General features: G+C 73.0%; 759 protein-coding genes, 12 tRNA genes, 1 other RNA gene and 19 pseudogenes. 409 read left to right on the forward strand and 382 right to left on the reverse strand.

What is annotated here, in order from left to right:
• Window positions 1-222: 222 nt before the first annotated feature.
• Window positions 223-1,365 (forward strand): Yip1 family protein, encoded by a 1,143-nt coding sequence (locus H7H31_RS14950; RefSeq protein ID WP_232109863.1) that lies wholly within the window; start codon window positions 223-225, stop codon window positions 1,363-1,365.
• A 111-nt stretch (window positions 1,366-1,476) separates the two neighbouring features.
• On the opposite strand, the gene H7H31_RS14955 is transcribed toward H7H31_RS14950, so the two are convergent.
• Window positions 1,477-1,974, reverse strand: a complete 498-nt coding sequence (locus tag H7H31_RS14955; protein WP_187062824.1) for a phosphoribosyltransferase — start codon at window positions 1,972-1,974, stop codon at window positions 1,477-1,479.
• A 90-nt stretch (window positions 1,975-2,064) separates the two neighbouring features.
• Window positions 2,065-2,640 (reverse strand): dCTP deaminase, encoded by a 576-nt coding sequence (gene dcd, locus H7H31_RS14960; RefSeq protein WP_187062825.1) that lies wholly within the window; start codon window positions 2,638-2,640, stop codon window positions 2,065-2,067.
• A 533-nt stretch (window positions 2,641-3,173) separates the two neighbouring features.
• Here dcd and H7H31_RS14965 point away from each other — a divergent pair.
• The 3 genes from H7H31_RS14965 to H7H31_RS14975 all read left to right on the forward strand — a co-directional run bounded on the left by H7H31_RS14965 (window position 3,174) and on the right by H7H31_RS14975 (window position 4,081).
• Window positions 3,174-3,244: transfer RNA gene (locus H7H31_RS14965), tRNA-Gly, on the forward strand.
• A gap of 178 nt (window positions 3,245-3,422) precedes the next feature.
• Window positions 3,423-3,671 carry a hypothetical protein gene (locus tag H7H31_RS14970; protein ID WP_187062764.1) on the forward strand — a complete coding sequence of 83 codons (249 nt, stop codon included), beginning with the start codon at window positions 3,423-3,425 and terminating at the stop codon, window positions 3,669-3,671.
• Window positions 3,668-4,081 carry a DNA-binding protein gene (locus tag H7H31_RS14975; RefSeq protein ID WP_187062765.1) on the forward strand — a complete coding sequence of 138 codons (414 nt, stop codon included), beginning with the start codon at window positions 3,668-3,670 and terminating at the stop codon, window positions 4,079-4,081. Before H7H31_RS14970 ends, H7H31_RS14975 begins: the two co-directional genes overlap by 4 nt.
• 70 nt (window positions 4,082-4,151) lie before the next feature.
• On the opposite strand, the gene H7H31_RS14980 is transcribed toward H7H31_RS14975, so the two are convergent.
• The 3 genes from H7H31_RS14980 to H7H31_RS14990 are packed head-to-tail and all read right to left on the reverse strand — an operon-like array spanning window position 4,152 to window position 6,870.
• A complete protein-coding gene (locus H7H31_RS14980) occupies window positions 4,152-5,009 on the reverse strand; it encodes a 3-hydroxyacyl-CoA dehydrogenase family protein (RefSeq protein WP_187062766.1) in 858 nt (285 codons plus the stop codon).
• A 32-nt stretch (window positions 5,010-5,041) separates the two neighbouring features.
• Window positions 5,042-5,953 (reverse strand): SMP-30/gluconolactonase/LRE family protein, encoded by a 912-nt coding sequence (locus H7H31_RS14985; RefSeq protein WP_187062767.1) that lies wholly within the window; start codon window positions 5,951-5,953, stop codon window positions 5,042-5,044.
• Window positions 5,938-6,870, reverse strand: a complete 933-nt coding sequence (locus tag H7H31_RS14990) for a 3-hydroxyacyl-CoA dehydrogenase NAD-binding domain-containing protein (RefSeq protein WP_187062768.1) — start codon at window positions 6,868-6,870, stop codon at window positions 5,938-5,940. The genes H7H31_RS14985 and H7H31_RS14990 overlap by 16 nt, the downstream gene beginning before the upstream one ends.
• Before the next feature lie 212 nt (window positions 6,871-7,082).
• Between H7H31_RS14990 and H7H31_RS14995 the strand changes: the two genes are divergently transcribed.
• On the forward strand, window positions 7,083-8,000 hold the full coding sequence (locus tag H7H31_RS14995) for a LysR family transcriptional regulator (RefSeq protein ID WP_232109864.1): 918 nt from the start codon (window positions 7,083-7,085) through the stop codon (window positions 7,998-8,000).
• Window positions 8,001-8,098: 98 nt separating this feature from the next.
• Here H7H31_RS14995 and H7H31_RS15000 read toward each other — a convergent pair whose 3' ends face one another.
• From H7H31_RS15000 to H7H31_RS15010, 3 genes are all read right to left on the reverse strand, one after another.
• A complete protein-coding gene (locus H7H31_RS15000) occupies window positions 8,099-8,434 on the reverse strand; it encodes an EthD domain-containing protein (RefSeq protein WP_187062769.1) in 336 nt (111 codons plus the stop codon).
• A gap of 185 nt (window positions 8,435-8,619) precedes the next feature.
• Window positions 8,620-9,387, reverse strand: a complete 768-nt coding sequence (locus tag H7H31_RS15005) for a GNAT family N-acetyltransferase (RefSeq protein WP_187062770.1) — start codon at window positions 9,385-9,387, stop codon at window positions 8,620-8,622.
• Between the two features lie 77 nt (window positions 9,388-9,464).
• On the reverse strand, window positions 9,465-10,319 hold the full coding sequence (locus H7H31_RS15010) for an NAD(P)H-binding protein (protein WP_187062771.1): 855 nt from the start codon (window positions 10,317-10,319) through the stop codon (window positions 9,465-9,467).
• A 103-nt stretch (window positions 10,320-10,422) separates the two neighbouring features.
• Here H7H31_RS15010 and H7H31_RS15015 point away from each other — a divergent pair, with 103 nt between their 5' ends.
• The gene (locus H7H31_RS15015; RefSeq protein ID WP_187062772.1) at window positions 10,423-11,442 is read left to right on the forward strand and encodes an AraC family transcriptional regulator; all 1,020 of its coding nucleotides are present in this window, start codon (window positions 10,423-10,425) and stop codon (window positions 11,440-11,442) included.
• A 93-nt stretch (window positions 11,443-11,535) separates the two neighbouring features.
• The gene (locus H7H31_RS15020) at window positions 11,536-11,862 is read left to right on the forward strand and encodes a hypothetical protein (RefSeq protein ID WP_187062773.1); all 327 of its coding nucleotides are present in this window, start codon (window positions 11,536-11,538) and stop codon (window positions 11,860-11,862) included.
• Window positions 11,863-11,951: 89 nt separating this feature from the next.
• Here H7H31_RS15020 and H7H31_RS15025 read toward each other — a convergent pair whose 3' ends face one another.
• From H7H31_RS15025 to H7H31_RS15045, 5 genes are all read right to left on the reverse strand, one after another.
• Window positions 11,952-12,836 (reverse strand): SDR family oxidoreductase, encoded by an 885-nt coding sequence (locus tag H7H31_RS15025; protein WP_187062774.1) that lies wholly within the window; start codon window positions 12,834-12,836, stop codon window positions 11,952-11,954.
• Window positions 12,837-12,959: 123 nt separating this feature from the next.
• Entirely contained in the window at window positions 12,960-14,594 is a 1,635-nt protein-coding gene (locus H7H31_RS15030) for a phytoene desaturase family protein (RefSeq protein WP_232109865.1), read from the reverse strand.
• A gap of 44 nt (window positions 14,595-14,638) precedes the next feature.
• The gene (locus tag H7H31_RS15035; protein WP_187062776.1) at window positions 14,639-15,142 is read right to left on the reverse strand and encodes an SRPBCC family protein; all 504 of its coding nucleotides are present in this window, start codon (window positions 15,140-15,142) and stop codon (window positions 14,639-14,641) included.
• Window positions 15,143-15,418: 276 nt separating this feature from the next.
• A complete protein-coding gene (locus H7H31_RS15040) occupies window positions 15,419-16,342 on the reverse strand; it encodes an AraC family transcriptional regulator (RefSeq protein WP_187062777.1) in 924 nt (307 codons plus the stop codon).
• Between the two features lie 91 nt (window positions 16,343-16,433).
• Window positions 16,434-17,351 (reverse strand): zinc-binding dehydrogenase, encoded by a 918-nt coding sequence (locus H7H31_RS15045; RefSeq protein ID WP_187062778.1) that lies wholly within the window; start codon window positions 17,349-17,351, stop codon window positions 16,434-16,436.
• A 472-nt stretch (window positions 17,352-17,823) separates the two neighbouring features.
• Between H7H31_RS15045 and H7H31_RS15050 the strand changes: the two genes are divergently transcribed.
• Window positions 17,824-18,630 carry a hypothetical protein gene (locus H7H31_RS15050; RefSeq protein ID WP_187062779.1) on the forward strand — a complete coding sequence of 269 codons (807 nt, stop codon included), beginning with the start codon at window positions 17,824-17,826 and terminating at the stop codon, window positions 18,628-18,630.
• Between the two features lie 403 nt (window positions 18,631-19,033).
• Entirely contained in the window at window positions 19,034-20,128 is a 1,095-nt protein-coding gene (locus H7H31_RS15055; protein WP_187062780.1) for a carboxylate-amine ligase, read from the forward strand.
• Window positions 20,129-20,380: 252 nt separating this feature from the next.
• On the opposite strand, the gene H7H31_RS15060 is transcribed toward H7H31_RS15055, so the two are convergent.
• The 9 genes from H7H31_RS15060 to H7H31_RS15100 all read right to left on the reverse strand — a co-directional run bounded on the left by H7H31_RS15060 (window position 20,381) and on the right by H7H31_RS15100 (window position 30,523).
• Entirely contained in the window at window positions 20,381-21,826 is a 1,446-nt protein-coding gene (locus H7H31_RS15060) for a TerD family protein (protein ID WP_187117929.1), read from the reverse strand.
• Between the two features lie 138 nt (window positions 21,827-21,964).
• Window positions 21,965-22,549: an MSMEG_1061 family FMN-dependent PPOX-type flavoprotein gene (locus tag H7H31_RS15065; RefSeq protein WP_187059954.1), complete on the reverse strand. Its 585-nt coding sequence runs from the start codon at window positions 22,547-22,549 to the stop codon at window positions 21,965-21,967.
• Window positions 22,550-22,663: 114 nt separating this feature from the next.
• Window positions 22,664-23,560, reverse strand: coding sequence for an ABC transporter ATP-binding protein (locus H7H31_RS15070; RefSeq protein WP_187059955.1), 897 nt, complete (start codon window positions 23,558-23,560; stop codon window positions 22,664-22,666).
• Window positions 23,557-24,585: a FecCD family ABC transporter permease gene (locus tag H7H31_RS15075; RefSeq protein WP_187118246.1), complete on the reverse strand. Its 1,029-nt coding sequence runs from the start codon at window positions 24,583-24,585 to the stop codon at window positions 23,557-23,559. Before H7H31_RS15075 ends, H7H31_RS15070 begins: the two co-directional genes overlap by 4 nt.
• A gap of 74 nt (window positions 24,586-24,659) precedes the next feature.
• Window positions 24,660-25,703 carry a FecCD family ABC transporter permease gene (locus tag H7H31_RS15080; RefSeq protein ID WP_187059969.1) on the reverse strand — a complete coding sequence of 348 codons (1,044 nt, stop codon included), beginning with the start codon at window positions 25,701-25,703 and terminating at the stop codon, window positions 24,660-24,662.
• Window positions 25,700-26,800 carry an iron-siderophore ABC transporter substrate-binding protein gene (locus H7H31_RS15085; protein WP_187059970.1) on the reverse strand — a complete coding sequence of 367 codons (1,101 nt, stop codon included), beginning with the start codon at window positions 26,798-26,800 and terminating at the stop codon, window positions 25,700-25,702. Before H7H31_RS15085 ends, H7H31_RS15080 begins: the two co-directional genes overlap by 4 nt.
• Window positions 26,801-27,310: 510 nt before the next feature.
• Window positions 27,311-28,081 carry a helix-turn-helix domain-containing protein gene (locus tag H7H31_RS15090; RefSeq protein ID WP_187059971.1) on the reverse strand — a complete coding sequence of 257 codons (771 nt, stop codon included), beginning with the start codon at window positions 28,079-28,081 and terminating at the stop codon, window positions 27,311-27,313.
• 239 nt (window positions 28,082-28,320) lie between these two features.
• Complete coding sequence (locus H7H31_RS15095) at window positions 28,321-29,931, reverse strand: PQQ-like beta-propeller repeat protein (RefSeq protein ID WP_187117931.1); 1,611 nt, start codon at window positions 29,929-29,931, stop codon at window positions 28,321-28,323.
• A gap of 316 nt (window positions 29,932-30,247) precedes the next feature.
• On the reverse strand, window positions 30,248-30,523 hold the full coding sequence (locus H7H31_RS15100) for a hypothetical protein (RefSeq protein ID WP_232109866.1): 276 nt from the start codon (window positions 30,521-30,523) through the stop codon (window positions 30,248-30,250).
• 223 nt (window positions 30,524-30,746) lie between these two features.
• On the opposite strand from H7H31_RS15100, the gene H7H31_RS15105 reads away from it, so the two are divergent.
• Complete coding sequence (locus H7H31_RS15105; RefSeq protein WP_187060864.1) at window positions 30,747-32,237, forward strand: hypothetical protein; 1,491 nt, start codon at window positions 30,747-30,749, stop codon at window positions 32,235-32,237.
• Here H7H31_RS15105 and H7H31_RS15110 read toward each other — a convergent pair.
• Both H7H31_RS15110 and tpx read right to left on the reverse strand, forming a co-directional pair.
• Window positions 32,234-33,175: a GNAT family N-acetyltransferase gene (locus H7H31_RS15110; RefSeq protein WP_187060865.1), complete on the reverse strand. Its 942-nt coding sequence runs from the start codon at window positions 33,173-33,175 to the stop codon at window positions 32,234-32,236. The genes H7H31_RS15105 and H7H31_RS15110 overlap by 4 nt on opposite strands.
• A 293-nt stretch (window positions 33,176-33,468) precedes the next feature.
• On the reverse strand, window positions 33,469-33,969 hold the full coding sequence (gene tpx / locus H7H31_RS15115; protein ID WP_176163098.1) for a thiol peroxidase: 501 nt from the start codon (window positions 33,967-33,969) through the stop codon (window positions 33,469-33,471).
• A 313-nt stretch (window positions 33,970-34,282) separates the two neighbouring features.
• On the opposite strand from tpx, the gene H7H31_RS15120 reads away from it, so the two are divergent.
• From H7H31_RS15120 to H7H31_RS15130, 3 genes are all read left to right on the forward strand, one after another.
• Window positions 34,283-35,875 carry an alpha/beta hydrolase gene (locus tag H7H31_RS15120; RefSeq protein ID WP_187060866.1) on the forward strand — a complete coding sequence of 531 codons (1,593 nt, stop codon included), beginning with the start codon at window positions 34,283-34,285 and terminating at the stop codon, window positions 35,873-35,875.
• 147 nt (window positions 35,876-36,022) lie between these two features.
• Complete coding sequence (locus H7H31_RS15125) at window positions 36,023-38,191, forward strand: AAA family ATPase (RefSeq protein WP_187061015.1); 2,169 nt, start codon at window positions 36,023-36,025, stop codon at window positions 38,189-38,191.
• 4 nt (window positions 38,192-38,195) lie between these two features.
• Complete coding sequence (locus H7H31_RS15130) at window positions 38,196-39,500, forward strand: McrC family protein (protein WP_187061016.1); 1,305 nt, start codon at window positions 38,196-38,198, stop codon at window positions 39,498-39,500.
• Window positions 39,501-39,522: 22 nt separating this feature from the next.
• Here H7H31_RS15130 and H7H31_RS15135 read toward each other — a convergent pair whose 3' ends face one another.
• Both H7H31_RS15135 and H7H31_RS15140 read right to left on the reverse strand, forming a co-directional pair.
• Entirely contained in the window at window positions 39,523-40,575 is a 1,053-nt protein-coding gene (locus H7H31_RS15135) for an aldo/keto reductase (protein WP_187061019.1), read from the reverse strand.
• Between the two features lie 642 nt (window positions 40,576-41,217).
• Window positions 41,218-41,874 (reverse strand): TetR/AcrR family transcriptional regulator, encoded by a 657-nt coding sequence (locus H7H31_RS15140; RefSeq protein ID WP_187061017.1) that lies wholly within the window; start codon window positions 41,872-41,874, stop codon window positions 41,218-41,220.
• A gap of 387 nt (window positions 41,875-42,261) precedes the next feature.
• On the opposite strand from H7H31_RS15140, the pseudogene H7H31_RS33925 reads away from it, so the two are divergent.
• The 4 genes and pseudogenes from H7H31_RS33925 to H7H31_RS15155 all read left to right on the forward strand — a co-directional run.
• A pseudogene (locus H7H31_RS33925) lies at window positions 42,262-42,852 on the forward strand (alpha/beta hydrolase fold domain-containing protein); the annotation flags it as partial.
• Window positions 42,853-42,885: 33 nt separating this feature from the next.
• Window positions 42,886-43,929 (forward strand): Vgb family protein, encoded by a 1,044-nt coding sequence (locus H7H31_RS33930; protein ID WP_232110304.1) that lies wholly within the window; start codon window positions 42,886-42,888, stop codon window positions 43,927-43,929.
• Window positions 43,930-43,996: 67 nt separating this feature from the next.
• Window positions 43,997-44,737 carry a DUF5701 family protein gene (locus H7H31_RS15150; RefSeq protein WP_187117932.1) on the forward strand — a complete coding sequence of 247 codons (741 nt, stop codon included), beginning with the start codon at window positions 43,997-43,999 and terminating at the stop codon, window positions 44,735-44,737.
• Window positions 44,738-46,138: 1,401 nt separating this feature from the next.
• Window positions 46,139-46,795, forward strand: a pseudogene (locus H7H31_RS15155) (ABC transporter substrate-binding protein); the annotation flags it as partial.
• Here the strand turns inward: H7H31_RS15155 and H7H31_RS15160 are convergent.
• Window positions 46,744-47,010, reverse strand: a complete 267-nt coding sequence (locus H7H31_RS15160) for a hypothetical protein (protein WP_187060441.1) — start codon at window positions 47,008-47,010, stop codon at window positions 46,744-46,746. The pseudogene H7H31_RS15155 and the gene H7H31_RS15160 overlap by 52 nt on opposite strands.
• Window positions 47,011-47,121: 111 nt before the next feature.
• Here H7H31_RS15160 and H7H31_RS15165 point away from each other — a divergent pair, with 111 nt between their 5' ends.
• The 12 genes from H7H31_RS15165 (at window position 47,122) to H7H31_RS15220 (ending at window position 69,538) form a co-directional block, all read left to right on the forward strand.
• Complete coding sequence (locus tag H7H31_RS15165) at window positions 47,122-47,520, forward strand: hypothetical protein (protein ID WP_187060442.1); 399 nt, start codon at window positions 47,122-47,124, stop codon at window positions 47,518-47,520.
• Window positions 47,517-49,508: a tetratricopeptide repeat protein gene (locus H7H31_RS15170; protein ID WP_187060443.1), complete on the forward strand. Its 1,992-nt coding sequence runs from the start codon at window positions 47,517-47,519 to the stop codon at window positions 49,506-49,508. Before H7H31_RS15165 ends, H7H31_RS15170 begins: the two co-directional genes overlap by 4 nt.
• 693 nt (window positions 49,509-50,201) lie before the next feature.
• Window positions 50,202-50,912, forward strand: coding sequence for a Crp/Fnr family transcriptional regulator (locus H7H31_RS15175; protein ID WP_187059732.1), 711 nt, complete (start codon window positions 50,202-50,204; stop codon window positions 50,910-50,912).
• Window positions 50,913-51,038: 126 nt separating this feature from the next.
• The gene (locus H7H31_RS15180) at window positions 51,039-51,977 is read left to right on the forward strand and encodes a nucleotidyl cyclase domain-containing protein (protein ID WP_187059733.1); all 939 of its coding nucleotides are present in this window, start codon (window positions 51,039-51,041) and stop codon (window positions 51,975-51,977) included.
• 5 nt (window positions 51,978-51,982) lie between these two features.
• Window positions 51,983-54,604 carry a hypothetical protein gene (locus tag H7H31_RS15185; RefSeq protein ID WP_187117933.1) on the forward strand — a complete coding sequence of 874 codons (2,622 nt, stop codon included), beginning with the start codon at window positions 51,983-51,985 and terminating at the stop codon, window positions 54,602-54,604.
• Window positions 54,597-55,709 carry a hypothetical protein gene (locus H7H31_RS15190; protein WP_187062500.1) on the forward strand — a complete coding sequence of 371 codons (1,113 nt, stop codon included), beginning with the start codon at window positions 54,597-54,599 and terminating at the stop codon, window positions 55,707-55,709. Before H7H31_RS15185 ends, H7H31_RS15190 begins: the two co-directional genes overlap by 8 nt.
• On the forward strand, window positions 55,709-56,260 hold the full coding sequence (locus tag H7H31_RS15195) for a Pycsar system effector family protein (protein WP_187062501.1): 552 nt from the start codon (window positions 55,709-55,711) through the stop codon (window positions 56,258-56,260). The genes H7H31_RS15190 and H7H31_RS15195 overlap by 1 nt, the downstream gene beginning before the upstream one ends.
• A gap of 72 nt (window positions 56,261-56,332) precedes the next feature.
• A complete protein-coding gene (locus tag H7H31_RS15200; protein ID WP_187062502.1) occupies window positions 56,333-58,645 on the forward strand; it encodes a vWA domain-containing protein in 2,313 nt (770 codons plus the stop codon).
• Between the two features lie 153 nt (window positions 58,646-58,798).
• Window positions 58,799-62,593: a tubulin-like doman-containing protein gene (locus H7H31_RS15205; protein WP_187062503.1), complete on the forward strand. Its 3,795-nt coding sequence runs from the start codon at window positions 58,799-58,801 to the stop codon at window positions 62,591-62,593.
• The gene (locus H7H31_RS15210) at window positions 62,590-65,271 is read left to right on the forward strand and encodes a hypothetical protein (RefSeq protein ID WP_187062504.1); all 2,682 of its coding nucleotides are present in this window, start codon (window positions 62,590-62,592) and stop codon (window positions 65,269-65,271) included. The genes H7H31_RS15205 and H7H31_RS15210 overlap by 4 nt, the downstream gene beginning before the upstream one ends.
• Window positions 65,268-67,370, forward strand: coding sequence for a protein kinase family protein (locus tag H7H31_RS15215; protein ID WP_232109867.1), 2,103 nt, complete (start codon window positions 65,268-65,270; stop codon window positions 67,368-67,370). Before H7H31_RS15210 ends, H7H31_RS15215 begins: the two co-directional genes overlap by 4 nt.
• Window positions 67,367-69,538, forward strand: a complete 2,172-nt coding sequence (locus H7H31_RS15220; RefSeq protein WP_187117934.1) for a hypothetical protein — start codon at window positions 67,367-67,369, stop codon at window positions 69,536-69,538. The genes H7H31_RS15215 and H7H31_RS15220 overlap by 4 nt, the downstream gene beginning before the upstream one ends.
• Before the next feature lie 145 nt (window positions 69,539-69,683).
• On the opposite strand, the gene H7H31_RS15225 is transcribed toward H7H31_RS15220, so the two are convergent.
• Complete coding sequence (locus tag H7H31_RS15225) at window positions 69,684-71,012, reverse strand: hypothetical protein (protein WP_232109868.1); 1,329 nt, start codon at window positions 71,010-71,012, stop codon at window positions 69,684-69,686.
• 287 nt (window positions 71,013-71,299) lie between these two features.
• Between H7H31_RS15225 and H7H31_RS33935 the strand changes: the two genes are divergently transcribed.
• The 3 genes from H7H31_RS33935 to H7H31_RS15240 all read left to right on the forward strand — a co-directional run bounded on the left by H7H31_RS33935 (window position 71,300) and on the right by H7H31_RS15240 (window position 76,704).
• Window positions 71,300-73,696, forward strand: a complete 2,397-nt coding sequence (locus H7H31_RS33935) for a serine/threonine-protein kinase (RefSeq protein WP_232109869.1) — start codon at window positions 71,300-71,302, stop codon at window positions 73,694-73,696.
• A gap of 651 nt (window positions 73,697-74,347) precedes the next feature.
• Window positions 74,348-75,025 carry a S1 family peptidase gene (locus H7H31_RS15235; protein WP_372454558.1) on the forward strand — a complete coding sequence of 226 codons (678 nt, stop codon included), beginning with the start codon at window positions 74,348-74,350 and terminating at the stop codon, window positions 75,023-75,025.
• A gap of 614 nt (window positions 75,026-75,639) precedes the next feature.
• Window positions 75,640-76,704, forward strand: a complete 1,065-nt coding sequence (locus H7H31_RS15240) for a PP2C family protein-serine/threonine phosphatase (protein ID WP_187118247.1) — start codon at window positions 75,640-75,642, stop codon at window positions 76,702-76,704.
• A gap of 244 nt (window positions 76,705-76,948) precedes the next feature.
• Here H7H31_RS15240 and H7H31_RS15245 read toward each other — a convergent pair whose 3' ends face one another.
• The 17 genes from H7H31_RS15245 to H7H31_RS15325 form a co-directional block, all read right to left on the reverse strand.
• Window positions 76,949-77,356, reverse strand: a complete 408-nt coding sequence (locus H7H31_RS15245) for a hypothetical protein (protein WP_187059516.1) — start codon at window positions 77,354-77,356, stop codon at window positions 76,949-76,951.
• Window positions 77,357-77,670: 314 nt separating this feature from the next.
• On the reverse strand, window positions 77,671-79,263 hold the full coding sequence (locus H7H31_RS15250) for a DUF6177 family protein (protein WP_187060977.1): 1,593 nt from the start codon (window positions 79,261-79,263) through the stop codon (window positions 77,671-77,673).
• Window positions 79,264-79,270: 7 nt separating this feature from the next.
• Window positions 79,271-83,344 (reverse strand): type VII secretion protein EccCa, encoded by a 4,074-nt coding sequence (gene eccCa, locus H7H31_RS15255; protein ID WP_187060978.1) that lies wholly within the window; start codon window positions 83,342-83,344, stop codon window positions 79,271-79,273.
• The gene (locus H7H31_RS15260; protein WP_232109870.1) at window positions 83,341-84,255 is read right to left on the reverse strand and encodes a nucleotide-binding protein; all 915 of its coding nucleotides are present in this window, start codon (window positions 84,253-84,255) and stop codon (window positions 83,341-83,343) included. The genes eccCa and H7H31_RS15260 overlap by 4 nt, the downstream gene beginning before the upstream one ends.
• Window positions 84,256-84,780: 525 nt before the next feature.
• On the reverse strand, window positions 84,781-86,112 hold the full coding sequence (locus H7H31_RS15265; RefSeq protein ID WP_269475452.1) for an EsaB/YukD family protein: 1,332 nt from the start codon (window positions 86,110-86,112) through the stop codon (window positions 84,781-84,783).
• Window positions 86,106-86,420, reverse strand: a complete 315-nt coding sequence (locus H7H31_RS15270; RefSeq protein ID WP_232109871.1) for a hypothetical protein — start codon at window positions 86,418-86,420, stop codon at window positions 86,106-86,108. The genes H7H31_RS15265 and H7H31_RS15270 overlap by 7 nt, the downstream gene beginning before the upstream one ends.
• Before the next feature lie 476 nt (window positions 86,421-86,896).
• A complete protein-coding gene (locus tag H7H31_RS15275) occupies window positions 86,897-87,541 on the reverse strand; it encodes a hypothetical protein (protein WP_187059654.1) in 645 nt (214 codons plus the stop codon).
• Between the two features lie 9 nt (window positions 87,542-87,550).
• A complete protein-coding gene (locus H7H31_RS15280; RefSeq protein ID WP_187117935.1) occupies window positions 87,551-90,370 on the reverse strand; it encodes a hypothetical protein in 2,820 nt (939 codons plus the stop codon).
• Between the two features lie 13 nt (window positions 90,371-90,383).
• Window positions 90,384-90,764, reverse strand: a complete 381-nt coding sequence (locus H7H31_RS15285) for a DUF6507 family protein (RefSeq protein ID WP_187060030.1) — start codon at window positions 90,762-90,764, stop codon at window positions 90,384-90,386.
• A gap of 199 nt (window positions 90,765-90,963) precedes the next feature.
• Entirely contained in the window at window positions 90,964-91,275 is a 312-nt protein-coding gene (locus tag H7H31_RS15290; RefSeq protein ID WP_176163074.1) for a pore-forming ESAT-6 family protein, read from the reverse strand.
• A gap of 53 nt (window positions 91,276-91,328) precedes the next feature.
• Entirely contained in the window at window positions 91,329-91,661 is a 333-nt protein-coding gene (locus H7H31_RS15295) for a hypothetical protein (RefSeq protein ID WP_176163073.1), read from the reverse strand.
• A gap of 310 nt (window positions 91,662-91,971) precedes the next feature.
• Window positions 91,972-92,775, reverse strand: coding sequence for a type I-E CRISPR-associated protein Cas6/Cse3/CasE (cas6e, locus tag H7H31_RS15300; protein ID WP_187117936.1), 804 nt, complete (start codon window positions 92,773-92,775; stop codon window positions 91,972-91,974).
• Window positions 92,776-92,781: 6 nt separating this feature from the next.
• Complete coding sequence (gene cas5e / locus H7H31_RS15305; protein ID WP_187062550.1) at window positions 92,782-93,696, reverse strand: type I-E CRISPR-associated protein Cas5/CasD; 915 nt, start codon at window positions 93,694-93,696, stop codon at window positions 92,782-92,784.
• Window positions 93,693-94,853: a type I-E CRISPR-associated protein Cas7/Cse4/CasC gene (gene cas7e, locus H7H31_RS15310; RefSeq protein ID WP_187062557.1), complete on the reverse strand. Its 1,161-nt coding sequence runs from the start codon at window positions 94,851-94,853 to the stop codon at window positions 93,693-93,695. Before cas7e ends, cas5e begins: the two co-directional genes overlap by 4 nt.
• Window positions 94,854-95,024: 171 nt before the next feature.
• Window positions 95,025-95,708, reverse strand: coding sequence for a type I-E CRISPR-associated protein Cse2/CasB (gene casB, locus H7H31_RS15315; RefSeq protein ID WP_232109873.1), 684 nt, complete (start codon window positions 95,706-95,708; stop codon window positions 95,025-95,027).
• A complete protein-coding gene (casA, locus tag H7H31_RS15320) occupies window positions 95,705-97,627 on the reverse strand; it encodes a type I-E CRISPR-associated protein Cse1/CasA (RefSeq protein ID WP_308284266.1) in 1,923 nt (640 codons plus the stop codon). The genes casB and casA overlap by 4 nt, the downstream gene beginning before the upstream one ends.
• 286 nt (window positions 97,628-97,913) lie before the next feature.
• Entirely contained in the window at window positions 97,914-100,772 is a 2,859-nt protein-coding gene (locus H7H31_RS15325; protein WP_187062551.1) for a CRISPR-associated endonuclease Cas3'', read from the reverse strand.
• A gap of 81 nt (window positions 100,773-100,853) precedes the next feature.
• On the opposite strand from H7H31_RS15325, the gene H7H31_RS15330 reads away from it, so the two are divergent.
• The 3 genes from H7H31_RS15330 to H7H31_RS15340 all read left to right on the forward strand — a co-directional run bounded on the left by H7H31_RS15330 (window position 100,854) and on the right by H7H31_RS15340 (window position 105,133).
• Complete coding sequence (locus H7H31_RS15330) at window positions 100,854-102,089, forward strand: reverse transcriptase family protein (RefSeq protein WP_187062552.1); 1,236 nt, start codon at window positions 100,854-100,856, stop codon at window positions 102,087-102,089.
• A gap of 48 nt (window positions 102,090-102,137) precedes the next feature.
• The gene (locus tag H7H31_RS15335; RefSeq protein WP_232109875.1) at window positions 102,138-103,085 is read left to right on the forward strand and encodes a nucleotidyl transferase AbiEii/AbiGii toxin family protein; all 948 of its coding nucleotides are present in this window, start codon (window positions 102,138-102,140) and stop codon (window positions 103,083-103,085) included.
• 359 nt (window positions 103,086-103,444) lie between these two features.
• Complete coding sequence (locus H7H31_RS15340) at window positions 103,445-105,133, forward strand: eCIS core domain-containing protein (RefSeq protein ID WP_232109876.1); 1,689 nt, start codon at window positions 103,445-103,447, stop codon at window positions 105,131-105,133.
• Between the two features lie 70 nt (window positions 105,134-105,203).
• Here the strand turns inward: H7H31_RS15340 and H7H31_RS15345 are convergent, their stop codons facing one another.
• Genes H7H31_RS15345 through H7H31_RS15355 form a run of 3 tightly spaced genes read right to left on the reverse strand, consistent with a single transcriptional unit; the run spans window position 105,204 to window position 108,642 of the window.
• Entirely contained in the window at window positions 105,204-106,556 is a 1,353-nt protein-coding gene (locus H7H31_RS15345) for a hypothetical protein (RefSeq protein WP_187062554.1), read from the reverse strand.
• The gene (locus tag H7H31_RS15350) at window positions 106,553-107,890 is read right to left on the reverse strand and encodes a hypothetical protein (protein WP_187062555.1); all 1,338 of its coding nucleotides are present in this window, start codon (window positions 107,888-107,890) and stop codon (window positions 106,553-106,555) included. Before H7H31_RS15350 ends, H7H31_RS15345 begins: the two co-directional genes overlap by 4 nt.
• Window positions 107,887-108,642, reverse strand: coding sequence for a hypothetical protein (locus H7H31_RS15355; RefSeq protein WP_187062556.1), 756 nt, complete (start codon window positions 108,640-108,642; stop codon window positions 107,887-107,889). The genes H7H31_RS15350 and H7H31_RS15355 overlap by 4 nt, the downstream gene beginning before the upstream one ends.
• Before the next feature lie 304 nt (window positions 108,643-108,946).
• Between H7H31_RS15355 and H7H31_RS33940 the strand changes: the two genes are divergently transcribed.
• The gene (locus H7H31_RS33940) at window positions 108,947-109,414 is read left to right on the forward strand and encodes a BlaI/MecI/CopY family transcriptional regulator (RefSeq protein ID WP_232109878.1); all 468 of its coding nucleotides are present in this window, start codon (window positions 108,947-108,949) and stop codon (window positions 109,412-109,414) included.
• A 3-nt stretch (window positions 109,415-109,417) separates the two neighbouring features.
• On the forward strand, window positions 109,418-110,431 hold the full coding sequence (locus tag H7H31_RS15365; RefSeq protein ID WP_187059634.1) for a M56 family metallopeptidase: 1,014 nt from the start codon (window positions 109,418-109,420) through the stop codon (window positions 110,429-110,431).
• Between the two features lie 169 nt (window positions 110,432-110,600).
• On the opposite strand, the gene H7H31_RS15370 is transcribed toward H7H31_RS15365, so the two are convergent.
• Both H7H31_RS15370 and H7H31_RS15375 read right to left on the reverse strand, forming a co-directional pair.
• Window positions 110,601-111,176 carry a TerD family protein gene (locus H7H31_RS15370; protein ID WP_176163066.1) on the reverse strand — a complete coding sequence of 192 codons (576 nt, stop codon included), beginning with the start codon at window positions 111,174-111,176 and terminating at the stop codon, window positions 110,601-110,603.
• 365 nt (window positions 111,177-111,541) lie between these two features.
• On the reverse strand, window positions 111,542-112,621 hold the full coding sequence (locus tag H7H31_RS15375; protein ID WP_187060432.1) for a PucR family transcriptional regulator: 1,080 nt from the start codon (window positions 112,619-112,621) through the stop codon (window positions 111,542-111,544).
• A 274-nt stretch (window positions 112,622-112,895) separates the two neighbouring features.
• Between H7H31_RS15375 and H7H31_RS15380 the strand changes: the two genes are divergently transcribed.
• The 3 genes from H7H31_RS15380 to H7H31_RS15390 all read left to right on the forward strand — a co-directional run bounded on the left by H7H31_RS15380 (window position 112,896) and on the right by H7H31_RS15390 (window position 121,355).
• Window positions 112,896-113,537 (forward strand): hypothetical protein, encoded by a 642-nt coding sequence (locus tag H7H31_RS15380; RefSeq protein WP_187060433.1) that lies wholly within the window; start codon window positions 112,896-112,898, stop codon window positions 113,535-113,537.
• A 170-nt stretch (window positions 113,538-113,707) separates the two neighbouring features.
• The gene (locus H7H31_RS15385) at window positions 113,708-115,828 is read left to right on the forward strand and encodes a flotillin family protein (RefSeq protein ID WP_187060434.1); all 2,121 of its coding nucleotides are present in this window, start codon (window positions 113,708-113,710) and stop codon (window positions 115,826-115,828) included.
• A 292-nt stretch (window positions 115,829-116,120) separates the two neighbouring features.
• On the forward strand, window positions 116,121-121,355 hold the full coding sequence (locus tag H7H31_RS15390; RefSeq protein ID WP_187117938.1) for a DNA repair ATPase: 5,235 nt from the start codon (window positions 116,121-116,123) through the stop codon (window positions 121,353-121,355).
• A gap of 522 nt (window positions 121,356-121,877) precedes the next feature.
• Here the strand turns inward: H7H31_RS15390 and H7H31_RS15395 are convergent.
• Entirely contained in the window at window positions 121,878-122,144 is a 267-nt protein-coding gene (locus tag H7H31_RS15395; protein WP_187062393.1) for a hypothetical protein, read from the reverse strand.
• A 76-nt stretch (window positions 122,145-122,220) separates the two neighbouring features.
• On the opposite strand from H7H31_RS15395, the gene H7H31_RS15400 reads away from it, so the two are divergent.
• The gene (locus H7H31_RS15400; RefSeq protein WP_187062394.1) at window positions 122,221-122,544 is read left to right on the forward strand and encodes a helix-turn-helix domain-containing protein; all 324 of its coding nucleotides are present in this window, start codon (window positions 122,221-122,223) and stop codon (window positions 122,542-122,544) included.
• 282 nt (window positions 122,545-122,826) lie between these two features.
• On the opposite strand, the gene H7H31_RS15405 is transcribed toward H7H31_RS15400, so the two are convergent.
• The 5 genes from H7H31_RS15405 to H7H31_RS15425 form a co-directional block, all read right to left on the reverse strand.
• On the reverse strand, window positions 122,827-123,363 hold the full coding sequence (locus tag H7H31_RS15405; protein ID WP_187062395.1) for a Uma2 family endonuclease: 537 nt from the start codon (window positions 123,361-123,363) through the stop codon (window positions 122,827-122,829).
• Window positions 123,364-123,758: 395 nt separating this feature from the next.
• A complete protein-coding gene (locus tag H7H31_RS15410; RefSeq protein ID WP_187062396.1) occupies window positions 123,759-124,553 on the reverse strand; it encodes a phosphotransferase in 795 nt (264 codons plus the stop codon).
• A 1,008-nt stretch (window positions 124,554-125,561) separates the two neighbouring features.
• Complete coding sequence (locus tag H7H31_RS15415; RefSeq protein WP_187062397.1) at window positions 125,562-126,044, reverse strand: NUDIX hydrolase; 483 nt, start codon at window positions 126,042-126,044, stop codon at window positions 125,562-125,564.
• A complete protein-coding gene (locus H7H31_RS15420; RefSeq protein WP_187062398.1) occupies window positions 126,041-126,460 on the reverse strand; it encodes a hypothetical protein in 420 nt (139 codons plus the stop codon). Before H7H31_RS15420 ends, H7H31_RS15415 begins: the two co-directional genes overlap by 4 nt.
• Entirely contained in the window at window positions 126,457-126,714 is a 258-nt protein-coding gene (locus H7H31_RS15425) for a hypothetical protein (protein ID WP_187062399.1), read from the reverse strand. Before H7H31_RS15425 ends, H7H31_RS15420 begins: the two co-directional genes overlap by 4 nt.
• A gap of 208 nt (window positions 126,715-126,922) precedes the next feature.
• Here H7H31_RS15425 and H7H31_RS15430 point away from each other — a divergent pair, with 208 nt between their 5' ends.
• The 4 genes from H7H31_RS15430 (at window position 126,923) to H7H31_RS15445 (ending at window position 130,397) form a co-directional block, all read left to right on the forward strand.
• Window positions 126,923-128,095 (forward strand): helix-turn-helix domain-containing protein, encoded by a 1,173-nt coding sequence (locus H7H31_RS15430; RefSeq protein WP_232109880.1) that lies wholly within the window; start codon window positions 126,923-126,925, stop codon window positions 128,093-128,095.
• Between the two features lie 225 nt (window positions 128,096-128,320).
• Window positions 128,321-129,331: a tol-pal system YbgF family protein gene (locus tag H7H31_RS15435; protein WP_187062400.1), complete on the forward strand. Its 1,011-nt coding sequence runs from the start codon at window positions 128,321-128,323 to the stop codon at window positions 129,329-129,331.
• 31 nt (window positions 129,332-129,362) lie between these two features.
• Window positions 129,363-129,980, forward strand: coding sequence for a YdcF family protein (locus H7H31_RS15440; protein WP_187062401.1), 618 nt, complete (start codon window positions 129,363-129,365; stop codon window positions 129,978-129,980).
• A gap of 162 nt (window positions 129,981-130,142) precedes the next feature.
• Window positions 130,143-130,397, forward strand: coding sequence for a DUF6332 family protein (locus H7H31_RS15445; protein ID WP_187062402.1), 255 nt, complete (start codon window positions 130,143-130,145; stop codon window positions 130,395-130,397).
• A gap of 51 nt (window positions 130,398-130,448) precedes the next feature.
• On the opposite strand, the gene H7H31_RS15450 is transcribed toward H7H31_RS15445, so the two are convergent.
• Complete coding sequence (locus H7H31_RS15450; RefSeq protein WP_187062403.1) at window positions 130,449-131,060, reverse strand: TetR/AcrR family transcriptional regulator; 612 nt, start codon at window positions 131,058-131,060, stop codon at window positions 130,449-130,451.
• Between the two features lie 78 nt (window positions 131,061-131,138).
• On the opposite strand from H7H31_RS15450, the gene H7H31_RS15455 reads away from it, so the two are divergent.
• Window positions 131,139-132,149: a GNAT family N-acetyltransferase gene (locus H7H31_RS15455; protein ID WP_187062404.1), complete on the forward strand. Its 1,011-nt coding sequence runs from the start codon at window positions 131,139-131,141 to the stop codon at window positions 132,147-132,149.
• Window positions 132,150-132,243: 94 nt separating this feature from the next.
• Here H7H31_RS15455 and H7H31_RS15460 read toward each other — a convergent pair whose 3' ends face one another.
• On the reverse strand, window positions 132,244-132,786 hold the full coding sequence (locus H7H31_RS15460; RefSeq protein ID WP_187062405.1) for a GNAT family N-acetyltransferase: 543 nt from the start codon (window positions 132,784-132,786) through the stop codon (window positions 132,244-132,246).
• Between the two features lie 92 nt (window positions 132,787-132,878).
• Window positions 132,879-133,349 (reverse strand): SRPBCC family protein, encoded by a 471-nt coding sequence (locus H7H31_RS15465; protein ID WP_187062406.1) that lies wholly within the window; start codon window positions 133,347-133,349, stop codon window positions 132,879-132,881.
• Window positions 133,350-133,420: 71 nt separating this feature from the next.
• Between H7H31_RS15465 and H7H31_RS15470 the strand changes: the two genes are divergently transcribed.
• The gene (locus H7H31_RS15470; RefSeq protein ID WP_187062407.1) at window positions 133,421-134,365 is read left to right on the forward strand and encodes an NADP-dependent oxidoreductase; all 945 of its coding nucleotides are present in this window, start codon (window positions 133,421-133,423) and stop codon (window positions 134,363-134,365) included.
• A 72-nt stretch (window positions 134,366-134,437) separates the two neighbouring features.
• Here the strand turns inward: H7H31_RS15470 and H7H31_RS15475 are convergent, their stop codons facing one another.
• Complete coding sequence (locus H7H31_RS15475; protein WP_187062408.1) at window positions 134,438-135,286, reverse strand: NmrA family NAD(P)-binding protein; 849 nt, start codon at window positions 135,284-135,286, stop codon at window positions 134,438-134,440.
• A gap of 91 nt (window positions 135,287-135,377) precedes the next feature.
• Here H7H31_RS15475 and H7H31_RS15480 point away from each other — a divergent pair, with 91 nt between their 5' ends.
• Window positions 135,378-136,508 carry an AraC family transcriptional regulator gene (locus H7H31_RS15480; protein WP_187062409.1) on the forward strand — a complete coding sequence of 377 codons (1,131 nt, stop codon included), beginning with the start codon at window positions 135,378-135,380 and terminating at the stop codon, window positions 136,506-136,508.
• Between the two features lie 298 nt (window positions 136,509-136,806).
• Here the strand turns inward: H7H31_RS15480 and H7H31_RS34590 are convergent, their stop codons facing one another.
• The gene (locus H7H31_RS34590) at window positions 136,807-137,271 is read right to left on the reverse strand and encodes a hypothetical protein (RefSeq protein ID WP_187059641.1); all 465 of its coding nucleotides are present in this window, start codon (window positions 137,269-137,271) and stop codon (window positions 136,807-136,809) included.
• A 219-nt stretch (window positions 137,272-137,490) separates the two neighbouring features.
• Here H7H31_RS34590 and H7H31_RS15490 point away from each other — a divergent pair, with 219 nt between their 5' ends.
• The 3 genes from H7H31_RS15490 to H7H31_RS15500 all read left to right on the forward strand — a co-directional run bounded on the left by H7H31_RS15490 (window position 137,491) and on the right by H7H31_RS15500 (window position 142,194).
• On the forward strand, window positions 137,491-138,000 hold the full coding sequence (locus H7H31_RS15490) for a SigE family RNA polymerase sigma factor (protein ID WP_187059642.1): 510 nt from the start codon (window positions 137,491-137,493) through the stop codon (window positions 137,998-138,000).
• The gene (locus H7H31_RS15495; protein WP_187117939.1) at window positions 137,997-138,533 is read left to right on the forward strand and encodes a hypothetical protein; all 537 of its coding nucleotides are present in this window, start codon (window positions 137,997-137,999) and stop codon (window positions 138,531-138,533) included. The genes H7H31_RS15490 and H7H31_RS15495 overlap by 4 nt, the downstream gene beginning before the upstream one ends.
• A 316-nt stretch (window positions 138,534-138,849) precedes the next feature.
• A complete protein-coding gene (locus tag H7H31_RS15500) occupies window positions 138,850-142,194 on the forward strand; it encodes a helix-turn-helix transcriptional regulator (RefSeq protein ID WP_187117940.1) in 3,345 nt (1,114 codons plus the stop codon).
• Window positions 142,195-142,393: 199 nt separating this feature from the next.
• On the opposite strand, the gene H7H31_RS15505 is transcribed toward H7H31_RS15500, so the two are convergent.
• Window positions 142,394-143,077: a hypothetical protein gene (locus H7H31_RS15505; RefSeq protein WP_187060213.1), complete on the reverse strand. Its 684-nt coding sequence runs from the start codon at window positions 143,075-143,077 to the stop codon at window positions 142,394-142,396.
• A 790-nt stretch (window positions 143,078-143,867) separates the two neighbouring features.
• Between H7H31_RS15505 and H7H31_RS15510 the strand changes: the two genes are divergently transcribed.
• Both H7H31_RS15510 and H7H31_RS15515 read left to right on the forward strand, forming a co-directional pair.
• On the forward strand, window positions 143,868-144,563 hold the full coding sequence (locus H7H31_RS15510) for a papain-like cysteine protease family protein (RefSeq protein ID WP_187059683.1): 696 nt from the start codon (window positions 143,868-143,870) through the stop codon (window positions 144,561-144,563).
• A gap of 5 nt (window positions 144,564-144,568) precedes the next feature.
• Window positions 144,569-145,510 (forward strand): hypothetical protein, encoded by a 942-nt coding sequence (locus tag H7H31_RS15515; RefSeq protein WP_187059684.1) that lies wholly within the window; start codon window positions 144,569-144,571, stop codon window positions 145,508-145,510.
• 249 nt (window positions 145,511-145,759) lie between these two features.
• On the opposite strand, the gene H7H31_RS15520 is transcribed toward H7H31_RS15515, so the two are convergent.
• Window positions 145,760-146,353, reverse strand: coding sequence for a helix-turn-helix domain-containing protein (locus H7H31_RS15520; RefSeq protein WP_187059525.1), 594 nt, complete (start codon window positions 146,351-146,353; stop codon window positions 145,760-145,762).
• Between the two features lie 316 nt (window positions 146,354-146,669).
• On the opposite strand from H7H31_RS15520, the gene H7H31_RS15525 reads away from it, so the two are divergent.
• From H7H31_RS15525 to H7H31_RS33950, 10 genes are all read left to right on the forward strand, one after another.
• Entirely contained in the window at window positions 146,670-146,927 is a 258-nt protein-coding gene (locus H7H31_RS15525; protein WP_187059501.1) for a hypothetical protein, read from the forward strand.
• Window positions 146,928-147,126: 199 nt separating this feature from the next.
• Window positions 147,127-147,474 carry a glycine-rich domain-containing protein gene (locus H7H31_RS15530; RefSeq protein WP_187059583.1) on the forward strand — a complete coding sequence of 116 codons (348 nt, stop codon included), beginning with the start codon at window positions 147,127-147,129 and terminating at the stop codon, window positions 147,472-147,474.
• A 68-nt stretch (window positions 147,475-147,542) separates the two neighbouring features.
• On the forward strand, window positions 147,543-148,220 hold the full coding sequence (locus tag H7H31_RS15535; RefSeq protein WP_187059584.1) for a class I SAM-dependent methyltransferase: 678 nt from the start codon (window positions 147,543-147,545) through the stop codon (window positions 148,218-148,220).
• Window positions 148,221-148,415: 195 nt separating this feature from the next.
• Window positions 148,416-149,165 (forward strand): class I SAM-dependent methyltransferase, encoded by a 750-nt coding sequence (locus H7H31_RS15540; RefSeq protein WP_187060503.1) that lies wholly within the window; start codon window positions 148,416-148,418, stop codon window positions 149,163-149,165.
• 162 nt (window positions 149,166-149,327) lie between these two features.
• Window positions 149,328-150,668, forward strand: a complete 1,341-nt coding sequence (locus H7H31_RS15545) for a wax ester/triacylglycerol synthase domain-containing protein (protein ID WP_187060504.1) — start codon at window positions 149,328-149,330, stop codon at window positions 150,666-150,668.
• 93 nt (window positions 150,669-150,761) lie between these two features.
• A complete protein-coding gene (locus H7H31_RS15550) occupies window positions 150,762-151,100 on the forward strand; it encodes an ArsR/SmtB family transcription factor (protein WP_187060505.1) in 339 nt (112 codons plus the stop codon).
• Complete coding sequence (locus H7H31_RS15555; protein ID WP_187060506.1) at window positions 151,097-151,624, forward strand: SRPBCC domain-containing protein; 528 nt, start codon at window positions 151,097-151,099, stop codon at window positions 151,622-151,624. Before H7H31_RS15550 ends, H7H31_RS15555 begins: the two co-directional genes overlap by 4 nt.
• Window positions 151,621-152,247, forward strand: a complete 627-nt coding sequence (locus tag H7H31_RS15560) for a dihydrofolate reductase family protein (RefSeq protein WP_187060507.1) — start codon at window positions 151,621-151,623, stop codon at window positions 152,245-152,247. The genes H7H31_RS15555 and H7H31_RS15560 overlap by 4 nt, the downstream gene beginning before the upstream one ends.
• A gap of 128 nt (window positions 152,248-152,375) precedes the next feature.
• Window positions 152,376-153,227 carry a class I SAM-dependent methyltransferase gene (locus tag H7H31_RS15565; protein ID WP_232109882.1) on the forward strand — a complete coding sequence of 284 codons (852 nt, stop codon included), beginning with the start codon at window positions 152,376-152,378 and terminating at the stop codon, window positions 153,225-153,227.
• A 219-nt stretch (window positions 153,228-153,446) separates the two neighbouring features.
• Window positions 153,447-154,814, forward strand: a complete 1,368-nt coding sequence (locus H7H31_RS33950) for a response regulator (protein ID WP_232109883.1) — start codon at window positions 153,447-153,449, stop codon at window positions 154,812-154,814.
• 449 nt (window positions 154,815-155,263) lie between these two features.
• Here the strand turns inward: H7H31_RS33950 and H7H31_RS15575 are convergent, their stop codons facing one another.
• On the reverse strand, window positions 155,264-155,476 hold the full coding sequence (locus H7H31_RS15575) for a hypothetical protein (protein WP_187060847.1): 213 nt from the start codon (window positions 155,474-155,476) through the stop codon (window positions 155,264-155,266).
• A 281-nt stretch (window positions 155,477-155,757) separates the two neighbouring features.
• Between H7H31_RS15575 and H7H31_RS15580 the strand changes: the two genes are divergently transcribed.
• Both H7H31_RS15580 and H7H31_RS15585 read left to right on the forward strand, forming a co-directional pair.
• A complete protein-coding gene (locus H7H31_RS15580) occupies window positions 155,758-158,094 on the forward strand; it encodes a heavy metal translocating P-type ATPase (protein WP_187060848.1) in 2,337 nt (778 codons plus the stop codon).
• A 399-nt stretch (window positions 158,095-158,493) separates the two neighbouring features.
• Window positions 158,494-159,165 carry a class I SAM-dependent methyltransferase gene (locus H7H31_RS15585; protein ID WP_187060849.1) on the forward strand — a complete coding sequence of 224 codons (672 nt, stop codon included), beginning with the start codon at window positions 158,494-158,496 and terminating at the stop codon, window positions 159,163-159,165.
• Between the two features lie 177 nt (window positions 159,166-159,342).
• On the opposite strand, the gene H7H31_RS15590 is transcribed toward H7H31_RS15585, so the two are convergent.
• The 4 genes from H7H31_RS15590 to H7H31_RS15605 form a co-directional block, all read right to left on the reverse strand.
• Complete coding sequence (locus H7H31_RS15590) at window positions 159,343-160,128, reverse strand: VOC family protein (RefSeq protein WP_187060850.1); 786 nt, start codon at window positions 160,126-160,128, stop codon at window positions 159,343-159,345.
• A 240-nt stretch (window positions 160,129-160,368) separates the two neighbouring features.
• Entirely contained in the window at window positions 160,369-161,241 is an 873-nt protein-coding gene (locus H7H31_RS15595; protein WP_187060851.1) for an ABC transporter permease, read from the reverse strand.
• Window positions 161,238-162,290, reverse strand: coding sequence for an ATP-binding cassette domain-containing protein (locus tag H7H31_RS15600; protein ID WP_187060852.1), 1,053 nt, complete (start codon window positions 162,288-162,290; stop codon window positions 161,238-161,240). Before H7H31_RS15600 ends, H7H31_RS15595 begins: the two co-directional genes overlap by 4 nt.
• A 535-nt stretch (window positions 162,291-162,825) precedes the next feature.
• A complete protein-coding gene (locus H7H31_RS15605; protein ID WP_187059658.1) occupies window positions 162,826-163,134 on the reverse strand; it encodes a hypothetical protein in 309 nt (102 codons plus the stop codon).
• A gap of 74 nt (window positions 163,135-163,208) precedes the next feature.
• Between H7H31_RS15605 and H7H31_RS15610 the strand changes: the two genes are divergently transcribed.
• Window positions 163,209-164,132 (forward strand): LysR family transcriptional regulator, encoded by a 924-nt coding sequence (locus tag H7H31_RS15610; RefSeq protein WP_187059657.1) that lies wholly within the window; start codon window positions 163,209-163,211, stop codon window positions 164,130-164,132.
• Between the two features lie 181 nt (window positions 164,133-164,313).
• On the opposite strand, the gene H7H31_RS15615 is transcribed toward H7H31_RS15610, so the two are convergent.
• Complete coding sequence (locus H7H31_RS15615; protein WP_187060509.1) at window positions 164,314-164,709, reverse strand: DoxX family protein; 396 nt, start codon at window positions 164,707-164,709, stop codon at window positions 164,314-164,316.
• Between the two features lie 852 nt (window positions 164,710-165,561).
• Here H7H31_RS15615 and H7H31_RS33460 point away from each other — a divergent pair.
• The 3 genes from H7H31_RS33460 (at window position 165,562) to H7H31_RS15630 (ending at window position 168,065) form a co-directional block, all read left to right on the forward strand.
• The gene (locus H7H31_RS33460) at window positions 165,562-166,410 is read left to right on the forward strand and encodes a CAP domain-containing protein (protein ID WP_232109885.1); all 849 of its coding nucleotides are present in this window, start codon (window positions 165,562-165,564) and stop codon (window positions 166,408-166,410) included.
• Window positions 166,380-166,562, forward strand: a complete 183-nt coding sequence (locus tag H7H31_RS15625) for a hypothetical protein (protein ID WP_261905713.1) — start codon at window positions 166,380-166,382, stop codon at window positions 166,560-166,562. Before H7H31_RS33460 ends, H7H31_RS15625 begins: the two co-directional genes overlap by 31 nt.
• Window positions 166,563-167,060: 498 nt before the next feature.
• On the forward strand, window positions 167,061-168,065 hold the full coding sequence (locus tag H7H31_RS15630; RefSeq protein WP_372455948.1) for an endonuclease/exonuclease/phosphatase family protein: 1,005 nt from the start codon (window positions 167,061-167,063) through the stop codon (window positions 168,063-168,065).
• Window positions 168,066-168,132: 67 nt separating this feature from the next.
• Here H7H31_RS15630 and H7H31_RS15635 read toward each other — a convergent pair whose 3' ends face one another.
• The gene (locus H7H31_RS15635) at window positions 168,133-168,963 is read right to left on the reverse strand and encodes a MerR family transcriptional regulator (protein WP_187060511.1); all 831 of its coding nucleotides are present in this window, start codon (window positions 168,961-168,963) and stop codon (window positions 168,133-168,135) included.
• Window positions 168,964-169,254: 291 nt separating this feature from the next.
• Here H7H31_RS15635 and ligD point away from each other — a divergent pair, with 291 nt between their 5' ends.
• From ligD to tgmC (H7H31_RS15655), 4 genes are all read left to right on the forward strand, one after another.
• Entirely contained in the window at window positions 169,255-170,160 is a 906-nt protein-coding gene (ligD, locus tag H7H31_RS15640; RefSeq protein ID WP_187060513.1) for a non-homologous end-joining DNA ligase, read from the forward strand.
• A gap of 606 nt (window positions 170,161-170,766) precedes the next feature.
• Entirely contained in the window at window positions 170,767-170,979 is a 213-nt protein-coding gene (locus tag H7H31_RS15645; protein ID WP_232110306.1) for a putative ATP-grasp-modified RiPP, read from the forward strand.
• Between the two features lie 14 nt (window positions 170,980-170,993).
• Window positions 170,994-171,947, forward strand: coding sequence for an ATP-grasp ribosomal peptide maturase (tgmB, locus tag H7H31_RS15650; RefSeq protein ID WP_308284236.1), 954 nt, complete (start codon window positions 170,994-170,996; stop codon window positions 171,945-171,947).
• Window positions 171,937-173,073: an ATP-grasp peptide maturase system methyltransferase gene (tgmC, locus tag H7H31_RS15655; protein WP_187063774.1), complete on the forward strand. Its 1,137-nt coding sequence runs from the start codon at window positions 171,937-171,939 to the stop codon at window positions 173,071-173,073. Before tgmB (H7H31_RS15650) ends, tgmC (H7H31_RS15655) begins: the two co-directional genes overlap by 11 nt.
• A gap of 37 nt (window positions 173,074-173,110) precedes the next feature.
• On the opposite strand, the gene H7H31_RS15660 is transcribed toward tgmC (H7H31_RS15655), so the two are convergent.
• Together H7H31_RS15660 and H7H31_RS35005 are read right to left on the reverse strand one after the other, a co-directional pair.
• A complete protein-coding gene (locus H7H31_RS15660; RefSeq protein ID WP_187063775.1) occupies window positions 173,111-173,419 on the reverse strand; it encodes a DUF7848 domain-containing protein in 309 nt (102 codons plus the stop codon).
• Window positions 173,416-174,237 (reverse strand): ATP-binding protein, encoded by an 822-nt coding sequence (locus H7H31_RS35005; protein ID WP_372455949.1) that lies wholly within the window; start codon window positions 174,235-174,237, stop codon window positions 173,416-173,418. Before H7H31_RS35005 ends, H7H31_RS15660 begins: the two co-directional genes overlap by 4 nt.
• A gap of 219 nt (window positions 174,238-174,456) precedes the next feature.
• Here H7H31_RS35005 and H7H31_RS15670 point away from each other — a divergent pair, with 219 nt between their 5' ends.
• Window positions 174,457-175,686, forward strand: a complete 1,230-nt coding sequence (locus tag H7H31_RS15670; protein ID WP_187063777.1) for a helix-turn-helix domain-containing protein — start codon at window positions 174,457-174,459, stop codon at window positions 175,684-175,686.
• Between the two features lie 117 nt (window positions 175,687-175,803).
• Here H7H31_RS15670 and H7H31_RS15675 read toward each other — a convergent pair whose 3' ends face one another.
• Window positions 175,804-177,036, reverse strand: coding sequence for a helix-turn-helix domain-containing protein (locus H7H31_RS15675; protein ID WP_187063778.1), 1,233 nt, complete (start codon window positions 177,034-177,036; stop codon window positions 175,804-175,806).
• Window positions 177,037-177,259: 223 nt separating this feature from the next.
• On the opposite strand from H7H31_RS15675, the gene H7H31_RS15680 reads away from it, so the two are divergent.
• Window positions 177,260-177,865 (forward strand): flavoprotein, encoded by a 606-nt coding sequence (locus H7H31_RS15680; protein ID WP_187063779.1) that lies wholly within the window; start codon window positions 177,260-177,262, stop codon window positions 177,863-177,865.
• A gap of 147 nt (window positions 177,866-178,012) precedes the next feature.
• Window positions 178,013-178,561, forward strand: coding sequence for a GNAT family N-acetyltransferase (locus H7H31_RS15685; RefSeq protein ID WP_187063780.1), 549 nt, complete (start codon window positions 178,013-178,015; stop codon window positions 178,559-178,561).
• A gap of 46 nt (window positions 178,562-178,607) precedes the next feature.
• Here the strand turns inward: H7H31_RS15685 and H7H31_RS15690 are convergent, their stop codons facing one another.
• From H7H31_RS15690 to H7H31_RS15705, 4 genes are all read right to left on the reverse strand, one after another.
• Window positions 178,608-179,333: a class I SAM-dependent methyltransferase gene (locus H7H31_RS15690; RefSeq protein WP_187063781.1), complete on the reverse strand. Its 726-nt coding sequence runs from the start codon at window positions 179,331-179,333 to the stop codon at window positions 178,608-178,610.
• Window positions 179,334-179,465: 132 nt separating this feature from the next.
• Window positions 179,466-180,011 (reverse strand): cupin domain-containing protein, encoded by a 546-nt coding sequence (locus tag H7H31_RS15695; protein WP_187063782.1) that lies wholly within the window; start codon window positions 180,009-180,011, stop codon window positions 179,466-179,468.
• Window positions 180,012-180,237: 226 nt separating this feature from the next.
• Window positions 180,238-180,951 (reverse strand): NUDIX domain-containing protein, encoded by a 714-nt coding sequence (locus H7H31_RS15700; RefSeq protein ID WP_187063783.1) that lies wholly within the window; start codon window positions 180,949-180,951, stop codon window positions 180,238-180,240.
• 483 nt (window positions 180,952-181,434) lie between these two features.
• Window positions 181,435-183,528 carry a PhoX family protein gene (locus H7H31_RS15705; protein WP_187063784.1) on the reverse strand — a complete coding sequence of 698 codons (2,094 nt, stop codon included), beginning with the start codon at window positions 183,526-183,528 and terminating at the stop codon, window positions 181,435-181,437.
• A gap of 426 nt (window positions 183,529-183,954) precedes the next feature.
• Between H7H31_RS15705 and H7H31_RS15710 the strand changes: the two genes are divergently transcribed.
• The 3 genes from H7H31_RS15710 (at window position 183,955) to H7H31_RS15720 (ending at window position 188,075) form a co-directional block, all read left to right on the forward strand.
• Window positions 183,955-185,610, forward strand: a complete 1,656-nt coding sequence (locus H7H31_RS15710; RefSeq protein ID WP_187063785.1) for a vWA domain-containing protein — start codon at window positions 183,955-183,957, stop codon at window positions 185,608-185,610.
• A 126-nt stretch (window positions 185,611-185,736) separates the two neighbouring features.
• Window positions 185,737-187,350, forward strand: a complete 1,614-nt coding sequence (gene metG / locus H7H31_RS15715; protein WP_187063786.1) for a methionine--tRNA ligase — start codon at window positions 185,737-185,739, stop codon at window positions 187,348-187,350.
• 257 nt (window positions 187,351-187,607) lie between these two features.
• Window positions 187,608-188,075, forward strand: a complete 468-nt coding sequence (locus tag H7H31_RS15720) for a DNA-binding response regulator (RefSeq protein WP_232109887.1) — start codon at window positions 187,608-187,610, stop codon at window positions 188,073-188,075.
• Window positions 188,076-188,130: 55 nt separating this feature from the next.
• Here H7H31_RS15720 and H7H31_RS15725 read toward each other — a convergent pair whose 3' ends face one another.
• The 3 genes from H7H31_RS15725 to H7H31_RS15735 all read right to left on the reverse strand — a co-directional run bounded on the left by H7H31_RS15725 (window position 188,131) and on the right by H7H31_RS15735 (window position 190,352).
• On the reverse strand, window positions 188,131-188,934 hold the full coding sequence (locus tag H7H31_RS15725) for a hypothetical protein (RefSeq protein WP_187063787.1): 804 nt from the start codon (window positions 188,932-188,934) through the stop codon (window positions 188,131-188,133).
• Window positions 188,935-189,280: 346 nt separating this feature from the next.
• Window positions 189,281-189,610, reverse strand: coding sequence for a branched-chain amino acid transporter permease (locus H7H31_RS15730; RefSeq protein ID WP_187063788.1), 330 nt, complete (start codon window positions 189,608-189,610; stop codon window positions 189,281-189,283).
• Window positions 189,603-190,352: an AzlC family ABC transporter permease gene (locus H7H31_RS15735; protein WP_187063789.1), complete on the reverse strand. Its 750-nt coding sequence runs from the start codon at window positions 190,350-190,352 to the stop codon at window positions 189,603-189,605. The genes H7H31_RS15730 and H7H31_RS15735 overlap by 8 nt, the downstream gene beginning before the upstream one ends.
• Window positions 190,353-190,415: 63 nt before the next feature.
• Between H7H31_RS15735 and H7H31_RS15740 the strand changes: the two genes are divergently transcribed.
• Window positions 190,416-190,874: an Lrp/AsnC family transcriptional regulator gene (locus H7H31_RS15740; protein ID WP_187063790.1), complete on the forward strand. Its 459-nt coding sequence runs from the start codon at window positions 190,416-190,418 to the stop codon at window positions 190,872-190,874.
• 123 nt (window positions 190,875-190,997) lie between these two features.
• The gene (locus tag H7H31_RS15745) at window positions 190,998-192,557 is read left to right on the forward strand and encodes a hypothetical protein (RefSeq protein WP_187063791.1); all 1,560 of its coding nucleotides are present in this window, start codon (window positions 190,998-191,000) and stop codon (window positions 192,555-192,557) included.
• 122 nt (window positions 192,558-192,679) lie between these two features.
• Here the strand turns inward: H7H31_RS15745 and aspS are convergent, their stop codons facing one another.
• Window positions 192,680-194,524, reverse strand: a complete 1,845-nt coding sequence (gene aspS / locus H7H31_RS15750) for an aspartate--tRNA ligase (protein ID WP_232110308.1) — start codon at window positions 194,522-194,524, stop codon at window positions 192,680-192,682.
• Window positions 194,525-194,768: 244 nt separating this feature from the next.
• Here aspS and H7H31_RS15755 point away from each other — a divergent pair, with 244 nt between their 5' ends.
• The 3 genes from H7H31_RS15755 (at window position 194,769) to H7H31_RS15765 (ending at window position 199,898) form a co-directional block, all read left to right on the forward strand.
• Window positions 194,769-197,297 (forward strand): ATP-binding SpoIIE family protein phosphatase, encoded by a 2,529-nt coding sequence (locus H7H31_RS15755; RefSeq protein WP_187117941.1) that lies wholly within the window; start codon window positions 194,769-194,771, stop codon window positions 197,295-197,297.
• Between the two features lie 607 nt (window positions 197,298-197,904).
• Complete coding sequence (locus H7H31_RS15760) at window positions 197,905-198,570, forward strand: class I SAM-dependent methyltransferase (protein WP_187059744.1); 666 nt, start codon at window positions 197,905-197,907, stop codon at window positions 198,568-198,570.
• Between the two features lie 77 nt (window positions 198,571-198,647).
• Window positions 198,648-199,898, forward strand: a complete 1,251-nt coding sequence (locus H7H31_RS15765) for a glycosyltransferase family 4 protein (protein ID WP_187059745.1) — start codon at window positions 198,648-198,650, stop codon at window positions 199,896-199,898.
• 93 nt (window positions 199,899-199,991) lie between these two features.
• Here H7H31_RS15765 and H7H31_RS15770 read toward each other — a convergent pair whose 3' ends face one another.
• From H7H31_RS15770 to H7H31_RS15785, 4 genes are all read right to left on the reverse strand, one after another.
• Window positions 199,992-201,278: an AI-2E family transporter gene (locus tag H7H31_RS15770; protein ID WP_372455947.1), complete on the reverse strand. Its 1,287-nt coding sequence runs from the start codon at window positions 201,276-201,278 to the stop codon at window positions 199,992-199,994.
• Between the two features lie 247 nt (window positions 201,279-201,525).
• Window positions 201,526-202,491: a pirin family protein gene (locus H7H31_RS15775; RefSeq protein WP_187060467.1), complete on the reverse strand. Its 966-nt coding sequence runs from the start codon at window positions 202,489-202,491 to the stop codon at window positions 201,526-201,528.
• 59 nt (window positions 202,492-202,550) lie between these two features.
• On the reverse strand, window positions 202,551-202,709 hold the full coding sequence (locus tag H7H31_RS15780) for a hypothetical protein (RefSeq protein WP_187060470.1): 159 nt from the start codon (window positions 202,707-202,709) through the stop codon (window positions 202,551-202,553).
• Between the two features lie 236 nt (window positions 202,710-202,945).
• A complete protein-coding gene (locus tag H7H31_RS15785; RefSeq protein ID WP_176162994.1) occupies window positions 202,946-203,452 on the reverse strand; it encodes an SseB family protein in 507 nt (168 codons plus the stop codon).
• Window positions 203,453-203,616: 164 nt separating this feature from the next.
• On the opposite strand from H7H31_RS15785, the gene H7H31_RS15790 reads away from it, so the two are divergent.
• The 4 genes from H7H31_RS15790 to H7H31_RS15810 all read left to right on the forward strand — a co-directional run bounded on the left by H7H31_RS15790 (window position 203,617) and on the right by H7H31_RS15810 (window position 210,662).
• Window positions 203,617-205,443 (forward strand): acyl-CoA dehydrogenase, encoded by a 1,827-nt coding sequence (locus H7H31_RS15790; protein ID WP_187060468.1) that lies wholly within the window; start codon window positions 203,617-203,619, stop codon window positions 205,441-205,443.
• 440 nt (window positions 205,444-205,883) lie between these two features.
• Window positions 205,884-207,179, forward strand: coding sequence for a M18 family aminopeptidase (locus H7H31_RS15795; protein ID WP_187061321.1), 1,296 nt, complete (start codon window positions 205,884-205,886; stop codon window positions 207,177-207,179).
• A gap of 1 nt (window position 207,180) precedes the next feature.
• Window positions 207,181-209,571 (forward strand): AfsR/SARP family transcriptional regulator, encoded by a 2,391-nt coding sequence (locus tag H7H31_RS15805; protein ID WP_232109889.1) that lies wholly within the window; start codon window positions 207,181-207,183, stop codon window positions 209,569-209,571.
• A gap of 245 nt (window positions 209,572-209,816) precedes the next feature.
• Window positions 209,817-210,662 carry a DUF4232 domain-containing protein gene (locus tag H7H31_RS15810; protein ID WP_187061322.1) on the forward strand — a complete coding sequence of 282 codons (846 nt, stop codon included), beginning with the start codon at window positions 209,817-209,819 and terminating at the stop codon, window positions 210,660-210,662.
• Between the two features lie 186 nt (window positions 210,663-210,848).
• On the opposite strand, the gene H7H31_RS15815 is transcribed toward H7H31_RS15810, so the two are convergent.
• Entirely contained in the window at window positions 210,849-211,526 is a 678-nt protein-coding gene (locus H7H31_RS15815; protein WP_187061323.1) for a fasciclin domain-containing protein, read from the reverse strand.
• A 419-nt stretch (window positions 211,527-211,945) separates the two neighbouring features.
• On the opposite strand from H7H31_RS15815, the gene H7H31_RS15820 reads away from it, so the two are divergent.
• Together H7H31_RS15820 and H7H31_RS15825 are read left to right on the forward strand one after the other, a co-directional pair.
• Window positions 211,946-212,530: a sigma-70 family RNA polymerase sigma factor gene (locus H7H31_RS15820; RefSeq protein ID WP_187061324.1), complete on the forward strand. Its 585-nt coding sequence runs from the start codon at window positions 211,946-211,948 to the stop codon at window positions 212,528-212,530.
• Complete coding sequence (locus H7H31_RS15825) at window positions 212,527-213,282, forward strand: anti-sigma factor (protein ID WP_187061325.1); 756 nt, start codon at window positions 212,527-212,529, stop codon at window positions 213,280-213,282. Before H7H31_RS15820 ends, H7H31_RS15825 begins: the two co-directional genes overlap by 4 nt.
• A 166-nt stretch (window positions 213,283-213,448) precedes the next feature.
• Here the strand turns inward: H7H31_RS15825 and H7H31_RS15830 are convergent, their stop codons facing one another.
• The 4 genes from H7H31_RS15830 to H7H31_RS15845 form a co-directional block, all read right to left on the reverse strand.
• Window positions 213,449-215,257 (reverse strand): cytochrome c biogenesis protein DipZ, encoded by a 1,809-nt coding sequence (locus tag H7H31_RS15830; RefSeq protein ID WP_187117942.1) that lies wholly within the window; start codon window positions 215,255-215,257, stop codon window positions 213,449-213,451.
• 221 nt (window positions 215,258-215,478) lie between these two features.
• A complete protein-coding gene (locus H7H31_RS15835; RefSeq protein ID WP_187060823.1) occupies window positions 215,479-217,419 on the reverse strand; it encodes an NHL domain-containing thioredoxin family protein in 1,941 nt (646 codons plus the stop codon).
• 109 nt (window positions 217,420-217,528) lie between these two features.
• Entirely contained in the window at window positions 217,529-218,083 is a 555-nt protein-coding gene (locus tag H7H31_RS15840) for a TM2 domain-containing protein (RefSeq protein ID WP_187060824.1), read from the reverse strand.
• 179 nt (window positions 218,084-218,262) lie between these two features.
• The gene (locus tag H7H31_RS15845) at window positions 218,263-219,084 is read right to left on the reverse strand and encodes a carbon-nitrogen family hydrolase (protein WP_187060825.1); all 822 of its coding nucleotides are present in this window, start codon (window positions 219,082-219,084) and stop codon (window positions 218,263-218,265) included.
• 138 nt (window positions 219,085-219,222) lie between these two features.
• On the opposite strand from H7H31_RS15845, the gene H7H31_RS15850 reads away from it, so the two are divergent.
• Window positions 219,223-220,044 carry a maleylpyruvate isomerase family mycothiol-dependent enzyme gene (locus H7H31_RS15850; protein ID WP_187060826.1) on the forward strand — a complete coding sequence of 274 codons (822 nt, stop codon included), beginning with the start codon at window positions 219,223-219,225 and terminating at the stop codon, window positions 220,042-220,044.
• 255 nt (window positions 220,045-220,299) lie between these two features.
• Here the strand turns inward: H7H31_RS15850 and H7H31_RS15855 are convergent, their stop codons facing one another.
• Both H7H31_RS15855 and H7H31_RS15860 read right to left on the reverse strand, forming a co-directional pair.
• Window positions 220,300-221,622, reverse strand: a complete 1,323-nt coding sequence (locus H7H31_RS15855; protein ID WP_232109891.1) for an MFS transporter — start codon at window positions 221,620-221,622, stop codon at window positions 220,300-220,302.
• On the reverse strand, window positions 221,619-222,410 hold the full coding sequence (locus H7H31_RS15860) for a GntR family transcriptional regulator (protein ID WP_187117943.1): 792 nt from the start codon (window positions 222,408-222,410) through the stop codon (window positions 221,619-221,621). The genes H7H31_RS15855 and H7H31_RS15860 overlap by 4 nt, the downstream gene beginning before the upstream one ends.
• A 481-nt stretch (window positions 222,411-222,891) precedes the next feature.
• Between H7H31_RS15860 and H7H31_RS15865 the strand changes: the two genes are divergently transcribed.
• Window positions 222,892-223,779, forward strand: coding sequence for an NAD(P)-dependent oxidoreductase (locus tag H7H31_RS15865; protein ID WP_187060236.1), 888 nt, complete (start codon window positions 222,892-222,894; stop codon window positions 223,777-223,779).
• A gap of 73 nt (window positions 223,780-223,852) precedes the next feature.
• Here the strand turns inward: H7H31_RS15865 and H7H31_RS15870 are convergent, their stop codons facing one another.
• Window positions 223,853-224,797, reverse strand: a complete 945-nt coding sequence (locus H7H31_RS15870) for an erythromycin esterase family protein (protein WP_187060237.1) — start codon at window positions 224,795-224,797, stop codon at window positions 223,853-223,855.
• Between the two features lie 165 nt (window positions 224,798-224,962).
• Between H7H31_RS15870 and H7H31_RS34595 the strand changes: the two genes are divergently transcribed.
• Window positions 224,963-225,097 carry a hypothetical protein gene (locus H7H31_RS34595; RefSeq protein ID WP_261905700.1) on the forward strand — a complete coding sequence of 45 codons (135 nt, stop codon included), beginning with the start codon at window positions 224,963-224,965 and terminating at the stop codon, window positions 225,095-225,097.
• Window positions 225,098-225,231: 134 nt separating this feature from the next.
• On the opposite strand, the gene H7H31_RS15875 is transcribed toward H7H31_RS34595, so the two are convergent.
• The 5 genes from H7H31_RS15875 to pdhA (H7H31_RS15895) all read right to left on the reverse strand — a co-directional run bounded on the left by H7H31_RS15875 (window position 225,232) and on the right by pdhA (H7H31_RS15895) (window position 231,062).
• Window positions 225,232-225,873 carry a DJ-1/PfpI family protein gene (locus H7H31_RS15875; protein WP_187060238.1) on the reverse strand — a complete coding sequence of 214 codons (642 nt, stop codon included), beginning with the start codon at window positions 225,871-225,873 and terminating at the stop codon, window positions 225,232-225,234.
• 42 nt (window positions 225,874-225,915) lie between these two features.
• Complete coding sequence (locus H7H31_RS15880; RefSeq protein ID WP_232110309.1) at window positions 225,916-226,848, reverse strand: (2Fe-2S)-binding protein; 933 nt, start codon at window positions 226,846-226,848, stop codon at window positions 225,916-225,918.
• A gap of 566 nt (window positions 226,849-227,414) precedes the next feature.
• Window positions 227,415-228,899: a dihydrolipoamide acetyltransferase family protein gene (locus H7H31_RS15885; RefSeq protein ID WP_187060611.1), complete on the reverse strand. Its 1,485-nt coding sequence runs from the start codon at window positions 228,897-228,899 to the stop codon at window positions 227,415-227,417.
• 20 nt (window positions 228,900-228,919) lie between these two features.
• Window positions 228,920-229,909: an alpha-ketoacid dehydrogenase subunit beta gene (locus tag H7H31_RS15890; RefSeq protein WP_176162976.1), complete on the reverse strand. Its 990-nt coding sequence runs from the start codon at window positions 229,907-229,909 to the stop codon at window positions 228,920-228,922.
• A gap of 1 nt (window position 229,910) precedes the next feature.
• Window positions 229,911-231,062 carry a pyruvate dehydrogenase (acetyl-transferring) E1 component subunit alpha gene (gene pdhA, locus H7H31_RS15895; RefSeq protein ID WP_187060612.1) on the reverse strand — a complete coding sequence of 384 codons (1,152 nt, stop codon included), beginning with the start codon at window positions 231,060-231,062 and terminating at the stop codon, window positions 229,911-229,913.
• Window positions 231,063-231,409: 347 nt separating this feature from the next.
• Between pdhA (H7H31_RS15895) and H7H31_RS15900 the strand changes: the two genes are divergently transcribed.
• The 3 genes from H7H31_RS15900 (at window position 231,410) to H7H31_RS15910 (ending at window position 234,256) form a co-directional block, all read left to right on the forward strand.
• Complete coding sequence (locus H7H31_RS15900) at window positions 231,410-232,069, forward strand: response regulator (protein ID WP_176162974.1); 660 nt, start codon at window positions 231,410-231,412, stop codon at window positions 232,067-232,069.
• 375 nt (window positions 232,070-232,444) lie between these two features.
• A complete protein-coding gene (locus H7H31_RS15905; RefSeq protein WP_187060613.1) occupies window positions 232,445-232,909 on the forward strand; it encodes a pyridoxamine 5'-phosphate oxidase family protein in 465 nt (154 codons plus the stop codon).
• Window positions 232,910-232,924: 15 nt separating this feature from the next.
• On the forward strand, window positions 232,925-234,256 hold the full coding sequence (locus H7H31_RS15910) for a phosphotransferase (protein ID WP_408647978.1): 1,332 nt from the start codon (window positions 232,925-232,927) through the stop codon (window positions 234,254-234,256).
• A 209-nt stretch (window positions 234,257-234,465) separates the two neighbouring features.
• On the opposite strand, the gene H7H31_RS15915 is transcribed toward H7H31_RS15910, so the two are convergent.
• Window positions 234,466-236,094, reverse strand: coding sequence for a protein kinase domain-containing protein (locus H7H31_RS15915; RefSeq protein ID WP_187060292.1), 1,629 nt, complete (start codon window positions 236,092-236,094; stop codon window positions 234,466-234,468).
• A 306-nt stretch (window positions 236,095-236,400) separates the two neighbouring features.
• Here H7H31_RS15915 and H7H31_RS15920 point away from each other — a divergent pair, with 306 nt between their 5' ends.
• On the forward strand, window positions 236,401-238,062 hold the full coding sequence (locus tag H7H31_RS15920) for a protein kinase domain-containing protein (RefSeq protein ID WP_187060293.1): 1,662 nt from the start codon (window positions 236,401-236,403) through the stop codon (window positions 238,060-238,062).
• A gap of 304 nt (window positions 238,063-238,366) precedes the next feature.
• Here H7H31_RS15920 and H7H31_RS15925 read toward each other — a convergent pair whose 3' ends face one another.
• From H7H31_RS15925 to pdhA (H7H31_RS15970), 9 genes are all read right to left on the reverse strand, one after another.
• Window positions 238,367-238,930: a bacterial proteasome activator family protein gene (locus H7H31_RS15925; protein WP_269475453.1), complete on the reverse strand. Its 564-nt coding sequence runs from the start codon at window positions 238,928-238,930 to the stop codon at window positions 238,367-238,369.
• Window positions 238,931-238,996: 66 nt separating this feature from the next.
• Complete coding sequence (locus H7H31_RS15930) at window positions 238,997-239,914, reverse strand: MSCRAMM family adhesin (RefSeq protein WP_187117944.1); 918 nt, start codon at window positions 239,912-239,914, stop codon at window positions 238,997-238,999.
• Window positions 239,915-240,394: 480 nt separating this feature from the next.
• Entirely contained in the window at window positions 240,395-241,375 is a 981-nt protein-coding gene (locus tag H7H31_RS15935; RefSeq protein ID WP_187059896.1) for an NAD(P)H-quinone oxidoreductase, read from the reverse strand.
• A 398-nt stretch (window positions 241,376-241,773) separates the two neighbouring features.
• Complete coding sequence (locus H7H31_RS15940; protein WP_187059897.1) at window positions 241,774-242,829, reverse strand: potassium channel family protein; 1,056 nt, start codon at window positions 242,827-242,829, stop codon at window positions 241,774-241,776.
• Entirely contained in the window at window positions 242,826-245,840 is a 3,015-nt protein-coding gene (locus H7H31_RS34785; RefSeq protein ID WP_332112636.1) for a molybdopterin-binding protein, read from the reverse strand. Before H7H31_RS34785 ends, H7H31_RS15940 begins: the two co-directional genes overlap by 4 nt.
• Window positions 245,837-246,781, reverse strand: a complete 945-nt coding sequence (locus H7H31_RS15955; RefSeq protein ID WP_187059973.1) for an NTP transferase domain-containing protein — start codon at window positions 246,779-246,781, stop codon at window positions 245,837-245,839. The genes H7H31_RS34785 and H7H31_RS15955 overlap by 4 nt, the downstream gene beginning before the upstream one ends.
• 374 nt (window positions 246,782-247,155) lie before the next feature.
• The gene (locus H7H31_RS15960; RefSeq protein ID WP_187063015.1) at window positions 247,156-248,880 is read right to left on the reverse strand and encodes a dihydrolipoamide acetyltransferase family protein; all 1,725 of its coding nucleotides are present in this window, start codon (window positions 248,878-248,880) and stop codon (window positions 247,156-247,158) included.
• Window positions 248,880-249,959: an alpha-ketoacid dehydrogenase subunit beta gene (locus tag H7H31_RS15965; RefSeq protein WP_187063016.1), complete on the reverse strand. Its 1,080-nt coding sequence runs from the start codon at window positions 249,957-249,959 to the stop codon at window positions 248,880-248,882. The genes H7H31_RS15960 and H7H31_RS15965 overlap by 1 nt, the downstream gene beginning before the upstream one ends.
• Window positions 249,956-251,095, reverse strand: coding sequence for a pyruvate dehydrogenase (acetyl-transferring) E1 component subunit alpha (gene pdhA / locus H7H31_RS15970; protein WP_187063031.1), 1,140 nt, complete (start codon window positions 251,093-251,095; stop codon window positions 249,956-249,958). Before pdhA (H7H31_RS15970) ends, H7H31_RS15965 begins: the two co-directional genes overlap by 4 nt.
• Window positions 251,096-251,266: 171 nt before the next feature.
• Between pdhA (H7H31_RS15970) and H7H31_RS15975 the strand changes: the two genes are divergently transcribed.
• The gene (locus H7H31_RS15975; RefSeq protein ID WP_187063017.1) at window positions 251,267-251,761 is read left to right on the forward strand and encodes an Lrp/AsnC family transcriptional regulator; all 495 of its coding nucleotides are present in this window, start codon (window positions 251,267-251,269) and stop codon (window positions 251,759-251,761) included.
• Window positions 251,762-252,244: 483 nt separating this feature from the next.
• Here H7H31_RS15975 and H7H31_RS15980 read toward each other — a convergent pair whose 3' ends face one another.
• Complete coding sequence (locus tag H7H31_RS15980; RefSeq protein ID WP_176162964.1) at window positions 252,245-252,832, reverse strand: TetR/AcrR family transcriptional regulator; 588 nt, start codon at window positions 252,830-252,832, stop codon at window positions 252,245-252,247.
• Window positions 252,833-252,834: 2 nt separating this feature from the next.
• A complete protein-coding gene (locus tag H7H31_RS15985) occupies window positions 252,835-254,637 on the reverse strand; it encodes a 3-hydroxyacyl-CoA dehydrogenase (protein ID WP_187063018.1) in 1,803 nt (600 codons plus the stop codon).
• A gap of 173 nt (window positions 254,638-254,810) precedes the next feature.
• Between H7H31_RS15985 and paaN the strand changes: the two genes are divergently transcribed.
• Entirely contained in the window at window positions 254,811-256,532 is a 1,722-nt protein-coding gene (gene paaN, locus H7H31_RS15990) for a phenylacetic acid degradation protein PaaN (RefSeq protein ID WP_187063019.1), read from the forward strand.
• 159 nt (window positions 256,533-256,691) lie between these two features.
• On the opposite strand, the gene H7H31_RS15995 is transcribed toward paaN, so the two are convergent.
• Window positions 256,692-257,171 carry a MarR family winged helix-turn-helix transcriptional regulator gene (locus H7H31_RS15995; protein ID WP_187063020.1) on the reverse strand — a complete coding sequence of 160 codons (480 nt, stop codon included), beginning with the start codon at window positions 257,169-257,171 and terminating at the stop codon, window positions 256,692-256,694.
• Between the two features lie 204 nt (window positions 257,172-257,375).
• Between H7H31_RS15995 and H7H31_RS16000 the strand changes: the two genes are divergently transcribed.
• Window positions 257,376-257,780, forward strand: a complete 405-nt coding sequence (locus H7H31_RS16000; RefSeq protein WP_187063021.1) for a DMT family transporter — start codon at window positions 257,376-257,378, stop codon at window positions 257,778-257,780.
• A gap of 20 nt (window positions 257,781-257,800) precedes the next feature.
• Window positions 257,801-258,121 carry a DMT family transporter gene (locus H7H31_RS16005; protein WP_187063022.1) on the forward strand — a complete coding sequence of 107 codons (321 nt, stop codon included), beginning with the start codon at window positions 257,801-257,803 and terminating at the stop codon, window positions 258,119-258,121.
• A 222-nt stretch (window positions 258,122-258,343) separates the two neighbouring features.
• On the opposite strand, the gene H7H31_RS16010 is transcribed toward H7H31_RS16005, so the two are convergent.
• The 3 genes from H7H31_RS16010 to H7H31_RS16025 are packed head-to-tail and all read right to left on the reverse strand — an operon-like array spanning window position 258,344 to window position 261,038.
• Window positions 258,344-259,039, reverse strand: coding sequence for a TrmH family RNA methyltransferase (locus H7H31_RS16010; RefSeq protein ID WP_187063023.1), 696 nt, complete (start codon window positions 259,037-259,039; stop codon window positions 258,344-258,346).
• On the reverse strand, window positions 259,036-260,376 hold the full coding sequence (locus H7H31_RS33960; RefSeq protein WP_232110311.1) for an HTTM domain-containing protein: 1,341 nt from the start codon (window positions 260,374-260,376) through the stop codon (window positions 259,036-259,038). The genes H7H31_RS16010 and H7H31_RS33960 overlap by 4 nt, the downstream gene beginning before the upstream one ends.
• Before the next feature lie 8 nt (window positions 260,377-260,384).
• Complete coding sequence (locus tag H7H31_RS16025) at window positions 260,385-261,038, reverse strand: DUF5819 family protein (RefSeq protein WP_187063024.1); 654 nt, start codon at window positions 261,036-261,038, stop codon at window positions 260,385-260,387.
• Between the two features lie 685 nt (window positions 261,039-261,723).
• On the opposite strand from H7H31_RS16025, the gene paaA reads away from it, so the two are divergent.
• From paaA to H7H31_RS16050, 5 genes are read left to right on the forward strand one after another with little or no spacing between them, the layout of a single operon-like run.
• A complete protein-coding gene (paaA, locus tag H7H31_RS16030; protein WP_187063025.1) occupies window positions 261,724-262,749 on the forward strand; it encodes a 1,2-phenylacetyl-CoA epoxidase subunit PaaA in 1,026 nt (341 codons plus the stop codon).
• The gene (paaB, locus tag H7H31_RS16035; RefSeq protein ID WP_187063026.1) at window positions 262,746-263,033 is read left to right on the forward strand and encodes a 1,2-phenylacetyl-CoA epoxidase subunit PaaB; all 288 of its coding nucleotides are present in this window, start codon (window positions 262,746-262,748) and stop codon (window positions 263,031-263,033) included. The genes paaA and paaB overlap by 4 nt, the downstream gene beginning before the upstream one ends.
• Window positions 263,030-263,746, forward strand: a complete 717-nt coding sequence (paaC, locus tag H7H31_RS16040; RefSeq protein WP_187063027.1) for a 1,2-phenylacetyl-CoA epoxidase subunit PaaC — start codon at window positions 263,030-263,032, stop codon at window positions 263,744-263,746. Before paaB ends, paaC begins: the two co-directional genes overlap by 4 nt.
• The gene (gene paaD, locus H7H31_RS16045; protein ID WP_187063028.1) at window positions 263,740-264,258 is read left to right on the forward strand and encodes a 1,2-phenylacetyl-CoA epoxidase subunit PaaD; all 519 of its coding nucleotides are present in this window, start codon (window positions 263,740-263,742) and stop codon (window positions 264,256-264,258) included. Before paaC ends, paaD begins: the two co-directional genes overlap by 7 nt.
• Window positions 264,255-265,424, forward strand: a complete 1,170-nt coding sequence (locus H7H31_RS16050) for a 2Fe-2S iron-sulfur cluster-binding protein (protein WP_187063029.1) — start codon at window positions 264,255-264,257, stop codon at window positions 265,422-265,424. The genes paaD and H7H31_RS16050 overlap by 4 nt, the downstream gene beginning before the upstream one ends.
• A 231-nt stretch (window positions 265,425-265,655) precedes the next feature.
• Here the strand turns inward: H7H31_RS16050 and H7H31_RS16055 are convergent, their stop codons facing one another.
• The 3 genes from H7H31_RS16055 to H7H31_RS16065 form a co-directional block, all read right to left on the reverse strand.
• Window positions 265,656-266,000: a rhodanese-like domain-containing protein gene (locus H7H31_RS16055; RefSeq protein ID WP_187063030.1), complete on the reverse strand. Its 345-nt coding sequence runs from the start codon at window positions 265,998-266,000 to the stop codon at window positions 265,656-265,658.
• 625 nt (window positions 266,001-266,625) lie between these two features.
• Window positions 266,626-267,471: a hypothetical protein gene (locus H7H31_RS16060; protein ID WP_187060345.1), complete on the reverse strand. Its 846-nt coding sequence runs from the start codon at window positions 267,469-267,471 to the stop codon at window positions 266,626-266,628.
• Between the two features lie 44 nt (window positions 267,472-267,515).
• The gene (locus H7H31_RS16065) at window positions 267,516-269,012 is read right to left on the reverse strand and encodes a DUF2252 domain-containing protein (RefSeq protein WP_187060348.1); all 1,497 of its coding nucleotides are present in this window, start codon (window positions 269,010-269,012) and stop codon (window positions 267,516-267,518) included.
• 440 nt (window positions 269,013-269,452) lie between these two features.
• On the opposite strand from H7H31_RS16065, the gene H7H31_RS16070 reads away from it, so the two are divergent.
• Window positions 269,453-269,845: a MarR family winged helix-turn-helix transcriptional regulator gene (locus H7H31_RS16070; RefSeq protein ID WP_187060349.1), complete on the forward strand. Its 393-nt coding sequence runs from the start codon at window positions 269,453-269,455 to the stop codon at window positions 269,843-269,845.
• Window positions 269,846-270,166: 321 nt separating this feature from the next.
• Here the strand turns inward: H7H31_RS16070 and H7H31_RS16075 are convergent, their stop codons facing one another.
• Window positions 270,167-270,529: a winged helix-turn-helix transcriptional regulator gene (locus H7H31_RS16075; RefSeq protein ID WP_187060346.1), complete on the reverse strand. Its 363-nt coding sequence runs from the start codon at window positions 270,527-270,529 to the stop codon at window positions 270,167-270,169.
• A 166-nt stretch (window positions 270,530-270,695) separates the two neighbouring features.
• On the opposite strand from H7H31_RS16075, the gene H7H31_RS16080 reads away from it, so the two are divergent.
• The gene (locus H7H31_RS16080) at window positions 270,696-271,340 is read left to right on the forward strand and encodes an FMN-dependent NADH-azoreductase (RefSeq protein ID WP_187060347.1); all 645 of its coding nucleotides are present in this window, start codon (window positions 270,696-270,698) and stop codon (window positions 271,338-271,340) included.
• A 519-nt stretch (window positions 271,341-271,859) separates the two neighbouring features.
• Here the strand turns inward: H7H31_RS16080 and H7H31_RS16085 are convergent.
• Window positions 271,860-271,943, reverse strand: a tRNA-Leu gene (locus tag H7H31_RS16085).
• 380 nt (window positions 271,944-272,323) lie between these two features.
• Here H7H31_RS16085 and H7H31_RS16090 point away from each other — a divergent pair.
• From H7H31_RS16090 to pknB, 6 genes are all read left to right on the forward strand, one after another.
• A complete protein-coding gene (locus H7H31_RS16090; RefSeq protein ID WP_187061301.1) occupies window positions 272,324-273,202 on the forward strand; it encodes an FhaA domain-containing protein in 879 nt (292 codons plus the stop codon).
• Window positions 273,203-273,212: 10 nt separating this feature from the next.
• The gene (locus H7H31_RS16095) at window positions 273,213-273,734 is read left to right on the forward strand and encodes an FHA domain-containing protein FhaB/FipA (RefSeq protein WP_176162947.1); all 522 of its coding nucleotides are present in this window, start codon (window positions 273,213-273,215) and stop codon (window positions 273,732-273,734) included.
• A gap of 66 nt (window positions 273,735-273,800) precedes the next feature.
• On the forward strand, window positions 273,801-275,339 hold the full coding sequence (locus H7H31_RS16100; RefSeq protein ID WP_187061305.1) for a Stp1/IreP family PP2C-type Ser/Thr phosphatase: 1,539 nt from the start codon (window positions 273,801-273,803) through the stop codon (window positions 275,337-275,339).
• A 21-nt stretch (window positions 275,340-275,360) separates the two neighbouring features.
• Window positions 275,361-276,776 carry an FtsW/RodA/SpoVE family cell cycle protein gene (locus H7H31_RS16105; RefSeq protein ID WP_187061302.1) on the forward strand — a complete coding sequence of 472 codons (1,416 nt, stop codon included), beginning with the start codon at window positions 275,361-275,363 and terminating at the stop codon, window positions 276,774-276,776.
• Window positions 276,773-278,239: a peptidoglycan D,D-transpeptidase FtsI family protein gene (locus H7H31_RS16110; RefSeq protein WP_187061303.1), complete on the forward strand. Its 1,467-nt coding sequence runs from the start codon at window positions 276,773-276,775 to the stop codon at window positions 278,237-278,239. Before H7H31_RS16105 ends, H7H31_RS16110 begins: the two co-directional genes overlap by 4 nt.
• Before the next feature lie 170 nt (window positions 278,240-278,409).
• Window positions 278,410-280,476: a Stk1 family PASTA domain-containing Ser/Thr kinase gene (gene pknB / locus H7H31_RS16115; protein ID WP_187061304.1), complete on the forward strand. Its 2,067-nt coding sequence runs from the start codon at window positions 278,410-278,412 to the stop codon at window positions 280,474-280,476.
• A 406-nt stretch (window positions 280,477-280,882) separates the two neighbouring features.
• On the opposite strand, the gene H7H31_RS16120 is transcribed toward pknB, so the two are convergent.
• From H7H31_RS16120 to H7H31_RS16140, 5 genes are all read right to left on the reverse strand, one after another.
• Window positions 280,883-281,632 carry a class E sortase gene (locus H7H31_RS16120; protein WP_187059893.1) on the reverse strand — a complete coding sequence of 250 codons (750 nt, stop codon included), beginning with the start codon at window positions 281,630-281,632 and terminating at the stop codon, window positions 280,883-280,885.
• 84 nt (window positions 281,633-281,716) lie between these two features.
• Window positions 281,717-283,051: a class E sortase gene (locus H7H31_RS16125; protein ID WP_232110312.1), complete on the reverse strand. Its 1,335-nt coding sequence runs from the start codon at window positions 283,049-283,051 to the stop codon at window positions 281,717-281,719.
• Entirely contained in the window at window positions 282,970-283,644 is a 675-nt protein-coding gene (locus H7H31_RS16130; protein ID WP_187059894.1) for an aminodeoxychorismate/anthranilate synthase component II, read from the reverse strand. Before H7H31_RS16130 ends, H7H31_RS16125 begins: the two co-directional genes overlap by 82 nt.
• Before the next feature lie 46 nt (window positions 283,645-283,690).
• The gene (locus tag H7H31_RS16135; RefSeq protein ID WP_176162941.1) at window positions 283,691-283,849 is read right to left on the reverse strand and encodes a hypothetical protein; all 159 of its coding nucleotides are present in this window, start codon (window positions 283,847-283,849) and stop codon (window positions 283,691-283,693) included.
• A 313-nt stretch (window positions 283,850-284,162) separates the two neighbouring features.
• Complete coding sequence (locus H7H31_RS16140; RefSeq protein WP_187062782.1) at window positions 284,163-284,933, reverse strand: DUF881 domain-containing protein; 771 nt, start codon at window positions 284,931-284,933, stop codon at window positions 284,163-284,165.
• A 145-nt stretch (window positions 284,934-285,078) separates the two neighbouring features.
• Here H7H31_RS16140 and crgA point away from each other — a divergent pair, with 145 nt between their 5' ends.
• Window positions 285,079-285,336, forward strand: a complete 258-nt coding sequence (gene crgA, locus H7H31_RS16145) for a cell division protein CrgA (RefSeq protein ID WP_176162939.1) — start codon at window positions 285,079-285,081, stop codon at window positions 285,334-285,336.
• A gap of 640 nt (window positions 285,337-285,976) precedes the next feature.
• Here the strand turns inward: crgA and H7H31_RS16150 are convergent.
• Together H7H31_RS16150 and H7H31_RS16155 are read right to left on the reverse strand one after the other, a co-directional pair.
• Complete coding sequence (locus tag H7H31_RS16150; protein ID WP_187062783.1) at window positions 285,977-286,873, reverse strand: rhomboid family intramembrane serine protease; 897 nt, start codon at window positions 286,871-286,873, stop codon at window positions 285,977-285,979.
• A 226-nt stretch (window positions 286,874-287,099) separates the two neighbouring features.
• On the reverse strand, window positions 287,100-287,633 hold the full coding sequence (locus tag H7H31_RS16155) for a peptidylprolyl isomerase (protein WP_176162937.1): 534 nt from the start codon (window positions 287,631-287,633) through the stop codon (window positions 287,100-287,102).
• Window positions 287,634-287,890: 257 nt separating this feature from the next.
• Here H7H31_RS16155 and H7H31_RS16160 point away from each other — a divergent pair, with 257 nt between their 5' ends.
• Window positions 287,891-288,613 (forward strand): DUF5324 family protein, encoded by a 723-nt coding sequence (locus H7H31_RS16160; RefSeq protein WP_187062784.1) that lies wholly within the window; start codon window positions 287,891-287,893, stop codon window positions 288,611-288,613.
• Between the two features lie 147 nt (window positions 288,614-288,760).
• Here the strand turns inward: H7H31_RS16160 and H7H31_RS16165 are convergent, their stop codons facing one another.
• The 4 genes from H7H31_RS16165 to H7H31_RS16180 form a co-directional block, all read right to left on the reverse strand.
• Window positions 288,761-290,155 (reverse strand): MFS transporter, encoded by a 1,395-nt coding sequence (locus H7H31_RS16165; RefSeq protein ID WP_232109894.1) that lies wholly within the window; start codon window positions 290,153-290,155, stop codon window positions 288,761-288,763.
• A gap of 109 nt (window positions 290,156-290,264) precedes the next feature.
• Window positions 290,265-290,873, reverse strand: a complete 609-nt coding sequence (gene vanX / locus H7H31_RS16170; RefSeq protein WP_187062786.1) for a D-Ala-D-Ala dipeptidase VanX — start codon at window positions 290,871-290,873, stop codon at window positions 290,265-290,267.
• A complete protein-coding gene (gene vanA / locus H7H31_RS16175) occupies window positions 290,870-291,910 on the reverse strand; it encodes a D-alanine--(R)-lactate ligase (RefSeq protein WP_187062787.1) in 1,041 nt (346 codons plus the stop codon). The genes vanX and vanA overlap by 4 nt, the downstream gene beginning before the upstream one ends.
• On the reverse strand, window positions 291,903-292,880 hold the full coding sequence (locus tag H7H31_RS16180; RefSeq protein WP_187062788.1) for a D-isomer specific 2-hydroxyacid dehydrogenase family protein: 978 nt from the start codon (window positions 292,878-292,880) through the stop codon (window positions 291,903-291,905). Before H7H31_RS16180 ends, vanA begins: the two co-directional genes overlap by 8 nt.
• 172 nt (window positions 292,881-293,052) lie before the next feature.
• On the opposite strand from H7H31_RS16180, the gene H7H31_RS16185 reads away from it, so the two are divergent.
• Window positions 293,053-294,396 (forward strand): UDP-N-acetylmuramoyl-tripeptide--D-alanyl-D-alanine ligase, encoded by a 1,344-nt coding sequence (locus H7H31_RS16185; RefSeq protein WP_187062789.1) that lies wholly within the window; start codon window positions 293,053-293,055, stop codon window positions 294,394-294,396.
• A gap of 200 nt (window positions 294,397-294,596) precedes the next feature.
• Here the strand turns inward: H7H31_RS16185 and H7H31_RS16190 are convergent, their stop codons facing one another.
• On the reverse strand, window positions 294,597-295,709 hold the full coding sequence (locus H7H31_RS16190; protein ID WP_187062790.1) for a lipid II:glycine glycyltransferase FemX: 1,113 nt from the start codon (window positions 295,707-295,709) through the stop codon (window positions 294,597-294,599).
• Window positions 295,710-295,945: 236 nt separating this feature from the next.
• Between H7H31_RS16190 and H7H31_RS16195 the strand changes: the two genes are divergently transcribed.
• The 3 genes from H7H31_RS16195 (at window position 295,946) to H7H31_RS16205 (ending at window position 298,513) form a co-directional block, all read left to right on the forward strand.
• A complete protein-coding gene (locus H7H31_RS16195) occupies window positions 295,946-296,641 on the forward strand; it encodes a response regulator transcription factor (RefSeq protein WP_187062791.1) in 696 nt (231 codons plus the stop codon).
• A complete protein-coding gene (locus H7H31_RS16200; RefSeq protein WP_187062792.1) occupies window positions 296,634-297,728 on the forward strand; it encodes a sensor histidine kinase in 1,095 nt (364 codons plus the stop codon). The genes H7H31_RS16195 and H7H31_RS16200 overlap by 8 nt, the downstream gene beginning before the upstream one ends.
• 236 nt (window positions 297,729-297,964) lie before the next feature.
• Window positions 297,965-298,513 (forward strand): Uma2 family endonuclease, encoded by a 549-nt coding sequence (locus H7H31_RS16205; RefSeq protein WP_187062793.1) that lies wholly within the window; start codon window positions 297,965-297,967, stop codon window positions 298,511-298,513.
• Window positions 298,514-298,790: 277 nt separating this feature from the next.
• On the opposite strand, the gene H7H31_RS16210 is transcribed toward H7H31_RS16205, so the two are convergent.
• Window positions 298,791-298,863: transfer RNA gene (locus H7H31_RS16210), tRNA-Ala, on the reverse strand.
• A 113-nt stretch (window positions 298,864-298,976) separates the two neighbouring features.
• On the opposite strand from H7H31_RS16210, the gene H7H31_RS16215 reads away from it, so the two are divergent.
• Window positions 298,977-299,525 carry a helix-turn-helix domain-containing protein gene (locus tag H7H31_RS16215; protein ID WP_176162927.1) on the forward strand — a complete coding sequence of 183 codons (549 nt, stop codon included), beginning with the start codon at window positions 298,977-298,979 and terminating at the stop codon, window positions 299,523-299,525.
• Window positions 299,526-299,599: 74 nt separating this feature from the next.
• Window positions 299,600-300,476 (forward strand): annotated as a pseudogene (locus H7H31_RS16220) (serine/threonine-protein kinase); the annotation flags it as partial.
• Window positions 300,477-302,725: 2,249 nt separating this feature from the next.
• Here H7H31_RS16220 and H7H31_RS16225 read toward each other — a convergent pair.
• From H7H31_RS16225 to dnaA, 11 genes are all read right to left on the reverse strand, one after another.
• Entirely contained in the window at window positions 302,726-304,093 is a 1,368-nt protein-coding gene (locus H7H31_RS16225; protein ID WP_187059836.1) for a hypothetical protein, read from the reverse strand.
• A gap of 221 nt (window positions 304,094-304,314) precedes the next feature.
• The gene (locus tag H7H31_RS33965; protein WP_208809277.1) at window positions 304,315-304,449 is read right to left on the reverse strand and encodes a DLW-39 family protein; all 135 of its coding nucleotides are present in this window, start codon (window positions 304,447-304,449) and stop codon (window positions 304,315-304,317) included.
• A gap of 157 nt (window positions 304,450-304,606) precedes the next feature.
• Window positions 304,607-304,680: transfer RNA gene (locus H7H31_RS16235), tRNA-Ile, on the reverse strand.
• 344 nt (window positions 304,681-305,024) lie between these two features.
• Window positions 305,025-305,618 (reverse strand): DUF3566 domain-containing protein, encoded by a 594-nt coding sequence (locus tag H7H31_RS16240; protein ID WP_187061973.1) that lies wholly within the window; start codon window positions 305,616-305,618, stop codon window positions 305,025-305,027.
• Between the two features lie 135 nt (window positions 305,619-305,753).
• Entirely contained in the window at window positions 305,754-308,363 is a 2,610-nt protein-coding gene (gene gyrA / locus H7H31_RS16245) for a DNA gyrase subunit A (protein ID WP_187061974.1), read from the reverse strand.
• Between the two features lie 64 nt (window positions 308,364-308,427).
• Window positions 308,428-310,488, reverse strand: coding sequence for a DNA topoisomerase (ATP-hydrolyzing) subunit B (gene gyrB / locus H7H31_RS16250; RefSeq protein ID WP_176166251.1), 2,061 nt, complete (start codon window positions 310,486-310,488; stop codon window positions 308,428-308,430).
• Window positions 310,489-311,184: 696 nt separating this feature from the next.
• Window positions 311,185-311,796 carry a DUF721 domain-containing protein gene (locus H7H31_RS16255; RefSeq protein ID WP_232109896.1) on the reverse strand — a complete coding sequence of 204 codons (612 nt, stop codon included), beginning with the start codon at window positions 311,794-311,796 and terminating at the stop codon, window positions 311,185-311,187.
• Window positions 311,793-312,938, reverse strand: coding sequence for a DNA replication/repair protein RecF (gene recF, locus H7H31_RS16260; RefSeq protein WP_187061975.1), 1,146 nt, complete (start codon window positions 312,936-312,938; stop codon window positions 311,793-311,795). Before recF ends, H7H31_RS16255 begins: the two co-directional genes overlap by 4 nt.
• A 70-nt stretch (window positions 312,939-313,008) precedes the next feature.
• The gene (gene gnd, locus H7H31_RS16265; RefSeq protein WP_187061976.1) at window positions 313,009-313,944 is read right to left on the reverse strand and encodes a phosphogluconate dehydrogenase (NAD(+)-dependent, decarboxylating); all 936 of its coding nucleotides are present in this window, start codon (window positions 313,942-313,944) and stop codon (window positions 313,009-313,011) included.
• A gap of 228 nt (window positions 313,945-314,172) precedes the next feature.
• The gene (gene dnaN, locus H7H31_RS16270; protein WP_176162921.1) at window positions 314,173-315,303 is read right to left on the reverse strand and encodes a DNA polymerase III subunit beta; all 1,131 of its coding nucleotides are present in this window, start codon (window positions 315,301-315,303) and stop codon (window positions 314,173-314,175) included.
• Window positions 315,304-316,594: 1,291 nt separating this feature from the next.
• Window positions 316,595-318,697, reverse strand: coding sequence for a chromosomal replication initiator protein DnaA (dnaA, locus tag H7H31_RS16275; RefSeq protein WP_187117945.1), 2,103 nt, complete (start codon window positions 318,695-318,697; stop codon window positions 316,595-316,597).
• A gap of 420 nt (window positions 318,698-319,117) precedes the next feature.
• Between dnaA and rpmH the strand changes: the two genes are divergently transcribed.
• The 9 genes from rpmH to H7H31_RS16320 all read left to right on the forward strand — a co-directional run bounded on the left by rpmH (window position 319,118) and on the right by H7H31_RS16320 (window position 326,095).
• Window positions 319,118-319,255: a 50S ribosomal protein L34 gene (gene rpmH, locus H7H31_RS16280; protein WP_003949374.1), complete on the forward strand. Its 138-nt coding sequence runs from the start codon at window positions 319,118-319,120 to the stop codon at window positions 319,253-319,255.
• A 17-nt stretch (window positions 319,256-319,272) separates the two neighbouring features.
• Window positions 319,273-319,695 carry a ribonuclease P protein component gene (gene rnpA / locus H7H31_RS16285; RefSeq protein WP_176162919.1) on the forward strand — a complete coding sequence of 141 codons (423 nt, stop codon included), beginning with the start codon at window positions 319,273-319,275 and terminating at the stop codon, window positions 319,693-319,695.
• Window positions 319,692-320,009 (forward strand): membrane protein insertion efficiency factor YidD, encoded by a 318-nt coding sequence (gene yidD, locus H7H31_RS16290; RefSeq protein WP_176162918.1) that lies wholly within the window; start codon window positions 319,692-319,694, stop codon window positions 320,007-320,009. The genes rnpA and yidD overlap by 4 nt, the downstream gene beginning before the upstream one ends.
• Before the next feature lie 3 nt (window positions 320,010-320,012).
• Entirely contained in the window at window positions 320,013-321,245 is a 1,233-nt protein-coding gene (gene yidC / locus H7H31_RS16295) for a membrane protein insertase YidC (protein ID WP_187061842.1), read from the forward strand.
• A 14-nt stretch (window positions 321,246-321,259) separates the two neighbouring features.
• The gene (locus H7H31_RS16300) at window positions 321,260-321,766 is read left to right on the forward strand and encodes a Jag family protein (RefSeq protein WP_176162916.1); all 507 of its coding nucleotides are present in this window, start codon (window positions 321,260-321,262) and stop codon (window positions 321,764-321,766) included.
• A 103-nt stretch (window positions 321,767-321,869) separates the two neighbouring features.
• On the forward strand, window positions 321,870-322,610 hold the full coding sequence (rsmG, locus tag H7H31_RS16305; RefSeq protein ID WP_176162915.1) for a 16S rRNA (guanine(527)-N(7))-methyltransferase RsmG: 741 nt from the start codon (window positions 321,870-321,872) through the stop codon (window positions 322,608-322,610).
• Window positions 322,611-322,906: 296 nt separating this feature from the next.
• On the forward strand, window positions 322,907-324,055 hold the full coding sequence (locus H7H31_RS16310; RefSeq protein WP_187061843.1) for a ParA family protein: 1,149 nt from the start codon (window positions 322,907-322,909) through the stop codon (window positions 324,053-324,055).
• Window positions 324,052-325,218, forward strand: coding sequence for a ParB/RepB/Spo0J family partition protein (locus H7H31_RS16315; RefSeq protein ID WP_187061844.1), 1,167 nt, complete (start codon window positions 324,052-324,054; stop codon window positions 325,216-325,218). The genes H7H31_RS16310 and H7H31_RS16315 overlap by 4 nt, the downstream gene beginning before the upstream one ends.
• Window positions 325,219-325,477: 259 nt before the next feature.
• Entirely contained in the window at window positions 325,478-326,095 is a 618-nt protein-coding gene (locus tag H7H31_RS16320) for a GNAT family N-acetyltransferase (protein WP_187061845.1), read from the forward strand.
• A 72-nt stretch (window positions 326,096-326,167) separates the two neighbouring features.
• On the opposite strand, the gene trxA is transcribed toward H7H31_RS16320, so the two are convergent.
• The 7 genes from trxA to H7H31_RS16355 all read right to left on the reverse strand — a co-directional run bounded on the left by trxA (window position 326,168) and on the right by H7H31_RS16355 (window position 336,415).
• Window positions 326,168-326,497: a thioredoxin gene (gene trxA / locus H7H31_RS16325; RefSeq protein WP_176162911.1), complete on the reverse strand. Its 330-nt coding sequence runs from the start codon at window positions 326,495-326,497 to the stop codon at window positions 326,168-326,170.
• Window positions 326,498-326,543: 46 nt separating this feature from the next.
• Complete coding sequence (trxB, locus tag H7H31_RS16330; RefSeq protein WP_187061846.1) at window positions 326,544-327,503, reverse strand: thioredoxin-disulfide reductase; 960 nt, start codon at window positions 327,501-327,503, stop codon at window positions 326,544-326,546.
• A 168-nt stretch (window positions 327,504-327,671) separates the two neighbouring features.
• Window positions 327,672-328,667 carry an anti-sigma factor gene (locus tag H7H31_RS16335; protein WP_187061847.1) on the reverse strand — a complete coding sequence of 332 codons (996 nt, stop codon included), beginning with the start codon at window positions 328,665-328,667 and terminating at the stop codon, window positions 327,672-327,674.
• Window positions 328,664-329,353 (reverse strand): RNA polymerase sigma factor SigM, encoded by a 690-nt coding sequence (gene sigM, locus H7H31_RS16340; protein ID WP_187061848.1) that lies wholly within the window; start codon window positions 329,351-329,353, stop codon window positions 328,664-328,666. The genes H7H31_RS16335 and sigM overlap by 4 nt, the downstream gene beginning before the upstream one ends.
• Window positions 329,354-329,390: 37 nt before the next feature.
• Complete coding sequence (locus H7H31_RS16345; RefSeq protein WP_187117946.1) at window positions 329,391-331,118, reverse strand: protein kinase family protein; 1,728 nt, start codon at window positions 331,116-331,118, stop codon at window positions 329,391-329,393.
• A gap of 110 nt (window positions 331,119-331,228) precedes the next feature.
• A complete protein-coding gene (gene murJ / locus H7H31_RS16350) occupies window positions 331,229-334,012 on the reverse strand; it encodes a murein biosynthesis integral membrane protein MurJ (protein WP_187061827.1) in 2,784 nt (927 codons plus the stop codon).
• 45 nt (window positions 334,013-334,057) lie between these two features.
• Window positions 334,058-336,415 carry a DUF6049 family protein gene (locus H7H31_RS16355; RefSeq protein ID WP_187061828.1) on the reverse strand — a complete coding sequence of 786 codons (2,358 nt, stop codon included), beginning with the start codon at window positions 336,413-336,415 and terminating at the stop codon, window positions 334,058-334,060.
• A gap of 188 nt (window positions 336,416-336,603) precedes the next feature.
• Between H7H31_RS16355 and H7H31_RS16360 the strand changes: the two genes are divergently transcribed.
• Window positions 336,604-338,094, forward strand: a complete 1,491-nt coding sequence (locus H7H31_RS16360; protein WP_187061829.1) for a CCA tRNA nucleotidyltransferase — start codon at window positions 336,604-336,606, stop codon at window positions 338,092-338,094.
• Window positions 338,095-338,172: 78 nt separating this feature from the next.
• On the opposite strand, the gene H7H31_RS16365 is transcribed toward H7H31_RS16360, so the two are convergent.
• The 3 genes from H7H31_RS16365 to H7H31_RS16375 form a co-directional block, all read right to left on the reverse strand.
• Entirely contained in the window at window positions 338,173-339,489 is a 1,317-nt protein-coding gene (locus H7H31_RS16365; protein WP_187061830.1) for an MFS transporter, read from the reverse strand.
• A gap of 82 nt (window positions 339,490-339,571) precedes the next feature.
• Window positions 339,572-340,654: an inositol-3-phosphate synthase gene (locus H7H31_RS16370; protein WP_176162902.1), complete on the reverse strand. Its 1,083-nt coding sequence runs from the start codon at window positions 340,652-340,654 to the stop codon at window positions 339,572-339,574.
• A 53-nt stretch (window positions 340,655-340,707) separates the two neighbouring features.
• A complete protein-coding gene (locus tag H7H31_RS16375) occupies window positions 340,708-341,400 on the reverse strand; it encodes a PadR family transcriptional regulator (protein ID WP_187061831.1) in 693 nt (230 codons plus the stop codon).
• A gap of 381 nt (window positions 341,401-341,781) precedes the next feature.
• On the opposite strand from H7H31_RS16375, the gene H7H31_RS16380 reads away from it, so the two are divergent.
• Both H7H31_RS16380 and H7H31_RS16385 read left to right on the forward strand, forming a co-directional pair.
• Window positions 341,782-344,586, forward strand: a complete 2,805-nt coding sequence (locus H7H31_RS16380) for a transglycosylase domain-containing protein (protein WP_187117947.1) — start codon at window positions 341,782-341,784, stop codon at window positions 344,584-344,586.
• 237 nt (window positions 344,587-344,823) lie between these two features.
• A complete protein-coding gene (locus H7H31_RS16385) occupies window positions 344,824-346,356 on the forward strand; it encodes a glycosyltransferase family 87 protein (protein ID WP_187062906.1) in 1,533 nt (510 codons plus the stop codon).
• A 137-nt stretch (window positions 346,357-346,493) separates the two neighbouring features.
• On the opposite strand, the gene H7H31_RS16390 is transcribed toward H7H31_RS16385, so the two are convergent.
• The 3 genes from H7H31_RS16390 to H7H31_RS16400 all read right to left on the reverse strand — a co-directional run bounded on the left by H7H31_RS16390 (window position 346,494) and on the right by H7H31_RS16400 (window position 349,364).
• The gene (locus tag H7H31_RS16390; protein ID WP_187062907.1) at window positions 346,494-347,525 is read right to left on the reverse strand and encodes an alanine racemase; all 1,032 of its coding nucleotides are present in this window, start codon (window positions 347,523-347,525) and stop codon (window positions 346,494-346,496) included.
• A 129-nt stretch (window positions 347,526-347,654) separates the two neighbouring features.
• On the reverse strand, window positions 347,655-348,773 hold the full coding sequence (locus tag H7H31_RS16395; RefSeq protein ID WP_176162897.1) for a lipid II:glycine glycyltransferase FemX: 1,119 nt from the start codon (window positions 348,771-348,773) through the stop codon (window positions 347,655-347,657).
• Between the two features lie 273 nt (window positions 348,774-349,046).
• Window positions 349,047-349,364, reverse strand: a complete 318-nt coding sequence (locus H7H31_RS16400; protein WP_187062908.1) for a hypothetical protein — start codon at window positions 349,362-349,364, stop codon at window positions 349,047-349,049.
• Between the two features lie 249 nt (window positions 349,365-349,613).
• On the opposite strand from H7H31_RS16400, the gene rpsF reads away from it, so the two are divergent.
• The 4 genes from rpsF (at window position 349,614) to rplI (ending at window position 351,342) form a co-directional block, all read left to right on the forward strand.
• Window positions 349,614-349,904, forward strand: a complete 291-nt coding sequence (rpsF, locus tag H7H31_RS16405; protein WP_006604399.1) for a 30S ribosomal protein S6 — start codon at window positions 349,614-349,616, stop codon at window positions 349,902-349,904.
• 81 nt (window positions 349,905-349,985) lie between these two features.
• Window positions 349,986-350,585, forward strand: a complete 600-nt coding sequence (locus H7H31_RS16410; RefSeq protein ID WP_187062909.1) for a single-stranded DNA-binding protein — start codon at window positions 349,986-349,988, stop codon at window positions 350,583-350,585.
• A 54-nt stretch (window positions 350,586-350,639) separates the two neighbouring features.
• Window positions 350,640-350,876, forward strand: coding sequence for a 30S ribosomal protein S18 (gene rpsR, locus H7H31_RS16415; protein WP_004950692.1), 237 nt, complete (start codon window positions 350,640-350,642; stop codon window positions 350,874-350,876).
• A gap of 19 nt (window positions 350,877-350,895) precedes the next feature.
• Complete coding sequence (gene rplI, locus H7H31_RS16420) at window positions 350,896-351,342, forward strand: 50S ribosomal protein L9 (RefSeq protein ID WP_187062910.1); 447 nt, start codon at window positions 350,896-350,898, stop codon at window positions 351,340-351,342.
• A 609-nt stretch (window positions 351,343-351,951) separates the two neighbouring features.
• Here rplI and H7H31_RS16425 read toward each other — a convergent pair.
• Window positions 351,952-353,289 (reverse strand): MATE family efflux transporter, encoded by a 1,338-nt coding sequence (locus H7H31_RS16425; RefSeq protein ID WP_187062911.1) that lies wholly within the window; start codon window positions 353,287-353,289, stop codon window positions 351,952-351,954.
• Between the two features lie 465 nt (window positions 353,290-353,754).
• Here H7H31_RS16425 and dnaB point away from each other — a divergent pair, with 465 nt between their 5' ends.
• Both dnaB and H7H31_RS16435 read left to right on the forward strand, forming a co-directional pair.
• Entirely contained in the window at window positions 353,755-355,233 is a 1,479-nt protein-coding gene (dnaB, locus tag H7H31_RS16430; protein ID WP_176166249.1) for a replicative DNA helicase, read from the forward strand.
• 962 nt (window positions 355,234-356,195) lie between these two features.
• Entirely contained in the window at window positions 356,196-356,792 is a 597-nt protein-coding gene (locus tag H7H31_RS16435; protein ID WP_187062912.1) for a hypothetical protein, read from the forward strand.
• An 89-nt stretch (window positions 356,793-356,881) separates the two neighbouring features.
• On the opposite strand, the gene H7H31_RS16440 is transcribed toward H7H31_RS16435, so the two are convergent.
• The 3 genes from H7H31_RS16440 to H7H31_RS16450 form a co-directional block, all read right to left on the reverse strand.
• Complete coding sequence (locus H7H31_RS16440) at window positions 356,882-358,096, reverse strand: beta-ketoacyl-[acyl-carrier-protein] synthase family protein (RefSeq protein WP_197995961.1); 1,215 nt, start codon at window positions 358,094-358,096, stop codon at window positions 356,882-356,884.
• A 344-nt stretch (window positions 358,097-358,440) separates the two neighbouring features.
• Entirely contained in the window at window positions 358,441-359,490 is a 1,050-nt protein-coding gene (locus tag H7H31_RS16445; protein WP_187062913.1) for a hypothetical protein, read from the reverse strand.
• Complete coding sequence (locus H7H31_RS16450; RefSeq protein ID WP_187062914.1) at window positions 359,487-360,047, reverse strand: RNA polymerase sigma factor; 561 nt, start codon at window positions 360,045-360,047, stop codon at window positions 359,487-359,489. The genes H7H31_RS16445 and H7H31_RS16450 overlap by 4 nt, the downstream gene beginning before the upstream one ends.
• Before the next feature lie 281 nt (window positions 360,048-360,328).
• On the opposite strand from H7H31_RS16450, the gene H7H31_RS16455 reads away from it, so the two are divergent.
• A complete protein-coding gene (locus H7H31_RS16455; protein WP_187059754.1) occupies window positions 360,329-360,631 on the forward strand; it encodes an immunity protein TriTu family protein in 303 nt (100 codons plus the stop codon).
• Window positions 360,632-360,885: 254 nt separating this feature from the next.
• On the opposite strand, the gene H7H31_RS16460 is transcribed toward H7H31_RS16455, so the two are convergent.
• Complete coding sequence (locus H7H31_RS16460; RefSeq protein WP_232109901.1) at window positions 360,886-362,217, reverse strand: phosphatase PAP2 family protein; 1,332 nt, start codon at window positions 362,215-362,217, stop codon at window positions 360,886-360,888.
• Window positions 362,218-363,183: 966 nt separating this feature from the next.
• On the opposite strand from H7H31_RS16460, the gene H7H31_RS16465 reads away from it, so the two are divergent.
• Complete coding sequence (locus H7H31_RS16465) at window positions 363,184-363,666, forward strand: hypothetical protein (RefSeq protein WP_187059900.1); 483 nt, start codon at window positions 363,184-363,186, stop codon at window positions 363,664-363,666.
• Between the two features lie 509 nt (window positions 363,667-364,175).
• On the forward strand, window positions 364,176-364,832 hold the full coding sequence (locus H7H31_RS16470) for a M15 family metallopeptidase (protein WP_187059901.1): 657 nt from the start codon (window positions 364,176-364,178) through the stop codon (window positions 364,830-364,832).
• Window positions 364,833-365,114: 282 nt separating this feature from the next.
• Here H7H31_RS16470 and H7H31_RS16475 read toward each other — a convergent pair whose 3' ends face one another.
• Together H7H31_RS16475 and H7H31_RS16480 are read right to left on the reverse strand one after the other, a co-directional pair.
• On the reverse strand, window positions 365,115-365,633 hold the full coding sequence (locus H7H31_RS16475) for a DNA-binding protein (protein WP_187059902.1): 519 nt from the start codon (window positions 365,631-365,633) through the stop codon (window positions 365,115-365,117).
• Window positions 365,634-366,388: 755 nt separating this feature from the next.
• On the reverse strand, window positions 366,389-367,102 hold the full coding sequence (locus H7H31_RS16480; RefSeq protein WP_254391368.1) for a B3/B4 domain-containing protein: 714 nt from the start codon (window positions 367,100-367,102) through the stop codon (window positions 366,389-366,391).
• A gap of 299 nt (window positions 367,103-367,401) precedes the next feature.
• On the opposite strand from H7H31_RS16480, the gene H7H31_RS16485 reads away from it, so the two are divergent.
• Complete coding sequence (locus H7H31_RS16485) at window positions 367,402-368,115, forward strand: helix-turn-helix transcriptional regulator (RefSeq protein WP_187062224.1); 714 nt, start codon at window positions 367,402-367,404, stop codon at window positions 368,113-368,115.
• Window positions 368,116-368,355: 240 nt separating this feature from the next.
• On the opposite strand, the gene H7H31_RS16490 is transcribed toward H7H31_RS16485, so the two are convergent.
• Complete coding sequence (locus H7H31_RS16490; protein WP_187062225.1) at window positions 368,356-368,763, reverse strand: VOC family protein; 408 nt, start codon at window positions 368,761-368,763, stop codon at window positions 368,356-368,358.
• Between the two features lie 396 nt (window positions 368,764-369,159).
• Between H7H31_RS16490 and H7H31_RS16495 the strand changes: the two genes are divergently transcribed.
• A complete protein-coding gene (locus H7H31_RS16495) occupies window positions 369,160-370,587 on the forward strand; it encodes a serine hydrolase domain-containing protein (RefSeq protein WP_187062226.1) in 1,428 nt (475 codons plus the stop codon).
• 640 nt (window positions 370,588-371,227) lie between these two features.
• A complete protein-coding gene (locus H7H31_RS16500; protein ID WP_187062227.1) occupies window positions 371,228-372,625 on the forward strand; it encodes an SGNH/GDSL hydrolase family protein in 1,398 nt (465 codons plus the stop codon).
• A gap of 262 nt (window positions 372,626-372,887) precedes the next feature.
• On the opposite strand, the gene H7H31_RS16505 is transcribed toward H7H31_RS16500, so the two are convergent.
• Both H7H31_RS16505 and H7H31_RS33975 read right to left on the reverse strand, forming a co-directional pair.
• The gene (locus tag H7H31_RS16505; protein WP_187062228.1) at window positions 372,888-373,361 is read right to left on the reverse strand and encodes a GNAT family N-acetyltransferase; all 474 of its coding nucleotides are present in this window, start codon (window positions 373,359-373,361) and stop codon (window positions 372,888-372,890) included.
• A 21-nt stretch (window positions 373,362-373,382) separates the two neighbouring features.
• Window positions 373,383-373,820, reverse strand: a complete 438-nt coding sequence (locus tag H7H31_RS33975; RefSeq protein WP_232110314.1) for a MarR family winged helix-turn-helix transcriptional regulator — start codon at window positions 373,818-373,820, stop codon at window positions 373,383-373,385.
• A 376-nt stretch (window positions 373,821-374,196) separates the two neighbouring features.
• Here H7H31_RS33975 and H7H31_RS16515 point away from each other — a divergent pair, with 376 nt between their 5' ends.
• A complete protein-coding gene (locus H7H31_RS16515; RefSeq protein ID WP_187062230.1) occupies window positions 374,197-375,495 on the forward strand; it encodes an MFS transporter in 1,299 nt (432 codons plus the stop codon).
• On the opposite strand, the gene H7H31_RS16520 is transcribed toward H7H31_RS16515, so the two are convergent.
• On the reverse strand, window positions 375,485-375,988 hold the full coding sequence (locus H7H31_RS16520; protein WP_187062231.1) for a DUF2269 domain-containing protein: 504 nt from the start codon (window positions 375,986-375,988) through the stop codon (window positions 375,485-375,487). The two genes, H7H31_RS16515 and H7H31_RS16520, sit on opposite strands and share 11 nt — an antisense overlap.
• Window positions 375,989-376,250: 262 nt before the next feature.
• Between H7H31_RS16520 and H7H31_RS16525 the strand changes: the two genes are divergently transcribed.
• The 3 genes from H7H31_RS16525 (at window position 376,251) to H7H31_RS34790 (ending at window position 381,804) form a co-directional block, all read left to right on the forward strand.
• A complete protein-coding gene (locus H7H31_RS16525) occupies window positions 376,251-376,892 on the forward strand; it encodes an HAD family hydrolase (RefSeq protein WP_187062232.1) in 642 nt (213 codons plus the stop codon).
• A gap of 559 nt (window positions 376,893-377,451) precedes the next feature.
• Window positions 377,452-379,644: a globin domain-containing protein gene (locus H7H31_RS16530; protein ID WP_187062233.1), complete on the forward strand. Its 2,193-nt coding sequence runs from the start codon at window positions 377,452-377,454 to the stop codon at window positions 379,642-379,644.
• A 66-nt stretch (window positions 379,645-379,710) separates the two neighbouring features.
• Window positions 379,711-381,804: a pyridoxamine 5'-phosphate oxidase family protein gene (locus H7H31_RS34790; RefSeq protein ID WP_308284272.1), complete on the forward strand. Its 2,094-nt coding sequence runs from the start codon at window positions 379,711-379,713 to the stop codon at window positions 381,802-381,804.
• Between the two features lie 64 nt (window positions 381,805-381,868).
• Here the strand turns inward: H7H31_RS34790 and H7H31_RS16540 are convergent, their stop codons facing one another.
• From H7H31_RS16540 to H7H31_RS16555, 4 genes are all read right to left on the reverse strand, one after another.
• Window positions 381,869-382,393, reverse strand: coding sequence for an NUDIX domain-containing protein (locus tag H7H31_RS16540; RefSeq protein ID WP_187059756.1), 525 nt, complete (start codon window positions 382,391-382,393; stop codon window positions 381,869-381,871).
• A 235-nt stretch (window positions 382,394-382,628) separates the two neighbouring features.
• A complete protein-coding gene (locus H7H31_RS16545; protein WP_187059757.1) occupies window positions 382,629-383,534 on the reverse strand; it encodes a LysR family transcriptional regulator in 906 nt (301 codons plus the stop codon).
• Window positions 383,535-383,941: 407 nt separating this feature from the next.
• Window positions 383,942-385,156: a cystathionine gamma-lyase gene (locus tag H7H31_RS16550; RefSeq protein ID WP_187060334.1), complete on the reverse strand. Its 1,215-nt coding sequence runs from the start codon at window positions 385,154-385,156 to the stop codon at window positions 383,942-383,944.
• 251 nt (window positions 385,157-385,407) lie between these two features.
• Complete coding sequence (locus H7H31_RS16555) at window positions 385,408-385,785, reverse strand: phage holin family protein (protein ID WP_187060335.1); 378 nt, start codon at window positions 385,783-385,785, stop codon at window positions 385,408-385,410.
• Window positions 385,786-385,828: 43 nt separating this feature from the next.
• Here H7H31_RS16555 and H7H31_RS16560 point away from each other — a divergent pair, with 43 nt between their 5' ends.
• From H7H31_RS16560 to H7H31_RS16575, 4 genes are all read left to right on the forward strand, one after another.
• On the forward strand, window positions 385,829-386,146 hold the full coding sequence (locus H7H31_RS16560; RefSeq protein ID WP_187060336.1) for a cupin domain-containing protein: 318 nt from the start codon (window positions 385,829-385,831) through the stop codon (window positions 386,144-386,146).
• A gap of 558 nt (window positions 386,147-386,704) precedes the next feature.
• The gene (locus tag H7H31_RS16565; protein ID WP_187060337.1) at window positions 386,705-386,926 is read left to right on the forward strand and encodes a DUF5326 family protein; all 222 of its coding nucleotides are present in this window, start codon (window positions 386,705-386,707) and stop codon (window positions 386,924-386,926) included.
• Window positions 386,927-387,313: 387 nt separating this feature from the next.
• Window positions 387,314-388,153, forward strand: a complete 840-nt coding sequence (locus tag H7H31_RS16570) for an IclR family transcriptional regulator (protein WP_187060339.1) — start codon at window positions 387,314-387,316, stop codon at window positions 388,151-388,153.
• Window positions 388,154-388,255: 102 nt separating this feature from the next.
• Window positions 388,256-388,693: an SsgA family sporulation/cell division regulator gene (locus tag H7H31_RS16575; RefSeq protein WP_187060338.1), complete on the forward strand. Its 438-nt coding sequence runs from the start codon at window positions 388,256-388,258 to the stop codon at window positions 388,691-388,693.
• 192 nt (window positions 388,694-388,885) lie between these two features.
• Here H7H31_RS16575 and H7H31_RS16580 read toward each other — a convergent pair whose 3' ends face one another.
• On the reverse strand, window positions 388,886-390,616 hold the full coding sequence (locus H7H31_RS16580) for a YibE/F family protein (RefSeq protein WP_372456021.1): 1,731 nt from the start codon (window positions 390,614-390,616) through the stop codon (window positions 388,886-388,888).
• A gap of 212 nt (window positions 390,617-390,828) precedes the next feature.
• On the opposite strand from H7H31_RS16580, the gene thiC reads away from it, so the two are divergent.
• From thiC to H7H31_RS35010, 4 genes and pseudogenes are all read left to right on the forward strand, one after another.
• On the forward strand, window positions 390,829-392,619 hold the full coding sequence (thiC, locus tag H7H31_RS16585; RefSeq protein ID WP_222624963.1) for a phosphomethylpyrimidine synthase ThiC: 1,791 nt from the start codon (window positions 390,829-390,831) through the stop codon (window positions 392,617-392,619).
• A gap of 126 nt (window positions 392,620-392,745) precedes the next feature.
• Window positions 392,746-392,967 carry a type II toxin-antitoxin system VapB family antitoxin gene (locus H7H31_RS16590; protein ID WP_187060969.1) on the forward strand — a complete coding sequence of 74 codons (222 nt, stop codon included), beginning with the start codon at window positions 392,746-392,748 and terminating at the stop codon, window positions 392,965-392,967.
• Window positions 392,964-393,383 carry a PIN domain-containing protein gene (locus tag H7H31_RS16595; protein WP_187060970.1) on the forward strand — a complete coding sequence of 140 codons (420 nt, stop codon included), beginning with the start codon at window positions 392,964-392,966 and terminating at the stop codon, window positions 393,381-393,383. The genes H7H31_RS16590 and H7H31_RS16595 overlap by 4 nt, the downstream gene beginning before the upstream one ends.
• Before the next feature lie 41 nt (window positions 393,384-393,424).
• Window positions 393,425-393,553: pseudogene (locus H7H31_RS35010) on the forward strand (thiamine biosynthesis protein ThiC); the annotation flags it as partial.
• 51 nt (window positions 393,554-393,604) lie between these two features.
• Here the strand turns inward: H7H31_RS35010 and H7H31_RS16600 are convergent.
• Both H7H31_RS16600 and H7H31_RS16605 read right to left on the reverse strand, forming a co-directional pair.
• Entirely contained in the window at window positions 393,605-393,751 is a 147-nt protein-coding gene (locus tag H7H31_RS16600) for a hypothetical protein (protein ID WP_187117948.1), read from the reverse strand.
• A 65-nt stretch (window positions 393,752-393,816) separates the two neighbouring features.
• Window positions 393,817-394,542 carry a CTP synthase C-terminal region-related (seleno)protein gene (locus H7H31_RS16605; RefSeq protein ID WP_187060972.1) on the reverse strand — a complete coding sequence of 242 codons (726 nt, stop codon included), beginning with the start codon at window positions 394,540-394,542 and terminating at the stop codon, window positions 393,817-393,819.
• A 76-nt stretch (window positions 394,543-394,618) separates the two neighbouring features.
• On the opposite strand from H7H31_RS16605, the gene H7H31_RS16610 reads away from it, so the two are divergent.
• Window positions 394,619-395,518 (forward strand): LysR family transcriptional regulator, encoded by a 900-nt coding sequence (locus tag H7H31_RS16610; protein ID WP_187060973.1) that lies wholly within the window; start codon window positions 394,619-394,621, stop codon window positions 395,516-395,518.
• A gap of 296 nt (window positions 395,519-395,814) precedes the next feature.
• On the opposite strand, the gene H7H31_RS16615 is transcribed toward H7H31_RS16610, so the two are convergent.
• The 3 genes from H7H31_RS16615 to H7H31_RS16625 all read right to left on the reverse strand — a co-directional run bounded on the left by H7H31_RS16615 (window position 395,815) and on the right by H7H31_RS16625 (window position 400,142).
• Window positions 395,815-396,705 (reverse strand): hypothetical protein, encoded by an 891-nt coding sequence (locus tag H7H31_RS16615; RefSeq protein WP_187060974.1) that lies wholly within the window; start codon window positions 396,703-396,705, stop codon window positions 395,815-395,817.
• A gap of 189 nt (window positions 396,706-396,894) precedes the next feature.
• Complete coding sequence (locus tag H7H31_RS16620; protein ID WP_187060976.1) at window positions 396,895-398,016, reverse strand: metallophosphoesterase; 1,122 nt, start codon at window positions 398,014-398,016, stop codon at window positions 396,895-396,897.
• Between the two features lie 1,025 nt (window positions 398,017-399,041).
• Complete coding sequence (locus H7H31_RS16625) at window positions 399,042-400,142, reverse strand: LacI family DNA-binding transcriptional regulator (protein ID WP_176162861.1); 1,101 nt, start codon at window positions 400,140-400,142, stop codon at window positions 399,042-399,044.
• A 360-nt stretch (window positions 400,143-400,502) separates the two neighbouring features.
• On the opposite strand from H7H31_RS16625, the gene hisC reads away from it, so the two are divergent.
• The 5 genes from hisC to H7H31_RS16650 all read left to right on the forward strand — a co-directional run bounded on the left by hisC (window position 400,503) and on the right by H7H31_RS16650 (window position 410,936).
• Window positions 400,503-401,588 carry a histidinol-phosphate transaminase gene (hisC, locus tag H7H31_RS16630; RefSeq protein WP_187059847.1) on the forward strand — a complete coding sequence of 362 codons (1,086 nt, stop codon included), beginning with the start codon at window positions 400,503-400,505 and terminating at the stop codon, window positions 401,586-401,588.
• Between the two features lie 638 nt (window positions 401,589-402,226).
• The gene (locus tag H7H31_RS16635; RefSeq protein ID WP_187060752.1) at window positions 402,227-403,828 is read left to right on the forward strand and encodes a cytochrome ubiquinol oxidase subunit I; all 1,602 of its coding nucleotides are present in this window, start codon (window positions 402,227-402,229) and stop codon (window positions 403,826-403,828) included.
• A gap of 24 nt (window positions 403,829-403,852) precedes the next feature.
• Window positions 403,853-404,857 carry a cytochrome d ubiquinol oxidase subunit II gene (gene cydB, locus H7H31_RS16640; RefSeq protein ID WP_187060753.1) on the forward strand — a complete coding sequence of 335 codons (1,005 nt, stop codon included), beginning with the start codon at window positions 403,853-403,855 and terminating at the stop codon, window positions 404,855-404,857.
• Between the two features lie 271 nt (window positions 404,858-405,128).
• Window positions 405,129-409,013 (forward strand): thiol reductant ABC exporter subunit CydD, encoded by a 3,885-nt coding sequence (gene cydD / locus H7H31_RS16645; RefSeq protein ID WP_187060754.1) that lies wholly within the window; start codon window positions 405,129-405,131, stop codon window positions 409,011-409,013.
• A gap of 39 nt (window positions 409,014-409,052) precedes the next feature.
• Window positions 409,053-410,936 carry a sensor histidine kinase gene (locus H7H31_RS16650; RefSeq protein ID WP_187117949.1) on the forward strand — a complete coding sequence of 628 codons (1,884 nt, stop codon included), beginning with the start codon at window positions 409,053-409,055 and terminating at the stop codon, window positions 410,934-410,936.
• A 227-nt stretch (window positions 410,937-411,163) separates the two neighbouring features.
• Here H7H31_RS16650 and H7H31_RS16655 read toward each other — a convergent pair whose 3' ends face one another.
• Window positions 411,164-411,871 carry a TetR/AcrR family transcriptional regulator C-terminal domain-containing protein gene (locus H7H31_RS16655; RefSeq protein WP_187060002.1) on the reverse strand — a complete coding sequence of 236 codons (708 nt, stop codon included), beginning with the start codon at window positions 411,869-411,871 and terminating at the stop codon, window positions 411,164-411,166.
• Window positions 411,872-412,151: 280 nt separating this feature from the next.
• Between H7H31_RS16655 and H7H31_RS16660 the strand changes: the two genes are divergently transcribed.
• Window positions 412,152-413,654 (forward strand): MFS transporter, encoded by a 1,503-nt coding sequence (locus H7H31_RS16660; protein WP_187060003.1) that lies wholly within the window; start codon window positions 412,152-412,154, stop codon window positions 413,652-413,654.
• Between the two features lie 40 nt (window positions 413,655-413,694).
• Here H7H31_RS16660 and H7H31_RS16665 read toward each other — a convergent pair whose 3' ends face one another.
• Window positions 413,695-414,615 carry a Cof-type HAD-IIB family hydrolase gene (locus tag H7H31_RS16665; RefSeq protein WP_187060004.1) on the reverse strand — a complete coding sequence of 307 codons (921 nt, stop codon included), beginning with the start codon at window positions 414,613-414,615 and terminating at the stop codon, window positions 413,695-413,697.
• Between the two features lie 344 nt (window positions 414,616-414,959).
• On the opposite strand from H7H31_RS16665, the gene H7H31_RS16670 reads away from it, so the two are divergent.
• The 5 genes from H7H31_RS16670 (at window position 414,960) to pspAB (ending at window position 420,832) form a co-directional block, all read left to right on the forward strand.
• Window positions 414,960-415,862 (forward strand): DUF72 domain-containing protein, encoded by a 903-nt coding sequence (locus H7H31_RS16670; RefSeq protein WP_187059574.1) that lies wholly within the window; start codon window positions 414,960-414,962, stop codon window positions 415,860-415,862.
• Between the two features lie 427 nt (window positions 415,863-416,289).
• Entirely contained in the window at window positions 416,290-417,192 is a 903-nt protein-coding gene (locus tag H7H31_RS16675; protein WP_187059536.1) for an LLM class flavin-dependent oxidoreductase, read from the forward strand.
• A 308-nt stretch (window positions 417,193-417,500) separates the two neighbouring features.
• Window positions 417,501-418,403: a class I SAM-dependent methyltransferase gene (locus H7H31_RS16680; RefSeq protein WP_187059556.1), complete on the forward strand. Its 903-nt coding sequence runs from the start codon at window positions 417,501-417,503 to the stop codon at window positions 418,401-418,403.
• A 494-nt stretch (window positions 418,404-418,897) separates the two neighbouring features.
• Window positions 418,898-419,800 carry a zinc metalloprotease HtpX gene (gene htpX / locus H7H31_RS16685; protein ID WP_187059653.1) on the forward strand — a complete coding sequence of 301 codons (903 nt, stop codon included), beginning with the start codon at window positions 418,898-418,900 and terminating at the stop codon, window positions 419,798-419,800.
• Window positions 419,801-420,247: 447 nt separating this feature from the next.
• Window positions 420,248-420,832, forward strand: a complete 585-nt coding sequence (gene pspAB, locus H7H31_RS16690; protein WP_187062681.1) for a PspA-associated protein PspAB — start codon at window positions 420,248-420,250, stop codon at window positions 420,830-420,832.
• Between the two features lie 221 nt (window positions 420,833-421,053).
• On the opposite strand, the gene H7H31_RS16695 is transcribed toward pspAB, so the two are convergent.
• The 5 genes and pseudogenes from H7H31_RS16695 to H7H31_RS16715 form a co-directional block, all read right to left on the reverse strand.
• Window positions 421,054-421,578, reverse strand: a complete 525-nt coding sequence (locus tag H7H31_RS16695) for a hypothetical protein (RefSeq protein WP_254391305.1) — start codon at window positions 421,576-421,578, stop codon at window positions 421,054-421,056.
• 661 nt (window positions 421,579-422,239) lie between these two features.
• Window positions 422,240-422,993, reverse strand: a pseudogene (locus H7H31_RS34795) (MerR family transcriptional regulator); the annotation flags it as partial.
• A 240-nt stretch (window positions 422,994-423,233) separates the two neighbouring features.
• Window positions 423,234-424,247: a metal-dependent hydrolase gene (locus H7H31_RS16705; protein WP_187062673.1), complete on the reverse strand. Its 1,014-nt coding sequence runs from the start codon at window positions 424,245-424,247 to the stop codon at window positions 423,234-423,236.
• 151 nt (window positions 424,248-424,398) lie between these two features.
• Entirely contained in the window at window positions 424,399-426,228 is a 1,830-nt protein-coding gene (locus H7H31_RS16710; RefSeq protein ID WP_187062683.1) for an SDR family oxidoreductase, read from the reverse strand.
• A 252-nt stretch (window positions 426,229-426,480) separates the two neighbouring features.
• Window positions 426,481-427,350, reverse strand: a complete 870-nt coding sequence (locus H7H31_RS16715; protein ID WP_187062674.1) for a M24 family metallopeptidase — start codon at window positions 427,348-427,350, stop codon at window positions 426,481-426,483.
• 423 nt (window positions 427,351-427,773) lie between these two features.
• Between H7H31_RS16715 and H7H31_RS16720 the strand changes: the two genes are divergently transcribed.
• From H7H31_RS16720 to H7H31_RS16740, 5 genes are all read left to right on the forward strand, one after another.
• Window positions 427,774-428,883: an ABC transporter ATP-binding protein gene (locus tag H7H31_RS16720; protein WP_187062684.1), complete on the forward strand. Its 1,110-nt coding sequence runs from the start codon at window positions 427,774-427,776 to the stop codon at window positions 428,881-428,883.
• A complete protein-coding gene (locus H7H31_RS16725; protein ID WP_176162842.1) occupies window positions 428,873-429,811 on the forward strand; it encodes an ABC transporter permease in 939 nt (312 codons plus the stop codon). The genes H7H31_RS16720 and H7H31_RS16725 overlap by 11 nt, the downstream gene beginning before the upstream one ends.
• A 151-nt stretch (window positions 429,812-429,962) precedes the next feature.
• Window positions 429,963-430,880 (forward strand): ABC transporter ATP-binding protein, encoded by a 918-nt coding sequence (locus H7H31_RS16730; RefSeq protein WP_187062675.1) that lies wholly within the window; start codon window positions 429,963-429,965, stop codon window positions 430,878-430,880.
• An 18-nt stretch (window positions 430,881-430,898) separates the two neighbouring features.
• Window positions 430,899-431,618: an ABC transporter permease gene (locus tag H7H31_RS16735; protein WP_187062676.1), complete on the forward strand. Its 720-nt coding sequence runs from the start codon at window positions 430,899-430,901 to the stop codon at window positions 431,616-431,618.
• Window positions 431,619-432,029: 411 nt separating this feature from the next.
• On the forward strand, window positions 432,030-432,518 hold the full coding sequence (locus H7H31_RS16740) for a hypothetical protein (protein ID WP_187062677.1): 489 nt from the start codon (window positions 432,030-432,032) through the stop codon (window positions 432,516-432,518).
• 299 nt (window positions 432,519-432,817) lie between these two features.
• Here H7H31_RS16740 and H7H31_RS16745 read toward each other — a convergent pair whose 3' ends face one another.
• Window positions 432,818-433,390, reverse strand: a complete 573-nt coding sequence (locus tag H7H31_RS16745; protein WP_176162838.1) for a helix-turn-helix domain-containing protein — start codon at window positions 433,388-433,390, stop codon at window positions 432,818-432,820.
• A gap of 337 nt (window positions 433,391-433,727) precedes the next feature.
• On the opposite strand from H7H31_RS16745, the gene H7H31_RS16750 reads away from it, so the two are divergent.
• From H7H31_RS16750 to H7H31_RS16760, 3 genes are all read left to right on the forward strand, one after another.
• Window positions 433,728-434,525 carry an aldolase gene (locus H7H31_RS16750; protein ID WP_187062678.1) on the forward strand — a complete coding sequence of 266 codons (798 nt, stop codon included), beginning with the start codon at window positions 433,728-433,730 and terminating at the stop codon, window positions 434,523-434,525.
• Window positions 434,525-435,493 (forward strand): dihydrodipicolinate synthase family protein, encoded by a 969-nt coding sequence (locus tag H7H31_RS16755; RefSeq protein ID WP_187062679.1) that lies wholly within the window; start codon window positions 434,525-434,527, stop codon window positions 435,491-435,493. Before H7H31_RS16750 ends, H7H31_RS16755 begins: the two co-directional genes overlap by 1 nt.
• 903 nt (window positions 435,494-436,396) lie before the next feature.
• Window positions 436,397-436,903: a beta-class carbonic anhydrase gene (locus H7H31_RS16760; protein ID WP_187062680.1), complete on the forward strand. Its 507-nt coding sequence runs from the start codon at window positions 436,397-436,399 to the stop codon at window positions 436,901-436,903.
• A 304-nt stretch (window positions 436,904-437,207) separates the two neighbouring features.
• Here H7H31_RS16760 and H7H31_RS16765 read toward each other — a convergent pair whose 3' ends face one another.
• Both H7H31_RS16765 and H7H31_RS16770 read right to left on the reverse strand, forming a co-directional pair.
• The gene (locus tag H7H31_RS16765) at window positions 437,208-438,533 is read right to left on the reverse strand and encodes a CynX/NimT family MFS transporter (RefSeq protein WP_187059621.1); all 1,326 of its coding nucleotides are present in this window, start codon (window positions 438,531-438,533) and stop codon (window positions 437,208-437,210) included.
• Window positions 438,534-438,734: 201 nt separating this feature from the next.
• Entirely contained in the window at window positions 438,735-439,451 is a 717-nt protein-coding gene (locus H7H31_RS16770) for a FadR/GntR family transcriptional regulator (RefSeq protein WP_187117950.1), read from the reverse strand.
• Window positions 439,452-439,691: 240 nt separating this feature from the next.
• On the opposite strand from H7H31_RS16770, the gene H7H31_RS16775 reads away from it, so the two are divergent.
• Window positions 439,692-440,132, forward strand: coding sequence for a VOC family protein (locus tag H7H31_RS16775; RefSeq protein ID WP_187059649.1), 441 nt, complete (start codon window positions 439,692-439,694; stop codon window positions 440,130-440,132).
• A 271-nt stretch (window positions 440,133-440,403) separates the two neighbouring features.
• Here the strand turns inward: H7H31_RS16775 and H7H31_RS16780 are convergent, their stop codons facing one another.
• The 3 genes from H7H31_RS16780 to H7H31_RS16790 all read right to left on the reverse strand — a co-directional run bounded on the left by H7H31_RS16780 (window position 440,404) and on the right by H7H31_RS16790 (window position 444,658).
• Window positions 440,404-441,372: a LysR family transcriptional regulator gene (locus H7H31_RS16780; RefSeq protein ID WP_187117951.1), complete on the reverse strand. Its 969-nt coding sequence runs from the start codon at window positions 441,370-441,372 to the stop codon at window positions 440,404-440,406.
• A 527-nt stretch (window positions 441,373-441,899) separates the two neighbouring features.
• The gene (locus H7H31_RS16785) at window positions 441,900-443,198 is read right to left on the reverse strand and encodes an XRE family transcriptional regulator (protein ID WP_232109904.1); all 1,299 of its coding nucleotides are present in this window, start codon (window positions 443,196-443,198) and stop codon (window positions 441,900-441,902) included.
• Between the two features lie 263 nt (window positions 443,199-443,461).
• Window positions 443,462-444,658 carry a S1 family peptidase gene (locus H7H31_RS16790; RefSeq protein WP_232109905.1) on the reverse strand — a complete coding sequence of 399 codons (1,197 nt, stop codon included), beginning with the start codon at window positions 444,656-444,658 and terminating at the stop codon, window positions 443,462-443,464.
• Between the two features lie 622 nt (window positions 444,659-445,280).
• Between H7H31_RS16790 and H7H31_RS16795 the strand changes: the two genes are divergently transcribed.
• Window positions 445,281-446,561: a glycosyltransferase gene (locus H7H31_RS16795; protein WP_187059931.1), complete on the forward strand. Its 1,281-nt coding sequence runs from the start codon at window positions 445,281-445,283 to the stop codon at window positions 446,559-446,561.
• Between the two features lie 62 nt (window positions 446,562-446,623).
• Here H7H31_RS16795 and H7H31_RS16800 read toward each other — a convergent pair whose 3' ends face one another.
• From H7H31_RS16800 to H7H31_RS16810, 3 genes are all read right to left on the reverse strand, one after another.
• Entirely contained in the window at window positions 446,624-447,079 is a 456-nt protein-coding gene (locus H7H31_RS16800) for a hypothetical protein (protein ID WP_187059932.1), read from the reverse strand.
• Between the two features lie 212 nt (window positions 447,080-447,291).
• On the reverse strand, window positions 447,292-447,705 hold the full coding sequence (locus H7H31_RS16805; RefSeq protein ID WP_187059933.1) for a peptidase inhibitor family I36 protein: 414 nt from the start codon (window positions 447,703-447,705) through the stop codon (window positions 447,292-447,294).
• A gap of 452 nt (window positions 447,706-448,157) precedes the next feature.
• Window positions 448,158-449,972: an MFS transporter gene (locus H7H31_RS16810; protein WP_232109906.1), complete on the reverse strand. Its 1,815-nt coding sequence runs from the start codon at window positions 449,970-449,972 to the stop codon at window positions 448,158-448,160.
• Window positions 449,973-450,101: 129 nt separating this feature from the next.
• Here H7H31_RS16810 and H7H31_RS16815 point away from each other — a divergent pair, with 129 nt between their 5' ends.
• Together H7H31_RS16815 and H7H31_RS16820 are read left to right on the forward strand one after the other, a co-directional pair.
• On the forward strand, window positions 450,102-451,172 hold the full coding sequence (locus H7H31_RS16815) for an Lrp/AsnC family transcriptional regulator (protein ID WP_372455934.1): 1,071 nt from the start codon (window positions 450,102-450,104) through the stop codon (window positions 451,170-451,172).
• Between the two features lie 302 nt (window positions 451,173-451,474).
• A complete protein-coding gene (locus H7H31_RS16820; RefSeq protein WP_187060146.1) occupies window positions 451,475-451,927 on the forward strand; it encodes a phospholipase in 453 nt (150 codons plus the stop codon).
• A 159-nt stretch (window positions 451,928-452,086) separates the two neighbouring features.
• On the opposite strand, the gene H7H31_RS16825 is transcribed toward H7H31_RS16820, so the two are convergent.
• From H7H31_RS16825 to pheA, 3 genes are all read right to left on the reverse strand, one after another.
• Entirely contained in the window at window positions 452,087-452,905 is an 819-nt protein-coding gene (locus H7H31_RS16825) for an HAD family hydrolase (protein WP_187060147.1), read from the reverse strand.
• Window positions 452,902-454,179, reverse strand: a complete 1,278-nt coding sequence (gene serS, locus H7H31_RS16830) for a serine--tRNA ligase (protein WP_187060148.1) — start codon at window positions 454,177-454,179, stop codon at window positions 452,902-452,904. The genes H7H31_RS16825 and serS overlap by 4 nt, the downstream gene beginning before the upstream one ends.
• A gap of 830 nt (window positions 454,180-455,009) precedes the next feature.
• Window positions 455,010-455,945 carry a prephenate dehydratase gene (gene pheA, locus H7H31_RS16835; RefSeq protein ID WP_176166240.1) on the reverse strand — a complete coding sequence of 312 codons (936 nt, stop codon included), beginning with the start codon at window positions 455,943-455,945 and terminating at the stop codon, window positions 455,010-455,012.
• An 841-nt stretch (window positions 455,946-456,786) separates the two neighbouring features.
• Between pheA and H7H31_RS16840 the strand changes: the two genes are divergently transcribed.
• Complete coding sequence (locus H7H31_RS16840; RefSeq protein ID WP_176162822.1) at window positions 456,787-457,674, forward strand: SIS domain-containing protein; 888 nt, start codon at window positions 456,787-456,789, stop codon at window positions 457,672-457,674.
• Between the two features lie 228 nt (window positions 457,675-457,902).
• On the opposite strand, the gene H7H31_RS16845 is transcribed toward H7H31_RS16840, so the two are convergent.
• Window positions 457,903-458,916 (reverse strand): helix-turn-helix transcriptional regulator, encoded by a 1,014-nt coding sequence (locus tag H7H31_RS16845; RefSeq protein ID WP_187063032.1) that lies wholly within the window; start codon window positions 458,914-458,916, stop codon window positions 457,903-457,905.
• A gap of 310 nt (window positions 458,917-459,226) precedes the next feature.
• On the opposite strand from H7H31_RS16845, the gene H7H31_RS16850 reads away from it, so the two are divergent.
• From H7H31_RS16850 to H7H31_RS16875, 6 genes are all read left to right on the forward strand, one after another.
• Window positions 459,227-459,613 carry a VOC family protein gene (locus tag H7H31_RS16850; protein WP_187063033.1) on the forward strand — a complete coding sequence of 129 codons (387 nt, stop codon included), beginning with the start codon at window positions 459,227-459,229 and terminating at the stop codon, window positions 459,611-459,613.
• Window positions 459,614-460,191: 578 nt separating this feature from the next.
• Window positions 460,192-460,974, forward strand: coding sequence for a DeoR/GlpR family DNA-binding transcription regulator (locus tag H7H31_RS16855; protein ID WP_176162819.1), 783 nt, complete (start codon window positions 460,192-460,194; stop codon window positions 460,972-460,974).
• Between the two features lie 416 nt (window positions 460,975-461,390).
• Entirely contained in the window at window positions 461,391-462,287 is an 897-nt protein-coding gene (locus tag H7H31_RS16860) for an ABC transporter permease (RefSeq protein ID WP_232110316.1), read from the forward strand.
• Between the two features lie 107 nt (window positions 462,288-462,394).
• Window positions 462,395-463,258, forward strand: coding sequence for a carbohydrate ABC transporter permease (locus tag H7H31_RS16865; protein WP_176166239.1), 864 nt, complete (start codon window positions 462,395-462,397; stop codon window positions 463,256-463,258).
• 65 nt (window positions 463,259-463,323) lie between these two features.
• Window positions 463,324-465,087, forward strand: coding sequence for an extracellular solute-binding protein (locus H7H31_RS16870; RefSeq protein ID WP_187063035.1), 1,764 nt, complete (start codon window positions 463,324-463,326; stop codon window positions 465,085-465,087).
• Between the two features lie 87 nt (window positions 465,088-465,174).
• Entirely contained in the window at window positions 465,175-466,359 is a 1,185-nt protein-coding gene (locus tag H7H31_RS16875) for a Gfo/Idh/MocA family protein (RefSeq protein WP_187063036.1), read from the forward strand.
• Window positions 466,360-466,530: 171 nt separating this feature from the next.
• On the opposite strand, the gene efeB is transcribed toward H7H31_RS16875, so the two are convergent.
• The 6 genes from efeB to H7H31_RS16905 all read right to left on the reverse strand — a co-directional run bounded on the left by efeB (window position 466,531) and on the right by H7H31_RS16905 (window position 473,158).
• Complete coding sequence (gene efeB, locus H7H31_RS16880; RefSeq protein ID WP_187063037.1) at window positions 466,531-467,793, reverse strand: iron uptake transporter deferrochelatase/peroxidase subunit; 1,263 nt, start codon at window positions 467,791-467,793, stop codon at window positions 466,531-466,533.
• Window positions 467,790-469,949, reverse strand: coding sequence for a copper resistance CopC/CopD family protein (locus tag H7H31_RS16885; RefSeq protein ID WP_187063038.1), 2,160 nt, complete (start codon window positions 469,947-469,949; stop codon window positions 467,790-467,792). The genes efeB and H7H31_RS16885 overlap by 4 nt, the downstream gene beginning before the upstream one ends.
• 5 nt (window positions 469,950-469,954) lie before the next feature.
• Complete coding sequence (locus H7H31_RS16890; RefSeq protein ID WP_187063039.1) at window positions 469,955-470,479, reverse strand: copper chaperone PCu(A)C; 525 nt, start codon at window positions 470,477-470,479, stop codon at window positions 469,955-469,957.
• Window positions 470,476-471,138: an SCO family protein gene (locus H7H31_RS16895; protein ID WP_176162813.1), complete on the reverse strand. Its 663-nt coding sequence runs from the start codon at window positions 471,136-471,138 to the stop codon at window positions 470,476-470,478. Before H7H31_RS16895 ends, H7H31_RS16890 begins: the two co-directional genes overlap by 4 nt.
• A gap of 241 nt (window positions 471,139-471,379) precedes the next feature.
• Complete coding sequence (locus H7H31_RS16900) at window positions 471,380-472,204, reverse strand: YcnI family copper-binding membrane protein (RefSeq protein ID WP_187063042.1); 825 nt, start codon at window positions 472,202-472,204, stop codon at window positions 471,380-471,382.
• A 102-nt stretch (window positions 472,205-472,306) separates the two neighbouring features.
• Entirely contained in the window at window positions 472,307-473,158 is an 852-nt protein-coding gene (locus tag H7H31_RS16905; protein ID WP_187063040.1) for a hypothetical protein, read from the reverse strand.
• Between the two features lie 608 nt (window positions 473,159-473,766).
• Between H7H31_RS16905 and H7H31_RS16910 the strand changes: the two genes are divergently transcribed.
• The gene (locus tag H7H31_RS16910; protein WP_187063041.1) at window positions 473,767-474,282 is read left to right on the forward strand and encodes an ATP-binding protein; all 516 of its coding nucleotides are present in this window, start codon (window positions 473,767-473,769) and stop codon (window positions 474,280-474,282) included.
• 378 nt (window positions 474,283-474,660) lie between these two features.
• Here the strand turns inward: H7H31_RS16910 and H7H31_RS16915 are convergent, their stop codons facing one another.
• Window positions 474,661-475,539, reverse strand: a complete 879-nt coding sequence (locus tag H7H31_RS16915; protein WP_232109908.1) for an AraC family transcriptional regulator — start codon at window positions 475,537-475,539, stop codon at window positions 474,661-474,663.
• 68 nt (window positions 475,540-475,607) lie between these two features.
• Here H7H31_RS16915 and H7H31_RS16920 point away from each other — a divergent pair, with 68 nt between their 5' ends.
• The gene (locus tag H7H31_RS16920) at window positions 475,608-476,717 is read left to right on the forward strand and encodes a DMT family transporter (protein WP_187062870.1); all 1,110 of its coding nucleotides are present in this window, start codon (window positions 475,608-475,610) and stop codon (window positions 476,715-476,717) included.
• Here H7H31_RS16920 and H7H31_RS16925 read toward each other — a convergent pair.
• Both H7H31_RS16925 and H7H31_RS16930 read right to left on the reverse strand, forming a co-directional pair.
• Window positions 476,621-477,457, reverse strand: coding sequence for an NmrA/HSCARG family protein (locus H7H31_RS16925; protein WP_187062871.1), 837 nt, complete (start codon window positions 477,455-477,457; stop codon window positions 476,621-476,623). The two genes, H7H31_RS16920 and H7H31_RS16925, sit on opposite strands and share 97 nt — an antisense overlap.
• 82 nt (window positions 477,458-477,539) lie before the next feature.
• Complete coding sequence (locus H7H31_RS16930) at window positions 477,540-478,031, reverse strand: hypothetical protein (RefSeq protein ID WP_187062872.1); 492 nt, start codon at window positions 478,029-478,031, stop codon at window positions 477,540-477,542.
• 205 nt (window positions 478,032-478,236) lie between these two features.
• Between H7H31_RS16930 and H7H31_RS16935 the strand changes: the two genes are divergently transcribed.
• On the forward strand, window positions 478,237-478,869 hold the full coding sequence (locus tag H7H31_RS16935; RefSeq protein WP_187062873.1) for a TetR/AcrR family transcriptional regulator: 633 nt from the start codon (window positions 478,237-478,239) through the stop codon (window positions 478,867-478,869).
• Window positions 478,870-479,091: 222 nt separating this feature from the next.
• Here H7H31_RS16935 and H7H31_RS16940 read toward each other — a convergent pair whose 3' ends face one another.
• Both H7H31_RS16940 and H7H31_RS16945 read right to left on the reverse strand, forming a co-directional pair.
• Window positions 479,092-480,549: an aminopeptidase P family protein gene (locus H7H31_RS16940; RefSeq protein ID WP_232109909.1), complete on the reverse strand. Its 1,458-nt coding sequence runs from the start codon at window positions 480,547-480,549 to the stop codon at window positions 479,092-479,094.
• Between the two features lie 351 nt (window positions 480,550-480,900).
• Window positions 480,901-482,613 (reverse strand): PP2C family protein-serine/threonine phosphatase, encoded by a 1,713-nt coding sequence (locus H7H31_RS16945; protein WP_187062875.1) that lies wholly within the window; start codon window positions 482,611-482,613, stop codon window positions 480,901-480,903.
• Window positions 482,614-483,444: 831 nt separating this feature from the next.
• Between H7H31_RS16945 and H7H31_RS16950 the strand changes: the two genes are divergently transcribed.
• Window positions 483,445-484,128: a bifunctional DNA primase/polymerase gene (locus H7H31_RS16950; protein WP_187062876.1), complete on the forward strand. Its 684-nt coding sequence runs from the start codon at window positions 483,445-483,447 to the stop codon at window positions 484,126-484,128.
• Window positions 484,129-487,290: 3,162 nt separating this feature from the next.
• Here the strand turns inward: H7H31_RS16950 and H7H31_RS16955 are convergent.
• From H7H31_RS16955 to H7H31_RS16965, 3 genes are all read right to left on the reverse strand, one after another.
• Entirely contained in the window at window positions 487,291-488,274 is a 984-nt protein-coding gene (locus tag H7H31_RS16955; RefSeq protein ID WP_187062877.1) for a DUF5926 family protein, read from the reverse strand.
• 309 nt (window positions 488,275-488,583) lie between these two features.
• Window positions 488,584-489,300, reverse strand: a complete 717-nt coding sequence (locus H7H31_RS16960; protein WP_187062881.1) for an ATP-binding protein — start codon at window positions 489,298-489,300, stop codon at window positions 488,584-488,586.
• Window positions 489,301-489,338: 38 nt separating this feature from the next.
• On the reverse strand, window positions 489,339-490,169 hold the full coding sequence (locus tag H7H31_RS16965; protein ID WP_187062878.1) for a glycerophosphodiester phosphodiesterase: 831 nt from the start codon (window positions 490,167-490,169) through the stop codon (window positions 489,339-489,341).
• 255 nt (window positions 490,170-490,424) lie between these two features.
• Here H7H31_RS16965 and H7H31_RS16970 point away from each other — a divergent pair, with 255 nt between their 5' ends.
• A complete protein-coding gene (locus H7H31_RS16970) occupies window positions 490,425-492,140 on the forward strand; it encodes a S1C family serine protease (RefSeq protein WP_187062879.1) in 1,716 nt (571 codons plus the stop codon).
• Between the two features lie 138 nt (window positions 492,141-492,278).
• Window positions 492,279-492,365, forward strand: a tRNA-Ser gene (locus H7H31_RS16975).
• 140 nt (window positions 492,366-492,505) lie between these two features.
• On the opposite strand, the gene H7H31_RS16980 is transcribed toward H7H31_RS16975, so the two are convergent.
• The 17 genes from H7H31_RS16980 to H7H31_RS17060 all read right to left on the reverse strand — a co-directional run bounded on the left by H7H31_RS16980 (window position 492,506) and on the right by H7H31_RS17060 (window position 506,461).
• On the reverse strand, window positions 492,506-493,654 hold the full coding sequence (locus H7H31_RS16980) for a site-specific integrase (protein ID WP_308284217.1): 1,149 nt from the start codon (window positions 493,652-493,654) through the stop codon (window positions 492,506-492,508).
• 327 nt (window positions 493,655-493,981) lie between these two features.
• Window positions 493,982-494,173, reverse strand: coding sequence for a helix-turn-helix transcriptional regulator (locus tag H7H31_RS16985; RefSeq protein ID WP_187060271.1), 192 nt, complete (start codon window positions 494,171-494,173; stop codon window positions 493,982-493,984).
• 444 nt (window positions 494,174-494,617) lie between these two features.
• Window positions 494,618-496,090, reverse strand: a complete 1,473-nt coding sequence (locus tag H7H31_RS16990; protein ID WP_187060272.1) for an ATP-binding protein — start codon at window positions 496,088-496,090, stop codon at window positions 494,618-494,620.
• Between the two features lie 4 nt (window positions 496,091-496,094).
• Window positions 496,095-496,949 (reverse strand): bifunctional DNA primase/polymerase, encoded by an 855-nt coding sequence (locus H7H31_RS16995; protein WP_187117953.1) that lies wholly within the window; start codon window positions 496,947-496,949, stop codon window positions 496,095-496,097.
• 674 nt (window positions 496,950-497,623) lie between these two features.
• Entirely contained in the window at window positions 497,624-499,687 is a 2,064-nt protein-coding gene (locus H7H31_RS17000) for an FtsK/SpoIIIE domain-containing protein (RefSeq protein ID WP_187117954.1), read from the reverse strand.
• Between the two features lie 73 nt (window positions 499,688-499,760).
• On the reverse strand, window positions 499,761-499,913 hold the full coding sequence (locus H7H31_RS17005; RefSeq protein WP_187059711.1) for a hypothetical protein: 153 nt from the start codon (window positions 499,911-499,913) through the stop codon (window positions 499,761-499,763).
• A gap of 5 nt (window positions 499,914-499,918) precedes the next feature.
• A complete protein-coding gene (gene traA / locus H7H31_RS17010; protein ID WP_187117955.1) occupies window positions 499,919-500,500 on the reverse strand; it encodes a plasmid transfer protein TraA in 582 nt (193 codons plus the stop codon).
• Window positions 500,497-500,715, reverse strand: a complete 219-nt coding sequence (locus H7H31_RS17015; protein ID WP_187061045.1) for a hypothetical protein — start codon at window positions 500,713-500,715, stop codon at window positions 500,497-500,499. Before H7H31_RS17015 ends, traA begins: the two co-directional genes overlap by 4 nt.
• Window positions 500,715-500,909: a hypothetical protein gene (locus tag H7H31_RS17020; RefSeq protein ID WP_187061046.1), complete on the reverse strand. Its 195-nt coding sequence runs from the start codon at window positions 500,907-500,909 to the stop codon at window positions 500,715-500,717. Before H7H31_RS17020 ends, H7H31_RS17015 begins: the two co-directional genes overlap by 1 nt.
• A gap of 84 nt (window positions 500,910-500,993) precedes the next feature.
• Entirely contained in the window at window positions 500,994-501,299 is a 306-nt protein-coding gene (locus H7H31_RS34600) for a SpdD protein (protein ID WP_187061047.1), read from the reverse strand.
• 148 nt (window positions 501,300-501,447) lie between these two features.
• Window positions 501,448-501,837, reverse strand: a complete 390-nt coding sequence (locus tag H7H31_RS17030; RefSeq protein WP_187061048.1) for an RRQRL motif-containing zinc-binding protein — start codon at window positions 501,835-501,837, stop codon at window positions 501,448-501,450.
• Window positions 501,837-502,514 carry a methyltransferase domain-containing protein gene (locus H7H31_RS17035; RefSeq protein WP_187061049.1) on the reverse strand — a complete coding sequence of 226 codons (678 nt, stop codon included), beginning with the start codon at window positions 502,512-502,514 and terminating at the stop codon, window positions 501,837-501,839. Before H7H31_RS17035 ends, H7H31_RS17030 begins: the two co-directional genes overlap by 1 nt.
• Window positions 502,511-503,518 (reverse strand): DUF2637 domain-containing protein, encoded by a 1,008-nt coding sequence (locus tag H7H31_RS17040; protein ID WP_187061050.1) that lies wholly within the window; start codon window positions 503,516-503,518, stop codon window positions 502,511-502,513. Before H7H31_RS17040 ends, H7H31_RS17035 begins: the two co-directional genes overlap by 4 nt.
• The gene (locus H7H31_RS17045; RefSeq protein ID WP_232109910.1) at window positions 503,515-503,799 is read right to left on the reverse strand and encodes a DUF6303 family protein; all 285 of its coding nucleotides are present in this window, start codon (window positions 503,797-503,799) and stop codon (window positions 503,515-503,517) included. Before H7H31_RS17045 ends, H7H31_RS17040 begins: the two co-directional genes overlap by 4 nt.
• A complete protein-coding gene (locus H7H31_RS17050; protein WP_187061051.1) occupies window positions 503,796-504,452 on the reverse strand; it encodes a GGDEF domain-containing protein in 657 nt (218 codons plus the stop codon). The genes H7H31_RS17045 and H7H31_RS17050 overlap by 4 nt, the downstream gene beginning before the upstream one ends.
• Window positions 504,449-504,727: a DUF6284 family protein gene (locus tag H7H31_RS17055; protein ID WP_187061052.1), complete on the reverse strand. Its 279-nt coding sequence runs from the start codon at window positions 504,725-504,727 to the stop codon at window positions 504,449-504,451. The genes H7H31_RS17050 and H7H31_RS17055 overlap by 4 nt, the downstream gene beginning before the upstream one ends.
• A gap of 1,017 nt (window positions 504,728-505,744) precedes the next feature.
• Window positions 505,745-506,461 (reverse strand): GntR family transcriptional regulator, encoded by a 717-nt coding sequence (locus H7H31_RS17060; RefSeq protein WP_187061053.1) that lies wholly within the window; start codon window positions 506,459-506,461, stop codon window positions 505,745-505,747.
• A gap of 57 nt (window positions 506,462-506,518) precedes the next feature.
• On the opposite strand from H7H31_RS17060, the gene H7H31_RS17065 reads away from it, so the two are divergent.
• The gene (locus tag H7H31_RS17065) at window positions 506,519-507,343 is read left to right on the forward strand and encodes a class I SAM-dependent methyltransferase (protein WP_187061054.1); all 825 of its coding nucleotides are present in this window, start codon (window positions 506,519-506,521) and stop codon (window positions 507,341-507,343) included.
• 960 nt (window positions 507,344-508,303) lie between these two features.
• Here the strand turns inward: H7H31_RS17065 and H7H31_RS34605 are convergent.
• Entirely contained in the window at window positions 508,304-508,429 is a 126-nt protein-coding gene (locus H7H31_RS34605) for a hypothetical protein (RefSeq protein WP_269475454.1), read from the reverse strand.
• Window positions 508,430-508,648: 219 nt separating this feature from the next.
• Between H7H31_RS34605 and H7H31_RS17070 the strand changes: the two are divergent.
• Window positions 508,649-509,429, forward strand: a pseudogene (locus H7H31_RS17070) (SDR family oxidoreductase).
• Between the two features lie 120 nt (window positions 509,430-509,549).
• Window positions 509,550-510,293 (forward strand): SDR family oxidoreductase, encoded by a 744-nt coding sequence (locus tag H7H31_RS17075; protein ID WP_187059828.1) that lies wholly within the window; start codon window positions 509,550-509,552, stop codon window positions 510,291-510,293.
• An 83-nt stretch (window positions 510,294-510,376) separates the two neighbouring features.
• On the opposite strand, the pseudogene H7H31_RS17080 reads toward H7H31_RS17075, so the two are convergent.
• Together H7H31_RS17080 and H7H31_RS17085 are read right to left on the reverse strand one after the other, a co-directional pair.
• Window positions 510,377-511,273 (reverse strand): annotated as a pseudogene (locus H7H31_RS17080) (LysR family transcriptional regulator).
• Between the two features lie 160 nt (window positions 511,274-511,433).
• Window positions 511,434-511,601 carry a hypothetical protein gene (locus H7H31_RS17085; RefSeq protein ID WP_187059829.1) on the reverse strand — a complete coding sequence of 56 codons (168 nt, stop codon included), beginning with the start codon at window positions 511,599-511,601 and terminating at the stop codon, window positions 511,434-511,436.
• A gap of 470 nt (window positions 511,602-512,071) precedes the next feature.
• On the opposite strand from H7H31_RS17085, the gene H7H31_RS17090 reads away from it, so the two are divergent.
• The 3 genes from H7H31_RS17090 (at window position 512,072) to H7H31_RS17100 (ending at window position 515,391) form a co-directional block, all read left to right on the forward strand.
• Entirely contained in the window at window positions 512,072-512,386 is a 315-nt protein-coding gene (locus H7H31_RS17090; protein ID WP_176162795.1) for a hypothetical protein, read from the forward strand.
• A 913-nt stretch (window positions 512,387-513,299) separates the two neighbouring features.
• On the forward strand, window positions 513,300-514,511 hold the full coding sequence (locus tag H7H31_RS34800) for a DUF1906 domain-containing protein (RefSeq protein WP_308284216.1): 1,212 nt from the start codon (window positions 513,300-513,302) through the stop codon (window positions 514,509-514,511).
• Window positions 514,512-514,851: 340 nt separating this feature from the next.
• Window positions 514,852-515,391, forward strand: coding sequence for a SigE family RNA polymerase sigma factor (locus H7H31_RS17100; protein ID WP_187062340.1), 540 nt, complete (start codon window positions 514,852-514,854; stop codon window positions 515,389-515,391).
• A gap of 107 nt (window positions 515,392-515,498) precedes the next feature.
• Here the strand turns inward: H7H31_RS17100 and H7H31_RS17105 are convergent, their stop codons facing one another.
• Complete coding sequence (locus H7H31_RS17105) at window positions 515,499-515,828, reverse strand: hypothetical protein (RefSeq protein ID WP_187062341.1); 330 nt, start codon at window positions 515,826-515,828, stop codon at window positions 515,499-515,501.
• A 548-nt stretch (window positions 515,829-516,376) separates the two neighbouring features.
• On the opposite strand from H7H31_RS17105, the gene H7H31_RS17110 reads away from it, so the two are divergent.
• From H7H31_RS17110 to H7H31_RS17120, 3 genes are all read left to right on the forward strand, one after another.
• Window positions 516,377-516,796 (forward strand): helix-turn-helix domain-containing protein, encoded by a 420-nt coding sequence (locus tag H7H31_RS17110; protein ID WP_187062342.1) that lies wholly within the window; start codon window positions 516,377-516,379, stop codon window positions 516,794-516,796.
• Window positions 516,797-516,799: 3 nt separating this feature from the next.
• The gene (locus H7H31_RS17115; protein ID WP_187062343.1) at window positions 516,800-516,997 is read left to right on the forward strand and encodes a hypothetical protein; all 198 of its coding nucleotides are present in this window, start codon (window positions 516,800-516,802) and stop codon (window positions 516,995-516,997) included.
• A gap of 565 nt (window positions 516,998-517,562) precedes the next feature.
• A complete protein-coding gene (locus H7H31_RS17120) occupies window positions 517,563-519,215 on the forward strand; it encodes a long-chain fatty acid--CoA ligase (RefSeq protein WP_187062344.1) in 1,653 nt (550 codons plus the stop codon).
• Between the two features lie 96 nt (window positions 519,216-519,311).
• Here the strand turns inward: H7H31_RS17120 and H7H31_RS17125 are convergent, their stop codons facing one another.
• The 4 genes from H7H31_RS17125 to H7H31_RS17140 form a co-directional block, all read right to left on the reverse strand.
• On the reverse strand, window positions 519,312-520,511 hold the full coding sequence (locus tag H7H31_RS17125; protein ID WP_187062345.1) for a polysaccharide lyase family 7 protein: 1,200 nt from the start codon (window positions 520,509-520,511) through the stop codon (window positions 519,312-519,314).
• A gap of 377 nt (window positions 520,512-520,888) precedes the next feature.
• Window positions 520,889-522,550, reverse strand: coding sequence for an ABC-F family ATP-binding cassette domain-containing protein (locus H7H31_RS17130; RefSeq protein WP_187062346.1), 1,662 nt, complete (start codon window positions 522,548-522,550; stop codon window positions 520,889-520,891).
• A gap of 624 nt (window positions 522,551-523,174) precedes the next feature.
• Window positions 523,175-528,139, reverse strand: a complete 4,965-nt coding sequence (locus H7H31_RS17135; protein ID WP_187062347.1) for a PAS domain-containing protein — start codon at window positions 528,137-528,139, stop codon at window positions 523,175-523,177.
• A 607-nt stretch (window positions 528,140-528,746) separates the two neighbouring features.
• A complete protein-coding gene (locus H7H31_RS17140; RefSeq protein WP_187060080.1) occupies window positions 528,747-529,193 on the reverse strand; it encodes an SSI family serine proteinase inhibitor in 447 nt (148 codons plus the stop codon).
• Window positions 529,194-529,450: 257 nt separating this feature from the next.
• On the opposite strand from H7H31_RS17140, the gene H7H31_RS17145 reads away from it, so the two are divergent.
• Both H7H31_RS17145 and H7H31_RS17150 read left to right on the forward strand, forming a co-directional pair.
• A tRNA-Ser gene (locus H7H31_RS17145) sits at window positions 529,451-529,540 on the forward strand.
• Between the two features lie 601 nt (window positions 529,541-530,141).
• Window positions 530,142-530,214 (forward strand) — tRNA-Arg (locus tag H7H31_RS17150).
• A gap of 191 nt (window positions 530,215-530,405) precedes the next feature.
• Here the strand turns inward: H7H31_RS17150 and H7H31_RS17155 are convergent.
• A complete protein-coding gene (locus H7H31_RS17155; protein WP_187060081.1) occupies window positions 530,406-531,152 on the reverse strand; it encodes a class I SAM-dependent methyltransferase in 747 nt (248 codons plus the stop codon).
• 257 nt (window positions 531,153-531,409) lie between these two features.
• Window positions 531,410-531,988: a hypothetical protein gene (locus tag H7H31_RS17160; RefSeq protein ID WP_187060082.1), complete on the reverse strand. Its 579-nt coding sequence runs from the start codon at window positions 531,986-531,988 to the stop codon at window positions 531,410-531,412.
• 275 nt (window positions 531,989-532,263) lie between these two features.
• Between H7H31_RS17160 and H7H31_RS17165 the strand changes: the two genes are divergently transcribed.
• Together H7H31_RS17165 and H7H31_RS17170 are read left to right on the forward strand one after the other, a co-directional pair.
• A tRNA-Met gene (locus tag H7H31_RS17165) sits at window positions 532,264-532,337 on the forward strand.
• A gap of 174 nt (window positions 532,338-532,511) precedes the next feature.
• A complete protein-coding gene (locus H7H31_RS17170; protein WP_232109911.1) occupies window positions 532,512-533,423 on the forward strand; it encodes an amidohydrolase family protein in 912 nt (303 codons plus the stop codon).
• A gap of 46 nt (window positions 533,424-533,469) precedes the next feature.
• On the opposite strand, the gene H7H31_RS17175 is transcribed toward H7H31_RS17170, so the two are convergent.
• The 3 genes from H7H31_RS17175 to H7H31_RS17185 form a co-directional block, all read right to left on the reverse strand.
• Window positions 533,470-533,832, reverse strand: coding sequence for a DUF4180 domain-containing protein (locus tag H7H31_RS17175; RefSeq protein WP_187059602.1), 363 nt, complete (start codon window positions 533,830-533,832; stop codon window positions 533,470-533,472).
• A gap of 122 nt (window positions 533,833-533,954) precedes the next feature.
• Window positions 533,955-534,497, reverse strand: a complete 543-nt coding sequence (locus H7H31_RS17180) for an NADPH-dependent FMN reductase (RefSeq protein ID WP_187061393.1) — start codon at window positions 534,495-534,497, stop codon at window positions 533,955-533,957.
• Between the two features lie 161 nt (window positions 534,498-534,658).
• Window positions 534,659-535,558 carry a TIGR03620 family F420-dependent LLM class oxidoreductase gene (locus H7H31_RS17185; protein WP_187061394.1) on the reverse strand — a complete coding sequence of 300 codons (900 nt, stop codon included), beginning with the start codon at window positions 535,556-535,558 and terminating at the stop codon, window positions 534,659-534,661.
• A gap of 240 nt (window positions 535,559-535,798) precedes the next feature.
• Here H7H31_RS17185 and H7H31_RS17190 point away from each other — a divergent pair, with 240 nt between their 5' ends.
• The 3 genes from H7H31_RS17190 to H7H31_RS17200 all read left to right on the forward strand — a co-directional run bounded on the left by H7H31_RS17190 (window position 535,799) and on the right by H7H31_RS17200 (window position 539,392).
• Window positions 535,799-536,620 (forward strand): response regulator transcription factor, encoded by an 822-nt coding sequence (locus H7H31_RS17190; RefSeq protein WP_269475455.1) that lies wholly within the window; start codon window positions 535,799-535,801, stop codon window positions 536,618-536,620.
• A 175-nt stretch (window positions 536,621-536,795) separates the two neighbouring features.
• Window positions 536,796-538,541 (forward strand): MFS transporter, encoded by a 1,746-nt coding sequence (locus H7H31_RS17195; protein ID WP_187061395.1) that lies wholly within the window; start codon window positions 536,796-536,798, stop codon window positions 538,539-538,541.
• A gap of 44 nt (window positions 538,542-538,585) precedes the next feature.
• Window positions 538,586-539,392, forward strand: coding sequence for a TetR/AcrR family transcriptional regulator (locus tag H7H31_RS17200; protein ID WP_187061396.1), 807 nt, complete (start codon window positions 538,586-538,588; stop codon window positions 539,390-539,392).
• 135 nt (window positions 539,393-539,527) lie between these two features.
• On the opposite strand, the gene H7H31_RS17205 is transcribed toward H7H31_RS17200, so the two are convergent.
• The 3 genes and pseudogenes from H7H31_RS17205 to H7H31_RS17215 all read right to left on the reverse strand — a co-directional run.
• Window positions 539,528-540,466 carry a YceI family protein gene (locus H7H31_RS17205; RefSeq protein ID WP_232109912.1) on the reverse strand — a complete coding sequence of 313 codons (939 nt, stop codon included), beginning with the start codon at window positions 540,464-540,466 and terminating at the stop codon, window positions 539,528-539,530.
• Window positions 540,467-540,750: 284 nt separating this feature from the next.
• On the reverse strand, window positions 540,751-543,492 hold the full coding sequence (locus H7H31_RS17210) for an MFS transporter (RefSeq protein WP_187061397.1): 2,742 nt from the start codon (window positions 543,490-543,492) through the stop codon (window positions 540,751-540,753).
• 204 nt (window positions 543,493-543,696) lie between these two features.
• Window positions 543,697-544,149, reverse strand: a pseudogene (locus tag H7H31_RS17215) (MarR family winged helix-turn-helix transcriptional regulator); the annotation flags it as partial.
• A gap of 546 nt (window positions 544,150-544,695) precedes the next feature.
• On the opposite strand from H7H31_RS17215, the gene H7H31_RS17220 reads away from it, so the two are divergent.
• The gene (locus H7H31_RS17220; protein ID WP_176162763.1) at window positions 544,696-544,899 is read left to right on the forward strand and encodes a hypothetical protein; all 204 of its coding nucleotides are present in this window, start codon (window positions 544,696-544,698) and stop codon (window positions 544,897-544,899) included.
• A 451-nt stretch (window positions 544,900-545,350) separates the two neighbouring features.
• Here the strand turns inward: H7H31_RS17220 and H7H31_RS17225 are convergent, their stop codons facing one another.
• The 6 genes from H7H31_RS17225 to H7H31_RS17250 form a co-directional block, all read right to left on the reverse strand.
• Entirely contained in the window at window positions 545,351-546,181 is an 831-nt protein-coding gene (locus H7H31_RS17225; protein ID WP_176162762.1) for an RNA polymerase sigma factor SigF, read from the reverse strand.
• Between the two features lie 188 nt (window positions 546,182-546,369).
• Entirely contained in the window at window positions 546,370-547,446 is a 1,077-nt protein-coding gene (locus H7H31_RS17230; protein ID WP_187118252.1) for an RNA polymerase sigma factor SigF, read from the reverse strand.
• A gap of 671 nt (window positions 547,447-548,117) precedes the next feature.
• Window positions 548,118-548,411 carry a Dabb family protein gene (locus H7H31_RS17235; protein ID WP_187059600.1) on the reverse strand — a complete coding sequence of 98 codons (294 nt, stop codon included), beginning with the start codon at window positions 548,409-548,411 and terminating at the stop codon, window positions 548,118-548,120.
• 112 nt (window positions 548,412-548,523) lie between these two features.
• Window positions 548,524-548,688 carry a hypothetical protein gene (locus tag H7H31_RS17240; protein ID WP_176162760.1) on the reverse strand — a complete coding sequence of 55 codons (165 nt, stop codon included), beginning with the start codon at window positions 548,686-548,688 and terminating at the stop codon, window positions 548,524-548,526.
• A 264-nt stretch (window positions 548,689-548,952) separates the two neighbouring features.
• The gene (locus H7H31_RS33990; RefSeq protein WP_187117957.1) at window positions 548,953-549,798 is read right to left on the reverse strand and encodes an NUDIX hydrolase; all 846 of its coding nucleotides are present in this window, start codon (window positions 549,796-549,798) and stop codon (window positions 548,953-548,955) included.
• Between the two features lie 179 nt (window positions 549,799-549,977).
• The gene (locus tag H7H31_RS17250; protein ID WP_187059871.1) at window positions 549,978-551,507 is read right to left on the reverse strand and encodes a hypothetical protein; all 1,530 of its coding nucleotides are present in this window, start codon (window positions 551,505-551,507) and stop codon (window positions 549,978-549,980) included.
• 1,137 nt (window positions 551,508-552,644) lie between these two features.
• Here H7H31_RS17250 and H7H31_RS17255 point away from each other — a divergent pair.
• The 4 genes from H7H31_RS17255 (at window position 552,645) to H7H31_RS17270 (ending at window position 557,240) form a co-directional block, all read left to right on the forward strand.
• Window positions 552,645-554,117 carry a hypothetical protein gene (locus H7H31_RS17255; RefSeq protein ID WP_232109914.1) on the forward strand — a complete coding sequence of 491 codons (1,473 nt, stop codon included), beginning with the start codon at window positions 552,645-552,647 and terminating at the stop codon, window positions 554,115-554,117.
• Window positions 554,118-554,271: 154 nt separating this feature from the next.
• Entirely contained in the window at window positions 554,272-554,925 is a 654-nt protein-coding gene (locus H7H31_RS17260) for an RNA polymerase sigma factor (protein WP_187061103.1), read from the forward strand.
• On the forward strand, window positions 554,922-555,935 hold the full coding sequence (locus tag H7H31_RS17265) for a CU044_5270 family protein (RefSeq protein ID WP_187061104.1): 1,014 nt from the start codon (window positions 554,922-554,924) through the stop codon (window positions 555,933-555,935). Before H7H31_RS17260 ends, H7H31_RS17265 begins: the two co-directional genes overlap by 4 nt.
• Window positions 555,936-556,340: 405 nt before the next feature.
• Window positions 556,341-557,240 carry a class I SAM-dependent methyltransferase gene (locus H7H31_RS17270; RefSeq protein ID WP_187061105.1) on the forward strand — a complete coding sequence of 300 codons (900 nt, stop codon included), beginning with the start codon at window positions 556,341-556,343 and terminating at the stop codon, window positions 557,238-557,240.
• A 55-nt stretch (window positions 557,241-557,295) separates the two neighbouring features.
• On the opposite strand, the gene cpt is transcribed toward H7H31_RS17270, so the two are convergent.
• From cpt to H7H31_RS17295, 5 genes are all read right to left on the reverse strand, one after another.
• Entirely contained in the window at window positions 557,296-557,829 is a 534-nt protein-coding gene (gene cpt, locus H7H31_RS17275) for a chloramphenicol phosphotransferase CPT (RefSeq protein WP_232109915.1), read from the reverse strand.
• Window positions 557,830-557,869: 40 nt separating this feature from the next.
• Entirely contained in the window at window positions 557,870-558,685 is an 816-nt protein-coding gene (locus H7H31_RS17280) for a M23 family metallopeptidase (protein ID WP_187061106.1), read from the reverse strand.
• A 55-nt stretch (window positions 558,686-558,740) separates the two neighbouring features.
• Window positions 558,741-558,959 (reverse strand): DUF397 domain-containing protein, encoded by a 219-nt coding sequence (locus tag H7H31_RS17285; protein ID WP_187061107.1) that lies wholly within the window; start codon window positions 558,957-558,959, stop codon window positions 558,741-558,743.
• Window positions 558,937-559,785 carry a helix-turn-helix domain-containing protein gene (locus H7H31_RS17290; RefSeq protein WP_187061108.1) on the reverse strand — a complete coding sequence of 283 codons (849 nt, stop codon included), beginning with the start codon at window positions 559,783-559,785 and terminating at the stop codon, window positions 558,937-558,939. The genes H7H31_RS17285 and H7H31_RS17290 overlap by 23 nt, the downstream gene beginning before the upstream one ends.
• A gap of 170 nt (window positions 559,786-559,955) precedes the next feature.
• A complete protein-coding gene (locus H7H31_RS17295; protein ID WP_232110317.1) occupies window positions 559,956-562,079 on the reverse strand; it encodes a bifunctional serine/threonine-protein kinase/glutamate ABC transporter substrate-binding protein in 2,124 nt (707 codons plus the stop codon).
• Between the two features lie 286 nt (window positions 562,080-562,365).
• On the opposite strand from H7H31_RS17295, the gene H7H31_RS17300 reads away from it, so the two are divergent.
• The gene (locus tag H7H31_RS17300) at window positions 562,366-562,908 is read left to right on the forward strand and encodes a GNAT family N-acetyltransferase (protein ID WP_187059792.1); all 543 of its coding nucleotides are present in this window, start codon (window positions 562,366-562,368) and stop codon (window positions 562,906-562,908) included.
• A 28-nt stretch (window positions 562,909-562,936) separates the two neighbouring features.
• On the opposite strand, the gene H7H31_RS17305 is transcribed toward H7H31_RS17300, so the two are convergent.
• From H7H31_RS17305 to H7H31_RS17340, 8 genes are all read right to left on the reverse strand, one after another.
• Window positions 562,937-563,164 carry a hypothetical protein gene (locus H7H31_RS17305; RefSeq protein WP_187059793.1) on the reverse strand — a complete coding sequence of 76 codons (228 nt, stop codon included), beginning with the start codon at window positions 563,162-563,164 and terminating at the stop codon, window positions 562,937-562,939.
• 272 nt (window positions 563,165-563,436) lie between these two features.
• Entirely contained in the window at window positions 563,437-563,757 is a 321-nt protein-coding gene (locus H7H31_RS17310; protein WP_187059794.1) for an SCO4225 family membrane protein, read from the reverse strand.
• 109 nt (window positions 563,758-563,866) lie between these two features.
• The gene (locus H7H31_RS17315; RefSeq protein WP_187059527.1) at window positions 563,867-564,538 is read right to left on the reverse strand and encodes a response regulator; all 672 of its coding nucleotides are present in this window, start codon (window positions 564,536-564,538) and stop codon (window positions 563,867-563,869) included.
• Window positions 564,535-567,156 carry a histidine kinase gene (locus tag H7H31_RS17320; protein ID WP_187117958.1) on the reverse strand — a complete coding sequence of 874 codons (2,622 nt, stop codon included), beginning with the start codon at window positions 567,154-567,156 and terminating at the stop codon, window positions 564,535-564,537. Before H7H31_RS17320 ends, H7H31_RS17315 begins: the two co-directional genes overlap by 4 nt.
• Before the next feature lie 261 nt (window positions 567,157-567,417).
• Window positions 567,418-569,769, reverse strand: a complete 2,352-nt coding sequence (locus H7H31_RS17325) for an MMPL family transporter (protein WP_187062801.1) — start codon at window positions 569,767-569,769, stop codon at window positions 567,418-567,420.
• A 248-nt stretch (window positions 569,770-570,017) separates the two neighbouring features.
• Complete coding sequence (locus tag H7H31_RS17330) at window positions 570,018-570,287, reverse strand: hypothetical protein (protein ID WP_187062802.1); 270 nt, start codon at window positions 570,285-570,287, stop codon at window positions 570,018-570,020.
• Window positions 570,284-570,613 (reverse strand): ArsR/SmtB family transcription factor, encoded by a 330-nt coding sequence (locus tag H7H31_RS17335; protein ID WP_176162745.1) that lies wholly within the window; start codon window positions 570,611-570,613, stop codon window positions 570,284-570,286. The genes H7H31_RS17330 and H7H31_RS17335 overlap by 4 nt, the downstream gene beginning before the upstream one ends.
• Window positions 570,614-570,849: 236 nt before the next feature.
• Window positions 570,850-571,743 carry a LysR family transcriptional regulator gene (locus H7H31_RS17340; protein ID WP_187062803.1) on the reverse strand — a complete coding sequence of 298 codons (894 nt, stop codon included), beginning with the start codon at window positions 571,741-571,743 and terminating at the stop codon, window positions 570,850-570,852.
• Window positions 571,744-571,822: 79 nt separating this feature from the next.
• On the opposite strand from H7H31_RS17340, the gene H7H31_RS17345 reads away from it, so the two are divergent.
• From H7H31_RS17345 to H7H31_RS17360, 4 genes are all read left to right on the forward strand, one after another.
• On the forward strand, window positions 571,823-572,848 hold the full coding sequence (locus H7H31_RS17345) for an EamA family transporter (protein ID WP_187062804.1): 1,026 nt from the start codon (window positions 571,823-571,825) through the stop codon (window positions 572,846-572,848).
• Between the two features lie 167 nt (window positions 572,849-573,015).
• Window positions 573,016-573,687, forward strand: coding sequence for an NAD(P)-dependent oxidoreductase (locus H7H31_RS17350; protein WP_187062809.1), 672 nt, complete (start codon window positions 573,016-573,018; stop codon window positions 573,685-573,687).
• A gap of 441 nt (window positions 573,688-574,128) precedes the next feature.
• A complete protein-coding gene (locus H7H31_RS17355; protein WP_222625255.1) occupies window positions 574,129-574,851 on the forward strand; it encodes a peptidoglycan-binding domain-containing protein in 723 nt (240 codons plus the stop codon).
• Window positions 574,852-574,898: 47 nt separating this feature from the next.
• A complete protein-coding gene (locus H7H31_RS17360) occupies window positions 574,899-575,639 on the forward strand; it encodes a C39 family peptidase (protein ID WP_187062805.1) in 741 nt (246 codons plus the stop codon).
• On the opposite strand, the gene H7H31_RS17365 is transcribed toward H7H31_RS17360, so the two are convergent.
• From H7H31_RS17365 to H7H31_RS33995, 4 genes are all read right to left on the reverse strand, one after another.
• Window positions 575,627-579,070, reverse strand: coding sequence for a tetratricopeptide repeat protein (locus H7H31_RS17365; RefSeq protein WP_187062806.1), 3,444 nt, complete (start codon window positions 579,068-579,070; stop codon window positions 575,627-575,629). The genes H7H31_RS17360 and H7H31_RS17365 overlap by 13 nt on opposite strands.
• Window positions 579,071-579,220: 150 nt before the next feature.
• Window positions 579,221-579,565 (reverse strand): DUF1036 domain-containing protein, encoded by a 345-nt coding sequence (locus H7H31_RS17370; RefSeq protein WP_187062807.1) that lies wholly within the window; start codon window positions 579,563-579,565, stop codon window positions 579,221-579,223.
• Between the two features lie 5 nt (window positions 579,566-579,570).
• Window positions 579,571-579,816: a hypothetical protein gene (locus H7H31_RS17375; RefSeq protein ID WP_187062808.1), complete on the reverse strand. Its 246-nt coding sequence runs from the start codon at window positions 579,814-579,816 to the stop codon at window positions 579,571-579,573.
• 253 nt (window positions 579,817-580,069) lie between these two features.
• On the reverse strand, window positions 580,070-581,545 hold the full coding sequence (locus H7H31_RS33995; RefSeq protein WP_232109916.1) for a bifunctional class I SAM-dependent methyltransferase/N-acetyltransferase: 1,476 nt from the start codon (window positions 581,543-581,545) through the stop codon (window positions 580,070-580,072).
• A gap of 633 nt (window positions 581,546-582,178) precedes the next feature.
• Here H7H31_RS33995 and H7H31_RS17390 point away from each other — a divergent pair.
• From H7H31_RS17390 to H7H31_RS17405, 4 genes are all read left to right on the forward strand, one after another.
• Window positions 582,179-583,126 carry an ornithine cyclodeaminase family protein gene (locus tag H7H31_RS17390; RefSeq protein ID WP_187060160.1) on the forward strand — a complete coding sequence of 316 codons (948 nt, stop codon included), beginning with the start codon at window positions 582,179-582,181 and terminating at the stop codon, window positions 583,124-583,126.
• A gap of 217 nt (window positions 583,127-583,343) precedes the next feature.
• A complete protein-coding gene (locus H7H31_RS17395) occupies window positions 583,344-583,901 on the forward strand; it encodes a DUF4232 domain-containing protein (RefSeq protein ID WP_187060161.1) in 558 nt (185 codons plus the stop codon).
• A 232-nt stretch (window positions 583,902-584,133) separates the two neighbouring features.
• Entirely contained in the window at window positions 584,134-585,516 is a 1,383-nt protein-coding gene (locus H7H31_RS17400; RefSeq protein ID WP_187060162.1) for an APC family permease, read from the forward strand.
• Between the two features lie 379 nt (window positions 585,517-585,895).
• Window positions 585,896-586,450 carry a hypothetical protein gene (locus tag H7H31_RS17405; protein WP_187117959.1) on the forward strand — a complete coding sequence of 185 codons (555 nt, stop codon included), beginning with the start codon at window positions 585,896-585,898 and terminating at the stop codon, window positions 586,448-586,450.
• Window positions 586,451-586,792: 342 nt separating this feature from the next.
• Here the strand turns inward: H7H31_RS17405 and H7H31_RS17410 are convergent, their stop codons facing one another.
• From H7H31_RS17410 to H7H31_RS17430, 5 genes are all read right to left on the reverse strand, one after another.
• Window positions 586,793-587,548: a DUF4232 domain-containing protein gene (locus tag H7H31_RS17410; protein WP_187060401.1), complete on the reverse strand. Its 756-nt coding sequence runs from the start codon at window positions 587,546-587,548 to the stop codon at window positions 586,793-586,795.
• Between the two features lie 283 nt (window positions 587,549-587,831).
• Window positions 587,832-587,918: transfer RNA gene (locus H7H31_RS17415), tRNA-Ser, on the reverse strand.
• A 135-nt stretch (window positions 587,919-588,053) separates the two neighbouring features.
• Complete coding sequence (gene tadA, locus H7H31_RS17420; protein WP_176162733.1) at window positions 588,054-588,518, reverse strand: tRNA adenosine(34) deaminase TadA; 465 nt, start codon at window positions 588,516-588,518, stop codon at window positions 588,054-588,056.
• A gap of 60 nt (window positions 588,519-588,578) precedes the next feature.
• Window positions 588,579-589,127, reverse strand: a complete 549-nt coding sequence (locus H7H31_RS17425) for a tRNA adenosine deaminase-associated protein (RefSeq protein ID WP_187060402.1) — start codon at window positions 589,125-589,127, stop codon at window positions 588,579-588,581.
• 424 nt (window positions 589,128-589,551) lie between these two features.
• Complete coding sequence (locus H7H31_RS17430; protein WP_187060403.1) at window positions 589,552-589,737, reverse strand: hypothetical protein; 186 nt, start codon at window positions 589,735-589,737, stop codon at window positions 589,552-589,554.
• A 158-nt stretch (window positions 589,738-589,895) separates the two neighbouring features.
• Here H7H31_RS17430 and upp point away from each other — a divergent pair, with 158 nt between their 5' ends.
• Window positions 589,896-590,531 (forward strand): uracil phosphoribosyltransferase, encoded by a 636-nt coding sequence (upp, locus tag H7H31_RS17435; RefSeq protein ID WP_176162730.1) that lies wholly within the window; start codon window positions 589,896-589,898, stop codon window positions 590,529-590,531.
• Between the two features lie 131 nt (window positions 590,532-590,662).
• Here the strand turns inward: upp and H7H31_RS17440 are convergent, their stop codons facing one another.
• The 3 genes from H7H31_RS17440 to H7H31_RS17450 form a co-directional block, all read right to left on the reverse strand.
• Complete coding sequence (locus H7H31_RS17440; RefSeq protein WP_232109917.1) at window positions 590,663-591,292, reverse strand: LytR C-terminal domain-containing protein; 630 nt, start codon at window positions 591,290-591,292, stop codon at window positions 590,663-590,665.
• A gap of 119 nt (window positions 591,293-591,411) precedes the next feature.
• Window positions 591,412-591,708 (reverse strand): type II toxin-antitoxin system VapB family antitoxin, encoded by a 297-nt coding sequence (locus H7H31_RS17445; protein WP_003986294.1) that lies wholly within the window; start codon window positions 591,706-591,708, stop codon window positions 591,412-591,414.
• A gap of 113 nt (window positions 591,709-591,821) precedes the next feature.
• Window positions 591,822-592,496 (reverse strand): HhH-GPD-type base excision DNA repair protein, encoded by a 675-nt coding sequence (locus H7H31_RS17450; RefSeq protein WP_187117960.1) that lies wholly within the window; start codon window positions 592,494-592,496, stop codon window positions 591,822-591,824.
• Between the two features lie 349 nt (window positions 592,497-592,845).
• Here H7H31_RS17450 and H7H31_RS17455 point away from each other — a divergent pair, with 349 nt between their 5' ends.
• A complete protein-coding gene (locus tag H7H31_RS17455; RefSeq protein WP_187059639.1) occupies window positions 592,846-593,529 on the forward strand; it encodes an NAD-dependent epimerase/dehydratase family protein in 684 nt (227 codons plus the stop codon).
• A 222-nt stretch (window positions 593,530-593,751) separates the two neighbouring features.
• On the opposite strand, the gene H7H31_RS17460 is transcribed toward H7H31_RS17455, so the two are convergent.
• The 3 genes from H7H31_RS17460 to H7H31_RS34000 form a co-directional block, all read right to left on the reverse strand.
• Window positions 593,752-594,240, reverse strand: coding sequence for a beta-class carbonic anhydrase (locus tag H7H31_RS17460; protein ID WP_187059515.1), 489 nt, complete (start codon window positions 594,238-594,240; stop codon window positions 593,752-593,754).
• Window positions 594,241-594,410: 170 nt separating this feature from the next.
• Window positions 594,411-595,454, reverse strand: coding sequence for a hypothetical protein (locus H7H31_RS17465; protein WP_187117961.1), 1,044 nt, complete (start codon window positions 595,452-595,454; stop codon window positions 594,411-594,413).
• A gap of 193 nt (window positions 595,455-595,647) precedes the next feature.
• Entirely contained in the window at window positions 595,648-599,514 is a 3,867-nt protein-coding gene (locus H7H31_RS34000) for an AfsR/SARP family transcriptional regulator (RefSeq protein ID WP_232109918.1), read from the reverse strand.
• Between the two features lie 289 nt (window positions 599,515-599,803).
• Between H7H31_RS34000 and H7H31_RS17475 the strand changes: the two genes are divergently transcribed.
• On the forward strand, window positions 599,804-600,769 hold the full coding sequence (locus H7H31_RS17475; protein WP_187117962.1) for an NAD(P)-dependent oxidoreductase: 966 nt from the start codon (window positions 599,804-599,806) through the stop codon (window positions 600,767-600,769).
• Window positions 600,770-600,867: 98 nt separating this feature from the next.
• On the opposite strand, the gene H7H31_RS17480 is transcribed toward H7H31_RS17475, so the two are convergent.
• Complete coding sequence (locus H7H31_RS17480) at window positions 600,868-601,494, reverse strand: TetR/AcrR family transcriptional regulator (protein ID WP_187063350.1); 627 nt, start codon at window positions 601,492-601,494, stop codon at window positions 600,868-600,870.
• Window positions 601,495-601,585: 91 nt separating this feature from the next.
• Here H7H31_RS17480 and H7H31_RS17485 point away from each other — a divergent pair, with 91 nt between their 5' ends.
• Window positions 601,586-601,963: a Dabb family protein gene (locus tag H7H31_RS17485; protein WP_222625338.1), complete on the forward strand. Its 378-nt coding sequence runs from the start codon at window positions 601,586-601,588 to the stop codon at window positions 601,961-601,963.
• A gap of 63 nt (window positions 601,964-602,026) precedes the next feature.
• On the opposite strand, the gene H7H31_RS17490 is transcribed toward H7H31_RS17485, so the two are convergent.
• Window positions 602,027-602,347 carry a DUF6191 domain-containing protein gene (locus H7H31_RS17490; protein ID WP_187063352.1) on the reverse strand — a complete coding sequence of 107 codons (321 nt, stop codon included), beginning with the start codon at window positions 602,345-602,347 and terminating at the stop codon, window positions 602,027-602,029.
• Window positions 602,348-602,517: 170 nt separating this feature from the next.
• The gene (locus H7H31_RS17495) at window positions 602,518-603,480 is read right to left on the reverse strand and encodes an alpha/beta hydrolase family protein (RefSeq protein ID WP_187063353.1); all 963 of its coding nucleotides are present in this window, start codon (window positions 603,478-603,480) and stop codon (window positions 602,518-602,520) included.
• 168 nt (window positions 603,481-603,648) lie between these two features.
• Here H7H31_RS17495 and H7H31_RS17500 point away from each other — a divergent pair, with 168 nt between their 5' ends.
• Entirely contained in the window at window positions 603,649-604,236 is a 588-nt protein-coding gene (locus H7H31_RS17500; RefSeq protein WP_187063354.1) for a TetR/AcrR family transcriptional regulator, read from the forward strand.
• Window positions 604,237-604,448: 212 nt separating this feature from the next.
• Here the strand turns inward: H7H31_RS17500 and H7H31_RS17505 are convergent, their stop codons facing one another.
• From H7H31_RS17505 to H7H31_RS17520, 4 genes are all read right to left on the reverse strand, one after another.
• Window positions 604,449-604,970, reverse strand: coding sequence for an RICIN domain-containing protein (locus H7H31_RS17505; RefSeq protein WP_187063355.1), 522 nt, complete (start codon window positions 604,968-604,970; stop codon window positions 604,449-604,451).
• Between the two features lie 230 nt (window positions 604,971-605,200).
• The gene (locus H7H31_RS17510) at window positions 605,201-606,031 is read right to left on the reverse strand and encodes a M55 family metallopeptidase (protein WP_187063356.1); all 831 of its coding nucleotides are present in this window, start codon (window positions 606,029-606,031) and stop codon (window positions 605,201-605,203) included.
• Window positions 606,032-606,160: 129 nt separating this feature from the next.
• Complete coding sequence (locus H7H31_RS17515) at window positions 606,161-606,394, reverse strand: DUF7848 domain-containing protein (protein WP_187063357.1); 234 nt, start codon at window positions 606,392-606,394, stop codon at window positions 606,161-606,163.
• Window positions 606,391-606,774, reverse strand: coding sequence for a hypothetical protein (locus tag H7H31_RS17520; protein ID WP_187063358.1), 384 nt, complete (start codon window positions 606,772-606,774; stop codon window positions 606,391-606,393). Before H7H31_RS17520 ends, H7H31_RS17515 begins: the two co-directional genes overlap by 4 nt.
• Before the next feature lie 116 nt (window positions 606,775-606,890).
• Here H7H31_RS17520 and H7H31_RS17525 point away from each other — a divergent pair, with 116 nt between their 5' ends.
• The 4 genes from H7H31_RS17525 (at window position 606,891) to H7H31_RS17540 (ending at window position 608,411) form a co-directional block, all read left to right on the forward strand.
• Window positions 606,891-607,706, forward strand: a complete 816-nt coding sequence (locus H7H31_RS17525) for a helix-turn-helix domain-containing protein (RefSeq protein ID WP_187063359.1) — start codon at window positions 606,891-606,893, stop codon at window positions 607,704-607,706.
• On the forward strand, window positions 607,693-607,914 hold the full coding sequence (locus H7H31_RS17530) for a DUF397 domain-containing protein (protein WP_187063360.1): 222 nt from the start codon (window positions 607,693-607,695) through the stop codon (window positions 607,912-607,914). The genes H7H31_RS17525 and H7H31_RS17530 overlap by 14 nt, the downstream gene beginning before the upstream one ends.
• Window positions 607,915-607,984: 70 nt before the next feature.
• Window positions 607,985-608,200, forward strand: a complete 216-nt coding sequence (locus H7H31_RS17535; protein WP_187063361.1) for a DUF397 domain-containing protein — start codon at window positions 607,985-607,987, stop codon at window positions 608,198-608,200.
• Window positions 608,190-608,411: a DUF397 domain-containing protein gene (locus H7H31_RS17540; protein WP_187063362.1), complete on the forward strand. Its 222-nt coding sequence runs from the start codon at window positions 608,190-608,192 to the stop codon at window positions 608,409-608,411. The genes H7H31_RS17535 and H7H31_RS17540 overlap by 11 nt, the downstream gene beginning before the upstream one ends.
• A 174-nt stretch (window positions 608,412-608,585) precedes the next feature.
• Here H7H31_RS17540 and H7H31_RS17545 read toward each other — a convergent pair whose 3' ends face one another.
• Complete coding sequence (locus tag H7H31_RS17545; RefSeq protein WP_187063363.1) at window positions 608,586-610,232, reverse strand: integrase; 1,647 nt, start codon at window positions 610,230-610,232, stop codon at window positions 608,586-608,588.
• A gap of 231 nt (window positions 610,233-610,463) precedes the next feature.
• On the opposite strand from H7H31_RS17545, the gene H7H31_RS17550 reads away from it, so the two are divergent.
• The 3 genes from H7H31_RS17550 (at window position 610,464) to aac(6') (ending at window position 612,410) form a co-directional block, all read left to right on the forward strand.
• Entirely contained in the window at window positions 610,464-610,997 is a 534-nt protein-coding gene (locus H7H31_RS17550; protein WP_187063371.1) for a cupin domain-containing protein, read from the forward strand.
• Window positions 610,998-611,076: 79 nt separating this feature from the next.
• Window positions 611,077-611,868 (forward strand): SDR family NAD(P)-dependent oxidoreductase, encoded by a 792-nt coding sequence (locus H7H31_RS17555; protein WP_232109919.1) that lies wholly within the window; start codon window positions 611,077-611,079, stop codon window positions 611,866-611,868.
• A 68-nt stretch (window positions 611,869-611,936) separates the two neighbouring features.
• The gene (gene aac(6') / locus H7H31_RS17560) at window positions 611,937-612,410 is read left to right on the forward strand and encodes an aminoglycoside 6'-N-acetyltransferase (protein ID WP_187063365.1); all 474 of its coding nucleotides are present in this window, start codon (window positions 611,937-611,939) and stop codon (window positions 612,408-612,410) included.
• 244 nt (window positions 612,411-612,654) lie between these two features.
• Here aac(6') and H7H31_RS17565 read toward each other — a convergent pair whose 3' ends face one another.
• Window positions 612,655-614,925, reverse strand: coding sequence for an ATP-binding cassette domain-containing protein (locus tag H7H31_RS17565; protein WP_187063372.1), 2,271 nt, complete (start codon window positions 614,923-614,925; stop codon window positions 612,655-612,657).
• Between the two features lie 698 nt (window positions 614,926-615,623).
• On the opposite strand from H7H31_RS17565, the gene H7H31_RS17570 reads away from it, so the two are divergent.
• Window positions 615,624-616,421 (forward strand): VOC family protein, encoded by a 798-nt coding sequence (locus tag H7H31_RS17570; protein WP_187063366.1) that lies wholly within the window; start codon window positions 615,624-615,626, stop codon window positions 616,419-616,421.
• 709 nt (window positions 616,422-617,130) lie between these two features.
• On the opposite strand, the gene H7H31_RS17575 is transcribed toward H7H31_RS17570, so the two are convergent.
• From H7H31_RS17575 to H7H31_RS17590, 4 genes are all read right to left on the reverse strand, one after another.
• The gene (locus H7H31_RS17575; protein ID WP_187063367.1) at window positions 617,131-617,889 is read right to left on the reverse strand and encodes a sulfite exporter TauE/SafE family protein; all 759 of its coding nucleotides are present in this window, start codon (window positions 617,887-617,889) and stop codon (window positions 617,131-617,133) included.
• Between the two features lie 269 nt (window positions 617,890-618,158).
• Window positions 618,159-619,118: a hypothetical protein gene (locus H7H31_RS17580; RefSeq protein WP_187063368.1), complete on the reverse strand. Its 960-nt coding sequence runs from the start codon at window positions 619,116-619,118 to the stop codon at window positions 618,159-618,161.
• Window positions 619,119-619,400: 282 nt separating this feature from the next.
• Window positions 619,401-621,002, reverse strand: coding sequence for an ABC-F family ATP-binding cassette domain-containing protein (locus H7H31_RS17585; protein WP_187063369.1), 1,602 nt, complete (start codon window positions 621,000-621,002; stop codon window positions 619,401-619,403).
• A 159-nt stretch (window positions 621,003-621,161) separates the two neighbouring features.
• On the reverse strand, window positions 621,162-622,895 hold the full coding sequence (locus H7H31_RS17590) for an MFS transporter (protein ID WP_232109920.1): 1,734 nt from the start codon (window positions 622,893-622,895) through the stop codon (window positions 621,162-621,164).
• 97 nt (window positions 622,896-622,992) lie between these two features.
• On the opposite strand from H7H31_RS17590, the gene H7H31_RS17595 reads away from it, so the two are divergent.
• Together H7H31_RS17595 and H7H31_RS17600 are read left to right on the forward strand one after the other, a co-directional pair.
• The gene (locus H7H31_RS17595; RefSeq protein WP_187061560.1) at window positions 622,993-623,628 is read left to right on the forward strand and encodes a TetR/AcrR family transcriptional regulator; all 636 of its coding nucleotides are present in this window, start codon (window positions 622,993-622,995) and stop codon (window positions 623,626-623,628) included.
• 147 nt (window positions 623,629-623,775) lie between these two features.
• Window positions 623,776-625,215, forward strand: coding sequence for a glutamate decarboxylase (locus tag H7H31_RS17600; protein ID WP_187061561.1), 1,440 nt, complete (start codon window positions 623,776-623,778; stop codon window positions 625,213-625,215).
• Window positions 625,216-625,240: 25 nt separating this feature from the next.
• On the opposite strand, the gene H7H31_RS17605 is transcribed toward H7H31_RS17600, so the two are convergent.
• A complete protein-coding gene (locus H7H31_RS17605; protein WP_187061562.1) occupies window positions 625,241-625,495 on the reverse strand; it encodes a hypothetical protein in 255 nt (84 codons plus the stop codon).
• A 369-nt stretch (window positions 625,496-625,864) separates the two neighbouring features.
• Here H7H31_RS17605 and H7H31_RS17610 point away from each other — a divergent pair, with 369 nt between their 5' ends.
• The 6 genes from H7H31_RS17610 (at window position 625,865) to H7H31_RS17635 (ending at window position 631,883) form a co-directional block, all read left to right on the forward strand.
• On the forward strand, window positions 625,865-626,338 hold the full coding sequence (locus H7H31_RS17610) for a DUF5994 family protein (RefSeq protein WP_187061563.1): 474 nt from the start codon (window positions 625,865-625,867) through the stop codon (window positions 626,336-626,338).
• 323 nt (window positions 626,339-626,661) lie between these two features.
• Window positions 626,662-627,306 (forward strand): DUF5994 family protein, encoded by a 645-nt coding sequence (locus H7H31_RS17615; RefSeq protein ID WP_187061564.1) that lies wholly within the window; start codon window positions 626,662-626,664, stop codon window positions 627,304-627,306.
• Between the two features lie 5 nt (window positions 627,307-627,311).
• A complete protein-coding gene (locus tag H7H31_RS17620; RefSeq protein WP_187061565.1) occupies window positions 627,312-627,572 on the forward strand; it encodes a hypothetical protein in 261 nt (86 codons plus the stop codon).
• 706 nt (window positions 627,573-628,278) lie between these two features.
• Window positions 628,279-630,285: a M6 family metalloprotease domain-containing protein gene (locus H7H31_RS17625; protein WP_232109921.1), complete on the forward strand. Its 2,007-nt coding sequence runs from the start codon at window positions 628,279-628,281 to the stop codon at window positions 630,283-630,285.
• A 252-nt stretch (window positions 630,286-630,537) separates the two neighbouring features.
• Entirely contained in the window at window positions 630,538-631,248 is a 711-nt protein-coding gene (locus H7H31_RS17630; RefSeq protein ID WP_187061567.1) for a hypothetical protein, read from the forward strand.
• The gene (locus H7H31_RS17635; RefSeq protein ID WP_187061568.1) at window positions 631,245-631,883 is read left to right on the forward strand and encodes a hypothetical protein; all 639 of its coding nucleotides are present in this window, start codon (window positions 631,245-631,247) and stop codon (window positions 631,881-631,883) included. The genes H7H31_RS17630 and H7H31_RS17635 overlap by 4 nt, the downstream gene beginning before the upstream one ends.
• 60 nt (window positions 631,884-631,943) lie before the next feature.
• Here the strand turns inward: H7H31_RS17635 and H7H31_RS17640 are convergent, their stop codons facing one another.
• Together H7H31_RS17640 and H7H31_RS17645 are read right to left on the reverse strand one after the other, a co-directional pair.
• Window positions 631,944-632,840: a phosphorothioated DNA-binding restriction endonuclease gene (locus H7H31_RS17640; protein ID WP_187060137.1), complete on the reverse strand. Its 897-nt coding sequence runs from the start codon at window positions 632,838-632,840 to the stop codon at window positions 631,944-631,946.
• Window positions 632,841-632,963: 123 nt separating this feature from the next.
• On the reverse strand, window positions 632,964-633,887 hold the full coding sequence (locus H7H31_RS17645; RefSeq protein ID WP_187060138.1) for an aminoglycoside phosphotransferase family protein: 924 nt from the start codon (window positions 633,885-633,887) through the stop codon (window positions 632,964-632,966).
• 396 nt (window positions 633,888-634,283) lie between these two features.
• On the opposite strand from H7H31_RS17645, the gene H7H31_RS17650 reads away from it, so the two are divergent.
• The 6 genes from H7H31_RS17650 (at window position 634,284) to H7H31_RS17675 (ending at window position 638,584) form a co-directional block, all read left to right on the forward strand.
• Window positions 634,284-634,910 carry a Crp/Fnr family transcriptional regulator gene (locus H7H31_RS17650; protein WP_187060139.1) on the forward strand — a complete coding sequence of 209 codons (627 nt, stop codon included), beginning with the start codon at window positions 634,284-634,286 and terminating at the stop codon, window positions 634,908-634,910.
• A 168-nt stretch (window positions 634,911-635,078) separates the two neighbouring features.
• Window positions 635,079-635,927, forward strand: coding sequence for a hypothetical protein (locus H7H31_RS17655; RefSeq protein ID WP_187060140.1), 849 nt, complete (start codon window positions 635,079-635,081; stop codon window positions 635,925-635,927).
• The gene (locus H7H31_RS17660; protein WP_187117963.1) at window positions 635,924-636,385 is read left to right on the forward strand and encodes a hypothetical protein; all 462 of its coding nucleotides are present in this window, start codon (window positions 635,924-635,926) and stop codon (window positions 636,383-636,385) included. The genes H7H31_RS17655 and H7H31_RS17660 overlap by 4 nt, the downstream gene beginning before the upstream one ends.
• Window positions 636,382-637,122, forward strand: a complete 741-nt coding sequence (locus tag H7H31_RS17665) for a hypothetical protein (protein ID WP_187060319.1) — start codon at window positions 636,382-636,384, stop codon at window positions 637,120-637,122. The genes H7H31_RS17660 and H7H31_RS17665 overlap by 4 nt, the downstream gene beginning before the upstream one ends.
• Window positions 637,119-637,439, forward strand: coding sequence for a helix-turn-helix domain-containing protein (locus H7H31_RS17670; protein ID WP_187060321.1), 321 nt, complete (start codon window positions 637,119-637,121; stop codon window positions 637,437-637,439). The genes H7H31_RS17665 and H7H31_RS17670 overlap by 4 nt, the downstream gene beginning before the upstream one ends.
• Window positions 637,436-638,584 carry a hypothetical protein gene (locus tag H7H31_RS17675; protein ID WP_187060322.1) on the forward strand — a complete coding sequence of 383 codons (1,149 nt, stop codon included), beginning with the start codon at window positions 637,436-637,438 and terminating at the stop codon, window positions 638,582-638,584. Before H7H31_RS17670 ends, H7H31_RS17675 begins: the two co-directional genes overlap by 4 nt.
• 144 nt (window positions 638,585-638,728) lie before the next feature.
• On the opposite strand, the gene H7H31_RS17680 is transcribed toward H7H31_RS17675, so the two are convergent.
• From H7H31_RS17680 to H7H31_RS17690, 3 genes are all read right to left on the reverse strand, one after another.
• A complete protein-coding gene (locus H7H31_RS17680) occupies window positions 638,729-639,250 on the reverse strand; it encodes a DinB family protein (RefSeq protein ID WP_187060324.1) in 522 nt (173 codons plus the stop codon).
• Between the two features lie 425 nt (window positions 639,251-639,675).
• Window positions 639,676-640,593, reverse strand: coding sequence for an excalibur calcium-binding domain-containing protein (locus H7H31_RS34005; protein ID WP_222624856.1), 918 nt, complete (start codon window positions 640,591-640,593; stop codon window positions 639,676-639,678).
• A gap of 468 nt (window positions 640,594-641,061) precedes the next feature.
• Window positions 641,062-641,149, reverse strand: a tRNA-Ser gene (locus H7H31_RS17690).
• Between the two features lie 109 nt (window positions 641,150-641,258).
• Between H7H31_RS17690 and ffs the strand changes: the two genes are divergently transcribed.
• The 10 genes from ffs to H7H31_RS17740 all read left to right on the forward strand — a co-directional run bounded on the left by ffs (window position 641,259) and on the right by H7H31_RS17740 (window position 654,224).
• An RNA gene (gene ffs / locus H7H31_RS17695) (signal recognition particle sRNA small type) lies at window positions 641,259-641,357 on the forward strand.
• A 153-nt stretch (window positions 641,358-641,510) separates the two neighbouring features.
• The gene (locus H7H31_RS17700) at window positions 641,511-644,042 is read left to right on the forward strand and encodes a DNA polymerase III subunit gamma and tau (protein ID WP_187061222.1); all 2,532 of its coding nucleotides are present in this window, start codon (window positions 641,511-641,513) and stop codon (window positions 644,040-644,042) included.
• 315 nt (window positions 644,043-644,357) lie between these two features.
• Window positions 644,358-644,693, forward strand: a complete 336-nt coding sequence (locus tag H7H31_RS17705) for a YbaB/EbfC family nucleoid-associated protein (RefSeq protein WP_176162665.1) — start codon at window positions 644,358-644,360, stop codon at window positions 644,691-644,693.
• Between the two features lie 442 nt (window positions 644,694-645,135).
• Window positions 645,136-645,735 (forward strand): recombination mediator RecR, encoded by a 600-nt coding sequence (gene recR, locus H7H31_RS17710; protein WP_176162664.1) that lies wholly within the window; start codon window positions 645,136-645,138, stop codon window positions 645,733-645,735.
• Complete coding sequence (locus tag H7H31_RS17715) at window positions 645,728-646,396, forward strand: DUF5063 domain-containing protein (RefSeq protein WP_176162663.1); 669 nt, start codon at window positions 645,728-645,730, stop codon at window positions 646,394-646,396. Before recR ends, H7H31_RS17715 begins: the two co-directional genes overlap by 8 nt.
• Before the next feature lie 591 nt (window positions 646,397-646,987).
• The gene (locus H7H31_RS17720) at window positions 646,988-648,259 is read left to right on the forward strand and encodes an aspartate kinase (protein ID WP_176162662.1); all 1,272 of its coding nucleotides are present in this window, start codon (window positions 646,988-646,990) and stop codon (window positions 648,257-648,259) included.
• A gap of 68 nt (window positions 648,260-648,327) precedes the next feature.
• Window positions 648,328-649,416 carry an aspartate-semialdehyde dehydrogenase gene (locus H7H31_RS17725; protein WP_187061223.1) on the forward strand — a complete coding sequence of 363 codons (1,089 nt, stop codon included), beginning with the start codon at window positions 648,328-648,330 and terminating at the stop codon, window positions 649,414-649,416.
• A gap of 1,243 nt (window positions 649,417-650,659) precedes the next feature.
• The gene (locus H7H31_RS17730) at window positions 650,660-651,235 is read left to right on the forward strand and encodes a SigE family RNA polymerase sigma factor (RefSeq protein ID WP_222624680.1); all 576 of its coding nucleotides are present in this window, start codon (window positions 650,660-650,662) and stop codon (window positions 651,233-651,235) included.
• Complete coding sequence (locus H7H31_RS17735; RefSeq protein ID WP_187059809.1) at window positions 651,232-652,857, forward strand: hypothetical protein; 1,626 nt, start codon at window positions 651,232-651,234, stop codon at window positions 652,855-652,857. Before H7H31_RS17730 ends, H7H31_RS17735 begins: the two co-directional genes overlap by 4 nt.
• 404 nt (window positions 652,858-653,261) lie before the next feature.
• Window positions 653,262-654,224 carry an SURF1 family protein gene (locus H7H31_RS17740; protein WP_187117964.1) on the forward strand — a complete coding sequence of 321 codons (963 nt, stop codon included), beginning with the start codon at window positions 653,262-653,264 and terminating at the stop codon, window positions 654,222-654,224.
• A gap of 286 nt (window positions 654,225-654,510) precedes the next feature.
• Here H7H31_RS17740 and H7H31_RS17745 read toward each other — a convergent pair whose 3' ends face one another.
• Window positions 654,511-656,631: a S9 family peptidase gene (locus tag H7H31_RS17745; RefSeq protein ID WP_187060562.1), complete on the reverse strand. Its 2,121-nt coding sequence runs from the start codon at window positions 656,629-656,631 to the stop codon at window positions 654,511-654,513.
• Between the two features lie 70 nt (window positions 656,632-656,701).
• Between H7H31_RS17745 and H7H31_RS17750 the strand changes: the two genes are divergently transcribed.
• Window positions 656,702-657,547 (forward strand): class I SAM-dependent methyltransferase, encoded by an 846-nt coding sequence (locus H7H31_RS17750; RefSeq protein ID WP_187060563.1) that lies wholly within the window; start codon window positions 656,702-656,704, stop codon window positions 657,545-657,547.
• A 113-nt stretch (window positions 657,548-657,660) separates the two neighbouring features.
• On the opposite strand, the gene H7H31_RS17755 is transcribed toward H7H31_RS17750, so the two are convergent.
• Window positions 657,661-658,902 carry a beta-ketoacyl-[acyl-carrier-protein] synthase family protein gene (locus H7H31_RS17755; RefSeq protein WP_187060564.1) on the reverse strand — a complete coding sequence of 414 codons (1,242 nt, stop codon included), beginning with the start codon at window positions 658,900-658,902 and terminating at the stop codon, window positions 657,661-657,663.
• Between the two features lie 665 nt (window positions 658,903-659,567).
• Between H7H31_RS17755 and H7H31_RS34010 the strand changes: the two are divergent.
• Window positions 659,568-659,798 (forward strand): annotated as a pseudogene (locus H7H31_RS34010) (3-oxoacyl-[acyl-carrier-protein] synthase III C-terminal domain-containing protein); the annotation flags it as partial.
• 284 nt (window positions 659,799-660,082) lie between these two features.
• Here the strand turns inward: H7H31_RS34010 and H7H31_RS17765 are convergent.
• Together H7H31_RS17765 and H7H31_RS17770 are read right to left on the reverse strand one after the other, a co-directional pair.
• Window positions 660,083-660,156, reverse strand: a tRNA-Pro gene (locus tag H7H31_RS17765).
• Between the two features lie 238 nt (window positions 660,157-660,394).
• Window positions 660,395-661,336: a metallophosphoesterase gene (locus tag H7H31_RS17770; RefSeq protein ID WP_187062841.1), complete on the reverse strand. Its 942-nt coding sequence runs from the start codon at window positions 661,334-661,336 to the stop codon at window positions 660,395-660,397.
• Between the two features lie 77 nt (window positions 661,337-661,413).
• Between H7H31_RS17770 and H7H31_RS17775 the strand changes: the two genes are divergently transcribed.
• Window positions 661,414-661,878, forward strand: a complete 465-nt coding sequence (locus tag H7H31_RS17775) for a GatB/YqeY domain-containing protein (RefSeq protein WP_187062842.1) — start codon at window positions 661,414-661,416, stop codon at window positions 661,876-661,878.
• A gap of 231 nt (window positions 661,879-662,109) precedes the next feature.
• On the opposite strand, the gene H7H31_RS17780 is transcribed toward H7H31_RS17775, so the two are convergent.
• Window positions 662,110-664,404 carry a transglycosylase domain-containing protein gene (locus tag H7H31_RS17780; RefSeq protein ID WP_187062843.1) on the reverse strand — a complete coding sequence of 765 codons (2,295 nt, stop codon included), beginning with the start codon at window positions 664,402-664,404 and terminating at the stop codon, window positions 662,110-662,112.
• 386 nt (window positions 664,405-664,790) lie between these two features.
• Here H7H31_RS17780 and H7H31_RS17785 point away from each other — a divergent pair, with 386 nt between their 5' ends.
• Window positions 664,791-665,144, forward strand: a complete 354-nt coding sequence (locus H7H31_RS17785; protein ID WP_176162621.1) for a WhiB family transcriptional regulator — start codon at window positions 664,791-664,793, stop codon at window positions 665,142-665,144.
• 789 nt (window positions 665,145-665,933) lie between these two features.
• Here the strand turns inward: H7H31_RS17785 and H7H31_RS17790 are convergent.
• Both H7H31_RS17790 and H7H31_RS17795 read right to left on the reverse strand, forming a co-directional pair.
• Entirely contained in the window at window positions 665,934-667,541 is a 1,608-nt protein-coding gene (locus H7H31_RS17790; protein WP_187062844.1) for an ArsA-related P-loop ATPase, read from the reverse strand.
• A 457-nt stretch (window positions 667,542-667,998) separates the two neighbouring features.
• Window positions 667,999-668,976 carry an ArsA family ATPase gene (locus tag H7H31_RS17795; RefSeq protein WP_187062845.1) on the reverse strand — a complete coding sequence of 326 codons (978 nt, stop codon included), beginning with the start codon at window positions 668,974-668,976 and terminating at the stop codon, window positions 667,999-668,001.
• 72 nt (window positions 668,977-669,048) lie between these two features.
• Between H7H31_RS17795 and H7H31_RS17800 the strand changes: the two genes are divergently transcribed.
• From H7H31_RS17800 to H7H31_RS17825, 6 genes are all read left to right on the forward strand, one after another.
• Window positions 669,049-669,210 (forward strand): DUF4177 domain-containing protein, encoded by a 162-nt coding sequence (locus H7H31_RS17800; protein WP_176162618.1) that lies wholly within the window; start codon window positions 669,049-669,051, stop codon window positions 669,208-669,210.
• Window positions 669,207-669,674 (forward strand): RidA family protein, encoded by a 468-nt coding sequence (locus H7H31_RS17805; protein ID WP_187062846.1) that lies wholly within the window; start codon window positions 669,207-669,209, stop codon window positions 669,672-669,674. Before H7H31_RS17800 ends, H7H31_RS17805 begins: the two co-directional genes overlap by 4 nt.
• A gap of 273 nt (window positions 669,675-669,947) precedes the next feature.
• Window positions 669,948-670,307 (forward strand): helix-turn-helix domain-containing protein, encoded by a 360-nt coding sequence (locus H7H31_RS17810; protein ID WP_197996006.1) that lies wholly within the window; start codon window positions 669,948-669,950, stop codon window positions 670,305-670,307.
• A 71-nt stretch (window positions 670,308-670,378) separates the two neighbouring features.
• Entirely contained in the window at window positions 670,379-670,789 is a 411-nt protein-coding gene (locus H7H31_RS17815; protein WP_187062848.1) for a VOC family protein, read from the forward strand.
• A 421-nt stretch (window positions 670,790-671,210) separates the two neighbouring features.
• Complete coding sequence (locus H7H31_RS17820; protein ID WP_232109923.1) at window positions 671,211-672,188, forward strand: NUDIX hydrolase; 978 nt, start codon at window positions 671,211-671,213, stop codon at window positions 672,186-672,188.
• Window positions 672,185-673,015, forward strand: a complete 831-nt coding sequence (locus tag H7H31_RS17825) for an MBL fold metallo-hydrolase (protein WP_187062849.1) — start codon at window positions 672,185-672,187, stop codon at window positions 673,013-673,015. Before H7H31_RS17820 ends, H7H31_RS17825 begins: the two co-directional genes overlap by 4 nt.
• A 575-nt stretch (window positions 673,016-673,590) precedes the next feature.
• Here H7H31_RS17825 and H7H31_RS17830 read toward each other — a convergent pair.
• Window positions 673,591-674,265 (reverse strand): Crp/Fnr family transcriptional regulator, encoded by a 675-nt coding sequence (locus H7H31_RS17830; protein ID WP_030027155.1) that lies wholly within the window; start codon window positions 674,263-674,265, stop codon window positions 673,591-673,593.
• A 274-nt stretch (window positions 674,266-674,539) separates the two neighbouring features.
• On the opposite strand from H7H31_RS17830, the gene nth reads away from it, so the two are divergent.
• From nth to H7H31_RS17850, 3 genes are all read left to right on the forward strand, one after another.
• Complete coding sequence (nth, locus tag H7H31_RS17835) at window positions 674,540-675,364, forward strand: endonuclease III (protein WP_187062850.1); 825 nt, start codon at window positions 674,540-674,542, stop codon at window positions 675,362-675,364.
• A 209-nt stretch (window positions 675,365-675,573) separates the two neighbouring features.
• Window positions 675,574-676,548, forward strand: a complete 975-nt coding sequence (locus tag H7H31_RS17845; RefSeq protein WP_372455951.1) for an NUDIX hydrolase — start codon at window positions 675,574-675,576, stop codon at window positions 676,546-676,548.
• Window positions 676,549-676,560: 12 nt separating this feature from the next.
• Window positions 676,561-677,760 (forward strand): MarP family serine protease, encoded by a 1,200-nt coding sequence (locus tag H7H31_RS17850; RefSeq protein ID WP_176162613.1) that lies wholly within the window; start codon window positions 676,561-676,563, stop codon window positions 677,758-677,760.
• A 532-nt stretch (window positions 677,761-678,292) separates the two neighbouring features.
• On the opposite strand, the gene H7H31_RS34015 is transcribed toward H7H31_RS17850, so the two are convergent.
• From H7H31_RS34015 to H7H31_RS17875, 6 genes are all read right to left on the reverse strand, one after another.
• Complete coding sequence (locus H7H31_RS34015) at window positions 678,293-678,478, reverse strand: hypothetical protein (protein ID WP_232109925.1); 186 nt, start codon at window positions 678,476-678,478, stop codon at window positions 678,293-678,295.
• A 426-nt stretch (window positions 678,479-678,904) separates the two neighbouring features.
• Window positions 678,905-679,840 (reverse strand): alpha/beta fold hydrolase, encoded by a 936-nt coding sequence (locus H7H31_RS17855; RefSeq protein ID WP_187064147.1) that lies wholly within the window; start codon window positions 679,838-679,840, stop codon window positions 678,905-678,907.
• Window positions 679,837-680,301 (reverse strand): phage holin family protein, encoded by a 465-nt coding sequence (locus H7H31_RS17860; RefSeq protein WP_187064148.1) that lies wholly within the window; start codon window positions 680,299-680,301, stop codon window positions 679,837-679,839. The genes H7H31_RS17855 and H7H31_RS17860 overlap by 4 nt, the downstream gene beginning before the upstream one ends.
• Window positions 680,302-680,402: 101 nt before the next feature.
• Window positions 680,403-681,797: a Na+/H+ antiporter NhaA gene (gene nhaA / locus H7H31_RS17865; RefSeq protein ID WP_187064149.1), complete on the reverse strand. Its 1,395-nt coding sequence runs from the start codon at window positions 681,795-681,797 to the stop codon at window positions 680,403-680,405.
• A gap of 517 nt (window positions 681,798-682,314) precedes the next feature.
• Entirely contained in the window at window positions 682,315-684,276 is a 1,962-nt protein-coding gene (gene acs / locus H7H31_RS17870; protein WP_187064150.1) for an acetate--CoA ligase, read from the reverse strand.
• Window positions 684,277-684,426: 150 nt separating this feature from the next.
• Complete coding sequence (locus H7H31_RS17875; RefSeq protein WP_187064151.1) at window positions 684,427-687,222, reverse strand: SulP family inorganic anion transporter; 2,796 nt, start codon at window positions 687,220-687,222, stop codon at window positions 684,427-684,429.
• 478 nt (window positions 687,223-687,700) lie between these two features.
• On the opposite strand from H7H31_RS17875, the gene H7H31_RS17880 reads away from it, so the two are divergent.
• Window positions 687,701-689,137: a polysaccharide deacetylase family protein gene (locus H7H31_RS17880; RefSeq protein ID WP_232109926.1), complete on the forward strand. Its 1,437-nt coding sequence runs from the start codon at window positions 687,701-687,703 to the stop codon at window positions 689,135-689,137.
• On the opposite strand, the gene H7H31_RS17885 is transcribed toward H7H31_RS17880, so the two are convergent.
• The gene (locus H7H31_RS17885; protein ID WP_187064152.1) at window positions 689,118-690,107 is read right to left on the reverse strand and encodes an ATP-binding protein; all 990 of its coding nucleotides are present in this window, start codon (window positions 690,105-690,107) and stop codon (window positions 689,118-689,120) included. The two genes, H7H31_RS17880 and H7H31_RS17885, sit on opposite strands and share 20 nt — an antisense overlap.
• Before the next feature lie 102 nt (window positions 690,108-690,209).
• On the opposite strand from H7H31_RS17885, the gene H7H31_RS17890 reads away from it, so the two are divergent.
• A complete protein-coding gene (locus H7H31_RS17890) occupies window positions 690,210-691,055 on the forward strand; it encodes a Fic family protein (RefSeq protein ID WP_187064153.1) in 846 nt (281 codons plus the stop codon).
• Between the two features lie 449 nt (window positions 691,056-691,504).
• Here the strand turns inward: H7H31_RS17890 and H7H31_RS17895 are convergent, their stop codons facing one another.
• Window positions 691,505-692,344 carry an HAD family hydrolase gene (locus H7H31_RS17895; protein WP_222625456.1) on the reverse strand — a complete coding sequence of 280 codons (840 nt, stop codon included), beginning with the start codon at window positions 692,342-692,344 and terminating at the stop codon, window positions 691,505-691,507.
• Window positions 692,345-692,807: 463 nt separating this feature from the next.
• Here H7H31_RS17895 and ssd point away from each other — a divergent pair, with 463 nt between their 5' ends.
• From ssd to H7H31_RS35015, 7 genes are all read left to right on the forward strand, one after another.
• On the forward strand, window positions 692,808-693,911 hold the full coding sequence (gene ssd / locus H7H31_RS17900) for a septum site-determining protein Ssd (RefSeq protein WP_187064155.1): 1,104 nt from the start codon (window positions 692,808-692,810) through the stop codon (window positions 693,909-693,911).
• A complete protein-coding gene (locus tag H7H31_RS17905; protein WP_187064156.1) occupies window positions 693,908-695,065 on the forward strand; it encodes a TadA family conjugal transfer-associated ATPase in 1,158 nt (385 codons plus the stop codon). Before ssd ends, H7H31_RS17905 begins: the two co-directional genes overlap by 4 nt.
• Window positions 695,062-696,042 carry a type II secretion system F family protein gene (locus tag H7H31_RS17910; protein WP_232109927.1) on the forward strand — a complete coding sequence of 327 codons (981 nt, stop codon included), beginning with the start codon at window positions 695,062-695,064 and terminating at the stop codon, window positions 696,040-696,042. The genes H7H31_RS17905 and H7H31_RS17910 overlap by 4 nt, the downstream gene beginning before the upstream one ends.
• A 333-nt stretch (window positions 696,043-696,375) precedes the next feature.
• A complete protein-coding gene (locus H7H31_RS34805; RefSeq protein ID WP_308284222.1) occupies window positions 696,376-696,927 on the forward strand; it encodes a type II secretion system F family protein in 552 nt (183 codons plus the stop codon).
• Window positions 696,928-696,971: 44 nt separating this feature from the next.
• Window positions 696,972-697,184: a DUF4244 domain-containing protein gene (locus H7H31_RS17920; protein ID WP_187064166.1), complete on the forward strand. Its 213-nt coding sequence runs from the start codon at window positions 696,972-696,974 to the stop codon at window positions 697,182-697,184.
• On the forward strand, window positions 697,171-697,614 hold the full coding sequence (locus tag H7H31_RS17925; RefSeq protein WP_187064157.1) for a TadE family type IV pilus minor pilin: 444 nt from the start codon (window positions 697,171-697,173) through the stop codon (window positions 697,612-697,614). The genes H7H31_RS17920 and H7H31_RS17925 overlap by 14 nt, the downstream gene beginning before the upstream one ends.
• Window positions 697,615-697,678: 64 nt before the next feature.
• Window positions 697,679-698,308 carry an Rv3654c family TadE-like protein gene (locus H7H31_RS35015; RefSeq protein ID WP_187064158.1) on the forward strand — a complete coding sequence of 210 codons (630 nt, stop codon included), beginning with the start codon at window positions 697,679-697,681 and terminating at the stop codon, window positions 698,306-698,308.
• Here the strand turns inward: H7H31_RS35015 and H7H31_RS17935 are convergent.
• The gene (locus H7H31_RS17935) at window positions 698,256-700,781 is read right to left on the reverse strand and encodes a DEAD/DEAH box helicase (protein WP_187064159.1); all 2,526 of its coding nucleotides are present in this window, start codon (window positions 700,779-700,781) and stop codon (window positions 698,256-698,258) included. The two genes, H7H31_RS35015 and H7H31_RS17935, sit on opposite strands and share 53 nt — an antisense overlap.
• 54 nt (window positions 700,782-700,835) lie before the next feature.
• Between H7H31_RS17935 and bldG the strand changes: the two genes are divergently transcribed.
• The 12 genes from bldG (at window position 700,836) to H7H31_RS17995 (ending at window position 721,464) form a co-directional block, all read left to right on the forward strand.
• Complete coding sequence (gene bldG, locus H7H31_RS17940; RefSeq protein ID WP_098752640.1) at window positions 700,836-701,177, forward strand: anti-sigma factor antagonist BldG; 342 nt, start codon at window positions 700,836-700,838, stop codon at window positions 701,175-701,177.
• A 140-nt stretch (window positions 701,178-701,317) separates the two neighbouring features.
• The gene (locus H7H31_RS17945) at window positions 701,318-701,767 is read left to right on the forward strand and encodes an ATP-binding protein (RefSeq protein WP_187064160.1); all 450 of its coding nucleotides are present in this window, start codon (window positions 701,318-701,320) and stop codon (window positions 701,765-701,767) included.
• A gap of 1,323 nt (window positions 701,768-703,090) precedes the next feature.
• Window positions 703,091-705,493: a sodium-translocating pyrophosphatase gene (locus H7H31_RS17950; protein ID WP_187064161.1), complete on the forward strand. Its 2,403-nt coding sequence runs from the start codon at window positions 703,091-703,093 to the stop codon at window positions 705,491-705,493.
• A gap of 521 nt (window positions 705,494-706,014) precedes the next feature.
• Window positions 706,015-706,623, forward strand: a complete 609-nt coding sequence (locus H7H31_RS17955) for a small secreted protein (RefSeq protein WP_232109929.1) — start codon at window positions 706,015-706,017, stop codon at window positions 706,621-706,623.
• A 354-nt stretch (window positions 706,624-706,977) separates the two neighbouring features.
• Window positions 706,978-708,651, forward strand: a complete 1,674-nt coding sequence (locus tag H7H31_RS17960; protein WP_187064163.1) for a DUF7059 domain-containing protein — start codon at window positions 706,978-706,980, stop codon at window positions 708,649-708,651.
• 594 nt (window positions 708,652-709,245) lie between these two features.
• On the forward strand, window positions 709,246-709,443 hold the full coding sequence (locus H7H31_RS17965) for a hypothetical protein (RefSeq protein WP_187061064.1): 198 nt from the start codon (window positions 709,246-709,248) through the stop codon (window positions 709,441-709,443).
• A gap of 263 nt (window positions 709,444-709,706) precedes the next feature.
• Window positions 709,707-712,604: a type I DNA topoisomerase gene (gene topA / locus H7H31_RS17970; protein WP_187061065.1), complete on the forward strand. Its 2,898-nt coding sequence runs from the start codon at window positions 709,707-709,709 to the stop codon at window positions 712,602-712,604.
• Between the two features lie 374 nt (window positions 712,605-712,978).
• Complete coding sequence (tmk, locus tag H7H31_RS17975) at window positions 712,979-716,785, forward strand: dTMP kinase (RefSeq protein WP_187061066.1); 3,807 nt, start codon at window positions 712,979-712,981, stop codon at window positions 716,783-716,785.
• Between the two features lie 462 nt (window positions 716,786-717,247).
• Window positions 717,248-718,558, forward strand: a complete 1,311-nt coding sequence (locus tag H7H31_RS17980) for a DNA polymerase III subunit delta' (RefSeq protein ID WP_187059926.1) — start codon at window positions 717,248-717,250, stop codon at window positions 718,556-718,558.
• 263 nt (window positions 718,559-718,821) lie between these two features.
• The gene (locus tag H7H31_RS17985) at window positions 718,822-720,540 is read left to right on the forward strand and encodes an alpha/beta hydrolase (RefSeq protein ID WP_187117965.1); all 1,719 of its coding nucleotides are present in this window, start codon (window positions 718,822-718,824) and stop codon (window positions 720,538-720,540) included.
• A 125-nt stretch (window positions 720,541-720,665) separates the two neighbouring features.
• A tRNA-Thr gene (locus tag H7H31_RS17990) sits at window positions 720,666-720,739 on the forward strand.
• 473 nt (window positions 720,740-721,212) lie between these two features.
• The gene (locus H7H31_RS17995; RefSeq protein WP_254391095.1) at window positions 721,213-721,464 is read left to right on the forward strand and encodes a hypothetical protein; all 252 of its coding nucleotides are present in this window, start codon (window positions 721,213-721,215) and stop codon (window positions 721,462-721,464) included.
• Between the two features lie 121 nt (window positions 721,465-721,585).
• On the opposite strand, the gene H7H31_RS35020 is transcribed toward H7H31_RS17995, so the two are convergent.
• The 3 genes and pseudogenes from H7H31_RS35020 to H7H31_RS18005 all read right to left on the reverse strand — a co-directional run bounded on the left by H7H31_RS35020 (window position 721,586) and on the right by H7H31_RS18005 (window position 723,955).
• Complete coding sequence (locus H7H31_RS35020) at window positions 721,586-722,371, reverse strand: WD40 repeat domain-containing protein (RefSeq protein WP_261905859.1); 786 nt, start codon at window positions 722,369-722,371, stop codon at window positions 721,586-721,588.
• Window positions 722,372-722,683: 312 nt separating this feature from the next.
• Window positions 722,684-723,277: pseudogene (locus H7H31_RS35025) on the reverse strand (WD40 repeat domain-containing protein); the annotation flags it as partial.
• Window positions 723,278-723,319: 42 nt separating this feature from the next.
• Window positions 723,320-723,955: a WD40 repeat domain-containing protein gene (locus H7H31_RS18005; RefSeq protein ID WP_187064317.1), complete on the reverse strand. Its 636-nt coding sequence runs from the start codon at window positions 723,953-723,955 to the stop codon at window positions 723,320-723,322.
• A 175-nt stretch (window positions 723,956-724,130) separates the two neighbouring features.
• On the opposite strand from H7H31_RS18005, the gene H7H31_RS18010 reads away from it, so the two are divergent.
• Window positions 724,131-724,373 carry a hypothetical protein gene (locus H7H31_RS18010; protein WP_187064318.1) on the forward strand — a complete coding sequence of 81 codons (243 nt, stop codon included), beginning with the start codon at window positions 724,131-724,133 and terminating at the stop codon, window positions 724,371-724,373.
• A gap of 150 nt (window positions 724,374-724,523) precedes the next feature.
• On the opposite strand, the pseudogene H7H31_RS35155 reads toward H7H31_RS18010, so the two are convergent.
• From H7H31_RS35155 to H7H31_RS34035, 4 genes and pseudogenes are all read right to left on the reverse strand, one after another.
• Window positions 724,524-724,712 (reverse strand): annotated as a pseudogene (locus tag H7H31_RS35155) (IS982 family transposase); the annotation flags it as partial.
• 102 nt (window positions 724,713-724,814) lie between these two features.
• The gene (locus H7H31_RS34025; protein WP_232109931.1) at window positions 724,815-725,219 is read right to left on the reverse strand and encodes a hypothetical protein; all 405 of its coding nucleotides are present in this window, start codon (window positions 725,217-725,219) and stop codon (window positions 724,815-724,817) included.
• Window positions 725,195-725,431, reverse strand: a complete 237-nt coding sequence (locus H7H31_RS34030) for a hypothetical protein (protein WP_232109932.1) — start codon at window positions 725,429-725,431, stop codon at window positions 725,195-725,197. Before H7H31_RS34030 ends, H7H31_RS34025 begins: the two co-directional genes overlap by 25 nt.
• Window positions 725,398-726,177, reverse strand: coding sequence for a hypothetical protein (locus tag H7H31_RS34035; RefSeq protein WP_232109933.1), 780 nt, complete (start codon window positions 726,175-726,177; stop codon window positions 725,398-725,400). The genes H7H31_RS34030 and H7H31_RS34035 overlap by 34 nt, the downstream gene beginning before the upstream one ends.
• A 288-nt stretch (window positions 726,178-726,465) precedes the next feature.
• Between H7H31_RS34035 and H7H31_RS18020 the strand changes: the two genes are divergently transcribed.
• The 3 genes and pseudogenes from H7H31_RS18020 to H7H31_RS18030 all read left to right on the forward strand — a co-directional run bounded on the left by H7H31_RS18020 (window position 726,466) and on the right by H7H31_RS18030 (window position 731,260).
• Window positions 726,466-727,023 carry a hypothetical protein gene (locus H7H31_RS18020; protein ID WP_187064319.1) on the forward strand — a complete coding sequence of 186 codons (558 nt, stop codon included), beginning with the start codon at window positions 726,466-726,468 and terminating at the stop codon, window positions 727,021-727,023.
• 662 nt (window positions 727,024-727,685) lie between these two features.
• Window positions 727,686-728,765, forward strand: a pseudogene (locus H7H31_RS18025) (serine hydrolase domain-containing protein); the annotation flags it as partial.
• Window positions 728,766-729,274: 509 nt separating this feature from the next.
• Complete coding sequence (locus H7H31_RS18030; RefSeq protein WP_308284223.1) at window positions 729,275-731,260, forward strand: DNA cytosine methyltransferase; 1,986 nt, start codon at window positions 729,275-729,277, stop codon at window positions 731,258-731,260.
• Window positions 731,261-731,354: 94 nt separating this feature from the next.
• Here the strand turns inward: H7H31_RS18030 and H7H31_RS34040 are convergent.
• Window positions 731,355-731,726: pseudogene (locus H7H31_RS34040) on the reverse strand (very short patch repair endonuclease); the annotation flags it as partial.
• Between the two features lie 54 nt (window positions 731,727-731,780).
• On the opposite strand from H7H31_RS34040, the gene H7H31_RS18035 reads away from it, so the two are divergent.
• Entirely contained in the window at window positions 731,781-731,969 is a 189-nt protein-coding gene (locus H7H31_RS18035) for an AbrB/MazE/SpoVT family DNA-binding domain-containing protein (RefSeq protein WP_187064321.1), read from the forward strand.
• 63 nt (window positions 731,970-732,032) lie between these two features.
• Here H7H31_RS18035 and H7H31_RS18040 read toward each other — a convergent pair whose 3' ends face one another.
• The 7 genes from H7H31_RS18040 to H7H31_RS18070 all read right to left on the reverse strand — a co-directional run bounded on the left by H7H31_RS18040 (window position 732,033) and on the right by H7H31_RS18070 (window position 746,658).
• Entirely contained in the window at window positions 732,033-734,042 is a 2,010-nt protein-coding gene (locus H7H31_RS18040) for an AIPR family protein (RefSeq protein ID WP_187064322.1), read from the reverse strand.
• The gene (locus H7H31_RS18045) at window positions 734,035-735,045 is read right to left on the reverse strand and encodes a PD-(D/E)XK motif protein (RefSeq protein ID WP_187064323.1); all 1,011 of its coding nucleotides are present in this window, start codon (window positions 735,043-735,045) and stop codon (window positions 734,035-734,037) included. Before H7H31_RS18045 ends, H7H31_RS18040 begins: the two co-directional genes overlap by 8 nt.
• On the reverse strand, window positions 735,042-737,819 hold the full coding sequence (locus tag H7H31_RS18050) for a Z1 domain-containing protein (protein WP_187064324.1): 2,778 nt from the start codon (window positions 737,817-737,819) through the stop codon (window positions 735,042-735,044). Before H7H31_RS18050 ends, H7H31_RS18045 begins: the two co-directional genes overlap by 4 nt.
• A gap of 62 nt (window positions 737,820-737,881) precedes the next feature.
• Window positions 737,882-739,357: an ATP-binding protein gene (locus H7H31_RS18055; RefSeq protein ID WP_187064325.1), complete on the reverse strand. Its 1,476-nt coding sequence runs from the start codon at window positions 739,355-739,357 to the stop codon at window positions 737,882-737,884.
• Window positions 739,358-739,919: 562 nt separating this feature from the next.
• Entirely contained in the window at window positions 739,920-741,200 is a 1,281-nt protein-coding gene (locus H7H31_RS18060) for a hypothetical protein (RefSeq protein WP_187064326.1), read from the reverse strand.
• A gap of 107 nt (window positions 741,201-741,307) precedes the next feature.
• Window positions 741,308-743,206 (reverse strand): hypothetical protein, encoded by a 1,899-nt coding sequence (locus H7H31_RS18065; protein ID WP_187064327.1) that lies wholly within the window; start codon window positions 743,204-743,206, stop codon window positions 741,308-741,310.
• Entirely contained in the window at window positions 743,206-746,658 is a 3,453-nt protein-coding gene (locus H7H31_RS18070) for a helicase-related protein (RefSeq protein ID WP_187064328.1), read from the reverse strand. Before H7H31_RS18070 ends, H7H31_RS18065 begins: the two co-directional genes overlap by 1 nt.
• A 438-nt stretch (window positions 746,659-747,096) precedes the next feature.
• Here H7H31_RS18070 and H7H31_RS18075 point away from each other — a divergent pair, with 438 nt between their 5' ends.
• On the forward strand, window positions 747,097-748,110 hold the full coding sequence (locus H7H31_RS18075; RefSeq protein ID WP_232109934.1) for an HNH endonuclease: 1,014 nt from the start codon (window positions 747,097-747,099) through the stop codon (window positions 748,108-748,110).
• 31 nt (window positions 748,111-748,141) lie between these two features.
• Here H7H31_RS18075 and H7H31_RS18080 read toward each other — a convergent pair whose 3' ends face one another.
• On the reverse strand, window positions 748,142-748,420 hold the full coding sequence (locus tag H7H31_RS18080) for a hypothetical protein (RefSeq protein WP_187064333.1): 279 nt from the start codon (window positions 748,418-748,420) through the stop codon (window positions 748,142-748,144).
• A gap of 562 nt (window positions 748,421-748,982) precedes the next feature.
• Here H7H31_RS18080 and H7H31_RS18085 point away from each other — a divergent pair.
• Window positions 748,983-749,669 (forward strand): hypothetical protein, encoded by a 687-nt coding sequence (locus H7H31_RS18085; protein WP_187064329.1) that lies wholly within the window; start codon window positions 748,983-748,985, stop codon window positions 749,667-749,669.
• A 1,195-nt stretch (window positions 749,670-750,864) separates the two neighbouring features.
• Window positions 750,865-753,018, forward strand: a complete 2,154-nt coding sequence (locus H7H31_RS18090) for an ATP-binding protein (RefSeq protein ID WP_187064330.1) — start codon at window positions 750,865-750,867, stop codon at window positions 753,016-753,018.
• Here the strand turns inward: H7H31_RS18090 and H7H31_RS18095 are convergent.
• The 7 genes from H7H31_RS18095 to H7H31_RS18125 all read right to left on the reverse strand — a co-directional run bounded on the left by H7H31_RS18095 (window position 752,945) and on the right by H7H31_RS18125 (window position 763,068).
• Window positions 752,945-754,762, reverse strand: a complete 1,818-nt coding sequence (locus tag H7H31_RS18095; protein ID WP_187117966.1) for a CDP-glycerol glycerophosphotransferase family protein — start codon at window positions 754,760-754,762, stop codon at window positions 752,945-752,947. The genes H7H31_RS18090 and H7H31_RS18095 overlap by 74 nt on opposite strands.
• A gap of 197 nt (window positions 754,763-754,959) precedes the next feature.
• On the reverse strand, window positions 754,960-756,288 hold the full coding sequence (locus H7H31_RS18100) for an MFS transporter (protein ID WP_187117967.1): 1,329 nt from the start codon (window positions 756,286-756,288) through the stop codon (window positions 754,960-754,962).
• A gap of 5 nt (window positions 756,289-756,293) precedes the next feature.
• Window positions 756,294-756,863 carry a GNAT family N-acetyltransferase gene (locus H7H31_RS18105; RefSeq protein ID WP_187060446.1) on the reverse strand — a complete coding sequence of 190 codons (570 nt, stop codon included), beginning with the start codon at window positions 756,861-756,863 and terminating at the stop codon, window positions 756,294-756,296.
• The gene (locus H7H31_RS18110) at window positions 756,864-758,114 is read right to left on the reverse strand and encodes a type III PLP-dependent enzyme (RefSeq protein WP_187060447.1); all 1,251 of its coding nucleotides are present in this window, start codon (window positions 758,112-758,114) and stop codon (window positions 756,864-756,866) included. It abuts the gene before it with no gap.
• An 18-nt stretch (window positions 758,115-758,132) separates the two neighbouring features.
• Window positions 758,133-759,443, reverse strand: coding sequence for a DUF6271 family protein (locus H7H31_RS18115; RefSeq protein WP_187060449.1), 1,311 nt, complete (start codon window positions 759,441-759,443; stop codon window positions 758,133-758,135).
• Between the two features lie 14 nt (window positions 759,444-759,457).
• On the reverse strand, window positions 759,458-760,489 hold the full coding sequence (locus H7H31_RS18120) for a phytanoyl-CoA dioxygenase family protein (RefSeq protein ID WP_187060448.1): 1,032 nt from the start codon (window positions 760,487-760,489) through the stop codon (window positions 759,458-759,460).
• Between the two features lie 1,064 nt (window positions 760,490-761,553).
• Window positions 761,554-763,068 carry a glycoside hydrolase family 3 protein gene (locus tag H7H31_RS18125; protein ID WP_187061067.1) on the reverse strand — a complete coding sequence of 505 codons (1,515 nt, stop codon included), beginning with the start codon at window positions 763,066-763,068 and terminating at the stop codon, window positions 761,554-761,556.
• Between the two features lie 710 nt (window positions 763,069-763,778).
• Between H7H31_RS18125 and H7H31_RS18130 the strand changes: the two genes are divergently transcribed.
• The 5 genes from H7H31_RS18130 (at window position 763,779) to H7H31_RS18150 (ending at window position 768,615) form a co-directional block, all read left to right on the forward strand.
• Complete coding sequence (locus H7H31_RS18130) at window positions 763,779-766,019, forward strand: MMPL family transporter (RefSeq protein ID WP_187061068.1); 2,241 nt, start codon at window positions 763,779-763,781, stop codon at window positions 766,017-766,019.
• Between the two features lie 5 nt (window positions 766,020-766,024).
• Entirely contained in the window at window positions 766,025-767,242 is a 1,218-nt protein-coding gene (locus H7H31_RS18135) for a sensor histidine kinase (protein WP_187061069.1), read from the forward strand.
• Window positions 767,239-767,958, forward strand: a complete 720-nt coding sequence (locus H7H31_RS18140; RefSeq protein WP_187061070.1) for a response regulator — start codon at window positions 767,239-767,241, stop codon at window positions 767,956-767,958. Before H7H31_RS18135 ends, H7H31_RS18140 begins: the two co-directional genes overlap by 4 nt.
• 92 nt (window positions 767,959-768,050) lie before the next feature.
• Window positions 768,051-768,254, forward strand: a complete 204-nt coding sequence (locus H7H31_RS18145) for a hypothetical protein (protein WP_187117968.1) — start codon at window positions 768,051-768,053, stop codon at window positions 768,252-768,254.
• 19 nt (window positions 768,255-768,273) lie between these two features.
• A complete protein-coding gene (locus tag H7H31_RS18150; protein ID WP_222623759.1) occupies window positions 768,274-768,615 on the forward strand; it encodes a hypothetical protein in 342 nt (113 codons plus the stop codon).
• A gap of 123 nt (window positions 768,616-768,738) precedes the next feature.
• On the opposite strand, the gene H7H31_RS18155 is transcribed toward H7H31_RS18150, so the two are convergent.
• The 3 genes and pseudogenes from H7H31_RS18155 to H7H31_RS34620 form a co-directional block, all read right to left on the reverse strand.
• Window positions 768,739-769,437, reverse strand: coding sequence for a hypothetical protein (locus H7H31_RS18155; RefSeq protein ID WP_187061073.1), 699 nt, complete (start codon window positions 769,435-769,437; stop codon window positions 768,739-768,741).
• Between the two features lie 543 nt (window positions 769,438-769,980).
• Window positions 769,981-770,731: pseudogene (locus H7H31_RS18160) on the reverse strand (serine/threonine-protein kinase); the annotation flags it as partial.
• 246 nt (window positions 770,732-770,977) lie between these two features.
• Window positions 770,978-771,427, reverse strand: coding sequence for a DUF1266 domain-containing protein (locus tag H7H31_RS34620; RefSeq protein WP_308284225.1), 450 nt, complete (start codon window positions 771,425-771,427; stop codon window positions 770,978-770,980).
• Between the two features lie 241 nt (window positions 771,428-771,668).
• On the opposite strand from H7H31_RS34620, the gene H7H31_RS18170 reads away from it, so the two are divergent.
• Window positions 771,669-773,021 (forward strand): PP2C family protein-serine/threonine phosphatase, encoded by a 1,353-nt coding sequence (locus H7H31_RS18170; protein ID WP_187117969.1) that lies wholly within the window; start codon window positions 771,669-771,671, stop codon window positions 773,019-773,021.
• Between the two features lie 727 nt (window positions 773,022-773,748).
• On the opposite strand, the gene H7H31_RS18175 is transcribed toward H7H31_RS18170, so the two are convergent.
• A complete protein-coding gene (locus H7H31_RS18175; RefSeq protein WP_187061139.1) occupies window positions 773,749-774,462 on the reverse strand; it encodes a hypothetical protein in 714 nt (237 codons plus the stop codon).
• A 303-nt stretch (window positions 774,463-774,765) separates the two neighbouring features.
• On the opposite strand from H7H31_RS18175, the gene H7H31_RS18180 reads away from it, so the two are divergent.
• From H7H31_RS18180 to H7H31_RS18185, 3 genes are all read left to right on the forward strand, one after another.
• The gene (locus tag H7H31_RS18180) at window positions 774,766-775,533 is read left to right on the forward strand and encodes a hypothetical protein (RefSeq protein WP_187061140.1); all 768 of its coding nucleotides are present in this window, start codon (window positions 774,766-774,768) and stop codon (window positions 775,531-775,533) included.
• 78 nt (window positions 775,534-775,611) lie between these two features.
• Window positions 775,612-775,788 carry an ACT domain-containing protein gene (locus tag H7H31_RS35030; protein WP_390857207.1) on the forward strand — a complete coding sequence of 59 codons (177 nt, stop codon included), beginning with the start codon at window positions 775,612-775,614 and terminating at the stop codon, window positions 775,786-775,788.
• A 99-nt stretch (window positions 775,789-775,887) separates the two neighbouring features.
• Complete coding sequence (locus tag H7H31_RS18185) at window positions 775,888-776,280, forward strand: VOC family protein (protein ID WP_187061141.1); 393 nt, start codon at window positions 775,888-775,890, stop codon at window positions 776,278-776,280.
• 209 nt (window positions 776,281-776,489) lie between these two features.
• On the opposite strand, the pseudogene H7H31_RS34045 reads toward H7H31_RS18185, so the two are convergent.
• From H7H31_RS34045 to H7H31_RS18195, 3 genes and pseudogenes are all read right to left on the reverse strand, one after another.
• Window positions 776,490-776,762 (reverse strand): annotated as a pseudogene (locus tag H7H31_RS34045) (IS701 family transposase); the annotation flags it as partial.
• A complete protein-coding gene (locus H7H31_RS18190; RefSeq protein ID WP_187061142.1) occupies window positions 776,746-776,994 on the reverse strand; it encodes a hypothetical protein in 249 nt (82 codons plus the stop codon). The gene H7H31_RS18190 and the pseudogene H7H31_RS34045, both read right to left, overlap by 17 nt.
• A 26-nt stretch (window positions 776,995-777,020) precedes the next feature.
• The gene (locus H7H31_RS18195) at window positions 777,021-777,266 is read right to left on the reverse strand and encodes a hypothetical protein (protein ID WP_187061143.1); all 246 of its coding nucleotides are present in this window, start codon (window positions 777,264-777,266) and stop codon (window positions 777,021-777,023) included.
• A gap of 731 nt (window positions 777,267-777,997) precedes the next feature.
• Between H7H31_RS18195 and H7H31_RS18200 the strand changes: the two genes are divergently transcribed.
• From H7H31_RS18200 to H7H31_RS18230, 7 genes are all read left to right on the forward strand, one after another.
• The gene (locus tag H7H31_RS18200) at window positions 777,998-778,330 is read left to right on the forward strand and encodes a PIG-Y family protein (RefSeq protein WP_187061144.1); all 333 of its coding nucleotides are present in this window, start codon (window positions 777,998-778,000) and stop codon (window positions 778,328-778,330) included.
• 100 nt (window positions 778,331-778,430) lie between these two features.
• On the forward strand, window positions 778,431-778,694 hold the full coding sequence (gene tgmA, locus H7H31_RS18205) for a putative ATP-grasp-modified RiPP (protein ID WP_269475456.1): 264 nt from the start codon (window positions 778,431-778,433) through the stop codon (window positions 778,692-778,694).
• Window positions 778,694-779,671 carry an ATP-grasp ribosomal peptide maturase gene (gene tgmB / locus H7H31_RS18210; RefSeq protein WP_187061146.1) on the forward strand — a complete coding sequence of 326 codons (978 nt, stop codon included), beginning with the start codon at window positions 778,694-778,696 and terminating at the stop codon, window positions 779,669-779,671. The genes tgmA and tgmB (H7H31_RS18210) overlap by 1 nt, the downstream gene beginning before the upstream one ends.
• On the forward strand, window positions 779,658-780,872 hold the full coding sequence (gene tgmC / locus H7H31_RS18215) for an ATP-grasp peptide maturase system methyltransferase (protein ID WP_187061147.1): 1,215 nt from the start codon (window positions 779,658-779,660) through the stop codon (window positions 780,870-780,872). The genes tgmB (H7H31_RS18210) and tgmC (H7H31_RS18215) overlap by 14 nt, the downstream gene beginning before the upstream one ends.
• 173 nt (window positions 780,873-781,045) lie before the next feature.
• Entirely contained in the window at window positions 781,046-781,606 is a 561-nt protein-coding gene (locus tag H7H31_RS18220) for a DinB family protein (RefSeq protein WP_187061148.1), read from the forward strand.
• A 304-nt stretch (window positions 781,607-781,910) separates the two neighbouring features.
• A complete protein-coding gene (locus tag H7H31_RS18225; RefSeq protein ID WP_187060038.1) occupies window positions 781,911-782,429 on the forward strand; it encodes a carboxymuconolactone decarboxylase family protein in 519 nt (172 codons plus the stop codon).
• 124 nt (window positions 782,430-782,553) lie between these two features.
• Complete coding sequence (locus H7H31_RS18230; RefSeq protein WP_187060039.1) at window positions 782,554-783,477, forward strand: RNA polymerase sigma-70 factor; 924 nt, start codon at window positions 782,554-782,556, stop codon at window positions 783,475-783,477.
• Window positions 783,478-783,718: 241 nt separating this feature from the next.
• On the opposite strand, the gene H7H31_RS18235 is transcribed toward H7H31_RS18230, so the two are convergent.
• Window positions 783,719-784,651, reverse strand: a complete 933-nt coding sequence (locus H7H31_RS18235) for an SDR family oxidoreductase (RefSeq protein ID WP_187060040.1) — start codon at window positions 784,649-784,651, stop codon at window positions 783,719-783,721.
• A gap of 95 nt (window positions 784,652-784,746) precedes the next feature.
• On the opposite strand from H7H31_RS18235, the gene H7H31_RS18240 reads away from it, so the two are divergent.
• Together H7H31_RS18240 and H7H31_RS18245 are read left to right on the forward strand one after the other, a co-directional pair.
• Complete coding sequence (locus H7H31_RS18240) at window positions 784,747-785,313, forward strand: TetR/AcrR family transcriptional regulator (RefSeq protein ID WP_187060041.1); 567 nt, start codon at window positions 784,747-784,749, stop codon at window positions 785,311-785,313.
• Between the two features lie 130 nt (window positions 785,314-785,443).
• Window positions 785,444-786,139, forward strand: coding sequence for a VOC family protein (locus tag H7H31_RS18245; RefSeq protein ID WP_187117970.1), 696 nt, complete (start codon window positions 785,444-785,446; stop codon window positions 786,137-786,139).
• 204 nt (window positions 786,140-786,343) lie between these two features.
• Here H7H31_RS18245 and H7H31_RS18250 read toward each other — a convergent pair whose 3' ends face one another.
• Window positions 786,344-786,673, reverse strand: a complete 330-nt coding sequence (locus tag H7H31_RS18250) for a winged helix-turn-helix transcriptional regulator (RefSeq protein ID WP_187059830.1) — start codon at window positions 786,671-786,673, stop codon at window positions 786,344-786,346.
• A gap of 203 nt (window positions 786,674-786,876) precedes the next feature.
• Between H7H31_RS18250 and H7H31_RS18255 the strand changes: the two genes are divergently transcribed.
• Window positions 786,877-787,827 carry an NAD(P)-dependent oxidoreductase gene (locus H7H31_RS18255; protein WP_187059831.1) on the forward strand — a complete coding sequence of 317 codons (951 nt, stop codon included), beginning with the start codon at window positions 786,877-786,879 and terminating at the stop codon, window positions 787,825-787,827.
• A 28-nt stretch (window positions 787,828-787,855) separates the two neighbouring features.
• On the opposite strand, the gene H7H31_RS34625 is transcribed toward H7H31_RS18255, so the two are convergent.
• Window positions 787,856-788,746 (reverse strand): GNAT family N-acetyltransferase, encoded by an 891-nt coding sequence (locus tag H7H31_RS34625; RefSeq protein WP_187059832.1) that lies wholly within the window; start codon window positions 788,744-788,746, stop codon window positions 787,856-787,858.
• 1,015 nt (window positions 788,747-789,761) lie between these two features.
• Here H7H31_RS34625 and H7H31_RS18265 point away from each other — a divergent pair.
• The 24 genes from H7H31_RS18265 to H7H31_RS18380 all read left to right on the forward strand — a co-directional run bounded on the left by H7H31_RS18265 (window position 789,762) and on the right by H7H31_RS18380 (window position 813,722).
• The gene (locus H7H31_RS18265; RefSeq protein ID WP_187059898.1) at window positions 789,762-790,499 is read left to right on the forward strand and encodes a helix-turn-helix domain-containing protein; all 738 of its coding nucleotides are present in this window, start codon (window positions 789,762-789,764) and stop codon (window positions 790,497-790,499) included.
• 530 nt (window positions 790,500-791,029) lie between these two features.
• Window positions 791,030-791,929 (forward strand): recombinase family protein, encoded by a 900-nt coding sequence (locus H7H31_RS18270; protein WP_187059899.1) that lies wholly within the window; start codon window positions 791,030-791,032, stop codon window positions 791,927-791,929.
• Between the two features lie 633 nt (window positions 791,930-792,562).
• The gene (locus tag H7H31_RS18275) at window positions 792,563-792,943 is read left to right on the forward strand and encodes a 3-hydroxyacyl-ACP dehydratase FabZ family protein (protein WP_187062451.1); all 381 of its coding nucleotides are present in this window, start codon (window positions 792,563-792,565) and stop codon (window positions 792,941-792,943) included.
• A 173-nt stretch (window positions 792,944-793,116) separates the two neighbouring features.
• Window positions 793,117-793,644, forward strand: coding sequence for a 3-hydroxyacyl-ACP dehydratase FabZ family protein (locus H7H31_RS18280; protein ID WP_232109937.1), 528 nt, complete (start codon window positions 793,117-793,119; stop codon window positions 793,642-793,644).
• A gap of 514 nt (window positions 793,645-794,158) precedes the next feature.
• The gene (locus H7H31_RS18285; RefSeq protein WP_176162550.1) at window positions 794,159-794,419 is read left to right on the forward strand and encodes an acyl carrier protein; all 261 of its coding nucleotides are present in this window, start codon (window positions 794,159-794,161) and stop codon (window positions 794,417-794,419) included.
• Between the two features lie 5 nt (window positions 794,420-794,424).
• Window positions 794,425-795,636 (forward strand): beta-ketoacyl-[acyl-carrier-protein] synthase family protein, encoded by a 1,212-nt coding sequence (locus H7H31_RS18290; protein WP_176162549.1) that lies wholly within the window; start codon window positions 794,425-794,427, stop codon window positions 795,634-795,636.
• On the forward strand, window positions 795,633-796,805 hold the full coding sequence (locus H7H31_RS18295; protein WP_187062452.1) for a beta-ketoacyl synthase N-terminal-like domain-containing protein: 1,173 nt from the start codon (window positions 795,633-795,635) through the stop codon (window positions 796,803-796,805). The genes H7H31_RS18290 and H7H31_RS18295 overlap by 4 nt, the downstream gene beginning before the upstream one ends.
• Window positions 796,789-798,006 carry a beta-ketoacyl synthase N-terminal-like domain-containing protein gene (locus H7H31_RS18300; protein WP_232109939.1) on the forward strand — a complete coding sequence of 406 codons (1,218 nt, stop codon included), beginning with the start codon at window positions 796,789-796,791 and terminating at the stop codon, window positions 798,004-798,006. Before H7H31_RS18295 ends, H7H31_RS18300 begins: the two co-directional genes overlap by 17 nt.
• Window positions 797,999-798,907: a beta-ketoacyl synthase N-terminal-like domain-containing protein gene (locus H7H31_RS18305; RefSeq protein WP_187062454.1), complete on the forward strand. Its 909-nt coding sequence runs from the start codon at window positions 797,999-798,001 to the stop codon at window positions 798,905-798,907. The genes H7H31_RS18300 and H7H31_RS18305 overlap by 8 nt, the downstream gene beginning before the upstream one ends.
• Window positions 798,904-800,691: an alpha/beta fold hydrolase gene (locus H7H31_RS18310; RefSeq protein WP_187062455.1), complete on the forward strand. Its 1,788-nt coding sequence runs from the start codon at window positions 798,904-798,906 to the stop codon at window positions 800,689-800,691. Before H7H31_RS18305 ends, H7H31_RS18310 begins: the two co-directional genes overlap by 4 nt.
• Window positions 800,688-801,329: a 2-hydroxychromene-2-carboxylate isomerase gene (locus H7H31_RS18315; protein WP_187062456.1), complete on the forward strand. Its 642-nt coding sequence runs from the start codon at window positions 800,688-800,690 to the stop codon at window positions 801,327-801,329. Before H7H31_RS18310 ends, H7H31_RS18315 begins: the two co-directional genes overlap by 4 nt.
• A gap of 14 nt (window positions 801,330-801,343) precedes the next feature.
• Window positions 801,344-801,490, forward strand: a complete 147-nt coding sequence (locus tag H7H31_RS18320; protein WP_187062457.1) for a hypothetical protein — start codon at window positions 801,344-801,346, stop codon at window positions 801,488-801,490.
• 41 nt (window positions 801,491-801,531) lie between these two features.
• Window positions 801,532-802,284, forward strand: a complete 753-nt coding sequence (gene fabG, locus H7H31_RS18325) for a 3-oxoacyl-[acyl-carrier-protein] reductase (protein ID WP_308118261.1) — start codon at window positions 801,532-801,534, stop codon at window positions 802,282-802,284.
• A complete protein-coding gene (locus H7H31_RS18330; protein ID WP_187062458.1) occupies window positions 802,281-802,784 on the forward strand; it encodes a hotdog family protein in 504 nt (167 codons plus the stop codon). The genes fabG and H7H31_RS18330 overlap by 4 nt, the downstream gene beginning before the upstream one ends.
• Window positions 802,785-802,836: 52 nt before the next feature.
• Window positions 802,837-803,313: a 3-hydroxyacyl-ACP dehydratase FabZ family protein gene (locus H7H31_RS18335; protein WP_176162541.1), complete on the forward strand. Its 477-nt coding sequence runs from the start codon at window positions 802,837-802,839 to the stop codon at window positions 803,311-803,313.
• Window positions 803,313-804,593 (forward strand): beta-ketoacyl-[acyl-carrier-protein] synthase family protein, encoded by a 1,281-nt coding sequence (locus H7H31_RS18340; RefSeq protein WP_187062459.1) that lies wholly within the window; start codon window positions 803,313-803,315, stop codon window positions 804,591-804,593. Before H7H31_RS18335 ends, H7H31_RS18340 begins: the two co-directional genes overlap by 1 nt.
• Window positions 804,590-805,633 carry a beta-ketoacyl synthase N-terminal-like domain-containing protein gene (locus H7H31_RS18345; RefSeq protein WP_187062460.1) on the forward strand — a complete coding sequence of 348 codons (1,044 nt, stop codon included), beginning with the start codon at window positions 804,590-804,592 and terminating at the stop codon, window positions 805,631-805,633. Before H7H31_RS18340 ends, H7H31_RS18345 begins: the two co-directional genes overlap by 4 nt.
• A complete protein-coding gene (locus tag H7H31_RS18350) occupies window positions 805,630-806,439 on the forward strand; it encodes an alpha/beta fold hydrolase (RefSeq protein ID WP_187062461.1) in 810 nt (269 codons plus the stop codon). Before H7H31_RS18345 ends, H7H31_RS18350 begins: the two co-directional genes overlap by 4 nt.
• A gap of 29 nt (window positions 806,440-806,468) precedes the next feature.
• Window positions 806,469-808,043: an MFS transporter gene (locus tag H7H31_RS18355; RefSeq protein ID WP_187117971.1), complete on the forward strand. Its 1,575-nt coding sequence runs from the start codon at window positions 806,469-806,471 to the stop codon at window positions 808,041-808,043.
• A 10-nt stretch (window positions 808,044-808,053) separates the two neighbouring features.
• On the forward strand, window positions 808,054-809,154 hold the full coding sequence (gene fabD, locus H7H31_RS18360) for an ACP S-malonyltransferase (protein ID WP_187117972.1): 1,101 nt from the start codon (window positions 808,054-808,056) through the stop codon (window positions 809,152-809,154).
• A gap of 29 nt (window positions 809,155-809,183) precedes the next feature.
• Complete coding sequence (locus H7H31_RS18365; RefSeq protein WP_187061895.1) at window positions 809,184-810,791, forward strand: acyl-CoA carboxylase subunit beta; 1,608 nt, start codon at window positions 809,184-809,186, stop codon at window positions 810,789-810,791.
• Window positions 810,791-811,072 (forward strand): acyl-CoA carboxylase epsilon subunit, encoded by a 282-nt coding sequence (locus H7H31_RS18370; protein WP_187061896.1) that lies wholly within the window; start codon window positions 810,791-810,793, stop codon window positions 811,070-811,072. The genes H7H31_RS18365 and H7H31_RS18370 overlap by 1 nt, the downstream gene beginning before the upstream one ends.
• A 182-nt stretch (window positions 811,073-811,254) precedes the next feature.
• Window positions 811,255-813,066, forward strand: a complete 1,812-nt coding sequence (locus H7H31_RS18375; RefSeq protein WP_187061897.1) for an acetyl/propionyl/methylcrotonyl-CoA carboxylase subunit alpha — start codon at window positions 811,255-811,257, stop codon at window positions 813,064-813,066.
• Between the two features lie 149 nt (window positions 813,067-813,215).
• Window positions 813,216-813,722, forward strand: a complete 507-nt coding sequence (locus H7H31_RS18380) for a DUF2867 domain-containing protein (protein ID WP_187061898.1) — start codon at window positions 813,216-813,218, stop codon at window positions 813,720-813,722.
• 122 nt (window positions 813,723-813,844) lie between these two features.
• On the opposite strand, the gene H7H31_RS18385 is transcribed toward H7H31_RS18380, so the two are convergent.
• Window positions 813,845-814,711, reverse strand: coding sequence for an alpha/beta fold hydrolase (locus H7H31_RS18385; RefSeq protein ID WP_187061899.1), 867 nt, complete (start codon window positions 814,709-814,711; stop codon window positions 813,845-813,847).
• Between the two features lie 93 nt (window positions 814,712-814,804).
• Between H7H31_RS18385 and H7H31_RS18390 the strand changes: the two genes are divergently transcribed.
• From H7H31_RS18390 to H7H31_RS18405, 3 genes are all read left to right on the forward strand, one after another.
• Window positions 814,805-815,380: a TetR/AcrR family transcriptional regulator gene (locus H7H31_RS18390; protein WP_187061900.1), complete on the forward strand. Its 576-nt coding sequence runs from the start codon at window positions 814,805-814,807 to the stop codon at window positions 815,378-815,380.
• 278 nt (window positions 815,381-815,658) lie between these two features.
• Entirely contained in the window at window positions 815,659-818,124 is a 2,466-nt protein-coding gene (locus H7H31_RS34820) for an aminotransferase class III-fold pyridoxal phosphate-dependent enzyme (protein ID WP_308284281.1), read from the forward strand.
• A 3-nt stretch (window positions 818,125-818,127) separates the two neighbouring features.
• Complete coding sequence (locus H7H31_RS18405; RefSeq protein WP_187061901.1) at window positions 818,128-819,513, forward strand: aldehyde dehydrogenase family protein; 1,386 nt, start codon at window positions 818,128-818,130, stop codon at window positions 819,511-819,513.
• Window positions 819,514-819,743: 230 nt separating this feature from the next.
• Here H7H31_RS18405 and H7H31_RS18410 read toward each other — a convergent pair whose 3' ends face one another.
• The 6 genes and pseudogenes from H7H31_RS18410 to rpmB form a co-directional block, all read right to left on the reverse strand.
• Window positions 819,744-820,199 (reverse strand): tellurite resistance TerB family protein, encoded by a 456-nt coding sequence (locus H7H31_RS18410; RefSeq protein ID WP_176162530.1) that lies wholly within the window; start codon window positions 820,197-820,199, stop codon window positions 819,744-819,746.
• Window positions 820,200-820,290: 91 nt separating this feature from the next.
• On the reverse strand, window positions 820,291-820,638 hold the full coding sequence (locus tag H7H31_RS18415) for a hypothetical protein (RefSeq protein ID WP_187117973.1): 348 nt from the start codon (window positions 820,636-820,638) through the stop codon (window positions 820,291-820,293).
• A 373-nt stretch (window positions 820,639-821,011) separates the two neighbouring features.
• Window positions 821,012-822,040, reverse strand: coding sequence for a rod shape-determining protein (locus tag H7H31_RS18420; RefSeq protein WP_187059650.1), 1,029 nt, complete (start codon window positions 822,038-822,040; stop codon window positions 821,012-821,014).
• A 276-nt stretch (window positions 822,041-822,316) separates the two neighbouring features.
• Window positions 822,317-824,038 (reverse strand): bifunctional 3'-5' exonuclease/DNA polymerase, encoded by a 1,722-nt coding sequence (locus H7H31_RS18425; protein WP_187060558.1) that lies wholly within the window; start codon window positions 824,036-824,038, stop codon window positions 822,317-822,319.
• Window positions 824,039-824,240: 202 nt separating this feature from the next.
• Window positions 824,241-824,544 (reverse strand): annotated as a pseudogene (rpsN, locus tag H7H31_RS18430) (30S ribosomal protein S14).
• Window positions 824,544-824,780, reverse strand: coding sequence for a 50S ribosomal protein L28 (gene rpmB, locus H7H31_RS18435; RefSeq protein WP_187060559.1), 237 nt, complete (start codon window positions 824,778-824,780; stop codon window positions 824,544-824,546). The pseudogene rpsN and the gene rpmB overlap by 1 nt, the downstream one beginning before the upstream one ends.
• An 83-nt stretch (window positions 824,781-824,863) precedes the next feature.
• Here rpmB and rpmG point away from each other — a divergent pair, with 83 nt between their 5' ends.
• From rpmG to H7H31_RS18460, 5 genes are all read left to right on the forward strand, one after another.
• Window positions 824,864-825,028 carry a 50S ribosomal protein L33 gene (gene rpmG, locus H7H31_RS18440; RefSeq protein ID WP_176162525.1) on the forward strand — a complete coding sequence of 55 codons (165 nt, stop codon included), beginning with the start codon at window positions 824,864-824,866 and terminating at the stop codon, window positions 825,026-825,028.
• A gap of 64 nt (window positions 825,029-825,092) precedes the next feature.
• The gene (locus H7H31_RS18445) at window positions 825,093-825,347 is read left to right on the forward strand and encodes a type B 50S ribosomal protein L31 (RefSeq protein WP_176162524.1); all 255 of its coding nucleotides are present in this window, start codon (window positions 825,093-825,095) and stop codon (window positions 825,345-825,347) included.
• Window positions 825,347-826,564, forward strand: coding sequence for a CobW family GTP-binding protein (locus H7H31_RS18450; protein ID WP_187060560.1), 1,218 nt, complete (start codon window positions 825,347-825,349; stop codon window positions 826,562-826,564). The genes H7H31_RS18445 and H7H31_RS18450 overlap by 1 nt, the downstream gene beginning before the upstream one ends.
• Window positions 826,565-826,907: 343 nt before the next feature.
• Complete coding sequence (gene rpsR / locus H7H31_RS18455; RefSeq protein ID WP_187060561.1) at window positions 826,908-827,144, forward strand: 30S ribosomal protein S18; 237 nt, start codon at window positions 826,908-826,910, stop codon at window positions 827,142-827,144.
• 104 nt (window positions 827,145-827,248) lie between these two features.
• Window positions 827,249-827,488, forward strand: coding sequence for a DUF397 domain-containing protein (locus tag H7H31_RS18460; protein ID WP_176162521.1), 240 nt, complete (start codon window positions 827,249-827,251; stop codon window positions 827,486-827,488).
• Window positions 827,489-828,457: 969 nt separating this feature from the next.
• Here the strand turns inward: H7H31_RS18460 and H7H31_RS18465 are convergent.
• Window positions 828,458-829,027: an ATP-binding protein gene (locus H7H31_RS18465; RefSeq protein WP_187061206.1), complete on the reverse strand. Its 570-nt coding sequence runs from the start codon at window positions 829,025-829,027 to the stop codon at window positions 828,458-828,460.
• 305 nt (window positions 829,028-829,332) lie between these two features.
• Here H7H31_RS18465 and H7H31_RS18470 point away from each other — a divergent pair, with 305 nt between their 5' ends.
• The 3 genes from H7H31_RS18470 (at window position 829,333) to H7H31_RS18480 (ending at window position 832,561) form a co-directional block, all read left to right on the forward strand.
• Entirely contained in the window at window positions 829,333-830,196 is an 864-nt protein-coding gene (locus H7H31_RS18470) for a helix-turn-helix domain-containing protein (protein WP_187061207.1), read from the forward strand.
• Window positions 830,197-830,282: 86 nt separating this feature from the next.
• Window positions 830,283-831,740 carry an aldehyde dehydrogenase family protein gene (locus H7H31_RS18475; protein ID WP_187061208.1) on the forward strand — a complete coding sequence of 486 codons (1,458 nt, stop codon included), beginning with the start codon at window positions 830,283-830,285 and terminating at the stop codon, window positions 831,738-831,740.
• Window positions 831,741-832,009: 269 nt separating this feature from the next.
• Window positions 832,010-832,561: a DinB family protein gene (locus H7H31_RS18480; RefSeq protein WP_187061209.1), complete on the forward strand. Its 552-nt coding sequence runs from the start codon at window positions 832,010-832,012 to the stop codon at window positions 832,559-832,561.
• A gap of 101 nt (window positions 832,562-832,662) precedes the next feature.
• On the opposite strand, the gene H7H31_RS18485 is transcribed toward H7H31_RS18480, so the two are convergent.
• On the reverse strand, window positions 832,663-833,436 hold the full coding sequence (locus H7H31_RS18485; RefSeq protein ID WP_187061210.1) for a bleomycin resistance protein: 774 nt from the start codon (window positions 833,434-833,436) through the stop codon (window positions 832,663-832,665).
• 118 nt (window positions 833,437-833,554) lie between these two features.
• Here H7H31_RS18485 and H7H31_RS18490 point away from each other — a divergent pair, with 118 nt between their 5' ends.
• The 3 genes from H7H31_RS18490 to H7H31_RS18500 all read left to right on the forward strand — a co-directional run bounded on the left by H7H31_RS18490 (window position 833,555) and on the right by H7H31_RS18500 (window position 836,280).
• Entirely contained in the window at window positions 833,555-834,217 is a 663-nt protein-coding gene (locus tag H7H31_RS18490) for a PadR family transcriptional regulator (RefSeq protein ID WP_187061213.1), read from the forward strand.
• Between the two features lie 156 nt (window positions 834,218-834,373).
• Window positions 834,374-835,417, forward strand: a complete 1,044-nt coding sequence (locus H7H31_RS18495; RefSeq protein WP_187061211.1) for an ATP-binding cassette domain-containing protein — start codon at window positions 834,374-834,376, stop codon at window positions 835,415-835,417.
• Window positions 835,414-836,280 (forward strand): ABC transporter permease, encoded by an 867-nt coding sequence (locus H7H31_RS18500; protein WP_372454683.1) that lies wholly within the window; start codon window positions 835,414-835,416, stop codon window positions 836,278-836,280. Before H7H31_RS18495 ends, H7H31_RS18500 begins: the two co-directional genes overlap by 4 nt.
• A gap of 106 nt (window positions 836,281-836,386) precedes the next feature.
• Here the strand turns inward: H7H31_RS18500 and wrbA are convergent, their stop codons facing one another.
• Together wrbA and H7H31_RS18510 are read right to left on the reverse strand one after the other, a co-directional pair.
• Entirely contained in the window at window positions 836,387-837,007 is a 621-nt protein-coding gene (gene wrbA / locus H7H31_RS18505) for an NAD(P)H:quinone oxidoreductase (RefSeq protein ID WP_187061212.1), read from the reverse strand.
• Between the two features lie 297 nt (window positions 837,008-837,304).
• A complete protein-coding gene (locus tag H7H31_RS18510; RefSeq protein ID WP_187062235.1) occupies window positions 837,305-837,919 on the reverse strand; it encodes a nucleotidyltransferase domain-containing protein in 615 nt (204 codons plus the stop codon).
• Window positions 837,920-838,113: 194 nt separating this feature from the next.
• Here H7H31_RS18510 and hemC point away from each other — a divergent pair, with 194 nt between their 5' ends.
• Window positions 838,114-839,049: a hydroxymethylbilane synthase gene (gene hemC, locus H7H31_RS18515; protein WP_187062236.1), complete on the forward strand. Its 936-nt coding sequence runs from the start codon at window positions 838,114-838,116 to the stop codon at window positions 839,047-839,049.
• A 108-nt stretch (window positions 839,050-839,157) separates the two neighbouring features.
• On the opposite strand, the gene H7H31_RS18520 is transcribed toward hemC, so the two are convergent.
• Window positions 839,158-839,838: a type III effector protein gene (locus H7H31_RS18520; protein WP_187062237.1), complete on the reverse strand. Its 681-nt coding sequence runs from the start codon at window positions 839,836-839,838 to the stop codon at window positions 839,158-839,160.
• Window positions 839,839-840,000: 162 nt separating this feature from the next.
• Between H7H31_RS18520 and H7H31_RS18525 the strand changes: the two genes are divergently transcribed.
• Together H7H31_RS18525 and H7H31_RS18530 are read left to right on the forward strand one after the other, a co-directional pair.
• Entirely contained in the window at window positions 840,001-840,435 is a 435-nt protein-coding gene (locus H7H31_RS18525; protein ID WP_176162510.1) for an Hsp20/alpha crystallin family protein, read from the forward strand.
• A 282-nt stretch (window positions 840,436-840,717) separates the two neighbouring features.
• A complete protein-coding gene (locus H7H31_RS18530; protein ID WP_187062238.1) occupies window positions 840,718-841,152 on the forward strand; it encodes a DUF2267 domain-containing protein in 435 nt (144 codons plus the stop codon).
• Window positions 841,153-841,309: 157 nt separating this feature from the next.
• Here H7H31_RS18530 and leuE read toward each other — a convergent pair whose 3' ends face one another.
• The gene (leuE, locus tag H7H31_RS18535) at window positions 841,310-842,062 is read right to left on the reverse strand and encodes a leucine efflux protein LeuE (RefSeq protein WP_187062239.1); all 753 of its coding nucleotides are present in this window, start codon (window positions 842,060-842,062) and stop codon (window positions 841,310-841,312) included.
• Window positions 842,063-842,184: 122 nt separating this feature from the next.
• On the opposite strand from leuE, the gene H7H31_RS18540 reads away from it, so the two are divergent.
• Window positions 842,185-842,967, forward strand: a complete 783-nt coding sequence (locus tag H7H31_RS18540; protein ID WP_187062240.1) for a MerR family transcriptional regulator — start codon at window positions 842,185-842,187, stop codon at window positions 842,965-842,967.
• A 110-nt stretch (window positions 842,968-843,077) separates the two neighbouring features.
• On the opposite strand, the gene H7H31_RS18545 is transcribed toward H7H31_RS18540, so the two are convergent.
• Entirely contained in the window at window positions 843,078-843,446 is a 369-nt protein-coding gene (locus H7H31_RS18545; protein WP_187062241.1) for a YbjQ family protein, read from the reverse strand.
• A gap of 237 nt (window positions 843,447-843,683) precedes the next feature.
• Here H7H31_RS18545 and H7H31_RS34060 point away from each other — a divergent pair, with 237 nt between their 5' ends.
• Together H7H31_RS34060 and H7H31_RS18555 are read left to right on the forward strand one after the other, a co-directional pair.
• The gene (locus H7H31_RS34060) at window positions 843,684-845,276 is read left to right on the forward strand and encodes a DedA family protein (protein WP_232109940.1); all 1,593 of its coding nucleotides are present in this window, start codon (window positions 843,684-843,686) and stop codon (window positions 845,274-845,276) included.
• A 451-nt stretch (window positions 845,277-845,727) separates the two neighbouring features.
• A complete protein-coding gene (locus H7H31_RS18555; RefSeq protein WP_187062242.1) occupies window positions 845,728-847,449 on the forward strand; it encodes a threonine/serine exporter family protein in 1,722 nt (573 codons plus the stop codon).
• A 282-nt stretch (window positions 847,450-847,731) separates the two neighbouring features.
• Here the strand turns inward: H7H31_RS18555 and H7H31_RS18560 are convergent, their stop codons facing one another.
• The gene (locus tag H7H31_RS18560; protein WP_176166200.1) at window positions 847,732-848,229 is read right to left on the reverse strand and encodes an inorganic diphosphatase; all 498 of its coding nucleotides are present in this window, start codon (window positions 848,227-848,229) and stop codon (window positions 847,732-847,734) included.
• Window positions 848,230-848,315: 86 nt separating this feature from the next.
• Here H7H31_RS18560 and dacB point away from each other — a divergent pair, with 86 nt between their 5' ends.
• From dacB to folE, 6 genes are all read left to right on the forward strand, one after another.
• Complete coding sequence (gene dacB / locus H7H31_RS18565; protein WP_187062243.1) at window positions 848,316-849,902, forward strand: D-alanyl-D-alanine carboxypeptidase/D-alanyl-D-alanine endopeptidase; 1,587 nt, start codon at window positions 848,316-848,318, stop codon at window positions 849,900-849,902.
• Between the two features lie 236 nt (window positions 849,903-850,138).
• Complete coding sequence (locus tag H7H31_RS18570) at window positions 850,139-851,278, forward strand: zinc-dependent metalloprotease (RefSeq protein WP_187062244.1); 1,140 nt, start codon at window positions 850,139-850,141, stop codon at window positions 851,276-851,278.
• A gap of 181 nt (window positions 851,279-851,459) precedes the next feature.
• Window positions 851,460-852,905: a tRNA lysidine(34) synthetase TilS gene (gene tilS / locus H7H31_RS34065; RefSeq protein ID WP_232109941.1), complete on the forward strand. Its 1,446-nt coding sequence runs from the start codon at window positions 851,460-851,462 to the stop codon at window positions 852,903-852,905.
• A 59-nt stretch (window positions 852,906-852,964) separates the two neighbouring features.
• Window positions 852,965-853,504, forward strand: coding sequence for a hypoxanthine phosphoribosyltransferase (gene hpt, locus H7H31_RS18585; RefSeq protein ID WP_176166198.1), 540 nt, complete (start codon window positions 852,965-852,967; stop codon window positions 853,502-853,504).
• A 235-nt stretch (window positions 853,505-853,739) separates the two neighbouring features.
• On the forward strand, window positions 853,740-855,767 hold the full coding sequence (gene ftsH / locus H7H31_RS18590; protein WP_187063281.1) for an ATP-dependent zinc metalloprotease FtsH: 2,028 nt from the start codon (window positions 853,740-853,742) through the stop codon (window positions 855,765-855,767).
• A gap of 267 nt (window positions 855,768-856,034) precedes the next feature.
• A complete protein-coding gene (gene folE / locus H7H31_RS18595; RefSeq protein ID WP_187063282.1) occupies window positions 856,035-856,640 on the forward strand; it encodes a GTP cyclohydrolase I FolE in 606 nt (201 codons plus the stop codon).
• A gap of 87 nt (window positions 856,641-856,727) precedes the next feature.
• Here folE and H7H31_RS18600 read toward each other — a convergent pair whose 3' ends face one another.
• The gene (locus H7H31_RS18600) at window positions 856,728-857,879 is read right to left on the reverse strand and encodes an alpha/beta hydrolase (protein ID WP_187063283.1); all 1,152 of its coding nucleotides are present in this window, start codon (window positions 857,877-857,879) and stop codon (window positions 856,728-856,730) included.
• 144 nt (window positions 857,880-858,023) lie between these two features.
• Between H7H31_RS18600 and H7H31_RS18605 the strand changes: the two genes are divergently transcribed.
• The 6 genes from H7H31_RS18605 (at window position 858,024) to H7H31_RS18630 (ending at window position 863,639) form a co-directional block, all read left to right on the forward strand.
• The gene (locus tag H7H31_RS18605; protein WP_232109942.1) at window positions 858,024-860,030 is read left to right on the forward strand and encodes a phosphatidylglycerol lysyltransferase domain-containing protein; all 2,007 of its coding nucleotides are present in this window, start codon (window positions 858,024-858,026) and stop codon (window positions 860,028-860,030) included.
• Between the two features lie 63 nt (window positions 860,031-860,093).
• Window positions 860,094-861,095 (forward strand): dihydropteroate synthase, encoded by a 1,002-nt coding sequence (gene folP / locus H7H31_RS18610; RefSeq protein ID WP_187063284.1) that lies wholly within the window; start codon window positions 860,094-860,096, stop codon window positions 861,093-861,095.
• Complete coding sequence (locus H7H31_RS18615) at window positions 861,092-861,577, forward strand: nuclear transport factor 2 family protein (RefSeq protein ID WP_187063285.1); 486 nt, start codon at window positions 861,092-861,094, stop codon at window positions 861,575-861,577. The genes folP and H7H31_RS18615 overlap by 4 nt, the downstream gene beginning before the upstream one ends.
• 543 nt (window positions 861,578-862,120) lie before the next feature.
• On the forward strand, window positions 862,121-862,480 hold the full coding sequence (gene folB / locus H7H31_RS18620) for a dihydroneopterin aldolase (RefSeq protein WP_232544128.1): 360 nt from the start codon (window positions 862,121-862,123) through the stop codon (window positions 862,478-862,480).
• Complete coding sequence (gene folK, locus H7H31_RS18625) at window positions 862,477-863,070, forward strand: 2-amino-4-hydroxy-6-hydroxymethyldihydropteridine diphosphokinase (protein WP_176162496.1); 594 nt, start codon at window positions 862,477-862,479, stop codon at window positions 863,068-863,070. Before folB ends, folK begins: the two co-directional genes overlap by 4 nt.
• Before the next feature lie 80 nt (window positions 863,071-863,150).
• The gene (locus H7H31_RS18630; RefSeq protein WP_176162495.1) at window positions 863,151-863,639 is read left to right on the forward strand and encodes a DUF3180 domain-containing protein; all 489 of its coding nucleotides are present in this window, start codon (window positions 863,151-863,153) and stop codon (window positions 863,637-863,639) included.
• 270 nt (window positions 863,640-863,909) lie between these two features.
• Here H7H31_RS18630 and H7H31_RS18635 read toward each other — a convergent pair whose 3' ends face one another.
• Complete coding sequence (locus tag H7H31_RS18635) at window positions 863,910-865,070, reverse strand: ABC transporter ATP-binding protein (RefSeq protein WP_187063287.1); 1,161 nt, start codon at window positions 865,068-865,070, stop codon at window positions 863,910-863,912.
• Window positions 865,071-865,229: 159 nt separating this feature from the next.
• Between H7H31_RS18635 and H7H31_RS18640 the strand changes: the two genes are divergently transcribed.
• The 4 genes and pseudogenes from H7H31_RS18640 to H7H31_RS18655 all read left to right on the forward strand — a co-directional run bounded on the left by H7H31_RS18640 (window position 865,230) and on the right by H7H31_RS18655 (window position 869,257).
• Window positions 865,230-865,970 (forward strand): ABC transporter permease, encoded by a 741-nt coding sequence (locus tag H7H31_RS18640; protein ID WP_176162493.1) that lies wholly within the window; start codon window positions 865,230-865,232, stop codon window positions 865,968-865,970.
• Between the two features lie 4 nt (window positions 865,971-865,974).
• A pseudogene (locus H7H31_RS18645) lies at window positions 865,975-866,586 on the forward strand (ABC transporter permease); the annotation flags it as partial.
• 102 nt (window positions 866,587-866,688) lie between these two features.
• Window positions 866,689-867,660, forward strand: a complete 972-nt coding sequence (locus H7H31_RS18650; RefSeq protein WP_372455978.1) for an ABC transporter substrate-binding protein — start codon at window positions 866,689-866,691, stop codon at window positions 867,658-867,660.
• Window positions 867,661-867,724: 64 nt separating this feature from the next.
• Window positions 867,725-869,257, forward strand: a complete 1,533-nt coding sequence (locus H7H31_RS18655; protein ID WP_187063288.1) for a hypothetical protein — start codon at window positions 867,725-867,727, stop codon at window positions 869,255-869,257.
• A gap of 108 nt (window positions 869,258-869,365) precedes the next feature.
• Here the strand turns inward: H7H31_RS18655 and H7H31_RS18660 are convergent, their stop codons facing one another.
• Together H7H31_RS18660 and H7H31_RS18665 are read right to left on the reverse strand one after the other, a co-directional pair.
• Window positions 869,366-870,508 (reverse strand): NADH-quinone oxidoreductase subunit D, encoded by a 1,143-nt coding sequence (locus H7H31_RS18660; protein ID WP_187063289.1) that lies wholly within the window; start codon window positions 870,506-870,508, stop codon window positions 869,366-869,368.
• Between the two features lie 12 nt (window positions 870,509-870,520).
• On the reverse strand, window positions 870,521-871,951 hold the full coding sequence (locus H7H31_RS18665; protein ID WP_187063290.1) for an SAM-dependent methyltransferase: 1,431 nt from the start codon (window positions 871,949-871,951) through the stop codon (window positions 870,521-870,523).
• Between the two features lie 268 nt (window positions 871,952-872,219).
• Here H7H31_RS18665 and H7H31_RS18670 point away from each other — a divergent pair, with 268 nt between their 5' ends.
• Both H7H31_RS18670 and H7H31_RS18675 read left to right on the forward strand, forming a co-directional pair.
• Complete coding sequence (locus H7H31_RS18670; protein WP_187063291.1) at window positions 872,220-873,413, forward strand: sensor histidine kinase; 1,194 nt, start codon at window positions 872,220-872,222, stop codon at window positions 873,411-873,413.
• A gap of 197 nt (window positions 873,414-873,610) precedes the next feature.
• A complete protein-coding gene (locus tag H7H31_RS18675) occupies window positions 873,611-874,288 on the forward strand; it encodes a response regulator (protein ID WP_176162488.1) in 678 nt (225 codons plus the stop codon).
• A 50-nt stretch (window positions 874,289-874,338) separates the two neighbouring features.
• Here H7H31_RS18675 and H7H31_RS18680 read toward each other — a convergent pair whose 3' ends face one another.
• The gene (locus H7H31_RS18680; RefSeq protein ID WP_187059774.1) at window positions 874,339-875,433 is read right to left on the reverse strand and encodes a DUF5937 family protein; all 1,095 of its coding nucleotides are present in this window, start codon (window positions 875,431-875,433) and stop codon (window positions 874,339-874,341) included.
• A gap of 99 nt (window positions 875,434-875,532) precedes the next feature.
• Between H7H31_RS18680 and H7H31_RS18685 the strand changes: the two genes are divergently transcribed.
• The 11 genes from H7H31_RS18685 (at window position 875,533) to H7H31_RS18735 (ending at window position 885,956) form a co-directional block, all read left to right on the forward strand.
• A complete protein-coding gene (locus H7H31_RS18685; protein ID WP_187059775.1) occupies window positions 875,533-875,955 on the forward strand; it encodes a hypothetical protein in 423 nt (140 codons plus the stop codon).
• 328 nt (window positions 875,956-876,283) lie between these two features.
• Window positions 876,284-877,252 (forward strand): Rossmann-like and DUF2520 domain-containing protein, encoded by a 969-nt coding sequence (locus H7H31_RS18690; protein ID WP_187060113.1) that lies wholly within the window; start codon window positions 876,284-876,286, stop codon window positions 877,250-877,252.
• Window positions 877,249-878,364 carry a pantoate--beta-alanine ligase gene (gene panC, locus H7H31_RS18695; RefSeq protein WP_187060114.1) on the forward strand — a complete coding sequence of 372 codons (1,116 nt, stop codon included), beginning with the start codon at window positions 877,249-877,251 and terminating at the stop codon, window positions 878,362-878,364. Before H7H31_RS18690 ends, panC begins: the two co-directional genes overlap by 4 nt.
• Complete coding sequence (locus H7H31_RS18700) at window positions 878,361-880,367, forward strand: L-aspartate oxidase (RefSeq protein ID WP_269475457.1); 2,007 nt, start codon at window positions 878,361-878,363, stop codon at window positions 880,365-880,367. Before panC ends, H7H31_RS18700 begins: the two co-directional genes overlap by 4 nt.
• 2 nt (window positions 880,368-880,369) lie before the next feature.
• A complete protein-coding gene (gene nadC, locus H7H31_RS18705) occupies window positions 880,370-881,413 on the forward strand; it encodes a carboxylating nicotinate-nucleotide diphosphorylase (protein ID WP_187059938.1) in 1,044 nt (347 codons plus the stop codon).
• The gene (locus H7H31_RS18710) at window positions 881,413-882,210 is read left to right on the forward strand and encodes a type III pantothenate kinase (RefSeq protein ID WP_176162482.1); all 798 of its coding nucleotides are present in this window, start codon (window positions 881,413-881,415) and stop codon (window positions 882,208-882,210) included. Before nadC ends, H7H31_RS18710 begins: the two co-directional genes overlap by 1 nt.
• An 871-nt stretch (window positions 882,211-883,081) precedes the next feature.
• Window positions 883,082-883,996, forward strand: coding sequence for a hypothetical protein (locus H7H31_RS18715; RefSeq protein ID WP_232109943.1), 915 nt, complete (start codon window positions 883,082-883,084; stop codon window positions 883,994-883,996).
• A gap of 167 nt (window positions 883,997-884,163) precedes the next feature.
• Window positions 884,164-884,349, forward strand: a complete 186-nt coding sequence (locus H7H31_RS18720; RefSeq protein ID WP_187060761.1) for a hypothetical protein — start codon at window positions 884,164-884,166, stop codon at window positions 884,347-884,349.
• Between the two features lie 187 nt (window positions 884,350-884,536).
• Window positions 884,537-884,932 (forward strand): BlaI/MecI/CopY family transcriptional regulator, encoded by a 396-nt coding sequence (locus H7H31_RS18725; protein ID WP_187060762.1) that lies wholly within the window; start codon window positions 884,537-884,539, stop codon window positions 884,930-884,932.
• Between the two features lie 9 nt (window positions 884,933-884,941).
• Complete coding sequence (locus H7H31_RS18730; protein ID WP_187060763.1) at window positions 884,942-885,460, forward strand: amino-acid N-acetyltransferase; 519 nt, start codon at window positions 884,942-884,944, stop codon at window positions 885,458-885,460.
• A gap of 160 nt (window positions 885,461-885,620) precedes the next feature.
• Window positions 885,621-885,956 (forward strand): histone-like nucleoid-structuring protein Lsr2, encoded by a 336-nt coding sequence (locus H7H31_RS18735; protein WP_176162477.1) that lies wholly within the window; start codon window positions 885,621-885,623, stop codon window positions 885,954-885,956.
• Here the strand turns inward: H7H31_RS18735 and H7H31_RS18740 are convergent.
• Complete coding sequence (locus tag H7H31_RS18740; protein ID WP_222624928.1) at window positions 885,887-886,627, reverse strand: SCO3374 family protein; 741 nt, start codon at window positions 886,625-886,627, stop codon at window positions 885,887-885,889. The genes H7H31_RS18735 and H7H31_RS18740 overlap by 70 nt on opposite strands.
• Window positions 886,628-887,090: 463 nt before the next feature.
• Between H7H31_RS18740 and H7H31_RS18745 the strand changes: the two genes are divergently transcribed.
• The gene (locus tag H7H31_RS18745) at window positions 887,091-889,616 is read left to right on the forward strand and encodes an ATP-dependent Clp protease ATP-binding subunit (protein ID WP_187060765.1); all 2,526 of its coding nucleotides are present in this window, start codon (window positions 887,091-887,093) and stop codon (window positions 889,614-889,616) included.
• A 475-nt stretch (window positions 889,617-890,091) separates the two neighbouring features.
• Here H7H31_RS18745 and H7H31_RS18750 read toward each other — a convergent pair whose 3' ends face one another.
• Together H7H31_RS18750 and H7H31_RS18755 are read right to left on the reverse strand one after the other, a co-directional pair.
• Window positions 890,092-891,117 (reverse strand): hypothetical protein, encoded by a 1,026-nt coding sequence (locus H7H31_RS18750; RefSeq protein ID WP_187117974.1) that lies wholly within the window; start codon window positions 891,115-891,117, stop codon window positions 890,092-890,094.
• Window positions 891,114-894,425, reverse strand: coding sequence for an NACHT domain-containing protein (locus tag H7H31_RS18755; RefSeq protein ID WP_187117975.1), 3,312 nt, complete (start codon window positions 894,423-894,425; stop codon window positions 891,114-891,116). The genes H7H31_RS18750 and H7H31_RS18755 overlap by 4 nt, the downstream gene beginning before the upstream one ends.
• Before the next feature lie 733 nt (window positions 894,426-895,158).
• Between H7H31_RS18755 and H7H31_RS18760 the strand changes: the two genes are divergently transcribed.
• Entirely contained in the window at window positions 895,159-895,917 is a 759-nt protein-coding gene (locus tag H7H31_RS18760) for a M23 family metallopeptidase (RefSeq protein WP_187061858.1), read from the forward strand.
• A gap of 65 nt (window positions 895,918-895,982) precedes the next feature.
• Here H7H31_RS18760 and H7H31_RS18765 read toward each other — a convergent pair whose 3' ends face one another.
• Both H7H31_RS18765 and H7H31_RS18770 read right to left on the reverse strand, forming a co-directional pair.
• Window positions 895,983-896,489, reverse strand: a complete 507-nt coding sequence (locus H7H31_RS18765) for a hypothetical protein (protein ID WP_187061859.1) — start codon at window positions 896,487-896,489, stop codon at window positions 895,983-895,985.
• Window positions 896,490-896,558: 69 nt separating this feature from the next.
• Window positions 896,559-897,905 (reverse strand): hypothetical protein, encoded by a 1,347-nt coding sequence (locus tag H7H31_RS18770; RefSeq protein ID WP_187061860.1) that lies wholly within the window; start codon window positions 897,903-897,905, stop codon window positions 896,559-896,561.
• 316 nt (window positions 897,906-898,221) lie between these two features.
• Here H7H31_RS18770 and H7H31_RS18775 point away from each other — a divergent pair, with 316 nt between their 5' ends.
• Together H7H31_RS18775 and H7H31_RS18780 are read left to right on the forward strand one after the other, a co-directional pair.
• Entirely contained in the window at window positions 898,222-899,040 is an 819-nt protein-coding gene (locus tag H7H31_RS18775; RefSeq protein ID WP_176162470.1) for a helix-turn-helix domain-containing protein, read from the forward strand.
• On the forward strand, window positions 899,037-899,237 hold the full coding sequence (locus tag H7H31_RS18780; protein ID WP_187061861.1) for a DUF397 domain-containing protein: 201 nt from the start codon (window positions 899,037-899,039) through the stop codon (window positions 899,235-899,237). The genes H7H31_RS18775 and H7H31_RS18780 overlap by 4 nt, the downstream gene beginning before the upstream one ends.
• Before the next feature lie 108 nt (window positions 899,238-899,345).
• On the opposite strand, the gene H7H31_RS18785 is transcribed toward H7H31_RS18780, so the two are convergent.
• From H7H31_RS18785 to H7H31_RS18810, 6 genes and pseudogenes are all read right to left on the reverse strand, one after another.
• Window positions 899,346-900,224, reverse strand: coding sequence for an NmrA family NAD(P)-binding protein (locus tag H7H31_RS18785; RefSeq protein WP_187061862.1), 879 nt, complete (start codon window positions 900,222-900,224; stop codon window positions 899,346-899,348).
• Window positions 900,225-900,356: 132 nt separating this feature from the next.
• Window positions 900,357-901,655, reverse strand: coding sequence for a two-component system sensor histidine kinase CseC (gene cseC, locus H7H31_RS18790; RefSeq protein ID WP_187061863.1), 1,299 nt, complete (start codon window positions 901,653-901,655; stop codon window positions 900,357-900,359).
• Between the two features lies 1 nt (window position 901,656).
• A complete protein-coding gene (gene cseB / locus H7H31_RS18795) occupies window positions 901,657-902,367 on the reverse strand; it encodes a two-component system response regulator CseB (RefSeq protein WP_187061864.1) in 711 nt (236 codons plus the stop codon).
• Between the two features lie 8 nt (window positions 902,368-902,375).
• Window positions 902,376-903,050: an LppP/LprE family lipoprotein gene (locus H7H31_RS18800; protein WP_232109944.1), complete on the reverse strand. Its 675-nt coding sequence runs from the start codon at window positions 903,048-903,050 to the stop codon at window positions 902,376-902,378.
• A gap of 485 nt (window positions 903,051-903,535) precedes the next feature.
• A pseudogene (locus H7H31_RS18805) lies at window positions 903,536-904,060 on the reverse strand (SigE family RNA polymerase sigma factor); the annotation flags it as partial.
• A gap of 633 nt (window positions 904,061-904,693) precedes the next feature.
• Window positions 904,694-905,764: an HhH-GPD family protein gene (locus tag H7H31_RS18810; RefSeq protein WP_232109945.1), complete on the reverse strand. Its 1,071-nt coding sequence runs from the start codon at window positions 905,762-905,764 to the stop codon at window positions 904,694-904,696.
• A 294-nt stretch (window positions 905,765-906,058) separates the two neighbouring features.
• On the opposite strand from H7H31_RS18810, the gene H7H31_RS18815 reads away from it, so the two are divergent.
• Window positions 906,059-906,928: a hypothetical protein gene (locus tag H7H31_RS18815; protein WP_187059741.1), complete on the forward strand. Its 870-nt coding sequence runs from the start codon at window positions 906,059-906,061 to the stop codon at window positions 906,926-906,928.
• Window positions 906,929-907,273: 345 nt separating this feature from the next.
• Complete coding sequence (locus H7H31_RS18820) at window positions 907,274-908,320, forward strand: hydroxyacid dehydrogenase (RefSeq protein WP_232109947.1); 1,047 nt, start codon at window positions 907,274-907,276, stop codon at window positions 908,318-908,320.
• A gap of 95 nt (window positions 908,321-908,415) precedes the next feature.
• Here H7H31_RS18820 and H7H31_RS18825 read toward each other — a convergent pair whose 3' ends face one another.
• From H7H31_RS18825 to radA, 3 genes are all read right to left on the reverse strand, one after another.
• Window positions 908,416-908,937: a hypothetical protein gene (locus H7H31_RS18825; protein WP_187059539.1), complete on the reverse strand. Its 522-nt coding sequence runs from the start codon at window positions 908,935-908,937 to the stop codon at window positions 908,416-908,418.
• Between the two features lie 874 nt (window positions 908,938-909,811).
• Window positions 909,812-910,936, reverse strand: a complete 1,125-nt coding sequence (gene disA / locus H7H31_RS18830) for a DNA integrity scanning diadenylate cyclase DisA (RefSeq protein ID WP_176162463.1) — start codon at window positions 910,934-910,936, stop codon at window positions 909,812-909,814.
• Between the two features lie 102 nt (window positions 910,937-911,038).
• On the reverse strand, window positions 911,039-912,466 hold the full coding sequence (gene radA, locus H7H31_RS18835) for a DNA repair protein RadA (protein ID WP_187059851.1): 1,428 nt from the start codon (window positions 912,464-912,466) through the stop codon (window positions 911,039-911,041).
• Between the two features lie 399 nt (window positions 912,467-912,865).
• Here radA and H7H31_RS18840 point away from each other — a divergent pair, with 399 nt between their 5' ends.
• Window positions 912,866-914,680, forward strand: coding sequence for a BACON domain-containing protein (locus tag H7H31_RS18840; protein WP_187060980.1), 1,815 nt, complete (start codon window positions 912,866-912,868; stop codon window positions 914,678-914,680).
• Window positions 914,681-914,880: 200 nt separating this feature from the next.
• Here the strand turns inward: H7H31_RS18840 and H7H31_RS34070 are convergent.
• Window positions 914,881-915,720: pseudogene (locus H7H31_RS34070) on the reverse strand (hypothetical protein); the annotation flags it as partial.
• 112 nt (window positions 915,721-915,832) lie between these two features.
• Between H7H31_RS34070 and H7H31_RS18845 the strand changes: the two are divergent.
• The 6 genes from H7H31_RS18845 to ilvD all read left to right on the forward strand — a co-directional run bounded on the left by H7H31_RS18845 (window position 915,833) and on the right by ilvD (window position 922,649).
• Window positions 915,833-916,558, forward strand: a complete 726-nt coding sequence (locus H7H31_RS18845) for a HEAT repeat domain-containing protein (RefSeq protein WP_187060982.1) — start codon at window positions 915,833-915,835, stop codon at window positions 916,556-916,558.
• 3 nt (window positions 916,559-916,561) lie between these two features.
• Entirely contained in the window at window positions 916,562-917,596 is a 1,035-nt protein-coding gene (locus tag H7H31_RS18850; RefSeq protein WP_187060983.1) for a MerR family transcriptional regulator, read from the forward strand.
• Between the two features lie 265 nt (window positions 917,597-917,861).
• Window positions 917,862-918,824, forward strand: coding sequence for a Ppx/GppA phosphatase family protein (locus H7H31_RS18855; protein ID WP_187060984.1), 963 nt, complete (start codon window positions 917,862-917,864; stop codon window positions 918,822-918,824).
• Between the two features lie 247 nt (window positions 918,825-919,071).
• Complete coding sequence (locus tag H7H31_RS18860) at window positions 919,072-919,917, forward strand: sugar phosphate isomerase/epimerase family protein (RefSeq protein WP_187060986.1); 846 nt, start codon at window positions 919,072-919,074, stop codon at window positions 919,915-919,917.
• A complete protein-coding gene (locus H7H31_RS18865) occupies window positions 919,914-920,558 on the forward strand; it encodes a TetR/AcrR family transcriptional regulator (protein ID WP_187117976.1) in 645 nt (214 codons plus the stop codon). Before H7H31_RS18860 ends, H7H31_RS18865 begins: the two co-directional genes overlap by 4 nt.
• Window positions 920,559-920,786: 228 nt before the next feature.
• Window positions 920,787-922,649, forward strand: coding sequence for a dihydroxy-acid dehydratase (gene ilvD, locus H7H31_RS18870; RefSeq protein ID WP_187059837.1), 1,863 nt, complete (start codon window positions 920,787-920,789; stop codon window positions 922,647-922,649).
• The last annotated feature ends 97 nt before the right edge of the window (window positions 922,650-922,746 follow it).

A 922,746-nucleotide genomic window follows, 5' to 3' on the forward strand; every position in this document is an offset into this window, starting at 1 on the left:
CGCCGGGGGCGCCCGCGACCGGCGCCGCCCGCACCGGAGCCGGCGCGCGCCCCGGCGGCGTGCCCGCACGGCGTACGCTGCCACGGGTGCACCAAACACCAAGGTCAGCAGGGGGTTAGCCCCCCGGGGTTCCCCTAGGGGATGTCACAGCTCGGCCGCAATGGACCCGGTATTCTCCGCCGCCCTGTCACCGAGGTCCGCGGGACCAGGTACGTTCGAATCGTGGCTGGATTCAGGATCGGACGCGGACGCGACTCCCGCTCGGGACGGCAGGGACAACAGGGGCAGCAGGGGCCGTACCCCGGCCCCTCCGGACGCCCCACCCCCGGGGGGCACCCGGGGCACGGCGGGCACCCCGGGCAACCCGGTCCGCGGCAGGCGCCCCCACCGTACGGACAACAGGGCGGCCCGCCGCCGTACGGGCAGCACGGCGCCCCGCCGCCGTACGGCCAGGCCGGCGGCGGCCAGGGCTACCCGCCCGGCCCGCCGCAGGGGCCGGGCCCCGGGCCGTACGGGCCGAGCGCGGGCCGCGTCCAGTGGCCGCACCCGGCGCAGGGCCGGCCGGACGAGCCGGAGTACTTCGGCGACGGCGGCCACGACCCGTACTACGCACCGGACGGCGGCCAGGGCGGCTACCCCGGACCCGGCGGCCAGGGCGGTCAGGGCGGCCAGCCGGCGTATGACCCGAACGACAACCCGGGCCACACCCAGCAGTTCAGTCTCGGCGAGGACCCGGCGTACGGGCCGCGGGGCGGCTACGGCGACGACGGGTACGACGACGGCACCGCCTACCGCGCCGGCCAGCCCGCGCCCCCGCCCGCCGGCCCGCGGCTGCACTGGAAGGACCTGCTGCGCGGCATCGTGCTGCGCCCGGGCCCGACGTTCTGGCAGATGCGCGACTACCCGATGTGGCCCACGGCGCTGACCGTGACCTTCGTCTACGGGCTGCTCGCGGTCTTCGGCCTCGACCAGGCGCGCGAGGAAGTGCTGAACGCCTCGCTGTCCAACAGCATCCCGTGGATGCTCAGCACCGCGGTGGCGGTCATGCTGAGCGGCCTGATCCTGGGCGCGGTCACCCACACCCTGGCCCGCCAACTCGGCGGCGACGGCGCCTGGGCACCGACCATCGGCCTGTCGATGCTGATCACCTCCATCACGGACGCGCCGCGCCTGCTGTTCGCGATGTTCCTGGGCGGCGACAGCTCCCTGGTGCAGATCCTGGGCTGGGCGACCTGGCTCGCGGCGGGCGCGCTCTTCACGTCGATGGTGAGCAAGTCCCACGACCTGCCGTGGCCCAAGGCACTGGGCGCCAGCGCGATCCAGCTCGTCGCGCTGCTGTCGATCATCAAACTGGGCACGCTGTAGGGCACTCCGCCCCCGCCCGCACCGCCAAGGGCCCGGAACCGCGACGGTCGTCGCGAGTTCCGGGCCCTTGGCGGTGTTCGACGGGCGTCCGATCTCGGGTGTGCGGACGGCTCAGGCGTCGAGTACCTGCCCGTCGCGGCGGACCACCGGCGGTTCGACGGACCAGGGGAAGTTGATCCACTGGTCGGTGCGCTTCCACACGTACTCGCACTTCACCAGCGACTGCGTCTTCTCGTAGATCACCGCGCTGCGCACCTCGGCGACGGTGCCGACGCAGAAGTCGTGCACCAGCTTGAGCGTCTTGCCGGTGTCGGCGACGTCGTCGGCGATGAGCACCTTCTTGTCGGAGAAGTCGATCGCGTTGGGCACCGGCGCGAGCATGACCGGCATCTCCAGCGTGGTGCCGATGCCGGTGTAGAACTCCACGTTCACCAGGTGGATGTTCTTGCAGTCCAACGCGTACGCGAGGCCACCGGCGACGAACACGCCGCCGCGCGCGATGGAGAGCACTATGTCCGGCTCGTACCCGTCGTCCGCGATCGTCTGCGCCAACTCCCGGATCGCCCGACCGAACACGTCGTACGTCAGGTTCTCCCGCACCGCACTCATCTCACTTGCCCCGCTGTCTCTCGTGACTCCCTGGCCGCGCGACCGCCCCGCCCCGCGTCCCGGGACCGCGCCGCCGCACCACCGGACCGATCAGACCGCGGTCCGGTGGAAGTTCATGAAGGAGCGCGACGGGGTGGGCCCGCGCTGCCCCTGGTAACGCGACCCGTACCGCTCGGAACCGTATGGGTGCTCGGCCGGCGAGGTCAGCCGGAACATGCACAACTGGCCGATCTTCATCCCCGGCCACAGCTTGATCGGCAGCGTCGCGACGTTCGACAGCTCCAGCGTCACGTGCCCGGAGAACCCGGGGTCGATGAAGCCGGCCGTGGAGTGCGTCAGCAGCCCCAGCCGCCCCAGGCTCGACTTCCCCTCCAGCCGCGAGGCGATGTCGTCGGGCAGGCTCACCACCTCGTACGTGGAGGCCAGCACGAACTCGCCGGGGTGCAGGATGAACGCCTCGTCCCCCTCCGGCACCACCTCGCGCGTCAGGTCGGCCTGCTCGACGGCGGGGTCGATGTGGGGGTAGCGGTGGTTCTCGAACACCCGAAAGTAGCGGTCCAGCCGCACGTCGATGCTCGACGGCTGCACCATCTGGTCGTCGTACGGATCGATCCGCACCCGGCCGGAGTCGATCTCGGCCCGGATGTCCTTGTCTGAGAGAAGCACGCCACGAGGATACGCGGACAAACAAACCCCAAGGGCCCGACCCAACCGGGCCGGGCCCTCACTGAACGTGAGCTACCGCTTCTCCAGCACCACAGGAACCGCGTGCCGAAGCCGGGCGCACCGCGGACAGCGCAACAAGCGTCCGGGCCCAAGACGGTCGGCGGTCAGGTTCTGCATCGGGAACGAAGCGGTGCTGAATACGTGCCCTTCGGCACAACGGACGACGGTGCGCTCCATCGGTCCCCTTCCCCAGCTACGTGAACGACAAAAGCCACATTAGGGGATAGATCAGGCAGCCCTGAACCCGGCACTCCGCGCCCCCACCGTACGCCCCAACTCCCGCCTCCCTCATCCACATCCCCACCCGCCCACCCCGGGCCCACTCCGTCGCCCGGACCCCCGTCCCCCAACAGCACGAAGACCCCGCGGTCCATGCACCGGGGGTCGAGGATGAGGTAGAGTGATGCGCGATGCGAGGCCCTGTCGAAGTGCCCCACGGGGACGTGGGACGCGAGATCGGGTGGCTCGTTTTCGCGGGTGTAGTTTAATGGTAGAACATGAGCTTCCCAAGCTCAGAGCGCGAGTTCGATTCTCGTCACCCGCTCTTTCATGAGGGCCCTGGTCATCGACCGGGGCCCTTTCACTCGCCCACCAGCGGCATCGCACCGGTACCTCCCCCGGCACGGGCAGCCCGACCACGACGCCCCGTTTCGCCGTACGGAGCCCGCAGGAACACATCAGAAGCACACGCCTGGGCGCGCATACTCCAGCATGCTTGCCGTATGTCCTCAACGACTCGCATCACCGTCGCCCTCCCCAGCGACCAGGCGGCGGAGCTTCGCAAGCTCACAGACAACGTCTCCGGCTACGTGGCGGAGGCCGTAGCCCGCCAGATCCGGCACCAGCTTCTGGGCGAGGACCTTCGCCGCCATGAGGAAGTGCACGGACCCTTCAGTGACGAGGAGCTGGCCGAGGCCCGCGCGAAGATCTTCGGCTGCGCCGGCACCTCCAAGGGCGCGGACGCCGCGTGAGCGAGCGCGTCGAAACCGTCGTTCTGGACTCCGAGGGGCTCTCCACCTGGATCGCGCAGGACCGCAAGCTTCTCGTGATGCTCCAGGTCCTCCACGACATGGCAGCCGACCTGGTGATCGGTGCGAACACCACCGTGGAGGCCAGCCACTCCCGTACCAGCATGCCTCGCCTGAACTGGGCCCTGTCCTGCGTCAGGGTGGAGCCGGTCACCGAACAAGCGGCGAAAGCAGCAGCGGAACTTCTCCAGGGCGCCGGGCCGCACGGACACGAGTACGCCATCGACGCCACGGTCGCCGAGGTCGCCCTGCGTCCGCAGAAACCCGTCGCCCTCCTGACCTCCGACGGTGACGGCGACGGCGACGGCATGACCAGACTCTGCGGAAACCAGGTCCGCGACATCCCTCCCTGACGCGCCGGCCCACCCCTCTCCTCGAAGCTGGCCGCCGACCGGCGCCTGAGACCGGCATCGGCCGGCGGTGTCAGTAGGTGTAGAAGCCCTGCCCGGTCTTGACGCCGAGGTGGCCCGCGTCGACGTACTTCTTCAGCAGCTCGCGCGGGCCCGCGGGCAGTGCCGGGTTCTCGGCGGCGTAGTGGTTCTCGATGTCGAGGACGACGTCCAGCCCGACCTGGTCCATCATCCGGAACGGGCCGGCCGGGGTGCCCATGTTGATCTTCCACATCCCGTCGATGTCCTGCGGGGTGGAGACCCCTTCCGCCACCACCTCCAACGCCTCGCGCTTGATCGCGGCCCAGATGCGGTTGAAGATGAACCCGGTCGACTCCCTGTGCGCCTCGAAGGGGAAGACTCCGTAGCGCGGGAGTTCCGCCTTGAGGAACTCCATGATCTTCGGGTCGGTCCGCCCGTCGGACATCAGGTCGACCGCGTTCTGGGCCGGCGGCATGTAGAAGTGGATGTTCAGCACCCGCTCCGGGTGCGCCACCTGGTCGATGAACTCCCGTGAGGCGTACGAGGACGAGTTGCTCGCCAGGATCGCGTCCGCCGGTGCCTCGCGGTCGAGTTGGCCGAAGATCTCCCGCTTGAGGTCGAGGCGCTCGGGCACCGCCTCCACCACCAGCCAGACGCCCGCGAGCGCCTTGGCCAGGTCGTCGGTGACGGCGACGCGGCCCGGCGCTCCGCCGTCGACCCGTCCGGCGACCTCGGCGATGTGCTGCCCGACGTACTCGCGTGCGGCCTCGCCGGCAGCCTCGGACTTGTCGTAGACGCGCACCAGGCCGCCCCGGGCGGCGAACATCAGGGCGATCCGGCGGCCCAGGGTTCCCGCGCCGATCACCGCGACGGGCCGGTCCTGGACCGAGGTGGGGAGGGTGAATGCCATGATTTCGTACCTGTTCTTCTCTCGTGCTCGGATCAGCCGGCGATCGCGGCGATCCCTGTGATGTACGTGCCGAGGTCGGCCAGCAGGCGCTTTCCGGGCACGTGGGCCATCTGACCCGGGAGTTGGGGCAGTGGCACGGTGTAGATGTGGCCGGCGAGGTCGGACACATAGGCAGTGCCGGCGTCCGGGTCCACAGCCAGGCCGATGGCCTCGTCAAAACCGTCAGCGAGGATCTCCGGGGCGCTGCCGCGCTGGCCGGGGGCGGGCAGTGGCGCCCGGTTCAGGGTGTTGCCGTTGGGCGGCGCGCCGCGGTCGGTCCAGTACAGGAGGCCGTCGACGATCTCCAGGTCGATCGGCTCCGGCAGCGCCTCCCACAGCACCTCGATGTCGGTGCGGTTCTCGGCGCTCTGGCCGGCGGCCCGCTCCAGCGGGGCGCGCAGGATCCGGCCGGTTCCGCCCTTCGCCGGGCCCTTCTGGGTCCAGTAGAGGTCGCCGCGTGCGGTGTCCACAGCCACACCGACGCACTGGTTGTCGACGCCGGACGGATTGACCACCAGGTCCTCGCGGTCACTGCCGTCCGGGCGGGCGCGGGTGACGCGGTGGCCCTCGCGGTCGCCCCAGTACAACCACCCGTCGGCCAGGGTGAGTTGCTTGCCGGTGGTGACCTCGCCTGGGGCGGTGAGGTCGCGGCGGTCGGTGCCGTCGAACCGGATCGAGTGGACGCCGCCATCGCGGGCGCTGTAGTCCAGCGCGGCCTCACCGGTCAGGCCGGGCCGGACCGACGGGGTGCCCATGGTGGTCCAGTACGCCACGCCGTCGGCGGTCTGTACGCCGTCCGGGTTCGAGCCGGTGTCGGCGTAGACGCGCTCGACGCGGCCGTCGGCGATGTCGACGGTGAAGATGCTGTCGGTCGAGACGCCGAGCGCGATCAGCTTGCGGAACATGCCGTGCTCTCCGGTTCTTCGAGGTCGGTGCTTCGGTCCTGGGCCTGGGCCCGCGCGTCGCTGGCCGCGAGCGCCTCGATGACGGCCCGGGTGCGGCGGTCGCGGCGGCGCACGTTCACCCCGTACGCCGCCGGGCCGGTGCCATAGGCGGCGTCGACGGCCTCGACGACCGGGCCGTAGGCGTCGGGGTCGGGCGCGCCGAGGTCGAAGGTCATCTGCGCCCCGACGTGCTCCAGCAGATGCCGCATCCCGGCGGGGCCACCGCCGAGTTGCATGCTCTCGAACGGGCCGACGGTGGCCCAGCGGAGCCCGAGCGAGGCCGTGACCAGGTCGTCGAGGTCGGCCGGGTCGATCACGCCCTGCTGCACGAGGTAGGTGGCCTGGTCGTTGAAGGCGCGCTGGAGGCGATTGCCGACGAAGCCCGGGATCTCCTTCTTCAGCCGGATCGGCAGCCGGTCCAGTTCGCGGTAGACCCCGACCGCGCGGTCCACGGCCCAGGGCGCGGTGTCCGGTGACGGCACGACCTCGACGAGCGGGATCAGCCGCGGTGGGTTGAACGGGTGCCCGATCAGGATGCGGCCGGCCGCCGCGTTGCCCTCGGCGAACGCCGACGCCGGCAGCGAGGACGAGGATGAGGCGAGCACGACGTCGTCGGCCGTGGCGGCGGCCAGCGTGGCGAACATCTCCCGCTTCAGCTCGGGCGACTCCGGGCCGCTCTCCTGCACGAAGTCGGCGTCGGACGCGGCCTCGGCGAGGTCGGAGAACGCGGTGACGGGCAGCCCGGCCAGGTCGCGCTGGACGATCTCGTCCAGGTCCGGGCGCGGGTCGCTGATCCGGACCTGCCAGCCGGCCTCGGCAAACAGGTGCGCCCAGGAGACGCCAATGACACCGGCTCCGACAACGGTCGCGACAGGCATGCGAACTCACCCCACAGGAAGAAGGAGAACAACCGGCGCGGACGCACCGGTCGTCAGCCCACCTACCAGGACATGTCAGGGCGGAGGGGACGGCGACTCGACTGAGCTGAACGGAGGCGAGGCCGGCCCCGCACCGCGGCGGGCTGTTCCTGGGTTCCAGTGGACACCCGAGCGGGCAAAACCGTCCAATATATGATGAAGTAGTGCGTGATATGGCGGACGATATGAACCTGTCCCGGCGGCTGCTGGAGCAGTTCCTGGTGGTAGCCCAGGAGAAGCACTTCGGCCGCGCCGCCGAGCGGCTCGGCATGCGCCAGCCGCCGCTGAGCCAGTCGATCCAGCGCCTGGAACGGGTGGTGGGCGCCCGCCTGTTGGACCGCGGCCCGCACGGTGTGCGGCTGACCCCGGCCGGGGAGTCCTTCGCCGCCGACGCCCGGCGGATGCTCGATCTGCAGAGTGCCGCGGTCGCCCGGGCGAGGCGGATCTCCACCGGCCTGGAGGGCGACGTCCGGATCGGCTATGTGAGTCTGATGAGCCAGCTCTACCTGCCCACCATGCTTCGGACGGCGGCCGAGCGTCTGCCCGGACTGCGTGTGCACCTCCAGCACGGTTCGTCGGCGGGCGTCGCCGACCGGGTCCGCACCGGCACCCTCGACCTCGGCTTCCTCCGCGATCCGCGCCGGCTCGCCGACGACCTCGTCAGCCGGGTCATCGCCACCGAGCCCATCGCCGCCGCCGTCCCCCGCGACCACCGCCTCGCCCACGCCGTCGACGGGATCGCGCTGGCGGAACTGGCCCGGGAGGGCTTCGTGCTGCCCGACCCGGGCGCCCTCCCCGTCCTCGCCGAACAGGTCCAACTCGCCTGTCGGCAGGCCGGGTTCGCTCCGCGCGAGGTGGCCACCGCCGACGACCTCACCGGCCTGTTCAGCTATGTCGCCGCCGGCCTGTGCGTCAGCCTGGCCCCGGCGGGGCTGCGGCACCTGACCGGCACCGGCGTCACCCTCCTCCCCCTGCGAGGCGGGACCGGCCACCTGGACACCGCCGTCTACGCCATCCACCGCTCCGACGCCGACCCGGCGGTGACCCGCCTCCTCGAACTGATCACCGCGCTGCGCCCGCAGAGCCCCTGATCCCGGGAGTGGCGGATGGCCCATGGAGCGGCGCGTCAACGGCTACGCGGGGGTCGGCCGTCAGAGCTGAGTCGGCATCCGTCCGCCGAGTCGTCCCGTCAGATGACCTTCTTCTCCTCGGTGACCATCACGGCCACCGATTCCCTGTCGATGAAGCGTGCCTCGTCGGGGTTGACCAGCGTCCGGTAGTTCTCGGAGGCGAAGAAGGCGTCGTGGTCCTCCCAGCCCTCGAACCAGATCTCCGTCAGGCCGTCGTAGGCCCGGGGCGGGTAGTTCTCGGCGGGGACCGGGTGGGACACGGCGTATTTACGCACGTAGCGCTCCGCCTCCGGAATGGAGGTGAACAGCGGCGCGTGCCGGTCCCGGTGGTGCTCGACGAAACGCTCGTACGACATTCCCTCGATACGGTTGATCATGAAGATGAGCTTCAGCATGGCGTCAACCTAAAAGCTCACACCGGCGTCAGGGGCAAGTGAGTCAGCAGCAGGTGAGGAGCGGCTGGCAGCGGAGACACGGGAGTGCGCGAGGCACGGCCAGCACGGAAGCGAACCGGGTCAGTGACCCGGGGCTTCGTCGTCGGCCCGCCGGGTGGGAACCGGCGGGCCCTACCGCGGTGGCGTCACCGAGAGGCCCACCAGGTCGAGGGCGCCGCGGCGGTGTAGCCCAGCGACTCGTACAGCGGCCTGCCCAGCTTCGAAGCGGTGAGCGTGACCGGCAGGTGCGCCAGGTGGGCGAGGGCGCCGAGCATGACGGCCCGCCCCACGCCACGCGACCGGAAAGCCGGCGACGTGCCGATCCAGTAATGACTGCCGACGCCGTCGTCCACGACGCTGACGCCGGCTCCCGCGGGCTCGCCCTCGCACGTGGCGACGAACACGACCACGCCCGGTTGCTCGACCAGCGACGTCGGGAACAGCTCGCCGGGGCGGTAGGGCTCGAATCCGGTCAGTTCGAAGCCCTCGATCACGATCCGCTCCGCCGCCTGGAGGTCCTCGGGCCGGCGCGCCCGGACCACCTCCAGCGCCGGTTGACCGACGGGCCCGGGCGGGCGCAGCATGACCGGCATCTGCCAGCCGCGCATGCCCAGGTGGCTCAGGTCGGTCGAGCTGAACGGGTCCTCGGCGTTCACCGGGCCTGCGGCTCGGCGTACCAGTTCGCCCAACTCGGCCAGTTCGCGCGGGTCGAGTGCCGGCTCCTGGATCAGGACGCGCAGGCCGGCGCGGGCGTCGCCGTCGACCGCGACGAATCCGGGGCGCCGGATGATCTCGTGCCCCCGGGCTCGGCCGGTCGCGGTCCAAAAGGCGGCGGAGTTACGGGCCTGACGCGTCGGCGCCTCGGCCAGGGCTACGGACGGGGGTCGGTCGGTCGACGCGGGTTGGGTGGTCATCGCGCCTACGGTAATGCTCGACCGCACTGCCGCAGGCATCAATTTCGTGCGCGCTGGCTACACCGCCGGCGCCGAACTCATCCCGCCCACGTCCCGCGAGCCGCCACGCGGTGGGCCCACGGCTTCAGGTCGGCGGGGGCGTGGCCCAGGACTCGGCGGACGTCGTCGGTGACCTTGGCGGTGTGGCCCGCGCGGTGGAGGGTGAACATGGCGTTCAGGGCGTCGGCGGCGGGCTCGGGCCAGCCCTCGGCGAGGAGTTCGGCGCGGTAGGCGGCGGGGGTGATCTCCTCGTAGCGGATGGGGCGGCCGGCGGCCTCGGCGATCGTTTGGGTGGCCTCGGCGAAGGTGAGGGCGCGGGGGCCGGTCAGTTCGTAGGTGCGGCCCGCGTGGCCGTCCTCGGTGAGGACCTTCGCGGCGACCGCCGCCACGTCGTCGGCGTCGATGAACGGTTCGGGCGTCTCCCCGATCGGCAGGGCCAGGCGGCCCGCGCGGAGGGGGGCCAGCCACAGGTCCTCGTCGAAGTTCTGGAAGAAGTTGTTGGGGCGCAGCACGGTCCACTCGACGCCGGACTCCCGGACCGCCTGCTCACCGGCGGCCATGCCCCGGCCGAAGTCGTCGCCCGCCTTCTCCATGCCGTGGCCGGAGAGGGCCACGAAGCGGCGTACGCCGGACGCCGTCGCCTGGCGGACGAACTCGCCGATGGGGGACGGGTCCTCGGGGGCGACGAGGTAGACGGCGCCGGCGCCGGCGAGCGCGGGCTCCCAGGTGTCGGGCTTGGTCCAGTCGAAGGTGACCTCGCCGGACCGGGAGGCGGCTCGGACCGGGGCGGTTCCGGCCTCGCGCAGCCGGGCGACGAGGCGGCGGCCGGTCTTGCCGGTGGCGCCGAGGACGAGGATGGCGGAGGGGGCGCCGTGGGTGCGCTGCGTTGTCATGGGAGAAGTCCATCGCGCGGCCGGCGGCCGAACCATGGGCGTCCGTCCGTCGTCCATAGGCGATCGTCCGGGGCGCTACCCGGACCTGCTTATCGTTGACGTCATGGACGTGTTCGACGAGCTGCTGCGGGGCGTGCGGGGCAAGGGTGCGGTGTTCGGGCGTTCGGTGTTGTGGCCGCCGTGGTCGCTGCGGTTCACCGACGGCGCGTACCTGACCCTGTGCATCCCGATGCGCGGCGCGGGATGGATCGTGCCGGAGACCGGCGATGCGCGGCACGTGGCGCTCGGCGAGGCCGCGATCGTCCGGGGGCCCGCGCCGTTCTCCTTCACCGACGACCCGGCGAACGTCACGGCGACGGCCGTCACGCCTCCGGCGGACGCCACGACGGCGGACGCCACGGCGGCGCGGGACGCCACGGCGGCGGCGGGCGCGTCGGGTGTGCGGGAGGTGCACTGGGGCGAGGACGCGCCGGACGCGGTGGACCGGGGGCGGGAGTTCGACTGCGCCACCGTGCTGTTGGCCGCCGCCTACGACGTACGGGAGGAGCTTCCGCAGCGGCTGTTGCGGGCCCTGCCGCCGGTCCTGGTGGTCCCCGACGAGCAGGACTGCTCGCCGATGCGGGACTACCTGGAGGCGCAGATCGGCGGCGGCCGGCCGGGGCACCAGATCGTGCTCGACCGGCTGCTGGACTGGCTGCTGGTGTGCACGCTGCGGGACTGGTTCGACCGTCCGGAGGCGGAGCCGCCCGGGTGGTACGGCGCCCTCGGCGACGCGGTGGCGGGCCCCGCCCTGCGCGCGATGCACGAGGACCCGGCGCACCCGTGGACGACGGCGGAGCTGGCGAGCCGGGCGGGGGTGTCGCGGACGACGTTGGCGAAGCGGTTCACGGAGCTGGTCGGGAACGGGCCGGTGGCCTACCTCACCGAGTGGCGGATGACGCTCGCCGCCGACCTGCTGACCCGCCCGGAACTGACGGTGGCGGCGGTGGCCCGCCGGGTCGGGTACGCGGACGCGTTCGGTTTCAGCGCGGCGTTCAAGCGGCTCCGGGGTGAGAGCCCGAGCGCGTACCGGCGGGCAGCCGCCGCCACGCAGGCGGCGGAGCGGGTCGTTCCGGCGAGTTGACGTGGCCGGTGGCGGAACCGAACAGCCGGGCGGTGTGGGCTGGTTGGCGCGATCGTGCCAGGCGGGGGCTCGGGGCCTGGCAGGGTGGGGATCATGCGGTACTGCGAGCGCCACGAGATGCACAACTGCGCGGACTGCGCACCCCGAACACCCCGCGCGCCTCACGGCAGCGCGCCCACCAGCGACTGGGGCGGCTGGCCGGCGGCTGCGATCATCGTGCACGCCAGCGGCAAGGCCCACCTTCCCGGCTGCCCGCACATCGACCCGGTCGACATCCGGCCGCCCGTCTACGGCTGGGTGCCCGCCCCCTCCCCCGGCGCGTGGCGTCGCCTCGCGCCCTCCCACCCGCTCCGCGCCGTCCAGGGCAACACCGAGCGGACGGCTGTGAGCCGTTGCGAGAGTTGTGACGCGACGCGGTAGGGGGTGCGCGGGCGGCGCCCCGTCGTCAGGGTCTCGCCGTGGCCGCGCGCACGCCACGGCGCTCACCAGGACAGCCCGAAGTTCGGCGCTCACTCCTCCGGGGAGGAGGCGGCGGCCTGGTCGGCCCGGCCGCCGGCGCCCAGGGGGCCCGTGGACCGCCAGGGCTCGGTTGCCTGGAGGCGGGACAGTTCGCGGCGGGAGAGGCGGAGGACGAGCGGGGGCATGGCGGCGCGTACCGGCTGGGTGAGGCGGAGCCAACCGGGCACGTAGACGGCCGTGCGGCGGCGTTCCACGGAGCGGATCAGGCGGGCCGCCGCCGGCTGGGGTGGTCCGCTCCGGCGGGCCGGCGAGGGCATGCGGCCCCGCAGTTCGCGCAGGAGGGCGTACTCGTCGAGGTCGCGGATCATGTCGGTGGCGATCCAGTTGAGGTAGGCGATGCCCACGCTGACCCCCTCGTGCGCCACCTCGGCGCGCAGCGCGTGCGCGAAGGCTTCGACGCCCGACTTGGCCGCGCAGTAGGCGCTCAGCAGGGGCGCCGCGCCGATGGACGCCAGGGACGCCACCTGGAGGTAGTGGCCCGCCGTGGTGAACAGGTCGGGCAGGAAGGCCCGGGCGGTCTGGGCGCTGCCGACGAGGTTGACGTCGATGACGCGGTGCCACGACCGGGGGTCGGATGTGGCGAACGGGCCGCCCTCGGCGATGCCCGCGTTCGCGATCACCACCGAGGCGGGCCCGAGCCGACGGCGTACCTCGCGGGCCGCCGCGTCGAGTGCCGCCTGGTCGGCCACGTCGACCGGCAGCGGCAGGGCGGTGGTGGGCAGGGCGTCGGCCACCGCGCGCAGCGCGGCCGGTTCGTGCCCCAGCAGCGCGATCCGGGCGCCCCGGGCGGCGGCCTCCCGGGCCAGGGCCGCGCCGATGCCGCGCGCCGCCCCGGTCACCACCACCGTGCGGTTGTCGAGCGGACTGCCGCCCATGGCCACCTGCTCCTTCTGTGAGTGCTGTGGTTTCTCCTCGGGTGGGTGCTCGCGCGGCCGGTCGTGCGGGCGAGGTCGCGGCGTACGGTCAACTCCCTTGTCGAGTACGGGACTTCGGGGGGCTCAGGTCTTGCGGCCGGTGCGGTCCCGGGCCGTGAGGAGGCGTTGGGCGCGGGCCAGGCCGGGTGGGAGGTTTCGGCGGAGGGCGGCGCGGGCGGCGTTGGCGCCGGGGGCGCCGTGGACGCCGCCGCCCGGGTGGGCGCTGGCGGAGGCGAGGAACAGGCCCGGCACGGGGGTCTCGGGGCGACCGAGGCCCGGCACGGGGCGGAAGACCAACTGTTGGTGGAGGGCGGTCGTGCCGCCGTTGAGGGCGCCGCCCATCAGGTTGGCGTCGAGTTCCTGGAGGGTGGGCGGCGCCAGCACGCGACGGGCGCGGATCAGCGCGCGGAAGCCCGGCGCGAACCGCTCCACCTGCTGCTCGACCCGGTCCGCCATGCGGTTGCGCGCGTCGGGGTGCCAGTCGCCCGTGATGCCCTGGTCGCCGGCGTCCGCGGTGATGCGGTGGGGGACGTGGGTGTAGGCCCAGGCCGCCTCGGTGCCGTGGGGTGAGCGGGTGGGGTCGGACCGGGTCATCTGGCCGAACAGCAGGAAGGGGCGGTCGGGGACCTGGCGCATGGCGATCTGGGCGGCGAAGCGCGTCAGCTCGTCCACGCCGTCGGCCACGTGCACGGTCCCGGCCCGCGCCGCCTGTTCGGCCCGCCAGGGCACCGGGCCGTCCAGCGCCCAGTCCACCTTGAAGGTCGCGAAGTCCCACTGGAAGCGTCGCAGGTCGGAATGGAGTTGGTCGGGCAGGTGCTGCGGGGCGACGAGGTCGCCGTAGAGGGCGGGGGCGGACACGTCCGCGAGTACCGCCCTGCCGGCCTCGACGGTCTCGCCGCCCGCCGTCCGCACGCCCACCGCGCGCCCGTCCCGTACGACCACGGACTCGACACGCTGCCCGCAGCGGACCTGCCCGCCAAGGGACTCCAGGCGCCGGACCAGGGCCCGGGTCAGGGCGCCGGAGCCGCCGACGGGTACGGGAAAGCCGTAGGTCTGGCCGAGCATGGCCATCAGCCAGCCGAAGCCGCCGCTGCCGGCCGATTCCGGGGCGAGGTCGGCGTGCAGCGCGTTGCCGGCCAGCAGCAGCCTGCCGCCCTGCCCGGTGAACTCCTCCTCGCCCATCCGGCGCACCGGCAGCGCGAGTGTGCGCGCCAGGCGCAGCCCGCCGGCCCCGCGGAGCCGCAGGGCAAGCCGGGTGCCGGCCCGCACCGGCGGGAACGGGGTGAACAACGCGTCCAGCAGGTCGGGGCGGATCCGGTCCCACGCGTCGTGCAGCCGCCGCCAGGCGTCCCCGTCGCCGGGCGCGAAGGCGTCGAGGGACGCGGCGGTGGTGTCGACGCGCCGGTCGAGCACGACACACGAGCCGTCGCTGAGCGGGTGCGCCAGCACGTGCGGCGCGTGGCTCCAGCGCAGGCCGTGGTCCTGGAGCCGGAGCCCGGCCAGGACGGGGGACGCGGCGGCCAGCGGGTAGAAGGAGCTGAACAGGTCGTTGGTGAAGTCCGGGTCGACGCCCTGGTCGTGGCGGACCGCGCCGCCGGGCTCGGGTTGTTCCTCAAGCACCTGGACGTTCCAGCCGGCGTCTGCCAGCAGGTTGGCGGCCACCAGGCCGTTGGGCCCGGCGCCGATGACCACGGCGTCCGTCGTCGTCCCCGGCGTCACTCGTGTCGTCCCTTCCGTCGCCGTCCCGTCGTGTTCCCCCGCCATCACTCGCCCTGCGGGCCGGCGGCGGTGGCCGGTGTCGTGGTCGAAGCCCGGCCGTGCCGTCGCCGCTGGGCGTCGTCGGCCTCGCAGAGCCCGGCGAGCCGGCCGAGCATCGCGCGGTGGCGCAGGTGGATCAGCGGCTCGAACGCCGCGTTGTGCAGCCAGCCGCCCGCCCCCTGCAACGGGTGTTCGTCGACCAGGACGAGGCAGTGCTCGCCCCACGGCCGCAGCTCGATCGCGATGCGCGCGGTGCCCAGAGCGCCCGCGTGGGCCTCCAGCTCCAGCCGGCTGCCCTCATCGCAGAAGCGGACGGTCGTCCGGTTGGTCAGCGAGACGGGGCCGATCCGGACCTCGTAGCCGATGGCCGCGTCCGTCCGCGGCCAGTCGCCGTGGATCGGGCGTGAGGAGGAGGTCCCCACCACCCATTCCGCGTACCGGGAGCCGTCGGCGAGCACGGCCCACACGGCGCTCGGCGGGGCTTTGATCAGGCGATGGCGAACAGCCAAGGCGCCTCCTCGGTTCGTGTGCCGTCGGGTGCGTCAGCGCTCCACGAGTGCCCCGGTTCGCCTCCGTCCAACCAGCCGGTTCGTCCCGCGCCCTTACGAGGGGGCCCGCTGCGCCCCCGTGCGCGGCGGCCGGGCCCGGGTCACGGGCACGGCGACCGGCCCGGATCACGGGCACGGAGGACGTCCCGGTGGGCTCCGGCGGGTTCCGGTGGGCGCGCCGGTGGGCGCGCCGGTGGGCGCCGCTGGGTCTTGTTGGGCGTCGCTGGCCCGGTGCGGCTATCCCGGTGGGCGCAGGCGGGCGCGGTACTCCCCCGGGGCCGTGCCCCGGGCGCGTCGGAAGGCGCGGCTGAAGGCGTGCGGGGAGGCGTAGCCGACCGCGCCGGAGATCGACTCGACCGGTTCGTCGGTGTCGCGGAGCCGGACGGCCGCCAGGTCGAGGCGCCAGCGCGTCACGTACGCGCCCGGCGTCTGCCCGAGGGCGGACCGGAAGTGCCTGGTCAGCGTCGCCCGGGAGACGCTCGTCGCGGCGGCCAGGCTCTGCGTGGTCCAGGGGTGCTCGGGCCGGGCGTGCACGTGTGCCAGGGCGTCGCGTACGACCGGGTCGCGCAGCGCGCCCAGCCACGAGGCGGACCGCTCCTCGGGGTGGCGGGCCAGCCAGGCGCGTACGAACTGGACGAGCAGCAGGTCCACGATGCTGTTGATCGCGGCGGTGGTGCCGGGCTGCGGCTCCGCCAGCTCCGCCGCGAGGAGTTCGACGGTCCTGCTGAACTGCGCGTTCTGGCCGGCCGTGACGTGCGTCGGCCGGGCGAGTGAGGTGAGCACCGGCGTGCTCACCTCCGGGTCCTGCTCGTAGTGGAGGACGATCACCTCCGTGTGCGCCGGCGCCGAGCCCAGCCGCAGGGCCCGGCCGTCGCCCATGGCCCGGGCCGCGGCCTCGCGGTCGCAGGAGCCCATCGTCACGCTGGCGGCGCCGGCGAGTCCGTGCGCGGTACCCGGCGGCGCGAGGACGGCGTCCCCGGCCCGCACCTGGAGTGGCCGCTGGCCCGTGGCGTGGAGCCAGACCGTGCCACGGGAGACCACGTGCAGCACCGCTCCCGGCGCGGCGTCCCACCACAGGCCCCAGCTCCCACCGGCCTCCACCACGACGCCGAGCGCGCCCCGCGCGCCCGACACCCGCAAGACCTCCGCCAGCACGTCCATGGGCCCCTCCTCGTCCACCCCGGCCGACCGCCTCCCCGGGCGGGGCGGCGGCGTACGTACGACGTGCTCGTCCGTGTCCCCGCCCACGGCCTCAGGCCACGTCGAGCACGACCTTCCCGTGCACCGTGCGCGCGAACAACGCCCGCACGGCCTCGCCCACCTCCCGCCAGTCGCCGCGCAGGCCGACCGGGACCGCGAGCCGGCCGGCGGCGACCAGCCCCAGCAGGTCCGTCAGCTCGCCGCTGGTCGAGGTCCGGTCGCCGTAGGTGGCGATGGTGCGGGGTGCGCCGAAGCCGAACAGGGCCTCCGGCGGGAACGTCGTCGCCTCCCCCGACGAGTAGCCGACCAGGTGGAGGGTGCCGCCCTCGGCGAGCCGGCTCCACGCCTGGGCCACCAGCGGCCCGCCGACCGTGTCCAGGACGAGGTCGAACCGGTCCTCGGTCTCGGCCAGCTCGGCCGGGTCGGTCAGGACCGCGTCGGCGCCGAGTTCGCGCAGTCCGGCGGCCCGGCCCGGCGAACCGACGAGCGCCGTCACCCGGGCCCCGGCCAGCGCCGCCAACTGGACGGCGAAGTGCCCCACGCCCCCGCTGGCGCCCGTGACCAGCACGTTCCGGGCCAGCAGGGATCGCGTGCGCAGCACCCGCAACGCGGTGACCCCGGCGATCCCCAGCGCGGCGGCGTCGGCCAGCTCCACACCCTCGGGAACGGTGCCGAGCCACGCCGGGCTGACGGCCACCCGTTCCGCCCACGCGTGGGGCGTCATGCCCAGCGCGACGCGCGTCCCCTCGGGCGGCCCCGAACCGTCGGCGGCGGCCCGCACCACGACCCCGGCCGCGTCGTGCCCGTGCACGGCGCCGTCCGGCCACAGGTGCAGGTAGGTCAGCTCTCCGAAGTTGAGAGCGATGTGCCGCACCTCCACCAACGCCTCCCCGGCGGACGGTACGGGTTCGTCCACATCGGCGAACCGAACGGGCCCGGCCTCGCCCCGAGCGACGACGAGTGCGCGCATGGGATCACCTTCTCTCTGGGGTAGGGCAGTTGGGCTTCTCGGGCTGGCGTCGTGAGGCCGCGCTTGGCGCACCCGTGCCGTACGTGGCGTACGTGTCGTGCGTGACGACCGTGTCGTCTGTGATGTCCGTGCCGTACGTGACGTCCGTGTCCGCGTGTGCCGCATGTTCCGCGCTCTGGCGGGAACGTGCGTCGGCGCGGCGGTGGATCGAGGGGGCGGACGCCGCGCTGGCTGCCTCGTCGCCGCCCTCCTGAAACCCTACGCAGCCCTGGGTCGGTGGCCAGTCCCGTGTGGATCAATGAGTTGACCATCTGTGTCAGTGCGGCGCGCGCCGGGGGGCGGGCGGCGCACCCGGCAGGGCGCACTGGCTCAACCTCCGCCCCGCCGCCCCCTCCCGGTGGTCTAGTTGCCCGGATAGCGCGGCGGGTGCCATGTCCCCGCGCGGGGGCGGACCGGGGCGGGGTGAGTGCGGATGGCATGGGTGCAGACGCTGGGGTGGATCGTCGCGGTCTCGCTCGGCATCGTCGCCTACCGGTGGGCGTCCTATCCGGGCTCGTGGGCCGCGATGTTCGGGGCGGAGTACGCGAAGCCGCGCAGCGCACTACGCCGCCTGCGCGCAGAACTCACGGGCGCCAGGCGCGCCAGCGCCCACCGCTTGGAAGCGGCCACGGAGCAGCTCAGACAGGCCAGGGCCGCGTACCAGGCCGAGGTGGCCGGCGCCGAGCGGCGGCTGCGGGGCCTGCGCGACCCCGCGCCCGGCAGTCGGGTCACCTGGCTGGGCCGGATCGCCGTGCACGAGGAGGTGCTCCGGCTCTTCGACGAGGATGGTCCGCTCGACGAGACGGGTCGCCACCGCACGCCCGCCAGCGGGCCCAGCACGGATCTCCCCCTCGCCACGCTCACCGTCGACCGCGTCCCGTCGGACGACCCGGCGGGGACGTGTGTGACGCTCGCGACCGGGACCTCCGTGCCGTACGAGGTCTGTTACGCCCACCGCGAGTACCCGGAGCCGAACGTGCGCCAGTTCGTGCTGGACGTGCGGAGCGCCGTCGCGCGGGCGCGGGACGCGCAGGCGGAGCGGGAGCGGAACATCGCGGCGGCCGAGGCCGAGTTGGCGGCGGCCCGCGCGGCGACGGAGGACGTCGATGCCGCGCGGACGCACGTGGAGTGGGTGCAGGCGGCCGAGCGCGTGGACCCGGACGTCGGGCGGGCCACGGACGCGCTGGACGAGCAACGTGACCGGTGGCAGGCCATCACCGGGCACCGGCCCTGGCGGTAGTTCGCCGGCGGCCGGTGACCGGGTCGCGGCGTCGCGCGGCAGCGCGGCAGCGCCCGCGTCGTACGGCGGTGGAGGGGGCGGCGCGGCGACCCGAAGCGGTGAGCCGGTGGCCCAGGCGCCCCCGTACCGCACGGACCCGCGGGGCGGTCCACGGGGCCCCGTCGGTCAAGCACGGCACCGTACCCGGACTATCGCGGGCCACCTAGATTTGCGACCGAGCAGGACCGGGCACGACCGAAGCACAACCGAGCAAAGCCGAGCGGGGCCCCGGCGGGATCGGGTGACAGCCCGGGGAGAGGGCTCGCGGGCGGGCGGTGCCGGGCCAACCACGAGGCGTCCGGCTGGTGCGCATGGCCCCATCTGCTCAGGTGGGGGTGCGCGGTGCGAACGGAGAGAGCTGCCGATGGCAACCGTTGGCGTGGAAGAGGAGTACCTGTTGGTCGATCGGGTGACGGGACAAACGGCACCACACGCGAAGGCCGTGCTGAGCGCGGCCGAGTTGGAGCCCCTGGTCGCCGCGGAAGAGGTGCAGTTGGAGCTGTTGCGGGCACAGGTCGAGGTGGCCACGCCGGTGTGCCACACCCTGGCGGAGGCGGAAGGGCATCTGGTGCGATTACGGAGCGCCGTGGCGACGGCGGCGCGGGAACACGGGTGCGGCCTCCTGGTCAGCGGCACGCCGCCGCTGCCCGACGACGCGCCCGTGGCGGTCACCGACGAGGCCCGGTACCGCGCCATCCAGCAGCAGGCCCCGCAACTGGTCGGGGAGCAACTCGTCAACGGCATGCACGTACACGTCGCCGTCCCCAGCCGGCGGGTGGGCGTCGAGGTGCTGAACCGGGTGCGGGTGTGGCTGCCCACGCTCATCGCGATGGCGGCGAACTCGCCGCTGTGGAAGGGCGACGACACCGGGTTCGCCAGTTGGCGCACGATCGTCTTCGACCGCTGGGCGGTCGGCGGCATGCCGCCGCACTTCGCCGACGAGGACGACTACGCGGAGCGCGTACGGCGGTTGCTCGACACCGGCGTCATCCGCGACGTGGGGCAGCTCTACTGGCAGGCACGGCTGTCCGAGCGCTACCCGACGGTCGAGGTGCGCTCCCTGGACGTGCAACTGCGCCCGCACGAGGCCATGTTGTTCGCCGGTCTGGTGCGCGCGTTGGTGGACACCGCGATGCGGGAGGCGGAGCTGGGGGTCGCGGCGCCGGAGGCGAGCGCCGAGATGCTGCGGCTCGCGGTGTGGCAGGCCGCCCGGCACGGGCTGAGCGGCGACCTCATCGATCCGGACGGCCGGCGTCGGGCGGCGGGCGACGTGGTGCGGGCGCTGCTCGCGCACGTCACGCCCGCGCTCAAGGAGGCCGGCGACACGCGTGAGGTGACGAACCTGACCCACCGGCTGCTCAGCGAGGGCACCGGCGCCGACCGACAGCGCCGGGCCCTGGCCGCCGGCGGGCTGCCCGCGGTGGTGGAGATGATCGCCGCGGCCGGCGACCTGCGCTGACGGCTCCGCCGCCGGCATTGCCCCCGGCCCCGGCCCCGGTGTCGCCCCCGCCCCCCCCCACCGTTGATGGCCGCACGCGTGCGCTCCGCTGGCGGTGCGCGCGTGCGGCTGGTGGGGGGGCGTGCCTGTGGTGGCCTGCCGGCGGGGCGCGTGGGTGGGCTGGTGGAGGCCGCGTGGGGGGCTGGTGGCGGGACGCGGGGGTGGGCTGGCGGTGGCGGGGCGTACTGGTGGCGGCTCGTACGCGCGGCGCGGCTACCGCCGCTTGAACTCCACCGGGCCGCCGTTCATCTCGACCGTGCCGTCCACGTGCAGGACCGGGCGCCGCTCGGTCATGCGGGCGCTGTACGCCTCGATGTGGTGGATGGCCGCCCCGTCGGGGGAGCCGAAGTCGATGAGGGCGATGGCGACCCAGTAGCGGGTCATGGTGTTCTCGAAGAGGGGGACGGTGACCGTGGAGCCGCGCCCGTCCGTGATGACGACCTTCGCGCCGAAGCTGCGGAAGGAGCCGTAGCCGTTACTGACGGCGGAGTACGCGCAGAGCAGGACGTAGCCCTGTTCGTCGGGCCGTACGATGCGCACGGACTCGCGGCCGGGGGCGCGGGCGTCGCCGTCGAGGCGGATGTAGGGGCGGTCCTTGAGCGAGCCGAGGTGCTTGTAGTAGACCGCCTCGCCGCCCTTGGCCTGCTTGTTCTTGCTGTTCTTGGCCTTCTTGGACGTGCCCGTGGGTTCGGCCTGGTCCGGCTCCGCCTCGCTCGGCGCCACCAGCGGATCGCCCTGCGGCTTGTGGCCGGCCTTGACGAGGGTGCCGGGCGCCTTGGGGCCGCGCAGCGCCTTGCTGGCCGGTACGAACAGCGCGTACAGGTCCAGGTCGGCCCCCAGCTTGCGCCGCCGCTCGCTGCCGCCGTCCCACTCCAGCGCGGCCTCGACCACCAGCTCCCGGTCGTGCTTGTCCAGGTCGATCGCGGTGCGCCCGCCCTTGTCCAGGCTGATGCTGCCCAGCGGCGGCTTCCGCAGGTTGGCCCGAGCGGGGGCCGGGGCGGGGGCCGGGGATGCAGTCGGGTCCGGGGTCGTTGACGGCGTCGGGGCCGGGGTCGTCGTCGGGGGCGGGAGGGGTGCGCCGCCGGTGGCGTCGGCTTCCACATCGGCATCGGCTTCGGCTTCGGAGTCGTCGGGCTCGGCATCCTCTGCCACGGCGATGCCGTAGTCGGTGGCGAGGCCCGCGAGGCCGTTGGCGTACCCCTGGCCGATGGCGCGCAGCTTCCAGCCGGGGCCTCGGCGGTAGATCTCGGCCAGGAGTACGGCGCGTTCGCCGTCGGTGAGGTCCGGCTGGTGGAAGACGATGGGCTCGGCGCCCGGCTGCTCGACGCGGATCGTCACCTCCTTCACCCCCCGGAAGGTGCGGCTGGCGTCGTCCGGATCGCAACTCCCCACCAGGACCACCCGGTCCACGTCGGCGGGCAGCCCGGCCGGGTCCACCTCGATGCGCTCGGGGCCGGCGGCGTCGGCGGCGAGGTGGCGTACCGCGTCGGACTCGGCGGCGGGTTGGTTGTAGAAGACCATGTCGTCGTCCGACCTGACCCTGCCGTCCTCGGCGACCAACAGCGCGCTCAGGTCGACCACGTCACCCACCGCGTGCAACGCCGCGACGAGCCGCCCCGCCGCCACCGCCGTGTTCCCACCCTTGCCAAGCTCCGGCATGCTCCCCCGCCTCCGCTGTTCTCCCCGGTCTCTGTCGGGTCAGCCTGTCACATAGCACGACAATGCGGCACTCCTGCCCCACAGGCACCTTGGGCATCAGCCGCCTCAGGCGGCCTCCCCGGACGGCGGTTCGCGCCGTTACGCCTCCGCCTCCCACGTCGCCGGCGACCACAGCGACGAGCGGTTCAGGGACTGGGGGCAGTGGCGGTAGACCTCGGATATGTCGATCAGGATGGCCAGGCTCGGGCGCCCGCCCTCCGCCGTCAGGGCGTCGAAGAAGGGGGCGTCGGTGAGGACGCGGGCCCGGCCGTTGACGCGCAGGATGGTGCGGCTGCCGGGGACCAGGTAGAGGAGGCCGGCGTGCGGGTTGTCGAGGATGTTGTGCAGGCTGTCGCCGCGCCGGTTGCCGGGGCGCTCCGGCAGTACCAGCGTGCCGGGGTCGACGACGTGCGTGAAGCCGGGGGCTCCGCCGCGCGGTGACGCGTCGCAGGTGCCGTACGCGTCCGAGGTGGACAGCAGGCAGAACGGGGAGCGGGCGACGAAGTCCAGGTCGTCCGGGTCGAGGCGGGGGTGGACCTTGTCGATGACGATCGGGTGCGGTTCGCCGAGCAACTCCCGCAGCTCGGCGTGCGAGTCGAGGGTGACGTGACCCGGACCGCTCGCGGGGGGCGCGGCCGTGGCGTGTTCGTGCTCCGGGGCTGCGGCGTCGGTCCTGCTGAGCAAGGCGTCTCCCGGTGGTGGGTGGGTGGTTCGGGGTGCGGGGTGCGGTGCGTGCGGTGTGGTGTGGTGTGGGCGCGGTCTGTTGCGGCCCTCGTACGTCGGCCGGTGTACGCCGTCTCAGCGGGGCTTGGACGCCGGGGACGGAGACGGGGACGGGGCGGGCTCCGGCGTCGGGGCGGGCTCCTGGACCGAGGCCTCCGCCACCGGGGCCGGGGGCCTGGTGCCGTGGCGGCCGATGGGGAGCATCAGGGGGCGGCCGGAGACCGGGTCCTCGATGATGCGGCTGTTCAGGCCGAAGACGGCGCGTACGGACTCCTCCGTGAGGACCTCGTGCGGCGGGCCCGAGGCGTGGAGGCGGCCGCCCGCCAGGGCGACGATGTGGTCGGCGTAGCGGGCGGCGAGGTTGAGGTCGTGCAGGACCATGACGACGGTCGTGCCGCGCTCGTGGTTGAGGTCGGTGAGCAGGTCCAGGACCTCGACCTGGTGGCTGGCGTCGAGGAAGGTGGTCGGTTCGTCGAGCATGAGGATGTCGGTCTGCTGGGCCAGCGCCATCGCGATCCACACCCGCTGGCGCTGGCCGCCGGAGAGTTCGTCCACGGAGCGGTCGGCGAGGGCCGTGGTGTCGGTGGCCTGCAGCGCCGCCGCCACCGCCGCGTCGTCCTCGCCGCTCCAGCGCGAGAACATCCGCTGGTGCGGGTGGCGCCCGCGGCCGACGAGGTCGGCGACGGTGATGCCCTCGGGCGCCACCGGCGACTGCGGCAGCAGGCCGAGGGTGCGGGCCAACTCCTTGGCGGGCAGCCGGTGCACCTCCTTGCCGTCGAGGACGACGCGGCCGGCGCGCGGGGACAGCAGCCGGGACATGGACCGCAGCAGCGTCGACTTGCCGCACGCGTTCGCGCCGACGATCGCCGTGATCCGGCCCGGTGGGACGGTCAGGTCGAGGGAGTCGACGACGGTGCGGTCGCCGTAGCCGAGGGTGAGCCGTTCGGCGGCCAGGGAATGGGACTGGGTCACAGCGAGCCTCCCGCCCGGTTGGTGCGGATGATCAGGTAGACGAGGTAGGGCGCGCCGAGCACGCCGGTGACGACGCCGACCGGGTAGCGGGTGTCGAAGGCGTACTGGCCGGTGAAGTCGGCGACCAGCACCAACAGCGCGCCGACCAGGCCGGCCGGGACCAGCAGCGAGCCGCCGGGGCCGGTGATGCGGGCCGCGATGGGGCCGGAGAGGAAGGCGACGAAGGCGATCGGGCCGGCACCCGCCGTGGCGAAGGCGATGAGGCCGACGGCGGCGATGATGACCGTGACGCGGGTGCGCTCGACGCGTACGCCGAGCGCCGCCGCGGTGTCGTCGCCGAGTTGCATGGCCGACAGGTTCCGCGCCTGCGACAGGAGTACGGGTCCGAGTACGGCCAGCGCCAGCGCGGCGGGCCTGGTCTGGTCCCAGGTGGTGCCGTTGAGGCTGCCGGTCAGCCAGCGCATGGCCTCCTGGAGGTCCCACTCGGCGGCCTGCGAGAGCACGTACGCGACGACGCTGTCGAGCATCGCCGCGATGCCGATGCCGATGAGGATGAGGCGGGTGCCGACGACGCCGTCCTTGAACGCCAGCGTGTAGACGAGCAGGGCCACGGCGAGGGCGGCGGCGATGGCCAGGGCCGAGACCTGGGTCTCGCCGAGCGAGAGCGTGACGATGGCGACGGCCGCCGCCGCGCTCGCGCCCGAGCTGATGCCGATGACGTCGGGGCTGGCGAGCGGGTTGCGCAGCATGGTCTGGAAGGTGACGCCGGCCAGGCCGAAGCTGAAGCCGGCGACGGCGGCGAGCGCGGCGCGCGGCAGCCGCAGTCGGCCGACCGTGAACGTCGCCCCGGGCACCTTCTCGTCCAGGACCACCCGGATCACGTCGGCCAGCGGGTAGTTCGTCTGCCCGTACATCAGCGACCCGACGAACGCGAGCAGCACCAGGACGGCCAGCAGCACGATGACCGCGCGCCGGCGCAGCGCCCGGCGGACCCGGCCGCGCGCCACGGCCCGCACGGCCTCCACGGCGGCCGGGGCGACGGGGCCCGAGGCGGACGAGGGGAGTGAGGGGGTGGTGGGGGCGGTGGGGGAGCCGGCGCTCACAGGGCACGCACCTTCTGCCGACGGACGATCCAGATGAAGAAGGGGGCGCCGATCAGCGCCGTCACGATGCCCACGTCGATCTCCGCGGGCCGGGCCACGACCCGGCCGACGACGTCGGCCGCGGTGAGCAGCGCCGCGCCGAGCAGCGCGGAGAACGGCAGCAGCCAGCGGTGGTCCACGCCGACCAGCAGCCGGCAGGCGTGCGGGACGACGAGGCCGACGAAGCCGATCGGGCCGGCGACCGCGGTCGCCGCGCCGCACAGCACGACGGCGCCCAGCGCGGCCACGCCACGGGCCAGCGCGACCCGCTCCCCGAGCCCGGCCGCCAACTCCTCGCCGAGCGCGAGCGAGTTGAGGGCCTTGGCCGACAGCAGGCAGATCGCGAAGCCGACGGCGAGGAAGGGCAGGACGTGCCCGATGCGCTCGTACGAGGCCCCGCCCACGCCGCCGATCTGCCACAGCCGGAAGCTGCCGGCCAGGTCGTTGCGGGGCAGCAGCACCGCGGTGACCAGCGAGGCGAAGGCGGCCGACGTGGCCGCGCCGGACAGGGCCAGCTTGAGCGGCGTGGCGCCGCCGCGACCCAGCGTGCCGACGCCGTAGACGAATGCGGCGGCGAGCGCGGCGCCCGCCATAGCGACCCAGATGTAGCCGGTCGGCGAGGTGAGGCCGAAGTACGCGACCGACACGGCCACGGCCAGCGAGGCGCCCATGTTGACGCCGAGGATGCCCGGGTCGGCCAGCGGGTTGCGGGTCACGCCCTGCATGACCGCGCCCGCCAGCCCGAGTGCCGCGCCGATCAGCACCGCGAGGAACGTACGGGGGATGCGCTTGGCGACCGCCGCCCGCTCCAGGGTGTCCTCCGCGCCGCCGAGCCCCGCCCAGACGTCGGACCAGCCGACGGTACGGGAGCCGAAGGCGACGGAGGCCACCATCAGCGCGGCCAGCACCAGGACCGCGGCCAGCAGCCACAGGGCGCGCACGCGCGCCGGACGCCGCACCACGGCGACGTCCGGCGTACGAGGGGTGGTGTCCGTGGTCACTTGACCTTGTCCGCGGCCTTGGCGAGCGCGGCGACGTAGTCCTCGAGGACCCACGAGATCGACAGCGGCGTCGGGTTGGCCGCGGTCGCCAGCGGCGAGGTGCCGGGCAGCAGGTACATCGAGTCGCGCTTGATGGCCGGGAGCTTGGAGACCAGCGGGTCCTTGCGCAGGGTCCTGGCGAGGGTGCCCTTGTCGTCGCCGTAGCCGGTGACGATGTCGACGTCGTTGAACTCGTCGATCTGCTCGGCGCTGCGGGTGAGCGCGAACTTGTCGGTGCCCTTGGACGCCTTGGCGACGCTGCCCGGGATCTTCAGGCCGAGGTCCTCGAAGAAGAGCGTGCGGGTGTCGTTGGCGGTGTAGAAGCCGACCTCGCTGACGTCACCCGGGTCGATGTGCGTCATGAACATCGCCGACTTGCCCTTGAGCTGCGGGTACTTGGCGACCGTGCGGGCGATCTCCCCCTCCAGGTCCTTGATCATCGCCTCGCCCTTGCCGGCGAGCCCGATGGCCTTGCTGTTGGACCGGATGATCTCGCGCCACGGCGTCGCCCACGGGGCGTCCGGGTAGACCACCACGGGGGCGATCTCGCTCAGCGTCTCGTAGTCCTGCTTGGTCATGCCGGAGTAGGTGGCGAGGATGACGTCCGGCTGGGTGTCGGCGACGGCCTCGAAGTCGATGCCGTCGTTCTCGTCGAACAGGACCGGCGTCTTGGCGCCCAGTTCGTCGAGCTTCTTCTCCACCCAGGGCAGCACCCCGTCGCCGTCGTCGTCACCGAAGTCGGCCTTGGCCATGCCGACGGGGACCACGCCGAGCGCCAGCGGCACCTCGTGGTTGGCCCAGTTGACGGTGGCGACACGCTCGGGCTTCTTCTTGATGGTCGTCTTGCCCAGGGCGTGCTTGATGGTGATCGGGAACGTGCCGTCGGCGACGGGCCCGTCACTGGACGCGGAACCGTCGGCCCCCGCGGAGGCCGAGCCCTTGGTGTCGTCGGCCTTGGCGTCGTCACCGTCCGAGGAGGAGCCGCCGCAGGCCGCGACGGTCAGAAGCGCGGCGGTCGCGGCTGCCGCGGTGAACAGGCGCAAGCGAATGGAACGCATGATGGTCGAACCCCACTGATCCGGATGGCCAGGTGCCGGTCCTCGCACGCCTGGGTCCGGGGAGGCCGTCGTGGAGTAGTGCACCACTGTCGAACACAAGCACTTAGGTAAGCCTTGCCTTCGCACCTTAAGAGGTCGCCGATCACTGTCGCAACCAGTCTTACGAGACAGCCGATGTAGCGATCCGGACACGAGCCCAAGGCACGCATGGGGAAATGCGGCCTGCGGACGGGTCTGCCCTGTCCGAAAAAGTCGCGCCGGGTGGGGTGATGGGGGTGTGGGTGGTGGGGGTGTGGGTGGTGGGGGTGTGGGTGGCGTACGGAGGGCCGTGGACGTCCGAGGAAGGGCGGGGGGAGGCCCCGCGCATGGGCCGCTCGGGAGCCGGTCGCGGGACCCGCTCGGGGGCCGGACCCGAAGGCCGCTCGGGAGCCGGTCACGGGACCCTCTCGGGGAGCCTGACTCGGGGCCCGCTCGCTCGGCGGCTGATCCCCGGCCCGCTCCCCCGGCCGGTCAGGAGATCTGGAACGCGCCCGGGGTGAGGCCGGTGGTCCGGCGGAAGGCCGCCCCGAAGGCGCTCGCCGACCGGTAGCCCACCTCCGCCGCAACGGCCTCCACCTCCCAGCCCCGGGCCAGCAGCGCCACGGCGTGCTGCGCCCGGGCCGAGGCGACCCAGCGCGCGAAGCTGGTGCCGGTCTCCGCGACGAAGGCCCGGCTGATCGTCCGCGCGCTCACGGCCAGTTCCGCCGCCCACTGTGACAGGGTGCGCTGGTCGCCGGGGTCCGCGCGCAGCGCGTCGGCGATCGGGCGCAGCAGGGCCGAGGTGGGCGCCTGGACGAGGAGTTCGCGCGGCGAGGGTTCGAGCACGTCGAGTACGAGCGCCTCGGTGACCTTCCGCGACGAGGCGGACAGGCCGGGCTCGCACAGCCGCTCAAGGAGCAGCCGCAGCAGCGGGGTGATCTCGACGGCCACCGGGGTGTCGGAGAGCGAGGGCGTGGTGTGGAAGCCGAAGAAGCTCGCCCGGAACCAGGTCCCCGCGATCGCCGAACCGGAGTGCAGCGTGCCGGCCGGCATCCACAGGCCGAGCGCGGGCGTGATCGTCCACACCCGCGCCCCGACCACGGCGCTGGACGCGCCGCGCTCGTTCCACAGCAGCTCGTGGAACGGGTGCGAGTGCTCGCCCCACGTGGTGTCGTGCGCGACGACCTCGTCGTACGGCTGGATCGCGAACGGCACCTCGACCGCCCCCGCGGCGACCACCGGCAGCGACCGCGTCTCGCGCACGGGTCGTCCGGCCGGCGCACGGGACGCGCCGGCCGGACGCGAGGCCCCGGCGGGACGGGGCGCCCTGGTCGGGCGGGGCGCGGCGGTCTGGCGGGGCGCCTCGGTCGGGTGGGGTGTGGCCGGATGGGGGACGACCGGGCGGGGCGCGGCCGGGTGTCGAGGGGACGACATGGCCTCACCCTAAGACCCGGTCTCCCCGCGTCACGGCCGGCACCGGGCCGACCCGGTGTGCCCCGGCGTCACCGCCCGCTGGTCGTGGTGAGCGTGGCCACGCCCGTCTCGTCGATGACGCAGCTCTCCTGGTCCGCCTTGGCTTCCAGCCTGGCGACCACGTCGCTCTGGTCACCGGCGATGCAGAACTCGGCGCGCAGCGGGGGCGTGCCGTAGTACACGCCGTTGTCGTTCGGGCAGTCGAAGACGGCGGGATCGGGGGCGGCACAACTGCTACCCGCGGGTGGGTCGCGCCGGGTGGGGTGGGAGAAACCCGCGCAGTGCGTCATCTCGTGGATGAGCGTCTGCGAGATCTCCTCGTCGCCCTGGGGGAACAGCACGCCGAAATTGACGTTCACCTGCGATCCCCCGACCCGCGCGCTGGCGTTTGTCCCCGGCTTGTCGAGCGTGGTGTGGTGCACGGGTCGGTTGTACGTCTGCCGCAGGCGACGCCGCTCGTCCGGGGTCAGGTTGCCGCAGCCGCCGATCTGCGCCAGTGCGAACCTGTGCCGGTCGATCAGCTTCACGCGATGCGCCGCCGAGATGTCGCCGGCGAAGGTGAAGTAGTCAAGTGAGACGTCCTCCCCGGGCAGTCGGAAGAAGCATTCGTGGATATGCCCGTCGGTGCCCACGTACGCGATGTGCTGGACATTGTCCGATCGCGTCACCCAACTCGTGGGGCTGGTCCCGGCCGCGACGCTTACCTGACCCGCGCTCGGCACATTGTGTTCCCAGCGGAAACCCTCCGGTCCCGGATTGAACCGGAAGAAGCACTCGTGAATCTGCTGGTCCGTGCCCACGTAGCCGATGTGCTGCGCGTTGTCCGATCGCGTCACCCAACTCGTCGGGCTCGTTCCCGTCGCGGCCCCCACCTGACCGGCGCTCGGCACATTGTGCTCCCACCGAAATCCCCCCGGCCCCGGATTGAACCGGAAAAAGCACTCATGGACCTGCTGGTCAGCGCCCACGTACGCGATGTGCTGCACGTCGTCGGTCGCCGTGTACCAACTGGTCGGACTGGTGCCGGGCGCGGCCTTGGCCTGGCCGGCGCTGGGCACGTTGTGTTCCCAACGGAAACCCTCCGGGCCGGGGTGGAACCGGAAGAAGCACTCGTGGATGTCCTGGTCAGCGCCGACGTAGGCGATGTGCTGCACGTCGTCGGTGGCCGTGTACCAGCTCGTCGGGCCGCTGTCCGCCGCCACGGCGGCCTGCCCGGCGCTCGGGACGTTGTGCTCCCATCGGAAACCGCCCGGTCCCGGATTGAACCGGAAGAAGCACTCGTGTATCTGGCGATCCGTGCCCGCGTACGCGATGTGTTGCGCGTTGTCCGCCGGGGTGAACCAACTCGTGGGGCCGGCGTTCGCCACGGAACTGGTGTGATCGGCGCTGGGGACATTGTGTTCCCAACGGAATCCGCCCGCCCCGGGGCGGAATCGGAAGAAGCATTCATGGATCCGCTGGTCCGTGCCCACGTAGCCGATGTGCTGTACGTCGTCCGTCGCCGTGTACCAGCTCGTCGGACCCGCGTGCGCGGACGCGGCGGCGTGACCCGCGCTCGGCACGTTGTGCTCCCAGCGGAAGCCCTCCGGCCCTGGGTCGAATCGGAAGAAGCATTCATGAACCTGCTGATCCGATCCCACGTAAGCCAGATGCTGCACATTGTCATGTGCCGTGTACCAACTTGTGGGGCTGGTGTCCGTGGATGCGGTGACCTGCCCGGCGCTCGGCACATTGTGTTCCCACGCCATGGTGAAATCGTCCTTCCATCGCCGTGAATCGGTCAGAAGCGATGGCTGACAGAAACCCTCGATTTCCTGCGGCCTTAACCTCTCAGCATACTCCGGAGCGCTGTCTCCCCGGCCGGAAAAGGGCGATCAACCCGGCCGAGAAAAGGCGACCAACACAGCGCGGAAACAGGCGAGCGCTACCTGCCACGCTGTCCGCCCGCCGGCGGCCTCACCGGCCCTCCGGCGACCGCGAGCGGTCGCCGCCGCCGCGCCAGGCGGCGTACAGGCCGGAGACCGCGACGGCGATCGTCGCCAGCGACTCCGGCGCGACGCCGCCGAGCACGAGCCCCACGGCGGTGCCGAGCACGGCCAGGAAGACGATCAGGTCGTGCACGCGGTGGGCGCGCAGGACGCGGTGGGTGCGACTGGTGCGGCGGTCAGGTCGGGTAGGGCGGGCGCTGGGGGTCCGGCTGGTGCGCCGGGACCGGTTGGTGCGCTGGCTCATGGCGAAGTCCCCGTTCACGGTGGGCAAGGCGTCTGTGACGATGTGGTCAAGCCTCGCGGCGGGGCGGGGTGCTGCGGCAGGCGCAGCGGTGCTGCCGGTTGGCTGGCAGCACGCGCGCGGGAGCCACGTACGACACTGGCAGCGCGCGCGTACGAGACGGGGCAGCGCGAGGCGCGTACGGCACGTGGGTGCGGCGCGGAGGGATCGGGGGGCGGCGGGCACGATGAGCGAACTGAAGCCGGTCAACCAGGGCGTGGGGCCCGAAGTGGCGGCGCTGGCCGTCGCGTTGCGGGACCTGTTCCTGGGCCTGGGCGTCTCGACCCGGCGGTACGCGGCCCGCCGCGCGTACGACTCCTCCACCGTCTCCCGCTATCTGAGCGGCAGCCGCATGCCGCCGTGGGAGTTCGTCCTCAACCTGCTGCACGACGTGGCCGAGGAGCGGGGCGCCGTGCCGACCGAGGAGACGATCGGCATGCTCCGCGATCTGCACAACGCGGCGCTGAACGGCAGCAAGTCCCCCGCGCACAAAGTGCAGTTGCTGGAACGGAAGCTGGCCGAGGCCGACCAGGAGGCGCGCCGGGCGGCGGCCCGCGAGCGCTGGTTGGAGGACGCGCTCCAGGACCGCGAGCACCGCGTACGCGACCTCCAGCTGCGCTTCCACGAACTCCAGGCGTCCGCCACCGCGTCCGCGTCGTCCGAGCCGCTGGGTGACGCCGCCGCCGGCGAGCGGGCCGACGAACAGGCGCGGCTCCGCGAGGAGGTGCGCGAGCTCAGGGAGGAGCTGGCCCGGGTACGGGAGCGGCACCAACGGGCGGAGGAGCGCTGCGAGCAGTTGGAGCGCCAACTCGCGGAGGCCGAGGGCGGGTCGGGCGAGGCGGGTGAGGACGCGCTCCTGCCGGAGGTGGTGCACCGCGCGACCGAGGTGACCCGCGTCCCCGAGGAGAGCGAGTCGGCCGGGACCGCGGGTGCCGAGGTGCACAACCGGTTCATGGCCGCGCCCGGCTCGGCGCCGGTCAACTCGGTCTACCAGATCGGCCACGTGCACGGCAGCGTCACCGTGAACGCGGACGACTGGCAGGTGGACGAGGAGATGGTCGCGGCGGTGAGCGTTCGGGTGCACGATGGGGAGGACCATCTGGGCAGCGGCCTGCTGCTGGACTCCCGGACGGTCATCACCGCGTTGAGAGTGCCCTCCGACCCCGACGACGATCCGGAAGCCGAGCTGTACGTGGTCGCCGCCGAGCGCACGGTACGGGCCACGCCGGTCGAGACGCTTGCGGCACCGATGCTCGGCCGGCACCGGCGCCGGCACCTCGCACCCCTGGTGGTGCTGCGCCTCGCCGAGCCCGTCCCCGTACCCGAGCAGCCGCTGACCTTCGACCGGTTCCCCCGCCCCGGCCGCCAACTCCTGGTGAGCGCGTATTCGGTGGACGGACCCTACTCGTGCGTCCTCGACGTCAGGGGCCGCTCCGGCGACTGGCTACGGGTGGCCGGCGAGGTGGTGTACGGCCTGATCGGCGCACCGGCCTTCTCCCGTACGGGCGGGCTCGCGGGTCTCGTCCTGGCCCGCGCCGAGGACGGGCAGAGCGGCCTGCTGCTGCCCGTCGCCGCCCTACCCGCCCTCACCTCCGTCCGGTTGGCGGACCCGGCGACCCAACTGGACGAGGAGCCGACCGGGTCACATCCGGGACCCGCCGGGCCGACGCCGGCCTAGGACCGCGCCCGCGTCCAGCCCCGCGCGGTACGCGTCACCTCGGCGAAGCCGTGCCGGCGCAGCCGCTCGGCCTCCCGAGCTTCGGCGTCGGTGGCGGCCTCCGCGCCGGCGGCGTCGTCCTCGTATGCGAGCACCCGGTCCGCGCCGCACCAGCGCAGCCACTCGGCGGCCCGCGTCAGGAGGGCGGCGAACACCTCGTCCGGGGCGTCGTCGGGCAGGTCGAGGTCGGCGAGGTCGGCCAGGGCCCCGTCGCGGGGGCGGCGTTCGGCCCGCTCCAGGCCGGTGTCCACCTCCAGGTGGCCCAGGGTGTGGCCGTCGCGTCGGGCCGTGAAGCGGGTGCCCAGGTCGCCGAGGGTGCGGTCGACGGTGAGCCCGCGCGGCGTGGGCCCGGTTGGCAGCTCGCGGACCGTGGCGAGCAGCAGGGTCTCGGTGCCGCCGGTGTGGCGGAACCCGGCGCGTTCGTACAGCGCCCGTACATGCGGCCACGGCCCCGGCACGCCGTACACCCCGGGCACGGGCAGGTTGCCGTCCGCGTGCCACAGCCGGGTGTTCCAGGTCGCGAGTTGGGCCAGGCAGGCGGCCATCAGGTGGTCCGCCGAGCCGGCCGCCGCCGGCACGTGGAGGAACCACTCGACCGAGCCGGACCCACGGTAGGAGGGGTCCACGTCGGCGTCGTCGCGGTAGCGCAGCAGGTGGGCGGCGGCCACCAGGCGGGAGCGGTCCTCGGCCACCAGCGTGGCCCGGTCGGCGACCCACGGGTCGGTGACGTACTCGTCGGGGCGCTGTTCCAGGCTCCCGAGCACGGTGTTCACGGACGCGGACACCCCGGGGAGCACCGCGGCGGCGTGCCGGTTGAGCAGGTCGGTGAGCTGATCGCGGTCGGAACGCCGGAACGGGCGTACGCGAGGGGCGGGGTGGTCCGCGGGGCGTGCGGGCATGGCTGGGCCTCCTGGGAGAACGTCAGGGGAACAGGCCGCCACGCGATGCGGTACGCCGTCATCGTAACGGCCGCGCTGCTCCGCGTACCGGGGCCCGCCTGGTACGCGTGGCCCCCAGGCCGGCACGCCTCTGGCCCCCGCGCACCCGGGCCGTCGCGATGCGGGCCACGCGCGATCCGCAGACCCCTCCGCCCCACGCACAGGGCCCCACGCCCAGGCCCCCACGCACAGGGCCCCGCCTCGACCCTGGTGTGCGGTCGGGGCGGGGCCCGGTGCGGGCTGCCGGGTGAGGGTCAGCTCAGGACGGCGAGCGCGGCGTCGTAGTCCGGCTCGTCGGCGATCTCGCCGACCAGCTCCGTGTGGAGGACCTTGTCGTTCTCGTCGAGCACGACAACGGCGCGCGCGGCCAGGCCCGCCATGGGGCCGTCCGCGATGGCCACGCCGTAGGCGTCGAGGAACTCGCGGCCACGCAGCGTGGACAGGGTCTTGACCTGCTCCAGGCCCTCGGCACCGCAGAACCGGCCCTGGGCGAAGGGCAGGTCGGCGGAGATGCAGAGCACCACGGTGTTGTCGAGCTTGCCGGCCCGCGCGTTGAACTCGCGCACGGACTTCGCGCAGGTCGGGGTGTCCACGCTCGGGAAGATGTTCAAAACCTTGCGCTGGCCCGCGTAGTCGGCCAGCGTCTTGTCCGCCAGACCCTCGCCCACCAGGCTGAACGCGGGTGCCTGGGCACCCGTCTCGGGCAGTTCGCCGGTGACCTGGACCGGGTTCCCCTTCAACGTAACCTGCGCCATGAAAAGCCTCCTGCCAGCGGTGTCCATCGTCGGTGCAGCACGCCCGATCCTAGTGCGGAGGCGGCCCCCGGGGCCGCGCGCCCCCTGCCGGCGCCCGCATCGCGGACGGGCCCGCGTCACACCCGACGCGCCGTTCCGGACTGGCCCGCTCCCCCGCCCGCCGAGCCGGCGACTACGACCGTGGGACCAGTCGGCGGGCCTGTCGTCCATCCACGGGTGGAGTCCGCCCCGTCCGACAGACGGGTTCCGTCCGAACTGTCGTACGCGAGAGGGTTGATGTGTACGACAACCACCGACAGGAGGGCCCCCACCCGTGCGCAACAGACGACCAGCCGCCTCCCTCATCGCAGCGAGCGCGGTCGCCGCGCTGATTCCCGCGCTGGCCCCGACCACGGCCACCGCGGCGGACACCGCCGGCGCGCCGCGCGCCGCCACGCAGCAGCACTTCGCCCAGCAGAAGCTCGACTGGAAGCGGTGCGACCCCGAGGCGCCGGCCACCTTCCAGTGCGCCACGGTCAGGGTGCCGCTCGACTACGACCGGCCCCAGGGCAAGAAGCTCGACATAGCGATATCCCGCATCAAGGCGAGCGCGCCGGACCAGCGGCGCGGCGTGCTGTTGCTGAACCCCGGCGGACCCGGCGGCGCGGGCCTGGACATGCCGGTGTACATGAGCGAGCAACTGCCCAAGTCGGTCAAGAGCCGCTACGACCTGATCGGTTTCGACCCGCGCGGCGTCGGCCAGAGCGCGCCGGTCACCTGTGGCCTGTCGTACGAGGAGCAGGTGTGGGAGCGCCCGTACAAGGCGGCCACCTTCCCGAGCGACGTGCGGTGGGCCCGCACCGTCGCGAAGAAGTGCGCCGCCGGTAACGGGTCCAAGCTGCCGCACCTGACGACCCGCAACACCGCCCGCGACATGGACGCGATCCGCGCCGCGCTCGGCGAGAAGAAGGTCTCCTACCTGGGGTACTCGTACGGCACCTACCTCGGCGCGGTCTACGCGCAGATGTTCCCCGCGCGCGCCGACCGGTTCGTGCTGGACAGCGCGGTGGACCCGCAGCGGATCTGGCGCGGGATGATCCAGATCTGGGCGGAGGGCGCCGAGCCGGCCTTCGACCGGTGGACCCGGTGGACCGCCGAACGCAACGCGAAGTACGCGCTCGGCAAGACCCCGCGCGAGGTGCGCGGGACGTTCTGGAAGCTGGTCGCGCGGGCCGACCGCGACCCCATCGTCATCGACGGCCAGAAGATCACCGGCGACGACATCCGGGCCGGCCGCGCCGTCTTCTTCAGCGTGCGCGAGGCCGCCGAGGCCGTCGTCGAGCTGAAGAAGGCCGCCGACAGCGGCAAGCCGCGCCTGGCCCGGCTGCCCGACATCCTCAAGCCCGCGGCTCCGCCGACGTTCGGCCGGACGGCCGCCGCCGCCGCCGAGGACAACGGGACGGCGTCCTTCTGGTCCGTCGTGTGCGCCGACACCCGCAACTGGCCGCGCGACCCCGAGACGTACCGCCACGACGCGATCCGCAACAAGGCGAAGTACCCGCTGTACGGCGACTTCGCGTCCAACATCACCCCGTGCGCCTTCTGGGGCAAGGGCAGCGAGCCGGCCACCAAGGTCAACAACAGGGTGCCGTCGCTGATCCTGCAGAACGAGTGGGACTCCCAGACCCCGCTGCCCAGCGGCGTCGGCGCGCACCGGGCCATGAAGGGCTCCCGGATGGTCACCGTCGCCGGCGGCGAGGGCCACGGCATCTACGGCTCCGGTTCGTGCGCCGACAAGACGGCCACCACGTACCTGACCACCGGCAAGCTCCCGGCCAAGGACCTCACCTGCCAGGCCCCCGAGCCCAAGCAGCAGAAGTCGGTCCGCCTCCCGTCCCCGACCGCCGCCCCGACTACGGGCCGCTGACGCTGGCCCGGCTTCTGATCACCTGAGCCCCACCGCCCCGCCCCCGCTCCCGCCGCTGGCCGGAGCGGGGGCGGGGTGCGTGGGGGGTTCCGGGCGTACGAGTGGGGGCGTTGGGTTGATCAGGGTCGCTGGGCGAGAATGCCCCGCATGACGTTGGGCGGGGAGTTCAGGGACGGCATCGCGGAGCGCGTCGCGCGCTTCAACCGGGCGGGTAGCAGGCGGGCCAACGAGGCGGAGGTGGATCGCCGCCGGGTGCTGGACATGTTCCCGCTGGAGTCGTGGCCACAGTTGCGCCTGGAGCAGTACGCGCTGGGCCCCGCCACCCACCGCACCACGACGTACACCTTCTGCCGCCTCCTTGAGTACGGGACCAGCGCCTTCGGCAGCATCCGGGGCGGCAGCGCGGCCAAGCACATCATCTTCCAGCACCGGACCGGCGAGTGGCGCGTGGTGCCCGCCGCGCTGCGCACGCTCGGCGTCGAGGAGGCGTGGAGGCGGTTGCGCGGCGAGTTCGTGGCCGCCTTCGAGGCCGCTCGCGCGGGCGCGTACGAGCGCATCGACGAGTTGGAGGCGCTCTCCTACGGGCAGGCCCTGACCACCAAGGCGCTGGCGCTCTACTTCCCCGACGCGTTCCTGCCGATCTTCTCCGCCGCGCACGTGCGGCATTTCACGGAGCTGCTGGGCGGCAGGCCGCGCCAACACTCCTCGGGCGTACGGACCTGGCAGGCCAACCGCGAGCTGCTCGCCCTGGTGCGGGCGGTGCCCGAGTTCGACGGGTGGCACCCGCACGAGGTGATGGCGTACCTGTACGCGTTCCACGACCCGCGCCCGCGGGACCGGGTGATCTGGAAGATCGCCCCGGGCAGTGGCGCCAAGCTCTGGGGCGACTGCCTGGCCAATGCCCGGATGCGTACCGGCTGGGACGAGGTCGGCAGCCTCGGCCAGTACGAGAGCGACCAGGAGCTCAAGGAGGCGCTGGACCAGCACTGGCCGCACAGCGCCGGCGGCAACCTGCGGCTGGCCCGGCAACTGCTCGCCTTCCGTGACCTGGAGCCCGGTGACGTGATCGTCGCCAACCGAGGCAAGTCGGAGGTGCTGGCCGTGGGCTCGGTCACCGACGGCTACTCCTACGCCACCGACGTGTCCCGCTACCGGCACACGGTGGGCGTGGCCTGGGACACCTCGTACGCCCAACACTTCGACTCGCCGCGGCACGCCTGGCAGCAGACGTTCGCGAAGGTGCCCGCCACGCTGTGGCAGGAGATTCGGCGCGGGCGCGGCAGCGTGGTGGAGGGCAGTGCCGAGCCGGCGGCCGGTGCGGACATCGAACTGCCCACCGCCGTGCGCACGGTGCGAGACCTGCTCCAGCACAAGGGACAGGTCATCCTGCAGGGCCCGCCCGGGACGGGCAAGACGCGGCTGGCGCTCAGCGTGGCACTCGCCATCGCCGGGCGGGCCGACAAGATCGACGCCCCGCCGCAGGAGCGCGCCACGGCGCTGGCCGAGCTGTCGGAGGTGCCGGCCGGCGCGCCGGCAGCCCGGTTGACCATGGTGACGTTCCATCCTTCCTACGGGTACGAGGACTTCGTGGAGGGGTTCAAGCCGGTTGCCGCGCAGGGCGCGGCGGGGTTGCGCCTGGCCATGACGGACGGGCTGTTCCGGCGAGTGTGCGCGGCGGCCCAGACCGCGCCGGACGAGACGTACCTGATCGTCGTGGACGAGATCAACCGCGGCGACCTGCCGCGCATCCTGGGCGAGTTGATCACTCTGCTCGAGCTCGACAAGCGCGACTCGATCCCGATCACCCTGCCCACCAGCGGTCGGCAGCAGACCGTGCCAGCGAACGTGCGGATCATCGGCACGATGAACTCAGCCGACCGCAGCGTGGGCCACATCGACGCCGCCATCCGGCGCCGGTTCGCCTTCGTTGACGTACCCCCGGACCTGGACGTACTCGACGGCGAGGTGGGCGGCCTCGGCCTGGCCAGCCTGCTTGAGGGGCTCAACGACAAGCTCGAGTCCGCCTTCGGTCCCGATCACCTGCTCGGCCAGTCCTACCTGCTCGCCGACGACGAGCCGATCGGCACCGCGGAGCAACTCGCCCACGCCTTCCACCACGAGATCGTCCCGCTGGTGGCCGACTACTGCCTGGGCCAGCCCGATCTGCTGCGCAGCGTGCTGGGCTCGCTGGTGGACGACCACAGCGGCCGGGTCGTCCACACCAACCCGCACGACCTGCCCGGGATACTGGCCGACGAGTTCGTGGCTGGGCGCGTCGCCGGTGAGGACGACGACACCGTACCGACCGGAGAGTAGTGGCGTGCTCCCCTTCGTGGACCGATCCGAGGTGAAACTGCGGGAACACTCCGCGGTCACCGTCCCCCACGCCAGACTGAGCCAGCGCGACCTGAGCGTGCTGGAGAAAACGAAGGCGGTGCGCGTCACGGACACGCGCGACGGCTACGTACTGCGGACGAACTCGACCACCGGGGTGCTTCAGCTCGACCGGATACGGCTGGTGCTGCGGCCCAAGTTCACTATCGACGGCAAGCGGCTGATCGACTGGCTCTGTTACGCGCACGGCCAACGCGAACCGGTCGACTCGCTCCGCAACTGGCCCCTGGGAAAGGACGGGTACGCGGGGCTGGTGCCCGCGGCCCTGCTGCACGAGTGCCGGCTCCTACTCCGCCGGGGCCTGCGCCGGGACTATGTGCGGCGCAGCCGCGTGGACACCACTCTGCGCGGCCGACTGGATGTGATGGCCCAGGCCACTCGTCGCTTCGGCGCGATCGACCGCCTCCACACGCGCACGTTCGAGTACGAGGACGGCGGCTGGGAGAACCTGGTGTGCGGGGCCGCGCTGGCCCGCGCGGCGCAGAACTCGACGGACCCGCGCACGACCCAGGCCCTCCTGGACGCCGCCGGCCAGTTCCCCGCGCTGCCACGCACACGCGACGCGCTACCCCTGCTCGCACGCGGGCAGTACACGCGGCTGAACGACCATTACCGCCCAGCCCACGCCTGGGCTCGGATGGTGCTGGGCGACGGCGGGGTACGGGACCTACTGGACCCGTACGGGTTCGCCGCCAAGAGTCTGCTGCTCAACCTCAACGTGCTGTGGGAGAACGTGGTGCACCGCATGGCCGCCGACGCGGCGGTGGCCCACGGAGGTCGGCGCGCACAGCCGGGCGAGGGAGGCATTCACACCACGCGCGAGGGCGCCGCCCCCGGCGCCACCGGTCAGGGCACGGCGATGAGGCCGTTCCGGCCCGACGCACTCCTGGCTTTTCCCCCGTCACCCGACACGGCCGGTATGGCGCGTTACCTGGTCGTGGACGCGAAATACAAGGCGTACCAGGACGGCACGGTCAAGCCGAGCGACCGGCATCAACTTCTCACCTACATCGCCGGGTACACCGACCCCTCGACCCCACTGGCCCTGATCGTCCACCCCGCACCCGACGGGCCGACGCGTCACCTGCTGCGGATCGAGGGCCCGCGTGGGGTGCTGGGGCGCATCGAGGTGCTGGGCCTGGACACCCGCACCACACCCGAACAGGCGGCGGGCCCCCTCCGCGCGGCCATCGCCCGGTTCGCCGCCAACCAGCCGCCACCTCTCCCCTAGCGGCGCGAGTGCCGGCAGGCCGCTACTCCCCCGCCGCCCGACCCGCCACCGGCCGGCGGCGTTGGTTCGGGTCGGTCAGGGAGGTGGGGCGCCAGACGCCGTCGGCGCGGTAGCGGTCGGTGCCGGGCGGGACGATGGTGTCGATGCGGTCGAGGGTCGCGTCGTCCAGGGTGAGATCGGCTCCCGCCAACAGGTTGTCCAACTGCTCCTGGGTGCGCGGGCCGACGATGACCGAGGTGACGGCGGGGTGGGCGAGCGGGAAGGCGATGGCGAGTTCGGGGAGCGTGCGGCCGAGGTCGTCGGCGACCTCGACGAGTTGTTCCACCACGTCCAGCTTGGCCGCGTTCTCCGGCAGCGTCGGGTCGAAGCGGGCCGGGTGCAGCGCGGGCCGGCCGGTGGTCATGTCGATCGGTCGGCCCTTGCGGTACGCGCCGGTCAGGAACCCCGAGGCGAGCGGGCTCCAGGTCAGGACGCCCATGCCGTACCGCTGGCAGGTCGGCAGCACCGAGGTCTCCACGCCACGGGCGAGCAGCGAGTAGGGCGGCTGCTCGGTGCGGAAGCGGGGCAGGGCGCGGCGTTCGGCGACGTGGTGCGCCTCGGCGATCTCCTCGGCCGGGAAGGTGGAGCAGCCGAACGCGCGTATCTTGCCCTGCCGCACGAGGTCGCCGAGGACGGACAGGGTCTCCTCGATGTCGGTGTCCGGGTCGGGCCGGTGCACCTGGTAGAGGTCGATCCAGTCGGTGCCGAGCCGGGTGAGGCTCTCCTCGACGGCCCGCGTGATCCAACGCCGTGAGTTGCCGCCGCGGTTGCGGCCCTCGCCCATCGGGAAGTGCACCTTGGTGGCGAGGACGACGTCGTCGCGGCGGCCCCGCAGCGCCTTGCCGACGATGGTCTCGGACTCGCCGGCGGAGTACATGTCGGCCGTGTCGATGATATTGATTCCGCGATCGAGCGCGGAGTGCACGATCCGCGCGCACGCGGCGTGGTCCGGGTTGCCCACGGAGCCGAACATCATGGTGCCCAGGCAGTACGTGCTGACGTCGATCCCCGTACGCCCCAGCGGGCGGTAGCGCATGTCCATGCGCCGGCACGGTATGCCTTGGAGTGGACTCCAGGGCAAGGGGTCGCGGGAGACGTGGTGGGCCGACTACCGGGTGCGGTAGGGCGCCAGGAGGTCGGCGAGGGCGGACGGCATCGCCTCCGGGGCCTCCTCAGCGGGGTAGGGGCCGCACTCGGGGAAAGCGAGGCACGCGGGTCGTCGGTGACGGGCCGCATCGTGGCGCCGACCACCGCGCCCGGGTTGTCCGCTCCGCCGATCGCCAGGACGGGCAGGGACTGCTCGCGGGTCGCGCGCTCGTGGTTCTGGGCGGTGGTCGTGTCGAGCGCGCGGTAGCACGCGAAGCCGCACCGCAGGGCCTCGGGATCGGCGGCGAGCACGTCGACGTGGTGCTGGACGGCGTGGTGCTGGACGGCGTGGCCGGGCAGCGGCCGGGTGGCCTTGGTCGCCAACTGGTCGCCGAAGTGGAGGTGTTTCCGCCCGCGGACCCACTCCTCGTTGACGCCGGCGAGTCGGTTGAACACGAAGTGCCAGAGGCGGTCGTTGGCCTCGCCGCCGCCGAGCAGCGGCGGCGACGGGGAGAGCCCGGGGATCGCGGCCTCGGCGACGGCCGGGCGGGCGGCCCGTTCGGGGTGGTCGGCGGCCCGCCGGGGCGGGGCGTCAGGCTCGCGCGTAGTCCGCCAGGGCCGGTTCGAGGAGGGCGAACGCCTGGACGGCCTCGGGTTCCAGCAGGGCCGCGATCTCCGCGTTGTCGCGGCCCGCGAGCGTGAGGTCCTGGATGCGGCGGAACAGGACGCGGTGCACGCCGCCGATGAGGGCCGCGGCCGTGCGCGGGGCGATGGCGTCGGGGGCGGCCCCGGTGGCCTCGGCGAGGGCTGCGGCCAGGGCCTCCTCGCGCTGGTCGTGCAGGCCGCGCAGGCACGCCGTCAGCGCGGGGCTCTCCGCGATCATGCGGGTGAAGGCCGGCCCGGCGAAGCCGGCGATCGGGTCCTGGGCGGCGACCGCCGCCAGGAACGCGCGCCGCAGCGCCGCGAGGGCCGACTCGCCGGGTTCGCGGTCGGCGACGTGGCGGGCGAGGGAGGCGACGAACGCGTCCTGGTGGTCCAGGGCCAGGTCTTCCTTGCGCGGGTAGTAGTTGGTCACGGTCTTCTTGGCGACGCGCGCGGCGTCGGCGATCTCGGCGATGGTCGTGCGCTCGAAGCCGCGCTCGACGAAGAGTCTGGTCGCGTGGTCGGAGATGGCCTGCCGCGTCTCGCGCTTCTTCGCCTCGCGCAGGCCCGGGGCCGCGCTCTTCGTCGTGCTCGACTCGATACCCATGAGGGAACCTTACCCTCGTTCTATAAATACGTTGACACCCCGGATGGCTCGTGTGTAAGTTTACCTTCGTCGTAAACTTCCCGGTGGGCCAAGCGCCGCGCAGTCGCGCGCCGCGGGCGTCTACCGGGGCTGAGCGATGTCCACGACGCATACGCGCGCCACGCACCCACGGAGGACTGTTTGCTGCACGTCACTGCCATTCCCGCGGCGCCCGGCCGAGCGGGCGCGGACCGCGAGAGCGTCGACGCGCTCCGCGCCGTCTCGCTCGCCGCCGGGCCGCTCCCGGCCGACGCCGACGTGCGCGACGCCACGGTGGGCGACGCCGACGGGCGCGAGACGGACGTGCGCGGCGACTGGGTGCGGGCGCCCGGCGCGCGGGGCGGCGCGGTGATCTACGTACACGGCGGCGGGTTCGCGCACAGCAGGCCCGAGGCCGAGCGCGTGCTGGCCTACCGGCTGTCGCGGGCGACCGGGCGGCCGACGCTGCGCGTCGACTACCGGCTGGCGCCCGCCCACCCCTACCCCGCCGCGCTGCACGACGTGTTGGCCGCCTGGCGTGCGGTGCTGGACGCCGGCGTGCCCGCCGCGGACATCGCCCTCGTCGGCGAGTCGGCCGGGGCCACCCTCGTGCTCTCCGCCCTGCTGGAGATCGCGCGGACCGGCGGGCCGGTGCCGGGGGCGGCGGTCGCGATCTCGCCGATCACCGACTTCGCGCTGACCGGCGCCTCGCTGGACGCGGCCGACGGCCGCGACGTGCTGAGCCGCGCCGTCCTCACCGCCGTCGCCGCCGACTACCTCGCCGGCGCGAGCCCGCGCGAGGCACCCCAGTCACCGCTGTACGGGACGTTGCACGGGCTGCCGCCGCTGCTGGTGGCCGTCGGCACGGACGAGGTGCTCTACGACGACGCCCGCCGCTTCGCCGAGGCGGCCGACGCGGCCGGGGTGTGCGTACGCCTGGACGCGTACGAGGACATGCAGCACGCCTTCCACCTGTCCGAGCCGGGCGGGGTGGTGCTCGACCGGATCGGCCGGTGGCTGGCCGACCCGGTGCGCGCGTACACCGTGAGCGGCCCGGACGCCGGGCCGTACGGGGTGGCGAGCGGGCCGGACGGGGCGCTCTGGTTCACCCTCGTCCACCAGGGCGCCGTCGGGCGGCGGGACGCGGCCGGCCGGGTCACGACGCACCCCGTCGGCGCGGGCCCGACGGTGATCGCCCCGGGGCCGGACGGTGCCCTGTGGTTTACCGAGTACGGCGCGCACCGCGTCGGCCGGATCGCGGTGGGCGGCGACGCGGGCGGCGTGGAGGTTGCGGGCGCGGCGGGTGACGCGGCGGCTGCGGGCGATGCGGAGGTTGCGGGTGGCGCGGCGGCTGCGGGCGACGCGGAGGTTGCGGGCGATGCGGAGGTTGCGGGCGATGCCGGCAGCGTCAGGTGGTACGCGCCGCTGACCGCCGACGCCGGCCCGTACGGGATCGCGGCCGGCCCGGACGGGGCGATGTGGTGCACGCTCTCCGCCGTCGACCGCGTCGCGCGGATCGCCCCGGACGGCACCGTCACCGAGTACCCGGCGCCCGGCGCGTTCCCGTCCGCCCTCGTCGCGGGCCCCGACGGGGCGCTGTGGTGCACGCTCAACCAGGGCAACGCCGTGGGCCGGATCACCACCGACGGCCAGGGCACCGCCTACCCGCTGCCGACCGAGGCCGCGGGCCCCGTGGGCATCACCGCCGGGCCCGACGGGGCGCTGTGGTTCGTCGAGATCGGGGCCGGGCAGATCGGCCGGATCACCGTGGACGGCACGATCACCGAGTACCCGCTCCCCGACCGCGCGGCCCGCCCGCACGCCATCACCACGGGCCCCGACGGCGCGCTGTGGTTCACCGAGTGGGGCAGCGGCCGAGTCGGGCGCATCACCACCGACGGCGACATCACCGCGTACGACCTGCCGAGCCGCGCCTGCGAACCGCACGGCATCACCGCGCACGACGGCGCCGTGTGGTGCGCCCTGGAAACCGGCGCACTCGCCAGGGTCGCCCCCGGCCGCGCTGACACCCCGTAAGCAGCACCCCCACCAGTCCAGCCCCAGCCCCAGCCACTCCACCCCAGCCCCCTCGGAAGGAACCTCCTTGCCCCGTACGCCCCATGCCTCCCCCGACGCCGCGACCGCCTTCGACCGCCAGGTCAGCACCCTGATCGAGCTGGGCTACCCCGCAGCCTCCGGACTCGACGCCGAGCGGTTCGCCGCCCTCCTCGCCCCGCTACGCGAGGCCGCCGTGGCCGCCGCGGCGGACATGGCGGACCCTGCGGACATGGCGGACCCAGCCGACCCAGCGACAGACGCGGCGGGTGAGCCCGGGGGCGAGGCCGTGACCGGGCGGGTGCCGTTCGTGCTGGTCGTCACCCGTAGCGTCGTCCCGATCGAGGAGACGATGCCGCGCACCACGCTGCACCGTGGGCGGCTGCCCGGCTTCGTGGACCGCAGCTTCGAACCCGGCGCCCTGGAACGGTTCGTCGCCACCGACGAGGTCGCGCTGCCAGGCCACGACGCCTATCTGGTGCTCGACGTCGAGCGCGGCGAGGAGTTCTGCGGCGCCGTCCCCGACGACGCGCTGCGTACCATCGCCGACCGGGGCCGCACCCCGCTCACCATCGAGGAGGGCATCGCCCTGATCACGCACTTCCCGCAAGTGCTGGTCAAGAACAAGTGCTTCTCGCTGGGCGGCTCGCGCAGCGGCGACCGCCGGGTCCCGGCCCTGTGGATCAGCCAGAAGGCCCCGAAGCTGGGCTGGTGCTGGCAGAGCAACCCGCACACCTGGCTGGGCGTGGCGTCGGCGGGCGGCCGACGCGCGGCGACGCCGGCGGCGTAACCCGGAGCCGGGGCCCGGGGCGGGGTCCGGCTCCGGGGCGGGGCCCTCGGCCGGCGCCCTCACCCTGACCGGTGGGTGCCGTACGGCCCTCGCTCTCGGTCGCGTACCGCCCGCGTGCGGCGCATGACGCACACGGGCGGTACGCGGGAACGCGCCGCGCGGACCCCGCCGACAGGGGCGGCGCGGCCGATGGAGCCAATGGAGCCAATGGAGCCGACGGAGCGGACGCGGGTGACGGTGCCGACGGGGACACCGGGCAGGGCGCGGCCGGCGGGACGGCGTCGGGTGCGGTCGGCCCCGGGCCCTCCGGGCCGGGGCGGCGGCAATTCCTCGCCGTCTCCGGGGGCGCACTGCTCGCCACCGGTGGCGGCCTGGCGGGGTGGGCCGCGCTGCGCGGGGGCGACAGCGAGCACGACGAGGACGGCGCGTCCGGTTGTTCGGGCCTTCCTGTGCACCGCATCGGGCTCCAGGCCGCGCTGAGCGGCGCGTACGCCCCGCAGGGCGAGGCGCAGCGCACCGGCGCCCAGTTGGGCCGTCGAGCAGTTCAACGCGCCCCCCGACCGGCGGTACGAGGCCCGGCTGCGCACCGCAGACGACGGGGGCGCCCGGAGCGTACCGCCGCAGCGGCACGGTCCCTGGCGGAGGACCGCTCGGTGCTCGCCGTGATCGGCACCACCACCGACGAGAGCGCGACCGAGGCCGCCCCCGTCTACCACGAGGCGAACCTGGCCATGGTGGGCACCGTGTTCGGCGCCTTCCTGCCGGGCCTGCCACGAGCCGCCCGTACGGTGCTCTACGCCCGGCCGGAACACGGCACGGACGTGGCGCCCGTCAGCCTGTACCTGCGCAAGCAGATGCGCGCGGGCCCGGTCGGCGTCATCTCCGAGCGGGCGACCGACTTCTACAGTTGGTCGCCCGCGCGGATGGCGATCGGGGTGCTGCGCGCGACGGAGTTCCCCGCTGCCCCGCGTACTGCCCAAGCTCCCGCCCGACTTCCGGCCCGTCGTGCGGGAGTTGCTGGACCGCGATGTGGGCGCCCTCATCTTCGCCGGGGGCGCGCGGGGCGCGGTCGAGGTGGCCAGGGAGGCGGCCCGCGCCGGGTGCACGGGCCCGCGGGTGGCCACCCAGGCGGCGTTGGACCCGCTGTTCCTTACTCCGTGGGCACGCCGGAGACCCGCCCCGTCGATGGCCGCGCCCACCTGGCGACCCGGTCCAACGACGGTTACCTGACCGTGCCGCTGCTGGCCTACCTCGCGCGCAAGGCCCGGCCCCGCACCGTCGGGCTCGTCGACGACCGGTCCACCGGCGACTTCGGCTGGACGGCCGTGCGCGCCATGCAACAGGCGCTACGCGCCACCGACGTGGCCGTCCACACCCTCATCGCGCGCCGGGGCGCGCGACAGGCGCGCGGCGGCGGGCGAGTTGCTGGCGGCGGGCGCGGACGCGGTGGTGCACTGCGGCGGCTTGGACGGCGCGGTGCCGCTGGCACGGGCCCTGCGCGCCGCCGGCTTCCGCGGTCCACGGCTGGCCCTCCAACCGGTGCTCGAACAGGAGTTCCCGCGCGCGGCAGGGCCCGCCGCTCGGGGCTGGATCATCGGCGCCACCGTCGTCGACGCCACCACGGCTCTGCGCGCCAGGGCCTTCGCCGCCAGCTACCGGTCCCGCTACGACACCCCGCCCCCGCGCTACGCCGCCGAGGCGTACGACGCCAACGGCTACGTGGCCCGCGGCCTGCGCGCCCTGGATCCGGGCGGCGATCTGCGCCGCGGACTCACCGTGCGGCTGCCCGCCACCGTCCACCCCGGCGTCAGCAAGGAGATCCGGTTCCGCCAGAGCGACCGCACGCCGTCGGAACATAGGCTCTACCTTTACCGCGCGGACGCGGACGACTTCCGCTTCCTCGGCGACTACCGGGGCGCGATGGGGGCAGCGGTTGGGAGGGGCGGCTGGCCCACCACTTCGTCGTATCACTCCCCACCGGCAGCAGTGGGCGCGATGGCGCCTCGTCATCGCCACCAACGGCGCTTAGCAATCGAGATGTTGACCTGTTCGCCCTGAACAGTGATAACCGTCTGCCAACTGCCCTGACTGTTGAGGGCCTGGTCGACGGTTCCAGCAGAGAACGCCTTGTTGGCCATCAAGGCACCTTGCGAGGCTGCTTCCGGATCGCGTGCTAGCAGGTCGGTGACGTACTCCATCACAATTCCCTGCGCCTCCTGGAGGGAACGGGCCCGTACGCTCTCTTCGCCGACCGTCACCGAATAGCTGCTCATCAGGCCCACGCTACCGTTGGCCCGCCCCGCGCCGGCTTCGGGATCTCGCACGCCACACCGCCGGTCCAGAAGGTCGTGTCATGCTCGGATGACCGAAAGAGGGGAAACGCCGTGGACGCCTTGACCGTAGCCCATGACGTGGTGCCGTATGTCACTGCCGCCGTCGCCGCATACGGTGCAGCCGTGGTGAACCGAACCTCTGATGTGGCCGCCGACGCGACGGTCTCTCTTGGTCAGCGCATCGCGCAGCGGTTGTGGAGACAGGAGGAGAACCGAGGCGGGCTGGAGCAGGCTATCGACGAGGTGGCCGCAGACCCGCAGGACGAAGACGCTCAGGCGGCCCTGCGTGTACAGGTACGCCGCATTTTGCGGCAGGACGCCGCTTTGGCTGCCGAACTGGCTCAGCTTCTGCCCGCCCGCGCCTTCACTGCATCAGGCGACGGCGCCGTTGCAGTGGAGACGAACAACGGCGTCATCAGCACCGGCGACGGCGCCAACATCCGACGATGAGTGAGCGGCCCCCTATCGAGGCCTCCGGTGAGCGGGCTGTCGCTGTCGGCTCCAACAGCGGCATCGTTTCTACCGGCGAACACGCCACAATCGACGCCCGCACTGTTCATCTGTCGCTCGATGCCGTTCAGCAGCCGGCCGATGTACCGGCTCCACGGGGGACAACCAACCTTCCTGCGCCGGCCCACCCCGACTTCGTCGACCGCGTCGAACCCCTGGCCCGTCTGGAGGCCGCTCTGGCCGAGCCCTCGCCGGCAGTACCGCCGGTTGTGCATGGTCTGGGGGGAACGGGTAAGAGCGCTTTGGCCTTGCAGGTCGCCCATCGCCACCGGCACCGGCTCAACCCGGTCTGGTGGCTCAGCGCCGACTCCGCCTCCAGCCTTACGCACGGGCTCGCCGACCTTGCCGCCCGGCTCGCCCCCCACCCACACTTGGCGACATCGACCAGCACCGAGCGCGCGGAGTGGGCGCTGAGTTGGCTGCAGGCCCACCAGGACTGGCTCCTCGTGCTGGATGATGCCGCCTCGCCGCACGACTTGGCCCCAGTGCTGGGCGTGACCACAGGCCGGCACATCATCACCAGCCGCCGTGCCACCGGCTGGCGCCGCTTGGCCCAGTCCCTCCCCCTGGACTCCCTGCCTCCCGACGCCGCAGTGGAGTTACTCATGCGCACCATCGAGTCGTACGAACCCGACGACGAGCCAACCCTGACCAGCCTCGCGCGCGAGCTGGGAAACCTCCCCCTGGCCCTGGAACAGGCCGCCGCCTATATCGATTCCACTGCCATCACCCCGGCCGCCTACCTCAACCGCCTCCGTCGCTACCCGGGGCGCATGTTCGCCGCTACGGCAAGCGGTCAGGAGGCTGACGACCAGCGCACCGTCGCCCGGATCTGGCAACTGTCCATCCAAGCGATCACCAACCAGCAGCCTCTGGCCGGGGACCTACTACGGCTTTTCGCCTGGTTTGCCCCTGCCCCACTGCCGCGCGACGCCCTCGAAGTCCTCCACGAGGGCTTGGGGGAGGACCTACTGGCGGTCGATGAGGCATTGGCCCTCCTCAGCGACTACAGCATGATCAACCTGTCCCGGCAGGCTGTCACCGTCCACCGTTTGGTCCAGGCCGTGGCCCGCGTCCCCGACCCTGCCGACCCCCATCGCACCATCCAGGACATCACCCGCGCCCGCGAACGAGCCACACTGCTGCTGGAGCAGGCGCTGCCAGAGAACCCGTTGTTCAATGTCGCCGGATGGCCCCGATGGCGACAACTCCTGCCGCACGTCATGGCCTTGACTGGCCAGACACCGACGGAAGAGAAAGATCTCCATACTGCCGGCCTGCTCGTGGCCGCCTCCGGCTATCTTCAAGGTGACCACCAGGCCAGCGCAGCCCTATCCTGCGCCAAGCAGGCGGTAGACATCCACACCCGGCTTCAGGGGCCCGATCACCCGGCCACGCTCACCGCCCGCAGCTTCCTCGCCAGCGCGCACCGGGCCGTCGGCGACCTACAGGCAGCCCTCCCTCTGCACGAGCAGAACCTGGCAGCTCATGAACATGTCCACGGTCTCGACCATCCGGACACCCTCGTCGCCCGCGCGAACCTCGCCTACCTTTACGCCCTACGAGGCGAGCTTGCAAGAGCCCGGGACCTGCACCAGCAGAATCTGACGGACATGCAGCACCTTCACGGCCCTGACCATCCACACACCATCAACGCCCGAGCCAACCTGGCCAGCGCCTACCGCGACATGGGCGACTTGCAAACGGCCATCGATCTCCACCGCCAGGCAGTCATCGACTACGAACGGGTATACGGGACAGATCACGCCGAGACCGTCACCGCCCGCAGCAACCTTGCCTACGCCCACCGGCTCGCCGGCCAGGTCGATGTGGCTACCGCCCTATTCGAGAGAGTGCTGTCCGACCGCATACGCCTCTACGGCCCCGACCACCCCCTTACCGAACTGGCTCGCCAGTTCCTCGAGTAAGCCCACACCACCGGCCACCCGGGAAAGCCCTTCATCCGCGCAACCAGTAGAGGCCACCTAGATTCCTCGCGTGCCGAGGCCAGCGCCCCCTACCGGTCGCTACGGCTCGGGTCCCATCCCCGCCCGAACCCGACCACCCCCGCCCACCCCCGACCGGACCCGCCCGCCCAGCGATCAACTCTCCCCGCAATAAAGCCCGTTCACGGCGGAGCCATCCCGTCCGGGTCGCCTGGCGGTGACAGGCGCGAGGGCGAATACCGGCCGCGTGCCGGGTGGGGTGGTGGGTGTCGCGGCCAGGGGTGGAGGGTGGGCCGAAAAATGCCACCGCTCCGTCGTGCAGCCTGAACCAGCACGTCGCCAGCGGGAACCCGAGTTTGCGCCAAGCACATCGGCGTTGTCCGAATTCTTGCGGCCTGCGGGTGGTGCGCCCGCCGCATGGGGGCTGACCTCGGGAGAGTGGGTGAACCACGGGTGTGATCGCGGGGGGAGTGCGGGGGCGCACAGAGGGCGCGCAGGGGGCGTGAGAGGGCGAACGCGGTTGCCGTTCGGCCCGCGACAACCGTTCTACCTGCGGGTTTGCCGCGCATGCGGGGGGCGAGCAATGTGGCGGATTCCCCTCCCAACCAAGCTTCACTCTGCGAGCATCTAGGCCAGTGGAATCAGGCCATACGGATTGCCGTGGGGGGAGTGGCCATGGGGCTGCTCGGCGATGAGGTGGGGTTCGCGGGCGCCCTGACCGCTCAGGAACACGAGAGCGTGATGGCTCTCGGAGGCCAACGGACATACGCGGCCGATGCTCACCTTCTGACAGAGGGGGACCGGACCAGTCACGTAATGATCATGCTGCGGGGATGGGTGACCGTTTCCGTGTCCACGGATCGCGGTGCCACCCGGTTGATACTGGGGCTGCGCGGACCGGGTGAACTCCTCGGTGAGATGGCCGCGTTGGACAGTCATCCGCGCAGCGCCACGGTGCGCGCCCTCGGGCCGGTGGAGGTCCAGGTCATCTCCGGGGACGCGTTCCGGCGCTTCCTCGCCCTGCACCCGCGCGTGAGCGGCCTGGTGATACGCCAACTCACCTTCCGGTTGCGCAGTTCCGACCAGGAGCGGTCCGCGCTCGCCTCGCTCACCGTGTTGCAACGCCTGGCCGCGCGGCTCACCGAACTGTCGCGGGCCAACCCCACCGGCCCGTACGCCCCAGCGCTCCCCGGCGCGCGCCCCACGCGGGCCGTGGTGCGGCTGGCGCAGGACGAGTTGGCGGCCACCGTCGGCGCCACCCGGGAGGCCGTGGCCAAGGCGCTGCGGCTGCTGCGCGACCAGGAGGTCGTACGGACCGGCAACCGGATGGTGGAGATCCTCGACCCCGCGCTGCTCGCCCTGCTCGCGGACGGACACCAGGAGTGAGGCGCGGGGCGGGTCCGTGGCGCGCGGGCGGTGGCATGGGCGGGCTTGTGTAAACGGCTACAGACGGCCTTCGGCCCTCGGCCCGAAGCTGAGGGGGCCGGCAGACGAGAAGACGGGGGGCACGGCGTGGACGACGACGCGAGGGACGCCGCCGAGGCGCGCTACGAGCTGGTGATCAGCGTCGACGCGCGGCGGTCCGGGGAGTACGAGGACGCGGACAAGCCGTCCATGCGGGCCCAGCTCTACCGGGTGCTTGAGGCCGCGTTCCGGCAGGCCAAGGTGGCCCGGGACGCCGTCCACCTGGAGGATCGCGGCGACGGGGTGCTGGCCTCGGTGGCCAGTCGGGTGCCGGTGACGCGGCTGCTCGGGCTGTGGATGGTCGAGGTGCACGAGCACCTGCGGCACGAGAACCGCGGGTTGAGCCGGCCGCTGGGCCTGCGCGTCGGCCTGCACGTCGGCCCGGTCCGCCACGACGAGCGGGGCATCAGCGGGCGCGCGGTGGACCTCGCGTGCCGGCTGGCCGACTCGCCGGTGGCCCGCGCGCTGCTGGACGCCGAGCGGGCCGACCTGGTGCTGGTCGTCTCCGACGCGCTCTACGAGGACGTGGTGCGCGGCGGCGGCAAGTACATCGACGCCGCGCACTACACGGCCGCCCGGCTGCGGCTCAAGGAGGGCGAGGCCACCGCCTGGTTCCGGCTCCCCGGCCGGCCCGCGCCCCGCGTCCCCGCGACGGCCGAGGGGCCGTCGGCGGGAGGTGACGCCAGCGGGAGCCGCACCGGACCCCCGGAGGCCGGAGAGGCCGAGGGCCCCGCCGGCGCCCAGAGCGCCGCCGACGCCACGGGCCGCGAGCACGCGTGCGACGACCGGAAGGCCGGGGACGGCGGCGCCGGGGGCGGCGGCGCTGGTGATGGTGGCGCTGGTGACGGCGAGGGCGCGTGCGGGACCGGTCCCAGCGACGTTCGGTACACCGTTCACGGCGACCTCTCCCACCACTGGGGCAACCAGTACCACCAGGGCGTACACATCGGGCGCAACGTCGGCGACACCGGACCGCGAAGGGGCTGAGCGGCATGGCCGAGGAGCAGCAGGCGGGCGGCGCGGCCGAGCCCGCGCGGGACGACGCCCCCGCGCCGCGCGCCGACCAGCGGGAGCGGGGCGGCGAGCGCGGCCGGGACAGGGAACGCGGCCGGGACAGGGAGCGGGGCCGGGACAGGGGGCGGGGCGGCGAGCGGGGGCAGGGGGAACGGGGCGGGGACGGTGAGCGGCCCGGGGCGGAGGGCGGCGAGTCCGGCGGGGGCGAGGACGAGGCCGCCGAGCGGGAGCAGGAGCGCGAGCGCGCGGCGGGGCGGTTCAAGGAGCACACCCGGGACCCGCTGGCCGGCGAGGAGAGCGAGGACGGGCCCACCGACCTGGCCGCCGCGTCGCGGGCCCGGCGCACCAGCCAACTCCTGTTCGACACCGGGCGGGACTGGAACAGTTTCGACCGTTCGTACATCGGCAGCGCCCACATCGGCGATATCCACCTGCGGATGGACGCCCGGCAGCCGCTCACGGGGGTGCGCGGCGGGCCGGTGCCCGACGAGGAGTTACGCCGGTTACGCCGGGTGCACGTGGAGCCCGAGGGGTACGTGCGGCTGCGGACCGCGCTCACCGCGCGCCGGCTGCTGGTGCTCGGCGCGGCGCCGGGCACAGGCCGTACCAGCACCGCGCTCTCGCTCCTCGACGAGGTCACCGCGCAGGCTCGGGCCGACGCGGACGCGGCCGAGCCGCCCGCCGCGCGGGTGCGGCGCGTGGACCCGGAGGGCGGGGTGCGGCAGCTCGCGGACTCGCTGTCCGGCGAGGGCGCCGAGCAGGCGGCCCGGGGCACCGGTTACCTGCTGAAGCTGGAGCTGAGCCGGCCCGGCGCGGTGCCGCCGGAGGCGATGGACCTGGACCAACTGGCCGCCGCGCTGGCCGCCTGCGGCTCGTACGCGGTGCTCGTGGTCACCGTCGGGTCGGCGGCGAACCCGCTGTTGGCCGGGCGGTACGGGATGCTGTGCCCGCCGGCCGACACCCAGGAGCTGCTGACCACCCGGCTGCGCGAGCGCGTCGAGGACCACGTCGCGGCCGTGGTGGACGAGGTGGCGGGGGACGCCGAGCGGCGGGTGGCCGAACTTCTGCGGCAGGCCGAGGAGTTGGCCGTGCGGGACGAGGTCACCGAGGCGGTGGGCCTTGCGGACCTGCGCCCGGCCGAGGCCGAGTTGCTGGCGTCGCTGCTGGCCGGGCACCTGCTGGAGGAGCTGTCGTACGAGGAGTTGCTGGCCGGCTGCCGGAGCCTGGCCGCGCGGCAGGCGCAGGAGTGGTTCGCCGGCGTGGACCGGGCGCTGACCGCCCAGGCGGCCGGCGCGGGCGAGCGGCCGACCCGGCCGGAGGCGGCGGCCCTGTTCCACCCGGTGGCCTCGCGGATCGCGCTGGCCGTGCTCGGCGGGGCGACGCGGAGCGCGGTGGCGACCGCGGCGCACCTGCTGACCTGGGAGCTGTCCGTCCAGAGCGACCCGGACGCCACCCCGACCAGGCCGCTGTTCTGCGACGACCCGGAGTCCGAACTCGCCCTGTCGCGGGCCGAACTCACCGACGGGCACGTGGAGATGGCCGGCACGGAGTTCGCCGCGCGGCTCATCTGGTACCGGGGCACGGCGCTGCCCGGCGCGGTGCTCAGCGAGGTGTGGGACCGGCACTTCCCGGTGCGGGCGCCGGTCGTGCGCTGGCTGCGGCTGCTCGCCGACGACCCCCGGGCCCAGGTGTGGGTGCGGGCGGCGGTGGCGGCGGGCGAGCTGTGCGTACGGGACTTCGACCACGGCCACGCGGAGCTGGTCCGGCCGCTGGCCGAGGCGAGCACGGCCCGCCGCCGCGTCTTCGCCGCCACCCTGCTCGACCAGGCCGCCGGGCACGCCTCGCACCGCGCGGTGGTGCGCGGCCTCGTGGGCGACTGGGCCAGGAACGGCACCCGGGAGCTGCGCTGGACGGCGGCCATGGCGCTCGGCTACGGCAACGCCGCGGCCAGCGTCGGCGACACGCTGGACGCGCTGGCCCGGATCGGGGTGCGGGGCGAGGGCGAACAGATGGCCGTTGCCTCGTTCAACGTCGTACGGCTGCTGACGCGGCCCGACGCCGCCGCCGTGCTGCGCCGGATGTCCGACTGGACCCGGCACCGGGACCCGGCGTACCAGGACCTGGGGCTGGTGACCACGGTGCGGCTGGCCGGGCACGGGGTGGCCGACGTGCTGGCGGACGACCCGAACTCCGGACTCGGCGAGCGCGGCCACTGGCCGCTGATGCTGGCCCTGGCCGCCACGCGGCCCGAACTGGTCGCCCCGATCGCGGACTTGATGTGGACGGCGCTCAACACGCCGCGCTCCAAAGAAGTAGCGACGGACGCGCTCGAGACCTTGCTGCGGTCGGCCGTGCGCAAGGACAGTAAGGGCGGTGCGGAGGGCACGAAGCCGGGCCTGGCCGCTCTGCTGCCCGCGCTGCTGAGTACGGAAGCGGACCGGCGCCGCCTGGACTGGCTGTTGCGCCGCATGATGAACGATCCCGAAGACCCGCTCCCCGACGCCCTGGCCCGCCGGTTGTGGCGGCTGGCGACGCCGCGCGACGGCGCGGACCAGGCACGGCGACCGGAGCGGCACGAGGTGGAGGAGAGCCATGGGTGAGGACGCGGGCATGGCGGCGTACGGGGGCGGCGCCGGGCAGACACTGGCGGGACCGCTGCTACGGGACTACGCGCCCAACGGCCCCTTCCGACACACCAGCCCCCGCACCGCGTCGGTGCTCTTCTACCGCAACGGCGGCTACAGCATCGTCACCGTCGCCGGCGCCCAGCACGTCGACAAGCGCGCCCTGGCCCGGCCGACGGCGGTGTGCGAGATCGCCCTGGGCACGTACGTGACCACGCTGACCATGGAGCTGCCGGCGATGGGCGGCACCACGTTCTTCAAGGCCGAGGTGGACATCCACTGGACGGTCACCGACCCGCACCTGGCCGCCACCAAGGTGGTCACCGACGTGGCCCAGCGACTGCGGGCGCCCGCCCTGGAGCGGCTGCGCGAGGTCTCGTCCGCGTACCGGGTGAGCCAGGCCGAGAAGGCCGACCGCGCCATCACCCAGCAGTGCGCCAGCGGGCGCTGGGACGACCTGGGGGACGAACTGGGGCTGCGGGTGCGGCTGTACGTGCGGCTGCGGGTTGACGACCGGACCATCCAGCACAGCGACGGCATCCGGGACGCGCACGCCTCGGCCGAGCTCACCCGGGTGCACCAGGCCCAGTTCCGGGCCATGTTGCAGGGCGGCGAACTGGACCAGCTCAGCTACATGCTGGCGGCCGAGCCGGAGGAGGCCAAGGCGTTCCTGGAGAAGATCCGACAGGAGGGCAGGCAGGACGAGAAGGAGCGGGTGGAACGGCTCTTCGCGATGGTCGAGAGCGGCCAGATCCAGTCCACCGACATCGAGACGCAGGCGCTGAACCTGCTCAACCAGGGCCGGCAGCAGGTCCAGGGGCCCATCGGCACCCGGCCGGCCCACCGCACCCCGCCGGAGCTGCCCGCCGAGCCGCCGTTCACCCCCGACTGGGTGCTGGACGAGCCGGCCCAGCCGCCCTGCCCCGACCAGCCGCCGCGCCGCCGCCCGGCCGACGACCCGTACGAACCGCACGACGCGTACGACCCGTACGAGCCGCACGGGACCCGGGCCGACGCCGATCCGGAGCCGCCCCGGCGGCGCCGCCGGGACGACGGGTGGGCGTGGGCGGAGGAGGAGTGATGACGGCGGACGGCGGCGCGCGAACCTCCCCCGACCCGGTCGTGCCCGTGCCGGACGGGGGTCAGCGCGGGCACGACCGGGCGGGGGAACGCATCGCCGAGCGCCTGTTGACCACGGTCCGCGAGGACCTCGGCCGGGCCGACTCCAAGGCCGGCGTGCTGCTGTCCGGGGCGCTGGCGTTGCCGGCGTTCCTGATCGGCTGGCACGGCACGCCCGGCTGGAGCGGCCTGGGCGACGTCGCGCTGATCGTCGCGGGGGTGCTGTGGGTGGTCGCGGTGTCCGCGCTGGTGCGGGCGCTGCTGCCGCGCACGGGGACGCTCCGCCCGTGCGAGGGGGTGACGTACTTCCGCGATCTGCTGCCCCCGCACGATCTCGGACGGCTGTCGACGCAGCTCAGCGAGGCCGGCCGCGACCCGGTCCGGTGGCTGCTCGTGCAGGCCGTGGACGTCAGCTCGATCCTGTCCGCCAAGTACCGGGCCATCCGCTGGGGAGTGAGCACGCTGGCGCCGTCCGCGGCGCTGGCGTTGGCCTGGAGCCTGACCGCGCGCTGAGTCGCGACCGCGCGAGGGCGACGGCACGCGCCGGCGCCACACATGAAGCAGACATGACACGAGGGGACGGTCGTGGGAACAGTCAGGGGAAAACGGCAGACATCAGGGGGTTGGGCGCGGCGCGTCGCGGTATCCGCGCTGGGCGGCGCGGCCGTGCTGGCGTCCCTGCTCACGCCCGCCGGCGCGCGGCCGGCACCGCCCGAAGCACCCGAACCGGCCTTCAAGTCGGTCAACTACGCGGTGGCCGTGGACGAGTCGGCGAGCCTGGCGCCCGAGGACATGGCCGCCGAGAAGGCCGCCGCCTCGCGCATCGCGCTCGGCGACGTCTCCCCGTCCTCGCACGTCACCGTCTTCGGCTTCGCCGCCGCCGAGAAGGCCGACCAACGGGCCATCGACCCGGTGTGCCCGCGGACCACGCTGGACGCGGCGGGCCGCGAGTCGATCGGCGCGTGCGTGAGCAAGCTGCGCAGCCGCAAGAAGAGCGAGGGCACCGGCACGGACTTCCCGAGCGCCATCCGGCAGGGCGTGCACGACCTGACCCGTGGCACCGACCCGACCCAGCCGCGGGTGCTGTTCCTGCTCACCGACGGCAAGATGGACGTCTCCGGCAGCCCGCAGTACGGCGACCCGGCGCACCGGGCGGCCGAGGGCGAGCGGCAGTTGACCCGCGAGCTGGAGAACGCCGCCGCGCGGAACGTGCAGATCTGGCCGCTGGGCTTCGGCTCCGACCCGGACAAGGCGCAGTTGGACCGGATCGCCGCCGGCGGCTACCAGAAGGGCTGCGTCGCGCTGCCGTCGGCCAGCCCCAGGGCGAGCAAGGTCTCCGGCGCCAAGGACGTCGGCCCGACGCTGGAGAAAATCTTCGCCGCCGCCCACTGCCTGCGCTACGAGCAGGGCACCAGCGAACGTCCGCCGGCCACCCTGGAGGTGGAGATCTCGCCGCTGGCGACCGTGGGCAGCATCGTGGTCGACAAGGGCGACCCCGAGGTGACCATCAGCTACCGCGACCCGAGCGGGCACAAGGTCCCGACCAGCGGCACCGACCGCGACTCGCGGTTCGAGCTGGCGGGCGCCGGACACACCGTCGAGGCGCTGAAGATCACCGACCCGATGCCGGGCACCTGGAAGATCGTGGCCGAGGCGCCCGAGGGACACCGCTCGCTGCCGGTGGGCGTCAGCGTGCTGTGGCAGGGCGAGCTGCGCGGCGCGATCATCATGGACCCGCCGTCCCCGCTGCCCGGCGAGAAGGCCACCGTGACCATGCGGTTGCAGACCCGCGAGGGCTACGAGATCAAGGACCCGGACGACTACGCGGGGCTGCGGGTGCGCAGCGAACTCACCGGCGAGGGCTTCGCCCCGCAGCCGGTCACCCTCGCGGACGACGGCAAGGGACCCGACGACACGGCGAGCGACGGCTCGTTCGCCGGCACCGTACGCGTCCCGCGCGGCGCGGACGGCGCGGTGAAGGTGAGCGGGACGCTCACCGCCTCCGGGCTGAGCGCCGACACCCGCAGCGCGACCGGCAACGTCGCGCTCGGCACGCCGGACGTCACGGCCGCGCTCACCGCGCCCACCGCCACCGCCCACCCGGACTCCACCGTCAGCGGCACGCTGGCGGTCCACAACAACAGCAGGGCCCCGCACACGCTGCGGCTGTCCGTCGCGGACGTGCGGCCCGGCCTGTTGTCGATCAGCCCGGCGGAGATCACCGTGGGGCCCGGTGACTCCTCCAGCCACACGGTGCGGTTCAAGGTCGCGCCGGAGGACATCCTCGGCAGCCGGCTCGGCGACGACGGGCTCCGGCTCGCCGGCACGGTCACGGTCGCCGACGCCACCGCCGACAACCGGGTGCTGGCCCGCACCTCGGTCTCGGTGCGGGTCACGCCCGAGCCGAGCTTCTGGGACCGGTACTGGTGGGTCTTCGTCGCGGGCGGCGCCGCGCTGCTCGCCCTCGCGCTCGGGGCCGCGGTCTGGACGCGGCAGCGCCGTGGCCGCCGCGACCCGCGCGGCCTGGTGCTGCGCCTGCTTTCCGCCGAAGGCGACGTGCTGCACGACCACACCGCGGGCCCGGGCCGCAACCAGTGGTACGAGTTCGCCATCGTCGAGCCGCACCGCAACCCGCGCATCCAGCGCAGCAACCACGGCCCGTACGCCGTCCAGCGCAGCCCCGAGGGCGGCGCGGTGGTCCGCCAGCGGGGCGGCCAGCGGTCGCGGCTGACCGCGACCGGCACCGTCTCGCTCACCGACGAGCTGAGCCTGTCCCTCGGCGAGGAGACCCGCACCCCACGGGGCCGCCGCCCGCGCACCACCCGTTCCCGCACCGCCCCGCCGCCGGCCCCCACCGCCGGCGACGGCGGCGCGAGCACGTACGACGCCTACCGGTGACGCCCGGGCGGGCCGGCCCCACCGCCGGCCCGCCCCGGCCACCGGCGCACCAGCACCAGCACCACGAGCCGTCCACGCACCGCACCGCAGCGCAGCGCCATCGCACCGAGGACAACCGGCCGCCGAACCCGGCCGCCAACGGGGAGGAAACCCATGAAAATCTTCCAGCCGATGCTCTTCGTCGGCCTGGGCGGCACCGGTGGTCTCGTCGGTGCCGAACTGGAGCGCAAGCTCCGGGCCGAGCTGTGCGGCCCGGACGGCGTCGCGCTCACCAGCCGACTGGCCGGCCACGCCCCGTACCAGCTCCCGGACTGCCTGCAGTTCGTGTACGCGGACTACAGCGAGTCCGACCTCCAGCGGCTGCCGCAGTTCAACGTGGACGCCTCGCAGCGGGCCGCGTACGCGCACACCTCGCGCGCCACCCACAACCTGCTGCCGAACTTCGACAGTTCGCCCGAGGTGACCAAGATGCTGCGGGCCAGCCTGCGCGACGAGGTCGCCGACTGGCTGCCGCCGCGCGTCGACGAGCCCAAGGTGGCGCCGCTGCACAACGGCGCCGGCCAGTTGCCGACCGTCGGGCGGGCGGCCCTGTTCGCCACCCTGCGGCACAGCCTGGCGCCGGTGCTCGAACCGCTGCTCCAGGCCATCGACGCGATCGCCAGGTCGGCCGGCGAGCTGAGCGAACTCGGCGGCGGCAAGGTCAACGGCTGCGACGTGTTCGTCGCCTTCTCGGTGGCCGGCGGCACCGGCGCCGGCATCTTCCTGGACTACCTGCACCTGATCAACTACGCGTTCCAGCTCCGCCGCTTCGACGGCGCGAAGATCTACCCGCTGGTCGTGATGCCCTCCTCGTTCCCCACCTCCTCCGGTGGCGGCCGGGAGGCCGACCTGAACGCGGCCCGCGCGCTCGTGGACCTGTTCCGCATGGTGGACGCGCAGAACGCGCCGACCGAGGGCGCCGAGATCGGCGACCTGGACCACGACGCGGGCATCGGCATCCGCTACCCGGGCACCACCACGATCCGGCTGCGGACCGGCATCCTGCCCACCGCGTTCCTGTTCAGCCCGACCGCCGGCATCCGCCAGGACGACCTGCGCCGCTCGATCGTGTCGCTGGTCATGTCGCTGGTCGGCACCGAACTGGGGGACGGCTCGTCGCGGGGGCGGGCCCTCGCCTCCGACGACGACTTCCAGACCTTCGCCGCCAGCTTCATCAACCGGGGCGTGCACCGCAGCGCCATCTCCCCCACCGGCATCGGCCGCCAGGGCGTGTCCACCAGCCTCGTCGCGTCGATGACCGCGCCCATCGACCAGCTCGCCGACCTGGTGGCAGGCCGGCTGCTGCGCGAGGCGGTCACCGACCTCGTGGAGCAGCCGCGCACCTCGCTGCGCGCGGGCGCCGTGCCCCTGATCCGCCAGCTCTTCGCCGACGCGCAGCTTGAGGAGCTGTGGGAACGACGCCAGTTGGCGGTCCCCGAGCCCGACCCGCTGCCGCGCGGCAGCCGGGCCATCGAGCAGGCGCTCGGCGAGCGGATCTCGGACATGCAGCGGCTGCTGTTCGACCTGCAGGCCGTCGCGGAGCGGCAGTGCGCCTCGATGGCCGACCGGTTCGCGCCCCGCCCGGCCATCGACAAGCTGCTCCAGACCGCCGACCCGTTCCTGGCCGAACGCGTGGTGCGCGGCCTGCCCAAGAGCGACGAGCCCATCGCCAGGCTCGGCTTCCTCGGCATGCTGGGCAGCCGCTCGGTGGCCCCGCAGCGCCCGCCGGGCCAGAGCGAGCAGCCGCCGAAGACGCCCCGTATCAAGGGCCGGCTCGCCGGCATGTCCCCGGCCCGCTGGGGCGACGCCGACGTGCAGGCCGTGCTCCAGGAGCAGGACGCCTGGTACCGGTGGCGCAGCCAGACCGTGTGGCACGAGGCGTGGCGCGAGCAGCAGCAGCGCTGGCAGCCGCAGGCCGAGGCGGCGGCGGCCGACCTGCGCCGCCTGGTGGACGCCTTCCTCAAGCACTCCGAGCGGGAGCGGAAGGTCTCCGCGCAGAAGGGGCTCGAACTGTACGAGGACCGCACCGGCATCTCGTACCTGCTGCCGCCGCAGCGCACGCTCAACCACTTCTACGAGGACCTGGTCACCCGGCTGCTGCGGCGCGAGGGGCTGCGCGAGCAGGACACCGAGGCCGCGCTGCTGCTGAAGCTGGTCGACGGGGACACCTGGCGCCGGGTGCAGGCGCTGAGCCGGCGCAGCCCGGACAACGCGGTGGCCATCGTCAAGGCGCAGTTGGAGGGGCGCATCACGCGGCTGTTCGCCGAGAGCGGCGAGCAGTTGGAGGAGCGTCCGCTGCTGCCGTCGATGAGCACGCTGCTGGCCGCCGCCGCGGGCGACGGGGACGCGGCCGAGCAGGTCAGCAAGGAGGCCCTGGACCTGTTCGGGCGCAAGCTGACCGGGCTGCTGCCGGTGGGCTTCACGCCGGAGGGCACCGGCCCGCTGCGGGTGCTGGTCACCCACCCGCGGGTGCAGGCCGTCGAGGAGGTGCAGGAGCACCTGGGCAAGGCGCTGCGGCTGCCGTCGGACGCCAAGAACTCGGTGGAGTACCGGGGCGTGGAGAGCGACTCGATCACCGTGGTCCTCTTCCGCAGCGAGATGAGCCTGACCCAGGTGCCCGAGGCCCGCAAGGTGCTGCGCCAGTGGGCCAGGGCGAAGGACTCCGAGCAGGCCCAGGACGTGCTGCGGTGGCGCCAGCGGCTGGGCTACCGGGACAGTTGGATGGTCAGCAGCGAGGAGGACCGGCGCACCATCCTGCACCGGCTGCTGTGCTGCATGTGGAACGGCCAGGTGGACGTCGTGGACGGCGACTCCAGCTCGCCGGACCGGGTGCGGCTGCGACTGTTCCCGGAGACCGGCGACCAGGTGCCGGGCGTACGGCTGCGGCTCGGCGACTTCCCGGGCGGCGTGTCGAGCTGGGCCGAGCTGCTGCGCGCGTACGAGCGGTGGACGGTCCTGGACGACGAGCGCATCGTGGAGGACTACTGCCGCGAGCTGATGGGCGCCCAGCCGCTGGGCCTGGCCCGCAACGGCAGCGAGCCGCATCCGCTGTTCGTGGAGCTGGTCGAGAAGATCGCCCCGCGCCAGCTCGACCTGCTTGAGGACCGGCGGGAGCGCGGCGGCGAGCGGGTCGAGGGGTGGGTGCGCCCGCTGTGGGAGTTCTGGGCCGAGACCCTGCCGGCCGCCCTGGACACCGAGTTCACCGACCAGCGCGCCATCCAGCCGACCCTGCGCACGCTCCTTGAGCACATCCGTGGCGGCACCCCGCACACCCGCCGCGACCGCGACGAGGCGCCCGAGCCGCGCCGCCCGTTGTCCGACGACGACTGGGGCACCGGGCCGCGCACCGAGACGCCCGGCTACCCGGACGCCGACGAGCGCCCGCGCCGCCCGCGCCCCGACCCCCGCTTCGACCCGCGCTCCGACGAACGGACCGACGAGCGGGCCGGGGACCGGGCGGACGAACGGGCCGACCCCGACGCGCGGTTCGGCGGCCGGTCCGAGCGGCGGGGCGGCGGCCGGTACGACGACGCCGACGGGTTCCGCGACGCGCGCGACGAGCGGTTCCCCGACCGCGACCGGCACGAGCGCGGCGCGGGCGAGGCCCGGCTCGGCCGGTCGGCGGCCGGCCGCGACGAGCGGGACGGCGCGGACCGCGCGGCCCCGCGCGGGACGGCGCCCGGGTCCGAGTACGGCACCACGCCCCGGGCCGGGGCCGCCGGCGGCTACGCCGACGACGCGTACGACGACGAGCGCCGGCGCGCGGCGGACGACCGCACCGGCGACCGCGCCGGCGACCGCGAGACGCCCTGGGCGCCGTGGAACGATCCCGCCGACCCCCGACCCGGCGACGACGAGGGCCCCCGCGACCGCGTCCGTGACAACCCGTGGGACGGTGACGCGGAATGAGCGCGACGGAGGAGATCGGCGCCGTCGTCCACCTGGACCTGCGCGTCCAGGCACCGGAGTTGGCCACCGCGCGCGCCGTACGCGACACGGTCGGCCGGCAGCTCGGCTTGGCCGGGCTGCCCGAGCCCGACCACCCGCTGATCCTGGTGGTGGACACGCCGTCCGGGCTGACCGACCACCAGCACCAGTACGAACTGCTCACCGGCTACCGCGCCGTGGGCGAGGTCAGGATCATCGTCCTGCTGGTGGGCAGCGCCCCCGGCTCGTACGACGACGACGGCGAGCCCGTGGAGGCGTACCAGCCCGACCGGCGGCTGATCCGGCCCGCGGTGCTGCGCTCGTCCGGGACGGCCCTGCTGTGGGCCGGCGACCTGCGCTCGGCCCGCACCGCCCTGGAGCAGCCGGCGCCGGACGACCCGCGGGCCCTGGCGGTCCTGGTGGACGTGTTGTCGGTGCCGGACGTGTTCCTGCGCGTGCTCGCGGACGCCAGGGCGCTGCCGGAGGCCGTCGCGGCGCCCGGCGTACGCCTGCTTGAGCAGGACCTGCCGCCCGAGGTGCGCGACCGGGCCTGGCGCGACGCGCTGACCCGGTTCGCCGGCGAGGACACCGAGTTGGCCCCCGGCATGGCCGGCAGCTCCTGGTCGGCGGCCGACCTGCCGGAGCCGCTGCGCGGCCTGGCCACCGGCCGGGGCGGGCGGACCCGGCAGCACCGCGAGGCCGGCGGCGTCGCGGACGGCGCCTACCGGGCGTGCGTGGGCGCGCTGGACGACGCCGACGCGGCACTGGCCGAACTCCAGGCGCTGCCGGGCCTGTTGGGGTCGGCGCGGCGGGACGCGTTCGAGGCCGACATCGAGCAGGCGCACCGCTCGCTCGACGAGTACCGGGACCTGGTCGGCACGGCCCTGCGCAGCGGCGGCTCCACCGGTACCGCCCCCTCCACCGCCGAGGCCACCACCCGGCTGGCCGCGCTCGGCCTGCGGGTGCCGTCGGCCGACGGCGTGGGCGAGCGGATCGGCGAGGGGCTGCGCGAGTTCGCCGGCAAGCTGCTCGGGCAGGGGCTCGCGCTGCGCGCCGTCGCCCAGCGCTTCACCGGCCTGGCCGGCCGCGTGGAGCCGGTGCCGGGCTCGGCGCTGCTGCCGCGCCTGGCGGAGCACTCCCCCGAGGCCGTGGCCCACCGCACCCGGGGCAGCGGCGACCCGGTGCCGGCCCCCGCGATCGGCATCGTGGCGGCCGGCCTGGCGGGCGTGTCGGGCGGCCTGTGGCAGGGCCCGCTGATCGCGCTGGCCGCGCTCGTGCCGCTGGTCTTCATCGCCGTGGTGGTGCTCGGCGCCGCCCGCCTCTGGGGCTCAGGCCACCCGGACCGGTGGGCCGTGGGGCCGCGGGTCGCGGTGTGCGTGGGAGCGGCGCTCGGGGTGGCCGGCGGCGCGCTGGCCGACCCGCCGCCGTGGCTGGGCGCCACGGGCCTGCTGCTCGGCCTCGCGCTCGCGGTGGAGACGGCGCGCCGGCTCTGGTACGCGGCGGCCGACGCCTGGGCCCTGGCGTACGGGATAGCCGCGCTGCGCCAGGCGTTGGAGGGGCTCGACGCGCTGTTGGCCGACGCGGTGCGCGAGCACTGGGCCGCCGACGAGCGGCTGTACTGCGCCGACGCGGCCCGCTCGGTGGCCGGCATGCTGCGCGCGACGGCCGCCGCCGCCGAGGCCGAGGCCCGGGCCGAGCCCGCGCCGACCGCGACGGCCACCACCGGCGACGGCGGCTCCTCGGCCGGCGACGACTGGCTCACCGGCCCGTCCGCGTTGGAGACCGAGTCGCTCGGCGTGGTCGACGGCGCGGACGCCGACTGGGCCGGCGACTACGACTGGGAGGGCGCGGACGCCTGGGGCCCGGTGGCCGACCCGGCGCCGGACGCCGCGCCCGACCCGGCGCCGGCCTCGGACCCGCCCGCCGACCCGTGGCAGACGCCGGTGACGCCGCGCTGGCTGGAGCGCGAGACCGGCGAGGGCGGGGCCGACCTGGTCGCCACCCTGACCGCCGACCTCGCGGACGCCGCCGTGGTGGCGATGGGCCCCTACTGGGGCGCCGTCGAGCGCGGCCAGGCCGGCGCGCTGGCCGTGCGGCGCAACGACGAGCGGGTGCGCGACCTGCTCTCCACGGCCCGCCGCCACCTCCAGCGCAACGGGGTGCTGGCCCCGCCGCCGTTCGCCGACCGCCACCGGGCCCGCCCGACCTCGGCCAACCTGCTCGGCACCGACCCGCACCGGGTGGCCGAACTCGTCGGCGCCGAGCCCGAACGGCACGCCGTGGTGCAGCTCTCCTCGCCCGAGCAGGCCACCTTGCTCAACCGCGACCCGCAGGCGGCCGTGTGGCTCAGGTTCGCCCCGGACGCGGTGCGCGGCGACGTCGAGCGCGCCTGGCGGGCCAGCGGCGCCCCGCAGCCCGACGACGCGCTGTGGACGGCGACGGGCCGCTACGCGGGCCTGATCCGGCTCACCCCGCTGCGGATGGGCGTGGTGGACACCGTACGACCCCGGCAGCTCGGGAACGACGAAGGCACAGACGGCACAGACGGCACCGCCGGCACAGACGGCACCAACAGCAGCGCCGACTACGGACTCGACGGCCGCGACCGGCTCGCGGACGGCGCGCGCCCGTACCACCGAAGGGACGGCGACCGCCGGTGACCAGCACCTCGCACCCGCACCGGGTGGAGCAGGCCGGGGCGCATCGGGCCATGGTGGCCTTCAACACGCCGGCGGGGCGGCGGCACACCGCCCCGATCCGGTTCGGCCGCGAGTCCCGGCGCGACCCCCAACTGCCGCAGCGCGTCCGCAACGGGCTGCTCGGCGACGAGGAACAGCAGGTCGTACAGGTCCGGCTGGCGGCGTCCGAGGCGGCCAACCCGGCGGCGCGCGCCCTGCTCGACACCGAGGCCGGCACCGCCCTGCGGCTGCACCAGCTCCTGGAGGACACCGACTACGCCGCGCTCTTCCCCCGCGTCGTCGGCCACGAGCTGGACGCGGCCGAGCCGTTCCTGCTCTACGCCGCGCCGCGCGGCACCGCCGCCCTGCGCACCCACGTGATGTCCGCGACCGACCAGCGGACCTTCGCCCGCGACCTGGTCCTCGCGCTGTGCCTGCTCGACGCGCAGGGCCTGGTGCCGCGCGGCGTCTCGCCCGGCACCGTGCTCTGGGACGGCACCTCGGTGCAGTTGTGGGGCCTGGAGGGGGTGGCCCGCGTCGGACGGGCGCGCACCCGCTGGGGGCGGGCCCCGTACTGCTCGCCCGAACAGCGGCGCGGCGAGGGCCTGGTGGACGCGCGGGACGCGGTGTGGAGCGCGGCCCAGGTGCTCTACCAGCTCGTGACGGGCCGACCCGGGCCGAGCGACCGGGCGCCGGCCGACCTCGGGGAGCACCGGGTGCTCGCCGAGACGCTGCGCGGCGCGTTCGCCCCGCTGGCCGCCGACCGGCCCTCGCCGACCGACCTGCTCGACCTGCTGGCCCCGGGCGCGGCCGGGCGCGTCGCGCTCGCCTCGGCCACCGACGGCCACGAGCCGCACCGGTCGGCGTTCGACCACGCGCTGCGCCTCAAACGGCGGTCCCCGCCGCCCGACCGGCCACCGGGGCCCGAGCTGGCCGGCGGCGAGGTGCTGTGCCCGTACTGCCTGGAGGCCATCCGGCTGGACCTGTCCGCGCTGTACGACACCGACAGCCGGATGCAATACCAGAAGCTGGACATCTCCGGCATCACCAGCCCGGTGCGGCGGCAGGACGTCATGCGCGGCGCCGTCCAGAAGTGCGGAGCCGACCCGGACTTCCCGCCGCACTACATCCCGGTCCCCTACCTCACCTACGGCCGGCCGCTGACGGTCGCCATGGTCGGCCAGTCGTCGACCGGCAAGAGCCATCTGCTGACCCAGATGATCGCCGAGATCACCGACGGCGGCCTGGAGCCGTATGGCCTGAGCTGGCAGTCCGTCAACCCGGCCCAGCACGCCAGGTTCGTACGGGAGCGGGTGCAGCCGCTGCGCAACGGCAAGGTGCTGGGCCACACCGAGGGCATCGGCCTGGACGGCTTCGCGCGCTTCGTGGAGTCCCTGCTGATCACCGACGCCCACGGGCGGACCCGGCCGGTCGCGTTCTTCGACCTGGGCGGCGAGGACCTGGTGCGCACGGACGCCGCGCTGCGCTTCCTGCTCGGCGTCGACGCCGTCGTCTTCGTCGTGGACCCCGCGCTGGCGCTGCCGCTGCCCCACCTGGACCACGCCAGGGAACGCTGGGGGCTCGAGGTCAACCGGGACGGCGACCAGGCGTTCGGCACCGTCCTCGACCGGCTGCCCAAGAGCGGCCCCTACCTGGACGTGGCCGGCGCGGTGGTGCTGGCCAAGGCCGACCTGCTGCGCTTCCAACCCCCCGTGGGCCGCTGGCTGGACGAGGTGCCACGGGCCCCGCTCGACCCGGCACTCGCGTACGCGGAGAGCCGGGACGTGTACGGGCTGCTGCGCCAGCACGCCGGCCAGGCGTGGCTGCGGCCCTTCGACACGATCCGCCGGTGCACGCTGCACGTCGCCTCGGCCACCGGCGGCCAGGAGGCCGGCGGGCGCTACCCGGCGGGCGCGAGCCCGCGCCGGGTGCTGGAGCCGCTGCTGTCGCTGCTGGCGATGCACGGACTGATCGACGTTCCGGGCGGCGCCGACGCGCACGCCGTGGGATGGGCGCGGGACGCGGGACCGGCGCCGCGCGGCAGGGGCCCGGTGCGGCCCGACGGAGAGGACAGGCTGTGAACGACTTCCACGAGCGCCGGCCCACCCCACGCGTCCCGGGCGACGGCACGGGCCCGGGCGCGGGCCAGGTGCACCAGATGGTCTTCCGCTGGGACGGCAACCACGGCCGCCAGGGCACCGGCATGAAGGCCGTCGCGCACTCCTGCTCCGCCGACCGGGCCGAGGAACTCGGCCGCGAACTCGGCCCGCTGCTCTGGGTGTCCGGCGCCTCGGACGCCCGGTCGAGCGTCGTGCGCACGCTGTCCCAGGACGGCGACGTCATGCTCGTCCAACGCTGGCCCACCACCGACCGGGGCGGCCGGCCCAGCACCGTCAGCCACGTCCTGCTCGGCGACACCGGCAGCCTCAAGACCCGACTGTGCCTGGGCCTGGCATACGGCGGCTGGGGCCGGCGGGAGAAGGCCGAACAGGCCGTCGGGGAACAGCCCCCGGTGCCCAGCGCGAAGCTGGACACGGTGGCCCGCGACCGGTTGCCGGGGATGACGGACCGGCTGCGCCAGGTCCGCAAGGAGCTGATCATGGTCACCGCCGAGTGGCTGCGCGACCCCGAGCCGCGCGTGTCGCTGCGCTCGGACGCGCTGCCGGTGGTGGCCGACCAGGACAGCGCGCCGCTGGTGTACCTGGGGCTGTTCCTGATCTTCGGCCACTGGCTGAACCGCGAGTGGACGTTCGCCACGTACGACACCGTCGACACCCACCCGCTCCGGCTGACCTGCGTCCCGCGCTGGGAGCCGGACGCGGGCGGCTCGGGCCCGCTGGCGCGCGTGGTGACCGATCCGCCGCCCACCGCCCGACCCGAGCACCGCGCGGCGCTGGCGCTGGTGGACTACCTGTTGGCGCACCCGGGCCAACCCGCGGGCGTGGCCCCGCTGGCCGACGGGCTCCGGGGCGCGGCGGCGCTGCCGTGGCCGCAGCGGGAGACGCGGCTGCGGGCGGTGTTGGGCCGGCTCGGCCCGCCCGGCACCGCCACCCGGGCCGGCGACTCGGCCCGGGCCGCCGACCCGGCGCCGGCGCCCTCGCGGGCCACGCCCGCGCCCGCCCAGCCCGCTGCCGCGGCGGCCCCCCGCGTCTCGCTCCAGCGCCCGAACCCGGCCCCGGCCGCCCCGGCCCCCGCTCCCGACACCGCCGACACCGCCGACTCCGCCGTTGGCGCGTCCCCGGGGTACGCCACGCCGCCGCCCGCCCGCGCGCCCGGCCCGCCCGCGCACGACCCGGCCCCCGCGCCGACGGACCACCCCGCCGCCGTACCAGCGGACCACCCGGCCGCCGCGCCCCCGGGCCAGCCGGCCGCCACGTCCGACCCCGGCCCCGACCCGGCCGGCCCGGGCGGCGCCGCGCGCACGGCGGGCCGGCAGCCCGGCCCGACCTCCGACGCCGGGCAGCAGGGCCGCGTCGCCGGGGCGGTCCCGCTCCGCGAGGACCTGCACCTGTACCGGCACACGAACACCCTCCAGTACGCCGGGCTGACGCGGCGCCTGAAGGCGGTGTCGGACGCGACGCTCATCGCCGAACTGAAGGACCCCGCGCTGCCCGCCGACGCCCGCGCGTTGCTGCTCACCGAACTCCGGGACACGCGCCGCCTCCGGGAGCGCACGACCGAGCTCCGACACGACCTGTGCGCCGAGGTGCTGCGCCGGAGCCTGTACTACGACCCGAACCCCGACGACCGCGAGCACCGCACGCCCCAGGAGCGGGTACACCAGGCGGCCGACCTCTTCACCTGGGCCGTCGCCCCGGTGGCCCACAACGAGCAGCACCGGCACGCGCTGTTGGAGGTCTTCCACTGGTTCTGCCGACAGCAACCACCCGCGTCCCACCTGTGGATCGAGCGCACCGTCCTCGCGCCCACCAGCGACCTGCCGCCCCACCTGCCGGCCGCCCTGTGGCAGCAGATCGTGCGCGACCTGCTCCGACGCCCCGGCCCGCCCCCCGTCATCCCCGGCGGCGACGCCCCACCGCAACCCGCCCCGGCCGCCCCACCCGCCCCTGCCGCCCCGGCCGACCAGCAACCGGCCGCGCCCGAGCGCCCCGCGCGGGGCCGCCCGGCCTGGCTGCCCAGGCTGCCGAAGGGCGACGGACAGGGCACGTTCTGGGTGCTGTTGGCCATGGGCCTGACGGTCGTCGCCCTGATCGTGCTCTTCGCCATCCTGCTGGCCAACATGGCGTGACGCGCCACGCCCCGCGCGCCCCGGGCGGGGACGGGCGGGCGTCCGGGGCGCGGGCGCGTTGGCACGTTGGCGTGCGCGGCTTGGTGGGCGTAAGCGCCCGCGTTGGCGTACGCGCCGGGCTGGCGGACGCGCGTGCGGTGGGCCGCTACGCCAGCCCGGACGGCCCGTCGTCGTCCCGATCGCCCCGGCCGTCCAGGTCATCCGCGTCATCTACGTCGTCCGGGTCGTCCAGGTCGTCCGCGTCATCTACGTCATCCGCGTCGTCCGGGCCGGTGAGGTCGGCGGGGCCGACGAGGTCGTCATCCGGTTCGTCGTCGGGTTCGTCGTCGGCCGCGTACGGGTGGACGTAGCGGCCGGCGGCGAAGGGCGTGAACCAGCGCGAGATGCCCATCGGGGCGACGCCGAGGTAGGCGCCGACCGGGCTCTCGTCGATGCCGTCCATCGAGTCGTCGTAGAGCCACTCGTGGTTCATGTCCTCGTACACCGAGTCGGCGAAGCACTCCAGGGCGAGCGAGACGCCGTCGTCCAACAGGCCGAACAGGTCGAGCGCGATCTCCGCCTCGCGCAGCAGCAGCCGCAGCGCCAACTCCTCGGCCACGCAGCTCGGCTGCTCGAAGGTGCCCTGGGTGAAGCGGGTGGTCAGGGCGATGGCGGTGACCAGGAAGCGGCGGGCGAAGCGGGCGTCGTAGCGCAGCGCGTAGCGCCGGGGCAGTTCGTCGAGGAGCCACATCGGCTCGTCGCAGTCGGCGACGCTGCCGCCGTCCTCGTCCAGCGCGCACACGTCCTGGAACAGCTCGTCGAGCAGCAGGTCCGTCCCGTACACCAGGGCGCCGGCCGCGAGCCGCGCGTCCGCCGCCGAGACGACCGGCCCCTGTCGGTCGTGCGCCCCGCCCCGGCCGCCGACCTCCTCCGCCCCGGCGGCCCCGGCCGACTCCGGGGGGCCGCCGAACGCCTCGGGGCCGAACGCCCGCAGCTGGTCGGCCAGTCCGCGGAACGTGTCCCGCATGGCGGCCGAGTCCACGAGGTCGCCGGTCGCCTCGGCCGCCGGCCCGTCGCCGCCCTGTCCGCGCAGCCGCGCGCGGCGCGACGCGAGGTCGTCGGGCGGGGCGCCGGGGCCGCCGGCGGCGTCCAGACTCTCCTTCGCGAGGTCGGCGTGCAGTTCGACGGCGCAGCGCGCCACGGTCCACCCCGCGAGCAGTTCGGAGCGCTCCAACAGCTCGTCCACCAGCGAGCGCACCGCCTCCTCGGCCAACTCCAGCATCGGAGCGTCCACGAAGACCTTCATCAGCGCCCCGCCGGGATGCACGCCCACGAAGGTGTCGAGGACGTCCACCTCGACGCCGTCCGGCCCGTCGATCGCCTCCACCGACTCGAACCCGCGCTCCAGCAGGGCCACCACGCCCACCCGGTGCAGGGCGTCCAACTCGGGGTCACCACTCGGTATCTGAGCGTCCACACTCACCGCGTACTTCACGATGCCAGCGTGGCAGGCCGAGCCCGTGCATGCGCCCGCAATCGTCACTTCGCCCCGCCCGCCCGACGGTTCCGGCCGACGCGCGCGATCCGGCCCCGTCCGGAGGCGGCGGTTCCGGTTCCGGACGACCGTGGCGGTTCCGGTGCCGGACGGTACGCCGCAGGTCACGGAGGGCGAGCGCGGCCGTGGCCGCCGCACCGCGGTCACCCGCGGCGTCTATCCTGCCTCCGAGTTCGGTGATCTTCCGCCGAGCGACGACACAGGGGCGATCGGGGGATCAGTCCGTCATGCACAACGACCACGACGGCGACCGGGGCGACGGCATCAGCGGCATAGCGCCCCTGGCGCCGACCGATCCACCCCGGATCGGCCCCTACGTGCTGCTCGGCCGGCTCGGCTCCGGCGGCATGGGCCGGGTCTACCTGGCCCGCTCGGCGGGCGGGCGGACCGTGGCCGTGAAGGTCGTGCACGAGGAACACGCGACGAACAGGGAGTTCCGGGCCCGCTTCCGGCGTGAGGTGGCCGCGGCGCGGCGCGTCGGCGAACGGTTCACCGCCCCGGTCCTGGAGGGCGACCCGGACGCGCCACGCCCGTGGGTGGCCACCGGGTACGTACCGGGCCCCTCGCTTGAGCAGGTCGTACGGGAACACGGGCCGCTGCCGACGGCCTCGGTGCACGAGCTGTTCGACGGCCTGACGCGGGCGCTGCGGGGCATCCACGAGGCCGGGATCGTGCACCGCGACCTCAAGCCGTCCAACGTGCTGCTCACCATCGAGGGGCCGCGCGTCATCGACTTCGGCATCGCCCGCGCCCTGCAACCCTCGGTCGAGTCCCTGCTGACCAGCACCGGCATGGTGATCGGCTCGCCCGGGTTCATGGCCCCGGAGCAGGTCGTCGGCGAGGCGGTGGGGCCCTCGGCCGACGTCTTCGCGCTCGGCTGCGTGGCGATGTACGCGGCCACGGGCCGGCTGCCGTTCGGGCACGGCGCCCCGAACCAGCACGCGGTGATGTTCCGCATCGTCCAGTCGGCGCCGGACCTGACCGCCGTCGAGGACGACGCGCTGCGCGCGCTGATCGCCCGCTGCCTGGCCAAGTCCCCCACCGACCGCCCCACCGTGGCCGACCTGCTCGCCGACCCGGCCCGCGCGCGACCCGCGCCCGGCGACGGCGCGTGGCTGCCCCCGGCCCTGGTGGCCCGGCTCGCCCAACAGGCGGCCCGACTCCTCGACGCGGAGGCCCCGGGGGCACCCCGCCACCCCGCTCCTGGCACGCCCGACGTCCCCGGAGCGGGCACACCCGACGTTCCCGGCCCGCCGGCGGACGCCGTCCCGTCTCCGGGCAGACCGACGGTCGGCCTCCGCCCGCAGGCGGCGGAGGGCGCGGGGGCTGCGGGGGGCGCGGGGGCTGCGGGGGGCGCGGGGGCTGCGGGGGTCGCCGGGGTCGCGGCGGGTTCCGTCCCGTCCGCGGCCTCCGCTGCCACGCCGGCGGTTGACGCGTCCGAGGTGGCGGATGCGAATGCGGCTGAGGCGACTGGGGCGTCGGATGCGTCCGTCGCGCCGCCGGCGCCCGCCGCGACATCCGCCACCGAGGGGTCGGGCTCGACCAAGGAGCCGGGCTCCGCCGACGAACCACAGACCGCCAAGGAGCCGGACCCCGCCAACGAACCAGGCCGAGACAGGAATTCGGGTTCGGCCAAGGAGCCGGACCCCGCCAAGCCCGCCCCCGACGACCGGGTCGCGGACCGGGTCGAGGACCGACCCGTAGCCCCGCTAGCGAGCCGCCCCGAGGGCCGTGCGGCAGGCCGCTCCGCGCGCCGCCCCGAGGTCTCCGCCCCCGACCCCGCCGGCACCCCGACCGGAGGGCCCGCCCGCGACCGGGGCGGCCCGGCGCGGCGGCGCAGGGGCTGGGTGGTCGCGACGGTGGTGCTCGCCGTGATCGCCACCGCGAGCGTCGCGGCGCTGCTCGCGCGGGGTGACGGCGCCTCGGACGACCCGACCCGGGGCGGCACCGCCGCCGGCCCCACCGCGTCCGGCACCGCCACGCCCACGCCGTCCGCGAGCAAGGCCGGGGACGACGCGAAGCGCGACCCGAAGGACGCGGAGAACGCCAAGGGCAAGGGCAAGGATGAGGACAAGGCCGGCAAGGAGGGGAAGGACGACCCGGGTCGGGACGACGCGGACGCCAAGAACCCCGCACACGAGGGCGGGGACGCGCCCGCCGCCGGCGACGACGCGGCCGACAGGCCCCGCGGAAACGACTCCGCACCCGACGACACCGACCCGCCCGCCAAGGAGAAGCCCGGTACCGGCGACGCCCAACGGCCGCCGTCCTCCCGCCCCACCTCGTCGGGCGCGGTCCCGCAGCGCTACCTCGGCACCTGGGAGCGCAAGAACTACGCCGGTCCGGTCTCGCAGCAGATGGTGGTCCGGCAGGCGTCGCCCGGTCAGCACGTGATCACCCTGAGCTACGACGGGGCCGGGCACTGCGCGTCAACGGCCACGCTGGTCGCCATGGAGGACGGCGGCAAGCGGATGTCGGTCGGCCCGACCGACGTGGACACGGGCGCGTCCAACGGCTACTGCCCCTCGGACAGCGCCTCGTCGTTCGCCTTCGGCAGCGACGGCAAGCTCTACCGGACCGTCGGCTTCCAGCAGGAGATGACCCCCTTCACGCGCATCGGCTGACGCCCCGTCCGGTGCCCGGCCCCGTGCCCGACCCCCGTGGTGGGCTCGGGGCGGGGCCCGGCGTGGGCGTACGCCGGCACGACGCCGCGCGGCGTTCGGAAGATGTGGCGAGGGAACCTATCGCCACCCCTCCGACGTCAACTCCCCAAGGAATGCAATTCATCCACCGGACGCTTGTGGCGGATACCTATTGAGTACGGGATTGCCTCGACTACCTATCGCAACCACCTCCCACTTTCTCGCCCAATAAACGCACATCCGCGCTCCGGAAACAGAAATCCCCTTACGCCGGGACGTCACGAGATGGCGCGGTTCTCACACCTTCCGCCCTTTACGCCGCGAAGGAGGGGAATCGCGGGCGCCCACTCCGACGCCCGCAAGCACCCCTTCAAATAGCCTCTGACCTGCATACATGCACGGTCATCCGGCAACCCGACCCGCCACGCGGACACCGCCGGCGGCGCACCTGACGGCGCCCGGGCTATAGCCGCGTGTTATGGAAAAATGTTACTACCCGCTTCAACAAGGTTTCGGAATGCTGGTAGCGCCCCCTGGCAAACCGACGCACGAGAAATCGCGCGTCTTCGGAAACGAGGAACCTTGCGTATATCCAGGTTGATCCCCGCACTCGTAGCCGCTTCGGCATCCGTCATGACGCTCGCCGGTACCGCCACCGCCGCCGAGCCGGCCCCCAAGCCCTCGACCCCGTCGAGCGTTGAAACCAAGATCATCGGCGGCGGGTACGCGCAGAGTGGCCCCTGGGCCGCTCGGCTGTTCTCCAACGGGAGGCAGACCTGCACCGCCACCATCATCTCGGCCAACTGGATCCTCACCGCCAAGCACTGTGTGACCGGCGGTGGCCTCTCGTTCCGCATCGGTAGCCTCGACCAGACCAGCGGCGGCACCATGGCCAACGGCGCGCAGACGGTCACGCACGCGTCGTCCGACCTGGCGCTGGTCCGCCTCGACCGCTCCGTGTCCGCCACCTACGCCAAGCTCGGCCAGCCGGGCTCGGTCCAGACCGGCCAGAGCGTCCAGGTGTACGGCTGGGGCGCGACGTCCCAGTGCGGTTCCGAGATCAACTGCCAGTCGCAGTTCCTGAAGGTCGCCAACGTGACCGTGACCGGCGGCTGCCGCGACGCGTACCAGGGCCAGGCCATCTGCGCCCGTCGCGGCAACGGCATCACGGCCGGCGGCGACTCCGGCGGCCCGATGATGGCCAACGGCATCCAGGTCGGCGTGGCCTCCACCAGCGACCGCCAGACCACCACGGCGTACACCAACGTGACGGCGTACCGCTCGTGGATCCAGCAGGTCGCGGGCGTCTGAGCAACGCCACCCCCCGTCGCGCGCGGTGACGCGCGCTGACGGAACGCCTCGGGACGGGGGCGCTGCCCCGCGCGGTCACACCGCCGCGGGCAGCGCCCCCGCTCCCGTCCGGGCGCCGGTCGATCGCCTCCGCGACGGCCGGCGCCCTTCGTCGTTCGACGCCGAGGCGACGGGCCGGGCGGGCCGGGGTGGGCCCGGGACGGCGCCGCCGACGGCCGTGCCGCGGGCCCGAACTCGCCGACCACCACCGGATATACCTGGCACCCAAGGCACGTCGGGCGGAAAGCGCCACGGTAAGAGGCAGCGGAAAAGCGGCGAACGGTGCACACTCATGTGGGGGTGGTAAGCGCTCGCTGTCCCCGTCGTGCCTTCCGCCGCAGCGCACCCACCAGCGAAACCCACCCCCGCGCGGGGCTGCGGCCCGCTGACGCACGGGTGGCAGGGGGCGGGGGCGCGGGCCGTCAGCGGCGGCACGGGGGCGATCCCAGGAGGCCCGCCGACCGGCGCGGCCCGACCGGGCAGGCATCCACGGGCGCACCCCGAAGAAAGGGCTTGTATCCGTGGTGGCAGCGCATCAGCCGTCCCGCGTGCTGAAGGCGATCCCGTACGCGGTCATGGTGGTCGTGGCCGTGGTGGACCTGACCGCGGGCGCGGGCGTGGGGTTCCTGCCCCTGATGTCGCTGGGCCCCGCCTTCGCCGGCCTCGTCGGCGGCTGGCGGCGCACCGCGTGGATCGGCTCCCTCGCGCTGGCCCTGACCGTGGGGCTCGGCATCTACGACGACCTCCTGGCCCACCGTCGCGGGATCACCGCGCTCGTGTCGGTCGCCGGCGTCACGGTGGCGGGCCTGGTCGCCGCGGTGATGCGGCAGCAGCGCGAGGAGGAGTTGGCCAGCGTGCGCTCGATCGCCGAGGTCGCGCAGCGCGTGCTGCTGCGCCCGGTGCCGCTCGCCGCCGGGTCGCTGCGCGTCGCGGTCTCGTACACCTCGGCGGTGGCCGACGCCCGGATCGGTGGCGACCTGTACGAGGTGGTGGCCACGCCGTACGGGGTGCGGACCATCGTCGGCGACGTACAGGGCAAGGGCCTGGAGGCGGTCGAGACGGCGGCGGTCGTGCTGGGCGCGTTCCGCGAGGCCGCCTACGACGAGCCCACCCTGACGGCCGTCGGGGAGCGCCTCGAACACGCCCTTGAACGGCACCTGACGGCGGAGAAGTTCGTCACGGCCGTGCTCGCCGAGTCAGGCCCGGGCCCCGACCCGGGGTGCGGGTCCGAACCGTCGATGACGCTGCTCAACTACGGCCACCCGGCCCCGCTGGTGGTACGGCGGGACGGCACCGCGGCGTTCCTGGCCCCGCCCGAACGGGCCCTGCCACTCGGCCTCGCCCTGCAGGGGACGAAGGGTCCGCACCCGCACACCGTGGACTTCGCGGCCGGCGACCAGATGCTCTTCTACACCGACGGCGTCAGCGAGGCCCGCGACGCCGAGGACCGCTTCTACCCGCTGGAACAACGCGCCCCCCTGCTCCGCGCCCCCGACCCCGAGGCCGCGGTGGAGGCTCTGCGCCAGGACCTGGTCGCCCACACCCAGGGCCCACCTCACGACGACGCGGCCATGCTGCTGGTCCGCTACCGGTCCGACGAGCCCTGCCCGCCACCACCCGCCACGGACGCGGTGCGCTGAGCGGGGTGCGGGGCGCGGGCGTGCGGGGGCGCGGGCGTGCGGGAGCGCGGGGGCGCGGGGCGTGGTGGGGCAGGCTCGGCAGTCTCGGGCTTCTGGCGCGCGGGGCTCAGGGGCTGGCTGTGCCGGGTTCAGGGCCTGGCCGTGCGGAGCGGGCGCGCGGGCTGGGGCGGGCCCGGTTGGCGGTACAGCGCCCGACGGTTCAACGGACGACAGTTCAGCGGACGCCGGTTCAGCGGGCGACGGTTCAGTGATGGCCCACGGTCGTACGCCGGTAGGCCCGCCGCGCGTGGCTGACCCGCGCGATGACCGTGCCGAACACCGCGGCGGCGAGCAGCACCCCGATCCGGCCCGCCTCCGGGTAGCCGGCCCAGCTCAGCCGCCCGCGCGGGGTGATGGCCACGCTGTTGAGGAAGACCCAGCACACGGCGGCTATGCCCGGGGCGGCGACCAGGCGCGCGCAGACGCCCAGGCCAACGGCGAGCACGCCCAACACGACCAGCACGGTGACCGGATCCGCCAACAGGCCGAGCGCCCGCAGCACCGCGACCGACACGAACGCGCCGGCATACGCGCCGGCCAACACCCGGGGCGTGTCGAGGGGTTCGGGGACGGGCCTGACCTGTGCGTGAAAAAGGCGCCACTCCACCCTCATCGCGGATTCCCCCGATGGTCCGGGCCGCGCCAGCCGGCCAGCTCACGTCGGCTCCAGGGCACGGCAAGTGTCTGTTTCAGGAACAACAGCGACCTCACGCGCCCGCCGGCACCAGCCTTCCCCCGCCCCGCCACGTGAGGTGCCCCATCATGATGCCTGCCCCCCGCCCCGGCACACCCTGCGGGCCCCACGCCCACCACGACACGAGCCCCCTTCGTGCCCCTGTGTCGGGGCGGGCGCCCCCTACCCACCGGCCACCCCCATGGCCCGCCACGACGGGAGAGAGGGCGGGGCGGCGGAACACGGCGGTGCGGCTAACCGCGCGCCGCGCCCGGGGACTCCGGGGTGGGGGACGCGGCCTCGCGCAGGTGGGTGACCAGGTCCTCCAGGGCGTCCCAGCCGGCGCCCGGCTCGGTCTCCGCGAAGGGGTAGTAGAAGGCGGCCCGGTCCAGCGGGCCGAGCTGGATCGGACGTATCGGCAGCGGTGGGCGGCGGGCGCGGGTGAGGCCGGCGGCCCGTACGTCCTCGCGTCCCACGGCGAAGCCCAGCACCGTGGGCGCCCCCTCCAACCAGGGCGGCACCGTCAGGTCGGCCCGGGCCGCGCGGCGCTGCACCAGCATCGAGACCAGGCCGTGCTCGGCCGCGAGTTCGGCGGCGAGATCGGCGAAGCGGGCCGGCGCCAACGCGTCCGCCACCTCGGCAGCGCCAGCCACCTCGGCATCGCCAGCCACCTCGGCATCGCCGGCCACCTCGACACCGTCGGCCACCTCGACACCGTCGGCCGAGGTGGCCCCCTCTCCCGGTGCGCGGTAGCCCAGCGTCAGGGTCAGCTCCTCCTCGACGCCGCCGGTGGTCAGCACCGTGCGCAGGGTCGCGACGGCCGGCCGGTCCGGGTCCCCGACGGCGATAGTCCAGGTCGGCGCGGGGGAGCGGTCCCGTACGAAGTCGGTCAACTCCGCCCGCGACCAGGGCTGTCCGGCCGGCTCGGCGGTGCCCCAGCCGTGTGGCGGCCCGCCCAGCAGGTGTCGCCAGGCGGCCTCCAGCGCCCCGCCGAGGAGCAGTTCGGCCTCGGCCGGCTTGCGGGTACGGATGGACAGGGCGAGCTGCGTCTCGCGGGCCGGCCCGTCCCCCGCCGCCTCCCCGGGCCCGGCCGCCGGCGCGGCGGTCCCTCCCGCCGTGAGGGCGCCTCCCGCCGTGAAGGCGGACGCGGTCGCGCCGGCCGGCATGAAGGCACCGTCGGACCAGCGCAGCTCCGTACCGGACAGGCCGTCGTAGTACCCGCTCGCCCCGTCGCCCACGACCCAGCGGTTCGGGGCGCCCGCCAGCGCGGCCCGGGTGGCCAGGGTCAGCCGGGCGGAGGCCGGGGTCACGAGTTGGAACCCGCGGTCGCTGTCCGCCGCGGCGCGCAGCGCCTCGGCGAGCCACGAGGTCATCGCCACCAGCGGTCGGTCCTGGATGACCACGGCCGCCCGGTCGCTCAGCACGTCGACGGCGGGCTGGGCGGCGGCGGGCCGCGCGGCGCCGGTCAGCCCGCTGACCGGCCGGCCGAGATCGGTGACGAACGCGTCGGCCGGCCAGACCCGGCCGCCCAGTTGGGACACCAGGCGGGAGGCGAGGACGCCGGCGAGCCGGTCGGAGCCCTGGCCCGCCGTGGCCGCCCTGACCTCCGTCCACCACACCGGCCCGTCCGCGCGGATGCCGAGCAGCCGGCTCACCTCACCGGGCACCCGGACCAGCGTGGGCGTCTCGACGGAGGCCAGCGGGCGGCCTTCGGCGTCGAAGAGTTGGATGACCGCGCCGTCGGCGGCCGTGCCCATGGTGACGTCGGGCCCGCCGGACAGCAGCCCGGTCAGCAGGCTCCAGGTGTCGGGCATGCGCTCGGTGAGCGCGATCACGTCCTTGGTCATGCGGCGATCACCTGTGCTCGTCCCCTTGCTCGTGCGCTGCGGACGCGTGGTCCCTGGCTGTGGTGGGCGGGGCGTGGGCCGTCTGGATCAGCCGGGGCGGTGCGCCGCGCCGTACCAACGTGCCCCGCCCGACGGGCTGGTCCTGGGCGTAGACGCCGGGGAAGAGCTGGCCTTCCGACCGGTCGCCGGTCATCACCAGGGCGGCCGTCCCGCTCTCGCGCAGCGTCATCAGGAACGGTTCGTACATCGCCCGCGAGGCGCCGGCCACGCGCCGCGTGATGACGAAGTGCAGCCCGATGTCGGGAGCGGACGGCAGGAACGGCAGGAACGGCTCCAACGGCTGCTGACCGGCCACCGCCAGCACGTCGTAGTCGTCCACGAGCACCACGATGCGCGGCCCGGTCGGATCGCTGGCGCCCGCCGCGAGCACCTCGGGCGCCAGCGCGTCGTCGGGCATGCGCCGGGCCAGCTCGGTGGCGATGGCACCGGAGAGACCGGCGGCCAGGTTGGTGTTGTACGCGTACCCGCCCCGGTACGCCTCGGGTATGAGGCTGTGCAGGCCGCGGCGCGGGTCGAGGACCGCGAAGACCACCTCGTCGTCGGTGTAGCGCTCCATGAGGCCGTGCGCGACGAGCCGCACCACGTTGGTCTTGCCGCACTCGCCGTCGCCGAGCACCAGCAGGTGCTGGTCCCGCCGGAACAGGTCGAGCAGCGCCGGCTGGAGCGCGTTCTGGTCGAGCCCCAGCGGCACCCGGCGCGGCTCGGCCTCCGGGCCCGGCAGCCGGTGGGCGCCGAGCTTGGCGGGCAGCACCCGCACGGGTGGCGCCGGCGGTCCTGACCAGGCGGCTCGGACGGCGCGCACCGCCTGCTCGGTCGCCGCGCCCAGTTCGTCGGCCGTGGCCAGCCCGTCGATGCGGGGCAGGGCCACCTGCGCGAAGAGCTTGGCGTCGGTCAGCGCCCGGCCCGGCTCGTCGGGGGTGAGCGTCTCGGCGAGGCGACGGCCCACCGTGCTGTCCGACGGGTCGTTCAGGCGCAGTTCGACGCGGGTGCCGAAGGCGGACTGGGCGGCGATGCGCACCTCGTTCCAGCGCAACATGCCGGCCACGACGTGGATGCCGTACCCGCTGCCCCGCTTGAGGAGTTCGACCACCGCGTCGTCCAACTCGTCGAACGCCTCCCGCAGCTCCCCGAAGCCGTCGATCACCAGCACGACGTCGGTGGAGCCGAGTTCGGGCAGTTCGCCCTGGGCGCGCAGCCGGCGCAGCTCGTCCACGGAGTCGATGCCGCGCTCGCGGAAGACGTCCTCGCGGGCCGTGAGCATCGCGCGGACCTCCTCCACCGTGCGGGCGGCGCGCTCGCGGTCCGAGCGCCCGGCGACGCCGCCGACGTGCGGCAGCCCCGCCATCGCCTGCAAACCACCGCCGACGAGGTCGAGGCCGTAGACGCCGACCTCCTGCGGGGTGTGGGTCAGGGCGAGGCCGAGGACCAGCGTGCGCAGCAGCGTCGTCTTGCCGGCCGCCGGGCCGCCGATGACGGCGGCGTGCCCGCCGGCGACGGTCAGGTCGAGCACCCACTGACCCTGCCACTGCCGCGCCGGGTCGTCCAGCAGCCCCAGCGGGACGCGCAGCGGACCGCCGGGCGGGCGCCCTGCCAGCCGCAGGCCCCGTGTCTCCGCCCGCACCGGGCCGGCCGTGGCGTCGAGCGTCAGCGCTTCCGGCAGCGGCGGCAGCCAGATCTGCTGGACCGGCGCGGCGGCCCCGGCGAGTTGGTCGACCATGGTCGACAGCAGGGTGGGGCCGACGGTGCGGCGCGGCGGCGGCGCGACCGGCGCCCCGCCGCCCTCCTCACCGTCCCCGGCCTCGCTGCCGCGCGCGGCGAGCGTGTTGTACGTGGGGTAGGGCAGCGCGGTCGGCCCCGCGTCCGCGTCCGTGTCGAGCCGGGCGGGGCCGCGGTACGGGCCCGAGACGTACCCGGCCTTGAACCGGTCGTACGCGCTCGTGTCCACCTTGAGGTAGCCGAAGCCGGGGATGGGCGGCAGGTGGAAGGCGTCGGCGGTGTCCAGGACCGTGCGCGACTCGTCCGGCGAGAAGGTACGCAGGCCGAGCCGGTACGACAGGTAGGTGTCCAGGCCCTTCAGCTTGCCGCCCTCGATGCGCTGGCTGGACAGCAGCAGGTGCACGCCGATGGAACGGCCGATGCGGCCGATGGACAGGAAGAGGTCGATGAAGTCCGGCTTCGCGGTGAGCAGTTCGCCGAACTCGTCGATGACCACGAACAGGTGCGGCAGCGGGTCGAGGCCCAGCTCGGGGCGCTGCGCGCGGGTGGCCGCGTACGTGGAGATGTCCGCGATGTTCCCCGCGTCCTTGAGCACCTGCTGCCGCCGCTTCACCTCGCCCGACAGGCTGGCGTGCACGCGCTCCACCAGGCCGGCCTTGTTCTCCAGGTTGGTGATGACGCCGGCGACGTGCGGCAGCGACGCGAAGGGGGCGAAGGTGGCGCCGCCCTTGTAGTCCACGAGGACCATCGCCAGGTCGTCCGGCGGGTGGGTGGCGACGAGCGCCAGCACCAGGGTGCGCAGCAGTTCGCTCTTGCCGGAGCCGGTGGCGCCCACGCACAACCCGTGCGGCCCCATGCCCAGTTCGGCCGACTCCTTGAGGTCGAGGAGCACCGGCTCGTGGGCGTCGCTGAGCCCGATCGGCACCCGCAGGAAGTTCTGGTCCCGGCGTGGCGTCCACAGCCTGGGGATGTCCAGCGCGGCCGGGTCCGGGACGCCGATCAGCTCGGGGAAGTCCACCGGCCCGGACAGCGGGGTGCCCGACGCGGCGGACTCGGCCGACAGCCGCAGCGGGGCGAGCGAGCGGGCCAGGCCCATCCCGCCGGCCGCGGTCACCTCGTCCAACGTGCCGGTCACCGTGGTCGGCGTCTCCCCGCGCAGGTCCTCCACGGTCACGGTGTGCCCGTCGTCGCCGACGGTGACGCGTACGGAGACCTGTCCCGGCTCGTCCACCCGGCGGGCCAGCAGGTGCAGCGCGGTGACGCCCATGTCGGGCAGCGAGACCGCCTCGTCCGGGCGGGGCGGCTCGTGGGCCGTCGCCCCGTGCGTGTCGTGGATGAGCAGCAACCGCTTGCCCAGCCGCAGCGCCTCCCGCCCGGCGAGGCCGCGCCGCACCTCCGCCGCGTACCCGGCCCGCTGCCGCAGCTCGCCGGTGAGCGCCGCGGCCAGCGCGCGCGGCGAGGACGCGATGCGCCGGGCGTGCACCGGGCCGTCCCACTCCTGCGGGTCCAGGAAGTGCGGCAGCCACTTGGCCCACGCCCAGTCGTCGAGCCGCTCCTCGGGAGCCGCCAACGCGAACGCCACGTCGTCCGGCGCGTGCAACACCGCCACCTGCACGGCGATGGTCCGCGCGATCCGCAGCACCTGGGCGCGCTCCCCGATCACGCTCACGTTGCCCGCCCGGTCCAGCGGCACGGTCAGCGGCGCCTCGGGCACGGAGGCGAACCGCTCCTGGAGCCCGGCCGCCTCGTTGAGCATGAACGGGTCCGGCGGGGACAGCACGCTGCCACTCTGCTCCTCCATGACCAGCGCCCGCACCGGCGCCTGCCCGGTGCCGAGACGCACGTCGAGGAAGTCCCGGTCGAGCCGCCGCCGCTCCCACCGCCTGGCCGGGTCGTTCACCAGGTCGTACAGCGCCTCGGGCGGCGGCGCCAGCACCCGCGCCGCGGCCCGCAGCTCGCGGTTCTCCCGGCTCAGCTCCTCCCGCAGCCCCTCCAGGTACTCCAGGTACCGCTCGCGCTGCGTGCGCCGGGTGCGCTGGGCCCGCCCCCGCTGCGAGAACAACAGGAACACACCGCCGATCACGGCCACCACCAGCACCACCGCCCCGATCGCGGCGAACTGGCTGTTGCGCACCACCGTCATCATCACCACGGAGCTGAGCACACCCGCCATCGGCAGCAGCGACGTCGCCACCGACCCGGCCTGGCCCTCCGGCAGGTTGGGCGGCGGCTCGATGCGCCGCTCGGCCGGCGCGGGCAGCGGGCGCGTGGTCCGCGCCGGCCGGTGCACGACACGTACGCTCATCGTCGCCGCTCCCGTGCCATGGACCGCTCCAACACGGTCGCGGCGAGCCGCGCCGTGGCCTCCACGGTCCGCTGCGCCAGCATCCGGGTGCGCACCTCACCGCCCGGCGCCAGATGCCGGTCGTACGGCAGCGCCACCACCCGCGCGCCGCCGGCCTCCAACCGCTCGACGGCCCTGCCCACCTTCAGGCTGTCGTGCGGCACCGTGTGGTTGAGGACGACCACGGTGGTGGGCAGCATGCTGCGGTGCAGCCCGCCGACCCAGTCGAGCACGGCCCGCGTCGCCGCGACCCCCTCCACCGTCGCGGGCGTCACCAACACCCGGGCCTGCGTGGTCGTCAGCGCCGTACGGGCCACCGTGGCCGGCAGCGTCTCGCAGTCCACGACCGTCGTCCCGAAGTAACGCCGCACGGAGGTCATCACGGTCCGGTACGTGTCGACGTCGAGCTGGGCCCCCACCGCCCCCTGGCTCCCCGGCAGCAGCCAACCGCCGCTCGCGTGCGGTACCAGGTAGCCGGTGAGGTCGGTGATCCGCATCGAGGGGTCCACGATCCGGGCCAGGTCGGCACAGGTCCAGCGCACCTCCGACGCGCCCAGCCGCCGCGGCAGCGTGCCAAGCGCCGGATCGGCCTCCACCGCCAGCACGGGATCGGCCCGGTAGTGCGCGTACGTGAGCGCCAGAAGGGCGGCCACGGTGGACTTCCCGCTGCCCCCGCGGATGCTGGTCACGGCGATCTGCCGGCCGGTGGTCACCGGCTGCTGGATGGCGCGCACCGCCTCCGTCAACGCGGCGCTCTCCCGGGCGGCCGACGACACCAGACGCACCAACGCCCGCCCCGCGCGCCGAGCCGGCCCCTCGCCGCGCCGCACCGGCCCCTCGGCGCCGGCCAGTTCGGGCGGCACCAGGGGCACGGACTCGGGCGTGACCAGGGGCCGCGCGTCGGCGTACGGGGCCGGGGGCCCGGTCGGGGCGGGCTGGCCCGGGGCGTGCCCCGGTTGGCCCCCGGCCGGCCCCGGCTGGCCCGCGACCGGTCCCGGCTGCCCTGGGGCCTGCCCCGGCTGGCTTGGAGCCGGCCCCGGCTGCTCTGGGGCGCGTCCCGGGTGACCCGGAGCCGCCGGTTCCACGGCGGGAATCGCCTCGCGCGGCCGGGCATCCTCGGGCTCACCCCGCGCCGGCGGCTCCGCCGCACCCGCTCGCGCCGAGGCGACGTCGCCCGTTGCCGGCACGGCCGGGCCCGCCGTCCCGGGACGCTCGGACTCGGGTCGCCCGCCGTCGCGTTGGGCCGCCTCCACCGGAGCCGCCACGGGCGGCACGCCGCCTCGCGGGCCGCCCAACTCCCGGAACACCTCGTGTTGCCAGTCCCCCTGCGCCGCCGCCATAGCCCCTTCTCAGAACGTGCTTCACAGCGTGTCCCACACCGTGCTTCACCACGTGCCTCAGAACGTGTCCAACAGCCGCCCGTACACGTCGAACGCCCCGATGGCCACGGGTATGAGCACGACGACGCCCACCGCCTCCACCAGATTCGCCAACCTCCGCAGCCGTACCCGCACATGATCCGGCGGACGCACCGCGAGCACGACGAGCGGCACCAGGGCCGCGCCCGCCAGGGCCAGCAGCGGATACGTCGTACCGCGCTCGGCCCACAGCACCAGCAGGCGCGTCACCAGCACCACGGCGGCGGCCTGGAGCACCACCACCTCCACGCCGAGCGGAAAGGCCCGGGCCCGCGAGAGCAGCACGACACCGAGCAGGGCGGCCACCCCCACCGTCCACGCGTCGGCGTGCTCGACCGCCAGCCAGCCTCCCGCCGCGGCCGAAACCGCGGCAGTCACCGTGGCCAACGCCAGCCCGCGATGCGTGGCCGCCAGCGCCACGTCCACCCCGTGCCGACTCACCGACGCGCCCTGCGCCCGCTGGTCGTCCAGGCGCGTCAGCCCGGCCCCCATCAGCGCGAGCCGCGGCAGCAGCCCCAACGACAACACGGACCCGACACCCAGCACCACACCGACCCGGTACCCGTCCGTGAGCGCCCAGCCCAGCTCCCAACCCCCCACGGCGGCGGCCACCGCCCCGGCACCCACCAGCGCGCCCCGCCCCATCGGCGTACTCAGCCCGAGCAGCGCCAGCGTCCCCACCACCGCGCTCCCGACGGCTATCAGCCGCACGTCATGCGCCCCGGACGAACTGGTCACGGTCCAGGCCCCGAACACCCCGAGCCCGCCGGCCAGCAACACCAGCACCGTCCCGACCGGCCGCGCGACCCACCGCGCCACGGGCGCCCCCACGGCCGCGGCCACCAACGCGCCCACCACGAGCGGGACACCCGTCTCGTCGGCGCCCAGCCAGTGCCGCGCGTACGCGGCGGCGACCAGGGCCAGCACCAGGTGCGCGGCCCCCGCCGCCCACACCCGGGTGCGCTCGTCCCAACGCCACCCGCGCACGTCGAGATCGTCCGCCGTCTCGTCACTCACGTCGTGCACCACCGGCGCGGCGGGCGTCTCCACCTCCCGCACCAGCCGCACCACGGCGCCGTCCGGCACCCCCAACGAGGCCAACGTGTCGTCCTGCGCCAGCACCGCCCCGTTGGCGAGGACGAGCCGCCGCAACATCGGCTCCCTGCCCGGCCGGTCTCCCACCATCTCGATGATGCTCGGCAACAGTTCGCCGACCGGCTCGTCCGCCGGCAGCAGCATGTCGATCCGCCGCCGCCCACCGACCAGCGTCACGCGACTGAGCCCCGCCCGCCGCTCCGTGGACGTCACCACGACGCACCCACCCGGACCACCGGCCCCCACGCCAGCCGCTCCCCGTCAACGACCGCGACCGACACCGCCCGCGGCGCTTCCCGTTTCTCCTTCTCCCGCTCCTGGTCGGCCAACTTGTCCGAGATGAACGACCACCCCACACACCCGGCACACACGACGGCAGCCAGCGCGATCCCCCCGAGGATCTTCCCCACGTTCTCGTCGAGCGACCGCCGCGACCGCTGCGCCCCGAACAACGCCGCATCCCGCAACCGCCGCCGCCGCACGGCCACCGACTCCAGCAACTGACTGTCGTAGTCCCGCGCCAAGGCTCCCCTCCCTCACGCTCCGTGCTGCACTGCCTACACCTTACGGGGTGGGTGTGACAGTCGGCGGGGGGAGTGGTGGTTGGGTGGGGGCATCGTGGGGTGAGCTGCGGCGATGGTGGCCGCCGTGGCGCGGGCGGTGAGTAGTCGCGATGCGGCGGGCAGTTGGCGCCACGGCGATCAGTGACGGTGCGTACGCGCGAGGCGCCTGCCCCTCGGCCGGCATCTCACAGTGGCTGCCGCCGGGGAGGCGCTTCCGCACCAAAGCCCTGCGGCCAGCGCTCCCTTCATTTTCTTCACCCGAGCACCCAAACGGCGTTTCCACTTCATCGCCCGCCCTGAGACAATGCACATACGTAGCGTCGTGGCACCGTACGGCTGGAGATCGAGCGTTTACCTGTCGCTACACCCAGCGCTCCCTCAGGACGGGCAAGTAGCAGAGCTTCATAGGCCGCTCCCCTGATCACACGATCCGTCGCCTACATCTTATCCGTCAGATTCGGGCCAAAACCGTCGCCATCGAGATCAGGCTTCGCGATCTCGTAACCCTCGGCCACTCCGAAATAGGTGGGCTCGCCAGGCATGGCCGCCACACCAAACAAGCCGTCGATCTCCTCCAGCGCAGCGGCAAGACGCGGGGCATTGCGTTGATGCAATACGGGGTGAGGCCGCCCGAAATAGTCGTGAGTCATCCACACGTCATGAAACACTGCGATCTCGATCGAAAGGCCGGTGGGGTCAGGAGAAGTGATGAGTTCGATGAGATTGCTCTCAGGGTGCGCAGTTCCCTCCTCATCGATCCATTCTCCATACCCATGAATCGTGATGTCCCCGACCTCTCCTCCAGAGATGCCGACCGGTCGGGCACCCTCGATACGTTCGGCCACGGACTGAGCAGCAACGGGCAACTTGAGGGCGAGCTGCGAGGAGAACCCAGTCCCGCCCCCCGCTTCCGCATACCAGTCGAAAGACAGAGCGTGCGGGGTGTGGAGGCGCCATTTCCCAAGCACGCGCATTACACGCTCCGCAACCACAAGGGCATTCTCCACCCCTGGCGGAGCATATTTCTTCAACTCCCACACCCATGCACCGCAGTGTTCCGGAGCGCGCATCAACCAGGCCATAAATCCTCCTTACGGAAACAACTTGCTGTTGGGCGGCACGGTGACGTACCCATCCTGGAAGCGTAGATGGAATACGATATCCGACCTCTTGGAGAAGTGCGCGATATCTGCCATATGCTCCGCCGTGAACGCAGCACGCCCCGAATGCACATCTAGAATGGCAATCTTGTGCGGCAGTTCTCCACCCAACTGAGACCGGGCGATTTTTTTCGCGGCACTGCGAATGCCGTCCACGCTCTGCACGCCCTTGAGTTGATAGCCGTAATCGATCGATCCATCAGCCGTGCGGGCGTACACGTCCAAATCCAATTTGTCGCCCGGCAATTTATTCTCGAAACCCAACCGCTCAACCCTCACCCCGTTGCGCTCAAGGTCAACGGCGTGATGGAGAGCCATATGCACGGCCTCTTGCTCTTGCTTGTTCTTTATATCAAAAAGCACCTGCTTGAAGCCCTCAACCTCGGCGAAGCGGCCCGAGCTAACGATCTCCGCGATGCTAGCCCCGTAATCCGACTTGCGCAGTTGGGTGAGAATGCGCTGTTGATCTTGCAGGGGTACCTTCGCGCGATTGAGCTGATCCGTCACGCCCGCCTCAGCCTCCGGCCTCATCGGACCGCTCTGATGAGGTACGCGGTCGGCCAGCCCCGGAGCCCCTTCACGGCCCGACGGCGCCTCGCCGTGCCCCTCGGGGGGGCGCTCAGAGACGCCCGCGCCGTCTCCACCCCCCTCATCCGCCGCCCCACCCGGCACACCCGACTCCGCCTCATCCCCAACCCGCCCCACAGGCTCCCCAGCCCCAGCCTCGGGCCCACGCCCGCCGCCGGACTCCGGCAGGTCGCGTCCAGCGCCACCCGTGCCCGGCAGCTCACCACTACCCCCACCCGGCACCTCACGCCCAGGTCCGCCACCCGGCCCCGCGTCAGGCCGTGATCCCGGCCCGACATCCGGTCGCGAGCCCGGGCCGTCACCCGGCCGCACGCCAGGCCCGTCACCCGGGCCGGAGCCAGGCCCACGGCCAGGACCCGAACCAGGACCGTCCCCAGGCCCGTCCCCAGGCCCGTTGCCCGGGCCGGAACCGCCACCGCCCGGCCCGTCTCCGCCCGCATGCGCCACCGGGCTCATCGGCGGCCGGTCACCCACCGCGCCCGTACCCGGACCCGTACCGCCCCGCGACACATCGTCGCCCACGCGCCCCACATCACCGCCGGCGCGCGACGCGTCATCGCCCACGCGCCCCACATCACTGCCGACCCGCGACGCGTCGTCCCCCACCCGGGCCACGTCGTCCCCACCACGCGCACCCACCACAACCAGTTCGCGCTCGGGCACCCGCACACCAGCCGCCTCGTCGGGTGAACGGCCCAGCGGAGCGCCGTCCCCCGTACGCGAGCCCGCTCCGGGACCAGCGGCGTCCAACGCCGCGCGGTCGTTCGCGCTCAGTTCGTGCTGTATCTGATCACGGGACTGCTTCACCGTGCCGTCGCCGTGGAGTAGCGTGCCGTCCTTGCATAGGTACTCACCCTCCGGTGTGAGAATCGCGCCCTCCGGCACGTCCAGCCGCGGCACACCGTTCGGCAGTTCCACGCCCGACTTGCCCGGGGGCAGCTCCGGCGGGTTCGGGCTCGCCGGGTCGAAGACCTGGCCGTCGGGGAGGCGGATGCTGCCGTCGGGCAGGTCGACGCCCTTGACCGTCGTCAGGCCCGTCAGGCTCGCCGTCACGTCGCCGATCCTCGGCATCTTGCCGAGCCCGGCCGCACCGGCCTTGACGATGTACGTCATGGGGTCCACGGCGCGGCCCACCTTGCCCGCCGTCGCCGCGATCTTCCCCGCCGTACCGGTCTTCGTCGCCGCGCCGGCGCCGCCCGTCGCGACGGTCGTCACGACGTTGAAGCCGACGAGGCCCGCCGCCTTGCCCGGGTTCTTGCGCCACTCGTCCCAGGCCACCATGGACTTGCCGACTTCCTTGGTGGTCTTGAGGCTGTCGCGGGCCCAGTTCTTGACGCCGCCCTCCGGCAACAGGTCGTACGCGATCAACCCGCCGGGGACCGTCAGGATCGCGAGCCCCGTGGCGAGTTGGCCAAGACCCTTCCAGGACTGCTTGAACGTCTCCCAGCCCTGGAGGCCGACAAGGCCGCCGAGCCCCTTGAGCGTTCCCCACACGCCCTCGACGATGAAACCGTCCCACACGAAGCTCTTGGCCCAGTGCCCGATCTCCCAGGCGTGGTGCTTCTCCTCGACGGCCTTGCCCCAGGGGGTCTCGCCCGCCTTCTTCATGTCGTCGACGCTGTAGCCGTACATGTTCTTGCCGCCGGAACCGTCGTCTTCCCGCCACACGGTGCCGCCGTTGACCAGACTGGTGATCTTGTTGGCCGCGGCGCGTTCGGCGGCCCAGAACTGGGCGACGGTCGCGGACACGTCCTTGACCAGGTCGTTGTTCTTGTCGACCTTGTCGCCGTCGTACTGCCAGTCGTCGTCGTCCTCGATGTCCTCGACGAAGGCCACGGCCTCGGCCCGGAGCCGGTCGAGCTTCTCCTTGATCGGGCGGACCTCGGTGGCGTACCCCTCCAACGCCGAGGCCACCGCGGTCAGGTCGTCCGCGAACCGGTCGGCGGTGTCCCGCACCGGCTGGGTGGTGGCGAAGAGTTGGTCGGCCTCCGGCGCCTTGTAGAAGGACGAGAGCTTCTGGAACTCGGTGTGCGTGTCCGCACCCGTCTTCCGCACCTTGCTCGCGTCCCCGCGCAGGCCCGCGATGTGCTTCTCCAGCTCCGGCAGGTTCCCCGTGAACGTCGGGATGCCTGACGGGTCGATCCGGTCCGGCGTGTCACCCATGACGACCCCCCACCTACTTCTTCTTCTCCCCCGTGGGCTTGCCGAAGTCCGGATCGGGTGCCTTGCGGGCCTCCCGCTGGGCGTCGGCAGCCATCTGTAAGTTCCCGTTCATGTACGCGGTCGTCGCCTCGCTCGCTCCCTGTACGGACTTCGCGGAGCGCGCCGCGACGAACCGCAGGTCCTTCTCCGCGTGCGGGGCGAACTCGGAGAGCGCCAGACCCACCAGGCCCGCCTCCGGCTTCTCGCCACCCATGGCGAGCGTGCCCGCGTCGGTCGCCGCGCCCTTCAGGTGCTCACCGAACGCCTTCGCCTGCGCCTGCAGCTCCTTGGCGATCTTGACCGTGTCCTGCAGTGTCCGTCCGATGTCCGGCGGCTGTAGGTCCCAGCCCGTCATCGACTGCCTCCCCCACCATCTGTGTGCTGCCCGCACCCCACACCAGGGTGTACGGATGCCACCGCGCTACCGCTCGCCCGAGGGGGCGCACCGGCGCGCGCTACGTACCGCTGTCCGCCCCGCACGGCCCCGCCCTGCGGGCCTGCCGGCCCGCGCGCCGGGTTCCGCGCGGTCGGGTGGCCGTGCTCGACGCGCGGACTCAGCCGATGCCGTCCACGGCCGACTTGGCTCGACTCAGGGCCGACTGTGCCGTGCCGTCGTTCTTCTCCAGCGTCGTACGAACGAGCCGGATGATCTCCCGCACCTCGCTCGCCGAACGGTTCCAGCGCTGCTCGGCAGCGTGGTACTGATCGGAGACGCCATCCGCCTGGAAGTCGGCCATCGCGGCCTTGACCTGGCGGTCCCGGTCGGTGATGACGGCCTCCAGCCGGGCCACGATGCTGCCCAGGCTCCCCTGCACCTCGCTGGAGGCGCCGCCGTCGTAGCTGTTGCGGTCAGAATTCGCGCCCATGGTGCTCCCCCTCAGTTGCGTCTGGCTGCGGCTGCCGGGTGGTGTGCGCCGGCTCAGCGACCGCCGAAGCGCGCCGCGTCGAAGTTGGCCGAGGCCATCGACTGGTTGGCGTTCTCGGCCGCCTCCTGGTCACCGGAGGTGAACGCCTTGTCCATACCGGTCTGACCGCCGAGGATCTTGGCGAGCGCGGCGTTCAGCCCCGCGGTGACCTCGTCCGACCGCGCCTTGAACTGGTCGAACGCCGCCTTGCCCTGCCCGTTGAACTTGCCCTCCAGCGGCTGCGCCGCGTCGACCAGTTGCCTGATCAGGCCGCCGAGATCGTCCGACGAGTAGCGCGACTGGCTCGTCAGCGTGGAGAGTGTCTGGCTGCCCATGTCGAACTTCATGCCCACTGGTAACCCCTCCCGTACGGTCTCCGCCCCCACCGACGGACACGCCCCGTTGATCACCTGCCGCGACGATACAACGACAGTGTGCTGATCCGAGTACACAGTGCCGCACCGCCGTGGTGCAACGTGTATCGAACACCTGAGACACAACACATACATACGGGGAGCGGCAACACCCCTGTCTACCAGGGCGGTTGAAGATTCAAGGGTGGCTGGATCGCACTCCGGGGCGCATATGAGTGTGCCCTGCCCCCTCCTCCGGCCCCAGCGCCGGCCGAGCGGCAGCTTCGGCGCCCCGTTCACAGGCTTACCCCGCCCCGTTTCCCACCCCCGCCACCGGCGCCAACGTCAGCAACCCGCACCCGTATGCCTTGGCCGGGCCGATGCCGCCGAGGAGACGGGCGGTGAGGGCCTCGGGGTCGGTGACGCGGAGGTGGCCCTCGAAGGTGGCGCTGTGGAAGGTGACGTGGGCGCCCTGGCCGCCCTTGAGGAAGGAGTGGCGGTGGCGGGCCGTGATGCGGACCTCGTGGGCGTCGGAGGCGTGCTCGTTCGTGGCCTCGGTGGCGGGTGGGGCGTCCGGGGTGAGGCCGGGGGCCGCGAGGTCGGTGCGGGACTTGGGTACCTCGAAGCCCCAGCGTTCTGCGCGGTCGAGGAACCAGCCCAGTTGGGCCGCCGCGGTGCGGTGGGCCAGGCGGAAGCCGCGGGGCTTCTTGCCCTCGGGGAGCTCGGCCAGGCGGTCGGCCTGGGCGGGGGTGAGGGCGAGGGGCGTCGTGGTGTTCTGGACCGGGTTGGCGGTCAGCCGGAACGCGTACTCGCGGCCGGTGGCGATGTGGGCGAGGAGCGGGGCGTAGTCGCGTACGAGCGCGTGCTCGCCGTCCGCCTCCGGCCAGCCGGCCCGCTCGATCACGTGCGTCCAGTCGGGTTTGGATGGGGTGAGGACGATGAGGTGGGGCCGGCGCGGGTTGTCCGCGTCCAGGCGCCACAACACGCGCTCGTCCGACTCGCCCGGCAGGCCGCCTTGCACCGCTCCGTGCATGGCGCGGGGGCTGGCCAGCAGGCGGCGGCTCTCCGCCCGCAGCGGGTTGATGCGTACGCGGGAGAGGTAGGTCATCGCAGGTCACCTGTCCAGCAGGGCGAACGGGTCGTGCCCGGCGTCGTCGTGGGCGGCGGGGTCGGCATCGGGCTCGGGGTCGGGGTGGGAACCAGGGTCGGGTTCGAGGTCGGCTTTCGGGAATCCGGTGGGAATCTCCCACCAGTCGCGACACACCCGTCGGGTGGTGAAGCGGCGGGCGTGTGGGTCGAAGGAGACCGGGGCGTCGCGGAGCTCGTCGTCGCCCTCGGGGCTCTCCACGGTCACGGACACGTCGGTGGTCGCCGTGTAGACGGGGCGGTTGACGCCCCGTTCGCGGCCGATCCGTGCGGCGTGCTGCATCCGAGCCCGCTTCGACGCCAGCCATGGCTCTTCCCGTATCACCCGCGCCAACTCCCCTTCCCGCAAGCCGAGCGCCAGTGGCTGGGTGGGTGGGCAGGAGCGGCGGCCCAGGGCCAGCGGGAACGCGGGGGCGCGGACGGCCGCGTCGAGGCGTTCGAGCAGGTCTCGGGGGCCGGCCAGGGCGGCCAGGAACGTCGCGTCCTGCAGGTAGTAACGGCTGGTCACGTGCGTGTACTTGGCCGGCTGCGTGGGCCGCTGCACGCCCTTGGCCGAGACGCCGGACTGGGGCAGCGGGCGGCCCCGGTAGTCGGAGACGGTGTGGTAGTCGCGCAGCAGCGTGCCGGGCACGTCGACGCGTACGCCCAGGCGCAGGTCGAGCAGGTCGCCCAGCGGCTCGTCGCGGTCGCGGCCCATGGCGGCGGCCAGCAGGCCGATCACGCCGGACTTGGTGGGTTCGGAGTGTGTGTCGCGGCGGTTGTTGGCGGTGACGTGGTAGCCCCAGGCTTGCAGCGGGCCCGCGAGGCGCAACAGCAGGACGGCTGGCTCGCCGGCGGCGTCGGGGGGCGTGGCGGCGGCGTGCGCGGGGTCGGGGACCGTCATCGGGCGGCCGGAACGCTGGGGGCGACGAGGGAGGTCAGGTGCTCGCCCAGGCCGGTGAGGAGTCGCGGGAAGGTCACCGCGTCGCCGAAGGCTTTTCGGATGGCGCTCCCCGTGTCGGAGGTCTCGTCGAACGCGTGGCACACGGCGGTGTGGTCGGGGGCGTCGCCCCACTGGTTGACCGCTTCGGTGTGTTCCTTCGCCAGCCGCCGCGCCGACTTGGCCGCGATGCCCGCGTCCGGCGCGATGGGTTCCTCGAAGGCGGAGACCAGGTTGACCGGCTGGTCGGAACGGACCACGACGGCCACCAGGCTGGGCAGCGTGCGGTGGGCGAAGGAGTTGCCGTAACCGCTGGGTACGGAGCGGGCGAACGAGGTGACGAACGACTGCACGCCCTTGATCGCGTCCTCGTCGGTGTCCAGGTTGTGCCGGAGCTGGTGCAGCCCGACGCTGGCGTACCGGTAGAGGGTGGCGGAGTTGAAGCCGATGGTGCCGATCATGCCGGCGCCCGTCTCCTGGCCCTTGCGCGCCTCGTCGTCCACGGCCGTGAAGTAGTCGAATTCCAGCTCCACGGCGTGCGTGGACAGCGCGTGCGCGACCTGCACGGCGGCGTCCACGCGCAGCGCCGGGATGTCGGCGACCATGCGCCCGAAGAGCGCCACGTCCAGCGGGTGTCCCGAGGTGAACACCTCCTGGATCGGCAGCTTCTCCATCTCGGCGGCCAGCGCCTTGTCACCCAGGCCGACCAGCTCGGCGGCCCGGTCCCGGACGAGCGCGGCGACGGCGTCGAGCTGGCGGTGCCCGTAGAAGAAGAGGTACGCCGTGTCGCCCTCCTTCTTGCCCGCACGGATCTTCAACGGGGCCAGCAGCGCCGTGGCGAGGCGCGCGGCGCCCTCGTCGTCCAGCCCGGTGGTGTCACCGATGCGAGCGGCGAGCGCGGCGGCGACGCGGCGGGTGCGCGTCGCCTGGTCCTGGTCGGGCTCGCGGTGGTCGGTGAAGTGCAGGCGCGTGGCGCGCTTCCACGCCTGCGACGAGACGCGGGAGCGGCGCACCCCGCCGAAGAACGCCTCCTTGGGGTTCCCCTGGTCGTCACGGTTGAGGTTGGCCGGGGGGACGGTCTGCAGGATGTGTACGTCGACGTACGCGCGGGGAGCGGGCAGCTCCACGGGACCTCCAGGGGTCGGGTAGGGGGCCGGACGGTTCTTCCGGCTTGGTGAGTAAGCGGGTCTGTGGGTGGGGTGGCGGGCGCGTGCCCGGTGGCGGGCGCGTGCCCGGTGGCGGGGGCGTACCCGGTGGCGGGCGCGTGCCCGGTGTCAGGGGCGTGCCCGGTGTTACGAGCGCGCCGGACCTTCGCCGTCGGTTCCGGTGCCCTCGGTGTCCTGGTTCGCGGGCTTCCACACGTGGTAGGCCAGCCCCCACGTCCGGCGGACGCGCTGCCGCTGCTCCGGGTGGGTCCACCGCTCCAGGTCCCGCATCAGCCGGTCGTAGTCCAGGCCGATGCCCTCGGCCCGTAGCTGCGGGACCAGGCCGCGCAACCGGTAGAGCAGGGCCCGTACCGAGGTGGCGTTGACGGCCGCCGCCACGCGCCGGTCCAGCGCCTCCGGGCTGAACCGGTCGGCCACCCGCAGGGAGCGCAGGGCGGAACCGAGGCCCACCTGCGGCTTGTGCATGGGGCGCTGCTGGCTCTGCTGGTGGAGGCCGTAGAGCGCGAGCGCGCCGTGCTCGGCTTCGAGTGCGTGCGTGACCTCCCCGTCGGTGGGGCTCGTGTAGTACGGCCACATCGCGGGCACCGTGCCGGCGTCCTGACCGAGCCCCGCACGCAGATCGGCCAGCTCCTCGCCCGGAGGGCCGGTCGGCGCGAACCCGTACCAGCTCCCCTTCTTGGCGTCCAGGTACCGGTGCCAGTACCGGGTGACCCGGGCGGGGCCCGGGTCCGGTGCGGTCACGGAGTTCGGTGCGGTGGCGGAGTGCGGAGCGGTCGCGGAGTTCGGCGCGGCCTGGGGTGGGATGCTCACCGCGAGGGCCCTTCGGTCGTCGGGTTGTCGGAGTCGGGGGTATCGGGGGCGCCCGGGGTGTCGGGGTTGTCTGAGCTGTCGGGGCTGTCGGCCTCGGGGGCGTCCGGCTGCGGGGCTTGGGCCTCGGGGGCGCCCGGCTGAGCGACTTCCGCCTCGGCTTCGGCGGCCCGAGCGCGCCGCTGCTCGGCGCGGCGTTCGGCACGTTGCCAGAGGATCTTGTCGAGGCTCTTGCGGAACGCTGCTTCCGCCTCGCTGAGCCGGTACACCCGGCTGGTGTCACCCCGCGTCACCACGCGGCCATGGAAGAGACCGGGCGCGGCGGCGTTGCTGAGGAGTTGCTCCGCCACCTTCCACGTCTCCTTCCCGGCGCGCTCCTCCCACTCAGCCGCGTGCGCCTCGATCGCGTCCTCGTCCTCGTCGGCCTCCCGCAGCCTCACCAGCAGCACCCGTACCAGCGGGTCGAGGGCGTGCAGCAGGGCCTCGCCCGGGTACTCCCAGGCACCACGCGGCAAAGGATCGGAGCCGGCGGCCCGGCGCAGGTCGGCCCCGAGCCGGTTGACGGCGAGGGAGAGCTGCTCGGCCTGGCTCACGGCGCCGAGCAGCGCGCCGCGCGTCCTACCGTCCCGGTCCAGCGCGGTCAGCGGCAGGGGCATCTCGTCGAAGAACAGGTCCTCGATGGAGCCGAGCTTGGTGCTGTACGCGATGCCGGTCATCTCCAGTTGGAGCGCATAGTCTGACGCCGGCGTGTCGTAGTCCTGGCGCGTCGTACTGAGCTGTTTCAGCAGTTCACTCGTGATGTAAGTGTGCTGATCGGCCGGGGCCTTGGTCGGGTCGGACGAGCGACGGTCCACGGCCAGCAGGGCATCGAGCCCGCGCCACGCGGCGCGCCCCACCCGGTGCCGCAGGGGACGGATCTGCGGTACCTCGGCCGCCTTGCCCTTGCGCCGCGCGTACGACGCCGGGCTCTCGTGCCGCCAGGCCGTGTGGGTCTCGTGGTCCTGGGACACCTGGGAGAGCCGGTCCCCGGCGGCCACGACGGCCCGGGTGACGCGGTCGCCCCCGTCGGCCGTCTGCTCGCGGACGAGCAGGACGCGCCGGGCCTGCCAGGTCCACGTCTCCAACGGGCCGGCCGCCGGCCGCGTCTGCCAGCTCGGCGTGGCCGTCGAGCCGGTCACGCCGCCGTCGCGCTCACGCCGCCGCCACTGGGGCAGGTCGTCCTTGAGACGGGTCTTGCCGTACGGGATGTTCAGCAGCAGCGTCTCGTAGAGCGTGCTGCCTCGCGGCATGACGACGCCCAACTGGCCCAGCGGGCCGACCGGGTTGCCCGTGGTCTTGCCACCCTTGGCCTGGCTGTCGCCCTCGACCCCGGTCTTGATGGCACCCGTGTCCCAGCAGTGCGTGTGCAGCAGCCAGCGGGCGGCCTCGGCCGGAGTCAGTTCGAGTGGGTCGGCGTCGGTACGGGACGAGAACAGCGGGACGTTGTTGCCCTGGGCCGCGGTGGCGACCAGCAGCGCGGACGTCTTCGTCTCACCCTTCGCCGTACGCAACCCCGCGACCTGCGCGAACGGGTCGGTCTCGGAGAACAGGTCGAAGTGGCCGCCGTAGGTGTCGAAGTAGCGAACGAGTCCGTCGCGCTCGGCATCCGAGAACGCCCCCCGAGCGAACCGCTTGACCCAGTCAGCGGCGCCCTTCGGGAAACCCAGGGCATCCACCACGAGGGGCAGCAGGAGCTGCCGGAAGATCGCGGGCTTCTGGGTGGGGATGTCCACCTCGATGTCCCGGAACCGGTGGGCGTCCAGAAGCAACTCCCTTACGCCTACCGCGCGTTCCGCCGACTGCGTCCACGCATGCGGTCCAGCCGTCTCCCCCTGGTCCGCAGTGCGTGCGAGCAACCACGGTTCATCGAGCAAACTCCACAACCCAGCCTCCGGGAAACCTTCTTCGTCTTGGGTGGGGGGAGTAATCAGACTGGCACAGACGGCGACGGTACACGGGGCGAATGCAAGAATCTCCCAATGCGGGGCTGAATGTGGGCGTCCGCGCCCCGGCGCGCCGGGGGTGTTCCCCTTCTTCGTCTCGTGCTCGTCTCACGGCGAAGGTTGGCCCCGCGTTCGTTGCGGGGGTGTTCGGGCACGTCCGGCGCGTGCGCGACCCGTGCCCGCCGGACGGTGCCGTGCCGGCCGTCGCCCTACTCCGCCCTGCCGGTCAGCCGGCGGGCCCCTCGTCCACGAGCCCCAACACCTCCTCGTAGCGCAGCCGTCGACCGGCCAGGACCGCCGTTCCGTCGGGCGAGAGGACGAGGGCCCGGACGTGCTGGAGGGGCGTGTAGCGCCAACTGCTCATAAGCGGGAGCGCCTTGAAGCCGTCGCGGTGACACGTCGGAGGCAGGCTCACCGTGTCGGCGATCACCGCGTCACAGGTCGCGGTGGCGGGCTTGCCGGCAGGCAGCGCTGTTCCGGACACCGTTCGGTGGCCCGCGCCGTCGGCTACCAGCAGGGCGGCTCGCCGGGTCGTGTGGTCGCGGACCAGGTCGTCGAGCCCGTCGGCTCCGTCGAGGTGCCGGTGCGCGAGGCGGTGCACCCCCGCAAGGGTGACGGCCTCCCGCTCGCCCTGCCGGGTCAGCAGGTGGTTCCCCGCCTTGTCCGACCGGGCACGCAGGGTCTTCTCCCAGGTGACGCGCGCCGCCTCCCAGTCGTCCCGCCAGGCCGCCGGCACCGCGTCGGCGCCCGCGCCGTATCCGGCCGCCACGAGGACCGGCACGTCCGCCGGGTAGGACCACGGGCGGCCCGGTCCCGTGGCGCGCAGGATCTGGGCCGCCGCGAGCAGCAGGGCGTGGCGCCCGTACCGTTCCTCGGCGGCGGCCGGGAAGCGGGGCGCTGCCTCGGGCCGGGTGGCATCCCCCTCGGCGTACCCCGTGACGATCACGCGGGGCGTGCGGTGTCGGGCCGGGCGGGGCGTGTCGTCTCCGCGATGCAGCCGGCCGATGCGCTGGAGCAGGAGGTCCAGCGGGGCGAGGTCGGTGATGAGCAGGTCGGCGTCGAGGTCGCAGGACTGCTCGGCTACCGGCGACGCGATCACGATCAGGCGCTCGGGGCGGGGCGGCGGTACGGCCTCGCCGGCCCGGGCGGGCCGCAGCACGCGCAGGCACTCCGCCATGTGGCGTGCGAGTTCGGCGGCGGTCAGTTGCTCGTGCAGGAGGACGACGGGGGTGTCCGGGAGGCGGTGGCGTACCTCGGTGCAGAGGGTTTGGGCCCGGTCCGCCGTGGTGCGGATGACCAGCGCGCAGCCGCCGTCCGCGAGTTCGACGCCCAGTCGGTCGGCCACGGCCGCGTCGGCGGCGGCGTGCGCGGCGGCCTCCGTGCCCGCTCCCGGGACGGTCTCCGGCATCAGCTCGACCGCCAGCGGGGCGGACGGGCGGCGCGGGGTCGTCGTACGGGTCAGGCCGCGCGGGCCGTGCGGGGTGTGCCATACGGCGGTGACGGCGGGCTGTCGGTCCGGGTGGGCCAGCTCGGGGTGGCCGTACTCCTCCCGTCGCGCGGCGCCGGCCAGGTACGCGTCCGCCAGGGCCTGGCGCTGGGCCACGGGCAGCGTCGCGGAGAGCAGCACCACCGGCACGCCGGCCTCACCGAACCAGCGCAGGCCCTCCAGGAGGAAGAGCGAGCCGCTGACGTCGGCGGCGTGCACCTCGTCGAGGAGGATGACCTTGCTCAGCAGGCCCGCCGCCCGCAGCACGACGAACTTGGTACGCGTCATCGCGTGCAGCAGCGTGTTGGTCGAGCTCACCACGAACGGGCACAACAGGCCGCGTTCGTACTCGAAGAACCACGCGGCCGGTGTCTGCCCCGGCCCGGTCTGCGGGGGCGCGTCACCGTCCTCGTCACACGTCCCCACCGCGTCCCGTTGACGCTCGGCGGAGGCGCCGATCAGGGCGCTCCACTCCGGCATGAGGTTGCGCTGGCCGTGCAGGAGCGCGACGTGGGGGGCCAGTTCGGGGTCGATGCGGCCGACCCACTCGCGCACTCGGGCGAAGGTCGGGTCGTTGGCCGACCACTGCGGCATGCCGACGAAGACGCCGTCGGCGCCGAACTTCGCCGCCAGGATCTCCGTCGCCATCAACCCCGCCCACGTCTTGCCCTCGCCCGTGGGGCCCTCGATGACGAGCAACCCGGGGGCCGCCATGTCCCGCGCGGTTTCCATGGCCAGCTTCTGCATGGGGCGCGGCGAGTGCTGGAAGCGGCGCTCGAAGGCGTCGGGCGGCGGGGTGGGGAGCGCGCCCCAGCCGCCGCGTAGGCCGATCTGCGACCAGGCGGCGGCAGCCCGCTCGCGCGCGCCGGCCATGCTCACCTTCGTGAAGTCGTCGACGCCGACGAACGCGGCCTCGCCGCTGGCGATCCAGTCGGCCATCACGACCAGGCCACTCACCATGAGTTGCAGGGCGCGCGAGGGGACGGTCGTGGGGGCGGCGTCCGCGAGGGAGGGCAGGCCGAGCTGCTCGGTGACGTAGCGGACGTGGGCCAGCCGGGCCCGCTCCCAGCGCTCGTTTCCCTGGGGCCCGCCGAGGCCCTGGGGTGGCGGTTCGAGGTCGTCCGCCGCGTGCAGGAACCCGTGGTGCCCGGCCACCAGCGGCCACACCCAGTCGATGTGCCCCTGCGGCCAACCGGCCGCCCGCAGCATCGGCTTGAGGAGGAAGCCGCCGGCGGCCCCGTGCCGCCAGGGGAACCGGTGGACGCTCGGGCGCCAGGTCAGGCCGGCCGCGCGCAGTGACGCGGCGTACTCGGAGAACCTGCACTGGAAGGCCGGGGTGACCTTGCCGATGTCGTGCAGCCCGCAGATCCAGGCCAGGAGCGTGCGGCCCCGGCCGGGGCCGCCGGCCGCCGCGTCCAGTTGGCGGCGGGTGGTCGGGCCGAGGAAGCCGTCCCAGATGCACTCGGCGACGGCGGCTGTGTCCAGCAGGTGGGTGGCGACCAGGCTCATGGTGCCGCCGGCGTGCCCCGGCGTCTTGGCCACGCAGACGTGCAACGACACATTGGCGTCCCAGGTGTCGCGGTGCGGGCCGTCGGCCATGCTGGCTCTCCTCGCCGTGGTCCGTGGCCAAGGTGGCCGTGCGGGGACGGCCCCATCGCCGTCCGGTGGCATCATGCCGCCGTGACGGACGACGCCCCGGCCCTGCGCGCGAGTTTCGGCCACGACCTGCTGACGGAATGGATACCCGACGCGCTCGGCGCGGCCGACGCGCTGCGGAACCTGGCGCGCGGGCGGGTTCCGGCGCCGGCCGCGCTGGAGGTCGGGTGGCTGCGGGTGCCGCTGGCCCGTCGTGCCGAGGCGGTGCCCGTCGTACCAGCCACGGTCCGCGCCCACCTGCACCGTACGGTCGAACGCGCCCTGCGCGGCTACGAACCGGCCGCCGAGGTGTTCAGCTACCGCGCGCCGACCTGGGACTACCGCACCGCCTTCGGGGCCCGTGGGGCGCGCATGCGCGCGCTCGCCGGGCGGGGCGACCTTCCCCTGGTGCTGAGCCTGGACGTGCACCGGTTCGGCCGCTCGCTGCCGCTGTCCACGCTCCTCGACGCGGCCTGGATGACGGAGGAACTCGCCATCCTCCTCACGCGGTTGGCCGCCGAGGCCGGGCACTGCCTGCTCTCCAGCCACCACTGGGCCAACCGCGTCGGCGGCGCCGCCCTGGCCCCGGTCGACGCGGTGCTCGGGCGGCTGGTTCCGGGGCGGTGGCTGCGCTGGGCCGATGACTGGCACGTCTTCGTCCGGGACGCGGGCGAAGCGGAGCGGGTGCGGGCCGCCGTACGGGACGGGCTGGCCGCCCTCGGGCTGACGCTGTCGGCCGACAAGAGCGGCCTGCGGCCGGCCGCGACGGTGCTCGCGGGCCCGGCGCGGGACGTGGCGGGCGAACCGGCGGAGGTGTGGCGGGCGGGTGTGGACGGGGGCGATCTGCGCGCGCTGCGGTACGCGCTGCCGCGCCTCGCCCCGGACGCACGGGTCTCCGCCGAGGTGCCCTCGGTGGTACGGCGCTGGCCGACGCTGCTGCCACGGGCCGTGCGGTACCTGGACGGGGCCGCGCGGACGGCACACGGGCGGGCGGCGGTGGCGGAACTGCTCGGCGGTGCCGAGCGGGACCCGTTCGCGGCGGCACGGCTGCTGGCGCTGGCCGGGCGCCACCCGGAGTTGGCCGCGCTCGTACCCGAACCGGTGCTGGCCTCGGACGGGAGCGACGGCTCACCCGTGGCGCTCCGGGAGTTGGCGACCCGGGTGGCCGTGGTGGACCGGCGCCCGCACCTGGCGCCCGAGCCGACGCCGCGCCTACGCGCGTGGGTGGCCGACGGCGGCCACGCCGGGGCGTCACCCCCTTCGGTGGCTACCCTGCTCTGACGCCCACGGGACTGGTGCACGGCGGACGCGGTGAAGGGGGCGGTACACGTGGCGGGGGCGGACGGCGTACGAGGAACGTGGACAGCGGCGGACTGGGCGGGCCTGCCCACGGTCGACCGGCAGCAACTGCGGGCAGCAGGAGCGGTGTTGGCGGCTTTCGACCGCGCGCTACGGGGCGTGAACTGGCACCTCAAGGGCTCGACGGCACTCCTCGGCTGGCTCGGGCCGACGGCGCGCATGCCGGGTGACGTGGACCTCGCCGTGCCGGCCGACATCGGACACGAGCTGCTGCGCGGGGCCGACCTGCCGCCCGGGCCGGACGGCGCACACGTACGGCTGCTCCGGACGGAGCCGGTGGTCTTCAGCTCGCCGGGGCGGGCGGCGGTGCACCGGGCGCTGGTAGGCGTGCGGCACGAACGGGCCGACGACCGCGTCCTGTTGAACGTCCTTCTCGTGCCGGAGGCCAGGTCGGCGCGGGACACGCGCACCGCCCCGCTCGCGTTCCCCACCGACGCGGGATCGGTCACCGTTCCCGCGGCGACGCTCAGCCGGTGCCTGGCGCAGAAGCTGCTGCGGTACGCGCGGCGGCGCGAGGCCGGGAAGATCAACACTCGCTGGGCCGACCTCGCGGATTTCCTCATCGCCGCCGCCAGCCCCCGCGCCCCGAAGCTGGCGTTGGACGAGCTGCGCCGCGACGTGGCCGTCGAGTTCGCCGCCATGGACCGCGACTGGCCGGCCACGCTGCCCCCGCCGCCACGCGAGTGGCTGGACTTCTGGGACACGGCCACCTTCCGCGCCGGCTGGCCCTTCGGCCGGCTGCCGGAGGCGGTGACCCGGCTCGCGGGGTTCTGGGAGCCGGTGCTTGAGGTGCCGATGGAGCCGTACGGGCCGGAGGGCGCCGCCCCGCCCGGGCCGGCGTGCGCCCCGGCGTCCGGGCCGGCGTGCGGGCCGGCGCGGGTGTGGTCCCCTGGCGCGTGGGGGTGGGGGGTGGGGTGAGGACACCCGCGTATCGGCGCCTGACCAGGCGACGGCCGGACACGGTACGTCCCAGGAGTGGCTGAGAGCGCGTCCCCCTGGGTGCGATGGTTCGTCGCCGCCCGACGGTGCACCGAAAGGGCAGCCGACCGTGCGTCTCCGCCTCTACCGCACACACCGGAGCCGTTGGTTACCTGTGCGGAGCGGACATGAGCAGGAGCTCACCTGTCGAACCACGCGAAGGGAGCACACCCGTGCACACCCATGCCGCCGGCGGCTCACCCGAGGCTTCCCAGGCCCGGACTACCCGCCAGGCTCCGTCGGTGACCCGCCCCAGTGCACTCCGGCGCAGCGTGGTCCCGCCCTCGGCGCTCCGATCCGTGCAGCGCACCGCGGGCAACGCCACGGTGACCCGCATGCTGGCGCGGGCCCAGCGCGCGGACGCACCCGAGGAAGCCCAGCGGCAGACTGGCCAGGAGGCCCTCCTGGCGGGACGCACAGCGGTCACCGAGGTGCTCCGTTCACCCGGCCATCCGCTCCCTGCCGGGCTGCGGAGCGAGATGGAGCAGCGGCTCGGCTCGGACTTCTCCGACGTGCGCGTGCACACCGGCCCCCGCGCCGAACGCTCGGCCGACGCGGTCTCCGCACGCGCCTACACCTCCGGCAGCCACGTGGTGATCGGAGCGGGCGGCGCCGACAAGCACACGCTCGCCCATGAACTCACGCACGTCATCCAGCAACGCCAGGGGCCGGTCTCCGGCGTCCAGAACAGTGATGGTCTACGTGTCTCCGACCCCTCCGACCGCTACGAGCGCGAGGCGGAGCGCAACGCCAGGAGGGCGATGAGCCTCGCCGTTCCACCGACACCCGTCGCGACCCCGCCGGACCGCGGTCACGTGCTCGCCGGCTACCGGAACGGGCAGAGCGCCGGCGCGGACCCCGTGCAGCGCATGGCGGGGCCAGGCGCCGGGGCGACCACGCCCGGCGTGGATGCCCGCACCATCATCGAAAGGATCAGGTGGCAGGGCAGCGAGGATGTGTTGAATCGCTGGCACCCCGACTACGACGCGGCCTTCGCCAGCCTGGAGGCCGAGCTGCCGTCGGATTTCAGGGCAGACGCCGGAGGTGACCTCCTGGCCCAGGCCCAGCAGATGCTGACGGCGCACTCCATCGCGAACCCACAGCACACACCCGGCCAGGGACTGCCGGCACGGATCGTGGAGTACGTGCTGGTCCAGGAAGACGCGGATTCCCCGCCCGGAATCGGCGGCTTCAACACCCTGTCGATGAAGGGCAGCGAGATCACCGGCCGCCCGAACTTCGCCAAGGCGACCACGCTGGCACTGCCGATCAGACCGGGGATGCACCGGCGCCACATCATCGCGTGGCACAACATCAGTTCGCTGCTGAACCGCGCCTATGCCACACACCCGGCACCTCTGATCGCTTACCTCACGGCGAAGCTCGATACGAGTCAGGTGGCCGCGGACCTGACGAGCGATTCGGACAAGGCGATCGGCAACATGCCGGCCGCCAGTTTCGGCCAGGCACCTCCAGACGTACCCCAACACGAGCAGCGAGCAGAAGCCGAAGTCCTGCTGCGAGCGGCATACGTGATGAACAGCTCCGTGAAGAACCTGTGGGTGGGGTCCGGCAAGGAGAACTCGGAGATCAACCTACTCAGCCGGACACTGCAGGGAAGGCTCACGGACCTCACCCCTGAACGGCTGGCTACCTGGGAGAAGGAACTGTCGAACTCCACGCCCAAGACACCCATGGCCCAGCAAGCGACGGCACTCGTCCTCGACCGTCTCCGCGGTATCCAGGGCAATTCGCCCACCGCACAGGACGTGGACGATGTGAAGTATTACGTCTGGAACGAGGTGATCCGGCACCTGGAGACGGACGCCTCACAGGACGCCTCCCCTTCAGCCGGGAACCAGCAAGCCGTCGTGGTGGGCAATGCCGTGTTCGATGCCGTCTTCGTCCCGTCCAACAACCCCAGCTTCGACGTCGTGCGACAGGCCATCGACTTCCTGTGGACCGGGCCTCGTCCCACCGGCGCGTGACGTCGGGCAACGGGGCTTTCGCAAGCTCCTGAGAGCCGGGCCTCACGGCCCCCGCGCCTTGACGGGACGCTCAGCCGGCGGGCAGCGTGCGCCCCGTCGCGGGCAACACCCGCTCCAGGCAGGCGAATCGCGGCGGCGGGAGGTGCCGCCGCCAGGCGTCCCGCCAGCGCAGGGCGTGGGCCAGGTGGTGGGCGCCCGGCGCGCCCGGGCCCGCCGCGCTGAGGTCGGCCAGGAACGCGACGGCCGCCTCGGCGGCGTCCGGCCCCAGCGGCTCCCCGTACACGTGCAGGACGCGCTGCGCATGCCCTGTCCCCTTGAGCGTCTTGGTCACGTGCAGGCTGAAGTGCGCGCGCCGGCGGGCGGCGTCCAGGTCCGCCCCGTCCAGCGGTGCGGCCCCGGCGCCGCTGTGCATCCGCCCCTCGCTCCACCGGTTGGCCCCGGCCACGGCCGTACGCAGCGCCTCCGCGTCGTTCACCACGCCCGATAGGCCGTCGCCGAGGGTCGCGAACAGCCGGCCCGCGCCCGCGACGCCGTCGCTGAGGGCGCGCAGATGGCCAGCCAGCAGCGCCTCGCGCCGGGCCCGCAACGGGTAGGCGCGGCGTACCAGCTCGTCGACCGGCGTGCGCGCGGCGTGCCACGCCTCAGCCAGGGGCAGCAGCTCGCGGGCGTTGCCCCGCGTGAGGCGGGCGCCGTCGCCCGCGCGGGAACTGGTGCCCCACTCGATGTCGTGCACGTCGGTGACCGCGTACAGGCCGCCTGCGGGCGGCGCCGCCGTGAGGTCCGCCAGGCCGTCCGCCGACGCCACCCCGAGCAGCCGTGGGTCCTCCCCGTCGGCCGCGCCCGGCTGCGCGGGGTTTCCGTCCAGCGGGCGTACGAGCACGCCGGCGAGGAGGGAGGCGGTGGCCCGGACCGAGAGCAGGTCCGGGACCCGGGCGAGCGCGTCGGCCGCCCCGCGCTGGGGCAGCGCCGGCCGGTCCCGGCGCAGTCGGGCGGCCATGGCGACGGCATAGCAGGCACGCAGCAGGGCGGTGCGCCGCTCGTCGGCGTCCCCGGCCAACGGCACGTGGCCCCAGGCCCAGCCATGCCGGACCCCGCTGTCCCCCGCGGCCAGTGGTGCGGGCGGTGGCTCGTCGGGCCCATCGGTCGCCGCCCGTACGAGGACCAGGTCCTTGCCGTAGTACCCGGGCCGCCCCACCTCACCGGCCGCGCGGCCGACGGCCGCCAGGCTGCGGCGCACCCGGTCGAGCCCCGCCTCGTGGTCGCCGCTGTCCTCCACGCGGGCCCGCAGGCCGCTGGTGACGACGACCAGCGTCGCGGCCCGGTCGCCGGCGGCGGCGAACCGCGCGAGCACGTCCCCCGCGTCGGGGCAGTCGGGCGGGAAGCCGGGGGCGTGTCGGGGCGGCCAGCGGTACGCGGGGGTCATTCGCGCCTCCGATCGCGCCAGAGTTCGAGCAGGAGCCGGCGCAGTCCGGGGAAGCTCACCAGGAGCAGCACGATGGCCACGCCGATGCCACCCAGGGACCAACCGAGCCCGGTCAGGCTCGAACTCGACAGCCCCTGCCAGATGGCGAGGCCCACGCCGAACGGCAGACCGATGGCGGCGAGCAGCCCGAGTATGGCGTTGCTCATCTCCGTCTCGGCCGCCTGCACCTGCCGGGAGAACTCGCCGAGGTCCTCCTTGAGGGACTGGAGCGTTTCCGGCAGGCCGGCGGCGCGCTGCCACGTGCGGGTCACGGCGTCCACGGTGTCCTGCCGGCCGAAGCCCGCGCTCCAGTAGCCACGGCGGAAGACCAGCAGATCGCGTTCCAGTTGACCCACCTCGCGACGCTTCGGCTGGCCCTCAGCGATGCGGGCCACCTCGGTGCCGAACGCGGTCAGCACGACCTGGTGCAGCCGGGCCAGCGCGAGGGCGTCGGCGTACAGGCTGGTCAGGTGGTGCGTGGTGCCGTTGTAGTAGTTGCCTCGCTCGTCCGGCCCGGGGTCGGGTTCGGTCCCGACCAGCACCAGGCCGCGCAGGCCGAGCACGCCGCGCACGTTGTTGCGCAGCCGGAACCGCAGGGAGGCCAGTTCGTCCGGTGCCTCGTCTCCCGGCTCGAAGTCCGACGCGTGGTACATCTGCCACAGCCACTGGTCGACCGTGGACCAACTGGCGTGTCGCGCGCCCTGGTTGAGTCGTGGCAGGTCGTCCCGGGCGGTGATGAAGGTGCAGTAGACGGCCTCGCGCTCGGTGGCGGAGAGACGGCAGCCGGGGGGAAGCTGCCGAGCGGCCCAGTCGCGGTACGCCCCGCCCGCGTGGTGTGCGTCGACGTCCGCGCACTGCCGCAAGGCCGTGGGCATATGCGCCGGTGGCAGCGCCGGCAGGCGACCGTGCAGCAGGGCCACGCCGTTGGCCTCGGGACTCGCCCCCATCCGCCGGAACATGTCCAGGACCGAGTCGTTGAGCCGGATCAGCTCGACGGCGGTCAGCTCGAACCCGTGCGGGGCGGTGCCGGGGTCGAGCCGTTCGTCGGCGTGCCAACGCACCGTCGCGTCCCACAACAGCGGAGCCAGTCGCTGGCTGGTGTACTCGGCACGCCGGCTGGCGGTGGAGTACACGTCGTTCCCGTCGGCGCGCTGCCAGCGCCGCACCAGCGGCCCGGCCGTGAAGGGTGCCGGCGGCGGTGCGTCGATCTGTACCGCCACGATCAACACGGTGTCCCGCCGCACCAGGGCCCCCGGGTCCTGCGCGCTCCCGCTGTCGGGCGCGGCCCCGCTCACGAGAGGGCGTCCAGTGCCGCGCGCAGGTACCGGCCCCGCTCGTCCGCGCCGGTGTCGTCGTCCACGTACCGCCAGCGCCGGAACCCGCCGGTCACCGGAGCGCGCGCGAGCACCCGGTTGTCGTCGCGCACCGGCCGCCCCCTGGCGACGAGCGTCAGCGTGCCGGGCGCGGCGCCCGCGCGGTGCAGGGTGTACGCCGACATGCCGTACTGGCCGCCGGCGGGCACCGTGTGGGTGTGCGCCTCGGTCACCCGTACCCGGTAGGCGTCGCTGGCGTCGAGGTGGAAGCCGCCGTCCTGGGGCCGGTAGCGCACGACGTGGTACGCGTCCGGGTCCAGGTCGACGCCCAGCGCCTCGCCCGGGCCACGCGGCGCCTCGTCGAGGGCGACCTCGACGACGGTGTTGTACAGCTCGCCGGTCAGCACCGTGGCGGCGAAGTGCCAGCGGTGGTCGTGGATCTGCGCGTCCTCGCCGCCGGCCCGCCACACGTGCAGGAACAGTCGGCGGCCGTCCGCGGGGAGTTGGGCCAGGGGCAGCTTGACGAAGCCGTTCGGGTGGGCGATGGGCGCGCGGGTGGCGGGCGGGCGGAGCGGCCCGTCGAAGCGGCCGAGCAACGCAGCCGTGAGCGCGGCCCGCGCGAGTGCGGCCGCGACGGGGGCTGGCGTCCCGGTCGGGCCCTGGCCGCCGGCCCGGTCGACCACCCCGTGCTCGCCCGCCCTCGCCCCGACGATGTCCTCACCCGTCCCGCTCACCGCTCGCCCCTCCCCCACACGGCTTCGACGCATGGCGGGGCCCGGCCCCCGCGCGCCGAGCGTAGCCAACCGGCGCGCCCCGTCGCCGGCCGTCCGGCACATCCCGGCCACGGCGGCGAACGCGGCTCGGCCAGCGGATGGCGCGCCCCCCACCGCACCCACCGCACCCCACCCCGCCCCGCCGCCCGTTACGCTCTCCCGGATCGGTCGGGACGGCGCGCGGGCCCCTCCGGGCAGGTACGCCCCCGGGCGGTGGGCCGTGGCTCCGGCGATCGGGGACGGCGCGCGGGAAGGAGCGAGACCTGTGGGTGACGACAAGGACGAGGACGCGACCCGGCCTTCGCCGCAGCGGGGCCGCCGGCGTGGCCAGGGCGAGCTGGAGGCACTGGTGATGCGGGTGTTGCAGGGGGCCGGCGAGCCGGTCACCGCGGCGCGGGTGCAGCAGGAGCTGGGCGGCGACCTGGCGTACACCACGGTCGTGACGATCCTGACCCGGCTGCACGGTAAGCACAGCGTGACCCGGCACCGCGCGGGCCGGTCCTTCCGGTGGGCGCCCGCGGCCGACGAGGCGGGGCTCGCGGCGCAGCGGATGCGGCGCGTGCTCGACGGGCACAGCGACCGGGACGCGGTGCTCGCCAGCTTCGTGTCGGGCCTCTCGGCCGACGACGAGCGGCTGGTGCGCGAGCTGCTGCACGACGCGCCCGCGCAGGCGGAGGCTCCGGCGGGGCCCGGCGACGACCCCGTATCCCTCGATCGCGAACGGGAGCCGTGACCGGTGGGAGTCTTCGTCGTCCTCCCGCTCGTGCTGCCGCTCACGGCGTGGCCGATGTCGCGGCTGGCCGAGCGGCGGCTGCACCCGCGCACCGCGACCGTCCTGCTGACCTGCGTCGGGGCCATACTCGCCGTGTGCAGCACGCTGTGCCTGGCCCTGCTCGGCGTGGTCGGCACCGCCCAGCTCCCCGGCAACCCGCTGCCCGACGGCTGGGCGGCCCCCGAGGTACGGGCGGCGGTCCCGTACGACGAGAACGTGGGGTTCGCCGCCATCGGCGTGCTGGCCCTCGTCGCCGCGGCCTGCGGGCACACGCTGTGGCGGCACTACCGGGTACGCAACGGCGCCTGGCGCGCGCTGGGCGACCTGCCCGCCGAGCCGGCCCCGGCACCCACCACCGCGACTCCCGCGACCTCCGCCACGACCACGAAACCACCCGCACCACCCGCGCCGCCCGCGCTGACCGTCCTGCCCGACGAGGTGCCGTACGCGTACGCCCTGCCGGGCCGGGCTGGCTCCGGGCGCGTCGTCGTCTCGGACGCGATGTTGGCCGGGCTCGGCGCCCCGGAGCGGCGGGCGCTGGTCGCCCACGAGCGGGCCCACCTGACCGGGCGGCACCACCGCTACCTGCTGGCCTCGCGGTTGACCGCGAGCGCCAACCCGTTCCTGCGCCCGCTGTGGACGGCGGTGGCCTTCAGCGCGGAGCGCTGGGCCGACGAGGAGGCGGCGCGCGAGGTGGGCGACCGGCGCGTGGTCGCCACGGCCGTCGGCAAGGCGGCGCTGATCTCCGGGCCCTCGCCGGCGCCCGGCATCGCGGGGTTCGCGGCCGTCGGCCCGGTGCCGCGACGAATCGCCGCGCTGCTCGGCCCCGTCCCGTCGGCCCGGCTGTGGCCGCCCACCGACGGTTCGCTGTACGCCGCCGCGCTCATCGCGGCGGCCGGCACCGCGGCCTCGGCGCTGTCGTCGCTGAACGCGGCGGTGGCGCTGTTCCTGGTGCTCAAGGCGGCCACACCGCTGTAGGCCCGGTCGCGAGGCGCCGGCGGACCAACGTCATGGAGGAGGGCTGCCCGGCCGGGGGGGGGCGGGCCCGGGCAGCCCCGTACGAGGCGGGGCCGGCGACTCGCTACGGAGTGCGCGGCCCCGGGGGCGGGACGCTGGGCGCGTCCCCGTCAGGTCGGTCCCTGCGGGCTCAGACGTTGACGCCGAAGTCGGCCGCGATGCCGGCCAGGCCGGACGCGTAACCCTGGCCGACCGCGCGGAACTTCCACTCCGTCCCGTGCCGGTACAGCTCGCCGAAGACCATGGCGGTCTCGGTCGAGGCGTCCTCGGTCAGGTCGTAGCGGGCCAGCTCGACGCCATCGGCCTGGTTGACGACGCGGATGAAGGCGTTGCGCACCTGCCCGAAGCTCTGGCCACGGGCCGCCGCGTCGTGGATCGACACCGGGAAGACGATCTTCGTGATCTCGGCGGGCACGCCGGCGAGGTTGACCTTGACCGCCTCGTCGTCCCCGTCGCCCTCGCCGGTGAGGTTGTCGCCGGTGTGCTCGACGGAACCGTCCGGGCTGGTCAGGTTGTTGTAGAAGACGAAGTGCCGGTCGGACGCGACCTTCCCGGAGTCGTCGCACAGCAGGGCGCTGGCGTCCAGGTCGTAGTCGGTCCCGGTCGTCGTCCGCACGTCCCACCCGAGCCCGACGACCACGGCGGTCAGCCCCGGCGCCTCCTTGCTCAGCGAGACGTTGCCACCCTTGGCCAGCGAAACACCCATGTTCTGCCCTTCCCCTGTTTCCCCTGCGTTGGCTGCTGGCACAAATCTACAGCACTGTAGAAATTGTCGACCGGCGAAGATCGGCGCGCGGTCCCGCCTCCTGGCGCGGTAGCGTCGCACCGGTGCGCCACGGCGTTCCGCGCGGGCGGGACCGGCATCTGCCAAGTGAGCCCCGCCACGGCGGGGTTGGCCCGATCTACACCGCGCTGTTGACCGACGAGGGTTGGCCGTCCCCGCGCGTGCGGGGGTGCTCCGACACAGGCGTTGGTGGCGTGGACGAACGGTCGGTTGCCCCGCGCGTGCGGGGTCGCGCGGGCCCGCCCGCCACCGGGCTCCGCCCGCGCACTACTCACACCCCCTCCCACTCACACCCCCTCCTCCGGCCACCCCAACAACCGCGCCCCGATGACCGCCGTCTGGAGGGTGTAGCGGTGGACCGGGTCGCCGGGGTCGGAGCCGGTGAGTTTGTGGATGCGGTCCAGGCGGTAGGTCATGGCGCGGACGCTGAGGGACAGGCGGCGGGCGGCCTCGGCGGCGACGCAGCCGGTGTCGAAGTAGGCGGTCAGGGTGTCGATGAGGGGCTGGGCACCGCCGCGGGCCTGTTGGAGGGGGCCGAGGACGGTGCGGACGAGGTCGGCCATGGCCTGCCGGTCGCGGGTGAGGACCGGGTAGACGAGCAGGTCGGCGGCGTGCAGGACCGGGTCGTCCAGGTGCATGCGGGCGGCCAGGTCGAGGGTGTTGAGCGCCTCCTCGTAGGAGTGGACGACGCCGCCCACGCCGGGGTGGGCGCGGCCGATGGCGACCTGGCCGCCGTCCGTCGCCGCGTACGCCTGCTTCGCGAAGTAGCGGAGCACGTCCGACTCGTCGCCCGGCGCGATGCAGATCAGCCTGCCGTCCTTGGTGGTGAGCAGGATGCGCCGGTCGCCGAAGCGGGTCAGCAGCGAGGTCTCCACCCGGCGGGTGACCGGGTAGCCGTCGTCGTACGGTTCGGCGCCCTGGGCCACCGCGACCGCGTGCGCGTGGGCCAGGATCAGGCCGAAGCGTTCGGCGCGCTCGGCGAGGCGGCCCAGGTCGCTGCGGCCGTAGAGCAGGTCGTCGATGAACTCGCGGCGCGCGGCCTCCTGCTGGCGGACGGCGAGCCGCTGGGCCCGTTCGTACCCCTCGGCGAACGCGTCCACGGCCTGGGTGATGGCGGCCAGCAGGTGGTCGGCGGCCGGGCCGCGCAACTGGGGGCGTACGGCCTGGGCCGTGACCAGGTGGGCGTGGATCAGGGTGCGCAGGCCGATACCGGCCTCGGCGGCGCGTTCGCCGCGTCCGCGCAGGGCCTCCAGCTCGTCGCGGACCAACCGGCGGCCCGTGGCGCAGGCGCCGGTGAGGATGTCCGCGTACCCCGCCAGGTAGTCCTCGTAGTCCGCGTAGTCCTCGGGTATGTCCCGCTCCGCCATGCTCCCCCTCCGGTCACTCCGCACGCCGCTGCCGCCTGGTCGACGTGCGGGGATCAAGGGTGGCATGCGGCATCACGGGGTCGGCGGGCGGCATTAAGGCCGCGTAAAGATTGCCGGTGGCCGGCAATGCGGGGGCGCGGCTCGCGCTGCCAGGATGGGGCCACCAGGGCGGCCGGCTGGCTTCGATGCCGGCGGCCGGAAGTGAGTGTCCCGGCACTGTGGGACACGGAGAACCGCGGTCGTGGGCGGGCGACGCGTTGAGGGGGCAGTGACCATGGCCGAATTCCTGAGTGTGGCCGCCGGGTTCCCCACGGTGGTGTTCAGCGCCGCCCTGATGGTCGTCGTCGGCTTCTGGCTGCTGGTCCTGTTCGGCGCCGCCGAGCACGACACGTACGACGCGGACGTGAACGCCGACGCGCTGCACCTGGGCGGGGTGCCGGTGGCGGTCTCCGCCTCGGTGTTCGTCGTCCTCGGCTGGTTCCTCAGCTTCACCGGTTCGGTGCTGCTGACGGACGCGGGCCTGCCCGGCGCCCCGCTGCTCTCCCTGGAAGCCGCCCTGCTGGGCGCCTCGGTGCTCGGCTCGTGGTGGCTCACCCGGCGCGTGGTCCGCCCACTGGCGCGCCTCTTCCCCGACGAACCCGCGCCGTCCCGGCAGGACTTCATCGGGCTGACCTGCACCATCCGCACCGGCCGGGTGGACACCGGGTTCGGTCAGGCCGAGGTCACGGCCCGCGACGGCTCCACGGCGCTGGTCCAGGTCCGCCGGAACGAGGGCGAGGCCCGGGCCGCCGAGACGGAACCCGGGCTCGGACTCGGACTCGGACTCGGCAGTACGGGACTGCTGTACGCGTACGAGGAAGCGGGCGAGTTCTTCTGGGTCGCCCCCTTCGACGCGGCCCTCGACCCGCGCGGCTGACCCGCCCCGCCACACACCTCCCGTACGGCGGGACCACTCTCACCCGTCGCCCAGGCCCGCGCCGCACCCCCGTCTCACCACACCGCTCGCATCTCACACACACCGGTCCGCGCCATGCCGCGCGCCGCGACCCGACGTCCGCCCGTTCCATCTCTCCCACGGGGACTCTCATGGATGCCATCACCCTGGGCATCGGCGTGCTCATCGCCGTCGTCCTGCTCATCACCCTGACCCTGCTGTTCGTGATCAGTCGGCTCTTCCGCAAGGTCGAGCAGGGCAAGGCGCTGATCGTCTCCAAAACGCGCACGGTGGACGTCACCTTCACCGGGCAGGTCGTGCTGCCGGTGCTGCACAAGGCCGAGGTGATGGACATCTCGGTGAAGACCATCGAGATCTCGCGCACCGGGCGCGACGGGCTGATCTGCCGCGACAACATCCGCGCCGACATCCGCATCTCGTTCTTCGTACGCGTCAACAAGACCGTCGAGGACGTCATCAAGGTCGCCCAGGCGATCGGCACGGCCCGCGCGAGCGACAAGGCCACGTTGCAGGAGCTGTTCGACGCCAAGTTCTCCGAGGCGCTCAAGACGGTCGGCAAGCAGCTCGACTTCACCGACCTGTACACCAAGCGCGAGGAGCTGCGGGACCGGATCATCGAGGTCATCGGCACCGACCTGAACGGCTACAGCCTGGAGGACGCGGCGATCGACCACCTGGAGCAGACGCCGCTGAACCAGCTCGACACCCACAACATCCTGGACGCCCAGGGCATCCGGAAGATCACCGAGCTGACGGCCGTCGAGCACGTGCGCACCAACGAGTACCAGCGCCACGAGGAGAAGGAGATCACCCGCCAGAACGTGGACGCCCGCGAAGCCATCCTGGAGCTGGAGCGGCGCCAGGCGGACGCGGAGATCAAGCAGAAGCGGGAGGTCGACACCGTGCGTGCCCGCGAGGAGGCCGAGACGGCGCGGGTGGTGGAGGAGGAGCGGCTGCGCGCGCAGGCGGCGTTCCTCAAGACCGAGGAGCAGCTCGGCATCCAGCGGGAGAACCAGGCGCGTGAGGTCGCGGTGGCGCAGAAGAACCGCGAGCGGGTCATCGCCATCGAGAACGAGCGGATCGAGAAGGACCGCCTGCTTGAGGTCATCGCCCGGGACCGGGAGACCGCGCTGACCCGGATCTCGGCCGAGAAGGAGGTCGAGGCCGAGCGCCGGGAGATCGCCGAGGTGGTGCGGGAGCGGATCGCGGTGGACCGTACGGTCGCCGAACAGGAGGAGTCGATCAAGCGGCTGCGCGCGGTCGAGGAGGCCGAGCGGGACCGGCAGGCGCTGGTCATCGCGGCCGAGGCGGTGGCGCAGGAGCAGTTGGTCAAGGACATCAAGGCGGCGGAGGCGGCCGAGCAGGCGGCGGTCCACCGGGCCGCCGAGGAGCTGACGCTGGCGGAGGCCCGGACCAAGACCGCCGACATGGACGCGCGGGCCAAGATCCGGCTCGCCGAGGGCGTCCAGGCCGAGGCGGCGGCCGAGGGGCTCGCGGCCGTGCAGGTACGGGACAAGGAGTCGGAGGTCATCGAGAAGGCCGGCCGCGCCGAGGCCGAGGCCACGGCGGCCCGGCTGCGGGCCGAGGCCGAGGGCACCCGCGAGCAGGCCATGGCCGACGCGGCGGCCATCGGCGAGAAGCTGAAGGCCGAGGCGGCGGGGCTGACCGAGAAGGCGGCGGCCATGGCCGCGCTTGACGAGGCGTCCCGGGCGCACGAGGAGTTCCGGCTGCGCATCGAGGCCGACAAGGACGTGCGGCTCGCGGGCATCGAGGCGCAGCGGCAGGTGGCCGAGGCGCAGGCCACGGTCCTCGCGACGGGGTTGGAGAGCGCCGACATCAGCATCGTGGGCGGCGAGACCGCGTTCTTCGACCGGCTGGTCGGCGCGATCTCGCTGGGCAAGAGCGTGGACGGCTTCGTCCAGCACTCGCGGACCGCGCAGACCCTGGCCGGCCCGTGGCTGGACGGCTCGGCGTCGTTCACCGACGACCTGACGAAGGTGCTCGGCTCGACGACGACCGCCGACGTACAGAATCTGACCGTTTCGGCGCTGCTGATGAAGCTCATGCCGTCGGGTTCCGGCCAGCTCGATCAACTCCTCGCCTCCGCACGGAAGTTGGGCCTGGCCGACATGCCAGTGGCCGAGCTGGTCGGGCGCGGCGAGGCGGCGGGGCCGGTCACCGGCCCGCACCCGCCGGCGGACCCGCGCACCGGCCCGGCCGCCCCCTCGGTCAACGGCGCGCCGCTGGCCTGAGCCGGGCCGCCCACCGAGCCGACCGTACGGAGGGGGACGGTCGAGGTGCCCGGAGCTGCCGCGGGGGGGCGGCAGCTCCGGCCCGGCACCCGCGCCCGGACCCGCACCGGGAGAAGACGCACCCGCATCCGGTCCCGGCTCCGGCTCTGGCTCCGGCTTCGGCTCCGGCCCGAGGAGACGTGCCCGTACCCGGACCCGTAGACGTACGCGTACGCCACCCCACTCACCCACCACCCCACTCACCCACCAACCCACCAACCGCGCCGCCAGCCGCAGCAGGGAGTACAGCCAGATGGAGACCGGGACGGGAAGCGGCACAGGGGCCGGGACGAGCGTCGGGGCGGGGGACGGTACGCCGGGCGGGGCGGAGAACGAGGCGGGGAACGGGCTCGACGCCGGCACGTACGAGGTGCTGCGCGGGCGGCTCGGGGCGCGGGCGGCCGAGCTGGCCCGGCGCGCCGAGGCGCTCAACGCGTCCCGTACCGCCGCGTTCGGCTCCACCGAGCTGACGCTGACCGGCACCGAGCAGGTGCGCACCGAGCGCGCGAGCGTGCCGCGCGACGTGGTCGCCGTCGGGGAGCTGCTGCTGTTCGGCTACAACACCGCCACGGGGCCCGAGTCCGGCGCCACGTCCGTCAGCGACGTGTTCGCGCTCTACGACCGCGAGCTGAACCCGCTGCCCACCGACGCCGCGCCCGGCCTGCTCGACGACCCGGCCTTCCTCCGGGAGTTCGACGCGCTCTACCGCTACTACCGGGCCGCGCGACTGCTGCAACTGCGCCTCGTCGGCGGCACGTTGCTGGCCGTCTTCCAGACCGGGGAGAAGGCGGACGACCTGCGCGTGCTGCGCTGGGCGCTGCCCGCGACCGGCGGCGGCCCGGCCCGGTTCCTGGACGCGCGCGGCGAGCGCGACCACACCTTCCCCGCCCCGCACGACGTCACGTGGACGGCGACCACCCGTGAGGACCACGTGCTCGGCCGGTTCCCGCACATCGCCGTCGACGGCGGCACGGTCTACGTCGCGACCGTCGGCGGGGCGCTGACCGTCAAGACCGAGAACACCACCGAGCGCGGCGACGGCGTCTACCGCGAGCCGGTGGACGAGCCGCTCCAGTCGCTGGCCGACGCGGACGTGGCGTACGCGCGGGTGGGGCCGCTGGTCCTGCTCCGCATCCGCCCGTACAAGGAGGAGGACTGGCGTTACCTGGTCTTCCACACCGTCACGCACGCCGTGGCCCGGCTCGACGGCATCGGCCAGTCCTGCCAGCGCCTCCCCGACGACCAGGGCATCGTCTTCCCCGGCGGATACTGCCTGGCCACCGGCGCCGTGAAGACCTTCGACACGGACACCGACGGCCTCGCGTTCACGCACGCGGTGCGGTCGCCGAACGGCGAGGACGTGCTGTACGCCTTCCACGCCCGGGCCACCGGGCGCACGCTACTCCTCGCGTACAACACCATCCGCGAAGAGATCGCGACGCCGCTGCCCTGCCTCGGCTACGCGCTCTTCGAGGACGGCACCCTCGTCGCGCTGCGCGCCGCCGCGTCCGTCGCCGACGGGCCGGGCGAGGCCGCGCGCGTGCACCCGACGCAGCTCTGGCGCACGCCGTACGTCTCGGACACGTACGCCGCGGGCTCCGCCGCCGGAGCCGGGCCGCTGGCCCGGATCGGCAACGCGGACCTGGTGCGGGGCATCGCGGAGTGCCTGTCCATCGCGCGGCAGGTGGCCGACACGGAGTCGACGGTGGAGCGGTACCGGGCGCTGGTCGCCGCCTGCGCGCGGGCCGCGGACCGCTTCCACTGGCTCGGCGACGCGGAGGTCGGCGACCTGCGCGGCCCGCTGGTCGAGGTGCGGGAGACGGCCGAGCAGGTGCTCGCCGAGTTCGCGACCGTCCAGGACCTGACGCGGCGGGCCGCGGACGCGCTCGCCGACTGCGCGGCGCACATCGCCCGACTGGTGCGCCGGGTACGCGGCGAGGCGCCGGCCACGGCCGAGGAGTGGGTGGCACGGATCGGCGAGCTGCGCCAGGCGCAGGGGCGGCTGGTGACGCTGAAGGAGATGCGGTACGCCGACGTCGCGCGCATCGACACGCTCGCCGAAGACGTCGAGTCTGACATCGCCGGCACCGCCCGCCGGGCCGTCGCCTTCCTCCAGCGCGCCGACGCGTTCGCCGGCTACCGCGCGCAGGCCGAAGAGTTGACCGCCGCGGCCGAGGCGATCGAGACCGTCGCGGCGGCCGACCCACTGGCCGAGCGGATCGCGGAGCGGTCGGCGGAGCTGCGCGGGGTGACCGAGGTCATCGCCCGGCTCGACATCGGCGACGCGACCGTACGCACCGCCATCCTGGAGCAGATCGCCGAGGTCACCGGCGGTCTCAACCGCGCCAGGGCGACGCTGGACGCGCGGCGCCGGGAGCTGGCCGACCGGGAGGGACGCGCGGAGTTCGCGGCGGAGTTCGCGCTGCTCGGCCAGTCCGTCACGGGCGCGCTCGCCGCGTGCGACGACCCACGCGAGTGCGACACCCAACTCGCCACGCTGCTGCTCCGCCTCGAAGACCTGGAGGCCCGGTTCGCCGACCACGACGAGTTCCGCGCCGAGATCGACGCCCGGCGCACCGAGATCAGCGACGCGTTCGCGGCACGCCGGCAGACCCTGGAGGACGCGGCGGCCCGGCGCGCGGCGGCACTGGCCGACTCGGCCGCGCGCGTCCTGGAGACCCTGACCCGCCGCGCCGGGGCGCTGCCCGACCGGGAGGCGGTGGCCACCTTCTTCGCCTCCGACGCCCTGGTGGTGAAGGTGCGGCGGACCGCGGACCAACTGCGCGCCCTCGGCGAGGGCGTACGCGCCGAAGAGTTGGCGGGTCGGCTGGCGGCGGCCCGGGAGGACGCGCTGCGCGCGCTGCGGGACCGCACGGAGCTGTACGCGGACGGCGACGAGACGATCAGGCTGGGCGCGCACCGGTTCGCCGTCAGCACGCAGACGCCCGAGCTGACGTTGCTGCCGGACGCGGACGGGCGCGCCATGGTCCTCGCGCTGACCGGCACGGACTACCGCGCCCCCGTCACCGACCCCGCCTTCGCCGCCACCCGCGCCTACTGGCGGCAGACCCTGCCGTCGGAGTCCCCCGAGGTCTACCGGGCCGAGCACCTGGCGGCCCGCCTGCTCGCCGAGCACGGCGCCCCGACGCTGTCCGCCGCCAGCCAAGAAGAGTTGGCGGATCTGGTGCGGCGGGCCGCGGAGGCGGCGTACGACGAGGGGTACGAGCGCGGGGTGCACGACCGCGACGCGACGGCGATCCTGACCGCCGTGCTCCGCCTGCGCGAGGGCGCCGACCTGCTCCGCTACCCGGCGGGCGCCCGCGCGCGGGCCGCCCTGTTCTGGGCCCACGGCACGACCGAGACCGCCCGCGCGTCCTGGACCCGCGAGGCGGTGTCGCTGGCGCGAGCCCGCGCCGCGTTCGGCTCGGCGCCGGGCCTGGGGGCGCTGCGGGCCGAACTGGCCGCACGTATAGGCGAGTTCACTCTGACCGCGTCCGACACCGACGACGCGGCGGAGGCCGGCGGGGACGAGAGCAGGGGCGAGGGCAGGGCCGAGGACGGGGCCGGGGACAGGGCCGAGGGCACGGCGGGTTTGGCGGCGGCGTACCTGGTGGAGGAGTTGGCGCGCGGCGGTGCGTTCGTGACCGGCCCGGCCGCGCGGAAGCTGCTGGACGCGTTCGGCCGCGCGGTGGGTGCGGCCGGGGACGCGCCCCCGTACGGGGCTGACGTGCGGGCCCAACTCTCCGCCGGGAACCCGGCGGCGGCGTACCGGCTCGTGCGCGGCTGGCTCACGGCGTACGCGGCGGCGGGTGGCCGGGGCGAGGTCGGGCCCGGGGACCTGGCCGAGGCGGTGGCCATCGAGGTCTGCCCGGGCCTCGACCGGCGGACGGTGGATGGGGAGTTGACGGTCCGGGTGGAAGGGTTGCTCGGCACGCACCCACGGGTCGTCGGCCGGGCGCTGGAGCTGCGGATCGACGACTTCCACGCCCGTACGTCCGACTTCGCCGCCCGGGTGGTACCCGGCTTCCGCGCGTACCAGCGGCGGCGCGCCGAGCTGATCGCGACGGAGCGGGCGCGGCTGCGGATCGCGGAGTACCGGCCACGGGTCATGTCGTCCTTCGTCCGCAACCGCCTCGTGGACGAGGTGTACCTGCCGCTCATCGGCGACAACCTGGCCCGCCAGATCGGCGCCACGGGCGACGCGAAGCGGACGGACAGCAGCGGGCTGCTGCTGCTCGTCTCGCCGCCCGGGTACGGCAAGACGACGCTGGTGGAGTACGTGGCGGAGCGGCTTGGACTGCTCCTGGTCAAGGTCAACGGGCCGGCGCTGGGCCACGGCGTCACCTCGCTCGACCCGGCCGAGGCAGCCAACGCGACCGCGCGCCGCGAGGTCGAGAAGATCAACTTCGCGCTGGCGGCCGGCAACAACGTGCTGCTCTACCTGGACGACATCCAGCACACGTCGCCGGAGCTGCTCCAGAAGTTCATCCCGCTGTGCGACGCGACGCGGCGCATGGAAGGGGTACGCGACGGCGAGGCCCACACGTACGACCTGCGCGGCAAGCGCTTCGCCGTGTGCATGGCGGGCAACCCGTACACGGAGTCCGGCCGCCGCTTCCGCGTCCCGGACATGCTCGCCAACCGGGCCGACGTGTGGAACCTCGGCGACGTCCTGACCGGCAGGGAGGCGGCGTTCGAGGCCAGCTTCGTGGAGAACGCGCTGACCTCGAACCCGACCCTCGCCCCCCTGGCGACCCGCGACCGCGCCGACCTCGACCTCCTCGTACGCCTCGCCTCGGGCGACCCCACGGCCCAGCGCGACCGCCTGGCCCACCCGTACGCACCGGCCGAACTGGACCGCGTGCTGGCCGTACTCCGGCACGTGCTCGCGGCCCGGAAGGCGGTACTCGCGGTGAACGCGGCGTACATCGCGTCGGCCGCCCAGTCGGACGAGACCCGCACGGAACCCCCGTTCGGCCTCCAGGGCTCGTACCGCGACATGAACCAGATCACCTCCCGCATCTCCCCCGCCATGAACGAGGCCGAACTGTCCGCCCTCATCGACGACCACTACCGCAACGAGGCCCAGACGCTGGGCGCTGCGGCGGAGGCCAACTTGCTGAAGTTGGCGTCGTTGCGCGGGACGTTGACGGAGGAGGGGGCGGTGCGGTGGAAGGAGCTGTGTGGTGCGGGTGGGGGTGGGGGCGGGGTTGCTGGTGTGGGCGCGGGTGTGTCGGTGGGTGTGGGTGCGTCGGGTTCGGGCACGCCGGTGGGTGCGGATGCGTCGGTGGTGGCCGGGTTGGGTGAGGCGGCGGCTGCGTTGGGGCTCCTGGCCGACCGGATCGCGGCGGTGGAGGCTGCCATCACACGGGCTGCGGGCCCTCGGCATGTGCCGAGCCGATCGGCGGGGCGGCATGCGGCGCGGGGGGCGGGTGGGGAGGGGGAGGGTTCCGTCGGGGGCGGGGGCGGGGAGCGGGAGGCGGAGTGAACTTCCGTACGCGGCCGGGGTGATGATGGTTGGCTAGCGGGTGCCGGTTCCGTGCGGACCATGGGGTGTGCTGGACGGCCGATAGCCTGAGCGAGGACCGAAGAACGCGAGGTTGGCGCGCGATATGGTGTCAGATGTACGAGATGTCGGGATCGCAGGAAGTTGCAAAAAACGAGGTGGGGTCCCGGTAACGTCGCAGGTCAATTGCTCTCTGGTCCCCGCGTGCGGGGATGGCCCCACTCCGTGCGCCCGCATCGGGCCCGCCATGGCCTCTGGTCCCCGCGTGCGGGGATGGCCCCACGTCGTCCCAGTTCAATGGTTCCGGCGGTTGCTCTGGTCCCCGCGTGCGGGGATGGCCCCCTCGACATCGACCACATGGTGCCCCTGGCCGACTCTGGTCCCCGCGTGCGGGGATGGCGCCACTTCCAGCTCGACGGCTTTCCCCAGCTCGTCTTCTGTCCCCGGAGGGTGGCTGCTCGCCAGTCCCCGCGCGCCACTGCGACTTCCATCGGGCGCCGCGCCTCACATGGTCCTATCCCGATGCGCTCGCTGTCTGTCATGCCAGCCGTCGATGGCGGTGACGCGAGCCAACGCTGCTTGGTGTTCGTCCTCCGACACGACACCGTGCTCCACTTCGAGGCGTGCGGCCAGCTCGCGCAGTCGGTTCATGTCGTCCTGGTGAGCAGCGGCGGCAGCGATGTAGTCGGTCACCCCGCGCGCGCCGGGGCGTAGTTCGATCGATGCCACCGACTCTTCCGGCACGGTGATGGTGATCTTTCGAGCAGCCATACGTTGAGGATGCCATGTGATGTCGAGCTTGCAATCGGCGTAAGACATACACGTACCGGCGACACAGAGAGAGCTGATGCATCACAGCACGTGGAGGATGCGTCGGGCTCGGAAGCTCGCGGGAGAGGCGGTGGGATACGACCAGGAGTACGTCGACGCGCGACTGGCCGGCGATCTTGGGCAGACAGTCTACGACCGTCGCATCGAGCTTGGCCTTTCCCAGGCGGACCTGGCGGAGCGCGCCGGGATGACTCAGCCGCAGATCTCCCGAATGGAGGGTGGCGACACGGTGCCGACTCTTCCGTTGCTGCGGCGCTTGGCCAAGGCCCTAGACGGCACTCTGAACCTGACCATCGACGCGGGTGACTCGTCTGTCACGTTCACCCCGCACGCCGCCTGAACTGGGGCAAGCAGGCCGTCGGTCACGAACCCCCGAAAGGGTGCCTACGCGAGTCCATAGCTGCTGCTCCCCTTGCGCACCACAGCTCGCGAGCCGAAGAGACCAACGCTTTGCGAGCGGGAACGAAACATTGCCGGGCGGTGCCCGACGCTGCCACGCGGCGCTGCTCCCTCGGGGCGCAATGGCACCGGCGGCGTCACTTGATCCGCTTATGCCGCCCCGCACCGGACCGTCCGCTCACGCGCTGCTCACACGCCGCCGATCGCCGGGCAGCGCGCAGGGTCACACCTGACCGAGGTCGATCTCCACCGGGAAGGGGGCTACGACCTTGAGGACGCCGGTGAACACGTCTCCTTCCCGGTAGGTCTTCGTCGCCGGGTCGAGAACGTACGTGTACACGAGAGGAACGCCGGTCGCGGCCTGCTCGATCCGCCAGTAGAAGCCGATGCCTGCCTTGGCGTACTGGTCGGCCTTCACGATCCGGTCAGTGGTCTCCGAGCCCGGCGACACCACCTCCGCGACCAGCAGCACGTGCTCAGGGCGAGTGGGGGCGATGTCGATCGTGTCCGCGCGGTACACGACGACGTCCGGGCGGCGATTGGTGAGCGGGACGTCCTGGAGCCGGACGTCGAAGTCCGTGTCGGCGTTCCACTCCGGGGCCGCGGCGGCGTCCAGGGCGTTGGCGAGAATGCGCGCCAGCCGGTTGTGCCGCTTGGACGCACCCGGCCCCGCGACGACCATCCCGTCCACGATCTCGATGCCGGCGCACCGCTCTGCGGACCAGGACTCGTACTCCTCCGCAGTGATCTGCTCACGCATCTACGCCGGGGCCGCCCTCTCGGCTGTCGCCATCAAACCCCTCCCGGACACTGTGCTGCGAGGGCGCTTCCGCCGGCCTCAGCGTACTTTCCGCCGCCCGCCCGGCACGCGTACCCGCTTTCGCGCCTGCCCCGTCGGCCGCCGTCCGACCAGCGCGCCCGCGGCAAGCGTGGGGAATCGACGCTGATCCGTGGTCGCCATTGGAGAGATCAGCTCCCGCCCGCTCACGCGAACAGGTCCGGAGGGGGACCGAGGCAGGATGGAGCGCATTTCTGGGGAGAAACCCCGAGGTCAGCGGCGTACGCGCGGTATCCCAGCAGGTCTCGAACCTGCGAGCACCGCTTTAGGAGAGCGGGTGTCCCACCTCCCCCGCACGGCGGCCACCGGCCCACCGCTCACACCAGCAAGCTCCGAAACCGCGCGTTGCTCGGCTCGGCGTCGCGTTCGCCGACCGTGGCGATCCAGTGGCGGCAGACGACGTTGACGAACGTCTCCACGGCCGCTGGCTCGGCGGAACGCCAGGCCGCGAAATCGGCGAGCCAGGCGCGGGCGGCCTCCGGGGTGTGGCCGCATTCCATGAGGCGTACGGCCGTGTACGCGACGTCGATCCAGGCGGGACCGAGCGCGGGCATGGCCCAGTCCACGATGTACGCGACGCCGCTCGTCGCCTCGATCATGAGGTTGTGCGGGTTGGTGTCCGTGTGCAGCAGATACGGTCCGCCAAGGGCCTCCGCCTCGTCGGGGCGGAGGTGCGCGGCGAACCGTTCGGTGAAGCGGGGCAGGGGGAGTCGCGGAGGCGGGGCCTCCTGGACGCGCTGGAGGGTGGACGCCACCGCCGGCAGGTCCCGGGACGCCGGGCCCAGGTTTGCGTGCGCGCCGCGGACGTACGCGAAGGCGAGGCAGTGCCAGCCCTCGCACTCGAAGCTGTGCCGGATTCCCGGCCCCACCCCCAGTTCGCTGACGAGGGAGTTGACCTGCTGTTCCTGGAGGAGTCCGGCCCGGTCCGCGTGGCTTGAGGTGCGTACGCCCTTGAGGAAGACCGATTCACCGCGCTGGGTGTCGAGGACGAGGGCCAGGGAGCAGTTGAGGCCCTCGGGCACCTCTTCGGTACGGGTGATGCGGCCTGTACGCGCCTCGATCGCGCGTTTCAGGACGGCGGGTAGGTCGGCCCACCGCACACGTTCGGTCATCGTGTTCCGATCACTTGCCGGGGCAGGGGCACCGGCCGGACGTTCCCGTGCCCCTACCGTCCTTGGAGTGGACTGGTCAGTACCGCTCGCCTGCTAACGCGCTCAGTTCTGGGTGGCGCCGCACTTGCGGCAGCGGGTCTTGCCGCTCCAACCGATCCAGTCGTGATCACATTCGCTCAAGGTGTGCCACATGCCCAATTCCCCTTCTCCTGGCCTTACTTTACGGACCGGCTAGCCCCTCCCCGCGAGGGTCGCTGACGCCGTTGGTTGGTGGCTGGCGTTCCGTCGGTGCCGTTTGACTATCGCTCGTCGACCGTTACAGATCGACTTCTTTCCTTGTCCTTCCCCATTTCGACCGCCTACCGCACGGATGTCGCACATCCGGTTGTGAGTGTTGCCGACTGCCGCCGGAGGGCTCGACGTTGCGTAACCGGCCACTTCCGGAGTGTTCCCCGGCAGCCCTCCCGACTCTGCCTCCGAAGCGCCGGCCGGCCAACGCGGCTCGCGGTGCGGCCACTTCGCGCCTTTGCGCGCCGGGCGCGCCTTCGCCGGGGTTCGGGTTGCCGCGCCGGGGCGGCGCACGCCCCCTCGCTTGGCCTCCGCGCCTGGAGGGATTGGCCGGTGCCGGCCTGGGCTGCTGCGTCGCTCGCGGAGTACGCCGCTTACGGTCTGGCCGATAGCCTGGGGACCTGGCGGAGGGCGGCGCGGACGGTGAGTGATTCATTCCCTATGCCCTTGGTGCCGGAATCTCGGGAAGTTGCAGGAAACGGGGCGGGCTCCGGGTAACGCCGCAGGTCAATCGCTCTGGTCCCCGCGCGCGCGGGGATGGCCCCCCTCTCTCTCGGGGGCGCCGGTCGGTGCCCTTCTGGTCCCCGCGCGCGCGGGGATGGCCCCGGCGCAATCGTCGGAGGGCAGATCAGGGGTGCCTGGTCCCCTCGCGGGGATAGTCCCGCCCAGAGAATGCTCTGGTCCCTGCGCGCGGGAAATGGAGCCCCCTGCCCTCCGTCCTCACGGGACCTCCCCGCCCCGGCCCACCACGAACGCCGGCGTCTTGCCCAGTGCCGCGCTCAGCGCGGTGGTGGTGCCGATCTCGTCGGCAAGGTCACCCGCGTTGGCCCAGCGGCGTTCGTGCTGGCAGTCGTGGGGGCACGGGGAGGTGCTGTGGTCGGTCACGTGGACGTCGTCGCCGTCGGTCCAGCCGCCGTCCACGATGATGACCAACTGCTCCGGCGCGTTGCCCGCAGCCGGGCGCTGGTCCAGGGTGAGGGCGCGGTGCACGGTCGGCAGCTCAAGGCCGAGGGCGTACGCCGCGCGCCCGGCCGCGGACATGATCCCCTCGCCGGCCCGCAACACCACACCCGGGAGCTGCCACGGCGTCCCCGTACTCCGCACCTGGAGCACGCGCGGCCAGCCGTACGAGAGGTCGGCCGGAGCGGACGGGTCGCGGGGCCGCCACACCAGTACGTTGACGCGTACCTCGCGCCGGCTCATGCCGCGCCACCCGCGTCCGCGTCCCCGTCCCCGTCCCCGTCCCCGTCCACCCTCGCGCTCGCCTGGGCGGTGGCCAGGCCGAAGCCGCACTCCTCGGGCGCCTTCCCGTTGGTGGTCAGCACGCCGGACACGTCCGCGCCGTCCGACCAGAAGAAGCTGCCCGGACCCATCAGGGCGTCGAGGGCCAGTTGCATGCGGTGCGGGTTGGGCAACAGGAGCTGAGCGTCGAGCCCCTGTGGGTCGAACAGCGCCAGCTCGTAGGCATGTTGGAACTCCGCGTCCGTTGCCCGCTCCCAGACCGTGTCGGGGTTGGCCAGCGGGCCGCGCGCGAGGAAGAACCGCAGGACGGCACCCTCCGACGTACGTACCTCGTGCTCACCCGTGAGCACGAGGCGCATGCGCTCACCGGTGTTCACCGCGCCGCCTCCTCGTCCCGGTGGTCGCGGAGGCGGTGCTCGTGCAGCGCTTCGACGGCCTTGCGGCGCTGCGTCGCGTCACGCAGGGCCGCGGCCCGCTCCGCCACGATCCACATCGCCCGGCACGTGGCGCAGGAACGGGGCGCGTCCTGCCGTGCCTCGCGCTCGTGTGTGTCGACGAGCGCTTCGAGGGTGTTGGTTTCGGCAGGCCGGTGTTCGGGGTGGCCGGTGGGCTCGGGGGAGGCGGTTGTCACCGGGCACTCCCCTCCTGCTTGCTCTGCCAGTTCGACCATGGGCGCATGGCGGCCATTTGCCTTTCGTCAATGTCGCTAACCTCCGGACGTTCACCGCGTCACAGGGGTTCTTGCATGCGCCCATGCTTCGACATAGCGCGATCACACGGGAGTTGACGTCGCTTGACTACTCTGGAGAGCACGACCGGTCAACCCTCAGAGGTTCACGATGCGTGAGTTCGCCGATCTTGCCCGCACCGCCCTTCACGAGAGCGGATATTCGATAAAGGCCGCCGCGCGGGCCACGAAGTACGACATCTCCTACCTCTCCCGCGTTCTCAACGGGAAGCAGAAGCCGTCGGTCAAACTCGCGCAATCGCTGGACGCCCTTGTGGGGGCCGGAGGCGAACTAGCCGCTGTCGTCATGAAGCCCGCCGACCCGACGAACCAGCCACTACGTCAAGACCTGCCCGACCTCGATGAGGCGCAGGGCGAGGACTTCGTGCTCGCCATCCGAAATATCTCTCAACGCCTGATCACTCTCGACAACGAGGTGCGTGGGCTGCCTATCGCAGGGCTGGCCGCCTGTTCGTTCAAGGTGGTGCACCGGCGCCTGGGAGAGGGCGAATACGCGCTGAGGTACGAGCGTGACATCCAGTCCGCGGCTGCGGAACTGGCGGAGATCGCTGGTTGGGCCCTGTTCAACAACGAAGGCCAGTTCGACGCTGCCCGACGGTTCAGCCAAGAGGCTCTGTTCCTCGCTGGCCTCTGCGGCGACCGCTCCACGGAACTGATCACCCTCCAGAACCTCGGAATGATCGCAGGGTGGGCCGGCCGCCCGCGAGAGGAGTTGGCCATTGCCCGATCGGTCTTGCGTCGTGGACGGTTGACCCCGCGCGTCGAAGCAGTGTTTCGAGCCCGAGAGGGTCAGGGCCTCGCTGGCACGGGCGACCCGACGAGCGCCGCACGCGCCTTCGACCGGGCTCGTGCCCTGTTGCAGGAGAGTTCTCCGCGAAGCGAACCGCACTGGGCCTGGTGGATCTCGCTCAGTGAAATCGACCGTCAACAAGGACGTATGCAGCACGAGACCGGGCAGTGGATCGATTCCATTCCGACGCTCGAACGAGCCACGGAGAGGCACCCTGGAACCCAGGTCGGATACGAGAACGTCGCGTCCGTCCGCCTCCTCGACAGCCTGGTCGCCGTCAAGTCGTGGCGGGCAGCCGAAGAAGAGGCCGCCAAACTGATTCCCACTATCAGTGAGACATCATCCGGCGTAACCCTCACGATCTTGAGGCAGGCAACCCGCCGAGGAAAGAGAATGAGTGCCGCTCCCAACGGCCTGCGGGACGCCCTCGATCGAATTGACATGGCTCTAAACGCCGATCCCTACGAGCTGTGACGGCGAAAGCGCTGGCTGCATGGGCCCGTGCCGCGCGAGCCGGAGTCCCGGTCGCTCATCGTTGAGACGTTGGCACGGCGGCTGGGGCGGGCCCTGACTCTGGCCGACGCGGGCTTCCCTCAGCCGGAGGATAGTGCGCACAGGCGTACGGGTAGTGATGTGGTGGGCGACTTCGTCGGACTCGGGAGGGTGCACGTGGACTCGTCGCGGCGTCGCGTCGTGGGCGTGGGGCTCTTCTCCGTTGCGCTCGCCATCCCCGGCTGGTCGGATGTGGTCGGGCGCGCGTATGCGCTCCAGAGTGACCCGCTCGCGCGGATCGGTCAGGCTGAAGTCGATTCGGTTATTGCCATCACCGATTGGCTGAGCGAGATCGATCACACCTTCGGTGGGCACCATGCGCGGCCGATGGCGAATGCGTTTCTCACTGAGACGGTAGCGCCGTATCTGCGGGCGACCGCGCCAGAGCATGTACGGAAATCCATGCTGACGGCTGCCGCCATGGCGTGCTATCTCACCGGGTGGATGGCCATGGACGAGGGGCTGCACGGGCTCGCGCAGCGGTATCACGTCAAGGGACTTGAGCTTGCGGGTGCCGCAAACAACCGGACCACGTACGGTCACATCCTTCGCGGGATGAGTGTCCACGCTGCGCAGATGGGCCACGGCCCGGCCGCCACCCAGTGCGCGAACGCTGCGGCGGATTCCATCCCGTCACCCGGTCCACGCATGAAGGCCTTTGTCGCCGGCCAGCAAGCACACGGATACGCGCTAGTCAGTTCCAGCCGCCCGGCCTTGCAGAGTCTGCGCGAGACCGAGCGGTCGCTCGACAAGGTGACGAGTGGACCAGGCGATACATTCGGGGGTTTCAGCTACGCCACCCTCGCGTACGCAACGGCACAAGTGCGTTATGCACTGGGCGATGTAAAGGGCAGCGTTCAGTCGCTCGAAGAACACTTCAAGCTCCGCGACAAGACGGACAGTCGTCGTTCAGGGATGATCTTCGGCGGCCTGATGGCGGAGCGGCAGCTCGAACTCGGCCACCTCGATGCCGCGTGCGCCACGTGGGGCCGGATTTTCACGAAGTACCCAGCGACGTACTCGGACCGAGCGGCCGAACGCGTGCGCGTAGCGAAGCGGCTGCTGACCCCGCACCTCGCCCATCCTCAAGCCCGCCAAACCTACGAACGGGCTCGTGCTCTCCTGGCGCAGAAGAGCGCGACACGGCCGCCAGTTTGATTCACCTCGTCACCGCGCCAAGGAATCACCCGTGACCACACCCCCCGACCACCTCACCACCGAACGCATCCGCGAGATCACCTCATACGTCGATATCGACGCGCCCCCGCCGGACGAACTCCCCGTCGCCCTCTTCGTCTTCGGGTCCAATCAGTTGAAGCCCGCCGAGATCGCGGTCGAGCGCTATCACCGGGGGACGGCGCCTCTGATCATCCTGACCGGGGGTGTTAATCGGCACAACGGAGTGGTCGAGGCGCGGGCGTCTCGCGGGCTGCTTCTTGAACGCGGCGTGCCCGAGAGTGCCATCCGGTACGAGGACGCCTCCGTCAACACCTGGCAGAACGTCGAGTTCGCGTTGCCCTATCTGCGCGAGGCGCTGGGGTCCGGGCTCAGGGTCGCGGCCGTCGGCAAGTGGTACCACCGGCGTGCCCTGCACTGCCTCACCACCCTCGTACCGGACATCGGACCGTTCCACGCCATCTCGTGGGAGTCCTCCTACGAGGGGCAGGCCGTGACCCGTACCAACTGGCCGCGTGTCCCGATCGGGCGGCGGCGGGTGGTGCGGGAGTGGGAGGAGTGCCCTCGGCGGGTGGGCGACGGCAGTTTTCGGGACGCACGGCGCGGGGGCGATGGAGCCTGGCGAAGCTGACCGGCTCGGGCTGAGGGGCCCCGGCCGCCCCGCCTGTCCTCTGCCGCCGGCTCGTCGGCGCGGTGCCGATCCGGGGCCGGGGCCGGGGCCAGGGCCAGGGCCAGGGCCAGGAGCCCGCCAACTCCCCTGCCGAGGCTCGGGTTCCGGTGCCAGACTCACCGTATGGACATGGGGCGTGAGTCGCGTTGGGAGAAGGACGCCATGACGGTGGAGATCGGGTTCGCCTTGGCGTCCGCCGCCGTGCTGGCCGGAGCGGTCTTCGCCGTCGTCTTCGGGCTCACGTTCGTCTTGGGGCTCTCCGGTCTGGCGGCCAAGGGGATGGTGAAGGGCGGTGCCTTCCTCGGAGTGGTGGGCGGGGTCTGGCGGGTGGTGTGGGTGCTGTCCCGGTTCGACGCGCAGCGGCGGCAGGGCCGCTGACCGCGAGACCGCCCCTCCTCGCGGGTGGCTACCCGAGCCGACCGTCACTCGTCACGGTTGGTCGTCCGGGGCCCGCAGCCCCACCGACGTGAGGAAGCCGTCGAGCAGGGTGATCTGGACGTCGCGGGGGAAGTGGGCGGGGTCGAACAGCGCCTGGACGACGAGGCCGTGGGTGAAGGCGACGGCGCTGGCGGCGAGGTGGTGCGGGTCGGCTGTGGGGGGAAGTTCGCCGAGGGTGCGGGCGGCTTCGAGGTGGGGGTGGAGGGTTGAGCGCAGCCGGGTGTAGCGGGCGGCCTGGGCCACGGCCAGGTCCTCGTCGGCGAGGGAGAGGTCCCAGGAGCTGACCCAGACGCGGTTGCGGGCGGTGTCGTCCGGGGTCAGCGGGAGGATGTCCAGGAGCATGGCGCGCACGGTGGCCAGGCCCGGGGCGGGGTGCGGGCGGCGGGGGCGGTCGGCGGTGCGCGACTCCAGCAGGTCCAGGGCGTGCGTGAGCAGGGCCCGCTTGGTCGGGAAGTAGTGCATCAGCATCCCGGTCGAGACCCCCATCGCCGCGGCGACGGCCCGCAGCGTCAGGCCGCCGAAGCCCTTCTCGGCGAGCACGCGCCACACGGCCTCGGACACTTCCTTGCGGCGGGCTTCACGATCTCCGGGTGCGGGCGGCATACTGCCAGCTTACGTACCGAACGCTTGTTACGCACGCTGCTCGCGCGGCCCGTAACGCACGCAGAAGGCGAGGCCCGCATGTTCTCCCTGCCGCTCGGCGATCACGCCCGACTCCGGCCCCTGGAGCCCTGGCAGGCGCAGGAGTTCCTGGCCCACATGGACCGCGCCCGCGCCACCGTGGACCCGTGGATACCGTGGGCGACGTTCAGCACCGACCTGGAGTCGGCCACGGCAACCCTCCAGCGGTACGCCGACCGCCTGGCCGCTGACGGCGGCCGGATCTACGGCATGTGGCTGGACGACACGCTGGTCGGCGGCGTCATGTTCACCCGCTTCGAGAGCGCGACCGGGGTGTGTGAGGTCGGCTGCTGGGTGGAGCCGGCCGGGGAGGGGCGGGGGCTGGTGACCCGGGCCTGTCGGGCGTTGGTCGACTGGGCGATCCGGGAGCGCGAGATGAGCCGCGTGGAGTGGTTCGTCACGCCGGGCAACGCGCGCAGCATCGAGGTCGCGCGCCGGCTGGGCATGCGCCGCGACGGCGTACTGCGCCAGCGGTACCCGTACCGGGGCGTACGGCACGACAGCGAGGTCTGGTCGGTGCTGGCCGAGGAGTGGCCGCCGCGCGAGGGGGCGGGTCGGGACAGTGGCGGCGTACAGGCCGAGTTGGACCGGCTGATGGGCGCGTTCGTCGGCGCCTTCGACAACACCGGCGAGCGGCGGCCGGACCTCGGGGTCATTCGCGACCTGTTCGTTCCGCAGGGGCGGATCATCGCGAACGTCGGGGACGAGCCCGTGTTCTACGACCTCGACGCCTTCATCGAGCCCCGGCAGAGGATGCTCACGGACGGGACGCTGACGGAGTTCCGCGAGTGGGAGGTCAGCGAGCGGACCGAGGTCTTCGGCTCGGTCGCGCAGCGGTTCAGCCACTACCGCAAGTCCGGCTACCACCACGGCACGTGGTTCGAGGGCGCGGGCCACAAGACCACCCAGTTCCTGCGGACGCCGTCGGGGTGGCGGATGTCCTCGCTGGCCTGGGACGACGAGCCCGCCGTGGTGGGCGCGGGTGGTGGCGGCGACAGCGACGGCGCGTGATCGGGCGGGCGGGCCGTGGCGGGTGGCGGCGGGCCACCCCCACGCCGCCGGCTGCCCCCGTGCCGCCGCCGGCTATCCCCGTACCGCCGGCCGGCTACCCCCGCGCCGCCGGCTGCCAGTCCTCGGCCAGGAGGCCGAGCAGTACCTCGTCCAGGAACTCGCCGAGGACCCAGGACGAGGAGCGCAGCACGGCCTCGCGGACGAAGCCGTTGCGTTCGGCGGAGCGCAGCATGGGGGTGTTGTCGGCCAGGGTGTCGATCTGGAGGCGGTGCAGGCCGCGTACGACGAAGCCGTAGTGGCACAGCACCGCGACCACGTCGGTGCCGTAGCCCTTGCCACGGGCGGAGGGCAGCAGGCCCACCCCGAGGTGGGCTGAGCGGTGGTGGGTGTCGGTGCCCCAGAGCGTCGCGACGCCGATCAGCGTGCCGCCGGCCAACTCGACCACGGAGAACGGGACGCGGCCCGGCTCGGGATCGTCCTCGGCGAACGGCAACGTCGGGGAGCCGGGCGTGATCGGCCGCCACGCCCGACCGCCCGCCCGCGAGGCGTTGGCCACGTCGTCGTGGAGTTCACCGTGCAGTACGGGGATGTCCTCCGCGTGCCGGGCCCGGAGCCCGACCTTGCCGCCTCGTAACATGCGAGCTTCTTATCCGACGTATCTGGCCGGCGACAATTCCTTTTGGGGACGGTCAGGGTGCCCTGGGGACAGTCAGGGTGCCGGGGGACGGATCAAGGGGCCGGGTGGTGGTCGGGGACGGCGCCCAGTTCGATGCCGTGTTCCAGGAGGGCCTTCATGGCGCACAGCGCCGTCGTGAACCCGCCGACCGTGTCGTTCAACCAGCGGGTCAGCTCCTCCTCCGAGCCCCGGAACCCCACCTCGCTGACCTCGACGAACGTGGCCCCCGCCGGGCGCGGCGTGAATGTCAGCTCCACCGTGGTCGGCCGCTCGGGGTCGCCCCACTCGAACCGGATCAGCTCCCCCTGCCGCACCTCGCCCACCCGGACGTCGACCGTCGCCCCGTAGGTCTCCCACTCCCAGCGCAGCTCGGCCCCCGGGACCATCGGTCCGCTGCTCCGGCTGTACCAGAAGCGGGAGGTCACGGCCGGGTCGGCGAAGGCGCGGAACGCCTCGTCGGCGGGCTTGCGGACGATCATGCAGGCGTACGCGGCGGGCCCCTGGGCGGGGTGGTGGCTGTCCATGGGAGCGATCTTGCACGGGTGGCGTACGCGGGGCCGGAATGCCGCGCCGGTCGCGCGAGTTGGTGGGAAGCATGAAAGCCATTGGGGTGGAGGAGTTCGGCGGTCCGGACACGCTGCGCGCGCTGGAGCTGCCCGAGCCGCAGGCGGGGCCGGGTGAGGTGCGGATTCGGGTGCACGCGGCGGCCGTGAACCCGACCGACGTGATGCTGCGGACCGGCGGCCATGCCGTGCGGATGCCGGGGCGCCGGCCACCGTTCGTGCCCGGGATGGACGCCGCTGGCGTGATCGACCAGCTCGGGCCCGGGGCCGACGGGCGGCTTTCGGTGGGTCAACGGGTGATAGCGCTGGTGCTGTTCGTCGGGCCGCGCGGCGGGGCGTACGCCGAGCAGATCGTGGTGCCCGCCGCTTCGGTGGTGCCGGCGCCCGAGGGGGCGAGCTTCGCGGAGGCGTCCACCCTGCTGATGAACGCCATGACCGCGCGGCTCGCCCTGGACGCGGTGGCCGTGCCGGCCGGTGGGACCGTGGCCGTGACGGGGGCGGCCGGGGCCGTGGGCGGGTACGCGGTCGAGTTGGCGACGACCGACGGGCTGACCGTGATCGCGGACGCGGCGGCGCGCGACGTCGAGCGGGTGCGCGGGTTCGGCGCCGACCACATCGTGGAGCGCGGCGCCGAGATGGCCGCCCGCGTCCGCACGCTGGTGCCGGACGGCGTGCCCGGCCTGGTGGACGGCTCGAACCAGACCACCGAGGTCGTACCCGCCGTCGCCGACGGCGGCGCGCTGGCCTCGCTGCGCGGCTGGGCGGGCCCGGCCGAGCGTGGCGTCAGCGTGCACCCGGTGATGGTGGCGGACGCCCTCACCGACACCGAGCGGCTCGACGCGCTGAGCCGCCAGGCCGCGGACGGCGTGCTGTCGCTGCACGTGGCCGACGTGCTGCCGGCCGACGAGGCGGCCAAGGCGCACCGGTTGCTGGAGGCGGGCGGGGTACGGGGTCGGTTGGTGCTGGACTTCTCCTGAGGGTTCTCTGACGGGGGCAGGGGGCGGCGGGGTCGTGCCCACCGCCCGGGTGCGGCCCCGCGACCAGCGGCGTCAGGTCGGCCAACCGTCCGCAGCGGCCGTCGCCTTGGCGAACTCTGCGAAGGTGCGCGGCGGACGGCCGAGGGCGCGGTGGACGCCGTCGGAGAGGTAGGCGTCCGTGTTGTTCCGCAGCGGCTCCAGCACGTGCGCGAAGGCTTCGGCGTCGGCGAGCGGCAGGCCGTGTTGGACGAGTTCGCCGACGTAGTGGTCGGTGGTGATCGGGACGTAGCGGATGGCGCGGCCGGTGGCCTCGCTGATCGTGGCGGCCACCTCCGTCAGGGTGAGCGCGGCCGGCCCGGACAGCTCGTAGGTCTGGCCCGCGTGTCCGTCCTCGGTCAGCGCGGCGGTCACCACCGCCGCGATGTCCTCGGCGTCCACGAAGCTGGCGGCTCCGTCGCCGGCGGGCAACCGCAGTTCGCCGGCGCGGACGCCGTCGGCGAAGAAGCCCTCGCTGAAGTTCTGCGCGAACCAGCCCGGCCTGCTGATCGTCCACTCCAGGCCGCTCTCGCGCACGGCGGCCTCGCTGTCGAGGACGCCGTCCAGGACGCCGTTGCTGTCCGTCGCGTAGTCGGGGTTGTCGATGCCGCGACCGGAGGCCAGGACGACGCGCCGGACCCCGTGTTCGGCGGCCCGCTCCAGGAAGGGGCGGACGAGCTTGGTGCCGTCCAGTTGCACGACGTACACGGCGCGCACGCCTCGCAGGGCGGCGTCCCAGGTGGTGTGGTCGGTCCAGTCGAAGGGGTGCTCGCCGGTACGGGCCGCCGCGCGGACCGGGTGGCCCTGGGCGCGGAGTCGGGCGGCGACGCGGCGGCCGGACTTGCCGGTGGCGCCGGTGACGAGGATGGGGTGCTGTTCGGACATGGCTCCAGTCAAGCGCCGGGGCCTGAGACGTTCCATGGCTGGTAAGCGCCAGTCGATGTCTGAGCGTCTACGTACCGCCTACACTGCCGCCATGGACGCCGTATCGGAGCTGTTGGGACAGGTGCGGGCGCGGGGGGCCGTGTTCCGGCAGACGATCATGCGTCCGCCGTGGGCGCTGCGGATGGCCAGCGGCGCCCCGCTGACGCTGGCCATGATGGCGCGCGGCCGGGCGTGGATCGTGCCCGAGCGGGGCGAGCCGGTGGCCATCGGCGTGGGCGACATCGCGGTGGTGCGCGGCGACGCGCCGTACACGGTGGCCGACGATCCCGCGACCGCCCCCGCGCATGTGGTGACCAGCGCCGACTACTGCCCGACGGCCGCTGGCATCGAGCCCGCCGGTGGGCGCGCGGGCGGCACCTGCGAGCTGCCGGGCGCGTGGCGGAGCGAGGCGGCTGCGGGTGTGGGTGCGGGTGGTGCGGGTGCGGGTGTGGATGAGGGTGGTGTGGGTGTGGGTGCGGGTGTGGAGGAGGTTGCTGGGGGCGTCGGGGGCCCGGGCCGCGCCGATGTCGTCGGGGGCGCGGCTCCGGTGCTGGTCAGTGGGGCCTTTGAGGGGCGGGGCGAGTTGAGCGAGCGGCTGTTGCGGGCGTTGCCGGCGGTGCTGGTGGTGCCGGCGGACGGCGGGCCGTACCCGTCGGTGGAGGTGGTGGCCGACGAGGTCGCCCGTAACCGGCCGGGGCAGCAACTCGTCCTCGACCGGACGCTGGACCTGCTGCTGGTCGCCGCGTTGCGCAGGTGGTTTGACGACCCGGGCGCCGGCGCCCCCGCCTGGTGCCGGGCGCTGGACGACCCGCTGGTGGGTGGCGCGCTGCGGCTGCTGCACGAGGCGCCGGAGCGGCCCTGGACGGTGGCGGACCTGGCGGCCGAGGTCGGCGTCTCGCGGGCCGCGCTCGCCCGGCGGTTCACCGCGCTGGTGGGCGAGCCGCCGATGGCCTACCTGGCGGGCTGGCGCGTCGCCCTCGCCGCCGACCTGCTGCGGGAGAGCGACCAGACGGTGGACGCGATCGCGCGCCGGGTGGGGTACGCCAACGCCTTCGCGCTGAGCGTGGCGTTCAAGCGGCTCCGGGGCACCCGGCCCAGCGACCACCGCGACCCGCCGCCGGCCTGGCGGGCGACGGCCGGGGCGGGGGCTGGTCGATCCCGGAGGGTCGAGATCGGGGGCTGATCCCGGAGGGTCGAGGTCGAGGGTTGGTTCTGGGGGTCGGGGCGGGTGCCGGCTGACGCGCCGGGTCGGGTGCTGGTTTCGGGAAGCCGGGCCGGGTGGGGGCTGGTTCCGGGGGCCGGGGCGGGGTTGGTTTCGGGGGCCGGCGGGCCCGGGGCGCGGCGCGCTGGGCGGCCCGCCCTGGCGGGGCGGGCCGCGTGCGCTTCCCCCGGGGGCGACGAGGGGGCGGGGTGGTCAGCCCCGCCGTCGCCCGCCCGGAGCCGCGCGGTCCGGGTACGAACCGGCGGCGCGGGGTCGCGGGTTAGCGGACGGACGGCGCCGGGGCCGAGGCCGGCGGCACCGGACGCGGGCTGTCGGGCTGGCCCGGGACGGCCGGGGCCGGGCGCGGGCTGCTCTGGTCGCCGGGCTCCAGGACCTCCGGGGCGGGGCGCGGGGCCGAGGGCCGGCCCGGGGCGTCCTGCGGCGCGGGCCTCGTGACCTCGCCCGGGGTGCCCGGCTTGGCCGGGGCCGGGGCCGGCGTACCGGGCTTCGGCGTACCCGGCTCGGCCGGGGCCGGCGCCGGCGTGCCCGGCTTCGGCGGCACGGGCGCGGGCCGCGTGACCTCGGTCGGCGGGGTGTCCGGCGCCGAGTTGGCCGGCTTCGGGGCGGGCTTCGGACCGGAGTCGGCGCTCGCGACGGTGGCCCAGCCCCCCGCGGCCACGGCACCGCTGGCGGCGATGGAGAGGATCAGGCGGCGGGTGCGGCCCTTGAGTAGGCGCTTGGTCATGGTGACTCCTCGTAGATGCGGGGCCGGAGGCGTCCGGCCGTGCGCGGGGCCGCCGATCCCCCGGGCGGATCACGGCCTCGCGTGAGAGGAGTACGGGGGCGTGCGCCGGCGGGTTGCACGGCGGGCGCGGAAATCTTTTTCGGGCCGGCGTGCAACCTCCGCCCGCCCCGCCCCGTATGGAAGAGGGGACGGCGCGATGCGGGTGGTGGGAGGCGGCGGGTGAGGGAAGCAGTCCGGGAGCGCGAGTTCCGGGAGTACGCCGAGGCGCGCCAGGCGCACCTGCGGCGCAACGCCTACCTGCTCTGCGGGGACTGGCACCTCGCCCAGGACCTGACCCAGACCACGCTGATGAAGCTGTACGCGGCCTGGGGCCGGGTGCGCCGGGACGGCAACGTGGACGCGTACGCGCGCACCATCCTCACCCGGACCTTCATCGACCAGCACCGCAAGGGGCGGTGGCGCGAGGAGGCCGTGGAGGAGGTGCCGGAGGCGCCCGAGGCCGAGGCCGACGCGCCGGAGTTGCGGTTGGTGATGCGGTCCGCGCTGATGGAGCTTCCGCCGCGGTACCGGGCGGTGCTCGTACTGCGGTTCTGGGAGGACTGGAGCGTGGAGCAGACGGCGGAGGCGTTGCGGGTGACCCCGGGTACGGTCAAGAGCCAGAGCGCGCGCGGGCTCAAGCGGCTGCGCGGGCTCGTCGAGGGCCTGGTGGGCGAGGGGAGCGGGCGGTGAGTCGGGACCGGGACGCGGGCGGCGCGCACGAGGGCGCCGAACTCCGCCACGCCTTCGCGGAGATCCTGGACTCCGCCCAGGAACCGCCGCTGACCAGCGTGGTCGACACGGCCGTGGCGGGCGGGCGGCGGATGCGCCGCCGGCGGGTCGCCGCGTCGGCGGCCGGCGTCGTCGCGGTCGCGGCGCTCACGGTGGCCGCCGCCGTCGGGCTGCCCGGCACCGGGCCCGACCGTGACCAGCAGCCCCTGTCCCCGTCGGGCACCTCGCGGCCCGCCGCCACCTCACCGGTGCCCGAGCCCTCGCCGCCCACGCCGCCCACGGACGGGTCCCACCCCCAACCGCTCCCCACCGACCCCACCGACCCCACGACCCCGGGCACGCCGCCGGGCGCCGTGCACCCGCCCTCCGTCGCCACGCCCCGCACCCCGCCCGGCCCCCACTCGGACCCCGGCCCCGGCCCCGGCCCCGACCCCGGCTCCGGTCCCGAGGGCGTCGCGACGCCCGAGCGGCCGGGCACGCGGCCCGGGCCCTGATCAGGGCCCGGGTACGCGCGGGGTGGCGGTGCGGGACGGGTTCGGGACGGGTGCGGCCTGAGGGGACGGCCGAGCCGTACGGGACGTTGACGGCGGAGAGACATGGCATGACCATGTAAGAAACTCGACCCAGCGCCGCCCAACTCCACCCCCGCCCCGCCCCCCCACTCGCCCCGTACACCGCAGGCCGTACGTCGCGGACCGTGCGCCGCAAGCCGCACGTCGCGGGCCACGCGCCGTACGGACGCGCCGGGAACCCACCCGCACCGGACAGCCGCGCGCGGGCGGGGGTCATCGAGGACGTGGAGGACCGCCCGTGGTGCACAGTGATCCCGATACGCGGCACGGTGTGGTGCTCGCGGCACGGCGCCACCTCGCCGACGGTGGCAGCCTCGTGCTGTACGGGCCGCGCGGCGCCGGCAAGTCGTACGTCCTGCGCGGGCTGGTCGAGGGCGCGCGGGACCACGCGGGAACGGTCCTGTGGTCGGAGCCCGGCGCGGCCGAGCGTCCGTTGCCGTACGCCACGCTCGCCGACCTCCTCGACCCGCTGCCCGACGACGCGCTGGCCGCGCTGCCGCCACCGCAACGCTCCGCGCTGCGCGCCGCGTTGCGCCGCGAGCGGCCCGCGCCGGACGGGCCCGACCCGCTCGGGGTGCGGCTGGGGCTGCTGGCCCTGTTGCGGGGGCTGACCGCGCGCGGGCCGGTGCTGCTCGCCGTGGACGGGGCGCACTGCGTGGACGAGCCGAGCGCGCAGACGCTGGCGTACGCCGCCCGGCGGCTCGGGCCGGCGCGGGTACGGGCCGTGGTGACCGAGACCGTGGGCGCCAGCGGCGGGCCGCCGCTGGGCGTCGCGCTCTGCCCGGGCCAGGTGCTCGTGCGCGAGCTGCCCGCGCCCGGGGTGTCCGAACTGCGCGCGGTGCTCGACCGCCACACCACCAGGAAGCTGCCGCACTGGCTGGTCCGGCGCGTGCACGAGGCGTGCGAGGGCGATCTGCTCGACGCGCTGGAGGTCGTCCGCCTGCTCGAAGGGCGCCCCGAACTCCCCTCCCGCGACCAGCCGTTACCCGTGCCCGAGCGGATCGGCACACGGGCGGCGGAGCGGCTGGCGCGGGTGGAGCCGGCCGGGCGCGGCGTGCTGCTGCTGGTGGCCGCGGCCCGACGCGGCCCGGTGGAGCTGGAGTTGCTGCGCGCGGCGGCCCGCGCGGTGGTCACGGACACCGGCACGCCGACCGGCGACCACGCCCCGGCGCTCGCGCACGCCCCCACCCTCTCCGCACCCGATGCCTCCGCATCCGGTGCCTCCGCGCCCCACGCCTTCGCCTCCGACACCTCGTCGCCCGCCACCCCCGGGCCGGGAGTTCCCACGTCCGGTGCCTCCACGTCGCACGCCTCCACGTCACACACCCGCACGTCCGGGGTCTCCGCGTCGCACGCCTCCGCGTCCGGTGTCTCCACGTCCGGCGCCGGCCTACGGGGTGCGGGCGCGGGTGACGCGTCCGCGCGGGCCGGGGCCGTGCTCGTGCCGGCCGCTCCGGACGGGCTGGTCGAGCGCGCGGTCGCGCAGGCCGTGGCGGCGGGGTTGCTCGTCGTCTCCGACGACGGGGTCGCGGTGCGCTTCGCGCATCCGCTGTACGCGAGTGCCCTCTACGCCGCCGCGTCCGCCGCCGAGCGGCGCACGGCGCACGCCCGGCTCGCCGCCGCCACCCCGGGCGCCGTCGAACACGCCCGGCACCTGGCACTCGCCGCCCCGGGCCCGGCCGAGGAGTTGGCCTCGGCGCTGGCCGGCGCGGCCGACCAGGCCCGGCGGCGCGGGGCGCCCGACGAGGCCGCGGCGCTGGCCCGGCTCGCCGCGCTGCGCACCCCGGCCGGGCATCCCGGGCGCCGCTGCGAGCGACTGCTGAGCGGCGCCGCGCACGCGTACGCGGCGGCCGACTACGAGCTGTGCCGCGAACTGGCCGAGCCCGTCACCGCCCAGGCCGCCGACCCGGCGCAGCACGTACGCGCCCGCGTGCTCATCATCAACGCCGCCAACCAGGCGCTGCACGACCTGGACGAGGTGTTCGCCGACGCGTTCGCGCACGCCGGTGACGATCCAGGGGCCCGGGCCCGGCTGCACTACCTGCGCGGCATCAAGGCCCACATCAGCGACGGTGACACGCCGCTGGCCTGGGCGGAGGCGGCGCGCGCGGCCTCGCTCGCGCGGCGCGGCGGCGACCGCTCGACGGAGTTGCTCGCGCTCGCGCTCCAGGCGTTCGTGGGCACGCTCCAGGGCCGGCCCGACGCGGAGGAGCCGTTGGACCGCGCGCTGGCCCGGCCGCAGGACGCCGGGCCGACCGGCGGGCACAACGGGCCACGGGCCATCCGGGCGCGGCTCGACTTCTTCGCCGACCGACTGGCTGCGGCGGACGCCGAACTCGGCCGACTGCTACGCCGGGCACGGCGGTCGGACGACGCCGAGGAGATGCTGTTCCTGCTGTGCGCGAGCATCGACGTGGACGTGCGCGCGGGCCGCTGCGGCAAGGCGCTGGCCGCCGCGCACGAGGCGCTCGGCCTGGCCCGCGCGCTCGGCGCCAACCTCGGGCAGGTCTGCTACTCGGCCGCGGTGGCCGAGGCCGCCGGCGGCGACCTGGAACGGGCCGAGGCGCTGGCCCGGGAGGGCGTACGGGTCGCGCGGGACGAGCGGGACATGGTGTTCCTGCCGCTCTCGCTGTGCCTGCTGGGCCAGATCCAGTTGCGCTCGCGCGCGCCGGTCGCCGCCGTGGAGTGCCTGGGCCAGGCCCGGACGATCGCCCGCCGGCGCTCCGTCGTGGACCCGGCGGCCGTGCCCTGGGCGGCGGACCTGGCCGAGGCGCTGGTGGCGGTGGGCGACCACGAGCAGGCGCGGGCGGTGGTGGCCGAGGCGCGGGGGGCCGCGCACCGGCTCGGCCGGTCGGGCGTCGCCCTGTCGCTGCTGCGGGCCGACGCCCTGCTGCGGGCGGAGTCCGCGGACCTGCCGGGCGCGGCGGCCGGGCTGCGCGAGGCCGCCGCCGGCCACCGCGCGCTCGGGCTCCCGCTGGAGCAGGGCCGGGACCTGCTGGCGCTCGGCGCCGTGGAGCGCCGGCGCCGACACGCCACGGCCGCGCTCGCCGCGTGGCACGAGGCGGCGGCCCTCTTCCGCACGGCCGACGCCCGCCCCTGGCTCGACCAGGCCCACACCGAACTGCACCGGGTCACCTGCGGACGGTCCGCCGTCCCGGCGCCCGGCACGGCGGCGCGGGCGGCGGCGGGCCGGTCGGCGGCGACCCCGCCGGGGTCGGTCGCGGCGCTGGGCGCTGGCGCGGCGGGCGCGGCGCCGGGCAGCGGGCCGTACGGGAGCCCCGAGGTGGGGGCGGCTCCGGGGACGGCCTCGGCACTGGGCGCTGGCGTGGGCCAGCCGCCCGCCGCGCTGCCCACGGGGCGGTGGCACGCGCTGACACCCGCCGAGCACCGGGTGGCGGAACTCGTCGGCGACGGAGCGACCAACCGGGAGATCGCCGGCCGCCTGTTCCTCTCGGCCAAGACCGTCGAGTCCACGCTGACCCGCGTGTACCGCAAACTCGGCGTCCGCTCCCGCGCCGAACTCATCCGCCTCCGGCACGCCCCGGGCCACGCGCCGGGCGAAGCAGCCGACCCGACGGTCTGAGGCCCGGGCCAGACGGGCTGAGGTTCGACGGTCTGCGGCCCGGGAGCGTGAGACCTGAGGTTGCCCCGGGCCCGGTGCGTCCCCGGCCGAGTCACGGCCGAGGCCCCGGCCACGCTCAGGGCCCAGGTCAGGCCAAGGCTCAGGGTCCAGGGCAGGGCCCGAGTCAGGCTCGGGACCCGCGTCGGGCTCAGGGCACGGGTCAGGGCCGGGGGATCGTGGCGTACGCGGGGTGGGGCTGGCCGTCCGGCAGGGTGCGCGGGGCGGTGAACGCTCCGTGCAGCGCGGTGTCCGTGTGGAACGGCTGGCCGATGGTGCGGCGCGGCAGGGACAGGCCGTAGTACGCGCCGAAGAGGCGGTACACGTCGGCCATGTCCGGGACGAACAGCGAGCACTCGTCGGGATCGTCCGGGAAGTCCGGGTCGGGCACGGCGCTGCCCAACCCGATCTCGGCCGTCATGCGCGCGGTGAGCGGGTGGTCGGCCCTGGCCCGCTCGTGCACCGAGCCGTCGCAGTACTGCCAGTCCCAGGAGCCGTCCACCACGGCCGTGACCAGCGGCGGGTCCATCCCCGTGTCGGAGACGCGCACGTAGGTGCGGCCCTCCCACAGGTGGTTCAGGTGGCCTCGGTCCGTACGGAAGAGGCCGCCACCGGTCTCGAAGGCGTACGCCCAACCGCCGTGACCGCCCAGTCGGGCCAGGTCCGGCAGCCGCGTCGTGCCGCCCGCAGCCGCCACGACGGCGTTGCAGGTGGCCGCGTCCATGACGGTGCCCGGCTCGGCGCCCAACATCACCGCGAGCCGCTCGACATCGACGTCCCGCACCGCGACCAGTTGCATCCCGCCGCCACCGCCGGCCTCGGCTATCCACCCGAATCCGTCGCTCACGCCCCCAGCCCCCTTCTCCCTCGTACTCGCCCGTGCTCTCCCCGTACGGCCGCCGCCACGCCCGGGGCACCCCCGGTGCCGGGCCTCCCCCACCCGTCATCGACAAGCTACCCCGCACCACTGACACCGCCGCTGCCGCAGAACCCGCCCGCTGCACCCACCCACTGACGCCGCCGCCCAGCGAGCGCGGACGACCGCCCGGCGAACGCCGGCGACGGGCGGGCCCGGGAGGGGCGAGGGGGGTACCGGGAAACCCCCTGCTTCGCGCCCGGGGGGTTCCGGGCCGCGGGGCGCCGGGCCCAGCTTTGTTCCAGCCGGCGGATGGAGCCACCTCCGCCCCGCCCCACTCCCCACGGGAGCGCCACCACCCCACGGGCGCCCCCACCCACCACCTCCCACCCGCACACCCGCCCCCAACTCCCCGCCGCCCACTCGGTCCAGGCCCCACGCCCCGGCCCCGCCGCACCACAGCACTCCCCACGTCACCGCCGCACCCCCGTACCACCGGCACCTCCCGCACCACGCGCGCCGCACTCCCCGCGCGCCGGACGCGCGGCACACCGGACGCGCGCCGGGCCCAGCCCGCACGGCCCCGCCCCGTACCGGAACGGGCACCTCCGTACGAGAACAGGCACCTCCGTACGGGACCAGGCGCCGTCGCGCGTCCCGCCACCCCGGGTGGCGTGCTCCGTTCCGCTCGGTCGGTCGCTCCCGCCGCGGCGCACGCCACCCGCTCACTTCCCCCGATGTCGCCCGGCGCCCCCGCGCGCCGGGCGAGAAGGAGAACACGATGGTTCCGCGGAAACACCGGGCGCCCGTGGGCGCCCCCGTCACCCCGGCCGCGCCACCCGACTCCGCACCGGCGAGAGGACGGCGACGGCTGACGGTCGCGCTCAGCGGCATCGCCGCCGTGGCGTGTCTGGCGGCGCCGCTGTCCGGAACGTCCGTCGCCGCCACGCCGCCGGCCCCGGCCCCCGCCGCCCAGGCCGCGCCGTCCGACGTCACCGCCTCCACCCAACTGGCCTTCAACGAACTGGTGCAGAGCCAGAACCAGTGGTGCTGGGTCGCCACCGGTCTGTCGATCGCCCGGTACCTCGGGCGCGGCCAGGACACCTCGCAGAACACGTTCTGCACCTACGCCCGCGGCCTGCCGCCCACGTCCGCCTGCCCCAACCGGCCCGGCTACCTCTCCGACGTACAGCGCTCCTGGTCCAGGCTCGGCATGGACCCGGGCCGCACCACCGGCACGCTGCCGTTCCAGACCGTGCAGCAGACGATCGACGCCAACTCGCCCGTCGAGACCGGCATCTACTGGACCTCGGGCGGCGGCCACGCGCAGGTGCTGTACGGGTACGACGCGAGCCGCCAGACGGTGATGTACGCCGACCCGTGGCCCAGCAGCCCCCGCTACGCCGAGATGAACTACACCACCTACCGCAGCAACAGCCAGTTCCGCTGGGCCGAGTCGCTGTACGGGGAGAAGTGAGCGCCATGACGAACACGACCCGTTCCCGACTCACCCCCCACTCCCGCCCCAGCGGGCTCGGCGGTGCCTCGCTCGTCGCGGGCGTCGGCGTGGGCATCAGCGTGCTCGCCCTGCTCGCCCCGACGGCGGCCGTCGCCGACGACGGCGCGCGGCCCGTCGCGCCCGCCTCGGTGTCGTCCGCCGACCGGGCCGCCGCCGCGAAGACGCTGGCCAGCCAGGACACCACCGACCGCGTCGGCTCCTTCTTCGTGCGGCTCGCCGAGCGGGAGCGGGCCACCGAGCGCGACACGCTCGACGCGGGCGTCACCCGCGCCGAGGCGGCGGCCCAGGCCCCGCGCCTGGTGGGCCCGGCGGTGCCGGTCTACTCGCTGAACCCGGACTTCGTCCGTGGCCGGAGCACGGCGGCCGAGCCGGTGGCCGAGTTCGCCTACCTGGCCTCCGAGGCCCGCTCCGCCTCCGGCGCCACGGCCACGGTGTGGACCGTGCGGGACGCCAAGACCCAGCGCTGGGCCGTCGCCAACGTGATCTCCGGCACCGACGAGGTCAGCTTCGGCCGCAAGGGCGCGGGCGACCTGGTCTTCACCGAGCCGCAGATCGCCGCCTGGTACGCGCTGGACGGCAACCGCGTGCTGCCGCTCAACAAGTCGGCCCGGGACGCGGTCGGCGCGCGGGGCACCAGCGTCGCGGCGTACCAGGACCGCGTGCACGACCGGTACGCCAACAAGCTGCCCGGCTCCGACTACCAGCGCTCCGGCCAGTTCGGCGGCGACGGACCGGCCGCGGCGCAGCCCGCGCCCGACGCGCCGCGCGGCACCGCGAGCGACGGCTCGTCGTCGGCCGGCCTGTCCGGCGCCGGGCTCGCGGCGGCCGGCGTCGCGGGCGGCGCCCTGCTCATCGGTGCCGGAACGGTCGCCGTCCGCCTCCGCCGCCGCACCGCGACCGGCTGACGACTGACCGGCTGACCGGCTGACTAGCCAACCGCAGCCGGGCCCGCCCGCACCACACCGGTCGCCGCGCCGCGCCGGCCGCCGTACCGCCCCCGCCCCGGCCGGCGCGGCGCGGCGACCCCGGCCACCGCCCCCCGCCAGCCACCCGGCGGGGGCGGTGGCCGTACGCACGGCGGCGAGGCCGCGCCCCGGCGCGGGCCGGGCGGGACCGGGCCGGACTGGGCCGGCGGGGACCGGGCCGCTCCGAGGTCAGCCGCTCGCGCGGGCGGTGGGCTTGGCCCGTACGTGCATGCGCTCGCCCTGCCGGCCGAAGAGGCTGAGCACCTCGACGGGGCCCTCGCCGGTGGTGCCGAACCAGTGCGGCAGCCGGGTGTCGAACTCGGCCGCCTCCCCCGCGCCCATCGTCAGGTCGTGGTCGGCGAGGACCAGGCGCAGCCGCCCGGCCAGCACGTACAGCCACTCGTACCCCTCGTGCGTGCACAGGTTGGGCGTGTCGCGGCTGGCCGGCAGGACCATCTTGAACGCCTGGAGCGGACCGGGCTGCCGGGTCAGCGGCAGCACCGTGTTCCCGTGCGCGCGGCGCGGCGTGAGCCGCACGCGGGGATCGCCGACCTCGGGCGCGCCGACCAGTTCGTCCAGCGGGACCTGGTGGGCCTGCGCAATCGGCAACAGCAACTCCAGACTGGGCCGACGCTGGCCCGATTCCAGCCGGGACAGCGTGCTCTTGGAGATCCCGGTGGCCTGCGCGAGCGCGGACAGCGTGACACCGCGCTCGGTGCGCAGCCGCTTGAGCCGGGGACCGACCTCGGTGAGGGCCTGGGCGATGGCGGGTGAGTGTTCCACGCCGCCATTGCACCCCACCCGTCCCGGAACCGGCAACGGTGTTTGCCGGAGGCGCACACGGGAGCGGCGGGTGCCGCGCGCTCCGCGCCACGCCACGGGAACCGCCCCGCGCGCCGCCCGACGGCCGCCCCCTCCCCCGGCCCGAAACCGGAGCCACCCCGCCACTCCCCGCGCTTGAACCCGCCGGGTGCGGGGCACTCGATGGAGACCGTGACGTGCGGCTCCGTAGGCGGGACCCGACCACCCGACCGGTTCACCCGGCGGGCCCGTGTATCGGACTCGTACGCGATACCCGGACCGACGATGGGGGACACACATGCACAGTGACCTGACCGACGAACTGCGTTCCAGAGCGGGCGTGTTCACCGACGAGCACGAGGGTCTGTGGGTGACCGTCGACGCGGGGAACACCGTGGAGTTCGGCGGGGCGCGACCCGGCGAACTGTTCCAGGCGGCGGCCGACTGGCTCGCCGCCGACCGACGGTACGAGGTGCTCGGCGTGCGCTGGCAGCACGCCGCCACCGACCCGCGACTACGCCTGGCCATCGCCCTGGACCGCGCACCCGACGCCTGAGCGCGAGCCTGACACCACGACCACGCCCGTGTGGCCGCGCCGCCACCCGCCCCGCCCCGCGCCACCCGCCCCTCCCTCGGCACACCCGGCGCGCGGCCCCCGCCCCGAGCGGGCGGGTGGGGGCGCGCCGGCCGGTGCGGCTGCGGCGGGTGGCTGCCCCTTCCCCCCGCCCTGGGGCCAGGCCCCGCCCGACCACGTGGTGACGGCCTTCCTCACCGTCGCGGCCAGCAGCACGGAGAAGGTCACGCCCAGCCTTCGCGTGGACCTCTTCTGGCACGCGCTCGTGCTCCACACCAGGCACTACGCCGAGTTCTGCGAGGCCCTCGGTAACGGGTACATCCACCACGTACCCGACCGCAAGAACGGCCATGATCCCGCCGCGGGGAGAGCCGCTTTGCGGCGAACGGCCGAGTTGATGCGATGGGCCGGCTTCGCCGTAGACCCCGAGTTCTGGCCGACGGACGGCGCGGCCGACTGCACCCAGAGCTACGCGGGCTGCTCGGACAGTCCCATCGCCACGTCACTCCGCCACAAGCCAAGCCAATGACCCACCCGAGCATCAGCCGCCCGGTATCGTGCCGGGCGGCTGTCGCCGTGGACGAGAACGGACAGGTAGTGACTGACTCGCGTAATGCCGCGTGGGACACCTACGCGCGGACCAAGCCGCAGCGTCGGACGACCAACTCCCGGGGCGAGACCACCTGGTTCAACTGGACCCAGTACCCGGACCACGGCCCCGGGGCCGAGACGCTCCGGCTGCGCCCCGGGGACCGCGCGCTGGATCTCGGATGCGGGTCGGGAGGCAACGCCGCTCACCTCGCCACGCTCGGCGTGCGGGTCGCAGGGGTCGACCTCTCCGCCCAACAACTCGCCAAGGCACGCGAGCGGTGGCCCGACGTGGACGGGTGGGAACTCCACCAGGGCGATGCCCTCACCTACCTCCGGGGCGCCTCCACGACCTTCGACGCGGTCTACAGCGTGTTCGGCGCCGCCTGGTTCACCGACCCCGAACTCCTGTTGCCCGTCCTCCACACCAGCCTCAGGCCCGGTGGGGTGTGCGCCTTCTCCCAGCGGCCACCGGTCGAGGGGTGTTACGGCTGCCAGGCGTCGTACATCCCGCGCGGGCCGGACGAGGACCCCGCCGTCGTCAGGCGGTGGGACTTCGAGCCCGAAGAGTGGACGCTGATGCTCAGGGACCACGGCTACGTTGATGTGTCCGCGTCCGTGATCACCCCGCCCGCCGGGAGTCGGCGCACGGGCACCCTGCTCGTGCGGGGTGTCCGTGGCGCCTGAGGCGTACGAAGCGTCCGAGCTGCCGCAAGCGAACCTCCGGCGCGCCGCCGCGACCGGCGCCCGCCCCCGCCCGACGCCACCCACTCCCCACCGGCCCGTATACCGTCGAACCCCGGTGCCCGCGGCACGAACCGTGGCGTCGGGCGGGCCGGGAAGCGGCAGGGAAACGCGGGGGAACAGGGAGGGCGGAACGGCGTGGGGTATGACGAGTTGGTCGCCGAGGGGTTGACGACACCGTTCGAGGGCTGGGACTTCGGGGTGTTCCGTGGGCGGTACGAGGAGCGGGGCGACGCCGACCTGCCGTGGAGCTATCCGGGGCTGGTACGCGAGCGGCTGCCGGGCGCGGGCGCGCTGCTCGATCTCGGGACGGGCGGTGGTGAGGTGTTGACCTCGTTGGCGCCGCTGCCCGTGCGGACCGCGGCGACCGAGGGTTTCGCGCCCAACGTGCCGGTGGCGCGCGAGCGGCTCGAACCGCTGGGGATCGAGGTGGCCGAGGTCGGCGACGACGACCAACTGCCGTTCGCGGACGCCTCGTTCGACCTGGTGATCAGCCGGCACGAGTCGTACGACCCGCACGAGATCCGCCGCGTGCTCCGCCCCGGCGGCACCTTCGTCACCCAGCAGGTGGGCGGCGGTGACCTCGCGGAGGTCAACGAGGCGCTCGGCGCGCCCGCGCACGGCTACGCCGACTGGGACCTGCGCGCCGCCACCGACCAGCTCACCGCCGCCGGCTTCACCGTGACCTGGCAGGACGAGGCGCGGCTGCCGGCGGCCTTCCACGACGTCGGGGCGCTGGTGCTGTTCCTGCGCATCACGCCCTGGCACGTCCCCGACTTCAGCGTGGAGCGGTACGCCGAGCCGCTGCGCGCCCTGCACGCCACGATGAGCGCGGGCCAGCCACTGGCCGCCCACTGCCACCGCTTCGCGCTGGTCGCCCGGCCGTAGCGGCAGCGCCCGGTCGCCGCCGGGGTGGGTACGTACGCGTCGGCCCGTCCGCCACCCGCCCGGGGGCGGTCGTGGACGGGAAGCCGAGACGTCGCAGGTGTCAGAGAGGCCGACGATGCCGAAGATGACGGAGGGGTCGGAGATCGGGGAGAGGCCGGGGAGATGTCGGAGATGAACGTCAACGGCGGTCACGCCATCGGGCCGATCGACCGGGCCTTCCTCGCGCTGGCCCGTCAGCACCAGCCGACCACCGGGTTCTTCCTCGACTTCGCCGGGCCCGCGCCGGACCCCGACGCGCTCGCGGAGCGGGTGCTGGGGCGCGCGGCCGGGTTGCCCGCGCTGAACCTGCTGCGCCCGGACGGCCGGGCCCGCCGGTGGCGCCCGCGTACGGCCGCCCTCGACCCGGGCACGCACGTGCGCCGGCGCACCGGTCTGGCCGGCCCCGGCGCGCTGGCCGACGCGACGAACGCGCTGCTCAGCCACCCGCTGCCGGGCGCCGAGCACCCGCCGTGGGACCTGTGGCTGCTGGACGGGGCGGCGGCGCGGGACGGCGCGGCGGGGGGCGCGGGGGCGCGGGACGGGTTTCGGTTGGCGCTGCGGGTGCACCACGCCGTGCAGGACGGGGTGGGCGCCGCGCACTCCGCGCTGGCCCTGCTCGGCGACGCCGCGGCGGCCGGCCCGCCGCTGTACCCGGCGCGGCTGCCGAGGCCGGCCGGCGCACTGCTGGCCGCGTCGGACGCCGTACGCCAACTCGGCCGCGTCCGTGGCTGGCCCGCGCTGCGCGCCCACCCCGCCCGCCGTACCGCGTGGACCAGCCAGGACGTTCCCCTGGCGCGGCTGCGTCAGCTCGCCGACGCGTGGCGGACCAGCGTCAACGACGTCTGCCTGACCGGCCTGGCGCGCGCGGTCCGCGCCTGGCGCCGGGACGGCGCGCCGGGCGCGTGCCCCGACCTGCCGGTTCTGGTGGCCATGTCCACGCGCGGCCCGGGCCAGCGGTACGCGCCGGGCAACCACGTGGTCGGCTACCGGCTGGTGCTGCCGTCGGCGGCGCCCCGGCTCGGTGACGCGGCGGCCCTGGTGCGCCGCCAGACCGACGCCGTGCGCCGCACCGGAACCCGCGACGCGCGCCGGCTCGCCGTGCGCGCCGCCCCGCACCGGGCCGGCGAGTGGGCGATGGGCTACGTGCGGAACGCCGTGCCGATCGGGGTCAGTTCGGTCACCGTCGCGGACGAGGAGCTGACCTGCCTCGGCGCCCGGCTGACCGGGGCGTCCATGTTCTACGACGTGCACGACGGGCTGCTCGGCTACGTCTCGTTCACGCGCGCGGGCGGGGTCGTACGGTGCGGCGTCGTGTACGACGCGGCGCTGCCCCGCGCCGCCGACCTGGCCCGCCATTGGCGGCAGGCCCTGTGCCCCGATCCGGCCGGGGCGGAGGTCGGGCCGGCCGGGGCTGCCGAGGCCGTCGAGGAGGCGGGGGGCGTGGGGCCGGGGGCCCAGGCGTAGGGCAAAGCCAGCCCGACCACCGCGACGGCCGCCGGCCACCACCTCGATACTTAGCCCTTGCGCTTACCTTCGTCGGCCCCAATACTTAGCCGCATGGCACAGCATTCGGCGCAACTGGACGGCGTGCTCGTCGCCCTCGCCGACCCGACCCGGCGCGCGGTCATCCGGCGCCTCGGCCACGGGCCGCTGAGCGTCGGCGACCTCGCCAGCGAGTTCCCGATGACCCTTCCGTCGTTCATGAAGCACGTACGCACCCTCGAATCGAACGGACTCATACGCACGGTCAAGACCGGCCGGGTGCGCACGTGCGTGCTCAGCCCGGAGCGGCTCGCCCTCGTCGACGACTGGCTCGCGGAGCAGCGCCGGATCTGGGCGGAGCGCACCGACCGACTCGAGGAGTTCGTCACCAAGCCGGAGGAGAACAGCCCGTGAACCCCGATCTCGACCTCGCGCTGGCGCGGGTCATCCGCGCCCCGCGCGCCACCGTGTGGAGCGCCTGGGCCGACCCGGCCCGGCTTGAGCGGTGGTGGGTCCCGGCCCCGTCCCGCTGCCGCGTCGACCGCCTGGACCTGCGGCCCGGCGGTGCCTTCGTGACCCGGCTGAGCGACGGCGGGGGCGCGTTCGTCCCCCATCTGGACGCCTGCTTCCTCGCCGTCGACCCGGGCGAGCGCATCGTCTTCACCAACGCGGTCGACGGCACCTGGCGGCCCGCGCACCCCGTCCCGGTCGCGATGACCGCCACCATCACCTTCGGCGACCACCCGGAGGGCACGGAGTACCGGCTGGTCGTCCGGCACGGCGACCCGGAGGCCCGCGCCCTGCACGAGAAGCTCGGCTTCGCCGACGGCTGGGGCACGGTCGTCGGCCAGTTGGCCGCGTTCAGCGAGAGCGCTGACCAGCGGAACACGGGCCCGGGTCCGCGCGGCACGAGCACGGAGGGTGGCGACCCGCGATGAAGATCAGCCTCACCGAGTTCGTCACCCTCGACGGCGTCTGTCAGGGCCCCGGCTCGCCGGACGAGGACACCAGCGACGGGTTCACCGCCGGCGGCTGGCTCGTGCCCCACATGGACGCGACGTTCGTCCAGCGCGCCTCCGACTGGCTCGACCTCGCCGACGGCCTGCTGCTCGGCCGGCGCACCTACCAGGCGTTCGCCCGCGACTGGCCGGCGATCACCGACCCGGCCGACCCGTTCGCCGAGCGGATGAACACGCTGCCGAAGTACGTCGTGTCGAACACCCTGACCGAGGGGACCTGGCACCCCACGACCGTGCTCAGGGGCGACCCGGCCCGGACCGTCGCCGAGCTGAGGGCGCGACCGGGCCGGGAACTCCAGATCCACGGCAGCGCCCGGCTGGGCGACGCGCTGCTGGCGGCGGGCCTCGTCGACACGCTCCGCCTCGTCGTCGCGCCCACGGTCCTGCGCACTGGCCGGCGCCTGCTGACCGGCCCGGGCGCCCCGTCCGGCCTCCGCCTGGCCCACCACGAGGCGACGCCGAACGGCCTGCTGCTCCTGGAGTACGAGACGACGGGCCAGGCGCCGCTGGGCACGTACGAGGGCGTCGCCGCCTTCACCTAGGAGGCGCCGGGTCACGCCACGGGGGAGGCCCGGAACCCCCGGCCAGCACGGTCCGTGTGATCCATACGGCGCGCAAGGGGGCGCACGGCGCACTAGTGGGGCGCGCGCTCGCGACGTACAAAGGGCGCGTGACTGCCGACGAACACGAACCCAGCAACGTCGCCGAGATGATCGACGTCAACCGGAACAACTGGGACGCCCGCACGCCCATCCACGTGGCCAGCGAGTTCTACGGCCTGAACGAGGCCCGCGACAGCGGCCACTGGTTCGCCGACTTCGAATGGCCGGACCTGGGCGACCTCACCGGCCGGGACGTCCTCCACCTGCAGTGCCACCTGGGGACCGAGACCCTCGCGTTCGCCGAGCGCGGCGCGACCACCACCGGGCTCGACTTCTCGGGCGCGGCCGTGGCCGAGGCGCGGCGCATCGCGCGCGACGCGGGCCGGGAGGTGACGTACGTGGAGGCCGACGTGCACGACGCGGTCGACGCCCTCGACGGGCGGCGCTTCGACGTCGTCTACACCGGCAAGGGCGCCCTGTGGTACCTGCCCGACCTCGCCCGCTGGGCCCGCACCGTGGCCGGCCTGCTGCGGCCCGGCGGGTTCCTGTACCTGGTGGAGTTCCACCCGCTGCTCCAGTCGCTCGGCGCCGTGCCCGAGCCGGGCGAGCAGCACCTGCGGCTGCGCCAGGACTATTTGGGGGGCCGCGGGCCGCTGCGGGTCGAGGTGGCCCACACGTACACCGACGGCCCGCCGCTCGACCAGGCCACCACCTGCTACGAGTGGCGGCACGGGCTCGGTGACATCGTCACCGCGCTGCTCGGCGCCGGCCTGTCCATCGAGGTGCTGCGCGAGACCGAGCTGCTGCCGTGGCCGCGCTTCCCGGGCATGGTGCCGGCCGACGGCGGCTGGTGGCGGCTGCCCGACCACGACCCGAAGATCCCCCTGATGTTCGCCCTGCGGGCACGCGCCACGCCGTAACCCCCGCACCACGGAAGGGCGCCACGGGCGCCCGGGGGCCGGCCGCCGGGCGCCCGTGGCGGGACGGACGACCCGCCCGTTGCCGGGTGTTGCCGGCAGGGCGGTGCGTGCCGTGCAACGCCCTGGTGCTGCGCCAAGCTGTGCGCGTGGGTTCGGCGGCGCGCGCCGCGACCGCCGCTTGAGGCGGGGAGGGGCCCCGGACACCCGCAGGGGGAAACCATGGGCGAACTGCGCCCGCTGGCCGACGACCTGAGCGACGAGTGCCGGCAGTTCGCCGTCATGCTCCGCGAGCTGTTCGCCGGCCTCGGAATCTCCGTACGGCGCTACGCCGCCCGCCGCTACCGCGACCCCGGCACCATCTCGCGCTACCTGAGCGGCACCCGCGTACCGCCGTGGGAGTTCGTGCTCGACCTGCTCACCGACCTGGCCGCGGCGCGCTCCGTGCCCACCACGCCGGACGCGGTGGAACTGCTCCGCGAGCGACACCGGGCCGCCATCCACACCAGCGGCTCGGTCGGACACGCCGTCGAGGTGTTGCAGAACCAGCTCGCCGACGCCGACCGCGCGGCGCGCAGCGCCACCCTGACCGAGGACGCGCTGGGCCGGGCGCTGCTGGAGCGCCAGCACCGGATCGCCGACCTGGAGGTGCGGCTCGGCCAGTTGGAGGCGGCGTGGGCGGCGGAGCGGGCCCGGGTCGAGACGCTGGAACAGGAGTTGGCCTGCCCCGACCACGACCGCGAACAGCTCCTCCACGAACAGGACCGGCTGCGCCAGGAAGTACGCCGGCTCACCGACGAGTTGGAGGAGGTACGCCGCCGGGGCATGCTCGCCGAGGACCGGTGTCAGCTCCTGGAACGGCAACTCGCCGCCGTGGAGGCGCAGGGCGTGGCGTCCGGCGAGACGCACGCGGCCGACGAGGCGGAGGCGGTCGGCCTCTCCCCCCTCACCCACGCCCCGCCGTACGCCACCGCCCACGCCTCCGCCGCCGCGCACCCCACCGCCACGGCCGCTACCGCCACCGCCACCACCGCCAGCCGGGCCGGGGCGGCCACCGCCGGCAGGCCGGCGCAGCACCCGGCGGCGACCTACCCGCCGCCCGCCGCGGCGACCTGGGGGGCGGGGCCGCGCCCGAAGATCCTCATCGTGGACGACCAGCGCGACAACCTGCTGGCCATGGAGGCGGTGCTCGCCACCCTGGGGCAGGAACTCGTCGCGGCCACCTCGGGGCGGGAGGCGCTCAAGGCCCTGCTCGACCACGACGACTTCGCGGTCATCCTGCTCGACGTGCAGATGCCGGAGATGGACGGCTACGAGACCGCGGCCCAGATCAAGCGCCGCCCCTGCAACCGCGACATCCCCCTCCTCTTCCTCACCGCCATGGGCGCCGACCCCGAACACTCCTCGCGCGGCTACGCCGCGGGCGCCGTCGACTACATCGCCAAGCCCGTCGACCCGTGGGCGCTGCGGGCCAAGGTCTCCACCTTCACCGAGATCTTCCTGGAGCGCCGCCACTACTCCCGCCACGCCACCACCCCGTACACCGGATTCCCGAACTTCCGGTTCTCCGATTTCCGGGCGATCCCCTGAGCAACCCGCCCTTCGGCGCTCGACTTTCCGCTTCCCTTTCCTTCGCTCTTCTTTCCTTCCCTTTTCGCACGCGTTTCTTGCGCGCGCGTACGATCCCGCCTGCGCGCGCGGGGGTCGAAATGTGGACGCGTACTCGGCGAAGGGCGGAGTACGGAAGGGAACGCGTACGGGAACGCGCCCGCAGGGGAATGCGGGGCGGGTGGGGAGGGCGCCCGGTGACCGTCGACGGGCGGCGGCGCGGTGACGGGGGAATGGCGTGCGGGGGGGGCGAGTGGATGGAGCGCGCGGTAGGGCGCCAGGGGGTGAGTGCGCGTCCCAGGGGTAGGTAGGGGTGGGACCCGTATGTACGTACGGGATGCTGTTCCAGCCAATATCGGTTCGCCGACGAGGGCTTTACCTGCCGCCCCGCAAGCAATTCCGGACGCGCGGCCCGGGATCGCGCGGCGCGGCTAGCGCTGGTGGGGCTGCTCGGACTCGTGGCCGGAGTCGTGTCCGGCCTCGCGGTCCGGCGCGTGGCCGGACGGGTGCTGGGGCGAGTGCTCGGTGTGGGTGGCCGGTTTCGGCTCGGCCACCGGGTCGATGGCGGTGCCCGCCCCGTACGCGGTGCCGAACGTCGCGGCGAGCGCGACGACGTACGCGGCCACCTTCAGACCTGTGTGCATGGCGGACTCCCTCGGTTGCTTCTCAGTCGGTAATCAGTTGGCGGCCAGTCGGTCTTCAGTCGCTGGCGCGGCCGACGATCCGTGCGTCCACGCTGTTGAAGATACCCCCAGGGGGTACATAGTCAAGCGTCCGCGCACCCTTGCGTCTCGTACTCCTGGGGGGTATACCTGAAAGGGCAGGAACGATACCCCCTAGGGGTATTGATCGACAGCGTTGGCGACAGCGGGCGCGGACGGACCAGGGAGCGTGCCCGCGCCCACCGGGAGTGAGGAGTCAAGGGATGACCAGCACGGTGACTGAGCCGGCCGAGGTCGAGCTCGCCATTGGCGGGATGACCTGCGCCTCGTGCGCCGCCCGGATCGAGAAGAAGCTCAACCGCATCGACGGCGTGACGGCCACCGTCAACTACGCCACGGAGAAGGCCAAGGTCAGCTTCGCCGACGGGGTCACCGTCGACGACCTGATCGGCACCGTCGAGGCCACCGGGTACACCGCGGCCCCGCCCGCCCCCGCCCGCCCGCGGCGCCCCGCCGCGACCGACGGCGGCGCCGAGGGGCGCGACGCCAGCGCCCCCGCGACCGGCTCCGCGCCGGCTCGCGCCCCGGGGAGCACCGGCGGCGAGGGCGGCGACGGCGGGCCCGACCCGCTCACCCCGCTGCGCCAGCGGCTGATCACCGCCGTGGTGCTCGCCATCCCGGTGATCGCCATGGCGATGGTGCCGGCCTGGCAGTTCGAGAACTGGCAATGGCTCTCGCTGACCCTCGCCGCCCCCGTCGTGACGTACGCCGCCTGGCCGTTCCACCGCGCCGCGTTCACCAACGCCCGCCACGGCGCGGCCACCATGGACACGCTGATATCGGTGGGCACCGGGGCCGCGTTCCTGTGGTCGGTGTGGGCCCTGTTCTTCGGCACCGCGGGCACCCCCGGCATGACGCACGGCTTCGAGCTGACCATCGAGCGCACCGACGGCTCGGGCAACATCTACCTGGAGGCGGCGGCCGGCGTCACGGCGTTCATCCTGGCCGGCCGGTACTTCGAGGGCCGCTCCAAGCGCAAGGCGGGGGCCGCGCTGCGGGCGCTCATCTCGCTGGGCGCCAAGGAGGTCACCGTGGTGCGCGGCGAGCGCGAGGAGCGCGTCGCCATCGAGGACCTCGCGGTCGGCGACCACTTCGTGGTCCGCCCCGGCGAGAAGATCGCCACCGACGGCGTGGTCGTGGAGGGCAGCTCGGCCGTGGACGCGGCCATGCTGACCGGCGAGTCGGTGCCGGTCGAGGTCGCGGTCGGCGACGCGGTCACCGGCGCCACGCTCAACGCGGGCGGACGCCTGGTCGTACGGGCCACCCGGGTCGGCGCCGACACCCAGCTCGCCCGGATGGCCAAGCTGGTGGAGGACGCGCAGAACGGCAAGGCCGCCGCCCAGCGCCTCGCCGACCGGATCTCCGCGGTCTTCGTGCCCATCGTCATCGCCCTGGCCGTCGGCACCCTGGGCTTCTGGCTCGGCAACGGGTCGGGCCTGACCGCGGCGTTCACCGCGGCCGTGGCCGTACTGATCATCGCCTGCCCGTGCGCCCTCGGCCTCGCCACGCCGACCGCGCTGCTGGTCGGTACGGGGCGCGGCGCCCAGCTCGGCATCCTGATCAAGGGGCCCGAGGTGCTGGAGACCACCCGGCGCGTGGACACCGTCGTCCTGGACAAGACCGGCACCGTCACCACCGGCACCATGACCCTGCTCGCCACCCACACCACGGCCGGCACCACCGAGGCCGAGGCGCTGCGGCTGGCCGGCGCGCTGGAGCACGCGTCCGAGCACCCCATCGCGCGCGCGGTCGCCGCCGGCGCGACCGAGCGCGTCGGGTCGCTGCCCACCCCCGAGGACTTCGCCAACGTGCCCGGGCTCGGCGTGCAGGGCGTCGTGGACGGCCACGCCGTCCTGGTCGGGCGGGAGAAGCTGCTGACGGAGTGGGCCATGGAGCTGCCCACCGAACTCGCCGAGGCCAAGGCCGCCGCCGAGGCCGCCGGCCGGACCGCCATCGTGGTGGCCTGGGACGGGCGGGCCCGCGCCGTCCTGGAGGTCGCCGACGCCGTGAAGGACACCAGCGCGGAGGCCGTCGCCCGGCTGCGCGCCCTCGGTCTCACCCCGATCCTGCTGACCGGGGACAACACCGCCGTCGCCCGCTCCGTCGCCCGCGAGGTCGGCATCGACGAGGTGATCGCCGAGGTCATGCCCGAGGACAAGGTGGACGTGGTCAAGCGGCTCCAGGCCGAGGGGCGCTCGGTGGCGATGGTCGGTGACGGCGTCAACGACGCCGCCGCGCTCGCCCAGGCCGACCTGGGCCTGGCGATGGGCACCGGCACCGACGCCGCGATCGAGGCCGGCGACCTGACACTGGTACGGGGCGACCTGCGGGCCGCGGCGGACGCCATCCGGCTCTCCCGGCGCACCCTGCGCACCATCCAGTCCAACCTGTTCTGGGCCTTCGCCTACAACGTCGCCGCGCTGCCGCTGGCCGCGGCCGGGCTGCTGAACCCGATGATCGCCGGCGCCGCCATGGCCTTCTCGTCGGTCTTCGTGGTCGGCAACAGCCTGCGGCTGCGCCGCTTCCGGGCGGCGAGCTAGCGGCGCCCGCGCGCGCCGGCACCGGCGCGCGGAACCTCGGGGTCCACCATCAGCGGGGCCGGGAACTCTCCCGGCCCCGCTGACGCGTGAACGGCAGATATTGCCCGCCTCGACGGCCGGCTAATACTATGATCCGCATTTCATTGCACAGGCGACAGTGCGACTGCTTCCCGTTATCCTCGCGACACGGGCCGTTATCCTTCAACGAGCCGCGGGAATGCGTTTCCCCCTTCCCTTACGCATTCTTTCTCCTTCGCCGCATTCCCGCACCCCAACCCATTAGCCGCGCTTTTTCGCTATCCCCACGGAAGCCGCCTCGCCCGTCGCGCACACCCCTTTCCGCGCACGCCGGGGCCGGCTTCACCGCAAGGCGCACCATACGATCGCGAGGAGGGCCTCATGGCCATCATCCCCACGCCCGAGGACGTCGTGGCGGGACAGAAAGGCTACAACCCCGCCACCCTGAAGTTTTACGACCTCACCGTCTACGGATTCACGTGCCCGGTGCTGTGGAAGGTCCCCCGCCGCGAACTGCTGCGCCTCTACAACCGCAACATCTCCTCCGAACACCTCGACATCGGCGTCGGCTCCGGATTCCTGCTGAGCAAATGCACCATGCCGAGCGCCGACCAGCGCATCACGCTGCTCGACATGAACCCGCACTGCCTGACGCACGTCAAGCGCCGCCTGTCCCAGTACACGGTGTCCACGGTCCAGGGCAACGTGTTGGAGCCGTTCCCGCTCCCCGAGCGGTCGCACGGCTCGGCGGCCCTCAACCTCATGCTGCACTGCGTGCCGGGCGACTTCGCCCACAAGGGCGTCGCCTTCGACCACGCCGCCGCGTGCGTACGCCCCGGCGGCAGGGTCTTCGGCAGCACCGTGCTCTCCCAGGGCGTGCCCGTCACCAAGGCGGCGCGGGCCGCCATGAACCGCCTCAACGCCAGCAAGGACTTCAACAACCGGCACGACAGCCTGCAGGACCTCCGCCGCGAACTCAGCGCCCGTTTCGCCGACTTCACCCTCACGGTGCACGGCTGCACCGCGCTCTTCGAGGCCACGGTGGAGGAGTGAGCGCCCGCTCCTGACGGTGCGCGTTCTGACGGTTGGCGGGCGGCGGGCGGATCGGCCGATCGGCGGGGCGCCGCCGGTGGCGGGTGGCCGCCGATGACGGGTGGCCACTGGCGGCGGCTGGCGGCTGGCGGTCGAGCGGCGACGGGTGGCGGGTTGCGGCCCCGCACCCCGGCAGCCCTACCCCGCCTCGCTCGTGATCAGCGCGAACTGCGCGCCGAACGGGTCGAGGACCATGGACATCCGGCCCAGGCCCGGGGCGTCGTCCGTGGCGGTCAGGGCGGTGCCGCCGTGGTGGACGGCGGCGGACACGGCCACGTCGCAGTCCTCGACCTCGAAGTACGGGTACCACTGCGAGCGCAGATCCCCCACCTCGACCTGCGGCGGGAACTGCATGATGCCGCCGTGCGCGGCGTCCCGGCCGCCGCCCGGCGGCGAGACGACCGTGTAGTCGACCTCCGCCATCGGCGTCCGCTCGGCCTCCCAGCCGAACACCTGGCGGTAGAAGTCGACCGCGGCCTGCGCGTCCGTCGTGTGCAGCTCGGACCAGCACAGCGTGTTGGGCACGTTGACGGCGTCGATGCCCCTGGTGTCGCCGGGCTGCCAGATGGCGAAGTCGGCGCCCGTCGGGTCCGTGAACTGGGCCAGTCGGCCGGCCGTGAAGACGTCCATCGGCTCCGCCCGGACCGCGCCGCCCGCGCGCTCGACCGCGCGGGCCGTGGCTTCCGCGTCCGCCGTCTGGAAGTACACCGTCCAGGCCGGGCTGGCGCCCTCCTCCATCAGCGGCCCGAGCCCGGCGACGGTGCTGCCGTCGAGCTGGAGCATCCCGTACCCGCCCGCGTCGGGCCCGGCCGACTGGAACTCCCAGCCGAAGACCCCGCCGTAGAACGCGGCGGCTGCCCCGGTGTCGGGCGCCCCGAGGTCGAGCCAGACCGGCGCGCCCGGCACGTAGTGAGTCGTGAGCATGTCGCTGGACCTCCGACGTCGTCTGAGCGTGGCCCCGTGGGGCGGTCTCACACCCCGTCCTCTCAGGATGGCAGCGACCGTCGCCGCGCGCCGTTCGACGCGGTCCGGCCAGGCCAGGCCCGCGCGCCGGGCGGGGCCGCCCGCCAGCCCGCAGCCGGGCAGGCTCCGTACGCTGGCCGCGGCCGGTGCGGGCGCGGCCGGCGCGGGCCCGGCCGCGCCGGGTGGCCGCGCCCGGTGGCCTCACTTGCGGTTGTACAGCCGCATCGTGATCGTGCCGAAGACCAGGACCAGCAGGCCGGACCACCCCAGCGACCAGGCGATCTCCACGCCGGGCCAGCCGCCGTCCATCAGGTCGCGGACCGCCGACGACAGGTGGGTCACCGGGCTGTTGTTGACGAACGCCTGGAGCCAGCCGGGCATGGTCTTCGGGTCCACGAAGATGTTGCTGAGGAAGGTGAGCGGAAAGAGCACCATCATGCTCACGCCCATCACGGACTTCTCGCTCCGCAACAGCAGCCCGAACATGGTCCATATCCAGGAGAAGGAGAACGAGAAGACCATCAGCAGCGCGATCCCCGCCAGCACCCCGACCACTCCGCCGTGCGGGCGGAATCCCAGGATCAGGCCCACGGTCAGCATCACGGCCGACGCCATCGCGTACCGCAGGACGTCGCCGAGGAGATAGCCGACCATGGCCGACGGGCGCCAGATCGGCAGCGTGCGGAAGCGGTCGAAGACGCCCTTCTCGATGTCCGTGTTGACCGCGACGCCGGTGTACATCGTGATCATGACGACGCTCATCACGAGGATGCCCGGCAGCAGGAACTGCAGGTAGTCCGTGGTGGAGCCGGCCAGCGCACCGCCGAAGAGGTACGTGTACATCAGCACCATCATGATCGGGAAGGCGGTGACGTCGAAGAGTTGCTCCGGCACGTGCTTGATCTTGAGCACGGCCCGCCAGCCGAAGGCCAGCGACGTGGACCAGGCGCTGGGCCGGGGTGGGCGCTCCTTGGCGATCAGCACGGCGGCCAGGCTCTCGACCGTGACCGGGGCGAGTTCGTCGTCGCCGGCCGCGCGGGCGGGGCGGGTGTCGGTCGTCGGTGCGGTGCTCATGCTGCCGCCCCTTCCTTGCGGGTCGGGCCGCCGGAGCCGGCCTGGCCCCGGGCGTCGTCGTTCGGATCGTCGGGGCGAGTGGCGGGGCGGTCGGTCAGGGCGAGGAAGACCTCGTCCAGGCTGGGCTGGCCGAGCGAGAAGTTGTCCACCGTGATGCCGGCGCTGGACAGCTCGTGCAGCGCCCGGGCCGCCTGCTCCGTGGCCCCGTCACCGTTGCCCGCCAGTCCGACGCGGGCGGTGAGGGCCACCGGGTCGTGGTCCAACTGCACCTGCGCGGACAGGTGTTGGGCGAGCAGCCGTTCGGCCTCCGGGCGCTGGTGGGCGTGGCGCAGCCGGACGTGCACCGACCCGGCGCCCACCGACGCCTTGAGCTCGCCCTTGGTGCCCTCGGCGATGACCTGACCACGGTCGATGACGGCGATCCGGGAGGCGAGCTGGTCCGCCTCGTCCAGGTACTGCGTGGTCAGCAGCACCGTGGCGCCCTGGCTGACGACGGCGCGCACGATGTCCCAGACCTGGTTGCGGCTGCGCGGGTCGAGACCGGTGGTCGGCTCGTCCAGGAACAGCAGGTCGGGGGTGTTGAGGATGCTCGCGGCGATGTCGATCCGGCGCCGCATGCCGCCGGAGTAGTGCTTGACCTGCTTGCCCGCCGCCTCGGACAGCCCGAACGCGGCGAGCAGCTGCGCGGCGCGGTCCCTGGCCGCCGGCTTGCGGTGGCCGAGCAGCCGCCCCAGCAGGACCAGGTTCTCCATGCCGGTCAGGTCCTCGTCCACCGACGCGTACTGCCCGGTGAGGCTGACCCGGCTGCGCACCGCGTCGGCCTCGCGCAGCACGTCGTGGCCGAAGACGCGGGCCTCGCCGCCGTCCGGGCGCAGCAGCGTCGCCAGCATCTTGACGGCGGTGGTCTTCCCCGCCCCGTTGGGCCCGAGCACCCCGTACACCGTGCCGGTGGGCACGGCCAGGTCGATCCCGTCCACGGCGCGGGTCTCGCCGAACACTTTGACCAGGCCGGATGTCTCGATCGCCAGGTCGGCTCCGGGTTTACTCATGGTCTTTCCTCTCGCACGGGCGGCTTCCGTCGGGGCTGGGGGGAGGCTGGTGGGGCGGGCACGACGGCGCTCGGGGGTCGGGGCTGGTCCGGGGTGGGCGTCCCACGGGGTGCGGGGCGATTCCCGGCTTTGCTGGGCAATTCATGTCAGTTACGTATAGCTCTGGAGGACCGCGGGCCATTCCGGAGGTTCGGCCTGGCCCGGGAACCGTGCTGGGGGGTTGGGGACTCGTGACGTGGCGATCTTGGACAGCGAGGCGCGGCGGTGGTGTCGGTGCGCACCGACACCCTCGAACGCCTCCGAACCGCCGGGAGCGACCTGGCGGTTGTGGGTGACATCCGCTCTGGTGTTCTAGTGCTGACGACTGTAGTACGGGGGTCTGACAACGCCCTGTGGATCATGTAACTGCCCAGTTCAGCGTGGGTCGTTGTGGATTCCGCGCGCCCCGCGCGCCCCACGCGCCGACGGGCCCGGCCGCCCCGGACCCGCCCGCCCCACCTCCGCCGGCGCCCGCCGGCCTCCGCCTACGCCCGGCTCACTCCCCGCCGCACGGCAGCGGCGCGTCCGTGCCGCCGATCACCAGCCGCCGCGCCGCCCCGCCGCGCGGCTCGACCCACACCCGCAGCCGCCCGCAGACGCACCGCGCGTACACGACCACGCCCTCCGTCGTCCGGTGCCGGGAGACCACCCGCACCGGCTCGGCCAGCGGCCAGCCGCAGTCGGCACACCGGCCGGTGCCGGCGCCGGGGGCCGCGCCCAGGTCGGGCGCCGGAGCGGGGTCCGTCCCGTCGAGGTACGCCCGTTCGGGATCGCTGCCGTGGCTCTGCTCGCCTGGGATCTCCATGAGGCCCAGGCTCCGCCCACACCCTCGTGCGCGTCCATCGCAAGTTTGAGCACGGAACCGTGTTGAATTCCCGCATGGTTGACTTGCGGCTCCTGCAGGCCCTGCGCGTACTGCACGCCCAGGGCACGGTCACGGCCACCGCCCGGGCGCTGAACCTGTCGCCCTCCGCCGTATCCCAGCAGCTTCGCCAACTCTCGCAGGCGGTGGGCGCGACGCTGCTGGTGCGTGACGGGCGCCGGCTGCGACTGACCCCGGCCGGCCGGGTGTTGCTGCGGCACGCCGACGGCCTGTTCGCGCAGTGGGAGCGGATACGGGCCGACCTGGCCGACGAGGAGGGCAACCAGCACACGACCCTGCACATCGGCGGCTTCGCGACCGCCTTCGGGGCGCTCCTGGCGCCGGCCGCCAGCGCGCTGCACCGCGCGGCGCCGCCGCTGCGCGTGCGGATCACCGAGACCGACACCGGCGCGTGCTACCAGCAGTTACTGTCCGGACGGATCGACATCGCCGTACTGACGCCGCTGCCCGACAGCCCGCCCGTGGACGACCCGCGCTTCGACCAGCAGCCGCTCATGGACGACCAGCAGGACCTCGTGGTGCCGCTCGGCCACCCGCTGGCCGGCCTGGACGTGGTCGACCTGCCGCAGACGGCGGCCGAGACCTGGATCGCGCCCCACCACGACCAGCACCGGCTGATCGAATCGCTGTGCGGGGCGGCCGGGTTCGCGCCCCGGACGGACCACCACGCCGGGGACTGGTCCTCGGTCCTGGCCCTGATCGCGCACGGCCTCGGCGTCTGCCTGGTGCCCCGACTGGTCCCGCTGACCGCGCACCCCGGCGTGACCCGGGTGCCGGTACGCGGCGACCCCCCGCCCTGCCGCCGCGTGCTCACCTGCGTGCGCAGCGGCAGCCGGCAGCAACCCGTGATCGCCCGCGCCCTGACCGCGCTCCAGGAGCAGGCCGTCATCGCCCGCCGGCTCGACCGCACGCCCCCGTAACCCGCCCCCGGGGGGCGCCTGTCACCCACCTGGCCGAGCCTGCCCCGGGGGCACCCCGTCACCCACCTGGCCGAACCCGCCCCGGAGGCACCCCGTCACCCACCCGGCCGAACCCGCACCGGGGCGCCCGGTCACCCACCCGGCCGAACCCAGTCGGACGAGCCCCCACGCCCCGACCGCCTCAGTCCCGCCCCTCCGCCCGCTTCGCCACGTACAACGCCCAACCCACCAAGGGCAGTTGGATCGGCAGCCGGCCGTACGCGAGGGCCCTGAGCGGGGCCGAGCGGTGTTGCCAGTCGCGGGCCATCTTGACGTTGGCGGGGTAGACGGCGACGAAGAAGCCGGCCGCGACGAGGGCTCCGACGCGGCGGGTGCGCGGCAGGGCGACGCAGGCCGCGAGCGCGAGTTCGGCGGCGCCGCTCACGTGCGTCCAGGTGCGGGGGCTGCCGGGCAGGGCGCGCGGCACGATCGCGTCGAACGGGCGCGGCACCGCGAAGTGCGCGACGCCGGCGCCGGCGAGCAGGCCGGCCAGCGCGCGGGCGGTGCGGCGCGGAGCGGTGGGGCGGGGGACAGCCATCGGGAGCTCCAGCGGGTGAGCGGGCCACGGACCGGCCGACGCCGCCGACCCACGGAGCCTCGACGGCGCGCCCGACCGGCGCGCGACGCGTCGTACGGGCGCCCGGCGGAAGGTGGCCGTCCGCGCCGCGCGGCTGGCTCTCAGCGCCCGCACAGACCTCTTCTTACTCGTAAGTAACCACATGCCGCGCCCGCGCATCAAGGCCCCCGTACGGCGATGTGCGACGGCACACGGCCCGGCCGCGCGAGCCACCCCCACCAGCATGCGCGGGGTCGGCCCGGCACGCGGGGAGGGACGGCGGCGACCGGCCGGGGCAGACCACGGGGAGAGCCCGCGCGGTGACCGCCGGCCGGGGCGGGGCGGCGCGAGGACGGCCCACGCGAGGGAGGCGCGGCCGGACGGTCCACGCGAGGGGAGGGCGGCCGGACGCCGGAAAGCGACACCGACGGCCGGGCACGACGACGGGGCCCGCGCCGCATCTCGACGGCGCGCGCCGATGGGCGGAAAACCTCGGTAGATAAGCGGATTCGTACGGGCCGAGCGCGGTGCGAACCGCTCACCCGTACGGGTGACCGCGGGCACTTCGTATGCAATCTTTGTGCGACCCCCCATGGAGGACCCGAACTCATGAGCGCACGTCGCCGCACCTCTTCCAGACCCCCTCAGCCCGTACCGAACACCCCGCGGTCCGACCCCCAGTCCGCCACCCACACCGCCGCCCCCGCCGGCTCCACCGGCCCTGTGGACGCCACCGACGCCTCCCACGGCGCGGACATGGCCGGTGCGCCGCGCTCACACCGGGCGCGGCGCGGCCACCGGGGCCGAGCGAAACGGCGGCCGATCTGGGCGCCGTTGGCCCTCGCGGTGCTGGTCGCGGGCGGTGGCGGCACGGCGTACGTCGCCCTCGACGGTTCCGGGGCGGGCGACCGTCCCGTGGCTGACGGGACGGGCCCGGCCGACCGGGTCCGTATCGTCGAGAGCGCGAGTCCGGCCGCGGAGGCGTCGCCCACGCCGAACGCTGCGGACCGGTCGCCCGGAACGCCCGGACCGAGTCCGTCGAAGAGCGCGCGGCCGTCGGCCGACGCCGCCAAGAAGGCGGAGCGCGAGCGGAGTTCCCGTTTGACCGGGCCACGGAGCGGCGCCGACCGGCCCGGCGGCGCGACCGCCGACGGGGCGGCGCGCGACGGCTCCGCCGACCGCACGACCGGCGACCCGGCCGCCAGCACCGTCGGCGGGTCCCGCCCCGGACCGACCACCCGGCCGGCCTCCGACGCGGGCCCCGGGCGCGAGGGCCAGGGCCCGCGCGAGGCGGGCCGTGGCGGCACCACGGCGGAGGTGTTGGCGCTGGTCAACGAGGAGCGGGCGGACGCGGGTTGCCGGGCGTTGACCGCGAACGGCACCCTGGGCCGGGTCGCCGACACCTACGCGGGCGTCATGGCCGACACGCAGCGGCTCTCCCACACCGGGCCCGACGGCTCGACGGTCGGCGACCGCGTCACGCGCTCCGGCTACACCTGGTCCAGCGTCGGCGAGAACATCGCCCGTGGCCAGGCGGACGCCGAGGCGGTCGTGGACGCGTGGATGAACAGCCCCGGGCACCGCGCCAACATCCTGAACTGCTCGTTCCGTGACATGGGCATAGGCGTCGACCAGGGTTCGGGCGGCCCCTGGTGGACCCAGGTGTTCGCGACGGGCCGCTGACCCGCCCTGCCCCGGGGAGCGGCCCGCGCCGCAAGGCCGCGACGCTGCTCCGCAGTGGCAAGGCCGCCCAGGCCCAGCGGCTGCTGCCACCGGAGCGCGCCTACCCGCTGCCCCGCGAGCTGGAACGGCGGCTCCGCAGGGCGGCCCGCTGACCGGACCGCCCGCCGCCCGGCACGGCGACACGGGCACCATCGGGGCCACCGCGCGCCATGGCGGTGGCCGCCTCCGGAGCCACCGTCACCGGCCCACCGCCAGTCGTCCGTGTCCGTGGTCGTGCCCGTGGTCGCGGTGAGCGCGGGAGTAACGGTGGGCGTGGGACCGGCCGACCCGGTGCCGGAGCGGTACAGGAGGGCGGTGTAGGAGGATCGGGGCGAGGGCGGCGGCGCGTACGGCGCGGCGGCTCACCCATCCGCCGAACGAAGGACCACAGCGTGGACAGCCGGGACGCAGTCGCCGACCAGCCGCAGCCGGGCGGCGCCGAGGGCGGCGCGTACGCCGCGCGCGGCGCGAACGGTACCGGCGGGGCGGCGGACGCGACGCCCCGAGGCGCGACGGCCGAGACCCGCGCGGGGAGGTCGGGGACGGTGACGGGAACCGCCTCGGAGACCGCGACCGCGACCGCGACCGGGTCGCGGCAGGCGCGGACCTGGTTGACGAGGGCCTGGCTGGCGCGGGGCCTCCGGGGCGCGGGGCGGCTGCCGCGCGGGGTGGGCCGATGGGTGCTCGCGGGGTGCGCGGCGCTGCTGCTCGTACTGGTCAGCGTGGTGCTCGGGCACCGGGCCGCCGACGCGGACGGCTTCACCCCCGTCCCGCAACTGCTCGCGTTCCTGCCCTGGCTGCTGCTGCCCGCCGCGCTCGGCCTCCTCCTCGCGGCGCTGGCCCGGTGGCCGCTCGGCTGCGCGTGGGCGCTGGCCGTTCTCCTCGCGACGGGCTGGTACCTCCAGCCGTACGAGGGCGCCGGGGCCGGCGGGCCGAGCGGGCCCGTGGTCGCCCGGCCGCGCGTGCTCTCCGCCAACCTGGAGTACGGGCAGGCCACCGACGGGCTGCTGGCCGCGCTGCGGCGGGAGCGGCCGGACCTGGTCGCGGTCCAGGAGTGCGACCACCGGTGCGTGGCGGCGCTGGAGGCGCCCGCGCTGCGCGCGGCGTACCCGTACCGCAACATCGCGGCCGGCGGTCCGGCGGAGGGGTCCGCGATCCTGAGCGTGTACCCGCTGCGCAACGAGCCCGGGGTGCCGGGCTCGCTCGCGATGCCCGGCGCGCGGGCACTGATCGCCGGACGGTGGGTACGGGTGCAGGTCGCGCACCCGATGCCGCCGATGCCCGGCGAGCTGGACGTCTGGCGCGCCGAGCTGGGACGGCTGCGCGCGTACGCCGAGCGGCGCGGCGACGCGCCCACCCTGATCGCCGGTGACTTCAACGCCACCCAGGACCACGCGGCCTTCCGCCGCCTCCTCGACACCGGCCTGCGGGACAGCGCCCGGCTCGCGGGGGCCTCGCGCACGCCGTCCTGGCCCACCCTGACGACCCCGCTGCTGGGCGCGCAGATCGACCACGTGCTGGTCAGCGACGCGTGGTCGGCGCGTGCGGCCCGCTTCGTCGACCTGCCCGACACCGACCACCGGGCGCTCCTCGTCGACCTGGAGCTGCACGGCTAGCGGCGAGCGCGCCGGGGGCGCCGCGCCGACCGATGCGCGGCGCCCCCAGCCGTGCCCTCCCCGCTGGCTACGCCTTCGCCACCGGCTCCTGCAACTCGGTCACCCAGCTCTCCTTGCCCCCCTCGCAGTCGAGGTACAGCTCGCGGGCGTAGCCGGTGGAGCGGTAGCCGTGGGCGTCGGTCCAGCGGGCGAGCGCCTGGGCCGTGGGCAGGATGGTGTCCATCGAGCCGTGGTGCACGATGGTCGCGGCCTGCTCGATGCCGGGCAGGTCCACCACGTCGAACGGCTGGCCCGCCGCGGGCTCCACCGCCACCTGAATCCCCGCGTGCACCGTGACCGCCCCCTCCGGGCCGGCCCCCGGCGCCGGCTCGTAGTACGCGATGGCGGGCCCCGTCGGCGCGACGCCGGCCGCCGCGAGCCGGCCGTGCAGCTCCTCGTACAGCGGGCCGATCACCGGGCCGATGTGCTCGGGCCCGAAGCTCTCGGCGGTGCCGGACAACTCGGCCACCCGCACCGCCGGCACGCTCTTGAGCACCACTTCGTGGTCGGACATGGTTCCCTCACTCTCGATCGTCCGGAGCCTCGCCTCGATACCGGCCAGCCGGGCCGCGTCGGCCGCCATCGCCGCCGCCACCTCGGCCCGCCGCAGCCGCAGCATGCCGCGCAGCTCACCGACGTCCACCTCCTCGTCGAGCACGGCCCGCACCTGCTGGAGCGTGAAACCGAGGTCCTTGAGGGCGATGACGCGGTTGAGGCGGGCGAGTTGGCCCGCCTCGTAACCGCGGTAGCCGGTGTACGGGTCGACGTGGGCGGGGCGCAGCAGCCCGATGGCGTCGTAGTGACGCAACATGCGGACCGACACGCGGCCGTGCTTGGCGAAGTCTCCGATGCTGAACATGACGCCCTCCAGTGCAGGGCCTCACACGGTGTCATGGTCAAGCCCACTCGCCCACGGCCCCCCGGCACACGTCCTGACCTGCGGCGCGATCCCGTGACGCGTCCCGCGGGGGTTTGCCGGGCGCGCGGGCGGTAACCCGTTGTCGGCGTGAGCGACAACAGCGAGCACGGCACGGCCGGCGAGAACAGCGCGAAGGACGCGGAGGGCGCGGACGGCACGGGCAGCACGAAGGGTGCGAAGGACAAGCGGTCGGGCGGCGGCCGGTCGTCCGGCGAGCCGCGCCGGCTACGGATCGGCGGGCACGCCTTCGAGCTGACCCGGCCGGACAAGGTGCTCTTCCCGGACGACGGCCTCACCAAGGCCGACCTCGTCGCGCACTACCGCGCCGTGGCCCGGCGCGCGCTGCCCGAGCTGCGCGGTCGGCCGATGATGATGGAACGCCACCCGGACGGCATCGGCGGGCGCCCGCTGATGCAGAAGAACGCCCCCGACTACTTCCCCGACTGGGTGCCGCTGACCGAGGTCGCCAAGGAGGGCGGCACGGTCACGCACGTGGTCTGCGACAACGCGGCCACCCTCGCGTACCTCGCCGGCCAGGCGTCCATCACCCCGCACCGCTGGCTCTCCCGCGCCGACCGCCCGGACCACCCCGACCGGCTGATCTTCGACCTCGACCCGTCCAAGCCGGCCGGCGACGACCCGGCCGCCGCCTTCGCGGACGTGCGCTGGGCGGCGCACCGCACGTGCGAGCTGCTCGACGAACTCGGCCTGCCCGCCCGCCTGATGACCACCGGTTCGCGCGGGCTGCACGTGATCGTGCCGCTCGACCGCGCGGCGGACTTCGACACCGTACGGGCCTTCGCGCGCGAAGCCGCCGACCTGTTGGTGGCCCGGCACCCGGACCGGCTCACCACCGAGCCCCGCAAGGAGGACCGGGGCGACCGCCTCTACCTGGACACCCTGCGCAACGGCTACGCCCAGACGGCCGTTGCCCCCTACGCCGTACGGGCCAAGCCCGGCGCGCCGGTCGCCACCCCGATCGCCGCCGACGAACTGGACGACCCCGACCTGCGCGCCGACCGCTGGACCCTGACCACCATCGCCGACCGCCTCACCGCCCCCAACCCCTGGCCGGCCGGCTCCCTACGCGGCCGATCCCTGCGCACGGCCCAGAGGCGGCTGGCGAAGCTGCGTTAGCGCGCCCGGACGCGCGGCGGGTGCGGGCGGTGCGCGGGGGGTGCGGGCGGTGCGCGGGGGCGCGCGGCGCGGGAGCGCGGGGCGCGCACGGAGATCGGGGGATCGCGGGGGGGGGCGCGAACCCGCCCGGCCTCCGACCTCACTCGCGCTCGGGTGGTACGCGCTGAGCGCCGCGAACGGGTCCGGCTCCGTGCCCGGCGTGGGCCAGCGCTGCTCGGCGCGCCATCGCTCGCTCTCCGCGACCAGCGCGTTCCACAACACGTTCAGCGCATGGTCGGCTGCGTACGTGGCGCGCTCGCCGCGCCGCGCGAACGCGCCGAGCAGCACCTCGACCGGCGGCCCCGGGTCGTTGGCTAGGTCCACCACGCGCAGCCCCCGCGCGGGTCGTGGGCCGCCTGTCCGAAGCCCGCGCCAATTCCGCCAGCGCCTCGCCGGTACTGGCATCACCGACCTCACGAGCCTGATCAGCACCGCCCCCATCCGTCCGCGAATCGACCGAATGCGCTCTACCTAACGTGACGAATGAGCGACACACTGTCGCCGACGAACGCGCCGATCGGAGGCATCTGTGTGAGTGAGCAGCCAGCCCCATGGGGACTATCGCGCATGCGGCCCTACCCCAGAACGACCGTACTTCCCGCCGTACAAGTCGTCCTTGACTCTGCAACCCAGACTGGTCGCCGGGTCGATGCGGAGGGCCGCTACGTCCCGCTCACGAACAGGCACAAGAGATCCGAGACCAACAAGGAGACCGAGACCAAGACCAGCCTGGACGGCACTCCAGACCAGGGCAGCGATCAAGAGGGCGATACCGATTGACCTCACGTGCTCCCGTGTTGGTCGTCTCCCGGGTCGATGATGTGACCGCCGACGTGGTCATCGAAGAGTTGAACCGACGAAAGGTCCCCGTCGTACGACTGGACCCGGGCGACTTCCCCACAGACCTCTCTGTCACGACTCTCCTGGACACCAACGGGCTCAGGGGGCGTGTACGCACCCGTACACGCGTGGCTGACCTCGACACGCTCCGCTCGGTGTACTGGCGGCGCCCACGCCCTTACACCGCGCCCCCAGGACTGACCGACCAGGACGCGCGCTGGTGTCGAGAAGAGGCCCGCTACGGGCTCGGCGGCATCCTCTCGTCCCTCCCCGGAGCGCATTACGTGAACCACCCCTGGCGCAACCGGGACGCCGAGTACAAGCCCGCTCAACTCGCCGCTGCCGCTCGGTGCGGTTTCGACATTCCGCCGACACTGTTGACCAACGACGCCCGCGCGGCTCGGGACTTCGCCCACGAGCACGGCCCCGTGATCTACAAACCGCTTCGGAACACCGACTACCACGACCTCGACGGCCGGGCATTGACCGTGTGGGTGGATGAGGTCCCCCTCACGGACCTCCATGCTGGAGTGACCCAGACCATGCACCTGTTCCAGAAGCGCGTGACCTCGGTAGCCGACCTCCGTGTGACGACCGTGGGCAGGCAGATCTTCACCGTGCGGATCGAGGGTTCCCCCGGCTTGGACTGGAGACGCCACTACGACGCCCTGTCGTATTCCCTCATCGACACACCGGCGCACCTAGCCAAGTGCGTGCATGCCTATCTCAAAGCCTTCGGGCTCGTCTTCGGCGCCTTCGACTTCGGCATCGACCACGAAGGCCGCGCATGGCTGTACCAGCGCAACGAGAACGGACAGTTCGCCTGGTTTCCGGAACCCATCACCGGCAGGATCGTCACCGCCGTCGCCGACCAACTCCAGTACGCAGGAGAGCACGATGCCCGCTGACCCCGCCGCTCTTCGCCGCGAGCTGGCTGAGGAGATCGCGACGACCCACCCCACGCTGGCCCCGGAATGGCAGGCCGCGGTGGCCGCCGTTCCCCGGGAGTTGTTCCTCGGCCCGGCCGTCTACCGCCCCGCCGGCAGTCAGTGGATTCCCGTCCACCGCGCCCAGGTCGGCGACGAAGCCTGGTTGCGCATGGTCTACGCGGACCAGACCTGGGTCACTCAGGTCGAGGGACGAGACGCCGGCGACGCCACCGGTCCGGTCTCCGGGAACCCCACGTCCTCGGCCACACTGCCTTCGCTCGTCACCCGCACCGCGCAGGTGGCGGCCCTCCGTCCCGGGCAGAAGGTCCTCGAAATCGGCACCGGCACCGGCTACTCCACGGCCCTGCTCGCCCATCGGCTCGGCGCGGAGAACGTCGTCAGCATCGAGTACGACACCGGCCTCGCGTCGACCGCCGCCGCGCACCTGCACGAGGCGGGATGCGCGCCGGTGCTCGCCGTCGGAGACGGTCTCCAGGGTTGCCCGGAGCACGCCGACTACGACGCGATCATCGCCACCTGCGCGGTGCGGTCCATCCCACCCTCGTGGTTCTGGCAGCTCAACGACGCCGGCACCATCACCACCACGATCAACGGCTGGATGCTCGCCGCCGGGCTCATCCATCTCACCCTGGACGACGAGGGTGTCGCCCACGGCTGGTTCACCGGCGACACCATCTCCTACATGCTCGCCCGCCCACACGAGCGCCCGCCGTCCCCCACGTTCTTCCGCCAGGACGGCCACACCCGCCCCGCCCGCCTGAGCCCCGACGTCCTGGAGCAGTGGGCAGCCCGCTTCGTCGCCCAACTCGCCGCGCCGTCAGCCGAACTACTCACCACCAGCACGGGCGTCATCCTGCGCGATGTGGCCACCGGCTCTCAGGCTTGGACCGAGCCCGACGGGGAGGGTTGGACCGTCCACCAGCACGGTCCGCTGCGCCTGTGGGACCAGGTCGAGAACGCGCTGCACGCCTGGCACGATGCTGGCGCCCCCGACCTGTCCGCCTTCGGCATGACGGCGACGCCGTTCGATCAGACCGTATGGATCGGTTCCCCGAGCGGGCCGACCTGGCGACTGCCGGTGTGAGTCCGGGAGCGCGGCACGCGTCGCGTCGCGAGCCACCTCACCTCGTCGGCGCCGCCGGTCCGATGTCTTCGTGGGGCGTGATGTGCCAGTGGAGGGTGACGGTGGCGGTGTAGCGCAGGTGGCGTCCGTCGGGGTGGTCGTGGGCGGCGTGGTGGGTGCACCAGCGTTGTGCTTGGTGGTGCATGCCGGTGATGGTTTCGGTGGGTTCGGGGACGGGTGACTGGTCGCCGCAGGTGGTGCAGGTGGCGTGCACGGTGTACGGGGTGGTGTCGGGGTCGGGGGCGAGGGTCATCTCGACGTAGCGGTAGCGGCGGCGCCCGTGGTGGCGGGTGGGACGGTGGCTCATGCGGCGTAGGCCACCTCGAACCAGACGCGCTTACCCGGGCCCGGCGAAGTGGGGTCGTACCCCCACCGCGTGGCCAACGCGTCCACGAGAGTCAGCCCCCTGCCCTGCTCGTCCAACTCGCTCACGTCGCGGCGACGAGGCGGCGCATCCGATGGATCGCGTACCTCGACGTGAAGTCGGGTTGCCTCACACCAGACATGGACTCCAACGGTTGCGTGTCCCCCGTTGGCGCCGTGGTCCACAGCGTTGGCCACGAGTTCGCTCGTGAGCAGCGCAGCAGCGTCGATCACCTCCCGATGGCCCGCGCTGACCAAGCACGCGGTGACGAAGCGACGCGCCACCGGTACCGAACTTCGGAGCGGCGCCAGGGTGACCGACGCAGTGCAGCGCCCCAAGGGGCGATCACTTGCTGGCCGGGGACGTCCCATCGTGGGCAACCCACCCTCGACAGTGGAGACGAACGCGCCGTGAGCGGCCAACCAGCGTACGAGTTCGTCGCGTTGCCGAGGCGTCCACCACAACATGACCGGCCACAGCGACACGATGCCGCGCGCGGCCCCGCTCTCCACCTGGCATCGCACGGACGCCCACCGAGGCCGCTGCGCGTACTCACTGACGTCAGCCCTCTCCACCCACAGGCCAACGGCCCGGAACGCGTGCGTCTGAAGATGACGTCGCACACGCGTGAGCGCACGCTCCACGTCGACGTTTCGATGTTTAGGCCAACAGACGTAGACGGCTACGGGAGTCGCGGAGGCGAGGGGCGCCGCGTCAGTGCGGATGGAGTCGTGAGGAGATGGGACGGCGGGGAAGGCCATGTTGTTCCTCTGCGGGGAATCCAGGCGGGAGATATCTACGCCCGTTGAGCCGTGCAGTGAGAACGCGAAGAAAAACGCATGATCACGCTGCGCGGTCACCAGGTGACTGCTGGAGAGTTAACTCGGCGAGCACGCGGAGATGTAGAGATGGAGCGGCGCTTGACTGCCCCAGTCACGATGTGACTCCCCTAGTCAGAAATCCACCGGTACTTTCGAGCTATGACGTCTCTCGGACGGACATTGAAGGCGAGCCGGGCGCTGGCCGGTGGCATGACGCAAGCCCAGCTTGGTGCCACGTGCAACATGAGCCAAGCGAAGATCAGCCGCATCGAACGCGGGGCCGAGTCGCCAACGCCCGCTGAGCGACGGGCGCTCGCGCGTGCGCTCAGCATTCCTCCCGCAATGCTCGGAGCTACGGAGACGGACGAACAGAATGGAGGCGAGGACGACATGCGCAGGCGTGAACTGCTAGTGGCAGCAGCCGGCATAGGAATCGGTGCGGCGACGATCCCCGCAACGCCGGCGACAGGACATGGGGCCCCGGGGCCGGGCTGGGACGCCGCACTTTTCCGAGACATCGGAAAGCCCACGATGAACGGGGCACAGTTACACGCGGGGCTGGACACAGTCGCGCGCCAGATCGGCGAGGCCCGCTACGTAGAGGCCGCGCGGGCCGTGCCGCATCTCGTTGCCGCCGCGCGGGCCCACGCCCGTCATAGTGGACCGGGCGGGGCCGAGACGCTGGCCCGCGCCTATGTCGTGGCCACAGCGGTCAGTGTGAAGGAACGCACGGACGTTTCCTGGCTGACCGCCGACCGATCCGTGCAGGCCGCTCGGCAAGCGCGCAATCCGGTAGTAGCAGCGATGGCCGCACGTGCTCAGTACGTCGTGCTGCGCCAACGCGGTCACCACGAGTGGGCAGCTCAGGTGGCAGATCAAGCCGTAGCCGATCTGTCAGGAGAAGAACGCGCGAGGCCAGTCCTAGCGCACCTACTCCTTGAGTCGGCCTACGGAGCCGCGCAGGCTGGCGACACGACACGCGCCGCCTCGCTGTACGAGCAGGCCCGTGACACTGCCGCCCGTGGCCCAGCCACCACCACGTGGGTCGACGCACCAGGTCCCATGACGAGTGACCAGGTAGAGCGCTACGGGCTGTGCATCCATCACGTACTTGGCGACAGCCGGGCCGCCCTCAAGCACCTGGCTGCGGTGAACGGCAAGAGGCTGGCCACTCGTGAACGTGAGGCCAGGGTGCGCCACGACAGCGCCAAGCTCTATCGCGACATGGGAGACCTTCCTTCCGCGCTCGCTCTGCTGCAACAGCACGCTGAGGAGACTCCCCAGGACGCCCGACGTTCCAGCGTCAAGGTCATGATCTCGGGGATGCTGGCCGTCAGCCCGTCCATGCCCGGCCTCAACCAACTCGCCGTTCGCGTAGGTGCGGCGTGAGCTGATCGCAGGTACGGCACCGCGGTCAGCACGGGCGGGGGGGTGCGTGAACGCTGTCAGTGCGCACAACGAAGAAGGTAGCGCCCAGGCCCCGCCACGAGGGGCCGCGAAGCTCCGTCACGGCCGTGCTAGGTGACGCCGCCTGCCCAACCCCACGGCGCCGGGGCCCGTGTCGACGAGCTTGACCACGCGGCGCAGCCTGGTCGTGGAGGCCAGGCCGACCTTGGACATGATCACCTGCGGCAGGGCCTGATGCCGGGCCCAGTGCGGTGCCGAGCGCAACGCCGACTCCAGGGTGTCGAGACTGGCGTCCCACAGCCGTGCGTCGGCCTGTGCCATGGCCTTGTCGAGTTCGTACCGGTGCCTGGCGGCGTCGCTGAGCACTGCGGTGTCGTGAATCGACTCGATCAGCGTGAGCGCCTTCCCGGTCTGGCCAAGCGACACATTGACGCCCACCGCCTGTGTCGTCGCGGAGACAGGCCCGAACAGGGTGCCGTGCGCTCGGAACTCGCGCCCCAAGCGGGCGCCCGTCGCGTGCGACTGCGAGAGATAGTCGCCCGCCCGGTCCTTGTCGCCCAACCGCGAAGCCACCACGGCGGCGAAGTTGATGTGCGCCCCGTACACGGCGAGCTGTTCGGGGGACGCCCGGGAGAACCGTGGCTCGATGTCGAACGCGGCGCGCTCCGCGAGGTCGAGCGCCTCGTCCAGTCGCGCATCGCGCAGGTACACCCAGGAGCGGCCCGACGTCACCAGCGCGGCGCGCAGTTCGTCGGCCGCACGCTCGGCAGCCCGTTGCGCATGCCCAATCGCCGCGTACGCGAGGTCACGCACCCCCAGGAGGTTGGCGACGTAAGCACTGATGCGATAGGCGTCGGCCACCACGCCCCACGCTTCGGCCTGGTCACCGGCCGGCTGTTCGTGGAGTCGCGCGGCAGCGGACCGCAGGAGAGGCCCGGCTACCGCGCCCGCCTCGACGTACCGACCCTGCCAGTACAACTCCCACGCATGTCGGACCACCTTGTCGAGTTCCGCCAACGTGGGTGCCTCGGCGGGCAGGCCCGCACCCGCCGCCGTGTCGTGCACGGCGTGCGACAGCGCGCGCATCATGGCCCGGTCGTCCTGTCCGAGCGCCCGGCGCGGCTCCTGCTGACCGAGGACGACGGACGTGTCAACGCCGAGCGCTCCGGCGATCCTGAGCAGGGTCGGCAACGAAAGGCGCTTGTCCTGTTCCGCCGCCTGGATGGTGGCGATCGAGAGACCGGTCAGTTCAGCGAGGGCGGCTTGGTTGAGTTCGGAACCGCGGAGGATCTTGATGCGCTCGCCGTTGCTGTAGTCGGACCAGTGAGGCATGGCTCGTCTCCGTTCTGTGGACACTGTGAACGGTACTGGCAGCCGGGCCTCACATGCTGTCTCGCGGCGCTCCAAGGCACGTACCGCATAGGGAGGTTGAGGCCGTCCACGGTCATCGCGGACGCCGCGTCCGACTCCCGTTGGGACGGTTCGTCCGTACGACGCGACCGCACGGCGCCAGGCGCGGTTGCGTACGCCGCACCTCCCGGTGTGGACTCCCGGCATGAGACCCGTCCTCTACCTGATCGCCTGCGCCGCAGGGCCCACCCAGTACATCGACGCGGGTGTTCGCGCGGCCCAGGCCGCGGGCTGGGACACCTGCCTGGTCCTCACGCCGTCGGCCGCCCGCTGGTGGGAAGCTCGGCGTGACGAGTTGGAGAGTCTGACAGGACACCCGGTCCGGTCGGCGTACAAGCTCCCGGGCGATTCGGACACGCTGCCGCCCGCCGACGCGATGCTCGTCGCGCCGCTGAGCTGCACCAGCCTGAACAAGTGGGCGGCGGGCATCGCCGACACGCTAGCGATCGGCCTCGTGTCCGAGGGGGTCCACCTGGGCGTTCCGGTGGTCGCCATGCCCTACTTCAACCAGGCCCAGGCCGCCCAACCCGCCGTGCCCCGCAGCGCGCAGACGCTGCGCGATCAGGGCGTAACCCTCCTCCTCGGGCCGGACGGATACGAGCCGCACCCGCCGAGGCAAGGTGACGCGTCCGCGTTTCCGTGGGAGGCGGCCGTAGCCGCCCTGCCCACGGTCTCGGCGAGCCGGCACAGCGCGGCGACCGATCGCGAGCCGACCCCCCACCGCTCCGCGTCCCGCCCACCGCACCCGTAGCCTCTGCGAGATGGCTTGGGAACCGCCAGGGGTTCAGGGTGTGTACCTCGTCGTGCCAAGGGTTGGGTACACGCATCCCAACTACCACCGGAGCGACGCCGAGGCACGACCTCTCCGACTGTCGCCCAACCCAGCGGAGGTCACCGCTTGTACCCGATCACCCGCCACAGCTCCCGCCTCGCCCTCCGCGAGCTGACCATCGACGACGTGGACGCCGTCCACGCGATCTACGGCAGCCCCGAAGCAACCGAGCACATGTCCTTCACTCCGCGCTCGCGCGAGCAGGTCGATGTGATCGTTGCCCGTTGGATCGCCTCCGCGTCCGCGACACCGCGCGAGGAGTACGCGTTGGCCGCCACCGAACGTGAGACGGGTGAGCCGATCGGGTGCGTGCGGCTGGCCCACGATCCGCATCAACCCAACGCCGGCACCTTCGGGTTCGCGCTCCGCCCGGACGCCTGGGGCGTGGGCTACGGGCGCGAGGTCGTGCGCCTGATCTGCGATCTCGCCTTCACCGACCTCGACCTCCACCGCCTGTGGGCCGCACGCTCGCCGCACAACACCGCCTCGGAGCGCACGCTCCTCGCGGCCGGGCTGACCGAGGAGGGGCGCATCCGAGCACACGTCCACGTACGCGGCGCCTGGCGGGACTCCATCACGTACAGCATCCTGCGGGAGGAGTGGTCCGCGGGCTGAAACCCACCTCCCACTGATCGCGACGCCCCGCCCGCCCCAAGGCCCCTCACACCCGCCGCGCCACGAACACGAACTCCTTCCCCGGCCGGTCCGGGGCGTCCCGGACGTCCTCCAGGACGTAGCCGTGGGCGGCCAGGTCGTGTTCGATCTCCGTGCGGTCGCGGAAGCGGAGGGTGGAGTCCGAGGTGAGTACCTGGCCGTCGGAGGCGAAGACGTACGTCCAACGGAAGCTGATCAGAGGCCAGTCCATCTTGGTGACCTGCACCCAGCTCTCGACGGCGCCGACACCCGCGATGCCCGTGACCCGGTGGGAGGTCTCGCGGTTCCAGTCCTCCCAGGCGCGGCGGGACGGGTCGCGGGTCTCGAAGACCAGGAGGCCGCCGGGGCGCAGGGCGGCGTGAGCGCCTCGGAGGGTGTTCTGCCAGGTCTGCGGGTCGGTCAGCTCCTGGGCCACGTTGCCCGTCATGGTGGCGAGGTCGGCACCCAGGTCGGGGAGGTCCGTCGCGTCGCCGCGTATCCAGCGCACCCGTTCGGCGCCCGGCTTGGAGCGGGCCACGTCGAGGGAGGCCCCGGCGGGGTCGACGCCGACGACGTCGATGCCGCGCTCCGCCAGTAAGAGGGCGAACACCCCCGTGCCGCAGCCGATGTCCAGCACGCGGCGGGCGCCGCGTTCCGTGGCGATCTCGACGTACGCGTCGAGATCGGTGCGGTCGGGGTCGAGCAGGTCGTAGATCGAGGCGAGCCGCGGATGTTCGAAGCACTCATCAGCCATGTTGCCGAAACTAGGCGTTGGCGGGCCCGTGTTCCTAGTCAGTTTCACCTAGGCGATGGCGGGACGCTCCGCTCAACACCGAACGCGTGGCGCGGTGTCGGGCTCCATCGCGGGCCCCCGCCGGGTGGTGTCTCAGCCCTGGCCCAGCTCGGCGCGCCAGACGGGGCTGTCGACGTAGTGGTTGTCGAAACGCTCCGCGGACTCGGCGATCTCCTTCGGGTCGGCCTCGCCCCGCATGACCCGGCCGAGCAGGCGCAGGTAGTCGAAGCGAGGCAGGCCCGGGGTGAACACGAACAGGACGTCGGCCTCGGCGCCGGGGGCCGCGGCGAAGGCGTGCGGGGTGTGGGGCGGCACGGCCAGGAAGTCGCCCTGGTTCAGGGTGGTGACCTCCTCGCCCACCAGCACCCGCAACGAGCCGCCGAGCACGAAGAACAGTTCCGTCGCCCTCGTGTGGAAGTGGGCCGGCGCCCCGGCGGCTCCCTTGGCGAAGCTGGAGCGGTAGCTGGTGAATCCGCCGGGGGTGGCGTCCGACTCGCCCAACAACGTCATGACGCTGCTCGGGTCGGCGCAGGTCTCGGCGTCCGCGTGGCGGGTCAGCACCGTCGGCAGCGGTGAGGTGCTGGTGGTGGTGGTCGTGGCCTGGGAGGTCGTGGGCGCGGTGGTCTTCGTCGTCGTCATGTGAATGACCCTACGAAGGGAATGACCCGGCTGTGTGGGTCATTCCCGCACGGTAGTCGTGGGTCAAGTTCGGGTCGAGGCTGGCATCGCTTCGTACGCTCCGCGCCGCGCGCGGCCGCACGCCGGCCATCCCGGTACGCCCCGCGCGCCCCTGCGGCACTCCCCCACGCCGCCCCCGTACGGAACCCGCCCCCGCGCTCCCGTACGGAACGCGTCCGCGACCGGGTCACCAGGTGCACGGGGCGCGCAAGTCCTGGATGTTGTCGGCCAGTTCGAGGGGGCGGGTGGGCCAGCCGGTGGTGTGCCAGTGGGCGATGCGCCAGGACAGGCGGCGTGGCCACAGGGGGGTGGTGGGCAACTGGGCGACGGGGACCCAGGTCAGTTCGCCGCCTTCGATGTCGAGGTCATCGGGGGCGCCGACGCGGCCCTCGGCGGTGACGCGGAAGTAGTGGCCGAACCGGCGGCGGCGCCAGACGCGGGCAACCTCGTGGGTGGGGGTGACCGTCAGGCCGGTCTCCTCGCGCAGTTCGCGGACGACCGCGTCCCGGGGCGTCTCGCCGGGCTCGACGCCGCCGCCCGGGATCTCGTACCACTCCCCGTCGTCCCCCCGGAAGCGGATGAGCAGCAGGTGCGCGTCCCGGATGACCAGGGCGGCGGCGCGTATGCGCTCCGGTGTCACCGCGGCCGGGTCGGACCAGGGCACGGCTCCCCACGTGCGACGGCCGGTGACCCAGGAGCGGAGCACGCTCTCGCTGGTGCCGACGGGGCGGATGGACGCGAGCAGCGCCTCGGCCCGCGGCAGCGTGTGACGCTCGGCGGCGGGCACGGTCTGCCCGACGCGGGGCAGGGAGTAGACGCCCGGCTCGCCGGGCGTGCGCGTCACCACGAGGCCGGACGCGGTGAACCGCACGCGCGCCGCCAGGGGTTGGTCACTGATCATCCGGTCAGGCTAACCGGGCGGATCGGCGCTCCGCCGGGCTTCGATGCGCCACGGACGGACGGCCGTCGGTGCGGAGTGGTCGTTCGGTGCGGGGCGGTCGTCGGTACGGGACGGTCGTCGGTGCGGGGCGGGCATGGGTGCCGAGCGGTCGTCGGTGCGGGGCGGTCGTTCGGTACGGCGCGGTCGTCGCGCGTCGCGCGGCCCCCTCCGCCGCGCGTCGCTGGCGACAACCAGCCGTCCCGTCCCCCGCCTCCGCCACCGCGTCCGCACCCGCCCTCGCTCCGGGGGCGGTCCACCGGCGGGGCCGTCCCGGGCGGCGCGCTCCCCCGTGGGGCGCCGACAGGGCCGGGCCTTCCGATGGGATCGCCCGGCGCGGTGGTGCCCCACGCGCCGCCCCGCCGGGCGCTCCCCGCTCCTGACCTCGCACCCCGCGAGGCCAGGAGCCGTACCGGGGGCGCGGCCAGGGGCCGCGCCCGGTGGGCGTTACGCGCCGATGTCGCCGCCGTCGCGCCGCCAGACGCTGACGATCGAGGGGCGCACGAGCTTGCCCGGGCCGTCGGGCCAGGCCGACTTGGGCTTCTCGACGCTCGCGCCGTCGATCTCGCCCGGGTGCTGGACGGCGACCAGGACGCGCTGGTCCTGGACGATCGGGCCGCAGGTCTCGGCGCCGTTCGGGACGGTCAGGAACTGCTTGACCTCGCCGCGCCGCTCACCCGCGGTCGCCACGCCGAACAGGCCGTCGTGGTTGCCGAGGGCGTTGCCGTCGGTGGAGATCCACAGGTTGCCGTGCGCGTCGAAGGTGATGTTGTCGGGGCAGGAGATCGGGCTGACCTTGTCCTTCGGGAACCCGGCGAAGTACGTGCTGGGGTCGCTCGGGTCGCCGCAGACCAGGAACAGGCGCCAGTTGAACCGGTCGGATGCCGGGTCGTCCCAGTGCTCGGCCAGCTCCAGGATCTGGCCGTGCTTGTTGCCGTTGCGCGGGTTGGCCTCGTCGGCGGGGGCCTTGCCGGCCTTGCCGCGGTCCTTGTTGTTGGTCAGCGCGACGTACACGCGGCCGGTGCGCGGGCTGGGCTCGACGTCCTCGGGGCGGTCCATCTTGGTGGCGCCCACCTTGTCGGCGGCGAACCGGGTGAAGACGTAGACCTCTTCGGCCGTCATGCCCTCGACGTGCGACGTGGTGCCGGTGGCCAGCGGAATCCACTCGCCGGAGCCGTCGAACTCGCCGTCGGCGGGCAGCTTGCCGGAGCCGTCGATCTCGCCGGCCGGGCTGTCGCCGGTGAACTTGGCGACGTACAGCGTGCCCTCGTCGAGGAGCGTGCGGTTGTGCGCACGGGCGTACCGGCTGTTGCCGTGCATCATCCGCTTGGAGGAGACGAACTTGTAGAAGTAGTCGAACCGCTCGTCGTCGCCCATGTACAGCACCGGGCGGCCGTCGTCGGTCAGGCGCGGCTCGGCGGCCTCGTGCTTGAAGCGGCCGAGCGCGGTCAGCTTGCGCGGCGTGGAGTGCGGGTCGAACGGGTCGATCTCGATGACCCAGCCGAAGCGGTTGGGCTCGTTCGGCTCCTGGAGGGTGTCGAAGCGCTTGTCGAAACGCTCCCACTTGCGCTCGCTGGCCTCGCCGCCGATCCCGTACCGGGCGTAGCGCGCCTTGGTGTCGGGGTCGGTGACCTTGCCGCCGTTGGCGAAGTACTGGTTGAAGTTCTCCTCGCCGGAGAGCACGGTGCCCCACGGCGTGATGCCGCCGCCACAGTTGTTGAGCGTGCCGAGGATGCGCTTGCCGCGCGGGTCGGCGGAGGTACGCAGGTACTTGCTGCCCGCGGCCGGACCGGTGACCTCGAACGGGGTCGAGCCGGTGACGCGGCGGTTGAGGTGGTGGCGGCGCAGCGCGGTCAGCTTGCCGGAGCGGCGGTCCTCGGCGGCGACCACGACGGACAGGCCGTGCGCGGCGATGGCGATCTCGACCTGCTCGCGGGTCGGGTTGTCCGCGTCGTACCCGGCGAACATCAACACCTCGTCGGTGTACTCGTGGTTGACCACGAGGAGCTGCCGGTGACGCTCGTGCGGCACGTCGAGCACGGCCATGTAGTCGTTGTTGTAACCGAACTGCTTGGCCTGCGCCTTGGCGCTCTGGTTGTCCGGGTCGAAGTCGCGACCGCCGGGCAGGATGGGCTCGCCCCAGCGGATGACGATGTTCTGCTCGTAGCCGCGCGGGATGACGACGGCGTCCTTGGTGTTCGGCGCGACCGGCTCGAAGCGCAGACCGCGGGCGCCGCGGTTCTTGCCGTGCGACTTGCCGTGGCCCTTTCCGCCGTGCGCGGCGACGGCCGGCGTGGCGGCGGACGCCTGCGGCGCCTGGCCGAGGCCGACGGCGGCACCGGCCGCGGCGGTCACGGTGACGACGGCGCTGGCGCGCAGCACGTTGCGGCGCGAGAGCACGTTCGCGATGACGTCGCCGACGTACGCGTTGTCGCTCGTGTTGGGCACCTCGTGGAAGCAGGCGTCACCACAGCGGTAGCGGCAGGTCAGTGCGGAACGGGCACCCGGGTGCGAGCTGATCAGGGGCAGGAGCTTGCGCACGTCAATTCCTTCGTCTTCGATCCAGCGGCGCAGGCCCGCGCCGACACGGTGTCGGAATCCATCCGCCGCGAAGCTATGGGGACGGTGTCGCCAAATGGCGAAGTGAGGGTTAATCAGCGGTGAACGACGACGGTCAGTCGTCACTTACGGTGAGGTTTGGGCCGGAGCACTCCGGTATCCGGACGCCACACCCCGCCGGTTTTGCCCGAGTTGACGCCCGCCGCCTCCCCGGCACCAACCTCGCGTATCGGACCACCCGCGCCCCCGCCCGCGGGCTCGCTCCGGCCGGCGCCCCAAGGCCCGTTAGCCTTACGTGTCCGGCCAGGCCAGGCCCGTTCGGCTGCCCGCCGGGATACACCGGCGCTTACCGGCACCTACCGGCCATGACGGACGCGCATCGCACTCGACAGGTGAGGGGTTTCATCCATGGGCATACGGGACCTGCTGCGCAAAGTTTTCGGCCGCTCACGGACGGCAACCGACGAGAGCGAGGCTCCGCGCGCGTCGGCCGAGCCCGCGTCGGAGCCGTCGGCCCCGCCCGCCACCGATCCGGCCACCCCTTCCTCTTCCACCTCCTCCACCGAGCCCGAGCCCGAGCACGCCGCGGCGTCCGCGTCGGGCCCGACCGTCATCCGCGTCGCCCCGCGCGAGCCGCTCCCCGACGACGAGAGCGCCCGGGAACCGGACCTCGACCCGACCCCGGCCTCGGCCGAGTCGGCGACCGAGTCCCCGGCCAAGCCGGCGGCGGAATCCACGGTCGAGCCGCCGACCGACGACGCCACCGCCACGCCGGCGGCCGAGGCCGAGGCCGGGGCGGCGACCGAGACCAAGCGGGAGCCCGAGGCCATCGCCGCCACCCCGGCGTCCAAGCCGGAGGCGGAGACGGAGCCCGAGGCCGTCACGCCCGAGCCCGAGGCCGAGGCCGATGCGCCGGATTCCGAGGCCGTCGCCGCTGCGGACGAGCCCGACCCCGAGCCCGTACGGGATGCCGAGCCGGAGGCCACGGCCGGGGCGGACCCCGAGCCGGAGCCGAAGCCGGGGCTGGAGCCGAAGTCAAAGCCCGCGGCCGACCTGGACCCCGTACCGGAGACCCGGCCGGACGCCGCGCCCGAGCCCCTCGCCGTGGCCGAGGCCGGGCCCGAGCCCGTGGCCGTAGCCGAGACCGGGCCCGAGCTGGCGGCCGACGCGGAGCCCGTGGCGGAGCCGGACGCCGAGCCGACGTCCGAGCCGGCGGCGGCAGCCGCACCGGCCCCGGAGGCGGACGCGCAGGCCGAGCCGGAGACCGAGAACGAGCCGGAGCCGGTGGCCGAGTCCGAGCCGGTGGCCGCCGCGTCGGCGGATGCCGACGCGGGCACCAACCCGGGCGCCGCGCTCTCCCTCGCCAAGGTGGAGGAAGCGGCTCCGGGCCTGGTCAGCCTGTACAAGGCCGCGTCCGCCGTGGTCGAGAAGCACGGGCTCGGTGGGCAGCGGGCCGCCGTGTACCTGGTCCTGGACCGGTCGGGTTCCATGCGCCGCTACTACAAGGACGGCACCGTCCAGCACCTGGCCGAGCAGGCGCTCGGCCTGTCCGCGCACTTCGACGACGACGGCGTGGTGCCCGTGGTGTTCTTCTCCACGGACGTGGACGGCACCGCCGAACTGGAGCTCGCCAACTACTCGGGTCGCATCGAGGAGTTGCACGGTTCGCTCGGGCACATGGGCCGTACGAACTACCACTGGGCCATCAACGCCGTGGTCGAGCACTACGAGAAGTCGGGGTCGACCGACCCGGCGTTCGTGATCTTCCAGACGGACGGCGCGCCGACCAGCAAGCCGGCGGCCGAGCGGGCGCTGTGCGAGGCGGCCCGGTTGCCGATCTTCTGGCAGTTCGTCGGCTTCGGCGACCCGCAGGCCAGGGGCTTCGACTTCCTGCGCAAGCTGGACGACCTGGCCGTGCCCGAGCGGCGCCCGGTCGACAACGCGGGCTTCTTCCACGCGGGCCTCGAACCGCGCGACCTGTCCGACGCGGAGCTGTACGGACAGTTGATGGTGGAGTTCCCGGAGTGGCTGATCGAGGCCCGGGAGGCGGGCGTACTCCGCTGACCCCGGCCGCCCGGAACCCGGGCCGCCCCCGACCCGCCCGGACGGCCCCGCGCACGCCCAGCGCGGGGCCGTCACCGTGTGTGAACGCGTCGGCGACGGCATCCGGTGGCCGTTAGGATTTCGACCATGGCGGCCACTGGAACCGAGCAAGGGGCGAGCACGTACTACGTCTCGACCCCCATCTACTACGTGAACGACGCTCCCCACCTGGGCCACGCCTATACGACCGTCGCAGGCGACGTGCTCACCCGCTGGCACCGCCAGCGCGGCGAGAAGGTGTGGTACCTCACCGGCACGGACGAGCACGGTCAGAAGATCATGCGCACCGCCGAGGCGCACGGGGTGACCCCGCAGGAGTGGTGCGACAAGCTCGTGGAGGAGGCGTGGAAGCCCCTCTGGGAGCACCTGGAGATCGCGAACGACGACTTCATCCGCACCACGCAGAAGCGGCACACCGACCGCGTCCAGGAGTTCGTCCAGGATCTCTACGACAAGGGCGAGATCTACCAGGGCGGCTACGAGGGCCCGTACTGCGTGGGCTGCGAGGAGTACAAGACGCCCGGCGAGCTGCTGGACGGCGAGGGCGAGTTCGCCGGTCAGAAGCTGTGCCCGATCCACAAGAAGCCCGTGGAGATGCTGAAGGAGGAGAACTACTTCTTCAAGCTCTCCGAGTACGGCCCGCGGCTCCTTGAGCACTACGAGAACAACCCGGACTTCATCCAGCCCGAGTCGGCCCGCAACGAGGTCGTGAACTTCGTCCGGCAGGGCCTGCAGGACCTGTCGATCTCCCGGTCCACGTTCGACTGGGGCGTGCCGGTGCCGTGGGACGACAAGCACGTCATCTACGTGTGGATCGACGCCCTGCTCAACTACGCCACGGCCGTCGGGTACGGCTTTGACCAGGCGAAGTTCGAGTCGACCTGGCCGGCGAGCGTGCACCTGGTGGGCAAGGACATCCTGCGCTTCCACGCGGTGATCTGGCCCGCGATGCTGATGGCCAACGGACTCCCGCTGCCCGGCAAGATCGCCGCCAACGGCTGGCTGATGGTCGGCGGCGAGAAGATGTCCAAGTCCAACCTGACGGGCATCAAGCCGCAGGACCTGACCTCGCACTTCGGTGTGGACGCGTACCGCTGGTACTTCCTGCGGGCCATCGCCTTCGGGCAGGACGGCTCGTTCTCCTGGGAGGACTTCAGCGCCCGCTACACCAGCGAGCTGGCCAACGACTTCGGCAACCTGGCCTCCCGCGTGGCGGCCATGGTCGGCAAGTACTTCGGTGGCGCGCTGCCCGAGGCCACCGCGCACGGCGACGCCGAGCAGGCCGTCGCCGACGGGCTGGCCAAGGCGGTCGCCGAGGCCGACGCCAGGATCGGCGACGAGCTGGACTTCGCCGGCGGCATCGCGGCGGTCTTCGACTTCATCAAGCAGGTCAACGGCTACCTCACCGAGCAGGAGCCGTGGAAGGTCGCCAAGGACACCTCGCCCGAGGGCCAGGCCCGCCTCGCGACCATCCTGTACACGGCGGCCGAGGCGCTGCGCGGCACCGCCGTGCTGCTGGCCCCCGTGATGCCCGCCACCTGCGAGAAGCTGTGGGCATCGCTCGGCGCCGAGCCGCACCTGGGCCCGCTGGCCGACCAGCGCGTGCGGTCCGCCGGCACCTGGGGCGCGCTGCCCGTGGGCGCCACGGTCACCAAGGGCGAGATCCTCTTCCCGCGCCTCGAGGAGCCCGCGAAGGGCTGACCGCCACCCCGCGCACGCGACATGCGCGACACGCACGCGACACGACGACGCCCGGCCGGAGCCCCCGGCCGGGCGTCGCGCGTATGTGCGCCCACCTGGGCCGATTCCCGATCGACCCCGGCCAGCCCGGCCGGCCGGGCCGGAGGTCTGCCCGGTGCCGCCGCCACGCGTTGACGTTTCGCCAACCGAACGTTTAGGCCACGCGCGCACCCTGTGAGAGGTAGAGACACGGGAAGTACGTGAAGAACGAGGACGCAGTGGCCGATCAACGCGTGACCGTGACGGTGCACGGCACCGACCCGCTCTCCCGGGACGGGGTCGTCCGACACCTGCGGGACCAGCCGGGGGTGGAACTTCTCGACGGGCCGCGCCCGGGGGAGCAGTCGCCGCCGGGCGGCGTGTCCGTGGCCGTGCTGCTCGCCGGCCGGTTCGACGAGCTGGCCGGCGCCGAGCTGCGCCGCCTGGTGCGCGGCGGCCAGCGACGGGTCGTCGTCATCACGGACGAGCTGCCCGAGAACGACCTGATGGCGGTGCTTGAGTACGGCGTACGCGCGGTCCTCTGGCGCCACCAGGCGACGCGCCGGCGGCTGCTGCGGGCCGTGCACCGCACGGCCCGCGAGGAGGGCGTCCTGCCGCCCGACCGGATCAGGACACTGCTGCCGCGCGGCGAGCGCACCCGGCGCGAGTGCCCCCGCCCCGACTGTGGCCGCCGCGGCGCGCCGTGACCCGACGCCCGGCGCCCGGCGGCCCGGGCGGGTGCCTAGCGGTACCTACTGGTGCCTACCGGGCCAGCGACTTCGCGTCGCCCATCACGATGACCGGGTGACGCTCCGGGTCGAGGGAGCGCACGAGGTCCCGCATGTCGCGCTCGGCGAGGCTGACGCACCCCTGGGTCGGGCCGCCGTGGTCCACGTGGACCCAGATGCCGCCGCCCCGGGAGGCGCCCATCGGCCGGGTCCAGTCCAGCGGGGACGTGCCGGGCACCCGGTTGTAGTTGATGGCCACGACGTAGTCGAAGGAGCCCGCCAGCGGCTCGCCCTCGAAGCCCCGGCCGACGGCCGTGAAGGAGTCGGAGCGCTCGTACGGGAGCCGGCTGCCCGGGTTGGCGTGCAGGCCGCCCGCGTCCGTGAGGCCGAAGACGCCGATCGGCGAACGCAGGTCGCCCATCATGTGCTTGTCGGTCCAGCCGCGTCGCGCGTTGTGCGCGGACCAGGACGTGCCGGCGCGCCAGGCGCCCTCCTCGGTGCGCTCGTACAGCACGGCCCTCGACCGCGAGGAGTCGCGGCCCTCGCCCGTCACGAGCAGCACCTGTCGGCTGCGCTCGGGGACCTTGGCCTGCGTTTTCGGTCCTATGCCCGGCAGTTGGCGGGGCAGCGCGGTGGGCGCGGCCCGACCGTGCCGGCCGCCGTTGGCCTCGGCCTTGGCCGCCGTACCGGCCGGGGCTCTGGTCGCGTCGGGCTCGGGCTCGGTGGAGAGACCGCAGGCGCCGAGGGCGCCGAGCGCGCCGGCGACGAAGAGCGTCGCGGCCAGGCCGCGCGCTAAGGGACGACGGGGGGACGGTAGCGATGGCGACTGCGGGGGCATGATCGCTCTCTTCCGGGCAGGGCGCGGGCGGGGACCGACGCCGGACGGTGACAGACGGCACGGACGGCTCACACGGGGTCGAAAGCCGCTCAACCTCCCAACGTGCCACATGCGTCCAGTGTGCCGCTGCCGGCACGTTCCTTCACCGGCGGGTGGGGCAACGAAACTGATGTTTCGTCACACCCGGGCAGCGGGCGATCCTCCGGGAGGTGGCCGGGGGGGCGCGCCGCGTTCGGCGTTCGGTGTTCGGTGTTCTGGCGCGGGGACTCCGGCCGACTCGACGCCAGCGGCGTCGGCGGTGCCAGCGGCGTCGGCGGTGCCAGCGGCGTCAGTGACGTCAGCGGCCTCAGTGGGCGAAGACCGTGCTGGCGAGGATCACGTGGGTGGCGGTGCCGCCGAGGATGCTCAGCAGGGCGGTGCGGCGCCACAGGTGGAGGCCGACGGTGACGGCCAGGGCCACGAGCGGGGCGGTGGCGCGGGCTTCGGTCACCGGCAGGTCGTGCAGGCAGTAGACGACCAGGATCACCATGACGCCGGCGGGCATGTGGGCACTGAGGTACCGGGCGGTTCCGCTCTCGCGCAGCGGGGTGAGCGCGGCGAACGGCAGGGCGCGCAGGGCCCAGGTCACGGCGGCGGAGACGAGGACGGCGGCGATGGCGTAGCGGGTGTCAGGCATGGCGCGGTGTCCGGGACGTGGCGAGGCGGCGGCCCAGCAGGGCGGCGGTGAACAGGGCGAAGGCGGCCGGGAGCATCTGGCCGGGGAAGAGGAGGCGGGCGAACAGGGCGCTGAGCACGGCCAGGACGGGGGTGGCCAGGTGGCCCCGCAGGTCGCGGACGGCGTCCAGGGCGAGGACGGTGAACAGGGCGGTCAGGGCGAAGTCCAGGCCGGTGACGCGGTCGGGGATGAAGGAGCCGAGCAGGGCCCCGACGGTCGCACTGGCCGCCCAGTACAGGTGCAGGAAGAACTGCAGCCACAGGATGCGGCGGCTGGACCAGGCGCTGGCCCGCTCGCCGGTGGTCAGCGCGTACGCCTCGTCGCACAGCGCGTAGGTGCTGTATGTCTTGCCGAGCCGGCCACCCACGCGGTGCAGCGGGAAGGACAGCGTGTAGAAGACGTGCCGGACGTTCACCAGGAGCGCGGAGACCGCGATCGAGGCGAGCGGGGCGGAGGCCGCGACCATGCCGATGAGCAGGAACTCGAACGATCCGCCGAAGACGAGCGCCGCCGACAGCCCCGCCCACCACCACTCCAGACCCGACTGCGTCACCAGCGCCCCGTAGGCGAGCCCGAGCGGCAGGAAGGCCAGGCCCACACCTGCGGAGTCCCGCAACGCCGCGTGCGCATCGGAGTGGGGCGCGGGCGGCGGGGCGGGTGAGCACCGAGGGCGGTCCTCGGTGGCGACGGGGCTGGTCTCCATGCGTGGAATTTTAGGATGGATGACGCCTCATATGGTTGCCACCTCTGATCCTAGAATCGCCGTATGAGCAACAAAGTGACGCTCGATGCCGTTGATCGCGACATTCTGTTTCACCTGGGCCAGGACGGGCGGCTGACCAACGTCGAGCTGGCCAAGCGGGTCGGCCTGACCCCGCCGCCCTGCCTGCGCCGGGTCAAGCGGCTGGAGGAGGCCGGCGTCATCACCGGGTACCGGGCCGTCATCAACCCGCAGGCCCTGGGCCGTGGCCTTGAGGTCCTCGTCAACGTCGAGATCTACGCCCAGGACCGCAGGAGCTTCCAGGAGTTCGAGGACACCGTGTCCGCCTTCGAGGAGGTCACCGAGTTCCGCCGCATGTACGGGCGCCCGGACTACTTCATCCGCGTCGCGGTCGCCGACCACGCCGCCTACGAAGCATTCATCACCGACAAGCTCAGCAGCCTGCCCGCCGTACTCCGCCTTGAGTCCCACCTGACCATGAAGGAGATCAAAACCATCCCGTAGGACGGACGCGGAACTCACGGTTCCGTCCCGCCCGGCCAGCGGCTGGCCCGTCCGGCTCCGGTGCCGGCCACGGGACCCCTCCCGGGCCGGCTGCCAACAATGGGGTACGGCCACGCACGCTCCGTGAACCGGGAAGAGACCGCGATGGACGACACGCCGCACGCCACGCCGGAACCAGGCTCGCGACCCGTTCCCCCGGACGTCGGCGAGCACGACGCGTCGTCGGACGACGCGGTGCCGTACGACGCGACGTCGGACTGGGGGACGCCTTGGCCGCCGCCGAAGCCGCCGCGCAGGCGCACGTACGACCCGCTCGCGGTCGCGCTGGGCAACGCCTCGCTGCTCGGCGTCGGCTACCTCTTCCTCGGCCGCCGACTGCTGGCCCTGGTCCAGGTCGCGGGCGCGGTCGCGCTGGTCGCGGTGTCGCTGGGCCGGGCCGAGCCGTGGTGCGAGTTCGCCGTGCTCGGCTGGTGGCTGCTGACGACCGCGCACGGCTGGTATCTGGCCCGCCGCGGCGACCCGCGCACCACCGCGCGCGGGTACCGCCTGGTCGCCGCCGGCCTGACACTGGCGGTGCTGCTGACCGTGGGGCTGCTGCGGCTGGACGCGGCGGGCATCGAGGACGACGTGACCCGGGCCCGCGAACGCGGCGACTGCGCGGCGGTGTTGGCGGCCCAGGACCAGGTGGGGTTCGGCCAGCGGGTGGCCGATGTCCGCGCCGCCGAGCGAGGGGAGGCCACCGCCGACGCCTGCCGGCGCCTGGACACCGCGCGCGAGGCCCTGACCCGCGGCCTGACCGGCGACACGGACGCGTTGGACAGCGGGTTCGCCACGCTGACCGAGGTGCTTGAGGAGTCGGGCCACGACGCGACGGTGGGCAGGACGCTCGACGCGTTCCTCGGCCGGCTGCCCGTCAGCGACGCCTGCCGCACCGCGGAGGTCACCGACTGGCTACGGGAGCGGAAGCCGCGCCACCACGTCCTGCGCCGGACGGCCGACACCGTGCGCCGGGTCGCCCCACAAGCCCTGGTGAGCTGCGCCGACGACCTGGGCGGCGACAGCGAGTGGGAGCACGCGCGCGAGCGCTACCGGCAACTCATCGACCGCTACCCGGACAACGCGCTCTCCGGTCAGGCCCGGAAGGGCGCCCACCGGGCCACGCTGGCCATCGAGCTGGCGACCGTACGCGAGCGACTCGGCGACGCGTACGGCGGCCAACCCGCGTACTGCTCGGACCCGGCGAAGTACAGCGCAGCGCCCGCTGCCCGCGAGGGCGCCACCAACCGCGCGCTGATCTACGGCAACGACGAGTACACCGACCGGCTCCCGAAGAGTTGGCGGGCCGATGACGCCACCAAGGCCGCGCTGGTGGTCTGCGTGGACGAGACGGAGGCCGACGACAAGGGCAGCGCCGTCCGGACGTGCCCGTACGAGGCCAAGAACGCCGTCGGCGGCGTCCAGCAGGTGACGTTCCACAAGATCGCGATCCCGGTGAAGGTCTACGCGCTGCGCACCGGCAAGCTCGTGGCCGACCGCACCGTGGAGATCGGCGGCACGAGCTGCCCGCGGTGGCTCAGGTACGAGTACTACCTCACGGACTTCGGCCCCCCGTCCGACATGCCCGTCAAGGAGACCACGGCCGACGTCCGCGCCGCCTTCGAGCCGCTGATCCGCCGCGGGTGAGCCGCCGCCCACGCCGGCGGCGCCGGCCGCCGCCACGGTCGGCGCCGCCACACGCCACGGCGCCCCGGACCGCGTGGGTCCGGGGCGCCGTGGCGGCCTCGTACGGGCGAGCCCGCGCGGGGCTACTTGACCGGCTTGGCCGGGTGAGCCTGCGGCTCCGCGCCCTTGGGCTCCCCGGCCTTGGGCTCCTTGGCCGCGGCCTGCTTGGCCGGCGCCGGCTTGCGCAGCGACAGGTGCAGCTCGCGCAGCCGCGCCTCGTCCACCTCGCTGGGCGCGCCCATGAGCAGGTCCTGCGCGTTGCCGTTGAGCGGGAAGGCGATGGTCTCGCGGATGTTGGGCTCGTCCGCGAGCAGCATCACGATGCGGTCCACGCCCGGCGCGATGCCGCCGTGCGGCGGGGCGCCGAACTTGAAGGCGCGGAGCATCCCGCCGAACTCGCGCTCCACCTCCTCCTGGGAGTAGCCCGCGATGCCGAACGCCTCGTACATGACCTCGGGCTCGTGGTTCCGGATGGCGCCGGAGGACAGCTCGGTGCCGTTGCAGACGATGTCGTACTGCCAGGCGAGGATGTCCAGCGGGTCCTTGGTGCGCAGCGCCTCCAGACCGCCCTGCGGCATGGAGAACGGGTTGTGCGAGAACTCGATCGCGCCGGTGTCCTCGTTCTTCTCGAACATCGGGAAGTCCACGACCCAGCAGAACCGGTAGACGTTCTCCTCGAAGTGCCCGGCGCGCTTGGCGGCCTCGACGCGCACCGCGCCCATGATCTTGGAGACCTCGTCGAAGTCACCGGCCCCGAAGAAGATCGACGTGCCGGCCTTGCCGCCGACCTCGGCGACCAGCTTGGCCACGTCGTCCTGGTTAAGGAACTTCGCGATCGGCCCGGTCAGCTTGCCGTCCTCGCCGATGCGCACCCAGGCCAGGCCCTTGGCGCCCTGTTCGACGGCGTACTCGCCGAGCTGGTCGAAGAACTTGCGCGGCTGCTCGCCGGTGTCCGGCACGGCCAGGGCGCGCACGTGCTTGTCGGCGAACGCCTTGAAGCCGGAGCCCGCGAACACGTGCGAGACGTCCACCAGCTCCAGGCGGGCCCGCAGGTCGGGCTTGTCCGAGCCGTACTTGAGCATCGCCTCGCGGAAGGGGATGCGCGGGAACGGCGAGGTGACCTCGCGGCCGTCGCCCAGCTCGTTGAACAGGTCGGTCATCACCTTCTCGATGACCTGGAACACGTCCTCCTGCTCGACGAAGCTCATCTCCACGTCGAGCTGGTAGAACTCGCCGGGCGAGCGGTCGGCGCGGGCGTCCTCGTCGCGGAAGCAGGGCGCGATCTGGAAGTAGCGGTCGAAGCCCGCGATCATCAGCAACTGCTTGAACTGCTGCGGGGCCTGCGGCAGCGCGTAGAACTTGCCGGCGTGCAGCCGCGAGGGCACCAGGAAGTCGCGGGCGCCCTCGGGCGAGGTGGCCGACAGGATCGGGGTGGCCAGCTCGTTGAAGCCGAGCGCGGTCATCTTCGAGCGCAGCGCGGCGATGACCTTCGAGCGCAGGATGATGTTGCGGTGCATGCGCTCGCGGCGCAGGTCGAGGAAGCGGTACTCGAGGCGGCGCTCCTCGTTCACGTTGTCCTCGGGGAAGACGGTGAACGGCAGCGGATCGGCGGCGCCCAGCACCTCGACGGCGCTGACCTCGACCTCGATGTCGCCGGTGGGCAGGTCCGGGTTGACGTTGTCCGCGCCGCGCGCGATGACCCGGCCGTCCACGCGGACGACGGTCTCCTTGGTGAGCGAGCTGAGCGCCTCGTTGGCGGCCGTGTCGGGCCGTACGACGAGCTGCACCACGCCGTAGTGGTCGCGCAGGTCGATGAAGAGGATGCCGCCCAGATTCCGTCGGTTGTGCAGCCAGCCGCTCAACCGCACCTCAGTGTCGACGTCAGCGGCACGGAGCTCGCCGCAGGTGTGGGACCGGTACCGATGCATCATTCATCCAAGTCATCTGAGCGGGGCGTGGACGGCGCGGGCGAGGCTTGGCTGAGCCGGGGCCCGGGCGCGAGTGCCACTGCGGGCAAGGTGCCAGCCTACCGCCCTGCCCGCTGTGGCATCGCGGGCAAGGTACCCGGTCGGCGCCCGGAACCGCGGCACGTCGCCGCCCTGCCCGCCGGTCGGGTCGACGACCGGCCGTCCTCACTGGTAGCAAATCCATAAATGAACATAAAGTAGGGCAATGCGTACCGAGGATGTTCTGGCCACGATCAGGACCGGCCTGTGGCGGTGGGGCAACGCCTCGGCGAAGGTCACCCTCGACGCCGAGGCGGCCCGGCTCCTCGGGCTGCCCGCCGTGCCCGTCACCCTCCCGGAGGCCACGGCCCGCGCCCGGTTCCACCCGGTCGACTGGACCGAGATCAACGGCATCATCAACCTCGCCCTGACCGAGGGCACCCTCGCCGAGGCCAGGCTGCGGGTCGTGGACGAGCACGGCACCGTGCTGCGCACGGTGCGCAGCCGCACCCGGCCCATCGTGCGCGGCGAACACTTCGAGCTGGTCGGCACCCTTGAGGAGGTCCCCGCCCTGGTGCCCGGCACCGCGGCGGCCACCCCCGTCACCGGCGACTGGCGGCGCAACCGCGAGGCGTTCCTGCTGGACGCGGGGCGCGCGCTGGCCGAGGCACAGTCCAGCGCCGAGGTGCTACGGGTCGCCGCGGGGCTCTCCATGCCCGGCTTCACCCCCGACGGCCTCGCGGTCTTCGGCGTCGAGGGCAACCGGATCACCGTCATCGGCCATCAGGGGTACGGGGAGGAGGACGAGGGGCCGTTCTTCGACATGTCGGTGGACAGCGACTTCCCGGCGGCCGAGGCGGTGCGCACCGGCCGCGCGGTCTACCTGCCGACCCCCGAGGACTACCGCCGCCGCTTCCCCGCCGCCTGGGCGATCGCCCAGCCGCTCGGCCGCCACTCGTGGGCCTTCCTGCCGCTGATCGTGGCGGGCAGGACCATCGGCGCCTGGATGGGCGCCTTCAGCCAGCCGGTGTCCTTCACGCCCGACGAGCGCTCGGTGCTCACCACCATCGCCCGGATGTTCGCGCAGGCCCTGTCGCGGGCCAGCCTGCACGACACCGAGCGCGAACTCGCCGACGGCCTCCAGCGCGCGATGCTGCCCGACCGCAGGCCGGAGGTGCCGGGCCTGACCATCGCCGCGCGGTACGTGCCCACCGGCGGCGGACTCCAGGTCGGCGGCGACTGGTACGACGTGATCCCGCTGCCGTCGGGCCGTACGGCGCTGGTCATCGGCGACGTCCAGGGGCACGACGTGCGGGCGGCGGGGCTGATGGGACAGTTGCGGATCGCGCTACGGGCGTACGCCACCGAGGGCCACCACCCGGACGCGGTGCTCTCCCGCGCCTCCCGGTTCTTCGCGAGCCTGACCGACACCGGCGGCCGGGCCCGGGCCGGCAGCGGCCCGCACATCGAGGACGACGACGCCGACCCGCGCTTCGCGACCTGCCTGTACATGGAGGTGGACCCGGCCACCGGCACCCTGGACGTCGCCCGCGCGGGCCACCCGGACCCGGCCATCGCGCACGGCGACGGCACGGTCATGCTCCGCCCGACGGCGGGCGGCCTGCCGCTCGGCGTCGTCCCCGACGCCGACTACCCCACGACGCGGCTCACCCTCGAACCGGACGAGACGCTGCTGGTCTGCACGGACGGCCTGATCGAGACGGGCGGCCACGACCTGCAGACCGGCTGGGAGCGCATCCGCGCGGTCCTCAGCGAACACCTGCGCGACCTGGACGCCCGGGCGGGTGCGGGCGACGCCGCTGGGGGGAGCGCGGAGGCGGGGGCGCGCCCGGGTACGGGGGCATCCCCAGGGGCGGTGGTGGGCCCGGCCGCCGGCGCGGGGACGGGCCCGACCGCCGGCGTGGGGACGGGCGCGGGTGGCGGCGCGGGGGCGGGTGGTGGTGGGGAGCCGGGGGGCGGTGAGGCGCTGGCCGCCGGCGTGCGCGGCGCGGGCGGGGGCGAGCCGCGGTTGCGCAGTCAGGAGGACCTGGACGCGCTCGCCGACGCGCTGTTGCAGGCCGTCCACGGGCCGCCGTCGCACTACCGGACCGGGCCGCTGGCCGACCGCCGCGAGGACGACATCGCCTTCGTCCTGATATCCCGCGGTCTGCCGAGCCCCGAGGCGGCGGGCCCGCGCAGGCGCCGGGCCGCCATCACCGTGGCGCAGGCCCAGCCGGAGCAGATCTCGCAGGCCCGGCTCCAGCTCCGCCAGATGCTGCACGACTGGGCATCGGACGACCAGGTCGAGTCGGCCGTCCTGCTGCTGTCCGAGATGGTCACCAACGTGCTGATGCACACCGACGACGACGCGCTGGTGATCGCCGAGATCAGCGGCGAACCGGGCGCGCGCCGGCTACGGCTCGACGTCGCCGACGCCAGCGACGAACTCCCGCACCGCCGCCACCCGGGCGAACTGGCGTCCTCGGGGCGCGGACTGCTGCTGATGGAGATGCTCGCGGGCTCCTGGGGCGTGGACCCACGGGGCGAGGGCAAGTGCATCTGGGTCGAGCTGCACGAGCCGGCCGCCGAGCCCACCACCGCCCCGGCCACCCACGCCACGAGGGCCGCCACCGTCACGCCGGCCCGTACGCCCACCGCCCCCACCCCCACACCCGAGCCGCCCCCCGCACCGGAACAGCCCTCCGCGCCGGGGCAGCCGCCCTTCCCCGAGCCGGACGCGACGGCGCAGGGCTGAGCGGCGGGGGCCTGAGCGGCGCCGGGCTGAGCGACGGCGGGCGGGCGGCGACGGGAGGCCGGGCGGCAGCGGGAGAGCCGGGCGACGACGCGGGGGCCGGGCGGCCGGAGCGTGTGGTTCCGACGGCGAGCGGGTGCGGCGCGGGCGTCGAACGGGCGGACAGCCGCCGACAGTTGGTCTGGACCTAAGACGGTACGACTCGGGCGCGCCGCCGCGCCAACCGGGCGCGGCACCCGGCGCCCGCCCCCACACACCACCCGCCCACCTGCGCACTCTGGCACCCCCCACACCACATTTCCGGGCCACCGACGAACATCAACGGGCCCGCCCCGCCCCGAGTTGAGCTATTCCTCGCAAGGGACGAGTGGACACGTACGACCGCTGTGCGAGAATTAATGACGCACATCCACGAGCGGACACGCACGACGTTTCACAAACCCTGCGCCCTTATCCGGCACAGGGCGTGGCAATACTTCCCGAACGGCTGCCCATTTCACCGGCCCCGAGGCGAAGGGTTGTTATGAACGACATGCACCGCGGTTCCACCGGCGCCGGCGTCCGCCATTCCCCCGTCATTCCGCCGGCCGAACAACCGTCGCATCGCACGATGCGCGGAATCTTCGGCGAACTCTACGAAAGCGACGCCTGGCGACTGTTTCCCGGAAGCGAGGAAGCGAACGACGACGTCTCGCGTTCGGGCAGCGGATCGAGCCTGACCCAGACCGCCGCCCTACGGCGCGAACTGCCCGACCTGATCTCGCGACTCGGTGTCCGCAGCCTCCTCGACGTACCGTGCGGGGACTTCCACTGGATGTCCCACGTGGAACTCGGCGTGGACACCTACCTCGGGGCCGACGTCGTCCCCGAGGTCGTCGAACGAAACCAACAGCGCTTCGCGCGCCCGGGCCGCGCGTTCCGCGTCCTCGACATCACCCGCAGCCCCCTCCCCCAGGTCGACCTGGTCTTCTCGCGCGACTGCCTGGTCCACTTCAGCGACGCCGACGTACGAGCCGCCCTCGACAACGTGCGGCGCAGCGGCTCGACCTACTTCGCGACGACCACCTTCACCGGCCGGACCAGCAACGCCGCCGACATCGAGACCGGCGGCTGGCGCTCCCTCAACCTGTGCCGCGCGCCCTTCTCGCTCCCCACCCCGCTCCACGTGATCGACGAGCGGTGCACGGAGTACTACGTGACCAGGGAAGACGGAACCGAGGTCGAGCACCACTTCGCCGACAAGTCGATCGGCGTCTGGCGCACCGCCGACCTGTGAGCGCTCCCGGCCTCGGAACACCACGACGTCCATCACGACATTCGGAGCCCTCGAAAGTGCCCTTACGCGATACCCGCATGCCCGGAATCATCGTGGTCAACGAGAGATACTTTCCCGACAGCGAATCCGAGCCGGCACACGTCGGCGCCACCTCCTTCTCCCGTTCCGCACTGCGCTGCCTACAGCACGCCGGACTCTCCGCCGGAGTCATCCTCTACCGGCGGGACGAGAACATTTCCGAGCCGCGTATCGACCTCGTACACCGATCGGGGCTGCGCTGCGCCACGCTCCGCTTCCACTTCGACATGAGCGCGGACGCGGTGAGCCGCGCGATCGCCAACGCGGCGGCGCTACTCCGCGCCGAACACGGATTCAGCGACCAGGCCATGCTCTATTACCAGACGGACGCCCTGCTGGGATTCCACCCGGCCGAACTCGCCTGCTGCGTGACCCACCACGGCCCTTTCGTACACGACTTCATGGACATGTTCTCGGCCCACGAGACGGCGCGGGCGTTCGGCGACGCCGCGAAGGCGCTGCACCTGTTCAAGCACCAGGAGCTGGGCCTCCGCCAGATGCGGTCGAACGGGCGCATGTTCGTACTCCAACACTCGCGACTGCAACGCGAGTACCTGGTGGGCCGGGGCGTCGACGAACAACGCATCCGCGCGGTACGGCCGCCGATAGCGCCGCCCGCGACACCGGGGCCGCTGCGCGACGAGCGCGTCAGAGCCTTCGTCCAGGGCGCTGAGCTGCTGGTCTTCACCGCCGTCGCGCGCCTCGACTACTTCAAGAACGTCGAACTCCTGGTCAGCGGCGCCGTCCAGGCCCGCAAGCGCGGCCTGCCGCTGCGCATCCTGGTCGTCGGCGACGCCCCCGACCACACGGCCGCCCGCGAGGCGCTGCGCGCCCGCGTGCCGAGCGAACACGAGGGGGAGTTCCTGGCGGTCGGCAAGCTCGCCAAGGCCGAGCTGTACGCCCTGTTCCACCTGGCACGCCCGAACGGCGTCTTCGTCTGCTCCTCGCGCTACGAGACGCTGGGCATCACCCCGCTGGAGGCCGCGCTCTCCGGCGTCTGCACCCTGATGGTCGACTCCGACAAGGTGGAGGCGAGCAGGTTCTTCCCCACCGCCCACCACTTCCTCCCCAGCACCGACGGCCTCGCCGACGCCATCGGCCACCTGGCCACCCACCCCTCGGGCCTCGAACGACTCGGCACGGCCCTGCGGGAGACCATCGCCCCCGAGATCTCCGAGGCCAACTTCGCACAGGACACCCTCACCGCCTGGTCCCACTTCTCCCACACGGCCCAGCGACGGGACGCCTGAGAGGGCGGGCGGGGCGGAACCCACCTCCCTGCGTCCGCACGGGCCGCTCACCACCCCCACACCGCCCGCCCCGCTCACCACCCCCACGTCCCGCTAAGGCCGCTCGTACGGCCCCCCAGCCGCGTACGGCCCCGCGTCGCGCCCCTCGGAGCCGCCCCCGCACCCCGTAGCCGTCGCACCCGCGACACCGGGGCCCGCGCCGCCACCAGACCCGCCACCGGGCCCACCACCAGACCCGCCACCACCTCCGCCAGCCCCACCGGACCCACCCGGGTCGCCCGGGCCGCCGTCGCCCGCGCCGGAGTCAGGGGCCTCGCGGCCGTAGTGGTCGCGCAGGTCGGAGACGACGCCGAAGGCCGCGGCGGTGAGGGGGACGGCCAGCAGCATGCCGAGGATGCCGGCCAGGCTGGCGCCCGCCGTGAGGGTGATCATGACGACGGCGGGGTGCATCTGCACCGTGCGGCTCTGCACCACCGGCTGGAGCACGTGCCCCTCAAGGACCTGGACGGCCAGCACCACGCCCAGCGCCCACAGCGCGATCGCGAGGCCGCCGTCGGCGAAGGCGACGAGGACGGCCACCGCGCCGGAGAGGAACGCGCCCAGGTAGGGGATGTAGGCGCCGACGAAGACCAGCGCGCCGAGCCCCACCGCGCCGGGCACGCTCAGCACGAGCAGCCCGATGGTGATGCACACCGCGTCGATGAGCGCGATCACCGTGGTGCCGCGCATGAAGCCCTCGACGGCCTGGAAGGCCCGCCGGGCCACCGCCTCAAGCCGGGGGCCGGTGCCGCGCGGCGCGTACGCGTGCAGGGTGCGCACCGCCCGGTCGGCGTCGCGCAGGAAGAAGAAGGTGAGCAGCAGCGCGAGGAACGCGGCGGCGGCCATCTGGCCGACGACGCTGAGCCCGGAGAGCAACCCGGTCGCCGCCGTACCGCCGAACTTGTCGGCCAGCTCCCGCCCGTTGGAGGCCATGTCCTCCACGGAGTTGCCCGCGATGTCGAAGTCCCCCGACAGGTCCCGGGCCGCGTCCTTGACCGAGGCGACGATCTGGTCGCCGCTGTCCACAAGGGCCTGCACGACGATGTAGACGGCCCCGCCGACGACCGCGAGCAGCGCCAGACAGGTGAGCCCGGCCGCCAGCGAGGCGTTCAGGCGCCTGCGCACCAGCCACCGGTACAGCGGCCCGAGCAGGGCGGAGCCGAGCAGCGCGAGCAGCACGGGCGTGACGGCGGCCTTGAGCACCACCGTGAGCCAGACGACCACCCCGGCCACGGCGGCCATCAGCAGCAGCGCCCCGCACCAGGCGGCGACCCGGCGCACCTCGTACGGCAACAGGGCGGGCTCCGGCGCGCGCGGCGGGGCTGGGCGATCACTGGGCACGCCCCCAGCCCACCACGGGCGCCCCCACACCACCCGTCGACAGCCGCCGCGCGGGTGACGGCCCGTCACGGGTGGGTCAGCGGGCCGCGCGGGCAGGTCGTTCGGCGGCGCCGGCCGCCCCAACGGCCGGCGCCGCCGTCGCATGGCCCGGTGCGTCCGGTGTGAGGCCGCACCCCATCGGACGCCCTGGCCTGGCTCTGGTCCCGGACCGGACGGCCCGGGGGTGGGTCAGGACGCGTACCGCGTCTTACGTGTGGGGCAGGCGCTCGGTCGACGGGATGACGCCCAGCCGGCCCGCCTGGAAGTCGTCGACCGCTTGCTGGAGTTCGGCGCGGGTGTTCATCACGAACGGCCCGTAGTGCGCCATGGGTTCACGGATCGGCTGCCCGCCGAGGAGCAGCACCTCCAGGGCGTTCGATCGGGAGTCCTGCTTCGCGTCCGCGCCGATCGTGAGCGCATCGCCGCTACCGAAGACGGCGGTCTGCCCCAGGCGCACGGGCCGCCGGTCCGTCCCGACGTAGCCGTTTCCAGCGAGCACGTACGCGAGCGCGTTGAAGTCGGGCCGCCACGGAAGGGTCAGCTCGGCTCCGGCACTCACCGTGGCGTGCACCAGCGTGATCGGCGTGTGAGTGATCCCAGGTCCCTCGTTGCCGTCGAGGTCCCCGGCGATCAACCGGACTATGGAACCACCGTCGGCGCTGGTCAGGTACGTGACGCTGCCGCCGCCGATGTCCTGGTAGCGCGGCGCCATCATCTTGTCCTTGGCCGGCAGGTTGACCCACAACTGGATTCCGTGGAACAGCCCGCCGGACATGACGAGTTCTTCGGGCGGAGTCTCGATGTGGAGCAGTCCGGACCCGGCGGTCATCCACTGCGTGTCACCGTCGTTGATGACACCGCCCCCACCGTGGGAGTCCCGGTGGATGAAGCTTCCGTCCATCAGGTACGTGACGGTCTCGAACCCCCGATGCGGGTGCCATGGAGTCCCACGGGGTTCGCCTGCCTCGTAGTTCACCTCACCCATCTGGTCCATCATGATGAACGGGTCGAGGTGCCGGTAGTCGATGCCGGCGAAGGCGCGACGAACGGGGAAGCCCTCCCCCTCCAAGCCGCTCGGGGCGGTACTCACGGTGAGCACAGGGCGAGGCTTCGCGTCCGTAGGGGCGCCGACCCGGGGAAGGGCCAGCGGGTCAGCCGGGGTGATGGCAGGCATGGGAATCTCCGCGTGAGTGAGAAAGGTTTCCGCAGGTCAGAACCGTGATGACGACTTCCCTAGGCCCGACGCACCGGAAAGCCCTCGCCCTCCAGGCCGCTGGGCGCGGTGGTCACGTTCAGCACGGGCCGTGGGCGCGCGGGCTCCTGGCCGGCGCGGGTGGCGGGCGCGGCGACGCGCGGCAGCGTCAGCGGGTTCTCAGCGGTTACGGCGGGCATGACGGCCTCCTCGGTCGTTCCGGATTCAACTTAGTTGAATAGTGAACGACTGGCAAGGCGCGGCCATTCCCTCCCGGAACGCCAGGTGCCACTTTCGGCCACGCCACCCGGGCCGCGTCCCCACCCGCCACACCGCCCCCGGACACGACGAAACCCGGGCCGGGCCGCGCGTACGCGGTCCGGCCCGGGTTCGTCGGGCCAGTGGGGGCGGGGACGCTCGGGCGAGGGGCGGGGCCTCAGCCGTACATCTGCCGCATGGCGTAGTCCACCATCTGCTCCACGGCCTTCGCGTCGAACACCATGCGGTGCTGGCCCTCCATGTCGAGCACGAAGCCGTACCCCGTCGGGAGCAGGTCGAGGACCTCGGCGCCGGTGATCACGAAGTACTTGGACTCCTTGCCGGCGTAGCGGCGCAGCTCCTTGAGCGAGGTGAACATCGGGATCACCGGCTGCTGGGTGTTGTGCAGCGCGAGGAAGCCGGGGTTGTCGCCGCGCGGGCAGTAGACCTTCGAGGTGGAGAAGATCTGCTGGAAGTCCTCGGGCGCCATGGTGCCCGTGGTGAAGGCGCGGACCGCGTCGGCCAGCGACGGGGGCGACGGCTCCGGGTACAGCGGCTGCTCGCCGTACCCCGCGCCCGGCTGACCCTGGTGGCCGTGCTGGCCCTGGTGGCCGTGCGGCGGCTGCTGCGGCGGTGGCGGGGCGGCGTACTGCTGCCCGCCCGCGTTCTGGTCGTAGCCGTACATGTCGTAGAGCGTACTGAGTCACAGTTGGGCTATTGAGGGTTGCCTCTTATTACCGGTGGGTAGCATCATGGCGGTCATCGTTTGAAACGCATACGAGAACCGATCCCACCCCCGGCCGGGCGCCGTCGGCGCCTCGCCGGGTCGAGCCTTACGGAGCCGTCGCCATGGGGCACTACAAGTCGAATCTCCGCGACATCGAGTTCAACCTCTTCGAGGTGCTCGGCCGCGACAAGCTGTACGGCACCGGCCCGTTCGCCGAGATGGACGTCGAGACCGCCAAGAGCGTGCTGTCCGAGATCGCCCGCCTCTCGGAGAACGAGCTGGCCGACTCGTATGCGGACGGCGACCGGACCCCGCCGGTCTTCGACCCGGACACGAACACCGCGCCGCTGCCGGACACCTTCAAGAAGAGCTACCAGGCGTACATGGACGCCGAGTGGTGGCGCCTCGGCCTGCAGGAGGAGCTGGGCGGCACCACCGCGCCGCGCTCGCTGCTCTGGGGCTTCGCCGAGACGATCCTCGGCGCCAACCCGGCGGTGTGGATGTACGCCTCGGGCCCGGCGTTCGCGGGCGTGCTCTTCGAGGAGGGCACCGAGCAGCAGAAGCACATCGCCAAGCTCGCGGTGGACAAGCAGTGGGGCTCCACCATGGTGCTGACCGAGCCGGACGCCGGCTCCGACGTCGGCGCCGGCCGCACCAAGGCCACCCAGCAGGACGACGGCTCCTGGCACATCGAGGGCGTCAAGCGCTTCATCACCTCGGGCGAGCACGACATGTCCGAGAACATCCTGCACTACGTCCTCGCCCGCCCCGAGGGCCACGGCCCGGGCACCAAGGGCCTGTCGCTGTTCCTCGTCCCGAAGTACGAGTTCGACTTCGAGACCGGCGAACTGGGCGAGCGCAACGGCGTCTACGCCACCAACGTCGAGCACAAGATGGGCCTCAAGGCATCCAACACGTGCGAGATGACCTTCGGCGACCGGCACCCCGCCAAGGGCTGGCTGATCGGCGAGAAGCACGACGGCATCCGGCAGATGTTCCGCATCATCGAGTTCGCCCGGATGATGGTCGGCACGAAGGCCATCGCGACCCTGTCCACCGGCTACCTCAACGCCCTGGAGTACGCCAAGGAGCGCGTGCAGGGCCCGGACCTGGCCGCCTTCACGGACAAGACCGCCCCGCGCGTCACCATCACCCACCACCCCGACGTGCGCCGCTCGCTGATGACGCAGAAGGCGTACGCCGAGGGCATGCGCGCCCTGGTGCTGTACACCGCCTCCGTCCAGGACGAGATCCTGGTCAAGGAGACCGCGGGCGAGGACGCCAAGGCGCTGCACGGCCTGAACGACCTGCTGCTGCCGATCGTGAAGGGCTACGGCTCGGAGAAGTCCTACGAGCAGCTCGCCCAGTCGCTCCAGACCTTCGGCGGCTCCGGGTACCTCCAGGAGTACCCGATCGAGCAGTACATCCGGGACGCCAAGATCGACACCCTCTACGAGGGCACCACCGCCATCCAGGGCCAGGACTACTTCTTCCGGAAGATCGTCCGCGACCAGGGCCAGGCGCTGACCACGCTCTCCGACGAGATCAAGAAGTTCCTCGCCGAGGCGGGGGGCGGCGACGAGCTGGCCTCGGCCCGCGAGGAGCTGGCCAAGGCGGCCGTCGACCTGGAGGCCATCGTCAGCGCGATGCTGACCGACCTGGCCGCCACCGAGAAGGATGTCACGTCCATCTACAAGGTCGGCCTCAACACCACCCGGCTGCTGCTCGCCTCCGGTGACGTGATCGTCGGCTACCTGCTGCTGCGCGGCGCCGCGGTGGCGGCGGCCAAGCTGCCCACCGCCACCGCCAAGGACGTGCCCTTCTACCAGGGCAAGGTCGCCGCCGCGAAGTTCTTCGCGCACAACGTGCTGCCGGGCGTGAGCACCCAGCGCGCGCTGGCCGAGTCCATCGACCAGTCCCTGATGGAGCTGGACGAGGCCGCCTTCTAGGTCGCGCCAGGAGCCATCGGCGGGGCCGCGCGCCCCGCGCCCCCGGGGCCGCCACCAGCGGCGCCCCGGGGCACCCAGGCCACTGTCACCCCACGAGACGGGGCCCGCTTCCCACCCCACGGGGAAGCGGGCCCCGTCGGCCGTTTCCGGGCCGGCGCGGGGCCCAGGCGGGGGCCGGGCCGTGGAGGAACCCTGGCGGGGTCGTGGAAGGGCTTTGGCGGGGTCGTGGCGGGGTCGGGCGGGGGCTGGTGGGAGGCTGGCCACCGTCGGGTGCGGCGGGCCGGGACACGGCGGCCGGGCGGGCCGGTCGGGGCGGCGGCACGGTGGGGTGGGGCGTGGCCGAATTCCGCGCGGCCGGTTCGCTGCGATGAGCTGATGATCGGGCGACGCGCCGCGTTCTCGCCTCAGCCCCCCTCGCCGGCATCTTTATGCTGAGGGGCATGAGTAGCCCCGCCCGCTTCGATCGCGGCCACACCGATGATCTGCTGTCCTTCCTCACGGCGAGTCCGTCGCCGTACCACGCGGTGGCCACCGTCGCCGCGCGGCTGGAGAAGGCCGGCTTTCGCCAGGTCGCCGAGGTGGACGCGTGGGACGGCGCGAGCGGCGGGAAGTTCGTGCTGCGCGGGGGCGCGATCATCGCCTGGTACGTGCCCGAGGGCGCGGGACCGGCCACCCCGTTCCGGATCGTCGGCGCGCACACCGACTCGCCCAACCTGCGGGTCAAGCCGATGCCGGACACCGGCTCGTACGGCTGGCGGCAGATCGCCGTCGAGATCTACGGCGGGACGTTGCTCAACACCTGGCTCGACCGCGACCTCGGGCTGAGCGGACGGCTCACCCTGCGCGACGGCGCGCACCGGCTGGTGGCCGTGGACCGGCCGCTGCTGCGGGTGCCGCAGCTCGCCGTGCACCTGGACCGGAGCGTGAACACGGACGGCCTCAAGCTCGACCGGCAGCGCCACCTGACGCCGATCTGGGGCATCGGCGGGGTGCGCGAGGGCGACCTCATCGCGTACATGGCCGAGGAGGCGGGCGTGGCCGCCGACGACGTCGCGGGCTGGGACCTGATGGTGCACAGCGTCGAGCCGCCCGCCTACCTGGGCCGGGACCGCGAGTTGGTGGCCGGCCCGCGCCTGGACAACCTGCTGTCCGTGCACGCCGAGGCCGCCGCGCTGGCCGCCGTCGCCAGCCGCGGCGCCGACCTGCCGCACATCCCGGTGCTCGCCGCCTTCGACCACGAGGAGAACGGCAGCCAGTCCGACACCGGCGCCGACGGCCCGCTGCTCGGCACCGTCCTGGAGCGCTCGGTCTTCGCGCGCGGCGGCTCGTACGAGGACCGGGCCCGCGCGTTCGCCGGCACGGTGTGCCTCTCCTCCGACACCGGGCACGCCGTGCACCCCAACTACGCGGAGCGGCACGAGCCGGGCCACCACCCGATGCCCAACGGCGGCCCGATCCTGAAGGTCAACGTCAACCAGCGGTACGCCACCGACGGCAGCGGGCGCGCGGTGTTCGCCGCCGCCTGCGAGCGGGCCGGGGTGCCGTGGCAGTCCTTCGTCTCCAACAACGCGGTACCGTGCGGCACCACGATCGGTCCCATCACCGCGGCCCGGCACGGCATCGCCACCGTCGACATCGGTGTCGCGATCCTCTCCATGCACTCGGCCCGCGAACTGTGCGGCGCCGACGACCCGTTCCTGCTCGCGAACGTGCTGGCCGCGTTCCTGGAGGGCTGACTTGGAATTCTCACTGCTGGGCCCGGTCGCCGTGCGGACCGCGCACGGTGACCTGCCGCTCGGCCCGGCCAAACGGCGCAGCGTACTGGCCATGCTGCTGCTCCAGGCGAACACCACGGTGCCGGTGGAGCGGCTGATCACCGCGCTGTGGGAGGACGATCCGCCCGAGCACGCCCGCACCGTCGTCCAGGGCCACGTCTCGCGGCTGCGGGCCACGCTCGCGGACGGTGGCGCGCACACCTACGGGGTCGAGCTGACGACGCAGGGTTCGGCATACCTGCTGCGGCTGCCGGCCGAGCGGGTGGACGCGCACCGGTTCGAGGAACTGGTGGCCCGCGCCCGCGAGATGACCGGCTGGCGGGACGCGGCCGGTCGCCCGGGGCAGGGCGCCGGCCCGACCGCCGGCCCGGGCGGGGCGGGCGCGGCGGCCGACGCCGTGCCGATGCTGCGCGAGGCGCTGGGCCTGTGGCGCGGCCCCGCCCTGACCGGCACCGTGACCAGCCCGCCGTACGCGGCGGCGGCGCACGCCCTGGAGGAGCGGCGGCTGTCGGCGGTGGAGGCGCTGGCGTACGCGCACGAGGAGCTAGGGCAGTACGACGTGGCCGCCGCCGTGCTGCACACCGAGGCCGTCGCGCACCCGCTGCGCGAGGGCCTGATCGCGACGCTGATGCGCGCCCTGTACCGGGCGGGCCGGCAGTCGGACGCGCTCGGCTGGTACCACCGCACCCGCGGGCTGCTCAGCGACGAACTCGGCGTGGACCCGGGCGAGGGGCTGCGCCGCGCGTACGAGGAGATCCTGAACGCGGACGCGGCGGTGCCCGCCCAGCGCGCGCCGGGGGGCCAGCGACCCGCCGCGCCCCGTGGCAGGGCGCCGGGCGGCGGCACGGCCGCGGGCCAGGGCCCGGGCGATCCGCGGGTCGGCCGGGCCGCCCCCGCCGCCGAGAGCGGCCCCTACGGCGGCGAGCGGGCCCCGTACGGCGCGGGCGCCCAGGCGGCCCCGGCCACGGCCCAGCCGGCGGCGCGGCCAGGGGCCCAGCCGGGCGCCGGGCCGCACGGTGACGGTGGGTACCCGGCCGGGTCCTACCCGCCGGCCGACGGCGGGCCGGCCGGTGCCGCGTACCCGCCGGCCGAGGCGTACCCGCCGGCACCCCAGCCCCCGGGCGAGGGCGCGGGCGCTGCGGGCGTCGCGGCTCCCGGGGGCCCCGGGGGTTCCGGGAGCGCGGTCGGTGCCGGGCAGCCCGGTGCGTACCCGCCGGGCGGCGGCGACGGGGCGCGGGCCGGGGCGAGCGCGCCGTGGCTGTTGCCCCGGCCGCCCACCCGGTTCCGTGGCCGGCAGGCCGAACTGGAGGCGCTGAGCGCGCTGGTGCGTACGCCGGCGCCGGGCGAGGCGCCCATCGCGCTGATCACCGGTCCGGCCGGGGTCGGCAAGACGGCGTTCGCCGTGCACTGGGCGCACCAGCACGCCGCCGCCTACCCGGACGGGCTGCTCTTCGCGGACCTGCGCGGCTTCGGCGAGCGCGAGGAGGCCCCGCCCGTCGAGGTGTTGCGGGACTTCCTGCTGGCCCTCGGCACGCCGCCGGACCGCATCCCGGGATCGCCGGAGAGCGCCGCGGCGCTGTACCGGTCCCGGGTCGCCGGGCGGCGGCTGCTGGTCGTCCTCGACAACGCGCGCAGCTCCGCGCAGGTGCGGCCGTTGCTGCCGGGCGGCGGTCAGGGCGCGGACTCGGCCTGCGTGACGCTGGTGACCAGCCGCAGCCGGCTCGACGGCCTGGTGGCCACCGACGCCGCGCGGCCGGTGCCGTTGCAGGCGCTGACCCCGCAGGACGGCGTGGACCTGTTGACGGCCATGCTCGGCGGCGACCGGGTCGCCGACGATCCGGACGCCGCGCGGGAGTTGGTGGACCTGTGCGACGGGCTGCCGCTCGCGCTGCGGGCCGCCTCCGCGCAGCTCACCGCGCGGCCGAGGTGGCGGCTCGGCCGGCTGGCCTCGGCGCTCCGGGACGAGCAGCGGCGGCTGGCCCTGTTGTCGGCCGAGGACACCGGCATCGCCGCCGCGCTGCGGATGTCGGTGGCCCGGCTCTCGGCGGACGACGCGCGGCTGTTGGCCGCGCTCGGTTCGGGGTTCGACCGGCACGTGGAGGCCACGGCGGTGGCGGCGTTCGCCGGCTCCGACCCGGACGTGACGCTGGACGGTCTCGACCGGCTCGCCGAGATGCACCTGGTCGACGAGGAGGCCACCGGCCGCTACACGATGAGCGACCTGGTCAAGCTGTTCGCCAGGGACGGCAAGACGAGCGGCGGCCAGCCCCGGCCGCCGGGCACGCCCCCGGCCGCACCCCCGCCGCCCGGGTCGCCGCCCTCGTCCGGGCCGCCGCCGGAGAGCGGAGGCTAACGCACCACTGTCCGCGCGGAATCGAACACAGCGGGGCCGCCCCTGGGGGCGGCCCCGTCGCGCGTCTGGGCGTTGGTGGGTGTGGGTGAGCGGTGCCCACGGCGGTCAATTACCCCGCAGAGAGGGTCGTTTGTGCTGGCCAGGTTGCTAACGCGGGCCTGTTAGGCAGGGGTTAGCAGCACGGCAACGGCCCCCGGCAGGCTTGAGCCATACCAACCGACCACCGCTCCTGGGGGGACCAGAACATGTCGCACACCACCGCCACCGCCAGCAAGACCGCCCGCGCCGCCCGCACCGGCCGCCTCCGCGGCAACGCGGTGCGCATCACCGCCGCCACGGTCACCGCGCTCGCCGCGCTGACGCTGACCGCCTGCGGCTCCGACGACAGTTCCGGCACCAAGACGGAGGGCAAGGCCGACTCCACCCCGTCGCTGGAGGCGGCGGCGAAGGACGCGAACGCCAAGAACGGCGCCGACAGCGGTGCCGACACGGACGGCAAGGGCGACTCCCCGGTCGGTCAGGGAAGCGGCACGGGCGGCGCGGACAGCGCGGGCGGCACGGACAGCGCCGGCCAGGACGCCACGGAGACCGGCGGCAAGGGCCCGGGCGTCGAGGGCGCCAAGGAGCAGCCGACCGACACCACCTCCGACGCCGGCGCGGACGGCGAGGACGGCGGCCCGACCGACAAGCCCTGCACGGTCGCGGACACCCGGATCACGCTGGAGCACACGGGCGGCACGATCCCCGCGATCACCCTGAAGCTCACCAACACCGGCTCCACCGCCTGCAACGCGTACCACGTCCCGCTCATCGGCTACCCGGACGCGCAGGCGCCGCTCGCGGTGGGCGGGGACAAGCCGCACGCCGTGCGGACGGTGGCGCCCGGCGAGAGCACGACCGCCACCATCGGCCTCGGCAGCGAGGACGGCTCCACCCCGCACCGCGAGAAGCAGCTCACGGTCACCCTCGTGGACGCCGACAACCAGCCCCTGTCGGGCGAGGCGACCGTCTCCGCGCCGGCCGGTGCCGGACTCCTCCTCGACGACGACTCCTCGGTCACCTACTGGGGCACCGGCCTGGACTCCCTGTAAGCACCCACCGCGGGGCGCCTGACCCACGCCCCGCGCTCCCGTCAGCCGACGGACCCGGCGCCACGCGCCGGACCCGAGCCGGCGGAGACGGGCCCACCGGCACACCCCCGAAGCCGTCGCCCCGTCGTCCGCCCGAAGGCCCGCCCCGAGATCCGGGGCGGGCCTTCGTCACGTCGTCGCTCGACGTCACATCGGGGGCATGAGCACCGAGTCGACGATGTGCACGGTGGCGTTGGAGGTCCGCACGTCACCGCAGACCACGGTGGAGCTGTCGTTGACCTTGAAGCTCTCGCCCGATCCCGCGGTGGTCAGCGGGCTCTTGGCCAGCGTCGGGTACGAGCCCTTGGCCAGCTTCTCCGGCGGCAGCGGCTGGCCGACGACGTGGTAGGTCAGCACCTTCTTCAGCATGGCCTTGTCGCTCATCACCTTGTCCAGGTCGGCCTTCGGGATCTTGGCGAAGGCGTCGTTGGTGGGGGCGAAGACGGTGATGTTCTCGGCGCTGTTCAACGTCTCGACCAGGCCGGCCTTCTGCACGGCCGAGACGAGGGTGGACAGCTCCGGGTTGTTGGACGCCGCGGTGGCGACCGGGTCCTTGGCCATGCCGTCGAAGCTGCCGGAGCCCTCATCGGGGACCGAGGCACAGGCCGGGCCGAACGGCTTGGCCATGGCGTTGTCGGCCGAGCCCGTCTCCTCCTGCGGCGCGCCGGGCTTCTCCTTCGCCGACGCGGAGCTGTCCGCACCGCTGTCCTTGTCCTTGTCGCCGCCGTCGTCCGAGCACGCGGTCAGCGTCAGCGGCAGCGCCGCCGCCGCCACGAGGGCGAGCGCGAGACGGCCGGTGCGGCGGGTGCGGAGGGTGGTGCGCATGGTGGTGCTCCTTCGGGAGGTTGCGGGGATGTCGGGCGCGGTCGTCGGGGGCGGACGGGTGCCGGTTCGTGGGGCCGCCGTCTCCGGGGCCCGGCCGCCGTGCCCCGGAAACGGCGGGTTCGCGTCGCGCACCGGAGGGCGCCGTGGCCGTCCGGTGTGCGGCGGGAGTGGTCTTCGGTGAGCCGTCACACTCGCTATTCGGAGCGCCGCCCCGGGCGGATTGGCCGTTCTTCCGAAAGAGTGGGACCGGGCCGCCCGCCGGGCCGTACGCCCCCCGGGCCGCGCCGTACGCCCCCGCGCCGCCGCGCGCTCCCCCCGCGTCCGTCGCGGCGCGGACGGGACCAATCCGGAGCGCCGACGGCTACGAACAGACAGCGGGCCCGCGACAGCGGGCGGCCGACCACGGAAAGGGCGACATCGTGCGAGAACCCGTACGCATCGGCGGCACCGCCGGGCACGGGCCTGGCCTCACGGAGTTGTTGGAACGGGTCGCCCAGGGCGACCAGGAAGCCTTCGCCCACGTCTACGACGCCGTCGCGGGGCCCGTGCTGGGCCTGGTACGCCGGGTGCTGTGTGACCCCGCGCAGTCGGAGGAGGTCACCCAGGAGGTGCTGGTCGAGGTCTGGCGGACCGCGGCCCGCTTCCAGGCTGACCGGGGCTCCGCGATGACCTGGGTGATGACGCTCGCCCACCGCCGTGCCGTGGACCGGGTCCGCTCGGCCCAGGCCCGGGTGGACCGCGAGGAACGGGTCGCCCGGCTCGACCACACCCCCGCCTTCGACGACGTGACCGAACAGGTCGAGAGCCGACTGGAGCGGGAACAGGTACGCCGTTGCCTCGGCGGCCTCACCGAGCGGCAGCGGCAGGCGGTGACCCTCGCCTACTACCGGGGCCTGACCTACCGTGAGGTGGCGGAGCTGCTGAAGCTGCCGCTGGGCACCATCAAGACGAGGATGCGGGACGGGCTCATCCGTCTCCGCGACTGCCTGGGAGGCACCGCATGAACGCCGCGGACCTGCACACGCTGACCGGCGCCTACGCCCTGCACGCCCTGCCCGAGCCGGAGCGCGCGCGCTTCGAACGCCACCTGGCGGACTGCGCGGCCTGTGCGCGGGAGGTCCGCGAGTTCGCCGGGACGGCCACCCGGCTCGGTCTGGCCGCCTCGCTCGTCCCGCCTCCCGCGATGCGCGAACGCGTGCTGCGCGGCATCACCGCCGTACGCCAGGTGCCGCCCGACGACCCCCGGCGGGCGTCGGGCGGCGGGCGCGGCGCGACGTGGTTCGCCCGGCGCGCGACACACCTGGCGCTGGCGGCCTGCGTGACCGTGGCGGCCGGCCTGGGCGGCGTCGCGGTCTGGCAGCACCACGAGGCCGAGCAGGCCCGCGACGGCGCCGAACGGGTCCAGCGGCAGGCGCGGGCGCTGGCCCGGGTGCTCGCGGCGCCGGACGCCGCCATGACCAGCGGCCGGATCGAGGACGGCGGCGTCGCCACCGTCGTCGCCTCCCGCTCCCAGGACCGGGCCGCCGTGATCGCCGACGCCCGGCGGCTGCCGGCGGACAGGGTCTACCAGATGTGGTTCGACGACGGCGGGGTCATGCGCCCGGCCGGGCTGCTGGGTCGTGGCGGCACCGGCACCAGTGCCGTCATGAGCGGTGCCGTGGACGGCGCGCGCGGCATGGGCATCACCGTGGAGCCCGCGGGCGGCTCGCCACGCCCGACGACCGAGCCGGTGGCGGCGTTGGAACTGCCCGGCTAGCGCCCGGCACGCACGCGCGCGGCGCGGATGTCGGCCCGGTCGGGGCCGACATCCGCGCCGTCGTGTTGATGGGGTCAGTCGTGTTGGTGGGGTCAGCCGGGTTAGGGAGGCCAGCCGACTCAGTGGGGGGCGGCCGAGCGGGCCCGCCGCCCGGCCGCCGGTCGGATCAGCCGAAGGTGAAGGCGTACGCCTCGATCCCCGGAGCGGGGCGCACCTCAAGGCGGGCCCGGTGCGCGTCGTCCTCGTCGACGAGCGTGTGGAGCGTGGGGGTCCCGTCGACCTGGATCGTCCGGGTGAGCCTGCCGTCCACCAGGACCTCCACCGGACCCTGACCGGCGAGGACCAGATGGACCTTCCTGGCCCGGTAGTCCAGGGCGATCCGCGCCCCCGGGCCCGCGGTGAAGTGCTCGTACCCGGCCGTCCAGGTGCCGCCCAGGGCGACCGCGTCGCGGGGCAGGTCGGCGGGGAGGCGGTACCGCTTGGCCTTGTCCGCCGCCAGCGGATCACCGGCGTAACGGTCGATGCGGTGGGTGCTCAGGTACGTCTCGGGGGTGCGGTCCTCGGTGAGGTCGTCGGTGCGGCCCGTCGTCGCGGCGGGCAGCCGCGCACCGGGGTCGGCCTGCCGGAGGAGGTCGCGGATCAGGCCCTCGGTCTGCTCGTACTTGCCCTCACCGAAGCGGAAGTAGCGGACGGTGCCGGCGGAGTCGATGAGGTACTTCGCGGGCCAGTACCGGTTGCGGTAGTTGTCCCAGGTAGCGAGCTTGTTGTCGAGGGCCACCGGGTAGTCGATGCCCATCTTCCGCGTCTGGTCGGCGACGTTCGACGCGTTCTTCTCGAACGCGAACTCGGGTGAGTGCACCCCGATCACCCGCAGCCCCGCGTCGCGGTAGGCGCGGTCCCACGCCTTGATGTGCGGCAGGCTGCGCTGGCAGTTGACGCACGAGTAGGTCCAGAAGTCGATGAGGACGACCTTGCCGCGCAGCGCCTCCAGCCTCACCGGCCGTCCCTGCGGGGTGTTGAGCCACGTGGTGATGCCCTTGAGGCTCGGGGCCCTGCCGCAGGAGCGCAGCTCGTCGACGCCGTCCTCGCACCGGGAGAGTTCCTTGTTCTCCTTGCCGTAGAGGCCGGAGAGCTTCTGCCGGGCGGTGTCGCTGTCCTCGATGCCGCGCCGCGCGGAGGCCGTGTAGTCGGGCAGGGAGCGCTGGATGGCGGCGGTGACGTCGAAGGCCAGCGCGGCGGCCAGCACGATCATCACGGTGCCCGCCGCGATCCGCAGGCCACGGGCGCGGGTGCGGAAGGCGGCGACGCGCTCGGAGACCCGGCGCCCGGCGAGCGCGAAGGCCAACAGTGGAATGGCGGTGCCGACGGCGAAGGAGACGGTCAGCGCGACGATGTCGACACTGATCCGGCCGCGCGCCCCGGCGACGGTGATCGCCGCGAGGACCGGGCCCGCGCAGGGCACGTACAGCAGCCCGAGGCCCGCCCCGAGCGCGAACGCGCTGCCCTCCTTGCCCACCTGGCGCTGCGGGATGCGCGCGAACGGGCGCTCCAACAGGCTCTCCACCCGGGGGAAGACCAGCCCGAGGCCGATGAGGACCAGCAGCGTCAGGCCGACGTAACGCAGGATGTCGTCGGGCAGCCCCAGCGCGGAGATCAGCGTCACGCCGAGCAGGGCGAAGAAGCTGAAACTGACGACGAGGCCCGCCACGACGGCGTACGGCCGCCGGTTCCGGGTCCGCCGGGCCGTCCCCGGGTCCCCTTCCTGGCCCGCGTCGGCGGTGGCGACCGCGCCCCCCGCGCGCCCGCCCACCCCGGCCGCCCGACCGCGCGCCCTCGCGCGCCGGGCGCCGCCCGGTGGTGGCTCCTGCCCGCCCGGTCCGCCGGCCAGGAAGACGACGGGCAGGACCGGCAGGATGCACGGCGAGACCGCCGTGATGAGACCTCCCAGCAGTCCGATCAGGATCAAGGTGAGCACGGGGTCCGCCCTTCGGTCAGGAGACCGGTGGGCCCGGACTCCTCACCTGTACTTCGCGGCTGACGGGCCCGCGGATTGGCACGGCCGCCCGGCGCCGGACTCCGCGCCTGACTCCCGCGCCACGCGCCGCACCGGACACGCGTCAGCCCGGGCGCGACCTCTCGGCGCGTGCCCGGGCTTCCTCGTCCTGCCGCTCCGCCGCCCCCCGCGCGGGGGCTCCGCTACTCCGCGTCCGGACCCGACTCCGCGTCCAGGCCCGCCAGGACCAGCGGCAGCCGGTCCGCGCCGGCCGGTGTGACGCGGACCGGGACGCCCCAGTCCTGCTGGTGGACGTGGCAGGCCGGGTAGGCGATGTCGGGGGCGTCGTCGCAGGAGGCGGCCATCGCCGAGACGTGCAGGACGCCCTCGCTGACGCCGTCGGCCAGCCGCAGCTCGCGGCTGAGGTCCGCGCCCGCGCCCGCCCCGTCGATCAGCAGCTCCGGCGGGGTCGCGCTGACCAGCAGCCGGGTGGACGGGCCGTACCGGGTGTCCAGCTTCTGGCCGGTCGGGGCCTGGAAGACCACGTCGAGCCGGAGCGTGCCCGGGGCGACCTCGGTGGCCGCGCGCCGCGTGCGGTGCGCGACGGACTCGACGCGCACCGCCTCCTCGGGCAGCCGCAGCCGGGTCAGTCGGTGCCGGGCGGACTCGACCACCACGATGTCGTCCCCGACCAGCACCGCGCCCGACGGCTCGCGCAGGTCGGTCGCCAGCGTGCTGACCTCGCCGGTGGCCGGGTCGTAGCGGCGCAGCGCCTTGTTGTACGTGTCGCTGACGGCGACGCTGCCGTCGCGCAGCGCGGTGACGCCCAGCGGGTGCTGGAACAGCGCCTGCTCGGCCGGGCCGTCGCGGTGGCCGAAGTCGAAGAGGCCGGTGCCGACGGCGGTGCGCACCACGAAGGCGTCCGCCGCGTCGGCCGTCTCTGAAGCGTCCGTCGCGTCCACCGCGTCCACCGCGTCCACCGCGTCCGCCCCGCCCGCCGCGTCGGCCGCCCGCGGGTCGCGCTCGACGTAGCGCAGGGCGGAGGTCTCCGAGTCGGCGATCCACAGCCGGTCGGCGGTGGCGGCGAGGCCGGACGGCTGGGCGAACCACGCCTGCTCGGCCGGCCCGTCCACCAGGCCCTCGTTGGTGGTGCCGGCGGCGGCCCGGACGGTGCCGGCGACCGGGTCGTACGTCCACAACTGGTGGACGCCGGCCATGGCGATCCACAGCCGGTCGGCGAAGTAGGCCACGTCCCACGGCGAGGACAGGTCCACCTCGCGGGCCGGGCCGGAGGTCGGCGCGCCCTGCCACCACTGGCGGCCGGTGCCGGCGATGGTCTCGACGGTGCCGGTGGCCGGGTCGAAGGTGCGCAGGGCGTGGTTGACGGTGTCGGCGACGACCACCCGCTGGCTGCCGTCGGGGCCTGCCGGCAGCAGCGCGAGGCCCTGCGGCTCGTTGAACCTGGCGGTCCGCGCGTCCCCGTCGGCCAGGCCGCGCTCGCCGCTGCCGATCCGCCGCACCACGGTCTCGCCGTCGGGGGCCAGCTCCACCAGGGCGTGCCGGGTGGAGTCGGAGACCAGCAGGTTGCCGCCGGGGAGCTGGATGACCTTGCCGGGGAAGCGCAGGTCGCCGGGGACGGGCTCGGGCTCGACGTACGGGCCGGCGCCGCGCCGCAGCGTGCCCTTCGCCTCGTGGGTGGCCTCCAGCTCCTCCACGAGCCGCTCGATCGCGTGCGCGTGGCCCTCGCCGGCGTGCTGTGCCACCACGTACCCCTCGGGGTCGATGACGACGAGGGTGGGCCAGGCGCGGACCGCGTACTGCTTCCAGGTGGCGAGGTCGGGGTCGTCCAGGACGGGGTGGCGCACCTCGTACCGCTCGGTGGCGTCCACGACGGCCTGGTGCTCGGCCTCGTGCACGAACTTCGGCGAGTGCACGCCGACGATCACCACGGTGTCCCGGTGCTTCTCCTCAAGCTCGCGCAGCTCGTCGAGCACGTGCAGGCAGTTGACGCAACAGAACGTCCAAAAATCCAGGATGACGATGCGTCCTCGCAGGTCAGCGAGGGTCAGGTCGCTGCCGCCGGTGTTCAGCCAGCCGCCCGCACCGATCAGTTCGGGGGCCCTTACGCGCGCACGTGAAGCCATGTCCCCATCCAACAGCACCGGCCCCGCGCGCATTCCCCGGCCCCACCGTCCCCACCGGTCACCGCCGGCCCCGGCGTCCCGCAGCCACGGGCCCGCGTTCCGGCGGCGGTCAGGCGCGCAGCAGCCGACCCCGCGCGTCGGTCTTGTCGTCGCTGGCGAGCAGCACGATGCCGTCGACCAGGCCCCACACCAGCAGCCCGCCGCAGGTGACGAGCTGGGCGACGGCCATGCCGACGTGCCCGGTGTAGAACCGGCCGGCGCCCACCCAGCCGAAGAGGATCTGCAGCACGCCGGCGATCACCCGTGACTTGTCGGAGTACGGCCGGCCGTACGGGTCGTACCCGTGGGGCGCGTCGGGGACTGGGACGTGCCCGCCGAGCTGTTGCGGGTAGCCGCCGTAGACCGGCTGGGCGATGTTCAGCGGCGGGTAGCCGTAGCTGGGCTGGCCCTGGGCGCTGTGCGGGTAGCCGTAACCGGGTTGCCCCTGGGGCGTCGCGTACGGGTTCGGCCCGCTGGGGGCGGCGTACGGGCCCGGCCCGCCCTGCTGGCCGTACGGGTTCGCGCCGCCCTGACCGCCGTACGGGTCCGGGCCGCCCTGTCCGCCGTAGGGGTTCTGGCCGCCCTGTCCGCCCTGGGGCGTGCCGTACGGATTCGCGTGCGTCATGGCGTTACCCCCCGAGGTCGGTCGCGGTGGTGGCGCACGGCCCGCGCCGGGCGCCGCTCGGTCTGTGCTGGTCTCCCATCCTGTCAGCCCGGGCCGGCTTCCGCCGCTGCCACCTCGGCCACCTCGGCCACAGGAGGAACGGGACGATAGGGCTGCCGCCCGGTGGACCGGGCAAGGGCCTAGCGGGCGCCCAACACCCGGTCGCGCAGGGCCGGGAAGTCCGCCCGGGTGCGCGCCACCCGGGACAGGTCCAGGTCGACCGTGAGCACCGACTCCGTCGCGTCCGCCTCGGCCAGCACCTCGCCCCACGGGTCCACGACGATGCTGTGGCCCGCCTGCGGGACGCCCCCGTTCGTACCGGCCGAGCCGCAGGCCAGCACGTACGCCTGGTTCTCCACCGCGCGGGCGCGGGCCAGCAGCGTCCAGTGCTCGCGGCGCCGCTCGGGCCAACCGGCGGGGATCACCAGCAGTTCGGCGCCCGCGTCCACCAGGAGCCGGAACAGCTCGGGAAAGCGCAGGTCGTAACAGGTCGCCAGGCCGATGGTGGTCTCCGGCAGGGCCGCCGTGACCACCTCGGTGCCGGCGCCCATCAGCACCGCCTCGCCCTTGTCGAAGCCGAACCGGTGGATCTTGCGGTACGTGCGCACCAGCGCGCCCGACGGGTCGAAGACGAGCGAGGTGTTGAACAGCGTCGCGCCGTCGTCGGTGGTGGGTTGGCCCTCGGCCGCGGGCGCCCGCTCCACGATCGACCCGGCGTGCAGCCAGACGCCGGCGTCGCGGGCCGCGGCCGACATGGCCGTGGCCGTCGGCCCGTCAAGGGCCTCGGCCCGCGGCGCGAACTCCCGGTAGGCGAAGGCCCCCACGGTCCACAGCTCGGGGAGCACGACGAGGTCCGCGCCGGTTTGCCGGTGGGTGTCCCGTACGAAGGTGGCCGCACGCTCTCGCCGGGATTCCACCGGCTCGTCCGGGTCCACACCGATCTGGATCAGTGAAGCGCGCACATTACCACCGCTCTCGACGATCGAGCTGTCCAACCGGGCCTACGATCAGTCTGGAAAGCACTGCCGGGGTGCCCGTGCGCAGCGTAACTTAACTGCCAAACAGCACCCAGCCCGCGTACGAACCGCCCGAGGGGTCCCGTGACCGTCCATCCCAGCCTGCAACCTGCCATCGACGCATGGACGCACTCCATCGAAGCGATATCCGAGTTGGTGAACCCCCTCGTCGAGGGGGAGTGGAACCGGGCCACCGAGTGCCCGGGATGGTCGGTGCGTGACGTCGTCTCACACGTCATCGGCTTCGAGTGCGAAATGCTCGGCGACCCGCGCCCGATACACAGCCTGCCGCGCGATCTCTACCACGTGAACAGCGAGTTCGCGCGGTACGTGGAGGTCCAGGTCGACGTGCGGCGCTGCCACACCGCGCCCGAGATGACCTCCGAACTGGAGTACACGATCATCCGCCGCTCGCGGCAGTTGCGGAACGAGAAGCGCGATCCGGAGACCCTCGTGCGCAGCCCGGTCGGCGAGGTCACCCTCTCCCGGGCGCTGACCACCCGCGCCCTGGACGTGTGGGTGCACGAACAGGACCTGCGCCGGGCCCTCGACCAGCCCGGCAACCTGGACTCGCCCGGCGCGCACATCACCCGCGACGTGCTGCTCAAGGGCCTGCCCGGGGTGGTCGCGCAGCGCGCGAAGGCGCCCGCCAACGCGGCCGTGGTCTTCGACGTGACGGGCCCGCTGGAGTTCATGCGCACGGTGCGGGTGGACGCGGACGGCAACGGCAAGCTCGACGCCAGCGTCTCGCTCGGCCCCGCGGTGACGATCAGCCTGGACTGGGAGACCTACCTGCGGCTCGCGGCCGGCCGGGTGCGCCACACGGCGGTGGCCGACAAGGTGAAGATCGACGGCGACCGGCCGCTCGCGGAAGCGATCCTGGCCAACTTCGCCATCACGCCGTAGCCGGTACGCCCCGGCACCACCGACCCACCCGCCGTAACGTTTCGCGAACCCTCCGTCACGACCCGACGCTTGTGCCCGCGGCCACGGGGTGTCCCCCGCCCCCGTGCGCGGGCACGCGGGCGGCGTGCGACGCGGCGACCGCGACGTGCGAACACGCCGCGCGGCGCACGCGGACGCGGACGCGCGAGACGCACGCAGACGCGCGGAGACCTGCGGAGACGCGGAGGCCCAGCCCGCCACCGCCGGCGGCGGCCCTCAGGCCGGTACGTGCACCGCCTCCACACGGCTGGCGACCACGTGTTCGCGCTCGCGCCGGTGCGCCCGGCCGCGCAGCCGCAGCATCTGGGACAGGCCGAGCGCCTGCAGGAAGAAGACCGAGGCGAAGGCGATCCGGAAGTTGTGACCGGTCGCGTCGAGGAGCACGCCCACGGCGAGCAGGGTGGCCATCGAGGCCATGAAGCCGCCCATGTTGACGATGCCCGACGCGGTGCCCAGGCGCTCCGGTGGGTTGGCCGGGCGCGCGAAGTCGAAGCCGATCATCGACGCGGGGCCGCACGCGCCGAGCACGACGCACAACACGATCAACAGGGCCGTCGGCGCGTGCCGCTCCGGCCAGGCCAACACGCTGGCCCACAGCAGCGCCGTGGCGGCGACGGTGCCCAGCGCCAGCGGGGCCCGCGCGGCGTGGTGCCGGGCGATGACCTGCCCGTAGACCAGGCCGATCGCCATGTTGGAGAGCACCACCAGGGTCAGCAACTCGCCCGCCTCGGCGCGCGACCGGCCCTGCGCCTCGACCAGGAACGGCATCCCCCACAGCAGCAGGAACACCATCGCGGGGAACTGCGTGGTGAAGTGCGTCCACATGCCGAGCCGGGTGCCGGGCTCCCGCCAGGCCGCGGCGACCTGGTTGCGGACGAAGCCCTTGCCGACGTGCGGATGCGGCTCGGGCTCGTGGCCCGGCGGGTGGTCGCGCAGGAACAGCAGCACCAACACCAGCACCAGCACGCCGCCGAGCGCGCTGCCGGCGAACGTCGGCGTCCAGCCCAGGTCGTGCAGCAGCCGCGCCAGCAGCAGCGTCGAGATGAGGTTGCCGGCCATGCCGATCAGCGCGGCGATCTGCGCGACGAGCGGGCCACGCCGGGCCGGGAACCAGCGCGCGCCGAGCCGCAGCACGCTGATGAAGGTCATCGCGTCACCACAGCCGAGCAGCGCGCGCGAGGCCAACGCCATGCCGTACGAGTGCGAGAGCGCGAAGCCGAACTGCCCCACGGTGAACAGCACGGCGCCCAGGACCAGCACCTTCTTGGTGCCGAGCCGGTCCACCAGCAGGCCGACCGGGATCTGCATGCCGGCGTAGACCAGGAGTTGCAGGATGGAGAAGGTGGACAGGGCCGAGGCGTTGATGTGGAACCGGTCGGCCGCGTCGATGCCCGCGACGCCCAGGCTGGTGCGGAAGGTGATGGCCACGAAGTAGACGGCGACGCCCAGGCCCCAGACGGCCACGGCACGGCGCCCGCCGGGTGGGTCGCCCGGCAGCCCCTTCGCGTCGCTAGTCCGTATCTCTCCCGGCGCGCTCACCGGTCCTCACCCCGGGCCAGGTGGCGCACCCAGCTCACGTGCTGGTGCACGGCCGCCGCCGCGGCGTCCGCGTCGCCGGCGCGCAGCGCGGCCAGGATCTCCGCGTGCTCGGCGATGCTCTTGGCCACCCGGTCCGGGTGGGCGTGCATCACGGCGACGCCCATCCGGAGTTGGCGGTCGCGCAACTGGTCGTAGAGGCGCTCCAGGATCTGGTTGCCGGCGCTGCGCACGATGGTGGCGTGGAAGCAGCGGTCGCTGGCGACCAGGGCGGCCAGGTCGCCGGCGGCGGCCTGGGCCCGCTGCTGGTCGAGCAACTCCTCAAGGCGGCTGATCAACTCGGTGGGGGCGGGCACCGCCTTGCGCGCGGCGTGCTCCTCGACCAGCAGCCGGGTCTCCACCACGTCGGCGATCTCCTGCGCGGAGACCGGCAGCACCAGGGCGCCCTTCTTCGGGTAGAGCCTGATCAGCCCTTCCACCTCAAGCCGCAGCAGCGCCTCGCGCACCGGCGTGCGGGAAACGCCGACGGCCTCGGCCAGGTCCCCCTCGGTGAGCAGCGTGCCGCCCTCGTAGTGGCGCTCCAGGACGGCCTGCTTGACGTACGCGTACACCCGGTCGGCGGCGGAACCACCGGCGCCCGCGCGCGGGGCGGCGCATCCCGCGCCGACGTCACCGGCCGGCGCGCCGCTGCCGACGGGTTGGGGAGAGGAGGCCGGGGCGGGGGTGGGTGTCGGGTTGGAGGAGGTCTGCGGGGCCGGCGGCCGGGCGGGGACGGTAGATGCAGGGGCCATGCACACACGATAGATACAACAGGGATGCCTGCGAAGGGCGCGTCCGCCATCCGGACGCACTCCCTCCGCCAGCGCCTGGTGCGCCGGCGCACCAGGCCAGGGCGGCCGAAGGCCGGCCGCACGCTCCCCGCGCCGGGGCCGCGTCCTCCCGCGCCGGGGCCGGTCGCCTACGGGGCGAGGCCGACCGCAGTGGACCGGACTCGCTTACCGGAGGGTTAGCGCGCACCTCGAAGTCGGTACTTGTGGGCCGCGCCGGCCCGCGAAACGATGACCACACGCCCGGGGAATTCCGGTGGGCCCGCCGCCCGGGTCCGGGGGAATGGCACGGCCGCTTTCTGGTCCTCGGTCGCACTCCGGGGCGTATTCCGCCGGCATCCGCCGCGGACTCCCCCCACCCTCCCCTCCCTTTCCCCTTTCGGTCTTTCCGCTTCCCTCTCTTCTTCCGTCCGTCCATGCCCACACCCACTCCAGGAGTGCCCTCATGAACGTGAATTCCTTGACGCCCGCCCCCGTCACCGTGCTAGGCCTCGGCGCGATGGGGAGGGCGCTGGCCGCGGCCTTCGTCGCCGGCGGCCACCCGACCACCGTGTGGAACCGCACCCCCGGCCGGGCGGGCGACCTGGTCGCCGGCGGCGCGGTCGAGGCGCCGGAGCTGTCCGCGGCGATCGAGGCCAGCCCGCTGGTCGTGGTCTGCCTCTTCGACAAGGACTCAGTCCGCGAGGCGCTGGCCCCGGCCGTGTCGTCGCTGGCCGGACGCACGGTGGCGATGCTGACCACGTTCACGCCCACCGACGCGAGGGAGCTCTCCACCTGGCTGGCCGAGCACGACGCCGACTACCTCGGCGGCGCGATCATGGCCGTGCCGACCATGATCGGTCAGCCCGAGGCGCAGCTCTTCTACAGCGGCCCGCAGCACCTGTTCGACACCCACCGCGCCGCCCTGGAGCGCCTGGGCACCAGCAAGCACGTCGGCGCGGACGTGGGCACGTCGGCGCTGTACGAGACGGCGTTGCTCTCCGGCATGTACGCCATGTTCGCCGGCTATTACCACGGCGCCGCGCTCATCGGCACCGCAGGCGTATCGGCGAAGGAATTCGCCGCGTATTACGTGCCGTTCGTCCAGGCCATGGCGTCCGCCGCGGACGGAGCCGCCGAATTCATCGACAAGGGTGACTACACGGCCGAGTTGCAGAGCCTGGAATTCAACCGGTCGGCCCTCCACCACATCGTGCACGTCAGCGAGGACCAGGGCATCAGCCCGGAGGTCCCGGCCCTGCTCCGGGAGTTGATGGACCGGCAGATCCGGGCCGGCCACGGCGCGGACAGCGCGACCCGCATGTACGAGAGCATCGCCCGCCCGCAGGGTTGAGCGGGGGCCCTGGGCGGGGACCTGCGCGGAGGCCCGCGCGGGGGCCGGCCCCTGGGCGGGGGCCGGGCAGCGATCAGCGCAGAGGCCGGGACGGTGTCACCTCTGGCGTGTGGACGATGATGTCGAACCAACTCGCGAGTGACCCGCCCGACATGTGGTAAGCCGCGTCCTCCCGGGGGTCGTAGAACGGGCCGATCAACCGCGTGCGCGTCGGGGCGTCCAGGAGGCGGCGGATCGGCTCGGGTCGCGGTGTGCCCAGATCCAGGACGTATCCCGACCTGTTCTCGGCGGCGGCATGCAGCACGCTGTCGACGAAGTCCGGGGGTGGAGTGGGCAGTGGTTGGCCGATCGAACCGTGCCCCATGGTCAGGCCCACGGACCGGTAGCCCGGACCCAGTCGTTCACGCAGGTATCCGCCCATGCTCTGGTGCGACTCCAGGGGCTCGGAGGGGGACACGGCACGCGGGGCACCGACGGCGGTGTGTGCCATGCCGCCCCAGTAGACGACCTTGTCGCCGGTGAGCTGCTGCCACCAGCTCACACCGTCGGCCAGCGTACGTTCCAGCTCGGCCAGGCCATCGAGCCGTGTGGCATGCCGAACCGGCTCGGCAGGGAGCCGGGCGAAACGTACGGGGTCGCCTGGGTGATCCTTGTTGTACGACCGCATCCAGCGGACGAGGGCGAGGATTTCGGCGGTCTGCCAGAACGGCCGTGCCCTTCCCAGCAGGGAACGGGGGTCTCCGTCGCCGGTGGCGACATAGACGTCCAGGCCGAGGCGACCGGGGTCGTCGCCCTCCAACGCGAGGGAGCGAAACCCCTCTTCTTCCACCAACAGCCGCACGATGCGATGCGCGACGTCCGACAGTTCGCGTGTCTCTCGGGCAGCCGCTCCAAGCGCCACGATCTTGGCGTCCCGCACCATCGGGGCGAGCGGCCGTACATCGTCCAGTGGCTCGTCAGGCTTCCTGTTCAGGAGCACATGGGAGTTCTTCCTGATCCATTCGGTGGCTGTCTCCACTGGCCTGCCCTTCATCCCCGAGCTCCGCTTCGTGCGGACCACTCCAGGAGATCGTCCAACCTCAAGCTTGGTGGAGGTCAAGGAGCCGCGACGTCGAGCTGGCGCTCATGGTGGGAGCGGCCCGTAGTGGCTCAGGTACGGATCCGAAGGCGTATCGCGACCACCGTGACTCCGTGGAAGACACAGACACGGTCCCTGTCGCAGGTCAGGATTCAGGGCTCCACCATCATGCTGGGCGACGCCGAGGGAGACCTCGCGCCGGACGAGGTGGCCCGTCGAGCCCGGGAACTCTTCCTCTGATGGATGATCCGCCGGACAGCCCCCAGCAGCCCTGGCCGGGGCGAGTATCCCCCTACTCCGGGGCCCAGTTCGGCGGCGTGCTGGGTGAGGTGTGGGCGTTCGGCGGCGCCGCGCTGGGCGCGACGCCCCCGCCGCTACCCCGCGAGCACCGGCGGCCGAGGCTCGTACTCCAGCCCCTTGCGGACCGCCTCCGCCCGTTCCGGCGAGGCCAGGCGGCCGACGAGGTGGAGGGTCATGTCGATGCCGGCGGAGATGCCCGCGCTGGTTACCAGGTCGCCGTCGTCCACGAAGCGTTCGTCGGGGCGGACGTCGATGGTCGGGTCGAGTTCGCGGAGGCGGTCGAGGGAGGCCCAGTGGGTGGTGGCCGGGCGGCCGGCGAGGAGGCCGGCCGCCGCGTACACCAGGGCGCCCGTGCACACGCTGACCATCAGCGGGACCCGCTCGCGCTGGCGGGCCACCCAGTCCAGGTGGGCCTGGTCGGTGAGGACCGGGCGGGTGCCCCGGCCGCCGGGGTAGATCAGCACGTCGAGATCGGGCAGTTCGGCCTCGCTGCGGTGAGCCTGGACGGTCAGGCCCTTCGCGCAGGTCACGGGCGCGCCGTCGGCGGAGAAGGTGAGCACGCGCCAGTTGTCGTCGGGGTAGTGGTAGGTCCAGTACGCCAGGACCTCGTAGGGGCCGATCGCGTCCAACTCCTCCACCGCGGGGAAGAGGAAGATGCCGATGGTGCGGGTCGGGACCGCACCGCTGTCGTCAGTCGCACGTCCGTCGCTACTCATGCGTCCATCGAATCAGCACCCGCCCCACACGGCCCGGCATTTTCAGCCCTCAAGCCGCCGCAGCCGCTCCGCGTCCCCCGTCCTGGGGCAGGTTCCGCAGGCTTCGGCGGGGCGGATCGCGTAGTACAGGCAGCAGCCGGTACGGGTGCGGGTCAGATGGGCGCGGCCGGTGGCGCCGGTCAGGCGGCGGAAGCCCGCGCCGTCGGGGTAGGGCGCGATGGCGTGTGGCAGCACCTCACCGGCCAGGCGCGCCGCGTGCTCCTCCTCGCCGAGCAGCCGGCCCAGCGTCCAGATGCCGGAGACCAGGTCGTCGCCGGCCATCCCCCACAGGGCGCGCGGGCCGCGCCGGAACCACGGGCCGATCGCGGCGAGCAACGGCCCCACCAGCGCGGCGAAGCCGTCCCGCAGCTCCGCGCGCAGTGCCTCCTCGTCCGGCACGGTCCGCACCCCGGGCAGTCCGGCCGCCGGGTCGTCCGGCAGGCAGAGGAAGCCGCCCGGGGTGACCTCGTACCGGTTGCTGGACAGGTCGCAGCGGACCGCGCGTTGGTCCAGCAGCGGCACCCGGCGTTCGAGGTACCACACGCCGCTGAGCAGCAGCGACACCGACCACAGGCAGCCGTGCAGGGCGCGCGCCGCGACGGCGTGCCGGCGCGGGACGGCGTCACCGGCGGCGGCGATGCGGGCCGCCTCGGCGTCCAGGAAGGCGGCGAGCAACTCGGTCTCGGTGGCGAGCTGTTCGAGGGTGGGGCGGTGGGACGTGGTGGCTGAGTGCTCGTCAGCATTGCTGGCGCGAGCGGTGTGTTCGGAATATGGGTACGCGGCGCCGGGAGTTGGTATCGGTGCCTCGGTGGGCCGTCGGACGTCCAGGTGGAGCGGCTCGCAGAGCGCGGCCAGGCGTTCGTAGCCACGGGCGAGCAGGTGCGCGCAGGTCGGGGCGGTGGCGTCGTCGGGCGGGCAGGCCGGGGCAAGGGCCAGCGTCATCGGCAGTTCCTCAGCACCAAGTTCAGAAGCAAGGCTAGCCTTACCTTAGCGGTATCTGAGCGCGTTTCTGATCATCGACGCCCAACGGGTGGACACCGTCGAGGCAGTTCGCCCGCCACGCGCCGGAGCCACCGGCGCGCCCTGCCCGGCCACCCGCCGCCCCCGTACGCGCCCCGCCCGCACGCCACCCGCGCCCCGCCCCGCCCCAGAGCGGCCGATCGGGTGCTTCGGGGACGACCGGTACGACAAGCGCGGGGGCCGGGTCGTACCGCCGGGCGCGAGCGCCGCCAGGCCGGCCGGACGCCGGTGAGCGCGCGGCGCACGGCCAGCGGGGGCACCAGGCCAGGGCGGCGCACGGGCAGGGCCGGGCACACCGGAGGCCGTAACAGGACACGGTCAGGGCCGGACGCGGTCAGGCCCGGGCATGCCGGAAGTCCGGGCATGCCAGGGGCCCGGGCGCATCGCGTGCGCCCGGGCCCCTGGTTCGGTCTACGCCGCCGTCACGCCCCGGTCCCGGCGGCGCGGGGGCGGCGGTGAGCCCCCTCGGTCACCTCGGGGCGTCAGCCCCAGGTGATGAGCCGCTTCCCGGGGTTCTCCAGGACCGCCGCCACGTCGGCGAGCACCTTCGAGCCCAACTCGCCGTCCACCAGGCGGTGGTCGAAGGAGAGCGCGAGGGTGGTCACCTGGCGCGGCTTCACCTTGCCCTTGTGCACCCACGGCTGGAGCTTGATCGTGCCGATCGCGAGGATCGCGGACTCGCCCGGGTTGAGGATGGGCGTGCCGGTGTCGACGCCGAAGATGCCGACGTTGGTGATGGTCACCGTGCCGCCCGACATCGCCGCCGGCGTGGTTTTGCCCTCGCGGGCGGTCGCGACCAGGTCGGCCAGCGACGTGGCCAGCTCCGGCAGCGTCTTGCGGCCCGCGTCCTTGATGTTCGGGACGATCAGACCGCGCGGCGTGGCCGCGGCGATGCCCAGGTTCACGTAGTCCTTGTGGACGATCTCCTGGTTCGCCTCGTCCCAGGCCGCGTTGATCTCCGGGTTGCGCTTGATGGCCACCAGGAACGCCTTGGCGATCAGGAGCAGCGGGTTGATCCGCAGCCCCGCCATCTCCGGGTCCTGCTTGAGGTCCTGGACCAGCTTCATCGTGCGCGTGACGTCCACCGTGATGAACTCGGTGACGTGCGGCGCGGTGAAGGCGCTGGCCACCATCGCCTGCGCGGTGGCCTTCCGTACGCCCTTGATCGGCACCCGGACCTCGCCGCCGGCCACGGCCGGCTCGGCGCCGGTCGTCGCGGCCACCGGCTGGGCCCCGGCCACGGCTGCCTGCGACGGGGCCGCCTGCGGGGCCGTGGCGCTGGCCGCCGCGTGCACGTCCTCGCGGGTGATCACGCCGCCGTCGCCGGTGGGCGTGACGCTCGCGAGGTCGATGCCGAGGTCCTTGGCCAGCTTGCGCACCGGCGGCTTGGCCAGCGGACGCGCGCCGGCCGGGGCCTGCGGGGCCGCGGGCGCGGCCGGCGCGGGGGCCGGCGCCGGAGCGGCCGGGGCCGCCCCGTGCCCGTTCAGCTCCTGCTGGAGCGCGGCGGCCACCGAGGAGGGGGCCGCCTGCTGGGCCGGTTGCGCCTTGCGGGGCCGGCGCTTGGTGGAGGACGGCGCCGCCCCGTACCCGACGAGCACGGCCTGCCGGCCCTGCTGCTCGGGCTCGTCGCCGCCCTGCTCGGCCGTGGGCTCGGCCGCCGGCGCCGCCTGGCCGCCCGCGGGGGCCGCCGGCTCGACGGGGCCCGCGCCCGGCTGGGTGTCCACGGAGATGATCACGGTGCCGACGTCGACGGTCACGCCCTCGTCGAAGCGCAGCTCGTGCACCACGCCGTCGAAGGGGATGGGCAGTTCGACGGCCGCCTTCGCCGTCTCCACCTCGCAGACGGACTGGCCGTCGGTGACCGTGTCACCGACCTTGACGTACCACTTGAGGATCTCCGCCTCGGTCAGTCCCTCGCCCACGTCGGGCATCTTGAACTCACGGAAGCGCTGTGCGGTGTTGCTCATCTTCGCTGCTCCTCAGGCCCTCAGTACGCCAACGCTCGGTCAACGGCGTCGAGCACCCGGTCAAGCCCCGGCAGGTACTCGTCCTCAAGCCGGGACGGCGGGTACGGCGCGTGGAACCCGCCGACCCGCAGCACCGGTGCCTCCAGGTGGTAGAAGCACCGCTCGGTGATCCGCGCGGCCACCTCGGCACCGGAGCCGAAGAAGACCGGCGCCTCGTGCACGATGACCAGCCGGCCGGTCTTGCGCACCGACTCCTCGATCCCGTCGAAGTCGATCGGCGAGATCGACCGCAGGTCGAGCACCTCGATCGACTTGCCCTCCTCGGCAGCCGCCGCGGCGGCGTCCCGGCAGACCTTGACCATGGGCCCGTAGGCCGCGAGCGTCAGGTCGGTGCCGGCCCGCTCCACCCGGGCCGCGTGCAGCGGGCCGGGGATCGCGGAGGTGTTGACCTCGGAGCGGTCGTGGTAGCGCCGCTTGGGCTCGAAGTAGATGACCGGGTCGTCGCTGGCGATGGCCTGCTGCATCATCCAGTACGCGTCGGACGCGTTCGAGGGCGAGACGCACTTCAACCCCGCGACGTGCGCGAACAGCGCCTCGGGCGACTCGCTGTGGTGCTCGACGGCGCCGATGCCACCGCCGTAGGGAATGCGGATGACGACCGGCATCTTGACCTTGCCGAGCGCGCGGGCGTGCATCTTCGCGAGCTGCGTGACGATCTGGTCGTACGCGGGGAAGACGAACCCGTCGAACTGGATCTCCACGACCGGGCGGTAGCCGCGCAGCGCGAGGCCGATGGCGGTGCCGACGATGCCGGACTCGGCGAGCGGGGTGTCGATGACCCGCTCCTCGCCGAAGTCCTTCTGCAACCCGTCGGTGACCCGGAAGACGCCGCCGAGCTTGCCGACGTCCTCACCCATGATCACGACCTTGTTGTCGGTCTCCAGGGACTTGCGCAGGGATGCGTTGATCGCCTTGACGATCGACAGCTTCTCGGTGGAACCGGCAGCCATGTCAGTGACCCTCCTCGGCGAACGAAGCCTGGTACGCGGCGAACTGGGCGCGCTCCTCGTCGACGAGCGCGTGCCCGTCGGCGTAGATGTTCTCGAAGATCGCCATGTGGTCGGGGTCGGGCATCGACCGCACCGCGTCCCGCACCCGCTTGGCCAGCGCGTCCGACTCCTGCTCAAGGGCGGTGAAGAACTCCTCGTCCGCGAACTCCTCGCGGGTCAGGTACGTCCGCAGCCGCAGGATCGGGTCCTTGGCCTCCCACAGCTCCCGCTCCTCGTCGGCGCGGTAGCGCGTCGGGTCGTCGGAGGTGGTGTGCGCGCCCATCCGGTAGGTGTACGCCTCGACCAGCATCGGGCCCTGACCGCTGCGGGCCCGCTCCAGGGCGGCCCGGGTCACCGCGAGGCAGGCCAGCACGTCGTTGCCGTCCACCCGCACGCCCGGGAAGCCGTAGCCCTGGGCGCGCTGGTAGAGCGGGACGCGGGTCTGCCGCTCGGTGGGCTCGGAGATGGCCCACTGGTTGTTCTGACAGAAGAACACCACCGGCGCGTTGTAGACCGCCGAGAAGGTGAACGCCTCCGCGACGTCGCCCTGGCTGGAGGCGCCGTCCCCGAAGTACGCGATCACGGCCGAGTCCGCGCCGTCCTTGGCCACGCCCATCGCGTAGCCGGTGGCGTGCAGCGTCTGCGAGCCGATCACGATCGTGTACAGGTGGAAGTTGTTGGAGTTCGGGTCCCAACCACCGTTGTTCACGCCACGGAACATGCCGAGCAGGTTCGTCGGGTCGACGTCCCGGCACCAGGCGACGCCGTGCTCTCGGTAGGTGGGGAAGACGTAGTCATCGTCGCGCAGCGCGCGTCCCGAGCCGATTTGCGCGGCCTCCTGGCCGAGCAGCGAGGCCCACAGGCCCAGCTCGCCCTGGCGCTGGAGGGTCGTCGCCTCGGCGTCGAAGCGTCGCGTCAGCACCATGTCCCGGTACAGCCCGCGCAGCTCTTCGGGGGTCAAGTCGATGGAGTAGTCGGGATGCTCGACCCGCTCGCCCTCGGGCGTCAGCAACTGTACGAGCTGGGTTTGGTCAGCCGTCGGCTGCTTGGCCCTGGTGCGCTTGGTGCTGCTGCTGCGGCGTGGCTTGCGCGCGGCAGTGCTGTCCACGGTCACGTGTGCTCCTCCGTCTGTCCGGCCCCCGGGGTCCGCCGGCGGCTGGTGGTCCTCGCGCCAAAGGCGAAAGGGCGGCTCCGCCCGGCGGACCCCGGCGCACGGGGTGGGTGCGCCGATGCCCCGACCGGGCGTGACAGGTGCTCCGGCGGGTGGCCCGCGAAACTCACGTTACCCAGTGTGTCGCAGGTCTGCGAAACCCCATCTGACCTGCGATTTTGCTTGGATTTCCAAGTAAATCGAGAAAGTGGGGAACAAGCACTGGTCACAGCCTCGCAGGCCGCCGGAACAACGGCACGTTATCCCGGAGGGCAAGAGCACGGGAAGAGTTCGTGTGTGAGACTGGGATCGTGCGCGAAGAAGGAAAAATCACGGTATTCCTGCTCGATGACCATGAAGTCGTGCGTCGGGGTGTGCACGAGTTGCTCTCGGTCGAGGAGGACATCGAGGTCGTCGGCGAGGCCGGAACGGCCGCTGACGCGCTGGTCCGCATCCCCGCGACCAGGCCCGATGTCGCCGTGTTGGACGTACGACTGCCGGACGGCAGCGGCGTCGAGGTGTGCCGGGAGGTGCGGTCCCGGGACGAGGGAATCAAGTGCCTGATGCTCACCTCGTTCGCGGACGACGAGGCCCTCTTCGACGCGATCATGGCCGGCGCGTCCGGTTACGTCCTCAAGGCCATCCGTGGCAATGAATTGCTATCCGCGGTGCGCGACGTCGCCGCCGGGAAGTCCCTGCTCGACCCGGTCGCCACGGCCCGCGTCCTGGAACGCCTGCGGGACGGGAACACCCCGAAGGGCGACGAGCGACTGGCCGCCCTCACGGAACAGGAACGCCGCATTCTCGACCTCATCGGCGAGGGCCTGACCAACCGGGCGATCGGCGAGCGACTGCACCTCGCCGAAAAGACGATCAAGAATTACGTTTCCAGCCTGCTCTCCAAACTCGGCATGGAACGCCGCTCCCAGGCCGCCGCCTACGTGGCCCGCCTCCAGGCCGAGCGCCACTGACGATTCCGCCGGGCTTTTCCGCCGACGATTTCCCCGGCGGCGCGAGCGATTCGTTTTTCCCGGCGGGCCCGCGTGGCTGCGCGGCGGCTCCCCGGTGACGTGAGCGATGCGCGCGGAGCGGGGTGAGCGATCCGGGCGACGCGCGCGAGACCGGGCGCGCGACGCGGGCGCTTCCCGAGGGACGGGGCCGGGGCGGGCGGCTGGGTGAGTACCTGGATGGCAGGGGCGTACGGCGGGGTGGCGCGCGCCCTCGTACGCCACCGCACCGCGCTTGTTGCCCCGGGCGCGGGTGCGCGCCCCAATCGGGACCAACGTCCCGGGCCGTCGGGGCGGGTGCCCCTATATGGGGCGAGCGCGGGCGGGCAGGGTGGTGCCATGCCCACCGACACGCCCACGGCCGACGACCGCGCCATCGCACTGCTCAGCAAGGCCCGCTACGGCCGGGTCTCCGTGAGCATGCGGGCGCTGCCCTTCGTGACGGTCGCCCGGCACATCGTGGTGGACGGCCACGCGCTGCTGCGCCTGCACCGAGGCTTCGGCTACCACAGCGCCTGCGACGGCAGCGTCGTCGCCTACGGCGCGGACAACGCCGACAGCGCCCACGCCGAGGCCGCGGCCGACGGCTCCGAGAGCGGCGCGGTCGACGTGTGGTCGGTGCAGTTCGTCGGCACCGCCCGGCTGTTCACGCCCAGCGAGGCGGAGCTGGCCCTGTTCGGCGAGGCGCCGAGCACCGCCGACGGCGTCCCGTACGACCCGGTGTACCTGCGCGTCGAGCCGCAGTTCGTCACCGTGCACCAACTGAGCGGTGTCCCTGCGCGTCGGAGCGCACACGCTGTGTGATCTACCATCTGGCGGGTGCCGCGCTCACCCGTTACCGCCGTCGCCGCCCGCGGGCTTGCCCCCGACGACAGTGCCGCGACCCTGGGCCCGGGCACCCTCGCCGCCCTCCTCGGGCGCTACCCGGCCCTCGGAGAACCGCTCTCCTGCCGGCCGCTGACCGAGGGGTTGCTCAACCGTGGCTACCGCCTCACCACCACCCGCGGCCGGTACTTCCTCAAGCACCACCTCGACGGTGACCAGGCGGCCATCGCCCGCCAGCACCGCGCCACGCTGCGACTGGCCGGGCTCGGGGTGCCCGTCGCGCCGCCGGTGGCCGCCGCCGACGGCAGCACCGTCACCGTCGTCGGCGGGCGCTGCTACGCCCTGCACCCCTGGATCGACGGCACCCACCGCGACGGCGGCGACCTGACCGGCCCGCAGAGCCGTCGGCTCGGCAGGCTGCTCGGCGTCGTCCACGTCTGCCTCGACCGCGTCATGCGCGCCGAGCCCACCCCGCACCCGGCCACCCCCGCGCCCCCGGCCACCCCCGCGCCCGCGCCCCCTGCCGCCCCCGCGCCCGAGACCGTCCCGGCCCGCGCCCCGGAGCGCGCGCCGTCGTGGGCCGCGCCACCGCCGAGCCGCCCCGAACCCTTTGCCCCGCGGCTGCTGCCCGGGCCCCGTTCGGCGTCCCCGTCGCCGACACCGCTGCCGTGCAACCCGGCGCACGCCGCGCACGTGTCGCCCGGGCCCACGCCGTCGCCCGCGCCGTGGATGGGGGCGCCGCCCGGCTCGCCGGTCGCGGCCGACCCCGCCGAGACCTTCGCCCTCATCGACGACCTGCTCGCGCTGGCCCGCCGCCGGTGTCCGCGCGACGCGTTCGACGAGCTGGCCGAGCACCGCCTCATCGAGCGCCGCGCGCTCATCGAACGCCACGCCCACCGCCGCCCGACCCCCGCCACGACGCCCGTGTCGGGCTGGGTGCACGGCGACTTCCACCCGCTCAACCTGCTCTACCGAGGCACCGAACCGGCGGCGATCGTGGACTGGGACCGGCTCGGCGTCCAGCCGCGCGCCGAGGAGGCGGTACGGGCCGCCGCGATCTTCTTCGTCCGCCCCGGCGGCACCCTCGCGCTGGCCAAGGTCCGCCCGTACGCCCGCGGCTACCGCGCCGCGACCGGCGCGAGCCCGCAGGAGCTGGCCGCCGCCGTGCACCGGGTGTGGTGGGAGCGGCTGAACGACTTCTGGATACTCCGCTGGCGCTACCAGCGCGGCGACCACCGGGCCGACCCGCAGTTCCCCGCCGTGGCCGCCCTGGCCGTCTGGTGGACGAGCCGCTACGAGGCGGTACGCGCGGCCTTCTGCGAGTGAGCCACGCCCACGGCCGGACGGGAGCGCGCGCGTGGCCAGCTCAGACCAGGTCCGGTCAGGACAGGCCGCCGTGGCCGTACGAGCGGCCCCGCACGCGGCGGCGGCGCGGTCCGTACGCCCCCTGTCGGGGAGGTACGGGCCGCGCCGCCGTGCCGTCGTGTGCCGGGCCGGGTGGGCCAGGTGGACCGGGCGGGCCGGGGGTGGGCCGGCTACTGCTCGCCGCCCTCGTCGCCGCCCGGGCCGCCGGCGTCGCCGCCGTTGCCCGCGTTGCCGCCGCCCGGGTCGCCGGTCGGCTGGTTGCCGCCGGTCACGGGGTCGGTCGTCGGGTCCGTGGTCGGGTTCGGGTCGTCCGTGGTCGCCGGGTCGGTCGGCTCCGTCGCACCGTCGGTGGGGTCGGTCGTCGGGTCCGTCGTCGGATCCGTCGTCTGGTCCTGGCTGGGCGGCGGCGTCGTCTGGCCCTGGGACGGCGGCGGGGTCCAGCCGCCGGTCCCGCCCGTCGTACCGTCGCCGGTCTCGGTCGGCTGCGACGACGGTTCCGTGGGCTCCTTCGTCGGCTCCTTGGTCTCCTTCTCGGAGGCCGACGGCGACACCGTCTTGGTCGGCTGCTTGCCGCCCTCGCCGTCGCCGCCCGCCTTCAACGCGAGGACGACGCCCACCACGATGGCGATCAGCGCCAGCGCCGCGAACAGCCACATCTTGCCGCGCCCGCCGCCGCCGCGCGGGTCGCCGTCGAACCCGCCGTCGTCGTCCCGGCCGGGCCCGATGAACACCGGCTGCTGGGAGGTGTCGCCGCTGCCGGGGTGCGGCATGGCGGAGGCGCCCGGCAACCCCATGGCGGGGGTGCTGGCACCGAGGTGGGCGACGGGGCCGGTGTTCCACGTACCGGTGTAGCCGCCCTCCTCGTGCAGCATCTGGAGCGCGTACTGCACCAGACCGCGCATCTCCTCGGCGCTCTGGAACCGGTCGTCCGGGTCCTTGGCCAGCGAGCGCATGACCAGCCCGTCCAGCTCCGGCGGCACCCCGTCGGAGACCTCGGACGGCGGGACCGGGGCGTCCTGCACGTGCTGGTAGACCACCGAGAGCGGGGTCTCGCCGGTGAACGGCGGGCGCAGCGCGAGCAGCTCGTACAGCAGGCAGCCGGTCGCGTACAGGTCGGAGCGGTGGTCGACGGCCTTGCCGAGCGCCTGCTCGGGGGAGAGGTACTGCGGGGTGCCCATGACCATGCCGGTCTGCGTCATGGTGCTGGCGGCGCCGTGCAGGGCGCGGGCGATGCCGAAGTCCATGACCTTGACGGCGCCGCTGTGGGTGATGATGACGTTGGCCGGCTTGATGTCGCGGTGCACGATGCCGTGCTGGTGGCTGTACGCGAGCGCTTCGAGGACGCCGGAGACGATGATCAGCGCCTGGTCCGGCGGCGGGGCCTCCGCGTTGAGCAGCAGGTCGCGGATGGTGTGGCCCTCGACCAGCTCCATCACGATGTAGGGGACCACGTGCTGCCGGCCGCCCGCCCCCACCAGGTCCTCGCCCGAGTCGTAGACCGCGACCACCGCGTGGTGGTTCAGGCCCGCCACGGACTGCGCCTCACGCGTGAAGCGCGCCTTGGAGACCGGGTCCTCGGCGAGGTCGGCGCGCAGCAGCTTGATGGCCACCGTGCGGCCGAGGCGCACGTCCTCGGCGCCGAACACCTCGGCCATGCCGCCGCGGCCGAGCTTGTGCGTCAGCCGGTACCGTCCATCGCCGATCAGCCCGCCGTTGCCCCAAAACTCCGGCGAATCGGACATTCCAATTCCGGTGGCGTCAGAATCGGAGGGCCCCTCAGCGCCCTGGGTCTGTGCCATCAGTCCTCGCCGTCGTTTCTATCCACTCACACGGGCTAGGGTTCCCCAGGCCAGCGGCTGGGGTCGTACTTCGCTAAGGCACGCTACAGGCTCCGAGCGGCCCACCGGTTCGTGATGGACCGGCCATCAAACCTGTTTCGGGCGGAGCCTGGCAAATCACGTGACGGCTTCTTGCGCATCCGGTCACGGAACGGGCACGCGGCTTGACGTGTCGGCCCCCTGGGGCAGACTTGGCCGAGATATAGGGATCAACGGGCGTGTGAAATGCCCAATGGCCAGGGCAGTGCGCCAAGGGGGAAGTACACGATGAGCCAGCACGGCGCACAGGGCCGCTACCAGGGCCACTCCATCGCCGGCGGGCGCTACCAGCTCCAAGACCTCCTGGGCGAGGGCGGAATGGCCTCCGTGCACCTCGCGTACGACACGGCCCTGGACCGCCAGGTGGCCATCAAAACCCTGCACACCGAACTCGGCCGAGAGCAGTCGTTCCGCGAACGTTTCCGTCGCGAGGCCCAGGCCGTCGCCAAGCTGTCACACACCAACATCGTCTCGGTCTTCGACACCGGCGAGGACGAGCTCGACGGTGGCCTGATGCCGTACATCGTCATGGAGTACGTCGAGGGCCAGCCGCTGCGCTCGGTGCTCGACACGGACGTGCGGCAGTACGGCGCGATGCCCGCCGACAAGGCGTTGAAGATCACGGCGGACGTGCTCGCGGCGCTCGAGGTCAGCCACGAGATGGGCCTGGTGCACCGCGACATCAAGCCCGGCAACGTGATGATGACCAAGCGCAATGTGGTCAAGGTCATGGACTTCGGCATCGCCCGCGCCATGCAGTCGGGCGTCACCTCGATGACCCAGACCGGCATGGTCGTCGGCACCCCGCAGTACCTCTCCCCCGAGCAGGCGCTCGGCCGTGGCGTGGACGCCCGCTCAGACCTGTACTCGGTCGGCATCATGCTCTTCGAGCTGGCCACGGGGCGGCTGCCGTTCGACGCGGACTCGCCGCTGGCCATCGCGTACGCGCACGTGCAGGAGGAGCCGGTCGCCCCGTCGACCGTCAACCGCTCGCTGACGCCGGCCATGGACGCGCTCGTGGCCCGCGCGCTGAAGAAGAACCCGAACGAGCGCTTCCCCACCGCGGAGGCGATGCGCGACGAGTGCGCGCGCATCCTCGGCAGCGGCCAGTCCGGCGCCGCCCCCGCGGTGATCACCGGCGGCGGCCCGCAGCGCAGCGGTGCCGGCGTCGGCTCGGCGGTCTTCCCGCCCGTCGACCAGCAGGCGGCGCAGACCCCCGCCCAGCACAGCGTGCAGACCCCGTACCAGCCGCCCCAGCAGGCCGGTTACCAGAGCGGCGGCTTCGGCCCGTCCACGCCGCCGCCCGGCCCGTACGCGCCGCAGCAGGCCGGCTACCCGAGCCCGACCCCGGCCCCGTCTCCGTACCAGGCCGGCGGCCCCAGCACCCCGCCCCCGTACGCCACCACGCCGGGCCACGCGGCCGGTGGCGGTGGGCAGGGCGGTGACGGCGGCAGCAAGAAGGTCATCATCAGCTCGGCCGTGGTGGCGGCGGTCGCGATCATCGCCGTGATCGTCGCCTTCGCGCTCAAGGGCGGCGGCGGTGACGACGGCGGCAAGGAGGAGCAGGCCAAGCCGACCCAGGAGGCCACGACGGCGGCCGGCTTCAAGGAAGGCGACAAGACCAAGACCATCGACCCGGAGAAGTGCACCGAGGCGTACGACGCCCCGGACAAGCCGGGCTCGTTCATCATGCCGGAGTTCCAGTACCTCTACATCGACTCGGTGAAGAACTGCCTCAAGAAGGCGGGCTGGAAGTACGAGGTCGTCCCGATGAACGAGAACACCTGGGGCAAGGGCACCGTCATGGAGTACACCTTCGACAAGCGCGAGCCCTTCGACCCGGACGAGGACAAGGTCGAGCTGACGGTCTCGACGGGCAACCCGGAGTAGGCCCGGAGCAGACTCCGAGCAGACCCCGAGCAGCCAGCGCCGAACGCCCGGCACGACGGCCCCCCGACCCGAGCGGTCGCGGGGGCCGTCGTCGTCGCGGGGCTCTGGGGTCGCGTGTTGATGGCGTCGGGCCGATGGCGTCGCGCGGGTCGCTGGCGTCCGGGGCGAGGTTGTGCGAGCGGGCCCCGGTGGCCGGGCGGCGCACGCGCGAGGCGCGTGGCGTACATCGGTACGCCACGCGCCCTGGGGTGTGTGGGGTGGGGGGTGAGGGGCGAAAGGTCAGAGGGGCGGGGGGCCAGAGGGCTTAGAGGTAGGGGCCGGAGCGGGCCCCGCCGGGGGGCTGCGGACCCTCTTCCTCGTCCCCGCCGCCCATGCCCGGCGGCAGCGCCCTGCGCATCTGCTCCAACTGCGCGCGCGCCGCCATCTGCTGGGCGAACAGCGCGGTCTGGATGCCGTGGAAGAGGCCCTCCAGCCAGCCGACCAACTGAGCCTGCGCGATGCGCAGTTCCGCCTCGGTGGGGACCGTCTCGTCCGTGAAGGGCAGGGAGATCCGTTCCAGCTCCTCGATCAGCTCCGGCGCGAGACCGTCCTCAAGCTCCTTGACGGAGCTGGAGTGGATCTCCTTCAGCCGAACCCGGCTCGCCTCGTCCAGAGGCGCCGCCCTGACCTCCTCCAGAAGCTGCTTGATCATGCTGCCGATGCGCATGACCTTCGCCGGCTGCTCGACCATGTCCGTCACGGGCATCTCGCGCGCGTCGTCGCCGCCGCCGCCTTCTTGGGAGCCGGCACTGCCGAGAGCCATCCCGTCCGGACCGACGACCAGGACGTGCGGGCTCTCCTGCGACCGTTCGTTCATCGGCTGGTTCATGACTCCCATTGTTCCGTACGACACGCCGAACGGCCGGTGCGGGGGCGGGCTCCGGCCACCGCCAGCTCAGCGCCGGCGCAGGCGGAGGCCGAAGTACGCGAGGCCGAGGCCGGTGAGCGCCATGCCCGTACCGAGCGGCAGGACGCGCATGACCCGGTCGCCCGGTTCGGCGGCGCTCTCCCCGCCCGTGGCGCCGTCGGGCGCCGTCCCCGGTCCGGCCCCCGCGGGGCGCCCCCCGCCGCCCGTGCCGTCCGCCTCACCCGACGACAGCAGCGGCACCGGTGGGTGGCCGGGCAGACCCCAGCCGTAGCCGTACGGGGGGCGCCCCGCCTCCGCGTGGTCGCGCGACCCGCCCCAGGGCGGCCGGCCCTCGGGCGGGGCCGGCCCGACGGACGCGTCGCCCGGGGCGGAGGACGCGGAACCGGGCGGCGCCGTCGACGCCGCGTCCCGGCCGGTGGACGGTGCGGCGGAGGCGTCGGGGGACGAGCGGCCGTCGGAGGGCGCGGCGGAGGCGTCGCCGTCGCCCGCGTCGCCGTCGTTCGCGTCGCCGTCCCCCTCGTCCGCGTCGCCGTCCGGGTCGTTCGGGTCGCCGGGGTCGCGGCCGTCCGCGTGGCCCTCGTCGTGGCCGGTGCCGTGGTCAGTGCCCTGGTCGGGGTCGGGGTCGGGGCCGGTGTCGGGGTCGGTCTGGTCGGCCGGGTCGCGGCCCGGCTCGTGGTCGGGGTCCGGGCGGGCGGCGTCGCCGTGTTCGGAGGGGGCCGGGCGCTCGTGGCCGGGCGGGCGGTCCGGGCCGGTGGGGTCACCCGGTCGGACGGAGGTGGCCGAGCCGTTCCCCAGGCCGTCGAGCGGGACCACGCGGCCGGGGTGGGCGCGCCCCTCGCCCGGGCCGTTGCCCGCGAGCCGGCCGCCGGACGGCTCGGGTGGCCCGGCGGGCAGCGCGTGCCCGGGCGACACGGGCCCCGACACCGCGATGACCAGTGCGCACACCCCGCCCAGCAGCCACCCGCCCCGCCGGACGACACCGGCGGGGCGGGGTGCGGTCGGGGGGCGGAGCGCCTCCGTGCAGGGGCGTCCGCCGCTCGCGGAGCCGGGGGTGGGGCCGGGGGCGGTGGCGGCGGCCGGGGGGCGGGTGCTGGCGGTGGCGCGGGGAGAGCGGGCGCTGGTGGTCGCGCGCGGGGAGCGGGTGCTGGTGGTGGCGCGCGGGGGGCTGACTGGCCGGGGAACGTCTTCGCGTCGTGAACGGTGCCGGTGCGCTGAGACCACGTCCGCGTCCCTTCGGTCCCGTCATCCATCGACTGACGGTCCCAGCGTCACACGGGGCGACATGTCCGGCATCTTGGGTTACGGAGCGGCGTGACGTGACCGTGTGACGCGGCCGTGCGACGGACGGGACGACCGGGAGCCCAGGGCTCGGAGGCCCCGGACGCCCCGGGCGTCACGGCGTCACGGCGTCACGGCGTCACGGCGTCACGGCGTCAGCAGGACCTTGCCGACGTGGGCGCTGCCCTCGATCACGCGGTGGGCCTCGGCGGCCTGGTGCATGGGCAGCGTCCGGTCCACCACGGCCCGTACCCGGCCGCTCTCGATCAGCGGCCACACGTGTTCCCGTACCGCCGCGACGATCGACGCCTTCTCGGCCAGCGGGCGCCCGCGCAGCGACGTCGCGGCCACCGCGCCTCGCTTGCCGAGCAGCGTGCCGAGGTTCAGCTCGCCCTTCACGCCGCCCTGGAGGCCGATGATCGCGAGCCGACCGTTGATGGCGAGCGCCCGTACGTTCGCGTCCAGGTACTTCGCGCCGACGATGTCGAGGATGACGTCCGCGCCCGCGCCGCCCGTCGCGGCGCGCAGCTCGGTGACGAAGTCCTGCTCCCGGTAGTTGATCAGCACGTCGGCGCCCAACTCCGCGCACGCGGCCAACTTCTGCTCGCTGCCGGCCGTGACGGCGACCGTGGCGCCCACCGCCTTCGCGAGCTGGATGGCCATCGTGCCGATGCCGCTGGAGCCGCCGTGCACCAGCAGCGTCTCGCCGGGGCGGAGGTGAGAAATCATGAACACGTTGGACCAAACGGTGGATACCACCTCCGGCAGGGCCGCCGCCGTGACGACGTCCATCCCGGCCGGCACGGGCAGCACCTGTCCGCTCGGCACCGCGACCTTCTCCGCGTACCCGCCGCCGCTCAGCAGCGCGCACACCTCGTCGCCGACCGCCCAGCCGCCGCCTCCGCCGGGGCCGACGGCGACGACGCGGCCGGAGCACTCCAGCCCCGGGTACGGCGACGCGCCGGGCGGCGGGTCGTAGAAGCCCTGCCGTTGCAGCACGTCGGCGCGGTTGACGGCGCTGGCCGCCACCTCGACGAGTACCTCTCCCTCGGCGGGCTCGGGATCGGGAACCTCGGCCCAGACGAGGGCCTCGGGTCCGCCTGGCTCTGGGACGGTGATCGCACGCATGCACGCGAGGCTACCCGCGCCGGCCACTCCCACTCGGGCCACGCCACGGGCGGATATGGACGGCGGGACGACCGTGGGCGGCGGAACAGCCGTGGATGGCCGTGGGCGGCCGAGGATGACCGTGGGCTCTCCGAACGCCGGGCAGTACGCCGGGCAGGGGCGGGGGCTGGCGGGCTCACCAGCCCGCGCGGGCTGACGGGTTCGCGGGGGCGGCCCGGGCCGCCACCGCTGACGGCCGTGGCGCACCGCCGGCCCTGGCTCACCGCGCGTCCGGGCTCACCGCGCGTCCGGGCTCACCGCGGGTCCGGGCTCGCTGGCCGCCCGGGTCAGCTCACTGGCTGGCCGGGGTCGCTCGCTCCCCGCCCCGACCGGGCTCGCCGGCCGCCCGGGCTGGGCGGTCACTCGGCCGCGGGGCGGGCGCGTACGACGACGATCAGCCGGTCGGTGGCCTGCAACGGGCTCGCCTCCGGGTCGTCGTAACCCAGCAGTCGATGGCCGCGCAGCACCGTCACCACCAGGTCGTCCGTCTCCCGGACCTGCTTGCCGACCTCCGACTTGACCACCGGGCGCTCGATCAGATCGAGGCCGCTGCCCTGCTGGATGAGGTCCTCCATCACGGCGCCCGCGCTCGGGCTGTGCACGGACAGGCCGAGCAACCGACCGGCCGCGCTGGCGCTGGTGATCACCGCGTCCGCGCCGGACTGCTTCAGCAGCGGCGCGTTCTCCTCCTCGCGGACGGCGGCCACGATGGTGGCGTTCTTGTTCAACTGCCGCGCCGTGAGCGTGACCAGCACCGCCGTGTCGTCGCGCTGGGTGGCGATCACGAACTGGCTGGCCCGCTGCCCCTCCGCCCGCAGCAACACGTCGCTGCGGGTCGCGTCGCCGACGACGCCGGCGAACCCCTCGGCGTTGGCCGTCTCGATCACCTTGTGGTTCGGGTCCACCACCACGACCTGGTCCTTTCGCAGCCCCGTCGCACACAGCGTCTGCACGGCAGAGCGCCCCTTGGTGCCGAAACCGACGACGATGGTGTGGTCGCGCAAGGCGCTCCTCCAACGGTTGAGACGGAACTGCTCGCGGGTGCGCTCGGTGAGCACCTCCAGCGTGGTACCGACCAGGATGATCAGGAACAGCACGCGCAGCGGCGTGATCAGCAGCACGTTGGTGAGCCTGGCGCCGTCGCTGTGCGGAACGATGTCGCCGTACCCGGTGGTCGACAACGTGACGGTCGAGTAGTAGACGGAGTCGAGGAAGTCGACGGCGCCGTCGGCGTTGTCGTGGTACCCCTCGCGATCCAGGTAGACCAGCAACACCGTGGTGACCATCACGAAGAGCGCGATCAGCAACCGCCGCCCCACCTGCCGCAGCGGCCCCGCCGGAAAGCGCGGCAACTGCACGTGGTGGGAGACGGGTTCTTGGTTACGCGCTGCCGTGTCCTGCGAGGGCAGCTTCACTCGGTTCCTCCGGGCGGCCTGGCTTCGGGTCTGTCCCGTTCACGTTCCGGGGCGACGTCGTCGGTACGGGCGGTGTGCGGGTGGATGGTGTGTGGGTGGGTGGTGCGCGGGTGGGTGGTGTTGGTGCGAGCGGTGTGCGGGTGGTTGTTGTCGCTACGAGTGGTGTCGGTACGGGCCCTGGGTGGGGAACCTTCCGGCTGCTCGCGGACTGCCCCCTGCAGAGACGAGTCGGGCAGGGCGTGAGGTTGCTCGGCGACGGGTTCGGACGTGCGCGCGTGTGGAGTGGGGGCGCCGGTGGCCGGGGCGCCGGTGGCCGGGGCGCCGGTGGCCGGGGCGCCGGTGGCCGGGGTGTCGGTGGCCGGGGTGTCGGTGGCCGGGGTGTCGGTGGCCGGGGTGTCGGACGTGCGCGCGTCGGAGGTCGGGGCGTCGGGGGCGGGGAGGGTGGTGGTTCCGGGGGCCGAGTCGGAGCCGGGGGGTGGCCCGGAACTAGGGCCGGCATCGGGGCCCGGGGCGCGTTCGGGCAGGTGGTGGTGGGTGCCGGGCCAGTGGCCGACGCCGCCGGCACCCATCCACGGCAGGCCCAACACCTCGACCTCGTCGCCCCGCGCCACGCCCCCGGGCGGGATGACGGCCAACCCGTGCGCGACGGAGATGCCGCGCAACATCGCCGGCCCGCTGAAGTGCAGCGGCACCGCAGCCCCGGACCGGCGGCGCACCGGCACGAGGCGGGTGTCCCGGGGGTGCCAGGGCACCTCGTCGGCCAGCGGCAGCCACGTCGACGGGCCACCCGACCCGCCGGCCTCCCCCGACCGCCCGGCGGCCGGCCCGGCATCGGGACGCGGCCGAGCGGCGAGCGTACGGAGCAACGGCTCGGCGAACGTCATCAGCCCGGACACGGCGGCCAGCGGGTTGCCCGGCAGCCCCACCAGGTGCCGGCGCCCGTCCAACCGGGCGAGCAGCATGGGATGGCCGGGGCGCACGGCGACCCCGTCCACCAGCAGATGGGCCCCGAGCTGTCGCAGTACGGGGTGGACGTGGTCCACCGGGCCGCCCGCCGTACCGCCCGTGGTGATCACCAGATCGGCGGGGGACCGCTCGATGGCGATGCGCAACGCCGCCGCGTCGTCCCCCAGCCAACGGGTGGCCACCACGTCCGCGCCGAGCGCCTGGAGCCACGGCCCGAGCATCGGGCCCAGCGCGTCACGGATGAGCCCGTCGTGCGGCAGCCCCGAGCGCAACAACTCGTCGCCCAGCACCAACACCTCGGCCCGTGGCCTGCGTACCGTCACCAACTCGTCGTACCCGGCCGCCGCCGCGAGCCCCAACACGGCAGGCGTCACCAGCGTCCCGGCCGGCAACAACTGGTCGCCCCTGCCGCACTCCTGTCCCCTCGGCCGAATGTCCTGCCCATGCTGGACGGGATGCCCGGGCAAGGCATGGACCCAGCCGGCCTGGGTCTGGCCCCCGGACTGGGCGCGGGCCTGGTACTGGGCATGGGCCTGGTTTCGGGCTTGGGCCTGGCTGTGGACGTGGTCGCGGTCGTGGTCCGGCGGCGGGGCGTCGGGTCCCTGGGGTGGCGCGGACGGTTGGTGCGTCGCGGGGTCGGCATGGCGGCCGTCGCGCGTACGCGGGTGCTCGGGCTCGCCCGTACGCGGATGCGCGGACTCGCCCGTACGCGGGTGCTCGGGCCCGCCCGTAGCGGCGGCCAGGTCGGTGGTCCCGGGGGCCGGCTGGTCAGCGTGATGACCGCACGAGGAATTGGACCACGACGAAGCCGCCCGCGCGCTCGGGCCCACCGTGCGCCCGTCCCGCTCCGTGCCGTGCTCGCTGCGCAGTACGGCGGTGGCCCCGGGCGGGGTCCTGGCGCCGGTGGCGATGCGTACCGCCTGGCCGTCCTCCAACGGCTCCGGCCGCGCGTGCCCCGCCAACACCCCACGGCCACGCGCCGGCAACCGCCAGGGCCCGGGGCCCGCGAGCGCCCAACCGTCCATGGCCGACGTGTCGAAGGGCGGCAGGTCGGTCAGCGCGGTCAACGGCTCCGCCAACACGCGTCCCAGCGCCTCACCCAACGGCGTCGGCGCCGCGGGCAACGGCGCACTCACCGCACGTACCGCTGCCGTACGAGCCCCCGCCCAACTCACGCTCCCCCTGTGCCCCCGGGAGTTGGCCACACCCGCGCGAACGCCTCCTGCCGCGGCATGCCCCGCGTCCGCCACGCGGCCCGCGCCGTCGCTGGCGGGCCCGGCACCCGCACCGTCGCCGACGGGGCCGGTGCTCGCCGAGGCGCCGGCCTCCCGCGTACGACTGCCGCCCACCGCGCAGTTGCCGACCCGCGCGGGACCAACGCTCTCGGCCGAGCCGGCCACCTGTGTCGGGCCGTCGGACGGGGCCGCGTTACCGGCCGGGGACGTGCCGGGCGGGGGCGAACTGTCGGTCGAGCTCGGGCTGCCGGCCGAGGTCGGGGCGTCGGCCGGGCCCGGGGTATCGGCCGAGCTCGGGCCGGGGGTCGAGGTCGGGCCGGAGGCCGGGGCCGGGTCGTCGCTAGGGCTGAGGTTGGTGGTCGAGCTGGGGTCGGCGGTCGGGCTGGGGTCGGCGTCGGCCTCGGCGGGGGCGGCCTCGCTGGTCGGCCCGGTTCGGGGGGCGGGCGCGCGCGGCGAGCTGGACGGGCTGGCGGCGGGCTGATCCGTACGACCGCCTCGGTCCGACACTGGGTACGGTTCGGCCGCCCGCTCCGGATCGGGGACGGTTCCGGGGTCGTGGTCGAGGTCGTGGTCGAGGTCGGGGCCAGCACCGGAGACAGGGTCCGGATCGGAACCAGGGCCGGAGGCGGGGTCGGGGTCGGTCACGCCGTTCGGCCGTCGCGGGACGGCGTACGGCTCAGCGCTCCGCCGCTCCCTCGGCCGTACGGCCCGGCCCGAGGCCGCCACGGCGAGCGCCTCGTCCGTCGCGCGGTCCAGCGCCGCTTCGGCGCTCTCGTCGCCCGCCGAGCCCGCCCGTTGTCGACCGCTCATTCCGCTGACCGCTCCGCGTCCCCGGTGATGCCGGGGCCCTCGGGTCCACCCCCACCCGGAACCACGGGCCCCGGCGCCTCGCCATTCGCCGCGTCGGGTACGGCCGGCGGCGACTCGGCGCCCTCCCGCGCCCAGCGCGCCGCGAGCGCGACCGCCTTACGGGTTGCCTCAGCCACCGCCTCCGGGCCCGCGTCGGCGGCGCGCCCGGCCGCGTAGCCCACGAGGAAGGTGGTCAGTGGCGCGGCGGGACGTGCCACGCCGTGTGCCGCGTCCCTGGCCAGGTCGAGCAGGGCCGCCGCGTCGACGTCGAGGTCGATACCGAGTTCCGCTTTGACTGTGTCGATCCATTCATCCAGCACACGGCCATGCTCCCTGATCCGCGCCCGGGCGACGCCCACCGCGTCCCAGGTGTCGCAGTCGAACGCGGCAGCCGCGTGCTGGCGCAATCCGCGCAGCCGCAGCTCACCGGTCAACAACCGGAGCGGCAACCCGGACAGGCGGCCGTGTTCGGCGTACAGCAGGCCCAGCTCGCGGTGCAACGCCTCGGCCCGGTAGGCGGCGGCGAGCGGCTGCCCCCGCCCCTGCCCGTCGATGAGCTGCGCCCCCTCGTGGTCGGGCGGAATGGCGACCAGGTCCCGCACCGTCCCGGCCGTCATGAACGGCAGGTCCGCCGAGAGCACGAGCACCGTCCCCGCCGTCGTCTCCCGTACCCCGGCCGCGAGCCCCGCCACCGGCCCACCCCCCGGCGGCTCCTCGCGCACCCAGTGGACCGGTCGCACCGTCGGCCGGCGCGGGCCCACCACGACCGTGCGCCGCGCGTCCCGACACGCGCCGAGCACTCTGTCGAGCAGCGAACGCCCCCCGACCTGGAGGGATGGCTTGTCCGCTCCCCCGAGCCGCCGCGCCGCGCCGCCGGCCAGCACCACGGCGTCGTACGTCACCCGTCCACCCGTTCACCCGTCATGCCCCGAGTATGGCCGCCCCCGCCCCCACACCCCACGGAAACCACCCAACCCACCCCAACCACTGCCGGTCTCGCCGCCACCCCTCCCACACCCGCCTCCCAGCCACCCACCCCACACCCACCCGCTGCCCAACGCCCACCCCCACCCAGCCCCGTTCGCCAACCTTCCCCGTGCTCACCCCCACGCCCGCCCGGGCCCGAGCGCCCCATCGCCGCGTCCGAGCCCCGCAGTGGGCCCCCACCACTCACCCAGGGGCCCACCCACCCCACCGCACCACCAACCCGCGCCTCACTCACCCACGCACGTCGCTCACTCACGTACGCCGTTCACCCACGCAGGTCGCTCACCCGCTACACCGTGCGCAGCAACACCGCCGGTTGCTCGACGCAGTCGGCCACGTAGCGCAGGAACCCGCCGGCGGTGCCGCCGTCGCACACCCGGTGGTCGAAGGTCAGCGAGAGCTGCACGACGCGGCGTACCGCCAGCTCACCACGGTGGACCCAGGGCCGGTCCGCTATGCGCCCCACTCCGAGCATCGCCGCCTCGGGGTGGTTGATGATCGGGGTGGAACCGTCCACTCCGAACACCCCGTAGTTGTTGAGCGTGAAGGTGCCACCGGTCAGCTCGGCCGGGGTGAGCCGCCCCGCCCGTGCGCTCTCCGTGAGCCGCGCGAACTCCGCCGACAGTTCCACCGCGTCCCGCAGGTGCGCGTCGCGTACGACGGGAACCATGAGGCCACGGTCGGTCTGGGCGGCGAAGCCCAGGTGCACCTCGGGGAGCCGGACGATCTCGCGGGCCTCGGTGTCCACCGTTGAGTTCAGCTCGGGGTACCGGGCGAGCGCGGCCGTGCAGATCCGCGCCAACACGGCGAGCAGCGAGACCTTGGGATCGCCGGCCGCGTTCATCGCGGCGCGGGCCGCGAGGAGTTCGGTCGCGTCGGCGTCGACCCAGCAGGTCGCCTCGGGGATCTCCCGACGGCTGCGGGACAGCTTCTCGGCCACGGCCCCGCGCACCCCGCGCAGCGGTATCCGCTCCGCCTCCCGGGCGCCGGCCAGGCCGCCCCCGCGCGCCAGCGCCCCGGACGCGCCGACCACCTGGGCCGACGGCTGCCGCTCCGGGCTCGCGACGGTTCCACGCGCCGCCGCCGACGACGCCGATCCCGCCAACGCAGCCGACGCCGACGGGGCCGTACCGGCCTCCGCACGCTCCCGCTCCGAGCGTTCCGCGTTACTCGACGCCACGGTCATCCGCGCTATCGCCCGCTCCACATCCGAGCGCAGGATCAGCCCATCGCGCCCGGAGCCCACCACGTCACCCAGGTCCAACCGGTGTTCCCGGGCCAGCCGTCGCACCAGCGGTGAGATCACCGGTGTCGGCCGCCCGGACGCCTGCGCGTCGCCGTCCGTATCACCAGACGCGCCGCCGTCCGTACCGCCAGACGCACCGCCACCGACCGCCGCCGACCCGCGCGTGCTCGCCGTGGTCGCTGCGCCCACCACGGCCGTCGCGGACGCGGCAGCCGTCGTTTCCGCCCCGCCCTCTCGCTGCGCGCCGACCGTGCCCGCTCCGGCTCCCACCGCCTCGGTCGCACGTCGCGCGGAGGTGCCCAGCGGCGCGGCGCGCAGTCGCCGTCGGCGTGCCGCCGGGGCTCCGGTCCCGTACCCGACCAGTACGTTTCCCGACCCCTCCGAGTCGCCCTCGCCGCCGCGCGCCGGGGCGCCCGCACCGCCGCCGTCGCCGGCGCGGACGCCCGCCGGACTGGAACCCGTCGAATCCGCCGCCCCTGCCGGGCCCCTGCCTTCGGTGTCCGGGTCGGGCCCTTCGGACGGGTCGCCCACCGCCACCGTCAGGAGGGCCGCGCCGACCGGCAGTTCCGAGCCCTCCTCGCCGAACCTCGCGGTGACCACGCCCCCGTACGGGCAGGGCACCTCCACCATGGCCTTCGCGGTCTCGACCTCGACCACCGGCTGGTCGACCGCCACCACGTCGCCGACGGCCACCAGCCATCGCACGATCTCCGCCTCGGTCAGCCCTTCTCCCAGGTCGGGGAGGGCGAATTCGCGCACCACCGCCATCAGTGAGCACCCCCCGCGATGCGCTCGGCCCCGCCCCGACCGGGCTCGGACGTCCAGTCGGCCTCCCACTGGAGACGCGCCACCGCGTCCAACACCCGGTCCACGCCCGGCAGGTGGTGCCGCTCCAACATCGGCGGCGGGTACGGGAGGTCGAACCCCGCGACCCGCAGCACCGGCGCTTCCAGGTAGTGGAAGCACCGCTCGGTGATCCGGGCGGCGATCTCCCCGCCGGGGCCGCCGAACCCGGTGGACTCGTGGACCACCACCGCGCGCCCGGTGCGGCGCACCGACGCGCACACCGTCTCGTCGTCGAACGGCACCAGCGAGCGCAGGTCAACGACCTCCAGGTCCCAGCCTTCGGAGCGCGCCGCCTCGGCCGCCTCAAGGCAGACCGGGACCGAGGGCCCATAGGTGATCAGGCTGGCGCTGCGGCCCGCGCGCCGCACGACCGCGCGACCGATCGGAGCGACCTGCTCCGGCTGCTCCGGCGACCAGTCGGCCTTCGACCAGTACAGCCGTTTCGGCTCCAGGAAGACCACCGGGTCATCGGACGCGATGGACGCGCGCAGCAGGCCGTACGCGTCGGCGACGGTCGCCGGTGTCACCACGTGCAGACCGGGCGTGGCCATGTAGTACGCCTCGGACGAGTCGCTGTGGTGCTCGACGCCACCGATGCCGCCGCCGTACGGGATACGGATGGTCAGCGGCATCGGCATGGCACCCCGGGTGCGGTTGCGCATGCGCGAGACGTGGCTGATCAACTGCTCGAACGCGGGATAGGCGAAGGCGTCGAACTGCATCTCCACGACCGGCCGCAGCCCGTACATCGCCATCCCGATCGCCGTGCCCAGGATGCCGGCCTCGGCCAGCGGGGTGTCGGTGCAGCGCTCCTCACCGAACTCCTTCACCAGCCCGTCGGTGATCCGGAAGACGCCGCCGAGGCTGCCGACGTCCTCGCCCATCACGTGCACCGTGGGGTCCTCGGTCATGGCGTCGCGCAGCGCGCTGGTCAACGCCTGCGCCATGCTCGCGGGCTTGCGCCCCGCCTTGCGGGTGGTGGGGATGGCCGCGGTGGTCATCGTTCCTCCTCCGCGTCGAGCTCGGCGTCGAGCTCCGCACGCAGTTGGGCCGCCTGCTCCTGCAGTTGGCTCGTCTTCTCGGCGTACACGTGCGCGAACAGGTCCATCGGGTCGAGCGCGGCGTCCGCGTTCATGCGCTCGCGGAGCCTGGCGGCCATCTGTTCGGCCGCGTCGCGCGCTTCGGTTATCACGTCGTCCGTCAGCAGGCCGCGCGATCGCAGCTCGTGTTCGAGGAGTTCGATCGGGTCGTGCGCGCGCCACGCCTCCACCTCGGCGTCCGTGCGGTAGCGGGTGGCGTCGTCGGCGTTGGTGTGCGCCTCCACGCGGTAGGTCACGGCCTCGATCAGGGTGGGCCCGCCGCCCGTACGCGCCCGCTCGACGGCCTCGGTCAGCACCTCGTGCATGGCGACGGCGTCGTTGCCGTCGACGAGGCGGCCGGGGATGCCGTACCCCACGCCCTTGTGGGCGAGGGACGGCGCCGCGGTCTGCTTGGCCAGCGGCACGGAGATCGCGAAGCCGTTGTTCTGTACGAGGAAGACGACGGGCGCCCGCCAGACGGCGGCGAAGTTCAGCGCCTCGTGGAAGTCGCCCTCGCTGGTGCCCCCGTCGCCGACCATGGCCAGGGCGACCACGTCATCGCCCTTGAGGCGCGCCGCGTGCGCCAGCCCCACGGCGTGCGGCAGTTGGGTGGCCAGCGGCGTGCACAGCGGCGCCACCCGGTGTTCGCCCGGGTCGTAGCCGGTGTGCCAGTCGCCGCGCAGCAGCGTCAGCGCCTCCACCGGGTCGACCCCGCGGGCGATGACCGCGAGGGTGTCCCGGTAGCTGGGGAAGAGCCAGTCCTGGTCGGCGAGGGCGAGGCCCGCGGCGATCTCGCACGCCTCCTGACCGGTGGAGGAGGGGTAGACGGCCAGCCTGCCCTGCCGGGTCAACGCCGTGGCCTGCGCGTTGTACCGACGGCCACGCACCAACTCGGCGTAGAGCCGCAACAGCAACCCCGGATCGGCGTCGGCCACGGCGTCCGTGCCCAGGAGCCGATACGGCTCCGCGTCGGGGAGCAAGGGCGCGGGGTCGGTACGAGGCTGCCAGGCCGGTGGCGGGGTGGGCCGGTAGGAGCCGGGCTGCTCAAGGACCGTCATGTCGAGCACCTCCTCATGGGGCTGCATCCGAGTGCGCGGTGTGACGCGCCTCCCCTACCGATTGTTCGGTCGCCTCGGCATTTTGGCTACATGCGGGCCTAGCCTGTGGACAAACGGTTATCCACAGCCTGAGATAAACGCAGGGCGTCCATGGAGGGGAGGCGAGACCGCATGTCAGACGAACAGATGGCCAATCCGAGCGAGCTGCCACCGGCACGGCCACTCGACCCGATCGACCGCGACATTCTGCGGATGCTGCGAACGGACGGTCGCGCCTCCGTACGTTCCGTGGCCGAACGCGTACACATCTCGCGGGCCAACGCCTACGCGCGCATCAACCGGCTCATCGACGACGGCGTCATACGCGGCTTCAGCGCCCGCATCAACCAGGAGCGGGCGGGCCAGGGCGCCTCCGCGTACATCACCCTCAAGATCGTGCAGAACTCCTGGCGTACCGTCCGCGAAAAGCTGCAAGAGCTGCCGGGCACCGCGCACATCGCCCTGGTCAGCGGCGACTTCGACGTACTGCTGCTGGTCCACACACCCGACAACCGCGCCCTGCGCGAACTGGTCCTCACCCGCATCCAGGCCATACCGGAGGTCCTCGGCACCCGCACGCTGCTGGTCTTCGAGGAGACCGACCTGGGCCTGGACACGGAACTCTGACCGCACCACGCGAACCGGCCCCTCCCCCCTCCCGACCAGCACGCCCCCGCGCTACCCGAGCGAACCCGACACTCCAGTCCCGCCAGGCATCCCAGTGCCGCCAGGCACCTCGGTCCCGCCCGGCTCCCCGGCCCCCGGTGCCTGCCCGGCGCCCCGGTGAGGCTGAGCCGCGCCGGGGCGCGGGGGCGTCGTGGGCCGCGGGAGTGACGCGGAACGCGTTGGTGGCGCGGGGTGGCCCTTCCACCCTGGGGCGGGCGGGCCTCCGCTCCGGTTCGCGCTCGGCGCCGTGGCCAGGGCCGGGGTCACCGACAGGCCCGTGTGACCAGCCGGGCTCGCCCGGTCAGTCGGCCTATGCTCTCCCGACCGGCACCCAGCGGGGCCCGGCCGCCAACGCCCAGCCAGCTCACCCGACCCAGCGGTACGCCCGAGCCCGGCAGCTCAGCGGCAAACTCCGGCCCACCGCGCGGGACTGGGCTCGCGGGCTCAGACCCGCAGCCCGGCGAACGCGGTCCGCACCACGGCGTCCGCCACCTCGTCGCTGGTCGCCGCCCCGCCCCGGCCCGGCCGGTACCACTCGACGATGGAGTTGATCATCCCGAACAGCAGCCGGGTGGCCAGTCGCACGTCCACGTCCGGGCGCAGGTCGCCATCGGCCGCCGCCGTCTTGAGCAGCTCGGCCACCTCGTGGTCGAACTCGCGCCGCCGTTCCATGGCCCATCGCTCGGTGTCCGTGTTGCCCCGCACCCGCAGCAGCAGCGTCACGTACGGCAGCTCCGCCATCAGCACCTCGGCCGTGCGCCGGACCACGTACTGCAACCGGTCGATGGCCGCGCCCTCCAGGGCGTCGGGTTCCCGGAGAATCCCGAACAACCCGTCGAGCGCCCGGCTTATGGCCCGCCGCAGCAGCTCTTCCTTGCCCTTGACGTGGTGGTAGATCGAGGACTTGGAGATGCCCGCCGCCTGCGAGAGGTGCTCCATCGAGGTGCCGTCGTAGCCGCGCTCGTTGAACACCTCGACGGCGACCGCGAGCAGCGATTCGGGCGTGTAGGTGTCGCGCTTGGCCATGGCCACGATTAGAGCAGGTCCCGGCGCGCCGCCGCACGGCGGACCAGGAGCGGCGAGGGAGCGTAGCGCCCGGTGGGGTAGGCGGCGTGCAGGTTCTCCAGCACCCGCCGCACCCACTCGGGGCCCAGTTCGCCGCCCCACTCCAGCGGGCCGCGCGGGTAGTTCACCCCCTTTCGCATGGCCGTGTCGATGTCGTGCGCCTCGGCGACGCACCGGCCCAGCGCGTCGGCCGCGAAGTCCACGAGCATCGCCACCGTGCGGGCCACGATCAGGCCCGGTATGTCGTCGATGACGCTGACGTCCTTGCCCAGGGCCTGGAAGAGGCCCACGGCGGCCTTGACCGAGCCGGGCCGGGCGGTCTCGGACGCGGCCAGCGCGACGCGGGTCGCGGTGCGGTAGTCCAGGGCCAGGTCGAAGCAGAGGGTGTCGGCGGTCGGTGCGGTCGTGGCGGCGGAGCCGTCGGTGAGGCCGAGCCGAGCGCCGCCCGGTAGCTCGATGAAGCCCGCTCCGCCGTCGTCCCAGCCCTGGTAGGTGACCTTGATGCCGGCGTCGGATATGAGCTCGGGGAGCACCGCCGCGGGCCCCAGGTCACCGTGGACGATCACCGCCTCGGGTGGCGTCCGCGGCTCGGCCGTACGCGGGGCGGGCCGGCTCGCCGCCTTGTCTCCCGAGCCGTCGCCGTACGGGAACCACCCGCGCCCCGTCTTGCGACCGTGCAGCCCGGACTCGACCAGGCGCCGCTGGGCGAGCGACGGCGTGAACTTGGGGTCCTGGAAGAAGGCGTCCCACACGGATCGGGTGACGGCCTCGTTCACGTCCTGGCCGATCAGGTCCGTCAGCTCGAACGGCCCCATGCGGAAGCCGCCCGATTCGCGCAGTACGGCGTCGATGGTGGCGGGGTCGGCCGCCCGTTCCTCGTAGCAGCGCAACGCCTCGGCGTAAAACGGGCGGGCGATCCGGTTGACGATGAAACCGGGGGTGTCGGCGCAGCGCACCGGGGTCTTGCCCCACTCGGCGACGGTCTCGTACGCGAGGTCGGCCGCGCCCTCGTCGGTGGCGAAGCCGCGCACCACCTCCACCAGCGGCAGCAGCGGCGCCGGGTTGAAGAAGTGCAGGCCAAGGAGGCGGCCTGGGTGCTGGAGGGGGCCGGCGACGGCGGTGACGGACAGCGAGGAGGTGTTGGTGGCGAGCAGGCACTCGGCGGCGACGACTCGCTCCAACTCGGTGAACAGCTCCTGCTTGACGGCGAGTTGCTCCACCACCGCCTCGATGACCAGGGCCGCGTCGGACAACTCGGCCAGCCCGTCGGCCGGCAGCAGCCTGGCCCGGGCCGCGTCGCGCTGGGCGGCGGGCAGCTTGCCCTTGTCGACCAGCCGGTCGAGGCGGGCCCCGATGGCGTCGGCGGCCAGCGCCGCGCGGCCTGGCAGCGCGTCGTAGAGCCGCACCGGATGCCCGGCGACCAGGGCGACCTGCGCGATGCCCTGGCCCATGGTGCCGGCGCCGACGACAGCCACGACCCGGTCGCGCGCTATGGCCGACGCGCGCAGCGGGGCTCGCCGCGGCTCCGCGCCCGAGCCGTCCGCGGACCCGGGATCGGCCTCGGCGTCCCGCGTCGGTGCGCCGTCGACGCGGGACGCCGCCTCCCCGCCGGGCCCGACGCCGGCCCTGCCGGAGGCCGGGCTGGCACCGCTGGCCTCGGGGCTGGTAACGGGCTGGTCAGAGGCGGTTCCGAGAGTCCCGACCTGCGTCGCGGCATGGGGCTCGGGGGCGGCTTTGATGGTGTGAGCGGCGGCTCCGGCTGCGGTGGTCATGTCGCTGATCCTCCCCGAGGATGGGTCCACGCGTCGGTTATCCACAGGGCCGATCCGGGCGTCTTTCGATGTTTATCCACAGGTTCCTCGGACCCCCTTGCCCCGACCGATCGTTCGGTTAATCTAGCTCTGTTGCCCCCGTCCCGCCCAGCTCGACGAGGAGTTGGTCCTCCATGGCCACCGAGCTCTCCGCAGCCCAGTTGATCGAGAAGCACCGCCCCACGCTCGACAGGGCGCTGGAGGCCATACAGACACGTGCGTACTGGTCGCCACACCCCGAGCACCCGAAGGCGTACGGCGGCACGGACGAGTCCGGGCGCGGCAGCCTGAGTGCCGGCGAGGGCCAGGCGGCCTTCGACGAACTGCGGGGCACCCGCTTCGAGCTCAGCCAGCCGGGCACGGACGACTGGGTCGGCGACGAGGTGTCTCCGTACGGCATCGAGCTGGGCGTGCTGTATCCGCACCCCGACATCGACGTGCTGCTCCCGGCCATGCGGGCCGCGATGCCCGCCTGGCGCGAGGCCGGCCCGGAGACCCGTGCCCTGGTGTGCATGGAGATCCTGGCCAGGATCAACGCCCGGACCCACGAGTTCGCGCACGCCGTCATGCACACCTCGGGCCAGGCGTTCATGATGGCGCTGCAGGCCGGCGGGCCGCACGCCCAGGACCGCGGCCTTGAGGCGGTGGCGTACGCCTATCGGGAGCAGGAGCGCGTCCCGGGGGCGGCGAGTTGGTCGAAGCCGCAGGGCAAGCGGGACCCGCTCCACCTGAACAAGGAGTTCACAGCCGTCCCACGGGGCATCGCCCTGGTGATCGGCTGCAACACCTTCCCCACGTGGAACGGCTACCCGGGCCTGTTCGCCTCGCTGGCCACCGGCAACCCGGTGCTGGTCAAGCCGCACCCGCGTGCGGTGCTGCCGCTCGCGCTGACCGTGCGCGTCGCCCGCGAGGTGCTGTCCGAGGCGGGCTTCGACCCCAACCTCGTGGCGCTCGCCGCCGAGCGCGCCGACGAGGGGCTGGCCAAGACGCTCGCCGTGCGCCCGGAGATCCGCCTGATCGACTACACCGGCTCGACGGCGTTCGGCGACTGGCTTGAGGCCAACGCCCGACAGGCGCTGGTGTTCACGGAGAAGGCCGGGGTCAACTCCGTCGTCGTGGACTCGACGGACGACTACAAGGGCATGCTGAGCAACCTCGCGTTCTCGCTGTCCCTGTACAGCGGCCAGATGTGCACCACGCCGCAGAACATCCTGATTCCCCGCGACGGCGTCCAGACGGACGCGGGACCCAAGTCGTATGACGAGGTGGTCAGCGATCTGGCGGGAGCCGTCGACGGTCTGCTCGGTGACGAGGCGCGTGCCAACGCGCTGCTCGGCGCCATCGTTAACCCGCAGGTGAAGGAGCGGGTGGAGGCGGCGGCGAGCCTCGGCGAGGTGGCGTTGGCCTCGCGTGCGGTCACCCACCCGGACTTCCCCGGTGCCACCGTGCGCACGCCAACGATCGTCAAGGCCGACGGGGCCCGCAAGGTCTGGGAGAGCCCGGAAGCCGACGCGGCCTACCTCTCCGAGTGCTTCGGTCCGGTCTCCTTCGCCGTGGCCGTGGACTCCACGCCGGAGGCGATCGAGTTGCTGCGGCACACGATCCGTCAGAAGGGCGCCATGACGGTCGGCGCGTACACGACGTCGGCGGAGATGGAGCGGCTGGCCGAGGAGGCATGCCTGGAAGAGTGCGCCCAGCTCTCGCTGAATCTCACGGGCGGCGTCTACGTGAACCAGACCGCCGCGTTCTCCGACTTTCATGGCTCGGGCGGAAACCCGGCCGCCAACGCGGCCCTGTGCGACGGCGCGTTCGTGGCCAACCGCTTTCGGACGATCGAGGTACGCCGCCAGGCGTGACCGCCTCCAACGCCTCCGCCGGCAACGCCCGTCGGCGGAGGCGCCCACCGGGACAGAGGCGCGGCAGAGCCACGGCGCCATGCACCACCCGAGCCCGGCACGCGCCACCCTGACCTGGGCTGGCGGTCGTAGGTGTCGGCGCCGAGGGCGAAGGGGCGCTTAGCTTGCTGCGGTGTGCGGCACCGCGCCCTGGCCCTCCGCTCCGGGCGACCGCGCCAGTCGCGGGGCCGAGGTGCGCAAGGTGCGGACGAGTAGGCCGAGTTCGGGATCGGACGCGGCATCGGCGAGGGCGGCGGCCAGCGTCTCCTCGTACGTCCCGCGCGCCTCCGCATGCCGCGCACGGCCGGCGTCCGTGATGACGGTGTAGACCCCTCGCTTGTCGTCCGGACACAGGTCCCGGAAGGCGAAGCCGGCCGCGATCAGCCGCCCCGCGAGCCGGGTCGTCGAACTCTGGTTGAGCCCGACCTTGGCCGCGAGATCCTGCATGCGCAGGCCACTCGCGGTGGCCAACGCCAGGTGCCCAAGGGCGCGGTACTCGGAGAGGCCAAGGCCGTGTTGCCGTTGCAGGGCCACGGAAAGTCTCTGCTCCACGCGCGCGTGCAGGGCGATGACGCCACCCCACAGCAACTCGTCATCCATCGCACCCTCCAGCGCGCCAGGCCGCTTGACATGAGGTTACCCGTACGGACAGACTCCCGAAAGAACTTGCACGTACATGCAACTTACCTCTTTGGCGCTACCCTCCCCCGCCCCCTCTCTCCCGCTTCGCCGACCCGAGCGTTCAGCGCTCGTTCCCTAGCGAACGCCCCGAACCAACCCCGCCCATGCCCAGGGAGCACCACCGTGTCCTGGATCCACCTGCTCATCGCCGCCGTCTTCGAAGTGATCTTCGCTCTCAGCACCAACGCCACCGAGGGCTTCACCAGACTCTGGCCCTCGCTGCTCACCGTCGCCGCCGCGACGGGGGGCGTGTTCTTCCTGAGCCTGGCCCTGAGAACGCTGGACGTGGGTGTCGGCTACACCATCTGGACCGGCCTCGGCTCGCTCGGCGCCCTCAGCCTGGGCGCAGTGATCTTCGACGAGGGCCTCGGCCTCGGCAAGGTGATCTCCTTCCTGGCCATCGTCGGCGGTGTGATCGGCCTCAAGCTCACCGGGGACTCCACCTCGCCCAGCGCCGGGCCGCAGCCCCCGACCCCGCCCGGCCCGGTCGAGGGCGTGGGTCCCGCCGGCGCGCCGGCCGCTCACTGAACGGCAAGGAGCCGACTCTCATGGCCTGGATCTACCTGTTGGTCGCCGCCGTCTTCGAAGTGGCCTTCGCGCTGAGCACCAACGCCTCCAAGGGCTTCACCCGGCTGTGGCCCTCCGTCGTCGCCGTGACCACCACCGTCGTCAGCGTGTACTTCCTCAGCCTGTCCCTCAAGACGCTGGATGTGAGCGTCGGCTACACCATCTGGACCGGCCTCGGCTCGTTGGGCACCGTCACCCTGGGCGCGATCCTGTACAAGGAGCGCATCACCACACCGAAGGCGATCTCCTTCATGGCGATCATCGGAGGCATCGTCGGCCTCAAGCTCACCGCCGGAGCCTGACCGCGCATGCGAAGCACTGGCGGGTTGTGCAGAGAAAGTCGTGCAGAGAAACAGCGGCACCACCGAACGCCGGACTGACGCGCAGGTCAGCGGCCCGGCGTACAGTTCAGCGGCCCCGCGTGCACTGAGAAGTGCCCGCCGAGGGGGCCTCGGGGTAGGCGCCCGGCGCGAGGCAGGGGCGCGGGAGGGCGCTCGCCTACCGCCACGGGCCGGCCCGTACGGTCAGTCCGTGATCGAGGCGTGCACCCGTACCCACGAGTGCATGGCGATGGCCGCCGCCGCGCCCGCGTTGATGGAACGCGTGGAGCCGAACTGCGCGATCGAGCACACCATGCTCGCCTGCTCCCGCGCCTCCCGGGTGAGCCCGGGGCCCTCCTGCCCGAACAGCAGCACGCAGCGGCGCGGCAGCTCGACGCGCTCCAGCGCCACAGCGCCGGGCAGGTTGTCGATCCCGATGATCGGCAGTTCCTCTCGCGCGGCCCATGCCGTCAGGTCGGCGGTGTCCGGGTGGTGCCGTATGTGCTGGTAGCGATCGGTCACCATCGCCCCACGCCGGTTCCAGCGGCGGTTGCCGACGATGTGGATCTCCTTGGCCAGGAAGGCGTTGGCCGTGCGCACCACGGAGCCGATGTTGAAGTCGTGGCTCCAGTTCTCCACGGCGACGTGGAAGTCGTGCCGCCGCGTGTCCAGGTCGGCGACGATCGCGTCGTGTGTCCAGTAGCGGTATCCGTCCACGACGTTGCGACGGTCCCCCTCGGCGAGCAGTCGCGGATCGTACTGCTCGCCGACGGGCCACGGCTCGGGGTACGGCCCGACCCCGACCTGTGGCTGGAAGCCCTCGTCGTACTGGAGCGGCTCGTCCCCGTCGGTCGGGGGAACGGGCTGGTCCGTGGCGTTTGGCGCGGTCTGGCTGGTCACCCCACGAGGGTACGGTCCGCTGGCGCTCGCACGTCCGGCCCGGGCGGGGCGGGCGCCCGCCGCGGCAGTCGCCCCCGCGCCCGGCGCAGGGTGGAGCCGACCCAACGCAGGAAGTTGGTCGGCAGGAACACCGCGTCCGCGGCGATCATCGCCAGCGAGAGGAACGGCAGCCCGAGCACGACGGCTATGCCGATGTGCTCCATCATCATCACCGCGAGCAGGACGTTCTTGGCACGCCGGTTGAGGAGGGCGAAGGGGAAGGCGACCTGGACGAAGACCGTCCCGTAGCTGAGCAGCATGACCAGCGTCCCGCTGCTGCCCAGCGAGTCGGTCAGGCCGGGCCAGGGCGAGAAGTAGTCGAGGTGGAGCGGGTAGTGCACGGCGGTGCCGTCCTGCCAGCGAGTGCCCTGGATCTTGTACCAGCCAGCGGTCGCGTAGATCAGGCAGACCTGGCCCATGATCACGACGAGCGCGGCGTTGTGCGCGAGGTTGCCCAGCGCGTCCATGACCGTGCGCGGCTCGCCCGGCGCGTAATGGCAGACGGCCCACCACAGCGCGTGTATCGCCCACAGCCCCCAGAAGATCAACAACCAGCCGTTGCTCAGCTCGCCCAGCGCGGTGACGACCGCGAGCACGGTGCCCAGCAGCGTCCACAGCACGACACCGGTGCCGTCACTCCCCAGCAGGCCCGTGCCGGGAGAGGCATCGGGCCGCCCCGCCACCCTCGTCGCTTCGCCCGCCGCCCGCGGACCGGGCACGCGCGCCACCGCTGACGCGCCAGCCACGCCCGACGCCGCCGCGGTGTCACTCCCGGCGCTACGCGCGGGGGACGGCTGGCCATCCGGGTACCGGGCCTCCCGTGCCGCGCGTCGGGCGTCCAGCGACCACACGTGACCGCATCGGGTGAACACCAGATAGATCGCCATCAGGTGGATGATGTTGTCGCCGCCGTCCCCCACGAAGACGTTGCGGTTCTGCAGCGAGAGCACGCCGACCATGAAGAGCACGGACATGGTGCGCGTACGCCACCCCAGCAGCAACAGCGCACTGGAGAGTATGGCCATCGCGTACACGGCCTCGAACCACACGCGGCCGTCCGACCACATCAGCACGGTGAACGCGCCGGTCCCGTCGATCAGTTGGCGGGCCATCTCGGGCGCCCACGGACTGTCCGGCCCGTACATCACCTGTCGGTGGGGCCATTCGCGCAGCAGGAACAGCAGCCAGGTGAAGGAGAAGCCGATCCTGACGATGGCGCTCTGGTACGGCCCCAGCACCGTTCCCGTGATCTTGGCCTGACCGCGAGCCGCGGCCCTCTCCAGCCGGCGTCCCAGCATGCGGAGGTTCACCGGTTGCTCTCCTTGGTCTGGCCGCCCCGGGGCTGCCGTTCGCTGAGCGCCGTGCCGTCCGCGGCCTTACGCCCGGGCAGGTCGTCGCTGGTGACGGTCCACCAGGGGAGGACGCGGTAGACCGTCTTGAGATCGATCTTCTCCTCGCTCCAGGAGGGCGGGGCGACAGGTGTGGTGGCCGCCCGCACCTGTATGCGCTCCACCGTCCCGCCCTCGTGCTCGCTCCCGAACCGGTGCGCCACCATGCGGCGCACGTACCGCTCGGAGAGCTGGCCGCGCACGCCTATCGGCTGCTCCTTGGTGTCGTGCGAGCCGGCGTAGAACTCCCAGGCCCGACGCAGTTGGTTCTGCTGCGAGTGGCTCGGCAGCGGGTTGTGCCGGATGGCCGCGCCGTCCTGGGCCGTCAGGTTGGTCCACGAGGTGACGGCCGTGCCACCGTCCGGCGTACGCACCTCGGCGCGCGCCGAGACGGCTACGTTCTGCTGGAGGGGATTGGGCGCGAAGAGCTTCCAGTTCTGCTCCAACTCCGGGTAGATGTAATCGCCGATCGCCTCGCTGTGTTCTCTGCTGACCGTGTTCGACGGCGCCACGTGCAGAAACGACATCGCCAGGTGCACGGCGACGGCCACCACCGCGACCGCTGTCGCCACCCCGATGACGATCTGCCCCGGCAACGAGACACGCCCCCGCGCCGCGCCTTCCCCGGCGGTCCGGGCTTCGGGCGCACGGAAGCCGGCGGGCGCCTCGGGCAGCGGACGCGGACGCGGTACGAGACGGGGTTCGTCGCGCAGTTCGGCGTCGGGTCCGGTGGCGAGTCCGGGAGCGGGCTGTCGCCCCGCACCAGAAGCCGCGACCGTGCCAGGAGGCGCGACCGTGCCGGGAGGCGCGACCGTGGCCTCCGCGTCCGGCTCCGGCTGGGCATCAGGGGCACTCGAAGCGGCCTCACCCGCCGCATCGGCCTCGGCGTCGGCGGCGGCCCCGCGCGGTGCCGGCGTCGCCTCTTCCCCGCACGCACCCGGCCCTTCGCCGCCCGCGCCGGCCTGCTCAGGCCGTTCGGCTCGCTCGTCCGGTTGCATACCCACCCCGTTTCCCATCCTGGCAGCGCGCGGCGCCGCTCCCACGTACGCCCGCAGACGGTACCTACGGTGCCTCATCCAGCACAGCACCTCCGAGTTATCCACAGCCCGGTTATCCACAGCCTTGACACCGATTGAGGCACCGGAGAACATTGAACCGAACGATCGGTCGGTTGACAGCGGGCCCGATCCCCGGCCCACGGACGCACCGACCGACGAGGTCTCGACGACCTGCGGGTCGGGTGGCGAGGAGCGTGACATGACGACGATGGCGCCGGACGCCGGCACCCAGGACGACGCGGCTTACGAGGCACGGTTCAACGCGGCCGTAGCCGCCGAGGAGCGCATCGAGCCGCGCGACTGGATGCCAGACGCCTACCGCGCCTCGCTGGTGCGGCAGATAGCTCAACACGCGCACTCAGAGATCATCGGCATGCAGCCCGAGGCGAACTGGATCACCCGCGCCCCCTCGCTGCGCCGCAAAGCCATCCTGATGGCCAAGGTGCAGGACGAAGCGGGCCACGGCCTCTATCTCTACAGCGCCGCCGAAACCCTGGGCACCAGCCGCGACGAACTCCTCGACCGGCTCCACGCCGGCCGCCAGAAGTACTCCTCGATCTTCAACTACCCCACGCTGACCTGGGCCGACGTCGGCGCCATCGGCTGGCTCGTCGACGGCGCCGCCATCACCAACCAGGTCCCGCTCTGCCGCTGCTCCTACGGCCCCTACGCCCGCGCCATGGTCCGCATCTGCAAGGAGGAGTCGTTCCACCAGCGCCAGGGGTACGAACTACTCCTCGCCCTCAGCAAGGGCACCGAGGCCCAGCACGCCATGGCCCAGGACGCCGTCAACCGCTGGTGGTGGCCCTCCCTCATGATGTTCGGCCCCCCGGACGACGAGTCGGCGCACTCCGCCCAGTCCATGGCCTGGCGGATCAAGCGGCACTCCAACGACGAGCTACGACAGCGCTTCGTCGACATCTGCGTCCCGCAGGCCGAATCCCTCGGGCTCACCCTCCCCGACCCGGACCTGACCTGGGACGAGGAACGCGGACACTACGCCTTCGGCCCCATCGACTGGGACGAGTTCCGCGAAGTGCTGCGCGGCAACGGACCGTGCAACGAACAGCGCATCAACCAACGCCGCACGGCGCACGAGGAAGGCGCCTGGGTGCGCGAGGCCGCCACCGCCTACGCGGCCAAGCAAGCCGAGCGCAGCAGGCACGGCTACCGCGCCCCACAAGACCAACAGCAGGGCGACACACAGGAAGAGGACATCGCATGAGCTCGGCGGACTGGCCCCTGTGGGAGGTATTCGTGCGCAGCAGGCGCGGCCTGAGCCACACACACGCCGGCAGCCTGCACGCGCCGGACGCCGCCATGGCCCTGCGTAACGCCCGCGACCTGTACACCCGCCGCTCGGAAGGTGTCTCCGTGTGGGTCGTGCCCTCCGCCGAGATCACCGCCTCGTCGCCGGACGAGAAGGACTCGTACTTCGAGCCCGCGGCCGACAAGCCGTACCGCCACCCGACGTTCTACGAGATCCCCGAGGGAGTACGGCACCTATGAACCCCGCACCCGCGAGCGCGGCGCTGGCCCTGGGGGACGACGCCCTGGTCCTCTCGCACCGACTGGGGGAGTGGGCCGGGCACGCCCCCGTCCTCGAAGAGGAACTGGCCCTCGCCAACATCGCCCTCGACCTCCTCGGGCAGGCGCGCGTCCTGCTCTCCTTGGTCGGCGACGAGGACGAACTCGCCTACCTGCGTGAGGAACGCGCCTTCCGCAACCTCCAGTTGGTCGAGCAGCCGCGCGGCGACTTCGCCCACACCATCGCCCGCCAGCTCTACTTCTCCAGCTACCAGCGACTGCTGTACGAGGAGTTGGCGCAGGGCGACACCGCCATCGCCGAACTCGCGTCCAAAGCGGTCAAGGAAGTCGACTACCACCGCGACCACGCGGAGCACTGGACGCTGCGCCTCGGTGACGGAACAGCCGAAAGCCACCAGCGGATGCAGCAGGCCCTGGACGCCCTGTGGCGGTACACCGGCGAGGCGTTCGAGCCGATAGAGGGCCTCGCGGTGGACTGGGCGACGCTGCGGGCGCGTTGGACGGACCGCATCACCACCGTGCTCCGACAGGCCACGCTCACGCTGCCCAACGGACCGCAGAGCGGCGCGTGGGCCGCCGGCGGTGGGCGACAGGGCGTGCACACCGAGCCCTTCGGCCGCATGCTGGCCGAGATGCAGCACCTGCACCGCAGTCACCCGGGGGCGACATGGTGACCACCAGCCCCGTGGACGAGACGCCACTGGAGCGGGAACTGCGCGAAGTCGCCGGTTCCGTCCCCGACCCCGAGCTGCCCGTGCTCAGCCTTGCCGAGCTGGGCGTGCTGCGCGGGCTGCGGGTGACCGGGCCGGGGCGCGTCGAGGTGGAGCTGACGCCCACGTACACCGGCTGCCCGGCGATCGAGACCATGTCCGCCGACATCGAGCAGGTTCTGCACCAGCACGGTGTGCCCGAGGTCACCGTCCGCACGGTCCTCTCGCCGCCCTGGACCACCGACGCCATCAGCGCCGACGGGCGACGCAAGCTCAAGGAGTTCGGCATAGCCCCGCCGCGCACCACCGGGCCGGCCACCAGCGGGCCGGTGGCGGTGGACCTGGCCATCCGCTGCCCACACTGCGGCTCGACGCGCACCAGCCTGCTCAGCCGGTTCTCCTCCACCGCCTGCAAGGCACTGCGTCGCTGCGAGTCCTGCCTCGAACCCTTCGACCACTTCAAGGAGCTGTCATGAGCGGGGCCCGCCACAGCGCCTTCCACCGGCTGCGTGTGACGGCCACCGAACGGCTCACCGACGACGCCGTAGCGATCACCTTCGCCGTCCCTCCCGACCTGCGAAGCCTCTACCGTTACACCCCCGGGCAGCACATCACGCTGCGCCGCTTCACCGGCAACACCGAGATACGCCGCACCTACTCAATCTGCTCCCCGGCACTCGACGCGGACGGCCCCACGAGCCTGCGGGTGGGCGTGCGACTCGTCGAGGGCGGCGAGTTCTCCACGTACGCGCTCAAGGAACTCGTCGCCGGTGACGAGGTGGAGGTGATGGCGCCAGCCGGCCGATTCGTCCTCGACGTCGGCCCCGCGCCCCAAACGGAGAGCGCGGAAGACTCACCAGACACGGACGCCGTGGAAGACCAGGACGGCGCGCAACGGACATCGGACCGCGTGACCGATGGCGGGCACTACGCGGCCATCGTCGGCGGTAGCGGCATCACTCCCGTGCTGTCCATCGTCGCGACCCTGCTGGCTCGCCGCCCCACCGCCCGCTTCTGCCTGATACGCAGCGACCGTTCGGCCGCCTCCACGATGTTCCTGGAAGAGGTCGCCGACCTCAAGGACCGCTATCCGGACCGCCTCCAGCTCGTGCACGCCCTCTCGCGCGAGGAGCAACAGGTCGGCCTGCCGTCGGGCCGCCTCGACCGCGAGCGGCTGACCGACCTCCTCCCCGCGCTGGTACCGGTGGCCGACGTGGACGGTTGGTTCCTGTGCGGGCCGTACGGGCTCGTACGGGCCGCCGACGCCGCCCTCAGCGAGCTGGGCGTTCCGCGTGCTCGGGTGCACCAGGAAATCTTCCACGTGGCAGACGACTCGCTCCCCACCACCAGCAGCGTCGCTCCCGCTCACAGCACGGTGACCGCCACCCTGGACGGCAGGTCGGGCACTTGGCCCGCAGGCGGGACGGAATCCCTGCTGGAGACGGTGCTGCGCAACCGGGCCGACGCGCCGTATGCGTGCAAGGGCGGCGTCTGCGGCACCTGCCGGGCCTTCCTGGTCTCCGGCGAGGTCCACATGGACCGTAACTTCGCGCTCGAAGCGGAGGAGCTGGACGCGGGGTACGTGCTGGCCTGCCAGTCGCACCCGGTCAGCGAACAGGTGGAACTCGACTTCGACCGCTGAGCAGCCGATGTCAGTTCCGTCGGTAGGAGCCTGGCGGTAGGGGCCCTGGTGGGAGGAGCCCGTCGGTGCGGCCCACCGGTAGGGCCCGGCGGCCCGGCGATACGGCAGTCTTCCGGCCGCCCGCGGCGGCCCCGGAGCCAAGGCCGTAGCAGCACCGAGACCGTAGCGACGGTGACCACCACGACGGCCGGGCGGCAACGCCCGGCCGTCCGTCGTGGGCTGGTTCAGGCGTTACAGCACCGACGCGGGCTGCCCGCCCTCGCTCACCATCGGGCGCCCCGCCGCATGCCAGGCCAGCATGCCGCCGCCGACGTTGACCGCGTCCAGGCCCTGCGCCATCAGGTACTGCGCCACCTGCGCGGACCGTCCGCCCACACGACACACGACGTGCACCCTGCGACCATCGGCGACCACCTCGGTCAGTTCACCGAACCGGGCCACGATCTCGCTCATGGGCACGTGCAGCGCTCCCTCGACGTGCCCCGCCGCCCACTCGTCGTTCTCACGGACATCCAGCAGGAAACCGTCAGCCGGTACCGCCGCGGCCTCCACCTCGGGCAGCTGGGCAAACGCCATCAAGGCACCTCTTCTTCGCTCGGTCTTCTTCGGAACTCATCCGGTCTTCCCCCACTCAATCTTGCAGGCCCGCGACACCCCAAACCGACCAGGAACCGCCTGTCCCTCGCCCAGCCTCCGCCCACCGCGGCCCGCAACCGACGAGCGCCCAAGCCCGACGCCAGGCACGAGACCAACGGCCTCGTGCCTGGCGTCGGGCCGGTGAGCTGCCGGTGGGCTGGGGGCGGCCCTGGGGCTTGCGAGGGTGATTCGGGGGGCGTGGCGGTTCGATCGGGCTTGAGGCTCATGATGAGCGCGGGCACGTGGGTAACCGACGGGCCTGGGGCGGCGGGGGGGGGTGGGGCCAGCTCACGAGGTCCGGGCTACGGTCTTCTTACGGACTCCGGGGGGGCTCCCCCACCCCCCTCCCTCCCCTCCCCCTCCTCCGCCCCCAGCCCCACCCGCTCCCGCTCCCGCACCCGCACCCGCACCCGCACCCGCCCAAAGCACACCCCACCGCCCCGGCCCCGCCGCGCGCGCCCCCCTCCGCCCAGCCCGGCACGCCCGACCAGCAGCCCGCCTCACGCACGCGCGCCCGCCCGACCGACCGCCCACCCGACGCGTTCGCCCCGACTCCGGTCGCCTGCTAGCCGAGCAGTTCCGCGAGCTGGGCCTCGCGCTCGGCGACCTGGGCGAGCAGTTGCTCGGCGATCTCTTCGAGCAGGCCGTCCGGGTCGTCCTGGGCCATCTTGATCATGGCGCCGATGGCGCTGGACTCCAGCTCCTCCGCCATGGTCGCCAGCAGTTCCTTCCGTGCGGCGAGCCACTCCAGCCGCGCGTAGAGCTCCTCGCTGCGGCTGGGCCACTGCGGCTCGGGGGGCGGGCCGGCCTCCCACTCCGCGGCGAGTTCGAGTAGCTCCTCGGTGTTTCCGTCCGCGTAGGCGGCGTTGACCCGGACGAGGAACGCCTCCCGGCGCTCTCGTTCGGCGTCCTCGCGGGCCAGGTCGGGGTGGGCCTTGCGGACCAGGTCGCGGAAGACGCGGCGGGCCTCGTCACTGGGCCGGACCCGGGGCGGGGGCTTGACCGAGCGTTCGGTGAGCATCGACTGGGCCTCGGGCGAGATCCCGTCGGAGTCCATCCAGCCCTGGAACAGCTCCTCCACCTGCGGCATGGGCAGCACCAGCGAACGTGCCTCCCGCGCCCGGCGCAGGTCTTCCTCGTCGCCCGACCGCGCCGCGATCGCTTCCGCGATCAGGGCGTCGAGTTCGTCCAGCCGCGTGTACATGGGGCCCAGACGCTGGTGGTGCAGCCGGGAGAAGTTCTCCACCTCGACCCGGAAGGTCTCCAACGCGATTTCGAACTCGATCAACGCCTGCTCGGCGGCCCGCACCGCGCGCTCTAGCCGTTCCTCGGGGCGTGGCGGGGCCCCCGGCGCGGAGTCTGCCTGCTGCTGGCGCGCTTCCTCGTTCGTCTGCGCTTCGGGGTTCGTCACGCAGCCAGCCTACGGGCCGCCTCGCCAGCCCCGCCGCGTCCGGTTCACACGCCGAGTTCGGCCGCTATTCGCCCGGCCCGCACGGCGGTGACCAGGTGCGCGTGGTCGGCCTCGGTGCGGTCCGCGTAGGCCGTCGCGAACTCCGCCATCGCCTCGTCCAACTTCTCTCCCTTGCCGCAGTAGCCACCGATGACGCGCGGGTCCGCGCTGTGTGAGTGGGCCCGCGCCAGCAGCGCGCCCGTCATCCGGGCGTAGTCGTCGATCTGGTCCACGGCCAGGGCCGCTGGGTCCACGCTTCCCTTGCGGTTGCGGAACTGCCGCACCTGGTACGGCCGTCCGGCCACCGTCGTCCAGCCCAGCAACTGGTCGCTGACCACCTGTATCCGCTTCTGCCCGAGCACCACGCGCCTGCCCTCGTGCTGCTCGGTCGCGGGCGCGGACGCCGCGCTCCAGCGCGAGTCCAAGGAGATCTTGCTCACATGGGGGAGTAGCGCGGAGGGCCTGGCCTCCTTCACCTGGAGCACCAGCGGCTCGCCCCGGTGGTCGAGCAGCAGCACCACGTACGAGCGAGTGCCGACGCTGCCGGTGCCGACCACGCGGAAGGCCACGTCGTGCACCGCGTACCGGGCCAGCAGCGGCAGCCGGTCCTCCGGCAGGGTGCGCAGGTAGTCCCCGAGCGCCAGGGTCACTGCCGCGGCCTCCTCGTCGGGCACCCGGCGCAGGACCGGCGGGGCGTCCACGAAGCGTCGTCCGCCGTCGGGCGTGGCCTCGGTCGAGCGGGCCGCGAAGCGCGCGCTGGTGTTGCGCCGGGCCTTCTCCGAGACCCGTTCCAACGTGCCGAGCAGATCCTTCGCGTCCGTGTGGGAGACGAGTTCCTCGTCGGCTATGGCGTTCCACGCCTCGGCGGTCGGCAGTTTGGCCAGCAGTCGCATGGTGCGGCGGTAGGCGCCCGCCGCGTCCCGGGCCGCCGCGCGGCACACGTCCTCGTCCGCGCCGGCCTCGCGCCCCGCGAGCACCAGCGAGGCCGCGAGTCGCTTGAGGTCCCACTCCCAGGGCCCGTACACGGTCTCGTCGAAGTCGTTGAGGTCCATGACCAGCCGCCCGCGGGCGTCCCCGTACAGGCCGAAGTTGGCCGCGTGCGCGTCCCCGCACAACTGCGCCCCGATGCCCGTCGTGGGCCCGCAGGCCAGGTCGTGGGCCATCAGGCCGGCCGTGCCGCGCAGGAAGGCGAACGGGGAGGCCGCCATGCGGCCGACGCGGATGGGGACCAGTTCGGCCAGCCGCCCGGCGTTGGACTCGCGGACGGCGGTGACGGCGTCGGGGCGCTGGCCATCGGGCTCGAAGCGGGCGTGCGCGTGGCGCGGCATCCGCTCCCGCAGCGCCTTCCCCTCGCGCTTGCCGAGGCCGGTCCCGTCGCGCCGGGCGAAGCCCGGCACGTGCGGCACCCGCTCCCCGTACGCCACGCGCTCCGCGCCCGCCGGCCCTGTGTCACCCGGCAGCCCGCCCGGCGCCCCGCCACCGTCCGCCGCCCCGGACACCATCACCCCAGACGCATCAGGCACATGAGGCGAGACCGCGTCGGCCACCACCACGCCAGACGGAACCACCCCAGGCACGCCCGCGTCAGGCACGTCCACGTCAGACACGCCCGCGTCCGTCACGACCGCGTCAGAACCGCTCTCGGCAGCCACCGCTTCGACCTCCCCAACCCCGTCGCGCACCCGGTTCGGTGCGTGTGAGGGAACGGTACCTACACGGCGGGAGGTCGGCGGCGGCCTGTGGATAACCTCGTGAGGTCGCGCTCGGCAAGGCCACGTTCGAGTGGCCGCCAACACCAGAGGGTCGCCCTGACCAGCGGGAACGTCGCGCCGGGCAGTACGCCCTACTGTGGACAGTGCCTTGTCGCAAGGAAACCGCAACCGGGAGGACGAGGAGCAGCGTGGTGGACCGAGACGCCTCCGTGGAGACCATTCGGCGCGAGATGACCACCTTCGCCCGGCGAGCCCGCGCCGTGGCCGCCCGCATTCACCCCGAGCTGTCGTTGGTCTCCTTCACCCTGCTCGCGCACCTGGAGGACTCGGACGGCTGCCGCGCCACCGATCTCGCGGCCCACTACCTCCTGGACAAGTCCACCGTCAGCCGCCAGATCTCCGCCCTGGAGCGGCTCGGATACGTCGAGCGCCGCACGGACCCCGCCGACCACCGGGTGCAGGTCCTGCACCTCACCGCGTCCGGTACCGAGGTCCTCCGTGGCGTGACGGCCAGCCGCCGGGCCCTCATGCGCCGCCGCCTCGCGGACTGGGACGTCGCCGACCTCGAACAGTTCGCGACGTACCTGCGCCGCTACAACGCGACGAGCGACCCCCTCGGCTGAGCCAGCCCCCCGCCCCACCAGCCGAACAGCACCGCAACCCACTCCCATCAGACCCGAAGCCCGCGCACGCCCACATACGCCCCTAGCACGTCGCCCGCGTCTGGCTGCCCCGTCCACGCGCGTACGCGACCCGCCGCCCACGCCCGCTCGCCTCCCGCCGCACACCCGCCCACGTCCGCACGAAACGCGCGCCCGCGCCACGCCGGCGCGTCGTCTCACGCCCGCACCACGCTCACGTGCGCACCACACTTCACGCGCGCACCACACTCACGCACACATCACACTCCACGTACGCACCACACTTCACGTACGAACCACGCTTCACGTGCGGAAGCGATCAGGGCACTGGCCGCCGTCCGGCAGGTACGTCTCGGCCCAGGCGCCGAGGGCCTTGAGGGCGGGTTCCATGGCCTCGCCGCCCTCGGTGAGGCGGTAGAAGACCCGCAGCGGCGGGCCGGGGTCCACCTCGCGGGAGACCAGGCCGACGGCGGCCAGCTCGGAGAGCCGGTCGGAGAGCATGCGCTCGCTGATCCCGGGGATGGCCCGGCGCAACTCGGCGAAGTTGCCCCCGCCGTTCGTCAACGTGGCCACGATCAGGCCGGTCCAGCGCTTACCGAACAGCCCGAAGACGCGCGTCACGCCGGCATCGGCCTGCTTGCAGCTGTGTTCGGTCGCGTCCGTCATGACCTCAGGGTACCGCCCAACCCTTCGCAGCTATAAAAAAGTAAGCTGCTGTGTTATCAATAGGTACGCACGGAAGTTCAGCCACAGGCAGCGCCGTGCGACGTCGGCAGCGCCGGCCACCTCACCCCTTGTCACGCCCGAGACGTACGAATTCCGGAGGCACGCCATGCCCACCCTGCTGCACCTCGACTCGTCGCTCTACTCGCTGGACGCCTCCGCCTCGCGCGCCGTGACGGCGTCCTTCCGCAAGACATGGGAGGAGCAGCACCCGAACGGCACGGTCATCTACCGGGACCTGGCCGCCGACCCGCTGCCCCACATCGACGAGATATCCGCGACCGCCGGCTTCTCCGACCCCGCCGAGCACACCCCCGAGCAGCGGGCCGCCTTCGCCCTGCGCGTCGAGCTCGCCGAGGAGCTGGAGCGGGCGGACGCGGTGCTCATCGGCGCCCCGATGTACAACTTCACGATTCCCTCCACCCTCAAGACGTGGCTCGACCAGGTGATCATCGTGGGCCGTACGGCGGGCGAAGCCCCGTCGGCGGCGGGCACCCCCGTCACCGTGGTGGCCAGCCGTGGCGGCTCGTACGCGCCCGGCACTCCGAGGGAATCCTTCGAGTTCGTCCAGAACTATCTGGAGAAGGCCCTGAACGGCATGCTCGGCCTCGACGTGGACTTCATCGTTCCCGAGCTGACCCTCGCCCGCACCACGCCGGCCATGGCGGACCTCGTCGAGCTGTCCGACGCCTCGCGCGCCAAGGCCCACGAGGACGCCACCACCAAGGCCAAGGCCTTGGCCGCACGCTTCTGAGCCTCCCCCGCCGGGCCTGACCCCACCGGGCCTGACCCCGCGCGGGGTCAGGCCCGGACGCGTACCCGGAGCACGGCGCGGAGGTGGCGGCAACGGGCATTCGCCCACACGCCGCCACCCCCGCACCACGCGCCCCGGCCGCCACCCGCGCAGCCTCCTCGCACGCCACCGCCGGCCCGGCCCCGCACGCCACCGGATGGCGAGCGCCAAGCGCACGCAGGGCCCGCCCCCGCCGAGGCCGCAGAAGCCCAGCCACACGCGGACCAGCGGGCACCCGCCCCCACACGCGGACCAGCAGGCACCCGCACCCGCACCCGCACCCGCAGAAACGCAAGCTCAAGCACACAAGCACGCAGGGACGCGGTCGCGCAGCCACGCCGACATACGACGAGCACCCCGCCCTGCCCACGTCCACGCGTGCGCACGCACGCACCCGCCACACGCCGCCCGCCCGCCGAAACGCGGGCACGACGAAAGAACCCCCGCTCCGGATTTCTCCGGAGCGGGGGTTCTTCTCTGTGCGCGAGGGGGGAGTTGAACCCCCACGCCCTTTCGGGCACTGGAACCTGAATCCAGCGCGTCTGCCTATTCCGCCACCCGCGCATGGGTGTCGTCGTGAGACTTGCTCACCTTAAGTGATGTGCCTCTCCGATCGAAATCGACCGGTGGGGGGCCATCCGCTTTCGGTGGGGGCGCCTTCCGACATCGAGAAGATTAGCACGCTGGCCGGGGTGCCTTCACACCCGTTATCCGCACCCCATCGGCCAACAGACCCCCAGCCGACCCGGGGACCCGCTCAGTTGCGGGACACTAGCTCTGGGGCACATCTACGATCCCGGTGAAGGGGGAGACTCCGCTGTGAGGGGTGACACTCCTCGCACCGGGCCAGGAAGGGGAACCAGCCGATTTCCCGACGCGTGGATACGATCAGTAAGCAGTATCAAGACGACACGACCGAGGAAGACTAAGGAAGGAGGTGCCCCGTGGGAGTACTGAAGCGCTTCGAGCAGCGTCTCGAAGGTCTCGTGAACGGCACCTTCGCCAAGGTGTTCAAGTCCGAAGTCCAGCCGGTCGAGATCGCGGGGGCGCTCCAGCGTGAGTGCGACAACAACGCCACCATCTGGAACCGCGACCGCACCGTCGTCCCCAATGACTTCATCGTCGAGCTGAGCGCGCCGGACTTCGAGCGGCTCAGCCCGTACTCGGGACAGCTCGGTGACGAGTTGTCCGGCATGGTCCGCGACTACGCCCAGCAGCAGCGCTACACCTTCATGGGCACCATCAAGGTGCACCTGGAGAAGGCCGACGACCTCGACACCGGTCTGTACCGGGTGCGCAGCCGCACACTCGCCGCGAGTCAGAGTCAGAGCCCGCAGCCTGGTCCGGCCGCGGGGCCGCCGCACGGCGCCCCGCAGGGGCCGCCGCCCGGGCAGGGCGGCCAGGGCCCCGGACTGCGGGCGGTACCGCCCCGTGGGGGGAACGCGCCCGGTGGTCCGCCGCCGATGCCCAGTGCCCCGCCGCCCGGGGCGCGTCCCGCGCCGCGGGCGGGTCAGCCCGGCGCGGGTCCGCACCCGGGAGCGCAGACGCGGCGGTGGATCGAGATCAACGGCACCCGCCATCAGATTTCCCGGCCCACTCTGGTGCTGGGTCGGAGCACGGACGCCGACGTGCGGATCGACGATCCGGGCGTCTCGCGCCGGCATTGCGAGATCCGGGTCGGAACGCCCTCGACGGTCCAGGATCTGGGATCGACCAACGGCATCGTGGTAGACGGACAGCACACCACGCGCGCTACGCTCCGCGACGGCTCCCGCGTCGTCGTGGGCAGCACCACCATCGTTTATCGGCAAGCCGAAGGGTGAAGCGGGGGCAATGTCAGAGCTGACCCTCACGGTCATGCGGTTGGGTTTCCTCGCCGTACTGTGGCTGTTCGTCATCGTGGCCGTACAGGTCATCCGCAGCGATCTGTTCGGTACGCGGGTGACCCAGCGCGGGTCGCGGCGCGGCAGCGACCGGGCGCAGCGGCAGCAGGCGAGCCCACCGCAGCAGCGGCAGCAACAGCAGTCCGGCGGCCGGGGGGGCGGTCGGCAGCGGCGCGGCGCCCCCACCAAGCTGGTGGTGTCCGAGGGCACCCTCACCGGTACCACCGTCGCCCTCCAGGGCCAGACGATCTCGCTCGGTCGGGCCCACGACTCGACGATTGTGCTGGACGACGACTACGCCTCCAGCAGGCATGCCAGGATCTATCCAGACCGTGACGGGCAGTGGATCGTCGAGGATCTCGGGTCCACGAACGGTACGTATCTCGACCGGACCCGGCTCACCACGCCGACGCCGATTCCGCTCGGTGCGCCGATCCGCATCGGCAAAACCGTCATCGAGCTGCGGAAGTAGTAGGAACATGACGACCGGAGGGTGGGCACCGTGCGGATGTACCCGGAGCCGACGGGCGAGGTGCGCATGAGTCTGTCGCTGCGTTTCGCCGCCGGATCGCACAAGGGCATGATCCGGGAGGGCAACGAGGACTCCGGCTACGCCGGCCCCAGGCTGCTGGCCATCGCCGACGGCATGGGCGGGCAGGCGGCCGGTGAGGTCGCCAGTTCGGAAGTGATCTCCACCCTCGTCCAGCTCGACGACGACGTGCCCGGTTCCGACATCCTCACCTCGCTGGGCAGCGCCCTGCAGCGGGCCAACGACCAACTGCGCGTCATGGTCGAGGAGGACCCGCAGCTCGAGGGCATGGGCACCACGCTTACCGCGCTCCTGTGGACCGGTCAGCGGCTCGGCCTCGTCCACGTCGGTGACTCGCGCGCGTACCTGCTGCGCGACGGCGCCCTGACCCAGATCACCCAGGACCACACCTGGGTGCAGCGGCTGGTGGACGAGGGGCGGATCACCGAGGAGGAGGCCACCACGCACCCGCAGCGGTCGCTGCTGATGCGGGCCCTCGGCAGTGGTGACCACGTCGAGCCCGACCTGTCGATCCGCGAGGTGCGGGCCGGGGACCGGTACCTGATCTGCTCGGACGGGCTGTCCGGCGTGGTCAGTCACCAGACCCTCGAGGAGACGCTGGCCAGCTACCAGGGGCCGCACGAGACCGTGCAGGAGCTGATTCAGCTCGCGCTGCGCGGTGGCGGCCCGGACAACATCACGTGCATCGTCGCGGACGTCCTGGACGTGGACGGCGGCGACGCGATGACCGCGCAGCTCAACGACACCCCGGTGATCGTCGGCGCGGTGGCCGAGAACCAGATCCAGCTCGGTGACGGCGGCGCCGCGCAGACCCCCGCGGGTCGCGCCGCCGAACTGGGCAGGAAGCCCGTGCCGCCGCAGGCGAGCGGTGAGGACGCGGGCGGCTTCGGCCCGCCCGGCAGCGGCGAGCCGTCCATCGGCCGGGCGGGCGACGGCGCTTTCGGCGGCTACCCGGACGGCGGCGAGGCGCTCACCAAGGGCGGTCGCAGCAAGTGGATCAAGCGCTCGGCGTACATCGCGCTGGCGCTCGCGGTGGTCGGCGGCGGGTTGTACGGCGGCTACCGCTGGACCCAGAACCAGTACTACGTCGGCGCCAACGGCGACCACGTGGCCATCTACCAGGGCATCAGCCAGGACCTGGCGTGGATCAGCCTCAACAAGGTCCACCAGGACTTCGCGGACATCGAACTCAGGTACCTGCCGGTGGACCAGCGCGGTCGCGTCGAGGACACCATCGCGATGAGCGACCTGGGGCAGGCCCGGAAGAAGGCGAAGCAACTGGGCCTGCTCGCCGGCACCTGCCAGAAGCTCGACCAGCAAAAGCGCGCTCAGGAAGAGCGCAAGAAGGCCGAGGACCAGCAGCGGGACCTCGGCAAGGGAGAGGGCCAGACCGGCGACCAGACCGGCAAGCCAGGCGCGCAGCCCCGTACCGACACGACCACTCCGTCCCCCACCCCGACGCCAACGCCCTCGCTGTCCCCGGCGGAGCGCGAACTGGCCGACGAGTGCGGCGGCACCCAGCAGTGAAGCGGTAGGGGGCCGCCAGCGATGAGCAGCAGTACCACCAGCACGACCACGATCAGTACGGCCGGTCCGCCGAGCCGTCGCAACACCGAGCTCGCGATGCTCGCCTTCGCGGTGATCATCCCGGTGTTCGCGTACGCCAACGTGGGCCTCGCGCTCAGCGACGAGATGCCGTCGGGCATGCTCAGCTACGGCCTGGGCCTCGGCCTGCTCGCCGGCATCGGGCACATCGTGGTGCGCAAGTTCGCGCCGTACGCCGACCCGTTGCTGTTGCCGTTGGCGACGCTGCTCAACGGGCTCGGCCTGGTGTTGATCTGGCGTCTCGACCAGTCGGAGCGGCTGGCCCGGGCCGCCGCGTCGCAGGGCTTCGCCTACCAGGCGTCGGCGCCCAACCAGCTCATGTACTCGGCGATGGGCGTGGCGTTCTTCATCGGCGTGCTGATGCTGCTCAAGGACCACCGCATCTTGCAGCGCTACACGTACATCTCGATGGCCGGCGCGCTGGTCCTGCTGGTGATGCCGGTCTTCTTTCCGGCCAAGTTCGGTGCCCGCATCTGGGTGACCGTCGGCTCCTTCTCGATCCAGCCGGCCGAGTTCGCCAAGATCGTGATCGCGGTCTTCTTCGCCGGCTACCTGATGGTCAAGCGGGACGCGCTGGCGCTGGCCAGCCGCCGCTTCATGGGCCTTTACCTGCCGCGCGGGCGTGACCTGGGGCCGATCCTCGTCGTGTGGGCGATGAGCATCCTGATCCTGGTCTTCGAGACCGACCTCGGCACCTCGCTGCTGTTCTTCGGCATGTTCGTCGTCATGCTGTACGTGGCGACCGAGCGCACGAGCTGGATCGTGTTCGGCCTGTTGATGTCGGCCGTCGGCGCCGTCGGCGTGGCCACCTTCGAGCCGCACGTGCAGCAGCGCGTCGACGCCTGGCTCGACCCGTTCGCCGTCTACGAGACCGGCCAGGGCACCGAGCAGATCGCGCAGGCGCTGATGGCGTTCGGCTCCGGCGGCGTGATGGGCACCGGGCTCGGGCAGGGCAACTCCGACCTGATCGGCTTCGCCGCCAACTCCGACTTCATCCTCGCCACCGTCGGCGAGGAGCTGGGACTTGCCGGCACGATGGCGATCCTGCTGCTGTACGGGTTGATCGTGGAGCGCGGCGTGCGCACGGCGCTGGCCGCCCGTGACCCGTTCGGCAAGCTGCTGGCCATCGGCCTCTCCGCGGCCTTCGGCATCCAGGTCTTCGTCGTCGCCGGCGGCGTGATGGGGCTCATCCCGCTGACCGGTATGACCATGCCGTTCCTCGCCTACGGTGGCTCGTCCGTGCTCGCCAACTGGGCGCTGATCGCCATCCTGATCAAGATCAGTGACACCGCGCGCCGCCCGGCCCCCGCCCCCGCTCCCTCACCCGACGCCGAGATGACCCAGGTGGTCCGACCGTGAACAAGCCCCTGCGCCGGATCGCGATCTTCTGCGGGCTTCTGGTCCTCGCCCTGCTGGTGCGCGACAACTGGATCCAGTTCGTGCAGGCCGACGAGCTGGCCGACCACAAGCACAACCGCCGCGTGGAGATCGCCCGCTACAGCCAGCCGCGCGGCAACATCATCGTGGACGGCAAGGCCATCACCGGTTCCAAGGAGACCAACGGGACCGACTTCAAGTACAAGCGCACGTACACCGACGGCGAGATGTGGGCGCCGGTCACCGGCTACGCCTCGCAGGTCTACGGCGCCACGCAGTTGGAGAACCTGCACGACGGCATCCTGACCGGCGACGACGACCGGCTGTTCTTCAACCGCACCCTCGACATGATCACGGGCAAGAGCAAGAAGGGTGGCGACGTCATCACCACCCTGAACGCCAAGGCCCAGAAGGCCGCCTTCCAGGGGCTCGGCAGCAAGAAGGGCGCCGTCGCCGCGCTCGACCCGCGCACCGGCAAGATCCTCGCCCTGGCCTCCACGCCGAGCTACGACCCGTCCACCATCGCGGGCGGCTCGAAGAAGGACGAGGAGGAGTGGAAGCGGCTGGACGAGAAGAACAACAAGGACGTCCCGATGCTCAACCGGGCGCTGCGCCAGACGTACCCGCCCGGCTCCACGTTCAAGGTCGTCACGGCCGCCGCCGCCCTGGAGAACGGCCTGTACGACAGCATCGACGAGAAGACCAACTCGCCGCTGCCGTGGAAGCTGCCGCTGACCACCGGCCAGCCGCTGCCGAACGAGGGAAACATCCCCTGCAAGGACGCCAGCCTCAAGCTGGCCCTCCAGGTCTCGTGCAACACGGTCTTCGGCAAGATCAGCGATGACCTCGGCAACGAGAAGATGATCGAGCAGGCCGAGAAGTTCGGGTTCAACGAGACCGTCGACACCCCGGTGCGTACCGCCGCGAGCGTCTACCCCGAGGACAACCGGCCGCAGAACGCGATGGCCGGCATCGGCCAGGCCAGCAACCGCGCGACGCCGCTCCAGATGGCCATGGTCACCGCGGCGATCGCCAACGACGGCAAGATGATGAAGCCGTACATGGTCGACAAGCTGCGGGCGCCCAACCTCAACGTGGTCGAGCAGACCGAGCCCGACGAGATGTCGCGGCCCATGTCGTCGGAGACCGCGCACAAGCTCCAGGACATGATGGAGAACGTCGTCGAGAAGGGCACGGGAACCAGCGCCCGCATCTCCGGCGTCACCGTCGGTGGCAAGACCGGCACCGCCCAGCGCGGTGTGGCCAACAGCGAGAAGCCGTACGCCTGGTTCATCTCCTACGCCAAGGGCGAGGACGGTTCCCCGGTGGCGGTCGCGGTGGTGGTCGAGGACTCGCAGGCGTCCCGCGGCGACATCTCCGGTGGCGGGCTGGCGGCGCCGATCGCCAAGTCCGTCATGAAGGCCGTGCTCGACAGCGAGAAGTGACCCAGGCCACCCTGATGATCCAGATCTCCGCACGGCGCGATACCGGTCGGATATCAGGTCACGGTGGTGGCCAGGACCCGTGATACGCGGCGGGTACGGTATGCCGAGCAGCACACCGCCGGGCCCCCACACCGGTGCGGTCGGGAATGACGGAGAGGGCTGGAGAAGCTATGGAAGAGCCGCGTCGCCTCGGCGGCCGGTACGAGCTGGGCTCGGTGCTCGGCCGCGGTGGCATGGCGGAGGTCTACCTCGCCCATGACACGCGCCTGGGCCGCACCGTCGCTGTGAAGACGCTACGGGTCGACCTCGCGCGCGACCCGTCGTTCCAGGCCCGGTTCCGCCGTGAGGCCCAGTCGGCCGCCTCGCTCAACCATCCCGCGATCGTCGCGGTGTACGACACCGGCGAGGACTACGTCGACGGCGTCTCGATCCCCTACATCGTGATGGAGTACGTCGACGGCTCGACCCTTCGCGAACTGCTCCACTCCGGGCGGAAGTTGCTGCCCGAGCGGTCGATGGAGATGACCGTCGGCATCCTGCAGGCCCTGGAGTACTCGCACCGCAACCAGATCGTCCACCGCGACATCAAGCCGGCCAACGTCATGCTGACGCGCACCGGCCAGGTCAAGGTGATGGACTTCGGCATCGCGCGCGCGATGGGCGAGTCCGGCATGACGATGACGCAGACCGCCGCCGTCATCGGCACCGCCCAGTACCTCTCGCCCGAGCAGGCCAAGGGCGAGCAGGTGGACGCGCGCAGCGACCTCTACTCGACCGGCTGCCTGCTGTACGAACTGCTGACGGTGCGGCCCCCGTTCGTCGGCGACTCGCCGGTGGCCGTCGCCTACCAGCACGTACGCGAGGAGCCGCAGCCGCCCAGCGCGTACGACCCCGAGATCACGCCCGAGATGGACGCGATCGTGTTGCGGGCGCTGGTGAAGGACCCGGACTACCGCTACCAGTCGGCCGACGAGATGCGCGCCGACATCGAGGCGGCCCTCGACGGGCAGCCGGTGGCGGCCACGGCCGCGCTCGGCGCCGTCGGTTACGGCGACGACCAGCCGACGGCCATGCTCCGGTCGCAGGACGCCGCGGCGCAGACGACCATGCTGCCGCCCGCGCGCGACGACGACGGCGGCTTCGGCTACGACGAGCGCGGGGATCGGCACCGCGGCGAGAAGAAGAGCCACACCTCGACGATCCTGCTGGTCATCGCCGCGATCCTGGTGCTGGTGGGCGCGATCTTCATCGGCAAGGCGCTGTTCGGCGGCGAGAAGAACGACGCCATGGTCGACGTGCCCAACCTGGTCGGCAAGACGCTCGCGGAGGCCCAGAAGACGGCCGAGAACGGCGACTTCACGATCGAGGAGGGCGAGGCGAAGTTCTGCAAGCAGCCCAAGGGAACGGTCTGCGAGCAGACGCCCGCCTTCGGCCCGGAAGCCGAGGTCAAGCGGAACGGCACCGTCGAGGTGGTGCTGTCGAAGGGGCTCGCGGTCACCAAGGTCGAGGTGCCCGACGTCACCGAGAAGCAGGTCGACAACGCCAAGAAACTCCTGGAGGAGAAGGAGTTCACGGTGGTCGTCGAGCAGACCGAGTCCGACCAGGAGGCCGGCAAGGTCCTGAGCCAGACCCCGGACGGCGGCACCAAGGTCCGCAAGGGCACCGAGGTCACGCTGACGGTGGCCAAGAAGAAGGAACAGGTCACCGTCCTGGACGTGATGGGCAAGTCCGCCGACGAGGCCAAGCAACTCCTGACGGGCCAGGGCCTGAAGGTCGAGACCCAGGAGCAGGAGAGCGCGGACAAGCCGGCCGGCACGGTCATCAGCCAGACCCCGACCGGCGGCACCCCGGTGGTGCCGGAGTCCGTGGTCACCCTGACGATCGCCAAGGCGCCCGAGGAGGGCGACGAGGGCGGTGACGAAGGGGGCGACGGCGGCGAAGAGAGCGAGGCCCCGGTCCAGGTCCCGGTGCTCACCCAGCAGAAGCTCGGCGACGCCCGCGCCACCCTGGAGGGCCTCGGCCTGCGGGTCGGCGAGATCAGGGGCCCGCAGGACGACAACGCCATCGTGCTGCTCTCGCAGCCCGGCGCCGGCAGCCAGGTCCCGAAGGACACCGCGGTGAACCTCACCACGATCAGCGGCGGCACGCCGGGTGGCGGGGACAACGGCGGCGAGCACGGGAACGGCGGCAACGGGGGCAACGGAGGTAACGGGGGCAACGGAGGCTGGTTCGGCTGACCTCCGGCCACCGTGCCAGGCGCGGTCCGCGGCCCCGGCGGGGCCGCCCGGGCACCGGCCACATCACCTGACGGACGGCCCGTCGTCCGCGCTCCTCGGCGCGGACGGCGGGCCGTTCGTCGTGGGTCGCGCCCGGTGCGGGGCGGGCGTCGGGCGCGCTACGGGCGCAGGCGCGCCGTGGCCGGCGCGGAGCGGGGTGGAGCGCGCTGGGGGCGTGGGGTGGGCCGCGGGGCGCTGAGCGGGCGTCCTGGGGCGGCGCGTGGGCGCTCCGGGGCGGCGCGTGGGAGCGGGGAGGCCGCAGGAGCGGGAGGCCACGGGAGCGGGAGAGCGGGAGGCCGCGATGGCGGGTGGAGCGTGGCTCCGGCGGGGGGCGGGGCCCGGCGGGGGGCGGGGGAGCCCCGTGGGCTTAGCGCAGCTCCGCCGGCTCGGTGCGGTTCGCGTCCACCTTCTCGGTGCGTTCCAGCTCCGCCCACACGATGTAACGGTGCCGGGAGGTGTAGACGGGGGTGCAGGTCGAGAGGGTGAGATAGCGTCCGGGCTTTTTCCTGCCGGACTCCTTGGGTATCGGCGCGAGGACGTCCACGTTGTACTTGGAGGTCTCCGGGAGCTTCGCGTAGACGCGGTAGACGTACCAGACGTCGCGGGTCTCGAAGACCACCGCGTCGCCCTCGTCCAGCTTGTCGATGTTGTGGAACTTGGCGCCGTGGCCGTCGCGGTGCGCCGCCAGCGTGAAGTTGCCCTTCTTGTCCCACGGCATCGCGGACTTGACCGGCTTGGTGTAGTAGCCGGCGACGCCGTTGTTGAGGGTCTTGGTGGCGGTGCCCTTCTTGACGAGTATCTCGCCCTCCTTGAGGCCGGGGGCGTGCAGGAAGCCGATGCCGTCCCTGGTGTCGAGGGCGCCCGGGCCCTTGGCCCAGTTCTCGCGCACCTTGTCGGACTGCTTCTTCGCCTCCCGGTCGGCGATCACGTTCGTCCACCACAGCGAGTAGACGACGAACAGGGCGAGCAGCACGCCCACCGTGATCAGCAGCTCGCCGAAGACGCCGACGGCGGTCGCGATCCGGCTCCGGGTGCGACTGCCGCGCGGCGGTGCGGCGGCAGTCGCACCCGGCCCGCCCGGCTGCTCGCCCCGGCCGTCCTCGTCGGTCCGTACCACCGCGTCGTACCTCGTTCCTGGTTCGCCACCGGGTGCCCTCGCACCTCGGTCGAGCTACCGCCCATCCCGGTCCGCCGGGTCCGCTCACTGCACCAGCGGGTCCGGTTTTCCCTGGGAGCGGGGGCGCTCCTCAACCATCTTGCCCCACACGATCATTCGATACTTACTGGTGAATTCCGGCGTGCACGTCGTCATCGTGAGATAGCGCCCCGGTCCGGTGAAGCCGGAACCGGGTGGTACGGGGCCGATGACGCCGATGTTGGACGGCGAGGTCTCCGGGAGGATGGCGGCCATCTCGTACGTGTAGTAGGCGTCCTGGGTCTCCACGACGATCGGGTCGCCGGGCTGGAGCCGGTTGATGTAGCGGAAGGGTTCGCCGTGCGTGTTGCGGTGGCCGGCGACCGCGAAGTTGCCCCGCCTGTCCGACGGCATGGCGGTCCTGAGCTTTCCGGTGCCGTAGTGACCGACCATGCCGCGGTCGAGCACGTTCCGCTTGTCGATCCCCTCGGCCACCGGGACCACCACGTCGAGCTTGGGGATGTACATGATCGCGAACCCCTCGCCGGGCTCGAACTCCCCGGGCGCCCGCTTGTCGTCCTGCGCCCACTGCTTCTGTAACTTCTCGCGCTCTTCCCGCGCCTGCTGCTGCGCGATGATGTTCGTCCACCAGAGCTGGTACGCCACGAACAGCAGCATCAGCACCCCGATGGTGATGAACAGCTCGCCCAACCCCCGGCTGACCATGGCCGCCACGCCGGGTCTGCGCGCCCGCTCGGCCCGGCGGGCCGCCAACCGGGTCGTGGGCGCCGCGGGCCCGGTCGCGGCCCCGGCGTTCGCCACGGCCGGCGGGCCGGCGCGGGCGGCTCCGGGCGCGCGGCGGGCGGCGGCGCGACGGCCGGCGCGGCCCGCCGCCTTGCGGGCGGCCTTGCGCCGCGCGGCCCGACCGCCGGGTGCGTCGCCGGCCGACGGGCGCGGCCGTTCGGGCGGGAGCGGGAACTCCCCGCGCTGCGGTGGCTGCGCCTGACGCAGGGCCATCGTCTCGGCGTCCACCAGCGGGGGCATCGGCCCGGGCCCCGGGGCGCCGCGACGCACCAGCCCCGGGACGCGGAGGCCCACCGTCTCCTCGTTGGACGGCCGACCGGCGGCGGGCCGGCCAGCGCCCGGGGCGGCGGTGCCTGGACCGGTGGTGTCCCGGGCGGCGGTGCCCCGGGCGGCGGTGTCCCGGGCGGCGGTGTCGGTCGCTCCGGCGCCGGTGGTCGCGGTCGAGTCGGCCGGAGCCGTGCTGTCGGACGGGCCCGGGCGGGGGGCGGCGGCTGCGCGGTCGGGGCGCAGTGCGGTCACGCCCCGGCCTTGCCGACCACCGGCGCCAGCCCCACCGCCCGCTCCACCGCGCCCGCGTCGCCGCACCGGGTCAGCCAGTTCGCCAACATGAGGTGCCCCCACTCGGTGAGCACCGACTCCGGGTGGAACTGCACGCCCTCGATGGGCAGTTCCCGGTGGCGCAGACCCATCACGATGCGGCCCGCGCCCGCGCCGCCACCCGGCCCCTCGCCCGGGGCGTCGGTCCAGGCGGTGGCCTCCAGCTCGGCGGGGAAGGTGCCGTTCTCGACGGAGAGCGAGTGGTAGCGGGTCGCGGTGAAGGGGGACGGCAGCCCGCTGAAGACGCCGGCGCCGTCGTGGGTGACCGCGGAGGTCTTGCCGTGCAGCAGTTCGGGGGCGCGCCCGACGACGCCTCCGTACGCGACGGCCATCGACTGCATGCCCAGGCACACGCCGAACACGGGCACGCCGGTCCGCGCGCAGTGCCGCACCATGTCCACGCAGACGCCCGCCTGCTCGGGGGTGCCGGGCCCGGGGGAGAGCAGCACCCCGTCGAAGCCGTCGTCGGCGTGCGCGGGCTCGACCTCGTCGTTGCGCAGCACCTCGCAGGTGGCGTCGAGTTGGTAGAGGTACTGGACGAGGTTGAAGACGAAGCTGTCGTAGTTGTCCACGACGAGAATGCGCGCGGTCATCGGGTGCCTGCCGTTCCTGCCGTATCGGTTCCTGCCGTCGCCGCGGTCACTCATCAACCGTCACGTCGTTGAACGGCAGCAGCGGCTCCGCCCACGGGAAGACGTACTGGAAGAGCACGTAGACGACGGCGAGCACGAGCAGCAGCGAAATCAGTGCCCGCACCCACGCGTTGCCCGGCAGGTGCCGCCAGATCCAGCCGTACATGCCGCCCCTACTTGCCGTTGAGCCGATGGATGAGTCGCTTGCGGAACCAGGGTAAGGGGCGCGGTGGCGGGGTCGTGGGCCAGCCGGACAAGAGGTGGGGGATGCTCCGGGCGGCGCGCGCGGGCCCGCCGGGGCGGGTCGGGGCACAGCCGGGGCGGGTCGGGGCACGGCCGGGATCGTTTGGGGACCGGTCGCTGCCGGGAGCGCCGGCGGTCTTCGGGGGCCGGGCGTCGCGCGCGGGGCGGGACGCGCCGGCGGCCTGGGGCGCGTGGGGGGCGGGCCGCCCGGTGGGCGCGGGGGTGGCGGCGCGCCGCTAGTCGGCGGGGCGAGCGTGGTGCAGGTCGACCGTGCCGGAGTAACCGGGCAGCGTCACCGCGTCGTGCTCGTCGACCTGCCAGCCGAGGCCGTACGCCTTCACGTACTCCTGGTAGTTCTGGATCGCCGGGGACTCCCGGAGCGCGTCGCGCAGCGCGGAGACCTCGCCCACGGCGGTGATCTTGTACGGCGGGGAGTAGACGCGGCCCTGGAGGATCAGCGTGTTGCCGACGCAGCGCACGGCGCTGGTGGAGATCAGCCGCTGGTCCATCACCCTGATGCCCTCGGCGCCGCCCTGCCACAGCGCGTTGACGACGGCCTGCAGGTCCTGCTGGTGGATGACCAGGTCGTTGGGTTGCGGGTCGGGCACGCCGGAGATCCTGGGGGTGGCGTTCGGCGGGGCGTCGGTGAGGGTGACCGTGACCGCGCTGCCGCGCAGCTTCCGGGTGCCCGCCGCCTTCTCCAGCGCGCGCAGCCGCTCCTCGTCGGCCGCGCTGCGGTCGTCGTCGCGGTGCAGCAGCGCGTCCACGTCGGAGCGCATCTTCGCGGTCTTCTCGTCCAGCGCGGCGTTCTTGTCGCTGCGGGCCTGGATGAGGTCCGACAGCCGCAGCATGGACTCGTCGCTGCGGATGTTGGTGCCCTGGGCGGTGTTGAAGCTGATCCAGAAAATAAGCCCGGCGAGGGCGAAGATGGCGATCGTCAACAACCGGATCGGGCGAAAAGCGAAGCGCCGAGGGGCCGGTCCAGGGGAGTCGGCTGAATTACTCAACGTACCCTTATCTCTCTCGACGCCGCGGAAGCACTACGCTAACGGACGCCCGGGAGAAAGGAAGTGCTCCCCGCTCAGTGCTCCCGGCGCCCCGTCCCACTAGGTTTCCGCGCGGTCACGCAGCGCATCGACAGGAGAGTTCCTCGTGCCGAAGTCACGTATCCGCAAGAAGGACGACTTCACGCCGCCGTCGGCGAAGCAGGCCACGACCATAAATCTGAACAGCGGGCGGAGCTGGGTCGCGCCGCTGATGCTGGCCATGTTCCTGATCGGCCTGGCCTGGATCGTGGTCTTCTACGTGACCGACGGCAGCCTGCCCATCGACCCGATCGGCAACTGGAACATCGTCGTCGGGTTCGGCTTCATCGCGGCGGGGTTCGTCGTCTCGACGCAGTGGAAGTAGCCGCACACCGCATGACGCCGTGGCACCGCTCGTCGCGTGCACCGCACGCCGCGTGACGCCACGCGCTGCCTGACGCCGCCCGCCGCCTGAGCGCCGCTCGCCCGCGTGACGCCGCCCGCGGGCCCGGAGCCGCTCGTCGTGTGACAGCGCCACGCTGGGCGAGCGCGAGGGGACGAGCGCGCCGGGCGTTGCTCGTCGGGTGCTACTCGTCGGGCGTTGCTCGCCGGTGGGGGCGGCGCCGGCCGCTGCCGGTCGTTGTCCCCGTCGCCGCGTGCGTACGCGAGGTGGCGGAGTCCGGGCCCGGTGTGGCAGGGTCGGTCGCCCCCGGGATGCGCCGCGGGCGCGGTGTTCGCGCCCGGGCAGGCAAGCTCTGACCTGAGTTATCCACAGAGCGATCCACAGTGGGGAAAACTTACGACGATCTGTGGATAACCTGCGCGATGTTGACGCCGGTGTGACCGATCCGAGCCCTGCCCGCTACCGCCCATACCGCGCCTGCCTGCGGAAACGCCCCTCCGTACGCACCTGGACAGACGTTCCCACAGGACACGCGGCGCGCTGTGGACAACCACCGTGGACCAGCCACTAAGAGGGTTTCCGCGCGCCCGCGCGTACCCGCCCGCGCGGGCTCGAGCCGGGCTCAGCCCGTGAGCTGCGCGGTGCGCAGCAGCACCGTGCCCAGGATGACCAGGAACACCGCCACACAGGTCCCGGCCTGCACCAGGTCGCGGCGCTCGCGCGGGGCGTGGACCATGCCGTAGGCCACCGCGGTGCCCACGATCAGGCCGCCGATGTGCGCCTGCCAGGCGATGTCGTTCCAGGCGAAGGTGAAGACCAGGTTCAGCGCCAGCAGGATGACGACCGGGCGCATGTCGTAGTTGAGCCGGCGCATCAGCACGGCCGTGGCGCCGAGCAGGCCGAAGATCGCGCCGGAGGCGCCGAGCGACGCCTGCGAGGCGTCGGCCAGCAGGTAGCTGAGCGCGCTGCCGCCGAGCGCGGACAGCAGGTAGAGCGCCAGGAAACGGACCCGGCCGAGCGCCGCCTCCAGCGGGGCGCCGAGCCACCAGAGCGAGAGCATGTTGAAGGCGATGTGGAACGCCTCCTCGTGCAGGAACGTGGCCGTCAGCAGGCGGTACCACTCGCCCTCGGCGACGCCCTGGACCGGCGTGAAACCGGAGTCGGACGGCGGCCACTCGCCCACCATCGCCCAGTCGTTGATCATCTGGTTGCCGTTGGACAGCACGACGATCCAGACCAGCACGTTGATCGCCAACAGGATCTTGGTGATCAGCCGGGGGTCGCTCGCGAGCGAGCCGCCCGCGATCGTCCGGGGCTGGGTGCTCGCCGGCCGCCGCAGGCCGCTGCCGGACGACCCGCCGCCGCCGCTGGCGTGGGCCCCGCCCGCGCACTCCGGGCAGTGGAAGCCGACCGAGGCACTGACCATGCACTCGGGGCAGATCGGCCGGTCACAGCGGGTGCAACTGACCCCCGTCTCCCGCTCCGGGTGCCGGTAGCAGCAGACCGCCTGGTCCTCCATGGTCTCCCCTTACCTCTCCCCCGGTGCCCGTGCGCCGGGCAGTGTACGGCCGCCGCACCACCCACCTGTGGGGTGTACGGATGGGCGGGGCGGGATGGTTCCTCGCCCCCGCGCCCGATGTCGGTCGGCGCCCGGCCGGACGGGCGCGCGGTGGTGCCGCCCACGCCGCGCCGCCCCGGCGGGGCCGGGGCGGCGCGGCGGATGGTGCGGCGAAGTGGCGCGGTGCTCAGCCCTCGCGGGTCTCGATCACCACGGACTCGATGACCACGTCGTTGACCGGGCGGTCGGTGCGCGGGTTGGTCTCCGTGTTCGCGATGGCGTCCACGACCTTCTTGCTGGCGTCGTTGGTCACCTCACCGAAGATGGTGTGCTTGCCGGTGAGCCACGTGGTGGGCGAGACGGTGATGAAGAACTGCGAGCCGTTGGTGCCCGGGCCCGCGTTCGCCATGGCCAGCAGGTACGGCTTGTTGAACGACAGGTCGGGGTGGAACTCGTCCCCGAACTTGTAGCCCGGACCGCCGGTGCCGTTGCCCAGGGGGTCGCCGCCCTGGAGCATGAAGCCGCTGATCACCCGGTGAAAGACCGTGCCGTCGTACAGCTTCTTCTTGGACGCCTTGCCGGTCGTCGGGTCGATCCACTCGCGCGTTCCCTCGGCGAGTTCGACGAAGTTCTTGACCGTCTTGGGTGCGTGGTTCGGCAGCAACCGGACCTCGATGTCCCCGTTGTTGGTCTTCAGGGTGGCGTAGAGCTGCTCAGCCACGATCTACCTTCCATAGTTCTCACTGGACGTCTCCCGATCCTCGCATGGACGCCGGGGAGACGAGTAGCCGCCGGAAACAGCGCGCGGCGCCCCTTTCCGTAGCCTTGTACGCGCAGGGCCCCCGTGACCCGGATGCCCGACCGCAGGTGCCCGGCGATCAACGAGCAGGCATGATCTGCAAATGGGTGGAAAGGCGACCTAAGCGTCGAGGGGCGTCTGACGGACCCCGGATACGCCACCGAGGAGGAGGAAATTCCGTGACCCGCAAGGACAGCGTGCGAGACGCGACCGGCCCGGCCAAGGAGAGCGTCCGCCACGCGGTGGAGGTGGTGGGGCCACACGCCAGCCAGGCCAAGGAAGCCGCCGTGCACTACGCGTACGAAGCCCGCGCCAAGCTCGCGCCGAAGGTGTCGCACGCGGCGCAGCAGGCCCGGGCGACGGCCAGCGACCAGTACCACAGCCGCCTCGCCCCGCGCATCGAGCACGCGCGCGGCGCCGTGCCGCCCACGGTGGACCGCGCCGCGCACCGCGCCGCGGCCCGCACCCGCAGGGCCGCGCGACAGGCCGCCGACTACACCGGCCCCCGCGTGGAGAGCGCGCTGGCCAACGCCCGCGCCGCCACGGACCCGGTGCGCGAGGAGGCCGCGGCGCGCGGCGGCGCGGCCCTGGCCGCGCTCCGTGGCCAGATCACCGCGGCCGACGTCGAGCGGTTGCAGAAGAAGCAGCGCCGGCGCGCGCGCCGGGGCAAGTTCGCCAAGCGGTTCGTCGTGCTGGGGCTGCTGACCGGTGGGGCGTACGCCGCGTGGAAGTGGTGGGACAAGCAGGCCAACCCGGACTGGCTGGTGGAGCCGCCGGCCGCGACGGAGGTCGGCGACCGCGAGGCCCTGACGCCGGCCGAGCGCGCTGAGCGGGACGGGCTCGATCCGGAGGTCGAGGCCAAGCAGGCGGCGGCGGACGCCGCGAAGCGCGACAAGTCCTGACGCGCGAACCACCGCCGCGCCGGCGGGCGCCCGACAAGGGTCCCCGCCGGCGCGGGGGCGCGTGCGCGTCGCGAGGGCGGCTGAGCCGGGTGAGCCGGGCGCGGGCGCACACAGCGGGGCTCGCGCCGCCCTGCCCGGGGCGGCGGGCTAGTCCGAGGCGGATGCGCGCTCCGGCGTGGGCGCGGCCGGTACGTCCGCCCGCGCCTGCCCGATCGCCTCGGCGTCCGCCCCCGCCCACGCGCCCGTCTCCGCCCGCGGTTCCGTGTCCGATCCCGCCTGTTCCCGGGGCAGGTCGCGCTGGCGGCGCATCGGGCTCACGGCGAGGATGAGCCAGGACGGGGCCACGATGGCCGTCATGATCCACATGGTGGTGCGGTAGCCGACGGCGTCCCCGAGCACGCCGCCGACGAGCGAGCCGAGCGGGATGGTGCTGTGGTTGATCACCATGGCCGTCGCCACGACCCGGCCGAGCAGGTGGGGCGGGCAGTAGCTCTGCCGGAAGCTGCCGACCACGACGTTGGCCACGGAGACGCCGATCCCGACGGTGAACGCCCCCGCCACGAACAGCAGCAGCCCAGGCCCGGCCGTCGTCATCGGCAGGAGCAGCACGAACGGCGCGGTGACGGCCTGGAGGAGCAGCAGGCCGCGCGCGGTGCCGAACCGCCGGGTGGCCCGCGTCGCCACCAGTGCCCCCACGATGCCGCCGGCGCTGCCGCCGGTCAGCAACAGGCCGACCATGGCCGGGTTCAACCCGACGGTGCGCACCAGGAACACGACCTGCACCGCCTGGTAGCCCATCAGCGCCATGTTGATCACGGCTCCCCAGGCGACCATCGACCGCAGGTACCGGTCCCGACCCACGAAGCGGAGTCCCTCGCCGATCTGCTGCCGCAGGGGTACCCGTTCGGCTTCGGGGGCGCGGTCCGGCTCGACCACCGCGATCCGTCGCAGGCAGAACGCGGAGACCAGGAACGTCACCGCGTCGGCCACGAGCGCGGCCACCGCACCGCACGCCTGCGCGAGCAGCCCCGCCGCGCCAGGACCGACCACTCGGGTCGCGGCCTCGCTGCCCTGGAGCTTGGCGTTGCCTTCGAGCAGGTCCCGCCCGTCGAGGACGGTGCGTATGTACGCGTGGTAGGCCGGGTCGAAGCACACGGCCGCCGTGCCGCACACCAGCGCGACGCCGACCAGGTGTCCGTACGTGAGCGCGCCGAGCCACGCCGCCACGGGGATGCTCACCAGGGCCGCGGCGGACACCAGGTCGCACGCGAGCATCAGCGGACGCTTGCGTGTCCTGTCCACCCACGCGCCCACCGGCAAGCCCACCACCAGCCAGGGCAGCCACACCGCGGCGGCGAGGAGGCCGACGGCGGTGGAGCTGGCGTCCAACACCTCGACCGCGATCAGTGGCAGGGCCACCGCGGTGATGCCGTTGCCCAAGCCGCTCGCGGTCTCGCCCACCCACAGCAGCCGGAAGTCCCGCTGGGCGAGCACGCCCCAGCGCGTACGGGCCCGGCCCGTCGCCTTCTTCGTCAGGTCCACGCCAGGCATGATGTCCCGGCCCCCCGCCGACCGTCCCCCGCTTTTACGGGCGCTACGCGGGCGCCCGGGCGAGCACGGCCACGGGTGCCCGCTCGACGGCCCGGTGCGCCTACGTGATGGGGAAGTCGAAATACGTGTCCGGATAAGGCTCCGCCCTCAGCGTGTAATGCCACCACTCGCACGCGTAAGCGGCGAATCCGCAAGCCTCCATGATCGAACGCAGGTGTTCCCGGTGCGTCGCTTCGGCCTGGGTGATTCCCGCCGCGCCGTGATGGGAGAGGGAATCCATCAGGTCGTGGCCGCCGCCCATGGGGGCGAGTTCGCCGGTGGTCAGGTCGTACAGCGTGAGATCGACGGTGCTGCCTCGGCTGTGACCCGACTTGGCGGCCACGTACCCCTTTTCGAACATTTCGGCCCGGTCGATGTTCGGGTAGTGCCGCGCCTTTGTCCGGCCGTCCTCCGGCTGTCGCGACCAGCGCAGAAAGCAGTCGACGGCGCGCTGAGGGCGGTAGCCGTCCCAGAGCACCAGGCCGAAGCCGAGGGACTCGGCCTTCTCCTGGGCACGTTCCAGCGCCGCGCACAGGGTCCTCGTACCGACGATGCGGTTGGTCAGGTACCCGTCCACCGGCTTTCCGGTGAAGTTGTCCCAGGTGGCGTACTTGGCGTCCCACCGTATTCCGGGTATGAGTTCGTCCACGAAGACGAAGTCGTCCCTCATCGGTTTTCCCCCGCCAACGCCAGCGACACCGTACGGTCGATCACCTCGGACATCGAAAGGCCCGCCGCCGCCATCATGCGCGGATAGCGGCTGTACGAGGTCATCCCGGGAAAGGTGTTGACCTCGTTGAGGACCACCTCGCCGTCCTCCGTGAGGAACATGTCCACTCGCGCCAGCCCGCCGCAGCCCAGGGCGCGGTATACGGCCCTGGCCGTTTCCTGGGCGAGTGCTCGTGCCTCTTCCGGTATGTCGGCGGGCACGATCGCCTTCGAGTTGTCGGAACCGGTCTCCGGCGCGTCCTCCTGGTGGATGCGGAAGAAACCGTGCGACAGGGCGATGCGGTCCACCTCGCCCGTGACCACGTCCGGCCCGTTCCCCAGCAGGGCGCATCCGATCTCGCTGCCGACGACGGCCTCTTCGATCAGCACCTTCGCGTCATATCGCCGTGCGAGGTCCACCGCGCCCCGCAATTCCGCTTCCTCGGTCACCTTCGTCACGCCGAAGGACGACCCCGAGCGGGCGGGCTTCACGAAGACCGGGTAGCTGAGCCGCGTGGCGTCGAACGTCTCGTGCGCAGCGACGGTCCAGAACTTCGGTGTGGCGATTCCGGCGCTCGCGGCGACGAGATAGGTGAGGGACTTGTCCATGCACAGCGCGGAACTCTGGATGTCACAGCCGACGTAGGGGATGCCGGAGAGTTCCAGCAGGCCCTGGATCGCGCCGTCCTCGCCGAGCGTGCCGTGCAGCACGGGCACCACGACGTCCAGCCTGACCTTCTCGTACCGCCCCCGCTCCTCGACGAGCAGCCCGTGCACACCGCTGTCCGGCGTGAGCACGGCCGGACGGCAGTCGCCGCGCTCCCAGTCCGCTGCGGGCCCGTCACAGAGCCGCCACGCGCCGCTCCTGGTGACCCCGACGTAGAAGGGTTCGTACTTCTCGACGTCGAGGTTTCGGGCGACCTCACACGCGGACTTGATGGATATCGGGTGTTCCTCGGAACGCCCCCCGAACAGAATCCCGACCTTCAACCTAGCCATGCCGGTTCTCGCTTTCGAATGTCAGACAGTTGGTGAGGGAGTTCTCGACGGTGTCGCGCAGGGCGTGGTCCGTGTAGTACGCGGTGTGCGGGCTGATCAGCACGTTCGGCAGCTCTTGCAGGCGCACCAGCGCCTTGCTCGCGATGGGCTTGTTCCGGCAGTCGGCGTAGAAAACGCCCTCCTCCCCTTCGAGGACGTCCAGCGCCGCGCCGCCCAGTTCGCCGCTCTCCAGGGCCTGGAGGAGGGCTTCGGTATCGATGAGGGCACCGCGTCCCGTGTTGACGATCAGCGCGTCGCGCTTCATCCGCGCCATGCGCCGCCGGTTCAGCAGGTGGTGGGTCCGCGCGGTGAGCGGCGTATGCAGCGAGACCAGGTCGCTGCGCTCCAGCAATTCGTCGAGCGGGACGTAACGGGCGTCGGTCCCAGGGTGGGGATCGTGGGCCAGTATTCGACAACCGAATCCCCGCAGCCGGTCCACGACCGCCGCGCCGATACGCCCCGTGCCCACCACTCCGACGGTCAGGTCGCGCAGCTCACGCCCGCGCGCTTCGCTCGCCCGGTAATCGTGTACGTCCGTCCGACGGATAATGGATTTCGCGTCCCGTACCGCCATCAACATCAGCATCAACGTGTAGTCGGCCACGCTGTCCGGCGAATAGCTGACGTTTCCGACCGAGATGCCGAGGCCGGCGGCGTATTCCACGTCGATGTGGTTGTATCCGATGCTCCGCGTGGAGACGTACGCCACGCCGGCCTGGCCGAGCGCGCGCAGCGTGGCCCGGGATACGGGTGCCTTGTGGCCGACGCTGACGCATCGGCTACCCACCGCCAATTCGCTGTTGGCCTCGGTCACCGGTGCTTCGGTGATGGTCGTCGTCACGCCGAAACGAGGGGCCAGTTCTCGGAACAAAACGGCCTCATCTGGGCCGCACCCGAATATCGCGATGTGGGCCGGTTTGCTGTTGGTCATGCGCTCAGTCAACGCGGCGCGGCGTTGCCGGAACGTATGGGCTTTTCGATATGCCGGCGATATGCCCGACCGCCTTGACTGGCGGCATGCCGTTCAACGAATCAGCCACCATCCGCTCCGGCAGGTGCCCCACCGGCCTGTCCCCGCGCCGCGGCCCGCGCGCCGTGCGGTCATGATCCCGCTCAGCCTCGGCGCGATCGCCGAGATCGTCGGCGGGACGGTCGCGGGCGAGCGCTCCGTGACCGTGACCGCGCCGGCCGTGCTCGACGGCCGGCAGGCCGAGCCGGGCGGCCTCTTCGTCGCGTTCGCCGGCGACCACGTCGACGGGCACGACTACGCGGGTCAGGCCGGCCGGGCCGGCGCGGTGGCGGTGCTCGGCTCCCGGCCCACGCCGCTGCCCACCGTCGTCGTCGAGGACGCGCGGGCCGCGCTCCAGGCGCTCGCCGTGCACGTCGTGGGCCGGCTGCGCGACGGCCTGACCGTGCTCGCGCTGACCGGCTCCCAGGGCAAGACCGGCACCAAGGACCTGCTGGCCGCCATCCTCACGGGCGCCGGCCCGACGACCGCCACGATCGGCACCCTCAACAACGGGCTCGGCGTTCCGCTGACCATGCTGCGCGCCGACGAGACCACCCGGTTCCTCGTCCTGGAGATGGGCGCCCGCAACGTCGGCGACATCGCCGAACTCACCGCCCTGGTCGCGCCCGACATCGCCGTCGTCCTCAACGTCGGCCAGGCCCACATCGGCGAGTTCGGGTCGCGCGCGGCGATCGCGCGGACCAAGGGCGAGCTGGTGCGGGGGCTGGCGCCCGGCGGCATCGCCGTGCTCAACGCCGACGACCCCCGGGTGCTCGCGATGCGCTCGCTCACCGAAGGGCCGGTGCTCACCTTCGGCCGGACCGCCCGCGCCACCGTGCGGGCCCTCGACCCAACCCTCGACCACCTCGGCCGACCCACCTTCACGCTACGGACCTCCGCCGCCTCCGCCCCCGTCACGCTGTCGGTCCCCGGCGCCCACCAGGCGCTCAACGCGGCGGCTGCCACGGCGGCGGCGCTGGCCGCCGGTGTCCCGCTCACCATGGCCACGACGGCGCTCGCCACCGCCTCGCTGTCGCGGTGGCGCATGGAACTGCGCGACCTCACCGGTGGCGCGAGGCTGCTCAACGACTCCTACAACGCCAACCCCGACTCGACCCGCGCCGGCCTGGACGCGCTGGCGGCGATCGAGGGCAAGCGCCGCATCGCCGTACTCGGCGAGATGCTCGAACTCGGCGACGCCAGCGAGGCCGAGCACCGCGCCGTCGGCGCGTACGCCGCCGCCCGGGCCGACGTCGTGGTCGCCGTCGGCGACGGCGCCCGCCCGGTCGCCGACGGCGCGGGCGAACGGGCGGTACCGCTGGCCGACAACGACGCGACCATCCACTGGCTGGGCGGCCACCTCGCCGCGGGCGACGTCGTCCTCGTCAAGGCGTCGCGCGGCGCCCGCCTCGACCTGGTCGCCGCCGCGCTCACCTGACCAGGCGAGCGCGGACGCGGACGTGGACGCGTCCACGAACGCGTAGGCGGTCGTGGACGGGTACGTGGACGTAGTCGGGTACGTGGGCCCCGGCGGCCGAGGGCCGGGGCCCGGGAGCCGGGGCCCACGCTGGCCAGGGCACCTCGCACCACCCAGGCCGCGCGCCGGCAACCGCTGCCGCGCGAAGCGGTGAGCCAGGCTCAGCGCCCGCGCCGCCGCATGTAGAAGTCGAAGGCCCGGTAGACGCCGGGCCGCAGCGGCAGGTCCCACTCGCCGACGTACCGCACCGCCTGCCCGCCGGTGCCGACCTTGAACTGGATCAGCCCGACGTGCGGGTCGTCGGCGTCCAGGGTGGGGGTGATGCCGCGCAGGTCGTAGACGTCGCAGCCGGCCGCCAGCGAGTCGCGGATCATCGCCCACTGGCAGGCGTTGGAGCCGCGCACCTCGCGCTTGGCGGTGGAGGAGGCGCCGTACGAGTACCACGCGTGCCCGCCCACGCGGATCAGGATGCTGGCGGCGACCAGGTCGCCCTGGTGGTGGGCCAGGTAGAGCTTGATCCGCTCGGGGTCCTCGGCGCTCAACGCCGCGAACATGGTCTCGAAGTAACGCAGCGGCCGTGGCGTGAAGCGGTCGCGCTCCGCGGTGTGGACGTAGAGGTCGTGGAAGGCCCTCAGGTCCGCGCCGACCGTGACCTCGACCCCCTCCTTGGCCGCCTTCTTGATGTTGCGGCGCCACTGCTGGTTCATGCCCCGGAGCACGTCGTCCGCGCTCTTGCCGGCCAGCGGGACCTCGTACTTGAACTGCGGGTGTCCGACCCCGAACCCGTCCCGCGGGTTCTGTGACCGCCAGCCGGCGTCCCTGAGCCGGCTGGTCACGCTGGCACCGACCGGGTCGACGTACCGGCTGGGCAGGTCGGTGAGGTGCCGGCTGCCCGGGTCGGCGATGCCCTCCTTCACCTGGGTGGCGCTCCAGGTGTCCGTGCACACCGGCGGGCCGAGCCGGATCGCGAACGCGCCGCGCGCCTTGAGGTACGTCGCCAGCGGGTCCAGCCACGGGGCGAGGTCGCCGCTCCAGTCGATGACCGGTCCCTCGGGCAGGTAGGCCAGCGTGTAGCGGTCGAGTCGCGGCACCGGGCGGTGCAGTACGAGCCCGGTGCCGACCAGCCGCCCGCCGTCGAACCAGCCGAGGGACTCGCTGCGCCACTCGGTCTTGACGCGGCCCCAGGCCGGGGTCTGCAGGAAGCTGACCGATCGCTGGGTCCGCACGAACGCGAAGTGCTCGGTGGCGAGTATCCGCCCGACGGTCAGCCGCACGTCCGCCTCCCGCCGGCCACGGAGGAGGCGGGCACCGCGGACTGGACCGAGGGCTGCACCGAGGGTCGGACCGAGGGCCGCGCCAGGGGCCCGACCGAGGGGCGGACCGGGGCCCTGGCTGCTGTTCGTGCTGGTTCGCTGTACGCCATGCGCCCAGTCAAGGCAGCGTGGTGTTGCCGGCGCGTATGCGGTTTTCGATACGTGGACGATAGGCGCCGGCTCCTAACCTGAGGAGCATGCGTGTTCTGGTCGTCGAGGACGAGCCCTACATGGCAGAAGCCATCCGCGATGGCCTGCGCCTGGAAGCCATCGCCGCGGACATCGCGGGTGACGGCGACACCGCACTGGAGCTGCTCAGCGTCAACAGCTACGACATCGCCGTCCTCGACCGCGACATTCCAGGACCCTCAGGCGACGAGGTCGCCCGGCGCATCGTCGCCTCCGGCAGCGGCATGCCGATCCTGATGCTCACCGCCGCCGACCGCCTCGACGACAAGGCTTCCGGCTTCGGCCTCGGCGCCGACGACTACCTCACCAAGCCGTTCGAGCTGCAGGAACTCGTACTCCGGCTCAGGGCGCTCGACCGCAGGCGGGCCCATGCCCGACCCCCCGTACGAAAGATCGCGGACCTGCGCCTGGACCCGTTCCGCCGCGAGGTCTACCGCGACGACCGCTACGTCGCGCTCACCCGCAAGCAGTTCGCGGTACTCGAAGTCCTCGTCGCCGCCGAAGGCGGTGTGGTCAGCGCCGAAGAACTCCTGGAACGGGCGTGGGACGAGAACGCCGACCCGTTCACCAACGCCGTGCGCATCACGGTCTCCGCGCTGCGCAAACGCCTCGGCGAACCCGGGATCATCGCCACCGTGCCGGGCGTCGGCTACCGCATCGACACGGCCGCGGGCACCGGGTCCGGAGGCGGCGGCCATGGATAGGCGCCCGGGACTGAGCGTCCGCCTCAAACTCACCCTCAGCTACGCCGGGTTCCTGATGGTCGCGGGCCTCCTGTCGCTCGTCGCGGTGGGGGTGTACATGCTCCGCGCGGGGTGGCTGCAGACCAACGAGTCGGGAGCCGTACGAGAGACCCCGGGCATCCTCTTCGTAGAGGGTTTCGCCCCGACGGCGGCCCTGGTCATGGTGTTCCTCCTGGTCTTCGGCCTGCTGGGAGGGTGGCTCCTCGCCGGACGCATGCTCGCCCCCCTGGACCGCATCACCCGTGCCACCCGTACGGCCGCTGCCGGATCGCTCTCCCACCGGATCTGCCTCCCGGGCCGCGAGGACGAGTTCCGCGAACTCGCCGACGCCTTCGACACGATGCTCGCGCAGCTCGAAGCGCACGTGGAGGAGCAGCGGAGGTTCGCCGCCAACGCCTCGCACGAGCTGCGCACCCCGCTGGCGATCTCGAAGACCCTCATCGACGTCGCCCGCGCCGACCCCCACCACGACACCGGCGCGCTCGTCGACCGCCTGCACACCGTCAACACCCGGGCCATCGACCTCACCGAGGCGCTCCTCGTCCTCAGCCGCGCGGGCCAACGGTCCTTCACCCGGGAACCCGTCGACCTCTCCCTCGTCGCGGAGGAGGCCACCGAGACGCTGCTCCCGCTCGCGGAGAAGCACGGCGTCACCCTGGAGACCCGCGGCGATATCGCCCCCACGACCGGATCGCCCGCCCTGCTGCTCCAGTTGGTCACGAACCTCGTGCAGAACGCCATCGTGCACAACCTGCCCGCCGACGGCGGCGTGTGGGCGCACACCGAAGTCGGCCCGCGGACCGTGACGCTCACCGTCGAGAACACCGGCGAGCGCCTCAGCCCGCAACTGGTCGCCACCCTCACCGAACCCTTCCGGCGCGGCACCGACCGCATCCACACCGACCAGGCCGGCGTCGGCCTGGGCCTGGCCATCGCCAAAACCATCACCCAGGCCCACGACGGCACCCTCACCCTCACCCCACGCCCCGCCGGCGGATTGCGGGTCAGGGTGGAGTTGCCGGCGACATCCGCGTCGGCCGACGGGTGAGGGCCCGGCGAACCGGCAGCCCCCGTCGCCGGGCCTGGCACGGGCGCGGGCAGGATACGCCGTCGCGGGCGCCTACTCCGGGAGTCGAAGAGCGCCGGGCCCCGCTCGCCGGGAAGCGGCAACAACTACGCTGAGACCAGGTGCCTGGCCCGTGTCCGCGCCTCGGCGACCAGGCCCCTGATTCGCTCCCTACGCAGCGCTTGGAGGAAGCCGTGACCATCGGACTCCCCGACTGGATGATCCCGCCCAGGCCCAGCGGCTGGGAGGCCGACGACCTGGACCACCTTCCGCAAGCACCGCGGCACACCGAGCTGATCGACGGAGCCCTCATCTTCATGATGTCGCCACAGCGGTCCTGGCACTCCCGACTGGTGGAGAACATGACGTTCGCCCTGCGCCAGGCGGCCCCCGCCGGGTACGAGGTCGAGCGGGAGATGACCGTCCGCCTCGACAACAAGAGCCGCCCGGAACCCGACATCCTGGTGACCACCGCCGCCTACCGCCCCGACCGCACCTGGTACGCGCCCGACGACGTCGCTCTCGTCATCGAGGTGGTCTCGGAGGAGTCGGCTGACCGCGACCGCTCCCTCAAGCCCTTCAAGTACGCCCAGGCCAGGATCGCCCACTTCTGGCGCGTCGAGGACGAAGCCGGCGCTCCCGCCGTGCACACCTACGAGCTCGACCTTATGACCCACGCCTACGTGCCCACCGGCATCCACCGAACCCGACTGAAGACGACCGTCCCGTTCGACCTCGACATCGGCCTCACCAATCTGGTGCCCTGACGGCGCCGGCCGGGCCCGGTGTCGGGGGCGGCGGGCGGTACCGGCCTTGTCCACCAGCTTCGGAAACAGGCGATCAGCGCGTCGCCTCCCGGGCGTCGCCGGAAGTAATCACAAGGTCTCCACAAACACCCACCGCCGCCCTGTCCCCACCCCATCCCGGGATAACGCGGCGGTGTCAGCACGAGGTAGCCCACCGCGCTTTGACCACCGCACGGAAAACACCCGACAAAAAGACCCCCCTAACCGCGTTTCCGCAGGTCAGAGGGGTTTCGTGAAGTGGAGCCTAGGAGAGTCGAACTCCTGACATCCGCCATGCAAAGACGGCGCTCTACCAACTGAGCTAAGGCCCCTTCGCGGATCAGGATACCCGTTACCCGATAGCTTTCCCGACCGGGTATCGCTCGTACGTACCGCTCTCCGTAGGATGCCACGCAAGATTCGCGGCAGCGAAGGGGAGAGCGAGATGGACGCAGCACAGCAGGACGCCACCGCCCGCGCACGAGACCTGCAACGCAATTGGTACGGGGAACCGCTGGGCGCTCTCTTCCGCCGTCTGATCGACGATCTCGGGCTGAACCAGGCCCGCCTCGCCTCCGTTCTCGGGCTCTCGGCGCCGATGTTGTCGCAGCTCATGAGCGGCCAGCGGGCGAAGATCGGCAACCCGGCCGTGGTGCAGCGGGTGCAGGCGCTACAGGAGCTGTCCAGCCAGGTCGCGGACGGGCGGGTCAGCGCGGCCGAGGCCGCCGAGCGGATGGAGGAGGTCAAGAAGTCGGCCGGCGGGTCCGTACTGAACAACACCTCGCAGACCACGGCCAGCAGCGGCGCTCCCACCGTGCGCCGCGTGGTGCGCGAGATCCAGTCGTTGCTGCGGTCGGTCGCCGCCGCCGGAGACATCATCGATGCCGCCGACTCCCTCACCCCGACCCACCCCGAACTGGCAGAGTTCCTCCGCGTGTACGGCGCGGGCCGCACCGCGGACGCGGTGGCCCACTACGAGTCACACCAGGGTTGAGGTCCGCACCGGCCGGCCAGTCGCACTGAGTCGGGCCGGGTCGAGTCGATGGGCGAGTGGACGGTCGGGGCGCGATGGGTGAGATCTTCGCTGGTCGGTACGAGCTGGTCGATCCGATCGGCCGCGGCGGGGTGGGCGCGGTATGGCGCTCCTGGGACCATCGCAGAGCGCGTTACGTCGCCGCCAAGGTGCTCCAACAGAGCGACGCCCACACGCTGTTGAGGTTCGTACGGGAGCAGGCGCTGCGGATCGACCATCCGCACGTGCTGGCCCCGGCGAGCTGGGCCGCGGACGACGACAAGGTGCTGTTCACCATGGACCTGGTGCGCGGCGGCTCGCTCGCGCACCTCATCGGCGACTACGGGCCGCTGCCGCCCTCCTACGTCTGCACGCTGCTCGACCAGTTGCTCTCCGGCGTCGAGGCGGTGCACAGGGAGGGCGTGATCCACCGGGACATCAAGCCCGCCAACGTGCTCCTGGAAGCCACCGGAACGGGCCGCCCCCACGTGCGGCTCTCGGATTTCGGTATCGCCATGACCAAGGGCGAACCCCGGCTCACGGATACCAACTTCGTGGTGGGCACGCCGGGTTATTTCGCACCCGAGCAGATTCTCGGCGCCGAGCCGGACTTTCCGGCCGACCTGTTCACGGTCGGACTGGTGGCGTTGTATCTCCTCAGCGGACGCAAGCCGGACGCGGAAGCGCTCATCGAGCGATTTACGGAACACGGTGTGCCGAATGCGCCCGACGGTATTCCGGAACCGCTGTGGCAGGTGATAGCGAACCTCCTCCTGCCCGATCCGGAGGCCCGTTTCCGTACCGCGAACGGCGCCCGCAAAGCGCTCCTTTCCGCGATGGAGTTGCTGCCGGAGCCCGACTTCGACGACGAGGCGGTCGAGGTCTTCGACCACCTCGGACCGCTGCCACCGGGCTTCGGCCCCGACGGCCCGACCGCCCCGACCCCGATCCCGCGCGGCGCCCGCCTCGTCCAGCACACGGACCCGCACGCGCTGGCGGAGGCGTACGACGCGTACGGGGCCTACGACCGGCCGGCGCAGCCGGACGCGACCGAGACCTACGCCACCGGGCCCTACGCGACGGGGCCCTACCCGGCCGGCGGGTACCCGGCCCCGGACCAGCGGGGCGGGCAGAACCAGCAGGGCGGACCGGGCCCCGGGATCGCGGCGAGCGAACCGGCGGCGAACGGGCCCACGGCGAACGACCCCGCGGCGCACCAGAGCCCGGTGGGCCGGACCCCCGCGAGCGCGTCAGCGCGGCACGAGCCCCGGGACGACGGGCCGGCCGGCGACGGCACGTCGGACTCTCCGGCGGCCGACCAGGCGGGGGACCCAGCGGGCTCCCCGGCGGCCGATCGGGCGGCCGACCAACCGGGCGATCAGGCGGGCGAACGGCCGGGGGTTCGGGCCGCCGGGGGCGCCGGTGCGCGGGCCGGGCGTGCGCCGGTGGAGCCCGTCGCTGGCCGCGCCCCGTCCGCACCTCCGACCGAGCACGCCCAGGGCCCGGGCCCGTACCCGGCCGGCCCGCACGCCACCGGCGCGGAGCCGACGGGCACGCATACGACGACCGACTCCTGGTTCGGGCTGCCACGGGGCTCCTGGCAGGGGCCCGCGACGCCCTCCGCGCCGACCCCCGGCCCGGCCGAGCCCACCGACCCCGCGCCCGGGGCGGCGCCGGGTACGGAGAGCACCCCGCAGCAGCCGCCCGCCACGGGGGCCGCGCGCCCCGCGTACGACACGGCGCGCGGCCCCTCAAGCGGCGCGTACGCGGCGTACGGCACCACCGCCGTCCCCAGCCCCACCGCCGACACCAGCGCCCCCGCAGACGCCGGCGGCGGAACCACGCCCCACCCGGCCCCCGACGCCGCCTCTGGCCCGCCCCGCGGCGCCCCACCGGCCGGCACGCCACACACGCCCGCGCACCCCGAACAGGGGCAGCGGCAGGCGCGGGCACAGCGGCAGGGGCAGGCGCACGGCGCCGGGCGGGATCTCGCGGCCGGCGGGCCCGACGTGGACACCGGCTCCCTGCCCGGGCCACCGACGGCCACCGAGGCCGAGCCCGCCATGTCGCAGACCGGCAGCTTCCCGCTCGCCCCGCCGCAGCCCGCGCCAGAGCCACCGGCACCGGCGTCGGCACCGACCGAGCCAGCCAACCCCGACCCCGCGTCCGACCCCGCGTCCGCGCCCGACCAGGGACCGGCCGCAACCGACCCCGCGCCCGGGCCGCCGGACGCCACCCCCAGCGCGCCGTCGCACACCCCGCTGCCACCCGCGGCCACGCGCGCCGACCCGACACCGCCCGCGCCCCCGCGACCGACCCCTCCCTGGCCGCCCGACGCCACGCCGACGCCCACGCCGCTGGCGCCCACGGCGCTGCCCCCGCTGCCGTCGGAGCCCACGCCGACCCCCACCCCCCTCGCGCCCCCCTACGCCGGCACGCCGCAGGCGCCGGGCGCGTACGTCGGCGCGCCACCGTCCAACGCGTCGGGCGGCCCTCACGCCCAGGCCACCCCGCACCTCCCGCCGGCCCAACAGCCGCCCTACCAGGCCGCGTACGGCTATCCGCAGGGCCCGCACACCACGCCAACGCCGACGCCCACGCCGCCGACCCTCCCGTACCCCGCCGCGCAGTCGCCCGGCCCGCAGGGCGCCGGGCACGCGACGGCGTACCCGCAGGGCTCACCGCTCCCGCCGTACGGCCCGCACACGCCGGCGCCGCCCCCGGCGTACCCCTCGTCGGCGGTCAAGGCGGCGCATGCCGACACGGACTCGACCGCGGTCGTCAGGCCGGCCAGCGCCCCGGGCACGCCGATCACCGCCCCGCCCCCGGACCCGACCGCGACCGCGCCCCTACCGACGCCAACCGGCCCGGCCGCGCGGCCCGTTGCGCACCCTGGCCCCGTAGCCCCCGGTTCGGCGGGCGAGGCGCGCGGCCCGTCCGGCCCGCCTGGCCCGCCCGGTCAGGGGGGCGCGGCGACCTCGGCAACGCGCCCCGTGGCGCCGCCGGCGGCCACGCACGCGGCCCCGCGCCCAGCGGGTCCCTCGCGCGCCGTCACGCTCGCCATCCTGGTCGCCGCGGCCCTCTGCTTCGCCGTCGGCACCTGGGCGCTGCTGGCCAGCTAACCCGGCCCGGACCGCGACAGCCCGCCACGCGCGCCCGCGCCACCGGCCACAACCCCCGGACTAACGGGCGGAGTTGTCGATCCCGCCGTGCGGGCCCGCGCCCGCCACCGGGACGCCGGCGCGCCGGCGCGCGGTCAGCTTCCACGCGCCGAGGCCGGCCAACAGCGCCGTACCGAGCCCGAACCCGCCGTACGCGACGGCCCGCAGCCGGTCGTCCTCCTCGGCGGCCCCCGGCCCCGGTTGGCCGATCCGCCCCTGATCAGCGCCGACACCGAAGCCGCCGGCCGTGGCGCTGCCGTCGTAGCGGGGGCCCGGCTCGGCGTCGCCCTTCACGTGGACGCGCACGGTCACCGGTACGCCGTCCTCGAAGTAGCGCTCCATCTGCGGGCTCACGGTGACGGCGACGTAGTACCAGCCGGCGACGCTCGCGGCCCGCACGGCCGCCCGGGAGCGCTCCGTGCGGTTGACGTAGGCCAGCGGCGCGGTGCCGATCCTGGAGGTGCTCGGGTTGCCCTTGTACGGCACGAAGTGGTTGGTCGCGAGCAGGGCGCGCGCCGGGTTGTGGACGGCCGCGCCGAGCGCGTCGCGCAGAAAGCCCGCGCTGCCCGTCGGCTTGCCCGACGAGCCCTCGGGGGCCGGGACTTCGACGCTGGTCAGGAGCTGTTGTCCCCAGTCGACGGGGACCTTGAAGAAGCGGGTCTGGCCGGGCGCGACGGTGTCCTGCCAGGCGCCCGAGGTGAGCGGGGTGGCGTCGTTGAACCCGGTGCCGCCCGCGCGCTGTCGGGGGCTGCCGGAGCGCGGGAGGGGCGTGTCGGCGCCCTCGCTGTCCTTCGCCGGCTGTCCACTGGGCTCGCCCTTGATCCCCGGCTCGCGCAGGGAGCGCAGCTCCAGCGTCCAACGCTCGTCGCGGCCGGCCGTCGAGTCGGGCCGCTCGACCTTGACCAGGTGCCGGCCCGCGGCGCCGCACCGCGCCGCCGTGCCCGAACCGGGCTGGCGGACGACGGCGGTGCCGAACGGGTGGGCCACGTCGTCCGCGTCGGCCCCGGCGATCGCGGTGTCGCACCGCCCGCCGTCCAGCCGGGTCAGCGTCAGGCGTATCTCGTCCCGGTACGCGTCGAGGTGCGCGCCCGGTGGCGGCGCGGCGACGGCCGACACGTAGGCGGTGGACCGGTCGTCGAGGTCGACCGCGTAGAACCGGGTCTCGCCCGCGCCGATGCTGTCGACGCGCGGCCCGCCAACCGCCAGCGACGGGGCGTCGTCGCTGGTCAGGCCGCCACGGATGGGCGTGCCCGCAGTGCGGTAGGTGCGTGCGTCGGTACCGGGGAGGGCCTGTGCGGGGCCGGGTATCAGCCCGCCGACCGCTCCCGCCGCGCACAGGGCCGCCAGGGCGACCAGGCGGGAGGGGTGCCTGCGGCGGCGGTCGTCCATCGGGCGTCACTCCTTGGCGTAGCGGTTCCCGGCACCACGTTTTGCTCGTGCAAGCTAATTCTTTGCTTACGTGAACTCAAGGGGGTGGACATCACGCGCCGGCCCGCCAGCCGCGCGCCCGCGAAACCCCGCTCACCCGCGACGTCCCGCGCGCCCACGACGCACTACGGGACCCCGACCGCGCTACGCGATCAAGGCCCCGCAATAACGACTAGTGCGACTCACACACCCGAACCTGAGGGCACGGAGTCGGTCGCCTCCGTCCACAGATCCTGCTCGGCGCGATCCGCCTGGATCTGGCGGTACACGAGGAGCCCGCCGATTGCGGCCAGTGCGACCAGGAGAAGCTTCTTCACCGCGCGACCTCGTCTTTCCTTGACGTAGGAGACCTTCTGGCGCTCGACTATACACACCAACCGATACCGATCAGTGACCTAGGCCCTGGCCCAACTCAGTGGGTGGACAAAAGAATCGGCCCGGCTGGCTATTCGCCATCCGGGCCGTTCGCATCGGTGGGGCTAACAGGACTTGAACCTGTGGCCTCTTCCTTATCAGGGAAGCGCTCTAACCGTCTGAGCTATAGCCCCGCGCTGCACCGAAAGATTAGCGCACCACCAGCCCTGTCCCAAAATCGGTATCCGCCGAGCCCACGCGCGCCCGCTCCCGGGCCGCCCTTCCCCGCCGAATTCCCACCCGTTCACCGCCCCCCGCGGCCCACGCCCCAGCCCACGCGAGCCGCGCCCCGACCGGGCCGGCAAGCACCCCGACCGGGCACAAGGCCCCCAGGACCCTGGGCCGCGCCCGGCCCACGCCGCCGCCCCCGCACGCTCCCACGGCGCCGCCACACTCCAACGGCCCCCCACACGCAAACGGCGCCGCCGCCCGAACCGGGCCGCGACGCCGTCTCAGTGGGCGCTACCGCGCCACCGTCCTACTCGTCCTCCGCCAGCGTCAGCTCAACGCCGCCGACGAAGCCCGCCGACAGGTTGTAGATGAACGCCCCCAGCGTTGCCAGGGCGGTCGCCAGAACCACGTCGATGACCGCGATGACCGACGTGAAGACCAGCACGCGAGGCAACGACAGGAAGGATTCCAGGTCAAAGCCGCCACCCTCGTTGGATTCCGTGGCGTCGCTGATCGTGCCACCCACGGTGGAGAAGACGCCCATCGCGTCCATCGTCATCCACAGCACGGAGGCCGCGATGATCGTGCAGATCCCCAGCGCGATGGAGAGCAGGAAACTCACCTTCATCACGGACCAGGGATCGACCTTCGCCACCCGCAGTCGCGCCTTGCGGGTGCGCGGCACGGTACGCGCACCCGCGGGCGTACGCGGTCGGCGCACCGCCTGCTGGGGCGCCGGCCCCTGCCCACCCTCCGACGCCGCGCCCGGCGCACCCGCGGGGGGCGCGTAGGCGTGCGGCGGGTGGTAGGGCTGGGACTGCTGCGAAGCCGGCCGCTCATTGGGCAGTGGGCTCGCCGAGAACGACTCGTAGCCCTGCTTGGCACCTCGGGTGTCCGTCACGGTTCCCCTCTGGGAGTCAGCCGCTCCCCTGCGGGAGTCAGCAGCCGAGCCACGGGCGCCGCCGCTCGACGCGGTCGCGGGTCCCGCGGGCCGACGGCCCTCGGCACCCTCGGCGCCCGTGGCTCCAGTCACGACTTACTCCTGATCGCTCCCGGCCGTGGGCGCCTCGCCCTCGGCTGATTCCGGGCCCGCCTCGTCGGACGCTTCGACCAGCTCCTCGACCTCTTCGGCCTCGCGTCCCGCTTCGGCGTTGCGTGCGATGCCCACCACGGCATCCCGCTTGCCCAGATTGATCAGTTGAACGCCCATGGTGTCACGGCCCGTCTCCCTGACCTCGTTGACCCGCGTACGGATCACACCGCCGCTGAGGGTGATCGCCAGGATCTCGTCACTCTCCTCGACGACCAACGCGCCGACGAGCGAGCCGCGATCCTCCACGATCTTGGCGGCCTTGATACCGAGGCCACCACGCCCCTGCACGCGATATTCATCCACATCCGTCCGCTTGGCGTATCCGCCATCGGTGGCGGTGAAGACGAACGTACCGGCCCGGACGACATTCATCGAGAGCAGCTCGTCACCCTCGCGGAAGCTCATGCCCTTCACACCCGAGGTGGCGCGCCCCATCGGGCGCAGCGCCTCGTCCGTCGCGGTGAACCGGATGGACTGCGCCTTGCGGCTCACCAGCAGCAGATCGTCCTCGGCCGAGACCAGTTCGGCGCCGATCAGCTCGTCCTCGCCGCCCTCCTCGGTCTCCCGCAGGTTGATGGCGATGACGCCGCCGGAGCGCGGCGAGTCGTAGTCCTTGAGCACCGTCTTCTTCACCAGGCCGGCCTTGGTGGCCAGGACCAGGTACGGCGCCGCCTCGTAGTCCCGGATGGCCAGGATGCGGGCGATCTGCTCGTCCGGCTGGAAGGCCAGCAGGTTGGCGACGTGCTGGCCGCGCGCCTCGCGCCCGGCGTCGGGCAGCTCGTACGCCTTGGCCCGGTAGACCCGGCCCTTGTTGGTGAAGAACAGCAGCCAGTGGTGGGTGGTGGAGACGAAGAAGTGGGAGACGATGTCGTCCTGCTTGAGCTTCGTGCCCCGCACGCCCTTGCCGCCGCGCTTCTGCGAGCGGTAGTCCTCGGTCTTGGTGCGCTTGACGTAGCCGCCACGGGTGATCGTGACGACGATGTCCTCCTCGGCGATCAGGTCCTCGATGGACATGTCGCCGTCGAAGGGCACCAGCTTGCTGCGCCGGTCGTCGCCGAACTTCTCCACCAGCGCGGTCAGTTCCTCGCTGATGATCTGCCGCTGCCGCTCGGGCGAGGCCAGGATCGCGTTGTACTCGTCGATCTTCGCCTGGAGCTCGTCGTGCTCGGCGACGATCTTCTGCCGCTCCAGCGCGGCCAGCCGGCGGAGCTGCATCTCCAGGATCGCGTTGGCCTGGATCTCGTCGATGGTGAGCAGCCCCATCAGGCCCTCACGCGCGATGTCCACCGTGTCGCTGCGCCGGATCAGCGCGATGACCTCGTCGATCGCGTCCAGCGCCTTGAGCAGGCCGCGCAGGATGTGCGCCCGCTCCTCGGCCTTGCGCAGCCGGTAGCGGGTGCGCCGGACGATGACCTCGACCTGGTGGGCGACCCAGTGCCGGATGAAGGCGTCCAGCGAGAGGGTGCGCGGCACGCCGTCGACCAGGGCCAGCATGTTGGCGCCGAAGTTGGTCTGCAGGTCGGTGTGCTTGTACAGGTTGTTCAGGACGACCTTGGCGACCGCGTCCCGCTTGAGCACGATGACCAGCCGCTGGCCGGTGCGCGAGGACGTCTCGTCCCGCACGTCGGCGATGCCGCCGATCTTGCCGTCCTTCACCAGGTCGGCGATCTTCTGGGCCAGGTTGTCCGGGTTGACCTGGTACGGCAGCTCGGTGACGACCAGGCACTGGCGGTTCTGGATCTCCTCGACCTCGACCACCGCGCGCATCGTGATCGAGCCACGCCCGGTGCGGTACGCCTCCTCGATGCCCTTGCGGCCCACCACCAGGGCGCCGGTCGGGAAGTCGGGGCCCTTGATCCGGTCGATGAGCGCGTCCAGCAGCTCCTCGGCGGATGCCTCCGGGTTGGCCAGGCACCACTGGGCGCCCTCGGCGACCTCGCGCAGGTTGTGCGGCGGGATGTTGGTCGCCATGCCGACCGCGATCCCGGCCGAGCCGTTGACCAGCAGGTTCGGGAACCGCGCCGGCAGGACCGTCGGCTCCTGGTTACGGCCGTCGTAGTTGTCCTGGAAGTCGACGGTCTCCTCGTCGATGTCCCGGAGCATCTCCATGGCCAGCGGGGCCATCTTGCACTCGGTGTACCGCATGGCGGCGGCCGGGTCGTTGCCGGGCGAGCCGAAGTTGCCGTTGGAGTCCACCAGCGGCAGCCGCATCGACCAGTGCTGCGCGAGGCGCACCAGCGCGTCGTAGATCGAGGCGTCACCGTGCGGGTGGTACGTACCCATGACGTCGCCGACGACGCGGGCGCACTTGTAGAAGCCCTTCTCGGGCCGGTAGCCGCCGTCGTACATCGCGTACAGCACGCGCCGGTGCACCGGCTTGAGGCCGTCCCGCACGTCGGGCAGCGCGCGCGAGACGATCACGCTCATCGCGTAGTCGAGGTACGAGCGCTGCATCTCCGTTTCGAGCCCGACCGGCTCGACACGCATCCCGGCGCCCTCGGCCTGCGGGGTCAGCTCGGGGTTCTCGGTGGTGGGGGGGTTCTCGTCGGCCATTGCTGGTCAAGATCCTTTCAGGCGGCGGCGGGGAGCCCGGCTGCGCGGCCGGGGAGGGGCCGACTCAGATGTCGAGGAAGCGGACGTCCTTGGCGTTGCGCTGGATGAACGAGCGGCGCGCCTCGACGTCCTCGCCCATCAGCACCGAGAACAGGTCGTCGGCCTGGGCCGCGTCGTCCAGCGTGACCTGGCCGAGCACGCGGTGGTCGACGTCCATCGTGGTCACGCGCAGCTCCTCGGCGTTCATCTCGCCGAGACCCTTGAAGCGCTGCACGGAGTCGTCCCGGATGCGCTTGCCCTGCTCGCGCCCGGCCGCGATCAGCGCGTCGCGCTCGCGGTCGGAGTACGCGTACTCGAAGTCGTCCCGACCCCACTTGATCTTGTAGAGCGGGGGGCGGGACAGGAAGACGTGCCCGGCTTCCACCAGCGGTCGCATGAAGCGGAAGAGGAAGGTGAGCAGCAGCGTGTTGATGTGCTGGCCGTCGACGTCAGCGTCCGCCATCAAGATGATCTTGTGGTAGCGGAGCTTGGCGATGTCGAAGTCCTCGTGCACCCCGGTGCCGAACGCCGAGATCAGCGCCTGCACCTCGGTGTTCTGGAGGATCTTGTCGATCCGCGCCTTCTCGACGTTGAGGATCTTGCCGCGGATGGGAAGGATCGCCTGGTACTGCGGGTTCCGGCCGGACTTGGCCGAGCCGCCGGCGGAGTCACCCTCGACGATGAAGATCTCGCACTGCGTCGGGTCGTTGGACTGGCAGTCGCTGAGCTTGCCCGGCAGCGACGCCGTCTCGAGCAGGCCCTTGCGGCGGGTCAGGTCGCGCGCCTTGCGGGCCGCGACCCGGGCGGTGGCCGCCTGGATCGACTTGCGGATGATGTCCGCGGCCTCGTTGGGGTTGCGGTCGAGCCAGTCCGCCAGGTGCTCGTTGATGATCTTCTGGACGAAGGTCTTGGCCTCGGTGTTGCCCAGCTTCGTCTTGGTCTGGCCCTCGAACTGCGGCTCGCCCAGCTTGACCGAGATGATCGCGGTCAGACCCTCGCGGATGTCCTCGCCGGTGAGGTTGTCGTCCTTCTCACGCAGCAGCTTCTTCTCCCGCGCGTACTTGTTGATCAAGTACGTCAGCGCCGCGCGGAAGCCCTCCTCGTGGGTGCCGCCCTCGTGGGTGTGGATCGTGTTGGCGAAGCTGTAGACACCCTCGGTGTACTGGGTGTTCCACTGCATCGCGACCTCGAGCGAGAGCAGCCGCTCCTTGTCCTCGGCCTCGATGTCGATCACCGTGGGATGCACCAGCTCGCCCTTGCGCGAGTTCAGGTACTTCACGAAGTCGACGATGCCGCCCTCGTAGTGGTACGTGGCCGAGAGCGGCTTGCCCTCCTCGTCGACGTGCGCCTCGCGCTCGTCGGTCAGGGCGATGGTCAGTCCCTTGTTGAGGAACGCCATCTCCTGGAACCGGCGGGCGAGCGTCTCGAACGAGTACTCCGTCGTCTCGAAGACGTCCGGGTCGGCCCAGAACGTCACCGTCGTGCCGGTCTCCGTCACCGCCTCGTTCTTGGCGAGCGGGGCCGTCGGCACGCCCTGCTTGTAATCCTGCGTCCAGCGGAAACCGTCCCGCTTGACGTCCACGGCCAACTTCGTGGACAGCGCGTTGACGACCGAGACACCCACGCCGTGCAGACCACCGGAGACGGCGTAACCGCCACCGCCGAACTTGCCGCCCGCGTGCAGCACGGTCAGCACGACCTCGACGGCCGGCTTCTTCTCCACCGGGTGCATGTCGACGGGGATACCGCGCCCGTTGTCGATGACGCGCACGCCACCGTCGGCCAGGATCGTCACGTCGATCCGGTCGGCGTGTCCGGCCAGCGCCTCGTCAACGCAGTTGTCCACCACCTCTTGGACCAGGTGGTGCAGACCGCGCTCACCGGTCGACCCGATGTACATGCCGGGTCGCTTACGGACCGCGTCCAGGCCCTCCAGGACCGTGATCGCGCTGGCGTCGTACGAGGGCGGAGGTGCCCCGTTGACGTCCGTACCCACCGCGGCGGTGTCAGCCTCGGTCGGGGAAGCGGTGATCTTCTCGTTGGGGTTGCCGGAATCGGCCACGAAGCGCCCTTTCTGGCACAGCAGAGCCGAACCCCTGGTACGGAGGACCGGCCTTGTCTTTCGAATGCCCCGCACGCACGGTGAGCCACCGTGTGCGCAAGCGGCGACGGTGTACTCCAGTCTACCGGTAACCACCGACAGAATTGGGGCTTGCGGGTGCCTGAGTCGGCGACTGCCGCCCTGAACCGGCGCCTTCCTACTCCCCATATCTGGCCTGGGCTTCCAGGAGGCTCACACAGGCACTCAGCGCTTCGACCCATCAACGACCGGCGATGTGACCGGCGTCTCAATGTTCCCGCCCGTCCCACGCCCCGTCACCCGCCACGGGCACGGGGCCGGTGGCATCGCCGCCCGCGCCCGCGTCGGCGGCGCGCGCCACGGCGCCACCGCCCCCGCACGCTGCGCGTCCCCCGCCGCGCGCGCCCGGGGACGCGCCGGCCGCGCCCGCCGGCGCATCGCCGCAGGTCGCGGGAAATATGCCACCAACACATCACGCGGGCGCGGACCACAGCGGCCCCGCCGCCTCGCGCCGCCACGCCCGTCTCCGACACCGACGCACGCCCCCGCACGGCCCACGGCTGATTTCTGCCGCCGTTGTGCCCGTGGGGCACGAGACGCGCGGCGCACAAGCCCTACGACAGCGGCACGAGCCCCCCGCGACAGCGGAGCGAGGAGACCCGCGCCTCGCTTCCGGCCGCCGGGGCGGGCCCGCGCGTCAGGTCACCCGTAGGTGTCGCCCGGGCCACGGCTGCCGGGCGCGCGCAGCGGGCCGTACCGCCGCGGGGGGCCGCCGGGGCCGAGCACCTTGAGCGTGCGCACCGTGCCGTGGCCCAGGTCCGCGTTGAGCCGCGCCACGAGCTGCGGCGCCAGCAACCGGAGCTGGGTGGCCCAGGCCGTGGAGTCGCAGCACACCGTCAGCACCCGCGCGTCCTCGTCGTACCGCTGCGGCTCGCAGTGCTGCGCGACCTCGGGCCCGACGAGCTGGGGCCAGCGGCCCATCACGCCCCCGACCGCCGCGGGCGCCTCCCAACCGCGTTCGGTGATCAGCCGGTTGATGGCCGCGCCCAACGGCAGCGGATCGCGCCCGTCCGCCCGCGCGCCCGAGCGCAACCCGCCGCGCCTGGCCTGCTTCTTCTGCTGTGCCGCCGCGCCGTGCGCGCGGGCGCGCTCCTTCGCCGCCCGCAACGCCACCCGCGCCAGGTCCACGCCCGTGGGCTCGGCCGCCGCACCGGCCGGGCCCGCGCCCGGGCCGCCGTCGCGGTCCGCGCCGGCCCGCGCCCCCCGGGCCCCGTCGCGCTCCCCGCCCGGACCGCCCGCCACAGGCCACGTCATATGCGCTCCACCACGCCTTCGGAGACCGCGTACCGCACGCCCGCCAGCACCCCCGGCACGTCGTCGTCCACCGCGGCCGTCACCAACACCTGCTCGCCCGGGGCCACCAGCTCCGCGAGCCGCTCCCGGCGGCGCACGTCCAGCTCGGCGAAGACGTCGTCCAGCACCAACACCGGCTCGTTGCCCTCGGACCGCAGCAGGTCGTACGAGGCGAGCCGCAGCGCCAGCGCGTACGACCAGGACTCGCCGTGGCTCGCGTACCCCTTCGCGGGCAGCTCGCCCAGTTTCAGCAGCAGATCGTCCCGGTGCGGGCCGACCAGCGTCACGCCCCGCTCGATCTCCCGCTTGCGCGCCTCGCCCAGCGCCGAGCGCAGCAACTCGTACAGCTCCGGCCGGCCCGTCTCCGCGCCGAGCGCGGCGCCGCCCGCCGTCTCGCTGACGGAACTCCGGTACTCCAGGACCACCGGCCCACCGCCGGGGGCGAGTTGCTCGTACGCCTTGTCGGCCAGCGGGCGCAGCGTGGCCACCAGGTCGAGCCGCTGGGCCAGCAACTCCGCGCCCACCTGGGCCAGATGCTGGTCCCAGACGTCCAGCGTGGACAGGTCGAGCTGCCGACCGCCGTGCCGGCGCGCCATGGCCGCCGTCTTGAGCAGCGTGTTGCGCTGCTTGAGCACCCGGTCGTAGTCGGAGCGCACCCCGGCCATCCGCGGCGACCTGGCCGTGATCAGCTCGTCGAGGAACCGCCGCCGCTCGCCGGGGTCGCCCTTGACCAGTGCCAGGTCCTCCGGCGCGAACAGCACCGTCCGCACGATGCCGAGCACGTCACGCGGCCTGACCTGCGAAGACCGGTTGATCCTGGCGCGGTTGGCCCGGCCCGGGTTGAGTTCGAGCTCGATGAGCTGCTGCCGGTCGCCCTGCACGACCGCAGCCCGCACGATCGCCCGCTCGGCGCCCATGCGCACCAGCGGCGCGTCGGAGGAGACCCGGTGGCTGGCCAGGGTCGCCAGGTAGCCGACGGCCTCGACCAGGTTGGTCTTGCCCTGCCCGTTGGGGCCGACGAACGCGGAGACGCCCGGGTCAAGGGGAACCTCGACCCGGGCGTACGAGCGGAAGTCGGCGAGTGACAAATGCGAGACGTGCATGGTTTCCGTACCGACCTCCCCCGTCGACCAACGTCCGAGCGCGCCTCCTACGACACGCGCTGACCTGCTGTTACTTGTCCGTGCTGCTCGTGACCGCGTGGCCGCCGAACTGGTTGCGCAGCGCGGCGATCATCTTCATCGACGGCGAGTCGTCCTGCCGCGACCCGAAGCGGGCGAACAGCGACGCGGTGATCGCCGGCAGCGGCACCGCGTGGTCGATGGCCGCCTCCACGGTCCACCGGCCCTCGCCGGAGTCCTGCGCGTACCCCCGCAGCTTCGCCAGGTGCTCGTCGTCGTCCAGCGCGCGCACGGCCAGGTCGAGCAGCCAGGACCGGATGACCGTGCCCTCCTGCCAGCTACGGAAGACCTCGCGGACGTCGGTGACCGAGTCCACCGCCTCCAGCAGCTCCCAGCCCTCGGCGAAGGCCTGCATCATGGCGTACTCGATGCCGTTGTGCACCATCTTGGCGAAGTGGCCGGCGCCGACCTTGCCCGCGTGCACCGAGCCGAACTCGCCCTCCTGTCGCCCACCGCCACCCTGGCCGGACGAGCTTCGCTCGGCTGTTCCACCGGGCTTCAACGCATCGAAGACCGGCTGCACCTTGGCGACGTGCTCCTCGTCGCCGCCGTACATCAGCGCGTAGCCGTTCTCCAGGCCCCAGACGCCGCCCGAGACGCCGCAGTCCACGAAGCCGATGCCCTTCTCGGCCAGCTCCGCGGCGTGCTTCTCGTCGTCCGTCCACCGCGAGTTGCCGCCGTCCACGACGACGTCGCCGGGGGACAGCAGCGCCCCGAGTTCGTCGATCGTGGACTGGGTGGCCGCCCCGGCGGGGACCATCACCCACACCACGCGCGGCCCCTGGAGCTGGCCGACCAGCTCCTCCAGGCTCGCCACGTCGGCGAGGTCCGGGTTGCGGTCGTATCCGATGACGGTGTGGCCTGCGCGGCGGATGCGCTCGCGCATGTTGCCGCCCATCTTGCCGAGACCGACGAGACCGAGCTCCATCACTAATCCTTCTTGCCGGAGTGAGTGCGTTGGGTAACGCAACCGAGCCTACGCCCGGCCCCGCCCGCACGACTGTGGGCTCCGCCGCTCATACGGGACGTCGCCGTACGCCGTGCGCGGGCCGCCTGAGGCTGACGGGGGACCCGCCCTCGTGCTCACTCTGAGCCACCGCGGCGCGATCCGCTCGCTGGGCCGCGGGGAGCGCCCGCGGCCCGAGGGCCACGTGCCTCAGCCGGACAGGCGCACCGGCATGATCAGGTACTTGTACGCCTCGTCGGCCTCCGCGTCGACGGCCGGCCGGCCGCTCAGCAGGGCGGGCTTGGTCGAGGTGGTGAACGAGAGCTGGGCCACCGGCGAGTCGATCGCGCTGAGCCCGTCCAGCAGGAAGGTCGGGTTGAAGGCGATCGAGATGTCGTCGCCCTCAAGCTGCGCGTCCACGCGCTCCACAGCCTGTGCGTCGTCGCTGGAGCCGGCCTCCAGGATCAGCACGCCCTGCTCGAAGCTGAGCCGCACCGGGGTGTTGCGCTCGGCCACCAGCGCCACGCGCTTGACCGCCTCGACGAACGGCGCGGTCTCGATCACCGCGACCGAGTTGAACTCGGTCGGGAACAGCGTGCGGTACTTCGGCAGGTCGCCTTCGAGCAGGCGGGTCGTCGTCCGCCGGCCGGCGCCCTCGAAGCCGATCAGGCCCTCGCCGGCGCCGGAGCCCGCGAGCGCGATGCTCACGGTGTCGCCGCTGGTCAGCGACTTGGCCGTGTCGAGGAGCGTCTTGGCGGGCACCAGCGCGACGGCGGACAGGTCGGCCGCCTCCGGCTTCCACAGGAACTCGCGGACCGCGAAGCGGTAGCGGTCGGTGGAGGCCAGGGTGACGTGGTCGCCCTCGATCTCGATGCGCACGCCGGTGAGGACCGGGAGCGTGTCGTCGCGGCCGGCGGCGATGGCCACCTGCGCGGCTGCGGCGGCGAAGACCTCGCCGGGCACGGTGCCGGTGACGCTGGGCATCTGCGGCAGCGCCGGGTACTCCTCCACAGGCAGGGTGTGGAGGGTGAACCGCGAGGAGCCGCAGACGACGGTCACGCGTACACCGTCTGTGGAGATCTCCACCGGGCGGTTCGGCAGCGCGCGGCAGATGTCGGCCAGCAGTCGACCGGAGACCAGGACCGTGCCGTCCTCCTCGACGTCGGCCTCGACGGAGACACGGGCGGAGACCTCGTAGTCGAAGCCGGAGAGGCTCAGCGAGCCCTCCTCCGCCTTCAGCAGCAGGCCCGCGAGGACGGGGACGGGCGGACGGGCCGGGAGGCTGCGGGCTGCCCAGGCCACTGCCTCCGCGAGTACATCGCGCTCCACCCGGATCTTCACCGGAACCGCCTCCTGCTGTTTCTGACTCGCCCTGCTGGCCTTCGTCGTCGGCTGATTGCCGGAGACCAGTCTGACGCACGCCACCGACAGCGGGTGCGCCTCGGGGTCAAGTCGGTGCGAGGGCGTGGGAGCGACCCGGACCCGAGTTGTGCACAGGCCCCACTTCGAAACGAACTTCTCGCTCTCAATGTGTGGTCGTAGTAGTAGGGGCTGTGGAAACCGTGGATAACTGCCTTTGCGCAGGTCACGGTGCGTTTTTTGTCCACTGGCCCTGTGGGCGACGGTGGTGGATAACCCGGGGTCTCTGTGGACCACCGAAAGTTCTGCACACCCGGTACACAGGGAGGCCCTACTTCTCCCCAGCCGCGTCCCCAGTTTTACCCACGTTCCCCACAGCCCAACCCGGCACCTTGGTGTGACGCCTTTCACTCGGTCCGGTGAGAGAGGGTGTCGCGTTGCCGAACAGTGGACAACGGTGTGGAGAAGGCGGCCAAAGCTGTGCACAAGGCCGGCTGAGCTGTGGGTAGGCAGTGGACAACCGATCGGGGCGCCCTGTGGACGAAATGTTGTCCACAGCCTGTGGATGACGGTTTGCCACAAATCCACACGCGGCTGACCTCGGAAGATCCTCTCTCACCGGGGTGGCCTGTGGACACGCTTGGGACAGTCCAGCAGTCCCCAGCCTGTGGACGCGAAATAGTGCCCACATCTGTGGAGAAGACCCGTGTCCACCTCCGTAATCGAACACCTTCCCCGGCGGGTGTCCCCGCCGTGACCGTCCCGTATCCGCTCCACGACGGCTTCCGGACCGGTCGATGAACGCGAAATGGCGCTCCCGGAGCGATACCGGGGGCGCCGGAGGAAGCGTTCTGACGAAGCGGTGCCGCCGCACGGCAGGTGTGTTCGGCGTCCGCCGGGACGGAGGGCGCCGCGCCTCCGCCAGGACGCGCCAGGGAACGGTCGGGACGCCCCGAGCGGCGGGGTACGGCTACGAGGCCGCGCGGCTGCGGGCACGCGGCGGAGCCGCGCGGGGATCGGCAGGACCGGCGGGATCGGCGGAACCATCCACAGCATGGGGATCGTCCGTGGCGCGGAGGTGGACGCGGCGCGGTACGCGACGGGCGCGGGGCAGCCTGGGGACGCGGGGACGCCCCGGGCGGACGGGGCCGGCCGGGCACGGACGCGGTGCGGGGGCGGGCCAGGAGTGGGCCGAGGCGGGCCAGGCACGGGAACGAGAGGTGGGGCCCGGAGGCGGGCCCCACGGAACGGAGGTCGCGGCGGGGTGTGGGCGTCAGCCGTTCTTGATGCGGTTGGTCAGCTCGGTCACCTGGTTGTAGATGGACCGCCGCTCGGCCATCAGGGCCCGGATCTTGCGGTCGGCGTGCATCACCGTCGTGTGGTCACGGCCGCCGAACTGCGCGCCGATCTTGGGCAGCGACAGGTCCGTCAGCTCGCGGCACAGGTACATCGCGATCTGCCGGGCGGTCACCAGGACCCGGCTGCGGGAGGCGCCGCACAGGTCGTCGACGGTGTGCCCGAAGTAGTCCGCGGTCGCGGCCATGATCGCGGTGGCCGTGATCTCCGGGGCCGCGTCCTCACCGCCCGGGATCAGGTCCTTGAGCACGATCTCGGTCAGCCCCAGGTCCACCGGCTGCCGGTTGAGGCTGGCGAACGCCGTCACCCGGATCAGCGCGCCCTCAAGCTCCCGGATGTTGCGCGAGATGCGGGAGGCGATGAACTCCAGCACCTCCGGGGGCGCGTTGAGCTGTTCCTGCACCGCCTTCTTCCGGAGGATCGCGATGCGCGTCTCCAGCTCGGGCGGCTGCACATCGGTGATCAGGCCCCACTCGAAGCGGTTGCGCAGCCGGTCCTCCAGCGTCACCAACTGCTTCGGCGGCCGGTCCGAGGACAGCACGATCTGCTTGTTGGCGTTGTGCAGCGTGTTGAAGGTGTGGAAGAACTCCTCCTGCGTCGACTCCTTGCTCGCGAGGAACTGGATGTCGTCCACGAGCAGGATGTCCATGTCGCGGTACCGCTTGCGGAACGCGTCCGCCTTGCCGTCGCGGATGGAGTTGATGAACTCGTTCGTGAACTCCTCCGAGCTCACGTACCGCACCCGCGTCCCCGGGTAGAGGCTGCGCGCGTAGTGCCCGATCGCGTGCAACAGGTGCGTCTTGCCGAGCCCCGACTCCCCGTAGATGAACAGCGGGTTGTACGCCTTGGCCGGCGCCTCCGCTACGGCCACCGCGGCGGCGTGCGCGAAGCGGTTGGAGGCGCCGATGACGAAGGTGTCGAAGAGGTACTTCGGGTTCAGCCGCGCGGTGGGCTCCCCGGGGCCCGGGGCCGGCGCGGGCTGCGCGGCGAGCGGCCCGGGCGCGCCCGTCGGCGCGGGCGGACCACCGCGCCCGGGGCCCTGACCGCCGGGCCCGGGCCTGGGGGGCACGGAGGAGGGGTCGGCGGGGTCGCGGCGCTGCGACTCGTAGGGCGAGCCCCCGTGCGCGGGCGGCCCGTGCTGCGGGTGCTGGCCGCGCTGGGCGTACGGGTCCGCGTCCGGGAAGCCGCCGAGCCGGGGCTGCTGCCAGGTGTTGTAGTCGCCGCGCGATTCGGGCGGCGGGGCGCCGCCGGAGCGCGGCCAGGCGCCGGGGTCGGGGCGCTGTTGCGGGTAGTCGGGGTAGGCGGGGCGGGCGCTGGGCAGCTCGTCGCCGGGGCGGCCGTAGCTCTCGCGCCCGTCGTAGCCGTCCCGCGTCTCGCGCCCGTCGCGCGTGTCGTACGCGTCCCGCGCCTCGCGCCCGTCGTAGCCCTCGCGACCCTCGTACGCCTCGCGGGCGACGGGCGCGTCGTAGGGGTCCCGCTTGTCGTAGGCGTCCCGGCCGTCGTAGGGCTCGTAGGCGTCGCGGGACTCGTAGCCCTCGCGGCCACCGTCGTATCCGTCGCGCCCGGTACGGGTGTCCCTGGCGTCCCTGGCGTCCCTGCCGTCACGCGCCTCATAGCCGTCACGGCTGTCGAAGGTGTCCCGCGGGGTGTCGCCGTAGCGGGACTGCTGGCCGTCGTGGCCCTGGTGCGGGGCGGACGGGTGGTGCGGGGCGGGGCCCTGGGGCTGCGGTGCGGCGGGCTCGTTCTTGGAGTCGTCCACCGTGATCGCGATACGGATCGGACGGCCGCACTCGCGGCTGAGCGCGTCGCTGATCAGGGGCGCGAGCCGACCCTCGAGCACGCCCTTGGCGAACTCGTTGGGCACCGCGAGCAGGGCGGTGTCGGCGACCAGCGCCAGCGGCTGGCAGCGGTTGATCCAGTGCTCGTCCTTGGCCTCGACGCCCTGCCCTCTGCCCTCGCCGCGGAGCTGCTCCAATACGCGTGGCCACACTGCGGCAAGATCGGCAGGTACGTCAGCCACAGGGCACGCTCACTCACTCACTCGGAGGGGGACGCCGACAGGTCCCACGAATGCGTGGTTCTTGGGACGGGCGGGAAGGATTCGGAGTTCCGCCACGGTAGTCAGGCCGACGCGCGTGGTTCAAGTCGTTGTCCACAGGGTGTGTACAAATGTGCCATGCGGCGTCGCCTCGTGCTCTGGCGCCCCGGTATACGGTGGTGGTGGAGCGATGCGCCCAGGTTGGTTTGACCGAATGGCGTAGCCGCGCGTACCGTAACCAGGTCGAGTTGTCGATGGCTGCTGCCGCCTGCCTCCGATGGGCATACATCCACGATCCGTGGTGAGAAAGCGGTGCAATCGGGCGTATACGAGCTTCTCGTGGGCGCACGGTGACAGCCAGGCGATGTCCCGCCACTACACATTCATTTCTGGAGCCCCCGAGTGAGCAAGCGCACCTTCCAGCCGAACAACCGCCGCCGCGCGAAGACCCACGGCTTCCGGCTGCGTATGCGCACCCGTGCCGGCCGCGCGATCCTCGCGTCCCGCCGTGGCAAGGGTCGCGCCCGTCTGTCCGCCTGACCAGCACAGGTCATGACGTGCTGCCTACCGAGCATCGGCTGAGGCGGCGCGAGGACTTTGCGACCGCGGTACGCCGAGGACGCAGGGCCGGGCGCCCGCTCCTTGTCGTGCATCTGCGAAGCGGTACATCGGACCCGCACCCACCTGGGGAGACAGCTCCTCAGGTGCGTGCGGGTTTCGTCGTCAGCAAAGCGGTCGGCAACGCCGTCACCCGAAACCTGGTGAAGCGGCGGTTGCGCCACCTGGTGCGCGACCGACTCGACCGCTTCCCCCCCGGTAGCCTGGTAGTCGTACGGGCGCTGCCCGGCGCGGGCGAGGCAGGCCACGAGCAACTGGCCCGCGATCTCGACACCGCGCTACGGCGGCTGCTGGGTGGGGCCTCCCCGGAGACTCCCTCGGTGAACCTCGGGGGGCAGACCAAGGGGAGGGTGCCGCGATGAAGTACCCGCTGCTGTGGTTGATCAAGCTCTACCAGTGGACCATCAGCCCCATGCTGGGGCCGGTCTGCAAGTACTACCCGTCGTGCTCGCACTATGGCTACACGGCCATCAACGTGCACGGTGCGGTGAAGGGCACGGCGCTGACGGCCTGGCGCATTCTGCGCTGCAACCCGTGGTCGCACGGAGGTGTCGATCACGTACCCGCCCGGAAGCGCCCGGTGTGGCACCAGTGGCTGCGGAGTCGTCTGCGTGGGCACTCCACCGCCGAGCCCGCCGCGCAGCCTGAGTCTCAGCCCAACGCCCAAGGAGCCTGATTCGTGGACACGATCCTCGGTCCTCTCTATGACGTAGTTTCCTGGATCATCGTCCAGTTCCACTCGCTGTACAGCCTCGTCTTCGACAAGAACAGCGGCTGGGCTTGGGGCCTGTCGATCGTCTCGCTGGTGGTGCTCATCCGCATCTGCCTGATCCCGCTCTTCGTGAAGCAGATCAAGGCCACGCGGAACATGCAGGCGCTCCAGCCCCGGATGAAGGCGATCCAGGAGCGCTACAAGAGCGACAAGCAGCGCCAGTCCGAAGAGATGATGAAGCTCTACAAGGAGACGGGCACCAACCCGCTCTCGAGCTGCCTGCCGATCCTCGCGCAGTCGCCGTTCTTCATCGCGCTCTACCAGGTGCTCAACAAGATCGCGAACAACCACCCGGTCGGCTTCATCAACCAGGACCTCGTGGACAGCGCCCGTGAGGCGCACATCTTCGGCGCCCCGCTGTCCGTGAAGTTCATGAGCAGCGCGTCCAAGGTCGAGGGGCTCGGTGCCACGCTCACCGACGTCCGCGTCGTCACGATCACGATGATCATCCTGATGTCGGCGTCGCAGTTCTTCACCCAGCGTCAGCTGATGACGAAGAACGTCGACCTGACGGTCAAGACGCCGTTCATGCAGCAGCAGAAGATGTTGATGTACATCTTCCCGATCATGTTCGCCGTCTTCGGCATCAACTTCCCGGTCGGTGTGCTCGTCTACTGGCTGACCACCAACGTGTGGACCATGGGGCAGCAGATGTTCATCATCCGCCGCAACCCCACCCCCGGCAGCGTCGCCTACGCCCACCGCCAGGAGCGGCTGCGCGCCAAGGGCAAGCTCAAGGAGGACCCGGAGGTCGTCGAGGCGCGGCAGGCCGTCGAGGTCGCCCGGGCCAACCGGCAGCAGCCCAGGAAGCAGACCAAGGCCCAGCGCCAGGCAGCGGCGGCGCAGGCCGGTGGTGCGGTGAAGGCGCCGGGCGCCAAGCCCAAGCCGGGCGGCGCCGCGACGCCTCCGGCGGGCGGGGCGAAGAGCGGGCGGGGACAGGGCCGGGCCAAGGCCACGGCGCAGACCGCGAAGGGCGCGGGGACGTCCGGAGCGGGCGCCGAGAAGACCTCGCTGGAGAAGGGGAAGAAGGGGGCGCAGCCCGGCAAGTCGACCGGCAGCTCCGCCTCTGGTTCCTCGCGTAACGCCAAGTCCGGGCAGCGCAAGGGCCAGCGCGGCCCGAAGCACCCATCCAAGAAGTAAGAAGGAGTCCATCCGTGACGGAAGGCACCACCCCGGCCGAGGGTGTCGACACTCTGACTCGCCTGGAGCAGGAAGGCGAGATCGCGGCTGACTACCTTGAGGGTCTGCTGGACATCGCGGACCTCGACGGCGACATCGACATGGACGTCGAGGCGGACCGCGCCGCGGTGTCGATCATCAGCGAATCGACCAGCCGGGACCTGCAGAAGCTGGTCGGCCGCGACGGCGAGGTGCTGGAGGCCCTGCAGGAGCTGACCCGGCTCGCGGTGCACCGGGAGACCGGCGACCGCAGCAGGCTGATGCTGGACATCGCGGGGTTCCGTGCGCGCAAGCGCACCGAGCTGTCGGAGCTGGGCGCCAAGGCCGCGGAAGAGGCCAAGGGCAGCGGGCAGCCCGTGAAGCTGGACCCGATGACGCCTTTCGAGCGCAAGGTGGTGCACGACGCGGTGGCGGCGGCGGGCCTGCGGAGCGAGTCTGAGGGTGAGGAGCCCGAGCGCCGGGTGGTCGTGCTTCCCGCGTGATCCGGTGACTCCCTTCCGGGCCGAGGGCCCGGGAGGAACAACCCGTACGTCCGGCCCCGTCTGTGCGCAGACGGGGCCGGTGTCTGTCAGCTAGGGCAACGGCATGTCGAGAGGAAGGACGGTCCTCGTGGCGGAGGCAGCGGAGGAACTTCCCCCAGCGCCGGAGGCGGCGCGGGAGGTGTTCGGCGACCGCTTTCCGGAGGTCGTGCGGTACGCCGAGCTGTTGGCCGATGTGGGCGTGACGCGCGGCCTGATCGGGCCCCGCGAGGTGCCGCGGCTGTGGGAGCGGCACCTGCTGAACTGCGCGGTGCTCTCGGAGGCGGTGGCCGAGGGTGTCACGGTGTGCGACGTGGGCTCGGGGGCCGGGCTGCCGGGCATCCCCCTGGCGCTCACCCGGCCGGACCTGCAGATCACTCTGCTGGAGCCGCTGCTGCGACGGACCAACTTCCTGCAGGAGGTCGTGGAGCTGCTCGGCCTCGACCACGTCACGGTGGTCCGCGGGCGGGCCGAGGAGGTTCTCGGCAAGCTCCAGCCGGTGCACGTGGTGACCGCTCGCGCCGTGGCCCCGCTGGACCGGCTGGCCGGCTGGGGCGTGCCGCTGCTGCGGCCGTACGGCGAGATGCTGGCGCTGAAGGGCGACACCGCGGAGGAGGAGCTCAAGAGCGCCCGGGCCGCGCTGAGCAAGCTCGGCGTGGTGGAGACCTCCGTGTTGCAGGTGGGGGAGGGCATCGTCGATCCGCCGTCCACCGTGGTGCGGGTCGAGGTGGGCGAGAGCCCGGGCGGGGTGCGGTTCGCCGCGAAGCGGGCCAAGGCGGCTCGCAAGGGGCCGCGTCGCCGCCGGTGAGCGCGTGCTGAGGAGGCCGGCTCGCCGGGACGCGCTCGTGACGGAGAGGCGCCGAGGGAGCGGGGTGCGCACGTCGGGCAATGCTCCATACAAGCTGCCAAACGTACGCGGACCGGAGTGTCGGGGCCTGGCGATCGGCATGCCCATGCATCGTGTTTCACGTGAAACGTCGTTCCCTGCTGCATGGAATCATCAGTCGCGGTCGTGCGGCTGCCGCGCCGCGCGACCCTCAACCCCGCACCAGAGCCGATTCATCCACAGGAGAACGGGCCTCGCTGGTTCCCAACCCCGAAAGCATGGCAGGCTCTGTTCATTGCGAGCCTGATGTCGAGGAGGGTGAATCCTTGCGGTCCGACGCCAACATCGCGGGACCGATGACCGAACCGGTCCCCGGTCCCCGTACCGCTGAGCCCTCCCCGGGCGCGCCCGGGGGGCCCTCAGCTCCCGGGGAGGATGTTTCACGTGAAACGCCGCCCCCGATGGATGCCTCGTCCGGATACGAAGGAGAAGCCTCCGCCCCCATCGGCCGTGCGGCGCAGCTCGCCGTAGCGGCGCTGGGGCGCGCGGGCGAGGGGCTCCCCCGCCCGGAGCAGACCAGAGTGATGGTGGTCGCCAACCAGAAGGGCGGCGTCGGCAAGACCACGACGACCGTGAACCTGGCGGCCTCCCTCGCGCTGCACGGTGCCCGCGTGCTCGTCGTGGACCTGGACCCGCAGGGCAACGCCTCCACGGCCCTCGGTATCGACCACCACGCCGAGGTCCCCTCCATCTACGACGTGCTGGTCGACAGCAAGCCGCTGTCCGACGTCGTGCAGCCCGTCCCCGATGTGGAGGGGCTGTTCTGCGCCCCGGCGACCATCGACCTGGCCGGCGCGGAGATCGAACTCGTCTCGCTGGTGGCCCGGGAGAGCCGGCTGGAGCGTGCCATCCAGGCGTACGACCAGCCGCTGGACTACATTCTCATCGACTGCCCACCCTCGCTCGGCCTGCTGACGGTCAATGCCCTGGTGGCGGGCGCGGAGGTGCTGATCCCGATCCAGTGCGAGTACTACGCGCTGGAGGGCCTGGGCCAGCTCCTGCGCAACGTCGAGCTGGTGCGTGGACACCTGAACCGCAAGCTCCACGTCTCGACGATCCTGCTGACCATGTACGACGGGCGGACGCGGCTGGCCTCCCAGGTGGCCGACGAGGTCCGCAGCCACTTCGGCAACGAGGTGCTGCGCACGAGCATCCCGCGCTCCGTGCGGATCTCCGAGGCCCCGAGCTACGGGCAGACGGTCCTCACCTACGATCCCGGTTCGAGCGGTGCGCTCTCCTACCTGGAGGCGGCCCGGGAGATCGCGCTGCGCGGGGCTGGTGTCTACTACGAGGGGCAGCATGCGCACGCGACGCCGCGTGCGAACCCACAGCTTGACCAGCACACCATGTCGGAGGGGATGCAGTGACTGAGCGACGGAGAGGGCTGGGCCGCGGACTCGGTGCGCTGATTCCCGCCGCACCCAAGGGAGCGGACGGCCCGTCGGTGCCCGCGATCGGCGCCGGCGCGGCCTCGCCGACGGCGGTTCCGGTGCTGTCGCCGGAGCGGGGCGTGGCAGCGGCCAAGGTGACGACGTTGCCGCCGGGTGGCCAGTCCGAGGACGAGGCCGCCCCCGCGCAGCGCGTTTCACGTGAAACCGAGGACGCGCCCGTCGAGGAGCCCGCGCCCCTGAAGGCCATGGATGACGGCCTGGGCGCGCACTTCGCGGAGTTGCCGCTGGACTCCATCACCACCAACCCTCGGCAGCCGCGCACCGAGTTCGACGAGGACGCCCTCGCCGAGCTGGTGACCTCGATCCAGGAGGTCGGCCTCCTCCAGCCGATCGTGGTCCGCCAGGTGGGCCCGGAGCGCTACGAGCTCATCATGGGCGAGCGGCGCTGGCGCGCCTGCCGTGAGGCGGGCCTGACGAAGATCCCAGCGATCGTCCGGGCGACCGACGACGAGAAGATGCTGCTGGACGCGCTGCTGGAGAACCTGCACCGCGCTCAGCTCAATCCGCTGGAAGAGGCCGCGGCCTACGACCAGTTGCTCCAGGACTTCAACTGCACGCACGACGAGTTGGCCGAGCGCATCGGACGCTCCCGCCCGCAGGTCACCAACACCCTGCGGCTGCTGCGTCTGTCGCCGTCGGTGCAGCGGCGCGTGGCGGCCGGCGTGCTCTCGGCGGGGCACGCTCGGGCGCTGCTCTCGGTCGAGGACTCCGAGGAGCAGGACCGGCTGGCGCACCGCATCGTGGCGGAGGGTCTGTCCGTCCGCGCGGTCGAAGAGATCGTCACCCTGATGGGCACGCAGCCGAACAGCACGCAGAAGGCCAAGCGGCCCCGGGCCGGGGCCAGGGTGTCCCCGGCGCTGTCGGACCTGGCCTCGCGGCTGTCCGACCGCTTCGAGACCCGGGTGAAGGTCGACCTCGGCCAGAAGAAGGGGAAGATCGTGGTCGAGTTCGCCTCGATGGACGATCTGGAGCGCATCCTCGGCACCCTGGCGCCGGGCGAGGGACGAGTGCTGGAGCAGCGCTCCGGCCCGGGGCAGACCGCGGAACAGCCGGCGGAGGACGATTCCTCCGCTGAGTAGCACCCCGCCGGAGCGGGCCGTGCCCCGCCCGGGGCGCGGCCCGCTCTGTGCGTGGCGGGCGGTACCGGGGCCATCTGCTCGTGGCTACGATGCGTACGAGCGGCGCGGCGACGCGCGGGCGCCCCGCCCACGGCGACCGACGGTGCGGGATCGCGTCCCGTGGGAGGCTGCCGTCGGCTTCGCGGGCCGCCTGCTCGGGCGTGGCGCACGGGTCGGCCGCACGGATCGCGGCCGACGAGGGAAGCGAGGAACTGGCTACATGGGGCGTCGGCTCGTACCGCTCACACTGGACAACCTCACGGACCTCCCCCAGCGCTGTCGCGCGTGCGTGTTCTGGGAACTCGACCCCGTCAGCGGCGAGGCGGCCGTCAGGGCCGGGCGCCCGGAGGTCGAGAAGGAAGCCTGGATCTCGGCCGTGCTGCTGGAGTGGGGCTCCTGCGGGCGCGTGGTCTACGTGGACGAGCTGCCGGTGGGCTTCGTGCTCTACGCGCCGCCGGCGTACGTGCCGCGTTCCCTGGCCTTTCCCACCAGCCCGGTGGGCGCCGACGCCGTGCAACTGATGACGGCGTGGCTGATGCCCGGATTCCAGGGACAGGGGCTCGGCCGGGTGATGGTGCAGACCGTGGCCAAGGACCTCATGCGGCGCGGAGTGAAGGCCATCGAGGCGTTCGGGGACGCGCGGTGGGAGGGGCCCGCCTGCGTGTTGCCGGCCGATCATCTGCTGGCGGTGGGCTTCAAGACCGTGCGACCGCACCCGCGCTACCCACGGCTGCGGCTTGAGTTGCGGACCACCATCTCCTGGAAGGAAGACGTGGAGCTGGCGCTGGATCGACTGCTGGGCGCCGTACAGAAGGAGCCGGTGCTGCGTCCGCTGTAGGGGACCGCTCCCGCATGCGCGTGGGCCCGCTCCCCGTGGAGGGAGCGGGCCCACGACGCACAGCGCGGTCGACTAGCCGAGGAAGTCGGACAGGTCGCGCTCAAGGGCCGCCTTCGGCTTGGCGCCGACGATGGTCTTCACGACCTCGCCGCCCTGGTAGACGTTCATGGTCGGGATGGACATGACGCCGTACTTGGCGGCCACGGCCGGGTTCTCGTCGATGTTGAGCTTGACGATCTCGATCTTGTCGCCGTGCTGCGCCGCGATGGCCTCAAGGGACGGGGCGATCTGGCGGCACGGGCCACACCACTCGGCCCAGAAGTCCACCAGCACGGGCTTCTTGTTCTTGATGACGTCCTCTTCGAAGGAGGCGTCGGTCACATGCTTCAGAGTGCCAGCCACGGCGTTTCCTCGTTTCGATGGTGCGGGGGCGGGAGGGATGGAGGGGTCAGACGGCGGCGGCCGGCGGCTCGTTGTCCGCGAGGCCGGCCAGGTAGCGCTCGGCGTCCAGGGCCGCGGAGCAGCCCGTGCCGGCGGCGGTGATCGCCTGACGGTAGGTGTGGTCCACGACGTCGCCGGCGGCGAAGACGCCCGGGAGGTTGGTGCGCGTGCTGGGGGCCTCGACCTGCAGGTAGCCCTCGTCGTCCAGGTCGAGCTGGCCCTTGAACAGGTCGGTGCGCGGGTCGTGGCCGACCGCGATGAACAGGCCGGTCGCCGGAAGCTCGGAGAGCTCGCCCGTGTTGCGGTTCCGCAGCGTCAGGCTGGAGAGCTTGCTGTCGCCGTGGATCTCGGCGACCTCGCTGTCCCAGACGAAGGAGATCTTCGGGTCGGCGAAGGCGCGGTCCTGCATGGCCTTGGAGGCGCGCAGGGTGTCCCGGCGGTGCACGATCGTCACGGACTTGGCGAACCGGGAGAGGAAGGTGGCCTCCTCCATGGCGGTGTCGCCGCCACCGATCACGGCGATGTCCTGGTCCCGGAAGAAGAACCCGTCACAGGTCGCGCACCACGAGACGCCTCGTCCGGACAGCTCGTCCTCACGCGGCAGGCCGAGCTTGCGGTGCTGCGAGCCGGTGGTCACGATCACGGTCTTGGCCCGGTGCACGGTGCCGGCGGAGTCGGTGACCGTCTTGATGTCCTCGGTGAGGTCGACCGCGATGACGTCGTCCGGGATCAGCTCGGCGCCGAAGCGCTCGGCCTGGGCCCGCATGTTGTCCATGAGGTCCGGGCCCATGATGCCGTCACGGTAGCCGGGGAAGTTCTCCACGTCGGTGGTGTTCATCAGCGCACCCCCCGCGGTCACGGAACCCTCGAAGACCAGGGGCTTCAGCGCGGCTCGGGCCGTGTAGAGCGCGGCCGTGTAGCCGGCGGGCCCGGAACCGATGATGATCACGTTGCGGACGTCGCTCACGGGATGTCTTCCTTGTCTCTGCCGACGACGGATTGGGGGCAACCGACCGGCGATCGTTCCCGGAAAACTGCTGCCATCTCACCCAACGGATACTACGGGGCCGGCATTCCCGGGACGCCCGGGCTTCCGGCCGTGTTCGTGTGACGGACAGCGGGGTGGCCGGAACGCTCAGTCGCGGGCGAAGCTGCGCTGCAGCAGCACGGTCCCGGGCGGCGAGGGGGACTTCCGCACGCAGGCGGCGTCCACGACGAACGCGTCGACGCGCGAGTCGTCGCCCGGATGCGGCAGCAGCACCAGGTAGGCGGGGGTGCCGTTGAAGGAGTCTTCCCGCGCCGCGAGGGGCGTATCGGGGCGCTTGGTGGCCTGTTGGACGCACGAGGGCACGGTCGTGCCACTTCCGTCGAGCGGTGTGCGGGGAGTGGTGTTCGCGCCGACCTCGCCCGACGGATTCCGTGGCTTGCGGGTCTTTCCCTCCGCGGCGAGCAGGGCCCGCGCCTCGCCCTCCAGGGTGGCGGCGGTCAACATCGTGGCGCGGGTCTCGCCCTCCGTGGGGCGCTGCGGCGTTCCGTCGTCGGTGCCGTTCTGCACGAGGAAGGTGCCCACGCCGAGCACGGCAGCCGCGCACGCCGTACCGAGCAGGGCGGTGCGCCAGCGCCGGCCCCGCCCGGGACGGGGGCCGGGGGCCTGCCGGCCGGGTCCCGTGGTGGAGCGGGCGCGGCCCGGCGGGCGGTCGGGGCCGCCGGGCGTCGTTTCACGTGAAACACCGATCGGCTCGGCGGCCGTTTCACGTGAAACATCGCCGGCCTCGGTCCCGGAGGCGCCCCCGGACTCGGTCTCGGCGTCGGTCTCCCGTGCGTCGCCGCCCTCGTCCACGGCCGCGACGTCGGCCGGTTCGCGGTCGCCGGTCGTGGCGTCGAGCAGCGCCTCGGCGGCCAGGGCCGCGTCGATCCGGCCGGCGATGTCGGCGGGCATCCGCGCCGGGCCGGGCAGCGTGCCCAGGGCGCTGCGGATCTCCTCGAGCGAGGTGCGGACGTCCGCGCACAGCGCGCAGCCCGCGAGGTGCTCGCGCACGGGGCGCGCGCGGTCGGGCGGCAGGACCCCCTCGGTGAGCGCGGAGATTTCCGCGACCTCAGGGTGCTCGTCCGTGTCGGTCGTCGACGTCACGCTCGCCCACCTCCGCCCTTCACGGGATCTGTGTCGTTCGGCCCTGCCGGCGGTGAGACGGATGTCCCCTGCGCCCGGTTCCTTCCCCCGTCGAGATCGGAGCTATCCCGCTCCTTCGGGTGGAGATGGGACAGCAGGGGCAGCAGACGGGCGCGGCCCCGGGCGCAGCGGCTCTTGATAGTGCCGGTGGGCACGCCCAGCACCTTGGCCGCCTCCGCCACGGGGTACCCCTGCATGTCCACGAGGACGAGGGCCGCGCGCTGGTCGGGCGGGAGCGTGCGCAGGGCCCGCAGCAGCTCGCGGTGGAGATCCTGGCGCTCCGCCGGGCCCGCGGCGGACTCCTGCGGTTCGAGGAGTTGCTCAAGCCGCTCGGTGTCGTCGGTGGGCGAGGTCTTGCGGGTGGCGGCCTTGCGGGCCCGGTCCAGGCAGGCGTTCACCGTGATCCGGTGCAGCCAGGTGGTGACGGCCGACTGGCCCCGGAACGTGTGCGCGGCCCGGTAGGCGGAGACCAGGGCGTCCTGAACGGCGTCCGCGGCCTCCTCGCGGTCGCCGAGGGTGCGCAGCGCCACGGCCCAGAGGCGGTCGCGGTGGCGCCGGACGATCTCGCTGAACGCGTCGGGGTCGCCCGCCACGTGGCGAGCCAGGAGCTCGCGGTCGTTCGCGTCGCCGTGCACGGCGTCGTGCAACGGGAGCCCCCCTCTCGTGCCGGCCGCTTGACGTGGGTCAACCCGTGATCTTGATCTCCGAGATGCCCCCGCGGAAGCCGTCGGCGGAGCCGTCGCTGGGCAGTTCGGTGATGTGGATCAGTACGTATCGCGTTCGGACCGGCTTGTCGAGAGTGGCGTCGAGTTTGCTCTCCGCCGTCTTGAGCTTGGTCAGCTCCTGGGGGAAGTCCGCCAAGGCGGCGGGGGATGTCGCCGCCGGGTCCGCGGCGAGTACTTCGACCTTCTGCCCGGGTGCGTAGAAGTCAACCTGCACGCCCGCGACGTTCTTGGCGCTGCCGAGGTCGACGACGATGCCGCTGCCGTCCGACCGGTTCTTGAGGTTGCCGAAGTTGGCGTAGCCCTCGTAGCGCTTGGTGACCCAGGCGGTGCCGGGCTGTTGGTCGATGGCCGCGGAGACCCTCTCCGCCGCCAACGGGGCGTCCAGCGGTGAGAACTCGGTGGCGTCCGCGAGCTTCAGCGGCTTGTGGGCCGGCTTCCTGGGGCGGCCGTCGTCCTTCTCGCCCTGGTTGTGGCCCGAGTCCCCCGGCTTGTTCTCCTCCTTGATCAGGATGTCCGCGAGCTGCCAGCTACCGAGCCCGATGGCCGCGATGAGCAGGCTGGAGACGGCCCACTTGAGCGCGCGGCCGGCGCGGCTCTGTAGTGGCGGTGGGGGCGGGGGCGGCGCGGGGGTGACCCGGACCGCGCCGTTTCCGCCGCGGGCCGGCGGCTGGGCGTAGGCGCCCTGTTGGTAGGTGGTGCGCTGGTAGGCCGGGGTCGCGGTGAACGACGGCTCCGGCGGGCGGATCCGCGGCATCTCGGCGACGGCCGCGGCCAACTCCGCCGGGGTGGTGCAGGGCAACTCCTGCCGGGAGGCGGTGGCACCGTCGTTGACCAGCGCCCGCATGGCGAGTTCGGACAGGCCGCGGTGCACCCCCGCGCGCACCTGGTCGGGCGCGATGAGACCGACGCCCTTGGGGAGTCCGGCCAGGCCGTGCGCGTCGCTCTCGTACGGCCAGCGCTGGGTGAGGGCGGCGTAGAGCAGGGCGCCGATCGCCTCGGTGTCCGTGCGCTGGGGTTGGGGGGTGGTGATGCCGCGCAGGGCGGCCATGACGGCCAGGCCGCGGATGCGGTACTGGCCCGACTCGGTGCGCAGCACGGAGCTGGGCGTCAGCCGCAGGTGGGACAGGCCCTCGCGGTGGGCCGACGCCATGGCCTGGGAGACCTGGCTGACCAGTTGGTAGGCGTCGTGCGGCTCCAGCGCGCCGGTGGCGAGCACCGTGGTCAGCTCGGTGGCGTCGGAGATCCACTCGTGGACGACGTAGACGAGGTCGTTGTCCTCGACGGCGTCCAGCACCTGGACGAAACGGGGGTCGCCGAGGAGCGCGGCGGAGCGGGCGGCGGCCAGGACGGGGCGGGCGCGGGGGTGGTCGGCGGGGAGGACGTGCACGCCGACGGCGCGGCGCAGTTTCTCGTCCACGGCACGCCAGCTGCTGAATCCGTCCAGACGGGTGACGCACTCCTCCAAGCGGTAGCGTCTGGCGAGTTTGTGACCACTGTGCAGTTCGGGGGGGCTTGTATCGGCCGATGCGCTCTTGTCCGTCTCGACAGGGCGCGCGGTCTCTGTGGTGTTGCTGGCCTTCTGCTGGGCCTTAGCCTCGTCGGTCGTGGCCTTGTCCGCCTTGGCGGTAAGCGGCTCTCCGCCGCTGCTATCGGCCACGTCGACGGCAGCCGTACTCCGGTCCGCCACCGTCGTTCCCTGCCTCCCCATACGTTGCGCCTGTTCCACGGCCACGACAATTGTGCCCACAGTCCGCCACCCTGCACGACACGCGGTGGTGGACGATGGTTGTGCTGCGGTCAACGGCCGAGACGTCCTCGGACCATTCCGACCATTGCGGTCAGCTCCTGAATGCGCATGCGCTTCGCCGCGATGTAGAAGATCCCGATGAGGACGATTCCGCCGCCGATCAGGGAGGCGACCGAGCCGGCGATCCCGCTGCCGAGCGCGTCGGTGATGGCGTACGCCGTCAGGCCGGCGAGGATGGCGGCGGGGACGCAGGCGCCGAAGAGTCGCGAGTAGGTGCGCATCACGTGGCGGCCGTCCAGGTCGCCGCCCAGCCGGTCGCGCAGGCGCCGCCAGGCGATGCCCACGCCGACCGCGTACGCGAGGCCGTAGGAGGCGGCCATGCCGACCACGGCCCAGCGGGCGGGCAGCAGCACGTAACACAGCCCGGAGGCGGCGGCGTTGATGGCCGCGACGATGACCGTGTTGTAGAACGGCGTGCGGGTGTCCTCGTAGGCGTAGAAGCCGCGCAGGACGACGTACTGCACGGAGAACGGGATCAGGCCCAGGCCGAAGGCCATCAGGATGTAGCCCATCGCGCGGGCGGCCTCGATGCCCGACGAGCCGAAGAGCAGGGTGCACATCGGAATGCCGAGCGCCACGAAGCCGAAGGCGATGGGCACGATGGCCACGGCGGAGGTGCGCAGGCCCTGCGAGATGTCGCCCCGGACGGCGCCGACGTCGCCGTCGTGGGCGGCCCGGGAGAGCCGGGGCAGCAGCGCGGCCATGACCGAGACGGTGATGATGGCCTGCGGCATGCCCCAGATGAGCTGGGCGCTGGAGTAGCCGAGGATGCCGGTGCCGGGGTAGCCCTCGTCGGCCGCCGCCGAGCCGGCGCCGGTGGCGAGCTGGGTGACGACGATGACGCCGGCCTGGTTGGCGAGGACGAACAGCACGGTCCACTTGGCCAGCTTGGCGGACTTGCCGAGGCCGTGGCCGCGCCAGTCGAAGCGCGGCCGGTACCGGAAGTCCGCCTCCCGCAGGTACGGGATCATCGCCAGCGACTGGACGACGAGTCCGAGGAGGGTACCCACGCCGAGCAGGCGGATGCCCTCGGCGGGGATCGTCGTGACGCCGAACTCGGACTTGCTGGCCGACCCGTAGACGTAGATGAACATGCCGAACGTGGCGATGATGACGATGTTGTTGAGGACCGGCGTCCACATCATCGCGCCGAACTTGCCGCGCGCGTTGAGGATCTGGCCCATCACCACGTGCACGCCCATGAAGAAGATGGTGGGCAGGCAGTAGCGGGCGAAGGTGACCGCGACCTCGTTGGCCGCCGGGTCGCCGGCGATCTCGGGGGACATCATGTGCACGAACAGCGGCGCCGCGAAGATGGCCACGGCCGTGAGGCCGACGAGGATGACGATGACGATGGTCAGCAGGCGGTTGGCGAAGGCCACGCCGCCGTCCTCGTCCTCCTTCATGGCCCGCACGAGCTGCGGCACGAAGACGGAGTTGAGGCCGCCGCCGACGGTGAGGAAGAAGATCATCGCCGGCAGGGTCATCGCGACGGTGTAGGTGTCACCGAGGGTGGCGGCGCCGAGCGCCGCGACGATCATCACCTGGCGGACGAAGCCGGTCAGCCGGGAGACCATGGTGCCGGCGGCCATCAGGGCGCTGGACTTGAGCAGGCTGGACGCCTTGCCGCCGCGCCGCGCGGCGCCCTGCGCCGCCGCCTTGGCCGCGGCGGGGGAACCCAGCATCACGGTGGCGTCCGTCCCCGGGCTCGCCGTGGGGCCGCCCGGACCGCCGGGCGCGCCGGGCGCCACCGGCCGGTGGTGGCGGCCGTGCGGGGCGCGCGGCCCCGGGCCGCCGCGGGGGGCGGGGCGCTGCTGCTGGTAGTGGGCCTGCTGGGCGCCCTGGCCGTGCTGGTCCTGCTGGTAGTACTGCGGTTGCCGCGCCTGCTGGTCGTAGCCGGCCTGCTGGGCGTACGGGGCGTGGCCGCCGTGCTGCTGCGGGTAGTGGCCGCCCTGCTGCGGGTACTGCTGGCCCTGCCCGTAGTCGGCCTGGGCCTGCTGCTGGCCGTACTGGTCGTAGCCGCCCTGGTCCTGTTGCGGGGGGCGCGGCGGCTCGTACGGCTGCTGATCGCGGAAGAGGTGCGCGAAGGCGTCCGGCTCCGGGCGCTCGTCCGAGCCCTGGCTGATCAGGTCGTCGACGCCCACGTACTGGGTGTCGGCGCCGTTGTCGCCGTAGGGCAGGTAACGCGAGGCGCCGTCGGGCTCGGGGGCGGGCGTGGGGGCCCACACGCGCGGGTCCGGCGGCTGCTGTCCGGGGGGTGCCTGGTGGTAGAGGTGCTGCGTGGGGTCGGCCGACCCGGGCGGCGGGTGCGCCTGCTGGTCGTAGAGGGCGTCGCCGCCCTGGGCCCGCGGGTCGTGCTGCGGGTACGGGTACTGCGCGTAACCGTCCTGCGCGTACCCCTCCTGGGGGTACCCGCCCTGCGCGTAGCCGTCCTGCGCGTAACCGTCCTGGGCGTACCCGTCCTGCGGGTAGCCGCCCTGGGCGTAGGGGTCCTGCGGGTAGGAGGGCTCGCTGTACGGCGCGTACTGCTGGTAGACCTCGTCGGTGTAGACCGGGAAGGAGCCCGTGACGTACGGCTGCTGGTAGAACGCCTGCGTGTAGGTGTCCTGGGCGTACGGGTCGGGGATGTACGGGTCCTGCGGGTAGGAGGGCTGGTGGTAGGTGGGGGCGTACGAGGGGTCGTGGGCGGAGGCGCCGGAGTGGTACGGAGACCCCTGGCCCGTGGGGTCCGCGCCCGCGTCACGGTCGCGGTCACCGTTGTACGGCGCGTTCATCGCTACCCCACCTCATCGTCCGCGGCCGTCTGGCCCCACCATTCCTCAACGGTCCACTTTCTCACCTGAGCCGGATGGGCCATTGCTTTGCGATCCGGTGTCCGAAGACCGGTCACTCGGCTGCGCGGGGTCCTGGGGGCCTGTTTCGGCGGGCGCCTCGGGCCCGGTCCGTGGGTCGGAGTCCGAGTCCGGGGCCGAATCCGGGTCCAGATCACCGGGCTTGTCGCCCGGGCCCGCGGGTTCCGAGCCGGCCCGCCTGCGCTTGACGTAGATCCGGATGCCCGCGAGGACGAGCAGCAGGACGCCGACCGCGATGACCAGTATCACAGTCGAGGTGATCGACGTGACGTTCACCTCGAAGATCATCGGCTCGCCGTAGGGCTGGCCGTCCTCCGTGAAGAGCTGGGCGACGATCGTCGTGCGGCCGTTGGCGCGGGCGTTCGCCTCGAACTTCACCGACTGGCTGTGCCCGCCGTCGATCTTGATGTCCTGGGGGTCGCTGACCTTGAGGCGCAGCGGCTGGTTGGAGGTGAGCACCAGCCGGAGCCCGTCGACCCCCTGCACGAGGTCGTTCTTGACGGTGACGGGGATGGTGGCGCTGCGGCCGGAGAGGGTGGCCGGCGACTTCTGGATGATGCCGACCTGCTCGGTGAGGCTTCGCAGGTGTCCGCTCACGTCGTCGCGGTAGGCCGACGCGCCGCGGTCGTGGCGCCAGGAGGTCGACATGTCCCGCATGATCGCGGTGCCGAACGGGGGGACGACGCGCTCTTCGATCGTGAGCGCCTTACGGAAGCGGTCGAGGGTGCGCTGCGTCTGCTGTATCTGGGAGAACGCGGTGGTGGGCAGCTCCTGCTTGCGGAGCGCCTTCGGGTAGTCGCCACGGCTGGGCACCTGCCGGTTGGCGGCCGGGTCGGGCTTGGCCTTGGCGGCGTCGCTCAGCTCCTGCGGCTCGCTCCAGCGGCGTGGTTCGAGGCCGCCGAGCGCGGTGGCCATCGCCTGGGCCTGGTTCGCGGTGGGCATGCGCGGCGGGGCGACGACGATGCTGCGCTGCCGCTCCGGCGTCTGCTGCGTGATCATCAGGGTCTGGGCGAGGAACTCCTGGATGGCCAGGGTGGAGTTCTCGGCGCGCGACATGTCGCCGTCGAAGACGGTCGAGAGGCGGGCGTCGGCGGAGATCGCGGTGGTGCCGCCGCCGATGGGGCGGGCGGCGGTGGGCGTGTAGGTGAGCGCGCGGCTCTCCTGGAGGCTGTCGCCGCGGGTGATCACGTGGTGGGCGCCGGCCGAGGTGGCGACGTCGACGATCGAGGAGTCGATGGCGCCGTCGACGGGCCAGGCGAAGTCGGTCCGGGGCGTGACCTGGAGGGTGGACTCCACCGTGGTCTTGGCGAGCACGGTGGCCGACTGGAGGTGGCTCAGCGTGCCGGAGACGACCTTGCCGCGGTGGGCCAGCGACGCGAGGTCGGGGTCGGCGAACGGCAGGGCCACCACCTTGTGCCCCTCGACCGCCTTGTCGAGGGCGGCCATCCACTGCCGGGCGACGGCCTGCCCGCGGCCGGGCGTGGTCTCGTCCCCGTCCCGCACGTCGTACTTGCGCGTCATCGCGTCCACCGTGGCGAGCAGGTCGGGGTCGAGCACCCAGGTGACGGGCAGGTCCTTGCCGAGCGCGACGAGTTGCTGGAGCCGGCCGCCCGGCGCCAGCTCCTTGACCAGGTCGTCGTCGCGGAAGATGGGCGTCTGCTGCTCGTCGGTGGCGGTGCGCGCGGTGACCCGCGGGGTGGAGATGATCGGCCAGAGGAAGCTGAGCTTGGTCTTCTTGCCGGGCGGGGTGGTCTGCCAGGGCAGGAACGTGCGCTGGATGCCGAGGACCCGGAGGTAGGACGGCTGGTCGGCCGTCTCACCGACGAGCGAGACGGCGATCTGGTAGACGCCGTCCTCGGTCAGCGCGAGGTGCTTGAGGGGGATGGCGAGGCTGAAGTCCTGGCTACCGCCGGCCGGCAGCTTGCCGACCTTCTCCGCGTACTTGCTGTCGATCTCCACGCCGTCGGAGCCCGGGAAGTAACCGGTCCGCGTGGCGGCCGTGTCGATGGCGCTGCGGCCCCTCATCACCTGGCCGAGCCGCAGCCCGACGTGCGCGCTGTCGATGGCCGTGGCGCTCTTGTTGGTGACCGTGCCCTTGACGGTCAGGGTGTCGTCGGCGGTGGGGGTCGCGGGGGTCAGCGAATCGATCGCCACGTCCACCGAGCGCGACCCGGTGGGCTTGGGAGCGGCGGTCGCCTCGGTCGGCGCCGTGACCTGGATCAGGCCGGCGAGGAGGGGGACGGCGGCCAGTAGCGCCCCGGCGCGGCGCAGCCATCGTCGGGCGGGAGCAGAAGTCGTCCCCTGGAGCTCTGCCGCCTCGGCCACGCGCTCGCCCGTCCCTCGTCGTCGTCAGTGGTCGTCGGTTGTGCGTCCACGCATGGTAACGAGATCCGGTGTGGCGAAGTGCTGGGGAGTGCTCCACATGATCGTCACAGGGCGGGGCGGCGCGGGGCCGGCGGGCCCGCGCGAATCGAGGAGGCCGGTGGCCCCCGGGCAACGTACCCTTTTCTGTTGTGCCGAACGCCAACCATGACACCCAGACCTCGCAGCCGACCTACGAGCTGAGCCAGGTGCAGCGCCGCGCGGTGAGCGAACTGTTGCGGGTCTCCCCCGTGGCCGACGATCTCGCCACCCGCTTCCAGCAGGCCGGGCACTCGCTCGCCCTGGTCGGCGGCTCGGTACGGGACGCGCTGCTCGGCCGCCTCGGCAACGACCTGGACTTCACCACGGACGCCAGGCCCGAAGAGGTGCTGAAGATCGTCCGGCCCTGGGCGGACGCGGTCTGGGAGGTCGGCATCGCCTTCGGCACGGTCGGCTGCCAGAAGCAGGCACCGGGCCAGGACGGGGCGAACCAGAGCTTTCAGATCGAGGTCACCACATACCGGTCCGAAGCGTACGACCGGACCTCGCGGAAGCCTGACGTTTCCTACGGGGACTCCATCGAGGAAGATCTCGTCCGGCGAGATTTCACCGTCAACGCGATGGCCGTCGCGCTCCCGCAGAAGGAGTTCATCGACCCGCACCACGGCCTGGAGGACCTCGCCGCCCGGGTGCTGCGCACCCCGGGGACGCCGCAGGAGTCCTTCTCCGACGATCCGCTGCGGATGCTGCGCGCCGCGCGCTTCGCGGCCCAGCTCGACTTCGAGGTGGCTCCCGAGGTCGTCGCCGCCATGACGGCCATGGCCGACCGCATCGACATCGTCTCGGCCGAGCGGGTCCGCGACGAGCTGAACAAGCTCATCCTGGCCCCGCACCCCCGCAAGGGGCTCAGGCTGCTCGTGGACTCCGGGCTCGCCGAGCGCGTGCTGCCCGAGCTTCCCGCGCTGCGCCTGGAGCGGGACGAGCACCACCGGCACAAGGACGTGTACGAGCACACGCTCATCGTGCTGGAGCAGGCGATGGCCCTGGAGGAGGACGGCCCCGACCTGGTGCTGCGGCTCGCCGCGCTGCTGCACGACATCGGGAAGCCGAAGACGCGTCGCTTCGAGTCGGACGGCCGCGTCTCCTTCCACCACCACGAGGTGGTCGGCGCGAAGATGACCAAGTCCCGGATGGCCAAGCTCAAGTACTCCAACGAGATGATCAAGGACGTCTCCCGGCTGGTCGAGCTGCACCTGCGCTTCCACGGTTACGGGACGGGCGAGTGGACGGACTCGGCGGTGCGCCGGTACGTGCGCGACGCGGGCCCGCTGCTGGACCGGCTGCACAAGCTGACCCGCTCCGACTGCACCACCCGCAACAAGCGCAAGGCCGCCACGCTCTCCCAGGCGTACGACGGTCTGGAGCGGCGGATCGAGCGGCTGCGGAAGGAAGAGGAACTCGACTCCATCCGGCCCGACCTGGACGGCAACGAGATCATGCAGATCCTGGAGCTGCCCCCGGGGCCGCAGGTGGGCAAGGCGTACAAGCACCTGCTGGAGCTGCGGATGGAGCGGGGTCCGCTGGGGCGCGAGGCCGCGATCGAGGCGCTCAGGGAGTGGTGGGCCGCCCAGGCCCCGGCGTAACGGGTGGACGAAGTGACGGAGTACGGGCCCTCGCGCGCTGGCGTCGGGGGCCCGTACTCATGGCGCCGGGCGCGTGTTTCACGTGAAACGGCGCTCGGTTTCACGTGAAACGTCGGGGCGGGGGCGGTCGTGTTTCACGTGAAACACGACCAGGCTCACGGCGGCCAGGTACAGCGCGGCCACGATGAGCACGAGCGGCGCCGACGCCCCGTCGGGCGGCAGCATGAGGGCCGCCACCCCGGCGGCGCCCACGAAGGCCACGTTGAAGAGCACGTCGTACAGCGAGAAGACCCGGCCCCGGTAGGCGTCCTCGATGGAGGACTGCACGATGGTGTCCGTGGCGATCTTCGCGCCCTGGGTGGTGAGCCCGAGGACGAAGGCGGCGACCATCATCGGGGCCGGCGCGAAGGGCAGGCCAAGGACGGGTTCCAGCACCGCCGCCGTCGCCCCGCAGGCCGCCACCCAGCCCAGCGGGCCGAAGCGGGCCACGGCCCGGGGCGTGCACACGGCGGCCACGAAGAAGCCCACCCCGGAGATCCCCACCGCCAGGCCGAGCAGCGCCAGCCCGTCGGAGTCGCCGTCGCCCCAGGCGTAGCGGCACAGCATGAGGACCATCACCGTGAGGGCGCCGTAGCAGAACCGCATGAGCGTCATCGCGTACAGGGCCCGGGCCGCCGCGGGGCGCCGCGTGAGGTGGCGCAGGCCGGAGAGGAGCCCGCGGGCGGTGCTCAACAGGGCCTGGGTGGGCCTGGGTTGGAGCTGGTGCGGGTCTGGGCCGAGGAGGTCGCGCGGCATGCGCAGGGCCGCGAGGGCGGCGCACAGGTAGAGCGCCGAGCCAAGCAGGATGACGAGCGCGTCGGACGCGGCCCCGTCGGGCGCGGCCATGCGCACGACCAGGGCCAGGCCACCGGCCGCGGTGGCGGCGAGCGTGCCGGCCGTCGGGGAGAGCGAGTTGCCGAGGACGAGCTGTTCGTCGGTTGCGACCACGCGCGGCAGCGCCGCCGAGAGCCCGGCCAGCACGAAGCGGTTGACGGCCGTGACGGTGAGGGCGGAGGCGTAGAAGAGCGCGTCGGGCACCTCGGCCACGATGAGCGCGGCCGTGCCCGCCGCCAGCACGACCCGGACCAGGTTGCCGTACAGCAGGACCTGGCGGCGGCGCCAGCGGTCGAGGAGCACGCCGGCGAACGGGCCGAGGAGCGAGTAGGGCAGCAGGAGCACGGCCATGGCCGAGGCGATGGCGGCGGCCGAGGTCTGCTTCTCGGGGGAGAAGACGACGTAGGAGGCGAGCGCCACCTGGTAGACGCCGTCGGCCGCCTGGGAGAGCAGTCGGACCGTGAGCAGACGGCGGAAGTCACCGATCCGCAGGAGCACGCGCAGACCTCGCACAACGGGCATGGCGCACAGCTTCACACAGCGCGCGGGCCCCCGAGGAATCCGTCCTCGGGGGCCACGCGCTGAGGGTGTCGAGTGGGAGTGCTTAGCGCTCGACCTCGCCCTTGATGAACTTCTCGACGTTCTCCCGGGCCTGGTCGTCGAAGTACTGCACCGGGGGGGACTTCATGAAGTACGAGGAGGCCGACAGGATCGGGCCGCCGATGCCCCGGTCCTTGGCGATCTTCGCGGCGCGCAGCGCGTCGATGATCACGCCGGCGGAGTTGGGGGAGTCCCAGACCTCCAGCTTGTACTCCAGGTTCAGCGGGACGTCGCCGAACGCGCGACCCTCCAAGCGCACGTACGCCCACTTGCGGTCGTCCAGCCAGGCCACGTAGTCCGACGGGCCGATGTGGACGTTCTTGGCGCCCATGTCGCGGTCGGGGATCTGCGAGGTGACGGCCTGCGTCTTGGAGATCTTCTTGGACTCCAGGCGCTCGCGCTCCAACATGTTCTTGAAGTCCATGTTGCCGCCGACGTTGAGCTGCATCGTGCGGTCCAGGATGACGCCGCGGTCCTCGAACAGCTTGGCCATCACACGGTGCGTGATGGTCGCGCCGACCTGCGACTTGATGTCGTCACCGACGATCGGCACGCCGGCTTCGGTGAACTTGTCGGCCCACTCCTTGGTGCCCGCGATGAAGACCGGCAGCGCGTTGACGAAGCCGACCTTGGCGTCGATGGCGCACTGCGCGTAGTACTTCGCCGCGTCCTCGGAACCCACCGGCAGGTAGCAGACGAGGACGTCGACCTGGCGGTCCTTGAGGATCTGGACGATGTCGACGGGCGCCTCGGGCGACTCGTCGATGGTCTCGCGGTAGTACTTGCCGAGACCGTCGTACGTGTGGCCGCGCTGGACGGTCACACCGCTCTGCGGGACGTCGCAGATCTTGATGGTGTTGTTCTCGCTGGCGCCGATCGCGTCCGCGAGGTCGAGACCGACCTTCTTGGCGTCCACGTCGAAGGCAGCCACGAACTCGATGTCCCGCACGTGGTACTCACCGAACTGCACGTGCATCAGACCCGGGACGCGGCTGTCCGGGTCGGCGTCCTTGTAGTACTCGACGCCCTGGACCAGCGAGGCGGCGCAGTTGCCCACGCCAACGATGGCTACGCGAACCGAACCCATTCCGGTTGCTCCCTGTGTGTGTTCTTCGACGAGGCCCCGCGGAGTGCGGGGCCTCACTTGGCGGTATCGTCGGACGGGTCCGGCCGGGTACTACCCCGATGCCGGGGCAGGCCGCCCGTGTCGTGCGATGTGTCCTGTTCGGCGGGCCGGCGCTGCTCGCGCCCCGCCCGTTCGCTCTCAATCAGCTCGTTGAGCCAGCGGACTTCGCGTTCCACTGACTCCATGCCATGCCGCTGGAGCTCCAGCGTGTAGTCGTCGAGCCGTTCGCGGGTGCGCGCGAGGGAGGCCCGCATCTTCTCCAGGCGCTCCTCCAGGCGGCTGCGCCGCCCCTCGAGGACGCGCATCCGCACATCCCGCGAGGTCTGCCCGAAGAAGGCGAAGCGGACGCCGAAGTGCTCGTCCTCCCAGGCGTCGGGCCCGGTGTGGGAGAGCAGCTCCTCGAAGCGCTCCTTGCCCTCGGGCGTCAGCCGGTAGACGATCTTCGCTCGCCGCCCGCCGAGCGCCGCGCTGGAGGGCACCACGCGGCCGGCCGGCGCGGTGGCGTCCTCGGCGGCCCCGGTCGACTCCTCGATCAACCAGCCGTTGGTGACCAGCGTCTTGAGGCAGGGATAGAGGCTCCCGTAGCTGAAGGCGCGAAACACCCCGAGCGAGGTGTTCAGCCGCTTTCGCAGCTCGTACCCGTGCATGGGGGACTCGCGCAGCAGACCGAGGACGGCGAACTCCAGAACGCCGGAACGCCTGCTCATCCCCCGCCCTTCCCCTACTGCCGATGGTCTGCCGATGGCGCGTTGCGTGCACTTATGCCGAGCTGATGTATCGACTCGATACATCCAGACGATAGAACGGCACACTCCCCGGGACAAGAGCGGGCACGGTGAACGAGGTCACATCACCGTTTCGTGCGACCCAACGTGCCTGATTTGGAATGAAGATGATGAGTGGGCAGGTTTTGACCGTGCGTACTCTGTTCGCCATGCAGACCACCGGGAACCGTGGAGCGCCGCGAGGCGTCTTCGTCCTGGATGCCGTGCGTCCGGCCGCCCTTCGGCGCTGGCGCGCACGTTGGGGGGACCGCAAGCCACTTGCCGCTTCCAGGCGATCGCGCCTGCCCGAGGAGTAGTCGTTCCATGAGCGAGCACCGTCGCAAGCCGCCGCAGCCCCAGGGCGGCGGACGAGCAGCGGCCCGGCGCGCGGCGCAGCAGCCGCCAGGCCGCCGCGCAGCGCCACCACCGAGCAGTACGGGGCCGGGCTCCGATGCGTATGAGTCACCCGACGCGGGAGCGCCCCGCGGCGGCCGGGCCGAGTCCCGCCGTGCGGCCCGCGGGGGCGGGGGCCGCCGGAGAGCCGGAGCCGCGGGAGCGGGCGCCGGGGCCGGGGCCGGGGCGAGCGCGGCCCACGGGGCGGCCGGCGCTGGTGGTCCCGGCGCGCCCGGCGGCGGCGCCGGTGGGGCTGGAGGAGGACGCAGAGCCGCGGGCGCGGCCGGTGCCGGAGGCGGGCGCGGGCGCGGCCGTGGGGCGGGTGCCGCGGGCCGTACCAAGAAGCGGTTCATCGACTACCCGCGGGCGGGCAAGCGCGGCTTCAAGCGCTGGATGCCCTCCTGGAAGCTGGTCACCGGCACCTGCCTGGTCTTCTTCGCGCTCCTGATCGGCGCGGTGGGCATAGCGCTGATGCTGGTGGAGGTCCCCACGGCGCAGGCCGCGTCCAAGACGCAGAAGAACGTCTACTACTGGGCGGACGGCAAGCAGATGGTCGTCTCCGGCGGAGGCGACCTCAACCGGCAGATCGTGCCGCTCTCCAAGATCCCCAAGTCGATGCGGAACGCGGTGATCGCCGCCGAGAACGCCTCGTTCTACGACGACGCCGGCGTCGACCCGATGGGTGTGGCGCGCGCGGTGGTCAACATGGCCAAGGGCGGCCAGACGCAGAGTGGCTCGACCATCACCCAGCAGTTCGTGAAGAACACCTACCTGGGCCAGGAGCAGACGCTCAAGCGCAAGGTCACCGAGCTCTTCATCTCCATCAAGGTGGGCGCCACCAAGGACAAGGACGACATCCTCGAGGGCTACCTGAACACCGCCTACTACGGCCGCGGCGCCTACGGCATCCAGGCGGCGGCCCGCGCGTTCTACGACAAGGACTGCGAGGACCTGACCACGAGCGAGAGCGCGTTCCTCGCCGCGACGCTCAACGGTCCGAACCTCTACGACCCGGCCGGCGGCCAGGGCATGGCGGCGACCAAGGAGAAGAACCGCAAGCGGGCCGAGGCGCGTTGGGCGTGGACGCTGGACCGTGAGGTCAAGGTCGGCCGGCTCGACAGCGCGGAGCGGGAGAAGATCACCAAGTTCCCCGAGCCGCAGAAGCCCAAGCTGGCGACGAACAAGGCCGGTCAGATCGGCTACCTGACCGACCTCGCCGACAACTACATCATCGCCAATTCCGACATCTCCAAGGCCGAGTTGGACCGCGGTGGCTACCAGATCCACACCACCTTCGACCGCGAGAAGATGAAGGCGCTGGAGAAGACGGTCAACAAGGTCTCCAAGGAGAACATCCGGCCCGACAAGCGCCCGCAGGACAAGCACGTCCAGTTCGGTGGGGCGTCCGTGGAGCCGGGGACCGGCAAGATCGTCGCCATCTACGGCGGCAAGAACGCACTGGAGCACTACACCAACAACGCGGACGACACCGGCGTCCAGGTCGGCTCCACGTTCAAGCCGTTCGTGCTGGCGGCGGCCATGACGGACGGCAAGCGCGATCCCGCCCTGCCCCCCGAACAGTCCAGAGAACAACGCACCCTGGTCTCGCCCAAGAGCATCTACAACGGCGACAACAAGGTGACGCTGCGGGACTACAAGGGCGAGGTGTGGCTGGACAAGGACGGCAAGGAGTGGCACCAGCGCAACGACGGTGACGAGAGCAGAGGCAAGATCGACCTGCGCACCGCCATGCAGTTCTCGGTGAACACGCCGTTCATCCAGCTCGGCATGGACGTCGGCACCGACAAGGTGCGCGACGCGGCGCTCGCCGCCGGGCTCAGCAAGAGCCAACTCGCCTCCATCACGCCGACGTTCTCGCTCGGCACGTCGTCGCCGAGCGCGATCCGGCTCGCCGGCTCGTACGCCACGTTCGCGGCCAGCGGCAAGCAGGCCGACCCGTACTCCGTGACCAAGGTCGAGCGGGACGGGGCCGAGGAGTACGTGCACGAGGAGAAGATCGAGCAGGCGTTTGAGCCGAACGTGGCGGACAACGTCACCGACGTGCTCAAGACCGTGGTCGAGAAGGGCACCGGCACCTCCGCGCGGATCGGGCGCGAGGCGGCGGGCAAGACCGGCACCACCGACGACAACAAGTCGGCCTGGTTCGCCGGGTACACCCCGCAGCTCTCCACCGCGATCGGCATGTGGCGGGTCGACGACCAGGCCAAGAACCAGAAGTTCCTGCCGATGTACGGCGTGGGCTCCGACACCGGCTCCGAGAGCATCCACGGTGCCTCGTACCCGGCCAAGATCTGGGCCGGGTACATGAAGGAAGCGCTCAAGAACGAGAAGAAGCTGACCTTCCCCAAGCCCTCCCCGATCGGCGACAAGATCTACGGGGACGGCGCCAGCCCGCCGCCCACGCAGACGGCACCGCCGACGACGGAGCCGCCGACCGAGGAGCCGACGGAGGAGCCCACCACGACGCCTCCGACGACCCCGACCAAGACGCCCACCACGACGCCTCCGACGACGCCCCCGACGACGCCGACCGACACCTGCGGTCCCCTCGACCCGACCTGCGGTGACGACGGCGGACCGGGCGGTGGCGATCCGGGCGGGCCGGGCGGTGGTGACCCCGGTGGTCCGGGCGGCCCGGGTGGCCAGGGCGGGCCAGGCGGCGGTTCGCCCAGCACGACGCCCACGGAGGACGACAACGAGCACGGCTGGCTGTAGCCGCTCTCGCCCGCCGACCCCCGGCCACGGCCGGGTGGTACGGACGAGGTGAGGGAAGATCCACAGGGCGGGTCCGTTCGCGGGCCCGCCCTGTGGCGTTGCCGGGTGCCAGCGAGCCGAGCCCGCGCCCCGGGTGTGGCGGCCGGGTGCCCGTCGCGTGCCGGGTACGTGCCCGTGCGGCGGGCCCCGACACCGGCCCACACCGCCGCCGCGCCCCTCGTACGGCAGGATGTGCGCATGACGAGCGCCCACGGCCCCCACCCGCGTGCCACCGCCGCCCGGAACCCCGTACGGCCCACCGCCGAGGATGAGGTGGCGGCGGCCGGCAGCGAGCTGATCGGCGGGCCCGTCGGGCGCCGGGCGCTGTCCGGCGTGAACTGGTGGACGCCGGTGCGGATCATCGCGCTCGTGACGATCGGCATGTTCGCCCTCGGCATGGCGCAGAAGGTGCCCTGCTACGACGGCGGCTGGTTCTTCGGCACCACCACCCAGTACACGCGCGCCTGCTACTCCGACATCCCCCACCTGTACGCCGGCCGCGGCTTCTCCATCGACCTCGTCCCGTACTTCGACCGCATCCCGCAGGACGTCGCCGGGAGCATGGAGTACCTCGAATACCCGGTCCTGACCGGGCTGTTCATGGAGGTCGCCTCCTGGCTCACGCCACACGACGGCAGCGACCAGCACCGGGCCCAGATCTACTGGCTGGTGAACTCCGGGATGCTGATGGTCTGCGCCGTCGTCATCGCCGTCTGCGTGACCCGCACCCACCGGCGACGGCCCTGGGACGGGCTGCTGGTGGCGCTGGCCCCGGCCTTCGCGCTGACCGCCACCGTCAACTGGGACCTGTTCGCGGTCGCGCTCACCGCCGCCTCCCTGCTCGCGTGGTCCCGCAGCCGCCCGCTGGCCGCCGGCGTGCTCCTCGGGCTCGCCACCGCCGCCAAGCTCTACCCCGTGCTGCTGATCGGCCCGCTGCTGCTGCTGTGCCTGCGCGCGCGGCGCTGGCGCGCCTGGTGGTCGGCCATCGCGGGCGCCGCGGCGGCCTGGCTCGTGGTCAACCTGCCCGTCATGCTCACCCAGGACCAGCAGGGCGACCTGGCGATCAGGGAGGGCTGGACGAAGTTCTACACCTTCAGCCAGGAGCGGCCCGTCGACTTCGGCTCCGTCTGGCTGATCGTCTCCCAGCGCTCCGGCAACCCGCTGGACGACGCCAACACCTACGCCACGCTCCTGATGCTGCTGGCCTGCATCGGCATAGGTGCCCTCGCGCTGTGCGCCCCGCGCCGCCCCCGGCTGGCCCAGCTCGCTTTCCTGGTCGTCGCCGCGTTCATCGTGACCAACAAGGTCTACTCGCCGCAGTACGTGCTGTGGCTGGTCCCGCTGGCGGCCCTCGCCCGACCCCGCTGGCGCGACTTCCTCATCTGGCAGGCCGGCGAACTGCTGTACTTCCTCGGCGTCTGGATGTACCTGGCGTACACCCACAGCGGCGACAAGCACCACGGGCTGCCCACGGAGGGCTACCAACTGGCCATCGTGCTGCACCTGCTCGGCACGCTCTACCTGTGTGCGGTGGTCGTCCGGGACGTGCTGCTGCCCGAGTACGACCCGGTGCGCCGGGACGGCTCCGACGATCCCTCGGGGGGCGTGCTCGACGGGGCGCCGGACGCGTTCACGCTGCGCCGGCCCGTGGTCAAGCACGGCCCGGGCGACACGTACCCGCACGGGGGCCGGGCCGGCCGTGGTGCGCACGGCGGCACGTACCTGGAGTAGCGCACGGGCCCGGCGGGCGACCGGCCCCCGGGCGGTCGGTGGCACGGGAAACGCCGCAGGCCCCGCACGTGAGCGCGGGGCCTGTCAGAGGCGCGGGACGGCCGGGGCGGGCGGGCCCCGACGGCGGTCGCGCCGGGTCAGCGATCCAGTATCCGGTCGTACTGGGTGGTGGTGTGGCGCAGGCTGGCCACCAGTTCGTCGCCGACCTGGGGGGCCGGCACGTCGCTCGGGACGAAGAGGATGGACACCTGCATGTGCGGCGGCTCGGCGAACCAGCGCTGCTTCCCGGCCCAGGTGAACGGCGACAGGTTGCGGTTCACGGTCGCAAGTCCCGCCCGGGCCACGCCCTTGGCGCGCGGCATCATGCCGTGCAGCGCCTTGGGGGCCTCCAGGCCCACGCCGTGCGAGGTGCCGCCGGCGACGACGACGAGGTAGCCGTCCCCCGCGGTCTTCTGCTGCCGGTAGCCGAAGCGGTCGCCCTTGGAGACCCGGGTGACGTCGAGCACCGAGCCGCGGTACTCGGTCGCGTCGTGGTCCCCCAGCCACAGCCGGGTGCCGATCCGGGCGCGGAAGCGGGTCTGCGGGAACTGCTGCTGGAGCCGGGCCAGTTCCTCGGCCTTGAGGTGGCTGACGAACATGGTGTGCAGCGGCAGCCGCGCCGCGCGCAGCCGGTCCATCCAGCCGATGACCTCCTCCACCGCGTCGGAGCCGTCGGTGCGGTCCAGCGGGAGGTGGAGGGCGAAGCCCTCGAGCCGTACGTTCTCGATCGCCGCGTGCAGCTTCGGCAGGTCCTCCTCGGTCACCCCGTGCCGCTTCATGCTGCTCATGACCTCGATCATGACGCGGGCGTTGACCAGGCCGTACACGCCGTCGACCGAGGAGACCGAGCGGATGACCCGGTCGGGCAGCGGCACCGGCTCCTCGCCGCGGCGGAAGGGCGTGAGGACGAGCAGGTCGCCGCTGAAGGTGTCCTTCATGCGCGCGGCCTCGTAGGTGGTGCCGACCGCCAGGATGTCGGAGCCGATACGGGTGGTCTCCTCGGCCAGCCGCTCGTGGCCGAAGCCGTAGCCGTTGCCCTTACAGACCGGGACCATGCCAGGGAACTGCTGGAGGACGCTCTGCTGGTGGGCCCGCCACCGCGCGGTGTCGACGTAGAGGGTGAGCGCCATGGCTGGTGGGAGACCTTTCTCGTCAGTCGGCTCGGGGTTCATCGTGGTCGGTGCGGGTGCCGGTTACTCCCGGCGTGGTCGGGCGAGCGGGCAGTGGGCGCTCGTTCGTACGAGGTCCCGCCGCGGGCCCTAGCGGCGCGACATATACATGTCGAGCGCCTTGTGGAGCAGCTTGTTCAGCGGGAAGTCCCACTCGCCCAGGTACTCGGCCGCCTGCCCGCCGGTACCGACCTTGAACTGGATCAGGCCGAAGAGGTGGTCGGTCTCGTCGAGCGAGTCGCTGATGCCGCGCAGGTCGTAGACGCTGGCGCCGAGCGCGTACGCGTCGCGCAGCATGCGCCACTGCATCGCGTTCGACGGGCGCACCTCGCGCTTGTGGTTGGCGGAGGCGCCGTAGGAGTACCAGACGTGCCCGCCCACGATCAGCATCGTGGCGGCAGCCACCGCCTCGCCCTCGTGCATGGCGAAGTAGAGCCGCATCCGGTTGGGGTCTTCGCTGTTGAGCGCCGTCCACATGCGCTGGAAGTAGCTGAGCGGACGCGGGCGGAAGTGGTCGCGCTCGGCGGTGATCTCGTACAGCCGCTGCCACTCGCCCAGGTGCTCGTAGCCGCCCTGGACGACCTCGACGCCCGCCTTCTCGGCCTTCTTGATGTTGCGCCGCCACAACTGGTTGAAGCCCTTGTGGACGGATTCCAGCGAGCGGTTCTCCAGCGGCACCTGGAAGACGTAGCGCGGCTGGACGTCGCCGAAGCCGGCGCCGCCGTCCTCGCCCTGTTGCCAGCCCATCTTCCGCAGCCGCTCGGCGACCTCGAAGGCGCGCGGCTCGATGTGGGTGGCCTCCACGTCACGCAGCCGCTTGACGTCCGGGTTCTGGATGCCGGCCTTGATCGCGGCGGCGTCCCAGCGCCGGATGATCACGGGCGGGCCCATCTTCACCGAGAACGCGCCCTGCCGTTTGAGGTGCGCGAGCATCGGCCGCAGCCAGTCCTCCAGGTTCGGCGCGTACCAGTTCAGCACCGGGCCCTCGGGTAGGTAGGCCAGATACCGCTTGATCTTGGGGAGCTGCCGGTAGAGCACCAGGCCGGCGCCGACGACCTGGCCCGTGCTGTCGAACCAGCCCAGGCTCTCCGAGCGCCACTCGGTCTTGACGTCCGCCCACGCCGGGACCTGCATGTGGCTCGCCGCCGGCAGACTCTGGATGTACGCCAGATGTTGCTCGCGGCTGATGGTCCTCAGGGTCAGGCTCATTGCGGGGCGCTCCTCGGCAGGTGTGTCCCCAGTGTCGGGGCTCCGGCTCTCGCCGCGAAGCCTACTGTGGCAGGGCACGTCACCGGCCGGGCCTACGGCGAAGAGCGTGGTGCGGTTTCCCGTGGCGGCGGGGAGCGCGGGCAGCGCGCCGCTCGCCCCCGGCCCGCGCGGAACGGGTCGGGGACGAGCGGTACGAGGGGCGGGGAGCGTCGGGGACGGCGACGGCGCGGCGCGCGCCGAGGGCCGCCCGGGGCCCGGGGCGCGCGGCGGGCGTCAGCCCAGCACGCCGCCGAAGAGGCCGCCGTGCGCCATGCCGAGGAAGAAGCCCATGGCGGCGGCGCCCAACCCGATGATCAGTACGAACCGCTCGGCGGTGGTCGCCGAGATGAACTGCCCCCGGGCACCGGTCACGATGCCGACCAGTCCCGTCCAGGAGCTGATCAGGTGCAGGTCGTGGAACATGGCTGTGACGAAAGCCACCACGCCGAGCACGATGGTCGCCGCGGCGAAGGTGTTCTCCACCGGATGCGGCTTGCCGTCGGAGTCGAGGAAGGAGAGAAGACCGTGCTGGGAACGTGCTGCCTGGGCCATGGGAACCTCCGGGTCCTGCGAGGGACGCGGGGCGGCGAGGAGTAACGCCGCTCACACTCGATGCCTCAAGGTTGCGGTCATACGCGGCGGGATTTCAACCGGAAGCACCGTCCCGGGTAGTGTGTACCGTCTGCGCCGGTGTCTGCCCAGAGCCCCCAGGGGTACCCGGTCCGCACCAGGCGCTACGCATCACGACCCTCCTGCCGCGGAACGACCGTGGCCGCTGAGTCCAAAGGAGGTGGGTTCCACATGCGTCACTACGAGGTGATGGTCATCCTCGACCCCGATCTGGAGGAGCGCGCAGTCTCTCCCCTGATCGAGAACTTCCTCTCCGTCGTCCGCGAGGGCAACGGCAAGGTGGAAAAGGTCGACACCTGGGGCCGTCGGCGTCTCTCGTACGAGATCAAGAAGAAGCCCGAGGGCATCTACTCGGTCATCGACCTGCAGGCCGAGCCTGCGGTCGTGAAGGAGCTCGACCGCCAGATGAACCTGAACGAGTCGGTCCTCCGGACCAAGGTCCTGCGCCCCGAGACCCACTGACCGCGTCAGCGTTCAGCGGTGCTCGGGACGCGTCCTGAGTAGCACAGCAGCCAGCAGCACACCCGCCGAGAGGTTCATCCAATGGCAGGCGAGACCGTCATCACGGTCGTCGGCAATCTTGTCGACGACCCCGAGCTGCGCTTCACCCCGTCCGGCGCGGCGGTCGCGAAGTTCCGTGTCGCGTCCACTCCCCGCACCTTCGACCGTCAGACCAACGAGTGGAAGGACGGCGAAAGCCTCTTCCTGACCTGCTCGGTCTGGCGACAGGCAGCGGAGAACGTCGCCGAGTCGCTCCAGCGCGGCATGCGCGTCATCGTGCAGGGCCGACTGAAGCAGCGGTCCTACGAGGACCGCGAGGGCGTCAAGCGCACGGTCTACGAGCTGGACGTCGACGAGGTCGGCGCCAGCCTGCGGAACGCCACGGCCAAGGTCACCAAGACCTCCGGTCGCGGCGGCCAGGGCGGTGGCGGCGGCTTCGGCGGCGGCCAGGGCGGCGGTCAGGGTGGCGGCGGCTGGGGCGGCGGCTCCGGTGGCGGCCAGCAGGGCGGCGGCGCTCCCGCCGACGACCCCTGGGCGACCAGCGCGCCGGCCGGCGGCGGCCAGCAAGGTGGCGGCGGCTGGGGCGGTAGCTCCGGCGGCGGCCAGCAGGGCGGCGGCTACTCGGACGAGCCGCCCTTCTAGAGCGCGAGCTCTGAGGGGCGATCACACCCTTCTTGATCACACAGGAGAAACACCATGGCGAAGCCGCCTCCGCGCAAGCCGAAGAAGAAGGTCTGCGCGTTCTGCAAGGACAAGACCGCGTACGTGGACTACAAGGACACGAACATGCTGCGGAAGTTCATTTCCGACCGTGGCAAGATCCGTGCCCGCCGCGTGACCGGCAACTGCACGCAGCACCAGCGTGACGTCGCCACGGCTGTGAAGAACAGCCGTGAGATGGCGCTGCTGCCCTACACCTCGTCCGCGCGATAAAGGGAAGGGTGACTGACAGATGAAGATCATCCTCACCCACGAGGTCTCCGGCCTCGGCACCGCGGGCGACGTCGTCGACGTCAAGGACGGCTACGCTCGCAACTACCTGGTCCCGCGCGGTCTCGCGATCCGCTGGACCAAGGGTGGCGAGAAGGACGTCGAGCAGATCCGTCGCGGTCGTCGCATCCGGGAGATCGCCACGATCGAGCAGGCCAACGAGATCAAGGCCAAGCTCGAGGGTCTGCGGGTCGAGCTCGCGACCCGTGCCGGCGAGGCCGGCCGCCTCTTCGGCTCGGTGACCCCGGCTGACATCGCCTCGGCGATCAAGTCCGCCGGTGGCCCGGACGTGGACAAGCGCCGCATCGAGCTCGGCACGCCGGTCAAGACCCTGGGCGCGCACCAGGTGTCCGTGCGCCTGCACCCCGAGGTCTCGGCCAAGGTCGGCGTCGAGGTCGTCGCGGCCTGACCGCAAGCACGCCGATGAGCTGTGTTCGCACAGCATGACGGTGGAAGGGGCCGCACCCCGCGGGGTGCGGCCCCTTCGCGTTGCCTGGTGCGGGTGTGCGGGTGTGCGGGTGCGCGGGTGCGCGGGTGCGCGGGTGTGCGAGGGGCGGGGGCCGGCGATGGGGGTTCCGCGTGCGTTCGCTGTCGCTGTTTCACGTGAAACGTGCGGGCTTCCGCCCTCGGCGTCCTTGGCCTCCTCGTCCCTTGCTTCCGTTGTTGCCGCGTCCGTGTGCGTGTCTCGGCGGGAGCGTGCGGCGGTATGTGGTGCGGGCTGCCGGCCGTGAGTGGCCAGCTGCTGTGGGGTGCCGGCCGGGGCGCGGCGGTTTCACGTGAAACGTGGCCGGTACGGGAGCGGGGCCGGGCCGACGGCGGAGCTGGTGCGACGACCGGTGGAGGTGCTGGCGGTGGGCCCGGCGGCTCGAGGCCATGACGGTGTGCACGGTGAGTGCCGGTTGCCGGTCTTCGGTGCGCGGCGGGGGCTGTTTCACGTGAAACGGTGGTCGTCCTGGACGGCCCGGAGGGCGGAAGCCCGAAGGCGGACGGTGGTGCGAAGGTGGACGGTGGTGCGGGGTTAGCGGGTCGCGCCCGTGACCAGCCAGCGGCCCGAGCGGGTGCGTATCCACAGGGTCAGCATCCGCATGGTCATCATGAGCGCCATCGTCCACCACAGGGCGGTGAGCCCGCCGCCGAGGGTGGGAACGAGGAGGGCGACCGGGGCGAAGACGGCCAGGGTGATGATCATCGCCACGGCGAGGTAGGGACCGTCGCCCGCGCCCATCAGTACGCCGTCGAGGATGTACACCACGCCGGAGATGGGTTGGGAGATGGCGACGACCAGCAGCGCGGGGAGCAGCGCGTCCTGTACGACCTGGTCGGACGTGAACAGCGGGATGAACAGCGGGCGGGCGAGGATCACGAGTACGCCGAGCACCAGGCCGGAGGCTATCCCCCACTCGACCATGCGGCGGCAGGCGGCGCGGGCCCCCTCCTTGTCGCCGGCGCCGAGGTAGCGGCCGATGATCGCCTGGCCCGCGATGGCGATGGCGTCCAGCGCGAAGGCCAGCAGGCTCCACAGGGTGAGGATGATCTGGTGGGCCGCGACCTCGGTGTCGCCGAGGTTGGCCGCGACGCCGGTGGCGATCAGGGTGACCGTACGCAGCGAGAGGGTGCGCACCAGGAGCGGCACTCCGGCCTGTGCGCAGGCGCGTATGCCGGCCGCGTCCGGGCGCAGCGACGCGCCGTGCCGACGGGCGCCGCGTACCACCACGATGAGGTAGGCGGCGGCCATGGCCCACTGCGCGATGACGGTTCCCCAGGCGGAGCCGGCGATGCCGAGGCCGGCGCCGTAGACGAGTGCGGCGTTGAGCGCGGCGTTGGCGGCGAAGCCGCCGATGGCGACGTAGAGCGGGGTGCGGGTGTCCTGGAGGCCGCGGAGCACGCCGGTGGCGGCGAGGACGATGAGCATGGCGGGAATGCCGAGGGCGCTGATGCGGAGGTAGGTGATCGCATGGGGCGCGGCGGTGTCGGAGGCGCCGAAGAGATCGACCAGGCCGGGCGCCGTGGGCAGCACCACCGTGACCACGGCGGCGCCGATGAGCAGGGCGAGCCAGATGCCGTCCATGCCCTGCCGGATGGCACCGGGCAGATCGCCCGCGCCCACCCGGCGGGCGACGGCGGCCGTGGTGGCGTAGGCGAGGAAGACGAAGATGTTGACCCCGGTCAGCAGCAGGGCCGCCGCGATGCCGAGCCCGGCGAGTTGCGGCGTGCCCAGATGGCCGACGATGGCACTGTCGACCATCACGAAGAGGGGCTCCGCGATGAGGGCGCCGAAGGCGGGAACGGCGAGCGCAATGATCTCTCGATCGTGCCGGCTGCGCGCACGCCGGTCCTTCGCGGGAGCCTGGATCATGCGGCCCAATGTAATCGTCCACAGGTAAGAGATGCAATCGCTGAGCAGCCCTTACTTGAGGTCGCTCTCCGTGGTGCTCTCTGTGCCGTTTGTCGCGATCTTCGGCCGACTGGGCAAGTTTTTCTTCTGCACAGCCCTGGGATAAGAAAAGTCCAGCTCACAGGGGTGGGCGTGGGCTGGAGGGCTGCTTGTCCACAGCGCCGTCCCCCGCCCCATGCACAGCTTTCCGGGAGTTCTCCACAGGATGGCTTCGATCATCCACATGGCCTGTGGATAACCAGATTGGCGGACGGCTTTCGCGGGCCTACCGTGGTCCGGCGCGCGCACCCTTTTTCTGGCGTGAGGAGCGTCGAACTCGACGCGCCGTAAGCGGAGTCGAGCGTCCTGTTTGTCAGAGCCGTGCCGTAAGAAAGAAGAGCACGGCGAGGGTCCGCGTCGCGGACGGGAGGAGGTGGCGGGGTGAGCATGCCCGAGCCCATGGACGACCCCTGGCCCGACCCTGGCCCCGGTGATCGACTGCCCACGACGCCGCGCCCCCGCCGGGGCGAAGGCCGTGGCCAGGGCCGCCGCGACGACCAGCACGACCGCGGGCGCGAGGGCGGTGGCTGGGACGGCTCGGGCTTCGAGCGCGTACCGCCGCAGGACCTGGACGCGGAGCAGTCCGTACTCGGCGGCATGCTGCTCTCCAAGGACGCCATCGCCGACGTGGTGGAGGTCCTCAAGGGCCAGGACTTCTACCGGCCCGCGCACGAGACCATCTACCAGGCCATCCTCGACCTCTACGCCAAGGGCGAGCCCGCCGACCCGATCACGGTGGCCGCCGAGCTCACCAAGCGCGGTGAGATCACCAAGGTCGGCGGCGCCTCGTATCTGCACACGCTCGTGCAGTCCGTGCCCACCGCCGCCAACGCGGAGTACTACGCGGAGATCGTCCACGAGCGGGCGGTGCTGCGCCGGCTCGTGGAAGCGGGCACGCGCATCACGCAGATGGGATACGCGGCGGACGGTGACGTCGACGAGATCGTCAACAACGCCCAGGCCGAGATCTACGCCGTCACCGAGCAGCGCACCAGCGAGGACTACCTCCCGCTCGGCGACATCATGGAGGGCGCGCTCGACGAGATCGAGGCCATCGGCTCCCGCAGCGGCCAGATGTCCGGCGTGCCGACCGGCTTCACGGACCTCGACTCGCTGACGAACGGGCTGCACCCGGGGCAGATGATCGTCATCGCGGCGCGTCCCGCGATGGGTAAGAGCACGCTGGCCCTGGACTTCGCCCGAGCCTGTTCGATCAAGGGCAACCTCCCGAGCGTCATCTTCTCGCTGGAGATGGGCCGCAACGAGATCGCGATGCGACTGCTCTCGGCCGAGGCGCGGGTGGCGCTGCACCACATGCGGTCCGGGAGCATGACGGACGACGACTGGACCCGGCTGGCCCGCCGGATGCCCGAGGTGACCGCGGCCCCGCTGTACATCGACGACTCGCCGAACCTGTCGATGATGGAGATCCGCGCCAAGTGCCGCCGCCTCAAGCAGCGCAACGACCTCCAACTCGTGGTCATCGACTACCTCCAACTGATGCAGTCGGGCGGCGCCAGAAGGCCCGAGAGCCGGCAGCAGGAGGTCTCGGACATGTCCCGTAACCTCAAGCTGCTGGCCAAGGAGCTGGAGGTGCCGGTGATCGCACTGTCCCAGCTCAACCGTGGCCCCGAGCAGCGTACGGACAAGAAGCCGATGGTCTCCGACCTGCGTGAGTCGGGTTCGATCGAGCAGGACGCCGACATGGTCATCCTGTTGCACCGCGAGGACGCGTACGAGAAGGAGTCGCCCCGGGCGGGCGAGGCGGACCTGATCGTCGCCAAGCACCGTAACGGCCCGACGGCGACGATCACGGTCGCCTTCCAGGGCCACTACTCGCGGTTCGTGGACATGGCGCAGACGTAGGGGGTGGGTGGGGGGCCTCGCCTCGTGTTTCGTATCGGCGTCGCCGAAGGCGCGCGACCAGGTGCCACACCACCGAGGCCGACATTCCTGGGGTATCGCCCGGCGGCCTGGGAGTTTCCGCTGAGACGGGCCTGCCGCACGGCGTGAGAGTCCGACAGCGGAGGAGGTGAAGGTGGCGCTGAACAAGAAGGGTTCCCGGCGCATAACCGTTGACGGGATCGAGTACCGCTGGCGAATCCGCAGGAAGCCCTCCTACGCGCAGGGACTCTGCTGGACACCGATGACCTATGCGGTCGAAGCGGTCAGCGGCAGCCAGCCGGGTACGACCTTGGTCGTCACCAGCGGCCAGGCCCATCCCAGCAACTGGGTGGGCGCCGAGACGGAGCCGATTCGCCCAGCTCACGTTGCTGCCAGCATTCGAGAGGCACGGGACCAGGGCTGGGAGCCAGCCCGGGGCGGACCTCCTTTCCCACTCGACCGATCCGCAGGATTCATCGCACGGTTATGAGACCAAGCGGAATAGGGCAAAGCGTCTGGCCCGGCATCACGCCCCGGTAACCAGGCACGCCAGCACGTCGAACTGCAAGAGCCCGCGCTCACACCGGTCGCAGCCGCCTCCCCCACCGCATGGCAGCAGGTCCACGAGGCGGGGCGCCTCGGCGAGTGCGGGAGCGAGTTCGGGGTCACGGCCGGTCTGACCTTTCGGCTCAGCGGAAGCCTCTTGGCGTCATCGCGGCATGGCTCCGTTCCCTGGGTGAGATGGGGCCGGGCTGACAGGCTGCGCTTGTGGCCCTCGACGGTGCCTGGACGCTGGTTGGGCCGAAACCGCCCCCGAGCAGACCAGGGAGGCTGCCGTTCTCCGGTGCTGGTGGCCTCGGAACCGGCCCCATCTCGCCGCACCCTAACCGCTGGGTCTGACATTGCGGATGGGGCAGTACGTGCCTGTGGTCGAGGATGAGCGCATGGACGTCCCTGAGTTGCTCGTGGCAGCTTCCCTGTTGGTTCCGGAAGAGGTCGCCACCGAGAACGACATCACGGTGCGAGACATCTGGGACTACCTCGTCCACGATGAGTGGGAGATCGCCCTGGGCCTGCTGGAGGAGTTGGGGGAGGCTCGCTCGCTCCCGCTGGCCTTCTGGGAACAGCTCGCCGAAGCGGCTGATCAGCTCCTGCTGGAACGCAGCGCGGCGTGGTGCCACTGGCGATGCTCCGAACTCCGCAACGGTGTGATCCGCGCGGACCTGACGCTCCGCTCCGCCGCCGAGGCGCGACGTACGACGCCCATCTCCGGCGCCGGCGTCCTGCGGCCCATGTGGGACATCGGACGCCTCTCACCCACCGGCGGACGCGCGGTCAGCATCGCCAGGCTCTGGGTCGAGAACAGGCCCGTGCTGGCGCCCGGCGGGCGAGCCACGGTTCGCCTCGTACCCCTCACCCCCTCCCACTGGACGCACGTCCGGCCCGGCCAGCAGATCACCATGCACGGGGACCGATCCGTGGCCGGCACCGCGATCGTCGTGGAGGTCCGGAACCCTGCCACCACCACGCCCGCGCGATGACACGAGCCGCCGGTGCGAGCACGTCGCACGGCGCCCGGCGGCGCCCGGCGGCGCCCGGCGGCGCGCGGTGGTGGGGCAGGGGCGTGGCGTCACCTGGTGAGGACGAGGCTGACGTTGTGGCCGCCGAAACCGAACGAGTTGGCCAGGGCGGCGGACCACTGACCGGTGCGCGGTTCGCCGCGCACCACGTCGAGTTCCACGCGTGGGTCGAGCTCGTCGAGGTTGCGGGTGGCCGGCAGCGTGCCGTCCCTGAGCGCGAGCAGCGCGGCCATGGCGCCCACCGCTCCCGACGCGCCGATCATGTGCCCCGTCATCGACTTCGTCGCCGTCACCGCGGCGTGGTCGCCGATCACCCGGCCGATCGCCTCGGCCTCCGCGAGGTCGCCGGACTCCGTCGAGGTGGCGTGGGCGTGCACGAGCCCGATGTCCGCCGGGGCCAAGTCGGCGTCGCGCAGCGCCCGTTCCATGGCCCATGACTGGCCCCCCGGGTCGGAGGCCGTGATGTGCCGCGCGCTCGACCCCACGGCGCCGCCGGCCAACGCGCCGTAACCCCGCGCGCCGCGGGCCCGGGCGAACTCGGCGCGTTCGAGCACCATCATCGCCGCGCCCTCGCCCATGACGAACCCGGACCGCTTCACGTCGAACGGGCGGGAGACGGCCGCCGGGTCCGCTGACCGCGTCGACAGGGCCTTCATCTGGGCGAACGCCGCGAGGGTGAAGGGGTGCAGGCACGCCTCCACGCCACCCGCGACGACCACGTCCACCTGCCCGCCGCGGATCAGGTCCCGCCCCAGGGCGAGCGCCTCCGCGCCGGACGCACAGGCGCTCACCGGGGTCCTGGCGCCGCCCCGCGCGCCGAGGTCCATGCTCACCCAGGCGGCCGGCCCGTTCGGCATCAGCATGGGCACCGCGAACGGGGACAGCCGGCGCGTTCCGGCGCGTTCGAAGACGTCGTCCTGTCCGAGCGTGGTGAGGACGCCACCGGTTCCGGTGCCGATCACGACGGCGCACCGTTCCGGTTCGACCCGCGGCACCCCCGCGTCCTGCCAGGCCTCGCGCGCGCTGAGGATGGCGACCTGCTCGCCACGGTCCAGCTTCCTGGCCTCGGCCCGTGGCAGCAGGGAGGCGGGGTCCACCGTGAGCCCGGCCGCCACGCGCACCGGCAGGTCCGCAGCCCACTCCTCGTCCAGGAGACGCACCCCCGACCTGCCGTCCAACAGCCCCGTCCACGTCGACGGCGCATCGGCCCCCAGCGGCGTCATCGCACCGACACCCGTCACCAACACACGATCGCTACGGGTCACACGAGCCCCCTTGGGTTGTTCGGTTGCTACAGGGCGCCTGGTGCGCCCACACGGGGATCATGTCAGCGTTGGGAGGTGTTTTCAGGGCGTCGGGTGACCGTATCGTGGGGGAGGGATTGTAGTGACTGGACAAGTAGGGGGGCGGACTCGCGGCCTCGTCCGTGGGGAGGGGCTGCCGCCGATGCCGGGCGGCCGACGCCGGGGGCAGCCCGTCTCCCTGCCCCCTCCCGTCTCGTGGCGGAGGCGTCCGTCGGCGTCGGGCGGGCCTGCCTGAACCGGGTCAGTAGCCCCGACGGGCGGGGGCGGCGGTACGTCAGTGAGGGCAGGGGCGTCAGTGCGGGCAGTTACTTCAGTGGGGACAGGGGCGGCTGCTGCCAGGCGGGGCCGACCGAGAGGTAGGTGGTGCGGTGGATGACGTCCCCGGATCGGAGCTTCTCGCTTCCCCAGGCCAGGCCGTCGTTTCGCGCCCGGTTCACGGCCTCCAGCACGTGGAACGTCTTGGTGTCGACGATCAGTTGCCGACGCCAGGTGTCGGCGTCCAGTTCGACGACCGTGCCGGCGCGGCCCGTGCTGTCCTTGGCTCCCTCCATCACGCGTGCCCCGGGGATGCCGGTGAGGACCTCGAACAGCGCGGCCCGCAGCTTGGGTTCGGCGGGTGACCGGGCGAGCAGGTCCTCCATGCCGTCGAAGAGTTCCTCGGGCACCGAGTCCCCGGTGGCCTTGCCGACGAGCCGGGACCGCAGCGCCGCCGGGTCGGTGGGCAGCTTCCGAAGCTCGTCCCACCCGACCGGTTTGCCGCAGATCACCCAGACCGTCCCGCCCATGTCCTCCCGGGTGTAGTCCTGCACCAGGCCGTTGCTGGGCTTCCCGCGCGTGCCGCTCCGGCTCAGCCAGATCGTCTCGTGCGACTCGTCCGGCCGATCGTCCCTGTCGAGGGTCCGGTTCCACTGAAGGGTCCGTACCTCCCAGTACGGCGCCGTCCCCGCCCGCTCGGCCGCCGGGGAGACCCGCTCGCCGTCGGAGTCCGACCAGGGCTGGAACGTGGCCCCCAGCGCGATCGCCGCGACCGCCGCCGCCGAGACCAGCACCGGCAGGCGCCGCCGCCACGTCCGAGCCGGAACGATCTCGGCCGCCGGCTCCCGTTCGAGTCCGATGAGCGGATCGACTGCCTCGACCCGGCTGGCCCCGTCCGCCTGGTGGGCCACCTCTGCCCGGCCGGCGCCTGTCGCCTGCTCGGCGCCCGCCGTCGGGTCGGCCGCCGACCGCACCGCGGCCAGTGCGGCGGCGACGACGTCCGCCGACGGCGGCGCGACCCTGCCCGCGGCGCGCAACCGCCCGGCACCGGGGAAGTCGAGGAGGGCGCCGTCGTCGGTGTGCGTGTCCTGGCCGGTCATGCGAGATCTCCTGTCAGGGAAAGCGGGACGGAAGGGCCGAGCGCCGCACGCAGCCGCGTGCGCGCCCGGTGCAGCCGGGACCTGGCCGTGCCCGCGGGCACGCCGACGACGACCGCGGCCTCGGTGGGGCTGAGCTGCTCCCACGCGATCAGCAACAGCAGCTCCCGTTCCACGGCCGGCAGCTCGGCCAGCGTCTGACGCATCAGCGGCCCGACCGCCGCTGCGTCCAACCGCCGGTCAACGGCGTGCCACGGATCGCTGCTCCCCTCGTCGGCGAACGCGGTGACGGACGCGCGCCGTTCCTGTCCGCGCCAGTGCGCGGCCAGTACGTTGCGGGCCACGCCGAACAGCCACGCCCGGGCGGGCCCGCGTGCGGCGTCGTAGGTGGTGCGCCCTGCGTACGCCCGTAGCCACGCCTCGGCCAGCAGGTCGTCCGCCGCGCCGGGCGCACGGCGCGCGAAGTAGCCGTGCAGCGCGCGCGAATGGCGCTCCACGAGCGGTTCGAAGGCCGACGCGTCGCTTCTTGAGCGCGTCAGCAGTTCCTCGTCCGTCGCCACAGACCTCCCCTTCCACGGGCCACGCCTTCCGCGGCCCCCACCCCTTCTTGTCCGCGCCCACCGAAAGCGTTCGCGGGGCGCCTGCGGGGCGCCTCCGGGGCCTCTGCGGATGGGGCGGGTGCGACCGGGTGGTACGTACGTTGGCGTGGGTGTTGGTGTTTCCGTTGGTGTTGCTGTCGGCGGTGGCGGTGGCGGTGGCGTTGGTGTGGGGGACGGGCGTACGGCGCGGAGCGGTCGCTCCGTCGCGAGGCGGGGCAGGGGGAGAGGGGAGGAGGGGGCGGATGGCCGGTGCGTGGCCGCAGTGGCTCTCGGACTGGTTCGCCGAGCACGAGGAACGCCTGCGGACCCGCGGAATCCTGGGGGACCTCCGGCGCTCGCCGGCGGACGGTCGAGCCAAGAGCAGCGTCGTGCTGACGCTCGAAACCGATGGCTACATCACCGCCCTCACCGTCTGGAGCAGCGGAGAAACCGAGCTTGAGTACGGGGACGTGGCGTCCGGGCTGGTCCGCCAGGAGCATCGCGAGCTGCGTACCGTCCGGGACCTCCTCGACGCCGTCGCGAGCATCGAGGAAGGGGTGCGGTAACCGCGCGGCGGCTGGCGCCGCCCTACGGCTGCCGCCCTCACCGGGGCGCCCCGGGCGCGCGCCCCGTGCGTGAGCCGTGCGACCTGCGTGAGCTGTGCAACCTGCGCGAGCCGTACGAGCCGTACGAGCCGCGCAACCGTACGGCCTGCTCGCTGCGGTCAGCGAGCAGGCCGTTGGTCGTCGTACGCCCCTGCCCTCAACCCCGCCTGCTCGGGCCAGGCAGGCGGGGGCCGGTCACACCCGTCAGCTCACGATCAAATGAGTTCGGGCTGCGGCTGAGGCTGCGGTTCCGTTTCCGATTCGGGTTCCGATTTCCGGACCGGTACGGTCTTCGGCTCCCACCGCTTCGTGAGCCGCATGTAGCCGTAGACGACCGAGACCATCGCCAGAATCAGCAGCGGGCCAAAGGCCCAGGCGTAGTCGGCCATCTCGACCGAGAGAAAGCGGTACGACAGCAGCATCGCGGTGAAGATCGCCGTGCCGTAGGCGACGAACCGGATTCCCGACCGGTCCCAGTCGTGGTCGATCGTGCGCAGCCCGGCCTCGATCGTGACCGCGAACACCACGCCGGCGACGATATCCGCACCGTAGTGGTAGCCGAATCCGAGCGTGGCACCGAGCGTGGCGAGCAGCCAGAACGTTCCCGCGTACCGCAGGAAGCGCGAGCTGTTGCGGGAGTGGATGAAGATCGCGGTAGCCCATGCCGTGTGCAGACTGGGCATGCAGTTGCGCGGGGTGATGTCGTCGAAGGGCATGCTCTGCGGGACGCCGACCGGCGTCAGCGTGTCCGGCCACAGGTTGGCCACCGCATACTGCCCGCCGTCGGCGCCGTACGCGAAGATCGGACCGACCACCGGGTAGATCATGTAGATGCCCGGCCCGAGCAGGCCGATCACCAGGAAGGTGCGCACCAGGTGGTGGGTAGGGAAGCGGCGATCGACCGCGACGTGCCGGAGCTGGTAGAGCGCGACGACGACCGCGGCCACCGCGAGTTGGGCGTAGACGTAGTCGAGAACGTGGTAGCCGACCGTTCCTGAGGCTTCGACCAGTCGGCCCACCAGCCATGACGGGCTGCCCAGCGCGTGGTCGGCGGTCGCCACGTACTGGTCGAGCACCGTGGGGCGGGTCTTCCACGTGATGAGCAGCCAGGCGTCGCCGGTCTTCCGGCCGGCCACCAGCAGCAGGCCGAGCCCGACACCCTTGAGCAACAGGACGCGTTCCCGGCCGCTGCGGCGGGTGATGGCGATGACGCCATAGGCCAACAGCACCCACAGGGCGCCGTTGCCGAACATCATCTTGGCGTCGAAGATCCACCGCACCAACGCGAAGACGACGTCGATGCCGACCGCGAATCCGAAGGCGATGAACCGCTCCCGCCAGGTGAGCACCACCATCATCAACGCCATGCTGGCGTAGAGCAGCGGTCCCGATTTAGGTGCGAATATCACCTCTCGCACCTGGTTGCTGATCGGACCCCGTACGCCGTAGTGGCGCGCGGCGATCTCCAGCGCGATGAGGAATGCGAGGGCCACCACGCTCACCGCTGCCCACAGGATCACCCGTGGTTGGCGACATGCGGTGAGCACTCTTTTGAAATTTATTCGTGTAAATACCCGCGAAGCTACAGATATCAATTGTTTGGCCGATTTGTTAGAGGCCCAGTAAGGAGATCATCCTTGCCGGATAGCTTGGTTTCCGGGGGCAGGTGGGCAATGAGGGGCATGGTCGTGAGTTCAATCATGCTATAGGAGCGGTGTGGGTGGGTTTCGCTGGTCACGGACGGTACGAAGGTCAGTTCATGCTGTGCTCGTTGTGCACCCGTTGTGCACCCGTTGCGCGGTCGTTGTGCGCTCGTCGGGTGGTCGTTGTGGCTCGCGTTGCGCTCGCGTGGTGCTCTCGCTGCGCTGTCGGCGGGTCGGTGCCTCGGGGGTGATCGGTTCTCCCTGGGCCTGCGCGGAGCGTCGAGGCGGTCGGGCGGATTATCCGGTGCCTCGCGTGCGTGTGCGCAAGGATGCGAACTGGCGGACGCGGGACGGGTGTTGGCGTACGTCGGCCTACGCCAGGTGCGATGGCCGGCTCCTCCGTGAGGGTGAGATGGGGCGGGGCGTGGGTGGGGGCGGGCGAGGTTGGGGCGGGGTGGGACGAGGTGGCGTCGGTTGGGCGGGGTGGGTGCGCCGTCGGTGCGCGACGCTCGGCGAGCTTTGGCTGACGGGTGGTGGTCGCGCGGCCGGTCCGGCTGTCGACCGCTGCCGCACTGCGCGTTCCCCGTGCCCAGTTCGCAGTTCCCGGTCCCGTGCGGGTCCCCGCGCCGAGGGCGCCGTGCGTGCGCCCTCGGCCGTGGCGTGAACTGCCCTCTGGGTGGGGCGTGGGGCGTGAGGTGTGGGGGCGCATGGCGCATCGGGGGATGTGGTGCGTGGTGTGGGGGGAAGGGGGCGGACGGGGGGAACCGGGCGAACCGGGTGGCTCGGGCGAGGGGCGTGGGCGTTGCGGATGCGACAGTTCCGCCCCTGGGCGAGTACTACGATCGGACGCTCATTTCGAGAAGGGGAAGCATGCGTAAGAAGATCGTCATTGGCGCTGCGGTGGCCCTGTCCACGGTTCTCCTCGCGGGCTGTGGCAGCGACGGCGATTCGTCGAAGAAGGGCAAGGATCACCAAGCCGATAAGGCCGGTAAGGCCGACAAGTCCGTGAGCGAGGGGGTGAACCCGAAGCAGGACGGCGCGGCGGCGGGCGACGGTGCCGCGGTCAAGCGCGAGGTCACGCTAGAGGTGCGCGGGAGCGGGTCGTCGAAGATCTACTACAACCTGGACAGCAACAAGATGGAGACGGTCAAGCTGCCGTGGAAGAAGACGTCCACGATCACGCTGGAGACCGACGCGGAGAAGAAGGTCGGCCTCGGCGTCTCCGTCGTGCCCGGCTCCGTAACCGGCCCTGACGGCATGCTGCGCCCGGCCGACTGCGTCATCACTGTGGACGGCAAGCAGGTCGCGGACAACAGCGGCGGCAAGTCGATGTGCGAGTACACAGTGAAGTAGGGCCCACCCCGTGCTCGTACGGCCGGCGACAACGGGCCTGGCCGACGAACCGTTCAGGCGAACTGTTCAGGCGAACTGTTCAGGGGAGCGCGGTAGTGGACGAGCGGAGCGACCGCCGTACGGGGTGAGCAGGTTCTCCGCCGATCTTGGGGGCTGTGTTGGGTTGCGGCGGGTCCTGTCGGGTCTGTGTCACGTTGTCGCCCTGGCCCCTGTCGCCCCACGGCGGCTTTCGTGGGTGAGTGGGCTTTCCTGCGCGTTGTCGCCTGGGGCGTTGCCCGTACTCGCGTCGTGGCGTGGAGTGCGTCGCGCCGGTGTCGCGTCGCGTTGCGCGACGCGTCGTTGCGTTGCGCTGTCGGGCGCGCTCTCGAGCCTTCCGCCGGCAGTCGCTGGCGACAGTTGGGCACCCAGCGGTTCAACGCCTCGCGTCCCTGCGTGAGCGGGGTTATCCACATGGGCGGGGTTATCCACAGCCCCACCCAGGCTGGGCGGGGCTGGGTGATGATTGCCCCATGACTGAGATCGTCTTGATGTCCGACCCGAGAGTCGCGTCCGTTCCTGTTCAGGAGTGCGGTGAGCCGCTTGTGGACGTGCGCCGAGACGCTTCCCTGTTGGTCGACGAACGGAAGTGGGAGGACTCCGCCGGCGCCTTCGCCTACCTGCGGGAAGGCGTGCTCAACCGGTTGCGGGCGGCGCAGGCTGAACTGCCCCGGGGCATGCGGCTGCTGTTCGTCGAGGGGTATCGCCCGCCGGCGTTGCAGCGCCGGTATTTCGAGGAGTACGCGGACGGCCTGCGCGCCGAACACCCCGAGTGGTCAGCGGACCAGGTGCGCTCGGCGGCCAGTCGCTACGTGTCTCCTCCCGAGATAGCCCCGCACAGCGCTGGTGCGGCCATCGACCTGACTCTCGCCGACACCGACGGCCGCGAACTCGATCTGGGCACCCGCATGAACGCGTCACCGGAGGAGAGCGCGGGAGCCTGCTACACGCAGGCGGACACCATCACTGCCGAAGCCCGCGAGCACCGTGACATCCTCGGCGCCGCACTCACCTCGGCGGGGCTGGTCAACTACCCCACGGAGTGGTGGCACTGGTCCTACGGAGACCGGTACTGGGCATTGGAGAGCGGCGCGATAGCCGCCTGCTACGGCCCCAAGGAACTCGACTGACCGTGTCGTGTCGCAGCGCACCGCCTTGCACTTGTGTCGGCTGTCCGCGCGTCACCGCTCTTGTGCGGTGCAGCGCTGGCGTGGCGGTGGGCAGGGCGCGGGGTGTGAGCGTTCTGGGCGGGGGTGTGTTGGGGCGTTGCTCGGGCCTTCGAGTTTGCGTTGTCGGTCGGGCTGGGCTGGGGCGGGGTGGCCGCTGGTCTGACGGGCGGGTGGCCAGCCGTGTGGGTGGGGCAGGCGTGTGTGCTCTGGTGGGTGGTCTGCGGGTTCTGTTGGTGGCAGGGGCTACGACTCGGCGTCCGGAGCGGGCTCCGGTGTCGCCGCGGGGGTCTTCTTGGTTGGTGCCGGCGCCTGTTGTTCCGCTTCGCTGCCGGTGCGGGCGAGGAGGCGTTCGTAGCGCTGCCTGGCGGCCTGGGGGGTGCCGAGGCCGAGGCCAAAGGCGATCTCCGGCCAGGTCATTCCGCGACCTCGCGCCATCTGGAGGAGCCCGGCCTCCAGTTCGTCCATCTCCCCCCGCGCCAGCGGTATGAGGGTCAGGGCCGCGGTGATGTCGGTGTGGTCCACCTCGGGCTCGCCCTCCTCCCGCTGTGCGGCCCCACTGAGCAGGAAGGAGACCAACCTGATGGCTTCGTGCGCACCGATGATCGAGGGGTGCACCTGCCGTTGGCGCTGCTCATCGCTGGCCGCGTGGCGTTCGGCGATGCGAAACAGGGAGGCGTAGACGCGTGCGGCCCGTGCCTGGTCGGGGTCTGCCGGTGCGAAGGCGGCGGGCTGCTCGCGAGGCGAGTCAGTGGTCGAGGACATGGAGCAAGGGTGCGGGAGGCATATGAGGTTGTCAACGGATTATTGTGAACGAGTTGTTTGTGTGATGTGTGGTCTCTAGGGCGTTGAGCGCTGCAGCCTGCACGCGCTCCGGTCTTGGCCGCGGCGGGGACGGGGCCAGTGATGGGCTGGCACGGTCCCGAACTGCGGGGGCCTGAGAGGGCCATGCGGCACAAGGCCAGGCGGTGCCGAGACGGCACGGGCTGCGCGGCGCCACGTGCGTCACAGAGGCACGTACGACACGACCACGCGCGCCCCAGCACCACGCGGCACGCGTGCACAGCAGAACAAGGTGGGGAGGGGCGGCGGGAGGGGAGGGTGGGGAGGGGGGAGGGGCCCCCGGAGGTTGGTTGGACGCGTCCCCTCGCACCACCCACCCCCGCAACGCCGCGCACGCTACCGAGTCAATCTGTTCGCCGAGCCAGCCTGTTGCCGAGCCGGGCCACCGGACTAGCCCGTTGGATCGGCGTACCGACCGCCACGGCAAGCCGGGCCGCAGGGCCGGCTCCGGCCGAGCCGAACCCGCCCGCCGCCAGGCCATGCCAGACCACACCACCGCCCGGCAGCCCCCCCGCCCCCCGACTCCCCGCCCGCCGCCCTGGCACGACGCGGCGCAGGAACCGGGCACCGGGCACCGGGCACCGGGCGCCGAGCTGGCGGGGCGACGGCAGGACGAAGGCAGGGCGGGCCTGAACGTGACGAAGCGGCGGGTGGGGCCGGAGCCGCAGACGGCGAGGTCAGGCCGCAGAGGCGCGCAGCAGCCGCGTGTTGATCTTCACCTCGGGGCTGCTGGTGGTCAGCGCATCGGTGAGCGCGTCACCCGCCGCCGAAAGGGCCTGGTCGTCCATTGCCCCGAGGGCGTCCAGGATGAAGAGGGCGCGGGTGGTGTCGTGGGTCAGTCGGGTACGGGTGCACTGGCGCCAGTTCCAGCGGCGGCAGGTCACACCCAGGTCGTCACGCCAGACGACTTCGCCGGCGGCGGGGTGCTCGGTGGCAGGCTCGCCGCCCGCCGTGGTGTCGAAGACCTCCGTGCCGTCAGCGCGCACCAGTCGTGCCGGGCCCGCGTAGTGGTCGAGGTCCTCGCCGCCCAGCGGCAGGAAGTGGCCCACCGACACGGCGTTGTAGATGTCGGTCAGCCGGTCCACGCGGGGCAACCCGTCGGCGGCCCGTCGCAGCAGGGCCTCCGCGCTGGGTCGCGTGCGTTGCGGCTTGGCGCCGAAGGAACGGAACGCCTCGCGCCAGGCGGCGATGTGCGGGTGTTCCTCCAGCGGCCCGTCACCGATGCGCTCGCGCGCGGTGACCTCGGCCCGCGCGAGCATCTCCTCGCTGAACGCGTCGCTCGGCCCGGGGCGCAGTCCCTCGGCCGTGATGAGCAGGGCGTGGTAGTCGGGGCGTAGGGCCGCCACGGCAGGGTCGATGCTGGCCGACGCCAGCCATGCCGCTGCGTCCAGCGTCGCGCCGGTCCGTGGAGTCGACTCGGCCTGCGTTTCGGGGCTCACTTCTCTCCTCAGGGGTTCCGCCTGCTGGCGACGGCCGGCCGGTCGGCCACCCGCCCCGGTGGTGGGCGTCGTCATGGCCGGCGCGTGCTCTGGCCGGGCTGCCCACCTGGGACGCGTGGGGAGCCGGGCCGGCAATGTACCAAGGGGTCGGGGGGCGCTCACGCCCGTCGATATCGAGGGGCACACCTGGTGGCCCGCCCCTCGGACCTCCCGTGACGAGGTGCGGGTCGCTGCCGAGGCATGCTGGTGGCATGTACCGAGAGTGGCGCTCGCGACATGCGGGGACGGTGGTGTGGGAGCGCCGTGCCGGAGCTGGGGCGGGCGGCGTCGCACGGGTGTTGCCTGACGGGTGCACGGACCTGATCTGGTCCGCGGGCCGGCTGCTCGTGGCGGGGCCCGACACCCGGGCACACCTCGTCGTCGACCGGCCCGGGGCGGCGCACACCGGGCTACGGCTCGCGCCCGGCGTGGGCCCCGCCGTGTTCGGCCTGCCCGCGTCGGCCCTGCGGGACGAGCGGGTGCCCTTGGACGAGGTGTGGTCGCGGGCGGAGGCCGCACGGCTGGCCGAGCGAATGGCGGCCGTGCCGGCGGCGGCCCGGGCAGAGGCGTTGGAGGGGGCCGTCACCGAGCGGCTACGGGCCGGGCGGGCGCGCGACGGACAGTCGTCGCTGCCGCACGCGCGGGTGGTACGCGGGTTGCGCGCCGGTGGCACGGTTGCCGCCCTGGCGCGGGACATCGGGCTCAGCGAGCGGCAGCTTCGGCGCAGATGCCTGGACGCGTTCGGATACGGGCCGAAGACCCTGGCCAGGGTGTTGCGGATGGGTCACGCGCTGGAGCTGGCCCGTGCGGGCGAGCCACTTGCCCTGGTAGCGGCCCGCGTCGGGTACGCGGACCAGGCGCACCTCGCCCGGGAGGTGCGCGCGCTGGCGGGCGTGCCGGTGACGGAACTGCTGGCCGCCGAATAACTAGCGCGCCACGACGGGGGCGCGTCGCGAGGGCGCGTGCCGATGCGCGGGCGCCCTAGTGCGGGCACCTCCACGTTGGGCACAGCCCGCACGCTCAACCCAGGCCACCCAAACCACCCGGGCCACCCAGATCACCCAGGTCAGCCCGACACCCAAACCGCCGGGCCGTTCATACCCGGCCGACCAGGTCGACAGAGCAGAAAACCGCAACGTCACCCAGGCGAGGGTCGAGCGCGTCTCTTAGGACGCCACCGCACCCAGCGGAGCGAAGAGGTCCACCGTGTTTCCGTCCGGGTCGCGGAGCACCGCGTACCGCTGCCCCCACGGCGCGTCCCACGGCGCCTTGTGACCGGCGTACCCGTCCCGCGTCAGCTCCGCGTAGAGCGCATCGACCTCGCCCGGGCCGTCGCACAGAAACGCCAGGCCAAGCCGGTGTCCTCCGCCCTGTGGCGGGGTCCAGTCGGGATCGAAGGACCGTACGGTCGCCACGGTGTCCCAGGCGATCCGCGTTCCGCCGGGCAACTCCGCCTCGACATGCGGTTGGTCGTCGGCGTCGGCTGGGATGCTGAGACCGAGGCGGCGGTAGAAGGCGAGCGTGGCGGCCATGCCGTCCACGACCATGCCGATGAGATCGAATCGAGGTGTCATGGGGTCACGTTAGGTAGGCGGAGCGGGCAGGGTCTTGAAGGAATCGGACATGTCCCGATCGCAAGGCGAACCGTACGCCTCGCACGTACGACTCCGCGCCGAGCCGCCGAGCCGCCGAGCCGCCGAGCCGCCGAGCCGCCGAGCCGCCGAGTCCCCAAGCCGCGCAGCCCCGCGCGGCTCTCCGACGCGCCCGGTCGACCGGGCCGGGGAACGGGGCGAGCGGCCGGCCGGACGACCGAACAGATGACGAAGCGCATCACCAAGCAGACCACCGAGCGAATGACCAGGTGAATGGCCAAGCGAACGCCGTGCCCCGATTCTCGGTGTCGGCGTGGGCGACCCGGTGGCTAAGGTCCGAGGTCGGGACCCGCAGGTTCGATCGCCGACAGGAGCACCATGACCGAGACCGCCCCGTTCGATGAACTTCTTCCCGCCACTCGTCGCGCCTTGCTGCACCGCCTCGCGGTCGGGCAGGCCGAGGGTCGCACCCCGTCACTGGTGGGGGCGGTGGTGCGGGACGGACAGTTGGTGTGGTCGGGGGCGCGAAGCGCGCTGGCCGATCAGGTGCCCGACACCGACACGCAGTACCGCATCGGCTCGATCACCAAGTCGCTGGTGGCGGTTCTCGTGATGCGGCTGCGCGACGAGGGGTTGCTCGATCTGGCCGACCCGATCCGCGCGCACCTGGCCGACCGGCTCGCGGCGGAGGGGGCCGATCCGTCCGTGGGCGACGCGACCATCGCCCAACTGCTGGCCCATCGCAGCGGCCTCGCCGCCGAGGCGCCCGGCCCGTGGTGGGAGCGGACCCCGGGTGACCTGCGCCCGGAGCTGGGCGATGTGTTCGGCGAGCACCCCCACCGTCACCCCGCGGGCCACACGTTCCACTACTCCAACCCCGGATACGCGCTCCTCGGCGCCCTGGTTCAGCAGCTGCGTGGCGCCCCGTGGGACGAGGTGCTGCGCCGCGAGGTGCTGGTGCCGCTCGGCATGACCCGTACGTCCGCCACGCCCGAGGCCCCGCACGCGCATGGCTGGGCGGTGCATCCGTGGGCGGACGTGATGCAGCGCGAGGCCGTCGAGGACATGGGAGTGATGGGACCCGCGGGGCAGCTGTGGTCAACGGCGGCGGATCTGGCCCGCTATGTGGTGTTCCTCGCGCGGGGCGATGACCGCGTGCTCAGCGCGGCGACGCTGGCCGAAATGCGCCGGCCCGCGAGCGCGCCGGAGGGTGCGGCGTGGGACGACAGTTACGGGTTGGGACTACAGGTGGTCCGCAGGGACGGCCGGCTCCTTTTCGGCCACACCGGTTCCATGCCCGGCTTCCTCAGCACGGTGTGGGTCAGCCCGGACGAGAACCTTGCCGGCGTCGCGTTGGCCAACGCCACCTCGGGGCCGTCCATCGGCACTCTCGTCGCCGACCTCATCGGCATCGTCGCGCGGCACGAACCGCCCATCCCCGAGCCGTGGCGCCCGCTGCCCGACGTGGACTCGGAACTCCTGGCGCTGACCGGCGCCTGGTACTGGGGCACCACCCCCTTCCTGCTGCGACTGCGCGCCGAACGCTGGCTGGAACTCGCCCCGTTGCGGGGCGGCGGGCGCGGCTCCCGCTTCCGCCCGGAGCCGGACGGCACCTGGATCGGGCTCGACGGCTACTACGCCGGAGAGACGCTGCGCGTCGTGCGCACCGAACAACCGAGCCACACCGGAGCCACGAACCCGGAGACCCATCTCGACCTGGGCACCTTCGTCTTCTCCCGGAAGCCCTACGAGCCTGCGGAGTCGGTCCCGGGCACGCTCGACCCGGAGGGCTGGCGCGGCTTCTGACCCCATCCGACCGCAACCGATCGCGTACGGGACGCCGACCGAAGCCGATCGCATACGGGACGCGCCTGCGCGAGCGCCACGCCACCATGTCCGCCACCTGACCGCTACCGACCGATGGTCACCACCTGACGGCAACCATCTGACAGCTACCGGCTGATCACTTGAAGCCCGGGGCAGTGCGCGCCCACCTCGCCCACGCACGGCCCCGCGCCGGCGCACTCCACCGGCCACAAGGGCTCGTACGACACGGGCCGCACGCCCCACCCCGGCTGCGCACACCGCACCGACCAAAGGCCCGCAGACCCACAGACTCGCGAACCCGCGGGCGCAGGCCCGCAGACCCACAGACCCGCAGACCCGCAGTCGACCACCCCGCCGCCCACCGCCGCGGCGGGGTGGTCGCGGTCAGAGATCGCCCGGCCAGGCGCACATTCGCTGGTCAGCGCCGTGCGCGCGCGAGGGCGCGCAGCCTGACCCTGACGGTGGTACGCAGCGCGGGCGTACGCACGGCCGACCTACGCGCCGGCGGTGGCTGGGTGGCGCGCCCGGCGCACCACAGGCTGTTCCCCAGGCGGCTCGCGAGGCCACCGCGGACCCACCGCACTCGCGCCGCGCCCCATCCCCACCCAGGAGGACAGCCATGCGTTCCGCGTCGTCGCGTCTTGCCATCTCCCTCGTCGCACTCACCGCCGTGCTCGCCACATCGGGCGTGGCCGGCGCCCGCCCCCGGGCCACGGCCACGCCGCAGACACCCGCCGGCACCACCGATACGGATCGCGCTCGGGCGGCCACGACCTGGTCGGCGGGGTGGGCGGCGCCCGTGCAGCGGCCGAGCGCCGGCTTCGAGGAGAACTGGTCCGAGGCCGGCTTCGACCGCCAGACCGTGCGCCAGGTCGTACGGGTCACCGGCGGCGGCAGCGCGGCGCGGATCAAGCTCTCCAACCGCTACGGCGAACAGCCGCTCAGGATCTCCGGCGCGACCATCGCACGCAGCGCCGGCGGCGCGGCCGTGCGGCCCCAGACGCTGCGGAAGCTGACGTTCGGCAACCGCCCGTCGGTGACGATCCCGGCCGGCGGCGAGGGCGCGAGCGACGCGGCCCCGCTGCGGGTCAGCGCCTTCGACACGGTGACGGTGACGCTGTACTTCGCCAAGCCCACCGGCCCCGCGACCTTCCACGCGCAGGCGTACGCCCACAGCTACCGCGCGCCGGGGGACCACCGTGGGGACCGCACCGGCTCCGCGTTCGGCGAGCGCACCCGCTCCTGGTACTACCTCTCCGACGTCGAGCTGACCGGCGATCGATCGACACACACGCCGCATACAGGGCGAATCGCCAACCAGGCGGGCGGCGGTGCCAACCCCGACGCCCCCGGCGGCGTGTCGCGTCCCGGCGCGTCCCGGCGAGGAGCCGTGGTCGCGTTCGGCGATTCGATCACCGACGGGTACGGCTCCACCGTGGACGCCAACAAGCGCTACCCGGACCAACTCGCCGAGCGGCTGTCGGCCGCCGGCCGAGCGCGCCCGGTGCTCAACGCGGGAATCGGCGGAAACCTGCTGCTCAACGACTCGGCCTGGTACGGGGACCGGGCCCTGGACCGCTTCGAACGGGACGTGCTGGACAAGCCCGGAGTGAGTTCGGTGATCGTCTTCGAGGGACTCAACGACATCGGTTTCAGCGAGGTGGACCTGCCCACCTACAAGCCGAATCCGCAACTCTCCGCCACGGAACTGATCGACGCCTACCGCGAGTTGATCGCCCGAGCACACGCCAAGGGGGTGCGCGTGGTGGGCGCGACGATCCTGCCGTTCAAGGGAGCGGAGTACCACACGCCGCGCGCCGAAGCGAAGCGGCAGCAGATCAACACGTGGATACGCGCGTCCGGCGAGTTCGACGCGTACGTCGACTTCGCCGCCGCGCTGGCCGACCCCGCGGACCCGCTGGCACTCGACCCCGCGTACGACAGCGGCGACCACAAGCACCCGAACGACGCCGGCTACCGCGCCATGGCCGAGGCGATCGATCTCGACACCATCTGAACGACCGCGATCACTCGCTTACGCCCCGCCGCCCGCCCGCTCACCCACACTGATCGCCCAAGGTCCCCAGGGTGTCGCTTCGGCCCGCCGTTCCGACGGCGGGCCGAAGCCCGTCCCCGTTCCGGCTCGATCCGGCCCCGTGCGGCCCGGTCCGCCCACCGCACGCACGACACTTCGACCCGACCCGCGATCCAGCCCGGCCCATCGGCCAACCCGGCCCGGCCCGACTCGTTTTCGACCGCTCCGGACCGCTCCCGACCGTTCAGAGTTGCAGCTTGAACCCGAGGTGGGACGCCTCGAAGCCGAGCCGCTCGTAGAAGCGGTGCGCGTCGATGCGCGTCGCGTCCGAGGTGAGTTGCACCAACTGGCAGCCCGCACGGCGTGACTCGTCGATGGCCCACTCGATCATCTGGGTGCCGAGCCCGCTGCCGCGCTCGTCGCCGTGGACGCGCACTCCCTCGATGATCGAGCGGGTCGCGCCGCGCCGGGACAGGCCGGGGACGAACGTGAGTTGCAGCGTGCCCACCAGGCGACCGTCGCGGACGGCCGCGAGCAGCCACTGGTTGGGGTCGGCGGCGATCCGCTCGAAGGCCGCCTGGTACGGCGTGAGGTCGGCGGGCGACTCGCGCTGGGCGCCGAGGGCGTCGTCGGCCAACATCGCCACGATGGCGGGAAGGTCCTCCGCCTGCACCCGCCGAAACTCGACCGCCGCCCCGGACTGCTCGAAATCGCTCATGATCCGGAGGCTACGCCCCGGTCATACGGGTTTCGATGCCGGCCCCAAAGTACGGACAGCCGTGACCAAAGGCGCCAGTTCGGGTCGTTTGGCGGCCTCCTGGAGGGCCTCTCGCAGCGCGGCGTCATGCACCGGCCGCGCTCGCTCCAGCAGCTTCCGGCCATCGTCACTGACGTCCGTGTAGATGCCCCGACGGTCGGTCGGGCAGAGGTAGCGGACCAGCAGGCCACGCTCCTCCAACCGGCTGACCAGGCGCGTCGTGGCGCTCTGGCTCAGTACGACGACGTCCGCGAGCTGGTTCATGCGCAGGTGGCCGCCCTCGCCGTCGTGCTGTTCGCTCAGCACGTCGAGCACGGAGTACTCCCGCACGCTCAGCTCCGCCGCGGCCTCCAGCGCGCGCTCTATGTGCGCCTCAAGGCGGCTGTGCAGCGCGGACAGCGCGCACCAACTGTGAGCCAGGGCACGCCCGGGCGGTGCGGGCGGGTCGTCGCGCTCGGCCTCCGGCGCGGGGCCCGATTCCCCCGTGTGAGCCGACTCCCCATCCGCTGAGGGGGAGCGCGGCGAGGGGCTGGCGGTCCTGCTGGGAGTCTGGCCCGTCCGCTGGGCGGCTGGGGCCGGGGTCTGGTCGCGATCCGGGTGGTGGACCTCGCCCTGGTCCGCGTGCTGCCGGAGATCCGTGGCCGAGCCGAGCTGGTGTGCCATGAGACGCCCCCTTCGGTGTCGTACGAACCAGGATAGGCCACCCGTGAAATAGCCCGCGCTTGCAATTAACCCGCGCCTGCAATTATTGTGTGTGCTCGTACCTGCTGTGCGCAACGTTTTGGAGGGTGCTGTTATGCCGCTCGCACTCCTGGCCCTGGCTATCGGTGCCTTTGGCATCGGCACGACCGAGTTCGTGATCATGGGGTTGCTCCCCGAGGTGTCGGACTCCTTCGGGGTGTCGATCCCGACCGCGGGCTTCGCGGTCACGGGGTACGCCCTGGGGGTCGTGGTCGGGGCGCCGTTCATGACGGCGATCGGCACGCGGCTGACCCGCAAGCAGATGCTGCTGATGCTGATGGGCCTGTTCATCGCGGGCAATCTGCTCACCGCGCTGGCGCCGGCGTTCGGCGTGCTGCTCGTGGGGCGGGTGCTCGCCTCGTTCACGCACGGAGCGTTCTTCGGTGTCGGGTCCGTGGTCGCCGCCGACCTGGTGGCCCCGAACAAGCGGGCCGGCGCCATCGCCAGCATGTTCATGGGGCTGACGCTCGCCAACGTCATCGGTGCCCCTCCCGGCACGCTGATCGGTCAGCACGCGGGTTGGCGCGTCACCTTCTTCATCGTCGCGGCGCTCGGGGTGCTCGGCCTGCTCGGCATCGCCAAGCTGGTCCCGGCCCGTCCCGAGCCGGCGACGCCCGAGCTGCGCAAGGAGTTCGGCGCCTTCCGTAACCCGCAGGTCTGGCTCGCCATGACGATGACGGTGCTGGGCTTCGGCGGCGTGTTCGCGGCCATCACCTACGTCACGCCGATGATGACGGAGACGGCCGGTTTCGCCGAGTCCAGCGTGATGTGGCTGCTCGCGCTCTTCGGCGTCGGCATGGTCGCCGGCAACGTGATCGGAGGCCGGTACGCCGACCGCCACGCGATGCCGCTGCTCTACGCGAGCCTCGTCGGCCTCGCCACGGTGCTCGGGTTGTTCACCCTCACCGCCCACCACAAGGTCCTCGCGGCGATCACCCTCGTGCTGATCGGCCTCTTCGGCTTCGCGACCGTGCCGCCGCTCCAGAAGCGGGTCATGGACCACGCCGCCGAGGCCCCCACCGTGGCGTCGGCGGCCAACATCGCCGCCTTCAACCTCGGCAACGCACTCGCCGCGTGGCTCGGTGGGCTCGTCATATCCGCCGGCTTCGGGTACACGGCGCCCAACGTGGTCGGCGTGGGCCTGGCGCTGTCGGCCCTGGGCGTCGCGGTCTTCGCGGCCTGGCTGGAGCGCCGGCAGGACGGCGAGCGCCGGGCCCCACGGAGCCGCGTCGTGCGGACCGGCGGGCCGGCGGTGGCGGGCGCGGAGGCCGAGTCCGCCGGGGCGAGCGGCCCCACCGTGCGGACGTCGGCGAGCGACGCGGCGCCTCACTCGGCGGCGGACCTCACCACCTGACACGCCGGTGCCGGCGGCCCCTGGCCGTCAGCCCCCAGGGCTTGAGCACGGAGATGGCCGTGATGAACACGTAGGTGGCCAGGGCCACCGCGGGCGGGATGATCACGTCGGCCGGGTTCGCCACGTGGCCACCGGCGCTCGCCTGGGCCGCCACCTCGTTGATGTGGCCCCGCAGGGCGAACGCGGACAACCCCGCGGTGGCGAGGTTCAGCCAGAACTTCGTGTAGACCCAGCGATGCCGAGCGAGCCCCCAGGGCGTGCCCAGAGCCAGGACCAGCCCGCTGACCAGCGCCAACAGGCTCAGCGGAATGACCAACCAGTCACCGAACACCTTCATCGCCCGGTACGCGGCCTCGGCGGCCTCGGCCGAGTCGGTGGCCGCCCCCGCGACGGCGAGGGTGAGCAGTCCGCACGTCACCCCGAGCCAGCCGACGGAGACGACGACATGGATGACGAGAACGGCACGACGGGTGGGTCTGGTGAGCTGACGCATGTTCCTCACGGTGCCGTCGCCAGCCCCGCGCGGCGTCGCACAGCGGGAGTATCCACGGAGCCTCCACGGGGAGCAGTCCGCCCGCCACCGCCGGCGTTCCGAGCCGACCTGTCCACGGCCGGCGAGGCCAGGCGCGGGGCGCGCCACGCGGACAAGAGCGGGCGAGGCGGCAAGGGGAGAAACAGAGAGAGCGGCACGACGAAGCGGCCAGAGGAACAAGGGGGCGGTGCCACGGTCCGCGGTGCGCTTACGCTCGGCGGACATGACCAGACTTCATCTGTTCGACCTCGACGGGACGCTGATGTACGGGTCGGCCGCGCCCGTCGAGATCTCTCGACAACTGGGCCTCGAGCAGGAGATCGCCGACCTGGAGCGGGCGTTCGCGCGCCAGGTGCTGGGGCCACCGGAGTTCGCCCTGCGCGTGCGCGAGTTGTGGGCGGAGCTCACGGAGGAACAGGTGGCGCTCGCGTTCGAGGGGGCGCCCTGGCTGGACGGAATACGCGAGGTATGGGCGGATATCACGGCGCGCGGCGAACGGTGTGCGGTGATATCGCTGTCGCCGGACTTCTTCGTGCGACGCCTGCTGGAGTGGGGAGCGCACGCGACCTACGGTTCGGTGTTTCCGGCCGTCCCCTTCCGGGAGCCGGTGCGACCGGACGGCATTCTCAATCCGACGGCCAAGGTGAAGATCGCGGATGAACTATGTGAGAGATTCGGGGTGACGCGGTCGGAATGTGTGGCGTATGGAGACTCCATGTCGGACGCCGAGCTGTTCGCCGTGCTGCCGACATCTGTCGCGGTCAACGCCGACCGGCACCTGGCGGGAATCGCCTCATATGCCTATGTGGGGCGCGATCTGCGCGACGCGTACGAATTGACCAGCAACCGCCGCCCCCTGCCCTGATAAGACGGACATAAGGGCCGGCTGGCACGGGACTTGTGCATTCAACCGGGGCGGGTATGGTCAACCCCGTTCGAACGTAAGAACGCCATCGGCACCCCCGTGGGGTACACCGGTGAGCCCAGCTTAGCGGGAACGGGAGTACGGGAACCGGGAGTTCAGGCTATTGCCGCGGGCCGTGGGCGAGGGGTGCCACGCTGGCCGACGAAGCGCCACGCACCAGGGCGTATCGCCGCTTGGATCGGAGAGCGCGGAGCGGGACGGCCGGCAGGGGACGGGCGGTACGCGTGAGAGGTCTGAGGCACGGTTCGGGAACTGACCCCCGCGCGATATGCGTGAGATGTCAGGGGGCGGTGATACGAGTGGGCGGCGCGCGTCGCCCACCGTACGTGTGTCGCTGAACAAGGGGGTCCCCCGGACAGGGAGGGAGAGGGGCGGCGGGACCGAGAGAGCGTGCGGTGTCGGTGGCTCGCCGTGACGGCGGGTGAGGCCGCGACGGCCAAGACCGACAGCGACGCAGACTGACGAAGTCCGGCAGAGAGATGTTCGAGGCGAGGCAACCATGAACGCTCCGACCACCACGTCAGCCGACGACAGCGAGTCCGGTGGTTCTGGCGACACCCATGGCGAGAACCGTGAACGAGGCTGGTTCACTCCGACCAGGCAGGTAGCCGACGCGCCCGCCCGGGGCCAGCGCGGCCCGGTGAGCGCGGACCCGGCGAGCGGCCCGGACGACGGGGCGGCACCGCGCGCGGCGACCGAGGCCGAGGGCGCCCGAGCCCGCGGCCGTTCCGTGGCGGCCATCAGGCCGGTGGGTCGCGGGGCGATTCAGGGTGCCCCAGCGCCCGCGCCGCGCCCCGGCCCGTACGAGGCGGCCCCGGCACAGCAGCGGGAGCACCAGCGCGCCGCCGAGCCACACCAGCGTGGGGCGGCGGCCGGCACGGCGGCGAGCCCGGCCCACCCCGGTTCACCCGGGCACCCCGACGCGGGCCCAGCCGCGTCGCCCGCCGCGTCGTCGGCGCCCGCCGAGCGCGACGTACGCCTGACCGGGGCGGTGCCCGTGATGCGCCCCGCGCCGGAAGCGGAGGCGATCACCGCCAGTTCCGCGCCGCGCTCCGCGCCCGCGCCCGCCGCCGGACGGGCCGCCGATGCCGCGCCGGCCCCCGCGCGCCGCGCGGCCGGCCTCGTGCCCGCGACCGAGCGGGCGGCGGCCCCCTCACCCGCCAGCCCCACCGCACCGGCCGGACGCCCCTCCGTACCGACCGACCACCCCGTCGCACCGGCCAGTGAGCCGCGCGCGGCGCGTCCGGGAACCCTGGAAGGGGCTGGTCAGACCGGTCCCGACGGACTGCGGCCGGTGCCGGCGCGCCGTCCTGACAGCGGCCCGGAGGCGAACCCCTCCCCCGACGGCTCCCGCTTCTCCGATGCTGCCCGCTCCCCCGACGCCACCCGCTACGCCGGCGGTGCCGACATCGCCCTGCGCGCCGCCGCGGTGCCGCCGCCAGGCGCCGGGGAGCCGGGGCCCGGTTCGCCGCTGAGCCGTCCGGGGTTCGGCTCGCCGCTCGGTGAAGAACCGGCGGGTCATGCCGCGCGGCCGGCCGGGGCGTTCGCGGACCTGCCGGAGAGCGCGTCGGCCAACACCCAGCTCATCCGGCGCACGCTGTCCGAGATCGAGCCCATCTCGGACAAGGTGACCTCGCACTTCTACGCGCTCCTCTTCCTCAACCACCCGGAGCTGCGGGAGATGTTCCCGGCGGCCATGGACGCGCAGCGCGACCGGCTGTTCAAGGCGCTGCTCACGTCCGCGCGGCACGCCGACGAGCCGGCGCTCCTCGAGGAGTACCTCACGCACCTCGGCCGGGGCCACCGCAAGTACGGCACCCAGCCGGAGCACTACCCGGCGGTGGGCGAGAGCCTGCTCGGCGCGCTGGCCCGGTATGCGCCGAACACCTGGGGCGAGGCGGCGGAGGCCGCGTGGGTGCGGGCGTACACCACGATCTCGCAGACGATGATCGACGCCGCGGCCGAGAACGAGCTGCACGCGCCGGCCTGGTGGCAGGCCGAGATCGTGCGCCACGAGCTGCGCACGCCCGACATCGCGGTGGTCACGGTGCGCCCCGACCAGCCGTACCCGTTCCGCGCCGGCCAGTACACGAGCCTGGAGACGCCCTGGTGGCCGCGGGTGTGGCGGCACTACTCGTTCGCGTCGGCACCGCGTTCGGACGGGCTGTTGTCGTTCCACGTCAAGGCCGTCCCGGCCGGTTGGGTCTCCACCTCCCTGGTGCACCACGCCAACCCCGGTGACGTGATCAAACTCGGCGCGCCCGCCGGCTCGATGGTGGTCGACCACGAGACGGACAACGGACTGCTGTGCCTCGGCGGCGGAACCGGCATCGCGCCGATCAAGGCGCTCGTCGAAGACGTCGCCGTACACGGCAGACAGCGCCCGGTCGAGGTCTTCTACGGCGCCCGCAGCGACCACGACCTCTACGACATCGAGACCATGACGCGCCTTGAGCGCGAGCATCCGTGGCTTTCGGTGCGCCCCGTCATATCGGACGGGCCCACCAGCGGACTACGCGGACCGCTCCCCGACGCGGTGCGGAAGTACGGGCCGTGGAACGCCTTCGACGCCTATCTCTCGGGACCGCCCGGGTTGATACGCAGCGGCGTGAGCACCCTGCGCGGAATCGGCATACCGCGGCACCGCATCCGCCACGATTCGCTCGAGGAACTGGTGGGGGCGCTCGATTAGCCGACGGCGCGGCGACGGTGCGGGGCGTAAGGGCGGGGGACGAGGAGCGAATGAGGACTCGAAACTGTGGAATACGTGGAGACCGGGCCGGAACGCACCGTTGAGGGCACACCGGACCACCAACGGGAAACCGCGCCCGATGAGGAACGCCGCATACGCGCGGAATCCGATCGGGACGCCCCTGGCCAGCCCGAACAGGCGTGGGGCAGTCGTGGCGAGCGCGTGCTGCAGGAACGGCTCGGCAGTGAGGAAAGGGCCGAGCGGTTCTACGACGAGCAGATGCTCGGCCACCTCAACGCGCGCATGCGGGAGTTCGTGCGGCGCCAGGAGATGTTCTTCCTGGCGACCTCGGACGGCAAGGGGGAATGCGACAACACGTTCCGGGCCGGATCTCCGGGATTCCTCCAGGTGTTGGACGACCGGACCGTCGCCTATCCCGAATACCGGGGGAACGGCGTCTTCGCGAGCCTGGGAAACATCGAGGAGAACCCGCACGTAGCCCTGCTGTTGCTCGATTTCCAACAGGACCGGATCGGCCTGCACATCAACGGTCGGGCCCGGGTGGTCGCGGACGACGACATGCGCGCCGAGCGCCCGCACCTGCCGGTCGACCCGGTGCCGGGCCGGCGCGCCGCGGTGTGGGTCGAGGTGACCGTCGACGAGGCGTACGTGCACTGCTCCAAGCACATCCCGCACCTGGCCAAGGTGGAGCGCCCGCCGCACGGCGAGGGGCGGGCCTGGGGCACGGACGACAACCGGCGCAAGGGCGGCGACTACTTCGGTACGGCCGCCGCCGCGCGCGCCCGCCGTGGCCAGGACCGTCGCGGGCCGGGCCGGGGCCGCAAGCAGGACCCGCGCCCGGCTTCCGCCGACCGCGTCGCGGAGCCCCGACCCCACGCCCCCCACACCTCGCAGGCCCCTCCCCAGCCCCAGCCCCAGGCGCCCGCCCCGCACGGAGACGAGCCCCGAACACCCGCTGCCCAGCACCCCCAGGACCAGCCGCTCACCCAGCAACAGCCTCCACGCCAGCAGCAGCCTCAGCAGCAAGACCAGCCTCCACACCAGGGACAGGACCCGCACCAACACCCGCCAGTCGTGGGCGAGCGACCCTGGGACGAGTTCGCCGAGCGGCCGCAAGCACAGGGCCAGGACGAGCCCGCCGCCCAGCGGCAGAGCCAGGACCAACCTCTTGACCAGCAACAACCCTGGGAACCAGCCGACTTCTCGCAACAAGCGTGGGACCGGCCCACCGCCCAGTTGTCCCGGAGCCAGCTCACCGGTCACCGGCGCCCGCAGAGTCAGGCGTCCGGTCGGGCGGCGGCCGAACCCTCCGTGTCTGCCTCATCCGAAGACCTCCGTGACAGGGACGACCTGCCGACCACGTCGCCGCCCCCGCTCGACGCGCGACGCTGGGATGCCTCCACGGCCGGCGCCGCCGATGCCGTGGGATGGCCCCCGCCCCCACCGCTCCCGAACGACCCACCGCTCGGGAACGCCCTGTCGCTCCCGAATGACATGCCGCTCCTGAGCGATCCACCGCTCCCGGCCGATCCCCCGCTTCCGAACGACCCCCTCCTCGTGACCGGCCCCCCGGTGCCGCCCTGGCCACCGGCCCCGCCATCACCCGCAGCAGGCGCGTTCGCACCGCCGCAACCTGCGCACCTGCCGCAGCCGCCACCCCTGCCCCAGCCCCCGCTCCTGCCCGAGCCGCCGGCCCTGGCCCCGGCTCCGCTGGCGGGGTTCGCCCAGCCGGCGGGCTCGCCCGGGCCGTTAACCGGTGGCGTACCCGAGGAGGCTCAGCCGCCGGTCGGCACGCCGAACCCGCCCGTGCCGGCGATCGGTGCGGGCCCTGACCAGCGGCGGGAGCGTGTCCCGTGGGAAGGGCAGGGGGTTCGGGAGGAGGGTCGGCGCCGGCACTGGGACCAGGACCGCCAGGTGTGGCAGGAGACGGTGGAGCGGGTGTTGGACCGCGCGCGGCAGCCGCTCGCGGCCGGGGAGGGGGAGCGGGAGCCGTTCGCGGGCTGGTTCGTCGGGCCGCACTCCGCGCCCAAGCCTCCGCTCAACGCCGATCAACCCGCGACGGACCACACTCCGGCGGGGCACTCACCGACGGACCATGCCCGCATCGGCCCGCGCCCATCAGGCCCGCACCCCGCCTAGCCTCCGGGCGGGGAGCCGCGGGCCGAAGCGGCCGAGGAGCGTACGTCGGCCGGGGCGAGGCGCGTCAGCCGAGGTCGCCGGCGAGCAGCGCCCGTACGCCCTCGATGTTGGCGTCGAGGTAGTCGCGGAGCGACGACGGCACCACGCCCACCGAGGCGATGCCTTCACGGGTGAACGGCACCCGCACCACCTCGTACTCGCCGCGCGGGGCGTCCACCTCGGGGCCGTGCCGCCTGGACAGGTCCATCGAGGCGAGTCGGCAGGCGAAGAAGTGCTGGACCTTGACGCCCTGGTCGGGAATGCCCTGCTCGGGGAGGGTGTCGCGGGCCGCGTCGATCGGCACGGTGTCCACGAAGGCGGGCACCACGTCGGTCACCTTGGCCCCGAGTTCCTCGTCCATCTCGCGGTGCAGGGCGTCGATGACCGTCGGGTCCTCGGGCTCCACGCCGCCACCCGGCGTGATCCAGTACGGGGCCTCGCCGGGCTTGGTCCGCTTGATCAGGACGAGTTGGGGCGTGGCGTCGGCGTCGAGGTCGCCGTCGAGCAGGATGGCGCGGGCGGTGCGCTTGACCACAGGCCGTTCGGTCATAGGGGAGGTCTGCCGCGCGCGCCGCCTCGCGAAACCCCTCCCGGCCTGGTAGAGCCCGCACACCGGCGCCCGCCGCACACTCCGCGCCCGCCGCGCACTCCGCTCCCCCGCCCGTTCCCGCCGGCGCCGGTCGACCGCCGACTGCTCGCGCGCGGCCCCCGCGACCAGCCGGCCCAGCAACCGGCTCCCCGGCCCGCTCCCCACTCCCCCCTCCCCACTCTCCGCACCAGCCGCCTCACCAGTCGACGGCGGCGCGGAGCAGCCACTCGTGGGCGCGGGCGAGGTGCGGGGCCGGTGAGCCGGTGCGTTTGACCAGGAAGTACGTGCGGAGGGGCGGCACCGGTGGGTCGATGAGCGCCACCACCTCGCCCTTGTCCAGCGCCTCCATGCACAGGTAGCGCGGCAGGACGGCCACTCCCGAACCCGCCATGACGCAGGCGAGTACGGCCCGCAGGTCGGGCGCGATGATCGTGGCGGAGGCGGTGACGGGCGCGTCGAACACCGCCGCCCAGTACGAGGTGACCAGGGGCAGGCTCTCGTGCACCTCGACCATCGGCACCGGCTCCAGCGCGCGGTGCAGCACCGCCGGGCCGCCGCCCGCGCGCAGCAGGGACGCGCCGAGCCGCGCGGCCCAGCGCGGGGCGGCGACCAGCACGTGTTCCTCGTCGCACAGCGGCGTCGCCGTCAGCAGTCGGCCGCGCGGCTGGACCGTGGTGATGGCCAGGTCGTACTGGTTGGCGGACAGGCCGGTGAACATCTCGTCGGCGGTGCCGAACGCGGCGCGGATGTCGAGGCCGTCCAGCGCGAGGTGGGCGAGCGCGGGCAGCACGCGCAGGGTGGTGAACTCCGGCGGCCCGCCGAGGTGCAGCGTGCGCCGGGCGGTGACGTCCGCGCTGTCGGACTCGGTGATCTCCAGGAGCGCGTCGATGTGCGGCGCGGACCGCTGCGCGAGTTCGTCGGCGGCGCTGGTGGGGGTGACGCCACGGGCCTTGCGGATGAAGAGGGGGCGCCCCAACTGCCGTTCCAGCGAACGGATCTGACCGGTGACGGCCGGCTGCGACAGCCCCAGCAGCGTGGCCGCGCGAGTCAGCGAGCCCGCGCGGTAGACCGCGATGAACGTACGGAGCAGGGCCAGGTCCATCGATTCCCCTCAGTATTGGTCGCCCCGCCGTACCCCAACTATAAATATGTCGATAGCTTCATGTCGCTAGGGTGATTGGACACTGACGCAGAGTCAACTAGCCTAGGTCGCGCGGTTCGATGAGCGTTGAACCGTGGCTGGCAGAGCCACGAGGGGGGAGGTTCTGCCAGCCTGCACTGCTTTCAGGCCGGCCACACCCGAGCCCGTCAGACCCGAGCCCGCCACCGCGTGGGTGGGCCCGACTCCCGCGAGTCCGCCCCCTCCGCGCACCCGCCGCCCGCGACACCCGCCCCCGCCCCCGCCCGCGACACCCGCCCCCGCGCGGCCATCGCGGCCACCCAGCGGCAGCCGGCGCCGCGCCACCGCAGGCCCCCCGCACCTCATCCCCCTGCACCCCGCCCCTCTTCCTACGTCGCGGCCCTGTCGGCCGCCGCGTCCAGGGCCTGTCGTACGTCCGCGAGGAGGTCGGCCGTGTCCTCCACGCCGACCGAGAAGCGGATGAAGCCCTCCGGTACGTCGTCCCCGCCCCACCGCTCGCGCCGCTCGGCGGTCGACCGCACGCCGCCGAAGCTCGTCGCGTCGCTCACCAGGCGCAGTGCGCCCAGGAACCGTTGGGCGTGGGCGCGGTCGGGGAGGGCGAAGGACACCACGCACCCGTAGCGACCGTGCCGCATCTGCCGCTTCGCCACCTCGTGCGCGGGGTCCCCGGGCAGGCCGGGGTGGCGTACGCCGGTGACGTCGGGCCGGTCGAGCAGCAGGCGCGCCAGGGCCAGTGCGGTCACCGCCTGCCGGTCGACGCGGAGTTGGAGGGTGGCCAGCGAACGGTGGGCGAGCCAGGTCTCCATCGGGCCCGGGACGGCGCCCACGCTCTTGCGCCAGGCCCGTACGTCGGCGGCCAGTTCGGGGGTGCGGCAGGTGACGTAGCCGAGCAGCAGGTCGCCGTGGCCCGTGACCGCCTTGGTGCCGCTGGCCAGCGAGAAGTCGGCGCCGAGCGCGAGGGGGCGCTGGCCGAGCGGAGTGGCCAACGTGTTGTCGACCGCCACCAGCGCGCCCTGCTCGTGAGCCGCCGCGGCCAGCCGCCGGACGTCGCAGACGTCGAGGTTCGGGTTGGACGGTGTCTCCAGCCACAGCAGCCGCGCCCCGTCGAGAAGCGGAAGCTGCGCGTCGCCGCCGGTGGGGGCGGTGCGCACGGTGATGCCGTAGCCGGTGAGCCGGTCGCGCAGCGCGTGCAGCAGGTGGTAGCCGTCGGAGGGCAGCACGACGGTGTCGCCCTGGCGCAGTTGCGAGAAGAGCACGGCCGACATCGCCGCGGCACCGGAGGCGAAGACGACGGTCTCGGGTCGCGGCGGCGCGTCGGGGCCGGCCGGGCCCGGTTCGGCGGGGCACTCCAGTTCGGTGAGCGCCCGCTCAAGGAGCGTCCAGGTCGGGTTGGTGTCCCGGCCGTAGGTGTACGGGCCGCCCAGCGGGTCCGCCTCGCCGGGCAGGTGGAAGTGGGCGGCGAAGACGGGCCCGGGCAGCGTCGGCTCGTACGCGGCCGGCTCGGGCAGCCCGGCCCGCACCGCGCGCGTGCCGTCGCCACGCGCCTCGCCCCGCGCGGTGATCTCCTCGGATGGGTCGCCCATGGTCCGCTCCTTCCGTGCCCTCGCGAGGGCCGCTCGTGCGTCCGCGTCCTGCGGCGTGTGCTGCTCGTCTCCGGCCCCCGCGCCCGGCCAGGTGCTCCGACCCGCTCGGGTGCCGCGCCTCATAGTGGGCGCCCCGCGCCCTGGGCCGGGCCGCGGGTGGCGCGCCCGCCGGTCCGCCGGCCTGCGGGGTGGCCCCGGGGTGGCGTCCGGAGGGCCGTCGTCCGCGGGTTACGCCCGGCCGCACCACGGGGTCAGTCCCGGTCGGGGAGGGCCGCGTGCAGGGCCCAGGAGACGATCGAGATGATCAGTGCGCCGACGAAGGCGGCACCGAAGCCCTCCACGTGGAAGCTGAGGTCCATCGTGTCGGCCAGCCACGAGGTGAGCATCAGCATCAGGGCGTTCACGACCAGCGTGAACAGGCCAAGGGTGACCAGGAACAGCGGAAACGAGAGAAACTTCACCACCGGCTTGACGACGAAGTTCACCAGCCCGAAGAGCAGGGCCACCAGAATCAGGGTGACCGTCTTGCGGCCGGTGTTCTCGCCGGTCAAGGTGATGTCTTCGAGTAGCCAGATGGCGACCCACAGGGCCGCCGCGTTGGCGAGCGTCTTTACTACGAAATTCCTCATGGAAGCGATCGTTGCAGATGAGACAGCAAGGGGTGGAGCGGGCATGAAGGCGTTCCGGCTGGACGAGCTGGAGGCGGAGCGCGCCGCCAACGAGGGGGCGTACCTGCAGTTCCTACGCGAGCGCAACATGTCCGTGGGGCTGTACGCGCTGGACGCGGGCAGCACCGATCCGCAAGCGCCGCACCGGCAGGACGAGGTGTACCTGGTGGTGAGCGGTCGCGCGGCGATCACCGTGGGCACGGAGACGACCCCGGTCGCGCGCGGCAGCGTCGTCTACGTGCCCGCCGGCGTGCCGCACAAGTTCCACCACATCTCGGAGGACCTGCGGGTCATGGTGGTCTTCTCGCCGCCCGAGAGCTGACCCGGCGCGCACGACGCGGGGCGCCCCCGGCCTGGGGCGCCCCCGCCGCGCCGGCTGGCCGCTCCCCGCCCCGCTGGCTGGCCGCCTCGCCCCCGGGGCGCCCGGCGGAACGGCCCCCGCACGCTCCGATCGCCGTCGCGTGCCCCCGGGGCCTCGGTTGCCGTGGCGAACCCGGCGTAGCGTCCCCCGGCCCCTCCGCGACTCGCCGCCCACCTCCGCGCCCGCCTCCGGCCCATCGTCGCCGCCCCGGCGCGCGCTCTCCCGCACCGCCCGGCCGGCGTGCCCGACCCTGACGGCCCCCGAGCCACGACCACGGCCCCTTGAACCGGCCCTCACCAGGCCGGCGGCCGTTCCGTCGGGGCATCGCCGGGTACCCGACGTGGTCCGTGGGTGCCAGGCGGAGGCGGTGGACCCGTAGGGGACGGGTCAGGGGAGTACGGGGGCCGTCCGTGCCCCACGGGCTGCCGCGCCGCTCTAGCATCGGGAGTACGAGGGGGAGACCAGCGAAGCAGCGAGATCACGGGATCGAGCAGGGCGAACAGAAAGCAGGGAGCCATCGTGGCCGCGAAGCAGATACTCCAGGGCCTTCCGTGGTGGGTGAAGTGGGTCGTCGTGCCCCTTCTCGTCATCGTGGTCTTCGGCGGTCTGATCACCAGCGTCGTCGGCTTCGTCGCCTGGCTGTTGTTCCGGGCGCTGCTGTTGGTCGCCGTCATCGGTGGCCTGGTCTACGTGGTGCGTAAGTTCACGTCCTCCTCCCGGTCATCGCGCGACGACTGGTAGGGACGCCGCGCCACGACTGGTAGGGACCACGGCCCTCCTGGTGCAGACCTTCAACGGCGCGTTCTGGCCCCGGAGATGACGCATTGCGCGGCAACCCACCACTTACCTAACCAGAAGCCCATCTTCCGGTTAGAGTGCGGAAACGTTGCGGTCCGGCCCGAGCCCCGACGGGGCGTGAGTCGGATGACGCAGCGCGGTGGCGGGGGCGGCCCCCGCCCGGCGGGTGTGCGCCCGCCCGCAGCCCTGGGGGTGACTGTGGTGTCAGCAGGCACGAGACCGCCGCGCCGACCGGTCCACGACACGGGAAAGCACCCGCGTACGCGTACGGCCGACGAACCGCCTCCGCCCCGCGCGCAGGCGGCTCACACCGCCTCGGAACCGACCCTCATCAGCTCCGTTCAACGCGCGTTACGCCTCCTGGAGGCGGTCGGCGCGCACGAGGACGGGGCGCCCGCCAAGCAGTTGGCGCGCGAGGCGGGTCTGCCGCTGCCGACCGCCTACCACCTGCTGCGCACCCTCACCCACGAGGGCTACCTCCACCGCGAGAACGGCCTGTTCCGCTACGGCGACGCCGTCCGAAGACTCGGCACCGGCCGCGCGGGGCTACCGGCGCCACCCGACCAGCCAGGGAAGCCCGACCGCCAGCCAGGACAGCCCGACCGCCAGCCAGGACAGCCCGGCAGCCAGCCAGGACAGTCCGGCCTGGTGCCGGGCCCGGCCGACCGCGTTGCCCGCACGGTCGCCGCGCTCGCCGGCGAACTCGGAGTGGCCGTCTACTTCGCCGTGTACCGCGAGGGTGAGGTGGACGTGCTCGCCACCGCCGACGCGCCCGGGGCGCCAGCGGTCGAAGAGTGGGCCGACTTCCGGCAGACCGCACACGCGCACGCCATCGGACAGTGCCTGCTGGCCCAGCTCGACGAGGCCGAACGGGCCGACCACTTCGCGCGCTACCCGGTACGGGCCCTCACCCCCTACTCGGTGCGTGACGAGGCAGGATTCCACCGCCGGTGCGCCGCGAGACGGCCGCTTCAGCCCGTCTGCGAGCGGGAGGAGTACGCGCTCGGCACGGTCTGCGCGGCCATCCCCCTGATAGCCGGCGAGACGGCGGCGACCTTGGCGGTTTCCACCCCCCTGGCCCGAGCGGAACGACTCCGCCCCGCTGTCGATTCGCTACGCTCCAGAGTCGGAGCGCTTATCGGCTCCCTGTCGTTCTCTATCAGTATCTGAAAACTCACTCCTTGTGATCCGCTGGGTGTTAGCGGACGATGGCGTCAAGAGGGCCAGGTCGGCTGAAACCTGGCCATTCCCACCGACTCGGGGCGGCGAACGATGCGTGACACAGTCCAGGCAGAGGTGACGATGACCTTCCTCGTCTCGGAGGAGCTCTCCTTCCGCATTCCGGTCGATCTCGGCTACGACAAGGCCGATCCTTACGCGGTGCGGTTCACCTTCCACCTTCCCGGCGATGCCCCCGTGAGCTGGGCGTTCGCCCGTGAGTTGCTCCTCGACGGGCTCTGCGGGCCCATCGGCGAGGGTGACGTGCACATCTGCCCAACTGGCCCGGACGAACTCTCGGATGTGCTGATCCGGCTCCAAGTCGGCGCCGAGGGAGCCCTGTTCCGGGTCGGCGCGGCCCCGCTGGTGGCCTTCCTGGATCGGACGGACCGACTGGTTCCGTTCGGTTGCGAGGAGGAGGCGAGCGACCCGGCCTGCAGCCTGGACGCGGTGTTGGACCGCATCCTGGCGGGAGATCGTTACGCAGGGTGAGACGGGGCGCCGCTCACGGTGAGTTGCCTGGACGTTTTTTCGCCTGGGCCCCCGTAGGCGCTACGCACCCGCGCCCCGGCGGTCCTTCGAGCCCCCCACGCGCCCAAGTGCGTCACCGGCCGCCGGCCCCCGCGCCCGGTCCCCCGGCAGCCCCCGCGCCCGGACCCCGGCGACCCTCGACTCACCTACGCCCTACTTCGCCCGCCGGCGGCGGCCCTTCCCGCGCCCCGGCAGCCCCGCGCCACGCCCGGCCGGCGCGCTCGGTCCGGGACCGGCGTTCGGCGCCGGAGCGGGAGCGGGAGCGGCACCGCCGTCAGCCCGCCGGCCGACCGACGCGCCGGCCCCGCGCCCCGCGCCCGCCGAGCGCGACCCGCCCGCCGAGCCCGCCCGGCCGGACGCCGCGGCCGGCACGCTCGCCGGCGTACGGTCCGCGGAGACGACCAGCGCCGCGAGCAGGGTGGTCACCGGTACCGAGGCCACCAGGCCGATGCTGCCGACCAGCGTCCGCACGATCTCCTCGGCGACGATCTCGCTGGTCGCGACCGTGCTCACGCCGCTGTCCGCGATCGAGAACAGCAGCAGCAGCGGCAGCGCGGCGCCCGCGTAGGCCAGGACCAGCGTGTTGACCACCGACGCGATGTGGTCCCGCCCGATGCGCATGGCCGCCGCGTACAAAGTGCGCCAGTGCGCCGACGGGTCGGCCTCCTTGAGTTCCCACACCGCCGAGGTCTGGGTGACGGTCACGTCGTCGAGGACGCCGAGCGAGCCGATGATGACGCCGGCGAGCAGCAGGCCCTGGATCTCGATGTCGGGGTAGAGCCCGTGCACCAGGCCGGTCTGGTCGTCGGTGTTGCCGGTCAGGTGGGCCCAGCCGATGAACAGCGAGCCGAGCAGGCCGATCAGCAGCAGCGAGATCAGCGTGCCGAGCACCGCGACGGAGGTCCTGGCGGTCAGCCCGTGACACATGTACAGCGCGACCAGCATGATCGCGCTGCCCCCGACCACCGCCACCACCAACGGGTTCGAACCCGCCAGGATCGCGGGCAGGATGAACAGCGTCAGCACGCCGAAGCTGATCGCGAGCGCCACCAGCGCGAACACCCCGCGCAGCCGGCCCACCGCCACCACGGCCAGCGCGAACAGCCCGGCCAGCAACGCCATCGGCATCTCCCGGTCGACGTCGGAGACCGAGTACTGCAGGTCCTTGGGCGCCTTGGGCGCGTACGCCAGGATGAGCTTCTGGCCCTTCTCGTACTGCCGGGACGCGGACGGCTGCACGATCTCGGGGAACGTACGGCCCTTGTCCTTGCCCGACGTCACCTCGATCGTGGCCTTCTCGCACATCTCGTCCTTGGCCGCGCCGCCCGCCGCCGGGTCGCCCGACTGCTGGCCGGGCGGGGGCTGTTGCGGCTGGGCGTGCACGTCCGCGCACCGCACCTGGTCGATCCGCACCACCCGACCCGACTCGGTCGTCCGGTCGAAGCCGAGGCCCGAATCGCCCTTGTGGCCCGGCGCCCCGCCCGGCCACAGCACGGCGAGCCCGACCGCGACCGCCACGCTGAACGGGATGAGCACCGCCGCGATCACCTTGCGCAGGTGCCGCGACACCGGAGCGGCGGGACCGTGCCCGTGGCTGTGCCCATGCCCGTGCCCGTGCCCGTGCCCATGGCCACGACCGTGCCCGTGTCCGCTGCCGGACCCGGACCCGGGCTCGTGGTCCGACCCGTGGTCGTGGCCGGCGGGTTCGGCGTCGAACCCGGCGCCACCCGCGGGCCGTCCGCCGTCCGCGCCCGGCTCCGCGGGGCCGGGCGGTGGGGACGACGGTGGCGGTGGGGGGAGGCCGGGGCCGGGTGGCTGCCCGGGGGCGGGCGGCCCGACGTGGGGGTGTGGCCGCCGCTGGGGCCCTGGCTCGGTGGGAGTCATGGTCCGATCATCGCAAGGCCCCCTGGCCCAATCCGCCGGGGAGCGGCTAGCGTGGTGGCACCTTTGCAATCGCGGGAGCTCGGAGCACCGGGCTGAGAGGACGCTGACCTCCGTACGGGACGACCGGTCGACACCGGCGAACCGCCAGCGGAAACGGCTGCGTCGACCGCCGAACCTGTTACCGGGTAATGCCGGCGTAGGGAGTAGGTCTCATGACCGCATCTGACGCACACACGCCTGCCTCCGTTGAGGCGAACGACACCGACGGCACGCCGCGCGACATCGGATGGCACAAGGGCTATCTGAGCGGCTCACGCCCCGACCTGCGGGTACCGGTGCGGCGAGTGCACCTCACCAACGGCCGAGACGTCACGCTGTACGACACCTCGGGCCCGTACACCGATCCGAACATCGACACCGACGTGCGGCGCGGGCTGCCGCCGCTGCGCGAGAACTGGATCATCGGCCGCGGCGACACCGAGGAGTACGCCGGCCGGCCGCTGCGCCCCGAGGACGACGGCATCAAGCACACCTCGCCGCGCGGCGGGCTCAAGAACCTCGACGCGGTCTTCCCGGGCCGCCCCCGCCAGCCCCGCCGGGGCCGCGACGGACAGGCCGTCACCCAACTCGCGTACGCGCGCCGCGGCGAGGTCACGCCGGAGATGGAGTACGTCGCGCTGCGCGAGAACGTCTCCCCCGAGGTGGTCCGCGAGGAGATCGCCGCGGGCCGCGCGGTGCTGCCGGCCAACGTCAACCACCCGGAGATCGAGCCGATGATCATCGGCAAGCGGTTCCTGGTGAAGGTCAACGCCAACATCGGCAACTCGGCCGTCACCTCCTCCATCGAGGAGGAGGTGGAGAAGATGACCTGGGCGACCCGCTGGGGCGCGGACACGGTCATGGACCTGTCCACCGGCCGCAACATCCACACCACCCGCGAGTGGGTGCTGCGCAACTCCCCCGTGCCGATCGGCACCGTGCCGCTCTACCAGGCCCTGGAGAAGGTGGACGGCCGGGCCGAGGAGCTGAGCTGGGAGATCTACAAGGACACCATCATCGAGCAGGCCGAACAGGGCGTCGACTACATGACGGTGCACGCGGGCGTGCTGCTGCGGTACGTGCCGCTCACCGCCCGCCGCAAGACCGGCATCGTCTCGCGCGGCGGCTCGATCATGGCGGCCTGGTGCCTCGCGCACCACAAGGAGAGCTTCCTCTACGAGAACTTCGAGGAACTGTGCGACATCCTCGCGGCGTACGACGTCACGTTCTCGCTCGGCGACGGGCTGCGCCCCGGCTCCATCGCGGACGCCAACGACGAGGCGCAGTTCGCCGAGCTGAAGACGCTCGGTGAGCTGAACTCCATCGCCAAGCGGCACCACGTGCAGACCATGATCGAGGGCCCGGGCCACGTCCCGATGCACAAGATCAAGGAAAACATCGACCTCCAGCAGGAGATCTGCGAGGAGGCCCCGTTCTACACGCTCGGCCCCCTGACCACGGACATCGCGCCCGCGTACGACCACATCACCTCGGGCATCGGCGCCGCGATGATCGCCTGGTGGGGCACCGCGATGCTGTGCTACGTCACGCCCAAGGAGCACCTGGGCCTGCCGGACCGCGACGACGTGAAGACCGGCGTCATCACGTACAAGATCGCCGCCCACGCCGCCGACCTGGCCAAGGGGCACCCCGGCGCCCAGGAATGGGACGACGCGCTCTCCGACGCGCGGTTCGAGTTCCGCTGGGAGGACCAGTTCAACCTGGCCCTCGACCCGGACACGGCCCGCGCCTTCCACGACGAGACCCTGCCGGCCGAGCCCGCCAAGACGGCGCACTTCTGCTCGATGTGCGGGCCGAAGTTCTGCTCGATGAAGATCTCTCAGGACATCCGCCGCGAGCACGGCGGCGCTCTGGACGCCGCCGTGGCCGAGGCCGGGATGGCGGAGAAGTCCCGGGAGTTCGCCGCCGCCGGCAACCGGGTATACCTGCCGATCGCCGACTGACCCACCATCCCCTCCGAGCGCCGTTCCGACCCACCCGGGACGGCGCTCGGGCGCGTTCACGGGCCGGGATCGGGCGGCCGTTGTTATATTCAAAGGTGCTGTTGGTCTTATATAGCGGAGGCAAATATGAGCGTGACCACCATCGACCTGGACGACGACGCCCTCGCGAAGGCCCTCCGCTTCTCCGGGGGCGCGACCAAGAAGGAGGTGGTGAACGAGGCCCTGCGCGAGTACGCCGAGAGACACGAGCGGGCCGCCCGGCGGGCTCGGCACTTCCAGGCCGCTCAGGAGTGGGACTACGAGGGGTGGCAGGAGCGCCATGAGGCCGAGAAGCGGAGGGGTGGATGATCCGCTACCTCGCGGACTCGACCGCCGTGTGGCGGCTGTCGCGCGAAGAGCACCTGAACGACGCGTGGGGTGAGGACATCGATCTCCGTGTCATCGGCTCGTGTGCTCCCCAGCGCACCGAGTTCCGTCGCTCCGCCCGCAACCTCGCCCACTACGAACAGATGGGCGAGATGTTCGCCGACCTGTATCCCGATGTGCCCCTGCCGAAGAACACGTGGGGCTGGATCGAGTCCGCCCAGTTCAGGCTCGCCCAGAGCGGTGGAGCTGTCCGGGCGCTGTCGACCGTCGATCTGATGATCTGCGCCACCGCGGCCCACCACGGGTTGATCGTGCTGCACGACGACAACGGCTTCGCCACCGCTGCTGGGGTGCTGACCGACGTCCTCCAACGCAGCGTCCGCGACGCTCCGCGCTAGCTCGTCGTGTGGTGCTTTCCACCATGCTCTGCTCGATATAGATCTCCCAGTACATCCGCCGCGAGCACGGCGGCGCTCTGGATGCCGCCGTGGCCGAGGCCGGGATGGCGGAGAAGTCCCGGGAGTTCGCCGCCGCCGGCAACCGGGTCTACCTGCCGATCGCCGACTGAGCCGACGCCGTGACAGGGCCCCGGGACGCCACGACCAGGCCCCGACCGCCGCTACCGCGCGGTCGGGGCCCGCGCGTTCCCGGGGCCCCGACCGGACGTTTCGAGGTCAGCCGGGTTGGGGTGGTGGCCGGTGCGTACGGCGGTGAGCGTGGTCTCGGCGGGGTGGGCGAGGGCGCTGTGGGCGTGCGCCTGGGTCACGGTGCATGCCCGCAGGTAGGGGCGGAGCAGGAGGCGCGGCCACGTGGGTGTGGGGGCGGCGCGGGTCATCGGGTGCGGGCGTGGCCGACGGCGGCCTCGGCCAGGCCGGCGATCAGCGGGTGGGCGCGGGTGCCGTCGCCGTCCAGTTCGGGCTGGAAGAGCGTGGCCAGGAAGAAGGGGTGGGCGGGCAGTTCGGCGACGCGGACCTCGCCCGCCTCGTCGGTGCCGGTGAAGGCCAGGCCGTGGGCGCGCAGGGTGTCCAGGTAGTCGGGGTTGGGCGCGTAGTCGCAGTGGTAGCGCGCCCGGGCGCGGTCGGCTCCGATGAGGTCGGAGGCCCGGGAGCCGGGGGAGAGGCGGACGACGCCCTCGTGGCCGACGAGCGAGCAGGCCAGCGGGACGATCACGGCGTCCTCCGCCGGGGCCTGTGGGGTGTTCTCGGCGTGGGCGGCGCGGTCCAGGCCGCAGACGTCGCGCGCGAACTCGAGGAGGGCGTGCTGGAATCCGCCGCAGGTCCCCAGGAAGGGGATGCCCTTCTCGCGTGCCCCACGGATCGCGGCCAGGACGCCGGCCTCGCTGCGGTACGGGCTGCCCGGCAGGACCCACACGGCGTCGAAGCCGTCCACCACCGTCTCGTCGGCGTCCTGGGTGGCGATCCAGTAGGCGTCCAGGTCCCATCCGTCCCTCACGCGCAGGGCCTCAAGGAGGCCGGGGACGCGGGCGTGGGAGCGAACGGCGTCGGAGCGGTCGGCGACCAGAGCGACGCGTGCTGTGGCTGTGGCTGTGGAAGTCATGCTCCCTATCCTGCTGACCAGCGCGTATCGCGTCTAACGATGATTTCTGCACGGTGCATAAGTGATCCTGATGCGCATGGACACGCATCTGCTGCGCACCTTCGTCGCGGTGCTCGACCACCGCTCCTTCTCCGGTGCCGCCAAGGCCCTGGGCTACACCCAGTCCGCGGTCTCCCAGCACGTCGCCGCGCTCGAAGCCGACCTGGGCGCCAGGCTGGTCGAGCGGCGGCCCGTCGCGCCCACGCCGGCCGGGACGCGACTCCTTGAGCACGCCCCCGCGCTGCTCCTGCGGCTGGACGCCGCCCGCGCCGACGTCGCCCGGCTGCACCACGCCCAGCCCACCCGCCTGACCCTCGCCTGCTCGGCCGCCGCCCTGACCAGCACCGTCGCGCGGGCCCTGGCCCAACTGCGGGCGACCACCCCCCTCCTGGACCTCGAAGTACGGGTCCTGGCCCGGGAAGTGGTGATCGAGGAGGTCCTCACCGCCCGCGCCGATCTCGGCCTCGTCGACGGAGTCGCCGCGCCCAGTGACCCGCTCCCCCTGCCGGACCTGGGCCCCACGACCACGCTCGCGGCGGCCGAGCAGCCGTTGGCCGTGCTCTTCCCCACCGACCACCCGCTGGCCCGGCGCCGCTCGGTGCGGCTCACCGACCTGACGCAGGCCCAGTGGATCGACGCCCCGGACACCGCCGTCCCCCTCGACCGGCTTCGTGCCGTCTGCCGAACCGAGGGGTTCCGCCCCCGCGTGCGCCACCGGGGAACCGACCCGCACGGCCTCGCCGCCCTCGCCGCCGCGGGCCTCGGGCTCGCCGCCCTCCCCCTGCCGCTGGCCGCCACGCTCCCCGGCGTCACCGCCGTTCCGGCCGACGAGCCCCGCCTGGTGCACCGTACGGAACTCGTCCACACCGCACACCCGACCGAGCCCGCACGGCAGTTGGTCGACCTCATCGCCGGCCGCACGGCAACCGCGCGGTGATCGCCTCCGCTCTGGGCCCGCTCGGGCCAACCACGCGCGGGGGCACGGAAGTTTGCCGCCGGGGGCGACGGGTGCACGTACCGGGCGCCGACCTGGCGCGGTGGCACGCCAAGGCCCTGGCCGCCGTCGCGTGGCGGCCAGGGCCGGTGGGGGTGGTCGATGTCGGTTGAGTCGGTCGGGTCGGATCGGTGGCGAACGGCGTACGAGGCACCGGGTGAGCGGTGGGCCGGATGGTTCGCCCACCGCCACCCGGTCGCGCTCGCGACAGGGGTTCGCCGCGAGCGCTCGCCGGGGCGCTAGGACGGCCGGTGGTCTCGGCCGCCGAACTCCGGGCTGGTGAAGTCCGGGCTGCTGTAGCGCGGGCCCGGTGCCGGGTCGGAGCCACCGTCGCCGGGGCTGGTGAAGCCGGGGCGACTGTAGCCCAGGTGGGGCGTGCGGCTGGGCGCGTTGGCGCGGGGCGGTCGGTGTCCGGCTGAGGGTGACGGGCCCGCGGCGTCGCCGTCGTGCTCGGGGCCCGTCGGTGCCTCGCCGTTCGCCATCGCCTCGCTGAGGAACGGCACCATGCCCCGCTCCAACAGGGCCCGCTGCCACCTCTCGCGCGCCCGTTCCACCTCCGCGGCCCGGGCCCTGGCGCGCCGGTCGCCGCCGTTGCGTAGGGCGGTGACCAGGAGTCCCGCCCCGGCGATCAGGGCGCAGACCGCGGCGCAGGCCGCGAACACCCAGCCCGCGGTGACCAGGGGCGCGCCGGCGGACGCGTCCGGTGCGAACACCCGCAGGACGTAGCCGACGACCAGGAAGATCGCCGCGGCGGCGCCGGCGAGCACCGGTGCCAGCACGGCGAGAACGGCCACGAGCCCCGCGCCGGACCCGTCGGCGACCTCACCCACGGACTCGCCCAGGGAGACCACGCCGCCTGGCGGGGTGTCCTCGCTCTCCTCCGGCCGTGCCGGGGGAGCGGGCGTGCGCAGGGATTCCCGCGCCTGGACGTACCGGTCGTACTCGGTTGCCGCACACGCCGATATGGCGGTCGCTGCGCTGAGCGCCATCGTGCGCAGTTGGTGTGTGCTGAGCCGTTGGCCCGTGGTGCTCAGGCCAGGGTGTCGCTGTTCTGTCGTGCGCAGCGCCTCGTCGAGAACGCGCTCGAAGTCCGGGCGATCCTCGGTGAGCAGGTGTGGAGCGCTGTTCATGGGTGCATCCCCCGATGCTCCGTAGGGCCTTGATACCGGCTGTTACCGGTCACGGGCGGGAACGGAGGAGAGCCTGCTACGGATAAGCCGATGGTAGAGCTGTCGCGGTGCGGGATAACAGGGTGCTATCCGAAAATCGCCCCGCGCGGGTGGGATTCCTCATTGCCCGTCTACCCGGCGGCTCAACCCTCAACCATGCAGTGGAAATTGCACGACAAGGAGTTTTCCGGCCATCGTGACGCCGCCGTCCATGGCGATGGCGAGGTCGTCGGCGTACACGTGCGGGCCGTTGACCAGCGGACGGCTGTCCTCGCCGTCGGCGTCCTCGGCACCGACCTCGCCGAGCAGGTACGGAATCGGGCTGTGCCCGTGGACCAGGCGCTCGCCGCCGTAGGTGTCGAGGAGTTCGCGTACGGCCATCGCGCCGGTCTCGTCCCGGAAGGCGAACCGTTTGGTGAACTTGCGGAACAGGTCCCAGCACTCGTCGGCGTCGCCGCGCTGGAGCGTCTCGGTGACGGTGTCGTTGACGGCCTCGATGGAGTCGCCGTACTCCAGGTAGGCGGTGGTGTCGGAGTGCAGCAGCAGGTGCCCGTCCTCCTCGACCATCGCGTCGAGCCGGGACATCCACTGCACGTGGTGGTCCTCAAGCCGCTCCATGTCGGTGCGCTGGCCGCCGTTGAGCAGCCACGCGGCCTGGAAGGAGGCGGTGCCGGCGCCGGACTGGACCGGGGTGTCGCCGAAGCGCTTGGCGCCGATGAGCAGCAGCTCGTGATTGCCCATCAGGGCCTTGCAGTAGCCGCCGGCCGCGGCGGCCTGCGCGGAGAGCTGCATGACCAGGTCGATCACGCCGATGCCGTCCGGGCCACGGTCGGTGAAGTCGCCGAGGAACCAGAGTCTGGCCTTGCCGGCCGACCAGTTGCCCTCGGCGTCGATGAGGCCCTGCTCGGCCAGCGCGGCCCGCAGTTCGTCGAGGTAGCCGTGCACGTCGCCGACGACGAACAGCGGGCCGAGGCCCTCCTGGTCGGCGTGCGCGGGCGCCCCCGCGGGCGCTGGCTCGATCGCGTCGGCGAAGTCGGCCGTGGACAGGTCGGCGATGGTGCTGCCGGGCCCCACACCGCGCGCGATGACGGGCAGGTCGCGCTCGGTCGGGGTGTACTCGGGGTCGGTGTGCGCGGGGGCGCCGGGGTGGTCGGCGCCGCCGGCCGTGGCCCGGGCCGGGGGCACGGCGGAGGTCGGCTGCCGCGGCGCGGGCACGGTGCCCGGCGCGTACTCCGCCGGCGGTACGGCTTGCCCGCGGCTCTGACCTGGCACGCTCGCGGGCGCGGCGCGGCCCGCGGGCTGGGACGGGTCCGCTGGGGGTGTCGCGTGGCCGGGCGCGCCCTGGCCCGGCGCGTACGACTGCGGGTTGCTGGGCTGCCGGGTGGCCGACTGGGAGGCGGAGGCCGGGTGCGGGCCGGGGGCGCCCTGCGGGTGTGCGTGCAGCGGGCGGGGCTCGTGCGGCTGGTGCGGTGTGGCCGGACGGGGTGCCGCCTGGGGCGCGTTCGGCTGCGGGGCCGCCTGGGGGGCGTACGCCTGCGGCGCGCGTTGGGCCGGGGTCCGGGGCACCTGCTGGTCCCGCGCCACGGGTCCCGGCTGGGCGGTGGACGGGGCCTGCGGGGTGGAGCCGGCCGCGAGGGGGCGCACCCGCGCGGAGGCCGGGCTGACGTGGCTCATGCGCAGGGTGGGCGCGGGGGCCGGTGGCTGGGCGGTCGCGCCATCGGGCGCGCCGGCGTGCGCTCCGTGGGCGACATCGGGGTTCAGCGGCTCCGCGCCGCGCGGGCCCTGGGCCGCGCGCCCCGGGTCCGGCTGCGGTGCGGCGGGGTTGACCTGCGCCGGGGCGGGGTGCGCTGCGGGGGCAGGCGGGTGTTCCGCTTCGCCCTGGTCGGGCCGCGCGTCGTGCTCCGCATCCGGATGCGAAGACGTGGTCCGTGCCGTGGGTCCCAGACCGGCCCCCTGAGTCATCGACCCCTCCACCATCGCGCCGCCGTGCACCTTCTGGACCTTGCCTGGTCGACGGCGGTCCGCGGTGTCGTCCGCCCATCATAGGAATGACCGTCGGGGGTTGTGACGCACCAGGGGTCGCGAAATGGGTCGAGCGCAGGGTTCGCCGGCCATTTCTCCCGAATTGGCCGCTTGGCAGGGGCGCATTACGGCGCCATGAGGCGGCGGCGACCGGATCGGGTGGGGGCCGGCCGGCCCAGCGGGGCCGGGCGGGACGAGGGGGCGGGCACGCCGTGCGGCAAGGGGCGTGGGGTGGCTTGGGGGTGGTGCGAGCGAGGGCGGGGGCGCGCGCGGAGCTAGGCGCCCGCGGGTCCGCGCGGGGCGCTCACGGTGGTCCGGGGCGACCGTCGCTGCGACGACGCGCGCACGATGAGTTCCGTCGGTATGACCTGTTCGACCGGGCCGCCGGCGTCCACGCCTTCGATGGCGTCGATGAGGAGTTGGACGACGGCGGTGCCGATCCGGCGCGGCTTGAGGGAGAGGGTGGTGACCGGCGGGTCGGTGGTGGTGTAGACGCTGGACTCGCTACAGCACACGAGCAGCAGGTCGTCCGGGACGCGCAGCCCGTAGCGCCGGGCGGCGGCGAGCAGGTCGGTGCCGTTGGGGTCGAAGAGCCCGTAGACGGCGTCCGGCCGGTCGGGCCTGGCCAGCAGCCGGTCGGCGGCGACGGCGCCCGCGCACGGGTCGTGCGCCGGGTACTCCTCGTACACCGGGTCCTGGCCGACGCGCTCGCACCAGGAGAGGTACGCGGAGGTGGAGAGCCGGGTGTAGGTGTCCGTGGTGGTGCCGGTGAGGAGTCCGATGCGGCGGGCGCCCGCCTCGGCGAGGTGGTCGAGCAGCCCGCACACGGCCGCCTGGTGGTCGTTGTCCACCCAGGCGGTGACGGGCAGCGATCCGGCCGGGCGCCCGTCGGAGACGACGGGGATGCCGTGGCGTACGAGTTCGGCCACCACCGGGTCCTGGTCGGAGGGGTCGATGACCACGGTGCCGTCCAGGGCCACGTTGGACCACACGTCGTGGCGCGAGGTGGCGGGCAGGATGACGAGGGCGTAGCCGCGGGCCAGCGCGGCGGAGGTGGCCGCGCGGGCCATCTCGGCGAAGTAGGCGAACTCGGTGAAGGTGAAAGGTTCATCCCCGTACGTGGTCACGGTCAGTCCGATGAGACCTGACTTGCCGGTACGGAGCGTGCGGGCCGCGGCGGAGGGGCGGTAGCCCAGCCGGTCGGCGACCTCGCGGACGTGGCGACGGGTGGCATCCGGTAGCCGTCCCTTGCCGTTGAGCGCGTCGGAGACGGTCGTGATCGAGACCCCGGCTGCGGCGGCCACGTCCCGGATGCCCGCTCGCCCCAGCCGGCGGCCGGTCGACCGGCTCACCTGGTGCTTCCCTGCTGCTGTCATGGCGAGCCGATAGTAGGGCTCGATGGGTGCGTTCGGAGGAATCGGTAATCCACTGTCAACAGGCACGATTCTGCATGAGCAACAACCCTTAATAACCTTGGAAATCAAGGCAGTTGGTAGCTCTGCTGGGTCTCTGCTCGGCCACGCGCCGGTCGTGCCTGCTGATTGGCTTATGTTTCGGAGAGGTCTCAACTCACTCTCACGGGTGAAGCGCGCCACGGCGCTCGCTACCGGCGCACAGCCAGCGGAAGGGCGCTCCCCTTGGTCTTTACGGCACCCGGGGGAATCCTCATAAGGTAAACAGTATTGCGTGTCTGTTAGGTGACTGCTGTGCCCGGAACGGTTCAAGGAGGATCTGCGGTGTCTGAAAAGAGCCCCAAGCTACGCGCTGCGCTCGACGGCGTTCCGACCTACAAGCCAGGCAAGCCCGCCGCGGCGGCGCCGGGTGGCGCGACCACGTACAAGCTGTCCTCGAACGAGAACCCCTACCCGCCGCTGCCCGGCGTCCTGGAGGAGGCGGTGCGCGCCGCCGGTGCGCTCAACCGCTACCCCGACCTGGCCTGCACCGGGCTGATGGCCGAGCTGTCCAACCGGTTCGAGGTGCCGATCGAGCACCTGGCCACCGGCACCGGCTCGGTGGGTATCGCGCAGCAGCTCGTGCAGTCGACGGCCGGGCCGGGTGACGAGGTCATCTTCGCCTGGCGCTCCTTCGAGGCGTACCCGATCGTCACGCAGATCGCCGGGGCGACGCCGGTGCCGGTGCCGTTGACGGCCGACGAGGGCCACGACCTGGACGCGATGCTCGCCGCGGTCACCGAGCGGACCCGACTGATATTCGTGTGCAACCCCAACAACCCGACCGGGACCGTGGTCCGCCGCGCGGAGCTGGAGCGCTTCCTCGACCAGGTGCCGTCCGACATCCTGATCGTGCTGGACGAGGCGTACCGCGAGTTCATCCGCGACGAGGACGTCCCGGACGGGATCGACCTGTACCGGAACCGCCCCAACGTGTGCGTGCTGCGGACCTTCTCCAAGGCGTACGGGCTGGCCGGGCTGCGGGTCGGCTTCGCGGTGGGCCACGATCCGGTGGCGGCGGCGCTGCGCAAGACGGCGGTGCCCTTCGGTGTGACGCAGGTGGCGCAGGAGGCGGCCATCGCGTCGCTGCGCAGCGAGGACGCGCTGAGCGAGCGGGTGGCGGCGCTGGTCGAGGAGCGGACCCGGGTCTACGAGGCGCTCGTCGCGCAGGGCTGGACCGTCCCCGAGTCGCACGGCAACTTCGTCTGGCTCCGGCTCGGCGACCGCGCGCTGGACTTCGCGGCGGCGTGCGAGCGCGGTGGCGTGGTCGTCCGGCCGTTCCAGGGCGACGGCGTACGGATCACGATCGGCGAGACCGAGGCGAACGACCTGTTCCTGAAGGCGGCGGAGGCGTTCCGCAAGGAGCTCTGAGCGGTCTGCCGATTCCGGGACCCCTGAGCGGGCTTCCGGGGCCCGGCACCACCGGCGCGATGTACGAGGGCGCGGCTTCGGCCGCGCCCTTTCGCGTGCCGCGTGCCGTGCGCCGCGGTACGCCTGTGGGCGCGGGCATGGGAGGCGTCTCCGGTGACCCGGCTCGTGCGGCTGCTGGGCTGGGGCGCGTCCTGGCGGGCTTGGCCCGCTGGCCGCCGATCGGGCCGTGGATCGCGGGTGCGGAAAGTGGCGTTTGCCACAGGGTGTGCCACGTCATAGGGGCGCGAGGTGGCTGGGGCGGTGGCGGGTGGGCTCGGGGTGGGGTGTGGGTCGGGCAGCGGTGTCGTGGGTGGCCGGGGGCGTATTCCGTGCTGGTGGTGGGGTGTTCGGCGGTAGGTGGGGCGTGCGGGTCGGCTCGTCGCGCTGGTGGGGCCGGCCGGGCGGGGCCGGGTGGGGGTGGTGTGCCGGGCGGGGACGGGGGACCCCCGGTGCGGGCTGACGAAAGTATGTGCGTCATAATTCCTTGTGAATGTGAACGCGTTCACAAGCTCGTCTGATGCATCCCCCTTTGACCGTGATCAATCGGGCGGATCGCCCCGGCGGGTGCGCGGCTCAGCAAGACGGCAAGGAGACACGACGTGGACCTGGCTCTGGCTCCGGAGACCCTGGCACGGTGGCAATTTGGCATCACGACCGTCTACCACTACCTCTTTGTTCCGCTGACGATCAGCCTCGCGGCGTTCACGGCCGGTCTGGAGACCGCCTGGGTGCGCACGGGCAAGGAGAAGTACTTCCACGCGACGAAGTTCTGGGGAAAGCTCTTCCTGATCAACATCGCGATGGGTGTCGTCACCGGCATCGTGCAGGAGTTCCAGTTCGGCATGAACTGGTCCGACTACTCGCGCTTCGTCGGCGACGTGTTCGGCGCTCCCCTCGCCATGGAGGCGCTGATCGCCTTCTTCTTCGAGTCCACCTTCATCGGGCTGTGGATCTTCGGCTGGGACAAGCTGCCGAAGAAGATCCACTGCGCGTGCATCTGGATCGTCGCCATCGGCACGACGCTCTCCGCGTACTTCATCCTGGCCGCCAACTCCTGGATGCAGCACCCCGTCGGCTACTCGATCGACAAGGCCACCGGCCGGGCCGAGCTGACGGACATGTGGGCCGTGCTCACCCAGAACACCACCCTGGTCGTCGTCTTCCACACGCTGACCGCGGCCTTCCTCACCGGCGCGGCCTTCGTCGTCGGCATCGCCTCGTACCACCTGCTGCGCGCCAAGCGCGCCCAGGACCGGGGCGAGGAACTCCCGGAGAAGCAGCGCCGGCAGGTCGGCGCGATGCGTTCCTCGCTGCGGGCCGCGCTGGTGATCGCGGTGATCGCGGGGCTCGGCACCGCGATCAGCGGTGACCGGCTCGGCAAGGTGATGTTCGAGCAGCAGCCGATGAAGATGGCCGCCGCCGAGGCGCTGTGGGAGACCGAGGCGCCGGCGCCCTTCTCGATCTTCGCCATCGGCGACGTGAGCGAGGGCCACAACAGCGTCGAGTTCAGCGTCCCCGGCATCCTCTCCTTCCTCGCGCACGACAACTTCTCGGCCTCCGTGCCCGGCATCAACGACATCGCCGAGCGGGAAGCGAAGCTCTACGGCGGCGAGCCCGAGGACTACATCCCGAGCATCTTCATGACCTTCTGGGGCTTCCGCCTCATGATCGGGTTCGGCATGGCCTCCTTCGCGGCCGGCGCGATCGGCCTGTGGACCACCCGGCGAAAGCTGTGGCTCGCGCCGGACAAGCGGACCGGCGAGTACGAGGTCCCACGGCTGATGCTCACCAAGAACCGCGAGATGAGCGCCTTCTTCACCACCTGGTCCTGGCGGATCGGCCTGCTCACCATGGGCTTCCCGCTGATCGCCAACTCCTTCGGCTGGATCTTCACCGAAATGGGCCGCCAGCCCTGGGTGGTCTACGGGCTGATGCGCACCTCGGACGCGGTGTCCCCGGGCGTGAGCCAGACCGAGGTGGTGATCTCGATGAGCGTCTTCACGCTGCTGTACGGCGTGCTCGCGGTGATCGAGGTGAAGCTGCTGGCCAAGTACGCCAAGGCCGGGCCCGACGTGGACGAGAAGCCACCGGCGAAGGACCCGAAGCTGCGTTTCCCGAAGCCTGGCGACCCCGGGGCCCCCGGCGGCGGGGACGCCGCGTCGGCCGAGGACGCCGACAAGCCGATGACCTTCGCGTACTGACGACGGCCGGAACGGAGACCGACCATGCACCTCCACGACGTCTGGTTCGTGCTGATAGCCGTCCTGTGGACGGGCTACTTCTTCCTTGAGGGATTCGACTTCGGCATTGGCGTACTGACCAAGCTGCTCGCCCGCGACCGCACCGAGCGCCGGGTGCTGATCAACACCATCGGACCCGTCTGGGACGGCAACGAGGTGTGGCTGCTGACCGCGGGCGGCGCCACCTTCGCGGCCTTCCCCGACTGGTACGCGACCCTGTTCAGCGGCTTCTACCTGCCGCTGCTCGTCATCCTGGTCTGCCTGATCGTGCGCGGGGTGGCCTTCGAGTACCGGCACAAGCGCAGCGAGGAGAGCTGGCAGCGCAACTGGGAGCGGGCCATCTTCTGGTGCTCGCTGATCCCCGCGTTCCTGTGGGGCGCGGTCTTCGCCAACATGGTGCGCGGCGTGCCGATCGGCGCCGACAAGAACTTCGCGGGCAACCTGCTCGACCTGATCAACCCGTACGCGCTGCTCGGCGGGCTGGTGACGCTCACGTTGTTCACCTTCCACGGCGCGGTCTTCGCGGCGCTGAAGACCGTCGGTGACATCCGCACCCGGGCGCGCCGGCTCGCCGGCTGGCTCGGCCTGGTGACGGCGGCCCTCGCGGCGGCCTTCCTGGTGTGGACGCAGCTCGACTCGGGCGGCACGGGCAGCCTCGTGGCGATGGTCATCGCCGTGCTCGCGCTGGCCGGGGCGCTGGTGATGAACGGTCGGGGCCGCGAGGGCTGGGCCTTCGGGCTCTCCGGGGTCACCATCGCGGCGGCCGTGGCCATGCTCTTCCTGTCGCTGTTCCCGGACGTCATGCCCTCCTCGCTCGACGCGGAGTGGAGCCTGACCGCCGAGAACGCCGCGTCCAGCCCGTACACACTCAAGATCATGACGTGGATCGCGGGCGTCATGACCCCCGTCGTGCTGGCCTACCAGGCGTGGACGTACTGGGTGTTCCGGCAGCGGATCGGGACCCAGCACATCCCCGTCGACGCGCACTGATGTCGGCGCGACGGATGAGTCGGCGCGGGGAGTGTGCGGTGAGCGGGCGTGTGGCGGGGTTCGGGAGGCGCGGCGGTGTCAGATCTGAACGGACCCGGAGCGCCGCCAGGTTGGCCGATGCCGATGCCGATGCCGGTGCCCGCGAGGGCGCCGTCGCGGTCGGTCGGTGGCGGTGGGCCGGTCGGGTGTTTCACGTGAAACCGTCCGCGCGCCTGTTTCACGTGAAACGGTCAGCGTGCGTGTTTCACGTGAAACCGGGTCGGTGTTTCACGTGAAACCAATCGACCCGCGACTACTGCGCTACGCCCGCGCCACCCATTTCTTCCTGCTCGCCTCGGTCGCCCTCGGGCTGATCGGTGCCGGGCTCGTCATCGCCCAGGCGATGCTCATCGCCGGGATCGTGGTGGGCACCTTCCAGCGCGGCGAGTCCGTCGACGGGCTGGCGGAACCGCTGATGCTGCTGGTCGGCGTCGCGGTGGGGCGGGCGGCGGTCGCCTCGCTGACCGAACTCGCCGCGCATCGGGCCAGCGCCGAGGTCAAGTCCGAGCTGCGGATGCGGCTGCTGACCCGGGCGACCGAACTCGGGCCGGGATGGCTGAGCACCCAGCGCACCGGTGAGCTGACCACGCTGGCGACCCGGGGCGTCGACGCCCTGGACGACTACTTCGCCCGCTACCTTCCGCAGCTCGGGCTCGCCGTGGTGGTGCCGCTGGCGGTGCTGGCCAGGATCGTCACCGAGGACTGGGTGTCGGCGCTGATCATCGTGATCACGCTGCCCCTCATTCCGGTCTTCATGATGCTCATCGGCTGGGCCACCCAGCATCGGATGGACCGGCAGTGGCGGCTGCTCTCCCGGCTCTCCGGGCACTTCCTCGACGTCGTGGCGGGGCTGCCGACGCTCAAGGTGTTCGGGCGCGCCAAGGCGCAGGCCGAGTCCATTCGGGCGATCACCTCCGACTACCGGCGGGCGACGCTCAAGACGCTGCGCATCGCCTTTCTCTCCTCGTTCGCGCTGGAGCTGCTGGCGACGCTGTCGGTGGCGCTGGTCGCGGTGGGCATCGGGATGCGGCTCGTACACGGGGACATGGATCTCTACGCGGGGCTCGTCGTACTGATCCTCGCGCCCGAGGCGTACCTTCCGCTGCGTCAGGTCGGGGCGGAGTACCACGCGGCGGCGGAGGGGCTGGCGGCGGCCGACGAGGTCTTCGCCGTTCTGGAGACCGGCGAGGCGGCGGACGCCCGCGTGTCCGGTGACGCGGCGGCGAACCCCGGTGTGCCCGGTGAGGCGGCGGGCGGCTCGTCCGCCGGCGGCGCGGGGCGGTCGGACCGGGTGCCCGACGCGCGGTCGGCCGCGCTGGTGGTGGACGGCCTGGTGGTGCGGCACCCCGGGCGTACCGAACCCTCCCTCGACGCGACCTCGTTCGCCGTCGCGCCCGGCGAGACCGTGGCCGTAGTGGGGCCGAGCGGTGCCGGCAAGTCCACCCTGCTCCAGGTGGTGCTCGGGTTCGTGGGCCCGGGTAGCGGCGTGGAGCGGGGCGGGGTGCGCGTCGGCGACACGCGACTGGCCGACCTCACGGACGCGGGCTGGCGGGCCTGGCGGGACCAGGTCGCCTGGGTGCCGCAGCGTCCCTACCTGTTCGCGGGCACCATCGCGGAGAACGTACGGCTGGCCCGCCCGGACGCCGACGACGAGGCGGTACGGGGCGCGCTGCGCGACGCGAGCGCGCTGGACTTCGTCACGGCGCTGCCGGACGGACCGCGGACCGTGATCGGCGAGGACGGCGTGGGCCTGTCCGCCGGTCAGCGGCAGCGGCTGGCGCTGGCCCGGGCGTTCCTCGCCGACCGGCCGGTGCTGCTGCTCGACGAGCCGACCGCGAACCTGGACGGCGAGACGGAAGCCCTCGTGGTGGACGCGGTGCGCCGGCTGGCCGTCGGCCGCACGGTGTTGCTCATCGTCCACCGGCCGGCCCTGCTCGCCATCGCGGACCGCGTGGTGCACGTCGGGCCGACCGTCGACGCGACGCCGGCCGGCGAGCGTGACACGCTGCCGACCGTGGCGGCCACGGGCGCGACCGCTCGCGCCGCGCGGGCGGTCGTCGACGGCCGCCCCGAGCGGGTGGCCCGGTCGGGAGCGCGGCAGCAGGACGGTTCGGGGGCGGACCGGGCGGTGGCCGAGCCGGTGGCCGAGCCGATGGGCCCGGTCGCCGGTGACGCGCCGGCGGAGCCGGCCACGGGCGGGCGGCTCCCACAGCCCGCGCCCGAGGAGGGCCCGGGCCGGCGGAAGCGTGGGGCGCTAGCCCTCGTGCGCGCGGTGGGCCGGGAGCGGCGGGGGCGGTTCGCGCTCGCCCTGCTGCTCGGCAGCCTCGCGCTGGGCAGCGCCGTCGGGCTGATGGCCGTCTCCGGCTGGCTGATCTCGCGGGCCTCGCAGCAGCCGCCGGTGCTGTACCTGATGGTGGCCGTGACCGCGACCCGGGCGTTCGGCATCGGCCGCGCCGTCTTCCGCTACGCGGAGCGGCTCGTCTCGCACGACGCCGCGCTGCGCGTGCTGGCCGACCTGCGGGTCGCGGTCTACCGACGCCTTGAGCGGCTCGCGCCCGCGGGGCTGCGCGAGAGCCGGCGCGGCGATCTGCTGTCCCGGCTGGTCGCGGACGTGGACGCGATGCAGGACTACTTCCTGCGCTGGCTGCTACCGGTCGGCTCGGCCCTGGTCGTGGGCACCGCGTCCGTCGGGTTCATGGCCTGGTTGCTGCCGGAGGCGGGCGCGTTGCTCGCGGTGGGCCTGCTGGCGGCCGGCGTCGGGGTGCCGCTGCTGACCAGTGCGTGGGCCCGGCGCACGGAGCGGCAGTTGGCGCCCGCGCGCGGCGCGCTGTCGGTGGGCGTGGTCGATCTGCTGACGGGCACGGCCGAGCTGACGGTGGCCGGCGCGCTGCCCACCCGTACGGCCTCGGTGCGCCGCGCCGACGGGCTGCTCACCACGATCGCGCGGCGGGCCGCCGGCGCGGGCGCGCTCGGTGCCGGGTTCGCGGCGTTGAGCTGTGGCGTCACGGTCTCGGCCACCGCGTGGGTGGGCGTGCAGGCGGTGCGCGACGGGCGGCTCGACGGGCTGTGGCTCGCGGTCGTCGTCCTCACCCCGCTCGCCGCCTTCGAGACGGTCGCCGGTCTGCCGAGTGCCGTGCGCTACCGGCAGCGGGTGCGGCGGGCGGCCGAGCGGGTCCACGAGGTGTTGGACGCGCCGTCGCCGGTCCGCGAACCGGACCCGGCCGCGACCCCGCCGGAGCAGCCGCACCCGCTGGTCGTACGGGGACTCACGGCGCGCTACCCGGGGCAGCGGCGGCCGGCCGTCGCCGAGTTGGACCTGGAGCTGGTGGCGGGGCGGCGGGTGGCCGTGGTCGGGCCGTCCGGTTCGGGCAAGACCACGCTCGCGCAGGTGCTGCTCCGCTTCCTCGACCCGGAGGCGGGGACGTACACGCTGGCCGGTGCGGACGCCACGGGGCTGGCCGGGGACGCCGTGCGCCGGCTGGTGGGGCTGTGCGCGCAGGACGCGCACCTCTTCGACAGCTCGCTGCGCGAGAACCTGCGGCTGGCCCGGCCGGGGGCGAGCACGGACGAGTTGCGGGCGGCGCTGGCCGGGGCCCGGCTGCTCGACTGGGCCGACGGGCTGCCGGACGGCCTCGACTCGCTGGTCGGCGAGCACGGCGCCCGGCTCTCCGGTGGCCAGCGCCAACGGCTGGCGCTGGCCAGGGCGCTGCTCGCCGACTTCCCCGTACTGGTCCTCGACGAGCCCGCCGAGCACCTCGACCTGCCGACGGCGGACGCGTTGACCCGCGATCTGCTGGCGGCCACCGAGGGGCGGACGACCGTGCTGATCACACACCGGCTGGCGGGGCTCGACGCCGTGGACGAGGTGCTCGTGTTGGACGCGGGGCGGGTGGTGCAGCGCGGCTCGTACGACGAGCTGGTCGCGGTGCCCGGCCCGTTCCGGCGAATGCTGGAGCGTGAGCGCGCCACGGAGGCCGGCCACGTCACGGACGCCGGCGCGGAGCACAGCGGTGCGAACGAGCGCCCTCCCGCGATGCGGTGTGACGGGGCGTACGGCGGTCACGAGCCGGTGGACGAGGGGGCCAGGGAGGTGGCACCGGCACCGGGCCGAAGCTGACACTTTCCCTGGCAAAAGGGACTAACTACGCTCGCCTCCATGGCAGACACGGGGGCCTCCGAGCCCAGCGAATCAGCCGGTTCGACGGCAGCGGCGGCGGGAGCGGGGGTGGGCGCGGCCGGGGGCGCGGTGGAGGGCGGGCCGCCGCGCGACCCGTTGGAGGCCGCCACCGCCGCCACCCGCGACCTGCGCGGCCTGCCGGCGGAGCTGACCGCGTGCGTGCCGCGCCTCCTGGAGGCGATGCGCTCGGTCGGCGCCGGCCTCGACCTGCACGTCACCCTCGACCGGCTGGTGCGGAGCGCCGCCGAGCTGGTCGACGCGCGCTACGCCGCCATCGGCGTCATGACCGCCTCGGGCGCGCGGTTCTCCGACTTCGTCTCGTACGGCGTCGGCGACGACGTCCGCGAGCGGCTCGCGGCGCCGGCGGACGACTCGCCGCCGGCGGCCGGGCTGCCGAGCGGACTCGCCGAGCCGCCCGAGCCGACGCGGCTCGACGACCTCACGGACGACCCGTACGCGGCGGGGTTCCCGCCGAGCCGGCCGCCGATGCGCACCTTCCTGGCGGTGCCGCTCCGGGCGCTGGGGGAGAACTTCGGCAACCTCTACCTGGCGGAGCGCGACGGCGGCCCGTTCAGCGCGTCGGACCGGCAGTTGGTGCGGGTGCTCGCGGTCGAGGCCGCGCTCGCCGTCGGCAACGCGCGCCGCGACGAGGAGGACCGACAGCGCGAGCGCTGGATCGACGGCTCGGTCGCCGTCACCACCGCCCTGCTGTCCGCCAACGACGCGGAGGACGCGCTGGTCGTCGTGGCCGAGAAGGCCAGGCGGCTGGCGGACTCGACGGCGGGCATCGTGCTGCTGCCGACCGAGGCCGGCGGCCTGGAGATCGTGGCCGTGGACGCCGACGAGCCGATGGGCCTGCTGGGTACGGTCGTCGCGCCCGAGGCGCCGATCGTGCCGCACCTGATGGGCGGCGAACCGATCTTCGTCGAGGACTCGGCGACCGACCCGCGCATGACGACGAGCATCTCCCATCGGTTCGGGCCGAGCATGATGCTGCCGCTGCGCAGCGGCTCCCGGGTGCTCGGCATCCTGACCACGCCCCGCAAGCGCGGCGCGCGCCCGTTCACGGAGACCGAACGCACCCTGGCCACGCAGTTCGCCGCGCAGGCCGCCCTCGCCCTGGTGCTCGCCGACGCCCAGCGGGACCGGGAGCGGCTCGCGGTGTACGAGGACCGTGACCGGATCGCGCGCGACCTGCACGACCTGGTCATCCAGCGGCTGTTCGCGACCGGGATGATGCTGGAGGGCGCGCAGCGCAAGGCGATCGTGCCGGCGGTCCAGGACAAGATCGGCAAGGCCGTGGACGAGCTGGACGCCACCATCCAGGAGGTGCGCACCGCGATCTTCGCCCTCCAGCAGGGCCCGACCGAGGCGCCGGCCGGGCTGCGGACCCGGGTGCTGCGCGAGATCGGGACGGCGGCCGTGCCGCTGGGCTTCCAGCCGTCGGCCGCCTTCGTGGGCGCCGTGGACGCCCGGGTGTCCGAGCTGACCGGCAAGAACCTGATCGCGGCGTTGCGGGAGGCGCTGTCCAACGCGTTCCGGCACGCCCGCGCCTCGCGTATCGAGGTGGTCGTGGACGCGACGGTGCGGCTGCCCGACGGGCGCGACGGGGTACGCCTGACGGTCTCCGACGACGGCGTGGGCATCCCGGCGGGCGGCCGGCGCAGCGGGCTGCGCAACCTGGCCCGCCGCGCGGAGGCGCTGGGCGGCTCCAGCGGCTACGGGCCCGGCCTCGTTCGTGCTGGGGACGCGACGGGGGCGGCCTCCGGCGGCGGCGAGGGTGCCAGTGGCTCCGGCGCCGGTGGGGAGGGTGAGAGCGGCGGTGGCAGGGGGACGACCGTGGTGTGGGAGGCGCCGCTGTGAGGTGGGGTCGTGGGTGAGTGAGCGCCGGCTGCGGTAGGTGGGGCGTGGGGGGGGACGGGTTCGACGGCGGGTGGGTTCGTCGGCGGGCGTGGGGGCTGGGCACGTACCCGGCCGGCCAGTCCAGCAGCCTGCCAGTCCAGCAGCCGGCCAGCCAGCCCAGCCAGCCCAGCAGCCCGGGGACCCGGGGAACGCAGGAGGTCGGGCGGGGCTCGGAGCCCGAGGAAGGGCTAAGGGGTCTGCTTGAGCTGGGCCTCCAGGCCGTCGAGCAGGTAGCCGAGGCCGGTGGTGAAGCTGCCGTCCCAGTCGTCGTCGTAGAGGTAGCCGCGCTCCGCCAGGGTCGGATACCGGTCGCTGTTGGCCCGCAACTGCTCCTGGCCCAACCGGCGTTCCTCGTCCGTGATGTGCAGGGCCGTCTCGGACGCGGCCGAGCCCATCACGTGGTTGTAGAGCGCCCAGGTCGCGGCGGACAGGCCCTTATCGGTGAAGCCCGCGCGCACCAGCGTGGCCTGGAGGATCTCCATCCAGGCCAGGAAGTGCGGGCCGATGGTCGGCCGGCGGCGGGCGGGGACCGCGGCGGCCCACGGGTGACGTAGCAGCGCGGCGCGCCACGCGGTCAGCACGGCGGTCGCGTCGGCCCGCCAGTCCCCGGTCCGGTCCGCGGCCGGGGGCACCTCGCCGAAGATCGCGTCCACGGCGAGGTCGATGACGTCGTCCTTCGTGTCGACGTGCCAGTACAGCGACGGGGCCATGACGGCGAGGCGTTCCGCGAGCCGTCGCATGGTGAGCCGGTCGATGCCCTCCTCGTCGAGCAGGGCGACGGCGGCCTCGACGATGCGCGCGCGGGACAGCGGGGGCTCGCCGCGCGAGGTGCGCCGGGGCCGCAGCCACACGCTCCGTACGTCCCCGCCGCCGCGCTGGCCGCGCGCTTCACCCACGGTGTCCCACTTTCGTCCGACGCCCAGACGCGCTGGGCCGTTCCGCTGTCCCCACCGGTTCCGCTGCCGCACCGGTCGCTATCGCACTGGTCCCGCTGTCCCACCGCTTCCGCTTCCGCTGGCGCACCGGGCCGCCCCCGTGCGGGGCCCGTGGCCGAGGCGGTCGGCCGGCCGGTGCCGGCGCCTCGGGGGCCGTGACCGGTCGGGCCAGTGTAGTACGTTGTTCGCCGTCTCTAACGTCGTTAGGCAATTCCAAACACTGTTAGGTGGTGCGTGGATCATGGAAGAAACGTCGGGGGAGCCGGCCTCAGCGGGACGGCGGCGCTGGTGGACGCTGCTGGCGGTGAGCACGGCTCAGCTCCTGGTCGTCCTGGACGGGACGATCGTGAACATCGCGCTGCCCTCCGCGCAGCGCGCGCTCGACATGTCCGACGCGAGCCGGCAGTGGGCCATCACCGCCTACGCGCTGGCCTTCGGCGGTCTGCTGCTGATCGGCGGGCGGGTCAGCGGCGCGCTCGGGCACCGGCGCGCCTTCCGCGTCGGCCTGCTGGGCTTCGCCGCCGCGTCCGCGCTCGGCGGGGCCGCGACCAGCGCCGAACTGCTCTTCGCGGCGCGGGCCCTACAGGGCGTGTTCGCCGCGCTGCTCGCGCCGGCCGGCCTCTCGCTGCTCACGATCACCTTCACCGGCCCGCGCGAACGGGGCCGCGCCTTCGGCGTGTTCGCCGCAGTCGGTGCCGCCGGCTCGGCGCTCGGCCTGGTCGCGGGCGGGCTGCTCACGGAGTACGCGAGCTGGCGGTGGTGCCTGTACATCAACGTGCCGCTGGCACTGCTGGCCGTGGGCGGCACGGCCCTCGTGCCGGGGGACCGCCCGGTCCGCGACGGGGGGCGGCTCGACGTCGCGGGCGCCCTGCTCAGCGCGGGCGGGTTCGCCGCCCTCGTCTACGCCTTCAACGAGGCCGAACCACACGGGTGGGCGTCGGCCAGGGTGCTCGCGTTGCTGGTCGGCGGGGTGCTGATGCTGGCGGCGTTCGCGGCCGTCGAGGCGCGCGCCCCGCACCCGCTGCTGCCGCTGCGCGTGCTCGCGCACCGGGCCCGGGCCGCCGCGTTCGCCGCGATCACCCTGATGTTCGTCGCGATGTTCGGCTTCTACCTGTTCATGAGCTACTACACGCAGACGGTGCTCGGGTACTCGCCGGTCGAGGCCGGCCTCACGCTGATCATCAACGCCGTGGCGGCGCTGGTCGGCTCCACGTTCGTCGCCGGCAAGCTGCACGGCCGCGTGCCGCCCGCCGCGCTGATCGTGCCGGGCCTGCTCGCCGCAGCCGCCGGGATGTTCCTGCTGACCTGGCTGACGGCGGACAGCGCGCACATCCTGCCGCTCTACCTCGCGCCCGCGCTGGTCCTCACCGGGCTCGGCCTCGGCTGTGTCATGCCCCCGACGGCCAGCCTGGCCACGGCGGACATGCGGTGGCACGAGATCGGGGCCGCGTCGGCGGCGTACAACGCGGCCCAGCAACTCGGGGCGGCGCTCGGCACCGCCCTGCTCAACACGGTCGCGGCCAGCGCCGCCGCCTCGTACCTGGCCCGCCCCGGACGCCCCACGCCGACCGCGGCCACCGTGCACGGCTACACCACCGCGCTCACCGTCGCCTTCGGCATCCTGCTCGGCGCCGCGTGCGTCGTCGCGCTGCTGACGCTGGCCCGCCGGGCGCGCGGCACGGGCACGTCGCCGCGCGCGGGGACGGAGCGCGAACAGGCGGAGGAAGCCGCGCCGCTGTCCTGACGGGCTCGCCCGCCCGCTCCCGCCGCGGGCGGCCGTCCCCTCAGCGGTTCAGCACGCTCTCGATGACGGCCGCCACGCCGTCCTCGTTGTTGGCCAGCGTGTGTCGGCTCGTCGCGGCGAGGACGGCGGGGTGCGCGTTGGCCATCGCGTACGACATGCCGGCCCAGGTCAGCATCTCCAGGTCGTTGGGCATGTCCCCGAAGGCCATCACCTGGTCGCGGGTGATGCCGCGCTCGGCGCAGCACTGCTCCAACGTGCTGGCCTTGCTGACGCCGAGGGCGCTGATCTCCAGCAGGGCGCTGGGGCTGGAGCGGGTGAACGAGGCGTGTGCCCCGGCGGACGCGCGGGCCAGGGCGAGGAAGTCGTCCGGGGCGAGGTCGGGGTGGTAGGCGAGCAGCTTGAGAACGGGCTGCTCCGCCTGGTCAGCGTCCTCGGACAGCAGCTTCTCGACGGGGCCCAGCGTCAGGGCGGCGTCGAACGAGAGCGGCGGGTACTGCGGTTCGTGGTGGATGCCACCGGTGCGCTCGACGGCGAACGCGGTACCCGGCGCGGCGGCGCGCAGCGCGTGCGTGACGGCGAGCGCGTCCTCGGGCAGCAGCGGGCGTACGCGGACGAACCGGGGCTCCTGGTGCAGGTCCACGACCGCCGCCCCGTTGGCGCAGATGGCCAGGCCGTGACCGTGTACGTGGTCGCTGACGACGGTCATCCAGCGGGCCGGGCGACCGGTGACGAAGAAGACGTCGATGCCCGCGGCCTCGGCGGCTGCCAGGGCGGCGACGGTGCGCTCGGACACGGACTTGTCGTCGTGCAACAGGGTGCCGTCGAGGTCGGTCGCGATGAGCCGGGGCACGGTGGGGGCCGCGGGGACGGCGGGCGCGTCGTCGGTCGCGGGCGCGGCGTCCGCGCCGTCGGTCGCGGGGGGCTCGGGCTGCTGCTCGGTAGCTGGGGTCACGCCTGCCATCCTTCCGCATCGCTCCGCACTGGTGTGCGTACGGGCGTGCCGGGGCCTGCGCACGCCCCCTCGCGGTTCGGGCAGCGGGGGGATCGGGGTCGGGGTCAGGGGGCTCGGGCCCAGCCTGGAAGCGGGGCCGGGGCCGGGGCCGGTGCCGGGTCCGGGGGTCGGGTCGCGGTGGGGACCAGGCGTCGCTGAGCGGTGACCGGCCGTCCGGGTCTCCCAGGCCGTCCAGGTCCTCCCAGGTCTCCCAGGTCCGCTGGGGGAGCTTCGAGCAGGCGTCGGTCGACGCGGCGGAGGCCGCTGGGCGCCCAGGGACGTTGACGCGGCCGGGCCCGGGGAAGACGGGCGACATGGGACGGATACGGGTCGGCACCTGCTCATGGACGGACAAGGCGTTGGTGGCCAGCGGTTGGTACCCGACTGGCCACCGGGACCCGGAGGGCAGACTGCGGCACTACGCCAGCCGGTTTCCGGTGGTGGAGGTGGACGCCACCTACTACGGCCTGCCGAGCGCGCGTAACAGCCAGCTCTGGGCCGCGCGCACACCGGCCGACTTCCGCTTCAACGTCAAGGCGTTCTCCCTGCTCACCGGGCATCCGACACGGGCCGGCGCGCTGCCGGCCGACCTGCGCCCGGCGCTCGCCCGCCAGGGGCCCCGGGCCGGCACCGACCCGGGGCTGCTGGACGAGGTGTGGAGCCGGTTCAGTGGAGCGCTGGAACCGTTGCGAGGCGCCGGACGGTTGGGGACCGTGCTCTTCCAGTTCCCGCGCCACCTCGCGCCCGGCAGGTCGGCGGAGGCGTACCTGCGCCGGTGCCGTGAGCGCGCGGCGGGTTGGCCGATGGCCGTGGAGTTCCGGCACCCCGGCTGGTGGCAGGAGGACCGCGAAGCCGCGACGGCCGACCTGCTGACCGAGTTGGACGCGTCTGCGGTGGCCGTGGACATGGCGCGGACGCTGCCCACCTCCATACCACCGGTCGCGCGGGTCACCCGGCCCCAGCTCGCGGTCGTACGTTTCCACGGCCGCAGCGACGCCTGGGGGACCGGCTCCAAGGAGGACCGGTTCCGCCACGACTACACGCCCGCCGAACTGTCGGAGTGGACGCCCCGCGTCCGCGCGCTGGCCGAGCAGGCGGACGAGGTACACGTCCTCTTCAACAACTGCTGCGCTGATGCCGCCGTCAGGGCGGCGGGGTCGATGCGCGACCTGCTCGGCCTGCCCGCGCCGGCCACCGGAACGCTCGACGAAGGCTGACGGGGGGCCTGGGTGAGGCTGGGGGCCTGACCGGCGCGGGGGTCGTCGTCCGCTGATGCGTGTGAGGTGGTGTTCGCGGTGGCGCGCGGGGCGTGGGGGGCGCGCGTGGTGCGCGGCTTCCGCGTGCGGGCGTGCGGCGGGGTGGGACTGGCGGATGGCCTGGCGGGCGCGGACGGGTCGGCGGGCGGCTTGGTGACGGGCGGACGAGCGTGCGGCGGTGGGGCTGGTCGGGTGGCGGGTGGCCTGGCGGGCGCGGGCGCGTCGGCGGGTGGATGTGAGCCGTCTCGCGCAAGGGGTGTCGGCGGGCGGATGTGAGCCGTCTCGCGCGAAAGGTGTCGCGGGTGGGCCGGCGACGAGGCGGGGGCGGGGGTGGCGCGGTTGGTGGGCGGCGTACCGGAGTGTCGTACCCGGCCCCTACTCTCGACCCATGCGACTGAGCACCGTGATTCTGCCGATCCGCCGCTGGTCCGACGGTGGTCGTGCGGAGTGGGAGCGCGCCGAGGACCTCGGCTTCCACACCGCCTACACCTACGACCACCTGTCCTGGCGGACCTTCCGTGACGGCCCGTGGTTCGGCGCCATCCCGACGCTGACCGCCGCCGCCACGGCGACCTCTCGCATACGCCTCGGCACGCTGGTCACGTCGCCGAACTTCCGCCATCCGGTGACGCTCGCCAAGGAACTCATCACGCTCGACGACATCTCCGGCGGCCGGATCACGCTGGGCATCGGCGCGGGCGGCTCGGGGTTCGACGCGACGACGCTGCTGGGGAGTGGTCAGGAGCCGTGGTCGCCGCGTGAGCGGGCGGCGCGGTTCGGCGAGTTCGTGCCACTGCTCGACCAACTCCTGGTGGAGGGCGAGGTGACCGCCGAGGGCGCCTACTACGCGGCCGGTGCGGCGCAGAACATACCCGGCTGCGTGCAGCGGCCCCGGCTCCCGTTCGCGGTCGCCGCGACCGGGCCACGCGGGCTGCGGCTCGCCGCGCGGTACGGGCAGGCGTGGGTGACCACCGGCGATCCGAAGTTGGCGGAGGACGCCACCACCGCCGACTCGCTCGCGGCCATCGGTCGACAGGTCGAGCGGCTCGGCGAGGCGTGCGCGGAGACGGGTCGTGACGTCGGCGAGCTGGAGAAGATCCTGCTCACCGGCTTCACCCCGGACCGGCCCCTGGACTCGGTGGGGGCGTTCGTGGACTTCGCCGGCGCGCACGCGGAGCTCGGCTTCGACGAGATCGTGCTGCACGCCCCGATCCCCGACTCGGTCTTCGCCGCCGACCCCGCGGTCTTCGAGAAGATCGCGACGGAGGGCCTGGCCCAGCTCAACGGCTAGGAACGCGGGCTGCGGGGGCGCGGCGGCTCGGGGGCGCGGTGGCTCCGGGGCACGGTGGCTCGGGCGGGGGCGGCTCGGGGTCGGGGGGCGAAGGGAGAGGGCAGGCGTCCGTGGGCGGCGGTCACGTGAGAGGGGGTACGACTCGGGGTCGCCCCCTCTCGCACGGTGGCCGGTAGGTGGCGGCTTGGGCAACCTCTGGTGAATGGCCAGAGGACAGGCGCTGACCATGTAGTTCATCTGACTGACGGCCTTCAACGGCTGGCTGACACGGCTTCACAGCGCCGGGGCGCGCGCCTAGGGTCCGCTGTGTGAAGTTCCACAGCACCCTGATCGCTTCCCGTTCCGCCCGTCGCGCGCTGCGGCCCGTACTTGACCAGCTCGACCAGCGCATTGACAGAAAGCTTCGCTCAGCCCGCCGTGAACTCACCGTCCTCCGCGAGGAGCTGCGCCGCGCGCACTCCACTGACCTGCTGCTCGGGCGCGACGGCAGGCTGACCGACCGGCAGCCAAGCCGCGAAGAGATCGTGGAACTCGCTGCTCAGATCGCCGTCGTGACCGGACGCGACGGCGCGTACAAGGAAACCGTTCTGGCCTACCGCACCCTGGTGGAGCTGGAGAACCGTGGCGTCGGGCGCATCGCCGGCTCCACCCGCAACATCCTCGGCAAGCTCGCCGCCACGCCGCTGCTCAACCCGCCGAACGGCGAGATCCTGGAGATCGGCACGCTGTACGGGCTGTTCGCCGGTGGCATGGCCCGCCAGTTGCTGCGGACCGGCCTTCCGTATCAGCTCACCATCGTTGACCCGCTCTCCCCCGTGCAGCTCCAGCCCGGCTTCGAGATCTCCTCCGACCCGTCGGGCACTCCCGTCACGGAGGCGGTGGTGCGCGCGAACCTCGCGTACGCCGGCGTCGAGGACGCGCGGCTGCGACTGCGCAAGGGCTTTTCGGAAGACCCCGCCGTACGCGAGGAGCTGTCCGACCGGCAGTACGGCGTCCTGATCATCGACGGCGACCACTCGTTCGAGGGGGTCGCCAACGACCTGGAGTGGGTCGAGCAGGTGGCCGCGCCGGGCGCGGTGATCGTGATGGACGACTACGGAGACGGCCGGTGGGCCGGCGTACGCGAGGCCACCGAGAAGCGTCTCGCGGGCGACACCCGGCTGCGCATGATCGGCCAGGTCGCCACGAGCGCCTTCCTCCGCGCCACCTGACCCCACCCTCCTCCACTACCCCCACCCCTTTCTTACCCCCCACCCCTATGCCACCTCCGCCACTTCGCGGCGGAACACACCCCGCACCGCGCCGGTCGGCCGCGCCCAGGCGCTGGGCCGGGCCGGCGCGGCGCTGTGCTCCGTACCGGTCGGCCGAGGCGCGCGGCTGGGCCGGTCTGGCCGACCGGCGACCGGCCGAGAACCCCGCTCGGCGATGCAACGGCGCGCCTCACACCTGGTCGGCGCAGGAGCGTGCCGGATCGGAATCGGCGTTCCCCGTACCCCCGCCGCACCCGCGTTGACCTGCGCGGTTGTCTGGTCCAGGGAGGCTGGTGGCACTCCTTCGCCAGAGTGTGTCGAGGCCCCCGCACGACCGGTCGCGCACCTTTCTCCGCCCCTGGGCCGCGCTCCGCTCACAGCGCCCGAGGTCTGCACTTATCTCACGAATACCCCACAAAGGGGGAGAATCGTAAGAGAGCGCAGAGGAGGGGCTTATGTCACGTACGCGATTCGCGCCGGACCGCGGGCTGGCCACGCGCATGGTGAGCACGATGTTCCTGATCGGGCTGCTGTACGTGGTACTCGTCGGCGTCCTGGTGGCGCTGCTGGGTAACGCGTGGCCCATGATCGTGCTGCTGGTGGGCGGGATGTTCATCGCCCAGTTCTGGTTCAGCGACCGGATCGCGGCGTTCAGCATGGGCGCGCGCGAGGTCACTCCCGAGCAGGCACCCGAGCTGCATGGCGCCGTGGACCGGCTGTGCGCCCTCGCCGACATGCCCAAGCCCCGGGTGGCCATAGCCGACAGCGACGTACCGAACGCCTTCGCCACCGGCCGCAGCCAAGAGAAGTCGCTGGTCTGCGCCACGACCGGGCTGATGCGCCGGCTGGAACCGGAGGAACTGGAGGGGGTCATCGCGCACGAGCTGTCGCACGTCGCGCACCGTGATGTCGCGGTCATGACCATCGCCTCCTTCCTCGGCGTACTGGCCGGACTGATCACCCGGATTGCCCTGTGGGGCGGACTCACGCGGGGCAACAACCGGGACAACGGCCTTGGCATCGCCCTACTCGTCATCCCGCTCGTCAGCGCCGTCGTCTACGTCATCAGCTTTCTGCTGACCCGGCTGCTCTCGCGCTACCGCGAACTCTCCGCGGATCGCGCCGCCGCGCTGCTGACCGGCCGACCCTCCGCGCTCGCCGCCGCGCTGACCAAGGTGACCGGCGAGATGGCCCGCATCCCCACCCGCGACCTGCGACAGGCCGAGCCGTACAACGCGTTCTACTTCGCCCCCGCCTTCTCCGGCAGCAGCCTCAGCAAGCTGATGTCCTCGCACCCGACGCTGGAGCAGCGGTTGGACCAGCTCGGACGCATCTCCGCACAGCTCGGCCGACCCTGATTGCCCCGCCCCCGTCTCTCCCCTCGCTCCGTTCGCCGGTCTCCCGCGCTTCTGGCCAGAGCCCGACCAGCCTCTGACCGGGTGGCCTGCTTCGGCCCCCGGCTCGGGCCCGGCCTCGTCGGTCAGCCCTTCCGAGTTCGTCGGCGGTCGCTTCGGTGTCGCCGGTCAGCCGGTCAGCCGGTCGCTGCGGTCGTCGTGGTCAGGCGGTCTCTGCGGTCGTCGCCCGGCGGTCGCTCTGGTCGGCGGCCTGGCGGTCGGTCTGCCGGTCGGTCTGGCCGTCGCTTCGGGACGGCTCTGGCGATTGCCTCGTCCGATGCGCGGCTCGCGGTATTGGCGGGATGGGGTGGGGCTGGTCTGGGCGACGCGACTGTCGGGCTTGCCTCCCCTCCCGCCCCGCCCCCCCTCCCACCTCCCCCCTCCCCTCCCGCCTCTGAAAGGACGATCTTCGTGGGCTTCTTGGACACCCTGCTCGGCCGCAGCAAGCCGGCCCGTCCGAACCTCGACCAGTTGTTCGCACTGCCGTCGGCGGCGATCACCCTGGAGTCCGGCGCGGGGTTCACGCCGACCGGGCAGGGCTCGGTCTGCTTCGCGAGCGTGGAGGGCGGCGCGTTCGCCGGCCTTCAACGCGAGGTACGCGACCTACTCGACGCCGACACCGAGCGCGGTGGCATTCCCGTCGAGTTCAGTCAGGACGCCTACGGCTTCACCTGGCTCCTCACCCAGCACGCCCCGGACGACACCGCCGGCCTGGTCAACGACCTGCACGCGGTCAACACCACGCTGCGCGACGGCGGGTTCGGTCCCCAACTCCTCTGCTCGCTGCTGGGCTTCCGCGACGCGCAAGGCCGCTCCCTCGCGCTCGTCTACCTCTACAAGCGCGGCACCTTCTACCCCTTCGCCCCACTGCCCGACGCGTCCACCAAGCGGGACAACGGACTCGAACTCCAGGTCCGCGCCCTGCTCACCGACGACCTACGCATCGAGAAGGACCTGGGCCGCTGGTTCCCGGTATGGGGCGCGCCGGGCCTCTGACGCCGTGGCCCGCTTCTCCTCCTGCCACCTCCGCTCGCCCCTCCGTCCTGACGCGTCGACTGGCCGCCCCCAGCCCCGGCGCGCGACCTTCGCTCGCCGACCCGGCCCGCGCGGCTCCCGGTCTGACCCACGACGCCGGTCTGGCTCGCGCTGCCGGCCTGGCGTGCGAGGCCGCCGCGCGTGCCCGCGCGTGGGGCCGCACCGACACGCCGGGTTTCGCCTCAGCGAATGATGCTGTTCAGCCAGGGCGTGAGGTTCCCCGGGCCCAGGACCGGCTCCTTGTACGTGACGTCGCCGGGCAGCGGAACGATCAGCATCTGGGAGGCCGGGAACAACCGGGTGCGTATCCAGGCCCGCCCGCCGAAGACGGCGTCGAGGAAGGCGGGCGCCTGCTCGCGCGGGACGCCGGTGAACTCCACGGTGTCCAGGGTGATGTTCGCGTCGCCCTCGCTGAACGTGTGGATCTGTACGGTCGGGCGCCCTGGGATCTCGATGAACGCCTCGTGCGGGAGTGAGCCGTCCGGGTCGGAGACGGAGAACGCCCCGGCGGCGAGGCGGCGTCCCGACTGATCCGCCCCGATGGAGTGCTCCACGCTGGCCTGGCGCCCGTACCGCTCCGCGACGGCCAGCACCGCGGCCACGGCGCTCTCCGTACTGTCGATACGCCGCCCGCCGGGCCCGTACGCCCCGGCCCCGCTCCCGCCATTTCCGCCCGGCGAACCGGGCGGGACGTTCGTAGGTCTCATGCCTTCCCATGATGCCGGAGGGATTGTGTGGGTGGAGTGGTGCGCCGTGGGCGCGGGACTGGGAGGTGGGCTGGTCGCGGCGCGGGCTGAGCTGGGTGTGGGTGTGGATGTGGGTGTGGAGACAGGCTGGCGCGGGTGGGGCTGGAACTGAGGCGGCCGGGCCGGGCGGCCCACACCCCGGTAGTTCAACCGCCGGGCTCCGCGGGCGGAGCCTCGGGTATGGCCAGGCGGTCCATGCGGCGGGCCCACACCTCGCGCTCCGCCGCGCCCGCTATGAAGGTGGACACGTTGGCGTCGCCGACCAACTCCCGCACAATGCGGACGATTTCAGCGGGCAGCGCGACCTCCGCCTGGTCGCCTTCAGGTCGTCGCCACTCGTCCCGCACGCCGGGGCCTCCAGCCGGTGGTTGAGGGGCGCTCCGGTCCCCCGGCCCGCTGTCGGTTCGCCCTCCGACCGGTCCGCTGTCCCCGCTGCTGGTGACAGCGTCGGGCGGGGGCCCTGACCGGGTGACGTTCTGGGCGTCGGGTGGGTCAGCCGGCTCGGGGGCTGGTCGGGAGTCGGGCGAGGGTTGGGCGCCGCCTGGCCGGCGAGGGTGGGGGTGAGCCGCGGCGGGCTGGAGGGTGCCGGGCCGGGGGCCGTCCGGGCGGGGCAGCGGACCGAACTGGTCGAGGTGGTGGTGCAGGTACCGGGTGGCCACCGCCCGCATCGCGCGGGCCAGTTCCGCGTCGATGGTCTGCTGCGCGAGCGGGCGGAAGCGGCGGATCAGGAACGCCGCCTCCTGGGCCTCGGCGTCCGTCGGAGGGTGGTCCAGGTAGTGCTGGAACACGTGCTCCGTCGTGAAGTCCAGGAACCGGACCGCGATGTGTTCGATCTGACCGCGCACCTCCCGTACGTGGTCGGCGATGGCCAACAGCGGCACCCCAGCCGCGTGGAGTTCCGCCGCCACCGACAGCTCCCGGGGGCTGGGCACCACGTAGACATCCGAGCAGTCGGGGTCCGGCTCCAGGATGCCCAGTTCGACGGCCTCCGCGATGGCTGCCTGGTCGGGGGTCCCGCCGAACCGGTCGGCCAACTCCGCCCGGGTGATCCGGGCGGCCTTCTCGTCGGTCCACGGGCCCTCCACCTCGGCGACCAGCCCGAGCACCCCGCCCAAGTCGCGGCCCGCGTCCCACGCCTCAAGGAGTTCCTTGATGCTGGAGAGCGTGTAGCCGCGCTCCAGCAGCGCGGCGATCTGCTGGAGCCGGGCCAAGTGCGCGTCTCCGTACACGTTGGCCCGCCCGCGCCGCTCGGGCCTCGGCAGCAGGCCGCGGTCCTGGTACCCGCGGATGGTGCGGACCGTGGCGCCGCTGCGGTGGGCCAGCTCCTCGATGCGGTACTCAGGGGATGCGGCCGGTTCGGCGGTTGTTTCCGACACGCTGTGCCCCTTTCTTTCTTCCGGTGACTGTGTCGTCCTCGTTGTTCTCATCGCGGTAGCCATCGAGTGCTGTGCGGTCGTCGTGCGCGCGGGCCGCGTTGTCGTAGTGCTGCCTGCTGCCTGCTGCCTGCTGCCTGTCTACTGCTACGCGTTTCCTGTGTCCGCGGCTGCGTTGTTGCGTTGCGGCTTCGTGCGGTGGCGGGGTCGTGGGTGGGTTGGACGGTGGTTGTCGGCGGGCTCCTACAGCGTGGCGCGGGCGAACGCGCCTGCCGCCGAGCGAGCCGCGGGGGAGGAGGCCAGGTACTCCACGGCCCGGCGCAGCGAGCCCTCCTGCGAGGGGTGGTAGGACCGCTTCATGTAGCGGGGTATCGCTCGGCCCAACTCGCCCCAGGTGGGCAACAACCCCTTGGCCACCGCCCGGTTGTGCTCGCGCAGCGAATACCGCAGGCGTCGGCCCAGTAGCGGATCGTGGCGCAACAGGTAGGCGGTGCCCGACGCCCACAGCCACAACATCACGGGTGCCACCACGGCCATCGCGTACAGCCGTCGCGCGTAGCCGGTCGCGCCGGTGCCGGCGCAGTGCTGGTACATGTCGAACGCGACCGAACGGTGCTCGACCTCCTCGGCGCCGTGCCACCGCAGCAGGTCCAGCATGACCGGGTCGGTCTCGGCGTCCTCCAGCGCGTCGGCGCCGAGCACCCAGTCGCCGAGCACGGCCGTGAACTGCTCTATGGCCGCTATGACCGCAAGCCGGAAGCGCAACCACTCGCGTGGGGGCACCGGCTGCCTGAACGGCGGCTTGTCGCCGAGCAGGACGTCGAAGAGGAAGTCCAAGCGGCGCAGGTACGGCGCGGTGTCCAGCCCCTGGGCCGCGAGGTGGTCGAGGACGTAGGTGTGCTGCGTGCTGTGCGTGGCCTCCTGGCCCATGAACCCCTTCACGTCGCGCAGCAGGTCCGGGTCGGTGACCAGCGGCAGAGCCTCCTTAAAGACCTTCACGAACCACCGCTCGCCGGCCGGGAGCAGCAGGTGCAGCGCGTTGATCACATGGGTGGCCGTCGGCTCGCCCGGAATCCAGTGCAGGGGTGTCCCGTCCCAGTCGAAGGAGACCCGGCGCGGCGCGATGCGCGCGCCGCTGCCCGGCTCGCGCTCGGCGCTGCCGCCCGCAGGACGCTCACCGGTCCCACCGGTCCCAGCGGTCCCGCCCTGGTCCCCGTGCCCGTGCCCGTGCCCGCTCGGTACCGCACGTCCGTCCATGGGCGCACGACTCCTTTCCGGTGTCCCACCAGCCGCCCCGCAACCCCGCCGACGCCCGAGCGTTACGCGGTGACTGGTGACTGGTGACTGGTGACTGGTGACTGGTGACTGGTGACTGGTGACTGGTGGGCCTCGCCCGTGGGAAGCGGGGTCACCCCTTGGGTTCGAGCCTGGCCAGGGCGCGCAGGGCCTTGGGGGCGAAGCGGGACAGCAGGTGCGCGCCGCGGGCCTCCGGCGTGACCGGGACCACGGCCTGGTTGCGGGCCACGGCGCGCAGAATCGCGTCGGCGACCTTCTCCGGTGGGTAGTTGCGCTTGCCGTACAGCCGGGTGCTGCGGGTGCGGCGGCGCTGTTCTTCCTCGCGGTCCACGCCCACGAAGCGGGTCGTCGTGGTGATGTTGGTGTTGACGATGCCGGGGCATATCGCGGAGACGCCGATGCCCTTGCCGGCCAGTTCGGCGCGCAGGCACTCGCTGAGCATCAGCACGGCGGCCTTGGACGTGGCGTACGCCGGCAACATGCGGGTGGGTTGGAAGGCCGCCGCGGAGGCGGTGTTGACGATATGGCCACCCTGCCCACGGTCGGCCATCTGTTTCCCGAAGGTGCGGCACCCGTGGATGACACCCCACAGGTTGACGTCCAGTACCTGCTGCCAGTGCTCGGGGCTGGTGTCCATGAAGGCGCCGGAGACGCCGATGCCCGCGTTGTTGACCAGCACGTCCACCACGCCGTACGTGTCGGCGACCTTGTTGGCCAGCTTCTCCATCGCCAGCCCGTCGGATACGTCGACCTGCTCGCTCCACGCCTCCGGGGCACCGATGAGCCGGGACATCTCGGCGGTGCGGGCGGCGCCCTCCGCGTCCCGGTCCACGGCCACCACGCGTGCGCCCGCCTCCGCGAACGCGAACGCGGTCGCCCGGCCGATGCCGCTGGCCGCGCCCGTCACCAGCACGAGCTGACCGCCGAAGCGCGCCGCGTACTGACTCGTGGCGCGCGGCTTCCTGGCGGGTGTGCCGTCCTCCACGGTGGTGACGAACTCCGCGATCCAGGCGGAGATCTGGTCCGGCCGGGTCCGCGGTGCCCAGTGCTTGGCCACCAGGCTGCGCCGCGTCAACTGGGGCGCCCACTGGTCGAGGTCGTCGAAGACCTGCTCCGACACGAAGACGTCACCGGTGGGGTGGATGAGCTGGACCGGGACGTGCGCGTAGGCGTCGGTGCGTGGGCGGCGCAGCCTGGCGCGCACGTTGTCCCGGTACATCCACACGCCGCGGGCCCCGTCGGTGGGCAGTGACGAGGTCGGGTAGTCGCCACCGGGTTCGCCACGGGCGGGCGTCTTCTCGACCCGGGACAGCAGCGCTGGCCAAGCCCTGGCGAGCGGACCGCGCCACAGCGCTTCGGGCACCACGGGGGTGTGGAACGCGTACACGTACCAGGACTTGATGCCCTGGCCGAAGAGTTGGCCGACTCGGCGGGGAGTGGGCCGCGTGGCGCGCTTGTGCAGCCAGATGCCCAGATGGTCCAGGCAGGGTCCGGACATGGTGGTGAAGGAGGCGATGCGGCCCTCGGTACGCCCGACGGTGGCGAACTCCCAGCCCTGCACCGAGCCCCAGTCGTGCCCCACCAGGTGCACCGGCGCGTTAGGGCTGACGGCGTCCGCGACGGCCAGGAAGTCGTCGGTCAGCTTCTCCAGGGTGTAACCCCCGCGCAGCGGCTTGGGCGCGCTCGATCGGCCGCAGCCGCGCAGGTCGTACAGCACGACGTGGAACCGGTCGGCCAGCCGCTTCGCGACCTCGCTCCACACCTCCTTGCTGTCCGGGAAGCCGTGCACCAACACGACGGTCGGCCGCTCACGGTCGCCCAGTTCGGCGACGCACAACTGCACGCCGCCGGTGCTGACCCAGCGCTCGGTCGCCCCGGCCAGCGCTCCCGTTGCCACCGTGCCCTGCGCACCGGTGCTCGATGCCACTGCGTTCGCCTCCATTCCGTCGGCCTCCACGGCCTTGTTCGCTGCCCTGATCCTGCTGATCGCCCGGGAGCCGCTGACCTTCGCGACGCCTCGCGCGCCCGTGCCGCCTCCGCTCGTCACGCCGTTACCACCGGTGCGGGCCCCGCCCGCGTCGCGGGATCGGCCCGTGAAGCCAATTCGCCGTCCCCGACAGCGCCGTCGATCTCGTCTTCGCGATCGAAGCCCGTCGTACCCGGCGCTCGCCGTCCGGCCTTCCGGCGCGTGCGCTCACGCCGTCTTCTCCTCAGCCCACCGCCGCACGTGCGGGAGGTCGTCGTCCAGCCAAAAGGCGCTTTCTTCCAAATCCTTGGAATCGGTGACGACGAGTATTTCCTCGAACTTGGCGCCCACGCCCCGGAAGCCGAGGTGCGGTTCCACGGCCCACAGGCCGGGCTGGGGTGGGTGGTCGGAGAAGCGGTACGGGCTCCATAGCGGCGACCAGCCCTCCCGGTGCCCGTGCAGCGCGTCGCTGGCCAGGCCCCTGAGGCTCTGCGTGCCGAACCCGAAGGCCGTGGGCGCCCAGCGGCGCTGCTTGACCCGGTCGACCTTGTGGGCGATGACGCCGAAGGGGTAGGCGCGGTGGCGGTTGGTGTATCCCTGCCGGGCCATCAGCCGCTCCACGTCCTCGTATATCTCGCGCAGCGGGCGCCGCTCCCGCACCTCGCGCAGCATCAACTCGCGGTGTGCCTCCAGGTCGGCGAGCAGCCTGTCGTGCAGTGGGCTCGGGCCGAGGCAGCCGGAGTAGCCGATGTCCGCCGTGTAGCCGTTCAGTATCGGGGCCATGTCGAGGATGAACGGCATCCCCGGCTCCAGCTTCCGGTTGGTGGGGAAGAACTGGAGCGGGAAGCGGAAGTTGGTGAAGGCCGTGCGGTCGCCGAACCATGCGAACGGCAGGTGGAACCAGTCGCGCACGCCGCGCTCGCGTAGCCATTCCCGCTGCATCCGCGCCGCCTCGCGCTCGCTCACGCCGGGGCGCAACTGCCCGGCGACGGCCTCCGCGCATTCGTAGGCGAGCCGCTGCACCTCGCGGAACCCGCGCAGCTCGGGCGCGCGGCCGGCGCGTCGCGCGCTGAGCCGATCGTCCACCGATGTGGTCATGACACCCGTCCCGTCCCTAGGTCATGAAGCCCCGTTGCGGTCCCGGGCCGAGGGCAGGCCCGCGGACAGGGGAGGCCAACGGACACGGAAGGTTCGGGAAGGCCCGTCTTCCGGCCCCGCAACTTGACACTGATGAATGTGACAATGAGCGCCGGCTACGTCAATAGCTCCGACCAGCCTGTGGAAAACCCTCGGTAACACCTGGCACCGCCCGCGGAGCGTCCTTGTGGGGCAGGGCCACCCTCACCCCGACCCTTACGTCGAAACCGCTGGTCATGCCAGGTCGGAGCGACGAAGGAGTACGCCGGGTGTTCTCCTTCGGGCCCGTACCCCTACGGGCTCCTACGACTCCGGTCGTAGGGCGAAGGGGCCCGTGGAGGGACGCCGGAAGCCAGAAGCGGCACTACCTTCGAACACGTGACTGTGATCGCTACCGAAGGTCTGAGCAAGCGGTTCCCCCGGGTGACCGCCCTGGACCGGCTCTCTCTCGACATCGCCCCGGGCGTGACCGGACTGGTGGGCGCCAACGGCGCCGGCAAGTCCACGCTGATCAAGATCCTGCTCGGCCTCTCGCCCGCCAGCGAGGGGAAGGCCGCCGTGCTCGGCCTCGATGTCGCCAGCGAAGGCGGGGCGATCAGAGAGCGGGTCGGGTACATGCCCGAGCACGACTGTCTGCCGCCGGACGTCTCGGCGACCGAGTTCGTCGTGCACATGGCGCGCATGTCCGGGCTGCCACCGTCCGCCGCGCGCGAGCGCACGGCGGACACGCTGCGCCACGTCGGTCTGTACGAGGAGCGGTACCGCCCGATCGGCGGCTACTCGACCGGCATGAAGCAGCGGGTCAAGCTCGCGCAGGCGCTCGTCCACGATCCGCAGCTCGTGCTGCTCGACGAGCCGACCAACGGCCTCGACCCGGTCGGCCGGGACGAGATGCTCGGCCTGATCCGCCGCGTGCACACCGACTTCGGCATCTCCGTCCTGGTGACCTCGCACCTGCTCGGCGAGTTGGAGCGCACCTGCGACCACGTCGTCGTCATCGACGGCGGCACGTTGCTACGGTCCTCGTCGACCGACGACTTCACCCAGGCCACGGCCTCGCTCGCGGTGGAGGTCACGGACAGCGACGCGCATCCGGACGGCACGGCCGCGCTGCGTAAGGCGCTCGAAGGCGCGGGGATCGCGGTGGCCACGGCCGAGCGGGAGGCGGACGGCTCGCCGACGTCCACCCGGGTTCTGTTCGTCGAGGTCACCGGCGATCCGACGTACGACGCGGTGCGCGACGCGGTCGCCGGACTCGGCCTCGGCCTGGTGCGGATGGAGCAGCGCAGGCACCGCATAGCGGAGGTGTTCCGCACCGACTCCGCGACGGCCGGCCCGTCCCCCGGGGCCAGGCCGCAGCCGTCCCCTTCGCAGCCCGCGGTCGGCGAGCCCGCCCCGCGGTCCGCTGCCCCGCACTCGCCCGCTCACCAGCACCCCGCGCAGCAGGACGCCGCGCGCCAGCACCAGGAAGGAGGCAGCGGCGATGTCGCCTAAGACGCAAGCCGGCGATGCGCCCGGCGCGCGGCAGGCCCCGCGCGGCGCGGCGCCGGCCGCCGATGTCATCCACAACATCGGCTACCGGCACTACGACGGCCCGCGCCTCGGCCGCGCCTACGCCCGCCGCTCGCTCTTCTCGCAGAGCCTGCGCGGCGCCTACGGGCTCGGCCGTTCCGCCAAGTCCAAGGTGCTGCCGATGCTGCTGGTCGGCGTGATGTGCCTGCCCGCGGGAATCATCGTGGCGGTCGCCGTGGCCACCAAGACCGATGAACTGCCGGTCGAGTACACGCGGTACGCGATCATCCTGCAGGCCGTGATCGGCCTGTTCGTGGCCGCTCAGGCACCCCAGTCGGTCTCGCGCGACCTGCGCTTCAAGACCGTGCCGCTGTACTTCTCGCGGCCGATCGAGACGACCGACTACGTGGTCGCGAAGTTCGCCGCGATGGCCTCGGCCATCTTCCTGCTCACCGCGACACCCGTGCTGATCCTCTATGTGGGGGCGCTGCTCGGAAAGCTCGATTTCGTGGACCAGACGAAGGGGTTCGCACAGGGAATGCTGTCCGTGGCTCTGCTCTCGCTCCTCTTCGCCGGCATCGGCCTGGTGATCGCCGCACTCACACCGCGCCGCGGCTTCGGCGTGGCCGCCGTCATCGCCGTGTTGACCATCTCGTACGGTGCGGTCAGCGTGATGCAGGGCATAGCCGACGAGCAGGGCGAGACCGGCGCGATCGAGTGGATCGGCCTCTTCTCACCGATCACGCTCATCGACGGCATCGGATCCGCCTTCCTCGGCGCGACGTCCGCCGCGCCCGGGCAGTTCGGCCCGGACGCAGCGGTTGGCGTCGTGTACCTGCTGGTGTACGCCGTGCTGGTCGCCGGCGCGTACGGGCTGCTGGTCCGGCGCTACCGGAAGGTCGGGCTGTGATCAACCGCGTGCGAGCGGGGCGCCCGGCTGATCGATCCGCGACCGCGATCGATCGACCGCTGGCGCGCCACCCGCACGGTCACCGCCGCCTCTCGGACGCGTCCGCCCGTCCGTCGCCCGCCACCACCCCTCGAAGGAATGGGCCGCGCCCATGAGCACTCTCATCATCGACAACGTCTCGCGCTGGTTCGGGAACGTCGTCGCCGTCAACGACGTGACGATGACCATCGGCCCGGGTGTGACCGGCCTGCTCGGCCCCAACGGCGCCGGCAAGTCCACGCTGATCAACATGATGGGCGGCTTCCTCGCGCCCTCCACCGGCTCCGTCACGCTGGACGGCACGCAGATCTGGCGCAACGAGCAGAGCTACCGGCACATCGGCATCGTGCCCGAGCGCGAGTCGATGTACGACTTCCTCACCGGGCAGGAGTTCGTGCTGGCCAACGCCGAACTGCACGGGCTCCCCAAGCCGCGCGCCGCCGCACAGCGGGCGCTGGCCACGGTGGAGATGGAGTACGCGGCGGGCCGCAAGATCTCCACGTACAGCAAGGGCATGCGGCAACGCGTGAAGATGGCGTCCGCGCTGGTCCACGACCCGTCCGTGCTGCTGCTCGACGAGCCGTTCAACGGCATGGACCCGCGCCAGCGGATGCAGCTCATGGACCTGCTGCGACAGATGGGCGCCGAGGGGCGCACCGTGCTGTTCTCCTCGCACATCCTCGAGGAGGTCGAGCAACTGGCCGCGCACATCGAGGTGATCGTCGCCGGTCGGCACGCCGCGTCGGGTGATTTCCGCAAGATCCGCCGGCTGATGATCGACCGCCCGCACCGCTACCTGGTGCGCTCCAGCGACGACCGTGCGCTGGCCGCCGCGCTGATCGCGGACGCCTCCACGGCGGGCATCGAGGTGGACGCCGCGGAGGGCGCGCTGCGCATCCAGGCCGTCGACTTCAACCGGTTCACCGAACTGCTGCCGCGCGTCGCCCGCGAGCACGGCATCACGCTCCTCACGGTCTCGCCTTCGGACGAGTCCCTGGAGAGCGTCTTCTCCTACCTCGTCGCGGCATAACGCAAGGAGCCCTCAGCGATGTACAACCCCACGGTCGCCCGGCTCACCTACCGGGCGTTGCTCGGCCGGCGCCGCGCACTGATCCTCTTCTCGCTGCCCGCGCTGCTGATCGTGATCTCGATCGCGATCCGGCTGATGACGGGCGCCGACGACGCCACCGCCGACGCGATCCTGGGCGGCTTCGCGCTGTCCGTGATGGTCCCGCTCATCGGCGTCATCGCGGGTACCGGCGCCATCGGCCCGGAGATCGACGACGGTTCGGTGGTGTATCTGCTGGCCAAGCCGGTGAAGCGGCCAACGATCATCGTCACCAAGCTCTTTGTCGCGGTCGGCGTCACGATGGCCTTCTCCGCCATACCCACCCTGATCGCCGGCCTGATCCTGAACGGCAACAGCCAGGGCATAGCCAGCGCGTACACCTCGGCCGCCGCCATGGCCTCCATCGCCTACAGCGCCATCTTCCTGCTGCTCGGCACCGTCACCCGGCACGCGGTCGTCGCCGGCCTGGTGTACGCGCTGGTGTGGGAGTCCGTGTTCGGTACGTACGTCTCCGGCGCGCGCCAACTCAGCGTCCAGCAGTGGTCGCTGGCCGCCGCCGAGAAGATCGGACAGGGCGACGTCATCACCTCCGACGTGGGCCTTCCGGTGGCCGTCGTGCTGCTCGTCGGCGTCACGGTGGCCGCCACCTGGTACGCGGGCCAGAAGCTGCGCGGCCTCACGCTGGCCGGCGAGGAGTAACGGGACCACCGCGCCTCCACCCGACGATTGGCAGTCGTCGGGTGCGGGCGCGCGGCGGGTGGCGTGGCGCTGAGGGCTGGTGGCGTCGCGCTCGTCGCCGCCCGGCTCCGGCCTGGACTGGCCGGGCTGGACGCACGCGCGTGGCGGGAGCGCCTTCGTCGTGGGGTCGAACCCCCCTCGCGTCGCCTGGAGATGACCGCTGACACGGGCGCGGTGCCACGTAGAGGGTATGGAACCGGCCATCACACGGGAGGGCGACCGCGTGGGCACCGTACGGCCATCGGCCCGCCACCTCTAGGTGGCCGCCACCTCAACGGCACTTGTACAAACCAAAGGTTGAACAGTTTTTGACCGTTGGCATGGGGGTTGCCGTGGGGGGTGTTGTCAGAGGTGGCGAGTAGCGTCTGTGGCATGGGGTACTCGGGTTGGATCATCGTCGCCAAGGGCGATGACACGCTAGCGAAGGAGCCCGCCGTCGCCGCCCACGGGAGCGCGGTCTTGGCGGAGTACGTCCGGGGGGACTGGCGCGAACTGTGGCTGAATGACGGCTGGGGGGTACGGCCGAGCCCGTCGGTGGCAGAGCTGGTCGCGACGACGGGCGCCCCGGCCATGGCGATCTACGTGATGGACGAGGACTGCGCGGTGGCGTACGGGGCGACGCCGTCGGGCCGGCGCTGGGAGGGGGTGTTCTCCGAGGAGGCGGCGACGGCCTATGAGGCGATGCCGCCTGACTATCACCGGAGTCAGGCCGTTGCCGACGCCCTGACCTGGGCCGAGGAGGCCGGCCTGACCTGCTGCCCGCCCGAGCCCGTGGAGGCGGCCCTGCGCGACGGCTGGTACTCGGACCTGTTGGAGCGCTTCGGCCTACCGGAAGGCGTGGAGGTACACCGGGCACAGTGAGGGAGGCCGCGCTCGGCGGCAGTCCGGGCGCCGGCGCGAGTCCGGGCCCACGCCCGACAGCGGTACGGATGCGTGGTGGGCGGCGGGCGGTCGAGGCTGGCGTGCACGCCACCGTCCACGAGGGGCGGGCCTCCTTGGGTGAGCGCTTCGCCCGCCCATGTGAGGCTCGGTTGTGCGGTTGCCTGACCGTGCACGTCGTTTCCCCCGCCGCATCCTCTGGGGCGCCATTCGCGTCGGGCGGCGCTGTCGCCCGTCCCGTGGCTCCCACCGGTGCCCGCCCCGAGGTGCTGCGGGCCGTGTCAGGGCAGGTGTGGGTGGGCGGTCTGTGCCGCCTCCCGGTCGTCGCTGACCAGCAGGAGTACGGCGGCGCGCTCGGCGCTCGTGGAGCGGACCTTGTGCGGCGTGGTCGCCTTGAAGTAGACGGAGTCGCCCGGTTCGAGGGGGACGGTCATCGAGGGGAAGATCAGTTCGGCGCTCCCGGCGTGAACGAAGACGAACTCCTCGCCCGGATGGTCCCGGAACGGCGCCGGCCCGGCGTCGTGCGGTGGGTAGAGCATGAACGGTGTCATCCGCTTGTCACCCGCCTCCAGGGCTATCCCCTCGTACCGGCTGCCTGGCTCCTCGTCGGAGGAGAGCACCTGACGCTCGCCGGCCCGCGTGACGGTGATCTCGGAGGCGTCCGTCGCGTCGGTGAACAAGTTGCCCAGCGGGACGTGCAGGGCCTTGGCGAGCGACACGCTGACCGCGATGGACGGGGTGCTGTAGCCGCGCTCGACCTTGGACAGGTAGCTCTTCGTGACCCCGGTGCGCTCGGCGAGCGCCTCCAGGGTCAGCAGGCGCTCCTTACGTAGCTGCCGTACCCGATTGATCACTGACTTCTCCCCTTCACGCCACCCCGCGCGGGCTGGGTTCGGCCGGGCGGGACACCAAGTATGTCCCGCCGGCCCAGCGCTGGCCCGGCCCCGGTCGGCCCCGTCGGCCGGTGGCGCCGGCTGGCGGACGGCAGGAGCGGCAGCGACTGCGCGCCGCGCGGCCCGCCCCGCGGGTGGTCTCGCACCGTCGGAACGTCGTGGCGCCGAACCCTTGCGACAGGACACAAGGTGTCCTATGGTGAACATAGTTTCCTCGCAGAGGTGCTGCGCACAGCAGGCGCAACGCCGGACGACGGGGCGCGTCGGCATCGCCGGCGCCTCGGAACTGGAGCAGACCATGGCAAACACGCTGCAGGACTCGAAGGCCGTGCTCGTGGACCGCGCCGAGCACCAGATGAACGGCCACTTCGGAGACTCGAAGTTGACCACCCGCCAGAAGATCGCCTTGACCTGCCGCATCGCCTACGACGGCGGACACGATTCGGGACTGGCCGGCCAGATCAGCGCGCGCGGCCCGCAACCCGGCACGTACTACACCCAGCGTCTGGGCCTCGGCTTCGACGAGATCACCGAGGACAACCTCCTCCTGGTGGACGAGGACCTCCAGGTCCTTGAGGGCGAGGGCATGCCCAACCCCGCCAACCGCTTCCACTCCTGGATCTACCGGGCCCGCGAGGACGTCAACTGCATCGTCCACACCCACGCGTTGCACACGGCGGCGCTCGCGATGCTGGAAGTCCCGCTCGTGGTCTCGCAGATGGACACCACGCCGTTGTACGACGACGTCGCCTTCCTCAAGGACTGGCCCGGGGTCCCGGTCGGGAACGAGGAGGGCGAGATCATCTCGGCCGCCCTCGGCGACAAGCGCGCCATCCTCCTGGCCCACCACGGCCAACTCGTCACCGGTGCCACCGTCGAGGAGGCGTGCAACCTGGCCCTGCTCATCGAGCGCGCGGCGCGCCTGCAACTCCTGGCCATGGCGGCCGGGACCATCAAGCCACTGCCGCCCGAGCTGGCCCGCGAGGCCCACGACTGGACCTCCACCGACCGCCGCAACCAGGCGAACTTCGCCTACTACGCGCGCAAGGCCCTCCGCCGCCACCCCGACTGCGTCACGGGCGAGGTGCACCTCTGATGGCGCGGACATGGACGGCGCAACCCTCCTCGACACAGCCACCGTTGACCGGCGTCATCTCCTACCCCGTCACCCCGTTCACCCCGGAGACCGGTGCGCTCGACCTCCCCGCGCTGCACCGCCTCACCGACGACCTCGTGACCGCCGGCAGCCACGGCATCGCCCCCCTGGGCAGCACCGGCGAGAGCGCCTACCTCAGCGAGACGGAATGGGACGCCGTCTGCGATACGACGCTCGGCGCCGTCGCCGGACGGGTCCCCACGGTCGTCGGCGTCGCGCACTACAGCACGGAGGGCACGGTACGTCGCGCCCGCGTGGCCGCCCGGCACGGCGCCACCGCGATCATGGTGCTCCCGCAGGTGTACTGGAAGCTGACCGACGCGGAACTCGCGCGGCACTTCGCCGCCGTCGCCGACGCGAGCGACCTGCCGGTCATGCTCTACAACAACCCGGGCACGAGCGGCGTCGACCTGCCACCGGAGACGGTGGTGGCTCTCGCGCGGCAGATCTCCAACCTGACGATGGTCAAGGAGAGTTCCGGCGACGCGACACGCTTCCGCGCCATCCGGGAACTGTCGGACGGCGCGTTGTCGGTCTACAACGGGAGCAATCCGCTCGCCCTCGAAGCCTTCCGCGCCGGCGCGGTCGGCTGGTGCACCGCGGCGCCCTGCCTGGCCCCGCGGTGGTGCCTGGAGTTGTACGCCGCGGCGACGGCCGGGGATCAGGAGCGGGCCGATGCGGTACTGGCGGAGCTGCTGCCGTTCTTGCGGTTCATCGTGGGGTACGGGCTACCGCGGGCGGTCAAGGCCGGCCTGGAGATCCGTGGCCGAGCCGTCGGCAGACCCAGGCCGCCCCTGCTGCCACTACCGGAGGCCCAGGTGGCCGAGCTGCGCCGGATCCTGGAGCGGCTCGACATCCACCCGATCCCTGACCAGGCAGAGGCCCGCGCGGCTGGACAACCGGCATGAGCCCACCGCACCGCCTCCGCGCGCCGATCCGTGCCCGGGAGCGCTGTCCTCCCGCTAAAGGCAGGGCGGTCGTTACGGGGAGGTCCACGACAGCCTGTTGGAATCGCCCCATGCCCGATTTGATCCTCGTCGTGTTCCGTGTCGTCGCGAAAGCCCTCGCGTACGCCAACCCGTTCGCGTGGGCCCAGCGGTGCGGGCGACAGCAGCGGCTGTGCCGTCTCACCCGGGGAGAGACGGCACTGGTCCCCTGCGACGTGCGGGACGCGCGACTGACCGGCGGCGGGCAGTGGAAGAACGGCTACCTCGCGGTGGGCCCATACCCAACCGCATGGCAGGAGAAGGGGCGAGGGCAACAGACGCTGGGCCCCTGGCCCCCGCTGCTCCCGGTGTCGGCGGACAAGATCAGCGTCGCCTTCCGCTCGAAGTCCGGCGAAACCGAGATACGACTCCACCCCGACGAAGCGCCGTCCGTGTTGCGAGCGTTGGGCAGACGGGTTGCTGACGGGATGAGGCAGCAATCGCCGGCGTGGGCCGGGGCGGAGACAGATGGAGGTGCATCGCGGTGTGAACGCACTGGCCAGGTGGTTGCGGCTAGGCATGGTCGCCGCCATCGCCGGGGCCCGGGTGCGGCGCCGGAGGCCACCCGCCGATGTGGCCGCGGCGGCCCCAGCGGGCGCGGCGCGCGGCTCGGCGTGAGCCGGACGGCGGCGCCGAGGCGGGGCAAGGCGGTGCAGGAGCCGTGCGGCGGGCGGGGGCCGCGTGGTGCGGAGGGGCGGGGTCGGAATGCGTCCGGGTGGCGGGCGTGCCGTACTGCGGTTGCGTGTATGCGTCGGCGCGCGCGTCCCGTACGGCCGCCGAACTTCCTACGGTGCGGGGAGTCGGCTACAGAAAGCAGGGCTCCCCGTGTCCGTCACCGACATCTACCTGGCCAACAACGAGTCGTACGCGACCTCGGCTTCCGTCGCACCCTCCGGCGAGCCGCCCAGTAGGCACCTGGCGGTGATCACCTGCATGGACGCGCGGATCGACGTGTACGCGATGCTCGGCCTCAAACTCGGCGAGGCACACGTCATCCGCAACGCGGGAGGAGCGGCCAGCGATGACGCGATTCGGTCGCTCGTCGTCAGCCAGCGGGAGTTGTTGACGCGGGAGGTGATGCTGATCCACCACACCAAGTGCGGGATGCTCGGCCTGTCGGACGACTCGTTCAAGCGGGACATCGAGGCGGAGACGGGGGTGCGGCCCCCGTGGGCGGCGGAGGGGTTCGAGCGGCTTGAGGAGGACGTGCGGCAGTCGGTGGCCCGGGTCCGGTTGAACCCGTTCGTGCCCCACAAGGAGTCGGTACGCGGTTTCATCTACGACGTCGACACGCGGCGGCTGCACGAGGTGGAGTGCCGGGGCCCGGCCTGAACCGCCGCGCCCCGCCCCGGGCGGAGCCGGCGAGAGGCGCCAACGCCGGGCCGGGCCAGGGCCCTGACCCGGCCCGCGCCGACCCCTGTGGGCCGACCCCTGCGGGCCCACCCCCGCGGGTCTGCCCCTACGACTCCGCCCCGCGCCGCCCACGGCGTCGTACCCCTGACCGCCCCCGGGGAACAGCGCGTGATCACGGCTCGACGGGGTCGGTGGCGTACGCGCCGGCGCCCCGGAGCGGAGGGCTCCGGGGTGGGCGTGGTGCGGTGGGTGGCTGGGAGGGGAGAGGAACTGTACGGGGAGGTCAGACCTTCAGGTTGCGGCCCGCGCCGAGGCCGAGGGCGGCCAGGCCCGCGCAGACGCCGAGCAACAGGAGCAGCGGCAGCGTCCAGCCGTCGGTGACCTGGTGTACCGCGCCGAGGACCAGTGGGCCAGCGGCGGCCAGCAGATAGCCCCAGGTCTGGGCCATGCCGGAGAGTCGGGCGGCGGTGTGCGCGTCACGGGCGCGCAGCACCATCATCGTCAGGGCGAGGCCGAGCGCGCCGCCCTGCCCGACGCCGAGCAGCGTGGCCCACAGCCAGGCCCCGCCCGTGGGTGAGACGAGCAACCCGACGACGCCGCAGGCCATCAGCGAGGCGACGCCGACCGCCAGCACCCGCTGTTGCCGCATGCGCCCGGCGAGGAGGGGCACGACGAACGAACCGACGCCCTGCAGCAGCGTGCTGTAGGCGAAGATGAGCCCGGCTGTCGACTTGCTCATCCCGTTGTCGGTGAAGACGGTCGGCAGCCAGGCGATCACGACGTACGCGACGAGCGACTGCGACCCCATGAACAGGGTGATCTGCCAGGCCAGCGGGGTGCGGGACAGGCGCGAGGCGTCGGGGTCGGCGGTGGCCTTGGACCCGGAGCCGACGGGCGCGGTGGTGGCGGGGCGGGCCGGCGTTGCCGCGGGCTGGCCGTGCCGGATGCCGCGGCGGGCGATGACCGCCTGGGGAACCCACAACAGCGCGGCGACCGCGGCCAGCAGCGCCCAGGAGGCGAGGGAGCCGCGCCAGCCGCCGAGGGCGTTCTCCAGCGGGACGGCGGCGGCGGCGGACGCGGTGGCACCGATGATCATCGCGGTGGAGTACACGGCCGTCATGGCCGCCGCGCGCTCCGGGAAGTCCCGCTTGACCAGGCCCGGCATCAGCACGTTGAGCCAGGCGATGGCCGTGCCGACGAACGCGCCACCGACGAACAGCGTGACCACCGGGGGCGCCACCCGCAGCAGGATGCCGCCGCACAGCAACACCAGCGCGGCGAGCAACACCGCCTCGGTGCCGAACCGGCGGGCCAGCTTCGGCGCCAGCGGCGACGCCACTCCCATGAAGACCAGCGGGATGGTGGTGACCAGGCTGGTCGCGGTCGCCGCGAGGTGGAAGTGGTCGCTGATCTCGCCGAGCAGGGGGGAAACGCCGGCCAGGGCCGCGCGCATGTTGAGCGCGGCGAGCACGATGCCGGCGAGGAGCAGGGCGGGGTGCGCGCGTAGCGTGCGCCGCGCGGCGGCCACCGGTGGGGTGGGGACCAGATCCTCTTCGGCATCGATGAGCCGGTCATCGGGCGCGGTGCTGGGCCCGGATATCCCGGACATAGGCGGCTTACCTTTCGTCGTTCTCGGGCGTGGGGGCGTGCCGGACGGGCTCCCGGGCTGGTGAGCGGGGACGGGTTCCGGGCGGAGTGGGCCGGGGGACCCGGCGGGGCGCGAGGCCCGTGGCGAGCTGCGGGGCGGGAGTCTCGATCGGTTCGGGGGAGTGGCTCTCGGGCGCGTGGGGGTGTGCGGGCGGGGGTGGGGCTAGGGGTTCGGGGAGAGCAGCGCGTCCACCGCCTGCATGGGGGCGGCGAGCAGCGCCCGGGCCGCGCCCTCCGCCGCCTCCGGGTCGCCGGAGGCGATCGCGTCGATGACCGCGTGGTGGTCGCCGGGGTCGATGTGCGGCATGTCGTGGTCGCCGAGCGCGGTGAGCAGCGCCTCGCGTACGGAGCTGCTGAACCAGCCGTACGTCGCGCTCAGCGCGGAGTTGTGCGCCGCGTCCACCACGGCCCGGTGGAACGCGACGTCGTGGTCCGCGTACAGCTCCAGGTCCGCGCCCGGCGGCGGCGGGCCGTCGGCGTGCGCGAGCGCGGCCTGCGCGGCGAGCGCGGCCCGCATCCGTTCCAGGTCGGCCGGGCTGTGCCGGAGCGCGGCGAGTCGGGCGCCCTCGGCCTCCAGCGCGATGCGCAGCTCCAGCACGTCCCGGATACCGGCGCGCTGGACGCCGCGCATGACGGCGGCCGGGTCGGCCGTGGACACGACGAACGTTCCCTCACCCTGTCGGGACTGGAGCATCCCGGAGTGACAGAGGACGCGTACGGCCTCGCGCACGGTGTTACGACCCACCTGGAGCTGTTCGGCGAGCGCGTGCTCGGTCGGCACCCGGTCCCCGACCCGCCAGGTGCCACCCGCCACCTGCGCGCGCAACTGCTCCACGACGGTGTCCACGAGCGACGTCCGCCCCGCTGCCCGCAGTGTCATGGTTCTCGCTCTCTCGCGTCCTTCAGGTTGCCCGGTCATCCTACAACTGACGATCGGGATGAGTCCTCCCCGCCGAGCGTGACGCGCGCTACGTCGACGGTCCGCTGGATGGGCGGCCTACCGCCTGAGCGGTCGGTGTGCGGGGTGCCGAGTCCGCGGGCCACGGACTCGACCGTGCGCGCGGCGGGCCGTTTCCGCACGTCAGAGGCGATTGTCAGAGGTGCGCAGTACGGTCACGTCATGGCAGCATCCTTCGATCTGACGCTCGACTGCGCGGACGCGCGACTGCTCGCCGCCTTCTGGAAGACGGCGTTGGGGTACGTGGACGAGCCGCCGCCGGCACCCTTCGCCACGCGTGCCGAATGGCTCGCGCAGTTCGACCTGCCGGAGGGGGAGAGCGCGGACGACGGGGCGTGGCTCCGCGATCCGGCGGGCAACGGCCCCCGGCTCTCGATACTCAGGGTGCCCGAGCCGAAGACGGCGAAGAACCGTCTGCACATCGACATCCGGGTGCCCGGCCACGGCACCCCGGCCGAGCGGTGGGCGCGCATATCGGCGGAGGCCGAGCGGTTGGTGGCGGCCGGCGCGACCGTCGCCGCGGAGGTGGACACCCACCATCTGGTGCTGCGGGACCCGGAAGGGAACGAATTCTGCGTGGCCGCGGGGGCGGCCCGCTCGTAGGCGGCGCCGAAACCACGGAGGGCGGTCCGCCCAGGGCATGGGCGGTTCGGTGAAACCACGGGGCGGTCCGGCGGGGACGGTCATGCGCGCTCGCCGGTGCCGATCTCCCATCGGCGGCCACCGGGCGGCCGGCCAGGTGACGGGAGACGGCCCAGACCGCCTCCGAGGATGGGCGCCCCGGAGCCGCTGTCCCCAGTCCCGTGCGCACGAGGGGCCTCCCAAAGCCAGCCAAGGGGCGCGCCGCCGTCGCGGGCGAGCCTGTGTGAGGGGCTCAGGCCGGCGCGCGGACGAGGAGGTCGGGGGCGGGGGTTGACCCGGTGGTGTCGGGGGACGGGGTGGGCGTGGCCGGAGGGGGCGGGGTCAGGCTCGTGGCCACCGCGTCGGCGAAGGCCAGGGCGGCCGGGCTGAGGGTCTCCCAACGGCGGACGGCCCAGCCGGTGGCGAGCGGGGGCAGGGACGGGATGGGGATGAGGCGCAGGCTGGGGTGTTCGGCGGGGCGCCAGTTGGGGAGGGTGGGCACGATGGCGTGGCCGAGGCCGAGTTCGGCCAGCAGCATGGCGGTGTCCCAGTCGGCGACGCTGGTGCTGGCGTCCGGTTCGGTGCCGTGCTGGGCGAAGTGGCCGTCCAGGGAGCGGCGCGAGGTCGAGTTCTCCGGGAGACGGATGTGTCGGATGTCGGCGAGGTCGTCGGGGCCGATGGTCGCGCGGGTGGCCAGCGGGTCGTCGGCGCGTACGGCGAGTACCCACGGGAGGCTGATCACCGGGCGCTGCTGCACGCCGCGCACGGGCGGGCCGATGGTGATCCAGGCCAGGTCGGCGGTGTCGGCGGCCAGTGCGTCGAGGCAGCCGCGGCCCGAGTTGGAGGTCTGGAACTCCAGGCCGACCTGCGGGTGTCGGGCCCGGAAGGAGACGACGGCCTGCGACATGAAGTGCCGTACGGAGATGGCACCGGTGGTGATGCGCACGGTGCCGGCCGCGCCGTCGCGTATCTCGCGCAACTGCCGTACGGCCAGGTCGAGCGCGCCGATACCGTCGTGCGCGGCGTGCCGCAGCAGTCGGCCGGCGGGGGTGGGGGCGACCCCGCGCGGTTGGCGTTCCAACAGCGGCAGCCCGAGTTCGCGTTCCAGGCGGCGCACGCGTTGACTGACGGCCGACTGGGTGCAGGACAGGTCGCGGGCCACGGCGCTGAGGCTGCCGGCCTCGCAGACCGCGAGGAACGCACGGAGATCGTCGAGGGTCATTGGGTCACGCTAGACGAGCGCGGCGAGCCAAGCCATAGCTTGGGGAGTTGCAAGGAAACCCGTGGATTGACTTGGAGGTTGCCGGCGCAGATCCTCATGGGCAGGGCGAAGTCGGCGCAACGGAGCCCCGGGCGGCAACCCGCTCGTCACGACGCCGCGCGTCCGGAAGCGCGGTGTGGTGACGGGCAGGTGCCGACCCTCTCGTCCCGACCTCTCTGCTCCGGCCCCTTAGTCCCGTCCCCCTGGCCCCCGCCCCTTCGTCTCGACCTTCTGGCCCGGGCCCCTTGGCCCGACGCCTTCGTCCCGACCCCGGGCGCCCGGGGTCGGGACAGGCCGACGCGTGGTGGGGCAGGAGGCGGCTGGCCCGAGGCCAGGCCGGGAGGGCCGGGCCGGGCTCGCCGGGGTGCGTGGGCCGGGTCGCCAGGGCGCGGCCGGTGGTTGAGCACGCGGCACGGCGTGGGCACGGCACACGCGACGTGCCAGTTCGCCGGTCAACCCAGTGGTCGGCCCAGTTGTCAGTCCAGTGGTCAGTCCGTGGGCCACTCCCAGGACATGCCGTGCACGCCGGCCGGGCAGCGGATCGGGAGCATGTGGGCCGAGTGGGAGACGTCGAGCGCGATACGGCGGCTGTTGCGCTTCTCGGCCCCTATCTGCTCGCGGTAGTAGCGGTGGCAGCCCGCCGGCAGGGCGTCGGGGTGGAAGTAGACGTGCAGCAGGTACTCGCGCAGGTGGACGCGGGTGCGCCGCTCGTGGTGGGTGGAGGGCACGTTGCTCGGGCCGAGGAGCACCTCGTAGTCGATCACCGCGGTCTCGTTGCGCGCCAACTCGCGGCCGAGCAGCACCTCGATGATGATGCAGCGCAGCTCGGGCAGGAAGCGTACGGAGCCCGGCTTGCCGCAGCGTACGACGACGTCGATCGACTCGGCGGAGGTGTCGTCGATGCAGTGCACGACCGTCAACCGGCTGGCCCCGTCGCGGGTCGCGCGCAGCACCTGGTGCACGGAGGTGCTGCGGATGCAGCGCCGCTCGTCCAGGCGCAGCGTCTCGCGGATGACGACGGAGCACAGGTCCTCGTTGAAGTGCGCGAACGCGGCGCCCAGGGCCTGCTCGACGGTGGAGTTCTCGCCGAAGACGCGCTGCGACGCGCTGAGGTCCTGGAGTTCGCAGACCGCGCGCCCGCGCGGCCGGTGCGGGCCGAGCAGCGAGCGCAGGGCGCCGGTGGGCAGCGCGAGGATGTCCTCCAGCGCGTCCACGGCGCGCAGCGACTGGGCCCGCTCCGGTTGGCTCCGGCCGCGCTGCCAGTAGCTGAGGGTGGCCAGGCTGATCCGGATGCCGCGGGTCTCAAGGCGTTCCCTGACCCGTTCCAGCGGGAGGCCGCGTTGGCGCAGTGCCTCGCGGAAGACGGCGGCGAAGGAGGTCGCGGGGGTGACGTGTGTGGTGAGGGGGGCTGCGGTGGTGGGGGTGGTGTCCTCGAGGTCCGCCAGCGGCGTCGCGTTGGCCCGTACCAGGGGCCTGGGCGGGGCCCCGGTCGCGGCGATCACCCGCGGCTTGGTGAGCGGGACCGCGCCGAGCGACGCGGTGCGGCCCGACGCGGTGCGGCTCGGCGCGGTGCCACCCGGTGCGCCGCCGTCATCTGCGGTGCGGCTCGGGGCGGCGCTGTTCGGGTTGGCGCCGCTCGGTAGGGAGCCGCTCACTGCGGCGCCGTTCGGTGCGGAGCCGTTCGGGCGGGGGCGGGTGGGCCTGGCGGTACGGGCCGGTGAGGCGGTCGGCGCCGGGGCTCTGTGGCCCGGGCCGCCGGCCGGGTCGCCGTGGGGCATCTTGTCCATGACGTCTCCGGGGGGTCGCACGGTCTCGCGAGGGCGTGGCGCGCGTCGGTACGGAGCGGTGCGCGGTGGTGCCGGGGTACGGGGGTACCGGGGGCACCGACGTGGTGCGCGGTGGTGCCGGTGTGGCACGGGTGCTGGGTGGGGGTCGGGGGGTGGGTGCGTGGTGACGGCGCGGGGGACCTCGCGATACCGATGCCAAACAGTGCGGGGGCCGCTCACCGTATCCGGCGAGCAGCCCCCGTGTCCCGTGAGGAAGGTGTGACCTAGCCGAGGTTGAGGCTCAGGCCGTAGTACGACAGGGCGTCGTCGAGGGGCTGGAAGTAGGACGAACCGGGCGAGTTGACGCTGCCGTTGCACTTCTGGTTGGTCGGGCCGCCGGAGGTCATGCCCTGGGCCTGGTTGCCCGATATGTACGCGCCGCCGCTGTCGCCGCCCTGGGTGCACACCGAGGAGCTGCCCAGACCGCGCACGACCGTGTCGGGGCCGCCGTTCTGGTCGACGTAGGTGACGGTGACGTTGTACGACTTGACCGCGCCGCAGGTCCACTGCGTGGTCTGGCCGGACTTGCACAGCGCGGCGCCGGACGCGGCGCGCTTGCTGCCCTTGACCGCGACGGTCCCGGCGCTGCCCCAGGTGCCGACCTTGGTGGCGATCTGGTCGTCGGAGTCGACCCGGGCGATGCCCATGTCGACGCTGTTGGTGCCGATCGCGAAGCGGGTCTTCTCGCCCTTCGCGAAGTGCTGGTTGTCGTAGTACAGGTCGGGCAGGTCCTCGATGCAGTGGCCCGCGGTGATCAGGTACTGGCGGCCCGAGCTGTCCTTGGCGCCGTAGCCGACCGAGCACAGGTAGCCGTTGAACGTCATCCGGCTGCCCGGGTAGACGAGGGCCTGCGGGGCGAGCTGCTGCTTGCCCTCGACCACGCGGACGGCCTTGCCGAGCGACTTGGCCTGCTTCAGGAACGCGCGGGCGCCGGCGCTCTTGTCGTTGGCCACCTCGACGACAACGGTGTCGGACTGGAGGTCGACGGACCAGGCGGCGATGCCGGACGGGGTCTGCCGCGCGGCCTGGGCGTCGAGCTTGGCCTTGATGGCGTTGAGCGCGGACTCGCCGCGCGCCGGGACGCGCGCCGTCAGGCCCGCGTCCTCGATCCGGTCGGCGGTCTTGGCGTCGGGTGCGTTCACGACCAGCGTGCCGGCCTTGTCGAAGAACGCGCCCTGGGTGGCGATCCGCTTCTTGCCCAGGCTGGCGAGGGTGTTCTGCTGCTCGGTCTGCGAGTCGAGCCGCTCGATCGCGGCGTCCTCGCTCACGCCGAGCGTGGTGGCCAGCGCCTTGACCATCTCCGGCTGGTACCGGGGCGTCACGGGGGCGGAGTCGTCCTTGGCCTGTGCGCCGGAGACCACGGTGACCGACAGCAGGGCGCCGACGGCGGCGGCGAGGACGTACGTGCGGGAACCTCTCACGCTTCTTCCTTCCGATTGCAGCGCGAGCGGCCCAGGCAGGGGGATGAGCCCCGCGGAAGTGCGGGTCTCGGGAGGGGCGCTCGGCTGGCGGCGCGGGTGGGGACCGGTCGCCGCGCCCCGAACTTTCGCGCAACGGACACAGGGGGAACAAGGTTTCGTCACGCGCCTTTTTTCAACAGAGTTGCGTAACTCTGTGAAGGTGGGAGCCGTCAACGGCCCGCCGCCGCCCCGCTTCCACGCCTCATTCCCGGCCGCGTGTCACCCCCGCCCCGCCGTCCCACCCCGTGCGCCCCCGACTCGTACGTCCCCGTCCCGGACGTCCCTGCCTCGGCCGTCCCGTACGCCGTGGAGCGCCGGAGCCGGAGCGGGAACGAGGTCGGCCGGGCGGCGTGCCGCCGGTCGCCGCGGGGCGTCGGGGCGGGGGCGGTAACCGGCGGGGTCGGTAACCGGCGGAGGCGGAACGGAGCGCCACGGCGACGGTGCGCGAAAAAGCGGATGGCAAGGAGTTCCTCCTCCTCGCCACTCTCAACGTATAGCGCGTCCGGGGGCTTGCGGCAAGGCCCCGGGCGTACCGCACAATCGGCGGCCGAGAGCCTGACCTGCGGAAACCGGGAGTTGCGAAGTGCGAGTGTTGTTGACGACGTGGGGATCGCGCGGCGATGTCGAGCCGCTGGCGGGGTTGGCGGTGGCGTTGCGCGGACTCGGGGTGGAGGCACGGGTGTGCGCGCCGCCGGACGAGGAGTTCGCGACGCTGCTGGCGCGCGTCGGCGTGCCGCTGGTGCCGCTCGGGCCGACGGTGCGTTCGGTGGTCGCCGGGCCGAAGCCCCCGACGACCGAGGACGCCTTCCGGCTCGCCCCCCAGTTGGTCGCCGCGCGGTTCGACGCGCTCACGGCGGAGGCCCAGGGCTGCGACGCGCTGCTGGCCACCGGGCTGATGCCGGCCGGCGCCCGGGACGTGGCGGAGAAGCTGGGCATCCACTACGTGCTCGCCTGCTTCCACACCCTGGGGCTGCCGTCGCGGCACGCCCGCCCCGGGGCGCGGCCGGGCACGCCGTCGGCACGGGACGAGACCGACAACCGGGTGCTGTGGAAGGAGGACGCCCAGCGGGTGAACGCGCTCTACGGCGAGGCGCTCAACACGCACCGGGCGGCGATCGGCCTGCCGCCCGTGGACAACGTCCGCGACCACGTCCTCACCGACCGGCCGTGGCTGGCCGCGGACGCGACGCTGTGCCCGTCGCGGGACCTGACCGACCTGGACATCGTGCAGACCGGGGCGTGGCTGCTGCCCGACGACCGCCCGCTGCCGGCCGAGTTGGAGACGTTCCTGGGCGCCGGCGAACCGCCGGTGTACGTGGGCTTCGGCAGCATGGCCAGCTACGCACCACGGGACGTCGCCCGGGTGGCCATCCAGGCGTGCCGCGCGCGGGGCCGCCGCGTCGTCCTCGCCCGTGGCTGGGCCGACCTGGCCCCGATCGACGACGGCGCCGACTGCCACGTCGTCGGCGAGGTCAACCAGCAGGCGCTGTTCCGCCGGGTGGCCGCCGTCGTGCACCACGGCGGCGCCGGCACCACCACGACCGCCGCCGTGGCCGGCGCGCCCCAGGTCGTGGTCCCGCAGATCGCGGACCAGCCGTACTGGGCCGCCCGGGTGGCCGAGCTGGGCATCGGGGTGGCGCACGAGGGCCGGACGCCGACCGTCGACTCGCTGTCCGCCGCGCTCACCACGGCCCTGGACCCCGACACCCGCGCCCGGGCGAGCGCCGTGGCCGGCACCGTCCGCACCGACGGGGCGACGGTCGCCGCCAGGTTGCTCATCGACACGGTCGGCGCGGTCGGCACGGCTGACGCGGTCGGCCCGGTCGATGCGGTCGGCGAGGGGGGCCCGGCCGGCACCGCGTGAGCCATGAACCGTGAGCCGCTGCCCGCTGCCCGCTGCCCGCTGCCCGCGCCGGGCATCAGCCGTCAGCCGTCAGCCGTCAGGCAGCAGCCCTCAGGCGTCCGCCGGCGGGACGCGCGCAGCGTCGCGGCGAGCGGGGCGAGCAGGGCGAGGGCGCCGAGCACGGCGAACTGGTGGCTGCCGGGCGCGGCCCGCATCGCCGGCACGCCGTACGCGAGGCCGCACAGCGCCGCGCTGACCGGTACGACCAGCGCGGGTACGGCCGGCCGAAGCAGGCTCGCCCCGAGGCGCTCCGGGTCCAGGCTGACGCCGAACACGCCGGCCAACGCCACGAGGACGAAGGCGAGCACGCCCTTGAGCGCCCACCAGAACACGTAACCGACGCAGCCGATGGCGGCGAGCCACAGCGGGACGCCGATGGCGATGGCGCCCGCGTCGCTGAGCGCGACCTCCGGCGCGGGCGCGGAGTACGGGGAGCGCGCGGGGTACGTCGGGGAGGCGGAGTGCGCGAGGTGCGGCATGGCCTCACCCTGGCAGCGGCGGGCGGGAAGCCGGATGAGTACCGCTACTCAACCGGACCGGCCCCCGCGCCGACCGCCCCCGCGCCGACCGCCCCCGCGCCGACCGCCCCGGCGCGCGGACGCCGTCCGGCTGCCCCGCGCCACGGGTACGGACGGTGGCTCCGCCCGCCGCCGAGGGCGCGGGTGGAGCCACCGCGAGGGGAGGACTCAGGTCAGCAGCCGGCCCAGCTGTTGGAGTAGAGGGTCGGCAGGTTGCTGCCGATCTTCTTCCAGCCGGTGCCCTTGTTCAGCTTGTACCCCTTCGGCTTGAAGTTCGGCTTGGCGTACACGACCGCCTGCTTGCACTTCTTGCCGTTGTTGTAGGCCGACTTCGGCGCCTTGAAGGCGCCGCCGTACTTCCGCAGGTCGCGGTTCTTGTCCTGGACCTTCTTGACCTTGCCCTTGAAGTTGTACTTCGGGTAGACGCACAGGTAGCCCTTGGGACAGTCCTTCGGCGCCTTGAGTACGGTCGCGCTGGTCTCGCTGTGCTGGTCGGCGAAGGCCGCGGTGGCCGAGGGGGCGGCGACGAGGCCGCCCGAGACGGTGACCGCTGCCGTGAACAGCACGAGCCGTTTGCGTACGTTCATGGTTCGGAGTTCCTCCCGTTGAGGGGCGGCGCCGGAGCGGCCGTGCGGGCGGGGCGATCTGAGGTGTCGCCGTCGTCCCGCGAGCGGCCGTGCGGCGCGCGCCGCCTGTCCAACTCATGGTTCGGTACGGGCTGACCGTCGGGCCGTGGCATCGGCCCAGGCCCAGCGGTGGCCGTCGCACCGAGCAGCAGTCTTGGGAGGCGTCCCGTTGTTGCGCAGCCCGCTCCCGGGGACGCAACAAAAGACGTTTTGTCCCAGGGCGTTCCGGTTGGTCGGCGCGTGCCGGGACGGAAGAGGGAGGCGTCCCGCTCGCCCCCAGTTCGGCGCGTGCCGGGCCGGGGGCGGACGGGCGGCCCGTTCCGGGTGCGAACTTCCGCCGCCCGGCCGCCTCCTGCCGGGCGCCAGCGGTTCTCCAGCGCGACCACACCAGGTCTCCAGCGGGCCGCCACCGATCAGGCGCCGGCCGGCGCCACCCCACCCGGCCCGGCGGCCCCGACCACGCCCCCGGCGGCCCCAGCGCTCCCGGCGGCCCCAGCGGCTCCAGCACCCCCGGCGGCCCCCTCGACCCGCGCGGTGCCCGCGACCCCGGCGCTCTGCGTCTCCCCGGCTCCCGGGGCTCCCGGGGCGCGACCCGCGGGGCCGGACGCCGGGCGGGCCCCGTCGCGCTGGCCGTGCTGGCCGTGCTGGTCGCGCTGGTCGCGTACGACCGCGAAGACCAGCAGCGCGGCGGCCACCGCGACGACGCCGGAGATCAGGCACACCCGGTCGATGCCGGCCACGAACGCGTCGCCGGCCAGCCGTTCGACCGCGTGCCGCGCGGGCCCGGGCGGGGCGGCGGCGATGACGTCGGCGGCGTGGCCGCCGCTGATCGCCTCGGCCGCGTGGCCCGCCGCCTCGGGGTCCGGGGCGCCGGCGGCTGTCTCCGGCGCGGTCCCGGCCGCCGCGGCACCGTCGGTGAAGACGGACCGCACGCGCGCGGCAAAGACCGTGCCGAGCACCGCGATGCCCAGCGCGTACCCGAACTGGCGCGAGGTGTTGACCGCGCCGCTCGCCATCCCCGCCCGCTCACCCGGCACCAGGCCGAGCGCCGCCGACACCAGCACCGGCGTGGCCAGGCCGACGCCGAGGCCGGCCACGGCGAGCCCGGGCGCCAGCGCGGACCAGCCCGCGTCGCCGTCAACGAGCGCGGCGTTCAGCAGCGCGCCCGAGCCGACCAGCAGCAGCCCGCCGCTCACCGGGACCCGGGGCGGCAGGTGGCTGAGCAGCTTGCCGCCGATCACGCCGACGACCAGGGCCGCCACCGCGAGCGGCGTCACCGCGAGCCCCGCCTCGATCGGGCTCATGCCGAGCACCGACTGCAGCCACATGGCGACGTAGGTGAGGTAGGGGAAGGCGGACGCCTGAAGCACCACCGCCGCCACCATCAGCGCCACGAACGCCGGGCTGCGCAGCAGCCCCAGGTCGAACATGGGCTGCTTCAACCGCCGCTCCACCAGCACGAAGCCGACCAGCGCCAGCCCGGCCGAGGCCAGCGAGAGCGTCGTCCCCGTATCCCCCCAGCCCTCCTCGCCGCCACGGATCAGCCCGTACGTCAGGGCGCCGGCGAAGCCCGTGAAGAGCACCACACCCGCCGCGTCCACGCGGCCCCCGGCGCGGCCGGTGGACTCGCCGACCGTGCGCAGCGTGAGCCAGCCGGCGAAGACCGTCAGCGGCAGGTTGACCAGGAAGATCGCCCGCCAGTCCAGGCCCTCGGTGAGCAGCCCGCCGAGCACCGGCCCCACGGCCGCGGCGGCGCCGCTCGTACCGCCCCACACGCCGAAGGCCACGCCGCGGTCCCGGCCCGTGTACGTCGCCATCAGCAGCGGCGTGTTGGTCGCGAACATCGCCGCCGCGCCCACGCCCTGGAGCGCGCGGGCCGCGATCAGCAGGCCCGGGTCCGGGGCCAGGCCGCAGGCCAGCGAGGACAGCGCGAAGACGGCGAGGCCGAGCAGGTAGAGCCGGCGGCGACCGAACAGGTCGGCCGCCGAGCCCGCCGCCATCAGCAGCGCGGCCAGCGCCAGGGCGTAGATGTCCATCACCCACTGGAGCGAGGTGAAGGAGGCGTCCAGATCCCGCGCGATCTCGGGCAGCGCGGTGTTCACGATCGTGACGTCCATGATCAGCATGAAGTTGCCCAGCGTGATGGCCACCAGGGGCCACCACTTGCCGCGCGCACCGACCTCGGTGCCGGCGCCCGGCCCGGCCCCCGGGCCCGCGTCCCTCGCCATGACGTTCTCTCTCTCGTTCGTGGTGTGCGCTCGTGTGCGAGCCGGCGCCCACCCTCCGGCCCGGAAGCCGCCCCGCCCTAGCCAGCGCCCCACTGCGTGGCGGAATCCGACACGGGCTAGCGTGGAATGGTGAAAACCGATGCGTTCGACGATGTGGATCGCCAGCTCGTGCACGCCCTCCAGATCGACGGGCGGGCCCCCTTCGCCCGGATCGCCGCCGTGCTCGGCGTCTCGGACCAGACCGTGGCCCGCCGCTACACCCGGCTGCGCACCCGCGGCCTGGTGCGGGTGCTGGGGCTGACCGACACCACGGCGTTGGGCGAGGTCGAGTGGTCGCTGCGGGTGCAGTGCCGGCCCGACGCGGCCCTGTCGGTCGCCGAGGCGCTGGCCCGCCGCGCGGACACGTCCTGGGTGAGCCTGATGACCGGCGGCACGGAGATCGCCGTGGTCGTGCGCAGCCGCAGCGGGCAGGACGGCGACGAGCTGCTGCTGCGCGAACTGCCGCGCACGCCGCAGGTGGTGGGGGTGACGGCGCAGTGCCTGTTGCACCAGTTCTTCGGCGGGCAGCAGGGGCTGGTCAACAAGTCGGGCGCGCTCTCGGAGCGGCAGGTGGCGCTGTTGCGTACGGAGGAGGGCGGCGGCCCGCCGAGCCAGGGAGGGGGCCAGCCGAGCGCGGGCGGGGGCCAGGTGGGGCCGGCGACGGACCGGCTCGCGGAGGCGAGCGCTCCGGTGGTGCTCGGCGAGGCCGACGAGCGGCTGCTCGGCGTCCTGGAGATCGACGGGCGGGCCCCGCTCGCCGAACTCGCCGCGGCCACCAACTGGTCGCAGTCGACGGTGCGGCGCCGGCTGGCCGAACTCCGGCAGCAGGGCGTGCTGTTCTTCGACGTCGACTACGACATGCGGATGTTCGGGCTCGACACCCGCGCGGCCCTGTGGATGTCGGTGTCACCGGCCGAGCTGCACGAGACCGGGGAGCGGATCGCCGAACACCCGGAGGTGGCCTGCTGCTTCGCGAGCACGGGGCAGCACAACCTGTTCGCCATGGTCAGTTGCACGGACGTCCCCGCCCTCTACCGCTACCTCACCACGCGGATCGCGGCCCTGCCCGCGATCCGCCTGCTGGAGACCTCGCCGATGATCCGCCGCATCAAGGGCCCGGGGCCGGTGCTCGCGGGGGCGTCGCCGCGCAGGCGGCGCTAGCGCGCGCCGGGGCGAGCCGACTGGTCGCGCGCTGTTCATATGAACGTCCGTGCACGGCTCTTGTTGTTTGACAGGTACCTGCGGAACTCTGTTCCTCGCACGCGGGTCTACGCGCGGTGTCTACGCGCACTGTCTATGCGCGTATACCCGTCGCACGCTCGCACGCGCTCGACCCGTACCTCGCGCATGCCGCGCACCCGTCACACCCCCCGTACGCCGGCGGCCCCACACCCCTCGCGTACGTCAGGCACGCGCACGCGCCGTACTCACCCGCCCCAGGCGTACTCAACGGAGGAACCCTCATGCGTCGGATGGTCGCCACCCTCTCCACCACCGCGGTCGCCGCGGTCAGCGCCGTCACCCTGGTCGCCTCGCCGGCCTCGGCCGCCCCCGCCGACAAGCCGCAGGTGCTCTCAAGCTGGACGCAGACCAGCGCGACCAGCTACAACGCGTGGAACTCCGCCCGCCAGAACCAGGGCGCGTGGGCCGCGTACGGCTTCGACTGGTCGACGGACTACTGCAGCAGCTCGCCCGACAACCCCTTCGGCTTCCCGTTCCAGAACTCCTGCGCGCGCCACGACTTCGGCTACCGCAACTACAAGAAGGCGGGCACGTTCAGCGCGAACAAGCCCCGCCTCGACAGCGCCTTCCACGAGGACCTGAAGCGCGTGTGCAACCGGTACAGCGGCGCCCAGAAGACGGCCTGCGACGGCACGGCGTGGACGTACTACCAGGCGGTCAAGCAGTTCGGCTAAGCGGCGACGCCCCGTGCGGGCGGGCTGGCGACGCGCTCGCCGGCCCGCCCGCACCGGCCGTGCGCGCGCCGGGCGGACCGGTCGCCCGTACGTCCGTCCGACCACCCGCGCGCCGGGCCGCCCGCGCGTCTGGTCACCCCGCCGGACGGTGGCCGTCCGCTACGGGAACAGCCTCTCCAGCACCACCGCGATGCCGTCCTCGTCGTGGGACGCCGTGACCTCGTCGGCGACGGCCCGCAGCTCGGCGTGGGCGTTGGCCATGGCCACGCCGTGGCCGGCCCAGCCGAACATCGGCACGTCGTTGGGCATGTCGCCGAAGGCGATCGTCCCCGCGGCCGTGACCCCGAGTCGGCGCGCGGCCAGCGAGAGTCCGGTCGCCTTGGTCAGGCCGAGCGGCAGGATCTCGACCATCCCGGGGCCGGCCATGACCACGCCCACCAGGTCGCCGGCCACGCCGCGCGCGGCGGCGGCCAACTCGTCGTCGGTCAGCGTCGGGTGCTGGAGGTAGAGCTTGTTGATCGGCGCTTCCCAGACCTCGTCCACGTGCTCGAAGACGGGGGACTCCAGCGTGCGGTCCCCGACCTGGTAGCCGGGCCCGAACAGCACCTGACCCTCCAGCCCGTCCCGGCCGGCGGCCAGGTACAGCGGGCCGACCTCCGACTCGATCTTGGAGAGCGCGAGGGCGGCGAGCCGGCGGTCCAGGGTCACCGAGGTCAGCAGCCGGTGCTCGCCCGCGTCGTAGACCTGCCCGCCCTGGCCGCACACCGCGAGGCCCTGGTAGCCGAGGTCGTCCAGTATGTGCCGGGTCCAGCGCACGGCGCGGCCGGTGACCACGATGTGCAGGGCGCCCGCCGCCGTGGCGCGCTTGAGCGCCGCGCGGGTGCGCTCCGAGATGGTGTGGTCGGAGCGCAGCAGCGTGCCGTCGAGGTCGGTCGCTATGAGCTGGTACGGAAGGGGTGACGCGGGCGCGGCGCTCACCGGGCGACCGGCTCGAGCACCTCGCGCCCACCGAGGTAGGGGCGCAGCACCGGCGGGACGGCGACCGAGCCGTCCGGGCGCTGGTGGTTCTCGAAGATCGCGACGATGGTGCGGGGCACGGCGCACAGCGTGCCGTTCAGCGTGGCCAGCGGCTTCACGTGCTTGCCGTCGCGCATCCGCACCGCGAGGCGGCGGGCCTGGAACTCGTCGCAGTTCGACGCGGAGGTCAGCTCGCGGTACTTGCCCTGGGTCGGAATCCACGCCTCGCAGTCGTACTTGCGCGAGGCCGAGGCGCCGAGGTCCCCGGTGGCCACGTCGATCACCTGGAACGGCAGCTCAAGCCCGGTCAGCCACTGCTTCTCCCAGTCGAGCAGCCGCTGGTGCTCGGCCTCGGCGTCGTCCGGCGCGACGTAGGAGAACATCTCGACCTTGTCGAACTGGTGCACCCGGAAGATGCCGCGGGTGTCCTTGCCGTACGTGCCGGCCTCGCGCCGGAAGCAGGGCGAGAAGCCCGCGTACCGCAGCGGCAGCTTGTCCGCGTCGAGGATCTCGTCCATGTGGTACGCGGCGAGCGGCACCTCGGACGTGCCGACCAGGTAGTAGTCGTCCTTCTCCAGGTGGTACACGTTCTCCGCGGCCTGGCCGAGGAAGCCGGTGCCCTCCATCGCGCGCGGCTTGACCAGCGCGGGGGTGAGCATCGGGGTGAAGCCGGCGGCGGTGGCCTGCGCGATGGCCGCGTTGACCAGGGCCAGCTCCAGGAGCGCGCCGACGCCGGTGAGGTAGTAGAAGCGCGAGCCGGAGACCTTCGCGCCGCGCTCGGTGTCGATGGCGCCGAGGAGCTGGCCGATCTCCAGGTGGTCCCTGGGCTCGAAGCCCTCCGCCGCGAAGTCGCGCGGGGCGCCGACGGTCTCCAGGACGGTGAAGTCCTCCTCGCCGCCGACCGGGACGTCGGGGTGGACCAGGTTGCCGAGCTGGCGGAGGAGTCGCTGGGTCTCCTCGGCGGCCTCGTCCTGCGCGGCGTCGGCGGCCTTGACGGAGGCAGACAGCTCGCCGGCCTTCCGCAGCAGCTCGGCCTTCTCGTCGCCGGTGGCCTTGGGGATCAGCTTGCCGAGCTGCTTCTGCTCGGAGCGCAGTTCGTCGAAGCGGACGCTGGACGACCTGCGCCGCTCGTCGGCGGAGAGGAGCGCGTCGACGAGGCCGACGTCCTCTCCACGGGCACGCTGGGAGGCGCGCACACGGTCGGGGTCCTCACGGAGCAGGCGAAGGTCAATCACCCCTCCAGGTTACCGGTGCGTGCTCCGCTGGCTCGACGCGATATTCCTTTGCGGACGCCTTTGCCTAAATTTGCCCGACTTTGCTCCGGAAAGCGGAGTGGGGTGGAGTTGTGGCGTTGATGTCGGTGGGATCGCCCGGAAATGTGGTGGCCGGCTCGCCGGAAAACCGGCCACGAGCCGTCAAGAATACGGTGCGCATTCCCTCGCAGGGGGGACGAAGTCGCGCCAGGCTGACTGATTTCCGCTGTGGAAAGGGGAGTTGGCGGGCCGGGTTGTCCACAGGTGGGCCGCCGTGGCGCACAACTTATCCACAGGCTGTGTGCACAATCTGTGGACTTCAAGGTCGGACATTTCGACCGCGTGTTGCTGGGCCATGGATTCCCCGGCTATCTCCATCTCACACCCACTATCGAGTGAGTTGGGTCCCTTCTTTGCGGGTGCGGAGCCGTCGATCGGGAAAACGGGGGCGATGTGGAGGGAGAAGCGAAGCCTGTCGGATGCTGGGCGGTTTGCGGCTATTGTCGGCTAGGCCGGAATCTCCATGTCGACTTATTCACAGGCCGACCCTCACCTGTGGATAACTTTGCAACTGTGTGGATTGCCGTGCCTCGTACGGGTGAGCCGTGGGCCGTGCGCCCCGAGCCGTCCACCCAGGCGTGCCCCGTTCCCCTTCGCCTCCCGCTGCCCTCTCCTCTCCCCGGACGCGGGGAGGACAGAGAGAGGAGGGCCGCCGACGCGGCGCGCGACGATACGGCGACACGGCCGTACGGCGATGCGCGAGACAGAAGGGAAAGAGGGAGGGGCCGGGGCAGGAGCCGGGGCCCGGGGGCTCAGGCGCGGCCGTCCTGGCAGCGGGCCAGCCACTCGGCCGCCACCACGAAGTCCGCGTCCGAGGTGCCGTGCCGCAACTCGCCCACGTCGGAGGGGTCCACGCCGGCTCGCGGGTACGAGCCGAGGAAGCGCACCTTCGGGCAGATCCGCTTGAGGCCCATCAACGCCTCGGCGACCCGCCGGTCGGTGATGTGGCCCTCGCAGTCCACGGAGAAGCAGTAGCGGCCGATGCCCTCGCCGGTTGGCCGGGACTCGATGCGCATCATGTTGACGCCGCGGGCCGCGTACTCCTGGAGCAGTTCGAGGAGGGCGCCCGGGTGGTCGTCACCGAGCCAGATCACGACCGAGGTCTTGTCGGCGCCGGTGCGCGCCGCGGGCCGGGCCGGGCGGCCGACCAGGACGAACCGGGTCTGGGCGTTCTGCGCGTCGTGGATGTCGGAGACCAGCGGTTCGAGCCCGTACGTCGCTGCCGCGAACTCGCCCGCGAACGCCGCGTCGTACCGCCCCTCCTGCACCAGCCGCGCGCCGTCCGCGTTGGAGGCGGCCGACTCCCACACGGCGTGCGGCAGGTGCTTGGCGAGCCACTTGCGCACCTGCGGCTGGGCCACGGGGTGACCGGTGACCGTCTTGATGTCGGAGAGCTTCACGCCGGGGCGGACGAGGAGGGCGAAGGCGATGGGCAGCAGCACCTCGCGGTAGATCATCAGCGGCCCGCCGGTGGCGAGTTCGTCCAGGGTCGCGGTGACGCCGCCCTCCACCGAGTTCTCGATGGGCACCAGCGCCGCCGCGGCCTCGCCCGACCGCACGGCGTCCAGCGTGGCCGGCACGGACACCATCGGGATCAGCTCGCGCGTGGCCGCCTCCGGCAGCGTGCGCAGCGCGGCCTCGGTAAACGTGCCCTCCGGGCCGAGATACGTATAGCGGCTGGGCGACATCACCATGGGTCCTCGCGATCTGACGTCCGTCGGGCGCGCGCCGCGACGCGGCGACGGCGCGCGGGGCCGGTGCCCCGCGCCCGGCAACCCCCACGCACCCGCCGAGGCGGTGCGCGGGCCGCGCGGCATGCTGCCCGTGGATCTGGTGGGAGGTCGCCACGATACCGGTGCGCGGCGGGCCCCCCGTGGCACGCCGCCTTCGGGGGTCGGTGGCCGTCAGGGTCTGCGGTTGGGGTCGGCGGTCGGGGTCGGTCGCCGGCCCGGGGCGCCGGCGGGTGGATCTTCGGTGGCCGCCGGGCGGATGTCCGGCGGCTGCCGGCCGGCGCCGCCTCGTACGCCGGGGCGCGCACACCCCGTGCCCCGCCCCTCCGAGTCCCGTCCCCGCGCCTCACCGCGCGCCACGCGCCGACGAACTGACGCCCTCTCACCTCCCCGGCCCCTCTCCCTCCCGCTTGGCTGGCCGATGCCGCACCACGGGCGAACGCACACAGCACCCTCCATCCGCCATCTCCTCAACACCCGCCCGGTGCGCGGCACATGGGGTGGCGGTGAAGGTCGGGCCGGGGGTGAGGGTGGCTGCGTAGGGTCGGTGTGGTGCCTCGGTGGCGTGAGCGGTGCGCGCGGGCGCGCGCCGGCGGGCGCGGTGCTGGCGCGGTCGGCGGGCCGGTGCTCGGGTCGGCGGCGGGCCGGGGGCGGTGTGCCGTTCCGTACGGCGCGGGCGGCGCGGGCGGCGCACGAGAGGCTCGGAAAGAGTCCGGAAGTGGATGACGAATGCTTGAACGTGCTTGAAACTGTCACCTAGACTGCATCAATAAACATCCCCTCTCGCTTCGGAGTAGCCGTGACGCATGTCGAGAAGGAACTGACCAGCCAGCCCGCGTGCTGGAGCCGCGCGGCCGAGCTGGCTGAGGCGCAGCGGGACGCGTTCCCCGAGCGTGGGGCGCGGGTGGCCGTCGTGGGCTGCGGCACCTCGTACTTCATGGCCCAGGCGTACGCCGCGCTGCGGGAGGGCTCGGGCCAGGGCGAGACGGACGCGTTCGCCGCCTCCGAGTTCCCGCCCAACCGCCGCTACGACCGCGTCGTCGCGCTGAGCCGGTCCGGCACCACCACCGAGGTGCTCGACCTGTTGGCCCGGGTGCGCGGGGGCGGGGGGCGGACGCTCGCGATCACCGCGGACCCGAACACGCCGGTGATGACGGCGGCCGACCGGGTCGTCGTGCTCGACTTCGCCGACGAGCGCTCGGTCGTGCAGACCCGGTTCGCCACCAGCGCGCTCACGCTGCTGCGCGCGAGCCTCGGGCTGCACACCGAGGCCGCCGTGCGAGACGCGGAGACCGCGCTGAGCGAGCCGCTGCCGGACGGCCTCGTGGACGCCAACCAGTTCTCCTTCCTGGGCCAGGGCTGGACGGTCGGGCTCGCCAACGAAGGTGCGCTCAAGATGCGCGAGGCGGCCCTGGCCTGGACGGAGTCGTACCCGGCGATGGAGTACCGGCACGGCCCGATCAGCATCAGCACCACCGGCACCGCGACCTGGATGCTCGGCGCGGCGCCGGACGGGCTGGCCGCCCAGGTGCGCGAGACCGGCGCGCTGTGGGTGGCCGGCGGGCTCGACCCGCTGGCGGAACTCGTACGGGTGCAGCGGCTCGCGCTGGCCATCGCCGACCGCCGCGGCCTGGACCCGGACAACCCGCGTCACCTGACGCGTTCGGTCATCCTCGCCGACGGCTGACCAGGCTTCGCGAGAACCTCCCGACCAGCCCCGCTCTCGACGGGACCCCTCCGCGGAGGGCGAGGGCGGGGCCAGTCCCGCGCGCCGGCCGACAGGGGGCCGGACGCGCGGGACGAGGCCCGGGCCGGCCCGCCCGCTCGCGGGCGGGCCCGGGTTGACGCCCCCGCGCACGCCCCCGCACACGCGCCGGCGCCGCCCGTACGGGGCCCCACCGCGCGGCCCTTTCCGCTATCCCGGCCCGGTCTCGTCCGCGCTGTCGGTGTTGCTGGTGTCGTCGGCGTTGTCGGTGTTATCGGTGTTGTCGGTCAGAAGTTCGCGCGCGCGGCGGACCAGGGCCTGTCGTACGGAGTCGGGGGAGAGCACGCGCAGCGGGGTGGCCAGGCCGATGAGATAGCGGGCGAGGCCGTCCGCGTCGGGGCCGCCGACGTCCACGACGGTGGCGGCGGGGCCGTCGGGGCGGTGTGCGCCGACGGTCGCCGGTATCAGCCGCAGCGCCTCGTCCAGCGGCAGCGGCAGCCGGACCGTCACGGTGAGCGGGTAGGGGCGGCAGGCGATGGAGCGGGAGACGAGCCGCGCCGGGTCGGGCGGGTCGGTCAGCTCCACGGGCCGTCCGCTGGGGTGCAGGCGGTCGACCCGGTCGGCGCGGAAGGTCCGCCACTGGTCCCGGGCCACGTCGCGGGCGACGAAGTACCAGCGGCGCCCGGTGTGCACGAGGCGGTACGGATCGACCTCGCGCACCGTGGCCTTGCCGTTCCGGTCGCGGTAGGCGAGGCGGGCGCGTTCGCCCCGGTGGCACGCGGCGGCCAGCTCGCGCAGCATGTCCGCCGCGATCTGCGGTTCGTTGGGCCGGGGGATGTGCACCAGGGCGGAGTCCATCGCCGCCAGCCGGTCCGCCACCCGGCGCGGCAGCACCTGCCCGAGCTTGAGCAGCGCCGACAGGGCCGCCTGGTCGCCGCCGAGCGAGCCGCCCAGCGCGGCCCCGCGCAGCCCGACCGCCACCGCGATGGCCTCCTCGTCGTCGAGAACCAGCGGCGGCGTCCGGGAGCCCGGGCGGAGGCGGTAGCCGCCCCAGGGGCCGGGGTCGGACTCGACGGCGTAACCGAGTTCCCGCAGCTTGGTGATGTCGCGCCGCACCGTGCGGTCGGTGACCGCCATGCGTGCGGCCAGCTCACCGCAGGTCCACGAGGGGCGGGCGGCCAACAGGGCGACCAGGCGCAGCAGGCGGGCGGAGGCAGCGGTCACCCGGCGCAGTGTTCCACGCGGCGCGCCGCCTCGGGACTCCACGTGGCGCGCCGCCTCGGGACTCCACGCGGCGTGCCGCCCGGGCCGCCGAGTCGTGCTCGTGCACCTTCCACGCGCCGGGCCACCCCGGGCCGCCGCCCCGGGGCGCCGAGTCGCGCCCGTGGGCCTTCCCGCGCCGCCCCAGGTTGCTGGTCAGCGGCCGGCCAGCCGCGCCGGGCCCTGCCGCTGACCAGCGGGTCCGTCCGCGCCCGGCACATCCGGCCGATGACCCGGACCGAATCTGTCCGGGTCACGGCCTAGCGTCTGGGCCATGCCTACGGAAACCACATCCGCGCCCGCCTTCCGCTACGCCGCCGTCACCTTCGACTGCCCCGACCCCGCCGTCCTGGCCCGCTTCTACGGCGAGGTGCTCGGCCTGCCCGTGGCCTTCTCGTCCGACGACTTCGTGATGTTGGGCGAGCAGGGCTCGCCCGGCCTCGGGTTCAACCGGCTCGCCGACTACCGCCGGCCGACCTGGCCGGACCCGGCCCAGGAGAAGCAGGCGCACATCGACTTCGGCGTGGACGACCTGGAGGCCGCCGAGGCCCGGCTCCTCGCCCTCGGGGCCACCAAGGCCGAGTTCCAGCCGGAGCCCGACCGCTGGCGGGTGCTGCTCGACCCCGCGGGCCACCCCTTCTGCGTCTCGACCCTGACCTGACCTGGCGGGTTGCCCGCTTCCCCCCTGCCACGGCCCGGCCGTCCGCCCCTCCGGCGGACGGCCGGGCCGTTCGCGTGCGACGGGCCCGTACGGGTCGGGCGGGTCGGGCCCCTCGCGCTCGGTGGGGTCAGTGTCGCGGGCGGCGTGGTGGCGCGCGATCATGCCTGGAGCGGATGACCCCGCCGCACGGCTGTGCGCTCTTGGATGTTTTTGTTTGGATTGATGCGCCAAGATTCATGAGTGAGCAGTCATGTGGGTGCGTATGCCACCCTGCTCCGCGGCGGGGCACAGTAGGCGCGGGGCCGTCGCGCGCGGTCCCGCCGTGCGTGGGGTGGCCGCGTACGGCCGCGTACGGCGTGGTACGCGGCGCACGACGCGGCGCGGCCCCGGCCGTCCGCGGCGTGGCCCGTCCGGCACCGCGGTGACCAGCGGGAACCCGTACGGGCGCGGCCGTGCTACGCGCGGAGCCCCGCGACATCAGGACACATGGCAGTACGACAACGACGACGACCCGCAAGGCCCCGCGCCAGCGGAAGGCCCGCGCCGCCAGCTCGCGGTCGCGACGTGGTGGAGGTGTAGTGAACCGGTACGAACGACACAACATGCTGCTGGGACTGCTCGCTGAGCGGCGGCAGTTGGAGGTGGACAGCGTCGCGGCCGAGCTGGACGTGTCGGCGGCGACGATCCGCCGGGATCTCGACCATCTCGCCGAACAGCGGCTGCTCACCCGGACCAGAGGCGGCGCGGTGGCGCACACCGTCGCGTACGACCTGCCGCTGCGCTACAAGGCCATGCGGCACGGCGAGGAGAAGGAGCGGATCGGGCGGGCCGCCGCCGGCCTGGTCAGCCGGGGGATGGTGGTGGGCCTCAACGGCGGCACGACCACCACCGAGGTGGCCCGCGCCATCGCCACCAGGACGGACGGGCCGGACAAGGCAGACGAGCCGGTGGTGACGATCGTGACCAACGCGCTGAACATCGCCAACGAACTGGCCGTGCGCCCGCACGTGAAGATCGTGGCCACCGGCGGGGTGGCGATGCCGCAGTCCTACGAGCTGATCGGGCCGCTCGCCGGGCACATCCTGCGCGAGATCAGCCTGGACATCGCGTTCATCGGCGTGGGCGCCCTGCACCCGGAACTTGGCGCCAGTGCGCACGACGAGGGGGAAGCGAGCATCAACGCGCTGCTCGCCGGGCAGGCCCGCAAGCTCGTGGTGGTGGCGGACAGCTCCAAGCTGGGCGAGCAGGCGTTCGCCCGGATCTGCGCGGTGAGCGCCATTGACGTGCTGGTCACGGACTCGAACGCGCCCGAGCAGGCCAAGCGGTTCGAGGAGCGCGGGGTGACCGTCATCCAGGCGTGAGGCCCGCCTGGGGAGGCGCCACCTCCCCAGGTTGAGCTCCGTAACGCGCAGGTCACGCGCAGTTGAGTGTGATTCTGCGCGTTTACAGAACTTTATGAACAGCTCTTGTCACCTTCGAGCAGTGGCGTGCAAGATGAAGCCGCCTCGTGGTGAACGTCGCCGCGTGCGGCTTCCCGCCGCGTGCCCCGGCGTGCTCCCACCACGAGGACTCGGCAGTCACCTCACCTCGCACGGCGGTCTCCGCGCGTCCCGGGCGGGCTGCCCCGCATCCGCTCTCGCTCTCACTGCCGGAGGTGAATGTGACGGCTTCCGTTTCCTCGTCTGCCCGTCCGGGCACGTCGCAGCACGAAGCCCCGCCCTCTGCGGCCCCCAGCCCGAAGGGAAAGCGAGCTCAGCGCAAGCTCGGTCGCGTTCCGCTGCGCCACCGACTGCGGCGCGACTGGGTGCTGTTGGCGCTGTGCCTGCCCGGCGTGGCGTACTTCGGGGCGTTCTTCTACCTGCCGCTGCTCGGCAACGTCATCGCCTTCCAGGACTACCAGCCGTTCCTGGGCTTCAAGCACAGCCCGTACGTGGGCCTGCAGAACTTCAGCGCGCTCGTCGAGCAGCCGGAGTTCTGGACGGCGGTGTACAACACGCTGGAGATCACCGCGCTCCAACTGCTGCTGTACTTCCCCGCGCCGATCGCGCTGGCCCTGCTGCTGAACTCGCTGGTCGGCGAGACGCTGCGGCGCTTCGTGCAGACCGTGGTCTACCTGCCGCACTTCCTGTCCTGGGTCGTGGTGGTGGCGATGTTCAAGCAGGTGCTCGGCGGCACCGGCACCGTGAGCAGCTTCCTCAACGACCACGGGGTCGGCGTCGGCAACATCATGACCAACCCCGACACCTTCAAGCTGCTCGTCACCTCCCAGATGATCTGGAAGGACTGCGGCTGGGGCGCGATCATCTTCCTCGCCGCGATGGCCTCCATCGACACCGCGCAGTACGAGTCGGCGGCTATGGACGGCGCCGGGCCCTGGCGGCGGATGTGGCACGTGACGCTGCCGGGCATCCGGCCGGTGATCATCATGCTGCTGATCCTGCGCCTGGGCGACATCCTCAACGTCGGCTTCGAGCAGATGCTGCTCCAGCGCGAGGCGGTGGGCGCCGAGGCGTCCGAAGTCCTCGACACCTACGTCTACTTCCACGGCGTCGTGGACGGCGACTGGGGCATGAGCACGGCCGCCGGACTGATGAAGGGCGTGATCGGTCTGGTGCTGATCCTCGCCGCGAACAAGCTGGCCCACCGCTTCGGCGAGCAGGGAGTGTACAAGTGACCACCTCGCTGCTGTCCCCGCGCAAGTCGCCCGCCCCAGGCCCTTCGGGCGGCCCGGGCGGCCCCCGCTTCCGGCGCCGCCGGGCCCGCCCCGAGCGCCCGCCGTGGATGGAGCGGCCCAGTTGGTACGGGCAGGGCGCCAAGGCGATCGTCCTGGTCCTGATCGTGGTGGCCGTCGGCTACCCGTTCCTGCTCGCGCTCGGCACCAGCCTGGCGGGCCAGGAGGAGCTGGACGCCAACGGCGGCTACGTGCTGATCCCGGAGCACCCGACGTTCGAGGCGTACAACGTGCTGCTCCAGGGCGGCGTGGTGACCCGGGCGGCGATGGTCAGCGTCGTGGTCACGGGCGTCGGCACGGTGCTGAGCGTCCTGTGCACGATCGCCCTCGCCTACGGCCTGTCCCGCCCCGGCATGGTGGGCGGCAAGCCGATCCTGCTGCTGGTGCTCGGCACGTTCCTCTTCACGCCCGGCATCATCCCCACCTATCTGGTGGTGCAGGAGTTCGGCATGCTGGACAGCTATGCCTCGCTGGTCCTGCCGGTTTTGCTAAACGTCTTCAACGTCATCGTGGTGCGGGCCTTCTTCCAGGGAATTCCGACCGAGTTGTACGAGGCGGCGCGGCTCGACGGCGCCGGCGAGCTGACCATTCTGTGCCGGGTCGTGCTGCCGCTGTCCAAGGCGGTCATCGCGGTCGTCGGCCTGTTCTACGGGGTCAGCTACTGGAACAGCTTCTTCAACGCGCTGCTGTTCCTCAACGACTCCGGGAAATACCCGCTCCAGGTCGTCCTGCGCTCCTATGTCGTACAGGGCGAGAGCATCAACGCCAAGGCGATGGGCGTCAGTCAGCTCCCGCCGTCCATCTCGCTCCAGATGGCCGTGCTCATCCTCGCGCTCATTCCGATTCTGTGCGTGTACCCCTTCCTCCAGAAGTACTTCGCGAAGGGCGTGCTCACCGGCGCCATCAAGGGCTGAAAGGCCCGTCGTCTGTCACCCCCGCACCCTTTTTCTCGGCGCACCACCCGTCAGGAGAACGTCAGATGCCCCCTCAGCAGTCCGACAGGCAGCAGGAGAACAGCGCGCACGCGACCGGTCGGCGCGAGACGCGAACGGACTCCCCGTCCGTGTTCGCCGCGCTCAACCGCCTCGACCGGCGCCGCTTCCTCGGCGTCGCCGGCGCCGCCGGAATCGCCGCGACCGGGCTCGGCACGCTCACCGCCTGCACCACCGGAACGAGCGCCACCGGCAAGGGCGCCGAGGGATTCCGCAAGGTCAAGCTGCCGACGTACGTGCCCGCCAACGTCGCCCCCGCGGACCTGGCCGGCAACGCGCAGGGCTTGGACGCCGCGTACCTGCGCTACCCGAAGAAGCTGGTGCGCTCGGTACCGAAGCCGCCGGGCGACGGGGAGTCGATCAGCGCGCTCACCGAGACGTTCACGACGCCGGCGCCCGCGATGGACCGCAACCGGTACTGGAAGGAGCTGAACAAGCGGCTCGGCTCCGACCTCAAGATGAACATCGTCGTGGACAGCGGCGCCGACGCGTACCTCACGAAGTTCAACGCCATCATCGCCAGCGGCGACATTCCCGACCTGGTGTGGTTCCCGCCCAACCAGGGCCTGCGCAAGGTCCCGCAACTGCTCCAGGCCAAGTTCCACGACCTGACCTCGCACCTGTCCGGCGACGCCGTCAAGAAGTACCCCAACCTGGCCAACCTCCCGGACTACGCGTGGAAGACCGCCGTCATCAACGGGAAGATCGCCGGAGTTCCCGTCGCGTACGGGCGCATGGGACAGATCTACGTCGTCAACGAGGACTTCTGGAAGCCCGTCGGCGGATACGCCTTCGACAGCGCGCAGGACTTCCTGGACAAGGGAAAGGAACTCCTCGACACGCGGCGTAAGAAGTACGTCCTGGAACCGGCGTACGTGAACGCGCACAACATGTTCGCGCAGTGGTTCGGCGCGCCCTCGTCCTGGCGGCTCGACGGCGGAAAGCTCACCGCGCGGTACGAGACCGACGAGTACTTCGAGGCCCTGGAATTCGCGGTCAAGGTGTTCAAGGCCGGGCTTTTCTGGCCGGACCCGAACCTGACCACCACGCGCGAGAAGATGGCGCAGGGCACGCTCGGCGCCTACGTGCAGTCCTTCCCGTCGTTCCTGGTGGACGTGAAGACGTACGAGTTCCCCTTCGGCGTCATCGTGCCGTTCGCCGCGAAGCCCGGGGTCACCGCGCACTTCGACTTCGGCGCCGGCTCGGTCGGCTTCACCGCGATCAGCAAGGGCGCCGACAGCAAGCGCATCCCCACCCTGCTCGGCGTGCTCGACTACCTCGCCGCGCCGTTCGGCACCGAGGAGCGGCTGTTCCTGGAGAACGGCGCCGAGGGCACCCACCACAAGCGCACCGGCGACGGCGACGTCGTGCTGACCGACAAGGGCAACGCGGAGGCGCTCACCACCGCCATGCCGCTGGCCTTCCTCGCCAACGCCCCCGAGTACCTCTACCTGCCCGGCAAGTCCGACCTGACCCGCCGCATCCACGGCTGGCAGCAGGAACTCCTCAAGATCGGCCAGGCCAGCCCGGTGATCGGCCACTACTCCGACACCAACGCCGACAAGGGCGCGTCCCTGACCAAGGCGCTCAACGACGGCGTGCTCGACATCATCGCCGGCCGCAAGTCGCTCTCCGACTTCGACGGACTGCTCAAGAGCTGGCGCTCCGGCGGCGGCGACCGCATCCGCAGGGAGTACGAGGAGTCGCTGGCCAGCGAGAAGAAGGGCAAACAGGGCAAGCAGGGCAAGTAGCCGCACCGGGAGACCGGCCATCCACGCCGGCGCGCCCCGCCGTCGCCCCCCGGGGGCGGGGCGCGCCGGTCACCGAGGGAGAAGGACATGGAAGACCTGCGCATCGGAGTCATCGGCCTCGGGCTGCGCGCCAACCTGGCCGTCGCCGCGCACCGGCCGGGCCGCGGCAGCGTCGTGGCCGCCGTCGCCGACACCGACGAAGCGGTGCGCGCCAGGGTGCCCGAGCGGTTCGACGGCGCGCGGGCCGTCGCCGACCACCGCACGCTCCTGGACGACCCGGGCATCGACGCGGTCATCGTCGCCACGCCCGACGACACGCACGAGGCCATCGCCCGCGCGGCGCTGTCCGCCGGCAAGCCCGCCTACGTGGAGAAGCCGCTGGGCATCACCGTCGAGCAGTGCGACGCGATCCTGCGCGCCGGCTACGGGAGCGGCACCCGGTTGTACGTCGGGCACAACATGCGGCACATGGGCGTGGTGCGGCTGATGCGCGACCTGATCGCGCGCGGCGACATCGGCGAGCCCAAGACGGTGTGGGTGCGGCACTTCGTCTCGTACGGCGGCGACTACTACTTCAAGGACTGGCACGCGGACCGGCGGCGCACCACGGGGCTGCTGCTCCAGAAGGCGGCGCACGACATCGACGTGGTGCACTGGCTGGCCGGCGGCTACACCGAGCGGGTCAACGCGCTGGGCGACCTCATGGTCTACGGCGACCTGCCGCGCCGGGAGCCGGACACGCCGCGCCCGGACGGCTGGCTGCGCGAGTTCGACTGGCCGCCGACCGCGCGCCGCGACCTGCACCACGTCGTGGACGTCGAGGACGTGTCGGTGATGAACATGCGGCTGGACAACGGCGTGATCGCCGCGTATCAGCAGTGCCACTTCAGCCCCGACTACTTCCGCAACTACACGGTCATCGGCACCGAGGGCCGGATCGAGAACTTCGGCGACGGCCCGGGCGACCTGGTCAAGCTGTGGAACACCGGCCCATCCGGCTACCGGTCCGGTGGCGACGCGGAGTTCCGGGTGCCGGAGGCGAAGGGTTCGCACGGCGGCGCGGACGAGCGGATCATCGCGGAGTTCTGCCGCTTCGTGCGCGAGGGCGGCGCCACCGACACCTCGCCGGTGGCCGCCCGGATGAGCGTGGCCGCCGGCGAGTTGGCCACCCGCTCGCTGCGCGCCGGCGGCGCCCCCTTCGACGTGCCGCCCCTCGCGCCGGAACTGCTCGCCTACTACGCGGCCGGCCAGGAGCGCCCGGCCCGCGCCTGAGCCGAGACCGCGGCGCCCGAGCCGCGGGGCCGGGGCCGCACCGTTCGGGGGGCGGCCCCGGCCTCGCCCCACCACCCCGGTGGCCGGGCCGGGCTGCCCCCGCGGCCCGGCCACCGGTCCACGTCACGCACGTGACCTGCCCTGACAGAGCAGGGAGTTGAGGGATGCGCCTCAACCCTCCAGCAGGGGCTGTCCGACGTACTCGTCCGGCTTCGCCGCCGCCGGGACCGCGAACAGGCCGCTCGCCTCGTGCCGCAGGAAGCGCGAGAGGCCGTCGCCCCGGTCCAGCTTGCGCTGGACGGGCACGAAGCCCCGCATCGGGTCCGCCTGCCAGGCGATGAACAGCAGCCCGGCGTCCGGCTGGCCGTCGTCGCGGAAGCCGTCGTGGTACGAGTACGGACGGCGCAGCATCGCCGCGCCCTGGTTGGACTCGGGCGCGGCCACCCGTACGTGCGCGTCCCCCCGGATGGCGATCGAGCCGTCCTTGGTGAACTTCTCCAGGTCGACCGGCGTGGTCTCGGTGCCGCCCGAGAGCGGGGCGCCGTCCGACTTGCGGCGGCCGATGACGCGCTCCTGCTGCTCCAGGGTCAGGTGGTCCCAGGTGTCCAGGAGCATCCGGATGCGCCGCACCACCGCGTACGAGCCGCCGGCCATCCACGCGGGCGAGCTGGCGTCGCCGCCCTTGGGGACGAAGACGCGGGCGTCGAAGTCGTCCTCCTCGGGCTTGGGGTTGTTGGTGCCGTCGATCTGGCCCATCAGGTTGCGGGTGGTGCGCGGCTTGTCGGTGGCGCCCGGCGTGCGGTTGAAGCCGGTCATCTGCCAGCGCACCCTGGCCGTGTCGCCGGCCACGCGTTGCAGGACGCGCAGCGCGTTGAAGGCCACCAGGCCGTCGTTGGCGCCGATCTGGAGCCACAGGTCGCCGTCGCTGCGGGCCTTGTCGAGCACGTCGGAGGAGAAGTCCGGCAGCGGGGCCAGCGCCTGCGGCAGGTGCTTCGTCAGCCCCACCTTGCCGAAGAAGGTGCGCCCGAAGCCCATGGTGACGGTGAGCGACGCGGGGCCCGCGTCCAGGGCGCTGCCGGTGTCCTCGCGGTCCGCGGGACGGCCCTCGACGAGCGCCCGCGCGGCCTGGGTCCAGCGGCGCAGCAGCGCGGCGGCGGCCTTGCGGTCGGCGCGCGGGGCGAGGTCGAAGGCGATGAGGTGGCCGTGGATCTGGTGCGGGTCGAGGATGCCGGCCTGCGGCGTGCCGTGCGCGCGGGCCTGGCCGCCGAAGTCCACGGCCGAGGCGCCGATGGTGGTCAGCGCGGTGGTGCCGGCGTCGTCGCGGGTCGCGCGGTCCGCCGCCACGGCGCTCGCGCCGCCGGCGACGAGCCCGGCGGCGCCCGCCGCCCCCGCGGTGCCGAGGAGGCGGCGGCGGGAGATGGAGTCCAAAGTCATGGTCCGACCTTCAGGGTGTCGGTCTCCGTCACCTGGTCGATGTCGGAGGTGCGTACGGTCAACGAGAGCTGCCAGTCGCCTGGCATGGGAAGTTGCACGCCGGTCGCGCTCCAGTGGCCCGCCGAGACGCGGTTCAGCGACACCCCGAGCGGGCCGATGCCGCGCTCCCGCAAGGTGAGGGACGCCTTGAGCTCGGGGACGTCGGCGGGCTTGCCGGCGGGGTTGGTGAGGTAGGCGTGGAAGGTGTTGTCACCCGAGCGCCCCGGGTCCAGCGTCACCTCGGCGGTGCCGCGCCCGTTCCGGGCCCCGGTGTTGTACGGGATGCTGAGGCTGACCGGGCCCGTGGTGACGCTCTGCCCGGCCGCCTCCTGCTCGGTCTCCGCGCGGCCCGGCTGGGTGCCGGTGAGCACGGTGGTGACGGCGAGCAGGACGACGGCGACGCCGGTCTCGACGGCCACCGAGCGGCGCAGCCCGGAGCGCGTCGGGTCCGCGTCGCGCTCGCGGCGGGTGCGGGCCGCGCTGACCGCCGCCCGCTGCCGGGCCAACTGCGCGGCCCGCGCCCCACCGTCGGCGGCCTTGCTTCCGGTCTTGGCCCCGGCCTTGGTCTTGGCCCCTGCCTTGACCTTGGCCTTGCCGCCGGTCTTGGCCTTGGCCCCGGCCTTGGTCGCTGCCCCGGGTTCCGACGTGGGCTCCGACCTGGGCTCCGGCTCGGCTTCCGGCCTGGCTTTCGAGGCGGTCTTGGCCTGGGCTTCGGCCTTGGGCTTCGTCGCCGCGCCGCGCGTCGCCGGCGCGGTGTCGCGGGCGGTGTCGAGCTGGGAAGTCCAGCGCCGGGAGAGGCCGGCGACGCCCACCAGGAGCACCACCAGGCCGACCTTCACCAGCAGCCAGCGCCCGTACTCGGTGTCGGTCAGCGCGTGCCACGAGCCGACCTGCCGCCAGGACTGGTAGAGCCCGGTGGCCACCAGCGCGACCACCGAGCCGAAGGCCAACCGCGAGAAGCGGCGCACCGCGAGCCGGGGCAGCCGCGCCTCGGTCCGCAGCGCGACCAGCAGCGCGGTCAGCCCGCCCAACCAGACGGCCACGGCCAGCAGGTGCACGATGTCCACCGGCACGGCCAGCGCCCGCTGGATGCCCACCGACGCGTGCTCGGCCAGCGCCCAGGTGGCGGCGAGCCCACCGGCGACGAGGGCGCCCCCGACGCCGACCGACCACGCCAGGTCGGTCCGCCCGGCCAGGGCGGGACCGGCCACGGGCGCCCGGCCGCCACCGCGCGCGGGTCGCGCGGGCCGCCCGGCCGCGCCGCGGGCCCGTCCGTCGCCGGCCGGCGCGTACGAGCCGAACAACACCGCCACGCACACCGCCGCCGCGGCGAGCAGCAGCAGTCGGCACAGCAGCGCCGTGCCCGGCTTGGTGTCCAGGACGTCCCGCAGCAGGCCGAGGTCGAACGCGGCGCCGAGCCCCCTGCCGCTGCTGGTGTACGGGCCGCGCAGCAGCAACAGCGCGACGGTGGCACCGAACAGCGTCCCCCAGCCGGTCGCCGCCACCCGCCGCACGCCACGGTTGGCGTGGCAGTGACCGGCGAACACGCACCCGCCCACCAGCAGCACGAACCCGCCGTACGCCGCGTACCGGGCGATGCCGTACAGCGCCGAGACCGTCTCGTCGGGCTCCGCGCTCGGCAGCACGACGGAGGTCTTGGAGGGCGCGCCGATGGAGAAGGTGAACGCACCGCCCACCGGGTGGCTGTCCTCCGAGACCGCCTGCCAGGCCACCGTGAACGTGCCCTCGGGCAGCCCGGAGCGCAGCCCCACGGTGGCCGTGGACGACTTGCCGGCCACGTGCGCCGGCTTGCCGTCGTCCACCCGCTCCCCCCGCGGGTCGAGCACCCGCACCGAGTCGTCCGAGAGCAGCACGCCCTCCGAGAAGGTGAGCGTGACGCGCTCGGGCGCCCGCTGGAGCACCGCGTCCTTCGCCGGGTCGGTGCCGGTCAGCGCGGCGTGCGCGGCGGCCGGGGACGCGCCGGCGCCGAGCGCGCACAGCAGCGCCGCGAGCAGCGCGCCGAGCACGGTCAGCGCCCGGCGCGACCGGGACGCGCCCGGTCGCGCCGGCGCGGTCGAGCGGTCGCGCGGATGGGCTGGGGCAGGGGACGCGGGCATGCGGGTCAGACCTCCGGCTGGTACGACGTCGGCTTGACCGGGACGCTGACCTCGATCGCCGGGGACTGCGCGAAGTGCAGGGTCAGCGTGACGGTCTCGCCCACCTTCGGCTGGCGGGACAGCTTCTCCAGCATCAGGTGGTCGCCGCCGCGGGCGAGGTCGAGTTCGCCGCCCGCGGGCACCTCGAACTCCGTCACCTTGCGCATGGCGGTGCCCTCGGTCGTGTGCATGGTGACGCGGTCCGAGAGCGCCGTGGTGACCGAGGTGAGCCGGTCAGCGGCGTCGCCGGAGTTGCGCACGCTCAGGTAGCCGGCCGCGATGTCCGGCGTGGGCGGCTGCGGCAGGTACGCGCCGGCCACGGCCAGCTTCGCGGAGCCGCCCGCGTCCTCGTCGTCGTCCGACCCGCACGCGGTGAGCAGCAGCCCGCCGAGTCCGAGGGCGAGCGAGGTGGCGCCGGCGAGCGCCGTCCTGGACACCCGGCGCGCGCGGAGGCCCCGCGCTGTCGCCGGGCCCTGTGGCGGGCGGGTCACGGGTTCTGCCCCTTCACGATGCTGGGCAGCTCGCGGCTGTACGCGGTGGTGGTGGTCTCGGTCATGTACAGCCAGTGGCCCTTGTCGTCCTTGGGCGAGAAGCCGATGACCTCGGCGCCGTGGTTGACGGTGACGGTGCCGTCCTTCTCCTTCTTCGGCTTCTCGATGAAGATGCCGAGCGGCTTGGCCGCGGCCTGGATGGTCTCGATGTCGCCGGTGAGGCCGGTGAAGTCCTTGCCGCCCTGTCCGTCGAGCCAGCTCCGCATCCGCTTCGGGGTGTCCCGGTCCGGGTCGGTGGTCACGAAGACGACCTGGAGGTTGTCCTGGTCGGCCTTGGGCAGCTTGGCCTTGGCGAGGGCGACGTTGCTCATGACCATCGAGCACACGTCGGGGCAGTAGGTGTAGCCGAAGTAGACCAGGGTCGGCTTGCCCTTGGTCCGCTCGATGAGGTCGTACTTCTTCCCGTCGGTGTCGGTGAGCACCAGGTCGGGCTTCTGCTTCGGGGTGTCGAGGACGATCGCGCCCTTGTCCTTGACCGAGGGGGAGGACTTGACGGTGGCGACGCCCTTGTCGTCCGAGTCGCCTCCGCCGCAGGCGGCGAGGGTGAGGCTGAGCACGGTGACGGCGGCGAGGGCGACGCCCGCGGACTTGCTGCGCATGGAGTTCTCTCCAGAGGGTGCTGGTGCTGGACGGTCGGGTGAGGGAGTGGGTGAGGGCCGGGGGAGCGGGTGGGACGGCCGGTTCGCGTACGCGCGGCGACCCGCCCGCGCACGGTTCAGCCCGACACGCCCTGCCCGCGCGCGTCCCGTGCCGCGCCGCGGTGGCGGCGGGCACGGTGGGCGACGGGTCGGGTGGACGGGGCGGCCGTGCGCGGCCCGGGTGGGGGCACGGGCGGCGGGGTCAGGCCGAGCGGCGGCGGCCGGCGAGGACGCCGAAGGCCACGCCCGCGATGCCGGCCGCGATGCCCACGCCGCCGAGCACGCGCGCCGTGGTGTCGCTGTCGTCGTCGGAGCCGGCGTTCGCCGTCTGGCCCGACGCGTCCTCGCCCGCGGCGTCCTTCTTCGCGTCGGTCGCGCCACCCGTACCGGCGGCGTCGGCCGCGACGAGCTTGAGTACCGGGGCCGGGGACTCCGGCTCGGGGGCGCCCTCCCTGGGCTCCTCGATCCAGCGGACGACCTCCTTGTTGGAGTACGTCTGCAGGGCCTTGAAGACCAGGTGGTCCGCCTTCTCCGGGAGCTGCCCGACGGAGAGCGGGAACTGCTGGAACTGGCCCGGGCGCACGCCGTCGCCGTCGGCGGTCCAGGTGACCTTGTTGACCGCCTCGGTGATCTTCTTGCCGTGCGACTCCAGCGGCTTGTCGAGCTTGCCCTTGGTGACCTTGACCTGCCAGCCGGGCACGGGCTGCGGCATCACGGACGACATCGGGTGCTCGGCCGGGAAGCTGACCTCGAGCTTCACGGTCGAGGCGTCGTCGCGCTCGTTGGGCACCTTGAAGTTGATCGTCGCGTACCCGCCCCGCTCGGCCTCGCCCGGCTGCACGCTGACGTGCGCCAGGGCGGGCACGGAGCACAGCAGGACGGCGCCGGCCGCGAGCGCGCCCGCGCCGGCGAGCCGCCGCCCCGCACCACCCGCGCGCCGCGCGCGGGTCGTGGCCGGGGCCGTGGCTGGGGCTGGGATCGAGTGGGTGGCGGCGGGCGCCGGATGCGGGGTGTGCGTGGCGTGCATGGCCTGCATGACAGGGTCTCCTGGGACGTGACGGGGAAGGTGAGCGCAGCGGTGGGCGACCGCGCGACACCGCCCCGGCCGTACCGGAGTGGGCGTCTCGCGTCAGGCCGCCAGGTCGTAGCGCGGCGGCCCGCGCCGGATCACGGCGTGGTGCAGCGCGAGGACCTGGGGCCGCGCGGGCGTCTCGCCCGCCGCCCTGGCCGCCCACGGGCGCGGCCCGACGGCGGACCGGGACAGCCCCGCGCACACCACGCCGACCAGCGCGAACGCGGCCCGCAGGGTGCGCACCAGCGCCGCGTCGGCCACCTCGCGGGCGGGGGCCGCGGACAGCGCGACGACGCGCCACAGGGCGGCGTCGCCACGGCGCAGCAGCCAGCCGGCGGCGAGCGCGGCCAGCAGGTGCCCGAGCAGCATGGGCAGCGAGGGCAGCACCGCGTCCAGGACGGACCCGGAGGCGTGCCGGGCCGCGCCCGCGACGGCCGCGCCGGTCTGCGCGTGCCGCTCGGGGTCGAGCCCGGAGTCGCCGACGATCCGCCGCGCCTTGTCCACCGGGATCTGGCCCGGCTCGTCGCAGACCAGCCGCGCGGCGAGGACGATCAGCCGCCCGTCGGCGCTGTCGGAGGCCACGCCGGGGGGCAGCGCCTGGGCGCCGTCGCCGTGCGTGTGCGCGTGCCCGACGGCCGGCAGGCCGGCCACGCCGCGCTGGGCGAGCGCGAACAGCGAGTGGAGGACGAGTTGCCCGGCGGCGAGCCCGGCCGCGATGCCCGGCAGCGAGCGCTGCCGCCCGGCCAGCGGGGCCACCACGGCGAAGGTCACCAGCCACGCCACGCCCAGCGTCCACCCGGGCACCGCCGCGCACGAGGCCAGCACGTGACCGCCGGCGGTCAGCGCGACACAGACGGTGGTGAAGAACGCGGCGCGCAGCAGCCGCAACCCGGCGCCGGCACGCACCATCCGCCCGCGGAGCGGTGAGCTTCCCGAGGGGCGAGGACGGAGCGACGTGCGGCAGAACATGGCCGCGCCATCATCCCACCGGGCGGAACGTCCCCTCACGGCAGGGGTGGGGGCCTTTCGGTGGTTCCTCGCCGACGCCCGTCGCATGGCCTACGGGGTGGGCCACGTGGCGGCGGCGCGTTCGGGTGGCCCGTGGGACGACCGCCGCCCCGCCCCGCGAGAAGCGCTCCGGAGTGGTGGGTTTCACACCGGGGTGTCGGGGGACTCGCGTGAGCGACGGCATGCGGTGAGTGAGGAAGCAGTGGGGGACGGCGTGGTCCCGGGCTCTCGCCCGGGACCGCGTACGCCGCCGGGCGGGGCTCGCTCCGACATCCGGCGCGTACGCCCCGCCCCGGACGCCCCATCGGCGACCGGCGGCACGGGGCGCCGCGGGCCATCGGAAGGCGCCACCCGCGTCACACGGATGGCCCCGCGCCCCAGGTCCTTACACCGCTTACGCCCTCAACCGCATCCGCCGAATGAGCGTAGTCACACCGGAGGCGGGCTTACCGACCTCCGGGACAGGTAATACGTATCGATATGTCGAGCCGCGACCGGGAGGCTGGAGCATGAGCATCTGGTGGTCCCTCCATCTGCGGCGCGAGGCCGCGAGCGTGCCCCTCGCCCGGCGCCTGCTGGTGGGCGCCATGGAGACGGCGGGCGTGGACCCCGATGTCTCCTACGATCTTTCCCTCGCCCTCTCCGAAGCCTGCGCCAACGCCGTCGAGCACGGCGGCGACGCGTCCACCGCCGACTACCGCGTGACGGCCTTCATCGACGGCGACACCTGCCGTATCGAGGTCACCGACTCGGGCCCGGGCCTCCCCCGGGGCCGCCATGCCCGCGCGCTGGCCACGCACTCCGCGCGCGCCCCACAACCCGCGTGCCAGGCCCCCACGCACCAGGCCCGGCAGTCCGTCACCTCCCGTGACACGCCCCTGGCCGAGCACGGGCGCGGGCTGTTCCTCATCGAGGAGCTGACCGACCGTGTCCGCTTCCGGGACCGCCCCGGGCGCGACGGCACCGTCGTCACCTTCGACAAGATCCTCAAGTGGCGGGACGACGCGCCCTTCATGGCGTCCTGAGCACCCCCGCCGCGCACGCCCTCGCCGAGGCCCCGCACCCGGCGCCCTGACCAGCGCCCCGGCAGCCCTGGCAGCCCCGGCGCCTCGGCACAGGGCCCTGACCCGTGGGCCGTGGCTACCGCCTGCGCCCGCTGGACAGCGGCCTGTGCCTCGGCCTGTTGCCCCCGCGTACCGAGGGCGCCGAACTGGTGCAGGCCCTGTGCACCGGATACGAGGACCAGAGCTTCCGCTTCGAACGGGCGCGCCCGACGGCCCCCCGCCCGCCCTCACCTCACTCGCCCCCTTCACCTCGTGCGTCCCCCACACCGAGCGCCAACCCACAGCACCAGGCGGCCCCATGGGCTTGACCGGCGCCCGCCGCGTCCCGCCCTCCCCCGCTCAGCCCGCCGCGCGCTGGTAGGTGCCGGGCGTGATGCCGTAGCTGCGCTTGAACCAGCGGTGCAGGTGGGCCTGGTCCGCGAAGCCCGTCGCGGTGGCGGCCTCGGCCAGCGGCACGCCGCTGGCCAGCAGGGCGCGCGCCCGGCGCAGCCGCAGCAGCCGCTGGTAGTCGCTGGGCGCCATGCCGTACTCCGCGCGGAAGGCCCGGTAGAGGGCGAACCGGCTGCACCCGGCCGCCGTGGCCAGCCGCTGCGCCGACACGGGGGTGAGCGGCGCCTCGTCCAGCGCGGCGCGGGCCCGGCGGGCGGCCCGGCGCTGCCCGCCGCCCGCCAGGGTGCGCACGCGCGGCGCGCGGGTCGCCCCTCGCCCGGCCATCGCGAGGACGGCCGAGGTCAGCGTCTCGTCCCGGGCCAGCGCGTCGGCCGTGCCCAGCAGGGCGACGTGCAGCCTGGTCAGGGCGCGGGCCAGCCCCGGGTCGGTCAGCACGGGGCTGGCGAAGAGCGGCATGGCGGGCGACCGGCCGCCGGTGGTGTCGGCGGCGTCGGCGAGGACGCCGCCGACCACCGAGGGGCCGAGGTGCACGATGCGGTAGTGGTAGCCCAACTCGACGGCCGCGCGCCCGTCGTGCACCTCGTCCGGGTTGAACGCCATCACCATCCCGGCGGCACTGGTGTGGTCCGCGCCCCGACAGCGGAAGCGCTGGGCGCCCTCGTCGGTGATGCCGAAGGAGTACGTGTCGTGGCTGTGTGGCGCGTACACGTGGTCGTGGAAGTGCGCGTGCATGGCCTCCACCGGCCGCGTCGCGTCCCGCCAGTACCGCGCCCGGTTCCCGCCGCCCGCCACCCCACCCGTGGACCTGTCCGCTGATGCGCCTGACATGGCGGACATTGTGCCGGGCGCACCAGCGTTCAAGGCGTGCGGTGCCCGTGCTCGGCACAGTCAGCACCATGGATAAGGGCACGGATACGAGCACGGACACGAGCACGGACACGGGCGGGGCGGCGGACGCGGGTACGGGTACGGGCGCGGGCCCGGGGCGGCGCGCCGGCCACCCCTACCTGTTGTTGCTGACGACGATGGCGCTGTGGGGCGTGGCCTTCGCCAGTTCCAAGGCGGTGGTGGCGGACGTCCCGCACACCGTGGGCGCCTTCCTGCGGTTCGGGGGTGGCGCCCTCGCGCTGCTGGTGGCCCTGCGGTTCCTCGGTCGCGGGGGGCCGCCGGTCCCGGTGCGCGGCGCCTGGCCGGCGATGGCCGCCGGGGTGCTCGGGGTCTTCGCGTACAACGGGTGCTTCTTCTGGGGACTCTCGCTCGCTCCCGCGCTGGACGCCGGCATCCTGATCCCCGTCCTGAGCCCCGTGCTGACCAGCGCGTTCCTGCTGGTGACCGGGGAGGAGCGGCCGAGTGCGGGGCGCGTGCTGGGGCTGGGGCTCGGCCTGGTCGGCGCGGTGATCTTCTTCCTGGGGGCCGGCGGCGGCGCGGCGGGGGGCGGCGAACGGCTGTGGGGCGACGCGTTGTTCCTGCTCAGCGCGGTGTGTTGGGCGGCGTACACGCTGGCCGGGCCGCGCGCGATGGCCGGCATCGCGCCGCTGCGGGCCACGACGTACGCCATGTGTGCCGGCGCCGCCCTGCTCGGCGTGCTCGCGGCGCCCGACCTGCCCGCCACCGCGTGGTCCGAGCTGTCGGTCAGCACCTGGCTGAACCTCGCGTACCTGGCCGTGGGCGCGGCGGCGGTGGCCAACCTCCTCTACTACCGCGGCGTGCGCCGCGTCGGCCCGGCGACCGCCTCGCTGATGATGTTCACCGTTCCCGTCATCAACACGCTCTGCGCCACCCTCGTCCTCGGCGAGTCCTTCGGCCGGCTCCAGGGCGTGGGCGCGGGCGTGCTGCTCGCCGGCGCGCTGCTGGCCGCGACCCGGGGCGGCCCGCGCGGCGGGGCCCGGCCGCCGCGCGGTCCGGGGGGTCAGTCGCGCGCCGGCGCGAGCCGCGCGCGCAGGAACTCCTCGAACGTCAGCAGTTCCGGCCGGAGTGCGCGCAGCGACGGGATGTCGGCCCGGTAGCCCTCCTCGGCGAACCACGCGAACATGCGCTCCTCGATGGGAAGGGGGACCAGCCGCGTCGGGGTGCCGGTGACGCGCTCGTAGACCCGCGCCACATCCGTGAACGTCAGCTCGTCGCCCGCGATTTCGAGCTGTCGGCCCAGGTAGCGGCCGGGGTCGGTGAAGGCCGCGTCGACGAAGCGGGCGACGTCCTCGCTGGCGATCATCTGCATCGGCCGCTCCGGCCTGACCGGCAGCTCCAGCACCCGCTCGCCCCGCGCGTCGGCGTAGTGCAGGAGGTTGTCCATGAAGAACACCGGCCGCAGGATCGTCGCGGGCAGGCCGAGGGCCAGGATGTGCCGCTCGATCTCGGCCTTGGTCTCGAAGTGGCCGATGCCCGTGTGCCGTTCAGCGCCGCCGACCGAGCTGTAGACCAGGTGCGCCACGCCCGCGTCCAGAGCGGCGTCCGCCACCGCCTTGCCCTGGCGGACCTCGGTGGCCAGCGTCTCCGGTTCGTACGCCAGCGGCTGCACGCTGAACACGCCGTCCACGCCGGCCATGGCCGCGCGCAGCGACCCGGCGTCGTTGAGGTCGCCCCTGACCAGTTCCGCGCCCAGCTTCCGCAGGGCCAGCGCGGCGGGCTTGTCCGGGTCGCGGACCAGGGCGCGGACCGTCCGGCCGCGGGCCAGCAGGGCGCGGGCGGTGGCCCCGCCCTGGTTGCCGGTCGCGCCGGTGACGAGCACGGTGAAGGCATCGGTCATGGCAGGCTCCTCGCTCGTGGCGCGACCGCGTCCGCGCGGCCCGCCGGTGGGGGAGATCCTGGAACATGAACCACGGTTGAGCTCAAGGGCCGCCGGCGCCGCGCCTGCCGGTTTCCCCGACTCCCCGGCCCGCGCGCCGCTTGGGTCCCAGCCAGGGGCGGCCCGGCCAGGTCGTCCAGGGCAGCGAGGCCGCCTCGTGCGGCGGCAGCAGGCCGGCGCCGATGAGCGCGGCCCGCCCGGCGCAGCGCCCCGCGAGCCGGAAGCCCGGTTCGGACGAGTCCACCTCGTGGAAACCGCCGTCGGTGAGCAGCACGGTCGCGGCCACGCCGTCGAGCCCCGCCACCAGCCCCGACCGCAGCGCCGGCGGGAACTCCGGAGGCAGGCGCCGCTCGGGCACCGCGTTGAGCAGCTCCAACCCGTCCGGAGCCGGTGGCCCGTCGCGCGGCTCTGGCGGTTCGAAGTGCGCCACGACATAGGCGTACGGGCCGCAGCCACCGATGTTCTTCAGGACCCGGACGCTCACGTCACGGACGGGGGTGGGCAGGCCGGGCACGGGGGCGGGGGTGCCGGTCATGGCCGTACCGTACGGGGCGGCGCGCCGGGGCGGCCAGTGCGACGGGCCGCCGTGGCGCGGTGCGGCGAGCCTGCCGCATGGCAGAGGTCCTCCCCTGTGGGGCCCCTGCCACGCGGCGTGCTGCGCGAATCTAATGCGAGCGCGTTCGCGTTAGATTGGCTAGGAGAATATGGGCCGTGATCGTGCAGGGCAACTTGGGGAGCGCATGAGCGAAGAGGAGCCCACCCCCGGGTCGGTCCGCCCGGGAGGCCGGACGGCGCGTACCCGGGCCGCCGTCCTGACCGCGACCTTCGACGAACTCGGCGAGGGTGGCTACGGCGAACTCACCATGGAGAAGATCGCCCAGCGCTCCGGCGTGCACCTGGCGACCGTCTACCGCCGCTGGGGCAGCGTCGAGCGGATCATCTGCGAGCTGATGATCGACAAGAGCGCCGACATCGCGCTGCCGGACACCGGCTCGCTCCGCGCCGACCTGCACGGGCTGGCCAGCGGGATCGGCGCGTTCTACGCGGCGCCGCGCAACCGCCGCGTCATGGAGGCGGTCGTGGCGGCGGCGGTGCGCCAGCCGTACGCCGCCGAGATGCTGCGCGACTTCTTCCGGGACCGCCGCCGCGATGCCGCCGTGCTGGTGCGGCGGGCCATCGAGCGCGGCGAGGTGCCGGCGGACACCGACACCGACGCGGTGATCGCCGCGCTCGGGGCGCCGTTCTACTACCGGCTGCTGATCTCGCGCGGCCCGATCGACCAGGACCTCGCCGAGACCACGGCCGCCGCGGCCTACGAGGCCGCCCGCGCGGGCGTCTTCCGCCACCCCGCCGCCGACGCGGGCGAACGGTAGCGCGGGCCGGGCGCGCCTCACCCGGACTCGGCCCTCGGGGGCCGGGCGAGGCGGGCGGGCGGGCGCACGCGACGCGGCCCGGCGGCGAAGCTCGTCGGGCGCTTCGCCACCGGGCCGCGTGGGTGCCGGTGTGGCGGGTGGTGCGGTGTGCGGCGGCGTACGGGCGGGCCCGCGCACGGGCCGGGCTCAGCCGGCTGACGCCGGCCGCCGTACGGTGCGGAATCAGCCCTTCAGACGGGCCATCCACTGCTCGATCTCGTCGGGGGTGCGCGGCAGGGCGGCCGACATGTTCCGGTTGCCGTCCTCCGTGACGAGGATGTCGTCCTCGATCCGCACGCCGATGCCGCGGTACTCCTCGGGCACGGTCAGGTCGTCGGCCTGGAAGTACAGGCCGGGCTCCACGGTCAGGCACATGCCCGGCTCCAGGGTCCCGTCCGAGTACGTCTCGCGCCGCGCGACCGCGCAGTCGTGCACGTCGATGCCGAGCATGTGGCCGGTGCCGTGCAGCGTCCAGCGGCGCTGCAGACCGAGTTCGAGCACCCGGTCCACCGGGCCCTCGACCAGGCCCCACTCGACGAGGTGGGTGACCAGGACGCGCTGCGCGGCGTCGTGGAAGTCGCGGTACTTCCCACCCGGCTTGACCGCCGCGATGCCCGCCTCCTGAGCCGCGTACACCGCGTCGTAGATCTTGCGCTGGAGCGGGCTGAACGTGCCGTTGATCGGCATCGTGCGGGTGACGTCGGCCGTGTAGAGGGTGTGCGTCTCGACGCCGGCGTCGAGCAGCAGCAGCTCACCGGGGCGGACCGGGCCGTCGTTGCGCACCCAGTGCAGGGTGGTCGCGTGCGGGCCGGCGGCGCAGATGGAGCCGTAGCCGATGTCGTTGCCCTCGACCCGGGCGCGGAGGAAGAAGGTGCCCTCGATGTAGCGCTCGGAGGTGGCCTCGGCCTTGTCGAGGACGCGCACGACGTCCTCGAAGCCGCGCACCGTGGAGTCCACGGCCTTCTGCAGCTCGGCGATCTCGAACTCGTCCTTGACCAGCCGCAGTTCGCTCAGGAAGGACTTCAGCTCCTCGTCGCGCTCGGCGGTGACCTTGTCGGTCAGCGCCGCCTCCAGGCCCGCGTCGTGCCCGCGCACGATGCGCACCGGGCCGCTCGCCTCGGCCAGCGCGCCGGCCACCTCGCGCACGTCCGCGCAGGGCAGCCCGTAGAGCTGCTCGCCCTCGGAGAGGCTGTTGCGCCGGCCCACCCACAGCTCGCCCTGGCCGTCGAGCCAGAACTCGCCGTTGGCGCGGTTGGAGCGCGGCAGCAGGTAGAGCGTGGCCGTGTGGCCCGTGGCGCCGGTCGGCTCCAGGACGAGGACGCCGTCCTGCGTCTGGTCGCCGGTGAGGTGCGCGTACTCGCTGGAGGCGCGGAAGCTGTACTCGGTGTCGTTCGAGCGGGTCTTGAGGTTGCCCGCGGGGATCACCAGCCGCTCGCCCGGGAAGCGGGCGGAGAGCGCGGCACGGCGCCGTGCGGTGTGCTCAGCCTGCGGGATCGGCCGCAGGTCGTGCAGCTCGGTGTCCGCCCAGCCGCTCTGCATGTTCTCGGCCAGCTCATCGGACACGCCCAGGTAGAGCGCGTTCTTACGCTGCTTGATCGGCTTGTCGCTCTCCAGGGTCTCCGGAGTGGGCTCCTCGGTCACGTCTCCTCCTCGAACTGGACCGCCCCTGGCCTCGGGCCTGGGGACCTTACCCATCGTATGGGTGAGCGGCGCGTCCCCCGCAGGGGCCGGACGCATCGGTACGGAGGGGCCCGAAAGCTCCACCTGGGAGGAGCGCCCGCCGGCCCGCCCCGGGGTTCCCCGGGCCCGCTCCCGGCCGCGCCGGCCCGGCGGCTTCGTGGGGCCGGCGCCGGCAGCGGGCGGCGCAGGCGGCCGGCCCACGGCTGCGCGACGGCACGGCCGCGCGGCGCGTGACGCCTGTCACGCCGGGCCCGCCGCCGGGCCCGGGCCCGGCTCGCCGCCGGGTCCGGGGCACGCGGGGCGGGGCGGTCGCTAGTCGAAGCAGGCGGCCAGCAACACGATGTCCTCGGTGTCGGCGGCGGCGTCGGCGGCCTCCAGCGGGCCGCGCCCGGCGTCCGGGCCGTCGGGCAGCACCGCCCGCAGCACGTGGTCGACCACCGCGTCCGGGTCGCGGCGACCGGCCCGGGGCACGCTCGCCGCCGCCGCGTGCAGCCGGGCGAACGCCTGGTCCATCGGCGCGCCGGTGCGGCGCAGCAGCCCGTCGCTGTAGAGCAGCAGCGTCTCGCCGGGGCCCGGCTCTATCCCCACGCTCGGCGCCTCCCAGCAGGCGAGCATGCCCAGCGGCGCGGACAGCGAGGTCTCCACGTACGCGGTGTGCTCGTCGCCGATGAGCAGCGGCGGGCAGTGCCCGGCGCCGGCGAGGACCACCGAGCGGTGGGCCGGCTCGCAGTAGGCGAACAGGGCGGTCGCGGCGCGGGCGGGTTCGGTCAGCCGGAGCAGGAGTTCGAGGTCGGACAGGACGGCCACCGGGTCCTCGCCCTCAAGGACCGCGTACGCGCGCAGCGAGGCCCGTAGCCGGCCCATCGCCGCGACCGCGCTCGGCCCGCTGCCGGTGACGCCGCCGATGCTGAGCCCGAGCGCGCCCTCGGGCAGCGGGAGCGCGTCGTACCAGTCGCCGCCGCCGAACGGGCCGGTGTGGTGCCGGGCCGCGAGCCGCACGCCCGGTACCCGGGGCAGCCGGCTCGGCAGCAGCTCCTCGCGCAGCGTCGCGACGGTGCGGCGGTCCCGGTGCAGTTCGATGTGGCGGCCGATGTGCTCGGCGGCGTACCGGCAGTAGAGGCCGACGAGGTGACGCTGGCGCGCGGTCGGCTCGGTGGGCTCGTCGTACAGCCACACCACGGCACCGATCCGGCCACGCGGTGGCGCCGGCTCAACCACGAGCGCGGGGTTCACCGGGGTGACGGGGGCTCGCCCGGCGGGCCCGTCCGCGCCGGGCGGGGTGGCGCTCTCCGGGCCGTGGCCCGCCGCGTCGTGCGGGGGCGCCAGCGGCTGGGCGCGCGGCTCCAACGGCAGCGCGTAGCTGGCGGCGTAGCCGAGCCGGGCGGCCACCTCGCGGTGGTGCGGGTCGAGGTCGTCCTCGCTGGCGATGTCGGGGTGGGCGACCTCGCTGGGCCAGGCGTCGTGGGGTGGGGCGGTGCCGTCCGGGGTCGGCTGATCGGTCGGCGCGGGCCCCGGGCGCTCGCCGCCGTACGGTGGCCGCACGGCGGGCGCGGGCAGCCCGTCGAGCAGCCGGCCGACGGAGCCGGAGGCGCGCGGGATGGTCTCGATGTGGCCGAGTTCGGCCCGGCCGAGCCCGAGGCCGATGGTCAGCTCGGGGCCGAGCCCGTCGGTGGGTTCGAGCGCGGCCATGCCGCGCTGCGCGCCGACGAGGGCGGCGCCGGCGCGCAGCAACTCGCGCAGCGCGTCGTCCAGCGTGGTCGCGTGGGCCAGCCGCTCGGTCAGCTCGTGCAGCGTGGTGAGGTCCGAGACCCAGCCGGCGAGCCGGTCCTGCACGGCGGTGTACGGGGTGCCGCCGGCGGACGGCGCGCCGGTGGGGCCCGTAGGGGGCGCGGAGGCCGACTGGTGCGCCGATGGAGCGGCGTCGGCGGGGGGCGAGGGAGCGGCTGGGGTGGGCGCGGGATTCTGGGAGGGGCCGGACACAGCAGAATCGATTCCAGCCACTTTCGGAAGGCGGTGCGCACTCATGGTTGACCGCTCCCGGCGCTGGATAGGGGCTGGCCGCCGACGCGGCGGGGCTCATCGAGCAGTATGCCCGTATTCGTTCCGATCTTTAGCGCTTTATCGGCCCGCGGCATGGGATCGGAAAGCAGGGGCATTCGTCTCAATAGCATCGCAAACCCCCATGTCATGTTGCGTCGCTACGAATGCTCCACATGTACACGCACCCGTAAGGCGATGTCTAGCACTGGGGCGGTGGGGTTGTTGGTGTCTGTGGTGAATCGAAGTTGTCTGGAAAATGCCCTTCGAGCAATCGATTTGGGGTCGACTGTCGTCATCCGGCAGCGCGTCATACCCACCTCGGGGGGTATGCACTTGTTGAAGGGCGGGGGCAGTTGGGTCGACCCGGAACCCCATCGCGGGTCCGAGCGTCTTCATCGATGACGGTCGAGCCCACCCTCAGCAGTGGCGGGGGACGCACACTGAGCACCAGTCGGCAGGCGCGCCGCGCACGCCACCCCTCGCCATGGTCCAGGTTCGACCGCAAGGGGCTCCTCGTGGAGCACGGCCGGGGAGAGGCACACCCCCGGCCCGTGCGGTGACATGAGTTTCACGCAATGTGATCGACGGCGTTGATCCAGCGCCGCACTGCGCAAACGAAATGCAGGGATGTTGCGAAAAGGCCGTAGCGTCCGCAGCGCCTGAAGTGCCAGCAGTGTCAGTAGTGCCACCGTGTGAGCAGTGCCACCGCAGTGCCACGGCGCCGTCCCGACCAGGCGGAAGCCGTGGAGATCCATCGTCCGCTGCCGCGTACGGCAGTCCGCAGCCCTCGGCGTTCACGGAAAGGAACGAGCGCTCATGCGCGAGATCCCCGGAAGGCGACGCAAGTTCTCGATGCGGCGGGGCAGGAGGACGGCGCTGCTCGGCGCGGCGCTCACCTGTGCCACCGAATGGCACTGGCCCATCCTGCCCGGAGTCGGCATCCCGCCAGGTGGCAGGCCCGGAGAGTGCGGGTGCCCACACCCTGACTGCGTGGTGCCCGGCGCGCACCCCTTCGACCCCGGCCTGCTCGCCGCCACCACCGACGCCCGGATGGTGCAGTGGTGGTGGACCAACCGGCCCACCGCGCCGATCATCCTCGCCACCGGCAACCGCGCCCCGAGCGCGGTGAGCCTGCCCGCCGTCGCCGGCGCCCGCGCGGTCGCCGCCCTCGACCTGGCCGGCATCGCCATCGGCCCGGTGATCGCCACGCCCACCCGCTGGTCGCTGCTGGTCGCCCCGTACTCGCTGGAGGAACTCGGCGAACTGCTGCACCGGCAGGACTGGGTGCCCAGCTCGCTGCGCTTCCACGGCGAGGGCGGGTACGTGGCCCTGCCGCCGTCGCAGACCGGCGCGGGCCAGGTGCGCTGGGAGCGCGCCCCCCGGCCGGCCGCCCGCGGCGTCCTGCGCCCGTGGCTGCCGCAGGTCGGCGCCGTAGCCGACGCGCTGGTCGAGGCCAGCGCCAACGCCCCGGGCGGCAGCAGCAGCGAACTCGCCTACTGAGCACCCCGCCGCCCCGTCTCCACCCGGGCGGCGGCGCACCTGCCAACCCCGCTGGCCCGCCTCCGCGCGGGCCGGTGGCGTTTCCGGTGCCGTGGCGGCACGCGCCCAGGGGCCGGCGCTTCCGGCCCTCTTCTCTCGGGCCGACCGACCCCGCCGAGGCGCACCGGCCGACGCCCGGCGAGACCTCGGCGCGACGGGCGCCCGCGCGGGGCGTACGACGCGCGCTCGCGCGGACCGTACGGCCGCCGTGCGACGGGGGAGCGCGGGGCTGGTCCGCTGTACGGGCCGGCGCGTGGCCATGGGCCGTGGCGGGTCGTACGGGCGGGCCTACCGGCGCCGCGCGCGCCACCTCGCTCGTCGCCCGCCGTCTTCCACTCTTCAATGCCCGGTACACCGAACGGCCCCGCCGCACGCCCGGCGCGGCGCCACCGTGGGCCACCCCGTGGGCGGCGGCGAAAGCGCGGAAACCTCCAATTACCCCCGCCCCGCGCCGCTCGCCGCCCCGTCGCGCGCGGGGCCGCGCGGGGGATGTGGTTACGCAGAGTGCAAGCGTGATCGCGCCACGCTGAGGTCGCCGACGCGCGGATACAACTCCTCGGTACTGGCTTGATCTCGCCCCTCAAGTCCAGCTCAAATGTGACGCCAGTGGCCTATGTGACAGAAGTGATGTTGCGCCTCCGTCGCCCCGAGCCGGGTGACGCGCCGCGTACCGCCGCGTCGAGCCCCGGTACGACCGACCCCGGCGACCCGCCCCTGAGCCGTCCCGCACGGGCGGCGTCCCGGTGCGCGGCGGCCAGGCCCGGGGCGGCGACGGGCCAACGCGCGGCGGGGCGCGCGTGCTGGCGAACGTGGTGGCGAGGGGCGCGGTGGGGCGGCCGAAGACGGCTGTGGCGGCGCCGGGAACGGCGGGTCGGAGCCGGCCCGGCAACCGGTGGCAGTTGGCCAGCGTACGGGTGGTGACCTGGTAGGGCGTCCCTGGAGCGACGCTCGGACCGGGCGGCCGGCGGGCCCCGGCGCCCCGGTGTCGGATGGTGCGTCGGATGCCGGTTGGTGCGTCAGGGGAGGTAGTGAGCTGTCGGTGTGTGATGCGACGTGAGGGACCGGTGTGACGTGGGCCTGACGGCGCCGAGGCCGGGGCGGTGAGCGGCCGGCCACCGGGTGCTGGGCGGCCGGCGTGGCGAGGGCCCGTCCGGGCGCTGCCGCCGCCCGGCGGTCCGGACGCGCCGCGCGGAGCCGCCGCGTCCGCGTGGCCTGGGGCGGCGGCGCGCGGGCCGGGAGGGACGCGACGGGGCCCGCCAGGCGGCGTGGGGCGGCGGTACGCGCCCGTCGCCGCTCGGGCGGGCCGGCCGGGGCCGCGGTCGGGCGCGAGGCGGCGCTGGGCGGCGCGCACGGCCCCGAGCTGGGAGCGCGCGGGCCGGCTGCTGATCGCGGCGCGGCCCTGGCCAGGCCGTGGCGCGGGTCGGCGGGGGCGGCTGACGCCGAGCCAGAAACCGGGCCGGGCGAGGAGCGTGGGGCGCGGTGCGCGAAGGGGGCCGTGCGGCGGGTGGCGCTCCGAGCGGGCGCTTCGAGCGGTGCGGGCGCCGGGCCGGCGGGGCGCGAGGCCCTCGGCGCGGCAACTCGGTGGCGCGCGGGGCGGAATGAACGGGCCGAGGACGTGGTTTCCCCTGGCTGCCGGCGACGTGGGCCGGGCATGGAAGCGCCCGGTCGCTGGCGACGGGGGATGCACCAGCGACCGGGCTCCTAGAACGGTAACAAGAGATCGGCAGTTCGCAAATTCGATCGCGGATTTCAAGACGCGTATTTCCTGGCTAATACCGGGAGTTGTGACCAGGGTCACGCATCTGGATCGTCTGGAGATCATCTGTGCGGTGTCCGTGGGGGACACGCCGTGATCGCCGCCCCCCTCGCCGGCCGCCGACTGGCCTAACTCCGCTATCCCGACGCAATCGCGGCTCACTCATGTCGCGTACGCAACAGCGGTGCCCCGCAGCCGTACGCGGACACCACGCTCGACCGCCCGCCGCGCCTACCACGCCCCGGAACGGCGCACCATGCCGAACCCGCACCTCAAGGAAACCGCCGGACTCCTAAACCCTTCCGGCGGCCACAAACTCCCGGGAATCGGTCGGGAACTCCTTATGGCGCGGCGTCCCGCCCGGCCGCCGGAGCCGCCACCCGGACCGCGCCCACCACGAGCCCCGCGCGGACCCCGGGGCCACCCTCCCCTCCGTCCGGGCACGGCCGCCCAGGGCCTCGCCGCGCCCCGCCCCAACGGGACTTCGCGCTGGTCGTGCGGGTGTGAGCGACCCAAGCCCGGCAGGGCAGCGCGGGGTGCGGGTGGCGCGGGGGCCGCCCCCGCCGCGCGGGCGCGCGGCGGCGGTGCCGGCGCCGTGGCCGTCGCCCCTGTTCGACATTCGCGTCCGAGGCGACACCGGGCGCGACGATGGTCACTCCGCGCGCGGTGTCGGCCGCCGTCACGTGCGGATCGGGCGCGCATTGTGCGGACCGAACGAAAGATTTGTCCGTACCGTACGAACAACGCGTTCCGCAAAGACGCTGCGATATCCCCCGCTCGGCCGTGGCGTGTGAGGAAGAACGGAAGCCGGGGAAGTCGCGGCGCGTTGCCGTCGCGTACGGGCCCATTCGGCGGGGCTCATCCACCGGGATCGGATTCGATCACCGGACGCCCCGCGAACGGCATCCGCGTACGCGCCGTGCAAACAATCGGGCAAACGGGCAGTCGAGCGGACGTGCCATTGGTGGGGAAACGACGCCGCCGAACAGGGCGTATGCGGAATACGATATTCCGAAAACGGCATCCCCCTCCCTCGCGCCCGCCCCGCTCACCGTTCCGGTCTCCCGTACTCCGGCACTGCGCTACTCCGGCACCGCGCACCCCCTGGCCTTCCGCCCGTGGCGGCCCTTTTCCCGTTGGCCGCGCTCCACCCCGCACCGGGTTTCTCGCGCCGGCGGTCCCGCGCCCCGCGTTCCCGCCCGGCCGCGCCCCGGGGCGTGACGCGTCCCGTGGCTCCCGCTCCCGTCTCGGGCCGGGAAACGCCACGGGGCGCCCTGCCCGGTCGCGGTGAGCGAGCGGTGCGGGGCGCCCCGGGGGAAGAGGTGCGCGCGGGCGAGTCCGGACGGGCCCGGGTGGGCCCGTGGGCGTCAGCTCAGGGTGACCTGACGGTTGGTGAGCCCGCTGCGCGCGCGGCGCTCGTCGGGCGTCAGCGGCTCCTCGGTAGCGAGCGCGCCGGCGAGCCGCTCCGCGAACTCCGTGGCGGGCTTCTCCGTGTCGTCCGCGCGCATCGCGGTCGGCAGGTCCCACACCGGCACGGTCAGGCCGTGCGCGCGGAACGAGCCGACCAGCCGCGTGCCCTCACCGAGCGAGGACACGCCGGCCGCGTGCAGCCGGGCGAGCGCGTCGAGGAGCTTCTCCTCCGGGTGGGTCATCACCCAGCGCAGGTGGTTCTTGTCCGGCGTCTCGCACCAGTACGCCGACTCGACGCCGGTCAGCCGGACCGTCGGGATCGCGGCCTCGTTCGCCCGCTCCAGGGACGCGCTGACCTCGGCGCTCGCGTTCTCCGCGTCCTCGATCCAGAACTCGAACCCCTGGTGCACCACCGGCTCGAAGGGGCGGTCGAGGTCCAGCAGGTCCTGGAGCCGCGGCCCGTCGCCCGGCGCCCAGCCGGCGCCCCGCTCGTCGCCGGCCGCGACGGGCGTGCCCGGCTCGGCGGTCAGCGCGCGGCGCAACGTGCTCGCCAGGTCGCGGCTCAGGTCGCCCGACGTGGTGTCGTTCTGGAGGCCGAGCAGCACGGCGCCGTCGTCGCGGCGCAGCGCGGGCCAGGCCATGGGCAGCACCGTGGCGAGGGTGACCGACGGAACGCCGTCCGGCAGCCCGCCCTTGAGGTGCAGCTCCGCGGTCGCGGCGGGCACCAGCTCGCGCAGCGCGACCCAGTCCGCCTCGCCGGGCAGCCCCTCGAACGGGCGCTGCACCAGTTCGGTCACCGCGTGCGCGGCGGCCCGGCCGTGGCACGCCTTGTAGCGCCGGCCCGAGTCGCACGGGCAGGGCTCGCGTGCCCCGACCACGGGGTAGGCATCGGCCGCGCCCTGGGGCGTGGTCTTCGGCTGGGGGCGGCGCTTCTTGGCCATGGCGTGGCTGTCTCCCGGTCGGTACGGCTCCTACGCGTCGCGAGCCTAGCCCTTCCGGTACGCGGGTCCGCCAGAGCGCGCGCCAGGCGGCGCGACGCGCGACCCGACACGGAGCCGGAATCCGGCAGTCGGTCGCCGGGGCGGCCCGCCGGAGACCGGCGCGGGACCCGGGATCGCTCCCGGCTCTGGCCCGGCCGGCACGCTGGGCCGGGGCGCCCGGAGGTTGACGAGGGCGACGGGGCCGGTGAGGCCGGGGGCGCGGGGCCGTGGGCTGGGGCCGTCGGGGCGTGGGAGTAGGACGGGGTGCGCTCAGGCGGTGCCGTCCAGCTCGCCCAGTTCGTTCAACTCTTCAAGGCCGTCCAAGGCGCCGCCCCGCCCGCCCAACGGCTCGGGGCGCGGCGTCGCGTAGCGCAGTTCGGGGGTGAGGACGATGCGCGAGGGCGCCTCGGGGGGCGCGTCATGTGGGGACAAGACCGCCCATACGGTGACTTCGCCGTGCCCGTCCCGTACGCCCCACTCCTCGGCGAGCGCCGTGATGATGTGCAGGCCCCGGCCGCCGCGGGCCGTGATCGACGGCGTGGCCGGAAGTGGTCTTGTCGGGCCGCCGCCGTCGGTCGCCTCGACCGTGAGCCTGCCGCACGCCTCCACGCGCCAGGCCGCGCGCATCGCGCCCGTGGCCCCGCCGTCCGCGGTGTCGCACTCGCTCGCCGCGCCGTCGTCGGCGTCCAGCGGGCGGCCGTACCGACACGCGTTGCTGAGCAATTCGGAAAGGATCAATACTGCGTCGTCTATGACCGACTCCGGCACCCCGCTGGAGCGAAGCTCCCCGCGCATCCGGTGCCGCGCCTCACCCACGCCCGCAGGGCCATGGGGAACGGACATAGTCGACGACGTCGGCACTTCCTGTGCCACCACCAACGCCACCCCCGAGACCTCCTTTGCCCCATGCCAAGGGGTGGATGCCCGGAGGGAGTGGATCGGAAACCGGCCAACTGCGATCGGCTGGCGTACTCGTCGTGATCGCATACGTACCGAATGCGCCGGTGCACTCCGTGTCATGCGCGTTATGTACGCCCGAGTTGGGACAGCACCTGCTTCGGCCGGTTGGTGATGATGGCCTCGACCCCCAGCCGTACGCACAGGTCGACGTCGGCCGGCTCGTTCACGGTCCATACGTGCACCCGGTGCCCCGCGCGGTGCAGGCGGGCGACGAACCCGGGGTGGTTGCGCACGATGCGCACGCTGGGACCCGCGATGCTCACGCCCGCCGGCAGCCGGCCGTCCCGAAGGCGGGGCGAGAGGAACTGCGTGAGGTAGACGGTGGGCAGGCCGGGGGCCGCCGCGCGCACCCGGTGCAGGGAGCGCGCCGAGAAGCTCATGATCCGTACCGGCGCGGGCTCGTCCGGCGCGCTCGGGCCGCCCGTCAGGCCGAACCGGCGCAACAGCGTCAGCAGCCGGTCCTCCACCTGGCCGGCCCAGCGCGTCGGGTGCTTGGTCTCGATGGCGAGGCTGACCGGGCGCCCCGCGTCGGCGACGAGTTCGAGCAGCCGCTCCAGGGTCAGCACGGAGGCGGCGTCCCGGTCCGGCAACTCGGCGTCGGCGGCCTTCCCCTTCCAAGAACCGAAGTCAAGGGCGGCCAGGTCGGACAGCTCCATGCTGGAGACCGCCCCCCGCCCGTTGGACGTCCGGTTCACCCGCCGGTCGTGCACGCACACCAGGTGCCCGTCGGCGGTCAGCCGTACGTCGCACTCCAGGGCGTCCGCGCCCTCCTCGATGGCTCGCTCGTACGCGATCAGGGTGTGCTCGGGTTCCGCTTCGGAGGCCCCGCGGTGGGCGACGACGAACGGGCTGTGCGGGCCGGGGCGACTGTCCCTGGCCGGGCGCGCATAGGTCACCGCGTTATGGTGCCACCGCCCGGCGCGCGCCGCCTCGGTGGCACCCGCCCCCGCGGAGGCTCGTCCGTTTCGTCCGTTGCACCCAGGCCGAAATGGGGGCGCCGGGTGAGGTTGCCGGTGGTCCGCCGCCCTCCGGGGCGGGCCCGCCGCTCCTTACGGCGGCCTGACAGGCCGTGGGAAAGGCTGGTGGCAGACCTTCGTACGCGATGGCCGCCCGCCACCTGACCGAAACGTCGTGCATCTGAGGAGTGAGCTGTGAGCACGGAAAACGAAGGCGCTGCTGTTCCGCCCGAGACCGAGCCGCGCACGGCGCCTCCAGCGCCGCCCGCCGCGCCCGGCGCCGAGCACCCCGCCCCGGACTACGGCCTCGCCCCGCCCACGACCAGCGCGCCGGCGGAGTCCACGCCCCGGCCGACCGCCCCGGACGTGGCTGGTTCCGCGCCCGGTGCCGGGGCGGACCCCGCGCGGTCGGCCCCCGACGCGGAGACGGTGGCCGGCGCGCCCGTGGCGCACCCGACGGCCGAGATCACGTCGGTCGACACGCCCGCGCGCCAGGGCGGCCCGGCCGGCCCGCCCGCCGACGCGGGGCGTACGCCGGCGCCCCTCGCGGAACCGACCCCCGCGGCGCGGTCGGCCACCACCCCCGGCCACCCGGCGCCGCACGCCGCGACGCCGCACGGGACGGTGGGCGGCCCGCCCGCGGGCGGTGCGGGCGGTGCGGATGGTGCGGGTGGTGCCGGGGGCGGCGGTTGGTGGTCGGGCGGCGGCCAGCCGTACGGCCCGGGTGGCGGGCCCGGCGACCCGCACGCGCCCTGGGGCGCCGGCGCGCCCGGCCCGGTGCCGCCACGGCGCGGGCGGGGCGGCATCCTCGCGGGTGTCCTGGCGGCGGTGTTGGTCGCCGGCGGCATCGGCGGCGGCATCGGGTTCTGGGCCGCCGAGCGGGACAAGGACAACGAGTCGACCACCATCTCCGCCACCGGAGAAGCCAAGTCCACCGACCGCGCCCCCGGCTCCGTGTCGGCCATCGCGGACAAGACGCTGCCGAGCGTCGTCACCATCGAGGCGCAGAGCACCTCCGGCGAGGGCGGTACCGGCACCGGCTTCGTCTACGACAAGCAGGGTCACCTGCTCACCAACAACCACGTCGTCGCGTCCGCCGCGGACAGCGGCGAACTGCGGGTCACGTTCTCCAACGGCAAGAAGTACCGCGCCGAGGTCGTCGGCCGGGCCGAGGGGTACGACATCGCCGTGCTCAAGCTGAAGGACGCGCCCGGCGGCCTGACCCCGCTGCCGCTCGCCGACTCCGACAAGGTCGAGGTCGGCGACGGCACGGTGGCCATCGGCGCGCCGTTCGGGCTCTCGGGCACCGTGACGACCGGCATCGTCAGCGCGAAGAAGCGGCCGGTCTCCTCCAGCGACGGCGGGGGCAGCAAGGCGTCGTACATGAGCGCGCTGCAGACCGACGCGTCGATAAACCCGGGCAACTCCGGCGGGCCGCTGCTCAACGACTCCGGCGCCGTCATCGGTGTCAACTCCGCGATCCAGCCGGCGGGCGGCGGTGGCGGCTTCGGCGGCCAGGGCCAGCAGTCCGGCAGCATCGGCCTCGGCTTCGCCATCCCGATCAACCAGGCCAAGCAGGTCGCCGAGCAACTGATCAAGACGGGGCAGCCGGTCTACCCGGTCATCGAGGCCACGGTGAACATGAAGGACACCGGCGCCGGCGCCACCATCTCCCGGCAGGGCCAGGGCACCACCGACCCGATCACCCCGGGCGGCCCGGCCGACAAGGCGGGCCTGCGCGCCGGCGACGTGATCACCAAGCTGGACGACACGGTGATCGACAGCGGCCCGACGCTGATCAGCGAGATCTGGACGCACCGGCCCGGCGACAAGGTCGTCGTCACCTTCCTCAGGGACGGCAAGGAGAACAAGGTCCAGGTCACCCTGGGCGAGCGCAAGGGCGACAGCTGACCCCGCCGCCCCCACCCCCGTGCCCCACCACCGCGATTGACCCCGCCGCCGCCCCGGTCCGACCTTCGGACCAGGGCGGCGACCGGACCCGGAGAGCCGCTAGGCTGTAGACGCCTCGCAGCAGGTCGGCGGGGCACGGGAGGCTTGCCCGAGCGGCCTAAGGGAACGGTCTTGAAAACCGTCGTGGCGGCGACGTCACCGAGGGTTCAAATCCCTCAGCCTCCGCCCAGTTCAGCGTTTTAGCTGGTCATCAGGGGCGCCCCGCGTTGCGGGGCGCCCCTGGTGCGTTGGGGGTGTCCCAGGTTGAACGCATGAGTGCCGCTGTCGATCAGTTCGTGTGGCCAACCTGTGGCCAGCCCGATGAACTACTCGGCGGCTTCCAGAGCGGCGGCGATGCGCCGGTTCGCCTCGCTCTGGTCCTTCTTGAGGATCTTCGCGTAGAAGCGGTAGAGCACGGCGACGCTGTGCCCGGCGCGACGGGCGACTTCGGCGGGCTCCAGGCCCTGGGCGATCCACAGGGACACCCCGGCGGCGCGGTTGCAGTACGGGTCGTCGGCGAGGGGGGTCCTCAGCTCACTCGGGGTGAGAACTGCTTTGCGGGCGGCCTCCCATACTTCCGTGTACTCGGTGGAGCGCAACCGACCGCCGTTGACAGCGGGGAAGAGACGTCCGTCCGGCGCGGTGCCGTAGGTCGCCAGGTGGCGTCGCAGCATCCGTACGAGAACGGGCGGGATCGGTACGGGCCGCGTCGCCCGGCGCGCGCGCCGCTTGAGTCCGCGCACCTCGTAGGGCGTGCCGTCGTCGGTCCAGCCACTTCCCACCTCCGGACGGCTCTCCGCGAGGATGAGTTCGCCCCATTCCTCGGCTGCGTCAGGCTGGTCCGGCGGCAGGCGTACATCGTCCTCGCGCAGGGCTGCCGCCTCAGCGGGGCGCATGGCGGCGTAGTACAGGCACCCGAAAAAGCCGCTGAGGAAGTCGCCCCGCGCACCCTGCTGGCCCACCGCGGTGAGGAGCCGGCGGGCGAGTCCGGGCCCCGGCACATAGCGGAAGTCGATTTCGTCATCGACCTCGGGCATCGCCATGTCGAGTCGCCCCATGGGGTTGGTGTCGAGAAGGCCGCGTTCCTGTACGACGTACCGCATGAAGTTGCTCAGGACCATGCGCTTGCGGCGTTCGGTGTTCACGGCGGCGCGCTTTCCGTCGAGTCGCTTTCCTACGGCGTCGAGGGCAGGGCGGAGTCGGGTCGGGTCGCTCAGGTCCGCCACTTTGAGGGAGTGCTGAGCAATCCAGGTGAGCGCTGTGGCAACGTCGGCGGGTGGCTCCTCCGCCTCGTGGCGGGCGACGAGTTCGCCGGCCGCGTCGTGCGTGAATCGGAACGCCCACTGGTAGAGGGCCCGACGCATGACGGGACGGGCCGGGGCACCGCGCTTGCTGTCCACGAGGGTCGGCAGGGCGACCGTGAGCGATTCCGCGATGCTCGCGCGGTGCTTGGCGGCGTGGCGGGGCCACTTCATGAGTGCATAGTCGGACGCGACCTCGAAGACTGTCGGAGAGGTGCGAGCGCGTGCTTCCGAGACAGGCAGGCCCGTGTCCACATCGAATGGTTCCCCGCGACGGGTCGCCGTGAGGAGTTCTGCGCGCCGGGCGTCAGCGAGCGTCGACGTGGTGAAGCGCTCGGAGAACTCCCGGCCGGCGACGAGCCAACGGAGTTGGAACGGGGATGCCTTGCTGGCCCGCTTCCGTACGGCCCGTAGGCGCACGTCGTAGCTGTGCATGTCTCTCCAAGAGGCGAGGGTCCCGCCGGAGAACCGGCGGGACCCTCGGGGTGGTGGCGGACGTGGTCAGGCGGCCTGCTGCTCCTCGCCGGCGCTGAGCCATGCGTCGAGGTCGACGCGACGGCAGCGGAGCTGGCCGTTGGGGAGCTTGACGAGACGTGGGGCCTGGCCCTTGGCACGAAGGCGGTAGAAGGCGGTACGGCTGATGTTGATCTCGTTGAGGAGTTCGGGGAGCTTGAGCATCTGCGAGCGGGGCATGTGCGGAATCTCCTATCCGGGGCGGGCGAGGTGACGTGCCGATGTGCGGGTCTGTCCGAGGTGGGGATTTCTGCGTCACCACGTCGCGTACGTCATTTGTGGCCCTGACCTGTGGGTATGCGGTGACGCGGGGGTGCTCAGGCGTGTCACAGGGCGCGGCAGTGGTCCGTCACGCGTGACGCTGGTGACGCCGGATGACGTAGGCGCGGGGTTCCTGCGTCACCGGTCAAGCCACAGGCCAGGGCCGGTTTCCGGACCGGTGGTGACGGGCGTGACGCAGCGTCTCTTCCCTTAGGAAAAGCACGGGCGGTGTCTGTAGTAGTGCCGCGGCTCAGAGCGTGAAGAAGGAGCCGCTTCGCGGCGCGTCTTGTGCAGCGGCGCAAGCGCCGGACAAGCAAGAGGAGCACGCGGGGCCGGGTGCTCCTCTTGCTTGTTCAGCCGACGTCAGAACGCCGGTTCCTGCTGCTGTGGGGGCTGGTCGGGGCGGGTCATCTCGATGTAGCGGGCGGCGCGGGTGCGGCCCCAGTCGATGAGCACGCCACGGGCGGCGAGGGTGGGTTGGAGGCGCTTGAGGCGGTCGGAGAGCACCTTGCCGGTGGTCGGCCAGCCCTTGGGTAGGGGGCGGCATTCCTCGCCGCTGTGGAGGGTGCTGAGGCAGTGCAGCCACTCGGAGGAGGTCATGCGAGCTTCCGCACCCGCGTCCAGCCCGGCCGCGTACTTGAGGACCGTCTGGGCCAACAGGTCGCCCTCAATCACGTCGTCGTTGAGGTCGTCCAGGCTGGCCCGGTAGGCGGCCAGGGCCCCCAGTCCGGTCGCCATGTCGAACTGGGCGCACAGGTGCGCGAAGTCCGCCATGCGCAGGTCGGTGGGGGTCTCCGCCTCAGCCGCGCGGACCTTGACCGTGAGGTCGAGTAGGGACCCCAGGATGACGGGTAGCGCCTCAGCGAACTCTGCCCACAGCTCTGCTTCGCGGCGCCGGACACGCGGGCGTTCCAGGCGCAGCGGGAGGAGGCGTTCGGCGAGGTCGGGGCGGATGACGCCGACGTCGATGCCGGTCAGCAGCATCGGGCGGCGGTAGCGGGAGCGGACCACGTCACCATCAGTGAAAAGTGCCCTTTTGAGGCTCTCCGCGCCGGTGACGATGCAGCACATGAGGTCGGACATGTCCGGGGGCAGGTGGGAGAGGTTGTCGAGCGCGGTGACCCAGCCGGCGGCCACGGCCGTGATCAGGTTCTCCTCGTCCTTCGGGGCGCGGCGTAGGTCGCCGCTCATGCCTTCGATGATCCGCACCAGCATCCGCCCGGCCGTGGACTTCCCCGCGCCCTGGGGGCCGGTGAGGAACGGGGCGGGCACGGGCACGGACGGCTCCAGGCAGCCGATCAGCCAGGCGATGGTCAGGCACTCGGTCTCGGCGCTGGCGAAGTTGGTCAGCCTGAGCAGAAGGTCGATGCCCTTGCCGTCGGTGTCGCGAGCGGGCAGGGGAAGTTCCCCAGTGAGCTGGGTGCGGCGCCAGCACACTTCGCGCGGGTCGGGGGTGCGGATCTCCCAGCCGGTGGGGTGGATGCGTACCGACTGTCCGTCGGTGCGGCCCAGGTCCAGCCAGGTGGCCCCGTCGAATCCGGGGGCGACACGGATATGGGTGGGTTGCACGGTCTCGGTGAGTGCGAGTGCTTCGATCAAGTCCAACGCCTCCTTGAGGGCGGTGCCGTTGAATACGCCCCGGCCGTCCTTGAACAGGCCGACCATGAGTTCCTGGCGGTGGCTCCCGGTGGTGCCTTGGGAGCGGATCGGGCGGGCGACGGGGTGGCCGTTGCGCTGCGCGTACACGGTGCCGTCGGCGGTGCGGAAGTACCGGAAGTGCGCTTGTGCGTAGTCGGTGATGACCTCGCGGGCCGGAGTCTTCTCGTCCTCCGACATCGGTCTACAGGCCCAACGCGGTGCGGGCGTTGGCCCACGCGTCTGTGCAGTGGCGTGGGGATTCGCCCTTGGTCTGCGCGGCGGTGAACAGCCGCTCGATGTGCGTGTCGGTGAGGCAACCGCACCGGCCGTGGGTGGAGAGCACCGCGAGGAAGGCCCGGTAGACCGTGGCGTGGACCGCGCTGCGGGCGGCCGTGATCTGCTCCACGGCCATGGTGATGCCGCGTTCCAGGTACGCGGGGGTGCGATGCGGGCACTGCCCACCACCGTCGCGTGCCAGCCCAGTGACGACGCGGGGCACCGGCCGGGCGGGGGGAGGCGTCTTGGTGGCCAGTGCGCGCACGGCATCCGGCAGGGGGGCCAGGGTGCCGGTGCCGTGGCCACGCCACCGGGCGTAGGCCATCAGGCTCTTGATGTCCACCCCGGGCCGGGCCCCGTTGGACGAGCGCATGGCGCCCTGATAGATCCAGTGCTCACCGCGCGTCGTGGCGACTGTGAGCGTCGGCGGCAGGCTGTCCTGGGCCCAGGTAATGGCGGCCGGGTCATCCAGGTCCACCACGGTCAGCCCGGCCCCACCGGGGTGGTAGGCGACGGCTACAGCGGTGCGCCAGACGGGGGCCCAGTCGCGGGAAGTCAGGGTGGCGGGGTCGATGGTGGCCGCGGCCCAGGCGTGGCATGGCCGGGGGCACCGGCACGGCCCTGCGGCCAGCATGTTCGGCCGCCCCCCGCACGCGTTCCCCTTGCACGCGGCGCAGTTGGCCACGGGTGCCTTGCCGGCGCCGCCGTGGCGAAGGGGCAGCACGGGCAGGCCACGGGCCGCGAGGGCGAGCGCGGCACGCAGGGGGGTGTCAGTCGTCACCGGCGGGCGGGGAGGGTGGCCCGCTACTCGCGGGATGGGGGCGGCTTGGGTCATGCTGGACCTCCAGTTGAGTGCTGGGTGGGGCGGCCCGAGGCTTTGGCGAGACGCGGGCTGCCCCGTTTGCTGAGTTGGGTGAAGAGCTGGAATGGGCGCTGTAACGTCGCAGGTCGCGAAGGGTGGTCCCCGCGCGAGCGGGGGTGGTCCGCTCCAGAGCCTGGCCAAGCGCCGCGACGCGGTGTGGTCCCCGCGCGAGCGGGGGTGGTCCGTGGGCCTACGCGATCACCCCTCTTGGGGGTGTGTGGTCCCCGCGTGAGCGGGGGTTGTCCGTCGGAGGACCCGCAGACGGTCTGGACCCGCGCGTGGTCCCCGCGCGAGCGGGCGTGGTCCGATCATCGAGACCGAGGCGCGCGCTGTGCCCCTTTGGTCCCCGCGGTTGCGGGGTTGGGGTTCTACTGGGTGGCGATGACGGTGGTGCTGGCGCGCGTGTCCGGGCCGGGCGTCCGGCGGCTGTCCGGTGCCTGTCCGCTCGCCCGCGTACGCGCTTTGACCTAAGGAAACGGGCCCGCAAGTGCGGCCGGACGGCCACCGGACGCCCCCGAGCGGCGTTCGGTGGCGTCCGGAACGCGTCCGGGCTGGTCAGAGCCATCCGGTGGTTCGTCCGGTGGCGTCCGGTGTTAGGCGGCGGCCAGTTCCGGTTGGAGGAGGAGGAAGACACCGGGCTCCTCGTCATCGACGAGGTGTTGGCCCTCGTCGGCCAAGGAGTTGAGCTGTTCGGCGACCCAGGTCTTGCCGCGGCCGATGCGGCCCGACTCCCAGTACGGCCTCAGGTCGCGCAGCCGCACCGTGTGGGCGCCGTCGGCGCGGCGTTCGTCCAGCACGGCCAGCAGTTCCGCCAGTGCCTGCTCGGTGGTGCGCTCCGTGCCGGTCGCCGCGAACTTGTCGCCCTTGTCGGCCTTGGCGAACTGCCAGAGGATCGCTGGCTGAGTGATCTCGTGTTCGGGGTCGGTGGTGGCCACCAGCTCCGCGTCGGCCGGGTCCAGCTCGTCGCCGAGGAGCGAGTTCACCTCGCGCTCGACTTGGCGTTCCAGCAGGCGTTCCGCAGCGCGCTCGGGGTCGCTCTCGTGGTTCATCGGCGTCTCCGATGTCGATGTCGAGGAGGGGGCCGCGGTCGGGGTGCTCGCGGCGGGGTGGTCGTAGCGGGTGCGGTTGGCGTACGCCTCGCCGGCCGCCGTGGCGGTGATCTGGTCGGCGGGTGGGCGCGGGGCGGCGGCCAAGAGGGTGGGGATCTCGTCGTCGTCGGGCGGGATGAAGCTGCGCGCGGGCATCGCGTACAGCTCCTCGTCCACCCCCGGGGCCACGCAGTAGTTCTTGCCGGGCTGGCGGTTCTCCCAGACCTCCGGTCGGGCGCCACGGTCACGCACGTCATCGGGCAGGGCCATGTCGGCGGTGGTGGAGCCCTTGACGCCGAAGCAGAGCACGCCGCCGAGCTGTTCGCGTACGTCGGTGGGCATGCTGGTGGCGCTCGGCCGCTGGAGGCTGATGAAGATGCTGATGCCAGCGGAGCGGGCCTCTTGCACCAGCCCTTCCAGTTCGGCGCCGTTGCGGAAGAAGCGGCCGGCTTCCTCGATGACGACGGCCATGTAGGGCATGCCGAGCTTCTTGAAGGCGGCCGGGGTCCAGTTCTTGAAGCCAGCGCGGCCCAGCGCGCCCGCGCGGGCGGTGATCACCTGGGGCAGGGTGTCGATCATGTCGTTGCCGCCGGCTTCGGTGATCTCGACCCAGTCCATGTACGGCAGCAGGGGGCCGAAGGTCTGTTCACCCTTGGCGGGGTCCATGCCCCAGACGATGACGTCGTGGCGGGTGAGGATCTCGATCAGGATGTCGATCATCGCGGAGGACTTGGCGGACCCGTTCATGCCGAAGACGCCGAAGTGGGTGGCGTTGCGGGGGTTCTTCTTGTCCTCGTTGGCGGGCAGCCAGATGCGCTCGGGTGCCCCGTCCTCGTACAGGCCGAAGACGATGGGCTCGGTGATGGACCCGCCGGGCGCGGAGGGGCCGGGCCAGGGCTTGGGGGTCTTGAGCATGTCTTCGGGCACGATCACGATCTGGCCGTAGGCGGCCGAGTCGGGATCGCTGATGACGCGGACGCTGGTGGGTGAGACGTTGAGTTCGGTGGCGATGTAGTTGATCCGCCGGCCGATCTCCTCGGTGGTCAGCTCACCCGGAGCGGTGATCTTGAAATCGGCCGTGACCTTGTTGGGCTCGACCTTCGGCTCCCCGCGCAGCGCGAGCTTGGCCTTGCCGATGGACTTGGCCAGCAGGCCCGTCTCCCCCGACCCGCCCTGACCGTCGCTGGCCTTGGTCTTGTCGGGGTCGGTGCGCATGGTCTTGCGTACGTTCCAGCTCGCGGCCAGGGTGGCGCCGCCGAGCGCGAGTACGGAGAGCTGGGTGCCGCCGAGCGGGTTGGTCATGCTGGCGACGGTGAGGTAGGAGCTGGCGGCGCCGGCGGTGAAGGTGGCGTGTCGGCGGCGGGCCTCGTTGCTGTCCTTGGCGGTCCACCAGGTGGCGGCCGTCAGCGCGCCGGACGCGAGGGTTAGGCCGATGGCGGCCATGGGTTGCCCGCTCCACGCGGCGTGGGCGAGGACGCTGGCGGGTAGCTCTGCGGCGACGGCCAACCAGGGCCGGGCGTGCGGAGATTTGAGGGCTTTCCAGGCGTCTTCCTGGGGTTTGACGGTCATGGTGTGCTCCGGGGGAGATCAGGGGCGGCGGCGCGGTGGCAGCCGCGCCGCCGCCTGCACGCGGGTGGAGGGGTCAGCCGTGGGTGAGGGCCGAGGCAGCCAGCACCAGGACGAACAGCAGGCCGGCCAGGGACAGGCCGTCACGCAGGAGCACGTAGAACTTCACGCGCAGGATCAGCGCGAAGGTGGTCGCGGCGACGCCAGCGGGGACCAGGAGTTCGGCCATGTTGGTCACCGCCAGGCGAACCCAGCGCGGGGCTTGCGGGGCTGCTGCTGGCGGCCCCGGCCGATCCTCACGAGCTCCGCCTCGTACTCGCGCTCGAAGGCGCCGTAGAGGGTCGCGTACCAGCGAGCGATGAGCTTCTCGGCCTGGGCGATGCGCCGGCCGTGCTTGACCACCCGACGGGCCCGGGCCCGGGCGCCGCCGAGTTGGCCGGCGGTGTCGGGGATGGAGGCGAGTCGGGCTTCGAGGTGATCGAAGTCCATGGCGCGCTCGGTCGCGCGCCGGCGGGCGTCCTTGCGCCCGTACTCGCAAAAGCTGCGGATGTCCTCGTTGCTGAGGAAGTCCGCCCCGGGGAAGCCTTGCGAGGCGCTGCCCCGGGACGCACCGTCGTGGACGACGCGGGTGTAGTTGAAGGACAGGTTCGGCAGCAGGTCACCCAGGTTGGGCAGCCCGATGTTGACCTTTTCCACGTTGTACTTCGGCCGGTCGCCGCGGTCGGTCGGGCGGCCGTTGTTACGCGGGGTGGCCGGGATGGCCGGGGGGCGGTTGGGCGGCGCGGGGACCGTGCGCGGCCGGGCGGGGGTCGTCATCCTCGGATCTCCTTGAGTTCGGCGGTGCGGACGGTGGTGCTCAGGACACGCGAGCCAGGCGGGGCGTCAGCCAGGGCCGCTTGGGCTGCGCTGTGTTGCAGTTCGCTCGCGGCCAGACCCTCAGGGCCCAGGCCCAGGCCGGAGTAGATGGCCCGGTCGCCGGCGGGGGTCTGGATCTCCACGCGCGCCTGGTAGCAGACGGGCCGGCTCGTCATCAGTCCGTGCGCCGCTGGCCCAGACGCGTGGTCATCGTGGCTTCGAGCAGGGCGGCGGCTTCGCTGCCGTCGGTGGTGCGAGTGGCGAACCGTTCGGATACCTCACGGACGATGCGCGAGGTGGTCTCGGTGTCGCCCGTTTCCTTGGCCGCGATGTAGTCGGCAACGGACTGGTGCTGATGCTTGCTGGCCATGACGGTCCTTCCCGGGGCCGGGCTGTCCGGTCCCCGGCCGGCCACGCGCCCTCGGGCGGGGCGTGGCCGACTGGGGTCGGGCAGTCAGCGGCCCTTGCGCATCTCCTGCCACAGACTCCGCAGGACCAGCACGCAGATCGTGATGGCCACCGCGCCGATGGCGACAGCGACCGCAGCGACCGCCACGGTGAGCAGGAAAATCGAGGCTCCGGCGCCGATGGTCACCCACTTGACCACCTCGGGCGCAGGCCGACCGGGCGGGGCGGGGACGCGGGTGTGCTGGCACGCGGCCACCGGGGGCGGCGCCAGGGTGGGGGTGTAGGGGTAGATGGGCTTCCCGTCGGCCGTGAGACCGATCGGGGTGGGCATGGGCGTGTGGTGCTCGTGCAAGCGATCCTCCTCCGTGGGGCGTCCGGGCAGGCCAAAGGCGGCGCCGGGCGCGTGGGATGAGCAGGCAGTGAGCGCCCCGGGCCGGAGTCGAACCGGCCCTTCGACCATCAGGGCGACCAGCACCGCGCCAGGGGGCGCGGTGCTGGGGTCAGGCTGCGGTGGTGTAGGTGTCGGGGTAGGCGCAGGTCACGCACGTGCCGAGTGAGCGCGGGATGCAGTACCCGGCATCCCGGGCGCACTGCGGGCAGGTGCGCCGCGCTCGCATCGCGGCGGCCAACGCCCGCGCCCGTCCCGCCGTCATCGGCCGTACCGGCTGGGCCAGGTCGAGGCGGTACAGGTACGCGATGGCCACCCCCGCCTTGCGGCGGGATGAGCGGCGCATGACCTGCGCCGCGACCGGCTGGCCCCCGGGCCGAAGCCCACGGGCCCGCAGTTGGCGGCGCGTCAGGTAGCCGTCGGGGGCCAGGCGCCAGGGATAGGTCGGTATCCCGTACCGGGCGCCGGTGGGGTCGAAGCAACGACCGAACGCGGGGGACATCAGGCCACCGCCGACACGTTGTGGGTGAGCCACTGTCGGCCGATCCACTCCGAGTACGCGGGCGGGACGGCCTGCCGCGCCTCCAAGTTGGTCATCCACGTGCAGCCCATGGCGTCGGCGTAGGCGCGCTCACCCTTGTGCTCGAAGGAGAGGAGGCCGTTGTGTCCGCGCGGGTGCCAGCAGGGCGGGAGCAGCTCCCCGCCTCCGCCCCACGAGGTTTCAAAGACGCGATGGCGGCGGACTTTCAGCCCGAACTGGCTGCCACACAGGATGTAGTCCGGGCGCAGCGTGCCGTCCCAGGAGGCTTCGGGGACGTTCTCGATGACCCACGGTCGGCCGGCGGCACGCATCAGCTCGCGGCCTGGTGTGATGAGATCGGGATGGCTGGCGCGGTCGCCGCGCGAGGCGGTAACCCGGGCCTTGTTCTGGCAGGGCCAGGAGGCGTGCACCAGGTCGTAACGTTCGATCTCGCCGCTGTCAGTGAGCGCGGCCAGGTACTCCAGGGCGTCGGCCTGGACGAAGGTGAAGGGGTAGCGAGGCTGTGGGGCGATGTCCACCCCGGTGACCTCGAAGCCTGCCTCCGCGTAGCCAGCGGCCAGGCCACCGGCGCCGCAGCATAGGTCCAACAGGCGTGGCCTGGCCGACTTCCCTGGTGCAGGGCGTGGAAGGAGCCTCACGAGGCGGCTCCTTCCAAGGCCCGAGTGCCGGGGGTTTCGTTGCGCAGCTCCTGGTATCGAGCGGTGATCCACCCAACCGACCAACCGGTCAACTCAGCCGCAGCCCGTACCGGCAGGCCCGCGCCGAAGGCCGCACGAGCCACCTCGCGTGCCGGGCCCTCTGGCAGCTTCTCCTTGGGTGGGCCGGCGGCCAGCAGCCCGGCACGTTCACGCTCGACCTCTTGCTGTTCACGCTCACGTTCACGGCGCTCACGCTCGGCCCGCTCCTGCCGCTGGCGTTCACGGCGCTGGGCTTCCTCGCGTTCACGGCGTTCACGCTCCACGCGTTGCTGTTCACGCTCACGCCCCTCGCGTTCACGCTCAGCCCGCTCCGCGCGTTCACGAGCTTCGGCGTACTCGCGCTCCTCACGCCGCGCCCGCTCCTGCCGCTCAGCTTGTTCACGCGCCAACGCGGCTTCGTGTTTACGTTGTTCACGCGCCAACATGGCCGCGTGCTCACGCTCCTCACGGGCCCGGCGCTCGGCAGCCTCACGCCGCTCAATGGCGGCTCGCTCGCGGGCCTCTCGATCGGCCCGCTGGCGCTCTTGCACCGCAGCGTGAGCGGCAGCAATGGCGCGTCGGTAGGCCAACCCGGTCTCCGCTGTGACGATGAGCAGCAGCGGCGCGACCGCGTGCACGGCCACGCCCACCAGGTCGCCTTGCAGGGCAGAGTCCGCGACGTTCAGGGCCAAGGTCATGCAGCCGGTCATCCACCGCAACGCGATGGGCCACGGCCCGCCATGACCTCCCAGGCGGGCCAGTACCGCGTCCAGGCGCACCACGATCACCACGGCCGCGTCTACCACCAGCGGCAGGATCGGCGCGGTCCACGCCCATCGGTCCGGGGTGTGCTGGGCCGCCAGCGGGGTCACGGTCAGGATCGAGTACAGCATCGCGCCGGCCACGATCAACCAGGTGCCGATCGACAGTGCGCGCTCGGCTGAACGGATCTGAACAGCGTTCACGGCCGCTCCTCTGCTCGTGAACGCACGCGCAGGGTGGCGATCAGCCCCACCGGCGATGCCAGGTCTTCGGGGTCCTGGGAGTACTCGGACCACTCCCACTCAGCGTCCGGGAGCGGCTCGAAGCCCAGCCGGCTAAGCGCCTGAACACGCTCGACGGGCGTAGGGATGGGCACAGCCCGCCCGAAGCTGCACTCCGGCCAAGCCTCGGTGGTGCCCAGCAGCGCCACATACAGGCGCCACCGCCCACGAGCCACGGACATCTGTGCCGTGAACGCGTTCACCGCAGGCCCCCTGCCGACTGAGTACCGGGGCGGCCCGGGCGGCGGCCGTTGACGCTGGCGAGTGCGGCGTGGTCGCTGTAGGCGATACGCCACCCGCCCCCCGCGCGCTTGACCGCGTACATCGCCTCATCCGCCCCGCGCAGCAGCCGGGAGCGCTCGGCCAGTGGCCAGTGCGGCGACCACACCGCACCCACCGACGCCCCCAGCACCACGGTGCGGCCCTCGAAGGGCACCGCGGCGCACAGGTTCTCGTGCAACGTGCTCAACGCACCGGGCAGGTCGGTGGCGTGGGGCATGGTCAAGGCGGCGGCGAACTCGTCCCCGCCCAACCGCGCCACCACCCAGCGCTCAGCGTGTGCGGCGGCCCAGCGGTTGAGGCGGCTGCCGGTCGAGGTGATCGCGGCATCCCCGGCCAGGTGGCCGTGGGTGTCGTTGAGGGCCTTGAACCCGTCCAGGTCGATGACCACCAGCATCACTGGCACCCGGCGCCGCAGTAGGCGTTCCACGCCCTTTTCGAAGCGGGCGCGTGTGGGCAGGCCGGACAGCGGGTCTAGCCGGGCCTGGTGCAGGCGCCGGTGCAGCCACCACGTGGTGGCCGACCAACCCGTTAACAGCGGCGCCACCATCGCGGTGGCAGGCACCAGGGCGCTCATGCCGCACCCAGCGGAAGGCTCTGCCTCGCGCGGGTGGCCAGCGCGGCCCGGGCGGCCAGCGCCTGGCGCCGGGCCCGGCGGATACGCCGCTCGTCCAACTCGCTCGGGGTGCGGTCAAGGGCGATGATGTGCGCGTCGGCCAGGTCGATGTCCGCCAGGATCAGCGGCATCTCAGCCTCGATCGCGTCCAGCTCAGCGTCCGTCGGCTCCATCCACGGAGCGAACGCGGTAACGGCCTCCCGCAACGAGACCTTGAGTGGAAAGATGTGATGCATGGGTCGGTTTCCTTCCAAGAGGCGGCCCAGTACGGCGCGGCCCCGGTGGTAGGACACCGGGGCCGTGTTCTTGCGGGGTGGGAACGATCGGGTTGGTTGATCCCGGCGCTCCTCACCGCCTCTGGCTCTCGCGGGCCAGGGGCGTCTGAGCAACACAGGGCTCAAACCGCGGAGTCGAACCGCGGCCAAGCGTTGAGAAGTGGGCCTTGGCCTTACGGCTGGTAGCAGCCGGACGGCCGCGCAAACACGAGCTTCATAACGTTCATAGCGACCGTCCTTCCATCGAATCGGTGGCCAACCGGCCACGGCCAAGACATACAAGCGCCCCTGTCGCCGCCCCCGCCCACCACAGCGGACAGGGCATCACAGCGATGCAGAGAAGCGAGCCGCGGAGCCCCCGCTCACGCTGTGCGTGGTGGGAGCTTCCGCGGCGGGTGACTCAACGGGCTACGCGCCGGCCGGTCCAACCGACGCGCACCCTAGGTACTTCGGCGATGCATCACGGGTCCTCCCGCATCGGATGGACCTCAGGTGATCACTAGCCACACGCTGACCGACCGAAAAGGTCGGGATGCTCGCGCGGCCCCCTGCCCGCTCCCAAGCGGTCAGCAGACAGGGCCCCTTTTCTTGCCCCGGGGAGGTGGTGACCCCGAGCCGCCCTAGTCAGGGGGCGACGTCCTGTTGCCCGGATCGCTCCGAGCGGCCTCCCGAGCCGTGCCGGGGCTGGAAGCGTCCTCCCAAGCCCGCCAGGCGGGCCGGAGGCGGCCTCATCGACCACCCGTGTGCAGGTGACTGAGGCAGCACTCTGTTCAATTCGCAAGCAACAACGCTTCCTTCGGGTCCGTTTCACCGGTCCCTCCGGGCTTGACTAGATGCTGGACCGGTGGACCGGTCCAGTCAAGAGGTGGCGCTCCACTATGCTTCGCGTCGCTCCGATACGTGCAGGTCGCGGGCATGATAGGGGCATTAAAAAAGCTGGACCGGCGGACCGGTCCAGCTCTGTATGGGCGTCTAGCGCTACATCGGATAGGTGTCTACCTGCTCATAAAGAGAGCCTGGCGTGACTCCCTCCTCGCAGACCAGCGGGCGCCCGTCTTGGTCGTGAGCCGTGTGAAGCACGACTGCCGCGGCGGCCGGCTCCGCCAAGGCGAGATGTTCCGCCTCAGTCGTCGTGGTCTGGCGCACGGTCGTGATGTCGATCCCCTCTACAGGGAAGCGGCCTGTCTGCCGACGTACGTACCGCGTCGTCCCTTCCGCGATGGGGGCGTTCTGCGCCAGGCGGGGCGACGCCTCCGCGATCTCCGGCGGGAACCATGCCGTCACAACGCTATGGGGGCTCCCATCAGGTAGTTGCAACACGCGCACACGGCGAAGGGCTCTCACGCCGCCGCCTATCCGAAGTGCCTCAGCTACCCGCCCTGGGGGAACGGCCCAGTCGGGCTCGCCCACGCGCAGGTACGGCATGCCGCCGGCGACGCGTGCCGAACCAGCCTTACGCCCGCCCGCCGGCCGCGCCACGGGGGTTTCGGTGACGATGAAGCCTGTTCCTTGCCGAGCCTCAACCACTCCATCGGCGCGCAGCACGTCCATGGCCTTGACGGTGGTGGCTCGCGAGACCGACCACTGTTCGGCCAGGTCTCGCCCAGAAGGAAGGGTCTCGCCAGGGGCGAACTCTCCTGCCGCGATTCGAGCCCGCAGGTTCTCGGCAATCTCCTCGTACTTCAGTAGCGCCATGGCGTCCCTCCCGGACATTTGCTGGACTGGTCCACCGGTACACAGGATACTGCCGTCATGTCGAAACCAGAGCTGGCGCCCGAGGTGGATCACTTCTACTCCCAGGTCATTGACGAGAATGCCCGGCTCGCCATGTCAGCGGACGGGCGTCTGGAACTGCTGAGGACCCAAGAACTTCTGCGGCGCTTTCTACCGTCCTCGCCAGCTCGCATCCTGGACGTAGGGGGCGGGCCCGGCGCTCACGCCCGATGGCTGGTGGCCGACGGCTACCAGGTAGAGCTGATTGATCCAGTGGCCCGCCACGTGGACCAGGCGGCGGCGGTGTGCCCGGCGACCATCGGGGACGCGCGTCGGCTCACCGCCGCGGACGCGTCCTACGACGTGGTGCAGTTGCTGGGCCCCCTGTACCACCTCCCAGACCCGGACGACCGGAAGAAGGCACTTGCCGAGGCCCATCGCGTGGTGCGGCCCGGAGGGCTCGTCGCAGCAGCCGCGATCAACCGCTACTCATCGATCTTTGAGCACGTCACGTACGCGCACTTGCACAAAGAGCGGATAGAGGCGTCGATCTCGACGATCCTCAGCACGGCAGTCCACGACGGCAAGCGCGGCTTCACCCTGGCCTATTTCCACCGGGCGGAGGAACTGGTGGAAGAGATGCGCAGCGTCGGACTCACCGATGTGCAGGTCTTCGGCGTCGAGGGCCCCGCGTGGTCCTTGCTCAAGGCTGTGGAACAGCAATCGGAGGCAGGGCCGTCCGACGACATGTTCGCGTCCGTGCTTACGGCCGCGCGGCTGGCCGAGCCCTACCCCGAACTGCTGGCCGCTAGCTCCCACTTGCTGGCGGTGGGCAGGGCGCCCGAGGGCAGGGCGGCTCGCTGACTGGGCGTGTCCATCGCGGGTGGTTGAGTTGGGTCTCGCGGGCAGTGGTTGGCGATGCGCTTGCGTATTCGCCTGGGGGTGTCTCCGCGTGTGTGGGGACCAGCGCGGCTTCGGCCGGGCCTTGTGGCTGACCCTGGGGCTACCCCCGCATGCGCGGGGACCAGGCCACCCGCAAGAAGAACCGCGAGACAGGCCAGGGACCACCCCCGCACGCGCGGGGACCAGAGCAATTGACCTGCGGGTTTATCTGGCGGGAGCCCTGTTTTTTGCAACTTTCACCGATCGCGACCTATCCCCCAACCTCGACAAAGCCGACATGGCACTCCAATCGTCACCGCAGCATGTACGAGGCTATAGCCACCGGATCTCTCCGCGCTGCTCGTTGCCCTGGTCTTTGTCTAGTTCGCTCGCGATCACCATTGCTCACTGTCGTGCGTGCTCCCCCCTCAGACCTGGCATGCGAACCCCAGCGAATACCCCGCACGGTCATCCGCGCGGTGGGGGAGCGGGCACTCGAAGGCGCCCCCAGTTGTTCCCGTCGCTCATCATGACCAGCCCGCGAACTGGCCGCCGCCATACGCCGGCGGTCCTGCTCCGCGCCGGGAACGCAGAGCAATCTCGCACGGCTTCAGTTGCTCGCGGAGGAGCAGAAGTGAGGCAATCTTCAAGCCTCGTGGCCATCCTCTGGCCAAGATCGGCCCGTCAGGGTGTCGCATATCGCCGTGTGCGCACGTCAACGGGTACATGGTCAGGCAGGGCAAGGCGGTCTTGAAAACCGTCGTGGCGGCGACGTCACCGAGGGTTCAAATCCCTCAGCCTCCGCCCAGTTCAGCGTCTTCGCTGGTCACCAGGGGCGCTCCGCGTTGCGGGGCGCCCCTGGTGCGTCCGGGGGTGTCTCACTTCGTCTCGCGCCTGTCCCAGCTTTGACCAGTGTGTGTGGCCAAGCTGCGGCCAGACGCGTCAGTCCTCGGTCAGGCCCTTCGCGATGAGCTGGTTGGAGCGCGACTGGTCCCCGCGGAGCACCTTGGCGTAGAAGCGGAACAGCACCGCGATGCTGTGCCCTGCCCGGCGCGCTCCACGGAACACCCCGGCCCGGTGGTCGGCAGGCAGGCCCTATAGGGAATCCCTATAGGGCCCGCTGCACTTACGTCTTTGCCTCGCATTATGCGCCGGTCGTACCGTGAAACAACTCGATGCGAAGGAACGAGACGCCGCGCATTCTGCGGGAATTCGTGTTCCGTGCGCGGCGGAATTCTCTACCCCATCGAGTGGACCATGACTGAACGATTCGAGGGGGTAAGTGGCATGGCCACGGACGACGGTGGAACGGAAATGAGGGAACTCGCGGGACAGCGTGCCCTCGTGACGGGGGGGGACCCGGGGGATCGGGGCGGCCGTCGTGCGGCAGCTTCTGGGGGCGGGGGCCGAGGTGGTGACGACGGCCAGGTCGGAGGCGTCGGGGGCGGTGCCGGCGGGGGCCGGGTTCGTGGCGGCGGACGTGCGGACGCGGGGCGGGGCCGAGGCGCTGGCCGCGGCGGTGCGGGAGCGGCTCGGCGGCGTGGACATCGTGGTGCACAACGCGGGTGGGGCGGGGCCGCACCCGGGGGCGTTGGCCATCCCCGACGAGGAGTGGCAAGGGGCGCTCGACCTGAACTACCTGGCGGCCGTGCGTCTTGACGCGCTGCTCGCGCCGGGGATGCGGGAGCGGGGTTCCGGGGCGATCGTGCACGTTTCCTCGGCCGCGGTGCTCACCCCGGTGGGGCCGTTCCTGCACTACGTGGCGGCGAAGGCGGCGTTGGAGTCGTACAGCCGCGGCCTTTCGCTGGAACTGGCCCCGTACGGGGTTCGGGTCAACGCCGTGTCGCCCGGTCGGGTCGCCACTCCCGGTGGTGAGGCGACGCGGGAGCGGTGGGCGCGTCTGAACGGGGCGCCGAGCCAGACCAACGCCGACGACACCACGCCGCTGGGCCGCGACGGTCAGCCCGACGACATCGCGAACGCGGTGCTGTTCCTCGTGTCCGGCCGAGCGGGCTGGCTCACCGGGAGCAATCTCATCGTGGACGGCGGGGAATTCTCCAGGGGCTGACGCCACCGGAATTCCGGTGGAACTGGCGGCGCCCGGGAATTCGCGGGTGGGGCGGGCTGCGGAATATCCGCGAGTTCGTGATGCGTGAGAAGAGCGGTCAGAGCGAGAAGAGGGTTGGGCATGGGGAAGTACAGCGGGAAGAACGTCGTGATCACGGGTGGCGGCAGCGGCATGGGGCTGGCGATGGCGGAGCTGCTGGTGGCGGACGGGGCGCGGGTGGTGATCACCGGCCGTTCGCGGGCCACCCTCGACGCCGCGCGGGAGCGGCTCGGCGAGAACGCGATGGCCGTCCGTGGCGACGTGGCCGTACTCGCCGACCTGGACGCGCTGGCCGACCGGGTGAAGGGCGAATTCGGCTCGGTCGACGCCCTGTTCGTCAACGCCGGCGTCGCGGCGCTCACGCCCTTCGAGTCGACGACCGAGGAGGCGTACGACGAACTGTTCGCCGTCAACGTCAAGGGCGCCTACTTCACGGTGCAGAAGCTCGCCCCGTTGCTGAGCGCGGGCGCGGGCGTCGTCCTCACCACGTCGGTCGCCAACGTCATGGGCGTGCCGGACGCCAGTGTCTACGCGGCCGGCAAGGCGGCGCTGCGCTCGATGGCCCGCAGCCTCTCCCGGGAGCTGCTGCCGCGCGGAATCCGGGTCAACGCGGTCAGCCCCGGTCCCATCGACACGGGGGTGCTGCAGCGGGCGATGAGCGCGGAGGCCGCCGAGGAGTTCACGGCGCGGCAGGTCGCGGGCGTTCCCATGCGGCGCTTCGGCACCGTCGAAGAGGTGGCCAGGGCAGCCGCGTTCCTCGCCTTCGACGCCACGTACACCACCGGCGCCGAACTCGCCGTGGACGGCGGCGCCACCCAGCTCTGAGCCGGCTGTCCCAGCCCCAGCCCTCAGCCCCCAGCCCTCAGCCGGTAGCCGTCGGTGCTCGGTCCGCGGGCGTCAGGCGCGGGTCAGGGGGCCGGTGTGAGGGAGGCGGGCCGGGGCCAGGACTCCTGGCGGAGGAGTTCGAGCAGCGCCGTCTCGGCGGGGCCCGCGGCCTGTCGGACCACGGCGATGACGGGGTGGGAGACGGGCGGGTCCACCGGGCGCACCAGGTGCGCGTGCTCGTGTGGCACCGCGGAGGCCGGGACGAGCGTCATGCCGAGGCCCTGGGCGGCCCAGCGCGCGGCCGTCGCCGTCTGGGAGACGCGGGCGGCGGTGATCGGGGTGATGTCGTTCTCCCGCGCCACGTTCACCAGCACGCCGTCGAGCGCGCTGTCGCGGTCGAACCGCACCCACGGCTCTCCCGCCAGCGCGCGCAGGTCGACCCGGTCGGCGGCGAGTCGCGGGTGCCCGACGCCCAGCACCACGACGAACTCCTCGTCGCCGAGGTGGTGGGCGTTGGCGGGGCTGCGCTCGCACACCGCCATCAGGGCGAGGTCCAGTACGCCGCGGCGCCCGAGGCGTTCCATCTCGGCGGCGCTCGGCTCCTCGAAGACGGTGACCTCAAGGCGCGGGAAGCGGCGGCGCAGGGCGCTCAGCGCGCCCGGCAACTGCCGGGTGCCGAAGCCCATCTGCACCGACACCACCAGTTCGCCCACCAGCTCGTCCGCTCCGGCCCGGGCCGTCGCCCGCGCCCGGCGCGACGCGTTGACCGCGATCTCCGCCTCCCGCAGGAACGCGCGGCCGACCACGGTCGGCACCAGGCCGGTCGGCGTGCGGGCGAACAACTCCACGCCCAGCTCCCGCTCCAGGCCGCGGATCTGCTAGGACACCGAGGGCTGGGCCACGTGCAGCCGCTCCGCCGCCGCCGTGACCGACCCCTCCTCGGCCACGGCCAGGGCGTACTCGTACTGGCGAAGACTCATTGGCTCCCGGCCTCCCGGCCTCTTTGCGCGGTCCGTCCCGTCGCGGGCTGTGCGGAGGTACGTAACCCGCGGCCGGCGGCGGAGATTCCCGCGCTCGCCGCACCGGGGCGCCCGGGGGGCGCACCAGGGCGTGGCGGGGCGTGGCGGGGCGGCCGGTCGGTCAGGCGTATCGGCGCTTGTGGTCGCCGGTGGGGAGGTAGGTGCGCAGGCACGTCGTGCAGTACCAGAGCCAGCGGTCCTCCTTGCCGGATCTGATCGCGCTCGTGTCCTTCCACAGCGGGCGGGTTCCGCAGGTGGGGCAGTGCGGGGGCCTCTGCACGGTGCTCACGTAGGTCTCCTGGGGCGCGGTCCTGGCCGCCGCCCATGGTGCGGGGCGAACCGTGGGGGCGGGTCGCGGACGCCGTGGGCACTACCCGTACGGGGGAGGGGCGCGGGCCCTTGTTCGGTATCGGGGCCCGGGCGCCGGTGAGCCTGCCGGTGGGGTGGGTGTGACCGGCGTGCGCCGGGCACGCGCCGTGCGGTGGCGGGCGCACGGGAGCGGTCTGGCGTGGGGGCGGCGCGGGGCGTACGGGGAGCGGCGCGGGCGCGGTGCGAGGCGCAACGGAGCGTGACGGCGGGCCAGTTGGGGTGAGCGGGTTTAGGGGTGAAGCGTCATGCTTGCGGGGGAATCGGGGGCTGCGCGGCGTTCACGGCAGGCCCGGTGGGCAACTCTGGTCTCGCGACGTCGACACGGCGGCGAGGCGGTGGGCCCACTTCCTTGCCCGATGACCAACGCCCGTGATTCCAGGAGGAATTGACATGGCAAGCACTCGCACCGCACGCGTTCTGGCGGCCGTCGCCGCGCTCCCGTTGGCCATCGTCCTCATGGGTGGGGTGGCCCAGGCGGACAGCGGCGCCCTCGCGGCCGGCCTCTCGAAGGCCGAGTCGAACGACGGCGACGCCGCGCTGATCGGTAGCGGGGCCGGGCTGAACCTCGGGAACTCGACCACGACGCAGCAGAACGCCAACGGCTCGGGGGCCACGAACAACAACAACGACGCGAGCGTCATCGGTTCGGGCCTCACCCCGATCAGCCAGCACAACACCAACGTGAGCTTCGGCCCCCTGTGGTGAGGCGGTGAGCGGGAGGTGAGTCTCGGGCCGCTGGTGCGCGGCGACGAGGCCGGCATGAGGTGATCGGTCGCGCGGCGGTGCCCTTCGGGGCCCGCCGCGCGACTGTCGTGCGCCCCGGGCGCCGGCCTGCCCCGCGCACCGGCCCGCCGCGACCGCGGCCGTCGGCATGGGCGCCGGCATGGGCGTCGGCGCCGGCGTACGCGTCGCGTCGCCGGGGCGCCTGGCGGCGGGCGGGCATCCACCCGGGCGCGCGGGCCTCGCGGACGGGCCCGGGGCGGGTCGGGCCTTCGAGGGGGTCGGCCCCCGGACGGTCCGGCCCCCGGGCGCGCCGGAGCGCGACCCGCGCCCGGAGCCGGCCGACCCGCGCGGGAGCGCGGACGCGCGCCGGAGCCGGGCCGGAGCCGGTATGGGAGGCGGGGCGCGGCGGCGCGAGGCCGCAGGACGGCGAACCGGGCCGTAGCGAAACCGGGGCCGAGCCCGGACCCGGCAGCCGAGCGCGGACCCGACTGCCGGGCGCGAGCCGGTCGCCCGGGGCGGGCTGCCCGGGGCGGGCTGCCCGGGGCGGGGGCGGGTGCCGCCGGGGTACCACGTCCGGGCTAGGTCGGGGTCGCGATCGCGGGGGCAGACGGCTGAACGACAGGCGTGTCTGCGGGCGCCACGGTGGGGCGGTGCCTTCACTCCTTTTATGGGACAAACGTATGGCACGCGCGGGCAGGGCCCGCGGTCTTGGCGTCTGCGACGCCGCCGGCCCCTCGGGCCCCTCAGACAGCCCGTGCAGGGCCGCCCGCACCGGAGCACGTGGCTGCGGCGGCTGGGACCGCCGCGGCGTCGACCGCCCTGGCTGTTGCCGCGCCAGGGGCCGCCGCCCCAGCGTCCGGGGTGGTGCCGCCGCTCCGGGCGGCTGGCCGGGGCCGTGATCGCGGTACTGACGGCGCTCGCCTCGCTGTGCGGCGTGCTGGTGGCCGGCCCGGTGTCGGTGGCGGAGGACCGTACGTACGGGCGCACGGGCGACGACTTCCTGCCCCACACCCTGCCGACCGGCGTCGACCCGGCCCACCCGCTGTCGGTCGACTCCCCCCTCCTGCGGACCTCGCCCGCCCGCACGGCCCGGCTCGCGCCCATGGGCGCGGAGTGGCGGGCCGCCCCCGTCCGCGTCCCGTACAAGACGCCCCCCGAGCCCCCCGCCGCGCACCGCCCGGCCACCGAGCCGAAGACGGAGCGGCCCATGACTGACCAGCCGAAGCCGCACCAGCCGAAGCCGCACCAGCCGAAACTCCAGCAGCCGAAGCCCCAGCAGCCCCAGGTCCAGCAGCCCCCGGGGAACAAGCCCAAGGCGCCCAAGCCGAAGGTCGACCGGCCCGTGGCGGACACGTCCACGGTCGACGAGACCAAGGCGGGCGGAGCGCAGCGGAAGATCTTCCAGGGCTGGGCGTTCGACCGGTGCCAGGCGCCGTCGGTGAGCACCATGCGGGCCTGGCTCGCCTCGCCGTACCGTGGCGTCGGCGTCTACTTCGGGGGCCGCGGCCGACACTGCAAGAACCAGAGACACCTCAACAAGAGCTGGCTGCGCGCGACCAAGCAGATGGGCTGGAACGTCCTTCCCATCTACGTCGGCTCCCAGTCGCCCTGCGTGATCGCGAACATCAAGCGGAAGTTCACGATCGGGGGCAACGCCTGGGCGCAGGGCCGACAGGAGGCGCGGGACGCGGTGAACCAGGCGCGCAGGCTGGGCATGGCCCCGGGCAGCGCGCTCTACCTCGACATGGAGGCGTACCGCCTCGGGCAGCGCCGCTGCGCCCGCACCACGCTGGCCTTCGTGCGCTCGTGGAACCGCGAGGTGCGCCAGCAGAACTACGTGCCGGGGTTCTACAGCAGCGCCAACTCGGGCGTGCGCCACATGGAGCGGGCCCGCAAGGCGGGGGAGCGGGACCTGCCGGAGGTCATGTGGTTCGCGCGCTGGAACGTACCCCCGTCGTTGTACGGCGAGAAGTGGTTGGACCGCCGCGCCTGGCACCCGAACCGGCGTATCCACCAGTACGCGGGTGACGTCACCGAGCGGCACGGGGGCCGCCGGCTCGCCATCGACCGCAACCGCGTCGACGCCCCCGTGGCGATCATCCGCTGAGGCCGGGTCCGGCGCCCCGCCACCGCCCTGACCACCGCGCACCGGCCCCCGTCGCCGGTGGGCGGGGCGGTCAGGCGGGGGCGGGGCGGCGGCGCGTCCGGGGCGCGGCTCATACCTGGGTCTCACGGCCGGTGACGCGTCCCGGGCCCGACGGGGCAGGCGTGGCAGGCGGGGGCGCGCGGAATCCGTGGCCCACGCCCCGCGACGCAACCCTGACAGACCCTGAGGGCCCTCCGCCCGTAGGAGGTGATGCCAGCACTACCCGTACAACCAGAGGCGGACTTTCCTTCGGCACCTGCGGCCGATCCGCGGGAGGGACTCCGCTTCTAGCGTTAACGGCATGACCACGCCTGTGTGCAACAGCGCATCCACTGCTAGCACCTCCGGGTTCCCGTCGTTCACGTCCTACGTGCGGGACCGCGGCCCGGTGCTGCTGCGTACCGCCCGCTCGCTGACCGCGAACCCGAGCGACGCGGAAGACCTGCTTCAGACGGCGCTCACCAAGACGTACCTGGCGTGGGAGCGAATAGAGGACCACCGCGCGCTGGACGGTTACGTGCGCCGGGCCCTGGTCAACACGCGCACGTCGCAGTGGCGCAAGCGCAAGGTGGACGAGTTCGCCTGCGAGGAGCTGCCGGAGCCCGACCCGACGCCTGCGCCCGACCCGGCCGAGCAGCAGGTGTTGCGTGACGCGATGTGGCGGGCGGTGGTGCGGCTTCCGGACCGGCAGCGCGCCATGGTCGTCCTGCGGTACTACGAGGACCTGAGCGAGGCCCAGACCGCCGAGGTGCTCGGGGTCTCGATCGGCACCGTGAAGAGCGCCGTGTCCCGCGCGCTCGGCAAGCTCCGCGAGGACCCGGAGCTGAGCCGGGCCGCGTAGCGTGATCCGGCTCCGCGCGTGGCCCGCCCAGCCGTGGTGGCCCGGGCCGAGCCACCCGTGGCCCACGTGCGCCGGGGCGGTGGGCCCGGTCCGTACGGGTAGGGGCGTCAGACGGCCGGTCCGTACGGCGGAGCGGTGAGCGCGTGCCCGGGCGACGTGGGCGTCGTCGCGGCGTGGACCGTCACGGGCGTGCTGGTGTGCGGCGTGGGAGTCGGGGCGGAGCACCTCCGGTCGTCGACCAGGATCACGAGCGTGACCGGCTGTGGCGTGCCGCCGGTGGTGGTGTGGGCGGGGGCGAGCAGCAGGGCGGCGACCGCGGGCACCAGGCCCGCGAGGTCGCGGACGACCCGTAGGGCGCTGAACGCGTGGGCGGCGCGGAGTCGGGTGCGGAGTCCTCCGGTGCGGGATCTGGCGGGGTGCGTGGGCTGAGTGGTCACGTCCAGTGCCTTTCCGAGATGGCGTGCGGGTCGTCCCGGGCGCGGACCGGGGCGGCCCCTTTTCCCTGTTTCTCTGTTTCCTCTGTTGCCTCTGTGCGTGTTCGTCCCGCGTGTGCGGTCAGGCGGCGTCGCGTGCCCGGGTGGCGCGGCGCGCCACCTCGGTCGCTCCGGCCGGTCAGGAGCCGACTCGACGGTCGCCACGACCGGTGCGCGGTGCTGTCGCGGCGATCGACGGTGTGCGGCGCTCGCGCGTGACGGCACCACGGGTTCGCGCCGGTCATCCATGGCGGGCCGCCCGACGACATCTAATTATCGTGCGTGAAAGAAAATTATCATAGACGTTCGCACGTGAAAGTTCGGGTGAGGGTGCGTCAGGAACATGTCCGGTGTTTCGGGATTGACAGCGAGGTCAGCGCGTCGCAGAATCGCATGGCCGTTCGGAACAAGCTGTTCCATAGCGATGAGTGGAGTGTGTACCGTATGGATTGAGCCGACTAGTGGCCGGAACATGGCGGGCGTGAATCTGTCACGACCGGTACATTGCATGCGTGAAAAATGTACCCACCTTTGGTGACTGGCTACGCGACCGTCTGATCGCTCGCGGCTACGACCTCGGCCCCCGGGGAGGTGGCCGCAGCCGGTTCGCCGAGCACGCCGGCATCTCGCCTCCCACCGTCGGACGCCTGCTGCGCGGCGACCACGCCGCGGCGGACATGCGCGTCCTCGCGGCGGTCGCGGACGCGCTCGACGTCCCGTTCGTCGACGTCCTCACCCATGCGCGCGTCCTCACGGCTGACGACGTGGAAGCCATCCGGCGACACGCCCCTACTCCCCCGACCCTCACGCCCGAACAGGCCGCCGACGGCCTCGGCATCGTGGACCCGGAACCACGCCGGGTCTTCCTCGCCACCGTCGCGGCCCTACGCCCACTCTCGGCCGCGACGGAGCGGCACCAGCAACAGGAGTAGACCGTGACTCGCACCCGCACCACGTTCCGCCTCACCACAGCCGTGCTGGTGACAGCGGTCGTCACGACCGTCGTGACGCGGACGGCTGAGCGGCGGAGGTGCGCGCGGGTCATCGTCCAGGCGGAGCGGGTCGCCTACCGGCACGGGGTACGACACATGACGGACGGGTGCCTGGCGGCCGGATGCCTGTGCCGCGCCTGAGCGGACGGACCCACGCCCACGCGGCCCAAGCCGACCAAGCCGCCCGCGCGCCACCCGAGCCACGTGTTTCCCGCACCACCCCGCGCGCCCGCGCCGCCCCGCGCGTCACCGGAGCCACCCGCGCGCCGGAACGTCACCCGCGACCCTCGCGCGCCCCGCGCCACCCGGCTCCCCGCGCCGCTTCCCCGCCGCAGCCGCAGCCGCTTCCCCGCCGCAGCCGCGGCGCCGGCCTGCCCGCGTCCGCAGCCCCCGCCTGCCTGCCCGCGTCCGCGCGCGTCTTCGCCAGCCCGACCGATCCCAGGCGCGCTGCCAGCCGGTGGACGTAGCGGAACTCACACTTCCGCCCACCGCCCGGCCGCCCCGCGTCGCCGCGCGGCCCGTGCCCGCTCTGTTGCCGGCCTCGCGGCCCGTGCCGGCGGTCGCCGGGGGTCGCGCGCCGCCGCGCCGGGCGTCCGAAACGGGTCCCGGCGTCACCCCGTAGTAGTGACATCCCACCGGGTGACTGCGATATTGCAGCCCATCCCTTACTCGCGCGTAACCCTCACTCGTTTTCTGGGAGGCCCCGGTGCTGAGCACGATGCAGGACGTACCGCTGACGGTCAGTCGCTTGCTGCGGCACGGTTCGGTGGTGCACGGCGACTCGCAGGTCATCACCTGGACCGGGGACGCGGCGCCCGAGCGGCGGACGTTCGCCGAGATCGGCCGGCGCTGCGCGCGACTCGCGCACGCGCTCCGCGACGAGCTGGGGGTACGGGGCGACCAGCGCGTGGGAACCCTCATGTGGAACAACAGCGACCACATGGAGGCGTACCTGGCCGTCCCGTCCATGGGCGCCGTCCTGCACACGTTGAACCTGCGCCTCCCCGCCGACCAGCTCACCTGGATCGTGAACCACGCGGCGGACCGGGTGCTGATCGTCAACGGTTCGCTGTTGCCGCTGCTCGCGCCGCTGTTGCCGCACCTGCCGACCGTGGAGCACGTGGTGGTGGCCGGGCCCGGCGACCGGTCGGTGCTCGCGGACGCGCGACCGCAGGTGCACGAGTACGAGGAGTTGCTGGCCGGGCGGGAGACCGGCTTCGACTGGCCGGAGCTGGACGAGCGCGAGGCCGCGGTGCTCTGCTACACCTCCGGGACCACGGGTGACCCCAAAGGCGTCGCGTACAGCCACCGCTCCATCTACCTGCACGCCCTGCAGGTCAACAACGCCGAGGCGTTCGCGATGACCGTCGCGGACACCATGTTGCCCGTGGTGCCGATGTTCCACGTGAACGCGTGGGGGTTGCCGCACGCCGCGTTCATGGCCGGCACCACACTCCTGATGCCGGACCGGTTCCTCCAGCCCGCGCCGCTCGCCGAGATGATCGAGACCGAGCGCCCCACGCTGGCCGCCGCCGTGCCCACCATCTGGCAGGGGCTGCTGGCCGAGCTGGACGCGCGGAAGCGGGACGTGGCCTCGCTGCGCAGCGTCATCATCGGCGGCGCCGCCTGCCCGCCGTCCCTGATGCGGGCGTTCTGGGAACGGCACGCGATCCGCGTCCTGCACGCCTGGGGCATGACCGAGACCTCGCCGCTCGGCTGCATCGCCCACCCGCCGAAGGGCCTGTCCGAGGAGGAGGAGTGGGCCTACCGGCAGACCCAGGGGCGCTTCCCGGCCTCGGTGGAGGCCAGGCTCGCCGGCGCGGACGGCACGTTCCAGCCGTGGGACGGGAAGTCGACGGGCGAGCTCGAGGTGCGCGGGCCGTGGATCGCGGCGGCGTACTACGGGGGCGCGGCCGGGGTGCCGCTGCGCCCGGAGGACAAGTTCAGCCCGGACGGCTGGCTGCGCACCGGCGACGTCGGCACGATCACGCCGGACGGCTACCTCACGCTGACCGACCGGGCCAAGGACGTCATCAAGTCCGGCGGCGAGTGGATCTCCTCGGTGGAGCTGGAGAACCACCTGATGGCCCACCCGGGGGTGGCGGAGGCGGCCGTGGTGGCGGTGCCGGACGAGAAGTGGGGCGAGCGCCCGCTGGCGACGGTGGTGCTCAGGGATGGCGCCGCCGTGGACTACGCGCAGCTGCGGGCCTTTCTCGCCGAGCGCGTCGCGCGCTGGCAGTTGCCCGAGCGCTGGGCGCTGGTGCCCGCGGTGCCCAAGACGAGCGTGGGCAAGTTCGACAAGAAGGTGATCCGCAGGCAGTACGCGGACGGCGAGCTGGACGTGCGCCAGCTCGGCTGACGGCGCCGGGGGCGGCGACGCGGGCGGTGCCCCGCCCGCGTCGCCGCCCCCGTTCCCGCTCGCCCCGCCCTCGCTCAGTCCTCGCTCAGTCCTCGCTCAGTCGTGGCGCACGGTCAGGTGGTGGATGTTGGTCTCGCCGTAGTTGCTGGAGCTGCACGGCTTGGAGTTGTCGCAGTTCGCCTGCGTGTAGGCGCCGGCCTTGAAGTAGTTGCCGGAGCCGGAGTGCGAGATCGTGGTCTGCAACTCGCCGTTGTAGTACACCTTGACCTTGCCGCCCCCGGCCACGAACTTGGCCTCGAAGACCGTGCCGAGCTGGTAGTCGTCGTCGACCAGCTTGTGGCGCGTGGTGTCCTCCTTGGTGACGTAGAGCTTCTTGCCCTCAAGGCGGAAGACGGTGAGGTCGTCGTCCCCGCCGTGGATCTGGGCGCCGACCACGTACGGACGCTCGTTGGGCAGGTGGGTGAACGCCTCGCGGACGATCATCGTGTGGGTGCCCGACGTCGTGGACCAGCTCGCCTTGTCCTTGCCGCCGTTCTTCATCTCGCGCAGCTCGGACCGGGGGTTCTTGGAGCCGCTGGTGGTGACCCCGTTGACCGGCGCGCGGAACTGCACGGCCTTGCCGCCCGGTGCGACCTTGAAGTACGGGTCGTGCGAGTAGCGGGCCAGCTCCGGCTGGGTGATCTCGGTGGGGCGCTCGTCCTCGCCGATGGGCAGGGTCTGCTTCCAGTTGGTGAGGTCGAGCACGTCCGCCGGCACCCGGGCGTCCCCGTCGCCGTCGGAGGTGCCGCCCCAGACCTGCACCTCGGTCAGGCTGTTCCAGGTGCCGGTGGTGCCGTCCTCGCCCGCGTACCCGTGGCCCACGTAGCGGATCTTGGACGTCTCGACGGGGCGGATCGTGAACGACTCCAGGCCCGTGCCGGAGCCGCTGCTGCTGCCGTCGAAGGCGGTGGACCAGGAGGAGCCGGTCCAGTACTGGAGCTGGAACCGGTTGCGGCGGCTGTCGCCCCGGTAGGTGGCCAGCTTGACCTGGCTCACGGTCTTGGTGGCGCCGAGGTCGAGTTGGAGCCAGGCTCCGTCGCCCTCGCCCGACCAGCGGGTGTCGAAGTCGTCGTCCACGACGTTGGCGGGCGCGTTGTCGTCGCTCGTGCTCGCGGTGACCGCGCCGGCGCCTGGGGTGAGTTCGGCCTCGGCGGCGCGCGCGGCGCTCGGCGCGGCGGTGAGCGCGGCGAGCGAGGCGGCGAGGGCCGTGGCGACGGCCAGCGCCGTACGGCATCGCGGCGTGAAGGTATCGGCCATGGGGAACTGTTCCTCTTCCTCGTCGGGATCGTCCTGTGCCCCCCGCGCCGGTGGGCGGCGGGGGACGGCCGGGCGCTGCGGAGGCCACGGGGACCGTCGCGCCTCCCCTCGCGACCGGCACCCGCCGACCGAGCCGGCCCCCCGACCCCCGTGCGGTGGGCGACACGGCGGGCGATACGGCGAGCGGTGCGGCGGGCGACGCCGGATCGTCGGCGTTCCCCGTGGCTTCCGGCCTCCATCCCAGGCCGGCGCGGGTTGTTCAGCAAGCCGCCGCGGGCTCGGTGAACAATCCCGCCCCCTGCCCGTCACCGGCCCGCCCCCGGCCCGGCGCCCCGCCATGCGCCAGGCCACCGCCCCGGGGCGGTGTACGGGGCCCGCTACGGGCGTGGGCCCGTGGCCGACAGCGGGAGCCGGTGCGGCGCCAGGGCCAGGTGCGGCCAGGAGCTGACGTCGCGTTGGAGCTGGCGGTCGTGGGTGGCCAGGACGACGGCCGCGGCGGTGGCCCGCAGCGCCTCGGTGAGTTCGTCGACCAGGGCGATGGACAGGTGGTTGGTGGGCTCGTCGAGCAGCAGGACGTGCGGCCGGGACGCGAGGGCCAGCGCGAGGTCGAGGCGCCGCTGCTGGCCCATCGACAACTCGGCCACCGGCCTGTTCGCGTCCCGCGCGCCGAGCAGCCCCAGCGCGCCGAGCCCGACGACCTCGCCCGCCGCCAGGACGCCGGCGCTGACCAGCCGCGCGGTGTGCGCCTCGTACAGCTCGCGGGCCCGCTCGCCGGTGGCGCGCGGCGACTCCTGCCCGAGCAGGTGGAGGCGGACGCCGTGCGGCCGGTGCACCCGGCCCGCGCCGGGGGCGAGTTCGCCGGCCAGTACGGCCAGGAGCGTGGACTTGCCCGCGCCGTTGGGACCGCTGACGACCAATCGGTCGCCCGACTCCAGGGCCAGGTTGACCGGCCGGTGCAGCCGCCCGGCCACGGCCACCTCGTCCGCGCGCAGCAGCACGACGCCGGGCCGGGCCGGCAGTTCGGGCAGCGCCAGGTGACGCGGTGGCACCGGCGCGGTGACCCGGTGTCGGGCCAGGTCGTCCTGGCGCCGGTGCACGGCGCGGGCCAACGAGCCGGCGCGGGTGGCGCGCTGGTGCTTGCCGGTGCCCTTGTCGGGGCGCCAACCGGTGCTGAGCCGGTTCTGCGCCTCGGACAGCGCCTGCGCGAGCCGCACGTGCTCGGCCTGCTGCTGCTCGTACTCCGCCGCCCAGCGGGCCCGTTCGGCCGCGCGACCCTCCCGGTACCCGTCGTACCCGCCGCCGTAGACGCGCGGCCGGCCGTCCCGGGTGGGGTCCAGGTCGAGCACGTGGGTGGCCACGTCCGCGAGCAGTGCCCGGTCGTGGCTGACCACGACGGAGCCGCCGGTGTGCGCGCGCAGCCGCTCGGTGAGGAAGTGGAGCCCGGCGAGGTCGAGGTGGTTGGTCGGCTCGTCCAGGAGCAGGAAGTCGTCGTCGGCGCCGAGCAGGCAGGCCAGCCGGACCCGGTAGCGCTGGCCGATGGAGAGCGTGTCGAGCGGGCGGGCGCGGTCGCTGACCGCGCCGAGGCCGGCGAGCGCCACGTCGACCCGGCGGTCGGCGTCCCAGGCGTCCAGCGCCTGCGCCGCCTCCAGGGCGTTCGCGTACGCCGCGTCGGCGCCGGGCCGGCCGGCGGCCAGGGCGGCAGCGGCGGTGTCGAGGTCGCGTACGGCGGCGCGGGCGTCGGCGAGGTGTTCGTCGATGAAGTCGCCGACGGTGCGCCCGTCGTCGGCGGGCATCTGCTGTTCGGCCAGCGCGAGGGTCCCCACGCGGTGCACGGTCCCCGCGTCCGGCACCAGGGCGCCGGCCAGGACGTGCAGCAGGGTGGACTTGCCGCGGCCGTTCTCGCCGACGACGCCCCAGCGCGACCCTGGCGAGACCTGGAGGTCGAGGTGGCGCAGCACGGTGCGGCCACCGCGCGCGACGTGGACGTCGGCGCACGTCAACTGGGCCCGGTCGCGGGCGGGCAAGGCAAGGGTGGGCATGGTGTTCTTCCTCCGGAAGCGGGCGCACGGCACCCGCGTACGGGAGGGGAGGCCACCCGCGTACGAGGGGAGTGACCAGCCGCGTACGAGCGGGGTGTGTGTGCGCCTTCGGGCTGACGGGCGGCCCGGCCCGCGACGGGGCGGGGCCGTGGACGATGTCACGGCTCTCGGCGCGCCCACCACGAGGGGGGAGCGGCGGAGCCGGTGGCCCGATCAGAGGAAGAACAGATACTGCATACGTATCAGGCTAACAGCCGGTGCTCCGGCCCGGCCCGTGGATTTTCTCGCCGCCGGGCCCGTGGGTCGTCAGACCGCCGGACCCGTGGGGCGTCAGACGCTGGCCAGCAGGAAGTCCTCCCCGCTGGAGGCGCGCAGGCCGTCGGTCCGGTTGGCGAAGTAGCGGTCCGCCAGCGCGGCTCCGGGCAGGTGGCGGGCGGCGGCCGGGTGGGGATCGTCGGGCGCGGGCGCACGGGTGCGCGGCGCGCGGGCGTACGGGCGCGCGGGCGTACGGGCGATGGCTGCGCGGGCGTACGGGCCTACGGCGGCGTGGGCCGGCGCCGTAGGGGTCGCCGGCCAACGGACGCCCGACGAGTGGGCGCCCGCCGGGGTGGGGCCTGGTCGGCGCTAGTTCGTGCCGATCTTGGCGAGGAGGTCCACGATGCGGCCCTGCACCTCGGGGCTGGTCGAGCGTTCGGCCAGAAAGAGCACGGTCTCGCCGGAGCTGAGCCGGGAGAGCTGGCCGGGGTCGATGTCGGCGGAGGTGTAGACGACGAGCGGGGTGCGGTTGAGCAGCCCGTTGCCACGGAGCCAGTCCACGATGCCGGCGCGCCGACGGCGTACCTGCATGAGGTCCATGACCACGAGGTTGGGCCGGGTCTGGGCGGCGAGGTTGACCGCCTCGGCGTCCGTGTTCGCGCGGGCCACCTGCATGCCGCGCCGCTGCAACGTCTCCGACAGCGCGCCCGCGATCGGCTCGTGCTCCTCGATCAGCAGCACCCGTGGCGGGTGCTGCTCGCTGTCGCGCGGGGCCAGCGCCTTGAGCAGCACGGCCGGGTCGGCGCCGTACGCCGCCTCCCGGGTCGCCTGCCCGAGTCCGGCCGTCACCAGCACCGGGACCTCGGCCGCCACCGCTGCCGTCCGCAGCGACTGGAGCGCCGTGCGCGTGATCGGGCCGGTCAGCGGGTCCACGAACAGCGCCGCGGGGTAGGCGGCGATCTGCGCGTCGACCTCCTCGCGCGAGTGCACGATCACCGGCCGGTAGCCCCGGTCGCTCAGCGCCTGCTGCGTGGACATGTCGGGGGCCGGCCAGACCAGCAGCCGGCGCGGGTTGTCCAGCGGCTCGGGCGGCAACTCGTCGTCCATCGGCGGGCGGTGGTCGTCCACGACCTCCACCGCGCCGTTGGGCCCGTCCAGCGGCTCGGGGCCCTCGGCGCCCTCGTCCGGCGCGCCTATGGCGAACGCCCGCCCGGCGCCGGAGGCCAGCCGCTGCTGCGGCTGCTGCTGGCCGGGGTGGTGCGGGGCGGCCTGCGGCATCGGCTGCTGCGCGCGGTGCGGCGGCTGCGCCAGGCCGGGCAGCGCCGCGCCGTCCGGCCGGCCCGTCCCCGTCGGCTCGCCGTCCCGGCCCTGACCTGCGGCATCGGGGCCCGCGTCGGGCCCGTTCGGGTCCGGGTACCCCGCGTCGGGGCGCGCCGCCAGCTTGCGGCGCCGGCCCGAACCGGCCGCCCCGCCCACGGGCGGCTGGCCCGGCTGGCCCGCCCCGTGCGGGGGCTGGCCACCCTGCGCGGGGTGGTGCGGCTGCTGGGGCGGGGCCGTCGGATCGGGGATGGCCTGCGCGAAGGGCATGCCCTGACCGAGCGTGCGCACGCTGATCGGGCGGCCCTGCGTGTCGTGCGAGGGCTCGCCTCGGTGCGGGTCGCCCCGGTGCGGGTCGCCGTGCTGGGGCTCGCCGCGCTGCGGGCCGGTGCCGGGCAGCGCGGGTCGGCCGCCCCACGGGTCGGCAGCGCGGGGCGCGTCGCCGCCCGTGGCGGCCTGCCCGGCGCCGCTCGGGTCGCCGAGCGGGCGCCGCCCGGCCGGTGGCTGCTCGCCGGGCCGGCCGCCCTGCGACCGGGCGTCGGGCTGACCGGGTTGTCCGGGCTGACCCGCATGGCCGGGGTGGCCGGGGTGGCCGCCGTGCCCGGGCTGACCGCCCTGCCCGTCGCTGCCGGGGCGCGGCTGTTCGTCCGCGAGCGGGCGCCGCGCGCGCCGCTGCCCCTGACCCTGCTGGCCGGGCCCCTGCTGGCCCGCGCCGTGCGGCGGTTGCTGGGCCTGCTGTCCCGGCGGGCCCTGGTCGTACGGCCCGTTGCCGACGGCCTGGCCGGGCTGCTGTCCCCGCGCCTCGGGGTCGTGCGGCGCGGCCCACGGAGGCACGGCCTCGGCGCGCGGTTCCGGGACGCCGGGCGGCCACGGCGCGCCCGCCGCGCCGGCGCCGCCGGACTGGCCCGGCCCGCCCTGCGCGGCGGGGCCGGTCGCGCCGTACGCGGACTGCGCGGGCACCATGCCGACCGGGCCGAGGCCCTGCGGCGGCGCGCCCTGGCCTCCCGCGTCCTGCTGGTCGGCCGCCGCCGGCGGCAGCGCGAACGGCACCCGCCCGGCCGCCACCTCGTGCGCCTGCTGCTGCGCCATCGGCTGCTGCCCGGAACCCGCCCGCTGGCCCGGCCCCTGCTCCGGACCCTGGCCCGGGCCCCGCGGGTGCGCCTGCTGCGGTACGGAGTGCTCGGCCGCCTCGCCGAGCGCTCGACGCGCCCGCCGCCGCCCCGTGCCCTGCGGCCCGTCGCCCTGTACCGCCTCGCCCTGCCGCGACCCGTCGCCCGGCTGCTGCGGGTCCATCGCCGCCGCCGGCCCGCCACTGGGCGCGGCGGCCCAACCCCCGGAGCGCGGGTCCGCCCCGGCCTGGCCCGGTTCCTGTTCCGTACGTCCCGTCTCGGGGTTCGCCGGGCGCCCGCCCGGCCGGCCTCCCGCCCCGAGGAGCGCGGCCGGTTCCAGGCCGCCCGGCCCCTGCGGCCCACCCCGCGCGTCGCTCGCGGCGGGCGGCAGCGCCAACGCGCCGCCCTGACCGGCGCCGCCCTGACCAGTACCGGCCGCCAACTGCTCGGGCCGCCGCCCGGGTTGGCCCGCCTGCCCGGCCTGGTTCGCCTGCCCCGCCGCGTCGGCCTGGCCCGGCTGGCCCGGCTGGCCCGCTTGTTCGTGCCGGCCGGCGTGCGCGCCGCGCCGCCCCTCGGCGCCACCGCCCGGCTGACCCGGCTGACCCGGGCCGCCCGGCTGGCCCTGCGCCGGCACGGGGAGCTGGCCGCCGTGTCGCGGGTCGGACTGCTGGCCCGGGCCCGGGGCGGCGGCGTCCGCTTCGCCGCCCTGCGGTCCGCGCCTGGCCCGCCGCCCGGTGGGGGCGGGGCCGCCGGCCGGCAGGCCCTGCGCGGGCACCGGCCGGGCGTCGCCGGCGCGCGGCCCGTCGTCGGGGCCGGCCGGCCCCTCGACGGCGCCCATCTTCCCGGGGTCGCCCGGCGCCTGGCCCGTACCGCCGTCGCCGCGCGCGTGCCGGTTCGCCCGGCGCCGCTGACCGCTGCTGGCCTCGTCCGTCGCCGCCGGCCCGGCCGCGCCCCGCACGCCAGGGCCCACCGGAATGCCGGGCCCGACCGGGATGCCGCCCGCGCCGGCCCCGCCACCCTGGCCAGCGGGCTGTTCCTCGGCGGGGTCACGGCGCGCGCGCCGGCGCCCCGTGGGCCGCTGCCGCACGCCCGCATCGGCGTCGGCGCCACCGTCGTTACCGTCACCACTCCCGGCCGCGCCCGGCGCGCCACCCGGCGTTCCCTGGCCCGCCGCCTCGCCCTCGCCACCCGCGCGCCGCGCCCGCCGCCCGGACGAGTGCGCGCCACCGGCGGCGTCGGCGCCGCCCGCGACGCCCGCGGCCCGCGCGCCGTCCGTACCGCGCGCCGGCTCCTTGGGCACCGGCATCACGGTGGTGGAGTTCTCCTGGTCCACGGGAACGCGCACCGCGCCCGTGCTGTCGTCGGTGTCCGCCCGCCCGCTGGTCAGCGGCTTGCCGTCGGCGGAGACCGGCACTTCGAGCACGTACGCGCTGCCGCCCATGCCCGGCATCTCGTGCGTCTGCAACACGCCGCCGTGCTTGCGGACGATGCCGCGCACGATCGGCTCGTGCACCGGGTCGCCCCCCGGGTGCGGGCCGCGCACCTCGATCCGTACGACATCGCCGCGCTGCGCCGCCGCCACCACGATCGTCGAGTCGCCGGGCGCGGCGGCCGGCTGCGGCGCGCCCCCCGGCGCGCCGTGCGCCCCCGGGTCCGGCACCGCCGCCCCGCCGACCGCCAGCGCGTTGCCGGTCGCGTCCAGCCCGGCGACGTCCGCGATCAGATGGGCGAGCGCCTGCGCCAGCCGTACGGGGTCCACCTCGGCCTCGATGGGCGGCGCGTGCACCGCGAACCGCGCCCGGCCCGGGCCGATGAGTTCGATCGCGCCCTCGACGCCGGCGGCCACCACCGCGTCCAGCGACACCGTCTCGCGCGCGAGCCGCTCCTTGCCGGCCGCGAGCCGCTGGTAGCTGAGGACGTTGTCGACCAACGTCGTCATGCGCGCGTAGCCGGCGGCGAGGTAGTGCAGCACCTGGTTGGCCTCGGGCCACAACTGCCCGGCCGGGTCGGCGGCGAGCCCGCCCAGCTCACCGCGCAGCTCGGCCAGCGGCCCGCGCAGCGAGACGTCGAGCACGGCGAGGAGCTGCGCGTGCCGCGCGGCCAGCGCGTCGTACGAGCGCCGGTCGGTGAACGTCATCACCGCGCCCACCAACTGCTCGCCGTCCCGCACCGGCGCCGTCGTCAGGTCCACCGGCACCGCCCGGCCGTCCTTGGCCCACAGCACCTGCCCCCGCACCCGGTGCTTGCGGCCCGAGCGCAGTGTGTCGGCGAGCGGCGTCTCCTCGTACGGCAACGGCGTGCCGTCCGCGCGCGTGTGCTGGACCAGCGGGTGCAACTCCTGCCCGCCGAGGTCGCTGGCCCGGTAGCCGAGGATCTGCGCGGCCGACGGGTTGACGAGGACGACCTTGCCCTCGATGTCCACGCCCACCACGCCCTCGGCCGCGGCCCGCAGGATCATCTCGGTCTGCCGCTGCTGCCGGGCGAGTTCGGCCTCGGTGTCCAGCGTGCCGGTCAGGTCGCGCACGACGAGCATGAGCAGCTCGTCACCGGTGTAGCTGTGGTGGTCCACGTACGGGGTGCGGCCGTCCTCCAGGTTGGCGCTGGTCACCTCGACCGGGAACTGGATGCCGTCGGTCCGCCGCGCGATCATGCGGGTCGGCTTCGTCCGGACGCCCTCGACCTCGCCGCTCGGCCGCATCGAACCGGGGATGCGCTTGGAGTCGAAGGACGGCAACAGGTCGAGCAACCCCCGCCCGACCAGCGCCGTTCCCGGCGCCTCGAAGGTCTCCAGGGCGATGTGGTTGGCGTTGACGACGGTGCCGTTGGCGTTGACGAGCAACAGGGCGTCGGGCAGCGCGTCGAGTATCGCCGCGAGGCGAGCAGCGCCTCGCGATGGCCTGCTGCTCACGACGACGCTTCCTCCCAGATCTACGCTCCGTGCGGACACCCGGCGCCATCCTGCCGCCCGTCCCGCTGGTGTCACTAGGGGAGGAGTCTACGGGCAGGTGCCCTCGACGCGGCGGCGGATGAGCGTGAGCCGCGACGCGCGTGGCGCACCCTGGGGCAAACCTCGCCGGGCCCCACGCTCGCCCCCGAACCGGGACCAGCCCGACCTCCCCACATCCCCCTCCGCCCCGCGCCGACCGCTCGCCCCGGCCCCGTACGCGGCCGGAATCGGGGCGACACGCGGCCCGTACTGCGCCGACACGCGCGGAGGTACGGAGCCGGCGCGCGCGACGCGCCACGGAGCCGATACGCGCGATTCGCCACGGAATCGCGGCGAGCAAGAGGGAATGACCGCGAACATCACCGAATCGACGAAACCACAAAGAACTTCGGAAATGGCAAGCATGCCCGAAACGCCGCCACTGCGAGCGACGTCGGGAACGGGGCGATGGCGCGCCGTCAGAAACGTGCCCCCGTCCGGGACCGAGATCCTGGGCGGGGGCACGAGGTCCCACCGAACGCTCCGGGCCGAGACCCCGCGCCGAACGCGCCGGGCCGGAGCCGGGCCATCAGTTGCGGGGGGTGCCCAACAACTTCGCGAACTTGTTCCAACGGCTGATCTCGCAACCGTCCGCGCGCGAGAAGTCGGCGCTGACCGGCCGCCCCGACCAACGCCCGCCGACGTGCGCCGTCGCCGGCCCACCGTAGATCTTGGTGCAAGCCGTCCCCTTCGGCACCGGCGCGAACGGGTCGGCCCCCCACACCGTCTTCTTGGACACCTCGGCGCAGGCCGCCGCGGGGTCCGGGTGGTTGCCACCGGTCGGGTGGCAGTAGAGGTGGTACGTCCGCTGGTCCGCGAACTCGCCGGTGTCCGACACCGTGACGGTGAGGTGGTGCGCGGGCCCGGGCGCCGGAACCGGCAGCGGCTTGGCCGCGGCGTGCGGCGCGACGCTCAGTAAGGCGGGAACCACGGCCGCGGCGGCTGCGGCGGCGACGAAGAGGCGGTGCGGTGACATCCAGGACTCCAAGATCGTGCGACTACGGGGCGCGGCGCGCCCTTGTCCGACTAACGCGCCGGTGGGGTGTCCGTTGCGCAGGAAGTCCGCTACGAAGCGACGAATCGCCGGAAAGCACCAAAAAAACCACTCTCGCGGCGGCGATACGCCTTTGCCGCCCCGGCCAAACGCCGAGTACCGTAGGCCGCGATTGGTGACAGCCCGCAGGGCTGTGCCATCATCTGCACACACGCCGCGCGCTCGCGTGGTCCGTGTATGGAGGCTTCGCCTAGTCTGGTCTATGGCGCCGCACTGCTAATGCGGTTTGGGGTAACCCCCCATCCCGGGTTCAAATCCCGGAGCCTCCGCTCTGTACAAAGCCCCGACCGTCTCGCACGGCCGGGGCTTTTGCGTTACCCGAAGCTTCTGCCCCGCCCGGGCCCGGGCGGGGCCTTCCGTGCCTGGCTTTCCGGCGCGGGGCGGGCTCTACGGCACGGGTCGGTCCGAGCCGGCTCGGCCCCGGTCGGCGTGGCTCGGCTCGGCGTAGCTCTGCTCGGTTCGGCGTGGCTCGATGTGACGGCAACCACGCGAGCCGCCCGTACGAGCCCGCGCCGCCGTCCGCGCCCCCGTGCCCTCTCCGCGGACACTCCGGCGGCGCCCGGGCGCGATCACGCGTTGGGAGCGGGGTGAGGGTGGGTCGGGGGTGCTCTGGGCCGGCCCGGGCCGAGCCGGACGGGGCTCGCGCGGGCGGAGGCCGGCGTGCGGCGGCCAGTCGCACCCCGTGGCGCGTTCGGCCCGCTTGCTCCTCCCGGCCTGGCCCGCGACCGCCGCGCTTCTTCGGTGGCGATCATGCTCTACGGGCATTTCCGCAGGTCAGAGCGGGTCGAGGGAATGGATTTCACCTCGCGGCGCAGGTCATGTAATGTTGTTCCCGCAACGCCGACCAGGCAAGAAAACGCCGGGAAGTAAGCGCTCGTAGCTTAACGGATAGAGCACTTGACTACGGATCAAGAGGTTGCAGGTTCGAATCCTGCCGAGCGCGCAGCAGCTCAGAGGCCCCTTCCACCCAGTGGAAGGGGCCTCTGGCGTGTGAGGTGACGGCAACGCTGACGGCAGCCGTCGCTCGGCGTGCGCCAGCGGATCCATGCAGGCGGGCCGCCAGTCGGTCTACTCCTCCAGCTCGCGGGCAGCGGCGGCTTCGGGCTCATGGACGCAGCCCCATGGAGCTACCTGCTACGTGGCGGAGCGTTGGACGCGGAGTACGAGCTGACCGTGGCGTAGGACGTACCCGCCGTCACCGTCGCGCAGGTGCTCCTGAACGTACGCCGTGACCGCGTCTCGGGCGGGCGGGGGCTGGCCGGGGAGGGTGAGGTGGAAGGTGGCGACCGTGACGGTCTCCTCCAGGTCCCGGCTGCGGTATCGGGCGGGCACGGCGTCCAGGACGATGTCGCCGTTCGGCCCGTGCGCGGGGGCGGTGAGTTCCTCGGCCAGTTCCCTCAAGTCGAAGCGCAGTCCGGTGAAGTGGCGGACCATGCGCATGCAGGCGTCGTCAGGGTCTTGCAGGAGGACGAGCAGGAGGCCGCCCGGTGCCAGCCACCCCATGACGCGCTCCACCGTCGCGACCCACTGCGAGCGCGGAACGTAGTAGAGCACGTGGGACAGCAGTGCCAGATCGGCCCGCGCGTCGATCCTCGCCTCCAGGACCGGTTCGGCCACCACCTCGGCCTCCGGGCACGCTGACGCCAGGGCGCGCCGCATCGACGCGCTCGGCTCGATGCAGACGGTGTGCTCGAAGTGCGGGGCGAGGTGCCGCGTCGTGGTGCCGTCGGCGGGTCCCACGTCCAGCAGCACCCGTCGGGCGGGCAGTCGCTCCACGATGTCCCGCAGATAGGCGTGGGTGAACTTCTTCTCGTCCGTCCCGGCGAGGAACAGGCTGAAGGTCTGCCGGTAGGACTCTTCCTCCGTGCGCGAGTTCCCCACCTCCACCGTTTCTTATGACTTCATTCCACTTTCTCCTCTTTGGTGCAATGTACCCATTCCGGTTTCCGCTGGCCTCCCGGAGTGATTCGGTGGCCCCCTGGTCACGGCCCTGATCGCGCTACTGGCCGGTCGACTTGACCGGCCGTCCGCGACCCGTAGGCGGACCGGACCGGGAGTTGTTGGTCGGTCGGGGGCCTCGTCGCTCGGGGTGCCTCAGTCCGGACGCGAACGGGACGGGGGTGTCCGCGTCGCACGCGTCAGGGGCACGTCTCGTTGTTCTTGACGACGCCGAAGTCCACCTCGACGTCGGGCGCGTGTGCTCCGGGGTCGGGTGTTTGCGAGCAGATGTGCCAGTTCCGGTCGTAGACCTGGAAGCGGTTCTCGCCCGTCACGTCGTGCGAGGTCAGGTTGTAGAAGCCGGCCTCCTGGGCGGCGTCCTGCGCGGCCTGGAGTTGTTTGCCGACGAAGTCCGGGAGGAGGGCTGTTTTCTCCTCCTCTTTCTCCTCCTCGATGTTCTCGCGGGTTGCCTCGGGGGTGGGCCTCTCGCTGGGAGTGGCGTCCTCGGTGGCAGGCTCCGGTGTCGTGGGTGTCGCATCGGGGGTCGGCGATTGCGACGGCTCGGGGGCCGTCGTCTTCGGGGCGGCCACGCGGTCGGCGGTCTTGCCGTCGTCTTCATCGCCGTCGTCGGCGATGGCGCCGATCATGCCGATGGCCAGGAGCGCGCCGAACGTGACGGCCGCGGCGATGAGGGCCTTCTGCTTGCGCGTCTTACGTGGCGGCGGTGGGGGCGGAGTCGCCCAGTTGGGGCCGGGCGGTTGCTGTGAGAGGTCGTTCAAGGGGGTCCCCCAGGCATGAAGGTCGGGCGTGAACCGTGGGGGGACCGGCAGCGTAGCGGGGTGTGGGGCGGGCCGTCAGGTAGATCGACGGTTCCGTCGACGGGGCGATGCGGTGGGCGCCGGTGCGCTGACCGAGGACGGGTGGGACGTGGGGGCTACGGGTCCGGGCTCCCGGCGCCGGCCGAGGCCCGGCGCCGACCCTGGCACGTCCCTGACCTGCGGCGGAGAATCGATTTCCCTCTGTGGGGAAGTTGCCGTAAGGTTGCATTCATCGACGCGGGGTGGAGCAGCTCGGTAGCTCGCTGGGCTCATAACCCAGAGGTCGCAGGTTCAAATCCTGTCCCCGCTACTTGAAGGTCGAGGGCCCGGCACCTAGTGCCGGGCCCTCGGTCGTTTGTCGGGGTGGTGTGGGGCCGGGGGCGCGGCTCCGGTCGTGGTGCGGGGGGTCTGGCACGGTGGCTGTCATGGATCGTGCGGGGGATGAGCGTGACGGGGGCGGCGTGGCGAGGGTGCGGGGCGCGAGGTGACCGCCGCCGCCCGGGAGCGGGAGCGGGAGCGGGTCGTCGGGTTCTGGGGCGAGCTGGGGTTGCCGGGGCTGATCGACGTGCACACGCACTTCATGCCCGAGCGGGTGCTCGCCAAGGTCTGGGCGTACTTCGACTCCGCCGGGCCGCTGCTCGGCCGGCCCTGGCCCATCACCTACCGGCAGCAGGAGGACGAACGGCTGGCCACGCTGCGGCGGTTCGGCGTGCGGGCGTTCACGTCCATGGTCTATCCACACAAGCCCGGCATGGCCGCCTGGCTCAACGGCTGGGCCGCCGAGTTCGCCTCTCGCACACCGGACTGCCTGCGGACGGCCACCTTCTACCCGGAGCCGGAGGCCGCCGGGTACGTGGGGGAGGCGTTGGCGGGTGGCGTACGGGTGTTCAAGGCGCACGTGCAGGTGGGCGCGTACGACCCGGCCGATCCGTTGCTCGATCCGGTGTGGGGCGCCATCGCCGAGGCCAGGGTGCCGGTCGTGACGCACTGCGGGTCGGGGCCGGCGCCGGGGGCGTTCACCGGGCCCGGGCCGATCGGGAAGGTGCTCGCCCGGCATCCGCGGCTGCGGCTGATCGTCGCGCACCTGGGGATGCCGGAGTACACGGAGTTCTTCGACCTGGCCGAGCGGTACCCCGGCGTGCACCTCGACACGACGATGGCCTTCACCGACTTCACCGAGGAGTTCGTGCCGTTCCCGCGCGCGGAGCGGCCCCGGCTCGCGGCGCTCGGGGACCGCGTCCTCTTCGGCAGCGACTTCCCCAACATCCCGTACGGCTACCACCACGCCCTGGACGTCCTCACCCGCCTCGACCAGGACGCGGCGTGGCTGCGCGCGGTCTGTTACGACAACGCCGCCCGGCTGTGGGGGATCGGGCGGCGCGACGCCGCGCCGTGAGGGAGCGGGCGCCGCGGCGCCGTGAGGGAGCGGGTGCCGCCGTCGGTCAACCGGCGAGGCGTTCGCGCAGCTCGTCCTCGTCGGTGACGAACCAGGTCTGGCGACCGCGGTTGCACTCCCGGACGAAGTCCCGCAGGGACGAACTGGCTGCGGTGTGGGCGGATATGTCGCCGACGACGGCGAGGCCCACGCGGTAGTTGACGAACTTCTGGACGATGTCGCCGGCGAGCCTGGTGCGCAGCTCGTAGAACGCGGGGTCGAGCCGGTCCGCGGGGACGACGACCCACCGCGCGCCCTGGTAGGAGGCGTTGCCGACGAGGTCGAGCGCGTCCTGCTCGGTGGCCAGGGGCGCCCCGTCGGCGGGGTAGCGGAACACGGGTACGGCGTGGATCGTGTGCGGGTCACTCATGGGGGCGGGCTCGTTTCGGCGGGGCGGACGGCGGACGGCGGGGGGCTGGTGCGGCCTCGGGCGGCGGGAGCGGGGCGGGCGCGGCCTCGGGGCGCGGGTGTGCGGGGCCACGGGAGCCGGGATCAGACCTGGGCGGCCTTCGTCAGGGCGGACAGGGCGGAGGTCAGCTCGGCGCGGGTGGCCTCGTCCCGGACGCGGCCCGTCTCGCGGTCCAGCTTCGTGCCGACCACCGGGATGCGCAGGCAGGCGTCGTCGACGAGTTCGGCGTGCAACATGCCGAGGGTCTCGCGCAGTTGGGTGTAGGCGAACTCGCCGCCGGCCGGGTGCGGGGACGCGGTGATGACGGCCGTGGGCTTGCCGCCGAGTTCACCGGTGCTGACCAGCCAGTCGATGGCGTTCTTCAGCGTGCCGGGCACGCCGTGCGCGTACTCCGGGCTGACGAACAGCAGCGCGTCCGCCTCGGCCACGGCCGAGCGCAGCGCGGCCACCGCGGCGTGCGGTATGGCGTCCTCGCCGTCGAGGTCCTGGTTGAAGTGCGGGAGCGTGCCGATCTCGCCGTACGTCACGGTCCACGTCGAGCGGTCAAGGGTTTCCAGCGCGGTGTCCAGGACCGCCCCGTTGGACGATGTGGCGCGCAGACTGCCGGAGATCGCGAGAATCCTCATGTGCCGACGGTACGGGACGAGGCGCCGGAGCGGACGGGTCGGGAGATCGCCCTGTGGACAACTCCTGAGCTGTGGACAACGGAGTCACCCTCTCCGTCGGTCGATGGGGCTTCCCGTCCCGTACCGCTCCGTGCGGGCCGGCTCCGCGGCCTCGGAGTGCGTCAGTTGGCGAGCGGCAGGGCCTCGGCCAGGGTGCGCCACTCGGCGCGCGGGAGCCGCACCGGCTGCTCCCGTTCCTTCCCGGTCACCACCTGCACGGCCAGGTGGTCGGCGCCGGCCGCGCGGAACTCGTCGGCCCGCTCGCGGGCGGCCTCCGGGGTGCCGATGGCGAAGACGGCGTCCAGGAGGCGGTCGCTGCCGCCGTCCGCCAGGTCGTCCTCGGCGAAGCCGAGTCGCAGCAGGTTCTTCGCGTAGTTGGCGAGGCTCAGGTAGAACGACAGGTAGGTGCGGGCGATGGCGCGGGCCCGTTCCGTGTCCGGGTCCAGGACCACCTTGAACTCGGGGGCCAGCACCGCGTCGGGGCCGAGCGTGGCGCGGGCCTGGGCCACGTGCTCGGGCGTGACCAGGTAGGGGAGGGCGCCGAGCGCGCGGTCGCGGGAGAGTTCGAGCATCTTCGGGCCGAGGGCGGCCAGCGCCCGCTGGTCGTGGGGGACCGGCGTCGGGGCGGTGTCCAGGGCAGTCAGGTACTCCTTGAGCGCCGAGTACGGGCGGTTCGCCAGCGGGTGGTCGTTCTTCTGGGCGATCTCGTCGTGGCTCACGCCGAGGCCGAGCAGGAACCGGCCCCCGTACGCGGCGTTGAACTCCGCGTGGCGGGCGGCGACGTCCGCCGCGGCGTGGTCCCAGATGCTGAGGATGCTGGTGCCGACGGTGACCCGCTCCGTGCTGGCCAGCAGCGGGACGGCCTGGTCGACCGACGGGCTGCCGCCGATCCACAGCGTCCCGTACCCCAACTCCTCCAGCTCCGCCGCTGCCTCGCCCAGCTCCGCTTCGCGCGTCGGGTCGTCCGCGCGCAGGCCCAGGCTCCACACACCGACCCGGCCAAGACGTTCATGAAATGCCATGCCGGGTACAGCGGGCCCGGCCGCACGCCTATTCCGGCCATGCGGGGATTACGGCCAACCGGGTGAGCGCTGTCCGGCGTGCGACGTCCCTTCGCCCGCGCGTGGTCGGTCCGGCGCGTCCGCTCGGTCCCGGCCGGCGCGGGCCCCGGCTGAGGAACCGGGCCCGTGCGGGCCCCGTTTCTCAGCGGATTCACAGAAAGCCGCAAGGTCCTTCTCACGCTGCCGCCCCACGCTTGCGCCATGGCCACGTCATCGCCCACCGGGCACACCGAGCTGACGCGACCCGACGGCAGCCCCGTACGGGTCCTCGTAGTCGAAGATGAGGCACCGCTCGCCGAGTTGCTGTCGATGGCGCTCAGGTCCGAGCGCTGGGACGTGCGCACGGCGGGTGGGGGTGGCGGGGTCGCGGAGGTGGCGCGCGCCTTCCGGCCCGACGCCGCCGTCCTGGACCTCACGCTGCCGGACGCGGACGCCCGCGCCGCGCTGGCCGGCCTGCGCCGCGAAGTGCCCGGCGTACCGGTGTTGTTCCTGGCCTCGCGGGAGGCCGCGCGGGAGCGGACGGCCGGGCTGACGGCGGGCAGCGACGCGTACGTCACCAAGCCGTTCGGGGTCGAGGAGGTCATCGCGGGGCTGCGCGGCCTGCTGCGGCGTTCGGTGGTGCCGAACCCGCGCGCCGGGTCGGTGCTCACCGTCGGCGACCTGACGTTGAACGAGGACAGCCAGGAGGTCGTACGCGGCGGCGTGCCGATCCGGCTCACGGCCACCGAGTACGAGTTGTTGCGCTTCCTGATGCGCAACCCGCGGCGGGTGCTGAGCAAGGCGCAGATCCTGGACCGGGTGTGGAGCTACGACTTCGGCGGCCGGCCCAACGTCGTCGAGCTGTACATCTCCTACCTGCGGCGGAAGATCGACGCCGGCCGGGCCCCGATGATCCACACCCGGCGCGGCATGGGCTATCTGATCAAGGCCGCCGACGCGGCGTCGGAGCCGTCACCCGTGCCGCAGGCGATGTCGCGGCGCAGGTCGCGTGCGCGGTCGTGGTCCGCGCCCGAGCCGGTGTGAGGCGGAGGGAGGCGGTGGGAGCCCGGCACCGAGCCGGTGCGAGCCCGGCATCGGGCCGGTGTGAGCCGGCCGGGCTCGACGGTCGGAGTCTGGCGACGCAATGAGCTATACAGCGTAGAGGGAAGTCCTATACGGTGTACGTCGCTGTGCTCGTACACCGTATAAGGACGTGCTCATGGCCGCCGTTCCCCCCTCGCCCGATCGCCCCTCGTCCCCCGACGGCCCCCCGCTCCCGGCTGGGCCCGCGGCGCCCGACGCGGACATCCGTGACGCCCTCGCCGAGGCGCCCGGCGCACCCCCGGCCGCGCGCCGGCGCGGCGTGCCCGCGCCCGTGGCGCCCGCCGACGCCCAGGACGCCTCCCCGGCCGGCGCCGAGCCGCCGGGGTCGGCCGGGGGCGGTGGGGCGGCCGATGCGGGTGAGGCGCCCGCGCGGCATCCGCAGCGCTGGTTGATCCTCGCCGTCATCTGCCTCGCGCAGCTCACCGTGCTGCTCGACAACACCATCCTCACCGTCGCCGTGCCCTCGCTCACCCGCGAGATGGGCGCCAGCACCGCCGACGTGCAGTGGATGATCAACGCCTACGCGCTGGTGCAGTCCGGGTTGCTGCTCAGCGCCGGCAGCGCGGCCGACCGGTACGGCCGTAAGAAGATGCTGGTCACCGGGCTCCTCGTGTTCGGCCTCGGCTCGGTCGCCGCCGCGTACGCGCAGTCGCCCGGGCAGTTGATCGCGGCCCGCGCCGGGATGGGCGTGGGCGGCGCGCTGCTGATGACCACCACGCTGGCCGTCGTCGTCCAGGTCTTCGCCGAGGACGAGCGCCCCAAGGCCATCGGGTTGTGGGGCGCGGTCGGTTCGCTGGGGTTCGCGGCCGGGCCGCTGATCGGCGGGTCGCTGCTCAACCACTTCTGGTGGGGCGCGATCTTCCTGATCAACGTGCCGGTGGCGCTGATCGGCGTGGTCGCCGTCGCCCGCATGGTGCCCGAGTCGCGCAGCGGCGGCGGGGAGCGGCCCGACCTGCCGGGCGCGCTGCTGTCCACGGTCGGCATGACCGGCGTGGTCTTCGCGATCATCTCCGGGCCCGAGCACGGCTGGCTCTCGGCCCGGGTGCTGGTCGCGGCGGTCGTCGGGCTCGTCGCGCTGGCCGCCTTCGCCGCCTGGGAGCGGCACGTCCCGTACCCGATGCTCGACCTCAGCTTCTTCGAGAACCGGCGCTTCGTCGGGGCGGTCGCCGGTGGCATCCTGATCGCCTTCGGCATGGGCGGCTCGCTGTTCCTGCTCACCCAGCACCTGCAACTCGTCCTCGGCTACGAGCCGTTGGCCGCCGGCCTGCGCACCGCGCCGCTGGCCCTGATGATCGTGGTGCTCAACCTGGCCGGCGTCGGCGCCTGGCTGCTGAGGCGGTTCGGCACGCCGGGCACCATCCTGGCCGGCATGGCGATGCTCTCCGGCGGTCTGGCGGTCGTCGGGCTGCTGGGCCGGGACGGGTACGGGGGCGTGTTCGCGGGCCTGGTGCTGATGGGGTCCGGGATGGCGGTGGCGATGCCGGCCATGGCCACCGCGATCATGTCGGCCATCCCACCGGCCAAGGCCGGCGTCGGGGCCGGGGTCAACGGCACGCTGACCGAGTTCGGCAACGGCCTCGGCGTCGCGACCCTCGGCGCGGTGCTCAACTCGCGCTTCGCCGCGCTGCTGCCCGCCGCCGCGGCCGGCGCGGGCTCGCTGCCGACCGCGCTGGAGCGGGTGGACACCGCGTCCGACCGGTCCGCCGTGCACGACGCGTTCGCCAGCGGCATCCAGGCCAGCGAGCTGGTCGGGGCGGGCGCCGTGCTCCTGGGGGGCGTGCTGGCGGCGTTGCTGCTGTGGCGAGCGGAACGTACGGCGGAGCCCGTACGGAAGGCCGACGGGGTGGCCGGCGCGGCATAGCATCGGGTACGGGCACCGGGCGGTCGATCGATGGAGGAGCGCGGATGGCAACCGGCAGCGGCACGAGCAGGCCACGGCCCAGCGTGTGGTTGGCCGGGCCGTCGAGCGGCAAGCGGAAGGTCGACCAGCCCGCGGGCCTGGACCGGGTGAAGATCATCGCGGCGACGGTGCGGCTGCTGGACGCGGAGGGCATGGCCCGTTTCTCCATGCGCCGGCTCGCGGCCGAACTCGGGGTCACCGCCATGTCCGTCTACTGGTACGTGGCCACCAAGAACGACCTGCTCGAACTCGCCCTCGACGAGGTCAACGGCGAGATGCGGCTGCCCGCCGATGGCGAGGTCGACGAGGCGGGCCACCTGGTCGACTGGCGCGACCAGCTCCGCCAACTCGCCAGCGAGTACCGGAAGATCCTCGTCCAGCACCCGTGGGTGTCGCAGTTGGTCGGCGAGTACCTGAACATCGGCCCGAACGCGCGGGCCTTCGCCGAGGCCGCGCAGCGGGTGATCCGCCGCAGCGGCGTGCCCGACGAGGGCATGACGGGCGCGCTGAGCGTGGTCTTCCAGTTCGTCTACGGCTTCGGCACGATCGAGGGCCGCTTCGCGCTGCGCTGCCGGGAGGCCGGCATCAGCCAGGACGACTACTTCTTCCACGTCATGGACACCATCGAGGCCGACCCGGAGCTTGAGGAGTCGTTCGGCAACGCCAGCCGGATCATGCGCGCCCGTGGCGGCTCGACGGTGGAGGAGATGCGCGAGCGCGACTTCGCCTTCGCCCTGGAGATGGTCATCGCGGGCCTTGAGGTCATGCGCGAACGCGCGGGCCACCCGGCCGACGCGGCGCGCGAGGCGTAGGCCGGCCGCTACCCGGCGTCCGTACGCTCCCGGGGCGCGGGCGCCGCTCCCGTCCGCGCGCCCTCCCCGACGACGCGCGCGGGCGCCCGCCGTCCGTGGTGCGCGGCGGGCGCCGGGGCCGGGAGGGGGCGGGCCCTACGCCGTCTGCTGCGGCAGGTCGCCCTGGACCGTCTGGATGTCCAGCTCGACCCGCAGCGTCGTGCCGATGGCCGCGATGCCCGCCGCGACCACCTGGTTGTAGTGCATGGCGAAGTCCTCGCGGCGCAGCTCGGCCGTCGCCCGGTACGCGGCGCGCACCCCGCCCCACGGGTCCTGGCCGGTGCCCAGGTACGTGAGGTCGAGGTCCACCCGCCGTACGACGCCGCGCATCGTCAGGTCGCCGTGCACGGTCCAGCGGTCGGAGCCGACCGGGGTGAGCCCGGTGCTGGCGTACGTGATCTGCGGGAACTGGGCCACGTCCAGGAAGTCGGCCGAGCGCAGGTGGCCGTCGCGCATGTCGTTGCCGCTGTCGATGCTGGCCGCCTCGATGACCGCCGTCACGCGGGACTTCTCGATGTCCTCGGCGATCTCCACCCGGCCGCCGAAGCCGAGGAACCGGCCCCGGATGCTGGAGATGCCCAGGTGCTGGGCGATGGCCGTGACCGAGGAGTGCACCGGGTCGAGCGACCAGGTGCCCGGCGGCGGCAGCTCCACGCCGCCCTGCCGGGCCAGCACCAGGGTGCCGACGTCGGCCCGGCCGGTGGCCGTGACCAGGGCGGTGGCGGCGGCCGGCGCGTAGCCGACGGCGGTGGCGATCACCGTGTACGGGCCGGGCGGCAGCGGCTCGGCCGTGCGCACCACGCCCTCCTCGTCGGCCGCCGCCCGCGCCACCTGCTGGCCCGCCATGTCGGTGACGGTCAGCACGGCGTGCCGCACGGCCCAGTTGTCCCGCGTGCGCACCCGGGCGCGCAGCCCGCCCCGGGCGCCGTCCGCGCCGGCCGCCCGGCCGGCGGCGGCGTGGCCGTCCCCGGCCTCCGATGGCGTGCCGTGCGCGCCCTCGCCCGCTTGGCCGTGGCCCGCTCCCATGGTCGTCATGCCGTTCCCGCTCCCGAGTTGCGGCACCGTCGCGGGTGCCGGATCGATCGTTGTCGCGGGCGGTCCGGCGGTCGATCCGCCGGCGCGCCCGTGCGTGGAGTGCGGCCACGGCGGCGGCGAGCAGGCCGTCCCCTGCCTGTGCGCTCGCCGCCGCCGCGGCTTTTCGGGCCCACTCCAGGCCCCGGGGCCCTCCACAGACCCCGCTCCGACTCCGGGCGCTTCGCCCGACCCCCGTCGTGGTGCGGGGATCGTTCGCTCAGCGGGCGCCCGGGGCCGGGGTCGTGTCAGCGACCGGTCAGGTCGCCGTCGCCCGTCGCCTCCGGACGGTCGGTGCCGTCCGGGTGGGCGAGGGCGATGTCGTGGCCGTCGACGCCGGGCCCGGAGACCGGCAGCGCCCGGGACACCGCCGGGTAGCCGCTGGCGATGACCGTGTACTCGCCGGCGTCCAGGTCGGTGAAGGCGTACGCGCCGTCCTCGCCGGTGCCGGTGGTGGCCACCACCCGACCGGCCGCGTCCACCAGCGTGACCCGCGCGTCCGACAGCGGCCTGCCCTCGGCGCCGGCCCGCACGGTGCCCCGCACCCGGGCGCCCGAGCGCAGCTCGACCTCGACGCGGGTGCTGCCCTGGCCGCCGACCTCGACCGGCAGCGCGGCGGGCCGGTAGCCGAGCGCGTTGACGGCGAGGGTGAAGGTGCCGGGGGCCAGCTCGGTGAAGGCGAACTCGCCCTGCGCGCCGGTCGCCCCGCTGGCCAGCACGTCGCCCCTGGCGTCGGCGACCACGACCATGGCCGCCTCCACCGGCAGCCCGTCGGCGACCCCGCGCACCGTGCCGGTCAGCCCGCTGACGCCGGTGAGCAGCACGTCGTGGGCGAGCGGCTGCTGCCCGACGACGACGGTGGCCGCCTGCGGCTGGTGCCCGTCGGCCGCCGCGATCAGCACGTACGAGCCGGCGCCCGGCGCCTGGAGCGCGTACGAGCCGTCCCGCGCGGCCACGGCCCGGCCGAGCTGGTCGCCGCCCTGGGAGATGAGCGTGACGGCGGAGCCGGGGACCCCAGCACCGTCGCCGCCGCGTATCCGCCCGTGGATCGACACGCCACCGCCGGCCTCGCCGGCCGTGGCCCGCGCCACGGCCTGTCGCTCCTCGGCCACGGCGGCCGGCTGCGGCACGCCGGCCGCGCCGAGCGCGACCGTCGTCTGGTCGGGGCCCGGCGCCACCGGACCGCTGCCGTTCGGCGCGGCGGCGCCCGCGGGGGTCACCGCCTCATCGGCCCGCGCGCCGGCGGCGCCGACCGCGGCGAGCACCAGCGTGCCCTCCCCGTCAGCGGCGGCGTCAGCCGTGGTTTCCCGCGCGTCGTCGGCGTCCTTGTCGAGCGCCACGGAGGCCGCGGCCACCCGGGACTCGGTCGGCCCGGCGTCGTGGCCGGCGACCTTCGTCTGGAGCGCTACCTCCTTGATGAACAGCGTCACCAGGAAGGCGAGCAGGGCGGCCGGGGCCGCGTACAGGAAGATGTCGCCCACGCCGTGCCCGTACGCGCTCTCGATGACGGTGCGCACCGGCGGCGGGAGCTCGTCCAGCTTGGGGATGCCGCCACCGCCGCTGCCGCCGGACGGCGGGACCTGGCCGCCCCGCTCGGCCAGCTCGCGGAAGCCGTCCTCCGAGTACTGGGTGACCCGGTGGGCGAGCACCGCACCGAGCGCCGAGACGCCGACCGCGCCGCCGAGCGAGCGGAAGAAGGTGACGACGGAGCTGGCGGCGCCGAGGTCGCTCGGGGCGACCTGGTTCTGCGTGCAGAGCACCAGGTTCTGCATCATCATGCCGATGCCGAGGCCCATCAGGATCATGTAGACCGACATGTGCCAGTACGCGGTGTCGTAGCGCAGCGTGCCCAGCAGCCCCATGCCGGCGGTGAGCAGCACGCCGCCGCTGACCAGCCACGCCTTCCAGCGGCCGGTCTTGGTGATGACCTGTCCCGAGACGGTCGACGACACCACGAGACCCAGGATCATCGGGATCGTCATGACGCCCGACATCGTTGGCGACTCACCGCGCGCCAACTGGAAGTACTGGCTGAAGAAGACCGTGCCGGCGAACATCACGATGCCGACGAAAAGGCTGGCGACCGAGGCCAGGGTGATCGTCGCGTTGCGGAACAGCCGCATCGGAATGATCGGCTCCGCGGCCCGGGACTCGACCCACACGAAGACCAGGCCGAGCAGGATCGAACCGCCGACCATGGCGTAGGTCTGCCAGGAGATCCAGTCGTAGTTGTCACCGGCCAGCGTCACCCAGATCAGCAGCAGCGACACGGCGGCGCTGATGAAGAACGCGCCGGCCCAGTCCACCTTCACGTCGCGCTTGACGACCGGGAGGCTCAGCGTCTTCTGCAGCACGACCAGGGCGACGATCGCGAACGGCACGCCGACGTAGAAGCACCAGCGCCAGCCCAGCCAGCTCGTGTCGGTGATGACGCCGCCGAGCAGCGGGCCGCCGACGGTGGCGGCGGCGAAGGTGGCGCCGAGGTAGCCGCTGTACCGGCCGCGCTCGCGCGGCGAGATCATCGCGGCCATCACGATCTGCGCGAGTGCGGTGAGCCCGCCGACGCCGATGCCCTGCACCACGCGGCACGCGATCAGCATCGACGTGTTCTGCGAGAGCCCGGCGATGACCGACCCGGCCATGTAGATGACCAGGGACATCTGGACCAGCAGCTTCTTGCTGAACAGGTCGGCGAGCTTGCCCCACAGCGGGGTGGAGGCGGTCATCGCGAGCAGCGCCGCGGTGACCACCCAGGTGTACGAGCTCTGGCTGCCGCCCAGGTCGCCGATGATCTGCGGCAGGGCGTTGGTGACGATCGTGGACGACAGGATCGCGACGAACATGCCGAGCAGCAGCCCGGACAGCGCCTCCAGGATCTGCCGGTGGGACATGGGCCCGGCGGGGGAGGCGTGGGAGGCGCCCGCGGCGTGCTTCCCGCCCATGGAGGGCTGCGCGTCTCCCCGCACACCGGGTGGTGTGGTCGTTGCCATTGAGTTCCTTCTCGCCTATCGCTTCGCGGGTGTACGGGTGGTGTCGTCGTCCGCCGACGGGGGCGGGCCCGGGTCGGGCTCGACGCCGGGGGCCGGGTCGGGGCCCGGGGCCGGCGCGGGGCCTGGGTCCGGGGCCGGGGCCGGGACGGCGGTGGGCGGCGCCGGCGCCGCCGCCAGGTCCGCGGCCGGGGCGCGCGGCGGCGGGGCGGCGAACGGCGAGGGGCGGGCCCGGCAGTCGCCGAAGCTGCCCCGCAGCCGGGCCAGCAGCGTGTTGAGCTGCCCGAGGTCCGCGTCCGACCAGTCGCTCAGGTAGTGCGCGAGCACCTCCGTGTAGCGGTCGGCCACCTCGTCCAGCAGGGATCTGCCACGCGCGTTGATCCGGAGCAGCCGGGACCGCTTGTCCTGCGGGTCGGGCTGCCGGTCGATCCAGCCGCGCTCGGCGACGTGCGCCGCGTGCCGGCTGGTCACGGACATGTCGATGGACAGCAGCTCGGCGAGCTTGCTCATCCGCATCTCGCCGTGCCGGTTGAGGACCATCAGCACGATGGCCGACGCCGGCGGGCAGTCGGCGGGCAGGGCGCGGCCCAGGTCGCGCTGGATGGCCGCGGTGGCCGACAGCTGCCGCGCCAACTCGCGGTACTGCTCCTGCGTCGCCATCGGTGCTCCTTCCTGGTGTGGCGGGTGTGCGGCGGGCGTGCGCCGGGGCCGGCCGGGCGGACAGCCGTGTTTGACGGCGTTTGACGGCGTTCGGCGGTGGCGCGCTGTGCTGCCGGGGCGCCGTGCCCGGGGGGCGTGCGCCGCGCCGGGCGCCGGCCCGGCGCACGCGCCGGTGGCGCCGACCGGAACGGGCCCGGCTCGGCCTGCCCGGTCTCGGTGGGCTTGAGGTATGGGGTGTGTGATCCGCTGCGGGTGCGGCCCGTGCGTGGCGCCGGGCCCGTACGTGGCCGCTGCCCCCGGCGGCGCCCCCGGTCTGGTGGGCCGGGGGTCGGTCGCCGGCGGCGGGCTCGTCGGACCCGGTGATCAAGTTGCTTAGGGCAACCATAAGAGAAGTTAGTTGCTACAGGCAAATGAAATGACCGGTCGCGGAGTAAACACCCGACAAAGCCTGTGCCGGCCCCCGGTCAAGTCGGAAAAGGGCCCGTCAAACCCCCTGGAAACCCCGGGGGTGTGCGCGATTCCACAGGTTCGCTAGGGTCGGGGTCCATGGCGAACAACCCTGGCCCCGAGGGCAACTACGACCCGGCTGGCAGCACCCAGATGTTCCGCGCCTTTGTTGACGAGGGCACGCAGCAGCAGCCCCAGCCCGCCGCCGGACCCACCTCGTCCGGCCCACGCTTCGGCGTGATCATCGGTGTGATCGTCGCGGTGGCGGTCGTCGCCGCCGTCGCCTGGCTCGCCCTGGCCTGACCCGCGTCGCCCCGACCGTCCCCGTACGCCCACCCCCCGGCAGCCCGCCACCCCGCCAGCGCCCCGCGCACGGCGCCCGACGGGCTGCCGGACCGTTTCTGTGGGCGGTGTGAGGGGTGGCCGCGCTGTGGCGGGCTCGCGTGTGAGGCGAGCGGCCCTCGCGGGGCGGGTCGCCCGTGCGGGGCTGAGTCGCCGCTCGCGGGGCGGGCCGCTGGGCGTTAGCTGAGCCGTCGATCGCGGGGCGGGCCGCCCGTGCGGGGCTGAGCCGTTGTTCGCGGGCCGAGTCGCCCGCGCGAGGCTGAGCTGCCCGCGCGGAGCCAGTCGCCCGGCGGGCATGGCCGGGCCGGTCGGCCTGGGACGCGCGCACCCCGCCCCTCCCGCCGGCTGCGGCGCGCGGCAGCGGCGTGCTGGAGGAGCGGGGTGGGGGTGGATCTCTCGGTGGTGGGGGCGATCAGTCGGCGATGAGGCCCTCGCGGAGCTGCGCGAGGGTGCGCGTCAGCAGCCGGGAGACGTGCATCTGGGAGATGCCCACCTCTTCGCCGATTTGCGACTGCGTCATGTTCCCGAAGAAGCGGAGCATGATGATCTGGCGCTCGCGCGGCGGCAGTTGGGCCAACAGCGGCTTGAGCGACTCGCGGTACTCCACGCCCTCGAGCGCGCTGTCCTCGTACCCGAGGCGGTCGGCCAGCGAGCCGTCCGCGCCGTCGTCCTCGGGCGAGGGCGAGTCGAGGGAGCTGGCGGTGTACGCGTTGCCGACGGCGAGGCCGTCGACCACGTCCTCCTCGGAAACGCCCAGGCAGGTGGCGAGTTCGGGAACGGTGGGCGAACGGTCGAGCTTCTGCGAGAGCTCGTCGCTGGCCTTCGTCAGGGCGAGCCGCAGCTCCTGGAGCCGGCGCGGGACCCGTACCGACCAACTGGTGTCTCTGAAGAACCGCTTGATCTCACCGACCACCGTCGGCATCGCGAACGTGGGGAACTCCACGCCCCGTTCGCAGTCGAACCGGTCGATCGCCTTGATCAGCCCGATGGTGCCGACCTGGACGATGTCCTCCATCGGTTCGTTGCGGCTGCGAAAGCGCGCCGCCGCGTACCGGACCAGGGGGAGATTGAGCTCGATCAGGGTGTCGCGTACGTACGTGCGCTCCGCGCTGTCCTGGTCGAGCGCGGCGAGCCGCAGGAACAGGGAGCGGGAGAGGGTGCGAGTGTCGATGGCGCCGCCATCGTCAAGCACGCGTGATGCGTCAGTGGTGAGCACCTTCGAGCTGCCCAAATCTACGGACATGCCACCCCCTTTGAGGTCGCGGACGGTCGCGGTAGCGCTCGCGGGTGAAGGAACGCAACCTCCCCCTGAATACCGGAAGATCGGCCGCGCCAAACACCGTTCCTGCAGAATGTCACATGTCGGCAACACGCTGTAGCGCCATGTCGACATTACTGCCTGAGGGCCGTTCGTGGGGTCCCCTTCGCGAGTTACGGCTCGATTCGATTTGCGGAACGTAGCCGAGCAAAGCTGCGCGACAGCAGCCGCGAGACGTGCATCTGGGAAACGCCGAGCTCGGCGCTGATCTGCGACTGGGTGAGGTTGCTGTAGTAGCGCAGGAGCAGGATGCGCTGCTCGCGCTCCGGCAGTTGGACGAGCAGGTGGCGTACGAGGTCGCGGTGCTCGACCCCGGCGAGGGCGGGGTCCTCGTAGCCGAGGCGGTCGAGCAGCCCGGGCAGCCCGTCACCCTCCTGCGCGGCCTCCAGGGACGTCGCGTGGTACGAGCGACCCGCCTCGATGCAGGCGAGCACCTCGTCCTCGCCGATGCCCAGGCGGGCGGCGATCTCCGCGGTGGTGGGGGAGCGGCCGTGCAGCACCGTCAGGTCCTCGGTCGCGCCGCTGACCTGCACCCACAGCTCGTGGAGCCGCCGTGGCACGTGGACGGTCCGTACGTTGTCACGGAAGTAACGTTTGATCTCGCCGACGACCGTGGGCATGGCGAAGGTCGGGAACTGCACTCCGCGATGCGGATCGAAGCGGTCGATGGCGTTGATGAGCCCGATGGTGCCGACCTGGATGACGTCCTCTATGGGCTCGTTGCGGCTGCGGAAGCGGGCCGCGGCGTACCGCACGAGCGGCAGGTTGGCCTCGATCAGCGCGGTCCGCACCCGGGCGTGCTCCGGGGTGCCCGGCTCAAGCCCCGACAACTCGGCGAACAGCACCTGGGTCAGCGCCCGCGCGTCCGCGCTGCGCCGCTCGCGCGGGGTGGCGCCGCCCTCGGTCTCGACGTCCGACGCGGTCTCGACACCTGGCGCGGCAGCGGCCCCGGCCGCGCCGGTAGCCGTGCCTGTGCCCGCGCTTGTGCCTGTACCTGTGCTCGTGCCCGCGCTTGTGCCTGCGTCTGTGCTCGGGCCCGTGCCCGTGCTCGCGCTCGGGTCCGTGCCGGGCGGGGCGGTGGCCGGTGGTGTGGCCGGCGGGCGGGCGGGTGGTGGGTCGGGGGCCGTCGCCGCGGGGCCGGACGCGTCGGGCGCGCGGCGGGGGGCCCCGGGGCCGCCCGTGGGCCGGATCGTTTCCCCGCCGCGGGTCGCGGTGCCGCCCGGTCGACGCCGGTCGGCGCCCGCGCCGGTGCCGGTACGGGCCGCCGTGTCGGCCCCGGCTCGGGTCGCGGTGTCGGCCTTTCCAGCACGGGCCGCGCCGGCATCGGCCGCGTCCGCGCTCGGGCCCCCGCTCGGCGCGGGGCCCGGGGCGGTGGCGCGCTCCGGGCGGCCCTGGTCAGCGGGGGGCTCGCTCGCGGGAGCGGGAGCGGGAGCGGAAGCGGGGGCGTCCGGGTGGGGCGGGGTGGCCGGGGTGGTGGCGCTGGCGGGTGGGTCGGCGGCGGGGGGCGCGGCTGTGGCGGCGTCCCGCGCGGGTGCGGGATCGGTCGCTGGGTCGGGCGCGGGGGCGGTCGTGGGCTCGGCGCGGGCCGCGCGCTCGCCGGTGCCGGCCTGGGGTGGGGCCTTGGGTGCAGTACGGGCCGTCACGGTCACGCCACCCTTCAGGTCGTCCCAACCCAATCATCCGGCAAAAGCGGTCATAGCATCACAAGACATGTCCGCTGTGTGCAAGCACCGCATAGCTCCGTGTTGATGGGTGAGTTGACGCGCGCGGCGGCCGACGCGGGGCCCGCTTCCGCTGCCCCAGACGGCGAACAGCCCCCCGCCGTGTGGCGGGGGGCTGCGGGTCGTACGGAGCAAGTCGCTCAGAACTCGTAGTCGGCGATCACCCAGGTGGCGAACTCGCGCCACCGCGCGGCGGCGGCCTGGTGGGCCGGGTGTTCGAGATAGCGGGTGAGCGCGTCCCGGTCGGCGACGGCCGAGTTGATGGCGAAGTCGTACGCGATGGGCCGGTCGGTGATGTTCCAGGCGCACTCCCAGAACGTCAACTCGGGGACGATCCCGTCCAGCTCCTGGAACGCCTTCACGCCGGCGACCACGCGCTCCTCGTCGCGGGAGACGCCTTCGTTCAGCTTGAACAGGACCAGATGACGGATCACTGGGTTGCCCTCCGTACGGATGACGCGGGTGGTGGGTGCGTGGCGGCGGCTGACGCGGGTGGTGGGTGTCGGGCGGTCGTGGTCGTGGTCGGGCGGTCCGCTGCCCGACCGGTCACTTGACCAGCTCGGTCATGAAGTCGCCGATGCCCTTGGCCGCGTCCGAGATGCCCTCGAACCCGATCTGGACGAGCTCGGCGGCCCGCGCCGGGGAGTTGATGATCGTGTACAGCACGAAGACGACAAGTATGTAGGTAGCGATCTTCCTCGCCTGAGCCATACCGCTCGCCTCCCCTGCGTCTTCTGTGAGCTCGCGAGAGTCTATCCACAGGGGTGGGCCGATCGAGTGAGTAGTGCGATCGTTCACGCGCTCTTCAGTGGCGTGAGGGAGGGGAGAACACCGCGCGGACGGGCCCGTTCTCCGGGCGCGGCCCCTGCCGTCGCGCGCCGACGCCGGCGTGCCGAGGCCGTCGGCCGCCCCTCCCGCTCGTCTGTTCGTCTGTTCGTCCGCTCGTCTGCCGGAGCGCGCCGGACTGGTCGGCCGTCAGCCGCCGTCGGCGCTCGCGGGCGTGGGCGGGGCGGGGGCATCCAGGAGGCCGGCCAGGCGGGCGCGGGTGTACGCGGCGATGGTGAAGGCGTCGGTGACGGCGCCGGTGGCGATCATTTCCCCCAGGGCGGCGTACGAGACCGTCATCATGCGCCGGATGCCCTCGGCGACGTCCCGCGCGCCGGGGTACGGCTGGCCGCCGTACTTTCGGACGTCACCGCCGCTGTCCCGCTGCCCCTCACCCTGTTGCCCCTCACCCCGCTGCCCCTCGTCCTGCCGGCCGTCGCCGGGCTCGCGGTCCGTCGCCTCCCCGGGCGACGGGGTGGTGGCGGGCGTGGGGTGGGGGACGCGGGCGGCGAAGAGTTGGACGCGGCTGCCCAACAGGCCCGTGTCGGGGTGGACGTCGCCGAGCGGGACCAGCTCGGTCGCCCGGGCGCCGATCTCCTCGCGCAGTTCGCGCGCGGCGCTGTCGGCGCCGGTCGCGCCGGGCTCGCCCATGCCGCGCGGAACCTCCCAGTGCCAGGCCCGGGTGGCGTGCCGGTAGTGCTCGACGAGGACGACGCGCCCGGTGGGCAGGAGCGGCAGGACGACCACGCCCGGGTCCGTGGCGCGGGGCAGAACGCGCAGGTAGAGGCCGTGCGCACCGTCGGGAAAGCGCACCGCGTCGCGTACGACGGTCACGTACGAGTCCTCGTAGACGACGCCGACCGGCGTGTCGGGAGCGGCTCCGGCGCCGCGTCGCGCGGCCTCGACCGCCTCGGGGGACAGCAGGAGGTCGATCCCGTCCGGGCTGTTGACGAACAGGTCGGGGCGCTCGGCGCGCAGCCGGTCGTAGCGGTTCATGGCGCCTTTCGTGGCGGACGTCGTTCCGCACCCAGTGTCCGCCGAGCGGACGTCCGCCGTCCGCCGCTCGTGCCAACTCCGGGCGGCCGACAGCGCGTCCCCCGTGCGTCCGACCACGCGCCCCGACCGCGCGGACGCCCGACGGCCGGCCCCCTCCCACAGTGGGCCGGCCCTGGGGCTCAGTACTCCAGGTCGTCCCGCATGGTGGTGGAGTTGTTGGCGCCCGGGTTCGGGGCGACCTCGCGGTAGCCGGGGAGCCTTTCCACCAGGTCCTGGAAGCGCTGCCACGCGGCCAGCGTCTCCAGCCGTACGGTGGCGATCTCGCGCGCGAACTTCTGCTCGCGGCGCCCGGCGATCCGGTTGCGGAGGACGAGCCGCACGGAACCGCCGTACGTGTCCAGCGCGGTGGCGCCCAGCGCGCCGGTCAGCGACCAGCTCTCGTCGCCGGTGACGGCGGTGACGACCGAGCCCCCGACGTTGACGACCACCTCGACCACCGGGGACCAGGACGCGGAGTGGCCGCCACGCCGGGCCGCCGCCAGTTCGACGATCTTCCGGTTGAGCGCGATGTAGCGGTCGAAGACGAGCCCCACGCGGTCGCCGAAGGTGGCCGGGTCCGCGAGGAGGTGGTCGAAGGCGGTGATGTACGCGTTCCACGCGCCGGTCTCCCGCAGCGTGGCGATGTCACCGAGTTCGAGGACGTCGAGCTCGGCCGGCGTGAGGCCGCCCTGCACCGTGCTGAACGCCTGCCGCTGGAGGAAGCGCAGCAGCTCGGAGAGTTCGTCCGGGTCCTCGATGACCCGGCCCGCCCCCGAGGGGGACGAGGAGCCGCGGAGGTCCCGCCACTCCTGGAGCGCGACACGCTGCAGGCTGCCGCCCGGCGTCAGCGGATACATGCTCAGGGCGTCGGCGAGGTTGACGTTGTAGATCAGGTCGAGCAGTTGCTTGATCTCCCCGGCGAACGGCTTGTCCCGGTCGTACCGGCCCTCCGACACCGGCCGGCCCGGCACCGAGACGAACCGCTCGTACAGGACGTTGCGGGTGACCGGGCGCCCCTCGACGCTCAGCTCGTTGCTGTGGTCCACGACCTGGCCGATGCGGCGGGCGAAGGCGGGCAGTCGTTCCTCCTCCACTCCGACCTGCTGGGCCAGCAGCGGGAGGTCCTTGGCGGTCAGGGCCTGCACCCGGGCGGCGAAGGGGCGGAAGAGGGCGTTCTGCGTGTCCAACCGGTTCTGCTCGTCGTTCCAGGACATCCGCAGGCAGGTCATACGGGCCGTCGCGGGCAGCGTCGCCAGGGTCTCCTGCCAGGCGGTGAAGGCCGTCTCGTCCAGGTCGACGTTGGTTGGTCGGTCGGTCGGCTCCCGCTCGTGCAGGAGGAAGGGGACCAGGGAGCCGTCGGCCAGGAGCTTCTGGTGGGCCCGGCGAGCGGCGTCGTCGTACAGGTAGTCGCGGCTGATCGCCGCGTTGTTGTAGAAGTAGGTGCGGTTGGCGACGACCTGCCGCGTGTTGATGAGGCCGCGGAAGTACTCGGCCCGCACCTCCTTGCCGCGTACGTCGTCGACCTCGCTCAGCGACCGGCCGCGCGCGATCATGTCCCGGGTCAGTTCCGCGTTGACCCACTGGTTGTCCAGCGACTGCGCGATGACCGCGCCCTTCTTGAGACCACTGGGCCGCACTCTGGCCACCTGCTCGTCATGCCGCTGCGTCATCCGCTCCCCCTCTGTCCCGCTGACGTCACGGAGTCCCCGCCCCGCCGCCGCCTCAACCGCGTTCGACGCGCGCGTCGGGAGCCGGTACGGGCGCATGCCCGGCGCGGCCCCTTCGGCACCGAGCGCGGCCGGGCGGTCCGGGCGCGTCCGGACGAGGGCCGAGCCCACGGGCCGCCCCGCCCCGCCGGGGCCGGGCCGTGCCCCGCTGGCTTCCGCCGCGCGCGTGCGGCGTCGCCGCGTCGCGGCGCGCACCGTCTGCTCCGCTGACGATGGACGTACGGACCCGCCTCACCCGTGTACGCGCGGGCGTAGGTCCGCTCCTTCGACGCCTCACGCTAGCGCTCTGTCACGCCCAAGAGCGCGCGAATAACGGGAAGTTGGCCGAAATCGCGGTGTCCACATGCCGGCACATGCAGGGCACGCATGGTACGGCCGCCACATCTCCCGCCCCGGCCAACCAACGCCGACCCGCCGCGTGCCGCGTCGACTGCCGCGAGCCGAGCCGACCCGCCGCGTGTCGCCCCGCGCAGCGACCCGCCGCGCTCCGTCCGGCCAAGTGCTCGTCCGCCAGACCGAGTTGACCTTCCAACGGGCTGTTCGTCCGACCGCGTGCCCCGTAGGGTCGTACGCGCCGCGCGTCCGGCAGGGGGCCGGGCGGGCGGGGTCCGAACGGGGCCGGTCCGGTGGGGTGGGTTGGTGTCGTGGCCGCGGGCGCGGCGCGGCGGCGGTCGGCCGGCCGGGCGTACGGCAGCAACGTCCCAGGGGGGTACGTCGATGGTGTGGGAAGAGCGCGACGCGGCCGGCAGAGACAAGGGTGCCGGGGAGCCGGCAGGGCCCCCCGCGTCCCCGCCCCAGCCACCCGGCGCCGCACCACCGCCCGCGCCCCCCGCCCCACCCGCCTACGGCGCCCCACCCGCCTACGGCGCCGCGCCGCCACCACCGCCCCCGGGAGCGCCCCCGGGCTGGCCCGCGCCCCCGCCGCCCGCCGCGCCCCCGCCCGAGGACCGGCCGGTCGGGGAGCGGCCCACGCTGTATCTGTCCGCGCTGCCGCCGGGGCCCGCCGGCGCGCCGCCGCCACCGTTCGGCGCGCCGCCCGTGCCGCCGGCGCCGCCCGGGCCGCCCGTTCCGCTGCGGGCGGTGGCCGTGGGGCTGCTCAACCTCAGTGGTCTCGGCGTCGGTTACGCCCTGCTGCGCGTGTGGTGGGCGGTCGCCGCGTGCTGGGCGGCCACGGCCGGGCTGCTCCTGCTGGCGCTGCCGGCCGAGCCGGACGGCGTGGCCGGTGGCGTCGTCGCGGGGTACCTGGTGGTACTGGCGGCGGCTGCCGCGCACGGCGCGTTCCTCGGGCTGCGTCGGCCGCTCGCCTGGCCGCCGCGCGCGGCCGTGGCCGTGCTGCTCGGCCTGGCGCTGCTCGCCGCGCCGGGCGGCGGCTACCTCGCGTACGACAGCGCGCGCGACGAGGCCACCGAGGAGATGCTGCTCGACCGCCTCGCGGAGGCCGACGAGCTGGTCAGCGCGCGGGCCGGGCAGCCGTTCGACGCGGCCGAGGCCGACTACCGCCGGGCCCTGGACGGCTACGCCGCCCTCACCGACGACCACCCCGGCTCGCGGGCCGCCAAGCGCGTGCCGGAGCGGATGAAGACGTACTACGAGAGCGTGGGGGCGACGTACGACCGCAGGGACTTCTGCGCGGCGATCGAGCCCCTCACGTTCCTGCGGACCGTTCCGCGGCGCGTCGACGAGCGGCACCTGGGCAAACTGACCGGCTGGCCCGACGACCGGCTGGCGAACTCGCTGTACGAGTGCGGGGTGAGCGGGCTCGGCCAGGCGTCCGCCGACGGCGGCAAGACCAAGCACCTCGGCGAGTTGCTCGCCGACTTCCCCGACTCCGCGCCGGCGGCGAGGGTGGAACCGGCCGTGAGCGCCGCGATCAGCACGGCGGCCGGCGGCATCAAGGGCGCCGAGCCGTGCACGGCCGTCACCAACCTGCGCACCCTCAGCGTCCAGGCCGGCACGCTGGCCAAGGCGGCCGGCGCCGGGTCCGCCGCGCTGACCCGGGACGCGGGCGCGGCGAGCGGGCACGTGCGCGCCGGCACCTACGCGTGCGGCGTCGACCAGTACCAGGACGGCCGGTTCGACGCGGCCCTGACGACGATGAACGACTTCGCCCGCACCTACCGCGACGACGGGAACCGGCCGCGCGCGCAGAAGATCGCCATCGCCGCGGAGATCGCCAAGAAGCTGCCCGACGCGGGCAAGCGGCTGCCGACGACGGCCTCCGGTGGCGGCGTGAGAGTCACGGTCAAGAACGACAGCCCGAACGCGGTCGAGATTCTCTACACGGGCCCGGTCACCGGCAGGTTCACGCTCTCGGCGTGCGACGGCTGCACGACGTACGCCAACCGCGCGCAGGCGCGCGACAAGGCGTGCCAGAGCGGAAAGAGCTACCCGCAGCGCACGCTGTCGCTGCCCGTCGGCACCACGTACTTCCTGCACAAGTCGCAGGGCACCAGCAACTCATCCGGCACCGACACGGCGCGCATCGAGCCCGGCTACACGTACACGGAGTGCGCGTACGCCGTGAGCCCGTTCGGCATCGGCCCCGCCACCTGAGCACCCGCTGTCCGTGGCCCGAGCGGCCTTTGTCCGTCGTCCGAGCGCCCTCTGGCCGCTACCCGGGCGGCCGACGACCGGCCGTCCGACCGCGCGCGGGCCGGTGTGACCCGGATCACGCGAACGCGGTCGGGCGGTCGGACAGGTGAAGGGTGTGGAGCATTCATTACGGGCGCGGGTGCGAGACGGGGAACCGGACGCGTTCCGGCGGCTGTTCGACGACCACGCGACGGCCGTCCACCGGCACGCCCTGCGGCTGACCGGAAACTGGGCCACCGCCGAGGACGTGGTGTCCCTGACCTTCCTGGAGGCGTGGCGGCTGCGCGAACGGGTGCTCCCCGACGGCGACGACCACCTGCACCCGTGGCTCCTCGGGATCGCCACGAACGTCCTGCGCAACACCGCGCGGGCCGCGCGCCGGCACCGTAACGCGCTCGCCCGGCTCCCGGTGGGCGACGCGGTGCCCGACTTCGCGGACGAGGTGGCGCAGCGGATGGTGGACAGCGAGGAGTTGGCCGCCGCGCGCCGGGCCCTGGCCGGGCTGCGCCGCCTGGAGCGCGAGGTGGTCACGCTGTGCGTGTGGGAGGGCCTGGACTCGACCACGGTGGCCAACGCGCTCGGCGTGCCGGTCGGCACCGTGCGCTCCCGGCTCTCGCGCGCCCGCAAGCGGCTGCGCAAGCTCACCGAGGCCGAACTGAGGAGAAAGCCCCCGCGGGCCGTCGTCCGCCCGCCCGAGCCGAGGCCCCTGGTGGTCGGCCCGTGCGCGGCCGGCTCCGGGCGCGGGGTCACGGAAGAGAGGAACCCATGAGCGCCTTTCCGCGGAAGGGAGACGAGGCGGGCGAGTGCGAGGAGTTGGCGGTGTTGCTGCCGACCCCCCACGTGCCCGGACTCGCCCCGGACCGCCATCGCGAGCTGCGGGAGGGGATCGTACGGGAGATCGGCCGGCAGTTGGCGGTCGAGGAGACACCGTGCGCGCGCCACCGGCCGCGCTGGCGCCGGTTGACCACCGTGGTGGTGCCGATCGTGGTGGTGGTGACGACGGCCGTGGTCGCCGTCCTCGTCCGCACCGCCGGCCAGGACACGTCGCCGCACGCCGTCAGCGTCAGCGACGAGCCGTCGGCGGTCCACCTGCTGGACCAGGCCGCGGCGGCGCAGGCCGGCCGCCCACCGGTCACCGTCCGCCCGGACCAGTACGTCTACGTCCGACACCTCGGGGACGGCCAGGTCCTCGGCTTCGGGCTGCGCGGCTTCGGCCAGCGCGAGGACTGGTACGCGGCGCGGGCCGAGACGAGCGGGGTCATCCGGGTCACCCCCGTCACGAGGGGCGAGGCCCCGCGGAGCCGTTACGAGCCCACGAGCCAGAGCATGACGGGCACCAACGACGCCCCACCGCCGTGGCCCCTCACCCGCCTGGGATCCCTGCCCACCGACCCCGACCTGCTGCTGAGCAAGCTCTACGAGGACACCGGAGGGCAGGGGCCGAGCCGGGACGAGGCGGTCTTCGAGCTGATCAACGAGGTGATCGACACGACCACCCTGGAGCCCAACCTCAACGCGGCGCTGCTGCGCGCCGCCGGTCGGCTCCCCGGCACCACCGTCAAGGAGGACGTACGGGACGGCGCCGGCCGCCACGGCGTCGGCCTGACCTTCCGGTTCCCCCCGTCGTCCCCGACGACCTGGGTCTTCGACCCGCACACCCTGACCTACCTGGGCACCACGGAGTCGGCGCTGCTTGAGGTGGCCGTGGTGGACGAGAAGTTGCGGGTGCCCGACCGGTCGACCCCCGGCCCGAGCCCGGGCGAGACCTCGATGCTGTAACCGGGCGCGCGCCGCCGGAACGCGCCGCGCGCCCCCACCCCAAGGGCGCCGGCTGACCCCGCGTCGCCCGCGCCCCACAGAACGAGCCCACCCGGGCTCAACGAGCCCCCGCCCGGCCGGCCGCCCCCGGCGGCCCACGGCGCGGGGCGCCCGCCGGTCAGCGGGCCTGGCGGAGCAGGGGCCGCCGGCCCGCGACCGGCACGAGGAAAGGCGGTCAGCGCTCGCCGTGGAGGGGACGGCGGGCGCTGACCGCGGGGTGCGGCGGGCCCGGGGCGGGTGGCCCCCGGTCAACCCGCCCCGTACGAACGTGTCCGCGCCGACCTCGGGGAACGCCGCCGGTGGCCGGTGACTGTGCCATGCTCGCTGGCTGGTCAGGCGGGATTTCGTGGTAGTCGGGAGTGTGACATGGGTGCTGATGCGCATGCGGGTGACGGGTACGGCGAGGGCAACATCTTCCTCAGGTTCCTGCAACACGTGGGCTGGGGCGACCTGTTGAACGTCGGCTACTTCACGCTGCCCACGCTCCCCGCCGCCGTGGGCGGCGGTGGGTACTTCCAGCGGGCGCTCGTACGGCGGTCGCTGGCGCTCCTGGACGCGGCACCCGGCGACCTGGTCCTCGACGCCGCCTGCGGGCGCGGCTACACCACCGCCCGGCTCGCCGACGCCGGCTGCCGGGCCCTCGGCGTCGACCTCGGCGAGCGCCAGATCGCCCTGGCCAGGGCGCGGTTCGGGCACCGGCCCCGGGTGTCCTTCGCCGTCGCGGACGTGACCCGGTTGCCCGACGAGGCGGGCGGTACGGAGTTCGCGGACGGTTCCTTCGATCGGGTGCACTGCCTGGAGGCCGCGTTCCACTTCGGCCCCGAGGGGCGGGACGCCTTCCTCGCCGAGAGCCACCGCGTGCTGCGCCCCGGGGGCCGGCTCGTCCTCGTGGACTTCACCTGGCCCGACGAACGGTCCGCGCGGATCGACCAGCTCGACCCCCGGGGCCTGGTGCGCGCGTCCTGGCAGTTCGACGACTTCGAGCGGCTCGACCGCTACCTGGCCAGCGCCACCAAGGCCGGCTTCGAGGTCCGCGCCGTACACGACTGGACCCGCCCGGTCGTCCGCCGCTCGGCCCGCCTCATCGGCACTGTGGGAGCCGTCGTGTCCACTCGCCCCGGCCGCCTCGCCTTCCGCACCCGCTGGCCGAGCCTGCGCGAGTTCACCCCGGCCGACTGGCAGGCCCTGTGCCCCGTCATCCGGGCCCACGTGGCGGCGAGCCGGGAGGTGGGGTACACGGCGTTGGTGCTGGACAAGCGGGGGTAGGGGCGGGCCGGCGCCCGGACCGGAGCCGTGGGGCCGTGGGGCCGTGGGGTGCTGTCTACCCGAGCCGCGCGGCGATCGCGTGCGCGCACTCCTCGGACCCGCTACGCGTCGTGTCCACCTCCAGGTCGTACGCCACGCCCCGGTGCGCGAGGTGGGCCTGCGCGGCGGCCATGCCCGGCACGCGGTCGCCGCGCGCCAGTTCGCGACTGGCCGCGACCTCGGGGGCGCAGCGGACGCCCACCCACAGCACCTCCAACCCGGCCAGCGCCCGCCGCCACCGCTCCTGGGAGGCCGGGCCGCCGAGGAAGACATCGTCGACGATCACCCGGGCGCCGGCCCGCGCCATCGCGGCCACCCCGGTCTGCCAGGCCGCCTCCAGCTCCCGGAACCGTGGCCCGGGGGTGACTCCGCCGTCGTCGGCGAACTCGATTCCCTCGCCGGCGTTCTGCAGGGACGCCGGCATGGCCTCGATGAGCGAGTCGACCGCCATGAGCAACCACGGCTCGGGCAACACCTCCTGCAGAGTCCGCGCGAGCCGCGTCTTGCCCGAGCTGGAACCGCCGTTGAGCACGATCACCTGAGTCGTCACCGCGTCACCGTAGGAGCGGGGCGGCGGGCTGGCAAGCGGCTTAACGGGGGCCGGGGGCGGCGGCCGTGAAGCGGGTGCGGTCGGCGGGCACGCCCACCTGCTCGCGGCCGTCGTCGTCGGTGTACCGCCAGGTGAACGGCAGGCCGTGGGCCGAGGTGAGGTCGGGGCCGTCCATGAGCTGGAAGTGCAGGTGGGGCTCGGAGGAGTTGCCCGAGTTGCCGCACTCGGCCAGCGGCTGGCCGGCCGCGACCCGCTCGCCCACGGTCACCCGCAGCGAGCGCCGCCGCAGGTGGGCGAAGACGGCGTACGTACCGTCGCCGAGGTCGAGCACGAGGTGGTTGCCCAGGATGTGGCGGGGATCGGCCAGGGAACGCACGAAGCCCTCCACCAACAGGTAGCCGAGGCCGGCGAGCGAGGTGCGGGACAGGTGGTCGCGCTGCCCGTCGGCGGCGGCCACCACCCGGCCGTCGGCCGGCGCGAGCAGCGGCTCCCCGTACGCCGGGTAGGCAGCCGGGCGGCGCGCGATCGGCCACACCCAGACGGGCTCCGGCGCGGGTCGGCGCACGAGGTCGATGGCGTACGTCTGCGCCAGGCTGTGGGTGTGGCTGGGCACCTTGGTGGCGGGCCCGTTCAGCGCCACCCAGTGGCCCCGCACGGGTGCGCCCAGGGCCACGGGCGGGGTGACGCCCCTCGGCGGGCGCTGCGCCCGCGTCAGGAACCACCGCAACAGCAGGCCACCCAGCAGCAGACCGACGCCGGTGAACCACAGCGCCCCGAGCCCCGAACCGTTGACGACGACGCACACGGTTCCCACGGCGATCAGCAGACCGTGGTGCTTGCGCAGGAGGAGGAGCATGGGACCTCTTCTGGAGCGGGTGGGACGTCGGGTGGCCCCGGTACGAGGTGGGTGACTAGGCGAACTCTCCCCGCTGTACGGCGTTCACGAACGCCGCCCACGCCTGTGTGTCGAAGGTCAGGGTGGGGCCGTCGGGGTTCTTGCTGTCGCGGACGGGGACGGTGCCGTTGGCGGCGGCCGAGGGCGCCCACTCGACGCAGTTGCCGCCTCCACCGTTGCTGTGACTGGACTTGATCCATACGGTGCCCGCATCAGGTCCGGGTGTGATGCTCATGTGGCAGTGCCTCCATCGTCGAGCGGATAAGAGCCGCGGAATCTGTGGGCGATAGAGCGTGAGCCCTCATCCGATCGTAGGCCCGGCGACGTGCGGTGGCCTCGATCGGGTCTTCCAACAGGTTTCCCGTATCGATGCTCTCCTCGTACGCGATGACAGCGCCCTTCTCCAGGGTCATCAGCGTCAGTGAGCCACCCAGTAGCGCGTGCGCCCCATGGGAGAAGGGCATGACCTGAATGACGGTTGCCGGCCCGTCCACCAGCGGCAGCAGAGTTGCCAACTGCTCGCGCATGACCGCAGGTCCACCCACCACACGACGTAGTACCGTCTCATCGAGAATGATGGACAACTCTGGTGGGGGTTCCGCGCGCAGCAGAGCCTGTCGGCTCAGTCGGGCCGAGACCTTGTCCTCGATCTCCTCCGGGATCGCCTGAGGGTTGCTCACACGAAACAGAGCCCGGGCGTAGGGGTCCGTCTGCACCAGCCCCGGCACGACGTGTCCGGCGTACTCGTTGATGACCCGCGCCTGCGCCTCCAACTCCATGCGCCGCCGGTACCTGTCCGGATGGACCTCTTTGCGGGCCAACTCGTAGAGCTTGCCGAACAGTCCGTCCGTGCCGAACGCGGTGTCCAGCTTGGTCGGGAGATCGGGCGGGACCATCGTCTGGGCGGTCTCGAAGCGATGCAGCGAACTCTTGCCGTACTTGAGCACCTCCCCCAGGGCATCAAGGGACATGCCCGCCGCCTCGCGGAGTCGGCGCATCTCCGCGCCGAAGAGGTGTCGGGCGGACCTGTCGGGGGTCAAGTCACGGGGGCGGGCGGACATGCGCAACCTCTTTTCCCGTCAACGACGGTGAGATACGAGCCGCGTGTCAGCCTACGCACGGCTGCGCGACCGTCGCACTACGCACCGTAGTTCTCCTCATTCCGGATCACAGGGTGGGACATGGCTTCCGTCAGCCAACGGCAGCCGCGCGTACGGGCGTTCGTCCGTCGTCACGGCTTCAGCAGCGGCACGTTCTTGCGGACCGCCTTGTCCCACGAGCCGTCGTCCACCATCTTCTTCAACGCCTTGTCGACCTCGCCCGTCAGCGGGCTGTCCTTGGCCAGGCCCACTCCGTACGGCTCGTTGGACAGGGACAGGCCCGCGAGGCGGTAGGCGCCCGGGCGCAGGGACGCGTATCCGGCGAGCAGCGCGTTGTCGGTGGTGACCGCGTCCACCGAGCCCTGGTCCAGCGCGTCGACGCAGCGCGCGTAGGACTCGTACTCCACGACCTGCGCCTGGGGCGCGATGTCCGTTCGCAGGCGCTGGGCCGGTGTGCTGCCGGCGACCGTGCAGACGCGCTTGCCGCCCAGGTCCGACGCCTCGCGCACCGAGGTGTCGGACCTGGGGAGGAGTACGTCCTGGTGGGCGGTCAGGTAGGGGCCGGCGAAGTCGACCCGCTTCTCGCGCGCCTCGGTCATCGTGTACGTCGCCACGACGAGGTCGACGCGCCCGCTGGTCAGCAGGGTCTCGCGGTCGCTGCTGCGCACCTCCTGCCACACGATGTCGGCGGGGGTGTGTCCGAGTGCCGTGGCGATGTACGTCGCCACGTCCACGTCGAGCCCCGCGTAGCTGCCGTCGGGGCGGCGGAAGCCGAGGCCCGGTTGGTCGGACTTGACGCCGATGGTGATCTTCTTGCCCGTGCCCTTGTCGTCGTCCACCGTGGCGGGGGTCTCGCGGGTGGGCGACGTGGGTTCGGTCGTGGGCTGGCGACCCTTGGCTGGCCGTTCGCCGCCCTTGCCTGAGCCGCCGTCGGGCAGCAGGTTCCAGGTGAGGAGGCCCGCGAGGGCGAGGGCGCCGGCCGTGGCGGCGTACAGCGCGCCCCGGCGCGAGCGCCGGCCGGCGGGCGGCGCGGTGGGTGGCGGGCCCTGCGGCGGGGCGGGTAGCGGGGCCGGCGCGAGGAACGCCGGGTGCGGTGCCGGTGCGGCGGGCGGGGCGGACGGGCGCGCGGCGGGCGGGGTGAGGTGGTAGTCGCCGGACGCGGGCGTGGAGAGGGCGGGCGGTGGCCCGAAGGTGTCGGAGGGGCGGGCGGAGTGGGTGGCGTGCGTGGCGGGGCTGGCGGGGGCGTCGGCCGTCGCGGAGGGCGGGTGCGTGCCGGGGGTGGGGGGTTCGGTGGAGGCCTGTCGGTCGGCGGTCGGCGCGGCGGCGGTGGGCGCGGCGGGGGCGGGCGCGGCGGGGGAAGGCGCGGCAGGGGTGGCTTCCCCGACACCCGTACCACCCGTACCGCTCGTACCGCCCGCGCCGCCCGCCGCAGGCTCCGCCTGCGCCGGCGCGCGCCGTGACGCGGGCCGTGGCTCGGACGGCGGCCCGGACGGTGACTCGGCTGCCGCCAGGAGGCGGTCCAGCGTGGCTGCGTCGGGGCGGTGGCCGGGGGAGCGGACGAGCAGGGCGCGCAGCGGCTGCGTCAGCGCGCCCGCGCGGGTGGGTGGTGGGACGTCCTGGCCGACGATGGCCGCGAGGGTGGCGAGGGTGTTGGCGCGCCGCAGGGGGTGGCGGCCCTCGACGGCCACGTACAGCATCATGCCGAGCGACCACAGGTCGGCCGTGGCGTCGCCGTCCTGGCCGGCGGCGCGTTCGGGCGCCATGTACTCGGGGGTGCCGATCAGCGAGCCGGCCGCGGTGAGCACGGTGGAGCCCTGGATGGCCGCGATGCCGAAGTCGGTGAGGACCGGGCGGCCGTCGGGCCGGATGAGGACGTTGGCCGGCTTGACGTCGCGGTGTTGGATGTCGGCCGCGTGCACGGCGACCAGGCCGGCCAGCACGCCCCGGCCCAGCCGCGCCGCCTCGGCCGGGGCGAGCGTCCCCCGGGCCAGCCGGTCGGCGACGTTCTCGCCCGGGACCAGCTCCATGACCAGCCACGGGTAGGGGTGTGCGGGGCCGTCCACGATGTGGTGGATCGTCGCCACGTTGGGGTGGCTGATCCGGGCCAGGGCTCGGGCCTCGCGCAGGACGCGGGCGCGGAGCTGGCGGGCGCCCTCGGGGTCGTGTTCGGCCAGCGCGGGGTCCTGCGGGCGGACCTCCTTGAGGGCCACGTCGCGGTCGAGGGCCAGGTCGCGGGCGCGCCACACCGTGCCCATCCCGCCCCCGCCGAGCCGTTCCACCAGCTCGAACCGACCGTCGATCACCCGACCCACGGGTCCCCCTCACCCTCGTGACCCCCGCGCGCACGCGGCGGTCCGCGCCCGACGCCGGGGCTGACTTTGCCACAGGGGCGCGACGATCGGACCGGGCAGCGACCCCGCCCGCCGCCCATTCGTTACCCGTGCGGCGAGTTCGGCGCGGCGGGCGCGCGCGTTCGGCGCGCGAGGGCGGAGGCGGGGGGCGCCGGTCGGGCCGCGTACCGGGTCGGGGACGATCAGGCCCATGTCGCACACGACCGATCCCCTCGCGGCCCTGTCCTTCCGGCGGGCCGACGCGGGTGACGTGACCGAGTTCGTTCGCCTGCGGGACGCCGCCGCGCGCTGGCAGCGCGCGCGGGGCATCCAGCAGTGGCGGCCCGGCGAGTTGGGCCCGGAACACTTCCGGGCGCGGCTGCGCGAGGGCGAGTTGTGGCTGGCCACGCTCGGGCCGACGGGCCCCACCGTCGGGGCGTGGGAGCTGTGGTGGGAGGACGTGGCGGCGTGGGGGGAGCAGCCGCCGGTCGCCGGCTACGTGCACCGCCTGGTGGTCGACCGGCAGACAGCCCCGCCCGGCGCGGGCCGCCACCTGCTCGCGGTGGCCGAGCGCCGCGTCCTCGCCCACGGGCGCACGCTGTGCCGCCTGGACTGCCTGGCCAACAACGACCGCCTGCGCGCCTATTACGAGGACGCGGGGTACGCCGTGGTCGGCGAGCGGGCGGCGAAGAACGGCGACGGTGGCCGGTCGTACGGCGTGACCCTGTTGGAGAAGCGGCTCACGGCACCGTGAGCCGGGGCCGCCGGCGGCACGCGGCGGCTCAGGGCCCGGTGGCGGCGCCCCGGCTCCGTGGGGTGGGGGCGGCGTGGTGCGCCATGACCGTACGCGTCCACCGCACCAGCCTGTCGATGACCTCCAGCACGACCCGTTGTCGCCCGGCGGGCAGGAAGGGCCAGGTCAGCCACGCCGGCGCGGACAGCAACACGACGGTCAGCAGCGGTAGGACGTAGAGCACGACGAGAAAGGGACGGAACAGCCAGCCAGGCATGCGTCGACCTCCGAGACGCTTTCCCCGCGAGGGGACCCGTGCTGGACGGCGACGCGAACGGGGCAGCCCACGCGTGCTCACGCGTGGAATCTCCGGCTGGAGCCGACACCCAGCAATTGCCGCGAGAGTACCCGGTGATCGGACGCCACGAGCGTTTCTCCCGGAACGTGCGTCACCTTCCGACGCCGCGCCCACCGGTCCGGGCCGAGCGGCGCCGGCGGGGCCGGCCAGGACACCGGGCGGGGTCGAACGGCCCCTCGTTCCGCGACGGTTCAGCCCGGGTGGCGTGGTCCACGGCGCAGGGCGCGGGCGCACCAGCCGATGAGGAGGGCGTTGACCAGGGCGCCGGTGCCGATGGCGACGTAGAGCATCGCCGCGTGGTCGGGCAGTACGAGGAGGATCAGGCTCAGCGGCGCGGTGGCGAGCAGCGGTACGACGCCGGCGAACGACGCGTCGGGGTTGTCGGCCCGGCTCACCACGAGGGCCCAGATCAGCAGGAGCGCGCAGGCGGCGAGGTAGACGCGGGCGAAGACGCTGCGGAGCGCGTCGCGTACGGCGCGCGGGAACGGGTGTGGCGGCGTGGTCTCGGGCATGGTGCGGCTCTCCTTGGGTGGGGGCGTGGTGCTGCCGGTACGCGGGCGGTCCGGGTCGGCGGCGGCCCGTGGCGAGGTGGGGCCCGGGCGGTCAGGCGGGCGGGGGCGGTCAGGCGGGTGAAGGCGGTGGGGTCGGGCGGACCAGGCCGACGTCGTACGCGAGGATCGTCGCCTGCACCCGGTCCCGCACCGCGAGCTTCCGCAGCAGCGCGTTGACGTGGGACTTGACGGTGCCGATGGCGATGCCGAGTTCGGTGGCGATCTCCGCGTTGTTCAGGCCCGTGGCGACCAGGGAGAGGACGTAGCGCTCCCGCGCGGTCAGTTGGCCGATGGCCGACGCGTCCCCGCCGGGCCGGGGGCCGGTGGCGTAGTGGGCGATGAGCCGGCGGGTGGCCGAGGGGGCCAGCACACTCTCGCCGCCCGCCACGACCCGGATGCCGTCCAGCAGTTCGGCGGCCCGCACGTCCTTCAGCAGGAAACCGGACGCGCCGGCGCGCAGCGCCTCGAAGACGTAGGCGTCGAGGTCGAACGTGGTCAGTACGAGGACGCGCGGCGGGTCCTGGCGCCCGGTCAGGACCCGGGTCGCGGTGATGCCGTCGATGCCGGGCATCCGGATGTCCATCACGATCACGTCCGGTGCGAGTCGGTCGCTGAGGCTGACGGCGGCAGCGCCGTCGCCGGCCTCGCCGACGACCGTCATGTCCGGCTCGGCGTCGATGATGGCGGCGAAACCCGCCCGGACGACCGCCTGGTCGTCCACGACCAGCACGCTGAGCGTCATCGGTTCTCCTCCTGCTCCCGGGCGGCCGGCCCCGGGTCGTCCGTGGCGGGGCGCGGTCCGTCGTCGGCGCGCTGAGCGCTGTGGGGTGGGCGGGTCGGGGCGGCTCCGGCGTGGTGCGGGGTGCCGCCGGCTGGCCGCGCGGAGTCGGCCACGGGGAGCGGGGCGTGCGTCGCGGGCGGGCGGTGGTCGTCGCCCGGCCCGGTCGTCGCCGGTGCGGGCGCGGGGTGGGGCGCGGGGAGAGGCAGTCGCAGTACGAGCGCGTCGGGCCCGGTGACGGTCAGGCCGCCGCCGAGGGCGTCGGCCCGCGCCGCCAGACGCTCGCGCGACGCGGGCCGGGTGGCGTGGGGCACGCCGGTCGCGGTGAGGGTCAACACGTGGTCCGTCGCGTCGAGTACGAGTTCGGCCGGCTCGTCGCCGCCCGCCCGCAGGATGGTCTCGGCGGCCCGGTAGGCGGCGATGTCCACGGCGGCCGGCAGCCGTTCGGGCACCCGGTCGGTGAGCCGCGCCCGCACCTGGCGACCGGTGGCCTGGCACTGGTGGACGAGCAGGTCGAGGGCCTGGAGCGTGGGTTGCGGACGCCGTTCGGCGCGGGCCTCCGCGACGCGGACCGTGTCGAGCAGGGCGCGCATGGCGGCGAGCGCGTCGCGGGCCCGGTCCGCGGTCTGCGCGAGCCGGCCCGCCCCCGCCGCCTCGACCACGTCGGCGGTGCGGGCCAGCACGGTGGTCTCCAGGCCGACGGCGATACGGCGCCGCTCGGCCCAGGCGTCCCGTACGGCCTCCTCGGTCCAGGCCGCGACGCGGTCCTGGTGCGCCTCGGACGCGACCCGGCGCCGCCTGCCGTACCAGGTGCCGCCGGCCCAGGCGGCGCCGCACACCAGCGCAGTCCCGGCCGCGCCGACCCCGGCCAGCGCCCAGCCGGCGCCGACGGCGTGACCACCGGCACCACCGGCATCACCCCGACCGGCGGGCCGGGCGGCGAGCACAGCGGCGAGCGCCACGGTCGCGTGCACGCCGGCGGCCACGAACGGCACGACCCGGCGCGGCAGGGCCAGCGCCCGGCCGGCCAGCGCCCCCACGCCGGTCAGGCCGTTCCGTACGCCGGCGCGCGGAAGCGGCCCGGCGTGTCCGGGGGCGCGCCCCGCCACGGCGGCGAGCGCCAGGCCCGTGGCGAGCGTGCCAAGCAGCGGCGGCAGGAGCACCGGCCCCGCGTACCCGCCCGTGGCCATCGCCACCGGCCACAGCGGCGCGAGGGCGAGCAGCGCGGCGAGCGTGGCCCGTGGCGCCCGGCGCAGCCACAACAACGTCAGCACCTGGGCGGTGGCCAGCAGCGCGAACAGCGCGCCGGCCGAGCCGCCCGCGTCGGCGGACGTCGGCTCGTCCCGGACGATGAGGGTGGGCAACAGCGGCTGGAGGCACAGGGCCACGGCGGTGACGTACTGGGCCACCCGGTACGAGCGCGGGACGGCCGCCGTCACCGGCGCCGCCGAGGTGCGCCCCGGCAGCACCGCGCGCACCTCCCACCCGCCGTCCCGCGTCGGCCCGCTGGTCAGCGTGCCGCCCGCCTCCCGGGCCCGGCCGCGCAACAGGTGCTGGCCGCGCCCGCCACCGAGGCCCCGGCCGGGCGGGGTGCCGGGGCCGGGCGCGGCGGGCGGCGCGTTGCGCACCACGATGTCGGTGCGGGAGTCGCCGTGCGCGCACCGGACCGTGGTGGCGGCGCCCGGGGCGTGCCGTACCGCGTTGGTCAGCGCCTCCCGGACGATGCCGTACGCGGTGTCGCCGAGCATGCCGTCCGGCAGGGACTCCGCCTCGACCGTCACCGGCTGGCCGAGGGCACGGAAGCCGGCCACCAGCTCCCGCAGCCGCTCCCGAGGCGCCGGGTGGCCCTGCGGCGAGGGCGCCGGCGCGCGCACCGCGCCGAGTGCCCGCGTCACCTCGCGACCGGTCTCGGCGGCGAACGTCAACGCCTCCCGCGCCAGCTCGGGCCGGCGCTCGCGCAGCCCGAGCGCGGCCTCGACCGTGACGACCACGGCCGTGAGGTGGTGGGCGCTGACGTCGTGCAACTCGCGCTCCATGCGGCGCCGCTCGGCCGCCGGCAACCGGTGCCGCTCGGCACTGGCCCGGCGCAGCCGCGCCTCGGCGGCCCGCCGCGCGGCCCGCGCCCGGCGCGCGTACCGGCCCGCGCCGATCGCCGCCGCGTACAGCAGGGCCGTCCACACCAGGTCGAGGCCCTGGCTGTCGCCGAGCCCATGCAGGCTGAGGCCGTGCGCGAGCTGCCACAGGGCGAGCGTGCCGACGCACAGCCACGCCGTGGTGGCCTCCCGCTCGACGGCGACCGAGAACAGCGCCAACGCGACGCCGGCGCTGCCGAGCACGGCCAGCGCCCCGGTCGGCAGCGGCTGCGCGCCGATCGCGCACCCGGCGGCGACCAGCACGAGCACGGGCACCGGACGGGCCCGGCGGATCGCCAGCGCGACCGTCACCAGGCCGCCCACCAGGGCCGCCGCGAGCAGGTCGGCGCCGCCCGGGGCACCGCCGCGCAGCCACGCGGCGCCGGGCCAGACGACCACCTGGGCGCCGAGCAGCAGGGCCGGCAGGAGCCGGTCGTCAGTTCGTCGCATGATGAAGCCAGGCTAGGGTCGCGCCCCCGCTCCGAGCATCGGGCCACAGGGCGATCACCACCTCTAACCAGGGGTGGAGACCCCGGCGGCGCGTCCCTCCGGGGGCCGGGGGCCTCCGCCCAGCCGCCTCCGCCCCGCCCGTCAGCCGGCATCCCACCGCCCCGCCCGTCGGGCCGGCCCCTTCCGCCGCCGGTAGCGGCCTCCGCCGCCGGGCGGTCCCGCCACCCGGCGGCCGGGGCCCGGCACCGCGCCGCCGGCCCGTTACCGCACCGCCGGCCGGTCGCGGGGCGCGGGGACGGGCCGGGGACGGTGGAGTCCGCGCGGCGGGTGCCAGGCCCGGTCGCCGAGCAGGGACATCGCCGCCGGCAGCAGCACCCCGCGCACGAGCGTCGCGTCGATGAGGATGGCCAGCCCCATGCCGAGGCCCAGCATCTTGTACTCGATGGCGGACAGGGTCAGGAAGACCGTGAAGACGCCCGTCATGATGAGGGCCGCGCTGCTGACCACCCCGGCGCTGACGGCGACGCCGCCGACGACCGCCGCGTGCGGCTCCGCCCCCGCCAGCCACCGCTCCCTGACCCGGCTGAGGACGAAGATGTGGTAGTCCATGCTCAGCCCGAACAGGATGACGAACATGAACAGCGGCAGCCAACTCACCACCCCGCCGTACGAGGTGAACCCGAGCGGCGCTTCCAGGTGGCCGTCCTGGAACACCCAGACCATGGCCCCGTACGCGGCGCCGATCGACAACAGGTTGAGCAGGATCGAAACCAGCGGAACGGTCCAGGACCGGAAGACCACCGCGAGCAGCAGGAACGCGAGGCCGAGGACGAACGCGAAGACGAACGGGGTTCGGTCCCGCACCCGATCGGCGAAGTCGTGGGGCATGGCGGTCTTGCCCGCCACCGCGTAGTCGACGCCTGGCACCGTGCCGAAGGCGGCGGGCAGCGCCCGCTCGCGCAGGGTCGCGAGGGCCCGGTTGGCGACCGGGTCGGTAACGGCGCCGGCCAGCGGCACCCGGACCACCAGCACGTCGCCGACCGGCACCGCCGTGATCGGCTCGCGCAGGGCGCCGCCGCTGGCGGCGGCCCGCTGGTGCAGGCGGTCGACGCCGGCGCGCACGGCGGGGGTGTCGGCCGCCGAGCCGTCCGTGCGCGCGATGACCACCCGGGCCGAGGTGGCGGCCCCGGGGAAGGCGCGCTGCACCTCGTTGGCGGCGTCCACCGCGACCGAGGTGCCCGGCGGCAGGCTCGCGGTCACGGCGGCGTCCTGGAGCCGCATTCCGAACGCGGGCAGCGCCATGACGACCAGGGCGAGCGCCGCGCTCGCGCCGGTCAGCAGGGGCCGCCGTACGACCGCCCGCGCCACCCGGCCCCACAGCCGGGACTCCCGCGCGGCGATCCGGCGCTTGCCGAGCCACGGGACGCGGGCCCGGTCGACCCGGTCCCCGAGCGCCGCGAGCAGCGCGGGCAACACCGTGACGGCGCTGACCACCGCGAGCCCGACCACCAGCACCGTGCCGGCGGTCAGCCCCTTGAAGACGTCCACGCCGGTGAACAGGAGCCCGACCACGCAGGCCATGACGGTCAGCCCGGAGGCCACGATGGCGTGCCCCGAGGTGCGCGCGGTGATGCCCAGCGCGGTGCGCACGTCGTGCCCGGCGGCCCGCTCCTCGCGCACCCGGCGCAGCGAGAACAGCGCGTAGTCGATGCCCACGGACATGCCGATGAGCAGCACGATGGCGGAGGCCGCGCTGTTGAACGGCACCCACCGGGTGACCAGTCGCAGCAGGCCGAAGGCGGCCACCACGGTCGTCGCCGTCAGCAGCAGGGGCAGCCCCGCGGCGATCAGCGAGCCGAAGACGACGAGCAGGATCAGCAGGGTGAGCGGGAGGGAGGTGGCCTCGGCGGTCCTGAGGTCGTCCTTGATCCCGTCGTTGATCGCCTCGGAGAGGCTGTGGTCACCCGCCTGCGCCAGGCTGACCCGCGGATGGCGCTCCCGCACCTGGTCGACGGCGCGCTCGACGGCCGCGTAGTGCGCCCTGAACTCCTCGTCGGGTCCGGCCACTTCGAAGGTGACGAGGCCGGCGCGGCCGTCCCGGGAGAGCCAGCGCGCGCCGTGCGCGCCGAGTGGCGAGCCCACGTCCCGTACCGCCCCGGGCGCCCGGCGCAGCTCGGCCACGAGGTCGGCGGTGGCCGCGCGCAGTTCGGCGTGGTCGGCGAACCGCCGGGTCTCCCCGGTGTCCCGCGAGCGGACCAGCACGTTCTCCCGTATGGAGTCGCCGCTGTGCTGCGTCCGCACCCACTCCTGCGCGCGCCCGGCCTCGCCGGGGTCGACCGAACGGGCCTCCTCGCCGCCGGCCATGGCGCCGGCGAGAACGGCCAGCACGACCAGCGCGAGCCACCCGGTGATCGCCGCGGCCCGGTGCCGGGCGGACCATCCGGCGACGGACGCGACCAGGCTCGGCCGGGCCCGCCCGGCGACGCGGGAAGTGTGCGGGGCGGCCGCGTGGGGAGCGTCCGGACCGGCCGCGTGGGGGCCGTCCCGTAACGCCGCGCTGTCCGGCCCGGCGTCGTCGGGCGGATGCTGGCCGGACTTGATTCTGGGCAGCATGAGCTGCTCTCCTCTGTCTCGGTGGAGTGTTCCTGCGCAAGCTCGCCGGTGGTGGGCGTGACGTCGCCGCTGGCGAGGTGGTTCGGCTCCCCGTGCCCGGGCCGTCGAGTTGCCGCTCGACGGCCCGGAACCGTGATCGGGAAGGCCCGAACCCGGCCCGTGAAGGCCGGGAACCCCGGCCTGGAGACGCGGCCGGGCATGTCGGTCCGGGACCGTCTGGCGCGGTCCCGGACCTGGGTCGGGGAGGGTTACTCGACGTCCTTGAGCACCCGCTCGATCTTGTCCGTACGGCCCTGGAGGTCGGCCACCTGGCCGCCGATCTGGGCCAGTTGTTGCTCGATCGTCCGCTGCCCGGCGATGGCGGCCTCGGCAATGCGCTGGTACTCGCCCTCGCGGGCGAGCTGGAGCCTGGCCCGCCGGCTCGCCCCGACCTGCCAGATGACCGTGAGGACCACGGTGATGAGCAGGACGAAGATGCCGATGGTCCCTATGACTTCCTGCCATTCGTGGTCGTTCATCCCCGTGGTCCCTTCTCGATGGTCAGCGTCTGGACGACGTCCATGACGTACTCCGGTGTCAGGTGGACCGAGAAAGGACGCACCTCGTAGAACTTCATCGCCTTGCCGTCCTCGGACAGCTCCAACTGGGAGACCACCAGACCGGCGGCCTCCAGCTTCTTCAGGTGGACCTGGAGCAGCGCGCGGCTGATGTCCAGCTCGCGCGCCAGTTGGCTCACGTAGTTCCGCCCGCCCGCGAGCGCCGCGACGACCCGCAGGCGGTGCGGGTTGGACAGGGTGGACAGCACCTGCACCAGGTCGTCGCCGGTCGGCGTGGGGTCTCTCATGTCAACGTCCAGCACATGCAAAGAAACATTAGCAGGAGCCCATGAGCGTGGGCGGGGTCAACTCCGTTGGGGTGAGGCCGCAGTGCCGCTGTCGTGGGCCGCGGCGGCAGTGCTGAGGCGCCGCGGGGGGAGAGACGGCGGGCGGGGCGCGTCCCGCGCGCCGGTCGGCGCGCGCCTCGGGCACCCCGCCCGGTTTCGCCCCCGTCACCCCGTGGAGGTCCGCTCTCCGGCAGAACTCACCCCGTCGGCCCGCGCACCCCGAGCACGTCCAGCAGCGCCCGGGTGGCCGGGCTCGGGTTGAACCGGCTCCAGGCCAGGTACTCCACGCGGCGCGGCCCGTCGACCACCGGGACCAGCGCGAGCGCCGGGTCGTCGGCCGCCAGCGGCCGGATGAACGCGGACGGCAGCAGCGCGATGCCCAGCTCGCGCGCGATCAGCCGGGTGATCAACTCGGCGACGCCGGCCTCGTACGCCACGTCGCGGGCCAGCCCGGCGGCGGCGAACGCCTGGTCGGACTGGGCCCGGGCGGCCGTGCCGGCCACGAAGTCCACGAATGTCTCCCCGGCCACCTCGCGCAGCGTGACCCGCCGGGCCCCGGCGAGCCGGTGCCCGGCCGGCACCACCAACACGTGCTCGTCGTGGTCGAGGACGAGGGAGTCCACGCCGGCCGGGCGCGCGTCCTCCGGCAGGCCGAGGAACGCGACGTCCAGGTCGCCCGCGCGGATCGCGGCCACCAACTCGTCGCTGCCGCCGGCCCGCAGCAGGACCCGCACGTCCGGGTGGCGGGCGCGGAAGCGCTGCAACAGCTCGGGCACGTCCACGGCGGCCGTGGTCACGATCACGCCCACGGCAAGCCGGCCGCGCACCACCCCGGCCGCCGCGGCGGCGTCGGCGACCGCCCGGTCGGCGGCGGCCAGGCACTCCCGCGCCCGCGCGAGGAAGGCCGCCCCGGCGCTGGTCAGCTCCGTACGCCGGCTGGAGCGGGCGAACAGCGTGACCCCCAGCTCCCGCTCCAGGCTGGCGATCCGGTGGCTGAGCGACGACTGCACGACGGAGCAGCGCTCGGCGGCGCGGGTGAAGTTGCGCGTCTCGGCGACGGCGACGACGTACCGCATCTGTTGCAGATCCATCCCACCATGCTGTTGGTTCATAGAAGCCATCGCAACCATGCTTTGCGTGCATGATCCGGCGCGGCCCAGACTTCCCCGCATGGATGCCCTGACCGACCGGTCGCCGGGCCCGCCGCGCGGCCCGTCCGCGCGGCGGGCGGCCACCGTCGCCCTGACCGCGCTCGCGCCCCTGTCCTGGGGCACCACGTACGCCGTGACCACCGAACTCCTCCCGCCGGGCCACCCGTTGTTCGCCGGTCTGCTGCGCGCCCTGCCCGCCGGTCTGCTCGCGCTGGCGATCACCCGGGTGCTGCCGCGCGGGGACTGGTGGTGGAAGGCCGCCGTGCTCGGCGTGCTCAACATCGGCGCGTTGTTCCCGCTGCTGTTCCTGGCGGCCGAGCGCCTGCCCGGCGGGGTCGCCGCCACCCTCGGCGCCGCCCAGCCGCTCCTCGTCGCGGGCCTGGCCACGGTGGCGCTCGGCGACCGGCCGGGGGCCTGGCGCTGGCTGTGCGGGGTGGCCGGCATGGTCGGCGTCGGGCTCGTCGTGCTCGGGCCGCAGGCCAGGCTCGACGCCGTCGGCGTGCTCGCCGGGCTCGGCGGCACGGCCGCCATGGCCGGCGGCGTCGTCCTCACCAAGCGCTGGGGCCGCCCGGCCGGCGTCGGTCCGCTCACTCTGGCCGGCTGGCAACTCGCGTTCGGCGGAATGCTGTTGCTTCCGCTCACCCTCGCGATCGAGGGCGTGCCGGAACGGATCGACGCCGAGGCCGTCGGCGGCTACCTGTGGCTGGGCAGCATGGGCGGACTGATCGCGTACACGCTGTGGTTCCGTGGCATCGGCCGACTGCCGGTCGGCGCCACGGCGCCGCTGGTGCTGCTGTCCCCGCTGGTCGCGACGGTCATCGGCCTCTTTCTCGGCGAGTCGCTGCGCCCGCTCCAGGCCCTGGGCTTCGCGCTCGCCCTCGCCGCCCTGCTGGCCGCCCAGTTCCCGGCCCCGCACCTCTCCCGCTTCCGCTTCCGTGGCACGGGCCCGAAGGGCCGGGAACGGGTCGCGGCCCCGGAGCCTGCGGCGGCCCCGGCGGCGGCCCCGGAGCCGGGCGCCGTGCTGCCGGGAGCCCCGCCGCGATGACGCCCGACACGACGGCGACGACCACCGGCGCGTCGGCGACGACCCACGCTCACCAGCGCCACCCACACCCGACGGAGGCCCCCCCGATGACGACCAGCCACCCCACACCGCACGCGGCGACGACCGACATCACAAGGGCCCCCGCGCCAACGGAGCAGGACGGCGCCATGACGATCGCCGTACTGGGCGCCACCGGCATGGTCGGCAGCCGGGTGGTGGCCGAGGCGCGGGCGCGCGGGCACCGGGTGCTGGCCCTGGCGCGTAAGCCGACCAGCGACGACCCGTGCGTGACGGCGGTCGCCGTCGACGCGGGCGACCCGCGAGCCCTGCGCGCGGCGCTGACCGGCTCGGCGGCCCGCCTCGCCGCCGACGCGGTCGTGGTGGCCCTGCGCACCGAACCGGTCGACCAGGAGTTCCTGGTCGGGGCCACCCGCGCGGTGCTGGCCATCGCGGGCCCGCTGGGCGTCCCCGTCCTGGTGGTCGGCGGCGCGGGCGCGCTGCGCAGCCCGGCGAACCCCCAACTCCTCGTCGCCGACGACCCCGCGTACGTGCCGCCCGCGATACGGGCCGTCGCCGCCGCCGGAATCGCCCAGTTGCACGCCTGCCGGGCCGACGCGCGTGGCCCGTGGGCGTACCTGTGCCCGCCGGCCCAGCTCAACCCGGGTAAGCGCACCGGTCGTTACCGGCGCGGCACCGACACGCTGCTGACCGACGCCGACGGCGCCTCGTGGATCAGCGTCGAGGACCTGTCCGTCGCGGTCCTCGACGAGGTGGAGAACCCCGGGCCCGAACGCCTCTTCACGGTCGCCGCCGGCCCGGTCGAACCGTCGGCGGGGTGACCGGGGCGGCGGGATCGGGCTGAACGTCGGGCGGGAGCGGAGGGTGCCCCGTCCAACGGGTGGACGACCTGGGTGGCGGCTGAGCGGGCCGGGAGTGGCGCGTGCTGGCACGGCAACTGGCCGGTCAGGCGCGGTCGGTGGCGCGTGTTCGTACGCCGTCGCCGGGTAGGCGAACTACGCGCGTCACGTCCGATGGGTTGCGCCTGACATGCTCATGCCCGCAAGCTGGGCCGGAACGCTGCACACGCGTCCCCCCACCGCGTTGTGTCCGCGCAACGTGCCGTGCGTGCGGCGTCGGTGTGTCGTCCGGACGACTCCGGAGCATCGAGTACGCCCGATGTGACCGGCGATGGCGGACGACGCGGCGCGCGAGCGCGCCCGCGTACGCCCACGTACCGGGCGGGGGATGCCACGACGACCCCGGACGTACGAGGAGTGGCGTTGCGCATCATCCCCACCCGCCCGACGGCGACGACCGCCGCCACCGCCGCGCTGCTGGTCGCCGGCGCCCTGCTCACCACGCCCGGCCTCGCCCAGGCGGCCACGCCGCGCACGGCCCCGCCCCGCGTGTCGGCCTCCGCCGGGGACGCGGCTCCCGGGCAGGCGGCCCCCGGGCACGGCGTGGAGTGGTTCCAGGCCCGGCACGGCCTGCCCCGGACCGGCACGATCGACCGGGCGACCGCGCGGGCGCTGGAGCGGGTGCCCGACGTGGAGGTGCGCCAGACGTTCCGTACGGCCGCCGACCTCGGCCCCGAGGAACTCGCCAACGCGCGGACCGTCATCGGCGTCGGCAAGGGCGCGGGCATCCCCGAACAGGGCCAGGTCATCGCGCTCATGACCGCCATGCAGGAGTCGAAGTTCGTCAACTACCTGGTACCCGTCGACCACGACTCCCTGGGCATCTTCCAGCAGCGCCCCAGCATGGGCTGGGGCACGCCGGAGCAGATCACCGACGTGCCCACCTCGTCCAGGTCCTTCTACGGCGTGGCCCCCTTCGGCAGCAACCCGGGCCTGATCCAGATCGACGGCTGGCAGACGATGCCGCCCGGCGACGTCTGCCAGGCCGTCCAGGTCTCGGCGTTCCCCGACCGGTACGCCCAGTGGGAACGGTTCGCCCGCGACCTGCTCGCCCAGGAGAGCCCCACGGTCCCGCCGATCCCCTGACCCGCGCGTCTTCCTCGTAGGACACCCCCCACACACCAGGAGCCCGCATGCGCAAGAGACTGCTCGCCACGGCCATCGCCACCGCCGCGACCGGCGCCCTCCTCGCCCCCGCCACGACGGCCCAGGCCCGCCCGACACCCCCACAGCACGCGTCAGTGCTCGACGTGCCCGACGTGCCAGACGTGCTCGAACACGGTTCGCGGGCCGGCACGGCGGTCGTCAGCGGCCGGAACGAGCCGGGCACCCGGCTCACCATCGACGGCGTCCACACGGCGAGCGCGCACACCCTCCCGGTCGACTACCAGGTCCAGGAGACGGGTTACTGGTGCGGCCCGGCCGCCACCCGCATCGCCCTCTCGGCCCGCATCGCCGCCCCGAGCCAGGTCGAGTTGGCCACCCAACTCGGCACGACCGAGGCCGGTACGGACCACATCAGCCAGGTGACGGGCGTGCTGAACGCCAACCTCGGCACGGGCTGGTACGCGACCAAGGAGATGCCGAACGACCCGCCCACGCAGGAGCAGAAGGACCTGCTGTGGCGCGACATCGTGCTCGACATCGACAACAACTACCCGCTGGTCACCAACATCGTCGCCCCGCCAGGCAACCAGCCCCCCGGCTACCCGTCGGACCAGACGATCTACCACTACTTCACCGTCATCGGCTACGACGACGCGAACCGCACGGTCCTCATCGCCGACCCGGCGTCCTTCGGCGGCAACCAGGTGTACTGGCTGTCCTTCGACCAACTGGCCAGCCTGGTCCCGCCGAAGGGTTACTCGGCCTGAGGGGTGCCCTTGTCGGGTGACTCGGGCTGAGTGAGGGGTGTGGTGGGTGGTGGCTGGGTGGGGTCACCTGGCTGGGTGAGATCGGCCTCGATGTCGGCCTGGAGGTAGTCGGCCAGGGGCTCCAGGGCGGCTGGAGTGACCTCGGCGATCTCAGCCACCGTCCACAGCGGGGCACCGACTGCCAGTGCCTCGGCCAGCAGGGCGCTGCCGCGTACTGAGTGTCCGTATGCGGCGGCGACAGCGGCTAGAGCCTGTCCCTGGTCGAAGGGATGGCCGGTGATGGAGCGGACGAGGGGGAGCGCATCCTCGGGCTGATCGTTCGCGACCAGTGCCGCGACGATGGCGGCCGCCGCGGCGGCATCGAAGTCCGACCCGCTGGCGTCGCTCAACGCGTCGAGAGCCTGTTGGATGAGTTCGGCGGCATCGGCGCGGCGTCCGTGCACGGCCATGCGACGAGCCACCACCGCCAGGGCCAGTCGCTGTTCGTGGGGGTGGTCGATCGCGCGGACGAGGGCTTCCGCCTCCTCGAACAGCCCAGACGACGCCAGCGCCTGTGCCACAAAGGTCCTGAGCAGGCCTTGCGTGTCCTCGCCCTCCGCGTTGGTGAGCTCGATGGCTCGCCGGAAGAGCGGGGTGGCCTCTTCGGGCCGACCTGCGACGGACAGCGCCTCGGCCACGCGCGCCAGCGCCCTGGCCTGCCAATCGGGGAAGGTGATGGTGCGGGCGATGTCGGCGGCCTTCTCGTACTGCCCGGCCTTGGCCAGCACTTCGACCACGGAAGTCAGCGCCATGCCCCGCTGTGGGTCGGTGGAGATCGCGTGACTGCGCGCGGTGGCCCGTTGCATCAGACCGGCGGCGCGTTCCTTCCAGCCGATGACGAGCCATGCCGTGGCTGCGGCGGTCAGCACATCTACCTGTTGCTGACCGAGAACTATGTCGCATGCCTGACAGGCGAGTGGGTCCGCTCGTATGTGGTGTCCGGGCGGCACCCGCTGCGCGGCGACTGACGCCAGAGCCGAAGCGTGGTGATACGTGTCACTGGGAGCCCGGGCGATGTCGAGCGCCTGTTGGGCCAGTTCCGTCGCTCGTTGTCGTTCACCCGCTGCGGCGCTCGCGCGCGCCACCGCTGCAAGCGCCGCAGCGCGGTGGCGTGCGCCGGTGATGGTGTGGGTGAACCGGATGGCGTCGGCGCAGCGCCCCGCCTTGATCAAAGCCCTGGTAATGAGGAGGAGCGGCAGGGAACGTTGTTTAGGGTCGGGTACGGCGTACGCAGCTACCAGCGCATCTTCGTGGCGGCCCGCCGAGACCAACGCTCCGGCGAGGGCCCCTGTCACCACGTCGTGTTGTTGCTGGCTCGTGAAGGACCGTACGAGGCCGCTCGCTTGCTTGATGAGGCGATTGGCGTCGTCGTACTGCCCCGCGAGGCCCAGTTGAGTCGCGACATGCGCCAAAGTGAGCACCTGGCACAGGGCGTTGGCCGTGGACTCCGCGACGGTGACGGCTAACTGGGTGAGGCGGGCGTCCTGAGCACGTCGCCCCCAGGTGGCCAGGCCCGATGCCAGGAGCACCATCGCCCAATCGCGTCTGCCTGGGTCGTCGCAGTCGGAGCTCAGCTTGAGGGTCTGATCGAGGAGACGGCCGGCGGCATCTCCGTGCCCAACTGCGGACAACGCCTGTGCCACATCAATCATCGCTCCAACCCGCTCCTGTGTGCCAGCGACGCCACGCAACGCCTCAGTCGCCCGCTGGCATAGCTTGCCCGCTATCTCGAACTGCCCTCTCGCGGCCAAGGCCTTGACTATGCGCGAGAGCGTGGCCGTGCGGATGCTGGGCTCGCCGATAGCCTGGGCAGTGGCGCCGATCTGGGCCACGGCATCCGCGTCACTGCTTGCCTGCAACGCGATTCCACCCAGGAGGTAAGGCAGTTCGATCGCCGACCGCCTGTGCCCCGTAGCGGTCAACGCCCGCCGCACCTGCCCCGCCTCGGCCCACATGAGGATCACGTCTGCGGGGACGCTTGCCGCCTTCTCCCACACCTCGTCCCGCCGATGCGCCAACCGCACACACGCCGCAACATCCGGGTTCTCCACCGCCCGGTGCAACCCCATCGCATCCGCGATCTCCGTCAGGGCCTGGCTGTCGGTCCCCGTGGTCTGCCACAGGCGCTCGTGCCGCGCTTGGTCGAGGGCCAGGGCTTCAAGCCGACCGGTGTCCCGCGTCTCACGCAACAACTGCGGGTACCCCGTCAGCGCGTACTCCGAAGTTTCCGGCGGCCACCCCGCCTCCCGCGCCCCCGCCACGTACGCGTGCACTCGAGCGCGCTGCTCGGCCAGCGCGGCCGGGCCCAGGATGTCGCGGGCGCCGTCCAGCAGTTCCTGGTGGGCGAACGAGTACAGGGACACGGGCCGGCCGTCGGCGTCCGTGGCCCACTGGGCGGGGCGGCGTTGGAAGGAGCGGCCGATGACGCCGCCGAGGGCGAGTTCGACGCGGCGGCGCGAGTCGCCCGTCAGCTCGGCCAGGTCGACGGCGCTGAGGCCGCCACCAGACGCGGCCGTCAGGGCCACCAACTCCCGGCCGAGACCCCCCGGTTCCAGCATCGCTTCGAGGCTGCGCTCGGCGTTCTCGCGCATCGCCCGGGCCGCGGGCGAAGTGGCCAGCGGGTGGTCGATGCCCGGGTCCCGCAGGGGGTGGCTACGGGGGACGTCGCTGGGGACCGGCGGGTTGGGCCGGCCGGCGACGATGATCCGCAGCCCCGGCGGCGGGGTGCGGGGGAGCAGGGCGGCGATGCTGTGGCCGCTGCTGCCGGTGCGTACGCCGGTGTCCTCGTCGAGCCCGTCCACGACCAGCACGATCCGTCGCCCGGCCGCGCGCGCTTGCGCCGCCGCGCGCTCCAGTCCGTCCAGGAACGCGCCCTGGGTCGCGCACTCGACGTCGCCCTCCCGCAGGTACTCCCGCAGTTGCCCGCCGAGCGCGTCGAGGAAGGCCGTACGGTCCGCGCGGCCGGCCATCCGCGCGGTGATGAAGAAGGCCAGTACGTCCGCGCCGTCGGGCGGGTTCAGCACGAACTCCGCCATCAGCGCCGTCTTTCCCGTCCACGCGGGCGCCAGCCAGCGCCAGTACCCACCGGCCTCGCCCTCGGGCGCCGTCGCGAACGCGGCCATGGCGGCGAGTTCGTCCGCGCGGCCCTCGAACCGGGGCGCCCGCATCTCGCGCACTTCCAGGAGATAGCCGGAGCGCCACCCCCGGGACCGTTCGCCGACCAGCACATCGCCGTGCACGACCACCTGGCTGCCGTCGCCGGACAGCGCGATGCCCAGATCGCCCGCCGCCGCGACCGACCGGCTGCCCCCGGCCACGGCCGAGCGCACACCGGACGCGGAGTCGGGGCCCTGTCCCGCTGGGGAACGCGAACCGTCAGCGCCCTCGGTCATCCCCCGCCCCCTCGTAGGTCAACTCAGCGGTTGCCGTACGAACTTATCGCCAGGGGCCGGGCACCACATCACCTCCTCGGACCCCGCCGTACCGCGACGCGACGCCGGCGTGGGGAACTCGCGGTCCGGACAACGGAACGGGTTAATGAACTACTGGACCAGACGCAATACCTTGTCGTCGGCTCCGTTGACGTCCAGTTCGCGCATTCCGATATTCATCGAGGGACTGCTCGCCACGTCGGGGCACCAGTCGAACACGGAATGCGGGACGTTCTCCGGAAACGGGCCGCTCCATTTCCGGCCGTCGGTCGCGAAGGCGAACCAGTACCAGTAACGGTTGACGTCGGCGAGGTCCCCGCCGTACGCGACCGCCGAACCGCCGGGCTCGATCACCCACCAGCCCGTTCTGCGCCACGGCTCGGGCCGACATCCGTTGTCGAGGCGTTCGATCATGACGTTGATCTTGGCGGAGTAGCCGTTGAGGAACTTCAGCACGTCACTCACCCCTCAGCTTCCGCCGGCCCGGGGTGTCGGCGCACGGCCGGGCCGCGATTCGAGCTGCGCGCCGCCGGCTCGGCGGCTGCCTCGGCGTGGCCGGAACGCACCTCCGAGACGCCATCGGGCGAATCGGTGGTCTCGGGCGCCGGGGCGGTGTCCGAGGACCGTGCCACCGCCGCCGCGAGCTGTTCGGGGTCCACATCCGTGGTGGGGTCTACTGGGTATTCGTTCGCGGAATGATCATTCATGAGTCCGCTCTCCTTCCGGGGCGCACGCCGCCCCCGAATTCAGCGGCCCCGCAGTCAGATTAGTGACTGGCGGGGAATTGTGCTATGGCCGCAAAGGGCATGGGAAATAGTTAACTTCGTACGTTTTTCCTGCGTCGTCGCGCACGCCGCACGACGCCCAGCGCGCGCGATTCTTCTGCGGCGCGGCGCGGCGCGGCGCCGTGCCGTGCCCGCCGTGCCGACGCGCGGAGCGTCGGCACGGCGGGGGTCGGGATCAGACGCCGAAGGCGGCGGGGTACTGGATGGTGCCGGTCGGGATCGGGTGGGCGGGGTCGAGGGCGAGGGCCATCATGGCCTCGTCCGGAACGTCGAAGGGCGCGCGGATGCCGAAGCGGGAGGCCGGGGTGAAGCCGAACCGCGGGTAGTACTCGGGGTGCCCGAGCACGAGTACGAGGCCCTCGCCCCGCGCGCGGGCCGCGTCGAGCCCCGCCCGGATGGCGGCGGAGCCGGCGCCGGTGCGCTGGGCGGACGGCAGGACGGCGCACGGGCCCAGGGTGAGCGCGGGTGCGCCGTCGACGTGGCAGCGGGTGAGCAGGGCGTGCGCGACGGGGGTGCCGTCGGGCGCCTCGGCGAGCAGGGACAGCCCGTCGATCCACGCCTCGGGGTCGGCGCGCAGCGCGTCGACGATGCCGGCCTCCAGGTCGGTGGGGAAGGCGGCCGTGTTGATCTCGCGGATGGCGGCGACGTCGGCGGTGGTCTCGGGGCGCGTGGTCCAGGAGGTGTTCATGGTCTTCCGGTTCGTGAGGAGGTGCGGGTGGGTGGCGGCGGTCGTCCCCACGGGCGTGGCCGTGGCCCCGGGGCCGGGAGCGCCCGTGGGTGTGCGCCGGGGTGTGCGTGTTGCGGCGTCCGTGGTGCCGGTGCCGATGCCGATGCCGGTGCCCACGCTGGTGCCGGCGCCCGCGTGGGATGCGCTACGGGAGGTGGTGCCGGAGACGGTGGCGGAGGAGATGGGGGCCGGGTGCAGGACGTACCCGGCGTAGTCGTAGTCGCTGCCATGGTGACGCCGCAGGGTGATCTCCGCGCGCGCCGCGGCCAGCGCCTGGCCCATCCCCGGGTGGGCCGGATCGGCGGGGTCGGCCCGGGCGATCCGCTCGCTGAGCGGCGTGTAGTACTCGTTCCACCAGTCGCTCTCCGGCAGCGGCCAGTGGGCGTCCACCCAGTACCCGGCGGCGCGGGCGGCGTCGGCGTTCGCGGCGCTGGTACGCAGCGGGTAGACCGGGTCCCAGAAGGCCCGGGCCTGGGTCGACGGGGCGCTGGTGGTCCACTCGATCTCGGTGACGACGAGGACGCCGCCGGGCGCGAGCAGCCGGCGCCAGGAGCGCAGGGCGGTCTCGAAGCCGACGGTGTAGACCGCGCCCTCCGACCAGATCACGTCGAAGCTGTGATCGGGGAAGGGCAGCCGGTCCATCGAGCGGTTGAGCACCGTGATCCGCTCGTCCAGGCCCCGGCTCACCGCCGCGGCGGTGAGTTCGTCCAGGAAGGGTTGGTGCACGTCGACCGCGGTCACCCGCGCGCCGGCCTCCTCGGCCAGCAGCAGCGCGGCCCGGCCTGGCCCACAGCCGGCGTCGAGCACCCGGGGCCGGCGCCCGGGCAGCGGCCCCGCCAACTCCAGCAGGCGCCGGGTGGTGGCGTCGGAGCCGGGCCCCTGTCGGGGCAGCCCACGGTGGAGGGCGAAGAGCGCCTCGGTCACCGGATCGGGGCCATCGGGACGGCCCGGCGCCTCCGCTCCGCCCCGCGCGCGGGGGCGCGGCCTGGGAGCGGACGGCGGACGCGGCGACGACGGCGAAGCCGGCCATGGCGAGGCAGGCGCGGATGACGAGGGTGGGGAGGAAGAGGGTTGGTCCGAAAAAGGTTGAGGCAACGTAGTGACCCTTGAACGAGGGCCCCGATGCACGCGAACCGTTCGCCCCCAGCAGACCACAGGCCAAAGGCACGTGGGTGGGAGTGGAGAACGTCAGGTCAGACCGGGGCCCGGGACGTGAGGTTGGTCCGGCGGGCACTGCACACGGCAGCGGCCTCTACGGCGACCATCGACTCACCTCCCCCTCTCGTCCCGCAGCCGACCCAGTGGGTGGCCGCGCAGCCAAACGTGACGCGACCGAACGTAGCACGCCCACCCCGACGCCCCCCACCCTCGAAACCAGCCACCCCGACGTCACCCACCCCGGTGCCACCCACCCACCGCTAGAGGCCACCCCCCGGTGCCACCCACCCGGGCGTCACCCACACCACGCGCGCACCCGCACCGCGCCCGCGCGCACCTAAACACCGCGCCCGCGCACCCGCGCGACCCGCCCCGCACCCGCGTGACAACCTGACCCGCATGACGCGCCTCCTGACCCGCACGGACCTGCTGGAACTGCTGGACCCGGCAGCCTGCGTCCAGGCGCTGCGCGAGGGGTTCGCCGCCGCCGCGCAGGATGCCCTGCCGGGCCAGCGGGTACGTACCGACCTGCCCTTCCCCGGCACGGCGACGGCCCTGTTGCCCGGGTTGCTGCCCGGGACGCCCGCCTACACGGTCAAGGTCAACGCGAAGTTCCCCGGCGCGAGCCCGGCCCTGCGGGGCGTGATCTGCCTGCACAGCGGCGCCGACGGCGCCCTGCTGGCGTTGCTCGACTCCGCCACCGTCACGGCCTGGCGCACCGGCCTCGCCGCGGCCCTCGCCACCGACCTGCTCGCCCGACCGGCCGCCGACGGCGCCGAGACGGTCGGCGTGATCGGCGCCGGAGCCCAGTCCGAACTCACCCTCCGTGGGCTGCGCGCGCTGCGCTCCTGGGACCGGCTCGTCGTCCACGACACCGACCCGCGACGGGCGAGCGCCTTCGCGCGGCGACACGGCGGCACCGTGGCGGCCACGCCGGCGGAGGTGGCCGCCGAGGCGGACGTGGTGGTGCTGGCCACCTGGTCGCGCGAGCCCCTGCTGCACCTGGCGGACCTGCGGCCGGGCCAGCACCTGACCGCGCTCGGCGCCGACGAGCCCGGAAAGCGGGAGCTCGCCCCCGAAGTCCTCCGCTCCGCCCGGCTGGTCGTCGACGACGCCACCCTGGTCGCCACCCACGGCGCCCTCGCCAACGCCGGGTTGCCCGCGTCCGCGGCCGCCGCCTCCCTCGGCGAGGTCATCCGTGGCGAGGCCCCCGCCCGCCCCCACGACCAGCGACTCACCGTCTACACCCCGGTCGGCCTGCCCTGGCAGGACCTGGCCCTGAGCTGGCTGGCCTACCAGCGGGCCGAGGCCGCCGGCGCCGGGACAACCCTCGACCTCCTGGCGTGACCTGCTGCGCCGGTGCGCCGGTGCGCCCGGGTGCCGATGCGTCCGGCCCGTCCGTACGCGGACACCACGCCCCTAACGCGGCGGAACCCGACTCGCTTGCCAGAGACATGAGGTGCGATGTCGGTGCGCCAACCGACTGTTAGGGGCGTGTTAGGGCAATTGGGGAAGCTCGTTGATGTCGGGAACAGCCCGCACTGAATACCCCAGGAGGGACGTCATGCCTCTTTCCGCCGCTTCCACCCGTGTCCTGCGCGGCGCCGCACTCGCCGCCGTGGCGGCCGTGACGGTCACCGCGTTCGGCGCCGGCTCGGCCACGGCCGCCGGCTCGCACAGCACCAAGGCCACGAAGGCCGCCGCGTGCACGGCGGCGGAGACCAAGGTGACCGTGCAGAAGTTGCAGCGCCCGCTCAACCACGTGCTGATCACCGCGAAGAACACGTCCAAGAAGACCTGCTACGCCTACAACTACGCCTACCTGCAGTTCGGTGAGGCCCAGTCCCCGGCGCAGCCGTGGAAGAGCAGCAAGCCGCAGTCCGTGGTCACCCTCAAGCCCGGCCAGTCCGCGTACGCCACCGCGATGACCTCGTCGGCCGCCGACGACGGCAAGGAGGGTTACTACACCTCCAAGCTCGGCCTCTACTTCAACTCCGCCAACGACCAGGGCAGTGTCGGCCGCGGCGTCGTCCTGAAGCTCCCCGGCGGCAAGACGTACGTGAACGACCCGCACGTGACCTACTGGCAGAGCAACGTGGACGACGCCGTCAACTACGGCTGACCCACCCCTTCTCCGGCCGTACGGCGTACCTCCCCCGCGCCGTACGGCCGGCTCTCGTGTGCCCGGGCGGCTGCGCCGGGCGGCTTGGGTCGGGCGACCGCGCCGGGGCCCGTGGGGTGGGTTCGCCGCCGCGCCGGCTCGCCCACGGACCAGGCCCCTCGGGCGGCGGTGAGAAAGGCCGCACGTGTGTCGAAAGTGCTTACGGCGCTCCGGAGCGGGGACACGTGGGCGCATGCCGAACGCGAGACCGTCCACACACCCGAAGCCGCCCACCAGAGCCCCCGAGCCCGCGCTGCGGCGCACCCTGAGCACCTCGTTGTTGTACTTCTTCATCCTCGGCGACGTGCTGGGGGCCGGGGTGTACGTGCTGGTGGGGCAGGTCGCCGCGGCGTCCGGCGGGGCGGTGTGGGTGCCGTTGCTGGTGGCGCTGTCGCTGTCGCTGCTCACCGCCGCCTCGTACGCCGAACTGGTGACCAAGTACCCGCGGGCCGGTGGGTCCTCCCACTACGCCACCCGGGCGTTCGGACCGGCGGCCGGGTTCGTCACCGGCTTCTGCATGCTCGCGGCGGGGATCGTCTCGGTCGCCGCCCTGGCCCGTGGCTTCGCCGGCGACTACCTCACCGCCTTCGTCACCCTGCCGGTCGCTCTCGTCGCCGGCCTCTTCCTCGTCCTGCTCGGCCTGGTCAACGCGCGCGGCATCAGGGAGTCCACCCGGGCCAACGTCGTCGCCACGCTGGTCGAGGTCGGCGGGTTGGTGGTCATCGTGGCCCTCGGTGCCTGGCTGTTGCTGCGGGGCGAGGGCGACCCCGGGCGGCTCCTTGAGCTGGGCACGCCGCGGGAGGACCCCGCGGCGGCCGTGCTGAGCGGTTCCGTCCTCGCCTACTACTCCTTCGTCGGCTTCGAGACGTCCGTCAACGTCGCCGAGGAGACCCGCGACCCCGGCCGCTCCTACCCGCGCGCTCTCTTCGGCGCGCTCGCCACCGCTGGCGTCGTCTACGTCCTGGTCGGCGTCGCCGCCTCCGCCGCCGTGCCCACCGAGGTGCTCGCCGACTCCAGCGGCCCGCTCCTCGAGGTCGTCCGCGCCGCCGGCGGGGTTCCCCCGCTCCTGTTCAGCGCGATCGCCCTGGTGGCCGTCGCCAACGGCGCCCTGCTCACCGGCATCATGTCGTCCCGCCTGGCGTACGGCATGGCTCGCGACGGGCTGCTGCCCGGCGTGCTCACCCGGGTGCTGCCCGTCCGACGCACTCCCTGGGTCGCGATCATCGCCACCGCCGGGCCGGCCCTCCTGCTCGCCCTCACGGGCAGTGTGGCCACGCTGGCCTCCACCCTGGTCCTGTTGCTCCTGGTGGTCTTCCTGTTCGTCAACGCCGCGGCCCTAGCCCTGCGCTCCGACGCCGGCGAGCCGGGCCACTTCCGCGCCCCCGTCGCCCTGCCCGTCCTGGGCGCTGCCTCCTGCGTCGTGCTCGCCACGCAGATCGAGGCCGAGGTGTGGCTTCGCGGCGGGGCCATCCTCGGCCTCGCGGTCGTCCTCGCCGTCCTCGCCGCCGGCCGGAGCCGCCGCGGGAGCGTGCCCCCCGGCGCGCGCGGCACCCACCGCGTGGACGCGGACGCCTGACCCACCGCCCCACGCCCTCACGCCCCCCACGCCCCACCCACGTCCGGCCGCACGGCGCGCACCCCTTCGCGCCGTGCGGCCGGCGTTCGTCGTGGCGGGCCGGCGGGCCGGCGGACGGATGGGCCGGCGGACGGATGGGCCGGGGCGGCAAGCGGACGGGTGGGTGGAAGGCGGACGGTCAGGCGGGTACGCGCGGGCCGCCGCCGTTGGTCACGCGCGGTCACGCGCGGTCGCGGATGGCCGCGTGGGGCGTACGGGGCGCGCGTGCGGCGCGCTCGGCGTGACCGGGTACGGCGCTTCGCCGGATACCGCCCGACACCCGCTGCGGCTCCCCTACAATCCGGCGGACACGTCCGGCCGCCAGCCCACGGGGGGAACCGTGTCCGACGCCACCCAACCGCGTCCCACTACCGGCGATGACACCGCGGCAGCGCCCGCCGACAACACCGAAGCGCGCCGGCGCCACCTCTGTGGCGAGGTCGAGCAGATCCTGACCGAGGCGCACATCGGCGCCCGGCGCGCCCAGCGCCGCGGCAAGCTGTGGAACGCCACCTTCCTCTTCCTCGGGTTCCCCGCCGCCGTCCTGGCCGGCATCTCCGGCGCCGCCGGCCTCGCCTCGGCCGGCGCCCGCGTACCGGCCGCCGTGCTGGCCCTCCTGTCGGCGGGCTTCTCGGCCGGTTCGAGCTTCCTGCGCGCGGACGCCCGACAGATGGCCAACCTCCGCCGCCGCTACGCCTGGCAGAACCTGGAGACCCGCGCCCGTCTCGTCCTGGCGCACGAGGCGTACGAAGGTGTCGAACGCCTCCACGCCGCCTTGGTCGGCCTCCTGGAAGTACGCGCCACCATCCCCTCCAGCGCCCTCGTCCTGGCCGAACTGCAACCCTCGCCCCCGCAACTGGCAGCCCCCGCCGCGCCCCCGGCCGTGGGCCCCTGAGCCGTCCCACCCACGAGCGCGAGCCACGCACCCCCGGCTCGCACGACGGGGGCTCACGCGCGGGCGGGCGCCGCGCTCCCGGCGGCCGGGAAAACACCCCGCCCCCGACCTGTTCTCCCAGGTCGGGGGCGGTTCTCCGGCAGCGGGGGCGGTTGTGGTGGCGGTTGTGCCGGGAGACGAGCCCGTCACCACGAGGCTGCACGCCCTCGGACGTTCCGGGCGTCCACGCGGTCGGAGCATGTGGGCGCCGTCGGAGCGTGTGGGCGCCGTCGGAGGGTGGGCCGTGCCGCTCGCTGACGGTTTCGCGGGGTCGAACTGCGCCGAGGTGTGGCCTGTGGAGGCTCAGAAGTCGTACGGCTTCTCGGTGCTCCAGTTCAGCACGTCGGCCTCGGTCCAGGTGAACTCCGGCTGGTCGCCCTTGACGTCGATGGAGTAGTAGGGCTGGGTCTGGCCGTTCGTGTCCCGCAGCGCCATCGCGAACGAGGTGGCGGTGCGGTTGTCCGTGCCGTGGTCGAAGAGGTTCACCGCGCTGTAGACCGGGGTGCCGGGGTGGAGCGTGATCCGCTCGTCGCCGCCCGGGCGGTCCTTCTCCGAGTGCGGCAGCGGTGCCGGGTCGTCGAGGTCGTCGCCGAGCTTCACGGACGGGTACGAGGTGACCCAGCACGGCTCGTCGCCCGTGTTCGCCACGGTGAGCAGCAGGTGGTCGCCCTGCTCGCCGGCGAAGCGGTGGTCCGCGTTGACCGTGATCTCGTCGCCGACGCACTGCTGGACGTCGGCCGTCGTGCCGTTGTCCGCCGTGTCCGGGGCCGTCTTGGCACGCGCGGCCTCCTTGGTGCCACCGCCGCCGCTGGCCCGCTCCGCGCCGCCCTTGGCGCTCTTGTCGCCCGCGCCGTCCGCGCCGCCGTCCGCGCCGCCGGTGGTGCTGCCCTTGCCGCCGTCGCCGTCCTCGGGGGGCACGGTCTGGTTCTGCGTGGTGCCGGTGGTCTTGTCGCCCTTCGCCTTCGAGCCGTCGTCGGAGCTGCCGCACGCGGTCAGGCCCAGCGCCAGCGCGGCGGTGACGGCGGCCAGGGTGGCGGTGCGAGTCCGAGAAGTGCGCATGAGCGGTTCCTCCTACGTGCGGTGCGGGACTCTTCGGTGTCGTTCCCGCGGCGTGGGCACCACCTTTCCCGGGGCCGCTGACGTTCCGACAACACCTCGGTCACGTCCCGCAGCCGCACCGACGTGAGCGGGTAACGCCCGGCCGTTAGGCCCCTGCCACCAGGGCTCGGGCCGCTTCGGCGGCCTGTCGTACGGCACCCGACGACGCACCGGCCACCCGGCGCGCGACAACGAAAAACCGCCCCTGACCCGTTCTCACAGGTCAGGGGCGGTTTCCCAGAAGCGGTAGCGGTGGGATTTGAACCCACGGAGGAGTTGCCCCCTCACACGCTTTCGAGGCGTGCTCCTTAGGCCGCTCGGACACGCTACCGAGAGAGAGCTTAGCGGACGGTGGGCCGTGCGCCGAAATCGGTTCCGGGGCGGAGAGGATTTGGAGGGTTTCCGTACCGTTTGTGGCGCGTGTGGCACCTGGGGCGGCCCGTACGAGGCGGGGGCGGAGACGGGCCTAGCGGTCGCGGAAGAAGTGGGTCAGCAGGGCGGCGCACTCGTCGGCCAGGACGCCGTGGATGACCTCGGGGCGGTGGTTGAGGCGGCGGTCGCGTACGACGTCCCACAGGGAGCCGACGGCGCCCGCCTTCTCGTCCACCGCCCCGTAGACGACCCGGTCGAGGCGCGCGAGGACGATCGCCCCCGCGCACATCGTGCACGGCTCCAGCGTGACCACCAGCGTGCAGTCGGTCAGCCGCCACTCGCCGAGCTGGGCCGCCGCCTCGCGAATGGCGAGCACCTCGGCGTGGGCCGTGGGGTCGCCGGTCGCCTCGCGCTCGTTGCGCCCCCGGCCGAGCACGGAGCCGTCCGGGCCCAGGACCAGGGCGCCGACCGGGACGTCGCCGGTCTCCGGAGCCCGTACGGCCTCCTCCAGGGCGTGCCGCATCGGCCCGAGCCAGGGGGCGCGCAGGGGATCAGTCATGGCACCAGTGTGCGGCCGTCCCGCCGCCCGGCCGACGGCGGGCGGCGGCTTCAGCTGCCGTCAGCGCACCGCCTCCAGAACCTCCCCACAGCCGAGGACGTCCGCGATCTCACTGAGCGCGTCATCGCCCAGTGCGCGCAGCTCCTTGGCGCTGATGCCGAGGTCGGCGAGGACCTCCGGGTCGCCGAGCGGGCCGGCCGGCACGGCCTCGCCCGCGATGTCGGGCGCGACGTCGTCGTCCTCCTCCGCGTCGGGTTCACCGTCCTCCGTGCCGTCGAGGTCGACCAGCCGGTCGAGATCGGCTTCCGCGTCGTGTTCGGTCAGCTCGTCGGTGAGCATCGCGCCGTACGAGCTGCGGGCGGCTGCCGCCGCGTCCGATACGTAGGTGCGCGGGTCGTCCTCGCCGTCCACCCGAACGAGGCCGAACCACGCTTCTTCCTGCTCGATGTAGACGAGCACCGTTTCCTCATCGACCGCGGCCCCCCGGGCCAGCTCGGTCAGATCGGACAGGGACTCGACGTCGTCGAGGTCTGTGTCGCTCGCTTCCCACCCGTCTTCGGTGCGCGCGAGCAGTGCGGCGAAGTACACCGTGACTCTCCCACTGGTCATAGGCGTGCCGGGACCGACGGGGCAGCGCCCCGCCACTCGGAATCGTGGCAGAAACCAGCGCGCCGCGAAGGGTCTTCCGAAGTGCGTCGGGCGGCTCTCTGACGCGTTGTCACTGACGGATCATCCCTGGAAGCGCTCGGTGATCCGGACGTACGTTCGGTAGTTCGGTGATCACTCAGCGCGCGCTCGACCGGCGCGCGCCCGCTGCTCAGCCGGGGTGTGTCGGGGCGTCGTCGGCGATGGGTGGGGGGTGCTCGGCGGGGTCGGCCCGCGCGCCGCGGCGGCCGGCCTCGCGCGACCGGACGTCCGCCCGCGACGGCGGTCAAACGCGCCCCGCGCGGGCGGTGTGTCGCGGCGGGCCCCCGGGGCGGCGCGCCGGTCGTACAGGCGCGCCACCGCCGGCGGGGGCGCTCTCGTCGCTCCGCTACCAGCGAAAGGTGCGCATGCGCATGGCCTGTCGCATGCGCGCCGCGCGGGCGCGGCGGGGTTGGACGCGGTCGCGCAGCTCGCGCGCCTCGTGCAGTTCGCGCAGGAACGCGGCGCGTCGTCGGCGCCGGTCGGCTTCGTCCTCCGGCGTTGTCTGGGCGCCGCGTTTGTCTGGGTCGGACATGACACACCACCTCGGGCGGGGCCCGGCTCCGGTGCGGTGGGCCGGGCGTACGTGCCCACTTTCCCCCGAATCGGTGGTTTGATGCCACCGAGGCGACAGACTGTCGGCGGCCGGGCGCGAAGCGGTCGTCGTACGTGTACTCGGTTACTGTCGTTGCCATGCGTATCCACGTCGTCGACCACCCGCTGGTGGCGCACAAGCTCACCACGTTGCGCGATCGGCGCACCGACAGTCCGACCTTCCGGCGCCTCTCCGACGAGCTGGTCACCCTGCTCGCGTACGAGGCGACGCGCGACGTGCGCACCGAGCAGGTGGACATCGAGACCCCGGTCACCCGCACGACGGGGGTGCGCCTCTCGCACCCGCGCCCGCTCGTCGTGCCGATCCTGCGGGCCGGTCTCGGCATGCTCGACGGCATGGTGCGGCTGCTGCCCACGGCCGAGGTGGGCTTCCTCGGGATGGTGCGGAACGAGGAGACGCTCCAGGCGTCGACGTACGCCTCCCGGATGCCCGACGACCTCTCCGGCCGCCAGGTGTACGTCCTGGACCCGATGCTGGCCACGGGCGGCACGCTCGTCGCGGCCATCAAGGAGCTGATCGGGCGGGGCGCCGACGACGTGACGGCGCTGTGCCTGCTGGCGGCGCCGGAGGGCGTCGAGGTGATGGAGCGGGAGCTGGCGGGGACGCCGGTGACGGTGGTCACCGCGTCCGTGGACGAGCGGCTGGACGAGAAGGGGTACATCGTGCCCGGGCTCGGCGACGCGGGCGACCGGATGTACGGCACCGCGGGCTGAACCCACGGGCGGCCCGCCGCCCCCCGAGGCGGGGGAGCGGGGGTGGAGGCGAACCGGAGCGCTCCGGGTTACGGCAGGCGCGGGCCGGTGGGTCGACGGCCGGCGGGTCAGCGGCCCGGCGGCCGAGCGGGTCAGCAGTTCGTGCTGGGGCGGGGCGCCGGCTGGGAGAGCGCGGTGAGCGCCCGCCGCGCGTCCCGCTCGGCGGCCAGCTTGCGGTAGCCGTCGCCGATGATCAGGTCGAGGTCCTGGCCCTTGCGGGCGTCGGTCCTGGTCTGGGCGCCGGCGAGCTGCGTGCCGAGCACGTCGGTGCGGCCGTCGGTGGCCGTCTTGGGGCCGAGCACCACGCCGGCGCCCTTGACCTTCTTGTCGTACGCGGCCGGGGCGTTGCCGACCTTGCCGACCTTGAAGCCGCGCTTGCGCAGCTCGTCGGCGGTCTCCTTGGCCAGGCCGCCGCGGGTCGTGGCGTTGTAGACGTTGACGGTGATGGCCGCCGGCTTCGGGAGCGGTCTGGCCGAGGGCGACGGCGTGCCCTGTGGCTCGCAGGCGCCACGGTCCTCGGAGGCGTGCGCGGTGCTGCCACCGCCGCCGGTGAACACGTCGATGAGCTGGAGCGTTCCCCAGCCGATGACGCCGAGGGCGAGGGCTGAGCCGATGGCCGCGAACACGATCCGATGGCGATTCCTGGGGCGGCGCATTCGCGGGTACCGGTCACCCGTGATGCGGTACTTTCCGCCCATGCCGGGGGGCGTCAGCATGCTCATGTCGGCAGCGTAGTGCGGTCAGCCGCTCATGCCTACTAAATGATCAACCGTTCGAGTCGGCCCCAACCCGATCGGCGCAGCCGAAAGCACCGCCCGACGCGGTCGGCCGAGCGGGTGCGTCAGCCCAGTTCCAGCACGCGGGCGTGGAGCACCTGGCGCTGCTGCAACGCCGCGCGCACCGCGCGGTGCAGCCCGTCCTCCAGGTACAGGTCGCCCTGCCACTTCACGACGTGGGCGAACAGGTCGCCGTAGAACGTCGAGTCCTCCGCGAGCAGCGTCTCCAGATCGAGCTGCTGCTTCGTGGTGACGAGCTGGTCAAGACGTACCGGGCGTGGGGCCACATCCGCCCACTGGCGGGTGCTTTCCCGGCCGTGGTCGGGGTACGGCCGCCCGTTTCCGATGCGCTTGAAGATCACACGGAAAGCCTACCGGGCCGGTGGCACCCGGCGCAGCCATGAGCGGAGAGTACGGAGCCGACATAGGGCCGCATATCGGGAGCTGACGCGCACTGACCCCGGTCGGCTCCGGCTCAACCGCGCGGCTTCGCCCCGCCACGCCCGCCCCCGGCGGCCGGTTTCCGCGCCCCGCCGCCCGCCACGCCGCTCGTCCCACTGCCCGTCTCGCCCTTGGCCGCGCGGGCGGCCTGCTTGGCGCTCTGCTTGTACGCGCGGACCTTGGCCAGCGTCTCGGGGCCCGTGATGTCGGCGGCGGAGCGGTACGCGCCCTCCTCGCCGTACGCCCCCGCCGCCTCCCGCCAGCCCGCCGGCCGCACGCCGAGTTGCTTGCCGAGCAGGGCCAGGAAGATCTGGGACTTCTGCTTGCCGAAGCCCGGCAGGTCGTTCAGGCGGCGCAGCACCTCCCTGCCGTCGTCGCAGTCGCGCCACAGGTTGGTGGGGTCGCCGTCGTAGTGCTCGACCAGATACGCGCAGAGCTGCTGCACGCGCCCCGCCATCGAGCCCGGGTAGCGGTGCACGGCGGGCTTGGCGGACAGCAACGCGGCGAACTCCTCCGGGTCGCGGCCGGCGATGTCGTGGGCGTCGAGGTCGTCGGCGCCCAGCCGGCTGGCGATGGTGTGCGGACCGGCGAAGGCCCACTCCATCGGGACCTGCTGATCGAGCAGCATGCCGATCAGGGTGGCCAGCGGACTGCGGCTGAGCAGGGCGTCGGCGGCGGGCTCCTGGGCGAGCCGGATGCTGGTGTCCATGGGCGGTCAGGGCGCCGGGGCCGGCGGCGGACGCGGCCCGGGCTGTCCCCGTCCTCCTCTCGTGCCGGGCGGTCGCGGGGGACGTACGGTACGGCCATCCTTTCCCGCACCCCCGCCCTCCGCGACCGCGCGCCACGCCGGGGCCCGCGGGTCCGGGCGCGCGGGGGCAGGTGACGCCGCGCTGGGCGGGCGGTGGCCAGGCGTCCGGTGCCCGGCCATGGCGGGCCCGGCCCGGGCGGGGCAAGATCGGGTCGGCGGGTGGGTGGGTGGCCGGTACGGCGCGTACCCGGCTCGCGAAGCGGATCGGTGGATCGGTGGATCGGTGGATCGACAGAGGGGACGGCTTGCCGTGAAGGTAGTGATCTTCGGCGCGACCGGGATGGTCGGCCAGGGCGTGCTGCGGGAGTGCCTGCTCGACTCCCGGGTGGAGAGCGTGCTCGCGGTCGGCCGGACCTCGCTCGGGCGGCCCCACCCCAAGCTGCGGGAGGTCATCCACGGCGACTTCACCGACTTCGCGCCCATCGGCACCGAGCTGGCCGGCCTCGACGCCTGCTTCTGGTGCCTGGGCATATCGGCCAGCGGCAGGAGCGCGGCGGAGTACCGGCGGGTGACGTACGACTACACGCTCGCCGGGGCGCGCGAGCTGGCCGAGCGCAGCTCGGGGCTCACCTTCACCTACGTCTCCGGCGAGGGCACCGACGGCACCGGCCGGTCCCGGGCCAGGTGGGCGCGGGTCAAGGGGGAGACGGAGAACGCGCTGCTGGCGATGGACGGCCTGGACGCGTACCTGTTCCGGCCGAACTACATCCACCCGGTGCACGGCGAGCGGTCCAAGACGCCGCTGTACCGGGCGGCGTACGCGGCCACCTCCTGGGCCTACCCGGTGCTGCGCCGGGTCGCGCCCGGGCAGGTGACCTCGACGGAGCGGTTGGGGCAGGCCATGATCGCCGTCGTCGGGCGGCGCGGCGGCGGCGAACGGGTGGTGCGCAGCCGGGAGATCAACCGGATCGCGGGCGGGGCCGGGGTGGTGTAGGCGGCGGCCCGGGCGGGGGCGGCCGGTCAGCGGGGCCCGCGCGGCGGGCGCTCGGGCCCGGCCCGACGCTCGGCCGTACCGGGGCCGGTGGACCCGCCAGAAGCCCACCGGCCCCGGCGCCCCGCCCGGAGCTCACCGGCCCCGGCGCCCCGCCCGGAGCTCACCGGCCCCGGCGCCCCGCCCGGAGCTCACCGGCCCCGGCGCCCCGCCCGGAGCCCTCGGTCACCTCACCTCGTTGAGGCGCCCCGTCGCCACGTCGAAGACGAAGCCGCGCACGGCGTCCGTGTGGGGCACGAACGGGCTGGTCTTGATCCGCCGCACCGACTGCCGCACGTCCTGTTCCACGTCGCCGAACGCCTCCGCCGCCCACGGCGGTCGGATGCCCGTCTCCTCCTCGATCTGCCGCCGGAACGCGTCGTCCGAGAACGTCAGCATCCCGCAGTCGGTGTGGTGGACGAGCACGATCTCCCGCGTGCCGAGCAGCCGTTGGCTGATCGCCAGCGACCGGATCTCGTTCTCGGTGACCGCGCCCCCGGCGTTACGGATGACGTGCGCCTCACCCTCCCGGATGCCCAGCGCCGCGTACACGTTCAGCCGCGCGTCCATGCAGGCCACCACCGCCACGTGACGGGAGGGCGGCAGCGGCAGCGGCCCTTCGAAGGAAGCGGCGTACGTCTCGTTGTTGGCCAGGTACTCGTCGGTGACGGACATGCTGCACCAGCTTCCTCTCGGCGCGACGCTCGGTGATCGCCACAGCACGGTACGGGTGCGCGAACGCCCTCCGGAAGTCACCGGGCCGCCCGTACATGTGCCTGTAGCACCGCCGCAACAACCGCACTGTGTTTGGCAGTTGGAGCCGCGCGTGGCGTCGGCGGACGTGCCTAGTCGCCCCCGCCCCCGCCACCCCCGTCGCCGCCCCCGCCACCATCGCCTCCGCCGCCGTCGCTCCCGCCGCCGTCACCCCAGCCGTCCCCGCCGGAGCCGCCGCCCGAGTCGTCGCTGCCGCCGCCGATGTGGGTGAACCACGGCTGCTCCCAGGTGATCGGCTCGCCCGGGTCGGGAGCGGGGCGGCGGGTGCCGAAGCGGATCGAGCCGGTGCCGTCGCCGAGGGCGAAGGCGATCGCGAAGAACTGGGCCAGCACGGCGTCGAGCGGGTCCGCGCTCTCGTAGCGCACGCCGGCGAGCGGCAGCAGCGGCTGGTCGCGGGTGCGGGCCGGCTCGGCCCGGGTCAGGCGGGCCACCAGCCGGCCGTCGCGGCGCAGTTCGGAACCGCGGTGGTCGTACCGGCGCAGCTCCCACTCGCCCCGCTCGGTCCGCAGGGTGACGGCGCGCTGCGACTTGCGCCAACTCTGCCGCACGGCGAGCGACGCCGGCCGCTCGTCGACGGTCACCGTGAGCAGGCTGGCCGCGTCCCGGGTTCCGTACGGCATGCCGTACGGGCCGCGCAGGCGGACGACCGGCGTGTCCGCGCCCCACACGTCGGCGCGCACCAGCCGGCGGTCGACGGTCACGGTGATGGGGCCGGTCGGCCCGGGCGCCTGGCGGCGGGCTATCCACAGCGGTACGCCCTCGCCGCGCGCCTGGGCGGCGGCCGTGGCCACCGCCTCGGCGCCGCCGCTCACGCGCACGGCCATCTGCCCCAGCGCGTCGGCGAACTCCCGCGCCCGGCGTGCCTTCACCGGTTTGACCGAGCCCGAGGCGCGGACCACCGGTACGACGCCGCTGCCCGTGGGCAGCCCGTCGAGCGGGCGCTCGGCCCCGCCCCCGCCGAGCCACTGGCCGCGCAGGAACGCGTCGGCCATCGCCACCATGTTGAGGTGGGACAGCGGCGTACGGGTCCCGCCGACCCGCAGCGACCTGTCGTTGAGTTCGACCGTGACGGCCAGGGGAACCCATGACCTCTCGGCGTAGCTGACGTCGTTCACCGTTCCCCCGCCACCGTTCTCCGTGTGCTTGTCGTGCCTTGTCGTGCCTGCCGCGCCCGTTGTGCCTGCCGTGCTTGCTGCCGTGCCTGTCGTGCCTGTCGTGCCTGTCGTGCCTGTCGTGCGCGAGGGCGAAGACGCGGGACGGGGGCGTGCGGTTGCCGCGTGGCGCGTCTCGATCGCGAGGGGCAGCAGGTCAGGGGGGCCACGACGCGCTGCGGCCGGGGACGTGGTCCCGTACGGCGTCCGCGGGGGACAGGCGGGTGCCGTGGGCGAAGGCGGTGGCGAACTCCGGTGCGCCGAGGGCCGCGCGGGCCGCCGCCGTGACGCGGTCCACGTCGGTGCGCTCGGCCGGCGGCAGCGGGCTGGCCACCGAGTCGCGGGCCGCCGCGGCGGCGCCGAGCAGCGCGGCGGCGTCATCGGCCGCGCCGGCCAGGGCCCGCGCGCCCGCCAACCCTTCCAGGGCCAGGGCGAGCGCGCGCGGGTCGCCGAGCCCGCGCGCGACGGCGTAGCCGTCCAGGTGCCGGGCGAGCGCGGTGGCCGCGTCGCCGCGCAGTTCGGCCACGAAGCCCAGTTCGGCCAGGACGAGGCTGCCGCCCGGGCCGTAACCCGTCTCCCGGAACCAGTCCAGAAGCGCGTCCAGATGGTGCTCGGCCGTGTCGAGGTCGCCCTCGGCCCGAGCCCCGAGCGCGAGCCCGATCTCGGCGCTGACCTGGCCGGATCGGAAGTTCTGCGCGCGGGCCAGGTGGAGCGCGCGGGTGTGGTGGGCGCGGGCCCGCGCGGTGTCGCCGGTCAGCAGGGCGATGCGGCCGAGCCCCGTGTGGCGCCGGGACACCTCCGCCCCCAGGCCCAACTCCTCCGCGATCTCCAGGCCCGCGCGGTGCAGTCGGGTGGCGCGCGGGTAGTCGCCGGTGATCTCGGCCAGCGTGGCGAGCGGGAAGACGGTCTGTGCCTGGCCCCAGCGGTCGCCGAGGCCGCGGAAGAGACGCGCGCTCAACTCGCCGTCGTGCCGCACCGCGTCGAGGTCGCCGCGCGCCATCGCGTGCCGGGCCCGCACGCTGAGCGCCGCGGCGGTGCCCCAGGTGTCACCCAGCGCGCGGAACCCGGCGAGGGCCTGGTCGACCAACTCCTCACCGGTCGCCACGTCCCCGGCCCCCAACTGGGCCGTGCCGAGCAGCCACAGCGCGGTGGCGCGGCCGTGCGGGTCGTCCAGCGCGTCGTACGCCCGCAGGACGGCCCGAATGCGGGCCCCGGAGCCGCCTTCCCCGGGCTCAGCGACGGCGGGGGTGTCGGCGATGCCGACGATGTCGGCGATCTCGGTGTTCTCGGGGATGCCGGGGGCGCCGGGGGCGTCGATCGCCGTCGGGTTGGGCGGCTCCGCGACGTGGCCCGGGTGCCCGACGCGACTCGGGTGGTCGATGGTTACCGGGTGCTCGACGGTGCCCGTGGTGAGGGCGATGGCGGTGTGCCAGGCGGTGGCCAGGGCGCGGGGTGGGGTGATGGCAGCGGGCGGGTGCGGGCCCGTGGCCAGGGCGGCGGCCAGCGCGCGGCCGGCCTCGGCGAGCCGGCCGCGCACCACCCAGTACCAGGCGAGCGCGTTCACCAGGCGCAACGCGCGGTCGCCGCGAGCGTCATGGCGTACGGCGTGGTCGAGCGCCCGGCGCAGGTTGGCTCCCTCGTCGTCCAGGCGCTCAAGCCAGTGCCGTTGCTCGGGCCCGCGCAGCCGGGGCGCGACCCGTTCCGCGAGGTCGGCGTAGTACCGGCCGTGCCGCTCGCGTACGGCGTCCGCCTCGCCGGCCGCGCGCAGCCGCTCCGCGCCGTACGCGCTCACCGACTCCAGGAGCCGGTAGCGCGGGCCCATCGGCCCGTCGTCCAGCACCACCAGGGACCGTTCCACCAGCCGGGCGAGCACGTCGAGCACCCGGCCGGAGCCGTCCTGCCCCGCGACCGCCGCCTGGCCGCACACGGCCTCGGCCGCCTCCGGCGTGCAGCCGCCCGCGAAGACGGCGAGTTGGCGCAGCACGGCGCGCTCGGGGTCGGTGAGGAGCCCCCAGCTCCAGTCGATCATCGTGCGCAGGGTGCGGTGGCGGGCGGGGGCGTCGCGGTGGCCGCCGGAGAGGAGGGTGAGCCGCTCGTCGAGGCGCGCGGCGAGCCCGTGCACGCCCAGCGTGCGGACCCGGGCCGCCGCCAACTCCAGGGCGAGCGGCAGGCCGTCCAGGCGGCGGCAGAGCGCCGCGACGGCCGGGGCGTTGGCCGCCGTGAGGGCGAAGCCGGGGGCGCTCGCCGCGCGGGCCACGAAGAGCTGGACGGAACCGAACTCTTCGAGGGCGGACGGGTCCGCGTCGCTCGCCGGGGCCGGCAGCTCCAGGGGCGGTACGGGCCACACCCGCTCCCCGGCGACGCCGAGTGGTTCCTGACTGGTGGCCAGCACGCACAGCCCGGGCGCGGCCCGCAGCAGCGCCGCCACCACGCGCCCGACCGGCTCCACGAGGTGCTCGCAGTTGTCCAGCACCAGCAACACCCGCATCGCGCGCACCGCCCCCACCAACCGATCGAGCCGGGCGGACCCGCACGCGCGCGGGGGAGCCGTTCGGCCGGAATCGGGAGCGGGGGTGGGGGTGGGGTCAGGGGCGGAGGCGGAATCGGGTCCGGGATCGGGATCGGGATCGGGATCGGGTCCAAGGTCGGGCTGGGGGCTGGGCGAGTGCGGGATGTCGTCGCGGATGGCCAGCACCTTCAGCACGCGCTCGACCACGGCGTACGTGCCCGCGTCGTGCGGCCCCGGCTCGTACGCGTCCTGGTTCGCGCCGGCGCCCGCGTCCGGGTCCGCCTGGGCTTCGGTGTCGAGAGTGGCCAGTTCCACCAGCCACACCCCGTCCGGAAAGCCGCCACCGGTGGTCGCGTCGTGGGCGGACGGATCCCCAGCGGTCGGGCCGTCGGCGTACGGGGTGATGGCGCGGCCCCGGAGCCGGGCCGCTGCGGCGAGGGCGAGGCGTGTCTTGCCGACGCCGCCCGGTCCGGTGAGGGTCACCAGGCGGTGCGGGCCGAGGAGTTCGGCGACGGCGGACACGGCGTCGGCGCGGCCGATGAGCGGCGAGACGGGGGCCGGCAGGTTGCCGGGGCCGGGGCCCAGGCCGGGGCCTGGGCCGGGGCGGGTGCCGGGGTCGGGGTCCGGGCCGGGGCGGGGGGACGCCGGGGCGGCGGGGCCCGGTACGCGGTTCGGCACCGCACCGGGCGCGGCCCCGCCCGTGACGCGCGCCCCGGGCGGGGCCGGCTGCGCGTCGAGGAACGGGTCCTGGCGGAGCATGGCCTGCTGGAGGGCGGCGAGTTCGGGGCTCGGGCTCAGGCCCAGTTCGTCGGCCAGGCGGCGGCGCAGCGCGGCGTACTCCGCCAGGGCCTCGCCCGGCCGCCCGGCCAGGTAGAGGGCCCGCAGGTGCGCGGCCCGCAGCCGCTCCCGTAGCGGGTAGCGCTCGACCAGGGCGCTCAGCTCGCCGGTCAGCGCGGCGTGTTCGCCCAGCGCGAGGCGGGCCTCGGCGCGCTCCTCCCACGCGGTCAGCCGGTCCTCGTCGAGCCGGGTGACGGCCGCCCGCGCGAACGGGCGGTCCGCGAAGTCGGCGAACGCCTCGCCGCGCCACAGCTCAAGCGCCCGCGTCAGCACCCGCACGCGGTCGCGCGGGTCCGCCGTGTCGCGGGACTGGCGGAGCAGCGCGGCGAAGTGGGCCGCGTCGACAGCCGCGCCGTCCGTGGCAGTGGGAACGTCAGCGGGGGCGCCGGCCCGGAGCGCGTAGCCGGCCGGGCCGGCGGTGAGCAGGTCCCGACCGCCCGGCTCGGCCGCCGCCAGCACGCGGCGGAGCTGCGACACCTTGCCCTGGAGTGCGTTGGTCGGGTGCGCGGGGAGCGCGTCGTCGTCCCACAGGGCGTCCACCAGCCGCTCCACGGCCACCGGCCGCCCCGGGTCCACGAGCAGCCGCGCGAGCAGCACCCGCACCTTCGCCCCCGGGACCGGCACGGGCGCGCCGTCCGCCGTCCACACGGCGAGCGGGCCCAGCACCCCGAATCGCATGGAGATCACGATAGCCCGCCGCCTCGAACGACCGTTCCCACCCGCGTTCCCGCCACCTCCCCGCCCGCGTGCCTACCGGCGCGCCCGCCCGCGCTCCCCGCCCGCGTTCCCACCGGCGCGCCCACCCGCGTCGGGCGACCGACAGCGAACCGACAGCCGACCGGCAGCCCCCACCCGCAGGGTGAGACCACGCCCCGGGGGCCGCCGAGCCGGCGCCGTGGAGCACCCCGCCACGTACGCGACGTACGCCGGCCACACCCACACCCACACCAGCCACAGGAGCCACGCCATGCCCAACACCGAACCCCAGCCCCAGCCCCAGCCCCAACCCACCACCCCGCCCCAGCCCCGACCCGGGAACGATCACGACCAGCACATCGCGGTCATCGGGCTCGGCAACCTGGGCCGCGTGCTGGCCGGGACGCTCCTGGACGCCGGCTACCGGGTGACCGTCTGGAACCGGTCGGCCGCCCGTGCCGAACCGCTGGTCGAGCGGGGCGCGCGGCGCGCGGAGACGGTGGCCGAGGCGGTCGCGGCGGCCGACCTGGTGATCGTCTGCGTGCTCGACTACGCCGTGGTGCGCGACCTCCTCACCCCCGCCGCCGACGTACTCGCCGGCCGCGTACTGCTCAACGTCACCTCCGGCACCCCCGAACAGGTCGGCGACATCGCCCCGTGGGTGGCCGCGCAGGGCGCGTCGTACCTGGACGGGGCCGTGTACGCGGTGCCGCAGACCATCGGCACGCCGAGCGCGTTCGTCCTCTACAGCGGCTCGCCCGCGGCCTTCGCGGCCCACCGCGAACGGCTCGAACTCTTCGGCTCGGCCCGGTTCACCGGCGAGCGCCCGGAGACGGCGGCGGGCTACGACACGGCGATCCTCAGCGGCATGTACGGCATGTTCGCGGGCTTCTTCCACGCGGTGGCGCTCGCCGAGACGTACGGCATCACGGCCACCGACCTGACCGACCCGCTGGTGCGCTGGCTCCGGGACGCCGCCGCCGCGCTGCCGGGCTTCGCGGCCGAGATCGACGCCGGCGCGTACGCCACCGAGACCTCCAACCTGGACATCAACGCGGCCGGCCTCGCCTCCATCCTCACCGCCAGCCAGGCCCAGGGCATCCCCACGGACCTGCTGGCCCCCCTCCAGTCCCTGTTCACGGACCAACTAGCCCTCGGCCACGGCGCGGACAGCCTGGCGCGGGCGATCGAGTCGGTGCGGGGGGTGCGGGGCGTGCGGGAAGGAGTCGGTGGGTGAGGTCGCGGAGTGGGCCGGCCAGGTCGTCCGTCGGTCAGCGCCCGGCGGGCCCCCGGCGGACGGCCCCACGCGCGGGCCCCACGGCCAGGGCGGCCGGGTCAGGCTCCGTACGCGCGCAGGAAGACGTCCACGGCGCTGGCCGCGACGGTGTCCGGGTCGGCGGTCGGGCGGTAGTCCAGCGGGCCGGTGAGCAGCGAGAGGAAGTGTTCGGCGGCCTGCTCCGGGTCGCTCGCGCGCAGGTGGCCGGCGAGGGCCAGCCGGGCCAACCGGTCGGCGAGGGCGGACCGTACGCGCAGGGCCGTGCGCTCGCGGACGCTCGCCGCCAGGTCGGGGAACTGCGCGGCCTGCGCGCAGGCCAACTGCCGTACGGCACGGGCCTCTTCGTCGTTCCAGGTGCGGAGCAGGTCGCGGGCCACGGCCGTGAGCCGGTCGCGCGGGGCGCGGTCGGTGGCGGCCTCGCGCAGCCCCTCGACGGCGGCGATGCTCCGCGCGCCGATCCGGTCGGCGGCGGCCTCGACGGCCTCGCGGTAGAGGCTCTCCTTGTCGTGCAGGTGGTTGTAGACGGTCGGCTTGGCGACGCGCGCCTCCTGGGCGATGTCCTTCACGCACGCCTGCGCGTACCCCTGCCGCGCGAAGACGGTGAACGCGCCGTCCAGGATCGCCTGCCGCCGCTCCGTCCGCCCACGGGGCGCCGCCCCGCCGCCCGTTGACATTTCTGAACCCATGGGTTCAGTCTAAGGCTGAACTTCCGAGACAGGATTCTTGAACCCGTGGGTTCAACGAGAAGGTAGAGGTGAGGCAGAGGTGATCGTTCACATGCTGCGTTTCGCGTTCAAGGAGAGCGTGACCGAGGAGGAGCGCGAGCGCGTGCTGGAGGTGTTCCGGCGCACGGCCGCCGTCGAGTCGGTGTCGTTCTCGACCGTGGGCCAGAACCTCGGCGACCCCGACCGCCTCACCCACGCCTTCTGCGTGGGCATCGCCGACCTGCCGGCCCTGCGGCGCTACATGCACGACCCGGTGCACCTGGCCGGCGATCCGCAGATCATGCCGTACCTGGCCAGGATCGCCATCGGCCCGGACCTCTCCGACGACATGTCGCCCACCCTGGCCCGGGACGTCCTCGCCCTGCACGAGGAGAAGGTCGCGCTCTACCCGGAGTGGGCCGCCGAACTCACCCCGCTGCTGGCGGCCTAGCGCTGCCGCCACGGCCGATACCGGCCGTAGGCCCCACGCCGGACCACCCCCACGCCGCGTCCCCTACCGCCCCCCACCCGACACCCGCACCACCACCGTCCCGCGCTCCAGGTCGACCGTGGTCCGGTGTGGTGGGGCGCCGTCGTCCTCGTCGTCCGGCAGGACGAGGGCCGACTGGCGTTCTTTCAGCTCGTGTTGCTTGCCCGGCGAGAAGCTGGCGTGGAGTTGCTCGAAGCCGGTAGCCGAGATCTGGCCCTGCCGGGCGCTGTTGCGCCACGGGAGCAACCCGGCGCGGCCCGCCCGGAGCAAGAGTTGGTCCACGAGGGCCACCACCGTCAGCGCGATGACCAGGCCGGGCAGGGTCATGAAGACGACGAATCCCATGCGGCCAGTATCCGAGGGGGCGGCGCGGCGGCCCAGCCCTTGCCGGGACGGGAATGCCGGGCCGGAGGGCGCCGGGACGGGGGGCGCCGGGACGGGGGGCGCCGGACAGGGATGCCGCAACAGGGACACCGAAACAGGGATGCCGGGGTAGGGCGCCGCCTATCCACCGCTCACTTCGACTCGACCTGGCCCAGCGCGTTCGGGCCGGTCGTCAGGGCCTGGCTCACCGTCTGCCAGGCGGGGTCGCCCGCGTAGAGCTGGCTGCGGAGGTACGCGCAGGTCAGGCGCTGGATGGCGGAGACGCGCTCGGGGCTCTCGTCCGTCGTCTCGGCGACGTCGTAGCCGGAGACCCCGCCGAGCCCGTGTTCCCCGCCGTGCAGGGTGAGCAGGGTCTTGGGGGCGGGGGCCAGCGCGTACGGGTCGGCGTGCCAGGCCGGGCCGAGGTGGGTGAGGTGGGACGAGTCGTCCCGGTCGCCGATGACCACGAGGGCGGGCGTGGTCATCGTGGCGTAGTCCGTGTGGGTGAGGAAACCGACGAACTCGGCGGCCGACTCGACCAGCGCGTCGCCCCCGCGCCCCGGCGCGGCGAGCAACACGCCCGCCCTGATCCGGGGTTCGGCCAGTATCACCTCGCCGCCGTCGCGCGGATCGACGTACCGGGCGCCCAACAGCAGGCTCGCGGTGTGCCCGCCCATCGAGTGTCCGGCGACCGCGACCCGCTCGCGGTCCAGGCGGCCGGCGAGGTGCGGCACGGCGGCCTCGATCTCGTCGAGCCGGTCCAGGACGCGCGTCATGTCCTCGGCGCGCGAGCGCCAGTGCATGGGGCCCCCGGGGGTGTCCGGCGGCAGGTTCAGCGAGCGCGAGCTGAGGTGGGTGGGTTGGAGGACGACGAACCCGTGCGCCGCCCAGAAGTGGGCCAGCGGCGCGTAGCCGTTCAGTGAGGAGAGGTGGTTCGAGTAACCCTGGCCGTGCGAGAGGAGGAGGATCGGCAGGTTGGTTCCGTGGACGGGTGCGGAGACGCGGAGTTCCAGGTCGACGGCTCGTTCGGGGGTGGGGAGGACGACCGGGCTGACCGAGAGGACGGGAGTGGGCGCCCCGAGGGCGGCGTCGTTCGACTGCGTCATGTCACTCATGGGGCTGGGTGTTCCCTTCGAGGGCGTCGCCCGCCGGGGCCCGGGGCGGGCGCGGCGGGCGAGGCGTACGGGAGGGCCCGGCTTCAGCTAAGCTGAAAGCGGAGCGCTGTTCCAATTACGATACGGAGCACTGTTCCGCTTTGTCAACGTCGCTGGTAGGAGTACGTGATGCCGACTGCGGGCCAGTCCGGGAAGACGCCGCCTAGGGGCAAGCGGGCCGATGCGCAGCGCAACGAACAGGCGCTGCTCGCCGCCGCCGCGGCGGTGTTCGTCACCTCGGGCGTCGACGCGCCGATCCGCCGCATCGCCGCCGAGGCGGGGGTGGGCATGGGCACGATCTACCGCCACTTCCCGACCCGCTCCGACCTCGTCGTCGCCGTCTACCGGCACCAGGTGGACGCGTGCGCCGAGGCCGGCCCGACGCTGCTCGCCGAGGCGGACTCGCCGTTCGCCGCGCTGCGCGCGTGGGTGGACCTCTTCGTCGACTTCCTGGTCACCAAGCACGGCCTGGCCAAGGCCATGCAGTCCGACGGCGGCGGCTTCGCCGCGCTGCACGCCTACTTCCTGGAACGGTTGGTGCCCGTCTGCGCGCGCTTGCTCGACGCCGCGGCCGAGGCCGGCGAGATCGAGCCCGGCACGCCGCCGCAGGAACTCATGCGCGGCGTCGGCAACCTCTGCATCGGCCGCGACAGCGACCCCGACTACGACCCCCGCCGCCTGGTCGCCCTGCTGCTGCGGGGGCTGCGGACGGGGTAGGCCCGCGGGGCCCGGGGCTGACCAGGCGCGGGCCAGCGGCGCGGCAGCGCCCCGGGCAGCGGTACGCGCGCCGACCGGCGGATTCCGGTGGCGCGCGCTCGTCGCTGGGCCCGGGCTTTGGCGCTGCTCAGAAGTGGAGGGAGCGGGAGGGGCGCGATTTCAGGAGTGCGGGACTGCGGGGTGAGGCGGCTCGGTAGGCCGGCCGGCTTGGGCTACTTCCACTTCTGCCAGTTGGCGCCGTTGCAGCTCCACTGGACGACACCGGCGCCGTCGGCGGTGCCGCCTCCGCGCACCTCAAGGCACTTGCCCGAGTTGTGGTTGGTCATGTGGTAGGTGCCGTCGCCGTTCGACTGCACGCGCCACTTCTGCCAGTTGGCACCGTTGCAGCTCCACTGACCGACCGGGGCGCCGTCGGCGGAGGCTCCGCTGAACACCTCAAGGCACTTGCCCGTGTTGCCGTTCCGGATCTCGGTCAGCGTGCCGCCGTTGGTGTTGGTCCACAGTTGCCAGGCGCTGCCGTCGCAGCCCCACTGGACGGCGCCGGCGCCGTCGGCGGTGCCGCCCCCACGGATCTCCAGGCACTTGCCCGAGTTGTGGTTGTACCAGGTCCACGTGCCGAGCCGATTACTCGACCGGTCGTTCTCCACGGCGGCGGCCGTCGAGGTCGACGCGGCCGCGAAGAGGAACAACGCCGCGACGGCGACCTTGCCGGACTTCGCCATACGTATCGCCATGAGTGCTCCTTGGGCCCGATGGGTTGAATTGAGCTCGCATATCGTGCCTGCCGGAAAGGTCGGTTCCGCTGGTGCGGAGCGTGGGCCGTCCAAATCTGGTGACGTATCGACCGGCAGAGCGACCTTGACGGCAGGTCTGGACCTGTGCGGTCGCCATCCGGTGGGCAGGGACGGGGTCAGGCCCCCCAAGGCGCGACCCGAGCCCGCCCCCGGCCCGCGCCCGCGTGGGGTCACCCCGGCTTGATCGTCCCGAGCTGTACGAGGAGGAGCACCAGCCGGTACGCCTCGGCGAAGTCGGCGGCGGTGAAGGCGACCGTACGGCCGCCCGCGACGCGCACGACGCCCGGTACGAGGGTGGCCAGGTCCACCGTGGTCGGGTTGGCGAGGTCGACCTCGACCTCCACCGGGCCCGGGAAGGCCAGCCGCTGCCCCCGTAGCCCGGCCCGCGTGACGGCCCTGGCGGACGCGTCGCGCAGTCGCTCCCGGGCCTCCTCGGGGTGCAGGGTGACGGCCGCACTCTGCCCGATGGCCTGCTTGACGGCGACGGTACGGACGCCCGGCACCAGCTCGGACAACTCGTCGCAAGCCGTGTCGTCGCCGCTCAGCAGCACCACCGGCACGCCCAGGTGTCCGGCCATCGCGGCGTTCAGGCCGATCTCACCCAGCGAGCGGCCGGCGACGCGTACGTCGAGTACGGCGTCGCTCATGGTGTGCGCGAGGACGGCGGGCCCGGCGCCGGCCCGCCCGTGGTAGCCCACGAGCAGCACGGCCTCGGTCGAGCCGTCGAGCCCGGCCAGCATGCCCAGCGGGCGCGGCTTCCCGCGCACCAGCCGCGCCCGCCGGTCCAGCGCCTCCGGCAGCAGGTTGCGGAACGGCCCGTGCGCGTCGGCGACCAGCACGGTGGCGGCGGGTTCGGCGTCGAGCACGCCGGCGATCGCGGCGTTGGCCTCGGCGGTCATGAGCTGTCGCGCGCGCTCGTAGTCGTAACCGGTCGGATTGGTCTCGCTCGGGTGCACGACCCCCGAGACGCCTTCCATGTCCACGGATATCAGTACCTTCATGGTCGCCGAGCCTACGGAGCGCGCCCGCGCGCGGCGGCGCGACCGCGCACGCGGCGGGGCCGCCCCTGGCGCGAACTCCCGCGCGGGGGCGGCCCCCTGGATCACTACGGCCCGCGACGCCTGCGCGGTTCACTCCTCGTCGCGGAGGACGCGGGCGTAGTCGGTGACCACGCGGCGGAACAGGTCGTGCCCCGGGTTGCGCCCGGTGTGCCGCAGGCACCAGTCCTGCGCGTCGTCCTGGTCCTCGAACCCACCCGACTCGGCCCGGCAACCGGCGGTCATGCAGAACGCTTCGAACGTCACGCCACCCTCCGGCGCCTGGCGAATGGTGTGCTGGACGAACCGGTACACGGCGTACGTCATGCGGGGCCGGCCTCTCGGCCGGTGTGACCGCAGTCGTCGTGGGCCGGGTTGCCCCAGTACAGCGCGGGCCCACGAGACTTCGGCTCACCCGCCGTGAGGCGCTGACCGCGCTCGTCGGCCACGCTCAGCACGTCGTCCAGGCTCTCGGTCAGCCGGGCGCAGGTGTAGCGGAGTACGTGGGCGGGCTGGCGGGGGACGGAGAGTACGTCCTTGGCGTGGGCCAACAGTTCGCGGCTCATGGCCAGTTGGATGGACTCACGGTTCCGCGCCACGCTGGTGTCCGGGGCTGCCTCGGCGATCAGGTGATCGCTTGTGTCGTTAGCCGACTGCTGTTGTTCGTGCCCCACCGAGTTGTTCCCCACATGTGCACTGTTGCTCATGGCCAGGCACCCCTTTCTCACGTACTGCACTGGACCGATTACAGAGTGGGAGGCGACGGAGTACGGTCGCTAGAGGGTTTGGCGTGCCAAAGCACTGAGCACGAAGGGGTCACCACATGGCGCTCACAGACGGACCAGCACACCGCAACGCGTACGGCGACGAACTGCGGGAACGTCGAGAGGCGCGAGGCTGGACTCAAGAGGAACTGGGAGCGCGCGCTGTGATGTCGCGTTCGCACATCGCCCACATCGAGGCGGGCCGTCGCTTCCCTTCGGTTGAGGACGCGGAACGCCTTGACCAGGCTCTTGAGACGGGTGGCGTCTTTCGGCGCTTTCTACCCGAGAGCAAACTCGCTTCGTTCTTCGCGGGCGTGGCCGTGATGGAACCGCAGGCCGTGATGATTCGCGAGTACGGCCAGTCGCTGGTGCCTGGACTGCTTCAGACAGCGGACTACACGGCGGCGGTGTTCGAGGCACATTTTCCCCGCAGGAGTGAAGAAGAGCGTGCTGACGGGATTCGCACACGCCTCGCGCGTGCCGACATTCTGGACGATCCCGTGCGCCCGGAGCTGTGGGCGCTCCTGGACGAGGCAGTGCTGCGGCGCGTTGTTGGTGGTCCAGCCGTCATGGCCGCTCAGCTACGACACATCTACGAGTTGGCCGCGCGGCAGCGCATTCGCCTGCATGTACTGCCGTTCAGTCTCGGCGCCCACGCGCTTCTGGAGGGGCCCGTCACCCTGATGCGCTTCGATGACATGGCGCCGCTCGCCTACGTGGAGGGACTCAGCACCGGCACGGTGTTGGATTCGCCGGCGGTAGTCGAGCGATGCCTCGTGTCCTACGATCTCGCTCTGGGCGACGCGCTGTCGCATCGTGAATCCATGTCATTTGTCAAGGCAGTTGAAGAGGAGTATGCGCATGCAGCTCGGTAACGATGCTTCTGATGCGTCAACCCTGGTCGGTTGGCGTAAGTCGAGCTACAGCGGCGGAAGCAACGGAAATTGCTTGGAGGTCAGTGCGGCTTACTCAAGCCTGGTCCCGGTCCGTGACAGCAAGGACCCACAGGGCCCGGCGCTGGTCTTCGACGCGGTGGCTTGGTCGGCGTTCGTTGGGGCCGTGCGGCGGGGAGAGTTCGCTTAGCGGCCCTGTCGCGTCGCGCGCCTGTGGTGGGCGCCAGGCTGGTAGCCGCGAGAGAGGCGGTCCCAAGGTGATGGCGGATCTGTCCACGGCCACGTGGTGCAAGTCGAGCTACAGCGGCGGCAGTAACGGAGACTGCGTCGAGTGGGCGCCGTCGGTGGCCCCGAGCGGTGTGGTGCCCGTCCGCGACAGCAAGGACCCGGGCGGGCCGGCGTTGCATTTTGACGTGGTGGCCTGGTCGGCGTTTGTTGAGGCGGTGCGGCGAGGGGAACTGGGTCATGTCGAGTAGCCCGTACTTCCCCGAGTCGTCGGCCCTCAGCGGCTGGCGTAAATCGACCTACAGCGGAGCCAGCAACGGCAATTGTGTGGAGGTCAGCGCTGCCTACCTGGGTGCCGTCCCCGTCCGCGACAGCAAGGACCCGAAGGGCCCGGCGCTGGTCTTCGACACGGCGGCTTGGTCGGCGTTCGTCGGGGCCGTGCGGCGGGGAGAGTTCCTGTAACCCGGTCGGCGCGCGGCAGTCCCGCCTGTGACGTGGCGGAGTTCCTGGTGCGAGTGCCATTGGTGTGCCACCGGCCTGAACGCATCAGTTCGTACCGGCACCCACCAGGAGGTCGCGCGGGATGGCGATGGTTGTATGTCTGCGTCGCGGACGGTGCAGTCAGCAGCCTCCCGTTCACCTGACGGGTTCGAGCAGGTCGACCGTGGTCAGGCCGGTCTCGCCGTGGACGAGCTGGAGAGCGACTTCGGCGCGAGCGGCCAGGTCGAGGGGGTCGAGGTTCTCGGTGTAGGAGGCGTGGACGATGCGGTCTAGGCCGGCGCCGAGGAGTGGGGCGGCGATGCGGAGGGCAGCTTCGAGGGCGACGCCGTGGGTGGCTCCGCCGTGCAGGATGATGTTGCGGGTCCGGTAGAGGCGGCGCATGGCGATGCGGAACGCCTTGGTGACGTCGTTGAGCTGGGATCGCGGGTTGGCGAGGAGAGCGGCCATGCGCTGGGCGGCGGCTTGATCGCTGTAGCCGGTGGGCCTGGTCAGCGCCAGGACCTCAGCTCCGGTGGTTTCGAGAGCGTTGACGACCAGGCGGGCGGCTTCCCTGTTCGTGGTGCAGGCGGCAACCGCGCGGGAGAGGTCGTCGGGCTCGCTCGGGCTGTGGCGGTGGGCCAGGGTGGTGAGTTCGGCTCGGGGCCAGGAGCAGGCGATGATGGTGGCCATCCGGTCGGCGGCGATGGCCTTGCCGGAGCGCTCCCCATCACCCTTCGGATCGTCGGCGTGGACGAGGAGGGACTCGACGGCGGCCCAGCCGCCGGCGACTGCGGGGGCGAGCGCTCCGCGGTTGACCGCAGCGGCGAGCTCGAGAGCGTCATCGATGCGGCCGCGTCGGCTGTCGACCTTGTACAGGTGTCCCTCATGCACGAGGGACAGGACGTCGGCGCCCCGGGCAGGTGGGGCCAGCGGTACCGGCTGGGAATGACCGGCGACCCAGATGTGGGGCACCGGGACGACGCCGCCGCGGTGGCGACGCAGGTATTGGGATCGAGCGACCATCCGGTCCAGCAACTGGCGTGCCTGCTCGGCCGCGCCGTACGGGTCGAGCGCGTCGAGCCGGTAGACGAAGCCGCCGCCGGTGCGGATACCGGCCGGGTCGTGGCCGTTGTCCTTGAGCCAGGTGATGACCTCGCCCTTGGAGCGCCAGTGGTCGAGCGGTTCCGCCAGCTCACGGCGGCCCGGTACCTTCTCCAGCGCGACCAGCACCTCGTGCGGCCGGGCGCTCGTACGGGCGAGCTCGGCGGCGGACTCCGCGATCTCCACGGCGGTGGCCCGATCGCGGTCGAGCCTCCTGGCCCAGACCTTCAGGTGGCTGGCGCTGAAGCCAAGATCGAGAAGGTGCGCGGCCACGGTCCGGGAGAAGCGCTCAGGCTTGACCCGCTTGTCCTCCTCAACCTTCAGAGCGCTCGCCCAACGGTCCAGATACCCGGCGCGGACATGACCGATGATCTCCTTCAGCCGCCGCCGCTCCGGGCTGGGATCCACGAGCGCATTCTGGAGCAGCAGGTTGATCTCCTTGCGGAGCTCCCGGTCACCCAGTCCCTGATCAGGTCCGATCAGTGCCCGCAGCTCGTTGCGCTGCCAGTCGCACGCGGAAGGCGCAAGCACGTTGTGGGCCTGCCAGTGGCCGGCCTCACATAGCTCCTCCAGGGCCAGCACAGACCCGATGTCCCAGAGCCGGCGCGGCCACGGCGTTCCCTCGTCGGTGAAGAAGTCCGCCATCCGTGCCAGGACGCGGCGCGCGTACGGGTCTGAGTCCGGGGCTGCGGAAGTGACCATCACCGCACCCTACCGACGTGGCCGCTGGCTGGTAGCCAGCTCGTGGGAACCGTGCTAGCTTGGTAGCAGACTTAAAGGGGCACTCGCTTCGGCCACTGCCCCTCTTTTCTTTGGCCTGCACACCACATCGTGGTGTGCAGGCCATTTTGCTGACCCACCCCGCCCCGCCCCCGTACGCTGGCCCCGACCGTCAGCGGAGGGCCGCCCATGACCAGTGACAGCAGCTCCGACATGCCCGACACCCCCGACGCCCCACCCGGCCTCGCCGGCGCGAGCCGCTCCCGGCCCACCCCCGCCGAACTCGTCGCGCACTACGGCCTGGAGCCGATACCGCGCGAGGGCGGGCGGTACCTGCGGACGTGGGCCGGGGCGGAGCGGTCCGACGGGCGGCCGGAGGGGTCGGCCATCGTCGTGTTGCTGACCGACGACGCCGACGGGTACTCCGCCCTGCACCGACTCGCCGCCGACGAGACCTGGCATTTCTACCTCGGCGACCCGATCGAGCTGCTGCTCCTGGCGCCCGACGGGTCGGACCGTACGGTGGTGCTCGGGCCCGACGTACTGGGTGGCCAGCACGTGCAGTTCACCGTGCCCGCCGGCACCTGGATGGGTGGGGCCGTCGCGGGTGGTGGGGCGTGGGCGTTGCTCGGGTGCACGATGGCGCCCGGGTTCACGGACGACACGTACGAGCACGGCGACGCCGATGAGCTTGCCGCCAGGTACCCGCGGGTGGCGCAGCGGGTGCGCGGGCTGTGCCGGCCATGAGGTGGGCGCGCGTGGCGGGTTGCGCCCACGGGGACAAGCGGCCCGTAACCCTGCGAGCGAACCGAGAGGCGTACCCGACGTGAACCAACCCAGCACACACCCCACCCACCTGCCCGATCTCACCGGGCAGGTGGCGCTGGTCACCGGGGCCGGTGGGTGGATCGGGCAGGGGATCGCGCGGCGGTTCGCGGCAGCGGGCGCGGCCGTCGTCACGCACTACCGGAACAGCGAGGACGCCGCCCGCGCGTTGGTCGCGGAGATCGGCGACGCGGGCGGGTCCGCGCTGGCGCTGGGCGCCGACCTCGCCGACGAGGCGGAGTGCCACCGGCTGGTGCGCGAGGCCGCCGCGTGGCGCGAGGGCCGGCTGACCGCGCTGGTCAACAACGCCGGCGTGCAGCCCGTACAGCCGCTGCCCGGCATGACGCTCGCCGACTGGTCCGCCGTCGTGGACACCAACCTGCGCGCCACCTTCGCCTGCACCCAGGCCGCGGCGGAGGTCATGCGGGAGAGCGGCGGCGGCACGATCACCCACATCGCCTCCATCGAGGCGAGTCAGCCCGCGCCCGGCCACGCGCACTACAACGCGTCCAAGGCCGCCGTCGCGATGCACGCGCGGTCGGCAGCGCTGGAGTACGGGCCGTACGGGATTCGGGTCAACTCCGTCTCGCCCGGGCTCATCGGGCGCCCCGGACTCGCCGACGCGTGGCCGGACGGCGTGCGCCGCTGGGAGGCCGCCGTGCCGGCGGGGCGGCTGGGCCGGGCCGAGGACGTGGCCGACGCGTGCGTGTTCCTCGCCTCACCGATGGCCTCGTTCGTCACCGGCCACGACCTGGTGGTGGACGGGGGGATCTCGGCCCGACCGACCTGGTGAGACCCGGGCGGCGGCCCCGGGCCCGCGCCGACGGCCCGCGCTCGCGGCCCGTTCGGCAGACTGCGGGCATGGACATGCATGGGGTGGAGGTCGTGTTGCGTCCCACGTGCGAGGCCGACTTCGCGAAGTTGGACGCCATCGTGCGCGAACCAGCGGTCGCTGAGTGGTGGTCTCCGCCCGAGGACTACGCCGCGATGTTGGCCGTCGTCTTCGCGGGTGAGGTGATCGGTGCCGTGCAGTACGAGGAAGAGGACGACCCGGAGTTCCGGCACGCCAGCATCGACATCTTCCTGACCGCTCGGCTGCACGGGAAGGGGCTCGGCACGGACGCGGTGCGCACGCTGGCCCGCTGGCTGGTGCGCGAGCGCGGGCACCACCGGCTGACCATCGATCCGGCTGCCGCCAACGTCGCCGCGATCCGCAGCTACGGGAAGGTCGGGTTCAAGCCGGTCGGTGTCATGCGGGCGTACGCGCGCGACCACCGCACGGGCGAGTGGCGCGACGGGCTGCTGATGGATCTGCTGGCGGACGAACTGGTGTGAGCCGAGGCCAGCCGGCCTGCCTCGACCGGGCCAGCCCCGCCGGCACCGTGCGGCAGCTCCAGGCCCGCGCCACCCCGGCCCCACACAGCCCCCGGCGGACCCGAGCCCCGGCCGGGGGCCTGGCCCGAGCCCCGGCCGGAGGCCGCGCCCGCGCCCTGGCCAGGGCCGGCCGGAACCGGCCAGGGGTTCAGCCGGGGCGCCGGCCCCCGCCCCCGTGCGGTCATCGGCGGCTGAGGCGCGCGCCTCAGCCGCCCACGTACTCCCGCAGGTGCTCAGCCGTCAGCGTCTCGCCCTTGGCGACCAGGGCGGCCGGGGTGCCCTCGAAGATGACGCGACCGCCGTCGTGGCCGCCGCCGGGGCCGAGGTCGATGAGCCAGTCGGCGTGGGCCATGACCGCCTGGTGGTGCTCGATGACCACGACCGTGTTGCCGGCGTCGACCAACTGGTCGAGCAGGGCCAGGAGTTTGTCCACGTCGGCGAGGTGGAGGCCGGTCGTCGGCTCGTCCAGGACGTACGTCGAGGACTTCTCGGCCATGTGGATGGCCAGCTTGAGGCGCTGCCGCTCGCCGCCGGAGAGGGTGTTGAGCGGCTGGCCGAGGCGCAGGTAGCTCAGGCCCACGTCGCGCAGCCGGCCGAGGATGGTGTGCGCCTGGCCGGTGGGGAAGAACGCGTACGCCTCGGCCACTGACAGGCCCAGCACCTCACTGATGTTCTTGCCCCGCAGCGTGTACGTCAGCACCTCGGGCGTGAACCGCTTGCCCTCGCACTCCTCGCAGGTCGAGGCGACGCCGGCCATCATCGCGAGGTCGGTGTAGACGAGGCCGATGCCGTTGCAGTTCGCGCAGGCGCCCTCCGAGTTGGCGCTGAACAGGGCCGGCTTGACGCCGTTCGCCTTGGCGAAGGCCGTACGGATCGGGCCGAGCAGGCCGGTGTAGGTGGCCGGGTTGGAGCGGCGGGAGCCGCGGATGGGGGACTGGTCGGCGACGACCACGCCCTCCCGGTCGCTCAGGTAGCCGTGGATCAGCGAACTCTTCCCCGAGCCGGCGACGCCGGTGACCACCGTGAGGACGCCCTCCGGGACGTCGACGTCCACGTTCTTCAGGTTGTGCGCGTCGGCGCCGCGGATCTCGATCCAGCCGCGCGGCTCGCGGGGCCGCTCGCGCAGCCGCGCCCGGTGGCCCAGGTGGCGGCCGGTGAGCGTGTCGGAGGCGCGCAGGCCCGCCACGTCGCCCGCGTAGCAGAGCTGGCCGCCCTCGGAGCCCGCGCCCGGGCCCAGGTCGACGACGTGGTCGGCGATCGCGATCACCTCCGGCTTGTGCTCCACGACCAGCACCGTGTTGCCCTTGTCGCGCAGCCGCAGCAGCAGGTCGTTCATCCGCCGGATGTCGTGCGGGTGCAGGCCGACGGTCGGCTCGTCGAAGACGTACGTCACGTCCGTGAGGCTGGAGCCCAGGTGGCGCACCATCTTCACGCGCTGCGCCTCGCCGCCGGACAGCGTGCCGGAGGCGCGGTTCAGGCTGAGGTAACCGAGGCCGATCTCGACCAGCGACTCCAGGAGTTCGCGCAGCGACGTGACGATCGGGCCGACGGACGCGTCGGAGATGTCCCGTACGAACGCGGCCAGGTCGCTGATCTGCATCGCGGAGCACTCGGCGATGTTCACGCCGTTGATCGTGGACGACAGCGCGGCGGCGCTGAGCCGGGAGCCGGCGCAGGCCGGGCAGGAGGCGAAGACCACCGCGCGGTCCACGAAGGCGCGCAGGTGGGCCTGCATCGACTCGCGGTCCTTGCTGAGGTAGACCCGCTGGACCTTGGTGACCAGGCCCTCGTACGTGATGTTGTTGGAGCCGATTTTGAGCTTGGTGCTGGGCTTGTGGAGGAAGTCCTCCCACTCGGTCTCGGTGAAGTCCCGCAGCTTGGTGTCCGGGTCGTAGAGCCCGGAACCCGCCATGACCTGCCAGTACCAGGAGTCCACGGCGAACCCGGGAACCGTGATCGCGCCCTCGTTCAGCGACTTGTCCCGGTCCACGAGCTGCTCGACGTCGATCTTCGAGACCTCGCCGACGCCCTCGCACTCGGGGCACATGCCCTCCGCCACGTTGAAGCTGAACGCGCTGGAGGTGCCGATGTGCGGGGTGCCCAGGCGGCTGAAGATGATGCGCAGCATCGTGTACGCGTCGGTCGCGGTGCCCACCGTGGAGCGGGAGTTGGCGCCCATCCGCTCCTGGTCCACGACGATCGCCGCGCTCAGGTTGTGCAGCGCGTCCACGTCGGGGCGGCCCAGGCTCGGCATGAACGACTGGACGAACGCCGTGTACGTCTCGTTGATCAGCCGCTGCGACTCGGCCGCGATGGTGCCGAAGACCAGCGAGGACTTGCCGGACCCGGAGACGCCGGTGAACACCGACAGGCGCCGCTTGGGGAGGTCGAGCGAGATGTCGCGCAGGTTGTTCTCGCGGGCGCCACGCACCTGGATCACCGAGTGCTGGTCGGCCGCGGTGGTGGCTATCGCCATCGCCGCCGCGGTGGCCTCGGTCGCCGTGCCCGCGGGCGTCGCGGTGGCCGGCGTGGCCTGGGCGACCTGGGCGGCCGGTGTCGCCGCCGGCGGGGCGGGCGACGTGTCCGGGCCCGTGGTGGGCGTGAGGGAGACGGGCGGGTTGAGCGGCGGTACGGCGGGCATGGCGGATCTCCTCTTCTTGCCGGGCTCGGCGGCGCGGCGACGCGGTGACGCGGCGAACACGATGGCGCGGTGGCACGACGGCGCGGCGAGCACGACGGCGTGCCGGCACGACGGCGCGACGGCACCGGGCACGGCGGGACGGAAAAAAGCGGGACGGTGCGCAGACATTACCCCCTCCGGGAAGTACTTCGCGCGTTTTTCCCGTTCGATCTGTTGCCGGCGAGATAGCCGTTTTCGCCTGTCGGAAAACGTGTTCTCGCCTGTCGGAATTAGGGCCCTGAATTCCGCGATGCGGACCGTGAATGACCTCGATGTGCCGTAGGAATTGGCCGAGTCGCTCGCAGGCCGGCGGGCCGCGAACCGTTAGCGTGGTCACCCCCGTTGACCGGCGCTTACGCCGGCCGCGGCCCCGGCGAGCCGCGGGTTACGGCGCGGAATTCCGTACCGGCGGCAAAGGGGAACCGACTCGCGAGAGCGCGGAACGGAACCGCCCACCGGCCGGCGGGCGCGGCGACCGAGAGGACATGTGGACCATGACCACCTTCGCGACAGGAACACCGTGTTGGGCCGACGCGATGTTCACCGATTTCGAGGGCGCCAGGACTTTTTACGGCGATGTGCTCGGCTGGACCTTCGGGGAGAGCTCAACGGAGTTCGGCAACTACACACAGGCGTACGCGGGCGGTAAGGCGGTGGCCGCGATCGTGCCGCCCATGCCGGGCGCCGAGGAGCGGTCCGCGTGGTGCCTGTACTTCGCGTCGGACGACGCGGCGGCGACCGCCGAGGCGATCCGGGCGGCCGGCGGCGAGGTGGTGATGGGGCCGATGCGGGTCAGCGAGTTCGGCACGATGGTGATCGCCCGCGACCCGAGCGGGGTCGCCTTCGGCGTCTGGGAGGCGGGCCAGCACAAGGGGTTCGAGAAGGTCGCCGAGCCCGGCGCGTACTGCTGGGCCGAGGTGTACACGCGCCAGCCGCGGCAGTCCGACGCGTTCTTCACCGCCGTCTTCCCCTACCGCGCGCAGCAGATGGACGACGAGCAGATGGACTTCAGGGTCTTCAGCCTCGCCGACGGGCCGGTGCTCGGCCGGATGGCGATGGGTGAGGACTTCCCGGCCGAGGTGCCCTCGCACCTCCAGGTCTACTTCGCCGTGGACGACTGCGACGCGGCCGTGGCCCGCGCGACCGCCGGCGGCGGCCAGGCGCACTTCGGCCCGATGGACACCCCGTATGGCCGGTTCGCGTCCCTCACCGACCCGCAGGGCGCCGGCTTCGCCGTGATCGACGTGACCAGGACGGCGGGCGAGACGCCGAGGATGACCGACGTGACGTGAACCTGTGAGGCGTGAACCCATGTGACGTGCGCCGGCGTGAGGTGGGCTGGGCTGACGGGGTGCCGTGCGGCGTGCCGTGGGGTTCCGTCGCGTGACGGGTCGGGCCCCCGGGGAGGAGTGAGAGGGGGCGGCGGGCGGGTCTCGGATGAGACAAACGCGGTCGCATATTCGACAAGATCCCTTTCCTCGCAATCGCCGCTGACCATCTCCTGTCAGAGTCCAGATACTCAGCCCGCACCAGGGCGGGGTTTCTTGGAGAGGGGTACGTCATGCGCGTTCGTCGTGTGGTCGCCGCCACGGGGTTGGTAGCCACGCTCGCGGTCGGGGCGACAGTAACGACAACTTCGGCTGCGACAGCAGCGGAACCCTGGGGCGCGGCGGGCACGTCCCAGGACGTGTTGATTGGTGGGTCCAGTGCCGCGCCCGCGCCCGACTGGGCGCGGATCCTGCACCAGGCGATGCAGAAGGCAGCCATGTACGTGTGACCGGTCATCAAGGGTGGCCCGACGCCCGGGCCGCCCTTGATCGACTCCGCCCCGTGATCGAGCAGATGGGTGGTAGCTCTGCCCCAACGGCCGTTGTCGGCGCGGCGGTGGCTCGCGGCGGGCGGGTCGCGGGAGGGCGGACCAGCCCGAAGACGGACCAGCTCGACGAAGACCCGCCCGACGAAGGACCAGCCTGAGGACTGGGTGAGGGCGGGACTTCGGCTTCAGCGCACGATCACCACCACGGACGCGGTGAGGCCGACGGCCACGATGATGCCGCGCAGCACGGTCGGCGACAGCTTGCGACCGATGCGGGCGCCGATCAGGCCGCCGATCGTGGCGCCGGTGGCGACCACCGCGGCGGCGGCCCACGAGACGTCCGCGACGATGATGAAGACGACGGCGGCCACGCCGTTGACGACGGAGCCGAGCACGTTCTTCACCGCGTTCAGGCGTTGCAGGTCCTCGTCGAGGAACGCGCCGAAGATGCCCATCATCAACACGCCCTGGGCCGCGCCGAAGTACCCGCCGTACACCCCCGTGCCCAGCACGCCGCACCACACCGGTACGCCGCCGTCCTTGTGCCGGGGGCCGCGCTTGCGGTTGCTCAACCAGCGGTTGAGGCGCGGCTGGAGGAGGACGAGCACGCAGGCGGTCAGGATGAGGACGGGCAGCACGGCGTCGAAGGCCGACTCGGGCAGCTTGAGCAGCAGCAGCGAGCCGGTCAGCCCGCCGATGAGCGAGGCGACGGCGAACCGCAGTATCCGCCCCCGCTGGCCGCGCAGCTCGCGCCGGTAGCCGTACGCGGCGCTCATCGAGCCGGGCACCAGGCCGATGTTGTTGGAGACGTTGGCGACCACGGGCGGGTAGCCGAAGGCCAACAGGGTGGGGAAGGTGACGAGGGTCCCGGAGCCGACGACCGCGTTCATGCCACCGGCCACGACGCCCGCGGCCCCGATGGCCACCGCCTCAAGCGCTTCCACGGATCATCCTCCGATCGCTCGCGGCGCCGGAGGCTCCGGCTCGCGCCGGGCGCCGGCGTGCGCCGGGCCCGCCAGAGATCGTCATCCGCGACGAAAGCCCACGTCAATCCTCGACATCGCTTGCGGGCCCCCCAGCGCTGGCTTGGCCCATGAGCCGGCGGAGCCGGGGGCGGCGGGCCGGGGCGCGGGACCTGAGCGCGGGGTCGGGGCGCGGGTTTCGGGCGCGGGTTCGGGAGACGGGCCCGGGAGGCGGCGGGCTCGGCCCGCGCTCAGGTGGCCGGCGCGGGGGCGGCCTCGTGTCGGCGGGCGAGGGCGCGGGCCGCGGGGACGCAGTCCGCGGCGGCCTGCGCGTACTGCGCCAACTGCCGGGTCAGCCCCTCGACCTGGGCGGAGAGCTGGTCGTACTCGATCATCTCGGCCGGCGTCCACGGGCCGTCCTTGTCGCTCAGCCGCTCGGCGTGCGCCTTGGCCACCAGCGTCGCGTCGATGGCCGCGAGCGCGGCGTGCAGCCGGGCCAGCACGTCGGCGGGCGCGCCCCCGAGCAGGACGGTGAGCTGCTCGGACGTCGGCAGCGTGGGCACTTGGTGGTCGGCCCACCGGTTGCCCCACAGGCGGTGGCGCCGCGCGTCGGGCTGCCCGTCCTCGTAGACCGTCACCGCGCCCCGCGCGTCCCGCCCGATGCGTACGCCGCTGCGCACGGCCAGGTCGGCGACCATCTCGTACAGCCCGTCGCCGTTGTCGTGCATGTGCGCGCCGAGTTCGACGAGTTGGCGGGAGTGGTCGGAGATCTTGGGCAGGTGGGTCAGGTCCTCGTCGTCCATGGCGATCTCGGGGTTGGCGGCCACCATGCGGACCTCGTGCGGCGCGGCGTGGCAGGCGGCCGTGACCAGGGCGACCGTCGCCGCGTCGGCCCACCAGGAGACGAACGCGCGCGCGGTCTCCCGGTGGCCGAGGGCCGAGTGGGCCGAGAGCCTGGCCCGGGCCGAGGCGAGCGCGGAGGTCGGCGCGTACACGCTGCGGCCCGCCGCGCGGTCGCGGACCATCGTCTCCTCGTCGGCGTCGGTCAGCTCCTCCATCCGCCGCTCCACCGCCTCGGCCTCGGCCAGCACCTGGCGGGCGGCCGAGCCGAGGTCGGCGAGGAGGGCGTCGACGGCGTCGGGGGAGAGCGCGCCCCGCCCGTCCGAGGCCGCGTCGGGGTGCTGGTCGTCTTGCGGAGCGGGACCTTGCACGGGGAGAGCACCTCCGGTCAGCGGAACCAGCCACCAGGTTCACCAACGCGCCAAGCTAGGGCCCCGCGTCCAGCCGCAGCGCCGCAACGAAGCGGCGATCACCCGTACGGGGGAAACGCCCGGCGGGGCCCGGATCGCCGGCGCGTACGGTGCGGCCCCGCGCGGGCCCGCATGGTCGGCCCGGCGCTGGCCCCGCGCGGCTGGGCCCGGCGCCCCCGGGGCGGGGCGCCGGGCGGTGGGCGGCGGCTGGCGGCGGGCCCGCGCGGGAGCGACCTGGTGCGGTCACGACAGGCCCACCAGCGCCAGGTACTCCTCGTTCCACAGGTCCTCGTCCGCGTCCGGCAGGAGCAGGACGCGGTCCGGGCGCAGGGCGGCGATGGCGCCCTCGTCGTGGGTGACCATGACGATCGCGCCTGGGTAGGTGCCGACCGCGCCGAGCACCTCGTCCCGCGACGCGGGGTCGAGGTTGTTCGTCGGCTCGTCCAGGAGGAGCACGTTCGCGCCGGAGTGCACCAGGCCGGCCAGCGCGAGCCGGGTCTTCTCGCCGCCGGAGAGCACGCCGGCCGGCTTGGTCGCGTCGTCCCCGCTGAACAGGAACGAGCCGAGCACCCGCCGCACCTCGCCGTCGGTGAGCCCGGGGGCGGCGCTCGCCAGGTTCTCCCGTACGGTCCGGGCGCCGTCCAACGTGTCGTGTTCCTGCGCGAAGTAGCCGAGCCGCAGCCCCGGGCCGCGCACCACGCGGCCCGCGTCGGGCCGTTCGCGGCCGGCCAGCAGCCGCAGCAGTGTCGTCTTCCCGGCGCCGTTCAGGCCGAGTACCACGAGGCGGCTGCCCCGGTCCACGGCCAGGTCGACGCCGTCCAGCACGCGGCGCTGCCCGTACGCCTTGACCAGGCTGACCGCGCCGAGCGGCATCCGGCCGCACGGGGCCGGCTCCGGCAGCCGGAACCTGGCCACCTTCTCGCGCCGGCGGGCCGGTTCGAGGTCGGCGAGCATCCGGTCGGCGCGGCGGGCCATGTTCCTGGCGGCCACCGCCGTCGCCACCCGGGCCCGCATCCGGTCCGCCTGCGCGTGCAGGGTGGCCGCCTTGCGTTCGGCGTTCGCCCGCTCCCGGCCGCGCCGCCGCTCCTCGGCCTCCCGCTGCGTGAGGTAGGTCCGCCACCCGGTGTTGTGCACGCTCAGGCCGGCGCTGTCCGGGTCGAGGTGGAAGACCCGGTTGACGGTGTCGGAGATCAACCCGGTGTCGTGGCTGATCAGTACGAGGCCGCCCTGGTGCGCCGCGAGGAAGGAGCGCAGCCAGGCGACGGAGTCGGCGTCCAGGTGGTTGGTCGGCTCGTCGAGCAGCAGCGTGCCCCGCCCGGCGAACAGGATGCGAGCCAGCTCGACGCGGCGCCGCTGGCCGCCGGAGAGTTCGCCGACGGGCCGGCCCATGGCGTCGTCGGGCAGCCCGAGGCCGGCCGCCACCCGGGCCGCCTCCGCCTCGGCCGCGTACCCGCCGCGCGCCTGGAACTCGTCCTCGGCCCGCGCGTACGCGTCCATGGCCCGCCGTTGCGCGCCGGGGCCCGCCGCCTCGGCCATGGCGGTCTCGGCGGCGCGCAGCGCGGCGACCGCCCGGTCGAGGTCGCGGCCGGAGAGCACCCGGTCGGCGACGGTGGTGGCGGGGTCGGCGGCCCGTGGGTCCTGCGGGAGGTAGCTGACCGGGCCGGTGCGGGTGATGCTGCCGGCGACCGGCGCTACCTGCCCGGCCAGCAGGGTCAGCAGGGTGGACTTGCCCGCGCCGTTGCGGCCGACCAGGCCGACGCGGTCGCCGGGGGCGATGTGGAAGGAGATGTCGGACAGCAGCAGACGGGCGCCGACGCGCACGTCGAGACCGCGAACAGTGATCATGGGGAGACGCTCCGGATAAGCACAAGGACACACGGGTGGCGTGGAAGCGGGTCCTTGAGCTAGGAGATCCGGGGCGTGGACATGCCGTCAGGCTAGTTCGCGGGGGGTGCGGGACGCATCCGTAATTCGCCGGGGGGCGCCCAGCGGCGGCGGGGGTGGCTAGCGGGTGGCCTCGGCCCCCGTGGGTTGGTCCGGTGGATCGTCGTCCGGGGCGTCGGGAGTGTCCGGGGTGGGGCGGGCGTCCGTGGTGCGGGCGGGAGGGCTGGGGGGCAGCGCGGCGGCCAGGGCCGCGACCAGCGCGCACAGGCCGGCGATGGCCCAGAACGCCCGTTGGTAGCCGGCGACCGCGCCGGCCGCGGTGCCCGCGACCGAGACCAACACGGCGAGGCCGAACGTCCCGCCCACCTGCCGGGCGGCGTTCATCAGGCCCGACGCGGCGCCCGCGGCGTCGGGCGCGACGCCGGAGGTGACGGTGGTGGTGATCGGGGTGATCAACAGGCCCATCCCGGTGGACATCACCAGGGCCGGTCCGAGCAGCCCGGTCACGTAGTCGCTGTGCGGCCCGAGCGCGCTCTGCCACAGGAAGCCGCCCGCGGCGAGCAGGGCGCTGGCCACGATCAGCGCGCGGGCGCCGACCCGCCGCATCGCGAGCGGGGCGAGCCGGGCCGCCACGATGCCGGCCAGGGTGTGCGGCAGGAAGCCGAGCCCGGTGGCGAGCGCCCCGTAGTGCAGGACGTCCTGCATGTACAGCGACAGGAAGTACCACATCGGGATGAAGCACGCCCCGGCCAGCAGCATCACCGCGTTGCCCACCCGCACGCCCGGGGCGCGCAGCAGCGCGCGCGGGATCAGCGGATCGCCCGCGTGCCGCGCCTCCACCCACCACAGCCCGGCCAGCGCCAGCGCGCCGCCGCCGAGCCCGGCCAGCGTGGCCGGGCCGGCCCAGCCGTGCCGCTCGGCCTGGGTCACGCCGAACACGAGGCCGGTCACGCCGATCGTGGCCAGCGCCGCGCCCGGCACGTCGAGCCGCCGGGCCGCCGCGCGGGCCCGGTCGGCGGGCAGCAGCCGCAGCGCGAGCAGGCCGGTCAGCAGCCCGATCGGCGCGTTGATCAGCAGCGTCCAGCGCCAGGACAGCGACTGCGTGAGCACCCCGCCGATCAGGTTGCCGGCCGCGCCGCCGGCCGAGCTGACGGCCGTCCAGGTGGCCAGCGCCCGGGTGCGGCCCTGCCCCTCGACGAAGGTGGTGGTCAGGATCGTCAGGGTGGCCGGCGCGAGGACGGCGGCGCCCAGGCCCTGGACGGCGCGCATGGCGATGAGCACGCCGGGCGCCCCCGCGAGCCCCCCGACCAGGCTGGACAGCGAGAACAGCGCGAGCCCGCAGAGGAAGACCCGGCGCCTGCCGTACAGGTCGGCGAGCCGGCCGCCGAGCAGGAGCAGGCCGGCGAAGGCGATGGCGTACGCGCCGACGACCCACTGGAGCGCCACCGCGTCGAAGCCGAGCGAGTCCTTGATCGACGGCAGCGCGACGTTCACCACGGACACGTCGAGGATGACCATGAACTGCGCGGCGCAGGCGAGCGCGAGCACGGCGCGCCGCCCGTCGCCCCGCACGCCCTCAGCGCCCTGGCCACCCCGCGCGCCCTCAGCGCCCTGGCCACCCCGCGCGCCCTCAGCGCCCTGGCCACCCCGCGCGCCCTGACCGTCCTGATCCCCCTGACCGTCCGCCGCGCACCGCCCGTCGGGCGCCGCGCTGCCCGCGTCGCCACCCGTCCCGCCCGCCACCTCGCCGGCCGGCCCGCCCCGCGCGGGGTGCCCGCCCCGCGCGGGGTCGGGCCTTCCGCCCGCCGTGGCCGGTGGGTGCCGGTGGGGGTCGCCCGCCTCGTGCTCCGCCATGGCACCCGCCTCCCGAGTTTTATGGTACGGCGGTACCATAAAGGTTCCGGGGCGCGTTGGGGAGCGGGCCCGACCGACGAGCAGGGGAGGGCCGGCGGTGCCGAAGACCGTCGACCATGCCGAGCGCCGCGCGCGGATCACCGCCGCCCTGGTGCGCGTCGTCGCGCGCACGGGCCTGCACACGGTCACCCTGCGCGCGGTCGCGGCCGAGGCCGGCGTGTCGTTGCGCCTTGTGCAGTACTACTTCGAGACCAAGGCCAACCTCGTCCACGCGACCCTGCGCGCCCTGGAGGAGCAGAGCCAGCGGCGCTGGGCGGACCGGCTGGCCGGGCTGCCGAGTCCGGTCACGGCGCGGGCGTTCACCGAGGCGTTCTGCGCCGAGGCGCTGCCCACCGACGAAGCGAGCCGCGCCTTCCACCTGATCTGGACCTCGTACGCGGTGCTCGCGATGACCGACCCGGAACTGGCCGCGCGCCCCTTCGTGGCCGGCCCCAACCACCTGGAGGCCCAGCTCTCCGACGCGCTCGCGGCGGCCCGCGCCGCCGGCGAACTGCCCCGCACCGCCGACCCCGCCATCGAGGCCGCCCGGCTGCTGGCCCTCAGCCACGGCCTCGGCACCAGCGTCCTGGTCGGCCAGCGCCCACCCGAGGCCGCGCTGGCCGTGCTCCGGCACCACCTCACGGAGCTGTTCGGCCAGCGGGCGGCGGGCGGTAGTGGCGGGGCGACGGCGTGACGGCGTGACGGTCCTGCGGCGTGACGGTCTCACGGCGACGGGTCCGCGCGTCCGCAGGGCACGGGAACTCGCGGAGCGGGATCGGGGGCCGTCCGGTATACGTCGTTCCAGGGGGATCGCCGCGTTCGTCGCCGGAGGATGACACCCATGGCCCTGCACCGAGCCAAGGACCAGCACGCGGACGCGGACGATCCGTACACCGACGTCTTCGCGTCACCGCTGAGCGCCCACGCCCTGCCCAAGCACCGGATGCCGGCGGAGCACGCGCCGCCCGACGTGGTCTACGAGCTGCTCCACAACGAGCTGCTCCTCGACGGCAACGCGGCCCAGAACCTGGCCACGTTCTGCACGACGTGGACCGAGCCGTACGTCGGGCGGCTGATGAGCGAGTGCGTCGACAAGAACATGGTCGACAAGGACGAGTACCCGCAGACCGCCGCGATCGAGGCGCGCTGCGTGAGCATCATCGCCGACCTGTGGCACGCGCCGTCGAGCGGCAACGGTGATGGCGGCGGTGGCGGTGGCGAGGGTGGTGGCGTCCGGCCGCGCGGGGCCGTCGGCTGCTCGACCACCGGGTCCAGCGAGGCGGCCATGCTCGGCGGGCTCGCGCTCAAGTGGCGCTGGCGCGCCCGGCGACAGGCGCGGGGCGAACCCGTCGACCGGCCCAACATCGTCGCCGGGCCGGTGCAGGTCTGCTGGGAGAAGTTCGCCCGCTACTTCGACGTCGAACTGCGCCAGGTGCCGCTGGAGCCGGGCGCGACGGGGCTGCGGGCGGAACAGGTCGCGGCGTACGTGGACGAGAACACGATCGGCGTCGTCGCGATCCTCGGGGTGACCTTCACCTGCGCCTACGAACCCGTCGCCGAGATCGCCGCCGCACTCGACCGGATCGAGGCCGAGCGGGGCTGGGACGTGCCGATCCACGTGGACGCCGCCAGCGGCGGGTTCGTCGCGCCGTTCCTCCACCCGGACCTGGTGTGGGACTTCCGCCTCGACCGGGTCGCGTCGATCAACGCGTCCGGGCACAAGTACGGGCTCGCGCCGCTGGGCGTGGGCTGGGCGCTGTGGCGGGACGCGGACGCCCTCCCCGCCGAACTCGTCTTCCAGGTCGACTACCTCGGCGGCGACGTGCCCACCTTCGCCCTGAACTTCTCCCGGCCCGGCGGCGAGGTCATCGCCCAGTACTACGCCTTCCTGCGCCTGGGCCGGGCCGGCTACCGCCGCGTCCAGCAGGCGTGCGCCGACACCGCCCGGTACCTCGCGACCCAGGTACGCCAGATGGGCCCGTTCACCCTCCTGTACGACGGCGAGGGCGCGCTGCCCGCCGTCTCGTACACGCTCACCGACCCGCGTGGGGCGGGCTTCAGCCTGTACGACCTGTCGGACCAACTCCGCATGCGCGGCTGGCAGGTCCCCGCGTACCCGCTCCCCGCCGACCGGCACGACACGGTCGTGCACCGGGTGCTGATCCGGCACGGCGTCGGCCGCGACGAGATCGCCCTGCTCGCCGACGACCTGCGGCAGGCCCTGCGCCGCCTGGCCACGGGCACCCCCACCGACGCCGAGCGCACCGGCTTCCACCACTGAGCGGCGGGGCGGCGCCCGGGCGGGCTCAGCCTTCTGTCCTGGGGTGGTCCTTCTCGGCACTGCTCTCCAGCCAGGTCCGGGCGGGCTCCGCGGCCCTGGTGGTGTCCACGGTGAGCTGGAGACGGGTGCCGCCGTGCGGGTCGACCGGGAAGCTGCGCTGCTCGGTGGAGGTGAAGCAGCGCCGGAGGACCTCCGCCACCTGGCGGGCGACATCGGGCGTGGACGCCACGATGCTGATGTCGGCGTACCCGGCGTCGGGCAGGCGGTCCGGGGCGTTCATGAAGGTCTCCGAAGGGTTGCGGGCATGGGGCGGGGGCAGGCGTCGTGGGCCGCTCGGTCGCTCTCCGCCTGTGGCGCTCTCCACCGCGCGTGGGGCGCGCACGGCCGTGGTCCCGGCGTCGTCATCCACCGTCCACGGTAAACCACGGTGATCCAGGCCGAGTGGGTCCGCGTGTCGCCGCTGGTGTCTCGCGGTACCCGCGCGGGCGCGCCGCCGCTGGACGCCCGGCGGGCCGGTCACCGGCGTCGGAGTGCGGGTCGTGGCCTCGGGAGTACGGTGAAGAGGCGAGGTCAGACCCTTCGAGGACGTCGCCGACACGCCGGTGCCGAGCGGCGGAGGGCCGCCGAACCCACAGGGGGTGAGGACACCATGGCTCAGGCCGACGAGACGGGTGCCGACGGGCTGTTGCCGGACGCCGTCCACCACGCCGTCAAGCCGGGCACGGCCCTGCTGCGGCTGGAGACGACGCGGGTCAGACAGGGCATCCTCGACGGCGCCTGGTGGCCTCGGTCCCGCACCGTCGGAGCCGAACTGCCCGCCCTGATCAGCGCGCTCACCGAGCACCTCGGCCCGATCACCCGCGTCGGCCTGGACGCCAGTGCCTGGAAGGACCTGCCGACGCGGCTGGTCGTCGATGACCACGTGATCCACATCGACTCCTTTCCGATCGGCGACGACACGGTCCTCATCACCCGGGGCGACCAGGACCACTTCACCCTCCTCGTGGTCCCGCCGCGAACCCGCCCCGACGCGGCCCGCGCCGCCATGGCCAGGGCCGTACGGGCCGACAACGTCAGCGATGCCGAACAGATCCTCATCGACACCGCCGCCGGCGACGGCTGACGGGCGGCGGGGCCGGCGGTGGGCCACGGGCGGCCGTCGCCCCCGGCCCGCCGGGGGCCGACGAGGAGTACGGTGGAGTCACCGAGAGCACTTCGCACTCGGGCTGCCACGCCAGGGTCGTTCTCGGCGACTGATGACGCCGGGCACGGCACGCCGGGCCCGGAGCGAGGTTCGCGCCATGACCGCGACCGGTTCCCAGCCGCGGCTGAGCCCGATGGCCACCCGCCTACGCCAGCCGGCACCCGCCCCGCGGCCGGCCGCTCTCGCGCCCGGCCGGGGCGCCCGCGCCAGCCGCCCCCGACCGGTCGCCCGACGCGCCCGCGGTGGCCCGGCTCTCGCTGGTACCCGCCGGCTCCGCGCCCGCCCTGTTGGACGGCGCGTGGTGGCCCCACTCCCGCGATCTGACCCGTGAACTCCCGTCCCTGATCAGGGCGTTGAGCGAGCGCTGGGGACGCATCACCCGGGTGACGGTGCATCCCGCGCACTGGCCCACCGTCCCGCGCAAGGTCCCCGTCGACGGGTGGCTGGTGAAGGTGGACTGGTCCGAGGGGGAGCAGGACCCGCACCAACTGCTCCTGCTCTCCCGCCGCGTGGGGCGCTGGGACCTGCTGATCGTCCCGCCGGAGACGGTGCCCGGCACGGCCGCCCGGATGCTGGCCGCCGGGGCCGACCCGCGCCGCTCCGCGACCGGCAGCGCGCTGCTGGCCGAGGCGGAGCGGGACGCGGCGGCCGGCTTCGCGGCACCCGCCGCCGACCCGTCGCCCGAGGAGCGGGCGCGGGAAGCCGTGTGGGTCGCCGAAGGCGGCGGCTCCGGCCCCTCCGGCGACGCCTGGGTGCGCGGCGCGCCCGTACGCGGCGGCGACGGGAGGCCGGCCGGCGAACAGGCCGCCGCGACCCGGCGGCTGCCCGCGCCCCCCGACCCCGAGCCCGTGGCCGGTACGGCCACACCCGCACGACCGGGAAGGTGAGAACCGTGGAGATCCTTGTCACCGTCTGCGTGATCGCGGCCATGATCGCGCTGGGCATGCTCGTGATCCACCAGCTCAACGCCCAGCACGAGGACCGCATCGCCCTCTTCCCCTACGGCCGCTCGCGCCGTGGCGGCGCGTCCCCGGCGCGGCCCTCGCATCCGGCCCCCGACCACACCGGCGGGCGCGGCGCCGGGCACTCCCGCCGCGACCACCGCGACGGCGGCCGAGGTCGCTTCCGCGCCCGCCGCCGCGCCCGGAAGTAACCCCGGAGCGCGACCCCGCGCGGTCCGCCACGGGCCGAGTGGCCTCGGGCCGTGGCCGGGCCGGGGGCGGCGCCCCCCGGCCGTGGCGTAGAGGTGGTCTCGGGGCCGTACGAGGCGGCCTCGGGGACTTGGCGTACGAGGTGGCCTCGGGCACGGCCCACGGGGTGACCCCGAGCCGTGGCGCGGCGGGGTGGCTGGCGCGTCCGCCGGGTCGACGGCCACGCCCGTGACGACCGCGCCCACCGCGCCCGCACCCACCGCGCCCGCACCCACCGCGTTCACACCCACCGCACCCACACCGCAGGACGCCGCCCGATCGCCGACCGGGCGGCGTTTCGCGCGCCGGTGACCTCAGGAACGCGCGGTCGGCACTCTGGCGCACCGACGCCCCCCGACTTACCTTGACGGCGGTGGGAAACCCTCACTGAACGACTTGCCATGTCCACGTCCGATGATCTCTCACAGCGATCAGACCACGAGGTGAGTCTTGTTCCTCCGCCGCTCGCGCGCGCGCCGCGTACCCCGCTCCCGGCGCAGCCGCCGCCCGCTCCGCGCGTCCCGCGCACCCCACATATCGCCGACGACACGCTTCGCGCGCCTGTCCCGCGCGCTGCGCCCGCGCTCCTCCCGTACCGGACCCGTCGCGCCGCGCGCGTCGGTGCCCCGGCCGCCGCGGGGCGTCCGGCGTCTTGGCCTACTCGCCCTGGTGGTCGGCGTGTTGGTGGCGCTGGCCGTCGCGCCAGCGGGCGCTTCGCCCGACGCCGGCGCCGACGTCGAGTCCGCGCAGCGGCCCCGGCTCGCCACGCCGATCGACCCGCAGAACTGGCGCAACCCGGACGACATGACCTGGGCCGAGTACCGCTCCGTCCCCGGCACCGACTGGGCCAATCCCGACCTCAAGCCCACTGACCGCACCTTCAAGGGCGCCCTCGTCCTGCTCGACTACCCCGACGAGGGCTTCTCGGTCAGCCAGCCCGCGGGCAAGGCCAAGTTCGGCAACCCGCTGCCCGAGGCGAGCGACGTGCCGCGCGCCAAGCTTCCCCAGTTCTACGAGGACTTCCTCAACAAGCCGGGCAAGCTCAACCGGGGCCACACCATCAACGAGTACTGGATGGAGGACTCCGGCGGCCGGGTCGGCGTGGACCTGACCGCCTTCGGCGTCTACCGACTGCCGTACAAGTCCTACCAGTACGGCATCGAGCCCGGCATGAACCCCGGCGCCTGCCCGTTGCGGGAAACCTGCGGCAAGGACCTCCGCGAGGACGGCAAGCGCGCGTGGGTCAAGGACGTGGGCTCCCAGAAGCCGGGCGAGTTCGACTTCGTCTTCTTCCTGACGGCCGGCGTGGACGAGTCGGCGGCCTGGCAGGAGTTCGGGCAGATGAAGTTCACCGACCCGAAGGCCGTCCCCGCCCAGTGGGGCCCGCCCGCGCCCACCGCCGACGGCGGCAACGCGGCCAGCACCCGCTACGTGCCCTGGACCTCCTGGCAGGCCGCGGCCCGCATCTGGCCCAACGCCGCCGACGGCTCCTCCACCCAGGCCGAGAGCTCCGGCATGGCCGTCTTCGCCCACGAGCTGAGCCACATCCTGGGCATCGCCGACAACTACAACAACCCCTACGGCAAGCCCCTCAGCCGCTCGTACTCCGGCATCTGGGGCATGCTCTCGCGGGGCTCGTTCAACGGCCCCGGCGGCCCGCACACCCGCTGGCGGACCCCGGCCACCTCGGGCGCCTCGATGGGCGCCCACCACGTGCTGCGGGACAAGCTCAAACTCCGCATCGTGGACGAGGCGAACGTGCTGCGGCTCGACCGCGACGCCCTGAAGGGTTCCGGGATGGTCGTCGCCAACGTGACCGCGCGCTCGGCGCCGCCCGGCGAGAAGGGGCTGACCGGCGTCAACATCACCATGGCCCGCGACCTGTCACCGCAGTGCGACCGCGCGACCGACCCGCTGTGCGACGGCGGCGGCTACCAGAACTACACCGTCGAGGTCGTGGACCGGATGGGCATGGACTCCTTCACGCCCGACAACGGCGTCATGCTCACCAAGACGAAGAACGCCGACCGGGCCCCGTTCGCCTGGGTCGTCGACGCGCACCCCGAGGACATCGACATGGTGGACTTCAAGCGCCCCGACGGCACCGAGCAGAAGATCACCATGGGCGACTACCGCCAGCTCAGCGACGCCCTCTTCCACGCGGGCGCCGACTCCGGCAGCAGTTACGAGTACGTCGACCAGGCCAACCGGCTGCACTTCTACGTGCTCGACATCAAGCGCGACGGCGCCGGCGTGCTCTCGTACACCGTCGGCGTGCGCTCCCTGGACGGCGCCGGGCGCCAGGACCGCGGGCTCGACCTCGACCGGGGCACCCCGCACGGCAAGCCCGGCAAGGAGCGGGCCGTGTGCACCTTCCCGCTGACCAACACCGGCGAGGCCGCCACGGACTCCGGCACCCACCCGGAGGACGCCAGGCCGTACCTGGACTCGGACGTGTACCGGCTGTCGGCGGCGGCCTCCGGCCGTGGCTGGTCCGCCTGGCTGCCGAACCGGCTCGCCACCGCCAAGGCCGGCGCCTCGGTGCCGGTGGACGTGGCCGTGACCGCGGGACCCGGCGCCGAGCAGCGCGGCAAGGTCACCCTGACGGCCCGCTCCGAGAGCGACCCGAGCAAGACCACGCGGGCCACCTGCTCACTGCGGAAGTCGGGCCGCTGATCCCCGACCCCGCCCCGACCCCCGATCCCGATCCCTGATTCCTGGTCCGAGCTCGAACCCGGCCGGGTCCCGCCCGCACACGCCGTGCGGCCGGGGCCCGGCCGGTCCCGTCGGGGCGGCGCGCGGCGGCCCCGTCAGGGCGGTGGGAGCGGCGGCCCGGTGGCGGGGGCCACCGACAGCCCGTACGGCCGGCGGATAGGGTCCGCCCAGGCGCGGCCCGGCACTCAGGTGGCCGCACGGAAGGGGGCCGACGTGCGACCGAGAGCCTACGGACACGCGCTGCGCGCGCTGTCCTGCGCGCTGCTGGCCTGGTTCGTGTGGGTGGCCTGGCACGCGGCGAGCCACGAGGCGGCGACCGTCGAGTGGACCTGCGACGGGGCCGGAAGCTGCGCCAGCGACCAGTTCGCCGCCGTGGCCACCCTGCTGGGCGCCGGCGCCGCCGCGCTCCTCGGCGTCCTCGCCGCGCGCTTCCTGCACCGCGCGAGCGGCGGCGTGGTCGTCGTCTTCTGCGCGGTCGCCTGCATCGTCGGCTGGCACGACGCGATAGCCGACGGCCAGGTCACCCACGACTCCGTCACCAACTTCCACGTCATCGTCCCCATCACCGCCCTCTCCGTCGCGGACTGGCTCACCGCCCTGTGGTGCGCCGTGGGGCTCGGCTCCCTGCTGGCCTGGTGGGGCGCGGCCACCAGCCTCCGCCGCACCGCCGCGCTGCGCCGCCTCTCCCGCCGCTACGACACGGCCGCGGCCACGCTCTCCGGCTGGGACCGGCTGAGCGGCAGGTACGGCCAGGTCACCGTGGCCTTCCAGGACGCGCACGGCACGCCGCACGAGGTGCGGGCCGTCACGGAGCAGGTCGCGCTCCGGCGCACGGTCCTGGCCGTGTACGACCGGGAACGGCCGAGCGACCCGCGGCGTACCCGCGTCGCCATCGTCCGCCGCACCACCCGGGACCTGGTGTGACGGGCCTGCCGTACGGCGTGCGCCGCCGGCTGGCCCCGTACCTGTTGCTCTGCGTGGCCGTGACCGGCGCGGTCTTCGCCGCCCTCGCCTGCGGTGCCCTCTTCGGGCCGCGCTGGTTGCTGCTGACCGGCCTGTTCACCGGATCCCTGACGCTGGCGGTCCTCGGCGTCATCGGCGAGCGCGACACCGGCAAGGACGCGGCCTGGCCGCTGCGCCCCGACGGGCCGCGCGCGTACGCCCCCGCCCTGGTCCACGGGGTGCGCGCGGTCGACAGGGCCACCGGCCGGCCGGCCGCCGACCGGAACGCGCTGAGCAGCGTCTTCGCGTTCGACCTGACCGTGGTGCCCGAGGACCGCGACCCGTACCGGATACGCGTCCGCCACCCGCTCGACGTGCAGGACCTGCTCCACCGCGACCGGGCCGTGGTCCAGTACGACCCGCGCCAACCCTGGCGCGTCATCCTCCCGCCCAACCCACCGCGCGAGGCCCAGGCCCGCGCCGCCCGCCTCGACCCGGACTCCCTCCCCACCGCCCGCCCCGTCCGCCCCACCGGCCTCCCATCGGGCGCGCCGGTCCTGCTGCTCGGCCTGGCACTGGCGGCCGTCGTCGTCACGGTGGTGGGCACGGCGGGGTGAGGAGGGCCGGCGCGTACGCGGGCGCGCGGGCCGGCCGCGTGGGGCGGGGGCGGGGGCCGGTCAGGCGTGGGCGGCCGGGCGCGGACCGTCCCGGAAGACGTGCCGGGCGTGCCAGGCCAGGTGGGTGACGGCGACGTCGCTCGCGCCGGGTCGCGGGCGGAGCAGCGGGCGGCCCGCCAATTCCGTGACGTGCGCGCGGGCCGCCGGGCCGCCGCCGGCGAACCGCTGGGACACCAGGACGCGGCGGCCGTCGTCGACGCCGAGGGCGCCGCGGTCGAAGAGGTTGTGGTGCAACGAGCACAGGCAGAGCCCGTTGTCGACGGTGTCCGGGCCGCCGAAGGCCCACCAGTGCACGTGCGCCGCCTCCAGACCGACCGCCAGCCCCCCGAGCTTCCCGTCGTAGCCGCAGAAGGCGCACTGGTACGCGTACGCGTCCAGCACCAGCTCCCGCAGCCGCCGGTCCCGCCGCTGCCGCCGCGCGGCGAGGAGCGGCAGGTCGACGGCCGGCTCCAGGTCGAGGCCGACCGCGTCGCACAACTCGCCGTGGAGCGAGGGCGGGAAGTGCTGGTCGAGCAGGACCCGCGCCATCCGACCGGCGAGTCCCGGCTCCCGCCGCAGCGCCGCCCGCAGCTCGGGCGCCAGCCGCCCGGCGGCCCGCGAGCCCCGCAACTCCCGCACCCCCGGCCCCGGGCTGCCGGCCCCGTGCGCGGTGCGCACCTCCCACACGCCATCGCTCGTCAGGTGGTGGAACGGGTAGGCGGGCGTCGTCTTGTGCGGCGGCCCGTATTCGACCAACAGCCGACGCAGGTCCGCCTCGACGGCGCTGTACGACAACGCGGCGTCAGCGTCCTGTTGGAACCGGCCGAGGGCGTACAGGAGCAGCAACGGCTTGTGCGGGGCGCGGGTGCCGTTCCGCGACCACTGCCGCAAGCCCGTGACCCGCTCCAGCCAGTCCATGGCCGCCGATCGTAGTAACCCCGGGCCGAACGCGTCCGAGCGACCTGGCCCCGCCGGTCGCGGGCCCACCCGGTGGGCCCGGGGCGGGCGCCGCGCGCACCCGCCCCGGACGTGCGCCTGGCCTCAGCGGTGCGCCAGCAGGACGCCGGCGATGGCGACCTGCGCGGGCTCAAGGGCCGACCTGCCGTCCTCGATGTCCCACAGGCCGTTCTGCAGGACGCGGCCGAGCGTCCAGCCGGTGGCGCGCCGCCGGTCCAGGCCGAGCGCCTCGGTCAGCAGGTCGAAGCGGCGCAGCACCGTACGCGTCACGCCGTCGGTCACCACGACCTCCGCCCAGCGGTTGTCCATGGCCGGCAGCAGCTCGAACCCCGGGTCGCCGGCGAGCGGTTCGGGGTCGATGGCGAGCCAGGGCTCCCGCTCGCCGGCGAGGACGTTGTCGTAGTGCGCGTCCCAGTGCAGCAGCCGATCGCCCGCCTCGCCGACCAACTCGGCGACCGCGGACGCGCAGGTGCGCAACAGCCGCCGCTCGTCCGGGTCGGCCAACCCTTCGACGGCGTGCGGCACTTCGGCGAGCATCGCCGTGGCGATGTCGGCGAGCCGGCGCACGTCCGGGGGCGCGGCCACCGCGGTCATCCGCGCCAGCAATCCGGCCAGCACGCGCATCGCCTCGCCGTCGTCGGCCACCGAGGACAGCGGCCGGCTCGCGTCCAGCCGCTCCAGCAGCATGCTCGCCGAGCCCGGATCGTGGTCGAGCATCCGCACCACGCCACCGCCGCCCCAGGCCCGCAGCCCACTCGCCGCCCCCGAGGTCTCCTCCCGCTCCTGCTGCAACTTCAACACGGCCGGCGTCCCGTCGGCGCGGGTCACCGGCAACACGACCGAGGCCATGCCGTGCGCCACGGGCCCGCTGACGCGCAACTCCCAGCGGCTCAGCATCGCGTCGGCGAGGCGGGGGAGCCGGGCGATCCAGGCGCGCCCGGACGGGTTGTCGTGGCCGTACGACGCGGCGAACGCGTCGGGGACGGCGAGGGAATACGGCGTACTCATGTCGAGGTGTCTCCTTCGTGGAATTCCGGATGGTCGCGAAGCCGAAGGAGCGTCGGTGGCGCCCGACATGCGGGCAGGCGTCATTGCACGGGGCCACGGTAGCGGGTGGCGGTCGGTCGGGCACGGGGTTTTCCGGGGGCGGAGAGGGTCCCCGTATCGCGTGGCGAGAATTCCGGTGACCGACAACCGGGGCCGGCGGGGCGCTGGGAAATAAAGCGCGCAAAACCGCGAATTGACCGGGCGGCGCATGGAGGCATGCGTGATATGGGGGGCGTGCGGGGCGCTGAAAGCTGCTCCCGCACGCCCTTTCGGTCGGCGCCGAGGGGGGAAATAATTTCCGTAGGGGCGGCGGAGTGGCCGGTTCGTCAGGTGATGAGAGGAAGCGAAGAGAAACCGATGGTCGTTGATCGTCGTTGGGACAGCATCTTCCGTTCGGGACGCACCGCGTCGTACCCGAAGGGCCAGCGCGTGTTTCTGAAAGGGCAGCCGGGGGGAAGCGTTCTCCGCGTGGTGAAGGGGTGGGTGCTGGTGACTGAACCAAACCCGGATGGCACCGACACGTTCCTGGAGATCCGTGGCCGTGGGCAACTCATCGGCGACGCGTCCGCGTTCTCGGGTGGGGTGCGGAACGCGAATGTGGAGGCCATCTGCAAGACCGTCGTCCAGGTCGTCGAAAGCGGGCGTTTCCTCGCCGACGTCGAGCGCCGCGACCTGATGAAGGACCTGTTGGTGCACGCCCAGGAACTGCACCGCCAGTCCAACGTCAGGGTCGGCGCCCGGGGCCTCGGCGTGCGGAGCAGCCTGAGTTGGCTACTCCTCGACCTGGCTCGTACGGCAGGCGAACCCCTCATCTCGGGAATTCCGCAAAAGACGCTCGCATTCGCCCTGGGCGTGACCCCACGGACGCTGTCCAACGCCGTCTCCATGTTGGAGCGGCGCGACGCCATCTCGGTTCGTTGGCCCGCTATCCGCATCCGTGACGAACGCGCGCTGCGGCAACTGGCGCGCTGCGGAGAAGATTAGGGCATCGCGCACATTCCCCGGCCGACAACGGCCGGGGAATGTGGCGGACATCACCGCCTCAGAGGGAAGTTCTTCCTTCGGGGAAAATCTTCCGCGCGGGATTCCCGGGGAGCGCCGACCATCGATTCGGCACACCCCAGTCGGACGCCTCCCGAAGGAGATTGCCGCATGACCAAAACCCCGCGTACCGGAATCCCGCACAGCAGCCCATTGCCGCCCCACTTCGGAATCGTCGCGGTCGACGCGATGGGTTCCACCCGACTCCCCTCCATCGCCCAGGGCCCGCTCAGCGCGACCATCACCGACCTCGTGCGGCGCGCCCTCGAAGCGGCCGAACTGGGGGACATGTCCCGGGAATTCGAGACGAACACCGGAGACGGCCTCTCCTTCGGCTGCGACCCGGCGTGGGTCCCGTACCTCGTGAGCCCCTTCGTCGACGAGTTGAACGCCCACCTGCTGCGGCACAACTTCGGGCCGCAGCAGCCCGTCCGGCTGCGGATGAGCCTCCACATCGGCCCGCTGCCCATCGCGCCGGGGCGGGCCGGCGACGGCAACGCGGCAGCGCGCGGCGAGAGCCAGCGACTGCTGGACTCCGAGCCCGTGCGCCGCCGCCTGAGGGAGACGGACCCGCGGGCCACCCCGCTCGTCGCGATCGTCTCCGACCGCGTCTACGACACGGTGGTCCGGGGCGGCTACTGCGGCCTGCCGCCCGCCCGCTTCACCGAGGTCCTGGCCGAGGTCGCGGGCAAGGACTTCCGGCAGACCGCCTGGATGTACGTACCGACCCCGTCCGGTGACATGCTCCGCCAGGTCGCCGCGACCAAGGACCCGGCAGCGTCCGGGCAGACCCCGGCAGTGCCGCACCAGGCACGGGGAGCCGCCGACCCCGCCCCGGCCGAGGCCGCGCCGCCGCCCGGCCGGCACCAGCACGTGGAGTCCGGCGTCGCCGTCATGGACTGCGTCGTCCGCGACCTCCACCACCACGCGGCACCCCGACAGGACTCCGACCGCCCGTGAGCGCCACGTCCGACGAGGACCGTCACGACCAGGGCTGCTCCCCGCGCTGCGGCGGAAGCCAGTACGTGGGCCACGGCGCCGCCATCAACGGGGCCTCCGCGCACCGCATCGTGGTCAACAACTTCGGGTTGCCCTACGCGCCGTCGTGCCCGCTCACCGCGCCGCCCGGCGGGCCGTCCCCCCTCGTCCGGGCCCTGGCCCTGGCCCGGGACCTGGCCGGCCGCATCGACGTGCTGGCCGGCCGCGTACACGCCACCACCGCCACGCTCCTCGCCCTCGTCCCCACCAGCGAGAACCCGCCACCGCCCCCCTCGCACCCACCAACCCCCGGCGACCCGCCTCCCACCGACCCACCTCCCGCCACCCAACCGAGCGCCGACCGCCGGAACGCCGAGCGCCGGAGGGCCGACCGTCCGAGCGCGGGCCACCTGAGGGTCGACCACTGGAGAAGCACGTGAACCTGCCGCACCACACCAGCCTGTTCGACTCCATCGAGGCGCACGTCGGCGCCCTCCCGGACGACGCCGGAGCCAGCACCCCCGGCCCCGCCGCACCCCGAACCGAACCGCTGCACCGGTGCGCGGCACGCGCCCTGGTGCACGGGCCGGCGCGCGACGGGGCGACGGCGCGGGCCATCTGGTCCGACGTCCTGGGCGAGGCCACCACGGCGCCGGCCCCCGGCGAGACCGCCACGCTGCTGGCCGTCTGGTACGCCCTGCCCCGACTGCGCCGCAGCGTATGGCGCATCACCCGCCGACTGCCGGCCGAGCGCGCCGACCTGGAGGCCGAGACCGTCCAGGGCCTGCTGGAGGGGCTGCCCACCGTGGACCCGCTCCGCGCCGGCGCCGCCGAGCGCGTGATGCGGCGCGCCGCGAGCCGTGCCTGGCGCTTCGCCCGCAGCACCTGGCACGAACGGGCCGTCCCGGACACCAGCCCGGTGTGGAACGCCCCCGCCGTCTCGTACGAGCAGACCGCCCCGGAGGGCTGGGCCGTCCACATCACCCCGCCCGACCGCGCCGACGGCCTCGCCGCCGCGCTGCGCTTCACCCAGTTCCGGCAGCGCGTCGAAGGCGAGCGCATCGGCGCCCTCGCCGATGGCCTCGGACTGCGGGAACTGGTCCACCGCGTTCGCCGCCCGAGCCCCGGGCGACCCATCGGCACCCTGACCCTTCACCCGCACGGGAGTCCGCGATGAGCCACACCCACCACACCCACCACACCCACCGAGTCCTGACCTTCGCCGAGGCGTTCGACCTCCCGACGGCCGTCAACCTGCCCACGGCGGCCCGCGCCTTCGCCGTCAGCCCCGGCACGGCCTACCGGCTGGTCCGCCAGGGCGACTTCCCCTGCCCGGTGCTCCGCGTCGGCGGCCAGTACCGCGTCCCGACCACCTGGCTGCTGCGGTCCCTCGGCATCGAGAGCCTCCCCGTCTACGCGGCGGACATCGAGGCGGGCGCCACCGCGTCCGCCCTGCTGACCAGCACGGACGCGGAACGGGAGGAGACCCTGTGAGCACCGGGCGCAACACCACGCCGGAGGAGCGACCGCCGACCCCGGCGCCGAGCTGCTTCGTGATCGGCCCCATCGGCGACAAGCACGCCGAACACGGCACCCCGGAGCGTCGGCTGTACGAGGAGTCGATGCGCGTGTACGAGGAGATCATCGTCGCGGCCTGCCGGGAACACCACATGACACCCGTACGCGCCGACACCCTCACCGACACCGGCGAGATCACCGAACAGGTCTACCGCCGACTCCAGCAGGACGACATCGTGATCGCCGACGTCAGCGGCGGCAACCCCAACGTCACCCTCGAACTCGGCTACCGGCTCGGCTGCAAACGGTCCGCCATCCTCATCGGCGAGAACGGCAACCTCCCCTTCAACATCCGCCAGTTGCGCACCATCCGCTTCCGGCGCAGCGAGGTCAGCCTCCACGAGGCCCGCGACCAGTTGAGCCGCGTCCTGGCAGCGGGCGTCGCCCAGGGCTTCGGCCCCGTCGCCGACCTCGGCGCGGCCACCCCACTCCCCGTACCCGGCGCCGAGGAGGCGACCGACGAGGAGCCCGACGCGCCCGGCCTCGTCGACCGCATGGCACAGGCCGAGGAACAGATGGACGCCGTCCTGGTGGACATCGAGGCGATGGGGGAGGCGCTGCACCAGATCGCCGCGGTCGTGTACGAGAGCACGCCGCAGATGGACGCCGTGACGGCGGCCAAGGGCTCGACGAGCGCCCGGCTCGTGGTCGTGGGGAACCTCGCGCGGAAGATGGCGGCGCCGGCCACCGCGCTGCGCGCGCACAGCGAGGCGTTCGCCGAGCGCATGGCGGACATCGAGGCGGGCATCCACGCGGCGTTCGACATGGCGGAGTCCCACCTCGGCGGCGAACTCGACGCCGACAACGAACACTTCCTCCACCAGATCATCGACATGGCCGAGTCCACGCGCGCGGCGGCCACGGAGGTCACCGAGTTCGGCGCCATGATGAAGACGTTCATCGGCTACTCCCGCGTGCTCCGCGGCCCCGGCGGCGACATCCTGGCCGCGATGCGCGTCGTCGCGTCCGTCCTCACCCGCGTCGACTCCCTGGAGGCCCGGGCCCGCGCCCTCCTCCCCGACCCCAGCACCCCACCCCGTACGACCCACCAACCGGCCTGACATCCGGCGCGGATACGTCGAAGGGCCCCGACCACGGATGGTCGGGGCCCCTTGCCACGTCATCCGGGACGCCTGCCCGTGGCGCCTGTCCGAGACGCCTGCCTGGGATGCCTGCCCGGAGCGCCGGTCCGCGTGCGCGGGCGGCTACCAGCCCCGCTCGCCGTCGAGGAGTTCCCGCAGCAGGTCCGCGTGCCCGGCGTGCCGACTGGTGTCCATCGTGACGTGCGCCATGGCCCAGCGCAGCGTGTAGTCGCCCGTCCGCTGGGCCCCGAAGCTGTCGAGCGGGAGGGACTCGATGACCTTGTCGCTGGCGTCGCAGGCCGCGCGGTAGCGGTCGAGCAGGTCGGCCAGGCGGTCGTGCTCGGCGACCCGCCAGTCGCCGTCCGGATCATCGGGCCCGAACGGCATCGGGTGCTCCTGGCCACCGAGGACGATGCCGAACCAGTGCCGCTCCACCGTGACCAGATGGCCGAGAATCCCGCCCACCGTCGTCTCCGACGGCACCAGCCTGGCGCGCAGTTGCTCCTCGGACAGCCCGGTCGCCTTGGCCACGACGGTCGCCCGGGCGAAACGCAACCAGGCCCACAACATGTCCTTCTCGCCGAGCTGGTGGCGGGGAATCCGGCGTTCCTCGGTGTGCGGAGCCACCGGGACGTGGTGCGCCATTGCTGGGACATCCTTTCGCTGAGCGGGTGCGGGGGCATCGGGAAGCGGACTGCGACGCCCGATAGGTCGGATACGACGGGTGGGCTGGATAGGTCGGATGGGCCGAATGGGCCGGATGGGCCACCACGGTGCCAGCCGAGGAACGCGCCGCCCGAGGGAAAGCACTCACCGGCCGACAGGTTCCACTTCGCACGCACCACGGACGCGACCGCACCGAATCCGAGGAGGATTCCCTCCTCGCTCTCCGTATCGATCCGTTCCGGATCGCCCGAACCGAGCGTAGCGCCCCGAAAGGGGCGCCCGACCGCCGCCAAGGGCGGTCTTGAGCCAGCTAGTTGACGGCGCCAGGCATCGAGATCAGGCCACCTCGGATGGAACCCCCGCCCCCGTCCCCCGGCGGCTCCACCCCGCCCGCCGCCCGCCGCTCAGCGATCGCAGGCGATCCCGTCGCCGTCGCGGTCCAGGCCCCGTCGGTACCCCGGCTGACCCTGCCGGATGGGGTCCGCCCCGGCCGCGCGGACGGCGGCGCAGTTCGCGTAGTAGACGCCGCCTCCTCCGGTGCTCCCGGAGGAGGACGAGCCGCCGGAGGCGGCCGACCCGTTGGAGCCGTCCGCGTCGCCGTCACCGGGGCTCGACACGTCGGGGTCCGGCACGTCGGGGTCCGGACGCGACCGGGTGCCCTCGCTCTCGGGGCAGGAGGCCCCCGGTTCGACCACCTTCAAAACGGCCGTGCGCGAGCCCGGATCGCGCACCTCCTCGCGCGCCTCGGGCTCCTGGAAACACACCGTCCAGTCATCAGGTTCGGCGGGCGGCGTGACGTCGGTGTAGGCGCCCTCGGCCGTGACGTCCGTGATCTTGATCTTCTCCACGGAGGCCGACGCCTCGTCGAACGTCTGGCCCACCACGTCCGGCATCTTCGGCCAGGGAACCGGCTCCCCGTCCGCGGCCGGGCAGGGCGCCCCCTTCCGCACGACCCCGAAGTCGAGGGTGGTCTTCGCCCCGCCCCGCTTGACCTCCGTCTGGAAGCACACACGCCAGTTGTCGGCGTCCCACTGCCCCGCGTCACCCTCCGAGGCATCGTGCGAGACGACACGGAACCCGTCCGCGTCGGCGGCCGTCTTCGCCTCCCGCAGGATCTTCCCGACGTACCTGGGTACGGCCTTCTCGCTCTCCCGAGGAGTCGGCGTCGCCCCGCTGGCACTGCGAGTCGGGGTGGGCGTGGTCGTCTCCTGAACGGTGGGCTTCGCCTTCGACTCCTCGTCGTCCGACGTGTCATCCGGGTCGGTGACGATGACCAGGACGAGCCAGAGCAGCGAGAGCACCGTCGCGACGATCTTCTTCACGCGACTCCACCGCGTAAGCCAGACCAGCACGACCCCGACGGGCGGCAGAAGGATCAGCAGGACGACGACGAGCACAGGATGCTGCCACCAACGTCTCGGAGGCGCTGGTGGCTGCGGGGCATACGGGTGCGGCGAGTGCATGGTGTTCCCGAGGAGAGGCGAGCGGAATTCAGCAGACGCGCGAGCGTACGGAGAGATTCGCTGCTCTCGCTGTCGAACGGGAGCGATTGGCTGGATTCGGCGGGCGGCTGATGCTCAGTGCCCTCTGCCCGATGCCTGTCGCCGGCTGGCTGCTTGGGCCGTGTCGGGTGAGTTGGGTGGTGAGTGGGCTGTGTGGCTGTGGCCGTGGCTGTGCCCGTGGTGGGTGGGGCGCGTTCGCGAGGGGGCTGCGCGGGACGGGGGTGGACAACGTCGAAGGGCCCCACCGCGAACGGTGGGGCCCTTCGACATCGTGCCCGGTGAGAGCACTGGCGGAGGATACGAGATTCGAACTCGTGAGGGGTTGCCCCCAACACGCTTTCCAAGCGTGCGCCCTAGGCCACTAGGCGAATCCTCCGCCGCAAACAATACAAGACCGCAAGCAGTGCTCGCGAACCCGATCCGGGGAGGGTGGGAGAGGGGAAGGGGGCGGTCCCGGGGAGGGGTCGGTATCCGCTAGGGTGGGGCTCAGCCCCTCACGTGGCGCTATCTCACCTAACTCCCCCAGGGCCGGAAGGCAGCAAGGGTAAGTGGGCTCTGGCGGGTGCGTGGGGGGCGCTTGCGTTGGCGGGGGCGGGGGCGGGCGCGGGGGCGCGTGAGGGTGTGATCAGTGCCTCAGTCGGGATTTCGGCCGGCCCGGGGCGCCGGCGGCGCCGGGTGGCGGTCCGCGGGCTGCGGACGCGGGTCGGTTGTCAGTGCGGGCCGATATCGTCGTATGCGTGTCGTCCCTCGCGCTTTACCGTCGCTACCGCCCCGAGACCTTCGCCGAGGTCATCGGGCAGGAGCATGTCACCAGCCCGTTGCAGCAGGCGCTGCGGAACAACCGGGTCAACCACGCGTATCTGTTCAGTGGGCCGCGCGGCTGTGGCAAGACGACGAGCGCGCGCATCCTCGCCCGCTGTCTGAACTGTGAGCAGGGTCCGACGCCGACGCCCTGCGGCACGTGTCAGTCCTGTCAGGACCTGGCGCGCAACGGGCCCGGTTCGATCGACGTCATCGAGATCGACGCCGCTTCGCACGGTGGCGTGGACGACGCGCGTGACCTGCGGGAGAAGGCGTTCTTCGGGCCGGCCTCCAGCCGGTACAAGATCTACATCATCGACGAGGCGCACATGGTCACCTCGGCGGGCTTCAACGCCCTGCTGAAGGTGGTCGAGGAGCCGCCGGAGCACCTCAAGTTCATCTTCGCGACGACCGAGCCCGAGAAGGTCATCGGGACGATCCGGTCGCGTACGCACCACTACCCCTTCCGACTCGTGCCGCCCGGGACGCTGCGCGAGTACCTGGCCGAGGTCTGTGGGCGCGAGGACATCCCGATCGAGGACGGGGTGCTGCCCCTGGTCGTGCGGGCCGGGGCCGGGTCGGTGCGTGACTCGATGTCCGTCATGGACCAGCTCCTCGCCGGCGCGGCCGAGGACGGCGTGACGTACGCCATGGCGACCTCCCTGCTCGGGTACACGGACGGCACGCTGCTGGACGCGGTCGTGGACGCGTTCGCGGCGGACGACGGGGCCGCGGCGTTCGAGGTGGTGGACCGCGTCATCGAGGGCGGCAACGACCCGCGGCGGTTCGTCGCCGACCTGCTGGAACGGCTGCGCGACCTGGTGATTCTCGCGGCGGTGCCCGACGCGGCGACCAAGGGACTCATCGACGCCCCCGCGGACGTGATCGAGCGGATGCAGGCGCAGGCGTCGGTGTTCGGCGCGGCCGAGCTGAGCCGCGCCGCCGACCTGGTCAACGAGGGGCTCACGGAGATGCGTGGGGCGACCTCGCCCCGGTTGCAGTTGGAGCTCATCTGCGCGCGGGTGCTGCTGCCCGCCGCCTTCGACGACGAGCGCTCGGTGCAGGCCCGGCTGGACAAGCTGGAGCGGAGCGCGATGACCAATGGCATCGTCGGCGCTCCCGCCGGCGCGCCGCCGATGGGGTACGTGCCGGGGCCCGAGGGCCACGGCGTTCCCGCTCCGGCGCAGCCGATGGCGCCCCCGGCCCCAGCACCCGTGCCCCCGGCCCCCGTGCCAGGCCCCGCACCCGTCGCCGGGCAGCCCGGCCCTGCCGGGGGCGGTGCGAGTGGCGCGCCCGGTAGCTGGCCCGCGGCGGCCGGGGCCGGTCAGCCGCCCGCCGCCGACCAGGGTCAGACCGGCCCCGCCGGCCCGGGCCCGGCCGATGGCGCGGGCCAGCCCGGTGGGCAGCCGGCCGGTGACCAGCGTCCGGGGGCCTGGCCCACGCGCGCGGGCGCGGGCCGCCCGGCCGGCGCCTGGCCCGGGACCGGGGGGACGACCGGCGCGCAGTCCGGCGCGGGCGGTGGCGCGGGCAGCGCGGGCGGTGGTGCGTACGGGGCGCCGGCGGGCGGCGGCGCGCCGGCCGGTCCGGCCGCTCCGGCGAACGGTGCGGGCCCTGCGGGAGGTGCCGCGCCCGGCGCCGCGCCCCAGGGGGGAGACGCGGGTCAGGGCGCCGCGCAGGTGCGCGCGATGTGGCCCGACATCCTGGAGGCGGTGAAGAACCAGCGCCGCTTCACCTGGATCTTGCTGAGCCAGAACGCGCAGGTCACGGGCTTCGACGGCACCACGCTCCAGGTGGGTTTCTCCAACGCGGGGGCTCGCGACAGCTTCGTCGCCGGCGGCAGCGAGGACGTGCTGCGCCAGGCGCTGAACAGCCGGTTCGGCGTGCAGTGGCGGATCGAGGCCGTCGTCGACCCCTCGGGCGGCGCGGGACAGGCCCCGGCCGCCGGGCCCGGCGCCGGCCCTGGCGGGTTCGGCGCGAGTGGTGGCTTCGGCGGTGGCGGCTTCACCCCGGGCCCGGGCGCGGGTCCGGGTGCGGGCGGCGGTGGGTTCGGGTCGGGCGCGCCGGCCGCCCCGCCCCGACAGGCACCTCAGCCGCCGGCAGCCCCCGGCGACGGCGGCCAGGGCGGGGCCGGCCCAACGGGCGCGGGCGGCTCCGGCGGGCCCGGGCCGGGCGGCGGCCCGGGGGGCGCGGGCGGCCCGAGACCCGGCGGCGAGGGAGTCCAGCGCGCCCGACAGGCCGCCGCGTCCGGTGCGGCGGGCGCGACGGGCGGCCCCGGTGCGGGCGGCGCGGCGCTGGGCGGCGCGGGCGGCGGCAGCGCGTACGGAGAGGGCCCGCCCACGCCCGTGGCGCCGGAGTACGACATGCCGGCCGAGGACGATCCGGACCTGGTCGAGAACGCGCTCAGTGGCTACGACCTCATCGTGCGCGAGCTCGGCGCGACCGTCATCGAAGAGATCGCCAATGAGTAGCGCGTAGCGCGGAGAAGTGAGTGAGCAGCGCGTGGGTGGGGGCGGCGAGGCGCCGCTGCCCAGCCCCACGTGGGCGCTCCCCGGGCTAGCCCGCGGGCGCTGCCCCGACCCACCGCGGGCCCAGCCCGGGTCCCGCGGCATCGCGCGGGGGCCGCGTGCCCCGGCCCCGTACCCCCGTTCCCGCCGCGCGGAGCGGCCCGCACCCGTGGTCGTACTGCTGCCTCTGGCCTCCTCCGTACGGCGTAGGGCGTGGGAACCGCCGAACACGTAGGCTCGGGCTACTGAACATGTTCGTCTACAGCCAGGAGCGAGCCCGTGATTCCCGGTGGCGGCCAGCCCAACATGCAGCAGTTGCTGCAGCAGGCGCAGAAGATGCAGCAGGACCTCGCGGCGGCTCAGGAGGAGCTGGCGCGGACGCCGGTCGAGGGTTCGGCGGGTGGTGGTCTGGTCAAGGCCACGGTGACCGGGGGCGGCGAGCTCCAGGGCCTGGTCATTGACCCGAAGGCGGTGGACCCTGAAGACACGGAGACCCTCGCGGACCTGGTCGTCGCCGCGGTCCGGGACGCCAACCAGTCCGCGCAGGAGCTCCAGCAGCAGAAGCTCGGGCCGCTCGCTCAGGGGCTCGGCGGGATGCCCGGGCTCCCCTTCTAACGCGTTCCCCGCGCCCGTACTCTTCGATCCGCCAGCCGAACCCCGGCGATCCGGCCAGGGTGCTCGACCCGGGGCCCGTTGCGGCCTCGGCCGCGGGCCCTGGGCGGCGGCCGGATCGGCGCCCCCGGCGCCCCGGCCCCGAGGGAGCGGAGCGGCCCGTGCGGCCCCCCGCCCCGAGGGACCCGACCCACGGCTCCTCCTCAACTTGATACGTCTCGCGACAGGACGTCCGGCACGTCGTTCGACGCGTCGTGCGGTACGTCTTCCGTCGAGCGAGGCCGGCCCCGGCCCCGCTCCCGAACCGTTCCCGCACCGCGTCCGGACCGCTCCGGTCCGGTAACGGCCCCGGCCGGCCGTGCTCCGTACAGGATGCGTACAGGCCGCCGACACACCAGCCACATCAGCCACTGACAGAGATACACACAGAAGGAGGAGGCGTTCCGTGTACGAAGGCGTGGTCCAGGACCTCATCGACGAGTTGGGCAGGCTTCCCGGCGTCGGTCCCAAGAGCGCGCAGCGGATCGCTTTCCACATCCTGCAGGCTGAGCCGACCGACGTACGTCGCCTGGCGCACGCCCTGACCGAGGTCAAGGCGAAGGTGCGGTTCTGCGCGGTGTGCGGCAACGTCGCCGAGGCCGAGCAGTGCCGTGTCTGTCTCGATCCGCGCCGCGATGTCGCGGTCATCTGCGTCGTGGAAGAGCCGAAGGACGTCGTCGCGATCGAGCGGACGCGTGAGTTCCGCGGCCGGTACCACGTGCTCGGCGGGGCGATCAGCCCCATCGAGGGCGTCGGCCCGGACGACCTACGGATACGGGAACTGCTGACCAGGCTCGCGGACGGCGCCGTCACCGAGCTGATTCTGGCCACCGATCCCAACCTCGAAGGGGAGGCCACCGCCACGTACCTCGCGCGCATGGTGAAGCCCATGGGCCTGAGGGTCACGCGGCTGGCGAGCGGCCTGCCCGTCGGGGGAGACCTGGAGTACGCCGACGAGGTCACGCTGGGACGTGCCTTCGAAGGGAGAAGACTTCTCGATGTCTGACGCAACGCTGCACGACAGCCACCACGACCCGGCCGACTTCGCGGTCCAGATCTCCGACCAGATCGAAAGCTTCATCGTCGCGGTCACGGAGGTCGCCAAGGGGGACGAACCGGACAGCGCGGTTCCCTTCCTGCTCCTGGAGATCTCGCAGTTGCTCCTCGCGGGCGGGCGGCTCGGCGCCCACGAGGACTTCGTACCGGACGAGCGCTACGAGCCCGACGTCGGCCCCGAGCCGGACGTGGACGACCTGCGCGAACGGTTCGCCACGCTGCTCGACCCGATCGACGTGTACTCCGAGGTCTTCGACCCGTACGTGCCGCGCTCGCAGCCGGTCGCCTGCCGCATCTCCGACGACCTCGCCGACATCATCACCGACCTGCGGCACGGCATGGCGCACTACCGCGACGGCCGCGTCAGCGAGGCGCTGTGGTGGTGGCAGTTCTCCTACCTGTCGAACTGGGGCACCACCGCGTCCGCCGCGTTGCGTGCCCTTCAGTCGCTCGTCGCGCACGTCCGCCTGGACAGCCCGCTCGACGAGCTCGACGGCCTGGACACGGACAGCAACGCCGACGGCGACGACGAGCTGGCCGAGGAAGCGGGGCGGGTGATGGCCGCGGAGATCGCCGCCCCGCTCGGCCTGCCGTCCTCCGCGCACGGGTAGGCGCACCCGTAGGCGCGTCTGTAAGTACGTTTGTGGGCGCGCGGGTAGGCGTGGCTGTGAGCACGTTCGTGGACGCACCCTTAGGCACGGCGGGGACGCCTGTGGCAGGCCCGCTGGCCGGGGCCGGATCGCCGGCCGGCGGGCCGTCGCCCGTCAGCCGGCTGGCCCGGCGGCAACCGGCCCCGGGCGCCATCGGCCCCGGGCGCAACGCCGGCCTCGGGTGCGGCCTTGGCCCCGGGTGCCGGCTGGTCGGTGGTGGCCGTGCGCGTGGCTGGTTCACCCGCCGTACGTCCGCATTTCGGTGCGGGGCCGGCGGCGCGACACCCGGATGGGTGGTATTTCGGCCGCCTGGGTGTGGCCGTCGCATTGTGACCTGAATTACGTTCCTGTGTGCCCACGTGTGAAGCGGGCAGGGTTGCTCGCTGAGCGGGTGAGTGTGGGTGCGTCCTGCCTGATCATGAAGTGAGTTATGTGTCTCGCTATGTGATATTGGGAGGGCTTATCCGACTTGCTCGTTAGACTGAGCCGACCGCAGTTCCCCCTGGTGGGGGTCTGGGGGATGACCCCAGAAGAGACAAGCGAGGAGCGCACGTGGGCCTTGTCGTGCAGAAGTACGGCGGCTCCTCCGTTGCGGATGCCGAGGGCATCAAGCGCGTCGCCAAGCGAATTGTGGAAGCCAAGAAGAACGGCCACCAGGTGGTCGTCGTGGTTTCCGCGATGGGCGACACTACGGACGAGTTGATCGACCTCGCTCAGCAGGTTTCACCGATTCCTGCCGGGCGTGAGTTCGACATGTTGCTGACCGCTGGAGAGCGCATCTCCATGGCGTTGCTGGCGATGGCGATCAAAAACCTCGGCCACGAAGCGCTGTCCTTCACGGGCAGCCAGGCAGGTGTCATTACCGACTCGGTCCACAACAAAGCGCGCATCATCGACGTCACGCCCGGTCGCATCCGGGACGCGCTCGATCAGGGCGCGGTGGCGATCGTGGCCGGATTCCAGGGTGTCTCCCAGGTCAAGAAGGACATCACCACGCTCGGCCGCGGTGGCTCGGACACGACCGCCGTCGCGCTGGCGGCGGCGCTCGACGCCGAGGTGTGCGAGATCTACACCGACGTGGACGGCGTCTTCACCGCCGACCCGCGCGTGGTGAAGAAGGCGCGCAAGATAGTCGATATCGCGTTCGAAGACATGCTCGAACTCGCGGCCAGTGGCTCCAAGGTGCTGCACCTGCGCTGTGTCGAGTACGCCCGTCGCTACAACATCCCCATCCACGTTCGGTCGTCGTTCTCCGGCCACGTGGGCACCTGGGTGCGGAACAAGCCCGAAGGAGAAGAAGGCATGGAGCAGGCGATCATCTCCGGGGTGGCCCACGACACGTCGGAGGCCAAGATCACGGTCGTCGGCGTGCCGGACAAGCCCGGCGAGGCCGCTGCCATCTTCCGTACGATCTCGGACGCCCAGCTCAACATCGACATGGTGGTGCAGAACGTCTCCGCCGCGTCCACCGGGCTGACCGACATCTCCTTCACGCTGCCGAAGACCGACGGCCACAAGGCCATGGAGGCGCTCACCAAGGCGCAGCCCGAGATCGGCTTCGACTCGCTGCGCTACGACGACCAGATCGCCAAGATCTCGCTGGTCGGCGCGGGCATGCGGACCAACCCCGGGGTGACGGCGACCTTCTTCGAGGCGCTGTCGAACGCCGGCGTGAACATCGAGCTGATCTCCACCTCCGAGATCCGCATCTCGGTCGTGACCCGGCAGGACGAGGTCAAGGACGCGGTGCGCGCGGTGCACAGCGCGTTCGGCCTCGACAGTGAGAGCGACGAAGCCGTCGTGTACGGCGGCACCGGGCGATGACCGGTGCCGGCGGCGGACGTGGTGAGAGTGGTGTGAACGTGGTGAGTGGTGTGGGAGGCGTGACGAGCGTGAGTGGCGACAGCGGTGCCGCGGGTCGTGCGGGCAAGCCGACCCTGGCCGTCGTCGGCGCGACCGGCGCCGTCGGCACGGTCATGCTCGGCATCCTCTCGGAGCGGGCGGACATCTGGGGCGAGATCCGACTGATCGCCTCACCGCGTTCGGCGGGCCGCAAGCTCACCGTGCGCGGCGAGGAGGTCGAGGTCGTCGCGCTGAGCGAGGAGGCGTTCGAGGGCGTCGACGTCGCGATGTTCGACGTACCGGACGAGGTCTCCGCGCAGTGGGCGCCGATCGCCGCGGCCAAGGGCGCGGTGGCGGTCGACAACTCCGGCGCCTTCCGTATGGACCCGGACGTTCCGCTCGTCGTCCCCGAGGTCAACGCGCACGCCGCGCGCGTACGCCCGCGCGGCATCATCTCGAACCCCAACTGCACCACCCTGTCGATGATCGTCGCGATGGGTGCGCTGCACGCCGAGTTCGGGCTGAGCGAACTGATCGTCTCCTCGTACCAGGCCGTTTCCGGCGCGGGCAAGGAGGGCGTGGACACCCTCCGCGCACAGCTCGCCAAGGTCGCCGGTACGGAGCTGGGCACGCAGCCCGGCGACGTGCGTCGCGCGGTCGGCGACACCGGCCCCTTCCCCGGGCCGATGGCGCTGAACGTGGTGCCCTTCGCCGGCTCGCTCAAGGAAGACGGCTGGACCTCGGAGGAGCTGAAGGTCCGCAACGAGTCCCGCAAGATCCTCGGACTGCCCGAGCTGCGCGTCACCGCGACCTGCGTCCGGGTGCCCGTGATCACGACCCACTCGCTGACCGTGCACGCGCGGTTCGAGAACGAGGTCACGGTGCCGGCCGCGCACGAGATCCTGGCCAGCGCGCCGGGCGTGGTGCTGTGCGACAACCCGGCCGAGGGCGAGTTCCCGACCCCCGCCGACGTCGTGGGCACCGACCCCACCTGGGTGGGCCGCGTGCGCCGCTCGATGGACGACCCGAAGGCGCTCGAACTGTTCGTCTGCGGCGACAACCTGCGCAAGGGCGCGGCGCTGAACACGGCCCAGATCGCCGAGGTCGTGGCCGCGGAACTGACCGCCAGCCGTAACTGATCTTTTGCCCAAGCTGATCTGCTGCTGAAGCTGATCTCCTGACGAAGCTGATCGTCCGCCGAAGTCGGTCGACGGTCGGAGTCGGCCGAGGGTCGGAGTCGCGGTCCTGCCGACACCGAGTGGCAGCCGAAACCGGCCATTGGTCGGAACTGACCGAGTCGGCCCTGACCGACAGCCGGAACTGACCGAAGCCGACACCAGCCGAGCCGCCGCTGACCAGCGCTGCCCCTGACGAACAGTCAACGACGGGACAGCCGCCGACCGACGGCCGGTGGCCCACGGGCCATCGGCCGCAAGCCCCCGCCAGTTCCTCCGCCTCGCGACGCACCACACCGCGAGGCGGACGCGCAGCGGGGGCCGTGGTCTTTGCGGCGCCATACGTCGCTACGCGTTGCCGAGCGCGCCCTCGTCGTGGTCCCGCCACTGTGTCCGGCCGGCGCGCCCGTCGCGGAGCGCGTACGCCGTGGGCCCGCCTGGCGCCGGTGAGTTCGGCGTACGTCCCTGGTGAGGGCCGTACGGCTGGTTCGGGGTGCCGGGGTCGGTCGCGGTGTGCGGGCGTTCGGCCGCGCGGTGCGGGAGGCCGGGTTCGTGCGGCGGACGGTGCGGGGGGTGGCGCGTGGTGCGTTGCAGCTGTGAACGGGGTTCGTGTGGGTTCGGGGCTGGCGGCGCGGTGCGCGTGAGCGGTTCTCCGCGTGGGTGATGTGGGAGGTGTGGGGCGTGTGGGAGGTGGGGGGCTGTAGAAGCCCAGCCGGTGGGGGGCGGGGGTGCGGTGCGGGTGCGTGCGGGCGGTGCCGGTGCTGTGGGTGTTGCTGCCGAGGGTGGGGTGCGTACAGGGGGTGAGGGCGACCCGTGTGAGGGGCGACCTCAAGGGGTGGGGCGGTGCGGGGGCGTCCGCTGGCCTGCGGTACAACATGTGAAGATTTCGTGGCCGAATGACGGGGTCGCCTCGCTTGATCTGCGACATCATTTTGTTCGAGTATTCGCTCTCCGCTCGCCGCAACCACGGGTCGCGGGGGAGCGTCTTCGTCACCGCCCCTCACGGGCGCTGTTACAAATGGGGCATTGAGGGAGGGTCGTTGCGCATGGGGGCAACTGCGGCATTGCTCGGAACGGCGCCTCGCGCGTACAACCCTGACGGGGGGAAGCGTGTCCAACAGGCGTGGCAGAGGTACTTGGCATCGCAACAGCCCTGGGGGGCGGCAGCGCAGCAGTGCGCCCGCCGCGCCCGCGTACCTCTGGCGGTATGCCGGTGATCGCGCCGTGGCCAGCCGCTCGTCCCGTCCAAGTACCTTCACAGCGCGGGGACATTGACGAGGCGATGGCAGCGGGCACCACAGTCGATCACCTCACCGAGACCTATCGCGCCCATTACCGGTCGCTGCTCGGTCTCGCCGCGCTGCTTTTGGACGATACGGCGTCGTGTGAGGACGTTGTCCAAGAGGCGTTCATACGCGTCCATTCCGCGCGCAATCGCGTACGCGAGCCGGAAAAGACGCTCGCCTATTTGCGCCAGACCGTCGTCAATCTTTCCCGCTCCGCATTGCGCCGCCGCATTCTCGGGCTGAAGCTGCTTTCGAAGCCCATGCCCGACATGGCGAGTGCCGAAGAGGGCGCGTACGAACTGCTGGAGCGCGACCAACTGATCCAGGCGATGCGTGGACTGCAGCGCCGGCAGCGCGAGGTGCTGGTGTTGCGCTATTTCGCCGACATGACCGAAGCGCAGGTCGCGGAAACCCTCGGAATATCGCTGGGTTCGGTCAAGGCGTACGGATCGCGCGGTATAGCGGCGCTTCGCGTCGCCATGGAGGCCCCGGCATGAACCACGAGCACGCGAGGCCGGGTGGGTCCGACCGGCAGGATCGTCATGGCCGTTACGAGACCCACGAGGCGGCCGTCGCCGCTGAGAACTCTTCCGACGAACCGGGCGGTACGGCGGGTTCGGCCGCTGGCCCCGACGCCGAGGAGCGCACCGCCGGCGGGCCCGAAGGAGCCTCCGCCGAGGACGCCCCCGAACCACCCACCCCGGCCGACACTCCGCGCGACACCGCGCAGGCCGGCGACCAGCCCGAGGCCGGCTCCACCTGGGTCGACCGGCCCGCGTCGGAAGAGCCAGAGTCCGCCGGGCTAGGGGCACGCCGACCCGAGTCCGAGCAACGACCTACAGCCGAGCTGCCGGTGGCGGGGCAGTCGGCGGCGGGGCGGCCCGCACCCGTAGAGGAGCAGGCCGGCGCCGCGCGTATCGAGGCCGAGCGATGTGAGCGGTCCGAGGCCGAGCGCGCCGAGAGCGCGGGCGGCATGGGCGGTGGTGGTGGCGGGGCGAGTGTGGGCCGGTCCGCCGACGCGTCGGCCGAGCCCGAGACGGCTGGGGAAGAGTTCGGCGGCGGGTTGGCGGGGCTCGGCGGAGAGTTGGACGAACAAGCCCTGCGCCGCATGCTCCAGGGCGCCGTGGAGAACCTGGAGCCGACCCCGGAGGCGCTCGATCACCTGCGCCGCGCCGTACCGGCCCGTCGTACGCGCCGCCGCCAGGCACTCGTCGGCGCGGCCGCCGCCATCGTGCTCGGCGGGGCGGCGATCCCCGCCTTCGTGCACGTGACCGCCATCGGCGACGACTCGCACGGCCGCCCGGCCAACGCCGCGAGCAGCGAGCGCACCCCCGAAGCGGTAACCGGCGGCCACCACGGCGAGGGCGGTCCGAAGGACGAGCAGTCGAAGCGGCCGTCCGAGAAGGACAAGGAAAAGGCGAAAGAAGACAAGAAGGAAAAGAAGAAGGACAAGCCCACTCCGCGGCCCACCCACTCCGTCGCCCCGCCCCCGCTCAACCCGTCGAGCACCCTGGCCGCCACCTCGCCGACCTGCGCCAGGGACCAACTCGGCGACGGCGGGAGCAGCGCGAGCGCGGCCGACGCGGAGGGCCAGGTGTACGGCTCGTTCCGCGTCGTCAACACCTCGGGCGACCCCTGCACCGTCGAGGGCAGCGGCGTCGTCGGCGCGATGGCCCAGGGCGCGGCCGACCCGTCCAGCGTCCAGGTCGTCGACCACACGGTGGGCGACCCGGCCACCCAGTTGCCCCCGCCCTCGGCCGCCACCGAGGAGCTCATCCTGCAGCCCGGCCAGGCGTACGAGGTGCGGTACGCCTGGATTCCCACCCCGGGCGGCGGCGCCTCGGGGTGCGCCGACACCAGTACGCCGAGCCCCACGCCGACGACCGGGGAGCCCCAGAAGACCCCGGTGGAGGGCCCGCCGGCCTCCGAGGCACCCGGCGACACCGCGGGCCCTGGCAGCGGCACCGGTGGCGGCGGTGGCGGCGAGGAACCCGCCCCCCCGTCGAGCGTGGTCATCAGCCACACACCGGACGCGGGCGACCCCGTGGTGGCCAGCGCCACCGTCCCCGAGGCGTGCGCCGGCACCGTCTACCACACCGGAGCCCTGCCCAGCCCGTAGGGCGAGCGGCGACGCCGGCCCGTTCGCGGGCCGTGGTGTGTCCTGTGTCGGCGGCTGTGACCTTGGTCTGTGTCGGCTGGCGGGGGAGTGCGGCGACGCTGGCCTGGTGCTGGGCCGTATCGCTGGATCGGGTCACTGACCCGTAGCGCCCGCCGGAGGGCGATGGGGTGCCTCGTGGGTGGGTGCTGGGCGGGATGGCGGGGGAGGGCGGTTGTCGGCTCGTCTGTATTGTCTCTCCCCCCCCGGGGGCCCTCCCCCCTCCCCCCTCCCCTCCCCTCCCCCCTCCCCTCCCCTCCCCCCTCCCCTCCCCTCCCCCCTCCCCGCCCCGCCTCCCGCCCCCTCCGAACCCCGGTGGCCGAGGCCCCTCCTGCTTCCTCCGCGGTGCCAGCCCGTACCGTGGTGGTGTGTATCGGTTTCTGCTGACGCCCCGGTGGTGGGGGATCAACGTCTTCGCCGCGCTGAGCATCCCGCTGTGCCTGTTCATGGGTAGCTGGCAGCTCGGCCGCTTCGAGTCGCGGGTGGACTCGCACCAGGAGCAGCAGGACCACGCCGCCGAGGCGGAGTCGGCTGCCGTCGCCCCCCTCGACGAACTGCTGCCCGTGACCACGGAGACCTCGGGCCGGCAGGCCAGGGCGGTCGGACGGTACGACGCCGCGCGGCAGTTGCTCGTCCCGGACCGTTCGCTGGACGACCGCGAGGGCTTCTACGTCCTCACGCTGCTGCGCATCGACGGCGACCGTGCCCTGCCCGTCGTACGAGGCTGGCTGCCCGGCGACGCGGACTCCCCGGTGGACCGGGCCAAGGTCCCCGCCGTACCGGCCGGCGAGGTCACCGTGGTCGGTGCGCTCCAGGCGTCGGAACACAGCACCAGCAACGGCGTCCAGGCACGCGGCGGCCTGCCGAAGGGGCAGCTCGGCATGATCAGCGCGGCGACGCTGGTCAACCTCGTGCCGTACGACGTGCACAACGCGTGGGTCACCGTCACAAAGGCCGCCGCCCCGCTGGAGCCCGTGCCGCCGGCCGCGGCCGAGGGCACCGGGCTCGACCTGAAGGCGTTCCAGAACCTGGGCTACACCGGTGAGTGGTTCGTCTTCGCTGGCTTCGTCATCTTCATGTGGTTCCGGCTCTTCCGCCGCGAGGTGGAGCACGCCCGCGACGTGGCCTTGGGTATCGTCCCTCCTTCCGATGATTCCGGACCCGGCCCCTCCGACGGACCGGACAGCCCCGACGACCCCGGCCCCGCCGCCCACGACGCCGCCTCGCCCGACCCGACCCCGGAGGCGTCAGCCCCGGAGCGGCGACCCGACCAGGGCCGCGCGCCGGAGTCGGCGCCCGCCCCCGAGGCGGCCGGGGCGACCCGCGGCTGACGGGCTCCACCCGGCCCTGGACGCGCGGGGCTGCCCTCGCGCCGCGCACCGTCCCTCGTGTCGCGCCGCGCACCGTGGCCCGCCCCCCGGCGGGCGCACCGGTTCCGCGCGGGTACCGCTGACCCACGGCGCGCCCGGGTCCACGGCGTACCGCCGGCCCGCAGCACGCCGCTCGCCCGCCAGCCCCCCGCGTCCCGTCCGCGCGCCGCTCGTCCATCGGGCGACGGGCCGGGCCGGCGGTATGTCCCGCCGTCCCGCGCCCAACCGTCCCGTAAGCAGCCCGGCGCTACGAGCCGGCGACAGTGGCCGGGTCTGAGGCGGCGCTTCCCGTGGACCCGTCCGAGGCGCTGGCCGGGCCGACGGTGTCAGCCGTGGAGTTCGGCTGGCCGTCGCGCCCCAGGTGCCGCTCCGCGAACGCTATTTCCATCCGCACCTGCTTGATCCGTTCCTCCACGACGAGGGAGCCGTGCCCGGCGTCGTACCGGTACACCTCGTGCACCGCGCCGCGCTGCTCGAGCCGGGTGACGTAGTTCTCGACCTGGCGGATCGGGCAGCGCGGGTCGTTCACGCCGGCCGAGATGTAGACCGGCGCCCGGACCTGGTCGACGTAGGTGAGCGGGGACGAGGCCGCGAACCGCTCGGGCACCTCCTCCGGGGTCCCGCCGAGGAGCGTGCGGTCCATCGCCTTCAGCGCCTCCATCTCGTCGTGGTACGCCGTGACGTAGTCGGCCACCGGCACCGCGGCCAGGCCCACGGCCCACACGTCGGGCTGGGTGCCGAGGCCGAGCAGCGTCAGATAGCCGCCCCACGAGCCGCCGCTGAGCACCAGCCGCCGCGGGTCGGCCAGCCCGGAGGAGACGGCCCACGCGCGCACCGCGTCGATGTCCTCCAGCTCGATCAGCCCGACGCGGTGCTTGAGCGCGTCGGTCCAGGCCCGCCCGTAACCCGTCGAGCCCCGGTAGTTCACCCGCACCACCGCGTAGCCGTGGTCCACCCAGGCGGCCGGGCCGGCCGCGAACGCGTCGCTGTCGTGCCAGGTCGGCCCGCCGTGGATGTCGAAGACGGTGGGGAACGGTCCCTCGCCCGCCGGGCGTTGCACCAGCGCGTGCACCGGGCCGGCCGGGCCCTCCACCCACGCGTCCTCCACCGGCACCGAGTCCGGGGCGCGGCTGAGCCCGCCCGGCAGCGGCGGGGGTTCCAGGACGACGCGGCCGGTCGTCGAGCGGACCTGCGGGGGGTGCTGGGCGGACGACCACAGGAACTCCACCGAGCCGTCGGGCCTGGCCGTCGCGCCCGAGATGGTGCCCTTGGGCGTCTCCACCCGCGACAGCTCGCCGGAGGCCAGGTCGTATCGCCACAGCTCGCTGCGCGCCTGGTAGCTGTGGTCGACGAGCAGGGCTGTGCCGTCCGGATACCACTCGGCGCCCACGTCACCGGGCAGGTCGATGGTGAGCGCGCGCTCCTCGCCGGTGAGCGGGTTCCAGATCATCGGCTCCCACCGACCGCTCCGCTGGTGGCCCACGAGCAGCCGCGGGTCGCCCGACACCGGAGCGAAGCCCAGCACCGCGAGTCCCAGCTCCTCGGCGCCGCCCTTGGTGTCGTCCAGCTCGGCGACGGTGGTGCCGTCCAGGCGCACCACCCGGATCGCCGAGTGCATCGCGTCACCGTGCTCGGTGTGCTCGATGGCGATCAGGGTCGAGTCGTGCGAGAGGTCGCCGACACCCGCCGACTGGCGGTGTCGGTAGATCTCCACGGGGGCGGGGCCCCGGCCCCCGCCCGGCTCGACGTCGGCCGCGCCCGCCGCCTCGGGCCGGGCCGCCAGAGTGCCCGTGCCCGTGCTGGCACCGGTGCCGCTCGCCGCGCGAGCACCCCGTACGACGTGGATGACCGAGCCGTCCTCGTCCGTGGAGCGGCCGATGACCGCCGTGCCGTCCAGGCCGAGCGCGAGCCCCGCCGGGTAGGAGGCCGCGAGGCCAGGCACGGCCGGCTCGTCGGGCCCGCCCGTGAACGGCTGCCGCTGCCATATCCCGAACTCGTCCCCGTCGGTGTCGGAGAACCACCAGATCGACTGGCCGTCGGGGGACAGCACGCCGTCCGTCGTACCGTTCGGCCGGTCGGTCACCTGGCGCTGCTCGCCCGTGGTGCGGTCCCAGGCGTACAGCTCGTACGTCCCCGTGGCGTTCGAGACGAACAGCGACCGCTCGGGCGCGCCCTCCGCCCAGTCCGGCAGCCCCACGCGCGCCGCGCGAAACCGCTTCTCCCAGTCCGGCCACTCCGCGCCCACGGCGCCGGCCGCACCCGCTGCCCGGCCGCCGCTACCCTCCCGGTCGCCGCGCTCCGCGCTCCCGCCCGTGCTCCCGTCCGCCTGGCCGGCACCGCCCCGCACCGCTTCGCTGCTCTCAGTCATGACCCCATTCTGCGCCGACCGACCCACAACTCGCTGGCGAGCCTTTCTGCCTGTGGATAACCTCCCGGGCATGGCACATCTCCCTGCCCCCGATGACTGGCGAGAAGCGAACCGCGCCATGTGGGACGAGCGGGTTCCCATCCACCTGACCAGCGACTTCTACGACCTCGACGCCTTCCGCGCGGGCAGGGACCCGCTGTGCGATTTCCAGGCCGACGAACTCGGCGACGTCACCGGCAAGAGCGTCCTGCACCTCCAGTGCCATATAGGTCTCGACACCCTCTCCCTCGCCCGCCGTGGCGCGTCCCACGTCGTCGGCCTCGACTTCTCCGCGCCGGCCGTGGAAGCCGCCCGCGACCTCGCCGCCGAGCTGGGCTACGGACCCGACCGCGCGTGCTTCGTCGCGGCCGACGTCTACGACGCGGTGGAGGCCGTGCCGGACACCGCGTACGACATCGTCTACACGGGCATCGGCGCGCTGTGCTGGTTGCCCGACATCGTGCGCTGGGCGGAGACGGTCGCGGCCCTCGTCGCGCCGGGCGGCTTCCTCTACCTCTCCGAGTTCCACCCGCTGGTGGACGCGCTCGACGAGGCGACCGCCAGCCGCATCGCGTACGACTACTTCAACCGCGAGCCATGGATCGACGAGACCCCCGGCACGTATGCCGACACCACCGCCCCGACCAGCTGTAACCGTCGAGTGGAGTGGCAGCATCCGCTGGGCTCGGTGATCAGTGCCCTGGCCGCCGCGGGGCTGCGCATCGAGTTCCTGCACGAGCACGACATGACGCTCTTCCCGCGCTTCGGCTCGCTCCAGCCCGAGGCCGGCACCCCGTACTACCGGCTGCCCCCCGACCAACCGCGCGTCCCCCTGATGTACTCGCTGCGCGCCTCCAAGCCACCGACGCACCACTGACCGCCGGCGGGCGGCGCTCCGTAGCCACCCCGCGCCGTCCGCCCCCGTGCGCCGGCGCCGCCGCGCGCCGCACTCCCCGGGGCCCAGGGCTGAGGCCCGGCACATCCACCCCGTCACTCGGTCGTGAAGAGCAGCACCGCGTTGTGGCCGCCGAAGCCGAACGAGCAGGTGATCGCGGCGGACATCGCGGCGCGGCGCGGTGCGCCGGCGACCACGTCCAGCTTGTGGTCCCCGTCCTGGTGGCCGAAGTTGGCGATCGGCGGGATCACCTGGTGCTCAAGGCTGAGGACCGTGTACGCCGCCTCAAGCGCCCCGGCGGCGCCGAGGGCGTGCCCGACGACGCTCTTGGGCGCCGTCACCGGCGGCGGGTGCTGCCCGAACACCCGGCTCAACGCGGCTGCCTCGGCGGCGTCGTTGAGGCGTGTCGAGGTGCCGTGCGCGTTCACGTGCCCGATCTCGTGCGGCGCGCACTCCGCGTCCCGCAGGGCGATCCGGATCGCACGTGCCGCGCCACTGCCGTCCGGGAGCGGCGCGATGGGGTGGTGGGCGTCGCTGGTACCGCCGTAACCGCGCAGGAGCGCGCGCACCCGGGCTCGGCGCGCCCGCGCGCCGGCGTACCGCTCCATGACCAGCACCGCCGCGCCCTCACCCAGTACGAACCCGTCGCGGTCGGCGTCGAAGGGACGGCTGGCCAGCTCCGGTTCGGCGGTCCGGCGGGACAGCGCCCGCAGCCGCGCGAAGCACGTGGCGCTCATCCGACAGCAGGCCGACTCGCTCCCGCCGGCGAGCACGACGTCGCACGCGCCCCCGCGCAACAGGTCCCGGGCCACGCCGATGGCGGTCGCGCCCGACGCGCAGGCACTGGCGGTGGTGAAGCCAGGCCCGCACGCCCCCAGGTCCATCGCCACCTCCCCGGCGGCCATGTTCGGCACGCTGCGCGGCAGGGCCAGCGGCGACACACGGTCCGGCCGATCGTCGTTCAGCTCGCGGAACTCGGCGGTGTACGTGTGCAGGCTGTTGGACCCGACACCAAGCACCACGCCGACCCGCTCGCCGTCCCACGCGCCGGGGTCGAGCCCCGCGTCGGCCACCGCCCGCCGCGCCGCGGCCACCGCGAACTGGCTGAACCGGTCGGTACGCCGCGCCCACCGCGCGCCCAACTCCGCCGCGGCGTCGAACCCGGGCACCCGACAGGAGAAGTCGACCGGCAACCCCGCGAGTTCCGCGTCGTACGCGGCGACCGAACGCCCCCGACACAACCCGGCCCAGTTCGCCTCGGGCGTCAGCCCGACAGGCGAAAGCACCCCGAGCCCCGTCACGGCGATGTCGGCGGTCCGCGCCGTGGCGACACCCATCGTTCTCCTCACGGACCGCTCCCTCGGCGTTGGCGCGCCCACCGCCCGGAGCGGGGGAGACGGTGCGCGGCCACATCCTCAACGCGTAGGACTGTGCCAGATCAGGCACCCGGTGCGGCCTTGCCGACGTGCGCCATCTGGGGGAGAACGACGTTCGACGCCACACGGCTACGGCGCTCCGCCCTACCCCACCCGACAGAGGCGGCGCACGGGCCGCCGACGCATGCCGCGGGCGCGCCGCCCACGCCGCGCCCGTGCGTCGCGCGCCCCCGAACCCCGGGGCTCCGGCCCCATCCAAGCAGGACCGGTTCGGTACGGGGGGAGGCCGGGCCCGCGCCTCACGGCCGAGGAGGCGAGCCAGGGCCCGTCGGGTGCGCGCGGCGGAGGCAGGGTCGGCGAGGAGCTGAATTCCCTGGTCGGAGGCAGCCCCCGGGGAAGACCTCGCGCTCGGTCTCGACGTAGTCGATCCAGGCGTCACAAGCTGCCCACAACCGGGGGAGCCCGGGCCGCTCGCGTCGCGCCCGGCCCACACCGTCCGAGCGAAGACCACTGACGCCCCGCCCCCGGCGCGGCCTACGCCCTACGGGCGTGCGCGGCCCGGCGTGCCCCCTGATGATCGGCGCCGAGGAGATGTCCGACGCCACCGACTGGAGCGGCCGTCGCCCACGCACCAGGCCGACCTCCGCATCATCGAGACCGTCACACGCCAACTCGGCCTGCCCGACGATGTGATCGTCGCCAAGGACGCCATCGACTCCGGCAACATCTCGGCCGCGTCAGTTCCGTTGGACCCTCGCCAAGCTCGCCGAGCGCGGCGACCTCCCCTCCGGCCCCCGTGTCCTGCTCTTCGCCTTCGGCGGCGGCCTCTCTTGGCGGGCCAGGTCGTCACCTGCCCGTCAGTGTGCGCACGGCACGCCGCCAGCCGTACCTGCCTTCAGCGCTCCGGGCGGACTGTGTTCCCCTGGCTGGGCCGCCCCCGCTCCCCCGCCGCCGTATCCGGCTGTCGCTACTCGGGGCGCCCTTCGACGCGAGGGCTGTCGGGTTGTTGGCTTCGAGATGCAGGACTGTCGGGGAGGAGAGTCGACCGAGGTCGTCTCCGCGTTTCTCCCTAACGATCACCGATAACGAGTCAGGGCCACCGACTCGCGTGAGTCAGTGGCCCTGATCTGCTACTTCACAGTCGGGGTGGCGGGATTTGAACCCACGACCTCTTCGTCCCGAACGAAGCGCGCTGCCAAGCTGCGCTACACCCCGAAGCAACGAGCTCTACTTTAGCGGACCCGCCGCCGTAGACGAAATCCGGTTCCGAAGCCCCGTCCGGCCCATCCCCGGCCCCCACCCACCGGGCCGACCTGGGCCGACGCACGGCGTGCGGAAGCCGGGGTCGGGGCGGGACGGGGCACAGTCAACGATCAGCGCCGGCCCCACCGCCCCCGTGAGCCGCATCACCGCGCCCACCATTGCACCCCACCCCACCCTTCCCCCGCCGCCCCTACCCCTCCCGCGGAGTCAAGGTCAGCAGGGTGGCCTCTGGCGGGCAGGCGAAGCGGATGGGGGTGTAGCGGTTGGTGCCGCAGCCGGCGGAGACGTGGAGGTAGGAGCGGTTGCCGCCGGCGCGGTGGGTGGACAGGCCCTTGACCCGCTCCGTGTCCAGGTCGCAGTTGGTGACCAGGGCCCCGTAGAAGGGGATGCAGACCTGGCCGCCGTGCGTGTGGCCCGCGAGGATCAGGGGGTAGCCGTCGGCGGTGAAGGCGTCCAGGCTGCGGAGGTACGGGGCGTGGACGATCGCCAGGGACAGGTCGGCGTCCGTCTCCGGGCCGCCGGCCACCTTCGCGTACCGGTCGCGCTTGATGTGCGGATCGTCCAGGCCGGTCAGGGCGATCTCGAAGCCGTCCAGCTTCAGCCGTCCCCGGGTGTTGGACAGGCCGATCCAGCCCGCCGCGTCGAACGCGTCCCGCAGCTCCTCCCACGGGTTGTGCACCGCGCCCACGACCGGCGGGTTGCCGTTGAGGCCGTGCCGGCCGCTGGCCTTCTCCAGCAGGTAGCGGGCCGGGTTGCGCAGCTTGGGGCCGTAGTAGTCGTTCGAGCCGAAGACGTACGTGCCGGGGAACTCCAGGAGCGGACCGAGGGCGTCCAGCACCTCGGGTACCGCCTCCGGGTCGGAGAGGTTGTCGCCGGTGTTGACCACGAAGTCGGGCCGCAGCCCGGCCAGCTTCTGGAGCCAGTGCCGCTTCTTGCGCTGCCCTGACACCATGTGGATGTCGGAGACCTGGAGCACCCGGAGCGGTTCCGCGCCCGGTGGCAGTACCGGGACGCTGACGCGTCGGAGCCGGAACGAGCGGGCTTCGAAGCCCGCGGCGTAGGCCAGGCCGGCCGCGCCGACTGCCGTGATTCCAGCGGTGATTCCCAGGGGTGCTCCGTATCGCGCGCGCATGATCCCATCGTCGCAGAACCCGCGGCACCCCTGAAATCACAGGGCGCCCGGCCCGGCCTCCTGGCAGACTCGACGGCATGACCACGCTCAAGACCAGGCTTCAGGACGACCTCACCGCAGCCATCAGGGCCCGCGATGAGCTGCGCTCTTCCACGTTGCGGCTCACCATCACGGCCATCACCAAGGAGGAGGTCGCGGGCGAGACCGCCCGCGAGCTGTCCGATGCCGAGGTGGAGAAGATCATCGCGCGCGAGGCGAAGAAGCGTCGCGAGGCGGCCGAGGCGTTCGCCGATGGCGGTCGGGCGGAGTCGGCGGAGCGGGAGCGCGCGGAGGGCGAGGTGCTCGCCGAGTACCTGCCCAAGCAGCTCACCGACGACGAGCTGAACGCGCTGGTCAGCGAGGCGGTCGCGGAGGCCAAGGCCGCCGGGGCCGAGGGCCCGCGCGCGATGGGCGCCGTGATGAAGATCGTGAACCCGAAGGTCGCCGGCCGGGCCGAGGGCGGCCGGGTGGCCGCCGCGGTCAAGCGCGCCCTGGCCGGCTGATCCGGCGCCTCGTAGGGAGCGAGTAGGGGCCCCGCGCCCGGCGGACCCCGCGCCCGGCGGGCCCCTGCCCGCCGGGCCCCCGCCGGGCGGGAGGCGCGCGGCGGGGGCGCACGGGGGAACCGCGTACGCGGGAGGGGGCGGGCGGCGCAGCAGCGCCACCCGCCCCCTCCCGTAGTAGTACGACGGACCCCGCCGTACTACCGCTACCGCTACCGCTCCGCCCCGGCTCGCCTAGCCGAAGTCCGGCCAGCCGCCGTTGCCGTTGCCACCGCCGTTACCCCGGCCGCCGTTGCCTCGGTCACCGCTGTCGCCGTCGCCGCCGCCGATCACGCCCGGCGGGATGGTGATGTCGGGCCACGGGTCGTCGTCGCCCTTGTCGCCCCCGGGGCGCGCCGGCTTGTGGGGCTTACGCGGCTTGTCGTCGTCGCCGCGTCCCGGCTTCTTCTTTTTCTTCTTGTCGGGGTCGTCGATGCGCACGGTCTTGAAGCCGGGCGCCGGCTTGCCCTCCAGCGCGCCGCTCATCGCGTCCTTCCAGATCGGACCCGGTGTGTCGGCGCCGAACACCTTCTCGTGATGGACGCCACCGATCGTGATGTCCACCATCTCGACGTCCTTCGGACCGGGGCTGCCGACCCACACGGCACCCGCCATGTTCGGCGTGTACCCGACGAACCAGGCGGCCTTCCGCTCGTCCGTCGTACCCGTCTTGCCCGCGCTGGCCCGGCTGCTCAGCCCCGCCTTCCTGCCGGTGCCGTCCTCGACGACGCCGCGCAGCAGGGTGTTGATCGTGTCGGCCGTCTTGGTCGACATGGCCCGCGAGCAGGTCGACTCCGGCACCTTCAGCTTCTTGCCGCCCGGCCCGGTGATCGAGTCGATGAAGACGGGCGTGCAGTAGACGCCCCGGTTGGCGAAGGTCGCGTACGCGTTGGCCATGGTCAGCGGGGACATGCCCTCACTGCCGAGGGTGACGGACGGCACCTGCTTGATCTTGTCGCCACTCGCCGGGTGCATGCCCATCTTGGCGGCCAGCTCGGTGACCGGGCAGACGCCGATCTCGCTGATCAACTGGACGAAGTAGGTGTTGACCGACTTCGCGGTCGCCTCCGGCATCCGGTACGGGCCGACCTCGCCGCGATTCTCGTTCGCCACGGTCGCGGGATCGTTCTTGTCGTTACGCCAGTGGCCCTTACACGTGGCCACCGGGCTCGGGTACTCCATCTCGTACGGCGACGAGTACTCCTGGTGCGGCGGCTTGCCCTTCTCCAGGGCCGCGGCAGCGGTGATCGGCTTGAACGTCGAACCAGTCTGGAAGCCGAAGTTCGAGCCGCCCATCGTCCGGTCGGCCGACAGGTTGATCTGGGTCTCGTTGTCGCCGAAGCCGTACGGCCGCGACTGCCCCATCCCGATGACCCGGCCCGAGCCCGGCTCGACCAGCGTGACGGCGGTGGCTACCGAGTCCGTCTGGTAGACGTGATCGGTGATCGACTTCTGCACGGCGTTCTGTGCCTGCGGGTCGAGCGTCGTACGGATGGTCAGGCCGCCCTGGTTCCAGCGCTTGGCCCGTTCCTTGGACGTCTTGCCGAAGATCGGGTCGGTGAGGAAGGACTGGCGCACGTAGTCGCAGAAGAAGCCGGCTCCGCGGACGGCGGTGATGCAGCCGTTCTTGGGCTTGCTGACCTTGAGGCCGAGCGGCTTCTTGCGTGCGGCCTCGGCCTGCTGCGGCGTGATGTCCTTCACGTCGGCCATGCGCTTGAGCACCATGTTGCGTCGTTTGGTCGCTTCGCGCGGATCGTTGACCGGGTCGTACCGGCTCGGCGACTGGACGAGACCGGCGAGCAGCGCCGACTGCTCCAGGTTGAGGTCCTTGGCGCTCTTGCTGAAGTAGCGCCGGGCGGCGGCCTCCACGCCGTACGCCTGCTGCCCGAAGAACGTGATGTTCAGGTAGTTCTGCAGGATGCGCTTCTTGCCCAGCTCCTTCTCGACCTGGATCGCGTACTTCAGTTCCTTGATCTTGCGGCCGATGCTCTGCTCGGTGGCGGCGGCGAACTTGCCCGAGTCGTTGCCGGCCTCTTCGATGAAGACGTTCTTCACGTACTGCTGGGTGAGCGTGGACGCGCCCTCGGAGACGCCGCCGGACTGCGCGTTCTTGTTCAGTGCGCGCAGCACGCCCTTGAGGTCCACCGCGCCGTGCTCGTAGAAGCGCGCGTCCTCGATGGCGACGATCGCCTTCTGCATGTGCGGGGAGATGTCCGCCAGGTCCACCACGGTCCGGTCGCGGGAGTAGATCTTCGCGATCTCGTTGCCCTTGACGTCGAGGATCGTGGTCCGCTCGCTGAGCGGCGGCGTCTTCATGTTGGCCGGTATTTCGTCGAAGCCTTCGACGGAACCCTTGGCCGCCAGGCCGAGCACACCCGCCGCGGGCAGCGCGATGCCCGCCAGCACGGCTCCGGCCAGCACGCTGACGCCGAGGAACTTCGCGGCCTGCTGGGTCGTCGTGAGACCTCCGCCGGAGCGCTTCTTTCCCATGGAGGCAGCCTACGTTCTCATTCGCCGGACAGGCGCCCGCCTGTTCGCATACGCTGTTTCTCGCCAGCCCCAGTCGTACGCTGCCGCAACACCTCAGCTGTCACTCCAGTGAGTGATGAGACCTGTCCGCATTGTCGGTAGGTGTCGCGAGATTGCCCCAAATGTTGAGGGGAATCTGCACTGCATTGTCGGAAAAGACGTCAATGTCGTCAGGTCACTCCGTTGGGTGATCTGCCGCGTACGCATAGTCCGTTCGGGCCATTCAAGATTGGGCCCGCAGGGGGTGTTGCGCCCTGCCTGCCTTCCGTAACGTCCTCAACTGGCGACGGTGAATATGCCGTTTGTCGCCGTGGGGGAGCCTCAATTCGGGAGAGGACGGCGCCAGCATGGGCTGGGTAACCGACTGGAGTGCGCAGGCAGCCTGCCGCACTACCGATCCGGATGAACTTTTCGTACAAGGCGCGGCGCAGAACAGGGCCAAGGCCGTCTGCACCGGTTGCCCGGTGCGCACGGAGTGCCTCGCGGACGCGCTGGACAACCGCGTCGAGTTCGGCGTGTGGGGCGGCATGACCGAGCGGGAGCGGAGGGCGCTGCTGCGCCGCCGCCCGACGGTCACGTCCTGGCGCAGACTCCTGGAGACCGCGCGCACGGAGTACGAGCGCGGCGCGGGCATCCTGCCCGTCGGCCTCGATGACGACGAGTACGACCACTACGACAGCGACTACGCGGCGGTCGGATAGCCGCTGGCGGACCGCGACCGCCCTACGGGGCACACCCTTTCGGTCGTCTCGCACGCGCGCTCACCTGGAGCGTTGCCACCGAGCCGATCCCTGCCGCCGGGCACCGTGACAGCCTCGACGAGCGAGGCCCCTCGGCCCGGTGCGGCGCGTGGAGTCGCCCTGCGACATGCGGGCATGCCGCGCGTTGGTCCTCCTTCGCGTTCCTGTCGAGCCGTCACGCCGCGTCCCCCTGGCGTCATACGGCCCGGTCGGCGGCGCGCGCCACGCTGACGACCCCGGGGCTCGTCGCTCGCGTTACCCCTTGTCGTGTTGCCACGCGGCATCGCTGCCCCCGTCGTGGCGCGCGTGCGTGCCTGCCGTTGTTCGCCCAGCGGGAGCTGCTGCCTGGGCCCTGAGCGGGCGGTGCCGGTGGTCGCGGTGGCCGGCTGGGAAGTTCGTCGGCCGGCGCGCGTTCCGCCGGGGAGCGCCGGCCTGGGTGGTGCGCGACAGTGGCTGGAAATGAGTCTGACATGCCGGGCATAGCGCGCCTTTTGCCGATCGGCCGGCTAGCGGTTCCGCAGCCCGTCGCCGCTCGACCACCTTGTGGTTCGCCTGTCCGCGCGCGCCGCCAGGTGCTCCGTGCCGCTGTCCTGCCTTGCGTACAGCCCACCCGACGCCGTGTGTGGGACACGCCCTGGCGGCGAGGTCCGGGGCGCATCGGTCCGGCGCCGAACGGAGCCCACCCTCGCCAGACCCGTTCCCTGGTCAGGGCGCGCCGGGACACGAGCCGGGCGGAGCCGGGCGCGTTGTTCAGGAGCGCTGTGCCGCCAGGCGGTCGCCCACCGCGCGCAGGCCGACCAGGTCGTGAACGTCGCCCGGGAGCGCCGCGACCTCGGCCACCGGGACCTCCGGGTGCAGGGCGGTGAAGCGGTCCCGCGTGCGCTGTTCGCGCGCGAGCAGCGACATGCGCTCCGCGTGCAGCAGGAGGAGCCCCGCGGCCAACTGTTCGGCGCTGGCCCTGTCGGGGTCGCCGTCCGTGGCTGGGGTGGCCGCGGCGGGCTCGGTCGCGGCGGCGGTCGCCTCCGGCGAGGTCTCCGGGGGAGTGGTGGCCTCGATGTCGGTGGCGGCGGCCGGGTCGTCCGATCCTGCGGCGGGCGCGCTGGGTGGGGTCTGCGGTGTGGTGGTGGCGTGCGGCCCCTCGTCGTGGGCCGGGGCGCCGGTGGGGTCGGCGCGCTCGGCCGTGTCGTGCGGTGTGCGGGTCGTGGGCGAAGACGAACTGCCTTCCCTCTGCCCGGTAGGACGATCCACAATGCCGCCGACTGGCAGATTTTCCGTTGAGTTGACCGGTGCCGACTCGTCCGCAGGCTCCCCGCCGGACCCGGAGGCCCCATCGATCTCATCGGTCCCGATAGTCCCGTCGGCCGTGCGGGAGTCCCCCTCGGTGGCCGTGTCGTCCGGGGTGCCCGTGCCCGCCGCGGCGGCCTGCAGGCTCTCCGCCACCGCCAGCGCCCGCTCGGCCGACAACTGCGCGGCACCACTGCCGTGCACCCGGTTCAGCACGAGGCCGGCCAGCGGCATCCGCTCGGCGGCCAGCCGCTCGACGAAGTACGCCGCCTCGCGCAGCGCGTCCCGCTCCGGGGCGGCCACGACGAGGAAGGCGGTGCCGGGGGCCTGGAGCAACTGGTACGTGGCGTCGGCGCGCGTACGGAAGCCGCCGAACATCGTGTCCATGGCCGCCGCGAACGTCTGCACGTCGCGCAGCAGTTGCCCGCCGAGAAGCTTGCTCACCGTGCCGGTCATCATCGACATGCCGACGTTGAGGAACTTCATGCCCGCCCGGCCACCGACCTTCGCCGGGGCCATCAGCACCTTGATGAACTTCCCGTCGAGGAAGGAGCCAAGGCGTTTGGGCGCGTCCAGGAAGTCGAGCGCCGAGCGGCTCGGCGGGGTGTCCACGATGATCAGGTCCCACTCGTCGCGGGCGCGCAGCTGGCCGAGCTTCTCCATGGCCATGTACTCCTGCGTGCCGGCGAACCCGGCCGACAGGGACTGGTAGAAGGGGTTCCGCAGGATCGCGGCAGCGCGTTCGGCGTCCGCGTGCGCCTCGACGAACTCGTCGAAGGTCCGCTTCATGTCCAGCATCATGGCGTGCAGTTCGCCGCCGGCCGTGTCGTCGATGCCCTTGACCTGGCGCGGGACGTTGTCGAGCGAGTCGATGCCCATCGACTGCGCCAGCCGGCGGGCCGGGTCGATGGTGAGCACGACCACCTTGCGACCCCGCTCGGCGGCCCGTACGCCCAGCGCCGCGGCCGTCGTGGTCTTGCCGACCCCGCCCGAACCGCAGCACACCACGATGCGGGTCCGCGGGTCGTCGAGCACCGCGTCGGCATCCAGCCGTGGCGCCGTGTCCATCGTCATGCCGCCTCCTGCCCGTACGCGCGCACGGCGTACCGACTCGCGCCGCGCGTGCGCGCCGCGTGCGTACCCGTCCCGTGCGCCCGTGCCTCGTCCGTACGCGCGCCGGGCGCACCCACGCCGGGGACGCCCGTCTCGTACGTGTTCGCCATGCGCGTGCTCGCGCCGTGCCTCTTCCCCGTCTGAGTCCGCGAGCCGCGCGTACTCGTGACGCGCGGCGGCGTGCCGGGTGGCCGCCTGTCGTGCCTGATGTGCTCGTCGCGCCTGATGGGCCCGTCGTGCCGGCTCGTGCTGGACGTGCTCGGGTCGTACGGGCGCGTGCCGCGCGCGCCCGGCGTGGGTCGGGCTCCGTCGCGCGACCCCGGGGTGTGCGCGTGCCCTCGCGTACGCGGGCGCGCCGTGCGGCGACCGCTGCCGGTGTACGGGACGGCGGTGAGCCGGAGCGTCGTGCGCCGGTTCGTCACGCCGGCCACTGCTTCCGCAGGTCGGCCGCGAGCCGGTACAGGCCGGCCAGGTCGACGCCGTTCGGGAGCATCTCCAACTCGTGCGTGGGGAGGTCGAGTTGGGAGAGTTCGGCGCGCTGGACACGCTCCAGGGAGACGCGTTCCGCGTGCTCGTGGGCCTGTTCCAGCAGCGGCTCGATCAACTGCTCGGCCCGTCCGCCGGCGTGCGCCGCGCCCAGACCGGCGCGCGCGAGAACCTGGGTGATGCCGGCGCGCTCCTGGGTCGCGGCGATGCCGACGGCCGCCGCGTCCAGCACCGCGGGCCGCACCATGTTGATCACCACGGCTCCGGTCGGCAGGCCCGCTCCGCGCAGCTCGGCGATGCCGTCCATGGTCTCCTGGACCGGCATCTCTTCCAGCAGCGTCACCAAGTGCACCGCCGTCTCGGGCGACTTGAGGACCCGCATCACGGCCTGCGCCTGGTTGTGTATGGGCCCCACCCGGGCCAGGCCCGCGACCTCGTCGTTGACGTTGAGGAACCGGGTGATCCGCCCGGTCGGCGGGGCGTCCATGACGACCGAGTCGTACGCGAAGCGGCCGTCCTTGCCCTTGCGCCGCACGGCCTCGCACGCCTTGCCGGTCAGCAGCACGTCCCGTAGGCCGGGGGCGACCGTGGTGGCGAAGTCGATGGCGCCGATCTTCTTGAGGGCGCGGCCCGCGCTCCCCATCTTGTAGAACATCTGGAGGTAGTCGAGCAGGGCCAGCTCGGGGTCGATGGCCAGCGCGTACACCTCACCGCCGCCCGGCGCGACGGCGATCTTGCGCTCCTCGTACGGCAGCGCCTCCGTCTCGAAGAGTTGGGCGATGCCCTGTCGGCCCTCCACCTCCACCAACAGCGTGCGCCGACCCTCGGTGGCGAGAGCCAGCGCGAGTGCCGCGGCGACCGTGGTCTTGCCGGTGCCGCCCTTGCCACTAACGACATGGAGCCTGCTCACATCTGTGAGCCTAACCAGTCCCCTTTCGGGCTACGCACGAGGCTCCCGGGGAGAGGCATTACAGTCGGCACCATGACCAAGTGGGAATACGCGACCGTGCCGCTGCTCGTACACGCGACCAAGCAGATTCTGGACACCTGGGGCGAGGACGGCTGGGAGCTCGTCCAGGTCGTTCCCGGCCCGAACAACTCCGAGCAGCTCGTGGCCTACCTCAAGCGGGAGAAGGGCGCGTGAGCGCCGTCGAGCGGCGGATCGCCGAACTCGGACTGACGCTGCCCGAGGTCGCCGCGCCGCTGGCCGCGTACGTCCCGGCGGTGCGGACGGGGTCGTACGTCTACACCGCGGGCCAGCTCCCGCTGGTCGAGGGCAAGCTGTCGATGACCGGCAAGGTCGGCGCCGAGGTGACGGCCGAGGAGGCCAAGCAGCAGGCTCGGATCTGCGCGCTCAACGCCCTGGCTGCCGTGAAGTCGCAGGTCGGCGACCTGGACCGGGTGGTCAGGGTCGTGAAGGTGGTCGGCTTTGTCGCGTCGGCGACCGACTTCACCGGGCAGCCGGGCGTCCTGAACGGCGCGAGCGAACTGCTGCACGAGGTGCTCGGCGACGCGGGCGTGCACGCGCGCAGCGCGGTCGGCGTCTCGGTGCTGCCGCTGGACGCGCCGGTCGAGGTCGAGATCCAGGTCGAGGTAGCGGGCGCGTAGGACGACGGGTGGCTCCGCGAGACCTCTCGCGGAGCCACTGGTACGTCGTGGAAGTGAGCGGGCGCGCGGCCATCGGGCCGCGCGCCCGCTCGCGTGCCGGCTGACGGGCGGCGCTGGCGCCGGTGCGCGCGCCGGCTGCGGGTGCCGGCTCGGGTACCCGCTGTCGGGTATCCGCTGTGGGGTGCCCGCTGCTGACTTCGGCTCGGGTGCCGGTGCGCGTGGGCGTGGTGTGATGGCGCCGTGAGCCGCGCCGTAGAAGAGAGCAACCGCCGCATGTTGCGGGCCCGGGACGCGATGGACCGCTCGTACGCCCAGCCGCTGGACGTGCCGGCCCTGGCTCGTATCGCGCACGTGTCGCCGGCGCACTTCGCGCGCGTCTTCCGGGCCACGTTCGGCGAGACGCCGCACCGCTACCTCCAGCGCCGGCGCGTCGAGCGGGCGATGTTCCTGCTGCGGGAGACCGAGCGCAGCATCACGGACATCTGCTTCGACGTCGGCTTCGGCAGCTCCGGCACCTTCAGCCGTACGTTCCGCGACATCGTCGGCCAGTCGCCGCGGGCGTACCGCAAGCAGGCGGCGGCCACCGGCGTGCCGACCTGTTTCACGATGGCCTGGTCGCGGCCGAGCGACTGACGCGGCGGCCGTCCACGGAGTGAGCAGTTTTGGATAAGTTTTCGGCCGCCCCGCTCACTAACGTGATGGACATGTTCAACGCCATCACACATTCGCAGATATACGTTCTCGACCAGGACGAGGCCCTCGACTTCTATGTCGGCAAGCTCGGCCTCGAGGTCGCCGCCGACGTCGACATGGGTTTCATGCGCTGGCTGGCCGTCAGCGTCCCCGGCCACCCCGAGCGCCAGATCCTGCTGGAGAGGCCCGGCACTCCGGCGATGTCCGAGGAGACGGCGGCCCAGGTGCGCGACCTGGTGACCAAGGGGGCGATGGGCGGCTGGCTCATCTTCACCACGGAGGACTGCCGCAAGACGTACGAGACGCTGCTTGAGCGGGGCGTCGAGTTCACCGAGGAGCCCACCGAGCGCCCGTACGGCACGGACTGCGGCCTCCGCGACCCGTTCGGCAACCGCATCCGCTTCACCCAGCCGAAGGGCTGAGGGCGCGCGCTCCGGGGCCCCGACCGGGCCGCGCGGTGTGCGGTGGCCCGGGCCCGGCGCCTCGGCGGGGCCGGCACGCCGTACGCGGTGCGCCCGCGCGGACTGTCCTCGCCCACCCCCACAGTGCCCGGCACCCCACCACAGCGCCCGGCGCGCGCCCGACTCACTCGCGTACGCCCGACTCGACCGGACCCGGCCCCGGCCCGTCTCCGTGCGCCGGCGCACCTGACGCGCCCGCGCGCGGCCGTACCGAAACACCACCCACACCACCCGGCGCACTCGGGACCGGCACTCGTCCGAGGCGCGCCCCTGGTCGCCTCCCGGGCTCCACGGCCGGGTGAACGGACCCGCGGGGCCAGGCTTCATCCCGTCGTCACGGTTGCCTCTCGAACATCCGTGGACCAGCGCATAGCATCCGGCCATGTCCACTACGAATGGTCTGGGGTCCAGCACGTCGAAGGCCGTCGCGGAGCCGGGGGCCGGGGACGTGGCGCCGAGCGCCGCACAGTGGTACCCGCCGGAGTGGCCCGAGCGCATCCGGGCGCTGGCGAGCGGCGCGCTCGTGCCCGTCGAGCCGCGGCGAGCGGCGACCGTCCTGCTGCTGCGCGACACGGCGGCCGGCCCCGCGGTCTACATGCTGCGCCGCCGCGCCTCCATGGCCTTCGCCGGCGGCGCGTACGCGTATCCGGGCGGGTCCGTGGACGCGCGGGACGAGGAGCGCGACACCGGGTGGGCCGGCCCCTCGCGCGCGCAGTGGGCGGAGCGGCTCGGGACGGACGAGGGCACGGCGCAGGCCATCGTGTGCGCGGCGGTGCGGGAGACGTTCGAGGAGGCCGGGGTGTTGCTGGCCGGGCCCGACGCGCGGACCGTCGTCGCCGACACGACCGGCGACGACTGGGAGGCGGACCGCGCCGCGCTGGTCGCCCGCGAGCTGTCCTTCGCCGACTTCCTGGCCCGCCGCTCGCTCGTGCTCCGCTCCGACCTGCTCGGCGGCTGGGCGCGCTGGATCACCCCAGAGTTCGAGCCGCGCCGCTACGACACCTGGTTCTTCGCCGCCGCGCTCCCCGCCGGCCAGCGCACCCGGAACGCCTCCACGGAGGCCGACCGCACCGTGTGGATCAGGCCGCGGGAGGCCGCCGCCGGCTACGACCGCGGCGAGTTGCTGATGATGCCGCCGACCATCGCGACGCTGCGCGAGCTCATCCCGCACGCCACGGCCGCCGCCGCGCTGGCCGCCGCGGCCGACCAGGACCTGACGCCCATCCTGGCCCGCGCCACGCTGCGGGACGGCGAGATCGAGCTGAGCTGGCCGGGGCACGAGGAGTTCACCCGGCACGTCACACCCGACACATCGACCACGCCACCCCCTCCCGCCGCCACGGACGGAGCCAGCGCATGACCAACGCAGCCGCACTTCCCGGCCAGCCGCGCGGCGGCGCCATCGGTGGCCCGGCCACCGCCCGGGCCCACTGCGTGCTCGCGCCCAACCCGTCGGCCATGACGCTCGACGGCACCAACACCTGGATCGTGGCCGAGCCGGACTCGGACCTCGCCGTCGTCATTGACCCGGGGCCGCTGCACGAGGGGCACCTCGCCAACGTCGTGGCCACCGTCGAACAGGCCGGCCGCCGGGTCGGCCTGACGCTGCTCACACACGGCCACGCGGACCACGCCGAGGGCGCGTCCCGGTTCGCCGAGCTGACCGGTACCCGCGTGCGCGCCCTCGATCCGGCGCTGCGCCTCGGCGACGAGGGGCTGGCCGGCGGCGACGTGGTCACCACCGGCGGCCTGGAGCTGCGCGTCGTGCCCACGCCCGGCCACACGTCGGACTCGCTCTCCTTCCACCTGCCGGCCGACGGCGTGGTGCTCACCGGGGACACGGTGCTCGGCCGCGGCACGACGATGGTGGCCCACCCGGACGGGCGGCTCGGCGAGTACCTCGACTCGCTGCGCCGGCTCCGTTCGATGACCGTGGACGACGGCGTGCACACGGTGCTGCCGGGGCACGGCCCGGTGTTGGCCGACGCGCGGGGCGCGATCGAGTACTACCTGGCGCACCGGGCCAGCCGGCTGGCCCAGGTGGAGACGGCCATCGAGAACGGTCACCGCACCGCGTCCGAGGTCGTCGCGCACGTGTACGCCGACGTCGACCGCTCGCTGTGGCCCGCGGCCGAGCTGTCCGTCCGCGCCCAGCTTGAGTACCTGGGCGAACGCGACCTGATCTGATCTGCCCGTTGACGTGGCCTGGCCTGGCCTGGCCCGCTCCCAGCGCTCGCCGCCACCGGGCGCGCCCCGTACGCGCGGGCGCACAGCGGGCTTGTGGGGCCGACCGCGCGCGGGCGCACGGGACCGTGCGGGAACGGCCGTAGCCGGCCTCCTACGGGCCGTACGGGCCGTACGGGCCGTACGGGCCGTACGGGGCTGCGTGGGCCGCTTGGTGCGGCTGGGTCATGTGGGGCCGCGCGGGTGCGTCGGGGCTCGTGAGGCACACCGGGCTGGGCGAGCGGTGCGGGGCGGCGTGGATCGACGGCAGCGGGGCGCGGCGGCATGGGTTGGTGTGCGGGGCGGGCGCAGTGTGGGGTGCCGCGTACGAAACGTGCGCACGCCCCGACGCGCGCCGGGGCGTGCGGGGCCGCCGCCGGGGCGGCTCAGGCCGGTAGCCCGCAAGGTGAGGTCCCGTTGCTCGGGAGTGCCGAGGCGCCGGCGTGCCGGCGCGCGTCCCGCGAGCCCGCGGACGCCGGGGTGGTGCGCCCGGCGCACAGCGGGCGGCCCGAACCAGTCGGGCCGCCCATGGCTGCGGGTCAGCGGCTGCGCTTGGCCAGCCGCTCGACGTCGAGCAGGATCACGGCGCGCGCCTCAAGGCGCAGCCAGCCGCGGCCGGCGAAGTCGGCCAGCGCCTTGTTGACGGTCTCCCGGGAGGCGCCGACGAGCTGGGCCAACTCCTCCTGCGTGAGGTCGTGAACGACGTGGATGCCCTCTTCGGACTGCACACCAAAGCGCCGCGAGAGGTCGAGCAGCGCCCGGGCCACACGGCCGGGGACATCCGAGAAGACCAGATCAGACATCTGGTCGTTGGTCTTGCGCAGCCGGCGCGCGACCGCGCGCAGCAGCGCCGTCGCGACCTCGGGCCGGGCGTTGAGCCACGGCTGGAGGTCGCCGTGGCCGAGGCCGAGCAGCTTCACCTCGGTGAGGGCGGTCGCCGTGGCCGTACGCGGTCCGGGGTCGAACAGCGACAGCTCGCCGATCAACTCGCCGGGGCCGAGCACGGCCAGCATGTTCTCGCGCCCGTCGGGCGAGGTGCGGTGCAGCTTCACCTTGCCGTCCGTGACCACGTACAGGCGGTCGCCGGGGTCCCCTTCGTGGAAGAGCGCATCACCCCGCGCGAGGGTGACCTCCCCCATGGAGGCGCGCAGCTCAGCGGCCTGCTCGTCATCGAGCGCCGCGAAGAGCGGGGCGCGCCGCAGAACGTCGTCCACGAGATCTCTCCTTGTCGACATGCACAGGGGACCGTGGTCTCCATGATGCCGGACGGTAAAACAGTGCGATCAATCACAAGTTTGACGCACCGACATCAAGGACCCTACGGCAGGGGTCCGATCGTGCAGTGGTTTTCCGGCGCTCGGGGCGGATGTCGGTGGCTGGCCTTACGCTGGCCGAGTGTCCAATACGCCGGTGAGAGCACAGGGCAAGGGGCCGGGAGGGCCCGCCGACGGAGGCAGGGGGAAACCGTCCGCATCAGGTAGTTCTGCTGTGAGCGAACGCTCTCAGCCGCCCGCCGCGAAAGCCGCCAAGGCCGCGAAACCGGGCAAGCCAGAATCGCGCCTCGCGCTGGTCCGCCGCGCCCGGCGGATCAACCGCGAGCTGGCCGAGACGTATCCGTACGCGCATCCGGAGCTGGACTTCGAGAACCCGTTCCAGCTCCTGGTGGCCACGGTGCTCTCGGCCCAGACCACCGACCTGCGGGTGAACCAGACGACGCCGGCCCTCTTCCGCGCCTACCCGACGCCCGAGGAGATGGCGGCGGCCGAGCCCGAGGCGCTGGAGCAGCTCATCCGCCCGACCGGCTTCTTCCGGGCCAAGGCGAAGTCGCTGCTCGGCCTGTCCGTCGCGCTGCGCGACCGCTTCGACGGCGAGGTGCCGGGCCGCCTCGAGGACCTGGTGACGCTGCCCGGCGTTGGCCGCAAGACGGCCAACGTGGTGTTGGGCAATGCCTTCGGAGTCCCTGGACTCACTGTGGACACCCACTTCGGGCGGCTGGTGCGGCGCTGGAAGTGGACGACGCGGGAGGACCCGGAGAAGGTCGAGGCGGAGATCGCCGCGCTGTTCCCGAAGAGCGACTGGACGATGCTCTCGCACCGCATCATCTTCCACGGCCGCCGCGTCTGCCACGCGCGCAAGCCCGCGTGCGGCGCCTGTCCGATCGCCCCGCTCTGCCCGTCGTACGGGGAGGGCGAGACCGATCCGGAGAAGGCGCGGAAGCTGCTGAAGTACGAGATGGGCGGCCAGCCGGGCCAGCGGCTGCGGCCTCCGGCCGACTTCCCGGGCCAGCCCGCCCCGCCGCTGGGGGCCGCGTGACGGACGGATCGGGAGACGCGGCGGCCCCCGGCGCGGGCGCCGCGCGCGGTGGGGGCCTCGCGGCCGGCGGCCCGGGACCCGGTGGCTCGCTGCCCGGACGCCCGGTGCCTGGCGGCGCTCCGCTCGGGGGCGGCTCGGCGCCCGGTAGCTCGGCGCGGGGCGTACGCGCGCCGGCGGGCGCCGGGGGAGCGGCCAGGGGCGGCCGGCCGGTGCCCGTCAGTGAGCAGGGGCTGCCCGACTGGCTGCTCCCGGTCGCGCGGGCGGCGCGCACCATAGAGCCGCGTCAACTCAGCCGGTTCCTGCCACCCGAGAACGGCTCGGGCCGACAGTCCGCCGTCCTGGTCCTCTTCGGCGAGGGCCCGCCCGCCGGGCCCGCCACGACGCGGGGTTCCTCGGCGCGGGGCTCCACGGCGCAGGGGCGCGGGCCGGCGCCGACCGGTGAGCCGGCGCGGGCGCCCGCGCTCACGCCCGGGGGCGCACCGCACCGGCGCGCGGCGACCGGGGAGCCAGGGGCGGCCGACGGGCCCACGCCCGGTGCGTACGCCGGCGCGCGTCACCCCGACCTCGCAGGCGCCGCGGAACGTGGCGGCGCCCGCGAAGCCGAACGCGTCCACGAGGTCGAACGCGCCCGCGGTGCCGTCGCCCCCGCGCTCGGCCCTCCGTTCGTGGGCCCGGGCGGCCCCGAACTCCTCCTCATGGAGCGCGCCGGCACCCTGCGCTCCCACGCTGGGCAGCCCTCCTTCCCCGGCGGGGCGCTGGATCCGGAGGACGGCGATCCGGCGGGGGACGGGCCGCTGCGCGCGGCGCTGCGCGAGGCGGAGGAGGAGACCGGCCTCGACCCGTCAGGTGTGCAGCTCTTCGGCGTGCTGCCACGGCTGTACATCCCGGTCAGCGAGTTCGTCGTGACCCCGGTCCTCGGCTGGTGGCGCCGGCCGAGCCCGGTCGCGCCGGTCGACCCGGCCGAGACCGCGAGGGTCTTCACGGTGCCGGTGGCCGAGCTGACGGACCCGGCCAACCGCGCCGTCGCCGTGCACCCCAGCGGCCACCGGGGGCCCGCCTTCCTCGTCGGCGGCGCGCTGGTCTGGGGGTTCACGGCCGGCGTCATCGACCGCATCCTGCACTTCGCTGGCTGGGAACGGCCGTGGGACAGGGAACGCCACGTCCCGCTCGACTGGCGTGCGTGAGACGGTGACTTCGTGAACGTGCTGGACATCCTGCTGCTGGTCGCCGCCGCGTGGTTCGCCGTCATCGGCTACCGCCAGGGCTTCGTCGTCGGCGTGCTGTCGGTCACCGGGTTCCTCGGCGGCGGCCTGGTCGCCCTGTACCTGCTGCCGGTCATATGGGACCGGACCACCGACAACGCCTCACCGGGTTCGTTCGGCGCGATCTCCGCGGTCGTCATCGTGATCGTGTGCGCCAGCATCGGCCAGGCGTGCACCACCCACCTGGGCAACAAGCTGCGCCGGCACATCACCTGGTCGCCGGCGCGCGCCATCGACGCCACCGGCGGGGCGCTGGTCAACGTCATGGCGATGCTGCTGGTCGCCTGGCTGATCGGGTCCGCCATCGCCGGCAGTTCGTTGCCCACGCTGGGCAAGGAGGTCCGTAACTCCAAGGTGCTGCTCGGCGTGGCCCGCGTGGTCCCCGAGGAGGCCAACACCTGGTTCGACGACTTCAGTTCGGTGCTGGCGGAGAACCGTTTCCCGCAGGTGTTCTCGCCGTTCGCGGAGGAACCGATCACCTCCGTGCCGGCCCCCGACCCCAAGCTCGCCAACAGCCCCGCCGTGGAGCGCGCCCGGCAGAGCATCGTCAAGGTGGTCGGCACCGCGTCGAGCTGCGGCAAGGTCCTGGAGGGCACGGGCTTCGTCTACGCGCCGCACCGCGTGATGACCAACGCCCACGTCGTCGGCGGCGTCGACGAGCCCACCGTGCAGATCGGCGGGGAGGGCAGGCTGTACGACGCGGAGGTCGTGCTCTACGACTGGAAGCGCGACATCGCCGTACTGGACGTCCCCGCGCTGCGCGCCCCCGCCCTCCGGTTCGCGGAGGGCGACGCGGGCAGCGGCGACGGCGCGATCGTGGCGGGCTTCCCGGAGAACGGCGACTTCAACGTGCAGGCGGCTCGCGTCCGTGGCCGCATCGAGGCCGACGGCCCGGACATCTACCACCGCGGCACGGTCCACCGCGACGTCTACTCCCTCTACACCACCGTCCGCCAGGGCAACTCGGGCGGACCCCTGCTGACCCCCGAGGGCCGCGTCTACGGCGTCGTCTTCGCGCGCTCCCTCGACGACGCCAACACGGGGTACGCGCTGACCGCCAGCGAGGTCCAGGAGAACATCACGGAAGGCCGCACGGCCGACGACCAGGTGGACACCCAGGGCTGCGCCATGTGAGCGGGCGCGTAGGGGAGCGGAACAGGCGAACCACCCCGCTCCCCTACGCGCCCGCGCGCGTGCTGCCGAGGCCCGCGCCCCCCATATGCCCGCACCAGCCGCCCGACCCAACCCGCCCCCCCCCGCGTCAGCCCGCCCAGCCCAGCCCGCGCCGGTACGCCCGGCCCGCGTACCCCCAAGGCGACGGCATTCGCGCAGCCCTGAGCGCGCGGCAGCCCATGCGGGCGCAAGCGCCGGCGCACGCCGGCTAACCGGAAGCACCCGCGCCGCGTGCCCTCATGCCGGGTGTCAGCAGTGTGCCGACGGTGCGCTGAGGGCGAGCGGCGGGGTACGACCAGGCCCGGCACGGCGGAGAACGGCTCCTGGCAGGGGCGTGTCACGCGGCGCGCGACGCCCGACGAGTACGGGCTCCGCACGCTGCCCCTCATCGCTCCGGGAGCACGCTGACCGCTTGGCGCGCGGTACGGGAAACCGGGGAACCGACGAGGGAGTCCGCCGCACGGGGCGGGCGGTCCGCTCGCCGGAAGTGCTGCTATCGGCTCCGCGGATGGCGCAGCCGCGCCGACACCCAGCGGGCGCGGCGGCGGATGATGCGGGGAATGCCGATACGAGGATCATGGCCCGGTACTTGCCCGGGGCCGCCCCGCTCGGAGACGGTTAGCGCGGCGTCGAGGCCGCGATCGTTCGCTGCGTCACGGTAGTCGTGCGTCCAGCCCATACCCGGAACTCTGCCCCTGGCCCAAGGTCGGTAATCACCTGCGGGACCGTCAATTGGCCTATGCGGCGGGCAAGCGGAAGCCCCAGGTACACGGCGTCGGATCGCTTCGGCAAGCCGCCGAACGCGCCGGCGCACTCCGGGCCCTCGTACGCCCGCGAGCGGCGTACGACAGCGGCGGAGAGCGTACGCGCCGGCGGCCTTGTACGGCAACGCTACCCGGCCCCGCCGGGCGCCGGCTCGGGCGCGGCGCATCGAGGGCCCGGGCGGCCGGGGAGGGCGTGCCGTTCGCCGGGCGCCGGCGCGCGCGATGCGACCGCCCCGCTCGGCACCGACCACCCTGTTCGGCGGCGACCACCCCACTCGGCGCCGACCACCCCGCTCGGCGGCGCACCCGTCGCCGCACGGGCGGTGCGTCACCCTGTCGTGTCAGCGGTCGGGTTCCGGGTCCTGCAACCAGTTGATCAGTTCCGTGGAGAACGCGATCGGGTCCTCCTCGGGAGGGAAGTGGCCCAACCCGTCGAAGAGCCGCCAGCGGTACGGCGCCTCGACGTACTCGCCGGACCCCGCCGCGCTGCGCACCCGCGTCACCGGATCGAGCGAGCCGTGCAGGTGCAGCGTCGGCACCCGCACCGGGCGCTTCATCCGACGGTAGAACTGCACGCCGTCCGGGCGCGCGAGCGAGCGCACCAGCCACCGGTAGGGCTCGACGGAGCAGTGCGCGGTGGAGGGGATGCGCATCGCCTGCCGGTAGACCTCCACGGCCTCCTCGTCGGGCAGTCGCGGCCCGGACCAGTCCGTGACCAGCCGTCCGACCAGCGCGGCGTCATCCGCGACGAGTTGCCGCTCGGGCAGCCACGGACGCTGGAAGCTCCACACATGGCTGCTGGCCCGACTCTGCTTGACGTCCCTGAGCATGGCCGAACGCCAGCGGCGCGGATGCGGCGCCGAGCACACGGCCAACCGGCGCACCAACTTGGGCCGCATCACCGCGGCCGTCCACGCCAGGTAGCCGCCGAGGTCGTGCCCGACGAGCGCGGCGTCCGGCTCGCCGAGTGACCGGATCACCCCGGTGACGTCGAGCGCGAGGTTGGCCGGGTCGTAGCCGCGGGGCGTACGGTCGCTGCCGCCCACCCCGCGCAGGTCCATCGCCACCGCGCGGAACCCGGCCTCGGCGAGCCGCGGCAACTGGTGCCGCCACGCCCACCAGAACTGCGGGAAGCCGTGCAGCAACAGGACCAGCGGCCCGTCGCCCATCTCGGCGATGTGAAACCTCGCGCCGTTCGCCGCGACGTCCCGGTGTGTCCACGGGCCGTCGGGTCGTACGACGGACGCGAGCCGAGCAGGGGGTTCCGGAGCCGTCATGCAGTCGAGCGTGTCACAACGTGGGCGCCGGAGGGGACGGCCTCGCCCGGTGCGCGGGGGTGGGGCTTGACGTTGCCCAGCACGGCGGCGGTCTCCTTGGCCGAAGCGATGGACTTCTGCGGCGGCTTGACCTTCTTGAACTTGGCCAGCGCCATCAGCCCGAGCAGGATCGCGAGGAGCCAGTACAGGCCGCCCACGATCAGGAAGCACCAGGCCAGACCCAGGTCGGTCCAGGCGTGGAGACCGTACGCGAGGGCGAAGCTGAGCACCGGCAGCGAGAACAGCAGCAGGACACCGGCCACGATCCCCGCGGTGCTGCCCATCACGACGCGCTTGGCGTCCTGCCGCAACTCGGCCTTGGCCAGCGCGATCTCGTCGTGCACCAACGCGGACAGTTCACTGGTGGCCGTGGACACCAGTTGCCCGAGGCTACGGTTTCCGCCCTCGTCGGCTGCGCTCATCGCCTGTCTCCCTCGTTCTTCTAGCTGCCGGCCCCGCTGGGCCGTGTACGGACGTACTACGGAGCTTCTACCGGCTTGGCGCGGATCTGAAGCCTCTTAGATCATGCCGGACCGTCGCCGTCGGTGCGCTGTGATGCCGCGGCAGCCTCCGCCAGTCTGCGGTGTTCGGCGGCCTTCTCCTCGTAGATCGCCGCCATTCGGAGGTGGTAGTCAGGCTGGTCGAGTTCGTAGATGTCCGGAACGCCGTCCTGATCCTCGTCCCGCTCCTCCTCTTCGTACAACTTCTTGTACTTGTTGTTACGCATCTTGAGCAGCACGCTGGCGAAGACCGCGGCCAGCACCGAGCCGATCAGCACCGCCGCCTTCACCTCGTCGGCCAGCAGCGGGTCGTCGGTGAAGGCCAGCTCGCCGATGAGCAGCGAGACGGTGAAGCCGATGCCCGCGAGCGAGGCGACGGCCAGCACGTCGGCCCAGGCCAGCTCGTCGTTCAGCTCCGCCTTGGTGAACCGCGCGGCCAGCCACGAGCCGCCGAAGACCCCTATGGTCTTGCCGATCACCAGTCCGAGGACCACGCCCAGCGTCTCCGGCTTGGTGAACACGTCGGCCACCGCGCCGCCCGAGATGGAGACGCCCGCCGCGAACAACGCGAACAGTGGCACCGCCAGCCCCGCCGACACCGGCCGCACCAGGTGCTCGATGCGCTCGCCGGGGGAGTGCTCCTCACCCTCGCGCACGGTGCACCGCAGCATCAGGCCCATGGCCACGCCGGCGACCGTCGCGTGCACGCCGCTGGCGTGCATGAACGCCCAGATCACCACGGCCAGCGGCAGGTACACGTACCAGCCGCGCACCCCCAGCCGGAGCAGCCCCCAGAAGACGGCGAGCCCGACGAAGGAGCACACGAGCGCGATCACGTTGATGTCGGTCGTGAAGAAGACCGCGATGATCAGGATCGCGAACAGGTCGTCCACGACCGCCAGGGTGAGCAGAAACGCGCGCAACGAGGCGGGTAGCGCGGTCCCGATCACGGCGAGCACGGCCAGCGCGAACGCGATATCCGTCGCCGTCGGCACCGCCCAGCCGTCCAGGCTGCCGCCGCCGCTGAGGGAGACCACGGCGTAGACGAGCGCGGGCACCGCCATGCCGCACACCGCCGCGATCACCGGCAGCGCGGCGGCCTTCGGGTCGCGCAGCTCGCCCGCCACGAGTTCGCGCTTGAGCTCGATGCCGGCGACGAAGAAGAAGATGGTGAGCAGACCGTCCTGGGCCCACGCGCCGATGCTCAGGTGCAGGTGGAGGGATTCGGGCCCGAACGAGAAGTCCCGGACGTCGTTGTACGTGTCGCCGAGCGGCGTGTTGGTCAGCAGCAGGGCCGCCACCGCGGCGACGAGCAGCAGTACGCCGCCCACCGTCTCCGTGCGGAGCGCTTCCGCGACGTAGTTCCGCTCGGGGAGGGAGAGTCGTCCAAGGAACTTACGGTTACCGGGCGTGGCCACGACGGGCTGACCTCCAGGAGCGGGGCGGCTGCGGATACACCTGTGGTGTATGCCGACCAGACTTCCCGGCGCACCCTGTAACTTTGTCGCCAAATTTACGCGACGGCCCCCACCTTAACCGGAACGGCCGATCCGCGCTCCAGCCGCGCAGCCGCGACCTTCGCCCGGCTATCCCGTCTTCACGGGGCTGAGCTGCGTACTTCCGCTGCTGCCGGTATCCACGACGCGGGCCCCGGTCGCTGGGGGCCGCCTGGCGCGAGGCGTGGCGTGAGACCCGGCGCGCGGCGAGGTGTCAGGCCGGCAGCGGGGCGGGCCGTGCGGGGTGGGGCCGAGGCGGATGGCGCCGGGCGCGGGCCGGCCCTTCGCGGCGGGCGCGGGCTGTGGGGCCAGCGGCGGGATGCCGTGGCCGGCCCGCCCCGGCTGGGCCGTGGGCCGGTCAGCGACGCGCCGGGCCGGCTGGCCCGGCGCGTCCCCGTCTTACGGGTGGTGTGCTGCCTACGCCCGCTCAGTCCTCCACTCAGTCGTCGCTGGCGGCGCCCGGGAGCTGCGACTGGATCAGGTCCATGACCGAGGAGTCGGTCAGCGTGGTGACGTCGCCGAGGTCGCGGTTCTCCGCGACGTCCCGCAGCAGTCGCCGCATGATCTTCCCGGAGCGGGTCTTGGGGAGCTCGGCGACCGGGAGGATGCGCTTCGGCTTGGCGATCGGCCCCAGGGCCTTGGCGACGTGCGCCCGCAGCTCGTCGACGAGACCCGCGTCCTCCGTCACCCCGCCGCGCAGGATCACGAAGGCGCAGATGGCCTGAGTGGTCTGCGGGTCAGCCGCGCCGACCACCGCCGCCTCGGCGACCTTGGGGTGCGAGACGAGCGCCGACTCCACCTCGGTGGTGGAGATGTTGTGCCCGGAGACGAGCATGACGTCGTCCACCCGGCCGAGCAGCCAGATGTCGCCGTCCTCGTCCTTCTTCGCGCCGTCGCCCGCGAAGTACCGGTTCTCGAAGCGGGACCAGTAGGTGTCCAGGTAGCGCTGGTCGTCACCCCAGATCGTGCGGAGCATCGACGGCCAGGGCTCGGTCAGCACCAGGTACCCGCCGGACCCGTTCGGCACCTCGTTCGCGTCGTCGTCGACCACGGTGGCCGCGATGCCGGGCAGCGGAACCTGCGCCGAACCGGGCTTGGTGGCCGTCACGCCCGGCAGGGGGCTGATCATCATGCCGCCGGTCTCGGTCTGCCACCAGGTGTCCACGATCGGCGCCCGGTCCCCGCCGATGTGCTTGCGGTACCACATCCACGCCTCGGGGTTGATCGGCTCACCGACCGACCCGAGGATGCGCAGCGACGACAGGTCGTACTTCGCCGGGATGTCATCGCCCCACTTCATGCAGGCGCGAATCGCCGTCGGGGCGGTGTAGAGGATCGACACCCCGTACTTCTGCACGATCTCCCACCAGCGCCCCTGGTGCGGCGAGTCCGGCGTGCCCTCGTACAGCACCTCCGTGGCGCCGTTGGAGAGCGGCCCGTAGACGATGTACGAGTGGCCGGTCACCCAGCCGACGTCCGCCGTGCACCAGAAGACGTCCGTCTCCGGCTTGAGGTCGAAAACCGCGCTGTGCGTGTACGAGATCTGCGTCAGGTAACCGCCGGTGGTGTGCAGGATGCCCTTCGGCTTACCCGTGGTGCCCGAGGTGTACAGGATGAACAGCGGGTGCTCCGCCTCGAACGCCTCCGGGGTGTGCTGGTCGGACTGGCGCCCCACCACGTCGTGCCACCACACGTCGCGGCCCTCGGTCCACGCCGTGTCCTCCCCGGTGCGGCGCACCACCAGGACGCTGCGTACGTTCTCCGTGCCCGCGCGGGTCAGGGCCTCGTCCACGGCGGGCTTGAGGGCCGACGGCTTGCCGCGGCGGTAGCCGCCGTCGGCGGTGATCACGACGCGGGCGTCCGCGTCGTTGATGCGCGTGGCCAGCGCGTCCGCCGAGAAACCGCCGAAGACCAGCGAGTGCGGCGCACCGATGCGCGCGCACGCCAGCATCGAGATCACGGCCTCGGGGATCATCGGCAGGTAGATCGCCACCCGGTCCCCGGCCGCCACGCCCAGCTCCGTCAGCGCGTTGGCCGTCCGCGACACCTCGCGCTGCAACTCCGCGTAGGTGATCGCGCGCGTGTCGCCCGGCTCACCTTCGAAGTGGATCGCGACGCGGTCGCCGAGCCCGTTCTCCACGTGCCGGTCGACGCAGTTGTACGCGACGTTCAACCTGCCGTCGGCGAACCACTTCGCGAAGGGCGGGTTCGACCAGTCCAGCGTCTGGGTCGGCTCCGTCTCCCAGCTCAGCCGACGGGCCTGCTCGGCCCAGAAGCCCAGCCGATCAGCCTTCGCCTGCTCGTACGCCTCCGCGGTGACGTTGGCGTTCGCGGCCAGGTCGGCGGGTGGCGCAAAACGCCGCTCCTCACGAAGCAGGTTGGCCAGGCTTTCGTTGCTCACGACTTCTCCCATTCCCAGGGTGCCCGTTGTGTCCCAGCTCATAGCTCATCAGCCTGCGGCACGCTCTGACAAGGGCTGTTGATAAAAATTGGTGTAGACCTTTACCGGGTGACGCTCCCTGGCCCCTGCTTCCTACCGCTTCCGGGATTCTTACGGCATGGCCTTGCCTGACTGGTTGTGCGGGCGCTGATCACGGTGTGTCGTGCCGGCCCCGCGGGGAGCAGCCGCCTCGCCCGCGTGCCCCGACCCGGTCGAGTCCGCGGTCTCGGTGGAGTGCGGGCCCGAACCGCGATCCCGACCGGCCTCCCCGCCCGCCGCCGCGTTCGAGGCCGTGCCCGTCGCCCGAACGCCCTGGCCCGAATGGCCTGCCGAGCGGGCCGCGCTGCCGGCCGGCTCGGGGACCCGGGCCGGCTCGGAGTCCGCCGCCGAAGGCGCGTGTTCGTGCGGGTGCGGTCGGCCGCCCCCGAGCTCCTCCTGCCGGGAGCCCAGGCGCAGCGCGGTGGCCTCCGCCCGATCCGCCCCGCCGGTGTGCGGCGGCCGGGGGCAGGCGTGGTCGCCGTCCCATTCGCGCTGCTCGTCCGCGTAGGGGCCCGATCCGGGTAGGAGCGCGGCCTCCGGTGCCAGGAGCGCGTCGGGAAGCTGATCCGAAGGGTCGGCGTGCTCCGGTCGGGCCGGGCGCTCCGGCGTGACGGCGGAGAACACTCCGGAGGCGGGGTCCAGGACATACGCCTGGGCTTCCGCCACGTGGAAGTACATGCCGTGCAGCGCGAGCGTGCCCTCGCGCACCCTGCGAGCCACGCACGCGTGGGCCATCAGGTGCTCAAGCTGCTGCTGCACGTTCACCAGGGCCAGCAACTCCGTGTCGTCCGCCACCGGACGCCCGTCGAGGGCCACGGTCGGGTGGGGGCTCGCATCGCCGCCGGACGCCTGCTCGGCCTCTCGTTTCTTGATCCGCTCCAGTCGTTGCAGGCTGGGCCAACCATGGCGCAGCCAGCGGGAAAGTGGGGTGTCGTCGGCGGGCTCGCCCACGGAGTTGAGCAGCGCCTGCATGGCTCCGCACCCCGAGTGCCCGCAGACGGTAAGGGAGCTGACCTCCAGTACGTCCACCGCGTACTCGATGGCCGCGGCCACCGAGTCGCAGGCGCTGTCGTCGTCCGACGGCGGCGTCAGGTTCCCGACGTTGCGCACGGTGAACAGATCCCCCGGCCCACTGGAGGTGATCATGCTGGTGACGAGCCGGGAGTCCGCGCAGGTCAGAAAGAGCTGGCTGGGACGCTGACCCTCGCGCGCCAGCCGGGCCAACTCTTCGCGGACCAGAGGTGCGGTGTTGCGCTGGAAGGCGCTGACTCCGCCGATGAGCTGACTGCTGCTCGGCTTGTCCTGTCGAGCGGGGGCCAGGGGCCGGGTGCAGTGGTGGTTGCGCCACGGCATCCAGGGTCTACACGGCTGGGCATGCGCGTGGGCGCTGGCCGGCTCGACCAGGGGGCGACCGGTGCGCCCGCCGAGTTGCACCCAACCGCCGGCTGAGCGGTACCCCTGGGCCCAGGACTGGAGGGCGTCGTACGCCGCGTGGTCCATGAACGAGCCGTGCAGCTCGACCACCACGCTGCGGCGGTCCGGCAGTTGGCCCAGTACGCGGCTCAGTCGGGGCACGGCGAGGAAGGTGAGCTGGCCGTTGACGCGTACTCGGAGGCAGTCGGTCTCGCCGGTGACCGTGATCTGGGTGCGGGTGAGGCGGCGGAACGCGGTGATGACGGCCACCACCCCGCCGATGGCCACGCCCTGTAGTACTCCGAAGAGGATGACCGACCCCAGGGTCGCCGTGTAGACCGGGAACTCGCGATGCCGCTGGACGTGCTTGATGTGCGCGAAGTTCACCATCTGGATGCCGACCATCATGACCAGTGCCGCCAGCGCCGCCAGGGGGATGAACTCCAGCGCCGTGGCGAGCAGCCCGGTGCACAGCAGGGCCCAGATCCCGTGCAGCACGGTGGAACCCCGACTCGCCGCCCCGGCCTTCACGTTGGCCGAGCCGCGCATGGCGCCACCGGCCACCGGTAGGCCGCCGAGGAGGCCGGAGGCCACGTTGGCCGCCCCCTGCCCGGCCAACTCGCGGTCCAGCCGGGTCTGTGTCGCGCGCGTGCCGGGGCGCGTGGCCTGCAACCGATCGACCGCGACGGCGGAGAGCAGGGACTCCATGCTGGCCACCAACGTCACCGTCAGCACGGCGGCGGCCACCCCGAGCACCGGGCCATCCGGCGGCGACGGCAGGCCCTGGAACTGCAACGAGGGCAGGTCGACGCGGGGGACGGTGAGCCCGGCGCTCAGCGCGGTCCCGGCGCCGACCGCGGCCAACGGGGCCGGGACCAGCCGCGCCAGCCGCCCGCCGCGGCCCGGGAGCCGTGGCCAGGACACGAGTACGGCGACCGTCACCGCGCCGACCAGCATCGCCGCGGCGTGCGGGCGGAACAGTTCGGAGGCGAGAGCGGTGAGGTTGTCGACGGTCGAGCCGCCCGGGTTCGCGCCGAGCATGACCCTCAACTGGCCGATGGCGATGACCACGCCGATCCCCGCCAGCATCCCGTGCACGATCGCCGGGCTGACCGCGAGCGCCGCCCGGGCGACCCGCAGCGCCCCCAGGGCCATCTGGGCCAACCCCGCCGCCACGGTGATGGCGCACGTCGCGGACCACCCGTAGCGCTGGACCAGGTCGGCCGTGACCACGACCAGCCCGGTAGCAGCCCCGCTGACCTGGAGCGGAGCACCACCGAGCAGCCCCGCCACGATGCCACCGACGGCGGCTGCGATGAGCCCGGCCTGAAGGGGTGCGCCAGTGGCCAACGCCAGCCCGAGTGAGAGGGGGATGGCGATGAGAAAGATGACGATCGAGGCAGCGAGGTCCCTGCGCGCGGAGGCGCGGTCGACCTGGCTCCAGAGCTGCAACATTCCCGTCTCCTCCGGGTCTGCGCGGTCGCGGACGAGGCCACGACCGTGGGCACGGCGTACTGCGGTGGGCTGCTGTGGGCTCCGGCGGAGCCCCCGTATGGGTGGTCTAGAGGAAGCCGTGCACCGCTGAGCCAGGACTGCGGTTGGCGGCGGTGCCGGGGCGACGCCCGTGCGCCGGACTACGGGGTGGGTGACCGGCAGCGACTCGGGGATTCGGCCAGACATAGTGCTAAAAGGGGCGAACCCGCCGTGAGCGATAACGGTGTGCACTCGATCCGTTACTCTCAAGCATCGGTAAACGAATCGTAATCCCAGGTAAAGGCCGCACGGAAGAGGTTCCGATCGGCCGCGCCAGTCATTCCACCTATCGAGTGAGTGCCGGTTTAGGAAGTCTCCTCGCTTCTTACCTATTAGATGACTTATGAGGTGTTTGCCCGCTTCCCTGTGGGCGCTCAGAAGTCAGGAAGCGAGGCGGCAGATGACGACTGCACGCAAGGCCACGGCGGGGCTGTTCCTGACGGCGATACTCGTCGGGATAGCCGGCTGCTCCGGCGGCTCAGGGGACTCCGACGCGGAGAGCGAGGAGAAGGCGCCGGCGCCCAAGGCCGCGAAGCCCTTGCGCCTGATAGGCGACGGCTCGACCGCGTACACCGGCGCCCAGCCTCGTCAGCCGAACGTCCAGCGACTGCGCGCCGGGCAGCGACCGCCGCAGTTCGTCGTCTTCTCCTGGGACGGCGCTGGCGAGGACAGCCAGCGACTGTTCTCCCGGTTCCGCGAGGTGGGGAACCGGTACGACGCGACGATGACGTACTTCCTCAGCGGTGTGTACATGCTCCCCGAGGGCAAGAAGGAGCTCTACCACCCGCCCAAGCACGCGCCCGGCGCCTCGGACATCGGTTTCAACGACATCGAGGGCATACGGGCCACCGCCGCGCAGCTCGCCGGGGCGTGGCGCGACGGCAACGAGATAGGCACACACTTCAACGGCCACTTCTGCGGCCCCGACAGGGGTGTCGGCACCTGGTCGGTGGACGAGTGGCGCAGCGAGATCCGGCAGGCCGAGTCGTTCGTCAAGAACTGGAAGACCAACACCGGCCTCCTCGACGCCCAGCCGCTGCCGTTCGACTACAGCGCGGAACTCGTCGGAGGCCGCGCCCCCTGCCTCGAAGGCCAGCGCAACCTGATACCCGCCGCCCGCTCCATGGGCTTCCGCTACGACGCCAGCGCCTCCGGCGGCCGGCAGGTCTGGCCCACCAAGCAGGGCGGCATCTGGGACTTCCCGCTGCAGCAGGTCCCCATGCCAGGACGCGCCTTCGAGACGCTGTCCATGGACTACAACTTCCTGGTCAACCAGTCCGGCACCACCCGCGGAGACCGCGCCAAGCACGCCACCTGGGGTAACCAGATGCGCGACGGACTGTTGGCCGCCTTCGACCGCGCGTACCGTGGCAATCGGGCGCCGCTGCTGGTCGGCAACCACTTCGAGTCATGGAACGGCGGCACCTACATGCGGGCCGTCGAGGAGACCATCAAGAAGGTGTGCCCACGACCGGACGTGCGCTGCGTGTCGTTCAAGCAACTCGCCGACTGGATGGACGCCCAGGACCCGCGAGTCCTGGAGAAGCTGCGGAAGCTGGACGTCGGCGAGCGGCCGAAGGGTGGCTGGGCCGCGTACCTCAACGCCACTACGACCCCGTCGGCCGTGACCTCGCCGGACGGGCAGCGCCCCGCGAGCGACGCGGCGACCGAGGACCGCACCACGGACCAGGGCGCTCAAGCGGCGCGTACGCACGGCGCGCACCCCGCCCCCGGGCAGTCGGGGACCGCACCGCGGGTCGCTGAAGGGTCGCCCGGAGCCGTGGAGCAGCCGTACAGCAGTGGTCTCAGGGGCTGGCTCAGGCCGGTTGCCGGCTAGCGGCGGATCGCTCGTCCAGGGTGAACGCCGGATCGACCTGGGCCGCCAGGTCCGCGCCGGTCCGCGCGTTCCCCCAGCTCTCCGCGTTCTTGAGGTGGAAGTGGACCATCTGGCGGGTGTAGCGCTCCCAGTCGCGCGACGCGTACGCGGCGTCCGCGGTCTCGTGGAGGACGCGCAGCGCCTGCCGGTTGGTCGCCTCCAGCGTGTCGAACCGGGGCGGGCGGCCCTTCTCCATGGCCCGGACCCACTCCGAGTGGCCGAAGGTGACGAGCAGGTCCTCGCCGACCTCGTCGCGCAGGAAGGCGAGGTCGTCGGGGCCCTGCACCTTGTTGCCCACCACACGCAGCGCGACGCCGAAGTCCCGCGCGTACTCCTTGTACTGCCGGTAGACGGCGGTTCCCTTCCTGGTCGGTTCCGCCACGAGGAACGTCATGTCAAAGCGGGTGAACATGCCCGAGGCGAAGGAGTCGCTGCCCGCCGTCATGTCCACGACGATGAATTCCTCTCGGCCGTCGACGAGGTGGTTCAGGCACAGCTCCACCGCGCCGACCTTGGAGTGGTAGCAGGCCACGCCGAGGTCGGACTCGGTGAAGGGGCCGGTCGCCATCAGGCGCGCTTCGCCGTCGTCGAGAGGGACCGTGCGGGCGCAGGCGTCGAAGACGGGGTTGTCGTCGCCGACCCGCAGCAGCCGCGACCCGGCCCCGGGAGGCGTCGTCTTGATCATGGTCTCGGCCGAGGCGATGCGCGGGTTGGTGCCGCGCAGGTACTCCTTGATGAGCGGGAGTTGGGCGCCCATGGCGGGCGGCGCGCAATCCGCGTGTTCGTCCAGGCCGAGCGCGGCTGCCAGGTGTTGGTTGATGTCCGCGTCGATGGCGATGACGGGGACGCGGGCGGCGGCGAGGTGGCGGATGAAGAGCGAGGACAGCGTGGTCTTGCCGCTGCCGCCCTTCCCTACGAAAGCGATCTTCATGTTCACCTAGCGTAGATGGGCGGGTGGGACTGGATGCTGCTCTTGGTGAAGAAGACCACTCCAATGAGGGGCGCGGCCTCCGATGTGCGTAGTGTCGTACTCATGAGTAGTGCGACATCCGATCCGCTGTCCGCATTGGTGGCCCTGCCTGGCGTCGCTGACTCCGTCGACGCCGTCCGCAAGGCCGTTGACCGGGCATACGGCCACCGGGTCATGCGCCGGCGCAGCCACGAGGTCACCGCCGAGGCCGCGCTGCGCGGTGCTCGCGGATCGGCGGCGCTCGCCGGCGCCGACTGGGCGCTGGAGGAGGTGCGGCGGCGCACCGACTTCGGCGCGCAGGGCGAACCGCGCACCGTTGGTGCGGCACTGCGCCTCACGGCCGAGGCGGGGCAACTGCTCAGTGTGTGGCGGCAGTCGCCGCTGCGGGTGCTGGCCAGACTGCACCTCGTAGCGGCGGGCGATGCCACACGAGGCGAGTCGGTGGCTGGCGAGACGGATGTGGTGGGGCGGCCCAGGCTGGCTGGCGAAGGGGTGGACGAGCCCCTGATCGAACTGCCGTTGCCGGACGCTGACGAGGTGGCGGGTCGACTGGACGGGCTGGCTCGTTTGCTGCTCGCGGGCACGGAGGCTCCCGCTCTGGTGGTCGCGGCTGTCGTGCACGGGGAACTGCTCGCGCTGCGGCCGTTCGGTTCGCACAACGGGCTTGTCGCTCGCGCCGCTGAGCGGGTGGTTCTGGTCGGTAGCGGGTTGGACCCCAAGTCGATCTGCCCGGCTGAGGTCGGCTACGCCGAACAGGGGCGGGCCGAGTACGTCGGCGCCCTGGAGGGCTACGCGTCGGGAACCCCCGAGGGGGTCGCCGCGTGGATCGTGCACTGTGGGCGAGCGGTCGAACTCGGGGTGCGCGAGACCACCGCCGTGTGTGAGGCACTCCAGCGCGGAGCGGCCTGACGGGGGCGGGGCTCCTCGCCCATGCGTGGGGTTGCTCGCGGCTTCGCATCGACGCCGAACGCCCGGCGTCGCCATGCCTGGGCGGGGGTTGGCGAAGCCGGACTGATGACGCTGCTGTGGTGAGCGGGCCGACGCGGCGCATTGCGTGTCGCGGGCAGAGTTGCGGCGGCACCAGTTGCTTGTGGTGCCGCCGCTGGCACATCCGCTCGGTTACCATGCGTGCTCGAAATTCTGCCCATCAGGTCGGGTACTTTGCCCGCTTCCTGGTGCGGCTGGCCCGTAATCGACGGGTCGGCGTCGCGTGGGTGCCAAGCGTCTGTGCGCGGTCCGTGGGCCTTGATACGAAGGGCTTCCTCTCGGATGTCCCCTGGTCTCGCGGGCCGTTGATTCCTTTTTACTCTTCTCGGCGAGGAAGCGAAACCCCCTCCCGCAGATATTTACTTTTGGTGTCAAACTCGGGCACTCTGCCCGGCTTGCAGGGCGACGAGACTGCGTGTGGGCGTACGGCGTCGAGCTGTGTACCAGACCAGCCCCGCCGCGGCGGCGGCTCCTACGGCGGCGGCTGCCGCCAGCACCGGGGGCGGTGGCATGGACAGGGAGGGGACGCGCTGCTTCAGTCGAACCGGGCGGTTGAAGTTCAGGATGGGCCAGCCACGGGCGCTCGCCTCCCGGCGCAGGCTCCGGTCGGGGTTCACGGCGTGCGGGTGGCCGACTGACTCCAGCATGGGGACGTCCGTGACGGAGTCGCTGTACGCGTACGAGCGCGACAGGTCGTAACCCTCGGACTCGGCCAACTCGGCTATGGCTTCGGCCTTCGTGGGGCCGTACGCGTAGTACTCCACCTCGCCCGTGAAGCGACCGTCCTCGACCACCATCCGGGTGGCCACGACCCGATCGGCGCCGAGTAGCGCGCCGATGGGCTCGACGACCTCCGCTCCGGAGGTGCTGACGATCACGACGTCGCGGCCCGCCGCGTGGTGCTCTTCGATGAGGGAGGCGGCCTCGTCGTAGATGATGGGGTCGATCAGGTCGTGCAGAGTTTCAGCCACTATCGCCCGCACCTGTTGTACGTTCCAACCGCGACAGAGCGCGGAAAGATATTCCCGCATCCGCTCCATCTGGTCGTGGTCGACGCCTCCGACAAGGAAGACGAACTGTGCATATGCGGTGCGTAGTACGGCTCGGCGGTTGATCAGGCCGCCCTGGTAGAAGGACTTGCTGAACGTGAGAGTGCTCGACTTCGCAATGACCGTCTTGTCCAGATCAAAGAAGGCGGCTGTGCGCGACAAGGAGTGGTTTTCCACAAGCTGAGCATAGGGCCCACCATTCGGCGTAAGCGGCGGCGAGTGGGTTTGCTTAGGAAGGCCCTCGGGTACACCATGGAAGTCACGGATCGTTCGCGACCGTGCTAACCCCGTCCGGCTCCTCCCCCCCGAGTCGGTCGTGGGGACGACCCCCGCTCTCCCCCCCGGCGGGGGTCGTCGCATGTCCAGACGCCTTTCGGTGCGTCGCTCTTGATCATTTTTCTCCCCTGGTGTCCGTTCGTCGCGCTCCCTCCATGAGTCTGCCCTGTAACCCTGCGTAATCGCGGTGTTGGCGTGGAAGTCGCCGGTTTAGGGGACGGCGATATTCACAGCCGACGAGTTATCCACAGTTTTGGACCAAGATCCCCGAGATTTCTTGGATCGCTGCACAGTCGATTCCCGCGATGTTCGCGGGTTCGACAGCGGGTAGCGAGATGAGGAGGGGACCATGGCTGGAACTAACGCCTCCGGTCAACTGGGAGAGGCCACCGATCTACGGCGTAGACCGCTGATCGTGACGGAAGACGAAGCGCTTCTCGACGACTTGTTGCGGTTGTGCGCCGCAGCCGGCTCGGCGCCGGAAGTGGCGCATGGAACGCTCGCCGGCAGTGGTGGGTGGGAAGGCGCGCCACTGGTTCTCGTCGGCGACGACTGCGCACGGCGCTTGGCGGGCGTACCCCGCAGGCAGGGCGTGCTGCTCATCGGCCGGGACCTCGATGACCCGGGCATCTGGCGGCGGGGTATCGAAATGGGGGCCGAGTGCGTGCTCTTCCTGCCCGATGCCGAGACCTGGCTCGTGGACCGGATCGCCGACGTCACCGAGGGCGTGGGCGACCAGGCCGTCACCGTTGGCGTCATCGGGGGCAGGGGCGGCGCCGGAGCCAGCACCCTGGCCTGCGCCCTCGCGGTGTCGGCCGCCCGGGCTGGGCAGCGCACCATGCTCATCGACGGCGATCCGCTGGGCGGCGGCCTCGACGTCCTGCTCGGTGGGGAAAGCGCGCCGGGCCTCAGGTGGCCGGCCTTCGCCGAGTCGCAGGGCCGAGTGGCGGCGGGAGCACTCGAGGAGTCGCTGCCCGAGTTGCACTCCCTGCGCCTGCTCAGCTGGGACCGGGGCAGCGTGGTGGCCGTTCCGGCGCCGGCGGTCCGCTCGGTCCTCGCCGCGGCACGCCGCCGAGGCGGTGCCGTCGTGGTCGACCTGCCGCGACGTGTGGACAACGCCGCGGCCGAGGTGCTCGCACAGCTCGACATGGCGCTCCTGGTGGTGCCAGCCGAGCTGAGGTCCGTGGCGGCGGCTCATCGGGTGGCCTCCTGCGTGCGGATGGTGTTGCGCGATCTGCGGGTCGTGGTCAGGGGGCCGACCGGGGACGGGCTGGCTGACGAGGAGATCGCGCGGCTGCTTGACCTGCCGCTGGCCGGCGAGCTGCCGCCCGAATCGGGCCTGCTCGCGGCGCTGGAGTCGGGTGAACCGCCGGGTACGAGCGAGCGTGGGCCACTCGCCAGGTTCTGTGCCGACTTCTGGGCGCGGGCGCTGCCCGGTGGGGGTGTCGCATGAGCAGCACCCTGCTGGATGCCGTGCGCACGCGGTTGGCGGGCAGCGGAGCAGACCCGACGCCGGCGCGAGTGGCCGCCGCGTTGCGGGCGGAAGGACGGCTTCTCGGTGACACGGAAGTCCTCGGAGTCGTGCGGGACCTGCGCTCCGAGCTGGTGGGCGCTGGCCCTCTCGAACCGCTGCTCGCCCTCCCGGACGTCACCGACGTATTGGTCACCGCGCCCGACCAGGTCTGGATCGACCGAGGTGCGGGGTTGGAGCGCACGGAAGTCCAGTTCGCCGACGCGGCGGCCGTGCGCAGGCTCGCGCAGCGGCTGGCGGCCGTGGCCGGCCGCAGGCTCGACGACGCGAAGCCCTGGGTGGACGCCCGGCTGCCGGACGGCACGCGGTTGCACGCCGTGCTGCCCCCGGTCGCCGTGGCAAGCACGTGCCTGTCGCTGCGCGTGGTGCGCCCCCGGGCGTTCACACTGGCCGAGCTGGTGGCGGCGGGCACGGTGCCGCCCGGCGGGGAAGCGCTGCTCCGGGCGATCCTGGACGCCCGGCTTTCGTACGTCATCAGCGGTGGCACGGGGTCGGGGAAGACGACCCTGTTGAGCACCCTGCTGGGCCTGGTGGGGCCGGGCGAGCGCATTGTGCTGGCCGAGGATTCCGCGGAGCTGCGGCCTGACCACCCCCACGTCGTACGGCTGGAGACGCGCCCCGCCAACCAGGAGGGCCGTGGCCTGGTGACGTTGCGCGACCTGGTGCGGCAGGCGTTGCGCATGAGACCCGACCGACTGGTGGTGGGCGAGGTTCGCGGGCCCGAGGTGACGGACCTGCTGTCGGCGTTGAACACCGGCCACGAGGGCGGTTGCGGGACGGTTCACGCGAATGCGGCGGGAGACGTTCCGGCCCGGCTGGAGGCGCTGGGCTCGACGGCCGGGCTCGATCGGGCGGCACTGCACAGCCAGTTGGCCGCGGCGCTGTCCGTGATCGTTCATCTGGCGAGGGACCGGCGCGGGCGCCGCCGGATCGCCGAACTGCACGTGCTGGAGCGCGATCGGGAGGGGATGGTGACGACGGCTCCCGCGGCGCTGTGGGGCCCGCACGGATTTCAGCGGGCGCCAGGCTGGGCCCGTCTGGAGCAGTTGTGCGCGCGGGGAGGTGGCGGCGCGTGACGGGCGGCGCGGTGACGGTTGAGCCTCTGGTGCTGTGCGCCGTGGTGCTCTGCCTGGTCGCGGTCATGTGGGACGGTGCGGGTTCGGATCGCCGCCTGCGGCGCGGCAGGTTGATACTGGCGGACTGCGCGGTGCCCCCGGCGAGCGTCACCACATCGAGGCCAAGCGAGCGCATGGGACCGAGCGGCGGCCTCGCGCGTCTGCTCGATCCCTTGGGTCAGGGTGGCGGCTGGCTGCGCTGGCGCGAACGACTGCCGGCCCCGGTGCGGCGATGGGACCTCGGCGGCGAGCTGGCCTGCCTGCCGGCGGGGTGCGTGCTCGCCTTGCTGACTGACTCCCCACTGCCCCTGCTCGGTGCCGCGCTGGCGGCTCCCGTGGGCTGGCGGTGGCGGCGGACCCGGGCGGTGGAGCGGCGCCGAGCGCTCCGGAGCGCGGCTGTGATCGGACTCTGCGCCGCCGTCGCCGGCGAACTGCGCGCCGGGCGGCAACCAGGGGAAGCCCTGCGGTCCGCCGACGTGGCGGACCTGCCCGACGGGTGGGAGACGGTCACGACGGCCGCACGCTTCGGCGGCGACGTGCCCACCGCGCTGCGTCAGGTGGCTCGACTACCGGGCGCGGAAGGGCTGGCGGGGGTGGCCGCGTGCTGGCAGGTGGCGGTCGACGGGGGCGCGGGGCTCGCGGACGGGCTCGATCGCGTCGCGGCGGCTCTGCGCGCGGAGCGTGACCAACGTGAGGAGTTACGCGCGCAGTTGGCGGGCGTGCGATCGACGGCCGCGATGCTCGCCCTGTTGCCCGTGTTCGGGCTCGTGCTGGGCAGTGCGCTCGGCGCTGCTCCGCTGCACGTCCTCCTCCACACCCCCGCCGGCCTGAGCTGCCTGCTGCTCGGTGTGCTGCTGGAGTGGGCGGGCTTGGCCTGGATCGCGCACATCATTCGTCGCGCCGCAGAGCCGGCGAAGCGCACCACAAAGCAGGACTAACCGGGTTGATTGGGTGAGTGTGTGGTGTTCGGAGAAGTTATCCACAGGCTGGGGACGGCCGTTTCGCTGGCGTGCTTTGCTGGGTGCGCGGCGCTGGCGTTCGGCGCGATGCGGGCCCGGCGCGGGGCACGGCGGCTGGCCGCACTCTGGCCAGGCCATTCGCGTACTCCGCAAGGAGACGCGACCCGGGCTTGGCGCCGTTGGCCCCCCTTCGAGCGGCCGGCTGTGACACGCATCGGGATCGTACGGAAATGCCTGACGGCCGGCGGCTGCGGGTGCATTGGCCCCATCCTCCTCGACGGCTGGATGGGGTACGGAGCGGGGCTCGCCCTCATGTACGGCACCTGGCGGTGGCAGCGAAGGATCGGAGCCACGCACGAAGGCGAGCTGGCTGAAGGGGAGATCGGTACGACGGGCGGCGTGCTCTCGGGTGAGCAGAAGGCGCTGATCGCCTCCCAACTACCGCTTACAGCTGAGATGTTGGCCGCTTGTCTGGCCGCGGGGGCGGGGCCGCCGGAGGCTGCCGAAGCGGTGGGGAACTCGTTGGGTGGGCCTTTGGGGCAGCGGCTCGCCTGGGCGGCGGCGGAGCTGCGCCTCGGCGGTGAACCCTCCACCGTCTGGGGACGCGTTGCCGCCCTGCCGGGCGCCGCTGAGCTCGCCCGGTCGCTGGAGCGCGCAACGGTGACGGGCGCGCCCGCCGTCGAGCCCGTCACGCGCCTGGCCGCCGACTGCCGAGCGGATCGCGGCCGAGCCGCCACGGCCAGGGCCAGGCGCGCCGGGGTGCTCGCCACCGCCCCGCTCGGCCTGTGCTTCCTGCCCGCCTTCTTGCTGGTGGGCGTGGCACCGGTGGTCATCGGGCTGGCCGAAGGACTGCTGACTACCTGAGCGATACACGACAACGACGAGAAGATGAGGGAGACGTGGGGACGATGAGGCTGGTGCGTTGGGGTGCCCGGCGGTGCGTGAACTGGCGGGTGGCGCTTCGGAGCAGGTTGGACGCGGGGATGGCGACCGCCGAGTACGCGGTGGGGACGATCGCCGCGTGTGCGTTCGCGGCCGTCCTGTACAAGGTGGTGACGAGTGGTGCCGTCACGGGTGCGCTTCAGTCGGTCATCCAGAAGGCGCTCGATGCGCAGTTCTAGGCCGACGGTTGGGCGATCTGGACGCGGCCCGACACGGACGGCGAGGTTGTCAGGGGCCTGCGGCACTCCTCCACGTACGGCTCGGTGTGGTGATCGCGGGGCCGTCAGCGCGGAGGCGGCGGTTGTCCTACCGACGCTGGCCCTGTTCACCCTGATGTTGATCTGGGGGTTGATGGCCGCCTCCGCGCACATCCAGTGCGTGGACGCGGCGCGGGCGGGCGCCCGGGCCGCGGCGCGTTCGGAGACACCGGCCGCGGCGATGGCCGCCGCTCGATCGGCCGCGCCGCGCGACGCCAGGATCACCATGAGCCGAGAGGGAGAACTCGTGCACGTGCGGGTCGAGACCCGCGCGGCAGGACCAGGCCCGCTGGCCATCACGCTCCAGGGGGAGGCGGTGGTCCTTGCTGAGGACACGATCACGACGGGCTGAACCGCGGCGGCCGGATGCTGGGATGACGAGGGTGCGCGGCGGCGGGAGGTGGAGGGACAGCGGGATGGCGACGATATGGGTGGCCGTGGCGGCCTCGGCGCTGTGCGTGGTGTTCGCCGTGGTGCTGGCCATGGGGGCGGTGGTGGTCGCCCGGCATCGAGCGGGCGGCGCGGCCGACTTGGCGGCGCTCGCCGCCGCCGACCACGCGTTGGAGGGCGAGCGTGTGGCCTGCGGCCTGGCGGAACGGGTGGCCCGAGGGCAGGGCGCGCACGTGGTGAAGTGCGCCGTACGCGGCGAGATCGCGGACCTCGTCGCGGAGGTGCCGGTGGCCCGGGCGGCATCGGTGCTTCCCTCCGGAGCGTCGAAGGCGCTGACCCCGCGCGTGCGGGCGCGGGCGGGGCCGGCGACCGTGGGGCTTTCCGCCCCGGTCGGCAGCGTCCGACATGCTGGTGCCGAGCGTGGTCCGGCGACGCTGGGGGCCGCCGGCCCGGCCTCCGGCGGGACGAGTACGCCGCACCCCGCGCCGGCGGCCGTGGTGTCCGGCATAGCGCTGACCTGGTCAGCGCCCAGGAGGCCCGTCGGCGCGACCGCCGCACAGCGGGGGCCCGAGCGCGGGCTGGCGTTGGGGCCGCCGATACCGGCTACGACGCGGACTCGGCGGACGGGGGCGGGGACTGGGCCAGTAGTTCGGTGAGGAGGCGCACGGCGGCCTTCTTGTCCAGCGGGTCGTTGCCGTTGCCGCACTTGGGTGACTGGATGCAGGACGGGCACCCGGCGGCGCACTCACAAGCGGCGATGGCCTCTCGGGTGGCGGTGAGCCAGCGGGCCGCGGTGTGGAAGGCCCGCTCGGCGAAGCCCGCGCCGCCGGGGTGCCCGTCGTAGACGAACACGGTGGGCAGCAGGGTGTCGGGGTGCAGCGGTACGGACACGCCGCCGATGTCCCAGCGGTCGCAGGTCGCGAACAGCGGCAGCATGCCGATCGAGGCGTGTTCGGCCGCGTGCAGGGCGCCGCCCAGGGCCTCCGCGGTGACGTCGGCCCGTTCCAACTGGTCCTCGGTGACGGTCCACCAGACGGCGCGGGTGCGCAGGGTGCGAGGCGGCAGGTCCAGTTTCGTCTCGCCGAGCACCTCGCCGGTGATGAGCTTGCGACGGAGGAAGGAGACGACCTGATGGGTGACCTCGACCGACCCGAAGCACAGCCGGGCGTCGCCCCACGGCACTTCGGCGCTGGTCTCCAGGATGGCGATGCCGGTGGTGTCGCGGGCCGTGGTCGAGTAGGGCGGGTTGGCCTCCTCCACCAGGGCGGCCGAATCCTCCAGGTCGAGGTGGCGGACGAGGTAGGTGCGGCCCTGGTGCAGGTGGACGGCGCCCTCGTGGACGGTGCTGTGCGCGGCGGCGGCGTCCACGGTGCCGAGCAGCCGACCCGTACCGGCCTCCACCACCTGGACGGGCTTGCCGCCCTCGCCCCGGATGTCGGTGAGATCGACGGCCCGCTCCCGCCGGGTCCAGTGCCAGGCGGTGGCGCGGCGGCGCAGCAGCTTGCGTTGTTCGAGCTGCGGCAACAAGCCGATGGCGGCCGGACCGAAGAGATCCAGGTCGGCCTCGGTCAGCGGGAGTTCGGCGGCGGCGGCGCACAGGTGTGGAGCGAGCACGTACGGGTTGTCGGGGTCCAGCACGGTGGACTCGACGGGCTGGTGGAACAGGGCCTCGGGGTGGTGGACGAGGTAGGTGTCCAACGGGTCGTCACGGGCGACGAGGATGGCGAGAGCCCCCTGGCGGGCGCGTCCGGCTCGGCCGGCCTGTTGCCACAGCGACGCCCTGGTGCCCGGATATCCGGCCAGCAGTACGGCGTCCAGGCCCGCGACATCGACGCCGAGTTCGAGGGCGGTGGTGGCGGCCAGGCCGAGGAGTTGGCCGCTGTGTAGGGCCCGCTCCAGGGCGCGGCGCTCCTCGGGGAGGTAGCCGCCGCGGTAGGCGGCGACGCGGTGGCGCAGGCTGGTGGCCACTTCGGCGAGTCGCTCCTGGGCGATCAGGGCGATCAGTTCGGCGCCGCGGCGGGAGCGCACGAAGGCGACGGTTCGGGTGCCCTGGATGGCGAGGTCGGTGAGGAGGTCAGCAGTCTCGGCGGTGGCGGTACGGCGGACGGGCGCGCCGCGTTCCCCGTGTAGTTCGGTGAGGGGAGGCTCCCAGAGGGCGAAGACGAGTTCGCCGCGCGGTGAACAGTCCTCGGTGATCTCCACCGGCGTGACACCGGTGAGCCGGGCGGCCGACCGCGCGGGCTCGGCCGAGGTGGCGGAGGCGAGGAGGAAGACGGGTTCAGCGCCGTAACGGGCGCACACGCGGCGTAGCCGGCGCAGCACCTGGGCGACGTGTGAGCCGAAGACCCCGCGGTAGGTGTGGCACTCGTCGATGACGACGTAACGCAGGGCCCGGAGGAAGGAGGACCAGCGTGGGTGCCCGGGGAGGATGCCCCGGTGCAGCATGTCGGGGTTGGTCAGAACGTAGTTCGCGTAGCCGCGGATCCACTCGCGTTCCTCGACCGGCGTGTCCCCGTCGTAGACCGCGGCGCGGATGCGGGAGCCGAGTGGCTCGGCGAGGTCGGTGACCGCGCGGCGCTGGTCGGCGGCGAGTGCCTTGGTGGGGGCGAGGTAGAGCGCGGTCGCGCGCCGGGTACTGGCCGGTGCGCCGGTGCGCGGGCTCGCCTGGGCCCGGGTGCCCTGCCTGGTGGTGTTCGGGTCGCCGGGGAGTTCGGCGCCGTCGAGCAGGGTGCTGAGTACGGGGGCGAGGTAGGCGAGCGACTTGCCGGAGGCCGTGCCCGTGGCGACGATCACAGATTCGCCGCGGAGCGCGTGCTCCGCCACCCGGGCCTGATGGCTCCAGGGGCGGTCGATGCCCGTCGCCGTGATGGCATCGATCACTTCCGGCCGGATCTGCGAAGGCCAGTCGGCATGCTGACCCGCGCGCGGGGGCAAGTGCTCCGTATGAGTGATGCGCGCTGCCCGGTCCGCCCCGGCGGCGAGGTGATCCAACATGGCCCGCGGGGAGCGACGTGTCCCAGCGGACCGTGGGAGTTGATTGTGGGCCATTGACCCAGAGTCTGTCACTGGCGTGGCGGACAATGGGCTCAAGGCGTCGTGCGCGCCTACTGGTAAGTGATTGAATGCCATCGCGGCTGCCGATCCATGGGGGGCGACCGCTCGATGCAAGGTGCTGGAGGTTCCGTGGACCTGTCCCTGTCGACCCGGACCGTTGGCGACCGTACGGTCGTCGAAGTCGGTGGCGAGATTGATGTATACACCGCGCCCAAACTGCGGGAGCAGTTGGTCGAGCTTGTGAACGACGGCAGCTACCACCTGGTCGTTGACATGGAGGGCGTCGACTTCCTCGACTCCACCGGGCTCGGCGTGCTGGTCGGCGGGCTGAAGCGGGTGCGTGCCCATGAGGGCTCGCTGCGCTTGGTCTGCAACCAGGAGCGCATTCTGAAGATCTTCCGTATCACCGGCCTGACCAAGGTGTTCCCCATTCACACCTCGGTTGATGACGCCGTCTCCGCCACCGACTGACGGTGCCGGACGCCCCGCTCCACTGGTGCGGGGTGGAAGATCGTCGTGGCGGGGGGAACCGGGCTGACGGCCCGGCCCCTCCGCGAGTTCGCCCTTTTCGGTAGACGCGGAAAAGGGCACGTATGACCGAGGGGGATGGCATGGCCACCGTCGAACTTCGTTTCAGTGCCCTTCCAGAGCACGTCCGCACCGCCCGGCTGGTGGCAGCCGCTGTGGCGCGCCGGGCCGGAGTCGACGAAGCCGTGTTGGACGAGGTGCGGCTCGCCGTTGGCGAGGCGTGCTCTCGGGCCGTCGGACTGCACGTCAGCAATGGTGTCTCGGCGCCGGTGCGGGTGGCCCTGACCGAGGAGGAGAAGAAGTTCTCCATCGAGGTCGGGGACGAGGCGCCGCGAGCCGTGCCCGGGCGTGCCACTGATGGCGACGGTGCCGGCGATGCGCTGTCGGGCGATGAGTCTGGCGCAGAGGCGGAAGACGAGATGGGCCTCGCGGTGATCAGCGGGCTCGTCGATGACGTCGAGGTGACCTCGGATGAGGCGGGCGGTGTGATCCGCATGAGCTGGCCCACCGCTGACGCGTCCGCCCCTTCCTGACGCGTCTGATCCTTCCTCACACGTTTGGCCCCTTTTCGACGCGTCTGACCCTTTCTGGTGCGTCCGTGCGTCCGTGCGTCCGTGCGTCCGTGCGTCCGGCTCTTTCTGGCGCGCGGCCGATCACCGCGCGGTGCTGGCCCCCAGTTCTCCGCTTCCGGCCCGGCCCGAGTGCTCCAGACGCGCCCGAGCTGATCCTGACGTTGAGCTCGGCCACTCGGGCTGTCGTACCTGGCAGCGCCGAGCCGCGTTCTCGCGTGCGCGGGAGCCCGTAGGCGCGTGGCGCCGGTGGGTGGTGACGCGAGGCTGGGGGCGGGTTCCGTACGTGAGTCGTGGCGGGCCTCTGCCCGTGTCGGGGTGGCGCTCGCGTGTGCGCGCTCGTGTGGGGAGCGGTGCAGGCCGTGCGTGCGAGGACGGCGGTGTCGTGCTCGCAGGGGTCTGGAAGTGTTCCCCGAGCTCTCATTTCTTGCAGCGGTCTGCGGGCGCTGACGGCTGCCCAGGCGTCGTGTCGGTGCGCGGCGTGCCGGCTGTATGAGGCTGGGGCTGGCGGATCGGGCTCGGGCTTGGAGTCTGAGGTCTGGGTTCTTCTGACCGTTCTTGGTCGATCTCGACCGTTCCAGGCCGGGTCTGGCGACGTTCTGCGCGGTCCGCCGGTGGCGCGATTTCGGCGGTGCTTCGGGCGGGTGTGCCAGACGTCTGGGGCCGGCCGCGCGTCATCCTGCCGGGTGGCCGGGTGGCCGGGTGGCCGGGTGGCCGGGTGGCCGGTGGGCGTGTGCGGGCTGTCGGTGTGCGGCGGGGCCGTGGTGCTCGCGGAGCGCAGAGGTTGGCGGTATCCGGCCGCAGGCGCGTCGGGGCGGGCTCGTGCTGACGTTGCCGTGCGCCGTCGGCCGGCGCGCGAGCCGGCGGGCGGGGCGGACTCGGTTGCGCCCACTTCGCGCCCTCTTGGCAAGTGCAGGACGAGGGGAAGCGCTGCTTGACGAAGTCGGGGCGCGCGTCAACGGCGCGGAAAAATGTAATGCTCCAAAGCAGTTTGTTGTTGTCTCCTGAGGTGAGGGCAAAGCTCTGAGCAGGGGCGTTCATAAGACCCTGAGATCATTCCGTGGGCGTCAGCACGATGGGCGCTTTCCTTCGTATGAGGGAAATTGTTGCGGCCGAACCATTTGATCACCGCTGATGCAGGCGAATTCCCTTAGAGGTGCACTGTTTTGATCTCGCGTTGATCCCTACAATCCGTCCACATCTTGAGCTCAGGACGCCTGAGCGTGGCGGCTGTTTCGCGGTCGCGAAACTGCTGCGCGCCCATGTGCCAAACGTCAAGGAGGACGAATGGCGGGGCCTCTTACCCCTCATCAGCTAGACCTGTCCCCAACCCTGGCCGCTGCCGAGCTGACCGACGGCAACCGATTGATCGTCCTGGTGATCGCCGCCGTGGCGGTGGCGGCGCTGGCCGTCGCGGTCGTGCTCGTACGCCAAGTGCTCGCCGCCGGCGAGGGCACGGACAGCATGAAGGAGATCGCCGCCGCGGTGCAGGAGGGCGCGAATGCCTATCTGGCCCGGCAGTTGCGTACCCTCGCCGTTTTCGCGGCCGTCGTGTTCTTCCTGCTCATGCTGTTGCCGGCCGACAACTGGTCGCAGCGTGGCGGTCGTTCGCTCTTTTTCTTGATCGGCGCCGGATTCTCGGCGGCGACCGGGTATATCGGCATGTGGCTCGCGGTTCGCAGTAATGTGCGAGTTGCCGCTGCGGCACGTGCGGCAACGCCCGAGGAAGGTCAGCCGCGTAAAGACCTGACCGAGGTTTCGCACGCGGCCATGAAGATCGCTTTTCGTACCGGCGGCGTGGTCGGCATGTTCACCGTGGGGCTCGGCCTGTTGGGCGCGGCCTCCGTGGTGTTGGTGTACGCGGCCGACGCGCCGAAGGTGCTGGAGGGCTTCGGTCTGGGCGCCGCGCTCATCGCGATGTTCATGCGTGTGGGCGGCGGCATCTTCACCAAGGCCGCGGACGTCGGCGCCGACCTCGTGGGCAAGGTCGAACAGGGCATCCCCGAGGACGACCCCCGCAACGCCGCGACCATCGCGGACAACGTGGGGGACAACGTCGGCGACTGCGCCGGCATGGCGGCCGACCTCTTCGAGTCGTACGCCGTGACCCTGGTGGCGGCGCTCATCCTCGGCAAGGTCGCCTTCGGCGACTCGGGCCTGGCGTTTCCGCTGATCGTTCCGGCCATCGGGGTGGTCACCGCGATGATCGGGATCTTCGCGGTGGCGCCGCGCCGCACGGACCGTAGCGGCATGACGGCGATCAACCGGGGCTTCTTCATCTCGGCGGGGATCTCGCTGGTCCTGGTGGCCGCGGCGGTCTTCGCGTACCTGCCGTCCTCGTACGCCGACCTCGACGGCATCACGGACAAGGAGATCCTGGCGCACGACGGTGACCCGCGGTTCCTCGCCCTGGTCGCCGTCGCGATCGGCATCGTGTTGGCCGCGCTGATCCAGCAGCTCACCGGGTACTTCACGGAGACCACCAGGCGGCCGGTGCGGGACGTGGGCAAGACCTCGCTGACCGGGCCCGCGACCGTCGTGCTCTCGGGCATCTCGCTCGGCCTGGAGTCGGCGGTCTACTCGGCGGCCCTGATCGGGCTGAGCGTGTACGGGGCGTTCCTGCTGGGCGGCACCTCGATCATGCTGGCGCTGTTCGCGGTGGCACTGGCCGGCACCGGCCTGCTCACCACTGTCGGTGTCATCGTTGCCATGGACACCTTCGGACCGGTGTCGGACAACGCGCAGGGCATCGCCGAGATGTCCGGTGACGTCCGGGACGAGGGCGCGCAGGTGCTCACCGACCTGGACGCGGTGGGCAACACCACCAAGGCCATCACCAAGGGCATCGCGATCGCCACGGCGGTGCTGGCAGCGGCGGCGCTGTTCGGCTCGTACCGCGACGCGATCGCCGAGGCGGTCAACGACGTCAACGCGAACGTGGCCGGCGAGATGAACCTGAGCATGGACATCTCGCAGCCGAACAACCTGGTGGGGCTCGTCTTCGGCGCGGCGGTCGTCTTCCTCTTCTCCGGCCTGGCGATCAACGCGGTGTCGCGATCGGCGGGCTCGGTGGTCTACGAGGTTCGCCGGCAGTTCCGGGAGAAGCCCGGGATCATGAACTACACCGAGAAGCCCGACTACGGGCGCGTCGTCGACATCTGCACCAAGGACGCGCTGCGCGAACTGGCCACACCCGGCCTGCTCGCGGTACTCGCCCCGATCGCCGTCGGGTTCTCGCTGGGCATCGGCGCGCTGGGGTCGTTCCTGGCCGGCGCGATCGGCGCCGGCACGCTGATGGCGGTCTTCCTCGCCAACTCCGGCGGCGCCTGGGACAACGCGAAGAAGCTGGTGGAGGACGGCCACCACGGCGGCAAGGGCAGTGAGGCGCACGCCGCGACGGTCATCGGCGACACGGTCGGCGACCCGTTCAAGGACACCGCGGGCCCGGCGATCAACCCGCTGCTGAAGGTGATGAACCTGGTGGCGCTGCTCATCGCGCCGGCGGTCGTGAAGTTCAGCTACGGCGACGACGCGAGCCCGGGCCTGCGGGCCGTCATCGCCGTACTGGCGATCCTGGCCATCGTCGGGGCGGTCTACCTCTCGAAGCGGCGCGGCATCGCGGTCGGTGACGAGGGGGAGCCCAGCGTCGACCGGAAGGCCCAGAACATCGATCCCGCGGTGGTTTCCTGAGCCATATCGAGCGCGACACCGCTGGTCAGGCCGCGCGCCTGGCGTACCGCCACCGCATGCCACGCGGTGGCGGTACGCGTTGGGCCACCCTTACGCCGTCGGTGGCCGCGCGCGGCGGCCGTGTGTGGCGGGGCCAGCGGAGGGGATCGGCGGCGGGTGGTGCGGGGCGTGGCGCCACGGGCGCCGGGGGGTAACGCGAGGGCGGGTGGCGTGCATTGGCGCGCCACCCGCCCGCCGCGTTTCGGTTGTGACGTCCCGTCGGGCTGTGTGATACGGATCGGTCGCGGCACGGCGCGGCACGGCGCGGCACGGCGCGGCACGGCGCGGCACGGCACGGGGAGCGTGCGGGGTGTGGGGTGCGGGCGTGCGCGGGTGGTCGGTCGTCCGGATGGCGAGGTGAACGCCACGCCCAGTGCGGCGTAAATAGCCCCAATAGGGCATATAAGGGATGCTCAACTCGTAGCTCTCGCTCTGCGGGCGTGTAAGTTCCGGGGCCGAAGGCCATGGAAGGGACCAATCCGGTGAACAAGAAGCTTGTGGCGGCACTGTCCGGCGGTGCGGCACTCGTACTGGCGCTGACTGGCTGCGGCGGCGGTGACGGCGACGACGGCGACAAGAAGGTCGAGAGCTGGGCCGAGAAGGTCTGCGGCGGCATGCAGCCACAGCTGAAGAAGATCCGGGACGCCAACGCGGCCATCCAGGGCGCCGCCGACGAGCCCGACTCCAAGAAGCTCCAGCAGACGGACTCCCAGGCGTTCCAGCAGATCTCCGACGCCTATCGGGCGCTGGGCAAGTCGGTCAAGGACGCGGGCGCGCCTCCGGTGGACGACGGCGAGAAGGCGCAGACCGAGGCGCTCAAGGACCTCAACGCCAGGTCGCGGGCGTACGAGGACCTCAAGACGGCCGTCGACAAGCTGGACACCAAGGACAAGTCGAAGTTCGCCAAGGGCCTCAACGGCATCGCCGAGGAACTCAACAAGCTGGGCAAGAACAGCGACGACGCGTTCAAGCGGCTCCAGGAGGGCGAGGTGGGCGAAGCGATGGCCAAGCAGAAGGGCTGCCAGCGACCCAGCGGCGGCGCGCCGGCCCCCTCGATGGACGCCAACGCGCCGGCGGGCGCGAGTTCCTGACGGGGCGTCGCCGCGCTCGCGGGGGTCCCGACCACCCGACTGGGCGAAGCTGACCAGAAGAGACCGACCAGACGAAGCCTCACCAGAGGGACGCGCGCGGGCGCTCGGACGAGTGGCGGTGCGCGAGCGCGCCGGCCAACCAGGCCGACCTGGTGATCCTCGGAGCCGTCCGACGGTCGCCGCGAGCGCGGGCGAGGGCCCCGTGCGTGCGGATTGACGGCCCGTACGAGCGCGGAACGAAGGCCGTACGGGCGGAACCGGGGCCCCGCGAGAGCGGCGGCACAACGGGCCCGGCGCCCCGCCACACCCGGCGCGGCGCCGGGCCTTCGCCGATTGTCGGTGGTTGCCCCGACAATGGGGACCGTGAGTACGCACCAGTTGCCCCACGCCGATCCGCAGCGCGCCGAACGCCTTCGCGCGGCCCTGCTCGCCGCCGACTTCACCGCCGACGGCCTCCTCGACCTGCTGGGCGCCCCGGCGTACGCCGCGCTCGGGCGCAGCGAGACCGTGCCGGCGCTCCGCGCGACCGGTGGCGACAGCGGGCTGGAGACCCTGGTCCGGCTGTTCCTGTTGCAGCGCCCGGTCGCCTACGAGCGTGCCGCCGCCGTGCTCCCGGTCGAGGACTGCCTGGCCGACGGCTGGCTGGTGCCCGCCGGCACCGCCGAGGTGCCGGCCTCGGATGCCGGCGCGGGCGGGGGCGCGGGCGCGGCCGGTGGTGGCGCGGTGCGGGCGAGCGTGGACGTGCGGCCGTACGGCGGGCCGGGCGGGGAGGACTGGTGGATCGTCTCCGACCTCGGTTGCGCGGTGGGGGGCGCGGGCGGGATCGCCGTACGACCCGGGGCGCACGCCGCGTCGGACGCGCCGGCGGGAGCCGCCGGGGCGGTCGATGTGGGGCCGACCGACGAGGAGCAGCGCGCCGTGCCGCGGTCGCAGTTGGTGCTCGGCGTGGGCGGTGCCTCCACCACGCTGGCCGGCATCACCGTCCGGGAGCCGGTCGGACGGGCCCTCGACCTGGGCACCGGGTCCGGGATTCAGGCGCTGCACGCCGCCCAGCACGCCAGCAGTGTGACCGTGACCGACCGCAATCCGCGGGCTTTGCGGTTCGCCCGGCTGACCCTCGCGCTGTCGGGGGCGGCTGCTCCGGAGGCCCGGGAGGGTTCGCTGTTCGAGCCGGTGCGGGGGGAGACGTTTGACCTGATCGTGTCCAACCCGCCCTTCGTGATCTCCCCCGGCGCGCGGTTCACGTACCGGGACGGCGGCATGGGCGGGGACGACCTGTGCCGGACGCTGGTGGAGGGTGCGGCCGAGCACCTGGCGGACGGCGGGTACTGCCAGTTGCTGGCGAACTGGCAGCACGTGCGGGGGGAGGACTGGCGGGACCGGGTCGCGGGCTGGGTGCCGCCGGGCTGCGACGCGTGGATCGTGCAGCGCGAGGTGCAGGACGTCGCGCAGTACGCGGAGCTGTGGCTGCGGGACGGCGGTGACCACCAGGGCGACCCGGCGGCGTACGCGAAGCGGTACGACGCCTGGCTGGACGAGTTCGCGGCGCGCCGCACGACGGCGGTCGGCTTCGGCTGGATCATCCTGCGCAAGTCCGGCGCCGCCAACCCGTCGGTGACGGTGGAGGAGTGGCCGCACCCAGTGGAACAGCCGCTGGGCGAGAGCGTGCGGGCGCACTTCGAGCGCCAGGACTTCCTGCGGGCCACGGACGACGCGGCCCTGCTGGCGGCCCGCTTCCGGCTCGCGCCCGAGGTGGTGCAGGAGCAGGTGGGGCTGCCGGGTGCGGAGGACCCGGAGCATGTGGTGCTGCGGCAGAACCGGGGCATGCGGCGCGCGACGAAGGTGGACACGGTCGGCGCCGGGTTCGCCGGGGTGTGTGACGGCTCGTTGAGTGCGGGGCGGATTCTGGACGCGATCGCCCAGTTGCTGGGCGAGGACCCGGTGCAGCTCCGGGATCGGACGCCGGAAGCCATCCGGCTGCTGGTCGAGCAGGGCTTCCTGGAGCCGGTCGGGAACGCGGAGGCGTAGCGGCTGTCCGCCCCGCGCGGTGTGGGCGGGGGCGTCGCCCGGCGGAGCGGGTGGGGCGGAGAGAAGCACGGAGGGGGGCGGCCCGGGGCACGAGGGGCGTGCGGGGCGGTGTGCGGCGGGTGGTGAGCGAGGGGCGGGCGCCGGTCGCCGGGCGGGCGGCGCTGGGCGAGTGTCCCGGCGGCTACGGACAGTGATGGGTGGGGCGCGAGGGTGCGCTCGCCACATCTGTGCCATATCGGTGCCCTATCTGTGCGGGACGGGGTGCCTGTTAAAAGAGGTGCCGCTGTGCCGAGCCCGGCGCCGGCTGGGTGGCCCGGGTCCTGCCGCCCGTGCGCCGACCGCCGGCCCGGTGGGCGCGCGCGTCGTCGTCGGCGGGGCCTCGCCGTCGGCGCTGTCATTTGCCGACGGGGTGTGGGTGTCTGGAGAGTGTGGGGCCGTTGTGCAGGGTGGGGTGTGCGGCGTGCGGTGGCTGGGTTCGGCTCGGGCTCGGCCGAAAATGAGCGGCGGGCGCGCGTGCCGGCCCGGCGGACAGCGATGTGAGGACGTTCACGTGGCGTTCGCCCGGAAGCCGCCCGTACGTGCCACCCTCCTCGCATGGAGAGTGGACCCGCGGCCTTCGCTGGCACGGCATTCGCGCTGTTCGGCGTCGCGCTGCTGCTGTGGACGGCGGTCCGGCTGCGGCAGCGCCAGCCGGTCCTGGACGGCTCGCACCCGACGGTCGCCGCGGTCCTCTCCACCGTTCTCGGCACCGCCGCGTTGGTCGGCGGAATCTGGTGCCTGAGCTCCGTCTGACCGGCTGACCGACCCGGTGGAGCGCCGGCCCGTGCGGCACGCGGCCCGGTTGTCGGGTTACCGTGACAGCGCCTAGGCGGTGCGCAGCAGGAGGAGTGGTTAGGCGACCATCGGCTTACCCTTCGAGTGGCGTTGCGGGCTTTTTCCGTTTGACACCGAGGCGGGAGGTACCGTCACACTCCGCAGCGTCACCGTATTGCCACCGCGAGCACCGTACGCGTGGTGGCCCAGCCACTGAGCGTCGACCGGAGAGAAGAGCGAAGTTGTCCCCGACCAGCGAGACCGCGAAGGGCGGCCGACGACTCGTGATCGTCGAGTCGCCTGCCAAAGCGAAGACGATCAAGGGCTACCTCGGCCCTGGATACGTGGTCGAGGCGAGCGTCGGGCACATTCGCGACCTGCCGAACGGCGCTGCCGAGGTCCCCGCGAAGTACAAGGGCGAGCCGTGGGCGCGCCTCGGGGTGAACGTCGACGCCGAGTTCCAGCCCATCTATGTCGTCAACCACGACAAGAAGGACCAGGTCAAGAAGCTCAAGGAGCTGCTGGCCGAGTCGGACGAACTCTTCCTGGCCACCGATGAGGACCGCGAGGGCGAGGCCATCGCGTGGCACCTCCAGGAGGTCCTCAAGCCCAAGGTCCCGGTGCGCCGGATGGTCTTCCACGAGATCACCAAGGACGCCATCCGGGCCGCCGTGGCCAACCCGCGCGAGCTGAACCAGCGCCTGGTCGACGCCCAGGAGACCCGCCGTATCCTCGACCGGCTCTACGGGTACGAGGTCTCGCCGGTGCTGTGGAAGAAGGTCATGCCGCGGCTGTCGGCCGGCCGGGTGCAGTCGGTGGCGACGCGGCTGGTCGTGGAGCGGGAGCGGGAGCGCATCGCGTTCCGCTCCGCCGAGTACTGGGATCTGACCGGCACGTTCGCCACGGGCCGCACCGGTGACGCCAGCGACCCCGGGACCCTGGCCGCGCGGCTGGCCTCGGTGGAGGGCCGCCGGGTCGCGCAGGGCCGCGACTTCACCTCCGTCGGGCAGCTCAAGGACGGTTCGGCCGTCCTGCACCTGGACGAGGAGCAGGCCCGCGCGCTGGCGGCGGCGCTCACCGAGACCAACTTCGCGGTGCGCTCGGTCGAGTCGAAGCCGTACCGCCGCGCCCCGTACGCCCCGTTCCGCACCACGACGCTCCAGCAGGAGGCCAGCCGGAAGCTGGGCTTCGGCGCGAAGTCGACCATGCAGGTGGCCCAGAAGCTGTACGAGAACGGCTTCATCACCTATATGCGTACGGACTCCACCACGCTCTCGGACACCGCGATCACCGCGGCCCGGGCGCAGGTCACGCAGCTCTACGGGGCCAACTACCTGCCGGACAAGCCGCGCAGCTATGCCGGCAAGGTGAAGAACGCGCAGGAGGCGCACGAGGCGATCCGCCCCTCGGGCGACCGGTTCCGCACGCCCGCGGAGACGGGGCTCACGGGCGACCAGTTCCGCCTGTACGAACTGATCTGGAAGCGGACCGTCGCCTCCCAGATGAAGGACGCGGTCGGCGACTCGGTGACCGTGCGCATCGGCGGCCAGGCCAGCGACGGCCGGGACGTGGAGTTCACGGCCTCGGGCAAGACGATCACCTTCCACGGCTTCATGAAGGCGTACGTCGAGGGCGCCGACGACCCGAACGCCGAACTGGACGACCGCGAGCGCAGGCTGCCGCAGGTCGCCGAGGGCGACCGGCTGACCGCCGAGGAGATCTCGGTCGACGGCCACGCCACCAAGCCGCCGGCCCGCTACACCGAGGCGTCGCTGGTCAAGGAGTTGGAAGAGCGCGAGATCGGCCGCCCGTCGACGTACGCGTCGATCATCGGGACGATCCTGGACCGCGGCTACGTGTTCAAGAAGGGCACCGCGCTGGTGCCGTCCTTCCTGAGCTTCGCCGTGGTCGGGCTCCTTGAGAAGCACTTCGGCCGGCTGGTCGACTACGACTTCACGGCAAAGATGGAGGACGATCTCGACCGGATCGCCGCCGGTCAGGCCCAGGCCGTGCCGTGGTTGCGACGCTTTTACTTCGGGATTGACCAGAGCGACCCGACGGCCGGCGACATCGCCGCCGCCCCCGCCGCGGGCGGGGCCGGCGACCACCTCGGCGGCCTGAAGGAACTGGTCACCGACCTCGGCGCGATCGACGCCCGCGAGGTGTCCTCGTTCCCGGTCGGCAACGGCATCGTGCTGCGGGTCGGCCGCTACGGCCCGTACGTCGAAAAGCCCTCGCCGACCGAGGGCGAGCCGGGACAGCGCGCGGACGTGCCCGACGAGCTGCCGCCGGACGAGCTGACCGTGGAGTACGCGGAGGAGCTGCTGGCCAAGCCGAGCGGTGACTTCGAACTCGGTACCGACCCGGACACCGGGCGACAGATTGTCGCCAAGGACGGTCGGTACGGACCGTATGTGACCGAGGTGCTGCCCGAGGGCACGCCGAAGACCGGCAAGAACGCGGTCAAGCCGCGCACGGCGTCGCTGTTCAAGTCGATGTCGCTGGACACGGTGACGCTGGAGGACGCGCTCAAGCTGATGTCGCTGCCGCGCGTGGTGGGCGTCGATCCGCAGAGCGGCGAGGAGATCACCGCACAGAACGGCCGTTACGGGCCGTATCTGAAGAAGGGCACCGACTCGCGATCGATCGAGACCGAGGACCAGCTCTTCACGATCACGCTTGACGAGGCGCTGGCCATCTACGCCCAGCCCAAGCAGCGCGGCCGGGCCGCGGCGAAGCCGCCGCTCAAGGAGCTGGGCACCGACCCGGTGAGCGAGCGCCCGGTGGTGGTCAAGGACGGCCGGTTCGGCCCGTACGTCACCGACGGCGAGACCAACGCCACGCTGCGCCGTGATGACGATGTCGAGACGATCACCCCCGAGCGCGGCTACGAGCTGCTCGCGGAGAAGCGCGCCAAGGGGCCGGTGAAGAAGAAGACGGCCAAGAAGGCACCGGCGAAGAAGTCCACCGCGAAGAAGGCGCCGGCGAAGACCGCGGCCAAGAAGACGACGGCGGCGAAGAAGACCACCGCGAAGAAGACGGCGGCCAAGAAGACGACGGCGTCGGCGGCGAAGGCCGCCACGGCGCCGGCGAAGAAGGCCGCGACAGCGTCCAGGTCGACGGGCGACGCGTCGGAGTAGCGCACGCGGGTACGTACGGCGGTCGACGGGCCGCGCCGCTCCGCCGGCGCGGCCCGTTTCCGTGCCCCAGGACCGCGAGGCCGCGCTGGGGGCGTACGCCCCGCGCGTTCGGTGGGAGCCGCGCCCGCCCGCGGGGAGGTGGCGCGAGGGGCGCGGGGGCGCGGTGGCCGGATCGCGTGGTCCGTAGCCGAGTTCGGACGGGCGGTCACGGCGGATTCCGTGGCGCGCGATGGGCTCACGCGCCCCCTGAGCGACCCCCTCCGGTGCTGGTTCGCCCCGCTGTGACCGACTCGTCCGGGCGTATGCCGTGGTGCGCCCGTCCACATGTTCGGGCTCGGGCACGGCAATTCGTGTGACCCGGATAGGCTGGCGGGATGACGCGAACCGAGCAGCCAACGGCCGTCAGCTCCTCAGCCGGCGCTCTCGCCGCGGACTCCCGCGAGCGCGCCGTACGAGCGTTGCTGCACTACCCACCGCTGCGACGGCTGTGGAGTGCGCAGTTCGTCAGCGGCATCGGTGACGCACTCGCCGTGCTGGCCCTGCTGGCGCTGTCGTTCCAGGCGGCGGTGGCGGCGGGCGCGTTCGGCGGCGGGTATCGCGGTGCGGCGCTCGCCATCGCCGCGGTGTTCGGCGCCCGGTTGCTGGCCACGCTGCTGTTCGGCGCGGTGTTGCTCGGGCCGCTGGCCTCGCTGATCGGCCCCTCCGGGCCGCTCGACCGGCGCTGGACCATGATCGGCGCCGACGGGGTGCGGCTCGTACTCCTGGTGATCGCCCCGCTGTGGATCGACTGGATGCCGTCCGACGCCGTGGCATCGCTGCTTGTCACGGCCTTCGTGGTGGGCGTGGCCGAGCGACTGTGGACGGTGGCCAAGGACGGCGCGGCCCCCGCGCTGCTGCCGCCGCCCCCGCTGGAGGGCGCGGCGGTACGACCGCTGCCCGACCACCTCGACGCGCTGCGGAGGCTCTCGCTCCGCACCACCGCCGTCTCGCTGCCGATCGCCGCGGCCGGCATGCTCGTCGTCACCCTGCTCGGCAACGTTCTCGGCTCCGGCATCGACTGGTTCCACCAGCACCAGCCGGCACTGGCCTCGTACGTCGCCGCCGGCCTCTTCGCGGCCTCGGTGTCCGTCCTCTTCTTTCTGGAACTGCCCGGCGCGCAGGCCACTCGCGCGCGCTCCCCGCTGGAGGGCCTGCGCCGGCCCAAGGTTCCGGTGCGCGGGGCGGGCGGCGCGCGGGCCACCGCGCCCGACAAGGGGCGCACGGGAGCGATCCCGGTGCTCGTGCCGGCGTGCGCGGCGGTGGCCGGAGCGATGGCCGCGGCCTTCGGCGTCGCCCTCCTCCAGGCCGCTGACCTCGGGGGCGGGCCGGTCGGGTTCTCGCTGCTCGCGCTGATGATCGCCGGCGGCCCGGTGATCGGCGTACGGTGCGCGCCGCGGGTGCTGCCCGCGCTCTCGCGCCGCCGCCTGTTCGCGCTCGCGATCACCGCCACCGGGCTCGCGCTGCTCGCCACCGGCCTGGTCCCCGACCCGGCGACGGTGCTGATGCTGGCGCTGCTCGCGGGCGTCGCGGCGGGCATCGCGGCGAACATCGGACACACCCTGCTCGACCAGGAGACCGAGGAGTCGCGCCGGCCGCGCACGACGGAACACCTGCACGCGGTCGTCCGGGTCGCCCTCGCGCTCGGCGTGCTCGCCGCCCCGCTGCTCGCCGCCGCGATCGGCCCGCACCGGCTGGCGAACGGCGACTTCGTCTTCGCGCACGGCGGCGCGGCGTTCACGCTGATGCTCGTCGGCGCGCTGCTGCTGCCGGTGGCCGCGCTGGTGCTCGGCAAGACCGACGACCGGCAGGGCGTGCCGCTGCGGCGCGACCTGCGGGACGCGGTGCGCGGCGGCGAGCCGGCGGAGGCGCCGGCCGCGAACGGCTTCTTCATCGCCTTCGAGGGCGGCGACGGGGCGGGCAAGTCGACGCAGGTCACGGCCATCGCGGAGTGGATTCGGAGCAAGGGCCACGAGGTCGTGGTCACCCGCGAGCCCGGCGCCACCGCGATCGGCAAGCGGCTGCGATCGATCCTGCTCGATGTCGCCAGCGCGGGCCTTTCGCACCGCGCCGAGGCGCTGCTGTACGCGGCGGACCGGGCCGAGCACGTGGACTCGGTGGTGCGACCCGCGCTGGAGCGCGGCGCCGTCGTGATCTCGGACCGCTACATCGACTCCTCGGTGGCGTACCAGGGTGCCGGGCGCGACCTGTCGCCGACCGAGATCGCCCGTATCTCGCGTTGGGCGACGGACGGTCTCGTTCCGCATCTGACGGTGCTGCTCGACGTCTCCCCGGAGGCCGCGCGCGAGCGGTTCACGGAGGCGCCCGACCGGCTGGAGTCCGAGCCCGCCGAGTTCCACCAGCGGGTGCGGGCCGGGTTCCTGACCCTGGCCGCCGCGGCCCCGGCGCGCTACCTGGTGGTCGACGCGAGCCAGGAGCCCGAGGCCGTCAGCACGGTCGTACGGCACCGCCTCGACCAGGTGCTGCCGCTGTCGCAGGCCGAGATCGAGGCCCGCGAAGAGGCGCGCAGGAAGGCGGAGGAAGAGGCCCGCCGCAGGGCCGAGGAGGAGGCGGCGCGCAAGGCCGAGGAGGAGCGGCTCAAGCGCGAGCGACAGGAGCAGCTCGCCCGGCTGCGGGCCGAGGAGGAGGAGCGCAAGCGCCGCGAGGCCGAGGAGGCCAAGCGCCTGGAGGCCGAGCGGCAGGCGGAGGAGGCCCGGCAACGGGCCGAGGAGGAGCGTCGGCTCGCCGAGCAGGAGCGGCAGCGGCGTGAGGCCGAGGAGCGCGCCCGCGCCGCGGAGGAGGAGCGGCAGCGCCGGCAGGCCAAGGAGGAGGCGCGACTGCGGGCCGAGGCCGAGGCGCGGCGGCTGGAGAAGCAGCGCAAGGCGGAGGAGGCGCTGCTCCGCGCCGAGCAGGCCCGCCTGGCCGCCGAGGCGGCTGCCGCGCTGCCGGAGCCGGGACTCGGCGGCGCGCCGGGCGCGACCGACACGGCGCCGCCGAACCCCGGCCCGCCGAGCGCGCGCGACGAGGCGCCCACGGTGCCGACGCCGCTGGTCAAGCCGTCCGACGAGGGCAGGGGCGGACCGGCGGGTACGGCTGCGCCGGGTACGGCCGCGGCGGGCGCCGGCGCGGCCCCGGCCGCTGGACCTCCCGCCGCCAAGCCCCGGGCCACCGCGGGCCCCGACGCGACGGAGACGGTGGAGACGCCACGGATAGACCCGCGGGCACCGCGACCAGACGCTGCCGCGGGCGGTGGCGGCGCGGGCGGTGGCGCGCGGAGCGGCGGTTCGGTCGACGACGCGACGTGGGTGCTGCCGCGGGTGCGCCCCGAGGCGGACACCCCGGCGCAGGGCGCGCCCAGCGCGCCGGGGGCACGTGACGCGGGTGCGGCACGCGAGGCGCGCGAGGCTGACGGTGCGCGGGACCCGCGCGAGGCCACGGGTGCGCGTGATGCCGCTGGTACGCGCGATGCCGCCGGCACGACGGAGGCGTGGGACACGGAGGAGACCACGCAACTGCCGACGCCGCCCCAGCCGGAGACGCCCACGGGCGCGATGGACGAGACGGCCGTGTTGCCCGCGGTCGGCGCTGAGGGCGCGCGTCCGGAGGCCGAGCGCCCGGCGGACCCGGCGGACCGGGTGCCGCCGTGGATGTTCCGGCCCGAGTCCGGCGCCGCCGATGGTGCCGATGGCGCGCGCCAGGCCGCCCCGGAGTCCGGCAACGAGCGGACGCGGGAGCTGCCACAGTTCGACCCGTCGCAGGCCGGCTCCGGCCCCGGCGCCGGCCAGGCCCCCTCGGGGCAGGGCGGCGCGGGACAGGCGGACGAGCCGGGAGCGGACCCGCACGGCCGCAAGCGGCGCCGCCCCGAGTGGGCCGAGGAGACCCCGCTGGACGACCTGCCGACGCTGGCCGACGAACTTCTTGGCCCGCACGACGCGGCGGGCGGCGGCCACTACGCCCGGCCCGATGAGCGCCACCCGGGCGGCTACGGCGTACCTCCGGGCGGTCACGACGTGCCTCCGGGCGGCTACGACGGCCGCGACCAGCCCCCGAACGAGCAGCCCGGACCGCGGGACCCCGGCAGCCAGGGCAGCACGGGCAACGGCCGCCCGGGCAACGGCCGCAGGGGCTGGGGCCGCAAGGGCTGAGCCGGGGCCTCGGGGTGGCGCCGGAGGCAGGGACGGGCCCGGCAGCCGGGGCGGCTCCCGAAGCAGGGACGGCGGCAACGGCGGCGGCCCTGGCAGCGGGGGCGGGTCCGCAAACAGGGGCCCGCCCTCACCGCCACCGGACGGTTGTTCTCGCAGGTCAGCGCGCGCGTGCCCGGCATTGTCAGTGCCGTACTCCACAATGGTTGGCAGACAGGTGAACCGGGTGCCGCGGCGCTCGGAGTGCCTGTCGCGAGCACGTGAGCGCATCGGTACGGCTCGGGACGGGTGAGCGGGGGAGCCCGCCCGTGCCGGACGGAGTCCGGGGGCGGGGCGTGGGCGGCACGCCGCCCGAAGTCCGCGGTCGCGGCCGGTCCCCGCCGCCCGTGGCGGAGCGGGGCGCGGGGCAGCCGGGGGGCGGGGCAGTCGGGGTACGGCAGGGCACGGCAGGCAGGGAGAGGCGTCATGGCGGTGTGGGACGACCTGGTGGGGCAGAGCCGGGTCGCTGAGCAGCTCGCCGCTGCCGCGTTGGACGCGGACGCGCTGGTCACGGACGTGAGCGCGGCCGGCGGCCGGCAACGCCCGTCGCCTCCGGCGGACGCTGGCGAGCCCGGCGCCGGTGGTGCGGGCGCCGATGCCGGTGGCGCGGCGGGGGCGGGCGCCACGGCGCAGCGCCCCTCGGGCGCGAAGATGACGCACGCCTGGCTGTTCACGGGCCCGCCCGGCTCCGGCCGCTCGACGGCGGCCCGCGCCTTCGCGGCGGCCCTGCAGTGCGTCAGCCCCGACCGCGCGCTGGGCGGAGCGCCGGGCTGCGGCTTCTGCGACGGCTGCCACACGGCCCTGATCGGTACGCACGCGGATGTCGAGGTGGTCCGTACGGACATGCTGAGCATCGGCGTCAAGGAGACCCGCGACCTGGTGCGCCGGGCCCAGCTCTCCCCGGCCAGCGGGCGCTGGCAGATCATCGTTCTGGAGGACGCCGACCGGCTGACCGAGGGCGCGGGCAACGTGCTGCTCAAGGCGATCGAGGAGCCCGCCCCGCGCACGGTGTGGCTGCTGTGCGCCCCCTCCCTGGAAGACGTGCTGCCGACGATCCGCTCCCGGTGCCGCCACCTCATCCTGCGCACCCCGCCGGTGGAAGCCGTCGCCGACGTGCTCGTGCGGCGCGACGGCATCGATCCGGAACGGGCCGCGGTCGCCGCGCGCGCCACCCAGGGCCACATCGGCCGAGCCCGCCGGCTGGCCACGGACGAGCGCGCCCGGGCCCACCGCGCCGCCGTGCTCTCGGTGCCGCTGCGGGTGGACGACGTCGGCGGCTGCCTCAAGGCCGCGCAGGAGCTCGTGGACGCCGCGTCCGAGGAGGCCAAGCAGCTCGCCGAGGAGGTCGACACGAAGGAGACGGAGGAGCTGCGCGCGGCGCTCGGGGCCGCGGCGGGCACCGGCGGCCGGCTGCCGCGCGGCACGGCCGGCGTGATGAAGGACCTGCAGGACCGGCAGAAGCGCCGCTCGACGCGCACCCAGCGCGACAGCCTCGACCTCGCCCTCACCGACCTCACGGCGTTCTACCGCGACGTGCTCGCCCTGCAGTTCGGCTCGCAGGTGGCCATAGCCAACGCCGAGCAGCGCGAGGCACTGGAGCGCATCGCGGCGAACTCCAGGCCCGAGCGGACACTGCGCCGGATAGAGGCGATCCGCGCCTGCCGCGAGGCGCTCGACCGGAACGTGGCCCCGCTTCTCGCGGTCGAGGCCATGACCCTCTCCCTGCGCGCGGGCTGACCCACCGACCCTCGCCGCGCCCGGCCGCACGTCCGGCCCCGACGTGGGGCGTACGACCCGGCTTCGCTGCCGCCGGACCCGCGCCGCCGCTCGCCCTGGCCGGTGGGACGGGTCCGGTCGGGGCTGGTTCAGCGCGGCGTTCACTCGTACGGAGGTCACGAGTGGCGGCTGTGCGTACGCGTGTCGATACTCTCCGACTCCGCGCGCGACCGCCGACGTGTGGCTGACGCGCGTCCACGCCGCGTACGACTGAGGGGTCGACGATGGGTACGAGTCGCTTGTTCCGCACGGCCGGGACCGTGGTCGCGGCTGCGGCGCTGCTGGTCTCCGGCTGTTCGTCGAGCGGTGTCCCGTCCCCGAGTTCGGCGGCCACAGCGACCGCGCCGGGGCCGCCCTCACCGCCGCCCGGCAGCGAACACGGGCGGACGGACGAGGCCGTCAGGCGCGGCGGGAACGACGACGGCGGCGCGGGCCGGGTGGACGCCCGGGCGCGCGAGACGGGCGCGCCCGACGAGTGGCCTGGGGCGAACCGCGCCACCACCGCCCTGCGCCCGCTGCCACCCGTGGTCCCGGCCCCGCTCAGGGGCTACTACGAGCAGCGTCTGCGCTGGCGGCCGTGCGGGGCCAGCGGGTTCGAGTGCGCCACGCTGCGGGTGCCGCTGGACTACGAGCGGCCGGGCGCCGACCGCGACGTGCGGCTCGGCGTCTCCCGCAAGCGGGCCACGGACGGGCCGCGCCGGCTGGGCTCGCTGCTGGTCAACCCGGGCGGCCCGGGCGGCTCGGCGATCGGCTACCTCCAGGCGTACGCGGGGATCGGCTATCCGCGCGCGGTGCGGGCCCGGTACGACATGGTGGCATTCGACCCGCGCGGGGTGGGGCGCAGCGAGCCGGTGCGGTGCCTGACGGGCCGCGAGATGGACGCCCACGTGCGGACGGACCAGACCCCGGACGACGCGGCCGAGAAGCGGAGCCTGGTGCGCGCGTACCAGAAGCTGGCCCGCGGCTGCCAGCGCGGCTCCGGCCGGCTGCTCGGCCACCTGTCGACCACCGAGGCGGCCCGCGACATGGACGTGCTGCGCGCCGCCCTCGGGGACCGGAAGCTGACCTACGTGGGCGCGTCGTACGGCACGTTCCTGGGGGCCACGTACGCCGGACTGTTCCCTGGCCAGACGGGCCGGCTCGTGCTGGACGCGGCCATGGACCCGTCGCTGGGCGCCGAGCAGATGAACCTGGAGCAGACCGCCGGCTTCGAGACGGCGCTCACGGCCTTCATGACGGACTGCGTCCGGCGCGCGGACTGCCCGCTGGGCACGGACGACCGCGCCGAGGCCGTCAGCCTCCTCGGCGACCTGCTGCACCGCGCCGACGCCCGGCCGCTGCGCACCGAGGAGGGGCGGACGCTGACGGAGTCGCTGGCCACGACGGCGGTGATGTCGGCGATGTACGACGAGGGGGCGTGGCCGGCGCTGCGCACGGCGTTCGCGGAGGCGATCCGAGGGGACGGCACGGAGCTGCTCCAGTTGTCGGACGCGTTCTACGAGCGGTCGGACAACGGCACGTACAGCAACCTCATGGTCGCCAACCAGGCCGTGAACTGTCTCGACCTGCCCCCGGCCTTCCACAGCCCGGCCGACGCCAGCCAGTCCCTGCCCGCCTTCCGAACGGCGTCCCCGCTCTTCGGTGAGACCCTGGCGTGGGCGGCCCTGAGCTGCGCCTACTGGCCCGTCGAGGCCACCGGCCGCCCCCACCGCATCGAGGCCAGGGGCGCCGCCCCGATCCTGGTCGTCGGCACCACCCGCGACCCCGCCACCCCCTACCGCTGGGCCCGCTCCCTGGCCGCCCAGCTCTCCTCGGCCCGCCTGCTGACCTACGACGGCGACGGCCACACGGCGTATGGGCGGGGCAGCGAGTGCGCGGACCGCACGATCAACACCTACCTCCTCACGGGCCGGCCCCCCGCCCCCGACACCACCTGCACCTGATCGCCCCAGCCCCGCGCGACCCGCCTGACCTGCGCGGAGCCCCCGAACACCACCTCGTACGGAGCACCCCGCGAAACTGTGTAGACTTGGCTCCGCCGTCGCCGCCGATCAGGTTCGCACGGCATGCCGCCTTAGCTCAGTTGGCCAGAGCAACGCACTCGTAATGCGTAGGTCTCGGGTTCGAATCCCGAAGGCGGCTCAGAGAAGGCCCAGGTCAGGTAGCAGCTGACCTGGGCCTTTGTGGTTCTTCGGAAGAATCTGGGCGCGCCTGCGCCGCCGTTTCGGGCCTCGCGTCCGCCGCCGGTGGCCGACCGGTGGCCAAGCGTGCAAAAGGCGTGCAGCGGCGGTGGCCGGCGGCGATGATGAGGGTGGGTGTGCGGCAGCCTGGGCTCTGTTCCATCCCTACAAGACGCCGGGTGCCCCACGGCCTTCGGGAACACCGGTAGAGCGGCTTACCGGGCGTACTCCCTGGAACAGTCGGTACCTGTTGGAGGGGCTCAATGACCGATCAGCCTGCATTGCAGGAATCCGACGAGCCCGAGGGCGGTGCAGATGCCGTCACGCCGGCGACCGTGCCGGTCCAAGGCGTGAAGGCTGCAATGTCGTGATGCACCTCTGGTGTCACTGCAACGCGAGTGGTTGGCATCGGATTCGTACCGTGAGGTGCGAGGGCTGACGGGCGACGAGCTGCTTGCCCTCCCCGCCGTTATCGACCTCGACACCTCGAACCGAGCGCTGATGATCGGCCGGTCAACGGGATATGGACTCGCTAAGCAGGGGAAGTACCCGGTCAAGGTGCTGCGCCTCGGCAACGCCTACCGGGTGGTGACGGCTGACCTGTTGAAGTTGCTGGGCCTGGAGCGCCCGCAGGCAGGTGGAAATCAGGGCGACGACGGAAGTGAGCGGCACGGTCTCGCCGCTTAGGGCTTGTGACAGCGGTATCCCCTGGGCCCTGAGCGCGTGGTCATCCAGGTCTTGGTCGGCCGGGAGTTGGGCAGGTCACCTGCTCGCCTTCCCGGGGCCTGCGCTGCGGCTGATGCTGGGCCTAGGCGTACAGGGTGACCCGATTCTTCGTCGCGACGGCGAGTATGGAGGAGTCGGGGGAGAACGCTAGCGAGGTGACGGCCCCGTCATGGGCGACGGGGGCGCTGAGTCGCTCGCCGGTGGTGGCGTCCCACAGGCGCAGGGTTTCGTCCGCGCCGCCGGTCGCGAGGGTTTGGCCGTCGGGGGAGAAGGGCACCGCGAGAACTGGCCCGGAATGGTCCGTGAGGGGGGCGCCCACTGGGGCGCCGGTGGGCGCCTCCCACAAGTGGACGGCCCCGTCGATGTCGGCGGTTGCGAGGAGACGGCCGTCCGGGGCGAAGGCCAGGGCGAGGGCGAGCCCGCCATTGCCGGCGAGCGGAACGTTGACCCATGTGCGGCCCACCGTGTCCCACAGCCACGGTGCGCTGCCCTCACCACCGATCGCGAGGTACCTGCCGTGCGGGGAGAACGCCATGGCCTGGACAGACCCTGTTCGATGGCCGGAGGGGCCGTCGATCGGGTCGCCGGTGACCGCGTTCCAGAGCCACACGGTCCCGTCGCGGTGCCCGCCAGCGAGGAGGGTGCCCTTCGGTGAGTACGCCACGGACGTGATCTCTCCGCCGTGATCGACGAGGGGGGCGCCGATGAGATGGCCGGTGTCCGTGTTCCGTAGTCGCACGGTCCCGTCGGCACCACCGGTGGCGAGAGTGACGCCGTCCGGGGAGAGCGCCATGGAAAGGACGGCGTCCCCGTGGGTGGGGGAAGGATCGCGGCGCCGGGTGCGCAGGACGGGGTCCCACAGTTGCATGGCGCCGTCGTCGCTGCCGATCGCGAGAACGTCCGTGGCGAACGCCACACTGTAAACGTCGTTGTCGTGCAGAAGCCCGCCCAGCTTCAGGGGTCGGCCTGCGTGCAGCCGGCGGTGCAGCAGCGCCCGGACGGCGAGGGGCAGCGGTGCGGGCGGCTGCGGGTGCGGTGTGCTGTTCGGTGCCTCCGGTTCCCGAAGGCGTACGGGGGAGTCCTCGTACCGGAGTCGTACGGACGGGACCGTCTCCCCGAGCGCCACGGACACGTCCGCTTCCCTCGGTCGTACGGAGGCGCCCTCCTCCCAGAGCCGTACGGAGGTGTCCTCGCCTCCGGTGGCAAGGAGGCGGCCTCCGGGGGAGAACGCCACCGCCCTGACGGGTCCAATGTGCCCCGTAACGGGGTCACCGATCGGAGTGCGGCTGGTGACGTCCCAGAACCGGAGCTTGCCGTCCGCGCCCGCCGTGGCGAGCAGGGAGCCGCAGCCGTCCTGGGAGAACGCCAGCGCGTGCACGGACCCGGCGTGACCGGTGAGCGGTTCACCGGACCGCGTCCGGGTGGCGACATCCCAGAACCGGAGGGTGCCGTCCCTGCCCGCCGTGGCGAGCAGAGTGCCGTCCGGGGAGAACGCCAGAATGTTCACGGGCGCGGTGTGCCCTGCCGGGAGGATGACGACCTCCCGGCGGGGGGTGAGGTTCCAGAGTCGGACGGTGGTGTCCTCGCCTCCGGTGGCGAGGAGGCGGCCGTCGGGAGAGATCGCGAGGGCCCAGACGGTCCCGGCCGGGCCCGTGAGGGGCCCGCCGATCTGTGCACCGGTGGCTACATCCCACAGTCGCACGCCGCTGTCGTCGCCTGTGGTGACGAGAAGACGGCCGTCGGGAGAGAACGTGACCGCCCGCACAGCCGCCTCGTGCCCCTTGAAGGGCCCGGAGTCCGCCGGCGCAGCCGGGTCTCACATCAGCACGCGTCCGCTGCGGTTGCCGAAGACGACGCGGCCGCCGTCCGGCGAGAACGCCACCGACAACGCGGACCCGTACCTGGTGCGGATCGTGCTGGTCACCTTGTGGGTGGCAAGGTCCCAGAGCCGCACGGCGCCGTCGTCGCTCGCGGTGACGAGGCGGCCGCCGTCCGGGGAGAACGCCAGGGCCACGACGGGGCCGGCGTGGCCGATGAGGACATCTACGTGCCCGAAGGACACCGGGCGGGGATCGGACGGCCGAGGAGAGGGCGGCGCCGGGTGGCGGCGAGCCTGCGCACGGAGGGCGTTGAGGGACTGCCAGCGGCTGCGCCAAGGGGTGAGTTCCTCGTCGCGTCGACCGGGCGGCGCACACTCCTCCCCGTACTCGTCCCAGGACATCACGGTCCGCACTAGCCAGATCAGCTTGTCCAACGAGATGAACTGTCCACCGGCGAAGACCTTGCTCATGGTCCCCTTAGAGCACGCGCCGGCGGTGTCGCCGAGGGCCTTCAGGCCGCGCGCACGCATGCGGTCGAAGGACGGCGCCCCGCGCTGGGCGCGCAACTCGCTGAGCTCCTGTCCGAAGTGCCGGAGTGCTTCCTCGTAGGTGACGTACGTTCGGCTCTCCACCACTCCGCCCCGCTCGGGCCGTGAGCACGAGGATAGGTCCGTGTGCACGACGGCGCCGACACTTCACTGAACATGAGTGGGCCGTTCCGTTCAGTCGTGGACCGGGCCGGTCGGAGCGGGACGGGAGTGTTCGGCGGGTGCGGGCCGGGGCGGGACGTGAGGGCACGGTCGAGGCATGCATCCGACGCCGACAGACGACTCGGGCTCCCCCGCAGCCCCTTCGCTGGACCCCGTATTCCTGCCCCTGCACACGAGCGTCGTCCTGCTCGCCGCGCTCGTCATCGGGCTAATCATGGGCGGGCTGACGGCACTGACCGGGGCACCGGTGGCGGGCGCGGTGCTGGCCGGTCTCGTGGCCGCCGGCCCGGCCGTACCGGCACTGCGCGCACTCATCACCCCGCCTCGCGATCGCCGCTAGGAACTGCCCTTCGGAGCGGGCCGGGTCGGAAGGCGGCGCTTAGTGCGCGCGATCGCGAGGCGGAGGGGGCCAACGCGGAGCGTTGGCGGCCGACGTCAACGCGGCGAGCATGCATGCCAGGCCCCGCATGGTCCGAAGGACAGGCCCTACCTCGGTCACGTGGCTGATCATTGGACCTGCGGCGTTGAGTCGTTTGTTGTAGGCGGACTGCTGGGGTAGGTAGCGAAGGAGGTGTCCTAGCCGGGCGTGTGCGAAGCGAACCCGGCGCCGGGCCGAGTGAAAGTCAGTAAGTACCTGGGCGGCCGCGAGACATGGCAGTTCGGCGTCTGTTAGTTCTTTGCTTCTTGAAAGGCGTTCGATGACGGGCCCCGACGCGATCGTCGAAACTTCTACGGCCGAGGCCCTTGCTCCCCAAGCGCCCGTCGCTGGCCGTGGAGGGGCTCAGGCTGCGATGGTGCTGGGGCGGGTGGCTGTGAGGTCTCGGATCCGGGCGCGGATGTCATCGACCGTGGCGGTGCGGTAGGGACGGATCGCCTGGTGCAGGACGTTGACGCGGGAGGTGATGAGGGCGGAGTCAAGGCGTGCGGCGTCGTCCAGGGCGTGGTGCGCGGCCTGGGCGCCCCGGTCCGGGTCCCCCTCGTCGAACAGCGCAGCGGCATGACCGACGGCGTCCATGATCCGCACCCGTTCGAATCCGGGGCCACGCAAGGCCAAGGCGCTCTCGAAGTGGGTGCTGGCAGGTCCGGTGGGCCGGCCCCGCTCGGCGAGGTCGCGTGCGGAGGCGGCCTTGGCGCCGGCGTGCTCGGCCGCGTCGAAGTACGTCAGCCAGTGCGGAACATCACCCAACCCCTCGGCCAGTATCGCGTCCGTCTGGTCGAGATGGCGGCGGCCATCTCGTCTTCGCCGAGCGCCGCGTGGACCCGACCTGTCTGGGAGGTCACCAGCGCCTTGGTCGCGGGCTGGTTAGCTTGGGTGGCTGCGACTTGGAGCAGCCCGAGGGCGCCGCGGTGGTGGCCGAGGTAGATCATCTGGTGGGGCATGCGGGTGATGATCTCCACGCCGCGGTCAGGCTGCCCGGCCTCCCCGGTGGCGTAGATGCCGTAGCTCCAGTACCGCTGAGCCGGCGGGTAGCGGCCCGAGTCGTGGCTGACCCACCCGGCCAGCGCCGCGAGATCGGCAGTCGCGGAGAAGACACGCGTGCGCAGTTGGCGGGGACCCCGTCCTGGATGCGGCGGGCGACTTCGGCGAGCTGGGCGATGATCGCCGGCCGGTGCAGGCCGCCGCCCTTGGCCGCGTCGGCTGCGGCGAAGAACGCCGTCACCTCTTCTAGCGCGGTGGCGGTGTCCTCGTCGAAGCCCTTACGGCGTTGACTCAGGGCGCGGGGCCTACCAGTGAGCATGCGTTGCGCAGCCACGATCAACGGCGCGCCAAGGGCGAGTTTCAGGGTGTCGCGACGGTTTATCAAAAGGTCCAACTGGGCCCAGCCGGCCACAAGCCGCGCGGCGGCCTCGGTCAACATCGGCAGTTGGATCGAGTCCAGCTCCGGGCCGGTGCCGTTCAAGCCGAGGTCACCGGGTGTCAGGGCCTGCCCCAGAGCTTCGGAGAGTACGGCAGCAAGCAGGTTCGGGACCGGGGGGCGAGGTCGCTCGCCCTCGATCCAGCGGCGGATACGCGTGACGCCCGGCGCGACTTGCCTGTGGCCTTCGGCTTGAGCCCGTGCCACAAGGCGCCGAGCTATCTCTGCGTGCGGCGATCCCGTTGCAGCGATCAGCAGAGCCAGCTGCGGGTTATCTGTCTCGGCCACCAAGCCCTTCCCTCCATGTCCGCTACTTAGCGTAAGCATTTCGCGACCTTTCGTGACCCCCCACGGTACTGGTCCGACCAGACAGCCGGAACACATCCTGCTGTCATGGCCCGTGCCCCTCACGCGATCCGTCCCTCATCCGCGCGCCCAACGACGGCCGCCCCCAGCACACCGGCGGGTACCGCCGTCAACATGGCCGTGCCGCCGCCGGAAGACTCCGCGCTCGCTGCCGGTCACCCGCACGTGGGGTGGTGGTAGGCCGTGACCGGCTCGCCGATACCTCCGTGGGTGATCACGGATCAGCGCGCGCAGTTGATCACAGTGGGGCCCTGGTGGCCGGCGGTCACTGTGCCCGAGGACTGGGGCGTTTTGATGGCCGAAGCCCTGGCCGGTGCGAGCGGCCCAGCTTTCCACGAACCCGGACTGCGTTACCTGGTCTATCTCGTCCCTGGGCAGGCTGAGGGGTGGCCTGATGCGGAGGCGGCCGGGGTCTCGGTGGTCCGCGCGGGCGATCCCCTCCTGGTTCCGCACGTAGACGGCACGTTCGTGGGCCTCCAGCGTTTTCACTGGCTCGCCTCACTCATGAAGCCACTCGCCTCTCCTGCCCGACTACGAGAGGCGATCGAGGCCACCGTCGGGCCCCTGGAACACGCCGGAGGGAAGGGCCCGGTCAGGGTGTGTTGCGAGTGCGGCAGCCCCACCCGCGCCGCGGTGCTGGTCGACGTGTTCGTCCCGATGTCCTCCTCGCCCCGGGAGTGGTATGCGTGCGCCGCGTGCTGGAACCGCTGGCAACGCGGCCAGAAGGCGCGCCATCTGCGAGCGGTACCAGGAGCGGCGGCACAGTGATTCACCCCGGATTCCTGCAGTCCTCGCGCTGCCTGCGCCTGGCCCCACGCGACAGGATTTCCAGGCCAGACGGCAGCGAGGAGGGCGCGTGCCTCTGCGCGCGATCCGGGCACCGCGAGCGGGCCGAAGTTCCGACCCACCGCTCCTGCGCCGAACGTGCACGGCTGGCCCACGTGTGCACTACCCATCGTTCGTATCGCACGAGAGGTTCGATATGCCCACACCGAGACGCCGGCAAGAGTGGGTGAGCCTGGGACTGGTCTTCGGAGGCCACACTCCCCCCATCGAGGCACCCCCTGTCCCGGTTCCGCAAGTGCCAATGAACCGACCACCCTTGGCCGATGAGGACGAGGAGGAGAGGGCCGTTATGGAGGAGGCCGGCTACATCCCGCGCGCGCCCTTCCCTGGTCGCTCCATGCCGTGGGACAGCACATGCGCCACGTGTCACGAGCACCGCCGGCCCACGCTCCAGCAGGTGGAGACCGGAACTCGGTGCCACCACCACGGCCGCCGCCGGTACGGCCCCCGCCCCTGAACCTGAGCCGTAGGCAACCTGCTTCGCCTCCGATCTTCGCTACCCCTCGACTCACGCCCCACCCGCCGAGGGGCCCGCGCCCCGATTCCGCTGCCGGCTTCCGGTCCTCGCCCCTCCACCTCCACCATGCGTGTACCAGCACGGCCGACCAGTGGTGGACCTGCGGGGAGGTGTCGCCGACCGCGACACCGGTCGCACATGGGAGCGAGACACGCTCCAGCTCGTCTACTCGGTCACCAAGGGGGCGACCGCGACCGCCGCACACATGCTGGTCCAACGCGGCCTGCTGGACCTGGACGCGCCGGTGGCCGAGTACTGGCCGGAGTTCGCCGCGAACGGCAAGGCGGACATCCCGGTGCGCTGGCTGCTGTCCCACCAAGCCGGCCTCGTCACGCTGGACCGCCCGGCCCCCCTGGCCGAGGCCGAGGCCCTGTCCTGGCACCCGATGACGGCCGCACTGGCCGCGCAGTGCCCCGTGTGGACGCCCGGGACCGCGCACGGCTACCACGGCCGAACCTGGGGCTGGCTGGTCGGCGAGGTGATCCGCCGCGTGTCCGGCCGCACTCCCGGCCGCTTCTTCGCCGACGAGATCGCCGTGCCCCTCGGCCTGGACTTCTTCATCGGCCTGCCGGCGAACGAACGCCACCGCGTGAGCCGCATGGCGTACCGAAAGCCGAACCTCGACCTCACCACCTTGCCCGCTGACTCGGTCCCCGAAGAACTACGCGAACAGGTGGCTGCCTGGCGCGACCCGAATTCCTTCAGCAACAGGGCGTACGCGGTCACGGACCCGGCCGCGATCGACTTCGACTCACCCGAGGTGCAGGCCGCGGAACTGCCGGCCTCGAATGGCATCGGTACGGCGCGCGCCCTGGCTCGGATGTACGCGGCATTGATCGGCGAGGTGGACGGCGTGCGCCTGCTCAGCCCGGAGACCGTCGCGGCGGCGGCCAAGAAGCAGGCAGCCGGGATGGACCAGGTGCTGGTGGCGCCGAGCCGGTTCGCCTCTGGGTACCAGCTGCCTACCCAGGACAACCCCATGAGTGGGCCAAGCGCCTTCGGTCACAACGGCCGGGGAGGCTCCTTGGCCTTCGCTGACCCGGATCACGGAATTGCCTTCGGTTACGTGATGAACCACATCGTCAGTGGGCGCGATGACCTTCGTGCCGGAGCTCTGATCGACGCAGTGATCAGGACATTGGGGTGATGAGAGCCCAGCTATGTCGGCGCGAGGCAGCCACTGACCACGTTGGCGTCGGTCGCTCAATTCGGTGGCGTGAACCGATGAGCGACTGAATTTCGTGACAAGACCTGGCGTTCTCGAAGTCCACCCGCGCCCCCGCTTGTCGCGCTGCCAGGGCCGCCATGCCACTGGTTCATGGTGAACTGGCTGGATTTGACAGCTGGTTCACGCGTAACTCATATGGCTGAAGGAGCCTGTTGGGCGCTAGTGTTTGGCGATCCCGCGGTAACTCGAACGTGCCTTCTTTGTCCTGGGTTTGTTTGTCGGACGAGTGACCAATCACTCCCGCCGACTGCGCTGAATCAGACGCTGGGCTCGACTATGATCGATCATCTCGGCACGTGGAACACTGGTCCGAGCCCGCAGGTCGCGGGGGTGCGAAAGTCGAGCTGGGGAGCTGTCGGCACCTCCGCTGATCCCGGTGCCCGGAGTGCCAGAATCCTTGCTTCCACCAGGAGGTCTGTGATCTCCTGGTGCTCGTTCATGTCGTGCGTATGGAGGGTTGTGCTGTGAAGGGGAGCGGCTACGGCGTACCTCTTGAACGCAGTGACTACCTAAAGCTGGCCCCACACGCCGACAGCTGCACCCCAGAGACGTTCCAGGAGTGGCTGGAAGGCTTCGGCAAGGACAAGCGACTCGCCGTCGATCTCTTCTCCGGTGCCGGGGGGCTCAGCGCCGGAGTGGAGCGGGCGGGCTGGACCACTGCGGCAGCGGTGGACTTTGACGAGCGTGCGCTGGAGACGCACCGGGCGAACTTCCCGGGTCTCAGTCTGCACATGGATCTCGGTGACCCCGCCGAGCGCGACCGGCTCGTGGAGATCCTCGCTTCGGCGAACATCGACCTTGTTGCCGGTGGCCCTCCGTGTCAGCCCTTCAGTCGGGCCGGGCGCAACAAGATCCGCGACCTGGTCAAGAACCACGGGCGTGATCCGGAGGACCGGCGGAAGGAGCTCTGGAGCGCCTACCTGGACATCGTCACGCGGGTCCGGCCCCGAGTGGTCCTCATGGAGAACGTGCCTGACATGGGCCTGCACGACGACTTCTTCGTGATCCGGACGATCGAGGAGAAGCTGGAGGAGCTCGGGTACGCGACGCAGGTACGCCTCGTCGACGCGTGGAACTACGGCGTTCCGCAGCACCGGAAGCGACTGATCCTTCTGGCCCGGAGGGACGTGGCCGAGTTCGACTGGCGGGACCCCGACGTCCAGCCCACCACCCTGCATGACGCCATCGGTGATCTTCCCGAACTGGAGGTCGTGCCCACCGCGCGGGTCGGCGAGCGGGAGATGTCCTATCGCAAGCCGCGCAACCTGTCGCCGTTCGCGGAGATGATGCGCGCGGGCGCTCCCCGGGGGCGCGTGTGGGACCACATGACCCGCAGGGTCCGGAAGGACGACCACCGGATCTTCGAGCTCATGGGATCCAGGACCAAATACTCGGACCTGGGCGAGCTGCTGAAGACTGATGAAGAGAAGACGTATCAGCGCTACGCCACCGACAAGTACACGGACAAGTACAAGAAGCTGGACTGGCAGCAGCTGAGCCGCACGATCACCGCTCACATCGCCAAGGACGGCTACTGGTACATCCACCCGGAGCAGCTGCGCACGCTCACCGTGCGTGAGGCAGCACGGGTCCAGACGTTCCCTGACAGGTTCCGGTTCTCAGGCACTCGCAGCGATGCGTTCCGGCAGATCGGCAACGCCGTCCCTCCCTTGCTGGGCGAGGCGGCCGCCGAGGCCCTCAGGCCGGCCGACGACGCTTCCGCCGATCGGGAGGGCCTTCAGCCCCACTGGCGTGAGGTCCGGGGCGCACTCACGGAGTGGGCGAAGCAGCGCCGGGACGGCGCCGACTGGTATCAGCTCCCCGACGAACCAGACGTGGAGCAGGTCTCGCTCCATGCCGCGGTGGTCGCCATACTGTCCGGGGCGAAGATCAGACCAGCCGAGATGGCCGAACTGATGGGCATTGTCCGGCGGGCGAAGAGGCTGACCGCGAAGCTGCTCGACAGGTTGCTGGAGATGGCACCCACGGCACCGGCGCGGTCCCGCCTCGACCGTCTGACCCCACTCGTGGACAAGCCCTATGCCTGGCGCTGGGAAAAGCGGCTCGACATCCCAGGGAAGCTGGGCATGAAGCCAGGCGAGAAGGCCCTCTACCTTCTGCTGATCGGTGAGGACCTCATGCTCGTTGGGCAGGGGACACTGCGGGTTGCGGCCCGGATGAACGGCCTCGACACGAACCATCCGAACCGGCTCAGCGAGGGACGCGTCAACCTGGTGAAGCTCGTGGGCGCGGGTAAGGACGCCCCACTGCGGATGGGGGCGATCCGGCTCATCGGTTCCGATCTGTGCCGGGAGGACGGGCCCGTCTGCTCCGACTGCCCGTTCCTCGCGTACTGCCCCGACCGGAAGGCCCGTCCGGACGACCTTCTGACGCTGGCCGCCTCACAGAAGTAGTCGAGGTCTGACGCGGAGCTGCTGTGCCCCTGCCGGTGGCCTCCGCCACCCGTCTCGCAGCGGCCTCCGCGTCCCGACGGATCTCGCACTCCCAGACCCTGACCACGGTCCAGCCGGCGGCCGTGGCCTGCTCCGTGTTCCGCCGGTCCCGGTCCTTGTTGGCGTTGATCTTGTCTCGCCAAAGAGAGGCGTTCGGGCCGCGGAACCCCTTGGGACCGTGCTCCGGGCAGTCGTGCCAGAAGCAGCCGTCGACGAACACGGCGACGTGGTGGCGGGGCAGCACGAAGTCGGCCGTGCACCTGGGGGCCACCCGTTGCTGGAGACGGAACCTGAGGCCCGTCCGGTGGACGGCCTTCCGCAAAAGGATCTCAGGCCTCGTGTTCCGCGCCCGGCGCCCGTGTAGGTGCTCGCCCGCGGCGGTGGAGACCCACCGCCGTCCCGCCCCGCCGCCCACGTCCATGATCATTACCTTTGTAAGCCCGTCGACAGGCCCCGCTTCGCAGGGTGCCACACTTTGCCCATGCCCCGGGAACCAGTCGAAATCAGCGTCGACGACCACGGCCGTGTCGACTTGCCGCTCGGGTTGCTGGCGGAAGCCGGCATCCCACCGGGCGCCGAGCTTGTCGCCTTCAGTAACGGTGACGGCCGCATCGTGCTGAGGCGAGCGGAGGACTCGATCAAGGGCCTGATCGAGAAGGGGCATCCCTGACCCTCTGCTGCGGTGGACCCGCGACCGGCGCATGAGCCTCGTCGCGGGTGTTCCCTCCCCTTCCTACAGAGCTGGGGTGAACCCCAGCCCCAGGGCCTCCTTGCGCGTGTGTAGCGCCTGAACGGCCTGTGCCTCGGGAACGTCCTCGCCGAGCTCGAGGCGTTTGCCTACGAAGTGAGCCAGCTGCCGCTGCCACGGTTCGAGGACCCTAGTCTCCTTGGCCCAGTCCTCGATCGCGTACCACTCGTCGGCAGGAACCAGCGCGGCCTCGTCGCTCGCACCCGTCTCGTCGCCGGTGCCGCCCGCGAGAGCGTCCTCGTCCAGCGGTTTGTCACGCAGCTCGTGCGAGAGTGCGGGAGGAACGTTCCAGGGCACCTGCGACACGGCGTCCCAGCAGGCGACCTTCTTGGCCCACTCGCCGACGTGGTTCCCCGCCAGCGGCGTGGTCACTGCCCTCATGACCCTGGGGCAGAGGTCGTGGACCGCGGCCGTCAGGACCGGCGAGAGGGCCTGCTCCCGCCAGATCTGGTCGAGGTCGATCCGACGGTCGGTCGCCAGGGACAGCCGGGCCACGGTGTACGTGGTGATCATGCTCTTGTGGCTGCCGGCACCGTGGATCGCGGCGATGCGGTCCACGGCCTTGAAAAGGACAGCCATAGCGATCACCCGCTGGCTGTACCGGAGGTCCACACGCGGCGGAGCCTCGTCGACATGCAGCATGAACTCCACGAAGTTCTTCTGGGCACCCCGGCTGACCATGTGCGGCAGTCGGTGCCACGAGTGGACGTACTTGGCCAGATCTGCCTTCGTGAACTTCTGCTTCGAGGGATTGAGCCTCTTGAACTGCTTCTGTCGAGCGGGGGTCCGGGCCTTCGCCAGGGCATCCGTGTACTGGCCACGGGCCCTCTCGTAGAACCAGTGGGTCTCCTGACCACTGCCGTCGGTGGCGGGCGCCCACAGGGAACGGGTGATCCGTTGCATCTCCACGTGGTATTCGTGGTTCGAGCTGAAGTCGACCTGGGTCACCCGGTTCTGGGTGTTGGAGTACTCCGAGATCTTCGGCACGATCTCCGCGAGTCGGTCCGGGGCGACCTCGGTCAGCTTCATCTGAACCCGTACCTCGGACAGGTCGGCCTTGTCCCGCGTGAGGGCATGGTGGAGCGAGGCGGTGGTCTGTCCCCCGTTCACGATCTGGAGGCCGTGCACCCCGGAGATGTGGGTGGGTATGCCTTCCGGCCCCCGCACGAGGTCGACCTGCGACGCGGTCGCCGTGATCCCGTTGTTGTAGGCGAGGAACCGGCCCGGCGCGTGGAGCAAGGTCTCTCTGATGCCTTTGTTGACCGCGCCCCGGGTCTGGAGGAAGGAACGGACGTTCAGCTCCAGGAGGCGGGTGTCGTACTCCGCGTACAGCTCGGCGAGCATCTGCCCGGGAACGACTGCCAGGACCACCGAGTGGTCCTCCTCGGAGCTGGGAGCCGCCACGCAAGGAAGCGGTGGATAGAACGGCACAACGATCGGCTCGCTGAGGGCTCCCGACGTCGCGTGACGGTGCAGCCGTGCCAGGTCCCACACCTCGTGGGTCACCGGCAGGCCGTCGAGTTCCGTGGCGGGGGCCTCGGTGTGGGTGGCCACCCTGTTGCTCAGCAGGAAGAGCCTGACCCGCTGGACCTCGGTGAGTGCCTTGGCGACGGCCGAGCACATGTCGTACACGTCGGAGAACGGCTCGAAGTCCTTCTGGAGCCCGTCCCGGCACCGCACGGCAAACGTCAGAAGACGCCTGAAGTACGTCTCGACCGGTCCCTTGGTGAGCCTGGTGTCCAGGGGAGCGAGGTGGAAGTCCGTCACGAACAGGTCCAGGCACTCACCAGACTCCCCGATGCCATAACCGTGCACGAGGAGGCCGTGTGCCTTGTGGTAGGCGGTGAAGGCGTTGGAAACGACGCCGGCCTCCTCCAAGTCCTCGAAGACACGCCGAGTGAACGTCTCGGGAGTGGTTGCGGCCTCGGCGTCGGCCGTCGCCTGGACGTCGGCCAGCAGGCTCCTGGAGAACTCCGCGAGATCGAGCTCAACCATCCGATCCCCCGATCAGTTCCTTCACCTCGTCGGTCTCTGCCTTGTAGATGGACAGAGCCGACACGTCCAAGCGGTAGGAGCAGTCGCCGACGCCCTCAGGGAGGTCGGACTCGACCAGCCTCGGGAAGTTGTCCCGCACGTGCCAGAACCTCAGGTCACGAAGCGTGTAGCGGGGCTCGTCGTACAGGTCCCGATGTACGGGCAGGTACCCGGCCTGGATGAGCAGGCTGTCGAAGCGGATCCGGGCGGCGGGGTCGGTGAGCTGCCTGCGTATGCCGTCCACCCGTCTGTTCAGGCTCTCCCCCGTTCCTCCCCGACGCTCGTCGAGCTGGACGAGACCGAGCAGGAGCGCTGCCGTGCCCGCCCCGTCGAGCTGACGCTCGCTGGCGATCCGGATGCTCCGAGGGCGCTTGGCGGTGCTTGCCTTCGTCTCCACGGCCACGTCGGGCATCTCGAAGTCCTGGTTCGTCCCCGTGGGGCCGGTCCATGCTGCTACGGCCTCGGCCGGGGACAGCTGGGTGAGCAGCACGTCCCCCAGCACCAGCAGCTCCCCGTAGAGCCCCCGACGCGCCTCGACGGTCAGCCCGTCCCTGCCCACGGCGCTCAGGAGCTCCTGCCACCTGCCGAACCGCTGCACCGCGGCGGAGAGGGCGCCGGTGGCGTCGGGGGCGTCCCTTGCGACGTCGGCGACGTCGGCGACGAGCGGGTTGAACACCTCGTTGAGATCGTTGGCGGTCAGGACCAACTGGAGTTCGTACTCGACCCGCGACACCGCGCTCAGATTCATCTCGATCCCGGCGGCCTTGGGCAGGCGGCTGACCGACCGCACGATCGGGTCGGCCGAGCGGGCGTCCGTACGCAGGACCAGCATGCGCTGGCGGCCAGGGTGGGAGACAGCAAGGTGGATGTCGAGAGGTGAGTCCGTGTACAGACTGATGCTGGACCGCCCCGGAGCGTCCTGTGGGCTCTCCAGCGTCTGCCAGTCGTCTTCGGTGACAGTCACTCGTCGTCCTCCTCTGCGAGGGTGTAGACGTCCTCCTGGAACCAGACCGAGTTGGCGACGTACTCGGTCTTGGACTGGTACTCGGAGTGCGGGAAACTCAGCTGGAAACCGACGAGGGGCGTTTTCGTACCGGCGCTTTCGGCGTCCGGGACCGCGATGGGGTAGATCAGCAGCAGGCCCTGGTCGGTGCGGCGCTGCCGACGGATGTACGGGCCGGCCGGGGTCTTCGACTTCGACTTCTTCTCCTGCTCGTTCGCCGTGATCCCCGCAGCCTTCTCCGCTGCCTTCTTCTGTCCGTCGTCGAGGCCGATCAACTCGTCCGGCGGGCTGAGCACGCGGCGGATCGTGTACCTGCCCTCGGCCCGGAAACCCTCAGGATTGAGGGCCTTGCGCGTAACGAGGCCGACGGTGTGGCCCGCAACATCCATCGGCTCCTTCGACTTCGTGCTGCCGACCAGGACCACGGTCCAGTTGTCGAGCTCGCCGACCTTCGTGCACTGCTCGATGTACTTGGCAATGAGCCGGGGACGCACGCGCTGCGCCATACGGTCGGCCTCGTACGACGTCAGGAACTCGGCAACGACGTCGGCTGGCACACCGTCCCACTTGACGTTGCCGTTCGTGGAGGGTTGCTCGGCGTCACCACTCGCGTCCAAGCGCCGGACGAGGGCTTCCAGCTCCCCGAAGTTGTGGTCGACGGCCCTGTCGGCGAGTTTGAAGATCACGGTCTCCGGTCCCTCACCGGAGTAGCTGAGCATGATCTTCGTCCCCTGACGCATCTTGTTCGGCGCGGTCACGGTGAGCCCCAGGGAGGAGGAGCGGACCTTCAGGCCGAACTCCGTCGGGGTGAGGCCACGGGTGGCCATCTCCTCGACCTCCCTGCGCAGCTCGTCCGTCGCGGAGGTGACCTCCACGTAAGCGTCCTCGAGCGCTGGGGTGGTGTACAGGCGGCACAGATCCTCGTGACGGGGACGGTAGCCGAACCAACGGCCCATCTGCAGCAGTGTGTCGTACGTCTTCGAGGCCCGCAGGTAGTAGCTGACGGTCAGTCCCTCGAGCGTGAGACCACGAGAGAGCTTCTGCCCACCGACGGCAATCACGGAGAGCCCGTTCCTCCGGTTCTCGTAGTAGTCGAGGGCGTCCTTTGAAGCTCCGTTGACGGTCTTGACCTGGATCTTTCTGAGGGCAGGTAGAAGCTGTTCCGAGACCTGCTCCCAGGTGACACGCTCGGCCTGGTCCGCGGGGAAGCAGTCGGTGGTGGGTTCGAAGTCCCTTTCCCAGAGGGCTCGGAGCTCGGCACGCAGCTCGGGAGCCTTCCCGTACCGGTCCCGGATCGTGTCCACGATAAGTCGCAGGTGGTCGTCGACCTGGTCTCGGACTCGGGCCTGTACCGAGGTGAAGCGGGTGACGTGCACCAGCATCGAGTTGTGCACCTTCGTCTGCCCTCGGGCCCTCCGGGCGGCGCAGGAGAGCACGAACGAGAGGATCGCCTCGCGCAAGGACCCCGGGAGGATCTCCCCCGGATCATCACCGGCCTTGTGCTTGGGCGGCAGCCAGGCGTCCGCATCGTTCACGTGCCGGACGAGGGGGAGGGGTTCGACGTCGGACTCGTCCTCGTCGTCCACCTGGAGCCCGAAGACCCTCTCGGGACCGAGGTAGTTCGTCGGCGAAGGAAGGCTGCGGATAAAGCTGGCGGGGAAGAGGTCCTCTCCCGCCTCGGAGTGCTCCGCATCCGGGTCGATGTAGATGTTGGCGAAGGGGGTCGCCGTGTAACCGACGTAGGCGGACTTGTCGAAGCTCCTCATGAGCTTACGGATGGCCGCGTTCGTCTTGGTCGGATCCGCCTCGGGATCTCGCACCGTGTTGATGGAGGCGTTGTCGGCCTCGTCGTCGATGACGAACATGGGGAAGTCCTTGACGGTCTCCTCGCCGTTCTCGTCCTTGGTCCCATGGACGTCCAGCACCCACTTGCGGACGTACTCGAGGATCTTGTAGTGCTTCTTGACCACCAGGACGACGGGGAAGCTGCCCAGGGGGAAGTTGATCGTCTTGGCAGTGGCAAGCCCGAAGTCGCCCTTCTCCCCGCTGTTGGTCGGCGACGCGATCTTGAACTCCTTGACCAGCGACGGCATCTTGCCCACACCCATCGCACGGGACCGGCCATCCTGGTCCGACCGGCTCTGGTGCTGGGTGTCAAAACCCAGAAGGCCCTCGTCGATCCGGAGCTGAGTCTGGCTACGGAGGTCGTTGTGGATGCCTGCGAGAACCACGACGAAGCGATATCCGGCGTCCACGGCCTTCGCGGCGAGACCGATGTACTGGCCGGTCTTGCCTGACTGCACCTGCCCGATCACGAGCCCCCGGCGCCGCCACGGACCGAGACGTCGGGGATCCTCCAGCTGGCTCAGCACGTCGTCCGAGCTCTGGTCCAGACGACGCACCACCCAGGGCGGGAGACTCACCACGTCCTCGAGGTACCTGCGGTACCGCTCCCAGAAGTCCCAGTCCCGGTTGGTCTTCGCCTCGGATAGCCACGGCTCGTGCCCTTTGGCGTCCGTGAGTGCGACGGAACGCTCCTGGAAGACCGCGACCAGAGTCCGGATCTCCTTGAACAGCAACTCCCGGTCGACCTCCTCCCCCTGCGCAGCCAGCAGGCCGAAGATGGCGTTGACCGCGTTCTGCACCTCCTCCGTCCCCGGCTGCCGGTCCTGTGGCAGGAAGCCGAGGACCAGGCGCTTGGCCTTGGCCATCGAGTCGTCGGACACGTCACTCACGGGGACCTCCAGCAGGACACGACGGTACGTACGGAGAGTAGGGGCGACCGCTGACAGGTGGGTCACCTGCTCCAGAAACCCTGGAGCTGATCGAAGGGCGACATCGTTCGGAGCCTCTCCCGCGCGGCGGCCGGCGATCGCCCGCCCCGGACCAGTGACTCGTAGATGCGCTGGGCGACCTCGATCGCCTCGGCGTCCGCGACACCAGGACCGCCGAAAGGCTCGGGATCGTCGCTGCTGTCCGCCTCGTGCATCACGCGGAGAGCCGCGACCGGAATCGTCTCCTCCAAGAGCCGGATCAGGGCACGCACGTCCGCGGCGCTGGCACCTCCCGGACGCAGGGCCGCCTCCACCAACGGATGGCTGCGGTTGATCTTGCAGACGACCCTGTCATCGGGGCGACGTACGAGCCACGCGTACGAAAGGGGATCGCCATGCGTCCGCGCGGCCACCTGGCCACGGTGTCTCAGGGCGTCGGCGGCTGTGGACCGCGCCTTGCGTGCGATGCGGTCGAGGTGTGGCCTGAGGCTGACAGGCGGGACGACGCTCGACTTCCTCACGTCCACGCCCCACTCTGCGTCCGTTTCGGCGGGGATGTCGACGGCTATGCGCGCCAGGTTGTACTTCTCCTCCCTGCGCATGCCCCGTTGTCCCAGCCAGTCTCCCGCGAGGATCAGCCGGTTCCTGCGGTAGACGTAGAACCCCTGCTGGTCGAGCCAGCCTCCGGGGCCGGCGGCCCGGTCGTGTTCCTCCGGTGCGAGCCTCTGCACGCTGGGCAGGACGAAAGCCTCGACCCTCACGAGACTGCCGTTCAGGGGGAGTCCCTCCTCTGGCAGACGCTGCACGGAGGGGTGACTGCTCATGAACGGGTCCCAGGGCTCCACGAGGGCGCCGCGAACCTGCAGTTTTCGACGGCGGGTCCCGGTGAGGAAGCGGGCGAAGACCATACCGAGATGCGACTCCGTGCGCGTCGCCTCGGCGTAAAACTGCTTCTGGGTGCGCTCGTCATCCGTGCTGACCCCATCGGTGCGGTATCCGTTGAGCCGTCTCCACAGCACGACGGTGCCGTGGTCGGACGAGCTTCGAAGTCTGTCGAGCACGGCCGTGGTGTCGTCGTCGGCCCCGTGAAGAAGGCGCCACTGGCCGGACTCCTCGACGACGTCGAGATCCCATGTCCGGGTGTGCCATTCCCCATCTCTGGCCGTGGTCACGGTCAGAGACCTGGCCTGGGAGAAGGAGGCCGACTTGAGGCCGACCCCGAAACGTCCCAGGTCGCTGGACGTGCGTGCGGTCGCGGGTCCGCGGGCAGCCACGGTCATGGCCGTGACGAGCTCCTCGGCGGTCATGCCCCAGCCGTCGTCGACCACGGCGATCCACGAGTCTGCTCCCGCCCAGGTGAACTCCACGTCGATGTTCTTCGCCTCGACGGAGATGCTGTTATCCACCAAGTCCGCGACGGCCGCGGGGAGTGAGTACCCGAGGGAGCTGAGCGAGGCCACCATGCCCGCTGGCTCGGGTGCGGCGATGTCGTACTTCATATGTGCCCGGCTCTGCTTCCCCGTGACGTTGCTCTCCGGAGGGTGACCGTCCCGGAGACTCGGTGAAACCGGACGGATGCGTCCCCCGACCAAGAGGGACCACTGCGTTCGTTCGCTCAGGGCGACACACCCCACCACCAATCGATGCTACGGGAGCAGCACCGCATGCCGGCCGGAGTTTGCCCGACCCGTGGTTTCGCGAGATGGGATGGGGTCGAGACTTCCTGTCCGTCCCGGCAACGGTTTCGGGCCTGCTCACGCAGTGACCCCGTCGAACAGGCCGTCCATCTCGTCGACCTTCACAGGAATCGGGGCGCCAATGGCCAGGGACCAGCCCCAGCTCATCGAGATGGACCTGACGACTTCCCATGGGGAAGGATCTCTTGGCGACCTTGAAATGTACCCCCTCGGTCGGTAGGTCGGGCCTCACAAGCGCGTCTGGCAAGGTCGCCAGGTCGGCTGGCGTTCCCAGCGCCTGTACGTATCGAAGGGACGTGACATGCATGGCCTGCGCTGGGAGCGGACGCAGGCAGAGCTGCTGTGAAGTGCCGACGCACCAGATTCAGTCGATCGACTCGAAGGGTGGCCAGCCGCTCGACAGCAGGGCCGTCGCCGTTCCCGCGCGGAGTTCCTCTCTCAGCCGGTCCAACTGGCGAGCGGCGGAGGTGGCCCAGTTCTCCACCTTCATCGACTCGGGTAGTGACAGCGCCTCGATCGGCCACTTGATCTCGAAGCACTGGCCCACACGCCCGGCCGGGTCCACGGCTACCACGTCCAGGTCGCCAGCAGATCGGCCGTCGGGTCTCGTCACGGGCACTTGCTCGGCGACGAGAGCACCTGGGGTCGTGCGTAGCCATTCGGTCCATGCGGTTGCACGGTTACCTAGTTCACGTCCGATACTGCCGAACCCCCAGGAGCCGTTGGTAGCGGAACGAAGCATGATCGGGGCCACGGCCCGGGGAGTGATCAGGGGCGGGCAGATGATCACGGCGCCACCGTACGGCACGAGCGGGGAGGTCCTGCACGAACATCCAGAGCAGTAGGTGAGCCTCTCCACTGCCAGGGCCTGATCAGCCTCGGACACGGTTGGGCACAGGTCCGCGAGGACGGCCATCAGCCGTGGAATCGGCATGTGAGCGAGCGTCGACTCCAGTCGTGAGAGCCGGTGCGCTGTCTCCTCACACAGCGAGGCGATCCCCATGATCACCGCCAAAACGCGGGTCATGTCTCCGGCGGTCATCCCCTCGCGGAGAGGGAAGGTGTCCGCTATTTGGCCCTCGGGCACCGCCTTCCGGTAAGCCTCGATGGTCACGGTGGCGCGGTTGACCGCAGCCTCCAACACGTCCCCTGGTGGCCCCTTCGGAGAGCCGGCGCTCCTCGTGGAGATCCACCGGTGTGCCGTCTCGGACAGTTTCGGCAACTGCGTCGGAACCGAGGCTGCTTGGAGGAACGCGTCGGCGACCTCGACGGCGGGGTTCCAGCTGTGACGCACGCGGAAGCCCCCTCCAGTCCAGCTGACCTGGTAGGCGCCAGTTCGGACACCGGTCTCCAAGCGGTCCCAGTGCTGGGCTGCGGCAGCCAGCGCCGTGATCTGGCCAGCAGCGGACTCAGAGCATGGACCCGTGCCGAAGGTGAAGTCGTGATGCCATGCGACGAGTTGGGCGAGGACGCTTTCCCATGGAAGATCGGACTCGACTCCTGAGGCGATCTCCATGGCTCGCAACTTGGTCGCCGTGCGGAGCAGGTCGTAGATCCTTTCCGGCCCGGACTGCCAAGCCGGGTGCGCACCTACACGGGTACGCGCGTCGGAGACGACGTCCAAGAGATCCAGCTCGGGCTTCACGGAGACCCCGAATCGCGCATGACCGACGCTCGGTTGAAATTCACGCACGTTCGGAGAGTGGTGAGGGGAGGGTTCTGGTTCAGTTCCCGCCCCCCACCACCGGTGATTCACAGGGTCGGATCCCAGTATCCGACCCTGGAACCGTCGGGAGATCCGAACAGATGCCAACGGGAGAGGTTCCGGTTCCAGGACTGGCAGGCAGTCTCGGGGAGTTGGAGGCAGCCGTGATCCGCGCCCTCGTTGGTGATCATGCAGTTCGGGTCGTACAGACACGCGTCGTTGTCCACTGCACGGCTGACGACCGCGTCCATATTCTGTTCGAGTACCGTCCGCATGGCACCGAGGCTGAAGTCGCTCCCACCGTTGGGGTAGATGGCGAATGCCAGGTCGTATGGGAAGAGGTACTCGGACAGGCTCGTCTCGCTGTAGCCGCTGTCGACCGCCAGAGCCCGGAGCAGCTGGTGGGACAGGGAGTGAAGCAGGCCGAACAGCTCGTGAACAGGGAGATCAGGGTGCCCGGGCTCCGGCCGGGTCTCGTGAGAGAGGGCCTGACCATCACTGGGACCCAGCTGGTGCACCAACCACTTCGTGACGCCCCCTGAGTCGTCCAGCGTGCTGCGGCTCACGAGCTCGTTGCGGACCAGCCACCTGCTCACCCGCTCCCGGTCCACGGGGAACAGGAGAGCCTCCGCTTCTGTGGGGTGAGCGTAGAGGAGGGTCTTCTCGGGTGCGCCTCGTGCGGCACGTCCCCGATAGGGCACTAGGTCGGCCTCCTCGGGGCTGAACCCCGTCCGGCTGTATCCGATCGCGAGGTAGGTGATCGGAAGATCACTGATCAGGCATGTCTCCTGACCGAGTCCGGCAGCCCTCAGTACACCGGGGTATCGCTCGTACAGGGCGCGGCGCTCGGGGTTGCGGGCTTCCCGCTGCAGGCGGGGGATACCAAGGCGCTCCAGGTTCAGGACCCGACGATAGGTGTGCAGTTCGGCCGCAAGCCCGCGGGCGTCGTCGCTCTCGGTGTCCAGCCCGAGGGCTTTGCTCACGCTGTCCCGCAGGTGGTCCACCTCGACCGGCATGAAGCGTGCCCGGAGTGCGCGCGCCTGATCGTTCAGGCCGACCTCCTCCATCGCACGGATGCTCTCGACGACCTCGTCGGGGACGTCCACCGTGTGCCCGTCCGTGAGCCGCCGGAACTCGTCCTCGGTGATCTCACCGAGCCACCAGCCGAGCACGGCAGTCGTGTACAGGGGGTTGCTCTGCCGAGTGGCCTCTTCTGCCGTGGTCACGTTCACGAGCGTCAACCCCTGCCCGACATGCGCCGTGCCCGCGGTGTGGAGCAGGGGGTGCATGAACTTGTCCGGGTAGCTGCACGAGGAGTTGCTGCAACTCCACTGCACGGACAGTGGAAAGCCGCAGGTCATGCACTCCCACCGGAAGTCACGGAACCGACTCGCGCGGTCGTCCAACCTGAACCGGGTGTGTCCCCTGGGGCACTTGCTTGGCGGGTACATGGGCGACATCTCGCCACACTTGTGCGCGAAGACGAACTGAAGCTGTCGATTCCCGACTGTGTTGCCACAGGTCGGGCAGGCCGGTGGCCAGTCGTCCGTTCCGGGCCGTGGGTCACTGGCCGTCCAGACATGCCCGCACCCGCCGCTCGAGCAGCGCACCACCCGAGGCCAGATGCGGCAGAAGACCTTACCCGGGACCACGACTTCGTAATGGCGATCGGCAAGCCGGTCCTCGTCCCCGGGGAACTCCGGCGCCCGGTCAGCTCCGGCGGAGAGCGCGTGCCCGGCGGCTCGCCACCTGCGCACGAACCGCATCGCCTCCTGTACCAGGTGCTCGCGGTCGAGCGAGGGACCGTCGAACTCCTCGTCACGCCCGAACTGGACCACCTGGGCCGTGTAGCCGCCGCGGTGGTCGAAGGTCTGGCCGGGGCGGTATCGGTAGAGAACCTGGCCCCGGTCCCGAGCCATGTCGTCGTTCCTCGGGTTGAACGCCATCACGACCTCCTGCTGTCGGATACGACGTGGAACGGGATGCCCTCGGAGACGTCGCGGAGGCTCGTCATGGGCCGGTACTCGAGGCCCAGGTAGTCGCCAGTCGCGCGGTATCCCCGGTTGTTCCCGCCGGTGAGGCCGGCGGAGGCACCGGCGGAGCGTAGGCTCGCCAGGGCGTGCTCCACCATGTCCTCGAGGTCAGTGCGGAGTTCCTGCCCCTCCGGGCGGTCCGACTGGAAGACGGAGTGCAGCACCTCCAGCAGCTCGGTGAGCTGGACCCCTTCCAGGCCCCCGCTCGAGGGGGCACAGAGGGCGGCCTGCATCTTCGAGAGGTCGTGCAGGTGGCCAGGGGCGTTACCCGCCCGCCACCAGTCACGGTTCGCGATCTGGAGAAGTTGCCCCATCAGTATCCCCGGCAGGGTCCTGCGAACCGCGAACCTGCTCCAGCGGTTGATGGCCACCGGCTCGACCATACGGTCGAGGTACTCGTGGAACTTGCCGTGATAGCGGTAGTGCGACCGGTCTCTCTCCCTCACGGGGTTGAAGAGCATGAAGACGAGGCCGTGGTAGGCGCGGCCCACCCTCGATGACGCCTGGATGTACTCCGCCATGGAGCGGGGCATGCCGTTGAACAGCATCAGGTTCAACCGGTCCACGTCGACTCCGTGGCTGACCATGCTGGTGGCGACGACCATGCCCGTGTTGCCGTTGGTGCTTCCCAGGTCGTCGAGGACGCCGCGTACCTGGTCCAGGCGCGTCTCGCCCTTGAGTTCGGCCACCCTGAGATCCGGAAAGCCCTCCCTGCGCAGGGCCTCGTTGACCTGGGTGTCCAGCGAGCGACGGATACGGCCGAAGTCGACCAGAGTGGTGGCGTACGTGAGGCTCGTCCGGTAAAGGTCGACGACTGCGCGGAGCTCATCCTCCGGCCAACTCCCGAGGGCAGGGGACAGACCCTCTCGCCGGTCGAGTTTCCACAGTGCCCGGTGGGCGGACGTCAGGATCCTGACCAGCGTCATCTCTGCCGTGCCGCGTGTCGGCATGACTCCGACGAAGCGACGGAGCGGGAGACTCCGGTCGAGGCGCCAGTAGAAGCTCTCGTCGAGGTTGGGCCCCGGCAGTGGCACCACCACTGACCTGAGACCGAAGAGGTGCTCACTCTGGCGATCCTCGCCCCGGATGGTGGCGGTGGTGGCGACCACCTTCATTCGGACACCTCGACCGTCGGCACGCTGTCGGGACGACAGAGTGCGCTGCACCTCGGCCAGCAGGCCCTCGTAGTGGCCGGAAAAAGCTCCGAGCTCTTCGTTGACCATGTGAAGCTCGTCGATGATCTCCAGTGACGGGGAGGGGTCGTAAAGAGGCTCGCCCAGGGGCTGGAGCGGGGTCTTCGGATGACCCGGCGCATGCCGTTCGTGGCACTTACCGCCCCGACCGAAGCCGTGAGGAGGGCACCAGCAGTCCACGTCGCCGAGGAGGGCGCCGAACTTGTCCGACAGCCCTACGTTGGCGAGCTTGTCCAGGGTCCCGACCACGACGGTCGGTAGGTACCGGTAGATCTCGGTGTCGACGACGAGGATCGGCAGAACCTTCCCGCACGCCTCGCTGCCGCAGACGTGCTGGAGCCTGAGTCGCTGTGGGTCGGGTGCCGGGATGCGGACTGACCGTTCACCGCAGTAAGGGCAGTCATGGACAAGGCGGTACGCATGCCGTCCCTCCTCGCTTGAGCGAAGGCGGTCGATCAGGCGGTCCGTGATCAGCGAGTTGGGGGTGTTACCACCACCGGCGTAGAAGCCGATGAAGAAGGGCCAGCCGGGATCGCCACCAACCTCCTTGAGCAGGCCGGCGTTCTTGCCACGGACCGTCTCGGCGGCGGCGATCACATCGAGCTGGCGCTGTGTCTGTTGCAAGGTCAGCAGCCGCAGAGGGAACCGGCACCATGCCGAGACGCCGAGCGCCTTTCCCCGCGCACGGTCGTAGAACATGCACACCAGCACCAAGCCGAGATATGCCTCGGTCTTGCCGCCGCCGGTGGGGTACCAGACGACGGTCGCTGCCTCGGTCGGATCCACGTCGTGTTCGTCGCCCCAGAGGCCAGGTGTGAAGAGGTCCTCGGGATGCTCGCGCCAGGCCAGGGAACTGAGCTGACTGACGATGGCGACCAGCTGGAAGAGCCGCCACCCCCGGCTGGGTCGCTTCCGCCGCTTGTTGAGCTCCACCATGGACTCGTTGGCCAGCTGGAACGCTGTCAGGAGACGCCTGTCTCTCCGAAGCCAAGCGACACCGTCACGGAAGCGGGCGACCTCCAAGGCCGCGGCCCTTCGGTCTGCCTCTTTACGCTGGGCCAGCTCGGGCCTGTCCTGGAGATCCTCGGTGCTCCACACAGGCGCCCCCAGGTACGCCTCCATCTCGTCAGCGAGCTCGTCGAGAACGGGAAGAGGGTCGGTCGAAAGCGTCGCGTAACTCCAGCGCTCATCGGTTCTGGCCACGGCCCGATGGGTGTCGTGCTGAGGGACGGGCACGCTGCGTACGGCCACGAGCCTGCCTTCGTGCCACCGGGGCTCGACACCGCAGTTGTTCGCGTACGCCCCGAGCTCCCCGGAGTAGCGGTAGGCGTCGGCACCGAGGTCCATCACGATGGGCAGGAGATGGTCACCCTGGATCTCCAGCTCTGCGCGGAACAGGGCGTTGTCCCTCGCCTCGTCGCGACGGGTACGGCCGGCGTTGCTGCCCCGTCCCTGGACGGTCACGACGGGGTCGGTGGCGAGGTTCTGCAGAGTGACGGTCACGCGGAGCCGCCCGGACGCGACCAGCCTCGACGTGATGACGACGTGCGCGGCGGGGGATGGCACTACGGGGTCCCCGCCCACTTCCCGGGCGAGCCACTGTTCGAAGGTCCGGTCGTCCGCCATCGCGGCAGGAGGAACGAGCCGCTCTCGGCGGTCGTTCCCGACACGACGGTCGGTCCGAGGGTCTTGGAGTGCCACCCTCACGGCGTCCTGGAAGGCGCGCTGGAACTCAGCTTCCAAGGTCTGACGCAGGCCGGCCTCTTGTCCCAGCACGACGTCCACGGGCCCGACGGTCACAGTCAGTCGCTTGAACAGAGGGGCCAGTCTGTACGGCTCTTCGCGCTCACCAGCCCACTCCAGCTGCTGCGATCGGGTCGGAAGTGCCGCGTAGTAGAACGATGCCCGCGCCTTGACGCTGATGGAGCTGGCATTGCTGGCCTCGAACTCGAACCCGAGACTGTCCGGTGTCGTGCGGCCGTACCGCGGGGCGGCTCCGCCAGGTTCGACGGTGTGGGGGCCGAGGCTCTCCATGAAGTACCGAGCACTGGGAGGCTCGCCCAGGCAGACGTCCCCCTGGGCCTCGCCGGTCGCATCGCTGACCACCGCGTTGACCAGATGGTCCACGAGAGCAGTCTGCTGGGCAATGCTTGGCTCGAACAGGTTGGTCACGCCGCCTCCCCGTCGGATCCGGCGAGCTCCGCCGGGCCTGGAAGGGGGCGTGCCCCCGCACATGAGGGAAGGGGTGAGAGCCGAGGTGGCTCAAAAGAGCGTGCCAGTTGAGGCAGACATGCCGAACTGGCCCGCAGGACGTGGATGTCCACGGGGTCTCCAGGCTCGCGAGTCAGAAGCCGCCATGGCACGACGCCAAAGCCGGACATCTTCTGCTGCTTCGAGCCCCAGCAGCATCGAACGTATCTCGGCGATGTCGCAAGCGATTACGTATAGTTGCTCGAATCTGTCCGGATCGAGTCTGTCGGTGCCTTGATCTGACGTTCACCACCGCGGCTTTGCCGAACGGAGAAGCGAGGTCGGGCGACGACATCCAGCGGGACCTGCTGCGAAGACGCCCGGGCTGTACGCCGCTGGTCCCTCAGGCATGATTGGCGCATGATTCCGGAGGCCGATATAGGCGCCAGTCGCGACTACGAACTGGTCGATGTGCGAGCAGTCCTCACCACCAAGAACGTGGCCGCTGCGTGGTTGATGCTGGCGCTGGGTGCCAACCGGGAGCATGCCGGAAACGACGGTTATGACGACAGTGCGTCTCTGCACTACAGCTGGGACAGCACCGTTCAGAACCATGCTCGTGTGGCGGTGGGGGACGTCATAGCTCTTTGGGACAGGAAGGAGCTCGTCGGCGTTTCGGTGATAGAGGCGATCAACACCGCATCGGCCGAGAAGGTGCTGTACTCCTGTCCTCGGTGTGGCAAGGCTGACATCAAACGGCGTCACCGGGAGAAGCCAGCCTACCGCTGCGGCAAGTGCGGACACCTCTTTGCCGCCCCACGTCAGAAGACCAAGTCGGTGACTACCTACCGGTCTTCGCACGGCAAGAGATGGATGAACGGGCGTGGTCTGCTCTCGGGCTCCGAGCTGCGGGCCCTCTGCGAATCTCCGAAGTCGCAGTTGAGTATGCGCCCTGCGCGATGGGAGCGGCTACGGCAGGCACTTCTGGACGCGACCGGTCAGGCCAGCACCGTGAAGGACATTGCCGCAGCCGCTCGTCTGGCCATAGCAGGAGGCCACAAGGAATCGCTCGTGCGAACGCGCGTCGGACAAGAGGTCTTCCGCGCGCGTCTGTTGCGCGAGCAGGGCGAAGTGTGCGCCTTCACGGGCCCCACGCCGGCGGACGCCCTGGAAGCGGCTCACCTCTACAGCTATGCCGAGAGTGGCGAGCACCACGAGTATGGCGGGCTGCTCCTGCGCCGTGACATCCACAGGCTCTTTGACCTCGGCCATATTGCGGTGGACGTGGCCTCCGGAACCCTCGACGTGATCCCGAGCCTTCACGGCTATCCGTGTTACGCGCAGCTGCACGGCCAACCTGTGGCGGTGCAGCTGCGACCTGAACATCGGGTCTGGCTTGATGCGCATTGGCTCGGTAAGCGCCCGCGCGCGTGACCGCGTCGGTGGTGGGAGGGGCCGCGACGATCTACTCCGCGCTGGCGTACTTCCTTCGGGTCCGGGCCAGCCAGGCCCAGCGGGTGAGGGCGCCGACGAGGAGGGAGACGAGGGTGGCACCCCAGTCGATGACGTGGGGGAGGCCGGGGAAGAAGGCGAAGAACGCGAGCGAGGCGGCGGCGCCAATGGCGAAGGCGATGATGCCGGCGCGGCGGTGCTTCGCTTCCTGGACGGGGTCCTGGGGCGAGGTCTCGGGGGGCGCGTGCGGCTCACTTGGTGATGTGGTGGCACTGGCTGACTCGCCGCACACCGATGATGACGAGGGGCTGTTGCAGGTGCGAGATGGGCATCGTCGGCTTGGCCGCGCTATTCGCCGTCCGCACCCGTCCGCCCTCGCCCGTTCTCGGCGGCCATCTCAGTGAACTGATGGGGAGCGCGGTCCGCCGTGATCTACTCGGCGGCCACCAGTGGCGCCAGCTGTACGGGCACGTCGACGCAGGCAAGGGAACGAGAGGCCGGACCTGACTCGAAGTTCTGCTGCGATCGGGTCCGCGGCTGATGAGATGCTCGTCTCATGAGCGAAGGCGGATCGGACGCTGAGAGGTTCCGCGACCTCTCTGACTGCCCCGGTTGGTTTGGGTGGGGCTACGGCGATGGTCGTGGTGGTTTCGACCCGGCGATTCATGCGGCCTGGCCCGCTTACCCATGCTCGCCGGGTGGGGTGCACGGTCTGTTCGACTTGGCGCAGTTCCCGGAGGGCACCCGTTTCGAGCCCATGGATGACATTGATCGCTGTGTCCTGTTCAGCGCGTACAACCATGACTCGAAGAAGTCGCACCCCCCGGGATCCGTGGTCGCGGGATGCGTTCCAGGTGGCGATCTGGCATGAAGACCTGCTTCGCCTGCGGAAGGAGGGCCTCATCAGCGGCGTTACCCCGATCAGTCATCGCGAGTGGGAGCTCCGCCGGCGCATCGAGATGGGATGGAAGCGGGGAGTCAGGTACTTCACCAAGGACGATCAAGGCAACAGTCGGGAGATCTCGCTTCCAAGCCTGCCCGAGCTACCGGTAGAAGTAGATTTCTGGGATGGCGATTCCTACACGTACCCTGCCTTCGAGGAAGACGGCAACGAGGCTCCTCTGACGATCACCGCCGCGGGTTGGGAAGTCGTCACCCAGCAGCTCTCGGAGCAGGTCGAGCTTCCCGAGTCTCTGCCAGACCTGCGCAAGCTCTTGGGCAACGAGCTCTATGACCACGCGGTCCGCGAAGTCGGCTTCGCGGTGGAGTCAGCGTTGCGAGACGCGGTGGGCAACGATGATGGGTACGGTCAGAGGCTCGTTAGGGAGTTCATCGACCACCTGCATGACGAAGTCATCGCCTACAACACGATGCTGAAGATCTACCGACTCCGGCTGCGGACGTTCTTCAAGTTCATTCGCAACCCGCACGCCCACCGCAAGGTCTCCCTGACACGGCCTCACGCCCTCTCCTTGACTGCACATGCCCTCCACCTGCTAAGCGACACCCAGCAGTTTGGCGGCGAGGGAGACCAGCAGTAAGACGCTCAGGTCTGGCACTCCGCTCCCACATCTGCATTCTGCCGAAGCGGTCAGCTGCGTCATTGACGGAGACTCCGGCTACCTGGGAACCAAGGGGCACGTAACGGACCAGCGCTGCGTGAGCGGACCGGGCCGCACAGGATGGATTTGGTGGCATGCGGAGCGGGGGCTGTGGCTCTTTGACCTGGTGAAATGAGATTCGGCGACATCGTCCGGCATGGGCTGAGATGATCTTGCAGGCCCTCGTAATGCGTAGGTCTCGGGTTCGAATCCCGAAGGCGGCTCGGATTAGTCTCAGGACTCACTCGCCGTGATTTGGGGCTTTTTCATGTTGAGGGCGTGGTGGGTTGCTCGGACGCGAGCCAGGGTGTGTGGGGAAGCTTTCAACCGGCCGTTTCGTGGGTGCGAGTGACTGTTGCGCGGTGGGGTGACACGCGGCGTTGGCTTGCCCGTTGGGCCAACCCGGGCGTCAGCGCCCTTCGCTATCGTTCTACGCGTTTCGTTGGTCCGAAGCGGAGCCGGGCATCGTCGAACCGGAAGCCGGGAACCGGAGGCCAACCGTCAGCCCGGACCGTGGCCCTCCGGGCCGCTGGATGACGGAGGCTTCTGGTCCGCACGCGGGTTCCCGAAGAGACGAGGCGGCGATGCACGTCAAGAGCGCTCGACACGAGACGGCTGGCGGGGCGATCGACGTCCGAGAGGTGGGGGCGGGAAAGGCCCTCCTGTTCGTGCACGGTCTGATGGTCAACGGCCATGTGTGGGACCCGCTGGTATCCGCGTTGCGTGAGCGGTCCCATCTGGTCCTGCCTGACCTGCCTCTGGGGGGTCACCGTATGCCGCTCGGGGCGGACGCGGACAGCTCGTTGGAGGCGCACGCCGCGGGGCAGCGTGCTTCGCGCGCGGCTCGGTCGCCGTCGCGGAGCGTTCGCGCGCTTTCGTCTCGCTCGACGAACCGGACTGGCTCGCCGAGCGGATCGTCGAGTTCGTCGCCGGTGGCGAGGGGTCGCACGACGCCCGGTGAGGGCAGGAGCGCCGTGCACCTGCCCCACCTGAGCCCTGTCCGAGCCCTGCCCGAGCAAGGAAGGGCCGCCCGCGTGGGCAGCCGCGAGGGAAGGGGCCGAAGGGTTTCCCCGGTTCGTCGTCGCGGGGATACAGTCCGGCCAGGGACCGGGGCCCGGGTCAGGGGAGGGTTAGCGTGTTGGAGATCGTGACGGTGAGTGCGCTCACCGCGTTCCTCACCGCGGTGGGGAACGGCGCCGCCGGCGAGTTCGGCCGCCAGTTGCATCTGTCGACCGGCGCGCTCGTACGGCGGACGCTGGGCCGGGAGACGCAGTTGCCCGCCGCCCCGCAGGGTTGGCAGGAGTTGGCCCACCAACTGCATCCGGCCCTGCTGCGCAACGCGGAGCACGCCCACGCCTGGGCCTCCCTCCTGCACACCCAGGGCGGGCCGGTGCCGGTGCTGCGGCCCGGGCCCGGGTTGCCGCCGGCCACCCGGCACTTCACCGACCGCGACGACGTGCTCAAGCGGTTGCGGCGGGAGGCGACGCGTGCCGCGGCGGGGCAGCCGCGCGCCGCGCTGCTGTACGGGCCGCCCGGCATCGGCACCAGTGCGGTGGCGCTGTACTTCGGGGCGGATCAGGGCGCACTCTTCCCCGACGGGCGGTTCTACGTCGACCTGCGGGACGCGTCGGGCGGGAGCGGCGTTGAGCCGGCCGCCGTCGTGGGTCGGCTGTTGCGGACCATGGGCGTCGAGGCCGAGCAACTGCCGCCCACCGAGGCCGGGCGGGTGCAGCTCTACCGGAGCCTCACGGCCGGCTGCCGGGCGTTGGTGCTGGTCGACCACGTGACGACGGCCGCCCAGATCCGGCACCTCGTCCCCGCCACGCCGGAACTCCTCCTCCTGGCCGTCTCCTCCGGCCCGGACCTGGTGGTGGAGGCCGAGCGGATCGCCGTGCCGCCGCTGCGCGAGCGGGACGCGGTGAAGATGTTGCGGAAGGTGGCCGGGCCGGAGGCGGTCGCGCAGGCCAAGCCGCGGTTGCCGGGCGTGCTCGCGAGCTGTGCCGGCAACCCGTTCGCCCTGAAGATCGCGGCCATGCGGCTGCTGACCGAGGGGTCGGGCCCGGCCGGCGGCGCGGGCGGTACGGGCGACGAGGACGCGCCGGCGGGCAGCGATCCGGTGTGGGCCACGGCCCACCACGCGTACCGTCGGCTGCGGCCGGAGACGGCCCGGCTCTGTCGGCTGACCGCGCTCGGCGACTGGCCGGCGATCGACGCCGCGTTGGCCGCGCGGGCCGCGGGTGTCGAGCTGGCGGAGGCCGGCGCGATGCTCGCCGAGGCGGCCGAGGAACAGGTCCTTGACGCGTCGTACGACGGTCGTTTCCGTTTCCGGCCCGGGGTGCGCGGTTACCTGGAGCAGGCCGCGGGGGCGCAGGACGGTCCCGCGCGGTGTTCGGCCGCGGTCGCGCGCACCCTTGACGGCCTGCGGGTTCGCGCCCTGTACGCGGCCCGGGCCGCGCTGCCGCAGAGCTGGCGCACCGATCTCGCGCCCGGTGACGAGAACCCGTACGCCGACGAGGCAGCGGGCCTCGCGGCGCTGCGGGCCGAGGCCGCGAACCTGGTGCGGGCGGTTCGGCTGGCCGACGAGTACCAGCACGTGGAGATGGCGTGCGAGCTGGCCCGCGCGCTGTGGCCGGTGCAACTGAAGCTGGGCTACTGGGACGAGGCGCTGCCCGCGCTGCGGATCGCGGCCCGGCTCGTGGACGCGTACCGGCCGGAGACCCGGATGGCCGGGGCGCTGCACTTCCAACTCGCCCACTGTCTCGGTGCGCTGGAGCGCTGGGAGGAGGCCGACCGCGCGGCCAGTGCCGCCGTGGCCAGCGAGCGCGCCGCCGGGCACCTGTTGGGCGAGGCGTCGTGCGTGGAGATGCGGGGGCTGCTGCGGCTGAACCGGTGGTCGTACGAGGCGGCGTACGAGCACTTCGTGCGGGCCGAGCGCGTCTACCGGCGCATCGGGCCCGGGCAGGAGGGCGCCGGCGACCTGGGGCGCGCCCTCGCGCTGGCCGCGCGGCACCAGGGGCGGGCGTTGCGCGGGATGGGGCGACTGGAGGAGTCGCGGGTCAGGTTGGAGCGGGCGCGGGACTTCTTCGCGGGTGGGAGCGGGGCCGAGCGCGAGCCCTACAACGAGGCCCGTGCCCTGACCGACCTCGCCGAGACGTTGCTCGACGGGGGTGACACGGCCGCCGCGCTGGCGGCGATCGCCGAAGCCGAGCGCCTCCTCACGCCCCAGCGAGCCACCCCGCACCTCCGCTACCTCGACCAGTTGCGCCGCCGCTGTCAGGCGGTGGCGTGACCGGGGGCTTCCCCACCGAGTGGGGCCGTGCCGGGCGGACCCGTACCGGGTGCGCGTCGCCGGCCGTGTGTACCCGGAGCGTGACGCCGCCCGGCGGCAGCGTGCTGCCGGCGGCCAGCCAGGCGTGGAGGGCCGAGGCGTACGCGGCCGGGTCGGCGTCGGCGTCCGGGGTTGCCGTGAGGGTGAGCAGGCCGTGGGTGCGGGTGCGGGCCACGCAGTGGTGGGGGCCGGTCGCGTAGCTGGCGAGGGTGGCGTGTGGGTGGCGAGCCAGTACCTCCGCGGTCCACGCGGCGGGGCCGCCGAGGCGGGGGTCGTCCGGGGGGTCGTCGCGCATGATGACGTCGGCCAGGGCCAGGTCGCTCGGGTCGCGGGTGTCCTCGTGGACGGCGAGGTGGGCGACGAGGTGGGCGGTGAGCTGTGCGGCGCCGGCCGCGTACGGGTGGTCCGTGGAGCGTTCGATCTCGATGTCGGTGCCGCGCACGCGGGTGCGTACGCGCAGTGGCGTGGTGCGGCGGGGTGGGTCGTACGGCGGTAGGGGCAGCGGTTCGAGGAGGGCGGGGGTGGCGGGTTCGGGGAGGTCGAGCAGGGCGTAGAAGTGTCGGCGCAGCAGGGTGGCCGACGCGCCCGGTGCCGAGGTGGTGAACTCGGCTGGGCCCGGGTGTGGTTGGTGCTCGGCCAGGAGGCGTTCCAGCGCGGGGCGCAGGGGGGCGGCGGGGTCGAGCCGGGGTGCCTGGCGTACGAAGTCGGCGAGCGGGGCCTCGGGGTCCAGGCGCCGTTGGTCGTGGGCGGCCAGGAGGACGGGGGTGCCGAGGGCCGCGGCGTAGTAGCTGACCGCTCCGAAGTCGCCGATGACCGCGTCGGCCGCCAGCAGGGCCTGCCGCCAGCCGTGTATGGGGTCGATCAGCGCGAGTCCGCCGCGCCGGGCCCGGTCCAGCCAGACGCGTATCTGCCCGGGGCCGTGGCCGTGCCAGATGTTGGGGTGCAGCACGGCGGCCAGCCGGTAGTCGTTGGCCGGCAGTTCGGCGGCGAGCCGGGGCAGCAGGCCGGGCAGCATGTCCTGGCCGCCGCCGTCGCCGAAGAAACCCTCCGGGTTCCAGGTGGAGTTCAGGACGACGAGCCGCTGGCCACTGCGTACGCCCAGCGCGCGCCGGTAGCGCTCACGGTGTGGGCGGGCGGCCAGCATGCGGTCGAAGGCGGGGTCGCCGGCGATGACCGCCGCCTTCTCGGCCGCGGGGCAGGCTCGGCGCAGCCGTTCCCGCTGCTCCGGGTGGGAGAGCACGAGGCCGTCGACGTACGGCTCGCCGTCGGCCAGCAGCCATTCGGGCGAGAGGCCGAACGTGGGCTCCGTGCCCGTGTGGTCGGCCGTGGCGAGTCTCTTCGTGTAGCCCACGCCGTGTGAGAGCACTGTCAACTTGCCCTTCAATGCGGCGAGTTGCCCGCCGAAGCTGGCGGAGATGGCGAGGTCTACGGGGGTGGTCAGGGCCTGGTGCCAGGGCATGGCGGGGAGGGCGAGGTCGGCGAAGAGGTCGGTGAGGCCGCCCTGGAACGCGGAGGAGCCGGTGGTGGTGACGAGGAGTTGGACGCGGAAGTCGTCGTGGAACAGGGGCAGTACGTCGAGCAGCCGGCCGGCCGAGGTGACGTTGTGGGCCACCAGGAGGACCCGGCGAAGGGGCGAGCGGGTGGTCCAGCGGTCGGCGTCGGCGCCGACCGGGACGCGTAGGGCCGCGGGGTCGGGTGACCGCACGTGTCACCTCCCGTCGGCCTGTCGGCTACCGCGCGTTCTCGCCCGGTGGATCACCCTAACCAGGTGATCGGCGCGGCGACGAGACGGGCCCGCTCGCCCGCCGGGCCGGCCTGCCTCCGGGGCCGCCTGCCTCCGGGGCCGCCCGCCCCCGGGCGCGTGCACGGGGGGCGGGCGGAAGGGGTGAGGTGCGTTCGGGGCTAGGAGGCCGCGGGCTCGACGGGTTCGGCGGCGGTGGGTTCGGCGGCGGGCTCGGCGGGGGCGGTGGGCTTGGGGGTGTCCTGGGCCGTGGCGGTCCAGCGGATGCGGGTGGCGCAGGCGGCGACCAGGACGGCCGAGGCCGCGACCGCGCCCATGCCCCAGGTCATGCTGCTGCCCTGGGCGATGAAGCCGATGACCGGCGGGCCGGCCAGCAGGCCCGTGGTGCCCATGGCGGCGACCAGGGCCAGCGCGTCGGAGCCCTGGCGGGCGGCGGCGACGTACACGCACGGGGTGACCGCGGCGATGCCGAGGCCCATGCAGGCGAAGCCGAGCAGCGCGGGGACGACGCCGCCGGCCAGCAGGGCCAGGGCGAGGCCGGTGCCGGCCAGGACGCTGCCGACGCGGACGACGCGGCCGTCGCCCCAGCGGGCGCGCCAGCCGTCGGCGAAGAGCCGGGCCGCCACCATCATCACCGAGACGACGGCGATGCCCAGCGGGGCGACCTTGGCCGAGGCGCCGGCGACCTCCTCCAGGTACAGGGCCGACCAGTCGTTCATGGCGCCCTCGGTGACGGTGCCGAAGACCATGGCGCCGCCCATCCACAGCGTGGCCGTGGCCGGCAGGCTGAGCCGGCGGCGCGGCTGGTCCGCCTGGTCCGTCGCGGCCTCGTCAGTGGCCTGGTCGGCAGCCTGGTCGGCGGCTGCCGGGTTCTCGGCGGTCTGGAGCCCGGCGGGGTCGCCGGTGGCCTGTTCGGCCGGGGCCTCGTCGGGGAGCAGGTGGGAGCGGGTGGCGACGACGAGCAGGGCGATGATCGCGGCGGCGGCGCCGAAGTGCGCGGCGACGGAGTCGGTCAGCGCGTTCATGCCGGACGCCAGGAGGGCGGCGAAGAGCGAGCCGGCGCTGAAGACGGCGTGCAGCTTGGCCATGGCCGTGCGGTCGTGGCGGGCTTCGAGGGCCGCGCCCTGGGCGTTCATGGCGACGTTCAGGCAGCCGACGGCGAGGCCGTCGAGGCACATCACGGCGAGCGCCAGCGGGTAGTTGGGTGCCGCGGCGAGGCCGAGCAGGACCGCGCCGAGGAACAGGCCCGAGACGACGGCCAGCCGCCGCGAGCCCAGGCGCCGGGTCAACACGGCCACCAGCGGGAAGGAGATCGCGGCGCCGACGCCGGCCGCCATCAGCAGCAGTCCGACCTCGGCCTTGCTCAGGTCCAGGTCGGACTTGAGCGCCGGCAGCCGCGCGGCCCAGGTCGCGTACTGGAAGCCCAGGACGCAGAACAGCGCCGCGATCGCCAGCAGCCGCCGGCGGAAGTCGTCGCGAACACCCAGCATGTGCATCAGCCCACTTCGTCGGTCACGGGTGTCCCGGGGCGCGCGTCGCCGGCGCGTCCGGGGGTCGGGGTGCGCCCGGGCACCGGCGCGGACATGTAGACGGCGTCCGCGCCGTAGCTGTCGGGGAGCGGCACCTCGGGGTGCGGGCGGTACCCGTGCCCCGCCCAGAACGGCGCGCTGCCCGCGACGGCGACCAGGGAGATCTGTTCGTGCCCCGCGCCCCGCGCGGCGGCCGTCAGGTGCCGCAGCAGCCGCCGGGCCAGGCCCGCCCCGCGGTGCTCCGGGGCGACGACCAGGTCGTGCAGGTGGAGGTTGCGGGTGGGGACGGCGGCGGTCGCCGTCTCCGCGTGGGACAGGTCGGGGCTGTGGAAGGGCGGGTAGGGCAGCGCGAGCAGGTAGCCCACGAGGTCGCCGGCGCGGTCCAGGACGGTGCAGGTGGCGGGCGAGGCCCGGGCCCGCGAGCGCAGCGCGGCCTCGCCCTCGGACAGCCCGAGTCCGGCGTAGGTGCGCTCCTCAAGGGCGGCCAGGGCGGGCCAGTCGGCGTCGGCGATGGGGCGGATGCGGACGTCGTTCACCTACGCCACCTCGCCCAGCGCCACCGGGGCCGCCAGCGGTGGGGCCGCCGGGTGCGGGCCGCCGCGGCCGGCGCGGTCGCCGTCGATCCAGGTGTAGGGCAGCGGGCTGAACCCGTTGAAGCCCTGGGTGGTGTAGCTGGTGGCGTACGCGCCGCAGGAGGCGATCCAGACCGGGTCGCCGGAGGCGAGGCCGGCCGGGACGTGGACGGGGGCGCCGGCCGGGTCGTACGCGTCGTCGCTGTCGCAGGTGGGTCCGGCGATGACGGCGGGCACGCGCGGGGCGTCCTCGGGGTGGCCGGGGAAGAGCAGCGGGTACTGCAACCCGTCCATCTCGTACAGGCCGTTGAACTTGCCGCAGCTCAGGTAGAGCCAGTGCGCGCGGTCGCCGCCCCGTTGCTCGCGGGCGGTCAGGCGGGCGACGTGGGCGCGGATGGCACCGTTGTCGGCCACCAGGTGGCGGCCCGGTTCGATGAGGAAGTCCAGCGGTCCGCCGGCGACGGTGCGCAACTGGCGCATGCCCTCGCGGATGGTGGCGAAGATCTTGTCCAGGGGCGGGTCGAGCGGGTTGCCGCCACGGTCGGTGCCGTGCGGCGCGGGCAGCCCGCCGCCGAGGTTGACGTGGTCGAGGTGGATGCCGCGCCGGGCCAGTACGGTCAGCACGCCGGCCACCCGGTCGACGGCGTCCCGCCATGCCTCGGCGGTCATCTGTTGGGAGCCGACGTGGAAGGAGAGGCCGGCAGGGGTGAGGCCGGCGGTCCGGGCGGCCTCCATGACGCGGACGGCGTCCGAGGGCGTGCAGCCGAACTTGCGGCTCAGGCCCCACAGGGCGCCCGCGCCGTCGGTGGCCAGCCGGCAGAAGACCCGGGCGCCGGGCGCGTGCCGGGCGATGGCCCGCACGTCCTCGACGCTGTCGGTGGCGAAGTCGCGCACGCCCAGCCGGTGGGCCTCGGCGATGTGCCGGTCGGACTTGACGGTGTTGCCGAAGTGGATGGCGTCCAGCGGCGCGCCGGCGCGCAGGGCCTGCGCGATCTCGGCGGGGCTGGCCGCGTCGAAGCCGGCGCCCTGCCCGGCGAGGCGGGTGAGCACCTCGTCCACGGGGCACGCCTTCATGGCGAAGCGGACGCGGACGCCGGGCAGTTCGCGCAGCAGGGCCGCGTGGCGGCGGGCCACGCCGGCCAGGTCGTAGATGATCTGGTCCTCGGTCGCCGCCGCGAGGGCGGCGCGCAGGGGTGCGGTGACGTTGACGTACATGTGGATGGCCCCGGGGGTCTACCGGTCGAGCGGGTGGATGCGCGTGGCCTGGCTCGCCCGCACCAGGGGTCGCCACGCGTCGATGAGCCGCGCGAAGTCCTCCATGTCGTGGCGGGCCTCGTCCAGCAACTGCTGGCGGCGCGGCGCGAGGGACTGCGCGAAGGTGGCGTACCGGCCGCCGAGCTCGCGGTAGGAGCGCTCCAGGACGTCGAGCCGTTCCTCGTTCTCGGTCACCGGCAGGCGGGTGCTGTCCCAGACCAGCTCGCTGACGCGCTCCGCGCGCACCTGGTGTGCGTCGTCCAGCAGGGCGGGCCCGGCCTCGGCCATGGCCGCGTAGACGGCGTTGAGGTAGAGCATGGACAGGAAGAACTTGGTGAAGCGCAGTTGGTAGGCCATGAAGCCGGCGTCGGTGCGCCGCTCCGTGGTGTAGAAGTTCACGATGTGCCGGTTGTGCAGGACGCCGGGCAGGGCCGCGTCGTGCACCAGGTGCATCAGGAAGTAGTCGCTGCCGATGGTGTTGGTCGCCGGTGGCAGCGGAACCCGTTCGTGCACCTGCTGGAAGCTGATGTTGCACATGTCCAGGCGCATCGGGTCCACGAGGGTCAGCAGCGCGTGGTCGCCGGTGAAGGGGGCGGTGCCGGCGCCGGTGAAAGACTCGTCGGCCAGCTCCCGCTTCTGCTCCGCGCTCCAGTCGGCGGGCGCCCACAGACCGACGACGTCGCGGTAGACGTCCTCGTCGAGCTGTCGGATCTCGCCGATGTCCACGGACAGTTCGCCCACGAACGACGCGCCGACCAGCACCACGGGCTTGTCCAGGTGCGCCGCGTCGAGGTCGGTCGCGTCTACCCGGGGCGCGGCGTCGCGGGCCACCTCGCCGAGCGAGGTCAGCTCGTGGTGGACGGGGTAGACGGGCTCGCCGGCCAGCTCCTGGTACGAGCTGTCGGAGTCCCGGCGGTGGACGGACGAGCAGCCGAGCGACGCGGCGATGAGGAAGGCCCGGTTGGTGCAGGCGCCGTAGGAGACGTCGGCGGGCAGCATGAGGTCGAGCATCAGCTCGGGCTTGGGCAGCCCGGCGCAAGCGATCACCGCGCGCAGGAAGGCCCGTTGGGCGTCCTCATCGAGGTGGTGCGTGACGACCCCGGGCGTGGGGCGTACGGCGGCCAGCGCGGCGGCGTGCTCCGCGCGGGCGCCCGGCGCGGCGGAGTCCAGGACGAGGACGTGCACCTCGACGGGGAAGTGCCGGGCCGCGTAGGCGGCCTCGGCGCAGATGGCCGTGACCATGGGCGCGGAGGGCCGGTTGGTCGGGAGGGTCAGGCAGATGGCGCGCATTCCGTCTCTCCGGTTCACCGCTCGGTCGCTATGCCGTGCCAGGACGTGCGGCCGAGCAGCCGTTCGCCGAGGTCGGTGAGGTCGGCCGTCGGGTAGCGCAGCGACTCGTGCCGGGTGGCGTCGCCGACCAGGGTCTTGTTCCAGGTGGGTGTGGACAGGTGGCGCCAGGAGTCGACGCGCGAGGTGCGCAACTCGTGGTGCTCCTCCAGGGCGGGCATCATCGACAGGTACTGCACCGACCGCACGCCCCGCTCGGAGGTGTTGGGCGCGACGCCGTGCGCCAGCATCCCGTTCCAGATCAGCAGGTCGCCGGCGCCCAACTCGGGGCGTACGACGGGGAATTCGGCCCGGTCGACGCCCGGGCGGACCGGGTCGCGGTCGGCGGGCTGGTCGAGCTTCCAGCGGTCGAAGCGGCGGAAGAGTTCGGGCGAGCACTGGAAGCCGCCGAGTTCGGGCTGGGTGTCGTGGAGCGCGATGATGCCCTGTACGCGCTGCGGCAGCACGCTGCGGGTGGAGTCGACGTCCCAGTGCAACTCGATGTCGAAGCCCTCGTCGGTGGGCTCGATCAGGGAGCGGGAGCGGTTGCCGCGGTTGGGTGGGTTGAGGTTGAGCCGGTCGAGCGTCACCCACAGCTCCTCGCAGTCCCACACGTCCACGAACGCGTCGTAGACCCGCTGGCTCTGCCGGCTGTCCCAGATGAGCTGGTGGTGGTACGCCTCGACGAAGCCGTAGATGTACAGGTCGCGTTCGAGGTCCGTACGGAAGGTGCGCTCGGTGTACCAGGTGTCGGGGCGGCCGGGGTCGAGCCCCTGGAACTCCCAGGCGAAGTCGAGCAGCTTCCGCGCGGCGGCGGCCGGGATGGCCTCCTTGACCACGACGTAGCCGTACGTCTGCCAGAAGGCGAGGTCCTCCTTGGACAGCACGCGCAGCGGCAACGACTTGTCGATGTCCTTGAGCGGGGTCTGCGCGAGGTAGGTGTCGCCGTCCGCGCTGAAGTAGGGCCGGTCCGATGCGGCGCGGTACAGGTATCCGTCGGGCGTGGGCATGCGAGGTCTCCTGGGCGTGCTGGTGCTGGGAGGGTCTGCCGCACCCTCGGGGTTCGGGCCCGGCGGCGCCGCGGGGTGGGCGGGAACGTCGTTGTTCGCCGCCCTCGCGCCGGCGTCGGCGCGTCGCCCGCCGTGGTGTGGTGCGGTCGGCGGGCCCGGTCCTCCCGGGTGTGTGTCCCCGTTCCGTCGCGCCCGGTGGGCGTGGGGGCGGGGAGGGTGGTTGCGGGGGGCGCGGGCGGGCGTTTCCACGACGGAGCGCGGTGCGGGACCGTCCTCGGCGGCTGCCGTGTCGCGCGCGGGTTCATCGGGGGCGGTGGCGGGACGAGAAGAAGGAGAGCCATCGCCCGCGGCTCGTGGCGGCGGAGTGCGGCGGGTGGGTCATGGCCGCCATCCGGCGTCGCGGGGGCCGCGGTGAACTCGCGGGAAGGGGGGACTCGGCAGTGGTCAGGGCGCCGGGTGCGGGCCGCGCACACCGGTCGTGGAGGTGGTGGTTCGCCGTGGCGCCAGAGCCGGGTCTCCTTACCTCGTCGTCCTCGGTGTCCGGCCCGGGTCGTGGCGTGACCCGTGGCGGACGTGGTGGTTCCGGTCGGCCGGCGCTGGGAGGCGGCGTGGAGCCAGGTCGGCTCGCCCACCGTGCCGAACGCGCTTTCCCCCAAGATGGACTAGACCAACTTTGGGTGTCAACCCCCATCTCACGCGCCCCACCTGACGGCCCGACAGGTCGTTCGTCACGGCCGTCTCAACCGTCACCCGACCGGTCACGCGGCACACCGAACCGGTCGCGTCGCGGGCGCGACGGGGCGACGTGCGGGCGGGGCGCGGGGGCGCACGGGCGGCACGAGGCGACACGCGGGCGGCGCGCGCGGGCGCGGGAGCGTGAGGGCGCGCGGGGGCGGATGCGTGAGGAAGCGGTCCCGGCCGGGCGTCGGCGGGGCGTGCCGGGCTGGGGGTTGTACGGGGCGTACGGGGCGTACGGGGCGTACGGGGCGTCGCGCGCGCGGCCGGGGCGCGGCGGGAGTGTGTGGGGCTGCGGGGCGACCCTCGGGGAGGTCGCCCCGCGCGGCTCAGGCGGCGCCGGTGAGGACCTCGGCCACCGCGATCCCGGAGACCCGGGTGGCGCCGAAGGTGGTCAGGTGCACGGCGCCGAGCGGGGCGTCGACGGGCACGCCCATCTCCACCACCAGGGCGTCCGGGCGCCGGCTGACCAGGCCGGCCAGGGCCTGCGACATCCAGCGGTGGCGGGCGGCGTCGCGGACGACGATGACCAGCTCGCGGCCGTTGGCCGGGGCGAGCACGGTGCGGTCGAGGAGGTCGCCGGCGTCCGTCAGTTCGGCCTCGGTCAGCCGCACCGACGTGGTCTCGGGGCGCAGGGCGCGCAGCGGGTCGGCCACGCCCCAGGGGGTGCGGCCGTCTATCGCCAGGTTCATGGTCGGCGACAGCTCGACCACGTGCGGGGCGCCGGCCAGCGGGAGTTCGGCGCCGGTGCCGGGGCGGCGGCTCACGCGCACCGCGCGCCGGGCGGCGACCAGGCCGATGTCGGACTCGTCGGTCGCGGTGTCGGCCTGCCGGGCGAGGTCGGCCGACCAGGCGGCGAACTTCTGCACCCGGTCGGCGGCGTCGGCCAGCCGCTCCTCGGACAGCGTGCCGTCCACGACGGCGTCCACCAGCGCCTGGGCGAGGTCGACGGTGGTGGACTCCTCGGCGCTCTCGCCACCCACGCACACGGCGTCCGCGCCGGCGGCGACCGCCTTGACGGTGGCGCCCGCGATCCCGTACTTGCCGGAGACCGCGCCCATCTCGATGCCGTCGGTCACCACCAGGCCGGTGAAGCCGAGTTGGTCGCGCAGTACGCCGTTGATGATGGTCGGGCTCAGCGTCGCGGGCAGGTCGGGGTCGTAGGCCGGGATGAGCATGTGCGCGGTCATCATGGTGCACACGCCGGCCTCCATGGCCGCGGTGAACGGCGGCAGCGCGACGCGCGTGATGGTCTCCGCGTCGGCGGTGAAGATCGGCAGGCCGTGGTGCGAGTCGACGTTGGTGTCGCCGTGGCCGGGGAAGTGCTTGGCGCAGGCGGCGACGCCCGCGCTCTGCAGGCCGCGCACCCAGGCGGCGGTGTGCCGGGCGACGAGGTCGGTCTCGGCGCCGAAGGAGCGCACGCCGATGACGGGGTTCATCGGGTTGGAGTTGACGTCGGCGCTCGGCGCGTAGTCGAGGGAGACGCCGATGGCGCGCAGCGCGCGGCCGATGTCGCGGGCCACCTGCTCGGTGAGGTCGGGGTCGTCGATGGCGCCGAGCGCGAGGTTGCCGGGCCAGGAGGCGCCGGTGCGTACGTCGAGCCGGGTGACGTCGCCGGCCTCCTCGTCGATGGCGACGATGAGTTCGGGGTTCTCCTCGCGCAGCGACGCGGTCAGCGCGGCGACCTGCTCGGGGGTCTCGATGTTGCGCCCGAACAGCACGACGGAGCCGAGCCCGTCGGCGATGCGGCGGCGCACCCAGTCAGGAGCGGTGGTGCCGACGAAGCCCGGTTGAAGGACGGAGTTGGCCAACCTGATGAGTTCCGGGTGGCTGCCACGTGCCATGAGGGGACCTCCGAGGTGCGGGTGTGGGCCGACGGATCGGACGGCCGGGCGACTTGGAGCAGACCAGCCGGATATTGGCCTGTACCAATCCGGGATGTCAAGGAACGGGTGTGCCGGGGTTTGCCGGGAAATGGGAGGTCAGCGTGGGGGTTGACGCCCCGAGGTGCCTGCGGGGCGCGGTGGGCCATCCACCGAGCGTGCCCCGGGGTGCCGCCGGCGCGCTGGTGGCTGGCAGGAGGCGCCCACGGGGCGGGTTACGAGGGGGCCCCACCAGCGTGACGTACGCACCCCGTGGGCGGCCACCTGGCGGTCCACGTTCGCGCGGACGCGCGACGGCGCGGCCCCGCGTCGCGGCGGCCCCAACCCCCGTCCCCCGACGGGGTCCGCGCGCGCACGCGGGGCCGCCGCGCGGGGCAGCGGCGCCGGCCGCGCGGGGCAGCGGGGAGCGCGCGGATGGGCGCGCGGGGCGGCGCGGCGTTCAGCGGTGCGCGCGGGGCGGCGCGGTACCCAGGGGGGCACGCGGGCGGGCGCGGGCGGGTGGTGTGAGGGGCGCGCGGGCAGGCGGACGGGCGTCTGACGACGCGTCAGAGTTGGCTGCACGGGACACTCGGGCCCGGGCTCGGGGCGGCGGGGGTCCACCGACTGGTGGACCCCAGGTTCAACCGGTCGCCGCTGTCGCCGCCGGCACCCCGCCGACCAGCATGAACGCCATGAAGAATCTTCCAGTTCGGATGGCTCGATGGAGCGCCGGGCACCCCTGGCGCGCGATGGTCGGCTGGTTCGTGTTCGTCGTGCTGTGCCTGGGGACGGGCATCGCCGTCGGCGGCAACCCGGCCACCGCCGCGGACTACCGCATCGGCGAGGCGGGCCGGGCCGAGGCGATGGCCGAGGACGGCGGGCTGCACCAGCGGCCCGTGGAACGCGTACTGATCACCGCGGCCCCCGGCACCGGTCGGCTCGACCGGGCCGCGGCCGACACCGCGGCCCGCGAGGTCGCCGAGCGGATGCGCGAGTTGCCCGAGGTGCGCGCGGTGGCCGCCCCGGTGCGCTCGGCGGACGGCTCGGCGGTGCGCGTGGACGTGACGATGTTCGGCGACGAACGGGAGGGCAAGGAGCACGTCGACCCGCTCCTCGCGCAGACCGCCGCCGTACAGAAGGCCCACCCCGGGCTGCGCGTCGAGGAGACCGGCTCGCCCTCGATCGGCAAGGGCACGGACCAGCAGCGCGGCGACGACCTGGCCCGTACCGAGATCATCGCGCTGCCGGTCACCCTGATCACGCTGCTGTTGGTGTTCAGCTCGGTCGCGATGGCGCTGGTGCCGGTGCTGCTCGCGCTGACCTCCATCGCCGCGTCCATCGGTCTGTCGATGCTGGCCTCGCACGCCTTCCCGGACGCCGGCATCGGCACCAACGTCATCCTGCTGATCGGACTGGCCGTCGGCGTGGACTACACGCTCTTCTACCTCAAGCGCGAGCGCGAGGAACGGGCGCGCGCCGGTGGCGGGCTCTCGCCGGCGACCGTGGTGGAGCTGGCCGCCGCGACCTCCGGGCGGGCCGTCGTCTTCTCGGGCCTGGCCGTCGCCGTCTCGTCCGCGACGCTCTTCCTGGTGGACGACGTCATCTTCTCCTCGATCGCGGTCGGCGCCATCGTCGTCACCCTGGTCGCCGTCCTCAGCTCGCTGACCGTGCTGCCGGCCCTGCTCGCGGTGCTCGGTGCGCGCGCCGAGCGGCGGGCCGAGCGCAGGGCGGCCCGCGCGGCGGCGGGCGGCAGGCCCGTACGCCAGCGCGCCCCGCGCCGGAGCGGGCCCGGTCGGGCCACCGCGGCCGTGCTGCGCGGCGTCAGCAGGCGGCCCGCCGTGGCGCTGGCCGCCTCCGTCCTCGGGATGCTCGCCGTCGCCGCCCCGGCGCTCGGCCTGAACCTGACCGACATGGGCCGCGAGACGCACTCCCGGGCGATCGGCGCCATGCGGGTCTACGACCGGCAGAACGCCGCCTTCCCCGAACTCAAGGCCATGCACCAGATCGTGGTCCGCGCCGACGCGGAGCGCTCGGCCGAGGTCACCGCGGCCCTGCGCGAGCTGGCCCGTGACGTCAAGGGCGACCCGCGCCTGTCCGGCGACGGCACGCTGAGCACCTCGCGGGACAAGCGGATCAGCATGCTCCAGCTCCAGGTGCCGCACCACGTGAGCACCGACGCCGCCCAGGAGTCGCTCCGGTCGATCCGCGCCGAGCACGTGCCCGCCACGATCGGCAAGGTCGCCGGCGTCGAGACCGCGGTCACCGGCGACGTGGCCCGCTACGCCGACTACCCCGAGCACCAGAAGGACAAGCTGCCGCTGGTCGTCGCGGCGCTGCTGGTCGTGACGTTCGCGATGACGGTGTGGGCGTTCCGCTCCGTGGTGCTCGGCCTGGTGGGCGTGGTGCTGAACCTGCTGTCGGCCGGCGCATCGCTGGGCGTGCTCGTGCTGACCTTCCAACCCTCCTGGGCCGAGGGCCTGCTCGACTTCGACTCCACAGGGTCCATCGGCTCCCGGGTACCGCTGTTCCTGTTCGTGATCCTCTTCGGCCTGTCCATGGACTACCAGGTCTTCGTCGTCAGCCGGATCAGGGAGGCCGCGCTGACCGGCGTGCCGACCCGGCAGGCCGTCCTCGACGGCATCGGCCGCTCGGCGGGCGTGGTCACCAGCGCGGCCGTGGTGATGGTCACCGTCTTCGCCAGCTTCGTCGGGCTGCACCTGATTGAGATGAAGCAGATCGGCTACGTGCTCGCGGTCGCCGTCCTGCTCGACGCGTTCGTCATCCGGATGCTGGTCCTGCCCGCCCTGATGCTGCTGCTCGGCCAGGCCAACTGGTGGCCCTCGCGCGGCATGCGCCGGGCCCAGCACCAGGCCACCCCGGCGGGCGGCGCCCGGCCGGAGCCCGAGCCGGCCGCGCTCAAAACCGTAGGCTGAACAGCATGGTCCCGCTGCCCCAGCCCGCCGACTGGTTCCTCACCGCCAGGTTCCACCTCTGGTACGGCATCGCCTGGCTGGCGGTGGGGATCGGGCCGACGGCGCTGGCCGTATGGGACGCCTCGCGCGCGGACCAGTACGCGGCGGCGGTGCTGCTGCCGCTGCTGGCCGCCGACTACGGGGCCCTGCTGCTCGCGACCCGCCGCCAGGTCCCCGGTCCGCGGGCCGCGCTCGTACCGTCCGTCCTGCTGGCCCTGCTCGGGCTGCACATCGGCGCGGTGTCGTACGTGCTGGAGGGCGCCGCCGCGCTCTTCGTGGTGGCCCTCCCGCAGTTCTGGGTCTTCGCGGCCGGACCCCGGTCCGCGATCAAGCTCAGCGGCCTCGCGGCGGCGTGCACGGCGCTCGGCGGGGTGCTGCCCCAGGGGTGGAGCCCGCACCTGCTCACCGGCAACCTCGTCGCCACCCTCCTCGCCTACGCGGCGGGCGTGGCCATCGGCCGGTGGCTCTACCGCTTCGTCGGCCTGACCCGGGCCAGGGCGGACGCGCTCGCCGCCGAGCTGGCGGACGCGCAGCGCCGGTTGGCCGAGGCGAACCAGCGCCAGGGCGCGGCCGACGAGCGCGAACGGCTGGCCCGCGACATCCACGACACCCTCGCCCAGGGCTTCGCCTCGATCATCGTGCTGGCCGAGGCCGCGCGCTCGGGCGTGCGTACCGATCCCGACCGCAGCGCCCAGCAGTTGGACTCGATCGAGCGGACGGCGCGCGAGAACCTCGCCGAGGCCCGCGCGCTGGTCGGCGCCGCCCCGCGCACCGGCGCCGCGCCCGGCACGCTGGCCCAGGCGCTGCGCCGCACGCTGGACCGGTTCGCCCAGGACACCGGGCTCACCGTCACCGCCGAACTGCCCGACGTGGCCTGCGACCAGCGGACCCGGATCGCGCTGCTGCGCTGCGCCCAGGAGTCGCTGGCCAACGTGCGCAAGCACGCGGGGGCGACCACGGTGGGCGTGGTGCTCGCGGCGCGGCCGTACGGGGTGGAGCTGGAACTCACCGACGACGGGCGCGGGTTCGTGGTCGCCGACGCGGAGGGCTTCGGCCTCGACGGGATGCGCAAACGGCTGGCCGAACTGGGCGGCGAACTCCGGGTGACCAGCTCGCTCGGGGACGGCACCCGGGTGCTCGCCACGGTCCCCACCACCGAACACGAGGAGGCGCGGCGAACATGACGGACACGGCTGACGGGGCTGACCCGCACGGAGACCCGGGTGCCGCCGCCGCTGCGGGGCGCGGGATCCGGGTGCTGGTGGCGGACGACCACACGGTGATGCGCGCGGGGGTGGTCGCCCTGCTGGCCCCGGAGCCCGGCGTGGAGATCGTGGGCGAGGCCGCGAACGGGGCCGAGGCCGTCGCGGCGGTCCGCGCGCTCGCCCCCGACGTGGCCCTGCTCGACCTGCGGATGCCGGTGATGGACGGGGTGAGCGCGACCGAGCGGATCGTCGCCAGCGGGGCGTCGACCCGGGTGCTCATCCTCACGACGTACGACACCGACGCGGAGATCGAGCGGGCGGTGGAGGCCGGGGCGGTGGGCTACCTCCTCAAGGACACCTCGCGCGAGCAGTTGGTGGCCGCCATCGCGGCGGCGGCCCGGGGCGAGACGGTGTTGGCCCCCAAGGTCGCCGAGCGGTTGGTGGCCCGGATGCGCCGGCCGGCGCCGGTCGCGCTGACCGGGCGCGAGCTGGAGGTGTTGACGGCGGTGGCCGACGGCCTGTCCAACGCGGAGATCGGCCGCCGCCTGGTCATCGGCGAGGCCACCGTCAAGACCCACCTGTTGCGGGTCTTCGCCAAGTTGGACGTGAGCGACCGCACCCACGCGGTGGTGGTCGCCCTCGACCGCGGCCTCCTGGTCCGCCCCGACGCGCGCGGCGGGCCGACCGCGCCCTGACTCCCGGCCCCGCGCGGGTGGCGTACGGGGGCGTACGGGACGTGCCGCCGCACGCGGGCGGGGGCGAGGAGTTGCCAGGGCCCCAACCCCCCGTGCGGACGGTCTTCCTGGAGCTGCTGTGCGGCACCGCGCCGGCGGCGGCCCGGGCGTTCACCGAGGCCGCGCGGGTCAGCGCCGGTTCGCACGCCGCGCCGCGGGAGGCGCGGAGCCTGCTGCTCGCTGTCGGGTGTGCCTCCCCGCACCCCCACCCAACCGGGGAAGGCGCCGACGTCCGCTGGGGTGAACTGACAGCATGACGCGGAGGAGGTGCGGCACATGGCCGAAGAAGTGGGGCACGGCAGCAACCCGCGGGTCCAGGACGGCGACATGATCTGCGTGGAAGACAGCGCGTCAGGGTGGGTCAACGGCGTCGAGGGCGTCGTCGCCGGGACGTGGGAGGGCCGGCTACGGATCAGGCTCGTCAAGGAAACGCTACCGGGAGTGCGAGCCGTCCTCCTGGACGAGGACGTGCGATACAGCCGGATCGGGGTGGGCGCGGCTATGCCTCTTTGCTCATCGTGCGGTGGGAGCGGAAAGGTCGAGTGGACCGACGAGGAGGGGTGGGACCACGAAGCACCCTGTCAGACGTGCGGTGGCAACGGTGAAGTGAACTCCTGATCGGCTCCTGATCGGCGCCTTCCAGGGGACGCGCCGGCCAAGGCCCGCCCGGTACCGGGCCAGCCCCGCTTGGCACGCGCCCAGCCCCGCCTGGCATCGGCCTCTCCGCTCCGTCGCGGGGGATCACTTGTCCTGCGGGTAGGTGGCGATGACCTTGCCCTTGGGGTCGGCCTTGAGGTAGCCGGAGCCGTAGGCGTCGGAGAGGTAGACGCTCATGCTCTGACCCTCGTCGAAGACGCTGGACGGGGCGCGGACGACGAGGTAACGGCTGGTGGGCTGGTCGACGCCGAGCACCTGGTCCGCCTTGCGCATCAGCGCAGGCAGGGCGTCCCAGTCGAAGGCGTTCAGGTCCACCGGCTGGGTGCCGGTCGTCTTCGTACCGCCCGCGCCGTCCCGGGACGCCCCGCTGTCCGCGCGGTAGCTGAACCGGTCGTACCGCTTGGTGCTGCCCTTCACGAGCGCCTCGGCCGAGACGTGTTCGGGGTAGACCACGAGGCTGATGACCTTGCCGCTGTCCATCAGGGGCCGCAACTCGGCGAGGGCCCGCCGGATTCCGGCGGGCGTCAGCAGGTTGGTCTCCGGCTGGTCGGCGTCGCCGTCGCCCGCGTCGCCGAACGAGGGCGAGGGCGGGGCGCCCGAGGCGTCACGTTTGGGCGCGGCGGGCCCGGAGGCCGTCGCCGAGGTGCCGGGGCCCGGCGTCTCGCGGGCGGTGGGGGCGCCCTCCTTGTCGTCCGGGCGGGGCAGCAGCACGTACAGCAGGACGCCGGTCAGGACGGCGGCGAGGGCGACCATGCCGACCGTCGCCAACTTCCGGGTACGCACCCGGCGCCGCGCGGTGTCCGGGTCCGGGGCGGACGGCGGACTGATCCGGTACGAGGCGCCGCCACCGAACCCGCCCCGCCCGGCCGTTCCCGTGCCCGTCGTACCCGCGCCGGTCGCACGCCCGCCCGTACCCGCCGTTCCCGCGCCGGTCGCACGCCCGCCTGTGCCCGTCGTTCCCGCGCTGTTCGGGACCGCGTCAGCCGTACCCGTGCTCCCGCTCGTGCCCGCGCCCCCGCGCGCGGCCGGGTCCTGTCCCGCGCCGGGTCTCTCGCCGCTCGGTGGGGCCAGCGGGAACGAGGTGACCGAGGAGTCCCGGACCGGTTCCGATCCGGTCGTCGACGGGTGCGGGCCCGGGCGGGCGCCCGAGGCCGTGTCGGCGGGGCCGGGGGGCCGGGGCGGTGTCGCCCAGGTCCGCGGTGCTCATCGGGCCCGTGGTCCCCGACGCCGACGCCGCGCCGGCGCGTCCGGCCCCCGCCCCGGTCCCTGCCCACGCCGCGCCGCTCGCGCTCCCCGCGCTCGCCGCCTCGCCCTGGGCGATGGCCGTGGTGAGCATGCGGTCGAGGGTGCCGGCGTCCGGGCGGGCGCCCGGGTCGCGGACCAGCAGCAGCGTCAGGATCTCGGTGAGCGGGCCGGCCTTGCGCGGCGGCGGCACCTCGTCGTTGAGCACGGCGGCGAGGGTGGCGAGGGTGTTCCCGCGGCGCAGCGGGTGGTAGCCCTCCACGGCGACGTACAGCAGCATGCCGAGCGACCAGAAGTCGGCGGCGGGGCCGCCGGTCTGGCCACGGACGCGCTCGGGGGCCATGTAGTCGGGCGAGCCGATGATGGAGCCGGTGGCCGTGAGGCTGGTGGACTCGCGGATCGCGGCGATGCCGAAGTCGGTGAGCACCGGCCGGCCGTCCTTGCGCAGCAGCACGTTGGCGGGCTTGACGTCGCGGTGCTCGATGCCGACGGCGTGCGTGGCGCGCAGCGCCGCCAGGATGCCGCTGCCGAGCCGGGCCGCCTCGGCGGGCGTCATCGGCCCCCGGTCCAGGCGGCCCTGGAGCGAGCCGCCGGCGACCAACTCCATGACGATCCACGGGTACGCGTCCTCGCCGCCGTCCACGATGTGGTGGATGGTCACCACATTGGGGTGGTCGACGCGGGCGAGGGCGCGTGCCTCGCGCAGCACGCGGGCGCGCAGCGTGCGGGCGGCCTGCGGGTCGTACTCGGCGAGCGCCGGGTCCGGCGGGCGCACCTCCTTCAGCGCCACGTCACGGTGGAGGGCCAGGTCGCGGGCGCGCCACACCATGCCCATGCCGCCGCCGCCGAGCCGGTCCACCAACTCGAAGCGGTCGTCGATCACTCGTCTCACGATTTCCCCCGGGTGTTCCGCAGTGCGCCAGTGACGCCGTCAACGCCAACAGAAGGATGCGTCATGGGCGGGTCGCCCGGACAGGAGGGTGTGCCGGCGCCCACGCCGGCACACCCGGCCCCGCGCACCGCCCGACGCGGGCCGCTCCGGGGCCGGTGGCGGTTCCGCGATCGGCCCCGCCACCCCTCGCTACCAGGGCAGTTGCCGCCAGGGGCGGTCGTCCCTGGTGAGCAGGTGCTCGGTCACGGACGCCCATCTCTCGCCGTCGTCCTCGGCTTTCCGCTGGCCGAACCGCTCGGTGCCGAGCTGCCAGCACATGCGGCCGGCGAGGAAACTCCTGTCGAATTCCTCCCACGACGCGTACGCCGGCCGCGTCAGCTCCATGACCGCCGCGATCGCCGACCACGCCTCATCGGGAGGGCGGGCGCGCCGTCCAGGATGTGGTGCGAGAAGGCGAAGAAGCCGCTGATCGTGTCGAGCGGGCCTCTGTGTGTTCCTCGGCCAAGGCGAGTCTGGTGGCGGTGGCGGTGGCGGTGGCACGGCGGCGCGCGGCCGGCCGGCCATCGCGCCGGCGCGCGAGGTCTGTTCGGGCGGCCGGTCACGGCACCCGCGCGCGGAACACCGGCCGCCCCCGACCATCCCACGGCGCGTCCGAGCGCCCTCGGGACGCCTGGCGCCCGGCTCGCAACGCCCGGCACCCCGGCACCCCGCCCGACGCAGGTCTGACGAAAGACGTGACGAAGGGGCGCGAAGTCGGCCACATCTGCCCGTACCGCGTCACAGAAAGTAAGAAAGTGACTACCTGTGTCGTCGGCGTCTGCCAGGGTGACTACGGTCCGGCCCCTCTGTGGGGCCGATGGCGCCCTCGCGGAGGTGTGTGGTGCGCTCACACTGGGGCTGGTTGCTGGCCGCGGTGCTCGCCGAGGCGCTCGTCGCCGTGGCCCATGTCCTGCTCGGGGGCGGCGCCTTCGGCGCGCTGCTCGTCGTCGGCCCGCTGCTGGCGGCGTACCGGTTGACCACGGGCACCACCGCGGCGGTCGCCGGCCTCGCGGTACTCCTTGCCGCGGCCCTGCCGTTCAGCGGCGCCGAGGCCACGCAGCCGGCGCGCGCGGAGTACGTCAACGACGTGCTCGCGGCGGCCATCGGCGGGCTCAGCGCGACGCTGGTGGCCCGCGCCCGCACGCGCTCCCAGCACGCCGAGGACCGCACCCGGCGCGGCTACGCCCGGATGCGCCGTACGCACGCCCGCACCCGCCGCGCCTACGCGCGCACGCGTGCGGCGTACGCCTCGACCCGGCACGCGCTGCTGCGCACCCGCCGCGTGCTCGCCCACGTCCAGCGCGTCCACGCGCGCACGAAGCACGCCTGCGACGCGGCCCAGCGCGCGCATCGCGAGGCGATCCGGGCGCTGGCCAGGATGACCCGCATAGCCCAGGTCAGCCAGCAGGCCATCGTGCGCCCGCTGCCCTCGGCCATCGGCGGCCTGACGCTGGCCGTACGCACCCGCTCGGCCACCGAAGACGCCCTGATCGGCGGCGACCTGCACGACGCGATCCTCACCCCGACCGGGCCGCGCCTGATCGTCGGCGACGCCAAGGGACACGGCCTGGACGCGGTCCGGCTCAGCGCGGCGGTACTGGCCGCCTTCCGGCAGACGGCGGCCGACGAACCCGACCTCGTCCGACTCGCCCACACCCTCGACGCCCGCATCGCGGCCGAACTCGGCCCCGAGGACTTCGTCACGCTGCTGCTGGCCGACTTCGCGCCCGGCGAGGTACGCCTCGTCAACTGCGGCCACCCACCGCCGCTGCGCGCCGGCCGGCACCTGGAGCCCCTCGAACCAGCCAGTGCCTCCACGCCCTTGGGCCTCGCGCCCTCGCCGGAGCTGCAACGGGTCGCCCTCGCGCCCGGGCAGCGGCTGCTGCTGTACACCGACGGCCTGGCCGAGGCGCGCGACGCCAAGGGCGACCTGTTCCCGCTCGACCACCAGGTGCACGCCGCGCTGTGCGGCCCGACCTCGGACGCGTCGCTCGACCGGTTGCTCGACCTGCTGGCCGCGCACGCCGGCCCGACCTCCGCCGACGACCTGACCCTGATCCTGGCCGAGCCCGCCGCACACCCCGCCGCCCGCCCCGCCCCGCGACCCGGTCCCGCCACCCCCGCGAGCCCGCCGCGCCCCCGGCGCCCGACCCCCGCACCGGCCACCGAGTGGCAACGCTGCCCACCGGCCTGACCCGGCCCGGCCGTCACCCGGCCCGGCCCGCCCGGCCCGCCCGGCCCATGGGGCTCGTCGGCCTCGTGCGGATCATCGAGGTCATGGGGCGCGTTGGATCGGCCGCACCCCTCCCTTTTCGGTCATGTGCGCGCGGCCGTCGGCGCCCCGCCCGCACCGCCCCCGGCCGCGCTTCCCGGCTCGCCGCGCCGGACCAGGTTTCCCGCCAGATGCGTCCGGGCGACCGCACCGACATCAGGGATGGCCCGATCGAGGCAGGCCAAGTGCGATGGACGCACCGCGAGTTGGCTGGTACGTAGAGCGACCCCCGTAGATGAGGGGAGGGGGTACGGCGAACATCGGCTGAACCGCGCTCGTACCGGCGGGGGTGGGCGTGGCCGCGCGCTACACCCGGTGCGGTACGCACGAGATCAGCCGGATGACCGATGCCGTCCGCACAGGCGGGCCCGTACCGTGGTGTTCCCGCATGCTTTCAGGGCGGGCAACGGGTCAGGCGCGCCCGCCACGCACCGGACCCGTTGGATCCCCGACCGGGGAGGCCCACGTCGCCTCCGCTCCCGGCGGGACGTGTTGGGGGTCCTGGCGTCGCCAGCCGGGACCCTCAACACACGGCCTCCGCCCGGGACTGCCCCGGCGCCCGGCGATCGCCCGCCTCTCGCCACGCACCGCCCCCCCGCCACCGCGCGGGAGCCCCCGCCGAGGAAGGCTGACGAAGGCCGGGGAAGGGCTACTCCACCTCGCGGAGGCGAAGTTCGTCGAGGAAGGACCGCGTCTCCTTCGCCGTCTGCCCCACGCTCGGCCGAGGCCCGGAGGTGACCACCGGCTGGACCGTCACGCTCGCGGCGTCGTTCCCCCAGGCGCAGCGCGCGCTGGTCGTGTCGGCGACCTCGTACCGCACGCACCGCAGGGTGCCGCCGATGGGACCGGGGTCGTAGCTCTTCACCTCGTCCGACGTGACGCGGGTGCCGAGGATCTGCGACACGGCGTCCTCGTCCTCGTTCGGGTCGGATACGCCGATGCTCGGATCAAGGCGCAGGGTGATCGCCAGGGCTTTCCTCTTGTCCGTATTCCGGTACGTGACACGAGCGGCCTTGGTCGTCGGGTCGCGGTTCTCCTGCCACCCGATCCGCTCCCACGCGGAGTCCCCCTCGTCCGCGAGCCGATAGGCACCGAACCCGGTCGGCAACTCCGCCGTGTGCCGCGCCGGCGGTTCCTCGTCGTCCCCGGACAGGAGCCAGACGCCGACGGACGCGGCGGCCACCAGCGCGACCGCGACCGCCCCACCGACCACACGCCGCCGCGCGCGCCGGCGCGCCGCCGCCTCCCGGAGGGCCGCCCAGTCGATGGGCTCGGAGCCGACGCTCTCGGGGCTGGTGGGCCCGGAGCCGGTGGGTTCCTCGCCGGCCTCGTCGGGCCCCACCGGGGTAGTCGCTTGGGACATGTCATCAGTCGGTGTCGCGTCGTTCGGCACGCGGGCTCCCCCTCGGTGTCCTGTGCTGGTCGAACGCGGCGCCCGCGCGGCGCCGCACCCCTCGCGAACGGAGCCCAGCGGGCCAGCCCGTCGCCCGCCCACCGTAGTTCCGGTGATCAACAGCGACCAGGGGCGGCCACGGCCCCGACGAGACCCCTCCCGACCGCCTGGCCGCACAGTGCCAGGAGACGCCATGCCCCGGGGCGGAACGCGCCGTGTGGGCGACCGGATCGCGGAGTGCGCACAACGGAGGACGGGTCTGTGGACGGAAACGTGCGACGAACGGGCGGCTGGGCGCGGTGGGTCACGCGGGACGCGGCCCCGCCGCGCCGGCGCACGGTGATGACCCTCGGCGCGGCCTCGCTGGTCGCCTTCGTCGTGTTGGGCCTGGTGGTGAGCGCGGAAACGCGCCAGGGCTCACCGGCCCGACCGCTCGCGTCCCGGCCCGCCGGCCTGACGCTGGACGTGTCGGCCCCAGGGGCGGTCTCCCCGCGGGGCGTTCCCCGTGCCTCGGCCAAGCAACTCGCGGCGGCCGAGGCACACGCCGACCAGGGCGCCCGACTGTTCGTCACCACGCTGTTCGTCACCCGGGCGAACGGGAGGCTGGAACTGGCGCCCCTGTACGGCACGTTCACGCCCGACGGCCCCCCGACCCTGATCGACACCGAAGGGCGGACGTACGAGGGGGGAATGGACGACTTCCGGGCGCACAACGACCTGTTCGGCGCGGACGACGAGATCACCTACAACCGCGTCCTGGAGACCGGCCGCCCCGGCGGCGTCACCCGGCTGGTGACCACGTCCGGCCACACGCGCCCCGACCAACTGCCGCGCTACGTCAGCGGCGGCGTCGCCCTCGCGGCGGCGCTCGGCGGCACCCTGCTCCTGGCCCGCCGCGCCCGACGCGCCGCCGCCGAACCGACGGCGCCGGCCGAACCGACGGCCGACACGACGGCCACCCTCGTGACGGAGGTCGCCGACGCCACGCCTGTCGCGAACACTGCGGACGCCAAGGTCGACGACCGCGGCGGTAGTGGCTGAGCCAGCCTCGGTGCGGGCTCCGTCGCTTCGAAGGCCAGACGGTGGACCGGCCTGTACGACGCCGATGCTGGAGATGGCCTGGATGTACCGGGGCTCCTGGCCGCGGTGGTGAGTCCCCTGGCGGACGCGGTCACTCCGGCTTTCGTAGCCTCCGCCTGCCATGCGGACAGGGTGAGCGTGCCGAGGTCACTCCGGCACGAGGCGTGTGCCGCCCTGCGGGACGCCGGCGACGAGACTCTCGGTCCTGCTGCCTGACCGCCGCCTTCTCCCGAAGCGAGCGCACTGGCCCGGAACATCGCGCTGCCTCGGAAATTCCGGTGGCGTCCTCCCATTCGCTCGGAGAGGATCACGCGCATGCATTCGACAGTGACGAACATGACCGTGGACTGTGCCAACGCATACCAACTCGCCCTGTTCTGGAGTGAGGTGACCGGTCGTCCACTCGATCCCGAGGACAAACCTGGTGAGGACGAGACGGAGATCGAGCTGGCGGGCGGCCTGGCCCTGCACTTCAACGAGGTACCGGAGCCGAAGGCAGGCAAGAACCGGCTCCATCTGTGCCTGCGTCCCGACACCTCCCGGGACGCGGAGGTCGAACGGCTGCTGGCACTGGGCGCCTCCCTGGTCGCCGACCACCGAAAGCCCAACGGCTGGGGTTGGGTCGTGCTCGCCGACCCGGAGGGCAACGAGTTCTGCATCCTCTGCTCCGAATCCGAACGAGCCGCACTGCTCTCTATGTCCTCGTAGTCCCAGCGACGGGTGATCGGGTGTCACAGCAGAGGCCGGTTGATGCGGTTACGGGGGACGATGGCCACGGCGGCGGTAGTGGCTGAGCCGGGCTCGGTGCTGGTGTCGGCGGCGCCAGCGTGACCAGTGCAGGGTGTGACTGGTCTCGTGCCGGATGGGATGGGCGAGCTTGCTCAGCAACCGGCGGATCTCGTTCACGCTCGGCCTGATCAGGTCACGGTGGCCTCCCCCTTTTCGGCGTCTGTGACTCGGATCGCGGCCAGGTGGGCGGCGGCTGCCCTGGCCAGGGTGAGGTGCCGGTACCAGGCGGGATAGTGCCGGACTTGGTGGTGGTTCAGGCCGGCCTCGTTCTTCGCAGCCTGGAAGCACTCCTCGATCGCCCAGCGTGCTCCGGCGGCGGACCGGACGATCTCCGCCAGCGGGGTACTGGCGGGGGCGTGGGACAGGTAGTAGGCGCGTTCGCCGTCAGCCAGCGATCGCCGGAATACCGTCCGGGCACACCTCGCCGGCCTGCTCGGCCGGCGTCCAGCCGTTCCTACGCTCCAGCGGAGCCAGGAGACCGCGCAGATATTCACCCGCCCGTCTACGCGGTTCCGACCTGCGGAAATACCGGCCGATCCGGCCGTGCAGCGCATCCAGCCCGGCAGCCCGGCGGCGTACCTCGTCAACCGTGATGTCCCCGCCCATGACCAGCGCGACGACCAGCCGTATCACCGGTCACACCAACGGCGGCTGCCGTACTAACCGGCCTGCTGACCGTGTTCCGACTCCGGAAAACGGAGCCCGTCGGCGTTGGCCGTCCACTCGATACCGCCACCCACGGGACGGAGAAAGGCGACACGTTTTCCGTCGACTTCGGGGTCAAACAGGAGATCTTCCACGCTGTGAACCGATTGCAGCACCCCGATCCGATCGGTGAACGGGTCGTACACGCGCTCACCCGGCTTCGGCCCGTGATATCCGGAGTCGGTCATTCTGATGGTCATGCGTCCTCTTTCGCATTCGCGTCGTGGTCGTAAGGAGGTTCGAGTAAGTTCGCGTATCGGGATCGTCACGGGGGTTCTATCCCCCGTTCGGAACAACGCCTCTCTAACGCCCGCTGAATTGCCAGGTGGAAACGCATCCGCAGAAACGCTTCTTGTGCGCTCACGCCGCTTTCGACCGATTCCGCGTACAGTCACCTGCCGCGCCCGCTGACCAGCCGCATCGGCCACGGGACACGGCCGGACAGGTGCCACCACGCCACCCGCCGCGGCGCTTTCTGGCGCCGTCAGGCACGAAACGTGGTCACCACCGTTCCCGACGCGTGAGATGCGCGCGCACTCGCGCTGAGCACGTGTCCAGGCGTTGCCACAACTCGCTCAGTGAAAGGCGCTGTTCGCTACCCGGCGGTAGTTTTTCGGCGGGGGCGGGAGCGGCCGGGTTTGCCGCGTTTCGGATTAACCGTGGAGGGCTTCCTGAACGTGACGACGTTCGTTGCGAACGTCTCTCACTGTGTGTGCCCCAAGCGTTGCGCTCCGATGTGCGGTAAGGCAGGTCTGGGCCTTCGCCAAGCCGTCTCATCAGCCAACGCGAATTGGGCGGTTGTTCCGGTGCGGGACGGCGAGGCCCGGGAGGGTCCGGGCTGTCGGTGGGGGAGGGCCGGAGCCCGGCTCGGTGTTGGCTCGTATGCGACGATCACCGCCACGGTCACCGACAGCGATTCTTCGGGGGGTCCATGCCGCAGCGTGACGAAGGCGGCGACGAGCCGGTCTTCAAGAGGAGCCAATGGGGCACGAACCGGTACGTCTACAACGCCAACAACCCCATCGGCCTTGCGCTGATCATCATCAGTTGCGTCGTGTTCGTCGTCTTCATGTACCTGATACAGGCCCGAAAGGGCCCTTTCGAGCCACCGAAGCAGACGCCCTGGAGCCCGTCGATCAACGAGAACCCGACCTACTCCTGGGACGAGCACGACGAGCACGAGCACGACACCCCGACCGCTGACGCGACGCCGTCCGCTGGCCTGACGCCCTCCGGGGGCGAGTCGCCGAGCGCTGCGCGCTGAGCGGGCGGGCTGGCGGCCGTTTTCCACAACGCGCCACGCATGTCGTAGCAGAGCGTTACGGTGAGTGCTACTGAGCGTTGCCCGTGGCTAGGAGGTTCCCGTGCCAACACCTGGTTCTGCCGAGACCGCCGGATTCCGCCCTTGGGGGGTGCGGCGGATGAGCCCGTACCCGTCGAGGGTGATGATGTCGTTCGCCTCGGTGCGGATCGACGCGCAGACACAGCTCGGAGTGTTCCGCGATGAGCGCGGGCAGGTCGTCGAGATGGGGAAGCACGGGACGAGTAAGGGCACCGAGACGCCCACCGCCACGAACCTCGACTCGCAGCCGGACCAGGGGCACGACCAAGACAGCGCTCAGGACTGATGGCCGCGACGGAGCCCAGGCCCGTCCTGGTGGCTACCGAGGCGGCCGACGTCACGGCGGACATGGTGATCGATCGGCTCAACCAGCGTGGTGTGCCCGTGGTCAGGTTCGATCCCGCCGACATGGCCGGCGGAGAGCTGACCGTCACAGCCCGGTTCGGCGCCGGCGATGCTCCGGTGACAGGGTGGCTACGTACGCCATCGCGTCGCGTCGCCCTGGAGAACGCGCGATCGGTGTACTGGCGCCGCCCCGTCTGGCCCGCCTATGAGCACCTGGACGATGCTGACGCTCGGTTCGCCGCGGCGCAGACGCGCTTTGGACTGGGTGGCGTCCTGCATGCGCTGCAAGGGTGTCTGTGGCTGAACCACCCCCTGCGGAACCTGGCCGCGGACTACAAGCCGCATCAACTCGCCGCCGCTCGACGGATGGGTCTCACGATCGCGCCCACGGTGGTGACCAACGACCCCGACGTGGCGAGAGAGTTCATCGAGGCGCACGGCCAGGTGGTCTACAAGACACTGCGATGGACCCCGTACGAGCGCGATGGCACGGCTATGACGAGTTGGGCCGATCTTGTCAGCGCTGACGAGGTGGATGAGTCGATCCGCGCGGCCCCGCACCTCTTCCAGGCGCGGGTGGACAAGCAGGCTGATGTGCGGGTGCTCGTGGTCGGCCGACGAGTCTTCGCCGTACGGATCGACTCCGATCTGCTGGATTGGCGCAGGGACTACTCCGCGTTGTCCTACCGGGTCATCGATCTCCCCGTGACCCTGTCGGAGGCCCTGCTGGCCTACCTGGAGCACTTCGGCCTCCCCTCGGGGAGCTTCGACATGGCTCTCGGGCGTGACGGCGCCTTCCACTGGCTGGAGCTGAATCCCAACGGCCAATGGGGCTTCCTGGAGGAGGGCACCGGCTTGGACATGGCCGGCGCCTTCGCGGACCTTCTCGTTCAGGGAGAACGCGATGACCCTGTTTGACACGGCGGGCGAACGTCGGGCGCTGGCCGCGCGGTTGGCGCGGTCCGGTGTCCTGTCGAGCTCGGAACTGCGCGCGGCGGTGGAGGACGTGCCGCGCGAAGCGTTCCTGCGACCGGGGGTCTTCCTGCCCGAGGGCGAGGGGCGCTGGCGACCCGTGGTCGCCGCGAGGACGGCGCCTGTGGAGTGGGCTGCCATCGCGTACAGCGACCGGTCGCTGGCCACCCAGCTCGACGGCCACCTGACCGCCGACCAGGTGGACGGATGGGTGCGAGGAACTCCCACCTCGTCCTCCACTGTGCCCGCGACCGTCGTGAGCATGATCGAAGCCCTGGGGCTCACCGAGGGGCACACGGTGCTGGAGATCGGCACTGGCACCGGCTACTCGACGGCTCTGATGTGCCACTGCCTGGGGGAGGACAGCGTCACCACCATCGAGGTCGATCCGCAGGTGGCGACCCGCGCGGACGACGCGCTCGAAGCGGCCGGCTACTCCACCTGGACCGTGACCGGCGACGGGCTCGTGGGCCACCCTCGGCGAGCACCGTACGACCGTGTCATCGCCACCTGCGCGGTCCGCCGCATCCCGTACACATGGATACGCCAAACCAGGGTTGGCGGTCGCATCCTGGCCACGATCGGCTCCTGGGCGTACGGCACCGGCCTGGCCGAGGTCACCGTGCACGGCGACGGCACCGCACGGGGACGGATAGTGGGCCGCTCCTCGTTCATGCAAGCCCGCTCGCAGGCCACTCCGACACACCTGGGGGACCTGGAGGCGCGGGCCGCGTACGCCGACACCGAACGCGCCACGCGGGTGTCGCCCGGCTTGCTGGAGGAGTGGATGCCGGCGTTCCTCGCCCAGCTCGCCGCCCCCGGCAGCCAGTTCGTCCACGGTGCCGACAGCACGGGCACGCCGGTGCTGTACCTGCTCGACAGCGAGCGTGAGTCCTTCGCCTCGTTTCGGGAAGGTGCCGGCGGGTGGGTGGTCAGACAGGGGGGTCCGGTGGCGTTGTGGGACCGCGTCGAGGCCGCCTTGATCGCGTGGCGGGCCGCCGGTAGTCCCGACGTGGACTCGGTCCGGCTTCACATCACCGACCGCACGCACACGTACTGGATCGGTAGCGACGGGACCGGCGGCAGCCTGGTGGAGCCGCCGGGCGGCGCGGTTGATCCGCTGCGTTGGGAGGATCGGGTCGCCTGAGGGCTGTGATCGTCGGCCGCGATGCGCGCGCCGATCCCGCAGCGCGTCGGGGGCGTCAGGAGGAGTAAGGGAAGCAGGAGGTACGTCGCGTAGGCGGGCTCGGGGCTGGTGGACTGGAGCCCGTGGGCGAAACTCGCTGGCGGGCTCGCGTGTGCGCGGCCGAACATGGCGGGATGAGCGAGCGACCCGAGCGGTGGAGTCAGGCGTCCGTCTATCCCGACATGTGGGCGGACCCGGACGACGATCCGCGGAACAACGACGGCGTGAGCCCGGACGGGGAGCTGGCGACGCTGGCGGACTTCCTGTCGGGGTACCGCATGACCCTGCGGATGAAGTGCGAGGGTCTGGACGCGGAGCAGTTGGCCCGGCGGTCGGTTCCGCCGTCCACGATGTCGCTGCTCGGCCTGGTGCGGCACCTCGCCGAGGACGAGCGGGACTGGCGGAACTGGATCAGCGAGGGCGAGCCGCTGCCGAAGCTGTACGGCAGGCGGGACGCGGACTTCGACGAGGCGGTCGCCGACCAGGCCCAGGTCGACGCGGCGTTCGCGGATCTGGAGCGCGAGCAGGCCGCGACCGATGCCGCGCTGGCCCGGCATCCGGACCTCGGCGAGCGGCTGGGGAAGGACGGGATCGCGGTGCGGGAGCTGCTGGTGCACCGGATCGAGGAGTACGCCCGGCACTGCGGCCACGCGGACCTGTTGCGCGAGTGCGTCGACGGGCGGGTCGGCCAGTAGCCCGGCGTGGGGGCGGGGCGCTTCGGCCCCGATGGCGTCGGCGTCCCACCCCGCAGGGAGCCCCGGCCCCGCCCCCGGCTCCGATGGTGATCGGCGTCCGCCCCCGCAGGGAGCCCCGGCCCCCGTCCCCGTCCCCGTCCCCGGACCCGGGCTCGGCCCCCGGCCCCGCCCCCGGGCCCGGGCTCGGCCCCCGGACCCGCCCCCGGGCCCGGGCTCGGCCCCCGGACCCGCCGCCGTGTCACAGGCGGCGATGCTGTCTCGTCCCAGGGTGTGTAAGCCACCGACGAGCACGGAGGAGCACACCATGGACGCGCGACTGAACTACCTGGCCGCCCCGAGCGCCGGCAAGGCGATCAAGCACTTCATGGCGGCGGGGAAGGCGCTCAAGGAGTCGTCGTTGCCGGCCGTGACGCAGGAGCTGGTGGCGTTGCGGGTGAGCCAGATCAACGGCTGTGCGGCCTGCATCGACATGCACACCAAGGAGGCCGCCGCGGCCGGTGAGACGGCGGTGCGGCTGCATCTGGTGACGGCGTGGCGGGAGGCCACGGTCTTCACCGAGGCCGAGCGCGCGGCGCTGGAGCTGGCGGAGCAGGGGACCCGGGTGGCGGACGCGGGCACCGGGGTCAGCGACGAGGTGTGGGCGCGGGCCGCCAAGCACTACGACGAGGACCAGCTCACCGCCCTGGTGATGCTGGTGGCCTTCATGAACACCACGAACCGGCTGAACATCATCGCCCAGCAGCCGGCCGGCGCCTACGAGGTCGGCCTCGCCGACCGCATCAAGGCCGACCTGGCCCGGGGCGAGACGCCCAGCGCTCCGTAGGGCCGTACGACACGACCAGCCCGTACGACAGGCCGCGGCGGCCCGCCCGCCGTACGGTCGCCATGACGTACCCGCCCGTGTCGCGCGCCACGGGCGGGTCGGAGCAGGTGAAGGGGAAGGTGGAGTGGACAAGGTCGAGGAGTTCGAGGAGCTGCGACCGCTGCTCTTCTCGATCGCGTACCGGATTCTGGGCAGCGTGAGCGAGGCCGAGGACGCCGTGCAGGAGGCGTGGTTGCGCTTCGACGGCTCGCCGACCGTGCCCGCGTCGGCCAAGGCGTTCCTGTCCACCACGGTGACCCGCATCGCGATCGACGTGCTGCGCTCGGCGCGGGTGCGACGGGAGGAGTACGTAGGGCCGTGGTTCCCCGAGCCGCTGCTGAACGACCCGTACCAGGACCCGGAGCGCTCGGCCGAGTTGTCGGACTCGGTGTCGATGGCGGCGCTGCTGTTGTTGGAGCGGCTGAGCCCGTTGGAGCGGTCGGTGTTCGTGTTGCGGGAGGTGTTCGCCTTCGGGTTCGCCGACATCGCCGCGGCGGTGGGGCGTTCGGAGTCGGCGTGCCGGCAACTGCTCGTACGGGCGCGGCGGCACATGGCGGCCGGGCGGCCACGGTTCGCCGCGGACCGGCGGGAGCGGCAGGAGTTGGCCACCCGGTTCTTCGACGCCCTGCGCGGGGGTGACGTCGCCGGGCTGCGGGACCTGCTCGCCGCCGACGTGCAGATGGTCGGCGACGGCGGTGGCAAGGCCCCGCAGCTCGCCCGGGCGGTGGCCGGCGCCGACAACGTGGCCCGGCTGTTGGGTTCGGTCATGCCGCTGCTGGCCCGGGTCGAGGTGACGTTCGAGCCGCGCGAACTCAACGGCCAGCCCGGCGCCATCTTCCGGGACCGGGACGGCAGGGTCCTCAACACGCTCGCGCTCGACGTACGGGACGGGCAGGTGCAGGCCATCCGCTCGGTGGTCAACCCCGACAAGCTGGCCCACCTCGGGCCGGTGGCGGACGTCTGGGCCATCGACGACCAGGTCAGGCGGGTGCGGCGGGGGAGGGCCTGACGCCCGGTGGTCCCGGATGGTCCCCGGTGGCGCCCTGGCGGTGCCTGGTGGTGTCTGGTGGTGTCTGGTGGTCCCGGATGGTCTCGGGTGACGCGTGCGGCGAGTGGGCCGGGCTCCCGTTCGCTCCCAGGCGGGTCGTGGGACGGCGCCGACCGGAGCGGGTGCGCCGCACCAGCCGGAGCGGGTGCGCGGCCCCGGCCGGCCGGTCGCGCGGCCGGGGAGCGACTGGTCGTACGGCCGGTCAGGCGGCGTCGGCGGGGGCGCGGAAGTAGTGGCCCTGGTCGAGTTGTTCGAGCAGGCCGGGGTGGGTCGGCTGCCAGCCGAGGAGTTCGCGGGTCAGGGCGCTGGAGGCGGGGGAGTCCAGGCCGAGGAAGGGGCTCAGCCAGGAGAAGTGCTCGGCCGCGGCGTCGGAGGCCACGGGGGCCACCGAGGTCACCGGCAGGTCGAGGTGGCGGCCGATCGTCTCGGCGATGGCGCGGATCGGGACGCCCTCCTCGGCGACGCCGTGCAGCACCGCGCCGGCCGGGGCCCGCTCGACCGCGAGGTGGAACAGGCGTGCCACGTCGACGCGGTGCGCGGCGGGCCAGCGCTGGGAGCCGTCGCCGAGGTAGCCGGATACGCCCGTGGCGCGGGCGGTGGCGATCAGGGCGGCCAGCAGGCCGGGGTCGCCGTCGCCGTGGCAGGTGGTGGCGAGCCGGACCACGCTCGCCCGCACGCCTCGGTCGGCGAGTTCGAGCGCGGCGCGGGCGGTGGCCGACCGGTGGGCGAGCGGCGAGTCGCCGCTGGCGGGCGGGGTGGCCTCGGTCAGCACCGGCTCGGGTGCGAGGCCGGCCAGGCCGCTGGCGAGGACGAACGGCCGGTCGGAGTGGGCGAGCGCGTCGCCGAAGGCGTCGACGGCGCGGCGGTCGGCCGCGACGGCGCCCGGGTAGTCGCCGGCGAAGGCGGTGTCGTGCTTGAACGCGAGGTGGATCACGCCGTCCGCCCCGTCCGCCGCGTTCCGCAACACGTCGAGGTCGTCCAGGGTGCCGCGGACGACGTCGACGCCGGCCGCGCCGAGCGCGGCGGCGGAGGCGTCGGAGCGGGCGAGCCCGGTGACCTGGTGCCCCGCGGCGAGGAGTTCGGGGACGAGGGCGGAACCGATCCAACCGGACGCGCCGGTCACGAAGATGCGCATGGCAAGAACCCCAGACGTTGAGTGGCGACTGATGTCAGTCAGTGTCATCAACGTAGCACCTGATGTCAGGGACTGTCGTCGCGTAGGATCGGCCCATGGGACGATGGGAGCCGGACGCGGGTGGTCGCCTGGCACGGGCGGCGTTGGAGCTCTACGCCGAGCGGGGCTACGAACAGACCACGGTCGCGGAGATCGCGCAGCGGGCCGGCGTCACCGAGCGGACCTTCTTCCGGCACTACGCGGACAAGCGCGAGGTGCTGTTCGGCGCGTCGGACGAGATGTACGAGGTGCTGGCGAGCGCGGTCGGCGCGGCGCCACCGGCGGCGACGCCGCTGCGGGCGCTGACGGCGGGGCTCGTGGCGCTGGCCGGGATCTTCGCCGAGCAGCACGAGCACGCCCGGCAGCGGCAGGCCGTCATCGCGGCCAACGCCAGCCTCCGCGAGCGCGAGTTGACCAAGCTGGCGGCGATGGCCACCGCGCTCGCCGACGCCCTGCGCCGGCGCGGCGTCGCCGACCCGGCCGCGACCCTGGCCGCCGAGGCGGGGATCGCCACCTTCAAGGTCGGCTTCGAACTGTGGCTCGCGGGGCCCGAGGAGGCCGATGTGACGCAGGTGGTGCGGGAGGCGCTGGACGAGCTGGGGGGCGTGTTCGCGCGCGGTTAGCGGTCGCCCAGCTCCGTGGCCGCGAGCGCGGCCAGGTGGCGGGCCGAGTGTCGGGCCGGGCTTCCACCGGCGGGCCGCGTCGCCGGCGGGTCGTGGCTGACTCCCACGGCCGTACTACGGTTGGCCCACCATGCCCGAGCTCTTCGGAATCAACCATCTGACGCTGTCCACGACCGACCTCGACCGGCTCGTGACGTACTACACGCGACTGCTGGGAGCGGCGCTCGCGTTCGAGCGCGCCGCGACCGCGTCCGATCCGCGGATCGCGGTCGTCGATGTCGGCGGGGACGACCACCTCATGATCGTCGAGACTTCCACCGCCTCCACCGCCTCCACCGCCTCCACCGCCTCCACCGCCTCCACCGCCTCCACCGCCTCCACCGCCTCCACCGCCTCCACCGCCTCCACCGCCTCCACCGCCTCCACCGCCTCCACCGCCTCCACCGCCTCCACCGCCTCCACCGCCTCCACCGCCTCCACCGCCTCCACCGCCTCCACCGCCTCCACCGCCTCCACCGCCTCCACCGCCTCCACCGCCTCCACCGCCTCCACCGCCTCCACCGCCTCCACCGCCTCCACCGCCTCCACCGCCTCCACCGCCTCCACCGCCTCCACCGCCTCCACCGGCCTCGACCCGCTGGGCAGGGCTGGCTGGGGCCTGCGGGTGGGCTCGTACGCGCACCTGTGCGAGGTGCGCGAGCGCCTGGTGGCCGCCGGGTCGCCGGTCGGAGAGATCGAGACGCTGCCCACGCAGTGGACGATGGCGGCCCGCGACCCCGACGGGCGCCCGGTGGACGTCCGGGCCCACCGCCCGCGCGTCGCATAGCCGCCGCCCGTCACCGACGGGCATTCTCGCGCCGTTGTCGGCGATTGTCGGCGGTATTTCCCCGGTGCCTTTGCGCGGTCCCGTACACCGGGCCGCGCGCTAAACGCGGCCCCGGGGTCGGGCGAATACCCGGCTCACCGGGGAGGGGAAGTCCGGGCCCGCCGGGAGGAAACGGCCGGCCCGGCGGGCGGGAAATGCCCGGCCTTACGGGATGGCTCGCAGGCGTTCCATGTGGTCCTCGCCCCACTGGCCGAGCGGGGTGAGGGCCGTGAGGAGTGTGTGGCCGAAGTCGGTCAGCGAGTACTCCACCTTGGGCGGGACCTGCTGGTGGACCTCGCGGTGCACCAGGCCGCTGGCCTCCAGTTCGCGCAGGTGCAGGATGAGCATGCGCTCGCTGATGCCCTCCACCGAGCGGCGCAACTCGCCGAACCGGAGCGGCCCTTCGCCGAGCCAGAACAGGATCAGGCCCTTCCATTTGCCGCCCATGACGTCGATCGCGGCGTCGAGGCCACAGGTGTAAGTGCGCTTCTTCATCGGCTCTTCCCCTCACAAAAATGTGGGTACCCGACAGAATTGTAGGTACTTGCCGAAGTGGCGGCGTGCCGCGCAGCATGGAACAGCCCCCGCACCGCGCACCCCGCGAATCCGCGTACTGGCGCGACTATTCCGTGCGGAGGCACCGGTGTTGAGCCCCTTTGTCGGCTCCCGGTAATGCGGCGTCTGGCAGGAGCAACGCAATGACCGAGCAGGACCGTACGACGGAGCAGGACCGTACGACGGAGCAGGACCGTACGACGGAGCAGGACCGTACCCCCGTGACCGTCGTCGGCCTCGGCTCGATGGGCAGGGCGCTGGCGGAGGCGTTCCTCGCGGCCGGATACCCGACCACCGTCTGGAACCGCACCCCGGCCAAGGCCGCGCCCCTCGTGGCCAAGGGCGCCGAGCACGCCCCCACGGTGGGCGCCGCGGTCGCGGCGAGCCCGCTGGTCATCACCTGTCTGACCACGTACGAGAGCACCATCGAGGCCCTGGAACCCGCCGCCGAAGCGCTCCGGGGACGGGCCCTGACCACGCTCAACAGCGGTTCGCCGGCCGGGGCGCGGCAGATGGCGGAGTGGGCGCGCGGGCACGGGGCGCGCTATCTGGGGGGCGCGGTCAAGAACGTGCCGTCCGCCGTGGGCGCCCCGGACACGCTGCTCTACTACGGCGGAGACGGCGACGCCTTCGAGGAGTTCGCGCCGACGCTGCGGGTGCTGGGCGGCGACACCGTCTACCTCGGCGCCGACCCGGACCTGGCGGCGCTGTACGAGATGGCGGTGGGCGGCACGCTGCTGCCCGCGCTCGTCGGCTTCTTCCAGGGCGCGGCGGCGCTCCAGGCCCGTGGCCTGCCGGTCGCCTCGATGGTGCGGTTCAGCACCAAGTGGTTCGAGATGATCAACTCGATCCTCCCGGTCTTCGCCGACGAGATCGACCGGGGCGAGTACGGCGATCCCGCGTCCTCGGTGAACCTGTTCCTGGCCGGGGCGGCGCACGACGCGGAACTCGGCGCGGAGGCCAACCTCGACGTCACCTGGCACGAGCCCTTCCACGACCTGCTCAGGCGGGCGGTCGAGGCCGGCCACGGCGACCACAGCATCTCCGCCCTGACGGAGGTGCTGAAGCTGCCGGAGCCGGGGCGGGCCGGGTAGCGGGCCCGCCCCGGCGCGTGGCGTGCGATCAGCGGCCCAGCCGGCGGCTCCACGCCTCGCGGTCCGGCTCCCGCGCCGCGTCCGGGAGCGGGGCGGCCGGCAGCAGGGCGCCCGTGCGCGACCAGCCCCAGGAGGCGAACGCGTGCCGCGCGGGCGGGTTGGCCGCGTCCACCGTCGCCGTCGCCAGCGGGCCCGTCGCGCGGGTCAGGAGCTGGTCGACGAGGCGGGTGGCGATCCCCCGGCGACGGTGCGCCGGCAGCACGCACAGCTCGGCGAGGCTGAACACCGGGCGGGAGTAGGTGAGTTCGTCGATCTCGGGCGGGATGCCCGTCTGGAACCCGGGGTGCCACACGCGGGCGCGGTCGGCCTGGAAGCCGTAGGCGAAGCCGACCAGCGTGGGCGTGCTGGCGATGATCATCTCGAACTCGGGCTGGCCCACGTGCTCCGCGAAGCGGTCGAGGAACGCCCGCCGACCGTGCCGCTCCGCCCCGGCCCGCGCCCGCTCGGCCGCCTCCCGGTCCCACGCGCCGCCGGTGAGCCCACTGCCGGTGAACCCGCTGCCGGTACGCCCGCCGCCGGCGCGCTCGCCGGCGTGGAGGCCGGTGCCGGTGCGCCCGCCGCCGGCGAGTCCGGTGCCCGGGGCTCCGTCCTCCGGTCGGCCGCCGCCGGGCCGACCGGTTTCGGCCAGCCCGCCGCCGGCGGCGCCGGGGCCCGGGCCGGGGGCGTCCGGGAAGCCCGCGCCCGCGCTGGGCGCACCGGCCGACGCCGCGTGGGCGACCGGGCCGGTGTCGGCGGTCGGCCCGGGCGGCGGGGCCGCGCCCGGCGGCTCGCGGTACGCCGTGACGTACAGGTCAGCGATGGCCTCCCGCTGCTGCTCGGCCTGCCATCTGGTCAACCGTCGTAGGAACACCTCGGCCACGCATTCCTCCCCGCCCTACCCACCCGTGTCGTACCTCTGAGGTCCCCCGCCGCGTCCCGCCGCCCCCGCCCCTCGGGCCGTGTGCCCCGCCCCTCGGGCCGGGGCCCTGAGCCGCCCGTGCGCGCCCCTCCGGAGGGAGGGCCGCTGGGGCCGGTTTCGGCAGTCGCCTCCGCCGAGCCGTGGGGCACGCGGCGAACGCGCCGTGTGATGGCCCATATCGTGGCAGCGCCACGGCGTTGGCGAAACACCCGGAGCGAGGCGGGCGTCGCCGCGCGCCCGGGCGCGTGCGCGTGGGGCCGCCAGCGGGTGGCGCGCGACCGCGCGCGGCACAGCGGCGACCGGCGACCGGCGGACGGTGCCGGTCGGCGGGTGGCGGCTGGCGGCGGTCGGCGGCAGCGGGCGGCAGGTGGGCGGCGGTGGCGTACGAGGTGCCGGGCGGCGCGCGCCGGCCCGTCGGGTGTGCCGCGTGGGCGATAAGGCGCCGCGGCGACCGGAACTCCGGTGCGGGGAGCGGGTGTTCGCGCGCGGTGGTGAAGTGGCGCGCGGGGAATGCGGAATCTCCGTGAGCAATCGGTTACGGGGTGTCGTGCGAGCTGAGCCGGGTGGAAGGCGTCATGCGTACCCCGGCCGACTGGGGAGTCGCTGGCAACCGGATGGATATTTCAGACCACTATTGTTGAATCTCGAAATGGATAGTTTTTGTTGACGCCGCAAGTTGTAGCCGTGTAGGTTTAGTGACCTATTGTGCGGTTACCACGGGGGCGGTCGCACGATTTCATCAACGTGCGGGCGGCGTCCGGTGATCCGCTTACCGGTCGGTATCGGCTGCCATGAAATCGCGAATTGACCATGAATTTACCCCGAGGTCTACCTCACGTCGAGAGTTCGCGCTCGACACAATGAGGATTCACAGGTGTTCAACGGGGTGAAAATGTCGACTTCGAGGTCGATCGCTGCGGTTCCCGATCCACCGGGCCGGCCGCCGTTGCCGGAAATGCCGCTGGCGCGGTCACAGGTGGCCGACGATGTCGACGACGCGCTGGATCAAGTGCGCGCACTCATCGAGACGGTGGTGAACCGGCACCAGGTCAGGACGCTCGACCAGTCGCTCCTGGTGACCACCGAGGACACCGAGACCGCGGTGCAGGCGCTCGACCGCCTGGTCGCCGGCGCCGAGCACGCCGTGTCCGTCCTGGTGCCGTCCAACTCCACCGCCGTCAAGGTGTTGACGGGGGTGCTGGAGAAGCTGGCGGGGCGCTGGGCCGGCGCGGTGCGGGTGCGGCTCATCTGCTCGCCGGAGGTCGCCGTCGCGCACCGGCTCGGGGAGATCGAGCGCTCCGGCGACACCGCCGAGACGGTCCAGGTGCGACTCGCGGGGGAGTCGCAGCGCGGGCTGGTCATCATCGACAACCGGGTCGCGCTCGTGCGCTCCGACCCCGAGGCGGGCGACAACCAGGCGTCGCTGGTCCGCGCCCCCGTCGTGGTCAAGGCGCTGCACGACATGTTTATGAGCAACTGGCGGCGCGCAATCCCGCTCACCGAATACGAGCAGATTAGCGAGTATCTGCGCGGCGGCTCCGGGGCCCAGATCCTGCGCTTTCTGTACGAGGGTTACACCGACGAGGCCGCGGCCCGGGAATTGTCGGTTTCCGTACGCACCTACCGGCGCCGAGTCGCCGAGATCATGCGCGCGCTCGGCGCCACCTCGCGCTTTCAGGCGGGCGTGTACACGCTGCGGATGGGGCTGTTGTAGCGAGCCGCGCAAAGGGCGGAACGGAGGGCTGTCGCGCGTTGTGCGGCAGCCCTCCGGGGCATTCTGTACCAGTGATGTGGTGCAGCCTGTACCGCTTTTACGGTGCACGCTGTACCGGTTTTCCGGAGCATCCTGCGCCGTTTTTGTGGGGCGGCTTGTACCGCATCTCGGGGCCGGAGACAACAACTTGCCACCGCCAATTGTGGCCTGCCGAAACCGTCTTTCGCCGCTGGCATCTTGTGGACTCCGCGTTGTGCCGTGCCACGCGCCCGACCTAGCGTGAGGGCATCGCGGGACACACGCCGATCTGGCCTCTCCGGAAGGCCGGTCCATCCCGCCGCGGGCCCTGGTCAGGCCCATCCAGTTCGTACCGCCCACCACCACCCGGCGCCGTGCCGCAACGACGCGGTCCACGGGAGCGGGAGGGGCACCGCACGTCACGAGTCACCGTTCGAACGCCACTGCCCGAGCGGCGCGCGCTCGCCGCGCTCCGCACGATCACACGACGTACATGACTACGGGGGAGTTTCATGCATTTGTCGTCGCCGGTCCATGACCGAATATCGTCCCAGCGGGCCCAGCGGGCCGTCGCCGGTACCGCTGGGACCCACGCCACCGACGCGCCCGAACGAGGCGGCAAGCCACGCATCTGGGGCCGCCCGCCGTACGGCTACCGCGCCGTCGCCGGCCCCGAGGGGACCGGGCTGCGCCTGGTGCCCGACGAGCGCACCGCGCCGATCGTCCGGCGCATCTTCGACGAGTACCTGGACGACCGCGGCCTCCAGATCATCGCCGAGGGCCTGACCGCCGACGAGGTGCCGAGCCCCGGCTCGCACGGCCCGCGCACCGGTGAGGGCACCGCGGCCTGGTCCAAGAGCGCGGTCCGCGCGATCCTCGTCAACCCGCGCTACGCCGGCCACGCGGCCACCGGCAGCGGCGGCAAGGGCGCGGCCCTGTGCACGCCGGTGCTGCCCACCGACGTCTTCGAGCGGGTGCGGGCGCGCTTCGAGGCCCGCCGCGCCCGGCCCGAGCGGGACGCGGGGTCCACGACGTCCCGCGAGTACGCGCTGCGCGGCATGGTCCGCTGCGCGCGCTGCAACCGGCTCATGCAGGGCACCTGGAACAACGCGGAGCCCTACTACCGCTGCCGTTTCCCGGCCGAGTACGCGACGGCCAACCAGATCGAGCACCCGCGCAACGTCTACCTGCGCGAGCAGAGCGTGCTCGGCCCGCTCACCTCCTGGCTGCGTTCGGTGGCGGCGCCGCAGTGGCGCGTGCCGCCGCTGCGCACCGCCGACGGCCAGGCCCGGCTCGACGCGTTCCGCGCGATGGAACTGCGCATGGTCTACGACGACTCCACCCGGCTGCTGCGCGTCAAGGCGACGGCGGGCCCCGACGGCACCGTGCTGCGCGGCACCCTCGCGCTCTGACCCCAGCCGCCCGCCCCACCCGCCCCACCCGTCCATCCGTCCCTCCCCAGTCCTTCCCGTCTTCCCGCCTTCCCGTCCTCCCGTCCGTGTGGTCCGCCGAGGCGTGGGGCCGGCCGTGCCCGCGTCCCTGCCCGAGCGGCCGGGGGCGCGGACGCGTGCCCGTACGGACGCTTGCTCGTACGTCGGCCTGCCCGCACATCCGCATGCCCGTACGTCGGCGCGCCGCGTGTACCCGTACGTCGGCGCTCCGTGGGGGAATTCGGCTTTTCCCAACACCCATGAGTGGCGCGGAGCCCGGTGCGGCATCGCGTAGCGTTTGCGGTGGGGCGCCGAACGGGAAAAGCGCAGGCTTGGCCGTGCGGCGTGGATCGCGACGGGAGTCGGCCGGAGTCGGCGCGGGCCCGGGGGAAGCCGGTGGGGGCCGGCGGGAAAATCAATTCCGGATACGGCCTCGTGTGCCGAAAGGGCGGGCGCCCGCACCGGTGCGCCGCCCGCGGCCGGGTGCCGCGAACGACGACGCGTACGAGAAACACCGAACGCGTACCAGGAACACCGAACGCGAACGAGAAACGGCCGACGCCGATCGGCCGTCCGATGTCCATGACCTGATCGTGCGGAAGCTGGCGAACTGAAATGAGCGCGGTAGACCTGCTGCCCGGCGCCGAGGTGGTCAGCCTCGACGCCGGCACCATCCACACCCGAATCACCATCGACCCGTCGGCTCCCGTGTTCGCCGGGCACTATCCGCACTTCCCGCTGCTGCCGGGGGTGTTCACGCTGGACGCGGTCGACCACGCGGTGCGGCTGCACGCCGAGCGCACCGACGGGGCGCGTACGGAGCTGGCCGAGGTGCGCTCGGTGCGCTTCGCCGCGCCGGTCTTCCCCGGCGACGTGCTGACCGTGGAGTGCACCGTCAAGCGCGGCGACGACGGCGAACGCGACGTGCGGGTGCGCTGCCGCACCGACCGCGACAAGGCGTCGACGCTGCGCCTGCGCTACCGCGACGCCGCCTGACGCGCGGGCCCCCGCCCCGCCCGTACCGCCTGACGGGCGGGCCGACGACCGGGCCCGTACCGCCTGACGCGGGCCGACGCCTCGCCCGTACCGCCTGACCGACGGCGCGCAGCGCCGCACCGCCCACGCACCTGGCCGCGCGCCGGGACGAGATCCGACGGAGTGTGGTTCGAGTGACCGACACCGAGTTCGGGCCCATCGGCCCGCACCGACTGAAGACCCTGATCCCGCACCGCTTCCCGATCCTGCTGGTGGACCGGGTGGACGAGGTGACCCCCGGCGAGCGGATCGTGACCCGCAAGGCCGTCTCGGTCAACGAGCCCTGGTACCAGGAGCTTCCCGACGCGACGCCCGACGCCGGCTACGGCTACCCGGTGGCGCTGCTCATCGAGTCCTGGTGCCAGAGCGCGGCGCTGCTCGCCGCCTGGGACCAGGACCCGGAGGCGACGGACGGCCAGGTCGCGCTGTTCGGCGGGATGAGCGGCATCGAGGTCGTCGGGCGGGCGCTGCCCGGTGACGTGCTGCGGCACGAGGTGCGCATCAGCCGCGCCTTCGCCGGCACCTGGTTCTTCGAGGGCGCCACCACCACCGACGACGGGCGCGAGGTGCTGCGCGTGGAGTCCGTGATGACCGCCATGCGCCCCAGCTCGGTGCTGGCCCCGCCGCAGGAGCAGCCGGCCGCCGCCGCGGCCGAGGCGTAACCCGCGTACCGAGGCGGCTCCACTCCGGCGCCGCCCCCCGCACCACCCGAGCGCCGCTCCCCAGCGCCGGTCCGGCCGGAGGCCGCCGTCACGACGGCGCGCACCGGCGGGGCCGGCGCCGGTGCGTGTGGGCGGGCATACCGAGAACCCGGGCCACGCGCGGACGAAGGGCCGTGACCACGGCCGCGCGTGCGACCGGGACCTCAGCCGCGACGGAAATCCGGGCATTGCCGGGGCCGGTGAAATACGGCGGCGGTCCGGGAGATGTCACTGAACTGCAACAGATATCGCGGTTCTGTTATTCGCGAGTAACGACTTATTCATTATTGAACGGCCTTTGTGGTGTGGCGCACAACGGGCCCCAAGTGGGTCTTGGAAAAAGCGCTGTTGGGCTATCTGTGAACACCCATCGATGGTGGCTCAGGCGCCTTCTGGCCGCCTAATGTTGAAGTGTCGGAACGCGAGAGATCGACGTTCTGAATTCCCCTCAGAAGCCCGAGAAAGGTGTCCATAAATGTCGACCGCCACCAAGCAGGAGCAGCTCGACGAGATCCGCGAAATCGTCGCGGAGGTGCTGGAGCTTGAGCCCGAGGAGATCTCGGAGACCAGCCACTTCATCGAGGAGCACGAGGCCGACTCGCTGCGCGCGATCGAGATCCTCGCCCGCCTGGAGAAGAAGTACAAGGTGGAGATCCCGCAGTCGGAGCTCCCCAAGATGATCAACCTCACCGAGGTCTACAACGTGCTCGCCGAGCACGCTGGTTGGCAGGGCTGAGCCTCATGTCACTCCGACGGGTAGTCATCACCGGCCTGGGGCCCGTGTCGAGCATCGGGATCGGGGCGTCCGCGTACAGCGAGGGGCTGCGCGAAGGCGTCAACGGCGTCTCGCCGATCGCCTGCTTCGACCCCACCGGATTCCCCTACATCATGGCCGGCGAAGTCCACGCCTTCCGGCCAGAGGACATGGTCCGGCGGCTGTCTGTCGACGAGTGGGGCCGTACCAGCCTCTTCGCGGCGTCCGCGGCCCGCCTCGCGGTCGCGGACGCCGGGATCGACGAAGACGAACTGGCCGCCTCCCGCGCCGGATCGAGCATGGGCACCACCGGCGGCGAGTCGCAGGTGCTGGAGAAGCTCACCGAGGACTCGCTGACGGCGGGCATGGGCGGCCTGGACGCGGGTCTGATCCGCCAGGTCTCCAGCGCCCGGCTGTCCCAGGCGGTCAACCGCGAACTGCGCCTGACCGGCGACGCCGTGACCCTGTCCACCGCCTGTTCGGCCAGCAACTACGCGCTCGGTTACGCGTACGACCTGATCCGTACCGGCGAGGCGGACTACATGATCGCCGGTGGCGCGGACTCGGTCGGCCGCTGGTCGCACGCCGGGTTCTACCGGCTCGGCGCGCTCACCGAGAAGGCGTGCTCGCCGTTCGACGCCAACCGCTCCGGCATCATCACCGGTGAGGGCGGCGCGGCGATGTTCCTGGAGTCGCTGGAGTCGGCCCAGGCGCGCGGCGCGCACATCCACGCCGAGGTGCTCGGCTACGGGCTCAACTGCGACGCCAACCACATGGTCGCCCCGAACCGGGACAGCATCGCCGAGTGCATGCGCATCGCGCACGCCAACGCGGGCGTCAAGGCCGAAGAGGTCGACTACATCTGCGCCCACGGCACCGGCACGCCGGCCAACGACTTCGTCGAGGCCAGCGCCGTCGTGGACGTCTTCGGGGAGAACCCGCCGCCGATCAGCTCCACCAAGTCGATGCTCGGCCACACCATGGGCGCGGCATCCGGGCTCGGGGCGATCGCGTCGGTGCTCGGCATCGCGGGCTCGTTCCTGCCGCCCACCATCAACTTCAACACCCCGGACCCGGACATGCCCAAGATCGACCCCGTGCCGAACAAGGCACGCGCCGCGGACGTGCGGATCGCGCAGGTCAACGGCTTCGCGTTCGGTGGCAACAACGCCATCGTGATGCTGGGGAGGCCCGAGTGAGCACAGCGACCGCACCCGCCGCGGCGGCCACGACGCCCGGCACCCGCTCCACCGCGCTGGCCATCACCGGCTTCGGCGTGCTCTCCGGCGCCGGCATCGGCCCCGAGGCGCTGGCCGCCGCGCTCGCCGCGCCGGCCGCCCCGGTGGACGTCAGCGAGATGTTCGAGGAGGAGCTGCCGCGTAACGAGGCGCACGCGCTGGTGGACTTCAAGGTCCGCGACCACCTCGGCCGCAAGGGCACCTCGTTCTTCGACCGCTCCACCTCGCTGGGCATGGTCGCCTGCAAGGAGGCGCTGGCCGACAGCGACCTGGAGATCAACGACGACAACCGGGCCCGCATCGGCATCACGCTCGGCACCACCGCCGGCAGCGCCAAGTCGACCAGCGACTACAGCAAGGACACGTTCGTCCAGGACCGTCCCTACCTGGTCAACCCGCTGCTGTTCCCGAACGCGGTGATGAACTGCGCGGCCGGCCAGTCGGGCATCAAGTTCGGACTCCAGGGCCCCAACGCCACCATCGCCGGTGGCCCGATGGCCATGCTGAACGTGCTGCGCTACACCCGCAACCTCATCAACTGCGGGTACGCCGAAGCCCTGTTGGCCGGCGCGGTCGAGGAGTTCAGCCCGCAGGAGTCGTGGGCCGTGCACTACGCGCAGTCCGTCTACGGCGGCGACGCGGCACCCGGTGAGGGCGCGGCCGTCTTCGTGGTCGAGAACGCCGAGGCCGTACGGGCCGCCGGGCGCACCCCGGACGCCGAGGTGCTCTCCGTCGAGGTCGGGGTCTTCGACCCGCCGGGCCCCGACGGCGAGTTCAGCCGTGGCCTCGGCCTGTGCATCAGCCGCGCCCTGGAGCGCGCCGGCGTCACCGCGGCCGACATCACCACGGTGGCCACCGCCGCCAACGGGATGACGCTGCTCGACGACGCCGAGGAGCGCGCCATCGGCGCGATCGTCGGCGAGGGCGCCCAGCGGCTGCGGGTCAAGGAGGCCACCGGCGAGGCGTTCAGCGCCTCCGGCGCCTTCCAGCTCGCCGCGCTGCTCGCCCGGCACCGGGCGGAGCCCGCGCGGGACGGCGAACTGTCGCTGATCACCACGCGGTCCGCCGAAGGCGCGGCCGGGGCGGCCGTCGTCAGGGGGTGGAGTCGTGCCGGTGGCGATCACGGGTAGCTCCATGGTGAGCTGCCACGGCGATCTCGACGCCACGTTCGACGCGCTGCTCGCCGGGCGCAGCGGGGCCTCCCCGCTGCGCGCCGGCGACCCGGCCAAGCTGAACGTCACCCACGGGTACGGCATCGACGACGCCACCGAGCGCGCCTACCGCGCCTCGGTCGCCGAGGCCGTCAGCGCGAGCGGCGCCGCGGGGGGCGCCGCCGTCGCCGTGGGCGTGCCGTACGGCGTCGGCGAGGACGTGCGGCTCTCCGGGCGCTGGCTGGCCCAGGCCGTCGCCGGGGCGCTCGCCGAGGCCGGCGTGGACCCGGACACCAGCCGGGTCGCGGTCATCGTCGGCACCGGGCTGCGCGAGCTGCGCGCCGTGGAGCAGTGGCACGGCGACGACGCGGCGCTGCGCCTGGCCCAGACGCACTTCAACGAGGCCGTGCGCTCCGTGGCGCCCGGCGTCACCGAGGTGCACACACTCGCCAACGCGTGCGCCGCCTCCGGCTACGCCCTCGCGCTCGCCGCCGACCTGCTCGAACTCGGCGAGGCCGACGCGGTCGTGGCCGCCGGCTGCGACACCCTCACCGAGTCGATGCTCACCATGATCGGCCGGGTGGGCACCACCACGGCCGAGACCGTACGCCCCTTCGACACCGACCGGGACGGCGTGCTGCTCGGCGAGGGCGCCGCCGCCGTCGTCCTCGAACTGCCCTCGGACAAGCCGGCGTTCGGCCTCGTGCGCGGCGTGGGCATCGGCTGCGACGCGTTCCACGAGACGGCGCCCGACCCGGGCGGCGTCCTCGCCACGATGCGCGAGGCCCACCAGCGCGCCGGCATCGAGCCCGGCGAGGTGGACCTGGTCGTCGCGCACGGCACCTCCACCGCGCTGAACGACCCGACCGAGGCCACCGCGCTCACCGAACTCTTCGCCGACGTCGCGCCGGCCGACGCGCCCGCCGTCACCGGCATCAAGGGCGCCATCGGGCACACCTCGGGCGGCGCGGCCCTGATGAGCGTGCTCGTCGCCTGCCAGGCCATGCGGAAGGGCACCGTGCCGCCGGTCACCGGGCTGCGCACCGCGATCCCGGAGGCCGAGAAGCTGGCCCTGGTGATCGGGGAGCCGCTGGCCGCCCGGCCGCGGATCGCGCAGATCAACGCGTTCGGCTTCGGCGGCGTCAACGCCGTCACGATCGTGGAGGCCGTCGATGCCTGAGACCCGCACCCAAGACCGCGCGGCCGACCAGCCGCTGTCCGTCGCCGGCTGGGCCACGCACGTGCCCGGGCTGACCGCGGCCGACCTGCCCGGCTCGCCCGTCGAGCCGGCCTGCGGGCCCGATGACGCCAAGGACGTGCTGGGCCGAAAGGGCCTGCTCGGCAAGGAGCCGTCAACGCGGCTCGCGCTGTGCGCCACGCACCGCGCGCTCGGGCTGCCCCCGGGCAAGCTGACCGAGCCGCTGCCGTACGCGCCGGGCACCGCCGTCGTCGTCGCCTCCAACCTCGGCAACGTGGAGACGGTGAGCACGGTCCTGGACGACATGCGCTCGCGCGGCGGCAACGTCGTCAGCCCGCTGGACGCCCCCAACGCGTCCAGCAACGTCATCGCGTCCTCGATCGCCATCAGGTACGGCTTCACCGGCCCCAACCTGGCCGTGTGCTCCGGCGCGACGGCGGGGCTCGACGCCGTGCGCCTGGCCCGGGTGCTGCTGCTCGCCGGGCGCGCCGAGCGCGCCGTCGTCGTCGGCGTCGAACCCGCCGACCCGGTGGCCCGCGCGCTGGCCGCGCTGCGCCCCGGCGACCCCGGCGAGCTGATCGCCGGCGCCGGCTGCGTGCTGCTCGGCCGCCCCGGCGCCTGGCCCACCGACACCGGGATCACCGTCGGTCCGGTCACCCGCCACACCAGCGACCCGGGTCCGGCCGACGGCCAGCCGGCCGTGGGTGAGCTGTACGGCGCGGCGGGCGTGGTCCACCTGGCCGCGGCGGCCGCGAGGCTCGCCGGTGGGGCCGACGACGACGCGGCCGGTCTGACCGTGCGCTGCGGCGACGCGGACGACGCCTGGCTGACCGTGGACGTGACCCGTGCCGGGGCCCGGCGGGAAGCGGGGGCCGCGGCATGACCGTGGTGGACGGCTGGACGCTGGTCGCGACCGAGGGACCCGTGCAGGTGTGGCGGGGCCCCGGGAGCGGTCCGCCGATCGTCGCCGCGCACGGCATGGAGGACGGCTGGAAGAGCTGGCGCACCGTGCTCGGCGCGCTGCCCGGGTACACCCCGTACTCGCTGCACCTGCCCTGGTGCGGCGGCACCGACTACGCGTGGACCGCCGAGGGCAGCCCGGCCGACTGGCTGCGGCGCGCCCTGGCGCTGCTGCCCGAGCGCCCCCGGGCGCTGCTCGGCCACTCCTTCGGCGCCAACGCCATCCTGGCCCACCTCGCCGACCTGCCCCAACAGGACGACGTGGTGGCCGAGTTGGAAGCCGTGGTGCTGGTCGCGCCGTTCTACCGGCCGGCCGGGTTCCCGCTGAGCGACCAGTTGCGGACGCGCTCGGTGGCCGCGCTGCGCCGCGTGCTGGTGGAGGGGCTACGGGTCTCGCTGGGCCCGCGCGCCGCCCGGATGGACCGCGAGGTGCTGGCCCTGATGGAGGGCAAGCTGCTCGAGCGGGCCGTGCCCAGCGCGTTCCCCGTCTTCTACGCGGCGTTCGAGGACTCCGGCCACCTCGACCTGTCCCGTGTCACGGTGCCCACGCTGATCTACGTCGGGCCCGGCGACGAGGGGCTGACACCGATGCGCGCGAGCGCCCTGGCCGACGCCGTGCCCGCCGCGACACTGCGCAGCCGCCCCGGCTACGGCCACTTCTGCCACATCGACCGGGCCGAGGAGATGACCGCGGAGGTCGCCGACTTCCTCCGCGACCCCCGGTCCGCCGCTGACTCATCCGAAGGAGGAACAACCGTGACCGAACTGCTCGACGGACAGCCGACCAGCTACGTCGGCAGCCCCCGCTACGAGGGCGCCAACATCCGCACCTGGATCGGGTTCAAGCACTTCATGTACCTGGTCGAGGAGGGGGTGCTGCAGTACTTCCGCGACCGAGGCGTCGGCGTCCGCGACATCTACCACCGCTACGGACTCGGCCTGGAGATCGTCGACTCCTCCGTGCAGCTGCCGGTGGCCCTGGAGGCCGAGGAGCAGGTGTACGCCACCGTCGTCTCCGGCAAGCCGAAGCCGGGCCAGGGCGCGCCGTTCAACGTGTCCCTGACGGTGGAGCGCGAGGGCGAGACCGTCACCGTCCTCAAGGGCAAGGTGCAGGTCGCCCTGGTCGCCGTCAAGGACGGCTCGGGCTCCGAGCCGGTGCCGGCCATCCTGGAGCCGTACGTCGTGCCGGACGTCGCCGCGCTGACCAACTCGGCCAAGGCCACGCTGGAGATCCCCGCCGGGAGCACCGTCGCCGACGTGCTCGCCCCCGAGGGCTCGGGCGCCTACCTGTGGGACTGGCGCGCGCCGTACTACTACTGCCACTTCTCCGACCGGCTCCAGCACTCCGCGTACATCCGCACGATGGAGGAGGTCGTGGACCGCTTCCTGGCCGACCGTGGCCTGGCCGTCGGCAAGCTGCTCGACGAGCGCGGCTGGATTCCGGTGGTCTCGCGGGCCCGCGTGCAGATGCTCTCGGACATCTACATGGAGGAGACGGTGCACACCGTCTTCAAGGTCGAGGACATCCTCAAGGACACCATGTACACCGCGCGCATGGACTGCTACGTGCGCCGCGGCGACACCCTGGAGCGCGCCGCCACCGGCACGATCATGCACGGGTACGCCATCAGCCGGGGCGAGCGGGCCGGCACGGTCGCCGTCCTGGACGAGGCCACCCAGGCGACGTTGCTCGGGGGTGCCGCGTGAGGAAGCCGCCGCGCCTGTACTTCTCGCTGCGCTCGCCGTTCAGCTGGATGGCGGTGCGCCAGTTGGAGGAGCGCGTCCCGAACGCCCAGGACCTCATCGAGTACATCCCGTTCTTCGAGCCCGACGCGATCAGCAGCAAGGCGCTTGAGGAGCAGGGTGGCGAGTTCCACTACGTGGCCATGAGCAAGGCCAAGCACCTGTACATCCTCAACGACACCAAGCGCCTGTCGCAGAAGTACGGCTACCCGATGAAGTGGCCGATCGACAAGGGCGACGAGTGGTGGGAGCTGCCGCACCTGGCCTGGATCAAGGCCAAGGAGCTGGGCGTCCACCGCGCCTACTACACCGCGGCGATGGCCGCCCGCTGGGAGCGCGGCGAGGACATCTGCGACCGCGACACGCTGCGCCGGGTGTGCCTCGACGCCGGGCTGGACGCCGAGGCCCTGGTGAACGCGCCCGAGGAGGCGCACATCCGCGAGGCGGGCGTGCAGGCCCTGATGCGCGTGTACGAGGACGACGTGTTCGGCGTCCCGTACTTCAAGGTCGGCCGGCACCGCTTCTGGGGCCTGGACCGGCTGGACGACTTCGTGACCACGCTGGAAGAGGCGCTCGCCACCGCCGCGAGCAAGGCCGCGTGAAGGAGAGCTGAGCGATGACCGCAGTAGCCACTGAGCCCCAGACCGAGAACTACCCGCTGGTCGACGCCGAGTGGGGCCCCGACCCGCTGGCCGACATCCCCGCCGACCTGATCCAGCGGCACGGCTCCATGGACCACGACACCGCGGGCGGCTGCGGCTGACGCCGTAGCGCCCCGAACGCACGGACGAGAGGACGAGAACAGTGACCGAGACCGACACCCAGCGCCCCATGGCGATCGTCACGGGCGGCTCGCGCGGCATCGGCCGCGCCTGCGCCGTCCAGTTGGCGACCGACGGCTACGACGTCGCGTTCTGCTACCGCAGCGGGAACGACGCCGCGGCCGAGACCGAGAAGCTCATCCGCGAACAGGGTGCGCAGGTCTACCACGCGCCCTGTGACGTGGCCGACTACGCCGCGGTGCAGGCGTTCATCAAGGACGCCAAGGCGGCGCTCGGCCCGGTCAGCGTTCTCGTCAACTCGGCCGGCATCGTGCGGGACAACCCGATGGTCCTCATGCCGCACGAGGACTGGCAGGCCGTCATCGACACCAACCTGAACGGCACGTTCAACTTCTGCCGCTCGATCGTCTTCGACTTCATGAAGCGCAAGGAGGGCGTCATCGTCAACATGTCCTCCATCTCCGGCGTCTACGGCCACGCCACCCAGTCCAACTACTCCGCCTCCAAGGCCGGCATCCAGGGCATGAGCGCCTCGCTGGCCAAGGAGGTCGCCGGGTACGGCATCCGGGTCAACGTGGTCGCGCCCGGCTTCATCGAGACCGACATGACCGAGGCGCTGCCGGAGAAGATCCGCGCCGAGGCCCTCAAGTCCATCCCGATGAAGCGCTACGGCGGCGCCGACGAGGTCGCCTACCTGGTGTCCTTCCTCGTCTCCGACCGGGCCAAGTACATCACCGGCGAGGTCATCGAGGTCGACGGCGGAGTGTCGCTGTGACCACCACCCAGGAGGCCGGGGGCGGCACCACCGCCCCCGCCGGGCCGGCCTTCACGCCGGTCACCGGCAGGCTGCGGGCCACGCCCATCGACCCGGTGGACGAGATCGCGGTCATCTCCGAGACGGAGGTCGTCGTCCGCAAGACCGTCCGCGACGACGACCCGTACCTCGAGGGCCACTACCCCGAGTTCACCGTCTACCCGGGCGCCTTCATCATCGAGTCCGTCTTCGACGCGGTGCTGCGCCTGGTGCGCGCCCACCGAGGCGAGCGGACCTTCGTCGAGCCGGCCGAGATCTCCTCGGTGCGGTTCACCACCGCCCTGCGCCCCGGCGACACCCTCCAGGTGCGCTGCGTGTGCCAGGCGGGCCACGACGACGCCGGTAACGACACCGTGCGCGTCGTCGCGCACTGCACCAACGGGGAGGCCAAGGCGGCACTCGTCAAGATGGCGTTCCGCGTGCTTCCCGCCGAGGAACCGACCGGATCGGGCGCCGCCTGACCGGCCACCGCCGGCCCACCGGCCGCCAGGCCACCCAACGTACGGGGACTTCATGATCGACTACGCCGAGCTGCGCGAACTGATACCGCACGCCCACCCGATCCTGCTCGTGGACAAGGTGCTCGACATCGCACCCCCGGACCGGATCACCACCGCGAAGACCGTGACCGGCAGCGAGCCGTGCTACGCGGGCATCGCCCCCGGGGCACCCACCCGCGCCTTCGCCTACCCGCCCGCGCTCCTCATGGAGTCCTGGGGCCAGGGCGGCGCGCTCCTGTGGATGCGGCACGTGAAGTCCCAGGCGCGCGAGCGCAACGGCGGGCTGATCCTGGCCGCCGCGCGCGGCATGGAGTTCCGCCGCCCCGTCTACCCGGGGGACACGCTCCGCCACGAGGTCCGCATCGACCAGTTCGTCGGCGACAACGTGATCATGAGCGGCGAGAGCTACGTGGACGACGAGCTGGTCTCCAAGGTGGACTACGCCATCGCCGTCATGCGCCCGTCCGACGAACTGACCTGGGCCTCCTGATGACCACCGACGTCGTCATCACCGGACTGGGGGTCGTCTCGCCGCTCGGCAACGACCCGGGGGAGTACTGGGAGCGGCTGCTGCGCGGCGAGGTCCCGGTGCGCCCGCTCGTCGCGCCCGGCACCGCCGTCGACGGCACCCACACCTACCCGGTCACCGACGCCCCGCGACCGGCCCCGCACCCCGGCGACGAGCCGGGCCGGCCCAGCGGCTTCGCGCTGGCCGCCGCCGGCGACGCGCTGCGCGACGCCGGCCTCGCGGACGCCGGGCCCACGGTGCTCGACGGCGTCGGCATGGTCGTGGGCACCGGCAACGGCGACAGCGACCTGCGCGAGGCCGAGCGCGACGGCCGGCGCGAGCTGACCGGCCTCCAGTGGTACCCGTACGACACCCAGGGCCTGCTCGCCGAGCGGCTGGCGCTGCACGGCCCGGGCCTGACCGTCTCCACCGCCTGCGCCGCCGGCGCCTACGCGGTGGCCATGGGCGCCGAGATGATCCGCGCCGGCGAGGCCGAGGTGGTCCTCGTCGGCGGCACCGAGGCCGTCTCGCGGCCCGCCGTCGGCGCGTTCCTGCGCCTGGGCGCCGCCGAGCCCGGCCCCTGCCGGCCCTTCGACACCGACCGCGCCGGCACCGTGTACGGGGAGGGCGCCGCCTTCCTCGTCCTGGAGTCGGCCGCCCACGCGCGCGGCCGGGGCGCCAGCCCCTACGCCCGGGTGCTCGACTCCGGGTGGAGCTGCGACGCCTTCCACGAGACCGCGCCCGACCCCGAGGGCACCCAGGCGCTGCGCGCGGTGCGCGAGGCGCTGCACCGCTCCGGGCTCGGCCAGGGCGACATCGGCGCGGTGCTCTGCCACGGCACCGGAACGCCGGCCAACGACGCGGTGGAGAGCCGCACCACGGCCGCCCTGCTCGGCCCGCGCACGCCCGAGGTGCCGGTGACGGCCATCAAGGCGTCCCTTGGCCACAGTGGCGGCGCCGCCGGCGCGTTCTCCTGCCTGACCGCGGCCCTGGTGCTGCGGGACGGCACGGTGCCGCCGGTCGGCACCCTGCGCACCCTCGACCCCGCCTGCGAGCTGCGGGTGGTCCGCGAGGCGCCGCAGGCCAGCGCCGGCAGCGCGGTGCTCGTCAACGCGTACGCGTTCGGCGGCAACAACATCTCCGTCGCCATCGCGGCCCTCACACCCGACGCGACGGACCCCGCCGCGACCACCACGAACGAGACCCACGGGTGGACCGCCAGGCGTGGTCGCCCCGTGTCCTCACGGGAGGGAGCAGCGTGAACACGTCCACCGCGGCACCGGTCGCCATCACCGGCGTCGGCGCCATCAGCCGCCCCGCCATCGGGGCCCGGGAGCTGGCCCAAGCCGCCGACCTCTGGCGCGCCGAGCCGACCGACAACGAACGCCCCTGGGCCATCGCCGAGTTGGACAACTTCGCGCCCGCCGAGTTCCTCGGCAAGCGCGGCTGGCGGTTCCTGCCCGAGGCCACCCGGGCCGCGCTCGCCGCCGTCCAGCTCACCCTGGCCCACGCCAACGAGGCCGCCGCCGGCGCCACGGAACACGCCCCCGAGCGGGTCGGCGTCGCGCTCGGCACCAACTTCGCCGTCGACGCCGTCGTCGACCGCATCGACCGGGCCCTGCTGGCCGAGGGCATCGCCGGGATCAGCCCCGTCGAGTGCCCCAACTTCTCCGTCAACGTCCCCGCCGGCCGGCTCGGCATCGCGCACGGCCTGCGCGCCTTCAACATCACGCTGGTCAACCTGCTCACCGCCGGGCTCGAATCGGCCCTGGTCGGCGCCCGCGCGATGGCCGCCGACCGGGCCGACGCGGTGCTGGTCGGCGCCGTCGAGGGCCGCCCGCCGGCCGCCGCCCGCACCGTCACCGGTCCCGGCGTAGACGCGGCCGGCGCCTGCCTGCTGCACCTGGAGCGCCCCGAGCGCGCCGCCGAGCGCGGCGCCACCGTGCACGCCCTGCTCACCGGTGGCTCGCGGCGCACCGTCCCCGGCAACCCGGCCGCCGCCCAGCGCGTCCTGGCCGCCGCGCTCGACGCGCTGGGCACCCCGCCCGGCGTGCTGCACCTGTCCCTGCCGGCCACCGGCGGCGCGCACGTTGCCCAGGCGGCCGAGGACTGGGCCAAGACGCGCGGCGCGGCCACCGCCCTGACCGTGACCACCGGCGCCCCGCAGGCGTCGGCGACCCCGGTGCTGGGCCTCGCCCAGCACCTGGTGCGCGGCGTGCGCGAGAGCGCCGTGGTCGGCGCGGTCGGCCCGCGCGGCAACCTCACCCTGCTGCGCGTCGAGCCGCCCCGGAGCCGGGCATGAGCCCCGAGCCCGGCCCCGCCCCGGTGAAGGCGTCGCTGCTGTACGGCGAGGAGTTGGCCGTCCACCGGTTCGCCGAGCTGCCCGCCGCCGCGCTCGTGCACGGCCTGGAGGACGACTGGAGCAGCTACACCAAGCTGAGCCAGCTCCTGTCCGGGCGCTTCCGCAGCTTCCCGCTCGACATGCCCTGGCGCTCCGGCGGCACCTACCGCTGGCGCGCCCGGGCCACCAGCGGCCAGTGGATCGAGGGCGGCCTGCAGATGATGCCCGAGCCGGTCTCGGTGCTCATCGCGCACTCCATGGGCGCCAACTCGGTGCTCCAGTGGCTGGCCTCGGGCGCCAACCCCAAGCTGGACGCGCTGATCCTGCTCTCACCCTTCTACTGGTCGCCCACCCAACCCGTGGACTGGGCGATCTTCGACGGCTTCCGGCAGCAGTTCGCGGCCGTGATGACCGCCGGACTCCAGACCCGGCTGGGCCCGCGGGCCCACACGATGGACCCCGACATCTTCAACACCATGGTGCGCAAGATGTTGGAGAAGATGGGCCCCCAGGCGTTCCTGGCCCTCTTCGACCAGTACAGCGCGGCGTCCTCGCTCGCGCTTTCCCACGTATCGGTTCCCACGCTGGTGATCGGCAGCCCCAACGACCCGGGGATGCTGGGCGATCGTGCCGATGCGCTCCAGGCGGACATGCCCAGCGCCGAGCTGTGCATGGACCCCCGCTTCAGCCACTTCTGCCACGTGGAACAGGCGCAGGAAGTGGCCGATCTGATCATCGCGTTCGTGGACCGCCAACGGGCGGGCTGACACCGAGACGAAGGGCACGAGGACACCTCATGTCGGGAAACACCTTGCACCTACGGGCGTTGCCACCGCGCAACAAGCCCGGTCTGACCCTGCTGGCCGCGCTGCTGGGCCTGTTCATCGCGCTGCTCGACGTCACCGTCGTCACCGTGGCCATGCCGACCATCGGCGACGACCTGGACGCCTCCTTCGACGACCTGGAGTGGGTGGCCAACGCGTACATGCTGGCGCTGGCCGTCCTCATCGTCACCGCGGGCCGGCTGGGTGACCTGTACGGGCAGCGGGTGATCTACGTCATCGGCGTGGTCGTCTTCCTCGCCGGCTCGGTGCTGTGCGCCGCGGCGGGCGAGATCACCCTGCTCGGCGCCGAGCACATCACCACCCTGCACGTGGGCCGCGTGGTCCAGGGTGTGGGTGGCGCCGTCGTCATGCCGCTGACGTTGGCCATCGTCTACTCCTCCTTCGAGGGCAAGGCGCGCGCCAAGGGCATCATGATGTGGGGCGCCGTCGGTGGCCTGGCCACCGCGCTCGGCCCGCTGATCGGCGGGCTCCTGGTGGACCACGCCGGCTGGGAGTGGATCTTCCTCATCAACGTGCCGATCGGCGCGGTCGTCATCTTCGCCGCCCTCGCCGGCATGGGCGCCGACCAGCGCCGCGCGAGCACCGGCAACTCCATCGACCTGCCCGGCCTCGTCACCCTCAGCGCCTCGCTGCTCTGTATCAACCTGGCCCTGATCAACGGCAACTCCTGGGGTTGGACCTCCACCAAGGTGCTCGGTCTGCTCGCCGGCGGCGTCGTCCTGCTGGCCGGCTTCCTGGCCGTGGAGGCCCGCTCCAAGGCGCCCATCATGGACCTGAGCTGGTTCCGCCGGCCGTCCTTCGGCGGCAGCATCGCCACCTCGTTCCTGCTCGGCGCCGGCATGTTCTCGGTGATCTTCTACCTGTCGATCTACCTCCAGACCGGCCTGGACCTCAGCGCCCAGGAGACCGGCGTCCGACTGCTGCCGATGACGCTGATGCTGATGATCGGCGCGCCCGTCGGCGGCCGGATCGTCGCCAAGGCCGGCGTCCGCAAGGCCCTGATCTTCGCGATGACGCTGATGGCCGTCGGCATCGCGCTCTACACGCTGGCCGACCCCAAGGGCGACTCCGGCTCCTGGACCCTGCTGCTGCCCGGCATGCTGCTGACCGGCCTGGCCATGGGCGTCGCCATGCCCGTCGCCTCCGAGCTGACCATCTCCTCCGCCCCGCAGGACCAGGTCGGCGTGGCCGCCAGCGCCGGCACCATGATCCGCCAGGTGGGCAACGCGGTCGGCATCGCCATCATGGGCGCGCTGATGAGCAACCGCACCGACGCGGCCACCGAGGAGATGATCGACCTCCAGCGCAAGGGCGAGGCGACCGCCGAGGCCGCCGCCGCGCTCAAGCAGAAGGCCGTCACCGAGGGCATGGAGAACGGCGCCTGGTACGCCGCGGCCATCACCCTGGTCGGCGCGGTCCTGGTGGTCCTCTTCGTACGCGACACCAAGCCCGCCACCCCGCCCCCCGCCCCGCCGCGGCCCCGCCCGGACGACACGATGCGCCTCAGCAAGCTGCCGAGCGCGTGAGGAGTACGCCATGACGCACACCGACACCCAGCACCCCGCGCCCACGGCCTCCCCCGTGCCCCCGGCAACCACGGCCACCGCGACGGCCCCGGCCGCCTCCGCCGCGAGCGAGGCGGCGAGCGATGCCGCGAGCGAGGCCACGGGTGAGCGCGGCAAGACCGCGTTCCTCTTCCCCGGCCAGGGCTCGCAGAAGGTCGGCATGGGCCTCGACGTCATCGCGACCCGCCCCGACCTGGTGGAGACCTACTACCGGCAGGCCGACGACATCCTCGGCATCCCGCTCTCCAAGCTGTGCTGGGAGGGCCCCGAGGACGCGCTGCGCGACACCGCCATCACCCAGCCCGCGGTCTTCCTCACCAGCCTGGTCACCCTCGACGTGCTCGGCGACCGGGGCGTGCACCCCGACGTCGTCGCCGGTCACAGCCTCGGCGAGTACACCGCCCTGGTCGCCGCCGGCGTCCTCGACTGGCGCGACGCGCTGCGCCTGGTGCGCCGCCGGGGCCAGTTGATGGCCGGCGTCAACGCGGAGGTGCCCGGCGCCATGGCCGCCGTGCTCGGCCTGGACCTGGCCACCGTCGAGGAGATCTGCGCCGACGTCGCGGCCGAGACCGGCCAGGTCGCCGAGGTCGCCAACGACAACGAGCCCGGCCAGTCGGTGGTCTCCGGCGAGGCCGGCGCCATCGAGAAGGTCCGCGAGGCCGCGCAGCGGGCCGGGGCCGTCAAGGCCATCGCGCTGCCGGTCGGCGCGCCCTTCCACTGCGCGCTGATGCGCGGCATCGAGGAGGAGTTCGCCGCCGAACTGGACCAGGTGACCTTCCGCGAGCCCAGCACCCCGGTGATCTCCGGCGTCACCGCCGACTACGCCACCAGCGCGCGCGGCATCACCGACGCGCTGCGCCGCCAACTCGCCGGCCGGGTGCGGTGGACCGGCTCGGTGCGGCTGATGGCCGCCTCCGGCGTCACCCACTTCGTCGAGGTCGGCCCCGGCAAGGTGCTCAGCGGCCTGTGCCGACGCATCGTGCCCGACCTGACGTCGTTCACCACCAACGACGAGCGCCGACTGGCCAAGACCCTCGACGCCCTCGCACCCACAGCCGCCGTAGCGGCCTGACACCAGCAAAGCCCAGGGGGACGCGCACCATGAGCATCACCGACGATCGGCGGATCACCACCGACGACCTGCCCGAGGACCCGAGCACCGGCGGACTGCCCGAACAGCTCCTGAAACTCCGGGAGTTGAAGGAGGGCATCTACGCGGGCGACCCGGCCGCCACCGAGCGCCAGCACGCCAAGAACAAGCTCACCGCCCGCGAGCGCATCGACCTGCTCCTCGACGAGGGCTCCTTCCACGAGATCGAGACGCTGCGCCGACACCGCGCCAGCGGCTTCGGCCTCGAACACAAGAAGCCGCACACCGACGGCGTCATCACCGGCTGGGGCACCGTGCACGGCCGCACCGTCTTCGTCTACGCCCACGACTTCCGGATCTTCGGCGGCGCGCTCGGCGAGGCCCACGCGCAGAAGATCCACAAGTTGATGGACCTGGCCGAGTCCGCCGGCGCCCCGCTGGTCTCCCTCAACGACGGCGCCGGCGCCCGCATCCAGGAGGGCGTCACCGCGCTCGCCGGCTACGGCGGCATCTTCCAGCGCAACACCCGCTGCTCCGGCGTCATCCCGCAGATCTCCGTCATGCTCGGCCCCTGCGCCGGCGGCGCCGCGTACAGCCCCGCGCTGACCGACTTCGTCTTCATGGTCCGCGAGAGCTCGCAGATGTTCATCACCGGGCCCGACGTCGTGCGCGCCGTCACCGGCGAGGAGATCAGCCAGAACGGCCTCGGCGGCGCCGACGTGCACGCCAGCGTCTCGGGCGTGGCGGCCTTCGCCTACGACGACGAGGAGAGCTGCCTCGAAGAGGTCCGCTACCTGCTGTCGATGCTGCCGCAGAACAACCGCGAGACCGCGCCCGTCGAGGAGACCGAGGACCCGGCCGACCGCAGCACCGACGCGCTGCTCGACCTGGTGCCCGGCGACCCCAACCGCTCGTACGACATGCGCCAGGTCATCGAGGAGATCGTGGACGACCACGACTTCTTCGAGGTCCAACCCACCTGGGCCACCAACATCATCTGCGCCCTCGCCCGGCTCGACGGGCACGTCGTGGGCATCGTCGCCAACCAGCCCGCCTCGCTCGCCGGCGTCCTGGACATCCACGCCAGCGAGAAGGCCGCGCGCTTCGTGCAGACCTGCGACGCCTTCAACATCCCGCTGGTCAGCCTCGTGGACGTGCCCGGCTTCCTGCCCGGCGTCGACCAGGAACACGGCGGCATCATCCGGCACGGCGCCAAGCTCCTCTACGCGTACTGCAACGCCACCGTCCCCCGCGTCCAGGTAATCCTGCGCAAGGCGTACGGCGGCGCGTACATCGTCATGGACTCGCGCTCCATCGGCGTGGACGTCTCGCTCGCCTGGCCCAGCAACGAGATCGCCGTGATGGGCGCCGAGGGCGCGGCCAACGTCATCTTCCGCCGCGAGATCGCCGCCGCCGACGACCCGGACGCGGTGCGCCAGCAGAAGATCAAGGAGTACCAGACCGAGCTGATGCACCCGTACTACGCGGCCGAACGCGGCCTGGTGGACGACGTCATCGACCCGCGCGAGACCCGCTCCGCGCTGATCAGCTCGCTGGCCATGCTCCGCACCAAGCATGCCGACCTGCCCTCCCGCAAGCACGGAAACCCGCCGGTGTGATGGGCGCGACCAGGCACGGCGGCGCGCCCAGCGCCGTCCACGAGCAGCCCACCGCCGGCACCCCGTCCGAGCTGGCCGCCGACGCCCACCTGCGGGTCGTACGCGGCGCGCCGGCCGCCGAGGAAGTCGCCGCGCTCGCCGCGGTGTTCGCCGCCCTGGCCCAGGGCGCGCGCCGTGGCCCGGCCCGTGGCCCGGGCCGCCCCCGGGTGAGCTGGGACCACCCGGGCCCCGGCCGCGCCGGCGCCCTCGGCTACCGCGCGCCCGGGTCGTGGACCGCATGAGCGGCGCCTTACCCGGGGCGCCCGGGACGCGGGCCGCCGTGGCGGGCGGTCGGCCCGCCACGGCCGGCACGCCTGACGGCACTCGGCCGTTGACGAAGGTGACGACGCTGGCGGCGCCGTCAGCGGAGCCGACGCACCCGAACCGGGTGACGCGGCCGGTGGGAAAAGGGAATCGGAGACCCATGCGCAAGGTGCTCATCGCCAACCGTGGCGAAATCGCTGTCCGTGTTGCCCGTGCTTGTCGGGATGCCGGGATCGGGAGTGTGGCGGTGTACGCGGACCCGGATCGGGACGCGTTGCATGTGCGGGTTGCTGATGAGGCGTACGCGTTGGGTGGTGACACTCCGGCCACCAGTTACCTGGACATGGGCAAGGTGTTGGCCGCGGCGGCCGAGTCCGGCGCGGACGCGGTCCACCCCGGTTATGGCTTCCTGTCGGAGAACGCGGACTTCGCCCAGGCCGTGCTGGACGCGGGGCTGACGTGGATCGGCCCGCCCCCGCAGGCCATCCGGGACCTGGGCGACAAGGTCGCGGCCCGCCACATCGCCCAACGCGCCGGCGCCCCCCTGGTCGCCGGCACCCCCGACCCGGTCTCCGGCGCGGAAGAAGTCGTGGCCTTCGCCCGCGAACACGGCCTCCCGATCGCGATCAAGGCGGCCTTCGGCGGCGGCGGACGCGGCTTGAAGGTCGCCCGCTCCCTGGACGAGGTCGCCGAACTCTACGACTCGGCCGTGCGCGAGGCGGTGGCCGCCTTCGGGCGCGGTGAGTGCTTCGTGGAGCGGTACCTGGATCGCCCGCGGCATGTGGAGACCCAGTGCCTGGCCGACCAGCACGGCAACGTGGTCGTGGTCTCCACCCGCGACTGCTCCCTCCAGCGCCGACACCAAAAGCTCGTCGAGGAAGCCCCCGCGCCCTTCCTGTCCGAGGAGCAGAACGCGGAGTTGTATCGGGCGTCGAAGGCGATCTTGCGTGAGGCCGGGTATGTGGGCGCGGGCACGTGTGAGTTCCTGGTCGGTCAGGACGGCACGATCTCCTTCCTCGAGGTCAACACCCGCCTCCAGGTGGAACACCCGGTGACCGAGGAGGTCACCGGCCTCGACCTGGTCCGCGAGATGTTCCGGATCGCCGATGGCGAGGAGTTGGGGTACGACGATCCGCCGGTGCGGGGGCATTCCTTCGAGTTCCGTATCAACGGTGAGGACCCGGGGCGTGGGTTCCTGCCGGCGCCGGGGACGGTGACGCGGTTCGCGGGGCCCTCGGGTCCGGGTGTGCGGTTGGACGCGGGCGTGGAGTCGGGGTCGGTGATCGGGCCGGCGTGGGACTCGTTGCTGGCGAAGCTGATCGTCACGGGTGCCACGCGGCGGCAGGCGTTGGAGCGGGCCGCGCGGGCGTTGGGCGAGTTCGAGGTCGAGGGCATGGCGACCGCGTTGCCCTTCCACCGCGCGGTGGTCGCCGACCCGGCGTTCGCCCCCGAGCGCTCGGGCTCCTCGGAGGCGTTTAGGGTGCATACGCGGTGGATCGAGACGGAGTTCGTCAACGACATCAAGCCCTTCACCCTCGGCGAGAGCGCGGGTGAGGACGGTGAGAGCGAGGGCGCCGGCCGCGAGACGGTGGTCGTCGAGGTCGGCGGCAAGCGCCTTGAGGTCTCCCTCCCCGCCTCCCTCGGCTTCGCACCAGCAGCCGGCAACGGCAACGGCGCGGCGGGCGGCGCGGGCAAGACCAAGCGGAAGAAGACCCGGAGCGCGGGCAGCGCGGCCACCGGCGACGCGCTGGCCTCCCCGATGCAGGGCACCATCGTCAAGGCGGCGGTCGAGGAGGGCCAGCGGGTGGAGGAGGGCGACCTCATCGTGGTTCTGGAGGCCATGAAGATGGAGCAGCCGCTCAACGCCCACCGCGCCGGCGTCGTCCACGGCCTAGAGGCCGCCGTGGGCGCCTCCGTGTCGGCCGGCGCCGTCATCTGCCAGATCAAGGACGAGAAGCTCGCCACCGTGTGAGCGACCGCGCGGCGCCCGCCCGCTGTGGTGGGGCGGGCGCCGGGGGAGCGGGGCGAGCGGTGTGCGCGTGCGCGGAGCGCGCGGGCGCGCGCGTGCGAGCCTTGGGCCGAGACCGAAGCAAGCCAGCAGGCACGCAGAAGGAGAGCGACGTGGCGCGAGGACCTGTCGTCCGCAAGTCCGCCGAGGCCGTGAGCCCGAGCGGGGAGAAGAGCCTGGGCGGTGTCGATCACGTGGACACGGTGGCGGTGGACGTCGCCCCCGGTACCACCCCGGCCGAGTTCGCCAAGGCCATGATGAGTTCGCCACCGAAGTGGGTCATCGCCCTGATGTCCCTGCGCGACAAGATCGTCAAGCCGTTCGGCCTGCGCGGCGGCGCCGTGCAGGAGCCCGGTGAGGTCACCCCCGGCGCCAAGCTCGGCCCGATGCGGGTCATCGACGTCCGTGCCGACGAGGTGGTGGCGGGCAAGGACGACAAGCACCTCAGCTACCGGGTGATCTTCGTCGTACGCGACGGGGCGCACGGCACCGAGGGCGCGTGCAGCACCGTCGTCCGCTACAACCAGCCCTCGGGCAAGCGGTACTTCACCGTCATCCGCCCGTTCCACAACACGATCATGGCCAGCTTCGCCCGGCGCGGCGGTGCCACCCTGGCCTGAGCCCGGTCTCACCCCAGCTCCGTCTCACCTCAGCCCCGTCTCATCCCAGCCCCGTCTCTTTCGCGGGCCGCGACCGGCCGCCGCCCCCTCCACCGGGGCCGGCGGCCGGCGGCGTCATGCGGTCAGCCCGTCAGGAACGCGCGGACGCGCCGGTTCACCTCGTCCGGGTTCTCGATGAACGGGAAGTGGCCGACCCCCTCCAACATCGCCCCGTCCGACCCGGTGGGCAGCGCGGCCACGATCTTCGCGAGCGTCTCCCGGTCGGTGCTGGGGTCCTCGCTGCCGTGCAGGTACAACGTCGGCTGGGTGGGCAGTTCGGCCAGCAACTCTCCCCCTTCCCACCGGTCGGTGCCGTAGGTCTGGACCGGAAAGTTCTGCCGGTACAGCTCGAGCGCCAGTCGCAGGCGCGCCGGATCGCGCACCGCGTCCTTGCCCGCCGTCAGGTCCGGGGTGAGGTCGACGCCCGGGAGCGAGCCGCTCCAGTAGTCCCAGAGCCAGTCCAGGTAGGCGAAGTCGTCCTGCGGAACGATCTGTTCGGCCACGGCCATCTGGAAGAAGAAGAAATGGCCGAGCTTGTGGATCATGGCCGGGTCCAGAGGCTTGAGGAAGCGCGCCGGCGGGATCGTCGCCACCACGGCCTTCGCCCACCGGTCGGGTGCCTGGGCCGTGGCGCCCCACGTGGTGTAGGCCCCCCAGTCGCTGCCGACGATCACCGCGTTCGCGTCGCCGCCCAACGCCTCGTGTAAGCCGTTGGCATCGGCGACGAGGTCGGCCAACCGCATGCTGCCGTCCGGCGGGATCTGGGTGGGGGCGAACCCCCGCATGGACGGCGCGACGGCCCGGTACCCCGCCTCGGCGAGGACCGGTATCAGGTGTCGGTACACATGGGGCGTCTCCACCATGCCGTGGAGCAGGAGCGCCAACGGGCCGTCGCCCTCCTCCACGTAGGAGAAGTCGATGCCGTTGGCGGTGACGCGGTCGTGGCGCACGAGGTCAGCCCTTCGCCGAAGCCAAGTGGAGCGAACGTTCCATCCAGAGCGTACACAGATTGGAATGAACGTTCCACCGGTAAGGTGTTCGACATGGTCGCGACACTGGGCACCCGGGCGCGGATACTCGACGTCACCTCGCGGCTGATGATGCGGCAGGGGTACGAGGGCACCGCCGTCAAGCAGATCGCCACCGAGGCACGGGTCGCCCTCAGCTCCGTCTACCACTTCTTCCCGGGCGGCAAGCAGGAGTTGGCGACGGCCGCGGTGCGCCACGCCGACGAGCACTTCGCCCAGATGCTGCGCGACGCCCTGGCCACCAAGGACGACCCGGCCGACGCGGTGGTCGCGCTGGCCTGGGTGGTGGCGGAGTACCTGCGCGACTCGGGCTGGCAGGACGGCTGCCCGATCACGGCCACCGCCCTGGAGACGCTGGGCCGGATACCCCCCATCCAGCAGGCCGTCGAGGAGGCGTTCGAGCGCTGGCGTGGCCTGGTCGCCGAGAAGTTCCAGCTCGCCGGCATCGCCGAGCAGGAGGCCCGGGACCTCGCCCACACCGTGATCAGCACCCTGGAGGGCGCCGAACTCGCCGCGCAGGTCTCCCGCAGCGCCGAGCCCATGACGATCGCCGGGCGCCACCTGTCCCGACTGGTCAACACGTACCGCTAGGCGCGTACCGCCAGGCACGGCGCAGCCGGTGGTCGGCGGCCGTCGGGTGCGCCGGTGGCGCGTGAGCGGAACGCGCGCCGTCGGGCGACGGGCGCTCGGCCGCGCGGAACGGGGAATTCACAGTAATTCGCCCCGGATAAACAGGCGTTGGGACTTCCACATGGTGGACCCGCCGCCCGGAACTCTGCCCTTTCCCGCCCCGCTGCTGCACACTGGGCGTCTCCGCACAATGCGCTAGGAATGGAACTTTCTGCTCCCGTTATTGACGTGAGGATGCGATGAAGCCCTTCAATGCGACGCCTCCGCTCATCGACGCAGACGCACTGGTGAAAAAAGACCAGTCCCGATTGATCCACCCCCATCTGCCCGGCGATTCCACGGAACGCGTCGTCATGGTCGAGGGCGCCGGCTGTCGGTTACGCGACGCGCACGGCAGGGAATACCTGGACGCCACCGGCGGCCTCATGCTCGCGCACGTCGGCCACGGCCGCCGTGAACTCATCGAGGCAGCCGCCGGGCAGATGTCCCAACTGGCCTACTACAGCAGCTTCCACGAGTTCACCAACGTGCCCTCCATCCACCTGGCGGACCGGCTCATCGAGCTGGCGCCCGCGCCGATGGAGCGGGTGTACTTCACCAGCGGCGGCGCCGAAGCGGTCGACGCGGCGCTCCGCATGGCCCGGCTCTACCACCACCGGCGCGGCGAGCCGGAGCGGACCTGGGTGCTCGCCCGGAACTTCGGCTACCACGGCATCACGTACGGCGGCGCGGCGGCGACCGGATTCCCCATGTTCCACCAGGGCTTCGGCCCCATGATGCCGAACGTGCGGCACCTGACGCCGCCGATGCCCTTCCACCCCGAGCTGTACGGGGGCGAGGACCCCACCGAGTTCTGCCTGCGCGAACTGCGCGAGACCATCGAGGAGATCGGCGCCGAGCGGATCGCCGTCATGATCGGCGAACCGATCCTCGGCGTGGCCGGCGTGGTCGAGCCGCCCGCCGACTACTGGCCTCGGGTGCGCGAACTCCTCTCGGCGCACGGGATTCTCCTGATTCTGGACGAGGTCATCACGTCGTTCGGCAGGATCGGGCGGTGGTTCGCCGCCGAAGCGCTGGGCGTCGCGCCCGACTTCATCGTCACGGCCAAGGGACTGACCTCGGGCTACGTCCCGCTGGGCGCGCTGCTGGTGGCCGACCGGGTGGCCGACGTCGTCACCCGCGACGAGGGCTTCGTCGGCGGCTACACCTACAGCGGCCACCCCACCGCGTGCGCGGTGGCCCTGGAGAACCTGGCCATCGTGGAGCGGGAGGACCTGCTCACGGCCGCCACCGACGTGGGCGACCACCTCGGGGCCCGGCTGCGCCGGCTGGAGGAGTTGCCCATCGTCGGGCAGGTCCGGCAGATCGGCATGATGATCGGCATCGAGCTGACCCGTGACCCGGACACCGGGGAGCCGCTGTCCGCCGAGTGGGTGCCGCCGCTGGTGCGCGAGCGCGCCGGGGTCATCGTCCGCAACAACCCGAACACCGTGCTGCTCAGCCCGCCCCTGGTGATGAGCCACGAGGAGGCGGACCGGGTGGCGGCGGCGGTGGCCGACGTGCTCACCGAGCGGGCCACCCGATCGACCCGCCGGAAGGCCGTACCGGCGACGCCGGCCCCCTCGGTACTCGACGCGCCCTGGTCGCGGCCGCCGGCCATGTCGGAGTTGCTCGCCGCCGCCATGGAATGGCACTTCGACCCGAAAACCGGTTCCCGTTTCTGGCTTGAGCGGGCCAAAACCCTGGATTTCGACCCGCGCGCGGACATTCGCACCGAGGCCGATCTCGCGCTTTTCCCGAACATCGTGGACGAGTTACGTGACGTCCGGATAGCGGATCTCGTACCGCGCGGATACGGGGACGAACGTATTCCGCTGGACGTGTACGAGAGCGGCGGCACGACCGGCTCTCCCAAACGCGTCGCCTGGCTTCCCGACCACCACGAGCGGCTGTGTGCCTGGCACAGCGAGGTCCTTGACGACCGGGGCGTTCCGCGTGACGTGAACTGGCTGACGATCGGGCCGAGCGGCCCGCACATATTCGGCCCGATAAGCCGCACGATGGCGCACCGCAGGGGCGGTGTCCCGTTCTCCGTCGACCTCGACCCGCGATGGGCCAAGAAGTGCGTCGCGGAGGGCAGGTCCGAGGAGACCAGGAGATATCTGGAACACGTTCTGGACCAGGTCGAGTGGATCCTGCGGAGCCAGGACGTCGGCGTCGTCTTCACCACGCCGCCGCTCCTCGAGGCGCTGGCCGACCACGAGGAGATGGCCGACCTCGTCAACCGCAAGGTGCGCACCCTCATCTGGGGCGGCGCCTCGATGAGCGTCGACACCCGCGGCCTCCTCCGGGACGAGGTGTTCCCCGACGCCCAGTTGCTCGGCTTCTACGGCAGCACCATGGTCGGCGGCGGTATGTACGAGCGGGCCGGTCTTGCCGCCGACGCCCCGTCCACCTTCGACCCGCCGTACCCGTTCATCAGCATGCGCGTCGTGGACCCGGACACTGGGGAGACGGTGCCGTACGGCGAGCGCGGCCAGGTGGTCATGAACCACGTCAGCCGGGCCATGCTGATCCCCAACAACCTCGAACGGGACACCGCGCTGCGCCTCCCGGGCGCCCCGGGCTTCGGCGGTGACGCGGTCGCCGACATCAGACCGGTGCCGACGTTCGCCGGCACGGCCGTGGTCGAGGGGGTGTACTGACCCGTGTCCGACGCCCCGGAACTGATCCGCCTCGACGCCCTCGGCCCGGGCGGGCCCTACCGCTCGCAGGCGAGGGAGACCGTCCACGACGTCACCGGCCACCCGGTCGCCGAGCTGAGCCTGGTGCCCCGGCTGTACGTACGGCGCGGCCTGGCGGCGCTGCGGCGGGCGCGGCCACTGCCCGTGGGCGAGCGGACGGCGGCGCTGGCCGAGGCCGGCCGGCTGTTCGGCTCCGCCACCGTCAACGGCCTGACCGTCCAGGAGTACGAGCACGCCGTCACCCGGGTCAGCGGCCTGCCGATCGCGGTCGTGCGCGAGGCGACCCGGGCCGTCGCGACGGGCCTGGCCGGCGCGTACGGCTTCGCCGGCCAGGCCAGGCCGCGCGGCAGCCGGGACGCGTCGTACGGTGCCAGCAACGCGGTGTGGATCCGGCGGGGCGACGTGCTCGCCGTGCTGGCCGCCGGCAACCACCCCGGCATCCACGAGCAGTGGGCGGAGGCGCTGGCCCTCGGCTACCGCGTCGCCGTACGCCCCTCGCGGCGCGAGCCGCTCAGCGCCCACCGGCTGGTCTCCGCGCTGCACGCGGCGGGGTTCGGCACGGACCGCGTCGTCCTGCTGCCCAGCGACCACGGCGTCGCCGACGACCTGGTCGCCGGCGCCGACCTGGCCATGGTGTACGGCGGGGACGCGGTGGTGGACGCGTACCGCGCGAGCACGACCGTGCTGCCGCACGGGCCGGGCCGGGCCAAGATCCTCGTCACCGCGGACGCCGACGTCCCGCGCCACCTGGACACGATCGTCGCCTCGGTCAGCGAACAGGCCGGCGCCGCCTGCGTGAACGCCACGGCCGTCTTCGTCGAGGGCGACCCGGCGCCGGTGGCGCGGGCCATCGCCGAGCGGCTGGCGGGACTGCCGTCGCTGGCGCCGGACTCCGCGGCGGCCGTCCTGCCGGTGCGGCGGGTGGACGCGGCGCGCGAGCTGGAGAAGTTCCTGCACGCCGAGGCCGCGGGCGCCACGGCGTGGCTCGGCGGCGACACCGTGGTCGACGAACTCGGCGACGGCGCGGCGGTGCTGCGCCCGGCGGTGTTCGAACTGCCGCACGCGAACGCGCCGCAGGCCCGGATCGAGCTGCCGTTCCCGTGCGTGTGGGTCGCGCCGTGGAGCCGGGAGGACGGGGTGGGCCCGCTGCGGAACACGATCGTGCTCACGGCCCTCACCTCCGACCAGGAGCTGATCGCCCGCCTGCTGGACGAGCCCACCATCCGCAACCTGCACGTCGGCGACCACCCGACGCACGTGCTGGTCCCCGGGCTGCCGCACGACGGCTACCTCGGCGACTTCCTGATGCGCAGCAAGACGTTCACGCACCGGGCGCCGACGCCGCCGTAGGAACGCCACGCCACGCCACCACGGCACGGCATCCGGCGGCGGTCAGCGACATGCCCCGCCGGTGCTGGGGAGCCGCCGGAGCGCGGAAGCACGCGTGCCCGCCGCCGCGCACGCACCCAGGAGGCGCGTGCGCGGTGGCGGGCACGGTACGGACGGCGCGCGCACGCGCCACCGGCGCGAGGACGCGCCACTCGGCACGCCGAGCGCGCCGAAGAGCGCCCCTCAGAGCCTCAGAGGTCGAACTCCGAGGGGTCGATGCCCACCGCGAAGCACGCCTCGCGGACCACGCCCTGCTCCGTCTTGTCGAAGTCGCCGTCGGCGCCGCCGATGACGATGCCGATCTGGAGCACGGCACGCGCCTCGACCGGCTTCTTCTGCACCTTGCCGATCGTCTGCAGGACGCCGACCTTGCCCATCGCGAAGTCGCGGGTCAACTGGTTGACGTACTCGTCGAAGCGCCGCTGGAGGTCGTCGGCGGGGAAGTTCTGCAGGACGTCGTTCGAGGCGATCAGGGCCGCCACGCGCTGCCGCTCGGCCGGGTCGACGGACCCGTCCGCCGCGGCCACCAGTGCGCACATCGCCATGCTGGCGTCGCGGAACGCCCCGCTCTTGAGCTCGGTCTTCTTGGCCTGCAACTGCGTCTGCATCGTCTGGGCGGAGTCCTTCAACCGGTCCCACAGGGCCATGACTGTCTCCTTGCGCGCTACGCATCGGGGCTTGAACCACCCAGAGAACCACCGAACGCCCCCCGGAAGTTCCCGCTGCGCCTTGTGCGGCTTATGCCCCCTCGTCGTGTCCGCCCCGCCCGGCCCCCGCCTCCGGTGCCCGCGAGGGCCGCCCGCCCTCGCGGGCGGCGGGCGGGACGGGCACGGGGAACGGCGGGTGGGGCAGACCGGGCTCGTCATACCGGTGGCGCGCCCAGGCGAACTTCTCCTCGTCGTAGTAGCGCCGCGCCCAGAACGAGTTCGGCCGGGCCAGCCGGCAGGCCGCGAACCACCAGCAGGGGTGGACGAGCAAGCCGAGGACGAACATGCCGTACTTGCCCTTGAGACAGGTGATGACCGCGGGCACCGGAAGCGCCATCACCAACAGCGCGAGGATGAGAATGCCGACGACGGTGTCCATGACGCTCTCCCTGGTGGGCCCGGCGCGACTCGGCGATCGGAGCCCGTGTGGCGGTGGGGCCGTGTCCGCGAGGGGCGGTGGCGGTGCGCGACGGCACGGCCGGGGCACGCGTTCGGGCAGCGGTGCGCGCTCCGGCGAGGCCGGACCCACCCCTCGTCGCACGGCGGGTACGGGTCGATTCCACTGCCCGTGAGGGTTGTTCAGCCAGCGCCGCCCGCGCCTGAACAATCCGCCGGCGCCGCCGTTGTCCGCCCGCGCCGCCGTCGCGTGCTCGCGCCGGCCGGGCGGTCCCGCGCGGGCGCCGGGCAGCCCGACGCCCGCGCGGCCGAACGCGCTCGCCCGCTACCTCAGCGACTCAGCCACCTCAGCTACCTCAGCGGCTCAGCGGCCCGAGCGGAAGCGGCTGGACCTTGCCTTCCAGGAGGGCGCCCAGGCCCTCGACGGCGCACAGGTCGGGCCGGTCGGCGACGTGCGTGTGCATGCCGGTGCCCTGGGCGAGCAGTTCGTCCAGGCCGGTCAGGCGCGCGCTGCCGCCCGCGAGCACGACGCCCCGGTCGGCGAGGTCGGCCACCAGGTCGGGCGGGCAGCGTCGGAGCACGGCCCGCATGGCGTCCAGTACGCCGGTGAGCGGCGAGCGCACGATGGCCCGTACGTCGGCGGCGTCCACGTAGACGGACTTGGCGAGCCCGGTGGTCACGTCCCTGCCGTGCACCTCGGCGCCCCCGACGGACGGGTCGGCGCCGCGCAGCACCTCGTGCAACGGGTGCCCGCTCTGGCCGGGCAGCAGCAGTTCGTGGCGGGTCCGCAGGTGTTCGAGGACGGCCCGGTCGATGATGTCGCCGCCCACCGGGATCTTCTCCGCGGCCACGATCGCGCCCATGGACAGCACCGCGATGTGCGTGGTCGTCGCGCCGCAGACGACGATCATCGTGGCCTCGGGCCGCTCCACCGGCAGCCCGCACCCCACAGCCGCGGCGATGAGCGTGTCCACCAGCTCGACCCGGCGCGCCCCGAGCCCGGCCAGCGTCTCGGCCGCGGCGCGCCGGGCCAGCGGGTCGGCGTCGTGCGAGACGCAGACGGCGGCCCGCAGCAGCGGCTTGCGCCGCCAGGCGCGGCGCACCTTGTTCCCGACGAAGAACCGCAGCATGCGCTGGGCGATGTCGATGTCCACGACGGTGCCGCCGCTGACCGGCCGCACGACGCGGATGTGCCCGGGCGTGCGGCCCGTCATCCGCTCGGCCAGCGAGCCGACGGCGATGAGCGAGCCGGTACGGGTGTTCACCGCGGCGACGGTCGGCTGGTTGACGATGAGCCCGACCTCCTTGAGGTAGACCCGGGTCCGGGCGGCGCCGAGATCGACGGCCACCGAACAGCGGCACAGTTGCTCAAGGCTGAGGCTCACGAGGCACTCCCTTATCCCACTCGCCCGGGTGACACCGGAGCCGCCCGCCCGGCGGCCCCACGCTCATCGTCCGAGCCCCCCGGCCCCCGCGCGCGCTGGACTACGCCGCCCGCATGACCCCCCATCACCCGCGCCCGCCCACGCCCCACGCGCCGAGCCCCCGGGCCGCGCGCCGAGCCCCCGGCCCACGCCCCGCGCGCCGAGCCCCGGACCGCGCGCCGAACCCCGGTGCGCGCCCGCGCCCGCCCCGGGTGTCCGCCGCGGTCCTTCAGTCCTTCAGTCCTTCGCGTCCGCGTAGCAGGTCACCACGGACGGGGTCAGCGGGAAGCGGACCGGGGTGGTGCCGAAGGCTATGGTGCCCGCGAGGTCCGCGGCGGCCTGGATGGCCTCGGTGACCTGGGCCGCCTCCTCCAGCGGGCAGTGCACGATCACCTCGTCGTGCTGGAAGAACACCAACTCCGCCTGGAGCGTGGCAAGTTCGCGCCGGAGCGCGGCGAGCATCAGCAGCGCCCAGTCGGCCGCGCTGCCCTGTACGACGAAGTTGCGGGTGAACCGCCCACGGGCCCGCGCCCGCGCGCCGACCCCGTACGCCCCCACGGAACCCGCGGCCCCGGCGGACCCCGCGCCCTCCGCCGGCGCGGTCTCCTCCGCCTGGGGCAGCCCCGCCTCGTCCGACCCGGCGTCGGGTCCTTCCGAGGCGGCGGGGCAGGTACGGCCCAGCCAGGTGCGCACCAGGCGGCCCTCCTCGCCGGCGCGGGCCGCCTCGTCCACGTAGGCGACCGCGGCGGGGAAGCGGCGGCGCAGGTCGGCGAGGTGTTTGAGGGCGTCGCCCGAGGTCTGCCCGTAGATCGCGCCGAGCAGGGCCAGCTTCGCCTGCGCGCGGTCGCCGGCGAAGGCCCGGTCGGACAGCGCCGCGTACAGGTCGCGCGCGCTGCCCGCGACCTCCATCAGCCCCCGGTCCCGCGAGACGGCGGCGAGCACGCGCGGCTCCATCTGCTCCGCGTCGGCCACCACCAGCCGCCACCCCGGGTCGGCGATCACCGCGCGCCGCACCACCTTGGGGATCTGGAGCGCGCCCCCGCCGTTGGTGGTCCAGCGCCCGGACACCGTGCCGCCCGGCAGGTACTCGGGCCGGAACCGCCCCTCGCGCACCCAGGACTGGAGCCAGGACCAGCCGTGCGCCGTGTAGAGCCGGTAGAGCTTCTTGTACCGCAGCAGCGGCTCCACCGCCGGGTGGTCTATCTCCCGCAGCTCCCACGCGCGCGTCGAGCCGATCCGGATGTCGGCGCGCGCGAACGCCCGGACGATGTCGGCGGGCAGGTCGGGCCGCACCCGGCTGCCGAACGCCCGCGAGATCTCGTCCGCCAGCTCGGTCAGCCGCCGCGGCTCCTGGCCCCCCGCGTACCGCTCACCCAGGAGTTCGGCCAGCACCTGCCGGTGCACGTCGGCCCGCCAGGGCACGCCGGCCCGCCGCATCTCGGCGGCGACGAGCATGCCGGCCGACTCCGCCGTGATGAGCAGCCGCATCCGCTCCGGCCGCTCGACGGCCGCCGTGCGCTCCACCTGGTCGGCGTAGACCGCGAGCAGCGCCTCCAGCGGGTCGGTGCCCGGCGGCAGCGGCGGCGGGCCCGCCTCGAACAGCGACGGCTGCGTGTCGGCCGTGCGCACCGGGGGGTCGTCCGGCACCGGCAACCCGCGCAGCCGCGCCCACGCCGCGGCCAGCGAGCGCGGCTGCCGCCCCCACTGGCCCGCGTACCCGAGCAGCAGCGTCTCGGCGACCTCCACGTCGTAACACCGCTCCACCCGCACGCCCGCGGCGAGCAGGCGGCCGTACACCTCGGCGGTGGACCGCCACACCCACCGCGTCACCTGCGGCCGCTCGCGCACCGCGGACACCAGGTCGCGCGCCTGCTGGACCGGCCCGCTCGGCCGCCCCGCGTCGTCGAGCGGGCAGAGGCGCACACCCCCGTCGTCCGCCTCTGCCACCGCCCATCTCATGCCACGAAGTCTTCCAGGGGGGTCTGACAAACCCGTGGCCAGAACCGGAATCCCTTACGCCGATTGGCGCCCGACCTGGGCCTTTCCGTAGCCCGGCGGGTTGTGTGCGGTGCCTTGGGCCGTCCCCGCCGCCCCGGGCCCGAGGCCGTGCGGCCCGAAGTGGCCGCGCCCCGGGATTGTCCGCCCCGGGGCGCGGGACCGGTCACCAGCTCACCTCGCGCACCCCCGGCGGGTAGCCCGCGTGGCCAGCTCGCGCAGGTTGAGCCGGGACAGGCCGAACGCGCGCGGGTAGCCGCGCGGGCGGCCGTCGACGCTGTCCCGGTCGCGCGCCCGGGTGGCGCTCGCGTCCCGCGGCTGGCGGCTCAGCTCCCGCCGCGCGGCGCGGCACTCGTCGTCGGGGTGCGCGGGTCGCGGAGCACGGCCTTGAGGGCCGCGCGCCGCACCGCGTACCGCGCGACGACCAGGCGCCGCCGCTCGCTCCCGGCGACCTTGCTCCGCCTGGCCATCAGACCTTCTCTCCTCGGGCGCGGACGCGGGCCACGGCGGCCTCGATGCCCAGCGCGTCCACCGTCTTGATCCCCTTGGCGCTCAGCGTCAGCCGCACGAAGCGCCGCTCGCTCGGCAGCCAGTAGCGCTCGCGCTGGATGGTGGGGACGAAGCGGCGGGGCGTGCGCCGGTGCGAGTGCGCGGCGGAACGGCCGAACGCGGGCGCGCGGCCCGTCACCTGGCAGTGCGCCGACATGGCGGGTCGCCTCCTCGGACGGGGCCGGGACCGGGCTCGATCGGCCTAATGAAAATGGAAACCATTTCTGTATAGTAGCCGCCATGGCCCGAAACGAACTACGCCCGGTGATCAAACTGCGCTCCACCGCCGGCACCGGCTTCACCTACGTGACACGCAAGAACCGGCGGAACGACCCCGACCGGCTCCAGCTCCGGAAGTACGACCCGCTCGTCAGGCGGCACGTCACCTTCCGGGAAGAGCGCTGACCCGCCCCCGACCCCCCACCGCCCGCGGCCCCGCCGCGCGCCCGGCCACACCAGGAGTCCCGCCATGAAGCCCGGCATCCACCCCCCGTACCGCCCGGTGGTCTTCCGCGACCGCGCGGCCGACTACGCCTTCCTCACCCGGTCCACGGCCACCAGCGACCGGACCATCGACTGGCCGGACGGCAACACGTACCCCGTCATCGACGTCGAGATCTCCTCGGCGAGCCACCCCTTCTACACCGGCACCGCGCGCGTCCTGGACACCGCCGGCCGGGTGGAGCGGTTCGAGCGCCGGTACGGCGGGCGGGGGGCCCGCTGATGGGCCGGGACGCGCTGACCGTGGCGATCGTCGCCGGGCTGCACGCGGACGCGCGCCGCGCGACCGTCGAGCGACTGCTGCGTGCCGTGCCCGGCAGCGTCGCCGTCCACCACGACCTGGCGACGGCCGGCGAGGGCGCGGTGCGCCGCACGGTGCGCGACCACCGGGAGGTCCTGGAGCGCGGCACGGCGCCGATGGTGAACGACTGCGCCTGCTGCGCGCTCCGCGCCGACCTGGTGCCGACGCTGGAGCGGCTGGCCGCGGGTGGCTGGTTCTCGCTGGCCGTCGTGGAGCTGTGGGACGCGGTCGAGCCGCGGTCGGTGGCCGAGGCCGTGGCCTCGGCCTCGGCGCGGGCGGCGCCGGACCAGCCCGGGCTGCGCCTGGGCGGCGTGCTCACGGCCGTCGATCCCGCGCTCGTCGTGCCGTACCTGTCCTGCGGTGACGACCTGGCGCAGGCCGGCCTCGCGGTCGCGGAGTCCGACCAGCGGACGGTGGGTGACACCTGGGCGCGACAGGTGGAGTACCCGTCCGTGCTGGCCCTGGTGCCCGGCGACGCGGACGCCGAGGGCGCGACGGCGGATTCGCGCGAGGACGTGGCGGCGGAGGAGGAGACCGGGCGGGCGCTCGTGGCCCAACTGCACCCGACGGCCCGCCTGGTGACGGTCGACGCGGTGGGCGACCTCGCGGCGTCGGCGCTCGCCGCCTTCGACGTGGACGCGGCGGCCGGCCGGCAGCACCCGGCGTGCGCGCTGCTGCCGCAGGAGGCGGACGCGGACAGGGTCGCCACCCTGGTCTGGCGCCGGACGCGCCCCTTCCACCCGGGGCGGCTGTACGCCGCCCTTGAGGACCTGACCTGCGCGGCGGCCCGCAGCCGCGGTCGGTTCTGGCTCGCGGACCGGCCGGACACGCTGCTGTCGTGGGACGCGGCGGGCGGCGCGCTGTGCGTGGAGAGCGCCGGCCCGTGGCTGGCCGGGCTGCCGGACGCGGCCTGGGAACTGGTCCCGCCGGTGCGCCGGGTGGCCGCCGCGCTCGACTGGCACCCCGAACACGGGGACCGGGCCCAGCACCTGACGTTCACCTCGCCGGAGCTGGATCGTGACGGGCTGGTCGCGCTGCTCGAGTCGTGCCTGTTGACGGACGCGGAATACGCGGCGGGCCACGCGGCGTGGCGTTCCCTGCCGGGCGCGTTCGACGAACTCCTCGACCCCGTTCTCTGAATTCGCTCTCGTTTACCCGCGATTCACGTGCCCATGCCGGTGATACGCGTCTCAGCGAAGACCTCCATTCACATCCGCATGTGAATGCGACCGCACCGAGCGTGCCCGCCTCCACGCCCACCGTGCTGGACTTACCGATTCCGGCCCGAACCGCCCCGCGCGGCACCCCGCGATAACCGCGGGGCACATGAGAACGCGTACGCCGACTCCGCGGTACGTGGCGCCACCACGCGGAGTACGCGTCCCCGTACTTAGCCGTACGGATCGCTACCTTCCGCGCCCTTCCGCGCGCTCCCGCCTCGCTGAATTCGCCCGAACTCTCCCGAAAGGACCGCTCTTTCCCATGGCTCGTTCCGCACAGCTCCGCAAAAACCTGAAGCCGAAGCCCAACCCCTTGGACGCGCTTGGCGTCTCGTATATCGACTACAAGAACACCGACCTGCTCCGTAAGTTCATTTCCGATCGTGGCAAGATCCGTAGTCGCCGGGTGACGCGCGTCTCCGCCCAGCAGCAGCGGCAGTTGGCGCGGGCGATCAAGAACGCCCGCGAGATGGCGTTGTTGCCTTACGCCGCGCGGTGATCATTCGGGTACGCCGCGTGCACGTGCATCCGCTCATGCATCAGCAGATGAACGGGACTATGATCCGGGGTAGTTGACGACTGCAATCACCCACGGAGAGTTCTGTGCACCACGCGTATAACGGCATGGCGGCGACGGACCTCCCGGGGGTCGCCTGGCAGAAGAGCAGGCACAGCAATTCACAAGGTTCCTGCGTTGAATTCGCGAGACTGCCGGGTGGAAACGTCGCCGTCCGTAATTCCCGCTATCCGGACGGTCCGGTGCTCGTCTACACGCCCGCCGAGATCGAGGCCATGCTGCTGGGCGTGAAGGACGGGGAGTTTGACCACCTGGTGGGTGATTGACCCCTATCGCGCTGAGCCCTCCGCGACGCTGGCCGGCCCCCGCCCGGGGCCGGTGAATGCCCGCCGGGCGGCGGAATCCCGGGATTCGCCCGGGCGAACCGCTCGACGGCGTGTCCCGATCGCGGCATTTCCGGTGCGCGTCCGGCGATGAGCCGGGGCGGCCCGGCGGCGTCCGCGCACCGGCCGCCGCCCTCGCGACCGCCCCGCGACCGACCCACCCGCGCCCGCCGGGCGGCCCGCCGCCGGCCCCGCGCTCCCCGCGAGCCGACGCCGGCCGGAGGCCGTGGCGCGGCACGTTTCGGGGCCGGCCGGGCTGTCCGACACCCGGGGCAAGGGACAGGGCGTAGCCCGTACTGGTGCCGTTGGTGCGCGGGCGGTGGACGCCCGGGGGAGCCGGTCCGACGAGAAGCGCAGACACGGCCGGGCCGTTGAGCCTCGGCTTCTCCCCGTCGCGCGTCCACGCACGGTGGACGGCCCGGAAGGCCCCGCCCGTGGGGTGCCGGCGCGCGGGCGCGGTGCGCGATGGCGCCGTCGCGGGTCGCTCTATGGGGTGATGGCGCCGTGGGAGCGTCAGCCGGTCGGGGGACGGGCCCCGTCGCGGCCTCCCGCGCTCGGCCCGGCCCCGGCCGCGCAGCCGCCTCCACGGCCCGGCACGGGCCGCACGGGGCTTCCGTAGTCATATGCGCCAACCTCGCGGGCCCGCGCCGCCGCGCCGTCCGCCGTGCTCCCCGCCGGGGCGCGGGGGAGGGGGCGGCCCGCCTCCCCCGTACGACGGCGACCGGAACGGTCGGCCCGGCGAGTACGGCGGGTGCGCCCGGCGCCGGCGCGGCGGGAGTGGCCAGGGGCAAGGGGGCGGGGAAGCGAGGAGACCAGGGGGCAAGGGATAGGGGGGCGCGTCCGGCGGTCGGCAGGCGGACGGGCCCGCGGCCGAGTGGTCGGGCGGCGGGGTGGGGCGGGCGGGTGCGGGGGTCAGCCCTCGTCGCGGGGGAGTTGGAACAGGGCCCAGACGACCTTGCCGCGCAGCGTTCCCGCCAGCGGGTGCCAGCCCCAACTGTCGCTGAACGACTCGACCAGGTAGAGCCCGCGGCCGGACTCGGCCGCCCCGTTGAACTCGGGGAACAGGGGCGTGTCGCCGGTGACCGGGCTGACCTCGCTGGGGTCGCGCACCGCGCACACCAGCCGTGAGGTCCACCGCATCAGGTGCAGCCGCACGGCCGGTTCGACAACGGCCATGGGGCCGCCCCCGTGACCGGCCCCATGGCCTGCTTGTGGGCGGGAGCCGAGGCTCTCGCGGTCCTCACCGGGCAGCGCGTGCCGCAGTGCGTTGGTGACCAGCTCCGACACGACCAGCGCCACGTCGTCGAAGAGCTGGCTCAGGTCCCAGCCGTGCAGGGTGGCACGGGTGAAGTCGCGAGCGCCCTTGACGGCGTCGTAGCGGGCTGCCAGCGCGCAGGACGCGGAGTTGGAGAGCGCCGAGGGGTCGATGGGAGGCAGGCCCTGCCATAACGGCTCGACCATGGTCGATCCTTTGATCCCCATGCGAGGCACTCCTGGCATTCGTGGCCGTGACGACCCTGGCTGGATCTGCAAACAGCGTGCACGTGCGCGAGCTCCAGGATTCCCAATGTCCGGACCAGATGCAAGGGCAGATGCACGTGCACGTGGCCGGTTTGCTCCGAACTGGGCTCGTTGGCGGGGAATTCTTCTCAAGGTCACTTGCGTCCATCTCACATCTGGGTAATGAGATGCGCACTCAACGGAGCCTAGAAGTGGCAGACTTCGCGGCCGAGGGTCCGTGGGGGCGTGCCCGGGCGGGTACGGAACGTACAGGGAGGGTCACGGAAATGGCCACAAGTGAGTCGAGTGGATCGGTAGTGCGCCGCATCCTCCTGGGCTCTCAGCTCCGACGACTCCGCGAATCGCGTGGCATCACGCGTGAGGCGGCTGGTTATTCGATCCGTGCTTCCGAGTCCAAGATCAGCCGCATGGAGTTGGGCAGGGTGAGCTTCAAGGCACGTGACATCGAGGACCTGCTCACGCTCTACGGGGTCGCGGACGAGGCGGAACGTTCGGCGCTGCTCGGACTCGCCCGGGAGGCCAATGTGGCGGGTTGGTGGCACAGCTACGGTGACGTACTGCCCGGCTGGTTCCAGACGTACGTCGGGCTTGAGGGCGCCGCTTCCCATATCGGCGTCTACGAGGTGCAGTTCATCCACGGGCTGTTGCAGACCGAGGACTACGCGCACGCCGTCGTCGCCCGAGGGCAGCGCGACGCGTGCGCGAGCGAGGTGGACCGGCGGGTGGCGCTCCGCCTTGAGCGGCAGAAGCTGCTGGTCTCCGAGCGGGCCCCGGAGTTCCACGCCGTACTGGACGAGGCGGCGCTGCACCGGCCGTACGGTGACGCGACCGTGATGCGCGCCCAAGTGCGGCACCTGCTCGAGGTGTCCGAGCAGCCGAACGTCACGCTCCAGGTCATGCCGTTCAGCTTCGGTGGCCATTCCGGCGAGAGCGGGGCCTTCACGATGCTGCGCTTTCCGGAACCCGACCTGCCGGACATCGTGTATCTGGAGCAACTCACCAGCGCGCTCTACCTCGACAAGCGCGAAGAGGTCACGCAATACGAGCGGGCGATGGAGCGGCTGCGTTCGGACAGCTTGTCTCCGGCCAAATCCCGGGATTTGCTGAGGGCCCGTCTCCAATTGCTGTGAGCCCTCACTACGATGACGGTCCATCAGGAGACCCCGCCCAGCCCCCGGGTGGCCAGCCGCCTCCCGGCCTTCAGATAAGGGATGGCATGTCCTACTTCTCCGAGTTGGCCTATCAGTACATCGACGGTGAGTGGCGGGTCGGGAGCGGCTCGTGGGACATCGTGGACTTCGATCCGTACAACGGGGAGAAGCTCGCCTCGATCACCATCGCCACGGTCGAGGAGATCGACCTGGCCTACCGCGCCGCCGAACGGGCGCAGCGCGGGTGGGCCGAGCTGAACCCGTACGCCAGGCGGCAGGTGTTCGAGCGGGCGCTGCGCATCGTCGAGGACCGTGAGGCCGAGATCGCCGAGGCGATCACGGCGGAGGTCGGTGGCACGCAGGCCAAGGCCGGGTTCGAGCTCCACATCGTGAAGGAGTTCCTGCGCGAGGCCATCCAGCTCGCGCTGCGGCCCGAGGGGCGCATCCTGCCCTCGCCCATCGACGGCAAGGAGAACCGCGTCTACCGGGAGCCGGTCGGCGTCGTCGGCGTCGTCAGCCCCTTCAACTTCCCCTTCCTGTTGTCGATCAAGTCGGTGGCGGCGGCCATCGCGCTCGGCAACGCGGTCGTGCTCAAGCCGCACCAGAACACCCCGGTGTGCGGCGGCGGGCTGGTCGCCAAGGTCTTCGAGGACGCCGGGCTGCCGGCCGGTGTGCTCAACGTCGTCATCACGGACATCGCCGAGATCGGTGACGCGCTCATCGAGCACCCGGTGCCCAAGGTGATCTCCTTCACCGGCTCCGACAAGGTCGGCCGGCACGTGGCCACCGTCGCCGCGGCCGGCTTCAAGCGCACCGTGCTGGAACTGGGCGGCGACAGCGCGATGATCGTGCTGGACGACGCGGACGTCGACTACGCGGTGGACGCCGCGGTCGTCAGCCGCTTCGCGCACCAGGGGCAGATCTGTATGGCCGCGAACCGGGTGCTCGTGGACCGCTCCATCGAGCGCGAGTTCACCGAGAAGTTCGTCGCCCGGGTCAAGGCCCTCAAGGTCGGCGACCCCCGCGACCCCGAGACCCACATCGGCCCGCTGATCAACGAGGGCCAGGCCGAGGCGATCGGCGGCATGGTGGAGCAGATCGTGGCCGACGGGGCGACCGCCCTGGTGCGGGGCACCGTCGAGGGCACGATGGTCAGCCCGACCGTGCTCACCGACGTCAACACCGAATCGTCGGTGTACGGGCAGGAGTTCTTCGGCCCCGTGGTGATGCTGATCCCCTTCGACGGCGAGGAGGAGGCGCTGCGCATCGCCAACGAGACCAGCTACGGGCTGAGCGGCGCCGTGCACACCGGCGACATCGAGCGCGGCGTGCGGCTGGCCCGCAAGGTGCGTACCGGAATGATCCACGTCAACGACGGCACCGTGCACGACGAGCCGATCGTCCCGTTCGGCGGCGAGAAGTCCTCCGGCGTGGGGCGGCTGAACGGCGAGGCGATGGTGGACTGCTTCACCACCACGAAGTGGATCTCGATCCAGCACGGCCGCACCAACTTCCCCTTCTGAACCGTCCCGGCGCACCGGGCTCGTCCCGCACCACCCGTGCCCAGCGCCCCATCCGCGTCCCCGGCCCCGCCCGGACCTCGGTCCCGGCGGGGCCGTCGTATGGGCGGGGCGGGGTGGGCGCGGGTCCGGTAGGAGGACGGCTGGCACAGCGCTTCGGGGCGCGTCCGCTTGCGGACAGAAGCTGTCCGCAAGGCTGCGTAGCGTGTTCTTCAACGAGGCCGGGGAACGCACCGGCCCCATCGGAGAGCCCCACCGGAGAGGCGGACCCCATGCCCACTTTCGTTGACGCCGAGCCCCGCGGCGACGAGCGCACCGCGCTGCTGAACTACCTCGCCGCCCAGCGCGGCGGCATCCGGCGGGCCCTGCTCGGGCTGACCGACGAGCAGGCGACCCAGAAGCCGACGGTGAGCGAGCTGTCGCTGTTCGGCCTGCTCAAGCACGTGGCCGAGGTGGAACAGGGCTGGATCATGGGCACGCTCGCCGGGCGCCCGGAGGAGACCGTGCAGCGGACGTACGAGAACTGGCACGAGTCCTTCGACCGGGTGGGCGAGGAGACGGTGGCCGGTCTGCTCGCGTACTACGAGAAGGTCGCCCGGCAGACCGAGGAGTACGTCAACTCGCTGCCCGACCTGGACGTCGTCGTCACGCTGCCGGAGGCGCCCTGGTACCCGGAGGACCGGGACCGCTCCGCGCGCTGGATCCTGCTGACCATGATCCAGGAGGTGGCCCGGCACGCGGGGCACGCCGACATCATCCGGGAGGCGGTCGACGGCAAGACCGCGTTCGTGCTGGTGGACGAGGCGGGGGACGGCGCGGTGTGAGCCGCGCGCCCGCGCCGGGCGGGCCCCGTACCTCCTCGCGTACGGGCCGTACGGGGGGCCCGCCCGCGTACGGGGCGAGCCCGGCCGGTCGTCGGGGCGAACTAGGCCGGCCCGGCGCCCGGTTCGCCGCCGAGTTCCTCGCGTAGTTCGGCGGCCCGGCGCAGCGCGTCGCGCACGCCCGCCCGCTCCTCGGCCGTGAGCGTGATGCCGTCCGCCCGGCGGAGCAACTCCGCGCCCCGTTCCGGCTCGTCCAGCCGGATCGCGAGGTCGGCGCGGAGCACCAGCGCGGCCACCCACTCCGGCGCCGTCGGCCGCTCCCCGGCCGTGTCGGTGCCCGGCTCCCCGGACGCGGCGGCCTCCGCCCTGGCCAGCGCCCGGTCGAGCACGCGGGCCGCCTGCCGGTGGTCCCCCTTCGCGTCGCCGAGCAGCGCCGCCAGGTGCAGCGCGCCGGCGAACGCCCCGTCCGGTCGCGGCCCGTGCTCCAGGCTCTCGCCGTTCGGCTGGCCGATCCGCAGGCAGTTGCCGCCGGGGTCGGTCACCAGGAACTGCCGCACGCCGTACGTGGTGTCCCGCAGCGGTCCGATCCGCGGGATGCCGCGCGTGGGCACCCTGCCGTACGCCGCCCGCAGGCCGGCGCGGAACGCCGCGTGCAGCGCGTCCACGGCGTCGGTGGAGATCACACAGGTGCTGTAGGAGGTGGCCGGGTCGTGCCGGCGCATCCCGAAGAAGTGCAGGGCTATCGCGCCGCGTTGGACCACCGCGTACGGGTTGGGGCTGGTCTGCTCGAAGCTGACCTCGAAGCCGAGGGCGCGGTAGAAGTCGAGGGTTTCCGGGATCGAGGGGCACGGGAACACGGGCGTGGTCGTCTCCGTCATGCCGGGGAGCTTCCCAGCCGGAGCGGTACTAGTCAAAATTGAATAGCTCTCCGGCGGCCGTCTAATCTTGGTGTTGACAAGCGGGCGCGTGTGTGGCGTGGAGATGGGGTGGCGGGCGATGTCGGCGATGCGGTTGCTGGTGCTCGGGGCGGTGCGGCAGCACGGGCGCGCGCACGGCTACATGGTGCGCAACGACCTGGAGTTCTGGGGCGCGCACGAGTGGTCCAACGCCAAGCCCGGGTCGATCTACCACGCGCTCAAGCAGATGGCCAAGCAGGGCCTGCTGTTCGCCCACGACGTCGCGCCGAGCACGGCGGGCGGCCCGCCGCGCACCGAGTACGAGCTGACCGACAAGGGGGAAGAGGTCTTCTTCGCCCTGCTCAGGGAGGCGCTGTCGAGCTGGAACCCCAAGCTCGACGTGCTCAGCGCGGGCGTCGGGTTCATCGTGGACCTGCCGCGCGAGGAGGCCATCGCGCTCCTGCGGCAGCGCCTCAAGGGCCTGGAGGACTGGCACGACGCGGTGACGGGGTCGTACGTCCCGGCCGAGGGCGCCGAGTCGATCGGGCACATCGCCGAGATCATGGAGCTGTGGCTGTCCGCCGTGGACAGCGGTACGGCCTGGACGCGCGCCCTGATCGAGCGGCTTGAGGGCGGCGCGTACGTCATGGCGGGCGAGGGCGAGCCGTTCCGGGCGGTGCTCCCGGAGGGCGTCGAGAACCCGTACGGCACGGTCCCGCACCCGGGCGACGCGGCGGCGGGCGGGCCGCGGCGGGGCGAGTAGCCGCCGGGCGTCCGCGGGGTGTGACGGGGGCGCGGGTTCAGTAATCAAGTTTGACTAACCGCACGGGCGGGCAGTACCTTCTGCGCTCCTAGTCAAACTTGACTACTGGAGTGCGGGGCGGCGGCGTCCCGCAGTCGGCGGCTGGAGGGGAAGGCATTGGCTGACCACGATCACGCGATCGTCGTCGAGGGGTTGGAGAAGCGGTACGGGAAGCACCGGGCCCTGGACGGGCTCGACCTGGTGGTGCCGCGCGGCACCGTGCGCGGAGTGCTCGGCCCGAACGGCGCCGGCAAGACGACCAGCGTGCGGGTGCTCGCGACGCTGCTGCGGGCCGACGGCGGGCGGGCCCGCGTCGCCGGGTTCGACGTGGCGACCCACCCCGACGAGGTGCGGTACCGGATCGGACTGCTCGGGCAACACGCGGCGGTGGACGAGGAGTTGAGCGGCTTCCAGAACCTGGAGATGTTCGGCAGGCTCTACCACCTCGGGGCCGGCCGGGCCCGGCGGCGGGCCGGCGAACTGCTGGAGCGGTTCGGCCTGGCCGACACCGGAAAGAAGGCCATCAAGCAGTACAGCGGCGGCATGCGGCGCCGGCTCGACCTCGCGGCCGGGCTCATCATGCGTCCCCAGGTCCTCTTCCTGGACGAGCCCACCACCGGGCTCGACCCACGGGGGCGGCGCGAGGTGTGGAACGCGGTGCGCTCGCTGGTCGGCGACGGCACGACGGTGCTGCTCACCACCCAGTACCTGGAGGAGGCCGACCAGCTCGCCGACCGCATCACGGTCGTCGACCGCGGCCGCGCCATCGCCGAGGGCACCGCGGACGAGCTGAAGTCGACCATCGGCGGGGACCGGATCGACGTGGTGCTGCACCGCGCGGACGACCTCCCGACCGCCGCGTCCGTCCTCGGCATGGCGGCGCGCGCGGACGGCATCGAGACCGACGAGGACGCGCTGCGCATCAGCGCCCCCGTCGCGGACCGGGTGGCGGCGCTGACCGAGACCGTACGGGCGCTGGCCGCGGCCGGCATCGAGGCCAGGGACATCGCGCTGCGCCGCCCCACCCTCGACGAGGTCTTCCTGCACCTGACGGGCGCGCGCCCGGACGAGGAGGGCTCCCGGACGGAGAAGGAGACCGCCCCGGCGGGGGCGGCGGCGGGCGAGCGGGGCGTACGGAACGAAGGGGAGGCGGCGGAATGACGGCGACGGCGACGGACGCGCGGGGGACGGACGCGCGGGAGCTGACCGTGATGGCGCGGCCCACGGGGCTGGCGGGGCGGCTCGGCTGGGCGCTGACCGACTCCTGGACGATGACCCGGCGCGAGCTGGCCCACTGGGCCCGGCAGCCGGTGCGGCTCGTCGTGGGGCTGGTCTTCCCGGTGATGATGCTGGTGATGTTCGCGTACTTCATCGGCGGCGGCATGCACGTCGCCGGGGGAGGGGACTACAAGGAGTTCCTGTTCCCCGGGATGCTCGCGCTGACCATGGCGTTCGGCATCGAGTCCACGATGGTGTCGGTCACCACGGACCTCAACAAGGGTGTGCTCGACCGCTTCCGGGCGATGCCGATGAGCAGGTCGGCGGTGCTCGTCGGGCGCAGCGCGGCCGACATGATCGAGTCGCTGGTCAGCGTGTTGGTGCTGCTGGTGGCGGGGCTGCTGATGGGCTGGCGCTGGCACGGCGGGTTCGCCGCCGGGCTCGCGGCGATCGGGCTGCTGCTCCTGCTGCGCTTCGCGATGCTCTGGGTGGGGATCTACCTGGGCATGGCCGCCGGGAAGCCGGAGTTGGTGCAGGCGGTGCAGATCCTGGTCTGGCCCGTCGGCTTCCTGTCCAACGCGTTCACGTCGGCCGACACCATGCCGGACTGGCTGGGCGCCATCGCGGAGTGGAACCCGATGTCCGCCACCGCGACGGCCGTCCGCGACCTGTTCGACAACCCCGGCTGGGGCGGCGACTCCTGGGCCGTGGACCACGCGGGCCTGCTGGCCGTCGTCTGGCCGCTGGCGCTGATCGTGGTGTTCGCCCCGCTGGCCGTGCGGCGCTACCAGCGCCTCGGCGGCTGACGCCGGCGCGGCCGGGCCCGGGCCTGAACCTGGGCCCGACCGCGCGGTCGGACTGTGCCGGACGGGCCGCGCCCCCGGGCGGCTCGGGGCGGCGGCGCCGGTCGGGTCAGGCCGCGAGGCCCCGCTTGATCGCCCGGGTGAAGCGGACCACGCGCTCGGCCTGGACGCGGGCCGCCGTGCGGGCGTTGTCGTCGACGGGCGTCTCCGGGCCGCCGACGTGCGAGGTGCCGTACGGGTTGCCGTCCACGAACTTCGACGGGTCGGTGTAGCCGGGGGCGACCAGGATGCCGCCGAAGTGGTGAATGGTGTTGTAGAGCGCGAGCAGCGTGGACTCCTGGCCGCCGTGCGTGGTGGCTGACGAGGTGAAGCCGCTGTAGACCTTGTCGGCCAGCTTGCCCTGCTGCCACAGGCCGCCGAGCGTGTCGATGAACTGCTTGAGCTGCGAGGTGACGTTGCCGTACCGGGTGGGCGAGCCGAAGATCACCGCGTCCGCCCAGATCATGTCGTCGCCGGTGGCCTCGGGGATGTCGGCGGTCGCGTCCGCGTGCGCGGCCCACGCCGGGTTGGACTCGATGGCCGCGCGCGGGGCCAGTTCGGCCGCCCGGCGCAGCCGCACCTCGGCGCCCGCCCGCTCCGCGCTGTCGGCGATCTCCTTCGCGAGTGCGTGGACCGTGCCGGTCGACGAGTAGTAGATGACGGCGACGTTCACGGATGCGGGTGTGCTCATGGCGCGATGCTCCCTCGGGTCTGCTCTCCCTTGCCGCGAGTAGACAATACGGGCATATCGCCGCACGAGCCCGCTGCTGCGCGCGATGGGCGACATGTGGCGGGCGTGTGGCTCAGGCGCGCCGGGCGTACGGCTCAGGCGCGCCCGGCGTACGGCCCACGCGTGGGGCGGGCGGGGCGGGCTCGCGACCGGCTCGCTTGTGGGGCTCGCGTACGGCCGCGCCGGGCTCGCTGTGGCGGGCGCCCACCGCGCCCGCCGCCGTGACGCCGACCCGCTGTGCCTCCCGCCGTGTCGTCGCTAGGTCGTCGCCAGGCGGGCGCGCCACGGGTGGGCCGGTCGGGTGCGGGCGATGGCGCGGGAGAGCCACGCCCGTTGGGGCGGGGTCAGGTGGGGCAGCGCGGCGGCGAAGTCCCGCTCGTCCTTGGGGCGCGGCGCGGCGGCCTTGTAGTAGAGCTGCGCCTCGGGGGTGAGGTACGGGACGCCGGTGGGCGTGCGGCGGCCGAGCGCCGCCAGCGGCAGCCGCACCCCGGGATCGCGCCGGGAGATCCACGTCTCACCGACCGCCTCGTCGAGCATGAGCTGAACGCGCCAGGGCTCCGCCGGCCCCGGACGACACCAGACGTCGTGGACCGGGGCGGGCAGGGATTCGCCCGGCACCCAGCGGCGCAGCGTGCCCGGCGGGTCGGCGGCCCACCACTCCCAGCCGGCCAGCGCGCGCTGCGCCGCGAGCTGGTCCCGGCGCAGCAGCAGGACGTCGATGTCGGCGTGGTCCCGGACGGCGCGCCCGGCCGCCAGCTCGATGGCGTACCCGCCGGCGATCCACCACGGCGTCGGCACGCCGGCGAACCGGCGCGCGACCTCCGCCGGTGTCTCCGGCTCCCACGGCCCCCACGGGGTCTCGGTCCGCACCATGGCCCCATCCTCGCGCGAGCCCGGACCCGGCCCCGTACCCGAACGCGGGCCGATCCCGGCGCGGGGCTGGGCCGAGCCTCGCGCGGGGTCGGCCCGCGCGGGCGTGCGCCCCCTGCCGGCTGGGGCGAAGCCATCGGGGCCGGCCGGGGCGGCGCGGGGCGGCGCGCGGCCGGTGACGGCCTATCGTGGACGACATGGCCGACGCTGAGCTGATCCGCATCGTTTCCCGCTCCTCGCCCATGGCGCTGGCTCAAGTGGAGCGGGTACGCGCGGAGTTGGGCGCGCTGCGGCCCGACATCCGGACCACGGTGGTGCCGGTCACGACCTCCGGCGACCGGTGGCTGGGCGACCTCGCCAAGCTCGGCGGCAAGGGGGCCTTCACCAAGGAGGTGGACGCGGCGCTGCTGGCGGGCGAGGCCGATCTGGCAGTGCACTGCGTCAAGGACGTGCCGGCCGACCGGCCGCTGCCCGCGGGCACGGTCTTCGCCGCGTACCTCAAGCGCGACGACATCCGGGACGCGCTGGTGCATCCGGACGGGCTGACCCTCGACCAGTTGCCGGCCGGCGCCCGGATCGGCACCTCGTCGGTGCGCCGGGTCGCCCAACTCGCCGTCTCGCACCCGCACCTGACCTGCGTACCGATGCGGGGCAACGCGAACCGGCGGCTGGAGAAGCTGGCCGCCGGCGACGCGGACGCGCTGCTGCTTGCCGTTTCGGGGCTGGCCCGCATCGGCCGCCCGGAGCTGGCCAGCGAGGTGCTGTCGGTCGAGACGATGTGCCCGCCGATCGGCGCCGGCGTGCTCGGGCTCCAGTGCCGGGAGGACGACGGCGCGACGATCGAGGCCGTGGCCGGCCTCGGCGACGCCGACGCCTGGCGCGAGACCACCGCCGAGCGGATGCTCCTGCACGTCCTCCAGGGCCACTGCAACTCCCCGATCGCGGGGTACGCCAGGGCCGAGCGGGACGGGCGGCTCTCGCTGCGCGCCCGGGTCTTCACGCCGGACGGCAAGACCGTGCTCGACGCCCACGAGTGGGCCGGCCCGCTCGACCCCGCGACGCTGGGCACCTCGGTGGCCGTGGCCCTGCTCCGACAGGGCGCGCGCGAGCTGATCGACTCCATTCCGCACTGAGCCGACGCCGCCCCGGGCGGCCGGCGCGCCCCGGGCGTCTGGCATACGTCGGACGTCTGGCGTACCCGGCGCCCGTCACGCACCGGGCGGGCGGCCGGGCTCCGGCGGTCAGCCGGCGGGTCTGCCGCCCTCGCCGCGGAGCCGGTCGGTGTGGTGGGTGATGGCGTCGATCCGGGCCGCGAGGTCGGGGTGGTCGGCCTTGAGGTGCGGGTGGGCGTCGGTGAGCGGTGTGATCAGGTTGGCGGCGTCGTTGTCGCCGAGAGCGTCGGCGATCCGGGACTGCGGGGCGCGCGCCGGGGTGGGCAGATCGGTGAGGGCGGTGATCTGGCCCGCGAGTTGGCGCAGTTCCGCGGCGTTGGTGCGGGCCCAGGCGGTGACGGAGCGGTCGGCGGCCCGGCCCTCGCGGGTGGCCCGCACCCGCTGCTCGCCGGTGGTGCCGGGAGTGCCGGGGCGTACCCGCAGGTATCGGCGTTCGGCGGCCTGGCGGCTGGCCACGCCCAGCGGGTGGGCGAGGTCCGCCCAGCTCGACCCCGCGGCGCGGGCCGTCTCGATCAGGGCGGACTCCCATCCGGCGAGCTGTTCGCGCAGCTCGCGCAGGAGCAGGAGCGCGGCCAGCGCTTGGTCGGCGCTGGCCCGGCCGTGCTCGTGCGCCGTCCCGTCGCCGGTGGGTGTGTCGCGCTGGGCGGTGCGGACGGCTTCGTTGATCGTGTCCAGCGCCGCCGCGGCGGCGAAGAACGAGGGCGGATCGCCGGGCGCGGCGGGCTCGCGTGGTGCGGAAGGAGGGGTCACGGGAGTCCTCTCGCTGAGCGTCTCACTGGGTGTCGCGGAAAGGGACGCCGTCGGCGTCATCGGGTGGACGACACTCCGCTTGTCATCGTTTGGATGACATGTTACAACGGTGTCAGCCGAAGCGCACTGGCAGTTCGTCCCAGTCCTGGAGGTGTTTCCCCGATGCTGATGCGCACTGACCCCTTCCGTGAACTCGACCGACTGGCCCAGCAGTTCGCCGGTGTCTCGGGCACCTGGTCCCGGCCCTCGTCCATGCCGATGGACGCCTACGTCGAGGGCGAGACGTACGTGATCGTCTTCGACCTGCCCGGTGTCGCCAAGGACGCCATCGAGATCGACGTCGAGCGCAACATGCTGACGGTCAAGGCCGAGCGCCGCCCCGCCGTGCGGGCGGACAACGTGCGGATGGAGCTGTCCGAGCGGCCCCTCGGCGTCTTCTCGCGCCAGTTGGTGCTGGCCGACACACTGGACACCGACCACATCTCGGCCGCGTACGAGGCGGGCGTGCTGACCCTGCGGATTCCGATCGCCGAGCGCGCCAAGCGGCGCCGGATCGAGATCGGCGGGGCGAGCGAGAACAAGGAGCTCAGCGGCTGAGCCCGCCCCCGTGCCGAGCGCGCGGGACCCGCGCCCGCCTCCCGGGGCCGGGCGCCTCCCGCGCGGCACGAACCCGTCGCGGTCGTCGGTCGGGGCCGCGTCCTCGCGGCCCCGCACCCCGCGCGGCAGGCCCCGCGCGGTCGCGCGGAGACTCCCCCTTCGCGGTTCCCCTTCGTAGCTCCCTCTTCGTAGATCCCCTTTCACCTCAGCGAGGGCCGGCCGGCGCTTGCCCGGTCGGCCCTCGCGCAGTGCGACGCCACACGACGAGAAAGGCGACCCCTCATGCTTTCGCTGCGTGAACCGGCCAGTGCCCCCACCGGCATGACGTTTCACCAGATGCTGGAGAAGATCCGTTACGAGGGCGCGTACCCCACCCGGGAGCGGGCCGAGGACGTGACGCGGGCGGTGCTCGCGGCCCTGGGGCGCCAGCTCACCGGCGACGAACGCGTCGACCTCGCCGCCTGCCTCCCCACCGAGGCCGCCACCGTCCTCACCGACGAGATCCCCGCCCTCAAGCCGCTGACCGGCTGGGCCTTCGTCAAGGACCTGTCCACGCGCACGGGCGGCACGCTGGCCACCACCCGTTGGGACGCCGGGGCCGTCCTCTCCGTCGTCGGCCAGGTGGCCGGCCCGATCCTCCTGGGCCGCATCCTCGCGCAGCTTCCGTCCGGGTACGCGCTGCTGTTCGGCCGGGCCGAGCTGACCCAGTCCGCCTGACCCGCGCCGCGCCCCACGCCGCATCCCGCACCGGCCGAGCCGACCGGGCCCCCGCCCGGCTCGGCCGACCGGGCGAGGCGAGGCGGGTGACGCGGGGCGGGCGATACGGGGCGAGCGCCCGTCGCCGGCCTGTCCGCCCGCCTGCCCGTCGGCCGCGCTACCCGGCGCTGGCCAGCGAGAGCTTGACGGCGAAGCCGAGGAAGGCGGCGCCCGCGCCGGCCGACAGGCCGGCGGTCAGCCGCTTGCGGCGGCGGAAGGTCGCCGCGAGGAACGTGCCGCTGAAGATCAGGATCGACAGGTAGGTGATGCTGAACAACTGCGCCCAGGCGCCGAGCGCGACGAACGACAGCACCGGGTGCGGGTAGTCGGGGTCGACGAACTGCACGAAGAACGAGATGAAGAACAGGATCGCCTTGGGGTTGAGCAGGCTCACCACGAGCGCCCGCCGAAACGGCCGCTCGCCAGAGGCCCGGCCCTTCGCCACCGCCCCCTGACCGGCCCGCCCGCCGGCGGCCTCCGCGTCGGAGGAGAGCGCGGTGACGGCACCCCCGTCCGCGCCCCCGTCCGCACCGCGCGCCGCGTCCGCGAGGTCGGCCCGCTCCGCGCGCCGGTGCCACAGCGCCCAGGCGCCCCGCAGCATCCCGATCGCCAGCCAGGTCAGATAGCCCGCCCCCGCGAACTTCACGATTGTGAACGCCACCGGGCTGGCCTGCAGCAGCGAGGCGACGCCGCCCGCCGAAAGGATCATGAGCACCGTGTCGCCGCACAGCACGCCGCCGGCCGCCTGGTACGCGACGCGCGGGCCGCGGCGGGCGGCGACGGAGACCACGTAGAGCGAGTTCGGGCCCGGCAGCAGAATGATCAGCGCGAGGCCCGCGAGGTAGGTCGGAAGGTCCGTTATCCCCAGCATGGAGCGCAGGATGCCATCCGGCCCGACCCGCGCCCAAGCCCTTTCCGCTATACGGGCTTGCACCTCACGCGGCGTGAGGACGCACCGTGGACGGCGTACCGAGAAACCGGAAGGGCGGGGTGATGGGCTACACCGTGGGACAGGTCGCCGGGTTCGCCGGGGTGACGGTGCGCACGCTGCACCACTACGACGAGATCGGGCTGCTCGCGCCGAGCGCCCGCAGCCGGGCGGGCCACCGCCGCTACGCCGACGCCGATCTCGACCGGCTCCAGCGCATCCTGTTCTACCGCGAGCTCGGCTTCCCGCTCGACGAGGTGGCGGCCCTGTTGGACGACCCGGACGCCGACCCGCGGGCCCACCTGCGGCGCCAGCACGGTCTGCTGACCGCCCGGGTCGACCGGCTCCAGGCCATGGTCGCCGCTGTCGAACGCGCCATGGAGGCGAGAACACTGGGCATCGACCTGACCCCCGAGGAGAAGTTCGAGGTCTTCGGGGACCACGACCCCGACGCGCACGCGGCGGAGGTGGAGCGCCGCTGGGGCCACACGGAGGCGTACGCGCAGTCGCGGCGCAGGACCGCCGCGTACACCAAGGAGGACTGGCTGCGGATCAAGGAGGAGGAGGCGGACTGGGAGCGGCGCACCGTCGCCGTGCTGCGCGCCGGGCAACCGGCCGGGTCCCCGGCCGCGATGGACGTGGCGGAGGAGCACCGGCGGCGCGTCTGCCGCTGGTACTACGACTGCCCGTACGAGACGCACACCGCGCTCGGCGAGATGTACGTCACGGACCCGCGGTTCACCGCCACCTACGAGGCCGTCGCCCCGGGGCTCGCCCGCTACCTGCGGGACGCCATCGTGGCCAACGCGGAGCGGCACGGCGGCGACGGCGGGCGCGAGAGCGCCTAGCCGCGAACCGGGGCGGGCGCCGGCGGGCCCGGCGGCCGGCCCAGGGGCCCGGTCGGCGTCGGCCGGGCCCCGCCGGGCGGCAGCGCGCCCGGCGGCGCGGGGGCGGGCCGTCAGGCCCTGGGCGCGAGCACGACCGCCGTGCCGTACGCGCAGACCTCCGTGCCCACGTCGGAGCCGGACGCCACGTCGAAGCGCATCATCAGGACCGCGTTCGCGCCGCGCGCCCGGGCCTGCTCGACCAGCCGCTCCATCGCCTCGTTGCGGGTCTCGACCAGCGTCTTGGTCAGCCCCTTCAGCTCGCCGCCGACCATGGACTTCAGGCCGGCGCCGATCTGGCTGCCCAGGTGGCGGGAGCGAACGGTGAGCCCGAAGACCTCGCCGATGACCCGCTGGACGTCGTGGCCCGGTACGTCGTTCGTCGTCACGACCAGGACGTCGGAGTGCTCCTGCTGGCCGCCGCCGTACTCTTCGATGCTCATGCGCCTGCTTTCTGTGAGGTGCGCGCCGGTTGGGCGCGTGAGGTGCGGGTTTCCCGTTCCCGTGAGATGACGCACGCGGGGCGCTCCGGGTTGGCCGGCCTGGAACCGGTGCTCGGCGTCTGGCGTTGATAGTTTTGGGCCGACTATCCGAACCCAGCCGCACTCAGTTCCGCTCCTCCGACCGCGGCCGGGCACCACGCGTCGCCTGCACCCCCTGATCCAGGAGCCTCGTCACCCGTGACCACTCTCGCGCTCGGCCCCAGTTGGCTGGACCCGGACCACCTGATCGACCAGTTCGGCATCTACGGCGTGCTCGCCATCGTCTTCGCCGAGTCGGGCCTGCTCATCGGCTTCTTCCTGCCGGGTGACTCGCTCCTGTTCACCACCGGCCTCTTCGTCACCACAGACATGATCGACATGAACCTGTGGCTCGTCTGCCTCCTGGTGGTGGTCGCGGCCGTCGCCGGCGACCAGGCCGGCTATCTCTTCGGCCGCAAGGTGGGACCCGCGCTCTTCAAACGACCGGACTCCAAGCTCTTCAAACAGGAGAACGTGGAGAAGGCGCACGACTTCTTCGAGAAGTACGGGCCCAAGTCGCTGGTCCTGGCCCGCTTCGTGCCGATCGTGCGGACCTTCACGCCGATCATCGCGGGCGTGAGCCGGATGAACTACCGCTCGTTCATCACGTTCAACGTCATCGGCGGCGTGCTGTGGGGCGCGGGCGTCACGCTGCTCGGCGCGGCGCTCGGCAAGGTCGACTGGGTGCACTCCAACATCGAGGCGATGCTCATCGGCATCGTGCTGCTCTCGGTGCTGCCGATCATCATCGAGGTGCTGCGCGCCCGCAGCCAGAACAAGAAGGCCGCCGCGGCCGACGGCGGCGCCACGGCGTCCAGGGCCGCCGCGCCCTCCACCGCCGAGGCCGCCGGCGACACGCCCCAGACCCCCGGCGAGCCGATCGGCGGCGGGCCCTCGGGCCCTGGCCTCGGCGGCCCAGGCGGCGCCCGCGCCGACGTGTTCGGCCAGCCCGGCGGCGCCACCCCGCAGCAGGGCCAGCGCCCACACCAGGGCCAGCAGCAGCACCCGCGGCAGTACCAGGGTCAGCCGGGCCAGCAGCAGGCCCAGCGCCCGCAGCAGGCCCAGCAGCCCGGCCAGCAGCAGCGGCCCGGGCAGCCGGGGCAGGGCCACCCGGGCGGACCGGCCCAGCAGGGCTACCCGCAGCACTCGGGCCAGCGGCCCGCGCCGGCCCAGCACAACCCCGGTGTTGGCTACCAGACCCCACGGGCCCAGGGCGGCTACCCGGCCGGCCACGGCCAGCAGCCCCAGCCCGGCCCCGGCTACCAGGGCCAAGGCCAGGGCCAGCCGGCACCGCGGACCCACCAGCCCCAGCAGGGCTACCAGGGCCAACAGGGTCACCAGGCCCAGCCGGGATACCCGGACCAGGTGGTGCCGCAGGGCGACTACCAGGGGTCGTACGAGCCGCGACAGGGGTACGGCCAGCAGCCGGACCATGGCGCCCAGGCCGGCTACGGGGCGCACCCGGGCCAGGGCGCGCAGCCGTCGCCCGGCGACGGCCAGGCGCAGGGGTACGGCGCCGGGGCGGCGGCCTACGACCCGGCCCACGACCAGCGCTCCTACCAGCCCGACGGCGCGCACCCCGCGCAGGACCCGTACGCCGGGCAGGGCGGCCAGGACCCGCACGACCCGTACGCCGGACAGAGCGGCCACGGCGCGCAGGGCCCGTACGACCCGCAGGACCCGTACAACCCGCAGGACCCGCACGGTCCGCAGGACCCGCCCGGCTCGTACGGGCGTCACGCGCGGCGCTGAACCGACGCGTTCCCACGGCCCCCGGGGGCGGCGCCCCGGGGGCCGACGCATGGGCCGGGACGGGTGGCCTGGACCCGCCCCCGTCGTGCGTCACAACCCGCCCCGGCGGGCGGTGCTCGTGCGTCCGCGGGGGGCGGCGAGCGGGCGCGGCCGGCCGCCCCCTAGCGGGTCGACCACCCCCCAGTGCTGGCGCGGCCGGGCGCGTTGAGGCTGTTGGCGGGCGCGGGCGGGGCAACCATCATCACAACGCGCGGCGCCGTCACCGCGCGTTGGCACCGTCACGGAGCGTGCCCGTACCGCCACCCGCGCCGACGGGGGAGGGTGACCCGGGCCGACGCGGGAAGACGTTGCACACTGGGTGCCCCGGGCCGATGATCAGGCGTCGGCGAGGGTACGGAAGGCGGGCGAGGAGAGAGGGCACGTGGCGTCACAGTCGCAAAGCAGGTCGGGCATGGGTGACATAGACGAGGCGGGGGAGCACAAGCCTCAGTCGGATGAGGCGCACAGCGCGTTCACACCGCCGCTCGGTCTGCCGATGCCCTCCCACCCGACCGAGGACGAGCACCCGACATCGGAGTTCGCCCTGCCGAGCGGGTTGCCGCCGGAGGTGGTGGAGGGGCCGAACGAGGCCGAGGGCTCGGCGTTCGTGCCGCCCGGCGCCGCCGAGCAGCCCACCGGCGGGCCGATCGGCAGCACCGCCTCCGGGTACGGCACGTCACGCGGCGCCCCGCGCGGCCCGGCGTTCACGCCCCCGCACGGCATCCCCGTCATCCGGCTGACCAAGGAGACGCCCTGGCAGGACCGGATGCGCACGATGCTGCGCATGCCGGTGGGCGAGCGCCCGGCGCCCGAGCGGGTCGAGAAGCACGAGGAGTCCGTGCACGCCGTCCCCCGCGTGCTCGACATCACGCTGCGGATCGGCGAGATCCTGCTCGCCGGCGGCGAGGGCGCCGAGGACGTCGAGGCGGCCATGTTCGGCGTGGCCCACGCGTACGGCCTCGAACGCTGCGAGCCGACCGTCACCTTCACGCTGCTGTCCATCTCGTACCAGCCCTCGCTGGTGGACGACCCGATCACGGCCAGCCGGACGGTGCGGCGCAGAGCGGTGGACTACACGCGGCTCGCGGCGGTCTTCCGGCTCGTCGACGACATCACCTCGCAGGACGACTTCACCACCGAGGAGGCGTACCGGCGGCTCGCCGAGATACGGCGTAACCGGCACCCGTATCCCGGCTGGGCGCTGACCGTGGCCTCCGGCGCGCTGGCGGGCGCGGCGAGCCTGCTGGTCGGCGGCGGCTGGCTGGTGTTCGTCGCGGCGGCGCTGGGCGCGATGCTCGGCGACCGGCTGGCCTGGCTGGCGTCCGGGCGCGGGCTGCCGGAGTTCTACCAGTTCGTGGCGGCGGCGATGCCGCCGGGCGCGATAGGCGTCGCGCTCAGCCTGGCCCACGCCAACGTGCAGGGCTCGGCCGTGATCACCGGTGGGCTGTTCGCGCTGATCCCCGGGCGAGCGCTGGTCGCCGGCGTCCAGGACGGCCTGACCGGCTACTACATCACCGCCGCCGCGCGCCTCCTCGAGGTGATGTACCTGATCGTCGGCATCGTCGTGGGGGTGCTCACGGTGCTGTACGTGGGCCTGCGGCTGGGCGCCAACTTCAACCCGGAGGCGGCGCTGCGCGGCGACGAACGGCCCGTCGTGCAGCTCTTCTCGGCCATGCTGCTGGCCCTGGCGTTCTGCGTACTGCTCCAGCAGGAACGTTCCACGGTGCTGTTCGCGACGCTCAACGGCGGCGTGGCCTGGCTGGTCTACGGCTCGATGCACGACGTGGCCGGCATCCCCGCGGTGGCCTCCACCGCCGCCGCCGCCGGCCTGGTCGGCCTCTTCGGCCAGTTGCTGTCCCGCTACCGGTACGCGTCGGCGCTGCCGTACGTCACGGCCGCGATCGGGCCGCTGCTGCCGGGTAGCGCGACGTACTTCGGGCTGCTCGCGCTGGCCCAGAAGAACATGGACTCCGGCATCGCCTCGCTCACCCGCGCGGCCTCGCTGGCGCTGGCCATCGCCATCGGAGTGAACCTCGGCAACGAGATCGCCCGCCTCTTCCTGCGGGCGCCGGTGCCCGGCACCGACGTGGGCGGCCCGCTGCGCCGCGCGGCCAAGCGGACGCGAGGCTTCTAGCCCGGCCCTGGCCGCGCCCGTGCGACCTCGGGCTCCAGCGGGTGGCCGCCCGCCCCGGCCCCGGCGGCCGGACGCCAGCGGGGCCCGGACGCCGCCGGGTCGGCCCGGCACGCCGATGGGCGGGACCCGGTTCGGGTCCCGCCCATCGGTGCTGTGCTGGCTCAGTGCGCCGCCTGGTCAGACCGGCTGGCGAGGGCGCCGGCTGGTCAGACCGGCCAGACCGGCCAGACCGGGCAGCGCCGGAGCCGCGCCGGCCGGCGCGGCGCCTGGCGCGCCGGAGCGTCAGTGGTGGGCGCCGCCGGACGCCTCAAGGCGCTTGATGGACGCCTCGACCTCGGCCTCGGCCTCGGCACGCCCCACCCAGTTGGCGCCCTCGACGGACTTGCCGGGCTCCAGGTCCTTGTACACCTCGAAGAAGTGCTGGATCTCCAGGCGGTCGAACTCGGAGACGTGGTGGATGTCGCGCAGGTGCTCCACGCGCGGGTCGGACGCGGGAACACAGAGCAGCTTGTCGTCGCCGCCGGCCTCGTCCGTCATCCGGAACATGCCGATCGCGCGGCACTTGATCAGACAACCGGGAAAGGTCGGCTCGTCGAGGATGACCAGCGCGTCCAGCGGGTCACCGTCCTCGCCAAGGGTGTTCTCCACGAATCCGTAGTCGGCCGGGTAACTGGTCGAGGTGAAGAGTCGACGGTCGAGGCGAATGCGACCCGTCTCGTGGTCCACCTCGTACTTGTTCCGCGAACCCTTCGGGATCTCGATGGTGACGTCGAACTCCACGGGTGGCTCCTCCATGATCAGCACATAGTTCGGGTGGTTAAGTGTCCCTCACGCAGGTGTGTGGTTGCGAAAGGGGCTGCTCGAAGATGCCTGACGAGGCCAGATGGCGGTTGAGCGGGTGGTCGGGCCCGTGGCGGGCGGCCACCGTGGAGCAGCGTCGAACGGGTCTGCTCGCGGCGGGTTCCGCCGTGGTCGGCCTCGCGGTCGCGGCGACCTGCGTGGTCGCGGCCGGTCCCTGGGACTCCGGCCAGCGTACGGCCGAGCGCCAGCGGGCCGCCTCCGGAGCGCACCCGGGCGACGACGGCCGGCCCGGCCCGGACCCGGCCCGGGCGCCCGGCGCGTCCCCCGTACTCGCCCCGCTCGGCGCGCCCCTCGCGTCCCCGAGCCCGGACACCGGCGAGCGGTCCGTCCCGGTGCCCACCGGGCCGGGCCTCGCCGACGCCCTCGAACCGCTGCTGCGGGACGACGCGCTCGGGCCGCTGCGCGCGGGCGCGGTGGTGGACGTGGCGACCGGGCGGCAGCTCTACGGGGCCAAGGCGGGCACCGGCGCCATCCCCGCCTCCACCGTCAAGATCGCCACCGGCGTGGCCGCGCTCTCCGCCCTCGGCCCCGGCCACCGCCTGACCACCCGCGTCACCGCCGCCCCGAACGCCCCGGGCCGCATCGTCCTGGTCGGCGGCGGCGACCCGACCCTCACCGCCCGGGCCACCCGGGGCCCCGACGGATCGCACCCCGCCAGCCTGCGCCAGTTGGCCGACGAGACCGCCCGCGCGCTGCGCGCCCGCGGCGAGCACACGGTCCGGCTCGACTACGACACCTCGCTGTACGCCGACACCAGCCGGCACCCGATCCTGCCGAACGAGAACCTCGCCCCCGTCACGGCGCTCATGGTGGACGAGGGCCGCCGCGACGACTCCGACCGAGGCCCCGCCGACCGGGTGAAGGACCCCGCGGCCGAGGCGGCCCGCGCCTTCGCCAGGCTGCTCCGCGACCGCGGCGTCAAGGTCACCGGCGACCCCCGCCCCACCGGCGCCGGGGACAAGGACGCCAAGGGCGGCAAGGACGCCAAGGGCGGCGCCGAGGACGGCAAGGGCGGCGCCGGCGGGCCCGGGCGGACGCTGGCCAGCGTCCGTTCCCAGCCGCTGTCATCGCTGGTCGAGCGCATGCTGACGTACAGCGACAACGACATCGCCGAGGCCCTGACCCGGCACACCGCCCGCGCCACCGGGCACCCGGCCAGCTTCGCCGGCGGGCGCGCCGCGGTCACCGCCCGGCTCAAGCGGCTCGGCCTGCCCGTGGCCGGCACCCACCTCGCCGACGGCAGCGGCCTGGACCGCGCCGACAAGGTCTCGGCCGGGCTGCTGGCCCAGCTCCTGGCGCGGGCGGCCGGCCCGGACCAGCCCGCGCTGCGCCCCGTGCTCACCGGGCTGCCCGTCGCGGGCTTCACCGGGACGCTGCGCGACCGGTACGGGGAGGAGTCCGTCGGCCGGGGCGTCGTACGGGCCAAGACCGGCACCCTGTTCGGGGTCAACACCCTGGCCGGGACGGTCGTGGACGCCGACGGCCGGCTGCTGACCTTCGCCTTCCTCACCAACGGCAGCACCGACCCGGCCGCGGCCCAGCGCGTGCTCGACCGGCTGGCCTCGGCGGTGGCCAACTGCGGCTGCCGCTGACCCACCCCGCCGCTGAGCCCACCCACTGCCGTCCTGCTCCGCCGCCGACGCGCCGCCGACGCGCCGCCGCCCCGCCGCCGACGCGCCGGCCGCTCCCGGCGCGGGTCGGCCGGGCCGGGCGGGCGGTCGGGGCGCAGGCCACGCGGGGTGTCGGGGCCGGCCGCCGGGATGTCCGCCAGCCGAGCGGAAACATCGTTCGCTACCCCACATCGGGGAGGCCCACGTACCGTGAAGCCATGACGAGCATCGGTGGTGTCGAGATGGTCGACTGGAATCTCGCGGTGGCGACCGCCATCCGGTTCGCGCGGTCGGGTCCCGAGGTGAGCCAGGACGAGGCGCGGGCGGCGGTTCAGGAGCTGCGCCGGCACGCCAAGGCGTCGGAGGAGCACGTGCGCGCGTTCACCCGGATGGCGCCGGCCGGCGGTGAGTTCGCGGACACGCCGGTGCTGGTCGTGGACCGGGCCGGCTGGGTGCGGGCGAACGTCGCCGGGTTCCGCACCGTGCTCGGGCCGCTGCTCGACAAGATGCGGAGCCGCCGCTCCGCCACGCCGGGCGGGGCCGTGCTCGGCGCCGTCGGCGGCAAGGTGACGGGCGTCGAGCTGGGCATGCTGCTCTCGTTCCTCTCCTCCCGGGTGCTCGGCCAGTACGAGACGTTCGCGCCGGCCAGCCGCGACCTGCCGGGCGGCACCGGCGGTGGCCAGTTGCTGCTCGTCGCGCCCAACATCGTGCACGTCGAGCGGGAGCTGGACGTGGACCCGCACGACTTCCGGCTGTGGGTGTGCCTGCACGAGGAGACGCACCGCACCCAGTTCACGGCCGTGCCCTGGCTGCGCGACCACCTGGAGTCCGAGATCCAGGCGTTCCTCGGCGAGACCGACGTCGACCCGGCCACCCTCCTGGAGCGGCTGCGCGAGGCCGCCCAGTCGCTGACCGGAAACCGCCCCGAGCACCCCGACGGGGGCCCGGTCGAGCGCGGCGGGCGCAGCATCGTGGAGCTGGTGCAGACCCCGGCGCAGCGCGAGATCCTGGCCCGGCTGACGGCCGTGATGTCGCTGCTCGAAGGGCACGCGGACTTCGTCATGGACGGCGTGGGGCCGTCCGTCGTGCCCTCCGTCGCGGAGATCAGGGAGAAGTTCCAGAAGCGCCGGGCCAGCGGCGCCGGCCGGCTCGACCAGGCGCTGCGCAAGCTGCTCGGCCTGGACGCGAAGCTGCGGCAGTACCGGGACGGGGAGCGGTTCGTGCGGGCCGTGGTGGGCGAGGTCGGCATGGACGGCTTCAACCGCGTCTGGACGTCCCCGAACACCCTCCCGACCAAGGCCGAGATCCACAAACCGGCGGACTGGGTCGCGAGGGTGCACCGTAAGGCAGAGTCGTAGGGCACGCACGCCAGGAGGCAGGTGAACGACCACTTCATCACTCGTCTGAGGGACCCTCGGCAACGGGTAGGCGTGCGATGCTCGGGTAACAGCTCGGCTCTGTCACCATCTACATACTTAGCGTGACTGGAGCCTCATCGGGCTCCCGAGGCACCCCCCGATTGAAAGATGGGAAACGGACATGGGTCCCCATCCAGCGGTCGCCGCGATACGCCTGGCGGTTCGCCGCGTACTCCAAGACGTCCTCGCCGACATCAACTCCCCCTCCTCCTCCCCCTCTCCCTCATCCCCCTTCTCCCCCTCCCTCACGTCCCCCGCGGCCCCGCCCGCTCCCGCGGCGCCCCCGGCTCCCCCCTCGCCCCCCGCCGCCCGCGGCCCCGAGACCGCCCGCGCCGCCGCCCGCGGTGTCGTTCCCGCGCCCGGTGGCTCCCCGCTGGACGCCGCGGCCGACCCGCGCCCGCTGATCCTCGTCGCGTGCTCCGGCGGCGCCGACTCCATGGCGCTCGCCTCCGCCCTTGCCTTCGAGGCCCCGAAGCTGGGGCTGCGGGCCGGCGGCATCACCATCGACCACGGGCTGCAACCCGGCTCCGACGCGCGCGCCGTCGAGGTCTGCGAGCGGCTGCGCGCGCTGCGCCTGGACCCCGTCGAGTCCATCGCCGTGGCCGTCGGCCGCGACGGCGGCCCCGAGGCAGCCGCCCGCGACGCCCGGTACGGGGCGCTCGACCACGCCGCCGAGCGGTACGGCGCCCGCGCCGTCCTGCTCGGCCACACCCGCGACGACCAGGCGGAAACGGTGCTGCTCGGGCTCGCCCGGGGCTCGGGCACCCGCTCGCTGTCCGGCATGGCCGTCGTCTCCGGCGAGGGCGGGCGCTACCGCCGCCCGTTCCTGCACCTCGACCGGCAGACCGCCCGCCGGGCGTGCCTGGCCCAGTCGCTGCCGGTGTGGGACGACCCGCACAACGCCGACCCGGCGTTCACCCGCTCCCGGGTGCGCCACGAGGCGCTGCCCATGCTGGAGAAGGCGCTCGGCAAGGGCGTCGTCGAGGCCCTGGCCCGTACGGCGAAGCTCTCCCGCGACGACGCGGACGCCCTGGACGCCTGGGCCGCCGAGGCGGAGGCCGTCGCGCGCGCCGTCCGCCCCGTCCCCAAGGACCGCGCGACGGTCCCCACCCGCCCCACCGCCCCCTCCCACCCGACCCCCCGCCCCACGTCCGCGCCCCCCGGCGCCCGCGCCGCCGTACGCCCCACCGCCGACGCCCCCGCCGGCGGACCGTCCCCCGCGCCACCCGCCGTCGGGGCCTCTCCCGCCGCCGGAGCCTCCCCCGCCCCCGCCGCGGGCTCCGTCGGCTCCCTCACCCGCTCCCGGCCGAGCGCCGCCGCGGAGCCCTGTGACGTCATCGATTCGCTCGACACCGCCGCGCTGCGCGACCTGCCGGCCGCCGTGCGCCGCAGGGTGCTCCGCCGGGTGGCCATCGCAGCCGGCTCACCTGCGGGTTCGCTCTTCGCCCGGCACATCGAAGAGGTGGACCGACTGATCACCAGTTGGCACGGTCAGCGCGCCATCAACCTGCCCGGCCGCATCGAGGTGCTCAGGCAGGGTGGCAGACTGGTCATCCGGCAGGGCTGATTCGCCCGAGCCTGGTAAGCGTGAACCAAGCGAGAGTGGCGCGGGTGGACGACAAGGACATGGGCACCGACCTCCAGTCGGTGCTCATCACCAAGGAAGAGATCGACGCGAAGCTGGCCGAGCTGGCGGCCAAGATCGACGCGGAGTACCAGGGCAAGGACCTGTTGATCGTCGGCGTCCTCAAGGGCGCCGTGATGGTCATGGCCGACCTGGCGCGGGCCCTTTCCACCCCCGTCACGATGGACTGGATGGCGGTGTCCTCGTACGGCGCCGGCACCCAGTCCTCCGGGGTGGTGCGCATCCTCAAGGACCTGGACACCGACATCGCCGGCCGTGACGTGCTGATCGTCGAGGACATCATCGACTCCGGCCTGACGCTGTCCTGGCTGCTGTCGAACCTGGGCTCGCGCAACCCGGCCTCGCTCAACGTCGTCACCCTGCTGCGCAAGCCGGAGGCGGCCAAGGTCGACATCGACGTGAAGTGGATCGGCTTCGACATCCCCAACGAGTTCGTCGTGGGATACGGCCTCGACTACGCGGAGAAGTACCGCAACCTGCCCTTCGTGGGCACTTTGGCACCGCACGTCTACGGCGGTTGAGCGGTCGGCCCCCGGCCCCGGGCCGCGGCGGGAACCGGTCACCGTTTCCCACCGTTGAAGCAGGGGAAGGCCATTTCGTTAACCGCCCGTGGCGGCGCCTGGTGACGATGCTGGGGTACCGTCCGAAGGTCAGTCTTTTCAGACCGAGTAAAACACCGCACGCACAAGCAGCTCTCGCGAGAGGGTTCCGTGCCTCACTGTGGCAGGAGGGACGGGGCGATTCCGCCCCGTATGGATGGACGTGAAGCGCTACTTCCGTGGGCCGGTCATGTGGATCGTGCTGGCCGTCCTCGCCGTGGTCGTGTTGATGCAGGTCGTCGGTTCGTCCGGCGGCTACAAGTCGGTGGACACCAGCGAGGTCGTCAATGCGATCGACAAGAACCGAGTCAAATCCGCAGAGCTGACGACCGGCGACGAGCACAAGATCAAGATCCAGCTGAAGGACGGCGAGGACGAGATCTCGGGCAGCCGGAAGCTGCAGGCCAACTACATCGGCGACCAGGGCGTCCGGATCGCCACGACGCTTCAGGCCAACGCCGAGAAGGACCAGATCCCCGACGGGTACACGGTCTCCCAGTCGAAGCAGAACCCGTTCATCGGCATCCTGCTGTCGCTGCTTCCCTTCGTGCTGATCGTCGTCGTCTTCCTGTTCCTGATGAACCAGATGCAGGGCGGCGGCTCCCGGGTCATGAACTTCGGGAAGTCCAAGGCCAAGCTGATCACCAAGGACACCCCGAAGACGACGTTCTCCGACGTCGCCGGGTCCGACGAGGCGGTCGAGGAACTCCACGAGATCAAGGAGTTCCTGCAGGAGCCCGCGAAGTTCCAGGCCGTCGGCGCCAAGATCCCCAAGGGTGTGCTGCTGTACGGCCCCCCCGGCACCGGCAAGACGCTCCTCGCGCGCGCCGTCGCCGGTGAGGCGGGCGTGCCGTTCTACTCGATCTCCGGTTCCGACTTCGTCGAGATGTTTGTCGGCGTCGGCGCCTCCCGCGTCCGTGACCTGTTCGAGCAGGCCAAGGCGAACGCCCCGGCGATCGTCTTCGTGGACGAGATCGACGCCGTGGGCCGGCACCGCGGCGCCGGCATGGGCGGTGGCCACGACGAGCGCGAGCAGACGCTGAACCAGCTCCTCGTGGAGATGGACGGCTTCGACGTCAAGGGCGGCGTCATCCTGATCGCCGCGACCAACCGGCCCGACATCCTCGACCCCGCGCTGCTGCGCCCCGGCCGCTTCGACCGGCAGATCGCCGTGGACCGGCCGGACATGCAGGGCCGCCTGGAGATCCTCAAGGTCCACCAGAAGGGCAAGCCGGTCGCCCCGGACGTCGACCTGCAGGCCGTCGCCCGTCGCACCCCCGGCTTCACCGGTGCCGACCTGTCGAACGTGTTGAACGAGGCGGCGCTGCTGACCGCCCGTAGCAACAAGAAGCTGCTCGACAACCACGCCCTGGACGAGGCCATCGACCGCGTCGTGGCCGGCCCGCAGAAGCGGACCCGGATCATGAGCGAGAAGGAGAAGAAGACCACCGCGTACCACGAGGGCGGACACGCCCTGGTCGCGGCGGCGTCGCCGAACAGCGACCCGGTGCACAAGGTCACCATCCTCTCCCGTGGCCGCGCCCTCGGATACACGATGGTGCTGCCGGAGGACGACAAGTACTCCACCTCGCGCAACGAGATGCTCGACCAGCTCGCGTACATGATGGGCGGGCGCGCGGCGGAGGAGCTGGTCTTCCACGACCCGACCACCGGCGCCTCCGACGACATCGACAAGGCGACCCGCACCGCCCGCGCGATGGTCACGCAGTACGGCATGACCGAGCGGCTCGGCGCGATCAAGTTCGGCTCCGACAACTCCGAGCCGTTCCTCGGCCGCGACATGTCGCACCAGCGTGACTACTCGGAAGAGGTCGCCGCGCTGGTCGACGAAGAGGTCAAGAAGCTCATCGAGAACGCGCACAACGAGGCGTGGGAGATCCTGGTCGAGAACCGGGACGTGCTCGACAACCTGGTGCTCGCCCTCCTTGAGAAGGAGACCCTGAACAAGGAGGAGCTGGCGGAGATCTTCTCCACGGTCGTCAAGCGCCCGCTGCGTCCGGCCTGGACCGGCTCCTCGCGGCGTACGCCGTCGACCCGGCCGCCGGTGCTCTCGCCCCGCGAGCTGGCCCCGGCCAACGGCTCGGCGTCCGCGACCCTGGCCAAGGGCGGCACGCCCGAGGACACGGCGGAACTCCAGGACGAGCCGCCGCGCGGCGACGCCTGATCCACCGGATCGCACCGCCCGGGCGATGCCCGTGGCGGTTGGGTCCGGGAGCCGGCGCCAGGCTCGCGGACCGGGTGGCGTTCGTCACGATGACGGACGGCGCCCACGGCCCGGAATGTAGGCCGCGCCCCCCAGGTTCTAGCCTGGGGGGCGCGGCCTTTGGCGCGGGATGCGCGGGTGAGTCCCGCGTACGGCTGGATGGCTGTACGGCCATACGGCTGGATGGCGTCGGCAGCACCAGCACGAGCGAGGAACGAGGCAACGCCCATGACCGACCCGGTCACCCTGGACGGCGAGAGCACCATCGGCGAGTTCGATGAGAAGCGCGCCGAGAACGCGATCCGCGAGCTGCTGATCGCCGTCGGCGAGGACCCGGACCGCGAGGGGCTGCGGGAGACGCCGGGGCGGGTGGCCCGGGCGTACCGCGAGATATTCGCCGGCCTGTGGCAGGAGCCCCAGGACGTACTGACCACGACGTTCGACCTCGGCCACGACGAGATGGTGCTGGTCAAGGACATCGAGGTGTTCAGCACCTGCGAGCACCACCTGGTCCCGTTCCGTGGCGTGGCGCACGTCGGCTACATCCCGTCCAGCGACGGCAAGATCACCGGGCTGTCCAAGCTGGCCCGTCTGGTGGACGTCTTCGCGCGCCGCCCGCAGGTGCAGGAGCGGCTCACCACGCAGATCGCGGACTCGCTGATGCGGATACTGGAGCCGCGCGGGGCGATCGTCGTCATCGAGTGCGAGCACATGTGCATGTCGATGCGCGGCATCCGCAAGCCGGGCGCGAAGACGCTGACCTCCGCCGTCCGTGGCCAACTGCGCGATTCGGCCACCCGCTCCGAGGCGATGAGCCTGATCATCGGCCGCTAGCCGAACCCGACCCCCGCCGCCGCGGGCCGGTGCGCGGTGGTCGGTGCGCCGCATGTCGGTGCGCCGGGGCCCGCGCGGCGCGGGGCGTCAGGAAGCGGGGGAGGCGAGGGACGCGGGTGCCACCAGGCGACTGCCCATCCAGGTGAGGGTGGGGGCGACCTCGCGGCGCCAGGTGTTGAAGTTGTGGCCGCCGCTCTCCAGCAGGATCGAGGAGATCCGGGTCGGTTCGCCGGCCGCGTTCAGCCGCTTGACCTTGTCGATGAACCTCAGGGTGTCCCTGTAGTTGTGCTCGCCCTTCTTGCTGCTGGTGACCAGCAGGGACACCGGCGGCGCGGGCTTGTGGTCGAGCCGCCACATCAGGTCGTTCTCCCGCTTGAGCTGCTTGCTGCCGCCGAACAGGTCGCCCGTGGTGCGGTCGATGGGCGCCTCGTACGAGGGGGAGAGGCCGGCCCCGGCCGAGAACGCCTTCGGGTGGCGCATGGTCATCTTCAGCGCGCAGTAGCCGCCGGTCGAGTTGCCGATGACGCCCCAGCTCCGCGCGTCCCGGCCGGTGCGGTAGTGCGCCGATATCGCGTGCGGCAGGTCCTTGGTGAAGAACGTCTCGGTCTGCGGGCCGCGCGGCACGTCCACGCACTCGGTGTCCCGTGGCGGGGCGACCGTCGGCCGCAGCATGACGAGCACCATCGGCTGCATCTCGTCCCGCTTGACCAGCTTGTGCGCGGTCTGCGGGTACTTCAGGCCGTTGATCAGCGCCTCGGCGGTGCCGGGGTAGCCGGTGAGGACCACGGTCGCGGGGAAGACGCGGTCGGGCTCGCTGAAGTACTCGGGCGGCAGGTACACGTACGCCGGGCTGGCGATCCGGGACGTCGGGCCCTGCACGGTGACCTTCTCGATGCGCCCGCCGACGCTCGGCTTGTCGCCGCCCGGCACGTTGACCTTGCGGGTGCTGATCACCTTGACCCGCTTGTGGGCGGGCGTGTCGTGGTCCACGACCACGCCGGGGGTGTCCTCGGTGCCGAAGAGGTCGGCCCACGAGCCGTAGAAGCCGAAGGTCTGGTTGGCGAACAGGCCGATCGCGCAGAACACCGAGACCTGGGTGGCCAGCAGCGTACCGACGCGGCCGAGGACGGCCCACGGGGTACGCCCGGCCAGCCTCGGCCACAGCCAGACGGTGGCGGTGAAGAACAGCACGGCCATGATGACGGCGATCGTCACGACCTTGTTGCTGGTGAGACCCATGGTGAGCTTTCTGACGGGCGACCGGTCACCCGTGCCGCGGAATGAACCCCGTGCGGTCAATCACCGTCCTAGAGGGCGCGCAATGTGACCAAAGCTGTGAAACAGCGGGCAGCAGATCCTCTTGACAGGGGCGACGGGAAGTACATGTCTGCAAGGCAAGACGGTGAAGAGTCCAAAGTGGTTGCCAACAGGCTGCGACGGGTGGCTCGGGGCCCTCGACCCGAGACCATCCCCTCCGTGATCGGCACCGCCAGCGCACTGATCGGCCTGCTCGACATCGCCGCGGGCGTCTTCCCGCGCTTCCGCCACAGCAGGCTGCACGCGGTGGCGGAGATCCTGCCCGGCGCGGTGAGCCCGCTGGCCGCCGCCGCCTCGATCGTGGTGGGCGTGCTGCTCCTCATGCTCGCCCACGGCCTCAAGCGGCGCAAACGCCGGGCCTGGATCGCGGCGGCCGGCCTGCTGCCGGCGGGCGCCGCGGCCCAGATCGTCTACCGGCACTCCGTCGCCGGCGCGGTGTTGTCGCTGGTGCTGCTGGCGCTGCTGGTACGGCACCGGGGCGAGTTCGCCGCGCTGCCCGACCCGCGCACCCGGTGGAAGGCACTGGTCAACCTCGTCGTCCTCGGCGGGGCGAGCCTCGGGCTCGGCCTGGTCATCGTCGGCTCGCACCCGGGCAAGGTCATCGGCTCGCCGTCGTTCGCGGACCGCTGCCAGCACGTGCTGTGGGGCCTCTTCGGCTTCGAGGGCCCGGTGCGCTACACGGGCGACGTCAGCTACACGGTCGGCTACTCGCTGGGCGCCCTCGGCCTGCTGACCGTGGTGACCACCGCGTACCTGGCCTTCCGCCCCGAGCAGCCGGCCGCCCGGCTGACCGCCGAGGACGAGGAGCGGTTGCGGGAACTGCTTGCCCGGCACGGTGGCCGGGACTCGCTGGGCCACTTCGCGCTGCGCCGCGACAAGGCCGTGGTCTTCTCGCCCAGCGGCAAGGCCGCCGTCTGCTACCGGGTGGTGTCCGGCGTGATGCTCGCCAGCGGCGACCCGGTCGGCGACGTGGAGGCGTGGCCGGGCGCCATCGAGCGCTTCATGGCCGAGGCCAGGGCGCACTCGTGGACGCCCGCGGTGATGGGGTGCAGCGAGACCGGCGGCCAGGTGTGGACCCGCGAGTCGGGCCTGGACGCGCTGGAGCTGGGCGACGAGGCCATCGTGGACGTGGCCGACTTCACGCTCAGCGGGCGCTCGATGCGCAACGTGCGGCAGATGGTCGGGCGGATCCAGCGGAACGGTTACGAGACCCGGGTGCGGCGGGTGCGCGACCTCGACCCCGGCGAGCTGGAGCGCGTCCAGCGGGCGGCGGCCGACTGGCGTGGTACCGACACCGAGCGCGGCTTCTCCATGGCGCTCGGCCGGATCGGCGACCCCGCCGACGGCGACGCGGTGATCGCCACGGCGCACCGGCGCGACGCGGACCCCGGGGCCGAGGGGGCGGACGCCGGCCCGTACGGGGACCTGAAGGCCGTGCTGCACTTCGTCCCGTGGGGCCGCGACGGCATGTCCCTTGAGCTGATGCGCCGCGACCGGTCCGCCGACCCGGGCATGAACGAACTGCTCATCGTGGCCTCCCTGCAGGCCGCGCCGGAGCTGGGGGTGCAGCGGGTCTCGCTGAACTTCGCGATGTTCCGCTCGGCGCTGGCGCGCGGCGAGAAGCTGGGCGCCGGTCCGGTGCTGCGCGGCTGGTGCGGGTTGCTGCTGTTCCTGTCGCGCTGGTTCCAGATCGAGTCGCTGTACAAGTTCAACGCGAAGTTCCAGCCGCGCTGGGAGCCGCGCTTCGTGGTCTTCCGCAACACCCGTGACCTGCCGCGCATCGGCCTCGCGGCGATGCAGGCCGAGGGCTTCGTCTCGCTGTCGCTGCCGCGCCCCGGATGGTGGCGGCGCGGTTCCGGTTCGAGCCCCGGCGGCGGCTCGCCCGCGAACGGTCGCGCGGCCGGACCCGCCACTGGCTCCGGGGCCCGCGGGGAGTGTTCGGGCGCTGCGGACGCCGCCCGGGTGGGCGGGGCCGGCGCGTCCGCCGGGCGCGCGAGGTCCGGCCGCGCCGGCGCGGCCGACGGGTCGGGCGTGCCGGTGGGCGCCGGCGCCTCGCGGGCCGTCCCGAGCTAGCCCGCGCCGGCCCGGCGGGCGCCGCCCGGAGGCCGGCCGGGAGGGGCCGCCTAGGCTGGAGGCATGAGTACGTTGCGTGATGGCGGTGGGCGGGTGGGTCGCGGCGGCCTGGTCGGGCTGCCCGAGTGGGACCGGTGCGCCGTGATGGGCGTGGTGAACGTGACGCCGGACTCCTTCTCGGACGGCGGCCAGTGGTTCGACACCGAGCTGGCCGTCAAGCACGGTCTCGACCTGGTGGCCAGCGGCGCCGACCTGGTGGACGTGGGCGGCGAGTCCACCCGCCCGGGCGCGGCCCGCGTCGACGAGGCGGAGGAGCTGCGCCGCGTGGTGCCCGTCGTGCGGGAGCTGGCCGGCGCCGGCGCCGTCGTCAGCGTGGACACCATGCGCGCGTCGGTCGCCGAACTCGCCGTGCAGGCCGGCGCCGCGCTGGTCAACGACGTGAGCGGCGGCGCGGCCGACCCCGCGATGGTGCCGGTGGTCGCCGCGGCCGGGGTGCCGTTCGTCGTCATGCACTGGCGCGGGCAGTCCATCGACATGAATAACCGGGCCGTTTACGGGGACGTGGTCGGCGAGGTCGTGGCCGAACTGGAGGAGGGCCTGGAGCGCGCGGTGGCCGGCGGTATCGAGCCCGACCGCATCGTCCTCGACCCGGGCCTGGGTTTCGCGAAGAACGCCGACCACGACCTGGCGCTGGTGGCCAACCTGGGCCGGCTGCGCGCGCTCGGCCGGCCGCTGCTGGTGGCCGCCTCGCGCAAGCGGTTCCTCGGCCGGGTGCTGGCCGGCGGCGCCGGCAGTCCGCCGCCGGCGCGCGAGCGGGACGCGGCGACGGCCGCGGTCTCGGCCATCGCCGCCCGCGAGGGCGCCTGGGCGGTGCGGGTACACGAGGTGCGGGCCAGCGCGGACGCGGTGCGGGTCGCCCGGGCGATCGAGAGCGCGGCGCGCGACGCGGAAGCGGCCGGGGGCGCGGGGCACGGAACGGAGACGGAGCGGGCAGGGGCAGACGGAACGTGCGAGGCGAGCGGGGCAGGTGGGGTCGGCGTGGCCAACGCAGAGGGAGCGGTGTGACTTCCCGTACGGACAACGAACTGGTGGAACGGGCGAACACCGCCCTGTACGAGGCGATGGAGCGCGGCGACGCGGCGGCCCTCGGCGCGATGTGGCTGGACGGCGACGTGAGTTGCGTCCACCCGGGGTGGCCGGTGCTGCGCGGGCGGAGCGAGGTGCTCCGCTCGTACGCGCTGATCATGGCGAACACGGAGTACATCCAGTTCTTCCTGACCGACGTGGAGGTGTCCGTGCTCGGCGACACCGCGCTGGTCACCTGTACGGAGAACATTCTCAGCGGCGGCCCGGCCGAGGAGGAGGGCACGCTCGGCCCGCTGGTGGGGCAACTCGTCGTGGCGACGAACGTGTTCCGGCGCAGCGGGGACGACTGGAAGGTCTGGTCCCACCACGGCTCGCCGGTGCTGGCCGAGCGGGACGACGAGGACGCGGACACGCCCCCGGACGACGGCATCGGCGGCGGCCCGGCGGGCCTCGGCGACTGAGCCCGCGACCACGCGCCGCGACCACGCGCCACGGCCCGGGTCCCCACGGGGGCCCGGGCCGCGCCGTGTCCGGGCGGGCCCGCCGCCGCGAGCGGCCGGCCCGGACACGGCACGGCCGTCGCGGAGGGCCCCGTACGCCTCCCGTACCCCTGGCTCACGCGTCGCGTACGCCCGCCGGACGCGCGCCGGACCCACCCTGGACGCCAGCCGGACCCGGCTCCGGGCAGCCCGGCGCGCGGGCGGAGCGGGCCGGCCCGGATGCCGACAGGGCGTCGGCGCGGGCCCGTCAGCGCGGCGTGCTGGGTCACTCGTTCGAGCTGCGTGACGGGAGGGTAGGGAGTGGGGGCACGGAAGACGGTCGGCGTGCTGGCGATGGCCGCTTAGCAGTTGGACGCCGTGCTGTCCATAGCCCCCGAGGGCGGGCGCTGTCGGCGCTCGCAGGTAGATTCGATAACGGGGGTGTGACAGCCCCAGGCAGGGAGGATGGCGCGCCGGCCGGTGGTCGGTGCCCGTCCGCTCCGACGACCAGCAGGAGTGATTCGTGTGGATCGTGTCGCGCTGCGCGGCCTGACGGCCCGTGGGCACCACGGCGTGTTCCCCGAGGAGCGCGCGAAGGGCCAGACCTTCGTCGTGGACCTGGTGCTCGGCCTGGACACGCGTCCGGCGGCGGCCGACGACGACCTCACGAAGACCGTGCACTACGGGGTCGTGGCCGAGGAGGTCGTGGCCGTGGTGGCGGGGGAGCCGGTGGACCTGATCGAGACGCTCGCCGAGCGGATCGCCCAGAAGTGCCTGGAGCACGCGGCGGTGCGCGAGGTCGAGGTCGTCGTGCACAAGCCGGAGGCCCCGATCACCGTTCCCTTTGACGACGTGACCATTACCATCACGCGGAGCCGAGTATGAGCAGCAGCGACCCGACCGTGCAGCCCGTCCCCTCCTCCGTGGTGGAACAGGTGGACGCCGCCGATGTGACCTTGTCCAACCCGAAGTGGGCGGTGATCTCGCTCGGCAGCAACCTGGGCAACCGCCTGGAGACCCTGCAGGGCGCGGTCGACGCCCTGGAGGACACGCCCGGCCTGCGCGTCAAGGCGGTGTCGCCGGTCTACGAGACCGAGCCGTGGGGCGTGGAGCCGGGGGCGCAGCCCACGTACTTCAACGCCGTCGTGCTCGTCAGGACCACCCTGCCCCCGACCTCGCTGCTCGATCGCGGCCAGGCCCTTGAGGAGGCGTTCGAGCGGGTGCGGGACGAGCGCTGGGGACCGCGCACACTGGACGTGGACATCGTGTCCTACCAGGACGTCGTCTCCGACGACCCGGTGCTCACGCTTCCGCACCCGCGCTGCCACGAGCGCGCCTTCGTTCTCGTACCGTGGCACGACGTGGAGCCGGAGGCGGTCGTTCCGGGGCGCGGACCGGTCGCCGAACTGCTGGCGCGGGTGGATCGTGGCGGTGTGGTGCCGCGTGTCGACCTGGAACTGCGGCTGCCTGAGTAGGCGTTGAGGTAGCTGGTGCCGCGTGCGAACGGCGGCGCCGGTGGAAGGGCGGTAGAGCGACGATGAGGGGCGACCACTCGGTGAGGCAACTTCGGATCGGGGTACTGGTCGGGCTCTTCGTCGTGGCCGGCGTCCTGTCGTGGGCGGGCGCCCGGCTCTGGGACTCCCTCGGCACCCTGCCGAGCGTGCCGCTGGCGGCCCCCATCGTGCTGGCGCTGATCGCCGTGGTGCTGGGGGCGACGGCCCTGTCGATGCGCTCCCGGCTCCAGGCCCAGCGCGAGCGGCGGCCCGGCGCGAAGGGCGTCGACCCGCTGGTGGCGGCCCGGGCGGTGGTCTTCGGGCAGGCCAGCGCCTTGGTGGCGGCGCTGGTCTCGGGGATGTACGGCGGCGTCGGCCTGTTCCTGCTTCTCAACGAACTCGACGTGCCGGCCCGCCGCGACCAGGCGATCTACGCCGCCGCCTCGGTGGTCGCCGGGGCGGCCGTGGTCGCGGTGGCGTTCTTCCTTGAGCGCGTCCTGAAACTCCCGGAGGACGACGACACCGACCCGCGCGGCGCGGCCCGGGCCTGACGCCCCTCGGGCCGGCCGCGCCTCCCGCCCGCTCGCGGCCCCGCGAGGACCGGAGCCCGGCCTGGGCCCGGCCCGCGCGGCCCGGAGCCCGGTCTGACCGCGGACCGCCTGCACCTGGGCCTGGCCCGCGCGGGTCTGAGCGCGGCCCGCGCGGGCACCGTACGCCCCGCTCGTCACCCCGGCCCGCCCACCAGGTCCGCCAGGTTCACCCTGGCCGGCAGACCGGCCAAGGCCACCAGGTGCACCCGGTTCACCGGGCCCGCCAGGGCCCTACGCGTCGGCGACCGTCTGGAGTTCGACGTCCGAGCGCGCGATGTCCTGGGCGTCCGCGTCGATGGAGCGGCGCAGGGCCTCGTGCAGCTTGGCCGGGGTGAGGACGCCGAGGAAGCGGTCGCCGTCCAGGACCGCGATCCAGCCCGCGTCGTGCTGGAGCATGGTGCTGAACGCCCGCTTGAGCGAGGAGCCGACCGGAAGCCACGCCTCCATCCGGCGGGCGTGCTCCCCCACGGTCCCCTCGCCGGCCGTGGCGGCCGCGTCGGCCACGATCCAGCCGTGCAGGTTGTCCTGGTCGTCCAGGACGACCGCCCACCGCGCGCCCTCGGCCGCGAGTCGGGCGGCGGCCTTCGGCAGCGGGTCCGTCAGGTGCACGATCGGCGGCTGCTCCAGGTCGCCCGGCTCGATCGGGGTGACCGTGAGCCGCTTGAGGCCACGGTCGGCGCCGACGAAGTCGGCCACGTACGGCGTGGCGGGCGAGCCGAGCACCGCGGCCGGGGCGTCGAACTGCTCGATGCGCCCCGCGCCGTAGACCGCGATCCGGTCGCCGAGCCGCACCGCCTCCTCGATGTCGTGCGTGACGAACAGCACCGTCTTGCGCACCTGCGCCTGGAGCCGCAGGAACTCGTTCTGCAGGTGCTCGCGCACGACCGGGTCCACCGCGCCGAACGGCTCGTCCATCAACAGCACCGGCGGGTCGGCCGCGAGCGCGCGGGCCACGCCGACGCGCTGCCGCTGGCCGCCGGAGAGCTGGTCGGGGTAGCGGTCGCCGTACACCGACGGGTCGAGGCCGACCAGGTCGAGCAGTTCCGCGGCCCGCGCGCCGGCCTTGCCGCGCTGCCAGCCGAGCAGGTGCGGCACGGTGGCCGTGTTCTCCAGGACGGTCTTGTGCGGGAAGAGGCCGACCTGCTGGATGACGTAGCCGATCCGGCGCCTGAGCTGGACCGGGTCGATCGTCGCGATGTCCTCGCCGTCCAGGAAGATCTGCCCGCTGGACGGCTCGATGAGCCGGTTGACCATCTTCATCGTGGTGGTCTTGCCACACCCCGACGGCCCGACGAGCGTGACCAGCTCCCCCTCCGCGACCTCGAAGGACAGGTCGGCGACCGCGGTGGTGCCATCGGCGTAGCGCTTGCTGACGTGCTCGAAGCGGATCATGGGTCCCCATTGTCGCCGTAGTCGTTGAAGAACATATTGCGCTCTCGTGGCGGTCTGGCTCGATTGTCAGTGCCCGGGGTTAGGGTCGCCAGGCATGGGACCGGCGCGGGCGAGACGCGCGGGGCATGGGACCGGCAGGTGCGGGGGAGGTAGGCGGTCATGAGTGCGAAGGGCTGTCTCGCGGCGAACGAGTGGATCTGCGGCGAGTACGTGCGGACGCGGAGCCAGGAGCTCACGGACGCGACGGTGCAACACGTGTGGATCACCGCGGTCTCCGTGGCCATCGGGCTGCTCGTGGCGTTCCCGCTGGCGCTGCTCGCCCGCCGCTGGCGGGCCGCGGCCGGCCCGGTGCTCGGCCTGACGACGGTGCTGTACACGGTGCCGTCGCTGGCCATGTTCGCGCTGCTGATGCCGGTGTTCGGGGTCTCGGCGGCGGTGGTGGTCACCGGGCTCGTGCTGTATTCGCTCACCATCCTGGTGCGCAACATCCTGGCCGGCCTCGAGTCGGTGCCGGCCGACGCGCGCGAGGCGGCGCGCGGCATGGGGTACGGGCAGGGGCGGCTGCTCTTCGAGGTGGAGCTGCCGCTGGCGCTGCCCGCGCTGATGGCGGGCGTGCGGATCGTGACGGTCTCCACCATCTCGCTGACCACGGTCGGCGCGATCGTCGGCTTCGGAGGCCTGGGCAACCTCATCTACGACGGCATGGACAGCTTCTTCAAGGCCCAGGTGCTCACGGCGTCCGCCATCTGCGTCGCCCTCGCGATCGTCGCCGACGTGCTGCTGCTCGGCGTGCAGAAGCTGCTGACGCCCTGGAACCGGGCCCGGGCCCGGGACGCCGGCGGCCGGACCGGCAGGCGGAACGGGACCCGGCGCGTGGCGCGCGCCGCGAAGGCGGGTTGAGGACATGGACGAGATCACCGGCGCCTGGGACTGGCTGACGACCGGCGCCAACTGGGCGGGCACCAGCGGCGTGTGGCACCGCCTGGGCGAGCACCTGTACCTCACCCTGGTGTGCCTGGCCATCTCCTGCGCCATCGCGCTGCCCGTCGCGCTCTACCTGGGCCACATCGGCAAGGGCGGCGCGCTCGCGGTCAACATCTCCAACGCCGGCCGCGCGGTGCCCACCTTCGCCGTGCTCGTGGTGCTGATGCTGACGCCGCTGGGCAAGCACGGGGACGTGCCGACCATCATCGCCCTGGTGCTGTTCGCGGTGCCGCCGCTGCTGACCAACGCGTACGTGGGGATGCGCGAGGCCGACCAGGACGTGGTCGAGGCGGCGCGCGGCATGGGCATGTCCGGCTGGCAGTTGCTGGGCCGGGTCGAGCTGCCGCTCGCCTTCCCGCTGATCATGACGGGGCTGCGGACGGCCGCCGTGCAGGTGGTGGCGACCACGACGCTGGCGGCGCTGCCCGGCGGCGGCGGACTCGGCCGCATCATCACGGCCGGCTTCAACACCTACAACACCGGCCAGGTGGTCGCCGGCGCGGTCCTGGTGGCGGGGCTCGCGCTGCTGGTCGAGGGCGTGTTGGTGGTCGCCGAGCGGCTGCTGAGCCCGCTGCCGGCGGCGGTGCGGGCGGCCAGGCGGCGCGCGGAGCGCGAGCGGCGCGCGGAGGACCGGGTGGCCCCGGCGACGGCGGTGAAGTTCGCCGCGGGCGGCACGGCCGCGATCGTCGCGCTCGCCGCGGTCGTCATCGGGTACGGCGGCAGGAGCCTGGAGGACTCCTCCGCCAGGGGCGGCGGCGGCAAGGGCTCGGTGGTGGTCGGCGCGGCCGGCTTCACCGAGTTCAAGATCATGGCCGAGCTGTACGCCCAGATACTGGACGACGCCGGCTTCTCCGCCTCGATCCAGCCACTCAAGGCCCGCGAGCTGTACGAGCCGGCGCTGGAGAAGGGCCAGATCGACGTGGCCCCGGAATACGCCGCCACGCTCGCCGAATTCCTCAACGCCAAGGAGAACGGCCCCGACGCGCCGGCGAAGAATCCCGTCGCCTCGGACGACACGGACAAGACCGTCGCGGCGCTCAAGAAGCTCGCCGAGCCCCGCGGACTGAAGGTGCTTTCCGCCGGCGACGCCATCGACCAGAACGCGTTCGCGGTCACCAAGGAGTTCGCCGAGAAGCACGATCTGACCACCCTCTCGGATCTCGGCGCGTCCAAACTCAAGATCAAATTGGCCGCGGGCGACGAATGCAGCCAGCGCCCGTTCTGCTCGCCCGGACTGAAGAAGACGTACGGCATCAATGTCACCGAGGTCGACCCCAAGGGCGTGGGCACGGTGCAGTCGAAGCAGGCGGTCAAGGACGGCACCGACGACATGCTGCTGACCACGACGACGGACGCCACACTGGAGGACTTCGGCCTCGTTCTGCTGGAGGACGACAAGGGCCTGCAAAACGCCGACAACGTCCTTCCCGTCGTCAACGCGAGGGACGCCGGCGGGGCCAAGTTGGAAGCCGTACTCGACAAGCTCACCCGGGTTCTGACGACCCAGGACCTGGCCGACATGAACCGCGCGGTGGACGCCGACCGGGAGAAGCCCGCGGATGTCGCCAAGGACTACCTGGAGAAGAAGGGATTGCTGAGTAAGTAACCGGGAGGGAACAGATCGCGGGGCGGGCAGCGCGACGCGACGTACGCACGGTAAGTTTCAGGCCATGCCACGTGGACGCCATCGTCATTCCCTGCCTCTGCACCGGCTGCTCCCACCGCTGGCCGTCGCGGGTGTGTCAACCGCCTGCGCCGCGGCTGCGTGGCTCGTCGGTGAACCCCTGCTGGTCCGCTCGTTGGCCACGGTCGCGGCGGTGGCCGCGATCGTCGGCGCCGTGCTGCTGCGCCGCTGGGACAGCGCGGCGGACAAGCGCCTCGCGGACCTGAACCGCGCCCGGCTGCGCGACGAGTGGCGGACCGAGGAACGCGTGGCGGAGCTGGAGGCGGACGCCGAGCGGGCCCGTGGCGCGCGCACCAAGCTGGACGCGAAGCTGCGCGCCAAGCGCGCCGAACTCGCCCGGCTGCGCAACGAGCACGCGGCGCTGCTCCGCCGGTACGCCACCGCCGAGACCGAGCGGGCCCGCACGCTGGAGGAGCGCCGCCGCCTCGCCCTTGGCACCCCGTCAGCCACCGCCGCCGCGCCGGACGGTGACGTGGTGGAGACCCCGGGGGCCTCGGTGGCCGTCGCGGCCGTGGCCGCCGCGCGGGGCGCCCGGGCCGACGCCGCCCGGCCGGCCGCCGGCCGCGAGCGGGCAGCCGCGACCGGTGGGGTGCCGACGATGCGGCTCACCGGCCTCCTCCAGCCCGCCGTGTACGAGCGGGCCGCCACGGCCCTGCGCGACCTCGCCCGCAACGCGGCCGAGCAGCGCGCGACCGTCGCGGCGACGGCTGCCGCGGTGACGGAGAGCGCGGTGACGGCTGGCGTCACGACGGCTGACGCGGCGACGGATGGCGCGGCGACGGGTGCCACGGTGGCCGTGGCCGGCGACACGATGGCCGGTGCCGAGCCGGTCGAGCAGGCGGTGCCGGCGGAGCCGGCCGGAAGCGTGGCGGCCGGCTCGGGCGACGCCCCCGGCCTGGCGACGGCGGAGCGGGCCACGGCGGACGCCGTGGTGGCGGACGCGGCGAAGGGCGGCACCGGCGCGGAAGCCACTGACGTGGCCGCCGACGTCGTCGCCGAGGCGGACGCCGACCCGGCCGTGGCTTCCGCTGCCGCCGCCGACGCCGCGGACGCCGCCGCCGACCGGGACGCCGTACGGGACACGCGGGACGCCGAGGCCGCCGAAGCCACCGAGCACGGTCGGGCCGATGGCGTGGCCGGGCTCGCGGGGCCCGCCACGGCTCCGATCGCCGCGGCCGTGGTGCCGCAGCCGGCGCAGCCCGCTCCGCAGTGGCGCCCGGCGTCGCGGGCCGTCGGCGGCTTCGACTTCTTCGGCAACGCGTCGGGGGCGCCCGCCGCCCGCCGTGCCGACGCGTTGGAGGACGACCTCGCGGACGTGGTCGGCGCCGAGGCCATCGCCGACCACGCGGCGCACGCGCGGGACGCCCAGCAGGCGCAGCACGCCCAGGGCACCCAGGAGGCCCAGGACGCGACCACCGCCAGCGCGGAGGACGCCGCGGACGACCGGGTCATCGACCTGACCGCGCACGACGAGACCGAGCAGATCGACCTGGCCGAGCTGCGCGGCGCCATCTCGTAACCCGCGCCGAGCGGCGCGCGCTGCGTGCGGAGCGCGGGCGGAGAGCGTGCGGAGAGTCGGAAAGCACGAAAGGGGCCCCGTGGCGGGGCCCCTTTCGGGTGTTTCTGGCTACTTGTCGATGTCGCCGACGACGAAGAACAGCGAGCCGAGGATGGAGACCATGTCGGCGACCAGCGTGCCGGGCAGCAGCTCCGTCAGCGCCTGGATGTTGTTGAACGAGGCGGAGCGGAGCTTGAGCCGGTAGGGGGTCTTCTCGCCCTTGGAGACCAGGTAGTAGCCGTTGAGGCCGAGCGGGTTCTCGGTCCAGGCGTACGTGTGGCCCTCGGGGGCCTTGAGCACCTTGGGCAGCCGCTGGTTGATCGGGCCCGGCGGGAGGTCGGCGATCCGGTCGAGGCAGGCTTCGGCGAGGTCGAGCGAGTTGTGCGTCTGGTCGAGCAGGCACTCGAAGCGGGCCAGGCAGTCGCCCTCGGTCCGGGTGACGACGCGCAGCGTGTCGCGCAGGTGCCCGTACGCGAGGTACGGCTCGTCCCGGCGGAGGTCGAAGTCGACGCCGGAGGCGCGGGCGATCGGGCCGCTGACCCCGTACGCGTGCACGGCCCGCGCGGACAGCACGCCCACGTCGCGGGTGCGGCCACGGAAGATCTCGTTGCCGAGGACGAGGTTGTCGTACACGTCCATCCGGGACTGGGCCTCGGTCACCGCGGCGCGGGCGCGGCCGAGCCAGCCGGCGGGCAGGTCCTCCTTGAGGCCGCCGACGCGGTTGTACATGAAGTGCATCCGGCCGCCGGAGATCTCCTCCATCACCGCCTGGAGCTGCTCCCGCTCGTGGAAGGCGTGGAAGACGGGCGTGATGCCGCCGAGTTCCAGCGGGTAGGAGCCGAGGAACATCAGGTGGTTGAGGACCCGGTTCAGCTCGGCGAGCAGGGTGCGGGTCCACACGGCGCGCTCGGGCACCTCCATGCCGAGCATCCGCTCCACGGCGAGCACCACGCCCAGCTCGTTGGAGAACGCGGAGAGCCAGTCGTGCCGGTTGGCGAGCATGATGATCTGGCGGTAGTCGCGCGCCTCGAAGAGTTTCTCGGCGCCCCGGTGCATGTAGCCGATGACCGGTTCGGCCCGCTCGATCCGCTCGCCGTCGATCACCAGCCGCAGTCGCAGCACGCCGTGCGTGGACGGGTGCTGCGGCCCGATGTTGAGCACCATGTCGGTGCTCTCCGCCGCCCCGCCGATGCCGACTGTCGTCTCCGTCATGGGCCCAGTCTCTCAGCTCGCCCGTGGCGGCCCGGACCCGTCCCGGGGCGGGGTCGGGAGCGAGAGCGGGAGGATGTCGGCGACGGCGACGGGGCCCACCGGCTGGCACAGCCAGCGGAAGTCGCCGAGCCCGGCGGGGTCGGTCAGCTCGGCCGCCTCGCCGGCCAGGCTCAGGGCCCGCAGGTAGCCGGTGGGATCGGTGCTGGCCCGCGCCAACGGTGGCCGCCGCCCCGCGAGGCCGAGCGCGCGCAGGGCGTCCCGCTGGGTGCGCAGCACGGGGGCCCCCGCGCGCGCCGCCCGCGCGCCCGCCGCCGCGCACGCGTCCAACGCGACGTGGGAGGTCAGGTCGCACGAGCCGTCCGGCACGGGGCGCACCTCGCGGCCGTCGCGGAAGCCGGTGAGGGTGCCGTACGGGGGGCGGGACGCGCGGGTGTGGGCGTAGTCGACGGCGACCGCGAGCCCGGCGTGGAGGCTGCGTACGGCGCGCGCCCAGGCGGCGTCCCGCGGCGCGCCCACCTCGGCCCGCGACCCGGGCTCGGCTCGCGGCCCGGGCTCGGCTCGCGGCTCCCGGTCGTCGTCCCGTACGGGCGCGATCCCGGGCTCGTCGTCCCGTACGGACTGGTCCCCCGACCCGTGGTCAGGCTCGGTGCCTGGCTCCGCCTCGGTCGCCCGTGGCCACGGCCACCAGTCGGCCAGCCAGGCGGCGTCGGCCGGCGGGACCGGGTCGCCCAGCTCCTCGGTGCCGTCCGGGGCCACCCGTACCTGGCGCGGCACGCCGTCCGGGTCCACCTCGACCACGTCCACCGGCACGTTGTCCAGCCACTCGTTGGCGATCAGCAGGCCGGTCAGCGAGCCGGGCGCGGGCAGGTCGTCGCGCCACGCGACGCGCGGGTCGACCCCGGCCGGCCGCCGCGCGCGCTCGACGGCGCACGGGCGCAGCCGGGCCACGAGGTCGCCGACGCCCGCGCCGGAGCGCTCGTCGGCGACCCGCTGGCCGGATGTGGTCAGCGCGTCCAGTACGCCGGTGAGGAGTTCGCCGCGGCCGGCGCCGATGTCGAGGAGGGCAAGTTCGGCGGGGTGGCCCAAGGCGGCGTCCACGCGGGTCAGCAGCGTGGCGACGGCCCGCGCGTACAGCGGCGAGGCGTGCACGGAGGTGCGGAAGTGGCCGGCCGGGCCCTCGGGGCGGTGGTAGAAGCCGCCCGGCCCGTACAGCGCCCGTTCGGTGGCGGCCCGCCACCCCGTACGCCCGGATGGCGCACCCGGCGGGGGCGGGCTCGCCGGCGCCCGGCCGCCCGCGCCCGCCGGCCCGATACCGCCGTCCCCGTGGGTCCCCTCGGCCCCCTCGCCTCCCTTGGCCTCGTTGGTCTCGCTGACCCCGCTGACCCCGCTGACCCCGCCGGCTTCGTCGGTCCCGTCGCCGGCCGTTCCGGGTTCCCGCGTCATGCCGCTGCCCTCCACCGGTGCTCCCGTCTTCCTCTTCGGCTGTCGTCCCGCCGGCCGACCGGCCCGGCACGACCATCCTGGGCCCCCGGGACAGGCAGGGCTCACCGGCCCGCTCGCCACGCGGCTGACCTGGGGTGATGTCGCGGCAGGAGGATCTCGCGGGAGCATACCGGGTGGTCGGTCTCCACCTTGGGGAGTACGCGGGGCCGTACCGGATCGACCGTCCGGTTGACCCCTGCACACACTTGACCTGCCTACGCTGGGTGACGTGCAGCGTCTCTACGATTTCCTCCGCAGGCACCCCACCGGTGTCGACAGCTTCTGGGCTGTCATGCTGGCGGGCCTCGCCCTGCTCTGGGTCGTGGAGGCGAGCATGGGGCGCGAGGTGCGCCTGGTGGCCGTCGTGCTCTGCGCGGTCCTGTGCGCGGCCACCGCGCTGCGCCGGCGCGCGCCGGAGAAGATGCTGCTGGTGGTCACGGCGGTGGGGCTGCTCCAGCTCGTGACCGACGTCGGCCTCAACCCGGCCGACTTCGCCATGCTGGTGGTCATCTACACCTGCGCGGCCAACGGCGCCCGCTGGTCCTCCTGGCTGGGACTGGTCGGCGGCCTGTGCGCGCCCACCATCGCCGCCGTGCGCTGGCCGCCCGAGGCCCAGACCCAGTGGCAGACCGTCGTCTCCGTGTGCTTCATGACGATCCCCTTCGCGCTGGCCTGGGTGCTCGGCGACTCGATCCGTACCCGCCGCGCGTACTACGCGCAGTTGGAGGAGCGCGCCGCGCGCCTGGAGCGGGAGCGGGAGGCGCAGGCGAAGGTGGCCGTCGCGGGCGAGCGTGCCCGAATAGCCCGCGAGCTGCACGACGTCGTCGCGCACAACGTGTCGGTCATGGTCGTGCAGGCCGACGGCGCCGCGTACGTACTGGACGCCGCGCCCGAACAGGCCAAGCAGGCCCTGGAGACGATCTCGGGGACCGGGCGGCAGGCGCTGGCCGAGATGCGCCGGCTGCTCGGCGTGTTGCGCACCGGGGAAAGCGAGGGCGGCGAGTACGTGCCCCAGCCGGGCGTCGAGCAGCTCACGGACCTCATAGAGCAGGTGCGGGGCGCCGGCCTTCCGGTCGACTTCAAGGTGGCGGGCGACCCGCGCCCGCTGGACAGCGGCGTGGAGCTGACCGCGTACCGCATCGTGCAGGAGGCGCTGACCAACACCCGCAAGCACGGCGGTGAGCACGTCGGGGCGACCGTCCGGCTCAGCTACGCCGACACCGAACTCGACCTGCTGATCGAAGACGACGGCCGCGGCGCGGGCCGCGAGCTGTACGAGACGGGCGGCGCCGACGGGCTCGGCCATGGCCTGATCGGCATGCGGGAGCGCGTCGGGATGGTCGGGGGCCGGCTCGACGCGGGGCCGCGCAACGGCGGCGGCTTCCGGGTCAGCGCGGTGCTGCCGCTCAAGCCGTCGAGGTGAGTGACGGTGGCCGGCGCGCGTACGGTTTCCCTGGCTCCGACGGCCACCACGCCCCGTCCCGGCCCCGGGCCCGCACCGCGCGCGTGCCGCACCGGCTCCCGCGCCGCTCCACCCGACCCGCCCCACCCCGCCTCGCCCCGCCCCGCCGCACGAACCCAAGCCGCACCCCGCCCGCCACAAGAAAGAGAACCGGACCGATGCCGATTCGCGTGATGCTCGTCGATGACCAGGCCCTGCTGCGGACCGGTTTCCGCATGGTGCTCGCGGCCCAGCCGGACATGGACGTCGTCGCCGAGGCCGGCGACGGCCTCGAAGCGTTGGAGGTGCTGCGGAGCACCGAGGTGGACGTCGTACTGATGGACGTCCGCATGCCGCGCCTGGACGGGGTGGAGGCCACCGCCCGCATCTGTCGCGCCGAGGGCGCACCCAAGGTGCTGATACTCACCACGTTCGACCTGGACGAGTACGCGTTCTCGGCGCTGAAGGCCGGCGCCGGCGGCTTCATGCTCAAGGACGTGCCGCCCGCCGAACTCCTCACCGCCATCCGCGCCGTGCACAGCGGCGACGCGGTCGTCGCGCCCAGCACGACGCGCCGGCTGCTCGACCGGTTCACGCCGATGCTGCCGAGCAGCGGCGCCGCCGAGGCGGAGCGGTCCGAGATCGGCAAGCTGACCGAGCGGGAGCGCGAGGTGATGATGCTCGTCGCCCAGGGCCTGTCCAACGGCGAGATAGCGGCTCGGCTGGTCCTCTCCGAGGCGACCGTGAAGACCCACGTGGGCCGCATCCTGACCAAGCTCGGCCTGCGGGACCGGGTGCAGGTGGTGGTGCTGGCGTACGAGACGGGCCTGGTGCGCGCGGGCGGCACGGCGCAGTAGCCGGTACGGGGCGGCTGGCGCGGCGGCCGGCCGGTCGGCGCGGCGACGCGTCAGCGCAGCAGGGCCTCCAGGAAGTCGGAGCCGAGGCGGGCCACGGACGCCAGGTCGAGTTGGTGCAGTACGTACCGGCCGCGCCGGCGGGTGGTCAGTAGGCCCGCCTTCTTCAGCACGGATATGTGCCGCGAGACCTCGGGCGCGGTGATGCCGTGCGCGTTGGCCAGCTCGCCGGTGGTGTGCGTGCCACGGGACAGCGTCCGGCACAGGTTCATGCGCACCGGGTGCGACACCGCGTCCAGCCGCCGCTGCACCAGCTCAAGCGCCTGCGGGCGCGGCAACTCCGGGGAGCCCACCGGGTAGTGCACGACGGGCTTCCAGCCCGGGGCGTGCAGGACCAGCAGGTGCGGCCAGCCGAACGCGGTCGGCACGAAGGTGATGCCGGCCCGCTCGCCCGGTTGCAGCGCGGTCGTCTGACCCGTCGCCAGCTTGTCCGCCACGATGCGCTGCCGCTCGGCGTCGAGGGTGAGCGCCGGGGAGACCGTGGCCAACGCCTCCGCGAGGCCCTTGCGCCGCAGCACCTCCGCCTTGTGCCGGGCGTCGGCGGCGAGTTGCACCCGCACGCGCTGCCAGGTGTCCCCGAAGAACGCCTGCTCACAGTCCTCGAAGAGGCGGCGCAGCCAGGCGCGTACGGCGGGCGGGTCGGCCAGCACCCGTTCCACGAACGCCGCCTGGCACGGGCCGCGCGCCGCCGCCCGCTCCCGGGCGCGGTCGCGCTCGTACGGGTCGTGCAGCGGGTTCGGCCGCGCGCGCCCGTAGCTGGCGGCGCAGGAGATCTCCAACGCGGCCGTGACGAACTCCTCGTCCGGCATCTGGTCGAGCCGGTCCAGGTCCTCGGCCAGGGTCGCGCCGGGGTTGTGCGGCAGCAGGATGTCGGAGCGCGTGGTGCGCCACAGGAACTCCGCCTCCTGGAGCCGGTCGGCCAGGTCGGGCTTGAGCGCGCAGGCGGTGGCGGTGGTCCAGTTGTGCAGCCCCGGGTGGTGTGCGGGCTCGGCCAGCGCGTGCAGCGCCGCGCCCAGTTCCGCCAGGGGCGACGGGGAGAAGACGATGCGTTCCGGGGACAGGCCCGCGATGTCGATGGTGACGCTCACAGACCTACTGTGCACTGTTCGCGGCCCAGCTCAGCGCACACTTGACGGCCTTCGTCAATCGAAGCGACGCGCTCGGCGGGGCTGTCGCAGGGTGAGGCCATGGACATCGCGCAGCAGTACGCACTGGACCTCTACCGCAGCGCGCGGCGGGGCGTGCCCGCGCCGCCCGCACCCGGCCGCCACGACTGGCGGGTGGCGGCTGAGGTGCGCGAGTACCGCAGGTTCCAGGCCGTGGTCGCGGAGCGCGCGATCGGCGTCGGCCTGGCCCCCCGCCTGCTGAGTGCCGCGCGCGCCACGCTGACCCGCTGGCTGCACCCCGCGACGAGCCGCGGCAGCACGGCCGCTCCCGGCACGCCGGCGCCCGCCGCGACCGAGGTCGCGCCGGTGCGCAGGGAACCCGCCCGCCCGGCGCCCCGGCGCGCGGCCGGCGGCGCGGCCACCGCCACCGGGGAGGGCGCCCGCGCGGCGGCCCCGGAGCGCGACCTGTGCGACGCGGGGGTGCGGCGCCGGCCGGCCGAGTAGCCGCGTAGCCCGTACGTTTCGCCCCGTACGTCACCTCCGTACGTCAGCTCCCGCGTACGTCCCGCCCTGTCCGTATGTCCCGCCCTCTCCCTATGTCCCGCGCGCGGGAGGTGGCGGCCGGAACGAGGGCGGGGCGGTGGTGGGAACGGGGCGAGAAGGGGGCCAGGTCGGGGCGGGGCGCGGGAGGGTGTGGGCGGCGTCGGACGGCGCGTCGCGCGGAGTTATCCACAGGCTCCGGGCGCACAAGGGGGCCGTCGCGGGCACTCGCGTAGCATGGCGCTCAATCGTCCGGTACCCCTCGCGGACTGGAACGGAAGGCCGTCGCTCCGTGAATCCACCCCACCTCCCAGACCCCCAGGACAGGCCCGCCCGGCTCACCGTCGGAGTCGTCGGCGCGGGCCGCGTCGGGCCCGCGCTCGCCGCCGCGTTGCGACTGGCCGGGCACCGCCCGGTGGCCGCGTCCGGCGTCTCCGACGCCTCGGTGCGCCGGGCCGCCGAGCTGCTGCCCGGGGTGCCCCTCGTGTCGCCCGCCGAGGTGCTGGCCCGCGCCGAGCTGGTGCTGCTCACGGTGCCCGACGACGTGTTGCCCGGCCTGGTCGAGGGCCTGGTCGAGACCGGCGCGGTGCGCCCCGGACAGCTCCTGGCGCACACCTCGGGGCGGTACGGGACGGGCGTGCTCGACCCCGCGCTGCGCGCGGGCGCGCTGCCGCTGGCGCTGCACCCGGCGATGACGTTCACCGGCACGGCCGTGGACGTGGAGCGGCTCGCGGGCTGCTCGTTCGGCGTCACCGCGCCCGAGGAGCTGCGGCTGGCCGCCGAGGCGCTGGTCATCGAGATGGGCGGCGAGGCGGAGTGGATCGCCGAGGAGGCCCGCCCGCTCTACCACGCGGCGCTGGCCATCGGCGCCAACCACCTGGTCACGCTGGTCGCCCAGGCCCGTGAGCTGCTCCAGGAGGCGGGCGTCGCCGCGCCGGGCCGGATGCTCGGCCCGCTGCTCGGCGCCGCGTTGGACAACGCGCTGCGCAGCGGCGACGCCGCGCTGACCGGCCCGGTCGCGCGCGGCGACGCCGGCACGGTCGCGGCGCACGTGGCCGAGCTGCGCCGGCGCGCGCCGCAGGTGGTGCCCGGCTATCTGGCCATGGCCCGTACGACGGCCGACCGCGCGCTCGCGCACGGCCTGCTCAAGCCGGAGCTGGCCGAGGACCTGTTGGGTGTGCTCGCGCACCAGGACGAGGACGGGCCGCCCGGCGGCGACGGCACGAGCAGTGCGAACGGTACGAGTGGAGGCGGCCGATGAGCCCGCGACGGTGGAGCGAGGCCGGCGCCGGCGGCCCCGACGTGGAGCTGTGCACCAGCGTCCGCGACTACGACGAGGCGCTGACCCCGCACGCGACGCCCGGCCGGACGGCCGTGGTGATGACGATGGGCGCGCTGCACGCGGGCCACGCCTCGCTGATCCGCGCCGCCCGGGCCCGGGTCGGCGACGAGGGCCTGGTCACGGTCACGGTCTTCGTGAACCCGCTCCAGTTCGGCGCGGGCGAGGACCTCGACCGCTACCCGCGCACGCTGGAGGCCGACCTGGAGCTCGCGGCGGAGGCCGGCGCGGACATCGTCCTCGCGCCGCCCGTGCGCGACGTGTACCCGGGCGGCGAGCCCGAGGTGCGCGTCACGGCGGGCCCGATGGGCGAGCGGTACGAGGGGGCGTCGCGCCCCGGCCACTTCGACGGGGTGCTCACGGTCGTCGCCAAGCTGCTCCACCTCACCCGGCCCGACGTGGCCTTCTTCGGCGAGAAGGACGCGCAGCAACTCGCCGTGATCCGGCGCATGGTCACCGACCTGAACTTCCCGGTCCGCGTCGTCGGCGTCCCGACCGTGCGCGAGGCGGACGGCCTCGCCCTCTCCAGCCGCAACCGCTACCTCGCGCCCGCCGAGCGCACCACGGCCCTCGCCCTGTCCAGGGCGCTGTTCGCGGGCCGCGACGCGCTGGCCACCGCGAGTGGCGCGCCCACGCCGGCCGCCGCCACCGACCCCGCGCCGAGCGCACCGGCGGACGCCCCCGCCGTGGACGTCACCGCGACTGGCGTGGCCACGCCGGACGCGTCCACGGTCGACGCACCCGGGGTGGGCGCGCCGGCCAGGGCCGTGCTGGCCGACGCCGCGCCGGGCGCCACGGGGACGCCGCTGCCGCGGCTGGTACGGGAGGCGGCGCGGGCCGTGTTGGCGGAGGCGGCCGACCACGATCCGCCGCTGGCCCTGGACTACCTGGCCCTGGTGGACCCGGCCGACTTCACCGAGGCCGGCGACGACTTCACGGGTGAGGCCGTGTTGGCGGTCGCCGCCCGGGTCGGCGCCACCCGCCTCATCGACAACGTCCGCCTGGAGTTCCCGCAGCGGGGAGTCAGACCATGACGCGTACGGAACCCATGACGCGTACGGAACGCGGCGAGCCCGTCGTGCCCGCGACCACCGGCGAAGCCGGCGCGCCCGGTGGGCCCGTGCCCGGGACCCGCCCGCGGCTGCACGCGCCCGCGCCCGGGTGGGCGATCGACGCCGACGTGGTGGTCGTCGGCTCCGGCGTGGCCGGCCTGACGGTCGCGCTGCGCTGCGCCGCCGCGGGCGCCTCGGTCACCGTCGTCACCAAGGCCCGGCTGGACGACGGCTCGACGCGCTGGGCGCAGGGCGGCGTGGCCGCGGCGCTGGGCGAGGGGGACACGCCCGAGCAGCATGAGGCCGACACGCTCGTCGCCGGCGCCGGGCTCTGCGACCAGCAGGCCGTGCGCGCCATGGTCACCGAGGGCCCCGGCGCCGTGTACCGCCTGATCGGCACCGGAGCCCGCTTCGACAGCGACGCCGACACCGGCGAGATCCTGCTCACCCGCGAGGGCGGCCACCACCGCCGCCGCATCGTGCACGCGGGGGGCGACGCGACCGGGGCGGAGATATCCCGCGCCCTGGTGGACGCCGTGCGCGCGGCGGGCACGCCCGGGGCGGCCGGCACCGCGCCGGCCGGGGGCCGCATCGAGACCATCGAGAACGCCCTCGTCCTCGACCTGCTGACCGACGAGGCCGGCCGGGCCGCCGGCGTGACCCTGCACGTCATGGGGGAGGGCCGGCGGGACGGCGTCGGGGCCGTGCGGGCGCGCGCGGTCGTGTTGGCCACCGGCGGCATGGGCCAGGTCTTCTCGGCCACCACCAACCCGCCCGTCTCCACCGGCGACGGCGTCGCGCTCGCGCTGCGCGCCGGGGCCGAGGTCTCGGACCTGGAGTTCGTCCAGTTCCACCCGACGGTGCTCTGGCTCGGCCCGGAGGCCGAGGGGCAGCAGCCGCTGGTCTCCGAGGCGGTGCGCGGCGAGGGCGCGTACCTCGTGGACGACGAGGGCACCCGCTTCATGGTCGGGCAGCACGAGCTGGCGGAGCTGGCGCCGCGCGACATCGTCGCCAAGGGCATCATGCGCCGCATGCGCGAACGCGGCACCGACCACGTGTACCTGGACGCCCGGCACTTCGGCGCGGCCATGTGGGAGCAGCGCTTCCCCACCATCCTCGCCGCGTGCCGCGCGCACGGCATCGACCCGGTGACCGAGCCCATCCCGGTCGCGCCCGCCGCCCACCACGCCAGCGGCGGCGTACGGACCGACCTGCGCGGCCGTACGACGGTCGCGGGCCTGTACGCGTGTGGAGAGGTCGCCTGCACGGGCGTCCACGGCGCCAACCGGCTGGCCTCCAACTCGCTCCTCGAAGGTCTGGTCTTCGCCGAGCGGATGGCCGCCGACATCGCCACGCGGATCGCCGATGCCAGCGCCGCGCCCGGCGCGGCCCCGAGCCGGACCGCCCCGGCCCCGGCCACCGCGCGCGCCGGCGCGCCGGAGTCCGCCCCCGGCCGCGCCGACGCGCCGGCGGCCACCCCGCTGCTCGCGCCGGAGGCCCGGTTCACGGTGCAGCGCGTCATGACGGCGGGCGCCGGTGTGCTGCGCTCGGCGGAGAGCCTGGGCCGGGCCGCCGAGCAGCTCGACCGCCTGCACGAGGACGCCGCGCGGGCGCTGGAGGCCGACGGCAAGACCGCGGAGCCGGGCGTCGAGACGTGGGAGGCGACCAACCTGTTGCTGGTCGCCCGGGTGCTGGTGGCCGCCGCGCTGCGGCGCGCCGAGACCCGTGGCTGCCACTGGCGCGAGGACCGCCCGGACCGGGACGACGCCACCTGGGGCCGGCACCTGCTGGTCACCCTGCGCCCGGACCGTACCCTCGCGGTCCGCACCACGGCCGGCACGGCCTTCCCGCCCGTCGACTACGGCCCCGGCCGCGCGGCCACCCAGGGCCCGCCCGCAGCCGCGGGCGCGCCCGCCCCGTCCCCCGCCCCCGCCCCCGCCCCCGCCGACGACGTCAGCACCAACGAGCCCACCCAGGAGTCGTGACCGTGAGCACTCCCGACGACAACCCGCGCCCAGTGGACCTCCCGCTGTCGCAGACCGGCGGTTCCGCAGCCGCCGGGGGAGCGGGGGAGACCGGCGGCTGCGGCGACGGCTGCGGCTGCGGCGGCGCCGACGGCGCGTACGAGCTGGACCCGCTGGAGTGCGGGCTCGACCCGGACCTCGCGGCGCTGCTGGTCGCGGCCGGGCTCGACCCGGTGCAGGTCGAGGACATCGCGCACGTGGCGATCGAGGAGGACCTCGACCGTGGCGTGGACGTCACCACCGTCGCGACCATCCCCGAGGACGCGGTCGCCACCGGCGACTTCACGGCCCGCGAGGCGGGCACCGTGGCCGGCCTGCGCATCGCCGAGGCGATCCTGTCGGTGGTGTGCACCGACGCGTTCGAGGTCGAGCGGCACGCCGAGGACGGCGACCGGGTCGCCCCGGGCGACAAGCTGCTGTCCGTCCGCACCCGCACCCGCGACCTGCTGACCGGCGAGCGCAGCGCGCTCAACCTGCTGTGCCGGCTGTCCGGCATCGCGACCGCGACCCGCGCCTGGGCCGACGCGCTGGCGGGCACCGGCGCCGCCGTCCGCGACACCCGCAAGACCACCCCCGGCCTGCGCGCCCTGGAGAAGTACGCGGTCCGCTGCGGCGGCGGCGTCAACCACCGGATGTCCCTGTCGGACGCGGCGCTGATCAAGGACAACCACGTGGTGGCCGCCGGCGGCGTCGCGGCGGCGTTCACGGCGGTACGGGACGCCTTCCCCGGGCTGCCGATCGAGGTCGAGGTGGACCGCCTCGACCAGATCGAGCCGGTCCTCGCCGAGGGGGCCGAGCTGATCCTGCTCGACAACTTCACCCCGGAGCAGACCCGCGAGGCGGTCGCCCTGGTCGCCGGCCGGGCCAAGCTGGAGTCCTCCGGCCGGCTCACGCTGGACAATGCCCGCGCGTACGCGGACACCGGCGTCGACTACCTCGCGGTCGGCGCCCTCACCCACTCGTCGCCCATCCTCGACATCGGCCTCGACCTGCGAGAGGAGGGCTGATGCTGCTCACCATCGACGCCGGCAACACGCACACCGTGCTCGGCCTGTTCGACGGCGAGGAGATCGTCGAGCACTGGCGCATCTCCACCGACGCCCGCCGCACCGCGGACGAGTTGGCCGTGTTGCTGCACGGCCTGATGGGCATGCACCCGCTGCTCGGCGAGGAGTTGGGCGACGGCATCGACGGCATCGCCATCTGTTCCACCGTCCCCTCGGTCCTGCACGAGCTGCGCGAGGTCACCCGCCGCTACTACGGCGACGTGCCGGCCGTGCTGGTGGAGCCGGGCGTCAAGACCGGCGTGCCGATCCTGATGGACCACCCCAAGGAGGTCGGCGCGGACCGGATCATCAACGCGCTGGCGGCGGTGGAGCTGTACGAAGGGCCGTGCGTGGTCGTGGACTTCGGCACGGCGACGACGTTCGACGCGGTCAGCGCGCGCGGCGAGTACGTCGGCGGCGTCATCGCCCCCGGCATCGAGATCTCCGTGGAGGCGCTCGGCGTCAAGGGCGCCCAGCTCCGCAAGATCGAACTGGCCCGGCCGCGCAGCGTCATCGGCAAGAACACGGTCGAGGCGATGCAGTCCGGCATCCTGTACGGCTTCGCGGGCCAGGTGGACGGCGTCGTCGCGCGCATGGCCCGCGAGTTGGCCGACGACCCCGACGACGTCACGGTCATCGCCACCGGCGGCCTGGCGCCGCTGGTCCTCGGCGAGGCGTCGGTCATCGACGAGCACGAACCCTGGCTGACCCTGATAGGGCTGCGCCTGGTGTACGAGCGCAACGTCTCCCGCACCTGACCTGACCTGAGCGGGGCCTGCCGGTCGGGCGCGCGCGTCGCGCCGCGCGCGCCCGGGCGCATTCCGGATGCGCTTTTCCCAGCGGTCGCAATGGTCCGGTCCTGGGCGGGCGGCCCGGGCCCACGGTGTGCGTTCTCCGGGCCCGCCCGCGCGGCCCGGGGCCCGCCCGCGCCTCCGGTTGGGCAGCCTATCGGAACCGCCACCGGGACATATCCTGGCCACGCGCCACGGCACCGCCTCCCGCGCCCGGTACCGGCACTCGGCGAATCGCGCGCGAGTACCCGCGACTTCGCCGGCTACACGCCGCGTACCCGTACCGAGAATTCCGCTCCCATTGCCGTAGTCCTCACTCGGCCGCTCTCTCCGCGCTGGAAACCGTGCGCATAAGCGCGATTCAGCGCGACCTTATTCAGATCTGATCGGTGATGACAGATTTTGCAAGCCGCGATTGCACTCTGTGATTGCCAACGGGTTACGAAACGACTACGCGGCGATAGGCGCACAACGGCGCGCGAAGGCGCGAACTACGGCGTATCACGGGGCGTATCCAGCCATCCGGCCACCCGACGCACCATACGAACGCCGCCCGCACCCACCGCGCGCGGAACGCGGGCCGCGCCGGCCGCCTCCGCCGTACGGACCCGCCGAGCGAATCGCCGCAGGTGAGACGGGGCGGAGCGGGCGGTGCGGCGGGGCGTGCGGGGTACGTGCGGGCTGCGTGCGACCCGCGTACCCCGCGCACGGCGGGACCGGCGCGGGCGGGGCGTGCGCGGGCGGGGCCGGAACGCGGGGAGAGCGGCCATGCGACGGAGGCGCGCCCCGGTATGGCGTACTGAGCGATATTTGTCCGCTTAGCACTTAAAGTCGTGCCATGCCCACGCCCTATGGATCGCGAGGCGGCATGGCGTTCAGCGCGGACGAGCTGCGCGTGCTGCGACGTGCCCTCGCGCTCGCGCTCGAACCGTCCACCGCCGCCCCCCAGGACACCCCCACCGCCTCCGGCCCCGCACGCGCCGCCCACGGCGCGGACGGGCATCGGATCCCGTTCGCCCCGGGCCAGCGGGTCGGGCCGGGATCGGACCGGGACGAGGAGGTACGGGAGTTCCTGCGACTGGCCCAGAGCGTGGACGAGGCGGCGCGGGAGGGCGGCCGGCTCCGCGCCTTCCTGCTGGCCGAACTCGACCGCTACCGGGCCGCCCTGCCCGGCACGGCTGTGAGCTACCTGGAGCAACTGGCGGGCGCCGTCGCGGCCGGCTACGTGCCGTGCGCTGCGGACCTGGTCGCCCTGCGCGCGCTGTGCGCCACCCCGGCGAGCCCAGCCGAGACGCGCCGGCGCACCACCCTGCTGCGCCGCTGCGAGTGGCTAGCCGAGAGGGAGGTGCGGGCCCGCCGGGTCGCCCTGCCGGGCGGCAGGGCGCCCGCCCCGCCCCCCAACGCCGGCCCGGCCACGGCCCGCCCGCACGCCCCGCACCCGAGGCGCGGCCAGGCTCCGTGGGTCGCGAGCCCGGGCGTGGGCGACACGCCGGACGGGCCCGCGAACGAGTCCCCCGACAAGGCCCCGGGAAAGTCACCGGACAAGTCCCCCGGCACGTCCCCTGGCCAACCCCCGGACAAGGCGCCCGGACCGGTCAGGCGGCCCCCCGGCGGGCCCGAGCCGAGCGCGCCGCGCCGCCCGGTACCCACGCCGGGCGAGGTCTTCCCGCCCAAGCGCCCCACCGCCGCACCGTCCCCGGCCCCACCCGCCGACGACCGCCTGCCCACCCTGCTGCCGGCCCGCTCGGCCTGACCCGCGCCCCGGCGTACGCCCTGCCCGCGCACCCGGCGGGCCCGCGCGCGGCACCGGCGGCCCGGGCCGCCGGGCGGGGTCCGCGCGCCGGATGTGCCGGCCCCTGTCGGGGCGGCCCGGGGGCACCCCGTAACCTGGGGTCCTCAAGCACAGGGAGGCCGACACTCATGGATTACGTCTCCGCGCTGGTCCCGCCCGCCGTGATGGCCGTGGCCTTTATCGCGCTGATCAAGACGATCGTGAAGAGCCAGGGTGGCGTCAACAAGAGCAAGGAAGACGCCGCCGTGGACGCCGCGCTGGTGCGCTCCGACGCGGCCAAGCGGGACGGCGTGCCGGAGGGCCAGGGCGCCTGAGCCCGCTCCGTCCTGCCGCGCCGCCGCCGGAGTTTCCCGGCCACGGCTGAGCGGTGCCGTTCACCCCGCGGGTCCACGTTCGGTGGGCCCGCTCCGGGCGTATGGGCCGGCCCGAGTGGCCGGAACGTGCGCCCTTTTTCCGGCTTCCCAAACGGGCAAATGGGACATCTCCCACTATTATTCAAGTGTGCCTCGGCCATTGGGAGAGTTGGAAGACGCGGTCATGACGCGGGTGTGGAAGTGGAACCGCCCGGTCACCGTCCGAGAAGTGTTGGAAGACCTTCAGCGGGAACGCTCCATCGCCTACACGACCGTCATGACGGTATTGGACAACCTTCACCAGAAGGGTTGGGTGCGGCGGGAAGCAGAAGGTCGCGCCTATCGATATGAGGCCGTCTCCACCCGGGCCGCCTACGCCGCCGCACTCATGAACGAGGCGTGGTCCGCCAGTGACAACCCCGCCGCGGCGCTCGTGGCCTTCTTCGGGATGATGTCCGAAGGCCAGCGGGAAGCCCTGCGCGATGCCATGCGGGTGGTGCAACTCGACCAGCCCGACGGCACAAGCGGTGAAGCAGGGCGATAGCGTCCGGCCATGTCCCCGCTATCAAAAGCCGTCACCGTCCGCCGCGCCCGCACCTCCGATGTTCGCGCCGTCCGGCGTCTCATCGACGCGTACGTCGGCGAGGGCATCCTGCTCGACAAAGCGACCGTGACGCTTTACGAGGACATCCAGGAGTTCTGGGTAGCGGAGCGGGACGAGGACGGCGAGGTCATTGGCTGCGGCGCGCTCCACGTGATGTGGGAAGACCTGGCCGAGGTGCGCACTCTGGCCGTGCATCCGGAGCTGTCCGGCTGCGGCATCGGACACCAAGTACTGGACAAGCTGTTGCAGACGGCGCGATGGCTCGGCGTTCGGCGAATTTTCTGCCTCACCTTCGAAGTCGAGTTCTTCGGCAAGCATGGCTTCGTGGAGATCGGGGAGACGCCGGTGGACGGCGATGTCTACAGCGAGCTGCTCCGTTCCTATGACGAGGGCGTCGCTGAGTTCCTTGGCCTCGAACGGGTGAAGCCGAACACCCTTGGCAACAGTCGGATGCTTCTGCAACTGTGATCGCGGGCCTCTATGTCCGAATCGCTCACCTATCACATAGCTCCGCAACGGAGTGTTCCCACGCGGATGCGTAGCCGAACCTTCGCTGGGGGTTTGTGTTTTCTCGGGAAAAGCGGTTTGCTAATGCCTCGTAATCCCTTATCCGTGAAAGGAATCCTCAATGGCACAGAAGGTTCAGGTCCTTCTTGTAGATGACCTCGACGGTGGCGAGGCTGACGAGACCGTGACGTTCGCGCTGGATGGCAAGACGTACGAGATCGACCTCACCACGGCTAACGCCGACAAGCTTCGCTCCGCTCTGGAGCCGTACACCAAGAGCGGCCGTCGCACCGGCGGCCGTGCCGCGGGTGGTCGCGGGCGCGTGCGCGCGGGCGCGAGCAGCAGCCAGGACACGGCGAAGATCCGTGCCTGGGCGAAGGAGAACGGTTACGAGGTCAACGACCGCGGTCGCGTGCCCGCCACCGTGCGTGAGGCGTACGAGAAGGCCAACGGCTGAGTCCGGTCGTCAGCATCACGCCGCACGCACCGCAGCAGTCGGGCCCGGTGGCACTCCGTCGCCGCGGCGCTGACCAGTCGGACCAGGTCCGGAGCGTCGGCGTCGCCCCGAAAGCCGTCTCTTCCCGCACCGTCGGGAAGGCCGTGGGCCCCTCGGACTCCCTCCCCGCACCGGAGGCCGAGGGACGGCAACGCCCCGCTCGTCCCGCGCTCGGGGTTCGGGGGTCGCACCCAGGTGGCGGCCTCCGGCGAGCCCCGGCCGCCGAGGGGCGCGGGGACGGGGGCGGCCATGCGGCCACCCGCGCCGAGCGCGGTCAGCTCCAGCGGCACGCCGCCCCAGTCCCACCAGTCGAGCAGCCCGGGCAGCTCCTCGGCGCCGCCGGGGGCGACGAGGAAGTACATCGTGGGCCCGTGGACGGCCACGGGGCCGGTGTGCGACACGCGGTCGAGCATCGCGGCGCCCGCGTCGGCGGGCAACACTAGAACGTCGAAACAGAGCCCGGTCAGCAACTCGACCGGGCCCTCGCATGCCGGGGCCGTCGGCCAGCCCAACTCGTGCTCGTACCACTCGCGTACCGCACGCCAGGGCACGCGCGCGCCCGGTGTCGTACGGGGCGCGTGGGGGGTGCGCGGCGGGGCGGGTGCCGCCGCTGTCCGGTGGAGGGAAGCCATGTCCGGGGCAACCCGTCGGGGGAGCGAGGGGTTACGCTCGGTTGACATGGAGTCGCTTTCTGTGCGCGGTGTGGGGTGCGCGAGCGGCGATCGAGGCTTCGCGGAGGCGCGAGGTTGTTCGCCCGTAGCGGATGGAACCGGGTCGCGCGGCATGGAGTGTCAGTGCGTGAGGGTAAGACAGACCTAGTGGGAAGGGGCGGCCCGGCGGGCGGGACGACCGCGCGTTCGCCATCGGCGTAGTGGCGGTGTGCGTAGAAGCTTGGCCTGCGGGAACATCGTCTCGCACCATCGGGTTGGAGCAGGTGCCGGCTGTTCGGGGCAGGAATCCCTCCCCATCGCTTGTGGGGGAGATCCCGGGTGTCGGCAGTTGGAATGAGCGGTCCCTGCTTGCGGGACTAAGCTGCGGAAGGACAGGGAGGGGATCGTCCCCGATCTTTCTGACCGCTCTGAGGAGCGATTAACGATGTTCGAGAGGTTCACCGACCGCGCGCGGCGGGTTGTCGTCCTGGCTCAGGAAGAAGCCCGGATGCTCAACCACAACTACATCGGCACCGAGCACATCCTCCTGGGCCTGATCCACGAGGGTGAGGGTGTCGCCGCTAAGGCCCTGGAGAGCCTCGGGATTTCGCTCGAGGCGGTCCGGCAGCAGGTGGAGGAGATCATCGGTCAGGGCCAGCAGGCCCCGTCCGGCCACATCCCCTTCACTCCCCGTGCCAAGAAGGTGCTGGAGCTCTCGCTCCGCGAAGCCCTTCAGCTCGGGCACAACTACATCGGCACGGAGCACATCCTGCTCGGCCTGATCCGCGAGGGTGAGGGCGTCGCCGCCCAGGTCCTCGTGAAGCTCGGGGCCGACCTGAACCGGGTCCGGCAGCAGGTCATCCAACTGCTCTCCGGCTACTCCGGTGGCAAGGAGGCCGCCACGGCCGGCGGCCCCGCCGAGGGCACGCCTTCGACGTCCCTTGTCCTGGACCAGTTCGGTCGCAACCTGACGCAGGCCGCCCGCGAATCCAAGCTCGACCCGGTCATCGGGCGCGAGAAGGAGATCGAGCGGGTCATGCAGGTGCTTTCGCGCCGCACCAAGAACAACCCGGTCCTCATCGGTGAGCCCGGCGTCGGTAAGACGGCGGTCGTCGAGGGGCTGGCGCAGGCCATCGTCAAGGGCGAGGTGCCCGAGACGCTCAAGGACAAGCACCTGTACACCCTGGACCTGGGTGCGCTGGTCGCCGGTTCCCGTTACCGCGGTGACTTCGAAGAGCGCCTCAAGAAGGTGCTCAAGGAGATTCGCACGCGCGGCGACATCATTCTGTTCATCGACGAGCTGCACACCCTGGTGGGTGCCGGCGCGGCCGAGGGCGCGATCGACGCCGCCAGCATTCTCAAGCCGATGCTGGCCCGTGGCGAGCTCCAGACCATTGGTGCCACCACGCTCGACGAGTACCGCAAGCACCTGGAGAAGGACGCGGCCCTTGAGCGCCGTTTCCAGCCGATCCAGGTCGCGGAGCCGTCGCTGCCGCACACCATCGAGATCCTCAAGGGCCTGCGCGACCGGTACGAGGCGCACCACCGCGTTTCCATTACCGACGCCGCCCTGGTGGCCGCGGCCCAGCTCGCCGACCGGTACATCTCCGACCGCTTCCTGCCGGACAAGGCCATCGACCTCATTGACGAGGCCGGCTCCCGGATGCGCATTCGCCGGATGACCGCTCCGCCGGACCTCCGCGAATTCGACGAGAAGATCGCCGACGTGCGCCGCGAGAAGGAGTCCGCGATCGATTCGCAGGACTTCGAGATGGCCGCCGGGCTGCGCGACAAGGAGAAGCAGCTCCTGGCCGCGAAGGCGAAGCGCGAGAAGGAATGGAAGGCCGGCGACATGGACGTCGTCGCCGAGGTGGACGAGGAGCTGATCGCCGAGGTCCTCGCGACCGCCACCGGCATTCCGGTCTTCAAGCTCACCGAGGAGGAGTCCTCCCGGCTGCTGCGCATGGAAGACGAGCTGCACAAGCGCGTCATCGGGCAGAAGGACGCCATCAAGGCGCTCTCGCAGGCCATCCGGCGTACGCGGGCGGGCCTCAAGGACCCGAAGCGTCCCGGCGGTTCGTTCATCTTCGCCGGTCCGTCCGGTGTCGGTAAGACCGAGCTGAGCAAGACCCTCGCCGAGTTCCTCTTCGGTGACGAGGACGCGCTCATCTCGCTCGACATGTCGGAGTTCAGCGAGAAGCACACGGTTTCCCGGCTGTTCGGCTCGCCCCCCGGCTACGTGGGGTACGAGGAGGGCGGTCAGCTCACCGAGAAGGTGCGCCGCAAGCCGTTCTCGGTCGTCCTCTTCGACGAGGTCGAGAAGGCCCACCCGGACATCTTCAACTCGCTGTTGCAGATCCTGGAGGACGGTCGACTGACCGACTCCCAGGGCCGGGTCGTGGACTTCAAGAACACGGTCATCATCATGACGACCAACCTCGGCACCCGGGACATCTCCAAGGGCTTCAACCTCGGCTTCGCCGCCGCGGGTGACGTCCGCACCGGGTACGAGCGGATGAAGAACAAGGTCAACGAGGAGCTCAAGCAGCACTTCCGGCCGGAGTTCCTCAACCGTGTCGATGACACCGTGGTCTTCCACCAGCTCACCGAGGAAGACATCATCCAGATCGTCGACCTCATGGTCGCCAAGGTGGACGAGCGCCTGAAGGACCGCGACATGGGCCTTGAGCTCAGCGCGGACGCCAAGGCGCTGCTGGCCAAGCGGGGTTACGACCCGGTCCTCGGCGCCCGACCGCTGCGCCGGACGATCCAGCGGGAGATCGAGGACATGCTGTCGGAGAAGATCCTCTTCGGCGAGCTGCGCTCCGGTCACATCGTGGTCGTCGGCGTCGAGGGCGAGGGTGAGGCGAAGAAGTTCACCTTCCGCGGCGAGGAGAAGACGGCCCTGCCCGACACTCCTCCGGTCGAGTCGGCGGCGGGCGGCGGCCCGAACCTGACGAAGGAAGCGTAAGCAGTCGCCGGTCACCCGGCACCCAGCCCGCCCCGGGCCCGCTTCGGCGGACCCGGGGCGGGCTTTCGCGTGCCGGCCGGAGGCGCGCCGCGGGGCCGGCTCCCGGCCCGGCCCTCTCCTGTCTTCGGGCCGCCGCTCAGCCTCCCAGCCGCCCAGCTCCCGGCGGCTCCCTGGCCCGCTCGCGGCGTGCGGCGCGGCCCACGCGTCGCTCTCCGGCTCACTCGTGGATGACGTGCACGCCCGCCGGCACGGCCGTCACGTGGGCCTCGCGCGGGATCTGGAGGGTGCGTAGCCGGGGGAAGGGCGCCGAGCCAGTCCATCGGTTCGTTCGGCGGGGGCGTGTATGAGCCACAGGTACGTCAGCGACCCGGACACCAGGCCGTCCACGAGCTGGGCCGGCGTGAGCTGGCCGGTGATCCGCTCGCACGGGCGGCTCGGGCCCCCTGTCGGGCAGGCGGGCAGGGGCGCGCGGTGGTCACGGGCCGTGCAGGACGCCGAGGATGTCGAGGGCGCGGCGTACGTCGCGGCCGTAGACGAGGACGAAGGCCAGGATCGAGACGCCGACGATGACCGGGCCGACCGCGTCGTCCGGTAGGCCGATCAGCGCGACCGCGAACGAGGCGGCCATCGACAGCACGACGGCGGTCACCACGCGCCAGACCTCGCGGTCCGGGATCGGCTGCACACCGGCCAACTGGGCCTCGTCGAGCAGCGCGCCGATGCGGCCGGCGGTGTACCGCTCGGCGATGGTGAGCAGCAGGTCGGCGATGTCGGGCAGGGCCGCGTCGCCGTCGCTGTCGATCCGGTACTCGGCCTCTTGGAGCGCGCCGACCACCGTGCGCTGGTGCTGCTTGATCCGGCGCCGCCGGTGCCGGTAGCGGGGGAGAGAGGCCGGGAGCGTGCGGCGGGCCCGGTGCATGCCCTGGATCTCGGTGGCGACCCGGGCCAACCGGCGGGCAAGTCGTCGGCGTTGGTGGGCCTGGCGCTGGCCGCGGGTGCGGTACGCCTGGGCGCAGGCGTGGATGGCGCGGGCGATCACCACCACGGGCGCCTGTTCCCGACCGAGCCTGACCTGCCTGTTGAGCGCGGGGACGGAGTGCAGCAGCAGCACCAGAATCGCGCCGACGAGGAAGAAGAGAAACAAGGCGGCCGAGCCGTTGACGGAGGCGGGAGTGCCACCGTGAGGGCCAAGGGGCTCCTCGTCGTACATCACGTGCGGCCCGCCCTCGTCGGCCTTGCGGGCCAGCGGTATGGCGAGGGCCACCAGGCCGCAGGTGCCGAGCAGGCCGCCCACGATGGTGACGACGCGCAGGGCGCGGGAGGCGCTGAGGTAGTACAGGTGGTTGACCCGCAGCACGACCCGCAGGGGGGCGGCTAAGGGGCGGGCTATGCCGAGGCGTTGGAGGTCGTCGCGGAGGTTGGCGATGGTGGGGGACTCGCTCGCGGTGGGGGACGGGCGGGGGCCGGGGCTCGGGCCGGTGGCCGGCGCCGGGGCGGTCATGAGCCGTACCCGGGCGGCAGGAGGTCGGGGCGGAGGGCTTCGGTGCCGGTGAGGCGGGTGCCCGGCGGGAGGTGGAGGGTGGTGAGGTGGGGGAGGTCGGCCAGGGGGGTGAGGTCGAGTCCCGAGGCCGGCACGAAGGCGTTGCTCAGGTCCAGCCAGCGGAGTTCCGGGAAGGACGTGGGCAGCACGGTCAGGGCGCGGGCGTCGAAGAAGGGCTCGCCGTGGTGGGCGGGGTCCACGGCGAGCCGGTGCACCGTGGGCAGGACGTGGCGCGGTTCCAGGAGGGTCAGCGAGTGGACCGTGACGTCCAGGTACTCCAGGTGGCCGAGGGAGCGGACCGCGTCCCACTCGGCGGCGCTCTCCGGGCTGTTCTGACCGAGCACCAACTGCCGTAGCAGGGTCCACCGCCGCACGTCGACGATGCCGTCGGCGGCCCGGGAGAGCATTGAGAGGTTCAGGGCGCGCAGCGGGGCGTCCAGCGGCCACTGACCCAGGTGCCACGGCATGCCCCACGGCCGCTTGATGTCGAGAGAGTGCAGGCGGGGCAGCGAGCGGAGCGGGCTCAGGTCTACTTCCGCCTGCGTGGAGAGCAGCCCGAGGACGAGGAGTTCCAGCGACGGCAGCGCGCCAACGGGTCCCAGGTCACGGACGGATGGGCAGTCCTGAAGGTCGATGCTGATCATCTCGCGCTGCCCGGCCAGGAACCCCAGGTCCTCCAGCAGGTTGTTGCCTCGCATCCGCAGGTGGGTGAGCTGGTGGCGGCGTACGTACCAGGCCACCGCCTCCGGGTCCACGTCGCCGCGCGTCTCCAGCTTGGGCCGGCCGCCCATCGCGTCCAGCGCGCGCAACTCGTCGGCCGAGGTCGCCACGTAGTACAGCCCCTCGGGCTTGAGGTGGGCGATGACCTCGTCCGCGTAGCGCCGGGTGTCGTACCGGTGCCAGGCCCAGACGAGTTGGGAGCGTACGGAGATGGAGTCGTGGTCCCTGAACCGGGCCAGCGTGGCCATGGCCGCGTCGGAGTCGATGTGGGATGCGGTGGTAGCCACGCGGGTGGCCTCCCGCTCCGACAGGCCGTCCGGGCCTGGCAGCAGTTCGAGCACGAGCGGACCGACCTCGGCCAGTTGCCGCGCCGACGCGTTGGTGGCGGGCGGGATCAGCCGGGCCGTACGCTCCTCCACCTCGCCCCGTACGCCCGGGTCGACCTCCGTCGCGTGCTCCAGGCAGGCCAGTGCCAGCAGGTGGACGCGCATCCGGGTGCGCGCGTCGACCGCCTCGTCGCCCCGCCGCACCAACTCCCGTAGCAGCTCGGCCCGTTCGCGCGGGCGCGCGTGGGCCACCGACATGCGGATGACGTCCTCCCACTGGTCGTCGGCCGCGTGGTCGATGAGGAGGCCGATGTCCCACTCCTCGACCGCGCGCTTGGCGCCCAGGTAGTCCTGGAAGGTGCGGTGGACGAAGTCCACGGCGTTCGGGCCCGGGGCGCGGAGGAGGCCGCTGCGGTGGAGGAGGTGGCGGAAGATGGCTGGGGCGTCGCCCTGGGCGGCGGCGGCCGGGACCGCGGGCAGGGCCTCGGCGATGATGCGCTCGGCGCGGTCGCGGTCCAGCTCGGTGCGGCCGTTGCGGATGAGCCAGTAGGCGAGCCGTTGCAGGAGTTGGACCTGGGGTTCCTCGTGCAGCTCGATGCCGTACGGGCCGCTCATGTCGCGCTCCCGGTCGCGCCGGGCCAGGAGCATGGACAGGGCCGCGTCGTACAGCTCCTTGCGGCCGTGCGGGAGGTAGCCGCGGCGGTCGCGGTGCAGGGCGCAGATGAGGCCGCACATGAGCGGGTTGGTGGCCAGCCGGCCGAGGTCCTGCTTGGTGCGGACGGCGGTGAGCAGGGACCGCTCGTACGCGTCGAGGCGGTCCGCGACCTCGTCGGAGGCGCCGTCGCGGGCGGCGGTGTGCCAGCGGTCGATGAACGCGGCCACCTCGTCGCGGCCCATCGGCGACAGCGTGAGTTCGTCGAAGTCCTCCTGGCCCAGCCAGTCCTCGCGGACGGCGGAGGGGCGGGAGGTGACGAGGTAGAGGTTGTCCGGGTACGCGTCGAGCAGGTCGCGCAGCCAGCGGCGGGTCTGCTCGCGCTCGCTCTCGGGGATCTCGTCGATGCCGTCGACAAGGACCAGGCCACGGCCGTCGGCCAGCACCCGGTCCGCCCAGCCCTCGGGCTGCGCGTCGGCGATCGGGCAGCCGACGGCGGACAGGAACCGGCCGGGCGTGGGCAGCCGCTCCCCGCCACGGGTCAGGGTGCGCAGCGGGAGCACGAAGGGGACGCGGCCGTAGAGGTGGACCAGGCGGTCTTCGTACTGCCGGCGGGCCGCGACCACCGCCAGCCACTGCACCAGCGTCGTCTTGCCGGAGCCCGCGACGCCGCGCACCAGCACCCGGTCCCGGTCGGCCAGGGCCTGGTCGGCGGGGAGGGGCAGCTCGGGGGCGTACGGCTCGTCGGGCTCGGCCTCGGGGGCCACCTCGTCGGGGTCGAGGCGGTAGCTCAGGGTGCGCGTGATGGCCCGGCGGTGGGCCTCGCGCCGGGTGGCGGCCGAGCGCGTGGCCTGGAGGCTCAGGTACGTGGCGTCCAGGGGCCAGCGGTCGGGTGACGCCGTGAGGTCGATGCCGTAGATGGTGAGGGTGCCGTGCTTGCGGGTGACGTAGCGCGCGTACCGCTCCTCGAAGCGCACGTCGGTCGCCGCGTGCGTGGGGTTGCGCTCGATCAGCGCGTCCACCTTGGCCACCAGCTCGGACAACTGCTCGCTCTGCCGCACCAGGGTGTGCGCGACGAAGCTGGAACGCTGCGTGAAGAAGTGCAGCATGTGCAGGCAGGCGGCCTCCAGGACGGTGTCGTGGAGGGCGGTGGCGTCGGCGCTCAGGTGCGCGGAGGGGGCGGGGCCCGGGCCGCTGGCGGCGGCCTCGCGGAGCCGCCGCGCGAGGCCGTCCGGGCCGTGCCGTACGGCCTCGACGTCGCTGATCGTGAGGTCGCCCAGGCCGTGCAGGGTGCGGGTCAGCGCGTCCACGACGGCCCGCTCCTCGGCGGCGGGCACCGGGCGCTCGTGCGGGCCGGCGGCGCGTACGGCGCGGCGCACCAGCTCGGCCGCGAGTTTGTGCAGGTCAGCGTCGGTGAGGGTGCGCTTCTCGCCGCGGAAGGAGACCAGCCCCGATACGCGTACCGGCCGATCCACCAGGCCGGCGCCCGGTCCCTGCGCCACGAACAGCTTCCTGATGATGGGCACGATCGCGCTCGACGCCAGCCGCGTGCCGATGACCGTTGGGTCCACGTTCCCCGCCCCCTGTTTCTCCCGTCCGCGCCCGCCGGAAGCCCGCCCCGGGCCTGGTGCGGCCCGCGCGCCCCGTTCCCGAGCCTCGCGCGGGCCCGCGCACCTCGCTCCCGTACGGGCCGCGCATCCGGCCTCCCGTACGGTCGCGCGCCCCGCTCCCACGCGGCCCGCGCCCCCGCTCCCGTACGGACCGCCCACCGGGCCCCGCTCGGACGGTGCTCAGGCTACTGCGGGCGGGGGCCGTTGGTCCCGGGGCGGGTGGGCCAACGCCCAGGTCACCAGGCCCGCGTGGGGCGGTGGGCGGTGGCCTGCCCGGTGACATGGGGCACAGGCCCCTTTCGGCCTACTAGGCGCGATAGCGGGCGGCGGTGGGGGCCGCTCGGGACTTTCGGCCCGTCGGGGCCGGGTCTTTCGCGAGGGCCGGGCCCGGGCCGTTCCGCCACCGGGGAGTCGGCGCGGAAAAACCCCGGGAAATGCCCGGTGTGACGGTCACGGGTGCGTTCCCGATGCCTCTCGTCGGCCGTCCGAATGGTCTTTACGGGTGATCATCCCCGGCCGGGAAGGGTCGAATTTCCTCGGCTTTCGCTACGAGATCGGATAGTAGGAACGCGAGTGGGACCCCCCTTGGCAGGATTTCGCTCCCGGGTTACCAAGGTAGGGCGATCCCGGCGAACGCAGACGATTCAAAGTCGGGATCAATTCATTTCCTGGATTTCCCCGGAGGTAGTTCCGTATGACGCAGCACACCAAGGCCACCCACGCGAACAAGTCGGTCCTGCGCACCCGCGCCGCCGTACTGGCCGTGGGGCTGGGCGGCTCGCTCGCGCTGGGGACCGGGGTGGCGCTGGCAGCGACCCCGCAGTCCGACGTGTTCGCCGTGGCTTCGGCCGGTTCGCTGGAGAAGTCGATTCAGGCGCAGGCCAAGGCGCAGGCCGAGGCCGCTCAGAAGGACAAGAAGCAGGACGAGAAGCACGGCAAGAAGAAGGCCGCGAAGAAGGCCGACAAGCGGGACAAGGGGCACGGCAAGGCCAAGCGCGCCGACCGCTCCAAGCGCACCCCGCTGAACGCCTCCTCCTGGATCGCCCCGGTCGGCGACGCGCCGCTGAGCGCTCCGTTCGCGGCCGGCGGTGACCGCTGGGCCCACGGCCACTCCGGCCAGGACTTCGCCGTCTCCGTCGGCACCTCGATCAAGGCCGTGCACGGCGGCACCGTGATCAAGGCCGGCCCCAACGGCGGCGGCGACGGCCCTGCCTACGGCAACGCCATCGTGATCAAGCACAAGGGCCAGACGTACACCCAGTACGCGCACCTTTCGAAGATCAAGGTGAACGTGGGCCAGACCGTGGACCGGGGCCAGGCGATCGGCCTCTCCGGCAACACCGGTAACTCCTCCGGCCCGCACCTGCACTTCGAGGTCCGCACCGGCCCGAACTACGGCTCCGGCATCGAGCCGCTGGGCTTCCTGCGCGGCCACGGCGCGCACGTGGGCTGATCACCCGGAACGACGCGAGCGGCGGCCGGTCTCCACGGAGACCGGCCGCCGCTCGCGTGCGCGCGCTAACGCGCCGCGGGCTCCCCCGTGACGCCGGCGCCGGCGCCCGGGTCGGCGTCGGCTTCGTCGGCCTCGGTCACGATCCGCAGCGGGCCCGCGAGGGCCGCGGACAGCGCCGCACACAGCGGCAACTGGAGCGTGAACAGCGCGATGAGCAGCGTGACGAAGGCGTAGTCCACGGCCTGCCCCGCCCCGTCGGAGAGGAACCGGATCACGCTGACGACCAGCAGCACGCCCGCGTACACGACCGTGTTACGGGTCGCGATCAGCCACCGGTGCGGCGTCGGCCGGGCCCACGCGAGCACGCCGACGAGCAGCGCGGCGAGCACCGGGAAGGCCAGCGCCCAGCCGCTGAGCCAGTCGCCGGAGAACGTCTCCCAGGAGCTTTCGCCCTCGTCGTCGGGGTAGCCGCCGGCGTAGATCAGGACGAACGACAGGAGCGCACCCACCGCCCAGGGAACGAACGTCGCCGCTATGGCGTACGCGGTTGCCTTGGCCGGGGGTGCGCTCATGGGTCGTGCCTATCGTCAGGGCGTCGGACGGACGGCTTTCCTACCGCGCGATTCCGTCAGCGACCGCCGTCAGTATCCGCCGTTGTTGCCAATCGTAGCCGCGGGGCAGGCCGGCTTGAACAGGCAGGCCGGGCTGGCCTGCTTGGACGTGTGCAGGAACTTCGTGTACGTCTTCATCGGGGACCGGGTGAATCCGCTGATGATGATCTCGTGGTCGGGCATCCGCTTGTGCCGACCGGAGATGTAGAAGTCGCCGCTGCGGCTGATCCGGGCGTTGTAGTAACCGGAAATGCTGCCGACGCCGCAATAGGGGTTACCGGCCTCGGTGATACCGCGCACCTGAGCCGACTTCGAGTTCTGCGACATCACGCGGAAAGACATCTTCTTCTTGCTCGCGGTCTTCTTCGCGACGAACTTTCCATTCGTCTTGTAGACGTGCGTGGTGCCGATGTGCGCACCCCACGAGGAACCGCCGTTCCAGTACACCGTGCCCGTCAGGTCGGTGCGGTGGCTCTTGCTGTCCGCCTTGCTGAAGCCGCGGTTGTCACCCGCGTACTTGTAACCCTTGGTGTACTTGCAACCCACCGGCGCCGTGACCCACTTGCTGCGGATGAAGGTGCGGTAGCGGATGGTCGTCGAGTGGTACTTCTTGGCCTTGGCCTCCGCCGCCAGCGCGGCCCGCTCCAGGGCGGCCGGCTGCGAGTCCGTCGGCACCTGGACGTTCAGGCTCCAGGTGTGGCCGTTGAGCGGCGCCTCGCCGCTCTTGCGGAACGCGGCCCGCTCGCTGTCCGTCCACTCGCTCGCCGGCGCCTTGGCCGTGGTCGTGACGCGGTACTCGCTGGCGGCCCCCGGGCGCGCCTGGGTGTCACGCAGGCTGGTGCCGCGCGTGGTGGCGATCAGCTCACCGTCGCGGAAGACCTGGTACGGGGCGGCGCCGGTCACGCCGGGCCACGACAGGTCCACGAACTCGTCGTTGGCGGCCCAGGCGGCGCGCGCCGACGTGCTGTCGGTGTTGCCGGCCAGGGTCGTGCCGGCCAGGGTCGGGCCGTCGGCGCCGGTGCCCTTCAGGACGGTGAAGTCGGTGGCCGTGCCGCGGATGTGGCGCAGCGCCTTCGGCGCCGTGCCGGCCTTGGTCAGGAAGCGGCCCTGGTCGGCGCTGAACCGGTAACCCGCGCTCGGCGCGACACCGTTCTGGCCACTGGTCTGAGCCTGGCCCGCGCCGGGCCGGTCGCCGTCGGCCACCGGGCTGGCCACCGCGCCGGCGGTGCCGCCCGTCATCAGCGCCAGCGGCAGCGCGACGGCCACCAGCGCCTTGGGCAGGACCCGGCGCGCCCGCCCGGACGCGGCGGACTGGGTCGGCTCCGCGGAATCGGCGGGCCCTGCGGAATCTGCTGAATGCGTGCGTATGGAACGCATGTAGTGATGTCCCCCTGAACACTCGACGGCCTGGTTCCGGCCATCGCCATAACGGTCTTGACGCGCCAAAAGATGGCTCCGTCGCAGGTCACCCTATAGGTAAATGGCGTGTACAGGTCGCTTTTGTTGAGCGGATTTGGCGCGTTTGCGGCAGCGCTGGGCGACGCGGAGGCGGCCGATCGGTCAGCGTTCGATCAGATGATCACCAATCGTGATCAATCCCTCACAGTCACTCGCCGCTCTCCATACCGTCGATGGGCGAGCGGCCGAAAGCCAGGCCGACACGTGAACTGGCCGCGCGACGGAAGGGCTCAGCATGGAGTGTGAGGAAGGCCAATCCCAGGACGCCATGGGGTTCTTCGGGGGCGAGGTGCGGCACGCCCGTGAGCACGCGGGGATGACCCAGCTACAACTCGGCACGGAGGCGGCCTACGACCGTACGTACGTGGCTCAGGTGGAAGGCGGAAGACTCCTCGGCTCTGCGCAGTTCGCCGAGACGTGCGACCGGGTGTTCAAGACCAGTGGCTACTTCGCGCGGCTGCGGGAGCGCGTCAGCCGACGCGGGCATCCGGCCTGGTTCCTGCCGTACGTCGAGATCGAGAAGACGGCGCGATCGATCTCCGACTACTCCAACGCGTTCGTCATGGGCCTGGTGCAAACTCCCCGCTATGCGGAGGCGCTGTTCCGGGCGGCCCACCCTCGGGAGACGGACGCCGAGATCGCGGCCCGGGTGGAGGCGCGCCTGTCGCGGCAGGACATTATGAAGCGGGAGTCGCCCCCACTTCTGTGGATGATCGTCCACGAGGCCGTGCTCCGCGTCCAGGTGGGCAGTCGCGAGATCATGGCGGAACAGCTCACACGCCTTGCGGACGTGACCAGTTCGCCTCACGTGAACGTACAGGTGTTGCCGAACGACGCCGGTGCGCCGGCAGCCAGCGTCTCGTTCATCCTCCTGGACCGAGACGAGCCTGAACCCAAGGTGTACAGCGAGGCGCTCGGGCAGGGATACCTGGCCGATGACCCGGACTCCCTCCGCCACGCTGGCGCGACGTACGATCGGCTGCGGGCCTTGGCCCTCTCGCCAGAGCGCTCGATCCAGCTCATCCGTCGCATCGCTGAGGAGTTCTCGTCATGAGGGAACAGGTTTGGGTGAAGTCGTCCTACAGCGGCGGCGAAGGCGGCAACTGCATCGAGTGGGCCCCCGGCCACGCCGCCACCGGCACCGTCCCGGTCCGTGACAGCAAGGACCCGCACGGCCCCGCGCTGCGCTTCGACGTGTCGGCCTGGTCGGCGTTCGTCGCGGGCGTCAAGGCCGGCGACTTCGACGCCTGAGCCCGTCCCATCGCTACGACAAGCCCCCGCCAGCGCACCGGCGGGGGCTTTCGTCGTTCGTACGGCCACGGCTCCCGGCGCACACGGGGGCCGGGGCGCCCCGCCGGCTCAGGCGCCGGGCAGGAGGTGCCGCAGGCTGTTCGGGTGCTCGCGCAGGTAGTCGGTCAGGGAGCGGGCGGGGCTGCCGGTGAGGCGGGGGACGACGTCGGAGACGGCGCTCATCTCGTTGCTGGCGATCGCCTCGTACGAGCTGACCCAGCCCGCGAGTTCCCAGGCCGCGGCGTTGTAGCCGGCCCGGGACGCGTACGCCTCCTCCTGCGTCTCGGCGACGTAGCGCACCTCGCGTCCGCTGGCACGGCCCAACTCGTCGGCGACCTCGGCGAGGGTGAGTGCGGCCGGTCCCGTGACGTCGTAGGTGACCCCGTCGTGCGTGCCGTCGGTGGTGGTCAGCACGGCGGCGGCGACGCCGGCCACGTCCTCGTGGGCCACGGCCGCGACCCGGCCGCTGCCGGCCGGTCCGCGGATCACCCCGTCGGCGCCGGTCATCGCGGGGAACGCGGCGAGGTAGAAGCTGTCGCGCAGGAACGTGAACGGCACGCCCAGGCCACGGATGTGGCGCTCGGTGTGCCAGTGGTCGCGGGCGAAGGTGAACGTGGCGTCGGGCGCCGCGCCCTGGAACGACACGTACACGATCCGCTCCACGCCCGCCGCCACCGCCGCGTCCACGGCGGTGATGTGCTCGCGCACCCGGTCGGCGCTCTCCCGGGCGGAGACCAGGAACAGCGTGTGCGCGCCGTCGACGGCGGCCCGCATCGCCTCCGCGTCCCCGTACTCGGCGGGCGGCGCGGCGACCGCCCCCGGCAGCTCGGGCAGCTTGGACGGGTCGCGGCCGAGCAGGCGCTGCTCGACGCCGGCGTCGGCGAGCCGGCGGGCGACGAGGCCGCCGATGCGGCCGGTCGCTCCACTGACGGCGATCACTGGGGGCATGGCGTGGGTGTCCTCTCCTCGCGTGCGGGGAGTGCCAGTGTGCGCGCGCCGGGCCGCCGAGCGGTACGCGACGCGGGCGGGGACGCCGTCTGTCACACCTGCCACCCGGCTGACCGGCGCCCCGGCCGCCGCTCAGTCCGGTACGTGGATGATCGGGAAGCTGCCCGTGTTGGTCGGCGCGGAGTCCGGCAGCCACAGCACCGCGACCGCGCCCTCCGCGCCCTCCGCGGTCGGCTCCGCGTTGCGGAAGGTGAGCCGGGCGCCCAGGACCCGGGCCTGGCCCTGGGCGATGGTCAGGCCGAGGCCGTGGCCCTTGCCGGCGCGGTCGCTGGCGCCGGTACGGAAACGGCTCGGGCCCTCCTTGAGCAGTTCCTCGGGGAAGCCGGTCCCGTGGTCGCGGACCCGGATCATCCGGCCCTCGACGGTGACCTCGAACGGCGGCTTGCCGTGCTTGGCGGCGTTGGCCAGCAGGTTGCCGATGATCCGCTCCAGCCGGCGCGGGTCGGTGGTCACGTACGCGTCCCGCACGACCGAGATCCGCGCCTCCGGTGCCACCATCCGCACCCGGCGCGCGACGAACTCGCCGAGCGCGATGTCCTCCAGCTCCGCGCGCTCCGCGAAGCCGTCCAGCCTGGCCACCTCCAACACGTCCTCGACCAGCGTGCGCATCGCCTGGGCGCGGTCGCGGACGAGTTCGGTCGGGCGGCCCGGCGGCAGCAGTTCGGCGGCCGTGAGCAGACCGGTGACGGGGGTGCGCAGCTCGTGCGCGATGTCGGCGGTGACCCGGCGCTCGGCCTCCAGGCGCTGGCGCAGCGCGTCGGCCATGCTGTCGATCGCGCCGGCCAGCTCGTCGGTCTCGTCCCGTACCCGGCCGCCGATCTGGTCCCGTACCCGGATGTCGCCGTCGCCCTCGGCGACCTTGCGGGCCGCCGCCGCGGCCTTGCGCAGCCGGCGCGAGAGCTGGTCGCCGATGAGGACGCCGAGCGCGACGCCACCGAGCACGACGGCGAGCGAGCCGACCACCAGGACCCGGTCCAGCTCGTCCAGGACGGCGAAGCGGTCCTGGAACTGGCCGTGCACCGACAGCACCCGGCCGTTGCTGACCGGCACCGAGGCCCACACCTCGGGCGCGCCGGAACCGTTGTCCTGGAGGTAGGTGGCCCGCAGGCCGCGCGCCGCCTCCTCCTTGAGCTGCTCGGGCAGGTCGGGGTCGTCGATCTTGGCCTGGAAGAGCAGCCGGCGGGTGGACTCGTAGAACCGCTGCGCGGCCTGGACGCGGTCGTCCATCACGTCGCGGCTGTTGTCGAGCATGGACGCGCGGGCCGCGTTGTGGACGACAAGGCTGAGCGAGGTGGCGATCAGGGCGCCGACACAGGCGATGGCCAGGCTGACCTTCCAGCGCAACCCGGTACGGAACGCGAGCCTCGCCACGTCAGCCCTTGAGCTTGTAGCCGAAGCCGCGGACCGTCTCGATCCGGTCCTGGCCGATCTTGCCGCGCAGCCGCTGCACGTGGACGTCCACGACCCGGGTGTCGCCACCCCAGCCGTAGTCCCACACGCGCTCAAGCAGCCGGTCGCGGGAGAGGACGGTGCCCGGGGCCGCCGAGAACTCAAGCAGCAGCCGCATCTCGGTCGGCGTCAGCGCCACCGGCGTGCCGGCCTTGCGGACCTCCATGCCCTCCGGGTTCACCTCCAGGTCGCCGAAGCGCAGCGGCCCCTCGACGGGCGCCGCGTCGGAGGGGGGCGCGCCGCCCGCGCCGCCGGGCCCGCTGGCGTGGCCGAAGCGGCGCAGCACGGCCCGGATGCGGGCGACGAGGACGGCGCCGTCGAACGGCTTGGTCACGTAGTCGTCGGCGCCGGCCTCCAGGCCGAGCACCACGTCGATGCTGTCGGCACGCGCCGACAGCATGATCACCGGGACGGTGGACTCATCACGTATCCGCCGGCACAGACTCACCCCGTCCAGGCCCGGCACCATCACGTCGAGCAGGGCGATGTCCGGCCGGTTGGCCCGGAACCGCTCCAGGCCCGTCAGCCCGTCGGGCGCCGCCGTGACGACGAAGCCGTCCCGCTCCAGCGCGAGCTGGGTGGCCTCGCGGATCACGTCGTCGTCCTCGACGAAGAGCACATGTGTTTCCGCCACGGTCGCCGTCAGCCTTCCGTTCCGTCGTCACTGGGCAACTCGTCGTCGTCCGCGTCGTCGTCTTCCACGGTCTTGTTGAAGTCCGTGTGGGTGCGCCCGGTCTCGATGAACCGTTCGTCGGACCAGCGGTAGTGGATGACATCCTCGCCCGATGGGCAGCACAGCGCATCACCGGAGTCGTAGACCTGCTGGGTGACGCGCAGTTCGTTCTTCTCGATGTCGATGTAGACCGGCGCCTGCTCGGCCAGGAAGACGTTCTCGTAGTCCTCGCCGCTCTTGCGGTACACGTACGAGCCGATGCCGAAGCCGTCGCCACAGGTCATGACGTTGACCACGACATCGGTCGTGGAGGCGCCGGTCAGCTTGCCGTAGCTGACGTCGACCGGGTACTCGTCCTTGACGCAGGGCTTGAGGTTCCGCTTGAGGTCGGCGTTCACCTTCGGATCGCTCTTGACCAGCGCGACGGCGTCCACCTTGACCGGGGACGCCTCCATCGACGGCACCGCGGAGGGCTTCGACTCGCGCGTCACCGCGTCCCGCTGCGCCTGACCTTCCTTGCGCACGCCATCGCTGGCGGAGTTGCACCCTGCCAACACCAGGCCGACGGTCGCGGCGAGCGCCGCGACCGCACCCCCGGTGAACAGGGCTGTTCTGCTGGGAGCCGCCTTGCTCAGGCCGCGCACCTGGCCGGCCCCCGATCGTGGAGCTGGCGGCGGTCCTCGTGCCCGTGGCCGGGGGCCGCGCCGACCGCGCCGACGGGGCCCACGGCACTGACCGGGCCGACGGTGCCGGCGGGGCGCACGGCGCCGACGGGGCCCATGGGGCGCTCGACGCGGGCGGCGGCCCGCTCCGGGGCACGGCCCGTGCGCTCGCTCAGCGGCTGCCGCTGACGCACCACGCCACCGAGCGGGACGGCGTGGGTCGCGGGGCGGGCGGCGGCGGGCGCCGGGGCGGCGACCGCGGGACGGCGGGCGCCGGCCTGGGGGAGGGCCGGCGCGCCGGTCTGGGGGCGGGCGGCGGACCGGGTACGGGTGGCCGCGGGCCGCGTACGGGCGGCGGCGGGGCGGGCGACGCCGGGGCCGCCGTTCACCCGGGCGTCCGCGCCGGCTCGCGGGCCGCGGGCCGCGGGGACGGTGGTGGCCGCGCTGGTCGGCTCGCTCGTGCCCCGCCGCTCGGCGCGCTCCAGCGCGACGGCGTCCAGGTCACGGCTCTCCAACTCCTGGCGCAGCCGTGCCAGAGCACGGTGCAACGTGCTCTTGACGGTGCCGGTCGACATGCCCAGCGCCTCCGCGGTCTCCTCGGTGCTCATCTGCTCCCAGTGTCGCAGGACGACGACGCTGCGCTGCTTCGGCGCCAGGCAGGACAGGATGTCCATCAGCAAAGCCCGGTCCGCGTGCTGCTCGGTCCCGTCCTCGACCCGCGCGTCCGGCAGCTCGTCGGTGGGCACCTCGTCCAGCTTGCGGGCCCGCCACCACTCCGTACGCGTGTTGATCATGACACGGCGCAGGTAGGCGTCGGCGAGCGACTTGTCGGCGATCCCGTCCCAGCGGCCGAGGGTGCGCACCAGCGCGGTCTGGAGGAGGTCCTGGGCCTCGATCGGGTCCGGCACCAGCCGACGGGCGCTGCGCAGCAGGGCGTCCTGCCGGTTGCGAACGTAGTCCTCGAAGTCCAGTACCTCGCCGCTGCTGGCCATTGCGCAGCCTCCATTCCCCGGTGTTCCCCGCGTCACGCCACTGGTCATGTGGCCTGTTACCGAGGAACCTACGGAGGCGCTGTTGCGGCATTCCGTACGCCAGCACTGCCGTCCGTGCACAGCTACCCATAGGTTGTGTAACAACGGCCGCAAAGCGCCCCCCAGCTCACGGAACGTTTCCGCTGCCCTACGCAGCGCCGCCCCACGCGACCCGCCCCGGGCGGTGCCGGGGTGGGTCACGTGGGGCGGTGGGCCGCGCTACGGGGTCGGGTGGGGCGAGCGGCTGCGGCTGGTCGCGGCGGCGCTCGGCTGGTAGCGGCGGCGGGCGGCCGGCGGTCGCGGTCGGGTGGTTGGGCGGGGGGCCCGGCGGGTGGGGTGGGTAGGTCGTGGCCCCGGTGGGTGGGTGCGGGGCCGTGAGCGAGCGGGCGCGGGCCCGGCGGCGGGTAGAGGGACGCGGGCGTGGGCCCAGCGGGTGGGTGTGGGGTCGTGGGCCCGGCGGGGAGAGGGGGACGCGGGCCCGGTGGGTGGGTGCGGGGCCGTGTACGAGCGGGCGCGGGCCCTGCGGCGGGTAGAGGTACGCGGGCGTGGGCCTGGCGGGTGGGTGTGGGGGCGTGGGCCCGGACGGTCGTGGGCTCAGGTCTGGGGGAGTCGGTAGACGCCGCCGGCGAGCGGTTCGACGAGGCCGTCGGCCACCAATCCGTCCAGCGCCCTGGCCCGCTGGACCGGCTCGTGCCACACCCGGTCCAGCTCCGCCTGCGGTACGGGCGAGGTCGCCTCCCGCAACACCGCGAGCAGCTTGCCGCGCACCTGCCGGTCGGTGCCGGCGTACGTCTGGCCTCGGCGCGGCGGCCCCTCGTACGCCGGCGATCCCGCCAGCTTCCAGGCGCACCGCTCGGCGATCGGGCACCGGCCGCACTCGGGCGAGCGGGCGGTGCACACCAGCGCGCCCAGCTCCATCGTCGCCGCGGCCCAGCGCGCGGCGGTGGCCTGGTCGGCGGGGAGCAGCGAGCGCGCGAGCCTGCGTTCGGCGGCGGTGGTCGCGTTCGGCGGGTACTCCTTGCCGGTGACGGCCCGCGCGAAGACCCGGCGCACGTTCGTGTCGAGCACCGGATGGCGCTGCCCGTACGCGAAGGAGGCGACGGCGGCCGCGGTGTACTCGCCGACCCCGGGCAGCGCGAGGAGCTGCGCGTGCTCGCGCGGTACGTCGCCCAGGTGCCGCTCCCTTATCGCCGACGCGGCGGCGTGCAGCCGCAGCGCGCGGCGCGGGTAGCCGAGCCGGCCCCAGGCGCGCACCGCCTCGCCGGGCGGCTCGGCGGCCAGGTCGGCGGGGCGCGGCCAGCGGGCCAGCCACTGCTCGTAGACCGGCAGCACCCGGTTCACCGGCGTCTGCTGAAGCATGAACTCGCTGACCATCACCCCCCACGGACCGGCCTCGGGCCGCCGCCAGGGCAGGTCGCGGGCGTGCGTCTCGAACCAGGCGTTGACGGCGGTGTGCAGGGCGGCGGCCGAGGCGGGCGCGTCGGCCGGCGCCGCGGCGGGCGTCGCCGAGGCGTGGGCGGTGGCCTGCGGCTCGGCGGCGCGGGCGGCGGCTGCCGGCCGCGGCGGGTGCGCGGGCTGCGGCGTCTGGGGGGCGTGCTCGGCGGACTCGGGGGCGCACTCGGCGGGCTGCGAGGCTTCGACGGATGGCGCGGGCGTGGCAGTCATAGCACCAACGATCCTGGCACGCCCCCGGCTCGCGACGAAACGGCCCGCGCCGGGCGGCCGGGTGAGCCGCGAGGGCCGTACGGGCCACGCGCGCCGGCCCGGGGCACGTCGTACGGAACCTGTACGGGACCCGTACGGAACCCGTCGGGCGGTCGGCCACGCGGATCGCGAAGGGTCCCGGTGCGCGGAAAAGTGCGCCCGGAAAGCCGTCTCCGGGCAGATGATGAGAAAAGTCGGCCCGGAATGCGGCGGGTACTGGCGGGTCTCCCAACGGATCTCTCGTAGAGTTTCCGCGTGGGATCTCTGCGCAATCCGATCGGTCCGCTCCCTTCCTCCATCTACTGGCGGCGGAGGGCAGTTGCGCTGTCCCTGGTCGCGTTGCTCGTCCTCCTCGTCATCTGGGCCGTGGGCCTAGGTGGCGACGACGGCGGTGGCAAGGACGACGCCAAGGGCGCCAACGGCGGTAACACGGCCAGCACCATCACGCCGGGGCCGTCCTCGTCCGGGCCCGTCAACGAACAACGGCCGGGCGGACGCGACGAGTCGGACGACGAGAAGGAAACCGGCGGCACCGGTGACTCCGGCGGCTCCGGCGACAGTGGTGGCTCCGGTGGTACGGGCGGCAGCGGCGGCACGGGCGACTCCGGCGGCAACGCCGGCGGCCCGGGTGGCACGGGCGGTTCGGGCGGCAGCGGCACCACCGGCGCGGCCGGCGGCCTCGGCGTCGGCAACGGCGCCCTGGAACCGTCCGACTCGACGCTGGCCGACTGCGAGGCGGGCACGGTGGAGTTGACGCTGCGCAGCCTCAAGAACTCCTACGAGCCCGGCGACAAGCCGAAGTTCGAGCTGGCCGTGAAGAACCGCGGCGACGGCGCCTGCAAGGTGGACCTCGGCCGCGCGTCGGCCTCGCTCACCATCACGGACGCGGCGGACGACCACATCTGGGCCTCGGACGACTGCCCGCGCGGCAGCGCCGTCTCGTTGGTGCGGGTACCGGGCGACGACGCGATCAAGCGCACCGTGGAGTGGGACCGCAAGACCACGCAGGAGAACTGCGCGACCCCCTCCGGCGTCCAGGCCGCGCCGGCCGGCACCTACCTGGTCGAGGCCAAGGTGGACGGCCTCGGCACGGCCCGCGTCTCGTTCGTCCTGGCCAAGGACTGACGGGGGGCTTCCCCCCCCGCCCCCGCCCCTCCCCACCCCTCCGCCCCGCCCGCCGGGCGCACCACGCGCCCGGCGCGCCGCCCCGCTCGGTAGGCCGGCTCGCTCGGTGAGCCGGCCCGCCCCCGTGGCCGCCACCCGGCCCGGGTGCCGCGCCCCCGGCCAGGGCCGCGCCTACGTCCGGCGGCACCGTCGTTCGACCGGCGGCCCGCCGCCTGGCGCTCGCCCTCGACCGGCGCCGGGCCGGACGGTCGGCGTCGCGCGGGCCGGCCGGCGGTGGCGACCCGTACGATCTGGCGGCGCCGGCCCCGCCGACCGGCCCGCGCGAGAGCAGGAGACCGGAGCCCCATGCAGACCGCCCACGCGTCCACCGGGCGCCCCGCCGACACCGTACGACCGCGCGCCGCGCTCGCGATGGCGCCTGAGGCGGCCGACGGCGTGCTCGATGCCGCGGCGCTGGCCGCCCTCGCCGAACTCACCGACCTGGTCCCGCCGCCCGCCCTCGCCGACTTCACCACCGAACGGGCCCGCCGGGTGCTGGCCGACACCGAGTTGCTCATCACCGGCTGGGGGTGCCCGCCCATCGACGAGCGGGTGCTCGCCGCCGCGCCCCGCCTGCGGGCCATCGCGCACACCGCCGGCTCGGTGCGCGGCCACGTCGGCGCCGCCTGCTGGCGGCGCGGTATCGAGGTCTCGTCCGCCGCGCGGGCCAACGCGCTTCCGGTGGCCGAGTACACGCTCGCCATGATCCTGCTCGCCAACAAGGGCGTCCTGGAGTCGGCCCGCGCCTACCGCGCCGCCCGCGCCCGCGAGCACTGGCAGTACGCGGGCCCCGAACAGGGCAACTACCAGCGCACCGTCGGTATCCTCAGCGCCTCCCTCACCGGCCGTCGCGTCATCGAACTCCTCCGTCCGCACGATCTGCACGTCCTCCTCTACGACCCGTACGTGAGCGCCGAACAGGCCGCCGCCCTCGGCGCCCGCGCCGTCGACCTCCCCGAACTCTTCGCGGCCAGCGACGTGGTGAGCGTGCACACGCCGCTGCTGCCCGAGACACGCGGCCTGGTCAGCCGCGAACTCCTCGCCGCGCTCCGCCCGGACGCGACCCTGATCAACACGGCGCGCGGCGCGGTGGTGGACCAGCAGGCGCTGACCGAGGCGTTGCTCGCGGGCCGTGTCAGGGCCGTGCTCGACGTCACCGAACCCGACCAACTCCCGCCCGACCACCCCCTGTGGACCTGTGAGAACGCCTTGCTCACCCCGCACATCGCCGGCTCCCAGGGCACGGAGCTGCGCCGGCTCGCGGCGGTGGCGGTCGACGAGGTGCGGCGCTGGGCTCGCGGCGAGGGCTTCGCCCACGCGGTGCCGCCCGAGCGGGCGGCGTACCTGGCATAGGCCCGCCGGCCCGCTGACCCGCCACCCCGCTGGCCCGCCCCCCCGGCGGCCCGCCACCCCGCCCGGCGACGGCCGCCGCAGAGCCGCGACGCGCGCTACGCCACCCGGTCGCGCGGCTCTGCGGCCCGCAGCCGTTGGGCGTACGACCAGGTCACCGCGGTCATCAGGACGGGTATCGCGAACAGCGGGGCGAAGGCCACGGCCCACACGGCCTCGGCCGTCTCGCTGGTCATCAGCGTCTGGCTCTGGACGGTGCAGGCGACCACGAGCTGCCATATCGCCCCCAGCACCAGGGCCGCCGACGCGCTCCAGGCCAGCGCGGCGAGCGCCCGCGAGTGCCGGACCCGCCGCCGCTCGCTGACCAGCAACAGCGGGAGCAGGGCCGCCACCTCGGTGAGCAGGGACAGGCCGAGGACATAGGCGATGCCCCAGCCCGGGATGGCGAACTCCTCGCGCAGCACCCGGTCGCTGTAGCCGACGTAGACCCCGAACGCCATGGCGACGCGCCACAGCCCGGAGGGGACGGCGCACAGCGCGATGGCGTGCGCGCAGCGCCGGGCCCACCGGGGCGCTGGAGCCAACACCGAGGCGGGAGCGGGGACGGTGGCGATCGACATGGCCCCATCCTGACCGCGAACGAGGCCGCCGCACATCGGACCTGACGGTGATTCGCGATCAGTCGACGGGGGGACGGCCAGGCCCTCCGATGGCACCCGAGCCGTACGAGCGTCGTACCCCGGTGCTACGCGCAACCCTGAGCCGCCGCCCGCCACCGGTGGACATCCCGCCTTCGGGGCGAGGAGCCCCTGGGCGAGGAGGCCCTGGGCGAGGAGGCCGCCCCCTCTTCCCCTCCGCGACGCTCGCCGCCCCGGCGTTCCGAGGCTGAGGGAAGGGCCTGTCGCCGGAGCTGCACCTCCCGCATCCGGAAGGGGAGAGGTCCCACCGCTCAGGGTCCCTTGGCTTCGCCGGAGGAAGGGCAGGGCCCACCACTCAGGCCCCGCTGTCTCGCCACGACGGCGATCAGTCACACGACAACAGGGCCCGGCGACACCACCGACGGCAGCGAACGCCGAGCCCCCACGCATCCCGAGTCCTCACGAACCCTGAACCCCAACGATCCCCGAGCCCCCACGCCCCCGAGACGCCCCGGGGCCAGCGGGCAACCGCCGCCAGCACAACACCCCGCAGCCCCCCGCAGAGGGGCAAACGGCCCACGCCAGAAGAGAGCCACCAACGCCCCACCGCCAGAAGACCAACACCCGGGCACCCCGCCACGGAGCCCTGCCCGGACCCGCCGCGGAACCCCATCACAGGCCCCCGCCAAAGCCCACAGGGGAACCGGACCACAGACCCCCGCCCGGGCCCACAAGGGACCCCACCACAGACCCCCGTCCGGACCCACAGGGGAACCCCACCAAGAGCCCCCGAGGGCATCCCGAAAGAACGACAGGTCAGGCCACTACCCCAGCGCGCGAGCGGCCCAGCGGCGAGCTACACGTACCGTTCCAGGATCGAGGACTCCGCCAGGCGGGAGAGGCCCTCGCGGACCGAGCGGGCGCGGGCCTCGCCGACGCCGTCGACCATCTGGAGGTCGTCCACGCTGGCGGCCAGCAGCTTCTGGAGGCCGCCGAAGTGCTCCACCAGGCGCTCGATGATGGCGCCGGGCAGCCGGGGCACCTTGGCCAGCAGGCGGTAACCGCGCGGGGAGACCGCGGAGTCGAGGGTCTCGGGGGAGCCGCTGTAGCCCAACGCGCGGGCGACGATGGGCAGTTCGAGGAGTTCGGGGTGGGTGAGCGCGTCGAGTTCGGCGAGCGCGTCGGCGACCGTGCGGGAGCGCTTGGCCGTCGGTTCCGGTACGTAGTCCCGCACGACCAGCTCGCGCTCCGGCTCGACGCCGGCGATCAGCTCGTCCAACTGGAGGGAGAGCAACCGTCCGTCGGTGCCCAGCTCCACCACGTACTCGGCGATCTCGGTGGCGATCCGGCGGACCATCTCCAGGCGTTGGGCGACGGCCGTGACGTCGCGGACCGTCACCAGGTCCTCGATCTCCAGCGCCGAGAGTGTGCCCGCGACCTCGTCGAGGCGGAGCTTGTACCGCTCCAGGGTGGCCAGCGCCTGGTTGGCCCGGGAGAGGATCGCGGCGGAGTCCTCCAGGACCCGGCGCTGGCCGTCCACGTACAGCGCGATCAGCCGCATCGACTGGCTGACCGAGACCACGGGGAAGCCCGCCTGGATGGAGACCCGCTGTGCCGTGCGGTGCCGGGTGCCGGTCTCCTCGGTCGGGATGGACGCGTCGGGCACGAGCTGCACGCCCGCCCGCACGATCTTGGTGATGTCCTTGTCGAGGATCAGCGCGCCGTCCAACTTGCACAGCTCGCGCAGTCGGGTCGCGGAGAACTCGACGTCGAGGACGAAGCCGCCGGTGCACATCGACTCGACGGTCTTGTCCATGCCCAGCACGATCAGTCCGCCCGTGTTGCCGCGGAGGATGCGCTCCAGGCCGTCTCGCAGCGCCGTGCCCGGCGCGACCGCGCTGAGGGAGGCGCGCATCAGACGATCGGAACCGGAGCTTCCCCCGGCCCTGCCGGGAGCTGTCGCCCGGTCGTTGGCTGCCACTGCACTCCTCCGTCGCCAGATCTGGTCGGTGCCGCAGGCCGCCCTGCCGGATGTACGTCGAGTTGAGTACGTACGGGCGTGCGGGCGAGACCAGGGCAAAGTCTACCGGCGCTCGGGCGACTCGCGGGGGGCCTGGGGCGCCTCGCGGCGCGGTCGCTTCGGCAGAACGCGCAGCGCCTCGCCTATGTCGGCCACTTCGAGCACGCGCATACCGGGCGGAATCTTCCCCGCGTCGCCTGGCACCAGCGCGTGCGTGAAGCCCAGCCTGGCCGCCTCGGAGAGCCTTCGCTGCACCCCCGTCACCCGCCTGACCTCGCCGGCGAGGCCCACCTCGCCGACGGCCACCAGGTTCTTCGGCAGCGGCGTATCGCTGGCGGCGCTGGCCAGCGCGAGCGCGATGGCCAGGTCGGCGGCGGGCTCGGTGAGTCGCACGCCGCCCACGGTGGCGCTGTAGATGTCGCGCTTGCCGAGCGCGCTGATCCGGCCGCGCTGCTCCAGGACCGCCAGCATCATGGAGACGCGCGAGGTCTCCAGGCCGGACGTGGTGCGCCGGGGCGAGGGGATCTGGGTGTCGACGGTGAGCGCCTGCACCTCGGCCACCAGCGGGCGGCGGCCCTCCAGGGTGACGGTCAGACAGGTGCCGGGCACGGGCTCGGCGCGGCGGGTGAGGAAGAGGCCCGACGGGTCGGCCAGGCCCGTGATGCCCTCGTCGTGCAGTTCGAAGCAGCCGACCTCGTCCGTCGCCCCGTACCGGTTCTTGATGCCGCGCACCAGGCGCAGCCGCGCGTGTCGGTCGCCCTCGAAGCTGAGCACCACGTCCACCAGGTGCTCCAGCAGCCGGGGGCCCGCGATGCCGCCGTCCTTGGTGACGTGGCCGACCAGCACCGTGGCCATGCCGCGCTCCTTGGACGCGCGGATCAGCGCGCCCGCGACCTCGCGCACCTGCGCCATGCCGCCGGGCGCGCCGTCGATCTCGGGCGAGGCCACGGTCTGCACCGAGTCCAGGACCAGCAGCGAGGGCTTGACCGTGTCGAGGTGGCCGAGGACGGCGGACAGGTCGGTCTCGGCGGCCAGGAACAGGTGCTCGGAGAGCGCGCCGATCCGGTCGGCCCGCAGCCTGACCTGGCTCGCGGACTCCTCGCCGGTGATGTAGAGCGTGCGGTGGGTTTCGGAGGCGGCCTTGGCGGCCACGTCGAGCAGCAGCGTGGACTTGCCGACGCCGGGTTCACCAGCGAGCAGCACGACCGCGCCGGGCACCAGGCCACCGCCGAGCACCCGGTCCAGCTCGTCGACGCCGGTGCCGCGCGCCGTCGCCTGCCGGCCGTCCACCTGGCCGATGGGCAGCGCGGCGGTGGTGACCCGGCCGGCCGCCGTCGTGCGCACCGCGGGGGCCGCGCCGAACTCCTCGACCGTCCCCCACGCCTGGCACTCGGGGCAGCGGCCGAGCCACTTGACCGTGGTCCAGCCGCACTCGCTACAGCGGTAGAAGGGGCGGTCCTTGGCGGGCGTGCGCGTACTACGGGTGGCCATGCGCATCACCGTAACGGTGCGGTCTGACACTCCCCGGCCGGAGGGGGCCGACGCGGGGGCGCGAGCCGGCGCCGGGATGGCCAGGAACGGGGGCGAGGCCGACGTGGGGGCGGGTGGGGAACGGGAGTGCGAGGCGTCCGGACGCTCGCCCGCCGGTTCCGGTCGGGGCGCGGCGGCGTGCGACCGGCCGGCCGGGCGGGTGGAACCGGGCTGGGGCGGGGGCGGGCCAACGAAAGCCAAGGAAAGCGAACGGGCCAGACGCATATGTCAAGGTCGGGCCCCGGGGATGACGCAAAGCGAGAATCTTGTCCCCTTTCGAGGGAGATGGTCACCCGTACGAGTTAAAGGTCCCCGTGGCAGGCGGGTGACCCGGTGTGATCCCCCTACCGTCGCCAGGTGATGAGCAGCAGGCCCGAGCACCCCACGCATCCCACCGGCGCACACCGCGCACAACGACGCGGCGCGCGCGCCCCCCGTACCGCCGTCGAGCGCCCTCCCGCGTGTTACGAGCCCTACCTCGACGGCCTGTTCACGTACTGCCTGTCCGTGCTGTGCGACCACGACGCCGCCACCGTCGCTCTCGGTGACGCGCTCGCGGTCGCGGAGCGGCGGCGGCAGCGCGGCCGGGCCGCCGGGTTCACGGCCAAGGACAGCGGCGCGGACCCGGCGCACCAGATGACCGTGCCGCCGCCGATGACACCCCCCATGGCGCCCGAACTCTCCGTGCCACCCGGGCGGGCCAGGGCCCCGGGGCACGCCAAGCGGTCCCCCGCCACCGACCTCGGGCTGCGCCGCCCGTGGCTGTACGCGCTCGCCCGCTGGGCCTGTCTGCGCGCGCTCGCCGAAGCGCGGGCGGGCGGGGCCGCGCCGCGCGGCGGGGCGGCCCGTGCCGCGCACTCCGTACAGGCCCCCACCGCCCCCGCGCAGCGCCGCCGCGACCTGGCCGCGCTCGCCTGGCCCGAGGCCGCCGGCACCACCCCCGAGCAGCGCGAGGCGCTCGAACTCGCGGTGCGCCACCAGCTCTCGCCGCACGAGGTCGCGGCCGTCATCGGGCTCGACCCGGACGACACCCGGGCGCTGATCGCCAGCGCCGCCTGCGAGGTGGAGCGCACCCGCGCGGCGCTCGCGGTGGTCGAACTCGGCCGCTGTCCCACCGTCTCGCGGCTCGCGGGCGACGCGCAGGTGCTGCTGTCGGCGGCGCTGCGCCGCGAACTCGTCCGCCATGTGGACGACTGCGGCCAGTGCCGCAGGACCGCCGAACGCGCCACGGCCGGCGGGCCCTGGCCGGGCACGGCCGCGGCGCCGGCCGCGCTGCCGATCCTGGAGGCGCCGCGGTCGGCGGTGTGCGCCGCGATGCAGCGCGCGCTGCGCGGCCGGCCGACGCGGGCCGCGGCCACCTGGCCCCGGTTCGACCGGCGCGGCTTCCCGATCGACCCGAAGGACCGGGCGGCCCGGCGCGCGCGGCTGCGCAGCCGCGCGGTCACCACGACGGTGGTGGCGACCGTGGTGGCCGCCCCGGTGCTGGCGCTGTGGGCCGCCTACCGTGGCGCCCCGCTGACCGGCGAGAGCCAGGCCAACGGCGGGGTCTCGGCGACCGAGCGGGACGAGTTCGGCGGCCAGCCGTACGAGGAGGCGGGGCACGCGCGGGGCAACCAGCCCGACGCCGACGCGGGCCGGCGCTCGCCCGGCGACCGGGACCGCGCCGAGGAGCGGGCGCGGCAGGAGCGGCGCGGCGACCCGCGCCCCACCGACCGCGTGCCGTCGCGGGGCCCGGCCACGCCGCCGAGCACCGACCGCCCGGAGCCCGGCACCAACCTGCCCGCGCCCGCCCCCGGGCACCTGACGGTGACGGCCCAGCCGGGCCAGGACACGACGCTGATCACGTTGAGCGCGTCCGGCGGCAGCCCGGTGAGCTGGTCGGCGACGTCCGACGCGCCGTGGCTGCGGCTCAGCCAGAGCGCGGGCGAGCTGCGGCCGGGCGAGTCGCTGACGATCACCGCGTCCGTCGACCACGGCCTGGAGCCGGCCGGCCCCTGGACGGCACACGTCTCGGTGGCACCGTCCGGATCGGTGGTCACCATCCAGGGCGTCGGCCAGGGCAGCGGCCCCGACCCGAGCCCCACGCCACCCGAGCCCACGCCCACGCCGACCCCGACGCCCACGCCCAGCGAGCCGGCCCCGGCACCGTCGGAGCCCGCGAGCCCGTCCCCGTAGGCGTAGCGCGGCCGTGGCCGTGCCCCGGGGCGTGGCGCGTGCCCCGGGGCGTGCCACGCGCCCCGGGGCGGCGGGGCGCATGGCGGTGCCGGGAAGGCCGCGGGTCGTACGAGGTGGCGTCGCGGTGCGGGTCGGGCGGTGGCCCGGCCCGCGCGCGGCGTCAGCCGGCGATGTCCCGGCCCGCCTCCCGCGCCGGAGGCGGGCGCGGGGGCCGGGTCGGCCGGGTGCGGGGCCATCGGGAGCTGCGCGGCCAGCCGGGCCTCGCACAGCTCGACCAGCTTCGCGTACCCCTCCTTGCCCATCAGCTCGACCAGCTCGGGGCGGTACGAGACGTACACCGGGTCGCCCGCGCCGTGCGCCGAGGTCGCCGACGTGCACCACCAGTGCAGGTCGTGGCCGCCCGGGCCCCAGCCCCGGCGGTCGTACTCGCCGATCGACACGACCAGCACCCGGGTGTCGTCGGGCCGGTCCACCCAGTCGTAGGTGCGGCGGATGGGGAGCTGCCAGCACACGTCCGGCTTGGTCTCCAACGGTTCGCGCCCCTCGCGCAGCGCGAGGATGTGCAGCGAGCAGCCCGCGCCGCCGGCGAAGCCGGGGCGGTTCTGGAAGATGCACGAGCCCTCGTAGCGGCGGGTCTGGCGCTCACCGTCGTCGTCCTTCTGCACCCAGCCGGTGCGCGTGCCGACGTCGTGGAACTGCCAGATGTCCGGCGTGAGCCGCGCGGCGTGCTCGGCCACCCGCGCCTCGTCGTCCTCGTCCGAGAAGTGCGCGCCAAGGGTGCAACAGCCGTCGTCCGCCCGGCCGGCCTGGATGCCCTGGCACCCCTGGCCGAAGATGCAGCTCCAGCGGGAGGTCAGCCAGGTCAGGTCGGTACGGAAGACCTGCTCGTCGTCGGCCGGGTCGGGGAACTCCACCCAGGCCCGGGGGAAGTCGAGGCCCACCTCGTCCACGGGGGCCGGGCCCTGCGGAGGGGTCTTGTGGGCCTTCTTCGACCCCTGCTTTGGCGCTTTGTCCAGCTTCGCCTTTTTCGTCTTTGGCACGCCTCCAGCGTATGCGCCATGGCGGGCGTTCCCGACCGCCCGGGTGCCCCCGTCGCCGCTTGACCTTGCCACGGTGACAAGGTCTTCACTCCGTGCCCAGGAGGTGGTCTCGATGACGACACGGAGACCGACGGCAGAGGTGGCGCGGGCGCTGCGGGGGTTGGTGGACGACCGCGCGTCGGTGCGCCTGCGGGCCGCGCTGGCACTCGGTACGACGCCCGACGCGGGCTGTGTCGACGCGCTGGTCGAGCGGTGCGCGAGCGAGCCCGAGTTCTTCGTCCGCGACGCGCTGACCTGGGCACTCACCCGGCACCCGGCGTCCGTGACGCTGCCCAGGCTGGTCCGCGAGGTCCGCTCGGAGCGCGCCCGGGCACGTAGTCAGGCGCTGCACACGCTGTCCAAGATCGGGGACCGGCGGGCGTGGCCGGCCCTCACGCGGGCGCTGTTGACCGACGCCGACGACGAGGTCGCGCGCAGCGCCTGGCGGGCCGCGGTCGTGCTCGTACCGGACGGCGAGGAGCCCGACCTCGCCGCCGCGCTGGCGACGCAGCTCGGGCGCGGCGGACGCGAGACGCGGCTGAGCCTCAGCCGGGCGTTGGTCACACTGGGCGAGATGGCGGTGCCGGCGTTGCGGGCCGCGTCGGCGGCTGCCGACGCGGAGGTACGCGCGCACGCGCTCGCCACCGAGCGGTTGCTGCGCGATCCGGACGCCGGATTCGCGTTCGCGATCGAGGAGGCGAAGCGCGTCGTGGCCCTCGGCGACTTCGGCGACGCGGGCCGGCAGGAACCGCCGGACCAGCGGGGACAGGTGGGCGAGGAGGGGCCGGGAGGAGGCTAGGGCGTGTTGATCGGCGAGGTGGCGCGGCGGTCGGGGGTCAGCGCCCGGATGCTCCGGCACTACGAGTCGCTCGGCCTGGTGCGCCCCTCGGGCCGGACGGGCGCCGGCTACCGGGAGTACTCCGACGCGGACATCCGGCGCATCTTCCACGTCGAATCCCTGCGGGCGCTCGGGATGTCGCTGCGGGAGATCGGCCGCGCGCTCGACGACCCCGACTTCGCGCCCGCGACGATCGTCGGCGACCTCGTCCGCGCGACGCGCGAGCGCATCGCGGCCGAGACCGAACTGCTCACCCGGCTGCGCCGGATCGACGCCGCGGGCCCCGCCGACTGGGAGGACGTCCTCCAGGTCGTCGCGCTGCTCCAGGCGCTGGGCTCCCAGAGCGCCGGCGCGCGCCAGCGCGCGGCCCTCGCCGTGGCCGACGAGGTTCCGGTACCGGTGGAGGCCCTGGTCGAGGCGGTGCTACGGGAGAGCGAGCCGAACGTGGCCGGGGCCCTGCGCTGGGCGCTGGCCCGCAGCGGCGCCGGCGATGGCGATGGCGACGGTCACGGCGACGGCGGCCCGGCGCTGTTGGCCGAGGGGCTTGGCTCGCCGGTGGCGGCGGTGCGCGAGCGCGCCGTGCGGGCCCTCGCCGAGCTGCCCGGCGAGGAGGCCGACGCGAGGCTGCGGGCCGCGCTCGGCCACCCCGACGCCGTGGTCCGCGGGCACGCGGCGCTCGCGCTCGGCGCGCGGGGCGAGGCCGACGCGGTCCCCGCGCTCGTCGACCTGGTCGTGGCGGGCCGGGACGACACCGGCGCGGCCGACGTGCTCGGCGTTCTGGCCGGCGACACCACGGCGGCGGAGCGGATCGCCACCGCCCTGGCCGAGCGCCTCGCCGACGCCGCCACCGACGCCCCCGCGCGCGGCCGGCTGACCCAGGCGCTGGCGGCCGTGCCGGGGCCGACGGCGGCACGCGTCCTCGGCGAGCTGTCCCGCGACGCCGACCGCGCCGTCGCGCTGACGGCGACGTACGTCCTGCGGCTGCGCGACGCGCGGTGAGCGACCGTTGCGGGGCGGTCGGCGGCGCCCGAGGCCCGCGCTCGAAGTAGGGGCGGTCGGCGTCCCCTGGGCCCGCGCTCGAAGCCGGGGGGCTCCGGCCTTCAAGGCCGCGCTTGAAGCCAGGGCGGTCGTCGGTCCCGGGCCCGCGTCCGGGGGCCGGGGCCCCCGCCGAAATCCCGCCCGCGTCGCCGTACCGTGACCAACCGAGCCGTATCGTGACCGACCCCCCGGCACCTCGTCGGCAGCGCACAGTAGCGTTCTGGCCATGAGACTCGGTGTCCTGGATGTGGGTTCGAACACGGTGCATCTCCTGGTGGTGGACGCGCACCCCGGTGCCCGGCCGCTGCCCGCGCACTCCCACAAGGCGGAATTGCGCCTGGCCGAGCTGCTGGACGCGGACGGCGCGATCGGCAGCGACGGCATCGACCGGCTGATCGGGGTGGTCGCCGACGCGCTCCAGGCGGCCGAGGACAAGGGCTGCGAGAACGTGCTCCCGTTCGCGACCTCCGCGGTGCGCGAGGCCACCAACGCCGACGAGGTGCTGGCCCGCGTCGCGGCCGAGACCGGCGTGCGGCTCGCGGTGCTCACCGGCGACGAGGAGGCGCGGCTGACCTTCCTCGCGGTGCGCCGCTGGTTCGGCTGGTCGGCCGGGCGGCTGCTGGTGCTCGACATCGGCGGCGGCTCGCTGGAGATCGCGTACGGCATGGACGAGGAGCCCGACGCGGCGGCCTCGTTGCCGCTCGGCGCGGGCCGGCTCACCGCCGGCTGGCTGCCCGGCGACCCGCCGGACACGAACGACGTGCGGGCCCTGCGGCGGCACGTGCGGGCCCAGATAGCGCACGTCGTCGGCGACTTCAGCCGGCTGGGGCGGCCCGACCACGTGGTGGCCACCTCCAAGACGTTCAAGCAGTTGGCGCGCCTCGCGGGCGCCGCGCGCTCGGCCGAGGGGCTGTACGTCCAGCGCGCGCTGAGCCGCGCGGCCCTCGCCGACTGGGTCTCCCGGCTGGCCGGCATGCCGACGGCCGAGCGCGCCGAACTGCCCGGGGTCTCGGCCGGTCGGGCGGGGCAGCTCGTGGCCGGGGCGCTGGTCGCCGAGGCCGCGATGGACCTCTTCGACGTCGACGAGCTGGAGATCTGTCCCTGGGCGCTGCGCGAGGGCGTGATCCTGCGCCGCCTCGACCACCTCCCCGCGGAACGCCCGGCCCTCGGCCAGCTCCCGCCCGCCTGAGCGCGCGCCCGACCCCGCCCGCCTGAGCGCGCCGGGCCGGTACGAGCCGTACGGGCCGTAGGAGCCGTACGACCGGGTGCGACCCCGTTCGACCGAGTGCGACCGGGTACGGCCGGGTACGGCCAGGGCCCCGCGCCCCTGCCAGTGCGGTCATTTCCGGGGCCCGGTCCGTACCGCCTCGGCCAGGCAGCCTGCTGCCGGGGCGGCGACACGCCGTACGCTGTCCCTCGTGACAGAGCCAGAGCCAGTGGTGCGCATCCCGGATGCGAAGGTCGCCCTGTCCACGGCCTCCGTCTACCCGGAGTCCACGGCGGCGGCCTTCGAGATCGCGGCGCGTTTGGGATACGACGGCGTCGAAGTGATGGTCTGGACGGACCCGGTCAGCCAGGACATCGAGGCGCTGCGCAGACTGTCCGACTACCACCAGGTGCCGATCCTGGCCGTGCACGCGCCCTGCCTGCTGATCACCCAGCGCGTGTGGTCCACCGACCCGTGGGTCAAGCTCAAGCGGGCCCGCGCCGCGGCCGAGCGGCTCGGCGCCTCCACCGTGGTGGTGCACCCGCCCTTCCGCTGGCAGCGCTCGTACGCCCGGGACTTCGTCAGCGGCATCTGGCGGATGGCCGACGAGACCGACGTCCAGTTCGCCGTCGAGAACATGTACCCCTGGCGCTACCGCGACCGCGAGATGCTCGCCTACGCGCCCGGCTGGGACGTCACCAAGGACGACTACCGGCACTTCACGGTCGACCTCTCGCACACCGCCACCGCCCGCACCGAGGCGCTGGAGATGGTGGACCGGATGGGCGACCGGCTGGCCCACGTCCACCTCGCCGACGGGACGGGCTCCGGCAAGGACGAGCACCTGGTGCCGGGCCGCGGCAGTCAGCCGTGCGCCGCGCTGCTGGAGCGGCTGGCCGCCAACGGCTTCACCGGCCACGTCGTCGTCGAGGTCAACACGCGGCGCGCGATGTCCTCCGCCGAGCGCGAGGCCGACCTCGCCGAGGCGCTGGCCTTCACCCGGCTGCACCTGGCATCGCCGTCCCGGCCGCACCGGGTGCCGGGGGACCGCGACGACTGGATGACCGGATCATGAGCGAGGGCCTGGCCGCGCCCCGCCGACGGGGCCGCCCGGCCCGGGCGGCGGCCGGCGGCGAACCGGCGGCGCGGGACCGCATCCTGTCGGCGGCGCGCAGCGAGTTCGCCGAGCGCGGCTACGACAAGGCGTCCATCCGCGGCATCGCCAAGGGCGCCGGCGTCGATCCGGCCCTGGTCCACCACTACTTCGGCACCAAGGACCAGGTCTTCGCCGCCGCCATCGAGCGGGCCTTCGAGCCCGCGCTGCGCGCCCCCGACATGCTGCTCGCCGGCTCGCACGAGGAGCAGGGGGAGCGGCTGGCCCGGTTCTTCCTCGGCATCTGGGAGAACCCGACGCACCGCGAGCCGCTGCTGGCGATCGTGCGCTCGGCCGTGGGCAACGAGGCGGCGGCGGCCGTCTTCCGCGACCTGGTCTCCAGCCGGCTCGTCGCGCGGGTCGCGGCCCAGTTGGGTGTCCCGGACCCGCGACTGCGCGCCGAACTCGCCGCGGCCCAGTTGGTGGGCATCGCGCTGCTGCGGTACGTGATCAAGATGAGGCCGCTGGCGGACGCCGACCCGGAGCACGTGATCGCCCTGGTCGCGCCGGGCGTGCAGCGCCTGCTCACCGGCCCCGACCCGCTCGACGCCCCCGCCGCCTGACGGCCCACCCCCGCGCGGCGCCGGCCCCGCCGGTCGCACCCGCCGCGACCACGGCCCGAGCGCCGCCCGACCGCCGCCCGGCACCGCCCGACCACCGCCCGGCCCGTCTCACATCGCGGGAAAGGCGTCCGGATCTTGGAGCCGGGGCGTAGGCTCGTACGACACCGTACGCAGGCCCCGACGTACGCAGCGGCGTACGCGCCAAGGCATCACCAGGGAGTGAGCACCGTGCCCGAGCTGAGGTCCCGCACCGTCACCCACGGCCGCAACATGGCGGGCGCCCGCGCCCTGATGCGGGCCTCGGGGGTAGCGAGCGAGGACATCGGCAAGCCGATCGTCGCGGTCGCCAACTCCTTCACCGAGTTCGTGCCGGGCCACACCCACCTCCAGCCCGTGGGCCGGATCGTGAGCGCCGCGATCCAGGCGGCGGGGGCCGTGCCGCGCGAGTTCAACACGATCGCCGTGGACGACGGCATCGCCATGGGCCACGGCGGCATGCTCTACAGCCTGCCCTCGCGGGACCTGATCGCCGACTCGGTGGAGTACATGGTCGAGGCGCACTGCGCCGACGCCCTGATCTGCATCTCCAACTGCGACAAGATCACTCCGGGCATGCTGATGGCGGCGCTGCGCCTGAACATCCCCACCATCTTCGTCTCCGGCGGCCCGATGGAGGCCGGCCAGGCCACCCTGGTCGACGGCACCGTCCGCAAGCTCGACCTGGTCAACGCGATCAGCGACGCGGTCAACGAGAGCGTCTCGGACGAGGACATCCTCCGCATCGAGGAGAACGCCTGCCCCACCTGCGGCTCGTGTTCCGGCATGTTCACCGCCAACTCGATGAACTGCCTCGCCGAGGCCATCGGCCTGGCCCTGCCCGGCAACGGCTCGGTGCTCGCCACGCACACCGCCCGCAAGGAGCTGTACGAGCGGGCCGGCGCCACCGTCGTGGAGCTGACCCGGCGCTACTACGGCGAGGGCGACGAGCGGGTGCTGCCGCGCAACATCGCCACCCACGCCGCGTTCGAGAACGCCATGGCCCTGGACATCGCCATGGGCGGCTCCACCAACACGATCCTGCACCTGCTGGCCGCGGCCCTCGAAGCCGGCGCCGACTACGACCTGAGCGACATCGACGCCGTCTCGCGCCGCGTCCCCTGCCTGGCCAAGGTCGCCCCGAACGTCGCGCCCGGCGGCACGTACTACATGGAGGACGTGCACCGCGCCGGCGGCATCCCCGCCATCCTCGGCGAGCTGTACCGCGCCGGGCTGCTCAACGAGGACGTGCACACCGTCCACTCCGCGAGCATCAAGGAGTGGCTGGACGCGTGGGACGTGCGCGGCGGCTCGGCCAGCGCGGAGGCGATCGAGCTGTGGCACGCGGCGCCCGGCTGCAAGCGCTCCGCCGAGGCGTTCTCGCAGTCCGAGCGCTGGGACACGCTCGACACCGACGCCGCGAACGGCTGCATCCGCGACGCCGAGCACGCCTACTCGGCCGACGGCGGCCTCGCCGTGCTGCGCGGCAACCTCGCCCCGGACGGCTGCGTCGTGAAGACCGCCGGCGTCGACGAGTCGATCTGGACCTTCGAGGGCCCGGCCGTCGTCTGCGAGTCGCAGGAGGAGGCCGTCGACAAGATCCTGAACAAGGCGATCAAGCCGGGCGACGTCGTCGTCATCCGCTACGAGGGCCCCAAGGGCGGCCCCGGCATGCAGGAGATGCTCTACCCGACCTCGTTCCTCAAGGGCCGCGGCCTCGGCAAGACCTGCGCCCTGGTCACCGACGGCCGCTTCTCCGGCGGCACCTCGGGCCTGTCGATCGGCCACGCGTCCCCCGAGGCGGCCTCCGGCGGTGCCATCGCGCTGGTCGAGGACGGCGACCTGATCCGCATCGACATCCCCGGCCGCACCATCCAACTCCAGGTCTCCGACGAGGAGTTGGCCACCCGCCGCACGGCCCTCCTGGAACGCCTGGGCGGCTACCGACCGGTCGCCCGCGAACGCAAGGTCTCCCAGGCGCTGCGCGCGTACGCGGCGATGGCCACCAGCGCGGACAAGGGCGCGGTGCGGGACGTCGGCCTGCTGGGCGGCTGACGCGGCGGCGCGGCGGCGCGCTGACGCGCTGACCACGGAGGAGGCGGCGGCCCGACGGGCCGCCGCCTCTTTCGTGCGTACGGACCCCTCCGGCTAC

Origin of the sequence: Streptomyces buecherae, assembly GCF_014295035.1 — a bacterium.
GTDB classification, from domain to species: Bacteria; Actinomycetota; Actinomycetes; order Streptomycetales; family Streptomycetaceae; genus Streptomyces; species Streptomyces youssoufiensis.

Bases quoted from the DNA above. Each gene is read 5' to 3' on its own strand.
- H7H31_RS15450 (WP_187062403.1), bottom strand. From the start codon at position 131,060: ATGCCGCCCGCACCCGGAGATCGTGAAGCCCGCCGCAAGGAAGTGTCC.
- H7H31_RS17240 (WP_176162760.1), bottom strand. From the start codon at position 548,688: ATGGCTCAGGCGAGGAAGATCGCTACCTACATACTTGTCGTCTTCGTG.
- H7H31_RS16895 (WP_176162813.1), bottom strand. From the start codon at position 471,138: ATGCGCAGCAAGTCCGCGGGCGTCGCCCTCGCCGCCGTCACCGTGCTC.
- H7H31_RS18450 (WP_187060560.1), top strand. From the start codon at position 825,347: ATGGGCCGGGACGCGCTGACCGTGGCGATCGTCGCCGGGCTGCACGCG.
- H7H31_RS18660 (WP_187063289.1), bottom strand. From the start codon at position 870,508: ATGACGGAGACGACAGTCGGCATCGGCGGGGCGGCGGAGAGCACCGAC.
- H7H31_RS16785 (WP_232109904.1), bottom strand. From the start codon at position 443,198: ATGGACAAGATGCCCCACGGCGACCCGGCCGGCGGCCCGGGCCACAGA.
- H7H31_RS15885 (WP_187060611.1), bottom strand. From the start codon at position 228,899: ATGAGCAACACCGCACAGCGCTTCCGTGAGTTCAAGATGCCCGACGTG.
- H7H31_RS18290 (WP_176162549.1), top strand. From the start codon at position 794,425: ATGTCACTCCGACGGGTAGTCATCACCGGCCTGGGGCCCGTGTCGAGC.
- aspS (WP_232110308.1), bottom strand. From the start codon at position 194,524: ATGCATCGGTACCGGTCCCACACCTGCGGCGAGCTCCGTGCCGCTGAC.
- H7H31_RS15025 (WP_187062774.1), bottom strand. From the start codon at position 12,836: ATGGGCGGCAGTCCGCTCGACAACCGCACGGTGGTGGTGACCGGGGCG.
- H7H31_RS18390 (WP_187061900.1), top strand. From the start codon at position 814,805: ATGGTCGCGACACTGGGCACCCGGGCGCGGATACTCGACGTCACCTCG.
- H7H31_RS18530 (WP_187062238.1), top strand. From the start codon at position 840,718: ATGCTTTCGCTGCGTGAACCGGCCAGTGCCCCCACCGGCATGACGTTT.
- H7H31_RS17510 (WP_187063356.1), bottom strand. From the start codon at position 606,031: ATGAAGGTACTGATATCCGTGGACATGGAAGGCGTCTCGGGGGTCGTG.
- H7H31_RS15835 (WP_187060823.1), bottom strand. From the start codon at position 217,419: ATGGCTTCACGTGCGCGCGTAAGGGCCCCCGAACTGATCGGTGCGGGC.
- H7H31_RS15765 (WP_187059745.1), top strand. From the start codon at position 198,648: ATGCCCGGAATCATCGTGGTCAACGAGAGATACTTTCCCGACAGCGAA.
- H7H31_RS15810 (WP_187061322.1), top strand. From the start codon at position 209,817: ATGTCGCACACCACCGCCACCGCCAGCAAGACCGCCCGCGCCGCCCGC.
- rpmB (WP_187060559.1), bottom strand. From the start codon at position 824,780: ATGTCGGCGCACTGCCAGGTGACGGGCCGCGCGCCCGCGTTCGGCCGT.
- H7H31_RS17585 (WP_187063369.1), bottom strand. From the start codon at position 621,002: ATGATCACTGTTCGCGGTCTCGACGTGCGCGTCGGCGCCCGTCTGCTG.
- fabD (WP_187117972.1), top strand. From the start codon at position 808,054: ATGACGCACACCGACACCCAGCACCCCGCGCCCACGGCCTCCCCCGTG.
- H7H31_RS16800 (WP_187059932.1), bottom strand. From the start codon at position 447,079: ATGCCGCACCTCGCGCACTCCGCCTCCCCGACGTACCCCGCGCGCTCC.
- H7H31_RS18110 (WP_187060447.1), bottom strand. From the start codon at position 758,114: ATGTACGTCAACGTCACCGCACCCCTGCGCGCCGCCCTCGCGGCGGCG.
- H7H31_RS16195 (WP_187062791.1), top strand. From the start codon at position 295,946: ATGCGTGTTCTGGTCGTCGAGGACGAGCCCTACATGGCAGAAGCCATC.
- leuE (WP_187062239.1), bottom strand. From the start codon at position 842,062: ATGCTGGGGATAACGGACCTTCCGACCTACCTCGCGGGCCTCGCGCTG.
- H7H31_RS16465 (WP_187059900.1), top strand. From the start codon at position 363,184: ATGCGTAAGAAGATCGTCATTGGCGCTGCGGTGGCCCTGTCCACGGTT.
- H7H31_RS17960 (WP_187064163.1), top strand. From the start codon at position 706,978: ATGGGGACCGTGAGTACGCACCAGTTGCCCCACGCCGATCCGCAGCGC.
- H7H31_RS15110 (WP_187060865.1), bottom strand. From the start codon at position 33,175: ATGCCCGCACGCCCCGCGGACCACCCCGCCCCTCGCGTACGCCCGTTC.
- H7H31_RS16870 (WP_187063035.1), top strand. From the start codon at position 463,324: ATGCCCCCTCAGCAGTCCGACAGGCAGCAGGAGAACAGCGCGCACGCG.
- H7H31_RS16070 (WP_187060349.1), top strand. From the start codon at position 269,453: ATGACCACCTTCGCCCGGCGAGCCCGCGCCGTGGCCGCCCGCATTCAC.
- H7H31_RS16100 (WP_187061305.1), top strand. From the start codon at position 273,801: ATGAGTCTGTCGCTGCGTTTCGCCGCCGGATCGCACAAGGGCATGATC.
- folE (WP_187063282.1), top strand. From the start codon at position 856,035: ATGACCGACCCGGTCACCCTGGACGGCGAGAGCACCATCGGCGAGTTC.
- rpsR (WP_187060561.1), top strand. From the start codon at position 826,908: ATGGCTCGTTCCGCACAGCTCCGCAAAAACCTGAAGCCGAAGCCCAAC.
- H7H31_RS15465 (WP_187062406.1), bottom strand. From the start codon at position 133,349: ATGGACAGCCACCACCCCGCCCAGGGGCCCGCCGCGTACGCCTGCATG.
- H7H31_RS15455 (WP_187062404.1), top strand. From the start codon at position 131,139: ATGTTCTCCCTGCCGCTCGGCGATCACGCCCGACTCCGGCCCCTGGAG.
- H7H31_RS16065 (WP_187060348.1), bottom strand. From the start codon at position 269,012: ATGGTGTCCGGGGCGGCGGACGGTGGCGGGGCGCCGGGCGGGCTGCCG.
- H7H31_RS18605 (WP_232109942.1), top strand. From the start codon at position 858,024: ATGTCTGCAAGGCAAGACGGTGAAGAGTCCAAAGTGGTTGCCAACAGG.
- H7H31_RS15190 (WP_187062500.1), top strand. From the start codon at position 54,597: ATGGGTGAGGACGCGGGCATGGCGGCGTACGGGGGCGGCGCCGGGCAG.
- H7H31_RS17285 (WP_187061107.1), bottom strand. From the start codon at position 558,959: ATGAGCATCACACCCGGACCTGATGCGGGCACCGTATGGATCAAGTCC.
- H7H31_RS17300 (WP_187059792.1), top strand. From the start codon at position 562,366: ATGTCGCACACGACCGATCCCCTCGCGGCCCTGTCCTTCCGGCGGGCC.
- H7H31_RS17855 (WP_187064147.1), bottom strand. From the start codon at position 679,840: ATGACGGCTCCGGAACCCCCTGCTCGGCTCGCGTCCGTCGTACGACCC.
- H7H31_RS15380 (WP_187060433.1), top strand. From the start codon at position 112,896: ATGGCCGAATTCCTGAGTGTGGCCGCCGGGTTCCCCACGGTGGTGTTC.
- H7H31_RS18745 (WP_187060765.1), top strand. From the start codon at position 887,091: ATGTTCGAGAGGTTCACCGACCGCGCGCGGCGGGTTGTCGTCCTGGCT.
- H7H31_RS17015 (WP_187061045.1), bottom strand. From the start codon at position 500,715: ATGACGAGCCGGCCCGTCTGCTACCAGGCGCGCGTGGAGATCCAGACC.
- H7H31_RS18370 (WP_187061896.1), top strand. From the start codon at position 810,791: ATGGGCGCGACCAGGCACGGCGGCGCGCCCAGCGCCGTCCACGAGCAG.
- H7H31_RS18490 (WP_187061213.1), top strand. From the start codon at position 833,555: ATGTCGGCGATGCGGTTGCTGGTGCTCGGGGCGGTGCGGCAGCACGGG.
- H7H31_RS18275 (WP_187062451.1), top strand. From the start codon at position 792,563: ATGAGCGCGGTAGACCTGCTGCCCGGCGCCGAGGTGGTCAGCCTCGAC.
- H7H31_RS17430 (WP_187060403.1), bottom strand. From the start codon at position 589,737: ATGTCCGACCCAGACAAACGCGGCGCCCAGACAACGCCGGAGGACGAA.
- H7H31_RS17770 (WP_187062841.1), bottom strand. From the start codon at position 661,336: ATGCGCGCGCGATACGGAGCACCCCTGGGAATCACCGCTGGAATCACG.
- H7H31_RS17250 (WP_187059871.1), bottom strand. From the start codon at position 551,507: ATGACGCAGCGGCATGACGAGCAGGTGGCCAGAGTGCGGCCCAGTGGT.
- H7H31_RS16505 (WP_187062228.1), bottom strand. From the start codon at position 373,361: ATGAGCGATTTCGAGCAGTCCGGGGCGGCGGTCGAGTTTCGGCGGGTG.
- H7H31_RS15875 (WP_187060238.1), bottom strand. From the start codon at position 225,873: ATGAGTAGCGACGGACGTGCGACTGACGACAGCGGTGCGGTCCCGACC.
- H7H31_RS17500 (WP_187063354.1), top strand. From the start codon at position 603,649: ATGCCGACTGCGGGCCAGTCCGGGAAGACGCCGCCTAGGGGCAAGCGG.
- H7H31_RS18125 (WP_187061067.1), bottom strand. From the start codon at position 763,068: ATGGCACGTGGCAGCCACCCGGAACTCATCAGGTTGGCCAACTCCGTC.
- H7H31_RS15390 (WP_187117938.1), top strand. From the start codon at position 116,121: ATGGAGACCGGGACGGGAAGCGGCACAGGGGCCGGGACGAGCGTCGGG.
- H7H31_RS17330 (WP_187062802.1), bottom strand. From the start codon at position 570,287: ATGAACGACCACGAATGGCAGGAAGTCATAGGGACCATCGGCATCTTC.
- tpx (WP_176163098.1), bottom strand. From the start codon at position 33,969: ATGGCGCAGGTTACGTTGAAGGGGAACCCGGTCCAGGTCACCGGCGAA.
- H7H31_RS16490 (WP_187062225.1), bottom strand. From the start codon at position 368,763: ATGACACCTCGATTCGATCTCATCGGCATGGTCGTGGACGGCATGGCC.
- H7H31_RS15580 (WP_187060848.1), top strand. From the start codon at position 155,758: ATGACCAGCACGGTGACTGAGCCGGCCGAGGTCGAGCTCGCCATTGGC.
- H7H31_RS17460 (WP_187059515.1), bottom strand. From the start codon at position 594,240: ATGTCCGTCACCGACGAGTACCTGGCCAACAACGAGACGTACGCCGCT.
- H7H31_RS16385 (WP_187062906.1), top strand. From the start codon at position 344,824: ATGACGAGCGCCCACGGCCCCCACCCGCGTGCCACCGCCGCCCGGAAC.
- H7H31_RS34620 (WP_308284225.1), bottom strand. From the start codon at position 771,427: ATGGTCGGGGGCGGCCGGTGTTCCGCGCGCGGGTGCCGTGACCGGCCG.
- pdhA (WP_187063031.1), bottom strand. From the start codon at position 251,095: ATGACGGTCCTTGAGCAGCCCGGCTCCTACCGGCCCACCCCGCCACCG.
- H7H31_RS16400 (WP_187062908.1), bottom strand. From the start codon at position 349,364: ATGGCCCAGGCAGCACGTTCCCAGCACGGTCTTCTCTCCTTCCTCGAC.
- H7H31_RS16515 (WP_187062230.1), top strand. From the start codon at position 374,197: ATGCCGCTCGCACTCCTGGCCCTGGCTATCGGTGCCTTTGGCATCGGC.
- H7H31_RS18250 (WP_187059830.1), bottom strand. From the start codon at position 786,673: ATGAAGAAGCGCACTTACACCTGTGGCCTCGACGCCGCGATCGACGTC.
- H7H31_RS17090 (WP_176162795.1), top strand. From the start codon at position 512,072: ATGGCAAGCACTCGCACCGCACGCGTTCTGGCGGCCGTCGCCGCGCTC.
- H7H31_RS17030 (WP_187061048.1), bottom strand. From the start codon at position 501,837: ATGTCCCCCGCGTTCGGTCGTTGCTTCGACCCCACCGGCGCCCGGTAC.
- H7H31_RS18540 (WP_187062240.1), top strand. From the start codon at position 842,185: ATGGGCTACACCGTGGGACAGGTCGCCGGGTTCGCCGGGGTGACGGTG.
- H7H31_RS17775 (WP_187062842.1), top strand. From the start codon at position 661,414: ATGACCACGCTCAAGACCAGGCTTCAGGACGACCTCACCGCAGCCATC.
- H7H31_RS15675 (WP_187063778.1), bottom strand. From the start codon at position 177,036: ATGCCTCACTGGTCCGACTACAGCAACGGCGAGCGCATCAAGATCCTC.
- H7H31_RS15015 (WP_187062772.1), top strand. From the start codon at position 10,423: ATGGACGTGTTCGACGAGCTGCTGCGGGGCGTGCGGGGCAAGGGTGCG.
- H7H31_RS15975 (WP_187063017.1), top strand. From the start codon at position 251,267: ATGTCAGACGAACAGATGGCCAATCCGAGCGAGCTGCCACCGGCACGG.
- H7H31_RS15780 (WP_187060470.1), bottom strand. From the start codon at position 202,709: ATGCCCGCCGTAACCGCTGAGAACCCGCTGACGCTGCCGCGCGTCGCC.
- H7H31_RS16875 (WP_187063036.1), top strand. From the start codon at position 465,175: ATGGAAGACCTGCGCATCGGAGTCATCGGCCTCGGGCTGCGCGCCAAC.
- H7H31_RS17050 (WP_187061051.1), bottom strand. From the start codon at position 504,452: ATGAGCGCCCTGGTGCCTGCCACCGCGATGGTGGCGCCGCTGTTAACG.
- H7H31_RS14990 (WP_187062768.1), bottom strand. From the start codon at position 6,870: ATGCCTGTCGCGACCGTTGTCGGAGCCGGTGTCATTGGCGTCTCCTGG.
- H7H31_RS17885 (WP_187064152.1), bottom strand. From the start codon at position 690,107: ATGAAGATCGCTTTCGTAGGGAAGGGCGGCAGCGGCAAGACCACGCTG.
- H7H31_RS14980 (WP_187062766.1), bottom strand. From the start codon at position 5,009: ATGGCATTCACCCTCCCCACCTCGGTCCAGGACCGGCCCGTCGCGGTG.
- H7H31_RS15135 (WP_187061019.1), bottom strand. From the start codon at position 40,575: ATGCGCTACCGCCCGCTGGGGCGTACGGGGATCGACGTCAGCACGTAC.
- H7H31_RS15635 (WP_187060511.1), bottom strand. From the start codon at position 168,963: ATGTTCAGCATCGGAGACTTCGCCAAGCACGGCCGCGTGTCGGTCCGC.
- H7H31_RS16095 (WP_176162947.1), top strand. From the start codon at position 273,213: ATGTCAGAGCTGACCCTCACGGTCATGCGGTTGGGTTTCCTCGCCGTA.
- H7H31_RS16395 (WP_176162897.1), bottom strand. From the start codon at position 348,773: ATGAGCCTGACCCTGAGGACCATCAGCCGCGAGCAACATCTGGCGTAC.
- H7H31_RS16660 (WP_187060003.1), top strand. From the start codon at position 412,152: ATGGAAGAAACGTCGGGGGAGCCGGCCTCAGCGGGACGGCGGCGCTGG.
- H7H31_RS17605 (WP_187061562.1), bottom strand. From the start codon at position 625,495: ATGAACGCCCCGGACCGCCTGCCCGACGCCGGGTACGCCGACATCAGC.
- H7H31_RS17965 (WP_187061064.1), top strand. From the start codon at position 709,246: ATGGAGAGTGGACCCGCGGCCTTCGCTGGCACGGCATTCGCGCTGTTC.
- H7H31_RS15560 (WP_187060507.1), top strand. From the start codon at position 151,621: ATGAAGATCAGCCTCACCGAGTTCGTCACCCTCGACGGCGTCTGTCAG.
- H7H31_RS18175 (WP_187061139.1), bottom strand. From the start codon at position 774,462: ATGTCCCAAGCGACTACCCCGGTGGGGCCCGACGAGGCCGGCGAGGAA.
- H7H31_RS17550 (WP_187063371.1), top strand. From the start codon at position 610,464: ATGCCCGACACCCCCGACGCCCCACCCGGCCTCGCCGGCGCGAGCCGC.
- H7H31_RS18840 (WP_187060980.1), top strand. From the start codon at position 912,866: ATGAGCAGCAGGCCCGAGCACCCCACGCATCCCACCGGCGCACACCGC.
- H7H31_RS15595 (WP_187060851.1), bottom strand. From the start codon at position 161,241: ATGAGCACCGCACCGACGACCGACACCCGCCCCGCCCGCGCGGCCGGC.
- H7H31_RS18245 (WP_187117970.1), top strand. From the start codon at position 785,444: ATGCCCGAGCTCTTCGGAATCAACCATCTGACGCTGTCCACGACCGAC.
- H7H31_RS34805 (WP_308284222.1), top strand. From the start codon at position 696,376: ATGTACGGCACCTGGCGGTGGCAGCGAAGGATCGGAGCCACGCACGAA.
- H7H31_RS17055 (WP_187061052.1), bottom strand. From the start codon at position 504,727: ATGCATCACATCTTTCCACTCAAGGTCTCGTTGCGGGAGGCCGTTACC.
- H7H31_RS17450 (WP_187117960.1), bottom strand. From the start codon at position 592,496: ATGGACACCAGCATCCGGCTCGCCCAGGAGCCCGCCGCCGACGCCCTG.
- H7H31_RS17860 (WP_187064148.1), bottom strand. From the start codon at position 680,301: ATGAGCGCAGCCGACGAGGGCGGAAACCGTAGCCTCGGGCAACTGGTG.
- H7H31_RS17210 (WP_187061397.1), bottom strand. From the start codon at position 543,492: ATGGCAACGACCACACCACCCGGTGTGCGGGGAGACGCGCAGCCCTCC.
- H7H31_RS17650 (WP_187060139.1), top strand. From the start codon at position 634,284: ATGGTCGTTGATCGTCGTTGGGACAGCATCTTCCGTTCGGGACGCACC.
- H7H31_RS17785 (WP_176162621.1), top strand. From the start codon at position 664,791: ATGGGCTGGGTAACCGACTGGAGTGCGCAGGCAGCCTGCCGCACTACC.
- yidD (WP_176162918.1), top strand. From the start codon at position 319,692: ATGAAGTACCCGCTGCTGTGGTTGATCAAGCTCTACCAGTGGACCATC.
- H7H31_RS16780 (WP_187117951.1), bottom strand. From the start codon at position 441,372: ATGACCCTCGACGATCTCCGTGCGTTCCTCGCGGTCTGCGAGGCCGGC.
- H7H31_RS16005 (WP_187063022.1), top strand. From the start codon at position 257,801: ATGGCCTGGATCTACCTGTTGGTCGCCGCCGTCTTCGAAGTGGCCTTC.
- H7H31_RS15060 (WP_187117929.1), bottom strand. From the start codon at position 21,826: ATGCCGGAGCTTGGCAAGGGTGGGAACACGGCGGTGGCGGCGGGGCGG.
- H7H31_RS15645 (WP_232110306.1), top strand. From the start codon at position 170,767: ATGCGGCCCTACCCCAGAACGACCGTACTTCCCGCCGTACAAGTCGTC.
- H7H31_RS16850 (WP_187063033.1), top strand. From the start codon at position 459,227: ATGCCTACGGAAACCACATCCGCGCCCGCCTTCCGCTACGCCGCCGTC.
- H7H31_RS18780 (WP_187061861.1), top strand. From the start codon at position 899,037: ATGAGGGAACAGGTTTGGGTGAAGTCGTCCTACAGCGGCGGCGAAGGC.
- H7H31_RS18470 (WP_187061207.1), top strand. From the start codon at position 829,333: ATGGCCACAAGTGAGTCGAGTGGATCGGTAGTGCGCCGCATCCTCCTG.
- H7H31_RS18740 (WP_222624928.1), bottom strand. From the start codon at position 886,627: ATGGCTTCCCTCCACCGGACAGCGGCGGCACCCGCCCCGCCGCGCACC.
- H7H31_RS18355 (WP_187117971.1), top strand. From the start codon at position 806,469: ATGTCGGGAAACACCTTGCACCTACGGGCGTTGCCACCGCGCAACAAG.
- H7H31_RS15860 (WP_187117943.1), bottom strand. From the start codon at position 222,410: ATGGCCCCTGCATCTACCGTCCCCGCCCGGCCGCCGGCCCCGCAGACC.
- H7H31_RS15795 (WP_187061321.1), top strand. From the start codon at position 205,884: ATGAGTAGCCCCGCCCGCTTCGATCGCGGCCACACCGATGATCTGCTG.
- H7H31_RS15475 (WP_187062408.1), bottom strand. From the start codon at position 135,286: ATGTCCGAACAGCACCCCATCCTCGTCACCGGCGCCACCGGCAAGTCC.
- H7H31_RS17225 (WP_176162762.1), bottom strand. From the start codon at position 546,181: ATGTCCGTAGATTTGGGCAGCTCGAAGGTGCTCACCACTGACGCATCA.
- H7H31_RS16105 (WP_187061302.1), top strand. From the start codon at position 275,361: ATGAGCAGCAGTACCACCAGCACGACCACGATCAGTACGGCCGGTCCG.
- eccCa (WP_187060978.1), bottom strand. From the start codon at position 83,344: ATGAGCGTACGTGTCGTGCACCGGCCGGCGCGGACCACGCGCCCGCTG.
- H7H31_RS18365 (WP_187061895.1), top strand. From the start codon at position 809,184: ATGAGCATCACCGACGATCGGCGGATCACCACCGACGACCTGCCCGAG.
- H7H31_RS15695 (WP_187063782.1), bottom strand. From the start codon at position 180,011: ATGACGACGACGAAGACCACCGCGCCCACGACCTCCCAGGCCACGACC.
- rsmG (WP_176162915.1), top strand. From the start codon at position 321,870: ATGTCGAGAGGAAGGACGGTCCTCGTGGCGGAGGCAGCGGAGGAACTT.
- H7H31_RS18305 (WP_187062454.1), top strand. From the start codon at position 797,999: ATGCCTGAGACCCGCACCCAAGACCGCGCGGCCGACCAGCCGCTGTCC.
- H7H31_RS17655 (WP_187060140.1), top strand. From the start codon at position 635,079: ATGACCAAAACCCCGCGTACCGGAATCCCGCACAGCAGCCCATTGCCG.
- H7H31_RS17495 (WP_187063353.1), bottom strand. From the start codon at position 603,480: ATGAGTGACATGACGCAGTCGAACGACGCCGCCCTCGGGGCGCCCACT.
- H7H31_RS18010 (WP_187064318.1), top strand. From the start codon at position 724,131: ATGCATCCGACGCCGACAGACGACTCGGGCTCCCCCGCAGCCCCTTCG.
- H7H31_RS18640 (WP_176162493.1), top strand. From the start codon at position 865,230: ATGAGTGCGAAGGGCTGTCTCGCGGCGAACGAGTGGATCTGCGGCGAG.
- vanX (WP_187062786.1), bottom strand. From the start codon at position 290,873: ATGAGGGACGACTTCGTCTTCGTGGACGAACTCATACCCGGAATACGG.
- H7H31_RS17075 (WP_187059828.1), top strand. From the start codon at position 509,550: ATGGGGAAGTACAGCGGGAAGAACGTCGTGATCACGGGTGGCGGCAGC.
- H7H31_RS16055 (WP_187063030.1), bottom strand. From the start codon at position 266,000: ATGGCGTTTGCCCAGCTGCCCGAGGTGGAGGCCGCGGCGGTACCGGCT.
- H7H31_RS15590 (WP_187060850.1), bottom strand. From the start codon at position 160,128: ATGCTCACGACTCACTACGTGCCGGGCGCGCCGGTCTGGCTCGACCTC.
- H7H31_RS16735 (WP_187062676.1), top strand. From the start codon at position 430,899: ATGTACAACCCCACGGTCGCCCGGCTCACCTACCGGGCGTTGCTCGGC.
- H7H31_RS17645 (WP_187060138.1), bottom strand. From the start codon at position 633,887: ATGAGTACGCCGTATTCCCTCGCCGTCCCCGACGCGTTCGCCGCGTCG.
- H7H31_RS17375 (WP_187062808.1), bottom strand. From the start codon at position 579,816: ATGAATGATCATTCCGCGAACGAATACCCAGTAGACCCCACCACGGAT.
- H7H31_RS16865 (WP_176166239.1), top strand. From the start codon at position 462,395: ATGGAGCGGCCCAGTTGGTACGGGCAGGGCGCCAAGGCGATCGTCCTG.
- H7H31_RS17390 (WP_187060160.1), top strand. From the start codon at position 582,179: ATGACGCGCCTCCTGACCCGCACGGACCTGCTGGAACTGCTGGACCCG.
- H7H31_RS18555 (WP_187062242.1), top strand. From the start codon at position 845,728: ATGGGTGACATAGACGAGGCGGGGGAGCACAAGCCTCAGTCGGATGAG.
- H7H31_RS18270 (WP_187059899.1), top strand. From the start codon at position 791,030: ATGCATTTGTCGTCGCCGGTCCATGACCGAATATCGTCCCAGCGGGCC.
- H7H31_RS16595 (WP_187060970.1), top strand. From the start codon at position 392,964: ATGATCCGCTACCTCGCGGACTCGACCGCCGTGTGGCGGCTGTCGCGC.
- H7H31_RS16955 (WP_187062877.1), bottom strand. From the start codon at position 488,274: ATGGCCAAGAAGCGCCGCCCCCAGCCGAAGACCACGCCCCAGGGCGCG.
- H7H31_RS17315 (WP_187059527.1), bottom strand. From the start codon at position 564,538: ATGACGCTCAGCGTGCTGGTCGTGGACGACCAGGCGGTCGTCCGGGCG.
- H7H31_RS17290 (WP_187061108.1), bottom strand. From the start codon at position 559,785: ATGTCCGCCCGCCCCCGTGACTTGACCCCCGACAGGTCCGCCCGACAC.
- H7H31_RS16550 (WP_187060334.1), bottom strand. From the start codon at position 385,156: ATGGGCGACCCATCCGAGGAGATCACCGCGCGGGGCGAGGCGCGTGGC.
- H7H31_RS15040 (WP_187062777.1), bottom strand. From the start codon at position 16,342: ATGGACGTGCTGGCGGAGGTCTTGCGGGTGTCGGGCGCGCGGGGCGCG.
- H7H31_RS15385 (WP_187060434.1), top strand. From the start codon at position 113,708: ATGGATGCCATCACCCTGGGCATCGGCGTGCTCATCGCCGTCGTCCTG.
- H7H31_RS17195 (WP_187061395.1), top strand. From the start codon at position 536,796: ATGGCCGCCGTTCCCCCCTCGCCCGATCGCCCCTCGTCCCCCGACGGC.
- H7H31_RS17565 (WP_187063372.1), bottom strand. From the start codon at position 614,925: ATGGCGATAGCCACCACCGCGGCCGACCAGCACTCGGTGATCCAGGTG.
- H7H31_RS16705 (WP_187062673.1), bottom strand. From the start codon at position 424,247: ATGGACGGACGTGCGGTACCGAGCGGGCACGGGCACGGGCACGGGGAC.
- tmk (WP_187061066.1), top strand. From the start codon at position 712,979: ATGACGCGAACCGAGCAGCCAACGGCCGTCAGCTCCTCAGCCGGCGCT.
- panC (WP_187060114.1), top strand. From the start codon at position 877,249: ATGAGCCCGCGACGGTGGAGCGAGGCCGGCGCCGGCGGCCCCGACGTG.
- H7H31_RS17175 (WP_187059602.1), bottom strand. From the start codon at position 533,832: ATGAGTGACCCGCACACGATCCACGCCGTACCCGTGTTCCGCTACCCC.
- H7H31_RS15585 (WP_187060849.1), top strand. From the start codon at position 158,494: ATGGCCATCATCCCCACGCCCGAGGACGTCGTGGCGGGACAGAAAGGC.
- paaA (WP_187063025.1), top strand. From the start codon at position 261,724: ATGACGACGATGGCGCCGGACGCCGGCACCCAGGACGACGCGGCTTAC.
- metG (WP_187063786.1), top strand. From the start codon at position 185,737: ATGGCGGCCACTGGAACCGAGCAAGGGGCGAGCACGTACTACGTCTCG.
- H7H31_RS17005 (WP_187059711.1), bottom strand. From the start codon at position 499,913: ATGGCCGAACTCCTGGTCCCCGCTGGCGTCGCCGCGACCACCTTCGCG.
- H7H31_RS15325 (WP_187062551.1), bottom strand. From the start codon at position 100,772: ATGGCCGACGGCCCGCACCGCGACACCTGGGACGCCAATGTGTCGTTG.
- H7H31_RS16725 (WP_176162842.1), top strand. From the start codon at position 428,873: ATGTCGCCTAAGACGCAAGCCGGCGATGCGCCCGGCGCGCGGCAGGCC.
- ftsH (WP_187063281.1), top strand. From the start codon at position 853,740: ATGGACGTGAAGCGCTACTTCCGTGGGCCGGTCATGTGGATCGTGCTG.
- H7H31_RS17935 (WP_187064159.1), bottom strand. From the start codon at position 700,781: ATGGCATTCAATCACTTACCAGTAGGCGCGCACGACGCCTTGAGCCCA.
- H7H31_RS15710 (WP_187063785.1), top strand. From the start codon at position 183,955: ATGGGCATACGGGACCTGCTGCGCAAAGTTTTCGGCCGCTCACGGACG.
- H7H31_RS16665 (WP_187060004.1), bottom strand. From the start codon at position 414,615: ATGGCAGGCGTGACCCCAGCTACCGAGCAGCAGCCCGAGCCCCCCGCG.
- H7H31_RS15690 (WP_187063781.1), bottom strand. From the start codon at position 179,333: ATGGCTGATGAGTGCTTCGAACATCCGCGGCTCGCCTCGATCTACGAC.
- H7H31_RS18425 (WP_187060558.1), bottom strand. From the start codon at position 824,038: ATGAGATGGGCGGTGGCAGAGGCGGACGACGGGGGTGTGCGCCTCTGC.
- H7H31_RS16320 (WP_187061845.1), top strand. From the start codon at position 325,478: ATGGGGCGTCGGCTCGTACCGCTCACACTGGACAACCTCACGGACCTC.
- H7H31_RS17945 (WP_187064160.1), top strand. From the start codon at position 701,318: ATGGCCACCGTCGAACTTCGTTTCAGTGCCCTTCCAGAGCACGTCCGC.
- H7H31_RS15050 (WP_187062779.1), top strand. From the start codon at position 17,824: ATGGCATGGGTGCAGACGCTGGGGTGGATCGTCGCGGTCTCGCTCGGC.
- H7H31_RS17745 (WP_187060562.1), bottom strand. From the start codon at position 656,631: ATGACTGAGAGCAGCGAAGCGGTGCGGGGCGGTGCCGGCCAGGCGGAC.
- H7H31_RS18720 (WP_187060761.1), top strand. From the start codon at position 884,164: ATGGATTACGTCTCCGCGCTGGTCCCGCCCGCCGTGATGGCCGTGGCC.
- H7H31_RS16180 (WP_187062788.1), bottom strand. From the start codon at position 292,880: ATGACCAACAGCAAACCGGCCCACATCGCGATATTCGGGTGCGGCCCA.
- H7H31_RS15615 (WP_187060509.1), bottom strand. From the start codon at position 164,709: ATGGCTGTCCCCCGCCCCACCGCTCCGCGCCGCACCGCCCGCGCGCTG.
- H7H31_RS15600 (WP_187060852.1), bottom strand. From the start codon at position 162,290: ATGAGTAAACCCGGAGCCGACCTGGCGATCGAGACATCCGGCCTGGTC.
- H7H31_RS17365 (WP_187062806.1), bottom strand. From the start codon at position 579,070: ATGACCGAGGGCGCTGACGGTTCGCGTTCCCCAGCGGGACAGGGCCCC.
- H7H31_RS17130 (WP_187062346.1), bottom strand. From the start codon at position 522,550: ATGCCCACCCTTGCCTTGCCCGCCCGCGACCGGGCCCAGTTGACGTGC.
- H7H31_RS17525 (WP_187063359.1), top strand. From the start codon at position 606,891: ATGGCGCTCACAGACGGACCAGCACACCGCAACGCGTACGGCGACGAA.
- pknB (WP_187061304.1), top strand. From the start codon at position 278,410: ATGGAAGAGCCGCGTCGCCTCGGCGGCCGGTACGAGCTGGGCTCGGTG.
- H7H31_RS15295 (WP_176163073.1), bottom strand. From the start codon at position 91,661: ATGAAGTTCGACATGGGCAGCCAGACACTCTCCACGCTGACGAGCCAG.
- H7H31_RS18500 (WP_372454683.1), top strand. From the start codon at position 835,414: ATGACGGCGACGGCGACGGACGCGCGGGGGACGGACGCGCGGGAGCTG.
- H7H31_RS17180 (WP_187061393.1), bottom strand. From the start codon at position 534,497: ATGAGGATTCTCGCGATCTCCGGCAGTCTGCGCGCCACATCGTCCAAC.
- hemC (WP_187062236.1), top strand. From the start codon at position 838,114: ATGGCCGACGCTGAGCTGATCCGCATCGTTTCCCGCTCCTCGCCCATG.
- H7H31_RS15725 (WP_187063787.1), bottom strand. From the start codon at position 188,934: ATGCCCCCGCAGTCGCCATCGCTACCGTCCCCCCGTCGTCCCTTAGCG.
- H7H31_RS16950 (WP_187062876.1), top strand. From the start codon at position 483,445: ATGCGCGAGATCCCCGGAAGGCGACGCAAGTTCTCGATGCGGCGGGGC.
- H7H31_RS18525 (WP_176162510.1), top strand. From the start codon at position 840,001: ATGCTGATGCGCACTGACCCCTTCCGTGAACTCGACCGACTGGCCCAG.
- H7H31_RS15920 (WP_187060293.1), top strand. From the start codon at position 236,401: ATGAGCCAGCACGGCGCACAGGGCCGCTACCAGGGCCACTCCATCGCC.
- H7H31_RS17590 (WP_232109920.1), bottom strand. From the start codon at position 622,895: ATGGCGGAGCACGAGGCGGGCGACCCCCACCGGCACCCACCGGCCACG.
- H7H31_RS15905 (WP_187060613.1), top strand. From the start codon at position 232,445: ATGCCCACCGACACGCCCACGGCCGACGACCGCGCCATCGCACTGCTC.
- H7H31_RS16605 (WP_187060972.1), bottom strand. From the start codon at position 394,542: ATGACTTCCACAGCCACAGCCACAGCACGCGTCGCTCTGGTCGCCGAC.
- H7H31_RS16150 (WP_187062783.1), bottom strand. From the start codon at position 286,873: ATGGAGGACCAGGCGGTCTGCTGCTACCGGCACCCGGAGCGGGAGACG.
- H7H31_RS16390 (WP_187062907.1), bottom strand. From the start codon at position 347,525: ATGGCGCTCACCCTCTACGTCGACACCGCGCGGTGGCGGGCCCACCAG.
- H7H31_RS17220 (WP_176162763.1), top strand. From the start codon at position 544,696: ATGGCGAACAACCCTGGCCCCGAGGGCAACTACGACCCGGCTGGCAGC.
- upp (WP_176162730.1), top strand. From the start codon at position 589,896: ATGCGTATCCACGTCGTCGACCACCCGCTGGTGGCGCACAAGCTCACC.
- tgmC (WP_187063774.1), top strand. From the start codon at position 171,937: ATGCCCGCTGACCCCGCCGCTCTTCGCCGCGAGCTGGCTGAGGAGATC.
- H7H31_RS15285 (WP_187060030.1), bottom strand. From the start codon at position 90,764: ATGACGGGCTGGGACCTACAGCCGCCGGACATCGGACGGACACTGCAG.
- H7H31_RS33990 (WP_187117957.1), bottom strand. From the start codon at position 549,798: ATGAACCGCTACGACCGGCTGCGCGCCGAGCGCCCCGACCTGTTCGTC.
- H7H31_RS17475 (WP_187117962.1), top strand. From the start codon at position 599,804: ATGCCCAACACCGAACCCCAGCCCCAGCCCCAGCCCCAACCCACCACC.
- H7H31_RS18600 (WP_187063283.1), bottom strand. From the start codon at position 857,879: ATGGGTCTCACCAGCAACAAGGTCGTGACGATCGCCGTCATCATGGCC.
- H7H31_RS17515 (WP_187063357.1), bottom strand. From the start codon at position 606,394: ATGACGTACGCCGTGTACCGGTTCGTCCAGCACACCATTCGCCAGGCG.
- H7H31_RS16900 (WP_187063042.1), bottom strand. From the start codon at position 472,204: ATGCACGCCACGCACACCCCGCATCCGGCGCCCGCCGCCACCCACTCG.
- H7H31_RS16455 (WP_187059754.1), top strand. From the start codon at position 360,329: ATGGCCGGTGCGTGGCCGCAGTGGCTCTCGGACTGGTTCGCCGAGCAC.
- H7H31_RS17505 (WP_187063355.1), bottom strand. From the start codon at position 604,970: ATGGCGATACGTATGGCGAAGTCCGGCAAGGTCGCCGTCGCGGCGTTG.
- H7H31_RS18865 (WP_187117976.1), top strand. From the start codon at position 919,914: ATGAGCGAGGGCCTGGCCGCGCCCCGCCGACGGGGCCGCCCGGCCCGG.
- H7H31_RS17875 (WP_187064151.1), bottom strand. From the start codon at position 687,222: ATGTTGCAGCTCTGGAGCCAGGTCGACCGCGCCTCCGCGCGCAGGGAC.
- H7H31_RS35015 (WP_187064158.1), top strand. From the start codon at position 697,679: ATGGCGACGATATGGGTGGCCGTGGCGGCCTCGGCGCTGTGCGTGGTG.
- H7H31_RS17545 (WP_187063363.1), bottom strand. From the start codon at position 610,232: ATGGTCACTTCCGCAGCCCCGGACTCAGACCCGTACGCGCGCCGCGTC.
- rpsF (WP_006604399.1), top strand. From the start codon at position 349,614: ATGCGTCACTACGAGGTGATGGTCATCCTCGACCCCGATCTGGAGGAG.
- H7H31_RS17985 (WP_187117965.1), top strand. From the start codon at position 718,822: ATGGGTACGAGTCGCTTGTTCCGCACGGCCGGGACCGTGGTCGCGGCT.
- H7H31_RS17920 (WP_187064166.1), top strand. From the start codon at position 696,972: ATGAGGCTGGTGCGTTGGGGTGCCCGGCGGTGCGTGAACTGGCGGGTG.
- H7H31_RS16930 (WP_187062872.1), bottom strand. From the start codon at position 478,031: ATGACCGGCACCCCCGCCCCCGTGCCCGGCCTGCCCACCCCCGTCCGT.
- H7H31_RS15175 (WP_187059732.1), top strand. From the start codon at position 50,202: ATGGGGCTGCTCGGCGATGAGGTGGGGTTCGCGGGCGCCCTGACCGCT.
- H7H31_RS15195 (WP_187062501.1), top strand. From the start codon at position 55,709: ATGACGGCGGACGGCGGCGCGCGAACCTCCCCCGACCCGGTCGTGCCC.
- H7H31_RS15210 (WP_187062504.1), top strand. From the start codon at position 62,590: ATGAGCGCGACGGAGGAGATCGGCGCCGTCGTCCACCTGGACCTGCGC.
- H7H31_RS16810 (WP_232109906.1), bottom strand. From the start codon at position 449,972: ATGGCGAGGGACGCGGGCCCGGGGGCCGGGCCGGGCGCCGGCACCGAG.
- H7H31_RS17425 (WP_187060402.1), bottom strand. From the start codon at position 589,127: ATGACCAGTGGGAGAGTCACGGTGTACTTCGCCGCACTGCTCGCGCGC.
- H7H31_RS16915 (WP_232109908.1), bottom strand. From the start codon at position 475,539: ATGTCAGGCGCATCAGCGGACAGGTCCACGGGTGGGGTGGCGGGCGGC.
- gnd (WP_187061976.1), bottom strand. From the start codon at position 313,944: ATGGAGCTCGGTCTCGTCGGTCTCGGCAAGATGGGCGGCAACATGCGC.
- H7H31_RS15825 (WP_187061325.1), top strand. From the start codon at position 212,527: ATGAACGCCGCGGACCTGCACACGCTGACCGGCGCCTACGCCCTGCAC.
- H7H31_RS15445 (WP_187062402.1), top strand. From the start codon at position 130,143: ATGGACATGGGGCGTGAGTCGCGTTGGGAGAAGGACGCCATGACGGTG.
- H7H31_RS17540 (WP_187063362.1), top strand. From the start codon at position 608,190: ATGTCGAGTAGCCCGTACTTCCCCGAGTCGTCGGCCCTCAGCGGCTGG.
- H7H31_RS18065 (WP_187064327.1), bottom strand. From the start codon at position 743,206: ATGGCGTTCAACCCGAGGAACGACGACATGGCTCGGGACCGGGGCCAG.
- H7H31_RS18825 (WP_187059539.1), bottom strand. From the start codon at position 908,937: ATGTCGATCGCCACCGTCCCCGCTCCCGCCTCGGTGTTGGCTCCAGCG.
- cas5e (WP_187062550.1), bottom strand. From the start codon at position 93,696: ATGACGGTCCCCGACCCCGCGCACGCCGCCGCCACGCCCCCCGACGCC.
- H7H31_RS16080 (WP_187060347.1), top strand. From the start codon at position 270,696: ATGCCCACCCTGCTGCACCTCGACTCGTCGCTCTACTCGCTGGACGCC.
- H7H31_RS18730 (WP_187060763.1), top strand. From the start codon at position 884,942: ATGTCCCCGCTATCAAAAGCCGTCACCGTCCGCCGCGCCCGCACCTCC.
- H7H31_RS15670 (WP_187063777.1), top strand. From the start codon at position 174,457: ATGACGTCTCTCGGACGGACATTGAAGGCGAGCCGGGCGCTGGCCGGT.
- H7H31_RS16050 (WP_187063029.1), top strand. From the start codon at position 264,255: ATGAGCGGGGCCCGCCACAGCGCCTTCCACCGGCTGCGTGTGACGGCC.
- H7H31_RS18140 (WP_187061070.1), top strand. From the start codon at position 767,239: ATGACGGACACGGCTGACGGGGCTGACCCGCACGGAGACCCGGGTGCC.
- H7H31_RS33935 (WP_232109869.1), top strand. From the start codon at position 71,300: ATGCACAACGACCACGACGGCGACCGGGGCGACGGCATCAGCGGCATA.
- H7H31_RS18635 (WP_187063287.1), bottom strand. From the start codon at position 865,070: ATGATCCGCTTCGAGCACGTCAGCAAGCGCTACGCCGATGGCACCACC.
- tgmB (WP_187061146.1), top strand. From the start codon at position 778,694: ATGGCCGCGACGGAGCCCAGGCCCGTCCTGGTGGCTACCGAGGCGGCC.
- H7H31_RS15085 (WP_187059970.1), bottom strand. From the start codon at position 26,800: ATGCGTTCCATTCGCTTGCGCCTGTTCACCGCGGCAGCCGCGACCGCC.
- H7H31_RS17715 (WP_176162663.1), top strand. From the start codon at position 645,728: ATGTCTGACGCAACGCTGCACGACAGCCACCACGACCCGGCCGACTTC.
- tadA (WP_176162733.1), bottom strand. From the start codon at position 588,518: ATGACTGATCCCCTGCGCGCCCCCTGGCTCGGGCCGATGCGGCACGCC.
- H7H31_RS15470 (WP_187062407.1), top strand. From the start codon at position 133,421: ATGAAAGCCATTGGGGTGGAGGAGTTCGGCGGTCCGGACACGCTGCGC.
- H7H31_RS15290 (WP_176163074.1), bottom strand. From the start codon at position 91,275: ATGGGCGCGAATTCTGACCGCAACAGCTACGACGGCGGCGCCTCCAGC.
- H7H31_RS18480 (WP_187061209.1), top strand. From the start codon at position 832,010: ATGCCCACTTTCGTTGACGCCGAGCCCCGCGGCGACGAGCGCACCGCG.
- H7H31_RS15985 (WP_187063018.1), bottom strand. From the start codon at position 254,637: ATGACCACCGCAGCCGGAGCCGCCGCTCACACCATCAAAGCCGCCCCC.
- H7H31_RS16695 (WP_254391305.1), bottom strand. From the start codon at position 421,578: ATGAGACCTACGAACGTCCCGCCCGGTTCGCCGGGCGGAAATGGCGGG.
- H7H31_RS17305 (WP_187059793.1), bottom strand. From the start codon at position 563,164: ATGCCTGGCTGGCTGTTCCGTCCCTTTCTCGTCGTGCTCTACGTCCTA.
- H7H31_RS15610 (WP_187059657.1), top strand. From the start codon at position 163,209: ATGGTTGACTTGCGGCTCCTGCAGGCCCTGCGCGTACTGCACGCCCAG.
- paaN (WP_187063019.1), top strand. From the start codon at position 254,811: ATGGCCACCGAGCTCTCCGCAGCCCAGTTGATCGAGAAGCACCGCCCC.
- H7H31_RS18150 (WP_222623759.1), top strand. From the start codon at position 768,274: ATGGCCGAAGAAGTGGGGCACGGCAGCAACCCGCGGGTCCAGGACGGC.
- H7H31_RS18135 (WP_187061069.1), top strand. From the start codon at position 766,025: ATGGTCCCGCTGCCCCAGCCCGCCGACTGGTTCCTCACCGCCAGGTTC.
- H7H31_RS14970 (WP_187062764.1), top strand. From the start codon at position 3,423: ATGTCCTCAACGACTCGCATCACCGTCGCCCTCCCCAGCGACCAGGCG.
- H7H31_RS16935 (WP_187062873.1), top strand. From the start codon at position 478,237: ATGAGCGAAGAGGAGCCCACCCCCGGGTCGGTCCGCCCGGGAGGCCGG.
- H7H31_RS15680 (WP_187063779.1), top strand. From the start codon at position 177,260: ATGAGACCCGTCCTCTACCTGATCGCCTGCGCCGCAGGGCCCACCCAG.
- H7H31_RS15430 (WP_232109880.1), top strand. From the start codon at position 126,923: ATGCGTGAGTTCGCCGATCTTGCCCGCACCGCCCTTCACGAGAGCGGA.
- H7H31_RS18765 (WP_187061859.1), bottom strand. From the start codon at position 896,489: ATGAGCGCACCCCCGGCCAAGGCAACCGCGTACGCCATAGCGGCGACG.
- H7H31_RS16380 (WP_187117947.1), top strand. From the start codon at position 341,782: ATGAGCGAGCACCGTCGCAAGCCGCCGCAGCCCCAGGGCGGCGGACGA.
- H7H31_RS15460 (WP_187062405.1), bottom strand. From the start codon at position 132,786: ATGTTACGAGGCGGCAAGGTCGGGCTCCGGGCCCGGCACGCGGAGGAC.
- H7H31_RS15170 (WP_187060443.1), top strand. From the start codon at position 47,517: ATGAGTGAGCGGCCCCCTATCGAGGCCTCCGGTGAGCGGGCTGTCGCT.
- efeB (WP_187063037.1), bottom strand. From the start codon at position 467,793: ATGACTTTGGACTCCATCTCCCGCCGCCGCCTCCTCGGCACCGCGGGG.
- H7H31_RS18335 (WP_176162541.1), top strand. From the start codon at position 802,837: ATGATCGACTACGCCGAGCTGCGCGAACTGATACCGCACGCCCACCCG.
- H7H31_RS14955 (WP_187062824.1), bottom strand. From the start codon at position 1,974: ATGAGTGCGGTGCGGGAGAACCTGACGTACGACGTGTTCGGTCGGGCG.
- H7H31_RS16225 (WP_187059836.1), bottom strand. From the start codon at position 304,093: ATGGACGACCGCCGCCGCAGGCACCCCTCCCGCCTGGTCGCCCTGGCG.
- H7H31_RS16805 (WP_187059933.1), bottom strand. From the start codon at position 447,705: ATGAACGTACGCAAACGGCTCGTGCTGTTCACGGCAGCGGTCACCGTC.
- H7H31_RS34820 (WP_308284281.1), top strand. From the start codon at position 815,659: ATGAAGCCCTTCAATGCGACGCCTCCGCTCATCGACGCAGACGCACTG.
- H7H31_RS17750 (WP_187060563.1), top strand. From the start codon at position 656,702: ATGGCACATCTCCCTGCCCCCGATGACTGGCGAGAAGCGAACCGCGCC.
- H7H31_RS18710 (WP_176162482.1), top strand. From the start codon at position 881,413: ATGCTGCTCACCATCGACGCCGGCAACACGCACACCGTGCTCGGCCTG.
- H7H31_RS16990 (WP_187060272.1), bottom strand. From the start codon at position 496,090: ATGTCGGAGGACGAGAAGACTCCGGCCCGCGAGGTCATCACCGACTAC.
- H7H31_RS18375 (WP_187061897.1), top strand. From the start codon at position 811,255: ATGCGCAAGGTGCTCATCGCCAACCGTGGCGAAATCGCTGTCCGTGTT.
- H7H31_RS17880 (WP_232109926.1), top strand. From the start codon at position 687,701: ATGACGACTGCACGCAAGGCCACGGCGGGGCTGTTCCTGACGGCGATA.
- H7H31_RS15400 (WP_187062394.1), top strand. From the start codon at position 122,221: ATGCATCACAGCACGTGGAGGATGCGTCGGGCTCGGAAGCTCGCGGGA.
- H7H31_RS16560 (WP_187060336.1), top strand. From the start codon at position 385,829: ATGAAGGCGTTCCGGCTGGACGAGCTGGAGGCGGAGCGCGCCGCCAAC.
- H7H31_RS15105 (WP_187060864.1), top strand. From the start codon at position 30,747: ATGAGCGAACTGAAGCCGGTCAACCAGGGCGTGGGGCCCGAAGTGGCG.
- H7H31_RS17270 (WP_187061105.1), top strand. From the start codon at position 556,341: ATGGGTGCTGATGCGCATGCGGGTGACGGGTACGGCGAGGGCAACATC.
- H7H31_RS15525 (WP_187059501.1), top strand. From the start codon at position 146,670: ATGCACAGTGACCTGACCGACGAACTGCGTTCCAGAGCGGGCGTGTTC.
- H7H31_RS15760 (WP_187059744.1), top strand. From the start codon at position 197,905: ATGCGCGGAATCTTCGGCGAACTCTACGAAAGCGACGCCTGGCGACTG.
- H7H31_RS16905 (WP_187063040.1), bottom strand. From the start codon at position 473,158: ATGGTGCGTGCCGGCGCCGGGTTGCGGCTGCTGCGCGCCGCGTTCTTC.
- H7H31_RS15890 (WP_176162976.1), bottom strand. From the start codon at position 229,909: ATGGCTGCCGGTTCCACCGAGAAGCTGTCGATCGTCAAGGCGATCAAC.
- H7H31_RS16540 (WP_187059756.1), bottom strand. From the start codon at position 382,393: ATGACCGAACGGCCTGTGGTCAAGCGCACCGCCCGCGCCATCCTGCTC.
- H7H31_RS15250 (WP_187060977.1), bottom strand. From the start codon at position 79,263: ATGACCAAGGACGTGATCGCGCTCACCGAGCGCATGCCCGACACCTGG.
- H7H31_RS15280 (WP_187117935.1), bottom strand. From the start codon at position 90,370: ATGGGTGACACGCCGGACCGGATCGACCCGTCAGGCATCCCGACGTTC.
- cas6e (WP_187117936.1), bottom strand. From the start codon at position 92,775: ATGACCTACCTCTCCCGCGTACGCATCAACCCGCTGCGGGCGGAGAGC.
- H7H31_RS18845 (WP_187060982.1), top strand. From the start codon at position 915,833: ATGACGACACGGAGACCGACGGCAGAGGTGGCGCGGGCGCTGCGGGGG.
- H7H31_RS16555 (WP_187060335.1), bottom strand. From the start codon at position 385,785: ATGAGGAATTTCGTAGTAAAGACGCTCGCCAACGCGGCGGCCCTGTGG.
- H7H31_RS15740 (WP_187063790.1), top strand. From the start codon at position 190,416: ATGAGCAACAAAGTGACGCTCGATGCCGTTGATCGCGACATTCTGTTT.
- H7H31_RS16625 (WP_176162861.1), bottom strand. From the start codon at position 400,142: ATGACAGCAGCAGGGAAGCACCAGGTGAGCCGGTCGACCGGCCGCCGG.
- H7H31_RS15415 (WP_187062397.1), bottom strand. From the start codon at position 126,044: ATGAGCCGGCGCGAGGTACGCGTCAACGTACTGGTGTGGCGGCCCCGC.
- H7H31_RS33950 (WP_232109883.1), top strand. From the start codon at position 153,447: ATGGGCGAACTGCGCCCGCTGGCCGACGACCTGAGCGACGAGTGCCGG.
- H7H31_RS17485 (WP_222625338.1), top strand. From the start codon at position 601,586: ATGCTGCGTTTCGCGTTCAAGGAGAGCGTGACCGAGGAGGAGCGCGAG.
- H7H31_RS18130 (WP_187061068.1), top strand. From the start codon at position 763,779: ATGAAGAATCTTCCAGTTCGGATGGCTCGATGGAGCGCCGGGCACCCC.
- H7H31_RS17360 (WP_187062805.1), top strand. From the start codon at position 574,899: ATGCGCAAGAGACTGCTCGCCACGGCCATCGCCACCGCCGCGACCGGC.
- H7H31_RS18120 (WP_187060448.1), bottom strand. From the start codon at position 760,489: ATGCCCACGCCCGACGGATACCTGTACCGCGCCGCATCGGACCGGCCC.
- H7H31_RS14985 (WP_187062767.1), bottom strand. From the start codon at position 5,953: ATGTTCCGCAAGCTGATCGCGCTCGGCGTCTCGACCGACAGCATCTTC.
- H7H31_RS17200 (WP_187061396.1), top strand. From the start codon at position 538,586: ATGGCAACCGGCAGCGGCACGAGCAGGCCACGGCCCAGCGTGTGGTTG.
- H7H31_RS16485 (WP_187062224.1), top strand. From the start codon at position 367,402: ATGTACCGAGAGTGGCGCTCGCGACATGCGGGGACGGTGGTGTGGGAG.
- H7H31_RS17490 (WP_187063352.1), bottom strand. From the start codon at position 602,347: ATGGGATTCGTCGTCTTCATGACCCTGCCCGGCCTGGTCATCGCGCTG.
- H7H31_RS16255 (WP_232109896.1), bottom strand. From the start codon at position 311,796: ATGACGTGGCCTGTGGCGGGCGGTCCGGGCGGGGAGCGCGACGGGGCC.
- H7H31_RS18410 (WP_176162530.1), bottom strand. From the start codon at position 820,199: ATGGCCCTGTGGGACCGGTTGAAGGACTCCGCCCAGACGATGCAGACG.
- recF (WP_187061975.1), bottom strand. From the start codon at position 312,938: ATGCACGTCTCGCATTTGTCACTCGCCGACTTCCGCTCGTACGCCCGG.
- H7H31_RS16580 (WP_372456021.1), bottom strand. From the start codon at position 390,616: ATGACTCCCACCGAGCCAGGGCCCCAGCGGCGGCCACACCCCCACGTC.
- H7H31_RS17640 (WP_187060137.1), bottom strand. From the start codon at position 632,840: ATGGACTGGCTGGAGCGGGTCACGGGCTTGCGGCAGTGGTCGCGGAAC.
- H7H31_RS17815 (WP_187062848.1), top strand. From the start codon at position 670,379: ATGTTCAACGCCATCACACATTCGCAGATATACGTTCTCGACCAGGAC.
- dnaB (WP_176166249.1), top strand. From the start codon at position 353,755: ATGCCCGAGCCCATGGACGACCCCTGGCCCGACCCTGGCCCCGGTGAT.
- H7H31_RS15240 (WP_187118247.1), top strand. From the start codon at position 75,640: ATGGTGGTCGTGGCCGTGGTGGACCTGACCGCGGGCGCGGGCGTGGGG.
- H7H31_RS15755 (WP_187117941.1), top strand. From the start codon at position 194,769: ATGCGTACCGAGGATGTTCTGGCCACGATCAGGACCGGCCTGTGGCGG.
- H7H31_RS15605 (WP_187059658.1), bottom strand. From the start codon at position 163,134: ATGGAGATCCCAGGCGAGCAGAGCCACGGCAGCGATCCCGAACGGGCG.
- H7H31_RS17820 (WP_232109923.1), top strand. From the start codon at position 671,211: ATGTCCACTACGAATGGTCTGGGGTCCAGCACGTCGAAGGCCGTCGCG.
- H7H31_RS15055 (WP_187062780.1), top strand. From the start codon at position 19,034: ATGGCAACCGTTGGCGTGGAAGAGGAGTACCTGTTGGTCGATCGGGTG.
- paaD (WP_187063028.1), top strand. From the start codon at position 263,740: ATGGTGACCACCAGCCCCGTGGACGAGACGCCACTGGAGCGGGAACTG.
- H7H31_RS16410 (WP_187062909.1), top strand. From the start codon at position 349,986: ATGGCAGGCGAGACCGTCATCACGGTCGTCGGCAATCTTGTCGACGAC.
- H7H31_RS34785 (WP_332112636.1), bottom strand. From the start codon at position 245,840: ATGAGCGGTCGACAACGGGCGGGCTCGGCGGGCGACGAGAGCGCCGAA.
- H7H31_RS17140 (WP_187060080.1), bottom strand. From the start codon at position 529,193: ATGTCACCGCACCGCCTCTTCGTCGCCGCCGCAGCCGCCGCGGCCGTG.
- H7H31_RS18675 (WP_176162488.1), top strand. From the start codon at position 873,611: ATGCCGATTCGCGTGATGCTCGTCGATGACCAGGCCCTGCTGCGGACC.
- H7H31_RS18320 (WP_187062457.1), top strand. From the start codon at position 801,344: ATGACCGCAGTAGCCACTGAGCCCCAGACCGAGAACTACCCGCTGGTC.
- H7H31_RS17395 (WP_187060161.1), top strand. From the start codon at position 583,344: ATGCCTCTTTCCGCCGCTTCCACCCGTGTCCTGCGCGGCGCCGCACTC.
- H7H31_RS16750 (WP_187062678.1), top strand. From the start codon at position 433,728: ATGGCAAACACGCTGCAGGACTCGAAGGCCGTGCTCGTGGACCGCGCC.
- H7H31_RS16530 (WP_187062233.1), top strand. From the start codon at position 377,452: ATGAACGCTCCGACCACCACGTCAGCCGACGACAGCGAGTCCGGTGGT.
- H7H31_RS16525 (WP_187062232.1), top strand. From the start codon at position 376,251: ATGACCAGACTTCATCTGTTCGACCTCGACGGGACGCTGATGTACGGG.
- H7H31_RS17310 (WP_187059794.1), bottom strand. From the start codon at position 563,757: ATGCCCGAGACCACGCCGCCACACCCGTTCCCGCGCGCCGTACGCGAC.
- H7H31_RS17825 (WP_187062849.1), top strand. From the start codon at position 672,185: ATGACCAACGCAGCCGCACTTCCCGGCCAGCCGCGCGGCGGCGCCATC.
- H7H31_RS18770 (WP_187061860.1), bottom strand. From the start codon at position 897,905: ATGCGTTCCATACGCACGCATTCAGCAGATTCCGCAGGGCCCGCCGAT.
- H7H31_RS18255 (WP_187059831.1), top strand. From the start codon at position 786,877: ATGACCGAGCAGGACCGTACGACGGAGCAGGACCGTACGACGGAGCAG.
- H7H31_RS18115 (WP_187060449.1), bottom strand. From the start codon at position 759,443: ATGCGCGCCATCTGCCTGACCCTCCCGACCAACCGGCCCTCCGCGCCC.
- H7H31_RS15550 (WP_187060505.1), top strand. From the start codon at position 150,762: ATGGCACAGCATTCGGCGCAACTGGACGGCGTGCTCGTCGCCCTCGCC.
- H7H31_RS15700 (WP_187063783.1), bottom strand. From the start codon at position 180,951: ATGATCAGTGACCAACCCCTGGCGGCGCGCGTGCGGTTCACCGCGTCC.
- H7H31_RS18735 (WP_176162477.1), top strand. From the start codon at position 885,621: ATGGCACAGAAGGTTCAGGTCCTTCTTGTAGATGACCTCGACGGTGGC.
- H7H31_RS16545 (WP_187059757.1), bottom strand. From the start codon at position 383,534: ATGGACCTGGCCCTGCTCCGTACGTTCATCGCGGTCTACCGCGCGGGC.
- H7H31_RS15245 (WP_187059516.1), bottom strand. From the start codon at position 77,356: ATGAGGGTGGAGTGGCGCCTTTTTCACGCACAGGTCAGGCCCGTCCCC.
- H7H31_RS16500 (WP_187062227.1), top strand. From the start codon at position 371,228: ATGCGTTCCGCGTCGTCGCGTCTTGCCATCTCCCTCGTCGCACTCACC.
- H7H31_RS15935 (WP_187059896.1), bottom strand. From the start codon at position 241,375: ATGCGTGCGATCACCGTCCCAGAGCCAGGCGGACCCGAGGCCCTCGTC.
- H7H31_RS16755 (WP_187062679.1), top strand. From the start codon at position 434,525: ATGGCGCGGACATGGACGGCGCAACCCTCCTCGACACAGCCACCGTTG.
- H7H31_RS16740 (WP_187062677.1), top strand. From the start codon at position 432,030: ATGGGGTACTCGGGTTGGATCATCGTCGCCAAGGGCGATGACACGCTA.
- H7H31_RS15205 (WP_187062503.1), top strand. From the start codon at position 58,799: ATGAAAATCTTCCAGCCGATGCTCTTCGTCGGCCTGGGCGGCACCGGT.
- H7H31_RS16925 (WP_187062871.1), bottom strand. From the start codon at position 477,457: ATGACCGATGCCTTCACCGTGCTCGTCACCGGCGCGACCGGCAACCAG.
- H7H31_RS15370 (WP_176163066.1), bottom strand. From the start codon at position 111,176: ATGGGTGTTTCGCTGGCCAAGGGTGGCAACGTCTCGCTGAGCAAGGAG.
- H7H31_RS15010 (WP_187062771.1), bottom strand. From the start codon at position 10,319: ATGACAACGCAGCGCACCCACGGCGCCCCCTCCGCCATCCTCGTCCTC.
- H7H31_RS17980 (WP_187059926.1), top strand. From the start codon at position 717,248: ATGGCGGTGTGGGACGACCTGGTGGGGCAGAGCCGGGTCGCTGAGCAG.
- H7H31_RS18415 (WP_187117973.1), bottom strand. From the start codon at position 820,638: ATGGACACCGTCGTCGGCATTCTCATCCTCGCGCTGTTGGTGATGGCG.
- H7H31_RS18475 (WP_187061208.1), top strand. From the start codon at position 830,283: ATGTCCTACTTCTCCGAGTTGGCCTATCAGTACATCGACGGTGAGTGG.
- H7H31_RS16920 (WP_187062870.1), top strand. From the start codon at position 475,608: ATGGATAAGGGCACGGATACGAGCACGGACACGAGCACGGACACGGGC.
- traA (WP_187117955.1), bottom strand. From the start codon at position 500,500: ATGACGACCCCCGCCCGGCCGCGCACGGTCCCCGCGCCGCCCAACCGC.
- rpmG (WP_176162525.1), top strand. From the start codon at position 824,864: ATGGCCCGAAACGAACTACGCCCGGTGATCAAACTGCGCTCCACCGCC.
- H7H31_RS17325 (WP_187062801.1), bottom strand. From the start codon at position 569,769: ATGCTGCCCAGAATCAAGTCCGGCCAGCATCCGCCCGACGACGCCGGG.
- H7H31_RS15790 (WP_187060468.1), top strand. From the start codon at position 203,617: ATGGGGCACTACAAGTCGAATCTCCGCGACATCGAGTTCAACCTCTTC.
- tgmC (WP_187061147.1), top strand. From the start codon at position 779,658: ATGACCCTGTTTGACACGGCGGGCGAACGTCGGGCGCTGGCCGCGCGG.
- H7H31_RS16075 (WP_187060346.1), bottom strand. From the start codon at position 270,529: ATGACGGACGCGACCGAACACAGCTGCAAGCAGGCCGATGCCGGCGTG.
- folK (WP_176162496.1), top strand. From the start codon at position 862,477: ATGAGCAGCAGCGACCCGACCGTGCAGCCCGTCCCCTCCTCCGTGGTG.
- H7H31_RS17060 (WP_187061053.1), bottom strand. From the start codon at position 506,461: ATGGCGCTACTGAAGTACGAGGAGATTGCCGAGAACCTGCGGGCTCGA.
- H7H31_RS16495 (WP_187062226.1), top strand. From the start codon at position 369,160: ATGACCGAGACCGCCCCGTTCGATGAACTTCTTCCCGCCACTCGTCGC.
- H7H31_RS15995 (WP_187063020.1), bottom strand. From the start codon at position 257,171: ATGGATGACGAGTTGCTGTGGGGTGGCGTCATCGCCCTGCACGCGCGC.
- H7H31_RS16370 (WP_176162902.1), bottom strand. From the start codon at position 340,654: ATGGGTTCGGTTCGCGTAGCCATCGTTGGCGTGGGCAACTGCGCCGCC.
- H7H31_RS17780 (WP_187062843.1), bottom strand. From the start codon at position 664,404: ATGGGAAAGAAGCGCTCCGGCGGAGGTCTCACGACGACCCAGCAGGCC.
- H7H31_RS15960 (WP_187063015.1), bottom strand. From the start codon at position 248,880: ATGGCGGTGGTGCGCGAATTCGCCCTCCCCGACCTGGGAGAAGGGCTG.
- H7H31_RS18100 (WP_187117967.1), bottom strand. From the start codon at position 756,288: ATGCTGGGTGTTCGCGACGACTTCCGCCGGCGGCTGCTGGCGATCGCG.
- H7H31_RS18350 (WP_187062461.1), top strand. From the start codon at position 805,630: ATGAGCCCCGAGCCCGGCCCCGCCCCGGTGAAGGCGTCGCTGCTGTAC.
- H7H31_RS15140 (WP_187061017.1), bottom strand. From the start codon at position 41,874: ATGGGTATCGAGTCGAGCACGACGAAGAGCGCGGCCCCGGGCCTGCGC.
- H7H31_RS17335 (WP_176162745.1), bottom strand. From the start codon at position 570,613: ATGAGAGACCCCACGCCGACCGGCGACGACCTGGTGCAGGTGCTGTCC.
- H7H31_RS17000 (WP_187117954.1), bottom strand. From the start codon at position 499,687: ATGACCGTCAAACCCCAGGAAGACGCCTGGAAAGCCCTCAAATCTCCG.
- H7H31_RS18810 (WP_232109945.1), bottom strand. From the start codon at position 905,764: ATGACTGCCACGCCCGCGCCATCCGTCGAAGCCTCGCAGCCCGCCGAG.
- H7H31_RS17925 (WP_187064157.1), top strand. From the start codon at position 697,171: ATGCGCAGTTCTAGGCCGACGGTTGGGCGATCTGGACGCGGCCCGACA.
- H7H31_RS15275 (WP_187059654.1), bottom strand. From the start codon at position 87,541: ATGGCCTGGTTGATGCGCGCTCCGGAACACTGCGGTGCATGGGTGTGG.
- H7H31_RS15515 (WP_187059684.1), top strand. From the start codon at position 144,569: ATGACGAACACGACCCGTTCCCGACTCACCCCCCACTCCCGCCCCAGC.
- H7H31_RS18485 (WP_187061210.1), bottom strand. From the start codon at position 833,436: ATGACGGAGACGACCACGCCCGTGTTCCCGTGCCCCTCGATCCCGGAA.
- H7H31_RS34015 (WP_232109925.1), bottom strand. From the start codon at position 678,478: ATGGGCTGGACGCACGACTACCGTGACGCAGCGAACGATCGCGGCCTC.
- H7H31_RS17125 (WP_187062345.1), bottom strand. From the start codon at position 520,511: ATGGCCGATACCTTCACGCCGCGATGCCGTACGGCGCTGGCCGTCGCC.
- H7H31_RS17905 (WP_187064156.1), top strand. From the start codon at position 693,908: ATGAGCAGCACCCTGCTGGATGCCGTGCGCACGCGGTTGGCGGGCAGC.
- H7H31_RS18235 (WP_187060040.1), bottom strand. From the start codon at position 784,651: ATGCGCATCTTCGTGACCGGCGCGTCCGGTTGGATCGGTTCCGCCCTC.
- H7H31_RS16610 (WP_187060973.1), top strand. From the start codon at position 394,619: ATGGACACGCATCTGCTGCGCACCTTCGTCGCGGTGCTCGACCACCGC.
- H7H31_RS34590 (WP_187059641.1), bottom strand. From the start codon at position 137,271: ATGACCAAGCGCCTACTCAAGGGCCGCACCCGCCGCCTGATCCTCTCC.
- H7H31_RS17800 (WP_176162618.1), top strand. From the start codon at position 669,049: ATGACCAAGTGGGAATACGCGACCGTGCCGCTGCTCGTACACGCGACC.
- H7H31_RS18185 (WP_187061141.1), top strand. From the start codon at position 775,888: ATGCATTCGACAGTGACGAACATGACCGTGGACTGTGCCAACGCATAC.
- H7H31_RS35020 (WP_261905859.1), bottom strand. From the start codon at position 722,371: ATGCAACTGTGGGACCCCGTCCTGCGCACCCGGCGCCGCGATCCTTCC.
- H7H31_RS16985 (WP_187060271.1), bottom strand. From the start codon at position 494,173: ATGCCCCGCTCGCAGATGCTCAAGCTCCCCGAACTCCTCAACGAGATC.
- H7H31_RS17065 (WP_187061054.1), top strand. From the start codon at position 506,519: ATGTCGAAACCAGAGCTGGCGCCCGAGGTGGATCACTTCTACTCCCAG.
- H7H31_RS16960 (WP_187062881.1), bottom strand. From the start codon at position 489,300: ATGCGATCACGACGAGTACGCCAGCCGATCGCAGTTGGCCGGTTTCCG.
- H7H31_RS18655 (WP_187063288.1), top strand. From the start codon at position 867,725: ATGCCACGTGGACGCCATCGTCATTCCCTGCCTCTGCACCGGCTGCTC.
- H7H31_RS18820 (WP_232109947.1), top strand. From the start codon at position 907,274: ATGCAGACCGCCCACGCGTCCACCGGGCGCCCCGCCGACACCGTACGA.
- H7H31_RS17190 (WP_269475455.1), top strand. From the start codon at position 535,799: ATGGCCACGTCATCGCCCACCGGGCACACCGAGCTGACGCGACCCGAC.
- H7H31_RS17340 (WP_187062803.1), bottom strand. From the start codon at position 571,743: ATGGATCTGCAACAGATGCGGTACGTCGTCGCCGTCGCCGAGACGCGC.
- H7H31_RS17535 (WP_187063361.1), top strand. From the start codon at position 607,985: ATGGCGGATCTGTCCACGGCCACGTGGTGCAAGTCGAGCTACAGCGGC.
- H7H31_RS18465 (WP_187061206.1), bottom strand. From the start codon at position 829,027: ATGGGGATCAAAGGATCGACCATGGTCGAGCCGTTATGGCAGGGCCTG.
- H7H31_RS15925 (WP_269475453.1), bottom strand. From the start codon at position 238,930: ATGAACCAGCCGATGAACGAACGGTCGCAGGAGAGCCCGCACGTCCTG.
- H7H31_RS17350 (WP_187062809.1), top strand. From the start codon at position 573,016: ATGACGATCGCCGTACTGGGCGCCACCGGCATGGTCGGCAGCCGGGTG.
- H7H31_RS18570 (WP_187062244.1), top strand. From the start codon at position 850,139: ATGACGAGCATCGGTGGTGTCGAGATGGTCGACTGGAATCTCGCGGTG.
- H7H31_RS15545 (WP_187060504.1), top strand. From the start codon at position 149,328: ATGTCGGAGATGAACGTCAACGGCGGTCACGCCATCGGGCCGATCGAC.
- H7H31_RS17810 (WP_197996006.1), top strand. From the start codon at position 669,948: ATGTTGCGGGCCCGGGACGCGATGGACCGCTCGTACGCCCAGCCGCTG.
- paaC (WP_187063027.1), top strand. From the start codon at position 263,030: ATGAACCCCGCACCCGCGAGCGCGGCGCTGGCCCTGGGGGACGACGCC.
- H7H31_RS16775 (WP_187059649.1), top strand. From the start codon at position 439,692: ATGGCAGCATCCTTCGATCTGACGCTCGACTGCGCGGACGCGCGACTG.
- H7H31_RS18035 (WP_187064321.1), top strand. From the start codon at position 731,781: ATGCCCCGGGAACCAGTCGAAATCAGCGTCGACGACCACGGCCGTGTC.
- H7H31_RS17755 (WP_187060564.1), bottom strand. From the start codon at position 658,902: ATGGGTGTCGCCACGGCGCGGACCGCCGACATCGCCGTGACGGGGCTC.
- H7H31_RS16135 (WP_176162941.1), bottom strand. From the start codon at position 283,849: ATGTACGGCTGGATCTGGCGGCACCTGCCGGGCAACGCGTGGGTGCGG.
- H7H31_RS15005 (WP_187062770.1), bottom strand. From the start codon at position 9,387: ATGACCACCCAACCCGCGTCGACCGACCGACCCCCGTCCGTAGCCCTG.
- H7H31_RS15735 (WP_187063789.1), bottom strand. From the start codon at position 190,352: ATGGAGACCAGCCCCGTCGCCACCGAGGACCGCCCTCGGTGCTCACCC.
- H7H31_RS15185 (WP_187117933.1), top strand. From the start codon at position 51,983: ATGGCCGAGGAGCAGCAGGCGGGCGGCGCGGCCGAGCCCGCGCGGGAC.
- H7H31_RS18510 (WP_187062235.1), bottom strand. From the start codon at position 837,919: ATGGTGCGGACCGAGACCCCGTGGGGGCCGTGGGAGCCGGAGACACCG.
- H7H31_RS17020 (WP_187061046.1), bottom strand. From the start codon at position 500,909: ATGGCCAGCAAGCATCAGCACCAGTCCGTTGCCGACTACATCGCGGCC.
- H7H31_RS15045 (WP_187062778.1), bottom strand. From the start codon at position 17,351: ATGCGCGCACTCGTCGTCGCTCGGGGCGAGGCCGGGCCCGTTCGGTTC.
- H7H31_RS15865 (WP_187060236.1), top strand. From the start codon at position 222,892: ATGAACGTGAATTCCTTGACGCCCGCCCCCGTCACCGTGCTAGGCCTC.
- H7H31_RS15730 (WP_187063788.1), bottom strand. From the start codon at position 189,610: ATGCCTGACACCCGCTACGCCATCGCCGCCGTCCTCGTCTCCGCCGCC.
- H7H31_RS16670 (WP_187059574.1), top strand. From the start codon at position 414,960: ATGGGACGGATACGGGTCGGCACCTGCTCATGGACGGACAAGGCGTTG.
- H7H31_RS16650 (WP_187117949.1), top strand. From the start codon at position 409,053: ATGGCAGACACGGGGGCCTCCGAGCCCAGCGAATCAGCCGGTTCGACG.
- H7H31_RS17570 (WP_187063366.1), top strand. From the start codon at position 615,624: ATGACCACCTTCGCGACAGGAACACCGTGTTGGGCCGACGCGATGTTC.
- H7H31_RS18040 (WP_187064322.1), bottom strand. From the start codon at position 734,042: ATGGTTGAGCTCGATCTCGCGGAGTTCTCCAGGAGCCTGCTGGCCGAC.
- radA (WP_187059851.1), bottom strand. From the start codon at position 912,466: ATGGCCACCCGTAGTACGCGCACGCCCGCCAAGGACCGCCCCTTCTAC.
- H7H31_RS15785 (WP_176162994.1), bottom strand. From the start codon at position 203,452: ATGTACGGCTACGACCAGAACGCGGGCGGGCAGCAGTACGCCGCCCCG.
- H7H31_RS17950 (WP_187064161.1), top strand. From the start codon at position 703,091: ATGGCGGGGCCTCTTACCCCTCATCAGCTAGACCTGTCCCCAACCCTG.
- H7H31_RS18075 (WP_232109934.1), top strand. From the start codon at position 747,097: ATGATTCCGGAGGCCGATATAGGCGCCAGTCGCGACTACGAACTGGTC.
- H7H31_RS16945 (WP_187062875.1), bottom strand. From the start codon at position 482,613: ATGAGTGCGCACCGCCTTCCGAAAGTGGCTGGAATCGATTCTGCTGTG.
- dacB (WP_187062243.1), top strand. From the start codon at position 848,316: ATGCCTGACGAGGCCAGATGGCGGTTGAGCGGGTGGTCGGGCCCGTGG.
- H7H31_RS16470 (WP_187059901.1), top strand. From the start codon at position 364,176: ATGACTGAGATCGTCTTGATGTCCGACCCGAGAGTCGCGTCCGTTCCT.
- H7H31_RS15815 (WP_187061323.1), bottom strand. From the start codon at position 211,526: ATGCGCACCACCCTCCGCACCCGCCGCACCGGCCGTCTCGCGCTCGCC.
- cydB (WP_187060753.1), top strand. From the start codon at position 403,853: ATGCACCTCCACGACGTCTGGTTCGTGCTGATAGCCGTCCTGTGGACG.
- H7H31_RS18665 (WP_187063290.1), bottom strand. From the start codon at position 871,951: ATGACGCGGGAACCCGGAACGGCCGGCGACGGGACCGACGAAGCCGGC.
- H7H31_RS15660 (WP_187063775.1), bottom strand. From the start codon at position 173,419: ATGAGCCACCGTCCCACCCGCCACCACGGGCGCCGCCGCTACCGCTAC.
- H7H31_RS16375 (WP_187061831.1), bottom strand. From the start codon at position 341,400: ATGAGCAGGCGTTCCGGCGTTCTGGAGTTCGCCGTCCTCGGTCTGCTG.
- H7H31_RS16310 (WP_187061843.1), top strand. From the start codon at position 322,907: ATGGCAGGCTCTGTTCATTGCGAGCCTGATGTCGAGGAGGGTGAATCC.
- H7H31_RS18785 (WP_187061862.1), bottom strand. From the start codon at position 900,224: ATGCCCCCAGTGATCGCCGTCAGTGGAGCGACCGGCCGCATCGGCGGC.
- H7H31_RS15235 (WP_372454558.1), top strand. From the start codon at position 74,348: ATGACGCTCGCCGGTACCGCCACCGCCGCCGAGCCGGCCCCCAAGCCC.
- H7H31_RS17890 (WP_187064153.1), top strand. From the start codon at position 690,210: ATGAGTAGTGCGACATCCGATCCGCTGTCCGCATTGGTGGCCCTGCCT.
- thiC (WP_222624963.1), top strand. From the start codon at position 390,829: ATGACCGCATCTGACGCACACACGCCTGCCTCCGTTGAGGCGAACGAC.
- H7H31_RS17185 (WP_187061394.1), bottom strand. From the start codon at position 535,558: ATGGCATTTCATGAACGTCTTGGCCGGGTCGGTGTGTGGAGCCTGGGC.
- H7H31_RS35005 (WP_372455949.1), bottom strand. From the start codon at position 174,237: ATGGCCTTCCCCGCCGTCCCATCTCCTCACGACTCCATCCGCACTGAC.
- pheA (WP_176166240.1), bottom strand. From the start codon at position 455,945: ATGTCGCCCAGCCGCTATACGTATCTCGGCCCGGAGGGCACGTTTACC.
- H7H31_RS15395 (WP_187062393.1), bottom strand. From the start codon at position 122,144: ATGGCTGCTCGAAAGATCACCATCACCGTGCCGGAAGAGTCGGTGGCA.
- H7H31_RS18195 (WP_187061143.1), bottom strand. From the start codon at position 777,266: ATGACCATCAGAATGACCGACTCCGGATATCACGGGCCGAAGCCGGGT.
- tilS (WP_232109941.1), top strand. From the start codon at position 851,460: ATGGGTCCCCATCCAGCGGTCGCCGCGATACGCCTGGCGGTTCGCCGC.
- H7H31_RS16575 (WP_187060338.1), top strand. From the start codon at position 388,256: ATGCGTGACACAGTCCAGGCAGAGGTGACGATGACCTTCCTCGTCTCG.
- H7H31_RS15125 (WP_187061015.1), top strand. From the start codon at position 36,023: ATGACGTTGGGCGGGGAGTTCAGGGACGGCATCGCGGAGCGCGTCGCG.
- H7H31_RS15915 (WP_187060292.1), bottom strand. From the start codon at position 236,094: ATGGCACAGACCCAGGGCGCTGAGGGGCCCTCCGATTCTGACGCCACC.
- H7H31_RS16445 (WP_187062913.1), bottom strand. From the start codon at position 359,490: ATGACCGGCCAGGACACGCACACCGACGACGGCGCCCTCCTCGACTTC.
- H7H31_RS17280 (WP_187061106.1), bottom strand. From the start codon at position 558,685: ATGCTCCTCCTCCTGCGCAAGCACCACGGTCTGCTGATCGCCGTGGGA.
- H7H31_RS17410 (WP_187060401.1), bottom strand. From the start codon at position 587,548: ATGCGCACTTCTCGGACTCGCACCGCCACCCTGGCCGCCGTCACCGCC.
- H7H31_RS16910 (WP_187063041.1), top strand. From the start codon at position 473,767: ATGAGCATCTGGTGGTCCCTCCATCTGCGGCGCGAGGCCGCGAGCGTG.
- H7H31_RS15575 (WP_187060847.1), bottom strand. From the start codon at position 155,476: ATGCACACAGGTCTGAAGGTGGCCGCGTACGTCGTCGCGCTCGCCGCG.
- folP (WP_187063284.1), top strand. From the start codon at position 860,094: ATGAGTACGTTGCGTGATGGCGGTGGGCGGGTGGGTCGCGGCGGCCTG.
- H7H31_RS16980 (WP_308284217.1), bottom strand. From the start codon at position 493,654: ATGAAGTGGCCCCGCCACGCCGCCAAGCACCGCGCGAGCATCGCGGAA.
- H7H31_RS14995 (WP_232109864.1), top strand. From the start codon at position 7,083: ATGGCGGACGATATGAACCTGTCCCGGCGGCTGCTGGAGCAGTTCCTG.
- H7H31_RS17610 (WP_187061563.1), top strand. From the start codon at position 625,865: ATGGCTCAGGCCGACGAGACGGGTGCCGACGGGCTGTTGCCGGACGCC.
- H7H31_RS15375 (WP_187060432.1), bottom strand. From the start codon at position 112,621: ATGGCGGAGCGGGACATACCCGAGGACTACGCGGACTACGAGGACTAC.
- H7H31_RS16435 (WP_187062912.1), top strand. From the start codon at position 356,196: ATGGACGTCCCTGAGTTGCTCGTGGCAGCTTCCCTGTTGGTTCCGGAA.
- ssd (WP_187064155.1), top strand. From the start codon at position 692,808: ATGGCTGGAACTAACGCCTCCGGTCAACTGGGAGAGGCCACCGATCTA.
- H7H31_RS15775 (WP_187060467.1), bottom strand. From the start codon at position 202,491: ATGCCTGCCATCACCCCGGCTGACCCGCTGGCCCTTCCCCGGGTCGGC.
- H7H31_RS17265 (WP_187061104.1), top strand. From the start codon at position 554,922: ATGAGCGCCTTTCCGCGGAAGGGAGACGAGGCGGGCGAGTGCGAGGAG.
- hpt (WP_176166198.1), top strand. From the start codon at position 852,965: ATGGGCACCGACCTCCAGTCGGTGCTCATCACCAAGGAAGAGATCGAC.
- rplI (WP_187062910.1), top strand. From the start codon at position 350,896: ATGAAGATCATCCTCACCCACGAGGTCTCCGGCCTCGGCACCGCGGGC.
- H7H31_RS18220 (WP_187061148.1), top strand. From the start codon at position 781,046: ATGAGCGAGCGACCCGAGCGGTGGAGTCAGGCGTCCGTCTATCCCGAC.
- H7H31_RS18225 (WP_187060038.1), top strand. From the start codon at position 781,911: ATGGACGCGCGACTGAACTACCTGGCCGCCCCGAGCGCCGGCAAGGCG.
- H7H31_RS16715 (WP_187062674.1), bottom strand. From the start codon at position 427,350: ATGACCACATCGGTGGACGATCGGCTCAGCGCGCGACGCGCCGGCCGC.
- H7H31_RS16475 (WP_187059902.1), bottom strand. From the start codon at position 365,633: ATGTCCTCGACCACTGACTCGCCTCGCGAGCAGCCCGCCGCCTTCGCA.
- H7H31_RS16425 (WP_187062911.1), bottom strand. From the start codon at position 353,289: ATGATCCAGGCTCCCGCGAAGGACCGGCGTGCGCGCAGCCGGCACGAT.
- H7H31_RS15840 (WP_187060824.1), bottom strand. From the start codon at position 218,083: ATGACGCACGCGAATCCGTACGGCACGCCCCAGGGCGGACAGGGCGGC.
- H7H31_RS17520 (WP_187063358.1), bottom strand. From the start codon at position 606,774: ATGAGCAACAGTGCACATGTGGGGAACAACTCGGTGGGGCACGAACAA.
- H7H31_RS17600 (WP_187061561.1), top strand. From the start codon at position 623,776: ATGGCCCTGCACCGAGCCAAGGACCAGCACGCGGACGCGGACGATCCG.
- H7H31_RS18240 (WP_187060041.1), top strand. From the start codon at position 784,747: ATGGGACGATGGGAGCCGGACGCGGGTGGTCGCCTGGCACGGGCGGCG.
- H7H31_RS15000 (WP_187062769.1), bottom strand. From the start codon at position 8,434: ATGCTGAAGCTCATCTTCATGATCAACCGTATCGAGGGAATGTCGTAC.
- H7H31_RS18700 (WP_269475457.1), top strand. From the start codon at position 878,361: ATGACGCGTACGGAACCCATGACGCGTACGGAACGCGGCGAGCCCGTC.
- H7H31_RS16520 (WP_187062231.1), bottom strand. From the start codon at position 375,988: ATGCGTCAGCTCACCAGACCCACCCGTCGTGCCGTTCTCGTCATCCAT.
- H7H31_RS15965 (WP_187063016.1), bottom strand. From the start codon at position 249,959: ATGACCACCGCGGCCATCCCCACCACCCGCAAGGCGGGGCGCAAGCCC.
- H7H31_RS16200 (WP_187062792.1), top strand. From the start codon at position 296,634: ATGGATAGGCGCCCGGGACTGAGCGTCCGCCTCAAACTCACCCTCAGC.
- H7H31_RS16820 (WP_187060146.1), top strand. From the start codon at position 451,475: ATGCGTCGGATGGTCGCCACCCTCTCCACCACCGCGGTCGCCGCGGTC.
- murJ (WP_187061827.1), bottom strand. From the start codon at position 334,012: ATGAACGCGCCGTACAACGGTGACCGCGACCGTGACGCGGGCGCGGAC.
- H7H31_RS18055 (WP_187064325.1), bottom strand. From the start codon at position 739,357: ATGAAGTACGACATCGCCGCACCCGAGCCAGCGGGCATGGTGGCCTCG.
- H7H31_RS18855 (WP_187060984.1), top strand. From the start codon at position 917,862: ATGAGACTCGGTGTCCTGGATGTGGGTTCGAACACGGTGCATCTCCTG.
- H7H31_RS17100 (WP_187062340.1), top strand. From the start codon at position 514,852: ATGACCACGCCTGTGTGCAACAGCGCATCCACTGCTAGCACCTCCGGG.
- H7H31_RS15020 (WP_187062773.1), top strand. From the start codon at position 11,536: ATGCGGTACTGCGAGCGCCACGAGATGCACAACTGCGCGGACTGCGCA.
- H7H31_RS16675 (WP_187059536.1), top strand. From the start codon at position 416,290: ATGCGACTGAGCACCGTGATTCTGCCGATCCGCCGCTGGTCCGACGGT.
- H7H31_RS17295 (WP_232110317.1), bottom strand. From the start codon at position 562,079: ATGGGCACGGTGTGGCGCGCCCGCGACCTGGCCCTCGACCGCGACGTG.
- H7H31_RS17680 (WP_187060324.1), bottom strand. From the start codon at position 639,250: ATGGCGCACCACGTCCCGGTGGCTCCGCACACCGAGGAACGCCGGATT.
- H7H31_RS15345 (WP_187062554.1), bottom strand. From the start codon at position 106,556: ATGACCCCCGCGTACCGCTGGCCGCCCCGACACGCCCCCGGCTTCCCG.
- H7H31_RS18310 (WP_187062455.1), top strand. From the start codon at position 798,904: ATGACCGTGGTGGACGGCTGGACGCTGGTCGCGACCGAGGGACCCGTG.
- H7H31_RS16185 (WP_187062789.1), top strand. From the start codon at position 293,053: ATGATCCCGCTCAGCCTCGGCGCGATCGCCGAGATCGTCGGCGGGACG.
- htpX (WP_187059653.1), top strand. From the start codon at position 418,898: ATGTCACGTACGCGATTCGCGCCGGACCGCGGGCTGGCCACGCGCATG.
- vanA (WP_187062787.1), bottom strand. From the start codon at position 291,910: ATGGCTAGGTTGAAGGTCGGGATTCTGTTCGGGGGGCGTTCCGAGGAA.
- H7H31_RS16205 (WP_187062793.1), top strand. From the start codon at position 297,965: ATGATCCCGCCCAGGCCCAGCGGCTGGGAGGCCGACGACCTGGACCAC.
- H7H31_RS15480 (WP_187062409.1), top strand. From the start codon at position 135,378: ATGGACGCCGTATCGGAGCTGTTGGGACAGGTGCGGGCGCGGGGGGCC.
- H7H31_RS16130 (WP_187059894.1), bottom strand. From the start codon at position 283,644: ATGACCGCGCGCATTCTCGTCGTGGACAACTACGACAGCTTCGTCTTC.
- H7H31_RS15160 (WP_187060441.1), bottom strand. From the start codon at position 47,010: ATGAGCAGCTATTCGGTGACGGTCGGCGAAGAGAGCGTACGGGCCCGT.
- H7H31_RS18200 (WP_187061144.1), top strand. From the start codon at position 777,998: ATGCCGCAGCGTGACGAAGGCGGCGACGAGCCGGTCTTCAAGAGGAGC.
- H7H31_RS15410 (WP_187062396.1), bottom strand. From the start codon at position 124,553: ATGACCGAACGTGTGCGGTGGGCCGACCTACCCGCCGTCCTGAAACGC.
- H7H31_RS18545 (WP_187062241.1), bottom strand. From the start codon at position 843,446: ATGAGCATCGAAGAGTACGGCGGCGGCCAGCAGGAGCACTCCGACGTC.
- H7H31_RS15510 (WP_187059683.1), top strand. From the start codon at position 143,868: ATGGTTCCGCGGAAACACCGGGCGCCCGTGGGCGCCCCCGTCACCCCG.
- H7H31_RS18775 (WP_176162470.1), top strand. From the start codon at position 898,222: ATGGAGTGTGAGGAAGGCCAATCCCAGGACGCCATGGGGTTCTTCGGG.
- paaB (WP_187063026.1), top strand. From the start codon at position 262,746: ATGAGCTCGGCGGACTGGCCCCTGTGGGAGGTATTCGTGCGCAGCAGG.
- H7H31_RS17790 (WP_187062844.1), bottom strand. From the start codon at position 667,541: ATGACGATGGACACGGCGCCACGGCTGGATGCCGACGCGGTGCTCGAC.
- H7H31_RS18760 (WP_187061858.1), top strand. From the start codon at position 895,159: ATGACGCAGCACACCAAGGCCACCCACGCGAACAAGTCGGTCCTGCGC.
- H7H31_RS16770 (WP_187117950.1), bottom strand. From the start codon at position 439,451: ATGACACTGCGGGCAGCGGGGCGGACGTCGCTCGTGGACACCGTCGTG.
- H7H31_RS17440 (WP_232109917.1), bottom strand. From the start codon at position 591,292: ATGAGCATGCTGACGCCCCCCGGCATGGGCGGAAAGTACCGCATCACG.
- H7H31_RS15405 (WP_187062395.1), bottom strand. From the start codon at position 123,363: ATGCGTGAGCAGATCACTGCGGAGGAGTACGAGTCCTGGTCCGCAGAG.
- H7H31_RS16365 (WP_187061830.1), bottom strand. From the start codon at position 339,489: ATGCCCGTTGTGCGAGGTCTGCGCGTGCTCCTGCGGATCGGTGACTTC.
- wrbA (WP_187061212.1), bottom strand. From the start codon at position 837,007: ATGAGCACACCCGCATCCGTGAACGTCGCCGTCATCTACTACTCGTCG.
- H7H31_RS18750 (WP_187117974.1), bottom strand. From the start codon at position 891,117: ATGACCGCCCCGGCGCCGGCCACCGGCCCGAGCCCCGGCCCCCGCCCG.
- H7H31_RS17530 (WP_187063360.1), top strand. From the start codon at position 607,693: ATGCAGCTCGGTAACGATGCTTCTGATGCGTCAACCCTGGTCGGTTGG.
- H7H31_RS17480 (WP_187063350.1), bottom strand. From the start codon at position 601,494: ATGGGTTCAGAAATGTCAACGGGCGGCGGGGCGGCGCCCCGTGGGCGG.
- H7H31_RS16730 (WP_187062675.1), top strand. From the start codon at position 429,963: ATGAGCACTCTCATCATCGACAACGTCTCGCGCTGGTTCGGGAACGTC.
- H7H31_RS16710 (WP_187062683.1), bottom strand. From the start codon at position 426,228: ATGGAGGCGAACGCAGTGGCATCGAGCACCGGTGCGCAGGGCACGGTG.
- H7H31_RS17205 (WP_232109912.1), bottom strand. From the start codon at position 540,466: ATGACGACCATGGGAGCGGGCCACGGCCAAGCGGGCGAGGGCGCGCAC.
- H7H31_RS17320 (WP_187117958.1), bottom strand. From the start codon at position 567,156: ATGCGACGAACTGACGACCGGCTCCTGCCGGCCCTGCTGCTCGGCGCC.
- H7H31_RS17735 (WP_187059809.1), top strand. From the start codon at position 651,232: ATGAACCACGAGCACGCGAGGCCGGGTGGGTCCGACCGGCAGGATCGT.
- H7H31_RS18340 (WP_187062459.1), top strand. From the start codon at position 803,313: ATGACCACCGACGTCGTCATCACCGGACTGGGGGTCGTCTCGCCGCTC.
- H7H31_RS17670 (WP_187060321.1), top strand. From the start codon at position 637,119: ATGAGCCACACCCACCACACCCACCACACCCACCGAGTCCTGACCTTC.
- H7H31_RS18445 (WP_176162524.1), top strand. From the start codon at position 825,093: ATGAAGCCCGGCATCCACCCCCCGTACCGCCCGGTGGTCTTCCGCGAC.
- H7H31_RS16590 (WP_187060969.1), top strand. From the start codon at position 392,746: ATGAGCGTGACCACCATCGACCTGGACGACGACGCCCTCGCGAAGGCC.
- H7H31_RS17345 (WP_187062804.1), top strand. From the start codon at position 571,823: ATGGATGCCCTGACCGACCGGTCGCCGGGCCCGCCGCGCGGCCCGTCC.
- H7H31_RS34000 (WP_232109918.1), bottom strand. From the start codon at position 599,514: ATGCGATTCGGGGTGCTGGGCCCGCTCGCCGTGTGGACGGCGGACGGC.
- H7H31_RS18715 (WP_232109943.1), top strand. From the start codon at position 883,082: ATGCCCACGCCCTATGGATCGCGAGGCGGCATGGCGTTCAGCGCGGAC.
- H7H31_RS18685 (WP_187059775.1), top strand. From the start codon at position 875,533: ATGGACATCGCGCAGCAGTACGCACTGGACCTCTACCGCAGCGCGCGG.
- H7H31_RS15100 (WP_232109866.1), bottom strand. From the start codon at position 30,523: ATGAGCCAGCGCACCAACCGGTCCCGGCGCACCAGCCGGACCCCCAGC.
- H7H31_RS33960 (WP_232110311.1), bottom strand. From the start codon at position 260,376: ATGCTGGGACGCCGGCTGGAGAGGGCCGCGGCTCGCGGTCAGGCCAAG.
- H7H31_RS16885 (WP_187063038.1), bottom strand. From the start codon at position 469,949: ATGCCCGCGTCCCCTGCCCCAGCCCATCCGCGCGACCGCTCGACCGCG.
- H7H31_RS16615 (WP_187060974.1), bottom strand. From the start codon at position 396,705: ATGAACAGCGCTCCACACCTGCTCACCGAGGATCGCCCGGACTTCGAG.
- H7H31_RS16215 (WP_176162927.1), top strand. From the start codon at position 298,977: ATGGACGCAGCACAGCAGGACGCCACCGCCCGCGCACGAGACCTGCAA.
- rpsR (WP_004950692.1), top strand. From the start codon at position 350,640: ATGGCGAAGCCGCCTCCGCGCAAGCCGAAGAAGAAGGTCTGCGCGTTC.
- H7H31_RS17400 (WP_187060162.1), top strand. From the start codon at position 584,134: ATGCCGAACGCGAGACCGTCCACACACCCGAAGCCGCCCACCAGAGCC.
- H7H31_RS17730 (WP_222624680.1), top strand. From the start codon at position 650,660: ATGCCGGTGATCGCGCCGTGGCCAGCCGCTCGTCCCGTCCAAGTACCT.
- H7H31_RS18285 (WP_176162550.1), top strand. From the start codon at position 794,159: ATGTCGACCGCCACCAAGCAGGAGCAGCTCGACGAGATCCGCGAAATC.
- H7H31_RS16765 (WP_187059621.1), bottom strand. From the start codon at position 438,533: ATGTCCGGGATATCCGGGCCCAGCACCGCGCCCGATGACCGGCTCATC.
- gyrA (WP_187061974.1), bottom strand. From the start codon at position 308,363: ATGGCCGACGAGAACCCCCCCACCACCGAGAACCCCGAGCTGACCCCG.